This is a genomic window from Roseovarius nanhaiticus (genome assembly GCF_900156535.1).
Classification (GTDB): Bacteria; Pseudomonadota; Alphaproteobacteria; order Rhodobacterales; family Rhodobacteraceae; genus Roseovarius; species Roseovarius nanhaiticus.
On the sequence record NZ_FTNV01000001.1, the window covers coordinates 224,088 to 1,126,538 of the forward strand.

Genomic DNA, 902,451 nt, shown 5'->3' on the forward strand with positions numbered 1-902,451 from the left:
TCCGGTGCGCTGCAGGAACCGCCGCAACGGGCAGACGTTTAGGGTCAATATCAACCGCATCCGAAGGAGGAAAACATGTTCCGACCCATCATGATTGCCGCAGTCGCAGCTACCGCAACGCCCGCACTGGCACAGGATATGTCGCTCGACATTGCACAGCTGCGCAGTGTCGATGATGCCAATGTCGTCAATGCCGCCGGTGACAAGCTGGGCGAAATCGAAGACGTGCTGGTTGGGGCCGATGGCAAACCTGTGGCCTATGTCGTGGACACAGGCGGCTTTCTGGACATCGGGGACGAAGACGTGGTCGTCTCGATCGACGCACTGCAATGGCAGGGCGGCCAGTACGTCAGCGACATGACCGAAGAGCAACTCGAGGCACTACCAAAGTGGGATGATTAAGCTGTATCAAGCTGGTTGAGTGACCGGCGCGGGCTGCGACATAGCCCGCGCCTTTTTCAGACCTCGACGGTCAGCGACGCTTGATCACCCACATTGAAGACCCGTTTGTATCGCGCGATTTCATCCGCCGGGCCCATCGCCTTGTTGGGGTTGTCCGACAGCTTGACGGTGGGACGCCCATTGGCCGCCACCGCCTTGCAGACCATCGAAAACGGCGCCAGCGCGTCGTTTGGCACAAGACCCCTGAAATCGTTGGTCAGATACGTTCCCCAGCCGAATGACACGCGCACCCGGCCCGAAAATTGCGCATGCAGTTCCGCGATCTTGGCCTCGTCCAGACCATCAGAAAAAATGATCAGCTTTTGTGACGGGTCCTCGCCGCGGCGGCTCCACCAGTCTATGGCCAACTCGGCGGCGGTGGCCGGATCGCCCGAGTCCACGCGAATACCCGTCCAGCCGGCCAGCCAATCCGGGGCGTTTTCCAAGAATCCCTTGGTCCCATAGGTGTCGGGCAGAATGATGCGCAGATTGCCCTCATGCTCTTCGTGCCAGTCGCTCAGAACGTCATAGGGCGCGCGGGCCAATTCCTCGTCGTTTTCAGCAAGAGCGGCATAGATCATGGGCATTTCATGCGCATTGGTGCCAATCGCCTCCAGATCGCGGTTTTTGGCGATGAGACAGTTTGACGTGCCAACGAATTTCTCGCCCAGCCCTTCGTGCATCGCGCGCACGCACCAATCCTGCCACAGGAACGAGTGCCGCCGCCGCGTGCCGAAATCCGCAAGGCGCAGATTGGGCACCTCGCGCAGGGTTTCGACCTTTTCCCAAAGCTTGGTCATCGCGCGGGCATAAAGAACCTGCAGCTCGAACTTCTCCATACTGTGCAGCACGGTGCGGCTGCGCAGCTCCATCAACACGGCGAGAGCGGGAATTTCCCACAGCATGACCTCGGGCCAGGAGCCCTCGAATGTCAGCTCGTACTGATCGCCGACCCGCTCGAGATAATAGGGCGGCAGGCGCAGCTTCTCGAACCAGTCCATGAAGTCGGGATTGAACATCTGCCGCTTGCCGTAAAACATATTCCCGCGCATCCACGTGCTTTCGCCGCGTGACAGCGAAAGCGAGCGAATGTGATCCAGCTGCTCGCGCAACTCGCCCTCGTCCACCAGATTGGCCAGCGGAATATGCTTGGCCCGGTTGATCAGGCTGAACGTGACCTGTGTGTCGGGCCGGTTGCGAAAGACGGACTGACACATCAGCAACTTGTAGAAGTCGGTGTCGATCAGGGATCGGACAATCGGGTCGATCTTCCATTTGTGATTGTGCACGCGGCTGGCGATATCGACCATGTCAGGCTCCGGAATTGCTTCCGCAGGGTTAAAGCAGGGCGGGGGCAGGAATGGCAAGGCTTGCCGCGTGATCTCAGCTGCCGTTGGCGGGATCATCCATCATCGCGCGCAGCCCTTCACGGTAAGTGGGATAGCGCAGCGTGATGCCCAGATCCGTCTTGATCCGGTCATTCCTGACCCGCTTGGATTCTGAATAGAAGCTGCGCGCCATCTGGGACATCTCTGCCTCCTCGAAGGGCACCGCCTCGGGCAAGGGCAGGCCAAGTAATTCCGCCGCATAGGCTATCACGTCCTGCGGCGGCGCAGGATCGTTATCGCAAAGGTTATAGACCGCGCCCGGGTCAGGCGCGTGCATCGATGCGGCAACGATCTGGGCGATATCCTCGACATGGATGCGGCTGAAGACTTGGCCATCTTTGATGATGCGGCGCGCCCGCCCCGAGCGGACCTTGGCAAACGGTCCACGCCCCGGCCCGTAGATGCCGGCCAGCCGAAAGATGTGCAGCGGCAGGCCGGGGATCGCAGCCCAGGCCGCCTCGGCCTCCTGCCGCAACACGCCGCGCCGCGTGCCGGGGTCGAGCGGGGTTGTCTCATCCACCCATCCGCCATCCTGATCGCCATAAACGCCGGTAGTCGAGAGATACCCGGCCCATTCAAGACGTGGCGCGACGCGGGCGATGGCCGCGTGCAGTTCGGCCAGTACGGGATCGCCGTCCTCATTCGGCCCGGCGGAAATCAAGAGATGCGTGGCCTCATTCAACTGTGCCGAAATATCGGAGCCGGGCCAGATCACGGGCTCGACCCCCTCGGCCTCCAACATCTCGGCTTTTTGCGCATCGCGCGTGGTGCCGATGATTCGCCAGCCTCCCTCGCGCCGCAAAAGCGCGCCCAGCGCGCGGGCGGAATATCCGTATCCAAAGCAAAAGAGTGTTTTTGTCATTCTCCTGATATGCGCCTAGGTCACTGGCAAGGCAAGGGCGCCGCCCGCTTGCGCCTTGCTGGCGCAAAGTGCACCGTTATCTAACAGCTACCGCACACCCAGTCGAAAAGAGCACCTGATGACCCCGACCGACCCGTTGATCGACAGCCCCGAGCACATGCCGGCACAAGAGTTCACCGAGGCAACCGCCGCCGTCGACCATCTTTGCGCGCTCTATGATCAGGCCGTGGACTTTCTGCGCAAGGGTTTCATGACCGCGCTTGCCGGGCCGCGGCCAACCCACCGCATCCGGGCCTTCTATCCCGAAATTCGCCTGACGACGTCCAGCTTTGCAGGAATCGACACGCGCCTCTCTTTCGGTCATGTGGCGGCGCCCGGCACCCATGCGACGACCGTGACGCGACCGGATCTGTTCCGCGATTACCTGATCCAGCAAATCGGCCTCCTGATCGAAAATCACGAGGTTCCAGTCAGCATCGGCGTGTCGGACACGCCCATGCCCGTCCACTTTGCCGTTGCGCAAGATGCACGCATGACAGTGCCGCATGAGGGTGCCGCGGGGTTCACCCTGCGCGACGTGTTCGACGTTCCGGATCTTGTCACGATGGATGACGACATCATCAACGGCACCGCCGCGCCCGCCCCCGACGACACGGCGCCACTTGCCCCCTTCACGGCGCAGCGGGTGGATTACTCGCTGGCGCGGCTGGCGCATTACACGGCAACCTCGCCCGCACATTTTCAGAACCACGTCCTTTTCACCAATTACCAGTTCTACGTGTCCGAATTCGAAGCCTATGCCCGCCGTGCCCTCGCAGATCCGGACAGCGGCTATACCAGCTTCGTCGCCACCGAAGACGCCGAGATCACCGGCCCCGACCAGCCACTTCAGGCCCCCACCAAAATGCCGCAGATGCCGACCTATCACCTCAAGAAACCTGACGGCTCGGGTATCACGTTGGTCAATATCGGCGTCGGACCCTCCAACGCCAAGACGGCGACAGACCATATCGCCGTGCTGCGCCCCCATGCGTGGATCATGGTCGGCCATTGCGCGGGCCTGCGCAATTCGCAGCGGCTGGGCGACTATGTTCTGGCCCACGCCTATCTGCGCGAGGATGGCGTGCTGGACGCGGATCTGCCCACTTGGGTGCCCATCCCGGCCTTGGCCGAAATCCAGATCGCTCTCGAGGAGGCGGTCGAGGATGTGACACAGCTGGAAGGCTACGAGCTCAAGCGCATCATGCGCACCGGAACGGTGGCCAGCGTGGATAACCGCAACTGGGAACTGCGCGACAATTCCGGCCCGGTGCGCCGTCTCAGCCAGAGCCGCGCCATCGCCCTCGACATGGAAAGCGCGACCATCGCCGCAAACGGATTTCGCTTTCGCGTGCCATACGGCACGCTTCTGTGCGTCTCGGACAAGCCGCTGCATGGCGAGCTGAAACTACCCGGGATGGCCAGCGCCTTTTACACCGATCAGGTCGCGCGCCACTTGATGATTGGCATCCGCGCAATGGAGGCGCTATCGCAAATGCCGCTCGACCGGCTTCACAGCCGTAAATTGCGCGCTTTCGATGAAACGGCCTTTCTGTGACCAGAGCCGGCGTCGACAGGCGTTTTTCTGCGCAATTTTCGCGCGCAGCGCGCCAGTATGCGTTGTAATACCCAATGAAATAGCGTTACACCTTACCGCGAGGCCCAAATGACGGGCAGATATGAGGGAGACCATGCAATGGCAAAACCGATGACAAAGACCCAACTTGTGGCTGCACTGGCCGATGAAATGGGCAGCGACAAGAAAACAGCGGGCACTGCCCTCGACAGCATCATCAACGTGATCACGCGCGAAGTGTCCGGTGGCGGCGCGGTTACCCTGCCCGGCGTTGGCAAAATCTACTGCCGCGAGCGTCCCGAGCGTATGGTTCGCAACCCCGCCACGGGCGAGCAGATCAAGAAAGACGCAGACAAGGTCGTCAAGATGACCATCGCCAAGGCACTGAAAGACAGCGTCAACGGCTGATCTTGCATCTTGCACCAGAATTCTAAAGGGTCGCCCCGAACAGGCGGCCCTTTTTCATTCGGGCCCTCAGAGGCAAGGCAGAGCAATGGATTTGCGCAGTATCGTGATGGGCGTCGGCTTCGCCATAATGTGGTCCAGCGCCTTTACATCGGCCCGGATCATCGTCGAAGCGGCGCCGCCCCTCAGCGCACTAGCCTTGCGCTTTTTGATTTCCGGCGGGCTTGGTGTCGGGCTCGCTCTGATCCTCGGCCAATCCTGGCGCCTGACCGCGGCACAATGGCGCGCCTGCATCATCCTCGGGATCTGCCAGAACGCGCTCTACCTGGGCCTGAATTTCGTCGCCATGCAGACGATTGAGGCGTCCTTGGCGGTCATCATCGCATCAATGATGCCCCTGCTGGTCGCGCTCGCCTCGTGGCTTTTCCTGTCACAAAAGCTGACCAAGCTGACCGTTGCCGGCCTGCTCGCCGGTTTTGCCGGTGTGGCGCTGGTCATGGGCACGCGTTTCTCGGGCGGCGTCGATCCTTACGGGCTTACCCTCTGCATCATCGGGGCCGTTGCGCTGACAGTGGCCACGCTCAGCGTGCGGGGCGCCACGTCGGGCGGCAACTTCCTGATGGTCGTCGGGCTGCAGATGCTGATCGGTGGCGCAGTCCTTGCTGTCGTCGCGACGTTCACCGAGACCCTCGTCATCGACTGGAGCTGGAAATTGGGCGCCGCCTTTGCCTGGACCACACTGATACCTGGCCTTGCCGCCACGTTGGTGTGGTTCAAGTTGGTACAGCGCATTAACGCGACGCGTGCCGCCACCTTCCACTTTCTCAACCCGTTCCTTGGCGTTGCAATCGCCGCGATCGTCTTGGGCGAACAGCTTCACCCGACCGATCTGATTGGCGTCGCGATCATCATGGGCGGCATTCTGGCGGTGCAGCTCTCTCGCAGGCCCGCGAAGGACAAGCCCACCCCGGTTTCATCTTAGCGAAAATACTCAAAATCCACAGGCGCCCTCAGCCGACCTTGCAGGCCGCCAGCACTGCCATGTTGACGATATCGGTCGCCGTCGAAGTGGACGAGCAGATTTGCACCGACTTATCCAGCCCCGACAGGATCGGTCCGATCACCGTCGCGCCCGCCATTTCCTGCATCAACTTGACCGAGATCGAGGCCGAGTGCCGCGCCGGCACGACAAGAATATTGGCTGGGCCAGACAGGCGCTGGAAGGGGTAGGCTTCCTGCGCCGCAGTATTGAGTGCGACGTCCACAGTCATATCGCCTTCGAATTCAAAATCGACGCTGCGCCGCTCCAGTACCTTGGGCGCGCGGTGCATCTTTTCGGCCCGCTCGGATTGAGGGTAGCCGAAGGTCGAAAAACTGACAAAGGCCACGCGAGGCTCAAGGCCCAGATGGCGCGCCACATCCACGGCACGCTCGGCGATATCGGCAAGCTGGTTTTCATCCGGCCATTCCTGCACCAGCGTGTCGGCCACCAGCACGATCCGTCCCTTGTGCATCACAGCCGTCACACCGGCGACGCCATGCTCGGCATCGGCGTCAAACACATGGTTGATCAGCTCCAGCACATGCGCCGATTTGCGCGTGGCCCCGGTAATCAAGCCGTCCCCATGGCCATGTGCCAACATCAGCGAGGCAAAGACATGGCGGTCTCGGGTCGCGAGACGGTTGATGTCATGTCGATCATAGCCCTTGCGCTGCAAGCGGTGATACAAAAAGGCGCGATACTCCTCCAGATGCGGGGTGTTCGCCGCGTTCACGATCTCGAGCTCGGCCACGGCGTCGGCCATACCCGCCGCCTCCAGCTTGGCCGACACATCGGCCTCACGGCCAACGACGATGGCCTTGCCCATGCCCGCGCGCTGATACTGCACGGCGGCGCGCAGCACGCGGGGGTCGTCCCCTTCGGCAAAGATCATCCGCGCCTGCGCCGCCCGCGCGCGCGCATTGATCGAGCGCATGATGCTGGCGGTTGGATCCATCCTGCCTTTCAGTGAAATCTCATACGCCTCCATGTCCACGATAGGCCGCCGTGCCGCACCCGTCGCCATGCAGGCCTTGGCCACCGCGGGCGGAATCGTGTGGATCAGGCGCGGATCGAAAGGCGCCGGGATGATGTAGTCGCGCCCGAAGGCCAACTTGCGCCCATAAGCCATGCCCACCTCGTCCGGCACATCCTGCCGCGCGAGGCTGGCCAGCGCCTCGGCGCAGGCGATCTTCATCTCGTCGTTGATCGCCCGGGCATGCACATCCAGCGCACCTCGGAAGAGATAGGGAAAGCCCAGAACGTTGTTCACCTGGTTGGGATAGTCGCTGCGCCCTGTGGCGACGATGGCGTCGGGGCGCACCTCATGCGCCTCCTCGGGCGTGATCTCGGGGTCGGGGTTCGCCATGGCAAAAATCACCGGATCAGGCGCCATACTGGCGACCATATCCTGCGTCACCGCGCCCTTTGCCGACACCCCCAGAAAAACGTCGGCGCCCTCCATGGCCTCGGCCAGCGTGCGGCGATCCGTTTTGACTGCGTGGGCGGACTTCCACTGGTTCATGCCCTCGGTGCGGCCCTGATAGATCACGCCCTTGGTGTCGCACATCACGGTATTCTCGTGCCGCGCGCCCATGGTTTTCAGCAGCTCAAGGCAGGCGATGCCCGCCGCGCCCGCACCGTTCAGCACGATCCGCACATCCTCGATCTTCTTGCCGCTCAGGTGCAGCGCGTTGATCAGACCTGCGGCACAGATCACGGCAGTTCCGTGCTGGTCGTCGTGAAAGACGGGGATATCCATCTCTTCCTTCAGGCGCTGCTCGATGATGAAACATTCGGGCGCCTTGATATCCTCGAGGTTGATGCCCCCGAAAGTCGGCCCCATCAGCCGCACCGCATTGCAGAACGCATCAGCATCTTCGGTATCCAACTCGATGTCGATGCTGTTCACATCCGCGAACCGCTTGAAGAGCACCGCTTTGCCCTCCATCACCGGCTTCGACGCCAGCGCACCCAGATTGCCGAGGCCCAGAACCGCCGTCCCGTTCGAGATCACAGCAACGAGGTTGCCTTTGTTGGTGTAGTCATACGCTGTTTCGGGGTTCTCCTCGATGGCGAGGCACGGGATCGCGACACCCGGCGAATAGGCCAGGCTAAGGTCGCGCTGCGTCGTCATCGGCACCGTCGCGGTGATCTCGAACTTGCCGGGCGTCGGCTCGAGATGGAAGGCCAGCGCCTCTTCGGGGGTGAATTTGGGATTTGCCATGAGCGCTTGCGTCCTGAAAATGCGTTTCCACCTGCATAGCGGTCTCTGCCCGCGCCCTCAACTGTCGCGCGGAATGGGCTTTCGCCGGACGCCCATGGTTTGTAGGTTCGCCGCAGCGATGGGGGATGTTTCGTGACCACCGACACAGTCACGCCGATGATGGCGCAATATCTCGAAATCAAGGCAGAGCATGCGGATGCACTGCTGTTCTATCGCATGGGCGATTTCTACGAGCTGTTCTTCGACGATGCCGCAGCCGCCGCCGAAGCGCTGGATATTGCGCTGACCAAGCGCGGCAAGCATATGGGCGAGGATATCGCCATGTGCGGTGTCCCCGTACATTCAGCCGAAGGTTATCTGTTGACGCTGATCCGCAAGGGATTTCGCGTAGCAGTCTGCGAACAGCTGGAGAATCCGGCAGAGGCAAAAAAGCGCGGCTCGAAATCCGTGGTCAAGCGCGGGGTCGTGCGACTGGTCACCCCCGGAACGCTGACCGAAGAGTCGCTTTTGGAGGCGCGGCGGCATAATTACCTTGCCGCTATCGCCGAGGTACGAGGCGCGCATGCACTTGCTTGGGCCGATATCTCGACGGGCGCCCTGCATGTCTTGCCACTGCCCCCGTCGCGCATCGGGCCAGAACTGGCGCGGCTTGCCCCCAGCGAGGTTTTGGTGGCCGATGGCGCAGACACTGATATGCACGGTTTAGTGTCTGACATTGGCGCATCCCTCACACCCATTGGGCGCGCGGCCTTCGACAGCACCGGCGCGGCCAAACGGCTGTGCGCCCTTTTTGAGGTTCAAACGCTCGACGCGTTCGGAACGTTCGACCGGGCGGAAATTGCCGCAATGGGCGCTGTGGTCGAGTATTTGGAGATCACGCAGAAGGGCAATCTGCCCCTGCTGCAGCCACCCCAGCGCGAAAACCTGGCCGGCGTCATGCAGATTGACGCGGCGACGCGGCGCAATCTGGAACTCACGCAAGCTCTTTCCGGCGGTCGGGCGGGATCATTGCTCGCCGTTATGGACCGTACGGTCACAGCCGGCGGTGCGCGCCTGCTCGAGCGCCGACTTTCCAGCCCATCGCGCGATCTGGACGTGATCCGAAACCGCCAAAGCATGATCGCGTTTGTCGTGGAACAGTCTCGATTCAGAACTGATCTGCGTCATGATCTCCGCAAGGTGCCGGATCTTGATCGGGCGCTTTCGCGCCTTGCTTTGGACCGCGGCGGCCCTCGTGATCTGGCTGCGGTGCGCAACGGGCTGGAAGGGGCCGAGGACATCGCCGCCCGCATGGGGAACATGGAGCTGCCCGAAGCCTTGACGATCCTCACCCAGGATCTGACCGGCCATGATGCCTTGCTGGATCTTCTGGATCAGGCCCTGATTGCCGAGCCGCCGCTGCTCGTGCGCGATGGCGGATTCATCGCGGAGGGTTATGATGCCGATCTGGACGATGCCCGGCAGTTGCGCGACGAAGGGCGCGGCGTCATTGCTCGCATGCAGTCCGAGTATTCCCAGACCGCCGGAATTTCGTCGCTCAAAATAAAACACAACAATGTCTTGGGCTATTTCGTCGAAGTCACGGCGACCCATGCCGACAAGATGCTGTCGGCCCCCCTGAACGAGACGTTCAAGCACCGCCAGACGACGGCCAATCAGGTGCGGTTCACCACCGTCGCACTGTCTGAGATGGAGACGCGCATTCTCAATGCCGGCGGCCGTGCGCTCGACATCGAAAAGCGGCTCTACGACAGGCTGAAAAGCGCCATTCTGGAGCGCGCCGCGCAACTCACACAAACCGCACGCGCTTTGTCCCAGCTGGATCTGACCACAGCCCTTGCCGATCTCGCGGTCGAGGCGAACTGGTGCCAACCTCAGGTGGATGCAAGCCGCGCGATGAATATCATCGGCGGGCGCCATCCAGTGGTCGAACAGGCGCTGCGTGCGCAGGGTGCCGGGCCGTTTGTCGCGAATGATTGCAATCTCGGCGATGTCAGCGATATCTGGCTGCTGACAGGTCCGAACATGGCGGGTAAATCGACCTTTTTGCGACAGAACGCACTGATCGCTCTTTTGGCTCAAATGGGCAGTTTCGTGCCTGCGAGATCTGCTCATATCGGCGTGGTCAGCCAACTTTTCAGCCGGGTCGGCGCATCTGACGATCTGGCGCGAGGGCGGTCGACCTTCATGGTAGAAATGGTCGAGACGGCAGCGATCCTCAATCAGGCGGATGCGGGCGCCCTGGTCATACTGGATGAGATCGGGCGCGGCACGGCCACCTATGATGGCCTCTCGATCGCATGGGCCACGTTGGAGCATCTGCATGAGGTCAATGGCTGTCGCGCGCTCTTTGCCACGCATTATCACGAACTGACCAACCTCACGGACAAGTTGGCCCGCGTCGATAACGCCACCGTTGCAGTCAAGGAACATCAAGGCGACGTCATCTTTTTGCATGAAGTGCGCAAGGGCGCCGCGGACCGGTCCTATGGCGTTCAAGTGGCCAAGCTGGCGGGGCTGCCGACAAGCGTGATCGAACGGGCGCGGGTTGTGCTCGACGCTTTGGAGCGCGGCGAGCGTGAGGGCGGCAGCGCCCGCGATGCCTTGATCGACGACCTTCCGCTATTCTCCAGCCGGCCGGCCCCTGCGCCCCAAACGGCACGCGCGCCCTCGAATGTAGAGGAAGCGCTGAAGTCGGTTTTGCCGGATGAGCTGAGCCCGCGCGACGCACTGGCTTTGATCTATGAGCTGAAGGCGAAACTGCCCGCGTCAGAGACGCATTGACAGAGAAACGCCCCGAAGCAGTCTTCGGGGCGTTTCACGTAAAACAACTCGGGCCTTAGCCTTGCATCGACGAAACGCCGACTTTCGCAGGGCGAAGGATACGGTCATGCAGCATGAAGCCTTCGGCCGAGACCTGGATGATCTCGCCCGCTTTGGTGCCGGGCAGCGGCGCCTCGAACATCGCCTCGTGGTGCTGCGGATCGAATTTCTCGCCGATCTCGGGCGACACGATGCGAATGCCATGCTTGTTGAACACGTTGAGCAGTTCACGCATCGTCAGCTCGATGCCCTCGATGAAGGCGGCTGACGCCTCGCGCTGATCTTCGGGGATGGCCTCGATCGCGCGCTTCATGTTGTCGTAGACCGGCAGCAGATCGCGCGACAGCTTCGAGCCGCCATAATTTTCGGCTTCGCGGCGGTCACGATCCGCGCGCTTGCGTGCGTTTTCGGCATCGGCCAGCGCGCGCATGAATTTGTCGTGCAGTGCGTCCCGCTCGGCCCGAAGTGTGTCCAACTCGGCGTCCTCATCGGAAATTTCATTCATGTCCTCTTGATACGCCTCGGCCTCGGCCTGTTCGATATCATCGAGAAACTCGTCATTGTTGCGCTCTGCCATGGTCCGTGTCCTTCAACTTCTGTCGGCGATCAGCTTGCCGACGAGCTGTGCCGTATAATCCACTATCGGAACGATGCGTCCATAATTCAGCCGCGTGGGTCCGATGACCCCCACGGCGCCGACGATCTTCCGGTCAGCGTTCATATAAGGAGAGACCACCAAAGAGGAACCCGAAAGTGAGAAAAGTTTGTTCTCGGAGCCGATAAAGATGCGCACGCCCTCGCCCTCATCCGCCAGCTCGAGAAAATTGGCGATGTCCCGCTTGCGCTCCAGATCGTCAAAGAGCGTGCGGATGCGCTCCAGATCAACCTCATCCGCACCGGCATTCAGCAGATGCGACCGGCCTCGCACGATCAGGCGGTCTGGCCCCTCGCCTTCCTTGGCCCAAACGGCCAGACCGCTCTCGACCATCGCATGGGCCAGTGTGTCGATTTCCTGACGCCGCTCACTGATCTGCTGCGTAATCACGGTCGAGACGTCACTGAGCGTGCGGCCCTCGACAAGCGAGTTCAGGAAGTTTGCCGCTTCCCGCATCGAGCTGGGCGTTTGGCCCGGCGGGGGTGTGAATATCCGATTTTCCACGTGGCCGTCCGCAAAGACCAGGACGACCAGCGCGCGATCGGGGCCAAGATTGACGAATTCGATATGCTTGATTGGCGCTTCATGCTTGGGCGCCAACACCAACGACGCGCCTTGTGTCACACCTGAAAGCGTCTGCCCGATCCGATCCAGAACACCTGCGACATCGTCGGAATTCGACGACATCGTACTGTCCATCAGGGCGCGGTCCGCGGTTTGCAGATCTCCAACCTCAAGCAGACCATCGACGAACATCCGGAGGCCGGTCTGCGTGGGGACGCGCCCGGCGCTGACATGAGGGCTGTCCAGCAGACCCATATATTCCAGATCTTGCATCACGTTGCGCACGGTGGCGGCGCTGACCTTCTCGCTAAGCTCGCGGGTCAGGCTGCGCGATCCAACGGGCGCGCCGGTCAGCAGATATCCTTCGACCACGCGGCGAAAAACTTCGCGCGATCGGTCGTTCATCTCCTCGAGCAATTGTCTTGCGTCGCTCATGCTGGTTTCCTTGCCCTTTCGGGTTATCTAAGGCTGTGTCGGGCTCAAGATCAATGAGGTCTGCGGCAATCGGGGTTGCCATCCCCTTTCCGCGCCCTGTATCCCCGCGAAAAAGTTTGAAAGAGGATCATCCATGCGCCCGTCTGGTAGAGAGTTAAGCGAGATGCGCGCCGTTTCAATCGAAACGGGCGTTACGAAACATGCTGAAGGGTCGTGCATGATCCGGATCGGTGACACCCATGTGCTGTGCACCGCCACCATCGAAGACCGTGTGCCGCCTTTCATCAAGGGTTCCGGCCTCGGCTGGGTCACGGCAGAGTACGGCATGCTGCCCCGCTCCACCACCTCGCGTATGCGGCGCGAGGCGACGGCGGGCAAACAAGGCGGGCGCACCGTGGAAATCCAGCGCCTGATCGGGCGGTCCTTGCGCGCCGGCGTTGATCGTGTCGCATTGGGCGAGCGTCAGATCACCGTGGATTGCGACGTGATCCAGGCAGATGGCGGCACGCGCTGCGCCTCCATCACGGGCGGCTGGGTCGCGCTGAAACTGGCCGTGAACAAGCTTATCAAGACCGGGGCTGTCACTTCGGACCCGCTGGTTGATCCGGTCGCCGCCGTGTCCTGCGGCCTCTATGCAGGCCAGGCAGTGCTGGATCTGGATTATCCCGAAGACAGCGAAGCCGGCGTCGATGGGAACTTCATCATGACACAATCGGGCAAGTTGATTGAAGTTCAAATGTCCGCAGAAGGCGCGACCTTCAATCGCGATCAGATGAACCAGCTCATGGATCTCGCCGAAAAAGGCGTGTCAGAGTTGGCAGCTGCACAGCTGGCCGCGGTCAATGCGTAAGCTGGCCGGCGATACCCTTCTTGTGGCCACGCATAACGCAGGCAAATTGGCCGAGTTCGCTGAACTTCTCGCGCCGCACGGTATCAAGGTCGTCGGCGCTGCCGAGCGCAATCTGCCCGAGCCGGACGAGACCGAAACCACTTTTGTCGGCAACGCGCGCATCAAGGCGCACGCTGCCGCCAAAGCGACCGGCCTGCCCGCGCTATCGGACGATTCCGGGATAGAGATCGACGCCCTGGATGGCGCGCCGGGTGTCTATACCGCCGACTGGGCGGAAACGTCCCAGGGTCGCGATTTTGAGATGGCCATGACAAAGGCGCATGACCGGCTGATCGACAGCGGCGCCGCGCAGCCTTGGACCGCGCGTTTCTGCTGCACACTCGTCATTGCTTGGCCCGACGGCCACGACGAGGTGTTCCCGGGCACAGTCGAGGGGCAGTTCACATGGCCCATGCGCGGCGCGCAAGGCCACGGATATGACCCCATTTTTCAGCCCAATGGCTACGATATCAGCTTTGCCGAAATGGATCCAGCGGAAAAGAACCGCATCAGCCATCGCGCCGATGCCTTTTCCCAGCTGGTGAAAGGCTGCCTTGGCTGAGGATTGGCGCCATGGCGGCTTTGGCCTATACTTGCACTGGCCATTTTGCGCTGCCAAATGCCCCTATTGCGACTTCAATAGCAATGTGAGCTCGGCGGTTGATCAAGATGCATGGCGCGCCGCGTTCCTGCGCGAAATTGATCGCTATGCCGAAACTACCAGTGGCCGCGTTCTTAATTCCGTCTTCTTCGGGGGCGGAACACCCAGTCTGATGCCACCCGAAACCGTCCAAGCCATCTTGGACCGGGTACGCGGACATTGGATCTTTGCCAATGACATGGAAATTACGCTCGAGGCCAATCCCGGTTCGGTCGAGGCAGGCCGTTTTGCCGGCTACGCGGACGCGGGTGTAAATCGGGTCTCAATGGGTATTCAGGCTCTGAATGATGCGGATCTCAAGCGTCTTGGCCGCCTGCATTCCGTAGCAGAAGCGCGCGCTGCGTTTGATGTGGCCCGCGCCCAATTTGACCGCGTAAGCTTTGATTTGATCTACGCTCGGCAGGATCAGACGCTGGCCCAGTGGCGTGCTGAATTATCTGAAGCGCTTGGCATGGCCATTGACCATATGTCGCTTTATCAGCTGACGATCGAACCCGGCACAGCTTTTGGGTCGCGTTTCGACGCAGGCAAGCTGCGCGGTCTTCCCGCGGATGACCTCGCGACCGATATGTATGAGCTGACCCAAGAGCTTTGCGAGGCGGCAGGCATGCCCGCCTATGAGGTCTCCAACCACGCGGTGCCAGGCGCCGAGTCGCGGCACAATCTGATTTACTGGCAAGGCGGCGACTACATCGGAATCGGCCCCGGTGCGCATGGTAGGCTCACATTAGATGGCACTAGATGGGCAACCGAAGCCTACCCCCATCCCGATGCCTGGCTCCAGCGGAGTGATGCTGGCATCACGGAGAAACCGCGCCAAGTCATTTCGGCAGCGGATCAGGCCGGTGAGTATTTGATGATGGGTCTTCGCGTAAACCAAGGCGTGGATTTACGCCGCTACCAAGAGATATCTGGCGGCCCGCTCGATTCTCAAAAGATCGCGGATCTGGTAGATATCGAAATGGTCCGCGTACAAAACGACCGCCTCATGGCAACCGAAAAGGGCCGCCCGGTCCTTAACGCGGTTATCGCCGAACTGTTGCCAGACTGAGCCTATTTGCCGGTCGAAAGAATCCGGCACAGTTCATCCAGCTCGTCCAGCGTCGTATAGGAAATCGAGAGCGCGCCACTTTCGCTGCCGTCCTTATGGTCCACGGACACCTTCATTCCGAGATTGGCTGACAGATCATCCTCAAGGGCGCGGGTATCGGCGTCTTTGGCTGTTCCACCGCGCTTTTTGCCGACAGTGGCCGGCCGATCACCCTCCGGTTCATCCGCCGCCTTGCGCACAAGTTTTTCGGTATCGCGCACCGAAAGATCACCGGATATCACCTTTTTCGCGAGTGAAATCGGGTCTTTAGCGGTAATCAGTGTTCGGGCATGCCCAGCGGACAGTTTGCCTTCTGTCACAAAGTCCCTCACAACCTCGGGCAGCTGCATCAGCCGCATCGTATTCGCAATGTGACTACGGCTTTTGCCCAGGGCTTCGGCAAGCTTCTCCTGAGTATGACCGAATTTGTTCATCAGCTGGATATAGCCCGCCGCCTCTTCCACCGGGTTCAGGTCGGCCCGTTGGATATTCTCGATGATCGCAATCTCAAGGACCTCAGTGTCGTCGAAATCCCGGATGATGACTGGGATCTGATGCAAGCCCGCCTTCTGGGCCGCCCGCCAACGACGCTCACCCGCGACGATTTCGAATCCACCATATTTGCGGCGCACGATAAGCGGCTGAATGATGCCCTTTTCCTTGATAGACGCCGAGAGATCGTCGAGCAGATCCGGATCGAACCGGCGCCTGGGCTGATCAGGATTCGCGACCACCTGTTCGATGGGAACCATCATATCAGGCTGAGGTGCCTCGCCCTTCTCAGCCGCATCCCGATCATTTACATCCGCCATAAGGGCGGACAGACCGCGCCCAAGGCCACGTTGTCTCTGAGGTTTGTCAGCCATGGAGTATCCCTTCGTCACGCCGCAACAAGCGCTTGATTTTGCATCAGTTCTTTGGCGAGAGCACGATAGGCATCTGCGCCCCGCGATTGCGGATCGTAATCCAAAACCGACATCGAGTATGACGGCGCCTCGCTCAGGCGCACATTCCTCGGGATGAGTGTCTTGAAAACCAGATCGCCCAAGTTGTCGCGAGCGTCCTTTTCAACCTGACCCGACAGGTTATTACGGGCGTCAAACATTGTAAGGACAACTCCCTCAATCCGCAGCTTGGGATTTGCGGATTGCCGCACTTCACGAATTGTCAGCATCAATTGCGAAAGACCCTCAAGTGCGAAAAACTCGCTCTGCAATGGCACGAGGACAGAATGCGCCGCAACCATCGCATTGACAGTCAGCAGGTTCAGGGATGGCGGGCAGTCGATTAGAACATAGTCCAGGTCATAACGATCAATTGCCGTCTGGCGCAGGGCGTCATGAAGCAGGAAACTGCGCTTTTCGTTGGAAATCAGCTCGATGTCTGCGGAGCTGAGGTCAACCGTCGCAGGAATGATGGACAGGTTTTCCGCGCGCGTCGGCTGTATGATCTGCCCAAGGTCGATATCTTCGAGCAAAAACTCGTACGTCGTGAACTCCCGGTCCTCAATATCGATACCAAGCCCCGTGGATGCGTTTCCCTGTGGGTCCAGGTCGACGATCATCACCTTCTGCCCCTGCTCCGCAAGCGCAGCACCCAGATTGATTGTCGTCGTTGTTTTTCCAACACCGCCTTTTTGGTTGGCGATTGCGATAATTCGGGGCCCATGCGGACGGGTGGGATCAGACACGGGACACTCCTGAAATCTTGAGAATTGCGGCCTCTGGAACAAGCTTGCTTTTAACGGCTTCCAAATCGAAATTCCACTGCGATCTTGCTGCCTCGACCTCTTGCGGCCACATGGCACCTTTCGCGAAAACTGCTGTGCCGCCTTGTGTTAAGTGACGTTCCGCATATCCGAGGAGTGTGGTCAAATCCGCAAGCGCCCTCGCCGATACCACATCGGCATTTTGCGGCTCTACCTGCTCGATACGTTGGTTAAGGACCGTCGCGTCGACACCCGTTTCCCGCAGTGCGGCGCGCAGGAAGGCGCATTTTCGCCCGTCACTTTCGACCATTGTAACCTCAGTGTCGGATCCATGGGCGAGTATGGCGACGACGACCCCTGGAAAGCCCCCGCCTGATCCCAAATCCACCCAAGTATGCCGATCTGGCGACACGGCCTCGAAAAGCTGAACTGAATCGGCAATATGGCGACCCCAGATGTCATAAGCACTGTCGCGGGAGACAAGATTGATCTTGGGCGTCCATTTCTTCACAATTTGCTCAAACGCGCGCAAGCGGTCCATTGTTTCACGTGAAACATCCAAGTCAGCGGTCATCCTGTACGGACCTTACCGTTGCTACGAAGGCGCGTCAGGATTAACGTCAGAGCGGCTGGCGTCATCCCATCTATACGTGCCGCATGCGCCAAAGTTGCCGGCCTCACTTGAGAAAGCTTGCTCTTAAGCTCATTCGAAAGTCCCCCAAGGCAGAAATAATCAAAATCTAACGGGATCGCGTGCGCCTCGTCCCGCTGCACAAGTGCAATATCTCGCTCTTGTCGGGAAATGTAGTTCGCGTAAAGCGCATCCTTCGCCAGCTGGCCCGCAATCTCTGGCGCAATCTTGGCCAACGATTCGTCAAGCTGGATCAAGTGAGAAAAATCGACATCTGGAAAAGCGAGGATCTCGAACGCAGTGCGCCGAGCACCGTCCTGGTTAACGCGCAATCCGATGTCCGAGAGCTGTCGGGGCGTGAACGTACCATTATCCAGCTGCGCTCGGGCTATTTTCAAGGCGGATGACTTCGCATCAAATGCTGCACGTCGCGCGGACCCGACACAGCCAAGCTCGATGCCTCGACCAGTCAAACGCTGATCGGCATTGTCCGCACGCAAGGACAGCCTGAACTCCGCCCGTGACGTAAACATTCGATACGGCTCAGTCACGCCCCGAGTGATAAGGTCGTCAATCATGACCCCTATATACGAGCTGGATCTGCTGAACGTCTCAGGATCACGCCCCTGAGCGTAAAGAGCAGCATTCAGTCCAGCAACCAAACCCTGGGCCGCGGCCTCCTCATAGCCTGTCGTGCCATTGATCTGCCCGGCGAGATATAGTCCAGGAACGTCTCGCAACGCCAGGCCTGCGTCCAGTGCCCGGGGATCGACATAATCATACTCAATCGCGTAGCCCGGCTGGATGATTTCTGCACTCTCAAGTCCAACGATTGACCGAACATACCGCAACTGCACGTCCTGCGGTAAGGAGGTGGAGATCCCATTCGGATATATGAGATCAGTCGTCAGACTTTCCGGCTCAAGAAAGATCTGATGGGATGTCTTATCCGCAAACCGCACCACCTTATCCTCGATCGAAGGGCAGTATCGCGGCCCAACGCCGTCAATATGACCTCCGTACATAGCAGAGAGATCGAGGTTCTCCCGAATGATATCGTGTGTTTGCTCATTTGTATGCGTTATCCCACACGAGATTTGCCGCGCCTGCGGCCTTTTAGAGAGAAAAGAGAAAAGCACCGGATCATCGTCGCCCGGCTGTTGTTCCAAAATATCCCAGTTGATGGACTTCGCACTCAGCCGCGGCGGCGTACCGGTCTTGAGGCGGCCCATCTGTAGTCCGAAGCTGTCAATCCGCTCTGCAAGCTTGATGGACGGCTTATCTCCCATACGGCCACCGGGGCGCGAAATGTCACCGATATGAATGACCCCACGCAGGAACGTGCCAGTCGTCAAAACGACAGCACGGGATCGCAACTCAGATCCATCAGCGAGCCGGACCCCTTTGACCACGTCTGCGTCCATCAAGAAGTCTGCGGCCTCCCCTTCGACAATGGTCAGATTCTCTTGCTGTGCCAGCTCGGCTTGCATTGCATCGCGATACAGATTCCGATCGGCCTGTGCGCGTGGTCCTTGTACTGCCGGCCCCTTGCGACGATTGAGCAGGCGAAACTGAATCCCAGCCGCATCCGCAACGCGCCCCATGAGACCGTCGAGCGCGTCGATTTCGCGAACCAGATGACCCTTTCCCAGACCGCCGATTGCGGGGTTGCAGGACATCACACCAATATCGTTCTGCGACAGGGTAATCAGTGCCGTATTCGCTCCCAATCGGGCAGATGCATGCGCGGCATCCGCACCGGCATGACCGCCCCCGATGACCAACACGTCGAACTCGCAATGTTTCACGTGAAACACTCCTTACTTGCCAAGGCAAAAGCTGGCAAAGATTTCATCCAGCACGTTTTCGATATCCACCCGCCCTACCAGAGAATCGAGGGCGCGAACAGCCGTCCGCATTTCTTCGGCAGCGATATCCGCCGTCTCTTCTCCGCCGGCAAGTAGATCCCGGGCTCGATGAAGTGACTCGAGGCCCCGCTCCATTGCCGAGCGGTGCCGGGCCCTTGTGGCAATGCCTGCTCCGGTCGCGCGATCGGCTAATATCCGGGTAATGCTGGCCACAAGATCGTCCAGACCTTCGCCGGTCTGACCTGACACACCAGGGTGTTCTCCAGCCTGACGATCCCCTTTTGCGGTGCGAACAATATCTTCTGCTTGGTACAGGTCCGGTTTCTCGGCGTAGGGTTCGATTAAAAACACCCTTAAATCCGCGGTCACAGCCCTACGGCGTGCAAGATCAACTCCGAGCGCTTCGATCTTATCCTCGGTTTCGCGCAATCCAGCCGTGTCCAGTAATGTCACCGGCAGACCGGCAAGATCCATTCGGACCTCGATAACATCTCGCGTCGTTCCCGCGATATCTGAGGTAATTGCGGCATCGCGCCCTGCCAATGCATTCAAAAGCGTAGATTTCCCGACATTCGGCGCCCCAACGATGGCCACTTCGAAGCCGGACCTGATACGCTCGCTCACTCGGGTTCCGGCAATCTCACGTGCCAGATCACCTGTGACCCTCCCCAGTAATTCATTTACCTCGGGCGACACATCGACCGGCACGTCCTCATCCGCAAAATCAATTGTCGCTTCGATCAATGCCGCAGCGCGGATCAAATCGCGGCGCCAACTCTCTGCGCGAACGCCTAAATCGCCCGATAGCACCCGCAAGGCCTGTTTCCGCTGCGCTTCTGTCTCGGCGTCTATGAGATCGGCCAACCCCTCGATCTGGGCGACATCAAGGCAGCCATTGTCCAAAGCGCGGCGCGTGAATTCACCGGGCTCAGCAAGGCGTACACCCTCAATCCGCGACAATGCGTCCGACACAGCCGCCACGACCGCGCTGCTGCCGTGAACCTGAAACTCAACGCTGTCTTCGCCGGTAAAGCTGGAGCCAGCGTGAAAGATCAGAACAAGCGCCTGATCCAGCGCCTGTCCATCTGTATCACGCAATTTACGCAAGGTTGCCTGCCGGGCAGGCGGCACATCACCGCAGAGCAACTCACATGCCGCATGCGCCGTTGGACCTGATACCCGGATGACGGAAACGCCGGCCTTTCCTTGCGCCGACGCCAATGCATAGATCGTATCCATACCCGCCTCCCTTGGCAGTCGCCCGCCAGGGGCGATATCAGGTATTCATTGAGTCAAAGAATTCGGCGTTGTTCTTGGTCTGCTTCAGCTTTGAGATCAGGAACTCGATGGCGTCCGTGGTGCCCATCGGGTTCAGGATACGGCGCAATACGAAGGTTTTCTGCAGATCAAGCTTATCAACCAGAAGTTCCTCTTTCCGCGTGCCGGATTTGAGAATGTCGATGGCAGGGAAGACGCGCTTGTCCGAAATCTTGCGATCCAGAACCAGCTCGGAATTGCCTGTACCCTTGAACTCTTCAAAGATGACTTCGTCCATGCGGCTACCGGTTTCGATCAGAGCGGTCGAGATAATGGTGAGCGATCCGCCCTCCTCGATATTCCGCGCAGCGCCGAAGAACCGCTTGGGCCGCTGGAGTGCGTTTGCATCCACACCACCAGTCAGAACCTTACCCGAGGATGGGACGACTGTGTTGTACGCCCTACCAAGTCTTGTGATCGAGTCCAAAAGGATCACAACATCTCGCTTATGTTCGACCAGGCGCTTGGCCTTTTCGATCACCATTTCACTCACGGCAACGTGGCGCGTAGCGGGTTCGTCGAAGGTGGAGCTGACGACCTCACCCTTGACCGAGCGCTGCATGTCGGTGACTTCCTCGGGCCGTTCGTCGATCAACAGGACGATCAGGTAGCACTCAGGGTGGTTGCGCTCGATGCTGGCCGCGATGTTCTGCATGATCATCGTCTTACCGGTGCGCGGCGGCGCCACGATCAGCGACCGCTGGCCCTTACCTATAGGCGCCACCAGATCGATGATACGGGCCGAACGGTCTTTGACCGTCGGATCGTCAATCTCAAGCGTCAGGCGCTCGTCCGGATAAAGCGGCGTCAGGTTGTCAAAAGCGATCTTGTGACGCGCGCGCTCGGGATCCTCGAAGTTGATCTGAGTCACGCTGGTCAGGGCGAAATAGCGCTCATTCTCGTCTGGCTGCTTCATCTCGCCTTCAATCGTGTCCCCCGTGCGCAGCGAATAGCGCCGGATCATATCGGGCGAGACGTAGATGTCATCGGGGCCGGGCAGATAGTTCGCCTCGGGCGAGCGCAGGAAGCCAAAGCCGTCCTGAAGCACCTCCAGCACGCCATCGCCGAACACGCGCCAACCATCCTCGGCACGCTCCTTCAGGATCGAGAACATCATCTCGCCCTTGCGCATCGTCGAGGCGTTCTCGATTTCCAGTTCTTCGGCCATTGCCAGAAGGTCTTTGGCGGTATGCGCCTTGAGGTCGAACAGGTTCAGGCGGTCTTCGGACATGGAATTACCTCGGGCGCGCTATTGGCGCAGGTCAGATCAGACAGGAAAATGAAGCAGGCTTATCCCGGACGGGGGCCATGGATCGCCTGATACGCGGTCCCCCGATCCAAGTCAATCGGCGCTAGAATTTCAGGACGACAGAGAACACGATGACGATCAGCGCGATCGTCGGCACTTCGTTCATGATGCGGAATGTGCGGCCCGTGATATCGCTGGTTCCGGCCACGAATTCCTTACGCCGTAAGCTGAGCCAGTGATGAAACCATGTCATGCCTAGCACACCTGCGGCCTTGGCCCAGGGCCAGATCGACCCCCAGTCGACGATGCCCGGCGTCATCACCAGCAAAAGACCGAACAGCCACGTCGACACCATCGATGGAATCATGATGGCTCTAAGCAGCTTGCGCTCCATCACTTGAAATATTTCATCGCGGCTATCACCGGGCTTGGATGCCTCGGCGTGGTAAACAAAAAGACGCGGCAGATAGAACAGCCCCGCCATCCACGCAATCACCGACACGATGTGAAGCGACTTGGTCCAAGGGTACAGGCTGGCCAGCAGATCAGTCATTCGTGGGCGTCCTCGTTTTCTTGGCCTCCTTAAATAATAAATAAGAAATATAGAAAAGGATGATGATTTAGATGGGGGCTGGCCTCACTGTGGATTACTCAGTTCTTCACAGGATAAATCACAGATCGGGTCATGGCTTTAGCAGCCTGTGGAAAACGCTCATCGTCGCAACTTGAAGCATTGAAAAATTGGGTCATCGGGCTGCTCTTTGAATGGAAAACCCTGTGGATGACTGTGCGTCTTGGATGAGTCGCTCAGAGGGCAGATTTAATACAATCCACGACGGGATAGGACACCTGAAGATTGGGCGGAGATGCACGGTTTTCCACGGGGCAGTGGCAAAGATGGTAAATTGGGGATATCTACCCCGTGTTCCACAGCACTTGCTCCTCGGGTTTTCCACATGGCTGTCCGCATCATCCTGGCGTCGCAATCACCGATCCGGCGCGACCTGCTTACCCGCGCGGGCATCCCGCACGAGGTTCAGCCCGCGCGCGTGGACGAGGACGCGGTCAAGTCTGCCCTCCTCGCCGAGGAAGCTCCACCGCGTGACATCGCTGATGCCCTCGCAGAACTGAAGGCCCAGAAAATCAGTGAACGCATCCCGGATGCGCTGGTCATTGGCTGCGATCAGGTGCTGGCATTCGACGGCGATATTCTCTCCAAGCCTGCCAGCCCGGAAGAGGCGCGGACGCAGCTGGGCAGGATGCGGGGCAAGGCCCATCGCCTGATTTCGGCGGCTGTCATCTGCGAGGGCGGGCGCCCGATCTGGCGCCACGTCGGTGTTGTGCAGATGCAGATGCGTGATGTATCGAATGACTATCTGGACGACTATATCGCGCGCAACTGGGATAGCATTCGTCATTCGGTTGGCGCTTATAAACTTGAGGAAGAAGGCGTGAGGCTGTTTCAACGCATCACCGGTGATCATTTTCATGTACTTGGCCTACCTCTGCTTGAGCTGATCTCGTTCCTGGCCATTCGTGGGGAGATCAAAGCATGAGCAGCGAGCGCATCCCCCTCGCCGGTGTTATCGGATCACCCATCGCGCATTCTCGCTCGCCCAAGATTCATAACCACTGGCTCAGGACGCATGGTCTCAAAGGTCACTACATCCCCATGGATGTCGTCGCCGATGATCTTGAGCAAGTGCTGCGCAACTTGCCCAAGGCGGGTTTTGTCGGCGTCAACATCACGATTCCGCACAAGGAAAAGGTGCTGGAAATCGCGGATCTGGTCACGGATCGCGCCACGCTGATTGGGGCCGCGAATACGCTGATCTTTCGCAAGGATGGCAAGATCCACGCTGATAATACGGACGGCTACGGCTTCATCAAGAATTTGCAAAGCGCGGGCGTTGACTGGGACGCGCGTCGCGGGCCTGCCGCTGTCCTTGGTGCAGGTGGCGCGTCGCGTGCGGTCATAGCGTCGCTTTTGGATGCGGGCGTGCCTGAAATCCTGCTGTCCAATCGCACACGGGTCCGCGCCGATGCGTTGGCACAGGAATTTGGCAAGCGGGTGCGCGTGTTTGACTGGGTACAGGCGGGTAACATGATGGATTATGCAGCGACTGTGGTGAACACCACATCGCTTGGCATGATTGGCAACGCGCCGCTGCGAGTCCCGCTCGATGGGCTGCAAAAGGGCGCCGTGGTCACCGACATTGTCTATGCACCGCTTGAGACAAAGCTGCTGGAGACCGCGCGCGAAATGGGCTGCCACACCGTTGATGGCTTGGGTATGTTGCTGCATCAGGCCGTGCCGGGGTTCGAGCGATGGTTCGGTCTGCGCCCCGAGGTCGATAGCGCCACCCGCGCTGCTGCACTGCGATGACCTATATTCTCGGTTTGACCGGATCCATAGGGATGGGAAAATCGACAACGGCGCGCATGTTTCAGGATGAAGGATGTGCGCTCTGGGATGCGGATGCTGCGGTTCATCGCCTATATTCGGCAGGTGGCGCCGCTGTCGCCCCGATGGCTGCGGCATTTGCAGATGCCATAGAGGATGGCGCGGTGTCGCGCGAGGCGTTGAAGCACACCATTTCAGACGATCCCACGGCTTTGGGGCGCATCGAAGCCATCGTTCATCCGCTCGTCGCCGCAGACCGAGCAACGTTTTTGAACGAGACGACCGCCGAGATTGCCGTTCTCGACATCCCCCTGCTTTTTGAGGGCGGTTATGACATGCAGACCGACGGCACCGTCTGCGTTACCGCACCGCCCGAGGTTCAACGCGCGCGTGTTCTCGAACGCGGCACGATGACCGAAGCGCAATTGGACAAGATCCTGGCCAAGCAAATGCCCGATGCCGAAAAACGTGCCCGCGCGACCTGGGTCATTGAGACTGACACGCTTGAACATGCCCGGGCGCAGGTGCAGGCTGTGATTGCGGCCATCAGACAGGAGATAGCCCATGCGTGAGATCGTTCTGGACACGGAAACCACCGGATTCGAGCCTGAGCAGGGCGACCGCATCGTTGAAATCGGTGGCGTCGAGCTGCTCAATCATATGCCGACCGGGCGCACCTATCACGAATATATCGACCCCAAGCGCGCGATGCCCGAAGACGCTTTCAAGGTGCATGGACTGGGCGATGACTTTCTGCGCGGCAAACCTGTATTTGCCGATATCGCGGACGGATTCCTAGAATTTGTTGGCGATGCCAAATTGGTCATTCACAACGCCGCCTTCGATATGAAGTTTCTCAATGCCGAGCTGCGCTGGCTGAACAAACGGCAACTACCGTGGGAGCAGGCGATCGACACGCTTGCAATCGCGCGCAAGAAATTCCCGGGCTCGCCCGCGTCGCTCGACGCGCTGTGCCGTCGTTTCAACATCGATAACGGCGCGCGCACATTGCACGGCGCCCTGCTGGACTCTGAAATTCTGGCGGAAGTTTATCTGGAATTGATCGGCGGGCGTCAGCCTGGCCTGATCCTGGGCCAGACTCAGAGCCAAACCAGCGGAGCAGAGACGGAAAACACATGGCGACCCGCCCCGCGCCCTGCCCCCTTGCCCGCGCGGCTGACCGAAGCCGAGGCCGCCGCGCATGACGTTTTCATCGAAACCTTGGGTGATGCGCCGCTCTGGCGCAAAACCTCCTAGGCAGTGCCGCTGGGCTGCTGCTCTTGCGCGGCTTGGCGACGAGCAATCTCGTTTCGGTAGATCGACACGAAATCGATGTTTTCCATGTTCAGGGGCGGGAAACCACCATCGCGCGTCACATCCGACACGATGCGGCGGAAGAACGGGAACATGATGCGGGGACATTCGATCAACAGGAACGGATGAAGCTGATCGTCCGGGACATTCTCGACATGAAAGACGCCGGCATACTCCAGCTCGAGCAGGAACAGATCGTCCTCGGTGCCCTTATTCTTTGAGGTGATCTTGAGTTTGGCGATCACCTCATATTGATGATCGGCGCTGCGCTTTTTTGCGTCCAGATTGACGTTGACCGTCACATCGGGCTGCACTTCGCCGCCCGCCCCGCGCTGGGCAAGGATATTCTCGAAGGACAGATCGCGCACGAACTGCGTGAGAACGTGCATTTTGATTTGCGGTTGTTGCGGTTGTTCGGTGCCGGCTGCACCATTTTCCTGCTCGGCCATCGTCATCTCCTGATTACGTGGATATCGGTCTGGCGAATGGTTTAGCAGGTCGCCTGCAGCGCCTCAATCCCTGGTCCAGCCGGACGGACGCCGCCCGGAACGCGGCGGATCATCCTGTGGCGCATCATCCGGGTCAAGCTCGACATACTCTCCCTCGATGGTGTTCGCGCCATTCGTGGGACGTGGCCCACGGCGCCCATTGGGGGTCGCACTGGAAAAGGTCTGAACCTTCACCCGCTTGCGCAGATATACGAAGGCCGCCTTGCGAAAGGGCGGCGTCAGCAATGCAAAGCCAACGGCATCGGTGAAAAACCCCGGCGTCAGCAGTAGAACGCCGGCAACCAATATCATGGCCCCGTTTGCCAGCGCCTCTGTCGGATCGCTTTGCCCCGATAGCGAGCCGCGCAGCTCGCTCAGCGCCAGAGCGCCTTGGGCCCGGACAAGCCACGTTCCAAGGATCGCAGTCAGCAGAACGATGGCAAGGGTTGGCCAAAGGCCCAGCCATCCGCCGACCTGAATGAAGAGGCCGATCTCGACCATGGGAACGATGATGAACGCTAAGAGAAGCCACATGGCTGTTTGTCCTTCGGGTTTGCGACGCGCCAAGGTGGACTTGACCCGCCTTGCCCCCTACATAAGAGGCCAGTCAACCGGATTTCAACGTATTGCCCTGATGAGGTGCTCATGAACTCGCCCATTCTGCAGCTTTTGGTGCTCGCGGGCATCGCTGTTTTTCTGATCCTGAGGCTGAGAAGCGTCCTGGGAACCCGCGGCGGCCATGAGCCGGGCCCCGAGGCACGTGCCCCATCGTCGCAGGGCCCGCGCCCGCACAACCTTGAGGTGATCGAGGGCGGGCCTGACCGCGACATCATCGACCATGTACCGGAAGACAGCGAAAGCGCTGCCGCGCTGGCCGACATGAAGCGGGCCGAGCCGACCTTCGGCGTTTCGGATTTCCTCGGCGGCGCGCGCGGCGCGTATGAGATGATCCTGATGGCCTTCGAGCGCGGCGAGATGGAAGAGGTGCGCGAGTTTCTGTCCGAGGATGTCTATGACAGCTTTGCCGAGGTGGTCGCGATCCGCGAGGAAAAGGGCCTGACGATTGACGCCGAGTTTATCGGTATCCGCGATATGACCCTCTCGAATGCCACCTTCAATAACGGGGTCGCCGCGATCACCGTGAAATTTGTGGGCGAACTGATATCAGTCGTCAAGGACGACAAGGGCGAGATTATCGAGGGCGAACCGGGCAAGTCCAAGAAGCAAAAAGACGTCTGGACATTCGAGCGCATGATGGGCGCCGACGATCCCAACTGGCGGCTCGTCGCCACCGGCGAATGATCAAGGCGGCTATTGCCGCGCTAGCAGTCATGGCGGCCTCACTGCCCGGGGCCGCCATCTCCGAGGCGCGTTACGATATCCTCACATTCAACGACCTCGATGGCTGGGCCGAGGATGATCACGCCGCCGCTCTCAAGGTCTTTAACGACACTTGCCCGGACATGAAGGATGTCGACTGGCGCTCGCTCTGCGCATTGGCGCAGAACAGCCCCGGCCCGCGCGAATTCTTTGAACTTTTCTTCAGGCCGGTTCTGATCTCGGAAGGGCGCGACGCGCTCTTTACCGGTTATTTCGAGCCTGAGCTGAATGGCTCCCTCAGGCCAAACTCCCGCTACCGCTATCCTCTATACCGCGAGCCGCCCGAGTCGCGTGCCGTGTCCCCATGGCTGCGCCGGCAAGAGATAGAAAACAGCGACGTCATGAAAAACCGCGGCTTGGAAATTGCTTGGGTTGATGACCCGGTCGAGCTGTTTTTTCTTCAGATCCAAGGCTCTGGCCGAATTCGTCTGACCGACGGCACCATGATCCGCGTTGGCTATGGGGGATCAAACGGGCACGAATATCGCTCGATTGGGGCCGAGCTGGTCCGGCGCGGCATCTACAGCATTCATCAGGTCTCGGCCGAGGTGATCAAGAATTGGGTGCGCCGCAATCCCGAGGCGGGCGCCGAATTGCTGATGCACAATCCGTCCTATGTCTTTTTCCGCAAGATTGACGATCTGCGCCCGGATCGCGGCCCGCGCGGCGCCATGAACCGCTCGATCACCACGGGGCGGTCCGTGGCGGTGGACCCGAAATTTGTGCCCCTCGGGGCGCCCGTCTGGATCGAAAAGGATGGCGCTGACCCGGTGCGCCGTCTGATGATTGCGCAGGATACCGGCTCGGCCATCAAGGGCGCGCAGCGAGCGGATCTGTTCATGGGAACGGGCGATGCGGCGGGCCGAGCGGCAGGGCAGCTCAAGGATCCTGGCCGGATGCTGGTTCTGATGCCGATCCAGCGGGCCTATGCCCTGGCGCCGGATGCCATCTGATGTCACGCCGCCGCCTCAAACCCGAAGAGCTGGACCTTTGGCGCCAGGTCGCGCGCACGGCAGAGGCTATGCACCCGGCCCAGCCGCGCCCCAAGGCCGCGCCCAAGACAGCCCCCGCCAAGCCAGAGCCGGAGCGCGCGGCCCCTCCCCCGCTTCAGCATTTCAAGATGGGCCAGAAGGCCCCGCGCAGCGGCGCCGCACATGATGTGTTGCCGGGCCTGGCCGACCGGCTAAAATCGCAGCCCGTTGCGATGGACCAAAAGGCATATGGCAAGCTCAAGCGCGGCAAGCTCAGCCCCGAGGCGCGTATCGACTTGCACGGCATGACGGCGGATCGAGCGCATGGGGCGCTGCGCGGCTTCATCCTGCGAGCCCATGGCCAAGGCAAGCGACTGGTCCTCGTGATCACCGGCAAGGGGCGGCGCAGTGACGACGGCGGCCCTATTCCCGTGCGCCACGGCATACTGCGCCATAACGTGCCCCATTGGCTGAGCGTGCCGCCTCTGGCGGGTCTCGTTCTGCAAGTGACGAATGCGCATAACCGCCACGGTGGCGGTGGCGCCTATTACGTCTATCTACGTCGACCGAGATAACAGCGGCGTTGCCCGACCCACGCCGACGACCATCAAAGCGGTCGACAGCATGAAGAAGAATGCGATCCACCAGAACTGCGTTTCGATCCCGATGCCGAGGTCAATCGCCACACCGGAAACGCCCGGCCCGATGGCGGAGCCCAGTACCATGACCGCCGCCGACATCGCCTTGATAGATCCGATATGGCGAGTGCCGTAAAACTCGGCCCAGAAGGCCGAGGGCAGCGTGTTGTTGAACCCGGTGTTGAGACCCAGGAAGAAGAATCCTGCGACCATGCCCCAACTACCGCCTGCCACGGCAAAGAGCGCGAAGGCGATGACCATTGGCACCTGCATCCAAGGGATCAGACGCGGCGTTCCAATTCGGTCCAGCGCCCATCCACTGAGGATCATCGCGCCGATGCTGACGGCTGTATAAAAGGGAAACATCGCCACCAGCTCGACATGGCTCAGCGATTTGATCTCGGCGATATGCACCTGGTGAAAGAAAAAGGCGGTATTGAAGGCCGACGGACCCAATAGCGCTGGGATCATGAACCAGAACAGCCAATGTCGCAGGGTCTGGTTTCGCGTCCAGTGGCGCGCCTCCATCCCGAGGCTTTGGTCCGAATCGGCATGGCTCTGGGGCGTCCGCTCCTGCCGCAAGAGAAGCAACAGAACAGGTGCGCCCAAGAGGGCAATTCCGGCTGCGACCAGCCACAGAATACGCCAATCCATGATCAACATCAGCGCAACGAACAAGACCGGCAGGATCGCCTCGCCCAGTGAAAAGCCCAGTTTGGCCACCGAGAGCGCCCGCCCCCGCGCGGCAATGAACCAGCGCGCCATGCCGACCACGGCGATGTGGCCGCTCATCCCCTGCCCGGTAAAGCGAAGCGCAAAGATGACCAGTGGCAAGAGCCACCAGACCGGGTTGAGGGCCATTGCAAGGCAAGACAGGGCCAGAGCCACAGCGATCACGGCGCCGATGACGCGGACGCGAAAGATATCCGTCAGCCCGCCGGCCCAGACCATCAGGATGGCCGAGGCGGCAGTGCCCACCGAATAAATGCCGCCCCATTCGCCGTGGCTGAGGCCAAACCCCTCGCGGATCTCGCCCGCAAAGATCGAGATGAAGAAAGTTTGCCCAAAGCTGCTGAGAAAGGTCAGCAGAATGCCGGCGCTTAGCCAGCGAGCATTGTCACGAAGAAAGGCAAGGGTGCGCATCCGCCCTTGGTGGCGCGAAAGCGGGCCAAAGAAAAGCGGCAATCGCGCCAATCAGACGGGGGAATAGCCCCCGTCCGATCCCGTAAGGGCCATCTTTACTGCGGGAGATGCGCGACGATCCGCAGTGGTCCGCCCGAGCCGCCTTCGATCTTCATCGGCAATGCGATGATCATGCTGCCCGTAGGCGGGAGTTCAGACATATCGGCCACGTTCTCGAACGCCGAGATGTTGTTCGTCATCAGTTCGACATGGGTCGAGAAGTCCGCGGACTGCCCGTAATCGATGGAGGGCGTATCGAGGCCGACCGCACCGATTCCACGCTCGACCAGTAGTTTGGCGCCGTCCAGTCCAAGGCCCGGAAAATGCAGGTCGGCAACAGCTTCGGCGCCGCGCGCTGCGGTCCCCATATAGCTTTCGCGGTCGGGATAGAGGCTGGCGCGGCCCGTGTTCAGCAACACGATAGCACCTTCCGGGATCTCGCCATGCTCGGCCTCGAATGCCTCGATATCTTTGGCCGACACAAGATAATCAGGATCCTCGCCCGCCTGCGCCGATACGTCGATGACGAAGCCCGGGCCAACCAACTGACTGATGGGGATTTCCTCGGCTGACATCGCCCCTTCAGCAAAGTGGACGGGCGCATCCAGATGGGTGCCGCCATGCTCGGCCGCTGCGAAATTATACGCCGAATAGTAATAGCCGCCGTCGGTATGACCGGCAAAAACCTCTGTCTGGGTGAACATATCGGCTGTGGGCCAGTAGACCGAGTCGGCGTTGAACGAGTGCGTGAGGTCAATCCATTTGCCGGATGACAGGTCCTGAGCCATGGCCCCTGTGACGCAAGTCGAAAGGCAAAGTGCCGCGATTGCAGATTTGTACATATCCAATCCTTTCCATGATGTCGCTCAGCGTGCGACCGTGAGTCTTGGAACGGAAGGATACCCCGATTGGGCAATTCCTCAAAATAGCGGCAAACCTCAGGTTGCGGCCCGCCGCATCTTTGCTTTTGCGTGTTTAGAGGACGTACCGGCTGAGATCGGTCGATTTTGCGAGCTCGCCCAGATTTTTATCCACAAACTCCGCATCGACCGTGACGGTCTGGCCCGCGCGGTCCGGCGCGTCAAAGCTGAGCTCTTCAAATACGCGTTCCATCACCGTGTAGAGACGGCGCGCACCGATGTTTTCAAGCGATGAGTTCACTTCGGCCGCGATACGGGCGAGGGCGGCGATGCCGTCATCGGTGAAATCGACGGTCACCTCCTCGGTGCCCATGAGAGCGGTGTATTGCCGGGTGAGGGCATTATCCGTCTCGGTCAGGATGCGTACGAAATCCTGCTCGGTCAGGGCGCGCAACTCGACCCGGATGGGCAACCGGCCCTGCAATTCGGGCAGAAGGTCCGACGGTTTGGCGACGTGGAAGGCACCCGACGCGATGAAGAGGATATGGTCCGTTTTGACCGCGCCGTATTTGGTGCTGACGGTCGTACCTTCGATCAGGGGCAGCAAATCACGCTGCACGCCCTCGCGGCTGACCTCACCGCCGCGCGCGTCGCTGCGGGCGCAAACCTTGTCGATCTCGTCCAGAAAGACAATTCCGTTCTGCTCGACCGCCTCGAGTGCGGCACGATTGACCGTCTCGTCATCGAGGAGCTTATCGGCCTCTTCGCCGATCAGGATGTCGTAACTGTCGGCCACTGTCACCTTGCGCTTGACCTTTCGACCACCGAACGCCTTGCCGAAAATGTCTCCGATATTCATCATCTGACCGCCGCCCGGCTGACCGGGGATGTCCATCATGCCCATCGGGCTGGATGTGTCGGCGACCTCAAGTTCGATGATCGTATCGTCCAGCTCGCCTGTCTTCAGCTTCTTGCGGAACATTTCGCGTGTGCCCTCGCGCGCATCTTCGCCCGCGATGGCCGAGATGACGCGCTCTTCGGCGGCGGTGCGGGCGGCGCTGGTCACGTCCTCGCGCATTTGGTCGCGGACCATTGTGACGGCGCTGTCCATCAGATCGCGGATGATCTGTTCGACGTCGCGGCCAACATAGCCGACCTCGGTGAACTTGGTCGCCTCGACCTTGATGAAGGGGGCGCGCGCCAGTTTCGCAAGGCGGCGGCTGATCTCGGTTTTGCCGACGCCGGTTGGGCCGATCATCAGGATATTCTTGGGATAGACCTCATCACGCAGATCCGCCCCCAGCTGCTTGCGCCGCCAGCGGTTGCGCAGCGCGACCGAAACGGCCCGCTTGGCGTCTTTCTGGCCGATGATGAAGCGATCCAGCTCGCTCACGATTTCGCGGGGGGTGAGGTCGGTCATGCGATTTCCTTTTGCGGTCTGGCCCGGACGTAAGCACAGGCGCCTGAAAGACAAGCGGTGGGGTTAGCCGCCAATCTTTTCCACAGTCAAATTGCCATTGGTGTAGACGCAGATATCTGCGGCGATCGCCATGGCGGCGCGGGCGACGTCTTCGGCGCTGCGATCGGTGTCCATCATGCCGCGTGCAGCGGCGAGCGCGAAGTTGCCACCAGATCCGATGGCGGCCACGTCATGCTCGGGCTCCAGCACATCACCGGCGCCGGTGATGACATAGAGGTCGGCCCCATCCGTGACGATCAGCATCGCTTCCAGCTTTTGCAGGTATTTATCCGTGCGCCAGTCCTTGGCCAGTTCGACGCAGGCGCGTTGCAGCTGACCGGGCGTGGCCTCCAGCTTGGTCTCGAGTCGCTCGAGCAGGGTGAACGCATCCGCGGTAGATCCGGCAAAGCCCGCCACGACGTCAAAGCCACCGGGGCTGAGGCGGCGCACCTTGCGCGCGCTGCCTTTGATCACGGTTTGGCCGAGGCTGACCTGCCCGTCACCCGCGATGACGACCTCGCCGCCTTTGCGCACGCCGATGATGGTGGTGCCGTGCCATCCGGGAAATTGCTCGCTGGCCATCGTGATCCTCCTTGGGTCTTTGCGCCTATATGGAAGCCGTGCCGCCGGATCGCAAGTTTTGCATTCTGCAGCAAAAAGGGGCGCCGCAGCGGGCGCCCCTCTAAAACTTCGGCGGCAAAGGCCTCAGATGGCCTCTTCGATCCACTTTTGAAGCGCGGCCTTAGGCTTCGCGCCTGAGAGGTTCGAGACAACCTCGCCATCCTTGAAGATGAAGAGCGCGGGAATACCGCGCACGCCAAGGCTACCGGCCATTTGCTGGTTCTGATCGATGTCGACCTTGACCACTTTGACCTTGCCTTCCATCTCGCTCGACAGCTCTTCCAGTGCCGGGCCGATCTGTTTGCACGGGCCGCACCATTCAGCCCAGAAATCCACCACAACGGGGATGTCGGAATTCTTCACTTCGGCGTCGAACGTGTCGTCCGTGACGGCTACGGTTGCCATGGGTCTCTCCTGCGTTTGGGTTCTAGCGATACGTATGGAGCGTATGGCCCGAGGTCAAGTTGCCGCCGCGCGTGCTAGCGCAGATGTCACAAGATCGTGCGGCAGCCGCATGAGCGTGGCCGTGCGCGTCCAGAGGATGGCAGTTTCAATCCGTCGATCTGGATAGACGAGGGCCGCCATCGCTGCATAGGCGCCCATCTGCCGCAAAAGGCCTTCGGGGCAGGCTTCGGCAGTGGCCGGCACCAACGCGTTCGATTTGAAATCGACGATCAGCGCAGTGTCATCTGTCAAGATCAATCGGTCAATGACGCCCTGAAAACGTCCAAGTTCCGGCAGATCGGCGGTTATGCCGACTTCGGGCAGGGCCGTGGCCGTCCATAGCTGCGCCAGAGCAGGCGCCTCGATGTTACGGTTGGCCTCGGCGAGCAAATCAGTCAGATCCGGCGCATCGGGCAGGAGGCGCGCGGCGATGTCTGCGCGATCCCCGGATGGCAGAGCCGGTAGAAACTCCAGCAGGGAATGGATGTGGGTACCGCGCAGCTTGGCGGCTTCCTCATCCTGATCGGTGTCGATTTCGCCAAAAAGCGCCTTGGCCCCGCCGAGGTCCGAGGGCGTGCGTGCCGGCGCATCCTTATCCATTGCGGGGGCATGTGTGTGGAAGAATGCGGGCAGTGGGGGTAATGATGGCGCGTTGTCCGGGGCGGCGACGCGGTCCGGCCCGGTCCAATCGCCCCTCTCCAGCCGCAGGCCAGTGGCGCCGTGCACGGGATAGGGCAGGGCGTCCAGATCCGTCAGACCGGCCTCGATCTTCTCATACCAGGTCTCGCCCTTGTCACCCGGCTTGTTTGCACTGGCGACGATCAGCCATTTTTCGGCGCGTGTCATCGCCACGTAGAGCAGGCGGTCCCGCTCGGCGGACTGCGCGGCCTTCATCCGTTCGATCACCGCGCCCTGGGCGTCGGGCATGACGGCGCTCTTGGCCTTCCAGACGGGCGCGCCGCCCACGTCCAGGATCTGCGCCTTGACCTCGTTCTTGCGAGTTCCGGTATCGGGCAAAATCACGATGGGCGCCTCCAGGCCCTTGGCCCCATGCACGGTCATGACGCGGATCAGATCGCCGCCTGCATCCACCTGCCGCTTGATCTCGAGCGCGTCGGTCTCGAGCCAGATGAGAAAGCCGGTGAGGCTGTCCACCGCGCGTTGCTCATAAGCCAGCGCCTGAGACAGAAGCGCGTCGATACCGTCCTCGGCCTCGGGGCCAAGCCGGGCCAGCATGCGGCGGCGCCCGTCGTGACGCGTGAGAATTCGTTCGATCAGATCATAGGGGCGCAGGAAATCCGCCTGATCACGCAGATCGGCCAGCACAGCCATCGTTTCCGGAAATTCCTCGCCGCGGGCGCGCAGCGCCTGCCAGAGGTATTTCTCGTGGCGCTTGTGCGCCAGATCGTAAAGCGCGCCCTCGTCCCACCCCAAAAGCGGCGAGCGCAGGGCAACGGCTAGCGACAGATCATCCTCTGGCGTGGCGAGAAATGACAGTAGCGCGGCCAGATCCTTGACCGCCAGCTCGGCCCCTACCTTCAGCCGGTCGGCACCTGCGATGGGTAGGCCGCGGGATTTGCAGGCGCCAATGATCTCGTGAAAGATCGGGCCGCGCGATTGCACGAGGATGAGGACATCACCGGCCCGGACGGGGCGCATACCGCCCTTGTCGGGGATCGGTTGGCCGTCCTCGATCATGCGCGCGATATGATCCGCAATCTGCGCGGCCAGAACAACATTGGGATCGTCCTTCGCCCTGATGTCGACGGGATCGTGCCACAAGGGCGGGTCTTCCTTGTCCGGCTCGGGGTTGATCGGCCACAGATCTACCCGGCCGGGCATGTCCTTGTGGAACGCAATGTGTCTCTGATCGGGGGCAAAACCCGATTCCGAGAGGGGCCGAAACACCGCGTCCACCGCGTCCAGAACGGCGCTGGAAGAGCGGAAAGAATGCTCCAGTCGCTGGCTTTGCAGGGGGGTGCCCGCCGCCTCCAGCCGGTCGGCCCAATCGCTCTGCATGCGGTCGAATTCGCGCGGGTCCGCGCCCTGAAACGAGTAGATTGACTGCTTTTTGTCGCCCACGACAAAAAGGGTGCGCTGCACATTCTGCCGCGCGCCTTCGCCGGCGGTGAATTCCTGCGCAAGTCGATCGATCACCTGCCATTGCACCGGGCTGGTATCCTGCGCCTCGTCCACCAGAATGTGGTCGATCCCGCCGTCCAGACGAAACAGCACCCAAGCGGCCACGTCCGAGCGGGTCAGCAAGGCATTGGCCCGCAGGATCAGGTCATCGAAATCGAGCCAGCCCCGCAGCTGTTTGGCCTTGGCATAGGCGGGCAGAAAAACCTGGGAGAAATCTTGTAAAGCCGTCGCCAGCCGCACCGCTTCAAGCGCGACGCGCTTGGGCCGGGCCGCCTCGACCCGGTGGCGCCAGGCGTCGATCAGGTCCATCGTGTCGCCCAGCGCACCGCGGACATTTTTGGTGGGCGGATAGGATTTGACGGTAAATGGCGCTTTGCCACCTTTGGACAAAAATACGTCTTCAAGCGTCTGCAATGCGCTGTAATCCAGCACAGATAGCCTGCGTAGTTTATCGGCGGCTTTAAAGTCGGTATCTGTTCCGGCACTCAACTCAGTCACTAAAAGGCTTAATAGAGCCGTTTCACCGCCCAAAAATACCTCTTTCTCAATGCTGCGTGCGGTGACATCCGGGCGCAGGCCCAGTGCATTTGCCAGGCCAGCCTCGGTCCAGGGCGTGCTCAGCATCGGGGCGTGGCGCACGATGTCCTGTGTCAGCTCGTCCAGTGTCTCGCCGGTGTGAAATCGCGCCAGTGCATTCAGCTTGGCCGCGTGAGGGCCGGCGGCGATCTCTTCGATGATCTCGGCACGCAGAAGCTTGGCTGTCCGCTCTTCCATTTCCACGAATTGCGGGCTGACGCCGGCCTCAAGCGGAAAGCGCCGCAAGAGCGAGGCGCAAAAAGAGTGGATCGTCTGGATACGCAAGCCGCCCGGGGCCTCGATCGCGCGGGCAAAGAGGCGCCGCGCATCGCGCAGCGCGGCGTCGTCCATTGTGCCATCCACGCCCAATTCGCGCAGCGCATTGCCCAAACTGGGACTGTCCAGCATCGCCCACTCGCCCAGCCGGGCAAAAAGGCGGTTCTGCATCTCACTGGCCGCCGCCTTTGTGTAGGTAAGGCACAGGATGTGCTGTGGATCGACCCCGTTCAGCAGCAACCGCGCGACGCGGTCCGTCAGAACGCGCGTCTTGCCGGACCCGGCATTGGCGCCAAGCCATGTAGACCTGTCCGGCTGCGCCGCCGCGATCTGGCGCAGGGTGGCGTCATCACGCTCCATCATGACACCTCCTGCCGTGTCGGATCATCCGTGATGTCCCATTCGCCATAGCGCGCCAGCTGATCATAGTCGCCGGTATCGATGGTTTTCTGCATTGCGCGGCGCGATACATAGCCCTTTCGCAGGGTGCGATAGGCCGTGATCAGATCGCGCAGCCCTTGCCAGACCTCATCCGCGGGCTCGTCCTCCAGCGGGGCGGCCTCTTCCTTGGGATCGCTGCCGAGGCCGATATAGAGAGCACGCGCCACTTTGGCCGGCCTCAGCCCCTCAAAGCCCGAACGCTCGGCAATCGCGGCTTCCAGCAGTAATTGCTTGTCGAAATGCGCCTGCTCAGTCGGTCCGGGCGGCTTGCCGGTTTTGTAATCGTAGATATGCAGGCAACCGCGCGCATCGATATCGATGCGGTCCGCGTTTGCCACAAGGGTAAAGCCCAGATCGACCATCTGCGCCTGGCCCCTAGCCTCGTAGGCGGTGGGCGTGGCAAGGGCGCGGCGCGCCTCCTCGGTCTCGATGAACCAGTCTGCCACCCGCTCCAGCCGGGCCAGCCAGAGGGCGCGCGCCTCGGCCCAAGGCACTTCGACGCTCAGCACTTCCTGCGCCAGATCCATCAGCGCCTCGCGCGTCAGCTTCTCCGGTGCGTCGACGCTGCCCTGCACGAACCGCTCCAGCACCTCGTGCAGCACGATACCGCGCAAGAGCGCGTCAGGCGCCTTCATCAGCGGATCGAGCGGGCGCAAACGCAGCACGTGCTTGGCGTAGATCGCGTAGGGATCACGGATCAAGCGCTTGATCTCGGTCACCGACAGGCGGTTTGGCCGGGCCTCGACCGGGGGGCAGGGCGCGGGGCGCGGGGCGGCAGGGACGCGCTCGGTTGCCTCAAGCTGCGCGGCGCGGTCCAGCCAGATCTGCCCGCGATCCCGCATCGCCTTCAATGCATCCGCGCCGCCCTGGTCCGGCAGGCCCATCATCAGGTTCTGGATCCGGTTGAGCCAGCGCGACACGACCGTCTCGCTCTCGTCCGAGCGGATGCTGCGCGTCAGCCACACTTCCTTGGCCAGCACTGCCTGCTGGAAATCATGCGCGGCCAAGCCGATTCGCCTTTCGGGCAGCAAAAGTCCCGCCCGGTGGCGCAGCGCGCGGTTCAGCCAAGGGTCCGGCGTCTGTGCCTCAGGCCAGCTGCCCTCGTTGAGACTGGCAAGGATCAGCATATCCGCGCCCTGCACTCGCGCCTCGAGCGTGCCCCAAATGAGGATGCCGGAATGGGGCGCCTCGGCATTTCGCACCTGTTCCCCCTGCATCAGCGCAGCAAAAAGCGCGGCGTAATCGGTGGCAGTGATGTCGCCCCCATGCGGTGCCTCGGCGGCCAGCAGATCGCACACGGCGCGCGCCTTCATGCCTGCGTCCTTCTGCCAAAGCTCGCTGGGCGCTTCGGGCGCGGCGCCATCCGCGATTGCCTCGGCCGTTTTCAAGTGCGTTGCCACGCGGGCGGTGAGCGGCATCGCCTCGGGCGCCTCCTGCCCGGTCATGCAGTTGCCCACCCACGCGGCCCAGTCCGCCGCCATCGGCTCGGACCGCTCGGCGGCCCAAGCGGCGATGGTGGCGGCTGTGGGAAAAGGAGGGCCGTTGCGCCGCAGATGCAGCTCAAGCTCGCGCGTCAAGCGCAAGTGATCGCCGCGCCGCCCGCCCGAATGTGTGAGCGGATGCTTGAGTAGCGTCAAAAGCGCCTCTGCGGTGAGCGGGCGCAGGCTCAGCTCGGCGACGTGGCGCAGGAAACGTCCTGGCGGAGAGAGGTGCAGAGGCATGCCCGCGCTGTCATCGGGGATGATGCCCCAGCGGTCCAGCGCTGCGGCCACGCGGCGCGTCAAACCGCGATCGGGCGTGATCAGCGCGGCGGTCTGGCCCGTCTCGGCGGCCTCGCGCAGGCGCATCGCGATGCTCAGCGCTTCAATTCGGTGCGAGGGTGCCTCAATCAGGGTGACGTCCTCCATCGCCCGTCCGATCCCGGTGAGGGACGGCCCTTCGTCCAGCCACTGATCGGTAATCGGCGCTGGACGCAAGGCCAGCGAAACAAGGCGCGCACGCTCGGAGCTGGCAGGCTCTGCCGACGTCCATCGGGACACGTCGCCAAGACCGAGGACAGACCGCAGCGCGCGAAAACGGTATTGCGGGTGATCCTCGCTCAGCATGGCGTCGCCCATGGCGCTCCAGACCGCGTCCGGCGTGTCGAAATCATATCCCGGCAGGACAACCGCCCCTTGCGGCAGCGCGGCAACCGCCTGCATCAACATCTGAGTGGTGCCGCGTGATCCGGTCGATCCGGCCAGAATGATCGGGTAGTCGGGCGGGCAAAGCGTCCAGGTGTCGATCTTGCGCTGGACCACCCGGCGCTGACGCGCCTCGGACCCCGGTGCGCCGCGCCCTTGGGTGAAATGCCGAACGATGTTCAGAAAAGCGCGAATACGCTCCCAATGGCCGGATTGATCGCTGATATCGAGCGCGTCGATCACATCGGGCGACACGCCTTCGCCCTCCATTTCGTCCATCAGGGTGGCGAGACTGCTGGCCAGATCATAAAGCGCAGTGCGCGGCGCCAGATCGGGCTGCGCATCCAGAAGAGATGCGATCAGCTGGATCAGCTCCAGCCGGCGGCGAAGTGGGGGGGCGGGCGGCGCGATATCGGCCATGGTCCAGTCGCGCCCAAGTTCGGTCAGAAGCGACACGCGCGGCATCAGCCGGGCTGGACCCTGTGCCAAAAGCGTTTGGATGCGCCGCGCCATGCGGCGCGTGTTGACGATCAGGTGCACGCGGCCCAGCGCCTCGGGTGGCTGGCCCTCGAGGCGCGCCAGAACGCCGGCGATCAGCTCGGCCGGGAAATCGACGCCGGGGGGCAGGCCGAATACGCGTGCGCCGCCATCCGCGCTCTCAAACATCGCCGGCATCCAGCATGGCTTCGGCCAGAGCGATCCCGCCCGGATGTCCTACGTCGCACCACGTGCCGGGATAGACGGTGCCGAAAGCGCGCCCTTCGGCCATCATCCTGTTCCAAACCACATTCAGCGAAAAGGCTCTGTCCGGTATGTCCGCCAGACTTTCGGTGCGGATGATCTGCGCCCCCGAGTAAACAAGGCCGGGCCCGCGTGACACGCGGCCCTCTGCATCGAGCAGAAAATCGCCCTGCCCGGTGTGACCGATCGCCTGATCTGGAGGCAGGCAAAGCAGTAGCGCATCCATCCGGCTATCGTCCCACGCCCCGGCTAGCAGGCTTAGCGGGTTCGGCCCGCGCCATACAGCATCGGTATTCATCGTGTAGACCGGCCCATCGCCCAGCAATGGAAGCGCCGCCCGTAGCCCGCCACCGGTATCAAGGATCTCGTCCGGCTCATGTGCCAACGCAATATCGCGGCCAGCAAGATGCGCTTGGATCTGCTCGGCCTTGTAATGAGTGTTTACGGCGATGCGTCCGATCCCGGCCCCTGACGCGACGTCGAGCGCGTGATCCAGCAGGGCGCGGCCGCCCACCTCGATCAGCGGTTTGGGCCGGTCACGGGTCAGCGCGCCCATTCGCGTGCCAAACCCGGCGGCAAAGAGCATCAGGGCGTCGGGGGCGTTGCGCATCTGCGTTTCAGATCCTTGAGAAATTCGGATGTGGGCGCCGGCAGGACGCCGCTGATAAGCGGCGCGAGCGGTGCTAGCGCAGGATGGGCCAGATCCCGCTCCAGATAGGACCAGACGCGCGGGATCAGATCGACGTAATGCGCCTTGCCGTCGCGCAGGCAAAGCCGGGAAAAAACGCCGATGATCCGCAAATTGCGCTGGGCGCCCAGCACGTGGTAGGCGGCGTCAAACGCGGCGGCATCGGCGCCGCTGCGCGCGAGGTAGCGGGTGATCATCTCGCGCTCGATAGCGGGTGGCACGTCACGCCGCGCGTCCTGCAAGAGCGAGACGAGATCATAGGCCGGATGCCCGCGCATCGCGTCCTGAAAATCCAGCAGGCCGACGCGCGCGATGCCGGCCCGCTCTGGCAGCCACAGCAAGTTTTCGGCGTGGTAATCGCGCTGGATCAGCACAGAGGCGTCGCTCGCATACTCCGACAATGCAGCAAGCATTGCGGCATGGGCGGCGGCCCGGCGCAGGCTGTCGGTATCGCCCGCGTACCACTCGAATGCCAGCGCCGCCATGTCGGCCATAAGGGCGGGATCATACGGGGCAAGGTCATCGGGCAGGGGCTGATCGTGCAGATGCGCCAGCGCGTCGGTGGCGGCACCGTAAAGCTCGGCCTCGCGGTCCGGAGCGCGCGGGATGACCCGCGCAAAGAGATCATCGCCCAGATCCTCGAGCAGCAAAAAGCCATTGCGCGTATCCTCGGCCAGGATGCGCGGCGCGCTGAGGCCAAGGCTAGAAAGATGACGCGCGATGCGCACGAAGGGGCGCACATCTTCGCCGCGCTCGGTGGGGGCGTCCATCAGCACGGCGGTCTCATCGCCGCGATGAACCCGCATGTAGCGCCTGTTCGATGCATCCCCGGCGAGGGGTGCGACGCGCGCATCTGCCCAGTCGGTGCCTTGCAGAAATTGCCGGGCCAGCGCGGTTCGGTCAGACATGTTCGATCTCCGCCAGTTTTTGGGCCCAAGTCTCGCCCTGACCGCGAAACGTGAGGACGCGCGCATCGGCGATTGGTCCATTCGTGATCTCCAGCGACAGGGCATTTTCCGGCGCCAGATCGCCCAGCCGGTCCGGCCATTCAACAAGGCAGATTGCGCCTTCGAAGGCTTCGGTAAGGCCCAGTTCGGAGACGTCATTTGGATCGGTCAGGCGATAGAGATCCGCGTGCCAGATCGCACCCGGTCGCGCCTCATAGGTTTGGACCAGCGTGAAGGTGGGCGACGGGACATCCTCGGGCAGCAACAGCAAGGACTGGATGAGGCATCGCGCGAAATGCGTCTTGCCTGCACCGATATCGCCAGTCAGCAGGACAGTATCGCCGGGGCTCAGCATTGCTCCCAGACGTGCTGCGATGGCGCAGGTCCGGTCGGGGCCGTCGGAGAAGATGGTGGTGGTCGCGCGGTCTTGCATGCTGCGACACTACACGCGCCGCCGCAGCCTGCAACCGAGATCAGCCGGCGGCGAGGCGGGCAGGCGCCTTGGATGTCTGTTCCGCAAAACTCCGCAGGATCAGCATCCGCGCTCCACCGGGCAAAAGCTCTACCCGATAGGACAGGCTGTGGCCTGGGGCGATCTCGGCGGACTTGCGCAGCGGCACCTCCTGTTGCCGCAGTTTTATCTGCTTCTCGACCTCGGCCCAGACATCTGGCGCATGCAGCGCCTGCGAGCAGGCGCGCATCAGGTCGCCGATCGACATGTCGGCAAAAGAGGTATCCGGATCGACGCCCAGCAAGTCGATGGCTGCGTTGTTGCAAAAGGAGAGCACATTATTCGGGCCGACGACCATGACCGCTTCGGGCAGGCTGTCGAGCGCCGCCTGCCGCAAGTCCAACTGCGAGCGAAAGCGTCGGGCCAGCATCACCTCGGCCGAGATATCCTCAAAGAGAAAGGCGACCGCGCCATCGGGGTGGGGACGGCCCGTAACCCGGTAGGTCACGTCATTGGGCAGCGACCATGTTTCCTGATAAAGCCCGCCCTCCGCCGCTCCGATGACCTCGTCGATCTGGGTGCGCCAAGATGCATAGCTGCGCGGCTCGGGCATGACGCGGCGATCACGCAGCTTGTCAAAAAAGGCCATCAACTGCGGTTGAGCACTGAGGAATTCCGCGCCGAGAGAGGTCAGATCGACCAGCGCCGGATTGAACAGCGCCAGCTTGCGGTTCTTGTCGAAAACAGCGAGGCCGATGGTCAGATAAGCGAAGGTCTTGGTCAGGGTCTGGACGAAATCGCGCTGCATCCGCTCGGCTGTGACGATCTTGGTAATGTCGGTGGCATGATGCAATGCGCCCCAAGAATGATGGGCGCTTGTTACTTCGTACCAACGCGGGCGCAGCGCACCCTCAGGAGTGATGGGCAGACGCAGGGCGCCGCCGCCCTTGGGCGGCTCCGCTGCATCGCAGAGTGCGGGATCAAACGCGGCCAGCGACGCGCTATTGCGCCAAAGGACGTTGCCAGCAGCATCGGTTTTCCAGATCGGTTGAGGCGCGTCGTCGAAAGCGCGCGTGACCTCATTCATTCGGACGGTCGCGATCAGCATTTCGTGCCGCTCGGCGGGGTGACCATGATCCGGATCGCTGAGGCTGACGCGCGTGCCGTAGGCAGTCCGCAAAAGCGTGACCCGCCCGCCGTCGTCCCTCTGCTTTGGGCGCAGATCGGTCTTGCCGCGCTCGGGCAGGTCCATGAGACTGTCGGGCAGATCCCCGAAACGCGGCGCCAGCCAGTCGCGCAGCTGGGCCCAACTCATTTGCGCGCCGGCGCCGGGCGGCATCGCGCCAGCGTCATGATCTGTCAGAATGTCACCGTCAAAAAGGAACACTGCCTCGCGGGGGCCCGGCGCTGCACCGGCCGGGGAACTGCGTTGGGTCGGCGAAATGCGCCCGATGATCCAAAGCAAGGCCAGAGAGATGGCCCCAGCGACCGCGCATAATTGCACCCACAGCATTTCAATGACCCTTCCGATCCTGTTCCGGGATCGAGACTGCGCCGAAGTAGGTTAATACCGCGTTAAGCTCCTTTGAGGCTCATCGAATGAGTGGAAAAAACCTTTTATCAGGACGTTATGGGCTCGTTCGGGCCGATACCCTCGCTTGCTCCTCCAATCTCCAATGCCGACCTTGGCCAGATGACCTCGACCACTGCGCCGGTCCGCTCGTGCATCCCCGAATCGCCGCGAAAGCTGTCTGAGCCGTTGGCAAAGCTGAGATCCGCGCCCGACCGCTCCAGCAGGGTCTTGGCGATGAAAAGGCCAAGGCCCATCCCCTCATATCCCGGCCGCCGTCCGATTGATCCGATCCCGCGAGGGCGGCGCCGGATAAGCGGATCGCCGATGCGCCCGAGCAGATGAGCCGGAAACCCCGGTCCGTCATCCATGATGCGCAAGGTGATCCGTCCGGGCGCCCAGCGGGTCTCGATCCAGACATTCGCATCTGCAAAATCCACGGCATTCTGGATCAGGTTGCGCAGGCCGTGGATCACTTCTGGGCGCCGCAGGATGACCGGAGGCCCACCGTGATCGCCGCCCAGTGCGCCATGGTCGAAAATCACTGTCTTGCCGCGATCCGCGTGCGGCTCGCTTGCCTCTTCGACGACGGCGGTAAAAGGCGCCCGGCGCAGATGCATGTCGTCTTTGCCGGCCCGCCCCATCGAGCGGAGAATATCGCGGCACCGGTCGGCCTGCTGACTGATCAAAAGCGCATCCTCGCGCATCTCGCTGCCCTCGGGCAGATCGTCGGCCAGTTCGGCACTGGTCAGCTTGATCGTGGCCAAAGGCGTGCCCAGCTCGTGCGCTGCGGCGGCAACAACGCCGCCCAGATCTGTCAGCTTCTGCTCGCGCGCGAGGGCCATCTGCGTTGCCTGAAGCGCGCCGGACATGGCGTGCATTTCCGTCACAATCCAGCGCGAGTAGACGCCCAGGAAAACGATGCCGATCACGATCGCCACCCATGTGCCGAATAAAAAGATCGCGGGCATCTGCATGACGAAACCCGCCTCGCTGCGCAGATCGAGGTGAAACCGCGCGAGGGCAGTAACGATCACGATCGCCGTCAGCCCAAGAAACAGGGTCGAGCGCGAGGAGAGCGACGAGGCCGAGACGATCACCGGCCCGACGATCAGAACGGAAAAGGGGTTGTTCAGCCCACCGGTGAGATAGAGCAGTAGGCCCAGCTGCAGCAGATCAAAGAGGACAACCGCAAGGTTTTCGGCCTCACTGAGACGCTTGGTCGCAGGGAAGACCGTGGAGGCGACAAGATTGCTGACGATGCCGGCACCGATCACCAAATAGCAAAGGCCCGTTTCGACCTCGATATTCATGAAGTGTTCGACGACTATCAGTGCTGAAATCTGGCCAACGATGGCCCACCACCTCAACAAGATCAGCGTGCGCAGCCTGATCCAAGCGCCGCGGCCACTAGGAGCGACCGCGATGCTGGAGCCGATCTGCGATGAATCGCCCTCTTGTGTCCTGTATTTCATGGGGTAGATGTGGCACAAACACATGCACTTGCCCAGCAGTTGCCCCATGCCAAGGATTTTCAAATGACGCGCATCTTCGCCATTGCCGCCGGTCTCGCCCTGGTCGCCGTTCTGGGAGGCATATACCTGATTACTGCAGGACGCGGCGGGGATGATGCCTTTGCGCAGTGCCGCAGCACCGCGGTGGCCGATGGCGGCGCAGATATCGGCGGAGACTTCACGCTGGTCGACGAGACGGGCAAGACCGTGACCAGCGCCGAAGTGATCGACCAGCCGTCCTTGATCTATTTCGGCTACACGTTCTGCCCCGACGTTTGCCCGCTGGATGTGGCGCGCAATGCGGTCGCCACCGAAATCCTCGAAGAGCGCGGCATCATGGTGAAACCGATCTTCATATCGGTCGATCCGGCACGCGACACGCCGGAAGTGGTCGATGACTTCACCCACGCCATGCACCCCCGCATGCTGGGCCTTACAGGTTCGCCCGAGCAGATCCAGGCGGCCAGCCGCGCATACCGCACCTTCTACAAGGCGCATGAGCCGGCGGAGGGTGAGGAGGACTACTATCTCGTCGATCACTCAACCTTCACATATCTCACACTGCCCGATGAGGGATTCGTCGAATTCTTCCGCCGCGAGACGAGCGGAGAGGAAATGGCGGACAAGGTGCAGTGCTTTGTCGAGGCCAGTTCCTGAAGCCGGCGGATGCCCCGGACGTAATTGCCCGAACGTCATTTGACCCAGACATGCGCGCGACCTACCTCTCCCAGTAGAATTCACTGGATTGGAGCGCGCCTGATGGCCGAGACAGAGCTGAACCTGGGCGAGGATCCCTCGCTGCTGCTGGTTGACGACGACGAGGCGTTCGTACGCCGTCTGGCCAAGGCAATGGAAAAGCGCGGCTTTAACGTCGAGGTGGCGCTTTCGGTGGCTGAAGGCAAGGCAGCGGCCGAAGCGCGCCCCCCTGCTTATGCGGTCTGCGATCTGCGGCTGGAGGATGGCAACGGGCTGGACGTGGTCGAGGTCATTCGCGACAAGCGGCCGGAGAGCCGGGTTGTCGTTCTTACTGGATACGGCGCCATTGCGACCGCTGTCGCGGCGGTCAAGATCGGTGCGACGGACTATCTGTCGAAACCCGCCGACGCGAATGACATCACCAACGCGCTGATGGCGACCGGGGACGACATGCCGCCTCCCCCAGAAAATCCGATGAGCGCGGACCGTGTGCGCTGGGAGCATATCCAGCGCGTGTTTGAGCTATGTGATCGCAACGTGTCCGAAACGGCCCGGCGCCTGAATATGCACCGCCGGACGCTTCAGCGGATCTTGGCGAAACGCTCGCCCAGATAAGTGAACGCCGGCGATGCTTGCCGGCGTCCAAATGAGTATTTTTGCCAAGATGAAGGGGCGGGCTGGCCCCTTTTACACCTTTAGCTCTTGAGGCGGCGTTTGCGCGCGGCCAAGAGCTTGAGGCGGAGCGCGTTGAGCTGGATGAAGCCTGCAGCATCCTTTTGATCATAGGCGCCCGCGTCATCCTCGAACGTCACATGCGCCTCGGAATAGAGCGAATGATCCGACCAGCGGCCAACACAGGTGGCGGCGCCTTTGTAGAGCTTCAGCTTGACCGTGCCGGTGACGTGTTCCTGGCTCTTGTCGATAGCCGCTTGCAGCATCTCGCGCTCGGGCGAGAACCAGAATCCGTTATAGATCAGCTCGGCGTAGCGGGGCATCAGGCTGTCCTTGAGGTGGCCTGCCCCTGAATCGAGCGTGATCTGCTCGATCCCGCGATGTGCCTCCAAGAGGACGGTGCCGCCGGGCGTCTCGTAGATGCCGCGGGATTTCATGCCGACAAAGCGGTTTTCGACAAAATCGAGCCGACCAATACCGTGCTTGCCACCCAGCTCGTTGAGGCGGGTGAGGATCGTCGCGGGGCTGAGGGCCTCGCCGTTGATCGACACGGCATCGCCGCGCTCGAAGCCGACTTCGATGAATTCGGGCTCGTTCGGGGCATCCTCCGGCGCAACGGTGCGCTGATAGACGTAATCGGGCGCCATCTCGGCGGGATCCTCCAGTACCTTGCCTTCGGACGAGGTGTGCAGGAGGTTGGCGTCGACGCTGAACGGTGCCTCGCCGCGCTTGTCCTTGGCGATGGGGATCTGGTTCTTTTCAGCGAAATCGAGCAGACGGGTGCGGCTGGTCAGATCCCACTCGCGCCAAGGCGCAATCACCTTGATGTCGGGGTCGAGCGCATAGGCCGCCAACTCGAACCTAACCTGATCGTTGCCTTTGCCGGTGGCGCCATGCGCAACCGCATCGGCGCCGGTCTCATGCGCGATCTCGACAAGGCGTTTGGAGATCAGCGGGCGGGCAATCGACGTGCCCAGCAGGTAGAGCCCCTCGTAAAGCGCATTGGCGCGGAACATCGGAAAGACGAAATCGCGCACGAATTCCTCGCGCACATCCTCGATATAGATGTTCTTGGGGTCGATCCCCAGCATCACGGCTTTTTCGCGGGCGGGCTCCAACTCTTCGCCCTGGCCCAGATCGGCGGTGAAGGTCACCACCTCGCAGCCGTACTCGGTCTGCAGCCATTTCAGGATGATCGAGGTGTCGAGGCCGCCGGAATAGGCCAGCACGACTTTCTTGGGCGCGGACATGTGCAATTTTCCTTTGTCAGGGTCGCGCAGGGGCTTAGCGGGTTTCGCAAGGGCAGGCAAGGTTGGTGGGACCTTGCTGACGCGGCAAGGTTGTCGCTCAATGTTCAGACGCTGACTTGTTGGGATGCAGATTGGAATATTTGAATATCTATGCGCATGCATTGCCTGGCTGCGACGGCCGACCACCCTGCTGTTCGGTCTTGTCACCGCCAGTATCCTGACGGCCAGTTACGGCCTCTACATCGACGACTGCGCGCGGTATTCGCATGCTGACGGACACGCGTCGCCCCTTGTGCGGCGGCCGCTCTTGCGGCAGGCAGGTGGCATGAGTGATTTTCAGCAAAATGCCCGCGCCGCAGAGGCGCTGATGCGCGAAGTGTTCGATGCAACGCCTCTGCAACGAAACGAGCATTTGTCCGAGCGCTACGAGGCCAACATCCTGCTCAAGCGGGAGGATCTGACGCCGGTGCGATCCTACAAGCTGCGCGGAGCGTTCAACGCGATGCGCAAGGTATTGGCGCCGGGCGGCGATGCGCCTGTTTTCGTATGCGCCAGCGCGGGCAATCATGCGCAGGGCGTGGCCTTCATGTGCCGGCATTTCGGGGTCGAGGGTGTGATTTTCATGCCTGTCACGACGCCGCAGCAGAAGATTGGCAAAACACGCATCTTTGGCGGCGACAATGTGCGCATCGAGCTTACGGGCGATTACTTCGACGTTACACTCGCCGCTGCGCAGAACTATTGCGCGCAGAATGGGGGCCATTTCCTGTCCCCTTTCGATGATGAGGACGTGATCGAGGGTCAGGCCTCGGTCATGGTCGAAATCGAACGTGATTTGGGCGGCATGCCAGATCATATCGTGATGCCTGTGGGGGGCGGGGGCCTGTCCTCCGGCGTGACCAGCTATGTCGCGGACCGCGCCGAGATCACGCTGGTCGAGCCGATGGGCGGTGCTAGTCTGAGGGCTGCGCTGATGTCCGGTACGCCTGTGCGGCTCGATCATGTGAACAACTTCGCCGATGGCGCGGCAGTGGCCCAGATCGGTGCGCGCACCTTTGCGCGGCTGGCCCACCTGGATCCGGGCCAAGTCGTTACCGTGGACGAGGACAGGCTTTGCACCACGATGATCGAGATGCTGAACATCGAGGGCATCGTGCTGGAGCCTGCCGGGGCGTTGGCGGTAGACGCGCTGAAGGACATGCGCAACCGGATCCGAGGCAAGACGGTGGTCTGCGTAACCTCGGGCGGGAATTTCGATTTCGAGCGGTTGCCCGAGGTGAAGGAGCGCGCGCAACGTCATTCGGGCGTCAAGAAATACTTCATTTTGCGTCTGCCGCAGCGACCTGGCGCGCTCAAGGATTTTCTCAATCTTCTGGGGCCCGATGATGACATCGCGCGTTTCGAGTATCTCAAGAAGTCGGCGCGCAATTTTGGATCGGTCCTGATCGGGATCGAGACCAGTCGCGAAGAAAATTTTGCGCGGCTTTTGTCGGCGTTGAGCGAGGCAGGGTTTACCTATCGCGACATCACCGATGACCAGGTGTTGGCCGAGTTCCTGATCTGATCCTGCGCGGGGATGGCTCAGGGTGCGAGGCGGGGGAGGCCAGCTAGAAATGCGGCCTTGGACTTGGCAAAGCTGCCAATGATTGCGCGGACGTCCACGCCTTCGGCGCGGCCCGCGCCGGCGGCGGACTCTCCCGCCTGACAGAGCTTTGCGAACTCGTGAAATCCAAGGTTCAGCGCGCTGCCCTTCAGAAAATGCAGTTGTGCTTCAAGCGATTCGGTGGGCGCTTCGGGGCGTAGATCGCCGATCTCGCCTTCGACCTCTGTGAGGAACAGATCGACGACTTCGCTAAAATCCTCGGCGCCGATTTCATCCCGTAACTGCGAAACCTTGGCCCAGTCAATCATTGCGGCTCCTCTCATTCGGTCAATGTGGTCCAAAGCGATTAACCGGAGGTTACGAAGCGTGCAAATTGCCACCTGGACGTCATTCACCGGCTGTTAACGCGCCGTGCGTTAATGTGACGTCATTGGAGTACGGAAAAGCATTGTGTCGCATATTACGCCCCTCTCGGCTCAGCCAGAATTATCCGATGACAAACGGACCATTGGCCGCGTTCTTGTTGTTGATGACAGCCGGCTTCAGCGCCGCATCCTTTCTGCGTCTCTGAAAAAATGGGGTTTTACGGTGATGGAGGCCGAGTCAGGCCATCAAGCGTTGGAAATTTGCCGCGACATGCCGCCTGACCTGGTGCTCAGCGATTGGATGATGCCGGGAATGTCCGGGCTCGAATTCTGCGACGCGTTTCGGCAAATGACCCGTGAGAACTACGGGTATTTCATCCTGCTTACGTCCAAGTCTGACAAGGCCGAGATCGCCCATGGTCTGGATGCGGGCGCCGATGATTTTCTGACGAAACCAGTCGATCCGGGCGAGTTGCGCGCCCGCATCGCCGCTGGCGCCCGTATTCTGCAGATGGAGCGGGAGCTGACGGAGAAAAACCGACTGGTAAATTCCACGCTGAACCAGCTGCGCGCGCTTTATGCATCGCTTGATGCCGATCTGATGGAGGCCAAGAAGCTTCAGCAATCCTTGGTCAGTGACCGTCACCGCGACTTTGGAAGGGCCGAGGTGTCGATGCTTTTGCGCTCCTCGGGCCATGTGGGCGGCGACCTGGTGGGTATGTTCCAGATCAGCGAAACGCGCATTGGGCTCTACGGACTTGACGTGTCAGGCCATGGCGTCAGTTCGGCGCTCATGACGGCGCGGCTGGCTGGCTACCTCTCGGGCGCAGCGCCCGAGCAGAATGTCGCGCTCTACCGCTGTGATGATGGCAGCTATGCGATGCGCCCTCCTGCTGAAACGATTGCTGCGCTCAATGATCTTTTTCTAAGCGAACTTGACACCGAGCATTACTTCACGCTCCTGCTGGCCGACGTGGATCTCGCGTCGGGCCGTGTCGTCATGGCGCAGGCAGGGCATCCCTACCCGGCGGTCCAGCGCGCCAATGGCCGGGTCGAGATGCTGGGCGCGGGTGGATTGCCTGTCGGTCTTATTCCGGGTGCGGAATATCAAGAGTTCGAGGTGATGCTGCGGCCGGGTGACCGCCTGATGATCCACTCGGATGGGGTGACCGAATGCGCTGGCAAGGACGGCCGTCTTCTGGATGACGAGGGGCTTGCCGATCTGCTGTCCGAGTTGCGCGCCACGCCGGCGCTTGCCTGTCTCGAGGCGCTGGTCTGGAAGCTCGCGGAATTCGCCGGCACGGATACCTTCGCCGACGATGTCTCGGCCATCTTGCTGGAAATCAAGCCGAGCGTGCCCAGCGATTGACAAACATTCGGTCGCCTTCGTTGCCCAGATCGCGCACTGCGGTGGCGACGTCGATCACGACTGGCGTGTGGCCCGGCTCGGTCGGATCGCATATCTGGCGCACGGGCCGCGCGCTATAGACCGCACACAGCTTTTCCGCCCACATGTCGTATTCCGGCATAAAGACGAAACGCCGGAACGCCCCGATCCGCTGCGGCGCCGCGATGGACCAGCCGGTTTCCTCCATGACTTCGCGGAAAAGCGCGCGCAGCGGCGATTCGCCCGGGTCGATACCGCCACCCGGCAGCTGCAATTCCGGCTGCGGCGCGTGCTGAAGCGTGACGAGCAAGCCGCCCTCGATCGGCAGCAGCGCATAGACGCCGTGGCGCAATCTATAGGATTGACCACGCTGCGGCGGCTGCCCCACTCGTCTGATCATCTCGCTTGCTCCTATTGGACGTCGGGTTGCCCCTGCCTATATCTTCGCGATATGCCAACCTGCGGCACATAAGGAAACCCCCATGAGCATTGGTGACAAACTTGGCTGGGACGACACAGTTCTTCCCTTCCAACTGGACAATTCGGATATTCGGGGCCGTGTTGCGCGCCTAGATGGCGTGCTTGGCGGCATTCTCAAGCAGCATGAGTATCCCCCGGTGGTCGAGGCGCTTGTGGCAGAGATGGCGCTGCTGACCGCGTTGATCGGCCAGACCATCAAGCTGCGCTGGAAGCTGTCGCTGCAGGTGCAGTCGAACGGCCCCGTTCGCATGATCGCGACCGACTATTACGGCCCCACCGAGGATGGCGAACCTGCGCGCGTCCGCGCCTATGCCAGCTATGACGCCGACCGCTTGACGGATGAAGACCCGTTCTCTCAGGTTGGCGAGGGATATTTCGCCATCATGATCGATCAGGGCAAAGGCACGACTCCATACCAAGGGATCACGCCGCTTGCGGGCGGCAGTCTGCGCGCCTGCGCAGAGGCGTATTTTGCGCAGTCCGAGCAAATTCCTACGCGCTTCTCGCTCAGCTTTGGCCGCTCGACCGAGGCGGATGGCCCCGAGCATTGGCGCGCGGGCGGCGTCATGCTTCAGCATATGCCCAAAGCATCTCCTTTCGCCCCGGCGCCCGAGGGCGGGACGGGCGATGGCGGCTTGCTACAGCCAGAGGACGTCGCACCCGATGGCCCCGAGGGCGAGAATTGGGCCCGCGCGAACATCCTGCTCGATACGGTCGACGCGCTCGAACTGATCGGACCCAGCATCGCGCCCACGGATCTGTTGCTGCGGCTCTTTCACGAGGAGGCGCCTCGCGTCTATGATGCACAGGCCGTGCGGTTCGGCTGCACTTGCTCGGAAGAGCGCGTGCGCCAGAGCCTTTCGATCTATTCGTCCAAGGATATCGACACGATGACCACCGACGATGGCCGCGTGACCGCCGATTGCCAATTCTGCGGTGCCCACTACGATCTGGACCCTGCGACGCTGGGCTTTGAGGCGGGCCAAGATACGGGCGACCAAGGCGACGCATGAGCGCGCCTGATCTCATCGCGCAGATCGCTGGGGCGCTGGGCCGGACGGGCGCGGCGACGTCCGATTTTGACCTGAACCCCGAAACGGTTTTGCCAGAAGGGCGCATGTTGCGACCTGCGGGCGTCCTTGTGCCTCTTCTGACCACATCGAATGGGCCGCGCATCTTGCTGACGCAACGCTCCTCTGCGCTCAAGCAGCATCCCGGCCAGATCGCGTTTCCGGGCGGAAAGCAGGATGAGGGCGATGCGGATGTGACAGCCGCCGCCTTGCGCGAGGCGCAGGAGGAAATCGGCTTGGATCCCTCGAACGTCGAGGTGCTGGGTCATCTGCCCGTTCATGAGACGGTGACCGGCTATGTCGTGACGCCCGTCATTGCCCGCGTCCGCGCGCCCTTTACCCCTATCCCTGAGGCGGGCGAGGTTGCCGAGGTGTTCGATGTGCCGTTGCCTCATCTGCTGGACCCAAAAATGTTTCAGATCGAGGGGCGGTACTGGCGCGGCACCTTGCGGCGCTATTACGCCGTGCCTTACGGCCCCTACTATATCTGGGGCGCGACGGCGCGCATGTTGCGCGCTCTGGCGGATGTGGCGGGGCCCTGATGCGAATCGAAGAGGCATGGCTGACAGAGGCGCCACTCGTCACGATCTTCGATGCTTTCGAGGCGGCGGGCCACCGCGTCTATCTGGTCGGCGGCGCCGTGCGCAATGCGCTCCTGGGCGAGCCGGTGGGTGATCTGGACCTCGCGACGGATGCGGTGCCCGAGCAGATGATGCAGTTGGCTGAGGCTGCCGGCATAAAGGCTATCCCAACGGGTATCGGCCACGGGACCGTGACCCTGGTGCTGCAAGGAACGCCGTTCGAAATCACGACATTCCGCCAGGATGTCGAGACGGATGGGCGCCATGCAACCGTCGATTTTACGGATGATATCACACGGGATGCGCGCCGCCGAGATTTCACGATGAACGCGCTCTATGTCGGCGCCGATGGTACAGTGATTGACCCTCTTGGCGGGCTGCCCGATGTGATGGCGCGGCGGGTGAGGTTCATCGAGGATGCGGGAACGCGCATTCGCGAAGATTATCTGCGCATCCTGCGATTCTTTCGTTTTCACGCGCAATATGGCGGCGCGCGGGGCATGGATTCCGATGGGCTCGCCGCCGTGGCGGACAATCTTGATGGTCTTGATGGCCTTGCGCGCGAACGGGTTGGCTCGGAAGTATTGCGCCTTCTGGCGGCACCCGATCCGGCGCCTGCTGTTGCCGCGATGGACAGGGTCGGTGTTCTGACCCGTCTGTTGCCCGGGGCCGACAGCCGTGCGCTGGCGCCGCTGATCCATCTTGAGGCGGAGGCCGGCTCCATCGGGCCGGACTCTGTGCGCCGGCTTGCTGCGCTGGGCGGCGAGGATGCGCAAGGCCATCTGCGTCTCAGCAATGCGGACTCCGCGCGGCTGGACGTCCTCAAGGGCGGGCTTGGCGATATGACGTCGCCTGAAGTGCTGGGCTACCTGAACGGGGCGGAAGCCGCGCGCGATATCCTTCTGCTGCGTGCCGCGATATTCGAGCAGCCGCTTGACCCTGGCGCTTTGGCCGCCGCCAATCATGGCGCGCGTCAGCGTTTTCCCATCGTCGCCGCAGATCTGATGCCCGCCTACCAGGGTGCTGCACTGGGCGCGCGGCTGCGCGCACTTGAAGCACGTTGGATCGCATCTCGTTTCACGCTGGGCCGTGACGATCTACTGGAGGAAAGTGCATGAGCCATCTGATCGAAAGACTGGGCCATCAGGGCGACGGTATCGCCGCAGGGCCGGTCTTTGCCCCCATGACCTTGCCGGGTGAGCGGGTGACGGGCGTGCTCGATGGCCAGCGACTGACCGACATCCGGATCGAAACGCCCAGCGACCGCCGGGTCGCCCCGCCGTGCCGTCATTTCAAGGCCTGCGGTGGATGCCAGTTGCAGCATGCGGATGATGCCTTCGTTGCGCAATTCAAGGAAGACGTAGTGCGAACGGCCTTGGCCGCGCATGGCGTTGATACCGTATTTTTGCCCATAGCGACCTCGCCGGCACAAGCCCGGCGGCGCGCGACCCTGTCGGCGCGGCGCACCAAAAAGGCGGCAATGGCGGGCTTTCATGGCCGTGCATCGGATGTGATCATCGAAATACCCGATTGCCGTCTGCTTCATCCGGATCTGATGCGCGCCATTCCGGTAGCCGAGGCGCTGGCGCAGCATGCCGGCACGCGCAAGGGCACCCTCGATGTTGCAGTGTGCCTGTCGCAGGGCGGGCTGGACGTGAACGTGACGGGCGGTAAGGATCTGGATGGGCCGCTGCGCGCCTTGCTGGCCCAGATGGCCGAGACGCTGGACCTTGCGCGGCTGGCCTGGGAGGGCGAGGTGATCGCGATGCGCCAGGCTCCGCTCCAACGCTTTGGTGCGGCGCTGGTGACGCCCCCGCCCGGCGCCTTTTTGCAAGCCACATCCGAGGGCGAGACCGCATTGCTGGCCGATGTGCAGGACGCGCTGAAAGGTGCGACGCGGATCGTTGACCTGTTTGCCGGATGCGGAACATTCGCCCTGCCGCTTTGCGCCGCCGCGCGGGTGCACGCGGTCGAAGGTGATGCGGCAATGACCGAGGCGATGGATGCAGGCTGGCGGAAGGCCGAAGGGCTCAAGCAGCTGAGCGTAGAGGCGCGCGACCTTTTCCGCCGGCCGCTTTTGCCGGATGAGCTTTCAAAATTCGATGGCGCCGTGATTGACCCACCTCGCGCTGGTGCCGAGGCGCAGATGGCGCAGCTCATTGCGGCACGCGTGCCGCGGATTGCCTATGTGTCATGCAACGCCGTGACTTTCGCGCGGAACGCTGCGGCGGCGATCACTGCTGGCTACCGCCTTGAGGCCGTGCGGGTGGTCGACCAGTTTCGCTGGTCCAGCCATGTCGAACTGGTGGCCCGTCTGACACTGATTTGATGGTCTGCGGCGGTTTTTCCCCTATCTCGGCACCCCGGTTTTAGCGTATCTTGCCTAAAAAAATAAAACCGAGGTGAGCACGTGAAAATTATCAAGTTTCTGGCCGTTACGCTAATGGTCCTTGGCCTTGCGGCCTGCGGATCCAAATTCAAGACGTATAACGGCCCCGAGGTCACGCATGTCGTGGTCAAGAAAACCGAGCGCAAGATGTATCTGCTGCATCATGACCGGGTGCTGGAATCCTATGATTTCGACTTGGGCTTCGCACCCCGCGGCCATAAATACGAGGAAGGCGACGGGCGTACGCCCGAAGGCACTTATCTGATCGACCGACGCAACCCGAATAGCAAGTTTCACCTGTCGATCGGTATTTCCTATCCCAACGCTCTGGACCGGATGCAGGCGCGCGAGCGTGGCAAAAGTCCTGGAGGCGACATTTTCATTCACGGTCTTCCGAACGGGTTCAAAGGCCGCAAAGGTCCGGACTGGACGGCAGGTTGCATCGCCCTGACCAACAAGGAGATCGAATGGGTCTATGCGATGGTCAAGGACGGAACGCCGATCACGCTCTATCCGTGAGGGCAGGGCGTCAGATACGCCGTTTTTGAGTATTTGGAGAACAATGAAAGCGCCGGAGCGGGATGACCGCACCGGCGCTTATTTGTCTCTGGTCGGTGGCTAGGTGTGCCTAGCTGCCCATCACCAAGGTCCACCAGATCTTGCCATTGCTTTCCTGAAGCCAGGAAAAACCCATCTGCCTTGCCTTGGGTGACAGGACGACGTTGCGCGTGCCCGGCTCTTCCATCCACGCCGCCAAGGTCTCGAGTTCGGTCTCGTAGGTTTCCGAGATCGCTTCGCCTACAAGACCGCCAGTGTAGCCAACGCGCTCGATCCGGTCGATCGGAGAAGAGCCGTCAGAGCCGAAATGCCAGGGACGGTTCTGCACTGACATATCGCGCGCATGGGTTGCGGCGGCAGCGTTCAGTTGCGCGTTCAATTCAACGGGCTGGCGGCCGGCGGCGCTGCGCAGCGCATTGACCGAATCGAGCATGCGAAACTGTATCGCCGAGGAGTCGCCCGCGCGGATCCGATAGACCTTCGGCAGCGGCCGGCCATCTGCGCCGATCTGCGGCGCAGGAGGCGGCGGCGGCGCGCAGGCACTGAGGGCAAGCATGGCGGAGACGATGAGGATCAGGATGCGCGACATGGGATGAGACCGTCCATTATTATTGTTTCCTCAATCCCTACAGGGCCGAGCGTGGCGTTTCAAACCCACATGATCGGAACTTTGCCAACCTGCCTTGTTTGAATTGCGACTGCGACTTTCGCGCCATATGCTTTTCCGCATCGCGTTCAGACCGTCCGCCGGAGTGCAAAACATGACCAGAATACCCTTCAAGCCATTGAGCAGGCGTAACTTCATTGCCGGGGCCGCGGCCGCCATTGGCGCCCCCGCGCTGGCACAAAGCACCGGCACGATCGAGATGGAGAGCGACATCACGTCGTCGGTCCGTCGCAACATCTCGAGCTTTCGGTCGATGACATGGCAACCTTATTTCAAGTCGCTGCGCAATGGCGCGGTCCTTGTCGACATCGATTCGCGTGCCTTGCATTTCTGGAGCGAGGATGGCCGCACCTACAAACTATACCCGTCGTCCATCCCATTGTCGGAAGAGTTGACCCGGCGTGGTCGCACAAGCGTGACGCGTAAGGTCGATGGCCCCAGTTGGTCACCGACGCCCAATATGCTGAGACGGAATCCGGAATGGCCGGCCTTCGTGCCGCCTGGGCCGGACAATCCCTTGGGCACACATGCGCTGTATCTGGGGTGGAAGTATTACCGTATCCACGGCACGCACGACACGCGCAAGATCGGGCGTAAATCGTCGAATGGCTGCATCGGACTTTATAACGAGCACATCGCCGAGCTTTTCAGTTTGACCAAAGTGGGCACCCAAGTGTTGCTTATTTGACGATATTTTGGTGCATGCTCATGGGGTTCGATGAAGTTGCAATTGCAATCACGGAAATTTGCTGCTTAGAGAATTGACACGAGGTAAACGTCTTGGGTGCTTGCCGTCACGATGTGTGGCGCACGCTAATTTCTGGAGGATACTATGAAGAAACTCGTTCTCGCCGCTGCTCTGTCCGCTGCTGCTTCCACCGCATTCGCCGGCAACATGGAGCCCCCCGTCATGGAAGCTCCGGTTATCGTCGAAGAGACCAATGCAAGCTCGTCCGCAGCTGGCGTCTGGGTTCCGCTGGTCGTTCTGGCGATCATCGCAGCTGTCATCGCAGCCGACTAAGCAATTCGCGCTGGTCCGCGTTTCGCGGCCATTGCATTGCGACCTGTCTGGTAACAGACACCAAAGGCGCCGTACCTTTCAGGTCCGGCGCCTTTTCGTTTGTCAGGCCGTCTTTTCGTGAACCCAACCTTGCAGGTTTTCGCGGATCACGGAGGTCAGCGCCTCGATATGCGCTGGTCCATCGTTGAGGCAGGGAATGTAGGTGAACTCCTCACCGCCCGCCTCCTCGAAGCTTTCCCGGATCTCTTCGTTGATCTCTTCCAGCGTCTCGATGCAGTCGGCCGAAAAGGCCGGCGCGACGACAGCGATGCGTTTCTTGCCGTCTTCTTTGGCAAGCCGCGCGACCTCTTCGACGGTATAGGGCTTCAACCACTCCTCGGGGCCAAAGACCGACTGGAAGGTCGTGGTGATCTGCGAGTCATCCCAGCCCAGCCGCTCTTTCAGCAGGCGCGTCGTTTTCTGGCATTGGCAATGGTAGGGATCGCCCTGCATCAGGTAGCGCTTGGGCATCCCGTGGTATGACACCACCAGGATTTCGGGGTTGATGTCGTCGGCATATGCCTCGGTGATCGAGCGGGCGAGCGCGTCGATGTATTCGGGGTGATCGCAATAGGGCTCGACCGTGCGCGCGGCAGGCTGACGCGTCTCTTTCATCAGTGCGCGAAAGAACTGATCGTTCGCCGTGGCCGATGTGGCGCCCGCATATTGCGGATAAAGCGGGAAGAAAAGAATGCGGGTGCAACCCGCCTCGGTCATTTCGCGCACTTTCGACTCGGTTGAGGGATTGCCGTAGCGCATGCAGAAATCGACCATGACATCATCGCCATATTCCGCCGTCAGCGCAGCGCTCAGCGCCTCGGTCTGGTCGCGGGTGATCGTCATCAGGGGGCTTTCGCCCTTCTCCTCGTTCCAGATGGATTTGTAGGCAGCGCCGCTGGTGAACGGCCGCTTGGTCAGGATGATCAGCTGCAAGAGCGGCTGCCATTTCCATGGCGCGTAGTCGATCACGCGGCGGTCCGAAAGAAACTCGTTCAGATAGCGGCGCATCGACCAGTAGTCGTAATTGTCGGGCGTTCCCAGATTGGCCAGAAGGATGCCCGTTTTCTCGCGCGGGATATTGGGATGATCCTTGGGCGCGTGAACGGGGCAGGTGGCATCCTTGGCGGGCTCGTTCATGGGAGATCTGTCCTTTTGTGAAATGCGGCGCACGCTTTGACCCTGCACATAAGGGATTGCGCGCGAGGGTCAATCGCGCAGCGGCGTCTCGTCCGTGCCCAGCGCATCCGCGAGACGCGTCTTGGCGGATCCGGGCCGCAGTGGCTGAGGCTGAGAGGCATCGGGCGACCATCCGGTGAGAAAGATCAGATCGTATGTGGCGTTGATCCGTCCGTCATCCGTGCCGAAATTCGCGGCATAGATCTGGCTCGCCCGGTCAAAGAGGGCGCGGCGGGCAAAATGCCGCGGCCTTGCGTGCATTGCGTTGGTCTCGCCCATGGCACGTAGGTCGTGCATCACCGCGTGCATGTTCGCATAGCTGGCGGTCAACGGAACGCTATCGACAACCGGCAACGTCATGCCCGCCCGCTGCAAGAGGCCGCCCAGCTCGCGCACCTCACCGGTGGGGGTAACGCGAGGCGACAGGCCGCCCGACACCTCGGCCTCGGCCTGGGCCAGCGCTGCGCGCAGCTCGTTCAGCGTGGTGCCACCGGGCATGACCCCGAGGAACAGACCATCCGGGCGCAGGGCGCGGCGCGACTGGATCAGTTGGCCAACCGGATCATTCGACCAGTGCATCGACATGGCGTGGATGACCAGATCATGTGCGCCCTCCTCGAGATCGAGCGTATCATCGTCTGGCACGATCTTGGCGTCCTCGACGACGGCCTGCCAATGCTCTGGCCAGCCGGTCACGATGGCGGGCTCAGTAAATGATTTGTTAACCATTTCCAGACGATCCTGCACTTCGGCAATCGCAGCATCGTGCAGGAACCTTGCAGGTGCGCTGGCTCGCGCACGAGCGCGCTGCCGCATTAGCGCGGTGCGGTCTGTCAACGGTGTCGTCATTGGGGATTGGCCTTGCTCATGAGCGTGACATATAAATGAAGGTGTCCCGGTTTCAATCCGCGATCCGCCTGATCTATCCGGCGCGCTGCACCTTTTGCGGGGGTCTGGTGGATAGCGATTTTGGCCTCTGTGGCCCGTGCTGGCGCGATACGCCCTTTATCGCGGGACAGACTTGCCACGCCTGCGGTGTGCCGCTCTTGGCCGGTCCTGACGCGCCGGACGATACTCTGACCTGCGACGATTGCCTGCGCACGCCCCGCCCATGGAGACAGGGACGTGCCGCGCTTGTCTATGGCGGGAACGGCCGCCGTATGGTCCTCAAGCTCAAGCATGGAGATCGTCAGGACATGGCGGGCCCCGCCGCCGTCTGGATGTCACGGGCTGCCAAACCGCTGCTGCGCGCGGACACATTGATTGCCCCGATCCCTTTGCATTGGCTGCGCCTGCTGAAACGGCGCTATAATCAATCGGTCCTGCTGGCCCGCGCCCTTGCCGCCGAGGTAGAGCGGCCCATGTGCCCCGATCTGCTGATCCGGCCCCGTGCGACGCCGTCACTGGGCGGCATGGGCCGTGACGCGCGTCATGCCACGATGGAGGGTACGATCCGCATGCATCCGAAAAGGCATCAACGGGTGAAGGGGCGGCATGTCCTTTTGGTTGATGATGTGATGACGTCGGGCGCGACCCTTTCGGCGGCGACGCATGCCTGTCTTGCGGCAGGCGCGGCGGGTGTCGATATTCTGGTACTGGCGCGCGCGGCCAAGGATACCTAAATTCAGGGCCAAACCCTGAATAGAAGGAGCGCCCCCATGGCCGCCGTCGACATCTACACCTCGCCCCTATGCGGCTTTTGCACCGCCGCCAAGCGTCTCTTGTCGCAGAAAGGCGTCAACTTCTCCGAGATCGACATCGCCCGTCAGCCCGAGCGCCGCGCCGAGATGACGCAGCGTGCGAATGGCGGGCGCACGGTGCCACAGATCTTCGTCGGCGAGGTTCATGTCGGCGGCTGTGACGATCTCTTCGCGCTGGAGCGGGCGGGCAAGCTGGACGCACTTCTGGCGGCATGAAGGCCGCGCTGATCCAGCTGTGCAGTGGTGACGACCCCGCCGCGAACTTGGAGCAGACCTTGCCGCTGATCGAGGCGGCGGCGGATGCCGGCGCGATGTTCATTCTGACGCCGGAGGTCACCAACTGCGTGTCGTCCAGCCGCGCGCGCCAGCAGCAGGTCTTGCAGCGCGAGGGCGAGGACATGACCCTCGCCGCGCTGCGCGACCTTGCGACCCGGCGCAAGGTCTGGCTGCTGATCGGCTCCCTCGCGCTCAAGACCGGAGACGCTGATGGCCGCTTTGCCAACCGGTCCTTTCTGATTGCGCCGGATGGCCGCATCGCCGCGCGATACGACAAGATTCATATGTTCGATGTTCAGATCAGCGACAGCGAAAGCTATCGCGAGTCCGCGGGCTACCGTCCCGGGGATCGGGCTGTGTTGGCGCGGACGCCGCTGGGCGTGATTGGCATGACCATCTGCTACGATGTTCGGTTTCCGCATCTTTATCGAAACCTCGCTCAGAAAGGCGCGCAGATCCTCACGGTGCCCTCGGCTTTCTCACCGGTCACAGGCGCGGCACATTGGCACATGCTGCTGCGCGCCCGCGCGATCGAAACCGGCGCTTTTGTGCTAGCGCCAGCCCAGACCGGAACCCATGCTGCCTTTCAGGGCGCGCCGCGCCGCACCTACGGTCATAGTCTGGCGGTCGCGCCTTGGGGCGAGGTTCTTGCCGATGGCGGAGACGGCACCGGGGTATTTTACGTTGATTTGGACATGACCGAGGTGGCACAAGCGCGCCAGCGCATTCCCGCGCTTGTGCATGATGCAGAATTCGGCGGCCCCTGATGGAAGACACGCCCACCAACGCCCTCGCCGTCGCGCTTTTCAGCGAGATCCTGACGAACGATCAGTTGATCCGCAATCAGCTGAGCCGCGTTCTGCCCAAGGGCATGGAAGTGTCGCATTTCTCAGTCCTCAATCACCTGGCGCGGGCGGGAGTAGAGCGTAGCCCGGCGGAGCTGGCCAAGAACTTCCACGTCACACGCGGCGCCATGACCAACACCTTGCACAAGCTGGAATGGGCCGGATATGTCCACATCCGCCCCGATTGGGACGATGCCCGGCGCAAGCTGGTGTCGATCAGTCCCGTTGGCCGCACGGCGCGGGACGCTGCCGTCGCCTCGATCACCCCGCTGATTTCAGAGGTGGTGACAGAATTGGGCGAGGCGCCGGTGCGCGCGGCTTTGCCTGTCCTTCGCAGCCTGCGCGCCCGGCTTGAGCCGGAATAGGGTCAGCCTGGCTTGCGGCTCGCCGTCACGTAATTGCAGCTCAGATCCCGGTCCGAGATCGACCAGCTCCAGCTGATCGGATTAAAGACAAATCCCTTGCGGTCCACAGGCTCCAGCCCGGCCTGCGTCAGCAGATCATACAGCTCGTCCGGCGTGATGAACTTGTTCCAGTCATGCGTGCCCTTTGGCAGCCAACGCATCACATGCTCGGCTCCGATGATGGCCATGATGTAGCTTTTTGGATTGCGGTTCAGGGTCGAGCAGATCTGAAGCCCGCCCGGTTTCAACAGATCGCGGCAAGCGGTCAGGTAGGCCAGTGGATCGCTGACATGCTCGACCACTTCCATATTCAGCACGGCATCGAACTCTTCGCCCGCCTCGGCCATCGCCTCGGCGGTGGTGTGGCGGTAGTCGATTTCGAGGCCCGATTTCTCGGCGTGCAGCCGTGCAACGGGGATGTTCCGCTCGGCCGCGTCGGCGCCGACGACATCGGCGCCAAGGCGCGCTATCGGCTCGGCCAGAAGGCCGCCGCCGCAACCGATATCGAGGATGCGCAGGCCTTTGAAAGGCGCATCACCCTCAAGGTCGCGCTCGAACTCGGCGGCGATCTGCTGCGTGATGTAATCGAGGCGACACGGGTTCATCATGTGCAGCGGTTTGAATTTTCCGGTGGGGTCCCACCACTCCTCTGCCATGGCCTGAAACTTGGCCACTTCGGCGTCGTCTATCGTCGATGCTGACCTTTGCATTCTGCTCTCCGTGTGTTCATCTGGTTCACGCGATAACATAGGGCGGTCATGGATAAAATCTCGGGACCAAAAAGCGCAGTGCAGTATCTTTATCCCCCGGTCGAGCCCTTCGATCGCCGCATGCTGGACGTGGGCGACGGCCACGAGGTCTATGTCGAGCAGTCGGGCAAGCCCGATGGTGTGCCGGTCATCGTGTTTCACGGTGGTCCGGGTGGTGGGTGCAGCCCGGCGATGCGCCGTTATTTCGACCCCGAGACCTATCGCATCATCCTCTTTGATCAGCGCGGCTGTGGCCGGTCCAAGCCGCACGCCTCGGTCGAGGCCAACACGACTTGGCACCTGGTGGATGATATCGAGCTGATCCGCACGACGCTGGGCATCGACCGATGGATCGTCTTCGGCGGCAGCTGGGGCGCGACGCTGGCGCTGATCTACGGGATCACCCATCCCGGCCGCTGTCTGCATCTGGTACTGCGCGGCGTATTCACAATGACGCAGGCCGAGCTTGACTGGTTCTATGGCGGCGGCGCGGGCCGGTTCTGGCCCGAGACATGGGCACGGTTCGAGAATCTCATCCCCGAGGATGAGCGCGACGACATGATCGCCGCGTATCACCGGCGTCTTTTTTCGGGAGATCACCATACCGAGGTGCTGCACGCCAAGGCGTGGAGCGGATGGGAAAACGCGCTGGCCACCGTTCGCTCGACCGGGGTGGGGGGCGACAGCCCCGCCGACTACGCTCGCGCTTTTGCCCGGCTCGAGAATCACTATTTCATCAATGCCGGCTTTCTCGAACATGACGGCTGGATCATGGACAATATCGACCGCCTGCGCCTCGTGCCCGGCACAATTGTCCAGGGCCGCTATGACATGATCTGCCCACCTGCGACAGCCTACGCGCTGTCAAATGCCTGGCATGGCTGCCGCTTGCATATGATCCCCGTCGCTGGCCACGCCCTCAGCGAGCCGGGACTCAGTGGCGAGCTGGTGCGGGTGATGGACAGGCTCAGGCGCGGATGATCGCGCGGCGCGCGCCATCCCCCTTGCATCCCACCGCACCTCTCGCTATATGACTTTCAACAGCGGCGCGCCTCGGGTCCACACCAAGGCAACCCACCGGAAATCGTGACGGGCCGCGCGCCCGTTTTTTTGTGCTTGAACGAGACTGACCAGAGACCGATGAACAACGACCTTATCGCCAAAGCCGCCATCGACCGCCGCATGGCCGAGATCATCACCCCGGTGATCGAGGATCTTGGGCTGGAACTGGTGCGCGTGCGTCTGATGGGCGGCAAGTATCACACGCTGCAGATCATGGTCGACCGGCCCGATGGCGGTATCGAGGTGGATGAATGTGCCGCCGTATCGACGGCTGTCAGCGCCACGCTGGATGTCGAGGATCCGTTGACCGATGCCTATACGCTTGAAGTCAGCAGCCCGGGGATCGACCGCCCGTTGACGCGGCTCAAGGACTTTGAGGCATTCGAAGGCTATGAGGCCAAGATCGAGACGAATGATCTGATCGACGGGCGCAAGCGCTTTAAGGGCATGCTGGCCGGGATCGAGGGCACCGAGGTGCTGATCAATGTCGAAGAGGGCGGCGAGACAGTGACCATCGGGCTGGAATTCGACTGGCTGGCCGATGCCAAACTGGTCCTGACCGATGAGCTGATCCGCGAAATGCTGCGCCAGCGCAAGGCGGCAGGCACTGCCAATGACGGCACGATGAACGAAAACGAATTTGACGAAATCCAGACTGATACCGGTTCTGAGGAGGACTGAAATCCATGGCAATCACATCCGCAAACCAGCTTGAGCTGCTCCAGACAGCCGAGGCGGTCGCCCGCGAAAAGATGATCGACCCCGGTCTGGTGGTCGAGGCGATGGAAGAATCGCTCAGCCGTGCGGCCAAGTCGCGCTATGGCGCCGAGATGGACATTCGCGTCAGCATCGACCGCAAGACCGGCCGCGCGACATTCACTCGCGTGCGCACCGTGGTTGAGGATGACGCCGTCGAGAATTACCAGGCCGAGTTCACCGTCGAGCAGGCCAAGCAGTATCTGGACGATCCAAAGGTGGGCGACGAGTTCATCGAGGAAGTCCCTCCTGTCGAGATGGGCCGCATCGCCGCGCAATCGGCCAAGCAGGTGATCCTGCAGAAAGTTCGCGAAGCCGAGCGCGACCGCCAGTTCGAGGAATTCAAGGACCGCGCCGGGACCATCATCAACGGTCTCGTCAAGCGCGAAGAATACGGCAACGTCATCGTCGATGTGGGCCGTGGCGAGGCGATCCTGCGCCGCAACGAGAAGATCGGCCGCGAGGCGTATCGCCCCAATGATCGCATCCGCTGCTACATCAAGGATGTGCGCCGCGAGCAGCGCGGCCCGCAGATCTTCCTGTCGCGCACCGCGCCCGAGTTCATGGCCGAGCTCTTCAAGATGGAAGTGCCCGAGATCTATGACGGCATCATCGAGATCAAGGCTGTGGCCCGCGATCCCGGCAGCCGTGCCAAGATCGCCGTCATCTCCTACGACAACTCGATCGACCCCGTCGGCGCCTGCGTCGGCATGCGCGGCAGCCGCGTTCAGGCCGTCGTGAACGAGCTTCAGGGCGAAAAGATCGACATCATTCCGTGGAATGATGACCAGCCGACGTTCCTCGTGAACGCCCTGCAGCCCGCTGAGGTCTCGAAGGTGGTTCTCGACGAGGAGGCCGGCAAGATCGACGTGGTCGTGCCCGAGGATCAGCTGAGCCTCGCCATCGGCCGCCGCGGCCAGAACGTGCGTCTGGCCAGCCAGCTGACCGGCCTCGATATCGACATCATGACCGAGGCCGAGGATAGCGAGCGCCGCCAGAAAGAATTTGAAGAGCGTACCGGCCTCTTCATGGCCGCACTGGACCTGGATGAGTTCTTTGCCCAGCTTCTGGTCTCGGAAGGTTTCACCAACCTCGAAGAGGTCGCCTATGTCGAGCTGGACGAGCTTCTGGTGATCGACGGTGTCGACGAAGATACCGCTGGCGAGTTGCAGGCCCGCGCCCGCGATATCCTGGAGGCGAAGGCCAAGGAGGCGCTGGACAAGGCGCGCGAGTTGGGCGTCGAGGACAGCCTGGTTGAATTCGAGGGCCTCACACCCCAAATGGTGCTGGCGTTGGCCGAGGATGGCGTCAAGACGCTGGAAGATTTTGCAACCTGTGCCGACTGGGAACTGGCCGGTGGCTGGACCGTGCAGGATGGCGAACGCATCAAGGATGATGGCCTTCTGGAGCCCTTTGACGTGTCGCTTGAGGAAGCGCAGGACATGGTAATGACGGCCCGTGTTCTGCTGGGTTGGGTCGATCCCACAGAATTGGACGGCGCCGCCGATGAAGACCCGGCAGAAGAGGAGGCCGAGGCCTGATCGCAGGCCTCGGAATGCACCTGATGGGACGCGGCGGGCAACCCAAAGACCGGGAAGACGGTCCAGAGCGTAAGTGCATCGCCACGGGCGAGGTGCAACCAAAACACGGGTTGATCCGTTTTGTCATCGGCCCAGAGGGTCAAGTGGCGCCGGATTTGATGGAAAAACTGCCGGGCCGGGGCATTTGGGTGGCCGCTGATCGGGCTGCATTGGACAAGGCGGCTGCGAAGGGATTGTTCTCCCGCGCTGCCAAACAGCCGGTTCAGGTGCCAGAGGGTCTGACCGACTGGGTCGAAAATCTGCTCGCGCAGCGGGTCGTCAACCTGATCAGCCTGGCGCGCAAGGGTGGCCGCGCCGTATCCGGCTATGAGAAGGTCAAGGCGAGCCTCGACAAGGAAGAGGCCGAAGTATTGATACAGGCCAGCGACGGGTCCGAGCGGGGGAAGTCCAAGCTCAGCACGCCGCATTTCGGCACTTTCATCGGTTGGCTAACCGCCGATGAGCTGGGCCAGGCCTTTGGGCGTCAAACCACGATCCATGCGGCACTGGCCGCTGGCGGTTTGACGCAACGTGTTGTAGAGGAAGCGGCAAGGCTCAAGGGCCTGCGCGTTTCGGACGATGGCAGCGGCCATCGGAAAGGAAAGAAGACCAGATGAGCGACGAAGGCGGAAAGAAGACATTGGGTGTTCGTGGTGGTCCTCGCGGGGGCAGTGTGAAGCAGAGCTTCAGCCATGGCCGGACCAAGAATGTCGTGGTGGAAACCAAGCGCAAACGCGTTGTCGTGCCCAAGCCGGGTGCTGGCAATCTCGCGGGCGCTGGCAAACCTGCGCCGGTCAGCGATCCATCCAAGCGCCCGGCCGGCATTTCTGATGCCGAGATGGAGCGCCGGATGAAAGCGCTTCAGGCGGCCAAAGCCCGTGAGGGCGAGGATGCCGCGCGCCGTGAGGCTGAGGAGAAAGAACGCGAAGAAGAGCGCATGCGCCGCCGCGAAGAGGCCGAGGCCAAAGAGCGCGAAGAGCAGGAGCGCATTGAGGCTCTCAAAGCCAAGGAAGAAGAGGACGAGCGCCAGCGCCGTGCCGTCGCCGACGCGGCCAAGGAGGCTGCGGCCCCCACGTCCGAACCCGAAGGCGCCCGCACAGCGCCCCGCGGTGCTGCCCCTTCGAGCGCGCCGCGCAAGAGCCAAGACCGCGACAGCGAGCAAAAGCGGCCCGCCAAGGGCAAGGGCATGGGTGATGACAATCGCCGCTCGGGCAAGCTGACGCTGAACCAGGCCCTTTCAGGTGGCGAAGGTGGCCGCCAGAAATCCATGGCCGCGATGAAGCGCAAGCAGGAGCGCGCCCGCCAAAAGGCGATGGGCGGCACCCAAGAGCGTGAAAAGATCATTCGTGACGTGCAGCTGCCGGAAACCATCGTGGTCGCAGAGCTGGCGCAGCGGATGGCCGAGCGTGTCGGCGATGTCGTGAAGGCGCTGATGCAAAACGATATGATGGTCACGCAGAATCAAGCGATCGACGCGGATACTGCCGAACTTATCATTGAGGAATTCGGCCACCGTGTCGTGCGCGTCTCGGACGCAGATGTGGAGGACGTGATCGCAAAGGTCGATGACAAGGACGAAGACATGAAGCCGCGGCCCCCGGTCGTGACGATCATGGGCCATGTCGACCACGGCAAGACCTCGCTTCTGGACGCGATCCGCAACGCAAAGGTTCAGTCTGGCGAGGCGGGCGGCATCACGCAGCATATCGGCGCGTATCAGGTCAAGACGGCCAACGGGTCGGTTCTGTCCTTCCTGGACACGCCGGGTCACGCAGCCTTTACGTCGATGCGGGCGCGCGGTGCGCATGTGACAGACATTGTCGTACTGGTTGTAGCGGCCGACGACGCGGTCATGCCGCAGACCATCGAGGCGATCAATCACGCCAAGGCCGCCAATGTCCCGATGATCATCGCGATCAACAAGATCGACAAGCATGAGGCCAACCCGCAAAAGGTGCGCACGGATCTCTTGCAGCACGAGGTCGTCGTCGAGGCGATGTCGGGCGATGTGCAGGATGTCGAGGTAAGCGCCAAGAGCGGTAAGGGTCTTGATGAGCTTTTGGAGGCGATCGCGCTGCAGGCCGAGATCCTCGAACTGAAAGCGAACCCGAATCGGGCCGCCGAAGGTGCCGTGATCGAGGCACAGCTGGACGTTGGCCGCGGCCCGGTCGCAACCGTTCTAATCCAGAAAGGCACGCTGCGTCGGGGCGATATCTTTGTCGTCGGCGAGCAATACGGCAAGGTCCGTGCACTGATCAACGACCATGGCGACCGCGTGAACGAAGCGGGTCCGTCTGTTCCCGTCGAGGTTCTGGGCATCAACGGCACGCCTCAGGCGGGCGACGTTCTGAACGTTGTCAGCACCGAGGCGCAGGCCCGCGAGATCGCCGAGTACCGTGCCAACGCCGCCAAGGAGAAGCGTGCAGCAGCCGGCGCAGCTGTCACGCTTGACCAGATGATGGCGCAGGCCAAGCAGAACGAAAACGTTTCTGAGCTGCCCATTCTCGTCAAAGCGGACGTGCAGGGCAGTGCCGAAGCGATCACGCAGGCGATGGAAAAGATCGGTAACGACGAGGTCCGCGTGCGCGTGCTGCATTCAGGCGTTGGCGCCATCACCGAGAGCGATATCGGCCTTGCCGAAGCGTCGGGTGCCCCCGTGATCGGTTTCAACGTCCGGGCAAACGCGCCCGCACGCCAGAGCGCGAACCAGAAGGGTGTGGAGATCCGCTATTACTCGGTGATCTACGACCTGGTCGATGACATCAAAGCAGCCGCATCGGGCCTGTTGGGCGCCGAAATCCGCGAGAAATTCATCGGTTACGCCAAGATCAAGGAAGTCTTCAAGGTTACGGGCGTCGGCAAAGTTGCCGGGTGCCTTGTCACCGAAGGCTTGGCACGCCGTTCGGCCGGTGTGCGCCTTCTGCGCGACGATGTGGTCATCCACGAAGGCACGCTCAAGACGCTCAAACGCTTCAAGGACGAAGTGCCCGAGGTCCAGTCCGGTCAGGAGTGCGGCATGGCATTCGAGCGGTATGAGGACATTCGCGAAGGCGACGTCATCGAGATTTTCGAGCGTGAAGAGATCGTTCGGACGTTGGACTGAACCCTTCGGATCAAGACATCCGTGCTGAACACAGAAAAAGGGCGCTCCACCGGAGCGCCTTTTTTTTCACGTGTGATCGTAGTGGCGTAGCGGTGGATCAGGACACCGGCAGCCCGGTATAGACCTTGTCGCCATCCGCAATCTGAATGCGTCCATCGGGTAGGCTCCGCACGAAAATGCCTTGGATCAATACGCACGTACCTAGTTTGATTGTTCTGAACATATCATCCCCCCAGATGTTATCTAAAACCGCATGCAAGCCCAGTCAGACCATTCGGTAGAAACATGATAACGCAACTTTAACGATCTGGAAGACTGTATTGTCGCCAATATGGAGAAAATTTATCCGGCGTCGGGCCTTTTACAGCCAATCGCGCAGGATAGGGATCAGGGGAATATCGGCTGGCGGCATGGGATAGTCGCGCAATTGATTTGGTCGCACCCATTTGAGTGACTGCCCCTCAAGTCCCTGAACGATGCCGTTCCATTTCCGGCAGGCAAAGAGTGGCATGAGCAGATGGAAGTCATCATAGCTGTGGCTGGCAAACGTCAGCGGAGCCAGACAACTGGCCCAGGTGTCGATACCAAGCTCCTCGTGCAATTCGCGGATCAGTGCGGCCTCGGGTGTTTCGTCCGGCTCAACCTTGCCGCCCGGAAACTCCCATAAACCCGCCATAGATTTACCCTCGGGCCGCTGCGCCAGCAAAACGCGGCCATCCACGTCGATCAACGCGACAGCCGAGACGAGGACGACGTTCATGAGCGGTAATCGGCGTTGATGTCGATATAGCCATGCGTCAGATCGCAGGTCCAGACACGCGCGGTGCCGCCGCCGAGGCCGAGATCGACGTGGATGATCAGTTCCTGCCCTTTCATGTAGGCAGCGGCGAGATCCTCGTCATACGCGGGGCTGACCCAGCCATTTTCGGCAACCTTGATATCGCCGAACCAGATGGACAGCGTGTCGCGATCCGCACGCGCGCCGGACTTGCCGACGGCCATAACGACGCGGCCCCAATTGGGATCCTCGCCAGCGATGGCGGTCTTTACCAGCGGCGAATTGGCGATGGATTTGGCGTGGCGATGCGCGTCGGCGTCGCTTGCGGCCCCGGTGACCGATATTTCAACCAGTTTGGTCGCGCCTTCGCCATCGCGCACGACCTGTTGCGCAAGGTCCAGCATCACGCGGCGCAGACCCTCCATGAAACCGATGGAATGTTCGGTGATCTGGACACCCGAGGCGCCCGTTGCGCCGACCAGTAATGTGTCCGACGTCGATGTGTCGCTGTCGACGGTGATGCAGTTGAATGTCGTCCGGTTGAGGGCCGACACCAAAGATTGCAGCACCGGCTGCGGAACGGCGGCATCGGTGAAAATGTAGACCAGCATCGTGCCCATATCAGGCTCGATCATGCCCGAGCCTTTTGCGATACCCGCGATGCGCACGGTCTTGCCGTCTATCTCGATCTCGGTGGCCGACCCCTTTGGAAAGGTGTCCGTCGTCATGATCGCCCGGGCGGCATCGGCGATGCCATCCGCGCTGAGCGCCGATTTCAGATCGTCCAACACGGCGACGACACGCTCGTGCTTCATCGGCTCGCCGATAACCCCGGTCGAAGAGGAAAATACCCGGTGGACGGGCAGGGCCAGCGTGTCGGCCACTGCGCCCGTCACGGCGCGCACGGATTCCACCCCGCGCGCGCCGGTAAAGGCATTTGAATTGCCGGAGTTGACAATAATGGCCGCGCCCTCATCCCCGTCGCGCCCGATCTTGGACTGGCAGTCCAGCACCGGGGCCGACCGGGTGGCCGAGCGGGTGAACACCCCCGCAACCGTGCTGCCCGGCGCCAGATGCGCCAACATCACATCGGTGCGCCCCTGATAGCGCACACCGGCGGCGATACTGGCAAAGCGCACCCCCTCGATCACCGGAAGATCGGGGAAAGAGGCGGGCGCCAACGGCGAGACGGAGGTGATCTTGGCCACGTGCGTTTACTCTTCCAGAAGGTCGAGCTGATTCAGCACGGCAGGGTCCAGAGCATCGCCAGCTTCGCGGTCGATTTCACCGCTTTCCTGAAGCTCGGTCACGCGCTCTTCGATCGCCTGCTGGCGAAGCGCCTCGACGATTTCATCACGCACCTGCTCAAGCTCGGGCGCGTCTTGCGTGCGGGTCTCGATCAGCTTGATCACATGCCAGCCGAACTGGGTCTGGACCGGATCACTGATGGCGCCCGCTTCCATGCCTTCGACGGCCTCCTGAAACGGCTCGACCATCATGCCTTCGCTGAACCATCCCAGCGCACCACCCGAGGGGCCTGAAGGGCCAGTGGAGTGCTCTTCGGCCAGCGCGGCGAAATCGGTATCACCGCGCGCCTCTTCGGCCAAGGCCTGCGCTTCTTCTTCGGTTTCGACCAGAATATGCGCCGCATTGTATTCTGTCGCGGGCTCGGCATTGCCGTAATTCTCGTCGAAATAGGTCTGGATGGCCTCATCGCTGACGGCCGTTTCGGCAATCGCGGCCATTTCTTCGGACGCGATCAGCGCGCGGCGCTCGTTTTCCAGCGCAAGGGCCGAGCGGCGGGGCAGCTCGCCCTCATAGGCATCGGCCAGCAGCGTCTGCTGGATCAGTTGGTCGAGAATGCCGGGAAAAAGGACATCGGCGGGGACTTGCTGAAACTGCTGGGGCAAGCCCGCACGCAGGATCAGCATGTGACCCAGTGTGATCTCGGTGCCGTCAACGGTGGCGACAACGGTGTCGGCGGTCGGCGCGTCCTCGCTGGCTGTGTCCTGGGCATAGACCGGCGCTGTGCCGAGTGCCCCCATCAGCATCGCGCAGGTGGCAATCGGTTTGATACGGTCGAGCATTAGGTGTTCCTTCATAGTTATCGTCGGCAGAAGCCGCGCAGGGTGCGCAGCGTTGACACTAGAACAGCGGGCGCTTACATCGCCTTTGAATACAGGCATATCCCGCTGATACCCCGCCCGAGATAGGGGTGCAATGCAAACGGGACAAGGCATTGCCGAACACGAAGAAATCACTGAACGGGAACGGATTGCACATGCTGGGTTTAGGAACGGTCGCCCGTAAGGTTTTCGGCACGGCGAACGACCGCAAGGTCAAGGCCACGCGCCCCCTGATCGACAAGATCAATGCGCTGGAGCCCGAGATCGAGGCGCTGGACGACGCAGGCATTATTGCCAAGACCGATGATTTGCGTGCCCGCATCAAGGCGGGCGAGAATATTGACGCGCTCCTGCCCGAAGCCTTCGCCAACTGCCGCGAGGCTGCGCGCCGCGCGCTGGGCCTGCGGGCCTTCGATGTGCAGCTCATGGGCGGGATCTTTCTGCACCAGGGCAACATATCCGAGATGAAGACCGGCGAGGGCAAGACGCTGGTTGCGACCTTTCCCGCCTACCTCAATGCACTCAGCGGCGAGGGTGTCCATATCGTCACCGTCAACGATTACCTGGCCAAGCGTGACGCAGAATGGATGAGCGCCGTGTTCGGTGCGCTGGGTATGACCACAGGCGTCGTCTATCCCAACCAGCCCGAGGACGAGAAGCAGCGCGCCTATGCCTGTGACGTGACCTACGCGACGAACAATGAGCTGGGCTTCGACTATCTGCGCGACAACATGAAATCCGAGCTGACCCAAATGAGCCAGCGCGGCCATCACTATGCGATCGTGGACGAGGTCGACAGCATCCTGATCGACGAGGCGCGTACGCCCTTGATCATTTCTGGCCCGGCGCAGGATCGCAGCGATCTTTATATCGCCATCGACAAGCTGATCCCCGAGCTCAAGGAAGAGCATTACAAGATCGACGAAAAGACCCGCGGTGTCAGTTTTACCGACGAAGGCAATGAATTCCTGGAAACGCTGCTGGTCGAGCGCGAAGTCCTGCCCGAGGATCAATCGCTCTACGATCCCGAAAGCACGACGATCGTCCACCATGTCAACCAGGCGCTGCGCGCGCACAAGCTGTTTCAGAAGGACAAGGATTACATCGTCCGCGACAAGGAAATCGTCCTGATCGACGAATTCACCGGCCGCATGATGTCGGGCCGCCGCCTGTCGGACGGTCTGCACCAGGCAATCGAGGCCAAGGAAGGCGCGGATATTCAGCCCGAGAACGTGACGCTGGCACAGGTCACGTTCCAGAACTACTTCCGCCTCTATGACAAGCTGTCGGGCATGACCGGCACCGCCATGACCGAGGCGGATGAATTCGCCGAGATCTACGGCCTGGGCGTTGTAGCGGTGCCCACCAACCGGCCCATCGCGCGGATCGACAAGGATGATGCGGTATTCCGCACCACGGCCGAGAAATACAAGGCCGTCGTCGAGGAGATCAAGGAAGCGAATGCCAAGGGTCAGCCAACGCTGGTCGGCACCACTTCCATCGAGAAATCCGAGATGATCAGCCAGCTCCTGACGGACGCGGGCATCACGCATAACGTTCTGAACGCGCGCCAGCATGAAAAAGAGGCGCAGATCGTCGGCGACGCGGGCAAGCTGGGCGCCGTGACCATTGCGACCAACATGGCGGGGCGCGGCACGGACATCAAACTTGGCGGCAATGTCGACATGCAGATCATGCAGGCGATTGCCGCCGACCCGGAAGGTGATCCCGCCGAAATCCGCGCCCGGATCGAGGCGGAGCATGCCGCCGACGAGCAGGCGGTCAAGGACGCGGGCGGTCTTTTTGTCCTCGCGACCGAGCGGCACGAGAGCCGCCGCATCGACAACCAGCTGCGCGGCCGTTCGGGCCGTCAGGGCGATCCGGGCCAATCCTCGTTCTTCCTGTCGCTGGACGATGATCTGATGCGCATCTTCGGATCCGAGCGGCTGGAAAAGGTGCTGTCGGGTCTCGGCATGAAAGAGGACGAGGCGATCATCCACCCTTGGGTGAACAAGTCGCTGGAGCGCGCGCAGGCCAAGGTCGAGGGGCGCAACTTCGACATCCGCAAGCAGCTGCTCAAGTTCGACGACGTGATGAACGAGCAGCGCAAGGTGATCTTCAAGCAGCGGCTCGACATCATGCGCGCCGATGATCTCAGCGATATCGTCAAGGACATGCGTGGCGAGGTGATCGACGATCTGGTCGATCAATACATGCCGCCCAAGACCTACGCCGATCAGTGGGACATGGAGGGCATGCACGCCGCCATCCTCGAACAGCTCAACATGGATCTGCCCGTTCAGGCCTGGGCGGACGAAGAGGGCGTCGACGACGAGGATATCAGCGAGCGCATCGAGAAGCACGCGAACGAGATGATGGCGAAAAAGGCTGTGGCCTTTGGCGCGAACAACATGCGGATGATCGAAAAGCAGCTTCTGCTTCAGACCATCGATGCCAAGTGGCGCGAGCATCTGCTGACACTTGAACATCTGCGCAGTGTCGTCGGGTTCCGAGGCTACGCGCAACGCGATCCGCTGAACGAATACAAGAACGAGGCGTTTTCCCTTTTCGAGTCGATGCTGGACAGCTTGCGTCAGGACGTGACCCAAAAGCTGAGTCAGGTTCAGCCCGTGTCTGAGGCGGATCAGCAGGCGCTCTTGCAAAAGATGATGAAGGAGCGTGCCGCGCTGGAGGCGCAGACATCGGCAGGAACGCCCCAGGAGGATGGCCGCGACACCGCCACCCGTCCCGCCGAGGCCGCGCGCGAGGGCTTCGATGAAAATGATCCCGCCACTTGGGGCAATCCCAGCCGCAACACGGCCTGCCCCTGCGGATCCGGCGAAAAGTTCAAGCATTGCCATGGCCGCATCGCCTGATCGTTAACACTCGACGTTTGTGTCTTCGGGCCGCCACGCTGCGGCCCGAATGACTCCGCGCCCATGCCACACCGGCGCCCCTTTCGCTTGATACCGATTCTGCACGGCCCGAATTTTTTCAGCTGTGTGGAGATACGTGATGCAAAAGCTCAAGATGATCGCAATGGGATGTGGGACGCTGGCCTTGGCGCTGGGCGCTGGCCATTTCATGCAATCCCGTCAAGCCGCTGTACCCGTTGCGCAAGATGGCGGGACCTCACAGCTGGCTGGGCAATCTGGCGACATCATGGGAACCAGACAAAGCGGGGCTGTGCAGCTCTCGTCAATCACGCTGACGGCCGCGTCGCCCGAATTGCCGGCCACGGCGCCCACGCCCGATGTCTTGCCGCAACCCCCCGCGATCCGCGAAGCGGCGTTGAATGATGCGTCCGCTACGACGGTGGCGGACGCCCTTCCAACGGAAGAGCCTGCGCCCAGCCTCAGCTGCGACTACACACTGCGCGCCGATGTTGCGCCGGGGGCGATGGTGGCGCTGTCACTGGATGCACCCTGTGCGCCGGGCGAGCGGTTTACCATGCATCACAATGGCATGATGTTCACCCAAGTGACCGATGATGGCGGCCATGCCAGCATGTTGGTGCCCGCGCTGGCCCGGAATGCCTCCTTCATCGCGGCGTTCAGCAATGGTGACGGCGCCGTGGCGAATGCCGAGGTCGAGAGCCTCGATATCTATCAACGCGTTGCCGTTCAGTGGCAGGGCGAGACAGGCGTGCAGCTGCACGCGCTGGAATTTGGTGCCGATTATGGCGGCGAGGGCCATGTCTGGTCTGGCGCGGCGCGCGATGTCGCGGCGGCCGCGGGCGGCGACTTGGGCTTTCTGACACGGCTGGGCGACGCGGGTCAGCCCGATGCGTTGATGGCCGAGGTTTATACCTTCCCCAGTCAGCTTGCCGGACGCGACGGTGACATCGCCCTGCAGGTCGAGGCCGAGGTGACAGACGTGAACTGCAACACCGATATCGAGACCCAGGCCCTGCAAATGCAGGCCGGCGGCGCCCTCAAAGTTCAGGACGTCGTGCTGATGATGCCCGAATGTGATGCGGTCGGAGATTTTCTGGTGTTGAAAAATCTGTTGAATGACCTCACGATCGCCCGCAACTGATACGCAGGCCGATCCGAGGGCAGAGTAATGCAACATCTACGTGCGGCGAGTTTCGCCGCACTTTTTCCTTGTCTGTTGGCCCTGTTAGCCGGATCGCCAGTGGCCGCGCAGGACGTGACCCTCACATCACGCGACGGCGACGTCACAATTGCGGGCGACCTTCTGGGTTTTGACGGAGAATTCTATCGCGTCGATACGATCTACGGCGAATTGACCGTTGATGGCTCAGGTGTTCTCTGCGAGGGCCCGGGGTGCCCCAATCTGAATGCCTATGTGGCCGAAGCGACCCTGTCGGGCGCGCCCACAATGGGCCGCGTCCTGATGCCCGCCCTGATTGAGGCGTTCGCGCTGCGTCAGGGACTGGAATTATCGCGAGAAAATACCTCCGATATCGCGTTCACCTACACGCTGTCCGATCCTGAGGCCGATGAGGCACGCGGACGCTTTCATATTCGGCTGACCAACACCGACGAAGGCTTTGCCGATCTGCTGGCGGGCGAGGCTGACATGGTCATGTCCTTGCGCGAGGTCACCCGCGCCGAGGCGATCCGTGGCCGAGAGATCGGTCTTGGCGATTTGCGCGATGCACGCCGCAGCCGCGTTCTGGCCCTCGATGCGCTGGTGCCGCTGGTCTCGGCGGGCAATCCGGTGACGCAGATCACCACGCCCGAGCTGGCGCAGGTTTTGTCGGGTGAGATCACGGACTGGACCCCGCTTGGCGGCGCCGATGCGCCCATTGCCGTCCATCTTCACGACAGCACGACCGGCTTGGGGCAGGCGACCGAGCGGCAGATGCTACGCGGTGGTGCGACCGGCTTTGCCGGGGATGCGCGCCGCCATTTGAACGGAGAGTCGCTGTCCGGCGCCGTGGCGCAGGATCCCTTTGCCATTGGTGTCGGCAGCCGGTCGCAAAAGGGCCTGACCTTCGAGCTTGCTTTGACGGGTGATTGCGGTTTCGGCATGACGGCCACGCGCCGCGCTGTCAAAACCGAGGATTATCCACTGACCGCGCCCATGTTCCTTTACTTGCCCGCGCGCCGCCTGCCAAAGATGATGCGCGAATTTCTGGCCTTCACCCGCGAGCCTGCGGCGCAGTTGGTGGTCCGCCGCGCAGGATTTGTTGACCAGCTGCCAGAAGAAATCGCCATCGACGATCAGGGCGATCGGTTTGCCAATGCGGTCTTGCGCGCGGGCGAAGATGTGAGCCTCGAAGATCTGCAGCGCATGGTGCGCTTGCTCAGCCCGCTGAAGCGGCTGACGACGACCTTCCGGTTTGAGCCGGGCTCGACCAGGCTGGACGCGCAATCGCGCGCAAATGTCGAGAGCCTGGCGCGCGCGTTGGAAAGCGGGTTCTACGACGGGCGCCAACTGGTTTTCGTGGGGTTCTCGGATGGCGAGGGTCCGGCCAGTGCCAACCAGAAGATCGCGCTGCGGCGCGCCGATACGGTCAAGGAGGCAGTGATCCGCATGGCCGAAACGGCCCAACTGGATCGCATGAGCCTTGAGACCGAGGCATTTGGCGAGGCGATGCCGATGGCCTGCGATGACAGTGAATGGGGCCGCAGGGCCAATCGGCGGGTCGAGATCTGGATGCGCTGATCCGGTCGCGGCGCTCTTGGCGTGCTTTGGTCCCTGAGTATTTTTGCCAAGATGAAACGCGGGCTCATTCGTGTTTGTTTTGTCGATCCCGCTCCATCCGGTCCATGACTGCGGTCCATTCGCGATCCCGCAGGATGCGGCGAAAGGCACGGCGCAACTCTCCGACGCCGTCGCGCTGATACCAGCGGCCATGGGCGAGGATGATGCGCTGCGGCCCCCAGTCAATCATGCGCTCGACGCAATCCGCCAAGGGCGCTTTGCGGAACGTCAGACGCATATCGAGCGGCATCTTGCCGTCGCTGTCGTCGATGCCCGCGATCCAGACCAGAGGGCGCATCCAGACAGGCAGCTTGGCGGTTTCGAAGTTCTCGATCAGGTCGGCGAGGATCAGCGTCTCGGAGGCACGGTGGAAAAACACGGCCTCGCGGTGAACGCGCGATCCTGCGACGATCATCTGGTCAATCTCATCGCTCCATGCCGCAGGAGCGTCCTGCGTCAGATCGTGGTCGAAGTCGACCAAGGCGCCTTTTTTCGCTGCGCGCTGTGCGACGCCGGGCGCAGCGAAAGACTGCGCACCGGGATAGGCCGCCTGCCATTCGCTGATATGGCTGTAGTGGATCCAGTTCGGCGCAACCAAGTAGCGGACTGGCCCTAGCACTGCGATTTCGTCTCGCAAGTTGTCGGTTAGCAGCGTCGGGGAATGTACCCAAAGATCACCGGAGTTCAGCCTGATGACGGTGCAACGGGTCGAATAGGGCATGCCATAAAAGCGCAGGGCAGGCCCGTCGATCAGCCAGATGTCGGGTGCCACGGGCTTGAGCGTATTGAGAGGCTCGTAGCCCGTGGCGTGGTTCAGGGTGGACAAACCTAGTCAGTCACGCGGACGGCGGTGATGCGGTCAGGCTCACCTACAACGGCGCCGTTGCCGCCCGTGCCCCGCTTGATTGCGTTCACCACGTCCATGCCGTCCGTTACCTTGCCAAAGACGGTATATTGGCCGTTCAGGTGCGGGGCAGGTTCGAACATGATGAAGAACTGGCTGTTGGCGCTGTCAGGGCTTTGGCTGCGCGCCATGCCCAGAACACCGGGCTCGAAGGGTTGATCCGAAAACTCGGCCTCGAGATCAGGCATGTCGCTGCCTCCGGTGCCCGCGCGGCGCATGTCGCCGCCGTCGTATTTGCCGAACTGGACATCGCCGGTTTGCGCCATGAAGCCGTCGATCACCCGGTGAAAGACGATGCCGTCATAGGCGCCCTGCTCGGCCAAGGCCGTGACCCGCTCGACATGATTGGGCGCGACATCCTCGTAAAGGTCGATGGTGACGGTGCCGTTGGCCTCGCCTGCGATGTCGATTTCAAGGCCGGTCGCCAGCGCAGGTGCGCCTGCAGTGATCAAGAGTGCAGTCAGGAGATTACGCATCTGCGGCCACCTTGACGCTGATCATGCGGTCGGGATTTGCGGGCGGCTCGCCCTTGGTGATGTTGTCGACCAGATCCATGCCCTGAATGACGCGGCCATAGACGGTGTATTGGCCGTTGAGGAAATGGTTGTCCTTGAAGTTGATGAAGAATTGGCTGTTGGCGCTGTCGGGATTGGCACTGCGCGCCGCGCCCAAAGTGCCGCGATCATGCGGGATCTTGGAAAACTCGGCCTTGAGGTTGGGCAGATCGCTGCCGCCAGTGCCTGCGGCGCGGGGGTTGTAATCTTTCTCCATGTTGGCGTTCTGCACGTCGCCGGTCTGCGCCATGAAGCCGTCGATCACCCGGTGGAACGCGACGTTGTCATAGGCGCCGCTGCGCGCCAGCTCTTTCATGCGCTCGGAATGGCCGGGGGCCACGTCGGGCAGCAACTCGATCGCGACGGTGCCGTCCTTCAGCTCGATCAGGATCGTGTTCTCGGGGTCTTTGATCTCGGCCATGGATGGGCCTCCTTTTTCAAATGCGTCGCTGCAATATCTAGGGGTTCGGTCCGCGCTTGCCAAGCGCGCCCGGCTTGACGCCCGCGCGGCGCCGCGCCAAGAGAGGCGGCGACCGCGGGACCAAGGAGAGACAGATGAGCTGGAAGACCCTCGATGACATGGACCTGAATGCCAAGCGTGTTCTGGTGCGCGTCGATATCAACGTGCCGGTCGAAGGCGGGCGCGTGACCGATGCCACCCGGATCGAGCGGATTGCGCCCACGGTCGAGGATATTCTGTCCAAGGGTGGGCGCCCGATCCTCATTGCCCATTTCGGCCGGCCCAAAGGCAAGGTCGTGCTGGATCTGTCGCTGCGCATCGTGATCCCCGCGCTGGAAAAGGCGCTGGGCCATAGCGTGCGCCTGATCGAGACGCTGGACGGCGCCGAAAACCTGACCGCCGAGGCGGAGGCGGCCGAGGTCTTGCTGCTTGAGAACATTCGTTTTTATCCCGGCGAAGAGGCGAACGATCCCGACTTTGCCGCGCGCCTTGCTGCCTTGGGCGATATTTACTGCAACGATGCGTTTTCTGCCGCGCATCGCGCCCATGCCAGCACGACGGGTATCGCGCATCTCATGCCCTCCTGCGCCGGGCGCCTGATGCAGGCCGAGCTGGAGGCGCTGGAGGCCGCGCTCAGCCATCCCAAGCGGCCCGTCGCCGCCGTGGTAGGCGGTGCCAAGGTGTCGACCAAGCTCGATCTGCTGAGCAACCTTGTCGAAAAGGTCGATAGCCTCGTAATTGGCGGTGGCATGGCCAATACCTTCCTCGCGGCCCAAGGTTTGCATGTCGGCAAGTCCCTTTGCGAGCATGACATGGCCGCCACAGCGCGCGAGATCATGACCAAGGCCGCTGCTGAGGGATGCGAGATCATTCTGCCCGCCGATATCGTCGTCGCGCGCGAATTCGCGGAAAATGCCGCGAGCGAAACGCTCGCGGTGCATCTATGCCCCGACGACGCGATGATCCTCGACGCCGGTCCGCAAAGCGTACGGCGCGTGGCGCAGGTTCTGGATGGCGCCCGTACACTGATCTGGAACGGCCCGCTGGGCGCGTTCGAGATTTCTCCATTTGATACCGCCACCAACGAGGCGGCGCGTCATGCTGCCGAAAGAACCCGCGCGGGCCAGCTGATCTCGGTGGCGGGCGGGGGTGATACGGTCGCCGCGCTAAATCGTGCGGGCGCGGCAGAGGACTTCACCTATATTTCCACAGCGGGCGGAGCCTTCCTCGAATGGATGGAGGGCAAGGACCTGCCCGGGGTCGCGGCGCTCAAGGGCTGATCGTTAGCGCCACCACAATTGCAAGGACGCGCGCGCTGACCTAAAAGCGCGTCAAAGAGCAGACCAGAACAGCGGAGCCGATCCAATGCCGAACGCAGCCCAAGCAGATAGAATTCGTGCCGGAAACGGCTTTATCGCCGCGCTCGACCAGTCTGGCGGCTCGACGCCCAAGGCGCTGGCCCAATATGGCGTGCCCGAAAGCGCCTATGGCAGCGACGCCGAGATGTTCGACCTGATCCACGCAATGCGCGCGCGCATCGCCCAGGCCCCCGATTTCAACGGTGACAAGGTCGTGGGCGCGATCCTGTTCGAGATGACGATGGACCGCAAGATCGACGGCAAACCCTCCGCGCAATATCTGTGGGAAGAGCGCGCCGTCGTGCCCTTCCTCAAGGTGGACAAGGGCCTGGCCGACGAAGTCGATGGCGTGCGCCTGATGAAGCCGATGCCGGAGCTCGACGCGCTTTGCGAGCGCGCCGCCGCTGCGGGCGTCTTCGGCACCAAGATGCGCTCGGTCATCGACGCGGCCTCGGCCAGCGGGATCGACGCGGTCGTGGCGCAGCAATTCAAGGTGGGCCAGCAGATCCTCGGCCACGGCCTCATCCCAATCATCGAGCCCGAGGTCACGATCAGCATCAAGGACAAGGCCGAGGCCGAAGCGCTTTTGCTGGATACGCTCACCCGCCATCTGGATGCGCTTCCCAAAGGCATCGAGGTGATGCTGAAACTGACGCTGCCCGAGACCGCAAACCACTACCGCGCCCTGACGGAACATCCCGCCGTGATGCGCGTCGTCGCCCTTTCGGGTGGCTACAGCCGGGACGAGGCGAACCGCCGACTGTCCGAAAATACGGGCATCATCGCCAGCTTCAGCCGCGCGCTGACCGAGGGCCTCTCGGCCGATCAATCGGACAACGAGTTCAACAAGACGATCGGCGCGACGATTGACAGCATCCACGCGGCATCAGTCGCGGGCTAGACGCGCGCGCCCATTCTTCTTGCTGAAAATATCCCCGCCGGAGGCATGAAAACCCTTTTGGCGGCCGCTCAGCCCAGCCGCGCCAGAACCGCCCCGGTATCGATCCCCGAAATCGCGCCCGCGCTGCGTCCCCGCTCGCCCGTCAGCCGCGTGGCAATATAGGCGTCCGCAACAGCGGGTGGCGACTGCCGGATCAAGATCGAGGCGGTCAGCAGGGTCGCGAGACTGTCGGCATACCAGCGTGCCTGGCCTTCGTCGGGAAGGCGCGGAAAACGCCCCATATGCGCGCGCAGGGCGGCGTCGTAGCGGCGGTATTCACCTGTCACCGCGCCCAGCGCATCGCTCAGAGCTTCGCCGGCCAGCGGCACCTCGCGCAGGATGCGGATGATCTCTAGGCAGAGCGCGTTGGCAGGCCCTTCCCACAGGCCGTTCAGAGGCGCTTCGCGGTAGAGAAGGGGCAAAGGCGAGGCTGCGTCGTATCCCGCACCGCCGATGCATTCGAGCGCTTCGGCGATGGTGGGCGCGCAGAGGCGGTTGTTCAGATATTTGGCCAAAGCGGCGCCCAGCCGGGCAAAGGCGCGGGCATGCTCGCTACCCTCGTCGAAGGCGCGCGCGACGGTCAGGCTGAAGGCCAGCGCGCCCTCCCAGTCCAGCGCCAGATCGGCGAGGACGCTTCGCATCAGCGGCTGATCGATCAGCTGCGCCTCTCGCACCGTACGGTGGCTACACCAGTGATGCGCCGCACCCAGCGCCGCGCGCATGAGGCCAGCGGGGGCGATGCCCGCATCGAGGCGGGTATGCAGGACGGTGTCGCGCAGCCGGGCCAGTCCGTCACCCTCTTCGCCCAGCGGATAGGCCAGCGCATCGGCAAACTCTATCTCGGCCACCGCGGCCGCCCGGCCGCCCAGCATCTCCTTCAGCCGCTGGATATGCACGGCGTTGCGCGTCCCTTCCAGCCACCGCGGCACCAGAAACAGGGTCAGCCCACCGGGCGCTTGTGCCAGTGTAATGATGCCGTCGGCCATCGGTGCCGTGCAGGCCCATTTATGTCCGCGCAGACGATACGCATCGCCGTCTCTGACCGCGCACGTCGTGATCGCCGCCGCGTCCGTGCCGCCCTGCTTCTCGGTCACGGCCATCGCCATCGTCGCGCCGGCCTTTTGTCCCAGCGGGCGGATCGCCGGATCGTAAAGGCGCGCCGTCAGCTTGGGCACCCAATCGTCGAAGAGGCGCGGCGCCGCGCGCAGGGCAGGGGGCGCCGCGTAGGTCATCGTCATCGGCGCGCAAAGGCCCGGCGCGATCTGTGCCGTCATATAGACCATCGCGGCGTGGGTTGAATGCCCGCCCTCCGCGCCCTCCCACGGCAAGGCGGCGTATCCGGCGCCCAGCCCCGCTTGCATGATCTCGTGATAGGCGGGGTGGTAGACCACCTCGTCCACGCGCCGCCCCCCGGCGTCGAATAGCCGGGCATGGGGTGCGATGCGATCCGCTTCTTGCGCGGTGTCGCGCATCGCGCTGCGGCCCATCTTGCGTCCGAAAAGGGCCAGGTGATCGCCATCCCCGCCAAAGGCATGATCCTGCAGGGCAGGATCGCTTGCCCACATATCCAGATCGCCGCGCGCGGGCGGCTGATTTGTCACGGCATGCGTGTCCGTCTCCAAATGTGGGCCGGAGGGGTGTAGACGGGTATGCGGCATTCGGAGATCTCCCTTAACGTGTGCATTTACGCGGGGCCGCCACAAGATTGCAACGCCCGCCATGCCGATCCTGCGGAGCCCAGAATTATGATTCACAAGTCGTCGCTGCTGTGGCAATGTGCACCAAAGCCCGTCCAGAGGCCCGATAATGAGGCAAGAGCAGCCATGCACCGCAAAAAGCCCCCTTTGGGCGTCTTCGTCTATTTCTTGATCGCGTTCGCATTGGGAACGTACTTCACCTTTGCGGCCGTGCAGGGGGATTATGGCCTCTTTAGCCGCGCCACGATCGAGGCCGAGGCTAGCGAGTTGCAAGCGCAGCTAGATGCGCTGAATGGCGAGATCGCTGTGATGGAAAATCTGACGCGGCGTCTGTCGGACACGTATCTGGATCTCGACCTTCTGGACGAGCAGGCGCGCTCTGTGATCGGCCTGCTGCGCAGCGACGAAATCGTCATCCGCTGACTTGGATTTCAGCCTGTCACAACTCCGGCTTGCCAGCCTGCGCCGCGCGGGCGTAACGTGCCCCAAGGGTGCAACTGTTTGTGCCGGGGATAGTTTAAAGCTAAACTATTCCGATACACGTGCCAACCAAGGGGACACATGCCAATGGCTGCCCAGAAGAAAGCAAGCAAATCAAACGCTTCGGCCGACGAGCTGAAGGCGTATTATCACGACATGCTGCTGATCCGTCGATTCGAGGAAAAGGCGGGACAACTCTACGGGATGGGCCTGATTGGCGGTTTCTGCCATCTCTATATCGGGCAAGAGGCCGTCGTCGTTGGCCTCGAGGCCGCGGCCGAGGAAGGCGACAAGCGCATCACCACCTATCGCGATCACGGTCATATGCTGGCCTGCGGGATGGACCCCAACGGCGTCATGGCCGAGCTGACGGGCCGCGAGGGTGGCTATAGCCGCGGCAAGGGCGGCTCGATGCACATGTTTTCCAAGGAAAAGCATTTCTACGGCGGCCACGGCATCGTGGGCGCAAACGTGCCCTTGGGCGCGGGCCTCGCGTTTTCGGACAAATACCGCGAGAACGACCGCGTGACCTTTACCTATTTCGGTGACGGTGCGGCGAACCAGGGCCAGGTCTATGAGACGTTCAACATGGCCAAGCTGTGGGATCTGCCCTGCATTTTCGTGATCGAGAACAACCAGTATGCGATGGGCACGGCGCAAAAGCGCTCGACGTCCAGCCCCGAGCTTTACAAGCGCGGCGAGGCGTTCGGCATCCCCGGCGAGGCGGTCGATGGCATGGATGTGCTGGCCGTGAAGGAAGCGGGCGAGAAGGCGGTGGCGCACTGCCGTTCGGGCAAAGGCCCCTATATTCTGGAAATCAAGACATACCGCTATCGTGGTCACTCGATGTCGGACCCGGCCAAGTACCGGACCCGCGACGAGGTGAACAAGATGCGCGACGAAAAGGACTGCATCGAGCATGTCCGCGATTTGCTGCTGACCGGCAAGCACGCGACCGAGGAGGATCTGAAATCCATCGACAAGGAAATCAAGAAGATCGTCAACGCCTCGGCTGAGTTCGCCAAGGAAAGCCCAGAGCCGGATGAGGCTGAGCTGTGGACCGATGTCTACGCCGCCGAAATCCCGCAGAAAGCCTGAGGAGCCACGCATATGCCGACAGAAATTCTCATGCCCGCCCTCAGCCCCACGATGGAAGAGGGCACGCTTGCCAAATGGCTGGTCAAAGAGGGCGACACCGTGTCCTCCGGCGACATTCTGGCCGAGATCGAGACCGACAAGGCCACGATGGAGTTTGAGGCCGTCGATGAGGGCACCATTGGCAAGATCCTGATCGACGCCGGCACCGAGGGCGTCAAGGTTAACACCGCAATTGCCGTCCTGCTGGAGGAAGGCGAAAGCGCCGACGATATCGACACGGACGCCAAGGCCGAGGCCCCCAAGGAAGAGGCCAAGGATGAGGCCGCAGCGCCCAAATCCGACGCGCCCAAGGCCGTGCCCGCGCAAGCCAAGGCGCCTCAGCCGGACCGCACGCCCGATTGGCCCGAAGGCACCGAGACGAAAAAGCAGACCGTCCGCGAGGCGCTGAACGAGGCGATGGCCGAGGAGATGCGCCGCGACAAGGAGGTCTTTATCATGGGCGAGGAGGTGGCTGAATATCAGGGCGCCTACAAGATCACCCAGAACCTTCTGCAGGAATTCGGCGCCAAGCGCGTGATCGACACCCCCATCACCGAGCATGGCTTTGCCGGGATCGGCGTCGGCGCGGCCTTTGGGGGGTTGAAGCCCATTGTCGAATTCATGACCTGGAACTTTGCCATGCAGGCGATCGACCAGATCATCAACTCGGCGGCCAAGACGCTCTATATGTCCGGCGGGCAGATGGGCTGTCCCATCGTCTTCCGTGGCCCCAACGGCGCCGCCGCCCGCGTGGGCGCACAGCACAGTCAGGATTATGCGGCGTGGTACGCCCATATCCCCGGCCTCAAGGTGGTGCAGCCCTATTCGGCGTCCGACGCAAAGGGCCTCCTGAAAACCGCGATCCGCGATCCGAACCCGGTTGTCTTCTTGGAAAACGAGATCCTCTACGGCAAGTCCTTCGATGTGCCGGTCATGGAGGATTACACCGTTCCCTTCGGTAAGGCGCGCATCTGGCGCGAGGGCGATGATGTGACCATCGTCAGCTTTGGCATTGGCATGACCTATGCGATGGAGGCCGCCGAAAAGCTGGCAGAGGACGGTATTTCTGCCGAGGTGATCGACCTGCGCACCCTGCGCCCCATCGACTACGACACCGTCATTGCCTCGGTTCAGAAAACAAACCGCTGCGTGACCGTCGAAGAGGGCTTCCCGGTGGCGTCCATAGGCAACCACCTGTCGGCTGTGATCATGGAGCGTGCCTTCGACTACCTCGACGCGCCGATCATCAATTGCCTCGGCAAGGACGTGCCCATGCCCTATGCGGCCAACCTCGAAAAGCTGGCGCTGACCTCGACCAAAGAGGTCTTGGACGCGGTGCATAAAGTGACCTACCGGTAAGGAGACAGAGCGATGCCGACAGAAATTCTGATGCCCGCCCTCTCTCCGACAATGGAAGAAGGCACATTGGCGAAATGGCTGGTCAAGGAGGGCGATACGGTCAATTCCGGCGACCTTCTGGCCGAGATCGAGACGGACAAGGCCACGATGGAATTCGAGGCCGTGGATGAAGGCACAATCGGCAAGATCCTGATCGAGGCCGGAACCGAAGGCGTCAAGGTGAACACCGCCATCGCCGTTCTGCTGGAAGAAGGCGAAACCGCAGACGACATCAAGGAGGGCGGAAGCGCGCCCGCAAAAGAGGAGCCCAAAGAGGCGCCTAAGTCGGAAGACAAGGCACCCTCGGAGAACAGTGCTCCTGCCGAGGCCGCCGAGGCGCCCGCTGCACCCAAAAACGCCGATGGCGAGCGTATCTTTGCCTCGCCCCTCGCGCGGCGCATCGCCGCCGACAAGGGTCTCGACCTTAGCCAGATTGACGGCTCGGGCCCGCATGGGCGCATCGTCAAGGCGGACGTGGAAAACGCAACGGCCAAGCCCGCCAAGAAGGCCGATGCCGCCGAGGCGGATGCCGTTGGTGCCCCCGCCGCGACCAAACCTGCTCCGGCAGGCCAATCTGCCGATGCCATCGCCAAGATCTACGAGGGCCGCGAGTATACCGAGGTCAAGCTGGACGGTATGCGCAAGACGATCGCCGCACGCCTGACCGAGGCCAAGCAGACCGTTCCGCATTTCTACCTGCGCCGCGACATCCGCCTGGATGCGCTGCTCAAGTTTCGGGGCGAGCTTAACAAGCAACTCGAAGGGCGCGGCGTAAAGCTGTCGGTGAATGACTTCATCATCAAGGCCTGCGCGCTGGCGCTTCAATCCGTTCCGGCGGCCAATGCCGTCTGGGCCGGGGACCGCGTGCTGCAACTGAGGCCGTCGGACGTGGCGGTCGCCGTGGCCATCGAAGGCGGGCTCTTTACTCCCGTTCTCAAGGATGCGGATATGAAGTCGCTCTCGTCGCTGTCGACCGAGATGAAGGATCTGGCCAGCCGCGCACGCGACCGCAAGCTGGCCCCGCATGAATATCAGGGTGGTAGTTTCGCAATCTCAAACCTCGGCATGATGGGCATTGATAATTTCGACGCGGTCATTAACCCGCCGCATGGCGCGATCTTGGCTGTGGGCGCGGGTGTGAAAAAGCCCGTCGTCGGCAAGGATGACGAGCTGTCGATCGCAACGGTCATGTCCGTCACGCTCAGCGTCGATCACCGGGTGATCGACGGCGCGATGGGGGCTGAGCTGCTCAAGCATATCGTCGAGAACCTCGAAAACCCGATGGTCATGCTGGCCTGATTGCCACAGACAGTCTGCAAGAGAAAAACGCGCCCCTAAGGCGCGTTTTTTTGTCGAAGGGTGCGAGGATCACTGTGCTTTTGCAGGGTCACCGACTGCCTAGCATTCGAGAAAACCCTTGCGGGCCAGGCCCCTGCTGTGATTCAGTCACTGATAATCAATAAAAAACTACATGAGGTGAGCGGAATGACTCTTTCCAAGAGTAAATTGATGGCGTGTGCGCTTGTCGCACTGCCGGGCGCGGCGATGTCGCAGCAGATTTCGGGTGCGGCCACGCTGGGCTATGCGCATTCATCGGTCTCGAACGGAGGCGCCGATATGAACGCCTATACCCTGGACGGCGCGGGCGAGATCGACTTTCTCAATGGCCTCGCGCTGGGCATGACGGGTGGTTTTGCCCACGTCGATCCCGATGGCGGCGGCGGCGATATCAGCCTGAAAGATCTGGGCGCGGACCTGTCCTACCGGCTTTATAGCGGCGCCGTCTTTGGTGGGTATCTGGACTACACCGATCTGAGCGGGAACGGCCTTCTGACCGGTAGCGCCGATACGACTTCTTACGGCCTGATGGGTGGATATGACGGGCCTTTGCTCCAGCTTGGAACCAATATCGGTTGGACCGATGTGTCGGGCGCTGGTCTTGGCGGGGTCTCTGACTGGACGGATTATGGCCTGAACGTCTCTTACACTCCGACCGAGCGGACGCGAATTGCAGGGCATTGGCAGCTGAGTGACATCGACAGCGCTGTCGGCGGCAGCGATCTCAGCAGTATCGGCATCGGCGCCAGCCATGATTTCGGGGCTGGCGTCATCGGGTTCGGCGGCATCAGCCGGGTCGATTTCGACGCGGCCAATGTCGATGCGACATCTTTCGGAATCGGCGTCGGCTATGATCTCAGCCAGATTTCGAATGTGCCGGCGCAGATGTCCCTGGAATTGGCCCGGACCACGCTGGATGCGGGCGTGGGCGCCGACACAGATGTCGACACGGTCCGGCTCGGCGTGACAATCCCGCTGGGCGAGCGCCGCAGCGCGGCACCCCTTAACAGCCTTGCCGACAGCATCATGACACCGCGCCACAACGCGCTTTCGACCCTTTTTGACAACGTGTTTTAAGCATGCGGCTTAAGCAAAATGAGCACCGGTCCATATGGGCCGGTGCTCTTTACAGCTCATTACGCCTGGCTTTCAGCGAACACCCAGCAGCTGGTCCATGCGCACCGAAGGCTGATCACATCCCGCCTCGCCGACGATCTTGGCGGGCACGCCCGCCACGGTTTTGCAAGGTGGCACTTCCTCCAGCACGACAGAACCAGCGGCGATACGGCTGCAATGGCCGATCTTGATATTGCCCAGAACCTTGGCACCCGCACCGATCAGCACGCCATCGCCAATTTTCGGGTGGCGGTCCTCGTCATCCTTGCCGGTACCGCCCAGCGTCACGGAGTGAAGCATCGAGACGTTGTCACCAACCACCGCCGTCTCGCCGATGACGATGCTATGGGCGTGGTCGATCATAATCCCCTTACCGATCCTGGCCGCGGGATGAATATCGACGCCGAACACCTCGGATACCCGCATCTGGAAAAACCGCGCCATATCGCGCCGCCCCTCCTGCCATAGCTGATGGGCAATCCGGTGCGCCTGGATTGCCTGAAACCCCTTGAAGAAAAGCAGAGGCAGAATGTAGCGATCACAAGCAGGGTCACGGTCAAAAACAGCCACGATATCCGCCCGCGCCGCGATGCCGATGTCAGGATCCTGCCGATAGGCGCGATCGCATATTTCGCGCAGGATCTGTTCAGGCATTTCGTTCGAAGCCAGCTTCATGGACGTGCGATAAGCCAGCGCAGATTCCAGCGACTTGTGGTGTAAGATGCTGGAATGCACCATGCCCCCCATCAGCGGCTCGTTCTGGACCGCAGCCTCGGCCTCGTCCGCGATCTGGTGCCATACCGGATCGCAATTGTTCAGCTGTGCGTGCGATTTGCCCATAGCGTGGCTCCTTCTGTATGGGGCTGAATATAGCACGCGCGACATGATGGCAAAATGCAAAGTGGTGATGGCGCCCATGACCGGCGCGCATCACCTATTGCGCCCGCGATGTTGTCAGTCCGTCACAGCCATCTTTGCAAAGAGACCGGGACCGAACTTGGCCGAGACCTGAGCCACCTCGATATCGTACACCCCTGCAACACCGTCGGTGGCCTTTTGCGCCGCCTCGTAACACCATGAGGGCTCTGTCGTAGACTGCTCACGCAGGATTGCGCCTCCTTGGGAAACCCGGATGAGGTAGCTTTCACTTTCTTCGCCCAGCGGCACTTCCGGCGTATCCCAGCGATCCCCGTCAATCCGCGTGCGCCGGATCCAGCTGATGTCCGTGCTGCCCTCCGCAGTTGTGCGCGCGCGCAGATGAACCGGGCTGTAGGGTCGCAGCCCCAGTCCCTCGAAGGCAATAACCGCGTGCTGATAGGACGGATCATCGACCGCACGCCCGGCAGGACCTACCCTGTAATGCTGCGCCCTCCGGCGTAAGCCATCCGCCAGCTCTATCTGTCCGGGGATCCCGTTCATCATCACCAGATAGCTGCCCGCCGGCCATGGCGTCGCGGCCAGCGCTTCAGTGCCTAACTGTCCGCGCAGGCGATAGGTGAGAAAATAGGTATCCGGCCCGACTAGCACCGCATCTCGGAATTGCATTAACTCCCAGCCATCGACGCTGCCATCCCCGATGGCGCAAAGGTTGGCGCCCCCAAGTATTGCGTCGGTATCGACGCTTTCCAGCCGACCAGAGAGCATGCGCACGGTCACGCCGTCCCCTCGGTCGATCATACCGGGATATCCTGAGTTCAGCGCCGTTTCCAAAACCCCGATGCTCGAGCGCGCCTCGATTCGGCGGTTGAGTTGATAGTTTGAGTCGCTCCCGGAAGCGTAAAGTGCGGCTGGCCCTGGCCAAGGCTGCGCGGTGACGGCCAGATGCGGCGCTACCGGATCCTCCTGCCCGGTCATCAGCGGCAAATCGAGGAAGAGCGGCAGGACCGGTACCGGCGGCACGAAGGGTCGAACGGCAGGCGGTGTTTCCTCGATGTCGATGGGTCGATAGCTTTCGGGCTCAATGCGCACGCCGTCGATCCGCTGTGCATTTCCCATCTGCTCGACCCGGTCAATCCGGAAGAGACCCTTGCCACCGGCCTCGCTTAGTCCGATCACATCACCGGCCCCCAGCGACAGCATGGATGGCGGCAGCGTCAGCCGTACGGTATCAATGGACACGCGCGCCTCCGACAGCCACCGTTCCGTGACGGCCCGGCCCTCGGCTCGCGTCATGGCCAACGGTACCTCCGAGGTCGACACCGCATGCGTGACGTCGTCTGGCAGCACCGCTTCTTCGGCTACCACGTCGAAATCGCTGTCTGCCTCAACAAACCTCAATCGCACACGCCCCGCGATTTCAGCGGATCCGGCCCGCGTTTCCTCTAATGTCGTTGCGCTCTCGCCGTCCCGGACCAGATCGTCCATTCCGATCTGGGCATCTGCCAGGCCGTCGCGCATGCGAAACCGTAATACGCCGTCCCGCTCGATCGCGTCGAAGCCGTATCGCAGCATCAAGGGCTGCAACGCCGCCCGCGCTTCGCTGACTTGATCAATCGAATAGCCGCTCACATAGCCGTAAAGTTGCGACGTATCGACATGCCGCGCGCCAGCGCGCTTCGTTATTTCCTGCACGATGGACGCAAGCGATCGCGCGGCAGTCCGCCCCGTAATCCAATGCCCGCGCGCGTAGTTTCGGCCGTCCTCCCACAGGCTGCGATTATTGGGAAAATAAGGGAACGGGCGCGCATCCCAGGCCCAGACATAGGCTCTGTCGATGTCGATCATGGGCGCGTCATATTCCTCGGACACCGGATTATTTGCCGGATTGGTCCAATAACTGCGCAGTGCGCGCAGGTACTGGCGCTGGATCAGGTCGTCGCGCTGCCCGTTCGAGAATCGCGGCAAGGCAGACTCGGATGATTTCACATCGACGAACTTGTTCGGCTCGTTCGTCCCCTTGTCGATCGCGGCGCACCCGATCTCGGTAAAGCGGATTGGCTTTGACGTGGGTATCCAAGGGCTGGGCTGTTCCACCCGCAAGCCATCGACCCGGTCGTGATGCGCGTTCTGCCACCAGTTGCGAATGTCCTTGTAGCGCCAAACCCAAGGCTCGCCGTAGGCCTCGTCCGTAATCGGCGTACGGATTTGGGCGTCCCGTGCCTCGGGCGAGTGATAGAACCAGTCATACCCCTCGCCGCCTTCGACATTTGCCTTGAGGTAGTCCAATGCGTAGATCGAGCCCCAACTGGCATCCGCGTGATCCTGTCCATCGCGCCAATCCGACAGTGGCATGTAATTGTCGATACCGATAAAATCGATATTCGCGTCCGCCCAAAGAGGATCGAGATGAAAATACCGGTCCCCGCTGCCGTCTTGTGGTTGGTATCCAAAATATTCGGACCAATCCGCCGCATAGCTGATCTTGACGTCAGGCCCGAGAATCTGGCGCACCTCTGCCGCCAGATCGATCAAAGCTTCGACCGCTGCGAAACGGCCGTCAGCCCCACGCAGCTGTGTCAGGCCGCGCATTTCCGATCCGATACAGAAGCTCTCGACGCCGCCCGCCTTGGCACAAAGCGCTGCATAATGCAGGATAAACCGGCGATAGCCCCATTCATCAGGGCCGCTGTAATAGACCGCGTCCGTAGCGGTCGGGGGCAGCAGCGACAGAAGGTCAAAATTATCATTCTCTCTCGACTCACGCGGGCCTGTAGGCGCACTGGGCGCTGGCGGATTCAGACTAAAATCAGCGGCACTCGCCGTGCCGAAAAATGCTGCAATCTGCGCATCCGCTTCTGCTGTGCCATCGGGGGTTCCCGGCAAGTCGGGTGCCAATGACAGCGTGATACGGCCTCGCCACGGAAGAGATGGCTGGCCCTCCTCGCCGCTGTAGGGATCGGGCAGGTCATTCCCGGCGACTTGATCCATCAGAATAAACGGATAGAACATCACCTCCTGCCCTGCATTCTTCAGAGCTTCGATAGCCTCCAATACGGCGGCATCGGCGGGGGTGCCGCCATAAATGGGATTGCCGCCCCCAGTCTGCGGAACAACCTGCGCGGTCCCGCGCCTCAAACCAGCGACAGTCCACGGCATGTTGCGCGCGTCATATTCTTTCTGCTCCACCTTGGGTCGCAGGCTGCACATGCCGCAGCGCAGGTCGTCACCGAACCAGCTGACGACCAAAGATGCGCTGCTGCATACCGGCAACTCGCCCTTAAGCGCGTCCAGCGAGGTGCTGAAATCGGCCTTGCCCGATGGCGTATTGACGTTCGCCAATGCCGAGGCGCCTGCACCAAAATTCATCGTGACGGGCGACGTAGCCAAGGCGTACTCGCCGCTGCCTGGCAGCATGGCAACCGCGCGCACCGCGCGCGCGGGGTCCAGATCGGCACTTTCCTCATTCGATTGCGAAGGGCGCGTCACTTCAAAGGTAAACTGCGGAACGCGGTTGCCGAATTGTCCCAGCTCCAAATCCTCGATTACGACATATGCCGTGCCCCGATAGGCTGGCACTGTTCCTGCGCCTTCGACTGCCTCGATGCGCGGATCCGGAAGCTGATCTTGACTGCCGGTGTAAACCCGCATCGCCAGCGAATCTCGCGCGATCTCACCACCGTCGGCCCAGATCCGCCCGACATGGCTGATCTCACCCTCGCAAAGCGCAAGGGCGAGGCTGACGGAATAGCTGAACTGCCGTGTCTTGGGCGCGCTGGGCGCACCCTTGCCGCCCCCGCCCGTCACGTTAACTTCTTCGCGGAATTCGGTCGCCCAGATGACCTGCCCGGCGACCCGCATACGCCCATAAACCTGCGCGATCGCGTCCCCCTCGCCTGAGCCGGTCAAACGCAAGCGACTGGTCCGCCCCGTCTCCACCACGTCCGAACCTTGGCCCAGCAGCCGCTGGTCGATAGAGCGTCCTATGATGCCACCGGCAAAACGCCCGGCCGCAGCCATGGAGAGGCCCAGGACAGTCCCGCCCATCGAGCCGCCCAGTGCCGCACCCGCGGCAGATAATAGAATGGTCGCCATCAGGCATGCTCCTCGGGAAATGTGAATCGCGCCACGATGCGCCGCCGCCAAGGCAGGCTAAGCGGGCTTTCGACCACCGAATGGCCGGAATACGCGTGAATGAAGGACGCATCCGCGCCGATGCGTCCGGCGATGCCCAGATGCTTGGCAACCGCCCCATCGCGCATGCGAAAGAGAATCACGTCACCTGGGGCCTCGCAGTCTGGAAGCTTGGGTTGAAGGTGCCTCTGCGCGGCCTGCCACAGTACTTCGATCCGCGCAGGCTCGGACCAGTCCATTGAATAGGCGGGCGGGGCCTCGGGTTCACGCCCCAGCACCTCGCGCCACACGCCGCGCAGCAGACCCAGGCAATCTGTGCCAGCGCCTTTGCAGGACGCCTGATGCAGATAAGGCGTGCCGATCCAGCCGCGCGCGGCTGCGGTGATCTCGTGGCCCAATGTATTGCTCATCGTCTGCTCCCCCCGTTGAGGGCGCTTGATCGTGCTGGATCGCTGATCGACCAATCATCACCGGGAATGTCCGGAAAGCCTTGGAAATTGTAGAAATTCTGGAATTTCAGGCGGCAGGTCACGGCCCGCTTGTCGCACCCCGCATCGAGACGCAGCAGGTCGTCCGTGCCCACATCGGCGCGCAAGGGATGCCACAGCTCAATCACGCGTTCGGCGTTGGTAGAGACATCCTTCTTGATAAGGCCATGGAGCCCGGTGGCAGCCCCGCCCAGAACGCTCAAACGGCCATGCTGAAACCAACCAGAATCGAATCCGCCGAAAGCGTCGAAGCGAAAAATGCGGCGGTCCTCTATGATCCGTGCCAGACGTTCAGTCGAATACCCCGCGGCGTTCATGTCAAACCTGCAATCGCGATCCCCCAGTACGGCAGAGCATGGCTTTTGATAGACCCGTCCCAAGGGCCGGTTCAGCGCCTCTGTCAGTCCGCGCAGTTCCGCCTCGAAAGCCCCGCCGGAACGGCGCAATTCACCGATGGTGCCGCGAAATTGCAACTGCCGCTGCGCCACGTCCTGCCAATTTACCAGCCATGCGGAAATCTCGGCGCCGTCATAACGGCCGGCCTCAATATCCTCTTCGCGGATCGACGCATCGCTCAGCGCGCCCAGCGCCTCGGTATTGTCCACCGAAAGGCCCGTCGTCTGCTGTATCGCCAAGGCGCTTAGTCCGGTATCGGCGCGAAAGGTCACGCCGCCAAACTCCAGTGGCCCGTCATGGTCGGTAAAGCCCAGCACAACACCGTCCTTGCGCGTCAGCGCCCAGGCACGGCAGGTCGTCGTAATGCCGCTTTTCAGATGGGCCTCCAGGCCTGCGTTCATCCCGCTCATACCCGGATCTCCACCACTGGCACATTGGGCGCGTCTCCGGCCTGAAAGCTGGCGACGCTGACCATGATGCGATCGGTGTCAAAGCGTACAGGCACGTCGAACTCGAACCCGGCCGTCACGGCATCGCCTGCGTTAGGCGGATGCAGAAACGTGACGATGCCTGTTGTGTAATCCACAGTGTAATGCACCGCCTCCTGCTGCTCGTCCCCGCCCAGCCCGATGCGAACAGATCCGCGCACCGGCTTGGTCACGGGCCGCGCGTAGTCATGGACGCCAGAGCGGTAGGTCTTGGTCAGCTGGAAAGTGGGAGTAACGTCGTCTCCGATGGCAATCACCTGATCGTCGTAGCTGGGCTCGATCAACGCTGCACCCGACTTGTAGTCGGCCCAGTCCTTCCACCGAAATCCGTGGATCTGCCCACGCCGCGCTTCGAAAAACGCGATCAGCGTTTCGATATCGTCAAGGCCGCGCATCGCGATGCCAGCGTCATAGCGGCGACGCGAATGCTGCCAAGGCGTGTTACGCTCTTCGAACCCGTTGGCCAGCGTCACGACATCCGTCAGACGCTCCGGTCCGCCGATCGAGCCGAAACTCAGATTGGCGGGGAATCTTACTTCGTGAAAACCCATGACTCTGCTCCCTTACCGATTGCGCTGACCGCGCCCGATGGCGCGGCTCAGCTGCGCGGCGATCTGTCCCTGGCTACGGCGAAATCCCTCGGAATCGGGCGTCGAGATGTTCATCACCACATTCACCGCCCCGCCGCCCCCGCCGCCGCGCACGCCCAGCTTGCCGTCGGGCCCGCGCGCCAGCGGCATGATAGCCTCGGGCCCCGCCTCGCCCATCAGGCCCGTGCCGCCGCGCATGGGGAAGGTCACAGGCCCGCTTACGATGCCACCCGTGGCAAACGGCTGAACGCGGCCTTGGGCAAAACTGCCGCCCTTCTCGAACGGCATAAGCCCCGAGAAGATGCTACCCACCCCGCTCGACAGCAGGCCCCCCACATGGTCGCTCACCGGCTTCACCGCCGCGTTGAACGCGGTGTTGATCATTGAAGTGGCCAAAGTGCGAAGCGACGCCGAAAGGCTGTCACCATCCACCACCGCGCCCTTGATCGCCCGGCTCAGACCCCGGCTGATCCCGCGGTCCAGCATTGCCACATCCTGACCGGTCCGCTCGAACGTGCCGCGCACCCGTGCCAGCTCGGCGTTAAAGGCGGCGGCCATGTTTGTCGCGGCCCCCAGCGAGCCGTCCAGCGCCTCGATCTGCGCGTCCAGCGCGCCGAAATCTTCTCGTTCATCCATCATCATTCGCTCCTCGCAAATCGGGATAGGCTTGCATCAAAGCGTCCAACCTCCCGCGCGCCAGTGGCGCATTTCCCTGCGCCTCGCCCAGCATCACGCGCAGCTCGGCGGGGGTCAGCGCCCAGAATTCCGCAGGCTTCAGGCCAAGATCGCGCAGGCCCGCCTGCATCAGCGCGGGCCAGTCGAAACCGCTCATCGGTCCTCGGGCAGCGTAAATGCCCGCGCCAGCAATTCTGCCGCCGCGCGGGCCGCCGCCAGCGGCCCGCCGTCGATATCGGCCGCGATCAAGTCGCGCTCGGACCCGGTCCAGCCACCGCCGCGCAAGCCCGCAACAATCAGCGCCAGTACGTCACGGGTAGAAAACGCACCCGCCTCAAACCGCTCGACCAACTCCACCAGGGAACCTGCCGACAGCCCGGCCTCCAACTCGGCGAGCGCACCCAAGGTCAGCTTCAGCACCCGCCGCTCACCGTCGATGATCAGAGCCACCTCGCCTGCCCAAGGGTTCGCCATCTCAGATCGCCGTAAAGATCAGGCGGCCCGCCGAAGCCAGCGATAGCTCGTAGGTCGCCTCGCCATCATGCGTTCCCGAATACTCGATCGACGTCACCTGAAACGGCCCCTCGACGATGCCGAAATCGGGGATCACCACCTGAAAGCCGGGTGTCTCGCCGTCGAAAAAGATCTGCCGCGTTCGTTCGTCCGAATCCGCATCGCGAAAGATGCCCGAGCCGCTGATCGCCGCCGATTTGACGCCTGCACCGGAAAGTAGCTCACGCCAGCCGCCCGCACTCTCGAGGCTGGTCACGTCCACGCTCTCGGCGTTGAAGCTGATGCGCGTCGCGCGCAGCCCCGCCACCGATTCGAAATTGCCGTCTCCGGTCAGGTCGACCTTGATCAAAAGGTCTTTTCCGTTCTGAACTGCCATGTGTCTCGTCTCCGATTGTAGTGGTTAAGCCGCGTCCGAAATGCGGGCGCGAAAGGTCAGGTCGATGCGCCGCAGCGCGCCATCGCGCCGCGCTCGCGCCCGATAGAAATGAAGGCCCGCCAAATGACCGCGATCGAGGCTCAGCTCCGCATCGCTCAGCGCATCGCTGACCGCCGCCGCTGCGGCTTTGGCTGCTGCAAAGCCCGCCGCATCGCTCATCACCGACACGGTAAAGCGGTGCCAGGCGCCGCCCCCCGTGGCGTCCGAGCGGTCGCGCACATCCTCGGGGCCGAGCGTCACGTAAAGGGGCGGTAACGTGCCTGCCGGGGGCGCGTCGTAGATTGCTCCGCCCACCAGCGCCGACAGGTCGGGATCGCCCATCAGCTGGCCATAGACGGCCGATTGCAGCGCCGCAGATCCGCCATAGCTCATACTGCCACCTCCTCGGTCGCGTAGCAGGTCAGGTAGCGGCCCAGCGGGTCACGCTCCGTCACTGCCGTGATGTTGAAAACGCGGCTGCCACTGCGCAGCCGTTGCTCGGGCTTGGGGCGCGAAGGCGCACCATGAGGCGCCGCGCGCACCGTGATCCTGTAGCCCGCGCTCGACATCTGGGCCTCGCCATCCACCGTTTCGCGCCCGGTGCGCGCAGCGATATCGGCCCAGATTTCGCCGACTTGGCGCCACGTCTCGGCATATCCGCCCGCCCCGTCGGGAGCCCGCTCGGGCGCCTCCAGCACGAGGCATCGGTTCAGCTTGATCTCGGCCATCAGACAGCGCCTCCACCCAGCAGGCGCACCGTGCGATAGCGCTCGATCAGGCTGGTCACGCCGAAAGGCATGCAGCCGCCGCCCAGCGCCGTGTCGGCGCGGTATTCATAGTAATGTGCGGCCAGCAGCAGCACCGCCTGGCCCAGATCCGCAGGCAGATCGCCCCATAGGGCACCAAAGCCTGCGCGAAACCGCACGATCACCGCACCGCCCGAAGGCACCGGAGGCAGCACCGTGCCCAGCGGCACGAGGCGTGGACGATGGGTATCCCTCTCCAGCCGGTAATGCACCGGATCGGCCGCCTCCTCGCTGCCGGACATATGGCGCAGCACGACCTCTTCGATGGCTTTCACAGGCGCCACTGGCAGGGCCTGACCATAGCCGGTGCGCCAGGCCACCAGCTCCCAAGAGAAGACGCGCTCGATCAGCACCTTGCCCGTGCGCGCCTCGATCGAGGCGATGGCCGCCCGCAGGAAGCTCTGCAAAACCGCATCCTGGATATCATCATCGGCAAAGCCGGTGCCCAGCCGCAAATGCGCCTTGAACTGCTCTATTGGCAGGGCGGCCTCCGGCACGGCGGTTTCTTCAATCAACATCATGGAACAACTCCGATAGTGCCGGATTCCTCCGGTGGTTCAGGCGCGCGACACCCAGCGTTGCTCGGACGGAGGGGAGCAGCTGGACAACGCATCAAGTCTTGGGCGGCGCGCGCCCCGGGCGGGGGCAAACTCCCCCGCCCGATCCGCGCCTTTTTTACGAGGTCGCGAATTTCAGCAGCTTGATCGCGGCGTAGTCGCTTACATCGCCGCCGACGCGCTTGGTCGCGTAGAAAAGGACATGCGGCTTGGCGCTGAAGGGGTCACGCAACACGCGCAGGTCCGGACGCTCGGCCACGGTGTAACCCGCGCCGAAATCACCGAATGCGACGGACATGGAGCCCGAGGCGATGTCGGGCATGTCCTCGGCAATCAGCACACGGTAGCCCAGAAGGCGCGCAGGCTCGCCCGCGGCCAAGCCGTCCGACCACAGGAAGCGGCCATCCGCATCCTTCATCTTGCGCAGCGTGCCGGCGGTTTTGGAGTTCATGACGAAGCTCGCATTGGCGCGGTACTCGGCACCCAGCGCATAGACCAGATCGATCACCGCATCGGCGCCGTCAAAATCGCCATCCGCGCCAGTCGGCACATAACCAAGGTTGCCCCAGGTCCAGACGTCGTTGTCGACCGACGGCTTGGTCAGAAAGCCGGTGGGCTTGTCCACGCCATTGCCCATGACAAAGGCCGCCGCCTCGGCGCGGGCGAACTTGTCGGCGATGCGGCCCGCCAGCCAGCCCTCGATATCGAAGGCAGAATCGTCCAGCAGACGCTGCGATGCTTTGGGCAGCGCGCTCAGCTCGTGCAGCGGAATCGTGATGCGGTCGATACCGGGCGTCGCCGTCTCGGTCATGCCGGCCGTCTCGGTGGCCCAGCCGTGGCCAACGTCGCCATGATCGATCAGCACGTCAAAGCTGGTCGCTTCCACGGCGACGACATTGGCGATCGCGCGGATCGACGCGGTCGCGCTCAGCGTCGACTTAATCGTGCTGGCGGTCTGCGGATCCACAAGGTAGCCGCCATCACCGGCAATCGACGTGCCCAGCGCCTTGCCTTCCAGCTCGAGGCCGCGCAGTCCGTCATCGTCGCCCGAGCGCAGATAGGCATTGAACGCCTTCTGATGCGGGGCAGGGCCGTGATCGCCGCCCGCCAGAACCGGACGTGCGGGGACGAAGGATTTGCGTTCCATCATGGTCATCTTCTCTTCTTGTTGTTGCAGTCGATCTTCGATGTCGGACTGAAAGCCCTTCAACTCGCTGACAAAGCCCGCCATCGCGGACTTCACCTCGGTCACCGGCGTGTGCCCGTCGGACACACCTTTCCCGGCACCGGAAATTCCGGTTTCACTCATTCTTCGATCCTTTTGTTTCCGCTCGTCCCGGCGCTAGATGCGCGCCAACTCCCGGCGCGCGTCCTCCAGGACCGCCGCCAACTCGCTCAGATCATCGCCAAGAGCGTCGCCCTTGGCGCCGATCCGCGCACTGGGAAGCATGGGGAATGTCACCAGCGACACTTCCCACAGCTCCAGTTCCTGCAAGAGCCTTTGGCCCTTGTCGTTCTTCGATGCGCGCACCGTGCGATACCCAATGCTCAGCCCGTCGATGGCGCCCGCACCGATCAGCGCGGCTGCCTCGCGGCCTCGGCCCACGGCCTCCAGAAGTCGGCCTTTGACATAAAGACCGCGCGCATCCTCGCGCACCTCGTCCCAGATGCCGATGGGCTGCGCCGGGTCATGCTGCCACAGCATCTTGACCTGCCGCCGCTCGGCCCCTAGGCGTGCCAGCGACTTGGCATAGGCGCCCCGCATCACCACGTCGCCGCCCTGATCGGCATCGCCGAAATAGCTGGCATAGCCTTCGATACCGACGCCATCCTTGACGGTCAGATCGGTATCGAATTGCGCGAATTTGCGCTCCAGCCCCGTATCAATGTCCATAAACCTCATCCTTTCAAAACCTCAGGGCAGTCCCACCAGCAGGGGTTGCAGCGCCTGCGCAACAATCGCCCCCGCGATCCCGTAAACCGCCAGCCACAGCCGCCGCTCCAGCCGCTCCATCGCCTCTTCCAGCCGTTTTTGCTTTTCGGCGATGGCCTGGAATTTCAGCACCGCAATCCGCTCGTTCGCCTCCAGCCGCAGCGCGGGCGCACAGTCGAACGCCTCAAAGCCGTAGCGCTCGGGCCTGCGCTCATCATCCATCCGTGCCTCCCGGCTCTGGCAGGGCCGGCAGGCCCAACAGACTGCGCTTTTCCGCATCCGTCAGGAAATCTGCGCCGGCCACGCGCGCCCATTGCGCATCGCGCTCGGCGGCCAGCGCCGGCACCTGGTCCAGATCGGGCTTCAGCTCCATGATCGCGCCGTCAAACCCGCTCAGCCAGTCCGACAGGCTCGCCGCGACGCGGCTGGCCAGCGGCAGTACCGTCAGACGGAAAAATGCGCGGTTCGCCTCCTGATAGTTGGAATAGGTGGCATCGCCCGGCACCCCCAGCAGCATGGGCGGCACGCCGAAGGCCAAAGCGATCTCGCGCGCGGCGCTCTCCTTGGTTTTCTGGAATTCCATATCAGAGGGCGAAAACCCCATCGGCTTCCAGTCCAGCCCGCCTTCCAGCAACATGGGCCGCCCCGCATTGCGCGCGCCCTGATGATGGCTCTCCATCTCATCGACCAGGCGCTGATATTGATCATTGCTCAGCGCGCCTTGCCCTTCGGCGCCGCGATAAACAATCGCCCCCGAAGGACGCGCCGCGTTGTCGAGTAGAGCCTTGGACCAGCGCGAGGCGCTGTTATGCACATCCACCGCCTGCGCCGCCGCCTGCATCGGCGACAGACCATAGTGATCGTCCTGCGGATGAAAGCTCTTGATATGGCAGACCGCAGGATGGCCCTGGCTCACATCGAACCGATGCTTGCGGCCCGCCACCGCGTATTCATACGCCACCGGCCAGCCATCACTGCCCGGCACCACGCTCATCCGGTCCGAGCGCAGCACATGCAACTCAACCGGCGCGCCTTCCGCATCGCCCACGGCCTCGACATAGGCGTTGCCGGTCAGCAGCAGCTGACCATACAGCGCCTCCAGCAGCTCGGCGCGCCCCTGCGCCGGATTTGGGCTGCGCATCAGGTTCAGCATCGGATGCACGGCAAAACGCTGTTCGGCATCCTGCAAAACCAGGGGCAGGGACGCCGCCGCCTCGGCGATCATCTTGACGCAGCGAAATCCCACCGGATTGGATGCAAAGCCCTGACGGGTCAGCGTCCCGCTGTCTCGTGCGCTCCACGCCACGCGGTTCGCACCGTGCCAGGCCATAACACGGCCCGCCGCGCTTGCCTTGGCTTCGGGGGCGCTGGGCGACTGCTGCGCCGCACCTTGCCGAAAGAAGTCCATGATCATCTGCCGCTTCTCCTTGATCTGCCGTGAGGGGCCAAAGGCGCCGTGGCCTTTCATCCGCTGTTGAAGGCATCATTGTCTTAAAGGTTTAAGAAATCTGAACGTGACCGCGCGCCCCCGCTTCGTTCTCTCTAAAAGCCGCGCAGGCACTGGCGCGGCCTTTTGCGCGCCGCTACGTTGCCTCTAAAAGGGGGGGCCACATATGCGATCCGAATCTCTCCAGACCTTTCTTGGCGCGGCTCACACAGCCTTCGCCAATCAGGTGCGCGATCCACGCGGCCTGGCTTCCATCCAGCGCATTTTCGAAGCGCTCGACACGGCTGGTGACATCAGTGACGCTCCGGGCGCGCGCCGGCCCGCCTGTAAATATCTTGCGCAGGCGACAGATCCTGAAACCTTCGCCGATCCTTCCTTGCGAAAGCTGATCGAGGCTTTCCGGGCACTTGAGCCATCCTTGACATGGCGCCCGCGCAGCGGTGATTGCACCAATGCCAGTCCGAACTTCGCAGAAGAGCATGCGAACGCCATGATCGTTGGCCCCGGCGGCGCCGAACGGCGAACTGATGTCTGGATCGGCGTCTCGCTCGTCGCGCCGAATATCCGTTACCCCGATCACGATCATCCGCCCGAGGAGACATATCTCGTCCTCAGCGAGGGTGACTTCATGCAAGGTCAGGGTCATTGGATCACGCCGGGGATCGGAGGCACGCTCTACAATCCACCCGGCATCCTGCACGCCATGCAGTCCGGCGCGGCGCCACTATTCGCCTTCTGGGCTCTGTGGGCCGCGCCGCACGGCGCGTAGACGTCACACCACCCGCACACGCGGATGGCGCCATTTCGCGGCCGGCTCGATCATCAGCTCGTGCAGCGCCCAGACCAAGGCATCGACGCGGTCAGGGCTGCCCTTGCCCTCATAGCCCTGCACGGTCATCGCGCACATCTGATCCTCCAGCGCGCCCAGCCCGCGCAGGTGATGTACGCGCCCCTGCTCGTAAAGCGCCGCGATAGGCTCGGCCCGCGCCACCTTGCCGCGTGAGGCATGCACGGCCCGGATGGGCACCATAGGATCGATTTGCCGGATCACTTCGGACACCATCTCGCCCCCCTGATTGACCTCCGCAACCAGCCGCTCGGCGCCCCAGCTCTGCATGGCGCGCACGGCCGCCGCCGCCCAGGCCGCCGGGCTGGCGGCGGTCACGCTCTCATCCGCCAGAACAAAGGCACGCCAGTCCTGCACCGGCCCGCGCGTGACGGCGCCGACCACGACGATCCCGCACTCGTCCGCCTTGGGGCCACCTGTCACCGGCGGATCGACCGCAACGACGATCCGGTCCATCTCCGGCGCCAGATCGATTCGCAGCGCCTCCAGCGCCGATGTGGTCCAAAGCGCGCCCTCCGCATCCTCCATCAGGATCCCGTCCAGCTCCTGCCGCCCCAGCCGCGTCCCCGCATAGCGCGTGCGCACCTCATCGAGGAAGCTTTCCGCCAGAAACGCGCGGTTCGCCTCGGTCGGCGCGCTCGTCACCACGGTCGAGGGCGCCTTCAACAACTCCTTGAGAACGCCCACGTTGCGCGGGGTGGTCGTGACGCAGACACGGGGCCGCTCGCCAAGTCGCAGCGCGAACTGCAGCATGTCCCATGTCTCCTGCGCCTTCTTCCATTTGGCCATCTCATCCACCCAGGCGCCATCGAATTGCGGCCCGCGCAGCCCCTCGGGTTCATGTGCTGAAAACACCTGCGCGATGGCGCCGTTCGGCCAAACCAGCCGCGCCTTGCTCGCTTGCCACTCTGGTCGACGGTCGGGCGGGGAGCAGGCAAGAATGCCGCTCTCACCAAAGACCATAACGTCCCGAACTTGCGCAACAGTCTCGCCAACCAGCGCCAGGCGCCGGCACTCGCCGGCATCCAGCGGGGATGATCCCTCGACCATGCTGCGCACCCACTCGGCCCCGGCGCGGGTTTTCCCCGCACCGCGACCGCCCATGATCACCCAGGACCGCCAATTCCCCTCGGGTGGCAACTGATGGTCCATCGCCCAGAACTCGAAAAGATAGGGCAGCGCCAGCAGCTCCCCCTCGCTCAGCTCATCGAGGAAAGCGTCCCGGACATCCGGCCCTTCTGAGGCGATCCAGACGGCACCCGATCGAATCCCGTGCGGCGTCCATGTCGAGGGCGTATCCATTGACGATCCCTTGCTCTTTCTTCTTGCGTTGCTCAAGTTGTGTCTCCGCTTCGATTGCCATTTTCAGCCACTGGCGAATATCGCCCAGAATGCGGCTGCGATTCTTGATGTCCTCAAAGTCTTCTGCCCGGACTTTGTCTGACAGTGCTTCCAGATCCTCACACATGCCGCGCAACTGACGCTCCAACGTGGTGACGGTCGCGCTCAGGGCCGATTGGCCCTCTTCAGGTGTTTTCAAACTCATTCGTGATCACTGCCTCATGCGATTGCGTTGCTTGCCCCACCGCCCGCGCAAAATGAAAAAGCGACCTCCGGGGCGTTACCCCGGGGCCGCTTGCCCACCTCTTCCAGCATGTCACAACCTATAGGCGAGACCGTGCGCAGAGTCAAACGAAATCGGGCGGCAAGGTCGCCCTAACCGCCCGGTATCGTTACGCTTTGTTAAGGTGTCGCGCCCGCGTTATGCGTTCACATCCACCACGACGCGGCCCTTCACCTGACCCTTCAGGATGTCCCCGCCCAGCCCCGGCAGGTCACTCAGCGTGGCGGGTTCAACCATCGCCTCCAACTTCTCCATGGGCAGATCCGACGCGATGCGCCTCCACGCCTCCACACGGCGCGCGTAAGGCTGCATGACCGAGTCTATCCCCAAAAGATTGACGCCCCGCAGAATGAACGGCGTGATCAAAGCGCCATCAATCTGCGCGCCGCCCGCCAACCCGATGGCCGCCACGGACGTGCCGTATTTCATCTGTTTCAGAACCCGGCCCAGCATCGCACCCGCCACCGCGTCGATGCAGCCGGCCCATTGCTCGGCCTCCAGCGGCTTCTTGGTGACCTCGGTCAGCTCGTCGCGCGGCACGATCTGCGTGGCGCCCAAGTCCTTGAGATAGTCACCGGTCTCAGGCCGCCCGGTCACCGCAGCCACCTCGTAGCCCAGCTTCGCCAAGATCGCGACAGCCACACTTCCCACGCCGCCCGCGGCCCCGGTCACCAGAACCGGGCCCGTGCCGGGTTTCAGACCTGCATCCTCCAGCGCCATGACCGCCAGCATCGCAGTAAACCCTGCCGTGCCTACGGCCATTGCCTGCCGCGTATCCAGGCCATCCGGCAGCGGCACCAGCCAGTCTGCCTTGACGCGCGCCTTCTGTGCATAGCCGCCCCAATGCGCCTCGCCTACGCGCCAGCCCGTCAAAACCACCTTATCGCCAGCCTTGTAGCGATCATCCGAAGACGCCTCGACCGTTCCGGCGAAGTCGATCCCTGGCACATGCGGATATTTCCGGACCAGCCCGCCGCCCGACCCAATGCAGAGCCCGTCCTTGTAGTTGAGCGTCGAATATTCGACCGCGACTGTTACCTCCCCGTCCGGCAGATCGCTCTCCGAAATTTCGGTCACGGCAGCACTCGTCTTGCCGCTCTCCTCGTTCTTGGTCACAAGCAATGCATTGAAAGTCATCTTAAGTCTCCTTGTCAGTGATGTTTCTAAAAGCTGTTCTGTTTCACTTACCGGGTGGCGCCCATTCCATCTCCGGATCGAGCGGATAAACGGGCCGCACGACTTTTTGGAAATCGAACAGCCCAAGGTTCGAGCTCGTGATCCCCGCGCTTGCGCATTCAACAACCGCGCGGCTCAGCGGCTCAAAGACCGGGCGGCAATACATCCGCGACTTCAAAATCAGGTAGCGCGCTGCGACGGGGTCAACACCCGCGCAGGCGAACACGCCCAGATCCCAAGGCTCATGCGGCCGCTCGGTCACCAGCACCGTTGCGCCCTCCACTTCCAGTACTGCAGCCCGCCCCATATCGCAGGTCTGCCCGGTATAGATCGGCCCGCTGACCACATAGCGGCCCGGCCTGGCAAAGGATACCGTCCCGCTCAATGCTAGGGGCCGCGTCGGCGCAAAGCCTGGAAGCGGCACCTTGTTGCCCAGCTCCACAGTCACGGCGTTGCCCTCACCCGCGCGGGTCATTTGCGCGACGACTTCTGGATCGCAGATTGGCCCGGCAACGATTCCTGCCATGCCCGCAGCAAGCGCGCCCTGCAATACGCCGACCGTATCACAGGTGCCGCCCGACATGCAGTTATCCCCATGATCCAACATCAGGACAGGCCCGTTTCCGGGCGCCTCCGCCGCGCTGCGCGCGCGGGCCAGCGACGCCTTCAGCGGCTCCTCGTGATACACGAATCCTTCGCGCCCGCGCCATGCCGCTGCGGCCAGATCCCCGGCCACGGCCCGCGCCATTACAGCGCTCTGGGCGACCACGACCACCGAAACACCGGCATCCGCTATGTCCGACAGGGGAAAGCCGCCAAAGACCGTCACGGCCTCTACGCCGTCTTGCGCCTCGGCCTCACGCGCCATCGCGATCAGATCCGTCATGATGCCCGCCACTTCGGTATTCATTTTCAATGTCTGTGCCAGGATCGGTGCATGCACCATGGCCATATTCGGCTTCGGCGCCCCGCTCAGAATTTTATCCATCATCCGCAACACATGATCGCCGGTCGCGCGCATATCGATATGGGGATAGGTCTTGAACCCGGCGATACAGTCGCAATTTGCGATCATCCGCTCGGTTACGTTGCCATGCAGATCCAGCGCCACACCTATTGGCACGTCCGGTGCCGCCTCGCGCAACCGCGCCAGCAGCGCGCCCTCGCAATCGTCGATGCCCTCGGCCACCATGGCGCCGTGAAGGTCCAGAAGGATCGCGTCGCAGCCATCACGCACTGCCGCGATGATGGGCGCCGCCAACGCTTCGAACGCATCGCGCGGCGCCGGGCCGCTGGGATCGGCAGTGGCGCAAAGCGGCGTGATCAGGTCCGCATCCTGCGCCAACGCGTGATCCACGAACGCCCCGAATGCCGTGGCCGAGCCTGTGCCAAATGCCAGCGCCTCCTCTCCATAAAGGGGCGCAAAGCTTTCCAAGAGCGTTTTCACCGGTGAAAACGTGTTGGTCTCGTGATTGAAACGGGCGGCGATGATGCGCATCGGAATTGTCCTTCAGGCCGGATCGGGCGCGGCGGGGGCTGTTGGCCGCGCGATAAGGGTGATGGCGATCGACAGCACGATCAAGCCCAGCGCGACGATCTTTTGCCAACTCACCGGCTCACCCAACAGCAAGACGGCGGAAAGGACCCCCACCACCGGCGCCGTCAGGATCGAGATCGCAGCCACCGTCGCTGGCAGACGCCGCAAAAGGACGCTCCAAAGGAGGTAACAGGTCGCCATTGGCCCCGCGACATGAAACGCAAACACCGCCCACGTTGCGCCGCTTGGCATCTGTCGCAGGCCCTCCGGCTCCAGCCAGAGGGCAAGCGGCCATGCCAGACCCGTGGACACCACGAAAAACCAGAAGGTCAGCGCCAAAGGCGTCAGGGACCAGACGCGCGCCTGCACCAGAACATTTCCGATGGACCACGACAGCGCCGCTCCCAGCATCAAGAGCGCACCCGCAGGCGCCGCCATCAGCGCGCCCAGATCAACGGATGCCAGCACGGCCAATCCTGCCATCCCGATCATGACTGCCAGAATGCGCCGCCAGCCCAGGCGCTCCCTCAGGAAGATTGAGGCCAGAATCGCGGTGATCGCGGGCATCGTGTAGGCGATGATCGCCGCCCGCGACGCGTCGGTCAGCATCTGGCCCATCGCCGTCAAGAGGTTGAACCCGAACACGACGAAAACACCCGCGACGGCGATCGCCCCCGCCTCGCGCGGCGCAGGCCGCAGGCGGTGGCCCAGCACATGCAGCACGATGTAAAGCACCACAGTTCCGCCAGTGAACCCCGCGGCGCGCAGGGTCAGGGGCGGGACCTCGCGCAGCATGAATTTGACGGCGGGCCAGTTCAGGCCCCACAACAGCCCGACCAGCGCCACCATGGCAAAGACGAATGGCGTCAGCCGCTGCTGCATGTCAGCTCCCCTCGGAACGGTGCCGGCCAAAGCCTTCCATACTCGCGCGCTCCGTGCCATGGCAAAATGCTTAATTTCGACTGGTTGCCACGCGGCGCCCTTGGCTCGACAAAGCGGGTGATTTGCGGCACTTCTGCCAAGCATGAATACTGACGTTCCCCTTACGCGCGACCTGGTGCTGATCGGCGGTGGCCATGCCCATGCGCTTGTCTTGCGCAAATGGGGTATGAACCCTCTGCCGGGCGCGCGCCTTACCCTGATCGACCCGAATCCCAAGGCGCCCTATACGGGCATGCTGCCGGGCCATATTGCGGGCCATTACCCGCGCGGTGATCTGGATATTGACCTTGGCCGCCTCGCGCGCTTCGCCGGTGCGCGGCTTGTCGTCGGTCGTGCTTGCGGCATTGATCCTGCCACGCGCCGGGTGATGGTCGAGGGGCGCCCTGATATTGCCTATGATGTGCTCTCCATAGATATCGGCATAACCTCGGCGCCCAGGACGCTTGCGGGATTCGGCGATCACGGCATTGCGGCCAAGCCGCTGGGTCCGTTCGCCGATCGCTGGCAGCGTTTCACCGAAGACGCGAAATCTGGCTCTGTTGCACCGGATTGCGCCATTCTCGGCGCGGGCGTCGCGGGCGTTGAGCTGGCGCTGGCGATGCAACACCGGCTGTCGCCCCATGCCCGGCCCAGGGTGCATGTCATCGACACCGGACAGGCCCTTACGGGCGTCGCCCCTCGCACAGCGCGGATATTGCGGCAACAGATGCGCAAAGCGGGGATTGCTCTGATCGAGCACGCAAACATTGTCGAAGTCACCCGTAATAGTGTCGAAATCGAGGAGCGCACGTCCATCTCGTCGCAGCTGACAGTCGCCGCCGCCGGTGCGCGCCCCTGGCCTTGGCTGCAAGAAACGGGATTAAATCTCGAAAACGGCTTTATCACTGTCGATCCACATCTGCGCAGCACCTCGGATGCCAGCATTTTCGCGGCGGGCGATTGCGCGCATCTGTCCCACGCGCCGCGCCCCAAGGCCGGGGTATATGCCGTGCGCGCCGCGCCCATTCTCCACGACAATCTGCGCGATGCCCTGATGGGCCAGCCGCCCCGCGCCAGTTTCCAGCCGCAACAGCGGTATCTCAAGCTGGTGTCACTGGGCCGCAAGGCCGCCATTGCGGATCGCGGCGCGCTGGGTGTCTATCTGCCGGGGCTCTGGCGCTGGAAGGATCACATTGACCAGAAGTTCATGGGCAAGTTCCGACATCTGCCCGTTATGAGCCCGCCTGCGCACCCGGCTCAAATGGCCGAAGGTGCCGCGCAGGAGATGACGGATCATCCCATGATCTGCGGCGGCTGTGGGGCCAAAGTCGGTCCTAAAGCCCTTGAATCGGCTCTGATACATGCGCGCACCGGTGCGCGGGACGATGTGCTGATCCGTCCCGGTGACGATGCGGGCGGGCTCCGGATTGGGGGGCGTATCCAGGTTCTGACCACGGATCACCTGCGCGCCTTCACGGCCGATCCCTGGCTTATGGCGCGTATCGCTGTCATTCATGCGCTGGGCGATATTTGGGCCATGGGCGCCGCACCGCAAGCCGCGCTGGTCAATATCGTCCTTCCCCGGATGAGCGACCGTCTGCAGGCTCGGACGTTGGCCGAAATCATGACCGCGACGGGTCAGGTCATGGCCGCGACGGGCGCAGAGGTCATCGGCGGCCATACCACACAAGGGGCCGAGCTGATGTTGGGCTATACCGTGACGGGCCTCGTCCCCGAGGGGCGGCAGCCCATCGGCATCGGCGGCGCGCGGCCCGGCGATCACCTTGTGCTGACGGGCGCGCTGGGCAGCGGTGTAATCCTTGCCGCGGATATGGCCGGTAAGGCCGATGGTGACATTTTGCGCGCAACACTCGATCACATGGCAACCAGCCCCGAAAAGGCCGTTCAGACCCTATCAGGCGCTCACGCAATGACCGATGTGACGGGCTTTGGCCTTGCGGGCCACCTGTTGGCAATGTGCCGCGCCAGCGGTGTCGCCGCCGAAATCGAAATGGCGCAGATCCCCCGCTTTGATGGTGCCGACGCTCTTATCGCCGCAGGACACCGCTCGTCGCTCTTCCCCGCGAACAAAGCACATGCTGCGCCTCATCTCGTCGGTGATACTCCCAATGACATCCTCTTTGACCCGCAAACTGCCGGAGGCTTCCTCGCTGCACTTGCGCCGGAAGATGCCCAGACGGCGCTGGCGCAGCTCGCGCACATGGGACAGCCAGCCGCCAGGATCGGGATCGTGACCGAGGCCGCGCCGCGCATTACTCTGCGCTGACGGTTTCGATGGCCGACATCAACGCGGGCAACGCCGCGCGCAGCGCCCCGTCATCCAGCGCGGTCAACGGCACATCGCGCGCCGGCGGCATATCGTGGCGTTCTCGCGCGCGTTGATAGCTTGGGTCGTAATGATCACGGATCAGTTCCTCGGCCAGCGCGATGAAGTCGCCCGCCGCTACCATCTCTTGCCAGCGGTCCACCGTCCCGTGGCCGCGCAGATGCCGCAGCATGTCGAGCATGGAACAGAGACTGTCAGGCGCTCTTGTGACATCCCCGTAGGCGTCAGCCAGATAGCGCGCACGTTCGGCAACTGGCGCGGTAATCCGTAGTACGGGTGCGTACTTCATCGCCGTCCAGAGGCTGGGGGGGATCATCCGCGCGCCCACCTTGTGCGACTCGGCTTCGATCACAACGGGTTTCTTGGGATCCAGCGCGGCAATGCGCTGCGCCAGCTGGCCCTCAAAGAGTTTCTGCGAGGGCTGACCGCCGGACATTGCCCCCAAGGCCGAGCCGCGATGATTTGCCAACCCTTCGAGGTCGATTACCTGCACGCCCGCCTCGCCCAAAAGCGCCAAAAGCCGCGTTTTGGCCGTGCCGGTATTGCCGTCCAGCAGTACCGGTCGCAGCGGCAGCGCCTCTTCATAGAGCAGTTGCACCACCAGCCGCCGATAGGCGCGATATCCGCCTTCCAGAAGGCGGACACGCCAGCCGATCTGGTCGAGAATTGACGCGAACGAGCCAGATCGTTGCCCCCCGCGCCAGCAATAGACCAAAGGCTGCCAACCGCCGTCATACTGCGCCAGCGGCCCCTCCAGATGGGCCGCGACATTGCGCGCGACCATCGACGCACCGATGCGCCGCGCCTTGAACCGGTCCTCCTGCACATAGATCGTGCCGACCTCGGCGCGCTCGGCGTCGCTGAGGCTGGGCAGGTTGATCGCACCCGGCAGATGATCCTCGGCAAACTCGGCGGGCGAGCGTGCGTCGATCAGCGTATCGCACGGCAACTCCGCAAGCTGGCTGATATGGGTCAGGGTCAGTTTCATGTCCCTGATCTAGCGCAGCGACGCCCCGCCGGACAGCGTAATCTCGGCCCTACTTCAGCGCCTCCCAGCCCGCATCGGGGGCAAACCGTGCGCCATGCTTGTCCTCAAGCGCGCGAAGGCGTGCGACCACCTCATCAATGCCCCGCGCCCGCGCGTAATGCATCGGCCCGCCCCGGAAGGGCGCCCAACCGGTGGCAAAGATCATGGCGGCATCGATATCGTCCGGCGCCTCCACAATATCCTTGCGCAGCACCTCGGCGCAGGCATTCAGCATCGGCAAGATCAGCCGGTCGGTTAGATCCTCGGGCGCGCCCTCGTCGCTACTCGGATGCGGCGTGCCTTCGCTCCAATCGTAGAATCCCTTGCCCGCCTTCTTGCCGATCTCGCCCGCCGCGACCTTGTCGCGCAGCGTGTCCGAGACAGGCGCCAAAGGCACATCCAGGTTTTCGCTCAGGCTTAGAGCCACATGAAGGCCGATATCCAGCCCCACCTGATCGGCCAGCGTCACCGGCCCCATCGGCATGCCGAACCGCAGCGCGGCAGTGTCGATCGTCTCCTTCGGCACCCCTTCGTCCAGAAGGGTCATCGCCTCCATCATGTAAGGCACCAAGGCACGGTTCACGAGAAAGCCGGGGTAATCCGCCACATGCACGGGCCGCTTCTTGATCGCACCGCAAAAGGCGGCGAGGCGGGCGGCGGTGTCGTCCGACGTCTGCGCGCTCTTGATCACCTCGACCAGATCGATTTTCGAGACGGGGTTGAAAAAATGCAAACCGGCGAAACGGGCCGCATCGTGCGCATGGTGCGCCAGCTCATCAACCGAAAGACTCGAGGTATTGCTTGCCAGGATCGCGCCGTCTTTCATCCGCGATTTCAGACCATCATAGATCTTCGCCTTGATTTCGACTTTCTCCGGTCCGGCTTCGATGACGAGGTCGGCCGAGGTGATGCCATAGCCGTCGGGGTCGGGCATCAGACGGTCCAGCGCGTCGCGCTTTTCGGCACTAGAAAGGTGTTTAGATCCGCATATCTCGCCCGCCAGCTTGATTGCGCGCCCCAGCGCCTCGGCCGAGGTATCGCCTAGCGTTACGCGCTTGCCGCGGATGGCTGACATGGCCGCGATCTCGGCCCCCATGGCACCGGCGCCGATGACATGAACATGCGCGATGCCGTCCTCGCCCTTGGCATTGCCGCGCAGCCGCTGGCGCAGAAAGAACGCGCGCTGCAGGTTTTTCGACGTGTCCGTCTGCAAGAGCCGGCCAAAGGAGTCGATTTCGGCCTTCTGCATCGCCTCGGCGTCATTCCCATGCTCTTCCCAGAGGTCGATCAGCGCATGGGGGGCAGGATAATGCGACTTGGGCGCCTTTTTCTCGGTCTGGGCGCGCATCTGCTTGATCGCGTAATTGCGCGCGGGGCTGAACGCCATGGCGCGCGTCTTCAGGCCCGGCTCGGGGCGCTCGATCTGGCCATTCGCAGCCGTCTGCACGGCGCTGGCGACGTGGCGCTCTTCCACGATCGCATCCAGCAGACCCAGCTTTTTCGCCTTGTTCGTGTGGGCGGATTTGCCTGTCAGCATCAATGTCATCGCCTCGATCGGGTCGATCAGCGCGAGCGAGCGGAACGTGCCTCCCAGACCTGGATGCAGGCCCAGCTGGACCTCGGGAAAGGCGAAGGAGGCGCCGCGGATCCCGATCCGCATGTCACAGGCCAGCGCCAATTCGAACCCGCCTCCCAAGCAGGCGCCATGCACCACGCAGATCGTCGGGCATTTGAGGGCCGCCAGCCTGTCAAATACGGCATGACCCTCGCGCAAAAGCGTTTCGGGATCGGCGGCCACATCCTTGAACTCGGAGATGTCGGCGCCAGCGGCAAAGCCGCCATCCTTGGCCGAGCGGATGACCAGCGCCTTCGGCAGATCCTTTTCTGCATCGGCGATATGGCCGTTCAGCTCCTCCAGAACCTTGCGCGAGATGACATTCGTGCCGCCACCCTCGCAATCCATGACCAGCCACAGGATGCCATCCGCATCGCGGCCGACGCGCCAGTTGCCCTCACGTTTGCCCGCGCCGCCCATCTCGCGCAGCTCGGCGCCCAGAAATTGCATCACTGCCCCGGTCATTGCACAGCCTCCAGCATCATGGCGCCGCCAAGGCCGCCACCAATACATTCGGTGGCAATGCCGCGCTTGGCGCCGCGCTTATTCATTGCGTTGGCGAGGTGCAGCACGATCCTGTTGCCGCTGGTGCCCACCGGATGCCCAAGGCTGATCGCGCCGCCATCGACGTTGAGCCTTTCACGGTCGATCCGGCCGAATGCCGCGTCAAAGCCCAACACCTCGCGACAGAAATCGTGATGATCCCATGCGGCGACACATGCGAGCACTTGCGCCGCGAAGGCTTCGTTCAGCTCCCAGAGGTCCACATCCTCGATGCTCAGCCCGTGCCGCTGAACGATTGGGGTCGAGGACAGGACCGGCCCGAGGCCCATCACCGCCGGATCGAGGCCGGCCCATTCGCTGTCGGTGATTTCGGCAATCGGCTCTAACCCGTGCAGATTGATCGCCTTTTCCGACGCGACGATGAGCCAGCTTGCGCCGTCGGTGATCTGGCTGGAATTGCCCGCCGTGACCTTACCATAGGGTTTTTCGAACACCGGCTTGGGCTTTGCAAGGCCCGCCATATCGCTGTCCGGGCGCACGCCGTCGTCATGGTCGTAAACGGTGCCGTCAGGGCCGAAGGCAGGCACGACCTCACCCTTCAGCGCATCCCCCTTCTGCGCCGCGGCCAGTCTGTGATGGCTCTGCATCGCGTATTCATCAGCCATCTCGCGCGTGATGCCAAAGCGGTGCGCAAGGATCTCGGCGGTCTGGCCCATCCCCAACTCGGTGATGGGGTCGGTCAGACCCCGCTCCAGCCCGATGACGGGTTTGAAGAAGTCGGGCCGCACATCGCCCAGCAGCTTGAGCTTGTCCATCGGGCTGCGCGCCGCGCCTAGCCGGCCCAGCCATTCGGCGGCGGACTGGCGCAGGATCAGCGGCGTGTGGCTGAGCGCTTCGGCGCCGCCCGCGAGGATCATGTCGTGGCTACCGCTGCGGATATAGCGATACGCCGTGTCGATGCTTTGCATCCCCGACCCGCAGTTGATCTGCATGGTAAAGGCAACCATCCGCTCGCCCAGCCCCAGGCGCAGGGCGGCGACGCGGGCCGGGTTCATCTCGTCCGCCATCACGTTGACGCAGCCCAATATCACCAAGTCCAGCGCCTCGCGCGCAAAAGGTTGCCGCGCAAGAAGAGGCCGCCCGCATTGCACCGCGAGATCAACGGGTGTGAAGGGGCCCGGCGTGCCGCGCGCCTTCAGAAAAGGCGTTCGCGCACCATCCACCAGAAATACGCGTTGTGGCTCTGTCATTCTGCGACCTCCTGCGACGTGGTCTTGGACATGGTTCCGCGGTACGTATCGGATGCATAGCGGCCAAAATACTGCGCCATCTCATCCGGACCAAAGTCGTCCACCGCGATGACCCGCGCAACCAGATCCTGCATCGCCCCGATCTCGTGCAACTCCGCGTCGGTGATCAATCCTGCCGCGCGCCCCTCCTCGGGCGTTTTGCGGGCCTCGCGCAGGCGCTTCATGGCAGGGGCCATCTCATTCACCTTGGCATAACACTGGTTGAGAAGCGATATACCCGGGTGATTGCAGCCTTGGGCAATCTCTCCGGTGATGCGGCTCCGCGTGGGCGAGGGGGCATAGATCAGATCACTGCACGCCGCGACCAGCCGATCATCCGGCCCTTTTTCCCGCCGTCCGGGCCATGTGATTCCGCGCAGCAGCCATGCCGCCCAGCGGGCGGGCAGATTGACGATCACATCATCGAGCGCCGTCTGGATCCGCTGAAATCCTGCTTCGGCGGCGTAATTCAGCACCGGAAGATCCGCCTCCTGCCGTCCCTCATCCTCCCATCGCTTAAGTGCGGCGGAGAGGATATACATTTCGGACAGGATATCGCCCATCCGGGTCGACAGCATTTCCTTGCGTTTCAGAGCGCCGCCCAATGTCAAAAAACAGACATCGGCGGTCAGCGCATAAGCCGCCGACCAGCGCGCCAAGCGGCGATAGATATGCGTCGCGGGGCCCGCGTCGGGCGCCGGCGCAAAACGCCCTCCGGTCAGTGCGCGGCCCCATGCGCGAAAGAACGTCTTGGCCGTATGTCCGACATGCGCCCAGATGGACTTGTCGAAGGCTTCCAGGGATTTGGCGCGGTCCGGCTCTTGCAACGCCATCATGTTGTCCAGCATGTGGGGATGCGCCCGGATCGAGCCTTGGCCAAAGATGATCAGGCTGCGGGTTACGATATTGGCGCCCTCGACCGTGATTCCGATGGGCACAGCCCGATAGAGCGCCAAAAGATAGTTGGACGGCCCGTCAATCACCGCCTTGCCCGAATGCACGTCCATCGCGTCATTCAGCGCATCGCGCATGCGAAACGTCGCATGCGCCTTCATGATGGCCGAGATGACCGACAGCGCGCGTCCCTCGTCCAGCCCTGCACAGGTCAGGTGCCGCGCAGCATCCATCGCGTAGGCATCGGCGGCCAGTTTGCCCATGCGTCTCTGCACGCCACCGAATTTGCCGATCGGCATGCGGAATTGCTCGCGGATGCGGGCATAGGCGCCAGTGGTATGCGCACTCAGCGCGATGGCAGCGCACCCCATCGAAGGCAGTGAAATGCCGCGCCCGGCTGCCAGCGCGGCCATCAGCATCATCCAGCCTCGCCCGGCATACTCCGGGCCGCCGATGATATTCTCCAGCGGAATGAAGACATCCTTACCGGTCGTCGGTCCATTCATGAACATCGTAGAGGACGGAATGTGGCGGCGGCCGGTCTCGACGCCGTCGAGGCTCGTGGGTACCAATGCGCAGGTGATCCCGATCTCTTCGGTATCGCCGATCAACCCATCGGGATCGCGCAGCTTGAAGGCAAGGCCCAGGACCGTACAGACCGGGGAGAGGGTGATATACCGCTTGGCCCAGTTGAGGCGTATGCCCAGCACGTCCTCACCATTCCACGTGCCACGGCACACCACGCCGTCATCGATCATGGCGCTCGCGTCCGATCCGGCTTCGGCACTGGTCAGGCCAAAGGCGGGCAGTTCGCGGCCATCGGCCAGCCGGGGCAGCCAGTAATCCTGTTGCTCCTTGGTACCGAATTGATGCAGCAATTCCCCCGGCCCAAGCGAGTTTGGCACCATGACCGTCACCGCGGCCGCGACCGACCGGGTCGAGATAAAGCGCACGACTTCGCTATGTGCAAAGGCCGAAAACCCAAGGCCGCCATGGGATTCCGGGATGATCATCCCGAAAAAGCCATTTTCGCGTAGAAAGGCCCAAACCTCGGGCGGCAAATCAGCGGTTTCCTGATTGATGCTCCAGTCGTCCAGCATGTCGCAGAGCTGCCGGCAGGGGCCATCCAGAAATGCCTGCTCGGCGGCACTCAGCTTGGGCGCCTTCACCGCGTGCAGCTTGGACCAGTCGGGATTGCCCGAGAACAGCTCGGCCTCCCACCAAACCTCGCCCGCATTCAGCGCCTCGCGCTCGGTATCGGACAAGGCGGGCAGGGCCCGCTTGGCCCAGCTGTGAATGGGCCGGGTCAGGTATCTCGAACGAATGGATGCCATGGGATGCTCCTCCCTGAACATGATATGAACGCACGGCAAGGCGCGGGCGTTCCGTGCCCGTCATCTTGGGACAATAGCCGCCACTACGGCCCCAGTCCGTTTCTTTTTCATACCATGGAAATCATTTGATGGCAGCGTGGCGTCATGAGCGCCTTAGTCCAGCAGTCCAACCCTTCTGACCTCCGGGGCGCCCGCCGAGATCTGCGCGGCCTCGTGTCCGCTGCCGTGCTTTTTGGCCTGTTCGTCAACCTTCTGATGCTGACCGGACCGCTCTACATGTTGCAGATCTACGACCGCGTTCTTGGCAGTGGCTCGGTCGAGACGTTGGTAGCCCTGACTGGAATCGCGGCGTTCCTCTATCTCATGATGTGGGCGCTGGATGCGGTGCGCTCCCGCATCATGGCGCGCGTCGCCGCGCAGTTTTCCAGCTCGGTCGAGCCGCGCGTGTTCCAGGTCATGCTGGCTCGCGCAGAGGTGGGGCAGGGCGATCCGGCGTCAGATCTGCGCGCCATCCACGCAGCGATGGCCTCGCCTGGTGCGATGGCCCTTTTCGATATCCCTTTCGCGCCGCTCTTCATCGCGGGCATCTGGATCTTTCATCCGTCACTTGGCCTGCTGGCCCTTGGCGGCGGGGCGTTTTTGATTGCCATGGCAATCGCCAATCAGGTGATTGTCCGTCCCACCAGCGCGGCGGCTGCGGGGGCCAATCATCAAGCGGATGCTTTCGCCGCCCGGATCATCACCGCCGCCGACACCGTGCGCAGTGGCGGCATGGCTGAACACGCCCTCGCCCGCTGGCAGGACCAGCGCCGGACGGCGATGCAAAGCCATCTGGCGACCACCGATGCGGGCGGCGTCTTCGCCACCGGAACAAAGGCGTTTCGCCTCTTCTTGCAATCGGCCATGCTGGGCCTTGCCGCCTATCTGGTGCTGCGCGGGCAACTGACGCCGGGCGCCATGATTGCGGCGTCTATCCTTATGGGCCGTGCCCTTGCCCCGATCGAGCTTGCGGTGGCGCATTGGCCACTGATTCAGCGCGCTCGCGTCGGGTGGCGCACGCTCGACGCGGCCCTCCGGCACATTGCGCCCGAGCGCAAGCGCACGCCCCTCCCACGCCCCAAGGCGCAGCTCGAATTGCGCAGAATTGCAGTCATTCCGCCCGGAGAACGGTGCCCGGCACTTCAGGATATCTCCTTCACGCTTTCTCCGGGGCAGGCCCTCGGGATCATCGGCAGTTCCGGCGCCGGAAAATCGACACTCGCCCGCGCGCTGACCGGGCTATGGCCAGTGGCCGCCGGTGACATCCGGTTGGGCGGTGCGGCTGTCGGACAATACGGGCCCGCTGCACTCGCCCGGCATGTTGGCTATCTGCCCCAGCGCGTGCATCTCTTCGCCGGAACAATCGCCGAGAATATCGCGCGGCTTGATCCCGCCCCAGACGCCAAGGCGGTCATCTGCGCTGCGCGCCGCGCGGGCGCGCATGAGATGATCCTGGCCCTGCCGCAGGGCTACGATACCCCGCTCGGATGTGACGGCGCGCCTCTGTCCGGCGGCCAGATGCAGCGCATCGGCCTCGCGCGGGCGCTTTACGGTGATCCGGTACTGGTGATCCTCGACGAGCCAAGCTCTAACCTCGACAATGAAGGGAGCGATGCTGTCAATCTCGCGATCAGATCCATCAAGGAAACGGGAGGCGCGGTGATCATCGTGGCACATCGGCCCGCCGCTATCGCCGAATGCGATCTTCTGCTCATGCTCGAGGCTGGACGCCAGCGCAGTTTTGGCGCGAAGGGCGACGTTCTGAGCGAGGTCGTTCGGAACCATACTCAGATCGTTGCGGCTACCGGTGGGCGCGGCCAGACATGAGTGCGCCCTGGTCCGCCCGCCGCGATATCCTGATCGGCCTGGCCTGCCTCACGCTCCTTTTGGGCGGCTTCGGCGGGTGGGCGACGCTCGCGCGTATTACCGGCGCTGTCATTGCCGAGGGCCGTGTCGAGGTGGCCCAGAACCGTCAGATCGTCCAGCACCTTGAGGGGGGCGTCGTCTCGGCGCTTCGCGTCGCCGAGGGCGACACGGTCGAGGCGGGCCAACTGCTCATCCAACTGGATGACAGTGCAATGGCGTCAGAGCGGGACATCATCACCGCCCAGTTGAACGAGGTGATCGCGCGTCGTGCCCGCCTGGAGGCTGAGCGCGACGGGCGAACGACTATCGACATGCCTGTGAGAGACGCCGCACTGCAGGGTGGCGGCGCAGATATCGCGCCCATGCTTGCACTGCAAAGCCGACTGCTGGACGCGCGCCGCATCACGCGCGAGGGCGCACGCGCGCAGCTTGAAAAGCGCGGGGCGCAAATTGCGGATCAGATTGCAGGCCTCGCCGCCCAACGCCGTTCGCTGTCCACCCAGGCCGCCCTGATCGCGCGTGAAAAGGCCAGTCAGACGATCCTTCGTAACAAGGGGCTGACGCAGGAATCCCGCCTTCTGGCCATTCAGCGCGAGGAGGCGCGCCTTGCCGGCGCGCTGGGCGAGGTGGCCGCGCAGATCGCGCAGGCCGAGGGGCGCGGCACGGAGATCACGCTGGAAATGCTGCGCCTCGATGCTGCTTACCGCGAGGAGGCGATTACCGCACTGGACCCGCTGCAAGCGCGCGAACTGGAGTTGCGCGCGCGGCGCGAGGCTCTGGCCCGGCGTATGCACGCGCTCTCGATCGGCGCTCCGGTTCGGGGTGTCGTCCACGGTCTTCAGGTCTTTGCGCCGGGCGCCGTGCTGCGTCCTGCGCAGCCGCTGCTGCATATCGTCCCGCAGGATAGCCCCGTCATCATCTCGGCCCGCCTGCGCAACACCGATATCGACCTTGTCCATGCGGGCCAACCAGTGCGCATCCGCCTGCCGGCCCTCGACCAGCAGACCACGCCCGAGATGGACGGGCGCATCGCCCGAATTTCGCCGGACATATTCATCGATGAAGTCACAGGGCAAAGCCATTATACCTTGCGGATCATTCAGACCGGCGAACGCCCCCCCGGCGCTGAGCTATTGCCGGGGATGCCCGCGCAGATCCTGATTCGCACCGGGGACAGATCGCCCCTGTCGCTGCTGGTCAAACCGCTGACAGACTATTTCGCACGCGCATTGCGTGGCTGACCATGCGCGCTCAAGGGGTCAGGTCAATTTCCGGCTGCGCCTTGGTCAGATCGTCCAGCGCGCGCAGCTGGCCGATCAGCGCCCCCATCTTGTCGACGGGGATCATGTTGGGTCCGTCGCTGGGCGCGTTATCGGGATCTTCATGCGTTTCGATGAAAAGCGCCGAGACGCCCACCGCCACTGCCGCCCGCGCCAGTACCGGCGCGAATTCGCGCTGCCCGCCCGAGGTGGTGCCTTGCCCGCCGGGCTGCTGCACCGAATGGGTGGCATCGAACACCACCGGATAGCCGGTGCGCGCCATCGTGGGCAGGCCGCGAAAATCGCTGACCAGCGTGTTGTAGCCAAAGGATGTGCCCCGGTCGCAGAGCATGATGCGCGTATTGCCCGTGCTGGCGATCTTCTCGGCGACATTGCCCATATCCCACGGGGCCAAAAACTGGCCTTTCTTGACGTTGATAGCGCAGCCTGTTTCGCCCGCCGCTAGCAGAAGGTCCGTCTGGCGGCAGAGGAAAGCGGGGATCTGAATCACGTCCACCACTTCGCCCGCAGGCCCGCATTGATGCGCATCATGCACATCCGTCAGGACCGGGCAGCCGAACTCGTCGCGGATCTTGCTGAGGATCGTCAGGCCCTCCTCCATCCCCAGCCCGCGCTGCGTCGACAGGGACGACCGGTTCGCCTTATCGTAGCTGGCCTTGAAGATGAACCGCGTGCCCGTGGCTGCGCAGGCCTCGGAGATGCGTCCCGCCATCATGCGGGCGTGATCGAGGCTTTCCAGCTGGCATGGCCCGGTGATCAGCGCGAAGGGCGCGCGCGCACCGATCTCGATATCTCCGACGGTGATCTGTTTGGTCTCGATCATTGTGCCTCCAATGCCGCCTCGATGCGGGCGACGTCCTCGGGGTTGTTCAGCTCCCAGAAAACCCGCCCGCGCGCGTCCACCTCGACGCAACGCGCCGGCATTCCGGCGGCCAGAAAGCGCAGTTGTTCCAGCCCTTCCAGCGTCTCAAGCGTGCTGACGGGCGCGTCGATATAGGCCTGCAGCGCTGCGGGCCGGTAGGCGTAGACGCCGACATGGTGAAAAACGGGGATCGGCTCGGGCAGCTTGCCGGGCGCGATGTAGGGCAGCACCTCTTTCGAGAAATAGAGTGCATTCTGATATCGGTCAAAGACCGCCGTGGTGCCGCCGACGCGGCCGTTCTGGCGATCCTCGACGAAATTCTCGTAGGTCTGGCGGTCGCAGCGCAGCACGGGCGTCGCCATCGACACGGTGGGGTCGGCTCGCATCGCCGCAATCAACTTTTCCACGAACCATGGCGGCGTCAGTGGCGCGTCGCCCTGAAAATTGACGACCAGCTCAGGCGCCTCGTCCAGCTGCGCCAGCGCGTCGGCGCAGCGCGCCGTGCCGTTCTCGCACGCCTCCGAGGTCATCACCACCTCGGCGCCAAAACCGCGCCCATGCTCGGCGATGCGCACATCGTCTGTGGCCACATATACGGCATCGACGCCCTCGATGGCGCGCGCGGCCTCCCAGCTCATCTGGATCAGGCTCTTGGTGCTGCCGTCCTTCTGGCGCAGCTCGACCAGCGGCTTGCCGGGATAGCGGGTCGAGGCGTAGCGGGCCGGAATGAAGATGACGGTTCTCATGGGATGCCTTTCGGGTCGGTGCGTCCTTGCATACACCATAACCCCGCCGCCGGGGCAATCGTCACCCGCGATGGGGCGACAGCGCCCGCTCCTCGGCAGTGAAGCGCACATACAGCATCGCGGCGTTCAGCACGGTAAAGATGACGGCAACCCACACCAGGCCCAGCACCATGGGCGCGACGATGACCTCGGCCACGACCAGCATGTAATTGGGGTGACGCAGATAGCGGAACGGGCCACGTTTTACCAACGGCTGAGGCAGGATGATGATGCGCGTGGTCCAGCGGCGTCCGAGTGCCGCAAGGATCCAGATACGCAGCGCCTGAAGCACGATGAAGGCGGCCAGCCAGCCCCAGGCGATGGCGCTGTCATGACCAAAAACGACCAGGCACAGGATCCACGTGCTATGCATCAGCACCATCGCCGGGTAATGCCCCGCGCCCACCTCATACGCGCCCTGCGCCATCAGCCGCCGTGTGTTGATCCGCGCGATCATCAGCTCGCTGAGCCGCTGTAAGACAATGAATACCAGAAAAAGCGCTGCGCCGGTCTGCATCACCCGATGCCTCCTATATGGAGTGGCAGGAAGGACGCCGTGAAGCCCGGCCCCAGCGCACAGGCCATCATCTGCCCCGTAGCGCCCGAGGCCAGCACCGATTGCAGAACGAAAAGCACGGTGGGCGCCGACATATTACCGCAGCGGCGCAGCACGTCGCGCTCGGCGTCAAGCGTACCAGCCGTAAGGTTCAGGGCCTCCTCAATCGCGGTAACCACCTTGGCCCCACCGGGATGGCACACGTAGCGGTCGATATTGCCGGGCGTCAGCCCGGCCGCATTCAGCGCGCCTGCTGTGGCGCCGGCAAAATGCCCGGCCACGAAACCAGGGATCGAGCGGTCAAAGACGACGCCCAAACCGGCATCATCGACGTCCCATCCCATGATCTCCAGCGTGTCGGGCCAGATCTTCTGGTGCCCGGCCCCGAGCGTGATGCACGTGCGGCCCGGCCCAACCGGCGCCTCTGGCCCGAGACAAGCGGCGGCGGCCCCGTCGCCGAACAGCACCGCCGCGATGATATCGGCCTTCTGCATGCGGTCTGCTCGAAAGGCGAGCGAGCATGTTTCGACCACCACCGGCAGCACGCGCATCCCGCTGCGCGCCAGCGCCTCTGCGGTGCCCAGCCCGCTGACCCCGCCCGCGCAGCCGAGGCCAAATACGGGCACGCGCATGACATCGCCACGAAAGCCCATTTCACCAAAGACCTGTGCCTCAAGCGACGGCGTCGCAATGCCGGTGGTCGATACGGTGATGACGCAATCGACGTCTTTGGCGGACCACCCCGCATCGCTCAGCGCGGCGCTCGCAGCCTGCACAAACAACATGCGGGCGCCCTCCAGATACGCGGCGCTGCGATCGCCCCAGCCATGTGGCGCCTCGAACCACTCGATGGACACGACGGAATGGCGCTGCTCGATCCCCGAGGTTTTGAAGCTGCGCGCCAGCCGGTCGAATTGCGGATAGGCGCCGCCAAATATGTCCGCAGCACGCGCCGCGACCTCGCTCTGATCCAAAACATGGGGTGGCAAGGCGGTCCCGAGGCCGTGTAGATGGACAGGCATGAACGCTCCTTTGTCGGGCGCGCGCGGTGCGCCTGACGGGGAGGTAGCGCTATCCGGTATTGCCGCAACTTGGCGCGCGAAGCGCGGTAGGGACCTGTAGCCGATCAGTGCGTGTAGCAGCGTTGCGTCGGCTCAGGTCGCATATCGATGAAATTGCGGATCGCCGGGCGCCCGACCTCTTCTTCGATGGCTTCGATGAAATTCATCAGACGCACCTTTTAGGCATTGCCGATATTGACCACATGCCATGGCTCGGTGGCGCTCAGGCTGTCGCACTCGGCAATCTCCTGATGGCGCTGTCCAAGGGTGACGCGACAATAATCCGTCATCCAATCGAGGCCGCACAGAACGGGGCCTTTCGGCCAGCAACAGCATGGTCAGGCGATAGTCGATGAGCCCCGCCATCCCGGTGATGACGGCCCTTTGCGTCGTCGTCGCTTCTGTATCTGCTCAGTCCTCTGCGGTTTGATCCTTTTGCGCCGCCGCCTGTGCGCCCAGCAGATTTTTGACCGTCGGATAAAAATTTGCCCAAGCCCGCGCAAGAACAGTTGACGCCTCGGGCGCAGTCCTGCCTACTGCCGCCGACCGGACCCGGCCCTACCGGAGAAGACCGTGGACCGGCACGTGTCACGAAAATGTTGCAGATACATGCACATATGCGCGGCACGACCATCCGGAACACCACTTGGGAGATATTCATGAAAAAGATTATGCTGACACTCACCGCGGGCGTCGCGACGACGGCCCTCATGGCCTCGGCGGCCAGTGCGGATACCTTGCGCCTGTTGACCTGGGGCGGTTACGCCCCCGAGAACGTCATCGAGAAATTCGAGGCCGAGACGGGCCACACCGTCGAAGTCACCATGTCCAACAACGAGGAAATGATCGCCAAGCTGCGCGCCACTGGCGGCAGCGGCTTTGACCTTGCCCAGCCCAGCCAGGACCGCATCGCAGGCCCGCAGGCCGAATTCGGCATCTACAAGCCGATGGACCTGAGCCAGATCAACAGCGATCTGTTCATCCCCTCCATGCTGGAGGCGACCAAGCAGAACACCACTGTTGGCGGTGAGGTTTACGGCGTTCCGCATATCTGGGGAACATCGGGCCTCATCGTGAACAGCGCCGAGGCATCGGGCGTGGCTGATTACACCGACCTGTGCGATCCCGCGCTGGAGGGCAAGGTATCCTACCGCCTCAAGCGCCCGACGCTGATCGGTTTCGCCTATTCGATGGGCCTCGATCCCTTCGCCGCCTATGGCGACGAGGCGGCTTATACCGACATCATGAACCAGGTCGAGGCCAAGCTGGTCGAGTGCAAGCCGGTCGTCAAAACCTACTGGGACGGCGGTGATGAGCTGCTCAATCTGGTCCGCTCGGGCGAAGTCGTGGCTGCGATGGCATGGGATACCGGCGGCTGGAAGCTGAACAGCGACAATGCCGACATCAACTTCGTCGCGCCTGCCTCGGGCGCGCTGGGCTGGATCGACACCTTCGTTCTGCCTGCCAAGGGCCAGGCCGATCAAGCCGCATATGACTGGATCAACTTCGTCATGCAGCCCGAAGTGGCGGCGATGATCACCGAATCCGCCGGCAACTTCACCGCCTCGGCGGGCGCGGACGAATTCGCCTCGGATGCGCTGAAGGCCCAGTATCAGGCCAGCTTCCCGCCCGAAGCTGTAGACAACATCAAGTGGTATCCGCCCGTTCCCGCCGGCCTTGAGGCCATCGAAGGCGGCGTTCTGGACCGCGTCAAAGCCGCTCAGTAAGCCTTGCAATCACGGGCGGCCCTCGGCATGAGGGCCGCCCGTTTCTTTACGTTTGGAAATACCCCGCATGACCACGCCCCCCGACCTCGAATGCACCAACCTCACCCGCCGCTTCGGCGAGACTCTGGCGGTCGATGACGTCTCCTTCTCGGTGCCTGCGGGCTCGTTTTTCTCGATCCTCGGCCCCTCGGGCTGCGGCAAGACCACCATCATGCGGATGATCGCGGGCTTTCTCGAGCCAACGTCAGGCGACATCGCGATCAAGGGCAAATCCGTGCTCGACGTGCCGCCCAACAAACGCCCCGTGAACATGGTGTTCCAGCATCTGGCCCTTTTCCCGATGATGAATATCGAGGACAATATCGGCTATGGCCTGCGCCGCGCCGGGGATTCCAAGGCCGAGATCGCCCGCAAGGTGGACAAGGTGCTGGAGCGCATCGGCCTGCCCGGCATCGGCAAGCGCAAGACCGGCGAGCTTTCGGGCGGCCAGAAGCAGCGTGTGGCCATCGCCCGCTGCATGGTGCTGGAGCCGGACGTTCTGCTGCTGGACGAGCCTCTGGGCGCGCTCGACCTGAAACTGCGCGAGCGCATGAAGGTCGAGCTGAAATCGCTGCAGGCCGAGTTTGACACCACATTCGTCTACATCACCCACGACCAGTCCGAGGCGCTGGTCATGTCGGACCGCATCGCCGTGATGAATGCGGGCAAGTTCGAGCAGGTCGGCACCGGGCAGGATCTCTATTACCGGCCCGAAACCGCCTTCGTCGCCAGCTTCGTTGGGGACAGCAACCGGTGGCGCGGCACGGTCGAGCGCACAGAGGGCGACACCGTCGAGCTGCGCACCGAGACCGGGCTGACCATGCGCGCCGCCGCCAAGGGCGCGACCTCCAAGGGCGCGCATGTCGATATCTTCGTGCGCCCCGAGGCGATCCGCATCGGGCGCGCGGCCGCCGATCTGTCCCAATTCGACAACCAGCTTTCGGGCACCGTCGGCAGCCTTCTGTTCAACGGCGCCGCCAGCCGCATCATCGTGACGACCGAGGCGGGCAGCGAGGTGGAAGTGACGCTCCCCCAATCGGGCGAGTTCGCGGATCTTCAGCGCGGCGCGCCCATCCATATCGGCTTTGCCGCGGATCAGGCCAATTGCTTTGCCGCGGGCGGGACGTAGGCGATGGCCAGTAACGCGCGCCTCGGTTTCATCCTCCTGCTCACGCCGCTCTTGTTGTGGCTGTCTCTGCTGATCATCATCCCGCATGTCGACATGCTGATGCTCAGCCTGCGCGAGCGCGTGGGCGTCGGCGAATACGAACCCAGCATCGCGCAATACACCACCATCCTGACCGAGCCGCTTTATATGCGCACGTTTCTCAGGACCGCCGTCATGTCGATCCTCGCCACGCTTATCACCCTGCTGATCGCCTTCCCGGTCTCCTACTACATCGCCAAGATGGTGCGTGGCCGTGCGCGCTCGGTCCTCTTTCTGCTCTGCCTCGTGCCCTTCTGGGTTTCCGAACTGGTGCGCACCTTCGGCTGGATGATCCTTCTGCGCGAGACAGGCGTTATCTCGCAATTCCTGCAATGGTCCGGCATCGTGAGCGGCCCGGTGGAAATGCTCTATAACGATGCCGCCATCATGACCGGCCTCGTCTATACCTCGATGCTCTTCATGGTCGTGCCGCTGGTCACGACGCTCGACAGTCTCGACGATGCGATCATCGAGGCGGGATATGACCTTGGCGGCTCCAGCTGGTCGGTGATGCGCGAGATCGTGATCCCCCACGCGGTGCCAGGCATCGTGTCGGGCTGCATCGTGGTGTTCATGCTCTCCTTGGGCAACTACCTCACCCCCACCATGCTGGGCGGCAAGGACAGCCTGTGGTTCACCGAAATGATCTATTCGCAGTTCATCGTCCGCTTCAACTGGGAGCTGGGCGCAGCCTTCGGCTTCATGCTGCTTGCTGCCTCGTCCTTCATCATCTGGGCGATGCTGCGGCTGACCGGCCAGACGCTGGAAAGGACGATGGGCTGATGATCCCGACCATTCCCACACCCCGTGCGCTCAACGTGATCTGGACGGGCTATGTCGCGCTCTTCTTCGTCTATCTGACGGTGCCGCTGATCGTTGTCGCGGTCTTCGCCTTCAACGACAGCCAGTTCCCGTCGCTGCCGTGGGAAGGCTTCACGCTCGACTGGTTCTTCGGCTCCGAGCGTCCGCGCATCGGCGTCTTTCACGAACGCCAGATCCTCGGCGCCATCGGCACCTCGGCCCTTGTCGGCGCCTGCGTGTCCATCCTCTCGGTCGCCGTCGGCACGTCCAACGCGTTTCTCTTCAACCGCTACAAATTCCGCGGGCGTGGCCTGCTCTACGTGCTGATGCTGCTGCCGCTTGTGGTGCCCGGCATCGTGCTCGGCATCTCGATCCTCGTCTTTTCCTCGACGGCGGCCAATGGCCTCTGGGATATGGCGCAAATCGACGCACAATTCCTGCGCCCCGGCCTCACGCTCGTCATCCTCGGGCAGTTTTCCTTCATCACCACAATCGCGACGCTGGTCATCTCGGCTCGTCTGCAGAAATTCGACCCCTCGCTCGAGGAGGCGGCACTGAACCTTGGCGCAAATCGCCTCACGGCGGTGCGCACCATCACCATTCCTTTTCTCATGCCGGCCATCGTCGGCGCGGGCGTCGTCGCCTTCCTGATGAGTTTCGAGAATTTCAACACGACGCTCATGCTCGTCGGTTCGGACGCGCCGTTGACGATTGCCATGTTCGACCGGCTCAAGGAAGGCTCGACCCCGCTGCTGAACGCGGTGTCGCTCCTCTTGATGATCGGCTCGTCGCTTCTGGCGCTGGTGATGATCGCCTTCCAGCGTCGCGCCTGATCCCGCGCGAAAAAACTGGACTCATGCGCTGCGAGTCCCCAACACTGGCCCCGGACCGGCGCCCCGCGCGCTGCGTGCCCCACCAACAGGAGAGCGCAATGAAAAGCTATATCAAGACCGCAATCGGCGCGGCCGTGGCTGCCGTCATCGGCACCGGCGCACTGGCCGACAAGCTGCAGGACATCATGGATGCCGGCAAGATCGTCGTCGGCGTCAAGAACGACTACAAGCCCTGGGGCTACCTGACCTCGGATGGCGAGCTGGTCGGCCTCGAGATTGACCTGGCCAAGGACGTGGCCGAGCGCCTTGGCGTCGAGGCCGAGTTGATCCCCGTCGTCGCCTCGAACCGCATGGAATTCCTGCAGCAGGGCCAGATCGACCTCATCATCGCCACGATGGGCGACAATGAGAAGCGCCGCGAAGTCGTCGGCATGATCGAGCCCAACTATTACGCGGGCGGCACCAACGTGATCGCCCCCAAGGCCGCGAGCCTCGAGACATGGGAAGATCTGCGCGGCAAGGATGTCTGCGCCCTGCAGGGCGCCTATTACAACCGCCGCGTGACCGAGCTTTACGGCCCCAACCTGGTGGCCTTCGCGGGCATCCCCGAGGTGACATCGGCGCTGCAAAACGGCAGCTGCATCGCGTTCCTTTATGACAACACATGGATCGAGTCGCAGCTGTCCTCGGACGACCAGTGGGCCGAGTACGAAATGCCTTTCGAGACCGAGGACCCGCAGGCATGGGCCATCGCCGTGCCGCTTGAGGATCTGGATACCGCCTATGGGCAGAAGATGTCCGAGATTGTCACCGACTGGCACAAGTCGGGCTACCTGATCGAGCGGAATGAGGCCAACGGCATCGCGCCCAGCCCCTTCCTGCAAGAGCAGCACGACAAACTGCAGTAATTCCAGCGCCGGCCCGGCGGCACCCGCCGGGCCATTCGCACCCAAGGCAAAGGCCCGTCTCTCCGCATGGAATCTCTCGCGCCCCTGATCGACTGGCTTCGGCCCGACTGGCTGCTGGATCTGGTCGTTCTCAGCGACGATTATTACCGTGGCCGCTACATCGCTGGCCTCTGGACCACGATCAAGCTGGCGGTGCTGTCGATCATCTTTTCGCTGATCGTCGGCATCATCGGCGCCGCCGTGCAGGGCGCGCCCTCGCGCACGCTGCGGGTTCTGGTCGGTGCCTTCGTCGCGTTTTTCCGCAATACGCCGCCGCTTGTGCAGCTCTATTTCTTCTATTTCGCCATCGGCACCGTGCTGCGCATTACCGGCGAGAACGGGCTGCCGCAGCCTCTGGTCAGCAATTTCGGCTGGGCGGTGATCGCCCTCTCGCTCTTTGCCGGCGCGCTCAATACCGAGATCTTCCGCGCGGGCATCGAGGCCGTGCCGCGCTCCACCGTCGAGGCCGCCGAGGCGTTGGGATACACGCGCCTTCAGATCTACCGCGAGATCGTGCTGCCGCTGGCCATCCGCATTTCGCTCCCTGCGCTGGGAACGAACCTCGTCAACCTCGTCAAGACGACGACGCTGGCCTATGCCATCGCCGTGCCCGAGCTGCTCTATGTCTCGGCGCAGATCTGGTCCGAGGATCTGAACGTGCGCGAGATGATGAACGTGCTGCTGATCTCCTACGTCGGCCTCGTCGCCGTGCTGGTCTGGGTGCTGCACCGCTGGGAAAAGGTCCTGCGCATTCCGGGGTATGGCGAATGAGGACGGTTGCCCACTCACCGACGCCCGGAATCAAGCGCGCAGCGCGCCGGGCGAGCGCCGGCCCGTTCCGGCGGGCTGGCGCTTTGGCCACCGCGCGCGCCGCATGCGGGATGGACGGACTTGGCCGGTATAAAGCGCACAGAACTGCCGTTGCAGCGCCACCCCACGGGCCAACGCCCGCCCTCCGGTCCGCCCGGACGCGAGCCACACCATGATCCATCAGCCTGCCAAAATCCGCGGCGCCCTCCCGGTCCTGCACCCGATGCGCATCCGCCCCGAGCCGTTGCCGCTGGCCGAGCGCATCCTGAACCCCTGGACAGCCACCGCGCTCCTCCTTGCGCTGGCTTATATCCTCATCTCCCCCGCCTTTGCCCAAGACGGCGCCGAGGGACGCGAGAGCATCGTCTCGATCCTTCTCGAATGGACGCCCACCCTCGCGGGGGGCTTCGGCTTCAACGTGCTCATCTCGATCATGTCGATGGCGATCGGCACCGTGCTGGGCGTCATCCTCGGTGTGCTTCAGGTCTCACCCTTCCGGCCCATCCGCAGCATCGCCTGGCTCGTCACGCAGTTCTTCCGCAACTCGCCCTGGCTGGTGCTGCTGTTCTACTGCATCCTGCTGATCCCCTTCCAGATCGAGATCGGCGAGACGACCATTCCCTTTCCCGGCTGGATCAAGGCGACCATCGGCCTGTCGCTGCCGGTCATGGCCTATATGTCCGAATACATGCGCGGCGCGATCCTCTCTATCCCGACGGGCCAATGGGAATCGGCCGAATCCCTCGGCTTCACCCGCCGCCAGATCATGACGGACGTGATCCTGCCGCAGACGGTCAAGCGCGTGCTGCCCTCCTGGATGAACCTCTACGCCGTGCTGACCATGGCGACGCCGCTCGTGTCGATCATCGGCATCAGCGACGTGATGACCCTCACCCGCGCCGCCCTCAGCGCCGAGGGGCGGGTGGATCTGCTGATCCCGATGTATCTCTACATCCTCAGCTGGTTCTTCATCTACTGCTACCCGATCAGCGCCGCCACGCGGCGGCTCGAGCGCAAATTCTCGGTGAACACATGAGCGAGGCCCCCATGACCTGGACCCCCGACCAGCCCATCGTATCGCTGAAGGACGTGCACAAGTCCTTCGGCCCGACCGAGGTGCTGCGCGGCGTCAGCCTCGACGTAATGAAGGGCGAGGTGATCTGCATCATCGGCCCCTCGGGTTCGGGCAAATCGACCCTGATCCGCTGCATCAACGCGCTGAACGACATCCAGAAGGGCTCGATCACCGTCGAGGGGCTGGAGGTGAATGACCCCCAACTCGACAAGCTGGCGCTGCGCAAGAAGGTCGGGATGGTGTTCCAGCAATACAATCTCTTCCCGCACAAGACCGCGCTGCAGAACGTGATGATGGCCCCCATAAAGGTGCTGCGCCAGAACCGCGCGGACGTCGAGGCGCGCGCCCGCAAGCTGATTGCCAAGGTGCGGCTGGAGGGCAAGGAAGACGCCTATCCCGGCGAGCTTTCGGGCGGCCAGCAACAGCGCGTCGCCATCGCGCGCAGCCTCGCGATGAACCCCGACGTGATGCTGTTCGACGAGGTGACGGCGGCGCTCGACCCCGAGACGGTCAAGGAGGTGCTGACCACGATCAAGGATCTGGCCGCCGACGGCATGACCTGCATCCTCGTCACGCACGAGATGGGCTTCGCGCGCGAGATCGCCGATTGCATCTATTTCACCGATCGCGGCGTCATCGTGGAATCCGGCCCGCCCGCGACGTTCTTCGACAATGCGCAGGATCCCCGGACGCAGCAATTTCTCAGCCAGATCCTCTAGCGCCATGACCCACAGCAACGCCGCAGCCTCGCCGAACGAAGCCTAGGTCGCGGCGCGCACAGGCCGAGATCGCCGCCGATGACGGGGTACTGTGCCGGCGTGATCTTCGAAACGTGTTGATCCGTACGGCGGAGCCGCTCAGCTGTCCTCTGGACTGTTCCAAGGCAATGGAACAACCATGCGCCTTCGTGGTTGATGCGCAGTGACAAGGACCGCAGCATGACCGCCGAAGATACTCACCCCAGCCCGCCGCGGATCTGCGTTCTGATGAACGCCGGATCCGGCAAACGCGATGCAACCCGCGCGCGCACCCGGATCGAAGCGGCCTTTGCCGAAGCAGGCATAGCCGCCGAGATCCGCAAGCTGGGCAAGGGCAATCAGATCCAAAGGGCGGCACGAGAGGCCATCAAGGATGGCTTTGAGATCATCGTGGCGGCGGGCGGCGACGGCACCATCGCCGGGATCGCGGGCGTGCTGCAGGGCAGTGGCGTGACCATGGGGATCATCCCACTGGGCACGTTCAACTATTTCGCACGCTCCCTCGACATCCCCGAGGACGCGGCCGAGGCGGCCAAGCTGATCACCGGCGGCGCGCCGCGCGGCGTGCGCATCGGTTCGATCAACGGGCGCACGTTCCTCAACAATGCCAGCCTCGGGGCTTATCCCGCCATCCTGCGCACCCGCGAGGAGACGTATCGCAAATGGGGCCGCAGCCGGATCGCCGCCTATTGGTCGGTGCTGGTGACGCTGGCGACCCTGCGCAAGCCTTTGCGTCTGACGATTGAAACGGACGGCCATAGCAGCACCCACCGCACCCCGCTGGCCTTTGCGGTGAACAACGCCTTTCAGCTGCGCCAGATGGGGCTGGAGGGTGAAGAGCACATCGCTCAAGGGCATCTGGCCCTCTTTGTTGCGCCCGATACCGGACGCTGGGGCATGATCAAGAACGCCCTCGCGCTGGCCGTGGGCCGCGCGCAGCGTGACGTGCAGTTTCAGTTGATCGCGGGCCGCCGCATGACCATCGAAGCCAAGCGCAGCCCCCGCGATGTCGCCTGCGATGGCGAGCGGGCGCGGATGCGCGCGCCGTACACGCTGGAGGCCATCGAAGGCGAGCTGACCGTGATCGTGCCCGAAGCGCGGCAGGATGGCACGCGGTGATCGCCCGCCGCATCATCCATCTGTCCGACCTGCATTTTGGACGCGCCCGCCCCGAATTGCTGAGGCCGCTCATCGACGAGGTGAACACGCTGGCCCCGGATCTGGTCGCCATTTCCGGCGATCTCACACAGCGCGCCCGCTCGGCCCAGTTTCGCGAGGCGCGAGACTTCATTGAGGCGCTGAAGGCCCCCGTGCTGGTAGTGCCCGGCAATCATGACATCCCGCTGCATAATCCGGTCGGGCGTATCCTGCGCCCTTGGCGCAACTATCACCGCATCATCGGCACGGATCTGGAGCCGAAATACAGCGATGACGGGATGGTTGTTCTGGGCGTCAATACCGTCAACCGCTTTGCCCATCAAAGCGGAAGCTTCAGCCGCGCCGCCCTTGCGCGGGCAGAGCAGGCATTCAAAGAGGCAGGCGCGCGCACGCGCATCATCGTGGCGCATCACCCGCTGGAGCAGCGCCCGAGCGACACCAAAAGGCCCACGCGCGGCGCGAACCGTGCCGTTGATCGTCTGGCAGAGCTGGGCACGGACATCATCCTGACCGGGCATCTGCACAGCTGGCGCGCCGAGCTTTTTGCGTCTCGCAGTGGGCGGCGCGGCGTGCTTCAACTGCATGCGGGAACGGGCCTGTCGACCCGTCTGCGTGGGGAGGAAAACGATTTCAATCTGATCGACGCAGCACCGCAAGCCATAACCGTAACGCGCTATGCCGCGGGCGCGGGCGATGCAGGTTTTGCCCCCGTGACGCGCCGCCATTTCGCCTCGGATGATGCGGGCGGCTGGGCCGCGCTGCCCGCGCCGCTGCGCTGACTTGCACTCGGGCTCTCGCGCGCCCACCTAAGATGCAACACGCCGGCCAAGGAACCCTACCAATGCGCTACTCCGTTCTCGATCTCGCGCCCGTCCCAGACGGGCAGGACGCCCGCACCGCCATCGCCAATTCCGTGGCGCTGGCCAAGGCTGCCGAGGGCTGGGGGTATCACCGCTACTGGTTGGCTGAGCATCACAACATGCCCGGCATCGCCAGCGCCGCCACATCGGTGCTGATCGGCCATATCGCGGATGCCACCCGGACCATGCGCATCGGGGCAGGGGGCATTATGCTGCCCAACCACGCGCCTCTGGCGATTGCCGAGCAGTTCGGCACGCTGGCCACCATTCATCCGGGCCGTATTGATCTGGGTCTTGGCCGCGCGCCCGGTGGCGATATGGCCGTCGCCCGCGCCCTGCGCCGCGGGCTGGAGCAGGACCGTTTTCCGGAGGATGTGATGGAGCTGATCCATTACCTCGGAGACGCGCGCCCCGGCGCACCCGTGGCCGCGCATCCCGGGCAGGGCACCCATGTGCCTGTCTGGATCTTGGGCAGCAGCCTTTACGGCGCGCAATTGGCCGCGCATCTGGGCCTCCCTTATGCCTTCGCCTCGCATTTCGCGCCCGATGCGCTGGACCAGGCGGTCGAGATCTACCGGGACCGGTTCGAGCCGTCCGAGCATTTGGAGCGGCCCTATTTCATGCTGGCCGCCAACGTCTTTGCCGCCGAGACCGACGCCGAGGGTGCGCGCCTGCGCAGCTCGATGCAGCAGGCTTTCGCCAATCTGCGCACGGGCAAGCCCGGCAAGCTGCCCGCGCCGGTGGATGATATCGAGGCGGTGATCGGCCCGGACATGACGCGCATGGTGAACCACGCACTGCGCGTCACGGCGACGGGTAGCAAAACATCCGTGCGCGCCGCCCTTTCCGAGATGCAGGCGCGTTATGCACCGGATGAATTGATCCTGACGGGCCAGATCCATGATCCCGGCGCTCGGCAGCGGTCCTTCCAGATCGCCGCCGAGGTCCTGTCGGACATGGCCGAGGCCAAGGCAGCCTAGCTGCTGGGGCAGGCGGCCCCGGCGTCGATCCACGCTTGGGTCAATTCCCCAAAGCGTTCCTGACTGCCCGGCGCAGGCTCGCGCCCCTCGCCCGGCTCCCACCCCCAGCCGACGAGGCCATCATTGGCGTTGTGGTCATGCAACTCGGCCAAGCTGCGCCCGCCATTGCGCTCGGGGTCTTTGATCTGCGCGCAGATCTCGGGCAGGGTCAGCCCGATCCATCCCATCGAGATGGGCGCCAAATGCCAAGGCGCATGGCCGGGCACCGATCCTTGGGCGCCGACATATTCGACATTCTCGGCGCCATGGCAGGTGCTGCACCGCATGCCCGTGGCGCCGAACCCGCCCTGCCCGCGCACCACTGGCGGCTGATGCAGGGCCAGATCATCGCCTTGACGCGGTGTGCCATCGACCGGGTGACAGTTCAGACAGCGCGGATGCTGCAAAACCTTGCCCATCTCGGTAAAGATCGCGGCCGAGCGTTCGGCATCGTCCGTGATCGCGGCGAAGCTGTCCGGCGCAGCCAGATCTTCGGCAAAGGCGGGCAGGGCCACGAAGGGCAGGGCAATCAGGGTTTTCACAAAATACCGCATCACACAGCCCCCCGCGCAAAGGGCAACCTGTAAGGCATCTTGCCCGTCAGCGCGCGCCACGCATTGGCGACGGCGGGCGCGATGGGCGGTGTGCCCGGCTCGCCCACGCCCGTCGGGTCCGCATCGCTTTGCAGGATCGATACTTCGATTTCCGGCATCTCGTTTATCCTCAGCATTGGGTAGGTGTCGTAATTGGCCTGCTCGACGCGGCCTCCCTCACCCAGCGTGATCTCGTCATGCAGGATCGCGCCAAGGCCAAAGCCGATGCCACCTTCCATCTGGGCGCGCACGACGTCCGGTGTCACGGCGAGGCCGCAATCAATAGCGCACCAGACGCGGGTGACGTGGGGCATGCCGCCCCGGTCCTCGACCTGCGCGATCTGCGCGACGTAGCTGCCAAAACTGCGCACCACGGCGACGCCCATGCGGCTGTCGCCCATGCCGGGGCCGGACCATCCGGCCATTTCGGCCACACGTTGCAGCACGGCGGCATCGCGGGGCCGGTCCTCGCGCATCAGGGCAAGGCGGCCCTCGACCGGATCGCGCCCGGCCGCTTGCAGCACCTGATCGAGAAACGTCTCGACCGCGTAGGCCGTATGCGTATGCCCGACCGAGCGCCACCAGAGGGTCGGCACGCCGCCCTGCATCTGTGCCCAGCTGAGACGGCTGTTCGGCAGATCATAGGGCAGATCGTTTGACCCCTCATAGGCGGTCGGGTCCAGACCGTCTTTCATCATCATCGCAAAAGGCGTGTCCGCGATGATCGACTGGTTCGCGACGGTGTTCAGCCAGCCGGTGATATTGCCATCCGCGTCCAGCCCCGCCTTGAGGTGGTGCGCCGTCAGCGGGCGATAATAGCCCACCTGCATTTCATTCTCGCGGGTATAAACCAGCTTGTAGGCGCCGGGCCCGGCGGCCTTGGCGACATGCGCAAGCTCGGCAGCGAAATGGCTGTCGGGTGTGGCGCGGCGGCCAAAGCTGCCCCCCGCATACATCGTGTGCATTTCTATCGTGCTCGACTCAATGCCCAGAACGCCGCCCATCGTCTGGCGGCTGATGGTGGGGATCTGCTCGCCGGCCCAAACTTCGGCGCCGTCCTCGCGCAGTTCGATCACGCCGTCCAGCGGCTCGAGCGCGGCATGGGCGAGATAGGGAAAGAGGTAATCGGCCTCGATCACCTGCGCCGAGTTTTCCAGCGCGGTATCGATATCGCCTTCGGCCTCGACCACCTTGGCGGACTTCCGCGCCGCCTCGGCAAAGGTGCGGGCGATTTCGTCCGACGACCGGGTCTCGGCGCCGCTTTCGTCCCATTGCACAATCACGGCATCACGGCCTTTGAAGGCGGCGTAAGTATTGGCGCCAGAGACGGCGATACCGGACGGCACCTGACGGACGGCATTCACGCCGGCGATTTTCAACGCGGCACTATCGTCAAAGGAGGCCACCGTCGCCCCGAATTTGGGCGGATGGACCATGGCGACGACCTGCATGCCGTCCCGCATCACGTCGATCGAAAATTGCGCGCTGCCGTTCGATTTGGTTTCGGCATCAAGCCGCGTGACACCTTCGCCGCCGATCAACGTAAATTCGGCGGGATCCTTGAGCGCCGGATTTTCGGGCACCGGCATCCCTGCCGCCGCCTCGGCCAACGCGCCAAAGCCCGAGGATTGCCCGCTGCCCTCATGCGCCACGACGCCCTTTGACACGGTGATCTCGCCCGCAGGCACGCCCCACTGCTCCGCAGCAGCGGCCACCAGCATCGCGCGCGCCGCGGCGCCCGCTTGCCGCATCGTCATGTAGCTGTTCGACAGGCCCGTGGAGCCGCCCGTGCCCTGCACGCCGAAGGCGGTGTTGACGTAAAGGCTGGGATCGACGGGCGCCTGCTCGGCCCGCATCTGGGACCAGTCGGCGTCCATCTCCTCGGCCACGAGGATGGGCAGGCCGGTGTTGGCGCCTTGCCCGATCTCGATATGCTTGACCAGAACGGTCACTGTGTCGTCGGGCGCGATGCGCACGAAGGCATTGGGCGCAGAGCCATCCTCGGCCACGCTGGCGCGGGCCTTGGGGGCCAGATACATGCCCAGGATCAGACCGGCGGATCCGGTCAGAAAGCCGCGGCGCGTAGGGCGCGGGGTGGTGAGTGATTTGAGGCTCGGATGCATGGCTTAGCCCTCCAGACTGTCTGAGGCCTGGCGGATCGCCTGGCGGATACGGGCATAGGTCGCGCAGCGGCAGACATTGCCGCCCATCGCGTTGTCGATGTCCTCATCGGTGGGTTTCGGGATCTCGCGCAAAAGGGCGGTGGCCGAGACGACCTGCCCCGATTGGCAATAGCCGCATTGCGGCACGTTGATATCCACCCAAGCGGCCTTGACCGCCTCGGCCTCGGGGCCGTCCAGCGCCTCGATGGTCCGGACATCGGCGCCTTCGAGCGTGCCGATGGGGGTGACGCAAGAGCGCTGTGTCATGCCGTCCAGCATGACGGTGCAGGCGCCGCATTGCGCGATGCCGCAGCCAAACTTGGTGCCGGTCAGGCGCAGCTCATCGCGCAGCGCCCAAAGCAGGGGCATATCGGGATCGGCATCCAGCGTGACGGGTTTGCCGTTTACGGTAAGTGAAATGGCCATTGGGGTTTCTCCTCGGGCGTGTGCGACGAAACGTAGCACGGCCCGAGGGGATTGCGACCTGTCCAAGCGTCAAGATAGGAGGTCTTGCCCGTATCCCTCTGCGCTCAGCTGCCTTTTTTCTTGGGGCCCAGCCGCGCGATCAAGGCGAAAAAGAGCGGGACAAAAAGAACGCCCAGCACCGTCGCCGTGATCGTGCCCGACAGCACGCCCGACCCGATGGCCGTCCGCCCGCCCGAGCCTGCGCCGGTGCTGAGCACCAGTGGCAGAACGCCCAGCGAGAAGGCCATGGAGGTCATCAGGATGGGGCGGAAACGCTGACGCGCCGCGTCGACGGCGGCCTCGAAGATACCCTCGCCCGCCTCGCGTTTGTCCCGCGCGAATTCCACGATGAGGATCGCATTTTTCCCCGTAAGGCCGATGACGGTCAGGAGGCCGACCTGAAAGAAGACGCCATTTTCGAACCCGCCCAGATACGCGCCGCCCAATGCGCCGACGACGCCAATCGGCATCGCCAGCATGACCGCGAAGGGAATGGACCACGATTCGTATAGAGCGGCGAGCGCAAGGAAGATCGCGGCCAGCGACAGGCCGTAAAGAAGCGGCGCCTGGCTGCCCGATTCCTGCTCTTCCAACGACAGGCCCGTCAGCGAGATCTGAAAGCCGGGTGGCAATTGCTCGGCCAGCCGCTCGATCTCGGCAATCGCCTCGCCGGTCGAAACGCCCGGCACGGGCGAACCCTGAATTTGCATCGAGGGCACGCCGTTGTAGCGATTGACGCCTTGGGGGCCATAATCCCACCCGGCATCGACGAAGTTGGAAAACGGCACCAGCCCGCCATTGGCGTTGCGCACGCGCCATTTCTCGATATCGGACGGCACGGCGCGGGCATCGGGCTCGCCCTGCACATAGACACGCTTGATGCGCCCGTCATCGACGAAATCGTTGACGTATTGCCCGGCCCATGCGGTGCTGAGCAGCGCACCGACATCGGTCGCGCTGACGCCCATCGCACCCGCGCGGCGCCAGTCGATATCGAGGTTGAACTGCGCCGCATCCTCCAGCCCCGAGGGCCGCGCGCTGGCGATCAGGGGGCTTTCGGCGGCCATGCCCAGCATCTGGTTCCGCGCCTCCAAAAGCTGCTCGTGACTTTGGCCGCCGCGCGCCTGGATGTAGAAGTCAAAGCCCGATACGTTGCCCAGCTCGATCACCGAAGGCGGCACGATGGGGAAGACCTGCGCGCCCTGGATCTGGCTGAACGCGCCAAAGGCCCGGCCCGCCAGCGCCTGAACGCTTTGGCCCTCGGCCTCGCGTTCTTTCCAGTCCTTGAGACGCACAAACGCGAGGCCAAGGTTCTGGCCCTGACCCGCAAAGCTGAAGCCCGCGATGCCATAAACGCTCTGCACCATCTCGCTTTCCTGGGTGAGGTAGTAATCCTCGACCTGCTTGACCACATCCAGCGTCTGCTCGGCCGTGGTGCCGGTCGGCCCTTGAATGAGGGTAAAGAGGATGCCCTGATCCTCTTCGGGCAAGAAGCCCTGCGGTGTGCGCATGAAAAGGCCAACCATCACCGCGACGAGTGCCAGATAAACGATGCCCACGCGGAACGGGCGCCGCACAATCCAGCTGACGCTGCCCGCGTAGCCGCCGAGCAATTTGTCAAAGCCTGTGTTGAACCAGCCGAACGGGCCGCGGCGCGGCGCGTCGTCATGTTTGGCCTTCAGAAGGCTGGCGCAGAGGGCGGGGGTCAGTGTCAGCGCCACGACCACGGACAGCACCATGGCCGAGATGATCGTCACCGAGAACTGTTTGTAGATGACGCCGGTCGAGCCTGGAAAGAACGCCATCGGCACAAACACCGCCGACAGGACCACCGCGATGCCGATCAGCGCGCCTGTGATCTCGTCCATCGACTTGCGTGTAGCTTCCTTTGGTGGCAGGCCCTCCTGCTCCATGATGCGCTCGACGTTCTCGACCACGACGATGGCGTCATCAACCAGAAGGCCGATGGCCAGAACCATCGCCAGCATGGTCAGCGTGTTGATCGAAAACCCCATCAGCGACAGCACCCCGAACGTGCCCAGAAGGACCACAGGCACCGCCAGCGTCGGAATCAGCGTGGCGCGCAGGTTTTGCAAGAAGAGGTACATGACAAAGAAAACGAGGATGATCGCCTCGACCAGCGTCTTGATCACTTCTTCGATCGAGATTTCGACGAAGGGTGTCGTGTCGTAAGGGATCACGTATTCAATCCCGTCCGGGAAGAACTGCGCAAGTTCCTCGACGCGGCTTTCTACCGCCGAGGCGGTGTCCAGCGCGTTCGCGCCGGGTGCAAGGCTGATGGCAAGGCCCGAGGCCGCCTGCCGATTGAAGCGCGAGATGGTGCCGTAGTTTTCGGCGCCGATTTCGACACGCGCGACATCGTTGATCAGGACAAGTCCCCCGTCGGTTTCGGCACGGATCACGATCTGGCGGAAGTCCTCGGGCGTGGTCAGCAGCGATTGCGCGGTGATCGTGGCGTTCAGCACCTGCCCGTCCACCGCGGGCCGCGCACCGAATTCGCCCGCCGAGATCTGGGCGTTCTGCGCCTGTACGGCGCGTGTCACGTCGGCGGGGGTCAGCTCGAACGCGGCCAGCTTGGCGGGGTCCAGCCAGATCCGCATCGCATATTGCGCGCCAAAGACACGCACGTTGCCAACACCGTCGACACGGCTCAGCTCGTTGACCATGTTGGTCTCAAGATAGTCGCCCAAATCGGTTGCATCATAGGCGCCCGAGTCCGAGATCAGCGCGATCACCATCAAAAAGCCTGACGAGGATTTCTGCACCGTCACACCCTGCCGCTGCACCGGCTCGGGCAACAGGGCGGTGGCCTGCGCTAGTTTGTTCTGTACTTGCACCTGTGCGATGTCGGGGTCTGTGCCCGTCTCGAAGGTCAGAGTGATACTGGTGCCGCCCGCACTGGTCGAGCTGGATGAGATATAGCGCAGCCCATCTAGGCCGGTCATCTGCTGCTCGATCACCTGGGTGACGGTATTGGCGACCGTCTCGGCGCTGGCGCCGGGATACGCCGCGTTGACCGACACTGTCGGCGGCGCGATTTCGGGATATTGCGCGACCGGCAGCGTGACGATCGAGAGCACGCCGATCCCCATGATGAAGATCGAAATGACCCAGGCAAAGATCGGTCGGTCGATAAAGAAACGGGCCATGCGTGGGGCGCTCCGGTCAGGATCGGGTCAGGCGTGCTGCGGCGCGGGGCCGCATCACTCGGTTGGCTGTTCTGCGGTGTCTTCGGCGCTGGCCCCATCTTGGGGCTCGGCCTCGGGCGCTGCGCGCTCTTCGGGCGTTACGGTCGCGCCGGGGGTGGCCTTTTGAAGGCCGGTCACGACAACGCGGTCTCCATCGGTCAGCCCGTCCGAGACCACCCATTCCTGTCCGCGATCCTGCAAAACGGTCAGCACGCGCTGCTCGACCACATTGTCGGCGCCGACCACCAGCGCGGTCGGCTGGCCGCGCCGGTTGCGGCTGACGCCCTCCTGCGGGACCAGGATCGCGCCTTGCGCGACGCCGCTGGGCATCTCGGCCTGCACATACATGCCGGGCAGCAGCAGCTTTTCGGGGTTGGCGAATTCGATGCGCAGCACGACCACGCCGGTCAGAGGATCGACCACCGGCTCGGCGGCAGTCAACATGCCGGTTTGATCGAACACGCTGCCATCGGCGAGCGTCAGTTCAACCTCTTGCGGCCCGTCCGCGTCGATGCGCGCGCCGCCATTGCCGCGGCGAAAGGCCAGCAGCTCGGAGGCCGATTGCGTCACGTCCACATAAACGGGGTCGATGTTGCGCACCGTCGCCAGCGGCGATTGCTGACTGGCCGTCACCAGCGCACCGGGGCTGACCATCGAGCGCCCGATCTCGCCCGAAAGGCGGGCGCGGATCTCGGTGCGGTCAAGCTCGATCTCGGCCGATTGCAATTGCGCCTCGGCGACCTGGAGCGACGCGATGGCCCCGTCCCGTGCGGCGATGGCGCTGTCCAGCGCTTGCTCGCTGACCACGTTGCGCTCGGACAGCGTTTCCAGCCGCCCCGCCTCGCGTTCGGTCGCCTTGACCTGCGCCTGCGCCTGCGCGACGGCGGCGCGGGCTTGTGCGACGGCGGCGTCATAGCTGGCCGGGTCGATCCGGTAGAGCACATCGCCCGCCTCGACGCGGCCCCCCTCGTCAAAGAGCCGCTCGGTGATGATGCCGGCCACCTGGGGACGCACCTCGGCCTCGGCAGAGGCAACGACACGGCCCGGCAAGGTCGTGGTCAGGCCAACATCGCTGGCGCGCACGGTTACGACCGTGACCGCAGGGGGCGGACGCTCACCCTGCTGGGCAAGGGCGGGCGCGGCCACGACCAGCGCCAGGAAAGCCGCGGCAAGGCGGCACATAATTTTCGGGTTCTGCATCAGATCAGGGGTCCAATCGGCGTCGCGTGCGAGTTGGCCAGAGCATAGGCCAAACCGAACGGTTCACAAGGGGCGCCGGCACGGCGCGCCATGACCGGTTGGCGCGCGGGATCCGCGCCGCGCGCCGGGCATTGGACGTCAGCCGCGGTTCAGAGCCTGCGCCATGCAGTGAATGCCGCCGCCGGTCTTCGAGATTTCTGCCGTATCGATCGCCGCCACCTCGAAGCCACGCGCGCGCAGATTGTCCACCAGCACCGTCGACGCTTTGGGCGCGATCACCTTGCCATTGCCGAGGCTCATGACGTTGCAGCCGAGATTCATCGTGTCGCGGAAGGGAACGTCGATGATCTCGTGGCCCTTGCCCTTCAACCAGTCCACGATCCACGGATCGGTGCAATCAAGGCAGACCGCCGTCAGCTTCTCGGCGATGGGCACGACCATCAGGTCGATATGGACGTAATACTCGTCGATAAAGGCCAGCTTGACCTCCCAGCCCTCGTCCTCGAACCAGCCGGCGACCTGCCGCGCGCCCGCCTCGTTGGTGCGCGCGCCGCCGCAGCCGATCAGTACGACACCCTCTTCGATCACATTGAAATCGCCGCCCTCAAAGGTGCCGGCGGTCACCATGTCGTAGATCGGGATGCCAAGGCGTTCATAGGTGCGGATCGCCGCGTAATTCTCGCCCCGGCGCCACCACTGGGACATCGCCGTAATGATCGCGCCGTAGGGCGTCATGACGGACGAATCGCGCGCGTAGACCTGCATAGGCAATTCTGGCTCGGGCGCATGCATCTGCACCTTGACGCCGAAATGCTCGTAGGCGGCGACCATCTCGGCGTGCTGAGATTGCGCCACCTGGATGTTGCAGGGGTTCTCGCGCAGGTGCTTGGACGACAGGCTGCTGGTCGATAGGTGTTTCAGATGCGCGGGCGAGCCGAGCAGGACATGGCTAAGCGCGCCGGTCTCGTTCGGTAGGTGCCAGTGCTGCATCGGGGCCGTGCCGCCGCCGCGCTTGCGGCGCTGGAGCGTGAAGTCTGATTTGGTCTGGTCGAGCATGTGGTTTCTCCTTGTTCAGGCGTCGGGCATGGCGGACGGTATCCACCAATCGCGCCCGCGCGGGGTGTCGATATATTCGGGCCAGCGGAAGTGAATGGGCGGGTCGTAGTCACAAAGCGGGGCAAGCCATTTCGAGCCGCCAACGCCGCCGCCCGTGCGGTCCTTGAATTCGGCCATTGCGGCGTCGCGCGCGACTTGGTCCTCCAGCAGGCGCAACGCCGAGAGGGCGCAGACGCGCGCCGCCGTGCGCACCATCGGGTCGATCGTGGCGGGAATGCCGCCCATCGCGTTCATCACCCAATTGGGGTAGGGCGCGCCGCCCGATTTCAGCGCGGGCCGCGCGATATAGAACCGCGCGAGCGGGGCGTGCCAGCTCATGTCGGTGTAGTCGTCGCTCGTGCTGTTCAGCTGGCTGGGCGGCAGATCGCGGCGCAGGATCTCCTCTGCGTCTCGCGGGGCAATGAGGCGGCTCATCTCGCTGATAAACGGCTCTGACATGGGCTTTAGGCCCACATTCTTCTGGATCTCGCGCGCGATCTGCTTGGCCTCGTCACCCCATTCCGGTGCGCCCGCCTCTTGCAGCGCGTCCCAGACGACATTGGCCATCGCATGGTTCGCCAGACCGGGGCGGGATTTGCAGACCCAGTGGCGCTCCCACCGGCAGCCGGTCATCTGTGCGACGGCGCCTGCATTGCGGTCCAGCATGGCGGTCACTTGCTCGGCCATCTCGACGGTCGGCGTGCGCATCATGTATTGCAGCTCGGCCAGCCCGGCGGGCTGGTTGTCCGCTGTCGCCTGCCCGGCGGTCAGGATCGCCTCGCTGATCGACCAGCCGCCTTGGTGGGGCAGCATCGATTCGCGCAAAGCTTTGGACAGGGAATACATCTGCACCAGCGCCTCGGAGGCGCCGGGCGCTCGGATGGCGCTGTGCGATTGCGGGATCGGCGCGCCATCGCCCGCGCCCCAAGCCTCGGGCCCATCGCAGATGAAGCGGTAGATCATCGAGTATGCCGCGCCGCAATGCGTGTCCCAGCGCACGGTGTTGCACATGGGCAGCATGTAGAACGGGTGAAAGGACAGCATTCCCGCCAGCCCATCGTAATAGCCCGCAGCCGCGTGAATGGGCTTGGAGCCGCGCACCTTTTCCGCCGGCTCACCGGTAAAGCGCAGCCCGCCGGGGATACCCTTTGCCTCCATCGCCGCCTTGGTCGCCAGAAGGCCACCGAACGCGCCGATACCAAGTCCCGAATGCGGATCGGTATGCCCGCCCGCCTGATAGCCCAGCCCCTCGCGCGGGGCACGGTGGGTGGCGGCGGCCTGACAATTGCCGGGAATCGCGTCGTATTCGGCATACATGCCGATCACTGGGCCACCCCCGTTCGACCATTCGGCACAAAAGGCGGTAGGCATTCCGGCGCTGCCTTCCTCGACGGTGAAGCCCTCGGCGCGCAGCCGCGTCACATACCATTCGGCCGAGCGATATTCGCGCCACGCCGTCTCGCCATAGTGAAAGATCGTGCTGCACCATTCCGACAGCTCGGGCATCCGGGCATCGACCACGCCAAGGGCGTGGGTCTGGGCGTCTGTCAGGGTCATGCGCGTCCTCCTTGGAGCAGAGTTAGCCAGCGGCGGGGCGCGCATCATAGTGAAACCTTTTCCTTGCATCGGCAAAAATTGCTCACCTTACTTGTCGCAATGACCCTTCAAGGAGCCGCCGATGTCCCGCATCCCCTCGACCCAGGCCCTGCGCGCGCTGGAATGTTTTGCGCGGCACGGCACCGTCTGGGCCGCCGCGGACGAGCTGAACCTGACGCGCAGCGCGGTCAGCCACCAGCTGCGCCTTTTGGAGCGTGATCTGGGCTTCACGCTCTTCAACCGTGTCGGCACCCGGATCGAGCTGACGCCGCGCGGGCGTGCCTATGCGGGCGACGTGCGCGGCGCGCTCAGCGCCATCGCCGGATCGGCGGCGCGCAATGCGGGGCACGGGCTTTCTGGCACGCTGACCATCAGCTGTACGCCCGGCTTCGCCGCTTTCTGGCTGGCGCCGCGTATCGGCGCGTTTCGCAGTATTTGCCCCGATGTGGATATCAGGATCGTCACGCCCCGGCGCCTCGATGATGTCAGCAATCCGGCCGCGGATCTCTTCATCGCCTTTGGCAGCGGCAAGATGCAGGGGGTCGAGGTCGAGCTGCTGCAACAGGTCGAGTTCGCGCCGCTGATTTCGCCCAGCCTGGCCAACCGGCTGGGCGGTCTCGAATCCGCGCAGGACGTCTTGCGCGCGGATCTGCTGCATCTGGATGACAATACCGATTGGCGGCGCTGGCTTCAGGCGGCGGGATTGCCGACCGAAGCGGCAGAGAAAGGCCCCGTATTCAGCGACATGAACCTTGTTTATGCCGCCACGATCGCGGGGCAGGGCGTGTCCATGGGAGATGTCATCATCGGTAATGCCGCGATGGAAGCGGGGCAGCTGATCCGCGTGGGGGATGTGCGCATCGCCTCGCCCGATGCCTATTATATGTGCACGCCGCCGCAAAAGGCGGATCTGGCTCCGGCGCTTGCCTTTCGGCAATGGATCATGGCGGCCCTGCCGCGGCGCACCCGTTAGGCCTGCGCACCCTTTGGCAAATGATATTTGCCGTTAGCGCGAAAACAATTCGTTTGTGCCGGGCCGCGCGCCGCCTCTACGCTTTGGCGTCAAAGGGAGCGTGGAATGACGGTAGCGACGCGGGCGGCAGAAATCGGCGTAAAGGGGATCGGAAAGGATTTCGGCACCTTCACCGCGCTTGACGACATCTCGCTGACAGTCGGGCGTGGCGAGTTCCTGACCCTTCTCGGCCCCTCGGGATCCGGCAAGACCACTTTTCTCATGCTGCTGGCGGGGTTCGAGGACGCAACGCGCGGCAGCATGACCCTCGACGGGCAGGACATGACCCGCGTGCCCGCCGAAAAGCGCGGCTTCGGCATGGTGTTTCAGGGCTATGCGCTGTTTCCGCATATGACAGTCGAGCAGAACATCGCCTTTCCGCTCAAGGTGCAAAAGCGGCCCGCGCGCGAGATCAAGGCGCGCGTTTCGGACATTGTCGAGATGGTCGGCCTCGGCGGGCATGGCCACAAGCGGCCCGCGCAACTATCGGGCGGTCAGCAACAGCGCGTGGCGCTGGCCCGTGCGCTGGCCTGCGAGCCGCCCGTGATGCTGCTGGACGAGCCATTTTCGGCGCTGGACAAGAACCTGCGCGGCCAGATGCAGGACGAGGTGCGGCGCCTCCACCGCGAGACGGGCACGACATTCGTCTTCGTCACCCATGACCAATCCGAGGCCCTGGCCCTGTCGTCTCGCGTCGCCATTTTCGAGGCGGGCAAACTGCAACAGATCGCACCCCCGCGCGAGGTGTATGAGCGGCCGGAAAACCGCTTCGTTGCCGAGTTTCTGGGCGACATCAACCTGCTGCCTTTGAGGGACACGATGCGCGACGGGGACATGCTGCGCGGCACATTCGCCGGGCGCACATTGCGCGCGCCGGGGCATGAGAACGGGCAAACGCTGGCCGTGCGGCCCGAATACATGAGCCTTGGCCACAGCCAGCCGGGCAGCGGCAACGCGATTCCGGCGAAAGTCACGGACCTCACCTATCTGGGCGCCGAGACGCGCATCGACCTGCGCGGGCCCGAGGGCACCGACATCGTGCTGACCCATGCCTCGGGCGATCTGCCACCGGACCTCGCCCCCGGCAGCGACATCTGGGCCAGCTGGCCCGAGCAGAAGGGCTTCCTTCTGTGAGTGAATGACCAACAAGGGAGAATGATAATGAAACAGAATCAGACATTTACCGACGATCAGCTGGAACTTCTGGCCCAGAAGGCGCGGACCGGCAAGATCAGCCGCCGCAAATTCGCGCAGCTGGGCGCGGCCCTTCTGGGCACTGCCGCACTGGCCAGCCGCGGTGCGCCAGTGCTGGCGGATGACGGGCAGATCGTCTTTGTCAGCTGGGGCGGCGACGCCGTCGATGCCTATGACGACGCCTATGGCAAGCCGTTCGAGGAGGCGACGGGCATTCGCGTGCGCCAGGACGGCTCGGGCCCGACCGAGGGCGCGATCCAGGCCCAGTTCGAGAGCGGCAGCCCCAGCTGGGATATCGTCGATGCCGATGCCTTTTCCGCCGAGACGCTGGGCAAGAAGGGCATGATGGAGCCGATCGACTACAGCGTGGTCGACAAGTCCAAGACGCGCGAAGGCTTCGGCTGGGAATACGCGGCCTCGAGCTATTTCTTCAGCTATATCATCGCCTATGACGCCACCAAGTTCGGCGACAATCCCCCCACCTCGATGGCAGATTTCTTTGACACCGAGACATATCCCGGCAAGCGGTCCATGTACAAATGGGGCGCCGGCATGTGGGAGGCGCTCTTGATGGGTGACGGCGTCGCGCAGGCGGATCTCTACCCGTTGGATATCGAGCGCGCCCATGCCAAGCTGCAGGACTTCAAAGAGCATGTGATCAGCTTCTGGGGCAATGGCGCCGAGAGCCAGAGCCTGATGCTGGACGGCGAGGCGTCAATGGCGCTGATCTGGTCCACGCGCGCGCGCCTTCTCGATCAGGACACCGATGGCGAGGTCAGCTTCATCTGGCAGGACGGCATCCTGTCGCCCGGCACGATGGCGGTGATCAAGGGCAATCCCGGCGGCGCCGACGCGGCGATGAAGTTCATCGCCTCCGCGCAGGACCCGGAAAAGCAGCTGGTCATGTTCGACATGCTGAGCCAGGGCCCCGCCAACCCGGCGGCCGATGATCTGATCCCCGAGGATCAGCGCAAATACAATCCCGTCGCGCCCGACAACTTCGCCAAGCAGATCCCGCTGGATGTGGCCTGGTACGAGGAAAATTATGGCGCCGCGCTGGACGAGTATCTGGCCATCATCTCGGCCTGATCCGGCCTGACACTTTCGGCCCGTCCTGCACCTGCGCCGGGCGGGCCACCTGACCTCGGGGACGCCCATGATCCGCCCATCCCGCTCCTTGATCCTTCTGGCGCCGCTGCTGGCGTTTTTGGCGCTGGCCTATGTGCTGCCGTTTCTGGGCGTCATCGGGTGGAGCGTTACGCTGCCCCAGCCCGGCATTCAGAATTACACCACCGCCTTGAGCGATCCGCTGATCCTGTCGGTCTTCTGGCGGACCTTGCGCATCTGCGCGATCGTCACGGTGATCTCGGTCGTTATGGGCTACATCCTCGCGCTTCTGTGGGTGCGCGGCACGCCGCTGGTGCGGACCCTGACCGAGCTGTGCGTCCTGATCCCCTTCTGGATTTCGGTCCTTACCCGCGCCTTCGGCTGGCTGGCGCTTCTGTCCAGCCGCGGCTTGCTGAATGGCTGGCTGGAGGGAATGGGCATCATCGACGATCCCCTGCGCCTGGTGCGCAACGAATTTGGCGTGATCGTCGGCATGGTGCATTTTATGATCCCCTTCGCGGTCTTCCCGCTTGCCTCGGCCATGCGCAGCGTGGATGAGCGCGTCTTGATGGCAGCGAGAGGGATGGGCGCGGGGCGCACGCGCATCTTTGCCCAGGTCTTCGTGCCGATGACGGCGGCGGGCCTCATGGGCGCGGCCCTGCTGGTCTTCGTCTTTGCCATCGGCTTCTTCATTACGCCCGCAATCCTCGGGGGCGGGCGCAGCGTCATGGTGGCCGAGATGATCTATCTACGCATCTTTCAGTCGCCCGATTGGGGGCTGGCGGCGGCGGTCAGCGTGATCCTGATGGTCGCGATCTCGGCAGCGCTGGCGCTACTGCTGAAACAGCTCAGCCCCAAAGGTGCCCGATGAGCATCCTGCGCCCCGGCCCGCTGGCCATCATCCTTGCCGCGCTGACCGGCCTCTTCATGCTAATGCCGCTGCTGTCGGTGATCCCCGTATCCTTCACGCCCAAGCGGTTTCTGTCGGTCCCCACGGACGAGCTGTCGCTGCGCCATTACCGCACGTTGATCGAGGATCGTGAGTGGATCGAGGGGATCTGGCTGTCGCTGCGTGTGGGCGTCTTGTCGGCGGGGATCGCCACGGCGCTGGGCACGGTCTTCAGCCTCGGGATCTGGATGTTCCGCCCGCGCTTTGCGGGGCTGCTGATGGGCATCGCCCTTCTGCCCATGGTGGCGCCACCAGTGGTGTCGGCGCTGACTCTCTACTTCTTTTTGATCACGCTGACGCAGATGAACGACGTGATCGCCTATGACACGATGCTGGGCGTCGTTCTGGCGCATTCGGTGATGATCGTGCCCTTCGCCGTGGTGCTTGTCTCAGTTTCGCTGGCGCAGGTCGACCGGCGCATGGACCTTGCGGCGCGCGCGATGGGCGCGTCCCTTGGCACGCGGGTCTTCAAGGTGATCCTGCCCAACATCAAGTTCGGCGTGATCGCGTCGTTTTTTCTGACCTTCGTGCTGTCGTGGGAAGAGATTGCCGTGACGATCTTCATCACCTCGGTCGATGCGGTCACGCTGCCGCGCCTCATGTGGCAGGGCCTGCGCGACAATATCGACCCGGCGATCGCCGCGATTTCCGTTGTGCTGATCGTGATCGTCGCGGCGGTGGTGGTGGGCCGGGCGATCTGGACGGCGGCAAGGGCGCGCTGAGCGCGCGCCCTCAGGAGGCTCAGCGCAAACCGCTTGTCGCGATCTCGCCTGCCAGTTGGCGCATCACCGCGCCACGTGCGGCGGCGATGTCCTGCGCCGTGGCATCCCCGGCGATCGGCACCGACAGCGCAAAAAGGCGCGCCCGGTCGCGGCCATTCTCGGGCGCGACGAAGTATTGGCCCGACATGCGGAACGTGCCATCTGAATAGGCCAGCATCTCTTCGATGCGCAGCTCCAACTCTGCATCGGGCCGGTCAAGAAAGGGCCACGGCTCGCTTGCCACGCGCGCGCCGGTGATTTGCGACAGGTAGCGCGTCAATTCCAGTGTGAGGGCGCGCGCCGGGTCATCGGCCCAGAGCAGGCCATCACCCGCCACGATTCGTCCGTCGGGGCCCGAGACCCAGATCTCTTCCGAGGCGGCATAGGTTGGCAAGGACACGGCGCGCAGCGATACCGAGCCGTAGGAAATGCGCTGCGTCATGCCCGCATCGGCGCGGGGCACGGCCACACGCTCGTCCGGGGCGCCACATCCGGCAAGGGCGGCCAAGGCGGCCAGCGTGGTGAGGGGGGCAGTCTTCATCATGTCATTACCGTCCTGTCAGCAGCGAGTTGGGATTGCGCTCGATCGCGCGGGCCAGGGACGCGACCGCCTGTGCTGCGCGCTCGATCTCGCGCAGAGTGTTGCGGGCATCGCGCCCCAGACCGTTATTGGCCTGATAGCCTTCGATGGTAGTGCCCGCCTGCGATAGGACAACGCGGGCCTGTTCGATAAGTCGGGGCAGATCGCGGCTGGCCTCGGCAAAGGTATCGGCCGCGTTGCTGGCGGAATTGAGCGTATCCTTGGCCGTGTCCACCACGCCGGAGTTGCGCAATTCTTCCAGAACGCCGCTCAACTCGGTCAGCGCGCCGTTGAGGCTGGCGGGCAGCTCGCGGGTGCTTTGCTGGTTGAGGAAGCTGTCGACCGTGGTGACCAGCTCGGTCACTTGATCTGCCATCTGGTCGATGGCGACCTCCTCGATATTTGCGGCGACGCCCTCGATCCGGGCGACCAGATCCGGCACGCCTTCGACCGCGGAATTGACGCCTTGCGCAGCCTCGGCCGCATCATCCAGCGCCTTGCCCAGACGCTCGGACAGGGCCGCCTCGTTGAAGCCTTCGATCAAGGTCGCCAACTGGTCGACCGCCTCGTTGATCTGGCCCGGCACGGCGCGCAGATCCTCGTCGTTGATGGCGCCGCGCGCGTCCGCCAGAAGGCCGTTGAGGTTTTCGGGCGCGTTGCGCACCCCTTCGCTGGTGATCAGCGCGTTGATATTGCCCAGCAGGTTGATCGCCTGGTTCATCACCTCTTCGACGGGCAGATCGTTAATCCGCTGGAACACACCCTCGGCGGTGGCCGACACGTCCGAGATGTCGCTCTCGGTGGTCGGGATGCGCAGGCCGCTATCGCCCATATCCTCGATCGTCGCGGGCGCGGCATCCGGCACCTCCGCCAGCTCTACCTTCAGGCCACCCGTCAGGATCGACGTCGTCGCAAGGCGGGCGCGCAGGCCGTTTTCGACCCGCTCGCGCAGGAACGCCAGCGCCGTTTCCTCGTTCTGATCGCCCTCGAGGCCCAGCCGGCCGGGACGGATCGCCATGGTCGCTATCAAACGAACACGGTTGTCGCCGAACCGCTCGGAATCGACGAGCCCGTTGAGCGAGCTGACGCGGCCGATATTGAGCCCGGCCAACTCGACCGGCGCATCAACGGCGAGACCCGCGATGTTTTCCTCGAATACGGCAGAAATGGTCAGCGTCTCGCCCTCGTCACCCGAGAAGATGCTGGCCCGCGCCGATGCCTCGTCGGTGTAGACGGTAATCGTCGCGCCCGGCTCGACCGGCTCGCCGCCCGACACCATCGTGCCGAAGGTGACGCCGCCAGAAATCAGCGAGGCGATGGACGAAAAGTCCAGCGCTGCGCCGCCCGGCCCAAGCGTGAAGGAAAAGCCGGACGTGTCCCAAAAGCGGGTGGACGTGTCGATCAAGCGATCATGCGGGGCAAAGATGATCGCCTCCGCTTCGGCGGTGCTGCCATCCTGGCTGATCTGCGTCTTGCCGATGCGGCCGACGTTGAGGCCCTGATAGATGATCGGCGCGCCTTCGGTCAGCGAAACGCCCTTGCCCGCGCGCAGCGTGACCAGCACGCCCTCATCGTTCAGCCGTTGCAGTGGCGCGTCGGCGAGGCCGGTGAATTCGTAGGTTTCCCGGCCCGGCTCGCCGTCCCAGAGACCTTCCAGATAGACACCCGACAGCACCGTATCGAGGCCCGATACGCCCTGAGCCGTCACCTCGGGGCGCACGACCCAGAATTGTGCGTCCGCGTCCACGTAGCTCGCCACGTCCTTATGAACGCGCACCGACACGACGACGCTGTCCAAACCTTCGGAAAACCCGACATCCTCGACCATGCCCACGGTCACGTCCCGATAATGCAGCTCGGTCGTCCCGGCGGTGATGCCGGACGCGTTTTCGAACGCGATCTGGATCAGTGGACCCTGGTCCAGATACGTCTTTACCGCCACGCCGATCACGGCCACGAAGGCGATCAGAGGCACCAGCCAGATGACCGAAATGCGCCGAAAGGGGCTGCCCTTGGCGGCCTTGACCGGGGGAGGGGGCGGTGTGCCGTCTGTTTGTGTCACGCCGTGGATTCCTTTGCTGTGCCCGGAGCTGTTGTGACCGGTGCCGCGTTTGATGATGCGTCACGCGCCTCGTCCGTGCCGTCCTGGGCGGGCTTGCGGCCCGTATCCCAGATCAGGCGACTGTCGAAGCTCTGAGCGGATATCATGGTAAAGATGACGGACAAGGCGAAAAAGATGCTCGCCCGTCCGGGGGATATGTTGACCAGCGTTTGCAGCTGCACGAGCGATGACAGGACCGCGACGACGAAGACGTCGATCATCGACCAGCGCCCGATATACTCGACGACCTCATAGAGTTTCTGGCGCAAGTCATCCGAAATCTGCGGACCGCGCTTCACTCCGATCACCAGCCCGAGGATGATGATGAACTTGCCGATCGGAATCACCGCACTGGCCAGCAGGATGATGATGGCCACACCCCATGATCCGTATTGGGCGATCTCGACGGCGCCGCCGATGATGGTGCTGCTGGAGGACGACACCAGTGTCTTGGTCTCGAGCATCGTGTAGAGGTTGGCCGGGATATAGCAGGCCACGCCCAGAACCCACCAGGCCATGACCTTTTGCAGCGATCTGGGATCGCGCGAATTGATCTTGCCGCCGCAGCGCGGGCAAATTTCGGTGCCCGGCGGCGACACGCGGGTGCAGCGCCTGCATCCGATCAGGTTCATCTCTTTGGCAGTTTTCATGGTTGCAGGGACTTCCAGATCGAATAGCGGCACATCACCACATCCGTGGCGACGACGATGATCATCAGAATGGCGAACATCCATGCGGCGGGGCCGAGGCTGACCTCGGCCAGATCGCTCAGCTTGACCAGCGCGACGGCGCAGCCAATGGCAAAGATCTCGGCCATGGACCATGGTGTGAGGTCTTCGGCGAGGCGAAAGGCGTGGCGCGCGAAGGGGGCCGGCGGCTGATCGCGGATGACGGGGACCAGCACGTAGATCAGCAACATCAGCCGGACCATCGGGATGATGACGATGAAGGCCAGGATCGCCGGCGCCAGAAGAGCGAGCGACCCGGTGAAGGCCAGGCTGGTCTGCACGATCGAGGTGCCGTGCGTCAGCCCGCCCGCGCCGATCGTCAGAAACGGAAAGAACATGGCGCCTGTGATCAGGATCAGAATACTGGCGGCCATCGCGATGATCCACTTGCCGGCCTTGCGGCGCGGCGCGATCAGAACCGAATGGCACCGACCGCAATAGGCGCGCTCGTCCTGTTTTACCGGCGGCACGGAATAGACAAGGTCGCAATGCGGGCACGCGATCAACGCATCCAGCGGATCGTCCTGGCCCGAGGCCGCAATATGCTGCGTTTCTGTCATGGCGCTCCATTGTCGTCGCACTGGCCGTGATCCGCAAGCGGTCAGACCGTTCAGTGGGTTGGCCTACCGCGTTCAGCGGCAAGATCGCATCAATTAGCCCGCCACTGTGCTGAATCGACCGCAATCTGCCCCGGATGACGCATTCTTGATGCGCGCAGCCCGTGGGCTTGGCTGGGGTCGACATGGGCCTTCCGCCTCTGACATCGTCCAAAGGGGGCGTTTGCAGGGCCTGATTCTGCGCGCCTCATGATGGACCCTTGGGGGGTGGGGCTTTGCGGGGGAGCTACATCCTGAGACGTGATCCGCGCGCTCTGATCGAACGGGCAGAACGAGCCGCCCGATCAGACGCCGGGCACAGCGTAGGGCGCAAGACGCTCGCGCAGGAAATCCAGCATCTCGGCGCCGCCCTGCGCGGGGGGATGATCGCGCGAGGTGATCATCGCCGTCTCGTGCCGGATCTGCGGCGCGAAGGGGCGCCAGGCGGTCCCATCTGCCAGATCGGCCTGCGCATTGATCGGGTCGATGATGGCCAGCCCCCCGCCCGCCGCCACCAGATTGCGCGCGATGGCGTAGTAATAGCTGAACGCGCGGTATCGTAGCGGCATGCCGGCCTCCAGCATCATGCGCTTCAGCTGGCGATCCGTGACGTGATCGCCGTTGACGCCGATCATGCCGCGCCCGGCCAGATGTGCGGGCGTGATCACCTTTTCGGCGGCCAAAGGGTCGTCCGCCTGCATGATGCACAGGCACTCCATGGCAAAGATGTCTGCCTCCAGTCCGGCGACGGGCACGGGCGTATCGATCAAGCCGATATCGATCTGTCCGCTGGCCGTCCAATCCGCGATCTGGCGCGAGGAATGGACGCGCAGCTCGATATGGGTGCCGGGATGCAGGGCCTGAAATTCGGCGATGGCCCGGGGCAGGAAATGCATGGACAGCGCGCCGTTGGTTGCGATGCTCAGCCCCCCGGCCCAGCCCTGACGGATCTCGTCCGCGCGCTGCTCGACCCGCGCAAGGGCCATCAGGCCCTGGCTGATCTCGCCGCGCAGCTGCAGAGCCTCGCCGGTGGGGGCGAAGAAGCCGCGATTGCGGTGAAAGAGGCGAAAGCCCAGCTCCTCCTCCAGATTGCCGAGCGCGATACTGACTGCGGGCTGTGTCAGATTCAGGCGCTGCGCCGCGTTGCTGACCGATCCCGCCTCGAAGAGCGCGTTAAAGACTTCGAGGTGGCGGAGCTTGAGGCTCATCGCGATCCTGCCTTGCGATGTATAAGGAAAACGAAATTTATTATTGCACATATTAAATTGCTAAATTCAAGGCCGGTTCCTACCGTAGGGTCAACTGGACCGGAACGGAGCGTCTGCCAAGATGGATGGATCGGGCTACAAGGGTATGGAGGACGAGCGCGGTCTATGGGTCGAAGGCTGGTCGAACCGCTCTTATTGGTTGGACGGGCTCACCCCGCCCGAGATCCCCGGCGGCGATCTGCCGCGCGAGGTGGATGTGGTCATCGTCGGCTCGGGCTATACCGGCCTCAACGCCGCGATCGAGACGGCGCGGGGCGGGCGCAGCACGCTGGTTCTGGACGCCGAAGTGCCGGGCTGGGGCTGCAGCAGTCGCAATGGCGGGCAAATCAGCACCTCGATCAAGCCCTCTCTCGCGAAACTGGCCGCGCGCCATGGCCGGGACCGTGCCGAGGCAATTCGCGCCGAGGGGCGCGCCGCGCTCGACTGGATCGGCGAACGGATTGAGGCCGAGGGTATCGATTGCGATTTCCGCCGCTCGGGCCGGTTTCACGCCGCCCACACGCCCGCCGCCTATGAAGAGCTGGCCCGCGATGCCGACATCCTCCGCCGCACCGAGGGGATCGAGGTCGAAATGATCCCGCGGGCCGAGCAGCGCCGCGAGCTGGGCAGCGACGCCTATCACGGTGCGGCCCTGTTTCCCCGGCACGGATCGCTGCATCCGGCGCGCTACGTGCATGGCCTGATCCGAACCGCGCTGGACGCGGGCGCACGGATCATGGGCGAGACGCCCGTGACGGGCATCACCTCGGGCCCTACGGGACACGAGGTGCAGACCCCGCGCGGCACAGTACGGGCGCGCGACGTGATCGTGGCGACCAATGGCTATACGACCGGCGTGACGCCCTGGCAGCAGCGCCGCGTCATTCCCATCGGCAGCTACATCATCGCGACGGAGCCGCTGGATGGGGGCGTGATGGATCGCCTTTTCCCAACGGACCGCATCGCCAGCGATACCTGCAAAGTGGTCTATTATTACCGCCCGTCGCCGGACCGCACGCGCATCCTCTTCGGCGGGCGCGTGTCGGCGGGCGAGACGGACACGTCGATCAGCGGCCCGCGCCTGCATCACGACATGTGCCGCATCTTTCCCGAGCTGCGCCAGACTCGCATCAGCCATAGCTGGATGGGCACGGTGGCTTATACGTTCGACGAGCTGGCCCATTGCGGCACGCATGACGGGGTGCATTACGCGATGGGCTATTGCGGTTCGGGCGTGTCGATGGCCAGCTATCTGGGCATGCGCATGGGTCAGAAGGTGCTGGGATTGAAAGAGGGGCAGACTGCCTTCGACGATCTGCCCTTTCCGACGCGCCCCTTCTACACCGGGCGGCCCTGGTTCCTGCCGGCCGCCGTCGCCTGGTATCGCTGGAACGATGCCCGCCAGAGGGACCGTGCCATGGCGGGATAAGACGAACCCCCAAAGGCCACCGGAATACCGGGGCCATTCATCCAACAGAGGAGATAACGATGAGAAACAAGATCGCATTGACCGCGGCGGCGGGCCTGATGGCCTCGACCGCACTGGCCCCGATGGCAATGGCCCAAGGCAAGGAACTGACCGTCGCCAGCTGGGGTGGCTCGTACCAAGAGGCGCAGAGCAAGGCGCTCTTTGAGCCCTACGAGGCCAATACCGGCAACACCGTCAAGCAAGAGACCTATGGCGGCATGTCCGACGTGCGCCTGCAGGTGTCATCCGGGCAGGTGACGCTGGATGTGGTGGTCAGCGGATCGGGATCCGCCGCACGCGCCGGGGCCGAGGGCCTGCTGGAGCCGTTGGACTATGACGTGATCGACGTCAGCAACTTCCCCGAGGAGTTCTATAGCGAGTATTGCGTGGGCGGCGACGTCTTCTCGGTCGTGCCTGCGTTCAGCACCGCCAAATTCGGCGAGGATGGCCCGCGCGGCTGGGCTGATTTCTGGGACACCGAGAAATTCCCCGGCACCCGCGCCTATCGCGGCACCGTCTCGGGCGCTTTGGAGCCTGCGATGATGGCGCTGGGCGTCGCGCCCGAGGATGTCTACGCCGAATTGAGCAGCGAGGAGGGCATCGAGCGCGCGCTGGACAAGATCCGCGAGTTGAAGCCCAATATCGCTGTCTTCTGGACCTCGGGTGCGCAGCAGGCGCAGCTGATGAAGGATGGCGAGGTCGACATGTCGAGCGGTTGGAATGGCCGGTTCGACAACGCCGCCGCTGATGGCGCCGAAGTGTCCTATTTCTTTGATCAGGGCCTTCTGGATTACGACTGCTTCGCCATCCCGAAGGGCGCGCCCAACAAGGATCTCGCGATGGAGTTCCTCGCCGAGATCTCGAAGCCCGAATACCAGGACGATCTGCCCAAGTTCATCACTTACGGGCCGACCAATTCGGCCGCCTACGAGACCGGCGAGATCACTGACGAAGTGGCCGCAAGCTTGCCCTCGGCCCCCGAGAACATGGCCAAGCAGCTGCCCATCTCGCTGGAGTGGTATGCCGAATGGGAGCAGATTGCCGCCGAGATGTATCAGGAAATGCTGACCGAGTAAGCGATTGCCAAAGGACGCGGGCAGCGCGCGCCGCCCGCGTCCCAATGATAAATGAGGGAGCAAGATATTGACCACCAGAGCCGAAGCCCTGCCCATCACCGTGCGCGCCGTGACCAAGACCTATGGGCGCGTGCATGCGCTGGACGATGTCTCGCTGGATGTGAAGAGTGGCGAATTCCTGACGCTGCTGGGGCCTTCGGGATCGGGCAAGACGACGCTGCTGATGGTGCTGGCCGGCTTTACCCGCCCCGACAAGGGCAGCCTGCGCTTTGGCGAAGAGGAGATGATCCGCACCGCGCCGCATCTGCGCGGCGTCGGCATGGTGTTCCAGAATTACGCGCTTTTCCCGCATATGACCGTGGCCGGGAATGTGGGCTATCCGCTGCGCCTGCGCGGGGTGTCCAAATCCGAGCAGGCCGAGCGGATCGAGCGCGCGCTGGATCTGGTGCAGCTGGGCGGCTATGGCGATCGCGGGATTGAACAACTCTCCGGCGGGCAGAAACAGCGCGTCGCGTTGGCCCGCTCGATCGTGTTCGAGCCGCGCATTCTGCTGATGGACGAGCCGCTGAGCGCGCTGGACAAGAAGCTGCGCGACCGCATGCAGATCGAGCTGCGGCACCTGCACGAGCAGCTGGGTATGACCACGGTTTACGTGACCCACGACCAGCGCGAGGCGCTGACCATGTCCGACCGGATCGCCGTGGTGAACCATGGCCGCATCATGCAGCTTGCGACGCCGCAACAGCTCTATGACCGGCCCGAGAACAAGTTCGTGGCGGATTTCATCGGCGATTCGACATTCCTCGCCGTGACGCGGGACGGGCAGGGGGTGCGCTATGGCGGCACGGCCCTGCAGATGGACGGGGTGGTGCCCGCCGGGGACGACCTCGTGCTGATGATCCGCCCCGAGCGGGTGCGCCTGCTGGACGGCGAGGCGCCCGCGGGGACAAACGTTCTGGAGGCCACCGTGACCGAGCTCGTCTATCAGGGCGAAAGCTATCTTCTCTATGCGCGGCTGGAGGACGGGGTCGAGATCGCCGTGCGGGGCGCGATCCGCGAGGGGACTTTTGGCAAGCTGCCGCGCGCGGGCAGCGCGGTGAAACTGGGTCTGCACCGGGCCGATACGGTCGTCATCGCGGATGGGGGCAGCTAGATGGCCGTGACCGAGACCCCGCACGACATGCACGCCGCGGGCCTGCGCCGCGACGAGCGGATGGAGCGCTGGAAGCTCTTCGGCCTCGGCTCTCCCGCGCTTCTGCTGGTGATGGTGATCCTCGTCATTCCGGTCGGCTGGCTCTTCTACGTGTCTTTCGTGGGCGCGGATGGCAGCTTCTCGCTGGAGAATTACGAGCGGATGGTGTCGCGCAAATCCTACATGCGCATCTTCATCACCACCTTTCAGGTCAGCATCCTGACCACCGCGCTCTGCATCCTGATCGGCTATCCGCTGGCCTATTTCATGTCGCAGCTACCGGCGAAATGGGCGGGTCTGTGCCTCGTCACCGTGCTTCTGCCGTTCTGGACCTCGCTTCTGGTGCGCACCTATGCCTGGCTGGTGCTGCTGCAGAAGCAGGGCCTCGTGAACCAATGGGCGATCAATATCGGCCTCTGGGACGAGCCGCTGAAATTCGTGCATAACATGACGGGCACGCTGATCGGGATGGTGCATATCATGCTGCCCTTCCTGATCCTGCCGGTCTATGGCGCGATGCGGGCGATCGACGCCGACTACCTCAAGGCCGCGTCCAATCTCGGTGCCAGTCCCAAGCGTGCCTTCTGGACCGTGTTCTTTCCGCTCTCGACGCCGGGCCTTTTCGCGGGCTCGCTCATGGTTTTCGTGCTCTGCCTCGGGTTTTTCGTGACGCCCGCCGTGCTGGGCGGCGGCCGCGTCATCATGGTGTCGATGAAGATCGTCTCGAACATCGAGCTTTTCGTGAACTGGGGCGCGGCGAGCGCCTTGGGCGTGGTCCTTCTGGTCATGACCGGCATCATCCTCTGGATCGCGTCGCGCTTCCTTCGGCTCGAGCAGATGGCGGGGGGAGGTCACTGATGCTGGCATGGCTCAAATCCCCCGCGTCAGAGACGCAAGTGACGCATGGCCAGCGCCTCTGGCTCTATGTCTTCGCGGGCGTCGCGATGACGCTGCTGGTGCTGCCGACGCTGATCGTGATCCCGATGTCCTTCTCGGATTCGCAATATCTGGAATTCCCGCCCGAGGAATGGTCGCTGCGCTGGTATCGCAACTATTTCGGCTCGCCCGAATGGATGCTGGCCACGCGCACTTCGCTGACGGCCGCCGTTCTCACGATGCTGGTGGCGACCCCCATCGGCGTGCTGGCGGCCTATGCGCTCCACGCGTCCAAGCTGCCCTATATCCGCGCGGCCTTTGTCCTCTTTATCACGCCGATGATGGTGCCTGTCGTGCTGATCGCCATCGGCGCCTTCTATGCCTATGTGAAACTCCAGATCCTCTACACCATGACCGGGCTGGTTCTGGCGCATAGCCTTTTGGCCATTCCGCTCGTGGTGATCGTCACCGGCTCTGCGCTCAAGGGGTTCGACATGAATCATGAGATGGCGGCGCGGTCTCTGGGCGCGCCGCGCTGGAAGGCATTTCTGACGATCACCCTGCCGCAGATCCGATTCGCGGTGGTCACGTCGATGCTGCTGTCGTTCCTTGCCTCTTTCGACGAGGTGGTGATCGCCATGTTCATTTCGGGCGGCGACAACCCGACGCTGACGCGCAACATGTTCAATGCCTTGCGCGATCAGATCGACCCGACCATCGCCGCGATCTCGACCATCATGGTACTGATCACGACGCTGATGATGGTGCTTGCTGCAGTCTTTGGGCGTGATAAGTCCTGATCCCGATGGAACGCTATGAGTATATCGTGGTCGGCGCAGGCTCGGCCGGTGCGGCGCTGGCGGCAAAGCTGGCCCAGCTGGGAAAATCCGTGCTGCTGCTCGAGGCGGGCGGCACCGGGCGGCATCCTTGGGTCAATATCCCGCTGGGCTATGGCAAGGTCTTCCACGACGCGCGGTTCAACTGGAAATACACGACCGAGGCCGAGCCCGAACTGAACGGGCGCGGGATCTACTGGCCGCGCGGCAAGGTGCTGGGCGGCTCGTCGGCGATCAACGCGATGGTCTGGGTGCGCGGGCACCCGAACGATTATGCCGAATGGGGCGCCGCCGCGCCCGGCTGGGGCTGGGAGGATGTCGCGCCCGTGTTCCGCCGGCTCGAGAAATGGAGCGGCGGCGAGAGCCAGCATCGCGGCGGGCTCGGCCCGCTGAGCGTGACCGACATGGACGGCTGGATGCACCCGCTGACCCGCGCCTATGTGAAGGCCGCCGAGGAGGCGGGCATCCCGACCAATACCGACTATAACGGCGCCGCCATCGAGGGCGCGTGCTTCTACCAGATTTCCACCGCCGGGGGCCGCCGCGCCTCGACCGCGCAGGCGTATCTGCTGGCGGCGCGCAAGCTGAGGAACCTGCGGATCGAGACGGGGGCGATGGCGACGCGCGTGCTGATGGAGGGCAAGCGCGCCACCGGGATCGAATATGTGCAGCGCGGCAAGACGCGGACCGCCCATGCGGGCGAGGTGATCCTCAGCGGCGGCGCGATCAACACGCCGCAACTGATGATGCTGTCGGGCATCGGCTCCGCCGCGCATCTGAAGGAGCATGGCATCGAGGTGGTGCAGGACAGACCGCATGTCGGGCAGAACCTGATGGATCATCTGGGCAGCGATCATCTTTTCCGCACGCGCATCGCCAGCCTCAACCAAGTGCTGCGTCCGTGGTGGGGCAAGGCGCTTGCGGGGATGGATTACGTGCTGCGCCAGCGCGGGCCGCTGGCGATGAGCCTCAACCAGGGCGGCGGCTTCATCCGGCTGGCCGACGGTGATGGCCCGCCCGACACGCAGCTTTACTTCTCGCCGCTCAGCTATTCCAGCGCGCCTGTGGGCAAGCGCCCGCTGATGAGCCCCGACAGCTTTCCGGCGGTGCGCATCGGCTTCAACCCGGCCAAGCCGACCAGCACGGGCAGCATCACGCTGCGCTCTGCCGATCCGATGGCGGCGCCGGTGATGCGGGGCGGATACCTTGCCACCGAGCATGACCGCGCGCTGATGATCAAGGGCACGCGCGAAGTGCGGCGCATCGCGTCGATGCCGTCGCTCGCCCGCGTGATCGAGGCCGAGCTGGACCCCGGCCCCGATTGCGTCACCGACGACGAGATCCTCGATTTTGCGCGGCGTGACGCGTGGACCGTCTTTCACCAATGCGGCACCTGCCGGATGGGGCAGGATCCGGCGCAATCGGTCGTCGATCCCAAGCTGCGCGTGCATGGCATTGCCGGGCTGCGCGTCGCCGATGCGTCGATCTTTCCCACCATTCCCACGGGCAATACCAATGCCCCCGCCGTGATGGTGGGTGAGCGTGCGTTTGACCTAATCACCCAAGGATAGAGCCACATGAAGATCACCCGGATCGAGACCTTCACCACCGAATTCGTCGGCTTCGTGCGCCTCATGGTGGAGGATGGCAGCACCGGCTGGGGGCAGGTCTCGACCTATCATTCGGACATCACCTGCAAGGTGCTGCACCGGCAGGTCGCGCCGCATATCATGGGCCGCGATATCGCGGATCTCGATGACCTGATGGATCTGGTGGTCGAGCGTGAGCATAAATTCCCCGGCTCCTACCTGCGCCGCGCCATGTCGGGCGTCGATACCGCGATCTGGGATCTGCGCGGGCGCCGCGAGGGCAAGTCCGTGGCCGAGCTTCTTGGCGGCACGCCGGGGCGCATCCGCGCCTATGCCAGCTCGATGAAGCGGGACATCACGCCCGCCGATGAGGCCGAGCGGATGAAGCGGCTGCGCGATGCGCATGGCTTTGACGCCTTCAAGGTGCGCGCGGGGGCCGAGGTGGGGCGCGGGCGCGACGAATGGCCGGGCCGGACTGAGGAGATCATACCCACGATGCGCCGCGAATTGGGCGATAGCGCCGCGCTGCTGATCGACGCCAACAGCTGCTATGCGCCCGCGCAGGCGATCGAAGTGGGCCGGATGCTGGAGGATCACGGCTATGAGCATTTCGAGGAGCCGTGCCCCTATTGGGAGCTGGAGCAGACCCGCGAAGTGACCGAGGCATTAGATATTGCCGTGACCGGGGGCGAGCAGGATTGCGATCTGCCGACATGGAAACGGATGATCGACATGCGCGCGGTCGATATCGTGCAGCCCGATATTCTCTATCTGGGCGGCATCGCCCGCACCCTGCGCGTGGTGAAGATGGCCGAGCAGGCGGGTCTGCCGGTCACGCCCCATTGCGCGAACCTGTCGCTGGTCACGCTCTTTACCATGCACCTCTTGCGCGCCATTCCGAATGCCGGGAAATACCTGGAATTCAGCATCGAGGGCGCGGATTACTACCCGTGGCAGGAGGGGCTCTTCACCTCGGACCCCTACAGGATCGAGGATGGTCACGCCACGGTCACGGACGCGCCCGGCTGGGGCATCGAGATCAGCCCCGATTGGCTGGCGCGCGCGCATTACAGTGTCTCGGCCGCATAACAGAGACGATTTCAGGGAGAAGCGAAGATGGTAAGCCTCGACAGTTTCAAGGACCTTGCAGGGATCAAGATGGGCGCGTTCAAGCCCAAGCCGACCACCCTCACCGAGGGGCAGGAGGAATCGGCGCAGACCCTTTGGTCCTCGCCCGATGGGCTGACGAATATCGGCGTCTGGGAATGCACGCCGGGGCGCTTCACCGCTGACCGGACCTCGGCCGGGGAGTATTGCCACATCATCAAGGGCCGCGCGACGGTGCGCAACGAGGATGGCAGCACCCCGCGCGAGATCGGGCCGGGCGATCTGCTGGTCCTGCCGCAGGGCTGGAAAGGCGAGTGGGAGATCCACGAGCATATGCGCAAGCTCTACGTGATCAGCCCGTCCAGCTAAGTCTGCACCATGTTGAAAGTCGCGGCAGGCGCCATTGCAGCCCCCACCCAATACGAGGCATGACCCATGGTACCGAACGAGGCGCTGGTTGCGGCTATTCCGATCCCGGCGCTGTTGATCGGGGCCGATATGCGCGTGATTGCCGCCAATGCGGCGGCTGAGGCGGTGCTGGGCTCGGCTGGTATTGGCGGGCATCTGGCGCGGATCATCCGGACCCCTGCCGTGCTGGACGCCGTCGAGACTTGCCGCAACAGCGCCGCCGCCGCTGAGGCGCAATTCATGGCCGATGAAGCAGGTCAGGACACGCTTTATGACGTGACTTGCGCGCCGGCTGGTGAGGCCGTGCTAATCTGTCTGCGCGATGTCAGTACCGCGATGCAGACCGATATGATGCGCCGCGAGTTTGTGGCCAATGTCAGCCATGAATTGCGCACGCCGCTCACCGCGCTCTCGGGCTTTATCGAGACGCTGCGCGGCCCCGCCAAGGGTGATGTTGCCGCGACCGACCGCTTTCTCACTATCATGCAAGGTGAGGCCGCGCGGATGGAGAGGCTGGTCCATGATCTGCTGTCGCTGAGCCGGGTCGAGGCGCAGCAGCGCCATAGGCCCAAGGCTGAGGTCGATCTCAGAGATATCTGCACCGCCGCCCGCGATACCATGCGCGGTCTGGCAGAAGAGGCTGGGGCCGAAGTGATGCTCAGCCTGCCGGGCGCGCCCGTGATGGTGCTGGGCGATGCCGACCAGCTGCGGCAAGTCTGCGTGAACCTGATTGAGAACGCGCTGAAATATGGCGCCTCGGGCGGCAAGGTGGCTGTCAGTCTGACCATTGTGGCGCAAGATGCCCAGTTGCGCGAGCCTGCAGCGATCCTGTCGGTGCGCGATGATGGGCCGGGAATCGATCCGATCCATATCCCGCGCCTGACAGAGCGTTTCTACCGTATCGACAACCACCGTGCGCGCGCGATGGGTGGCACGGGACTGGGCCTTGCCATCGTCAAGCATATCGCCCAGCGGCATCGCGGGCGGCTGACGATCGAGAGCGCGCCGGGTGCGGGATGCGAAATCAGGGTCCTGCTGCCTTTGGCGGCGGACGCGCGGGGCGACTGACCCTGAGGCACCCGGCGCATTTTCCGACTTTTCCGCAAAGTGTCATCAAACCGTTACAAAACCTTTGCAAAAGCGTCGTCGCCGGACGTTAGCACCGTCGGTAGGGCGTGCGCTGCTCGTGCGTCCGTGCTTGGAAAATTCAGGAGGCCTTATGCCTTTCGCAAAACCCATCGTTTCCGCCGCCGCTATCACCGCGCTGTCCGCATCCGCAGTGTACGCGCGAGACAATGTGCAGGTTGCAGGCTCGTCCACCGTGCTGCCCTATGCCTCGATCGTTGCCGAAGCCTTTGGCGAGAATTTCGACTATCCAACGCCGGTCGTCGAATCGGGCGGCTCCTCCGCCGGGCTCAAGCGGTTCTGCGAGGGCGTGGGCGCGAACACCATCGACATCGCCAATGCCAGCCGCGCCATGCGCGAAAGAGAGGTGGCAGCTTGCGCCGAGAACGGCGTGACCGAGATCATCGAAGTCCGCATCGGCTATGACGGCATCGTCTTTGCCAGCCAGTTGGACGGGCCCGCCTTTACCGCCTTTACGCCCGGCGATTGGTACGGCGCGCTGGCCCCCAAGGTTATGGTGGATGGCGCATTGGCCGACAACACCCGCACCATGTGGTCCGAGGTGAACGCCGACCTGCCCGAGGTCGAGATCGCGGCCTTCATCCCCGGCACCAAGCACGGCACGCGCGAGGTGTTCGAAGAGAAGGTGCTGCTGCAGGGCTGCGAAGATACCGGCGCGATGCAGGCCATGATGGATGGCGGCATGGACGAGGATGCAGCGCATGACGCCTGCATATCCGTGCGCACCGATGGGCGCAGCGTGGATATCGACGGCGACTACACCGAGACGCTTGCGCGGATCGGCAGCAACCCCGAGGGCGTCGGCGTGTTTGGTCTCGCCTTTTACGAGAACAACACCGACACGCTGAAGGTCGCCACCATGAACGGTGTCGAGCCGACGACCGAGAGCATTTCGTCGGGCGAATACCCCGTGTCGCGCCCGCTGTTCTTCTACATCAAGAAGGCGCATATCGGCGTGATCCCCGGCCTCAAGGAGTTCGCGGAGTTTTTTGTGGCCGATGAGGTCGCAGGCCCCGATGGTCCGCTGGCCAATTACGGCCTCGTCTCGGATCCCGAACTGGCCGAGACCCAAGCCACCGTTGCCGAAGAAAAGACCATGCAGGGCGGTATGTAAGCCCCCTTCTGATTGGCGCCGGGGGCGGATTGTCCTGCCCCCGGCGCGCCTTTTTTCGAGACCATGAAAGTGCCCCGATGTCCCTGACCGTCCTTGCCCTGATCCTGATCGCGCTCGGCATGACGGCTTATGTCTCGGGGCGTGCGCGCGCCTTGGCGTCGGCGGGTGGGGACAGCCGCGCGCTGCATTCTCTGCCGCGCTACTACGGCGCCCACGCCGCGATGCTGGCGCTGGTTCCGGCTGTGGGGATCCTGGCGCTCTGGCTGGTCGCGCAGCCGCTGGTCCTGTCCGGCGCGGTGTCCGGCATGCTGCCCGAAAGCAATGACAGCGGCCTCATGCTGAGCGATGTGCGCCGTGTTGCGGACGGTCTGGACGCCGTCGTTTCAAAGCGCGTGGTCACCGCAGATGAGGCGCGGGCGCTGGAGGCCGACGGCACCTTGCGCGCGCTTCTGGCCGGGGTCGGTGCGCCGCTGGCCTCGGATGTCAGCGCGCCGGTTCTCGCGGCGGCGCAGGAATGGCGCAGGCTGGACGCACGCGGTGATCTGATCATGGCCGCCGTTGCGCTGATCGCGGCCTTGGCGGGGCTGGCTATCGCGTGGCGGCGTACCGACAAGAATATGCGCGCCCGAAACAGGGTCGAATCCGGGGTGCGGATGCTGCTGATCGCGGCGGCGAGCATTGCCGTGCTGACGACGATTGGCATCATCCTGTCGCTCGTCTTCACCACAATCGAGTTTTTCCGGATCTACCCGGCCTCCGAGTTCTTCTTCGGCACCACATGGTCCCCCAGCTTCGGCGGCGGCAGTGAGTTGGGCGTGCTGCCGCTCCTTTGGGGCACGCTCTACATCTCGGTTATCGCGCTGCTGGTGGCGGTGCCCATCGGCCTATTTTCGGCCATCTACCTGTCCGAATACGCCAGTCCGCGCGTGCGCGGCATCGTCAAGCCGCTGCTCGAGGTGCTGGCCGGTATCCCGACCATCGTTTACGGCCTCTTCGCGCTGTTGACGGTTGGCCCCCTGCTTCTGAGCGTCTTTGGCCGCGACGGGCTGGGCTGGATGCAGGCCGGCACGGCAGTGATGACGGCTGGCCTTGTGATGGGCATCATGCTGATCCCCTTCGTCAGTTCGCTGAGCGACGACATCATGGGCGGCGTGCCGCAGGCGCTGCGGGATGGCAGCTATGGGCTGGGCGCGACCAAGTCCGAGACGATCCGCCAGGTCGTGCTGCCCGCTGCCCTGCCCGGCATCGTCGGCGCGGTGCTGCTGGCCGCCAGCCGCGCCATCGGCGAGACGATGATCGTCGTGCTGGGCGCGGGCGCGGCGGCCAAGCTGGGTCTCAACCCGTTCGACGCCATGACCACCGTCACCGCCAAGATCGTCAGCCAGCTGACCGGGGATGCTGATTTCGCCTCGCCCGAGGCGCTTGTCGCCTTCGCGCTGGGCATGACCCTTTTCGTCATCACGCTGGGGCTGAACGTCATCGCGCTCTGGATCGTGCGCAGATATCGCGAGCAATACGAATGACCCGAAAGAGCCTGTTAGAGCCTGATGCGCGCACCCGCCGCCGGGGCGCCGCCGAGAAACGCTTTCGCGCCTATGGGGCCATCGCCATCGCGATCGGCCTCGGCTTTCTCGTGGTGCTGTTGACCACGATCATCGTGAACGGGCGTGGCGCGTTCCAGCAGACTTATCTGAGCGTGCCGGTCTACCTGGACCCCGCCAAGCTGGACAAGACCGGCAACCGCGACCCTCAGGAGATCGCCAAGGTCTCGACCTTCGGCTACACGCCGCTGATCAACGAGGCGCTTCTAAGCCAGGTTCAGAGCCTGAACATCGACACGCCGCTGGACAGCGCCAGTGATATGAAGGCGCTCGTCTCGCCCTCCGCCGCCGCGCTTTTGCGTGACCGCGTGATCGCCAACCCCCAGCTGATCGGCGACACGGTGACGTTCAACCTGCTCGCGGCCAGCCGCGTCGATGGGTATCTCAAGGGCCGCGTGGCCCGCGCCGATGTGACCCGCGACAAGAATATCGACGCCCCGCATCTGGATATCGTCGATGCGCTGCGCGAGGCGGGGTTGGCGCAAAAGGGCTTCAACAGTGCCTTCATCACTGGCGCCGATGCCAGTGAAAGCCGCCCCGAGCAGGCGGGCATGGGGGTGGCGATCCTCGGCTCGCTCGCCATGATGGCGGTGGTGCTGATCCTGTCGCTGCCCATCGGCGTCGCCGCTTCGATCTATCTCGAGGAGTTCGCGCCGAGGAACCGCTGGACCGACCTCATTGAGGTGAACATCTCGAACCTCGCGGCGGTCCCCTCGATCGTTTTCGGCATCCTCGGTCTTGCGGCCTTCATCCAATTCGCGCATCTGCCGCAATCCGCGCCCTTGGTGGGGGGCCTTGTGCTGACCCTGATGACGCTGCCGACGATCATCATCTCGACCCGCGCAAGCCTGAAATCCGTGCCACCCTCAATCCGCGATGCGGCGCTGGGTGTGGGCGCGTCGAAAATGCAGGCGGTGTTTCACCACGTGCTGCCGCTGGCCATGCCGGGCATCCTGACGGGTACCATCATCGGCATTGCGCAGGCATTGGGCGAGACGGCGCCGCTGCTGCTGATCGGGATGGTTGGCTATATCGCCACCAACTATCCCGATGGTATCCAGTCGGCCTTTCTCGACCCGAATTCGGCCATGCCTGCGCAAATATTCGAATGGGCCAAAAGGGCCGATCCGGCCTATTACGAGCGTGCCTGGGGCGGGATCATCATCCTTCTGCTGGTGCTCTTGGCCGTGAACCTGATCGCCATTCTGCTGCGCCGCCGGTTCGAGCGGCGCTGGTAACAAGAGAAAGATGGACCCCATGCAGGATATGAGAAACGACACCCACAAGATGTCCGCCAAGGGCGTCGACGTCTGGTACGGCGACACGCACGCGATCAAGGATGTGAGCGTGGAGCTGGAGGATCGCTGCGTCACCGCCTTCATCGGGCCGTCGGGCTGCGGCAAATCCACCTTTCTGCGCTGCCTCAACAGGATGAACGACACGATCGAGATCTGCCGCGTCGAGGGGGATATTCACCTCGACGGGCAGGATATCTACGACCGCCGGGTCGATCCCGTGCAGTTGCGCGCGCGGGTTGGCATGGTCTTTCAAAAGCCCAACCCGTTTCCCAAGTCGATCTACGACAATGTGGCCTATGGCCCGCGCATCCACGGCATGGCGCGGACACGCGCCGATCTGGACAGCCTTGTCGAGCAATCGCTGCGTCAGGCCGCGCTCTGGGATGAGGTCAAGGACCGGCTGGCCGCACCCGGCACGGGCCTTTCAGGCGGCCAGCAGCAGCGCCTCTGCATCGCGCGCGCCGTGGCCACGCAGCCCGAAGTACTTCTGATGGACGAGCCGTGCAGCGCGCTGGACCCGATCGCGACGGCGCAGGTCGAGGAACTGATCGCGAACCTGACCGAGGATTTCTGCGTCGCCATCGTCACCCACTCGATGCAGCAGGCCGCGCGGGTCAGCCAGAAGACGGCGTTCTTCCATCTGGGCAATTTGGTGGAATATGGCAGCACCGACCAGATCTTCACCAACCCCACCGACAAGCGCACCGAAAGCTACATCACCGGACGGATAGGATAAGTCATGAGCCAGCACATCACCTCCGCCTTCGACCGCGATCTGGAGACTGTCGAGGTGTTGATCACCCGCATGGGCGGTCTGGTCGAGCAGGCGATCCTCGATGCGGCCTCGGCTCTGGAGGCGCAGGACGAGGAGGCGGCGCAGGAGGTGCGCCGCGCCGACCGCGCCATCGACGCGCTAGAGGATCAGCTGAACGACGAGGCGGCGCGCATCATCGCCCTGCGCGCGCCCATGGGCGTCGATCTGCGCGCCATCCTCGGGGTCATCAAGATCTCGGGCAATCTGGAGAGGATCGGCGACTATGCCAAGAACATGGCCAAGCGCACGACCGTTCTGGCCGGGATGCCGCAGGTCGAGGGCGGCACCGCCGCGCTGCGCCGCATGGCGCGCGAGGTCCAGCGCCTTTTGAAGGATGCGCTCGATGCCTATGTGCGCCGCGACGCGGATCTGGCGCGCGAGGTTCTGGCGCGGGATGCCGAGATCGACCAGATGTACAATGCCGCTTTCCGCGAGCTTTTGACCTTCATGCTGGAGGACACGCGCAACATAACCCCCTGCATGCACCTGCATTTCATCGCCAAGAACACCGAGCGGATGGGCGACCATGTGACTGCCATCGCCGAGCAGGTGATCTACATGGTGACCGGCCAGCACCCGGACGACGACCGGCCCAAGGGCGATGCCACCTCTGTCGATGCAAAGATTTCGCAGACATGAGCGCGGCCATGGCATCGGGGCGGCCCACCGTCCTCCTGGTCGAGGACGAGCCGGCGCAGCGCGAAGTTCTGGCCTATAATCTGGAGGCGGCGGGCCTCAACGTGATCCGCGCGGGCGACGGCGAGGAGGCGCTGCTATTTGTGGCCGAGGGCGCGCCGGATCTGATCCTGCTGGACTGGATGCTGCCCAATGTTTCGGGGATCGAGGTGTGCCGCCAGATCAAGTCGCGGCCTGATACTCGGGCCGTGCCGATCATCATGCTCTCGGCCCGCACCGAGGAGGTGGACATGGTGCGCGGCCTCGATACCGGGGCCGACGATTACATGACCAAGCCTTATTCGCTGGCCGAGTTGATGGCGCGCGTGCAGGCGCAGCTGCGGCGCTCGCGCCCCGCCGCCGCCGGAGCGCAGCTGGAATTCGAGGATATCGTGCTGGACGGCGAGACGCACCGCGTCACGCGCGGCGGCGCCGAGGTCAAACTGGGACCGACCGAGTTTCGCCTGCTGGCCACGCTGATGGAGCGGCCGGGCCGCGTGCTGAGCCGTGAGCAACTGCTGGACCGCGTTTGGGGCCGCGACATCCATGTCGACAGCCGCACCGTCGATGTGCATGTGGGCCGCCTGCGCAAGGCGTTGGCGCAGGGCGATGCCATGCGCGCCGATGTGATCCGCACCGTGCGCGGCGCGGGCTATGCACTGGGCTAGAGCGGCGCGCCCATATCGGCCATCATCTGCCGCAGCCCGGCTTCGATCTCGCGCTTGCCCGCGCTGGCGGCGGTTTCCAATACCTTCGAGATACTGGGCGACGCCTCGGCGCCCGTGACGCGCTGGATCGGCTGATCCAGCCAGTCAAAGACGCGGCGCTGCAGCGCATCCGCCAGCCATCCGCCGTATGACGTGCCTTGCGCGCCTTGCTCGACGATCAGAACGTTGTTCGTCTTGCGGATCGAGGTCTCGATCGTCTCCCAATCCAAAGACGCACGGTCCAGGCTGCGCAGGTCGATGATCTCAGCGTCCAGCCCCAGCTCTTCGACCACTTGGCGCGTCTTTTCGACCATGGCGAGGTAGGTGAGAACGGTCAGCTTTGCACCCTCGCGCACGACCTTCGCGCGGCCCAGCGGGATAATGTAGTCGAAATCATCAACCGGCGCCGCGCCTTTCGAGGCGTAGAGCTCTACATGCTCCAGCACCAGAACCGGGTCGCGGCACAGAAGGGCCGCGTTCATCAGCCCCACGTAGTCGAAGGGCGTCGCGGGCGCGACGATGCGCCAGCCGGGAGCGGTGGCGAAGATGCCCGCGGGGTCCATCGAATGCTGCGAGCCGTATCCGGTGCCGATGGCCACTTTCGTCCGCAGGACCAACGGCATGTCGGCATCGCCGCCGAACATATGGCGGAACTTGCCGATCTGGTTGAAGACCTGATCGGCGGCGACCCACATGAAATCGGGATACATGAATTCGATGACGGGCCGCACGCGCCCATCCGCCGCCATGCCCGCTGCGATGCCGGTAAAGGCGTTCTCGCTAATCGGGGTGCCGAGGATGCGGTTCGGGAAGGCATCGGACAGACCGCGCGTCGCGCCATTGGTGCCACCCTTGAGGCGGTGAACATCCTCGCCCAGCACGACGATGCGCTCGTCCTCGGCCATCCGGCGGTGCATCACGTCGGCCACGGTATCGACGAATTTTGCCTCTTGCAGCGTGCCATCGAACTCCGCTTCCTCGGCGGTGCGGGCGCCCTTGAATTCCGACAGATCACCGCGCAGGCCCGCGTCGCGGAAGCTTTCCTCGGGCCAGAGGCTGGGGATGATGCGGGGGCGGCCCTCGTGCATTTCGGTCAGCTCGCCCGCGACATCCTCCATCAGGCCTACAGAGCGCTCCCGCAGCCGATTGATGTCATCCTCGCCGAGCACCTGCCGCTCCATCAGGTTCCGCGCCATCGCGTCCAGCGGATCGCGGGCGCGCCACTCGGCCTCTTCTTCCTTGCTGCGGTAGCCAAACGCGCTGCCGGGCAGGGGGCCGTTCTGGTGAAAGAAGCGATAGAGATCGGCCTCGATGATTGTTGGCCCGTCGCCGCCGCGCATGATTTTGTTCGCGGCCAGTGAGGCATGATAGACAGCCACCGGGTCCATTCCGTCGACCTTGAAGGCGGGGATGCCGAAGGCGAGGCCGCGCGACGACAGGCGTGGCTCGGCCGTGGATTCCTCGACCGTGGTGGACACCGCATAACGGTTATTCTCGATGAAAAAGCAGATGGGCAGTTTCCACGCCGCCGCGATATTCATCGTCTCGAGGACCGAGCCGATATTCGTCGCGCCATCACCGAAATAGCTGTAGACGACACGGTCCGTCCCGGCATTGCGATGCGCCCATGCGGCGCCCGCGGCCATGGGCACGCCGCCGCCCACGATGGCGTTGGTGCCGAGGTTCCCGGCCTCCTCCCAGCGCAGATGCATCGAGCCGCCGCGCCCCCGGCAGAAACCCTGCGCAAGGCCCATGATCTCGGCCATGGTGCGTTTCGACAGATCGCGGATCGCGGTGGGGAAGTCGTCGGTCGCGGAAATGCCGGCGGCGACGTGGCGCAGCGATTTGGCCAAAAACTGGTGGTGCGCGCGGTGCGAGCCGTTGACCTGATCGCCGTCACCCAGCGTCATGGCAGAGCCTACAGCGCCGCCCTCCTGCCCCACCGCGCTATGCGCCGGGCCGTGGACCAGCTGCTTGCCCGCGAGGTCCAATACCTTCTCCTCGAACGCGCGGATGAGGTGCAGCTGGGCGAGGATGGTGCAGCCGGTTTCGGGGTCGATGGCATTTCGGTCATCGTCGGTGACGGTGATCTGGCGCCAAGGGGCCAGAGGGGCGATATCGGTGAATTCGGGCATGGGAGATCCTCTCAGGCGACCATGTAGAGGCCGCCATTGACCTGTATCGTCTCGCCGCTGACAAAACTGGCGGCATCGCTGGCCAAGAAGGCGGCGACGCTGGCCACCTCCTCGGGCAGACCAAGCCGGGCGAGGGGGGTCTGGCGCAGCGTCTCGTCGCTGCGGGTTTTCTTGAAATCGCCGATCATGGGCGTGTCGATGATACCGGGCGCGATGGCGTTGCAGCGGATATCCGGCGCCAACTCGCGGGTGAGGCTGCGCATGAGCGCACCGACGGCGCCCTTGGCGGCAGCGTAATGCGCGTTGGTTTGCGCGCCCCTGTGCGGCGCCAGCGAGGTGAGAAAGACGATCGCCCCGCCCGGTTTCAGATGCGGCTGCGTGCGGCGGCAGATATAGAAAACGCCGTCGAGGTTGATCGCCATAAGGCGGCGCCAATCCTCGTCCGTCATCTGGGCAAAGCGCTGCGCCGGATAGATGCCTGCACCGGGGATCAGATAGTCGATCCCGCCAAAGCGGGAGATGGCCAGATCCACGAGTTTTTGTGCATCGTCGGGGTTGGCAGCGTCCCCAGCGAGGGTTGCGATACGGTCGCCGCCCAGCTCATCTGACAGCGCAGACAGCGACCCTTGGTCCCGGTCGCCCAGCACCAGATTGGCGCCCGAGCGGTGAAAGAGCTGCGCAATGCAGCGCCCGATCCCGCCCGCCGCACCAGTCAGCAAGAGCGTGCGGCCCGTGAAATCGAAACTCGCGTTCATATCAGAACCCCCTTGCGCGAAACCCGCCGTCCGACAGATGCGCGTGCCCGTTGATGAAAACCGCCGCATCGCTGGCGAGATAGACGGCCATTTCCGCCACTTCTTCGGGCGTGCCCATGCGGCCCTGCGGCGTGCGCGCCTCGATCGCGGCGAGGTCCAGCTTGCCCTCGGCGATCAACTCGTCCGTCAGGGCGGTGCGGATATATCCGGGGCAGATCGCATTGACGCGGATGCCGTGCTGCGCCCATTCATCCGCCAGCACCTCGGTCAGCGAGATCACCCCGGCCTTGGACGCGCAATAGGCCGCGCGATTGGCCGAGGCCATCAGCCCCCACATCGAGGCGGTGTTCAGGATCACGCCGCCGCCTTGGGCGATCATATGATGCGCGGCGGATTGCGCGCAGATGAAAGCGCCCGTGAGGTTGATGTCGATGGCGCGGCGCCAGTCGGCAAGCGTCAATTCGATGCTGGGCCGGTTCATCGAGATGCCGGCATTGGTCAGCAAGATATCGAGGCTGCCGAAGGCGTCCTTGCAGGCGGCACAGGCGGCGGCAACGTCATCCTCCTCGATGACCGAGCCGTGGTGCGTTTCGATGCGCGCGCCGGGAAAGTCGGCGCGTAGGGTTTCGGCAGCGTCATTCAGCGCGTCGCTGTCGCGGTCCATTAGCATCAGATGCGCACCGTGCCGGGCAAAAGCCTGGGCCATGGCAAAGCCAATGCCGCGCGCGCCGCCGGTATTCAGCACGGCGCGGCCCGCAAGGCCGGGATAGGTGGCGGGGGCGAACTGTCTCATCATGTCCTCCTGGCGGCGTCCCGAAGGATCAGGTCCGCGCCCTTTTCCGCGATCATGAAGACGGCGGCTTGCGTGTTGCCCGACACGATGGTCGGCATGATCGACGCATCCACGACGCGCAGCCCGTCCAGCCCGCGTATCCGCAGCGCCGGATCCACCACGGCCGCATCATCCGCGCCCATCCGGCAGGTGCCGCTGGCGTGATAGATCGTCTGGCCGTTGTCGCGCGCGAATTGTAGCCAGTCGGCATCGCTCTGGCAGCTCTCGCCGGGGCTGATCTCGGGGCCGCGAAAGGCATCCATGGGCGCCTGCGCCACGATATCCCGCGTCATCTTCATTCCGTCCACCATGGCGCGGCAATCCTCGGGCGTGGCGAGGAAATTGGGGCGGATCACCGGCGGCTGAGCCGGATCATTACTGCCGATATGCACGGTGCCGCGCGATTCGGGGCGCAGTTGCGTGACGCCGATGGTCATGCCGGGCAGCTTGTCCAGCTTCCGCTCGGCGGCGTTGGCATAGCTGGCGTGCAGGAAAAACAGCTGCACGTCCGGCCCCTCTATGTCGGGCCGGGTGCGCATGAAGCCGTGCACCAAGCCGGTGCCGTAGGTCAGGATGCCCTTGCGCGTGAGGGCATATTGCAGGACCGATTTGACGAGGCTGAGGCCGCGCGTCATCTCGTTCAGCGTGACAGGCTGCGTCACGCGCCAGTTCATGCGGGTGCAATAATGGTCGATGTAATTCGCGCCGATACCGGGGGCCTCATGCGCCACATCAATGCCGGCAGCGCGCAGGATCTCGGGATCGCCGATGCCCGACAGTTCCAGCAGTTGCGGCGTATGAAAGGCTCCCGCCGCCAGCACCACCTCGGCGCGCGCCCGCGCCGTGCGGACCTGCCCCTTTTGCACCACTTCGACGCCGGTCGCGCGGCGCCCGTCCAGCAGAATGCGCCGCGCCTGCGCGCCGGTCCAGATGGTCAGGTTCTGGCGATTGCGCACCGGGTCCAGATAGGCGGCTGCGGCGCTGACGCGGCGGCCATCCCTCTGGTTTACCTGATAATAGCCAAAACCGTCCTGCGACGCGCCGTTATAGTCGTCATTCTCGGGATGCCCCGCCGCGTTGGCAGCGCGGATGAAGGCGCGGCCAATCTCAGGCCGCTCTTTCACCGTGGTCAGTGGCAGGGGGCCGCCGCGCGCGCGCAGATCGCCATCCGCCTCGTCGTAATCCTCGATCCGCTTGAAATAGGGCAGCACATCGTCGAACCCCCAGCCGGTGCAGCCGCGCTGCGCCCAGCCGTCGAAATCCTGCGGCTGGCCGCGCACATAGATCATGCCGTTGATCAGGGTCGAGCCGCCCAGCCCCTTGCCCTTGGGGATGGCAATCACCCGGTTCATGGTTGCCTCTTCCGGCTCGCTGGCGAGGCGCCAGTTGTGGCGTGGATTGGTCAGCAGCTTGGAAAATCCGGCCGGAATATCGACCCAATGGCTTTGCCCGTCGTCCCCGGCCTCAATCAGCAAGACCGTGTGCTTGCCGCAGGCGCTCAGGCGGTTTGCCAGCACGCAGCCCGCGTTGCCGCCGCCGACGATGATATAGTCGAACTCGTTATCCACGTTTGGGCACCACCTTGCCGGGATTTATCAGGCCATCAGGGTCCAGCGCATCCTTGATCCGGCGCGTAAGATCATGCTCTGGCTGGCTCGCAAGTCGTGCCCATTCGGCGACACGATACTGCCCCAGCCCATGCTCGGCCGAGATCGAGCCGTGATGCGCGGCGACCACGTCATGCACGGCGGCATTGACCTTCGCGGCGTCCTCTCTGGTCACGTTCATCACGTTGTAATGCAGGTTCCCGTCGCCCAGATGGCCAAAGACGTTGAACTTTGCCTCCGGCGCCACCGCGCGCAGCATGTTGCCCGCTTCTTGCAGGAAGGCTGCGATGCCCGTGATCGGCACCGAGATGTCATGCTTGATCGCGCCGCCCGCCTTGCCTTCAGCCTCCGTCAGGCTCTCGCGCAGTTGCCAGAGCGCATCGGCCTGCGCTTCCGACTCGGCGAGCACGCCATCGGTGGCCCAGCCTTCCTCGAAGGCGGTCTCCAGCAGCTTCTCCGCTGCCTCCCGCAAGCTTGGCAGTGAGGAGCCGGCCTCGATCAGCAGCACCCAATCAGCAGTGACGGGCGCGGTCTGGCCCATATGCTCGGCCACCAGGTCAAGACCCGCGCCCGAGATCAGCTCGAACGCCGAGAGCGCCTCGCCCACCTCGTCCTGCGCGCGGGCATAGAGCGCGATGGCGGACGCGATGTCCGGCACGGCAATCAACGCGGTCGCGCGGTGGCGGGGCTGAGGGACAAGGCGCAGTACGGCGGCGGTGACAATCCCCAGCGTGCCTTCGGTCCCGATAAAAAGCTGTTTCAGGTCGTATCCCGCATTGTCCTTGCGCAGGTGGCGCAGGCGGCTGAGGATCTGCCCGTCCGGCAGTACCACTTCGAGACCCAGTACCAGACCGCGTGTCATGCCGTAACGCAGCACATCGACCCCGCCCGCGTTCGTGGCGATCAGTCCCCCGATCCGGGCAGAGCCCTCGGCGGCGAGACTGATGGGCAGCAGGCGATTTTCGTCTCCGGCAGCGTCTTTGACCGTTTGAAGGATCGCGCCCGCCTCGACTTCGATGGTCATGCCGACAGGGTCGATCCGGCGAATGGCGGTCATGCGGTCCAGCGCGACGATCACCTGGGTGCCGCTGTCATCGGGCGTCGCGCCGCCCGCCAAACCGGTATTCCCGCCTTGGGGGACGATGGCGGTCCCTGTTTCGGCGCAGGCGGCGACGCATTGCGCGACCTCCGCTGTTTCGGCTGGGCGCACGACGCAAAGGGGCTTGCCGTGGAACATATCGCGCCAGTCGGTCGCATACGCGGCCATATCGCCGCCGGTCAGGACAGCAGCGTCGCCGCAAATGCTGCGCAGTGTGTCCAGCAGGGGCGCCTCGTCGCTCATCAGATCGCGCCCATGAATTCGGCCATCAGGCGGGCCTGCGATTGGAGCATCGGCAGGCCCGGATGGGTGCGCGCGCCCGCCTTTTCGGCGGCGGCAAGAAGGGGGGTGACGGCGGGGTCCATGATCGCCTCGGCGACAATCTGGCCTGCGTGCAGTTGGGCAGTGTCGAGCGGCAGCGCATCGCCCTCGCGCATGCCGAGCGACGTGGCGTTGACCACCAGATCTGCCTCCGCAACGGCGCTGGCATCGGTGGAAACGTCCACATCTGGATAGGCGGCGCTGATCCGGTCGGCCAAGTCCCTGGCCCTCGCTTCGGTGCGGTTGGCGATGGTCAGCGCAGAAACGCCTGCCTCGGCCAGGGCGAAGGCGATGGCGCTGGCGGCGCCACCTGCCCCGGCGAGGATGACTTTGAGGCCTTTGGGATCATGGCCCGCACCGCGCAGCCCCTCGACAAAGCCCACGCCATCGAGAATCGCACCCGTCAGCTTGCCGTTTGCGTCCCGGCGAATGCAGTTGACCGCGCCGACCATGCGCGCCTGCTTGGTCAGATCGTCGCAAAGCGCGGGGATCACCGTCTTGTGCGGGACGGTCACGATGAGGCCAGAAAGGCTCTGGATTGCGCTGAGCCCGCGCACCGCGTCCGTCAGGCCATCCGCGCTCACATGAAAGGGGACCAGCACGCCGTCATGGCCCACCTCCGCAAAGAGGCGGTTCATCACCTGCGGGGTTTTGACGTGGTGGATGGGGTCGGCGAGGATACCGTATAGCTTCGTGTTACCGGTGATCTGGGTCATGTCTTTGCCTTCAGGTTCGAGCGTTGCCGCTCACGTCATATAAAGCCCGCCGGCCACGTCGATGGTCTGGCCGGTGACGAAGCTGGCCTCGCTGGAGGTGAGCCAAAGGGCGGTGTCGGCAACCTCGGCGGGCTGGCCGAGGCGCGCCATCGGCGTCAGTGCGATCTGCGCGTCATTGGCGACCTTGCCCGCGCCCGCGACCATGGGCGTCTCGATCCGGCCCGGCGCCAGCGCGTTGACGCGGATGCCGAACGGTCCCAGTTCCGCCGCGAGATGGATGGTAAAGCCGACGATGGCGGATTTCGTCGCGGCATAGTGGCTGGCCACGATGGGCGAGTGGGTTTTGCCCGCGACGGAACTCATGTTGACGATCCAGCCGCGCCCCGCCTCGCGCATGGCAGGTGTGAGCGCGCGGATGGTGTTGAAACTGCCGGTCAGGTTGACATCGACCACGCGGCGCCATTCGGTGGGGTCCATTTCCCAGACGCCATGCGGCTTGCCGCCGTGCTTGGGCGAGATGCCGGCATTGTTGATGACGGTATCGAAAGCGGCATGGTCGCTGGCGAAGCGGGCACACGTCTCTTCGACCGCGTCCCAATCGGCCACGTCCAGCATCAGGGGCACGGCAGCGCCAGGGCCCTGCTGGCCGATCAGAGACGCCGTCTCGGCAATCGCATCTTCGTTCATGTCCGCCACGCCCACAGTCGCGCCGCGCCGGGCAAAGCCGAGCGCAATCGCGCGGCCTATGCCATTGCCCGCGCCGGTGACCAGAACGTGCCGCCCCGCGTGGCTGGGGCGGGTGTCGAGCGCGTTGGGTGTGATTTCGGTTCGCTCCATTTCAGATTCCCAAATAGGCTTTGCGCACATGCGGGTTTTCCAGCAGGGCGTCCGCATCATCCGTCAGCACGATCTCGCCGTTTTCCAGTACATAGCCCCGGTCAGCGGCTTTCAGCGTGTGAAAGACGTTCTGCTCGACGATGAGGACCGTCGCGCCGGTTTTCACGATGCTGTCGATCACTTCGAACACCTGGCTCACGATGATCGGGGCAAGGCCCAGGGACGGCTCGTCGAACATCAAAAGGCGCGGTTTGGACATGAGGCCACGCGCGATGGCGACCATCTGCTGCTCGCCGCCCGAGAGGGAATTGGCCTTCTGCTCGAGCCGCTCGGCGACGCGCGGGAAGAGGGCCAGCACCTCGTCCATCAGTTGGGACTGGCTGGCGCGGGCACCCTTGCGATACGCGCCCATCATCAGATTTTCGCGCACGGTCATGTCCGGGAAAAGCTGGCGCCCCTCGGGAATGAGGGTGATCCCAAGCTCGACCACCTCATGCGAGGATAGCTTGGTGATGTCCTGCCCGTCGAAATGGATGCTGCCCTGCGACGGCTTGATCAGACCCGAGATGGTGCGCAGCGTCGTCGTCTTGCCCGCGCCGTTGGCGCCGACGATGGTGACGACCTCGCCCTCGTTCACGGTCAGCGACACGTCGTGCAGGATGGTGGTGCTGTCATATCCGGAATGGATGCCCTTCAGCTCAAGCATGGGTAAACTCCTTGCCCAGATAGGCCTCGATCACTTGAGGATCCTCGACCACGGCCTTCGGCTTGCCCTCGGCGATCACCTCGCCTGAACTGAGGACGATCACATGATCCGAGAGTGACATGACGGCCTGCATCACATGCTCGATCGCGATGATCGACACGCCCTCGTCGCGGATGGATAGCATCAGGTCGATCGCGCGGCGCACATCGGCCTGGTTGATGCCGGCCATCACCTCGTCCAGCAGCAGGACGCGCGGCTCCATCGCCATGACGCGGGCGACCTCGAGCCGTTTCAGCCCGCCAATGGTCAGCGAGGATGCCTCGGAATTCAGATAGGGCGCGAGGCCCATCTTTTCGGCGGTGCGCCGGGCCGCCGCACGTGCGTCTTCCACATGCGGATAGCGGTGGAAGGCGCCGACCATGATGTTTTCCTCGACGGTCATGGCGGCAAAGGGCTGAACAATCTGGAATGTGCGCCCGACGCCCAGCGTGGCGAAATCGGCGGGATTGGTCGGCTTGTGCCACTTGCCGTCCTTGCCCTTGATCTCGACCGTGCCGCTATCGGCATCCAGAAAGCCCGAGATCATGTTGAAGAGCGTGGTCTTGCCCGCCCCGTTCGGGCCGATCAAGCCCAGGATCTCGCCCTCGCGCAGTGTGAAGGACACGTCGTTGGTCACGTGCAGGCCGCCGAAATGCTTGTTGAGGTTTCGCACGCGGACAATCTCCTCGCCCGGCTCGGGCGGGGTGAAGGCGCGCACCTCATCCGGGGCGGCGACGGCCTCGGCCTGTTTGCCCTCGGTGTCTGCGGGTTTGAACCAGCGCCCGACAACGCCCATCAGGCCGTTGGGGATGAAGATGACCACGAGGACCAGAACCGCGCCGTAGACGAAGCCGTGTAGGCCGACGGCCTCGGCGCCCAGAGCGCCGCGTGCGAATTCGGTGATCGGGACGAGCAGCACCGCGCCCAGAAGCGGGCCGAAGACGGTGCCGAGGCCGCCGATCAGTGCGAACATGGCGATCTGGATCGAGAAGGCGAGCGAGAAGGCAGATTCAGGCTCGATGAAGGTCAGATACATGCCGTGGAACGTGCCCATCATTGCCGTGAGCGCCGCCGAGATGGCGACCGCGATCAGTCGCACTTTGACTGTGCCGATGCCTGCGGCGCGCGCCGCACTCTCACGCTCGCGCGTGGCGACCAGTTGGAAGCCGAGTCGGTGCGAGCGGATCCACCACGCCACAGCGAGGATAAAGCACATCATGCCGAATGCGATGATGAGGGCGGGCAGACGCTCGCGGAAGACCATCCATTCCCAGCCGATATTGAGCGGGATCATCATACCCGTCGCACCGCCGGTGAAATCGCGGAAATGCAGGGCGAGCTGGTGAAACACCTCAAGGAAGGCAATGGTCGCCAGGGCAAAGAACGGCCCATGTAGACGAAAGCACGGATAGCTGATGATGACAGCGACCACAGCCGCGATGCCCGCGCCCGCGAACATGCCGATCCAGGGCGAAATGCCGAGATTGGTCAGCATGATGCCTGCGTAGGCGCCAATCCCGTAAAAGATCGCGTGGCCCAGCGATAGCTGACCGGCGAACCCGCCCACGATGTTCCAAGCGGTCGAGAGGCCCGCAAAGATGCAGATCGTGATGAAGATGTGATAGATGAACTGGTCATTCAGAGCCACAGGCGTGATGAAGATCGCCGCCAGAAGCGCGACCAATGCGATGGCCGCTGTGGTGTTGCGCGCGGCCTTGGGCGCCGCGATGGGGGTGCTGGTCTGATCCGTCATGATACATGCGACAGGTTCAGTCGCCCTCCGAACAGGCCCTGCGGACGCAGGATCAGGATGAGAAGAAAGACGCTGAACACCGCGACTTCGCGCATGTCAGAGCCGATGTAGAAGCCCGCGAGGCTGTCGATCAGGCCGATGATCATCGCGCCGAGGAAGGCGCCCCCGATGGAGCCGAGGCCGCCCAACACCACGACCACGAAGGCGGTCAGAACGAAATACGTGCCGATGCCCGGCGATGTCGGATAGAGCGGCGCAACGAGGCAGGCGGCGACACCCACGCAGGCGGCGCCAAGGCCGAAAGTGATCATGTAGACGCGGCTGACATTGATCCCCATCAGCTGCGCCGCGGCGCGGTTTTGGGCGACGGCGCGGATGCCCCGGCCCGCCTGCGTGCGCTGCAGGAAGAGGTGGAGGCCGATGACCAGAAGGGTGGCGACCACGAACATCACGATCTGGCCGGTCAGCATGCGGATCGGGCCGATCTCGATGGACGAACGCAAGCCATAGGCGGGCGTGTTGTAGATGTCGGCGCCGAAGATCAGCAGCGCGAGGTTGATCAGCGCTGTCGAAAGGCCGACGGTGGCGAAAATCTGGATGTCGTGATTGCGCGCGCCCATCAGCGGCTCGATCAGAAACTTCTGGGTCAGCATGCCCAGCACAAAAAGCAGCGGCACCACGGCCGCGACGGCGACATAGGGGTGCATGCCCAGCCCGGCGGTGACCAGAAAGGTCGCATACATCCCGATCATCAGGAATTCGCCATGGGCGAAGTTCACTACCTTGACGATCCCGAAGATCAGCGTGAGGCCCACGCTGGTGATGGCGAAAAGGCCGCCCAGAAGCAGGCCGTTCACCACGACTTGAAGAAACACGTCCATCGACTATCCCACCTTGTCCGATAATTGGGCGGGCCATGATGCGGCCCGCCCGTGTTGACCCGCCTTGGGATCAGGGTGCCAAGATCAGTTCTTGGTGCGCATCTCGGCCGCGGCGGCATCGTCGGGATAGACTGTCACCAGCTTGCCGTCCTGCCATTGCAGACCCATCATGCGGGCGCGCTCGTTCTGGTTATTCTCGCCAAACTTGACGCCGTAACCTGCCGCAGTGGTGCCCTCGGGGATGTCGACGGCCTTGACCGTCTCGATGATCGTCGCCGGCTCGAAATCCGAGGCTTCGTTCAGCGCGGTCAGGATCGCCATTGCGCCGACATAGTTGGTCAGCGAGTGGCCCGAGAGCGGCTCGCCGCCGTATTTCGCCTCGTAGGCGGCGAGGAAGTCGTCGATGCCGGGTGTGAACTCCTTGTTCACGATATACTGCGTGAAGTCAGTGTTCAGAACACCGTCAATGATGTCATGGCCAACTGCATCTGCTGTTGCCTGAGTGGAGTAGCCACCGCCGCCACCGATCACGGCCAGAGGCGCGTAGCCCGCCTCATTCGACTGCTGCAGGAAGAGAACCGAGTCGTTCTGGTAGGACGTCTGCAGGACCACATCGACGTCGCGCTGTTTCAGATCCAGCACGATCGAGGACATGTCGACCGTCGAGGCCGGGTAAGCCAGCTTGGCCACCACGTTCAGGCCGGCTTCTTCGGCGAAACGCTCTTCGTGGCCGGAGACAGATGTGCCATAGCTGCTGTCCTCGTGGATGATCCCGATTTTCAGATCACCCGGCTCGACGCCGTTCATGGGCGCGACCTTGTCGACGATCATGTTGATGATCGTGTCGGCCATGTCCTCGGCGGTCGGATTGACGCGGAAGAGGTATTCAAGACCGCGGCCCGTGACCTCATCGGCGACGGCGCCCAGTTCGAAATAGGGGATGCCCGACAGCTCGGCCACCTGGCTGGCGGCGATGGAGCGGCTGGAGGAATAGGTGCCGAAGATCGCCTTGACGTTCTCGCGCGAAATCAGGCGGCGGGCTTCGCCGATGGCCTGGTTGTTGTCCACCGCATCGCCGCGCTCCAGCACGATCTGCTCGCCCTGCAGACCGCCATTGGCGTTGATCTCGTCCACGGCCAACTCAAGCCCTCGTGCGGATTCCTCGCCCAGAAGGGCCAGCTGGCCGCTGAACGGGTAAAGCGCGCCAAAGGTGACCTCGGCATAGGCAGCCTGCGCGCCCATGATGGCACCCGCGGCGACGGTTGTTTTCAGAATATTGCTCAGTTTCATTGGGTTCTCCTCCCCATTGGTGGTTTGCGTTTGGCCCTTTGACGCGCTCCTCGCCGCCGAAGGGACGTTTGGTCAATCGGTCATGGTCAGCACGATTTTGCCCACATGCGCTCCGCTATTCATGCGGGCATGGGCGCTGCGCACATCAGCCAGCGGATAGGTGCTATCGATGGCGGGTTTGGCGATGCCCTGCGCCAGCAACGGCAGAACATGCTCTTCGAGGGCGCGGGCAAGCTCCGCCTTCATCTCGACGGGCCGCGCACGCAGGGTTGAGCCGGTCCAGGTCAGCCGCTTGGTCAAGAGTTGCAGCATGTTCAACTCCGCCTTGGGCGGTTTTTGAAACGCGATCTGCGCGATGCGCCCGTCGATGGCCACAGCCTCGATATTGCGCTGCATGTAGTCGCCGCCGACCATGTCGAGGATGACATGCGGGCCATTGCCATCGGTTGCCTTTTTGGCCTCCTCAACAAAGTCCGATGTCTTGTAGTTGATCGCCACGTCGGCGCCGTTGCCCTTGGCGGCCTCGCATTTCTCGTCACTGCCGCAAGTGACCAGCACCCGGCACCCCAGCGCCTTGGCGAGAAGGATTGTCGTGGTGCCGATGCCGGACGTGCCGCCATGGATCAGGATCGTTTCGCCCTTGGTCAGGCCGGCGCGCTGAAAGACGTTGGACCAGACGGTGAAGTAGGTCTCGGGGATGCCGCCCGCCTCGATCATGGAAAGGCTGTCCGGCACGGGGAGCGCGTTGGTTTCGTGGACTGCGCACCATTCTGCGTAACCACCGCTGGGTACGAGAGCCATCACCCGGTCGCCCTTGGCAAAGCGGCTGGCGCCCTCGCCAAGCTCTTCGACGGTGCCTGCCATCTCGAGGCCCAGAATGTCCGACGCGCCGGGCGGCGGCGGATAGTTGCCCTCGCGCTGCATCACGTCGGGGCGATTGATGCCGGCAGCATGCACCCGGACCAGAACCTGGCCGGGGCCGGGCACGGGGCGCGGCACATCCACCACGTTCAGAACGTCAGGGCCGCCCGCACCATCGGCTGTAACAGCACGCATTGTGTCGGTCATCTTGGTCTCCTCCCATGTCGCGCGCGCCGGACCTGCGTGTCTGCTGCTTCCTTCGCGAAACAACAAACGGCCCGCCAGCCCTTGCCTTTGTTGTGCTTCGACCTCGCTTTAATGGAGTGTCTATGCATAAAGTCTGGCAATGCGCGCAAATGCGTTATTTGTTATAACAAAGATAAGCAGGGGAGATGCGCACTTGTCAACGCGGAGTTTGAAAAACGCCGGATCTGATGGAGATGCCCACGCATGGGCCAACCCGATTACCAAGGAAAATCTGGGGGATAGGGCCTATCTGGCGCTGCGTGAGGCCCTGATGGGCGGGCAGCTGAAACCGGGCGAGAAGCTGCGCCTTCGCCCGATGTCCAAGCGATTCGGCATCAGCGCGACACCGATGCGCGAGGCGTTCTTGCGGTTGGTGTCACTGGACGCGCTGGCGCTGGACGCGCGCGGCACAGCGATGGTTCCGGAACTCACCCGAGCCGAGTTGATCGAAATCCGCAATATTCGCCTGGATCTGGAGGGCCGCGCCGCCGCCGCCGCCGCTGTAAACGCGCCCGAGGCTCAGATCGACGCACTGGAGGCGATGCACGCACAGCTTTCTCGCGCTTTCGAAGCAGGAGATCATGCGCAGGCCATCGACCTCAATACGCAGTTTCACCTGCATTTGTGCCGTGCGGGTGGCATGCCGATCCTGCTGGAGATCGTGGAGAACCTCTGGGTGCGCTGCGGGCCTCTCCTGTCCCACCTTTATGACGGGGGCAATCCGTTTCGCGATGTGCATCCGCATGTCACGGTGATCGAAGGGCTGCGCGCGCGCGACCCCGATGTCACACAGCGGGCCATTTGCCACGACATCGAACATGGCGGTCAGGGCCTTTTGCGCCACGCCAAGGCTGAGGCCGAGGCAGGCGCACGAAGCGCGGCCCGGTGATACCACGTGCCAGAGAGCGGTGAGAGTGGCCGGATTGCGGCCGATACCTCGCTCACTATTGGCGCATCTCAGGCTCAGACCAGCAATTGCCCTAGGACATTGCCAATCCGACGTTGGTGTGGGAAATGGGACAACCGCCATGCCTGAGCTGACAGTACGAGACTCTCCTTATGAAAAAAGAACAAGCGATCGCGTCGAAGTCCATGGGTGAGTCCGATGAGATCGACCTGTTTGAGCTGCTGCGAACAATTTGGCGCGGCAAGCTTTGGGTGGGGCTCGCGGCGCTGATCGCTCTCGTCATCGGCGTTTGGTACGCTTTCATCGTTGCGACGCCGGTCTATACATCCAGCGCAATCGTCGCATTGGAAAGCCGTCAGGAGCAGGTCGTGGATCTGCAAAGCGTCATGACAGGGCTGTCGGGAGATCAGCCCAGCATCAATACCGAAGTCGAGGTGATCCGCTCGCGTGGTTTGATCGGCAAGGTCGTCGACGAACTGGATCTGGTGAACGATCCGGAATTCAATTCAAGGCTGCAGGAAAAATCCTTCATTTCTCTGGGCGCCATCCTGCGGTTGCTGGGCATCGGGGACAAAACGCCGCCATCGGACCAGACCATCAAGGATGGGACCATCGATGCGGTCCTTTCGTCCATCCAAGTATCGAACGTGCGCGACAGCTATGTCTTTCGGATAACGGCGGTCACAGAGAGCCCCGAGAAATCGGCCTTGCTCGCCAACACGCTGGCCGAGCTCTACATTTCCGAGCAGCTGGAGGTGAAGTTCGAGAAAAACGAGCAAGCTACCGAATGGCTGACCGAGCGCGTGACCGACTTGCAGGTGGAGCTGGAGAACGCCGAGGCCGAGCTGAAGGAATATAGCTCGAACACCGATCTGGTAAGCCCTGAGACGCTGATTGCGCTTAATCGCCAACTTAAGGATCTACGCGACCGCTTCACCGAGGCGCAGAACCGCGTTGCCGCGCGCGAAGAGCGTATCGCAAGCATGCGTGCCGCACAGGAGGCGGGCGATCTGGATACCATGACGGGACTGATGAGCGACCCCAACCTTGATCGTTTGGGATCGTCTCAGCCGGCGCAGGATGTGGATCGCGAAGCATTGGAGATCGCTTTCGACCGCGCCCTGTCGCAGGTCGTGCAAGAGCGCGCCCGCGCCGAAAGCCAAGCCGACGCCTTGCGCGAATCGATCGCACGGATCGAGCGCCAGATCGACTCGCAGTCGTCTGAACTGGTGCGCCTGCAACAGTTGCAGCGCGAGGCTGAGGCGAGCCGCCTGATCTATGAGTATTTCCTGAGCCGTCTCAAGGAAACCAGCGTCCAGCAGGGAATTCAGCAGGCGGATAGTCGCATTCTGTCGCGTGCGGTTGTGCCCCAGAAACCTTCGGCGCCGCGCAAGAGCATGATCCTCGCCTTGTCATTGGTGCTGGGAACAATGGCGGGTGTCGGCATCGTCTTGGGCCGCGAGCTGACGCAAACCACATTCCGCACGCCTGAGGAGTTGGAGGCCCGGACCGGTTTGGCGATTCTGGGTCAGATTCCGTCAATTCCGGCGCGTCAGCGTAGCAACGTGTTGAAGTACCTGACGGAGAAGCCGAACTCTGCCGCTGCCGAAGCCATACGAAACCTTCGCACGTCGATCCTGCTGTCGGACATGGACAATCCGCCGCAGATCATCATGTCCACGTCATCGATACCGGGTGAGGGCAAGACAACGCAATCCATCGCCCTGTCGCAAAATCTGGCGAGCATGGGCAACAAGGTGCTGCTGATCGAAGGCGACATCCGGCGGCGCGTCTTTACCGAGTATTTCGACATCAAGGGCAAGAAGGGCTTGCTGGCCGTGCTGTCGGGTGCCGAAAGGCTGGAAGATGTCGTTGTCCACGAGCCTACGCTGCAAGCAGATCTTCTGATTGGCGAGAAGTCGTCGGTCAATGCAGCTGACGTGTTTTCGTCCGAGCGTTTCCGGGGCTTTCTGAATGAGCTTAGAAAGCAATACGACTATATCATCATCGACACACCGCCGGTGCTTGCCGTTCCGGATGCGCGCGTGATCGGTCAGTCGGTCGATGCGATCCTCTATACCGTCAAATGGGATTCGACCACGCACCGCATGGTGCGCGAAGGCCTTAAATCCTTCGAAAGCGTAAACCTGCGGCCGGCTGGCCTGGTTCTGGGCCAGATCAGCGGGCAAGGCATGAAGCGCTACGGGTACGGGGATAGCTACGGCAGCTACGCATCCTATTACGATAATTGAACCCGTCGCTGCGAGCAGGAGTGACAACACACCGGACGGGCATCGTGCGGTGTGGTTAGGAATTTCTCAATATTTCGGCGAATGATCCGGCGGTCTGTCATACCTAGCCCGAGTGGATCGCCTTCATGCCTGATATCGCCGACTTCCCGAATTCCTCAACGCACCTGCAGCTCCCGTATATCCAACCCAATCAGGCGCAAAAGCATGTTACCCACAACGAGGGTATGCTGCGGCTTGATGCCATTGTGCAGTTGTCTGTGGTGTCGGCCGACATCGCTGCACCGCCGAGCACCCCTGCCGAGGGAGCGCGCCATATCGTGCCCGCAGGCGCCAGCGGTGTCTGGTCGGGGCAGGACGCCATGCTGGCAGTATTTCAGGGTGGCGGCTGGACCTATCTGAACCCTAAGTCGGGATGGACGGCCTGGGTTGTGGATCAGGGCAAGCATGTTGTTTTCGACGGGGCCGTATGGCGCGCTGTGCAGGAGGCGAACGATCATCAAAATCTGCAGCGCGTTGGGATTCGAACGAGCGCGGATGACACAAATCGGTTGGCCGTCGCGAGTGACGCCACGTTGCTGACCCACGAGGGCGGCGGACACCAAGTCAAAGTCAACAAGGCCGCCACCGGCGACACGGCCAGCCTGCTCTTTCAGACCGATTGGCAGGCCCGGGCCGAGATGGGAACAGCCGGCAGCGATGATTTTGAGATCAAGGTCAGCGCCGATGGTGCCACGTTCAACACCGCTCTGAGGGCCGATGCCGCAACCGGACGGGTTGAATTTCCGGCCGGTGTGGATGGTATCGCACCAAGCGCGTTTGGGACAGGCCCCCTGCTGACTGTCGATTACGTCACTTCCCGTGGTCTGGATCTGGTGACGAACGGAACGGGGATCCTCGGCAACGGCTACAACTTTCCCTCGGCTTTCATGCACGACCCCCTCACCACGCCGAACCTGCCCGCGAGTTTCAGCTATGCGGGCTATTACAGCAGCGAGGTGGCAACGTCCGAGTATCTTGCCGTGGACCCGAACCAGGTGTGGCGGCTTGGCTGCTATCTCATGCAGGAAAAGCTGTCGGGCGACTGGTCGGCTTATGGATCAAGGGAACGCCACACACAGTACATGGGCTTGCTCTGCTATGATCTGGATCGACAGCCCATAAATGCGTTTCATCATATGCGCTATCGCAAAAACGGGATCGACAGCCTGACGACTTTGGCGGCACCGCTGGCCCCGGGTGACACCATCCTGCGTCTCGTCGATAGCAGCGGTTGGAATTCTTCGGCGGCCCCGTTTTATCAACGCGGTCTGATCATTCTGGGATACAGAAACGACGCTGGCGGCCTCTATACGCATTACAGCCGCCATATACAGTTCGACATGTTTGGCGCGGGTGCGATAGACGGCGCAGCTCATACCGTGACCCTGTCATCTCCGTTTCCGGCCAGCATGGGCAATCCGGATGATCCTGACGGTATCTGGCCTGCAGGCACGCGTATCGCGAACAGCGACAGCGGCGGCAATTTCAAGTACGTCTGTTTGCATGGGACGCGGATGCCCAAGGCGGGACAGTGGTATCGCGCGACCGGATATATCGGCGGGATCGATCTTTCGGGGTCAAACGCCGAGTTCAATTTCCCCCCCGGCACAGCCTATGTCCGGCCCTTCTGGATCCCCAATCACTCCAACAGGCCCGGGGGAAGCGGAGGGAGTCCGGACACCGGTGCGGATCACCGCGTCTGGTTTGCAGGAACCTCGGTAACGCCCGAGCCATTGGCGCGGCTGTCTGCAGTCGCGACCGGTAGCGCATCCGGTAGCATGGCGATCAAGGTGCCGATGGCGGATTTCGCGACCGGGGCGATTTCACTTCAACCGCCGGTTCGATCCCTCGTGGAGTTGTAGGCCACGGTCCTGTGGCGGGTTGGCGGCACCTTCGGGGTGCCGCCATTTCCTTTAGATATCGCTGTGCGCCCATGCGCGGCTCATCACGTCCTTGATCGCCTCTGCCGCACGGGTCAAATGCTCGGGCTCGAGCGTGGGATGCACGAGAAACATCAGACTTGTCTCGCCCAACCGTTTGGCGACGGGCAAGGATTGGTCGGGGCGCAGGCCGCTGTCATCAAACGCTTTCTCACGATAAATCTCGGAGCAGGAGCCCTGCATGCAAGGTACTCCTGCGGCGGTGATTTCAGTGGCAATGCGGTCGCGGCTCCAATCACTGCGCAGGTTTTCGGGGCGCACATAGGTATAGAATTTGTACCATGCGTGCCGCGTGCCGTCTGACGTGTCCGGCAAAGGCAGACGCACCGGGTCGTCGTCGCCGGCAAAGGGCGTCAGGGCGCGGATCAGCGCGCTGGCATTCGCCTCACGGGCGGACTGCCAAGCCGGCATTTGCTCCAGTTGTATGCGGCCGATGGCGGATTGCATCTCGGTGATCCGCCAATTCGTGCCAAAGCTTTCGTGCAGCCAGCGAAAGCCCGGTGCATGGTCCCGCTCATAGACGGCCTCGTAGCTTTTGCCGTGATCCTTGAAGGCCCACATGCGGCGCCAGAGCGCGTCGTCATTGCAGGTCACAATTCCGCCCTCACCGCCCGTCGTCATGATCTTGTCCTGGCAAAACGACCAAGCGGCGACATCGCCGAGGCCGCCAACCGGGCGCCCCTTGTAGAGGGCGCCATGCGCCTGCGCGCAATCCTCGATCAGGGCAACCTCGGGGCCGACAAGGGCCCGCAGACCGTCCATATCGCACGGCCACCCGGCCAGATGAACGGCGACGACTGCTTTGGTGCGCGCGCCCAGCACGGGCGCGACGGTATCGGGTGAGAGGTTTCCGCTATGCTCGTCGACATCGGCAAAGATCGCCCGCGCACCTGCATTCACGACGGAAGAAACCGAGGCGATGAAACTACGCGGCGTGACGATTACCTCGTCCGTTGCGGAGCCGCCATTGGCGGACCCGATACCCAGACCGTGCAGCGCCAGATCCAGCGCAAGTGTGCCGTTGGCCAAGGCAATAGCGTGCCGGGTACCTGAAAATTCTGCGAATTCGGCTTCGAACCGACGGCCTTCCTGACCTGTCCAGTAGTTCACCTTGTTTGACAACAGGACGCGCGACACGGCGTCTGCCTCTTGCTGTGTGAAGGAGGGCCAAGGGGGGAAGGGTCCGTTCAGCATGTCAGGCTTTCTTGCTTAATTCTCGTGCGGGGACGCCGCCAACGCGACCGCCTTCCGCAACATCTTCGATTACAGCGGCACCGGCTCCGACAATCGCATTCTTGCCGATGGTCACTCCCTCGCGGACCACGGCCCCGATGCCGATCCAGCTTCCATCAGCGACGGTGACGTTCCCGGCGAGGCGCGCCCCGGGTGAGATGTGGACAAAGTCCCCAATTCGGCAATCGTGATCGACGCTGCATGCGGTGTTCAGAATTACGCCCTTGCCGATATAGGCATCCGCATTCACGATGCATCCTGCGACGACAAGGGTTCCGGCGCCAATCGTGGCAGACGAAGAGATAAGTGACGAAGGATGTACCAGAACACAAGCGCTACCCAGCGAGTATGTGTCGAACAGCTTTGCCCGCACTGAATTGGTGCCGATACCGCAGAACAGCGGAACATCGCCCCCCATGCCCAGTTTGCCCAGAATAGGCCAGGCGCCGATCGCCTGCTTCTCCGGGAAGGCGTCATCGAGAAAAGCGATGTCGCCATAGCCGCAGGCCATCGCCGTATCAGCGACAACCTTGCCATGGCCGCCAGCGCCGATGATACGCAAGGATTTCATTGGTTTTCCGAGCCTTTGAACCGCGGCATCGTCGCCTCGCCCGCCGCAGAAATGCCATCGCGCTTGAGAACCTTTTTGACGGTCATCCAAATTATGCGCAGGTCCAGCCACAGCGTGCGATTTTCGACATACCAGATGTCCAGCGCGAACTTCTCGTCCCACGACAGTGCGTTGCGCCCGTTGACCTGCGCCCAGCCAGTGACACCGGGGCGCACTTCGTGGCGCCGCGCCTGCCAAGCGCTGTAGAGCGGCAAATACTCCATCAGCAGAGGCCGGGGACCTACAAGGCTCATATCGCCCTTCAATACGTTCCAAAGTTCGGGCAGCTCGTCTGCCGAAGACGCACGCAGCTTGCGGCCCAGCGGCGTCAGACGCTCGGAATCGGGCAGCGGAGCGCCATCGGGTCCGACTGCGTCCTTCATCGAACGGAACTTGATCATCTGAAAAGGCTTTCCATCCTTGCCGGGGCGGGTCTGGCGAAACAGAACCGGCTTGCCCATGTCGCGGCTGATCTTCCACCACAGCAGCAGCATCAAGGGCGACAGGAGCAGCAGGCCGAGGCTGGCGCCCAGAATGTCAAACAAGCGTTTCATGCCGGCAATCCAATATCCTTGAACATTTGCTCATTGACGCGCTGCACATCATATTTTTCGCGCGCCATCTCCAGGCTTTTCTGTCCCATGCTCGCTATCAGATCGGGCGTCTTAAGGAAACGGCGTAGCGCGGCCTCCAGCGCGTCTGCATCTTGCGGCGGAACTAGAAAGCCGTTTGCGCCTTGGGTAACCGTCTCGCGGCAGCCCGGGGCATCAGTTGTGACAATCGCGCGGCCAGTCGCCATCGCCTCGAGTACTGAGCGGGGCGTGCCTTCCCGGTAGCTGGGCAAGACATAGACATGGCAGTCGGCCAGAAAGCTGCGCACATCCCCCTGCGCGCCGTGCCACACGATACCGAACTCTTGCTCCCATGCCTTCAGCGCCGGGCGGGGGATGGCATTGGGGTTCGAGTCTGTTCCGCCGACAAGATGAAACTCCGCGTTGGGGTGATCTTGCCTGATCCGGCCGGCAGCCTCTGCAAATTCCCGAATACCCTTATCCCCAAGCATCCGGGCGATCAGCAAGAATTTGGTGATGCCAGGAGTGGTCGGCAGGGGCGCTGGCGTGAAATGCGCCAGATCGACGCCAGAGCCGTTGACCACAGAGGTGCTTGCCTCGGGGGCGATCAGGCCGAGCGTGCGAAACTCTGCGGCATCATCGGGATTCTGAAAAAACACATGGCTCGCGCGCCCGAGCGCCAGTTTGTAGAGCCGTCGCAGGATACCTTGCAGCACCCGCCGCTTGCCCGTGGCCTGACCGGTGAATGCATAGCCCAATCCGGTAATCAGCGCGACGCGCTTCGGCACCCGCGCGGCTGCTGCGGCCAGTGTGCCCCAGATCACAGGCTTGGCAGTGTAGCCGAGAAAGATCTGCGCATTCTGGGCGCGCATCGTGCGTCGCAACTGCCAGAGCGCATGCAAGTCACTCAGAGGATTCAGGCCCGTCCGCTCGAACGCCACATCATGCAGCTGTATTCCATGACCCTTGAGTGTTTCGGCGGTTTGCCGATCCGATGTCAGGCCCGGAGCGCACGCGTGAACCTCGTAGCCAAGTGACTGAAACTTGCGCAGGAGGGGCAGCCGGAAATTGACCAATGAGCTGGCATGACCGGCGACGATGAAGACGGCTTCAGGTGTTTTGTCTGCCATATCAGTCGGCCTCGGCGGTCGAGGGGCGCGCCAGTTCCGGGTGATGCCGTTCAAGCCATGCCTGAAACATCAGAATATCCCAGAGCTGCGCGTGCCAGCGCCGTGCGCCGGATACATGTTCGGTCCACATTTTTCGAATGGGCGCCGGATCGAAATAACCTTCTTCGCGCAGACGCCGCTCGGACAAAAGGGCTTCGGCCCATTCGCGCAGCGGCCCTCTCAGCCAGTGCTCGATGGGCACGCCAAACCCCATCTTCGGGCGGTCCATGAGCGCGCGCGGAACATACCGATAAAGCACTTGGCGGAGCAGCCACTTCGCCTGACCGTCCCGGTGTTTGAACTCTTGGGGCACGCGCATCGCGAACTCCACCAGGCGGTGGTCAAGAAGCGGGATCCGGCTTTCGAGGCTGACGGCCATGCTGGCCCGGTCCACCTTGGTCAGAATGTCGCCTGGCAGATAGGTCACCGTATCGATCAGACCCATCGCACCGGCAAACCCAAATTCCTGAGCGAGCCGGTCCGCATCTGCGAAAGCTGTCCTTGGCTCGCCCTGACTGCCCAAAACCAGGCTGGTCGGATCGATCTGATGTGACACAAGGCTCTTGTAAAACGACATGGCGGACGGGCATGCCATGATCTGCGCCAGCTTGGGAAGCCGGTCGGCCAGATGCCGGTTGCGTAGGCGGCGGGGCAGCATGGATTCGGCTTTGTGCATGAGCCCTTCCGGGGTTGCCAAAATCCCCGCAGCGGCCCCTTTGCGAACCATGCTGGGCACAGAAGAGAGCCTCTTCCACTGCCGCGCCGCAAATTCGTAGCGACCATAGCCTTGGAACAGCTCATCTCCGCCATCTCCGGACAGGCTGACCGTGACTTCCGTCCGGGCGAGTTGGCTGACGAGAAACGTGGGTATCTGCGAGCTGTCGGAAAACGGCTCGCTCCAGATATCAGGCAGTTTCGGAATGACATCCTGGGCCGCCTTGGGCGAGACATAAAGTTCGGTATGCTCGGTTCCAAGATGGTCGGCAACGGCCTTGGCGTGATGCGCCTCGTTGTAGCCCTCGTCGGAAAAACCGATCGTGAATGTCTTGATAGGGCGCGCCGACTGGGATTGCATCACCGCCGTCGTCAACGTGGAATCGTACCCGCCCGACAGGAAGGCACCCAATGGCACATCCGCGATCATCCTGCGCTTGATCGACCGATTCAAAAGATCGTCCAAGCGGTCTTCGAGTTCGGCAGCGCTATTGGTCAATGGTGCAGAGGCACGCGCTGTCTCGACGATGTTCCAGTAGCATATAGTGGCGTTGTCCACCTGATCGGGCGCGGTCATCTTGATGTAATGGCCCGGCTCGAGTTTGTGTATTCCGGTATAGATGCTGTAAGGTGCGGGTATATAGTTGTGCCGCAGATACAGCGCCAACGCATCGCGGTCGATCTGGGGCGCGTATCCCGGAAACGGTTTGAAGGCGCCAAGTTCCGATCCGAAGATCAGCGCGTCACCCGACCTTCCGTAGTAGAGCGGCTTCTCGCCTAGACGGTCACGGGCCAAGACCAGGCTCTGGTCGGTTGTGTCCCACAGTGCGAATGCAAACATGCCGTCGAGACGTGCAAGCGACGCATCAAGGCCCCATGCATCCACGGCTGCCAGCAAGACCTCCGTGTCAGAGTGGCCGCTCCAGGCCGGAGCTTTGCCCGCCGCGTCCAATTCGGCGCGGATGTCCTGGAAGTTGTAGATCTCGCCGTTGTAACTGAGCACGTAGCGCCCTGAGGCCGAAACCATCGGCTGGTGACCCGAGTCCGACAAATCCACAATCGCGAGGCGACGATGGCCCAGTGCCAGCCCTGCGGCGCGGTCATGCCAGCTGCCGGCGCTGTCGGGACCACGATGAATGATCTGTTCCGCCATATGATCGATGAGCCGGTCTGACAGCTCGCGATTTGGGGCCCAATACCCTATCAGTCCACACATGAAATTAACCTTCGCAGATGTCAGCTGGATGAAAGAAGCGACTCGTAGAGCGTCGTATAAGCCTTGGACGTGCTGTCCAGGGGGTATGTCGACGTGATACGCGCCCGTGCCTGAACACCTTGATCGCGGCGCAAGGCAGGATTGTCGACGAACGCTTCGATCTGCCTGTTCAATGTCGCGCTGTCGCCGGGAGGCACAGTGGCGCCGGTGTCGCCAAGAACACGTGCACTATCGCCGACATCGGTCGCCACGCAAGCGAGACCCGTCGACATCGCTTCGCCCAGCCCGTTGGGAAAGCCTTCGGCCTTGGACGATTGCACGAAGACATCCATGGCGTTGAGCACGGCCGGCGCGTCGCTGCGATCGCCGAGCAGATGAACCCTTTGCCTCAGGCCCGAGGGTATCGCGTTCGTGAAGAATGGCGTGTCGTAGCTCACCTCTCGGCCAGCAAGAACGAGGTGCACGTCAGGTCGGCCCTCGAGCAGCGGCAGGGCGGCTTCGAAGAAATTCGCGTGGTCCTTGACTGGGTGAAAGCGGCCTAACTGGCCGATGACCACTGCGCTTTCGGGAATGCCCAAACTGGCCCGAACGGACGCGCGTAGGTCAGGATCCGGACAAAATTTTGTCGTGTCGAACCCGTTCGGAATGACTTGGGTGTTTTCTGCGGTGAAGCCGGCGGCAACATGCTGCTGCCGCGCGACCTCGGCATTGAAAAGGACGCGATCGGGCCGGCCGGACAGACGGGCATTTGCGCGTATGGTCCAGCGGGTGCCGGGTTTGTGGCCGGCGACGTCATCCATACTTGTGCGGATATTCCATACCAAAGCGCTGGATTTCGGGCTTGCCAGAGCGGCGGCAAGGTTCCCGTGATACATCCATCCTTGGACGATATCCGGCTTCGCTTTGCGCACAAGCTTTGGCAGAGCCATCACTGTCCAAGGCTTGTGCTTGATATCCAGCGCCGTAACGCCCACGCCAAGTTTGCGCAGCCTCGGCCCGAACGTGCCGATGCCAGTGAGCGAGATGACGGAATGAGTGAATCGCTGACCATTCGGCCCGTCGATGAGGTTGTATAACGACCGCTCGGCGCCGCCTGTTTCCAATCCTGTAATGATGTGCAATACGGCTGGTTTCATGGGGCGGTGCAACCTTTGGAAGACGTGGCTTTTTCTGATTCACGCACAAACATATGCGGCACCCAGCCCCTACCGTAGATGAACCGGAAGGTTGAGAGGTAAATGAAGAAATTTCTCCCTCTTGGCCGTGCTTTTTTGGGCCGGTTCCTGTCTGCGTCGGGTGTCATTGCCATAAGCGTCACTCTCTCACGCCAGTTGTCCTTGGCGGAGGCCGGCGCGTTTTTCGGCGCGTTCATCACATTGATGGGCATGGCCATCGCGCTGCAGTTCGGCAGTCCTCTCATCATTTTGCGCAGCGTTGCGCGCCTGAGTGGCGACACGGCCGGTGCGGATGCCATATTCGGGCGCGCGCTGTCCAATTTGACCGTCGTTTGCGCGGTTGTCGCCGCCGGGTGGATCGGCGCGGTGGCTTTGGGGGGCAGTTTTGACACGCCCATGGCCTGGGTCTGGGTCAATTTTCTGCCGGTGGCCGTAATGGGGCCGGTATCCGCCTATGTCAAAGCCAAGGGGCATCCCGGCTGGGGCGGATTTTGGGAGGTCGGGGTGCTGTCCCTGATCGGCGTTGCGCTGGTCCTGATCGCTCGGCCTGCGGATGCGATGGAGGCGTGGCTTGCATTCTCGGTGGCATGCTGGACGGGCATGATCCTTGGCTTTCTGCATGCCGGCGCGCGCCATCTGAAGAGCATTGCATGGCCCGCGCCCGATCTGAAGCTGATGCTGGAAGGGCGGCACCTTTGGGCTGTGGCGGTGCTGTCCTATGCGTCCTTATGGGGCGGCGTGCTGATCGCGGAATGGTTGCTGGACCCCGAGGCGACGGCGGTGCTGAACGCCCTGTTCCGTGCGCTCGCGCCGTTGCAGTTTCTGATCCTGACGATCGACTTCTACATGGCACCCAAGTTTGCCGCGGCGGACAAGGCCGCTCTTTACAGGCTTTACACACGCGCCCGCATCGCTTGCGCGCTGCTTGCGGTGCCTTACGCGGCGCTGACCCTTGCGGTACCGTCCGAGTTCCTTAACCTGCTGTACGGAGAGGGCTACGGCGCCTACGGCACCGAGCTGCGCGTCATCATAGGTGCCATTCTGGTGCAGATCGCCTTGGGTCCGGCGGGGATACTGCTGAATATGCGTGGGCAGGATAAGATAATGCTGTTGTTTCTTGCCGGAAAGTCATTGGTCTATTGCTCCACAGCAATCTTATTCGGTATTGGCGTTGGGTTAACAGGCATTATCGTTTCCTTTTCACTATCGGCAGTTTTGCAAGTTTTGGCCCAGTATATATTCGTGAAGAGGTCCTACCTAAAGGAGCACCTGATATGAAAGTATTTTATAATATTATTTCTGTCTTGGTCAGGGCGATGCGGTATTTCGAGCGAAAAGCGCTCATTAAAAGTGCTATTTCTTCCGGAATGAGTGTTGGGCGCGGCACCAAATTTGTTGGAACGCAAAGGTTCGGTAGTGAACCCTACTTGATTGAGATCGGCGAGGATTGCCTGATTACGAATGACGTTAGCTTCATCTGTCATGACGGTGCTTGGGCTGTTGCTTGTGGCCTTGACGGAGTGAAGCTGTCAGAAAGCTATCGAAAGCACGGCGTTTTCGGACGCATTTCAGTTGGTAACAATTGTTTTGTTGGGGTGAATGCCGTGCTTTTGCCGAATACGAAAATTGGTAAAAACTCTATAGTAGGTGCCGCTGCAGTTGTTAAAGGTGACTATCCAGAGGGTTCAATTATTGCCGGAAATCCAGCAAGAGTTGTTGGCAAAACATCCGATTACAGAGTAAAGAAGCTATCTGAAGCTTTGACGCTGAACCAGGATATTCGTGCAGAGGAACGAAAGCGCTTGATCAAAAATCACACGCGCTCGACAGAATGATCATTGCTTCGATCCGATCTTGGGGAGCTGGCCCGGTTTCAATCTAGGCTCTCGGGTTTTGCAAGATAAAGGCAAAATGGAATTTATTTTAGGTCAATTTCAGGTACATTAACTCTTTTATTTGAGTCGGCGATAACTCTCTTAGCCGTCCATGCGCTCACAGCTAAAATCAATGCTGATAGACCAGACAGGCGCAGCATTGTAAGATTCACTTCAAGCGAATTTCGTGGAAAATAGAAGCACAATACGCTCATTGCAAAGCATGCCCAGGCCAAAAACCATAAGTTTCTCGATTTTGACAGAACTTGATGCGTGGCAATCAGCATTGCTATAAGAATTATTGTCCACAAGAAAACGCCCCACTGCCCGCCGACTGCATAGCCTTCACCAAAGTAAGTATAGGCAAGCCCGTAGTCTGCGTCTGGCCTGTAGTTTTCTGCAAGATAGGTGGTGAAGCTGGAGGCGTCTGCACCAAACAGGTCAGGTATCACGAGGAACTGAAAAAGTGCATCCATACTATCAATCCAATCGTATGGTTTTTTCAGGTTAATGATTTCAGCGATATAGCTTGATATGGCGTATCCTTCGAGACCTTCCATTAAACTTGCAGGATTGGTCGAGCGTAGAGCCAACGAAAGGGCATTAAAATCACCGAGACGAATGCCTATAGCTAAGTACTTACCGTAGATTGCAAAAAACACAGCAAGTACGATTATTGCCGCTCTTCGTGGAGTAAGGAGAGAGAGCAGGTTGCGTGAGTAAACGAGATAGAAAAAAGCGCTTACCACAGGAAGCACGATCACAGCTCTGCTGACAACCAGAATTGAGAGGCCAAATAGTGCGGCAAAAGATATTATCAGAGCGGCTCTATCGCGGGCAACCACGGATGCCAAGAATATAATTATGAAGGGATACTGCAAAAGAAATATTGTCGAAGCGCCACTATCTATTAGGTCTCTTTTGCTTAACTGGAGGGTTCCTCCTGCCGTAATGAACGCCAAAATAACTATAACCAATGCGCAGGTACTGAACGCTTTCAACGGTATGGAATTGGTATTGGTCGCCGCTGCTGGTAAGCGCACAATGTCTTTTTTTGTGTAAAGCTGCAACGCGACTGCCGAAAGAGTTAGGCCGAGCAAAACAATAATTAAAGCAAAAGATATCTCTGGGTTTGAAAATTTCACCCAATCGGAGTAATTGGATGCCTCTGATAAAAACGGCACGAGAATAAGTGAATGGTGGTAAGTAGATACAGAAAAGATCGCCCCATAAATCGTATTGAAGCGTCCTAAAAAAAGCGCCGCAAGTGCAACTATAAAAAGCCCTAGGGCAAAAATTGACATAGTGTCTCGCTTTAAAGCAGCCAAACCTAGGACCGGCTTGCCAGAACCCCCTTGATATCCACCACCGGCGCATCCTCTGCGTGGCAGAATTCGTGCAAGGCCGTGGCTCCCATCTCGCGGAAAACGTCATGCGCCACGGCGAGCATGAGCGCGTCGTAGGCGGCCTTCTCGGGGGTGTCTACCATGTTCAGGCCGTATTCCGCCATCGCCTCGTCCCGATCGACCCACGGGTCATGCACGTCGACCTTGATCCCGTAGCCTTCCAGTTCGGCGATGATATCGACCACGCGGGTATTGCGCAGGTCCGGGCAGTTTTCCTTGAAGGTCAGGCCCATCACCAGGACCCGCGCGCCGCGCACCTTGACGTCCTTGGCGATCATCTCGCGCACCAGCTTGCCCGCGAAGTAAGCGCCCATGCCGTCATTGATCCGCCGGCCAGCCAGCACGACCTCGGGGTGATACCCGATCTCCTGCGCCTTGTGCGTAAGGTAGTAGGGATCCACGCCGATGCAGTGCCCGCCGACCAGGCCGGGACGGAACGGCAGGAAGTTCCATTTGGTCCCCGCAGCCTCCAGCACATCCAGCGTATTGATTCCCATCCGGTCAAAGATCAGGGCCAGCTCGTTCACCAGCGCGATATTGACGTCGCGCTGCGTGTTCTCAATCACCTTGGCCGCCTCGGCAACGCGGATGGACGGGGCCAGATGGGTGCCCGCCGTAATGATGCTGCGGTAGAGCGCATCGACGAACTGCGCCACCTCGGGGGTAGAGCCGGACGTGACCTTGCAGATGCTGGGCAGCCGGTGCTCCTTGTCGCCGGGATTGATCCGCTCGGGCGAGTAGCCGGCAAAGAAATCGACGTTGAACTTCAGGCCCGAGATGTCTTCGAGAATGGGAACGCAATCTTCCTCGGTCGCGCCGGGGTAGACGGTGCTTTCGTAGATGACGACATCCCCCTTGCGCAGGACCCGCCCCACGGTTTCCGAGGCGCGGCGCAGCGGGGTCAGATCGGGGCGCTTATGCGCATCGATCGGCGTCGGAACCGTCACGATGTAGGTGTTGCACCCGCGCAGTGCCTCGATGTCGCTGGCAAAGCTCAGATGCGTTGCCGCCTTCAGCTCGTCGGCTGTCGTCTCGAGCGTGCGGTCGCGGTGATCTTCCAGCTCCGCGATGCGAGCGGCATTGATGTCAAAGCCGACGGTTTCGATCTTGCGCCCGAACTCCACCGCAAGGGGAAGTCCGACATAGCCGAGGCCGATCACGGCGATTTTTGCGGTGTCAGGGGTCAACATGATGCAGAACCTCGGGTCAGATGTTGTAATAGTCTTTGTACCAGGCCACGAAGGCCTTGACGCCGTCGCGGACATTGGTTTGCGGGCGATAGCCTGTCAGCGATTTCAGCAGATCTGCATTTGCCCAGGTCGCGGGGACGTCGCCGGTCTGCATGCCCATGAAGTTGCGGATTGCGGGCTTGCCCAGCTCATCCTCGATCGCCTCGACGAAATCCATCAGCCGCACCTTGTCGGAGTTGCCGATATTCACCACGCGCCACGGCGCGACCGGGCTGAGGCTGTCGCCTTCGGGGACATCCTCCGGCGTATCGGGCCGCTGCGGGGGGGTGTCGATCAGCAGGCGGATGCCGCGCACGAGATCCTCGACATAGGTAAAGTCCCGATACATGTCGCCATGATTGTAAATGTCGATCGGCGTGCCTTCGATAATGCCTTTGGTGAACTTGAACAGCGCCATGTCAGGCCGGCCCCACGGCCCATAGACCGTGAAAAAGCGGAACATCGTCGTCGGTAGATCCCAGAGATGCGCGTAGGAATGCGACATCGACTCATTCGCCTTTTTCGTGGCGGCATAGAAGGTCAGCGGAGTGTCGACCTTCTGCTGCTCGTCAAACGGCATTTCGGTATTCGCGCCGTAGACCGAACTGGTCGAAGCCATCAAGAGGTGTCCGACCCCCAGAGTCCGCGCCGCCTCCATCACGTTGAAGGTACCTATCAGGTTGCTCTCCAGATAGGCGCGGGGGTTCTCGAGGCTATAGCGCACACCCGCCTGGGCGGCCAGGTGCACGATGGCCGTCGGCTGGAAAGCCGTAATCAGCCGCATGACGGCATCCGCATCCTCGAGACGTGCTTCGTGTGCTTCGAAATTCGGGTTCTGAAGGAGCATCTGATGACGGCGCTGCTTGAGCGTCACATCGTAATAGTCGGTCATGGCATCCAAACCGCACACCACATGGCCCTCCGCCAACAGCAGTTTGGCAAGATGGAAGCCAATGAAGCCCGCCGTGCCAGTGATGAACACGCGATGTCGTTTTGGAGGGGTGGGATGATCGGTCATTGCGAGTGCAGCCTTCTTGGTTCCGTAGCCGTGCATCGTGTCCTTAAGTGCCATGGCCGACTTGTGCAACGATAGTCGGCGGCAAGATGATCTGTGGGCGCATTCGCCTTTTTGACCCCGGTCGGCGCCGCCAATATCCGGCCCGGATCGGACTGGCGCCGCCAGCCAGGGGAAGGGTGTCGTTGCAAGATTCCGGGGGGTGCAGCGAATGCACCACTTCCCTCACAATTGGACATCAAGGGTTCTGTGCGGCAATGAGCTATGCTATCCGCAAGGACGGAGAACCAAGGCTAGGGACGGGCGACCAATGACCGCTAAATGCAAGACATCGGCCAAGATGGCTGCGGCTGCTGCATTGCTAGGCTGCGCACCCTTTACGGCGAGCGCGGATCCCCTGACGACCGAACAGACAAATATGTATGGCACGCCCGGCAGCCTGATTGACATGCCCACCTCCGAGATGGCGCCGGACGGTCAATTGTCGACGACCGTATCGGCCTATGGGATGGGATCCAACCTTTCGACGCGTACGACGCTGACGTTCCAGGTGCTGCCCAAACTCAGCGCCAGTTTCCGCTATTCCGCGATCGGTGGATTGGTTCCGATTCCGGGCCGTCCGGCGTTTGACACGCTCTATGATCGCAGTTTCGACATCAAGTATCGGCTGTTCAATGAGACGCGTTATCGTCCGGCCGTCAGCATCGGATTGCGCGATTTCATCGGAACGGGGATCTATAGTGGCGAATACATTGTCGCGACGAAATCTGTGCTGGATGACAAGTTGCGGTTTTCGGGCGGCTTGGGCTGGGGGCGTTTGGGAAGCTATGCCAGCTTTGGCAGTACCGGAACACGGCCGAATGAAACGCTCGGCAAAGGCGGCATTCCTACTTATGACCGGTGGTTTCGTGGTGATGTCGGTGCGTTTGCCGGTGTGTCCTGGAAGGCAACAGAACGGCTGACCTTCAGCGCCGAGTACTCTTCGGATGCCTATGACCGCGAAGTCAGCAGTAACGCTCTCACCCGCCGGACGCCATGGAACTTCGGCGTCAGCTATCGGGTCAGTGAGGCACTTGCGTTCAATGCTTATGCGCTTCACGGCGACGAGATCGGCGCGAGTTTCACGCTGTCGATCAATGCCAAGGAGCCCGCGGTCATCGGCGGAGCCGAAAGTGCGCCGTTGCCGGTATCGCCGCGCGCTGCCGGCAGCGCGTCAGACCTTGGATGGACTTCGGATGAGTCGCGCAAGACGAGCGCCAAGGCGACCTTGACGCAGCTTCTGGATCGCGAGGGGATCAAGACGCATGCACTGTCGCTGGAGGCCCGCGAGGCACATATTCAAATCCGCAACACGCGGTATGACGTGCGCGCGCAGGCAGTCGGCCGCACCGCGCGCGCCATGACCCGCAGCTTGCCGGCTTCGGTCGAGGTTTTCACCATAACTCAGGTGGTCGATGGCATTCCCACAAGCACCACGAGGCTGAGCCGCAGCGATTTAGAGCGGCTTGAAAATGCGCCTGCCGCCGAAATTCTGGAGGTCGCCCGCATCACGGACCCCGTCGAGGCGCCGCAGCCTTCCTTGATGCCTGATGCCTATCCCCGGTTTGAGTATGGCATCGGGCCATATCTGCGGTTTTCGGTATTCGATCCGGAAAACCCCGTGCGTTACAACGCCGGGATCAAGGCGCAGGCAAATTATCATTTCGCGCCCGGCTGGGTTGTGTCGGGTGCAGTATCGCAAAAGGTGATCGGAAACCTCGACGACGTGTCCTTGCCCGGGGCATCCGGCCTGCCGCGCGTGCGGTCGAATGTGGCGCTTTACAATCGGACTGATGAGCCGACGATAGATTATCTGACGGTCTCGAAATACGGGCGTCCGGGGCGCAATTTTTACAGCCGCGTCTCAGCAGGTTACCTTGAACGGATGTACGCGGGCCTCTCGGGCGAGATCCTCTGGAAGCCGCAGGACAGCCGCGTCGCCTTGGGCGCCGAGATCAATTACGTCCAGCCGCGTGATTATGATCAGCAATTCGGGCTGCGCAGTCGATCCACGCCGAATGGCACTATTCCCGAATGGAATGGCCACGTTTCCGCATATTACGATGTGGGATACGGCTTTCACACGCAGCTGGACGTGGGTCAGTATTTGGCAGGCGATTTTGGCGCCACACTATCGGTTGATCGCGTCTTCGCCAATGGCTGGAGCATCGGCGCCTATGCCACCAAAACGGATGTGTCTTCCGACACCTTCGGCGAAGGCTCGTTCGACAAGGGTATCCGCATCGATATCCCGCTATCTTGGGGAATCGGCACGCCGACGCTCCAGAAATCGCGGACTGTGCTGAAATCGCTGTCCCGTGATGGCGGTGCGCGGCTTGAGGTGGATGGCCGACTTTATGATCGGGTCAAGGACACGCATGCGACGGAAATGGCCAAGAGCTGGGGGAAATTCTGGAGATGATCCGACTTACGCGCATTGCGCTTCTGCTGGCTTTCGGATTTGGGCTGTCTGGCTGCGGTAACGCGCCGGGGCGCGATGTGACCGCAGTGTCGATCGTGCAGAACATCGTGTCGGCGATAACGGGCAGTGGCACGGCCGATACACCCGATGCGAATGCCGTCGCGCGGCAGGCTGCGGCGGCCCTGACGAATACCGACGGGCAGGTGGTTGTGCTGGCCATCCCGAACCGGGACGTTCTGACGGCCTTGCAAGAGATCGAGCGGAACGGCGACTACGTCACCTTCGGCAGCGCGGACCGGCGCAGCCTGACCCTGAAGCATGGGATGCTGACGGCAACGCGTGGGCTTGGTTATGATTTGATGTCGGCGGATGTAGAACAAGTCTATCGCCTGATACGCACGCGCACCGAAGGCGCGGCGCCCCGCGTGAACCGTTATCTTGACGGCGAAAACCAGACGCGGCCCCTCTCGGTCTGGTGCCAGATCAAGCAGGGCAACTCGTCCGCCTCCAGTGCCGCGGGCCTACCTGCCGGGACGGTTGGAATGCTGGAATCCTGCGTGTCGGACGGGGCGACTTTCCAGAACAGCTATCAGGTGACACCGGACGGACGCATTGTGCAGTCGCGCCAGTGGATCAGCCCGCTCAACGGATATGTGACCGTTCAGTCGCTGCGATAAAAGAGCGATTCGAATATTTGCCCCTATCGAGAACCCTTGGCTTTGACCCTTGGCCGAGGTGGCTGTCGAGTGTGACGGCTGTCAGTTTTTAGAAAAACTTAGCGTTTGATTAGCTTTTCGAGGCTTAACGTGGAGCCATGACAGCGCTGCCCGTATTGGTGTTTCTTGAATGCGGGCTTAATTCCGAACCTGCTGTTCATTGATTCAACTTGTCGCTGCCAATTGTTTGGCGGGCGCCCCAATGACGGAGTCTCACGCGTGGCCGCAATCTTTTGGGAGACACGGGTACTGCAATGGGCAATCGGACGCTTCTGATCGGCGCCTCCGGACGGGTCGGGCGCATGGTCCTCAAGGCGCTCCGCGCAAACGAAACGCGCGGATGCGCTGTTTCGGCACAATACAAGACAGCAGATTCCGCGATGCGGGACGGGGATTTGATCTGGAATCTCTCAGATGGCTTTGGCCCCTTGCGTGCCTGGATGTGCAAACACGGCACCCCATCCTGCATGACAGTCCTGGCGGGCAGAACGCCAATCACTGGCGACGCGCTGGAGGTGAATGTCTCGATCGCCGGCGCCTACCTTCGCGCTGCTCATGATTGTGGTATTCCGCGCGTCCTGCTGGCCTCGTCCTCTGCGGTCTACGGTGTGGGGCAGGGCACACCGATGCGTGAAGATCATCCGTGCCACCCGAACAGCTTCTACGGGGCCTACAAGCTGATGATGGAAGATGTCGCTGCGGAGTATCGCGCGGCAGGGCTCGAGGTGTGCTGTCTGCGTATCGGCAATGTGGTCGGGGCGGATGCGCTACCGCTTGGCGCTCATTCGGGGTCTGCTATGGGCCGTTTGGCTATCGACTGCTTTGACAACGGGCATGGTCCGCAGCGGTCCTATATGGGCCCGGCCAGCCTTGCCAGCACACTCAGCCAGCTGTCGACTTACCCCGGTCGCCTTCCCTTCGTACTGAACGTGGCGGCGCCCGAGCCGATCCATATGGATACGCTGGCAGAGGCGGCAGGGCTGCGTTGGACCGCGATGCCCGCCGCTGGTTATACGCCGCAGCGCATCGTGCTGGACTGCACCCGGCTGGCGGGCCTTGTCGCGGTGCCTTCGGATGCCGGATCGGCCGCCCGCTTGATTTCCGAATGGCGGGCCTACGGTTAGATGCCCCTCTCCAAACGCCTTTTCGATCTGGTCACATCGGGCGCGTTGCTGCTGCTGCTTTGGCCTCTTCTATTGCTGCTGGCCGCGCTGATTCTTGTGCGTGACGGCCGGCCGGTCTTCTTCGTGTCCGAGCGCATGAAAACACCGGAGGTGGCATTCGGGTTGATCAAGTTTCGCACGATGACCCACGTGAATGCCGATAGCGGCGTATCGGGGGGGGACAAGGCGGCGCGGCTGACCCGCTTTGGTGCCGGCCTGCGGCGGACCCGTCTGGACGAGCTGCCACAGCTCTGGAATGTTCTGCGCGGGGATATCAGCCTTATCGGCCCGCGCCCGCCGCTGCGTCAATATGTCGCCAAATTCCCCGATCTCTACGCCCAGGTGCTGAAATCGCGCCCAGGCATCACCGGCCTGGCATCCCTGGTCTATCACGCGCATGAGGAAAAACTGCTGCGCCCTACTGCAAGCGCTGCAGAAACCGACGCCGTCTATTCGCGCGCCTGCGTCCCGCGAAAGGCGCGCATCGACCTCATTTACCAACGCAGGCGCGGCCTTGGCCTCGATTTATGGATCCTGTCCGCCACGTTGTCCCGAGTATTGCGCTGAAACCCGCGTGTGCCAGCGAAGCCGGTACAACCCTGTGGTCTTTGAGGGTATTGTCTCTTAATCGTTCCGACTCTCGCTCAGGATGAAGTTTTGTTCCTGTTACACGCATTTGCATTCTTGCCGAATGCCGCTAAACGGCAGCGGTGCCACTTAAGGGTCAAGGCCAGTCATTCCCATGATATCGGAAAAGCTTCATAATCTGCCGCGTCTCGCCAAGCGGGCGATCTTTTTGGTGACGGATACACTGCTCGTTCCGATCAGCCTCTATGCCGCTTTCGCGTTGCGCTACGGCACGTTGACGCAAATGGACCGTGTTCAGGATTCCCTGTCCCTTTTTGTGTTGATGACCGTCCTGGGTGGCGTCCTGATCTCGATCTGCAGGCTGCCAAGGATCAAACTGAACGCGCTGGAAATGCGCGCCGTGACCCGAATCGGCACGACCGCGGCCTTGCTGGCGCTTCTGGCAATCACGCTGAGCTATATGCTTGACCTGTCCGGGCCGCGCTCGGTGCCGATCATTTTCTGCGCCGTCTTCTTTCTTGCTTCGCTTGCCACGCGCATCGCCGCCCTCACATTGCTGGGCTGGCTTGAGGACCGTCAGGGCACTCGGCAGCGCGTTGCAATCTATGGCGCGGGCGCGGGCGGCATCCAGATGGCCGCGGCATTGCGCCAATCGCCCGAGGCTCGGCCCGTTCTCTTCATCGACGACAATTCCAACCTTCAGGGTCTGATGACGGCGGGCCTGCCAGTCTATGCGTCGTCCGATCTGAAAAAGCTGGTCGAGCGTCACAGGATCCAGCGCGTCCTTCTGGCCATCCCCTCGATCTCCGAGGAGCGTCGCCGCGCCCTGATCGACAAGCTCGCGGCTCTGGGCCTCGAGGTGCAGGTGCTGCCGTCTTACATCGAGATGATGACCGGCAAGGGCGCGGGCGAGCCTTTGCGCCCCGTAAGCCCCGACGCCCTTCTGGGGCGCGACAAGGTGGATCTGGACACGCCTGAAATCGCCAAGGCCTATGCCGGGCGCACCGTCCTCGTGACAGGGGCGGGCGGCTCCATCGGGTCAGAGCTTTGCCGCCAGTTGATCAACCGCCGTCCCAAGCGCATCGTACTTTTCGAGCATAGCGAGATCGCGCTTTACGCGATCGACCAGGACATGCGCAAACGCGCCGCCGGTGCGGGGGTGGCGATCACTACGCGCCTCGGCTCTGTCACGGATGCAGCGCGGGTCGCCGCCGTCATGAGCGAGTGCGAGGTCGAGATCGTCCTGCATGCCGCCGCCTACAAGCACGTGCCAATCGTCGAGGAAAACGAGCTGGAGGGCGCACGCAACAACGTCATGGGCACCAAGGTGGTGGCCGATGCCGCGATGCGGGCCGGGGTCGAGCGGTTCATCCTCGTGTCGACCGACAAGGCCGTGCGCCCGACCAATATCATGGGCGCATCCAAACGATTGGCCGAACTGGTCGTACAGGATCTTCAGACCCGCACGACCCGCACACGCTTCGCCATCGTGCGCTTCGGCAATGTGCTTGGCTCCTCCGGCTCGGTGCTGCCTCTCTTCGAGCGGCAGATCAAGCAGGGCGGACCGGTGACCGTGACCCATCCCGAGGTGACACGCTTTTTCATGACGATCCCCGAGGCCGCGCGCCTTGTCCTGCTGGCGGGGGCCTATGCAAAGGGCAGCGACGTATTTGTGCTGGACATGGGCGAGCCGCAGAAGATCATCGATATCGCACGCCGCATGGTCGAGATGTCGGGCCGCACGGTCCGCGATTCCAAGACCGGCAAGGGCGATATCGAAATCGAGATCACCGGCTTGCGCCCGGGTGAGAAGCTCTACGAGGAGCTGTTGATCGACGATGACAGCCTCCGTGCGACGCCGCACCCCAAGATCTTGCGCGCCGAAGAGGCAAGTCTGAGCGAGATCGAGACATCGTCGATGCTGCGCGAGCTGGAAAAGACGCTGGAGGCCCGCGATACCGCGCGCCTCCGCCGCCTCATCGCTGCGCGCGTCGATGGCTATCATATCCAGAAGGAAGTGGGTTAGGCGTCACGAGCGGTGCCGGCTTTGCAAGTATCGGCCGAGCGTTACCCGTGATACCGCCAAGAGGGACGGCCTTGGACCCGAGCAGCGCCTTGTCGAAAATCTGGGAACTTAAGGGTGCTCGAACGCTCGGCAAATCAAAGCGCTGCCGTGTGGGACGAAAGCTGGCGCTTGGTTCAACGCGGCAGGGGCCCCCAGGATTCGAAGAGCGGCAAGAAGAATCCGTATTCGAAACCATGTTCTAGGACAAGTGGTGCCCAGGAGAGGACTCGAACCTCCACACCGTTGCCAGTACTAGCACCTGAAGCTAGCGCGTCTACCATTCCGCCACCTGGGCAGGTCACGTGAGGGGCCGTTTAGACGGGGGGCGGGGGCGTGTCAACGGGCTTTTTCGCGCGGGCCCGCCATGTCGCCTTGCCCGCGGGCGCCGGCACGGGTAGGACGGTAGGCGCACAAGAATAGAACTGGGCGCGCCGGAGGCTTTCCTTATGTCGAAACTGGTCACAATCTTTGGCGGATCGGGCTTTGTGGGCCGCTATGTCGCCTACCGCATGGCGCAGGCCGGATGGCGCGTGCGGGTCGCGTGCCGCCGCCCTGAAACGGCCGGGTTCGTGCGCACCTACGGCGTTGTCGGCCAGGTCGAGCCGATTTTGTGCAACATCCGCAACGACGACAGCGTGCGTGACCTCACGCGCGGCGCCGATGCAGTGGTCAATTGTGTTGGCACGTTCGAGCGCAAGGGCAAGAACAACTTCGACGCCGTGCAGGATGCGGGCGCGACTCGCATCGCCCGCATGGCCGCCGAGGAGGGCGTTCAGCATCTCGTCCACCTCTCGGCCATCGGTGCGGATGTGGACGGCGACAGCCTCTATGCCCAAAGCAAGGGCCGCGGCGAGCAGGGCATTCTCGAGCATTTCCCGAATGCCGTGATCCTGCGTCCCTCCATTGTCTTCGGCCCCGAGGACGCGTTCTTCAACCGCTTTGCCGGCATGACCAAGATGGGCCCGGCTTTGCCGGTCGTCGGGGCGGACACGCGCTTTCAGCCGGTCTATGTGGGCGACGTGGCCGATGCTGCCGCGATGGGCGCGCAGGGCAAGGCTGCGCCGGGTATCTACGAGCTGGGCGGACCGGATGTGCACACTTTCCGCGAGTTGATGGAGATGATGCTGCGCGTCATCCGCCGCCGCCGCATGATCATCAATATTCCATTCCTGCCGGCCAAAGGTCTGGGCGCGCTGATGGAACTGGGCCAGACACTGACGCTGGGTCTTTTGCCCGCGCAAATCACGCGCGATCAGGTGACGTCCCTGAAATCCGATAATGTCGTGTCCGACGGCGCCAAAGGTTTCGAAGACCTGGGCATCCAGCAGACTTCGCTCGAGGCGGTTCTGCCGGATTACCTGTGGCGCTTTCGCCCTTCCGGCCAATACGCCGCGATGAAGGAATCGGCCAAGGACGCATCGGGCAAATTGGGCACGCATTGACGCGCTCTGGCCCGCCACGCGCACGGCGCTGAGCGGAGCACACTCCAAGGAAAGACCGCCGTATGTCGGATACCACATTGGTCGCCGCCGCCCTCGGGCTGATCGAAGGCCTGACCGAGTTCATCCCGGTGTCCTCGACTGGTCACCTGCTCTTGACCGGGCATTTCATCGGCTTTCACTCGCCGGGTCGCAGTTTCGAGGTGGTGATTCAATTGGGCGCCGTTCTGGCGCTTCTCAGTGTCTATTTCACGCGGTTGACGCAGGTGCTTGTAGACGCGCCGCACAGCCCCGGCGCCCGGCGTTTTCTCGCCTCGGTCCTGATCGCCTTCCTGCCCGCGCTGGTTGTTGGCGTCATGGCGCACGGCTTTATCAAGGCGGTGCTTTTCGAGACGCCTGTTCTGGTTGCGGTCATGCTGATACTGGGCGGTATCATCCTGATCTTCGTCGACCGGTTCGCGCCAGAGCCTCGCCATCATGATGCGGCGCGCTTGCCGATCTGGACAACGTTCCGTATCGGGCTTTTTCAGTGCCTTGCGATGATTCCCGGCACCAGCCGCTCGGGGGCGACCATCGTGGGTGCGCTGCTGATGGGGGTCGACAAGCGCGCGGCGGCGGAATTCTCGTTCTTCCTGTCGATGCCGACCATGGCGGGCGCGGTGGCGTATGACCTATACAAGAACCGCGACGTGCTGGACCTGAGCGCGATGGGCGATATCGCCGTTGGTTTCGCAATGGCCTTCGTGAGTGGCCTTCTGGTGGTGAAGTGGCTGCTCGGATTCGTCTCGCGCAACGGCTACGCGCCCTTTGGCTATTGGCGAATCGCCATTGGAACGGTGGCTTTGGGCCTGCTCTGGGCCGGGTTTTGAATATATGGTAAGCATTGCTGACATAGTTTACGGTGGCGAGCGGCGAAATTCGGCGGTGTGATAATTAAAACTGTTATATAGGACAGCAATGCTGTCTTTTATACTTCTGGCGCCCGGTCTATTCATCAGCGGCTGAATAGATAGGTGCGCCGATGTCCGACAACCCCATGCTGAAATTCACCACCGTCATGCGCGACATGCCGGAGAAGCGCCCGCCCGATCTGCGCGCGCAGGATTTCCGCGAGATTTACGCTGAATACGCCGCCGACAAGGCACGCGAGCAGTCGAGTCGGTGCAGCCAATGCGGCGTGCCCTATTGCCAGAGCCATTGCCCACTGCACAACAACATCCCCGACTGGCTGCGCCTCACTGCCGAGGGTCGCCTGAAGGAGGCCTATGAGATCAGCCAGGCCACCAACACATTCCCCGAAATCTGTGGTCGTATCTGCCCGCAGGATCGGCTGTGCGAAGGCAATTGCGTGATCGAGCAGTCGGGCCATGGAACAGTCACCATCGGCCAAGTCGAGAAATACATCACCGATACGGCGTGGGACGAGGGCTGGGTTACGCCCGCCGCCCCGACGCAGGAGCGCTCTGAGAGCGTCGGTATCATCGGCGCCGGCCCCGGCGGGCTGGCGGCGGCTGACATGCTGCGCCGCGAGGGCGTGCAGGTGACGGTTTATGACCGCTACGACCGCGGCGGCGGCCTGATGACCTACGGCATTCCTGGCTTCAAGCTGGAGAAGGACGTGGTGATGCGCCGGATGGCGCAGCTTGAAGCGGGCGGCGTGAATTTCCGGCTCAACTGCAACGTGGGCGAGGACATCACTTTCGACGAGATGCGTGCCAAGCACGACGCGCTCATCATCGCCACCGGCGTCTACAAGTCCCGCGAATTGCAGGGGCCGGGATCCGGCGCCAAGGGCATCGTGCGCGCCATCGACTACCTGACGACCAGCAACCGCCAGTCCTTCGGTGATGCGGTCCCCGAATTCGACGATGGCACACTGAATGCCTCGGGCAAGCGCGTCGTCGTGATTGGCGGCGGCGACACGGCCATGGATTGCGTGCGCACGGCGATCCGGCAGGGCGCGACCTCGGTCAAATGCCTCTACCGCCGCGACCGCACGAACATGCCCGGCAGCCAGCGTGAGGTTGCCAATGCCGAGGAAGAGGGCGTCGAATTCGCGTGGCTGAGCCTGCCCAAGGGGTTCTCGGGCGATCCCGTCACGTCGGTGCGCGTGCAGCAGATGCGCCTTGGCGCGCCCGACATCACCGGCCGCCAGTCGCCGGAGGAAATCGAAGGCGCCGTGCATGACGAGCCCGCCGATCTGGTGATCAAGGCGCTGGGGTTCGAGGCCGAGGAACTGCCCGTTCTCTGGGGCCAGCCGGAGCTGCAAGTCACGCGCTGGGGCACCATCAAGGCCGAGTTCACCAGCGGCCGCACGTCACTGCCCGGCGTCTATGCCATCGGCGACATTGTGCGCGGCGCGTCGCTGGTCGTCTGGGCCATCCGCGACGGGCGCGATTGTGCTGATGCGATCATGGCCGATTTTGCCACCCCGCAGGCGGTCGCCGCCGAATGAACAGAGCTGACGAAATCCAGGGCCAATGCCTCTGCGGCGCCGTTCAAATCACGGTGTCCGGCGCGCATGACACCGAGGTCGGTGTGTGCCACTGTTATCGCTGTCAGCGGTGGTCTGGCGGGCTCTACGCCACGTTCGACGCGCCTGTAGACGTCGTCACCGTGCGCGGCCCCGTGACGCGCTACACCGCACCGCATCTCGCCGAGCGCGCCTTTTGCGGCACCTGCGGAAGCAACCTTTGGCTCCGTGACCAAGAAAGCGGCGAGGATTACGAATTGGTCGCCGGCATCTTTCGGGACGCCGCCGCCTATCCGATCAGATCCGAAATCTACATTGATCAGGCCCCGGCGTACGCGGAACTCCAGGGCGAACATCCCCGCAGGACCGCAGCCGATTACGAGGCCCAGCACCCACCCGTTGAAGGAGAGACCTCATGACAAAGTATGACGCCACATGGGCCTCCGAAGAGCAGGCCAAGCGCGATTATCTGGCCGAGAACGGCATGTATGCGCATGAAGAAGAGCATTCCTCCTGCGGGGTCGGCCTTGTCGTCGCCGTCAGCGGCAAGCGGTCGCGCCGCGTGGTGCAGGCGGGCATCAACGCGCTGAAGGCGATCTGGCACCGCGGCGCGGTGGATGCGGATGGCAAGACCGGCGATGGCGCGGGTATCCACCTGCAGATCCCGGTGCCGTTCTTCTACGATCAGATCCGCCGCACTGGGCACGAGCCGCGCGAGGATCAGCTGGTGGCCGTGGGGCAGGTGTTTCTGCCGCGCACGGATTTCGGCGCGCAAGAGGCCTGCCGGACCATCGTCGAGACCGAAGTGCTGCGCATGGGCCACACGATCTATGGCTGGCGCCACGTGCCGGTCAATGTCGATTGTCTTGGGGAAAAGGCGAATGCCACGCGCCCCGAAATTGAGCAGATCCTGATCTCGAACGCCAAGGGCATCGAGGAGGAGGATTTCGAGCGCGAGCTTTATGTCATTCGCCGCCGCATCGAAAAAGCGGTGATCGCCGCCGGGATCGCGAATTTCTACATCGCGTCGCTGTCGTGCCGGTCGATCATCTACAAGGGCATGATGCTGGCCGAGGAGGTCGCGGTCTTCTACCCCGACCTGATGGACGAGCGGTTCAAATCCGCCTTCGCGATTTACCACCAGCGGTATTCGACCAACACCTTCCCGCAATGGTGGCTGGCGCAGCCCTTCCGCATGCTGGCCCATAATGGCGAGGTCAACACGCTCAAGGGCAACCGCAACTGGATGAAGAGCCATGAGATCCGCATGGCCTCCTCCGCCTTTGGCGATCTGGCCGAGGATATCAAGCCGATCATTCCCGGCGGCGCATCGGACAGCGCCGCGCTGGATTCCGTCTTCGAAGTGCTGGTGCGCGCGGGCCGCTCGGCGCCGATGGCCAAGACGATGCTGGTGCCGGAATCCTGGTCCAACCTCGCGCAGGAACTGCCGCAGGCGTGGCGCGACATGTATTCCTACTGCAACAGCGTGATGGAGCCTTGGGACGGACCCGCCGCGCTGGCCATGACGGATGGCCGCTGGGTCTGCGCGGGGCTCGACCGGAACGGCCTGCGCCCCATGCGCTATGTCGTGACCGGCGACGGCCTTGTCATTGCGGGCAGCGAGGCCGGGATGGTGCCGATCGACGAGGGCACTGTGCGCGAGAAGGGTGCGCTGGGGCCGGGCCAGATGCTGGCCGTCGACATGAAGGAGGGCAAGCTTTTCCATGATGTCGAGATCAAGGACAAGCTGGCCGCCGCGCTGCCCTTCGGCGAGTGGGTGGGCAAGATCAACGAGCTGGACGAGGCGTTGGCCGTCGTCAGCGAGGCGCCGATGCATACCGGCGAGGATCTGCGCCGCCGCCAGATCGCCGCAGGCTATACCATCGAAGAACTGGAGCAGATCCTGGCCCCGATGGGCGAGGACGGCAAGGAGGCCATCGCCTCGATGGGCGACGATACCCCCAGCGCGGTGCTGAGCAACCAGTACCGCCCGCTCAGCCACTATTTCCGGCAAAACTTCAGTCAGGTCACGAACCCGCCCATCGACAGCTTGCGCGAATACCGCGTGATGAGCCTCAAGACCCGCTTTGGCAACCTGCGCAACGTGCTGGACGAGAGCGGCGCGCAGACGCAAATCATCGTGCTGGATAGCCCGTTCGTGGGCAACGCCCAGTGGACTGTGCTGATGGAGCAGTTCAGCTCGACCGTCGGGCATATCGACTGCAGCTTCGTCCCCGGTCCGGGCGCCTTGCAGGAGGCGCTGGAGCGTGTCCGCGCCGAGGCCGAGGATGCCGTCCGCAGCGGTGCAGGGCATTTGGTGCTCAGCGATCAGGACGCGGGCGAGGCACGCATCGGCATGCCAATGATCTTGGCCACCTCCGCCGTGCATAGCCACCTGACGCGCAAGGGTCTGCGCACCTTCTGCTCGCTCAATGTACGCAGCGCGGAATGCATCGACCCGCATTATTTCGCCGTGCTGATCGGCGCGGGCGCGACCGTGGTCAATGCCTATCTGGCCGAGGACAGCCTGGCCGACCGGATCGAGCGGAACCTGCTGGATGGCAGCCTGACCGAGGTGGTCGCGCGGTATCGCAAGGCCATCGACCAGGGCCTGCTGAAAATCATGTCCAAGATGGGAATTTCCGTCATCTCGTCCTATCGCGGTGGCCTGAACTTCGAGGCGATCGGGCTAAGCCGTGCCATGTGCGCCGAGTACTTCCCCGGCCTCGTCAGCCGTATCAGCGGCATTGGCGTGACCGGCATCCAGGCCAAGCTGGAGGAGATCCACGCAAAGGCTTACGGCAATGCCAGCAACGTCTTGCCCATCGGGGGATTTTACAAGGCGCGCAAATCGGGCGAGAGCCACGCCTGGGGCGCGCAGAACATGCATATGCTGCAAACCGCCTGCAACACGGCCAGCTTCGATCTGTGGAAGCGCTACTCGGCTGCCATGCAATCGGCCCCGCCGATTCATCTGCGCGATCTGATGGCGATCAAGCCGATGGGCAAGGCCATCCCGCTGGATGAGGTGGAGAGCGTCACCGCGATCCGCAAACGCTTTGTCACGCCTGGCATGAGCCTTGGCGCGCTCAGCCCCGAGGCACACAAGACGCTGAACGTCGCAATGAACCGCATCGGCGCGCGCAGCGACAGTGGCGAGGGCGGCGAGGATCCGGCGCATTTTCACCCCGAGCCGAATGGCGACAACCCCAGTGCCAAGATCAAGCAGGTCGCGTCGGGCCGGTTCGGCGTCACCGCCGAATACCTCAACCAGTGCGAAGAGCTGGAAATCAAGGTGGCCCAGGGTGCCAAGCCCGGGGAGGGCGGCCAGCTGCCCGGCATGAAAGTGACCGAACTGATCGCGCGGCTGCGTCACTCGACCAAGGGTGTCACGCTGATTTCGCCGCCGCCGCATCACGATATCTATTCCATCGAGGATCTGGCGCAGCTGATCTATGACCTCAAGCAGATCAACCCGCACGCCAAGGTCACGGTCAAGCTGGTGGCGCAATCGGGTGTCGGCACCATCGCGGCGGGCGTCGCCAAGGCCAAGGCCGATGTGATCCTGATCTCGGGCCATAATGGCGGCACCGGCGCCAGCCCCGCGACCTCGATCAAATACGCGGGCCTGCCGTGGGAGATGGGCTTGACCGAGGCGCATCAGGTTCTGTCGATGAACAACCTGCGGGGGCGCGTGACGCTGCGCACCGATGGCGGGCTGCGGACCGGGCGCGATATCGTCATGGCCGCCATGATGGGCGCCGAGGAATACGGCATCGGAACCGCGGCACTTATTGCCATGGGCTGCATCATGGTGCGCCAGTGCCAGAGCAACACCTGCCCCGTCGGCGTCTGCACGCAGGACGAAAACCTGCGAGCCAAATTCACCGGCAATGCCGAGAAGGTCGTGAACCTCATCACGTTCTACGCGCAGGAAGTGCGCGAGGTGCTGGCCAGCATCGGCGCGCGCAGCCTCGACGAGGTGATTGGGCGCGCGGATCTGCTGACACAGGTCAGCCGCGGCTCGGCCCATCTGGACGATCTGGACCTCAACCCGATGCTGATCACCGTGGCCAGTCCCGGCGCCCCCTATGACCGCCTGCGACCCCGGCAGGAGGTGCTGGACACGCTGGATGCCGAGATCGTGCGCGATGCCGCGCGCTTCCTCGACGATGGCGAGAAGATGCAGCTGCATTACGCCGTGCAGAACACACACCGCACCGTGGGCACCCGCGTCAGCAGCCATATCGTGCGCAAGTTCGGCATGCGCAATGCGCTTCAGCCCGATCACCTGACGGTCAAACTGTCGGGCAGCGCGGGCCAGTCCCTTGGCGCCTTCGCCGCCCCGGGGCTCAAGCTGGAAGTGTCGGGCGACGCCAACGATTATGTCGGCAAAGGCCTCTCGGGCGGGATCATCGTGGTGCGCCCGCCCATGTCCAGCCCGCTCGATGCAAGCGAGAACACCATCATCGGCAACACCGTCCTTTATGGCGCGACGGCGGGCTACCTCTTTGCCGCCGGCCGCGCGGGCGAGCGGTTTGCCGTGCGCAATTCGGGCGCGCATGTGGTGATCGAGGGCTGTGGCAGCAACGGGTGCGAATACATGACCGGCGGCGTTGCCGTGATCCTGGGCCGCATCGGTGCCAATTTCGGTGCGGGCATGACGGGCGGCATGGCCTATCTCTATGACCCCGAGGGCCGCGCCGCACCGATGATGAACCGCGAAACCATTGTCACGGGCCCGGTGCAGCATCCGCATTGGGAGGCGCAGCTGAAGGCGTTGATCCAGCGCCACGCGGACGAGACCGGCAGCCGCAAGGCACTCGATATCCTGCAGCACTGGGACACCGAGCGTGCGCATTTCGTACAGATCTGCCCGCGCGAGATGCTGGACAAGCTGCCCCATCCGCTGGGGGGTGAAGAGATCGCCGTGCCCGCCGAGTAAGCGCAGCCTGGCGCAATGAAAAAACCCCGGACGCCAATTGGTGCCCGGGGTTCTTTTTTGAGTATTTTAAGAACAATGAAAGCTTAGATGCTCGCCTCGAAGAGCGCGCGCAGGTTTTCCTTGGTCAGCTTGACGGGGTTGCCACCACAGCTGGGATCCTGCACCGCCTCGTCCACCAGATCGCTGATGCGGTCGGCGGTGACACCCATATCCGACAGCTTGCGCGGGATGGCGAGGCTGTCGTTGAACTCCTGCACGAAGGCGCAGAACCCGTCGAAGCCGCCCTCGATATCCAAGTAGGCCGCCGCCGAGCGGAAGCGGTCCCGGATCTCGGGTGCATTGAGCTCCAGCACCGCGGGCATGCAGACGGCGTTGGTCGTGCCGTGATGCGTGCCGAAAACGGCGCCGATCGGATGGCTCATCGCGTGGATCGCGCCGAGGCCCTTCTGAAACGCGGTCGCGCCCATCATGGCGGCGCTCATCATATGCGCGCGCGCCTCAAGATCGCTTCCGTCCTTGTAGGCGCGGGGCAGGTATTCCTTGACCAGGCGCATCCCCTCCAGCGCCATGCCTTGGCTCATCGGGTGGTAATGCGGGCTGCTGAACGCCTCGACGCAATGCGCGAAGGCATCGAGCCCGGTGCCCGCCGTGATGAATTTGGGCATGCCGGTGGTCAGCTCGGGGTCACAGATGACGATCGTGGGCAGCACCTTGGGGTGAAAGATGATCTTCTTCACATGGCTGACCGAGTTGGTGATCACGCTGGCGCGCCCCACTTCGGATCCGGTGCCGGCGGTCGTCGGCACCGCGATGATGGGCGCGATGGCATCGGCATCGGCACGCGTCCACCAGTCATCCACGTCCTCATAGTCCCAGACAGGGCGCGTCTGATGCGCCATGAAGGCCACCATTTTGCCCAGATCCAGCCCCGAACCGCCGCCGAAGGCGATCACGCCGTCATGCCCGCCTTCAAGATAGGCTGTGACACCGGCGGCGAGGTTGATTTCGTTCGGGTTGGGGTCGACATCCGAGAACATGCCGCGGCCAAAGCCCGCACTCTCCATGAGGTCCAGCACCTGCTGCGTGATCGGCAGATCGGCCAGCCCCTTGTCGGTGACCAGCAGGGGCCGCTTGATACCGGCCTGCGCGCAGGCGCCGGGCAGCTCTGATATGCGGCCCGCGCCGAATTTCACGGTGGTGGGGTAGGACCAGTTTCCAGTGAGGTTCATTTTGTCACCTTCTTGAGATGGTAGGATTTGGGGCGCGTCAAATTGTGATAGCCGATGATCGAAAGCCCGCCGCCGCGGCCCGTATCCTTGCAGCCGGTCCAGCACAATCCGGGGTCCAGATAATCGGCCCTGTTCATGAATACGGTGCCCGTCTCGATCCGGTCGCCGATCGCCTGCGCCCGCTCGACATCGGCGGTCCAGAGGCTGGCGGTCAGGCCGAAATTGCTGTCGTTCATCAGCTCCACTGCCTCGTCATCCGAGGCAACCTTCATGATGCCCACGACGGGGCCAAAGCTTTCGTCGTGCATGACGCGCATATCATGCGTAACACCCGTCAGGATCTGAGGCGTCAGGTAGGCGCCACCATCATCGGCGTCCATCTTGGCGATGTGCGCAGTGGCGCCAGCCGCCACAGCCTCGTCGATCTGGTCGCGCACCTCCTTGGCAAAGCGGACATGCGCCATCGGCCCGATGGTCGTCTCGGGGTCCATGGGATCACCCAGTTTGTAGCCCTCGACGATCTTCACCGCCTTCTCGACGAACGCATCGTAAAGGCTCTCATGCACATAGATCCGCTCGATGCCGCAGCAGCATTGGCCCGAATTGAACATTGCCCCGTCGATCAGCGTGTTGACGGCGGCATCGAGGTCCGCATCCTCCATGACATAGCCGGGATCCTTGCCGCCCAGTTCGGTCGCCACAGGAGTAAAGGTGCCCGCTGCAGCGCGCTCCATCTCGCGGCCCCCGCCGACCGAGCCGGTGAAGTTCACGAAATCGACGCCGCCCGCCGCGATCAGACCCGAAGTGGTCTCATGCCCCATAAAGACGTTCTGGAACACATCTTCAGGCACGCCTGCGTCATGAAATGCCTGCGCCATACGCTCGCCCACCAGCAGCGTCTGCGTGGCATGTTTCAGCAGAACCGTATTTCCGGCGATCAGCGCGGGCGCGACCGTGTTGATTGCGGTCATGTAAGGGTAGTTCCACGGCGCCACGACCAGAACCACACCATGCGGCAGCCGCTTGATATAGCGCAGGAAGGTCTCGTCCTCGCCCACCTCGATATCGGCCAGCGCGTCCTCGGCGATCTTCGCCATATGCGATGCACGCTCGTTGAAGCCGCCGAATTCGCCGCCATAGCGGACGGGCCGGCCCATCATGCGGGCCAGCTCGGGCACCACGGCGTCGTTCATCGCGCCCACGGCCTCGACGCCGGCCATGACCAGGCGGATCCGCTCGGCCAGGGGCAGCGCGGCCCAGTTCACTTGCGCGCGGCGCGCGCTGGCGGCGGCGGCCTTGGCCCCGTTCAGATCCAGCGTCTCGCGCGTCGCAAACACCGATCCGTCGATCGGCGAAACGCAGGTCAGTGTCTCACTCATTGCAACCCTATCCAATCCTTCGCAGGGGCCAGTCTTTCTTCTTGCCCCAAAATATCCCCGCCGGAGGCTCCGGCGCTCTCAATTAACTCCGGCCTCAGCCGCGCCTTAACAGCGCTCGAAGCCGCGTGCGATCTCGTAATCGGTGACGACGGCGTCGAAGTCCTCGATTTCGACCTCGGCGGCGCGGGCATAGTGATCGACCACATCATCACCCAGTGTCTTGCGCAGCATCTTGGACCCTTTCAGCGATGCGTAGGCATCCCGAAGATTGGTCGGGATCATCCCCTCGTCACCGGAATAGGCATCGCCCTTGAAGGGCGCGCCCAACTCCAGCTTTTCCTCGATGCCGGCAAGGCCGGCGGCCAGTTGCACTGCCATGGCGAGGTAGGGGTTGATGTCGGATCCGCCCACGCGGCATTCGACGCGCACGCCCTTTGTCGACTCGCCACAGAGGCGGAAACCGGCGGTGCGGTTGTCGACGGACCAGATGGTGCGCGTGGGGGCAAAGGTGCCCTTCTGGAACCGCTTGTAGCTGTTGATATAGGGCGCGAGGAAATACGTGTAGTCCGGTGCGTATTTCAGCATACCGGCCATGTAATGCTTCATCAGCTGCGACATTCCCAGATCGTCGGATTTGTCGAAAAACGCGTTCTGCCCGTCCTTCCACAGCGACTGATGCACGTGGGAGGAACTGCCGACACGGTCCTTGTTCCACTTGGGCAGGAACGAGACAGCATGGCCCTGCTGCCACGCGATTTCCTTGGTCGCGTGCTTGGCGATCGTATGGAAATCGGCCGTATCGAGGGCGGCGGCGTATTTGATGTTCAGCTCTTCCTGGCCCGCTTCGGCCTCGCCCTTGGTGCATTCGATGGGCAGGCCCGCGTTATAGAGATGATTGCGCAAGGGGCGCATCACATGCTCTTCTTTTGTGGTCTGGAAGAGGTTGTAATCCTCGTTATAGCCCGAGATCGGCGCGAGGTCGCGGTAGCCGTCCTTGCGGATCTCGTCAAAGCTTTTCTCGAAGAGGAAAAACTCCAGCTCGGTCGCCATCATGGCGGTCATTCCCATCTCTTCCAGCCGGGCCAGCTGTTTTTTCAGCATCGCGCGGGGGGAATGGGGCACGGGCTCGTGTGTGTGGTGGTCCAGTACGTCGCAGAGGACCAGAACGGTGCCGTCCAGCCACGGCATGGGGCGCAGCGTGTCCAGATCGGGCCGCATGACGTAATCGCCATAGCCCGACTCCCACGAGGTGCTGGCATAGCCTTCGGGCGTCGCCATCTCCAGATCGGTGGCCAACAGGTAGTTGCAGCAATGGGTTTCTTCCCAGGCGCCATTGATGAAGTGCTGCGCGTGAAAACGCTTGCCCATCAGGCGGCCCTGCATATCGACAAGGGCAACCAGAACGGTGTCGACCGTTCCGTCCTTCACCTGTTTCTTCAGATCGTCAAAGCTGAGCGCGGCGGTTTGGGCAGGCATGGGGAACCTCGAAAATAGGATGGCGATGTGGAAATGTGCCCGCCCCGGCGACGTGCCGGAGCGGGCGGACGTCAGGCGGGATCACTCGAAGTTGTAGGGAGGTCCGGCCTTGCTGATCACGTCATTGTAGTCGCGGAAGATCTGCACCACCTTCTGGTGAACCTCGCCCTCTTCGGCGATCTCGTCCCAGAAGGTCAGCGCGGCCTGTTCGACCTCCTTCCACTCGGATTGCGGGATCGAGCGCAGTTTCAGCTTGTCGCCTTGCGCGCGCAGACGCGCCTCGCCGCCCCAGTACCACTGGTTGCGATACGTGTGGCTGGCCTCGATGCCGGCCATGACGATCTGCTTGAGGTGCTCGGGCAGGTCCGCCCATTTCTGCGGGTTGACGAAGAACGATCCGATCCACGCACCCGAGATGTTGTTGGTCAGGAAGTAGTCGGTGACGTCCGCCCAGCCCACCGTGTAATCCTCGGTGATGCCAGACCATGCCATGCCGTCCAGCTCGCCCGTCTGCACCGCGACTTCGGCATCCTCGTAGGGGATGCTGACCGGCACGACGCCGAATTGCGACAGGAACCGGCCCGCCGTGGGGAAGGTATATAGGCGCAGGCCATCCAGATCGGCCAGCGACGTGATTTCCTTGGTGGTGTTGAAGTTGCACGGATCCTGGCCCGCGGCGGACAGCCACTTGACGCCGACCTTGTCGTATTCCTCGGTCCAGATATCGGCCAGACCGTACTGGTTGAAGAGAACAGGCACGTCGAGGATGTGCTTGGTCGCCATCGGGAAATAGCCGCCGAACCGCTGCAGCGGCGTGGGCGAGGCCATCGAGTCGTCATCCGAATGCACGCCGTCGATTGTGCCACGCTGCAGCGCCTGAAAGAGCTCGCCGGTGGGCACGATCTGATCTGCGTAGAACAGCTCGATCTCCATCTCGCCATTTGCGGCGCTGTTGATGTAGTCGATCGCCGGTTTTGTCACCTGCTCGCCCAGGGCAGCGCCGGCATAGGTCTGAAAACGCCATTTGATCGGCGCCTGCGCGCGCACGATCGAGGGTGCGCCCAGTGCGGTCGCCGCGGTGCCGATGCCGGCGGAGGCCAGAAACTTTCTGCGTGTCGTCATCTTTTTTCTCCTTGGTTGGATCATGTGTCGCCCCGGTTCGGCCGGGATCGGGATTGGGCCTAGTTATAGACCAGATTAGGCAGCCACAGCGCGATTTGCGGGAATGCCATGACGGCGATCAACGCACCGACCATGACCGCCACAAAGGGGATGATCGAGCGATAGATATCGCGGATCGAAATCTCGGGAGGGGCCATGGCGCGCATGAGGAAGAGGTTATAGCCGAAGGGTGGCGTCATATAAGCGATCTGGCAAGTGATGGTGTAAAGCACGCCATACCAAATCAGGTCAAAGCCCAGCTGACCGACCAGAGGCACGTATAGGGGCGCGACGATGACCAGCATCGCGGTATCGTCCAGAAACGTACCCATGATGATAAAGCTGAGCTGCATCAGGATCAGGATCACCCAAGGCGACAGGCCCCATTGCGTGGTGAAGAGGTCCGAGATCGCTTTGACCGCGCCCAGCCCGTCAAAGATCGCGCCAAAGCCGAGAGCGGCGAGGATGATCCACATGAACATGCACGAAATGCCCAGCGTCTGGCGTACCGAATTCTCGAACACCTCCCGCGTCATCCGGCCTTTGAGCACGGCGGCAAGGAACGCGGCCATCGCACCGATTGCACTGCTTTCCACAAGGCTCGTCCAACCCTTGACGAAAGGCACCATCATCACGGCAAAGATCAGCAGCGGCAAAAGGCCCGCGCTCAGCAGGCGCAGTTTCTCGCCCATGGGCACATCGCGGTCTTCGGGGGGCAGGGGCGGGCCCAGGTCCGGCTGCATCCGGCAGCGCACATAGATGTAGATGACGAACATCGTCGCCATCATCAGGCCGGGAATCACACCCGCCAGCCAGAGTTGCCCCACCGGCTGCCGCGCGATCATCGCATAAAGGACCAGCACGACCGAGGGCGGCACGAGGATGCCAAGCGAAGAGCCCGCCTGAATGACGCCCGTCACCATGATCTTGTCATAGCCGCGCTTCAACAGTTCCGGCAGCGCGATGGTGGCGCCGATGGCCATGCCCGCGACCGACAGACCATTCATGGCCGAGATCAGCACCATCAGCAGGATCGTGCCAATCGCCAAACCGCCGCGCACCGGCCCCATCCAGACGTGGAACATCTTGTAGAGATCGTCCGCGATGCGGCTCTCGCTCAGGACGTAGCCCATGAAGATGAACATCGGCAGCGTCAGCAGCGGATACCATTTCATCAGCTTCATCGCCGCCGAGAACGGCACATCCGCGCCGCCGGTCCCCCACAAAAGCATGCCGCCCGCCGCCGCAACAAAGCCGATGGCGCCGAACACCCGCTGACCCGTCAGCAGCATCAGCATCATCGAGCTGAACATGAGAATCGCGATCATTTCGTATGGCATCAGAGCTCCACCCCGCGGATACGGCCGATATCGCGGAAAAATTCAGCCAGCACCTGAAGGATCATCAGGGTGACGCCGAGGATCATGATTGCCTTGACCGGCCAGATAAAAGGCCGCCAGGCGGTCGGGCTGCGCTCCATGAAACCCATCTGCTCCTTGGCAGCGCTGGGCCCTTCGGTGACGAACGTGGTGAGAAGATTCCAGAAGAAGCTGAACGGCTCGCCTTGGAAATGTCCCAGCGAATAGGCAGTCGAGCCGATGGCGCCATAGAGCAGAACGCCGAGATAGAAGAGCAGGAAGAGCACGGTGAACGCGTCCATCCATGCCTTCTGCTTTGCGCTCCATTCGCCATAGAACAGATCCATGCGCACGTTCGAGCCCATCTGAATCGCATAGGGCCCGCCCAGAACGTAATAGGCGACCATGACGAATTGCGCCGTCTCGAGCGTCCAAAGCGTCGGATCAAAGAATGTCTTGGACACCGACGACCAGAGCAGAACGCCGATCAGCGCAAAGATCAGATACATCGCGACGCGCCCGACAAAGCGGTTCATCGCGTCGATCCCGCGCACATAACCCCGAATGATGCTAGGCATGCGCCGCCCCTTGGGTTTGCAGGCCCAGATGCACCAGCGCGGGCGTGATCATGGCGCAGAGCTCATCGCCCATGGCGGCGATTTGCGCGGGTGTCTGCAGCAGGTCGTTGCGCACCTCGATCATCACATTGGGCAGGTCATTGGCCATCCCGTGGATCTGCAGCGAGTGGGTCACGCCATCCTCGGGGCCATAGGGGCGATTGCGGTGCAGGCCGCGCCGCTCCAGCTTGGCGCCGGCTTTCAGCATCGCGTCCGCCAGTGCGCTGTCCGCATCATGCAGAATGCCCACTTCCGTCTCACGCATCTGGCCGTAATAGACCGGGGTAAAGCTGTGAACGGTGATGATCGCCGTCGGCTGCGTACGGGCAGCGCGAGCCTCGATCTGGGCGGTCACGGCCGCGCAGAAGGGGCGATAGACTGCCTCGGTCCGCCGATCGCGCTGGGCCTGTGTCAGCCTCGCATTGCCCGGTACCTCGATCAGCTCGGATTTCTCGGGCATGGCCGACGCGGCCTCGGGCGGGCGGTTGCAGTCATAGACCAGCCGCGAAACGGTGCTGGCCACAAGCGTGCCATCAAGGCGGCGCATCAGGTGCAGGGCCAGATCGCGCGCGCCGGGATCCCACGCCGCATGGCTGGTTGCGGCCTCATCGCTGAGGCCGAGGCCGTCATAGTCCGCCGGGATGCGGTGCGATGCATGCTCGCACAGGATCAGTGCAGCGCCGGTGGCGCCCTCCCCGATCACTTCGACCGCATCGCTGCCTTCCGGCTGCTCCGACATGACATCCCCTCCCTTGATGAAAAATTGTTTTCACGCGCGGGAATTTCTGTCAATATCTTTCCAGTCACAAATCGCGGCTCACCCTCTTTTGGCCGTCCCCCATGTAAGGCCCGGCACATGAGCGATCCGGCCCTCAGCGGCTCGACCCCCAATCACAAGACCGTCCGCGAGGCGATCCGCAGCCATTATGCCTCGCTGACCGCGTCCGAGCGCAAGTTCGCGCAGGCCCTTCTGGACAACTATCCCGCCGCCGGCCTCGCCTCGATCACCATCGCGGCGGCCAATGCCGAGGTGTCTACGCCCACGCTGGCAAGGCTGGTGCAAAAGCTGGGCTTCAAGGGGTATCCGCAGTTTCAGCAAGCGCTTCTGGCCGAGCTGGAGGCCAAGGCGTCTGGCCCCACGCAGCGGCGCGATCAATGGGCCAGCGACGTGCCCGCAACGCATTTGCTGAATCGCTTCGCCACCGCCATCGGCGACAATATCCAGCAGACGCTGGCCAATATCGACAGCGCGCAATTCGATTCCGCCGCGCAGCTGCTGGCCGATCCTGAACGTCGCCTCTACGTCGTCGGGGGCCGGATCAGCCGCGCGCTGGCCGATTACGCCTTTACCCATTTTCAGGCGGTGCGGCGGCGCATCACGCATATGACTTCCAGCTCGGCCACATGGCCGCATTACGTGCTGGATATGTCGGAGGGCGATGTGTTGCTGCTGTTCGATATGCGCCGCTATGAGACAAACCTTTTGCGCCTCGCGCAACTGGCCAGCGCACGCGGCGTGCGCGTCATCCTGATGACAGATCAGTGGACCAGCCCGGTGGCGAACCACGCCGAGCACACGTTTCACTCATGGACGCAGATCCCCTCGGCCTGGGATAGCAACACCTCTACGATGATGCTGCTAGAGGCGCTGATCGCTGCCGTTCAAGAGGCCAATTGGCCCGAAACGCGCGACCGATACGAACGGTTGGATGCCATATTCGACGCCGCGCGGTTGTTCGAGAAATAGCGCCTAGCGACGCGCGTTACCGCCCGGCAGGCCGGACAGCGCATCGTCGCGCGCGGCCTCCAATGCCGAAATGGGCACGCCGCTGCGCGACATGACACGCAGACCCGCATAGACCGCCAGCAGCATCTGCGCCCGGTCGGGCGCCGCATCGTCACCGACAATCTCGCTTAAGGTGCGCTGCAGCGCGGCGGCCAGCTTGGAATAGCAGCGCTGCACGATGGCGGCGGTTTCCGAATCCAACGCGGCCCGATCCGCCGAGGCGTTGCACAAAAAACAGCCCTTGGCATCGCCGTGATCGCGCACCGCAGCGATGGGTGCGTCAAGAAAGGCCGCGACCCGCTCGAGTGCTGGCGCTTCGTCATTGCGCAGCATCTCGGCGCCCGCATCCACCATGTTGGCCTCGAACGCCGCAAGGGCGCGCATGTACATCGAATGCTTATTGCCGAACGTGGCATAAAGGCTGGCTTTGCCCAGACCTGTCGCGCGAATAATGTCACTCAGGCCCGTCCCTTCATAACCATGCTCCCAGAACAACTGCATGATGGCGCCAAGCGCCTGCTCCTCCTTGAACAATCGCGGTCGGCCGGGCGCGGCGCGGGTTTTGGTGGTTGTCTGATGCTCCATCTGAATTGCCCTCCTCACAGTGACGTTAGGTAACAATTCCCTGTCACCACTTCAAGACCGCTCGGTCAATATGTGTGGTCGAGGGGTGGCCCGCAGCTTTCAAGACTGCCGGAGGCAACGAAGCGCCCGGGCCGCGCGTTAAGCTCCGACAGGATGTATCCGCAGATATTTGACCAAAAGGATTTCCCGCCATGAGCACTTACGACGTCGATGTCGCCATACTGGGCGCAGGCACCGCAGGCATGGCTGCCTATCGCGCCGCTGCCAAGCATACGGATAGCATTGCGCTGCTGGATGGCGGGCCGCTTGGCACCACGTGCGCGCGGGTCGGTTGCATGCCGTCCAAGCTGCTGATCGCGGCGGCAAACAAGGCCCATGCGGCGCAGGATACTGCGCGATTCGGCATCCATCTGGACCCGCCACATATCGACGGCGCAGCGGTGATGCAGCGCGTGCGCGACGAGCGGGACCGCTTTGTCGGCTTTGTGCTGGACGCGGTCGATGATTTTCCCGACCGGCACGTGATCCGCGAGCATGCGGTTTTTGAGGATGACCACACGTTGCGCCTCACATCTGGCCGCAAGCTGACCGCGCGTGCCATCGTTATCGCCACCGGCTCGCATCCCATGATTGCGGGCCCCATCAAGGGCGCGGGCGACCGCCTTTATACCAATGACGGAATTTTTGATTGGCAGGATTTGCCCGAGTCCGCCGCGGTCTTTGGCGCCGGCATAATTGGCCTTGAGCTGGGCCAGGCGCTGCACCGGCTGGGCGTGCGGACGCGTCTTTTCGGGCGCAACCACGCCGTCGGCCCGATCTCGGACCCCGAGGTGCGCGCCCGCGCGGGCGAGATCTTTGAGGCGGAGTTTTCCGCGCATTGGCACGCTGACAGCGAGGTGACGCAGGATGGGGACGGCGTCATCGTGCGGTGGTCCGACGCCTCGGACGAGGATGCGCCGTGGCACGAGGAGCGTTTCGATTGCGTCGTTGCCGCAACGGGCCGCGCGCCGAATGTCGCAAAGCTGGGCCTCGATCAAACCAGCCTGCCTCTGGACCAGAACGGCGTGCCGATCTTCGACAGACTGTCGATGCGGATTGGCGATAGCCATATCTTCATGGCCGGGGATTGCGGCGATGATTTGCCGCTTCTGCACGAAGCATCCGACGAGGGCACCATGGCCGGCGAGAACGCGGCCCTGTTGCCCGCATCCTACCGCAAGCAGCGGCGCACACCGCTCAGCATCGTCTTCAGCGATCCGCAGATCGCCCTTATCGGCGCCACCCACGCCGAGCTAACGGAGAGCGCGTGCAACTTTGCCGTCGGATCTGTGGAGTTCGAGGATCAGGGGCGCTCGCGCACGATGGGGCTTGGTGGCGGTCTGCTGCGCATCTATGCCGAGCTTGATACGGGCCGGGTTCTTGGGGCTGAAATGGCTGGTCCCGATGCCGAGCATATCGGCCACCTGCTGGCCTGGGCCATCGAAGAGAATGCGACGGTGGATCGGATGCTGTCCTACCCGTTCTATCACCCGACGCTGGAGGAAGGCTTGCGCACCGCGCTGCGCAACACCGCCGCCGCGCTCAGCATGGGGCCAAAGCCGCCTCTGCGCAGCATAGATTGCGGGCCCGGCGCGTGAACGCCGGGCCCGCCTGTACTGCGTGCGTCGCCTTGGATCAGCTGGCGTCTTGCGTCAGCTTGGCGGCGACGAAGGTATAGTTTCCGCCGCGATAGACCCGCAGCAGCAGGGGCGTTTCGGCCTCGGCGGCTTTTGCGACGGCACTGCGTAGCGCCTCGACGTCGGCGATGTCGTCACCCGAAGCCGCGGTGATCACGTCGCCCGGTTGCAGGCCCGCTTCGGCGGCGGCGCTGCCCGGTTCGATGCCGGTGACGGCCAGGCCGCTCAGCTCTTCGGGCAGGCTCAGCCGGGCGCGCAGCGCAGCATCAAGCGGTGCGATGGAAACGCCCAGTTGCGGGGTGTCATCCGCCGCAGGCTCGGCCGTGCTGGCGTCGGGCGAGCTTTGAGTCGGGTGCATGCCGATGGCCACGGTCAGCTCTTTGGTTTCGCCGTCGCGCAGGATGCTCAGCGTCGCGTCTGATCCGACCTCAAGATCGGCCACGGCCAGCGACAGTGCGCGCGGTCCGTCGATAGGCGTGCCGCCCAGCGACAGGATCACGTCACCGGGCACAAGGCCCGCTTCCTCGGCGGGGCTGCCGCGCGTGACGGACGAGACCAGCGTGCCCTCGGCACCCTCAAGGCCCAGCGCCTCTGCGATATCCTCGGTCACCGGCTGAATGCCGACGCCCAGCCAGCCACGCTCGACCATGCCGTCATCGCGCAGATCGGCGACGATCCGTTCTGCCACCGCCGAGGGCACGGCAAAGCCGATGCCGACGCTGCCGCCCGAGGGCGAGACAATGGCGGTGTTCACGCCGACCACGTCGCCATCGACGTTGAACAGCGGTCCGCCCGAGTTGCCCCGGTTGATCGCGGCGTCGGTTTGCAGAAAGTCGTCATAGGGGCCAGCATTGATATTGCGCGAACGCGCCGACAGGATGCCCGCCGTCACGGTGCCGCCGAGGCCAAAGGGATTGCCGATGGCCACGGTCCAGTCCCCGATTTCCAGATCGTCGGACGAGCCCCATTCGACATGCGGCAGATCCTCTTCGCTCTCGATCTTGAGAAGCGCGATATCGGTCGCGGGGTCGGTTCCGATCAGCTCCGCGTCAAAGCGGCGCTCGTCCTCCAATACGACTTCGATGCCGGTCGCGCCCTCGATCACGTGGTTATTGGTCACGACATAGCCGTCACCGGTGATGATGAAGCCCGAGCCTTGCGCCTGCGCCGGACCTTGCGGGGCGCGCGGGCCTTGGGGTGCACCAAAAAGATCACCGAGGCCAGGGGGCAGTTGCGGCTGCGCGCCGCGCTGCGCGGCGGGCGCCTCGACTGTGCTGACGATGCCGACGACGGCGGGCAGCTTCTCTTTGACGATGTCCGAGAAGGTGATTGGCGCGCCCGCGATGGGCGCGGCGGCGCTGTTTGCGCTGGTCGGTGCGTCCTGCTGTGCGATGCCGGCCATCGGGACCGTCAAGGCCAGGCCGATGGCGGTGGCTGCGCCGATCATCAGGCGCGGTTTTCCGTTGAGCCGGGAAAGTTGTGTCATGAATGGTTCCTCAATGAAGTGATGACAGCGAGTTGGATAATCCCGCGCGCGCGTTCAAGGCATCGCGGCGCCCTTGCCGGTCACATCTCGTTCCCATTCATGTGAAAGATATTTCGTCAGCCCCATCGGACTGGGCGGTGCAGAGGGCTGCGACGCGCTGCCGCGCGCGTCCATCGGAACAACGCCGCGCGCGCAGGGTTGGGTCTGCAATAAGGGCGCAGCACTGAGGCGCAACCAACCGTAATGTTGAGGAGAGAATGATGGCCAAGGCAAAGAATTCCGCCGCCCCGAAGCACACCGAAGCGGGCCCCGACATCGCGCCCCATGGCCGCGAAAAGACGTTGGAGGAGCATCGCGGCCGGCTGGAGGGCGAACCAGCAGCGGCCCCGCTCGAAACCGATGCGGAGAGTGGCGGCGCGTCAGCAGTGGCCGGATTGCCGGACGGTGAGGCCCCTCGCGATCCGGCAAAGCCGTACCTCCAAGACGAGGAGCGAGAAGGCCAGAAGAAGACCGCGGGTCAGGAGCGCAAGATTGCCGAGGCCGATGCCTCTGGAAACACCGGTTGGCTGAAGTGGGTGATTGGGGGGCTCCTGCTCTTGGCGATCGCTTATGCCGCCATGCAGATGTGACCCGAGATCGCGGTCAGTCCGCTGAACTCGCTCTCGTCAAATCGCCTCGCAGTAGGGTGGCGTTACGCAAGTTCGCCTTGTAGCCGATATCGAACAGGTCGCCTACCAGAGGGATTGCGCCAATCACAAGGTCAATCCCGCTGTTCATGGTCATTCGCACCAATGTCCGGCGACGCGCGCCATGCTGCCAGCCGCGCTGGATCATCCAGAGCGGCGGCAGCATGACAGCGACGTCACCAATGCCCGGCACAAGGCCGATCAATCCGTCCAGACCGATCCGCGTGCCGACCAGCGGTAAGCGGAATTGTGCATCCATCAGGCGTGCGACGGTGTCGATACGCTCAAGATCCCGCAGAACTGCAGTTTGGGGGCGGTTGGGATCCGCTGACTGCGGGCTTGTATCGCCCGCCAACTCGTCAGGACGACGCACGGCCCGGTCCCCTTGATCCGATGATATATACGGCATGGGCGATCCCCGGCACGTAGCCCAAGAGCGTCAGCAGGACATTGATCCAGAAGTGCTTTCCCAACCCCACTTGCAGGAAAACGCCCAAGGGTGGCAGCAGGATGGCCAACACGATGCGAATGAGGTCCATGTGTTTCTCCGATTCAATTTGGCGGCAATTATGCATGCAAACGCAATGCTGCGTGCCAGTGTTCCGGGCCTTTCGTTGGCGCGCTGCCTTGCATCTGGAAACAAGTGCAGAGTTGGCGTCTTGAACGCATTTGCAGCTGCATTTGTTCCAACAACTTTTTACCAAAATTCTTGAAACTTCAGGACGCCGTTGGGGCTTGAGTCACCATGAAGCAGGCACGCCCTGCACAAGACTTGAAGGAGCAATTCACATGAAACGCTTTATGATGACCACCGCCCTCGTTATGGCAACTGCAACACCCGCCGCCGTTCTGGCCGACAACCACGACGCCGCAGCGTCGATGTTCGAGGCTCAGTCGCCCGCCGGTGAAACCATGGACATGAAGGCGTCCAACCTGATCGGACACCGCCTCTACATGCCCGAAGAAGGCACCGACATGGGCGCCATGGGCGAGATCACCGATGCACCCGACAACTGGGTCATGGCCGGTGAGATCGACGACGTCGTGATCGGCAAGGACGGCAAGGTTCAGGATGTGCTGGTCGATGCTGGCGGCTTCCTGGGTATGGGCGAGACAGAGCGCCGCGTGGCACTCGACTCCATCCGCTTCCAGCCGGATGCCGACGATGAGGGCGAATACTTTGCCATCTACACCGGCGACCGCAAGATGCTGGAAGAGACCGAAAGCTATGATGAGGACGCCTCGAACGAGATGGGCGAAACTCTCGGCACGGCGAGCTGGGAAGGCTATGGCATGAACGACGGTGCAGAGATGCAAACCGTCAGCTTCGACAGCATGACCACCGAAGATCTGCTGGGTACGACCGTTTATGGCGGTAATGACGAGTGGGTCGGCGAAATCAGCGAACTGGCGCTGGGCGATGACGGCAATGTGTCGGCCGTGATCCTCGACGTCGGCGGCTTCCTCGGAATTGGCGAGCGTGCGGTGTCCATGCCGATGGACAAGGTTGAGTTGCGCCGCATGGGCGACGAGGGCGATATCAGCGCCTATGTCAGTGCCACCGAAGAAGAGCTGATGAACATGGAAGAGTGGACCGAGAGCGAGTCGTAAGACTGCCTCGACGCTGAACCAATAAGGGCGGGCCGATTGCGGCCCGCCCTTTTTTCGTACCAGCCAAGCGCTATTGCAAGGCAGGCTGGCGATCGAAAGATCAAAGTGCTGCAGCCTCGCGCGCCGCCGCCAGCTTGGCGCTTTGCGTGCCGACCGCGATCAAGATGATCCCCCACATCACCAGATCGATGCCCAAAAGGACACCCGGCACCCAGGCCGCGCTCAGCGGCAAACCGGCCAGCAACATTGCCGCCAGAACAAGCGCCAAAAGCCCGCCCGCGATCAGCCAGCCGCCACCGTCGCCTTGCCGCCACATACGCACGCCGTAATAGAGGCGCAGCGCACCACTGGCGGCGAAAAAGGCGATGATAAGCGCAGTGATCGTGATAAGGCCGATCATCGGCTGCGCCAGGATCAAAAGCCCGATCAACACCGAGAGCGCGCCACTCAGCGCGGCGGCCAGCATGTGCCAGCCGTGCCGCCGGCGCAGCGCCGCAACGATGCCGACCACGCCCGACGCGATCAAAATCCAAGCAGCAAAAAATACAGCCGTCACGGAGGCGATCAGCGGCATGGCGATGGCCAGCGTGCCGCCGATCAGCGTTACGATCCCAATGATGAGTAGGATCCATTTGTTGTGCGCAGCTTCCTTGCCCGCAACGAACGCGGTCTCTTTTTGGCCCGCAGCATCGTGATTGGTTTCGGTCATGTCGGTCTCCTTGACTTAGGTAAAGATTGGCGGGCGCGCCTCAGACCATCGCGTCAGGAATCCCCGGCAGGCGGCGGCCGAATTTGCGCGCAGGCTCTACATCATAGGGCACGAGAAAGCCGCGCCGCTTTTCGGGCGCAACCTCGGCGTTGCGCCGTGCACGCTCGGCCCACAGCTCGACTGCGCTGTCGGCGGCATAGAATTCGGGCCCCGCATCCGCGCCCAGCCAATGGCGAAAGATGCGGTCCCGCAGGCTTTCGACCTCGGACTGATCGTTCAGCAGGACGCCCGCCTCGGTATCCCACAGCATCGAGCGCCCGTTGAGATTGGCCGACGACACGATGGCGCGGTCGCAATCGAAGATCGACACCTTGGAATGGACATAGATGATGGGCGATCCCCAAAGCGTGTCGCGCTCCCCTGTATCCAGAGATTTGGGTCGTACGGGCGAGCAGATCGTCATGCGCGCGCCGAACGATTTGCGCAGGATGTCGACGCATGTCGCCTGCAGGTATTCGCCGAATTTCACGTCAGAGCCTGTCTGTCCGTCAAAGGCCACTTCCTCGGGTGCGCCTGGCACGACGATGATCAGCTTAAGCGACGGATTTTTCGCGGCCGCCTCGGCCAGTCGGTTGCAAAGGGGCCGATCCCGCAGGAACTGCGTTTCGAGATAGATCAAACCGCGGGCGCGCTGCACCAGCCGGTGATGATCGTCGGCGATTGTATGCACCAGCGGCTTTGGCCCGAGGAAGGGCCAATCTGTCTTGCGGCGCCGCGACAAGGTGCGCAGCAGTCGGCCTTCGGCAGTGGGCGCGCGGGTGCCTGCGACGACGTCCAGAAACTCCTCCAGATGGCTATGTACATCCTTGGCCACCGGTCCGGTGCAGCGCAGTTGTACGTCCTGCCACGTCTCCGATCGCTCGCGATCGTGGTTTTTGTCGTCATAGCGCCGCTCGTTCAGGTCGAGGCCGCCGACAAAAGCAGTCTGCCGGTCGATCACGCAGATTTTCTGATGGTGCGTGCCGGGAATGAGCGACGGGATGGGCCAACGCTTGGCTGTGTAGGTGCCATCTGGCGTCCGGCGCAGAAGCGGGCGAACGCCCGGACTGCATTCCAGCCGACGTGCCGCCTGATCGGATGTCATGTCGTTCAACTTGGCGGCGACCTTGTTCACCTCCTTGATGAGGCGCGGCCACAGGAAGATGCGCGGCAGGATGCCAACTTTGGCCGAGTGGGCCGCATTGGTCACGACCAGCTGTGCGCCCTTGCCCGCCACCTCGCGCGCGGCAACAAAAGCGCGGCGCGTCTTCCACGAATTGAAATGCAGTTTGGGTGCGAGGACGGCGTCAAAATCCGAAATGACGAATTTCATACGCACGCCCTTGCGCAGCACATGAACGATCAGGTCGAACCAATCCTCGCCAATGGCGAGGCCTTCATCACTTCGCAGTTTCGTTGCCAGATCAAAGACCCGGTAGCCTGCCGAGATCTCCTGCTCGGCGGACAAAAAGGCGCGCTCCATCGCTGGATAGACCTCTTGCGCTGTCAGGAGCACTTTCAGTGTATCGGTAGTGTCTGTAATATCGGCGGAACGGCTCACATCGACCTCGCGCGCAAGAAAAAAGCCGCTCGCGTTTATCGCAGCGACATTGTTCAACGCGCCCAATGCAGGGCAAGTTCCAAAACGTCTTGGGTGGGCAGGGCCAGCAGCCGCGGTGCCGCGTCACTCGGCAGGGATATTATCCTGCTCTTGTTCTTGCAGCTTCCGCAAGATGTCTGCCATTTCCTTTGGCAGGTCTTGCGATGGGGTGTCACGATAGGCACGCTTCAGGTTTTTCGCTACAGGGTTGGTCACGGCTTTTACTCGCTTTCTCGATTTCTCAATACCACTCCGTCGTTGCGGTCGTTTGTGCGCTCTTGAGGCGCGACAGGGCACTAACGGCGCGTCATCGCGCTGGGTTCCGATCCATCTTGTCACAGTTTTCGTGAATGTTGCATAAATGCACTGGCGAATTGAGCGCCGCGGGGCCGTCCCAAGCCTGCCGCCCGGAACCGCGCCACGCGCGCAGCGTTGGCCCATGAGTAGGAATTGGGCAGGTTCATAATGGCGGTAAGAGACAGCGCAGCGCGCAATGATGAACCAGAAGGCACGGCACAAAGCGACGCGCCTGGCTGGACCGACCGTTTGTCCAACAGCCGCATCGGTCTGGCGATCTTGTCGCTGGCCGAAAGCACGGCATTGCCTATCCCGCTCGAGGCTATCGTCGTGCCCCTGATGGTGGGCCACCCGAAGCGCGCCTTGCGCATCGCGCTTGTCATCTGGCTTGGGTGCTTGGTCGGGGCCAGCCTTTTTTACCTTGTCGGCTATCTTCTGGCCGATCCGGTGGTCATTCCGGTCCTGCAATATCTCGGGCTTGAGCAGAGCTATAACGACATGGCCGAAAGACTGTCCCGCGGCGGCCTGTTCTGGACCGTTTTTCTGGTGTCGCTCTTGCCCGCACCGCTGCAATTCGCCACGCTCGGGGCGGGCGCGATCGGCGGTAATTTTGCGGTATTCTTCGTGGCGATCACCATTTCGCGCGGGCTGCGGTATTTCGGCATGGCAATCCTGGCGCAATTCGTGGGCGAGCGGATCGCGCATTTGAATATCCCCAAACGCTACCTAGTGCTGGGTCTGGCCGCCGCGCTTCTGGTCGGTTGGGGTATCATGCAACTGATCGGCATCTAGCCGCGGCGCCGCGGACGCTATACATCCGCGCGCCAAGGGTATAGAGGCCGCACCTTACGGCGCGCATCATTGCGCCCCCCTGACAAAGCAGAAGCCCCTACCCGTGAAACAAGCCCTCTCCAATGCCATCAAAGCCCGTGGATACGCCACGCTCACCCCCGTTCAGGAGGCGGTGACCAATCCGGACCTGACCGGCGCCGACATGCTGGTGTCGGCCCAGACAGGCTCGGGCAAGACGCTGGGCTTTGGCCTCGCCATCGCGCCCACGCTGCTCGACGAGGCCGAGGCGTTCGATACCGCCGCCGCGCCTCTGGCGCTGGTCATCGCGCCCACGCGCGAGCTGGCATTGCAGGTCAAGCGCGAACTGACATGGCTCTATGCCGGGGCGAACGCGGTGCTGGCCTCCTGCGTCGGAGGCATGGACATGCGCGACGAAAAGCGCGCCTTGGCACGCGGCGCGCATATCGTCGTCGCGACGCCTGGCCGCCTGCGCGATCACATCATGCGCGGCTCGATCGACCTCGGCAGCCTGCGCGCCGTGGTGCTGGACGAAGCCGACGAGATGCTGGATCTCGGCTTTCGCGAGGATCTCGAATTCATCCTTGGCGAGGCGCCCGAGACGCGCCAGACGCTGCTTTTCTCGGCCACCGTTCCCGCCGCGATCGCCAAGCTGGCCGAGAATTATCAGCAGGACGCCGTGCGCGTGAGCACCGCCAGCACCGAAGCGGGCCAGCACGCCGATATCGAATACCGTGCCATGAACGTCTCGCCCCGCGACGGCGAGAACGCCATCATCAATGTGCTGCGCTATTACGAGGCGCCCAACGCCATCGTCTTCTGCAACACCCGTGCGATGGTTGCGCGTCTGACCACGCGTCTCTCCAATCGCGGGTTCGCCGTCGTCGCCCTCTCGGGCGAGCTGTCGCAATCCGAGCGGACCCATGCCTTGCAAGCGATGCGCGATGGCCGCGCCCGCGTCTGCGTGGCCACCGATGTGGCGGCCCGTGGCATCGACCTGCCCAATCTCGATCTGGTGGTGCATGCCGAACTGCCCGGCAGCCACGAGACGCTGCTCCACCGCTCGGGCCGCACCGGCCGCGCCGGGCGCAAGGGCGTGTCGGCCCTGATCGTGCCGCCCGCCGCCCGCAAGAAGGCCGAGCGCATCCTGAATTGGGCCAAGCTGCGTGCCGAATGGGGCCCCGCGCCCTCCGCCGACGAGGTGACCGCCAAGGATGAAGAGCGGATGCTGGGCGACGAGGCATGGTCCGAAGCCATCACCGAAAGCGAGGCGCCCGCCGTCGCTAAGCTGCTGGAGCAATTCAGCCCCGAGCAAATCGCCGCCGCCTATCTGCGCTTTTACCACGCGCGCCATTCCGCCCCTGAGGATCTTGGCGATCCGGGCGAGAAGCCCGCGCCCCGCGCCGCCTTCGGCCCCTCGGTCTGGTTCTCGATCTCCGGGGGCCGCGCCAAGGGCGCCGAGCCGCGCCGCCTTTTGCCGATGCTGTGCAAGGCCGGCGGCGTCACGCGCGAAGATATCGGCGCGATCCGCGTCGGTGATGACGAAAGCTATGTCGAGCTGCGCAAGCCCGCCGTCGCAGGCTTCAAGGCCGCGATTGGCGACGCGATGCGCGTCGAGGATGGCGCCGAGGTCAAGGAACTAAGCCAGCCGCCCGCCATCGCGCAGCGCAAAGGCGGCCCCGCCGGCAAGCCCCATTCCGGCCCCAAGCCCGAGTGGAAGAAGCCGAGCCCCAAATCACCGCCCCCGCCCAGCGCGATGGACGATCTGCCGCCCGTTCAGGCACCTGCCGATGCGCCCAAACCGCGCGCGCCCTCCAGCAAGCCGGTGCAGTACGACGACGCGCCCGCGCCACGGTATAAAAAGCCGAAGGGCGAGGCCCCGTCCAAGCCGCACCGCAAGGGGCCAAAGCCCGATTACACCCGCGATGGGGCGGTGACGGCGGCAGGGGACAAGCCGAAATACAAGGGCAAGACGGGCGGCTTTGCAAAGCCCACTGGCCCCGGCGGCGCTCCCGCCGTGGGCAAGCCCAGCAGCAAGAAGAACCGCGCCCGCGCCGCCGCCAAGGCCGCTGAGGGTTATAGCAGCAAACCGGGCGGTGCGCCCAAGGGTGGCGCCAAACCCGGCGGCAAGCCGTTTGGTAAGCCGGGCGGTAAACCCGCTAACAAGCCTGCTGGACAACCCGGTGCCAAGCCATCAGGCAAGCCGCGCAGCGTTGCACCCAAACTCGGTCCGAAGGGCGGCAAGGACTAGGCCGAGGCCGCCTTGACCGTCTCGCGCCAGCCGGGATGCATCCAGGGGCGCTGGTTCGAGGCGGGCAGGGGATCCTTGCCCAGGATATGATCGGCGGCCTTCTCGCCGGTCATGATGCTGGGGCCATTGAGATTGCCATTGGTGATGCGCGGAAAGATCGAACTGTCGGCGACGCGCAGTCCCTCGACCCCGATCACCCGGCATTCGGGATCGACCACCGCATCGGGATCGTCCACCGCGCCCATCTTGCAGGTGCCGCAGGGGTGATAGGCGCTCTCGGCATGCTCGGAGATGAAAGCGTCCAGATCAGCATCCGATTGCACTGCATCGCCCGGCTGGATCTCTTTCCCGCGATAGGGATCGAACGCTGCCTGCCCGAAAATCTCGCGCGTCAGGCGAATGCAGCGCCGGAAATCCTCCCAGTCGCTGTCTTCGGACATGTAGTTGAACGCAATCCTGGGCGCCGCCATCGGATCGGCCGAGGCCAGGCTGACCCGCCCCCGCGATTTCGACCGCATCGGGCCGACATGCGCCTGATAGCCGTGCCCCTCGGCGGCGGCCTGTCCGTCATACCTGACCGCCATGGGCAGGAAATGATACTGGATATCGGGATACGCGACCCCCGGTTTCGAACGTAGGAAAGCCGCGCTTTCGAACTGGTTGGACGCGCCGAGGCCGGTCTTCCCGAACAGCCACTGCGCCCCGATCATGCCCTTGGACCAGAGGTTCCAATGCTTGAAAAGCGTGATCGGCTGGATGCAGGCCTGCTGGATATAAAGCTCCAGATGATCCTGCAAATTGCCGCCCACGCCGGGCCGGTCGGCCACCACGTCTATCCCGTGCTCCGCCAGATGCGCGGCAGGGCCAACGCCGGACAGCATCAGGATCTTGGGGGAGTTGAAGGCCGAGGCCGCCAGCACGACCTCGCGATTCGCGCGCACGATTTCGATCCGCCCGCCCCGCTCGATCTCGACGCCCGTCGCGCGGCCCTCTTCGATGACGATGCGGCGGACATAGCAGCGCAGCATATCGCAGTTGGGGCGCTTCAGCGCGGGCCTCAGGTAGGCATTGGCGGCGGACCAGCGGCGGCCCTTGTAGACCGTCTGCTCCATCGGGCCAAAGCCCTCCTGCTTCTCGCCGTTATAATCCTCGGTGATCTCATAGCCCGCCTGCTGCCCGGCCTGCACAAAGGCGTCGAAAAGCGGATTGTGCCGGGGCCCGCGCGTCACGTGCAGAGGCCCGTCCATGCCGCGCCACGCCGGATCGCCGCCATGGCCGCCATCGGTCCAGTTCTCCATGCGCTTGTAATAAGGCAGGACGTTGCGGAACCCCCAGCCGGTCGCGCCGCTCTCTTCCCAGTGGTCAAAATCGCCGGCATGGCCGCGCACATACACCATCCCGTTGATCGAGGACGACCCGCCCACAACCTTGCCCCGCGGTGCGGCAAGGCGGCGCCCGCCCAAATGCGGCTCGGGCTCGGACGTATAGCCCCAATCGTAGCGCTTCATGTTCATCGGATAGCTGAGCGCGGCGGGCATCTGAATGAAGGGCCCCGCGTCGGTGCCGCCATATTCCAGCACCAGCACCGAATGCTTGCCATCCTCGGACAGCCGATAGGCCATGGCCGACCCTGCCGAGCCCGACCCGATGATCACGAAATCCGCCTGCATGAGATACCTTTCCAGCTGCGCCTTGGATCAAATACTTACCAACGGTCAGTTTTATAGTCAAAAGGTAAATATTGTGGACGTGCGTCCGGAACGCTAGGGTGACGCAGCAGCAGATCGGCAGGACCATGGCACGCAAGAGCATCGGGGACATCAGGCGCGCGGAGCTGTCGCAGGCGGCCTTTGACGCGCTGGTCCAGCACGGTATTCGCGGCACGACACTGGACCGCGTCGCCAAGATCGCGGGCGTGTCCAAAGGGGTCGTGCTGCACCACTTCAAGGATAAGGACGCGCTTTTCGAGGGGGTGCAGCGCAAGGCGAACACCGTCCTGCGCGACTGCGTGACCGAGCTTCTGCGCCATGCCGAGACGCCGCTCGAACGGCTCTATGCCATCATCGTCGGCAATTTCGCGGCGCCGGTCTTTCAGCAGGAAATCTGTCACGCCTGGATCTCGCTTTGCTCGGATGTCCCGCATAACCGCCAGAGCCAGCGCATCCAGACAGCGGTCCACGCCCGGATGCAAAGCAACCTGATGAGCGCGCTGCGCCCCCTTAGGGTGCCGGACGCGCCGCGCATCGCGTTTCAGCTGCGCACGGTCATGGACGGCATCTGGCTGCGCGCCAGTTTCCAGATCGCACCCATGGACGGCGCCGAGGGCGTGGCCGAGGTGGATTTCGCCGCGCGCCACCTGCTGTGCGATATCCCGAAGGCCGACATGGACGCCGCGCTGGCCAAGATGCAGAAGCTGGCCAGCCTCGTGTTGACCACCCGTGCCTTCCGCGATCAGGCGCTGACCGGCAGTTGAAAGAAGGGGCTTTGCCCCCGCCGCCCTGCGGGCGCCTCCCCCAGGATATTTGCAGGCAAGAAGAAAGGCGCGGTCCGGCTCTTTCTTTTTGCTTCAAATATCCCCGCCGGAGGCTTCGCTGCTTACAAGGCACGCAGGGGCGGCCATGATGGCACCCGGTGTCAATCGCGCGCGCAGCAGCGCCAGCGGATGGGTCTTGAGGCTGAGGCGCGTGGTCACGTAATCCTCCACCATCGCCTCGCTGCGGGTCATGGCGGGCAGATGCGCGGCAGGCTCGTGCAGCATCTCGTCGCCCAGATCACCGGCGAAAAGGGGCAGGGGGCGGCCTTCGGTCAGCGCCTTGGCCTGCCAGAGCGCATCGCGGCGGCTGAGGCCTTCACTGGCAAAGCAATCCGCCTCGGCCAGCCGCGTGATCACCGCGGGGGACAGGCCCGCGCGGCGCCACACGTCGCCGGGCGTGCCAAAGCCGTTACCGCGCGCGGCGCTCAGCCATGTGGCGCTTTCCTCGTCGATGCCCTTGATCTGGCGATAGCCGAGGCGGAGGGCCAGCCCGCCGTCGCCATCCGGCTCGACGGTATTGTCCCAAAAGCTGGCGTTGATGCAGACGGGCCGCACCACTACGCCATGTTCGCGGGCGTCACGCACGATCTGGGCGGGGGCGTAGAATCCCATCGGCTGCGCGTTCAGCAGCGAACAGGCGAAGATCGCCGGGTGATGGCATTTGATCCAGGCGGACGCATAGACCAGCAGCGCAAAGCTGGCTGCGTGGCTTTCGGGAAAGCCGTAGCTGCCGAAGCCCTCGATCTGGGCAAAGCAGCGCTGGGCGAAATCGTCCTCATATCCGTTCGCTTTCATGCCCTTCAGGAAGAGCGTGCGAAACTCGCTGATATTGCCCAGCTTCTTGAACGTGGCGAGGGCGCGGCGCAGCCGGTCGGCCTGATCGGGAGTAAATCCCGCGCCGACGATGGCGATCTGCATCGCCTGCTCCTGAAACAGCGGCACGCCTAGCGTCTTGCCCAGCACCGCACCCAATTCGTCCGAGGGAAAGCTGACCTTTTCCTCGCCGTTGCGGCGGCGGATATAGGGATGCACCATGTCGCCCTGGATGGGGCCGGGGCGGATGATGGCGACCTCGATCACCAGATCATAAAAACAGCGCGGGCGCATGCGCGGCAGGAAGTTCATCTGCGCGCGGCTTTCCACCTGAAAAACCCCGATGCTATCGGCGCGGCAGAGCATATCATAGACCTTCGGATCCTCGGGCGGCAGCGTCGCCAGATCGTATGTCTGCCCGTGATGCTGCGCGAGCAGACCGAACGCCTTGCGGATGCAGGTCAGCATGCCCAGCGCCAGCACATCGACCTTGAGGATGCCCAGCGCCTCGATATCGTCCTTGTCCCACGAGATCACGGTGCGCCCTTCCATCGAGGCATTCTCGACCGGCACCAATTCATCAAGGCGGCCCTCGGTGACGACGAAGCCGCCGACATGCTGGCTCAGGTGCCTTGGGAACCCTTCGATCTCATGCACCAGCGCCATGGTCTGTTTCAGGCGCGCATCATCGGGGTCGAGGCCGATCTCCAGCATCCTTTCGCGCTCCACCGCGCCGGTCGAGAAAAAGCCCCAAAGCTGTGAGCTGAGCGCGCCGATCGTGTCCTGGCTGAGCCCCATCGCGCGGCCCACCTCGCGGATCGCCCGCTTGCCGCGATAGTGGATCACGGTCGCGCAGAGGCCCGCACGGTGGCGGCCGTAGCGCTCGTAGATATGCTGGATCACCTCCTCGCGGCGCTCATGCTCGAAATCGACGTCGATATCGGGCGGCTCGTCGCGCGCCTCGCTCACGAACCGTTCGAACACCATCGTGCCGATCTCGGGGCTGACCGAGGTGACGCCCAGCGCGTAGCAGACCACGGAATTCGCCGCCGAGCCGCGACCCTGACACAGGATGCCGCGACTGCGCGCAAAGGCGACGATATCGCGGACGGTCAGAAAATAGGGCTCATATTTCAGCTTGGCGATCAGGGCCAACTCATGTTCCAGCAGATTGCGCACCCGGTCGCTGGCCCCCTGCGGATAGCGCCATGTCAGCCCCTCCTCGGCCAATCGGCGCAGGCGGGCGCCGGGCGTTTCGCCCTCGGCGATCTCGCTGGGATATTCATAGCGCAGGCTGCCAAGGCAGAAGGTGAGCGCGGCGGCCAGCGCGCCCGCGCGGCTGACAGCGCCCTCATGCCCCTTGAAAAGGCGCCGCATCTCGGCCTCGCTGCGCAGGCGGCATTCGCCATTGGCCAGCGCCGCGCGGCCCAGATCGTCGACGCGCGTGCCTGTGCGCACCGCCGTCAGCACATCGGCGAGGCGCCGCCGCCGCCCGTGATGCATGCGCGGCTGCGCGCTGGCGATCGTCTCGAGGCCCAGCGATTTGGCCAGCCGGGCATGGGCCTCGAAGCGGCGCGTATCGCGCCCGTCATATCGCGGCGCCATCAATAGAAACATGTCCGCACCAAGAGCTTCTACAACGCGGCGCGCTTCTTTGGTCCAGGCCGCGCGGCCCGTCTCGGGCGCATGCAGCAGCAGGGTCAGCCCCTCGGCGCCTTCCAGCAGATCGGCGACATGCAATTCGCAAGCGCCCTTGGGCGCGCGGCGGCGGCCAAGGGTCAGAAGACGGCAAAGGCTGGCCCAGCCGGTGCGGTCCTGCGGTAGCGCGGTCAGCGTCAACCCCTCTTGCAGCACCAGCCGGGCGGCGGGGATCAGGCGCGGCACATTGGCCCAATCGGGCGTGCGCGGCGTGGGCGCGGGCGGGCCGATGGGGCCGTCCCGCGCCTCGATCGCATGGCGCTCGGCCACGTGGCGGGTAATCTCGCGCGCCGCCGCATAGGCGCGCACGATGCCCGCGACGCTATTGTCATCCGCGATAGCCAAGGCGGGCAGGCCCAAGAGGGCGGCGCGCTGCATGTACTCCTCGGGGTGCGAGGCCCCGGTGAGAAAAGTGAAATTGCTGAGGGCCGAAAGCTCGGCGAAAGGGGGATGATCTCGCATAACGAGTCACCTTATATTCACTTTTTGTTCTTATGCCGAGTCCCCATGGATGGATTGTCATGATGGGATTACTTGGGCTCTTCCGGCGTGCAATCACCGCCGGTAAAGCAGCGATGCGCCTTGTCCAACATTTCGGGCGCCGGATCAAAGAAGGCGTCGCCGCCGCAGGGGTCGACGGTCAGGCTGACCCCGTCTGCATCCTGCCGCAGAAAGGCCAGCACGGGGCCATCCGCGGGTGGCTGCGCGCACCAGGGGCCGAAACACTTGACGATCAGGGTGACAGGGCCTTCGAGCGGGCGATTGAACCCGACCCGACCCAGCGCCTCGCCGGATACCCGCGCGGGGATCCGCGTCTCATCCGGGGTGCTTTGCTGATTGGCCATGTCCACCTCGGGCAGGAGGGACGCGTCGAAATCCAGCGTGCCATGCACCGCGAAATAGGTCTCGGAGGCGGCATCGACCCGCTCAAACGTCCGTGCCAGGTCATGCGGCAGGCACGATAGGGCGGTCGCGGGGCTGGCCAGGGCAAGGCCTATGAGCGAAAGGAGGGCGGCGCGCATCATAGCAAATCCTTGAATTCGTCCAGAACGGCGGCATAGACGGCCCGCTTGAACGGCACGATATGGGCGACCAACTCGGACGCGGGCAGCCAGCGCCAATGGGAAAACTCCGGGTGGTCGGTGGCGATGATCACCTGATCGTCGCGCCCATGAAAGCGCATCAGAAACCATTTCTGCTCCTGTCCGCGATAGCGGCCCTTCCACATGCGCCCCGCCAGATCAGGCGGCAGGTCGTAGCGGACCCACCCTTCGGTCTCGGCCTCGACGCGCACCAGGTCCGGCGTCACGCCCGTTTCCTCGACCAGCTCGCGCAGGGCAGCTTCCTTGGCGTCCTCACCCGGATCGATCCCGCCCTGGGGCATCTGCCAGGCGGGCGCTTCGGTGTCGATGCGTTGCCCGACAAAGACGTCGCCCGCTGCATTGGCCAGCATGACGCCGACGCAAGGGCGGTAGGGCAGAGCGGCGATCTGATCGGGGGTCATGACAACGGGCCTTGGATCCGGTCGGGGCAGGATGCGCCCGGCCCGCCGCAATGGGCAGGCCGGACCGCGCGCCTTACTTGGCGCCGTTCAACGTGGTGAGGCCCTTGAGGATATCGACCGCATAGGCCAGCTGGTAATCCTCTTCGCGCAGCTTGGCGCTTTGCTCGGCACGCTCGCGGGTTTCCTCGATATGCTGGATCTCGTCCTCGGTCAGGCTGTCATTGTCGAGGCTGCCGCGCAGATCGGCCTCGGACCGCAGCAGCGGCGGCACACCATCTTCGGTCTCGTCCTCGCTCTCGGGGGCACGGCGGGGCTGGGCGACCAGGATATCGGGCGAGACGCCCAGTGCCTGGATCGAGCGGCCCGACGGCGTGTAGTAGCGCGATGTCGTCAGGCGCATCGCGCCGTCGCCGCGCAGCGGCATGACGGTCTGGACCGAGCCCTTGCCGAAGCTCTTGGTGCCCACCACAACGGCGCGGTTGTGATCCTGCAATGCGCCCGCGACGATCTCGGACGCCGAGGCCGAGCCGCCGTTGATCAGCACCACGATGGGCTTGCCCTGGGCCAGATCGCCGGGCGTCGCGTTGAACCGCTCGCCATCCTGCGGCTCGCGGCCTCGGGTGCTGACGATCTCGCCTTTTTCCAGGAACGCGTCGGACACCTTGATCGCCTGGTTCAGCAACCCACCCGGATTGTTGCGCAGGTCGATGACGATGCCATTGATCTTGTCGATGCCGCCCGCCTTCTCGATCTCTTCGGCCAGGCCGTCCTCGAGATTCTGATAGGTCTGATCGCTGAAGGCAGACACGCGCAGCACCACGGCCTTTTGCTCGGTACGGGCGCGCACGGCGGTCACCTTGATCGTGTCGCGGATGATCGACAGATCGAATGGCTCGGCCTCGCCCTCGCGCACGACGGTGATGACGATCTCGCTGCCCACGGGGCCGCGCATCATGTCCACGGCCTCGTCGAGGTTCAGGCCCAGAACGCTCTCGCCATCGACATGGGTGATATAGTCGCCGGCCTCGACGCCCGCGTTATAGGCGGGGGTGCCGTCGATGGGCGAGACGACCTTGACGAAGCCCTCTTCCTGCGTGACCTCGATTCCGAGGCCCCCGAACTCGCCGCGCGTCTGCACCTGCATGTCCTCGGCATCCTCGGGCGGCAGGTAGCTGGAATGCGGATCGAGCGAGGTCAGCATGCCGTTGATGGCCGCCTCTATCAGATCGCCCTCGTTCACCTCTTCGACATATTGCGCGCGGATCCGCTCAAAAATATCGCCGAACAGATCCAACTGCTCGTAGACATTGCTGTTGCGCTGGGTCTCTTGCGCCATCAGGGGGGCGGCGATCTGGGTGGTCACGATCGCACCGGCGAGGGTGCCGGCGCCGGCGGCCATCAGGAATTTCTTCATAGATCATTCATCCTTGTCTGTCTTGAACCACAGCGCGGGATCCACGGCGGTGTCGTCTTGCCTGACCTCAATATAGAGGGTTTGCGTCCACTCTGTAGCTGCGTCAAGCAGCTCGGCGGGCACGATTTCGTCATCGGCGGCGCCGCCTGGGGCGCCAAGCCCGCCCATCAGGCCCACGGGGCTGCCCCCTGGCAGAACCTGGCCCGTCTCGCCATAGACCACGTCCATTCCGGCAAAGACCAGCAAAATTCCCGATTGCGGCTCCAGAATGGCGACATTTCCGTAGTCCAGCAAGGGGCCGCGATAGCGCAGCGTTGCGGCGGCGGGGGTGGTCACCAGGGCGCGGGGCGGGGCGGCCATGACGATGCCGGGGCGGGTGATGCCCGCCGCGTCCGCCTCGCCCGCGCGGCGCAGGATGCGGCCCTCGACGGGCAGCGGAAGTTCGCCCTTGCGGCTTTCGATCCCCGGCAGGCTGCCCGGCACCTCGCCCACCGCGATCTGGCTGAGCCCGCTGGCAAAGCCATCGAGCGATTCGGTCGATGCGATCAACAGCGCGGTCTGAAGCGGATCCTCGGTAAAACGGCGCGGCAGCTCCGTGCGGTCGGCAATCGCCTGGCTCAACCGGGTACGGGCCTCCTGAGCCGTGGCGAGCCCCTCTTGCAGCTTCTGAGCCGCATTGTTCTGCAAGCTGCGCAGTGCCGCCAGCTGCTCCAGATCGGCGCGCAGCACCGCGGCGCGGGCGTTCAGCGCGGGCGTCACATCGGCCAAAAGCATGCCCGACCGCGCCGTGCCGACCGGCCCCGACGGATGCAAGAGCGTCACCGGCGCCGGCGTCGCATTGATCGAGCCGAGCACACCCAAAAGTTGCGCAATCTCGCCCTCGCGCGAGGCCAGATCGCGCTCCAGCGTTTGCGCACGGATGGCGGCCTGGCGCATGCCGACACGCATCGCGCGCAGACCCGCCTCGAAGGCGCGGACCGTCTGGCTGAGCGCCTTGACGCGGCTGGCGGCGCCGTCGGCCTCGTCGAGGGCGCGGGTCGCCTCGGCCAGCATTTCGGACGCGGCCAGTGCCTCGGCGCCCGGATCGCCTTGGGCGCGGGCGTCCAGCGGCACCGCCAGCACAGCCACCAGCGCCGCGGCTGCGCAAAAGCGCTTCATGCCGCGCCTTCCCGCGCAGGCACGATCAGCGAACGGCCCGTCATTTCGGGCGGCGCCTCCAGCCCCATCAGCGTCAGCAGGCTGGGTGCCAGATCGCTGAGCCGGCCATCGGACAGCGCGCCGCCCTCCGGCCCGCCGATCAGGATGACGGGCACAGGGTTGGTGGTGTGGGCAGTATGAGGCGCACCGGTCTCGGGGTCGATCATCGTCTCGCAATTGCCGTGATCGGCAGTGATGATCATCGCGCCCCCCGCCTTTTTCAGCGCCGCCATAACGCGGCCCAACCCGGTATCGACCGCCTCGCAGGCCGCGATGGCGGCGTTCAGATCGCCGGTATGCCCGACCATGTCGGGATTGGCGTAATTGGCGATGATCAGATCGTAGCCTTCCTCGATGGCGGCAACCAGGTGGTCCGTCACTTCGGGCGCCGACATCTCGGGCTGCAGATCGTAGGTGGCGACGCGCGGCGAGGCGGCCATGTAACGATCCTCGCCCGTCTCGGGCGCCTCGCGGCCGCCGTTGAGGAAGAAGGTGACATGGGGGTATTTCTCGGTTTCGGCGATGTGGAATTGCCGCAGGCCCTGCTTGGCGACCCAGATGCTCAGCGTGTTGTCCGGCTGCTCGTCGGGAAAAATGCAGTCCATGTAGGTCTTGTGGCGCGCCGAATAGTCCGTAAAGCCGCTGACGATGGCAAACTCGGGCCGTTTGCCCGTCTCGAAACTGTCGAACTCGGGATCGGCGAAGGCGGCGAGGATCTCGCGCGCGCGGTCGGCGCGGAAGTTGAGGCACATCAGCCCGTCGCCATCGCGCATCCCGGGATATTGGCCCAGAACGCGCGGCTTGATGAATTCGTCCGTGCGGCCCTTGTCATAGGCATTGTCGATCGCCTCACTGGCGGTCTCGGCGTGATAGCCTTCGGCGGCGGCGATGGCGGCATAGGCCAGCGACACGCGCTCCCACCGGTTGTCGCGGTCCATGGCATAATAGCGCCCCGAGACGGTGGCGATGCGCGCACCGAGTGGCAGCGCCTGCTGCAGCTCTTCGAGGTAGGACAAGGCCGAGACCTGCGCCACGTCGCGCCCGTCGGTAAAGGCGTGGATGGCGACGGGAATGCCCTCATCCGTCAGCGCCCGCGCGGCGGCGATCATGTGGCTGATATGCGAATGCACCCCGCCATCCGACAGAACGCCCAAAAGATGCGCGGTGCCGCCGGACGCTTTCATCGCGTCCACGAAGCGCCGGATGCCGGGCAGCGCCGGAAAGGTGCCGGTCTCGACCGCGCGGTCAATGCGGCGCAGATCCATCTCGATGATGCGGCCGGCCCCGATATTGAGATGTCCCACCTCGGAATTGCCCATCTGCCCGGCGGGCAGACCCACATCCAGCCCGTGAGTGACCAGCTGCGCATGCGGCCATGCGGCCATTGCGGCGTCGAAATTGGGCGTGCGGGCGAGGGCCGGGGCATTTCCGTCTGTGGTGTGCGATATCCCCCAGCCATCGAGGATGCATAGAACCACGGGTTTGGGGGTGCTCATCTGTCGCTCCGCTAAAGGCCTGCCTGCCGCGTTCTACCCAAGATGGCAGCGCTTTGAAACAGGGCGCGGCAGGGTGGTTGCGCTAAACCTCGGCAGAGACGCAAGTGGACAGGGTAGGGTTTGAGTATTTTTGCCAAGATGAACCTTGGGACGGCCCGCAAGGGCGCCAGATCACGCGCGGTGATAGGGGCCACCAGCGAGAATCGTAGCGGCGCGGTAAATCTGTTCGGACAGCATGACGCGGGCCAGCATGTGGGGCCAGACCATCGCGCCAAAGGAGAGGCTGAAATCCGCGGTCGCGCGCAAGCCCGGGTCGATCCCGTCCGCGCCGCCGATGATAAAGGCCAAATCGCCACGAGCCGCATCGCGCCATTCGGCGAGCTTGCGGGCGAATTTGGGAGACGAGATCAGTTTTCCGCGCTCATCCAGCATGACGCGGATGGCACTTTGCGGTAGGGCGCGCTCAAGCAGGGCGGCTTCTGCAGCAGGGCCGCCGCCCTTCTTGTCCTCGACTTCGTGAACGGTGGTGGGCCCAAGTCCCAGTGCGCGCCCGGTGCGATCGGCCCGCAAAAGATAGTCGTCCAGCAGGTCGCGCTCGGGGCCGGCGCGCATCCGGCCCACCGCGCAGATATGCAGACGCATCAGCCGGGGGCGGCGGGCGCAACGGCCTCGGCGGCGGGGCCGCCTGCGGGCACCCACATTTTCTCGAGCTGGTAGAATTCGCGCACTTCGGGGCGAAAGACATGGACGATCACGTCACCCGTGTCGATCAGAACCCAATCGCCTGTCTCGCGCCCTTCGATACGGCTGGCGCGTCCGAGATCATGCTTGAGCTTGTCCACCAACTTCTCGGCGATGGCGCTGACCTGACGGGACGAGCGCCCCGAGCAGATGACCATGTGATCGCCGATGGCGGATTTGCCGCGCAGATCGACCTGCACGATATCCTCGGCCTTGTCCGCATCGAGCGAGGCAAGGATCAGGTCGAGCTGTTCTTGGCTGGTTGCGCTGTCGGTTGTCGCCGGCCCGCTCGAAGGAGCGGCGGCTTGGGTCTCGGCGGCGGTGGCCGCTGGTGCGGAAATGGACAGAACGTCGTCCTCCTGGCTGCGCACCTGATCCTGCCCCGGTGCCGGGCTTGCCCTTAAAATAGCGATCCGGGCGCGAAGTTTCAACAAAGCATGACAGCCCGCACACGCATCTGTGCGATTTGTCGCTTTGAGCCGGGCCCCAGGCCCGGTCAGTCGAGCGCGGTCCCGGCTTTTGCGCCATCCGCGCCATCCGCGCCCTTGTCGCCCAGCATTCGGACCTCGCGCTGCGGGAAGGGGATGGAAATGTCGTTTTCGCGAAACGCGTCCCAGAGCGCCAGGTAGACATTGCCGCGAATGTTGGTCAGTCCCTGGGTGGGGTCGCGGATCCAGAAGCGCAGGATATAGTCCACACTGCTGTCGCCGAAGCCGACGATATGGCAGACCGGCGCCTTCATGCTGAGCACGCGGGGCACGCTGGCCGCCGCATTGATTGCGATCTTGCGCACCTTGTGGGGATCGTCGCCGTAAGCGGTGCCGAAGTAGATATCCAGCCGCACGAATTCGTTGGAATGCGACCAGTTGACCACCTGACTGGTGATCAGATCCTCGTTCGGGATCAGGTATTCCTTGCCGTCGCGCGTGACCACGCTGACATAGCGCGCGCCGAGGCTGTTGATCCAGCCAAACGTCTCGCCCAGACTGATGACATCGCCAGGCTTGATCGACTTGTCGAGCAGGATGATGATGCCCGATACGAGGTTCGACACGACCTTTTGCAAGCCAAAGCCGAGGCCGACACCGATGGCGCCCGAAAGGACCGCGAGGCCCGTAAGATCGACGCCCACCGTACGCAGCCCGATGAAGAAAGCCGCTCCATAGAGCAGCACCTGCAGGAACTTGACTGCCAAAACCTGCATCGAAGGCGAGATTTCGTCATTGCGCGCGATTCGCGCCGATGTGGTGCTCGAAACCAGTCTCGCCACGAAAAAAAGCGCGCCTAGGATGACGATGGCCTGCAGGATCAGCCAGACGGAAATGCGCGTCTCGCCCAGCGTGACGGCAAGGCTGTCCATCAGGCGCTGGGCCTCGTCGGTCAGCCCAAGGATGATGAGCGTGGCCCAGGCCCAGCCGGCATAGCGCACCATGCCGCGCAGAAAGCCGTTGGCGATGAGGCGCGTCACGAAGGCAATCACCAGCCACGCGGTGCCCAATTCGGCGGCGATGCCGATCAGGTAGGACCGGCTGGGCCAGGTCAGTTGCTGCATCAGCCCGAACGTGACCCATGCCAGCAACACGAAGAAAATCAGCCGTAGCCGGCGGTGAACCATCACCAGAATGCGCATGCGCCATTTCGGCCATCCCTCGCGTGTGCGCATCCAGGCGTGCAGACGCGGGGCCAAAAGGGCGCGCAGCACGTGCGCAATCAGCAAGAGGACCAGGATGATACCGACTTGATAGGCGTTCCAGGGCCGCATCAGCCCTATGCCGAACGCATGTATCTGCGCCCAAAGGGTCAGCGCGATGTCCTGCGCCTGCTCGATCGGCGGAAGGTTGGGATCCAGTTCCATCAGGATAAATATGCACGCGCCGGGCGCCGCGGCAAGCGGGCACTGGACAGGCGTGCGGCTTTGCGTTTGCTTGGCCGGGCAAGTGTGACCGGGAAAGGACCGCAGATGACAAGCCGAAGGCGCGCCGCTGGAACCGCCCTGATCACGCACGATGACTGCTTTGCGCATAAAATGCCGGAGGGTCACCCCGAATGTGCCGCACGCCTCGATGCCGTTCTGAACGCGCTGGAGGGCAAGGAGCTGATCCGCTGCGACGCGCCTTTGGTCAAGGATGGCGACCTGGCGCCGCTGCACCCGCAGGCGCACCTGGACCGGCTGGAGGCGATGGTGCCCGAGCGGGGCGGCATTTCCATAGATGGCGACACGTGGATGTCGCCGGGGACGATGCGCGCGGCGCGGCGCGGCGCGGGCGGCGCGATTCTGGGGGTCCAGATGGTGATGGCGGGACAGGCGCAAAATGCCTTCGTCGCGACGCGCCCGCCGGGCCACCATGCCGAGGCGTCGCAGGCCATGGGCTTTTGCTTTCTCTGCGGCGCTGCGGTGGCGGCGCGGCATGCGCTGGATCATCACGGTCTGGCCCGCGTCGCCATCATCGATTTCGACGTGCATCACGGCAACGGCACGCAGGCGCTGACCGAGGATGATCCGCGCATCATGTACTTGTCGGCGCATCAGATGCCGCTTTTCCCCGGCACGGGAGATCCCAGCGAGACGGGAGCGGACGGCACCGTGGTTAATGTCGCCCTGCGGGATGGCAGCGGCAGCGCGGCGTTTCGCGCTGCGATGTCGGACGTCATCCTGCCTGCGGCTGCCGCCTTTCGCCCCGAGCTGCTGATCGTCTCGGCTGGCTTTGACGCGCATCGCGCCGACCCGCTGGCCGGGCTGATGCTGGACACCGCCGATTTCACCTGGATCTCCGAGGCGCTTTGCGATCTGGCCGGGGAGCATTGCGAGGGGCGGCTTGTTTCGGTGCTGGAGGGCGGGTATGACCTGAACGCGCTGGCCACCTGTGCTGCGGCCCATGTCGATGTCCTGATCGCGCGCAGCCGCGCCTGACGCGCGCACTCACTTTTCTGAGCATACCCGTTCTGCCCGTAAGCGCACCGCAGCCTCTTGCCCATGCCGCGGCGTCGTGCCACCACAGCCCGGTCATTCGCCGCGGAGGATCCCCCATGCGCGCCGGTCTTTCGCTCTTGTGCCTTACCTATGTGCTCAGCCAGTTCTACCGCGCGTTCCTGGCGGTCCTTGGCCCTGTCTTGTTGCGCGATATCGGCGCCGGTCCGGACGATCTGGCGACGGCGTCAGGCCTTTGGTTTTTGGCGTTCGGCCTGGCGCAGCTGCCTATCGGCTGGGCGCTGGACAGGTTCGGGCCCCGTCGGACAGCATCCGCCTTCTTGGCTATCGGCGGGGCGGGTGGTGCGCTGATGTTCGCGGTGGCGGCAACGCCGATGCAGATCAATATCGCGATGATGCTGATCGGCGCGGGCTGCGCGCCGATCCTTGTCTCGGCATTCTACTTGCTGGCCCGGCAGGGCACCCCGGCCCAATTTGCCACCACGGCGTCGCTGGTCCTGGGTATCGGCTCCGTCGGCAATCTGGGCGCGTCCTGGCCCATGGCCTTCGCGGTCGAGACGGTGGGCTGGCGCGCCGCGCTGACCCTCTTGGCCGCGCTGACGGCGGCGGCGGCGGCGGCGCTCTTCATCCTTTTGCGCGACCCGGAGGCGCCCGAGGGCGGCCAGCGCGGCTCGGTGCTCGATCTGCTGAAAATGCGTGCGCTCTGGCCGATCATCCCGATGATGTTCGTCTGCTACGCGCCCGCCGCGGCGGTGCGTGGCCTCTGGATCGGGCCGTACCTCAGCGATGTTTTCGGCCTCACAACCTCGCAGCTGGGGCAGGCCTCTCTGGTCATGGGCGTCGCGATGATCTGCGGCACGCTGGCCTACGGCCCGCTCGACCGGGTGTTCGGCACGCATAAATGGGTGATCCTCATCGGCAACGTGATGTGCGCGGCCTCGGCCCTCGCCCTCGCGGCCTTTGCGGGGCAAAATGCAGTCCTTGGAATTGCGCTCTGTGCGGCTATCGGCTTTTTCGGGGCCACCTTCCCGATCCTGATCGCCCACACGCGCGGGTTCTTCCCGGCGCATCTGGCGGGCCGGGGCGTGACGCTGATGAACCTCTTCGGCATCGGCGGCGTGGGCGCGGCGCAGCTGGCTTCGGGTGCGATCCATTCCAATGTCGCGGCGGGCGCGGGGGATCTGGCATCCTACAGCGCGCTCTTCGCCTTTTTCGGCGCGGCGCTCCTCATTGGGGTGGTCATCTACCTCTTCAGCCGCGACGCGCCCGCCTGACCCCTTTCCTATGGCAGCGATGCGCGATAAGAGGCGCCCGAGCCATACCGGATTTTGATCAGGAGTATTTGAAAGATGGGCTACAGGGTCGCCGTCGTCGGCGCCACGGGCAACGTGGGCCGCGAAATGCTGAACATCCTGGCCGAGCGCCAGTTCCCCGCCGACGAGGTCGTCGCGCTTGCCAGCCGAAAATCGCTGGGCAGCGAGGTCAGCTATGGTGACAAGACCCTCAAGACCAAGGATCTCGATGCGTTCGATTTCACTGGCTGGGATATCGCCCTCTTCGCCATCGGTTCGGACGCCACCAAGATCTACGCGCCCAAGGCCGCCAAGGCGGGCTGCATCGTGATCGACAACTCGTCGCTCTACCGCTATGACGCCGACGTGCCGCTGGTCGTCCCCGAGGTCAATCCCGAGGCCGTCGAGCAGGTGCACAAGCGCAATATCATCGCCAATCCCAACTGCTCGACCGCGCAGATGGTCGTGGCGCTCAAGCCTTTGCATGACCGCGCGCGCATCAAGCGCGTCGTCGTCAGCACCTACCAGTCGGTCAGCGGCGCGGGCAAGGAGGGCATCGACGAGCTGTGGGATCAGACCAAGTCGATCTACAACCCCACAGACGACAAGCCGGCCAAGAAATTCACCAAGCAAATCGCCTTCAACGTGATCCCGCATATCGACGTCTTCATGGACTCGGGCGAGACCAAGGAAGAGTGGAAGATGGTCGCCGAAACCAAGAAGATCGTCGACCCGAACATCAAGGTGACCGCGACTTGCGTGCGCGTCCCGGTGTTCGTCGGCCATTCCGAAGCGATCAACATCGAGTTCGAGGAGTTTCTCGACGAGGACGAGGCGCGCGATATCCTGCGCGAGGCGCCTGGCATCATGGTGATCGACAAACGTCAGGACGGCGGCTACGTCACGCCGGTTGAATGCGTGGGCGATTTTGCGACCTTTATCAGCCGCATCCGCCAGGACAGCACCATCGAGAACGGTCTGAACCTTTGGTGCGTGTCGGACAACCTCCGCAAGGGCGCGGCCCTGAACGCGGTCCAGATTGCCGAGACCCTGGGCCAGCGCGTGCTGAAAAAGGGCTGAACGCCTTCTTCCCCGTCCGGCGCAGATCAGCGCGCCGGACGGGAAGAGATCGCTGCGTCCCGCCGCGCCATGCGCCGGGCAATGACGCACTCATCCACATCGACATGAGAAAAAACCAGATCATGGCCTCATAAGGCCATGGCCCAGTAAAGATAGCGTAAATCCGCGCAATCCGGCCCCGGCCCGCTTGCAATCGCATGCGCGCCGCCCAAGACTGGCCCCGTCCAGCTGGAGAAACCCATCATGCGCGCGATCCGACCGCTTCTTTACCTCGCACTTGCCGTTCCCTCAGCCGCGTTTGCCGATGACATCCCGCTCACCAGCCGGGTGGCCGCGGTCACGCTCTACCCCGAAGGCGCCACGATCCGGAGGGCCGTGCCCTTTGACGTGCCCGCAGGCCAGCATGACCTCATCCTCATCGATCTGCCCCAGGACACCGATCTGGCCAGCGTCCGGGCCAGCGTGACAGGTGCCGAGATGGGCGGTGTCACCACCCGCCGCACCGCTCAGCCACCCCGCAGCGAAACGCAAAGCGCCGCCATCGAGGCCGCCCGCGACGAGGTGGAACGCCGCGAGCGGGCGCTGGAGGCCGCGCGCGCCGACATCGCGCGCCTGCGCCTCGCCGTGGACGCGGCCAACGCACAGACTGCCTTTCTGGCGCAACTGGGACAGGGCGACGGCATCGCGGCGCAAGATGTCAGCGCGCTGCGCGACATGGCGCAGATGATCGGCGAGCAGACCCTCGCCGCACGCCAGGCGGCACATGATGCGGCCCGCGCCGCCACCGAGGCGGAGCGCGCGCTGGAGGACCAGATCGAGGCGCTGGAAGAGGCGCGCCAGACCCTCGCCGCGCTGGTCCCGGAGGACGAGGATCGCGCGATGCTGGCCGTGTCGATCACCGCGCTCGACCAGACCAGCGGCACGCTGAGTGTGACCTACAACACCTGGAATGCAGGCTGGTCGCCCGTCTATGACATGACGCTGACGCGCGAGACCGGCGCGCTGACCATCGAGCGGGGCGCCTATCTGCGCCAGTCCACGGGCGAAAATTGGCGTGACGTCGCGCTGACCCTCTCGACCGTGCGCCCCAGCGGCCAGACCCGTCCCAGCGAAATCGGCCCGCTCTTGCGCCGCATCGGCCCGCCGCCCGAGCTGATGCGCAAGGAGGCGCTGGGCGCGCAGATGGAGAGCATGGCCATGTCCGACGTGGCCGCTCCGGCGCCGCGCGTGGTCACGGCGAACGCTCAATTCGATGGCCTCTCGGTCACCTACGACTACGCGCCGCCCGTTTCGGTCGCCACCGGCGCAGACGCCTTGCGCATCGCGCTCGGCACGCTTGAGACGCAGGCAAAGATCGAGGCGCGCGCCGTGCCGCTATATGACAGCAGCGCGTTTCTGATGGCCGCATTCACCAATGACACGGGCGAATTGATCCTGCCGGGCCAGACGCATCACTATCTGGATGGAACGTATGTCGGCCAGAGCCAGACCCCCCTTCTTGCGGCAGGACAGGAAAGCGAGGCGTCCTTTGGCCCCATCGAGGGGCTGCGCCTCACCCGCACCACGCTGGACCGCGAGGAAGGCGGCAGCGGGATCATCCGCAAATCGAACGATCTGAGCGAAATTGCCCGGATCGAGGTCGAGAACCTGACGGAAGAAACCTGGCCGCTGCGGATTCTCGACCGCGTGCCCTATTCCCAGCAGGAGGCACTGACAATCGACTGGCAGGCCGAGCCGCGCCCGACCGAGACGGATGTCGACGGGCAGACCGGGGTTCTGGCTTGGGAGTTCGATATCGCCCCGGGCGAGACCCGCGACCTGACGCTGGAATACGGCATGCAATGGCCCGAGGATCAGGTTTTGCAATAAGCGCACCCGTCCAGGTTCATCTTGGTAAAAATACTCAAATCCCGGACGGCAAAGGCCGCGCCCCTAGATATCCTTGCGCGCGCTGAGCGCCGCACTGATTGTGCCGTCATCGAGGTAATCGAGCTCGCCCCCGATGGGCACCCCCTGGGCGAGGGATGTGAGGCGCACGCGCCCCTCGATCTGGTCGGCGATGTAATGGGCCGTGGTTTGCCCGTCGATCGTGGCGGCGAGGGCGAGGATGACCTCCTCGATCCCCTCCTCCTCGATCCGGCGGATCATGGCCGGGATGCGCAGCTGCTCGGGGCCAATCTGGTCAAGCGCGCTGAGCGTGCCGCCCAGAACGTGATAGCGCCCCTTGTAACTGCTGCTCCGCTCCATCGCCCATAGGTCCGACACGCTCTCGACCACGCAGAGCATGCCGTTGGCACGTTTGGGCGCGGTGCAGATGTCGCAGATCTCAAGGGTGCCGATATTGCCGCAGCGGGCGCATTCGCGCGCCGTGGCGGCGACGGTCTGCATCATGTCCGCCAGCGGCATCAGCTTCATCTCGCGCTTGGCGATCAGGTGCAGCACTGCACGCCGGGCCGAGCGCGGTCCAAGGCCCGGCAGCCGGGCCATCATGTCGATCAGGCTGTCGATATCGCGTGTCGAACTCAATGGACCGGTCCCGGCATTGTCTGTGGACGCCTTCGGCGAGAGTATTTTTGCCAAGATGAATGCGGACGCATACGCCTTAGAAGGGCAGCTTCATGCCTTCGGGCAGGCCCAGGCCTTCGGTGAGTTTGCTCATCTCTTCCTGCGCGCGGTCGCTGGCCTTGCCTTGAGCGTCCTTGATCGCGGCCAGAATAAGATCCTCGACCACTTCCTTGTCGTCGCCCGAAAAGATGCTGGGGTCGATGTCGAGGCTTTTCAACTCGCCCTTGCAGGTGGCGACCGCCTTGACCAGGCCCGCGCCGCTTTCGCCCGTGACGGTCATGTTATGCATCTCTTCCTGCATTTCAGCCATCTTGGTCTGCATTTCCTGCGCGGCCTTCATCATCTTGGCCATGTCGCCCATCTGGCCCAGTCCCTTGAACATGTCGGTCTCCGATTGCTGAGGATGTCAGCTGTTAGATACGGGCCGCATCCCCGCCGCACAAGGGGGCGGGCGATGCGGGTTATTCGGCTGGTCTGGGTTTGCGGCTGGTATGCAGGATCATCGCGCCGCAAATCGCCGCGACCGCGACGATGAAAAGCGCGGGCGAGGCCCGGCAACCTTCGGCGAATGCCTCGGCGCGCAGGCCCGTAGGGTCGGCGGCGGCGATGAGCATGGTCAGGCCGGACCAGAGGACACATAAGGCAAGCGCGCCCCAAGAGCTGCGAAGGGCGACGGCGATGGCCGAGGCGGCAAGAAGGATCAGCGCGGCGGGGGACGAGAAAAGGATCACCGCCTCGCCCAGCATGCTGACGGGGGTGCCATCCCACAGGGGCCGCTCGTCCTTGCAGACGCCCGTCACGGTCGCCGCCTCCTGCGCGAGCGTTGCCGTAGCCTGCGTCAGCAAGGCCGCGAGCATTGCAGCCAGCGGGGCCGCGGCGGTCAGTCCTCTTCGAACGGGTCCCATTCATCCTCGACTTCGGGCAGGGCATCGGCCAGCGCCGCATTCTCGATCTGGCGGGCCGTGCGAATTTCGATGATCTCGGCGCCGGGGAAGGCATCCTTGACCGCCTGGACCAGGGGATGGCTTTCAGCCTCGTTATGCAGAGCCAGCTTATCGGCGTCGCGCCGCGCCGCGATCGTTTCCCCGCCGCCCTCGTTGACCAGGGTGACGGCCCAGCGATTGCCCGTCCAACGCTGAAGCGCCGCGCCGAGGCGCTGGGCCAGATCGTGGGGCGCGCCCTCGGTGGGCACGAATTCAATCCGGCCGGGCTGGTAGGCGGCCAGTTGCACGCAGGTCTCGACCTCGACCAGCAGCTTGACGTCGCGATTGGCGCGGATGACCTCGACCACATGGTGAAAGGTGGGGTAATGCGCCAGAGCCTCGTTCGCGGCGACAGCCAGCGAGGCGCTGACGCCATTTCCGCCAGAGGCGCGCGGTTGATGCGTTTGCTGCGGCTGGCTGGCGGGTGCGCTGTAGGGCGCGCTGGCCTGCGCCGACGGACCGCCGCCAGTGCCGGATGCCGCAGTGCCGCCGCCGGGCGGGGAGGCGGGCACGGGCGTGTCCTTCAGCTTGCGCAGAAGCTCTTCGGGGCTGGGCAGGTCGGCCACATGGGTCAGGCGGATCACGGCCATCTCGGCGGCCATCATCGCGTTGGGCGCGCCCGCGACCTCCTCGAGCGCCTTGAGCAGCATCTGCCACATGCGCGTCAGCACGCGCATCGGCAGCGCCTCGGCCATTTGCAGGCCACGCGCGCGCTCGTCGGGGCCGATGGTGGGATCGTCCGCCGCCTCGGGCGTGATTTTGACCACAGAGGTCCAATGCGTGATCTCGGCCAGATCGCGTAGGACGGCCAGCGGATCGGCCCCGTCCGAATATTGCGCGCCGAGTTCGGTCAGCGCTCCGGCCGCGTCGCCCTTGAGGATCATGTCAAACAGGTCCAGCACGCGGCCCCGGTCGGCAAGGCCCAGCATCGCGCGCACCTGATCGGCGCCGGTTTCCCCTGCGCCGTGGCTGATGGCCTGATCGAGAAGGGAGGTCGCATCGCGGGCCGAGCCTTCGGCGGCGCGGGTGATGAGCGCCAGCGCATCGTCGGTGATCTCGGCGCCTTCGCTGCCCGCGATCTTGCGCATGAGTTTCAGCATCACCTCCGGCTCGATCCGGCGCAGATCGAAGCGCTGGCAGCGCGAGAGAACCGTCACCGGCACCTTGCGGATCTCGGTCGTGGCGAAGATGAACTTCACATGCGCCGGCGGCTCTTCCAGCGTTTTCAGAAGTGCGTTGAAGGCCGAGGTGCTGAGCATATGCACCTCGTCGATGATGAAAATCTTGTAGCGGGCCGATGCGGCGCGGTAGCTGACCGTCTCGATGATGGCGTCTCGGATATTCTGCACGCCCGTATGGCTGGCCGCGTCCATCTCCATCACGTCGACATGGCGGCCTTCCATGATGGCGACGCAATGCTCGCAGGTGCCGCAGGGATCGGTCGTCGGCCCGCCATTGCCGTCCGGGCCGATACAGTTCATGCCCTTGGCGATGATCCGCGCGGTGGTGGTTTTGCCGGTGCCGCGAATGCCCGTCATGATGAACGCTTGCGCGATGCGGTCCGCCTCGAACGCGTTTTTCAGGGTGCGCACCATCGCATCCTGCCCGACGAGGTCAGCAAAGGTCTCGGGCCGGTATTTGCGGGCCAGAACGCGGTAGCCGGAGGGGGCGGAGTCGGTCATAGGGGGCGCCTGCTGGAATCGTCTGCTGTCAGGCGGTCAAGGTAGAGGGGCCGCGCGCCCGCGTCCACCGCCCTTGCCGGGCAAAGCGCGCTCACAGCGTCCAAAGCACCGCGCCAGTGCCCAGCGTGGCCAGCGTCAAGAGCGCGGCAAGGCGGCGGAAGTTCTTGGCCTCCGTCACCTCGGCCTCGCGGCAGGTGAGGCGCTCATGCGTCTTGTGCGCCTGATTGGCGGCGGTCCAGTAGATGACAATCGCCGCGAACAAAAACAGACTGGCCACGCCCTTGGCCGCCCATGTCGGCTCGAAATCGCCGAAGACGGCCTTGAGCGCGATGGCCACACCGACCGCACCCAAACCAAGGCCCATCCACGAATTGAACGTGCGCTCATTGGCCATGATGGTCCGGTCCTCGGCCCAATCGGTGCGCTGCGCGGCCTTGTCATTCTTGTCGCTCATGCGCCCAAAGCTAAGCCACGCGTCCGCCTTTGGCGAGACGGGTTTTTCCGGTAGTGCGCGCGGCGCGACCGGCGGTATAGTCGAGATGACAGAATTTGCGCCGGGGGGCTGCCGACATGAAGCTGAAAGGGCTGCGCCGCAGCCGCAATATCGAGGACCGTCGTCGAAGCGGTGGGCGCGGCGCCGGGATCGGCGGCGTCGGCCTGATCGTGGTGCTGGCCATCGGCTATTTCGCCGGCATCGACGTGACGCCCCTTCTGCAGGGGATGCAGGGCGGGGGCGTGCAATCCTCGCAGCCTCGCACGCTCAGCGCCGAGGAAGAGCGCGCGGCGGATTTCACTGCCCGCGTTCTGGGCAGCACCGAAGAGGTCTGGTCCCAGCTGATGCCCCAGCAGGCGGGGCAGGCCTACCGCCCGCCTGTCATGGTGCTTTATTCCGGCGTCACGCAGAGCCCGTGCGGAGGCGCCTCGGGCGCGACGGGGCCGTTCTATTGCCCGGCGGATCGCAAGGCGTATCTGGACACCGAATTTTTTGCCACGCTGGCCGGGCGGCTGGGCGCGCGGGGGGATTTTGCGGCGGCTTATGTGGTGGCGCATGAGGTGGCGCATCACGTTCAGAACGAACTGGGCATCCTGGGGCAAGTGAGTGAGGCGCGCCAATCCGCCAGCACGGCGCAGGCAAATGCGCTGACCGTCCGGCTGGAATTGCAGGCCGACTGCCTCAGCGGCGTCTGGGCGCAGGCGGTCGAGGGCGCACTCGAGCCGGGCGATCTGGACGAGGCGCTGAATGCCGCGCGGCGCATCGGCGACGATCATCTGCAACGGCAGGCGGGCCGTGTGCCGCAGCCTCACACCTTTACCCACGGCACGTCCGAGCAGCGCGCGCGCTGGTTCGCGCGCGGGTACGAGCGGGGGCAGATGAGCGCCTGCGACACCTTCGGCGCCGAGCGGCTGTAAGGGGGGGCGGCATGACGGGCTTTGTCATCCATGCCTTGCCGGTGCTGAACGGAATTCTCGCCATCGCGCCCCTGCCCGGTGCGGGCGGGGACTACGAGGCCGATATGGAGCATCTGCGCGACTGGCGCCCCGCGATGGTCATGAGCCTGACGACCAGTGCCGAGATGCGCGCTGCGGCAGCGGGCGATCTGGGCCGCGCGGTGATGGAGATGGGCGCGCGCTGGGTGCATATGGAAGTGCCGGATTTCGGCACGCCCGATGCCGCCGGGATGGCCGCGTGGCGCAAATCCGCGCCGCTGGCGCTGTCGGCCCTGCGCGGCGGGGGCCGCGTGCTGATCCATTGCCGGGGCGGCTGTGGGCGTTCGGGCATGGCGGCCCTGCGCCTGATGATCGAAGCGGGCGAGCCACCTGACGACGCGCTCGCGCGTCTGCGCCGCACACGCGATTGCGCGGTCGAGACGGCGGCCCAGATGCGCTGGTCCCGTCAGGGCATGCCACCGCCGGCGACGTGAAGTATTGAGGGGTAAGGTGAGAGGCTGGACAACGACCCAAGCGGGGCTCGTTACGGCTGCTTCCTTCCGGATCTGACCGGGTTGGCGAGGCGCCTGCCCGCGCCAACCTCTCAAGCGGTTAGATAAAGGGGATGATCCAGCGATGCAAGGGGGGTGCCGGATTGCAACTGTCCCGCGCGCCAAGAGGATTTCGAAAACCATTCGGGCCGTAAAGCTTGCGCAGTGCATTGGGATCGGTGCACATCATGCCCCGTATCCTGCGCCCGATGATCGAGCTAAACCCCGTCAATGCGCCGCCTGACATCCCTGACGCGCAATTTCATGTGCGAAGTTCTGCCGGTGCTGGTGGCCTTGGCGCTGTGCCTGCGCATCATGGCTGCGCCGATGATGGTGCCTGTTCTGGTCGATGGCCGCATCGCGCTGTGTCTGGGCGGACAGATCGTCACGGTCGCGCTCGATCCGGCCGATCCGTCTACGCCGGAATTGCACACAGATACCTGCCCGCTCCTCGGTATCACTGCGGCGCTGGAGGTCACCGGTCCGGCATTTGCGGCGCGTGCTGTCCAAGGGACAGAGAATCGTTTTGCGCCGATGCGAATGGTGCTGTCCGAATCGGCACTTGTCCTCAGCTACCGGGCGCGGGCTCCGCCGACCGTCATCTGATCCACCATAGAGTTCAATCAGACTGACACCGGACAGGCGGCGCCAAGGCGCTGTGCCGGACAATGAGAGACATATTCAATGACACGTATCACGACCGCGGCGCTCCTATGCGCTGCCTTGATGGCCGTGCAGGCCACCAAGCCTGCGCTGGCCCAGACCCACATGATGACGATAAAGGAGAGCTCCGGTCACGGTATGGCCACCGCCGACAAGCCGCACTCGGGGCCGCATGGCGGTATGATGAAACCGGGCCACGGAGCCATGCATGGCCCGGCGCGGATGATGGGCAATCACCTGATGCCGGCGGGCAAGGTGATGTTGGGTTACAGCTTTGGCGCCATGTCGATGAGCGGGAACCGCATCGGCACAACCGAGGTGAGCGACGCCTTCGTCGCCACGCAAGTGCCCAACGTTTTCTTTGGCGCGCCGGGACAGCCGCCCACCTTGCGGATCGTCCCCCAAGAGATGACCATGCAGATGCACATGTTCGGTCTGATGTACGCGCCGACGGATCGCCTGACACTGATGGCGATGCTGCCCTGGGTCGAAAAAAGCATGACCTCGACCACCTATGCCGGCGCCGCCGGGACGACGGTTCTGGGCCGCTCCAAGATGCGCAGCGAGGGCTTGGGCGATATTCGCGTTGGCGGCACGTTCGGGCTGATGCGAGACCACCGCAGCCAGCTCCTTTTCGGCATGACGATGAGCCTGCCGACCGGGTCGATCACCGAGACGGGCACGATGCTGTCACCGATGGGGATGCAGATGACGCGGCGCATGGCCTACCCGATGCAGCTGGGCTCGGGCACGTATGACCTGATGCCGACGCTCAGCTATCGCAGTGGCAAGGGGCGGTTCAACTACGGTGCGCAACTGCGCGGAACGGTCCGGCTGGGCAGCAATGATGAGGGATATTCGCTGGGCGATGAGGTGGCTGTGGCCGCTTGGGCCAGCTATAAACCGGCGCCGCTCTATAGCGTCTGGGGCAAAATCGAGGCGGCGCGCCTGGGCCGGATCGACGGGCGCGATGCGCTGATCGCGGGGCCCATGCAGGGGGCGAACCCGGCCTTTCAGGGCGGCGACACTGTCACACTGACGGCGGGCATCGATTTCACGTTGCAGGATGGGCCGCTGAAGGGGCACCGCATCGGCCTCGATATTGGCGCGCCGATCTACCAGGATCTGAACGGACCGCGTCTTGGTACCGATTGGGTGTTGGGAGCAAGCTGGCGCAAGATGTTCTGAGGATCGGCGCGCGGCGCATGGTGCCGCAGGGCAGCTGCGGCCCTTCGGTCCGTGCGGCACCTTCCGAACGCGCTAGTCCAGCGTCGAGGGGATTGTCGCGCCGGTCAATTCCTCGCTGAAGGGCACCGGGTGCGGATCGCGGCCCAGCCGCGCGCGGTAGATCGGCAGGCTTTCGGCGACGCGCTGCACATAGTTGCGCGTCTCGTCGAAGGGGATGAACTCGATCCAGTCGATGACATCGAGCCCATTCATGCCGGTCCCGTCCCGCGGATCGCCCCGCTCGGACATCCAGCGGGGCGGGCGTGCGGGGCCGGCGTTATAGGCCGCCGAGATCATCACCACATTGCCCCCGAACCGCTGCGACATCTGCGCGAGATAGCTGGAGCCAAGCCGCGCGTTGTATCGCCAATCGTTCAGCACGCGGGACCGGTCATAGGGCAGGCCGATATCGCGGGCGACATCGCTGGCGGTGCCGGGCAGCACCTGCATCAGCCCCAGCGCACCTGCGCCGCTGGCGACGCGATGGTCGAACTCGCTTTCGCGCCGGGCGATGGCCAGCGCCATTTCCATTGGCACGGGCAGATCCATATTGCGCATCGGATGCAGCGCGTAATAGGCCGCAGGCAAAACGATGCCGCGCGAGGCCGCCGCCTTGCCCAGCATCACCTCCAGATGCGGCTGGCCGATATCGCGCAGCGCGTCGCCAAGGCTGCCCATCTCGCCCCGGTTCAGCGTGTCCGCCAGCGCGGTCACGAACCATTCCGAATAGGTCAGCTGATCCGCCGCCGACAGCAGCGTGATCGCCCGGAACGCATCGCTCTGCGCAAAGGCCGCTTCGCGCCAAGGCGCAAAGGTCTCGCCGCCCGCCAGCACCGCCTCGAAGGGCAGGCCCGCCTTTTCCGCGGCCAGCAGCCCGTAGAAACTGGTCTGCTCGGCCGCGCCTTGGGCATAGGCGAATTGCGCCGCTTCGGGATCGCCCAGATCCTCCTGCGCGCGCCCGATCCAGTAATGCGCCCGGCCCAACGAGATAGGCGTCGAGACGGCGGCACGCAGCCGCTGGAAATGATCCAGCGCCAGCGCCGGATCCTCCATGAAGCGCAGGGCAAGGTAGCCCGACAGCCATTCGAGGTCGGCATAGGCGCCGCCCTCCTCCAGCTGGTGATGCGCGGCCAGATCGTAGGCGCGCGCGTATTGGCCGTCGCGCATCATCCGCCGGGCAAAGCTGCGCCGCCAGCCGGACCAGCGCACGGCCTCGCCCAGACCGCCTTCGATCCGGCTTTGGGCGATCATGTGGTCCATAGCCTTTTCAGGCTGATCGGTGGCGATATAACGCTCGAAAAGGACATGCGCGATGCCGGGATCGCGCTGCATCTCTTCGGGCAGGGCGAGGATCTTGGCCTCGATGCCGCGCGCGCCGTTGTCGGCGCTCATGCGGATCTCGGCCCGCGCGCGCAGATCGTCATCGACCAGCGGCAGCATGAGGGCCGCGTCCTTGAGGCCGCGCCACAGCGCCATGTCCATGCGCGCCGCGTGATGCGGCGTCAGGATGGTGCCGTAGGCGTTGATGAAATCGGTATGCTCCTCGGTGCTCAGATCGAAACTGCGCCAGGCGTCAATGACCACCTCCTCGGCGCGCTCGGTCCGGCCCAGCCCCTTGAGCGCGGCGGCAAAGCGCAGCACGCCCTCGCCGGTCTGGGGCGCCGCGCCTTCGTAGAAGAGGACGATCTCGCCGTCGCTGGCGCCCTCCAACGTTTCCAGAGATTGTGCGCGCAGCCGCTCCAGCCCCGGCCAGCCGGGATGCGCGTTGAGAAACGTCAGAACCTCGTCCAGCGTGCCGTTTCCGGCCCGCAGCCGCGCCCATTCCACCAGCCGTTCGGCGACGCGCCCCTCGCGCGCGGCAAGCTCTGCCGCACGGTCCCAGCGGCCCGCCGATCCGGCCTCCAGCGCACTGGCCAGCGCATGGGGCGGGCGCACCGCGCCAAGCCCGCCCGCGCCTTGCGAAAAGGCCGGCAAAGCGCTGCTCAGCAGCATCAGGGCAGCGAAAAGAGAGCGCGACATGGCTTGCATTTCCCATCAAGGCGAAGGATAGACGCACCCAGCCTATGCGGGCATCGGCGCGCCGTCCACCGGCCCATATAGGGCGCGCGGCGGGGCGCTGCCATGTCCGCGCCCACCTTTCGGGCCGATACGCCCGAACTCACGACAAGGAGTCCGCACATGATCAAAGGATCGCTTCCAGCTCTGGTCACGCCGCTCAAAGACGGCGCTGTGGACTTCGACACTCTGGCCAAACTCGTCGAGTGGCATATCGAGGAGGGCAGCAATGGCCTCGTCCCAGTGGGCACCACAGGCGAAAGCCCGACCCTGACCCATGACGAGCATATGAAAGTCGTCGAAGAGGTCGTGCGCGCCGCCGCGGGCCGCATTCCCGTTGTCGCGGGTGCAGGCAGCAACAACACCGCCGAGACGGTTCAGTTCATGCGCCACGCCCACAAGGTGGGTGCCGATGCCGCGCTGGTCGTCACGCCCTATTACAACAAGCCGACGCAGGCGGGCCTCATCGCGCATTTCACTGCCGCGCATGACAGCTGCGATCTGCCGATCATCATCTACAACATTCCCGGCCGCTCGTCGGTCGACATGACGCCCGCCACGATGGGCGAGCTGGCACGCCTGCCGCGCATCATCGGCGTCAAGGACGCGACCGGCGATCTGGCGCGCGTCTGCGCGCAGCGTATCACCTGCGGCACGGATTTCGTCCAGATCTCGGGCGAGGACGCGACGGCCCACGGCTTCAACGCGCAGGGCGGCGTCGGCTGCATTTCAGTCACGGCCAACGCCGCGCCCAAGCTCTGCGCGCAGCTTCAGGCGGCCTGCCTTGCCGGGGATTACGCCGAAGCGCTCAAGATCCAGGACCGGCTGATGCCGCTCCACCACGCGATCTTCACCGAGCCGGGCCTTGTCGGCGCGAAATACGCGATGTCCCTTCTGGGCAAATGCAGCCCCGAGACCCGCTCGCCCCTCGTGCCCCTGACGGATGGCACCAAGGCGCTGGTGGAAAAGGCGATGCGCCACGCGGGCCTGCTGAACTAGGCATCGCGGTAGCGCGACGGTGGATGTCCAAACTGCGCCGCATAGGCACGGCTGAAATGCGATGAATTGGCAAAGCCCGTGGCCAGCGCGATCTGCGTGAGCGGCATGGCCGAATTGCGCAGAAGGCTCTGCGCGCGGTCCAACCGCAGAGCGCGGTAGTAACGCATGACGGGCGTGCCCAGCTGGTCGGTGAAAAGGCGGTTGAGCTGCCGGGGCGACACGCCTGCGATGCTCGCGATCTGGCTCAGGTCCAGCGGATCGGCCAGATGGCTTTCCATCACCTCGACCGCATCGAGAATGGCGGGCGTATGGCTGCCCACCCGCTCCGCGAGGCCCGCGCGCTGCGGCCCGATGGCGGGGCGCACCTCGGTATGCATGAACCAGTCGCTGACGCGGCGCGCAAAAGCTGCACCATGTTGCCGCGCGATGAGGGCGTGCATCATGTCCAGCGGCGCGGTGCCGCCCGCGCAGGTCATGCGGTCCCGGTCGATGACATAAAGGCTGCGCTCCAGCGCCAGATCGGGCGAAGCCTCGGCCAGCGCCTCGGCATATTCCCAGTGCAGCGTCATGCGCCGCCCGGCCATCAGCCCGGCGCGCGCCAGGATAACCGGCCCCCCCGACACGCCGCCCAGATGCACCCCCTCGCGAGCCATCCGTGCCAGCCAGCGCGCCATTGCCGGATCGTCATGCGCGCCCACATCGCCGCCCGCGATCACGAAAAGCATGTCGAGCCTCAGCGCCGCGCCCACCTGCGCATCCGGCGGCACCACTGCCGCGCCCGAGCTGGCGACCGGCCCGTTCCCCACATGCACCATCTCGTACAGCATGCGCCCCGCCAGCAGATTGGCCGCGCGCAAGGGCTCGACTGTGGCGGCATAGGACATCACGGCAAAATCGGCGATCGGCAGGATGCCGATTCGCACGGGCCGGGCGGCGGGATCGAGAGGCATGTCCATTCCAGACATCTATCCGACCTTTTCAGGAAAGTGCAAATGCCGCGAAACCTGCGACAAAGGCGCGAGCCTAGATCACCGGAAGATCCCCCATGCGCTACTCCGCACTTCGTATCCTCAAAGAAGGCCTGACCGGCAACAAGGGCTGGAAGCCCGCTTGGCGCGATCCCGAGCCGAAGTCAGAATACGATGTCATCATCATTGGCGGCGGCGGCCACGGCCTTGCCACGGCGCATTATCTGGCCAAAGAGCACGGCATCACCAATGTCGCGGTGCTGGAAAAGGGCTGGATCGGCGGCGGCAATGTGGGCCGCAACACCACCATCATCCGCTCGAACTACCTGCTGCCGGGCAACGAGCCGTTCTACGAGCTGTCGCTGAAGCTGTGGGAAGGGTTGGAGCAGGACGTCAATTACAACGCGATGGTCTCCCAGCGCTCGATCCTGAACCTGCTGCATTCCGACGCGCAGCGCGATGCGTTCATCCGGCGCGGCAACGCGATGTTCCTCGCGGGCGCCGACGCCGAATACGCGACGGCCGATCAGCTTCGCGCGGAACTCCCCTTCCTCGATTTCGACAATGCGCGCTTCCCCATCAAGGGCGGGCTTTTCCAGCGCCGCGGCGGCACGGTGCGCCATGACGCGGTCGCCTGGGGTTATGCGCGCGGCGCCGACAGCCGCGGCGTCGACATCATCCAGAATTGCGAGGTCACCGGCTTCGACATCGAGAACGGCGTCTGCCGGGGCGTCCAAACCACGCGCGGCCCGATCAAGGCCAAAAAGGTCGCGATGTGCGTCGCCGGCTCCTCGGGCCGGGTCGCGGCGCAGGCGGGCATGCGCCTGCCGATCGAGAGCCACGTCCTGCAAGCCTTCGTATCCGAAGGTCTGAAACCCGTCATCCCTGGCGTCATCACCTTCGGCGCGGGCCATTTCTATGTCAGCCAATCCGACAAGGGCGGGCTGGTCTTTGGCGGCGATATCGACGGGTACAACTCCTACGCCCAGCGCGGCAACCTTCCCGTGGTCGAGGACGTGGCCGAGGGCGGCATGGCGATCATGCCCATTATCGGCCGCGCGCGTCTCTTGCGCAGCTGGGGCGGCGTCATGGACATGTCGATGGACGGCTCGCCCTTCATCGACCGCACCCATATCGACGGGCTCTATTTCAACGGCGGCTGGTGCTATGGCGGCTTCAAGGCGACGCCCGGCTCGGGCTGGTGCTATGCGCATCTGATCGCCACCGGCAACAGCCATCCCGTGGCTCAGGAAATGCGTCTCGACCGCTTCAAGCGCGGCCACATGATCGACGAGAAGGGCCAGGGAAACCAGCCCAACCTGCATTGAGCCAGCCCATGCTTCATCTTGGCAAAAATACTCAAATTCCGACATCAGCACCGAGGTGCCCCGCATGATCATCGACCACCCCCTTCTCGGCCCGCGCGATGCCGCCGAATTCATCTATCTTGGCGACGCCGCCCTGATCGACCGCCCCGATTGGCAGGCCGAGGACGCCGCCGATGCGTTCTACGAATACGGCTATCTGCGCGACAACATCGCCGGGCAGATGCAGGAGCTTTGGTATCACGAGCAGGGCGACCGCAGCTGGCTGGTGGTGACGCGCGACACGCTCACGCATGAAATATCCAAGGTGGAACTGGCCCGCGATGTGGCCCGCGCACGGGGGCGCAGCAAATGAGCCAGGTAAACCGCATCAAGGGCGGCCTCATCGACCGCTCGAAGCCGCTGAATTTCACCTTCAACGGCAAATCCATGCAGGGCCATGCGGGCGACACGCTGGCCTCGGCGCTTCTGGCCAACGGTCAGGTGCTGGTCGGGCGTTCGTTCAAGTATCACCGTCCGCGCGGCATCCTGACCGCCGGCAGCGAGGAGCCGAATGCGCTCGTGCATCTGCGCAGCGGCGCGGCGCAAGAGCCCAACACCCGCGCCACGGTGGCCGAGCTTTTCGACGGGCTGACCGCGACCAGCCAGAACCATCGCGGCCCGCTGGAATTCGATCTGATGGCGGTGACGGATCTCATGTCGCCCTTCCTCAGCGCGGGCTTTTACTACAAGACTTTCATGTGGCCCGCCGCCCTCTGGGAAAAGCTCTACGAGCCCGCCATCCGCCATTCCGCCGGCCTTGGCCGCCTGTCGATGGAGGAGGATCCCGACACCTACGACAAGGGCTTCCTGCATTGCGATCTGCTCGTCATCGGCGCCGGTCCCTCGGGCCTTGCTGCCGCCTTGGCAGGGGCGCGTGCGGGCGCGCGGGTGATCCTCGCGGACGAGGATTTCGCGCCGGGCGGACGTCTCAATGCCGAGACGCTGGAAGTGGACGACATGGCGGGTGCCGACTGGGCCGCGCAGACAGTGGCGGAACTCGAGTCCATGGATAACGTGCGCCTGATGACCCGCACCACGGTCTACGGCGCCTACGATCACGGCGTCTACGGCGCGCTCGAGCGCTGCACGGACCATCTGGCCTCCGCAAACGGCAAGCCGCGCCAGGTGCTCTGGCGCATCTATTCCAAGCGCGCCGTGCTGGCCGCAGGCGCGACCGAACGGCCCATCGCCTTCGGCAACAATGACCGTCCGGGCATCATGCTAGCCGGGGCCGTGCGCACCTATGTGAACCGCTATGGCGTGACGCCGGGCCAAAAGGTCGCTGTACTGACCAACAATGACGACGGCTGGCGCACCGCCGCCGATCTGGCCGCCAAGGGCGTCGAGGTGCGCGCGGTGATCGACACGCGCGATGCGCCCGCCTTCATGGACATCCCCGGCGCGCACCATGTGCGCGGCGCGGGTGTGGTGGACACGGCTGGCCGCAAGGCGCTCAAGCGGATCACTCTGACCGATGGCCAGATGATCGACGTGGATTGCCTGGCCGTCTCGGGCGGCTGGAACCCGAACGTGCACCTGACCTGCCACCAGCGCGGCCGGCCCACCTGGAATGAGGCGATCAACGCCTTCGTGCCGGGCCGTGATCTGCCGCAGGGCATGGTCGTCGCGGGCGCCGCAAACGGCCAGCTCACCCTCGCCGCCGCGCTGGACGAGGGCCGCAAGGCCGCGAATGCGCAGGTGAAGGATCTGGGCTTTACCCCCTCGCGCAAGGCCGCGCCCAAGGCCGAGGATGAGGCGCATGAAGGTGCAGCGAAATGGCACATCCCCTCGGGCAAGACCCGCGCATGGGTGGATTTCCAGAACGACGTGACCGTCAAGGACATCCAGCAGTCGCACCGCGAAGGCTTTGTCTCGGTCGAGCATCTCAAGCGCTACACGACCACCGGCATGGCCACCGATCAAGGCAAGACGTCGAACATCTCGGCGCTGGCGATCATGGCGGAATGCACGGGCAAATCCATTCAGGACACCGGCACGACCATCTTTCGCCCGCCCTACACGCCCATCCCCATCGGCGCGCTGGCGGGCCGGGCGCGGGGGCAGGATTTCCGCCCCTACCGCCTGACGCCCAGCCACGAATGGGCCAAGGCCAATGGCGCCAGCTTTGTCGAGGTCGGCAACTGGCTGCGCGCGCAATGGTTCGTGAAAGGCTCGGAAAAGGGTTGGCGCGACAGCGTCGACCGCGAGGCGTTGAACACGCGCCAGAATGTGGGCATCTGCGACGTGACCACGCTGGGCAAGATCGACGTGCAGGGCCGCGACGCCGCCGAATTTCTTAACCGCGTCTATGCCAATGGCTTTGCCAAGCTGGCGCTGGGCCGTGTGCGTTATGGCATCATGCTGCGCGAGGATGGCATCTGCTACGATGACGGCACCACCGCGCGCATGGGCGAGAACCATTACGTGATGACCACGACCACCGCCAACGCGGTCCTGGTCTTCCGCCGCCTCGAATTCGCGCGCCAATGCCTGTTTCCCGATCTCGACGTGCATCTGATCTCGACCACCGACGCCTGGGCGCAATTCGCCGTCGCCGGACCGAAGGCGCGCGACCTCCTGCGCAAGATCGTGGACAAGGATCACGACATCTCGAATGAGGGTTTCCCCTTCATGGCCTGCGGCGAGATCAGCGTCTGCGGCGGCACGCCCGCGCGGCTCTTCCGCATCTCCTTTTCGGGCGAGCTTGCCTATGAGGTTGCCGTGCCCGCGCGCTATGGCAATGCGATGATGGACGCGCTGATGAAGGCAGGTGAGGAGTTCGGCGCCTGCCCCTATGGCACCGAAGCCTTGGGCGTCATGCGGATCGAGAAGGGCCACGCGGCGGGCAACGAGCTGGACGGGCGCACGACCGCGCACAACCTCGGCATGGCGCGCATGGTCAGCGACAAGAAGGACAGCATCGGTGCCGTCCTGTCGCGCCGCCCCGAAATGATGCGGGACGACGCGGTGAAACTGGTGGGCTTCCGTCCCGTGGATCGCTCGGTCAAGCTGATCGCCGGTTCGCATTTCATCGCCAAGGGCGACGAGGCCAATATGGCCAACGATCAGGGCTGGATGACGTCGGTCGCTTTCTCGCCCAGCCTGGGCCATTCCATCGGGCTTGGCTTCATCAAATCCGGCGACAGCCGCATGGGCGAGATCGTCCGCGCCGTCAGCCCCGTCCACGACACCGAGATGGAGGTCGAGATCGTCTCGGCCCATTTCATCGACCCCGAAGGAGAGCGTCTGCGTGCCTGATTTCACCCTCACCGCCGCCCCGCCCCTGGCCGGGTATGAGCGCAGCTTTGGCGATATCCGGCTAAGCGCGCCCAAGGATCTGGCCATCGTCTCCATCGCGCTGCCACTGGGCGGCGAGGACGCGGCGAAAAAGGCGATCAAGACCGCCTTCGGCATCCCTTTGCCCGAGGTCGGCCTGTCGGACGTGGCCAAGGACAAGTCTACGGCGATCATGCGCCTCGGCGCAGATCAGGCCTTTGTTCTGTTCCCGCACGCCACGCCCGACGCCGAGCCGCATATCGCGTCGAAGCTGAAGGGCGCGGCCTACACCACCGACCAGACCGATGCGTGGTGCGCGCTCGAGATCAGCGGCCCCGGCGCGCGCCGCGCGCTCGAGCGGATTTGCCCGATCGACCTGCATCCGGACGCGTTCAAGGTAAATGCCATCGCCCGCACGATCATGGAGCATATGGGCGCCATCGTCGCGCGCACGGGCGACGAGACCTACCTGCTCCTCTCGGCCAGCTCCTCGGCCAAGTCCTTTGCACATGCGGTCGAAGTTTCGGCCAAGAACGTGAGTTAAGCCGGGCGCGCGGGTCTTGCTCTTGATTTCGCCCGCATTCGCGCGCAGCGTCGAGCAAAAGATTGAGGCCCGCCATGACCCTCTGGACCGATGACGCGAACCCCGGCCGCCCCTATTGGTGGGACGGCCTTGCATGGGTTGCGCCCGAGGGCGATCTGCCCGACGCCTGCGATCTGCTCATCATCGGCGGCGGCTATACCGGCCTTTCGGCGGCCCTTGCCGCGCATGACTGCGGCGCGCGCGTTGCGGTCGTCGATGCGCTTGACCCCGGAAAGGGCGCCTCGACGCGCAATGGCGGCATGTTCGGCGCGCATCCCCGCCTCGGATGGTCCACGCTGGACAAGCAGTTTGGCGCCGAGGTGGCGGATGCGCTTTTTGACGAAGCCTCGACGGCGCTTGACTGGGCCAGGGATCTGATCGAGCGCCAAGGGATCAATTGCGATTTGCAGCAGACGGGCCGCATCCAACTGGCATGGACCGCCAGGCACTTTGAGGGCCAGAAGGCGCTGGCGCAAACGCTGGCCGAGAAATCCCGCGTCCGCGCGCACATCGTCCCGCGCGAGCGCCTGAGCGATGAAATCGCGACCGAGCGCTATTTCGGCGGCATCGTTTTTGGCGAGCATTGCGGTATCCAGCCCGCCAAGTTCCACCAGGGGCTGATGCGCGCCGTGCAGGCGCGCGGCATTCCGGTGATCGCCCATTGCCCGGTCACGGCGCTGGAGCGGACGGGCGCCACCTTTGCCGCCACCACGCCGCAGGGGCGTATCAGGGCGCAAAAGGTGCTTTTGGCCACGGGCGGCTACACCGCCGCGCCCTTCAACTGGCACGTCTCGCGCGTGTTCCCGCTGCCCAGCTACATCATCGCGACCGAGCCGCTGGCCGCGAACCTGATCGGACATCTTGCACCGGGCCGGCGCATGATGGTCGAGACCCGCGCGCGGCATAGCTATTTTCGGATCTCGCCCGATGGCACGCGCATTCTCTTCGGCGGGCGCGCCTCTATGGTAAATGTCGCGCCTGACACCGCCGCGCGCCGTCTGCGGGATACGATGTGTGAGGTCTGGCCCGAGCTGAAAGGCACGCGCATCAGCCATTCCTGGCGCGGCAATACCGGCTACAGCTTCACCCATATGCCCCATGTGGGCGAGGATCGCGGGCTGCATCACGCGATGGGGTATTCCGGCTCGGGCACCGTCATGGCGCCGTGGCTGGGGGCCAAGGCCGCATACCGCGCCATGGGCGATTCGCGGGGCGAGACGGGCTACGCCGCGACGCGGCTCACCCGGCACTGGATGCACCCCGGCAGCCGCCCGCATTTCCTGCACGCGGCGAATGCGTGGTATCGCACGGCCGTCGACTGGTCTGAAAACCGGCAGTCACGCTAGGGGCAAGGCTGGAGCGGGCGACGGGAATCGAACCCGTATCATCAGCTTGGAAGGCTGAGGTCTTACCATTACACAACGCCCGCTCAGCGGCGCCTGATTACCGCGCCACGCGCCGCGAAGCAAGATGGCGCCGCGTCCGCCCCGCGAAAAAATGCGCGCGCTCAATACCGACGGCGCAGCGCCTCGGGATCGGCCCCGCCGAGGTAGCGCAGCAATAGCGACAGATTGCGCGCGCCCCGTCGCAGCCAGCCATCGCGCAGGTATCGTCCTGCACCCGTGCGGATCGTGAATGGCATCTGCCGCAGCCTCCGCCCCAGCGCGCGCGCCATCGCCACATCCTCCATCAAGGGAATGTCGGGGTAGCCGCCCACGGCGTCATAGTCGCTGCGCGCGATCAGCAGGCCTTGGTCGCCGTAAGGCAGCGCAAAGAGACGCGCGCGCAGATTTGCCCAGCCCGCGACGATCCGCGCCGATAGCCCGCCCGCGTCGAAGGCAAGCCGCGCATAGCCGGGCCGCCCATCCGCCATCTGCGCCAAGACCGCCTCGCTCCAACCGCGCGGCAGCTGGCTGTCCGCATGCAGAAACATCAGCCAATCGCCTCCGGCAGATGCAGCCCCCCGGGCCAGCTGTCCCCCGCGCGTGGGCGGGCCAGTCACCCAAAGCGCACCGACCTCCTCGGCGATCTCGGCGGTGGCATCGCTTGATCCGCCATCGGACAGGATCAGCTCACGGATGAGTCCCGCCTCGACCCCCTCCATCAGCCCCGGCAAGAGGCGCGGCAGCTCGGCCTCCGAATTCAGAACCGGCACGATGATCGACACTCTCGCCCGCATGAAGCCCCCTGTAATGCGCCTGCGTCTTTCCTATATGGAGGTCAGGCAAGCGGCACGAGAGGTAGCAGCGATGAGATCCATTCACCAGATCACCGGCACGGATGCCACGCAGTTCCTGCAGGGCCTCATCACCAATGATGTGCTGAAGGCGGCCCAAGGTCCGGTCTATGCAGCCATCCTGACGCCGCAGGGCAAGTATCTGGCGGATTTCTTCGTGCTGGAACATGAGGGCGCGCTTCATCTGGATGTCGATGCGGACATCGCGCCGTCCCTTATTCAGCGCCTGTCGATGTATCGCCTTCGCTCGGACGTTCAGATCACCGAAACCGTGTTGCAGGTCGCGCGCGGCACCGGCCCCGCCCCCGAGGGCGCGCTGCCCGATCCGCGCCATCCGGCGCTGGGCTGGCGCCTCTACGGCGCCGAGGACGGCGATGACGGCACCGATTGGGATGCGGTCCGCGTGGCGCATTGCATCCCCCAGACGGGGATCGAACTGACCGGCGATACCTTCATCCTCGAAGCCGGGTTCGAGCGGCTGAACGGCGTCGATTTTCGCAAGGGGTGCTACGTAGGCCAGGAGGTAACCGCGCGGATGAAGCACAAAACCGAGCTGCGCAAGGGCCTCGCCACGGTGGGTGTTTCTGGTGGCGCCCCGGTCGGCACGCCCATCACGTCTGGCGACAAGACCGTTGGCACGCTTTTCACCCAAGCGAACGGCAAGGCGATTGCGCATCTGCGCTTTGATCGCGCGACCGGCCCGCTTGAGGCCGCGGGCGCGCACGTGACTTACCCGGCCTAACCCGTAGGATCAGTCGGGCAGAGGACGGCTTGCGCCGATTTTCGATGGGATCGCAATCCGCCACTTTTCGCATCAGACGCTATCCGCAGCCTTCGTGCGTTGTGACCAAGGCGGCGTTTGTTCGGGTTGCGAACCTGGGTGAACCGTCACCATTGAAAAGCGTGCCTCGAATGAGGTGTCGCGATGGAAACGGCATTGGCTGCCGGCTCACCGCGCCTGCCCAAGACCTTCACAAGGCAATGGGCAGACTTCGACAACGCGCCGACAGCTCTACATTCTGACGCCTTACGTGCTTTCGGGGCAGGCTGCAGGCCGGTTGCGGGCCTCGAGCTGGAAATGTGAGTAGCAGCCAGCTCCATCAAACCTATCGGCGAGGTACATTTTCGAGAAACGCACGCGCCGTTGCAGGTTCGCCGTAGAGGCCCGAGGCCGCAGGAAGGTCTTCATGAAGATACGGGCCACCTGGCTTACGTCATCCGTCGCGCGGATCCGGCTCATCATCTCGCCATACTCGGTCTTCAGCTCGTAATGCAGGTAGCCGTAATTCGCCTGGAAGCTCTCTTGGCCGCCGACGCGCGCGGCGTAGCTGCGAAAGCGACTCTTGCGGGGGCCGCACCACTGGGAATAGCCGTAGCAGCCGCCATCAATTTCGGCGAGCATGCGAAAATTTCCGGACTCATGTGCAAGGTTGCCGGTAATTCCTGCCGCCTGGCTGCGCGTCAGTCCAAAATCCCGTTGCAGATTCGCGATCAGCTGTTCGGGAATGGTAATTGGCTCGGCTTGCGTCTCGGGCGCCTCTTTGGAGGCGACAGGTTTCGGATCCGAATTGGGAAGCTTTGATCCGCGATCTGCGAATGCGGGTGGGGCAAGGGCGATAAGAAGGGCGGTGGTTGCCGCGACGAAATTTTTCATAGGAACTCACATCTGCTGCAGGTTTGCGCGCACAGTCGATGAGGGCGCTGAAGGCAGCCCAATTTCACGCTGCGACGCAGAAAGATACCTTTTGCGCCCTGGCAAGCCTAAAACGGCGGTTTTCTGCCCACCTTCCGCTCGGGATCAAAACCCCGATACAGGCGCGCCATTCGCGTCGGCAGCCGCCGCGTTGCGACATCAGTAAGCAGCGGGAGCGAGAAGAGGCAAGTATTTTTCTTACGACAGATCAAAGAGATAGCCCGGCCGATCGAACTGGCTGCTATGTCGGTAATCCTCGATCAGAAAACTTGCCGCCCTTGCCGATCAGATAGCGCGGAAGGGGCGAAGATGAAGGCCCGGGCGCCGCCGTGGAGGAGGGGCCAAGATCGTCGCACAAAGGTCGGGTCTGCGAATCGCTACCTGACACTTTTGCAGGCCACTGCCGCCCGCGACCGAATTTCTGTGGATCGAAACCGAGGTATGAAGTGCGGTCACACGATCCTTGTCGCACCCGATGAGCAAGTATTCCGGCAGGGCGAAAAACCGTGGCAGCGGGCCGCTCTCGTCCGCTCGCCAAGAGATTCGACCTTGGTCAAAGCCCTTGAATGGTTCACCATGATCGGCAGGCAATACCATACTCCGCTACAGGATCGTCCCATGACCTCCACTCAGCTCGGCCGGGCCGCCAGTTTTTGCGAGACCTATGATTTGCAGGTTCCTATCCTGATGGCGCCGATGGCGGGTGCCTGTCCGTCGTCCTTGGCGATCGCCGTGGCAAATGGCGGCGGGATGGGGGCCTGTGGGTGCCTGTTGATGCAACCGGATGGCATAGCGGACTGGGCGCGGCAAATGCGGACCGGATCGAATGGCGCCTTCATGCTCAACATCTGGATCCCGGACCCCGATCCTCTGCGCGATCCCGCCCATGAGGAAAAGCTGCGCGCGTTTCTCGGCCAATGGGGGCCGGAGGTTGCGCCCGAGGATGCCGAAGGGGCCATGCCGGACTTCGATGCGCAATGCGACGCGATGCTGGCTGCGGGGCCGCACGTCATTTCGTCCATCATGGGGGTCTTTCCGCCGTCCTTCGTCGCGCGGATGAAGGAGCGCGGGATCAAGTGGTTCGCCACTGCCACGACCGTCACCGAGGCCCTGGCAGCCGAGGCGGCGGGCGCGGATGTGATCGTTGCGCAGGGCATGGAGGCCGGCGGGCATCGCGGAGCGTTCCAGGCGGATGACGCGGCGCGGTCTCTGGTGGGTCTCTTCGCGCTGGTTCCCGCGGTTGTCGATGCCGTGCGGGTGCCCGTGGTGGCAACGGGCGGAATCGCGGACGCGCGCGGGGTCGCGGCGGCCTTGGTGCTGGGCGCGTCGGCGGTGCAGATCGGAACGGGCCTCCTGCGCGCGCCCGAGGCCGACATTTCGCCGATATGGGCCGACGCCATCGGACAGGCCCTGCCCGAAGGGACGGTGGCGACACGCGCATTTACAGGACGGTTGGGGCGGAGCATCCGCACGCTCTATACCGACGCCGCAGAAGACGGACCGACACCCGCGCCTTATCCCATCCAGCGCAACATCACCAAGCCGATGCGGACAAATGCGACGGAGATCGCCACGACGCAGGCATGGGCGGGACAGTCCGCAGGGCTGGCACGCGCCGAGCCTGCCGCACGCCTGATCAAGGAGCTATGGAGCGACGCACAAGGCCTGTTACCGGCCTGAGGGACACCCTCGAACCTCTGCCAAAGGGCCATTGCGCGGCCTGCGGCGCCGTGACCCTCCCTAGCTGAACGCGATCTTGCCTGCCGAACTGGTGTTGAGGTCAGACAGAGTTGGTCTGGATCCTTCGCCGCAACGAAGCGGCCCGACGTCGCGCTTGGGCGTCGAGAACATCCTTGGAAATTCAGCCGGATCTGGCGTGCAGCCCACACCAATCCGCGATGAAGAGCGCCATCACCTTGGTCACTTTCCTAAGAGACTCCAAATCCACGCGTTCGTCAAAGCCGTGGACATGCTCTGCATTAGGGCCATAGACGAGCGCGGGCATGTCGCCGTAAAGACCAAAAAAGCGGGCATCGGTGGTCGCAGTCGAGGCAACCTCGTTCAGATCTTCACCCGAGACCGTGCGATGCGCCCGGGCCAGAGCTGTCACCGGGACGTCCGCATCTGCCAACACATAGCCCTCGGCCTCGAACCCGTTGAAGATCACCTCCGGAGGGTTGTCCGCGAGAAAAGGAATGTCGCGTGCGGCCTGTGCGACGATGCAGGCGATCTCTGACTTGGCCTTGTTCAAATCCTGACCCGGCAATATGGAGATGCGCGCGTCGAATGCGCACCATGCGGGAACGGACGACGCCCAGTCACCGCCCTCGATCTTGCCGATGTTCAGGTTAATGGGATGCGCCACGCCATTGTAATGCGGGTCCTGCGACTTGGCATCGTTCCAGTTTGCCTCCAAAGTGCCCAGCGCTTCTATCACCTTGTAGGCGGCCATGATCGCATTCGCCCCTTCACCGGCCTGAGCGACATGAACAGGCAGACCCTGAAGTTCGATCCTGAACCAGATGACACCGATTTGTGCCCGGATGAGGCATTCGTGCAGCGGCTCGGGGATCAGCACGGCGTCGGCGCGGTATCCCTTGGCAAAGCAGGCCAGCGCGCCGTTGCCGGTGCATTCTTCCTCGATCACGCTTTGCACGATGACATCGGCAGCGGGCCTGAACCCGGCCCGATCTATCGCGTCGAGCGCGGCCAGACAGGCAATCAGCCCAGCCTTCATGTCGCCGGCACCGCGCCCGTATAGCCATCCATCCGCAAGATGCGGCTGAAAGGCCGGACGTGTCCACATGGCGGCAGGTCCGGGCGGCACGACGTCGATATGACCGTTCAGGATCAGCGATCGGCCCTCGGGGCGCCGCGCGCGATGGGTGCCGACGACATTCCAGGCGTTGTCGTAACTGACGTGGACCGGCGAAAACCCTGGCAAATGCCGAATTGCCTCCAGGTCAATCCGAAAACGGTCGACGTCCCATCCCCGGGCGCGCATCTGTGAAGCCATGAAATCCTGCGCGGTCGCCTCGTGACCTCGGGTCGAGGGAAAGCGCACCAGATCCGCCGTCAGATTGACCTGTGCGTCAAAGCCTGCGTCGACCGCGCTTGAAAGCGTTTGATGGAGTTTATTCTCCATGGGCATCCCCAGCTGGCAGATGGACGTCAATGAAGTCTAGAATTAGATCTTGGACTTCCTTGTCCGCGCTCAACCAATGCTTGTCTCCAAGGTGGTCCGGCTCTGAATAAACGCGGGACACTTGTGTTTCGCCCTCCATGAACGCGCCGCAGTCGCCGCTGAGCACCGGAAGGCGAAACCACGGGTCCTCCTCTCCCACCAGGGCCAAAGCGGGCTGGCCCTTGGGCGCGTTCAGGCCACGATATTCCGGCCATCCGGCATGGCAGGTCCAGCCCTCGATAACGCGCATCGCTGCATCCGGGGCCGCCATTGTCGCAACGGTGATGCCGCCCTCTGAATGGCCCATGAGAACGATCGGAACGTCCCTCAACTCATCTTTTTCGCGCAGCTGGGCCAATGCGTACTGCATTTCTTGCTGTCGCCACCGCAGTACCCCGCGGTGCAACCCGCCCCGTTGCTGCGCCGCATTGCAACTGACGGGTTTGTCCTGACGCGCAAAGCTGTCGGGGGCGACGACAAGATGGCCTGCGTCCGCCAGGAACCGCGCTGTGACAGTGGTGATACGGCTCAACCCATCGCAGCCATGGGCATAAAGGACGACCGCGCGCGGGGGCTCGCCCTCGTCCAGCGCCTCGATGGACGTCGCATTCACTGTGCCCGGCAGCCAGACCTGCGCCGCCTCCCATGTGCGCGCAACCTCAGTGTCGTTGGCGTGCACGACACCCGCGCCGAGACAGAAAAGTGCGGCACATAAGACCGCCTTCACGCCACCGCCTCCATCAATGCACGGCTGTAGGGATGCGACGGCGTGCCGTAGAAATCCTCGGCGGGGGCGGCCTCGACGATCTCCCCCTTGAGCATCACGGCAATCCTGTCCGACACATAGCGCGTCGCGGCCAGATCGTGGCTGATGAAGAGCGCGGCAAAGCCGTGATCGGCCTGCAGATCGCGGATGAGGTTGAGCACCTGGGTCTGCACCGACACGTCGAGCGCGCTCACCGCCTCGTCAAAGAGGATGAAGCGCGGCTCGGTGATGAGGGCGCGGGCGATAGCCACGCGCTGCCGCTGACCTCCCGACAGCTGGCCGGGGTAACGCTCGGCAAAATCGGCGCTCAGCCCGACCTGGTCGAGCATACGCGCCACCGCCGTCTGACGATCGCCAGCAGGCGCGCCCAGAACGCGCAAGGGCTCGCCCACCGAGGCGCCGCAGCGCAGGCGCGGGTTCAGCGCCCATTCGGGATGTTGCAGCACGACCGAGAGCTGACCGCGCCGCTGGCGCAGCCTGCCGAACGCCTCGCCCTGCATCCGCATCTCGCCGGTGGTGGGTTGCAACAGGCCGAGGCAGACGCGCCCCAGAGTCGTCTTGCCCGAACCGGACTCGCCCACGAGGCCCAGTGTCTCGCCCTCTGCGATCTCCACCGATACATCGCGCACTGCCTCGACGACGTCGCCGCCTATCAAGCGGCGGCGAAACGTGACACCGACCTTGTCGAGCGTGATAACGGCACTCATCGCGGGGCCTCCGTGCTGATGGGCGCATCCGCCAGAACATCCTCGGCAAAATGGCAGGTGACCTGACGGCCGGCGACCTCGCGCGGCTCGGGGCGCTGCGCACGGCATCTATCTTGGGCATAGGCACAGCGCGGGGCGAAGGCGCAGGCCTCGCACCGCCCGGCAAGGGTGGGCGGCGTGCCGGGAATCGGCTCCAGCCGCTCGCCCGGACGCTCGCTTCCCGATGCCGCAGCGAGAAGGGCGCGGGTATAGGGATGCGCCGGACGCTGCAGTACCTCGGCGCTTGCACCGATCTCGACGACGCGGCCGCCATACATCACCGCGACACGGCCCGCATGGCGGGCCATCAGGCGCAGATCGTGGCTGAGCACCAGAAGGCTTGCGCCGGTCTCGTCGCGCAGGCGTGCCAATGTCGCCATTACCTTTTCGCGGATCGAGGCGTCCAGCGACGCCGTCGGCTCGTCCGCGATCAACAGCTGTGGACCGCGCGCGATCGCAATCGCGATCACCACACGCTGCGCCATTCCGCCGGACAACTCGTGAGGATAGGCGCGCATCACGCGGGCGGGATCCGACAACTCGGCACGCTTCAGTAGCGCGGTGATCTCGGCGTCGCTGGCACGGCCCGGCATGGCGCGCGCCACTTGCCGGCCAACCCGCATCGTTGGATCGAGCGCCGTCATGGGGTTCTGAAAGACAAAGCCCAGCTTGTCACGGCGCAAGCCGCGCAATGTCTCGGCATCGATGGCAAAGACATCGGTGCCGTCCACTTCGATCCTGCCCGCTTCATGCTTGGCCTCGCCCGGCAGGACACGGCCAAAGGACATGCCCAGCGTCGACTTGCCCGATCCGCTTTCACCGACCACGGCCAGCGTCTCGCCCGCGCGCACGGCAAGGTCCGCGCCATCAAGCGCCCGCAAGCTGCCCTTGGTCGTGCGGTAGGAGACGACAACATCCTCGGCCTTGGCGATATTGCTCATGTCAGCGCCCTGCCTTTCAGCGGCTCCAGCATGTCGCGCACCGCGTCACCGACGAGGTTGACCGACATGATCGCCAGCGACAGCACCGCGCCCGAAGACAGCACCATCCAGGGCGCGATGGTCAGATAGGCGCTGCCCTGCCGCAAAAGCGAGCCGAGCGAGGCCTCGGGCGGCTGCACGCCGAGGCCCAGAAAGCTGAGCGCGCTTTCGATGATCATCCCGATCGAGAGGGCGTAAGTCAGCTGCACCATGACCGCGCCCATGACGTTGGGCAGTATGTGCACCGCGAGGATCCGAACCCAGGACGCGCCCGCCACCCGCGCCGCGATGACAAATCCGCGTCCCGCCACGCTGAGCGTGACGGAGCGTACGACGCGTATAAGCAGCGGCAAGGTGGCGATCGAGATGACCGATATGGCTGAAAATTGCCCCGGTCCGAGAACAGCGGCGACCAGCAGACCGACCAACAGCGCGGGAAAGGCGAAAAGGATGTCAGCGCCCCGTGCCACCGCAATATCGATGCCGCGGCCGAAATACCCCGCCGCCATGCCCAGCGCCGTGCCGATCACCGCAGAGATCAGGACCGCGATGGCGGACAGCAGAAAGGTCGCGCGAATACCCTGCACGACGCGCGGAAGGAAAGACCGGCCGAGCTCGTCCGTGCCGAAGGGAAAAGCCAGCGATGGCGGCCCCAGGCGCGGCCCGGCCGCGATGCGGGTGGGATCGCCCAGAGGCAGCCATTGCCCGAAGATACCGAGGAAGATCAGCAGACCCAACACCGCCAGCCCGAAGGCCGACAGGACATCGGCGCGCCAGATGCGCCCCAGCCAGCCCAGTGCCGCCCGCATCAATCCGCCCCCACGCGCGGGTCGATCACCGCATAGAGGAAATCCGCCAGCATGTTGATTGCGACAAAGGCCGTGGCCGCCAACAGCACGCCCGCTTGTACAATCGCATAATCGCGGTTCAGGAGACCGTTGAAGATGTAGAGCCCGAAGCCCGGTACCGAAAAGAGCACCTCGACCACCACGGCCCCGCCCAGAAGGAAGCCGAAATAGGTGGTCACGACAGTCACCACCGGAATGGCCGCGTTGCGCAGAATGTGCAGCCGCACGATATCGCGCGGTCGCTCGCCCCGCGCGACCGCGGCGGTGATATAGCCTTCGGTCATCACCCGCAGAACCGCGTCACGCGTCGTGCGCAAGACCAGCGCTATCCCGAAAAGCGACAGAGTCAGAGCGGGCAAGAGCATTGTTTGCATGTTGCCCACCGGGTCCTCGCCAAACGGCACGTAGCCGCCGACGCGGAACCACAAAGACCAGACCGAAAAGACGAAAATCAGGACGCTGCCCAGCACGAAGTCGGGCACGCTCGCGCCAAGTGCGCCGACCAGTCGCGCAAAGTCGACGCCGCGCCGCCCGCCCTGCCGGATGCCCGACCAGACGCCCAAGGGCAGGCCGATCGACAGCGCCAGCCCCAGCGCGATCATCGCCAGCTCGAGCGTGACGGGTGCGCGGCGGATAAACTCATCAAGGACCGGCTGGCGCGTGACCATCGACACGCCGAAATCGCCCTGCAGAAGGGCAGCGAGCCAGCGCAGGTATTGTACCACCAAGGGCTGATCCAGCCCGTATTGCTGGCTGATCGCCTCGCGCGCGGCGGGCGTGACGAATGGGCCCAGCAGGATGTCGGCATAGCCGCCGGGGATCATCCTCAGCGACAAAAACACCAGGACCGAAACCCCCAAAAGCGTCACGATCATCGCCGCGAGGCGCGGCAAGAGGTAGAGAAAAAGGCGCATTGGCGCTCCGGACGATCAGCGGCGGCGGCCTATAAGGACCGCCGTCGCGGATACGTTACTTGGGATCGAATTCGGCGATGAACTGGTACGTGTTGGCCGATCCCGACCGCTCGGCCAGGGTCACGTCCACCTGATCCTCGCGGTAGGCGAGGTAATCGGACTTGCCGACGAGGGCGAGGATGTTGGCGCCGTCGTCTATCATCGCGCAGATCTCGGTCAGCTTGGCGTCACGCTCGGCCCCGTCCTGCATCGCGCCCACATCGTCCAGCGCTTGCGACAGCTCGGGGACATTTTCGTGAAACACGGCATTCCAGACGGCGAATTCAGGGTTCCACCACTTGATGACCATGCCGGGGTCCGTATAGCCCGCCAGCCACGACGCGGAGAAATCGAAATCACCATCGGTGAAGACCTTTTGCAGGTATTCCGCCGTCGGCACCTGATTGAGCGAGACGTCGAAGCCCGCCTCGCCGAGGCTTTGCTGCACGACCTGTCCGATGCGCCCCAGAACAGGGTTGGCCGAGCTGAGCGTCAGCGCGATCTCGGGCGAAGTGTTGCCCGCTTCCTCCAAGAGGCCGCGCGCTTTTTCCAGGCGTTCATCACGCGGCATCGCGTAGGTGTCCAGATTGCGGCACGCGTCCTTGCCGAAGGCGGCGGGCACGGGATAATCGGGCGACGATGTGCCGGCGAAGACGAAGTCATTGATCGCATCGCGGTCCAGCGCGAGGTTCATTGCCTGGCGGACCCGTTTGTCATGGAAGGGTGAAGCCTCGTCCAGCGCGTTGACGTCGAGGCGGTAGTAGTTCGTCGTCTGCTGCACGTCGATGGCAACATTTCCCGCACTGCTCAGCATCTGCTGCGCGTCGGGATTTTCGAAGGTGGTAAAATCGATGCGCCCGTCGCGCAGCGCCGCGATACGCGCGCTCTCGTCCGGGATGATCGGGACCTCCAGCGTATCGGCCAGCGGATAGCCCTCGCGCCAGTAATGCGGATTGCGGGCCAGGGTCCAACTTTCGTCCTGCTTGTGCTCTTCAACCATGAACGGGCCCGAGCCCAGCATTTGCGAGGTCGGATCGAAGCTGCCATCCTCCAGCTCTTTCATCGGCAGGATCGCCGCCGTGATATGCGCCAGCGCGGGCAGGAAACTGGCCTGTGGGCTGGCCAATTCGATTTCGATCACGCGATCGTCCGTGGCCTCCATGCGGGCGATGTCGCCCAGCTGCGGCGACCAGTAGCTGGCCGTTTCGGGGTTCTTGATCCGCTCGAGGCTACCGATGACATCATCGCTCGTGACCGCCCGTCCGTTGGAAAAGGCCGCGCCGTCGCGAAGGGTCAGCGTGTAGGTTGTGGGCGACGTCTGCTCCCACTTTTCGGCAAGACCCGCGGCAAGACCCAGATCCGCATTGGTGGTCAGGAGAGTCTCGTACACCATCTGGTACATTTCCCAGGACGCCACGGTGCCCGCCACATGCACGTCAAAGCCGGTGATCTCGGCGGGCTTACCCCAGGTCATCACCGCATCCTGCGCAACGGCGCTGATCGGTGCGAAGGCCAGCAGCGCTGTTGCGCCCATAAGGCTAAGTGGTTTCATGTCGAACTCTCCCGTGTTGGTGCAGTCACTGCACTATTGCTCACCCGACGATTTGGTGATGATGTTATAGAGATCACATTATGTCAATTACGGTTATATCGCCGAACATTCGATAAGAGCTTGGTTCTATGAAGAATTACGTGCAGCATGACGCAACCGCCTTGGCCGCCTTGGTAAGCGACGGCGAGCTAGACCCCGCCGAACTTTTGGAAGCGGCTATCGAGCGCGCCGAGGCAACCAATCCTGCGATCAACGCTTTGTCGCAAAAACTCTACGATCACGGGCGTGCGGCGATCGCCGCCGGCCTGCCCGAGGGGCCATTTCGCGGCGTGCCCTTTTTGCTGAAAGATGCCTCGGGCGAGTTGGCAGGTCATGTCACGGCCAACGGCGCGCGCCTGTTGTCCAAGGGCGCACCCGCGGCCATCGATTCCCATCTGGTCGAACGTTACAAGGCGGCGGGCGTCGTCATCTTCGGCAAGACCACGACGCCGGAATTTTCGCTCGCCGCATCGACCGAGACGTCACTGACGGGGGCCACTTGCAATCCCTGGGACCGGGCGCGCAGCGCGGGCGGCTCTTCGGGCGGGGCCGCTGCCGCCGTGGCCGCGGGGATCGTGCCCGCAGCGCATGGCAGCGATGGCGGTGGCTCGATCCGCATTCCGGCCTCTTGTTGCGGCCTCTTCGGCCTCAAACCATCGCGCGCGCGCAATCCTTCCGGCCCGCTCGTCGGCGAGGGCTGGGGCAGCCTTTCGGTCTCGCACGTGCTGACGCGATCGGTGCGCGACAGCGCCGCGATGCTGGATGCGACCCAAGGCATGGCGCCGGGCGATCCCTATTGCGCGCCGCCGCGCGTGCGTCCCTACACCGAGGAGGCGCGCCGCGATCCGGGGCGGCTGAGGATCGGCTGGCACGTCGCCCCCATGAGTGGGGCGCCGGTGGACCTGCCTTGCCGAAAGGCGGCCGAGGATGCCGCGGACCTTCTTGCCTCGCTCGGCCATGACCTGGACGTGATCAGCCTGCCCGGTGAGGTAGAGCCGCTGCAAAAGGCGCTCTGGGTTCTGGTGGCCAGCAATGTTGCGCGCAGCCTGCACGCCGTCGGAGCGAAGCTGGACCGCAAGATAAAGCGCGCGGATGTCGACTCCGTAACCTGGAGCGCCATCAGCGATGCAAAGAACATGAGCGCCGAAGACTATGCGGAAGCGCTCTTTCAGATCCATGCTCAAACGCGCTCCATGGCCGATCTGCACAGCCGCTACGACGCAATCCTCAGCCCAACATTGGCCACGCTTCCGCCCCCGCTTGGCGTGCAGCGCACCGACACAGACGATATGGACGCTTACCGTGCCGCGCTGACCGGCTTTACGCCTTTCACGCAACTCTACAACATGACGGGCGCGCCCAGCATGTCCGTGCCGCTGGGCTGGCACCACCCCGAAAAATCACAGAGCGTGCTTCCCGTGGGTGTCATGATCTCGGCCGATTTCGGCCGCGAGGATATCCTCTTTCGGCTCGCCGGCCAGATCGAGGCGGAGCGACCTTGGTTCGATCGGCTGCCCGACCTCGCTGCCCGGAAAGAGTGCGCATGAGCCAGCCGTCACTTCAGGAGCGCCTCCGCGAGATGTATCCGACCCTGACCCGCGCGGAAAAGTCGGTGGCAAACTACATGCTCACGTATTTCGATCGTCTGGGGTTCGAGACCGCCGCCTCCATCGCCGAAAACGTCGGCGTCAGTCAAATGACGGTGGGCCGTTTCCTGCGGACTATAGGCTACAATGGATTGCCCGAGCTGAAATCGGATCTGCTCAGTCAGATGGAGGCGCCTCCGCTTATGGTGTCAGACAGGCTGAACCGCATTCGCGCTGAAGGCACTGACGATATCTGGCACAACTTCGACAAGGATGTAGCCGCTCTGCAAAGCGCCTATTCGTTGCGTGGCACCCCGGCCTGGAAGTCCGCAATTCGCGCCATCAGCACTGCGCAAAAGCTCCACGTGGCGGGCTTCCAGACGATTGCAGGTATCGCATCGGGCTTTGCGACGCGCCTTTCCTATCTCCGAGCCGATGTGCGGATCGAAGACGGCCGCGATGGCATTTTCGGGGATATCCTGGGAGATCAGGCCAGTACGCATTGCGTCGTACTTTTTGAGATGCGGCGCTACACGCAGGCCAGTCTCCACCTTGCCGCCGCCGCCGAAGAGGCCAAAATTCCCCTGATCATCGTCTGCGACACGCATTGCCTGTGGGCCCGCGACCATACGGACATGGTTTTTCCCCTGAACACGGAGTCGCACCTTTTTTGGGATTCGCATGTGCCTTACTCCTGCCTGAGCACTCTGCTGCTGAACGATCTCACTGCGCATCTGGGCGACAGTGTCTCGACAAGGCTGGATCGGCTGCGTGTTCTTCAAGATCGCTTTGGTGCGTTCCGTGATTGATCCGCAAAAATAGGCTTTTCCCGGCAAGCATCTTTGATCCGGCATGGCAGATATTAAAGTTTGGCGCAGGGAACAATCGGCCCGCCCCCTTTACATCGACCAGCATTTGCAGCCCGCAGGCGACTGTCATGACAGGCACCGCAGCCCGCCAACCCGACTGCTCTGACAGGCAAAAAGATCTGCTATGCCGTACTGTGCTTGGTTGGCGGGAGCCAAGCTGGATGGGCATCCTGCAATCGGTCGATGCCTGAACCGAGAATGCGGAAGCGTTGGGTTTTTGGGGGGTTTGACACTGAAGCCGCTTCATTGGCGGACCCTCGCTGACACTTTGAGACGCGCTGTCATCCGGCGATGGTCAAACACCGGCCGTATCTCAATCGCTGAGCACGACATCCGCTTTCACGTCGAGCCCATCCTCCACCGCATCGACCAGATATCGCGCGACATTGCGCCGCGAGACCAATCCGTTCCGCCAGCTTGCCGGATCGCGCAAGACCTTGAGATTGTCAGATCTCGGACCCTTGGTCAGGATGACCGGCCGTGCAATTGTCCAGTCGATGTCGCTTGCCATGATCATCGCCTCTTGCCGGTCCTTGTCGGCATAAGGTTTGCCAAAGATGGCCTTGTGACCGAGCGTCTCTGGCGAACTCATGGCACTTTTCGAACGTCCTGCGCCGAAACCCGTCACCGCGACCAATCGCGTTACGTCGCTGGCATTCATCGCGTCCAGAAGCACGCGGGTGGTATCGGAAAACAAAGTCTCTTCCTCCCAGAGCATCGCAAGCCGCTCCTTGATGCCCAAGGCGTAGATCACGGCACGGGTCCCTGCCACCGCGGCTGATACATCCTGAGCCGATCGCGCGTCCCCGGCGAAAGGCTCGATCAGATCGGTTTTCTCAATATCGCCTGCGCTGCGCGCGAACGCACGCACAGGCAATCCGCGATCAACAGCGTCATTCATGGCGAGTGCGCCAATTCCCGAGGTCGCACCCAATATGAGGATCGGTCTCAATTCAGCATATCCTCGTAAAGGCTGTGATACGCGCGATGGGTTGCTCGGTCGCCCTGCCGGATATTGATCCGGCGAAAGACTTCTTTCAAAGAATCCCAAGGACGGTCCACGTTTGGCGTGGCCGGACGCGGTCCGTCCATCACATGCGTTTGCATTGTCTTTCCCTGTTTATCGGAGCGGCTCATATCGATGTTCCTTCTCGAATGGTTGCGGGTCGGTGTCGGCGCTCACGGCGTCCGGGATGCGCCTGTAGGCCAATTGAGATAGCCCGCGGCTGCGAAAAGGCAGGTGTTTTTCAGCTTTCCGCATTAAGCCCAAGCAAGGCGCGGCGTGCCTCCTCCTTGATTGCATTGGGCAAAAAAGCGGGTGCAATGCCGATCATGACCGCCTCCTGAGGCGGGCGAAGCAGGCTGACTTCCACGGCAACCCGGAGCGGAGAACCGGCGCCAAGACGGGCGCAGTTTGATCCCACCGGTTGGCGATGCCCGCAAAACCCAAAGCTCGGCAGCGCATGCTTCGCTCAGCTGAAAAAAGCGGCTCCCCCCGGTCGATCCGATGTCAGCCATGCCTAGTCAGCGCCTAAGACTGCGCCACTGGGTCGAACCTCAGCAGCATTAGGTCTTCTGTCGTGCCGGGAATGGTCTCAACCGCTGGCGAAAACGGCGCCGCGCGCGTTCCGTGATCCAGATAGCCCAGCGCAGCCACAATGTGACCTGCGCGCTCGATCGACAGCGGTATTGCCTGCATCATCTACCGCGAACCGGAAAACCGGCGAGACACGGCCACCAATCTGCCGGTCAACGCGCTGTGGCCTCAAGGGGGTGACGGGCATTTGCCCGAGCATGACCTCGTATTCATCACCGAGCACCGTACATTTTCGAGTTTGTGGAGAGACAAGGCAGCCGCCCCAAGCGTGATGACCCTGCTTAGGAAAGTCACTCGCGACACTGTCGAGGAATGGTCACTGCCCTATCTCTGACCAGAAGTAATGCCCTTGTGATCACCAAGCAGCTTTGGTCAGCCGGATTGGGATCGCTGTGCAACGAAGGCGACGACGGTGTGGCGCGCCCGACGCCTCGGGCAGGGGCATGCAGCGCACAGGCAGGAGACAAACAGTGAAACGCATGCGGTTAGCCAAATCCGACTGGGGCAAAACACTTGTTTCCGGCATCATGGTCCGGTCATGACGAAGGCGGGAAAATTCCTTCTCGTCAGCGCTTTGCTGCATGTCATCGGCAGCGTTTTGACAGGGGCCACGCCGCTCGGACTGTTCCTGCTGTTCCCGGCGACGCTTTACACCGCATTTTATTTCGGTCTGCGCAGGGGGCTTGTGTGGGTGGCCTGGCTGGCGCTTCTTTGCATGTTGGGCGGGATGGCCGGAACGTTGCTGGAGCTGCTCAATCAATCGCCAATCGAAACTTGGCTATTATGGGCGATCATGGCCGCGGATCTTGGTGCGGCCGTTTTCCTGGTGCATTCGCTATGGACCGGCAAGAAATCATAGCTCCTCCTGCGGGCTGAAACGGCGAAATCAGCGATCTGGCCGCAATGCGGCGCTCAAGACCGTACCGATCCTTGCAATCTACCCAGCAATCCTTGCTGCAGGGTACGACAAGCTAAAAGACGATATCCCGCCGAAAACGGTCGATGCCGCAAGACGCGCTCAGATCACGCGGATCACGTCCTTGTCGATGGCCAGAACATAGCCCTGCCGCGCGATATTCTTGACCAGAAGCTCGCTGATCATCTGGTTGCCCAATGTGTCGCGCAATCGCTTGATCCGGGTCGCGCCGGCGGCCTCTTCACAGTCGCTGGCGTTGCGACCCGACACGATTGCCTCGATCTCGGCCCCGGTCAGGACATCGCCATCCATGCGTGCCTCGGCCAGCACCGACAGCGTCTCTAGCGCCGCATCGGTCAGCTTGAAACCCATGTTGTTCAGATAGACCGCCTTTTCCGCGCGGCTGATCAATAGCGAGCTCACTTGAATACCCGATCGCTCGATCTGCGCCATGCGTCGGTTGAGCAAGGTCAGCATCACCAGAAACGTGAGCGCAGCAATCAACAGCGCAGTGCTGAAGACCAAGAGGACGAAGATCACCATCCGGTAGCTCACCAGAGTCTCGCTGAACGCCGTGCCGGAAAGGGCGAGGATTTCCAGCAGCTTGATCTCGGCATCGCTGGTCAGCGCGTCGTTTTCGACGAATATCCGCTCGACCCGCGCGTTGAAGGCACCCGCGTCTGGCAGCGACAGAAACAGCAGCACGGCGGCCAGTGCCAGGATGCCCACGATTGCCGTCACGCCGAAGAGTACGACGCGGCTGCCGGACCGGCGCGCGTCGGCGGCCAGGATGATATCGCGGCTCATTGCTGGCGCACCGACAGCACCTTGAGCAAGGTCAGGCCCTGCGATGCCAGCTGTCCGCGCAGCTGCGCACGCGCCTGCGCCAGGTTGCACGGCCCGCCGATCTGCGCCGTGCCGTAGAACAGCTCGAGCGGGTTGTCGCGCTTGGCCTTGTATTCGGCGATGCAGGCGGCGCTGGCAGGGGCCGCGATCAGGGCCGCAAGGGCCAGGGGGAGGAGTGTTTTCATCATGACTTTGAGAATGGCGAAGCGTGCGCCGCTATACAATATCCCGCGATGCAGCCCGGTGATGTTATCCGATAACAGACCCGCGTTATTGCGAGGCGCGACGCGGGGGCGCGACGATCAGGGGCACCAACCCATCTGATCGAAAGGATCACGCCCATGGCACGCAAATTCATATCCCTCATAATCGCGGCCTCCATCGCCGTCACCGGCCTCACCGCCGCTCCGGCTCAGGCCAGCGAACGCGATCTGGCCCGCGCCCTGGCCGCCATCGCGGGTGTCGCCATCATCGGCGCCGCCATTCACGAGAACAAAAAGAGCAAACGGCGCGCCGCTCAGCGCCAGTATTATCAGTCGCAATATTACCAGCCCAAGCGCAAGCATTACGCCCAGCCCGGGCAACGCGCGCTCGATCGGGCCTATCGGCAAGGGGTTTCCGATCATCGCAACCTCGTGCGCGAGCGTCGCCACGAACGTCGGTCCGAGCGCCGCGCCCATCGCCGTGGTTATGACCAGGATCAATACAGCGCACGCCCCTACCGCCGCGGCTACTGATCCGCGCCACCATGCGCTTGGCAGGGCCCCCGCCGCGGGGCCCTTTCGCGTGGCGCACTGGTGTTTCGGCCTGCGACATGGTTTGACGCGCGCCATGAGCGGACCGGATTACTCCATCGAACTGGCGGCAGCGACCAGGGGCGCGCGGATCATCGCGGGCGTCGACGAGGTGGGGCGCGGACCGCTCGCCGGGCCGGTAACGGCGGCTGCCGTCGTGCTGGATCCCGAATGCATCCCCGAGGGCCTCAACGACTCCAAAAAGCTCAGCGAGAAGCGGCGCCTCGCCCTTTACGACCTTATCGTGGCCCATGCGGAGGTCAGCATCGCCCATGCCAGCGTCGAGGAGATCGACGCGCTGAACATTCTGCGCGCCTCGCATCTGGCAATGGAGCGCGCCATCGCCGGCCTGCCGCGCCGCCCCGACATGGCGCTCATCGACGGCAACATGATCCCACGCGGCCTCACCGTTCCGGCGCAGGCTGTGGTCAAGGGAGATGGCCTGTCGGTGTCCATCGCGGCGGCCTCAATCATGGCCAAAATACGGCGGGATTATGTCATGCGGGATTTAGCGCAACACTACCCCGGATATGGCTGGGAGACGAACGCCGGATATCCGTCCAAGAGCCACATCGAGGCGCTCCAAAATCTGGGTGTGACCCCACACCATAGACGTAGCTTCAAACCAGTGCACAATATCTTGTATCAAGATAAATAACTAACCTGCTGATTCAAAAAAGAAATTGACCGTGAATCGCCTTTGACTCATCCTTGTCCACAAGCAGACAGAGCGCAAAAACGCGCCGGGACAGAGGCAAGACATGACAAAGATGACCAAGATAGAGGGCGCGCCTGCGCTGCCTCTCAACACCATAATGCCGGGCGACTGCATCGAGATGATGAATGCGCTGCCGGAAAATTCGGTCGACCTGATCTTTGCCGACCCGCCGTATAATCTGCAGCTGCGCGGCGATCTGCATCGCCCCGATAACAGCCAGGTCGACGCGGTAGATGATGCCTGGGACCAGTTCGACAGCTTTGCCGTTTATGACAAGTTCACCCGCGAATGGCTGGCCGCCGCGCGCCGCCTGCTGAAGCCGAATGGCGCGATCTGGGTCATCGGCAGCTATCACAACATCTTCCGCGTCGGTGCGGCGCTGCAGGATGCGGGCTACTGGATCCTCAACGATGTGGTTTGGCGCAAGTCCAACCCGATGCCGAATTTCCGTGGCAAGCGGCTGACAAACGCCCATGAGACGATGATCTGGGCCTCGAAATCCGAGGGCGCGAAATACACCTTCAATTACGAGGCGCTGAAATCGCTCAATGACGGCGTGCAGATGCGCAGCGACTGGGTGCTGCCGATCTGCACGGGGCACGAGCGGCTGAAAGACGAGGCAGGCGATAAGGCCCACCCGACGCAAAAGCCGCAGAGCCTGCTGCACCGCGTCCTCGTGGGCAGTACCAATCCGGGCGATGTCGTGCTGGACCCGTTTTTCGGCACCGGCACCACCGGCGCCGTCGCCAAGATGCTGGGCCGCGACTATATCGGCATCGAGCGCGACGAAGGCTACCGCAAGGTCGCCGAAAAGCGCCTCAAGGGCATCCGCAAATTTGACCGTGAGGCGCTGCAGGTCAGCACCTCCAAACGCGCCGAGCCGCGCGTGCCCTTCGGCCAGTTGGTCGAGCGTGGCATGCTGCGCCCTGGCGAGGAGCTCTATTCGCTCAACCAGCGCCACAAGGCCAAGGTGCGCGCCGATGGCACGCTGATCGGCGACGATATCAAGGGCTCGATTCACCAGGTCGGCGCCCATCTGGAGGGCGCGCCCAGCTGCAATGGCTGGACCTACTGGCACTTCAAGAAGGACGGCAAGCGCGTGCCCATCGACCTTCTGCGCCAGCAGATCCGCGCCGAGATGGCCGAGCGCCCGAACTAAGAGTTTCCCGAGACAAGCAAGAACACCGCCGGTGCCTGTGGTCTGACGCTAGGCACCACCTCAACTGCGCCCTGCCGCTTGTCGGTGGGGCGTTTTTTCGTGCGCAGGCTGCGCGGCTTGAGGGGTAGGAATTTGAGTATTTTTACCAAGATGAAGACCCGAAGGCCCAACTTCATCTTGGCAAAAATACTCAGGCCACCTCGATCATCTTCAGAGTGCCCAAGCCGCCTTCAGCCCGTCCAGCACCGCTTCTTCGGCCGTGCGTGGGGCCATGCAGTCACCAATACCTATAAGTTTGCCGTCGTAGCCGTCGAGGGGGCCGAGAAGGGCATCGTTGCTGGCCGTGCCTTGCGCCAGAACCAGCGTGTCGGTCTCCTCGACCAGCATCGCCTCGCCGTTGGCGGCGTTGATGAAATAGGCCGTATCTTCGTCCGCGCCGTAAAGCTGTGCGTAAGAGATGATCTCGACCCCCAACTTCTGAACACGGCCGACCATGCTGTCACGCACATAGCTTTGCAGCATCTCACCCGCATGGGTGCCGTTGACGCAAAGGCGTACGCGGCGTCCGGCGGTCGCCAAAAGCTCGGCGACCCCGAGACCCACCCAATCGGCGCGCCAGTCGGCGATGGTCACGCTGCCGCCCACATTCGCATGGCTGCGCAGCACATCCCAAGCGGTGACGATATGGGCACCTTCGCTGAATTCCATGCCCTGCGGTCGGCGTGCGGTGCCGCCGGTGGCGATGATCACGGCACCCGGTCCGGCGGTGCGCACGGCATCGGCGGTGATCTCGCTGTTCAGATGCACCGTCACGCCCGCGCGCTCCATCTCGCCGGTCAGGTTGGTGACGATCCCGCCGAATTCGGCCCGGCCGGGCAGCATCTGCGCCAGCAGGGTCTGACCGCCCAGTTGCGCGGCTGCCTCGTGCAGCTCCACCTCATGGCCCAGCGCCGCCGCCGTCGCGGCCGCCTTCATGCCGGCGGGGCCGCCACCGACCACCATCACCTTGAGGGACGCTTCCGTGTGGCGCGGCGCGCCATATCGCAGCTCGCGCCCCGTTTCGGGATACTGGATGCAGGAGATCGGCACGCCCTTGTGGAAATGTCCGATGCAGGCCTGATTGCAGCCGATGCAGGCGCGGATCTCATCGGCGCGGCCCGCCTCGGCCTTGGCGGGCATCATTGGATCGCAGATGAGCGCGCGGGTCATCCCGCACATATCGGCCTGCCCGGAGGCGATGATGCCTTCCGCCTCCTGCGGCTGGTTGATGCGGCCCGCGACCATGACAGGGATGGGTGTGACCTGCTTTGCTGCATGGGCGAAGGGCGCGAGATAGCCGGTATCCTGGAACATCGGGGGCACAATGTGGATCGCGCCTCCGAGGCTGGCCGAGGTGCCGGCGATGACGCTCACATAGTCGAGCGAGGGCGCCAGCGCGCGGATCACCTCCAGGCTGTCGGCGTCCCGCATCCCGCCTTCCACATGCTCGTCGCCCGAAATGCGCAGGCCGATGACGAAATCCTCACCCGTGGCGGCGCGCACCGCGTCGATTGCCTCGCGCAGAAAGCGCATGCGATTCTCGAGATCGCCGCCATAGGCGTCCTCGCGCCGGTTTACCTGCGGGCTGAGGAATTGCGCGGGCAGATAGCCGTGGCTGGCCACGATCTCGACCCCGTCCATGCCGGCGCGCTGCATCCTGCGCGCGGCGGCGCCGTAGCCGTCCACCACCTCGCGGATCATCGCGGTGGGCATGGCGCGCGGGATCACGTGAAACCGGTCCGAGGGCGTGGCCGAGGCCGAGTAGGCGACTGGCGCGGTGCCGTCCGCCACCTCCATGATTTCGCGCCCCGGATGGAAAAGCTGGGCAAAAATGCGCGTGCCGTGGGCGTGGACCGTCTCGGCCAGACGGGTAAAGCCCGGCAGGCAACTGTCATCGGTGCCCATCAACACATGCGACGTGTAGCGCGCCGTTTCATGCACGCCGACAACCTGGCTGACGATCAGCCCCGCACCGCCGCGCGCGCGCGCCTCGTGATAGGCGATCATGGCATCGGTCACGTGGCCGTCATGGGCCATCGACGTGTCATGCCCGGTCGACAGGATCCTGTTTTTGATCCGGGCGCCGCCGATGGTCAGCGGCGCGAACAGATGCGCAAAGGGCTTGGCGGTGTCGGGCATGGCGGCTCTCCTGCAACATGCGCGTCACGCTAGCCCCGCGTATCGGCAGCTTCAAGCGGGGGGCGGATTTTGCGCCTTGTTATAGGGTTTCCAATCGCCGATGCCCGGATAGTACGTCTTGCGCCAAGCGCGCACGCGCGGGTTCATGACGCGCCGCCAGAGGGGCGGCACCATCGCGGCCATCGTCATGATGGGATAGCCATAGGGCAGCTGCGGCGCCTCGTCCTCGGCATAGTTCTGCAAGAGGGGGAAGCGGCGGTCGGGCTTGTAATGGTGGTCCGAATGGCGCTGCAGGTTGATCAGGAGCCAGTTGGTCGCCTTGTGCGCCGCGTTCCAGCTGTGGCGCGGTTTGACATGCTCGTAGCGGCCATCGCCCAGATGCTCGCGCGTGAGGCCGTAATGCTCGACGTAGTTCACCAGCTCCAGCTGCCAGATCGCAACCAGCGCCTGCCAGAGAAAGAGGGCAAGGCCCACCCAGCCGCCCAGAATGAGCGCCAGCGCCAGCATCCCGGCCTGCAGCGCCCAGTAGCGCCAGAAGGGGTTGCGCCGGTGCAGCGCGCCATGCCCCTTGCGCGCCAGCATCGCCGCCTCGGCGCGGAAGGCAGAGGTATAGGCGCCGGGCAAAACGCGGGCGAAGAAGCGGTGAAACCCCTCATTGTAGCGCGCGGTCACCGTGTCGCGCGGCGTGGCGACATGGCGATGGTGGACCAGCATATGCTCGGACCGGAAATGCGAGTAAAGCACCATGGCCAGGAGAATATCGGCCATCATGCGCTCGGATTTCGGGCGCTGGTGCATCAGCTCATGCGCGTAGTTGATGCCCACCGTGCCGGTGATGACCCCGACGCCGAAAAAGAGCACGATCTTCTCCAGCGCGCCCAGGTGCGCGGCCTGCGGCACGTACCAGATCATCCAGAAGAGCAGCGTGAATTGCACCGGCGCCCAGATCAGCGTGATCGCGCGATACCACGTCATGTCGTCGCCGCCATCGGGGTCCAGATTGTCCAGGTTGAGGCCAAGAAACGCGTCGAGAAGCGAGAAGAAATACCAGGTGAAGAGCGGCAGAAGGATCACCGTCCAGCCCCCTTGCACCGCGCCCAGGATCGCAATGGGAACCAGCAGAAGCGACATCCAGAAGGGGAGGGCGCGGCGGATCTGGGCGAGGGTGGACATCGAGAATCGCTCCGATGCTGTTGAGATCGTCTGGCCCATCGTCTGGCATCCAATCAAGGCGAAACGCGCACGACAAAGCGGCGTTTTGCGCGCAATCTACCCCATTTCGCGCAGAACGCCACGCGACAGATCGTACACTTTCCGCATCACTGTGGGCAGCTGTGCGGGCTGGAATTCGGGCAGCGCCATGAACGCCCCGCGTTCGGGGTTCGCGCCTGTGGACACTTGCGCCACATGCACAGCAAGGCGCAGGTGGAAATGCGTGAATGTGTGGCGCGCCTCCTCGCTCAGCACGTGCCAATCCGCGTCCAGCGGGGGCGCGGGGGCGGGCGCCTCTTCGGCCCAGTCGCTGCCGGGCCAGCCCAGCATGCCGCCCAGAAGGCCGCGATCCTCGCGCCGCTCCAGAAGGATCGCGCCATCGGCGCGCTGCACCACATAGGCGATGCCGAGGCGCACCGGCTTGGCCTTTTTCGGGATCTTCCTGGGCAGATCGGCGGCGGTGCCGTTCGCCCGTGCAAGGCAGGGCGCGCGCCACGGGCAGATGCCGCAAGCGGGGCTGCGGGGCGTGCAGATCGTGGCGCCCAGATCCATCACCGCCTGAGCGTAATCGCCGGGGCGCGCCTTGGGGGTCAGCGCGGCGGCGGCGGCGGTCAGTTCCGGCTTGGCAGCGGGCAGGGGGGTGTGGATGTCGTGCAGGCGCGCCATCACACGCTCGACATTGCCGTCCACCACCACCTCGGGCAGATCGAAGGCAATGGCCGAGATGGCGCCTGCCGTGTAGGGGCCGATGCCGGGCAGCTTCAGCAAGGCGGCATGATCGGCGGGAAAAATACCGCCATGGTCGGCCACAACAGCCCGCGCACATTTCAGCAGGTTGCGGGCGCGGGCGTAATAGCCAAGACCGGCCCATTCGCCCATCACGTCGCCATCGTCGGCAGCGGCCAGATCGGCCACGGTGGGCCAGCGCGCGGTAAACCTTTCGAAATACTGCGTGACGGCAGCGACGGTCGTCTGTTGCAGCATCACCTCGGACAGCCAGATGCGATAGGGATCGGGCGCCTCGCCCTGCGCCCGCGCGGCAGGCGGCACCCGCCAGGGCATGGTGCGTGCATGGCGGTCATACCACTCCAAGAGCTCGGTGGCGCGCGCGGGCGCGGTCTCACGCATAGTTTATGTCGCCCTTTATGGTTTCTGCGGCTTATCTGCTGGCATGGCCGGCACCATGCCCTAGAATGGCGCGGATCGACAGGAGGTCAACGCATGCCGCCCCGCCGTCCAACCACCAAAGGTTTCGCCCGCTCCAGCACATTGCTGCAAGAGCGGATCCGCAAGGCATCGGAAAGCCGGGGCTTTGCCGAATCGCGCCTGCTGACCCAATGGACCGAAATCGTGGGCGAGGACATCGCCGCCATCGCGCGGCCCGTCAAGGTGGGCCACGGGCGCGGCGGCATGGGCGCCACGCTGACCTTGCTGACCACCGGCGCGCAGGCGCCGATGCTGGAGATGCAGAAGGAGGGCCTGCGCGCCCGCGTCAATGCCGTCTACGGCTATAACGCGATCAGCCGCATCACCATCACCCAGACCGCGCCCACCGGCTTTGCCGATGGGCAGGTCAGCTTTCAGCATCGCGCGCCCAAGGCGGCCCCGCGCGCGCATGATCCCGAGGCCATCGAGGAGGCGCGCCGCCTCGCCGCACCCGTGGCCGATGCGGGCCTGCGCGCTGCCCTTGAAGCCCTTGCGCAAAACGTATTATCCAAATCCAAACGCTGATCCTAAAAGGAATATCGCAATGAACCGCAAAATACTCATCGGGGCGGCCATCCTGGCCATTGTCGGCGGTGCGCTCTGGTGGCAGCTGGGCGGCCGCGAAGAGGTGGCCGTGACCGAGACGGCGGACAGCACGGCTGCGGTCGATGTCGATACGTCCTCGATCACCGAGATGACGATGGGTCCCGAGGATGCAAAGGTGACGATCACCGAATACGCGTCCTTCACCTGCCCGCATTGCGCGACGTTCCACCAGACGACATTCCAGAACCTCAAGCGCGACTATATCGACACCGGCAAGGTGCATTTCATCTACCGCGACGTCTATTTCGACCGTGTCGGCCTCTGGGCGTCGATGCTGGCGCGCTGCGGCGGGTCCGAGCGGTTCTTTGGCATTTCCGGCATGCTCTATGAGCAGCAGAAGGATTGGCTGAATTCGGACGATCCCGTCGAGATTTCCGGCAACCTGCGCCGGATCGGCAAGGTCGCGGGCCTCGAAGAAGAGCAGATCAACGCGTGCCTCGAGGACGCGGGCAAGGCCGAGACGCTGCTGGCATGGTTTGAACAGAACGCCGAGGCGGATGATATCAGCTCGACGCCGACGCTGATGATCAATGGCCAGCAATACGGCAACATGGCCTATGCCGACCTGCAGGAGATCATCGAAGAGAAGCTGGCGGAATGAGCGCGGCGCCTCTGGCCGGCCTCAAGGTCGTTGAACTGGCGCGTATCCTGGCCGGCCCCTGGGCCGGTCAGACGCTGGCTGATCTGGGCGCCGAGGTGATCAAGGTCGAGAGCCCCGAGGGCGACGACACGCGCCGCTGGGGCCCTCCTTTCATCGAGCGTGAGGACGACCGCAGCGCCGCCTATTTCCACGGCACGAACCGGGGCAAGAGCAGCGTCGCCATCGACTTCCGTACGCCCGAAGGGCAAGCACAGGTGCGCGCGCTGGTCGCGGAGGCCGACATTCTTATCGAGAATTTCAAGGTCGGTGGCCTTGCGAAATATGGCCTGGACTACGCCAGCCTCGCGCAGCTGAACCCGCGCCTCATCTATTGCTCGGTCACCGGCTTCGGGCAGGATGGGCCTTACGCGCATCGCGCGGGCTATGATTACATCATTCAGGGCATGTCGGGCCTCATGTCGATCACCGGCGCGCCCGATGGGCAACCGCAACGTGTGGGCGTGGCGATCACCGATCTTTTCACCGGAGTCTATGCGGCGACGGCGATCCTTGCGGCGCTGCATCAAAGGGCTGCGACCGGCAAGGGCCAGCAGATCGACATGGCGCTGCTGGACGTGGCCGTGGCGGTTACGGCCAACCAGTCGATGAACTATCTGACCACGGGCGAGGCGCCGGGACGTATCGGGAATTTCCACCCCAACCTCGCGCCCTATCAGGTGTTCGATTGCGCTGACGGTTATATCATCATCGCCGTTGGCAATGACGCCCAATACCAGCGCCTCTGCGCCGCGCTGGGCGCGCCGGATCTGGCCACTGCGCCCGAATACGCAACCAATGCAGACCGCGTCGCCCTGCGCGATCAGCTAAGCGCGCTTTTGACGGCGCGGACGATGACCTTCACCAAGGATGGACTGCTCTCCGCCTGCGAGGCCGCGGGCGTGCCCGCCGGGCCGATCAACACGCTGGAAGAGGTTTATGCCGATCCGCAGATCATCGCGCGCGGCATGCGGATTGACCCCGAAGGCGTGCCGGGCGTACGCACGCCGATCCGGTTCTCGGACGCCGATATGGCGCTCGAGAAGGCGTCGCCGAAACTGCCCAAGGGCTGAACACAACTAGCGCGGCTCAAAGACCCAGTGCCGCCAGCCGCGCATCGACGTCGGACCAATCGTCGATCTCCAGCCGCACGGGCAGGGTCAGCACCTTGGGCCGAAATTCCGGCGGCAGGCGTACGGCGTCTTTCTCGGTCGTGACCATTTGCGCGCCGAGCCGGGACGCCTCGGCCTCCAGCCGTGTCAGCAGGGCGGGGGTGAAGGGCTGATGATCGTCCAGCGCCTCGGTTCCGGCCAGCTCGGCGCCCATGTTGCGCAAGGTTGCAAAGAATTTCTCGGGATGCCCGATCCCGGCGAAGGCAAGGCAGCGCGTGCCCTCCCAGTCCATCCCGGTCTGCAATGGGGCCAGCGCGCCGCGCAGATGCGGCAGGGACAGGGCCTCGCCCCAAGAGTCCTGAAACGCCCTCTGTGCCGCAGCGCCCCCGATGGACAGCAGCAGATCGGCGCGGGCCAGTCCCACTTCCACCGGCTCGCGCAGCGGACCGGCGGGCAGGCAGCGCCCATTTCCAAAGCCCGCGACAGCATCGACCACGATCAGTGACAGATCCTTGTATAGGGACGGATTCTGAAATCCGTCATCCATCACGATCACCTCTGCCCCCGCCGCCGCGGCGGCCAGCGCCCCCAAGGCGCGATCGCGCGCGACCCAAGTCGGCGCGAAAGCCGAGATCAGCAGCGGCTCGTCGCCGACATCGGCCGCGTCGTGCGCGGCAGGGTCCACCTGCACCGGTCCCTCCAGCCGCCCGCCATGCCCTCGGCTGACCACATGCACGGCGCGGCCCCGCGCGATCAGATGTTGAACCAAGGCGATCACCGTGGGTGTCTTGCCCGTGCCGCCCGCATTGAGGTTGCCGACGCAGATGACCGGGACCGGCGCGCGGACCGGATCACCCGCCGCCAGTCGCCCGGCGGTGACGCGGGCATAAAGCGCGCCCAGCGGCGCCAGAAGGCGCGCGCGCAGGCCCGGTGCGTGGCGCGGGCGCAGCCAGAAGGCAGGCGCGCGCATCAGGCGACCTCCAAATCGTCAAGCATGTCCTGCAGCATGTCGAGGATATGGTCCGTCACCTCGGCGCCCACGGTGGCCACCTCCCAGGCCGCATGGGCCATGGTCGCGCTGCGGTCGGCGGCGATGAGATGCGTCACGGCTGCTGCCAGAGTGCCCGCATCGCGCACGATGCGCGCGCCGCCCGCGCCCGCGTAGCGTTTGTAGCTGGGCAGGTAGCGCGCCACGTTCGGCCCATAGACAATAGCGGCGCCATGCGCCGCAGGCTCGTTCGGGTCGCTGCCGCCCATGCCGGGCAGCAGCGAATTGCCCATGAAGGCGATGGTGGCGAGGCGATACCAGAGGCCCATTTCGCCGCGCGTATCGGCCAGCAGAACCTGCGTCGCCTCACCCGGCATTCCGCCTTGCGACCAGATGGCATGGCGCCAGTTGCCTTGGCGCAGCGTGGCGCGGAACGCCTCCGTCTCGTCCAGCGTTTCGGGCACGAGGATCAGGAACAAGCGGTGCGCCAGGCGACTGGCCTGGCGATGCGCGTCGAGGATCATGTGTAGCTCGGAATGGCGCACCATCGCGGCCAGCCAGGTGGGCCGCCCCCGCAGGCTGGCGGCCATTTCGTCGCGCAGTGCCTCGTCATAGGGCAGGGGGATGGCGCCTTCCTGAAAAAGGCCCGTCACGCTCAGCTTTTCTTCGGGTACGCCCAAGCGGCGCAAATACCGCGCGGCCCCGTCCGAGCGGGCAAGGATACGCCGGAACCGCGCCAGAAGGCTGGGCGTCATGTCCGGCAGCCACCGCCAGCCGGGCCGCTCCAGCATCGCGGTATCGGCATCGACCAGAACCAGCGGCACGCCCGCCTCATCCGCCGATGTCAGCAGCGCGGGCATCAGATCCCCCCCGGTCCAGAGGCAGATATCGGGGCGCCAATGATCCAGAAATGCCGCCGCCTCGGCGGGGTTGTCGGCGCTCAGCGGCTGGTGGAATGTCAGCGCGCGCGCGTGGCTGGGCAGCACCAGCCCCTGCGCGGTGGTCAAAAGCAGATGCAGACCGCCCGCGCCGGGCGTGCCCCAATTCTCCTCGCCACGCTGGACCGACAGCCGCTCGACCAGCTGCACCAGCGCATTGGCGTGCTCGAGACTGGTGGCATGGCCCCAGATCACAGCGCCGGCTGGCCGCTCGCCGCTGGGGGCAAAGCCGCCATCCGCCGCCTGCGTCCCGCGCCGGGCCAGCGCCATATAGGCCGCAAGGCTGAGCGAGCGGGCCATCCAGGCGTGCCTCAGCCCAGCTCTTCGGTGGGCGAGGCAGGCGTTTCTTCGTCGCGCAGGCGGTGCAAGTGGGCGATGAAATAGCGCATATGCGCGTTGTCCACCGTGCGCTGCGCCTCTCCCTTCCAGGCGTTATGCGCGCTTTGATAGTCGGGATAGATGCCGACGATGTGCAGGTCGTCGACATTCTTGAACACGTTCTTGGCCGGGTCGATCAATTCGCCGCCAAAGACGAGGTGCAGGCGTTGGGTCATGTCATCTCTCCTGAAATTCGGATGCTTGCCGATGAAACTATGGGCAGGGCAGAGCCGGGGCAAGGGCCGGGGCGCGGGCGCGCCGGGCGGTTCGCGATGTCAGGGCTTTTTGTCGTATCCCTGTTTTTGCGCGCTATAAAGTTGCGCATAGAGGCGGTTCTGCTTCAGCAGCTGATCGTGCCGGCCCTCTTCCACCAGTTGCCCGGCCTCCAGCACATAGATGCGGTCCGCATCCGCGATGGACGAGAGGCGATGCGCCACGACGATGCAGGTCTTGCCCTTGGTCAGCCTGTCCAGCGCGCTCTTGATGCGTGCCTCGGTCGCCTGATCCAGTGCGCTTGTCGCCTCGTCCAGCAGGATGATCGGCGCGTCGCTGAGAAAGGCGCGCGCGATGGCGATACGCTGCTTCTGCCCGCCCGAGAGCTGCGCGCCCTTCGGCCCCACGGGGGCGCCGCCACGGGCGCGGATCACGTCCGCGATCTCGGCCTTTTCGGCGGCCTGCCAGACCTCTTCTTCGCTGGCCTCGGGTTTGACGTATCGGATGTTTTCCCAGATCGAATTGTTGAAGATCACGATATCCTGCGCCACCACCGAATAGGCTCCGCGCAGCGCCTGGACCTTGAGCTGGTCGATGGGCTGACCCCCGATGGTGATGCGCCCGGCCTTGGTGTCGTAGAGCCGCGTGAGCAGGGAGAGGATCGTCGTCTTGCCCGACCCGGTCGAGCCGACGATGGCCGAGACCTGCCCTCCCTTGAAGGTCATGTCCAGCCCGTGGAACAGCGGCTGATCCTCGGAATAGGAGAAATGCACATCCTCCAGCACGATGTCGCCGCGCGTGTCGAACTCGGAGGTTGCGCCGGGCTTGTCCGTGATGCTGGGCACTTCGTCATGCAGCCGGCGGATCCGGTCCAAGAGGACGAGGTTCGAGGGCAGCGCGCCAAAGAACATCGCCAGAAGGCGGGCGGGATCAAAGACCATGACCATGCCCAGAAGGAAGGTGATGATGCCCGCACCGTCCATATCGAACTGGGGGCTGAGCACCATGTAGCCGCCCCCGCCGATCACCAGCACGTAGACAAAGGCGCTGCTGAGGTCGATCGAGGGCATGGTCAGCGCTTGTGTGATCTGCACCCGGTTCATCAGATCGCGGATCGACCGAGTTCCCTTCATCAGCCTGTCGGTCTCGACGCCCTCCTGCCCCGCGATCTTGACCGTGCGCATGCCGGCCGTCGTCTCCTCGATGCCGTTCATGTACTCGCCGAGGGCCGTCTCGGCCTCGCCTTGGGTGATCTTCACCCGGTCTGAGACGTAGTTCATCACCCAGATGATGAAGGGCAGGACAACGACGGCGGTGGCGAAAAGGATCGGGTTCTTCCAGATCAGATAGCCCGAGACGATGATGACAGTCACCGCGTCGCGCACCGCATTGGCCGTCGCCTGGCCCACGAAGACGCCCAGCGATTGCGTCTGAGTCACCAGCCGCTGGATGATCTCGCCGGATTTGGTGCGCTCGAAATAGGCCAGATCGAGGCGCATCATGTGATCGATCAGATCCCGGCGCATCTGGAATATGGCGTCATTGCTGATCCAGATCGTCACGCGCGGTACAAGGTAGGACATAAGGCCGCGCACCGCGAAGAGGACGAACACCACGATGCAGACCTGCACCAGATCCGCCACGCTGCCGCTTTCGAAAATGACGCGCAGGCCGCTTTCGGTCATTGACAGGAATTGCTGATAGACCACGCCCTGCACCAGGATCATGCCCAGCACGACAAAAAGCCACGGTGCCTTCTGACGCAGATAGCGCGTCCAGAGCCAGCGCAGATTATCCTTGTCGCGCTCGGAGTAAAGCGGCGCGCGTTTGAGTTTCGGAGGTTTGCTCATCTGGGCCGGGCCTTCGGATTTGAACGGTTGGCTTGGCTCCTACAGCGTTTCGGCGGCAAGGTCACCTGCCGCCGCATGCCTTTTGGCAGCTCGCCTATTCCCAGCAGCTGACCAGCACGGTCATGCCAGCGGCGCGGTCCGCCATCTGCGCGGGCGCCAAGGGTGCGCCGGGGGTGGCGGCGGCAGGCGACGTGCCCGCAGCCTTCAGCACATCCATCAGCGCGGCCGCGTCGGCGGCGAAGGCCACATCCTCGGGCAGCATGCGCCCGCCCTGCTGGCGCGGCAGCAGCATGCCCAGTACGGCGCCGCCCGCATCCATCACCGGGCCGCCCACATCGCCCTCAAGCGCGCCGAGCGCGAGGCGGGCGACATTCTCGTTGCCGTCAAGGCCGCGCACATCCGATACGGTGCCAAAGGTCAGCGAGGGCGCGCCCAGAACGCCGCCATAGGAATAGCCGGCCACCGTCACCTCGGATTGCAGGCGCGGCGCGTCCTGCGCCAAGGCCGCGACGCCGATGGGCGCGATCGCATCGGTCGGGCGCAGCACCGCGATGCCCAGATCGGCGTCCGAGCTGGTGATCTCTGCGTCCTGCCCATCCTCGATGGTGATATGGCCGCAGGCGCCCACAATTTCGGAGGTGGTCACGACGGTCCCGCGGCCATCCACGAAAAAGCCCGAGCGCGAGAAGAGTGGCTTGCGGATCTCCAGCCCCGAAATCAGGTCGATGCTTTGTGCGTCATTCGATCCGGCAGCAGGGTCCAGCACGCCATCGAGCCGGGTAAAGCTGTCCTGCATCAGGCCGAGAACGCGCGCGCGGCGATCCTCGTCGCCCGCAGGCCAGATCAGGGTAAAGCCCTTGATCCTTCCGTCATCCAGCCGCGCCTCTGTATGCGAGATCATGCGCGCATTCTCACCCACGAGGGTGAAGCTGTCGCCGCGCCGCTCGCGCGGGCCGCTTTCGGGCACGATCTCCAGCGTTTGCATGATGTCATAGAGGCCATAAAGCGTGTCCTGCGTGCCCTCTTGGCTGATCATCAGCACGCGTGCGGGCAAATCGCCGGAGGGGTTGAATTGCACGAAAGGTGGCTCGTAGCGGGCGAATTCCACCGCGCCCAGCGGCAACTGCATCTCGATCCCGGCCTCGGTGTCGGTGACGCGCTGCATGCCCATGCCTTCCAGCACGGCGTTGTACTGGCGCAGCAGTTCGGCCCGTTGGCGCGTGGTCAGAATACCCGTCACCTCGAAATCATTGGCATCCTGCCAGTTCGACATCGACCGCCGCGTGCCTGCGCCGAAGGCGGCGTCGATCCGCCCGTCGTAGAAACCGGCCCATTGCAGGGCCACCTGCAGCTCGGCGCGTTCTTCACGGCTCAGCTCTGCCTCGCTGGCGCGTGCCTCGCGCGGGGTTTCGTCCGCCACTTCGGGGGCGGCGGGCTTCTGAACCACCGGCTGCTGCGTCTCTGACATCTGATCTTGCAAGATGGCGATCGCATCCTCGCTGACACCCAGCTCGGGCGTTGCCGGATCTTGCCGCACCGCGGCGGCGCTCTCGTTCAGAAGGTTCGCGCCCACGGGCCAGATCTGGCGCGCGTAATCGCTGCTTTGCGCGATATAGCTGTCGCGCGGGATGCGCCCGTCGCGGCGCAGGCGGCGCAGGACGTCCTCGGCATTCTCGGCCTCGTAGGGGCCAAGCGCCACGACGTACCAGCCCGATCCATCCAGATCAAAGCCGTTCACGTCCTGCAAATTGGCGCTGCGGCGGCGGAGCGCCTCGTTGATGGCGGCAAGATTGGGCTGCGCTTCGATCTGCACCCAGACCATGGGGGCGCCATCTGCGTCGCCTGATTGCTGAGCCGCGGCCCCACTCGCACTCAGCATGACCACGGCGAGAGCCGCCACGAAACTGCGTATCATTCTATGTCTTACCCTTGAGCCACTGACGGATTTCACCGCATTTTCAACGGTTCTACCAAAAAACCCTTGGGTTGCACCTAAAATATGAACCCCTGCGTCTAGGTTTTGCGCGGGTGCGCCCGCGTCAAATTACCCCCTGCGGTGTGATTGACCCCCCGCACCGCGCGCCGTAGGTAGAAGGCGCTATTTTCAGGGGCGCGCGCCCCGCCGATTTCCCGAAGGGGCCGCCATGACCGACACGCCAGCCAAGCCGCGCAGTTTTCAGGAAATCATCCTGCGTCTCCAGTCCTACTGGGCGCGCCACGGCTGCGCCGTGATGCAGCCCTACGACATGGAGGTTGGCGCCGGTACGTTCCACCCCGCGACCACGCTGCGCAGCCTGGGCAGCCGCCCCTGGGCCGCCGCCTATGTGCAGCCCTCGCGCCGCCCGACCGATGGCCGGTATGGCGAGAACCCGAACCGCCTGCAGCATTATTACCAGTACCAGGTGTTGATCAAACCCAGCCCGCCCGACTTGCAGGCGCTCTACCTGGGCAGCCTCGAGGCGATCGGGATCGACATGGCGCTGCACGACATCCGCTTTGTCGAGGACGACTGGGAGAGCCCGACGCTGGGCGCCTGGGGCCTTGGCTGGGAGGTGTGGTGCGACGGCATGGAAGTCAGTCAGTTCACCTATTTCCAGCAGGTCGGCGGACATGATTGCGCCCCCGTCTCGGGCGAGTTGACCTATGGGCTGGAGCGTCTGGCGATGTATGTGCTGGGCGTCGATCACGTGATGGACATGCCCTATAACGATCCGTCGGCGCCCATCCCGCTCAGTTATGGTGACGTTTTTCGCCAGACCGAAGAGGAATACTCGCGCTGGAATTTCGACGTGGCCAACACGGGCACCCTTCTGCGCCATTTCGAGGAGGCCGAGGCCGAATGCCGCGCGATCCTGAGCGCCGAAGACGTCGACCCCAAGACCGGCAAGCGCATCGTCATGGCCCACCCGGCTTATGATCAGTGCATCAAGGCCAGCCACATCTTCAACCTGCTGGACGCGCGCGGCGTTATTTCCGTGACCGAGCGACAGGCCTATATCGGCCGTGTGCGCGCTCTGGCCAAGCAATGCGCGGATGCCTTCGTACAGACCACCGCCGGCGGCTGGGCGGCGTAGGGAAATGACAATGGGAAAGTTTTTGGCATTGCTCCTTCTTGCATGCGCGGCGGGCGGCGGCGCCCTGATGTATTACCAACAGGTCTACGCCTATTACGATGAGGTCGAGCCGAATGGCGAAACCGACGTTCAGATCACGTCAATGATCACCGACGCACCCGAGCTGGTGCTCTACGACGATTTTCGCGCCATCGACGCGACCAGCTCGCCCATCCGTTATCGCGCGTGCTTCAACACCTCGATGAGCCACGCGATGCTGACCGAAACTTATGTGCTGGACGACGGCGCCGTGCCACTGACGGCGCCCGGCTGGTTCGATTGCTTCGACGCAAGGGAAATCGGCGCGGCGATCGAGGTAGGCGAGGCGCTGGCCTTTACCGGGACCGAGAACATCGAATACGGCATCGACCGCGTCGTCGCCATTCACGAGGACGGGCGCGGTTGGGTCTGGGATCAGCTCAACCGCTGCGGCGAAATCGTGTTTGACGGCAATCGCGCTCCGGACGACTGCCCCGAGCCGCCAGAAGGCTACTGACCGCCCGCGCGGAACGAAACGCGGCGCCATCGCTTGTTCTTCTGAAGCAATAGGGAGACTGCACGATGGCCAACAAAGCCCCCGCATGGGTCGTGCCCGTCATGCGCGCCGGATATGGCGCGCGCGGGCTGGTGTACCTGACCGTCGGCGCACTGGCGCTCTGGGCTGTCTTTTGGGGCGGCGCGGCGCAGGGCACGCAGAACGCGCTGGCAGACCTCAAACAGGTGACATTCGGTTACGTCGCGCTTTGGCTGATCGGGTTGGGCCTAATCGCTTACATGGTGTGGCGGTTGATCGACGCGGCCATGGACCTTGAGGATGAGGGCAGCGACGCCAAGGGGATTTTTGCCCGGCTCGCGCAGGCAGTGACGGGCCTCATCCACGGCATTCTGGGTCTGTCGATCATCCGCCTTGGCATGGGGCAGGGCGGCAGTGGAGCTGAGAACTGGACCGCCAAGCTGATGTCGCTGCCTTACGGGCCTTCACTCGTTGCCATAGTCGGCGCCGTAGTGATTGGGGCCGGGATCTATTACGTGCAAAAGGGTCTGCGCGGGAAATACCGCGAGGATATCCGCATCACGCCCGTCACCCGCAAACTTGACCCGCTGATGAAGGCGGGCTTTGTCGCCGAGGGTGTGATCGTCGGCACAATCGGGGGCTTCCTGCTCTATGCAGGTCTCACGTCCGATCCCGGCGAGGCGGGCGGCGTGGGGCAGGCGCTGGGCTATATCCGCGCGCTCGATTACGGCGCGTTCCTCTTTGCGGCGCTGGCGCTGGGCCTCTTGTGCTTTGCGCTGGAGAATATGGTCGAGGCGGTCTACCGCATCCTGCCGCGCTATGCTGGCCCCGATGTCAGCACACTGGCGTCGCGTGCCAAGGTGAAGGCCAAGGCGCACACTTGAACCAGCCCCCGTCCTTCTATTCGCTGGACCTCGCCCCAGCGCGCTAGTATCCCCCTCACCGAATTGCCGCCGGTCCCGGCGGCGCGCGTCCATGACGAGGGTGAGACCATGCCGGATCTTCTGATCGAACTCTTTTCCGAAGAGATTCCAGCGCGGATGCAGACCCGCGCCGCCGAGGACCTCAAGGCGCGCGTTACCGATGGCCTCGTCGAGGCGGGCCTGACCTATGCGGGCGCGGCCGCCTTTTCGACCCCCCGCCGTCTTGCCCTGACAGTCAGTGGCCTGACCGCCGCGTCGCCCACCTTGCGCGAAGAGCGTAAGGGCCCGCGCACCGACGCGCCCGAAAAGGCGATCGAGGGCTTCCTGCGCGGCGCGGGCGTCAGCCGCGACGATCTGGAAGTGCGGGACGAGAAAAAGGGCCAGGTCTATTACGCCACTATCACCCGTCCGGGCCGCGATGCCGATGTGATCGTGGCCGAGGTGCTGGAGCATGTCATCCGCAATTTCCCTTGGCCCAAATCCATGCGCTGGGGCAGCGGCTCGCTGCGCTGGGTGCGCCCGCTCCATTCGATCCTCTGCATCCTCACCGATGACGCGGGCGAGGCGCAGGTGGTCGAGATGGACGTGGACGGAATCAAGGCCGGGAATACGACCGAGGGCCACCGCTTCATGGCGCCGGGGCGCTTCGCCGTAAGCAGTTTTGACGATTACGCGGCCAAGCTGAAGAAACGCCACGTGGTTCTCGACGCCGCCGAGCGCGCGGATGCCATCTGGCAGGACGCAACCAATCAGGCCTTCGCCGCCGGGCTGGAAGTGGTCGAGGATCGCGGCTTGCTGGCCGAGGTCGCGGGTCTGGTCGAATGGCCCGTCGTGCTGATGGGCCGGATCGACGACACGTTTCTTGGCCTGCCGCCCGAGGTGCTGCAAACCTCGATGAAGGAGCATCAGAAGTTCTTTTCCGTGCGCAACCCCAAGACGGGCCGGATCGAGCGGTTTATCACCGTGGCCAACCGCGAGACGGCGGATGGCGGCGAGACGATCCTTGCCGGAAACCAGAAGGTGCTGTTTGCGCGCCTCTCGGATGCCAAATTCTTCTGGGAGAATGATCTGCGGCTGGTCAAGGAGCGCGGGCTGGAAGGCATGGCCGCGGGCCTGAGCGATGTGACCTTCCATAACAAGCTGGGAAGCCAGGCAGACCGTATCAAACGGATAGAGGCTCTGGCGCGGGAGATTGCGCCGATAGTCGGCGCGAAACCCGATCTGGCCGCCGAGGCCGCACGCATCGCCAAGGCCGACCTGCAATCCGAGATGGTGGGCGAGTTCCCCGAGTTGCAGGGCCTGATGGGCCGGTATTATGCTGAGGCGGCGGGCCACGACGATGGCGTGCCCGAGGCCTGCGAAGAGCATTACAAGCCGCTGGGGCCGGGCGATATGGTGCCCTCCGCGCCGGTCTCGGTCGCCGTGGCGCTGGCCGACAAGATCGACACGCTGACGGGATTCTGGGCGATTGACGAGAAGCCGACGGGGTCGAAGGATCCCTATGCGCTGCGGCGCGCGGCGCTGGGCGTTATTCGGTTGGTGGTTGAGAATGGTGTGAAGTTAAAGCTGACCTCAGTTCTGCAGCAGGGTTTTGGTCCTCAGCCGGCAGATTGGATCGTCGATTCCGCGAAATCCTCTAAAGCAAACGCAAAAATAGAGGCTGTACTGTACGTAGAAGACGAAAGCGTGACCTATGATGAAAAAGAAACGGTCCTCCTCGATCTCCTCGCCTTCTTCCACGACCGCCTCAAGGTCTACCTCCGCGACCAAGGCATCCGCCATGACGTGATCGACGCCTGCATCGCGATGGATGGCAATGACGATCTCGCGCTTTTGGTCAAGCGCGCGACGGCGCTCAGCGATTTCTTGAAAACCGAGGACGGGGAGAACCTGCTGCAAGGCTTCAAGCGGGCGAACAATATCCTCAGCCAGGCCGAGGAAAAGGACGGCGTCGAATACTCCTTTGGCGCGGATGTGAAATTCGCCGAGACGGACGAGGAGCGCGCGCTTTTCGACGCGCTCAAGGATGCCGCGCCGCAGGTGGATGCGGCCCTCAAAGCCGAGGATTTCGCTGCCGTCATGTCGGCGCTGGCCAATCTGCGCGCGCCGATTGATGCGTTCTTCGAGGCGGTTCAAGTAAATGCCGAGAATGACATCGTGCGCCGCAACCGGCTGAACATGCTGGGTCAGATCCGCAAGATCGGGCTTTCGGCGGCGGATCTGACAAAGATCGAGGGGTAAGCGCGTCGTTCCCGCGCGGAACCAAGCCGAAGGCGCCCGACCGTCCGTCGCACCAAAGGTGCGCCGCTTTTGGTTGGCACGCCTCCGGCGCGACGGTCCGGCGCTTTAGCAACGGAGCGCGACGCAGAACGGGCGCGCGGATTGGGTAACATAAATCGCTAAACTCGCGTTTTGGCGCCAGCGTCCGGTCCGCCGCCGGCCCGGCTCAGCACGCGCCCTGCGCCGCTTGGACGCGCCCCTGACTTTCCCTTGCCTTGTGCACGATCCTGCCTATGCTGCACCGACACGAGTAGGACGCCGCAGTGCAGCAAGACACCGACATCACGCTGATCACACCCGATGCGCCCATCGGGGCGGATACCCATGGCGGCCGGGCGAAATGCCTGCAACGGCTGGCGCGGCTGAACCTGCCGATACCGCCGACGATTGCTCTGTCCTTCAAGGCGATTCAGCGGATCGCGGCGGGCGACATGCCCGACATGCGCGCGCTGCTGTCACAGCTGGACGAGCACGCGCTGCTCTGCGTGCGCCCCTCATCCGAAGATAGCGATTGGGGCGGGCCGCGTGCGGTGCTGAATATCGGCATGTCCGGCGCGATGTGCGAGACGCTGGGCGCGCGGATCGGCCCCGAGGCCGCAAAACGTCTCTATCTGCGCTTTGTTGAAAGCTACGCGATCCATGTTGCGCGGCTGGACCCCGACATGCTGGACGATATGCCGGGCGATCCCGAGGACGCGCTGGCCTTTGCGCTGCGCGTCTACGAGGACGAAGTCGAAGAGGCCTTCCCACAGGATCCCGCCGTCCAACTGGCCGAGGTGCTGCGCTCGATGGCGCGCGCCTGGGACGGCACCACCGCGCGGCTGCTGCGGCAGGCCAAGGGCGCTCCGGCGGATGCGGGGCTGGGTCTTGTCGTGCAGGAAATGGCCATCGGGCTGGGACGCGGCGAGTGCGGCAGCGGCGTGATGCAGCTGGTCAACAGCAAGTCGGGCGCGCGTCAGATCACCGGCCGCTACCTCAGCCAAAGCCAGGGGCGCGACGCGCTGTCGGGCGGCAAGGAGGCGCTCTATCTCGAGCGTGATCCGCGCGGTCCATCGCTGGAGGAGCTGGCGCCAGAGGCGTTCGCTCAGCTGAAATCGCACCTGTCGGAGATGCGCGAGAAACTGCGCGAGGAAATGCAGGCCGAGTTCACGATCGAAAACGGCAAACTGCACCTTCTGGACGGCGTGCGCGTGGCGCGCAATGCCCGTGCGGCCGTCAGCATCGCCGTCGCGCTGGCCGAGGATGGCATCATCCCGCGCGAAGAGGCGCTGATGCGGATCGAGCCGCGCGCCCTTAACGAGCTTCTGCACCGGCAGGTCGATCCCGAGGCCAAGCGCGACGTTCTGGCGCGCGGTGTCGCCGCCAGCCCCGGTGCGGCCACCGGCAAGATCGTCTTTACCGCCGAAGCCAGCCAAGCCGCTGCCGCGCGCGGCGAGGCCACGGTTCTGGTCCGGCGCGAGACGACCTCCGAGGATATTCGCGGCATGCACGATGCCGTCGCCATCCTGACCGAGCGGGGCGGCATGACCAGCCATGCCGCGGTGATCGGGCGCGGCATCGGACTGCCCTGCGTGGTGGGCGCCTCCTCGATCCGCTTCCAGACAGCTGCGCGCAAGCTGACCGCGCCCGATGGCCGCATCCTGAAAGAGGGCGACGAGGTCACCATCGACGGCACCAATGGTGAAGTGCTCTTTGGCCGCGCGCCGCTGCTGGATGCGGGGCATGACGACAGCTTTCAGGTGCTGATGGGCTGGGCGGATGATGTGCGAGATATCGCCGTGCGTGCAAATGCCGACACGCCGATGGATGCGCAGATGGCGCATAATTTCCAGGCTGAGGGCATCGGCCTGTGCCGGACCGAGCATATGTTCTTCGAGGAGGCACGCCTGCGTGTCATGCGCGAGATGATCTTTGCCAGCACCAGCGCCGACCGGGCCGCCGCGCTCGAACGCCTGCTGCCGATGCAGCGCGCCGACTTTGCCGATCTCTTCCGCATCATGAAGGGTCAGTCCGTCTGCATCCGCCTTTTCGATCCGCCCCTGCACGAATTCCTGCCCAGCGACCGCGCCGGGCACCGCGAACTGGCCGAGGCGCTGGACCTGCCTTTGAGCAAAGTGACCCGCCGGGTCGAGGCATTGGCCGAATATAACCCCATGCTGGGCATGCGCGGTGTCCGGCTTGGTATCACCGTCCCCGAGATCTATGAAATGCAGGTGCGCGCCATCTTCGAGGCGACCTTGCAGGTTGCGGGCGAGGGGGTCGAGATCGTCCCGGAGATCATGATCCCGCTGGTCAGCGCCAGCCGCGAGGTCGAGCTGGTCAAGGGCCGGGTCGATAGTGTCGCCGCCGCCGTGCGCAGCGAGACGGGCCGCGACTTTGCGTTTCGCCTCGGCGTAATGGTCGAGACGCCGCGCGCTGCCCTGCGCGCCGGTGACATCGCCCCGCAGGTGGCCTTCCTCAGCTTCGGCACGAACGATCTGACGCAGATGACCTACGGCCTCAGCCGCGACGACGCCGGGCGGTTCATGTCGGAATACGTGCAACTTGGCGTCTACCCCGAGGATCCGTTTCACACGCTCGACCTCGATGGCGTGGCCGAGCTGCTCAGCATCGGCGCCGAGCGCGCGCGCGCCGCCAATCCGAATCTAACCCTGTCGATCTGCGGCGAGCATGGCGGTAACCCCGAATCGATTGCCTTCTGCCGGGCGGCCGGATTCGACTATGTCTCGTGCTCGCCCTTCCGCGTTCCGGTGGCGCGACTAGCCGCCGCACAGCTGGCCGTTCGGGACAAGATCGGCGCCGCCTGACGCCAAATCCTACCACATGCTGCGGTTTTTCGGTTCGGATCGCGCCATGCGCCAGAGTCTGAAAACGGCGCAAATTGGTCTAAAATCGTCACGGGCTGGACGAATGGGCGTGGAAACTATATCTCACCGCGATCCTGGGGGGCTGCGCCCCTCGCTGTCTGCAGGTGTTTTATGTCGCTTCGTTTTAGTTTTGCCATCGCCGCCGCCGCAATTTCCGTGGCCGCTGCCGTCCCCGCTGGCGCCGATACCGCCATCAACAAGCTACTGGGCCAAGAGCGCCGCGGCCTCTCCGCGATGAGCCAGTCCCGTGTTGCAAGCTACCTCAAGGCGCCCGTCGCCACCGCCGGTTACACCCGCGAGTGGCTGGACGCGCAAAAGCCCGCCAAAGGCGACGCGCAATGGCGCTGCCTGTCTGAGGCGCTCTATTTCGAGGCGCGCGGCGAGACCGTCAAAGGGCAGTTTGCCGTGGCCGAGGTGATCCTGAACCGCGTCGACAGCCCGCGCTATCCCGATACGATCTGCGGCGTCATCAATCAGGGCACCGGCCAGAAATACGCCTGCCAATTCACCTACACCTGCGATGGCCGCGCCGAGGTCATCGCCGAGCCGCGCGCCTTCGAGCGTGTCGGCAAGATTGCCAAGATCATGGCTGGCGGCGCCAAGCGGCCCCTGACCAAGGGCGCAACGCATTACCATACCCACGCCGTCAATCCGCGCTGGGCGCGCGTGTTTCCGCGCGTCGCCGAGATCGGCTATCATTACTTTTACAAGCAGCCGACGCGCCTGTCGCAGAACTGAGGCGCGCGCGGGGCAAATGCCGCACGGTGTATGCCCGGTGCCGCTTTGCGGATTTGTGCGCGCGGCTGGGCCGTGCTAAGGCGCGGCAGCGGGGCATAATCCCGTGAATTTGCGTTCAGGGAAGATGGCGATGAGCAACGACACGACCTTGGCTTTTGCCCATCCCGATGCCCGCGCCGAGGCGACGGCGCCCATGGGCCCGCTGGACCGTATTTCCCTGCGCGATCACATCGTCGAGGTCGAAATCGGGGCTTTCCAGCTCGAGCGCGGCATCACCCAGCGCATCTGTTTCAACGTCGTGGTCGAAGTCCGCCCGGTGGGCGACGACCTGGGCGACGATGTGGACCGCATCCTCAGCTACGATCGCGTGACGCAAGCCATCGCCGCCGAACTGGCGGAAGAGCGTCTGAACCTGCTTGAGACACTGGCCGAGAACGTGGCCGAGCGGATCCTGGCCGAGCCGCAGGCGGTGCGCACCTTCGTGCGGATCGAGAAGCTGGATCGCGGCCCCGGCGCGCTGGGTGTCGAGATCGTCCGCTCGGTCGATGATCTGGCCACACGGCCTACCGCCGCCGTTACGGCGCCCAATCCGCATGTGGTCTACCTGACGAATGCCGCCATCACCTCTCCGAACCTGATCCGTTGGCTTGACCAGTTGGAACAACGGGCCGAGCCGGTGATCCTGTGCGTCGGGCGCGCGGGCGCGATGCCGCCCCAGACCGGCCACAAGATGACCCAGCGCCGTGTCGATCTTCTCGCAATCGAGCAGAACGCATGGGTGCTGGCGGGGCGGGATGATCGCTGCGTTGTCGTCGATACGCGGACCGAGCTGGATTGGGCCATGCGAAACGGGCGGATCAGCGTCTGGGCGCCGTCCAAGATCGTGCTCGACGCGGTCGATGGTCCCACCGTTGGCCCCGACAAGCCCGTCGCGCTGGCCGCGTGGTTTGCGGGGCACATGGACGCGTCGGATCTCCTGCTGATCGGCGAGGCACCGCCCGAAGGCGGCGCGCAGGTGCCGATCCTGGTGCAGGATATCGCCGAATCCGGGCTGTGACGGCACCGCAAGGACTGGCCGCCACGGCCGCCGAGCAGGACTCACGCGGGACCAATGACATGACACGCAGCTACTACCGCCCCATCGCTCAGACAGACCCGTGCCGCCCCGAGGGCGCGCGCACGCTCGCCGGTGGCTGGGCCTGGTTCGACCGAGCCGAACATCTCACGCGTGAAGGCAGCTCACTGGTCGCGGCAGACGACATCCCCGCCGATATTCTGGAGCGCCTAACCGCGCCCCGCGCGGCCATGGCGGGGCTTGAGTTCAGCGCGCCCTGCCTCATGGGCATCCTGAATGTCACGCCCGACAGTTTTTCGGATGGCGGCAAGTTCATCGCTCCCGATGCGGCGCTTGCGCAAGCGCAGGCCATGGCGGATGCGGGCGCGCATATGATCGACGTCGGCGGCGAATCCACCCGGCCCGGTGCCTTGCCCGTGGCAGAGGCGGATGAAATCGCGCGCACCGCGCCCGTGATCGCCGCCATTCGCGGACATTCGGACCTGCCGATCTCGATCGACACGCGCAAGACGGCGGTGGCGCAGGCTGCGATCGGGGCGGGGGCAAACCTGATCAACGACGTCTCTGGATTCACCTTCGATCCGGCGCTGGCGCCCTATTGCGCCGAGGCGGGTCTGCCCGTCTGCGTCATGCATGCGCAGGGGGATCCGCAGACGATGCAGCACGCGCCGCGTTACGATGATGTCACGCTTGACGTATACGACTTCCTCGAGGCGCGCATCGACGCGCTGGTGGCCGAAGGCGTTGCGCGCGCTCAAATCATCGTCGACCCGGGGATCGGATTTGGCAAGACGCAGGCGCATAACCTGACCTTGCTCAGCCGCTTGTCCATATTTCACGGTCTCGGCTGCCCGATCCTGCTCGGTGCATCGCGCAAGAAATTCATCGGCACGATTGGGGGCACGCCCGATGCGGCCGACCGTATGCCCGGCTCGGTCGCGGTGGCACTGGCGGGCATTGCGCAAGGGGTTCAGATCATCCGGGCGCATGACGTCGATGCCACGCGCGCGGCCATCGCCCTCTGGCGCGCAGCGACCTCAGGGCTGGCGTGATGTCCGACTGCTGAAGAGCCGTCGCAGCGCCGCCGCCTGACTGAGCGCAAGGCCCGACAGGATCAGTAGCAGGGCAAGGTAGATATTGGGCGGCAATTGCTCGCCCAGGAACACGATGCCCAGCATCATGGACCACAGCGGCACCTGATAGTTCAGTAGGGACATGAATATTGGCCCCGCGCTTCGGATCACTTGCACCAATAGCAACTGCGCCAGCCCGGTGGGAAATGTCCCCAGATAGAGCAGTGCCGCAACGCTGATAAGCGGGACGTTCTGCGGTATCCCTTCGGCCCAGAGCGCGTAGGGGACAAAGAGCGTTGCCCCGATCGTCAGAGCGGCGGCCGAGAGCGAGATCAGATCCACCGCTGGGCAAAGCCGGGTCAATATCGCGCCTATTGCATAGCATAGCGCCGCCGCAACACAGCCAAACCGCGCCGTCACCTCGAATTCGGCGCCCGTCGCGGCAAAGGCCGACGGGCCGATCAGGACGATCACGCCCGTCGTGCCGATCAAAAAGCCGATGACGCGCCGCAGGTTCATCTGATCCCCAGGCACCAGAAAATGCGCCAGCGGAAGGATCATGAGCGGCACGATGGCCATGCAGACCCCCGCAAAGCCCGATGCCACGAATTGCTGGCTCCAGCTGAGCAAAAAGAACGGCAATGCGTTGGTGAAGACGCCAATGCCGAGCGCAAAGAGCCAGACCCTGCCCGCACCCTCGCCCCGGACAGGCGGCAGACCTGTGCCGCGTGCGAAGGCGATTGTCAGCAGCAGGATCGCCCCGAGGCCCAGCCGACACGCAACAAGAAGGCGTGGCCCCACACCCTCAAGCGCCAGTTCGGTGAACATGAACGCAGCGCCGAACATCGCGCCAAGGATCCCGATGCGCAGCCAACTGCCAGCCGTAATGGTGTACATCGTGCGACCTCGCAAATGTCAGACGTGATGAATAATGGCATCTGTCCGGGTGCAGTGCCGCCGTATCGTTTCGCATATCGGCCCGGCCCTGTCCCCGCCGGGCCCGGCAGGCGGACAGGCGGCGGTCATCATGTCGCAGGCAGGGAACGGGCGGCCAAATTACCGCGTTGGGCTGCCAATAAAGGAAAGGAATTTGAAATGGACCTTCCCCTGATACTGATCCTCGCGGGCGCCACCTTTGCGCTCGTCATCGTCTTTGTTCTCTGGAGCAAACGCGCCACCGAAAAGCGCATGGAAGAGCACCCGGAGCCGAAATCGACATTGGCCAAGGACAAGGACAGCAAAGGCAATCCCGCCGACGTGAAATGACGTATCGCCCGGCCACATGGTATGCGGCCGGGCGACTGCAGTTTAGTTCTTGTCTTGGTCGACCAGCTTGCCGGCTGAAATCCACGGCATCATGCCGCGCAGCTTCTTGCCGACTTCTTCGATCTGGTGCTCGTCATTCATGCGGCGAGTACCTTTGAAGAACGGCTGACCCACCGAATTCTCCTGCATGAAGTCACGCACGAACTTGCCCGACTGGATGTCGTGCAGGATCGCCTTCATTTCCTTCTTCGTCTGCTCGTAGGGCAAAACGCGCGGGCCGCTGACATATTCGCCGTACTCGGCCGTGTTCGAGATCGAGTAGTTCATGTTGGCGATGCCGCCTTCATAGATCAGATCGACGATCAGCTTCACTTCGTGCAGGCACTCGAAATAGGCCATCTCGGGCGCATAGCCCGCCTCGACCAGCGTCTCGAAGCCCATGCGGATCAGCTCGACAAGGCCACCGCAGAGCACGGCCTGCTCGCCGAAGAGGTCTGTCTCGCATTCTTCGCGGAAGTTCGTCTCGATGATGCCCGAGCGGCCGCCGCCGATGGCGGAGCAATAGCTGAGGCCCAGCTCGAGCGCCTTGCCGGATGCGTCGGTGTCGACAGCCACGAGGCAGGGCACACCCCCGCCCTTGACGTATTCGCCGCGCACGGTGTGACCGGGGCCCTTGGGTGCCATCATGATGACGTCGATGCCTTCCTTGGGCTCGATCAGGCCGAAATGCACGTTGAGACCGTGGGCGAATGCGATGGCCGCGCCCTCGCGGATATTGTCATGCACGTATTTCTTGTAGGTCTCGGCCTGAAGCTCGTCGGGCATGGTGAACATGATCAGGTCGGCCCAGGCTGCCGCCTCGGCGATTCCCATGACCTTCAGGCCCTCGCCCTCGGCTTTCTTGGCGGATTTCGAGCCTTCGCGCAGGGCGACGACAAGGTTCTTGGCGCCTGAATCGCGCAGGTTCAGCGCGTGGGCGTGGCCTTGGCTGCCGTAGCCTAGGATGGCCACTTTCTTGTCCTTGATCAGGTTGATGTCGCAGTCGCGGTCATAATAAACGCGCATGATTATATCCCTTTCGGTTGTGTGATTGAGGCTGAAATTACAGGGATGCGCCCGAGAGGAAATGCAAAAGCGCGTTGATGGTCCGGTTATTTTGAGTATTTATAACCAAGATGAAGGATGGGCGGTAAAATCATGCTCGATGATACGGACAGGCGCATTCTGCGACATTACCAGCACGCGCCTGCGGCTGCGCTGTCGGATCTGGCGGAGCTTGCGGGGGTCACCGCCAATACCTGCGCCCGGCGGCTGGAGCGGATGGAGGCGCAGGGCGTGATCCTTGGCAACCGCGCGGTGATCGATTGGCGCGCCCTGGGTTACGAGGTGGAGGTGAGCCTCCGCGCTCAGCTGGACAAGACGCAGCCGCGCGCCTTTGACGAGTTCACGGCGGCGGCGCGCGAAGTCCCGGAGGTGATCGAGATCCAGACCTTTCTGGGTCGCGTCGATCTGCGCCTTTACGTGATCGCGCGCGATATGGTGCATTACCAGCACATCTATCGCAGCGCGATCCTGCCGCTGCCGCATATCACCGATATCGAGGCGCTGATGCACATGGCGCGGATCAAGGCAGACGAGGCGCTGCCGCTATGATCGAGCTTGACGAGACGGATCGGCGCATCCTGCGCGCGCTGGTGGAGGATGCCACGCAAAGCGCCTCGGCGCTGGGCCGCAAGCTGGGCCTGTCGCAGCCCGCCGTCTGGCGGCGGATCAAGCGGCTGCATGAGACGGGTGTCATCAAGGGCCAACGCCTCGATCTGGATCGCGAGAAACTTGGCTTCGGCGTCAGCGTCTTTCTGGGGGTCAAGCTGGCGACCAAGGGGCGCGTCAGTCTCGATGATTTCGAGCGCGCTGTGTCAGCTATCCCCGAGGTGCAGAGCGTCGAGCATATCCTGGGCGTCTATGACTACCGCCTGCGCGTTGTCGCGCGGGACATCAGCGATTTCGAGCGCGTTTTGCGGCGGCGCATCATGACGCTGCCTGGCGTGGGCGATGTCGAGGCGAACGTCCTTCTGAGCGAAGAGCGCCGGCCGGGCCCAATCTAATCGCGGGTCCCGCCGAGCCCCAGACGCATCAATCCTCGCCGCACAGGCGCCAGCGCGTGCAGCGCGTTCAGCCCCATCGCGCGCGCATCGCGCAGCGGCTGCGCATCCATCATCGAGGCGCGGTTGAGCAGGTCGATCCCCTGCATTCGGACCGCGACTTCGGTATGGCGGGCGCGGTGATAGGCGTCCAGCATCGCGGTATCGCCCAATGTATCGGGCGATTTCTCGGCCAGATCCAAGAGCGCGCGCAAATCTGCCAGCGAGGTATTCAGCCCCTGCGCGCCGATGGGTGGCATGACATGCGCAGCCTCGGCAATCAGCGCGGTGCGCTGTGCGGCATAACGATCTGCGATCTGGCTGATGATGGGCCAGACGCCGATCTGCGACGCCAATGTCAGCGGCCCCAGCACATGACAGCTGCGCGCATTGAGCGCCTCATTGAACGCGTCTTTATTAAGCGCGGCAAGGCGCTGCGCTTCGGGTCCGCGCTCCATCCAGACGACGGCAGAGGACGGCATGCCGTCGTGATCGGGCAGGGGAACCAGTGTGAACGGGCCGCCGCTGCGGTGGATCTCGGTCGAGACATTGCCATGCGGGACCGGGTGCGTCACGGCAAAGGCCAGCGCCTTTTGCCCGTACCGTGTGGTGCGCACGCCAATGCCCGCCGCCTCGCGAATGGGCGAATTGCGCCCGTCCGCGGCAATGACAAGGCGCGCGGCGACGTGGCCGCCATCGGAGAGGCGCACGCGCGCCTCGATGTCTCGGGTCAGCAACCCGGCGGTGCCGATACCCGGGCGGAACGTGACGTTATCCGCCGCCTCGACATGGGCCAGCATCTCGCGGCGCAAGAGCCAGTTGGGCAGGTTCCAGCCGAAAGGCTGGTCCGAGATCTCGTCCGCGTCGAAATCGCGGGTAAGGCGGGGCGCAGCCTCTCCGCCGCCGGCGTCGATGATGCGCATGGTCTGAAGCGGCATCGCGTTGGGGGCGAGGCGCTCCCACAGACCGCATTTCTCCAGCAGGTCGCGCGCCGGTTGCAAAAAGGCGGTACTGCGCAGATCGGCACCCTTGGTGTCGCGCTCGGTCACGGGCGGGGCAGGGTCGACGCAGATCACGCTGAAGCCGGCAGCGCCGAAGGCGGCAGCGGCTGTCAGGCCGGCGATGCCGCCGCCTGAAATGAGGATGTCGACCTTGTCCATATGCGTGGCCCTTTCGCGCTTTGATACCTCAGGATATAGGCCTGCGCCACGGCGAGGGCCACCCGGCACAAGGCCGCAGGCCGTGCTTAGATCAGGCGGGACAGGAACCCGCTCAGATCATCCGTATGATGGTGGATATGGGGCGCATCATGCGGCTCGGGCGCGACGAGGACGGTGGCAAGGCCCATCTCATGGGGCTGGGCCAAGTTGCGCGGATCGTCCTCGAACATGGCCGCCGCGCCGGGCACCAGACCGTCGGCGGCAAAGACCGCCTCGAACGCGTCGCGGCCCGGCTTGGGGATATAGCCTGCATGCTCGACGCCGTAGACCGCATCGAAAACGCCCGCCAAGCCGCGCGCCTCGGCCACCCGCTCGGCATAGGGGGCGCTGCCATTGGTAAAGATGATCTTGCGGCCCGGCAGCGCGGTGATGCGTGCGCGCAGCTCGGGATCGGGCGACAGGACGCTCATGTCTATATCGTGCACGTCGATCATGTATTGCTCGGGGTCTAGGCCGTGCACGTTCATCAGGCCCGCCAGCGTCGTGCCGTGCTCGCGCCAGTATGTCACCCGCAGGCGGTCCGCCTCGGCATGGTCGACGCCCAACTCATCCATGACGAATTGCGTCATCCGCACCTCGATCTGGTCGAAAAGACGCAGATGCGGCGAATAGAGGGTGTTGTCGAGGTCGAACACCCAAGCGTCCACGTGGCTGAAATCCTGTTTTGGCATGCAGCCAAACTAGGCGCGGGCGCGCCCCTGTCAACCGAGCAAAAGCTTGATCACGGGCGCCCGCGCCCCTACCGTCGCGCGGATGACAGTCACAGCCGGACATGCCCCGATGAAACCGCCGCAAAAACCGCCCCAGACGGATGCCTACTCGCTGATCCTGGAGGCGATCGACATGGGCGAATTCCGGCCCGGTGACCGCCTGGTCGAGAGCGATCTGGCCGAGCGCTTTGGCGTGTCGCGCACGCCCATCCGCGAGGCGCTGCAACGGCTCGAGACGCAGTCATTGCTCACGCGCGACGGGCGCAGCCTCATCGTCGCCTCACTGGATCACAACCAGCGCGCCGAGCTTTACGTCGTGCGCGCCGAACTGGAAGGGCTGGCTGCCAGCCTGGCCGCGCGCCACGCCACGCCCGAAGAAGTGGCCGTCCTGCGCGGCATGGTCGAGCAGGACCGCGCCCTCATCGGCGATCCGGCGCGCATGGCGCGCGCCAATCGACGCTTTCACAAGCAGATCCACCTTGCCTCGCACAACCGGTTTCTTGTGCAGCAGCTAGGGCTCGTCCATCGCTCGATGGCACTGATGGCGACGACCTCACTTGCCGCCGAAGGGCGGGGCGAGGATGCAATCGCCGAACATGATGCCATCGTCTCGGCCATCGAGGCGGGCGAGGCGCGCGCGGCACATGATGCGCTAAAGGCCCATATATCAAAGGCGTTCGTCACGCGGCTGAGGCTGGAATCGGGCGAGGTGAAATCGACGATTTGAACGTGCCTATCCCTCGGCGCTTTCCAGCGAGTGACCGTGTGCCGTCTTGTCCCAGTAGAAGGGCGCGACAATCATCTCGTAAATCGCCTTGAGTGCGGCAATGGTCCCCAGCGGGGTGTAGAGATGCATCAACGGGGCCCAGGGCAATAGGTGCCGATGCCGCTTTCCGGATACGCCCAGCATGTAGAAGCCGATATTCAGAAGCTCGACCGCAAGGAAAAGTTTGCTGAAGAGCAGCAGCCCCTCACGCGGGAGCACGGGGTCCAGGGGATGGGGCAGGCCGAACAGGACCAGCCAAAAGGACCACAGGAAAGGCGCCAGCAGGAATTGTGACAAAGCGGTCAGAAAATGGGCCTGAAACCCCCAGAACCGCCACGCGCCCAGCTGTTGATGCAGCAAGCGGGGCCGCCGCATATGCACCAGATACGTCGTCATATAGCCCTTGAGCCATCGCGAGCGTTGCTTGATCCAAGGCCAGGCACTGCAATTCGCCTCCTCGCCCGTGACGGTGCCGATCACTTCGGTGCGGTAGCCGTGCCGCGCCAGGCGAAACCCCAGATCAGCATCCTCGGTGACGTTATGCGCATCCCAGCCACCAAGCTCTTCCAGCACATCGCGCCTAAAATACAGCGTCGTGCCGCCCAGCGGGATCGCCAAGCCCAGTTTCGCCATCCCAGGCAGCATCACGCGAAACCATGTCGCGTACTCGATGGTAAAGCATCGCGCGAGCCAGTTCTGACGCGGATTGTAATAATCGAGGATGCCTTGCAGGCAGACGACATCCGGCGGCGCGGCGGCAAAGCGGCGCGCGATTTGGGTGATCTGGTCGGGGGCGGGCGCATCCTCGGCGTCAAAGATGCCCACGATGCTTCCCTCGCAGAAATCCAAGGCATAATTCATCGCGCGCGGCTTGGTCCGCGGTTGTCCGTCGGGCACGATCACCGCGCGCATCCAAGGCGGCAACGTGATGCCCGCAACGGTGCTGCGCGTTGTCTCGTCCGTCTCCTCCAGAACCAGGATCACGTCGAGCAGACATTTGGGATAGGTCAGCAGGCTCAACCGCTTGATCAGGGCCTGCGCGATCCGCGTTTCGCGGTAAAGCGGCACGAGGATCGACACTTTGGGAAGCTTTGCATTCGCTGGTAGGGGCGGCTGGAACTCGGCGGGCGCGCCCGCGACGGCGCGTGCGCAGACGGCCGCCATTTTGAACGCCGCCGAAAGGAACAAGGTCACCGTCGCCCATGCCACGAAGAGGCCAAAGATCTGTGCCGGCCACAATGCGCTGGCCAGAATGCACAGTCCGATTATCGACAGCGCGATGGCGCCGCGCCGCATCGGCGAGGCGCGCCAGGTCCGACAGCTTTCACTGGCGGGCGGACGCGCCTCGGCGGCGGCGGTCAGGGCGGTGCGGGCGGCGTCTGCCATAGCATCTTGCAACGCGTGGCGCGGCGCGATCAGCGGCGCGCGCCTGCGCAGGGCATCGGGCAAATCGCCCAGTGCCTCCGCCGCCTCGGGCCGGTCCACCGCGATGCGCAAAACGCCGTCTTCGCCGCGAAGCGCCGCGGCGCCGCTGCGGATCATGCGGCGCGGGTCGATCCCGGGGACGGGTTCTGCGCAATGCGCCAGCTCGTGCGCGCTCGCTTGACGCAGACCCGCGCGGCTGGCCTGCGCGCGCAGGACGGTGCTTTCGTCCAAAAGCCCTTCGGCGCGAAGAATGTCGTCGATAGGTGCGGCGCAATGGCGTCCGACGATCTGGGCCAGTTTGGCGTCCGAGCTCGAAATCGTGCCAGTCCGCACAAGATGGAGGCCCAGCGTGCAAAGCGGTGCGACATCATCGGCGCCCTCGCGCAGACTGGCAGAGGTCCAGGACTGCGTGTCCAGCTGTCGCAGATCCGAGATCGACATATTATACCCTTCGCCAAACGGTCCGGCGACGAGTTTCGTTCATGTCAGTTAACGAAGCGTAAAGATTTACGGGAGAAACCGTTAAGAAACGGGGGCTTTCGCCGCCATCGAGGCTGCGAACCGCTCAAAAAGGTAAAAGCTGTCCTGCGGGCCGGGACTGGCCTCGGGGTGGTGCTGCACCGAAAAGACGGGCCGATTCTTGATTGCGATCCCGCAGTTCGAGCCGTCGAAGAGCGACACATGCGTTTCCTCGACCCCCTCGGGCAACGATTGGCCATCGACGGCAAAGCCGTGGTTCATCGACGTGATCTCGACCTTGCCGGTGGTGTAGTCCTTGACCGGATGGTTCGCGCCGTGATGTCCGTGGCTCATCTTGACCGTCTTGGCGCCCAGCGCCAGCGCCAGCATCTGGTGGCCCAGGCAGATCCCGAAAAGCGGCAGATCCGCCTTCAGCAGCTCTTGAATGACCGGCACGGCATAGGTGCCCGTCGCTGCCGGATCACCCGGCCCGTTCGACAGGAACACGCCATCGGGGTTATGCGCCAGCACCTCTTCGGCGGTGGCGGTGGCCGGCAGGACGGTGACATCGCAGCCCGCCGAGGCAAGGCAGCGCAGGATGTTGCGCTTGGCGCCGTAATCGATCGCCACCACCTTGTGCGGCGCGTTTTCCTGCACCGGATAGCCATCGGGCCAGGCCCAGCGCATCTCGTTCCAGCGGTAGGATTGCGCGCAAGTCACGTCCTTGGCCAGGTCCACGCCTTCCAGCCCGGCAAAGCCGCGCGCCATTTCCACCAGCGCGGCAACGTCGAAATTGCCGTCCGGATCATGGGCCAGCGCGACATGTGGCGCGCCTTGCTGGCGGATTGCGCGTGTCAGGCGGCGGGTGTCGACACCGCCCATCGCGATGCGCCCCCGCTGAGCCAGCCAATGCTGCAAAGTCTGCGTACTGCGCCAGTTCGACGGCGCGGTCGGATCCCATTTGACGACCATGCCCGCGGCCACGGGATCGGCTGTCTCGTCATCCTCGGGGTTGGTGCCCGTGTTGCCGATATGCGGAAAGGTGAAGGTCACGACCTGGCCCGCATAGCTGGGGTCGGTCATAATCTCCTGATAGCCGGTCATCGCGGTGTTGAAGCACAGCTCGGCGACAGTTACGCCGGTCGCGCCAAATCCGCGCCCGTAGAACACCGTGCCATCGGCCAGCGCAAGGCAGGCGGTGGGGCGAGGCTGGGGCGCATCAAGCATGGCGGCTCTCCGGGGATGTGGCTGAAGATATATGAAAGGGGCGCAAAATCTGCGCGAACCTAAGGCTGCGGCACTATAGGGTCAAGAGGTGGCACGCGGACGGCGCCTTGCCTGACGCTGGGGCAGGCCGCTCTGCGGTTGCCTTGGCCCGCCCGATTGGGTAGACCCCGGCGCCTAGCTACTACGCGCCGGCCAGGCCCGCGCGCGTCCCCGCCAAAGGACCGAGCCATGGAAAACACATTGCGCGACCGCGTCAACACCGCCCTGAAACAGGCGATGCGCGACAAGGATGCCCAGCGTCTGGCGACGCTGCGCCTGATCAACGCTGCCATCAAGGATCAGGAAATCGCGGCCCGCGCAACGGGCGGCGAAGTGCAGCTGAGCGACGACGACGTGCTGACCATCCTTGGCAAGATGACAAAGCAACGTCTCGAGTCCGTGCGTGCCTACGAGGAAGGCGGGCGCATAGATCTTGCAGAACGCGAGCAGCAGGAAGTGGCCGTCATCGCCGAGTTTCTGCCCAAGCAGCTCTCGGACGAGGAGGTCGATGCCGCCATCGAGGCCGCCATCGAGGAAACGAACGCCAGTTCGATCCGCGACATGGGCAAGATCATGGGCGTGCTCAAAGCCAAATATACCGGCCAGATGGATTTCGGCGCCGTCGGTCCGCGGATCAAGGACCGCATGACCTCCTGAGGGGCCGCGGCGATCGGACCAATACTGGTCCGATCTGTTTTGGCGCCGCGTCCAGTTTCATCTTGGCAAAAATACTCAGATCCGGCGGCCTGTCAGAGGTCGGTGCGTTACGTATTCGCGCGCGCCAGTTTCAACGCTCCGACCAGCTCGGAAAACAGCGCCTTGCGCTCGTCTTCGGACAGGAACGCGCCCACCTCCACCTCGCGGCCGGCGCCGCGCAGGGTGATGTAATTCTTGACCGGCCCGCCCGAGGGATAGATCTGCGCCTGCGCCCAATAGGCGTTGCAATCCCATTTCTGCACATCGCCCTTCGGATTAGTGCGGGTCAGCAGCACCTCCTGCGCGTCAATCACCAGCGCCTCGTGCATGCGCCCGCTGGCATAGCTGCGCTCCAGCGCCCACCACATCAACACCACCGCCCCCGCCAGAAACGGAAGCAGCCCCCAAAGAACGACCGTCCCGACCAGCGCGAAGAGCGGGAGCGAGAACATCACGCAGGTGATGACCATGAAAAGCGCGAAACCGCGCCGCGGCAGAGACCGATGCGGCCACATATCGAGGCGCCGTGTATCCGTGCCGATAGCGGGAGGAGACCATTCGTAAGGCATAGCCGTAGTTTTAACTCAACACCGCTGCATGAAAAGTGCGCTTGCCGCGATTTTTTGCCGCCCCGGTCGGATCTGGCCGAAGACGCCCGTTCGATACCCCCGGCCTAACGGGCGTATTTGATGAAGGGCGTCAGCACCGCGATCCGGTCATAGAGCCGCCGGGCGGTGGCGTTGAAATCCTGCGTCATCCAATAGACCGACGGGCGCCCGTCGCGATCGGCGGCGGCATAGACCGCCTCGATCAGCTTGCGCCCCACACCCGTGCCGCGGGCCGATGGATCGGCGTAGAGATCCTGCAGATAGCAGACTTCCTCGATCTTCCAGTTATGCGGGTGATAGATGTAATGGACGAGGCCCACGGGTGTCTCGCCCTTCAGGGCCATCAGACCATTCTGGTTCGGATGCTCGTCCGACAGCAGCCGCTGGAAGGTCGTGGCATAGACCTCCTCGGGCACCGAGGTCTCGTAATATTGCAGGTATCCCGTCCAGAGGCGCCGCCACGCGTCCTCGTCCGCGGCCTCGATAGGGCGGGTGGTGATCTGATCGGACATGGGCGGCCTCGCTGATTCTGCTCCGCAGTCAGCCTAGCCGATGGGCGGATCGCTGCCAGTGCCTATCGCGCCCGATATTCTGCGGTTACTCTGCGGCCACCGCGCCGGGATCAACCAGCGCCACGATGTCGCGCATGATGGTATTCAGTTCGAAATCCTTTGGCGTGTAGACGCGCGCGACGCCCATGGCGCGCAGGCGCGCGGCGTCCTCTTCGGGGATGATGCCGCCGACGATGACGGGCACATGGCCCAGCCCGGCGGCGTTCATGCGCATCATCATATCCTCGACCAGCGGGATGTGACTGCCCGACAGGATCGACAGGCCCACCACATGCGCCCCATCCTCCAAGGCTGTCCTGACCAGCTCTTCGGGTGTCAGGCGGATGCCGCGATAGTCGATATCCATGCCGCAGTCCCGCGCGCGGAATGCGATCTGCTCGGCCCCGTTGGAATGTCCATCGAGGCCGGGCTTGCCGACGAGAAACTTGAGCCGTTTGCCCAGCTTGGTCGAGGCGGCGGCGACCGCCTCGCGGATGTCATCGAGGCCTTCGGTCATGTTCGACGGGCTGGCGCTGACGCCGGTGGGGCCGCGGTATTCGCCATGGACGCGGCGCATCTCCTCGGCCCATTCCCCGGTTGTCACCCCCGCGCGGGCGGCGGCGATCGAGGCGGGCATGATGTTGCGCCCTTCGCTGGCCGCGCTGCGCAACTCGGCCAGCGCGGCCGCGACCGCATCTGCATCGCGGGCGGCGCGCCATTCATCGAGGCGTCCAATCTGTTCGGCCTCGACGGCGGGATCGACCGTCATGATGCCGCCATCCTCGGTCTGCAGCGGCGAGGGCTCGCCCGTCGTGAATTTGTTGACGCCGACAACGGTGGTCTCGCCCGCTTCGATCCGGCCCAGCCGCGCGGCATTGCTGCCGACCAGCTGCGATTTCATGTAGTCGATGGCCCCGATGGCGCCGCCCATGCTGTCGAGGCTGGCCAGCTCGCGCCGCGCGCCGTCTTTCAGCGCCTCGACCTTCTTGTCCACCGCGGGGTTGCCGTCGAAGAGGTCGTCGAATTCCAAGAGGTCCGTCTCATAGGCCAGGATCTGCTGCATACGCATCGACCATTGCTGATCCCAGGGGCGCGGCAGGCCCAGTGCCTCGTTCCAGGCGGGCAGCTGCACCGCGCGCGCGCGGGCCTTCTTGGATAGCGTCACGGCCAGCATCTCGATCAGGATGCGATAGACGTTGTTTTCGGGCTGCTGCTCGGTCAAGCCGAGGGAATTGACCTGCACACCATAGCGAAAACGGCGGAACTTGGGATCTTCGACGCCATAACGCTCGGCCAAGATTTCGTCCCAAAGATCGACAAATGCCCGCATCTTGCACATCTCAGTGACAAAGCGGATGCCCGCATTGACGAAGAAGCTGATGCGCCCCGCCAGCACCGGGAAATCCGCCTCGGGCACGCGGGGGCGCAGCTCGTCCAGCACGGCGATGGCGGTGGCGAGGGCGAAGGACAGCTCCTGCTCGGGCGTCGCGCCGGCTTCTTGCAGGTGATAGGAACACACGTTCATCGGGTTCCACTTGGGGATATGCTTGTAGCAATATTCGGCAACGTCCCCGATCATCTTGAGCGAGGGTTTCGGCGGGCAGATATAGGTGCCGCGGCTGAGATATTCCTTGATCAGATCGTTCTGCACGGTGCCTTGCAGGGTGCTTGGGTCCACCCCCTGCTCCTCGGCCACGGCGATATAAAGTGCCAGCAGCCAGGGCGCCGTCGCGTTGATCGTCATCGAGGTGTTCATCTGCTCCAGCGGAATATCCGCGAAAAGCTGGCGCATGTCGCCCAGATGGCAGACGGGAACGCCCACCTTGCCGACCTCACCCCGCGACAGGACGTGATCGCTGTCATAGCCCGTTTGCGTTGGCAGATCGAAGGCGACCGAAAGGCCCGTCTGCCCTTTGGCCAGGTTCGCCCGGTAGAGCGCGTTGGAGGCCGAGGCGGTCGAATGACCCGCATATGTGCGGATCAGCCACGGGCGGTCTGCGGTCGGGTTGGACATGATCGGGCCTCGCGTAGGGGTAACAATGTTGCGCTATGGGGACGTTATGCGAAACTTTGCGCCAATGTCAATTCGCTGCATTGCGGCAATCGCAGATGCAGCATTCTCAGCTGGTGAAGGCAGCAAGCGGCCCCGCGCCGATGCGATGCATCCTTGCCGCGATCACGCATCTTTGCGTCCTCGGCCCCTGTTGTCGCTGGCCCGGCAAGGCATCATGCCCTAAGGAGCGGCGCACACCATTTAACTCCACGGTGCCGGTGGCGCCAGCGCCACAAAGGGCCAACATGACGGGACCACGCGAAGTGCTCTATGATATCCCATCCATCCTGATCGCGCTGGGCCTTCTGGCGCTCATGCTGGTCGCCATGTCACTGTCTTGGTTTCTGGGCCGGCGCAGCAAGCTGAATAAATCCGAAGAGGGCCGTAGCCAGACGACTGCGGTCCAAGGCTCGATGCTGGGCCTGCTGGCCTTGTTGCTGGGCTTTACCTTTTCATTGGGCCTGTCGCGGCACGACACGCGCTCGACCGCCGTGGTGGATGAGGCGAATGCCATCGGCACCGCGTGGTTGCGCACCGATTTCCTGCCGGCGGATATACGGGCAAGCGCCAAGGACGATCTGCGCCGCTACACACGCCTGCGGCTGGAGGCAGCGGAGGTGTCCGCCGATCAGGCCCAGCGCCGCAAGCGCCTTGTCGCCAATGCCGAGGCCGCCTTTGCCGATCTGTGGGAGCAGGCGTCAACGCATGCCGCGACGGCGGGTGGGCCTGCGGCCGTCAGCTATGCCGCCTCGCTCAACGACATGATCGACGCTTTGGGTGCGCGTGATGCTGCGATCGAACGGCACGTACCGGAGGTCGTCCTATTCATGCTGTTCGGCACCTTCGTGCTCTCGGGGGCGATGCTGGGCTTTTCCTCGGGGCTGGCAGGGGCAGCGCCTGCGACGCCGGTTTACCTGATGATGGCGCTTATCGTGCTCCTTGTCTTCATGATCATCGACCTTGACCGCCCCCGCCGCGGCCTGATCGAGGTTGACCAGCGACCCTTGGCCGCAGTTCTGGCCGGAATGCAGCAGAAATAGATGCGCCGCGCCCCATCGATGCTAGGGTGGGGCGCGCAGGAATCCCGGGGGGTTAAGTGACATCGACTGTTGATATGCCGCTCTGGGCGCTTTTGCTGCTCATCGCCTTTGCGGCTGTCACCTTTGCGTCGCACTTTCTGTTTCCATCCGTGCGCTGGTTTTTCCGCCGCCGGCTGGAACGGGCGGTGTCGAAGCTCAACACCCGGCTGAAACGCCCGATCGAGCCCTTCAAGCTCGCCCGGCGTCACGACATGATCCTGCGGTTGATCTATGACCCTGACGTGACACAGGCCATCGTGGACTATGCGGCCAAGCATAAGGTCCGCGAAGACGTCGCCTTCGAGAAGGCGCGCAGCTACGCGCGCGAGATCGTGCCCAGCTTTAGCGCCTTTGCCTATTTCAGCCTGGGCACGCGTCTGGCCAACTGGCTGGCGCGGCTTCTCTATGATGTGCGCACCGGGCCGAAAAACGGCGAGATCATCGACGGGATCGAGCATGACGCGACGCTGATTTTCATCATGAACCACCGCAGCAACATGGATTATGTGCTGGTCACGACGCTGGCGGCGCAATCCTCGGCGCTCAGCTATGCGGTGGGTGAGTGGGCGCGCGTCTGGCCGCTGAGCCGTCTGATCAAGGCGATGGGCGCCTATTTCATCCGGCGCCGGTCGCGCGGGGGGCTCTACCGCACGGTGCTGGCGCGCTACGTTCAGATGGCCACGACGGGCGGCGTGACGCAGGCGATCTTTCCCGAAGGCGGCCTGACCCTGACAGGCGCGGTGCGACCCGCCAAGCTGGGCTTGCTCTCCTACGTGGTCGAAGGCTGGAAGCCCGGCGGGCGCGACGTGGTCTTTGTGCCGGTTGCCATCAACTACGACCGTGTGCTGGAGGACCGCGTCCTGATCGGGGCGGCGATGCGCGGGGACCGCCGCTTTGGCGCCAGCAAGCGATCGGTCACCCGCGCCGCGCTGCGGATCGTCTGGCAGCGGCTGATCGGACGCTTTCAGCGATTTGGCACCGCTGCGGTGGTCTTTGCCGAGCCGGTGCGCCTCAGCGCTTATGGAGAGGCGCCGCGGCTCGAGGATCTGGGCCGAGACCTGATGGGCCGGATCGAGGCGGCGATGCCGATGTTGACCGTGCCGCTGATCTCGCGGGCGCTGCTGCGCGCGCAGGCGCCGATGGATGAGGCGGCTCTGACCGATGCCCTGCAGGCGATGCGGGCGGAGGGCGGTGCGAACCCCGGCCTGATCACAATCGGTGCGGATGACGTGGCGTTGGCCTGCAAGGCGCTGGCCCGGCGCGGTGCGATCCGGCAGGGCGATGCGGGATGGACCGTGACCGAGGAGGGCAAGCCGCTATTGGCCTATTACGCGGCCTCCGTGGCGCATCTGCTGCCCGAGGAAGATGCTGCGCCTGCATCGCATTTTTCTGCACCCGCTGGGTCATAAAGTTACAAAAATATGCCCCGCGGCATTGCATTGTTGCGTCGTGGGCGGTATCCCAAGGTGAGACCGGCGCGATTCTGCGCCGCGGCATGATTTTGACACGGGAGATTCCGATGGCCCTCGATACCGACCCCCGCACCGATTCCGGCGTGGCGCATTATGACGCCCCCGAGAAGGATCTCTACGAGGTCGGCGAAATGCCCCCGATGGGATATGTCCCCAAGCAGATGTATGCCTGGACCATCCGCCGCGAACGGCACGGTGAGCCCGACAAGTCCTTCAAACAGGAAGTCGTGGACGTGCCGACATTGGACAGCAACGAGGTGCTGGTTCTGGTGATGGCCGCAGGCGTGAATTACAACGGCGTCTGGGCGGGCCTTGGCCAGCCGATCAGCCCCTTCGACGTGCACAAGGCGGAGTATCATATCGCGGGCAGCGACGCGGCGGGCATCGTCTGGGCCGTGGGTGACAAGGTGCGCCGCTGGAAAGTCGGCGATGAGGTGGTCATCCACTGCAACCAGGACGATGGCGACGACGAGGAATGCAATGGCGGCGATCCCATGTTCTCGCCCAGCCAGCGCATCTGGGGCTACGAGACGCCGGACGGCTCCTTTGCCCAGTTCACCAACGTGCAGGCGCAACAGCTGATGCCGCGGCCCAAGCATCTGACGTGGGAAGAAAGCGCCTGCTATACCCTGACGCTGGCCACCGCCTATCGCATGCTTTTCGGGCACGAGCCGCATGACCTGAAGCCGGGCCAGAACGTGCTGGTCTGGGGGGCGTCGGGTGGCCTTGGCTCTTACGCGATCCAGCTGATCAATACGGCGGGCGCGAATGCCATCGCGGTCATATCCGAAGAGGACAAACGCCAGTTCGTGATGGACCTTGGCGCCAAGGGCGCGATCAACCGCAAGGATTTCAACTGCTGGGGTCAATTGCCCACAGTCAACACGCCCGAGTATAACGAGTGGCTGAAAGAGGCACGCAAGTTTGGCAAGGCGATCTGGGACATCACCGGCAAGGGCGTCAATGTCGACATGGTATTCGAGCATCCCGGCGAGGCGACATTTCCGGTGTCATCCCTCGTCTGCAAGAAGGGCGGCATGGTCGTGATCTGCGCGGGCACGACCGGCTTCAACTGCACCTTCGACGTGCGCTATATGTGGATGCATCAGAAACGCCTCCAGGGCAGCCATTTTGCCCATCTCAAGCAGGCCAGCGCCGCGAACAACCTTATGGTCGAGCGGCGCCTGGATCCTTGCATGTCCGAGGTCTTCCCCTGGGCTGACATCCCGGCGGCCCATACCAAGATGCTGCGCAACGAGCATAAGCCAGGCAATATGGCCGTGTTGGTGCAATCGCCGCGCACCGGCCTGCGGACGGTTGAGGACGCGCTGGACGCGCGGGGGTAGGACCGCGCCCATTCGTCCGGCCAAGGAGGCCCGCCTGTGCGTCATGACGCAGGCGGGCTTTTCGCATTTTTACGCGGCAGCGCAGCATCTTGGCGGGCCGAACACGCCGCAGTGAACGCATTGCAAAGCCCAGACGGCTGTAGTTAGATCGCGGCTCATGTCTCATAGAGTTCAAGGAGGAACCCTCATGAAATTCGGTTTCACACGCCTCATGCGCGCGGCCACCGTCGGCGTTGCGATGATGGCGGTCGGCACTGTCGCAACTGCGCAAGAGCCCCAGTTTTTCCGCATCGGCACAGGCGGCACGTCCGGCACCTACTATCCCATCGGCGGCCTGATCGCGAACGCGATCTCGAACCCGCCGGGCTCGCGCCCCTGCGACGAAGGCGGCAGCTGCGGCTATCCCGGCCTGATCGCTTCGGCACTGTCGGCCAACGGCTCGGTCGCCAACATCAACGCGATCGCGGGCGGCACACTGGAGTCCGGCTTCTCGCAGTCGGATGTGGCCACATGGGCGCAGACCGGCACGGGCATCTGGGAAGGCCGTGACGCGGTCCACAACCTGCGCGCCATCGCCAACCTCTACCCCGAGACGATCCACCTGGTCGCATCGGCGGATTCGGGCATCTCGTCGGTTTCCGATCTTGCGGGCAAGACTGTCTCGCTGGACGAGCCAGGCTCGGGCACGCTGGTCGATGCGCGCATCATTCTGGGCGCTTATGGCCTCAGCGAGGACGACATCGACGCCGCGTTCCTCAAGCCCGATCAGGCCGCGGACCGCATGCGTGACGGCGCAATGGACGCGTTCTTCTTCGTCGGCGGCTTCCCCGCCGGTGCCATCGCCGAACTGGCCAGCCAGGAAGACATCGTGCTGGTCCCGATCTCGGGCGCCGAGGCCGAGGCCGTGACGGGTGAATACACCTTCTTCGCCGAGAACGTCGTGCCCGGCGGCACCTACGAGGGCGTGGCCGATGACGTCACCACCCTGTCGGTCGGTGCCCAGTGGGTGACCAGCGCCGATCAGCCCGAAGATCTGATCTACGGCATCACCGCCGCCCTTTGGAATGAGAATACCCGCAAGCTGCTGGATTCCGGTCACCAGAAGGGCAAGGAAATCACCGCCGAGACAGCGCTCGACGGTGTGGGCATCCCGCTGCACCCCGGTGCCGAGAAGTTCTACCGTGAAAAAGGCCTGATCGAGTAATCGACGGCTCTTCTCCGGCCCGCACGCCTTTCATAGGGGTGCGGGTCGGCTCTTTTTATACCCCCTACATCGCAGCGAGGCGGCCATGGCCGAGATATCCGAATCAGACCGCGTCAAGGAAATGACCGACGCGGAAATGAAGGCTCTGGAAGAGAAGTACGATCCAGAGGTCCGGTTCAGACCCCTTCTGCCCAGCATGACATGGATCGTCGGCGGCGTCCTCTTTGTGCTGTCCTGCTATCATTTCTACACCTCCGGCTATGGCATCCCGCAGGCCAGCGTGCATCGTGGCACGCATCTGGCCTTTACCCTCGGCCTCATCTTCTTCTCCTTCACCGTTTTCGGCGCGCGCCCCGAGCCGCGCAACACGCTGATGACGCCCATGGGCGTCTCGCTGGCTGATTGGGTGCTGGCCATAGCGGGCATCGTATCGGCGCTTTACGTGCCGTGGGTCTTCAACGATCTGGCGTTCCGCGTGGGCAATCCGCTGTTCATTGACGTCGTCATGGGCACCATCCTGATCGTCGTGCTGATGGAGGCGACGCGCCGCGCGATGGGCTGGCCCCTGCCGGTGATCGCCATCCTCTTCATGGCCTATGCCTATTTCGGCCAGTCCATGCCCGGCGTGCTGACCCATCCCGGCGCCAGTTGGACCAACATCGTCAACCATCTCTACCTGACCAGCCAGGGCATCTACGGCACCGCGCTGGGCGTGATTGCAACCTACGTGTTCCACTTCGTCCTTTTTGGCGTGATGGCCACGCGCATCGGCCTCGGGCAATTGTTCATCGATCTTGCCTCATCCCTCGCGGGCCGGTTCGCGGGGGGCCCGGCCAAGGTGTCGGTCGTCTCCTCGGCCATGCTCGGCTCGATCTCGGGCTCGTCGATCGCCAACACCGTCACCACAGGCTCGCTGACCATCCCGGCGATGATCCGCATCGGCTATCCCCGCCACTTCGCGGCGGCGGTCGAGGCGGCGTCGTCCACCGGCGGTCAGATCACGCCGCCCGTGATGGGCGCGGTCGCCTTCCTGATGATCGAGTATCTGGGCGTCCCGCTGACCACGATCCTCACGGCGGCGCTCGTCCCCGCCTTCATGCACTTTTTCGGCGTGCTGGTGCAGGTCCATCTCGAGGCGCGCCGCCGCGGCCTGCGCGGCCTTTCCAAAGATGAGCTGCCCGTCGCCTGGGCCGTCTTCAAGGCGGGCTGGCTGACCACCCTGCCGCTCTTCGTGCTGGTTGCCACGCTGCTTTCGGGCAAGACGCCCTACCTCGCGGCCTTTTACGGCATCCTGTCCTGCATCCTCGTTCTGATCATTCAGAACCTGGTGCGCCACGGCAGCGACATTATGGGCGCGGCCAAGGCGTCGGCCTCCGAGCTTTGGGACAGTTTCGTGACCGGCGCCAAGTTCTCGCTGTCGGTGACCGCGGCGGCGGCGCTGGTAGGCGTCATCATCGGAGTCGTCACCCTGACCGGCGTCGGCTTCAAGATTGCCTACATGGTCACTTCCGTCGCGGCGGGCTGGGCCGAGAGCGTCTCGGGCGCGCTCAGCGTGCTGCCCTTCGAGGTGATGTCCGTCTCCGCGCTGACGCTGATGTTCACGCTGATCATGACGGCCATCGTCTGCATCCTGATGGGCTGCGGTATCCCCACGACGGCCAACTACCTGATCATGATCGCGGTGGCGGCTCCCATCCTCAGTATGCTGGGGGTGCAGCCGCTGGTCGCGCATTTCTTCGTCTTCTACTACGGGGTCATGGCCGATATCACGCCGCCTGTGGCGCTGGCCGCCTATGCGGCGGCGGGCATCGCGGATTCGAACGCGTTCAAGACGGGCAACACTGCTTTCCGCCTTGGCATGGGCAAGGCGCTGGTGCCGTTTGTCTTCGTCTTCTCGCCATCCTTGCTGATCGTGGTGGACGGGTTCACTTGGTCGCAATTCATCATCGGCGTGACCGGGGCGATGGCTGGCATCTGGATGCTGTCGGCGGCCTTCGCCGATTGGCTGATCGGCCCGATGCGCGCGTACGAGCGCGCGCTTTGCGCCGTGGCCGCCATCCTTCTGGTCGCGCCCAATCTCTATGCGACGCTCGTGGGCCTTGCCCTCATCGCGCCGGTGGTGCTGCGCCAGCTGCCCATGTTGCGCATGAGCCCGGCCGAGCGCGCGGCGCTCTGAAAACGAAAAACGCCGGGCGGATGATCCGCCCGGCGTTTCCTTGGCAAAATACAGGTCAGATCAAAGCGGGCTGCTGGCTGCCCAGTCCCAATACAGCTCGCGCGCCCGGCGCGTCACCGGCCCGATCTGGTAGGACGTGTCGTCAAAAGCTGTCACCGGCGTGACCTTGGCCATGTTGCCGGTCAGGAACACCTCGTCCGCACCGTGGAAGTCGTCAAAGCTCAGCACGGTTTCATGCACTGTGATGCCATCCGCGCGCAGGTTCGCGATATGGCGCGCCCGCGTGATCCCGGCCAGGAAAGTGCCATTGGGCGCAGGCGTGAACACCTCGCCGTCCTTGACCATGAAGGCATTGGCCGTCGCACTCTCGGCGACATTCCCTATGGCATCGGCGCACAGAACATTGCCAAATCCCTTGGCCCGCGCCTCGGCCAGCATGCGCGCGTTGTTGGGATAAAGGCAGGCGGCCTTGGCGTTGACCACCGCATCCTCCATCACCGGGCGGCGGAACCGCGTGCGCGTCAGCGTGGTCGACGCGCCCTCGGGCGGCATCGGCACCTCTTCGAGGCAGATGGCGAACCCGACCGAAGCGCTGTCCGGCACGATCGCCATATAGCCCGTGTCCTGCCCCCAATACATTGGCCGGATATAGACGGCGCTGCCCGGCGCATAGGCCCGCAGGCCTTCACGGATGATCTCCACCATGTCGCTGGCATCAACGGTCGGCTCCAGCATCAGCGCCCGCGCCGAGGCGTTCACCCGCGCGCAATGCAGATCGAGATCGGGCACCACCCCATGCGCCAGCCGCGCTCCGTCAAAGACGGCACTGCCGAGCCACATGCCATGGTCCCCGGCGCGCATGACGGGTGCATCGCCCTCGTGCCATGCGCCCTCGAACCATGTCCGGATATTCGTGCCCGTGCCCATGCCGCGCGCCTCCCTCTTTCATTGTTCGAAAAATACTCCCGCCGGAGGGGTATCCTGCAGCCATGCGGATTCGACCAGTTGGTGTCAGGACGTCTCAGGCTTTTAAACCTGCTTTAATTCCAGTGTGTTACGATTCCCAGCAGGCACCATCTGGGGCCGTAAATGGTTGTTACCTAGTGTTGACGGGAGGGTAGATATTATGCGCGTTGGGAACAAGTTGAAAGCTTTGGCAGTGAAGAGTGCTCCGCCGGGGAAGCACGGTGACGGGAATGGGCTTTGGCTGCTGAAGCGCGAAGACGGCGGGGGCCAGTGGAGCTTTCGCTACAGTCTTTGGGGGCGTCGGAAGGAAATGGGCCTGGGGTCGCTCAAGGAGGTCACGCTTCGTGACGCGCGTGACGCAGCCGAAGACGCGCGCCGCGACCTGCGGGAGGGGCTCGATCCCAAGAAACAACGAAGAATTCGCCTCGGACAAATCCGCCGGGTCAGTGATACGCTCGAAGCTGTCGCGGAAGACGCCTATGAGTCGCACAGGAAGACGTTGAAGCGCGATGACGGCCGCTGGTTCAGTCCGCTCCGAGTGCATGTGCTGCCTAAACTCGGAGAGAGGCCGATCGATCAGATCGATCAGCACGACATCCGCGATGCGCTCGCGCCACTTTGGCATTCGAAGAACGAAACTGCCCGCAAGGCGCTGTCTCGCCTCAAAACCGTCTTCGTTCATGCGCTGGCACTTGGCCTCGACGTCAAACTTCAAACTCTTGAGAACGCGAAAGTGCTCCTTGGCCGTGCCGAGGTCAGCTGTAGCCATATCGAAGCGATGCCTTGGGCGGACGTGCCAGAGTTTTATGGCACGCTCGGCGAGAGCCAAGCCGAATTGGCATTGCGTCTTCTGATCCTGACTGGCGTCCGAAGCGGGTCTGTCCTAAATTTCGACTTCGATCAAATCGAGAGCGGTGACTGGGTGATCCCCTCAGATCACCTTAAAGGCCGAAAGTCACAGAAGAAGACGTTCACTGTCCCCCTGTCACCCGAAGCTCTTAACGTCCTCGACCTTGTCCGCAAGCATCAGTCCAGCGCCCATGCTTTTTCGAACAGCCGCGGTGGCCGCATCGACAAAATGGCGATGAGGAAACTACTGGTCGAGCGTGGTCTCGCGGCGCGGCCGCACGGGTTCCGGTCATCGCTTCGGACATGGCTCGCGGAGGCGACGGACTGTCCAAATGACGTCGCCGAAGCCATGCTTGCACATGAGACCGGATCTGATGTCGAGCGCGCCTACAAGAGAACCGATTTTCTTGAGAAACGTCGTTCCTGGACCGATCTTTGGTCTAACTTCGTTACGGGGATCGAGGCCAATATCGCCAAGGCGGCCTGACGAGGACTGATCAGGAAGAGTGCAGAGCGGTCCTCCAGCATTAGGGCTCTCCAAACAAGGAGAGCCCTAATGCATTCCAGGTTCTTGAAATTTCCTTTGGCCCACCGCAGCACATGGATTTTCGAAAAATGAAACCTGACCTGCTGGCGACCACCTTTTCAGATTTTCGGGTCACGTTTCCTGAAATTCTCCAGAAAATAATCTCAGCCGAGCCGACTCCCCCCAGATTCTCATGAAATCATCCATCTTTCAGGAAAATTTCCAAGAAATCGGCCTGTGACGACCAACGCCTCCTAATGTGAGGGGCTTCAGCCGCCTTTTTCGTCCATACGCTGCTCCACAAGGCGTCTGATCATCTCCGGTCTCGTCGGCAGATCGTCTTCCGCGCGCCGCAGCGCATCTATCCGCTCGATCATTTTGACGGGCATACGCACAAGAACAGCTTGGGTATCTGTTTTCTCGTCATTTTTCTTAGATATCATGATATTCATCCTTGACGTAGATATATAGATATCGTAATATATAAGCAAGCCAAGGTCGGGCGGCAACCCAACCTTGGCTCTAAATCACAAACCGATCTGAGAAGGAGATCAATTCATGACCTACCAAGCCAATAACACAACCGCCGGGACCACAGAAGAGCCGCAAGACTTCGTCCACAGCCCGGTCTCCCGCGACTTTTCTCGGCTCCTGATCGCGCTTCGCGCGGCTGTCGAGGCCGAGATTGATACCCTCAAATGCGACGTGTTCGATGAGGAGTTCAAAGATCGGGCCTCGCGCGCCGAAAACGCGTGGATGGATGTCATCAATATTGCGCAGAAAATCCTGAGGAATGATGCGATGCGGGCCGAAGATGATGAGCTTCGTCATGTTGCCGCCCACATCAGCATCTCGACATATCTTGAGCATTCCGAAGATTGCCAGGCGTATCAAACACTTGTTCGCGACTATTCTCCGATCTTTCCCTGCAGTGCTGACACCGCGGTCGGAAGGCGCAGCGAACAGATGATCGCGATTGCGCGGGAATGGTTCAAAACACTCGATTGGGCGGTTCTGGGCAGGGATCCGCGGGCTGAGATGCAGGCCGCCGCAATGTGACGGCCACTCGCGCGGTCTAAGGGTCGCTCCTGGCCGCGCGCCGTCATCCTCTGTCTTCATCCATTCAATGGGAGGCCATCATGCCGTTCCAGCCCGAATTTCCCGGATTCTGTTCGATTGCGCGCTCAGCACCCACGCTTTCGAATGCTCTCGAGGCTTATCCCCATGTGTCGTCAAGAACGATCAGTCGATATGCCAAGCGCATCGGCCGCGCCGGTGAGCACCTCGTTGATAGTATACTCACTCGATATGGCGATCACATTCTCGCCGCGCCAGAGGATGAACCCTTCGACCGGCTCGTCAGGCGCGGTGATCGGCATGTCACGATCTAGGTCAAGACCTCGGCGCGCGCTGTCGACGGGTTCTATAAATTCTCGATGAAGCGCGGCTATAGCGGATCGCCCAAGGGCATCCGATCATATGGAGCAGGCGACTACGACATTGCCGCGCTCGTCGCTTTGCCGGAGAACGTCGTCTTCTTTTCAGCGGACCGGCGGGAGTCGTATCGCATAAGTCTCGACCAGATTGCAGGTCTGCGCGCGCATCCACGGGCGAGCTACCTTTGCGCGCTTGAAGAGATCGGGCTTCTCGAGCCCGGCATGTCTGAAGGCGCGCCCCCCTGAGCCGGGATTATCAGCCTTCTGAGCAGGTCGACCGGCGCCTCGCCTCTCGGGGCGGCGCCGCATCAGCTGCCTTCACTCGAAATCCCATCGGATCCGGTTTCCGGACCCGCCGTCCCCCTATTCCTGAAAGACACCTAATGACCCAATCAAACACCGAACCTAAGTGGCAACCGCTTGCCCAGCAGGCTCTGGAGCGCCTGCGCAGCCTGCCGGGCGGACCACGGCAGACCGAGGAGGATGATCCGTTCACCGAGCACGCTCTCCTGCTCGATGAAGAGCCGTTGCCGGAGGCGAAAGCCAAGCGGCGGGTCATCGCGAAGACCAGTCAAACGGATCAGGCTGGCAAATCCAAAAAGCGCATTCCGAAGCCGCGGCCGCACCCGCGAACGCAGCCGCGTGATCTCACCCTACTTTTCCGCCTCTGTGCGACGTTTGGAACGCAATCCGACGTCGACAAGCTGCTGAACGCCGGCGCGCTGACATTGATCGAGGTCGGCGATGCGTCGATGAGTGCAATTCTCGAGCTCTTCGAGACTGCGCTTTTCGACCGAGAGGTGACGTTCGGGTCAGATACATACCTGCCGAAAGGCGCTCCAGGATCGACCCTCGTCGCACTCACATTGACGGAGCCGGAATATCGCAGAGACACCCGCGACCAGAGAAGCAAGATCATTGCTGCGCTGGAGTCACCACATCCAGTTCTTTTGCTCGCACCAAGCTTTGACCAGGTGCCGAGAGACATTCTGAACTGCCTGCCGCCCCCGCAGCGCCTTGCACCTGCCTCGCGGGATATTCTCTTGGCACTCACAAGACAGGTCTATTCACCATCCGCCTCCGAGGCGCGAAAGGTTCAACAGATGCTGCCCGATCCGGCGTCTGATCTCTCATGGCCGCGCCTGGCAGCCGCCTTGCGCGAACGGACTGCCGCATCATTCGCGGCGAAGCTGGTCTCTTTGACCACCCAAGATTCAAGAGACGGCCCGACTCTCGCAGACATCGAGGGCTTTGGGGCCGCGGAAGACGCGGCACAGCAAATGGTGTCCGACCTCCAGGACTGGCGTGCTGGTGATCTTGCGTGGTCCGAGGTTCAAAGATCCGTTCTGTTCCACGGCGCTCCAGGCACCGGCAAATCTTTCTTGGCTTCGGCTATGGGAAACAGCGCAGGCGTTTCGATGGTCCGCGGGAGCTTCGCCGCGTGGCAGGCCGCTGGCCATCTCGGAGACATGCTGAAGGCGATGCGCGAGACTTTCCAGAATGCGGTGCAAGCGCGACCCTCGATCCTAGTCATCGACGAAGTCGACGCGCTCGGCGATCGCGCAAGCCCGGAAAAGCATAATGCGAACTACACCCATCAAGTCATCAATGGCTTTCTTGAACTCATGGATGGTTTGAAAAATCTTGAGGGGCTCATGGTCGTCGGCACCTGTAACTTCCCTGATCGGATCGACGCTGCGGCGATGAGGCCCGGCCGGTTCGACCTCAAGGTCGAAGTGCCCTTGCCCGGTGCAGCGGCCATCCGCAGGATGCTCCGGGACGGGCTGCCCGAAGCCATTGTCGCGCCGGATCTCGAGCATCTGGTCTCTGCTGCCGCAGGCCGAAGCGCCGCCGAGATCGACGGTGCGCTCCGCGCCGCGCGCACCCGCGCGAGGTCGCAAGACCGAGCCCTTCAGGTAAGCGATCTGCTCACCCAGTTCGGCGCAGAAGCCCGCAATTCGGCGCTGGAATACCGGATCGCGATCCACGAATGTGGGCACGCCATCGTGCATCAGTTTCTGGGTATGGGGCGCGCCAACCGCGTCGCGCTGACGACGACTGGTGGCGGGACATGGGTCAGTTCCCCTCGCACCGAAGGCCTCATCGCAGATTGTGAGAACCAGCTGATCCACTTGCTTGCAGGCCGCGCGGCTGAGCGTGTTGTGCTCGGCGCTCCCACCGCCGGTGCAGGTGGCAGCGAAACATCGGATCTTGCCCAAGCGACCCGGAAGGCCGCGGAGATCGATACGAAGCTCGGGCTTGGCGCCGAAGGCCTTGCGTGGACCGATCTTGATCACAGCCTTTATCTGCATGATCCCGAGAATGCTGCAAGAGTTCGAGACCGCCTCGAGTCGGCCGAAGCGCGGGCGATCTCGATCCTGTCGGCGCATGAGGCCCTATTGAAAAATATGGGGAATGCATTGTTCAAGGCCAGGATGCTGGAAGGCGAAGCGCTTGAATACTGGATGCGAAAAATCGAAGCCGCCAACGACGGCAAGGGAGCTGGCCAAAAGCGACGAATGAGCGGGCCCGCGTTCATGCCGGATAATCCGACCTCAGGTTACCCATCCGGCTCCGGGCCGTGAGGATCATCAAACCGCGCCCCGGCGACCTGAAATGCGGTTGCCGGGACGCGAATTTGTGGATGGTAGCACCGGAAATCCGGGCCGTTACCAACGCGGCCTTCAGTATGCCCCACGTTCGGAGAGCCAAGCGCGTAGGGCGAGTTCGGACCAGCCGACACGCCGGGAGGACAGCTTCACGGTTTGTGGAAAATCACCCGCATACATGAGCCGATAGAGGCTCGATTTGCTGAGACCTGTGATCGCTTCGACTTCGCGGCGGTTATAGATTCTGTTCTCAATCGTCATATGAAATCCTTCCTTGAAATGACTAATGAGAACTTAACCGATGAAGGTTTCGGCAAGGTTTAACGATAAGTCACGCATCCGCGGGCGATTCACCGGAGGCTTGCCTCGAGGTCGATTCCGACGAAGTTCTGTTTTCACCCGCAATGGATGCAACGACTGACTGCAGTGTCTCGGCTCGCGTTCGCTGCTCCTCCGCATTGCGCTTCAGGCCCGTTATCGACACCTTTGCTGCCCGCAGACGTTCCTCAAGCTGCGCGATGCGCTCGGCTTGGGTTTCGGCATCCGTTTCCATTTGTTTGATCACGTCCAGCCGCTCGCACGAGAGCGCCTCGGCTTCGTCGCGATTCCGTTCAAGTAGCGTTCTGTCAGCCTCGAAACTGCGCGTCGCTTCAGACATCGCCACCGTCCACACGTAGTCGTGGAGGTGTGAAAGTTCGTCGGTAACTTCGTCCGGTGCGCGGAGAAGCGCCTCGTTTTCTGCACGCATTTCGGACATCAGACGTGTCGCGGTGGTGTAAGAGCCAACCCCCGCGCGGTCACAGATCGTCTTCGCGCTGATTTTGGCCCCCTCTTTTTCGAGGAGCGACTTCGTTTCTGCAAAAAGTTTTTTGGTAAGTAACTGCTGCGCCATTCTTTTTCTCCCAGCATTGTTCCGTGACATGAGATACTGAAGCGCGATTAAAGCCGGGTTTAAAATACGGTTACCGTAATGATTGCGGTATCTGTTACGGTAATCATTACGGTGGCGCCCTGTCCGGACGTGCTCCGATGCTCGCCTGGCGTCAGAGGTGCGAAGGATGGCGGGTGGCTGAACCGAGCGCGTCAGCCGGACACAGCTGGACGGTCGAGACGGGCTACTTTGATCATACGGCGCACCCGGATCTCGCTTTGCGTCATCTACGGTTTCAGACGACCGCGCAAATCGAACGCATCGGGCATAAAGGACTTGGGCGAATGCAAAATGAACTGGAATATGTGGCCTTGATCAAACTGATCGAACACACTTATCACAATGATGCCGAAGCCATCAGCCGTTTTCTTGAGCGACCTCACGTGCTTCTGAACGGGCGCTCTCCAAGGGATGTCATGGACAGCGGCAGCACAGGCGCTAATGAAGTGCGGATCTTGTTGGAGCGCGCCAATGCAGGCATTGCAATCTAACCAATTTTGCACCTCACCATCGGTTTGGCCCTATCAAGAAAAGTTGCAGATTGACGTTACGGCTTCTTCGCATGATGGTGGGAACGAACGCAGAACAGCCAGGGCGATGAAATGCCAAAGAATATCCTGATTTTTTCGGATGGAACTGGCCAAGAAGGCGGCCTGCGGCCAGACCAGCGTCTATCGAACATCTACAAAATGTATCGAGCGATGCGTCCCGGACCGTCGTCACCAATCGATCCATGCGATCAGGTCTGTTTCTATGACGCCGGTCTAGGAGCAGGCGAGGTCGGTGGGCTAACGCTTCGACGCATCAGAAACAACCTCTCGGCCGCGGTTGGCACGGGCATTGATGAGAATGTCATCGATTGCTACGAGAAGATCATCTCATATTACGAACCCGGCGACCGGATCCTGCTGTTCGGGTTTTCTCGTGGGGCATACACTGTCAGGGCGGTCGCGAATGTAATGAACCTTTGCGGCATTCCAGCACGAATGCCCGATGGATCACTCGTGCCCCGCCATGGGCCACGCCTTAGAAAAATAGCGAGCGATGCGGTCAACTACGTTTACAACCACGGCAATGGGTATTCGCGTGGCCGGGAGCCGTATTACAGTCGACGTGAGGAACTCGGCCGTCGGTTTAGGCGCAAGTATTCCAGCTTTGTGCCTGACGCTGACGAGGACGTGCAAGGCAACGTGCAACCGACATTCATCGGCGTTTTCGATACGGTCGCGGCATTGGGCAACGGTCAAGTCACTCTCGCTGCCGGGATTGCTGTCACCATACTCTTGGCACTGTTCGTCGCTGCTTTGTGGTTTGGCTGGTCTTGGTATCTGTGGGGTCCGCTCCTCGCTCTCTTGGGGCTTATCGGGTTCTGGTATGGCAGGTTGAAGTGGTCTCAGTGGAAATACTTCTCTCCCAATGAGAAAAAGCCTTTGAGGCTGAGTAGGATATCGGACTGGCCGTCCATCTGGAAATACGGCCATTACGCGAAATGGAACCTGAAAAATTACGATAAATGGCTCGACTCCGACGTAGGTTTCGCTCGTCACGCGCTTGCGATCGATGAGCACCGGAAGAATTTTCCACGTGTGAAATGGGCTATGCCAGCCGAGGCCAAAAAAACCGTAGGGCGAAAACCGGAATGGTTGAAACAGGTCTGGTTTGCGGGATGTCACAGCGATGTTGGTGGAAGCTACCCCGAGCCGGAATCGAGGCTCAGCGACATCGCGTTGCAATGGATACTGGAAGAGCTGAAGGAATGCGTGCCGGAGGTAAAAATCAACTCGGAGAAGCTTTTCGTCATGCCTGATCCTACCGGCATGCAGCATGAAGAAACGCTCATGTTTTCATTCGGCCCTTTAAAAAGGCGCTGGCCATCGGAACCGAGGGATGTAGGCACGCTTTTTCCGCTACATCCAACTGTGATCGAACGCCTGAAGGCCGGGCCGGTTTCGCATTTGGGAGAGATGCAGCCATATCGGCCCGAGCAGCTTCGGAACCATCCCGATACCAAAGGTTACTATTGACGATATCCGCTAGGGCGTTTCGTTGTTGGCTCAACTGAAAGAGCTTCAAAAAGCCGGCCACATCTTCGCCGTGCTATTCTTTCAAAAAGTGATTCCACTGGGCTGCATTAACCCTTGAACCTCTAGTTACTAGAGGAACTAGATCGCGTGATGTGGGTTGAACACTCCAAGCGCAATGCGATCCATATCGAGGACATCATGCTGACAAGACGACATTTCATTCAGACGAGCGCGGCGCTTTTCTCGGCGCCCATATCTTCTCCACTTTTGGCCGACACTTGGCCGACCGAAGCGCAGAAAGCTGCGTGGGATGCCGAGGTTACACCCCCCGGCTACGACGCGGCCACGTCAAATCCATGGGGCTTGCATCCAAGATTTCTTCCGCAGCGAGTTGAAGCCAACGATGGGCTCGTTCCTGGCGATATACATGTCGATGCGGTGGCGAGATATATTTACCATATCGAACAAGGGGGGACGGCGATGCGTTATGGCGTCGCAATCGCGCGTGGCAAGCTATACGAGCCCGGCACCTACACGATCAAACGGAAGGTCGAGTGGCCTCATTGGCAGCCGACCCAGAATATGATCGATCGTGACCCGGAGCTATATGCTGACGTCGCCGATGGCATGGAACCTGGGCCGAAAAATGCCTTGGGATCGCGCGCTCTTTATCTCTATGTCGGGGACCGGGATACGTATCTGCGCATCCACGGCACGCCTCACGCAAGAAGCATTGGCGGCCGCGCAAGTTCCGGCTGCGTGCGTATGGTCATGGCGCATATCAACGATCTTTATCCTAATGTCGAAATCGGCTCGACGGCGCACCTCTATTCAGCTGACGACAGTGTCAGAACGAAAACGTAACCGGACTGGTGAGTTGAACCCACGTAAAGTGTTTGTTCAATTCCGAGTGATAGACCTCAGGTGCCCGTCGTCGCGCAGATCGGATTGCCTTGGGGGCTGCGAAGCGGCACCAAGGTCGTCTCGACCGGCCCGCGATGCTCATACCAGAAGCAGTTGTCTTCCGGCTTGAGGCGCGCAGTTGCGATATTCTGATCCGGGTCCGCCATGGCAATGACGTTTTCGGGGATGTCTCCAATCCGATCGTCCTCTTCGCTGATTTCGTTGGGTTGCACGGCGCAGCCGGCCACGAAGAAAAAGGTGGCCGCGACCAACATGTTTCGGGGTTCGATCATCGTCAGCATAAAAGGTTCCTTCCACTTTTATCGACGGCCGTTCCACCATGTCCAATCGTAGAAGCATGAAGGTTCTGACCAATGTTTTACTATTCGAAATTGATTGGAGTTACCAACCAACTTTGCTCTTGAAGCTCTAGCTACTGTAGGCTCTATCAGTGCCTGAACCACCCGAATCCCGAGGTCTGTTCATGCCATCCGATATCCATCGCCCCGATCACGCAAGCGACGCGACGCAGCCCCCGAGCGATTGTTGCGGAGGCTGTGGAGCCGACGGCAATGTCGCGATTTCCGCTCCCGCATCCTCCGGGGGCCGTAGCTTTCAGGTGTCCGGCCTTGATTGTGCCGAAGAGGTCGCGATCCTCAACAAGGTCATCGGTCCTGAAATCGGCGGGGCGGAACATCTGGCCTTCGATGTCATCAACGGGCGGATGACCATTCTGGATAGTGCCAGAAATGTTTCCGACGATAAGATCGCCGAGCTGGTTGCCAGCACTGGAATGACAGCCAAGCCTTGGGATTCCGAAAATGCATCTCAGGACCAGGCTGCGCATCTTGCCCGGCAAAAGCTTTTCACCGCGCTCAGCGGTAGTTTCTGGGCCGCCGGTTTTGTCTGGCACTTGGTGGAAACCGGCCTCGGCGGTGCCTTGGGTATCTTTTCCGGTCACGGAATGACCTCCATGCCAGTGCCCGAGGCAGGGCTCTTTGCGCTAGCAATCCTCTTCGGGGTATGGCTGGTCGCGCCCAAGGCATGGTCGTCGGCGCGGCGGCTGTCGCCAGACATGAACCTTCTGATGGTGGTCGCCGTCGCTGGCGCCCTTGGCCTTGGCGAGTTCTTCGAAGCCGCGACGGTCGCATTCTTCTTTTCGCTCTCGCTCTTTCTGGAAAGCTGGAGCGTCGGGCGCGCGCGCAATGCAGTGTCTGCGTTGTTGGATCTCGCGCCGCCGACTGCGCGGGTGATCTACAACGACGGCACAGAGGCAGACGTGCCGGCGGCCCAAGTGGCCGTGGGCGACCATTTCGTGGTGCGCGGCGGCGACCGCATTCCGCTTGACGGGGAGGTCACTGACGGCGCGGGCGCGGTCGATCAGGCACCGATCACGGGTGAAAGCGCACTGGTGCCCAAGGAGGCCGGAGACGAGGTTTACGCGGGCACGATCAACGGCGAGGGCACGCTATCCGTTCGGGCGACCAAGGCAGCCTCGGACACAGTGTTGGCCAAGATCATCCGAATGGTCGGTGACGCCCACGCGCGCCGCGCTCCGGTGGAGCAATGGGTGGCGAAATTCGCGCGCATCTACACACCTATCGTAATGCTTTTGGCCATCGCGATCGCAGTCCTTCCACCTCTCGTTCTGGGCGGCGCTTGGGATTACTGGTTCTACAATGCACTCGTGCTTCTCGTTATCGCCTGCCCCTGTGCGCTTGTGATCTCGACCCCGGTGTCCATCGTGGCGTCGCTGACCTCCTCGGCACGCTCCGGTGTTCTCATCAAAGGCGGTGCCTATGTCGAGGCTCCGAGCCGCACCACCGCGCTTGCGATGGACAAGACCGGCACAATCACCATGGGCGAGCCCGAAGTTGCCGCGGTGCATCCATTAGGTGGGGCGTCGGCCAAGGATCTCGTAGCCAGGGCCTCGGGCCTCGAGGCACGCTCGTCTCATCCGCTGGCGCGCGCCATTCTCGCACGAGCCGAGGTCGATGGCATCACGGTATCGGCCGCCGAGGATACCCGCACGGTTCCGGGCCGAGGCTTGGAAGGACGGGCAAACGGTCGGTCCATCTGGCTCGGCTCGGACCGTTTTGCCGAAGAGAAAGGATTTGGAGACTCAATTCCGAAAGATCTGCGTGAGCGGATCGAAGGCGCCGGCAACACGCTCGTTGCCGTGGGTGACGAGGGCGGTGTCACCGGCATCCTGGAGCTGCGCGATCGCGTCCGCCCCGAAGCTAAGAACGTCGTAGCGCAGCTTCATGCGCAGGGCGTGCGGACGATCGTCATGTTGACTGGAGACAACGAGCGCACGGCGCGCGCGGTCGCCGCCGAGGTCGGCATCGACGAGGTGCGCGCCGAGCTTCTCCCCGAAGACAAGGTGAAAGCCATCGAGGAGCTGGTCGAAACCCATGATATGGTCGCGATGATCGGCGACGGCGTGAACGATGCTCCAGCCATGGCGCGGGCGCATTACGCTATCGCGATGGGCGCAGTCGGCTCGGATGCTGCCATCGAGACGGCGGATATCGCTCTCATGACCGACGATATCGGCAAGGTGCCATGGCTCATCGGGCACTCTCGCAGGACCATGTCAGTCATCCGTCAAAATATTGCGATCTCCCTTGCTACGAAAGCTGCGTTCGTGGTCGCGACCGCCTTCGGTATGGCGTCGATGTGGGGCGCCATCGCAGCTGATGTCGGCGTATCGCTGCTGGTCGTCGCGAATGCCCTACGGCTTCTGAATGCGGGCGAGCGCAATTCGCCTCCGGCCGGTGGGGCGCCTGTGGGCGAGCAGTTAACCAAGGGTGCATTGGCGCATGGGCATTGAGCCCATCCGTCAAGCCAGCTAGAGTGAACCCTGATATAGACCTCGTCATAAAGGGGCATCGAGCAGTGAAGACCTACAAATGTGCACGCCGAACCGTTCTCTTGGGCGGTTTGGCGGCATTTCTCTCTGGCTGTGCGGGCGGCAGCAAGTTCCGCAGCTACAATGGGCCTGCGGTGACGCGTGTCCGGCTCTACAAGGGACAGAGGCTCCTCGTTCTCGACGGCGCCAGTTCGGTTCTGCGGACCTATCCGGTCGGCCTTGGGTTCGCGCCCGAGGGCCACAAGCAGTTCGAGGGTGATGGGCGCACGCCTGAAGGCTCATATCTGGTCGACCGGCGCAATCCGGAAAGCAGTTTTCACCTTTCGATCGGCATTTCTTACCCAAACGAGGCCGACATCGCCTTCGCAGAGGTTCAAGAAAAGTCTCCCGGAGGCGACATCTTCATCCATGGCGGACCTCGGCGCGGTATTGATCCTACGAACGTGCAAGACTGGACGGCGGGATGCATCGCGCTCACCGACCGTCAGATCGAAGATGTCTATGCAATGGTCAGAGACGGAACTCCTATCGACATCTACGCATGACAGCGTGACCCGGGCCCCCTCCTGACGGCTTTTTCGCCGATCAGCGCGAGAGCCCAGCTTGACGCGATGAGAGCGAGCAGCGCCCAGTCCCCGAGGCGACCGTAGGGTGTGGGCGGGCGGGCCGCTGGCAGGCCCGCGTCGAGAATACCCGTCTCTCCGGTGTCGAGGCGGGCCAGCACCTCTCCGCTGGCGTCAATAATCGCGGAAATGCCTGTATTCGCTGCGCGAACGATGGGCAGGCCCTCTTCGACAGCACGCATCCGCGCAGATGCCAAGTGCTGTTCGGGTCCGATGCTGGTGCCGAACCAGGCATCGTTTGTCGCGTTGAAGATCCAGTCGGGCCGAAAGAGGTCATCGACAACATGCCCCGGAAAGATAATTTCGTAGCAGATCGCCACACCAACCAATGGCGCGACCGGCAATGCCAGCGTGCGCGGTCCTGGTCCGGGCGTAAAATCCCCCATCCCCTGCGTCAGCCGCTCGATCGGCAGCCAACCGCGAAGCGGCACATATTCACCGAAAGGCACCAGATGGTGTTTCGCGTATCCGTCCAGGATTTTGGCGGTATCATCAAGCGCCTGGACAGTATTGAAATAAAATGTGCCGTCCTCGGTCGACACCCTGTCCGGAACGCCGGTCAACAATGCTGTGCCTTCGGGCAGCGCGTCCGCGATCCGCGCGCGCGCCTCGGCATCCTCGTCGAGAAATCCGGGAAAGGCGGTCTCCGGCCAGAGCAGCACATCGACATTGCCGGGCCGGGACGACATCTCGAGATAGCGCGCGAGGGTCGCTTCCCGGTTTTCGGGCGCCCATTTCTCCTTTTGCGGAACGTTGCCCTGCACTAAGCGCAGGTCGATGCCGGGCGGGGGCGGCACTTCCGTCTGAAAGCGCAGCGCGCCTGCGCCCCAAATAACCGCTAGACAGGCAAGGGCCCCGAGGAAGATAGCCCCTCTCTGCTTGCCCACTGCTATAAAGGCCGCGCCCGGCAGCGCGCTGACGAAGATGATCAGGAAGCTTAGCCCATAGCTGCCAACCCATGCGGCGGGCTGGCGTAGAGCAGCGTAATCTACAACCGCATATCCGGCGAGATTCCACGGAAGGCCAGTAAGAATATGGCCGCGCAGCCATTCGGCCAGCGTCCAGGAGGTCGCGAGCAGAAGGCAGGCAATGACACCGGTCAAGACCTTGCGCCGCGAGACCGCGGCAAAGAGAGACGCTGCGATGGCCGGGAAGATTGCCAAACCCGCCGACAGGCCCGCGACGGCAGGGATGGCAAGCGCGCCAAAACGATCAGCTTCCACATAGAAACTCTCGGAAATCCATGAAATCCCGAAGCCAAACTGTCCAAGCCCAAACGCCCAGCCGATAAGTAAGGCATGCCCGACGGAAACCTTGGCCAAAATTACAAAGAGCGCGGAATAAGCGACGGGAACCAGAGCCAGTATCGAGAAGGGCGGAAAGGTCAGCACAGTCAGCGCCCCGGCAACAAAGCCAAGTGCCATGCGCGCCAAAAGATGACGGCCTTGCGCAATGCGGTCGCGCCGTTCGGTCACGGCTTGATGGAGCGCCGCGCGCTGATCCAAGGCGCTAGGAGCATCAAGCCTACGCCGCAGACGATGAACACATCAGCCAAATTGAAAGCGGGCCAGTGCGCAGTTCCAACGTAAAAATCCAGAAAATCGGTCACCGCTCGATAGCGGACGCGATCAACGATATTGCCCAAAGCGCCCCCGAGGATTGAACCGAAAGCGACCGCCTCAATGCGGGTGGAGGTTCGCGTCAGCATGATTGCAAGCCAGACGCAGAATGCGAAGGCCAACAGAACGAGGCTCCACCAAGGCACACCGGCGAGAAGCCCGAAAGTCACACCGTCATTGCGCCCGAAGACGAGGTTGAAGCCGGGAAACACCGGCAGTCCGGCACTCAGCAGGGTGGCATTCTCGACAACGATCGCCTTGGTCAACTGATCCGCCGCAAGTGAGGTTAGCGCGACGATCACGCCAAGAAGCAAGGTCTTATTTCCATATTCCATGACCTTACCCCAGCCAGACATCGAGGAAGAGCATGAGAACCAGACCGATCGCGAGGCCGAGCGTTGCCTTGTTCTGATGGCCGCTGCGGTGCGTTTCGGGAATGATCTCGTGACTGATGACATATAGCATCGCACCAGCCGCGAAGGCCAAACCCCACGGCAAGAGAGGCTCCGAGAGCGTGATGATCCCGGCACCCAGGAGCCCGCCGATCGGCTCGACCATACCGGTCAGGGCGGCAATGCCCCAGGCGCGCACCTTTGGATAACCCTCGCCCAGCAGGGAGACCGCCACGGCCAGACCCTCGGGCGCGTTCTGAAGCCCAATTCCGATGGCAAGCGGCAGGCCGCCTTCCATGCCGCCCGAGCCGAAGCCGACGCCGACAGCCAGTCCTTCGGGGAAATTGTGGATCGTGATCGCGATGATGAACAGCCAGACCCGCCGCAGGGCGGCCGAGTCCGGTCCTTCGCGCCCTGTCTTGAAATGCTCGTGCGGCAGTTTTTCGTTCATCAGAGCGACGGCGCCCATGCCAAGCAGGATCGAGATGCACACGATCAAGGCGGGCATTGCGCCGCTCTCGAACATCGGCTCGGCTGCGTCCAGTGCCGGGATGATGAGCGAAAAGAACGAGGCGGCGAGCATGACACCAGCTGCAAAACCCAGCGACATGTCGCGCGTGGCCCGCGAGGGAATGCGTCCGAAGAGGACAGGAATCGCCCCCACCGCAGTAAGTGATCCGGCGGCGAGGCTTCCCAGGAAGCCAAGCATTATGGGTGAAAGCGTTTCCATTCGAGGGCCAGATTATCCTTCGGCGTAGGTGGAAAAGACTTCGGTCGATCCATCTTCTCGGATGAGAAAGACCTCATATGCTTCGCGGTCGTCTTCCGGTCCCATGCCGGGCGAGCCATAGGGCATCCCCGGCACCGCGAGCCCGACCGCATCGGGGCGCTCTTCGAGCAATCGGCGGATGTCGGCGGCCGGAACATGTCCTTCGATGACGTAGCCTTCCACAAATGCGGTATGGCAGGAGATCATGCGCTGCGGCACACCGTTATCCAGCTTCAAGCGCACTAAGGTGCCGGCAAACATGTCCTCACCAGTTGCCGTGAATCCATTCTCCTCCAGATGCTTCATCCACGATAGGCAGCAGCCGCATCCATTGGTTTTTTGAACATTGATTGCGGTGCCCTCGGCAAGCGCCTGCGCTGCCGGAGAAAGAGCGAGGAGCAAAGTAAGGACCTTGGTCAAGGGTTTCATGTGTCAGAGCCTTTCGGTTGCTGTCAGAACAGTATCAGGGTCAAGTTTCCTTGCCAGAAGAGCGCGTGCGGCCAAGAGGCGAGCCAAGGTGACTGTGTCTTCCAGTTCACTCTCGGACGCCTCGGCAAGCCGTTCGTCAGCAAGAGGATCGGTCGGGCGGCCATCTACCAAGACCTCGTAGTGCAAGTTGGGCCCAGTCGCGGTGCCTGTGGCTCCCACGCGGCCGATAAGATCGCCAGCGGCCACGCGCTGTCCCCGCGAGAGACCGTCCGGCACTGCGCTGAGATGGGCGTAGCGGGTCATCGTGTCGGAGCCGTGAGATATCTCAACGACGCGGCCATAACCTCCACGCCGCCCGATGAAACTGATCCGTCCGGGTGCCGTTGCCTTTACCGGCGTGCCTTGCGCCGCCGCGAAATCGACGCCGGTATGCATTCGAACATTTCCATAGACCGGATGGGTTCGGCGGCCAAAAACCGAGCTCAGGCGCGCGCCATCCACCGGCTGCGCGAAAATACGAAGCAACTCGCCGCCGACATAGATCGTGGCTTGGCCGCTTCCATCTTCTGGCCAGACCACCTCATAGAGTGAGCCGCCCATATCAAGCGCAGCAAAGGCCAAGTCCGGCTCTGCAATCCGTTCACCGCCGACGCGCGCCTCGCGCCACATCAGACGGAGTATTTCTCCACCTGACATCTCGCGACGAAAATCAACCGTCCCGCCCAACATCTGCGCCAGATCAACGGCGAAACGGGCTGGAATACCTGCTTCTGCCAGCGCATTGAACAGAGAGCTTTTAATGACGGCTTCGCCGGCGAGCGTCACGATGTCCGGATCAGGAGTGACGACCTGCGTGGCCAATTCTTCACCAAAGGTCACCTCGATCCGCACGCCGTCCTCGACTTCGAGAGACACTTTACGCGGACGACCATTTGCCTCGGAGATGACAGTGATTGAGTGCCCGGGTCGAAGGCGCCGCAGATCATATTCCGTCCCAAGCGCAAGAGCGATCTCCGCGCGGTCGGGCGACGCGAGACCGGCCTCGGACAGAACCACATCCAGAGTTTCCCCGGGTGCGATGGCGCGCGACCAGTTTACGGCGGAAGGCTCGAACTCAGGCAGGCCCGCCTCTGGCGCGCTGACCGTCAGCAGCGGAAGAGATCTGGATTCCGGCGCCCGTTCTTTGCGCGTGGCCGTGGGGCGTATGAACTTGGCGTCCATGCTTCGGGGAGCTTTGGGAGACTCGGGTATCCAGGCGCTGGCGGCAGCCAACGCATCCGGTGCTGGCTCCTTCGGCGAAGCCGAATAAAAGAAGAGTGCCGCACCGGAAAGTGTGCTCGCAGTCGCCAAGCCTACAGCTACGTTTCTGATCCTCATGTCGAGCCCTCCGTCTCAAAGTCCAGTGCGCGCCGAATCTTTGGGAGCGCGAATTTCCGTGGCTCGTGATAGTCGATGTTGGTGACGAACTGCCCCTCCGCATCGAACAGAAAAACGCTGGCCGTGTGGTTCATCGTGTAATCGCCACCCTCGGCCGGCACTTTTTCATAGCTTGCGCGGAAGCCGCCGACAGCGCGCGCGAGCTCTCTTTCGGGTCCAGTCCAGCCCCTGATCGCCGGATGGAAATTGCTCACGTAGTCCGCCAGGGCCTCGACTGTGTCGCGCTCGGGATCAACCGTGATGAACACCACGTTCAGGCGATCGGCTTCTTCTCCCAACTCGTCCAGCCAGCCGGAAATGTCTGAAAGCGTCGTCGGGCAGACATCCGGACAATAGGTGAAGCCGAAGAAAACCATGCTCGGACGACCAATGAGTGCATCGGGGTCCACATTGTTGCTTTCATGATCGATGAGGTCGAACTCCATGGACGATAATGCCAAGGGCCGCTTCCCCGCCTGTTCGGGCGCGCCCGGCCCGTCTACCCGCCACCAACCAGTGAAGAGTGTCATGGCGATCGCTCCGGCGCCGATTGCACCATATCCCAAGATTTTTCTTCGTTTCATCAGCCTTCGGGTCCGCGCGATGCTACGCTCAGGATCGGGACATCGGCAGTTATCTCGCTGCCATCGCCGAAAAGCAGTTTTAGCGTAAATGTCTGCCCCTCCGTCATCGGCTCATTCAGACGCATCAGCATCGCGTGGAGGCCACCCGGTTCAAGCGACACGCTCTCGCCCGGGGCGATCGTGATTTCGCCTGCCGGGCTCATGGAACTGACGCCCTCGGCATTGGTCTTGGTTTCATGGATCTCGGGCTTCATGGCGAGCGGTGTTTCGAGGCCGGTCAGTGTGACGGGCTCGTCGCCGGTATTACGGATCGTCATGTAAGCCGCTCCGGGACGGTTCGTTCCGATGGATGCACGAGACCATGCGTTCTCAATGACGATATCCTCGGGTCCGGCCAGTGCGGGCGCCGAAAGCCCTCCAAGGGTCAGAAACGTCGACAGCGCTCCGGTCAAAATTATCTTTTTCATCGCTCTGGTCCTTATTTCATTCAGCTTTGAGTGGCGGCGACTTCCACAGCCACGAGACTGCGGAGTTCTGCCTCTCCAAACGGATCAAGGGGCTTGCCATTGACGAAGAATGTCGGCGTCTGGCGAATTCCCACCGTTTCGACGTCGGCGCGATCCTGATTGAGGATTGCCACGACATCGGGCGCCCGCATCTGGTCGCGCGCAGCGCTGGCGTCGAGACCTGCCGAAGCGGCTATCTGGAGAACAAGGCCAGGCTCTGGCGCGCCGTGTGACGCCCATTTCGGTTGCTCTCGCATGAGAGCTTCCAGCACCGGCTCGAATACGCTCTGCATACGCGCTGCCTCCAACACGCGGATCGCTTCTTCGGAGGCTTCGCCATGGAACGGCGTGTAACGGATCACGGTGCGAACGCTCCCGTCGTGCTCGGCCATGATTTCCTTGACCACTGGATAGAAGGCCCGGCAGGCCTCGCAGGCGGGATCGAAAAACTCGACGATGGTAACGGGCGCGTCTGGTGGCCCAAGAATGGGAGAATAGGCCCGGATCAGTGCATCGGCTTTTTCTGGTGCCAAAGCCTCTCCCTCGGCCACTGGGCCCGGGCGGGTCGCATACCATGTCGCACCGCCAAAGCCGGCAACGCCGAGGGCGAAAATGGACAAGATCAGTCCGCGTCGTTTCATGCTCGTGTCTCCTTGAGTGAGATGGCCGATAGCGCGCCGATCGTGGCGAACGCGACGAAGGCCATAAGCGGGATTGGAATGCCAAAGATCAGCTGGTTGTCATCCGTGCAGGAGGGTCCGGCTGCGGTGCATGGCTGGATGCGCTCCGGGATCACGCCTGCGTAAAGGCCCATGTGCCAAAGCGCGACAGCGCCGCCGCCAAGCGCTAGGGCGATACCGTATCGGCCCACGCGGGCATCCCCCCACCACAGGCCAAGCCCGAGGATGATCACCAGCGGAAACATGAAGGCACGCTGAAACCAGCATAGAACACACGGTGCCTGCCCCAGCACCTCACCGATGAATAGCACGGCAAGCGAGGCGGCAAGCGCGATGATCCACGCAAGCCCCAAGGCTATTTCTGCAGAGGGTCGGGCCATGACAGTCAGATCCTCTCTCGCAGATCCGCCAAGATCTCCTCAGCGCGGGTGCCATAGGGCCACGACTCGGCAAAACCGGCTTCGGGATCGAAGAAGAACAGGTGCGACGTGTGACCCATAGTGTAGCCTCCGGGGGCTGCGGCTTCTTCGATCCGTTCGTAAAAGATCGGAAACGTCTCGGATGTCTTGGCGATCTGACGGGGCGTTCCGGTAAGCCCGATGATGTTCGAGTTGAATAGCGGCACGAATTGGGACAGCGTCATGGGCGTATCGCGTTCGGGATCGATGGTAATGAAGATCGGTTGCACCTTCGCCGCTTCGTCCCCCAAGCCGTCCATCACTGCCGCGACCTCCGACAGTGTCGTCGGACAGACATCGGGGCAGTTGGTGAACCCAAAAAAGACCAGCATCCATTGCCCGGCAAAGTCGTCCTGCGTGCGGAGCATGCCTTGATGATCGGTCAACTCGAACTCGGCCGAAAAAGGCGGATCGGACTCAATGCCCGCAAGGTCGCCACGCTTATCCGCCCCGACCATCAGCCACGCGACAACAAAGGCCGCAATTCCGGTAAAAACCCAGAGAATTCTTCTAACCGTTTTGAGAGACAACCTAGTTCGCCTGCTTTTGATTCTTGTCTGTCATGGGCTCTACATCCTCTAGCTACTGGAGGTTCAAGCGCAAAGCGCTTGCTCCGGTCAATGTCACGTCCATGTGAATGCGGCCCTTGCCGGGACCGGCGACCAAACCTACATCAACTGTATCTTTTTAGGAGGTGAACATGCTGACGATCGGCAGCTTGGCGAAGAGAACCGGGACGAAGGTTCAGACCATCCGCTATTACGAGCAGATTGGCCTAATGCCGGAGCCGGGCCGGACCGAAGGTGGACAGAGGCGCTATGGCGAGGCTGAACTGGATCGGCTGTCATTTGTCCGGCATGCGCGGCAACTCGGCTTTTCGCTGGACGCGATCCGCGAGCTGCTCGATCTCAGCGACCATCCCAACCGCTCTTGCGAGGAGGCCGACGCGATCGCGCGCCGCCAACTCAAGCAGGTAGAGCAACGCATGGCCCGCTTGAAGGCCCTTCGCACGGAACTCAAGCGAATGGTTCAGGAGTGTAGTGGCGGGCAAACCGCGGACTGCCGGGTGCTTGAGGTGCTGCGCGATCATTCCGAATGCTTGACCGCACATGACGAGATCGGCGCCTGAAATGCCCGCCACCTTGGCCTATCCGCTGGCCGCCCTTGCGGAAATTGCCGGATGCTTCGCCATCTGGAGCTGGTGGCGTCTTGGTGCATCTTCGGCATGGCTCATCCCGGGGATTGTCGCGCTCGTGGCATTTGGATGGCTTTTGGCGCAGGTCGAAACGGTGGCAGCGGGTCGCGCTTTCGCCGCCTATGGCGGGGTCTATATCGCAGCGTCAGTTCTCTGGATGTGGCTTGCAGAGGGCCATAGACCTGACAAATGGGATGTTCTCGGGACTGCTATCTGTTTGCTGGGCGCAGCGTTGATCCTCGCGGCTCCTCGGAACACCTGAGTGTTCCGGCCATGACGGGCCGACATACTTGTCAGGAACCCGGATACATCCGGGGTGTTTCAGTCACGTAGCATTTGAGCATGGAAGCCAACATGAGCATCGGAAAAGACGTGGTTGAGAGGCGAACGCTCTGGATAGTTCTGGGTCTGAATATCTTTCTTGCCGCGAGCTTTTTCGTAACCGGCGCTGTGGGCGACTCTAGCGCCCTTGTCGCCAATGGGCTCGACAATCTTTCCGACAGTTTTGTCTATGTGATAAGTCTTTTCGCCCTGTCCCGGTCGGCAAGATGGAAACGCGGTGCCGCGAACATTTCAGGCGCATTGTTGATCTTGTTCGCGCTGGGCATTCTCTACGATGCGTGGCGCCGGTATGTTGGAGGCTCGGACCCACTGGGCATCATGATGGTTATAATGGCCCTGATCGCGGCTGCAGTAAACGCGGTTTGCGTCTGGTTGCTTGCCCGGCTCAAGGATCCGGACGTCAACATACGCGCAGCGAACACATTTAGCTGGAATGACTTTGCAGCCAATCTCGGGATCATTGTCGCGGGGGGACTCGTCGCTTGGCTTGGGGTAAATTGGCCTGATCTTGTCGTGGGAGTGATCGTCGCCATGATCGCGGCATGGGGCGGGGTCGGAATCTTGCGCGACGCACATGAGGAACATCACGAAGCCTCTCATGGTAACGAACAGGGTCGAGATTGAACGAACGGGGCAGCGTTGCTGGATCTCACGAAGACGACGAAGAAGTCCCTGCTGCAAACCCGCGACAGTGCAACCTGCCTGTGATATCTTGCTTTTTGTGATCAACAATGGCGAGGGATTTAGAGATGAAACCATATGGATTGCGAACCTTGGCAATTGGAGCCCTCATCGGCTTTGCGGCCGTCGCAGCTTCGGCTCAACAACAACGAGGGGACTGGTGGGGGCATGGCTCAATGGGGCCAGGGCACATGCGTTCCGGCCAGAGCGGCGGCTGGGGCATGGGCAGCATGGGTCCGGGGCAACAGCAGCGGATGCAGAGACATTGGACCTACATGAATGAAGGCGTGCCGACGGCTTACCGAGGCGCGAGGAGCAGCGTCCGCGCGACGCCTGAAGTTGTCTCCGAAGGGCGAAAGCTATACATGGATAACTGTGCGAGTTGCCATGGGTCCGATGGGCTCGGCGATGGTGATGCGGGCCGCTCACTTGAACCATCGCCGGCCATTCTTCGGTCGTTCGTTCAGATGCCTATGTCAGGAGACGAGTATCTGCTCTGGGCGATTTCCGAGGGTGGAGAGCGCTTCGAAACCGCGATGCCCGCCTTCAAAGAGAGTCTCAGCGAAGACGACATCTGGAAAATCATCGCATACATGCGGGCGGGATTTCCGTAACCTTGTTTAAGGCGAGCAGTCGACCGTCAATTGCGCCATCCCCCTTGAATCTACAGTAACTGTAGACACTACGTTGCTTCTCGAACGATTCGAGGAGACATGAAATGGGTGAAGTTGACCCGCTGCTTTTCGCCACGCGCCTACTGGACTACACTTCGCCCGATGTCACACGCCTCATCTTGCGTCGTGGCTGGCAGGGCCTTTCCCGGAACGAGAGAATTGGAGCGGCATATGAATTTGTCCGCAATGAGATCGCGTTTGGTTACAATCATGCGGATGATATTCCTTCCTCAAGAGTGCTGGCCGACGGCTATGGCCAATGCAACACGAAGGGCACTCTTCTCATGGCCCTCTTGCGTGGCCTTGGCATCGGTTGTCGGCTGCACGGCTTCACCATTCACAAAGAGCTTCAGCGCGGTATCGTGCCCGAGTCGGTTTTCCGGTTGGCACCGCGCGAGATCTTGCATTCATGGATTGAGGTGGAAACGCAAGGCGGTTGGATCAGCCTTGAAGGCTTCATTCTCAACGCACCCTTCCTGGCGGCACTTCAGCGCGCGTTCAGCGCTTCGGACGAATTATGCGGCTTCGGTGTTGGAACGACCAGCCTGAGTGCGCCGCCGGTCGCATGGACGGGCAAGGACACCTACATCCAAAGGACCGGCATAATCCGCGACCTCGGGACATATCATAGGCCCGATGAATTCTACGCGAACCATCGCCAGGAGCTTGGTGTTCTGCGCACTTGGCTTTACCGCCATGTCATCCGCCACCGGATGAACCAGCGTGTGCGCGCGATCCGGCGTGGCAAGATGCCAGGTATTATCGGCGCCGCCCTACCGAACCACCGACATGAGGAACCGCACCATGCCGCATGACCACGGTCACGCTCATATCGATCCCACATCCGGCGACCGGCGCGTATCCGTTGCCATCTGGGCCAACGCTATTCTGACCGTTGCGCAGATTGTCGGCGGCATCCTCTCGGGGAGCCTCGCGCTCATTGCGGATGCGCTGCATAACTTTTCCGACATGGCGTCGCTTGTCATCGCCTTCGTGGCGAGAAAGATTGCGCGACGACCGGCGGACTCGCGCATGACCTTCGGCTATGGCCGCATCGAGATCGTCGCTGCGCTGATTAACTATACCACGCTGATATTGATCGGGTTCTACCTGATCTACGAAGGCGGCATGCGCATGATTGATCCGCCCGAAGTGCAAGGCTGGACAGTCGTGATCCTGGGCGGTGTTGCGCTCGTTGTAGATACCCTCACTGCAGTGCTGACCTATTCGATGCAGAAAGGCAGCGTGAATATCCGCGCCCTCTTTTTGCATAACCTGTCAGATGCGCTTGCATCGGTAGCAGTCATCGTCGGCGGCTCGCTGATCATCCTATACGATATGCGATGGGTGGACCCTGCGATCACCATCGGCATCGCGCTCTACATTCTCTATCTTGCCCTTACCGAAATCGGTGGCCCAGTCCGCACCCTGATGCTGGGCAGCCCCCCGGATATCGATAGCCACGCCGTCATCAAGGCGATCCGCGGTGTCGAAGGCGTCGCGGACGTTCATCACGTGCATCTTTGGCAGATGCAGGAACATGAGGCGGCGCTAGACTGCCACGTCGTCGTCAGGTCCGACGCGTGGTCCCATATCGAAGCACTCAAGAGCCGCATCAAAACAGTGCTCGAGGAGCAATATGATATTGGCCATTCAAGCCTGGAATTTGAGCATGAAGACCGTGCCCATAAGAACGCCGATCTCTACGGCCACGAACAGTCCGATTAGGTAGAAGGACCAGCGCCGATTAAAACACGACCGTGCACAGCACACACTCCCTCCCGGCTTGAAAAGTTCACGAGAAGACTAGGGCTCTCTGGAGCGCAGGCCTCGGTCGTTTCTTGGGATGCGTCGCTGCGTCACGATTTGCAGCTGTAAAAGCCGCGATATCCAGCGGACAACCCAGCATCCAACTCGAGTAGGAGCGTCGCGTCGACCGGCGTTTCAGCGACATTCTCAAGGCTGCTTGAGCCATCTGCAGCGTTCAACTGCATCGTTGCACCGTCAGTCATAAAGGTTTGACCTTCCGCGTCGGCATCCAGACGCACCAGATCACCACTCAACTTGACCAGCGCTACACGGGCGCCATCCACGTTGCCAATGGCCAGCGAGGCCGGGCTTTTCGTCGTGTAATTGAAGGTGCAGGCCGCGCCGTCAGGGAACAACTGCTTGATTTCTTCATCCTTGAGAAACTCCGCATCGACCCTAGCCACCTTTGCGGTGGAAAGTGCTTCTTCCAGGCTGACAATCTGCGTCGGCGAATCGCCGCTCTCGTCGGTGGTCACGCCTGAGGCCTCGATATCGTTGATGAGGTAGCGCATCTCGGCGATTTCCTTGTCTTGCGCGAAGATGATCCCGTCGGCGAGCTTGCGCACGCGAGTATCCTCGATGTTAGCCCGACCCGAGGTCATGATGGCGATGGAATGGTGCGGGATCATCGCGCGCATGTAGCTGGTGTCACCCACGGTCGTCTGGCTGCGCACCAACCACAAGGAACCTGCGACAGCGACTGTCGCACCGATAAAGATGGCGGCGTTGATCGCCTTGCTGGAATACATCGCGAGCATGAAGGACAGCATGATGATCGCCATTACGCCCCCCATCAGGATCGCCATGTAGGCGCGCGTCTCGGACCAGAAGATATGCGTCCACAGAAACGTGTTGAGATACATCAGGATGAACATCACGACTGTTGATGTCGCGATCATGGCGGCAAATCTCCAGTAGGGCATGGCTTTTCCCCTTTTGCATAAGGATGCTCGAAACCTCGGTTTCGGCCTTTTGAATGAGGATAATTCGGCCTTTTGAATGAGGATAAAACCATGCTCCAGCGCTGGAGGGTTCCGAAAAAAAAGAATTTCCTCGCATTCTCAGGGTCGCCGCTTGTCGTGCGTCGTGACCAGGAAGATCGTTGACGCCGAGCAGCTGATCAGGAGAAAACCATTCAGCGCCTCGACACCCGCGAGAAAGCGCAGGTGCCCGGTAGGGTAGATGTCCCCGAGCCCGAGTGAGGTGTAATTGACCACCGAGAAATAGAAGACATCCATAAAGGAAGTGACGTTGCCGGCTTTGAAGCCGCCTACTCCCATTTGTTCGCCAAGGGCAAACCCAAGTGCATAGAGGCCAGCTTCGGCGACATGGGCCATGGCGAGCACGTAGAGAGCCACTAGAAGCCCTCGCATGCCTGTGACGTTCCTGCGCTCGGTCAGTCGCATGACAAAGGACATCGCGTGCGCATGCACCACCCCGCAAAGGCCGAAGAGCAAAACGGCCAATCCCGCCGCTATCACCATTTCCATCTGCTCCTCGGGCTGCACGCAAACCAAACAAGGCCACCAACATCTGAGTTGCAGGCCTTTACTCTGTAAAACCTCGAGCGACGGATAACCGCACGGCAATGCACGATACCATTTGCGCCACGCGGTCGAGGCGAAGAGCTGTTGTTCGTCATCCTAGATCTTTCCTGCACTAGGCGATGCGGGGCGCAGAGCCGAGCACCTTTCAAGTGGCGAGGTCGATGATTGAACTTTGAGGAGCGGCGGAAAGTTTCGCCCCATCTCTTGACCTTCCAGCGCAGGAGCACCCCATCTCGCAGGGAAAGAAAAGTAGATGCACAAAGGAGATGACCATGAAACAATTTAAGGTTCCCGGCATGAGCTGCGGCCATTGCACCTCGACCATCGAGAAAGCGATCAAGGCAGCCGACCCTGCTGCACGAATGAGTTGCGACACGGGATCGCGGATGATCGAAGTCGAAAGCGTTCTGGACGCTCCAGCGCTCCTCGGGGTGATCCAAGGCGCGGGATATGATGTTCAAGTGATGGCGGGTGCCTGACCAACATTTTCGAATTACCACAGAACGCCTTGGCAAGTGGCTAGAGCTTCGCGGTGTCTCCGTTTTTGGTGAGGTTGCGCAACCTCACAAACCGCTCGCCTCAGTATCTTTGGCACTTCTCCGGGCTTGCGCGTTTTGCTTCTCCTGCGGCCATGTTGATTTGATGAACGCCAAGATGTTTCTGATCTGATCATCTGTCAGGTCATCGCCAAACCCCGGCATCCCGCTGGCAAAGTCGACGCCCTGTCGGGCAAGTGTTTCCGCGCCACCCCATTTCGTATAGTCGAAAAGGGTTGCGTCAGAGTGATGCCAAGTATGACCCGTTTCATCGTGGGGCGGCGCCGGGAAAACATCGTCTGTTCCAGGTGACTGCCAGTCGGGCTGGCCTTCTAGCTCAGCACCGTGACAATCCGCGCAATAACCCTGGTAGAGATCCGAACCTTCAGTCAAATCGAATTTTGCCGGAGGTGGCATCCTCGCCTGTTCGCCAAGCGTCAGAAACCAGATAAGCAAAATGGCTGAGATGAGACCGATAGGGCAGCCTAGCATCCATCTTTTTCTAGCGACTTTGTCCATGTTTTCGCCAAAAGCTCCTAGCATAAGAAGCACATCCCAAGCGGCCCGCCCGAAAGGCTGAGTTCACGCTTTGGATCAAAAAACCCCATTTTCTCGCTGTAATTCGCGCACATAACGGGTGATTAGTTTGACTTCGGCGTCGGTCACACCGCCAACCGGGGCCATATTTCCGAATTGCCAGTGATGCGCGCGCACACCGTTCTTGGCCGCCATGACAAACGCCATATCCGAATGGTGGCTGGGCTCATAAATCTTGTGAACGAGAGGGGGCGCGATGCCGTTCTGCCCGGCGGCGTTGGTCACGTGGCACTCGGCACATTTTGCCTCATAGGCCCGCTTGCCGATCTGCGCATCCGCCGTCAATTTAGCTGGCACAGTCACATCGGCGATTAGCGCGCCCTGTCCGATGTCGTTGCTGTCCGAGGGCGCCATGGAGCGCCCCGCTGTCTGCGGCGCTTGCGGCATCACCCCCCAGTAGGTGGCCGCCGCGCCGATAGCCAAAAGCGCCAAAAGTGATAATCGTTTGGTGTTCATGGATCCTCAAGATTCCTTGTCTTGCGGCTAGATCGCGCTTGTCGATCTACCGTGCAGGGGGCCTCTTCAGGCAAGACCGACTCGCCCGAGGGGGCGTCCCCTCGGGCCTGTCCCGCTAGTGACCCGAAAACTCGATGTCGCCGACCATTCCGCCTTCAAGGTGCCCGGGCACGTTGCAGGCAAAGCCCATCTCAGTAGCTTCTGTGAAAGTCCACACGAGTTCGGCGCTCTGCCCTGGATCAAGGAGTGCGGCATTCGGATCATTGTGCATCATGCCGCCTTGCATCATCTTGGCATGATCGAGCTTGTTCATCGTCATCATCCCCGATGTCATCATCTTCTGCATCTCGGACTTATGCCCTCCCCAGGTCTCCTTGGTGCCCAGATTGAACTCATGGACGAGCTTGCCATCGTTGCGCACCACGAACTTTATCGTCTCACCTTCAGAGACGCTGATGGTTGCGGGCTCGTATTTCATCTCGGACATGCTGACCTCGATAATGCGATCGACCTTTGCCGGATCGCCCGCCTCGCCGATGGAGGAGCCATGCCCCGGACTCGCCACAGCGGAGCCTGCAAAAAGAATAAGACCCGTAACGGCCCCTATGGATCTGAAAAATGTCATCGCGCTTCCTTGGTTGGATACTGAATACGAAGTGGGCAACCACCGCCTTTGAAAGCCGTGTCCGCCTCAGTTTGACAAAGAAAAGGATTCCTGCGCGGGAGGGTCAAGCGCACATCGCGGGCTTTATTGTAACGAAGTGTAAGCTTGCAGTTTCAGCGGATATGACAGATTTTTTTGGAGGATCTTTAGAAGCGGACAAGTCTGGATAAGATGGCACAGCTGCGCAGATTTTTGGGGGGATGGCTTCTTGCCTTGGCCGTGATGGTTTCGGCGATCACTCCCCATATGGCGGCTGCGAACGAGACCCCTCGCTCCTCGCAAGCGACTAAGATGGCCGATGATGGACGGGCTCATGCCGTTTGTCTCCCGGACAGTATGGATCACCACCAGTCGGACGGCTGTGCAGCCATGATGGCGCATTGTGCAACAGTGCTGCCGCAACCCTCCGCAATACCTCGGCTGATGGCGCTTCAGCTCCCGACTTATTACGCCTTCGGCACTGCAGGGTGGGACGTTCTCGCATTCTTTGGTGACACGCCTCCTCCACGAGGGTGAGGTCACCCAATATTTCTGCCTGAATAGGGCGAGACGATCCGCAGCAGCACTTCGCGTGTCTCTCCTGTTCGTGGCAATGCGCGCGCATTTCAGCGCTATTCCCAAAACAATTCCGAAAGGACCGGAGATGAAACCCATCCCCCTTTTCAAAACGGCCATTCTAGCCGCGGCCCTCGCCCTGTCCGGCGGCATGACGATGGCAGGCACCTACAATGTCAGCGTCGACAAGATCCGCATCGACACCGGAACGTTCAAGAAGACCGGCATTGGCTATAACCGCAGCCAGACCCCGACCGTCCTGCGCTTCAAGGAAGGCGAGCAGGTCACGATCAACGTCAAGAACAACCTGCGCGAAAGCACCTCGATCCACTGGCACGGCCTGATCCTACCCTTCCACCAGGACGGTGTTCCGGGCATCAGCTATAACGGGATCAAACCGGGCGAGACGTTCACCTACCAGTTCCCGATCGAACAGGCTGGCACCTACTGGTTCCACAGTCACTCCGGTTTTCAGGAGCCCGACGGAGCATATGGCGCCATCGTAATCGAGCCGAAGGGCGGCGAGACGGTCCGCGCCGACCGCGACTACGTGGTGCAGCTGACGGATAAACATCCCCATAGCGGCGATCGCATTTTCCGCAATCTCAAGATGTCTGCCGATTACTACAACCGCTCTCAGCGCACGCTCGAGGACTTGGTGCGCGATTCCCGCGAGGATGGCTTCAAGCAGGCTCTTCAAAATCGGGCGATGTGGGGCAAGATGCGCATGATGCCCACGGATATCGAAGATGTCCAAGGCTTCGAGCCGCTCATCAACGGTATGAGCACGGAACAGAACTGGACCGGCCTGTTCAAGCCCGGCGAGAAGGTGCGCCTGCGCCTCATCAACTCCTCCGCCATGACCTATTTCGATGTCCGCATTCCGGGACTGAAGATGACGGTCGTTCAGGCTGACGGCAACGACGTCAAGCCGGTGACGGTGGACGAGCTGCGTATCTCGGTGGCAGAAACCTATGACGTGATCGTCCAGCCCCGCGAGGCCAAGGCTTACGGCATCATCGCTGAGTCGATGGGCCGGACCGCCATGGTGCGCGGGTCGCTCTCGCCCAAGCAAGGCTATGCCGGGCTCATCCCGCGCATGCGTCCGCAACCACTGCTGACCATGGCCGATATGGGCGGCATGATGGACGGCATGTCGATGGACATGGGTGGCATGGATCATAGCGGCATGACGATGTCCTCGCAGGGCACGACGATGCCGGAGGGTATCGACCATAGTCAGATGGATATGTCGGGCAGCATGGAGGGCATGGATCACAGCAAGATGGACATGTCCGACGACATGGAGGGCATGGACCATAGCAATATGGATATGTCCGGTGGCACGCAGGCCATGGACCACAGCAAGATGGATATGTCCGGTAGCACGCAGACCATGGACCATAGCCAGATGGCGATGCCGGGCATGAACCACAGTGCCCGTGACAGCAGGGTCGGCGAGTTCTACGCGCCGGGCAGCGGCCTGATCCCCAGTGCGGCGAATGGTGGCAAGTTCCTGTCCTACAACGACCTGAAGGCGGCCAGACCGCTCTACCGGGATCGCCCGGCGACCCGCACGATCGAGCTGCGCCTGACCGGCAACATGGAGCGCTACATCTGGTCGATCAACGGCAAGAAGTTGGAGGACGCCGACCCGATCCGCCTGAAATACGGCGAACGCGTGCGCTTCAAGTTCGTCAACGAGACGATGATGAGCCACCCGATGCACCTGCACGGTATGTGGACGATCCTCGATACCGGCAAGGGCAAATGGGATCCGATCAAGCACACGGTCAGCATCGCACCAGGCACCACCGTCTACACCGAGACCGAGGTCGACGCGACCGGCCAATGGGCGTTCCACTGCCACCTGTCCTATCACGCCGAGGCGGGCATGTTCCGCAAGGTGATCGTTGAAGGCGGTCCGTCATGAGCGGCCCTATCAGGAAAGGAATCAATCCTATGAAACCTATCTATCTGACCTCATTTGCCGCAGCGCTCACCGCCCTTCTCGGCGCACCGGCAGCGGCCGAGAAGCCCATCTGGGGGTTTCAGGCCGAGCAACTCGAATATCGCTTCAACGATGGCGAGGATGCCGTGGTGTGGGATTTCGACGCACTTGCCGGCACCGATGAGTTGCGCTTCGTCTGGCGCAGCGAGGGCGAGCTGGGAGAGTCCTCGGGCGAGTTCGAGGGGCTGGAGAATCAGCTCCGCCTGCAGATGCCTATTTCGGACTTCTTCGACTCGGTCGTCGGCATCCAGGCAAGCACACCCGACGGCGGTCCGGATCGCTACAACGCCGTATTCGGCGTCAAGGGTCTTGCCCCGCAATGGTTCGAGGTCGATGCCGATCTCTATGTCTCGGATCACCCGTTTTTTCGGGCTGAGGCCGAGTATGAGGCGCTTCTGACAAACCGGCTGATCCTGGTGCCCAGCGTCGAGATGACCTTGCCCTTCAAGGACGACACGGCGGCCAATCAGGGCGCCTGGGGCCCGACAGTCGAGATCGGGGCACGCATCAGCTATGATCTGATCGATCGCGCGGTATCGCCCTATGTCGGCATCAATTACGAGCGGGCCTTTGGCGACACATCGGACATGCTGCGCGCAGCGGGCGAGGACAAGGATGCCTTCTCGGTCGTCGTGGGCACGCGGATCATGTTTTAGGCAAGATTGAGCACGCCCCTCGCAAGACACTTGCGGGGGGCCATTCCTATTCGAAACAGCAAGTCAGACGCTGTTCTCCCGCGGCAGGATCAGCGTCGCCCTCAGGCCGCCTGCGGACCGATTTTCCAGGATGACGTCACCGCCATGCGCCCGCGCGATCGTCCGGGCAATCGACAGACCCAGACCGGTGCCGCCAGTATTGCGTGACCGTGACTGCTCCAGCCGGAAATAGGGCTCGAACACGCGCTCAAGCTCTGCCTCGGGAACGCCGGGGCCCTCGTCCAATACCTCGATGGCAAGGCTGCCATCATTCGCCCGCACTGTCACGAAAGCGCCACCGCCGTAGCGTTCCGCGTTCTCGACAAGGTTCCGCAGGGCGCGGCGGATTGCGTTGGGTCGCATTCGGATCTGGAGAGCCGGCACATCACGCATCTCGAAACCGCCCGCCATGTCCTGCCGCAGCTTCTCGAGAAACGTGCCTACATCCAGCGTCTGCACCTCTTCCGACATGGCCATGCCGCGCGCGAAAGCTAGGGTTTGCTCGACCATCTCCTGCATCTCTTCGATCGAGGAAACCATGCTGTCGCGAATGTCGTCCTCATCCACCAGTTCCGCATGCACACGCAGCGCCGTCAGAGGCGAGCGCAGGTCGTGCCCTAAGGCCGCAAGCACCCTAGTGCGATCCGCGATATGGCGTGTCAGCCGATCCTGCATCTCGTTAAAGGCCACTGTCAGGTCGCGCACTTCGCGCGGGCCTGTTGCGGGCAAGGCACCGGGCGCTTCACCTTTGCCAAAGCGCTCAGCTGCCGAGGCCACGCGCCGCAAAGGCCCCGTGAGACGGCTCAGAAGGAACCAGATCGCGGCAATCAACAGAAACGCGGCGGTGATCCCGAAGCTCAGTGTCGAGATGACGGGCCATTGTAACGGAGGGCGATTGAACCGGGTATCGACATTCAGCCAGCGGCCATCTTCGAGCCCGACCGACACGGTCATCTCCAGTGTCGACAATGCGCCTTGCATCATCTGCAGATGCATCGTGCTGGCGTCCGCATTGATATGCGACATGGGTGTCAGACTGCCCTCGGCCTCGTGCAGTTCCACTCGGATGGGGCGATCGTCGTCCGGGCCGAGAAGCGCGCGCATCCGCGCCTCGACGCTGCCGCCATCCTCATGATCGAGATGATCGACCTCGGGCTGCTCCGTTATGCTGAACCGCACAAGAGGCGAGTCTGCGGCGCGCAAGATGGACGCTTGCAAATCCGTCGGCGCCTCCTCGATCAGGCGCGCGACATTCGCCGCCCGGCCGGCGGCTTCGGATCCGAGCGCGGCGCGCACAGCGAGGCCACGCTCATCGACGAAAAGCCATAGGCTGATGGCTTGGGCCAGCAAAAGCGCGCCGATGATCAGCAGCACAAGCTGCCCCCGCAAGCTGCCAAGGAACCGGCGCGTCATGTTGCGTCCTCGACATCTGCCGACAGGCAGTATCCCCCGCCCCGAACCGTCGTGATCAGCTTCGGGCGCATCGGATCCTTTTCGACCCTGCGGCGCAGCCGGCTGACCTGATTGTCGATTGTCCGGTCAAAGAGACCCGCCGTGCGGCCTGCAGTGAGATCCAGCAGTTCGTCCCGCGTCAGCACAAGGCGCGGCCGTTCCAGAAGAACGGTCAGCAGCTTGAATTCCGACACTGAGAGCTGCGCCTCCGCACCGTCCTCATCGACCAGAACCCGCGTATCCGTGTTCAATGTCTGGTGTCCGAAACTGATTCGTCGGCCCGCAAGGGAGCCGGCGAACATCTCGGGTCGGCCCGCGCGTCGGAGAATCGCCTTGATCCGCGCCAATAGCTCGCGCGGATTGAACGGCTTGGCCAAGTAATCATCCGCGCCCACTTCAAGGCCAACGATGCGGTCCATCTCCTCGCCAAGTGCGGTAAGCATGAGGATCGGGATCGTGCCGCTTGACGAGAGGCGACGACAGATCGAAAGCCCGTCCTCGCCCGGCATCATCACGTCCAGCACGATCAGGTCGAACCGGCTCTTGGCGAGCGCGGCATCCATCTCGGATGCATTCTCGGCCTTGGTCACGCGCATCCCGTTCTTGATGAGATAGCGCGACACCGCGTTCCGGATCTCGAGGCTGTCGTCGACGACAAGGATATGATGCGCATCTGCCATGGGAGGACGTTACCGAATTTTGTATCGGAATGTATCCGCCAAACGCCTGAAAAATGTAACGAAAGGTATCGTGGTTCGGCGTCGTGACATGGTGATACAAACCCGCCTCTCAGCCCCGTTGAAGCCACCCTCGCAATGCTCAAGTAGAAGTCATCGACAACGAGAGCAGAAGGAAGCCTCAACATGAAACGTAGCACCATCCAGATTTTCGCCCTGATCGGCGCCATCTCCGCAGGCGGCGCGGCTTATGCCAACCAAGGCCATATGAGCGGCCATCACCAGCTGCCTGAAAACACATCCGTCCAGAACAACGGCTCGTTCAGCACCGGCGACGTCCAGCACCTTGACCGCTACAGCGATGGCACTCTGATGGCGAAGCCGGGAGAAGACACTCACGCTGATACCGTTCACGCCCGCAATACAAAGACCAACGCTGATGGTATCGACGGCCCGCTGCCGCCCGAAGCCGGCGCTGACCGCTGAAACCCGTCGACTGACCACCGATCTGCAAGGCACCTGCGTGGCGCCCGCGGATCGGAACAGACCGCGCCCTGAAATGTTGCCCTCAAGCGCAGTGATGAATGCAGGGACGGCATCGCGTCCTCATCATCGCGCTTTCGCTATATGTTTTCGAAACCTCAAGAACGGAGATCACCATGTCTACTCACCCTCTTTTCATCCTCGCTTTAGCCGCATCGACAGCCGTAGGATCGGCGGCGCTGGCCCAAACGGACCACGGCCATGGCACCAAGTCGTCGACCGATGCAGCCACGAGCCAAAAAAGCCCTGCTGGCATGATGGGGAACATGCATTCTGGCAAAGGCATGATGGGCGGCATGATGGCCGACATGATGAAGATGGCCGACAAGGACGGTGACGGCGCCGTCAGCGCTGATGAGATGCGCGACATGATGCAGACCAGGCTGTCCGAAAACGACGCGGACGGCGATGGAAGCCTGTCCCCAGCCGAATTCGAAGCGATGCACATCAAGATGATGCAGCAACACCTGACCGAGCGGTTCGCGCAACTAGACACCGATGGCAACGGCGCCCTCAGCAGCGATGAGATGGCCGCACATGCCGAGATGATGTCCAAGATGCACTCTGGCGCAGGTGGTATGGGCCACGGATCACACAAGAAACAGGACTGAAGCGGTTAGACCCGAGGTCTGGATGATCGGCGAGGGCCCCACGCATGCTCGGAGAATTATCGTCGCGGCAACGCACCACGGTCGTGGTTGTCCTTCTCGGCTTCGGCGCCGCCGTGGCGATCCTTTTTGGTCCTTGGGAGCTGCCGATCGATGAGTTGAACGGGGCGCGAATAGAAACCTGGCTCAGGGCTGCCGGTTTCTGGGGCCCGCTTCTGATCGTGCTTCTCATGACTGCCGCGATCGTCGCCTCGCCGATCCCCAGCGCGCCCATCGCCTTGGCGGCGGGCGCGGCATATGGCCATACGGCGGGCACCGTCTACGTCGTCATCGGCGCCGAGCTCGGGGCGCTCATCGCTTTCGCGCTCGCGCGGTTTCTGGGTCGCGACATCATGGTGAAGTGGTTCGGCGAGAAGGTGGATCTTGGCTGGCTCGGCTCGCAGAACGCATTGACCGGGGCAGTGCTGGCCAGTCGCCTCATGCCTTTCGTCTCGTTCGATCTGGTCAGTTACGCGGCCGGGCTTAGCGGATTGCATTTCTGGCGTTTCGCGCTGTCTACCTTGGCCGGGATCATCCCGGCCAGTTTTTTTCTGGCGCATTTCGGCATGGAGGCCGTGAGTGGCAAGCCAGGCTCTGCCACGTGGATCGCGATCGGCCTTGGTATCGTGACGCTCATCCCATTGGTTGCCATCGCCGTGCGAGAGCGGGGCAAATGACAAGAACAAATGAAATTTAAGGAAATTGATGTGACCTCGGAGTATCAGAAAAACAGCATATCCCTCGCAGGCGCTATCGCGATGGGCACAGGCGTCATGATCGGCGCCGGGATCTTCGCACTGACCGGTCAGATCGCCGAGCTTGCCGGACCTCTCTTTCCGTTGTCGTTCATCGTTGGCGCCATTGTCACAGCGTTCAGCGCTTACAGCTATATCAAGGTGTCGAACGCTTACCCCTCGGCGGGCGGCATCGCGATGATCCTGCAAAAAGCCTACGGGCCGACGACCATAGCCGCAGGCGCGGCCCTGCTGATGGCCTTGTCCATGGTCATCAACGAGAGCCTCGTAGCGCGAACCTTTGCAACCTATTTACTACGTGGCCTCGGTATGGATCAGTCCTCGTGGCTGGTGCCCGCGCTTGGCGTTAGCCTCATAGTCTTTGCCTACCTGATCAACGCTGCTGGCAACAAATCCGTCGGGCTGTTTTCCATCGTGATGGCCGTCATCAAGGTGGGTGGCATCGCGCTCTTCGGGGCGGCAGCACTCTGGGCGGGCGGCATTTCATTCGAGGCCGCCTCTGATCAGCAATCGACACAGGCGACTGGCTTCGTCGCTTCCGTCGCGCTGTCCATCCTGGCGTTCAAGGGCTTTACCACCATCACCAATAGCGGGGCCGAGGTCACCAGCCCTCATCGCAATGTCGGACGGGCGATCATCGCATCCATTGGCATCTGCGTGATCGTCTATTTACTGGTCGCCTTCGCCGTCGGATCCAGCCTGAGCCTGGAGGAGATCGTGGCCGCCAAGGACTATGCGCTGGCCGAAGCTGCCGGGCCAACGCTAGGGCAGACAGGCTTCTACCTGACTGTCCTTCTGGCCATTGTCGCCACCTCGTCGGGCCTGATCGCCAGCATCTTCGCGGTCTCGCGCATGCTGGCCATGCTGACCGACATGAAGCTGATCCCTCATAGCCATTTCGGCATGACGGGCAAAATCCGAGATCACACGCTGGTCTACACGGTCGTCATCGCGGGCGTGCTGACGGTCTTTTTCGATCTCAGCCGGATCGCATCTCTCGGCGTGTTCTTCTACCTCGTAATGGACATGATCATCCATTGGGGTGTGTTTCGTCATCTGAAGGAAGACATCGGGGCCAAGGGGTGGGTCATGCTTTGCGCCATCGCCCTTGATGTCGTCGTTCTCGCGGCATTTACCGGGATGAAATGGCAAAGTGATCCGCTCATCGTTTTCATATCGCTGGGGCTCATGGCGGCTGTCTTTGTCTTCGAGTGGCTATTCCTGCGCAAAAGGAGCCAAAACGACGCTGAGCCTCACTCAGACATGCAGAAATAAGCGATGCGCACGCGTTCTGGATCATGACTTGACCCTCCCCCCGCTGGAACGCCCATCTTCTGAACTGCAAAGCAATCGGAGCACGTCATGACAAAAAATCATCCACACCACCATGACGGCAGCGTCGGACACAACGTGCCGGAGGGTGCAAAGTCCGCACAGGATCCTGTTTGTGGCATGACGGTTGCCGTCACTGAAGAGACCCGCCACGAGGATTTCGGCTCGGAGCGATTTCACTTCTGCTCCGAAGGCTGCCAAGCGACATTCCAGAGCGACCCATGGTATTACGCTTCTGGCCGCAGCAGGGAAGCCGCTGTCGCGGCGACCCCCGGAACGCAATACACATGCCCGATGCATCCCGAAGTCATCCGCGATGAGCCTGGCGCGTGCCCGATCTGTGGCATGGCGCTTGAGCCGCTTCTGCCCACGGATGAACCCAGCGAGGAACTGGTCGATTTCACGCGGCGCATGTGGATCAGCGCGGTGGCGGCGGTGCCGCTGGTGATCCTGACTATGGGCGAGCTTGTCGGCCTGCCGGTCAGGGACTGGCTGGGTCACCAACTGGCCATCTATATCGAGTTCGTTCTGGCGACGCCTATCGTGCTCTGGGCCGCGGCGCCATTTTTCCGCAGAGGCTGGGAGTCGATCCGCAATGTTTCGCCCAACATGTGGACGTTGATCGCGCTCGGTGTCGGCGCGGCATATCTCTACTCACTTTTCGCGACCTTTCTGCCGGGCGTTTTTCCCGCCGAATACAGGATGGGTGAAAGCGTCGGCACGTATTACGAGGCCGCGGTTGTCATCATCACGCTGATTTTCGTAGGTCAGGTGCTGGAGTTGCGAGCGCGCGAGAAAACAGGTGACGCAATCAAGGCGCTGCTCGATCTGGCGCCGAAGACAGCCCGGCGCATCCTTCCAAATGGCGATGAATATGAGGCCCCCCTCGAAAACATCCGTGAAGACGATCTTCTGCGCGTTCGGCCTGGTGACAGCGTCCCGGTGGATGCGGAGGTCGTCGAGGGACATTCAAGCATCGATGAAAGCATGATCACCGGCGAACCGCTGCCCGTAGAGAAACGGGAGGGTGATCGCGTGACCGGGGGCACGATTAACAAGAACGGCACATTGGCGATCCGGGCCACCCAGGTCGGCGCAGACACGATGTTGGCCCAGATCGTCGAGATGGTCGCCGGTGCGCGCCGCTCCCGGGCGCCGATCCAGGGCATGGCCGACAGGGTTTCGTCGATCTTCGTCCCGACCGTCGTGGCCATTGCGCTGACCTCTTTCGCTGTCTGGCTCTGGATCGGTCCAGATCCAGCATTGGCTTTCGCCATTGCCTCTGCGGTTTCCGTGCTAATCATCGCTTGCCCCTGTGCCTTGGGCCTTGCCACGCCGATCTCGATCACGACTGCCGCCGGGCGCGGGGCGCAAGCCGGCGTTTTGATCAAGGATGCCGAAGCGTTGGAGCGCATGGCGCGGGTCGACACGCTGATCGTGGATAAGACAGGAACGCTAACCGAAGGACGCCCCAAGCTTACCGATGTCGTGGCCATGGCTGATATCATTGACGAGACCCTTCTTGGGCTGGCCGCCGCGCTGGAGCGTGGATCGGAGCATCCCTTGGCCGAAGCAATCGTTGAGGGCGCCCGGACCCGCGATATCGTCATTGAGAAGGCGTCGGATTTCGAGTCTGTGACCGGGAAGGGTGTGCAAGGACTGGTCGGAGGTAGACAAGTTGCCCTTGGCAACCCGGCGATGATGACCGAGTTGGGCATCGATACGCAAGAAGCCGACAAGGCCGCCGATGAGTTACGCGCTCAAGGCAAGACCGCGATGTATGTTGCGCTGGACGGCGCACTCGCCGGGCTGGTGGCTGTTGCCGATCCTATCAAGGAAACCACCGCCAGCGCGATCCGCGAGCTTCACGCGGTCGGCCTTCGGGTCATCATGGCGACAGGCGACAATCAGCGCACCGCAGAAGCCGTCGCCGGGCAACTGGGCATCGACGAAGTTCGCGCTGGCGTTCTGCCCGAGGACAAGAAAGCGCTGGTGGAAGAGTTGCGCGCAAAAGGCGCCTCCATTGCCATGGCAGGCGACGGGGTCAACGACGCTCCGGCCCTCGCAGCCGCCGATGTGGGCATCGCAATGGGCACAGGTGCGGATGTTGCTGTAGAAAGCGCCGGCATCACGCTCCTGAGCGGCGACCTTGTCGGTATTGTCAGGGCACGCAAGCTGGCCAAGGCTACGCTTCGGAACATCAAGCAGAACCTTTTCTTTGCATTCATCTACAACGGGGCTGGAGTGCCGATTGCCGCCGGCATCCTCTATCCCTTCACAGGCATTTTGCTTTCACCCATGATCGCAGCCGCCGCCATGAGCCTGTCGTCGGTTTCAGTCATTACGAATGCACTTAGATTGAGGCGGCAGAAGCTCTGATGACATGGCTGAGCACAGATCATCACGGTTTGCCCTTCGCTTGCGTTCACGCGCTTCTTACTTGACCTGCGTATGATTAATCGTAACTCAAGGGTATGGTAGCTTCATTCCGCAATTGCAGGCCGAGACTGGTCGTCCGACTGGCACATACCGTGCTCATGGGCGTCATGCTCTTGGCGATTGCGATGCTGCCCGCCGCAGCGAATGACATGATCTGCCTGCCCGGCAATCAGATGGAAGCCCAGCACGAGGTCGCTATGTCGGCCGATCATCATCCCGTTGATTGCATGACGAGTGCCAAGCAAATGGACGACAGCGATCAGTTCGATCACATGTCAATGGACGCGACAGAGCCTGGTGGCGCGCCAGATGCGTCCATGCATTGCATGCCAGCGATCGGAACTGCGCTCACCTCGGTAGAGATGGCTGCGCCCGTCCTCGTAGGCACCTTGGTGGAAAGTGGCGGCTGGCCGATCGAAGCCTCCACGCTGCCCTCACGCGCATCTTCTACTCAAGACCGCCCTCCTCAAGCCCTCTGATCACTCTTTAGCTGTGCAAGCTCAGGAGGGCTTGCGCGCGATTTTGATCGAATTAGGCGGCACCCCAACGGGTGATCGCATCAGAGGCAAACATGCGTGGACGTTATTCGGCTTTGGCCGCACTTGCCCTCGTCGCGGGCGCGGCGGGCGGTATCTATCTTGAAAGACTGCACCTGAATCCGTCTGATGAGGCGGGCGCGGGTGGAGAAGAGGCTCTTTATTGGGTCGCACCCATGGATCCGAACTTCCGTCAACCCGGCCCCGGCAAATCGCCTATGGGGATGGATCTGATCCCGGTCTATGCCGGTCAGGAAGCCGCGGGCGATCCCGCCGAGGTGATGCTCTCGGGCGCCGAAATCAATGCGATCGGCGTGCGCACCGCCTTTGCCCGGCGCGAGAACGTGGCACGCAAGGTCGAGACCGTCGGATTTGTCGAGTATGACGAGCATCTGACCAGTCACGTCCATACCCGTGTCGAGGGTTGGATTGAGGTCATGAACGTGCGCGCCATCGGGGATCCGGTGACCAAAGGCGACGTTCTCTTCGAAATGTTCTCGCCCGTCATCGGCTCGTCCAGCAGCGATCTGATCCGCGCGCTCGAGGCCGGAAACTCGCGCATCATCGATGCAGCGCGCAACGCGCTTCGCAGTCAGGGCATGTCTGACCGGCAGATCACCCAGATCGAGGAAAGCCGCACCCTGGCCCGTAATATCGAGGTCCTTGCGCCACAGGACGGTGTCGTGATCTCGCTCGAGGCCGCCGAGGGGATGTATCTGCAGCCTGGCACGCGCGCGGTATCGCTAAGCGATCCCAGCGCCGTCTGGCTAATCGTAGATGTGTTCGAGCGCGATATCGCGCGACTGAACGAGGATATGCGCGCCGCCGCCCGATTCGAGCATCTGCCCACACGCGCCTTTGAAGGCCAGATCGACTACATCTATCCCGAACTCGACCCCGAAACCCGCACCCTGCCTGTTCGACTGAAATTCGACAATTCCGACGGCGCGCTGCGCCCCGGCATGTTCAGCAAGATCAGCCTGATGCCCAGCGACGACCGGATGGCCCTGACAGTGCCGTCCGAGGCGATTATCCGCACCGGCTCGGCCGAGCGCGTGGTCTTGAAAACGGGTGACGGCACCTTCAAGCCGCGCCTCGTGACAACCGGTCTGCGCGACGCCTTCGGCGAGGGCGGGCGCACCGAGGTTATGCAAGGTCTTGCACCCGGCGAAGAAGTCGTCGCCTCGGCGCAGTTCCTGATCGACAGCGAAAGCGCGCTGAACGCAGGCATGATGCGCATGGCCCCGACCGAGGCGGCGCCCGCCCCCGGCACGGGCACGCTCGTCGCGCTCGATGCCGAGGCACGCGTGGCCACGATCCGCCACGGCGCGCTCGAGGCGCTGGACTGGCCCACGATGACCACCGACTTCACCCTGCGCGCTGATGTCCCGTTGGACGGGCTGGAAGTGGGGCAGGAGGTCGCGTTTCGCGCGGTGCGCGGCGCGGATGGCCTCTTGGGGCTGACCATGCTTGGCACCGATGACGGTGTTGCGGCGACCGGCACGGGCCGGGTCACGGCAGTAACACCGGATGGCAAGTTGGCGCTGTCGCACGACCCCATTCCGGCCCTCGGTTGGCCGGCGATGGAGATGGACATGCCGGTCGCGGGTTTCGATCCGGGTTCGGTGCCCATCGACGCGCCTGTGGAGTTCGATCTGTCGAAGGGCGCGGACGGTCTCTTCACCATCGTCGCGGTGCGCGCCGAGGGGATGGACGAGGAAATGGATATGTCCCACTCCGAAATAAAGGGCGCCATGGAGGTGCCGCCCATCACCGTCACCGGCACCATCGACGCCGTCGATGCGGGCGCGCGTAAGGCGACCATCAGCCATGGCCCCATTAGCGAGATCGGCATGCCCGGAATGACGATGGACTTTGGCTTGGCCAAGACGCTGGACACGAGCAGCCTGGTCACCGGTCAGGACATGATCCTAACCTTCGCGCGGCCGGACGGCATGACGATGGTGCTGGATAAGGCCGAACCCGTCATTCCACCAATGGAGGTGAGCGGCACGATCAATTCAGTCGACGCCGTGACGGGCCAGGCCAACATCACGCACGGACCGATGACCGAGATCGGAATGCCGGGGATGACCATGGATTTCGCGATTGATCCTTCGGTCAATGCCGCAACGCTCCCCACGGGCGAGGATGTTACCCTGGAGCTGCGCCGCAACCCTGACTTCTCAATGACCCTCGTGGGCATCACAGAGGGGGCAGGCGAATGATCCGCGCCATCATTAAGGCGTCCATCGCCAACCGCGTCATCATCCTCGCGCTGGCGATCATGATGGGCGTCGTAGGCGTGTGGGCCATCCGCTCGACTCCGGTGGACGCCATTCCCGATCTGTCGGACGTGCAGGTGATCGTGCGCACGCCCTATGCGGGCCAGGCGCCGCAGGTGGTCGAGGACCAGATCACCTATCCCATCGCCACTGCCATGCTGGCCGTTCCGGGCGCCCGCGACGTGCGCGGCTTTTCCTTTTTCGGCGACAGCTACGTCTATGTCGTCTTCGAGGATGGCACAGACCTTTACTGGGCGCGCAGCCGCGTTTTGGAGTATCTCGCGCAGATCACGTCGAACCTGCCTGAGGGGGCCTCGCCCGAGCTGGGCCCCGATGCCACCGGCGTCGGCTGGATCTATCAGTATGCGCTGATTGACCGAACCGGGGGGCATGACCTCTCGGAGCTGCGCAGCCTGCAGGACTGGTTCCTGAAATACGAACTGCAGACCGTCGAGGGCGTCTCCGAGGTCGCCACGATCGGCGGCATGGTCAAGCAATACCAAGTCGTCGTCGATCCGGACAAGCTGCGTGCCTATGACGTGACGCTGGGCCAGATCAGGTCCGCCATAGAGAACGCCAACCGCGAAACCGGTGGCAGCGTGATCGAAATGGGCGAGGCCGAGTTCATGGTCCGCTCGACGGGCTATGTCGACGAGCTGGCCGATATCGCCAAGGCCCCGCTGATGGTCAATGATCGGGGCGCGGCCCTGACGATTGGCGACATCGCCGATATTCGCCTTGGACCTGAGATGCGCCGCGGCGTAGGCGAGCTGAATGGCGAGGGCGACGCCGTGGGCGGTGTGGTGATCCTGCGCTGGGGCGGCAACGCGCTCAGCACGATCAAGGCGGTCGAGGCGCGGATGGAGGAACTGCGCAGCAGCCTGCCCGAGGGCGTCGAGATCGTCACGACCTACAACCGCGCAGGCGTGATTGAGCGGGCAATCGAAAACCTACAAAAGAAGCTGACCGAGGAATTCATCGTCGTCATCCTCGTCTGCGCAGCGTTCCTGCTGCACATCCGCTCGTCCCTGGTGATCCTCGTCTCGCTGCCCCTTGGTATCGCGGCGGCCTTCATCGTGATGAAGTTTCAAGGGGTGAATGCCAACATCATGTCGCTGGGCGGCATCGCCATCGCCATTGGCGCCATGGTGGACGCCGCCATCGTGATGATTGAGGCGATGCACCGACGGCTTGAGAAGGAGAAGATCACACCCGAGAACAGGTGGCGTATCGTCAGCGAGTGCGCCTCAGAAGTGGGGCCAGCTCTCTTTTATTCGCTGGCCATCATCACGGTCAGTTTTCTGCCGGTCTTCGTGCTCGAGAGCCAGGAAGGGCGCCTCTTCAAGCCGCTCGCATTTACCAAGACCTATGCGATGGCCGCCGCCGCGATCCTGTCGATCACGCTGGTGCCCGTATTGATGGGCTATTTCGTGCGCGGGCGCATCATCCCCGAGCGCAAGAACCCGCTGAACCGGCTGATCATCTGGATTTACCGACCCTTCCTTGACGCGGCCGTCGCGTGGCCTTGGGCCACGACCCTTCTGGCGGGCCTTTTGGTCGCGTCCATGTGGTGGCCGCTGCAAAGGATCGGGACCGAGTTCATGCCCGAGCTGAACGAGGGCGATTTCCTCTACATGCCGACGCTCTATCCGGGCGTCTCCATCGGCAAGGCTCGTGAGGTGCTCCAACAGAGCGACCGGATGATCGCCACCATTCCCGAAGTCGAGACTGTCCACGGCAAGCTGGGCCGCGCTGACACGGCCACCGATCCTGCGCCGCTGACGATGATCGAGACGACGATCCAGCTGAAGCCCGAAGCCGAATGGCGCGAGGGCATGACGATGGACCGCATTCGCGATGCACTGGACCGCGCGGTGCAAATTCCCGGCGTCACAAACGTCTGGATCCAACCCATCAAGAACCGCATCGACATGCTGGCGACCGGCATCAAGACACCCGTCGGCGTCAAGATATCCGGTGCGGACCTGAAAGTAATCGAGCAGATCGGGATCGAGGTCGAGCGCGTGGTCGGCGGCATCAAAGGCACCGCCTCGGCCTATGCCGAGCGTCCCATCGGCGGGCGCTTCATCGAGATCAACCCCGACCGAGACGCGGCCGCGCGCTACGGGATGAGTGTGCGGGATGTGCAGGACATCGTGCAGACCGCTATCGGCGGCATGCAGGTGTCGGAATCCGTCGAGGGCCTTGAGCGCTATCCCATCAACCTACGCTACCCACAGGACTGGCGCAGCAGCCCCGAGGCGCTGCGCGATCTGCCCGTCGTCACGCCGCAGGGCGCGCATATCCCGCTGGGCACCCTGACCGAGATCAGCATCGAAGACGGCCCCGGCATGATCCGCTCGGAAAACGCGCGGCGCACCGGCTTTGTTTTTGTCGATATAGCGGGGCGCGATCTGGGAGGTTACGTTCAGGAGGCACGCGCGTTGGTGGCCGAAGAGGTCACCCTGCCGCCGGGCTATTCGATCACATGGTCAGGCCAGTATGAATATATCGAGCGGATGCAGGAGCGGCTGAAACTTGTTGGCCCGGCCACCCTGCTGATCATCACGCTGATGCTGTTCATGGCCTTCAACCGGGTGATCGAGGTGGGCATCATCCTCGCCGCGCTGCCCGTCGCTTTGGCGGGCGGCGTCTGGTTCCTTTGGTATCTCAGCTTCGACATCTCTGTGGCCGTATTGGTCGGCTTCATCGCGCTGGCCGGCGTAGCTGTCGAGACGGCGATCGTGATGCTGCTCTACCTCAACCTCGCTTGGGAGAAGCGGAGAGGCGAGGCTTCGCAGGAGCGGCGCGAGATGACACCGCTGGACGTCGAGGAGGTTGTCTTCGAGGGGGCGTTATTGCGCGTGCGGCCCAAGGTGATGACCGTTGCGACCATCTTCGCTGGACTGATCCCGATTATGTATGGCACTGGCACAGGCTCGGAGATCATGCAGCGCATCGCCGCCCCGATGGTGGGCGGCATGGCTACCGCAACCCTCCTCACCCTCTTCGTCATTCCGTCGATCTTCGTGATCTGGAAACGGCTGGCCCTGAAACGGGTCAACCGCGAATTGCTGACACCGGCCACGCCGGATGCAGCGCAAACCCCGGCCGAATGAAGGCCGGACCCTTCCCTGACCTGAAAGGATATCCCATGAAACCTCTTCTCCTCACGATCGCCCTTGGCATGTTAACTGGCCCTGCTATCGCCCAGACCAGCAGCGAAATGGACCACACTAAAATGGATCATTCGGAGATGAACATGAGCGCAGAACAAATGAGGGGCGCTGTCCACACCACGGCTACGCTGAACTCCCTGAGCGATGGCATGGCCAATGTCAGCCATGAGCCGATCCCCGAAATCGGCTGGCCCGCTATGACTATGGATCTGCCTGTGACAGAGGACGCTCAAATGATGGGCGACATCGCTGAGGGCGATACAGTGACCCTCATGCTGATCAAGGGCGCCGATGGCATGTATGCAATCGGCGGCATGATGCCTGAGTAGTCCAGCGGGTAACCCGCAGATAGGGCGGGAAGAGGCTTCTTCCCGCTCAGATTGCCAATTCGGAAACCGATTGGGGGAACGAACCCCGCATCTGATCCGGGCTCTTCGATGAGGGGGATGACGCGTGCGAAATACCCCAACGTCCGAACCTCCACAGGGCGCGATGGAGCGCGCCTGCGGGCCATGTGGATTGCATGCTTACCCGTTCTGGTCTTAAGAAAATTTCGCTCCCGTCAGAGGCAGCGCTCCGTCGGATCCTCACCGCCAACGATTGGCGGTCCTTCGGCGGAGCACAGGAATTCTACGCTTCTCGCTTCGCCGAAGAATTTCCCGGTCATCTACATTTGTGATGCGTGCAAAAATCTTGGCTTCTGCGCCTAATGGCTGCCGGTGCTCGCTAGCAAAGCACCGGCAGCCCAGCCTTCAGCTGGCGTCCTTGAACTCGGCGTATTCGCCGCGCACCTGAACAGTGACGGTGGCCTCCGAGCTGTCGCGGTTGCGCCAGAACCAACCGTGTTCGCCGTCGAACTCGGCGACAAGTTCGCCTTCGTCTCCGGTGGAGCCGCGGCCCTTGTCATAGGTCACCGACTGCCCACCACCATGGCCATGCATGTCGAAGTTCACGCGACCGCCTTCGACGAGCATTCGGTATTCCACCTTCTGGCCTTCTTCCATAACGAGTTTCCACTCTGCTGAGTCGCCGGGGGCAAGCGTAAAGCTTGTTTCATCGCGCCAGCCTTCGACCTCTTGCGCATATGCGCTGCCGACAAAAATCCCGAAGATGTCACCCATCAAGCTGGACTGATCCTCTGTGCCGAGCTCCAACAGCCTGTCGGCTTCGGCCTCTTCTGCCAGCTGGACCTTGATCTCGCCCATCTCCGCCAACCCGAGCACACCACCGATCCCGGTCGGATCGATGTTGTATTCGGCTGGAAGCACCACTGTGATCAAGATTGCGGCCGCGCTGGCGGCGGCGATCGCGGTAGACCGGAGCAGTTGCGTGGAGCTCGGCAGCTCTTCAAGACTTGGTTTTTCTGCGTTGAACATTTGGGTCTCCTATTTCTCAGGTGGCTACGAAATAGCCGGTGATCTGAAGGCCCATGAGGATGAACCCCATGGACATCATGACGACGTTGGCGGTGTAGGCCTGGCGGAAGAAATTCGGGGATTTCCGCCAGTAGCCCATGACGATGAGGATGACGCCAAGTGCCATTAGTTGGCCCAGCTCGACTCCCACATTGAACGCCAGAAGATTGGCCAGCAGCCCTTCCGACGCGATATCGTAGTCGAGGATCTTGGTAGCCAGGCCCGTTCCGTGGAAAAAACCGAAGATCAGTGTCGCGGCCTTAGTGTTGGGCTGGACCCCGAACCAGCGTTGGTATGCACCCAGATTGTCGAGGGCCTTGTAGACGACCGAGAGGCCGATGATCGCATCGACGATGTAGGCGTTGATGCCCCAGCCAAACCAGACACCCGCCAACATTGTCGTTGAATGGCCGACAGCGAAGATGCTGACGTAGATGCCGACATCTTTCATCTTGTAGAGAAAGAAGACGACACCCAGCAGGAACAGGATGTGATCGTAGCCGGTAACCATATGTTTGGCCCCGAGATACATGAAGGGAATGATGTTCACCCCCCAGATCTCCTGGATATAGCCCGCATCCCCGGGCGTGACGTTATGGGCAAGCGCATGGCCCGTGCTTAGAAAGAGCAATGAGAGTGTGATGGCGGACAGGACCACGATCCGGCGCATACCTGGATCGGTCCAGCCCAGATGGACTGTTTTCATGGATTGAACTCCGCGAATGGTTGGAATGATCGATGGCGCCCGAGAGGCGCGGGCGATCACACGCGCGGTGGTCGTTCGATCAGGTCCATTCTCAGAGGATGAGCGAAGGCCGAACTCAGCCGCCATGCTGCCTTGTAGATATCCAGCGGTTGACCGGCAGGATCGTGGGCAAGCACCAGTGCCTGACTGTGATCATGATCGACGCTGTCATGGCTGTGTCCGTGCATGGCCCAAGCAAGGTCTTCCTCGAGTCCGTGCGAATGCCCATGCTCTGCAATCGTTTCCGAGTGCTCCTGGAGCACATCCAGCACCGTGGGGACATGGGACGTCGTGGGCATGATTGACCAGACAAGAACGGCCACGCAGAGAAGCGTCGCGAAGGCGGCTTTTCCGAGTCTACGTGAAGCTGTCATCAAGCCTGCCTGTCCGCTCTATTTGTTTGCAGCGCCGTCACTGCGCTATCTTGTTCTATCCCCCCTGGGAGGATACGACACTAGTATGTCAGACACACACACTCATGCAAGTCATCCTGCGCTCATTGCCCGGCTGAAACGTGCCGACGGTCACCTTCGCTCGGTTATCGCGATGTTGGAGGATGGCAAACCCTGCCTCGACGTCGCCCAGCAGCTTCAGGCTGTCGAGAAGGCCGTGACGAATGCCAAGCGCGTGCTGATACATGAGCATATTGACCACTGCCTCAATATCGACGGATCAGAGACCGATCGTGCTGAACTCAAGGCGATCACCCGCTATCTGTGAGCGCACCATGCTGGCCATTCTCGCTGATCGAACCTACCGGCATCTTTTCCTGGCGCAGGTCGTGGCGCTCCTTGGCACCGGCCTTGCGACGATGGCGCTTGGCCTCTTGGCCTTTGATCTTGCGGGAGACCGGGCCGCGCTCGTGCTCGGCACCGTCTTCACGATCAAGATGGTGGCTTATGTCGGCATCGCACCGATCGCAGGCGCATTTGCCGACCGCCTTCCGCGCCGCGCCATGCTGGTCACCCTGGATCTGATCCGGGCGGCGGTGGCACTGGCGCTGCCCTTCGTCACCGAAATCTGGCAGGTCTATGTTCTGATCTTCCTGCTGCAGTCGGCCTCTGCCGCCTTCACGCCCACATTTCAGGCAACGATCCCCGATGTCCTGCCGGACGAGGCGCGCTATACCCGTGCGCTCTCACTGTCGCGCCTGGCCTATGATCTGGAGAATATCGTCTCGCCCGCCCTGGCCGCGATGCTGCTAGCGGTGATGAGTTACAACACGCTGTTTCTCGGCACTGTCGCGGGCTTTGTTGCTTCTGCACTGCTGGTGCTGTCGGTCATCCTGCCCAGTCCCAAGGCGACGAAGCCGCGCGGGATCTATGACCGGACCACCCGGGGCATCCGCATCTACCTCGCCACTCCGCGGCTGCGCGGACTGCTGGGCCTGAATCTGGCTGTCGCTTCCGCAGGCGCGATGGTTCTCGTCAACTCCGTGGTTCTCGTGCGAGGGCAACTGGGGCTCGATGATACCGCCCTGGCCTGGACCATGTTCGCCTTCGGGGCAGGAAGCATGATTTCGGCGCTTGCCCTGCCGCGCTTGCTCGACAGGTTGCCTGACAGACCGATGATGGTGGCCGGCGCATGGCTCATGGTCGCCGCGCTGCTGGGGATCGCAGGCGTCATCCTGGTCTTCGGGTTGAGCTGGCCGCTTCTGCTGTTTGTCTGGCTGCTGATCGGCTTGGGCAACTCGGCCGTGCTGACGCCCTCAGGCCGCCTCCTACGCCGCTCTGCACACCCGGAGGACCGCCCCGCGATCTTCGCCGCGCAATTTGCGCTGTCCCATGCTTGCTGGCTGCTGACCTATCCGCTGTCCGGCTGGTTGATGACCGCGTTCGGAACGTTGCCCGCGCTCTTGGTGCTGGCCGGTCTGGCGGCGATCGGCATCGGGGCGGCACTTCGGTTCTGGCCCGCCAAAGCGCTGGATAGTCTGCCTCATGAGCACCCGGACCTGCCGCCTGATCATCCGCATCTTGAGGGGCAAGTCGGCAAGGTTCACCGGCACGAAATCATCATCGACGATCTGCATCGCCATTGGCCCATGCGCGGCTGACATGCTGTCACTCTTTGGCCTGTTTTCAGCGGCCTTCCTCGCTGCCACTCTGATCCCCGCCCAGTCCGAGGCTGTGCTGGCAGGTCTACTTTGGACTGGCAGCCATCCCGTCTGGCTGGTGATTTTGGTGGCCACAGCCGGGAATGTTCTCGGCTCTGTAGTCAATTGGATTTTCGGGCGATACCTCGCTCACTTTGCTGATCGGCGCTGGCTCCCGGTGTCTCCAAAGCAGATTGAGCGCGCCTCCGGTTGGTATCGAAAATGGGGGTTCTGGAGTCTGCTGGGCAGCTGGTTGCCCATCGTCGGAGACCCGTTGACCCTGGCCGCGGGCCTGCTGAAAGAGCCATTCTGGCGCTTCGTGCTCATCGTGACTTTCGCGAAAGGCGGGCGCTACATCGTGCTGGCGATGGTCACTCTCAACTACGTGTAAAACGCGGACCGGACAGCCTCGCACCCGCTTTTGAAAAAACGCTTTCGTGACATCGCGGAAAACGTTGGGAGAGGTGTTTTCGACCCTCTGCTGACCTTGGTGACAAATTAAATTGTTGGAACGCAGCATCCCGAACCCGCCGTTGCTCCCAATTGGGGGCGGGCTGCATGCGCCTTCATATTTTACTACAAAGATAACAGTGGTGTCGTTATATTTTGTAAGAGTTGAGGCGCAGGCCAAAGTTATCGTAAAGAAAAGAGATACTTAATTATGGATAAAGTCGACCTGAGTGGCGCCAATGACAAGCTGAACCAACTTAGAGAAAGTGGCGTTGAGTCTGCCACCAATCTACCGTTCGAACTACTTAATAGACGCACCAACAAGACCACAAAGCTGGCTGCAAACTCTGGTGCGAAAGAGCCAATGGACGGCGCCAACCGCTGGTTCGACTATGAGTTTTCAGAACCCGTTTTCTTGTGTGAAATTGTCATTGTTATGGAGAACTATACCTCCTACGACACTTTCGAAGTAAAATGGGAAATGGCACAAGGTGGTGAAATAAGACAGGAAATCTCAAGGGATTCTGACACTACATACCGCTGCAACGTTAATCAGTTGATTAGGTCAGTTTCATTCCGGCCGCCGAAGAAATGGTGGACAGCAGCTAAATTGAATTCCGTCTCTCTAATAGGCTTCCAGTCTGGTGAATTAGAAGAGTTTGTTCGTCTTGTTACACGTCTAGACCGGTTCAAATCAGACATTGTTAAGGATAGTGAACGCGCTATCAAAAGTGCGGAAGAAGCAAACGCCAAACTCGATACCTTGCGCCAAGAACGCGATGAGCTGAACGGTAAAATAACCGAAGCTAAAGGGACTGTTACAGACCTGAACAATCAGATTGGCCGCCTGACAGAGGAACGAAATGGACTGGTTGCAGACGTCAAAAAACGCGAAGAAACCGCTGTCACTCTGGAAGAACAAGCGGAGGCGATCAAAGAGCATATCGCGGAACGAAATGCTGAGCGTTCAGGGCTTGCCACTGAGATTGCCGAGCAGAAACAGGAACTACGATTACTTCAAGATGACATCAACATGTTCCCAACAGAGATAAGCGGGTTCGTCTCGCAAGCTTCTCAAAATACTAAGACGTATTGGCAGCTGTCTTGGATTCCAATAATTCTTCTGGTCATCATGGCCGGGCTGCTAGTCTTCAATGCAGCAAACCTCACTACCGTAATCGACGAATATGAGAACGCGAGGATATTCTCGATCCTTGTAACGCGTATCCCCTACATCGTGATAGCCACTGCAATTATCGGTGCGGCTTATAAACTAGCAGCGTTGTTAGTTGGAGAGATAATGAGAATCAACCAGCAGCGCCTCAACCTGTCCAAGGTCAGCATTATTGCAACGGACGTCTCTAAGGCATCCGAGGAAGGGCTAGAAGACCTACCCGACGAGGAAATCTATGCGCTCCGCACACGCCTCAAGATGGATATGCTGCGCGACCATATGAAGGAATACCTTTCCAAAGATTTCGTTGCATCGTTACCACGAGAGCGCCGCGACGTTAAGCCCAAGGCAGACGAAGGGACCATCGAAGTAGAGGGAGAGAATGAAGCCGATCACTCAAAACCGTAGTGCGAGAAAGCTGTCACCGTCATTGCGTTGAGATGGCAGAGCCGCTTGGCGCCCCCTCCAATTTATGCATAAGGAGTCGAATGGTCGAAGGTCAGCTCTTCAAGGTGAAAAGCAGGAATAGCGCAGCCGCAGAGGAAGTCCGCTCTCCGCCCTTTTACCCGATGAGCTCGGTTGGGTGATAGCTGCCCAACATGGGTGATTACCCTGCGTCAGATCCAAACCGCTCTTCCAATCTTCCACAGTCCCGAACAGGGCTCACCGCAGAGACACGGGTTATGGCTTCTATCCGATCCAGAGATAGATTGCGGCCACTGCTCTTGAGACCATATGACCGTTGCGTTCGAGTAGTTTGGTGGCCGAGGGCGCTGGCGATCATCTCGGAATCGAACCGGTCTGAGTTCTTCATGTCGGCGGCCACCGCATGCCGGAACACGTAAGGTGTCAGGTTATGCCGAAGGCTGGGGAACGCCAGTTTGCCCAATCGGGTCACAAGTTTCCCAAGGCTGACCGAAACCCGGCGATGCCTTTCCGACGCCGGCAGCGGAATTCCATTGGCGTCCTTGCCCGGGCTCGACACGGTCAGGTGCAGATTGCCTTTATCTCGAAGCGTTTCTCGAAGCCATCTTGCCTCAGGCGCCTCGCATGCGATCTCAATCTCACGGACCGATTGCCCCTTGGCTGGCAAAGCCTCATGAAGCTGTGTCATGCACTTTGCACCTTTTATCAGGAAGATCAGCCGGTCCGCACCTTCCACTTCAATAAGACGAATATCGACGCCGTAATCCTCCGAAAACTCTGCCGGCCGCGCACCAGTGAGCATCATGGTCGCCAAGATCGCCTGCCGCGTGATGTCCAGATGTCGGTCCCTTGCGATTGAAGAGGTCCACAAGTGGCTGCGCCAATCATAATTGGGAAAAGCGTCACGCTTCCGGCGTTCGTGATGGCCGAGCGCCGATAAAGTTGACTGAGCCGACCGATCCCGCCGGCGCCTGGTGTCTGGCGCGGTCTTGTCCTCTCGTTTTCGGGTGCGGGCTTGGTCATGGAACGGATCTGGAGGCACTTCGATCAAAAAGTGAACCGCGGACGCCAACTGAGCTCTCTCCACCCCAGAGAGCGGCCGGACTGCGTCCTTCATCTGCTGTTTGACCGAGGGGAACAGATGAGGACGCAGACTGCCTAGACACTCTTTCTGCTCTTCTGCGCTCTCGATCCGGTTCAAGGTCTCCCGCCAATAAATTGGCATCAGTTCCAGAACGTCGCGGGCGGCAAGGCGAACCAGCGCAGAGCGATCGGCTTGCCTGGCGTTGGAGGTGGCCCAATCGTCAACTTCAAGGCGCGAGAGGAAGACCTTGAAGGGATCCCCTCTGGGATGGGCGCGCGCGAGAGCAGCAGCCCGGCGCTCGTATTTTTGCCAGGTTCCGCTTTCAATCAGATCTTCGATGCTGAACGCGGCATTCGAATGGGACGCAAGTTTGAAGGCATGGATGCTCATTTGAATGGAGATGGGGGCATCCTCATGACCGGATGGACTACCTTTGCAGTTCATTGGAATGAGGTCGTCCGCATGGGACGGGTGGCGGTCAGAAAGCGTCATGGAAATGGTCTCATTTTTGAAAAATTGCGTTGAAAACTTCAGTATCCCGTTCGAGTGATGGCAGAACCAGCTTCTGGCGGTTGCGAACCTCGATTGTCGACCGGGGGGTGTAGTGATCACCCCGAGTTTGAGGGTGAGTATTGCTACGTCTAATGACCGAGAGATGTGCGCTGAACCTCCAAGAGGCATAATATTCGCCTCTCTCCATCCGCCCCCACGCAGGGCAGAACGCTGACGCACAGGACGGCAACACGAAGGTCCAGCCGGCCAATCAATCGAAGAGCGGAGCCGGTTCCCGGTTGGGCCGTCAGGTCGAAGGCACGGCGCTGGAATAAGGGGTGCAATCCGGTCAACCGACCTCGGTAGCGCCACACTGCGTCGCCGGCAGGTGTTGGGTCCGCCTTGCGATTGATGGTGATGTTTAACCGACGATTGTAACCATCCAAGATGAGATCGCAGGTCCAGCAAGTCTGCCTCTGCGACGGCACCGCCTCGAAGACACCTGCGTATGTCGATCTTTGCAATCCCGCGAGCGAGAGACGTGCGATTTGGTCCTTTGTGTTATCCCGATCTTTCTGCCCAAGATTGGTGTAGTCTGTGTTTCGCATCGCTTCACTCTCCTTCAGGTTCAGGGAAGGTGAGCGGCAAGAATTTAAGCAGCGTAAACGCGTTTTTTTCCGGGGCCGGCTTCAAACAATGCTGCGTCCGAACAGTAAAAGGCTAACAGATCTATCGACCACTCACGCCTCCTGTGACTGTTGGCGGCTGTTGCAATGTTATCTGGCCAGCCGCTTCGGGTCCGGTGGCGTTCAAGTTCCAGCCGCAATCTCTCGTTGCCTGAAGATGCGTTGGCGGCACTCCCCCGGTGCACCGAGGCCGAACAACACGTCGACCTTAGGCTAGGACCTCTGGACCTTTGCAAAGTCAGAAGATAGTCTTTGAGATGCTACCACAGTCGGCGTCCACAAGCTCTCACACGAAACCTGAGCTGTGTCGTGCCCTGAAAAAATTGGCCATTTTGTTGGTGGATCGGTTGGTAGATGCAAGTAACGCATTTTCCCGTAACCATCTGCTCCAGCCAAAGAAAATCTCGTTGACAATATCCCCGCCGGAGGCGGAAGAAAATTCATGAATTTTCTTGGCCTAGCGTCCGACCATCCCAACGATCTCATAGGTGCGCGCCAGGATCGGGGCGGCAATGTCGCGCGCGCGTTCGGAGCCGCGCGCGAGGATCGCGTCGATCTCGCCCACATCCTGCATCAGTCGGCCCATCTCTTCGGAAATGGGGGCCATCCGCGCGACTGCGAGGTCTGCCAGAATGGGCTTGAACTCCGAGAAGGGCTTGCCGCCCATCTCGCGCATCACCTCTTCGGCACTCATGCCCGCAAGGCCCGCGTAGATGTTGACAAGGTTCCGCGCCTCGGGGCGCCCCTCAAGACCGTCCAGCCCCATCGGCAGCGGCTCGGGATCGGTCTTGGCCTTGCGGATCTTCTTCGAGATCGTGTCGGCATCGTCGGTCATGTTGATCCGGCTCATGTCCGAGGGATCGGATTTCGACATTTTCTTGGACCCGTCGCGCAGGCTCATCACCCGCGTCGCGGCGCCCTCGATGACGGGCTCGGCCATTGGAAAGAACTCCACGCCGTAATCATGGTTGAACTTGGCCGCGATGTCGCGCGTCAGCTCGATATGCTGCTTTTGGTCCTCGCCCACGGGCACATGCGTCGCGTGATAAATCAGGATATCGGCCGCCATCAGCGCCGGGTAGCCGAAGAGGCCCAGCGAGGCGTTCTCGGCATTCTTGCCCGCCTTGTCCTTGAACTGGGTCATGCGCTTCATCCAGCCCATGCGCGCCACGCAGTTGAAGATCCACGCCAGCTGCGTGTGCTCGGGCACCTGGGACTGGTTGAAGAGGATCGACTTTTCCGGATCGAGTCCCGAGGCGATAAAGCCCGCTGTCAACTCGCGCGTGGCGTGGCGCAGCTTTTCCGGCTCCTGCCAGACGGTGATCGCATGCAGATCCACCATGCAATAGAGCGATTGCACGCCCTTGTCCTGCGCCTCGGCAAAGCGTTTGAGCGCGCCGAGGTAATTGCCAAGGTGCAGATCGCCGGAGGGCTGGATGCCCGAGAACACCCGCGGGGTGAAGGCTGCATCGCTCATCGTAAGCGTCTCCGTCTGGATTTCCGTGCCGTCCTCAACTACCCATGCGCCCATGCCCCGTCAAGCAAAGGCCCCGCATACATCATGAGCCATCCCGACGATTCCAGCCCGTTCAATCCGCTACCCCCTGTTGTGGTTCTGCTGTTCCTTGCCGTGATCATTCCCGAGATCGCGTTTTTCCTTGGTTCCAAAGGCCTTATCGGCGGGCCGAGCGCCATCGGCTGGCGGCAGGCGATGATCCAGGATTACGGGTTCAGCGGGGATATTCTGCGCTGGATGGTCCAGAACGGGATCTATCCGCCGGACCAGCTTTTGCGCTTTGTCACCTACCCGTTCCTGCATGGCGGATTCACCGAAATGCTGTTCGGTGCGGCGCTGCTCTTGGCGATGGGCAAGTTCGTGGGCGAAGTGTTCCGCCCCATGGCCACGCTGGCGGCGTTCATTATCCCGTCGATCTGCGGCGCGCTGGTCTATGGCCTGATCGCGCGGGACAATCCGTGGCTCTATGGCGCGTTTCCGGGTATTTACGGGCTGATCGGCGCCTTCACCTATCTGCTTTGGCTGAAGCTGGGCCAGCAGGGGGGCAGCCAGGCGCGCGCCTTTGTGCTGATCGGGTTTCTGATGGGCGCGCAGCTGCTCTTCAGTCTGCTCTTTGGTGGCACATTGCGCTGGATCGCGGATCTGACCGGCTTTCTCACCGGGTTTGCAGCGTCATTTGTTCTGCGCCCCGGCGGCTGGGCCAAGCTGCGCGAGAGGCTTGCTCAGCGTTGACGCCGTAGCGCGCCTTTCAGTTCGCTTTTGGTGAAAGCGCCCGTTACCCGGCCGGCGATATAGTAGACGGCACTGCCTGCCGCGATCAGGGCGAGGAGGGCCAACCAGCGCCAGCCCGGCACGCCGAAGACAGGCGAGAGCGAGATCATCACAGCCCAGAGCGCGGCGCCCATCACCGCCGAGGCGACGCAGATGCGCCATATGCGGCTGCGGAACCGGTCGTCAAAGCGCGCCACGTCGCCAAAGGGCCGCACGCCGCGCGCCAGCAGCCACACCATGGCCCAACCTGCGATCGTGGTGCCGATGGCCGCCGCGATCCAGCCGATATAGGGCGCGAGGCCGATGGCCAGCGCGGCGTTCACCACCATAGAGGCAACGGCGTAGTAGAACGGCCGCTTGGTATCTTCGCGCGCGAAATAGATCGGCTGCAGCACCTTTTGCAGCACGAAGGCGGGCAGGCCGAGGCCATAGATCGCCACGGCCAGCGCCGTCGCCGCCGTATCATCGGCGGTAAAATTTCCGCGCTCGAAAAGGACCGTGATCAGTGGGATCGGGATAACCACCAGCGCCACGGCGCAAGGCACGGTCAGCGCCAGAGACACCTCGCCCGCGCGGCTGAGCGCCATGCGCGCGCCGTCCCCGTCATCCGCCCGCAGACGGCGCGAGAGGTCCGGCAGAAGGACGATGCCCACCGCGATGCCCACCACGCCCAAGGGCAGCTGATAGAGCCGGTCGGCGGCATAAAGCCAGCTGACCGCGCTCTCGAAATTCGACGCCACCTGCTGGCCCACCAGCAGGTTGATCTGCATGACCCCGCCCGCCAGCGCAGCGGGCACGGCAATGCGGACCAGCTGGCGCATTTCGGGGGTCCAGCGGGGGCGCACGGGGCGGATGCTCTGGCCCGCGCGGGTTGCGGCGATCCAGACGAGGGCCAGTTGCGCGACACCGGCGAAGGGGATGGTCCAGACGAGGGCGGTAGGCACGCTGCCACCCGTCCAAACGGCAAAGCCCATCGCGGCGCAGAGCATGACATTGAGCAGCACCGGCGCCGCGGCGGCAGCAACGAAGCGGCCAGTGGAATTGAGCACACCAGAGAGGAGCGCCGCCAGCGAGATGAAGAAGATATAGGGAAAGACGACGCGCCCGAATTCGACCGTAAGATCAAAGCGTTCGTCTCCGGCAAAGCCTTCGGCGGTCAGCCACACCAGACCGGGCATGAAGATCATCGCCAGCGCGACCAGCAGCAGCAGCACCAGCGCCAGCCCACTGAAGGCGCGCCGGGCAAAGCCCTGGGCATCGTCACCGCCCTCGAGCCGCTTCGAAAACATCGGCACGAAGGCCGCATTGAACGCGCCCTCGGCAAAGAAGCGGCGGAACATGTTGGGCAGGCGAAAGGCCGCGACGAAGGCGTCCATGACCGGTCCCGGCCCGATCAGACCTGCAATCATCACATCACGGACAAAGCCGAGAACGCGGCTCATCATGGTCCAGCCGCCGACGGTAAAGATGCTGGTGATCATGCGCACGGGGCGGATGGGCGCCCCGGAATTGGCGGGAGTGGTCACTCGATGGCCCTTTGCGTGCCTTCGGAAATGGCCGTGCGCAGCTTGGCTTCCAGCGCCTTCTGCTTGGCCTCCGAGTAGAATTTCAAACCGAACATATCCTTGACGTAGAAGGTGTCGACGACCTGCTCGCCAAATGTCGCGATGACGGCGCTGGCGATATAAACGTTTCCGGCTGCAAGCGTGCGGGTCAGATCGTAAAGCAGCCCGGGCCGGTCGCGTGTATCGACCTCGATGATCGTATAGATCTCGGAGCCCTCATTGTCGAAGGTGATATGCGTTGGCACGCGGAAAGCGCGTTCGCGCTTCTTGATCTTGTCGCGCGATTTCATCGCGTCGCGCGCGACGACCTCGCCGCGCAGCGTCTTGAGGATGGTCTGGCGCAGGCGGGGCAGGCGCCCGTCGGCGAAGGGGTGGCCGTCGGCGTCCTGGATCCAGAACACCGCCGTCGCATAGCCATCTTTGGACGTGTAAGTGCGCGCATCCACGACGCCCGCACCCACCAGCGCCAGTGCGCCGGCAAGGCGCGAGAAGATGCCAGGGTGATCGGCCATCACGAAACAGGCGCGCGTCGCGTCGCGGTCTTCGTCGGGGTGCAGGTCGATCCCGATTTCGCCGTCCTCGCCGGTGAAATCCCGCAGGAGGTTGGCAAAAACCACATGCGCGGTCACGTGCAGACCCTGCCAATAGGGCGGATAGTGGCGCGCGGTCTCAAGCTTGAGTGCCTTGGCGCTCCAGCCGGTGAGGGCGCGGCGCAGGTTCTGCTTGGCGTCCGAGCCGCGCTGCTCGCGGTTCAGATCCTCCAGCCCGTTTTCCATGGCATGCAGCGTCTGGCGGTAGAGCGCACGCAAAAGCGACGCTTTCCAGTTGTTCCAGGTGCCCGGCCCCACGCCGCGAATGTCGCAGACGGTCAGCACGCACAGAAGGTCCAGCCGCTGTTTCGTCTGCACTGCCTTGGCAAAGTCGCGCACCGTGCGCGGATCCGCGATGTCCCGCTTTTGCGCCATGTCCGACATCAGCAGGTGATAGCGCACCAGCCATTCGACGGTGTCGACCTCCTTGGGCTTCAGCCCCAGCCGTGGTGCGACCTTGCGGGCGATCTTGGCGCCGAGGATAGAATGGTCTTCGGGGCGGCCCTTGCCGATGTCATGCAGCAGCAGCGCGATATAAAGAATGCGCCGATTCACGCCGTGCTTGAGGATCGAGGAGGCCACGGGCAGCTCTTCGATCAGCTCGCCCCGCTCGATCCCTGCCAGATGGCTGATGCATTGAATCGTGTGCTCGTCGACTGTGTAATGGTGATACATGTTGAACTGCATCATCGCCACGATCGGCTCGAACTCGGGGATGAAGGCGGGCAGCACGCCCAGCTCGCTCATCCGGCGCAGGGCGCGCTCGGGATTGCCGTGGCGCAGCATCAAACCCAGAAACAGCTTTTGCGCGGCGGGATCGGCGCGCACCTCATCGGTGATCAGGTCCAGATTGGCAGTGACCAGCCGCATCGCATCGGGGTGGATCAGAAGGCCGGTGCGCAGCGCCTCGTCAAAGACGCGTAGGATATTGATCGGATCGCGCAGGAAGGCCGTGTCATCCTCGATGGCGAGGCGTCCGTTCACCTCGGCAAAGCCGTCCTTCAGCTTGCGCTTGCGGCGGAAAAGGCGCTGCAGCAGGGGCTCGGATTTGACATGCGCGGCCTCTAGCTGTGTCAGAAAGATGCGTGTCAGATCGCCCACCGATGTCGCGTGGCGGAAATAGTCCTGCATGAAGATCTCGACCCCGCGCCGCCCGGCTGTATCGCCATATCCCATGCGCTCGGCCACCTCGACCTGCAGATCGAAAGTCAGCTTGTCATTGGGGCGCTTCGTGATCAGATGCAGCTGGCAGCGCACGGCCCAGAGAAAATTCTCGGCCTTGGCGAAGGTCTCGAATTCTTCGGCGGTGAACATGCCCTGACCGATCAGATCGGCCTTGTCGGTGACGCGGTAGGTGTATTTTGCGATCCAGAACAGGGATTGCAGATCGCGCAGACCGCCCTTGCCCTCCTTGACGTTGGGCTCGACCATATAGCGCTGACCGCCCTGCTTTTCGTGGCGCTGCTCGCGCTCCTCCAGCTTGGCCTCGGTAAAGTCGCGCTCGGTCCCGGAAAAGAGATCGTTCCACAGGCGATGGCGCAGATCGCTGGCAAGGCGCGTGTCACCAATGAGGAAGCGATGCTCCAGAAGGGCGGTGCGGATCGTGTAATCCTCGGCCCCGAGGCGCAGGCAGTCGCCGATCGTGCGGCTGGAATGGCCGACCTTCAGCCGCAGATCCCACAGGATATAGAGCATGCTCTCGATCACGCTCTCGGCCCAGCCGGTGATCTTGTAGGGTGTCAGGAACAGCAGATCCACATCCGATTCCGGCGCCATTTCGCCCCGGCCATAGCCGCCGACGGCCAGCACGCTGAGCCGCTGGGACTCGGTCGGGGTGGGCAGCGGATGCATAACCTCGACCGCCAGGCGATGCGCCGTCAGGACGAGGCAGTCCGTCAGCCAGCTATAGGCCCGCGTGGCGGCGCGGGCGCGCAGCGGGGTTTGGGCAAGTGCTTCTGCTATGGCGGCGCGGCCGCGGCGCATCTCGGCGCCCAGAACCTCGACGGCGAGGCGGCGCAGATCGTCCGTTTCCGCACCCTCATGCGCCGCAAGACGGGCGTCGACGGCGGTTTGGTCAAAGATGGCATCCGGCGCGCAGATCATGTTGCCCGGCGCTGTGATAGACGCCGGGCTGTACTGAGTCATTGGGGTCATGCTGTACCTTGCATGCGGGCCGCGATCAGAATCCGGCGCCGCCAAATCCTCGCGGTGCGGGGTCGAGAATGACGACCTTGCTGTCCCGGATGGTTGCAACTGCGAGGCCGCGCTGGTTGGTGCCGTCGCTGCGCAGGCGGAACACGCCGTCGACCCCTTGGAAGCCCGCGGATTGCGTCAGACCTGAACGCGACAGCGCATCGCGCTTACCGGCTTTGATCAGCGCGCCGATGGCCGCAATGCCGTCATAGGCCAGCCCTGCGATGGGGTGCGGTTGATTGCCCGTGGTTTGTGCAAAGCGCGATTGGAACGCACGCGCCTTGGCCTGGTCCGGCAGCGCGAACCAGCCGCCTTGGAGGCCGGGCAGCTCCAGTGTTTGCGCGGGCGTATCCCACCGTGCAAGGCCGATATACTGCGTCGCCGCCGGGCTCAGGCCGTTTTCGGGCAGCATCTGTGCCAGAAGGGGCAGCGCGCCGGCCGAATTGGACGTCAGGAATACCGCCTGCGCCGAGGTGCTGTTGACCGTCTGGGTGATTTGCGGCACCGCAGACACGACGCCGTCCTGCGAGAAATCATACCCGACATTGCCGACGATCTGCGCGCCTGCATTCGCCGCCGCCTTGGCGATGGCCTGCTGGCCCAGTTGGCCCGCCAGATTGTTGGACGACACGGTCACGATGCGGGTCTTGCCCTGCCGCACGGCAAAGCGTGTCAGCCGGTCAGCGGTGTTGTCAAAGGTCTGGCCCAGCACAAAGAGGTTGCCACCCGCGATTGTGGCATTGTTGGAAAAGGCCAACACATTGACGTTCTTGGGCGCCACGGCGAGGGCGACGGCATTGGCAGATTCCGCGTGCAATGGCCCGATGATGATCTTGGCACCGTCGGCGACCGCGTTGAGTGCTGCCTGCTGTGCCTGAGCGGCCCGGCCCGCCGTGCCGTAGACGCGCAAGTCGATCCGCACGCCTGCCAGATCCGCAACCGCCAGCCGTGCAGCCGCCTCCAGATCACGGGCCAGGGCGGCCTCGCCAGGGGCGGTGGAGCCATGCGGCACCAGAAGCGCAACGGCGACCGGCGCGTTCGGGTCGATGCTCTGACCGCCGCCGCCGCCGACACCGGCCAGACCGACCGGCTCGCAGGCTGCGACCCAAAGAAGCGATACAAGCGCGATAAGGCGGGTCAGCACCTTGCGGGCGAAGGGCAAAACAGCAAACATGGGGGATACCTCGTTTCGGACGTTTTTATGTGGATGGCGCGATGCGGGCGATAATAGACGTCATGTGAGGCGGGTCCAGCGATGAATCATGTCAGGCAAACTCTCGCCCCGGGGCTCTACCTGGTGGCGACCCCACTGGGCGCGGCACGCGACATTACACTGCGCACGCTCGATATCCTCGCCTCGGCAGATGTGATCGCAGCCGAGGACACGCGCAGCTTGCGCAAATTGATGGATATTCACGGCATCGCGCTGGAGGGGCGGCCCCTTCTGGCCTATCACGACCACAATGGCGGACGTGTGCGGCCCCGGCTGATGGAGGCGTTGGAGGCCGGGAAATCAGTGGTTTACGCCTCCGAAGCCGGCACGCCGATGGTGGCCGATCCCGGCTTTGATCTGGCCCGCGCGGTGATCGCGGAGGGGCATGACCTGATTTCGGCGCCGGGCCCGTCGGCAGTGGTTGCAGCGCTCACCCTGTCGGGCCTGCCGACCGACCGTTTCCTCTTTGCCGGATTCCTGCCGAACACCGCGACTGCGCGCAAAACCGCCCTCCGCAGCCTCGGATCCGTGCCCGCGACATTGGCCTTCTACGAATCGCCCAAGCGCGTGGCCGCCATGCTGCGCGATGCGGCCAGCGTTCTGGGCGGCGAGAGGCAAGCCGCGCTGTGCCGCGAACTGACCAAAAAATTTGAGGAGACGCTGCGCGGCACATTGGACGAATTGGCCGAGGAGCTGGCCGCATCGCCGCGCAAGGGCGAGATGGTGGTGCTGATCGATCGTGCGGGGGAACGGAGTGTTAACCTTTCTGACATAGAACAGGCCCTGACGGCGGTGATGAGTGATATGTCCGTAAGGGATGCGGCGGATGCCGTGTCGCATGACTTGGGCCTCAAGCGCCGCGAGGTCTATCAGATTGCGCTTCGGATGGGCGCAGAAGGTCAGGAGGGTTCGGAATGACGCAGATGCTCGATTTTCGGAATGTGCCGCACGCATCTGCCGCCACGCCGGCGCCCGCGCGGCGTGACCGTGGCAAGCGAGCCTATAATTCCGGACTTGCCGCCGAAGAGCGCGCCGTCGCGCTTTATACCGCTGCCGGCCTGCGCCTTCTCGAGACGCGTTGGCGCGGCAAAAGCGGTGAGATCGACCTGATCCTCGCCGATGGCGAGGAGGTCGTCTTTGCCGAGGTCAAGCAGGCCCGCGATCATGATGCCGCGATCGCCAGTCTGCGCCCGGCGCAGATGCGCCGGATCCATGTGGCGGGCGCGGAATACTTGGCCCATTGTCCGAAAGGCCAGCTCACCGACGTCCGGTTCGATCTGGCCGTGGTCGATGGGGCAGGGCGATGCGATATCCTCGAAGGCTTCTTCTCGCATTTCTGAATTGCACCCTTTTGGTCCTTGCCGCATGAAGGCGGGGTAGCCAGACAGGGGGAGCACCCATGAAGATCGCGTTTCAGATGGATCCGATCGGCCCGATCAATATCGACGCCGACAGCACATTTCGCCTTGCCGAAGAGGCGCAGGCGCGCGGTCATGAACTATTCTATTATACGCCGGAGAACCTCGCCTACGATGAGGGGCGCGTGACGGCGCGCGGGCAATCCCTGAAAGTACAGCGCGTGAAGGGCGATCACGCCACCTTGGGCGAAATGGAGATGGTCGATCTGGCCGATTTCGACGTGGTGTGGCTGCGCCAAGATCCGCCTTTCGACATGTTTTACATCACGACAACCCATCTGCTGGACCGACTCGCGCCCGGCACGCTGGTGGTTAACGATCCGTTTTGGGTCCGCAATTTCCCCGAGAAGCTGTTGATCCTCGATTTCCCGGATCTCATGCCCCCCACCGCCATCGCGCGTGATCTGGACACGATTCGCGCGTTCCGCGACCGTCATGGCGACATCATCCTCAAGCCGCTTTATGGCAACGGGGGCGCCGGTGTTTTCCTGTTGAAGGGTGGCGACAGCAACCTCAGCTCGCTGCACGAAATGTTCACCGGCTTCAGTCGCGAGCCCCTGATCGTGCAAAAGTTCCTGCCTGACGTATCCAAGGGCGACAAGCGCGTCATTCTGGTTGATGGCGAACCGGTGGGTGCGATCAACCGGGTTCCGGCGAAGGGCGAGACGCGCTCGAACATGCATGTGGGCGGACGCCCCGAGAAGGTCGAGCTGACCGACCGCGACCGCGAGATTTGTGCCGCCATCGGACCGCGCCTGCGTGAAAAGGGTCAAGTTTTCGTCGGAATCGACGTAATTGGGCGCTACCTGACCGAGATCAACGTGACCTCGCCCACAGGCATTCAAGAACTCGAACGCTTCGACCAGGTCAATATCGCCGGCAAGATCTGGGATGCAATCGAGGCGAAGCGGTCGGCGCCGCGCGGGTGACGCGCCGCGCCAGACTTTTGAATTTGTGGCTGCGCTACACTGCCAAGCCGATATTTGCGCGCCTTCAAGATCCGGAGCGTGCGCGCCGCCTCATCGAACGCTGCGCGAGGCTGGCATCCCGCCCGCCCGCGGGCTTACAGTTCGACACGATAGGTCTGGAGCGTCCTGGCGCCGATGCACTTGAAGCTCTTCAAATCACACCAGAGGCGGCCCAAGGCGCGGGGCCGATCCTGCTTTATTTGCACGGCGGCGGCTATGTCTTTGGATCGCCCCGTTCGTACAAAGGGCTTGTCGGTCATATCGCGCGCCGCACTGGACTGACCGCGATCCTACCGCGCTATCGCCTGGCGCCCGAGCACCCTTTTCCCGCCGCGCCGGACGATGCGCTGACGGCTTACCGCGCCATCATGGATCATCCCGGCGGCATCATTCTGGGCGGCGATAGCGCGGGGGGCGGCCTGGCGCTGGGTCTCCTTGGTCAGATCTGCGCGCTGGGCCTGCGCCAGCCGGTTGGGACATTCTGTTTCTCGCCTTTTACCGACATGACGTTTTCGGGCGAGAGTTTCGCGGCGAACAATAGGGCAGACCCGATCCTGCCCGCCCGTCGCGCGCCCGACATTGCGCAGATGTACATGCAGGGAGCCAATCCCGAAGATCCTCGTGCGTCGCCGCTTTTTGCCTCATTTTTTGGTGCCGGACCGGTCTGGATCACAGTGGGCAGTACGGAGATCCTTCTCGATGACGCGCGCCGGATGTCCGAGCACCTGATGCAGCAGGGGGTCGATGTAACCTGCGTGATCGCGCCGGATCTGCCGCATGTCTGGCCGCTTTTTCATGGCTTGATTCCAGAGGCCGAGCAAAGCCTGGCAGAGCTGAGCGGCTGGATCACGTCTCTTTCGCGTTTGTGATGCGGTAGCTGGCGGCCTCGGCCACATGGGGGCGGCGGACTTCGTCTGATCCATCCAGATCGGCTATGGTGCGCGCCACGCGCAAGACCCGGTGATAGCCCCGCGCCGAGAGGCCAAAGCGCTCGGACATGCGGGTCAGCAGCGCCCGCCCCTCGGCATCCGGCGTCGCAACCTGGGCCAGAACCGCGCCCTCGGCATCGGAATTCAGGTGTGTTCCGGGCGCCTCCGCATAGCGCGCGGCCTGCACCGCCTGCGCCTCCGCGACGCGCCCGGCGACCTCGGCAGAGCTGTCTCCGGAAGAGGGCAGGTCGAGATCCGAGAAGGCGACCGGCGGCACCTCGATCCGCAGATCGAACCGGTCCATGAGCGGGCCGCTTATGCGCCCCAGATAGTCGTCACCGCAGGCGGGCGCACGGGCGCAGGCTCGGGCCGGGTCGCTGAGATAGCCGCATTTGCAGGGGTTCGCGGCAGCGATCAGCATGAAGCGGCAGGGATAGGTCACATGCGCATTGGCGCGCGCGATCATCACCTCGCCCGTCTCGATGGGCTGGCGCAGTGTCTCTAGCACGGTGCGCGAGAATTCGGGAAATTCGTCCATGAAGAGCACGCCATTGTGCGCCAGACTGATCTCGCCCGGAGAGGCGCGGCGCCCGCCACCGACGATGGCGGCCATCGACGCGGTGTGATGCGGCTCGCGAAAGGGGCGGGTGCGGCTGATCCCGCCCTCATCCAGAAGGCCCGCGAGCGAGTGGATCATCGACGTCTCAAGCGCCTCGCGCGCGCTGAGCTGTGGCAGGATGCCCGGCAGGCGGGCGGCCAGCATCGATTTTCCCGAACCGGGTGTGCCCAGCATCATCAGATGGTGCCGCCCGGCGGCCGCGATTTCCAGCGCGCGCTTGGCCCGTTCCTGACCTTTGACGTCGCGCAGATCGCGGCCCAGTGGGGGCGTCGTCACCTCGCCCGGCTCGGCCGGGGCCAGGGGGGATTGGCCGGTATAGTGGCGCACCACGTCGGCCAGAGTCGCCGCGCCGATTACATGCGCCGCGCCCACCCAGGCGGCCTCGGCGCCCGAAGCCTTCGGGCACAGCAGCGTGCGGTCCTCTTCGGCGGCGGCCATGGCAGCGGGCAGCGCGCCGATGACGGGCATCAGCGTGCCGTCGAGGGAAAGCTCGCCCAGCGATGTCGTGCCCTCAATGGCGTCCTTGGGGATGATATCCAGCGCGGCCAGAAGCGCCAGCGCGATGGGCAGGTCGAAATGGCTGCCTTCCTTGGGCAGGTCGGCCGGGCTGAGATTGACGGTGATGCGCTTGCTGGGCAGCGCGATGGCCATCGAGGTCAGCGCTGTGCGCACCCGGTCGCGCGCCTCGCTGACGGCCTTGTCCGGCAAGCCGACCAAGCTGAACGCAGGCACGCCGGGCGTGACCGCACATTGCACCTCGACATGGCGGGCCTCGACCCCTTCGAAAGCGACCGTATAGGCGCGCGCGATCATTCTCTGCCCCTTCGGCGGTAACTTTGGTTAACGCTAGCGTCGCAGAGATTTAGGAATGGTTAACGCAGCAGGGAAAAGTCAGACCAGCGCCATGAATTGCGGCCATGCCTCGGGGTCGGCCACCGTCTTGTCGCGGCAGCGGGCGTTGCACATGCCAAAAATACGCCCGTCCATTTCCATCAGATGCGTCACCGCGTTTCCGGAGTAGGGGCAGGCGTCATTCTCGGGCGTGCCTTGCGCGACGGCCCGCGCCGCGCGCGGCTTGGGTCCGGGCCACGCGCCCTCAGCGTGATCGCGCCGGTAGCGGGCCAGATCGGGGCCATGCACCAGCCCCAAGGCGCGCCAGCGCCGAAACGCGGGATCCGCCAAATGGGCGTCCACATAGGCCCGCGCGAGGGGCGACACCTTCAGCCCATAGCCTGCGATGCGCGCGGCGACGGGCGCGTAGAACGCATCGACAATGCCGTAATCGCCGCAGAGCCATGGGCCCTCGGGCGCGCAGGTCTGGCGCGCGTGATCCCAGACGGTCTCAAGCCGCCGCAGATCCCGCTCGACCGCCTCCGAAGGCGCGAAATCCGTATAGGCTTTGCGCATGTTCATCGGGCAATCGCCGCGCAGGGCGGTAAAGCCGGAATGCATCTCGGCGGCGGCCCAGCGGGCCGTGGCGCGCGCAAGAGGCGCCTCGGGCCAGAGGCCCATATCCGGGTGACGGCTGGCCAGTTCTTCGGCAATGGCAAGCGAGTCGCCGACCAGGGCGCCCTCGGGGGTGCGTATGGTGGGCACGGTCTTGGCCGGCGCCCAATCCGGCATCTGATCAGGCACGTCGCCATCATCGAAACAAATCTCGGTCTGCCGCCGTGCGATGCCGAAACGGTCGAAGAGGAGCCATGCACGCATGGACCAGCTTGAATAGGCGTAGTCGCCGATGATGAGGTCATATGTCATGGCACGAGGATACGCGCGGCCCTGGCCTGCGCAAAGTCAGCAAATGTGCGGACCCCCATCAGGGCAGGTGATTGATCGTCTCCGCGCGCCATCGCGCGCCGTCGTGTTGCAGTGACGTCACCGAGAGGTTGTCGATGCGGTGCCCGAACGCCTCGTAACCGGTAATGTCGAGGGCCGCCTGCACTTGGGTCAGGATGGCGCCCATATGCGCGACGACGATGATATCGCGGCCCGGATGGGCGCGCATCAGGGCAGCAGCCGCCGCGCTGACGCGCGTAGAGATCATATTCCACGACTCGCCTTCGGGCGCGGTCAGATCGCCGGGGGTTTCCCAAAAGGCGCGCAAGCGCTCTGCTTGGGGCGCGGTGTCGAAATTGGCCATTTCCCAAGCGCCAAAATTGATCTCGCGCAGCTGTGGATTGTCCGGCAGGCGGGTGCGCCCGGCGGCGATGGCGTTTGCCGTCCCGTGCGCGCGGGTGAGGTCCGACGACACGATCAGCGCGTCCTGCGGCAGATAATCCGACAGGCGCGCCAGTTGTGCGGTATCGCTCAGATCGGCGGGCAGGTCCGTCCAGCCTACCATTGCCTTGGCGTGGGTCGGGCCGTGGCGGACCCAATGAAAGCGGCTCATGGGAGCGCGCCCTTCAGCACCAATGGCAGCCCCGCGATCATCTGTACCACCAGCCCGGCCTCTGCGGCGAGGCGCTTGTTCAGATCGCCCTGCGCGCGCTGAAACCGGCGGGCCAGCGCGTTGTCCGGCACGACCGACAGCCCCACCTCGTTGCTGACGACGACAACCGGGGCAGCGCAGCCGCTTAGCGCGGAAATCAGCCCCTCTTCCTCGGCAGCAAGGTCATGATCAGCCAGCATATGATTGCTCAGCCACAGTGTTGCACAATCCAGCAGAACGATCTGATCTGGCGCCGCATCCGCTAGGGCCGGTGTCACATTCAAAGGCGCCTCGACGGTGGTCCAGCCATCGGCGCCGCGCGCCTTTTGGTGGGATGCGATCTTGGCGCGCATCTCGTCGTCATAGGCTTCGGCGGTGGCGATATAGAGGCGGCGTGCGTCCGTTTTGCGGATCTGCGCCTCGGCCCAGCGGGACTTGCCCGAGGCGGCGCCGCCTAGCACCAGTGAGAGCGGTGGCAACATAAAATGTGAACTCTTTTGTGATCCGAAGCGTTACCCCACCCGTAGCACTTGGCGAATAAGTGAGAAAGAGCGTTGCCTAAAACGCTCGTTAGCCATCCGGGGGAAGTCTCATGGTAATTGACGTTCAACAAAACAACTCACTGTCGCGCAAGGCTATGAAAGCCGAGTTGCTCGATGCGGAAACCGAATTGCAATTGGCCTACGCCTGGCGCGATCATCGCGACGAGGAGGCGCTGCACCGCCTGATCACCGCGTATATGCGCCTTGCGATTTCGATGGCGTCCAAATTCCGCCGCTACGGCGCCCCCATGAATGACCTGATCCAGGAGGCCGGCCTTGGCCTGATGAAGGCAGCCGAGAAGTTCGACCCCGATCGCGGTGTCCGGTTCTCGACCTACGCGGTCTGGTGGATCAAGGCGAGCGTGCAGGATTATGTGATGCGCAACTGGTCGATGGTGCGCACCGGGTCCACGTCCTCGCAAAAGTCCCTTTTCTTCAACATGCGCCGCGTTCAGGCCCGGCTTGAGCGTGAGGCAATGGCTCAGGGACACGAGCTTGACGGATATCAGCTGCGCGAGATGATCGCGCAGGAGGTGGGTGTGCCTCTCCGCGATGTCGAAATGATGCAGGGCCGTCTTTCGGGCTCCGATTTCTCGCTTAATGCCACGCAAAGCTCCGAAGACGAGGGTCGCGAGTGGATTGATGCACTTGAGGATGACGCGCCGCGCGGCGATGAATTGGTCGAGGTGGATCATGACTTGGGCGCGCTGCGTGTTTGGCTGACCGATGCGATGGGCAAGCTGAACGAGCGCGAGCGGTTTATCGTCAGGGAGCGCAAGTTGCGCGACGAGCCACGCACACTTGAGAGTTTGGGCGAAGAACTGAGCCTCAGCAAAGAGCGTGTTCGCCAGTTGGAAGCGGCCGCATTCCAGAAGATGCGCAAGTCTCTTGAGGCAAACGGCACCGAGGTGCAGAGCCTGTTGGCGTGATGCGCTTGGCGGCGGTGCTGTTATTTGCTGCCGCGCCGGCATTCGGACAGGATATTTTTGTGATGGGCGAGGTGCATGACAACCCCGCCCATCATTCCGTTCAAGCCAAGCGCGTCGCCGATCTTCGGCCTGCCGCGCTCGTGTTTGAAATGCTGACACCCGAGCAGGCGAAGCGCATATCTCCGGGGCAGCTTGAGGATCGCGATGCTTTGGCAAATCTGCTGGAGTGGGACGAGTCAGGTTGGCCAGATTTTGGGTTTTACCATTCTATAATGACTGCAGCACCCCAGGCGCGCATCTACGGCGCTGGCGTCCCGCGCGAGGCGGCCCGCTCTGTTGGGGACAACGGGCTAGCGGCCGTGTTCGGCGCGGGCGCCGAGGATTATGGCCTGACGCAACCCTTGGACGAGGCCGAGCAGGCCGCCCGTGAAGCATTGCAGGCGAAGGCGCATTGCGATGCGCTTCCGGCTGCGATTTTGCCAATGATGGTCGACGTGCAGCGTTTGCGCGATGCCGCATTGGCGCGAAAGGCTCGGACCGCGATGATAGAAACCGGCGGACCGGTCGCCGTGATCACAGGCAACGGCCATGCGCGTAGAGATTGGGGCATGCCCGCCCTTTTGGCGATGGCCGCGCCCGATCTCGATATCCATGTGCTGGGGCAGGGCGAAGATGACAGGCCGCCCGAAGGCAGCTTTGACGAGATCGTCTATAGCCCCGCGCCGGTCCGCCCCGATCCGTGCGACGCGTTCCGCTAGGGGCGCTGTGCCGGGCGCACCCTTGTCTTGGCACCGTGCCGGTCCTAGTGTCGCGGTGCTTGGGGGTGGCTTATGACGCTGGCTGGTAAACGAATTCTGCTCATCATCGGCGGCGGTATCGCGGCCTTCAAGACGTTGGACCTCATCCGGCGCCTGCGCGAGCGCGGGGCGAGCGTTACGCCCGTGTTGACACAGGCGGGCGCGGAATTCGTGACGCCCCTGTCGGTCTCGGCGCTGGCGGGGCAAAAGGTTTACACCGATCTTTTCGACCTGACCGACGAGGCCGAGATGGGTCATATCCAGCTGAGCCGGGTTGCCGATCTGGTCGTCGTTGCGCCCGCTACGGCGGATCTGATGGCCAAGATGGCGCAAGGCCATGCCAATGACCTGGCGACAACGCTGCTTTTGGCTACCGATACGCCCGTGATGATCGCGCCCGCGATGAATGTGCGCATGTGGGATCATCCCGCAACCCAGCGCAACCTCTCAACCCTGCGCGCCGATGGCATCACCGTGGTCGGCCCGAATGATGGCGACATGGCGTGCGGCGAGCGTGGTCCGGGCCGCATGTCCGAACCTATGGAGATCGTGCAGGCCATCGCGGCGACCTTGCGTGACGGCCCGTTGAAAGGGCGCCGCATCCTCATCACTTCCGGTCCAACGCACGAGCCGATCGACCCGGTGCGCTATATTGCGAACCGCTCGTCCGGTGCGCAGGGTACGGCCATTGCCCGCGCTCTGATTGCCCTTGGGGCTGAAGTTATCTTCGTCACCGGCCCGGCCGATGCGCCGCCGCCAGACGGCGCCGAGTTGCACCGCGTCGAGACGGCGCATCAAATGCTGGACGCTTGTCACAAGGTGCTGCCGGTCGATGCCGCGATTTGCGCAGCCGCCGTTGCGGATTGGAGGGTGGCTAGCGCCAGCAGTTCCAAGATGAAAAAGGACAAGGGCGGTTTGCCGAAACTGGAACTGGCCGAGAACCCCGATATCCTTGCCACGCTTTCACAGCTTGCGGATCAGCGCCCCGCACTCGTTGTCGGCTTTGCCGCCGAAACGGATGACGTAGCGCAAAACGCCACGGCCAAGCGTCTGCGCAAGGGATGCGACTGGATCGTCGCCAACGATGTCAGCCCACATACCGGTATCATGGGCGGCACCGAGAACGAGGTGACGTTGATCACCGCCGCAGGCGCGGAGCCGTGGCCGCGCATGTCGAAAGGGCAGGTCGCCGCCCGTCTTGCCACCAGAATCGCCGAGGCGCTGGTGCCGGATGCCGCACCGCAATAAATCTTGCGCGTCACGCGGCGTTGCGCCAAGAAAGGGAACCCGGCTCTAAAAACGGCGCAAATAATGCAGCATTCCAGCGAAACCTCCCCAAAATCCTACGGCGTGGCCATCATGCTGTGCGGTATTTTCGGGGTTATGGGCATCCATCACTTCTACCTTGAGGACTGGCTGCATGGTCTCGCCGATGTCGGCCTTTTGATCCTTGCCATCGGCTTTGCCGCGCAGGGAATGGTGGGGCTTGCCCTTCTGGTGATCGTGCTGGACGGGCTGCATACCCTGATCATCTTTTACTATCTCATCATCGAAAAATGGCGCGACGGAAAAGGTCGCCCCATCCTGATGCAGAGCAATCCATAAGGCGCAAAGCGCCATCATTCACGAGGGATACTTCCAATGAGCGACACCACAACCGGCCCTGTCAGCGACAAGAAATTCGTGCCAGCCGTCCTGCTATGCTTCTTCTTGGGCAGCTTGGGCATTCACCGTTTTTACCTGGGCAAGGTCGGCACTGGCATCTTGATGCTGATCACGCTGGGCGGCCTTGGTATCTGGACGATCATTGACTTCGTGCGCCTGATCATCGGGTCCATGAAGGACAAGAACGGCCTACCGCTGCGCCATTGATGCGTGGTGCGCCGCGGGTTTGATTCCCACGGACAAGAGTATGATCGGCGGCGCACTGCGCCGCTGTTATCATTTGTGATCACGTGGTATTGGGCTGTGATCACAAAGCCCTGCCTCACATGGGCAGATGCGTGTTTTAGTGGAATTTTGCTGGGCAAGCGCGCCAAGACCGCTAAAACAAGCTGCAAGTCATCGCGCTGGGCCGTGAGTCCAGAGCGACAGCCAAATAAAGGATTATAGGATATGGCCGACGTGAACCGGGGCGACCGCCCGCTTTCACCGCATATTTCAATCTACCGCCCGCAATTGACCTCGATGACGTCCATCCTGACGCGCATCACCGGTAATGCGCTGCTGATCACGACATTGCTGATCGTCTGGTGGTTTCTCGCTGCCGCATCTTCGCCCGAAGCATTCGAGACCGCGAACGGGGTGCTGACCAGCTGGTTCGGTGATCTGGTCATGGTGCTGTCGCTGCTGGGGATCTGGTATCACACGCTGGCAGGCGTGCGGCACCTGATCTGGGACACCGGCTCGATGCTGGAAATCGGCCGCGCCGAGATGCTGGGCTGGATTTGCCTTGGCGGGTCGGTGGTGTTGACCGTCCTTACAATTCTGATCGTCTGAGGGGCCATAAAATGCGTTTTCTGACTGACCGCAAGCGGGCCGAGGGCCTTGGATCGGCAAACTCGGGCGTCGAACATCATTGGTCGATGATCCTCAGCTCGGTCGCGCTGCTGATCCTGATCCCGCTTTTCATCTTTACCTTCGGCCCCGTTCTGGGTGGCACCTATGAGGAGGTCGTGGCCTATTACGGTCGTCCCTTTCCCGCCATCGTGGCCGCGCTGACGCTGATCGTCGGCCTGCGGCACTTTGCCGGGGGCTGCCAGGTGATGATCGAAGACTATGTTCACGGATTGGCACGGAAGGTGTCGATCCTTCTGATGTATTGCCTTTCCTACGCGGCGATGGCTGTGGGCGTTTTCGCCATTGCCCGTCTCGCGCTGTAATAAGACCGGAGTAGAACCGAATGGCCGAATACGAATACGAGACGCATGATTATGACGTCGTGGTCGTCGGGGCAGGCGGCGCGGGCCTGCGCGCAACCCTCGGCATGGCCGAGCAGGGCCTGCGCACCGCATGCGTGACCAAGGTGTTCCCGACCCGCTCGCACACCGTCGCCGCACAGGGCGGCATCGCCGCCTCGCTCAGCAACATGGGGCCGGATCACTGGCAGTGGCATATGTATGACACGGTCAAGGGTTCGGACTGGCTGGGCGATACGGATGCGATGGAATACCTCGCACGTGAGGCGCCCAAGGCGGTCTACGAGCTCGAGCATTACGGCGTGCCGTTCAGCCGTACCGAAGAGGGCAAGATCTATCAGCGGCCCTTTGGCGGGCACACCACCGAATTCGGCGAAGGCCCCGCCGTGCAGCGCACCTGCGCCGCCGCCGACCGGACCGGCCACGCAATCCTGCACACTCTTTACGGCCAGAGCCTCAAGCAGAAGGCCGAGTTCTATATCGAATATTTCGCCATCGATCTGCTGATGAGCGATGATGGCGCTTGCACCGGCGTCGTCTGCTGGAAGCTGGACGACGGCACGATGCATGTCTTCAACGCCAAGACGGTCGTTCTGGCGACGGGCGGTTATGGCCGCGCCTATTTCAGCGCCACCTCGGCGCATACTTGCACCGGCGATGGCGGCGGCATGGTGGCGCGGGCTGGCCTGCCCCTGCAGGACATGGAATTCGTGCAATTCCACCCCACCGGCATTTACGGCGCGGGCTGCCTTATCACAGAAGGTGCGCGCGGCGAGGGCGGGTATCTGACCAACTCCGAAGGCGAGCGGTTCATGGAGCGCTATGCGCCGCAGTACAAGGATCTGGCCCCGCGCGACTATGTCAGCCGCTCGATGACGATGGAGATCCGCGAGGGACGCGGCGTCGGCAAGGATGGCGACCACATCCACCTGAACCTGTCGCACCTGCCGCCCGAGGCGCTGAACCTGCGTCTGCCGGGTATTTCCGAGTCGGCCAAGATCTTCGCGGGTGTCGATGTCACCAAGGAGCCGATCCCGGTACTGCCGACCGTGCACTACAACATGGGCGGCATCCCCACCAACTACTGGGGCGAAGTGCTGAACCCGACCGAGGACGAACCGAACCGCGTTGTTCCCGGCCTGATGGCCGTGGGCGAGGCGGGCTGCGCGTCGGTTCACGGGGCGAACCGCCTCGGCTCGAACAGCCTCATCGACCTCGTTGTCTTTGGCCGCGCCGCCGCGATCCGCGCCGGCAAGGTCGTGGACAAGGATGGCGCTGTGCCCGCCACGAACAAGGCCGGCGTGGAAAAGGCGTTTGACCGTTTCGACAGCATCCGCAATGCCAAAGGCGGCACGCCCACGGCCGAGCTGCGCAACGATATGCAGAAAACCATGCAGGCCGATGCCGCTGTCTTCCGTACATCGAAAACCATGGCCGAGGGTCTGGAAAAGATGAAGGCGATCGCGGCCAAGCTGGACGATCTGCACGTCACGGATCGCAGCCTTGTCTGGAACACCGATCTCATGGAGACGCTTGAGCTGACGAACCTCATGCCCAATGCGATGGCCACCATCGCGGGCGCCGAGGCCCGCCACGAAAGCCGTGGCGCCCACGCGCACGAGGATTACGACAAACGTGACGACGAGAAGTGGCGCGTCCACACCATCACCCGCGTCGACGGGCCCAAGGTGGACATCACTTATCGCCCGATCGTCGAGGCGCCCCTGACCAACGAGGATGAGGGCGGCATCAGTCTGAAGAAGATCGCGCCCAAGGAACGCACATTCTGATGAGGGCGCTCGCCATCCTGGCTCTTGCCGCGTTGACGGCCTGCACGGCGGCGAATGACGCCGCCGATGCGGTCGCGCGCAGTCAGGCCAAAAACGTGGTGAACACCTATGTCGCGGATCGCTATCCCGGCCTGAACGCGGCGCCGATCACGGATTGCATCATCGACGCGGCGGATGCGCGCGAGATTCTGCAGATTTCCAGTGCTGCGATCACCGGCCTCGATGCCGGCACCGCCGAGCAAATTGGACAGATCGCCCGCCGCCCCGAGGCCCTGCAATGCATTGCCCAGAACAGCCTGACTTTGATCGGCTGAAAGGAGTACGACAATGGTTCAACTGACCCTGCCCAAGAACAGCCGCATGGTGACGGGCAAGACCTGGCCCAAGCCCGAAGGCGCGACCAACCTGCGCAAGTTCAGCATTTATCGCTGGACGCCTGACGATGGCGAGAATCCCCGTGTCGACACCTATTTCGTCGATATGGATGATTGCGGCCCGATGGTTCTGGACGCGCTGATCAAGATCAAGACCGACATCGATCCAAGCCTTGCCTTCCGCCGGTCCTGCCGCGAGGGGATTTGTGGCAGCTGCTCGATGAATATCGGCGGCATCAACACGCTGGCCTGCATCTACGGCATGGACGAGGTGAAGGGCGACGTGAAGATATTCCCGCTGCCGCACCAGCCGGTTGTCCGCGATCTGATCACCGACCTCACGCATTTCTATGCACAGCACGCCAGCATCCAGCCTTGGCTGGAGACCGAGACGGTCGCGCCAAGCAAAGAGTGGAAACAGTCGATCGAGGACCGCGAGAAGCTGGATGGCCTTTACGAGTGTGTTATGTGCGCCTGCTGCTCCACCGCCTGCCCCAGCTACTGGTGGAACGGTGACAAATACCTAGGACCGGCAGCCTTGCTGCACGCCTATCGCTGGATCGTTGATTCGCGTGATGAAAATACCGGCGAGCGGCTGGATGATCTGGAAGATCCGTTCAAGCTCTACCGCTGCCACACGATCATGAACTGCACCAAGACCTGCCCCAAGGGTCTGAACCCCGCCAAGGCCATCGCAAATATCAAGAAGATGATGGTCGAGCGCGCAGTTTGATCCCAAAGTGACGCAAGCAGTATAGCAGGCCCCCTCGGGGCCTGCTTTTTTGTGCGCGATACCGCTGTGACACCCGAACTTTCGACATGCATCTGTTGACTGATGGGAAAATAAATTAAACAGTGGGAAATTAACGCGAGGAGTCGTCATGGGTGCGGATCAAGGTAGCGGTGTATGGAAATCCGGGCGCGGCAAGGGCCGCGTCACGCCAAAAGGGCGCCAGCTGGATGACGTGGCCTGGGCAGACGTCAAGGATTTGCTGGCTGGTCGCACCATTCGCCGCGACCATCTGATCGAGTATTTGCACCTCATTCAGGACAAGTTCGGCCATCTGTCGGCCGCGCATCTTCGCGCTCTGGCCGAGGAAATGCGCCTCGGCATGGCCGAAATATACGAGGTCGCCACCTTTTACGCGCATTTCGACGTGGTGAAAGAGGGCGAGACGCCGCCCCCCGCGCTGACCATCCGTGTCTGCGATTCGCTCAGCTGCGAGTTGGCGGGCGCGCAGGAGTTGAAATCCGCGCTGGAAAAGGGCCTCGATCCGTCCGAGGTGCGCGTGCTGCGGGCGCCTTGCATGGGCCGCTGCGATACCGCCCCCGTGCTGGAGCTGGGCCACGCCCATATTGACCACGCCACGCCCGAAAAGGTGCACGAGGCCATCGCGGCCAAGCATATCCACCCGACCATTCCCGATTACCAGACCTTTGACGCCTACCGCGCAGAAGGCGGGTATGACGTGCTGGCCGATCTGCGCAAGACCGGGAACTTCGAGACGGTCCAGCAGACCCTCCTCGACAGTGGCCTGCGCGGCCTTGGCGGCGCCGGTTTCCCCTCGGGCAAGAAATGGGGTTTCGTGCGCGATGCCGCCGGGCCCCGTTATCTGGCCGTCAATGGCGACGAGGGCGAGCCGGGCACGTTCAAGGACCGCTACTATCTGGAGCGGGTGCCGCACCTTTTCCTGGAGGGGATGCTGATCGCGGCCTGGGCCGTCGAGGCGGATACCTGTTTCATCTACATGCGCGACGAATATCCCGCCGTGCTGCACATCCTTGCGACCGAGATCGCGGCACTGGAAGCGGCGGGTATCGTCGCCCCCGGCTATATCGAGCTGCGCCGCGGCGCGGGCGCCTATATCTGCGGCGAAGAAAGCGCGATGATCGAGTCGATCGAGGGCAAGCGCGGTATTCCGCGCCATCGCCCGCCCTTTGTGGCGCAGGTTGGTGTTTTTGGCCGCCCGACGCTGGTCAACAATATCGAAACGCTGCACTGGGTCGCGCGCGTCCTGCGCGAAGGCCCCGAGGTCCTGTCGGATCACGAGCATAACGACCGCAAGGGCCTGCGCAGCTACTCGGTCTCGGGCCGTGTGAAAAACCCCGGCGTTTACCTGCTCTATGCCGGCTCGACGATCACCGATATCATCGCGGCTGCGGGTGGCATGATGGATGGCCATACGTTCAAGGGCTACCAGCCGGGCGGTCCGTCCTCGGGGCTGCTGCCTGCATCGATGCATGACATCCCGCTCGACTTCGACACGCTGCAGCCGCATGGCACCTTCATCGGCTCCGCCGCGGTCGTCGTGCTGAGCGACAAGGATAGCGCGCGCGCTGCGGCGCTGAATATGCTACGTTTCTTCGAGGACGAAAGCTGCGGCCAATGCACGCCCTGCCGTGTGGGCTGTGAAAAGGCGGTCAAGCTGATGCAGGCCGATACCTGGGATCAGGATCTGCTGGGCGATCTGTGCACCGCGATGGCCGATGCCTCGATCTGCGGCCTCGGGCAGGCCGCGCCCAACCCGATCCGCTCGACGATGAAGCATTTCCCGGAGGAAATCTGATGCTGGATAGCAATGTGGCCACCGTCACCTTCACGCTGGATGGCGAGGAAGTCACCGCGCCCAAGGGCCAGACGATCTGGGAAATCAGCCATGGCCGTGGCCTGATCATTCCCAATCTGTGTCACAAGCCGCAGCCGGGCTATCGCCCCGATGGCAATTGCCGCGCTTGCATGGTCGAGGTCGAGGGCGAGCGGAACCTGATCGCGTCGTGCATCCGCGAGCCGAGCGACGGCATGGTCGTCAAGACGAACACCGCCCGCGCGGAAACCGCCCGCAAGATGGTGATCGAGATGCTGCTGGCCGACCAGCCCGAGCAGGAGGTGGCGCATGACAAGTCCAGCCACCTTTGGGACATGGCCGCGATGCAGGGCGTATCCGAGAGCCGCTTTCCCAAGCTGGAAGAGGGACACATCCCCCTTTTGGACGACAGCCATGTCGCGATGAGCGTCAATCTGGATGCCTGCATCCAATGCGGCCTTTGCGTGCGCGCCTGCCGCGAGGTGCAGGTGAATGACGTGATCGGCATGGCCGGGCGCGGGCACAACGCCTACCCTGTCTTCGATTTTGACGATCCCATGGGCGAGAGCACCTGCGTTGCCTGCGGTGAATGCGTTCAGGCCTGCCCCACCGGCGCGCTGATGCCCGCGACCGTTGTCGACGAACATCAGGTCGGCGACAGTGCGGATTATGACAGCGAGACCAAGAGCATCTGCCCCTTCTGCGGGGTCGGCTGCCAGATCAACCTCAAAGTCAAGGATGGCAAGATCAAATATGTCGAGGGCATCAACGGACCCGCGAATGAGGGCCGGCTCTGCGTCAAGGGGCGTTTCGGCTTTGACTACATCCACCATCCTCACCGCCTGACCAAGCCGCTTATTCGCCGCGATGACGCGCCCGCCAAGGGTCTGAACGTTGATCCCGGCAACTGGCAGACGCATTTCCGCGAGGCGGAGTGGGACGAGGCGCTGGATCTGGCGGCGTCCCGACTCAAGGGCCGCGGCCGCGAGGTTGCCGGTTTTGGCAGCGCAAAATGCACCAACGAGGAAGCGTATCTCTTTCAGAAGCTGATCCGGCAGGCGTTCCGCCACAATAACGTCGATCACTGCACGCGGCTGTGCCACGCCTCGTCCGTTTCGGCCCTGATCGAGAATGTCGGCTCGGGCGCGGTTACGGCCACGTTCAACGAAATCGAGAATGCGGATGTCGCCATCATCATCGGCGCCAACCCCGTCGAGAACCACCCCGTCGCCGCCACCTATTTCAAGCAGTTCACCAAGCGCGGTGGCAAGCTGATCGTGATGGATCCGCGCGGGCAGGGCATGAAGCGATTTGCCACCCACATGCTGCAATTCCGCCCCGGCGCTGATGTGAGCATGCTGAACGCGATCATGCACACGATCGTCGAGGAAAAGCTCTACGATCAGCAATATATTGACGCCTATACCGAGAACTGGGAGGCCGAGAAGGCGCATCTGGCCGATTTCAGCCCCGAGAAGATGGAAGGCATCTGCGGCATTCCCGCTGAGACGCTGCGCGAGGTCGCGCGCACTTTCGCGGGCGCGAAATCCGCGATGATCTTCTGGGGCATGGGCGTCAGCCAGCATATCCACGGCACCGATAATTCGCGCTGCCTGATCTCCCTTGCGCTGATGTGCGGGCAGGTGGGCCGCCCCGGTGCGGGCCTGCACCCGCTGCGCGGCCAGAACAACGTGCAGGGCGCCAGCGACGCGGGCCTCATCCCGATGTTCCTGCCAGACTACCAGAGCGTCACCGATGACGGCGTGCGCCGTGCCTTCACCGAAGTGTGGGAGTCCGAGGATTTCAGCGCCGAGAAGGGCCTGACCGTGACCGAGATCATGGATGCGGTCCATGACGGCGATATCAAGGCGATGTATATCCTGGGCGAGAACCCGGCCATGTCCGACCCGGATGTGGATCACGCGCGCGATGCGCTGGCCAAGCTCGATACGCTGGTCGTGCAGGACATCTTCCTGACCGAGACGGCGAACTATGCGGACATCATCCTGCCCGCCTCGGCCTTCGCTGAAAAGTCCGGCACCGTCACCAACACCAACCGGCAGGTGCAGTTGGCCCGCCCCGCCGTGCCGCCCGTGGGCGACGCGCGCGAGGACTGGATCATCACCACGCTACTGGCCAATCGCCTTGGCCTGAATTGGAAATACGACAGCCCCGCCGATATCTTTGCCGAGATGAAGCTGAACATGGGCAGCCTCAACAACATCACGTGGGAGCGGCTGGAGAATGAGGGCGCGGTGACCTATCCGTCGCTCAGCCCGACCGATCCGGGGCAGGCCATCGTCTTTGGCGACGGCTTCCCACGGCCCGAGGGGCGCGCGCGCTTTACCCCCGCCAGCGTCATCGCACCCGATGATGTGCCGGACGAAGAATACCCGATGATCCTGACCACCGGCCGCCAGCTGGAACATTGGCACACAGGCTCGATGACGCGCCGCAGCCGCGTTCTGGACAGTGTCGAGCCCGAGGCGAACTGCTCGCTGCATCCCTCGACGCTGCGCAAGCTGGGCGTGGAGCCGGGCGGCCATGTGCGCCTGACCACCAAGCGCGGCAGCATCTCCATCATGGCGCGGGCCGACCGCGCCGTGGCGCCGGACATGGTGTTCCTCCCCTTCGCCTATGTCGAAGCGGCGGCGAACATCCTGACAAACCCCGCGATCGACCCTTATGGCAAGATCCCGGAATTCAAGTTTTCTGCCGTCAAGGTAGAAGCAGACACCCAATCCGTCGCCGCAGAGTGACGCAACCAACGAGGGACTGACTGAAAAATGGCCTATAAAAGCGATATCGAAATTGCGCGCGCCGCACAGAAAAAGCCGATCCAGGAGATTGGCGACAAACTCGGTATCCCGACCGAGCATCTGCTGCCCTACGGCCATGACAAGGCCAAGGTTTCCCAAAGCTATATCGACAGCGTGCAGGGCAACAAAAGCGGCAAGCTGATCCTCGTTACCGCGATCAACCCGACCCCGGCGGGCGAGGGCAAGACGACGACCACGGTTGGTCTGGGCGATGGCCTGAACCGTATCGGCAAGAAGGCGATGGTCTGTATCCGCGAAGCCTCGCTCGGTCCGAACTTCGGCATGAAGGGTGGCGCCGCAGGTGGCGGTTACGCTCAGGTCGTTCCGATGGAAGAGATGAACCTCCACTTCACCGGTGACTTCCACGCCATCACCTCGGCCCACTCGCTGCTGTCGGCGATGATCGACAACCACATCTACTGGGGCAACGAGCTGGATATCGACATCCGCCGCGTCGTGTGGCGCCGCGTCGTCGACATGAACGACCGCGCGCTGCGCCAGATCACCGCGTCGCTGGGCGGCGTCTCGAACGGCTTCCCGCGCGAGACCGGCTTCGACATCACCGTGGCCTCCGAGGTCATGGCGATCCTGTGCCTTGCCAAGAACCTCAAGGATCTCGAGGACCGTCTGGGCGCGATGATCGTCGCCTATCGGCGCGACAAGAGCCCCGTCTATTGCCGCGATATCGAGGCGCAAGGCGCGATGACCGTCCTGCTCAAGGACGCGATGCAGCCGAACCTCGTGCAGACGCTCGAGAACAACCCGGCCTTCGTGCATGGCGGCCCCTTCGCCAATATCGCGCATGGCTGCAACTCGGTCACCGCCACCACGACCGCGCTCAAGATCGCCGATTTCGTCGTGACCGAGGCAGGCTTCGGTGCGGACCTGGGCGCCGAGAAGTTCATGAACATCAAGTGCCGCAAGGCGGGCCTCGCGCCGGATTGCGTCGTGTTGGTGGCGACGGTGCGCGCGATGAAGATGAACGGCGGCGTTGCCAAGGCCGATCTGGGCGCCGAGAACGTCGACGCGGTTAAGGAAGGCTGTGCCAATCTCGGCCGTCACATCGCCAACCTCAAGAGTTTTGGCGTGCCGGTCGTCGTGGCAATCAACCATTTCGTCAACGACACCGATGCCGAGGTCGAGGCCGTCAAGGCCTATGTCAAGGAGCAGGGCTCTGAGGCCATCCTGTCGCGCCACTGGGAACTGGGCAGCGAAGGCAGCGCGGATCTCGCGACCCGCGTGGCCGAGATCGCCGAGAGCGGCGCGTCCGACTTCAAGCCGATCTATCCCGATGAGATGCCACTGATGCAGAAGATCGAGACGATCGCCAAGAACATCTACCACGCCGATGGCGTGGTGGCCGACAGCAAGATCCGCGATCAGTTGAAACAGTGGGAAGAGGCCGGTTACGGCAACCTGCCGATCTGCATGGCAAAGACGCAGTACAGCTTTACCACCGATCCCAGCCGCCGCGGCGCGCCCACGGGCCATTCCGTGCCGATCCGCGAAGTGCGTCTGAGCGCCGGAGCGGGCTTTGTCGTTGTCGTCTGCGGCGAGATCATGACGATGCCCGGCCTGCCGCGCGTGCCCGCAGCCACCTCGATCCGTCTCAATGATGGCGGCGAGATCGAAGGTCTGTTCTAAGGAACGCGGATTGCGCGGGGCATCGAGCCCCGCGCAATCCGGTCGCCGCCTTTGCGGCTCCTGCCTCCGGCGGGGATATTTTTAGCAAGAAGAAAGCAGGGGCGCGGCCGCCTGTGGCAAGGAGAGCGCGATGACGGCTCAGGTGATTGATGGCAAGGCCTTTGCGGCCGAAGTGCGCGGCAAGGTCGCCGAGCATGTGAAGCGTTTGAAGGACAAGCACGATCTGGTGCCGGGCCTTGCCGTGGTGCTGGTCGGCGAGGATCCGGCGAGCCAGGTCTACGTCCGTTCGAAGGGCAAGCAGACCACCGAAGTCGGCATGAAGAGCGTTGAGCACAAGTTGGATGTGGACACATCCGAAGCGGATCTGCTTGCGCTGATCGACAAGCTCAACAAGGACGAGAGCATCCATGGCATCCTCGTGCAACTGCCCCTGCCCAAGCATCTGGACGAGGATCTGGTCATCAATTCGATCGATCCGGCCAAGGATGTGGACGGGTTTCATATCTCGAATGTCGGTTTGTTGGGGACTGGGCAGAAGAGCATGGTGCCTTGCACGCCGCTGGGCTGCCTGATGATGCTGCGCGAGCATCACGGATCGCTCTCGGGTATGGACGCGGTGGTGATCGGGCGCAGCAATATCGTCGGCAAGCCGATGGCGCAGCTGTTGCTTGGGGATAGTTGCACCGTGACGATCGCGCATTCGCGAACCAAGGATCTTGCCGATGTGGTACGCCGCGCGGATATCGTCGTGGCCGCCGTTGGCCGCCCTGAGATGGTGCCCGGGGATTGGATCAAAGAGGGTGCCACCGTGATTGATGTGGGTATCAACCGGATCGAGAAGGACGACGGCAAGACCAAGCTTGTTGGGGATGTCGACTATGCCAGCTGTGAGGAACGTGCGGGTGCGATCACGCCCGTGCCGGGCGGTGTTGGGCCGATGACCATTGCCTGCCTTCTGGCCAATACGTTGACCGCGGCCTGCCGCGCGAATGGTATCGAGGAGCCTGAAGGCCTGACGGCCTGATGGCCCTCCCAGCATCTGAAGAGGGTCGCGCCTGGCGCGGCCCTTTTGCGTTTTAGCGGGGCATGGGAATGACGCGTGTAGCCGTTCCGGTCAGTACGGCCACAGCCTCGGGCCTCATGAGATCGGTAAGCGGAGTGTCGTCGCTGCGCAGGCCTCCGGTATAGGTGCCGTAGGCGGGCAGGATCACGCGATCCGTGTCGATCAGGAATGCGGGGCGGCTGACGCTGCGCCCACGCGCGTGGACCGAAGCCTTGGGGTGATAGTGGCCCGAGAGTTCACCGCTGGCGCCGGGCCGCGCGATGTGCCGAAACGTCAGCGGTGGGACCGGCAGCTCGGCGAGGTGCGTGCCGCCCAGATCGACGGGACCGGGATCGTGATTGCCCTCGATCCAGACCCAGCGGCGCCCGGATTGCAGAGTTGCAATCCAGAGCTTTTCATCCTCGCCAAGCGCGTCCGCCGCCGCGCTGTCATCGAAGCTATCGCCGAGGCAGATGACGGTTTTGGCGCCCGTGGTCCTTAGGTCGGCATCGAGACGGGCGAGAGTGTCTTGCGTCTCGTACGGGGGCAGGGATGTTGTTCCTAGCCGCGCCCGCCGCTCGGATTTGCCGAGATGCAGGTCAGAGACGCAAAGAAGGTTGTGATCCGGCCAATAGAGCGCGCCGGTGGGCAGGGCAATCAGTCGCGCGCCTGCGAGGGTGAAGGCGTGGGTGGTCATGGGGGCGGTTATGCCCTCAAACATCCAGCTCTTCCACGAACCGCGCGTTTTCCTGAATGTACTGAAAGCGCAGCTCGGGCTTCTTGCCCATCAGGCGTTCCACCAGATCGCCAGTCTGGCCCGGCTCGTCCTCGTCAATTGTCACGCGAATGAGGGTGCGGGATTTCGCATCCATCGTCGTCTCCTTGAGGTCCTTGGCATCCATTTCGCCCAGACCCTTGAAGCGGCTGACATCAATCTTGCCCTTGCCGCCAAGGCCCTTTTCCATCCAAAGGTCGCGCTCGGCCTGATCGATGCAGTAAACGCGTTTGGCACCCTGGCTGAGGCGGTAAAGGGGCGGGCAGGCAAGGTAGAGGTGGCCCGCGTCGATCATGGGGCGCATTTGCGTGAAGAAGAACGTCATCAAGAGCGCGGCGATATGCGCGCCGTCGACATCCGCGTCGGTCATGATGATGATCTTGTCATAGCGCAGATCGTCGAGATTGAACTTGGAGCCGAGGCCGACACCCAGCGCCTGTGTCAGATCGCTGATTTCCTGGTTGCTCCCCAGTTTCGAGCTGGCAGCGCCCAGCACGTTCAGGATCTTGCCGCGCAGGGGCAGCAGGGCCTGGGTCTTGCGGTCGCGCGCCATCTTGGCCGAGCCGCCGGCGCTGTCGCCTTCGACGATGAACAGCTCGGTCCCGTCGCGTGTGTTCGATGAACAATCGACCAGCTTGCCGGGAAGGCGCAGCTTCTTTGTCGCGGTCTTGCGCTGGGTTTCTTTTTCCTGGCGGCGGCGCAGGCGCTCTTCCGCGCGCAGGACCAGAAAATCGAGGATCGCGCCCGCGGATTTCGTGTCGGCGGCCAGCCAGTTGTCGAAATGATCCCGCACGGAGTTTTCGACCATGCGCTGCGCGTCAACCGTGGCGAGGCGGTCCTTGGTCTGGCCAACGAACTCGGGATCGCGGATAAAGCAGCTGACCAGCGCGCCCGCGCCGGTGATCAGATCCTCGCGCGTGATACTCGCGGCCTTCTTGTTGTTCACCAGCTCGCCATAAGCCTTGATGCCCTTGAGGATCGCGGCCCAGAACCCGGCCTCGTGCGTGCCGCCCTCGGGGGTGGGAACGGTGTTGCAATAGGACTGGATGAAGCCGTCGCGTGCGGGCGTCCAGTTGATCGCCCATTCGACCTTGCCGGGCACCTTGAACTTCTCGAAACTGACCGAACCGGCGAAGGGCGTGTCGGCATAGGTCGTCGCGCCGCCCATTGCCTCGGTCAGATAGTCCGAAAGTCCGCCGGGGAAGTGGAACTTGGCCTCGCGCGGTGTCTCGCCATCGTCGATGCCGGTTTTCCAGCGGATTTCGACGCCGGAAAAGAGATAGGCCTTGGAGCGTGCCATCTTGAAAAGGCGCGCGGGCTTGAGCTTGAGCGAGCCGAAGATCTCGGCATCGGGGTGGAACGTCACGGCGGTGCCGCGCCGGTTGGGCGCAGCGCCGATCTTCTCGAGCGGGCCCTGCGGCAGGCCGCGCGAGAACTCCATCGCGTAGAGTTCCTTGTTGCGGGCCACCTCGACGCGCAGGTGATCCGAGAGCGCGTTGACCACCGACGAGCCGACGCCGTGCAAACCGCCCGAGGTCTGATAGCTGTCGCCCGAGAACTTGCCGCCCGCGTTGAGCGTGCAAAAGATGATCTCGAGCGCGGATTTCGTCGGGTCTTTGGGGTGCGGCCCCGTGGGGATGCCGCGCCCATTGTCACGCACGGAGACATGGCCGTTCTCGTGTAGCTCGATCTCGATCCAGGTGGCGTGGCCGGCGACAGCCTCGTCCATCGAGTTGTCGACGATCTCGGCCACCATGTGGTGCAGGGCACGGTCGTCCTTGCCGCCGATATACATGCCAGGGCGCAGGCGGACATGCTCCATATCCTCAAGGACCTGGATGGAGGATGCGTCATAGTCGCCCGAAGAGGTGGCGGTGGTCAAAAGATCGGACATGGGGTGCGCTGCTCGCTCGTTTCTGAGTTTGCGCGATTATGACAGAGCGGCGCGCCGGTTGAAAGAACGCAGCGGCCCTGCGCGGCCTCAAGGGGGCCAAAGGATCAGGCCGAGCGCATTGAGAGTCAGTAGTATCGCGGTCAACCCTCCGAGGCGCGCGAAGCCGGGACGGTCGGGCTTGGGGTGCGCCACCACTGTGCGTACACCGCAAAGCATAAAAACCCAGATCGCAAAGACGCTTGCTGACGCACCGATCCAGATCACCTGGGCCAGCGGCATCATCGCGGTGCTGTGCGCTGATATGTGATCCGCATGCGTCCGCTCCTTCGTCTCGCCGGGTCTGCGCTTTACTTTGGGGCGATTCCCATCAACAAATCGCTAATGAGCGAGCATCTTAAAGGTCTGATCATTACCGCACTGGGCGTGCTGATGATCGTGCCCGACTCTCTTTTCGTGCGCCTGATCATGGCCGACCCGGCCACCATCACCTTTTGGCGGGCAGCCGTCGCCGGCACGCTGATCCTGGCCGGATGCTTTGTGGTCCAAGGGCTCTCGGGATTTCGTGCGGTCGCGCGAACGGGCCGGCCCGGCCTGCTTTACACGCTGCTGATGGCCACCACCGCGCCGGGTTTCGTCATGGCGATTTCGCTGACCAGCGTGGCGAATGTTGTTTTCATCTTCGCCTCGATCCCGATTTTTGCCGCGATCTTCAGCCGGATTTTCCTGGGCGAGCCGTTCAGCCGCCGCACCGTCCTGACCATGGCCGCGGTGCTGCCGGGACTCGCCATAATCGCCTATGGCAGCCATGAGAGCGAAATTGCCAGCTGGCAGGGCGATCTTATCGCGCTCGCGGTCTCGGCCAGTTTCGCCGCCGCGCTGACCACGGCGCGCAAAATGCGCGCGACGTCGATGATCCCGGCGATCCCGGTTTCCTATCTGCTGTCGGCGTTGATCATGTTGATCTGGGCGACGCCCGGTCAGGCGATGCCGTCGCAATGGCCTTTGGTGTTGGGCCACGGGACGTTCATCGCGCTCTCAACCTGTCTGCTGACATTAGGGCCGCGCTATCTTTCCTCGGCCGAGGTATCGCTTCTGATCCTGCTCGAGTCAGTGCTGGCGCCGCTGCTGGTCTGGGCGGTGATCGGCGAGGATCCGGGCGTATGGGCGCTCTTTGGCGGCGCACTGGTGATCGGCGCGCTGGTGGTGTCCAACATGGTCGCGCTGCGACGCAGGCGCGTTAGAACGTCGCCTCGACCCCCGGAAGTTTCAGCGCCGCGATAAGATCGCGCAGCTCCTGCCGGGCGGCGATATTCGAGATGTTGAGCTGCTTGACGCCCACATCCTTGAGGTCAAGAAGGGTCAGGCCACGCGGGAAAAGCTCGCGGAAAATCACCCGCTCGTTAAAGCCGGGGGCGGTGCGGAACCCGATGCGCTTGGCCAGATTGTCCAGCGCAGCGCCCATTTTCTCTTTGTTCACCATGGCTTGGGCGCCCACACGGTTGCGCACCACGATCCAGTCGATAGGCTTCAGCCCGGCCTGCGCGCGCAGCTGCCGCGCATTCCAGACCATCTCGGAATAGACCGACGGTCGCAAAATCTTTTGCCCGTCCGCGTCGACATGGGCCAGCAAGTCAAAGTCCACGAAGCTGTCGTTGAGCGGCGTGATCAACGTATCGGCAAGGCTATGTGCGACCTGGCTTAGCCGCGTATGCGAGCCGGGGCAGTCGATCACGATGAAATCGCTGTCTGGCTCCAGTGACGCGACCGCCTCGGACAGGCGGCGGTCATACATGTTCTCGCCGGGGCTGAGCGCGGTCTGATCGACCTCGGGCAGGTCGTGGTAGAAGGGGCTGGGCAGGCTCAGACCCGCCTTGGCCAGATACGCCTTGCGGTTCTCGGAGTAGCGTCCAAAAGTCTTTTGCCGCAGGTCCAGATCCAGCGCGCTGACGGTGAAGCCCAGCCGCGCCAAAGCGGTGGCGACATGCATCGACACCGTAGATTTCCCCGCGCCGCCCTTTTCGTTTCCGACGACGATGATATGCGCCATGTCCCAAGATCCCTTGCCCACGCCCTCGGATCGGGGCGTTTGGCGCATGGTATAACGCGCACAGGCAAGAGGAAAGGGCGCGAGAGCGGAAGTTGGCGCCAAGAACCGGCTCTTTTTACGTTGAAAGACAGGGCGTCCGGCCCGTCACCTAGCACGAGAAAAGGCCCCGCCATTTCCGGCGAGGCCCGATACGCGAAACGGCACGTCGCCTTAGCCCTTCATGCTATCCCAGAAGGATTTGACCGACTTGAAGAAGCTCTTGCTCTCGGGATTGTTGTCCTCGGACAGCGCCTCGAATTCGCGCAGCAGCTCTTTTTGCCGGGAGGTCAGGTTGACCGGCGTCTCGACGGCAAGCTCGATGAACATATCACCCGAGCCACCACCGCGCAGGGCGGGCATGCCCTTGCCGCGCAGGCGCATCTGACGGCCTGATTGGCTGCCCTCGGGGATCTTCACCTTGCTGCGGCCACCGTCGATGGTGGGCACCTCGATGTCGCCGCCGATTGCGGCGGTGATCATCGAGACAGGCACGTTGCAATAAAGGTTCGTCTCCTCGCGCTCGAAGAGCGGATGCTTGGTGACCTCGATGAAGATGTAAAGATCGCCCGGAGGACCGCCACGCATGCCCGCCTCGCCCTCGCCGGAAAGGCGAATGCGCGTGCCGGTCTCGACGCCCGCGGGGATGTTGACGCTGAGCGCGCGATCCTTTTCGACGCGGCCTTGGCCACCGCAGGATTTGCAGGGGTTCTGCACGATCTGGCCCATGCCGGAACATGTGGGGCAGGTTCGCTCGACGGTAAAGAAGCCCTGCTGAGCGCGCACCTTGCCCATGCCAGAACAGGTGGGGCAGGTGGTCGGCTCGGCGCCGCCTTCGGCGCCCGATCCGTCACAGGAATTGCATTGAACGGATGTCGGCACGTTGATCGTCTTTTGCAGGCCCTTATAGGCCTCCTCGAGCGTGACGCGCATGTTATAGCGCAGGTCCGAGCCGCGCGCGGCGCGCTGGCGCCCGCCGCCGCCCCGGGCGCCCATGAAGTCGCCGAAGAGATCGTCGAACACGTCGGAAAAGGCGCTGGCGAAATCGCCTTGGCCCTGCGGTCCGCCGGGGCGCCCGCCACCGCCGCCCATTCCGCCCTCGAAGGCGGCATGGCCGAAACGGTCATAGGCCGCTTTCTTCTCGGCGTCTTTCAGTACGTCATACGCCTCGCCCACTTCCTTGAACTGGGCTTCGGCGTTGGGATTGTCCTTGTTGCTGTCGGGATGCAGCGCGCGCGCCTTTTGGCGGTATGCCTTCTTGATCTCGTCAGCCGAGGCCCCGCGCGCGACGCCCAGAACCTCGTAATAATCACGTTTGGCCATTGCGGGACCTCCTAAACCTGAAACGAAACGGGCCGGCCTAGCAGACCGGCCCGAAGGTTTCTCAGCGGCGCATTACGCGCGCTTGTTGTCGTCAAGGTCCTCGAAATCGGCATCGACGATATCATCATCGCCATTACCGCCCTCATCCGCGGCAGAGGGGCCACCGTCATCCTCTTCCGACTGGCTGGCCTTGTAGATGGCCTCGCCCAGCTTCATCGCGGCCTCCGAGACGTTCTGGATGCCCGACTTGATTTTACCCGCGTCGTCTTTCTCCAGATCCTCTTTCAGCGACGAGATGGCCAGTTCGATGGCTTCGATCGTGGTGGGATCCACCTTGTCCGAATGCTCTTCCATCGACTTCTCGGTCGAGTCGATCAGGCTTTCCGCCTGGTTGCGTGCTTCGACCAGCTCGCGGCGCGACTTGTCTGCCTCGGCGTTCTCCTCGGCATCCTTGACCATCTTCTCGATGTCTTCCTCCGAGAGGCCACCCGACGCCTGGATCGTGATCTTGTGCTCCTTGTTCGTGCCCTTGTCCTTGGCCGAAACGGAGACGATCCCGTTAGTGTCGATGTCGAAGGTCACCTCGATCTGGGGCATGCCGCGCGGTGCGGGCGGAATGTTCTCGAGGTTGAACTGGCCTAGCATCTTGTTGTCCGCGGCCATCTCACGCTCGCCCTGGAATACCCGGATCGTCACGGCGCTCTGGTTGTCCTCGGCGGTCGAGAAGACCTGGCTCTTATTCGTCGGAATGGTCGTGTTGCGGTCGATGAGGCGGGTGAAGACACCGCCCAGCGTCTCGATGCCGAGCGACAGGGGCGTCACGTCCAGAAGGACAACGTCCTTGATATCGCCCTGCAGGACGGCAGCCTGAATGGCGGCGCCCATCGCGACGACCTCGTCGGGGTTCACGCCCTTGTTCGGCTCCTTGCCAAAGAGCTTGGTCACTTCCTCGATCACCTTGGGCATGCGGGTCATGCCGCCGACCAGAACGACCTCGTCGATATCGCTGGCCGTCAGGCCCGCATCTTTGAGCGCGGCCTGGCAGGGCTTGAGCGACGCCTTGATCAGATCACCGACGAGCGATTCCAGCTTGGCACGGGTCAGCTTCATGACCATGTGCAGCGGCTGGCCGTTCGAGGACATCGAGATGAACGGCTGGTTGATCTCGGTCTGGCTCGAGCTCGACAGCTCGATCTTGGCCTTTTCCGCCGCTTCTTTCAGGCGCTGAAGCGCCATCTTGTCCTGCGTCAGGTCGACGTTATGCTCTTTTTTGAACTCGCCCGCCAAGTAATTGACGATGCGCATGTCGAAGTCTTCACCGCCAAGGAACGTGTCGCCATTGGTGGCTTTCACTTCGAAGAAACCTTCGGCCATCTCGAGGATGGTCACGTCGAACGTGCCGCCGCCGAGGTCATAGACCGCGATCGTCTGCTCGTCTTTCTTGTCGAGGCCGTAGGCCAGCGCAGCGGCTGTCGGCTCGTTGACGATGCGCAGGACTTCAAGGCCGGCGATCTTGCCCGCGTCCTTGGTGGCCTGGCGCTGCTGGTCGTTGAAATAGGCCGGGACGGTGATGACGGCTTGCGTCACTTCCTCGCCAAGATAGCTCTCGGCGGTCTCTTTCATCTTGCCCAGGATGAACGCCGAGATCTGGCTGGGCGAGTATTTCTCACCGCGCGCCTCGACCCATGCGTCGCCATTGCCGCCATCGACAACGGTGAAGGGCATGTTCTTTTTGTCCTTGGCCAAGTCAGCATCGTCAGCGCGACGGCCGATCAGGCGCTTGACGCCAAAGACGGTGTTTTCGGGGTTCGTGACGGCCTGCCGCTTGGCGGGCTGGCCGACCAGTCGCTCATTCTCGGTGAAGGCGACGATCGAGGGGGTCGTGCGTGCCCCTTCGGAGTTTTCGATCACGCGTGCCGTCTTGCCATCCATGATGGCGATGCAGCTGTTGGTGGTGCCGAGGTCGATACCAATAACTTTGGACATGGATTTCATCCCTTTCTCTTCAGGCGATATAGGCGAGGTTGGACCCGTTTCGGCATCCAACCCCGGTTTGCTCGGACGCGGCCCGCAATTGCGACCCAACGCTTCGGGGGGTATATAGGGAGGGCAAGACAGCCCTGCAAGCGCCGCGGCGCAGCGCATTTCGCCATTTTTCACACAAATCGGCCCATAGGGGGCGGGCAACATGACCGAGCTTGACCTGCGCGGGTTTCGCATCCTTCCCGGATACCTGGATAAGGGGGTCCAAGAGGCGCTGGTATCGGATCTGCGCGATGTGGTCGGGGCGGCGCCGCTCTTTTCGCCCATGACACCGATGGGCCGCAAGATGAGCGTGCGCATGACATCGGCGGGGCGCTATGGCTGGATATCGGATACCAAGGGATACAGGTATTCTGAAACGCATCCGAACGGGCAGGCATGGCCCGCGATACCCCCAACGGTGCTGAATGTCTGGCGCGCCTTGGTCAGCGACGCGCGCGCGCCCGATTGCTGCCTGATCAACTACTATGGCGAGGGCGCGCGGATGGGGCTGCATCAGGACCGGGACGAGGCGGATTTCACTTGGCCAGTGCTCTCTATCTCACTTGGGGATGAGGGGCTTTTGCGTATCGGCAATCTGGCGCGCGGTGGCAGCACGGTGTCGCACTGGCTGCGCTCGGGCGATGTCGTGGTGATGGGCGGGGATGCGCGGCTGGTCCATCACGGGGTGGACAAGATCCGATTTGGCTCGTCCAGCCTGCTGAACGGGGGTGGACGGATCAATCTGACCTGCCGCGTGGTGGACTGATCCCGCCGCGCGGTGTTTGACCGGCGGCGGGATTTGAGTATTTTTGCCAAGATGAAGCGGCGGACGCTTACGCGCTTTTCGGCTCGACATTCACCTGATGCGGGAAGGGGATCGAAATGCCCTTGGCGTCGAAATCTTCTTTGATCGCCTTGGTCAGCTCGAATTTGACGTTCCAGAAATCGGCGGTCGAGGTCCAGAGCCGCGCGGTGATATCGACCGAGCTGTCGCCCAGGTTGGTGACGCGCGCCCATGGCTCGGGGTCCTGCATCACACGTTCGTCCGCGCGGGCATTGTCCAGAATGATCTGCATCGCGGTATCGGCGCTGTCACTGTAATCAATGCCGAAGGTCAGATCGAGCCGGCGGGTGTCATGTGCCGAGTAGTTGGTGATGACCGAGCCCCAGGCCTGACCGTTGGGCATGATGATCTGCACATTCTGCGGTGTTGTCAGCTCGGTAAAGAAGAGCGCGATTTCCGTGACCGTGCCGCTGGTGCCGCCTATGTCAACGTATTGGCCCAGCCGGTAAGGCCGGAACATGACCAGCATGATGCCGGCCGCCAGATCGGCCAGCGTGCCCTGCAGGGCAAGGCCGATGGCGAGGGTGGCTGCGCCGAGAACCGCGACGACGCTGGTCGCTTCGATCCCGAAGAGGTTCAGGACCGCCAGCAGAACCATGATCCGAATGGCCCAAGTGGCGACGGTGGCGGCGAAATTGCCCAGCGTCTGATCGATCCGCTGATGCTTGCGCACCTGGCGCCGCACGAAGCGGCCCACGAGTCCCGCCGCGATCCAGCCGACGATAAGGACGACCAGTGCCTTGACCGCGTTAATCACCAGCGGCGCATAGCCGCCCAATTGATCCAAGAAACCTTCCATGGGACGAGTGACCCCCTTCAATCAGTAAATTTATTGTCGAGCGCTGCTATAGAGCCTTTGCGCCAACGACGAAAGGCCCCGGAGGTTCCAGGGCCTTTATCTGGTCGCCGCTCAAGCTCAGCGTGTTTTCAGTGCGTCGCGGATTTCGATCAGGATGTCCTTTTCGGAGGGGCCGGTATGTACCTCGGGCGCGACTTCGTCCGGCTTTTCGGCCAATGATTTCACCTTGTTCACATATTTGACCAGCATGAAGACAACGAAGGCGATGATCAGGAAATTGATCACGGCCATGAGGAAGGCGCCGAAGGCAAAGACCGATGCGCCTGTCTCGCGTGCGGCCTCCAGCGAGGCGCCCGCCGGGACGTCGCCGGCAAGGACGACGTAATTATTGGTGAAATCGACTCCGCCGGTGAAAAGACCGATGATCGGATTTATCAGATCGCCCACCAGCGATGTGACGATCGCGGTAAAAGCCGCGCCGATGATGATACCCACGGCCATGTCCATGACATTGCCCTTGGCAATGAAATCCTTGAATTCGTTCAGCATTGTGTCCCCGGTTTTTTGTGTTGGCGACGCGTTTGCGCGTCTGCGCGAAAAGGTTAACACATTCGCGCACAATGCAATGCCGGTTTTGCGATCTAGGTAGAACAGGCCAAGCCACTACCTTTGAATGGAGATCGCACATGAACCGCACAAACCCCATCAACGGCCGCTGGCCCGCCAGCCGCCCGGACTTGCTTCAGCTTTATTCCTTTCCCACGCCCAACGGCGTCAAGATCTCGATCATGCTGGAGGAGACGGGCCTCGATTACGAGGCGCATCTGGTGACGCTGGCCGACAAGGACGTCAAAAGTGATGCCTTCACCGCGCTCAATCCCAATGGCAAAATCCCGGCGATCATCGACCCGAACGGCCATGGCGGGCCGGTCGAGCTGTTCGAGAGCGGTGCGATCCTGATCTATCTGGCGGAGAAAACCGGTCAATTCCTGCCCGCCTCCGGTGCCGCACGGGCCGAGGTGCTGGCGTGGCTGATGTTTCAGATGGGCGGGCTGGGGCCGATGCTGGGCCAGCTGGGCTATTTCCACAAATTCGCCGGCTCCGAGATCGAAGACCCGCGCCCCCGTGAGCGTTATGTCAATGAAGCGAACCGTCTGCTGGGCGTGGTCGAGGCGCAGCTGGACGGTCGTGACTGGATCGCGGGCGACTATTCCATCGCCGACATGGCGATTGCGCCATGGCTGAACGCGCTGGAGTTCTACGGCGTCAGGGAGGCTACGGGTTGGGGCCAGCACCCGAATTGCATCCGCTATCTCGAACGCTTCATGGACCGGCCCGCCGTTCAGCGCGGAATGAACATCCCGGACCGCAACGGGTGAACGGTCTGGCCCGGCACATGCCGGGCCGGGCCTTACTTGGGCAACTTGCCCTCCAGAACATAGCGCAGGATGTGCACAACCTGCTCGGGTGTGCGCGCGACGGCAAGCGCGGCGGCGTCCACTTCTTTCAGCGCGTGGTCATGCTCTTCGGGCTGCAGGATGATGAGCGACGTGCCCAACGCGGCGGCATAGCCCGCATCGAAGGCCGCATTCCATTGCTTGTACTTGTCGCCGAAGCGCACGACGACGATGTCGGCCTCCTCGATGGCCTGCCGCGTGCGGATCGCGTTCAACTTGGCGCCCTTGTGGTCGTGCCAGAATTTGCTGTCCTCGCCGCCCAGAATGGCAACGCCGCAATCGTCACTGGCGCCGTGATCTGTGACGGGGGCGGTGAAATGCACATCCAAATCGGCGGCGCCATTCTCGATCTGGTCCCGCCAATCGGTGTGGATCTCGCCGCTCAGATAAACGTTCAGCATATCGGTTCTCCTCTGATTCAGCCGCGCAGGGTGCCGCCGGTGGCCTTGGCCACCTTGTCGACGATCTTGGCCGAGACGGCCTCGATATCGGTATCCTTCAGCGTCGCCTCGGTGGGCTGCAGCCGCACGGTAATGGCCAGCGACTTGCGCCCTTCGCCGAGGCTGCCGCCAATGAATTCGTCGAAAACGCGCACATCCTCGATCAGCGCCTTGTCGGCTCCGGCGGCGGCATTCACAAGCGTCAGCGCCTCCACATCCGCATCGACGACGAAGGCAAAATCCCGCTCGACCGCTTGCAACGCGTTCATCTGCGCCGCGCCCCGGTTGGTCGTGGCATTGCGGGGCAGCGGGATCTCGGCGGGCCAGAGCGTGAAGGCCATGGCGGTGCCCTTGATGCCCATCGCGCGCAGCACCTTGGGGTGCAACTCGCCAAAGACGCCCAGCACCTTCTTGGGACCGAGGCAGATCATGCCATGACGGCCCGGATGCCACCATTCGCGCGCGCCGCGCAGGATCTGCACCTTGGCGGGCGCGCCGATGGCCGACAGGATCGCCTCGGCATCGGCCTTGACGTCATAGAGATCGACGGCGCGGCTGCTGCCATGCACGTCCTTGGGTCCGGTGCGGCCCATCAGGATACCCGCCACCTGCAAATGCTGCTCGCCCGGCTCGCCGCCGTGGAAGGCATGGCCGACCTCGAAGAGCCCCATGTCGGAAATGCCGCGCGCCTGGTTGCGCGCCGCAGCCTGCAGAAGGCCCGGCAGCAGCGCGGGGCGCATATGGCTCATCTCGCTGCTGATCGGGTTGGCCAGCATGGTGGCGTCGTCGCCGCCGCCAAAGAGCGTGGCGCTGGCGTGGTCGATGAAGCTGTAGGTCACGCATTCGTTGTAGCCAAGGCTCGCCGCCGTGCGGCGTGCGATCTGCTCGCGCTTCTGCGCGGGCGACAGGATCGGCGCTGGCACGCCCGCTTGTGTGCGGGGCAGGGGCCGGCCCTCCAGCTTGGTCATGGACGCGACGCGCGCCACCTCCTCGACCAGATCCGCCTCGCCCAGCACATCGGGGCGCCAGCTGGGCACGGATGCCAGATCGCCGTCGAGGCGAAAGCCGAGCGCCGTGAGCGTCTGGCGCTGCTCGGATTCAGGAATGTCCATGCCCACCAGCGACTGCACCTTGGCGGGGATCAGCTTGTAGGCGCGGCGTACATCCGGAACCTTGCCCGCCTTGATGAGGTTCGAGGGCGTGCCGCCGCAAAGATCCATGATCATCTGCGCGGCCAGATCCACCGCCTCCATGTTGAAGGCCGGGTCGATCCCGCGCTCGTTGCGATAGCGGGCGTCGGAATTGATTTTCAGTGCGCGACCCGTGCTGGCGATCTGGACATTGTCCCAGACGGCAGCCTCCAGAAACACATCGGTCGTCTCACTGGTGCAGCCCGTGGCCAGCCCGCCCATGATGCCGCCGATGCTCTCGATGCCGTTATCGTCGGAAATCACGACCTGACCGGCGCTGAACGTATATTCCTTTTCGTCCAGACCGATCAGCGTCTCGCCGCCCTTGGCGCGGTGGACGCGCAGATCGCCCGAGACCTTGGCGGCGTCGAAGACATGCAGCGGACGGTTGCGGTCGAAGGTGAAGAAATTGGTGATATCCACCAGCGCCGAGCGCGGGCGCAGCCCGATGGCGCGCAGGCGGTCCTGCAGCCACTGGGGGCTGGGTCCGTTCGTGACGCCGCGAATGAGGCGGCCCGCGAACACCTCGCAGCCGTTCGTGGCCGTGTCCTCGTCGATGGTCACGTTGATCGGGCAAGGGAATTGCCCCTCGACATGCGCGGTCGGCGCGTCCTTGAGCTTGCCCAGACCACGCGCGGCCAGATCGCGGGCGATGCCGCGCACGCCCAGCGCGTCGGGGCGGTTGGGCGTGATGGCGATCTCGATCACCGGATCGACCTTGGCCGGGTCATTCACCGCCAGCCAGTCGATATAGCGCTCGCCGACCTCACCCGAGGGCAGTTCGATGATCCCGTCATGCTCGTCGCTGAGCTCCATCTCGCGCTCGGAGCACATCATGCCGTAGCTCTCGATGCCGCGGATCTTGCCGACGCCAATGGTGGTGTCGATGCCGGGCACATAGACCCCGGGCTTGGCCACGACCACGGTGATCCCCTCGCGCGCGTTGGGCGCGCCGCAGATGATCTGCAACTCGCCCTCGCCGGTGGCCACCTTGCAGACGCGCAGGCGGTCCGCATCGGGATGCGGCTCGGCATGGGTGACATGGCCCAGCGTGAAATCCGCCAGCCGCGCGGCGGGGTTCGTGATGCCCTCCACTTCGAGGCCCAGATCGGTCAGCGCATAGGCGATCTCATCGACCGTGGCCGATGTGTCGAGATGGTCCTTGAGCCAGGAGATCGTGAATTTCATGTGCTGTCATCCGTGAGGTCGTTTTCGCGTTGGCTTCGCATAGCGCAGAAGGCGCGGCGGGGAAAGGCCGCTTACTTCTCGAGCCGCTCCGCGAGGTCTTCGGTATCGCCCATTTCCAGCAGCTTGATCTCGCGGACGAGGCGGATGGTGGGCTTGAGGCAGAAACAGACCGAGCCGATGACGAATAGCCAGATTGCCTGGGTTTCGTACTCGGCCCAGAAGAAGAGGATCGAGCCGATGAGGAACGCCGTGGCGGCGGCAAAATCTACAATGGTGTAGGCCAGTTCGTAGAGGGCATAGATGCGCCGGCTTTCGGCCGTGTTCTGGCGGTTGCGGTGCTGGAATAGGCGCATGGGCGGACTCCTTTTTGGGTTTGAGCCTAAAGGAAGTGCCCCTTCGTCCGGAATCAAGTCGAAGGCGCCGGACGAGCGCCTGCCCGTCCCTTCGCATCAAAGGTGCGAAACTATAGTCGGCACGCCTCCGGCGTGACGCGCTGGCGCTTTTGATGCCGTGGTGCTGCCGTTCGGATGTTGGAAGGACGTGGCGGGCATAAAGCGCGTCGGTCAGCCGTTGCAGCGCCACCCTACGGGCAGGCGCGCGTCCGGCTTGTTAGGTCGTCACTTTGCGAGCACGGCCGCTTCTCACTTTTTTATTCTGTCAAACCCAAGAGTTTCAGAAGTCCAGCTGAAATAAGAGCGATTACTACGGAAACAAAAATTGTCGGCACGTTTGATGCAATATTAAGCCCAATCCGCCGAAACCATGAACGGCTCTCAAGCCATCTATGCCCGTCGCCGGTAATTCTTATGTGATTAGCGGCATACGGATCAGCAAACCCATCGCCTAACCAAGGCCCATCTTTATCGTCTTCAATTTGCAATAGCCCATCTTCAATGAGAATCCGAATATTAAAAGCTTCGTTATCAGTCCAATCGGGCGTTTCTTCTATGGTGAATCCGTGGCTTCCTCGCCAAAAAGTTTGGAACGATATCCATTCATATTTGTGATCTTCAATACGTTGTAAAATCTTCTCTTGAAGCTTCACGTCCCGCTTCACCTACTCAACCCACCTCTCAGCGTTGGCACATCCAGCGCAGCAAACCCATAATGCCGCAGCCAGCGCAAATCTGAATCAAAAAACGCCCGCAGATCCGGTATCCCGTATTTCAGCATCGCGATCCGGTCGATCCCCATGCCAAACGCAAAACCCTGCCATTCGTTCGGATCGATATTCCCGGCCTCGAGCACCTTGGGGTGCACCATGCCACTGCCCAAAATCTCCAGCCAGTCGTCGCCCTCGCCCACTTTCAACGTCCCGCCTTCCCAAGAGCAGCGGATGTCGACCTCGGCGGACGGCTCGGTGAAGGGGAAATGCGAGGCGCGGAAGCGCAGCTCGACATCGTCGACCTCGAAGAAGGCCTTCACGAACTCTTCCAGCACCCATTTCAGGTTCGCCATCGAGATGTCGCGGTCGATCGCAAGCCCCTCGATCTGGTGGAACATGGGCGTGTGCGTCATGTCGTAATCGGCGCGGTAGACGCGGCCGGGAGCGATGACGCGGATGGGCGCGCCCTGATCCTGCATCGCGCGGATCTGCACCGGCGAGGTGTGGGTGCGCAGCACATGCGGCGGGCGCTCGTCCCCCTCGCCGCGATGGGTATAGAACGTGTCCATCTCGGCCCGTGCGGGGTGGTGGCCGGGGATGTTCAGCGCGTCGAAATTGTACCAGTCGCTCTCGATCTGCGGACCTTCGGCCACGGCAAAGCCCATGTCGGCAAAGATCGCGGTCACTTCCTCGGTCACCTGGCTGATCGGGTGGATGGTGCCCTGCCGCCGCCCGCGCGCCGGTAGCGTGACGTCCAACCATTCGCCGCGCAGACGCTCGTCCAGCGCGGCGTCGCCCAGAGCCTCTTTCTTGGCCGCCAGCGCGCTGTTGATCTCGTCCTTCAGCGCGTTCAGCCTGGGACCGGCAGCCTGCCGTTCTTCGGCGCTCATCTTGCCAAGCTCGCGCATGGCGAGGCTGATCTCGCCCTTCTTGCCGACGGCCTGCACACGCAGATCCTCCAGCGCGGCCTCGTCGCCGGCATTTGCAATCAGGCTGATATACTTGTCGCGCAGATCGTCCATCGGGGCACCTATCGTCTGTGATGCCCGCGAGTTACCGCGCATCCCCCTTGCGCGCAAGCCTCAGCGCAGATCGCGCGCGTAGTCCGCGGTGAAGGCGGCATAGCCGGCCTGCGTCACCCCATGATGGCCCTGCATATGCGCATGTAGTGCGGGCAGCTGGTGAAAGGGCACGTTGGGAAGGGTGTGATGCTCGATGTGATAGGGCATGTTCCACGCCAGAAATCGCACGATCCGGTTGGTATAGGTGGTGCGCGTGTTCTCCAGCATATTGGACACGAAGGCACAGCGCCCGTGCTCGGCCAAGAGGTAGAGGCGTAGGAACGGCTGGCCCACCAACACAGGCAGGAGCCAGATCCAGAAAAGGAGCGGGGTGAAGGCGAGGCTGGCCAGCACCCCGGCATAAATCGCCAGCATGACGCGCGCCTCGCGGATGATGCGGGGCCGGGCGCGCCCCGGAATGTAGGACGCATCCATCCGCCCGCGCGCATTGTCCCACGTCACCCGTGCCATGCCCAGCCAGTAGGGAAGGCCCGAGACATGGCGGATATAGTCGCCCCACGTTTCCGGCTTCATGCCGGACAGCAACTCGGGGTCCTTGTCCGGATCGTTGGTGTGGCGGTGGTGGGCCAGGTGGAAATACCGAAACCACTCGAAAGGCAGGAGGAGCAGCACGCCGCAAATCCGCCCCACCCATTCGTTCAGGGGCGCATTGCGGAACGGGGTCTTGTGCGTCGTCTCATGCTCCAGCGTGAAGAGAAAGCAGATGGCGATGCCCTGCAGCAGCACGGCCACCTGCCACAGTGGCCAGCCAAGCGCGATCCAGAGCGCGAGCGCCCCGATCAGCGCCGTATGGCCTGCAAGATGGCGCAGTCCGGCGGCGTTCTCGACCGCGCTCAGTGCGGCAAGCGTGTCGGGCGAGAGCTGCGATATGAAGGCCTTGTGATCCATCACCGGCATATAGGCGCGGTGCACCGGATGATCCAGAGCCGCCACGCGGCAACGAAAAACGCCGCCCCCGAAGGAGCGGCGTCTCGCAAATTCTGAAGAAGGATAAGACTTAGAAGCCAAGACCTTCGTACTTCTTCTTGAACTTCGACACGCGGCCGCCGCTGTCCATCAAACGGCCCGAGCTGCCGGTCCAGGCCGGGTGCACGGTGGGGTCGATATCCAGCGACAGCTGGTCGCCTTCCTTGCCGTAGGTCGAGCGCATTTTTAGGATCGTGCCGTCGGTCATCTTGACGTCGATCTCGTGGTAATCGGGGTGGATGTCTTTTTTCATCGTACCGGTCCTTACGCTTTCTTGGGCTTGTAGGTGGTGTCCTCTGCGATACGCGCGGACTTGCCGCGGCGCGAGCGCAGGTAATACAGCTTGGCGCGGCGGACGCGGCCACGGCGAACCACCTCGATGCTGTCGATGTTGGTCGAATAGAGCGGGAACATACGCTCCACGCCTTCGCCGAACGAAATCTTGCGCACGGTGAACGAGCCGGCGATGCCTTCGCCGTTCTTGCGGCTGATGCAGACGCCCTCGAAGGCCTGAACGCGGGTGCGCGTGCCTTCGGTCACCTTGAAGCCGACGCGAATGGTGTCGCCGGCCTTGAAATCGGGAATGATCTTGCCAAGCTCGGCAATCTGTTCCGCTTCGATCTGAGCGATAATATCCATCGCTGAACTCCTGGTTTGCTTGCGGTTTTTGTCCGCAAAGTGTTTCGCGCCCCGAGAGCTGGTGGCCCTTGACCGGATCCCCCTGAGCCGATGCCCAGAAGTCCGCCCCAGATCGGATCGTCATTATCTGTGCTGCCTGCGGCGCGGCTGGCCCGGATGCTAGGATCATCCGGCAAGGCGCACGCCATAGGGCACCCGACTCGGCCAAGCCAAGACGGGGTGCGCGGGCAATACGGCAGATACGCGGGCAATGCAAGGGTGCGGCGGGGCAGACGGGCGAAACGGCCAAATCTCTTCGCTTACTCGCCGGGCCGTTTCCTGGCCGCCTCATACCGCTGCCACATATCGGGCCGCCGCTCTTGCGTGATGCGCTCGGCCTCGGCCTGGCGCCATTTGGCGATGGCGCCGTGATTGCCCGAGGTCAGCACATCGGGGATCACGCGGCCCTGCCATTCGGCGGGGCGGGTGTATTGCGGATGCTCCAGAAGGCCGCTGGAGTGGCTTTCCTCCACGGCGCTCGCCTCGTTACCAAGGATACCGGGGCGCAGGCGCAGCGCGGCGTCGATCATCGCCTGCGCGGCGATATCGCCGCCGGTCAGCACGAAATCCCCCAAGGAGACCTCGATCGCGCCGTAATGCGCGATCACGCGCTCGTCCAGACCCTCGAACCGCCCGCAAATCAGCGTCATCCCCGGCCCCGCCGCCAGATCGCGCGCCATCTGCTGGTCAAAGCGGCGACCTCGCGGGCTGAGATAGATCAACGGGCTGCCTGGCGCGGCGCTGGCCTGCGCGGCCTCGATGGCGGCGCCCATGACATCTGCGCGCAGCACCATGCCCGCGCCGCCCCCTGCGGGCGTGTCGTCGACATTGCGGTGCTTGCCGATGCCGTGTTCGCGCAGATCATGCGTCTCCAGCTCCCACAGACCGTCCTGCAAGGCGCGGCCCGTCAGGCTCTCGCCCAGGATGCCGGGGAAGGCCTGCGGCATCAGCGTGATCACCTGCACGCGCCACGCGCGGGCCAGCCTTTGCGGGCCGGACATCAGATCGCGCGGCGCTGCGCTTAGCGTCACGGATTTGCGGCCATGGGACCGATCGGGTGGCGTGGTCTGGTTCGACATGCGCAGGCCATAGCCCGGCGCCCGCAAGTTTGGCAAGCGGCGACGACCGAGCGTGGCACCAACCGCGTCAGGCCGCCCCGCGGCAAAGAGTGGCGCGGGGCGCTGCTACCGTCGGTATAGTGGGTTGAGGGGCCACCTTCCTTGGCGCGTCAGGCCAAGGCAATGACGCCGAAAAGCACCAGAAGGAACAATACGAGGGCGACGATGATCAATAGTTTCGCACCCGATAGCGCGAGGCCCGAAAGGCGGTTGAACCCCAGAAGGGCGGCGATGGCGGCGATAGCCAGTAGAATGAGGATCCATTCCAGCATGAGACAATCCTTTCGATAGGCGGGCGGGCCATGCGGCCCATGGCTCACAAACCCGCCTGCGCCTGCGATGGTTCCCGTGCCAAACGCGCTCTCATGCGTCCGGAAAAAGCCCCTCGGGTGGATCGGCCACGATACGGCCCCCGGCCAGATCGACCGTCGGCACAGAGACTTGGGTGAAGGGCAGCAGCACCGTTTCAGGCGCGCCGGGCCGCGCGATCTCCAAAAGGTCCGACGCGCCGTGGTTCAGCACCGTCCTGACCTCGCCCAAAAGCGCGCCGCCGGTGTCATACACCGAAAGGCCAACCAGATCTGCGTGATAGTATTCGTCATCGGGCAGGCTGGGCAGGGCGGCCCGCGCGATCATCAGGCGCTTGCCGCGCAGGGCATCCGCTTGCTCCTTGGTGCGGATGTCTGACAGGCGCGCGGTAAAGCCACCCTTGGTCTGGCCGGTCAGCGTGACGGTATGGGCCGCGCCATCCTCCAGCGTCAGAGGCCCGTACGCGGCGATATCTTCGGGCACGGCGGCAAAGCTCTTAAGCCGCACCTCGCCGCGCACCCCGAAAGAGCCGGCAATCGCGCCGATGCAGATCATGTCGCCATCGGCGCCCTTAATGTCGTCGCTCATCGCGTTTCTCCTTCGCAAAGGCCGCGCCGCACTTCGCCGCCCGCGGCGGCGCAATCCAGCGCGTGTTGATATTTGGCATAGCCCCAGCCCGCGGCAAAGAGGAGCGCCCAGAAAATCGGTTTGCGCAGCACCGCGTCAGCGCCGCAGCGGAGCGGGCGCGCCTGTGCGCTCTTCCCACCCGGCGGTCTCAAGTTCGGGGGTCAGGCTGTCGGCCTCGGGCCAGCCGATGCAGAGATAGGCGACCAGATCCCAGCCGTCGGGCACATCCAGATCGCGCGCCAGACGGGCGGGGTCGAGGATGGACACCCACCCGACGCCGAGACCTTGCGCCCGCGCGGCCAGCCAGTAGTGACAGATCGCACCGACGACCGAATAGCGCCGCATCTCGGGCATGGTGCCGGCGCCGAGGCCCGCGCCCTTGTCCGTCTCCTCGTCGCAATAGATGGCGAGCTGCACCGGCGCGTCGCGCATCCCCGACAGCTTGAGCGTGCCGTAGATCTGTGCGCGCTCGCCCTCGTACCCGGCCAACGCGCGGGCATTCGCGGCCTCGAAATTGGCGCAGGCGGCGGAGCGGGCCGTATCGCTGACGACCTCGACGATGCGCCAAGGCTCGCTCAGGCCCACGGATGGGGCCATTGAAAACGCGTCGAGGCAGCGCGTTAGCACTGCCTCGTCCACGGGATCCGTGCGAAAGCGGCGCACATCGCGCCGCCAGCGCATCAGATCGGCCAGCCGTGCCTGAAAGTCCGGTGTGAACGTAGACATTCCAGCGCGCTCCCGACTGGTTTTGAGCCGAGTTTACTCTTCGGCGGCGGCCTCTTCGGTCGCCTCTGCGGCGGGCGCTTCCTCGGCGGGGGCGTTCTTGGCCTCCTCGAGGGCGGCGGCCTTGGCGGCGCGCTCTTCGGCGCGGTCCTGTGCTTTCTTGCCGGGGACGGCTTTCTTCATGTTGGCGCGTTCGGTCTTGGGGCGTGCGCCGGCGGCTTCGAGCATGCGCGCGACACGGTCGGTCGGCTGCGCGCCCTTCTCGATCCACGCCTGAATGCGCTCGATGTCCATCTTCACACGGTCTTCGCTGTCTTTCGGCAGAAGCGGGTTATAGGTGCCCAGCTTCTCGATGAAGCGGCCGTCGCGCGGCATGCGGCTGTCGGCGGCGACGATGGAATAGTGGGGGCGCTTCTTGCTGCCACCGCGGGCGAGGCGAATTTTCATGGCCATGGGGTAGTCTCCTTGGGGTTTTGAGAGTGGATTGGGTTACGATTGGTGTTGTTTGTGGTGCTGAATGACTTCAGCGATGATGAAGTTCAGGAACTTCTTGGCGAATTCCGGGTCCAGATCGGCCTGATGCGCCAAATCCTCCAGACGTGCGATCTGCGCGGCTTCGCGCGCGGGATCGGACGGGGGAAGGTCATGCTCGGCCTTGAGGCGGCCGACGGATTGGGTGTGCTTGAACCGCTCGCCCAATGTGTAGACAAGGATCGCGTCCAGCCTGTCGATGCTGTCGCGGTGATCCTTGAGAAGCTGTGCGGCTTTTGCGGCATCGGCACTCATGCGCGCGCCTCCTTGTGGCCGGCGCCCAGGCCAAGATCGGCGGGCGCGGGGTGGCGGTATATCAGCGTGCCACCCCAATCGGGCAAATCGGGCAGAGGCGCGCCGCTGTCCAAAGTGCATCCCAGACGCTCGGCCAAGGCGATGGAGGGCGCGTTCGCCGGGTCAATATAGCTGACCACGGTGTACCAGCCCATATCCGCATAAAGGTGCTCCCGCACGGCGATCGCAGCCTCCTTGGCGTAGCCGCGCCCCTCATGAGCGGGATCCCAAAGACCCCAACCCAGTTCCGGCTCGGGATAACCCTCGGCGTTAAAAACGCCGACCTCGCCGATGGCCTGATCCGAGCCCTTGAGGCAAATGGCGAAAAGCCCGGTGCCGCGCACGACCCATTCGCCGATAAAGCGGCAGGTCTGAACCCAGGCATCATGCGCGCTGTAGGGGCCGCCCATGTACTTGGCGCGGTCCGAGGCCATGAATGCCGTGCAAGCCTCCACGTCCTGCGGGCCGATGGCGCGCAGGGTCAGACGCTTGGTCGTCAGCACCGGGGTATCTGCCAGATGCGGGGTCATCCGCGCCCCTCCTTTGCGCCCGCGGCGGCGAGGCCCAGCTCGGCGGGGGAGGGGTGGCGGTAAATCATGTCCTCGCCCATGTAGGGGTTGGTGTAGGTCCGCTCGTAGCGCGCGCCCATCCGCTCGGCCAGCGCGATCGAGCGGGCATTGCCGGGCACGATATGCGAGCCGAGGCTGTCCAGCCCCAGATCGGTGTATGCCCATTCGCGCGCGCGAATGGCTGCTTCGTAGGCGATGCCGCGCCCTTCGAAGCCGTCGAAGACGACATAGCCCAGCTCAGGCTCCGGCCAGCCCTCGGGGGCCCAGATGCCGACAAGGCCGCAAGGCAGGCTGGATGCCTTGTCCTCGATGATGAAATAGCCGTAGCCGCGCAGCGCCCAATGGCCCAGATTCATCGCGAACCAGCGCCAGGCGCGGCTGCGATTGGGCTCGGTGCCGAAACCTTCGGATCGGGTGGGATCCATCAGGAACGCGATTGTGGGCTCGATGTCCTGCTCGGCAGGGCCGCGCAGGATCAGGCGCTCGGTCTCAAGGCGGGGGATAGCGTTCAGCATGGGTCCACTCGCAGCGTATTGGGGGCGTGAGAGTCAGAGGCCAGATGCCTCCGGAGGGAGTATTTTTGGAACAATGAAAGCATGATCACTTCTTTTTGCCGAAACCCGACAGACCCGAGGGAAGACCGCCACCGCCGCCCATGCCGCCGAAGCCGCCGGGCATACCGCCGCCCATCTTCTTGGCCGCCGCCTCGAGCGCCTTGGGGTCCATGCCCTGCAATTCTTCGGGGCTGGGGCCGCCGCCCTTGCCGAACATGCCCTTCATGGCCTGTTTCAGCATGCCGCCCTTGCCCATCTTCTTCATCATGTCCGCCATCTGGCGGTGCATTTTCAGCAGCTGGTTGAGCTGGCTGACCTCAAGGCCCGCGCCCTTGGCGATGCGTTTCTTGCGGCTGGCCTGCAGGATCTGCGGATTGGCGCGCTCTTTCTTGGTCATCGACTGGATGAGGGCGATCTGGCGCGCGATGATCTTGTCATCGAAGCCCGCCTCTTGCACCTGTTTGGCCATCTTGCCCATGCCGGGCATCATGCCCATGACCGACTCCATGCCGCCCATCTTTTGCATCTGCTCCAGCTGCATGCGCAGGTCGTTCATGTTGAACTGACCCTTCTGGAAGCGCTTCATCATGCGCTCGGCCTGCTCGGCCTCCATCGTGGCCTGCGCCTTCTCGACGAGGCTGACGATATCGCCCATGCCAAGGATGCGGCCCGCGATCCGCTCGGCCTCGAAGGTCTCGATCGCGTCCATCTTCTCGCCCAGGCCGACGAAGCGGATGGGCTTGCCCGTGACCGCGCGCATCGAGAGCGCGGCGCCGCCACGCCCGTCGCCGTCCATGCGGGTCAGGACCACGCCGGTCACGCCGATCTTGTCGTCGAACTCGGTCGCGACGTTGACCGCGTCCTGACCCGTCAGGCCATCGACCACCAGCAGCGTCTCGCGCGGGTTTGCCACGTCGCGCACAGCGGCGGCCTGCGCGATCAACTCGGCGTCGATATGAAGGCGCCCTGCGGTGTCGAGCATGTAGACGTCATAGCCGCCGAGGCTGGCCTGCGTCTTGGCCCGCTTGGCGATCTGCACGGGGTCTTCGCCCGGCACGATAGCGAGCGTATCGACGCCGATCTGCTTGCCCAGAATGGCCAGCTGTTCCATCGCGGCGGGGCGATTGACGTCAAGCGAGGCCATCAGCACGCGCTTGCCCTCGCGCTCGGTCAGGCGCTTGGCCAGCTTGGCGGTGGTCGTCGTCTTGCCTGAACCCTGCAGGCCGACCATCAGGATGGGCGCGGGCGCGTTGTCGATCTTGAGCGCGCCGGGATCGCCCTCGCCGCGCAGCGTGTCGATCAGCGCGTCGTGCACGATCTTGATGACCTGCTGGCCCGGCGTGATGGATTTCAGCACCGACTGGCCGGTCGCCTGGTCCTGCACCTTTTTCACAAAGTCGCGCGCCACGGGCAGCGACACGTCCGCCTCCAGCAGGGCGACGCGCACTTCGCGCAGGGCGGTTTTCACGTCCTCTTCGCTGAGCGCGCCTTGCTTGGTCAGGCGGTCGAAGACACCTGAGAGGCGTTCGGATAGATTTTCAAACATCTCTTATCGCTCCTGCCGCAAGCACGTGCCAAACCAGTTTTGCCCCCGTGGGCGCAGACGCGCTGACGGAGGGCGATCCCGGCATGGGCCAAGGGACCGGAAGACAGGGACGCTTCCGGAGAATTGACGGGCTTTTAGAGGCGGCGCGCGGCCGAGTCAAGCCGGGCAGGGCCGAGGCGCACGCCATCCCGATTGCTCTTGAAGTGAGGGGCGCCATTGCGGTTGATGGTAGAGTGACCCGGCAAAGAGGCTGCCATGGACAACTGGGACGAGATCAGGACGGCCTACCACGTGGCCCGTGCGGGCACCGTCAGCGGCGCGGCGGAGGCGTTGGGCGTGCATCATGCCACCGTCATCCGCCATATCGACGCGCTCGAGGCGCGGCTGGGCGTAAGGCTCTTTCAAAGGCATGCGCGCGGCTACACCCCGACCGAGGCGGGCGCTGATCTGCTGAGCGTTGCGCAGGAGGCCGACCACCGCTTTGCCCAGTTGGCGGGCCGGATCAAGGGGCATGGCGGTGATGTCAGCGGGGATCTGGTGGTTACGTCTTTGGCGGCTTTCAACCATTTCCTACTGCCCGCGCTGGCCGACTTTCAGGCAGAGCATCCCGAGGTGGCGTTGCGATATCTGACCGGGGACCGGCTGTTTCGACTCGAATACGGCGAAGCGCATGTGGCCGTCCGTGCGGGCGCCGCGCCCGACCAGCCGGACAATGTGGTTCAGCCGTTCTTCGACCAGCAGGTGGGGCTCTATGCGGCGCGCGCCTACATCGCGCGTTACGGGCAGCCGGACGGGACCGAGGCGCTGGCCGGGCACCGCATGGTCGGCGCCGCCGATCTGGACAGCCGCGCGCCCCACGCGCGTTGGATGACCGCGGAGATCCCTGTGGCCAGCGTAGTCCTGCGCAGCGATGACGTGCACGCCCAATGGGCCGCGATCGAGGCGGGCATCGGTATCGGCTTCATGCCCTGCCTGCGTGCGGATTCCCTGCCCGATCTCGTGTGCATCGCCCCGCCGCGCAGGGAATGGGCTGCACCGCTCTGGCTCTTGAGCCACATGGACTTGCACCGCACGGCCAAGGTTCAGGCGCTGACTGCGTTCCTCAAGGCGCGCGTGCCGGGCTGGACCGGCGCGTGAGCGATGCGTGGCGCGGCCATCTGGCGATGTTGGCCTTTTCCGGGCTGATCGCGGGCTCGTTCGCGATGGGCTCATTGGCGGCGCCGCATATCGCTCCGGCGGCGATGAACGCGATGCGTTTTTCCATGGCGGCGGTGGTGCTGGGCATCTGGACCTGTCTGCGCATCGGCGTCACCCGCCGCGATGTTGAGGCGCCGTGGCGCTATCTTTTGCTGGGCGGTCTGCTGAGTTGCTATTTCGTACTGATGTTCGAGGCGCTCAAGACGGCGCCTGCAGTGTCCCTGTCGGCGGTGTTCACCCTGTCGCCCATCCTTTCGGGCATCGCCGGTTACCTGCTGCTGCGCCAAGTCATGACGCCGCGCATGGGCGCCGCGCTGGCCGTCGGCGCGGCAGGCGCCCTTTGGGTGATCTTTCGCGCTGATCTGCACACGCTTCTGCAATTTCGCATGGGCGCTGGCGAGGCGTTGTTTTTCTGGGGTTGCACGGCGCACGCAATCTACACGCCGCTGGTGCGGCGGCTGAACCGGGGGCAATCGGCAACGGTCATGTCCTTCGGTACGATCGCGGCGGCGGCGCTGATCATGACGGGGCTGGGCGCACAGGATCTTGCGGCGATGGCCTGGGGTGAGGTGCCGCTGATCGTCTGGATCACACTGGCCTATATCACGGTCTTTGCAACCGCGCTGACCATCGTGCTTTTGCAATACGCGTCCCTGAAGCTGCCCAGCGCCAAGGTAATGGCCTATACCTACCTTTTGCCAACTTGGGTGATCGGCTGGCAGGCGGCGTTAAGCCAGCCGTTGCCGCCCGCGCTGGTCCTTGTGGGGGTGGCGTTGACCATCACGGCCCTTGTGATGCTGCTCAAGAATGAGGAGGCGCCGGCGCGCTGACTGCCCGCCGACAGGGTCGGGTCGGAACCATTTTGTCCCGCTTGGCGTTTGAACCCCAACGTAAATGCAAAGAGGGACATAAAATGCGTAATATTATCTATCTCGTCGGCCTCGTCGTCATCGTTCTGGCCATCGTCAGCTTCGTATTGTGATATAAAATTTTCGTGGGGTTGATCGCATTACCGGTCAGCCCCGCGTTTCTACCCACGCCGCACGCTAGTCCTGATTCTGGGTGTCCACATCCGGCTCGGCTCCAAGCTCCGTCGCCAAAAAGATCTCGAACGCGTCCAAGTCGACAGGTTCGAATTGACCGAACCCCTGCATCCAGATTGACGCATCCCGCAGCCCACCCGGCTCCAGCTTGCACCATTTGACGCGGCCGCGCCGCTCTTGACTGATCAAGCCGGCACGTCCCAAAATACCCAGATGCTTGGAAATTGCCGCAAGGCTCATATCGAATGGCTCGGCGACGTCCGTCACGGCCATATCGTCTTCCAGCAACATGGACAGTATTGCGCGCCGGGTCGGATCGGCCAGTGCCGCGAAGGTCAGATCCAGTGATGCGGTCATGCAATCCCCATGTGAGTTGCGCCAGATCAAATGCGGTACTGACGCAGGCAGGCACTATCGCGGCAGTTGCACTTCAATACGAAAGGAATTCGCATGTTCAAGACCATCATGGTCCCCGTCGATCTGGTTCACAAGGACAAGCAGCAAAAGGCGCTGGCCGTCGCCGGTGAAATGGCCAAGGCCCATGGCGCGACGGTTCATGTCGTCAGCGTGGGCGGCGAATTGCCGAGCACGCTTGGCCACAACCCAGGCGAATTCGGCAAGACGCTTGCGGATTTCACCGCGTCCCTGCGCGAGCAATACGGCGCCGAGGTCGAGGCGCATCCCGTGCAATCCACCGATCCTGCGGTCGATACCACGCGCAAGCTGATGCAAGCGATCGACGATATCGGAGCAGACCTCGTCATCATGGCCTCGCATCAGCCCGGCGTGATGGAGCATATCTTCAGTTCCCACGGCGGCTATATCGCGCAGCACGCCAAATGTTCGGTCTTCGTGATCCGCTAGGTGTCGGCGCGCGGCGCCCAAGCTGTCGCGCGCCTTTCTCAACCGAAAGGTTGAATGAGCTTTGCACACCCAAATTGTCGGCCTTTGCACCGAGCTTGCCTCAGCATTGCTTTCATTGTTCCAAAAATACTCAATCTGAACAGTACCTTGATGGGATCTGACTGTCGCTTGACTCGGCGCCCCCTGCCGCATAGCAATGCGCCAAACGTCCGCATGCAGGGGCTTGCCCAGTGACTGACCCCGACCGTCGCGCCCGACTTCGCGATCTCGAGGCCCGGATCGACGCGCTCAAGGCGCCGAGAGAGGTCAAGCCGCACACGGATGAGCACTATTCGCAGGCACAACATGCCTGGCGGATGGTCATAGAACTCGTTTCCGGTCTCTTGATCGGTTTCGGCATCGGATATGGGCTGGACAGCCTGTTGGGCACGCTGCCCATCTTTCTGGTGATCTTTACGCTCTTGGGCCTCGCGGCCGGGATCAAGGTGATGATCCGCAGCGCGCAAGAGATCCAGAGCAAACAGCAGGCCGATCAGGCCAAGACACAAATGGCCGAGACAGGCCAAGACGAGAGGGCGAAAGATGGCGACTGAAGCAGCATCCGGCGAAGCAACCGGTCTGGTCTTCCACCCGATGGACCAGTTCATCATCGCGCCGCTTTTCGGTGATGGACCCGTCGGTTTGTTTACCGTCACCAATCTCACGCTGTGGATGGCGATCACGATCCTCGCCACCATGGGGCTTTTGGTTCTCGGCTCGTCCAGCCGCCAGTCGATTCCGACGCGCATGCAATCGGTGGCCGAACTGGCTTACGGCTTCATCCGCAAGATGGTCGAAGATGTCGCGGGCCGCGACGCTCTGCCGTATTTCCCCTACATCATGACGATCTTCATGTTCGTCGTCATGGCCAACTTCGTCGGCCTCATTCCTGGCTCGTTCACCTCGACCAGCCACATCGGCGTGACCGCCGTTCTGGCGCTTCTGGTCTTCGTGTCAGTGACCGTGATCGGCTTCGTCAAGCATGGCGCAGGCTTCCTCGGGCTCTTCTGGATCAGCGCCGCGCCGCTGCCGCTGCGCCCGATCCTGGCGCTGATCGAAGTCATTTCCTACTTCGTGCGTCCCGTCAGCCACTCCATTCGTCTGGCGGGCAACATGATGGCCGGCCACGCCGTCATCAAAGTGTTCGCGGCCTTTGCCCCGATGATCATCATCTCGACGGGCATTGGCCTTGCCGTGACGCCGCTCTCGATCCTCGCGATCTCGGCGATCTACGCGCTCGAAGTGCTGGTCTGCTTCATTCAGGCCTACGTCTTTACCATTCTGACCTGCGTGTACCTCAAGGATGCGCTGCACCCGGCGCACTGATCCGCAGGCTGAAATACCGGCAGGGTGATCCTGCCGGACCGAACGACCGAAATACCGCAAATTCCACAGTAAGGAGACATCTCATGGAAGGCGATATCGCAACAATGGGCGCATACATCGGCGCAGGTCTGGCATCCGTCGGCATGGGCGGCGCAGCCGTCGGTGTGGGCAATGTTGTCGGCAACTTCCTGTCGGGCGCCCTGCGCAACCCCTCGGCCGCCGCTGGCCAGACGGCCACCATGTTCATCGGCATCGCATTCGCCGAAGCACTGGGGATCTTCTCGTTCCTCGTCGCGCTTCTGCTGATGTTCGCCGTCTAAGAACACCCGGTAGACTGATCCTTACGGGATGGGTGAAGGGCATCGTGCCCTTCACCCTCTCTTACAGACAGGCTCCTGAGAAAGGACACTACGAATGGCTACCGAGACCGCCGCTGCAACAGCCAGCCAGTGCGTCAACTCCTATGGCGGAGCAATCGGCCTGCCGCAGTTGTGCCCTGACTGGATCGGCAATCAGATCTTCTGGTTGCTCGTTACCCTCGTCATCATTTTCTTTGTGCTGTCGCGCGTCGCATTGCCGCGCATCGCAGCCGTTCTGGCCGAGCGCCAGGGCACCATCACCAATGACATTGCCGCCGCCGAAGACCTGAAGGTCAAGGCGAGCGAAGCAGAGGCCGCCTATGAGAAGGCGCTGGCCGACGCGCGCAGCAATGCAAACGACATTATTGCCGAAACCAAGGCAGGCATCAAAGCCGACCTCGACCAGGCGATGGCAAAGGCTGATGCCGAAATCGCGGCCAAGACCGCCGAGGGCGAAAAGGCCATCGACGAGATCCGCGCCAATGCGCTGGAATCCGTAAAGCTTGTTGCCAAGGATACCGCCAAGGAAATCGTCGCGGCGATGGGCGGTAAGGCCGATGCCAAGACCGTCGACGCCGCCGTCGCCTCGCAGATGAAAGGTTGATCCCATGCGCATGATTGCATCGCTGATCGCGCTCTTTGCCGCCAGCCCCGCCCTGGCCGCATCAGGCCCGTTCTTCTCGCTGTCGAACAGCAACTTCGTCGTGATGATTGCGTTCATCCTCTTTCTTGCGGTGCTTGCCTATCTGAAGGTGCCCGGCAAGATTGGCGAGATGCTTGACAAGCGCGCGGATGGCATCAAATCCGAGCTGGACGAGGCCCGCGCCCTGCGCGAAGAGGCGCAAGCGCTGCTGGCTACATATGAGCGCCAGCAAAAGGACGTGCAGGCCCAGGCCGACCGGATCGTGGCTCAGGCCAAAACGGAAGCGACCGAAGCGTCGGAGCAGGCCCGCGAAGACCTCAAGAAATCCATCGCCCGCCGCATGCAGGCCGCCGAAGACCGCATCGCTTCTGCCGAGGCGGATGCAGTACGCGAAGTGCGCGACCAGGCGGCCACCATCGCGATCGCCGCCGCGCGCGAGGTTATCGCAAAACAGATGAGCGCCGCCGAAGCGAACAAGCTGATCGACGATGGCATTGAGACGGTAAGTGCCAAGCTGCACTAGCCAGGCTATGGAAGAATTAATGAAAACCCGGTGCCTTACAGGCGCCGGGTTTTTGCGTTTCGGGCCAAAACTCTTTCCTGAGTTTTGCCAAGAAAATTTGAATTTTCTTGGCACCTGGCCACAACATAGACCGTAAAAATGAAAGGGGGCCGTTGGTTCGGCCCCTCGATCATTCTGCTCGCGTCGCTTCCGTCTGCCTGTGGTCTTAACTCTTTGGTGGGGTGATCCGCTGCCCCACCAACAGCGCCGCGCTTCGCGTCAGCGCTTGGCTGTCCACGCGGCCCGTCGCCGTGATCAGATTGTTTGGCACTGTCATGCCCTCCGCAGCCGGCTCTTCCGCGGCTTGGCTGCCCAGATTGGAAGTCGGTTGAACCGCGATCAGAGCGCCCGTGATGCCCAGAAACCCGAGCGACAAGAACGCCGCACGGATCATATGACCCACCTTCCAGCGCATGTCGCGGTCTTGGCAGCGGCGTGGCATCGGGACGGGCTCTCCGGCGCAAGGGTCAAACTGTGATAAAACATCCAGATTTGGATGGTGGCGCAAGATATAGGCGCAAAGCCGCGAATCGGTCAACATGCTATGCGCCGGTTTTGCGGTCTCGAAAGCGCGCAGAAAGCCGTGCAGCGCAAAAAGAGACTCGTTTTCGGGTATTTAGCCCAAGAAAAAAATTTACGCTGCGTCAGCCATTTTCGCGCATGACATGCCCGGCCAGATAGAGCGAGCCGCAGATCAGGATCCGAGCCTCGGGATCTTCCGCCGTGATCCTCGCCAGGGCTGCGCGCAGATCCGGCGCGACATGCGCGGTCAGGCCTGCCGCCTCCGCGGCGGCGGCGGTGACTTCGGCGGGCAAAGTGTTCGCCTCTCCGGGAATCGACAGCGCGGTGAGGCTGCTCGCCTCGGTTGCCAGCGGGCGCAGGTAGCCGCCGATATCCTTGGTATTGAGCATGCCGCAGATCAGGTGCGTCGGGCGGGGCGGCAGGCTGGCCAAGTGGCGCCCCAGCGCCTGCCCGGCGGACGCATTATGGCCGCCATCCAGCCACAGCTCGGCGCGTGGGGCGGCCTCGGCCAGTGCGCCGCGGTCGAGGCGCTGCATGCGGGCGGGCCATTCGGCGCGCGTGACGGCAGCTTCGGTGGCAAGATCGCCTTTGGCGAGATGCCGCAGGGCGGCGATGGCGGCGCCCGCGTTTTCTATCTGATGCGCGCCGGGCAGGTTGGGCAGGGGCAGGTCCAAGAGGCCGCTCTCGTCCTGGTAGATCATGCGGCCTCGCTCGGCGCTGACATGCCAGTGCTGGCCGTGGGCGATGACGGGCGCGCCGTGACGCGCCGCGACCTCCTCGATCACGTCCAGCGCCTCATCCGCTTGCGGGCCGACGATGCAGGGCACGCCGCGTTTGATGATACCCGCTTTTTCGAACGCGATCTTGGCCAGCGTATTCCCCAGATATTGCTCGTGGTCGATGCTGACCGGGGTGATAATGGTGAGCGCGGGCCGCGCCACCACATTCGTCGCGTCCAGCCGCCCGCCAAGGCCCACTTCGAGCAGGGTGTAATCGGCGGGTGTGCGCGCCATCGCAAGAAGCGCGGCACAGGTCGTGATCTCGAAATAGGTGATCGGATCGCTGCCATTGGCGGTATAGCACTCGTCCAGAACTGTGCTCAGCGCGTCCTCGGTGATGAGGCTCCCGGCAAGTCGGATCCGCTCGTGAAACCGGGCGAGATGGGGCGAGGTATAGGCATGGACGCGGCTGCTCTCCGCCTCCAGCCCCGCGCGGATCATGGCCTGCGTGCTGCCCTTCCCATTGGTCCCGGCGATGTGGATCACCGGGGGCAGGTCATTCTGCGGATTGCCCAAAGCCTCCAGCAACCGCCAGACGCGGTCGAGCGTGAGATCGATGATCTTGGGGTGAAGCGCCATCATCCTCTCGAGAATGATGTCCGATCCTGCGCCGCTCATTTCTTGGTCGTCGCCTCGGGCGCGGGGGCGGCCTTGGCGTCGGCAGCGCGTTTGGCTGTCGCCTCGGCACCCTGCGGCTCGGCCTCCTCCAAAGTCGGGGCGGGCAGATCGCCAGCGATAACCGGCGGCAGACCCAGGAGCATGCGGGTGATGGTGATCAGCTCTTCGCGCATTTGCGGGCGGGGCGTGACGCGGTCCAGCATGCCGTGATCCAGCAAATATTCGGCGCGCTGGAAGCCCTCGGGAAGCTTCTCGCGGATCGTCTGCTCGATCACGCGGGGCCCGGCAAAGCAGATGAGCGCGTTCGGCTCGGCGATCTGAACGTCACCCAGCATTGCGTAGGAGGCAGTGACGCCGCCGGTCGTGGGATGCGTGAGCACCACGATATAGGGCAGGCCCGCTTCCTTGAGCATCTGGATCGCGACCGTCGTGCGCGGCATCTGCATGAGGGACAAGATCCCCTCCTGCATGCGGGCGCCGCCCGCGGCGGAGAAGAGGATCAGCGGGCGCTTCAGCTTCACCGCCTGCTCGGCTGCGGCGATGATCGCGTTGCCGACATACATGCCCATGGACCCGGCCATGAACGAGAAGTCCTGCGCGGCGGCGACGATTGGCGTGCGCCCGATTTCGCCGGTGGCGACCAGCATCGCCTCTTTTTCGCCCGTGGATTTCTGCGCGGCCTTCAGCCGGTCGGGATACCGCTTCTGATCGCGGAAATGTAGCGGGTCGGGTTTGGGTGCAGGCACCGCGACCTCGGTGAAGGTGCCGCCATCGAACAATGCCTCGAACCGTGCGCGCGGCGCGATATTCATGTGGTGGCCGCAATTGGTGCAGACATTCAGGTTCTGGCTCATCTCGCGGTGGAACAGCATCGAGCCGCACTCATCGCATTTGGTCCACAGATTCTCGGGCATCTCGCGGCGCGAGAAGATCGAGTTGATGCGCGGGCGCATGTAATTCGTGATCCAGTTCATGTGGCCTGCCTGTTTGTCGCGGTTCGCCCTGATTTAAGCCCGGGCGCGCGGAATTGCAATCAGACGCGCAGGGCCAGCCGCGCTGCCAGATACGAGCAGAGCAGGATGCCCAGATCCATCGGCATCCATTGCAGCATAAGTGCCGTGTCGTCGGGTCCGAACGGGTAGGTGGCCAGTGCCAGCCCGTCGAAATACCCCGTCGGAGCGCTGATGGCGATGGCGGCAAAGTTGTTGCCGAAGTGTAGCGCGATGGCCGGCCCCAATGTGCCGCAACGCGCGGTCAGGTCTGCTGCGGCGATACCAAAAAGCGCCGCCCAGACGACGATGACCCATGCCGCATTTCCCATGATGCCGGGCTGGAAATGCAGCATTCCAAAGAGAAGCGCGGGCAGCACCAGCCAAACGGCCGGGTGACGCACCCGTGCGGCCAGCTGGCTTTGCAGATAGCCGCGAAAGACCACCTCTTCGGCGCCGGTCTGGATCAAGAGGCCCAACAGCGTCAACGGCAACAGGGCCAGCCAACGCGACGGATCCAGCCCCGGCGTCAGCGGGATGGGGTCGATCAGTTGCACCAGCGACGCGGCCACATAGACGCCCAGCATGTAGAGCAGGACGCGCCCACCTTGGCGCAGTGCCAGGGCAGGGCGGCCGATTACGCTGCGCAGCCCGCGCTTGTGGATGAGTGGCAGCACGAGGGCCAGCGCCATGATCAACAGTCCGAAGGCGTAGAGATTCACGAGCGCGCCCAGGGGCGTTGTGGCTTGCTCGATTCCGAGCCCGTCTTCGCCCCAAGCCTCGATCGGTATGAACTGCGTGATCAAAAAGCCGTAGATCAGCGACAGCGCCAGAAAGACGGCCGTAATCAGCACAATACCGACCATGAGCCGCCAGAGGGCGGCACTGCGGCGCGCGGGTTCGACAAGGGGAGCGTAACCGGGATATCGCATGGCGCGACGCTATCCCCGCCGGTGGCCGTGCGCAATCGCCATCCCGCCGCACCCGCGCGCTTGCGCCAAAGGGGCCGCTCGCCTATTCCTCGGGCAGCATTTTTTACAGCACCGGTTTCGCGAGGCCCCCATGACCAAGTTCGACAAGTCCAAACTGCCCAGCCGCTATGTCACCGAAGGCCCGTCCAAGGCGCCGCACCGGTCCTACATGTATGCGATGGGCCTGAGCGAGGAAGAGATTCACCAGCCTCTCGTCGGCGTTGCTACCTGCTGGAACGAGGCCGCGCCGTGCAACATCGCGCTCAGCCGTCAGGCGCAAGCGGTGAAGATGGGCGTGAAAGCCGGAAGCGGCACGCCGCGCGAATTCACCACGATCACCGTCACCGACGGCATCGCGATGGGCCATGAGGGCATGCGCTCGTCGCTGGCCTCGCGCGAGGCGATTGCCGACACGGTCGAGCTGACAATGCGCGGCCACGCCTATGACGCCATCGTGGGCCTTGCAGGCTGTGACAAGTCGCTGCCGGGCATGATGATGGCGATGGTGCGTCTCAACACGCCCTCGGTCTTCATCTATGGCGGCTCGATTCTGCCGGGGCGCGCGCCGCAAGTGGACGAGATCCCCGAGGATTTCCGCACCCGCGACCTGACCGTCCAGGACATGTTCGAGGCCGTTGGTCGCCACCAGAACGGCACCATGTCCGATGCGGCGCTCGACATGCTCGAGCGCGTAGCCTGCCCCAGTGCAGGCGCTTGCGGTGGCCAGTTCACTGCCAATACGATGGCCTGCGTTTCCGAGGCGATCGGCCTTGCACTGATGAACAGCTCGGGCATGCCTGCGCCTTACGAGAGCCGCGATCAATATGGCGAGGCGTCGGGCCGCGCCGTGATGAACCTGATCGAGAAGAACATCCGCGCGCGAGATGTCGTGACGCTGCAATCGTTGCAGAATGCGGCGCGCGTCGTGGCCTGCACGGGTGGCTCGACGAATGCGGGCCTGCACCTGCCGGCGATTGCGCATGAGGCGGGCATCGATTTCTTCCTCGAGGATGTCTGCGACATCTTCCGCGACACGCCCTATTTCGTCGATCTCAAGCCGGGCGGCGCACATGTGGCCAAGGATCTCTATGATGTGGGTGGCATTCCCGTGGTGATGAAGGAGCTTCGCAAGGCTGGCCTTATCCACGAGGATTGCATCACCGCGTCGGGCCGCAGCATCGGTGAAGAGCTCGACCTGATCAGCCGCGAGGCGGATGGCAAGGTGATTTATCCCATCGAGACCCCCATCACCAAGACCGGCGGCGTCGTCGGCCTCAAGGGCAATCTGGCGCCCGAGGGTGCCATCGTGAAGGTCGCGGGCATACCTGCCGAGGGGCAGGTCTTCACCGGACCCGCCCGAGTGTTCGAGTCCGAAGAGGAAGCGTTCGAGGCCGTGCAGAAGCGCGGGTATGAGGAAGGCGAAGTAATCGTCATCCGCAACGAAGGCCCCGCTGGCGGGCCGGGCATGCGTGAGATGCTGGCGACCACGGCGGCCCTCTCCGGTCAGGGCATGGGCAAGAAGGTCGCGCTGATCACCGATGGCCGTTTTTCCGGCGCGACGCGTGGCTTCTGCGTCGGCCATGTCGGCCCCGAGAGCGCCTATGGCGGCCCCATCGCCCTGCTGAAAAACGGCGACATGATCACCATCGACGCCGTGGAGGGCGCGCTGACGGTTGATCTGAGCGACGAGGAACTGGCCAAGCGCAAGGAAGGCTGGGCCGGCCCGCGCGAGACGATGTATGCCTCTGGGGCGATCTGGAAATTCGCGCAGCTTGTCGGACCGACCTACAAGGGCGCGGTCACCCATCCCGGCGCCGAGGCCGAGCGTCACATCTACATGGATATCTAAGGGCCTTGCGCCGGTTATCGGGCGCCCTTCGGATCGTTGAGGCCTCTGCAATGATCCTTCCCCTTGCCGCCTGTCTGGGCGGCGAGGGCATGGCGCGCATGATCCCCGAGAGCGAAACGCGCGATGCCCCGCCGCGGCGCATAGCGCTTTTCGGTGGCGATGTGGTGGCGGCCAGCCCGGCGGGCTATTGCCTCGATCCGGGCAGCGTCCAGACGGGGCGCGGCAGTGCCTTTGTCCTGATGGCCGATTGCGCCCATCTGGGCCAGCCGCAGATGACCGCCGTGGCCCCCGCTATTGTGACCGTATCGGTCCTCGCGCGGGACGGGCGCGCCCAGCAGCCCAGCGCGCGCCGCCTGGCCGCCGCGTGGGACGAGGCGGGTGTGACCCGGCAGATCGACGGCGACGGCATATCGCTGATCCAGCTGGCGCGCGGCGGCGAGGATCTGATGCCCGGCGTCGATCCGGGCCATTGGCGGGCGGCGATGCTGGTCAACGGTCATGTCGTGGCGCTGGCCGCCTATGGCGAGCCAAGCAGTGGTGTCTCGGGCAAGGTCGGGCATGATCTTCTTGTCGCGGCAAGCGAGGCAATGCGCGAGGCCAGCCCGCAGCGCATGGCCCTACCGCCGCCATCGCCGCGCCCGGTCAGTGCCGTCACCCCCGCGCCCGGAAATCCCGGGCAGGCTGTGGCCACGGACCGCGCCGCGCCCGTGAAGGTCGCCCGTCCCGAAAAAAGCCCAGGGCGCGGCCTGAAATCCATGCTGTCGGGATTGTTTCGCAATCCGGCTTAATCTTATAGAAGGTATGGGTGAGGCAGGATAACGAACCTCACGGGCAGGCAGGGGCGGTGACAAATGCGGATGCGTAGTGCTTTGGTCGATTGGATCGTGCATCGTCGCGGCCTGCGCCGCTGGGCTCGTGCCGCACGGCGCGCACCCGAAATGCCCTTGGATGAGTTGAGGCGCGAACGGAGCAAGGCACGCAAGCTCTTGTTCTCACTTCATGAAATGACTGCCGTTGCAGAAAACCGGCTGGCCCTGCCAATGATTGGCTCCAACGCGTTCCCCAAACCTCACGGGACGGACTGGGCCTGGCGCCCCGCGCTTTGGAACCTGCCGCTGGCGTATCCCGGCATGTCCGCTGCGCCCACCAAGTCCAAGCTGGGCGACGAGCTGACATTGTTTCACGATTGCGCACGGTCCGAATTGACTTTGCGGCAGGTGCGCAACACGCGCGAGGCCGATCTGGCGCCTTATGGCCTGCGCATGGATGTCTTTGCCTTCGACGGCTCTTTTCTGTCGGTCGTGCTGGATCTGCCGCATGGTGCGGTGGACGGGCTGAAAAAGCGCCACCTTTTGCGTATGACGACGATCGTCGAGCTGGAAAAACCGCTCGAGATCTTTGCGCGGCTCAACATCAAGCATGGCCCCAACACTGAACAGATCGTGCGCGAATTGCCGCTGCACGAGGATGAGATCATCGTCGAATTCGACCTGGCCTATTCGGCGCTGAACGAGAAGCGGATCGAGCGGGCCTGGGTCGATCTGATCTTCGAGAACCCCGAGATGAGCCAGGTGATCTTGCGCGACCTCACCTTCAGCCGCCGCCCGCGGGCGGAATTCTGATCGGCCAAGCCGGAAAGGAAGCGATATGAGCGATCTGAAATTGATCAAGACCCGGCTTTTCGAGGGTGTCTGGGAGGGCCAGCTGACGCATGAGGGCGACGGCAATACCCAGCCCGACATCGAGGTGACGCATCTTGAGCGTCCGCTTGCCGGGGTTGAGGTGATCGAGAATGAGGAGGCGGGATATTGGGTGGTGCGCGTGCCCATCCCCGCCGAAGTGATCACCGACGGGATTCAGACCTTCCTTATCCGTGACAAGCGCGCGGATGTTGTGCTGAACAGCTTTGCGCTGATGTCGGGCGAGGCGCTGGGCTATGATATCCGGACCGAGATGACGCTCTTGCGCGAAGAGTTGGACATGCTGAAACGCGCGTTCCGCCGTCACTGCCTGGAGACCAGCTAGGATTTATTCATCGTCGGTGAACTCATGTGCGGTCAGACGGCGCGGCTCCTGCTCGACGCTGGCGGGGCGCTCGATCTTGTCCGACGTGGCGGCGACGACGCCCAGCTCCTCGAATTTGCGGGCCGAGGGCAGAACGCGCCCCTCCAGCGATCCCAGCGCCTTGTTGTAGTGATCGACCGACTGTCCGAGTGATCGGCCCACGCGTGCCAGATGATCGGCGAAGACGCGCAGGCGATCGTAGATTTCCTTGGCGGATTTCTGCACCTCCTCGGCATTCTCGGCCATCTTGTCCTGCTGCCAGCCATAGGCAATGGATTTGACCAGCGCCATCAGCGTGGCCGGCGTCGCGATCAGCACCTTGCGCTCGAACGCGTATTCGATCAGCTGCGGATCCGCCTCGGCGGCGGCGGACACGAAGGTCTCGCCCGGGATGAACATCACCACGAAATCCGGCGTGGCGCCCAGCGTGTCGTAATAGGCCTTGGACGACAGGTCATTTACGTGCTTGCGTACCTGCACCGCGTGCTGCTTGATGAAGACGCTTTGCTGCTCGGGTGTTTCGGCCTCCAGCGCATCCAGATAGGCCGAAAGCGGCGTTTTGGCGTCGATCACGATGCTCTTGCCGCCGGGGATATGTACGATGGCATCGGGGCGGCGGCGCCCCTCATCGGTGTCAAAGCTCTTCTCCAGATGGAAATCGACGCGTTCGGTCATGCCGGCCATCTCGAACACCTGCCGCAGCTGCATTTCACCCCAGCGCCCGCGCGTCTTGGGCGCGCGCAGAGCCTGCACCAGGCGGCGCGTCTCGGTGCCCAGATCGCGCTGCCCTTCGGCGAGGTTCAGCACTTGCTGCTTGATCGTCCCGTAGGCCTCATTGCGGGCCTTTTCGATCTCGGTCATGCGCGCGTCGAACTTGCCGAGCCGCTCGTCCAGCGGCTTGACCAGATCGCGGATCGCGGCATGGCGCTGGGTCAGATCGTGGTCGGCGGTTTCTTTGTGCTTCTGGAAGCGCTCGGTGACCATCGACAGGAACCGTTCGGAATTCTGCGTCAGCGCTCCCGAGGCCAGCGATTGAAAGCGGTCCTCGATCTCTTTGCGCATGGCCTGCATGTCGGCGATGCGCGCGTCATGTGTTTCTTGCTGGCTGGCGAGCTTCGTGCGCAGCTCGGCGGCCTTGACCTGCTCCTGATAGACTTCGGTCAAAAGACCCTCGGCGCGTTCTTCCAGCTCATGTGCGCGGGCGGCGACAGGCTCCAGCCGGGCAATCTCGGCCTGCAGCCGATGCGCATCTGTCTCGATGGCCTTGGCGCGCCGCGCTGCCGCTTGCGCGACCAACCCCAGAATGACGACCAGAGCGGCGGCGACTGCGGCGATACCCTGCCAGACGGCAATATCCCACGCCGCGATGATCTGCTGCACCTCTTCCATGCTCTTACCTTTGTGTTCGGCATTTGTTCCAGAATGGCAGAAACGTCCAGGACGCCGCAAGCTGCGATTGCATCAACTGCGCCCGAAAAGCCGCTCGATATCGCTCAGCTTCAGCGCGACGTAAGTGGGGCGCCCGTGATTGCACTGCCCGGACATGGGCGTGGCCTCCATCTCGCGCAGGAGGGCGTTCATCTCATCCGCCTGCATCCTGCGCCCCGAGCGGATGGAGCCATGGCAGGACATGCGGCTGAGGATCGCGTCGATGCGGGCGCGCAGCGTCTCGCTGCTGCCTTGGTCCGTCAACTCGTCCAGCACATCGCGGATGAGCGCCGCAGCGTCGACATGGCCCAAAAGGGCAGGCGTCTCTCGCACCGCAATCGCGCCGCCGCCGAAAGGCTCGATGCAGAGGCCGAGACTTGCCAGATCCTCGGCCGCGTCCATCAGGACCGCGCAATCGCCTTCGTTCAGTTCGACGATTTCGGGGATCAACAGAGCCTGTGCGGCGATTCCGTGCCCCTCCTGCTGGCGTTTCAGCCGCTCATAGACAAGGCGTTCATGCGCGGCGTGCTGATCGACGATGACGATGCCATCCTTGGTCTGGGCGATGATGTAATTCTCATGCACCTGCGCGCGCGCGGCGCCCAGCGGCGTGTCCACCGGCGCGCTTTGCTCTGGTGCCGGCTCGGCGCGGGCGCTGTAATCGCCCTGCATCTCGGCAAAGCCGGGCGCTTGCGCGGCATAACTGGCCGTGCGGGCCTGCGCAGAGGGGCGGTCCATCTGGTAAACGCGCGCGCCGGGTTGCTGGCCGCGCTCCTCGGGGCGAAACGCGCCCAGCGTGCCGGTGGCCACGGTGGAGGACGCGCGATGCCCCGCCTCGGCCAGCGCATGACGCAGGCCCGAGACGATCAGGCCGCGCACGGTGCCCGGATCCCGAAAGCGCACTTCGGATTTCGCGGGATGCACGTTCACATCCACCAGCGCCCCTTCACACTCGACAAAAAGCGCGGCGACGGGATGCCGATCCCGGCTGAGCACGTCCATATAGCCCGCGCGCAATGCGCCCAGCAGCATCCGGTCGCGCACCGGGCGGCCATTGACGAAGAGATACTGGGCAACGGCCGCGCCACGCGAGTAGGTGGGCAGGCCCGCGCAGCCGGTCAGGCGAAACCCTTCGCGCTCGGCGTCGATGCGCATGGAATTGTCCGCAAATTCGCTGCCGATGATTCGGGCAAGGCGGGCATGCAGCGCATCAAAGAGATCGCCGGTCTCGGCATCGGCGCGAAAGGTCAGCCGCCCATCGCCGCCGCCCGACACGTCGCGCAAGGTGAAGCTGATGGATGGCTCGGCCATCGCCAGCCGCTTGATCACATCGCCGATTGCCTGCGCTTCGGCCCGGTCGGTCCGCATGAATTTCAGCCGTGCGGGCGTGGCAAAGAAAAGATCGCGCAGCGTGATGACCGTGCCGCCATTCAGCGCGGCGGGGCGCACGGCGCCCATTTTGCCGCCCGTGACGCTGATCTCGGCGCCATCCTGCCCTGCCGCGCGCGAGGTGACGGTCAGGCGCCCGACAGCGCCGAGCGAGGCCAGCGCCTCGCCGCGAAAGCCGAAGCTGTGGATGTTCAGCAGATCGCTGCCGTCAATCTTGGACGTCGCGTGCCGTGCCAGTGCCAGCGGCAGATCATCCGGCGCCATGCCGCAGCCGTCATCCGTGACGCGGATCAGCGTCTTGCCCCCATCGGCGATCTCGACCGCGATGCGCGTCGCGCCCGCGTCGATGGCGTTCTCAACCAGCTCCTTGACCGCGGATGCGGGCCGTTCCACCACTTCGCCAGCGGCGATACGGTTGATCGCGGCCTCGTCCAGCTGGCGGATGATCGGGCCGGTTTGCGCAGGGCCAAGGCCGATATGGGGTGCGTGATGCGTCATGCCACAAGACCTAGCATGGCGTTCCTTGATTCGACCAGCGGCGCCGCGCGGGTGAAAAGCGGTAAAAATCAGCCGCCGCGGCGCATGATAGCTCTACATCCCGGGCGAACTGGTCTAGTCTGGCGCCAAGCAAAGGGGTAAAAGCTCCGCAATTCTGGCCGAGCAGGGCACGCATGAGCACATCAGGACCGCGCAAGCCACCCTTGGTGGCCGACAGGCGCAAACCCAAGACCAAGCCGAAACCGGCGGCCAAGCCGCGCAAAACGCGTGCGCGCAAGGCCCCGCGCCCGCCGCGCGGTGGCAACGTGGTGACGCGTGCCATCTTTGGCCTCTTGAGCTTGGTCTGGCGCGTGGTTTGGGGCATTGGCTGGCGTTTGGGTGCGATCGCGCTGATCATTGTTGGTATCGCCGTGGGCTATGTCTATACCACGCTGCCCGAGGCGTCGGCGCTGCTGGATGGCCGCGCACGCGGGTCGGTCACGCTGCTGGACCGCGACAGCGATGTATTCGCCTGGCGCGGCGATCAGTTTGGCGGTGCTGTCAACGCGGGCGCTGTCTCGTCCCATTTGCGCAACGCAGTCATCGCAACCGAGGATCGCCGGTTCTACTTGCATCCGGGCATCGACCCCATCGGCATCGCCAGCGCCATCCGCATCAACCTCAGCGAGGGGCGCGGGCCGCTCTCGGGCCATGGCGGCTCGACCCTGACGCAGCAGACGGCCAAGCTTTTGTGCCTCGGCAATGAATATGTCGAGGCCGAATGGGAAAGCCAGGCTGCCTACGAGGCCGATTGCCGCCGTGGATCGCTGGCCCGCAAGGGCAAGGAAGCGATCTATGCGTTGGCGATGGAGGCGAAATATACCAAGGAAGAGATCCTCTCGATCTATCTCAACCGCGCTTACATGGGCGGCGGCGCCTACGGGGCCGAGGCTGCGTCGCAGCGCTATTTCGGCAAGAGCGCGGCCCAGCTGAACCCCGCAGAGGGTGCGATGCTGGCCGGTCTTCTGACCGCCCCCTCGACGCTGGCGCCGACCAGTAATATTGCCCGCAGCCAGAACCGCGCCGCCACGGTCGTGCGCCTCATGCGCGAGCAGGACTATCTGACCGACAGCGAGGCCGCGCTGGCCCTCGCCACCCCGGCCGAGCTCTCGGAGGCGGCCGAGCGGCAGGCGGGCGGCTATTTCGCCGATTGGGTCATGTCGTCGGGCCCCGAATTCTTTACCCGCGACACGACCGAGGATGTGATCATCCGCACGACGCTGGATCAACGGATTCAGCGCGCCGCCGAGCAGGGGCTGCACGCCGTTCTGGATGAAAAGCTGCGCGACGGGTCCAAGGCGCAGGCCGCCGTGGTGGTGATGAGCGCCGACGGCGCCGTGCGCGCCATGGTGGGCGGGCGCCAGACCAAAGTCTCGGGCGCGTTCAACCGCGCGACGCAGGCCAACCGTCAGACCGGCAGCAGCTTCAAACCCTTCGTCTATGCCACAGCGCTCGAGCTGGGGTATTCCAGCCTCGATACCGTCGTAGACGAGCGCTATTGCCTCAATATCGCCGGTTCTGGTGAGTGGTGCCCCAGCAACTACACCAATCGCTTCCACGGGCGTGTGACGCTCGCCAAGGCGCTGGAGCAATCCTACAACATTCCCGCCGTGAAAGTTGCCGAGAGTGTCGGCCTCGATCTGGTGCGCAAGGTGGCCAGCGATTTCGGTATCGAGAGCGATCTGGCCGCTGGCCCCGCCCTCGCGCTGGGCGCGTCCGAAAGTACCCTGCTGGAGATGACGGGCGCCTTCGCAGGCATCCTGAATGGCGGCTCGTCCGTCACGCCTTACGGCCTCGTCGAGCTCAAGCTGCTGGGCCAGGATGAGGCGGTCATGGGCGCGGGCGGCGGCATCGGCGAGCGGGTGATCCGCGAAGAGGCCGCGCGCGAACTGACATGGATGATGAGCCGCGTGGTCGAATCGGGAACGGGTGCGCGCGCCAAGCTGCCGGGCCGCGAGGCCGCGGGCAAGACCGGCACGACGCAGGCGGCGCGCGATGCGTGGTTCCTGGGCTTTACCGCCGATTACGTCGCCGGTGTCTGGATGGGCTATGACGACAACACGCCGCTGACCGGCGTCACCGGCGGCGGCCTGCCCGCCGAGATCTGGCACGAGGTGATGACGCGCGTCCACGAAGGCATGCCGGCGACGCCGCTGCCGATGACGCAGCCGACACCGCCCGCGCCGCAGGTGTCGCAGGGTCAGACCTACGGTGGCCAGTCCTATCAGGGGCAAGGGGGCCAAGGGTATCAGGGCGATCAGGGCACCCAGACGGATCGTGGATGGCAAGGCAATCCCGTCCCGGCGCCGCGGGATAACCGCGAAGGGCCAATCACCAATATCCTGCGCCGTCTGCTGGGCGGTTGAACGGGGCATGAAAAAACGCGCGGCCCGATTGAGGACCGCGCGTTGAGAGCAGTTGAGTGCTTGCGCTTAGCCCGCCTGACGCAGATCCGCGATCAAGGCGTCAATATTGCCCTGGCGCCGGTCCAGCATCGAGCCGATCTCGGTCCGCTCGCTGATGCGCAGGCTGATGCCTTCGATCACCATGTCGAAAAACAGATCCCGCCCCGAGCGGCCTGAAACGAGGAAGCGCACATCAAAAGGGGCCTCGCCGCGCAGATCCACGCGGGCCTGCACCTCGTGCCACGATTTAACCGCTTTGACGCCGACCACTTCGATCCGGCCGCCGACAAACTCGTTGAAGCGTTTGCCGTATTTGCGCGCGATGTAGCCACGGAATGCCTCGGTATAGGCGGCCAGCTGAGCGGGGCTGGCGCGGTTGGCGTCGGCGCCCAAGGTGCTGCGCGCGATCAAGTCGACATCCGCATATTGGCGAAAAATGCTCTCGAAATCGCGGATCATGCCGCTGACGGGCTGACCCGAGGCGATGACGCGGTTGATCTCGGCCACTGCCTTGTCGACGAGGGCGCGCGCGCCCGCATCGGTGAGGGCCAGTGCGCCCTGCGGCAGGGCGGCGAAAGCCGCGGCGCCAAATCCGGTGGCGATCAGGCCGCGGCGGGTGAATTTATTGGTCATAGGGATCCTCGAAATCTGCGCTGACGGCGGTCCCGGCGGGGGCGCCGCCCGTGGTATCATACGGATCCAGCATGTCGCCGGTTCCACCGCCGCTGAGTTTAAAGCGACGATTTTGCAGGTAGAGTGACCGGGTCGCCGCGTAGCTGTCGGCACTCTCGTAAAGAACGGAATCGATGGCCCCGCTGTAGCGCGTGCGCGCGGTCATGCCTTTCGACACGCGAGTGCCAACGGCATAATAGCTCTCGGGATCCTGGATCCAGTAGCCCAGCGGATTGGTGAAGATATCGACAACCCGCCCGCCAACAGCGCGGCTGGTCGATGGCCCAATCAGCGGCAACTGCACATAAGGCCCCTCATGAACGCCCCAAGTATAGAGCGTCTGGCCGAAATCAGCATCGGTGCGCGCCGGCATGTTCAGCTCGGTCGCGACGTCGATCAGGCCGCCAAGACCGACGGTGGTATTGACTAGAAATCGGTAGAAATCCGATGTCAGTCCCACGCCGTTGCCCTGCAGGGCCGAATTGACCATCGCGCCGGGCAGCGAAAGGTTTGTCGCAAAATTGCTGATCCCGGTCTCGGCAACGTCCGGCATAACGGCGCTATAGCCGGTCGACACGGGCCGGAGCACGGCGCGGTCCAGCTTCTTGTTGCGCTCGTGATTGATGCGATTCGACTGCTCATACGGATCATACGGCGCGCCGCGCGTCACCGCCGGATCGGGCTGGTGCCCACAAGCGGCGACAAGGGCCAAAAGAGCGGTCGCAATGGCGCAGCGGGAGGCTATCGAATAAGAAATGCGGGTCACCGGGTCACTTTCAAGGCTCGTTGCGGGCAAAAAGAATAAACGGCATTTAGGGTAAGATGGTGTCTTGGGCATGGGGCAGGTAGCCGATTGACGCAGATGCGTTGCACAAATACGACGCAAGTTCGCGTAGTGCGGCAACATCCCCAAGACCGCGAGTTACAATTTTAACGCCGTTCTTGCAAGCGGCGCGGTCCTCAGGCTCCGGGGTGAGCGGGCGGGCGCGCCAGGCGTTTTTGCCGTTTTAATCCCATGCGCACGGCGTTAGCTTGCGCCAAATCATCAGCGCGAAGGACGAGGCACATGAGCAAATTTGAAACCAAGCTGGCAGAGATGGGTGTTACCCTGCCTGACGCACCGGCCCCTGCGGCAAATTACGTGCCTTACGTGCAGGTCGGCGACATTCTTTATGTGTCGGGCCAGATCTCGCGCGATGAAAGCGGCCTGCTGACAGGCAAGCTGGGTGATGATCTGGATGTCGCCGCCGGTGCGCATGCGGCGCGGAGCTGTGCCATCGCGCTTCTGGCGCAGGTAAAGGCGGCCTGTGGCGGCGATCTGGACCGGCTGGTGCGCGTGGTCAAACTGGGCGGTTTCGTCAACTCGACCCCCGATTTCACCGAGCAGCCGCAGGTAATCAACGGCGCCTCGGACTTCATCGGCGAGGCGCTTGGCGATGCGGGCAAGCACGCGCGCGCCGCGGTCTCGGCGGCCTCTCTGCCGCTGGGTGTGGCCGTGGAAATCGAAGGCGTTTTCCAGATCAAATGATCCGGCTCGACCCGGCCTTTCTGGCCGTTCCTCTGGCGCATCGCGCGCTGCATCGCCCCGGCTCGGAGCGGCTTGAAAACTCGCGCGCGGCGATTCGCGCCACGATGGAGCATGGCTACGGCATCGAGATCGACGTGCAGATGTCGTCCGACGGTGTCGCCATGGTGTTCCACGATGACAACCTGGATCGCCTCACGAACGGCGCCGGACCGGTCCGCGCGCATAGCGCGGCGGGCCTCGCCGGTATCACGCTGAACGGCACCGATGAGGGCATTCCGACCTTGGCCGAGGTGCTGGCGCTCGTCGCCGGGCGCGTGCCGCTGCTGATTGAGGTCAAGGATCAGCACGGCCAGATGGGTGAGACGAACGGCATGCTGGAAGAGGCTGTGGTGCGCGACCTGGCGGGCTATGAAGGCGCGGTCGCGCTCATGTCCTTCAATCCTCATAGCGTGATCTGGCTGGCGAAACTTGCGCCGACGATCCCGCGCGGTATCGTCACTTGCGATTACGCGCCCGATCATTGCCCCGAGCTGACGCCCCAGATCCGCGACCGCCTGCGCGCAATCCCCGATATGGAGGCCGCGCGCGCCAGTTTCATCAGTCACCAATGGGACGATCTGGATCGCCCCCGCGTGGCCGAGTTGAAAGCGGCGGGCGCCGATATCCTTTGCTGGACCATTCGCAGCCAGGAGGCGGCAAAGACCGCCGGGCGCATCGCGCAGAATATCACCTTCGAGGGGTATCTGCCCGCCTTGCCCGCTTGAATTTCGGCGCGCCGGGCACAGGTTAGGGCGTGGGCAGCAGGGCGGATCCGGCATGACGGCACAGGGCGAAATCACCATCCGCGCGCATGGCGATCTGGGCGGGATCGACGCCGCCGCTTGGGATGCATGCGCCTGCCCCGAGGCGGGGGATGGCGCGCGTCCGAATGATCCCTTTACCACCTATCGTTTCCTCAAGGCTTTGGAGGATAGCGGCTCGGTCGGGCCAGGCACCGGCTGGCAGGCGCAATACCTGACCGCCGAGCAGGATGGCCAGATCATCGCTTGCGCGCCGCTCTATGCCAAGTCGCACAGCCAGGGCGAATATGTTTTCGACCACGGCTGGGCCGAGGCCTATCACCGCGCGGGCGGGCGCTATTACCCGAAATTGCAGATCGCGGCGCCCTTTACCCCGGCCACGGGCCGCCGGTTTTTGACCCGTCCCGGCTTTGAGGATGTGGGGCGGGCGGCGCTGATTCAGGGCGCGGTGCAGATCGGCGAGCAGAACAACCTGTCGTCTTTGCACGTCACCTTCTGCACCGAGGCCGAAGCGCAGGCGGGCGCCGAGATGGGCCTGATGCGGCGCACGGGGCAGCAGTTTCACTGGCACGACGAAGGCTTCGGCGATTTCGCCGGGTTTCTCGCCGCGCTGAGTGCGCGCAAGCGCAAGAATATCCGCAAGGAGAGACGCACGGCACAGGATTTTGGCGGCGAGATCGTGCAGCTGACGGGAGGCCAGATCGAGCCACATCACTGGGACGCGATCTGGGAATTCTACCAAGATACCGGCGCGCGCAAATGGGGCACGCCCTACCTGACGCGCGCATTTTTCGAGATCGCGCATGAGACGCTGCGGGACGACATATTGCTCATCCTGGCAATGGACGGCGACACGCCCGTCGCGGGTGCCGTGAACTTCATCGGCGCGTCGGCGTTATATGGCCGCTACTGGGGCTGCACCGAGGACCACCCGTGTCTGCATTTCGAGTTGTGCTATTATCAGGCCATCGACTTTGCGCTGGCCCATGGCCTCAGCCGCGTCGAGGCAGGTGCGCAGGGCGAGCACAAGCTGGCGCGCGGGTATCTGCCGGTGGCGACCCATTCGTTGCATTGGATCCGGGATCCCGGCTTTGCCGAGGCGGTGGCTCAGTACCTGCGGGCCGAGGGCGCGGCAGTGGAAGAAGACATTGAGGTTCTGACGTCCTACGGGCCGTTCAGAAAGGAACAGAAGGAAGACCAGGAATGACCGAGAAACTCAGCGACACAGCCCGCACCACGATGATCGAGCCGCTGCTGAAGGACGGCTGGAGCATGGTCGACGGACGCGATGCCATCACCAAGGACTTCAAGTTCTCGGATTTCGCCGATGCGCTGGGCTGGATGGTCCGCGCGGGCGTCTGGGCCGAGAAATGGAATCACCACCCCGAGTGGAGCAATGTCTACAACACCGTCACCGTGACGCTGACGACGCATGACGTGGACGGGCTGAGCACGCTGGATGCCAAGCTGGCGCGCAAGATGGATATACTGGCCAGCTGAGGCCGCAGCCTCCGTGATATCGAATTGATCTGTGTCAAATATAAATGACACCAAATGTGTAAGCCTAGATTTACACATTTGGAGGTCAGCATGCGCATTCTCTTCGTTCATCCGAATTATCGGTCCGGCGGCGCTGAGATCGCCGGCACTTGGCCACCCGCCTGGGTCGCCTACCTGACCGGTCATCTGCGGCAGGCGGGTTTCGACGAAGTGCATTTCATCGATGCGATGACCGATGGTTTGACGGATGCCGATCTGGCCAGACAGATCGAGGCCTTCGCGCCCGATGTCGTGGGCGTCACCGCCATTACCCCGTCGATCTATCGCGCCGAAGACGTGTTGAAGATTGCCCGCGATGTCGCGCCGAACGCCGTCCGGGTCATGGGCGGCGTGCATGCCACCTTCATGTACAAGCAGGTTCTGAGCGAGGCGCCCTGGATCGACGTGATCGTGCGCGGCGAGGGCGAAGAGGTCTGCACGGAGCTCATGCTTGCGATCGAGGATGGCCGCTTTCCCGCGGACCGGCACAAGATCAAGGGCCTCGCCTTTCTCGATGACGGCAAGATCGTCGCGACGCAGGCGGCCTCGACGGTCAAAGACCTCAGCAAGATCAAGCCGGACTGGACCGTTCTGGAATGGTCGAAATACATCTACATCCCGCTTGGCACGCGCGTTGCGATCCCCAACCTCGCGCGCGGCTGCCCCTTCACCTGCTCATTTTGCAGTCAGTGGAAATTCTGGCGCGATTACCGCGTGCGCGAGCCGAAGGACGTCGTCGACGAGATCGAGGATCTAGTCGACAATCACGGTGTCGGGTTCTTCATCCTCGCTGACGAAGAGCCGACCATCAACAAGAAGAAATTTGTCGCCTTCTGCCAGGAATTGATCGACCGCGGCCTTCCGAAACGCGTGAAATGGGGCATCAACACGCGGGTGACGGATATCTACCGCGACCGTGATCTGCTGAAATTCTACCGCGAGGCGGGTCTTGTGCATGTCAGTCTCGGCACCGAGGCGGCGGCGCAGATGAAGCTGGATGTCTTCAACAAGGAAACCAAGGTCGAAGAGAACAAGACCGCCATTCGCCTACTGCGCGAGGCCGATATCCTGGTCGAGGCGCAATTCATCGTCGGGCTGGACAATGAGACACCCGAGACGCTGGAAGAGACCTTTCGCATGGCGTGGGACTGGCAGCCGGATCTGGCCAACTGGGCGATGTATACGCCTTGGCCCTTCACGCCGCTCTTTCAGGAGCTGAAGGATCAGGTCGAGATCTTCGACTTCTCGAAATACAACTTCGTCACGCCCATCATGAAGCCCGCCGCGATGGAGCGTGGCGAGCTCTTGGACGGCGTGATGAACAACTACCGCCGCTTCTACAGTCGCAAGGCGCTGTTCCATTACCCATGGCGCGGCACCGGGTTTCGCCGGCGCTACCTGCTGGGCTGCCTCTACGCCTTTCTAAAGGCCGGCTATCAGCGCACCTTCTACGATCTGGGCAAGGCCGGGTATTGGGGGCCGCAAAGCAGGAAGTCCGTCGATTTCCACTTTGATGAGACCCGCCAGCTTGCCGAGGCGCAGATGGAGGATTGGGACGCGTCCGCCGACAAGGCCGCCCGCGCGGCCGAGCGCCGCGAAGCTTTGCGCGCCCAAGGCAAGGCACGTGCGATAACGCGCTCCGAGGGCTTCAAGATGCCCAACGGCGCCGAGGTCAAGATCTGTGGCGGCGGCGACCGGCAGATGGACGATGCTTGAGGGGACGGAGCGCGCGCCGGGGCTGATCGGGCCAAATGCGGTTCTGCAGCTTCTGCCCGTGCTCGACCGTCTGGGTGGTCCGGAGCGGCGGGCCAGTACACTCGCCGCCGCCGGGATCTTTGAGGTGCCGGATGGCAGCCGCATGATCCCCGAAAGAGATGCGGCGCGCCTGCATCACCAGCTGCGCCGAGAGGAGCCGGAGCTTGCCCCAGCCCTGACCGCACATGCGGGTGTCGAAACGGCGCAATACATTCTGCGCCACCGTATCCCGCCCGCTGCGCAAACCCTGCTCAAGGCCCTGCCGAAAAGGCTTGCCGCGCGCCTTCTGTCGCGCGCCATTGCCGGACATGCGTGGACCTTCGTCGGCTCGGGGCAGTTGCAGGTCGTCGATGCGTGGACCTTCGAGATCGTGGACAATCCCCTGATCCGGGGCGAGGTCAGCGACGCGTGCCTTTGCAACTGGCATGCCAGCGTGTTTGCGCAGCTCTACCGCACGTTGGTCGCGCCGGACGCGACCTGCACCGAGACGCGCTGCGGCGCGCAGCCGGGCGGCGACTGCTGCCGTTTCGAGCTGAGCGCCTGAGCGCGCAGCCATAACGCAAAACGCCCGGCCGCATGTCGCGCGCCGGGCGTTTCCAAAATCAAGCCAGCCGCCGGATCACATCGCGTCCAGCAGACCCTCGCCCGCGGACACGTCGCACAGGCCGGGGTTCTCTTCCTCGTTCAGGACCGTGATGGTGCCGTCCTCGACCACCATCGCGTAACGCTTGGAACGCGCGATCAAGCCTGCATCCTCATTGGTGAAATCCATGCCCATGGCTTGGGTGAATTTCGACATCGGATCGCCCAGCATGGTGATGCCCGCCGCCGTGGCGCCGGTGACCTCGCCCCATGCGCCCGTGACGAACGGGTCGTTGACGGTGACGCAGATGATTTCATCCACACCCTTTGCGTCGAATTGATCCTTGGTGCGCACGAAGCTGGGCACATGCGCGTTGTGGCACACGCCGGTAAAGGCGCCCGGCACCGCAAAGATGACGACCTTGCGCCCTGCGGTCAGAGCGGCCAGATCAACTGCCTCGGGGCCGTTTTCGCCCATGCGCGTCAGGGTTGCCGAAGGGATCTTGTCGCCGGTGGAAATGCTCATAATGGGGTCCTTGCCTAAAGTTTGCGCTGTGATACCCAAGCGATATAGGCTGCGCGGCGGTGAAGCCATGGGAAAAAGATCGGAAGAGCGTTGATGTCGGATATCGTCGTGGTTGGGGCCGGGCAGGCCGGTGCATCCTTGGTCGCGCGCCTGCGCAAAGGCGGCTTTGAAGGCCGCATTACCCTGATCGGCGAAGAAACCGCGCCGCCTTACCAGCGCCCGCCGCTGTCCAAGGCATATCTCATGGGCGATCTGGAGCTGGAGCGCCTGTATCTGCGGCCCCTGCAATTCTACGAAGAAACGGGCGTAGATCTGCGCCTCGGCGCGCATGTTGAGGCGATAGACCGCGAGGCGCGCAGGGTGCGCGTGGGCGGCCAGGATGTGCCCTACGACACGCTCGTGCTGACCACAGGCTCCGCGCCAAGGCGCCTGCCCGCCGCCATCGGAGGCAATCTGGACGGGGTGCATGTGGTGCGCGGCCTCGCCGATGCCGATGCCATGGCGCCGCGTTTTGCCGAAGGCGCGCGCGTGCTGATCGTGGGCGGCGGTTATATCGGGCTCGAGGCGGCGGCTGTCGCGGCCAAGCGGGGGCTGAAGGTCACGCTGGTCGAGATGTCAGAGCGCATCCTGCAACGCGTCGCCGCGCCCGAGACATCTGATTTCTTCCGCGATCTGCATAGCGCCCATGGCGTCGATATCCGTGAGGGAGTCGGCCTCGAGCGCCTGTTGGGCGAGGGCCGTGTGACCGGCGCGCGGCTGAGCGACGGAAGCGAGCTGGACGTCGACTTCGTCATCGTCGGAGTGGGTATCGCGCCCGGCACCGCGCTGGCCGAGGAGGCTGGCCTGACCATCGACAACGGGATCGCGGTGGATGCCGAGGGCCGCACCAGCGATCCGGCGATCTGGGCTGCAGGCGATTGCGCGTCCTTCCCCTATCGCGGCGCGCGTCTGCGTCTGGAAAGCGTGCCGAACGCCATCGACATGGCAGAATGCGTGGCTGACAACATTCTGGGTGCGGGGCACGCCTATGTCCCCCAGCCTTGGTTCTGGTCCGATCAGTATGACGTCAAACTCCAGATTGCGGGCCTCAGCGCCGGATATGACCGGATCGTCACCCGCCCTGCGACCGGCGCGCATGCTGCGTCCTTCTGGTATTTCCAAGGAAGCAAGTTGCTGGCCGTCGATGCCATGAACGAGCCGCGCGCCTACATGGTCGGCAAGCGTCTGATCGACGCCGGCCGCTCGCCCGCGCCTGAGGCGGTGGCCGACCCGAAGGTCGAGCTGAAGTCGCTGCTGGCGTGAGGATCATCGCGGGCAGCGCGCGAGGGCGCAAATTGGCGGATCTGGGGCAGGGGGATGCGGCGGCGCAGCTGCGCCCCACTTCGGACCGGGTACGCGAGAGTCTCTTCAACATGCTGGCCAGCCTTGGCGCGATCGAGGGCGCCGATGTGCTGGACCTCTTTGCCGGAACCGGTGCGCTGGGTCTCGAGGCATTGTCGCGCGGCGCGGCCTCGGCCCGTTTTGTCGAGAATGGACGCGCCGCGCTGGGTCTCTTGCAAGAGAATATCGGCCTGACCAAGGCCGCACCCCGCGCCAGGGTGCTGCGCCGCGACGCCTGCGCGCTGGGCGCGGTCGAAGGCGCCCCGGCGGATCTCGTCTTTCTGGATCCGCCCTATGCGCGTCGGCTGGGGGAGGCGGCACTCGCTTCGGCGCTGGCGGGCGGCTGGATCGCGCCCGGCGCGTTGATTGTCTGGGAGGAGAGCGCGCCAGTCATCCCGCCCAAGGGCATGGGGCAAAAGGACCGGCGCAAATACGGCGACACGCAGATCACATTGCTGGAGTGGCGCGGCTAGGCAGAGCGGCCTATTCGGCCAACTCGCGCCCCTCGACCAGCTCGAATGGATAGGTCTGGCCGTCCACCTCCCAAGCCAAACCGCGGTCGGTACGCAAAACCGAATAGGCGGTCCAGCCGACGGCGGCCCAGAAACTTTCGAATTGGCCGGTCTCTGGATTGACGCGCCATTTGCCGACCAGCGCATCGCCGTCTGCCGGGTCGTAGATCGTCGTGCCGTTGGGGCCAAAATAGGACTTGTAGGGAACGCCGTCCCAAACCCCTGCGGCGGTGTTTCCGGTCAGCAGGTTTTCGACCTCCTCCGCGCTCATCACGGCCTCTTGCGCGGGCAGGGCCGCACCCATCGGCACAAGTGCAAGCGCCAGCGCGGCAGTTATGATTTGGCGACGAAACATGGCAGCGAATCCTCATCTGGCAATGCGGCGGGTGGCAATGCCGCAATCGAGTTGAGGTAAAAGTAGCACAATTTCCGAGCTATTCAACGCACGCAAGGATTGAACGCGCGATGCATCACGCGCCGGGCCGGATCAGGATCGCCCTGAAATCGTTGACATTCGTCAGCGTGGGCCCGGTAATCACCTGCCCACCAACAGCGGCGAAGAAGCGGTGCGCATCGTTCTGCGCCAGCGCCTTCTCGGGGCAGACGCCGGCTTGCTGCGCGGCCTGCAACGTGCCGGGACCGATGATTGCGCCCGCCACTTCGGCGGCACCGTCGACCCCGTCGGTATCGCAGGCGATGGCGTAGATGCCCGGCGCGCCCTTAAGCGCGATGGCAAGCGCCAGCGCATATTCCGCGTTCGGCCCGCCGACGCCGTCTCCGCGCCGCGTGACGGTCAATTCGCCTCCGGACAGTATCAGGATGGGCCTGTCGCCGGAGGCGAGCGCGCATTGTGCCTCAATCGCTAATCTGGCGTGGTTCAGAGCGACCTCACGCGCCTCGCCCTCGATATCGTCACCGAGGATCTGCACGTCCAGACCTTCTGCCTCGGCCATTGCTGCGGCGGCAGCAAGCGAGTGCGACGGCGCGGCGAAGACGATGTTTTCGGTCCGGGCGAGGCGTGGATCATCAGGCTCCAAGGCATAACGCGGCCCTGCCAGCACCGCCTGTGCGGACGCGGGCATTTTTATGCCATGCTCTTCAAGGATGGCGCGCGCGGCGTCCGGTGCGCTCGGCTCGCCCACCGTCGGCCCTGATCCGATCACCGCCGGATCATCCCCCGGCACGTCCGATATCATCAGCGCCAGCATGCGCGCGGGATAGGCCGCCGCCGCCAGACCGCCGCCCTTCACCCGGCTCAGATGCTTGCGCACCGCATTCATCCTGCCGATGGGCGCGCCCGAGGCCAGAAGCGCCTCATTGATGGCCTGCTTTTCCGCCAGTGTGATATTGCCTGCAGGCGCGATGAGCAGCGATGAGGCCCCGCCGGAAATGAGGGCCAGTACAAAATCCTCCGGGCCCAACCCCTCCAGCAGATCCAGCATGCGCGCGGTCGCCTCTACCCCGGCCTCGTCGGGCACGGGATGCGCGGCCAGCGCGATCTCGATCCCCGCACACGGGCGGCCATAGCCGTAGCGCGTGATCACCAGACCCTCGCAGGGCCCCCATTGCGCCTCGACCGCCTCGGCCATCCGGGCCGAGGCCTTGCCCGCGCCGACCACCACCACCCGGCCTGCCGGGCGGGGCGGCAGATGGGCGGGAAGGCTCTGCATCGGATCGGCCACGGCCACGGCGCGGTCGAACAGGCGGCGCAGCAGCGCCTCGGGGGTTTCGGTCATCAAGGGGCCTTTCGCCGCATCATCCGCCGTGATGTTACCGGGCCAGCCCCGCGAAACAAGCCGTTTCGCACGCGCCCCCCGGTGCCGCGACCTTGACAACAACCCGGCGCCGCGCGACAGAGCGCGCATGTCCATGACCTTCCTCTCGGTCGCCTTGGGTGGCGCCATCGGAGCCATCTTGCGCTACGGTGCGGGACTGCTGGCGCTACGCATGGCCACGCCTGGCTTTCCGGTGGCGGTGCTGGGGGTCAACGTCATCGGCTCGTTCCTGATGGGCGCCTTCGCGATATGGTCGCTCGAACGGGGGCATGCGGCGCTGAACCCGTTCGTGATGACCGGCATACTGGGCGGCTTCACAACCTTCTCGGCCTTCTCGCTGGAGGCGTGGACGCTGATCGAGCGGGGGGAGGTGGCGGCGATGCTCGCCTATGTGGGATTGTCGGTGGGGCTGTCGATCGGGGCGCTGGCCCTCGGAATCTGGTTGATGAAAGGAATGCTCGCATGAGCGGCGTTCAGACGATTTATGTGTCCAAGGACGATGCGGATCAGCGGCTGGACCGTTGGCTGCGCCGCCAGTTTCCGCATCTGCAGCAAGGCCGCATCGAGAAGATGTGCCGCAAGGGCGATTTGCGCGTCGATGGCGGGCGGGTCAAGGCCGCGACCCGGCTGGAGCCGGGGCAGGCTGTGCGCATCCCGCCTCTGCCCGATGCTGCCGAGGCGACGGCGCGCGCCCGCGCCCATGTGACCGACGCCGACGCAGCGATGATCCGCGCCTGCGTGATCTATCGCGACGATCATGTGATCGCCCTGAACAAGCCGCCGGGCCTGCCGGTGCAGGGAGGATCGAAAACGACACGCCATGTCGATGGCCTCGCCGAGGCGCTGCGCTTTGGCCTCGAGGAAAAACCGCGTCTCGTGCACCGGCTCGACAAGGACACGTCCGGTGTCCTGCTGCTGGCGCGCACGCGCGAGGCGGCCAAGGGGCTGACCGCGGCCTTCCGGCACCGCAATACCCGCAAGCTTTACTGGGCCGCCGTCGCGGGCGTGCCGACCCCGCGCATGGGGACGATCAAATTCGGGTTGGTCAAGGCGCCCGGTCACGGCGCCAAGGGCGAGGGCGAGAAGATGCACGCCCTGCACCCGCGCGACGTGGACGACACCCCCGGCGCCAAGCACGCGACCACGGATTACGCTGTACTCGAAGCGGTAGGGGCCCGCGCCTGCTGGTGTGCTCTGGTCCCGGTGACGGGCCGCACCCACCAGCTGCGTGCGCATATGGCCGAGCTGGGGCATCCCGTTGTTGGCGATGGCAAATACGGTGGATCAAGCCAGGAAAACATGGGTGATGGCTGGGGCGCGCAACTGGGCGGCGACATCTCGAAAAAGCTGCACCTGCATGCCCGCTCGCTCAAGATCGAGCATCCGGTGACACGCGCCATCCTGCATATTACCGCGCCGCTGCCGCAGCATATGCAGCACACGTGGGATACGTTCCAATGGTCGCCCGCCGATGTGCCCGCCGACCCGTTCGAGGAGCTGGAATGACCCTGCGCCTCGTCATATTCGACGTGGACGGCACATTGGTGGACAGTCAGGGCGATATCATCGCCTCGATGCGCCACGCTTTTGCCGAGATCGGCGCGCCCGCGCCGAAGGATCCGGCGGTCCGCGGCATCATCGGCCTGTCGCTGGATGTGGCGATGGCGCGGCTGGCGCCTGATTTGGACGCGTCGACGCATGACGCGCTCGTCGAGGCCTACAAGCGCAGCTACATGAGCTTGCGCGCGCAGGCGGGCGCCGCGCAATCCTCGCCTCTTTTTCCGGGCACGCGGGCGATGCTGGACAGCCTTGCTGCCCGCGACGATCTGCTGCTGGGCGTCGCCACGGGCAAGTCGCGCCGCGGCCTCGACAAGCTGATCGAGGGGCATGGGCTGCATGGCCTCTTCGTGACGCATCAAGTGGCGGACCATCACCCCTCCAAGCCGCATCCGGCAATGCTGCACGCTGCGCTGAGCGAGACCGGAATCGACGCCCGCGACGCGGTGATGATCGGCGATACGACCTATGACATGGACATGGCGCGCGCGGCCGGGATCAGCACGATCGGCGTGAGTTGGGGATACCACCCGGCTGCCGATCTGGCGCCCGATCACCTGCTGAGCAGTTGGGATGACCTGCCTGCCTGCCTGTCCCGCAAATGGCCCAATCTGCAATCGGAGGTGCCTGCATGAGTGAATGGGCGGCGAAACGATTCTGGACCGACGCGCGCGTGACCGAAGAAGATGCGGGCTACGGTGTTGCGCTGGATTCGCGTGCGGTCAAGACGCCCGCCAAGGCGCCGCTGGTGGTGCCGACCCCGGCGCTTGCCGCTGCCATCGCCGCAGAATGGGACGCAATCGAGGAAAAGATCGACCCGCGCAAGATGCCCATGACGCGATCGGCAAATGCCGCCATCGACAAGGTGGCACATCAGCATGCCGAAGTGGCCGACATGATCGCCGCCTATGGCGAGACGGATCTGCTGTGCTATCGCGCCACATCGCCACAAGAGCTGGTGCTGCGCCAGGCCGAAGAATGGGACCCGCTGCTGGATTGGGCCGATTCGGCCCTGAACGCGCGTCTGCGGATCGCGGAGGGCATCATGCCCCATGTGCAGGACCCTGACGTCGTTCAAAGATTGCGGAGCGCCGTGCGCGGTCAGGGCGTATTCCAGTTGACTGCCCTGCATGATCTGGTGTCGCTCTCAGGCTCATTGATCATAGGCCTTGCGGTGCAGCATGGCGCGCGCCCGGCAGCCGAGCTGTGGGAGATCTCGCGCCTCGATGAGGCATGGCAGGCAGAGTTATGGGGCGCCGACGAGGAGGCCGAAGATGCTGCGGCGATCAAGCGCAGCGCGTTTTTGCACGCTCAGGAATTCTATTGTCTTGCCAGTGAAAAATAGGCGCTAAAACAGCCGCCTGACGCAGAGTAAGCGCAGATGCGGAAACATCATTTTTCGTCATGCGGCCCTTGACCTTTTGGAATGAATCCCGCCAAACTCTGGTCCACTCGGGGGGTGCAACCCTCTGCGTTATGCTATGATCCATCATGGATCTATTGAACCACCCTGACTGAACGGGTGGAAAATCAGGAAGAGGTAAAAATGAAAAAATCCGTAATCTTTGGTGCGCTGACAGTCGCCGGCCTTTCTGCCGGTGCCGCTGCTGCTGCGACCCTCGATGACGTCAAGGCACGCGGCAAGCTGAACTGCGGCGTGACCACCGGTCTCGTCGGGTTCGCCGCTCCGGACGCCAATGGCGAATGGCAAGGCTTTGACGTCGCGCTGTGCCGCGCTGTCGCCGCCGCCGTTCTGGACGATCCGACCGCTATCGAATTCGTGCCCACAACCGGCAAGACCCGCTTCACGGCTCTGGCCTCGGGCGAGATCGACATGCTGGCGCGCAACACCACCTGGACGCTGAGCCGCGACGTTGATCTCAAGTTCGAATTCACCGGCGTCAACTACTACGACGGTCAGGGCTTCATGGTCCCCAAGGCGCTGGGCGTCAGCTCGGCCAAGGATCTGGACGGCGCGACCGTCTGCGTGCAGACCGGCACCACAACCGAGCTGAACCTTGCTGACTATTTCCGCAAGAACAACATCAGCTACGAGCCGGTTCCGATCGAAACCAACGCAGAAGGCAACCAGCAGTATCTGGCCGGTGCCTGCGACGCGTACACCACCGACATGTCGGGTCTGGCATCGACGCGCGCGACGTTTGAGACGCCGGGCGATCACGTCCTGCTGCCCGAAATCATCTCGAAAGAGCCGCTCGCACCGCTGGTGCGCCACGGTGACAGCGAGTGGGCCGATGTCGTCCGCTGGACTCTGAACGCTCTGATCGCCGCCGAAGAAGCCGGGATCACCAGCGCCAATATCGGCGAGCTGTCGGCACAGGCCGGCGATGCACCCGAAGTCAACCGGATCCTCGGCACCGAGGGCAACCTGGGCGAGATGCTGGGTCTGGACAATGAGTGGGCCAAGCGCGCCATCATGGCAGGCGGCAACTACGGCGAGATCTTCGAGAAGAACATCGGCGAAGGTAGCCCGATCGGCCTGGCGCGTGGTCTGAACGCACAGTGGACGGACGGCGGCCTGCTGTATTCGCCCCCCTTCCGCTAAGAACGACCTGAGGGGCGCGGCATGGTCCGCGCCCCTCGACCTTTCCAAGGCACATCAGAGATAAAAACCGCGCGATGCGAGGGACGGAAAAACCATCCCCGACACCGATCGTCCGGAAAACCAGGGAAGTCACATGAGCACCATTACCGACCCCGACACGGGCGGATTCCGCGTATCTCAACTGTTGAGCGACACGCGCTATCGGGCCTTTACCTTTCAGGCGATCGCCCTGCTCCTTCTGATCGCAGCATTCTCGTATCTGGGCTATAACCTCGTTTCGAACCTGCGCGCTGCGGGCCTGAACATCTCTTTCGGCTTTCTCGATGAGGCGGCGGGATATGACGTGGGCCAGGCGCTGATCCCGTATGACAGCCAGTCATCGAACTGGCAGGCGGCCAAGGTCGGTATCCTCAATACCCTTCTGGTCGCGGTTCTGGGCTGCATCATGGCAACGATCTTTGGCGTGATTGCCGGGGTTCTGCGCCTCAGCAAGAACTGGATCGTCTCGCGCCTCATGGCCGCCTATGTCGAAGCGTTCCGCAACGTGCCGGTCCTGATCTGGATCCTGATCATCTACGCGATCATGACCGTGTCGCTGCCCGCACCCAGTGCCTTTCGTGGCGAGACGCCCGACAGCACGATGCTGATGGGCCTCATCGCCTTCACCAATCGTGGAATCTATATTCCTGCGCCCGTCTGGAACCCCGGCTCCATGGTCGTGGTCGTCACCTTCATCCTCTCCATCATCGCGGCCTTCGCCTATCGCGCCTACGCCAAGAAGCTGCTCTTTGACACGGGCAAGCTGCTGCCCATGGGCTGGCCCACGGTTGCGATCATTTTCGTGCCCGCGATCCTCATGTTTTTCATCCTTGGGCGTCCCATCGGCCTCGATATTCCTGTGCTCTCGGGTTTCAACTTCGGAGGCGGCATCAAGATCGGTGCGCCGCTGATTGCGCTGTGGTTCGCCTTGTCGATCTATACCGGCGCCTTCATCGCGGAGAACGTGCGCGCCGGTATCCAGGCGGTCAGCCACGGCCAGACCGAGGCCGCCGCCGCGCTCGGCCTGCGCCCGCGCCGGATCATGAATCTCGTGGTGCTGCCTCAGGCGCTGCGCGTCATCATTCCACCGCTGATCTCGCAATATCTGAACCTGACCAAGAACTCATCGCTGGCCATCGCCGTCGGCTATGCCGACGTCACCGCGACGCTGGGCGGGATCACCCTGAACCAGACGGGCCGTGCCATCGAGTGCGTGCTTTTGCTGATGCTGTTCTACCTCGCCATCTCGTTGTCGATCTCGGCGATCATGAACGTCTACAACAACTCCGTTAAGCTGAAGGAGCGGTAATATGTCTGACACGCACGCAGAATCCGTCGCCTTCGTCCGCAACACCGCAATCCCCCCATCGCCCCCGCCGGCGGCGGAGGCCGGAGCTGTGCGCTGGATGCGCGCAAACCTCTTCAGCTCGTGGGCCAACGGCGCGCTGACCATCGCCGCGCTCTACTTCATCTATCTGATCGTCGCGTCGGTCTGGCCGTGGCTCAGCAACGGGGTCTGGACCACGCCCAGCCTCTCGGCCTGCCGCGAAGTGCTGCAGGGCGAGGTCGGTGCCTGCTTCTCGGTCCTGACCGAGCGTTGGAACCAGCTTCTCTTCGGGTTCAAATACCCCAGCGATCAATACTGGCGTCCGGGCATCTCGTTCATTTTACTCTTCGTGGCGCTGGCGCCGGTCATGTTCTTCAAGCTGCCGCGCAAGCTGCTGATCTTTACCGGGCTCTACCCGTTCCTGGCTTATTGGCTGATCTGGGGCGGCACGGTTTTGATCCCCATCGTTGCGCTCTTGGGCTTTGTCGCCGGCTACATCGCCTATGCACGGCTGGTCAAAGGCAACTTTGCCGCCGGTTTCTTTGGCGCGATCGGTGCCGCGGCCGTTGTCTGGTGGCTTGGCGGCATTATCGTCGGGCTGATCGCGCCCGAGACACCTTGGCTCGAGGTCGTGCCGTCCCGCGATATGGGCGGTTTCATGTTGAACCTGATTCTCGGCGTGACCTGCGTGTCGCTGTCGATCCCGCTGGGCATCGTTCTGGCGCTGGGGCGGCAGTCCAACCTACCGCTGATCAAGGGCATCTGCGTCGTCTTCATCGAGTTCATCCGGGGCGTTCCGCTGATCACGTTGCTTTTCGTCGCCAACGTGGTTCTGGCCTACTTCCTGCCGCCGGGCACAACCTTTGACTTGATCCTGCGCGTGATCATCATGATCACCATGTTTGCCTCGGCATATATCGCCGAGGTGATCCGGGGTGGCCTCGCCGCGCTGCCGAAGGGCCAGTATGAGGCGGGCGACAGCCTTGGCCTCGATTACCCGCAGGCGATGCGGCTGATCATCCTGCCGCAGGCGCTCAAGATCTCGATCCCCGGCATCGTCAACATCGCGGTGGGCCTTTTCAAGGATACCACGCTGGTCTCGGTCATCTCGATGTTCGATCTGGTCGGCATGATCCGCGGTCCGATCCTGGCTTCGACCGAATGGAACGGCGTTTACTGGGAGCTGTTCAGCTTTGCCGCGCTCCTCTTCTTCGTCGTTTGCTACGGCATTTCGCAATACTCACAATGGTTGGAGCGTCAGCTTCAGACCGGTCATCGTTAAGGGAGATCTCTCATGGCCGAAGCTCAAATGAAGGTCTCGGACGAGGTCGCCATCTCGATCCAGAACATGAACAAATGGTATGGCAGCTTTCACGTGCTGCGCGATATCGATCTGACGGTGAACCGGGGCGAGCGGATCGTGATTTGCGGGCCTTCGGGCTCGGGCAAATCCACGCTGATCCGCTGCATCAACGCGCTGGAAGAGCACCAGAAAGGCACGATCGAGGTCGATGGCACGCGCTTGTCGAACGACATCAAGAACATCGACAAGATCCGGCGCGAGGTCGGCATGTGCTTTCAGCACTTCAACCTCTTTCCGCACCTGACCATTCTCGAGAATTGCACGCTGGCCCCCATCTGGGTCCGCAAGACGCCCAAAGCCGAGGCCGAGGCGACCGCGATGCATTTCCTCGAGAAAGTCAAAATTCCCGATCAGGCCAACAAGTATCCCGGCCAGCTTTCGGGTGGTCAGCAGCAGCGTGTGGCCATCGCGCGCTCGCTTTGCATGAAGCCTCGGATCATGCTCTTTGACGAGCCGACATCGGCGCTCGACCCCGAGATGATCAAGGAAGTGCTCGACACCATGATCGAGCTGGCCGAGGAAGGCATGACAATGCTCTGCGTCACGCATGAGATGGGCTTTGCCCGGCAGGTCGCCAACCGCGTGATCTTTATGGATCAGGGCCAGATCGTCGAACAGAACGAGCCCGAGGAATTCTTTAACAACCCCAAATCCGAGCGGACCAAACTGTTCCTGAGCCAGATCCTGGGTCACTGAACACTTTGGTAAGAAATGCGAAGGGCGGTCCATCGGGCCGCCCTTTTTTGCATGCGGCTCAGCGGTGAAAGCGGCTCATGTGATAGGCCGATTGTTCGGCGTCGCGCCCGAATGCCTGGCTGACCGGACAGGCGCGACGGGCCTTGCAGCCATTGGTCAGGCAATCGGCGCCCGCCGGGGTGTCCAGAAATCCGTGACAGGCCGCCACGTCATAGCCCCGCGCGGCGCTCAGCGCATCGACGGGGCAAGCGCTGAGGCAGGGCTGATCGGCGCAGGTCTCGCACGGGCTTGGCGAGGGCGCGGGCAGGGCGATCTTGGCCGCGAAACGCAGTGCGCCGCGATACGACACCCAAAGGCCCTGAACGTCATGCACCAGCATCCCCGCCGGGCTTTGCCACGCCCGGCCCGTGTCGGTGGCCCACCGCAGGAAGGGCAGGTATGGCGGCCCGCCGAAGGGAAAGAGCGGCTCCGCGCTCAGGCGCGCCGCCAGCGCGCCGATGACGCGCAGCGACCAGCGATCGACCGGGTCGGGCGTGCCGTCCTGCCACTCGGGGCTGGCCTTGAGCGCGGTCCAGAAGCCGCGCGCCGGACCCAAGAGGATCACCGTGCCGTCCCCCTCATGCAGCCCGCCCATCACGTCCAGATGCGCAGCCTTTGCCGCATCCGTGATGGCCGCAAGATCCGTCATGCGCGGATCATCGACCCTGCGCCATGTTCGGTGAACAGCTCCAGCAGCGGCGCGTTGGGCACGCGCCCGTCAAGGATGACGACCGCCCGCACACCGCCCGCAATCGCATCGAGCGCGGTTTCCGTCTTGGGGATCATGCCGCCCGAAATCGTGCCATCGGCGGTCATCGCGCGCACCTGGTCGGCCTTGAGATCGGTGATGACATGGCCGGAGGCGTCGCGCACCCCGTCCACATCTGTCAGAAGCAAAAGGCGATCCGCCTTGAGCGCGGCGGCAATGGCGCCGGCCATGGTGTCGCCGTTGATGTTATAGGTCTCGCCGCTCCGACCCGCGCCCAGGGGGGCGATCACCGGGATCGCGTCGTCCTTGAACAGCGTGTGCAGAATGCCCGGATCCACCTGCGACGGCGCGCCGACAAGGCCGAGGGCCGGATCCGCCGGATCGCAGATCACCAGATTGGCATCCTTGCCCGACAGGCCCACGGCGCGGCCGCCCTGCGCGTTGATCGCCTGCACGATCCGCTTGTTCACGCGGCCCGACAGGACCATCTCGACGACCTCCATGGTCGCCTCGTCGGTCACCCGCTTGCCGTTCACGAAGTCGGACTTGATCGCCAGTTTTTCCAGCATTTCGTTGATCATGGGGCCGCCGCCATGCACGATCACCGGGTTTACGCCGACCTGGCGCATCAGCACGACGTCGCGCGCGAAGGTCTCCATCGCCTCGTCATCGCCCATGGCATGGCCGCCGAACTTGATGACGACGATCGCATCGTCGTAGCGTTGTAGGTAGGGCAGCGCCTCGCTGAGGGTGCGGGCGGTCGAAATCCAGTCGCGGTTCATATCACGTTGCTTCATCTGTTGGTCCTCGGGCCTTTGACTATCGGGCGGCGCGGCGAGGCTTGCAAGCGATCAGGCCGATCTCACACAAGGCCCGCGATCGTCGCGCGCAATGTGGCGATGCCGTCGCCCTTCTCGCTGGAGGTCAGGATCAACTCGGGAAAGGCGGCGGGATGGCGCTTCAGCTCGCCGCGCACCTGATTGAGGATCGTCTCCAGCTCGGTGCCGCGCAGCTTATCCGCCTTGGTCATCACCACCTGGAACGTCACGGCCGAGCTGTCCAGCAGACTCATGATCTCGTGGTCCACCGCCTTGATGCCGTGGCGCGTGTCGACCAGCACAAAGGCGCGGCGCAGGTTTTGGCGCCCCGAGAGGTAGCGCTTGAGCAGGGCCTGCCATTTTTCCACCACTGGCAGCGGCGCGTTGGCATAGCCATAGCCCGGCAGATCGACGAGGTAATGACTGTCCGCGAGGGTGAAAAAGTTCACCTCCTGCGTGCGGCCCGGCGTGTTCGATGCCCGCGCTAGCGCTTTGCGTCCCGTCAACGCGTTGATCAGCGTCGATTTGCCCACATTCGAGCGCCCGGCGAAGCACACCTCGATCCGGTCAGGATCGGGCAGGCCGGACATGGCGACGACGCCTTTGAGAAACTCGGTCTCTCCGGCAAAGAGGATGCGGCCCCGCTCGGACGTGATCTGGTCCGGCTCCTCGGCAATGGGGAAGGGCAGACTGTCCATCAGATCACCTCCGCCGCATCGCCCACGGCGATCTGGCCACCGCGCGTGACGACGCCGTATAGGCCGAACTCCTGATGCCCCAGCGCCTTGAGTGCGCCGAGCGTGTCTGCATCGCGCGCGCCGGTTTCGGGATTGGCGGTGGTGGCGCGGCAGCGTGTGATTTCCTCGCGCAGCTCCAGCTCGGCGCCGCCGATGCGCAAGATCCGGCCGACCCAGCCGCGCTCGGCCCACGGCTCCAGCCCGTCGAGATGGATATTGGCGCGCCAGCGCAGCGGCGACAGATCCTGGCCCAGCTGCGCGCCCAGATCAGCGCCCGAGGCGAGGTTGATGATGCTGATCGACGCAAAATCGCTGTCGGTCATGCCCTGATCCGGCGCGCGTACCACAGCGGCTGATTGCGCGCGGCCCTCAGGCATCAATGGGCGCACCCATTCGAGAAATGCGCCCGCATCGGCATCGGGATCAAATGTCAGCTCGCCGCGCTCAGGGTGGCGCAGCGTCACCTTGCCCGCCTCCAGATCACTCGTTGCCGAGATCGCCATCAGCTGTGGCGCCTTGGCCCCGCGCGAGAAGTTGGCGCAGGGTGCCCAGCCACGGCCATCCGCCTCGGGCGCCGCCGCCTCATGCGCCACGGCCCAGCGGCGGTCCCAAGGCAGGGTCGTGCCTTCGGCCAGATGCACGCGCTCCAGCGCCTCAAAGCCATGGGCCTTGATCGGGTGGCGCCAGATTGCGGCAACGCGTGTCACGATTTGTCGCCCTTGGCCTTCGCCTTCTTGTCTGCGGGGGCATCATCCTTGGGCTTGCGCTTGAAGCCCTCGATGATGTTGCCGAAAACGTCAGGCTTGTAACCTTGGGTGCGCATGATCGCGTATTGCTGCGCGAAGGTGATCGTGTTGTTCGCGATCCAGTAGATCACGAGGCCGCTGGCAAACTGGCCCAGCATGAACATGAAGACCCAAGGCATCCAGGCAAAGATCATCTTTTGCGTCGGATCGGTTGGTGTCGGGTTCAGCTTCTGCTGCAGCCACATCGAGATGCCCAAAAGGATCGGCAGGATGCCCAGCGACAGAATCGCCAGAACCGACTCAGGGTTTGGCGGCGCAAATGGCAGTAGGCCGAAGAGGTTCAGGATCGACGAGGGATCGGGCGCGCTCAGGTCTTCGATCCAGCCAAACCAAGGCGCATGGCGCAGCTCGAGCGTGACGAAGATCACCTTGTAGAGCGAGAAGAAGATCGGGATCTGCAGCAGGATCGGCAAGCAGCCCGAGGCGGGGTTCACCTTCTCGCGCTTGTAGAGCTCCATGATCGACTTTTGCATCTTCTGCTTGTCGTCGCCGGCCTCTTCCTTGAGCTTCTCCATCTGCGGGCCCAGCTCTTTCATCTTGGCCATCGAGACGTAGGATTTGTAGGCCAAAGGCAGCAGAAGCGCCTTGATCAGCAGCGTGAGGCCGATGATGGCCCAGCCCATGTTGCCGATCAGCTGGTTGAGGTAGTGCAGCACCGCAAAGATCGGCTTGGTCAGGAAAAAGAACCAGCCCCAGTCGATCGAGTCGAGAAAGCGGTCAACGCCATCCTCGTTCTGGTAGTGACGGATCGTCTCCCATTCCTTGGCGCCGGCAAAAACCTCGAGTCGGGTGGTGGCGCTGTTGCCGGGGGCGACCTGCTGGGTCGGCATGCGCGCGGTGGTCTGATAGATGTCCCGGCGGGTGTCCTGCAACGTGGTGACGTTGAAGCCGCCGGTGTCGCGCGGGATCAGCGTGGTCATCCAGTATTGATCGGTCAGGCCGGTCCAGCCGTCCTGCTCGACCGCGATGGTGCTGACATTGCTGATCGGGTCGAAATCGTCGTAATCCGTCTCGGTCAGCTCGCCGTCCGCCATGCGGATGCCACCCTCGTGGAGGATAAAGAAGTTGCGCAGATCGGCGGGCAGGCCGTGGCGGGCCAGGATGCCGTAAGGCGCAAGTGAAACGGCATTGCCACTGTCGTTCTGCACCGATTGCTCGATGTCGAACATGAACTTGTCATCGACCGAGATCACTCGGGTAAATGTCAGGCCAGCGCCATTATCCCACGTCAGGGTGATGGGGCTGCCGGGGGTCAGCGTCTCGCCTTCGGCGACCTGCCAGATCGTGTTGGCGCCCGGCACGCCATCGGGCGTCAGGCCAGCGCCGGGCGCCCACCCGAAGAGGGCGTAATAGGGCGCATCACTGCCGACCGGCGACAGAAGGCTGACGATGGGAGAGTCCTCCTCGATCGTCTCGCGATAATTCTTGAGCGACAACTGGTCAATGCGCCCGCCCTGCAGCGAAATGCTCCCTTTCAGGCTGGGCGTGTCGATGGCGACGCGCGGCGCGTCGGCAGCTTGGGGCGCCTCGGCGTCGCCTGTTGTGCCGCTGCCTTCGATCGCGCCGGGAGTGGCTGCGATGTCCGCGTCGCCGGCCGCAGTCTGCTCGGCTACATCCGTGGGGGGCGTCAGAGGCTCCTCCGGGGCGGGGAACAGGACGAACCACAGCATGATCACGAGGAAACTCAGCACGGTGGCGAGAATTAGGTTCTTGTTCTGATCGTCCATTCCGGGCTGCCACTCATCTGTTAGGGGGCCGCGCACCCGCGCGGCCCAAGGGGCGCCGGGCGCACGGGCGCGCGCAACTTTACCGCGTTTCGGGCCGTGTCGTGCGCATCGGACTGGCCGATTTCACGCGCGCCACCGGCTTGGCGGGTCACCCGGAGGGTTCAACAGAGTGCGGCCCCAAAGGTCAAGGGGATTCCCGGTCGCAGTCACCTCGCCTCGCCGGTTTTGGCGTGTTTTCAGCCGATTTGCCGGCCGATGGTCGGCGGCGCCTCGAGCCGCGCCATATGGCGCGTGACCCAAGCCACCGTTTCGTCCAGCGGAATGGGCCTGCCGATGCCGTAGCCCTGGACATGGCCGCAGCCCAGCTGCGCCAGCATCGCGTGCTCGCCCGCTGTCTCCACGCCCTCGGCCAGAGTGCCGAGACCCAGTTGCTCGGCCATTGTGAGGATGGCCGAGACCATGCGCTGCTGTTCGGGATCGCGGTCGACCTTCATCACGAAAGACCGGTCGATTTTCAGGCGCTGCACATCAAACCGGCGGATGGATGAGATCGAAGCATGTCCGGTGCCGAAGTCATCCAGGTCGATGGGACAACCCAGATCCGCCAGCCCCGCGATATTGCGCACCACCGTGTCGTCTGGCGACAGTGCCACGACGGTTTCCAGGATCTCCACGTTGAGGCGGCGCGCGGGCAGATCGAAGCGGTCCAGTTCCCACTCGATTTTCTTGACGAGGCGCGGATTGCGCAGCTCTTCTGGCGAGAAGTTGACGCCGACCTGCGGCACATCCAGGCCCGCCTCGTCCCAGATCTTGAGCGCCGACAGGCTATTATAAAGAATGACCTCGCCCAAACGCTCCATCGCGCCCGCCTGCTCGAGAAGCGGCAGGAAATCTGCGGGCGAGATGAGGCCACGCTCGGGGTGAATCCAGCGGGCCAACGCTTCAAACCCGCTGACGCGCCCGGTGTCGGTGCAGATCTGGGGCTGGAACCACGGTTGTATCTGCCCATTCTCCAGCGCCTCCGTCGCCGCCTTGAGCAAGTCGGGCGCCGCGGTGACGGCGAGGGATGTCATGTCGCGGCTGAATGCGCGCATTGATCCGGGGCCGTGATGGCGCGCCTCGGCAAGGGCGGTGGTCGCGCCGGCGACCAAGCCCGGACCCGAGGCTTCTGCCACGCTTGAATCCAGCGCAAGGCCAACCGAGGCGGTGACATAGGCGGTCACGCCATCAATCACGACAGGCGCTTCGATCTGGGTCTGCAGGCGCGCGGCCATCTGGAGCATCACGCCCAGATCCAATTGGCGCACCGGTGCGAGGCAGACGGCCAGCAGGTCATCCTCGATCTGGCGGACGGTGTCGCGCGCGCGCAGGGCCCCGGCGACACGGCCCATCATCTGATCCATCAACGCATCACTGGTGGCGATGCCGTAACGCTCGCGCATGTCAGAGAATTCATCGAGTTCCAGCAGGATGCATCCGGTACGTCGCGAGGTTTGCACGGCGCGCCGCATCGCGGCGTCCATCACATGCTCGAACGCGGTTTCATCGTCATCGCCGGGCAGGGGCGCCCCCTCTGCCGGGCCGTAAAATCCCGAAAACAGCAGGCAGACCGGATAGCCAAGCGCGAGCATGATCAGCATCTGCTCACCGCCCAGCCAGAAGCCGGCCAGCACGACCGCCGGGAAAAGCGCGATCGCGACACGTCCCGAAAGGGCCGTCCGCACAGTTGTGGTGATCCCGTCAAGCCAGGTTGATTTTTCGGACGGCATTCGGCTAACCCTCAAAGTCCCGCTGCCAACCGTTCTACGCACGGGACCTCAACAGGCGCTTAACGCAGTTTTGGAACGTCATCCGAATTTGCGTCCGATTTTACCGACCCAATGGAAAGCCCCGCAAAGTCAAACAGCTGAGGGTCAAGAAGATGCGACGGTCGCGCGTTCATCAAGGCGCGGAACATCACCTGGCGGCGTCCGGGGCTGTTCTTCTCCCATCCGTCGAGGATTTGCTTGACCTGTTGGCGCTGCAGACCGTCCTGACTGCCGCACAGATCGCATGGGATAATTGGATAGCCCATCGCGCTCGCGAATCGCTCGCAATCGGCCTCGGCCACATGGGCCAGCGGGCGATAGACGAAAAGATCGCCATCCTCGTTCACCAGTTTCGGCGGCATCGTGGCGAGGCGCCCGCCGTGAAAGAGGTTCATCATGAACGTCTCGAGGATATCGTCGCGGTGATGGCCCAGCACCACGGCCGAGCAGCCTTCTTCGCGCGCGATACGGTAAAGATTGCCGCGCCGCAGCCGCGAGCATAGGGCGCACATGGTGCGGCCCGCCGGCACCTTGTCGACAACGATGGAATAGGTGTCCTGATACTCGATCCGGTGGGGCACCTGCATGGTTTTCAGAAACTCGGGCAGGACCGTCGCCGGGAAATTCGGCTGTCCCTGATCCAGGTTGCAGGCCAGTAGATCTACGGGCAGCAGGCCGCGCCATTGCAACTCGTGCAGAACGGCCAGCAAGGTATAGCTGTCCTTGCCGCCCGACAGGCATACCAGCCATTTGGCGCGCGGCGCGGCGCGGTCGACCATGCCATATTGGTCCACCGCCTCGCGCGTGTGACGCACGATGCGTTTGCGCAGTTTGCGGAACTCCGTGCTGCGGGGCGCGCCCTGAAAGAGCGGGTGAATATCGTCGGCATCATCCAGCATGGACAGGCTTTAATTCAGATTAGATCACCCGGCAAGGGCCGGAACGTGTGACGGGGCGGCGGCGTTGGCCACGAAATGATCCAGACAAAGAGGAGATGACCCATGACCCGCCTTTCCCTGATGACCGCCGCCGCGCTGGGATTTGCTTCCCCCGTCATCGCTGCCGACTCCGCGGCGATGGCAATGATGAAAACCGCCCAAGGCGCGGATGCCGGTGTGGTTCAGATCCGCCAAGCCGGGGACGGCACGCTTTTTCAGGCCGAGCTGTCGGGCCTTGCGCCCGGTTGGCACAGCTTTCACGTCCACGAGGCCGGTCGCTGCGATGACGGGTTTCAGGCCGCTGGCGGGCATTATGCCCCTGCCGGGAATGATCACGGCCTGATGGCCGAAGGCGGCGCCCATGCGGGCGACTTGCCGAACATTTATGTGCATAGCAACGGTGAGGCGAAGGCTGAGTTCTACAGCGCGCGCCTCAGCATCATTGGGGGCGACGCGCCGATGATGGACGAGGAAGGGTCGGCCATCGTGATCCATGCGCAGCCAGACACCTATGAGACCGAGGCCGAGGCTGGCGACCGCGTGGCCTGTGGTGTGATCTCGCAAACCAAATAGGCGGATGTCACTCGGGGACGTTGTCTATGCCGGACCCACCCCATGGATGACACCGCGCGATGCGCCGCGCGGTCAGCCATGCGCCCTTGATGCCGCCGTGACGCTGTAGCGCCTCCAGCGCATAGGCGCTGCAGGTAGGGTGAAATCGGCAGCCATGGCCGACCCAGGGGCTGAAGATCAAACGATAGCCCCGCACCGGCAGCGCAAAAAGCCAGGCGAGGGGGGTCATTCGCGCGGGCCATGAAGTTTGCGCAAAGCATAGACGAGATCGCCCTTAAGAAGGTCAAAGGGACGTTTGTCCGTCGCCTCGGCCCGGCCGATCAGCACGTAATCCCAACCGGGCCTGCCGTGGTCCGGCAGGACGGCGCGGGCGGCCTCGCGTAGGCGCCGCTTGGCTCGATTGCGCGCCACGGCGTTGCCGACCCTCTTGGAGCAGGTAAAGCCGACGCGGATACCGCTGGCGGCCTCCTCCGGGCGGCGCTCGCGCGCCTGCACCATCATCGAGGCAGTCCCCTGCCGCCCGGCACGCGCGGCCATCAGGAATGTCTTGCGGGTTTTGAGGACGCTCATCTCAGCCGAGCCATCCGCTGAACATGACGAAACCGCCGGGGGCGTCGTCCCGGTCTGATGATCGGGGGCCTCCGGCGGTGTCATGTCGTCGTCCTTACGCTGGCGCTTAGGCGCTCAGCGACTTGCGGCCACGGGCGCGGCGCGCATTCAGGATCTTGCGGCCGGCCTTTGTGGCCATGCGCGCGCGAAAACCATGGCGCCGCTTGCGCACGAGGTTCGAGGGTTGAAAGGTGCGTTTCATCGCTCCGTCTCCAAATTTGTGCGGACAAAGGCACGCCCTGACGGGAATCGCGCAAACATCCGGGTATGTCCGAAGCCCGGTCTATAGTAGGCCAATTTGACCAAGTCAAACCCCGCACGGCCATTTCTTGCAACAAATCGGCGCGTGATCCACAGCCGATGTTACAAGGGTGCCCAGAGCCTGCAACATGCAGGTGGCAAACGGTCACGCGCAATCAAGGCCGCGTGATACGGCTATCTTACGTGGCTCGGACGCGTCATCTATGCCGCACACCGCCCAACCCCTGAAAGGCTACCCAGATGGAAAAGACGGCTCACCAAGAGGCCCGCAAGGACGCGGCCCCGGCGCGCAAGCATCCGGTGCTGCGCCACGCCCCGCTGGCCGTCATTCTGGCGGTCGCGGCCATAGGCGCCTTCACCTTGCGCGATTATCTCAGCTTCGAGACGTTGCGCGACAATCGTGAGGCGCTGCTGACGTATCGCGATGCGCATTTCGCCCTCATGGTCGCAGGCTTTATCGGCATCTACTTCCTCATCGTCGCCTTTTCGCTGCCCGGTGCGGCCGTTGCGTCGGTGACGGGCGGGTTTCTCTTTGGTCTCGGTTTTGGAACTGCATTCAACGTAATCGCAGCCACATTGGGTGCCATCGCCATCTTTCAGGCGGCGCGCATGGGGCTGGGCCGCGCGCTGGCGGCGCGGATGGAGGCGGGCGAGGGCACGCTGAAGCGTATCAAGGAGGGCTTGCACGAGAATGAGGTGAGCGTTCTGTTTCTGTTGCGACTGGTGCCTGCAGTACCGTTTTTCGTGGCCAACCTGCTGCCTGCGCTGGTGGGCGTAAAATTTCGGAACTTTGTGTGGACGACGGCGCTGGGTATCATCCCCGGCGCGCTGGTCTTTACCTGGATCGGCGTCGGCCTGGGCGAAGTCTTCGACCGCGGCGAGAGCCCGGATCTCAGCCTTCTGTGGGAGCCGCAGATCATCGGCCCCCTTCTGGGCCTCAGCGCGCTGGCCGCCTTGCCCATCATCATCAAGGCCGTGCGCGGCAAAAAGGGTATTTGAACCAATGAAAAGCATTCAGACGGACATCCTCGTGATCGGGGCCGGCTCGGGCGGATTGTCGGTGGCGGCGGGTGCGGTGCAGATGGGCGCGCGCGTCGTGCTGCTGGAAGGGCACAAGATGGGCGGAGATTGCCTGAACTATGGCTGCGTCCCGTCAAAGGCACTGATCGCAAGCGGCAAGGCCGCGTATGGTCAGGCGCATTCCGCCCAATACGGCGTCGCCGATGCAGTGCCAGATGTGGATTATGCCGCGGCCAAGGATCACGTCGCGGATGTCATTGCCACCATCGCGCCCGTCGACAGCGTCGAGCGGTTCGAAGGGCTGGGTGTCGAGGTGATCCGCGAATATGGCGCGTTCATCTCGCCGACCGAGGTGCAGGCGGGCGATACCGTCATTACCGCGCGGCGCATCGTGATCGCCACGGGGTCGAGCCCGCTGGTGCCGCCCATTTCGGGGCTGGACAGCGTGCCTTACCTGACCAACGAGACGCTTTTCGATCTGCGCGAGAGGCCCGATCACCTGCTGATCGTCGGCGGCGGCCCCATCGGAATGGAGATGGCGCAGGCGCATCGCCGCCTCGGCAGTCGTGTGACGGTGATCGAGGGCGAAAAGGCGCTGGCCAATGACGACCCCGAAACGGCGGCCATCGTGCTGGACGCGCTGCGAGGAGAGGGCGTTGAAATCGAAGAAGGCGCCAAGGCGACCGAGATTCGCGGCAAGGCCGGTGCGATCGAGGTCGAGGCCGAGGATGGCCGCGTCTTCAAGGGCACTCATCTGCTCATGGCCGTGGGCCGCAAGAGCAACGTGGATCGGCTGGACCTCGGCAAGGCGGGCATCGAGACCACCAAGCGGGGCATCAAGGTAGATGACCGGCTGAAGACCACCAATTCCCGCGCCTATGCCATCGGTGACGTCGCAGGCGGACTGCAATTCACGCATCTGGCGAATTACCATGCGGGCATCATCATCCGCTCGGCCGTGCTGGGCATCCCCGCCAAGGCCAAGACCAGCCATATCCCTTGGGCGACCTATACCGCACCTGAACTGGCGCAGGTGGGCCTGACCGAAGCGCAGGCGCGCGACGCGCACGGAGGCAAGCTGGAGGTCGTGCGCCACGAATATTCCCACAATGACCGCGCCATCGCCGAGCGCACCACGCGCGGCCTGATCAAGGTCATGGTGGTCAAGGGCCGCCCGGTCGGCGCGTCCATAGCGGGCGCGCATGCGGGCGAGTTGATCGGCCTTTGGGCATTGGCGCTGGCAAATAACATGAAGATGAGCCAGATTGCAGGGATGGTAGCCCCGTATCCGACCATCGGCGAAGTCAACAAACGGGCCGCTGGCGCCTATTTCAGCCCGCGCCTTTTCGACAGCCTCTGGGTCAAGCGGGCTGTGCGCTTTGTGCAGCGCTGGCTGCCATAGGCGGTCAGATGGGCGTTAGGACGACATGAATTCACTCTCGGGCAGGTTCCTGATCCTGACGGCAATCTTCGTGATGCTGGCCGAGGTTCTGATTTTCGTGCCGTCCATCGCGCGGTTCCGCGAGGACTACCTGCTGTCCCGGCTGGAGCGCGCGCAGATCGCCTCGCTCGCTCGGCTTGCGGGCGACGAAATCAGCCCCGACCTGGAGGATGAATTGCTGGCCAATGCAGGGGTCTATAACGTCGTGCTGCGCCGCAACGATGCGCGCCAGCTGGTTCTGTCCTCGCCCTTGCCCACGCCCATCACCCGCACCTTCGATCTGCGCGACGCGGGCGCGTTCGAGCTGATGCGCGACGCACTCAGCCGTCTTTGGCGCCCCGAGGCCGAGGTGGTGCGCATCATCGGCATGCCCGTGCGCAGCGCCGGTATGCTGATCGAAGTCACGATGGAGACGAATTCGCTGCGCATGGCGATGATAGACTACGGCCTTCGCATTCTGGTGCTGTCGGCGGTCATCTCGATCATCACCGCGGTTCTTCTGTTCCTCGCCGTGCGGGTGTTTCTGGTCAAACCGATCAGCCGAGTCGTCGGCTCGATGCGGGCCTATGCCAATGCGCCCGAGGACGCGCGCGGCGTCATCGCGCCCTCCTCCTCGATCACCGAGCTGCGCGCCGCAGAAGAAACGCTGGCCCTGATGCAGACGCAGCTGACCAGCGCGCTGCGCCAGAAGGAGCGGCTTGCGGGTCTTGGCGGCGCGGTCGCCAAGGTCAGCCATGATCTGCGCAATATTCTGACCTCGGCGCAGCTCTTTACCGACCGACTGGAGACGTCCGAGGATCCGATGGTCAAGCGCATGGCGCCCAAGCTGGTCAACTCGATCACCCGCGCCGTGAACCTCTGCGAATCGACGCTGGCCTATGGCAAAGCCGAAGAGCCACCGCCGCGCCTGTCACGCTTTGCGCTGCTGGATATCGTCACGGATGTGATCGACAGCGAGCGTTTGTCGGCAGGCGACGCCGAGATCAGCTTTTCCGAGGATGTGCGCGCGGGGTTTCAGCTGAGGGCCGATCCCGAACAGCTTTACCGCGTGATCGCCAATCTTGTGCGCAACGCGCGCCAGGCCATCGTGACCAGTGGCCGCCCGGGCGAAATCAACGTGCAGGCCGATGAGACCGACGAGGCTGTCACGATCCGCATCAGCGATACTGGCCCCGGGCTGCCACCCAAGGCGCGCGAGCATCTCTTTACGCCGTTTCAAGGCGGCGCCACCAAAGGCGGCTCGGGCCTTGGCCTGACGATTTCCTTCGAGCTGGTGCGCGGCCACGGCGGAAGCCTGGCGCTGGAATATACCGGCCCGGACGGCACCGCCTTTGTCATTACATTGCCCAAAGGTGACCTGAGATCAGCGTGATTTTCTGCCATTCGGCGCTTGCAAACCCGGAACGCAGCCTTTAATGCCTCCCCTCGTGGACCGATAGCTCAGCTGGATAGAGTACTTGACTACGAATCAAGGGGTCGGGGGTTCGAATCCTCCTCGGTCCGCCACCACCACATTTTGTATGGTTTGAATGGGTCGCCTTGGGCGGCCTTTTTCTTTTGATCGTTAGGCCTTAGGTCGACGCGTCGTTCGCCTTGAGTTTCTTTCGATGGCGCATATACTCGTTCATTGAGTGGTATGGATTGTGGTATTTCAGAATGGCTCTGTCAGGTAAGCTGACCAGGAAGTTAGTGGAGAACCTTGGCGCTGGGCGGCATGGTGACGGGAACGGCCTTTACCTGGTGGTCGATCCCTCCGGTGCGAGGCGTTGGATCGTACGGGTGGTGGTCAAGGGTCAGAGGAACAAGAAGGGTGCGCCGCTGCGCACTGATTTTGGTTTGGGTGGTGCTGACATCGTGACGCTCAATCAGGCACGCGAGCGCGCGCTGGAATATCGCCGTATGGCCAAACAGGGACTGAACCCGCGTTTCAATGTGCGCCAAGAGGTGCCTACCTTTGAGGAGTTCGCCAAGCAGGTCCACATTGACCGGATGCCCACATGGAAAAACGCGAAGCATGGGCAGCAGTGGATCAACACGCTACGGGACTATGCATTTCCCAAGATAGGCCGGATGCCGATTGATAGCATCGACCAGCCCGAAGTGATGATGTGCCTCGCGCCTATCTGGACGGAAAAGCACGAGACCGCAAAGCGATTGGCCCAACGGATCAAGACGGTGCTGGACGTGGCGCGCTCTAGAGGATTTCGGTCTGATGAGAATCCCGTAACCGCGATCAAGGACGCGAACGCGCTGCCCAAGGTGAAAGCCAAGCCTAAGCACCACAACGCAATGCGTTGGCAAGACGTGCCTGCCTTCTACGCTGACCTGAAGACACGCAATGCGATGGCCGCAAAGGCGCTGATGTTCACCTGTCTGACCGGATCAAGGACTGGCGAGGCGCTGGGACTTCGCTGGGAAGAAATCGACTTTGAAGCACGACTTTGGACCTGTCCGGCGATCCGCATGAAGACGGGTGTGGATCACCGAGTTCCGCTGACGGATGAGATGCTGGCTATTATTGAGCCTTTGAGAGCGATGCGATCCGAGTACGTGTTTGAGGGCCAGAAACGGCATAAGCCGCTGTCGAACATGTCGATGCTGATGCTGCTACGCAGGATGCAAACTGAGGGCGTCACCGTGCATGGCTTCCGATCTACCTTCCGCGACTGGGCGTCTGAGGTGGCGAATGTGCCGCGCGAGGTGGCAGAAATGAGTCTGGCGCATACGGTCGGGTCGAATGTTGAACGGGCTTATGCGCGGTCTGACCTGTTGGACAAGCGGCGAGTTTTGATGGTGCGATGGTCTGATTTCGTTACTGGAACTGGCGGGCAAGTGGTCAGCTTCGCCGGCGCCACGAAAATTTGAAATACAGAAAGGTGTCGCCAACGCCACCTTTTGACCATTGACCCATTTGGTAGAGATGCTGTTGAGCAAGATTGAAATGCTGAAAGGGGGCGCTTACCGTCCCCTTTATGCACCAGGATTCGAAACAAGAACGGGTTGAAGCAGTCGTTGATCGGTTGATCGGGCCAAGGCCGCGCAATGCGCTTGCATTTGATGCTACGTGGGAACGCCCACGTTTAGATACGTCTAGGCCGAACATACATGACAGCAAAAAAGACTTTGTAAACGAGAGAGATGCGGTTGCGTCCATTGTCGAGCACTTGGAGGCGGCATTCAACGAACTGCGCGGCTCAAAGGATGATGCCCAGCACCAAGAAATGATTGACCGCTTGAAGTCCGCCGTCGATGCGGGCGCAAGAAAGCCGCAGGAGTTCGACGAATTTGAAACTGCGCGTGATCTGACGTTGCAAAACATGGTTCAGACAGGGTTTTACTTCAATTCTCTATTCGTCATATTTCGGATGATTATTGTTTATGAAGAACGGCTTAAAGAGCTGATAGATCAAGAAAAACAATTTTGGAGCCTGCCCTATCGCGCCCCAAACTACTACGCCAGAACCATAGCCCTGAGGTTGGCGCGCCTCTACGCCTTTCATAAGCGACAGAAGCCACCTTTCGGCACGGCTAGGGATGGAAACCACCCCTCAACGGATTTTGGTCGGGCGCTTGAAGAAATCTTTGCTGTACTTGGAATTAAAGCAGCGGTGCGGAAAGCCGCAGAATGGGCGATTGAGCAACTCACGGAAGCCGATATTAATCCGCCGGTTAATACAATGGGTGGGCTACTCGGCATGGACCCGCGCCCTAGCATCGAAGGGCGACAAGAAACGAAAAGCCGGATCGCCGATTTGCTGACGAAAAGCCCCCGAAACTAAGACCTTTTGGCCTTGGTGATAAGGGGTTTCATGATTTGTTCTCAACACAAGGGAAACGTGCTTAGACGTATCTAGTCCACCAGAAAGGGATTGGAAGCATGGCAACCTTATTCGAGCAAAACCGCAACTACGTTCTTGGCGACCCCGAACTCAACATCATTGGTGATCGCGACAAGCTGGCGCAGTGGCGTCACAAGGCGATGGGCCCGGCGTTCTACCGCTTAGGCCGCAAGATCATTTATCGCGGTGCTGATCTGAACGAATGGGCTGAGGCAAACCGCTTTGAGCCCGCTAAGGTGAGACGCGACTAATGGCCAAGCGCGTATCTGCGCGTCGGGTCAAGGTTCATCGCCAGTACACATATGAGAGCGCCGCCGATGCGTTGGGTGTCACTGCCCACACAGTGCGCGCATGGCGTGAGGTAGGGCTTGCGGTGCTCGATAGTCAAAAACCACATCTGATCCTCGGGCGTGAACTCAAGCGTTTTATTGAAAGTCGGATGTCAACAAAATCCCGGAAACTCGCGCTGGACGAGTTTTATTGCATGTCGTGCCGCGCCCCACGCGCGCCCTACGGAGCGATGGCGGACTATGTGCCGTTTAACACTACACGGGGAAGACTGGTGGTGCTGTGTGGAGTCTGTGAGACGCCTTGCAACAAGTTTGTATCGTTCAAGATGTTCAGTGAGTTGATCGAGATCCTGACCATCGCAACACGCGATAGATGCTGACCCTAAGAGAACCCCGCAAAGCTAACGTGAAACACCACTTCCGGCGGGTCGCTTAATCCGGCGGAAATGACGGGCAAAACAAGGGTTACCGAGAGGATCGAGCCATGGCAAAATATATCGAGGCGAACGAGCGGATCAAACACGACTACTCGGGCTATCTGCACAATGCGAAAGGCCAAGATGGCAAGTCCATCGACAAGGCAATGGCCGCGATCCGGCAGTTCGAGGAAAGCACCAAGGTCAAACCGTTCAAGAAATTTCATCGCCAGCAGGCAGCTAATTTCAAGGCCTACATTGCGAAGCAGAAAAACGAGCGGACGGGCAGGCCGTTGGCACACTCGACGGTCGATGCCACCTTGCGGCTGGTGAAGGCATTCTTTCACTGGCTGGTCAGTCAGCCCGGATACAAGCGCGTCCTGACTTATGCCGATGTCGAATATTTCAACAACACGATCAAGGCGGGGCGCATCGCTCATACGGCGCGCGCCATCCCCTATCCATCAATGCAGCAAGCCACGCACGCGTTTCAGGCTATGCCCGTTGAGACCGATTTCGACAGGCGCGACAAGGCACTCTTTGCCTTCCTGATGCTGGTAGGTGCACGGGACGGCGCCGCTGCTTCCATGAAGCTAAAACACGTCAATGTGGATCTGGGCCACGTCTACCATGACGCGCGGGAGGTGAAAACGAAAGCCGCCAAGACCTTCCAATGCCAGTTTCTCCCCGTTGATGCGTGCTATCGGGAGTGCTTCATCGCTTGGGTGCGATACCTGATAGATGTGAAGCTGTTCGGCCCGGAAGATCCGCTCTTCCCCAAAGCGAAAATAGGCGTCGTGGCGGGGCAGGGATTCGCGAATATGGGTCTCGCGCGCGAAGGCTATGCCGGATCAGCGAAGATCAACGCCATCATCCGCAGCGCCTTTGCAGCGGTGCAGATGCCGCAATACACGCCGCACTCTCTGCGAAAAACTTTGGTGAAGTTCGGAAACGAGAAGTGTAAGACGATGGAAGAGTGGAAAGCGTGGTCAATGAACTTGGGCCATGAAAACATGGCGACGACGTTCAACTCATATCTTCCAGTGTCACCCGAGCGGCAGATGGAGCTAATCGCCAGAATGGCTGGTGATTGACGTCATGGGTTGGTATCTTCACCGAGACGAAGCTATGTCTGGGCGGAAGCCAGCCGTTCGCCGCTGTTTGCGGCAATGTCAGCTAAGCAGATTAAGCGCTACCCACCAATTTGTGTTGAGCAAGTTCGTCGGTCGGTGACTGCGAAGCAGTAAGTCTACGAGTACGCTCGCCTAAGCCAAACCTGAGGTCATCCGACCTTTTGAGCATCAAGAATGCACCTAAAATGGGCAGTTAAGCAGGGGGAATCAAAATGCATCCAAAGAGCCGCAACTTTAGTCATTGGCAAACCATGGTAGCGGAAATTACGCATGTCTGGCGCAGCCATTCTGCTTGCCACGATTGGCGCGGCTTTAGTAGGACTGATGTTGCAAATGGAGTGCATTATGAGTAACCAAAATTTTCTGCCTCACAACAATACATCGCAGTCGCAGCAGGAAGCTCGCCAGCAACTGCACAAGTTGTTTGACATGCGGCCCTTTGATGACGCCACGCTTCTAACGAATTTTGGGCTGTTCGCCCGGTCATCGGCACTCGCTAAGATCTTCTTCCTTCATGAAATTTACAACGAAATCCTGACGGTTCCAGGTGATATCTACGTTTTGGGCACATGGCTGGGTCAAGATCTCGTCGTGTTCGAATCAATGCGCGCAATGCTAGAGCCCTACAACGCGTCACGAGCCTTCGTCGGGTTCGACACGTTTGATGGTTATGAGGGTATCACAGACCTTGATAAGCGTTCTGAAACCGTGAAGGGCGATGGCTACGCAGTTCCTGATAACTATAAAGATTACCTCGCCCAGCTGCTGGCATATCATCGGTCCGAGAACGCTATGGGGCACGCTGTGGAGCATAATCTTGTCCAAGGTGACGCATGTAATACCGTTGCGACATACATGGATGAGCATCCTGAGGCGTTCGTCGCGCTCGCCTATTTCGACATGGCCCTATACGAACCAACGAAGGCAGCACTGGAAGCAATGGAAGAGCGGCTACTGTCGGGCAGCCTTTTGGTGTTCGACGAGTTGAATGATGCGCGCTATCCGGGCGAGTCGAAAGCCGTACGGGAGTGGCTGAAGGGCAAGAGATATACGATTAGGCGGTCGCGGTTTCTGCCAGACCGTTCTCTGGTAACTTTGAGTTAAGTTACGAGGGTGCGAGAAAACGACTCTGCAAGGCATTAACAGCATCTACAACTTATCAGGAGACGTGACATGAAGTGGGAAAAGTTGGGCTTGGTATATGGTCCTGACGGCAGCTCATCTTGGGCAAAGCATTCAGCTCTGCAGCCTACGCCTGTAGCTCTTTCTGACAGAATTCGCGTTTTTTGTGGCTTTCGGGACGACGACGGGGTTAGCAGAGCAGGGTATGTCGACGTTGCAAAAGATGATCCAACGACAGTTCTTGGCGTTTCCGAAGACCCTGTGCTCGACGTTGGAGATTTCGGCACTTTTGATCAACACGGCGTGGTGCCATGTGCTGTTGTTGATACCGAAGATGAACTGCGCATGTACTATGCGGGATACCTTCGTGGGGCAAAAGTGCGTTTCCAAGCATTTTGTGGACTTGCTATCAGCAGAGACTGTGGCGCCTCTTTCTCCCGGTATTCTCAGGTTCCGATCCTTGATCGAACACCGGCTGAAGCCTTATTCCGCGCCATTCATTCCGTTTTACGCGAAAACGGAGTATGGCGAATTTGGTACGGGGGTGGCAGCGAGTTCGTGTCTGGTAAAAGCAAGACGCTGCCAGTCTACAATATTCGCTATATGGAATCGGAAGACGGTATACACTTCCCAGATTTTGGCGATGTGGCTGTCGACATATCCCCAGGGGAACACCGCGTTGGCCGTCCATATGTAATCAATCAGGCGGGGAAGTATCGCATGTTCTTCGGTAAGGGTAGCGAAGCCAGAGCCTATCAACTGGCATATGCGGAATCCGACGATGGCTACTCATGGATACGTAAAGATGATGAATTGGGCTTGAGTTTCTCAGAGACTGAGTGGGATTCTGAAATGATGGCGTACCCTGCTGTAATTTCGTCTTCAGGACACACTTACATGTTCTACAATGGCAATAACTACGGTCGTGAAGGCTTTGGTTGTGCGAAGCTAATCTCTTGGGAAGGCTAACCAAAAATTAGGCGATATCTGAGTTCTTTCACTATACTGTGGCTGAGTCCAAGTTTTCCAATACTCCGCAACATCCGGATTTTCATCCCGATCGAAAGTTTGCGCCAGGATCTTTTGGGGCAATAAAGGTTGCCATTTTCACGCCAGTGTTCCGCGTTGTAATCCGGACTTCTATTGCCCATTGCGACAAGAAAATCTGGCAAAGGTGCGTACGTTCCAGATGCAGCTTCAAAAAGTCGGTCAGCAACGGCCTTGTTAGAGAATTCCTCCCGGATCTGGTTCTGTACAATGTCCAGACCTGCGGGGCGCTCACCGGTATTCAAATAATGTGAAATGTTGACTACAAGTTGATCCACGCCATCGCAGCGAAGCGCATCCGCTGGGCTGATTCCTAGCGCGGCCTTGCGGTTAAGGCCAAATGCAGGGAGCCCGTTCATGATAGCCTCTGAAAACACTGTTCCGCCATCCATCGGAAAGCTGTCGATATAGCAGGATGCCCGCTTGAATTCAGAATTAACAGTTTCGGGGGGCTGAATGCCCATCAAATGAACACGACCGGAATACTTGCGAGAAAGGTCAGCCCACCAGTCTTCCTTCTTGCTGGGTCCGATCAGGACGACGTCATTGGGTACTAAGCTCAGAATACGCTCAAGGAACGAAGCAAAATTAAGGTTGGCTGTAGGTTTGTACTTGCCAGGTCCTCCAATCGATAAAATTGGCCCGGACGTGTTGCACCTGATTGGCACGGTTTCCGAGTCCGCTTCCACAAGTGGAATTCCCATAAAGCTCTGTGAATTAGGCAAGCGCCGTTCAGCGGTTGTATTCCATCCAGTCGCGCAAATTTCTAGGACCGTATCTGCAGCGCCTGGACCAAACGAAAACACATGATCAGCATGATTAACAAAGAGAACGCATTTATTCATTTTGCGAAGAGCTCTAGCAGCCAATGCAGCGCCAATATCGTCCGGATTGTTCAACAGAAGAATAACATCAGCATTCAACAACGTAGTGTAAAGTGAACGCAATCTGTTTTCCAAGGGGCCTTTCAGCACCACCCCGTTTTGCAGTCGATCGGGGAAGGAATTCAAAACACCGAAGGTCGCTCTATGAGTCACAACAAAAGACTGTTCAATATCATACCGCGCTAAGCCGCTGGATAGCTGCTTCATCAACCGCGAATGACCTCCTGCAGCAGAAGCCCGTGACAAGACAAAAACCCACTTTCTTGGCTTTGAACCTGATGTAGTTCGTGATGACAGAACTGGGAGCTCAGATTTCCATCTATCGAAGAGCCTGGTTTCCAATTCGTCATCACCAAAAAGGCCAGAAATGTTGTCCCAATGGAGGCGTCCAAGTAACGACGCACAAACTAGCGCGTCGTTGAATTTGCCTGCCGTCAGGGCCTCGCGCCTAAGAAGGGATGCCAGGATCTCCAAATCACGCAAATGAGAAAAACGACCATCAACCATGAAGGCATGACTATCGACAATTTAACCAGCGCACCAGACGCTATTCGAAGCGCGATCTCCCTTTATAAGAGCGAGTGATTTAACAAAAAGCCATCGAATCGGTCACTCGCTGGCATCGGACGGGAGGTCAACTCTGAGCCGCTAGCTTCACACCGGACGCCGTGACGGATAGGCGGCGTAGACCTAAGCAGACATTCACCACAAGTGGTATAAAGTGTGGTATTAATAAATTTATGTAACATATAGTACTTTGATAGTAATGGGATAACTGAAATATGAGGATGATCCTCGGTCCGCCACAATCCCCCTGTAAGACGTCAGATGAAATTGGCCTTTGCGTCATGAACTGACCTGATGACCGCGAACCGGATGTTCGTGGCCAGACCGCGAGTGTCCGGCTCGACTCCTCTCCACTTGATGCTTTGCAAGATCTTTAGGACGGCTACTCATAGAATGCGCCGCATCTAATGCCGGCGCTGGTTGTGGGTGCAAACGGTCCAGAGCGGTGATTGGCGGGGATATCATTGTTCTGCGACGCGGCCCTACACTCTTGCCATTCATGCACGGCGCCGATCTTCTCGTCTGAACAGTCGGTCAGTGGACCAAGCTGCCCTTTGGAGGATCGCAGATTATGCCGTGAGAAATCTCGCCCCGGCTGACCCGTTTGCGCACCCGTTTCAGGAGGCCTGACAGGACGGGGTTGGGGCCTCGGCTCGGGCGATCACATCATCGATGCGCTGACCCTCTCAATGATGAACCCGTCCTTGATCGGCGGCTTGGGCAAGAAGCTAGAATGGCAACTCCATTGCCGCGGTGCCCTCAACAACGGCGTCATCAAAAAAGACGTCCGCGCGATTGTCCATGTGATCGATATATTGCGGTGTGCCACGAGAACGTTGCAGCTTCCGAGCTGCGCGAAGAAATTTTGCCGAAGACAGTCCAAGCTGAAGCGTTTCAGCCCACATCCAAGAGCGCGGCAGTCGCCGGGTTCATGCAGGAACATGTTCGGGCAAACGCATCAATACCGCCGCAAAATTTAACTGTTTCGCCGAGTTTCATGAAAGCTGTTGCTCAGTTTTCGTGCTAGGAGTTAACGCCAAAACGGCGCGGGCCACGTAATCTCAGCCAGCGATATCCGTCCATCAAAGGGCGCGACGTTCGATCCGGATCAGGTGATGCAAAACGACAATTTCCCCAACAACCTGAAGCTTCTCTGCAGCTATGCCTCATCCATCACGCGGGTTTGCGAGCAGTTGGCCATCAATCGGCAGCAGTTCCATCGCTATTTGAATGGCACAAGCCGTCCGTCCCTGAGCAACATGCAGGCAATATGCGATTATTTCGGTGTGGAAGAGCATGAAATCCTGATGGACCCAAGCGGGTTTCGTCAACTTGTCGCGCTTCGCAAACCGCAAGGCCCCGAGATCGACCCCTTCGGCGAATACGTCTCCAAGCTGCATCGCATCAACCCGTCCGCCTCGCGCGATATGGCCGAATATATCGGGTATTACCGGTGCTATTACCGTCCGATCGAATTTCCCGGCAAGATCCAGTGCTCCTTGATGCGGCTCTTTTCCGAACGTGGGTTTACCTATCTGAAGAATATCGAGAATTACGCATCGGCCAAACGCCGTGCGCGACGGATGCTGAAATACACAGGTATTGCTTTCCACACCGGCGAGCGGATTTTCGTGCATGAGCGCGAACAGAAAGCCGGGCAGATGATGTGGACCACCATCCTGTATCCCGCGCGCATGGATCAGGTCGCCATCCTAACCGGACTCAGCCTTGGCATCAGCAGTGCGACAAGCCGCGATATCGCTTGCTATCGCGTGGTGTGGGAGGCGCTGGGGCTCGACATCGATCTTCGCGCGACCTTGTCCGCGTGCGGTCTGTTTGATCACGATGATGCCGTGATCCCCGATGACATTCGCGCCGCCACCTCGAATGACGGTCCTCCCGGGGAAAGCGGGTTCACTGGGCATCCTTGGCAAGGATTCTAAGCGGTCACGGCTGAGATTGTCGCTATTTGTATACTTTCAAGGTGCAAAAAGCGACTTCTTCGCGGCCGCATCCTTCTGCATCATAGCAAAAGCATCACAACGCGTTGCCCTGCGAATGCTGAGCAAGACAGCGGCGGTCCGTCAATGGAAGCTGTCTGGACAGCTCGCGAAGCAGGTCCGGCACACAGCCCAACAAAAACAGGGAGAGACCAAATGAAACTGCATGTATCCACAAACCTAGGGGTCTTGGCTATGGCGCTATCGGGGCTGGCTGTGCCAGCCGTGGCGACAGAGCGGACCGCCCCGATTGTCGTGCCCCTGGTCAGCGACCCGCCTTCTGATGTGATTGCCAAGGTTCTTGGCAGCACGCTGGCCGAAGCGGGCTACCGCGTTGAGTATGTTCAGGCCGATTACACCGCCAGTTTTTCCGGTATTCAGACAGGCGATCTGCACTACACGATTTGCTGGCAATCTACCTGGGAGCTTTGCGAAGGCGCCACAGAAGGCGGCAAGGCCGAGAATGCCGGCACGACCGGCATCAGTTCGGCCGAAGGATGGTGGTATCCCCTCGGCCTAAAGGAGCAATGCCCCGGCCTGCCCGACTGGAAGGCGCTGAAAGAGCCGGAGTGCATCGCAGCACTCGCCACGGCCGAAACCGCACCCAACGCCCGCTTTGTCGAAGGCCCGGCAGACTGGGTGATGCCCGTGGCCGAAATGGCCGAAGCCTTCGGCATCGACGTTGAACCTATCCCATCGGGCAGTTCCGCCGCGATGGTTGCGACGATTTCTGCGGCGGCACGGCGCGGCGAGCCAGTGATCGGTTGGGGATACACGCCGCAATGGTATTTCATGAGCGACGAGGGCGAATTCGTTCAGTTCCCAGAGTTCGAAGAGACCTGCTATACCGATCCGTCCTGGGGGACGAACCCTGACGCAACTCATGACTGCGGCGTCAAGGCCGGCTCGCTTTGGGTCTATGCAAACTCAGAGCTGCTAAGCGACGAGCCTGAAGTCAAGGCGATCATGGACGCATTCGAATTGCAGGACAGCCAGATGGCCGAAGTCTTTCGCAGCATCGACGTGGACGGCGTTCCTCTGGACGACGCAGTGGCCTCGTGGATGACTGACAACCAGGATGTGTGGTCAAGCTGGATCAACTGACGACACAAATCGGTCTTGATACCGATCAGAGGTCTGGCCCGGTTTGTCGCATGCAACCGGGCCGGATTTTTGCAAGCCCGCGATACGCAAAGCGCCAAGCCGCGAGACGAGGTTTCACGCCATGACTGAAGATAAGGAAATGCCATCGGGCGAGGCGCTGATTAGTTGCCGGTCAGTCTGGAAACTCTACGGCGCCAAGGCAGGCGAGATTGTCAAGAAATATGGTCAAAACATTAATGATGACATCATTAACAAGAACGGCCTGATACCGGCCGCGCGAGACGTCAGCTTTGACGTTCGCAAGGGCGAGATATTCGTGATCATGGGCCTCTCGGGGTCGGGCAAATCCACCATCCTACGCTGCATGACAGGTCTGATCGAGCCGACGATGGGGCAGTTGACCGTGTCCGGCAAAGACCTCGGGACCGCGTCGCGGCAGGACCTGATAGGGATGCGCCGCAAGGTGATGGGCATGGTGTTTCAGGACTTTGCCCTGCTGCCGCATCTGACCGTCCTGGACAACGTGGCATTTCCACTGAAGGTTCAGGGGAAATCCCGCGCCGAGCGCCATGCCAAGGCGCGCGAGATGGTCGAATTGGTCGGGCTGGAAGGGCGCGAGGCTTACCTTCCGCATGAACTGTCCGGCGGTCAGCAACAGCGCGTCGGCATCGCTCGCAGCCTGACGACCGAGCCCGAAATCTGGTTCCTGGACGAGCCTTTCTCGGCGCTCGATCCGCTGATCCGGGCCGAGATGCAGGACGAATTTCTCCGCCTTCAGAACCTGCTGCAAAAATCCATCGTTTTCGTCACCCATGATTTCGACGAGGCGATCGGCCTCGCGGATCGTATCGCGATTATGGCGGGCGGGCGGGTTGTCCAGATCGGCACGCCGGAGGAATTGATTACCAATCCGGCGGATGATTACGTGGCCAAATTCACCGAGAAGGTTCCACGCAGCAAGGTCGTGAGTGTGCGGACGGTGATGGGCCCGGTGCGTGCTGGCCTGACCGGCGGGCCAGTCGCGGCGGGCGCTCTTGTCGGGGATGTGGCGCAGCAGGTGATGGCGGGCGCGGATGCACTGCCGGTGGCGGATCCGGATGGGCGCATCATCGGTGCGATTGATCGCGCGTCGGTGACGGCGGTGCTGCTCAATCAGAGCGCCCCCGCATGACTACGCTCACGCACAACCGCCCCCTCGGAAAAATCGGGATCGGCCCGAAATCCGGGCTGATCTGGGCCGCACTCCTGTTCAATGTCGCCCTGCTGATGACCGGTGACGCATTCGCATGGATGCGCGATTACCCCGAAACTTGGGTTCTCGGCATCGCCGGGGCGACGACGACTGCGGTTAAATACCTCGTGAACGATATGGCCATCGGCAGTGTTACCATCGCGGAAATGACACGCGGTTTTGCAAACCTGATAAAAGCCCCGATGGAGCTGTTGCAAGGCGTGCTGTCGGAGGGCTTCGAGTTTTACGGCGACGACGGCAGCGTCGCCGTCTATCGCGGCTTGCCGTGGCCCGCCGTAATCATTGGCCTGACTGCATTTTCATGGTGGACGGCGGGCCGCAACGTCGCAATTTTCTCGTTCTTCTCTCTGGTGTACTTCTTGGTGTTCGGCCTCTGGGGGTCGTCGATGCTGACACTGTCGTCGGTGGTCGTGGCCGTGTTTGTGAGCTTCGTCCTGGGTATCCTGCTGGGCGTACTGGGGCATCGAAACGCCACGGCGAACGCGATTTTGATGCCGGTCTACGACGTGATGCAGACCATCCCGACATTCTCCTACCTCGTTCCGGTCCTGCTGCTTTTCGGGTTCAACCCGGTGGCCGCGATGATCGCCACGGTCATCTACGCCATGCCGCCGATGGCGCGGGTGACGACGCTGGCGCTGCAGCGCGTGCCGCCCAATATCTCCGATTTTGGCGACATGGCAGGGTGCACGAGGCGGCAGCAGATGTGGCAGGTGCTGCTGCCCGCCGCACGCCAGAACCTGCTCATTGGTCTCAACCAGGTGATCATGCTGACCTTCGCGATGGTCATAATTGCGTCGGTCATAGGCGCAGGCGGGCTCGGCGGCGAGGTATTTCAGGGTCTCAAAGCGCTGAAGATCGGGAACGCGGTCGAGGCCGGGATTGCCATTACCTTGATGGCGATCATGCTGGATCGGATCTCGCGCGCGATTGCCCTCAGCCGCCCCGATCATGTGGAGGCCGTGCAGAAACCCTTATGGCAAAGGCATCCGCTCATCTTGGGGTGGATCGGCTTCACGCTCTTGTTCATTTTGCTGGGGCAGGTCTTTCCGGCACTCTACGCCTATCCCAAATCCGCCACGATTTCGACCGGGTCATTCTGGAATGATGCGATCACTTGGATCGGTGACACCTATTACAGTCAGATCAAGACGTTGCGTGACACCACGATCACCTACGTCATGCGCCCGACCAAATCCTTCCTTTTGGACGTGCCGTGGCTGGGGTTCATCGCGGTCATCGCCGCAGTTTCCTACGCGATTGGCGGGATGCGGCTGTCCATCATGAGCGCGTGCCTGTTGGGCTTCATCGCCGTGACCGGTTATTGGGACGGCGCGATGGTGTCGCTGTACCTTGTGCTTTTGGCGGTGATCGTGACGCTCATTGTTGCTCTGCCGGTTGGCATCTGGGCTGGACTAAGCCCGCGTGCCGATCAGGTGATCACACCGGTCATCGACACGCTTCAGACCCTGCCCAGCTTCGTTTACCTGATCCCGGTCGTGATGTTGTTCAGCGTCGGCGAATTTGCCGGTCTGGTCGCCATCGTCGCCTATTCCCTGCCGCCGGGCGTGCGCTATACCAAGCAAGGCATCCAGAATGTTGCCAGCTCCTCCCTCGAGGCTGGTGAAATGGCAGGCTGCACGCGCTGGCAGAAGCTTACGAACGTGCAACTTCCGATGGCAATTCCGGATATCATGCTTGGGATCAACCAGACCATAATGTTTGCGTTCGGGATGCTGGTCATCACCTCGCTGGTCGGTACGCGCGGGCTGGAGCATGACACGCTGGTCGCAATTTCCAAGGTGCAGCCGGGCGAAGGTATCGTCGCCGGACTTGGCATCGCTTTTCTGGCGATCATCGCCGACCGTCTGATCAGCCAAGGCAGCCGCAATTTTCAGCGCCGGTCGGGGTTGGGCCCGCAATGATGTTGCACACGATGGATCAGGGTGAGGGTGCAGACCTTTGCTATCTCAGCGCCACGACAGCGCTTGAGATGTTCTGCAATCGAACGCTGTCGCCAGTCGAACTTCTGAATGCGCAGATTGCCCGGGCCGAGCAGATCGAGCCGCAGATCAATGCCTTTACTGAAACGTTCTTTGATACGGCGATGGCCGAGGCCCGATTGGCCGAAGCGCGGTACATGTCCCGAACGGCCAATCTGCGCCCGCTGGAGGGGCTGACCGTCACGATCAAGGATGTGCTGGATCAGAAAGGTATCTGTAATTCGCGCGGCAGCCTAATCTATAAGGACCATCGCGCTAACGCCGATCACCCGGTCGTCGAACGTGTAAAACAGGCCGGTGGGATCATCCATGCCCGCACAACAACATCTGAATTCGCCTTCGGCTGGATCACCGCCACGCGGCTTTGGGGGGTGACGCGCAATCCGTGGAACCTTGATCGCACGCCCGGCGGATCCTCGGGTGGGGCCGCGGCCAGTCTGGCTGCGGGCACCAGCACACTGGCCGTCGGTGCCGATAGCGCAGGCTCGATCCGCGTGCCTGCCTCGCTTTGCGGCATCGTCGGGTACAAGCCGCCACATGGCAGGGTGCCGGACGCGGCAGAGGGTTTTGATACCTATAGCGTCATCGGCCCGATGGCGCGTAGCGTGGCCGATTGCGCCCTGCTTCAGAATGTCATCAGCGGCGCGCACCCCGCTGACATCGCATCGCTGCGCGAGACTGTCGTGCTGCCGCGCGACAATCCTGTGGTAAGCGGTTTGCGACTTGCCGTTGCCTTCGATCTTGGCAAGGCCGCACCCGAGCCTGCAATCGTTGCGGCGATCCGCAGCGTCATCGCAAAACTGGAAAGACATGGTGCCGTGGTTGAAGAACCCGACATCAACTGGCCCCGGAACATTGGCGATGCCGCCCTGATGCACTCTGCCTGCCTGTCGGCACCATGGTTCGCTGATATGATGCGGGCGCATGGCGACCTGCTGTGTGACTATACGCGCTGGACGGCCGAGTTCATGACAACCTGCTCCTTACGCGATCTTGTGAACAGCTATGATGTCGCCAAGCGTCTCTATCGCGCGGTGCAACCGGTATTGGACACGTGCGATGCCCTGATCTGCCCGGTGGTTTTGACGAACGATGTCCGCGCCGAGCAAATGCCCTGGACAAAGATGCGGGTGAACGGTGTTCATCTGAATTCCGATTACGATTGGGTGACAACCGCTCATTTCAATATGCTTGGGGAATTGCCGGCTCTTTCGGTGCCGATAGGTTTTGATACGGATGGCATGCCGGTCGGAATTCAAATCATCGCACGCTCTTTCGATGACCCAAGAGCGTTCCGGGTCGCTGCAGCAATCGAGAGTATCGCCGAAATCGACGGTCGCCCTCCGTCGCGTTTAATGTCCAGCTGACGCTGCGATGATATCCTTGCCCTGCTTACGTTGGCTGTAATTCGCGTTCAATGGCGTCGGCGACAACATGATTGTGGCGCACGTCCATTTACGGGATACCGCAACCCGCTGGAATGAACTCGACAACATTTCCATTTGCTGAACGCGCTCTCGTCACACTTCGCCCTTTCGCTCGCGCGAATAGCCGCAGTCATCGCTTGGTCCGACTGGCCCAAGACATCATCCGACAGACCAAAGATTACCTAGCATACGCTTTCGACTAAATGTCTGCTCCTTGCATCTCCACCAGAATGCCTTTCGTTGGTGGCGAAACTCGGCCCTGGCCTTGCTTGACGGCCGCTGCTCTCGGTCCAAACCTGCCGTTCATCGCCAGACATTACGTGGCACCGCAGCTCCACCGGATCGACCACTCATCGATCCTGCAGCATTTTCGGAGCATGCAGGCCAGCGGCGCAGATGAAAGTGGCAATTCATTCATGGCGAAAGCGATCTTGAGCTGGCAGCAAGAACTTGCTGTCTTTTCGGGTATGTCCGTCGCGGCGTTAGAGCCAATTGGCGCTCTTCACTGTCTCGAAAGCGGGGCCTTCTCCGAGCAATCTTTGTTGATGCGACATCCGTATTTCCTCTAAGCTTGCGCAAAGCGGCACCGGATTTTCAAACGATCTGCCAGAGAAACCTTTCCAGACCGAGCCGACGACGACGATCCAAGCGCATCACTGAAACCAAAGGAGATTGGAATGAGAGTGTTTATGCCAATGTTGCTTGCCTTGCTGCTGGCCGCACCTCTCCAAGCAGCGGAACTCAATGAACGCTATGACCAGATGGGCACGCTCAGCATCACGCTTGACGGGGAAACCCGGAACCTCGTGATCCCGTATGATACCGAACGCGATCGGGGAAATGCCGAACAAAAGATGATAATGGGCAGCTTCCTGACCATCAACGTGCTTGGCCGAACCGTTGGCGACGACGGCATGCCCGGTTCGCCGATGGTTCAGGTGACCCTTCAGCGTCGCTCCGGTGACATGCAGCTGCTGTCCGTCGAGATGTTCGATGAAGAGGGCTACGCCGCCCCTCTGTCCATGGGCCCTGATGGCGGCAAGGGAACGCTGACGTCCTTTGAAATGACAGAAGACAACCAAGTCAGCGCCACGGTCGAGGGAGAGCTGCTGCGGCTTGCGGATTATACGAGTGAGCCCAAAGTTGCCGAAGGTGCCACACCCCAGCCCACCACGATTTCCTTTTCTGTGACCCTGGCACCCTTGGAAGAATAGGTTCTGCGTCGGACACGAAGCGGACCCGCCGCGTTGCGGCAGAAGCTCCGCCCTGCAACCTCGACCCGCGTCGATTCCGGGTTAGAGCTGCCATACGCGGTGTCCGGCCACTCCGCAGCGCAGATTCACCGAACCGACCATTTGCTGCGCCAGCGAGATAATCGCGTGGCTCAGGGTCGTTAGAGCGGGACGAAGTGAGCTTTCGCGGCGGCTGCGCCAATGGCTTCTTTCAAGCTCGTTCAGCGCATCTCCCGTTCGCCCTCTTCACCGGAACGCAGGCCCGTGCGCCCAGACGGTCAGTGATTGGCGCATGCCGCTGCGCACCGGTGTCACTTGATGCAGCGTAAAGCTGGGGAATATGGTCACACAGCCCTGCGCCCGACTGGCCTCGAGCACCTGCGCACCGGGCATCACCTGAAGCGTTCCACCTTCATAATCGCCCTGCGGCGACAGTTGCAGCACCAGCGTCAGCTTGCGCTTGGCCGAAACTGGCCCGCCGCCAATGTCCGAATGCCACACAAAATGCCCGGCAGCGCTTGCGCGGTAGATCGCCACCTGGGGGCTTTCCTCGAATGCGGTCAGATCAAAACAAAAGTGATCGCGGTTCGCCACCCGCACCAGATCAATCAGCCGGTCCATCACCCAACCCAGCCCGTCAATTTCGTCGGTCCACACCAGATCGGCACTGCGCATGTTATCGTCACGGTTGCGTCCGACCAGCAGAGCCGGGTCGGTGGGGGCTTGGGAAATGGCGGCCATGATCGCATCGCATTCCCCGACGCTGAAGGCCTGTGGAATCGCATAGATAGACAGCATTATTGGGCCTTTCGGACAAGGACACTCCGGAACCGAGCCGCCCGTAGAGGGTGCAAATGACCGGTCACGTGACATACCACCGCGCCGCACCCTTGTCTGAAAATTCAATCGCCCGATGCCGTGCGGCAGGCGAAATCCTGCGTGTTTGAGGGCTTTGCCCTGTGGGGGACGTCACACGGTTCGGGCGCGGCGCAGCGCAGGTTTCAGATTCTATTAGCGGGCCGCGCCCCGCTATATTTGGCCAAGCGTCAAGCATTTCTGACCAAAGCCGGACCTTGAGCGCGGCATGGGGCCAAGTCAGGTGAGCGGGACTAAACAGGCGTTCAGACTCCACCAATCGGCCTAAGGTCGCGCGATGAACAGCGTAGACAGGATTTGATTTAGCGGAAAGACTAGTCGGATTGATATGGGGGGCGATCGCATGTCACTTGAAGTAATTGGCTCGGGGTTCGGACGGACCGGAACAAAATCACTGAAAGCCGCTTTGGAACGGCTGGGCTACGGACAGTGTCATCATATGCACGAGATCGTAGAGAACCCGGGACAAGTGGTCCCTTGGCAGAGGCTTGCGGCTGGCGGAAGTGTCAATTGGGAAACGGTTTTTGCTGGATACAGATCTCAAGTGGATTGGCCGGGCGCTCATGTCTGGCGCGAACTCGCCGAGTCTTTTCCAGACGCAAAGGTCGTCCATACAGTACGCCCCGAAGAGAAATGGTGGGCCAGCTTCGACAAAACGATTGGGAAGCTGATGGCCCGGTACGAGGAACTGCCGCTGCCGCCACATATTCGCGACATTCTCGTGGCGTGGAACGATCTGGTAGGAAAGGGCACTTTCGGCGGTGTCCTTGACGACAAGGAACGCGGGTTGGCCGCGTATCGCAAAAGAACAGACGAAGTGTGCGAGGCGTTGCCTGCGGACCGGCTACTTGTCTTCGATGTGGCGGAAGGATGGGAGCCGCTCTGTGGTTTCCTTGGGGCCGAGGTTCCCGATGAACCATTTCCTCACCACAACCTGCGTGATGATTTTTGGGAAGTTCTTGGCGGAGAACCAGCGTAAAAAACGAAATCACACGTGCCAAGACCTTTGACCGGTAGATCCTATCTCGCGTCGAGGGGGAGGATCTGCTCAGGGCTCTAAGCCGACCTGCGGCGGCGCAGCATGCATCCTGAGGACCCTGCCAGTCTGATCGCCATGGACGGCTCAGGCCTGCCATTGCTTTGGACTGCCGACGCCGCAGGGCAGCTTTCGTATTCCTGCCGCTTCGTTCATCTTGCCATATCTTGGACGAGGCTAAGACCGTCGCGTGGGGCCGCCCGGCAAGACGTTGCGGCTTAGCGCTCGAGATCAACGTCAGTAGGTTTCTCGCGCTGGCCTTTCTTAGGTTGGTATCTGGGATATTTGTCGGGCACTGGCGCGACAGCCTGACCCGTCCATCGCTTTTCGGCTTCAGGCTTTGCACGAATGCATGTTTTTTGACCGACGCTCGCGTGCGTAGCTGGTTGTCAGAGTTTGCAGGTATTCCGATTGCGGTCTCGTTCGACTTGGCCGAAGCTCAGCACACGATCACTTTGATACTATCGATTTGACCTGTTGAAACCACAGCTGAGCCTGATTTTTCCCGGCGCGCTGGTGCATGTTATACCGTCCGGCTCATCTGGAACTGTGCTCATCGTTTCGGCGACCAAGAGAAACTGGAGATACCATGACTGACTTTCCCGTCTTCGACGGCCACAATGATCTGGTCCTTCGCCTGCTGCGCGGGGACGTAACCGCTGACGCCGTAGCTTCGGGACTTTCGGACGGACATATCGACAAGCCGCGCGCACAGAAAGGCGGATTCGGCGGAGGCTTTTTCGCCATTTTCGTGCCCAGTCCCGGCGATAAGGCCGCGCGGCATGATGAGATGCGCGACCCGCCCTATAAAATTGCTTTGCCAGACCAGATATCTGAAGCCGTAGCGACCGACTGGACCGAGCGCGGGTTCGACGCGATGGCTGACCTCGCCGCGGCCGGAGCCGTCCGCATTTGTCGGACCGCAACCGAGGTCGAGGCGGCGCTGCCCGCCGAAGAAATGGCCGCAGTTATCCATATCGAAGGCGCCGAGGCGATCGACCGCGATTTCGAAAAGTTGGAGGCGTGGCACGCGCGCGGATTGCGGTCATTGGGTCCGGTCTGGAGCCGCGACACTGTCTGGGGCCATGGCGTGCCCTTCCGTTACCCCTCCGACCCCGACGTGGGGCCGGGTCTGACCGATGCGGGCAAGGCGCTGATCCGCGAATGCAACCGCCTGAAGATCATGGTGGACCTGTCACACCTCAATGCCAAGGGAGTTGAGGACGTGGCCCGGATCAGTGACGCGCCGCTGGTTGCGACACACTCCAACGCCTGGGCGGTTTGCCCGCATTCGCGCAACCTCACGGACCGGCAATTGGCGATGATCCGCGACAGCGATGGAATGGTGGGCATCAACTTTGCCAGCGCCTTTTTGCGACCCGACGGTCGGATGGACTCGGAGTTTGACCTTGACATCGTGCTCCGACACTTTGACCATCTGGTTCATTGCCTTGGTGAGGATCGCGTGGGCCTTGGGTCCGATTTTGACGGGGCACTTGTCCCGGACAAGATCGGGGATTGCGCGGGCTTGCCCAGCCTGCTCACCGCACTGCGATCACATGGTGTGGACGATGGCCTCATGACCAAGATCACACATGGGAACTGGCTACGGATCCTGCGGCAAACGTGGGGCGAATAACAATATAAACAGGGAGTTATAAAATGAAACCATCATTTGTTGCAGCTGCGGTTGCGTCGATCCTGGCCGTTGGCATTGCCGCGCCCAGCTTTGCCCAGACACCGCCGAACATGCTGGTCATCGCCAACCGGATCGACGACATCAAGACCTTCGATCCGGCCGAAAGCTTTGAATTCGCGGGCGCCGATGTCAGCCGGAATGTCTACCAGAAGCTGGTCAACTTCGATCCGCTCGACCTTGATGCCGGCTTTCAACCGCAACTGGCCGAAAGCTGGGAGATTTCCGACGACGGCCTGACCATAACCTTCGCCATGGCCGAGGGCCACACCTTCGCCTCTGGCAACCCTGTCACGGCCAAGGACGCGGAATTCTCGCTGCGCCGCGCGGTGATCTTGAACAAGACGCCGACCTTCATCCTGACGCAGTTCGGCTTCACGCCGGAAAATGTCGAACAGACAATCAAGGCTACGGATGACAGTACATTGGTGCTGACGCTGGATAAACCCTATGCGCTGTCTTTCGTGCTGAACTGCCTGACCGCCACGATCGGCGGGATCGTCGACATGGAAACCGTCATGGCGAACGAAGAAGACGGCGACATGGGCAACGCATGGCTGCGCACCAACACCGCCGGATCCGGCCCCTACAAGGTCGTCGACTGGAAGCCGAGCGAAAGCGTGCTGCTTGACCTCAACCCCAATTACAGCGGCGAGACCCCGGCGATGGAACGGGTGATCGTTCAGCACATCCAGGAAAGCGCGACCCAGCGCCTGCAGCTTGAGCGCGGCGATATCGACGTAGCGCGCAACCTGTCGCCCGAAGACGTGGCGGGCCTGTCGGATGTCGACAGCGTCAAGATCGTCGACGAGCTGCGCGGCCGATTGATGTATTTCGCGGCCAACCAGAAGAAAGACATGCTCTCGGATCCCAAGGTGCTGGAGGCGCTGAAGCTGGCGGCCGATTACGAGGGCATGTCGAACTCGTTCCTCAAGGGGCAGTACACAGTTCATCAGGCTTTCCTGCCGCGCACCTTCCTGGGCGCGCTTGAGGAAACGCCGTTCTCCTATGACATGGAGGCTGCACAGGCAGCACTGGCAGAGTCGGCCTTTCCTGACTGTGGCCCGATCAAGATCTCGGTGCGCGATGCGCAAGAACGCATGGACATCGCGCAGTCGCTTCAGAACACCTGGGGGCAGCTTGGCTGTGACGTGGAGCTGATCGTCGGCACCGGCGCACAAACGTTGGACCGCTATCGCGCCCGCGAGCATGACATCTATCTTGGCGCTTGGGGCCCGGATTACCCCGACCCCAACACCAATGCCGGCACCTTCGCGGTCAACCCGGACAATTCGGACGAGGCAGGAGCAACCGGCCTCCTTGCTTGGCGGAACGCATGGGACATTCCGGAGATGACCGAAAAGACTCTTGCAGCAGTGGTCGAGAATGACACCGAAACCCGCGCCGAGATGTACCGTGAACTTCAGCGCGAACATCAGCAGACCAGCCCGTTTGGCGTGATGTTCCAGCAAATCGAACAGAACGGCATGCAATCGAGTGTCGAGAACTTCGTGGCCGGTGGCGCGACGACGGCGGTCTCCTATTGGGTCATCACCAAGTAAATGGCGGATCAGAACGTCAACCAGACAGGCGGGCGGCTTGGGCCGCCCGTCCCGATCTGGGCCAAGAAAACCCTGGCCACGGTCGCAACCGTGGCCGCGACGATCCTTGGCCTGCTGTTCGTGACATTCATGATCGGTCGCGTGATGCCGATCGACCCCGTTCTTGCGGTGATCGGAGAACGGGCGACACAGGCACAATACGACCAGACATTCATTGATCTTGGCCTGGACCAGCCCCTGCTGGTGCAGTTCTGGATCTATGTGACCGACGTGCTGCGAGGCGATTTCGGCACATCCATACGCACCGGCCAAGAGGTCACGACCGACATCGCACGCGTGTTCCCCGCCACGCTGGAGCTTGCGACCCTCGGTACGCTGATCGGCGTTCTGCTGGGTGTGCCGCTGGGCGTCATTGCCGCCGTGCGACAAGGCAGCTGGATCGACCAGCTTGCGCGTTTCGTCGGCCTGATCGGCTATTCCATGCCGATCTTCTGGCTGGGCCTCGTGGGCTTGCTGATCTTCTACGGCATTCTTGGCTGGGTCGCTGGCCCGGGCCGTTTGGGCATCTTCTATCAGGGCATCGTCGAACCGATCACCGGCATGATCCTGATCGACAGCGCGCTGCGCGGTGAATGGGCCGTATTCCGCAGCGCCTTCTCGCACATCATCCTGCCCGCATCCCTGCTGGGTTATTACAGCCTTGCCTACATCAGCCGCATGACGCGGTCCTTCATGCTCGAACAGCTTGGGTCGGAATATGTAACGACCGCGCGGGTCAAGGGGCTCAGCGAATGGCAGGTGGTCTGGGGTCACGCGTTCCGCAACATCCGCATCCAGCTGGTGACCGTGATCGCGCTGGCCTATGCCAACCTTCTGGAAGGGTCCGTCCTCACCGAGATCATCTTTGCATGGCCGGGCCTCGGGCAATACATCACCACGTCGCTTCTGGCGAATGACATGAATTCGGTACTGGGCGGAACGATCGTGATCGGCACGATCTTCGTTGCAATCAATATCTTCTCCGACTTGCTATACCGCTTCTTCGATCCGAGGTCCAAATGAGCACTTCGCAAGGTTTGCGCGACTGGCTTCTCAGCGATGAGCCGACCTCGCGCCGACAGGCGCGGCTCGCGTCCTGGTACAAGGGCTGGCTGACGCTGCGGTCGAACACGCTGGCCATGATGGGCCTGTTCGTGCTGACGTTTCTGATCCTGTGCGCGATCTTTGCGCCATTCCTCGCGACGCATGACCCATTTGCGCAGAATCTCGGGCAACGCCTGCTGCCGCCGGGCGAAGGCGGGCACCTCTTCGGCACCGACAGCCTGGGGCGGGACATCTATTCCCGGCTGCTCTATGGCGCACGGATTTCAATCTACATCGTCCTGCTCGTGGTTATGGTGGCACCCCTTGTGGGGCTGATCGTCGGCACAGTTTCCGGCTATGCGGGCGGCTGGATCGACGTGGTGCTGATGCGGATCACCGACATCTTCCTGGCCTTCCCCCGGCTGATTCTGGCGTTGGCCTTCGTTGCGGCACTCGGAGCGGGGATCGAAAACGCAGTGCTTGCGATCTCGCTCACCGCTTGGCCGCCCTATGCACGGATCGCGCGGGCCGAAACGCTGACGATCCGGAATTCGGACTATATCCACGCAATCAAGCTTCAGGGCGCGGGGCCGTTCCGCATCGTGACAAAACATATCTGGCCGCTCTGCATCTCGTCGCTGGTGATCCGCGTGACGCTGGACATGGCGGGCATCATCCTGACGGCCGCGGGGCTCGGCTTTCTGGGACTTGGCGCACAGCCGCCCAGCCCGGAATGGGGCGCGATGATCTCGGACGGGCGGCAGTATATTCTGGACTACTGGTGGGTCGCCACGATCCCCGGCATCGCGATCTTTGCCATCAGCCTGGCCTTCAACCTGCTGGGCGATGGCATGCGCGATGTGCTTGACCCGAAAGGGGGCAATTCATGACCGACGCGCCGCTTCTGGACGTGGAAAACCTCTGGGTGAAGTTCCGCACACGCAACGGTGTCTTCGACGCGGTGCGCGGAATTTCGTTCACGTTGGGCAAGGAAAGGCTTGGCATCGTGGGTGAAAGTGGCTCGGGCAAATCCATGACCGGCCGCGCCGTGTTGCGCCTGATCCGGCCCCCGGGCTTTATCGAGGCCGACAGGCTGGACGTACATGGCGAGGACATTCTGGCGCTGCCGGAAAAGCGCATGCGCAAGTTGCGTGGCGGGCGCGTGTCGATGATCATGCAGGACCCGAAATTTTCGCTCAACCCGGTGATGACGGTTGGGCAGCAACTGGTCGAGGCGCTGCGCGCGCATGAAAATGTATCACGCAGCCAAGCGTATGAGCGCGCTTTGGAGGTGCTCGACGAAGTGGCGATCCGAGAGCCCCGGCGGGTCATCGACCTTTATCCGCACGAGGTGTCGGGCGGCATGGGCCAGCGCATCATGATCGCCATGATGCTTCTGCCCAATCCCGAAATCCTGATCGCCGATGAGCCTACCTCGGCGCTGGATGTTTCGGTACAGCTTCAGGTGCTCGACATCATCGACAAGCTGGTGCGCGACCGGGGCATGGGCCTAATGTTCATCAGCCATGACCTCAACCTCGTGGCCAAATTCTGTGACCGCATCATCATCATGTATGCCGGCCGCATCGTCGAGACCTGCAAGGCCAGTGAACTGCGTAACGCGCAACACCCCTACACGTTGGGCCTGCTCAATTCGGTGCCCGACCTCGAACGTCCGCGCGACCATCTGGAGGTTCTCAAGCGCGACCCGGCCTGGCGCGAGGCCCCGTCCGTGAGTGCCCGCCAATGAGTGCGGTCACGGTCAAGGACCTGAATGTCTGGTTCGGCGTCGGTGCGGACCGCTCCTTTGCTGTGCGCGATGTCAATTTCGATGTCGCCAATGGCGAAAGCTTTGGACTGGTGGGAGAAAGCGGGTCCGGCAAATCGACGATTCTGCGCGCCATTGCCGGCCTGGTGCCCACATGGTCGGGCGAAATGACGGTTGCGGGTGAAACCCTTGGACCGAAGCGCACCAAATCCTTCTACAGCAAGGTGCAGATGGTCTTTCAGGACCCCTATGCGTCGCTGCACCCGCGCCAGACGGTGGATCGCGTGCTGTCCGAGGCGATGGGCCTGCACGGCGTTCAGAACGTCAACACCCGCATCGGCAAATTGCTGAATGACGTAGGTCTCGGCTCTGGTTTCCGGTTTCGCTATCCGCACCAGCTTTCGGGCGGTCAGCGCCAGCGTGTCGCCATTGCCCGGTCGCTGGCCTGTGATCCGTCGATCCTGCTTCTGGATGAACCGACCTCGGCGCTGGACGTGTCGGTGCAGGCGGAAATACTCAATCTGCTGGTCGATCTGCGCCGCGAACACAAGCTGACCTATATCATGGTCTCGCATGATCTGGGCGTTGTGGGGCACCTGTGCGAACGTATCGGCGTGATGAAGGAGGGCCGGTTCGAAGAGGTCCTGACCGTCGAGGACATGCGCCGTTCCAAGGCAAAATCGCCCTATACTCAGCATCTCCTGGAAAGCTCGATCAACTCGATCCGGTAGATAAGCATGGGGCGAAGGCTGGGCAGGGCGCTGAGTCGATGCCTGTCTCAGTATATTCAATCTGCGTCTAGGTCAGTCGTGAAGTTGGAGAGCTTTTATTGAGGCTTTGGGAAGTCCTGATCGTTTTGAAGGCGGCGCTTCCGCCTAAGAACGAGCACGCCAAAGGTCAAACCAAGTATATAGCAAGACGCGACATGAGTGTCAGGCCGCGCCCTAAGACAGGCTCGAAAAGCGCTTGAATGTCAGCTTTGTCCAATCGAAAAATGCGATTTTGCACTGGCAGCGAACAACCGCTTCCCCGCCCGCTTCGTCTGGATTGCGCGATAAGACCGGCCCGGAATGCACTACAAACAAGGCGCAGCGGATGGACGGCTATTGGTGCGGCGGCCATTCGTCGGGCGTGCTGCATTCAATAGCCGATTGATGCAAGTCACTGCAGCGTCCGCAGAAACGGATAGGAAGTAGATCTTACCGCCCGCGGTGCGCCACATTTATTTCGGTGCTTAGACAGGAGGGCAAGCGAGGTTCGATGCCGACACGCGCCATCCCGCTGTTTTTGGCCATGATCTTCCTGATCACCTGGGGGGTCATCGGCTTCTACGTGCTCGGCCCTGAACTGGCGTCACGCTGGTTCGGACCAATCAGCGGTTCGCACCCGCTCTTCTTCCTCGCCACCTGGGCGCCCGCCATCGCGGCGATCTTGCTGGTCCTGTCTCATGCCGGCACCGCAGGGCTAGGGCGCTTCCTGTCGCGGCTCCTGCTCTGGCGAGCGCCGTCGGGCTGGGCGGTTTTTGTTGTGATCGGCGTGCCACTGGTCTTCATGGCCGGATCGGTAATCAAGGGCGGCCCGGCGCTGGCGCCGTTGCCGCCCGAGGGCGCTGGTCCGATGGTCGCGGTCATGTTGATGATGCTGTTTCTCGGGCCCATCGAAGAGTTGGGCTGGCGCGGGGTGCTGCAACCTCTCCTTCAGCGCCACATGGCACCCGTCTGGGCGGGTGCGCTGATCGGGGCAATCTGGGGGCTCTGGCATCTGCCAGCCTTCTATCTTGCCGGCACTGTCTTCGGCGCCTGGAACTTCCTGCCCTTCTTCATTGGCAACGTGGTGCTGGCCGTGCTGGTCACGCCACTTCTTAACCGCGCCGGGGGCAGCCTGCTCTGGCCGATGTTTTTTCATTGGCAACTCATCAACCCGTTCTGGCCTGACGCGCAGCCTTGGGACACTTGGATTCTTGCCGGTGTTGCCATTGTCGTCATCTGGTGGAACCACGACAGGATGTTCACCCGCGAGGGTGCCGTGACGGAGGTCATCCCGTTACGGCCGCACGCTGCCCTGCAGAAGACAAGGTGAGCGCCATGCGGACCGCCCCTGCACTGGCCGTGCCGGTCCTTTCGCTCGTCGTCACTGGCCCGGCTTTGGCGGAGGGCGAAATGGGCCTCTCGGGCAGGGTGCACGACGCGCTCGAAGCGTTCCAAGAGCGTTACGGTTTTCCGGGCGCGACGGCTGCCATCGTTCTGCCGGACGGGACGGTTGCGACCGTAGCGACGGGCCTCGCCAATGTCGAAGCGGGACGGTTCCTTGCCCCGATTGACCTGAGCGCCACGATCCCGTCGAACCGGCCGGACCTTCCCGGCCTCGCGGTGCGCTATACAACCGCTGCGGCCTGCCGGTACGCATGTCGGATGCTGACGGCGTGCTGGTCTGGGATCCGGGCGTCGAATGGACCGGCGGTGACTTTGCCTCCACCTTCGGCAACCTCGCGCGTTGGGGCCATGCGCTCTTCGGCGGTGAGGCGATGGAAAAGCCGTATATCGACCAGCCCCTCGACGGGTCTCTGTGGCGCCCGGCGCGTCCGGCCGTCTCTACGGCGCAGTGGTCGCGATATACGCGTATGCGCCGCTCGGACCCGTCTACGGCCGCGGCGGCTGGAGTCTAGGCTATGTCTCCAGCCTGCGCCACTCCGCGGATCACGGCATCACGTCGCCTTCCAGATCACCAGCGACGCTGGGGTTGTCGACGACAGCTCCGATCACGTGGCGAAGATGGAGGCCGCGCTGGCCCGGCTTGCCATGGAGGCGCTGGAATGACATCCCGCCGCGGCCTCCTTGCCGAGCGGGGCGGCCTCATCCCGGCACGCGGCGCCTATGAGACCGGCGCCTATCGGCGGTGAACGCTGCACGCTGCTTTACCTCCCAACGAGTCGGTCACCACGGACGAGAAAGCGACCCTCGATCTGCAATGCCAGCGGCTCGCCCGAGATCGGCGGCGCCCCTTCGACGGCGGGACGCTGCGCGTGGATATGCAGATGCGGTTCTGTGCTCGCTCCGGAATTGCCGACCTCGCCCAACCGATCTCCCTCGACGACGCTATCCCCGGATGCGACGCTCACGCTTCCATGGCGCATATGGGCAAAGACGATCTCGGCCTCGCCGCAACGCAGGACGACATGGTTGCCAAGGCGATTGACCGGGTCCTGTTCCGGAACTTCGAAGTCCGGCATGTTGCCCTCAGCGGCGACAATTGTCCCCGCACAGGGCGCGCGCAGCTCCGCGCCGAAGATCGCATAGGCGGCAGGTTCGGCCGGCCGCCATCCTTCGGCGCGCAGCCCCCACGGCCCCAGCCCGAAGAAATCGAGCGCATAGGATTGCCCTCGCCAAGGGCGGAACCGCGCGACGCTGGCATCCAGGGTCGTCAGGTGGGCGTTCACAACTGCGTTGGATCCACCGTTTCCGACGAGATAGCGGCCAGGGCCAAGGGGATTGGCGATATCCACGACCTCTACCGCTGGCACGCTGCGCCCCATAAGCGCCCGTACGCTGTACCAGCCCCCGACGGCGCATAAGAGAACCGCCAGCGCGAAACCCGTCCATCCCCAAGTCCCGTCAGGCAGTACTGGCCGCTTATCGAGACGCGTTCCCGCAGCCCGGAAGATTACCAGGCCCAGCCACAGCGAGCCATAGACCCACGGCAGCCACCATACGGGCAACGCCCACTGCGCGACGCGCGCCAGCGCAAACAGCATTGCGCCCGTTCCAGCCGACTGAGCCGCGAACCCCATGAGGCTTCGCGCCGGCAGAAACAACAGCCATGCGAGCAGTGCCAGCGGGAGGAAAACTTGAATGCCGAGGACCATGGCTGTCATGGCTGTCCGCCCGGGAATCGGAGTGCAGTGATGTTGGCGATGAAGAACGGGAAGTAGTCGTCCGTCCCGAACATGTTGCCCGCCTCAACGTGGAACGGCAGGCGATACCCGCCGACCTCGCGGAAGTCTGAGACCACCGCGCCGAAGGGCTGCAAGCGGTATGCCTTGTCGGGGTTCGCGTTGGTCCATCGTTCGAAAAACACGCTTTCCGGCCGGCCTTGTGCGTCGACAGTCACGTCCACCACCTGGCTCAGGTCTTCGCGGCGGACTGTGACCCGGGCGGTGTCATGGTCCACCTCGGCCCAAGACACACCCGGACCCGGCAACATGGCCGCCGGCGACCAGATCACCGCCTCCGCCACATAGCGTCCAAAGGCAGAGCGGGCGTGATCCGGATCGCCGCCGGAGCGGGCGACCGGGATCAAGCCGAAGATCCGGAACCGCGTCCAGAGACCCGAGTCCGACCCTGCGACGGGCATGCCGCCGGTCGTCCTCATAGCCCAGACGAATCCTTCTGGAGCCGCGAGTACCTGGCGCGCTTCCATCGGCTGGTAGCGCGGGTTGTCATTGGTGCCGAGGCTGAATTGCCCCGTCATCTCGATCTCGACCACCGGTAGGAGAGGTGTGTCCGGCTGGATGACATAGGTGAAATAGCGGCGTGCTGGATCGGGAAGGTCCGCCACCAGCTCTTCGTCGAAGGTTCGCGGGTCGTCCGGCTGGAGCCTCGCGAGCCGGTCCCACTCCGAGCGATCCGCACGCCGGTCCAAGAAAACAATGACGGCCAGCCCTAGAAGGACGATCGCAAGGACGATCAGAATTGCGGCGAGAATTTTCATATTGGCCACTCAGTCAGGTGTCTTGCCCTTCGCTAGCGCGCGGGCGTCTATGGGACGATGACGCAGATCAATTGTTAAAATTAAGACAGCATAGCTGTCATAGTGAAACGCGGTCGCGTGCCATTTGCATCTTCCTTGGCACCAGGCTCTGCCTGACTTTGATGCCAACGGCCCATTCATCGAAGGAAATTGAACCAGATGCTCGGGCTTGCGGGCGACTGTTCGGAACCCGTCCTTCGTACCCGCAACAGCGCACGCCCAGACCCGAAGTTGGCCACCGAATTTTTGCTGCGGCGCAGTTCACTGTAAGCTCACACTGGCAACCATCGTCTCATCCGCGCCCTGTCGGAAGGGGCGGATGTATTCGGCAGCCGCGCATAATACGGGCACCCTAAGCCTTTTCGATGTCAGTCTTACGGAAATTACCAACCTGCTGGGCAACATTGGCGATTGGATCCCCTTCGTTTTGAAGGAAAGTCAGACGGTAAAGGGCAGTGGGATCCTCCCGCTAGGATCCAGACGGCTCGGCACGCTTCCTGACCGCGCCGTCTTTGATCTTCGGTTCCGCCCGCGTGCGCCAGCCACTCAGGCTGTCCAGCAGCGCCACGGCATATGCGGCGGTGAAGGCTCCGGCGAGGGTCAGCAGCACACGGCTCAGAACTGCCTGCCCCAGATCCTGCGTGCTGAGGCCCCCGGCAATCAGCGCCAGTGCGGCCGGAAGGGCATTCTGATAGGCCATGTGCGGGCGCGGGTCATAAAGCACCCGGGTGCCCACCCAAAGCCCGGCGAGAAAGACGAGGCCCAGCAGGATCGGCAGCTTGGGCGAGAGCGGATAGATCGCCACCACCACAATGGCCAGCGCGCTGCCGTAGAGCGTGGCGCGCAGGCGCTGCCCCGCCTCGAAGAAGACGGCATCGCGCGTGGGAAAGACCAACACCATCGCCGCCATGATCGCCAGCATGATGTCCGAGGGCGGCATCACCGCATAGAGCCAGAAACTGAGCGCCAGAAGCACGCTGGCGCGGATCGCCGCGCCCATGGCCGCATCCCCGCCCGGTGGCACCGGCGCCGCGACATGCACCTGCCTCGTGCGCGCCGGCACCAGCATATAGGCCAGCGGGATCACCACCAGCGCGACCAGGGCCGCCGAGAAGAACTCGCTCCGCATCATCGCGACCGCCGCACTGCCGCTCATCCCGATGACCGAGAAGAGGACAGCCATCACGACCAGCAGCATGCCGGGCGCCGCACCGCTGCGCAGGATCATCCCGAAGCCGAGGAAATAGACCAGCCACATCGCCCCGGCATAAACCACCGGCAAGGGCTGCAGCACGTTCACGAACCAGGCCATGAGCGTGGCGAGGACGCAAACGACGACGATGGCGACGATGATCGCGACCGGATTGAAGGCCTTGCGCTGCCCCGCGATCAGACCCACGGGCAAGGCCGCCATGATCGTGGGCATGTTCGGATCCATCAGCGGGATCGCCGCAAAAGAGAGCGCGCCCGTCAGGCCCAGCCTGATGGCGTAATGCGGATCATCCTGCGGGCTGGGGCGGGGCGGGACATACATGGCTCAGTGCAGGAAGCTGGTCCAGGAGCGCAGTCGTTGCAGCCCCCGCGCGATCAGGGCCAGCGGGCCATGCTCGCTGGTGGCGAAGATCACCGCATGCGCCTTGCCGCCGACGCGCGCGGCATAGGGCCAGTCCTCCATCCCGCCCTCCAGCTCGATCCGCACGGGGATGCTGCGCGCGGGCTCGAACCATGTCTTTGCGGTCTGGTTTACGACCAGCCCGCCCTGCACGTTGCGCCCCGGCGCGATGCCCCAGGCAACGCTCTGCACACGGCCATTGAATATCCGGCCCGGCAGCGCATCGAAAAGGACATGCGCGGGATCGCCGGCCTCGACCTTCTGTAGCTGGTTCTCGCGCAGATCGACGGTGATCCAGCCGGCCTCGGCATCGACGAAGGTCAGCGCAGGGCTGCCTGCCCCGATGAACTGCCCCTCCGACAGCGTGAGGTTGGTCACGGCGCCCAGATGCTGTGCGCGCACCGTGGTCGAGGCCAGGTCGTACTGCGCCTGCTCCAGCTGCGCGGCGGCGGCCTGGAAGGCGGGATTGTCCTCGCCCTCGGGGCCCAGCTGCGCCTGCGCGCTGCGCAGGTTGGCCTCGGCCCCGTCCAGCGCCGCCTCGGCTTCGGCCACGGCAGTGCGGGCCTGATCGCCCCGCGCGGCGGCGACGATGCCGCGTTCCTCGAGTTTGAAGGTGCGCTCGGCCTCGGTGCGGGTGTTGTCCAGCGCCGTACGGGCCTGGGTCACGGCCACCTGTGCCGCCACGATCAACGCGCTCGACGCATCGACATTCTGCAGCGCGCTGGCAAGGTTCGCCTCGGCCTGCGCCACAGCCAGCTTCAAGGGGCGCGGGTCGAGCGAGAAAAGCGGATCGCCCGCCTCGACGATGACGTCGTCCGAGACATTCACCTCCGTCACGGTGCCCGACACACGCGGCGCGATCTGCACCACATGGGCCGACACGATCCCGCGTGCGCTGCTGGGCACGCTGCGGTCCATCAGGGCGTAGACGCCGGCGATCAGGATCAAAGCCAGGATGACGGCAATCGCAACGATCCGTGTGCGGCTCGGCCCTTGGGCCGGGGAGGTTGTATCGCTCAAGTCTGGTCCTTTCGGGGCTGCGCGCTGAGGCCTGCACAGGCTATCCAACCGGGGGCCAAGCGCAAACGCAATCCTGCCCGTTGCAAAGGCGATAACCGCACATCAGCGCGCATGCCGGCGATCCTTGATGATGCTTTCGGAGATGATGCTTTCGGAAATCGCGCTGGCCGCCGTTACGAAGATGCCCAGCCAGCACAGGACGTTGAGTCCAACCATATAGCAAAAGCAGTATGTTATGATGTTTCCAGCGTGGCTGAAGAATCCTCCTCGGTCCGCCACAATTCCCCTTAAAAGAAACTGTTATCGCTGGTTAGGTAAAAGTTGCGTATCCCTATATGCCGCCTTCCTTGCATCTGAAATCGTCGGAACACGGGAGAATTTTTGGGTAGGTCGGGGTATCTAGCCCTGCACCCTAAACCAGATGCTCTGAAGTACCGAGTTTCTGTCACCGAGCTGACCAAACGAGCGCATCGTCACGGGCCAATGATCATGGCCGAAGGCCCGAGGCGTTTCAACTGCGGCCCGGATCCGACATTTGCTACCTCACGTGTCGTGAGGCCGAAGGATGGAGGCCTGGCGTTTACGCCATGCAGGTCTGTCGATCGCCTTGTGCGGATCGGAATCCGCGGGCGCTTTGTGTCACCGCACGCCAATGAGTTTGAAGAGTATATTCCCGCTCAGGCCCCTGCGGCGTCGATGCGTGGCGTGCCACGAGGCTTGGGATAAACACCTCATGCCCAAAAACGACGTTCTGCTGGGAGTGGGTATAGTAGAATATTGTTCTGCCTCGACAGTTCGCATGCCCGCTATTGGACCTTTCGCCAGGCGCTTCATTGCACGCGCAGGGCGAGGTGTTAGGTCCGCTGCGAATGATTGGAGACCGATATGAACAAACTACTCGCAACAGCGGCACTTGCGCTGACCGTCACCGCCCCTCTGGGCACCGCTCAGGCCGAAACATGGGATGTCGGCATGTCCGGCGGATACTTCCCATTCACCTTCGTGAATCTGGACGAACTTCAGGGTTTCGAGGTCGATTTCATCAATGCGCTGGCAGCTGAAACAGGAAACGAGGTGAACTTCGTCACCATGTCGTTTTCCGGTCTGATCGGCGCGCTGGAGTCAGAGCGCATCGACACCATCGCAAACCAGATCACCATCACGCCCGAACGTGAGGCAAAGTTTGCCTTTTCGCAGCCCTATGTTTTTGACGGCGCGCAGGTCGTCGTCAAGGCAGGCAATGAGGCCACGATCCAAGGCCCCGAAGATCTGAGCGGCAAGACCGTCGCCGTCAATCTTGGCTCGAATTTCGAGCAACTTTTGAACGATCTGCCCAACGCGGGCGAGATCGACATCAAGACCTACGAGAGCAATATCGCTCAGGACACGGCGTTGGGGCGTGTCGATGCATTTGTCATGGACCGCGTGTCTTCGGCGCAGCTTATTCAGGAGAGCCCGCTGCCCCTGGCCCTGGCTGGCAACTCGTTTAGCCAGATCCGCAATGCGCTGCCGTTCCGCGACACGGAAGAGGGGCGGGCGCTGCGCGACGAGATTGATGCGGCAATCACCACGCTGAAAGAGAACGGCACGCTGGCCGAGATTTCCCAAAAGTGGTTTGGCACCGACATAACCTCGGCGGAGTAACATCATGCGCGCGCTCGACGTCGACTACATGCTGGGGCTTTTGCCTGTTCTTCTGGGCTATGTGCCGCTGACACTCTTCATGGCGATGGTGGGGATGGCGTTCGCGCTCGTCCTCGCCGCTCTCATGGCAGTCGAGAGGGTGGCCAAGGTCCCTGTGCTTGACGTTTTCGTGCGCCTCTTCATCAGCTTTTTCCGTGGCACGCCGCTCTTGGTGCAGCTTTTCCTGTTCTATTTCGGCCTGCCGCAGATGCTGTCCTTTCTGACTGCGATCAATGGCGTGACGGCGACGATCATGGGCCTCACGTTGCATTTCTCGGCCTACATGGCCGAGAGCATCCGCGCCGCGATCCTCGGCGTCGATCGTGCGCAGTGGGAGGCCAGCATGGCCACCGGCATGACGCAGGCGCAGATGATGCGGCGCATCATCCTGCCGCAGGCGGCGCGCGTGGCGGCGCCCACGCTGATCAACTACTTCATAGACATGGTCAAAGGCACGTCGCTCGCATTCACTCTTGGCGTGACCGAATTGATGGGCGCGGCTCAAAAGGAGGCGGCAGGCAGCTTTCTGTATTTCGAGGCGTTTTTGGTCGTGGCCGCGATCTACTGGATTTTGGTCGAGGCATTGTCCTGGGGTCAAAGGTGGTTGGAGACCTATCTGAACAAGGCTCATGCGCGATGATTTCTATCCAGAACCTCAACAAGAGCTTCGGCAAAACCCCCGTCCTTCAGGACATATCGCTGGACATAGCGCCGGGCGAGCGCGTGGTGGTGATCGGTCCGTCCGGCACCGGTAAATCCACGCTTCTTCGGTGTCTGAATTTTCTGGACGCGCCGGATAACGGGCAGATCACCATCGGCGATCTGTCGGTTGATGCCGCGCGTGCGTCCAAGGCAGATATCCTTGGCCTCCGGCGGCGCACGGGCTTTGTCTTTCAAAACTACGCCCTTTTCGCAAACAAGACCGCGCGTCAGAACATCACCGAAGCGCTGGTGACGGTGAAAGGCATGAGCCGCGCAGACGCGGATGCGCGCGCCGACACCATTCTGCGCGAGACCGGATTGGAGGCGCGCGCGGATGCCTATCCCGCCTCGCTTTCGGGCGGTCAGCAACAGCGGGTCGGTATCGGGCGCGCCATGGCGCTGGATGCCGAACTGATGCTCTTTGACGAGCCGACCAGCGCGCTCGATCCCGAATGGGTGGGCGAGGTTCTGGACCTCATGCGCAAGCTGGCCGAGACGCGCCAAACCATGCTGATCGTCACCCACGAAATGCAGTTTGCGCGCGAGATCGCCGATCGCATTCTTTTTATGGATGGCGGACGCATCGTCGAGGAAGGCCCACCTGCGCAACTGCTGGACACGCCGCGCGACCCACGCACCAAAACATTCCTGCGCCGCGTCGGCTGAGCCGTCTTGGTGCCGGACGTGGTGATGATGCGGCCCAGCACCAAGTGGCGCCTCTAGCGTTTGCCTCGCCGGCGCGCCGCCGACGATTACAGCGACTTGAGCTCTGCCGCGCGCGGGCGACCTGTGCGGCGGGGGCAGGGGCCGTCAAACCGCATCTAGCCGTGCGCTCTTTGGCCGGTTTGCCCCTGCACCGAGAGCCTCGGACTAAGGTTCATGCAGGTATCTTTGATTGCCCCCAATGACCAAACACCGCGCCAAGCCGTTACATGCCGGGGCAAGATTACGCGCGCACGGCAGGCGGCGGGCATCGTGGCATGACGCGCTCCGCAGATGCCTGCGCAAGGTGAGGTCTGTCACGCCCGCGCAATGGCTCAGAGCTGGCCCAAATTCTCCAAGGATCTACAAAAGGCATGTTCCGTGCGCTTTGCCGACAGCATTGGTGCGAGGCAATTGCCCTCGTCTAAATTTCTGATAATTTCACTAGGTTATTGATTTGCGGGCACCGTTGTGGTGACTACAGCGCCATGACATGCCCTCGAATCCTGCCAAGTGGATTGTGTTCAAGGGGGCACCGCACGAAATCTGTCGAGAGGCATGGCTATGAAATCACGATATTCTTTCCTGTTTTTTGCAGGTGCTTTGACCTTGCTCAGCAGCCTGCCCGCTTGGGCCGAAGAGGAGGTCCGGGCACATCTGCTTATCGAGCTGAACGCCGCCGAGTCGCAGCAAGATGGGTGCAAGCTGTCTTTCCTTGCCCTCAACGGCCACCCTGTGGGTATCGCGCAGGCGGTGTTCGAGACGGTGATCTTCGATGCCGCCGGGCAGGTCGACCGACTGACTTTACTCGACTTCAGTGATCTGCCCGCTGCGCGGCCCCGCGTGCGGCAGTTCATGATCGCGGATATGCAGTGCGGCGATATAGGCCGGATCCTGTTCAACGGTGTCAGCACCTGCCAGTCGCCTCGCCTTGGCGACGATGCTTGCGAGGCGGGTCTGGTGCTGGAGAGCAAGACCGATATCGAGGTGACGGGATGAGCAGCATCGTCGCGACATTCAACGAGATTGCTGCCTTGGGCGGGCCGGTTGTGGTCGTCCTCCTCGCCGTGTCGATGGTGACCTTGGCCGTGATGCTCTACAAGCTATGGCAGTTTACCCGCTCGGGCGTCGGGCGGCACCGGGCGCTGGCAGAGGCGGTCTCGGCATGGGATGCCGGCGACAAGGCCCGGGCGCGCGCCGCCTTGAGACGTTCTACCAGCTATCTTGCGCCTGTCGTGTCCATGGCCTTCGATGCAGGTCCGGATGCGGTCAAGCGGCTAGAGGCAGAGGCGGAAACGCGTTTCGCCCGGCTCGAGCGTGGCTTCAGGCTGCTTGATTCCGTGGCGCAGCTGGCGCCGCTCCTTGGTCTTTTCGGAACGGTTCTGGGAATGATCGCCGCGTTCCAGGCGTTGCAGGATGCGGGCAGTCAGGTTGATCCGTCGATCCTTGCGGGTGGCATCTGGGTGGCGCTGCTGACGACGGCCGTCGGCTTGGTTGTCGCGATGCCGACGGCACTGGTCCTCAGCTGGTTCGAGGGCCGCATGGACGCCGAGCGGGTCACGGCAGAGCGCGCCATTCATATCATTTTGGCACCGCGCGGCCTGGACGCCGCCACTGTGGAGGCCGCCGAACCAAGGGCCGCTGTCCATGGCTAGGCGATCCCGCAGACGCGGACGCCTCTCGATGACGTCGCTGATCGACGTGATCTTTCTCCTGCTGCTCTTTTTCATGCTGTCTTCGACCTTCTCCAAGTTCTCCGAAATCGAGCTGACCGCAGGCGGGAGCGCACCCGGCGGCGCGGCCGAGACGCCGCCGCTTTTCCTGCGGCTTGGGCAGGACGACCTGAGCCTGAATGGTCAAACCACCTCACTGGGCGCGTTGCAGACCGCGCTTGGCCAATCCGGGCCCGCGTCAGTCGCCGATGACAGGCCCCGGACAGTGCTGGTGTCTTTGGGACAGGACGTGACGGCCCAGCGTCTTACCGACTTGCTGGGGGCGCTGCGCGGTACCGAAGGCATCAGCCCGCTGATACTGGGAGGCAGCTCGGAATGAAGCGCGTCCTTCGCAAGACCAAAAGTGAGCCGACGATCGCGCTGATCAACATCGTTTTCCTGATGCTGATCTTCTTCATGGTCTCGGGCACGTTGGCGCGCCCGCTGGATGCTTCGCTCAGCCTCGTCCGGACGGCGGATCTGGAGGGGCGGGCGCCGCCCGATGCCCTGATGGTGCATGCGGATGGGCGCCTCACCCACCAAGGCCAGGACATTTCAGCGCCCGCAAATTACCTGGCGACGCTGCCCGAGGCCGAACGCCAAGGCCCGGTCAGGCTGATACCCGACCGCGAACTGCCTGCGGCCGATCTTGTACGCATCGCCGCGGAATTGCGCGCGGCTGGCGCCGGGCAGGTGATGATCGTGACGGAAAGAGGGCTGGAATGATCGCATCGTCCAATCGCGTCAAACTGCTGGCGGTCTCCGGTGCGGTGCTGGCGCATGCGGCCATCGGGCTGGCGTTTCCCCCCGATACGGCGCCCGAGATCGCGGGCGGCGCGGGTGCCCCCGAGGCGCGGCTGGGCACCAGCTTTGCCGATATGGCCGCGGGCATGCTGACTGCGGAACAGGCGCAAGATACCGCTGCGCCCGTGTCGGCCCCGGCCCCCGAAGTGGCGCATGCACCGCGCGCAGCCACCGCTTCCCCCACGCGGCCCGAAGCCGTTCAGCCGCTCAGAGCAGAGCCAGCGCCTGCTGCCGAGCCGCTCGCGGCCCTGCCTGCCGCGCCATCTCCCGAGGCACCAGAGGCCCAAAAAACTCTGGCCGTTGCGCCCCAAGCGGTCAGTCGCTCACTGCGCCCGGTCAGGCGCAGCGCGGATTTCGAAGAGGAAAACAAACCGCAAGCGGCCAAGCCGACGCAGGCGGCGGCCCCGCCGCCAAAGCCCCGCGCGCAGCCCGCGCCGCGCGGCAATTCCGATACCAACGCCGCCGCGGGAACGCCCCAAGGCAGCAGGGCGGCCACGGCGCAGGCCCAAGGCCGGGCCAGTGGACAGAGCACGGCCGCCGGAACAGCCGCGGCAAGCAATTATCCCGGCCTCGTGATGCGCAAAATTTCGGGCGTTCGCAAACCCCGGATGAGCCAGTCAGGCAGCGCGCGGGTCAGCTTCTCGGTCGCGTCCTCCGGCGCTTTGGCGGGGGTGTCGATCGCGCGCAGTTCGGGCCGGGCGGCGCTGGACCGCGAGGCGCTGCGCCTCATCCAGCGGGCGGCGCCGTTTCCGCCCCCGCCCGCATCGGCGCAGCGCAACTTCGCGATCGACATCGAATTTCGCTGATCGTTGCGGCGGCGCCAATGGCCGGCGCTACAGGGCGCCGGCCGATCCGCGCTGTGTCAGAACGTCCGCGACACCGACAGTTTGAAAGTGCGGCCCGGTGCCTGCCGCGTGGGCGAGGACAGATGCCCGACATAGGACTTGTCAGCCAGGTTCTCGACCCCGAAGCGCACCGCCGTCCCCTTGAGCCAGCCTTGGTCGGGCTGCCACGTTGCGCGCAGATTGTGCCGGGTCACATCGTCCAGATCCGCGCCCAGCGCATCGCGGCGATCGACCGCGTGCACGATCTCCCAGCTGAGGTCCAGATCGTCATCCCACCGCTTGCCCAGCGTCAGCTGCACCCGGTCCGCCGGGCTGATACGCCACGCACTGCTGGTGCCGTCGGGATTGTATTCGCGGCCATTGCCGACATGCCCGGCAAGATCGACATAGACCCCGTTCTGCATTCCGTAGGAGGCCTCAAGCTCGAACCCTTCGGATTTGACATGGTCCAGATCGGTCGTGGTCGAGCCGGAGACGGTATAGCTGGTGATGTCCCACAGCTTTGTCTGGTAGAAATTGCCGCGCACCGTCAGGCTGTCGCCCGCCGCCAGCACATCGAGGCCGGTATATTCCGCGCCAATTTCCAGCGTCTGGGATTTCTCGGTCATGCCGATGCGGCGCTGCGCCGTGGCCGAGGTGCCCAGATCGTCGATGATCGGCAGGCCCTCGGTATAGGCCGCGCTGCCGAAGACCGACAGGCCGTTGCCGAAATCATAGGCCAGCGCCAGCCCGCCCATCAGCGCGTCCTTGTCATAATCGTCCGTCACGCCCGCCAGTGGCACGGCGCTTTCGATGCGCGAATGCTCATAGCGCAGCGCGGGGGTGAGGGTGAACTGGCCGATGCTCATCTCGTCCACGACAAACAGCGCAAAACGGCGGTCCTCGCCACCCGGCGAGCTGGCCGCATCGAGGCGTTCCTTGCGGATCACCTCGGCGCCCGCCAGCATGTCATGCGCGACCGCGCCGGTCGTGAACAGCGCCCGGTTGGATACGGTCAGCTTGGTCGTCTGATAGCGGTTGTCGGCACAGATCACGCCGGTAAAGGGGCTGGCGCAGAAAGCCGCAACGCTCTGGCCGCCCTGAAAGGGCGAGCTGCCGTCGATGTAATCCACGTCGATCGTCTGGTCGGCGTAGCTGAGGTTGGCGCGCAGGTCGATCAGATCGCTGGCCGGGTCGTAGCGGTATTCCACCACCGCCTGACTGGTATCGGTGCGCCGGTCGACGCGGCCGAAATTGTTCGCCGTCGTCTCGAACTGGTCATAGGGCACGTCCTTGTCGTCAGCGACCGTCTCGGAATAGCTGAGCGTCAGGGACTGCGCGCCGTCTTCTCCAAAGGTGAACTTGCCCTTGGTCAGCCATGAGGGCGTGCGGAAGGACGAATTACCGATGGTGGTGCCATCGCCAGCCGCCAGATTGCCCTGATCGCGTAGGGTGTAATTCAGCAGGAATTCGACGCCCTCGGCAGGCATCCAGGCCAGGTTGGTCGATGTGGCCCAGCCGTCCCCGTTGCTGCTGTATTCCAGCGTTTGCGAGCCGCCAAAGCCGACCTCGCCGCCGGTGAAGTCCGACGCATCTTTCGTCTGCAGCTTGACCACGCCGCCGCCGATACCCGATCCATAGGCAAAGCTGCCGATGGTGCCGCGCAGCACCTCGACCTGCTTGTACAGCAGCGGATCGGTGAAAAGCTGCGTGCCGATGCGATACAGCTCTTCCGAGCCAACGCTGGCGCCGTCGATCTGCACCGCGATCTTCTGATCGCTGCCGAAGGTCGTGTTGGCGCCGAAACCGCGGATATTGATGCCCGAGCCTTGCGGCGTCGTGCCGTTGACCAGTGTTACGCCCGGCACCGAATCGATGAGCTGCGCGACAGTGCTGGCCTGCCGGTCCTGGATTTCCTCCTCGCCCACGACGGTCCGCGACAGCGCGGTGCCGTAGCTGAGGTCGCGCTTGCCGCCCGTTAGAATCAATGTGCCCAGATATCCGGGGGTGCCTTGATCCTGGGCAGCGGCAGGGGCTGCCAGTGACAGGCAGGCAAGCGCGGCCGAGCCGCGCATCAGGGGTCTATGCATTTGCGCCATCCTTCATGCGTCTTTGGGCCGAAGCTCGCGAAGGGCTGGCGCGGCGGTATTTGGTGAATTGGCGATAATCGTTACCGCAACGGGTTGCAGCCTTAACCGTATCCAACTAAAACAGTCAAGTAATTTGAGAGAGCCACGCACCGGACCCGTCGGGCGCAGCCATCGGACCCAACCATTCCGAGGATGCCCCGATGACCCAGCAAGTCCCCCCCAGCCCCGAAAATATCCGCACGTTCATCGCCGAAAACCCCAAGCTGCGCGCGCGCGATGCGGCCGACAAGCTGGGCATCGCCGAGGCGCAGCTGGTCGCCGCCCATGTGGGCCAGGGCGCCACGCGAATCGCCGCGCATCCCGACCGGATCATCCCCGCCGCCGAAAAGCTGGGCGAGGTCATGGCCCTCACCCGCGTCGAGGCCTGCGTGCATGAAAAGGTCGGCACCTACGGCAATTACCACCCCGGCGCGCATGCCGCGATGACCCTGACCGAAGAGATCGACCTGCGCATCTTCCCCTCGCACTGGGTGCATGCCTTCGCCGTCGAAGCGGCCACCGATGATGGCCCGCGCCGGTCGCTGCAGATCTTCGATGCGGCGGGCGATGCGGTGCACAAGATCCATTTGCGGGACACATCCGACCACGCGGCATGGCCCGGCATTGTCGCCAGTCTGGCGCTGGACGATCAATCACAGGGGCAGGATGTCAAACCTCGCACGCCCGTGGAAGCAGCGAAATCACGGCCCGACAAGCTGGACGTGCTGCGAGAGGAATGGTCGAAACTGACCGACACGCACCAGTTTTTGCGCCTGTGCGCCAAGCTCAAGATGAACCGCCTCGGCGCCTACCGCATCGCCGGTGCGCCCTTCGTGCGCCCGCTGGATCCGAAGGCCGCCGACGAGATGCTGAACGCCGTGCAGCGCGCGGGGATCGAGGTGATGATCTTTGTCGGCAATCGCGGCTGCATCCAGATCCATACCGGCCCCTTGCGCGAATTGCGGCCCATGGGGCCATGGCAAAACGTGATGGACCCCGGTTTCAACCTGCATTTGCGATTGGACAAGGTGGCCGAGCTTTGGGCCGTGGAAAAGCCGACGCAGCGCGGCCCCGCAATCTCGGTCGAGGCGTTCGATACAGAGGGCGGCATCATCTTTCAGGTGTTCGGCGTCGGCAAGGAAGGGCGCGACTCGCGCGCCGACTGGGGCCGGATCGTCGCCGGGCTGCCCACGCGCGAGGAGGTGCCCGCATGATCCGCCTGCGCAGCACACGGGCCATCGCGGCCCTCATGGCGGGGCTGGTCGCCACCGCGCCCGCGCTGGCCGAGACGAAGGCCGATATTCTGTCGATCGGTGGCGCCGTGACGGAGATCATCGTGGCGCTCGGTCAGCAGGACAGGCTCAAGGCGCGCGATACGACATCCAGCTATCCGCCCGAGATCGCCGAGCTGCCCGATGTGGGCTACATGCGCGCCCTGTCGCCCGAGGGGGTGCTGTCGGTCGATCCTGCCCTGATCATCACGGGCGAGGGGGCTGGCCCGCCCGAGGCGCTGGACGTGATCCGCGCCGCTGATGTCGAACTGGTCGAAGTTCCTGACGCGCGGGATGCAGATGGCATCTTGCGCAAGATCGAGATCATCGGCGCCGCGCTGGGCGTGCCCGACCGTGCCGAGGCGCTTGGGGGCGAAGTCGGCGCGGCGCTTGCCGATGCAACCCGGAGCGCGAAGCGGCCCGAGGCGGGCAAGAAGCGCGTGCTGTTCATTCTCTCCACCCAAGGGGGCCGGGTCACGGCATCGGGCGCCGGGACCGAGGCCGACGCGATCATCCGCATGGCAGGCGGTTTGAACGCCGTCACGGATTTCGAGGGCTACCGCCAGATGACGGACGAGGCCGTGGGCGGGGCCGCACCCGATGTGATCCTGATGATGGATCGCGGCGGCGATCACGGCATCTCCGATGAGGATCTTTTGGCCATGCCGGCAATCTCGCTGACGCCCGCGGCACGGACAAGGTCCGTCATTCGCATGGACGGGCTGCTTCTGCTTGGCTTTGGCCCGCGCACTGCCGAGGCTGTCACGCAGCTCAGCCGCGCGGTCTATGACAGCGGCAGTTAAGCCTGTGTCCGCGGTTCTCGACACCGAAATGCATGTTGCTGCAGGACGCCTGACGCGGGCACGCAGGCTGCATTGGCTGCTGGCGGCTGCGTTGGTGGCTGCCTGCCTGCTCAGTCTGCAAATCGGTGCCACCGACGTGCGGATCACGCATCTTGTGGCGGCCCTCGCGCGGGGCGAAGCATTGAGCCAGATGGAGCGTGTGGTCCTCTTGGACATCCGGCTGCCGCGCCTTGCCATGGGCGTTCTGGTGGGCGCCGCCTTGGCGGTCTCGGGCGCGGTGATGCAGGGGCTCTTTCGCAATCCTCTGGCTGATCCCGGCATCGTGGGCGTCGGTGCCGGCGCGGGGCTGGGCGCGATCCTCGCCATTGTACTGGGCGGACTGCTGCCCGCCTGGGTGGCGGCATCCGCAGGCAATCAGCTGGTTCCTGTCGCAGCCTTTGTTGGTGGTTGGGGCTCGACCATTTTGCTCTACCGCGTCTCGACCAGTGGGGGGCATACGTCGGTCGCAACGATGCTGCTGGCGGGCATCGCGCTGGGGGCGCTGGCGGGCGCGCTGTCTGGCATCCTTGTCTATATCGCCGATGACCAGCAGTTGCGCGATCTGACCTTCTGGGGCCTCGGATCGCTGGCCGGGGCCAGCTGGACCAAGGTGCTGGCGGCGGGGCCGATGATCCTTGCCGCGATTGCCGCGGCCCTGATGCTCGGGCGCGGCCTCAACGGGCTGGCCTTGGGCGAGGCGACGGCGGCGCATATCGGCATCGACGTGCAGCGCATGAAGTCCATCGCCATCCTTGCCGTTGCCGCGGCAACGGGCGCCGCCGTCGCGGTCTCGGGCGGGATCGGCTTTGTCGGGATCGTAGTGCCGCATCTTCTGCGGCTGGCCTCGGGGCCGGATCACCGCACGCTTTTGCTCAATTCCGCGCTTCTGGGCGCCACTCTGCTCATCCTTGCGGATGTCATTGCACGCACGGTCATCGCGCCCGCCGAGCTTCCCATCGGGATCGTGACCGCCGTTCTGGGTGCGCCGGTCTTTTTGTGGATCCTGATCAAACGCCGTGGGGTGGCGCTGTCATGACGTTTTGTGCCGAAAATATCCGCGTCTCATACGGCCAGCGCGAGGTGCTGGGAGGTGTCAGCCTCACCGCGCAGCCCGGTGAGGTGACGGCGATCGTCGGTCCGAACGGGTCCGGTAAATCGACGCTATTGGGCGCCATGAGTGCCAGCCTGCCTTATGAGGGTACTGTCGCGCTGAACGGGCGGGATATCAGGGCGATGAAGCCTTGGCATCTTGCCGCGCAAAGGGCCGTCCTGCCGCAGACCTCGCAGCTTGCCTTTCCCTTCACCGTGATCGAGGTGGTCCGCCTTGGCCAGCAGGCGGGGACAGCGGGCGCTCGCCTAGACGTCCCACTCCGCGCGCTGGCGCGCGTGGGCCTTATGCATTACGCGAACCGCCGCTTTTCAGAGCTGTCGGGCGGCGAGGCGCAGCGCGTCATGCTGGCACGCGTGCTGGCGCAGGTCTGGGCGCCCATCGCGAATGACATACCACGCTGGCTGCTGCTGGATGAGCCTGTGTCGAGCCTTGATATCGCGCATCAGTTGCAGGTCATGCAGATCGCCCGCGAATTCGCCGGGGCGGGGGGCGGGGTGATCGCCGTCATGCATGATTTGAACCTGACCGCGTTATACGCCGACAAGGTCGCGGTACTGGCAGGGGGCGAACGCCTCGCCTTTGGCGCGCCGGGCGACGTGCTGACCGACACGGTTCTGTCGCGTGCCTACGGTTGCGCCCTGCGCGTCTGCGCGCCGCCACCTGAGGGCATTCCCTATATCCTGCCGCACGCGGCCTCTGCCTGAAAGGATCTTCCATGCGCCTTGCCCTCCTTCTCGCGTACCTCGCCGCTCCCGCCATAGCCGCCGCAAGCGCCGATATCGTCATCCTTGGCGAAGTTCACGACAATCCCGATGCGCATCTGGGCCAGGCTGACGCGGTACGTAATTTGGCGCCCACTGCGGTTGTCTTCGAAATGCTGACCGCCGCCGAGGCCAAGCGGGCCGATGCCGATCGCGGCCTCATAGCGGAGGCGTGGGCAAAGAGCGGCTGGCAGGACTTCGCGATCTACAGCCCGATCTTCGATGCGTTCGGCGCGGCGCGTATCGTCGGCGCCGCCGCACCGCGCGATACTGTGCGCGCCGTCTTTACAATCGGGCCTGCAGATCTGTTTGGCCCCGAGGCGCCGCGCTACGGGCTCGATGCCGCGCTGCCCGAGGATCAGCAGCGCCAGCGCGAGGATCAACAGTTCGACGCGCATTGCGCGGCCATGCCGCGCGACGCCATGGCCGGCATGGTCGCGGTTCAGCGCTACCGCGATGCAGCCTTCGCCCGCAGCGCGCTTGAGGCGCTGAACCGCTACGGCCCACCCGTCGCGGTGATCGTGGGCAACGGCCATGCCCGCACCGATTGGGGTGTTCCCGCGATGATCGCGCGCGCAGCGCCCGCTGTGACCACCCATGCCATCGGTTTTGTCGAGCAAGTCACCGACATGCCTTTTGATGAGATACGCGTCGTCCCTCCGGCGGACCGCGACGATCCGTGCAAATCCCTTTCGTCAGATTAAAGAGGCATCCGAATTCAGGCTCGGGTCATCATCAAGGCGTTTCGAGCTGCGCAGGCCCGCGTCGGTCCAAACCGCAAGCTGCAAAAGGGCGCGTCCCGCTTCCACGATTTCTGGTCGATCCGGTTGATCGGCGCGGCCTTGCCCATTCGATTTCTTGTGCCTGATCCCGCAATTCATATCTTGACTGAAAAAGTCGGGATAGGCTAAGCATAGGTAATTCCCGACTCTATTGGTCGAGATAAAGTCGTCAAAATGGGTTCACGGCGGGGCTGTCGTTTTTAACAAAGCTGCCAGAGATGAGGAGACCCGCCATGCAACGATCTGCGCCGCCGCAAAGGCCCGAGACACCCAGCCCCGCCCCTGGGGTCTGGCGCGAGTTTGCTCAGTGCAGCGTCGATTGTACCTGCCTTGAAGGATTTGCCCTCGAAGGTCTCTTCGACATGGAACGCAGCCGCGTGTCCGCCGGTGAAAGGGCGCGTTGGCCATGATACAGCACACCCCGGCACCCCGCCCCGTCGAACATCAAGACGATACTGCGACTTATGACGCGCGCGACCTGGTCCGGGACGGCGTGAAGGCAAATGTCGTTTTGGATGATCAAACCTACACGCTGCGCATCACCCGCGCCGGCAAGCTGATCCTGACCAAGTGAGGCACGAACCCTGCGCATTGCCGCCCGTGGCTCGCTTAACGCAGGCACTTGAGCGACAGTCCCTGCCAACTCAGGCCAGCCGCCCGGCCCGCATCTAGAGGACATCATGGCAAAAATTCCCAGCCCCTGCATCGACGTCTGCAAGTTCAAGCGTGACGGCCACTGCATCGGATGCTCGATGACCAAGGCGCAGAAATCCGCCTTCAAGGCATTGGAGAAAAACGCGCATCGCGAGGCTTTCGTCGAGCTGGTGGTCGCGCAGCAGGCGGTCATGGGCCGCTACGCGCATTGGGAGCCGGCCTATGAAAAGAAGTGCCGCAAGAAGAACGTGTCACTGAGAATGCTCAACAAGGATGCGGCAGCGTAAGCTCCCTCAAGGCTTGTGAATTGGGCATCCCAGCCGATGACGATACGAGAAGAAAGGGAGTGAATATGGGCGCAGCACTTCGCAAACCGGACGTCGAATACGGATTTGACCTCGGGCAAGGGCTGCAAGGCACGACCTTGCTGTCGCATGTGCGCCACGTCGCCCGGCGCAGCCGGTGCAAGAAATACGTCGACCTCTTTGGCGCCTGTGCGGTTCTGTCGGGCAATCGCCACGTGGCCGCGCAAGCCGCGTCCGAAGTGCTGATGCGCGGCCTTTCGCAGGCGTTGGGTCGGCGACCGGTCATCTACCGCGTCGACGAGTCCGATATGTCCTTTGACGAGGCATGGCTGCTGGCCTTGGCCCGCAGCCTGAAAACGGATGACACGGACAGTGCCACGTTTTTGCTGAATTCACGGGTCAAGAAACATCTGCACCGCAATCTGGTCTTTCTGCTCCGGGCGGTCATCGACAAATTTCCTCAAGTTTAGAAAGATTCTAAATTGGTCTTGCTGAACGGCCATCTGCGCTCTAATGTTTGGCTGCGAGCCAGCCAAATGCCAGCCAGCGCCCTATTTCAACGCAGGAGGCCGTGATGACCCAGACCGCCCAAGCCCTTTCGACGGATGCCACAGCGCAGATCGCCGAAGCTCTCAACCAATGCGTCGCCGAGACCGCAGTGACCACGATGCTCGCGCAGAATTTCCACTGGAACGTGACCGGGATGGCGTTTGGCCCCCTGCACGATCTGTTCCAGAAGATCTACGAAGACCACTTTATCGGGCAGGATGATCTGGCCGAGCGTGTGAAAGCGTTGGGCGCTCATGCCGAAGGCACGCTGGGCGGCATGCTGCAGCGGTCCAAAGTCTCCGAGGTCGAAGGCGTACCCGCGGCCGAGGACATGATCCGCCTTTTGAAAGAGGCGCAGGAAACCTTGGCTGAGACAATTGCCGGTGCCGGTGAACTCGCGGCCCAGCACGGCGACACTCTGACCGAGGATCTGTGCATCGCACGGGGCCAGACCCACGAGAAATTCGCCTGGATGCTGCGCGCGCATCTGGCGTAACCGCAGCAGCCGGACCCGGCCACTGGCATTGATCTTGCACCGGGCGCGGCTGGCACTTCGCTGGCCAGCGCCCGCTTTGCCATGAGATGCGGGCCTGCGGCGCCACGTGCCGCGATTGCCAAAACACTGACTGACCTTTCTCCATTCGACAAGGGCGGCAAGCTGGTGGCGCCCCCGCCTGCGATCTCGAAGAGGAAGTTGAGGCCGCGCATCGCGAACCTCAGACGTGACATCAGCCAAATCGGTGATGGCCATGCGCAGCCGTGCCAGAGCGGGGCCACCCGTTATGGCCCGCAATGCCCGGCACATCGCAGCTGAAGTGGTCAGGCCAGAGTAGCCGCCGGATGACGCCAGAGTTATGCGCGCGTCACGTGCCAAGATATCGCCATAGTCAGAACAAAGACCTGCCCGGCTTTCTTTGGATATTTGCGGTGTTTCATGAGGCAGGGCTGGCATGACGATACAGGCAAAATTCGAACTCGACACATCCGCTGTTGCGGGTGGCGGCCTTTCGCGCTTGATCGTTCAATCCCTCAGGGACAACGGTATCCTGCTTGTTCTGGTGCTGGCCTACTATGTGGCTGCCCTGCTGATCGGCGTCTATACGGCAACGCCCGTCAGCACCGTCAGCCCGACCATTCTTGCGCTCATGCTGGCAAGCCTCGTGCCGATTTTTCTGGCGACGATGATCATCTGGCGCTTTGCCTACATGGCAGTAGCCGTCCGCCCGGCCAAACCCATTGCCTGGATGATGCAAGATCTGAAGAGCACCTTCCTCTATGATCACAGGCGATTGGTCAGTGGGGGCATCGCGATCCTTGCGATCATCTTTTTCGCGGCGGTCTTTGCCTATGTCAAAGAGACCATTCCCCAGCTCAACCCGTTCTCGTGGGACGGCACTTTCGCACGGCTCGATCGGCAAATGCACGGCGGTCACGACCCTTACGCCCTGTTCAGTCCCATTTTTGCGAACGCGACCGCATTGCGCGGTCTCGACCTGGCGTATTCGGCCTGGTTCCTCCTGATCTATTTCTTCTCGTTCATCGCCTGCATGGATCGCGAGAACCCCATGCGCAGCAACAGCTACCTGATCTCTTTCACCCTGACCTGGATCGTCGGCGGCTCTGTCTTTGCCGTCTTCTTTTCGTCGGTCGGCCCGATCTACTTTGCGGACTTCGGCTTCGGCGATCAGTTTGCACCGCTGAAGGACATGCTGCTGGGGATCAATGCGCAATATGCGCTGATGGCTGTCGACCTGCAGGCGATGCTACTGGAAAACGCTCAAAACAATTCCGGCGTCAGCGGTATTTCCGCAATGCCCAGCATGCACCTTGCCACCTCATGGATCATGGCCTTTCATGCGTTCCGCTTTGGCAAGACGTTGGGCTGGATCATGGTGGGCTTTGCCGTGGTGATCCAATTGGGATCGGTCATGCTGGGCTGGCATTATGCGATTGATGGATATGCAGGGTTCTTGGTGGCAGCGGTTTGCTGGTTTGCGGGGGCCAAGCTGGCGCGCGTCCAAAGCCGAATTGATCGGTCGTCCGCGCGCGCTTGAAGTGCGGCATGGCGCGCGCAATCCCCGCGCAGATCCGGCGGATTAGGCAGGCAATCATGGCTTTGCCATCAAGGGCCGCCGCGCAGTCTTCTGGCAGAGCCTCGGCGGCCTCATCGACGTCATCTCCCAAGCCTTTTTCGCACTGCGTCCGCAATTTGCGCGGGCCTAGTCGTATCGTAGCTCCGTCGCCTTGCCGCGGAAGATGTAATAGGACAGCACGGTATAGCCGAGGATCGCGGGCAGCACGAAAAGCGTGCCGATCAGGATGATCATCAGGCTTTCGGGGGCCGAGGCCGCCTCGTAGATCGTGATCTGCTCGGGCACGACATAAGGGTAGAACGAATAGGCCATCCCGCCGAAGGCCAGCATGAAAAGCGCGGTGGCGGCCACGAAGGGTGACCAGGACCAAGCGTCATTCGTGCGCGGCATGCGCCGCAGCTTCCACCACAGGAACCCGACCAGCGCCGCCGACAGGATCGGCAGGGGCATGAGATAGAGCATCTGCGGCATACCAAACCATTTATCGAAAATGCGCGCTGACACGAAGGGCGTCGCCAGCGAGATCGCCCCGATCCCCAGGATCAGCCCCCAGATGCCGCCCTTGGCCCAGCGGATTGCATGCGCCTGCAGCGCGCCGCCCGTCTTCAGGATCAGCCATGTTGCCCCGATGAAGCTGTAACCGACCGTCAAGAACACCGCCGTCAGCACCGCGAACGCAACATTGGGCAGTGTCCAAGCCAGCCCCATCACATACATCCCCAGCATGAAGCCCTGGGCCAGCGCAGCCATCAGCGATCCGCCAAAGAAGGCGGCGTTCCATAGGGCCTTCTGGCTGGGCGGCGCCTTGGCGCGCAGTTCGAACGAGACGCCCCGCAGGATGAGGCCGATCAGCATCACGAATACGGGCAGGTAGAGCGACGTCAGTATGACACCGTGCGCGGGCGGGAAAGCCACCAGCAGGATCCCGATCGCCAGCACCAGCCATGTCTCGTTCGCGTCCCAGAAGGGGCCAATAGACGCGACAAGCATGTCCTTTTCCGTGTCATCCGCCAGCGGCATCAAGAGGCCCACACCCAGGTCGAACCCGTCGAGCACGACATAGATCAGGATCGACAGGCCCATGAGGGCCGCGAAGGTCCAGGGCAGCCAGATGGCCGGATCGCCGAACATGTCCATCGTCATTCTCCCGGCTGCAGCATGGCGGGCTCGGCGGCGCCGGCGGCGGGCTGCTCGCGATTGGGCAGCGGATCACCCTTGGCGGCCTTGCGGGCGAGGTAGGTGATGGCGGCGATATAGGCCAGGATCAGCGCGGCGTAGATGACGAGGTATCCGACCAGCGTGGTCCAGACCATGCCCGAGGGCACGTCGCTGACCGCATCCTTGGTCGCCAGCACGCCCTGCACCAGCCAGGGCTGGCGCCCGATTTCGGTCGTGTACCACCCGGCCAGCGTGGCGATCCACCCGCTGAAGCTCATCGCGCAGAAGGCGTAGAGCGGCAGCGTGGGCATATTGCCCGCGCCGTAACGGCGCAGAAGCACGAGGCCACCCCAGGACAGGGCCAGCATCGCCATGCCCGTGCCCACCATCACGCGGAAGCTGTAGAAGACGGGCGCGACGCGCGGATGCAGAACCTCGCCATCTTCGCTGACGAAGTCGTTGAGGCCGGGCACCACGCCATCCGCCGAATGCTTGAGGATCAGGGAGGCACCATTGGGAATGGCGATCTCGAAATCGTTGCTGCGTGTTTCCTCGTTGGGGATGGCAAAGAGGACCAGCGGCACGTTCGGCCCCGTCTCCCAATTGCCTTCCATCGCGGCAACCTTGGCGGGCTGATACTCCAGCGTGTTCAGGCCGTGGAAATCGCCCGCGAGGATTTGCAGCGGAATGAGGCCCGCGCCCGTGATGATGCCGACACGCAGCGCCGATTTCACCGCCTCGCCGCGGTCGCCCCACAGCATGCGCAGCGCCGAGATCCCAGCGATGAGAAAGGCCACGGTCAGACCAGAGGCCAGCATCATGTGGACAAAGCGGTACGGCATCGACGGGTTGAAGATAATCTGCATCCAGTCCGTCGCATGCACGACGCCCTCGCGCAGCTCATACCCTTGCGGCGTATGCATCCACGAGTTCAGCACGATGATCCAGAAGGTCGACATGGTGGTGCCGAAAGCCACGAGGAACGTGGCGGTCGTATGCACCCACGGCTTTACCCGCGAGGCACCGAAGAGCATGATCCCGAGGAACACCGCCTCGAGGAAGAAGGCTGTCATGATCTCGTACGCCAGAAGCGGGCCGGCGACATTGCCCACCGTCTCCATGAAACCGGGCCAGTTGGTGCCGAACTGGAAGGACATGGTGATGCCCGACACGACGCCCATGGCAAAGCTGAGCGCAAAGACCTTCACCCAGAACATGTAGGCGTCCATCCACTTCCGCTCGCCCGTGGCGGAAAAGCGCAGCTTGAAGAACAGCAGCACCCAGCCGAGTGCGATCGTGATGGTCGGAAAGAGGATATGAAACGAGATGTTTGCGCCGAACTGAATACGCGAAAGAAGAAGAGTGTCCACCGAAGGCTCCGGGTTAAATCCAAGGGTCTGGTTTACTGATGGACATATAGGGCCATACCCCCGTTGCCGCACCGTCATGCGACAATGTGCGCGCGCCTCAAGTGCCTGATTTTCCCGAGTTTAGACGCTAACAGCCCCCGGCCCGCCCAGCGTCGCGATCGGGATCGCCGATGTCCATTTCCACGGCGCCATCGCCACAGCGCATTTGCGGGCGCGGCGGCGATGTTGTAGCCATGGCTGACGAATTTGCGAAAGACCAACATGCCTCTCAGTGACTGCCGGATCATAGACCTGCCCAAGATCGCCGACGCGCGCGGCAACCTGACCTTTGTCGAGGGGGGCAGCCATATCCCGTTCGATATCAAGCGCGTCTATTACCTCTATGACGTGCCCGGCGGCGCCGACCGGGGCGAGCATGCGCACAAAGCGCTGCATCAATTCGTGATCTGCATGTCCGGCAGTTTCGATCTGGTGCTGGATGACGGCTTTGCCTCCAAGCGGTTTCACCTCAACCGGTCCTATTTCGGGGTCTATGTCTGCCCGATGATGTGGCGCTATCTGGACAACTTCTCGTCCGGGTCGGTCTGCATGGTCATGGCGTCCGAACGCTTTGACGAGAGCGATTATATCCGCGACAAGGCCGAATTTCTCGCCGCCGTGGGCGCAACGTGAAGGTTCCGTTTCTCGATCTGACCGCCGCCAGCGCGCCCATCCAGCCCGCCATCGAGGCGGCGCTGCTGCGTGCCGCGCGCTCGGGCTATTTCATCGGCGGCCCCGAGCTTGAGGCGTTCGAGGCGGCCTATGCGGCCTATCTGGGCGCGCCCCATGCGCTGGGCGTCGCCAACGGGCTCGATGCGCTCTACCTCGGTTTGCGCGCGATGGGTATCGGGCCGGGGGATGAGGTGATCGTGCCGTCGAACACCTATATCGCCACCTGGCTCGCCGCGTCGCAATGCGGCGCCGTGCCGGTGCCGGTGGAGCCCCGCGAGGATACCTACAATCTCGATCCGGCGGCGGTGGAGGCGGCGATCACGCCGCGCACCCGTGCGATCCTGCCCGTGCATCTCTATGGGCAGCCCGCTGATATGGACGCGCTGAACGCGATCGCGGCGCGCCATGGCCTGCATATTCTGCAGGACGCGGCGCAGGCGCATGGCGCCAGCTACAAGGGCCGCAAGGTGGGGGCTGAGGGACATTGCACCTGGAGCTTTTATCCCTCCAAGAACCTTGGCGCGTTGGGCGATGGCGGCGCGCTGACCACCGATGATGAACGGATTGCCAAGGAGGTGAACCTTCTGCGCAACTACGGCTCGGCGGTGAAGTACGAGAACGACGTCAAGGGCGTGAACAGCCGGCTCGATCCCATTCAGGCCGCCGTACTGGCAGTCAAGCTGGAGGCGCTGGATGCCGCCACCGCCCGGCGGCGGCAGATCGCGGCGATGTATGGCGCGGCCTTCGCCAAGGTGGGGCTGGATCATCCGCATGTACCCGATTGGGCCGATCCGGTCTGGCATCTCTACGTGGTGCGCCACCCGCAGCGCGATGCGTTTCAGCGGCGGCTGGCGGAGGCTGGCATCGGCACGGTGATCCACTATCCCATCCCGCCGCACCTCCAGCGTGCCTATGCGGATGCCGGCCACCAGCCCGGCAGCCTGCCCATTGCCGAGCGTTTGGCAGGAGAGGTGCTGAGCCTGCCGATGTGCCCGGCGCAGACGGATGCGCAAACCGAATATGTGATCGACCGTGTGATAGAGCTCAGCTAAGACAACCGGTCAGATCATCAGCCTGAACGCGTAGGCCACGGCGCCGAGCACGGTGATAGAGGCGAGCCAAAGCCCGGCAAACCACGCGAGGCGCTGCCACAGGGGGCGCTCATCCCCGGCCATCAGTGATAGCCCTTCTCGGGGTCGATCTTGCCGCGGAAGACCCAGTAGGCATAGGCGGTATAGGCCAGGATGATCGGCAGCAGGATCGACGCACCGACCAGCATGAACATCTGGCTGCGCGCTGGCGCCGCCGCCTCGTAGATCGTTACCTCGGTCGGCACGATATAGGGGAACATCGACACGCCGAGGCCCACGAAGCACAGTGCGAAAAGCGCCAGCGCCAAGATGAAGGGCCGGTAGTCATGCTTGTGAATGGTGAGAGAGCGGAACATGAGCGCCGCGATCAGCAACACCGCGCCGCCCACGCCTATGGCGAGGGCGATGTTCCAGCCCCCAAACCACCGGCTGTAATAGCCGTCCTGCAAGAAGGGCGTCCAGAGGCTGACCAGCCCGATGAAAATGAGAGTGATCACGCCCAGCGGCCAAGCGCGCTTGCGCATCCGCTCTTGCAATGGTCCTTCGGTCTTGGCCACCAGCCATGTCGCGCCCAATAGGGTGTAGCCGACCATCACGGCAATCCCGACAGTCAGCGAAAACGGCGTCAGCCAGTCCCACCAGCCGCCCGAATAGGCGCGCGCGGCCTCGTCGATCTGGATGCCCTGCAAGATGGCCCCGAGGGCGATCCCTTGCGACAGGGACGCGACCGAAGAGCCGCCGATAAAGGCCGCATCCCAGGCCCAGCGCCCCCTCTCGGTCCGCCAGCGGAATTCGAACGCGACCCCGCGAAAGATAAGCGCCAGCAGCATTGCCATGATGGGCACGTAAAGCGCGGGCAGGATCAGCGCATAGGCCAGCGGAAAGGCCGCAAAGAGGCCCCCGCCGCCAAGGACAAGCCATGTCTCGTTCCCGTCCCAGACGGGCGCGACCGAGTTCATGATGACGTCCCGATCGCCCTTCTTGCGCTCGACCGCGAAGAGCATCCCGAGGCCCAGATCGAACCCGTCGAGCACAACGTAGACCAGAACCGCAAAGGCGATCAGGAACGCCCAGATCGTCGTCAGGTCGATCGCGAATCCTTCGGTGATCGGCATGTCTCAGACCTCCTTCATGGCGCGGGGACGGCGGCTGGCTTCTTCGGGGGCGGGGGTGATGCCCGCCGCACGTGTTGGCCCGTCGACGACATCCTTGAACCGCTCCTCGTCCGAATGGGGCGGGCGCGACATCAGCCGCATGATGTAGAAGGTGCCAGCACCGAAGACCGCGAAATAGATCACGACGAATGCCACCAGCGAAGCGCCCACGGCGGGCGCGTCCAAAGGCGCGGCGCTGTCGACGGTGCGCAATAGGCCGTAGACCGTGTAGGGCTGGCGTCCCACCTCGGTCGTGACCCATCCCGCCAGAACCGCGATCAGGCCCGATGGCCCCATGACTACAGCCGCGCGGTGCAGCCATGGCGCGTCGTAAAGCCTGCCGCGATACCGCGCGAACAACGACCAGACGCCAATGCCCAGCATCGCAAATCCCAGCGCCACCATGATCCGAAAGGACCAGAACACAACGGCCACAGGCGGCTGTTCGTCATCGGGGATCGTGTCGAGCCCCGCCAAGGGTGCGTTGAGGTCATGCTTGAGGATAAGCGACGATAGTTTGGGGATGCCAATGGCATAATCCAGCGTCTGCGTTTCGTCATTGGGCAGGCCGAAAAGATAGAGGGGCGCGCCGTCGGGGTGACTCTCGTAATGGCCTTCCATCGCCATCACCTTGGCGGGCTGATGTTCCAGCGTGTTGATACCGTGCAGGTCGCCCAGAAAGATTTGAACCGGGGCCACGATCGCCGCCATCCACATCGCCATCGAAAACATCGTGCGCGTTGCGGGCGAAGCCTTCGCGCCACGGCGCCGTTGTCGCAAAAGGTGAAAGGCGCCGACGCCGCCGACGATAAACGCTGTCGTCAAATAGGCCGCCGTGACGGTGTGCATGAGCCGATAGGGGAAGGACGGATTGAAGACGATCTGCCAGAAATCTTCGGGCATGAACTGGCCCGTGGCCGCGTCGATACTGAACCCGGCGGGCGTGTGCATCCAGCTGTTGACCGACAAAATCCAGAAGGCTGAAAAGAACGTGCCGAACGCGACAGCAGCGCAGGCGGCCATATGCAGCCGCTCGCCCACCTTTTCGCGCCCGAAAAGCATGATGCCCAGAAACCCCGCCTCGAGGAAGAAGGCCGACAGCACTTCGTAGGCCATGGGCCCACCGATGACCGGCCCTGCCTTGTCGGAAAAGACGCTCCAGTTGGTGCCGAACTGATATGACATCACGATCCCCGACACGACGCCCATGGCAAAGGCGAGGGCGAAAATCTTGACCCAATAGCGAAAGAGGTCGAGGTATTTTTGCTGCCGCGTCGTCAGCCAAAGCCCATTCAGGACCGCCAGATAGCTGGCGAGGCCGATGGTGAAGGCCGGAAAGAGAAAGTGAAATGAAACGGTAAAGGCGAACTGAATGCGCGCCAAAAACACAGCATCGAAGGATCCCAGCATGATAAACCTCGCTACGGCCTAAACCATAGGTAGCGCCCGCCACAGCCAGAGCCAACCCATGCTGCATTGCGGCGCATCGCCACGCGGGGGCAGGACATCAGGGCCGAAGGCGATCACATTTTGTTTATATTTGGCGCGGCCCTTGTTCACCGGATGCTTACAACCCCATGAAATGACACACAGAGCTGTGCATATTTCGGTAAATACCTGTATTTATGCGCCACCACACAAGATGCCGTGCGGGAACCTGCTGGCCGATGAACGGTTCTTAGCCTAGAATCTACGGCAAAAGCGCCAGAACGCTGCCGCTACCAGGGACAAGGACATACCAGTGGGTTTCAGAAAAGCAGCGCGCCCGTTGCCGTCTATCGCGGTCGCCGCCACTCTTGCCATTGGCGGATCGATTTCTGCCGGGACCGCGCAGGCGCTTGAGAATCTCAGGTTTGAAATTCCAGCCGTGGACGAGGATTTGCGCGACGCGTTGGTGGATGCGTCGCTTATCCTGTCGGCCAAGCAGGATGGGCGCACGAGTCCCCAGGATATCATCGCCGCTGCCAATGCAGATTACGCCAATCTGCTCGGCGTGCTTTACAAGTTCGGCTATTACAGTGGCGTCATTCGCATTTCCATTGACGGGCGCGAGGCGGGCACATTGTCGCCTTTCGCCAAGCCCGACGGCGTCGATACGGTCGTTGTCACTGTCCTTCCCGACTTTATTTTCGGCTTTTCGAAAACCGAGATCACCCCGCTGGCCCCCGGCACTGAATTGCCCGAAGAATTCACCCCCGGCGAGCCGGCCCGCGCGGCCGTCATCGGCGCTGCGGCGGATGCCGGCATTGGCGGCTGGCGCGACCAGGGCCGTGCCAAGGCAGAGATCGTGGGCGAGAACATCGTCGCCGACCACAGAACCAACACGCTTTCAGCGCAAGTCATGCTGAAGCCCGGTCCGGTCGTGACCTTCGGCAATCTGGTCCAGACATCTGAAAGTGACGTACGTTCCGAGCGGCTGCGCCAGATCGCGGGTCTGCCGACCGGGACGCGCTTTGACCCTGAGGAGCTGAAGAAATCCGCGCAGCGCCTCCGCCGCACCGGCGCCTTCAAATCCGTCGCCCTCACCGAATCCGAGACGCTGCGCGATGGCGATGTCATGGATATTCAGATGAACATCGCCGACGAAAAGCCGCGCCGTTTCGGCGCCGGCATCGAGGTGTCGAGCAACGAAGGTCTTACGGTGTCCAGCTTTTGGTTGCACCGCAACCTTCTGGGCGGGGCCGAGCGTCTGCGATTTGACGTCGAGGTCGGCGGCATCGGCAGTCAGACGGGCGGCTTCGAGGGCGGTATCGATTACAAGGTCGGCGCCCGGTTCGAGCGCCCCGCGACGTTCGGTGCGGACACGACGCTCTTTGTGCTGGGCAATATCGCCCGAGAAGACGAGCCGAATTATCTGTCGGACAGTGCCGAGCTTGGCTTCGGCTTCAGCCGCATCATCAATGACGAGTTGACGGTCGAGGCGGGTCTGGGGCTGCGTTACTCGGAAGAGCGTGACGTGACGGGCCGCAGCGAGTTCTTTCATCTGCTGATCCCGCTCAAGGCGACCTATGACAACCGCGACGATCCGCTGGACCCGTCCAAGGGCTTTTATGCGCAGGCCGAGGTCACGCCCTTCATCGCTCTCGATGGCAAGGATAGCGGCGGGCGCATCCTGTTGGATGGCCGCGCCTACCGCGAAGTGACGGATAGCGGTTTTCTGACATTGGCGACGCGGCTGCAATTCGGCAGCGTCTTGGGCGCCAGCCTGGCGGACACACCGCAAGAATTTCTGTTCTACTCGGGCGGCGGCAACACGGTGCGCGGGCATCCCTACCAGTCGCTGGGCGTCGGGCCACCCTTTGCCATCACGGGCGGGCGCAGCTTTGTCGGAGCCTCCGCCGAGGCGCGCTTCGATATTGCAGGCAATTTTGACCCCGTCGCGTTTTTCGACGTCGGCTATATCGGATCCGAGAGCCTTTATGACGACAGTGGCCGCTGGCACAGCGGCGCGGGCATCGGCATCCGCTATGCCACCGGAATCGGCCCCATCCGGTTCGACGTGGCAGCGCCCGTATCGGGCAGCACCGGGGACGGCGTTCAGATCTATATCGGCATCGGACAAGCGTTTTGAGACATATGACACGAGCATTCACTGCGCGCATCCTCTGCGCCCTGACGCTGGCCGCATCGCTGATGACGCCGCAGATGGCGGCGGCGCAGGAGGACGAGGATCGCGGCCTGCTTCAGGGCTTTATCGAGGATAACCTGTCTGGTGCGGGCCGGTCCGTGCGCATCGAGGGGTTCGAGGGCGCGCTGAGCAGTGAGGCGACGCTGGATCTTTTGACAGTGGCCGACGATCGGGGTGTCTGGCTGACCCTTCGCGATGTCACGCTGAACTGGAGCCGTCTGGCGCTGCTGCGCGGGCGTCTCGAAGTGACGAACCTGTCGGCCGCAGAAATCCTGCTGCCGCGCCTGCCGGACGCCGAAGAGACCGTCGAGATCCCCGATGCGGAAGCGACGGGATTTTCTCTGCCTGAATTGCCCGTCTCGATCAATGTCGAGGAGGTCTCAGTCGAACGTCTGGTGCTGGGCGCGCCCCTTGTGGGCGAAGAGGTGATCCTGTCGCTTCTGGGGTCCGTGCAGCTGGCCGATGGCGCTGGCAACGCGCAGCTGGACATCGGCCGGATCGATCGTGATGAGGACGCGATCAAGATCGCGGTGTCCTACGCCAACGAGACCCGAAATCTGGGAATCGATATCGATTGGAACGAGGAAGAGGGCGGCATCGCCTCCAAATTGATGGGGATTCCGGGCGCGCCGTCGCTTTCGTTGACGGTCAAGGGCGACGCGCCGCTATCGGATTTCACCGCCGAGATCGCTCTCGATACGGCGGGCGAAAGACGCTTGGGCGGCACGGTCAGCATCGAGGCGCCCGCGCCCGCGGAAGGAGAGGCGGATGCACCGCTCAGCTTCGCCGCCGATGTGCGCGGTGATATCGCGCCGGTCTTTGCGCCCGAGTACCGCGAATTCTTCGGCACGGAGATGGCGCTGGTCGTGGAGGGATCGCAGCCCGCAAATGGGGGCCTTGGCATCCAGACCCTGTCGCTGACCGCCGCTGCGCTGACGCTGGACGGCAGCTTGCAACTCGCCGCCGACGGCTGGCCCGAACGGTTTGATCTGACGGGCCGTATCGCCTCCAACGATGGCAAGCCTGTGCTTTTGCCGCTGGCCGGCGAGCGGACGACGCTGGATAATCTTGATCTGGTCCTCGATTACGATCTGAACGAGGGCGAGAATTGGAACCTGTCGCTCAAGGCCCGCGGTCTGGAGCGGATTGACGTGAACCTCGAGCAGGCCGTGCTGGAAGGCGGCGGCAAGATTTCACGCGGCGGCGAGGGAGAGCCCAGCACTGTGGACGGCGCGCTGGATTTGGCCATCGATGGTCTGGCATTGGTCGATCCGGGCCTGTCGACCGCGCTTGGCAATGCGCTGCGCGGGGACATCGTCTTTGACTGGACCGAGGGCGATCCGTTTCGCCTGAGCGAGCTGTCGCTGACCGGCAGCGATTACGATATCACCGGCAAGGCGGCCATTCTGGGACTGACCGAGGGCGAAACGCCCCGGATTACCGCCAACGTCGCCGTCGAGGCCGCCGATATCGAGCGCTTTGCCGACCTAGCCGGAACGGCGCTGGACGGCGCAGTGAACGTGCAGGTCGATGGCGGTTACACGCCCTCGAACGGCAATATCGAAGCGACCGTGACCGGCAGCGCGCAGGATCTGGCCGTTGGCCAGCCGCGCCTCGATCCGCTGTTGCGAGGCACGACCCAATTGGACGTCGCCGCCCGCCGGAATGGTGACGGCACGTTCCTGGACCGCCTCAACGTCACCTCGCCCACGACGGATCTGACCGCCTCTGCTGCGTATAAGTCGGATGGCAGCGAGGCCCGTATTGAGCTGGCTCTGGACGATGCCTCACTTATCGAGCCGGCCTTGCAAGGCCCTGCGCGGCTGACCGCGCGGGCCGATCAGGATGGCAATATCTGGACGCTCAAGGCCGGTGCCTCGGGCCCCGGCGAGGCCACCGTCACGGCAGATGGCACGATCGAGCTGGTGGATCTCAAGCCCGGCATCTTCGACATGCGCGCCAGCGCCGTTGCCAGCGATTTCGCACCTTATTCGGCCCTTGCGGGCCGCGATCTGGGCGGCGCGGCGAGTGTCGTGGTGGATGCGCAGGGCAATGCCGGCACGCTGAGCGGACAGGCCGACATCGTGGTGAACGGGCAAGATCTGTCCGTGGATATCCCGCAGCTCGATCCCATCCTCCGCGGCACCTCCAGCGCCGAAATCTCGGCCCAGCGCAGCGCCGATGGCGCTCTGACGCTCAGCAAGGGCCTGCTGACGACGCCCAAGATAGATGCCGATGTCACAGGCTACATGGGCGCCGATGGCACTGCACAAGGCACGGCGGATATCACCGGCAACGATCTGGCCATCGGCATCCCGCAGGTGGACCGCATCCTCGCAGGCCGCTCGCGCGCGCAGATCGAGGCGCTGCGCAGCGCCGAGGGCACCATCACGCTCAAGCGCGGCGAGGTGGAAACGCCGATGCTGGACGCAACCGCCACCGGGTTTTACGCGCCGGACGGCGCCGCCGAGGCGCAGGTGGATGTGACGGGCAACAACCTGGCCATCGGTATCCCGCAGGTTGATCAGCTGCTGCGCGGTACCTCCAGCCTCAAGGCCGATGTGGCGCGCCGGGCAGATGGTACGATTGTCATCGAAGGTGCCGATCTGGACACATCGCAACTGACGGCGGATGCCTCGGGCACCCTTGGCACGGACGGCAACGCGTCCGCGACCATCGACGCGCGGCTGGCCAATGTCGCGCTCTTTGCGCCCGGCATCCCCGGGCCCGCCACGGTCAGTGGCACGGTGCGCGGCGATGGCGGTGGTTACATCGTGGATCTGGACGGGACAGGCCCCGCTGGCATCACGGCGGATGTATCGGGGCGCATTGCGAATGACGGCAATCTGGACCTCAGCGTCAATGGCCGCGCGCCGCTGGCCTTGGCCAACTCCTTTATCGAGCCGCGCAGCCTGTCGGGCATCGCACAGTTCGATCTGCGGGTGAATGGCCCGCCCGCACCCTCATCTGTGACGGGAACGATCACCACCAGCGGCGCGGGCCTTGCCCTGCCCAAGGTGCAGCTGGCCCTCGAAGGGATCAGCGCCGATATCCGCCTGACGGGCGGCGCCGCCCAGATCGCCATGGGCGCGGGCATCAGCAGCGGGGGCCGCATTGCGGTCAACGGCCGTGTCGGCCTCGCCGCGCCCTATCAGGCGGATGTGGCCGTTGATCTGCTGAGTGTCGGCCTGACCGATCCGGGCCTTTACACCACGACCGCAAATGGGGGCATCACCTTCAATGGCCCGGCCTTGGGCGGTGCGACCATCGCGGGGATTGTGAACCTTGCGGAGGTAAACGTGCAGGTGCCCAGCGGCGCGATCTCGTCCGGCGCCAGCCTTCCGGGCCTCAAGCATGTGAACGAGCCTGCCGCCGTGCGCCGCACGCGCGCTTTCGCCGATCTGCTCGAAACGGGCGGCAGCGCGAATGGCGGAAACGGCGGCGGTGGTGGCCCGGTCTACAACCTCGATGTCAACGTCAACGCCTTCTCGCAGATCTTCATTCGGGGCCGCGGGCTTGATGCCGAGCTGGGGGGCAGCCTGCGGTTGCGCGGCACCACGGCCAATGTGATCCCCGAAGGTCAGTTCAGCCTGATCCGGGGGCGCCTTGACCTGCTGGGCAAGCGCCTCGATCTGACCGAGGGCAGTTTGCGCCTGCAGGGCAGTTTCGTGCCCTTCCTGCGGCTGGTCGCCCAGACGGAGAGCGGTGATATCAACATCTCGATCATCATCGAGGGACCGGCGGACGAGCCCGAGATCACCTTCCAGTCACAGCCCGAATTGCCGCAGGATCAGGTCGTCTCGCAGCTGATCTTTGGGCGCGATCTCAGCCAGATCTCGGCCTTTCAGGCGGTGCAGCTGGCTTCGGCGGTGGCGACACTGACGGGCAGGGGCAATGGCGGCGTCGTCGGCTCGCTGCGCGAGGGGATCGGCCTTGATAACCTTGATGTGACCACAGGCGCCAATGACCAGACCGAGGTGCGCGCGGGCAAATACCTGTCCGAGAACGTCTATTCCGAGGTCGAGGTCGACAGCGACGGCCAGACGCAGATCAACCTCAACTTGCGCATCAACAAGCGGCTCAAGGCCAAGGGCAGCTTCAGCGCGGACGGCAACAGCGGCCTTGGCGTCTTCTTTGAGAAAGACTACTGACGCCGCTTGGCGCAGTGCGGAACAGATTAGGGCGGCCCCATCGCGGGCCGCCTTTTTCGTGTGAGGGCAGGGGAGGCGGCAATTGCCTGCACCTGCGTCATGCCCGCTTGGCGGACCGCGTGGCTTGGGCTACGCTTGGCCAAAATCGCCAGAGGGGAGTGTTCAAATGCAGATGAGCGACAAACGTGAGATCGAGGCGGACAAGGCCACGGTCTGGGCGGCACTGCTCAGCCCCGAAGTGCTGAAGGAATGCGTGCCGGGCGCCAGTGAGGTGACCGGCAGTCCCGAAGAGGGCTTTGAGGCCGTCGTCACGCAAAAAGTGGGGCCGGTCAAGGCGACATTCCGCGGCGCGGTCACCGTCACGAACATGATCGAGCATGAAAGCCTGACCCTGACCGGCGAAGGCAAGGGCGGCGCCGCCGGCTTTGCCAAGGGTAGCGCCGATGTGCGGCTTGATGAGGCGGATGGTGTCACCACGCTCAGCTACGACGTAGAGGCCAAGGTGGGCGGCAAGCTGGCGCAGCTGGGCAGCCGCATTGTCGATGGCTTTGCCAAGAAGATGGCCGATCAGTTCTTTGCCCGTCTCGAAGAGGTGATCGAGGGGCCGAAAGAAGAAGACGAGGCGCCCGAGGCCGAGAAGAAGGGCTGGCTGAAGAAGCTGATCAGCTGATTTTCAGCGCCATACGCGCGGCCGTGCTGCGCCCACTGTCATAGGCGCCATGCGCCGTCGCCTGCCAGTGCGGCGAGAATGCTTCGCCCGCAAAAGCCACCCGGCCCGTGTCGCGTGCAATCATCTCGCGCCGAAAATCGGCCGAGCCGGGGCGCGCGTGCGAATAGGAACCCAGCACCAGCGGGTCGTTCGTCCAGTTCGTGGTTGCCGTGCCGGTAATGCGTTTCTCGATACCTGCGCCAAAGACCTGCACCAGCGCGGCGCGCGCGTAATCGGTCATCGCCTCGGGGCCGGCCATGACCAGCGCATGGGCCTTGGCGCCGGCCATATGGCACAGCATCATGGGTGCATCCCCGCGCATCACCTGAAAATTCGTCGCCATATCGTTGCCCGGCTGCTGCACCGTCAGAAACCGAGTGTCGGCAAGCTCTTCGGGGATGGCCTCCATCGCGAAGGCGACCTTCTCGTAGACGCCGCAAGGAACGCGGTCGAGCGCATGGGCCAGATCGGCGGCGGCGCCTTCGCTGAAATGGATGCTCCCGCGCGCCAGCACGTTGGTCGAGGCGGTTACGATCACGCCTTCTGCTTCCAGATCACTCTCATCGGTGACCACCGTGGCGCCGTCAGTGCGCTGGTGGATGGCGCGCACCGGGCACGCGGTACGGATGTTTAGCCCGCCCGCCATCGCGGAGATGAGCGCGCCATAGCCCGACAGCACGGGCCAATTGTTATCGGTGTCCTGATAGTCGGCATAGCCCGAGGCCGAGACGTCGTCGGCATCGTCCCCCGCCATCAGCGCGAGGATCAGCTTGATTGTGGGAGACCAGCGCCCTGCATCCGGCAGAACCTCGGGGATAGGTACGTCGCGGCCAGATGCCTCGATAGCCTCGAAGGCGCCTTTCACCGCCTGATCGCAGGCGCGCACGCCCTCGGGGGTCAGCAGCGCGCCGCCATCCCAAACGCTGAACGCATCGCTCAGTGTGCGCTGTTTCGCATAATGCGCACTCAGCCTGTCCGCCCATGCCACCAGCGGATTTACGTCCGCACAATGCAGCCAATGACAGCCGTGATCCCATGCACGCGGCAGCCCTGCCGCTGCCGTGTAGGCACGCCCGCCAACACGGTCCGCCGCCTCAAGCACGGTATAGGGGATGCCCTGCGCCGCGCATTCCAGCGCCGCGCCGATACCCGCAGCACCCGCGCCGACGATGATGATCTGTCCCTTGTCCATGGCAAAGCCCTCGTTTCAGGGCGCACCATACAGCGCGCGCCGCCCCCGGCAAGGCTGTGCAGCAGCGCAGACCCGTCCCCCGCTTGATGCGCGATTGCCTCGGCGCGCGAATGCGTTAGGTTCGCAGCGGTCAGCAAAAGGGGGGGCAGCATGACGGCCATCGTCGACGTGCAGAACATGGGCAAGGTCTATGACGGGGGCTTCACCGCGCTGGGCGGTGTTTCGCTTCAGATCGAGGAGGGCGAGATCATCGCGCTGCTGGGTCCCAACGGCGCGGGCAAGACGACGCTCATTTCGGCGCTTTGCGGGATCGTGACGCCGACCAGCGGGCGCGCGACGGTGGGCGGGCATGACGTGGTGACAGGCTATCGCAAGGCGCGCGCGATGATCGGGCTGGTCCCGCAGGAGATCGCGCTGGAGCCCTTCGAGAAGGTGATCAACACTGTGCGTTTTTCCCGCGGCCTGTTCGGCAAGCGGCGGGACGACAAGCTGCTGGAAAAGATCCTGCGCCAGCTGAGCCTGTGGGACAAGCGCAACGCGCGCATCCGCGAGCTGTCTGGCGGGATGAAGCGCCGCGTGCTGATCGCCAAGGCGCTCTGCCACGAGCCGCGTGTCCTCTTCCTGGACGAGCCCACGGCGGGCGTCGATGTCGAGCTGCGCCGCGACATGTGGCAGGTCGTCGAGGATCTGCGCAAATCCGGCGTTACGATCATCCTGACCACCCATTACATCGAAGAGGCCGAGGCGATCGCCGACCGCATCGCCGTCATCAACAAGGGCCAGATCCTGCTGGTCGAGCCGACCGCCGACCTGATGGCGCGCATGGGTCAGAAGACCCTGCGGATCGACCTGATGGAGCGGTTGGAGACGATCCCCAAGGCGCTGGCCGACTACGATCTGGCGCTGGCGGTGGATGGCATGTCGCTCAGCTATACCTATGAGGCCGGGGGCGAGCGCACCGGCATCACGCGCCTTCTGCAGGCCATCGCCGCCGAGGGCATGGCGCTGCGCGATATTCAGACCAACCAGAGCAGCCTTGAGGAGATCTTCGTGGGACTGATCCAGGACGAGACAACGGAGGATGCCGCATGAACCTGCCGGCAATCTGGGCGATCTACCTCTACGAGATGAAGCGGTTTTTCCGCACCCTGATGGAAAGCCTTCTGTCGCCCGTCATCTCGACCTCGCTTTACTTCGTGGTCTTCGGCGCCGCCATTGGCAGCCGCATCGACCAGGTCGAGGGCGTCAGCTATGGCGCCTTTATCGTACCGGGCCTCATCATGCTGAGCGTGATGACCCAGTCGATCAGCAACGCGTCCTTCGGCATCTATTTCCCGAAATTCATCGGCACGATTTTCGAGCTTCTCTCGGCTCCGGTCAACTTCCTCGAAATCGTGCTGGGCTATGTCGGCGCGGCGGCCACGAAATCTCTGTTGATCGGTGTGGTGATCCTCATCACTGCCGGGTTCTTCGTGGAAATTCAGATCATGCACCCCTGGGCGATGATGGCCTTCCTGCTGCTGACCTGCATCAGCTTTAGCCTCTTTGGTTTCATCATCGGGATCTGGGCGAATAATTTCCAACAGCTTCAGCTGATTCCCCTGCTGGTGATCACGCCGCTCGTCTTCCTCGGGGGCGCCTTCTACTCGATCTCGATGCTGCCCGAGAATTGGCAGTCGGTCGCCTTGTTCAACCCGGTCGTCTATCTCGTCTCGGGCTTTCGCTGGTCGTTCTTCGGCGTGGCGGATGTGGGCGTGGGCTGGTCGCTGCTGGCGATCGGGGTCTTTACCGCGATGTGCATGGCCGTCGTCTGGTGGATCTTCAAGACGGGCTACCGGATCAAATCTTGAGGTCGGTGGCGCAGCTTTTTGGCCGCAGGGGGATGCGATCTGACGCCGCCGCCTTGTCGTGCAGGGCGCGGGGTAATACATGCCGAGGATGACAAATTGGATCGCGCTCAAATCCCGCCTGCCTTTCACCAAATCCCGCTCGCGCGTCGCCGTGGTGCGCCTCTCGGGGAGCATCGGCACAGGCCGCGCATCGTTGAACGACGAGGCATTGGCGCCCATCCTGGAAAAGGCGTTCAAGAAGGGCAAGCCGAGCGCGGTGGCCCTGCTGATCAACTCGCCAGGCGGCTCGCCAGTGCAATCCTCGCTGATCGCGGCACGCATCCGCCGGCTGGCCGAGGAAAAGAACGTGCCCGTCCACGCCTTTGTCGAGGATGTGGCCGCCTCGGGCGGTTATTGGCTGGCCGCAGCCGCCGATGACATCTGGGTCGATTTCGGCTCGATCGTCGGCTCGATCGGCGTTATCTCCGCCGGTTTTGGCGCACCCGTTTTCCTCGCCCGGCAGGGGATCGAGCGCCGCGTGCACACCTCGGGCAAGTCCAAATCCACGCTGGATCCGTTCCTGCCGCAAAAGGACGAGGATGTCGCGCGGCTCAAGGATATCCTAGAGGATCTGCACAGCGGTTTTATCGCCTATGTCAAGGAACGGCGCGGTGACAAACTGTCCGACAATCCCGATATTTTCACCGGCGAATTCTGGTTGGGCCGCCGCGCGGCCAAGCTGGGGCTGGTCGACGGCGAGGCGCATATGATGCCCAAGCTGCAAGAGCTCTACGGCAAGAAGGTGCGCCTGATGCGCTATGGCCCCAAGAAGGGACTGCTATCCCGCTTCGGCGCGACCATGGCCGAGGATGCCATCGCCGCCGTCGAGGAGCGCGCGCAATACGCGCGTTTCGGGCTGTAGGCCGGCATGATCGTCAAGATCGTCTCGCTCTTTCTCGTCGGCATGGTGGTGCTGGCCATGTTCGGAAAACTGCGTTTTCCGGGCCAAAAAACGTTGGCGGCGGCGAAATGCAGCAAATGCGGTAAATACAAGATCGGCAAGGGCCCGTGCCCTTGCACGCGGGGTATCGGCAAATGACGGTTTGGGCACTTGCAGGGCTGGGCCTCGTCATATTGCTTCTGGCCGGGGATGCGCTGGTCAAGGGCGCCGTGAACCTGAGCCTCCGGGTGGGTGTCCCTGCCCTGATCGTCAGCCTGACCATTGTTGCCTTTGGCACATCGGCGCCCGAGTTGCTGATCTCGATTGATGCGGTGATGCGGGGGATGCCGGGCCTTGCGCTGGGCAATGTCGTCGGTTCGAACACGGCGAATGTGCTATTGGTGCTGGGCCTGCCCGCGATCCTGTCGGTCCTGCACACCAGCGGCTGCGAGACGCGCAAGACCTACATTTTTATGATCGTCGCCAGCGTCCTTTTCATCGCGCTCGCCTTCTTCGGAACCTTCACCTTCTGGTCGGGCCTGATCCTGCTGGCGGCCTTGGCCTATATGCTTTTCGATGCGGCGCGCGACGCGACCCGCCACCGCCGCGCGGAAAAGGCGCTGGCCGTCGAGGACGAGGTCGAAGGTGCAGACCCGGACATGCCGTGGTGGCGCATCATCCTCTTTTTGGTGCTGGGCCTTGTCGGTCTGCCACTGGGCGCAAGCCTTTTGGTGGACAACGCGTCGATCATCGCGCGGGAATACGGCGTGACGGACGCTGTAATCGGCCTGACGCTGGTGGCGCTGGGCACATCGCTGCCTGAATTGGCGACGACGGTAATGGCCGCGCTGCGTCGCCAGGCGGACGTGGCACTGGGCAATGTCATCGGCTCGAACATGTTCAACCTGCTTGCGATCATCGGCATCACGACACTGATCGGCCCGATCCCGGTCGAGCGTGAGTTCCTGACCTTCGATCTCTGGGTCATGTTGGGGGCGTCGCTGATCCTGATACCCTTCGTCTTTTTCAAGGTGGATATCGGCCGGGTCTGGGGCGTTCTCTTGACCGCGGCATATCTGGCCTATGTCACCATCGTATTGATCTGACAGGGGAGAGCCGCGATGGCGCGTGCATTGGTAACCGGGGCCGGCAAGAGACTGGGTCGTGCGATGGCGATCGAACTGGCGCGGCAGGGCTTTGATATCGCGGTGCATTACCACAGCTCGCAAAGCGAAGCCGAGGATGTCGCAGACGAGATCCGCGCGCTGGGCCGGACTGCCGTCACGCTTCAGGCCGATTTGCTGGTCGAGGACCTGGTGACGCCGCTGATTTCGGATGCCGCGAACGCGCTGGGCGGCCCCATGACCGTGCTGGTCAACTCCGCCTCGATCTTCGAACATGATACCGTCGCCAGCGCCACGCGCGGCAGTTGGGACCGCCATTTCGAGAGTAATTTGCGTGCGCCGTTCGTGCTGACCCAGGCGCTGGCCGCGCAAGTGCCCGACCCTATGAATGACGAGAACGGCGAGCCGCTGGCCCAGGGATTGGTGGTCAACATGATCGACCAGCGGGTGCGCAAGCTGACGCCGGAATTCATGAGCTACACATTGGCCAAGATGGGGCTCTGGGCCTTCACCCAGACTGCCGCGCAGGCATTGGCGCCGCGCGTTCGGGTCAATGGTATCGGCCCGGGGCCCACCCTGCGGGCCGCCCGGCAGAGCGAAGAGCATTTCGCCGCGCAGCGCGCCGCGACGGTGCTGGAGCGCGGTTCGAATACGTCGGATATCACCGGTGCATTGAGCTATTTTCTGAATGCGCCATCCGTGACAGGGCAGCTTTTGTGCATCGATGGAGGCCAGCATCTGTGCTGGCAAACACCCGATGTCATAGGGGTGGAATAGGCGCCGATCGGGCAGGGGCGGCGAAAGTTTTGCACTGCGTTAGGACCTGTTAAAAATTGTAACGGAAATGTGTAACGTTTTCAGTATTTTGCACTGCAGCATAAAATATATGTAGTGATTTCAATGCTTTGCAAAAGCGCCTAAAAAATGGGCATTCTTGAGAAGCCCGTTGAGAACAACGAAAAAATCGAGGTGACGCAAAGTTACCCGCAGAGTTATCCACATAAACCGTGGAAAGGATTCCCCTTGTGCGCCGCGCTCCAAGATTGCAGCCGCTGCGCAGAATCATATCTATAGGCGCATGACCGACGAATCCCTCACATCCTCCGATGCCACCAAGGACAGCAGCGCGCCGGACGCCGCCGCGCAAAGCCCCGTGCCGACCGGCCACAAGGTGATCCAGGCCTACCTGCGGACGCTGGATGCGTCGCCGGGCGTCTACCGGATGCTGGATGCACAGGCGCGCGTTCTTTACGTGGGCAAGGCGCGCAATCTCAAGGCGCGGGTCAGTAGCTATGCGCGGCCCACAGGACACACGGGCCGCATCATGCGGATGATCGATGCGACCGCGTCGATGATGTTCCTGACCACCGCGACCGAGACCGAGGCGCTGCTGCTGGAGCAGAATCTCATCAAGCAGCTCAAGCCGAAATACAACGTACTGCTGCGCGACGACAAATCATTCCCGAATATCCTTGTCACCAAGTCGCACGACTATCCGATGATCAAGAAACATCGCGGAGCCAAGCGCGAGAAGGGCGCCTATTACGGCCCCTTCGCCAGCGCGGGCGCGGTCAACCGGACGCTGGCGCAGTTGCAGCGCGTGTTTCAGTTGCGCAACTGCACCGACAGCATGTTCGAAACCCGCACGCGACCTTGCCTGCAATATCAGATCAAACGCTGCACTGCGCCTTGCGTCGGCTATATCTCGAAGGCCGAGTATGCGGCGCAGGTCGGCGATGCCGAGCGTTACCTCAGCGGCAAGTCGACCGAGATCCAGGAAAAACTGGCGGCGCAAATGGCCGAGGCCAGCGAGGCGATGGAATTCGAGCGTGCCGCCGCGCTGCGCGACCGGATCAAGGCGATGACGCAGGTGCAGACGTCGCAGGGCATCAATCCGCGCAGTGTGGACGAGGCCGACATCATCGCGCTGCATCTGGAAAACGGGCAAGCCTGCGTGCAGGTGTTTTTCATCCGCGCCGGGCAGAACTGGGGCAATCGTGATTTCTATCCACGCGTCGGCGCGGATGTCGAGGCGCCCGAGGTGCTCGAGGCCTTCATTGGCCAATTCTACGACGGCAAGGAGCCGCCCCGCCAGCTGATCCTGTCGCACGAGATCGACAACCCGGATCTGATGGCGGCCGCGCTAAGCGCAACGCTGGGCCGCAAAGTGACGCTGATGGTCCCGCAGCGCGGCGAGAAGGCCGAGCTGGTCGAGGCCGCGATGCGAAACGCCCGCGAGAGCCTTGCCCGCAAGATGGCCGAAAGCGCGACACAGGCGAAACTCTTGCGCGGCGTTGCAGATGCCTTTGGCCTTGATGCCCCGCCCGAGCGGATCGAGGTCTATGACAACAGCCACATTCAGGGTGCCCACGCCGTCGGCGCGATGATCGTCGCGGGCCCCGAGGGGATGATGAAAAATCAGTACCGCAAGTTCAACATCCGCGGTGACAACCTGACCCCCGGCGACGATTTCGGCATGATGAAGGAGGTGCTGAAGCGGCGGTTCAAACGCTTGCTGAAGGAGGATCCGGATCGCTCCAAGGGCACGTGGCCCGGCCTTTTGCTGATCGACGGCGGCGCGGGGCAGGTCAGTGCCGTGCGCGCAATCATGGACGAAATGGGCGTCAGCGATATCCCCATGGTGGGCGTGGCCAAGGGCATCGACCGCGATCTGGGCAAGGAGGAGTTTCACCGCACCGGCCAGCGGCCCATCGCGCTTCAGCGCAACGATCCCGTCCTCTATTTCATTCAGCGTCTGCGCGACGAGGCGCACCGCTTTGCCATCGGCACGCACCGCGCCAAGCGATCCAAGGCCGTGAGCGCAACGCCCTTGGATGATGTGCCGGGCGTCGGCGCCGCGCGCAAACGCGCGCTTTTGGCGCATTTCGGCAGCGCCAAGGCGGTCGGCCGCGCAAACCTCGCCGATCTCAAGGCGGTCGAGGGCGTCAGCGCGGCGCTGGCGCAAAAGGTCTATGACTACTTTCACGATAAGGGCTAAGCGGGATGCGGGGGCCGAAACCGCACGGTTTCGGCACTCTTTTCCGCGCGGAAAAGAGCCGGTCCGCCCGTATGCCGGGGCTTTCGCCCGGCGAAGCGGCACGGTAGACATGCTTTATGACCATGACCTTGCCAAATATACTTACGCTCTTGCGCCTTTTGGCCGCCCCCGGCGTGGCGGTCATGTTCCTTTATTTTACCCGGCCCTATGCCGATTGGTTCGCGCTGATCCTTTTCGTATCGGCGGCGATCACCGACTGGTTCGACGGCTATCTCGCCCGCTCGTGGAAGCAGGAGACGCGGCTGGGCGCCATGCTCGATCCCATTGCCGACAAGGCGATGGTGGTGATCGCGCTGATGGTGATCGTGGGCTATTCGCCCATGTCGCCATGGCTGGTCCTGCCCGCAACCGTGATCCTTTTTCGCGAGGTTTTCGTCTCGGGCCTGCGCGAATTTCTGGGCGACACGGCGGGCCTGCTCAAGGTGACCAAGCTGGCCAAGTGGAAGACGACGGCGCAGATGGTCGCCATCGCAACGCTTTTCGCCCAAGGCGTCTTCGAGCATTATTTCGGCATGTCCACGATGGGCATGGATGCGGCCATGGTCGACGCGATCCTGACGGGCGCCGAAGAAGATGTGATGGGCCTTGGCTGGAAACTGACCGGGATGCATTACACGTGGTACGCGGGCCTTGGTCTTTTGTGGCTGGCAGCGGTGCTGACACTGATCTCGGGCGCGGATTACCTGCTGAAATCGCTTCCTTACTTGAGGGATGATCGCTGATGGATATCCTTTATTTTGCATGGGTCCGCGAACGGATCGGCCTGCCGCGCGAGACGGTTCAGACGGACGCCGCGACCGTTGCCGATCTGGTGGCCGAACTGCGCGCCCGCGAGGCGCGCTATGACATGGCGTTCAGCGATCTTGCGGCGCTTCGCGTGGCCGTCGACCAGGAGCTGGCTGCCTGGGATACGCCCCTTGCCGATGTGCGCGAGGTCGCGTTTTTTCCGCCCATGACTGGGGGCTAGGCCGATGGAGGTCCGCGTTCAGGAGGCCGCCTTTGACTTCGGGGCCGAGGCCAATGCCTTCGCCGCGCGCCAGACGGGTATGGGCGCGGTCGTGACCTTTACGGGGATCGTTCGCGACCTGGCCGGCGGCCTCGATCACATGACGATCGAACATTACCCGGGCATGACCGAACGGGCGCTGCGCGGCATTGCCGAGGAGGCGCATGAGCGCTGGGATCTGGGCGGCAGCCTGATCATCCACCGCTACGGGCGGCTGGATCCGGATGAGATGATCATGATGGTCGCCGCCGCCTCGCGCCACCGCAAGGATGCGTTCGAGGCCGCGATGTTCCTGATGGACTATCTTAAATCCCGCGCGCCTTTCTGGAAAAAAGAAGTGACGGGTGATCGTGCCGCCTGGGTCGAGGCGCGCGAGGCGGATGAGGAAGCGTTGAAGCTCTGGGAGTGATGGCGATGCCCCTGGCATCGCTTGAGCGGCGCGCCAGGCTGGCATAGCCTTGGGCCAAGAATTCCGTCCGGAGACTCGTCCACGGTGCCGCCGGTGCTTGGCCCGTCTGCAAGGTGTATCGAACGGATCCGCGCGGTGGTTCCACGCCCGCCCTACGCCCTGACGTTGCCGGTGGGCAATGGACAAGCGCCCCATCCTATGACGGTAGAGGCAACGCTGATACCGGCCAGCGGCCAAGTGTCGCGCTGAAGCGCCGTGTTGGAGAATTTTCCGGCAGGGCTGCTGGAGACCCGTGATGCGCAGCGGAGCGAAGGCGTAGCCTGTTGCGAAACCCTGTTTGAAGCGTAGGCGCCGCCAAATGTCTAGCGCATAAGATCGGGCAGATCGCCGGTCAGGCCAGCGGCCTCGCGCATCAGGCCGCGCCTCAGCGGCGCAGTGGCCTGAACCGCGCCCATACCAATATCGCGCAGTTTGCGCAGAAGCGGATTGTCGTTCGAGAACAGCCGGTTGGTAAGGTCGGTCGTAGCCGCCAGCGCCGCAATGTCGAAGCGCCGCCAGCGCTGATACCGCTCCAGCACATCGGGCGCGGCGAAATCCTCGCCCCGCGCGCGCGCCTCGCCCAGAACCTGCGCCAGAGCGGCGATATCGCGCAGCCCGGCGTTCAGCCCTTGGCCCGCGATGGGATGCATCCCGTGCGCCGCATCGCCCACCAGCGCCAGCCGCGGCGCCACAAGGTGATTGGCAAGGCTCAGACCCAACGGGTAGGTATAGCGCCGCCCGCGCAGCGCGATATCGCCCAGAAAATCGCCGAAGCGCGGCCGCAGCACCGCCAGAAAACCCTCGTCGTCCAGCGCGTCAAAGGCCGCGGCAGTGGCAGCATTCTCGCTCCAGACGATGGACGAGACATTGCCCGGCAACGGCAGAATGGCAAGCGGCCCCGGCGGCATGAAGAACTGATGCGCGATGCCGTGATGTGGCAGCTCATGCTCGACCGCGCAGACAAGGGCCGTCTGCCCATAGCCCCAGCCGGTGCGCCGGATCCCAGCGCGCTGTGCCGTGCCCGAGGCCCGCCCGTCCGATCCGACCATCATCCGCGCGCGCACCCGGCGCCCCGAGGCCAGCGTAAGGGTAACGCCGGTATCATCCACCTCTTGCGTCGTGACGGCATCTTCGGAAATGGTGGTGATGCGACTATCGGCGTCCATCGCATCCAGAAGGGCGGGGCGCAAAACACGGTCCTCGCACATATGGCCCATCGGGCCTTCCTCCAGCTCGGCATGGTCGAAATGCAGCGAAAACGGTGTCAGTGGACCGGCGCCCGCGCGCCCGTCGCTGACCTTGATCTCGAGCATGGGCTGGGTGCGGTCCTCGATCCCGGCCCAGATGCCGAGAGCACGCAACATCCGAACCGAGGCCATCGCCAGCGCATAAGAGCGCCCGTCGAAATCCCCATCCGCACGTGCCGGGCGCGGCAAAGCGTCGATCACGCAGACCGTGATGCCCTGCTGTGCCAAAGCCAAAGCCAGGGCCGAGCCATTCAGCCCGCCGCCCACGATCGCGATATCCGTATCCATTTTCATGCCACGTAATATGGCCGCCGATGCGGGATTGTCCATGCGCTTCCCTGACGCGCAGAGCATATCGCGCGCCGGGCCTGTTTTTGCCAAAAAGGGCAATTCAGCTTTGCTGCGAAACCCTCTAGTCTGACGGGGAAAACAGCGCGCAATTGCGAGGGGCGAGCGATGCAGGATTGGCTATACATGAGCGCGGCGGATCTGGGCCGGGGCATCGACGTGGGCCGGATTGACGCGGCCGAGCTGACCGAAGCGTATCTTGCGGCGATCGCGGCCCACCCGGCCGCGCGGCGCATCTATTCGGCCACCACCGAGGACCGTGCTCGCGCCGAGGCGCAGGCCGCCGCACGGCGCGCACGAGAGGGACAAAGGCGTGGACCGCTGGACGGCGTGCCGATCAGTTGGAAGGACCTCTTCGACAGCGCAGGCACGGCGACACAGGCGGGCAGTCGCCTTCTGGAGGGCCGCGTGCCCGCGCGCGATGCCGAAGTTCTTGCCAATGCCACCGCCGCCGGCCTCGTCTGCCTTGGCAAGACGCATATGAGCGAGCTGGCCTTCTCGGGCCTGGGCCTCAATCCGATGACCGCGACGCCGCCTTGTGTGAATGACGCGGAGGCGGTGGCCGGCGGTTCTTCCTCGGGCGCGGCGGCGAGCGTGGCGCATGGCCTGGCCGCTGCCGGAATCGGCAGTGATACGGGCGGCTCGGTTCGGGTGCCTGCGGCGTGGAACGATCTCGTGGGGCTCAAGACAACGGCCGGGCGCGTTTCTTGCAAAGGCGCGGTTCCGCTGGCCGCGCGGTTCGACACCGTCGGGCCGCTGACGCGCACAGTCGAGGATGCCGCCCTGCTGCTGGCCGTGCTGGAGGATCGCACGCCCGTCGATCTGCGGGGTGCGTCGCTGACAGGGATGCGGCTGGCCATGCTGCAAAGCACGGTTATGGATGATCTGCGCGACGCGCCCGCGGCGGCCTATGATGCCGCTTGCGCGCGGCTGGAGGCGGCGGGCGCCGCGCTGATCCCCGTCACCGCGCCCGAGGTGGACGAGGCGATGGGCCTCTCGGCGACGCTTTTCTCCGCCGAAGCCTATGGCACGTGGGGCGATGTGATCGAGGCGGATCCGGGCAAGATGTTCGGCCCCATCCGCGACCGGTTTCGCGGCGGCAAAGACGTGAGCGCGCCGGACTTCGTGGCGGCCTGGCAACTGCTGGACCGCCTGCGCGGTGTCTGGGCTACGCGCATGGCCGGGTATGACGCCGCGCTGATGCCAAGTGCGCCGAACCTGCCGCCCGATGCGAACCGGCTGATGGAGGATGGCGCCTATTACGTCACCGAAAACCTTCTGACGCTGCGCAATACGCGCGTCGGCAACCTCATGGGGCTGGCGGCGATCACCCTGCCGACGGGCGTGCCCAGTTGCGGCATCATGCTCTGCGGCGCGGCCATGGGCGAAGCGCGCCTCTTGCGCGTCGCGCAGGCCGCCGAGACCGCTTTGCGCTGAAGCGGTGCCCGCATGCCGCCATGCGCCCGCCGCGTCATGCGGGCTGCGATACGCTGCATAAGCCGTTGGAATCGGGTATTTTCACCAAGAAAAAGCCCAGACTGCCAAAAATGCCACAATGGGCCCCGCACCCGGATGGTTTTGCTGGACGGACGCGGGCGGAGCGCGTAGTTTTGCGGGATACGGGGCGACAATGATCCCGAACCTGAGGCAGTTTCGATGTTTTCCGAGCGGTTTTCGAACCTTGCGGTCCCTCATGCGCTGCGCCTGTGCCATTTGCCAGGTGCCCTGCGCGGGACGCTGTTCGCGCCGGGCCATCCGACTTGGGTCACCGATGAAAACACCCCGGCCAAGTGCGCAGCCGCGCTCGGGCAGGGTATGGGGCAGGCACCGCGCCGCCCCTTCAGGGCGTAAGGACAAGAGGCGACATGGCATATCAGACACGCGGGCGCGATCCTTTGCTGGACAGCAACATGGCCTTGGCCATCGAGAAACGTGGCAAGGAATTGCTGGGACTCGGCCTTCTGGGCCTGGCCGCCGTGGCGATGATGATGTTCGCCTCCTACAGCCCTGACGATCCCAGCTGGCTCTCGGCGGTCGACACGCCGGTGCAGAACTGGATTGGCCAAACGGGCGCGACCATCGCGGCGACGCTTTTCATGGTGGTCGGTCTTGGTGGCTGGGGCATCGCCATTGTCTTGGCTGTATGGGGCGTGCGCTTTGTCCTGCACCGCGGGCAGGAACGCGCGATGGCGCGTGCCATCTTTGCGCCGATCTGGGTCGCGGTGCTGTCGCTTTATGCGGCGTCCCTGACGCCGGGTGCGGAATGGTATGCCAGCCACAGCTTCGGCCTGGGCGGCATCTTTGGTGATACGGTCATGGGCGCTGCCCTGGGCATTCTGCCCATCGGCGCGGCGGCAGGCCTCAAGATCCTGTCGCTGGTGCTGGGCATTGTGATGCTGGGTCTTGGCGCCTTTGTTTGCGGGTTCGAGCGGAGCGAGATCGCACGCGGCCTGCGCTGGCTCACACTGGGCGTGATCATGGCCTATTCGGTGCTGATCGGCCTTCTGACGCGCGGCGCTGCGGGCGCTGCCGGGGCCGCTCGGACGGCGCGCTTTGCCGCGCAAGGCGCCGCACAGGCCCGCCGGGCCGAGCCCGCGCTGGCGCAGTCGCGCAGCGATGCGGTGACCGAGACGCACGGTGCCCCGCCGATCCGGCGCAGCGTGCATGCCAAGGTGCAGCACGATCTTCACGATCCCGAGGATGGTCACGCGCAATATCACGCGCCGCTTCAGGCGCCGCAGCGCGCCGCGCCCCGCGCGCCCGAAAAACAGGGTGGCCTTCTGGGCCGGATCAACCCCTTGGCACGCAAGCCGGGGCCCATGCCCGCGCAGGAATGGGTCGAGCCCGAGGCCGTTGCGGGTGACCGCGAGATGCCCGGCGAGGACCGCATCAAGGAGAAGATCGCCGACATCATCAAGAGCCGTGTGCGCGCCGCGCCGCAAGCGCCGGTGCAACATGCCGCCGCTGCGGCCATCGCACGCACTGGGCGCAGGGGGCCGACGCCGCTCCTTCTCGATACCGCGCGCCAAGGCGGCTTGCCGCCCGAGCCGCCGCTGACCTCCGCCGCTGCGCAGACCCTGCCGCCCGAGCCGCGCCTGAGCGCGCCGGTGCCGCAAGCTCCGGACCCTGCGCCGACCGCCTATCAGGCGCAGCCCGCGCCCGTCGAGGATGTGGCCCAAGATGATCTGGACGAGGCCGTGATCCTCGATGACACCATGCGCGCAGCACCGCAGCCCGCGCCGCGCGCCCAGGCGCCCGAGCCCAAGAAGGTGGTTCAACACTTGCAGCGCAAGGCGCCCGCGCCGTCGGCCCGCGCAGCGGCCGAAGCCCAGCCGGCTCTGCAATTCGAAGAGGCCGCCGCGCAATACGAATTGCCGCCGCTCAGCCTGCTGTCCAGCCCCGATAACATCACGCGCTATCACCTCAGCGATGAGGCGTTGGAGGAAAACGCGCGTATGCTGGAGGTCGTGCTGGATGACTATGGCGTCAAGGGCGAGATCGTCTCGGTCCGCCCCGGTCCTGTCGTCACCATGTATGAGCTGGAGCCGGCCCCCGGCCTCAAGGCGAGCCGTGTCATTGGCCTTTCGGATGATATCGCGCGCTCGATGTCGGCCCTCTCGGCGCGGGTCAGCACCGTGCCGGGCCGCACCGTGATCGGGATCGAGCTGCCCAATGACAATCGCGAAATGGTGTCCTTGCGCGAGATCCTGTCGAACCGCGATTTCGGTGATGGCAATCACAAGCTGCCTCTGGCGCTGGGCAAGGATATCGGCGGCGATGCGATGATCGCGAACCTTGCCAAGATGCCCCACCTTCTGATCGCCGGTACGACCGGCTCGGGCAAGTCGGTGGCGATCAACACGATGATCCTAAGCCTGCTTTACAAGCTGACGCCGGACGATTGCCGGATGATCATGATCGACCCCAAGATGCTGGAACTCAGCGTTTATGACGGCATCCCGCACCTTCTCAGCCCCGTTGTGACCGACCCCAAAAAGGCGGTCGTCGCGCTGAAATGGACCGTCGCCGAGATGGAAGAGCGCTATCGCAAGATGTCCAAGATGGGCGTGCGCAACATCGACGGCTATAATGGCCGCGTCGCCGACGCACAGGCCAAAAACGAGATGTTCAGCCGTACGGTGCAGACCGGCTTTGACGACGAGACCGGCGAGCCGGTCTTCGAAACCGAGAAATTCGCGCCCGAAAAGATGCCTTATATCGTCGTCATCGTCGACGAGATGGCCGACCTGATGATGGTCGCCGGTAAAGAGATCGAGGCCTGCATCCAGCGCCTTGCGCAGATGGCGCGGGCATCGGGTATCCATATCATCATGGCGACGCAGCGCCCCTCGGTCGATGTGATCACCGGCACGATCAAGGCGAACTTCCCCACCCGCATCAGCTTCCAGGTGACGTCCAAGATCGACAGCCGCACCATCCTGGGCGAGATGGGGGCCGAGCAGCTGCTGGGCATGGGCGACATGCTCTATATGGCCGGCGGCGCCAAGATCACGCGGTGCCACGGCCCGTTCGTGAGCGACGAAGAGGTCGAGGATGTCGTCAACCACCTGAAGTCGCAAGGCCCGCCCGTCTACGTCGGCAGCGTGCTGGAAGGCCCGGACGAGGACAAGGCGAGCAATATCGACGCCGTGCTGGGCCTTTCGACCGGCGGCAATACCGACGGCGAGGACGCGCTTTACGATCAGGCGGTGCAGATCGCGATCACGGATCGCAAATGCTCGACCTCGTATATTCAGCGCAAGCTGGCGATCGGCTATAACAAGGCCGCGCGCCTGGTCGAGCAGATGGAGGATCAGGGCGTCGTCTCGGCGGCGAACCACGTGGGCAAGCGCGAGATCCTCGTGCCCGAGCAGTAACCGCGACTGTGCGTGCGCGCGTGCAGGCGTCATTACGCCGAGCGTGCGCACCGCGCCCTTGGAACCTTGCTTGCGCTGGCGCCGTTGACGGGCGAGCGCTCGGAGGACGGCATGCAAGGCCCAGAAAAGACCACCGCGGTCGAGGATATGTTGGATCAGATCCAGGGCCTCGCCGACCGAAATGGGCATGAAGCTGTCTCGGTGGGCGAGGTGGCCTCGGCCATCGGCGGGCGCGGTTTTGGCCCGTTGCTGTTCATTCCGCCCCTCTTCGAGATTACCCCCATCGGCGCCGTCCCCGGCGTGCCAACCTTCATCGCGTTAATCTGCGCTATTTTTGCGTTTCAACTGGTCATCGGGCGCAAGGATGTCTGGCTGCCCGGCTTTGTCGATCGCATGTCGGTCAAGGCGGCTCATGTGAGCAAGGCAGTCACGTCGCTGCGCGGTATCGGCGCCTGGCTGGACCGTCACTTTGGCAGGCGGCTGGACTGGTTCGCAGGGCCCAAAGCGTCGCGTATTGCGGGAATCGTTATCCTCGGCCTATGCCTGACGGTGCCGCCGCTCGAGCTTGTCCCGTGGCTCAGTTCGGCGCCGATGCTGGCTATCGCGTTTCTGGGGCTGGCCATGACGGTGCGGGACGGGCTTTTGATTCTGACGGGGTTTGTCGTGGCGGGACTGGCCGCGATTACCGTCTACATCTTCTTTGCGGGGGGCGCAGGCGCCGCCTGACACAACTGTTATCGCATATCACCGCGAAACCTGCGACAAGGCAGGCCGAGCATCACGAACAAGGGACCATTCCCATGCCTCACATACGTACATTTCTTGCCGCGCTGATCCTGGTCTGCGCCGGCGCTTTGCCCGCCGCCGCGCAAAAGCTGCCGCTGAGCGAATTGTCGCGGTATCTCAACAGTTTCCAAACCGCGAGCGGTGCATTCACACAAATCAACGACGACGGCACAATCAGCGAGGGCCGCATCCTGATCAAGCGTCCCGGACGTGTCCGGTTCGAATACAAGCCGCCCGAAGAAATGCTGGTGGTTGCCAATGGCGATACGGTGGGCATCATCGACGGCAAGTCGAATGAGGGCCCGCAGGGTTATCCGCTGAACCGCACGCCGCTGTCGATCATCCTGGCGCGCAATGTCGATTTCACCCGGGCCCGCATGGTCACGGGCCACAGTAGCGACGGGACGACGACCACCGTGCGCGCGCAGGATCCCGACAACCCCGATTATGGCAGCATCGATCTGGTCTTTACCTCAAACCCGACCGAGCTGCGCCAATGGGTGATCAACGACAGCGGCGGCAGCCGCACAACGGTCATTCTGGGCGATCTGACTACGGGAGTCAGCATCGACAACAGTAACTTTGTCATCCCCGGCATCGGCACCGGAGGCGGGCGCGTCGAGCGCTAAACCGCAAGCCAGAAAACGAGAAAGGGCGCCCGGCGGGGCGCCCTTTTTCGTGGACCTGGGACTATATCAGTTGCAGCGCCTCAGCTGTGACTGATACCGCGCCGCGCGATCCTCGACCGTGCCGGCAACGCGGACCAGCCATGCCTTGCCGTTGTAGCTGCCACGCGAATACCCGGTGCGGCCCTCATGATAGGCGAGGTAATGATTGCGTGCGTCATACATCGGAATGTTCAGCGCATCGCGCGACTTCGCCATGTACCAGCCCATGAAATCGGTCGCGTCGTAAATGTTGTCGCGCCGCGCGCGGCGTGCGCCCTGCTCTTCGACATATTCATCCCATGTGCCATCCAGCGCCTGGCTGTATCCGAAGGCCGAGCTTTGCCGCCCCATCGGAATCACGCCCAGCGTATAGCGATAGGGCGTGCGCGCGTCCGAGACGAACTTGCTCTCCTGGTAGATGGTGGCCATCTGGACATGGGTTGGCACACCCCAGCGCCGCTCGGCGGCCCGGAATGCGCGTCTGTATTCGGGACGTTCCCGCAAAATGGCGCAGGCATCCTCCATCTGGTTCGGGGATTCCCCGTAACTGCCGCCGCGCCCGCAGGCCGCGACAAGCACCAATAGAAGGAGCGCGCGAAGCTGTCTGCTCATAGCTGCCTCTGCTCTCGATTTTCGCGGCAGTCTACGCTGCCTTGGTTTATCGGGACAGTCTACGCATTTTCGCGCGAATGGGAAATCACGATTTTCGCGCGCCCTCGCGCTGTTGCCGATGCGCAGATGCCCGCATAGGCGCCACGCCACCTGTCCTGGCGTCAATCTGGCTGACAGTCTGTTTCCGCCACTACGCCGCATGAAGGTTGGACAAAGGCCACTTGAAACCATTAGTCTCAACCTTTATGGGCTGCGAGCTATGCTGAAAACACGCGCGAAATATCATCTTGGACAGATCGTCCGCCACAAGAAGCACCCCTTTCGGGGTGTGGTCTTTGACGTCGATCCTGAATTCGCCAATACCGAGGAATGGTACTCCTCGATCCCCGAGGAAAGCCGCCCGGTCAAGGATCAGCCATTCTACCACCTTCTGGCGGAAAACGATCAAAGCTATTACGTCGCCTATGTCAGTGAGCAGAACCTGATTGCCGACTATTCGGGTGAGCCGGTCGAGCATCCCGATATCGACGATCTTTTCGGCCCGTTTGAAGATGGCCATTATCCGCTGCATTTTCAGCTGAACTAGGGCGTGTGCGGGCAGGCATTTCCGCCTGCATCTTCATCGTTTCAGTATCCCAGCGCGCAACCATCCTTGCGCGGATCGGACGCGCCTTCCAGCACGCCATCGCCGCGAATCTCGATGGCTTGCGCTCCACCGATCGCCTCAGCGGGAATCACGACATGATGCCCCCGGTCGACCAGATCGGCGCGAACGGCATCGGAATATCCCCGCTCGACCCGCATCTCGCCCTTGTCGGCAAAAGAGCGCGGGGCGTCGATAGCGGTTTGCGGGTCCATGCCGAAATCCGCGATGTTTGACAGGAAACGCGCGTGGCCAGCCGGCTGATACGCGCCGCCCATCACGCCGAAAGGCATGGTCACGCGCCCGCCCTGACGGAGCATTCCGGGAATGATGGTATGAAAAGGCCGCTTGCCGCCGGCAAGCTCGTTAGGATGTCCCTCGGAGAGGGTAAATCCCGCGCCGCGGTTCTGCATGAGGATCCCGAACTTCTCGGAAGCGATGCCCGAGCCGAAGCCGTGAAAGATCGAATAGATCAGGGATACGGCCATGCGGTCCTTGTCGACAACGGTGATATAAACGGTGTCACGGTGCATTGCCTCGGTCAGCGGCGCCGCCGACGCCAGCGCCCGCTTGGGGTCGATCATCGCGGCCAAGGTGCGGGCCGTCTCCATGCTGAGTATGAATTCGGTACGCGCGGTATGGTCCGGATCGGCGATGATGCGGCTGCGCGTGTCATAGGCCAGCTTGGTTGCTTCGGCTTCGAGATGGGCGCGATCGGCACCTAGCGGGTCCATTGCGGCGATGTCGAATTGCGCCAGCATGTTCAGCATCAGGATCGCCGTTGCGCCCTGACCGTTGGGCGGATGCTCGACCAGCTCGCGGCCCTTGTAATCGCCGCTGATCGGCTGGGCGGGCTCGCCCCTATGGGCGGCGAAATCGGCAGCCGTGTGGACACCGCCGGCGGCGTTCAGCGCGGCCAGCATGTCGTCGGCGATTTCACCCTCGTAAAAGGCGCTGGCGCCCTTGGCCGCGACGCGGCGCAGCACCTCGGCCTGTCCCGGCGCGCGGAAGATCGCGCCCGCCTTTGGCGGCGTGCCACTCGGCAGGTAATGCGCCAGCGCATGATCCTTGAGCACCGATGCCGATTCCGCCCAGTCCCACGCGGCGCGCGGCGCGACCGGCACCCCAGCCTCCGCATAGCGTATGGCTGGGGCCAAAACCGCGTCCAGTCCTAGACGCCCATGGTCGGCGCTGAGGGCGCAAAAGGCGTGGATCGCGCCCGGAATGGTCACTGCTTCGGCGGTATAAAGCGGCACCGCGTCCAGACCGCGCGCGCGCAGATCCGCCGCGTTGGCCGCACCGGGCGCGCGGCCCGATCCATTATAGGCATGTACGGTCTCGTCCCCCGGCGTCGTGAAAAGCGCAAAGAGATCGCCCCCGATCCCGGTCATCTGCGGCTCGCAGATGCCCAAAAGGACAGCGCCCGCGATAGCCGCGTCCATTGCGTTGCCGCCCCGCTCGAGGATGTCGACGGCGGTTTTCGCGGCCAGCGGATGAGAGGTGGCGCACATGCCATTTGCCGCCAGAACCGGCGAGCGGCCGGGCAGATGAAAATCGCGCATGAGGGCTCCTGCAGCTTGAAACGCGGCCAGCCTAGGATGCGTGCCTGCGATTGCCAATATGCGGAAACGAGGTAGTTGGACGATCGGTCACTTTGTGACGATCTGTGCAAAGGGTCCTCGACGCTGCGCACTGGGTGGGGGCTGTTAAAAACGCAGCGCCGAGGGAAGCTTTTGCAGCTACAATGCCGGTATGGCGGGGCAGTTGGCCCGGAATGAGAAAAGATCGGGGCAAGTTTTGGGCAGGAATTGATGCGCTTCTGCGGATGCACGCCGACCGTGCGGCACAAGGAATGCCGGAGCGCGACCTGATTGCCTTCAGGGCGTCAGCCTCACCTCTATGTGCAGATGATTTCGCCCCTTTTCGCGGCGGTAAGTCAGCGCACTGGTCAGACGGTGGATCAGGAACCAGCCAAAGCCGCCCTCGGGCAGATCGATGCCCTTATCGAGGCAAGGCGGAGTGCCACGCGGCAGATCGAGGCCGGGCAGGGGCGCGCCCGCATCGGTAATGTCGGCCTGCAGATGGCCGCAGCTCAACATAACCTCGAGCCTGACATCGCCCTCGCCGCTCATGGCATAGGCATGTTCGGCCACATTGTTCAGCGCCTCGGCCAGCACGATTTCGACCGTGCCGCTGGCATCGTCGCCAAGCTGTGAGGCGCGCAAGTAAGCGCGCAGATCTCGCAATGCATCCCGGACCCCTTCGGGCGAGGCGGTAAAGATCAGCCGCATCCGCTTTGGTTGGTCGGCCCGATCCAGGCCTGCCTGAGTGCCAGCCGCAGTCACCATCTTGTTCCTCCGGCGGTTAACCGGCCCTGCGGGGGGCGGCGTCCTCCAGCCCCTCGTGAATTGTGAAGATCGTGTTCATTCGCGTCAGGCGAAACACCTTCTCCACATCCGGCGTCAGCCGTGCCAGATCCAGCCGGCGGGTCGGTCCAACCAATTTCAGCGCGGCGACGATGGCCCCGAGGCCACTGGAATCGATGAATTGCACTTCTCCCAGATCAAGCAGCACGTCCTGAAGGCCCTCGGCGGTCTCGGCGCGCAGCGCCTCCTTGAATGCGATGGCCGCCGCCGCGTCGATGCGCGCGGCGTTTACCGTGACGACGTGGTAGTCGCCCTGTTTGCTACTGGACAGGTCCATCAATCGCTCCGCTCGTTGCTGTGTTCCAGATCACGCTAGGGTCAATTCGTTACCATCTGGTTCTCGGTCTCCGAAAAAGTTACACGCGCGCCATCAGCAGCGGCAAAAGGGGCGCAGACATGCGGATCGACTATGAGGACATTGGCAAAATCCTGGCCAGTCTGACCGAGGGCGAGGACGATATCGTTGCGCTCATGGCGACGATGGCCTGCGAATTGCACCATGCGGATGACCGGTTCGACTGGACCGGATTCTACCGCGTCACAGCGCCCGACCTGCTCAAGATCGGGCCGTATCAGGGTGGTCACGGCTGCCTGGTGATTCCGTTTTCGCGCGGGGTTTGCGGCGCCGCGGCGCGCACGGGCGAGGTTCAGCTGGTCGATGACGTTGAGGCGTTTGAGGGGCATATCGCTTGCTCCAGCAGCACCAGAAGCGAGATCGTGCTGCCTGTCCGGGATGCGGATGGCGCTCTATTGGGCGTGCTCGATATCGACAGCGATCGGATTGCGGCCTTCGACCGCACCGATGCAGACGGTCTCACCAAGCTTTTGCGGCAGACATTTGGCGGCTAACGCCTCGGTGAAATAAAGCTTGATTTTTTCACCGTGCGCGGCAACATGAAATTACTTGCCGTAATTTCACGGGCGCCGCCATGCTCCAAACGTCAATCGCCGATACCCCCAGCCTGGGCGCCGATCTGCGCGCCCTGCGCAAGACGCGGTCCGTGACGCTGGCTGAACTTGCGGCGCGGCTGGGCCGCTCGGTCGGTTGGCTGAGCCAGGTGGAGCGGGGCCTGTCGCAGCCCAGCGAGAGCGATCTGCTCGAAATGGCCGAGGCGCTGGGCGTGTCCTTGTCGTTGCTGAAGGGCGAGGCACAGCCAACCGAGCGCGAGGCCGGCCATATCGTGCGCCGTGCCGCGCGTCGCCCCATTGGCAAGGGAATTGCGGGCCTTGCAGAAGATTTGCTCTCGCCGGATCTAACCGACGATTTTGAAATGGTGCACTCCACTTTCGCGCCCGGCTCGGCGGCGCCCGCCCCAATCACGCGGCCCACGCAGGAGGTGGCGTATATGGTATCCGGCCACCTGGATCTGACCATCGGCGGCCGCGAATTCACAGTGGGCGCGGGCGACAGTTTCCGCATCCGCGGCGAGGCGCAGGCCTGGCGCAACCCCTACGATCAACCGGCGGTCGCGATTTGGGTCATCGCACCCCCGGTCTATTGAGGGCGCCGGAATGAGCTGGGAGGGATGGACCGTCTTTGCAATCTTCTGGGTGGTTTTCGTCACGACTCCGGGGCCGAACGCAGTCAACTGCATCACCAATGGCGTTACGTTGGGGTTTCGGCGCGCCGTGCCAGGGATCGCCGCGATCCTGACGCAGGCGGCGCTGTTTCTGACCCTGTCGGCACTGGGTATCTCGGCGCTGCTGCTGGCGTCACCGGTGGCGTTTCAGGTGGCCAAGATCATCGGCGCGGGCTTCTTGATCTACTTGGGGATCAGAACGTGGCGGCAGGCGGGCCGCGCGCTGAAAGAGACCGAGCAGGGCGGTGGATCGGTTTATGCCCGTGCCTTCCTGATCGCGACGATCAATCCCAAGAGCGTTGCAGGCTATCTGGCCGCCTTTACCCAATTCGTGCAGCCAAACGTGCCGATCGCCCAGCAGATGTGGGTGATCGTGCCCACCGCACTGACGCTGACCGCGCTGAGTTACACTGGCTACACCGCGCTGGGCGCGATGCTGGGCCGCTCGGCCCTGGGCGCTGTCGCGTCAAAGCCATTGCGCCAAGGCCTCGCGCTTTGTTTCGTCGTCTATGGCGCGCTTCTGGGCGCGACAGCCCTGCCGTGGAGGGCGTAGGCGTGCTGCGCGGGTCATGCCTCTGCGGCGCTGTCGCCTACACGGCAGGGGTGCCCACGGGCATGGCGATTGCCTGTCACTGCGATGAATGCCGCCGGCAGTCGGGCCATCATTTCGCCGCCGTGCCGGTGGCCAAGCGATCGCTGCGCTTTCAGCGGCAAGAGACGTTGCGATGGTATCGCGCCTCGGACATCGGCAAGCGCGGGTTTTGCTGCGCTTGCGGCTCGACGCTCTTCTGGCGCGGGGATGAGGGCGCGCATGTGCATCTGCTGATGGGTGCGCTGGACGGCGCCACGGGTCTGCACCTGGGCGCGCATGTCTGGGTGCGTGAGCGCGGCGATTACTACCAGATCGGCGGCGACCTGCCGCAATTTCAGGAGGGCGAATGATGCTGAGCGGCAGATGCCTTTGCGGTGACGTCGCGTTCGAGGTGCATGGCACCCCGCGCGGCGTCTCGGCCTGCCATTGCGGCCAGTGCCGCAAGCAATCGGGCCATGTCTGGGCGTCGGCCTACGTGCCCGAGGCGGATCTGACCATCACCGGCACGCCGAGTTGGTATGAGGCCAGCGGCACGGCCAAGCGCGGCTTTTGCCCCCGCTGCGGCAGCTTCCTCTTCTGGAAGGCGCGTGACGAGGACACCATCAGCTTCGCGCTCGGCGCGCTGGATCTGCCCACGAGCCTGACGCTCCAGAAGCACATCTTCTGCGAAGACAAGGGCGACTATTACGACATCGAGGATGACCTGCCGCAATTGGCGCGGTCCTGAGAAGGGAGACGAAACCATGAGCAACTTCCCCAGCACGGCCCGCGTGGTCATCATCGGCGGCGGCGCGGTGGGCGCCTCCAGCCTCTATCATCTGGCACGCGCGGGCTGGTCCGACTGCGTCCTTTTGGAGAAGAACGAGTTGACGGCGGGCAGCACATGGCACGCGGCGGGCAACTGCCCGACCTTCTCGACCTCATGGGCGATCATGAACATGCAGCGCTACGGCGCCGAGCTTTATCGTGGCCTCGCCGAAACTGTCGATTATCCGATGAACTACCATGTCACCGGCTCGCTGCGTCTGGGCCATAGTGCGGAGCGGGTGCAGGAATTCCAGCGCGCCTGCGGCATGGGCCGCTCGCAGGGCATGGACATGCGCATGATGTCGCCGGACGAGGCCAAGGCGATGTATCCCTTCCTCGAGACGCATGACCTCAAAGGCGTGCTTTATGACCCCAATGATGGCGATATCGACCCCTCGCAGCTGACGCAGGCGCTGGCCAAGGGTGCGCGCGATCTGGGCGCCCGGATCGAGCGGTTCTGCCCTGCCACCGGCGTCACACGCGACGGCAGCGAATGGATCGTCCACACTCACAAGGGCGATATCCGCTGCGAATACGTGGTGAATGCCGCAGGCTACTACGCACAAACAGTCGGCGAATGGTTCAAGCCCTATGGCGGGCGCACCGTGCCGATGATGGTGATGAGCCATCAATACCTACTGACCGACGAGATCCCCGAGATCGCCGAGCATACCGCCAAGCATGGCAAGCTGCCTTTGCTCCGAGATGTCGATAGCTCCTACTATCTCAGGCAGGAAAAGACCGGCCTCAACCTCGGCCCCTACGAGCGGAACTGCAAGGCGCATTGGATCACCCCTGACGATCCCTTCCCCGAGGATTTCAGCTTTCAGCTTTATCCCGACGATCTGGAGCGGCTGGAATGGTATATCGAGGATGCGATGGCGCGCGTGCCTCTCTTGGGCCAAGCGGGCATCAACAAGGTCATCAACGGCCCCATCCCCTACGCGCCCGATGGCCTGCCGCTGCTCGGCCCGATGCCGGGCGTGCCCAACGCCTTCGAGGCCTGCGTCTTTACCTTCGGGATCGCGCAGGCGGGCGGCGCGGGAAAGGTGCTGGCCGAGTGGATCACCGAGGGCGGCACCGAATGGGACATGTGGTCCGTCGATCCGCGCCGCTATACCGATTACACCGACAATGACTACTGCATCGCCAAGGGGATGGAGGTCTATGGCCACGAATACGCCATGCATTTCCCCTGGCACGAATGGCCCGCAGGCCGGAACAAGAAGCTGGGGCCGAATGATGCCATCGTGCGCGAGATGGGCGGCGTCATGGGCGCCTATAACGGCTGGGAGCGGGCCAACTGGTTCGCCAAGCCCGGCGATGATCTGAGCGAGGAGGCCACCCAGACCTGGAACCGCGCCGGCCCGTGGGAGCAGCGCATCCGAGAGGAATGCGAGGCCGTGCGCGACCATTGCGGCGTGCTGGACCTGCCCGGATTTTCCCGCTTCTGGGTGCGGGGGCAGGGCGCGGATGAATGGCTGCGCGGCTGGGTCACCGGCAGCTTGCCGAAGGTGGGGCGCATGAACCTTGTCTATGTCGCCGACCATCGCGGGCGCATCCTGACCGAGCTGTCCTGTATCCGGCTGGCCGAGGACAGCTTCGTTCTCATCACCGCCGCCACCGCGCAATGGCATGATGGCGAGCTAATCCGCGCCGCCGTGCCCGAGGGCGTCACCGTCGAGGAGACGACGACCGAGCGGAGCGCGCTGATCGTCACCGGCCCCGAGAGCCGCACCATCCTGGCGCCGCTGACCGATGGCGATCTGAGCCTGCCGTGGCTCAGCCACCAGCATTGCACCGTCGCGGGGCGCAAAGCGTTCCTGATCCGCGTCAGTTTCGCAGGGGAATTGGGCTGGGAAGTGCATGCCGCCAACGAGGACATGCCCGATATCTACCGCGCCATTCTCGACGCGGGCGCCAAGCCCTTCGGGATGTATGCGCTGAATTCCTTGCGCATCGAGAAGGGATACCGCGCGTGGAAGGGCGATCTGAGCACCGATTATTCGTTGCTGGAAGGCGGGCTCGAGCGCTTCGTCAAATTCGACAAGCCGCAGGACTTTCCCGGCAAGGCGGCCCTTCTGAGCGAGAAGCAGCGGGGGAGCAAGAAACGTTTCGTTACGCTGACCGTGCAGGCGGGCGAGGCCGACGCGCCCTACATGTCGACCCTCTGGCATGGCGGCGAGATCGTGGGCGAGACGACGTCAGGCGCTTGGGGGTATCGCGTAAATTCTTCGGTCGCGCTGGGCATGCTCCGCGCCGATCTGGCCAAGCCGGGCACGGCGCTGGAGGTCGAGATCTATGGCGAGCGTTACCCCGCCACGGTCGAGCCCGACGCGCCGCTTTGGGACACCCATAACGAGCGGATCCGCGCCTGATGCTGGACGCGCGCGCAAAACGGCTCATCGGGAATTTCCCACTGGGCTTTGTCGCCACGGTGACACCTGAGGGGCGGCCAGCGGTCAACTTCAAGGGCACGTTTCTGGTGCTGGACGACGCGTGCATCGGCTTTGGCAACATTCGCTCGCCCGGCACTCTGCGCAATCTGACGCACAGCCCCTTTGCCGAGGTGAATTTCATAGACCCTTTCGCGCGCAAGGGCCTGCGCGCGGCAGGTCCCGTGCGCGTTGCGCAAAAAGACAGCGCCGAATTCGGCGCGCTGATCGGACTGTGGCAGGCCAAATGGGCCGACTTGGCAGCGCGGATATCGGACCTTGTCCTGATCGATATCGAGGCCACGCATCACATAACGACCCCGCCCTATGACGATGGAATGACCGAGGCCGAAATGGTCGCGGCCTACAAACTCAAATTCGCGGAGATCTACCCATGAGCGATATCATCCTTCTGGACGGCTCAATCGGGCAGGAACTGGTCAAGCGCGCCGGGGACAAGCCAACGCCGCTTTGGTCGACCAGCGTGATGCAGGACCGTCCGGGGCTCACTGCCGAGGTGCATGGCGCCTATTTTGATGCAGGCGCCACCATTGCCAGCACCAACAGCTACGCGGTCCATCGCGATCGCCTGAGGCGCGATGGGCTGGAGAGCGATTTCGCCGCGTTGATAGACTGCGCCCTGACCGAGGCCGAAACAGCGCGCAAGGCTCATGACAGCGGCCGCATCGCCGGCACGCTCGGCCCCTTGGGCGCGTCCTACCGCCCGGATCTGTGCCCGCCGCCCGCCGAGGCCGCGCCGCTTTATGCCGAGATCGCGGGCATGATGCGTGGCCGCGTCGATATCCTGCTGATCGAAAGCGCAGCATCCGTCGCGCAGGCGACTGGCGCGTTGATGGGGTGCAGGGAGGCGGGCCTGCCCGTGTGGCTGGCGGTGACGGTGATGGATGACAACGGCAACCGCCTCCGCTCGGGCGAGCGGGTGGACGAGCTGGCCGATGTCATCGCCACCTACAAGCCCGAGGCCGTTCTGATCAACTGCACCCGCCCCGAGGCAGTGGGCGCGGGGCTGATCCGTCTGCGCGAGTTTGGCCTGCCCTTTGGGGCCTACGCAAATGGGTTCGACCACATCACGGCCGGTTTTTTGGAGGATTCGCCCACCGTGGATGCCCTCAGCGCCCGGCGCGACCTCACGCCTGAGCTTTATGCAGATTTCGCCATGGGTTGGATCGCCCAAGGTGCCACCATCGTCGGCGGCTGCTGCGAAGTCGGCCCGGATCACATCGCCGAGCTGGCCGCGCGTTTGCGCTCCGCCGGCCACACCATCGTCTGACGCAAGGAGCGACATCATGGATCTGCCAACCAAGGCCCGCGTGGTCATCATCGGCGGCGGCGTCGTCGGCTGCTCGGTCGCCTATCACCTGGCCAAGCTGGGCTGGACCGATATCGTCCTGCTCGAGCGCAAGGCGCTGACCAGCGGCACGACATGGCACGCGGCGGGCCTGATCGGGCAGCTGCGCACCTCGAACACGATGACCAAGCTCGCGCGCTATACCGCCGGTCTCTACACCACGCTCGAGGAGGAAACCGGAGTCGCCACCGGCTTCCGGCAGGTCGGCTCGGTCTCGGCGGCACTGACCTCCGAGCGGCTGGAGGAGCTTTACCGCGCCGCCGCCATGGCGCGCGCCTTCGACGTGCCCGCCGAAGAGCTGTCGGCCAGCGAGGTCAAGGAGCATTACCCGCATCTCAATCTGGATGGCGTCACGGGCGGCATCTGGCTGCCCACCGACGGGCAGGCCGATCCGGCAAATATCGCGCTGGCGCTGGCCAAGGGCGCGCGGCAGGGCGGCGCGCGCGTTCAGGAGCGCGTGCGCGTCACCGGCATCGCCAAAACGGGCCGCCGCGTCACCGGCGTCGATTGGGCCAGTGATGATGGCACCGCCGAGGGCCATATCGAATGCGACATGATCGTCAACTGCGCCGGGATGTGGGGCCATGAGGTGGGCCGCATGGCGGGCATCAACGTGCCGCTGCACGCCTGCGAGCATTTCTACATCGTGACCGAACCGATCGAGGGTCTGAGCCAGCTGCCGGTCCTGCGGGTGCCGGACGAGTGCACCTATTACAAGGAGGACGCGGGCAAGATGCTGGTCGGCGCGTTCGAGCCTCTGGCAAAGCCCTGGGGCATGAACGGCATCCCCGAAAGTTTCGAATTCGACCAGCTGCCCGAGGATTTCGACCATTTCGAACCGATCCTCGAGGCCGCGTGCAATCGCCTGCCCATGCTGGCAGAGGCAGGCATCCACACCTTCTTCAACGGGCCGGAATCCTTTACGCCCGACGACGCCTATCACCTCGGCCTCGCGCCGCAGATGGACAATGTCTGGGTCGCGGCGGGCTTCAACTCGATCGGCATCCAGTCGGCGGGCGGTGCGGGCCATGCGCTGAGCCAGTGGATGGATAGCGGCGAAAAGCCCTTCGATCTGGGCGGCGTCGATATCGGGCGGATGCAGCCCTTCCAAGGCAACAAGACCTATCTGTTCGAGCGCAGCAAGGAAACGCTGGGCCTGCTCTATGCCGATCATTTTCCGCATCGCCAGAAAGCCACTGCGCGCGGTATTCGCCGCACGCCATTCCATCACCAGCTGCTGAATGAGGGCGCCGTGATGGGCGAGGCGGCAGGATGGGAGCGCGCCAACTGGTTCGCGCGCGCGGGGCAGGAGCGCGAGTATCGCTATAGCTGGAAGCGGCAGAACTGGTTCGACAATTCCGCCGCCGAGCACCGCGCCATCCGCGAGAATGTGGGCATGTATGACATGTCCAGCTTCGGCAAGCTGCGCGTCGAAGGGCCGGATGCCGAGGCGTTCCTCAACCATGTCGGCGGCGGTGATTTCAGCGTCCCGGTGGGGCGCATCGTCTATACGCAATTCCTGAATTCCAAGGGCGGGATCGAGGCGGATGTGACTGTCACGCGCCTGTCCGAGACGGCCTATCTGGTCGTCACGCCGGGCGCGACACGGTTGGCGGATCAGACATGGATGGAGCGGCACAAGGGCGCGCATAACGTCGTCATCACCGATGTGACGGCGGGCGAGGGCGTGCTGGCGGTGATGGGTCCGAATGCGCGCAAGGTCTTGCAGGCGGTGTCGCCCAATGATTTCTCGAACGCCGCAAACCCCTTCGGCACCGCGCAGGAGATCGAGCTTGGCATGGGCCTCGCCCGCGCGCACCGCGTGTCCTACGTGGGCGAGCTGGGCTGGGAGGTCTATGTCAGCGCCGATATGGCCGGGCATGCCTTCGAGGTGCTGCGCGAGGCGGGGCAGGCCCATGGCCTGACGCTCTGCGGGATGCACGCCATGGACAGTTGCCGGATCGAAAAGGGCTTTCGCCATTTCGGCCATGACATCACCAGCGAGGATCACGTGCTGGAGGCCGGGCTGGGTTTTGCGGTCAAGACGGCCAAACCTGATTTCATCGGGCGCGATGCGGTGCTGCGCAAGAAGGACGAGGGGCTGGCATGCCGCATGCTGCAATTCCGCCTGACCGACCCCGAGCCGCTGCTTTACCACAACGAGCCGATCCTGCGGGATGGCGAGATCGTCGGCTATGTCAGCTCCGGCAATTACGGCCACCACTTGGGCGGCGCCATCGGCATGGGCTATGTGCCCTGCAAGGGCGAGAGCGCAGAGGAGGTGCTGGCCTCCAGCTACGAGATCGACGTGGCGGGTAGCCGCGTCAAGGCCGAAGCCAGCCTGCGGCCCATGTATGACCCCAAGAGCACGCGGGTGCGTGCGGAAGGCGTCGCCTCGGACGGCCTCAGGGAATCAGCCGCTTGATCGCAGCAACATGTGCGGGGCTTGCCCCCAGCGCATGATCCGCCAAATCCATTGCGGCGCCGGTCAAATCCTCTGGCGCCGCAATACGATCATAGAGACCCCAGTCGAGCGCGCTCTGCGCGTCCACCCGCTCGCCCGCCAGAAGGACACGGCGCGCGCGTGCCGGGCCGACAAGCGCGGCGAGGCGCGCGGGATCCGAGGGTTGCGGCAGGAACCCGCGCTGCATCACCGGGTAGAAGATCTGCGCCGTGGGAACGGCCACGCGAAAATCGCAGGCCAGCACCATGCCGATCGCGCCGCCCGCAACCGTGCCGTTCAGCGCCGCGATGCTGAGGCAGGGCAGGGCTGTGATGGCGCTGCTCAGTCGCTCCCAAACGGGCGACGTGGCCAGCCCGCCCTGCATCGCGCCCAGATCGGCGCCAGCCGAGAAAACCTTGCCGACGCCGGTCAATATCAAAAGCCGAGCGCCGTCGCCGCCGCCTGCCGCTTCGGCGATCTCGGCCAGCCGCGTCAGCATTTCTTCGGTCAGTGCGCCCGCCTTGTCCGCACGGTCGATGGTGGCGGTCCAGATGCCCTCATCGCGCTCCAGTGCTATCATGCGCTCTGCCCCAGACCGATGGTCGCGCGGATGGCGGTATCGCGCAGCGAGATTTCCTGTCCCAGATATGCGTCAGCCCCGGCACCGCACATCCACAGAAGCGCGCGGGCGGGCCAGTCCGCCGGAATATGCGTCTCCCAGTCCAGCTGGCTGACCGGATTGACGCCGCTTGCCTTGATGTCGCGCTGCATCTGCGTGGCGACCGTGCCGGGCGACAGGCCCATGACCCGCAGCCCGCGCGCCGCGCTTTCGTGATGGGCCGCGGCGGTCAGCATCGCCGCGCCCGCCTTGGAGGCGCAATAGCCGCTCCAGCCCTCCATCGGGTTGTGCGCGGCGCCCGAGGACACGGTCAGGATCGTGCCGCCGCCCGCGCGCTTCATGCCGGGCATGGCGGCGCGCATCCCGTGAAAAACGCCCTTGAGGTTGATGTCGATGGCGCGGCCCCATGCCTCGGGGTCGGCGGCGTCCATCATCGCGATGGGCTCGATCACGCCCGCATTGCCGATCAGCACGTCAAGCTTGCCGAAGCGCTCTTCGGCCAGCGCGACGGCGGCGGCGACATCCGCGTATTGCGCAACGTCACCGGTGATCGTCTCGGCGCCCAGAGGTGCGGCCACGTCACGCAGTGCATCCGCGGAGCGGGCCATCAGCACCAGATGCGCGCCTGCCTCGGCAAAGACGCGTGCGGCCTCGGCGCCGATGCCACGGCTGGCGCCGGTGATGAGGACCGATTTTCCGGTCATGTCGGGCGTGGCGCTGGAATGTGTCATCGGGGTCTCCTTCGGGTGTCGCGGCGCCGATTGCGCCCTTTGCATCATTGCCTAGCGCCCCGCCTGCGCCGGGTCCAGAGGCAGGTGGCCGCCCGCGCCGACGGCGCATCTTGACGCTGGCCTCCGTTCCCCCGAAGCTATGGGCTGATTTTCCGGAATATGAGGTCCGACATGAATTCCACTGGCATGCACAAGGGCGCGCGCGGCGCTGGCGCCGTGATGACGGCGCTGATCCTGGGCGCCGGCAGTGCCGCAGCCGATATCGCCCCTGCGGATGTCTGGGCCGATTGGCAGGACTACCTGCGCGGTTTTGGCTTTGAGGTCAGCGCGACCGAGACCGAGACTGCCGATGCGCTGGAGTTGACCGACCTCACCCTGACCCAGACCCTGCCCGATGGCGCCGGAACCACGGTGTTTACGATCCCGCAGATTACGATGCAGGACAATGGCGACGGCACAGTGGGCATTGCCTATCCCGAGGATCTGCCCATCCGGATCGAACAATCCGGCCCCGAAACGGTGACTGTCGACATGCGCTACCTGACAGACAACATGGTCAGCAACGTGTCGGGCGACGCCGCGCGCATGGTCTATGATTACACGGCCGACGGCATCGGCATTCGCATCGACAGCGTCGCCGCCGATGGCGAAACGATGGATCTGGGCGATATCGCATTCGACATCGAGGCCGTCGAGGGCCGCACCGTGATGGAGCTGGACGGCGGACGGATTGCCAATCAGGTGGTCAAATCCGGTCCCGCCACCTACCGCCTCACCATGTCGGATCCCGAAGGCGGCGATCTGGACATGAATGGCCGGTTCGACACGCTCGAGATGTCTGCAATGCTGAACATGCCCGAGGGCGTGGATGGCGCTGACATGACCGCGGCACTCGCGCAGGGCTTCTCGGTGGAGGGGACCTACGCTTTCGGGCCCGGCGCCAGCGCATTCGAAATCAAAGAGGAGGGCACCACGACCAGCGGCAGCACCAGCAGCCGGGGCGGCAAGCTGAGCGTCGCGATGGACGCGGATGGCCTCGCCTACGGCGCCATGTCGGAGGGCCTCGTGGCCCAGATCACCACGCCGCAACTGCCCGTCCCGCTGTCGATGGAGATGGAGGAGGCCGTGTTCGATCTGGCCTTTCCGGTGGCCAAGGCAGAGGCACCCCAGGATTTCGGCCTGAACCTGCTGCTGGGCGGTGTCAGCCTGGGTGACACAGCCTGGGCGCTGCTCGATGCCAATGGCGTGTTGCCGCGGGATCCGGCGACGATCGCACTGGACCTGGAGGGCGCGGCGACGATCCTGGCCGATATCATGGATCCCAGCGAAATGATGCGTGTCGAGATGGGGGATGAGGCCCCGGCCGAGTTGAACGCGATGACGCTGAACCGCCTGTTGGTCAGCCTTGCGGGCGCCGAGCTGACCGGCATGGGCGATCTGACGTTCGATGAGGGGGTCGAAAACGGCTTTGGCGGCGCGGTCGGCACCGCGTCTTTCAAGCTGACAGGCGCCAATACGTTGCTCGATCGTCTGATCTCGCTGGGTCTGATCGACCAGTCGCAGGCCATGATGGCGCGGATGACCCTGGGCTCGGCCGCTGTGCCGGGCGAGGGCGAGGATACGCTTGTCTCGGAAATCGAGCTGACGCCAGAGGGCGGTATCATCGCCAACGGGCAGCGCCTGCGCTAGGCGGCGGGTAGCGCGAGGCAAGGCCGGGCCGGGGGGCAGCCTCCGGCCCGGTTTCGTTTTCGGATGCACCCTTGTGCAAAGGCGGCCGCCGGACTACCTCCAAGGCGATTTGGAAAGGCTATCAACATGACGCCCACGCTTGACGATCTGGCCGATGCTCTCTTGGCGGCGGCGCGCCGCGCGGGCGCCGATGCCGCCGACGCAATAGTGTCCACGGGGGCGAGCCAGGTGATCGACGTGCGCGGCGGCGCGCTGGAGCAAGCGGAGAGGTCCGAGGCAACCGATCTGGGCCTGCGCGTGTTGGTCGGGCGGCGCCAGGCCAATGTGTCCTTCTCGGACATCCGGCGCGAGACGCTGGACATCTTGGCCGAGCGCGCCGTGGCCATGGCCCGCGAGGCGCCCGAGGATCCCCATGCGGGGCTGGCGGATGCAGATCAGCTGGCCAGGAATTGGGACATGGACGCGCTTGAGCTGGCCGATCCTTCGCCCGAGCCGGAGCCCGCCGAGTTGCAACGCCGCGCCGCCGAGGCCGAGGCGGCGGCGCTGGAGGTGGACGGCGTAAGCCAGGTGCAGGCCTCGACCGCCGGGTATGAGCGGCGGCGCGTTTGGCTGGCTGCCAGCAACGGCTTTGCCGCCGGGCACACGCGCACTGATTGGTATGTCTCCTGCGCCGCCATCGCCGGGACCGGCGCCGGGATGGAGCGCGACTCGGATGGAGATGCGCGCCTGTGGGACGCCGACTTGCGGGCCGCTGCCGATATCGGCACCCGCGCGGGCCAGCGCGCCGCCGAGCGTCTGGGCGCGCGCCGCCCCAAGACGGGCGCCTATCCGGTGCTCTTTGACGAGCGTATTTCGGCCTCGCTGATCGGGCATCTTCTGGGCGCGGCCAACGGCGCGGCGGTCGCGCGCGGGGCTACATGGCTGCGCCACAAGTTGGGCCAGCAGGTGCTGCCCGAGGCGCTGAGCATCATCGAGGATCCGCACCGCGTCCGCGTGGCCGGATCGCGCCCCTATGATGGCGAGGGCCTGCCGACGCAGCGCCGCGCCATCGTGGAAAACGGCGTGCTCACGGGCTGGGTTCTGGACCTTGCCAGCGCACGCCAACTGGGCATGCAATCGACCGCCAATGCCAAGCGCGGCATGTCCGGCCCGCCGCGCCCCGGCACCTGGAATATCGAGCTGACGCAGGGCAGCGCCAGCCGCGAGGATCTGATCAGGGATATGGGCACCGGCCTGCTCGTCACGTCCATGATCGGCTCGACCATCAACTCCAACACCGGGGACTATTCGCGCGGGGCCTCGGGCTTCTGGATCGAGAATGGCGAGATCGCCTATCCCGTGAACGAGCTGACCATCGCCGGGAACCTGCACGACATGCTGATGCGCCTGACACCCGCCAACGACGCGCGCACGCATCTGAGCAGCGTCGTGCCATCGCTTCTGGTCGAGGGGATGACCCTTGCCGGCACATGACCTGCCCTTGCTGATCGACGCCGCCCGCGCCGCGGGCGAGGTGGCGACCGGCTATGTCGGCGGCAGCGTCAAACGCTGGGACAAGCCCGAGGACGCCGGCCCCGTGACCGAGGCGGATCTGGCCGTGAACGACACGCTCGAGTCCAAGCTGCGCGGCGCGCGCCCCGCCTATGGCTGGCTGAGCGAGGAGAGCGCGCATGACCCGCTGCGCGCCGCCGCGCCGCGCACATTCATTATCGACCCCATCGACGGCACGCGCAGCTTTATCGACGGCAGCCGCGCTTGGGCGCATGCGCTGGCCGTGGTGGACGAGGGACAGGTGACCGCAGCCGTCGTCTACCTGCCCATGCTCGACCTGATGTATGCGGCCAGCCTTGGCGGCGGCGCAACGCTGAACGGCGCACCCATCCGCGCCAGCGTGAAGGATCGGGCTGCGGGCGCGACCCTTCTGGCCGCGCGCCCCATGCTGGAGGCGCGGCACTGGCGCGGCGATGTCCCGGCCTTCAAACGCGAGCATCGCCCGTCGCTGGCCTATCGCCTCAGCCTTGTGGCCGAGGGCCGCTTTGACGCGATGCTGACCCTGCGCAAGACATGGGAATGGGATGTTGCCGCAGGCGATCTGATCCTGCGCGAGGCGGGGGCCATCTCGACCGACCGGCGCGGTAAGGCGCTGCGATTCAATAACCCCGTTCCGCAGGTTGACGGGATGGTGGCCGCCGGGCCGCTGCTGCATGGCGAGATCGTCGGCGCGCTGGCCTAGCCGGGCTGAAAAGTGCCGAGGGCCGCATTTGGAATGAGCCCGCCCGTCCCGTTGGCCTGATGTCCCGCTGCCTCAGTCTGGCACCAGATCCCGAACAAAACGCACCACTTTTTCCTCGGGCATCTCGCACGGCTTCAGCCGCGCACCGGCGGCCAGCCGATAGACGTTTGCGCTGATGTAATCGGTCCCGCCCAATTCTTCGGCGACCAGCTTCTGAGCCGCGCCCCCCGCAAAAACGCTGCGGGTCACGACATAGCGCCGCCCCGCTGCCTCCCCGTGAAACGTGCCCAGCGGAAGCGCGTCCCACGCCTCCAGAAACATTTTCACTTGGCACCGATCTTTGGCTCGGTCCCGGCGCGTATGCGGGCGATGTTGGCGCTGTGGCGCCAGAGGATCAGCGCAGCCAGCAAGATGCCGAGGACCAGCAGGGACCAGTGGCCGAGGACCAGCATCCAGACCGGCACGCTGACCGCCGCGACCAACGCCGAGAGCGACGAGATCCGCATCAATGCTGCCGTGGCCAGCCATGTCGCGCAGGCCAGCAGCCCGACGGGCCACGCCAGCGCCAGCATGAGCCCGAGGAAGGTGGCCACTCCCTTGCCGCCGCGAAATCCCAGCCAGACCGGGAAGCAATGGCCCAGAAACGCGGCAAGGCCCGCCAACTGCGCCGCATCCTCGCCCGCCAGCGCGCGCGCCAGCAATACGGGCACGGCGCCCTTGAGGCCGTCCAACAGCAGGGTCAGCGCCGCGGCCTTCTTGGATCCGGTGCGCAGCACATTGGTGGCGCCGATATTGCCCGATCCAATCTCGCGCAGGTTGCCCAGCCCCATGACGCGCGCCAGGATCATGCCCGACGGGACGGATCCCGACAGATAGCCGATGATGGCCCAAAGGATCAGCATCGCGGCGGAGGTCTCGATCATCGGCATCTATTCGGCCTCGTAAACTGCGGCGCCGCCGACATAGGTGGCCAGCACGCGGCCCTGCATGCGGGCGCCGTCGAAGGGCGTGTTCTTGGATTTCGAGCGCAGCGCGAAGCGGTCGAGGATGAAGGGCTTGTTGGCATCGAAGAGGATCAGATCGGCGGGGGCGCCCACTGCCATCCGCCCGCATTGCAGACCAAGGCGTTTGGCCGGGTTCAGCGCCAGCGCGCGGAAGAGCACCGGCAGATCCAGCTCGCCCGAGTGGAAAAGGCGCAAGGCCGCGGGCAGCAGCGTTTCCAGCGCCACCGCGCCCGATGCCGCCTCCTCGAACGGCAGGCGTTTGGATTCCTCGTCTTGGGGCGTGTGCATCGAGCTGATCGTGTCGATCAGGCCGGTCCGCACTGCCTCGATGATCGCCTGGCGATCCTCCTCGCTGCGCAGCGGCGGCTTGACCTTGAAAAAGGTGCGGTAGCCCGACACGTCGAGCTCGTTGAGAGTCAGGTGATGGATCGACGTGCCCGCCGTGATGTCGAGGCCGTTGCGCTTGGCACGGCTTAACGCGGGCAGGGCGCGGGCGGTGGTGATCTGGTCGGCGTGGTAGCGCGCGCCGGTCATCTCCAGAAGCGCGATGTCGCGGTCGAGGCCCATGCGCTCGGCCATCGGCGAGACGGCGGGCAGACCGTAGAGCGAGGCAAACTTTCCGCTCGTGGCGGCGGCCCCGGCGCTCAGCCCCGGCTCTTGCGGGTGGGCGATGACCAGCGCGCCGAGGCCGCGCGCATAGGTCAGCGCGCGGGCAAAGACCTTGGTGTCGCGCACCACATGGTCGCAATCGGTGAAGGCCACCGCCCCCGCATCCATGAGAAAACCGATCTCGGTCATCTCGCGGCCCTCGCGCCCCTTGGTCAGGGCGGCCATGGGAAGGACATTGACCGGCGCCGCCTCATTCGCGCGGCGGCGGGTGAATTCCAGTACTTCGGGGCTGTCGATGGCGGGCAGCGTGTCGGGGCGCGTGGCCATGGTAGTCACGCCGCCGGCCGCCGCGGCAAGGCCCGCCGAGCGGAAGGATTCCTTGTGCCGCTCGCCCGGCTCGCAAACCTTGACGCCGATATCGACGATGCCCGGCGCCAGATGTTTGCCGTCTGCATCCACCACGCGCGCGGCGCGGGGCGCGCGCTCCTCGGCGGCGTCGCTCTCCTCTGGCGTGATGCGCGAAATGCGACCTTCCTCTATCAGGACGCTGCCGCGCGTGACGGTCCCGGCCTCGGGGTCGATCAGCTGCGCGTTGATGATGAGGGTCGCGGTCATGCAGGGGATACTCCGGCGGCTGCGGCGATGCGCGCCTCGGCGCGGCGGCGGTCGGCCATGTACTTCACGAGGTATTTGTCACCCGCGCGCGTGACCACCTGCACCGCCGAGCCAAGCCCGCGCACGACCGAGATTTCGGCCAGGGGGATGACGGCGGAGCCGGGGCCAAGAAGGCGACTGTCGGTCAGGCGCCATTCGTCCTGCAGCGCCTCACTGGAGAGGTAGAACGCGCGGATCGCGATGGCGGCAAGACCGCCGACGGCGCCGGTCCAGATATGCGGATTGCCCAAGGCGGCCAGCACGGCCATGCCGGCTGCCATCGCCGCCGCCGCCATCAGCGCATGATCGCGCCAATAGGTGGCGCGGTCTGCGCGAAAGACATCGCGCACGCGCTCGCCGTCATCGAGCTGGGCGGGCGCGGTATCCGGCCTCAGGATCGGATCGCTCATGCGGCGATCCAGATCATTACGCCGACCAACAGGGCAAGGACCAAGAGCACCACGGTCGCGACGCGGCCCGACATGGCGGCGTCAGACGGCGCTTTCTTTTGCGGCTCCGCGTCCTGAGGCGGCTCTGCGGGCGTGCGGGCCGAGGCATCCGGCAAGGCGGCGAAGGTGACGGGGTCGACCGGCTCTTGCAGCGTGGCGATCAAACTGAGGGGCGCGCGGGGTGTCAGCGTCTGCGCGGTGCCCTGAAAGGCGCGCGAGGTGACGACCATCAGCACACCCTTTTGCGACATGAGCTGACCGCGCAGGGGCGCCAGCTGCTCTTCGGGGATTGCGTAGCCATCGGCAAGATAGCCGGGCAGGCCCAGCCCCGCCAAATCGTCCGCGTCGAAAATCTCGACATGCGCGGGGTCAAGCGCCTCGGCGCCCAAAGCCTCGCCCAGGGGCCAGCTTCCGTTGCGTGCGGTGAAGGCCGCGATGCGATCCGCGGGGATATCGACCGCAAAGATACGCACCACGCCGGTTTCCGTCGCCTTGATCTCGATCTTGTCGCTCATGCCATCACCGATTGTGGAGCGCGCCGCGCGCGCAGGTTGCGGGCCAGCAGGTCCATCGCGGCCATGCGCACGGCCACGCCCATTTCGACCTGCTGCTGAATGACGCTGCGCCGGATATCGTCGGCCAGCTCTCCGTCGATCTCGACGCCGCGGTTCATCGGGCCGGGATGCATCACGATGGCATCCGGCGCCGCATGGGCCAGTTTTTCCGCGTCGAGGCCATAGCGGTGGTAATACTCGCGCTCGGACGGGATGAAGCCGCCATCCATGCGCTCGCGCTGGAGCCGCAGCATCATAACGACGTCGACACCCTCGAGGCCCTTTTGCATGTCGTCATAGACCTCGACGCCGAACTCGCCGATGCCAGCCGGCATCAGGGTGGGCGGGCCTATGAGGCGGATGCGGTTCTCCATCTTGCCCAAGAGGATGATATTGCTGCGCGCCACCCGGCTGTGGGCGATATCGCCGCAGATGGCGATATTGAGACGGTGCAGCCGCCCCTTGGCGCGCCGGATCGTCAGCGCATCGAGAAGTGCCTGGGTCGGATGTTCGTGCCGCCCGTCGCCCGCGTTGAGGACAGCGCAGTTCACTTTCTGCGCCAGAAGGTCGACCGCCCCCGAATGCGGATGACGCACGACCAGCAGATCAGGATGCATCGCGTTCAGCGTCATCGCGGTGTCGATCAGCGTCTCGCCCTTCTTAATGCTGCTGGCCTGCATCGCCATCGACATCACATCGGCGCCGAGGCGCTTGCCGGCCAGCTCGAAACTGGCCTGGGTGCGGGTGGAGTTTTCAAAGAACATGTTGATCTGCGTGAGACCGGCCAGCGCATCGCCATGTTTGGCGCCACTGCGCCCGCGCTCGGCATAGGTGTCGGCCAGATCCAGCACCGCGCGGATATCGTGGGGGGCCAGAGGCTCGATCCCCAGAAGGTGGCTGTGGGCGAAGGTCACCGGCATCTCCTGCTAAGCTGGTCGTCTTATCGCATGGAGGGCGTCGGCGTTCAATCGTCAAGCCGGTGCGCGCGTGGTGGGCCGGGCATGAGTATTTTTGCCAAGATGAACTTGCGGGACATATCATAGCTTTCAACGGTGGGGCGCCTCGGGGTAGTTTGGCGCCATGGATTCGGCACTGGATTTTCACGAACTGCGCGCGCTCCTGCAATGGCAGGTGGAGCTGGGCGTGACCGAGGCGATTTGCGATGCGCCGGTGGATCGCTACGAGGCGCCTGCCGCGGCCCCCGCGGCGGCTGTTCCGATTGCGTCCACGCCCATCGCCCCGGCCCAGGCGAATGAGGGCGGCGGCGCGGTGGAGGCCGCGCGCGCGGCTGCGGGTGCGGCGCAAGACCTCGAGGCTTTGCGTGCCGCGCTCGCCGCTTACGAGCATTGCGAATTGAAACGCGGCGCGCGCAACCTTGTCTTCTCGGACGGGGTGCCGGGCGCGCGTGTGATGATCATTGGTGAGGCGCCGGGCCGGGAGGAGGATCGTGAGGGACGGCCCTTCGTGGGCCGCGCGGGCCAGATGCTGGACCGGATGCTGGCCGCGATCGGGCTGAGCCGCGAAGAGAGCGTCTACATCACCAACGTCATGCCATGGCGGCCGCCACAGAACGCTGACCCGAAGCCGAACGAGATCGACATGATGCGGCCCTTCGTGCAGCGCCACGTGGAATTGGCCGCGCCGGATATCGTGATCCTGATGGGGAATATCAGCTGTCAGACTGTGCTGGAGGCGCGGGGGATCACCAAGCTGCGCGGCCAGTGGCACGAGGCATGGGGCAAGCCGGTGATGCCGATGTTCCATCCGGCCTATCTGCTGCGCATGCCTGCGGCCAAGCGGGCAGCTTGGGCCGATCTGCTGGCCGTGCAGGCGCGGCTGCGGGAGGGTGCGCGGTGATCGATCCGTGGCTTTTGCTGGCCTTTTTGCCCGCCGCGCTGGCGCTGAACATGACGCCGGGTGCGGATATGATGTTCTGCCTTGGCCAGGGCCTGCGCGCGGGGCCGGTGCCCGCGATCGCGGCGAGCGCAGGTATCGCGCTGGGGTCACTGGTGCATGCGGCGGCGGCGGCGCTGGGCGTCAGTGCGCTGGTGGCGGCGGCGCCCTGGCTTTTCGATGTGATCCGCTGGATCGGAGTGGCCTATCTGATGTGGCTGGCGCTGGGTGCGCTGCGCATGGGCCCGATGCGCGCCAAAGGGCGCCCCATGGGCCCGGCGCGCGCGTTCCGCGAGGGGCTGGTGGTGAACCTGACAAACCCCAAGGTGATCCTCTTCGTACTGGCGTTTCTGCCGCAATTCGCCGATCCGGCGCGCGCGCTCTTGCCGCAGTTCATGGTCATGGGCGTCATACTGGGCTTTGGCGGGTTTTTCATCAATGGCGCTGTCGGCGTCTTTGCCGGGGGGCTTGGGCGGCGCATGGCCGCATCGCCGCGTTTCGCGCGGGGGCTGGGCCTGATCTGTGCCGGTCTCTTCACGGCCCTAGCCGTGCGCCTCGCTATTCTGGAAAGGAGCTGAGACATGAGCCGCATCGACGAGAGCCGTGATTTCATTCCCGTCCGCATCGCCGTGCTGACGGTCAGCGACACGCGGGAGGAGGCGGACGACCGCTCGGGCGATACGCTGGTGCAGCGGCTGGAGGCGGCGGGCCATATCCTGGCCGCTCGCGCCATTGTGAAGGACGAGCGGGAGGCCATCGCGGCGCAATTGCGGGACTGGTGCGAAGATACGGGTGTGGATGCGATTATCTCGACTGGCGGCACCGGCCTGACGGGGCGCGACGTCACCGTCGAGGCGCACCGCGATGTCTATGAGAAGGAGATCGACGCCTTCGGCACGGTTTTCACCCATGTCAGCATGGCCAAAATCGGCACGAGCGCGGTTCAAAGCCGTGCGACGGCGGGTGTGGCGCGTGGCACGTATCTCTTTGCACTGCCCGGCAGCCCTGGGGCATGCAAGGACGCCTGGGATGAGATTTTGGCGCTGCAGCTGGATCACCGGCACCGTCCCTGCAACTTCGTCGAGATCATGCCGCGCCTCGATGAGCATAGGCGGCGCAAGTAGCGCGCTTGGTATTCGGGCGCATGGCCTTATATAATGGCCGTTGAATGTTTCGCCCGTAAGGACCGCCCCGTCATGCATTTCCTGCGCCGCAGTCTGACCGGCCTGATCCTGCTGTCCCTGACATTGGGCCTACTGGCCTATGCCGGATATGTGGTCAGCGCCTCGGTGCAGGCCCGGATGGAGCGCACGCCGGGCGGGGGCGCGCGGGACGAGCGGGAATTCGCGGTGAAGGTCATTCTGGCCACGCCGCAGACCATTGCGCCCACCCTCACCGCCTATGGCGAAGTGCAAAGCCGCCGCACGCTGGAGCTGCGCGCGAAGGCGGCGGGCACTGTAACCCTTTTGGCCGAGGATTTCGAGGAAGGCGGGCAGGTCGAGGCGGGGCAGCTTCTGGTGCGGATCGATCCTGCGGATGCCCGCTCGGCCCGCGACCGCGCGCAGTCCGATCTGATGGACGCCCGTGCCGAGGCGCGCGAGGCGGCGCGCGCGCTGGAGCTGGCCGAAGATGAGTTGAGCGCGGCGCGTGATCAGGCAGCTCTGCAGGAGCGTGCGCTGCAGCGCCAGCGCGATCTGGAAGAGCGCGGCGTCGGCACCGCCGCCGCCGTCGAGACGGCCGAGCTGGCCGCCGCCGCCGCGCGCGGCACGGTCTTGACCCGCAGGCAGGCTGCGCTGGGCGCCGAAGCGCGCGTCGATCAGGCCGCGACCGCCACCTCGCGCGCCGAGATTGCGCTGGCCGAGGCCGAGCGCCGGCTGGCCGAGACCGAGATCCGTGCCGAATTCGCGGGCGCGTTGTCGGAGGTGGCCGTGGACGAGGGCGCGCTGGTCTCGAATGGCGAGCAGCTGGGCACGCTGATTGACCGCAATGCGCTGGAGGTCGCTTTCCGTGTGTCCACCGCGCAATTCGCGCGGCTTTTGGATGAGGGCGGCCAGTTGCGCCGGGCGCCTGTCACGGCGGTGCTTGAGGCCTCGGGTGCGCGCCTGACCGCGCCCGGCACGATCACCCGCGCCAGCGCCGCCGTGGGCGAGGGGCAGACGGGCCGTCAAGTCTTTGCCCGGCTGGACGCGGCGCGGGGCCTCAAGCCTGGTGATTTCGTCACCGTCGAGGTGGCCGAGCCGCCGCTGACCCAGGTGGTGCGTTTGCCCGCCAGCGCATTGGGCAGCGATGGCGCCGTTCTGGCGCTGGGCGAGGATGGTCGGCTGGAGCCTCTTGCAGTCACATTGATCCGCCGGCAGGGCGACGATGTGCTGGTGCGCGCAGGCGACGCCTCGCCAGAGCTGGCCGGGCGCCGTGTGGTGATGCAGCGCACGCCGCTCCTTGGGGCGGGCGTCAAGGTGCGCGCGCTGGGCGATGCGGCCGCGGCAAGCGGCGAGGCCACCGATGAAACCTCCGAGATGATGGACCTGAGCGAAGAGCGCCGTGCACGCCTCATCGCCTATGTCGAGGGCAGCCGCGACATGCCCGATGCCGTGCGCACCCGTCTGCTGGACCAGTTGGCGCAGTCCCGCGTGCCTGCCAGCGTGGTCGCGCGGCTGGAAACCCGGATGGGCGGCTGACGCATGGCGGGCCACGTCACCAAGGGGCCGGGCGGTATCCTGTCATGGTTCACGCGCCACCCGACGGCGGCGAACCTCTTGCTGGTCGTCATGGTCGTGCTGGGCCTTGCCGCCGTGCCCAACATGCGCGCGCAATTCTTCCCCGATGTCGTTATTCAGAGCGTCACCGTGTCGGTCGAGTGGGACGGCGCGGGGGCCGAGGATATCGACGCCGCCATCGTGCAGGTGCTGGAGCCTGACCTTCTGGCCATCGAGGGTGTCGAAAGCACCAATGGCGCCAGCCGCGAGAATTTCGGCACCATCGCCATCGAGTTTCAGCCCGGCTGGGATATGTCCCGTGCGGCGACCGATGTGCAGGCTGCCGTCGATGCGGTGACAACTTTGCCCGACGCCGCCGAAGAGCCGGAGGTGCGGCGCGGCAGCTGGTCCGACAGGGTGACGGATGTCGTCATCACCGGGCCTGTCGGCACCGATCAACTGGCGCTTTATGCGGACGAGTTGGTCACGCGCCTTTTTGCCGAGGGCGTGACACGCACCACGCTGCGGGGTGTCGCGGCGCCGCAGATCCTGGTCGAGGTGCCCGCCGTCCAGCTGATCGAGCATGACATCACTCTTACGGAAATTGCCGCTGTCATCGCCGCCGAGGTCGACGCCAATCCGGCAGGCGACGTCGAGGGCGCGGATACCCGTGTGCGCACCGGCAGCGAAAAGCGCGGCGCCGAGGAAATCGCGGGCATCACCTTGCGCGGCGCGCAGGGCGAAACCCGTTTGACCGTGGGCGATATCGCCGACATCCGTACCTTGGGTGCGGCGCGCGAGCGGGCCTATTTCGTCGGCGAAAACCCGGCGATTTCACTGCGGGTCGATCGCTCGGAGGGGGGCGATGCCATCGGTATTCAGGAGACGGTGGAAAAGGTCGCCGCCGAAATGGCAACCACTTTGCCCGAAGGGGTGCGCGTCGATCTGATCCGCACCCGGTCCGAGCAGATCTCGAGCCGGCTCAGCACGCTTCTGGACAATGCGGCGACGGGCCTCGCGCTGGTCGTGGCGCTGCTGTTTCTGTTCCTCAACGCGCGCACCGCTTTCTGGGTGGCGGCGGGGATTCCCGTCGCGCTTCTCGCCGCTGTGGCGCTGATGTTCGCGGCGGGGATCACGATCAACATGATCTCGCTCTTCGCGCTGATCATCACGCTGGGCATCGTCGTGGACGACGCCATCGTGGTGGGCGAGCATGCGGATGCGCGCGTGCGAAATCTGGGTGAGGCGCCGGTGGTTGCCGCCGAGAATGCGGCGCGGCGCATGGCGATGCCGGTCTTTTCGGCGACCGCGACGACCATCATCGCCTTTGGCGGGTTGATCACCATCGCGGGCAGTTTCGGCGATCTGATCGCCGACATCCCCTTTACCGTCATCGTCGTGCTGATGGCTTCACTGGCCGAATGCTTCCTGATCCTGCCGCACCACATGAGCCATGCGTTGTGCGCGTCAAACAAGCAGCACTGGTATGACGCGCCGTCGCGCGTGGTCAATCGCGGCTTTGAATGGGCGCGCGAGCGGGTGTTTCGCCCGGCCATGGCGGGCGTCATTTGGGCGCGCTATCCGGTGCTGGCCGGCGTCATCCTGATCCTGGCCAGCCAAGCCGCGCTTTTCGTGCGGGGCGATGTGACGTGGCGGTTTTTCAACGCGCCCGAGCAGGGCAGCGTCACGGGCAATTTCGCCATGGCCCCCGGCGCGACGCGCGCGGATTCGCTGGAGATGCTGCGCGAGATGCAGCGCGCCACGCAGGAATTGGCCGATGAATACGAGGCGGAATATGGCATCAGCCCGCTGGACTACGTCATCGCCGAAATCGGCGGCAATGCCGGGCGCGGCCTGTCGGGCACCGACAGCAAAGAGCCGGACCAACTGGGCGGCATTTCCATCGAGCTGATCGAGTCGGACCTGCGCCCCTATAGCAGTTTCGAGTTCGCCGCCGATTTGCAGGAGCGCATCCAGCGCCATCCCCTGGCCGAGACCATCAGCTTTCGCGGCTGGCGCAGCGGGCCGGGGGGCGATGCGCTGGACGTGCAATTCTCGGGCGCCGATGCCGCCACCCTCAAGGCCGCGTCGCAGCGTCTGAAAGAGGTGCTTTCGGCCTATCCCGAGGTCAGCGGCGTCGAGGATGATCTGGCCTATGACAAAGAGGAGTTGGTGCTGGATCTGACCCCGCAGGGCGCCGCGCTGGGTTTCGGCATCGACGATCTGGGCCGCGAGTTACGCGCGCGTCTCAACGGGATCGAGGCCGCGACCTTCCCCGTTGGCCCGCGCAGCGCCGAGATCCGCGTGGAGCTGCCCGAAGGCAGCCTGACCGCCGATTTTCTGGAGCAGACCCAACTGCGCACCCCCGGCGGCGCTTACGTTCCGCTGGCCGAGATCGTCTCGACCGAGACGCGCGACGGGTTTTCCACCGTGCGGCGCGAGAACGGCGTGCGCCTGATCAGTGTCACGGGCGAGATTTCCGAGGACGATCCTGCTCGCGCGAGCGAGATACAGGAGCTGCTGCGCAGCGACATCGTGCCCGGCATAGCCGAGGAGCTGCAGGTTGACTGGGCCATGTCCGGCCTTGCCGAGCAGGAAAGCGATTTTCTGAACGACGCGCTTTTGGGCCTCATGCTGACGCTGATCGGTATCTATCTGGTGCTGTCGCTGGTCTTTGGCAGTTGGACGCGGCCCATGGTGGTGATGGCGATCATCCCCTTCGGCCTTGTCGGCACCATATACGGCCATCATGCGTGGGACGTGCCGCTGAGCATGTTCACGGTGGTCGGGCTATTGGGCATGACCGGCATCATCATCAACGACTCGATCGTGCTGGTCACCACGATCGACGAGCATGCCCGCACGCGCGGCCTGATCCCGTCGATCATCGACGGCGCGGCGGACCGCCTGCGCCCCGTGATGCTGACCACGCTGACCACGGTTCTGGGCCTCACGCCGCTTCTGTTCGAGCGCAGCCAGCAGGCGCAATTCCTGAAACCCACCGTGATCACGTTGGTCTATGGCCTCGGCTTCGGGATGCTGCTCGTGCTCCTGGTCGTGCCGGCGCTGATCGCGGTGCAGCATGACGTGGCGCGGCAGATGGCGGCGCTGCGCCGGGGCATGCGCTTTCGCGCGGGCGGTGTGCGAGCGATGATGCTGGGCGGCGCTGCGGCGCTGCTGATATGGTTCGGCGCGACGCTGGGCTGGGCGATCTGGGCCGGTGCAATGCCCACGGGCCTCGCGGCCCTCATGCCGGCGGCGATGGGCGGCGTGCCCGGTGCGCTGGCGGTTTTCGCCCTTGGGGCGATGGTTCTGGTGCTGGCGCTCTACGCGGCGCTGGCGATCGGTATCGCCTTGCGCCGCCGCCGGGCCTAAGGCCCGTTCAGCCCGCGGGGCAGCCCTTGATGTCCGCCCCGCGGCCCGCGCCCAATATTGTCAGGCGCAGACCCGAGCGGTCGAGCGCGAAGGCGCGCCCCTCGACATGGGCCATGCGCGTCTCGGCGATCAGGGTGTTGCCCCGGCGGCTGACGCGCGGCCGCGCGATCCAGATATTGGGATCCGACGCCTCAATCACCATCGTCTCGGGGCCGCGCGAGGGCGGCAGAACCACCTCGGCGCGCAGCGCGAAACCGCCCTTGGATGCGGGCCGGATGCTGCACGAGACGCGCCGGACCCCGGCGGCCTTGGCATCCATCGGGCGATTGGCCAGCGCCGCGATGATGCGCCCGTCGCGGGGCTGTGCCGCCGCAGGCAATGCGCCCGCGACATCCAGTGTCATCGGGATGCACACGTCACGGCAAACCCCAAGGTCGATAGTCCCGTCCAGCGTGATATCTCCGTCCGTGCGGGGCAGCACATGCAGCGGCAGGATGACCGTGCCGTGGTAGCCGATGGCCATCATGCCGCCCTGATCGATCCGCTCGGGCGTGGGCCATTCCACCTCGACGCCCGCCATGTTGCGCGAGCCGCGCCAGTCGAAGCGGGGCGGGATGCCGATATCGCCGGGTGCGCGCCAATAGGTCTTCCATCCGGGCGCCAGGCGCAGCTCCAGCGCGGCCATATGTGTGCCGTCCTCCATCCGCCAGCCGGGCAGGATGCGCGCCGATTCGACAGCGTTCAGATCCTGCGCGGGCGCCGAGACGGGCAAAAGGCAAAGCGCGGCGGCGATGAGGCGTGAGGCAATGTGTTTCATCTCTCCCCTTTGCGCCAGATCGCGCACAAAGCCAATTCACAATCGGGTCAGAGTCGGGTGCCACCGGGCGGTCGCCACCCCTTGTAAAGGACGGTGCAAGCCGCCATTCTCGGGGTTATGAGCTCTGCCAATGATCCTCCCGAGTCCGCGCCGTCTGGCACATCTGCGTCCGACACCGCGTCTCTGGCCGGGATGGATATCACCGGGCGCATGCTGATCGCGATGCCGGGCATGGCCGATCCGCGGTTTGAACAATCCTTGATCTTTGTCTGCGCGCATTCGGACGAGGGCGCCATGGGCCTTGTCGTCAACAAGATGGCGGATGATCTGAAGCTGGCCGATCTGCTTGAACAACTTGAAATCGAGGCATCCCCCGGTGCACGCCGCATGCCGATCCATTTCGGCGGTCCGGTCGAATCGGCGCGCGGGTTCGTGCTCCATGATGCGGGCTACGCGTCGTCGATCTCCAGCCTTGATGTGGACGGCACGTTCGCGATGACTGCAACGGTCGATATTCTTGAGGATATGGCGGCCGGCGCGGGGCCCGATGCTGCGCTGATCGCGCTTGGCTATGCAGGATGGGGGCCCGGTCAGTTGGAGGACGAGATCGCCGATAATGGCTGGCTGATCTGCGATGCCAGCGCCAAGCTGGTTTTCGGCACGCGGCCCGAGGACAAGTGGACGGCTGCGCTGGCCACGCTGGGCATCAGCCCGCTTGCGCTGTCCGCGGCAGCGGGCACGGCCTGAGCCGCGCGTGTTGCAGCTTGCGGGTTGTAGGGGCGGCATGGCAAGAGGAAGGGCGCCGATAAAGGGCGTTTGCAAATACCCTTACTGAAGGCCCCGCGCATGACCCCCGATGACATCAAGACGTGGCTGGATGCCCGCCCCGAAATCGAATCAATCTTTGCCTGCGTGTGCGACCTGAACGGTGCCATGCGGGGCAAGCGTGTGCCGGTCGATCACGTCGCCAAGGTTGTCGATGGCGGGCTGCGCATGCCCCTGTCGATCGTCGGAATGGATATCTGGGGCGAGGATATCGAGCGCAGTGAGCTGGTTTTCGAGACCGGTGATGCCGATGGCCTTTGCGAATTCATCGGACGTCCCTTGATCCCCATCACCTGGACCAGCCGGCCCACCGCCCTTGCGATGCTTATGATGCGGCAGGAGGACGGCACGCCGTTCATGGGTGATCCGCGCCAGGCGCTGGCGCGCGTGGCCGAACGGTTCAAGGTTCACGGCCTGACGCCCGTTGTGGCGACCGAGTTGGAATTCTACATCTGCGATCCCAGCGAGGACCGCCCGCAGGCGCCCCGCTCGCCCGTGACAGGCAAGCGGCTCGACTCGGACGGGGCCATGTCGCTGGACGAGTTGCAGCATTTCGATGAATTCCTGAACGACGTCTACGACGTTTGCCAATTACAGGGCATCCCCGCCGATGCCGCGATCTCCGAGAACGGCGCAGGCCAGTTCGAGATCAACATGATGCATGTGGCCGACCCGTTGCGCGCCGCCGACGATGCCGTGCTCTTCAAACGGCTGGTGCGGGGCGTCGCGCGCAAGCACGGTTTTGCGGCGACATTCATGGCCAAGCCCTACGGCAACCGCTCGGGCAGCGGGTTTCACGTGCATTTCTCGCTGGTCGATGAAAACGGCGTCAATGTCTTCGACAATGGGGGCGAGGCGGGCACCGACCTGATGCGCTTTGCCGTCGGCGGGCTGATGGAGACGATGCAGGAGAATACCCTCACCTTCGCGCCGCACGAAAACTCATACCGCCGGATCATGCCCGGCTCGCATGCGCCCACCTCGGTCGCCTGGGGATACGAAAATCGCACGGCGGCGATCCGCATTCCCGGCGGCAGCCCAAAGGCCCGCCGGATCGAGCACCGCGTCGCAGGCGCGGATGCCAACCCCTACCTGGTGCTGGCCAGCATTCTGGGCGGTGCCCTATTAGGGATTGAGCAGAAGCTGGAGCCGGCCGCACCGATCACCGGCGACGCTTATTCGATGAAGCTGGAAACGCTGCCGCTGGACTGGGCGACGGCGATCGATGCGTTCCGCAAGGGGCGGCACGTGCCAGAGATCTTCTCCAAACGGCTGCAGACGATGATGGTCGAATGCAAGAGCCAGGAGCTTCGGACCTTTGCGCGGGCGGTGACGGATCTGGAGTATCACAGCTATCTCGAGATCGTCTGATCGCGCTCCTTGCCGGTGGCGGGATGCCTGCGGCGCGAGTATTTTTGGAACAATGAAAGAGGTGGGCCTGCTGGACGGGCGCGCCTCTGCGGGATAGAGCGGGCGGATGCAAACGCCCTATGATCCGCCTATGACGCCGCTGGAGGTTGTCCACGAGGACAGCGATATTTTGGCGGTGGTCAAGCCTGACGGCCTTTTGTCCGTGCCGGGCAAGGGCGAGCATCTGGCCGATTGCCTGCTGAGCCGCGTTCAGGCGGCCTTTCCCACCGCGCTTTTGGTGCACCGGCTGGACCGGGACACGTCGGGCGTCATGGTCTTTGGCCTGACGCCGCATGCGCAGCGATTTCTGAGCGCGCAGTTTCAGGACCGGCGCGCGCGCAAGACCTATGTGGCGCGCGTGGCGGGCCGGGTGGCGGGCAAGACGGGCGAGGTGGATCTGCCTTTGATCGTGGATTGGCCGAACCGGCCGCGCCAGATGGTGTGTCATGAAACGGGTAAGCCGTCGCTGACCGCGTACCGCGTGCTGAAGGCCAGCGATGCAGAAAGCCGTCTGCGCCTTTGGCCCAAGACCGGGCGCACGCATCAGCTGCGCGTCCATATGCTGGCAATCGGACATCCCATTCTGGGCGATCCGTTCTACGCGCCGGAAACCGGGCAGGACCGGATGATGCTGCATGCTGAGGAATTGCGGATCAATCACCCTGAGAGCGGGCGCGGCATGGCGTTTCGCGCCAAGGCGCCGTTCTAGGGCTTTAGCACGCGGTCTGTAAGGTTGAGCCGGTTGGCGATGATGGGGGCGAGCGCTTTGGCCAGTTCCGGCGCGCGCTCTTGTAGCTGGGCCAGCTCATCAAGGCGGTTCGCGGCGATGAGGGCCAGCGCATCTTCGCGGACGCTGCCATCTGCATGGCGGGGCAGGGTGGCGACGGGCTGGATCGCCTCGGGCCTCGGCTCGGGCGCGAGGGTGGTCAGGGCATCGGCGCTGAGGGTGGTTTCCACAAAGGCATAAAGTCCGACGCCTTTTGCAGGCAGCGCGTAGGTGGCGAGGGCCACGCCCGCTACCTCGGGATGCGCCATCAGCGCCGCCGTCAATGCAGGTCCGTCGCGCTGGATGCGGTCCTCGGTGCCCTCGCCATCCGACCAGTTCATCAGGCGGCGCGTGATGAAGTTATAGGCGCGCTTGCCAGTCGCCATCCAGATGCGCGAAGGCAGCGCCTTTTGCGCCAGCATGCGGTGCTCGGACGGGGTCAGCAGATCGGGCGCATAGGCGCGCTTTTGCTTCAGCAGGTGGCGCAGATCCTCGCGCGCCATGACGCGAAAGAGGCGCCCGCGCCGGCGGTGAACCGAGGCGAGTTGAAAGTCGATGACGGCGGCGCGGCCATCGGGTGTCATCAGCCAGTTCTGAGGCTTGGCGATGTCGTTATGCGTGACGCCCTTACTACGCATCTGCCGCAAAAGGCGCTTAGCGTCGCGGTACCATGCGGCATCCGAAGGCTGGGCCAGTTGCAGCGGCGTGCCGCGCGTCCAGCTGCGCAGAAGGCCGGTTTTGTCCACGCGTACGAGAGCCGGACAACCTTCGATCCCTTGCACCGCACGCAGGCCGCGGATTTCCTTGCGCGCCAGCGCCCAGGCAATGGGGCGGGCGTACCACGGCACGGTATCGAGCTTGCGCAGGACCACGGGGTAGTCCGGAATACCTTCCAGATCGCCCGAGATCGTCTCGGAGAAGATGTCGCGCTTATGCACCGTCTTCGGGACGAAGGCGGCGCGGGCGATGGCATCGGCGGAAGGCGGAGGCAGGGTCATGGCGCCCTTCTAATGTGTTTCGGCAGAGGCGCCCAGCCCCTTCAGAAACGCAAAAGGGCCGGATCGCTCCGGCCCTTCGCAACTGATGGTGGCGGATCAGGCCGCCTTGGGATCGTAGCCCGAGACCGACTTCACCTCGATGAAATCCTCGATGCCCCAAGGGCCGCCTTCGCGCCCGTTGCCGGACTGCTTCATACCGCCAAAGGGCGCGCCCTCGCCACGGCTCCTGCCGTTGACCTCGACCATGCCGGCGCGCAGGGCGCGGGCGACGCGGGCGGCGCGGCCCTTGTCCTGCGTTTGCAAGTAGTCGGTCAGGCCGTAGGGCGTGTCATTGGCGATGGCGATGCCTTCTTCCTCGGTGTCAAAGGGGATGATCGACAGGACCGGGCCAAAGATCTCTTCGCGGGCGACGACCATGTTGTTGTTCACATCCGCAAAGACCGTCGGCTTGACGTAAAAGCCGCGGTTGAGGCCATCGGGCCGGCCCACGCCGCCCGCGACCAAGCGCGCGCCCTCGTCGATGCCCTGCTGAATCAGGTCCTGGATCTTGTCGAATTGGACCTTGTTGACGACCGGGCCGATGTGATCGCCCTCCTGATCGGCGGGGCCGACCTTGATCGAATTGGCAATCTCGGCGGCCTTCTCAACAGCAGCGTCATAGACCTCGCGCTGCACGATCATGCGGGTCGGCGCGTTGCACGACTGGCCCGAGTTGTTCATGCAGTGGCGCACGCCGCGCTCGACGGCCGCATCGTCGGCGTCCGCAAAGACCAGATTGGCGCCCTTGCCGCCCAACTCCAGCGACACGCGCTTGAGCGTCTCGGCGGCGCCCTTTGAGATCAGCTTGCCCGCGCGGGACGAGCCGGTGAAGCTGATCATGTCGACATCGGGATGCTCGGTCAGCTGGGTGCCGACGCCCGTGCCATCACCGTTGACGAGGTTGAAGACGCCCGGCGGGAAGCCCGCCTCGTGCATCATTTCGGCGAAAACCATCGACGACAGAGGCGATTCCTCGCTGGGCTTTAGCACCATTGTGCAGCCCGCGACGGCGGCAGCGATCACCTTGAGCGTGACCTGGTTCATCGGCCAGTTCCACGGCGTGATCAGCGCGGCGACGCCGATCGGCTCGTTGCGGATGTAGCTGCCGGGGGTGTTCGGATCGTGCTGATGCTCGAATTCATATTCCTTGGCGGCCTTCAGGAACGCGGCGATATGGCCCGAACCGGCGGCGGCCTGCTGCTGGCGTGCCAGCTCGATGGGCGCGCCCATCTCGAGGCTGATGGCCTGTGCCATATCCTCGGCGCGGGCATCGTAGACCTTTTGCAGTTTTTCGACCAGCGCGATGCGCTCGGCGGGCGAGGTATTCATCCATGCCGGGAACGCGGATTTCGCGGCAGCGACCGCGGCATCGGTGTCAGCTTGATTGCCCAAGGTGACGACGGCGCACGGCTCCTCATTCGAGGGATTGATGACCTGGCATTCGGTGCTGCTGGCCGGATCGACCCAGTTTCCGTTGATGTAGAATTGACGTTTCTCGATCATGACGTGTCTCCCTTGGCTGTTGCGTGTGGCGGCATTTCTGCGCCCTCTGCCCATGACATAGCCCTGCGCCGTTGCACCTGCAAGGCGGGCCGGGCGGGGCCAAAGTAGTGGGTCTGCGACAGGGGGGGTGCAAACGCGTGGCGGGCAGATTATTTAAGCGTTGGAATAGAATTCACCATTTGGAAAGGACACATTGCCATGGCATTGCGCATCAACGACACCGTCCCCGATTTCACCGCCGAGACGGACCACGGCACCATCAAGTTTCACGATTTCATCGGTGACAGCTGGGCTATCCTGTTCTCGCACCCCAAGGATTTCACACCCGTCTGCACCACCGAATTCGGCGCCGTCGCGCGCCTGTCCGATGAGTGGGAAAAGCGCGGCACCAAGGTGATTGGCGTCTCGGTCGACAGCGCCGAAGAGCACAAGAAATGGAAGGGCGACATTGAGAAAGTCGCCGGGACAACCGCAGGCTTTCCCATCATCGCCGATGAGGGGCTGGAAGTGTCCAAAGCCTTCGACATGCTGCCTGCCGAGGCGTATATGCCCGACGGCCGCACCCCGAACGACAGCGCGACGGTGCGCGCGGTCTTCATCATCGGGCCCGACAAGAAGCTGAAACTGTCGATGACATATCCGATGAACGTGGGCCGCAACTTTGCCGAGGTTCTGCGCGCGCTGGATGGTTTGCAAACAGCCGCCAAGGCTGGCGTCGCCACCCCTGCCGATTGGCAGGTGGGGCAGGACGTTGTCATTCCGACAGCGCTGAACGACGCCGATGCCAAGGAAAAGTTCGGAGATTTCGAGACCGTTTTGCCCTATCTGCGCATGACCAAGCTCAAGGGCTGAGGGTCGCTTGCAAGATACCAGCGGGAAGGAGGCCCCGGCAGACATGCCGGGGCCTTTTTGCGTGGTTGGACCGGGCGATTGCGCGGGGCTGACGGAGGGGCAGATTTGCGCGATCCTCCGCCGATTGGGCGTGGCCGCGGGCGATTTCCTGCGCAGCAAGGCAAGCTGCGCTTGCCTCGGGCGCCTGCTTTGCGGCTTAACCACGCGAGAGATTCCCTTGGAGATGCCCCGGATCATGCTCTTGCGCGCTGCAATCGTTCTCTCGCTAGGCTTTTTGGCCGCCTGCGCAGGGACCCCGCCCAAGGAGACGCCCACTGTTTCCACCAGCTCGTCCACGGCGCTCTATCCCGGTGAAACGCCGGAGATCCGGCAATTGGTCAACAAATACGCAGATCATTACCAGGTGCCCCGCAAGCTGGTGCACAAGGTCATCCAACGCGAGAGCGATTATCGCCCCCACGCGCGCAACGGCCCCTATTACGGAATGATGCAGATTCTGCCTGCCACAGCCCGCGGCATGGGATTTGCGGGCCGGGATACGGACCTGCTCGATGCCGAGACCAATCTTCATTTCGCGGTCAAATATCTGCGTGGGGCGTGGATGGTGTCGGACGGTGATATCGACGAGGCGGTAATGTGGTACGCGCGCGGGTATTACTACGAGGCGCGCAATCGTTGCCTTCTGGTCGAGACCGAGCTGAAAACACGCGAGATCGCCAAGCATTGCAGCTAAGCCACACGGGGCGTTCGTCGCTCTGATCTGATTTGATGGATATTGGTCCGGCGGGTTTTGAGATAAATTCTCGGCACTTGGGTTTTGCGCTGTGCTGCGCAAACGGCTAGTGTCTTCTTGTCGGGCCAGGATGGCCGGAACCTAATTCCAGAATACACGTGTGGTGCTTGGGAGCACGTGGGGTGGCGGAGGGTTTCGGCAAATGGGCCGGAACCCTCCGTTTTTTTATATATCGCATCGACTACATGCCATTACGAGCGGCGCGCCGGTTTTTGCGCCCTCTCGTCTGGCCATCACGGCGCATGAAAAAGGCCCCGCGCGGCGGGGCCTTTGGTAGTCTGAGGTTGCGAGGTTCAGCTGCCGATTTCGGCGGTGCACTTGCGCACTTCGTAAAGTGCTGTCGATGCGCCGGACATATCGACGATGTAGGAATTCGGCGTCTCGGGGAACACGACCAGCTCTTCGCCGGTCTCGATATCGGTCACGAATTCGGCGTTGTTCACCAGAACATAGCCGCCCTCGTACCCGTCTTCCAGGCTTGCGCCCACGCCGGTCGCCATGCCGCCATAGAGATTGCCATTCGCGATGAAGGCGACTTCCTGCTCGCTTGGGATGGCGGCGCTGTTCTGACCGAAGAGGCCGAGATAGCCAGCGGTTTCATCGTCGGTGAAACCGAATTGCACGATCGCGCCCGACTCGGACCGGTAGGAGGCAAAGCACGACCCTTTGGTATCGTTCTTACGCACGACCCAGCCGGCGGCGTCACGGTACTTCGAAATCTCGTCGCCTTTGGTCGGGAGGACGTTTTGAACGTCTGCAGCGAGGGGGGCGGTGAGGGCGAGGGTGATTGCACCAAATGCGGTGAGTAGCTTGGTCATTTTACATCTCCAGAATTTTCTCGATGCCTTGCAGCACCGTCAGGCCAGCGTGCGAGCAAAGCTGCGCGCTGTCTTCGGGTAAACGCCGAATGTCATGGAGGGTTCCGCAGCCCGGCGCAGATTATGACGAAGGGTCAACGCCCGCCATGTCGCAGATGATGCGCCACGCCTCGGCGCTGACCGGCTGGACCGACAGGCGCGGCTGGCGCACCAGCGGCATATCGGCCAGGCGCGGGTCTGCCTTGATCGCATCCAGCGTGACGGGCGCCTCCACCGGCATCACCGCGCGGATATCGACGCAGTCCCAGCGCGGATCATCGGTGGTTGTGTCGGGATGCGCTTCGGCGCAAATCTCGACGATGCCGACAATCGCACGCTCGGCCTGACTGTGATAGAAAAAGCCACGATCGCCCAACGCCATCTGCCGCATGACATTGCGCGCCTGGTAGTTGCGCACGCCGTCCCACTGCTCGCCCGCGTCGCCGCGTGCCACCTGCTCCTGCCAGCTCCAGGCCGAGGGTTCGGATTTGAAGAGCCAGTATTGCATCGGGCCTAGATAACCTTCTTCCACGGGATCAACTCGACACTTTCGAAAAGGTCCGCGTGGGCGTAGGGATCGGCGCCGGCCCAGGCACGGGCGGCGTCCATATCCTCGACATCCAGCACCACCAGCGATCCGCACATCTCGCCTGCCTCGTTCAAGAGCGGTCCGGCCTGCGATACTGCATCCGACGCCTTCAGATAAGCGACATGCGCGTCGCGCGTGTCGAGGCGGATTTGCAATGCGCCGGGTTTGTCGCGGGCGATCAGGGCGATCAGCATTGGGGGCTCCTTCTTGGGCTGTTCGCATGCACGTTAGCGCGGCAAACGGGGCGGCGCAATTTACGCCTTGGCGCCTTTCTTGCCCGAGCCCAGCATCGAGGGCGCGGCGGCGTCCAGCGGCCATCGGGGCCGCGCCGAAAGGGTCATGTCATCACGCTGGCCCGCGCGGTAAAGTTCGGCCCCCGCATAGGCGATCATCGCGGCATTGTCGGTACAAAGCGCGAGGGGCGGCGCGACAAAGCGGACGCCCGCCGCCTCGGCCACGCCCATCAGCGCGCCGCGAATGGCCTCGTTTGCCGCGACGCCGCCCGCCACGGCGATCACGCCCAGATCGGGGCAGGCGGCCAGCGCGCGGCGCGTCTTTTCGGCCAGCACATCCTGCATCGCGGCCTGGAACCCGGCGCAGAGGTCGCGCCGGTCCTGCCGCGTCAGCCCGCCCTTGTCCGCCACGATGGCGTCGCGGGCGCGCAGGATGGCTGTCTTGAGCCCGGAAAAGGACATATCGCATCCGGGCCGGTCCAGCATCGGGCGCGGAAAGGCGTGGCGCGCGGGATCCCCCAGCGCTGCCTCTGCCTCGACCGACGGGCCGCCGGGCTGCGGCAAGCCCAGAAGGCGCGCGGTCTTGTCGAACGCTTCGCCGGGGGCGTCATCTATCGTGCCGCCCAGCCGGGTGAAGTCCTGGGGGCCGCCGACCCGAAGGAACTGGCAATGCCCGCCCGAGACCAGCAGCATGAGGTAGGGATAGGCAACGCCATCGGTCAAACGCGGCGTCAGCGCATGGCCCGCCAGATGATTGACCCCGATCAGCGGCAGACCCGCGCCGGTGGCCAGACCCTTGGCGCACATCACGCCCGACATGACTCCGCCGATCAGGCCGGGCCCGGCGGTCACCGCGATGGCGTCCATGCCCTGCAGCCCAAGGACCGCATCCCGCAGCACTTCGGCCACGCAGATGTCCAGCTTCTCGGCATGGGCGCGCGCCGCGATCTCGGGGACGACACCGCCGAAGTCGGCGTGGAGTTGCCCCTGTCCCTGCACCGTCTGGGCGAGGATCTGTGGCGCGCCGTCGTCCGGCACGCGCAGGATTGCCGCCGCCGTATCGTCGCAGCTGCTCTCGATGCCGAGGATGGTGAGGGTATTGCTCATACGTTCCGCCCGTTGCACGCTTGCCTGTGCCCGCGTATCACTTGGCCATCTGCGTCACAACTGCGGAGCCCCGCCTTGCCCCCTACCGTTCTGATCACGCGCCCCGAGCCTTACGGGGCCGAATTTGCCGCGGCGCTGCAGGATCTGCCGGGCGAGGCTCTGCCGGTGATCCTGTCGCCCGCTCTGGTGATCGAGGGGCGCGGCGCCTTGCCCGACCTGGCGCCCTACCGCTGGCTGATCTTTACGTCGCGCAACGGCGTGCGCCGCTACGCCGAGCTGAGCGCGCGGCGTGATATTCCGGCCTACGCGGTTGGCGATGCCACCGCCGAAGAGGCGCGGCGCATTGGTTTGCGGGCGGTTTCGGCGCAAGGCGACGCACGCGATTTGATCGCGCGGATCAAGGCGGATGGCAAGCCGGGGCCGATGCTGCACCTGCGCGGGGAACATGCGGCGGCGGATCTGGCACGCGCGCTGTTGGCCGTTGGCATCACTGCCGATCAGGCGATCATCTACGCGCAGACGCCCGCCCCGCTCAGCGACGCCGCGCGCGCGGCGCTTGCCTCGGACGCCCCGGTCATTGCGCCGCTCTTCTCGCCGCGCAGTGCGGCCGCACTATTTGATGGCGCTACGCCTGCGGCGCCTGTCGTGGCCCTGGCGATCAGTGCCGCTGCGGCGGCGCGTGTGCCCGACGGCGCGGTGCGCGAGATGCTGGTCGCGGAGCGGCCCGATGCGGGCGCCATGCTGCGCGCATGGCCCGAGGCGGTATCGGCGGCCTATCGCCTTGAGGGAACAAAGCGCGCGCAGTAAGGTTGACAGGCTGAACAATTCGGCCGGATTCGAAAGGGGCAGACGACGTGGCAGACAAAAAAGGGTCCGGGGACGGCCCAAGCGCCGGAACGGGCAACGAGACATCGCCAAAAGGCAACGGTGCCAAGCCCTCTGATGCAACCGCAAAGCAGCCTGTCGCTGACAAGGGCGCTGCCAAGCCCAAGGCGGGCGCGGCTGGCAAATCAGATAAATCCGCCACGAAATCAGGCGCCGCCAAGGCGAGCAAGCCGCGCGCATCAGCAGCAAAGACCACCCCGGCGAAATCCGGTACCGTGACCTCGGCCGATCAATCTTCTACCTCGGAGAGAGGTACTTCGCCGACGCCCGCTGGCGCCGCGTCCAAGGACGAGATTTCTGCAACGGACACCGGGAAAGCCAAGGAGGCGGGCAAAGCCGTGGAAACCGGCAAAGCGGTGGATGCGCCCAAGGACGCTGACTCCAACGCGCCCTCAGCGTCCAAGTCAGAAACGTCCACGGCAGGCGCAACAACCAGCGCGACGTCGGTTCCCAAGACCGCCACCAAATCCGAGACCGGAAGCAGCCCCGCATCCGCCCCAGCCAAGCCGCAGAGCGCGTCCGGCCAATCCGCCGCCCGAAGCTCTGAGACCCCGCGCCAGACAGCATTGCAAGCGCCAAAGCGTGGCGGATTTTTCCCGCTCTTTTTGGGCGGGATCTGCGCTGGCGCCATCGGTTTTGGTGCGGCTTATTACATTTTGCCCGAAATGGGCATCATGACCCGAACGGGCGATGCCGAGGTTGACGTTGCCGCGCGCCTCGACGAGCAATCCCAGAGGCTTGACGCGCTGGCTGGCCAGATCGCGGATCTGCCGGGCACGCCCGATGCGCCTGACCTGTCGGGCATCGAGGGCAGCCAACAGGCGCTGGACATGAAGATGAGCGAGCTGTCGCAGCAGGTCGCGCAGCTGTTCCAGCGGATCGACAAAATCGAGAGTGAGCCAAGTGGCGGCGGTGCGGGCGTATCCCCCGCTCAGCTTTCGGCGCTGCGCGATACATTGGCCCGTCAGGGCGAGCAACTGGACCAGTTGAACCGCGCCGCCGAAGAGCGTGACAACGAGGCCCGCACCGCCGCGCAGCAGGCGCTGCGCCGCGCGGCCCTGTCGCGTATTGCAACCGCGCTGGATACCGGATCGGAGTTCACAGCTGCGCTGGGCGATCTTGAGCGCGCGGGTATGTCCGCGCCCGACGCGTTGCAGGAGGTGGCCGATACGGGCGTTCCGACACGCGCCGGGCTGCAAGAAGGATACGCCCCCGCCGCCCGCGCCGCGCTGACGGCAGCCCGCCAGAGCGGCGTCGATGGCGAGGATCCTGACCTCTGGTCTTTCATGTCGGATCAGCTGGGCGCACGCTCGCTCGAGCGCAAGGAAGGCCCGACAACCGACGCCATCCTGTCGCGCGTCGAGGATGAGTTGCGCCAAGGCAACCTTGAGGCGGCTCTGACCGAATTCGAAAGCCTGCCAGAGCCTGCAAAGGCCGAGCTGGCCGACTGGGCCGCGCAAGTGCGCGCCCGGATGCAGGCGGTTTCCGCCCATGACGCGCTTGCCGCGAAACTGAACTGAAAGGGCCTGCCTCCATGTTGTGGTCAATCATCAAGATCGTCGTTTTCCTGGCCCTCGTCGTTCTGGTCACGTTCGGCGTGTCCCACCTGCTCGAGTTGGATGGTGGTGTGCGTATCGTCATGGCCGGGGTCGAGCTGAACCTGACGCCGCTCAAGGCCGTTATCGCGCTGTCGCTGCTGATTCTGGGCCTGTGGCTGTTGCTCAAGCTGGCGTCGCTGCTGATCGCGGTGCTGAAATTCATCAACGGCGATGAGACGGCATTGTCGCGTCACTTTGATCGCAACCGGCAGGAAAAGGGCTACCGCGCCCTGTCCGAAGGGATGATGGCGCTGGCCTCGGGCGAGGGGGACATTGCCATGGCCCGCGCCGCCAAGGCCGAGCGGTACTTGCGCAAGCCCGCGCTGACCAACCTCGTGACCGCTCAGGCGGCCGAGATGCAGGGCAACCGTGCCAAGGCCGAGGAGGTGTATAAGCGCCTCCTCAAGGATGATCGCACCCGGTTTGTGGGTGTGCGCGGCATCTTGCGGCAAAAGCTGGCGGATGGGGATACCGACACGGCACTGAAACTGGCGCAGACGGCGTTTGGCCTCAAGCCCGCGCATCCGGAAATTCAGGACACGCTCTTGCGCTTGCAGACCAGTCAGGAGGATTGGACCGGTGCGCGCCAGACGCTGGGCGCCAAGCTCAAGCATGGCAATATCCCGCGCGACGTCCACAAGCGGCGCGACGCGGTGTTGGCCCTGTCGGCAGCGCGCGACATCGCCGTCGAGGGCAAGACTGTCGAGGCGCGCGAGGCGGCGATCGAGGCGAACAAGCTGTCGCCCCACCTCATTCCCGCCGCTGTCATGGCCGCGCGCAGCTATATCGCCCAAGGCGCGCCGCGCTACGCCGCGCGCGTCATCCGCAAGGCATGGGATCAGCAGCCGCATCCCGATCTGGCCGCCGCCTTTGCCGCCATTGCGCCAGACGAGACGCCGCAGGCCCGCCTCAAGCGGTTCAAGAAGCTGACCGACGCGCGGCCAGATCACCGCGAATCGAAGCTGGTCGAGGCCGAGTTGAACCTTGCCGCCGAGGATTTCCCCGGCGCGCGCCGCGCGCTCGGTGATCTGGTCGAAAAAGACCCTGACGCGCGCGTTCTGACAATCATGGCCGCAATCGAGAAGGGTGAGGGCGCCGCCGACCGTGTGGTCAAGGGCTGGCTTGCCCGCGCCATGGCCGCGCCGCGCGGTCCGCAATGGATCTGCGGCAAATGCCAGCATATCCACGGCGAATGGGCGCCCGCCTGCGATCATTGCGAAGCGTTCGACACGCTGGAGTGGAAAACGCCGCCACAAAACGACGTGACCTCGCCCACGGGTATCGAAATGCTGCCCCTCATCATGGGCGATCTGGACGAGACGAGCGCCACCGATGTGGCAAATGTCGTCGACGCCGAAATCGTGCAGGACGCGCCCGAAACGAGTGCGGAGAGCGAAACGGCAGAGGCCAAAAAATAGGCTTGGCCCAACTAGGCGGCGGTGCTATAGCGCCGTCACCCAAAGCGCCTTGCGGGCGGATACTTTCCCGCGCAAGGCCACGCCAAGGGCCGCTGTAGCTCAGCTGGTAGAGCACGTCATTCGTAATGATGGGGTCGTAGGTTCGAGTCCTATCAGCGGCACCAATTCCTGAAGAATTTTGCGCGGCGCCCGGCCGCAAACTAGGCCGTCCGTCGCGGTGGCGCGGATGGGCATGCCCAGTGGTCTTCATCCCTCACCAAACGCCGAATCCCGCCTGCCGCGTCCTGATGGCGGCAGCTGTGCGAAATTTGGAACCTTGGCTCGCCGCTCTGCGTTGAACCCGGATAACGTTGTAAAATCAAGCCTCAAGCACTGTAGCGGCTATCTGGTTGACGCCCATACGGCGGTTGCACATGCTAAGCGCCGTCAAGATAGAACAACCATTCGGCTTAGACGAAGAGGGAGACGAACATGACATTCAAATTCAAGAAATTGGCACTGGCCAGCGCAATCGGTCTTGGTATGGCCTCGGGCGCGATGGCTCAGGATACGGTTCGCGTCGCGACCGACCCCAGCTTTGTGCCCTTCGAGATGATGGATCAGGAAACCGGTGAGATGACCGGCTTTGACATGGACATCATCCGCGAGATCGGGAAGCGGGCGGGCTTTACCCCGGACATCAACACGATGGATTTCAACGGTATCATTCCCGCGCTTCAAACGGGCAACGTGGATATCGCGATCGCCGGCATCACCATCACCGATGAGCGCAAGGAAATCGTCGACTTTTCGGATCCCTATTACGACAGCGGCCTTCAGGTTCTGGTCGGCAGCGACCAGGAAGGTGTCGCTGAGATCGACGATCTGGAAGGCATGAAGATCGGCACCAAGATCGGCTCGACCAGCTATGACTTCCTGACCGAGAAATTCGGTGATAGCGCCGATATCACGCCCTATCCGGGCTCGGCCGACATGTATATGGCACTGGTCGGCGGGAGTGTTGACGCCGTGTTCTATGACGCCCCCAATGTCGGCTACTTCTCGCAGACGCGCGGCGAAGGCCGGGTCAAGGTCGTCGGTCCGCTCTATGAAGGCCAGCAATATGGCATCGCTTTCCCCCAGGGCAGCGAACGTGTCGAGGCCGTGAACGAGGCGCTGGCCGCCATGCGCGAAGATGGCACCTATGACGAGATCCACGCAAAATGGTTTGGCAAGAGCGAGCAGTAAACCGCACTTGCGACATCATGAGAACCTGATGCTTTAGCCGCGGTCTATGCGGCCCTGCCTCCCCGAAGACCCGTTTTCGGGGAGGTTTTGGCGTCAAAGGATAATCCCCTAGCCGGAGCCTGATCCTGTGGATGTGACATTTGAATTCGACTGGGGGGCGGCCTTTGCCTCTATCCCCTACCTGCTGCAAGGCGTGCCCTATACGTTGCTGATTTCCTTCGGGGGACTGGCGATCGGGTTTGTCATTGGCATCATTTTCGGGCTTCTGCGCATCAGCCCCACCGTTTGGCTGCGCGCCCCGGCCATCGCCTATATTGAGATTTTCCGCGGCACGCCCGTTCTGGTGCAGGTGCTGTTCATCTTCTACGGTCTTCCGCAGCTTTTGGGCGGGCCGATTGAGGCGCTGACGGCGGGTATCGCCGCCATCGCGGTCAACTCGGGCGCCTATATCTCCGAGGTGGTGCGCGGCGGCGTGCAATCCATCGAGCGTGGTCAGCGAGAGGCAGGCGTGTCGCTGGGCCTTTCGCGGTTTCAGACCTTCCGCTACATCATCTGGCCGCAGGGCTTTCGCCGGATGATCCCGGCGCTGGGCAACCAGGCCATTATCAGCATCAAGGACACGTCCCTCTTTGCCGTGATCGGCGTGGGCGAATTGGTGCGCCAGGGACAGATTTATATCGCGACCACGTTCAACGCGCTTGAGGTCTATCTGATGGTTGCCCTTCTTTATCTGGCGATCACGCTTACGCTGTCGCTGTGCCTGCGGATGCTTGAAAGAAAGGGGCTCGTCGGACAATGAGCAACGACAACACAAAAAGTCAGTCGACCGACCCCATCGTCAAGATGGACAAGTTGAACAAGCATTTCGGCACGCTCCATGTGTTGAAGGATGTCGATCTGGATGTCACGCCCGGCGAGGTCGTCGTGATCATCGGCGCCAGCGGCTCGGGCAAGTCGACCCTCATCCGCTGCATCAACGGGTTGGAAGAGTTCCAATCCGGCAGCCTCGAGGTCGATGGCAAGGAATTGCTGCCGCACGGCAAGGCAACCAAGGCGCTGCAGACCATCCGTACCGAGGTTGGGATGGTGTTTCAGCAGTTCAACCTTTTTCCCCACATGACCGTGCTGGATAACGTGACGCTCGCGCCCATGAAGGTGCGCGGCGCCAGCAGGGATGAGGCCGAGAAAACGGCAGAGCGGCTGCTGGAGCGTGTCGGCATTGCGGACCAGGCGCGCAAGCATCCGACCCAGCTGTCGGGCGGGCAGCAGCAGCGCGTGGCACTGGCCCGCGCGCTGGCCATGGAGCCGCGCCTGATGCTCTTCGACGAGCCGACTTCGGCACTGGACCCCGAAATGATCGGCGAGGTTCTGGACGCAATGCGCGAGCTTGCTCGCGAGGGAATGACCATGGTCATCGTAACCCACGAGATGACCTTTGCCCGCGAGGTGGCGGACAGGGTTATCTACATTCATAGCGGTGAAATCGTCGAACAGGGCAGCCCCGATGACGTCTTTGATAATCCGCAGAATGAGCGGACGCAAAGCTTCCTTGCGCGGGTTCTGACGCACTAGGCGCCTAGGCGTGGTGGCGGCGTCAGTCCATGGCGCCCAAGATCCGCGCAAGATTGCTGAACCGTGCGATCAGCGAAAAAACGGTGATGTTGACGATCAGGAACAGCACCGCAATCGAGGCGATCACAGGAGTATAGCCATAGCGCAGCGCGTTGAAGATTTTGACGGGCAGGGTTTCCACAGTGAAGCCCACCGTCATCAACGCGATGATATATTCATTGAGGCTGAGCACGAAGCAGAAGGCAAAACCCGCCAACGCAAAAGGTGCCGCGATGGGCGCGATCACGGTGCGGAACACCGTCCAGCCTGACGCGCCCATGGTCTGCGCCACCTCGATTAGCGCCCTGTCTATGCTCTCGAGACCCAGCGAGATTGTGACCAGCGGCAGGGCCAGCAGGAAGATCGCATGGGCGATGATGACATTGATCATCAGCCCGTTGACGCCGACGCTGGAGAAGAAGATCAGGAACGCAAGCGCCATGATCACGGGCGGCAGGATGAAGGGCGCGATGCCAAGCGCGAAAAGCGCGCGGGCATAACGCAGGCCATAACGCCACGCCATGTAGGCCACCGGCAGCGCGATGGCCGTCGCCAGCAGCGCCGAGAGCGCGGCGATGGTGAGCGAGTTGATCAGCGCGCCGAACCAGTCCGCCTCGCCGAAGATCGCCCCATACCAGCGCAGCGAAAAGCCGCGCGGCGGGAAGGCGATGAACTTCTGCGCGTTGAACGACACCGCCGTTATGACGATGATCGGACCTATCAGGAACAACGCGAAGGCCGCCATGTAAACGCGGCGCAGGATGGTTCCGATCATGGCTCGCTCCTCCGGCCCAGCCACGAGACGGCGGCGATCACGCTGGCGCTGAGCACCAAGAGGACGACCGCCAGCGCCGAGGCAAAGGGCATGTTGAAGTTGAAGATCGCCTGATCGGTGATGAGCACCGAAAGCGTCCAGTGCTGCGGCGCGCCCAGCACTTGCGGCACGATGATCGCGCCCAGCGTCAGCACGAAGACGGTGACGCTGCCCGAGATGATCGCTTGGCGCGTGACCGGGATGACAACCGTGAAGAAGGTGCGCAGCGGCGAGGCGCCCAGTGTGCGCGCGGCCTCCAGCAGGCTGCGGTCCATGCGGCTGAGCGCCGGGAAGAGCAGGAGCACCGAGAAGGGGATGGTGAGATAGACCAGCGCCGCCACGACCGCGCCAGCAGAGGGCGTCATCGAAAAACTTTTCTCGACGACGCCCAGCCAGGCGAGGATATTGCCGATGCCCGATGTGCGCGACAGCAGGATCTGCCAGCTGAAGGCGATCAGCACTTCGGACAGGGACAGCTGCGCGAGGATGTAGATCAGCCACAGATCCTGAGCCTTGCGTTTGAAGGTGGTCAGGAAATAGGTGAACGGGAACGCCACGGCCATGCTGATCGCAGCGATCAGCGCGCAGAGCCCGGCCGAAAACAGCGCGCGTTCGATGTAGAACCATGTCGCGAAGCGGTCGAAATGCTGCAGGTCAAAGCCGAGGCGGAAATCGGCATCGTCGGCGGGGCTGGCCACGCTGACCGCAAGGATCAGCGCGAAGGGAATGGCGAAGAAAATCCCGATCATCACCGAGGACGGAAGAAGCGCGACGTAGCGCCCGATGCCGGGCTTGCCGGCGCTCATGGCGCGAGGACGCTGCACGCGTCCTTGGGCATTTCGATATGCACCTCTTGGCCGATCTCGACCTCGGGCCAATCCTTGGGCGTGAGGACCGAGATCACCTCGTGCCCGTCGCAATCGCAGAGGATCTCGATGGTGGCGCCGATATCGCGGACGAATGTGACGCGGCCCGTGACGGCATTTGCGGGACGCTCGGCGCTGGCGGGACGCACGAAGACCTCCTCGGGGCGGGTCATCAGGACCACCTCGTCGCCCTTGGCGAAGCCGTGGGCGTTGGTGCCGATATTCAGGGATGTGCCGCTGACCTCCGCGGTGCCTTCGCCGCTCATGCGGGCGGGCAACAGGTTGGACGTGCCGATGAAATCGGCGACAAAGCGGTCAACGGGTTTTTTGTAGATCTCCATCGGGCTACCCGATTGCAGCACCTTCGCCTTGCCCATGACGACGATCGTGTCGGCCATGGTCATCGCCTCGGTCTGGTCGTGGGTCACGACGACGGTGGTAATGCCCAGCTCCTGCTGGAGCTTGCGCAGCTCGATCTGCATTGCCTCGCGCAGGTTGGCATCAAGCGCCGACATCGGCTCGTCCAGCAAAAACACCTGCGGATTAAGCGCAAGGGCGCGGGCGATGGCGACGCGCTGGCGCTGGCCGCCGGAAAGCTGGCTGATGCGGCGATCCGCCATGCCCGGCAGGTGCATCATGTCCAGAAGCTCGCGCGCGCGGTCCTCGCGCTCGCTGCGTGAATGGCCCCGGATGCGCATGGAGTAGGTGATATTCTCGCCGACCGTCAGATGCGGAAAGAGGGCGAAGGACTGAAACACCATGCCGATCTCGCGCTGGTGCACGGGCACATGGGTCATGTCGCGCCCGCCCATCGTGATGCTGCCGCTTGTCGGCTCTTCCAGCCCCGCAATCATGCGCAGAAGGGTGGTCTTGCCGCAGCCCGAGGGGCCGAGAAAGCAGACCATCTCGCCATCCTTGAAGGTCAGGTTCACGTCCTCGACGGCGGTGATGTTGCCGAATTTCTTGGTGACACCCGAGATGGCGAGTCCGGTCATGCGCATATCCTTGTCAGATTTGGCCCGCCCCGATGTCCGGGGCGGTTACGGGGGCGGGCCTGAAGCTTTTAGCCTGCGATCAACTGGTTCCAGCGATCCGAGATGAAATCGCCATGCTCGCCATACATCTCATAGCGCGGGATGATGGGCGTGATGTCGCTCGACACGGCGGCCAGCTCTTCGGGCGAAAGGTCGGTCAGCTCGGGCTTGACGACGGGGGATGTGCCGACCTTGCGCGCCAGAGTGGCCTGCGTTTCGGGCTTGGACATGTAGTTGATGAAGGCCGCGATTTCGTCATCGGCTTCGGCAAATTCCGGCACGACCCAATAGCCGCTGTCCAGAATGCCGCCCTCTTCCGGGAAGGTCGACACCACGGGGAAACCCTCGGCGGCGGCAAGGCCCGCGACGTCGTGGTAATATTGGCCCATCGGGATCTCGCCCTGCTGCAGGGCCTGCTGGAAGCTGCCCTCGTCCTTGTACCAAAGACGCACGTTGGGCACGACACCCTCAAGCTTGGCAAACACCTCTTCGATACCTTCCTTGGTCGACAGGATTTCGGTGCCATTGAAGAAGGTGGTCGCCGTGACTTCCAGAAGGAAGGAGTTGGTGGCGAGGCCCAGAAGGCCGATCTGGTCCTGATACTGCTCATCCCACAGCGCCTTCCAGCTGGTGGGTGCCTCGGGGATCACGTCCGAGTTGGTGCAAAGCGTGATAAACCACGACACGCCGCCCACGCCGTAAAGGCCACCATCGTCGTAGCGGTCCTTGAAGCTGTCGGTGAGGTTCGCAAGGTTCGGGATCTGGCTTTCGTCGATGGTCTTGAAGACCTTTTGCTTGGCGCCCTCGCGGCGCGGCGTGCCGGCCATCAGCGAGACATCGGCAGGCGCGGTCTTGGACCGGGCAGCGTTCTTGATCTGGACCAGCCACGTCTCGCCCGTGGGCACGGCGATGGATTCGACCTCGATGCCCGTCTCCTCGGTGAAGCCGGGGAAGATATGCGCCTTGAAGCTGTCCTCGAAAAAGCCGCCATAGGTGCCGACGCGCAGAGGCGCGCCCTGGGCCCGCAGGATCGAAGGTGCGGCAAGGGTTGCGGCCCCGGTGGCGGCCGCAGTGCCCAGAAAGCGGCGACGTGTGAATGCGTTTGTCATGTTATAGTCTCCCTTGTTGAAGTCGGCTTACGCCCATGTTTTCGGCAGGACGCAGAGCATTTCATATAGCAGGTTCGCGCCCAGCATCGCCGTCGCGCCAGTCGTATCATATTGCGGCGAGACCTCGACCAGATCGCCGCCGACAAGGTTCAGCCCCTTGCAGCCACGCACGATTTCAAGCGCCTGAATGGTCGTGAGGCCGCCGATTTCCATCGTGCCGGTCCCGGGCGCGACCGATGGATCGAGGCTGTCGATATCGTAGGTCAGATAGCAGGGCGTGTCACCGATCTTGGCGCTAATGTCCTGCATCAGCGGCGTCAAAGACTTGTGCCAGCATTCCTCGGCGGGGATCACGGTAAAGCCCTGCTCGCGGCCCCAGTCGAAATCGCCCGGCTCGTAACCGGTGCCGCGCAGGCCGATCTGGAACACCTTGTCGTTCTGCAGCAGGCCATCCTCAAACGCGCGGCGGAAAGGGGTGCCATGGGCGATCTTTTCGCCGAACATCAGATCGTTGGTGTCGGCATGGGCATCGACATGGATCAGCGCGACGGGCCCGTGCTTCTTGGCGATCGAGCGCAGCACCGGATAGCTGAGCGTGTGATCGCCCCCGAGGGTCAGCGGCACGACATCATGCTTGAGGATCTCGTCATAGGCTTCGGTGATCAGGTCCACGGTCTTCTTCAGATCGAAGGTATTGATCGCCACGTCGCCGATATCGGCCACCTGCATCTTGGCAAAAGGGCCGGCGCCGGTGGCCATGTTATAGGGGCGCATCATGCCGCTTTCGGCGCGGATGGCGCGCGGGCCGTGGCGCGTGCCGGTGCGGTTGGACGTGCCGATATCCATGGGGATGCCGACAAAGCAGGCATCCAGCCCCTCGGCCGTGTCCTGACTGGGAAGGCGCATCATCGTGGGCACGCCGCCAAAGCGCGGCATGTCGTTGCCGCCAAGCGGCTGATTGAATTGCGGTGTGCTGCTGTCGCTCATCGGTGATTCCCCTTTGGCCGTCATGGCCCGAACTGGCGCAAAGCCTAGGTGCGAAATTGACGCGCGACAAATATGATTGCGCAAAGGATGACATTGAGCCGTGCAAATGTATCGCGTTCAGCCATAGCACTCGGCCAGGATCTGCGTGAAGAGCGCGTTGACTTGCGGCATCTGCCCCGCGCGGGTCAGCATCTGCATCGGGCAGGTGTAATCTTCGCCGCTATAGGCCAAGCGGCGCAGGCGCCCGGCGGCCACATGCCCTTCGGCCATATGGAGCGGCAAGAGGCCGATATAGGCGCCGCTCAGGATGAGGATCAGCTGGGCCTCGATCTCGTCCGCGAAACGGTCCAGATCGGTGGGGTTCACAGCCTTGCGTCGCTGGCGGCTCCAATACCCGCGATGCACCCAAGGGGCGGCGGTTATCTCGGCCTCGCTCAGCGCGGTCTCGCTGCGCCCAAAGAACGGATGCGCGGCGCCGCAATATAGCGCGTGATCCTCATGGTAGAGGTCGGTCACCCGCAAGCCGCTGAGAACATTGTCAAAGCTTCCGATGCCGACATGCACTGTGCCATCCAGAACGGCGCCTACAATGTCCTGCGGGCGCGCGATGCCCAGCTCGATCCGGACGGCGGGCGCGGCTTCGGAAAACCGGGCGATGGCCTGGGGCAGGCGAAAATTCGGATCCGTCGCGACGCAATCCAGCACCGCGATTTTGAGCCGCCCCACCAGATTGCCCTTGAGCGCGGCCAGATGGCCCGAATGGGTGCCCAGCGTCTCGATCAGGGTCTTGGCGATCTCGTGGACCATCAGGCCCTTTTCCGTCACCAGAAATCCGCGCCGCCCCCGTTGGCAGAGCGTGACGCCAAGGCGCTGCTCGAGCGCGGTGATATGGTTGGAAATGGTCGGCTGGCTCAGGCCCAGCTCGACCTGCGCGGCGGAAAAACCGCCATTGCGCACAACCGCGTCGAAAACGGTAAGAAGGTGGATGTCCGAGCCGGTAATTTGCATGACGCATTGAGATGCGGAAATGTATGGCTTTGCAACAGCGTATTTTCGTTTCGCCGGCCAGCGCCTAGGCTGATCGGCAACCGCGCCATGAGGAGAGCACCATCATGTCCCAAGACCTGCCGTTGACCATGAAGGCCGCCATCTGCCCCGCGCCCGGCGCGCCGCTGGAAATGCGCGAGGTGGCCCTGCCCACGCCCGGTGCGGGCGAGGTTCTGGTGCGGCTCGAGACATGCGGTGTCTGCCATTCGGATCTGCATCTGCGCGACGGGGACGAAGACCTGCCGGAGAGCTACTATCCCCTGATCCTCGGGCATGAGGGCATCGGGCGCGTCGTCGCGCACGGTGCGAATGCAGGGCGCGCGCCTGCCATAGGCACGCGCATCGGGCTGCCCTGGATCTATGACACCTGCCTTGCCTGCAAGCCCTGCCGCACCGGGAACGAAACGTTCTGCCCCGAGAACACCGCGCGCGGCGTGCAAAAGCATGGCGCCTTTGCGGAATACGCCATTTGCCCCGCAGATTTCGCGATTGAGATTCCCGAGGCGATCGACCCGCTCACGGGCGCGCCGCTGCTTTGCGCGGGGCTCACCGCATGGTCGGCCCTCCGCAAGGCGCGCATCGAGGCCGGGACCAACGTGCTGACCCTGGGCGCGGGCGGTTTGGGCCAATACGCGATCTTTATTGCCAAGGCGCGGGGCGCCCGCGTCATGGTGATTGACCGGGACGAGCCGAAGCTCGAGACGGCACGCAGTTTGGGGGCCGAGGTCACAGTGGTCGCCGGCGCGGATGCGGGCGCCCGGATCAAGGCGGCGGGCGGCGCCGATGTGGTGCTGAACTTCGCGCCCAGCCCGGCGATCTGGGACACGGTCGAGGCGGCGGTGAACCCGATGGCCGATATCGTCGCCATCGCAATGGTGCATGACCCTATGCCGCTGTCGATGATGTGGTTGATCGACGGGGGGCACCGCGTCTTTGGCTCGTCCGTCGGATCGCGGCAGGAGTTGGCGGATTTCCTGGCGTTTGCCGCCGTGCATCCGTTGAATGTCGATGTCGAGGCGATCCGCTTTGACGACGTGAATGCGGCGCTGGACCGGCTGAAGGCCGGTTCGGTGGCGGGCCGGCTCTGCATCGATTTTGCGCTGTAACGGAGAGACATCATGACACGTATCGCCGTTTTCCAGATGTCCGCGGCCATCGACGCCGCCGACCGACCCGCGCGCATCGTCTTTGCGATGAAGGAGGCCGCGGGCGCGGGCGCGCGCCTGATGATCGCGCCCGAGTTAGCCCTGTCGAGCTACGGGCGCGGCGCGATTCTGGCCGAGGAGGCGCAGGCGCCGAATGGCGCCTGGGCGCGGATGCTGGGCGAGGCCGCCGCGGCGCACGGGATCAGCGTCATCGCTGGCTTTCCCGAAGCCGCGGGCGACGCGCGCCATATCAGCGCATTGATGATCGACCGAACGCGTCCTGATGCGCCGCAAATCTATCGCAAAGGATGCCTTTATGGCGATTACGAGCGCGGCATCTTTGCTCCTGCCGGACCCACGACAGTTTTGATGCGCATGGAAGGTTTGAGTGTGGGCTGCCTCATCTGCTACGATGTGGAATTTCCCGAAAACGTGCGCCGCCTTGCCGTGGCGGGCGCAGATCTGGTCGCGGTGCCGACCGCGCTGCCCAAGGGGGCGCCAGGGGAGTTCATCGCGCGCCACACGATCCGCGCGCGCGCCTTCGAAAGCCAGGTTTTCGTGGCCTATGCCGATAATGCCGACCGCGATGAAGGATTCGAGTACCAGGGCCTGTCGTCCATCGCCGCGCCCGACGGTAGCGTTCTGGCCGAGGCAGGCGTGACGGGCGATGCGCTGATCTATGCCGATATCGAGCCCGCGGCTTTTGCCGCATCGCGTGAAGCGAACCCGTATCTTGAGGACGCGGCACGCCAAGGTCTGATATAAAAGCGGCGAAACGCAACCGTAGGAGAGTGCAGATGGACCCGATCAAATCCGCCGATCGGCGCGTGGCCAATATTTATACCGCAGCGTTCCGACCCATCGAGACCGACGGCAAGCCCGATGGCGAGGTGCTGCAACTGAACGATGCCAAGCCTTTGGGCGCCGGATTCTATGTCTATCGCATGGCGCCGGGCCAAACGACCGTTGCGCATCGCCACAAGGGCGACGAGGAATTCCTGATCATTGAGGGCGATCTGACCGACAATGACGGCACAGAATACGGGCCCGGCGATCTGGTCTGGCTGCGCGATGGTACGGAACATCATTCCACCACCAAGGGCGGCTGCCTGATCGCGGTCTTTGCCGAGATGCCCGATGATTTTCCCTAACTGTCCGCGACCTGCCCGGCGCTCACGTTTTCGCGCCTTGCAATAAGGGCCGCACGGCCATAGGTTCCGCGAAATTCCGCGGGGGCGGCCCCGCTTTCATTTAGGAGACTCCCCATGGAAGGCGGTTCCGCGTTCGCGCAGTTCATTCCCCTGATTCTGATCTTTGCGATCATGTATTTCCTGCTCATCCGTCCGCAGCAGAAAAAGCTGAAAAATCACCGCGCGATGGTTGAGGCCCTGCGCCGCGGCGATGAGGTGGTCACCCAAGGCGGACTGATCGGCAAGGTCTCCAAGGTCAAGGATAACGACGAGGTCGAGGTCGAGCTGAGCCAAGGCGTGAAGGTACGCGTGGTCAAGTCGACCATCGCGCAGGTCGTCTCCAAGACCGAGCCCGCCGAAGGCGCTGCCAAGGGCTGATTTCAGTCCGGCACGTTTCAGCGCACCCCTACGACCAGCCCCAGCAAAGGCGCCCAAATGCTTCAGATCGACCTGTGGAAACGTATTTGTATCTGGGGTGTCGTCGCCCTCGGCATCCTTTTGGCGATGCCGAATGCCTTTTATGACCGGGTCGAAACGCATAACGACGCGGTTCAGGCGGTCGAGCGGGGGGTGGATCCGGCGCAGGTGGACGAGGCGCTGAACGCCTGGCCCGATTTTTTGCCCAGCGGGCTGGTCAATCTGGGCCTCGATCTGCGCGGTGGCGCGCATCTGCTGGCCGAAGTTCAGGTCGAGGATGTTTATCAGTCGCGCATCGAGGGTATGTGGCCCGCGGTGCGCGATCTCTTGCGCGAACGGCGCGACGAGGTGGGCACCATCCGGCTGGAGCCGACTGAGGGGCCCGAACTGGTCGTTCGTCTCAATGAGCGTCCGGAACAGGCCGACCGGGCCGCGGCCCTTGTCCGCACGCTGGCCAGCCCCGTCACCAGCCTGACGGCGGCGGGCGCCGATGACATTGAGGTGACGATCCGCGATGGCGCCATTGTCGTGCGTCTGTCGGAGGCCGAGCAGCGCGCCACGGACGAGCGTACCGTCCGCCAGGCACTGGAAATCATCCGCCGCCGCATCGACGAGGTCGGCACACGCGAGCCGACGATCCAGCGTCAGGGCAGCGACCGTATCCTGATCCAGGTGCCCGGAATCGGCAGCGCGACGGAATTGAAGGACATCATCGGCACCACCGCACAGCTGACCTTCCAGCCGGTTGTAGGCCGCGCGTCCTCGGCCAACGAGCGCGCGGGCGCGGGCAACGAAGTGCTGCCGTCGCTTAACGAAGAGGGCGTGTTCTATGTGCTGGAGCGCGCGCCGGTCGTCACCGGCGACGAGTTGACCGATGCGCAGCCAGATTTCGACCAGAACGGGCGGCCCGCCGTGTCATTCCGCTTCAACCCCACGGGCGCGCGCAGCTTTGGCGATTATACCGCCGCCAATATCGGCAGCCCCTTCGCCATCGTCCTCGACGACGAGGTCATCAGCGCCCCCGTGATCCAGAGCCACATCCCCGGCGGCTCGGGCATCATCACGGGCAATTTCTCGGTCGAAGAGAGCACGAACCTCGCCGTTCTGCTGCGCGCGGGCGCCCTGCCGGCTGGCCTCGAATTCCTCGAAGAACGGACCATCGGACCGGAACTTGGCGCCGACAGCATCGAAGCGGGCAAGATCGCCTGCATTGTCGGATTTGGTCTTGTTCTGGTCTTTATGTTTGCCAGCTACGGCCTCTTCGGTCTTTTTGCCAATATTGCGCTGATCATCAACATCGGCCTCATGTTTGGTCTGCTCAGCCTGATCGGCGCTACGCTGACGCTGCCGGGGATCGCGGGCATCGTGCTGACCATCGGTATGGCCGTCGACGCCAATGTTCTGATCTTCGAGCGTATCCGCGAAGAAATGAAGACGGCCAAGGGCGCCGCCCGCGCGATCGAACTGGGCTATGAAAAGGCGCTCAGCGCCATTGTAGACGCCAACATCACGACGCTGATCACGGCCGTGATCCTATTTGCCATGGGGTCGGGGCCGGTGCGCGGCTTTGCCATCACGCTGGGCCTTGGCATCATCACCTCGGTCTTTACAGCGATCTTCATCACGCGCCTCATCGTCGTCATGTGGTTCGAGCGCAAGCGCCCCAAAACAGTGCTTCAGGGCCGCTCGCTCAAGCTGGTCAAAGCCGAGACCAACGTGAATTTCCTGGGCCGATGGAAGCTGTCCCTCGGGCTGTCGGGTCTCTTCATCCTGGTCGCGCTTGGCTCTTTCATGCTGCAGGGGCTGAACTTCGGAATCGACTTCCGCGGCGGCACGACCATCCGAACGCAAAGCGAGCAGCCCGTCGATATCGGGCAATACCGCGCAGCCATGCAGACGCTGGATCTGGGCGATATAAGCATTACCGAAGTGTTCGACCCCACCTTCGGCCCCGAGCAGAACGTGGCTATGGTGCGCATTCAGGCGCAGGACGATGTCGAGGCGGTAACCCCAGAAACCATCGCCGCTGTCGAGGCCGCGCTGCAAGAGGCGGTGCCCGATATCACCTTCACCTCGGTCGAGAGTGTCGGGCCCAAAGTCTCGGGCGAGCTCATCCAGACGGCGGCGATTGCCGTGATGCTCGCGATCGGGGCCGTGCTGGTCTATATCTGGCTGCGCTTTGAATGGCAGTTTGCGCTGGGCGCTGTCGCGGCACTGGTGCATGACGTGATTCTGACCATCGGCGTCTTTTCGGAATTGCAGCTGCAATTCGATCTGGCGACCATTGCGGCGCTGCTGACCATCGTCGGCTATTCTCTGAACGATACGGTGATCGTCTTTGACCGGGTCCGAGAAAACCTGCGCAAATACAAGGCCAAGCCGCTGCTCGAAGTGCTGAACCTCTCGATCAACGAGACGCTCAGCCGCACGATCATGACGTCGTTCACCACCATGCTGGCATTGTTGGCGCTCTACTTCCTTGGCGGGGACGTGATCAGAGGGTTCGTCTTTGCCATGATGTGGGGCATCGTTGTCGGGACTTACAGCTCGATCTTCGTCGCGGCGGTCTTCCTGATGTGGCTGGGGGTCAAGCGCGACTGGTCCAAGTCTGACGCGAATTCCGGCAACCAGTTTGCCAATGTCGATGCCTGAGACTCTCGCCCCGGCCGTGGCCGGGGCGCTTGCGCATCCCGGCTTTTGGTGGCTGGCGGTGACGCTGGCCGCAGCGGGGATCGTGCGCGGCTTCACCGGGTTTGGCTCGGCACTGATTTTCGTGCCCATCGCAGGGATATTCCTGCCGCCCGTCCATGTCATCGCCATCATCGCACTGGTCGAGATCGCCAGCATCGGCGCGCTGGTGCCGCGTGCCTGGGCGCATGCGGATCGCGGTCAGGTGGGGCTTTTGGTCCTTGCCGCGTTGCCGACAGTGCCGCAGGGCCTTTGGATCATGGATGCGCTGGACGCGACCATCGTGCGATGGATCGTCGCGGCCTTCGCGGGCGGCACGTTGATCGCGCTGATTTCGGGCTGGCATTACGCGGGCCGCATCACGTTGCCGGTCGTGGTCGCCATCGGCGCGGTCGCGGGGCTCTTGGGCGGCATGACGGGCCTCACTGGGCCGGTCGTCGTGCTATTCTACCTTGCGGGTGGGCGCGTGGCGAAAACGGTGCGCGCGAATACGATCCTCTTTCTGGGGGCGATGGACCTTGTCATCGTGGGCAACCTGCTGCTGCGCGGATTTGCGGATATGTCGATCATCTGGCTGGCCGCGGTCCTGTCGGTGCCCTACTTTACGGGCATGATAACCGGTCAAGCGTTGTTTCAACCCTCGTACGAGGCGCTTTATCGCCGCGCAGCGCTGACGGTGATCGCGCTGGCCGTCTTGGCGGGCCTGCCGATCTGGCAATAAGGAGAGACGCGATGCAATTGAACGAAGTCACCTTTGCCGAGGCCACCCCGATCGACGGCTACGGCCCCGGCTTTTTCCGGGTCGGCGGTCAGGTCATGCGGGGCGCCGCCATCGTCACCGAGACTGGCGCGAGGCACTGGGCAGGTTTCGAGGATGCGCAGCCGCTGCTGGACCTGCTGGGCGATATCGACGTCATCTTTGTCGGCACCGGCCCCGAAATCGCGCATATCCCCGAAGGTCTGCGCGGGCAGCTCGAAGAGGCCGGGATCGGCGTCGAGACGATGAGCACGCCCGCCGCCTGCCGCACCTATAATGTCCTGCTATCCGAAGGTCGCCGCGTGGCCGCTGCGGTATTGCCGGTCTGAACGCGCGACCCTTGGCGCATCCGCTTCCTTCGGTCCGCGCGATGCGCTAAGCCTGCGCGCATGTTGCTGAAAGCCGAAAATCTGAGCGTTACGCGCGGTGGGATTGCCGTGCTGGAGGGCGTGTCCCTGGCGCTTGCGTCCGGCCGCGCTCTGGTTCTGCGTGGACCGAATGGCGCGGGCAAGACAACGCTTCTGCGCACCCTTGCCGGGCTTCAACCCGCGCTGAAAGGTAGGATCGAGGGCGAGGAGGGGACGCTGGTTTATGCGGGCCATGCCGACGGCATCAAGGGCGCGCTGACCGTGCGCGAAAATCTGTCTTTCTGGGCGTCGATTTTTGCGGGGGGTGATGTGGATGCGGCCATCGACGCCTACGCGCTTGCGCCGCTGGCAGACCGGCCCGCCGCCGCCCTCTCGGCCGGGCAAAAACGCCGCCTCGGCCTTGCGCGGCTGATCGTGGCGCGCCGCGCCGTCTGGCTGCTGGACGAGCCGACCGTATCGCTGGACCGCGAGGCGACGGCGATGTTCGCCGCCGTCCTACGTGCGCATCTGGCAGGGGGCGGCGCGGCCATCGTCGCCACCCATATCGAGCTGGGCCTCGACGAGGCGGAGACGCTGGATGTCGCGCCCTTCAAGGCGCGCGCCGCTGCGCTTGATGATTTCGATGAGGCATTCCTGTGATCGCGCTATTGATGCGGGACATGCGCCTTGCGGTGCGGGCAGGGGGCGGGTTTGGCCTTGGCCTCGCATTCTTCCTGATCGTCGTCACGCTGGTGCCTTTTGCCGTTGGCCCGCGCGGCGATCTGCATAGCCTTATCGCGCCGGGTATCCTGTGGCTTGGCGCGCTTCTGGCATGCCTGCTATCGCTCGACCGGATCTTTGCGCTCGATCATGAGGACGGCTCGCTTGACCTGCTGGCCACCGCGCCGCTGCCCTTGGAGGCGCTGACGGCAATCAAGGCGCTGGCGCATTGGCTGACCACGGGCCTGCCGCTGGTCATCGTGGCGCCTGCGCTGGCGGTTCTTCTGAACATGCCGGGCGCCGGGTATTTGCCGCTGACCCTGTCGCTGGCATTGGGGACACCGGCCCTCAGCGTGATCGGCACCTTCGGCGCGGCGCTGACGGTGGGCATCCGGCGAGGCGGATTGCTCCTGTCGCTCTTGGTGTTGCCGCTTTACGTCCCTACATTGATCTTCGGCGCCGAGGCGGCGCGCCGCGGTGCCGAAGGGCTGGATTATACCATGCCGCTCCTGATGCTGGCCGGCATCACCTGCGGCACCATCGCGCTCTTGCCCTTCGCCTCGGCTGCGGTAGTAAGGGTCAACCTGCGATAGCTCTTACCAAGAAGGACGTTTATGGCCTCGCTTTGGGAATACGCCAATCCGCGAAAGTTTATCGCCGCATCCGACCGCGTCCTGCCCTGGATCGGCGGTATCGCCCTCGTGTCTCTGGTGGTCGGCCTCGTCTGGGGCTTTTTCTTCACGCCCGAGGATTATCGCCAAGGCGCCAGCGTCAAGATCATCTATCTGCATGTGCCTTCGGCCCTGATGGCGATCAACGCGTGGCTGATGATGCTGGTCGCATCGCTGATCTGGATCGTGCGGCGGCATCATGTCAGCGCGCTGGCCGCCCGCGCCGCGGCCCCGGTGGGGGCGGTGATGACTGTCATTGCGTTGGTGACTGGCGCGCTCTGGGGACAGCCGATCTGGGGCACGTGGTGGGTATGGGATCCGCGCCTGACCTCGTTCCTGATCCTGTTCCTGTTCTATCTGGGCTACATTGCGCTCTGGTCCGCGATCGAGAATGACGACACGGCGGCGGACCTCACTTCGGTCCTCTGCCTCGTCGGGTCGGTCTTTGCGCTTCTCAGCCGCTACGCGGTGCTCTTCTGGAACCAGGGGCTGCATCAGGGCGCGTCGCTCAGTCTCGACAAGGAAGAGAACGTGGCCGACGTGTTCTACCTGCCGCTGCTGGTCTGCATCGCGGGGTTTGTCCTGCTGACGATTGCGCTGGTCCTCATGCGCACTCAAACCGAAATTCGCGCGCGCCGCATGCGCGCGCTGATTGCACGCGAAAGGATGGGATAACGATGCCCGAACTTGGCAAATATGCCTTTGCCGTGCTGACCTCTTACGGCGCGACACTGGCCTTACTGGGCGTGCTTGGTGCGCTGAGTGCCCTGCGCGCCCGCCGGGTGCGCCAGCAGCTCGATACTCTGGAGCGGAGGTTGCGCGGCAATGGCTAAGATCTCCCCTTTGATGATTGCGCCGCCCGTCCTTTTTGCCTGTCTCGCGGGATTGTTCTTTGTCGGCATGCAGCGTGACAACCCCGATGACCTACGCTCGGTCTTTCTCGGGCAGCCCGCGCCGCCGGTTCCCGAGAAGGGACTGGAGGGGCGCCCGCTGCTGACCGATGCGGATCTGCGCACGGGCGAGGTGACGATCGTCAATTTCTGGGCCAGCTGGTGCCCGCCCTGCCGCGCCGAACATCCCAAGCTGAAAGAGCTCGATGCCTCTGGGCTGAGGGTTGCCGGCATCAATTTCAAGGATGGCGAGGCGCAGGCGCAGAAATATCTGACGGATGATGGCGATCCCTTTTTCGCCACCGGGTTCGACCCCAAGGGTGCGACTGCCATCGATTGGGGTGTAACGGCCCCGCCCGAGACGTTCATCGTCGCAGGCGATGGCACGGTCCTCTTCCGCTATGCCGGCCCCCTCATCGGGAGCGATTACGAGCAACGGTTTCGCCCGGCGCTGGAAGAGGCTTTGGCCGCGGAGTAGCGGGCGTCGCGGCGCCCCGGCAGGGCGCCGCGCATCCTTATCAGCTTACAAGAACGTCAGGCCAAGGGCGATGATGATCCCCGACAGGAACAGGTGGATCATGCAAAAGCCCATGATGTCCTTGGCGCGCAGCCCGGCGATCCCGAGGATCGGCAGCGCCCAGAAGGGCTGCACCATGTTGGTCCAGGCATCACCCCAGGCCACGGCCATCGACACGCGGGCCAGGTCCGTTCCCAGCGCCTCGGCGGCGGGCAGGATGACCGGCGCCTGCACCGCCCACTGACCTCCGCCCGACGGCACGAAGAAGTTGACGATGCCCGCCGAGATGAAGGCCCAGAACGGCAACGTCACGTCGCTGGCAAAGCCGACCAGACCTTCCGAGATGCTGGCCGCGAGGCCCGATTGCACCATGATCGCCATGATGCCCGCGTAGAACGGGAACTGGATCACGATGCCGGCGCCGCCCTTGACGCCTTCGGTCAGCGCGTTCAGCAGATTGCGCGGCGTGCCGTGCAAGAGGATGGCCAGCGTGAGGAAGAGGAAGTTGATCACGTTCAGCGAAAGGCCACCCCCGGTGGCGAAATACTGGATCAGCCAGGCCGCGCCCGCCGCACCGATCAGCATCGACAGGGCGGGGCTCCGCTCCAGCCACTCGGCCGGGGTGGAAGCCGCTTCGACCGTCTCGTCTCCTTCATCCAGCAGCTTGGGGTCCACATAGACGCTGTCCGCGTCGCTGGGCATCATGGCCCGGTTGATCAGCGGCACCGCGATGAAAAGCGCGACAACGATGGCGATGTTGAACGTGGCAAAGATGGTGTCCGAGGTGGGGATGATGCCGGTGATATCGGCAAAGGGATGGCCCTCGGTCGCGATCGAGAGCGGAACCGAGCCCGCGAGGCCGCCGTGCCAGACGATGAAGCCGGAATAGGCCGACGCGACCAGCAGGCGGTAATCCACCTTGATCGTGCGGGCCAGTTCCTTGGCGAAAAGGGCGCCCACGACCAGGCCGAAACCCCAGTTGATCCAGGAGGCCATCAGCGACACGATGCTGACCAGAAGGATCGCGCCGCCCGCACTGCCTGCAAGCGAGGCAAGCGCCGAAAGTCCGCGCCGCACAAGGGGTGTGGAGGCCATCATGTAGCCGGTGACCAGCACTAGCAGCATCTGCATCGAGAAGGACAGAAGCGACCAGAACCCGTCGCCCCACATGGAAACAACTTCGAGCGGGCCGGTGCCCTGGCCAAGTATCGCGGCCAGTCCGGCAATCAGCGTCAGGACGACGACAAAGACGAATGGATCAGGCAGATAGCGGTCGACGAGACGCACCATAGGCCGGGAAATCGCGGTCAACATGAGGATATCCCTTTCAGGTTGATTATAAGCAAAGTGACTATCGCGTTATCATGACGCAGGGGTAAGTCAAAGACGCTTGCCAGCTTTTATTTCTCATACCGATCAGGATACGCCGAGGCAGCGCGCCCCAAACGCCGCCAAATTTGAGCGGATAAAGCAGCGCAATCTCAAGCCGTTGATCACAAACAAAAACGGCCCTCGGGGGGAGGGCCGTTTCACTGTTTTTTATTGAGGCGTTGTCAGGCCGACTTGGCCAGATCCCGCAGCACGTAATTCAGAACGCCGCCATTCTCGACATATTCGATTTCGATGGCGGTATCGATCCGGCATTTCAGGGTGATCTCTTTGACGGTGCCATCCTCCATCGTGATCTTGCAGGGCACTTCGGCCTGCGGCTTGATATCGTCGAGACCATCGATCGAGACGCTTTCCGTGCCGGTCAGGCCCAGCGACTTGCGCGTGTCGCCATTCGTAAATTCGAAGGGAATGACGCCCATGCCGACCAGGTTCGAGCGGTGAATACGCTCGAAATCCTCGGCGATCACGGCCTTGACGCCCAGAAGAGCCGTGCCCTTGGCGGCCCAGTCACGGCTGGAGCCGGCGCCATACTGCTCGCCCGCGAAGATCACGAGAGGCGTGCCGTTCTTTTCATGCGCCATGGCGGCGTCGAAGATGGACATCTGTTCGCCATCCGGGCCAAGGGTGTAGCCACCCTCGACATTGTCCAGCATCTCGTTGCGGATGCGGATATTGGCAAAGGTGCCGCGCATCATCACCTCATGGTTGCCGCGGCGCGAGCCATAGGAGTTGAATTCGCGCACCGGCACCTGACGCTCGCGCAGATACTGACCCGCAGGTGTCGATTCCTTGAAGCTGCCGGCGGGGCTGATGTGGTCCGTTGTGACCATATCGCCCAAAAGGGCCAGAACGCGCGCATCCTTGATGTTCGAGATGCTGCCCGGATCCTTGGACATGCCTTGGAAATAGGGCGGATTCTGCACATAGGTCGATTGTGGCGGCCAATCATAGGTCTCGCCCTCGGAGGTTTCGACCGCCTGCCACTTCTCGTCGCCCTTGAAGACATCAGCGTATTTCGACTGGAACGCCTCGCGCGTCACGGTTGCTTCTACCAGTTCGGCGATCTCGGCCTGTGTGGGCCAGATGTCCTTGAGGTAGACGTCGTTGCCATCGTGGTCCTTGCCCAGCGAGGCCGTGGTGATGTCCACATTCATGTCGCCGACCAGCGCATATGCCACCACGAGAGGCGGCGAGGCGAGGTAGTTCGCGCGCACATCCGGCGAAATCCGGCCTTCGAAGTTACGGTTGCCCGAGAGGACCGACACACCGATCAGATCATTGTCGTTGATGCATTTGCTGATCTTCGGATCCAGCGGCCCCGAGTTGCCGATGCATGTGGTGCAGCCGTAGCCGACAAGGTTGAAGCCGATCTTGTCCAGATCTTCCTGCAGACCTGCCGCCTCGAGGTAATGCGAGACAACTTGGCTGCCGGGTGCGAGCGAGGTTTTCACCCAAGGCTTGCGGTTTAGGCCGCGCGCGGCAGCCTTGCGCGCAACAAGGCCCGCGCCGATCATCACGTAGGGGTTCGACGTGTTGGTGCAGGAAGTAATCGACGCGATCACGATCGAGCCGTCATGCATCTGGTAGGCTTCGTCGCCGGTCACATACCCGCGCTTGTGGTTGCCTTCATCGCCTGGAATCTCCTGCGGCTCGGGCTGGCCGCCTTCCGCTTCCCAGCGGCCTTCCGCATTCTGGCTGCCATCCTTGGCGCTGCGCTGACCTTCGATGTACTTGTGGAACTCGGTCGCCGCCCGATCCAGCGCGATGTAATCCTGCGGACGCTTGGGGCCCGAGATCGCGGGTACGATCTCGCCCATATCCAGATGCAGTGTATCGGTGTAGATCGGCGCGTAATCCGCATCGCGCCACATGCCGTTTTCCTTGGCATAAGCCTCGACCAAAGCGATGCGATCCTTGTCGCGGCCCGTCTGGGTGAGGTAGCGCAGAGTTTCGTCGTCGATGGGGAAGAAGCCGCACGTCGCGCCGTATTCAGGCGCCATGTTGGCGATGGTCGCGCGGTCGGCCAGTGGCAGATTGTCGAGACCCTTGCCGTAGAATTCGACGAATTTGTTGACCACGCCGCGCTCGCGCAGCATCTCGACGACCTTCAGCACGAGGTCCGTGCCGGTCGTGCCCTCCATCATCTTGCCGGTCAGCTCAAACCCGACGACTTCGGGGATCAGCATCGAAATCGGCTGGCCCAGCATCGCGGCCTCGGCCTCGATTCCGCCGACGCCCCAGCCAAGGACGGCCGCGCCGTTGACCATGGTCGTGTGGCTGTCAGTGCCGACCAATGTATCGGGATAGGCCACTTCGTCGCCATTCTGGTCCGTATCGGTCCAGACGGTCTGGGCCAGATATTCAAGGTTCACCTGATGGCAGATGCCGGTGCCGGGGGGCACGACGCGGAAGTTGTTGAAGGCGCCCTGACCCCATTTCAGGAACTGGTAACGCTCCATGTTCCGCTCGTATTCGCGGTCCACGTTCATCTGGAAGGCGCGCGGATTGCCGAATTCATCGATCATGACCGAATGGTCGATGACCAGATCGACAGGGTTCAGCGGATTGATCTGCTGCGCCTTGCCGCCGAGCGCGACGATGCCGTCGCGCATCGCGGCAAGGTCCACGACAGCGGGAACGCCGGTGAAATCCTGCATAAGCACGCGGGCCGGGCGATACGCAATCTCGCGGGGGTTTTTGCCGCCCTTGTCAGCCCATTCCGAGAACGCCTTGATATCGTCCTGCGTCACGGTCTTGCCATCCTCGAAACGCAGCATGTTCTCCAGCACAACCTTGAGGGCCGCGGGCAGCTTGCTGAAATCGCCAAGGCCGGCCTCTTCGGCGGCCTTGATCGAGTAATAGGCGACCGTCTGGTCGCCCGAGGTCAGGCTTTTGCGTGTCTTGGCGGAGTCGTGTCCCACATTGATTGGCATCTGGCTATCCTTTCAGGTCGTCGGGTTCGGATCTCGTGGACCAAATCGTCCGGGCGGTATCGCAAAGTTATAGCGGGTCCGGGTCGGGTGGTCCTGTGGCTGGGTTCGGGGCGCCGGAAACTGCGCGGCGCACGAATTCGTAACGTATAGCCTCCGTGTTGCGCGGCGGCTGTAGACTAACAATAAACGCGCCGAGTGGGCATATCGTTGCAACACCGGGTTTTGGCAGCACGGTTTCGGCGAGCCGGGCATAGCCATTACGCGTGGTTTTGGCGCATTCTACCCAATCGATCAAGTAGGTGCTGCCATTTTTGTATACTATTGCACACCGAAGCCGGGGTCCAGTCCCGATGCGGTTGCCGCACTACCGCACGGCTGACGAAACCTTGATTGGTGTTTCAGGCAGCCCCGGCATAGCGTGCGGAGCCATGAAGCCGGACATTGCGGAGCCAAGATGCGTAGTTTGATCACAAAAATCGCCGCCGCCGCGATTCTGTGTTGGCCAGGTGGTGCGGCCACTGCTGCAGACGGGCCCGTTCTGGTAGAACTCTACACGTCGCAAGGATGTTCGTCCTGCCCCAAGGCGGATGCGTTTTTCAAAGAACTGTCCAAGCGGGATGATGTGGTCGCGCTAGCGCTTCACGTAGATTATTGGGATTATATTTTCGACGATGTCTTCGGTAAGGCCGCGCATACGCGCCGCCAATACGGCTATGCCGCCGCCGGTGGGCGCGACATGGTTTACACCCCGCAGATGGTGATCGGTGGGCAGGATCACGCCGTGGGCAACCGGCCCAAGGACGTGAGCGCGCTGATCAACAAGCATCTTGGAGCGCCGCAGCCGGTCATGCTGTCATTGTCCCGCAATGGGCAAAGCCTTTCGATCAAGGCCAGTGCCGAGGCCGGTTTCGACGCCCCCCTCGTTGTGCAGATGGCGCGTTTCATTCCCGAGCAGACCGTCTCGATCGACCACGGCGAGAACGCGGGCAATACCTTTTCCTACACCAATATCGTGACCAGCCTGGATGAGGTGGGTCGCTGGAGTCCCGGCGCGCCCTTGTCGATGACGGTGGAGATCGAAGGCGACGCACCGGTCGCCATCATCCTGCAGCGGCAGGACCACGGCAAAGTAGAGGCGGCTGCGCTACTGCGGTAAGTCGCCGCCGCCCTGCATTTCCGCCATCCGGACGGCGCCACGGTCGGCCATATCGCCAGTGCCATCCTTCCAACGGCGGTGAATCCAGAACCATTGATCCATGTGGGCGCGCACGATCCGCTCGAGCCGGGCATTGAACTCGCGCGTCATCTCGACGGGATCGCCCGGTGCGATGGGCTCTTCGACATGGATGTCGAAATCGAGGCCGTTTTCACGGCGAATGCCCCAGACCGGCACCAGCGGCGCGTCGAATTTCAGCGCCAACTCAGCCGTGACCAGCGAGGTCAGCGCGGGCTGGCCGAAGAAATCCAAAGGTACGCCGCCATGCGCGTTGAGATCGTTGAGGATGGCCAGAACGCCCCCTCCGCGCAGATGCTTGGTCATCTGCACCATGCCGCGCCGACCCTGCTCAAACATCGGCTGGCTGAGGGATCCCATGGCCTTCGTGTAATGGACGTTGAAATAGCGGTTCTTCATGGGGCGATAGAAGACCCCCATCTCGAAACCCTGCTCGACCATGGCGACGCGCGCGGCATTGAAACTGCCCAGATGGCCGGTGACGAAGATCACGGGGCGCCCCTCGGCGCGGGCCGCCTGAATGGCCGGCAGGCCGGGGCCGGTGACCGGCGAGTGGCGCGCACGCTCGGAAAACTCACGGGCGGAATACATCTCCATCATGTTGCGCCCTGCATTATCGGGCACGCGCCGCATCAGGCGGCGCACCTCGTCCTCGGGCAGATCGGGCATGGCGAGGGCCAAGTTTTCGCGCACACGTGCCGTGTAACCGGCGAGTGGACCGACGATGCGCGAGACCATCCAGCCAAGCGCGGGGATGCGCCAGCGATAGGGCATGAGGCCTGCCAGAGCGATCAGCGAGCGTAGCGCTATGTTCACGGCATATTCGCCCGCACGCTGTGTCAGCGGATCCTTTGGGGTGTCGTTGTCAGTGCTCATGGATCGCCTCGCCGCTGGATCGGGTGCGGCACACATAAAGCGGGCCCCCCGCGATCACAAGCCGCGCGCGCGGCTGCGGCGTGCCAACCAACGCGCTATTCGTCTTCCGGGTCTGGCTGGATCAGCGTGATGTCTCCCGCTGCGGCAAGGCGGCGGATGCCGTTGACGACCTCCGTCATCGCTTCCTCGCCCTCCTTTACCTTTACGCGGCCCAACTCTTCCATTTCTTCTCGGATCGCCTCTCCAAGGCGTTTCGACATGTTGCCAAGGATATATTCCGTGACTTCGGCCAGGTCGCCGGCCGAGGCAGCGGTGAGGGCCTTGACCAGAATCGCCTGATCCACTTCGCGCGCAACTTTGGGCACATCCGCGGCGGTGACCCGCGCGGGGATGTTGGCAAAGGTAAAGATCGCGCGCCGCACTTGCTCGGCGAAGGCCTGATCCTCGGCGTCGAGGCCGGTCAGCACGTCGTCCCGCAAGCTCGAGGAGGTTGAATTGAGGATCGCGCCGATGCGGCCCGCGGCCCCCTCGTCAAATGCGGTTTCGGGGATGTCGTTCAGCTGCGCGGCCAAGGCAAGGCCGATGCGGTCGACCGCGCCGGGTGTCACTGCATCGGTCTGCGACACTGCAAAGGTGACGCGCCGGGCCGTGTCGCCGGGCAGGCGGCTGAGCAGATCGGCGGCACGCGCGACGTCCAGCTTGGACAGCATGACGGCGGCGACCTCGGTGCTTTCGGCCAGAACGATGGGCACCAGGTCCTCGACGCTGGCGGCACGCACCTGCTCCCACGGATCACCGAACTGGCGCACGCCTGCCTCCTTGCGCAGGCGCGCGGCTGTCTGAGGACTGATCCGACCATCGAGCGCGGTCAGGGCGCCCGCCATGCCGTGCGGAAAGGTCAATCCCATCGCTTCAAGCTCGGTGGCGAATTCATTCACGACCGAGATGAGTGTCGAGCGATCGACATAGCGCATCGAGCCCATTTGCGCGGTCAGCGTGCCTTGCAGCGCATCGGGCAGGTCCGACAGGCGCACATCCGCCCCCTCATTGAGTAGAAATCGCACGATGATCGCCGCCTTTTGCCGCCGTGTCAGGCGCGCGGCGGTTCCCGCATGGGGCTGCGGGGCCGGTGCAATGCGGGCAAGCGGGGTCGATTGGCTCATGTCGGTCCTCATGCGGCCCCGGACGGGGGGATTTGCATGACCCTAGACCGGCAAGGGTGAAGAAATGCCTAAGGCCAGCCGCAGAATGGCGCCGCCAAAAGCAGACGCGCCGCATGAGACGGGTCATGCGGCGCGATCATGTCTGGCCGATGGGCCGAGATCAGCTGCTGACGGGCAGGCAGCTTTTCGAGTCGGCGTCATAGGTGCTGCCGGCGGCGCAAGACATGGCCTGCTTGTCCTTGCCGTAGTTGCAGCCCATCGCCAGCGACAATGTCGGCGCCAGTGTCAGGACCAGTGCGATTCCGAGGGTCTTCATGAAGGTGCCTCCTGTGATTGGGTGACGCAAGGTTAAGCGGAAAGCGCGCGCGCCGCCTAATCACATTTTCGCAGGTGCGTCGCTTGGTCCCAGTCAGGCGTTTCAGTCCTTGAAGACGCGGGCAAAGATCGTGTCGACATGCTTGGTGTGATAGCCAAGGTCGAACTTCTCCTCGATCCCGTCCTTGCCAAGCGCCGCGACGACCTCGTCATCGGCCAGCAATTCCTCTTTGAAGTCGGTGCGCTCTTCCCAAACCTTCAGCGCGTTACGCTGCACCATCGCATAGGCGTCCTCGCGGCTGACGCCCGCCTGTGTCAGCGCCAGAAGCACGCGCTGGCTCATCACGAGGCCGGGGAATTTGTTCATGTTGGCCAGCATGTTGTCGGGATAGATGATCATCTTGTCGACAACACTTGCGAGCCGCGCCAGCGCAAAATCCAGCGTGATCGTGGCATCGGGGCCGATCATCCGCTCGACCGAGGAATGCGAGATGTCCCGCTCGTGCCAGAGGGCCACGTTCTCCATCGCCGGCACCACCGCCGAGCGGACCATGCGCGCGAGGCCGGTGAGGTTTTCGGTCAGCACCGGGTTCTTCTTGTGCGGCATGGCTGAGGAGCCTTTCTGGCCCATCGAGAAGAATTCGGCGCCTTCCAGCACCTCGGTGCGCTGCATGTGGCGGATCTCGATCGCGACATTCTCGATGCTGCTGGCGATCACGCCCAGGGTGGCGAAGAAGGCGGCATGGCGGTCGCGGGGAATGACCTGCGTGCTGATCGGCTCGGGCTGAAGGCCCAGTTTTTCGCAGACATGCTCTTCCACGCGCGGATCGATATTGGCGAAAGTGCCGACGGCGCCGGATATGGCGCCAGTGGCGACCTCTTCGCGGGCGGTGCGTAGGCGCGCAAGGTTGCGGTCCATCTCGGCGTAGAAGCGCGCGAAGGTCAGGCCCATCGTCGTCGGTTCGGCATGGATGCCGTGGCTGCGGCCAACGCGGACGGTATCCTTATGCTCATGCGCGCGCCGCTTGAGCGCGGCCAGAAGCGCCTTCATGTCCTCGATCAGGATGTCGCTCGCGCGGACCAGCTGCACGTTGAGGCAGGTGTCCAGCACGTCCGAGCTGGTCATGCCCTGATGCACGAAGCGCGCCTCGTCGCTGCCCACATGCTCGGCCAGGTGGGTGAGAAAGGCGATCACGTCATGCTTGGTCACGGCCTCGATCTCGTCGATGCGGGCCACGTCGAAGTTCACGTCCTTCGCCTTCCACACGGCCTCGGCATTCTCGCGCGGGATGACGCCCAGATCGGCCATCGCGTCGCAGGCATGGGCCTCGATCTCGTACCAGATGCGGAATTTCGTCTCGGGCGACCAGATGGCAACCATTTCGGGGCGGGAATAACGGGGAATCATGGGCGTGGCCTCGGCTGTGAGTGCGGTTGCGCGGAATTTAGCCCGCGCGGGCCGTGATGCCAAGGTGGGGCGCGGTCAGCCCGTCCGCGTCACGATCTCGGACGTCGCCTCGAGCGTGCGGTGCACGGGACATTTATCCGCGATCTCCAGGAGGCGCGCGCGCTGCTCTTCGCTGAGTTCGCCCTCCAGAAACACGGTGCGGATAAAACGGTCGACTTTAGCGGGCGATACACCGCTGGCGTCCTGTGCGTGGACTTTATCATGACTGACATCGACCCGCACATGCGACAGCGGCCATTCCTTGCGCCGCGCATACATGCGGATCGTCATAGAGGTGCAGGCGCCCAGCCCCGCAGAGAGAAAGCCATAGGGGGACATGCCCCGATCCGTACCGCCATAGGCCAATGGCTCGTCCGCGATGGCGTGGTGCCGTGGGCCGGAGTTGATGTCCTGCAAGAAGCCGTCAGGGTCCGCCTCGCTGACGCGCACGATACCTTCAGGCGCGCCGGGGGGCGGGGCAGGCGGGCGCAGTTGCAGATACTTGGTGCTCCAGGCCGCGATGACTTCGGCGGCGTATTCCGCATCCTCAAGCCGGGTGACGAGGTGATCGGCGTCGCACAGCGTGACAAAACTCTTTGGGTGCCGTGCCGCGCGAAAGATCTCGGACGCGTTGTCGATGCCCACCACGTCGTCCTTCGGCGCGTGCAGGATCAAAAGCGCCTTCTTCATCTTGGCGATATCGGGGGCGAGGGCAGCGGCGCTGACATCCTCGACAAACTCGCGCCCGATGCGGATGGGCCGTCCGCCCAGATTCACCTCGGCGCTGCCATCGGCAGCAATGCGGTCCAACGCACCGGCGAAATTATGCGTCACATGGCCGGGATCGAACGGCGCGCCGATTGTCACGACCGCTTTGGCCGAAGGGATACGTCCGGCGACGCGCAGCACGGCCGCCCCGCCCAGCGAGTGCCCGATCAGCAGGCTGGGCGCCAAGCCGCGCGCCTCCAATGCCTTTGCGGCCAGTTCCAGGTCTTGGACATTGGACGAAAACGTCGTGTTCTCGAACTCGCCCTCCGAATGACCGAGCCCGGTGAAATCAAACCGCAGCACCGCGATGCCAGCCCCCGCCAGACGCGCGGCGATGCGGCGCGCCGCGGGAATATCCTTGGAGCAGGTGAAGCAATGCGCAAAAAGCGCAGTGGCCAGATGCGGACCTTCGGGCAAGTCCAGCCGCGCGGCCAGTTCGGCGCCGTCATGGCCGGTGAATGTCAGGCGTTCGGTCGGCATTGCGCAAGTCCTTCATGATCCCCCGCCTAGGACATTAGACACGCGCAGCGCCGCTTGCACCCCTTGCGCAGTTTAATTCACGTCAAGGTGAGATCAGGCACGCCCGCCAGTGAGCGCTGGATCAAACGGATAACGCGTCAAATTCTCGTATCCGTCCTCGGTGATGAGAACCTGATCCTCCAGCTTGATCGAGAAATCGCCCCCCTCGGGACTGATCAGCGCCTCGACGCAGATCGTCATGCCCGGCTCGAGCGCGTAATCGAACGAGCCGGGGACCGCCTGATCGGGATAGGCCACCAGCGGCCACTCATCGCACAGGCCGACGCCATGCATGAGGCAGCCGTATTTGCCGCGCTGATATTCGGGCGCGAGGCGATGCGCGCGCTCGGTGATCTCGGGAATGGTGATGCCGGGGCGCAGCAGGTCCATATTGTGCCGGATATGCTCGATCCCGTGCAGCATTGCCTCAATCATGTCGGGGCGGGCGGGCGCGTCGCCGATCCACCATGTGCGGCTGATGTCGACGCAGAGTCCGTAGCTGCCGACGAGGTCGGTATCGAAGGCCACGATCTCGTTATTCTGGACGATCCGCCCGCCGCATTCCTGAAACCAAGGATTGGTGCGGGGGCCCGAGGTCAGCAGCCGCGTCTCGATCCATTCTCCGCCGCGGCGGATATTCTCGGCATGGAGCACGGCCCAAATGTCATCCTCGGACATGTCGCCGCGCGGCACGCCTGTGCGGGCGGCCTCCTCCATCGCTTTCACCGCGACCTCGCAGGCGTGGGAGGCGCAGCGCATCGCGCGGATCTCATCGGGGCCTTTCACGGCGCGGCACTTCTCGGTCAGCTCCTCGCCGGGGATCACCTGGATCCCCTGCGCCTCAAGCGCGCGCAGTCCGTGGATCATGATCTTGTCGACGGCAAGGCGGCTGTTGCCCGGCGCATGCTCGGCCAGCAGCAGCCGCACCTCGTTGGAAAAGACATCGGCGGCCACGTCAATCTTGTCGCCCCGGTCGAAATAGAAGAGGTCCGCCCCGCTCCGCCGCTCGGCTACCCGCGGGTTGAATTCGCTCAGAAAAGGCGAGTTCTTGTAATCCCAGATGACCATGTAGCCATCGGCGCAAAGCAGTACGGCGCGGAATGGGTTATGGGTGTTCCACAGCTGCATGTTGGTGCTGTCGGTCGCGTAGCGGATGTTGAGCGGATCGAACATGAGGACGCCCGCATAGCCGCGCTGGACCACGTGCCGCGTCAGCCTATCCCAGCGGTAGCGGCGCATTTCCTGCAGGTCCGGCAGAAGCAGGCCGGCGGCGGCCCATTCGGCATAGGCCAGCTGCGTCGGCCCGATCTCGACGCGGTCCTGATCGTTCGGGGTGTTGTCACCCAACCGCGCGCCGCGCGTCGGGTCGATCTTGCGCGTGTCGCGATAATGCTGGTTCATGGGGCCTCGCTGGGGCTGGAATGCAGCCTCAGCGTGACGTAGGGGCAGGGCGTATGTCGCTATCGTTTGCGACCACCCGGCGCCGTTAACGAGCGATTAGCGGCGCACGCGCTCCGCCGCATAAGCAATGGCGCGCTGGTAGTTGCCGCTGTCGTTCCACGCCGACAGAACGTTGAAATTCGCCGTGCCCTGGCCAAAGGGCTGCCCGGCGCGCCAGCCATTGGCGCGCAGCATGTTGGCGGCGGTCGCCAGCGCATCGGCAGCGGAATAGGGATCGGCACGGCCATTGCCATCGGCATCCACGGCATATTGCACCCAGTTGCCGGCCAGGAATTGCATATGCCCCAGCTCGCCAGACGGGCCGCCTTGCGTGCCGGCGGTTATCACGCCGCGATCCACCAATTGCAGCGCCGCAACGGCATGTGGAACGAAACGCGGATAGCGGCGGCAATAGGAGGACAGCGTCACGGCGCCGCTGACGATGGGGGTGCGGCCCATATAGCCGCCCCAGCTGGTCTCAAGCCCCCAGATGGTGGCCAGAATGCTGGCCGGCACGCCAAAGCGCTGCTCGATCGCGGTAAACGTGTTCGGATTGCGTGCGATCCGGTTTTCGACCTGCGCAATGAAATTCGCCGCCGAACTGCCCGAGCGTTTGGCCAGGAACTGTGCCGGATCGCCCTGCAGCGTACCCGTCTGGCTGGAGGGCTGCGACTCGAACCGCCAGGTGATGCTGGACAGTCCCGCCTGCGATAGGGCCTGTTGCCCCCTTTGACCGACGCCCTGAGATGCGGCTGTCTGGGCCAGCGCCTGTTTGTATTGACCGAAGGCGTTCTGCGACGTGATGCAATCCGCGGCCACGGGGGCGGCGGCGAGAGAGGCGAAAAGCGTGAAGGCGATGAGGCGCATGATGATCCCGAGGCTTAAGTTATCTTTCATGTAGCCTAGCGGTTGCGCGGGCGGCTGCCTAGCCCGGCCCGGTAACACCGAGCCATCGGGCTATCACCCACGGAAAAGTGTCCCGCGTTAAGGCGCCCTGTGCGGTAAACGATGCTTATGCAGCGAATGGCTGTTCGGAGCCCACTTTGACCGATGCTGCGAAACGCATGAATGTCCGGTTCTGACGCGAGCGGAGTGAGTTGCTTTCCTCAAGAGCGTTGCGAACGGTGATCTTAGGCTTTCTTTACCATTTGTGAATAGAACCTGTTCCACACGTATTCGGAGGTTCCATGCAACACAGTTTCAGCGACTTCCTCAGACATGGCGGGAACGGCAATTATGTTCTCGCACGGCGCGATGGTCTCATCGTTGGTCGCCGCGCCGGGCTATCGCTCAAATCGACTTTCCCAAACTATTCCGCTTTACGGGCTGATTTCAGCGAAAGCCTCGACCGAGAGATTGCCGAAAACACCCGAATGCTGCTGAACTCGCTGACGCCGCCTGACACAGTGCCAACTGTTTCGGGATCCGATTTGCGCGATGTGTCCGATGCAAGGGCGGAAGCGCTCAACGCATGGGACGCGCGGCTTGAGAGCATATTTAGCGAATATCAAAATCACCTGCAACGGCTTCGACCGCTTCGAACGGCCATGGAAGAACGCCTTTTGCGGGCCTTCGCCGGTCTGATCAACCAGCTTCGGCAGGAAGACCTCGGGATTGAGCAATATATTTGGCGCTCACAAGACGACGCCAAGGTGCGAGATAGCCATGCAGGATTTGACGACCAAGTGTTCCGTTGGGATGATCCCCCAGTGGGCGGGCATCCAGGTGAAGCACATAACTGTCGGTGCTATGCGGAACCCATTGCAACAGCCCCTCAAAGCAACGTAGTTCTAGCCGACTTCGACGGCAGCGTTCCTCCACAAGACCTTTCAGTCCACGAAGCAGGCGGGGGCCACACCATTGCACTGCATGTGGGGAAAAGCGAAACCTTCCTAATCGGTTCAGTCAGCACGCCGCGTGGGAGAATGCTTTTCGTAAGCCAGTATCGCTGGCGACACGGGACGTTCCCCTCACTTGAGGCGGCTCAGAAGCTGACGAACTCCAATCTTGCGAGAAACGTAGACGTTGTGAACGAAGTCGCCAGCGGGAGATTGCGTAGAGCATTCATAACAAGTGATTTTGAATCAATAACAGGCTTTGAGGCATACCGAACCACTCGGCGCGCGTCATCTCCGATACAACTCCGGCAGACATTTGGTGTGGGTACTGTTATTGAGCACGCCCCGGACATGCCGGATGGATTTATCATTATCACATCCTATCCAAGGATTGACTGACATGACGCCGCCGAAATCATTCTACGACTTCACCTTGCAATTTCATCAAGACCTAGATGTCGTTCATCCTGGTTGGGCCGATACCCCAGACGGGCGCAACCAAATCTATGAAGACTTTCGACAAAGCTATGGCGATCAAGCCGTGCGGGAATTAGTCACGTACTGCGAAAAACTCTTAGCGGATAGCGAGACTGATCTAGGCTCACTATGGTTCAAAGAGTCGAAGGCCGACTGGGTTGTTCCAGATAAGGGCGTTCGTTTCCTCTTTAAGGACTTTTTGATCTGGGCAGCTTCGCTATCTTAGGCCGATTCCGAACGAAGGAACGCTCATAGCAGCCATTGGCGCATTCGCAGCGAAATGGCGCTCCGTCCCGCATTGCCGACAAGTTGCGAATTCGCTTGGTAAGAGTTTCGCAAACATCACCCTCACTGCCCCTGTGACTCAACATTAGCCACGATGCCCAGATCGAAAAAGGGCGCCCCGTGACAGGGCGCCCTTCGCATGATGCTAATGCGGTTGGATCAGCAGCTATAGTACATTCCAAATTCCACCGGGTGCGGTGTCGTTTCGTATTTCAGGACTTCTTCCATCTTCAGGTCGATGTAGCCCTGCACCTGATCGCGGGTGAACACGTCACCGGCGAGCAGGTAATCCATGTCGCTCTGCAGCTCGGTCATCGCCTCGCGCAGGCTTCCGCAGACGGTGGGGATGCCTTCCAGCTCTTCGGCGGGCAGATCGTAAAGGTTCTTGTCCATCGCTTCGCCGGGATCGATCTTGTTCTTGATGCCGTCGAGGCCAGCCATCAGCAACGCCGCGAACGCCAGGTAGGGGTTCGCCGCCGGATCGGGGAAGCGGGCCTCGACGCGCTTGGCCTTGGGGCTTTCGGTCCAGGGGATCCGGACACAGCCCGAGCGGTTGCGCGCGGAATAGGCGCGCAGAACGGGCGCCTCGAAGCCGGGGACCAGACGCTTGTAGCTGTTGGTCGTCGGGTTGGTGAAAGCGTTCAGCGACTTGGCATGCTTGAGGATGCCGCCGATGAACCACAGCGCCTCCTGGCTGAGATCGGCATACTTGTCGCCCGCGAAGAGCGGCTTGCCGTCCTTCCAGATCGACATGTTCACATGCATGCCGCTGCCGTTGTCGCCGTAGATCGGCTTGGGCATGAAGGTGGCCGACTTGCCATAGGCCTGCGCGACGTTGTGGATGACGTATTTGTACTTCTGGATCTCGTCCGCCTGCTTGGTCAGCGTGCCGAACAGGAGGCCCAGCTCGTGCTGGCAGGACGCCACCTCGTGGTGGTGCTTGTCCACCTTCATGCCAAGGCGCTTCATCGTCGACAGCATTTCGGCGCGGATGTCATGTGCGTCATCGGTCGGGTTGGTGGGGAAGTAGCCACCCTTCAGGCCGGGCCGGTGGCCCATATTGCCCATTTCGTACTCGGTGTCGGTGTTCCAGCTGCCGTCCTGCGCGTCGACCTCGTAGGACACCTTGTTGATGGTGTTCGAGTAACGCACGTTGTCAAAGAGGAAGAACTCGGCCTCGGGGCCCATGTAGGCCGTGTCGCCGATGCCGGACGCCTTGAGATAGGCCTCGGCCTTCTCGGCGGTGCCGCGCGGGTCGCGCTCGTAGGATTCGCCGGTGTCCGGCTCGACGATCGAGCAATGCACGCAGATGGTTTTCTCGGCGTAGAACGGATCGACATAGGCGCTGTCGGTGTCCATCATCAGCTTCATATCCGATGCCTCGATCGACTTCCAGCCCGCGATCGACGAGCCGTCGAACATGAAGCCTTCCTCGATGAAGTCCTCGTCCACGAGGTCGGAAACGATGGTCACATGCTGCAAACGGCCGCGCGTGTCGGTAAAGCGGATGTCGACATACTCGATGTCGTCGTCCTTGATTTTCTTGAGCAGATCAGCTGCGCTCATGGGATTGATCCTCCACTTGGATATTGCTTGAAACGTATTGGAAATCGGTGGCTTACAGCGCGTCCGAGCCGGTCTCGCCGGTGCGGATGCGGATGGCCTGTTCGACCGGGCTGACAAAGATCTTGCCGTCACCGATCTTGTCGGTCTTGGCGGCCTCGACGATGGCCTCGATGGCGCCGTCGACCTGATCGTCATCCAGCACCACCTCGATTTTTACCTTCGGCAGGAAATCGACGACATATTCGGCGCCGCGATAAAGCTCGGTGTGGCCTTTCTGGCGGCCAAAGCCCTTGACCTCGATGACGCTGAGGCCCTGGATGCCCGCGTCTTGCAGAGCTTCCTTCACCTCGTCGAGTTTGAACGGCTTGATGATCGCCTCGATCTTTTTCATGCCACGGCTCCCTTGATTGTCCCGCATTCCCGCCCGACAAATCATGCGCGCGCGGGGGGCTCAATGGGTGGCGGTCGTGACGCGGGGATGGTCTGCATTTCTTTTGGGGCCTGCCTATTTTTTGGGCAGCGCGCCCAATTTTCGAGCGATTGTGAGTCCGACGGGCGCCGACCGCGGCGGCCGAGAAATGGTTGATCATTCGCCCCTCGCGCCGCAGTTTAAGGCCATGACCCTCAATCGGAGCGCTCCCGAAATGGACCGACAACCACGCCTTGTCACGATGGGGCCCGCGCGGATCGCAAGCCTTCGCAAGCCCGGTGGAGCGCATAAATACGATCATGGCCACGCGGTAATCCTTAGCGGTGGGGCCGGCGCGACGGGCGCCGCTCGGCTGGCCGCGCGGGCGGCATTGCGCATCGGGGCGGGTCTGGTGACGCTGGGCGTGCCGCCCGCGGCGCAGCTGGAGGTGGCGGCGCATGAGACCGCGGTGATGCTGATGCGTATCCAGGATGCGCAGACGCTAAACGCGCGTCTGGAGGATGCACGGATATCGGCGCTTTGCCTCGGGCCCGGTCTGGGCGTTGACCGGGCGGGTCCGCTTCTGGCCCGCGCGCTGGTCGATGCGCGCTGCCCGCTTGTGATAGACGCCGACGCGCTCACGGCGATCGGCAAGGATGGCGCGTTGATGGCGGCGCTCCATTCCGGTTGCCTCCTGACGCCGCATATGGGCGAGTTTGCGCGGATGTTCCCTGACATCGAGGTGCCGGACGCTGTGACGCCGCGTGCCGCGGCGCTGCGCCGCGCGGCTGAACGGGCGGGCTGCACGATCCTGCTGAAGGGCGCCGAGACGCTGATCGCCGGACCGGACGGCACCTGCTATCGGCACAGCGCGACCGGGGACCGCGCTGCGCCGTGGCTGGCGACGGCGGGGGCGGGGGATGTTCTGGCGGGGATCATCACGGGGCTGATCGCGCGCGGCCATGCGCCGATAGACGCGGCAGCCACGGGCGCTTGGCTGCATGCCGAGGCGGCACGTCTCTTCGGGCCGGGCCTTGTCGCCGAGGATCTGCCCGAAGTGCTTCCGCGCGTGTTGTCGCGGCTGGGCGTCTAGGTCAGGCGGCGCCGCGCTGTGCCGTGCGGACGTCGGGTGCAACCAGTTCCAGCCCGTCAGCATAGATCACATGCGGCGTGTCAAAGCGCAGCTCGTGCAGGACCATGGTCATCAGACCTTCGGAGATAATGAATTCGCCGTCGATTAACGACTGCGCCGGGGCCGCCACCTGCCGCAAGCCAAAAAGCGCTTTGGCCCGCCAGTCGCGCACCAGCACCTGCTGATTTTCGGGCAGCACCACATCGCGGTCCGGCCGCGTATCGCCCAGCGATCCGGCCAGGATACGCACTGCCCGCACGCGTAGAACGTGCCGATAAACCGATGTGAGGGTTGCCGTGCCGCTATCGCGCGTCACGATCCGATCCCCCGGCAAAAGATGCTCGACCGGCATTTCACCGTCCAGAGTCAAAATGATACTGCCGGATAGCACTCCGGCAGGCTCCACTTGGGCCTCAAGGGTCATTTGCCCGTGATCGCGCCCGGCCGTTTTCGGCGTCATGGCGTATGTTCCGTGTTTTTATCTGCTCGTTATTATGAACGAGGTTATCCCAACGGCAGGTAAATGTCGCCTATTTTTATCGCTTGGCCGGAACGCGTGTCGATTTTCCCCCTCGCATCGTTTGCGTGCCTGCGCTAGACGGTCTTGGCGCTGCGCCGATTGGGGCTGGCGCGTTGCGGGTGTGGCGGAATGGTAGACGCACCAGATTTAGGTTCTGGCGCCTTTGGCGTGGAGGTTCGAGTCCTCTCACCCGCACCATTTTGATTTTATCGAACTTTGTATGAAGGCCGGGGCGCCGAAAGCTTAGCCTGAGCGAAAGTTTCGCACTCGGTTTCGCACATTCATGTCCTGGTCTTGTTCTGTTCTCAAAGGTCTCGACGCTGCTGCGCCCGCTTCGACGCCGTCCTTTGATTGGCTTGCGCGCGGTACTTTTGGACCATGGCGAGCGTCTTATGGCCGGTGACGGCCTGAATTTCAGAGTCGGTGCAGCCAGCTTCCGCCACAAGTCATGCCGCCGAGTAGCGCCAGCCATGTGGAATCAGACGGCTTTCGCCATGCATGAGACCTAGAGCGGATCGAACGTCCTCCACCGCCTTTTGAGCCGCCCGTTTCCCGATTGGCTGGGTCAGATTGCGCGGCCGGATATGCCGTCCGGCATGAGGACGCGCCCGAACGTAGGCCTGGAGGCGCACAGGCCAGTAGACCCAAATCTTGACGTCAGTTTTTTCTTGGCAGACCGCCATATACTCGCCGTCGAAATCGTCCCAAGTCATCTTGATGCAGTCTCCGAGCCGTTGTCCGGTTCCGACTCCTAGCCCGTAAACCGTCCTCGCCATGGTCAGCCTATGCGCATCACAATGGCGCTCATACGCATCAAGCTTGTCATCGGGCCAAGCTTGGTATTCTCCGCCCGTCAGTTTCGGAATGTCTGTAACCGGGTTCCTCTCGATCCACTCAAGATCGACCGCTTTCCGGCATAGTATCGACAAAACCGCCAGCCGCTCATTCGCTTTCGACCACGTATCGGCCAATGTGTCGCGGGCGGCTATTGCCTGCTTGCGGCGAAAATTCCGCATGTCCTTGTCGCCGTTCTTCTCACGGAGTTCCTCGCAGTGGCGACGGTAGTTCTGGCGCGTACCTGCGGCTTTGCTCCTGAATTCGGGGCTTCTGTAAAAATCGATAATTAGCGCATTCCAAGTCGTCTTGACGACATGCGGCTTCCGACCAGAACGGATGGTCCAGTATTCCCTGAAAAACTCTTCGCTGTCAGGATTATCGGGCAGGCGCGATCTCATCTTGCCGCGCCGAAATTAAGCGTATTCGCGGCCCTTAACCGTTTTGAACTTCAGGTAAGGCAGATCGGGCTTCTTCATGTCACGAAATCCTAGTCCAAGATACTTTCGGTTGCCACCGCCTCAAGCTCTGAAACGCGCCACCGAAGAAATCCGCACAGATCAATAGGCTGAGGCAACGCCCAGGGCGCCACGCGTTTTCTGAACTCGGTCGCTGCATGCATAAGAGCTTAGCGGCGGTCTTCTTATCGGCGAGTATTAAGGCAGTTCTATTGCTCATGTCTGTCAGCAGTTAGAGCGGCTTCTTAGACTAAAATATCCGCTACCGAAGAAAGTCCCAAACTTCTCTTATAGTTATCCACATAAACCGTTCGCGGTGGTGTCGGAAATGATGTGCCAAGAAATTTTCGCTATGAGGAATCAGAGTCCGAGCCAACGGGGGGCAATCAAACGAATGAGATACAGCGAAGAGCAGATCATCGTTATTCTGACGGAGCATGAGACCGGCGCGAAGTGTGCTGACCTTTATCGCAAGCATGGCATGGCGGAAACACTTTCTCCGCCGTTGACAATCTAAGCGTATGAGTTATGGAGGTCCGCCAATATCACCGAAACTGGGCTGGTAGTACTGATCCAAAATATCATTTTCAATGATGGTTGGAGCTGGCGTGTTGTAACCCAGATTTGGCGAGCGGCGGGGATTGTCTGGGCCGAAAAAGCCGCCCTGTAGCATCTGTGATCGCGAGCAATGTCCGGGGCGTATTATGTTGAAGAACTCATGCTTGATTGAACCGTGTTCCGCTGACTCAATTCCCACATTGGGCAGGGGGATTGACGATGTTGGGACCGAGGCAGGAGGCGCAACCGGCGCTATTCTACGAGTTCTCCCTTGAGGAGCACGTGCCACAAGATCACCTGCTGCGATCCATCGATCGTTTCGTCGACCTGAGCAGCATCCGTGCCCATCTTGCAGATTTCTACAGCCACACCGGCCGTCCCTCTGTCGATCCCGAGCTGCTGATCCGCATGCTGCTGGTCGGTTATTGCTTCGGCATCCGGTCCGAGCGTCGGCTCTGCGAAGTGGTGCATCTGAACTTGGCGTATCGATGGTTCTGCCGCCTCGATCTGAGCGACCGGATCCCGGATCACTCCACCTTCTCCAAGAACCGGCATGGCCGGTTCCGCGACAGCGAGTTGCTGCGGCACCTGTTCGAGACGACTGTTGCGCACTGCATCGCGGACGGTCTGGTCAGCGGCCAGCGCATAGCGATTGATGCCAGCGGGATCGAAGCGGACGCTAATAAGCAGAACTCGACGCCGAAGGAGGAATGGGACGCGGCGCGGATCGACCCGGCTGATGCGCCCCGTGCGGTTCGCGAGTATCTCGACACGTTGGACGAGGCTGCCTTCGGGGCCGCGAGCGAGGTCCAGCCCAAGTTCACGTCCTATTCCGATCCGGCAAGCCAGTGGACAACAGCCCGCAAGGGGCCTGCTTTCTTCAGCTATTCCGACAATTACCTGATCGACACCGATTACGGAGTGATCGTCGATGTCGAAGCCACGCGGTCAATCCGGCAGGCAGAGGTTGGATCGACCAAGACGATGTTGAAGAGGATGAAGGACCGTTTCGAGCTGCATCCAGAACGCCTGATTGCGGATACGGCCTAAGGCACTGGGCCGATGTTGGGCTGGCTGGTCGACCGCAAGATCGCCCCGCACAATCTGGTCTTGGACAAGTCCGAGCACACCGACGGCACCTGGAGCCGGGCAGACTTCGAATAGGACGCCGAGAATGATCAATACATCCGCCCCGAGGGCCAGTCACTGAAGCAATTCCGCCGGAACTATTCCGACCCGACGCGGGGACCAACCGGCAAGGGGCGCGCCAAATACCGCGCCTTGCGACTAACCTGTCAGGCATGCCCATCGAAACAGACATGCTGCCCGAATGCAGATGCCCGATCGATCACCCGCGAAGAGCACGAAGACGCTCGCCAGGTCGCCCGCGACATCGCCAAGACCGAGCAATATGAGGCCTCGATGAAGCTCCGGAAGAAGGTCGAGATGCTCTTCGCGCATCTCAAGCGCATCCTCGGCCTCGGAAGGCTCCGATTACGCGGCCCATGCGGCGCAAATGACGAATTCCTCCTCGCCGCCACCGCCCAGAACCTCCGGAAATTGGCCAAGGTCTTTCCCGCACCGCAGCAAACGCGAAAAGCCTGATTGGAAAGGCGCTCGCACCGCATTTGGAACAGCCATTTCTGCGCTCGCAAACGTTAGTTTTTCCACAGAATCGGCGGAGAGCAGTCTTTCGCCGCAACTGCGAGAGGCTCGCGCAAGCGAGGGCCAAGCGGCCATTCACAGCCCGTTGGCGGAGCTCGTCTGCGCAGATCATAAGGGCGTGCCGCCAAGACCTCTTGATCTCCATCCTGACCACCGTCTCGATGTCCTGCATCAGCAGGGCAAACGCATTCTCATCACGCTTTCGCCCCCGCGCCTAAAATCCGGCCGGATAAAGCCCGCGCAAGAATCGGTGAATCATGCCTTCGGCTGCGGCGGCGTCATATCCGTCAGGGGCCAGCATGAAATCAGTCCAAGTGCCCTCGAGCAGGGCGATGGTACCGCGTGCGGCGGCGCCGGCACGAGGCGCGTCGCCGGGATCCAGCGCGAGGAAATCGGCACTCAGCCAGGTTTCTAGTGGTCCGCCGCGCGTGCCTGCGTGCAGCGCGATTTCAGGGCGCGTGCGGGCGGCCCCGCGCAATTCGTACCAGATTCCCACGCTACGCGGATTCATGATCTGAGGCGACAGATCGCCCGCGATGATGGCCCGGATGCGCGCGGCGGGGGCGGGGCCGGCGGCGGCGACGGCCGCCTCCAGATGCGCGTGGTAGGCGTCGGAGGCGATACGCGCCGCTTCGGCAATCAGCGCATCCTTTCCCTTGAAATGCAGGTGGATCATCCCGCGCGAGAGCCCCGCGCGCCTGGTGATTTCACTGACCGAGGTGGCGGCATAGCCCACATCGGCGATCGCGGCGAGTGCGGCCTCGATCAGGCGCTGGCGGTTGTCTTTCACGGGGGGCTCCGATGCGGCTCATTGCGCGACACAGTTGACAACCGGGGGCTGGAGGAGTCAAATATGAACGATCGTCCATTTTTGATGCCGAGGGTGCCGCCATGTCTGCCAGCCCCTATGCCGCTCTCTTCGAGCCGGTCAAGATCGGCCCCGTGACGGCACCGAGCCGCTTCTACCAGGTGCCCCATTGCAGCGGCATGGGTCATCTGCGCCCGCAGGCCGACGCGGCCATGCGTGGCATGAAGGCCGCAGGCGGCTGGGGTGTGGTGTGCAACCAAGAGACGGAAATTCACCCCACTTCCGATCTCAGCCCCTATCCTGAGGGGCGGCTGTGGGACCGCGATGATATCCCGGCGCTGCGCCTAATGACCGACGCGATCCACGCGCATGGCGCGCTGGCTGGGATCGAGCTGGCCCATAATGGCGCGCACGCCGCCAACCTGATGACCCGCGCGCCGGTTCTGGCCCCGTCCGAGGCCAGCATCGAGACGCTCTATCCCAAACAGGCGCGCATGATGGACCGCACCGATATCTGCAATCTCCGGGCGTGGCACAGGCAGGCGGCGATCAATGCGCGCGAGGCGGGCTTCGACATCATCTACGTCTATGCCGGGCACGAGATGGTTCTGCCGCAGCACTTCATGCTGCCGCGCCTGAACCAGCGCAGTGATGAATACGGCGGTAGCCTGGAGAACCGCGTGCGCTTGGCGCGTGAGCTGCTGGAGGAGACGAAAGAGGCGGTGGGCGATACCTGCGCCGTCGCCTTCCGCTTTGCGGTGGATGAGATGGCGGGCGCGGGTGGCATGGAGGCGGGCGGCGAGGGCCTTGAAGTCATTAAGATGCTGGCCGATCTGCCCGACCTTTGGGACGTGAACGTCTCTGGCTGGCAGAACGACAGCGTGACCACGCGGTTTCAGCCCGAGGACGGCTATCAGAACAGCTATATCGCGGCGGTGAAGGACATCACGCAGCGTCCGGTGGTGGGCGTAGGGCGTCTGACCTCGCCGGATTTGATGCTGTCGATGGTGCAGAAGGGCATCGTCGATTTCATCGGCGCCGCACGGCCCTCCATCGCCGATCCGTTCCTGCCCGCCAAGATCCGCGATGGCCGGGTGGAGGAGATCCGCGAGTGCATCGGCTGCAACATATGCGTTTCGTCCGACACCCACGCGATCCCGATCCGCTGCACGCAGAATCCGACGATGGGCGAGGAATGGCGCCGCGGCTGGCACCCCGAGGAGATTGAACCGGTCGAGGCCAGCGGCGGCGCTCTGGTGATCGGCGCCGGGCCTGCGGGGCTGGAATGCGCGATGCAGCTGGCGCGGCGTGGCATGGATGTGACGCTGGCCGACGCTGGCGAGGGCATGGGCGGGCGCGTGACGCGCGAGGGCACGCTCAGCGGCCTTGGCGCGTGGACGCGCGTAATGGAGCATCGCCTGTACGATCTGCGCCAGCGCGGAAATGTGCAGATGTTCACGCAAAGCCGCCTCGATGCGGATCAAGTGGCCGAGCTAGGCCTGCCCCACGTCTTTGTCGCCACTGGCGCGCGCTGGCGGCGCGATGGAGTCGGCCGCAGACATCTTGAGGCGTTTCCAGTGGATGCGGCCATGCCGATCCTCACGCCGGATGACATCATGGACGGCGCCGCGCCCCCGAATGGCCCCGTGGTGATCTACGATGACGAGCAGATCTATATGGGCGGCGTTCTGGCGCTGCACTTGGCCGAGGCGGGACGCGATGTGACACTGATCACACCCGCTGCCATCGTCAGCCCCTGGACCCAAATGACGCTGGAGCAGGATCGCGTGCAGCGCGGTCTGATCGCCGCTGGCGTGAGCACCTGCACGGGGCGCACGATGGCCCAGATCGGGGCAGGGGCCTGCACCACCCACGGTATCTACGGCGAGGCCGAGCGAACCCATGATTGCGCCAGCGTAGTCATGGTGACGGGCCGCGCGCGCGACACCGCGCTTTACGACGCGCTGATGGCGATGCGCGAAGAGGGCAAGATTGCACTTGAGACACTCCAGCTGATCGGCGATGCCGCGCAGCCTGGCCTGATCGCAGACGCGGTCTATTCCGGTCATGCGGCGGCGCGCGCCCTGGGCCAGGACGCGGGCGCGGTCGAGGCCGCGTTTTTTCGCCGCGAGATGACGGCGCTGAGCTAAGAAGGGGCAGGGCTATGAGGGATTTCGACATGGGCTCGCTGACGGCGCAAGTGCGCGAGGGCCACGCCTTGCCGCGCGGCTTTTATACCGAGCACGACGTCTATAACGCCGATATCCGCGACTATTGGAATGCCTCTTGGATCTGGGTTGGCCACATCTCTCAACTGCCAGAGCCGGGCGATTTCATCACCTTCGACTACGGCCCCGAATCCGTGATCATCGCGCGCGATCGCGACGGCAATCTGAGCGCGTTCCAGAACGTCTGCCGCCATCGGGGCAGCCGCGTCTGCATCGAGTCGGCTGGCAATGCTCGCGTCTTTTCCTGTCCCTACCACGCCTGGACTTACGAGCTGACCGGCAAGCTGCGCCGCGCGAGAGAGATGCCCGAGGGCTTCGATCCCGCTGCACATGGTCTTTTGCCGGTGCATCTGCGCGAATTTCACGGCATGATCTTCGTCTGCGCGGCCAACACCCCGCCTGATCTGGACGCTGGCCTGGCAAAGCTGGATCCGCTGGTAGCGCCCTTCGGGTTGGCCGATTTGACCATTGCGCACACCGCCAGATACCCCGTCCCCGCCAACTGGAAGTTGGCGCTGGAAAACTACATGGAGTGCTATCATTGTGCGCCCGCCCACCTCGACTTCGCGCGCTCGCACAGCATCAAGGATCCGCATGACCTGAACGCTGATCTGATCGCGGATCTGGCCGCACGCTCGCGCGCCATCGGCCTGCCGGTCGAAGAGGTGGTGCAATACTGTGCGGGCTCGGCCAGCCTTTTTTTCAAGCGCTATCCGTTATTTGAAGGCTACCAGACCGGCAGCCGCACGGGCGCGCCCTTGGCACCGCCTTTGGGAACGCTGACAGGCCATGACGGCGGCGCGACGGACATGCAGATCGGACTTTTGAACAATTTCCTGATCTACGCCGATCACGTTGTGGGCTACCGTTTTGTTCCCACCGGGGTGCAGGAAACCCGCATCGAGGTGGTCTGGATGGTGCGCGCTGGCGCCGAGGCGGGGCGCGATTATGACATGGGCGATCTGACCTGGCTTTGGCACGTTACATCGATGGATGACGAGCGGATCATTCGCCACAACCAAGAGGGGGTGAATTCGCATCACTTCCACCCCGGCCCGCTGTCGGAGATGGAGTGGGGCATTCGCGCGTTTTACGATGATTATCTGGGCCGCGTCTCGCCCTGATGGCGCGCCTTATCGCGGCATTAAACGCGTCGCGATCTGCGGGATCAGACGCGCAGCCAGCGCCAGCGTCTCGTCGAGGCAATCCCCGGCGCTATAGCTGTTCGGCAAGACGTGCAGGCGCTGCCAGCAACCATCGGAAAACGTGTCGATCCAATCGCCGGTGCGGTTGATCTCGTCCTCTGGCGCGCCCTCCATCAGGGCCGCGCAGGCCTCGCGGATCGCATCGTTGCGGGCAGCGTCGAACTGAGCCGAGATGGCCGCGTAATCGGGTGTGAACTTTTGCTCGCCCCAAAATGCGAACCAGATCGAGAGCGCCTCGGGATTGCAGATATCTGGGTCGAAATCGGCGCGGATGAGCGCGATCAGACGCTCGCGTGGATCGTCGCCCGCCTCCTCCAGGGCGCGCTCCCAGGTCGCCTGATAGCGCGCGTAGTGATCGCGCAGCGCCTCGGTCAGAAGGCCGATTTTCGACTTGAAGTAGAAAACGGCCACCCCCTGCGAGAGCTCCGCCTGCGCGGCGACCGTCGCCAGAGTCGTGCGCCCCAGCCCGTTCTGGGCGATCGAGCGCCAGGTCGCGTCCAGCAATTGCTGCCGCCGCCTGTCGGCATTCTCCTTGCGCTCCTTGCGGGGCCTCGGACTGGGTTGTTCGGCCATGGTCAAGTCACTCGGTTGGGCTCGTGTCGGTCTAGCAATAGGGCTCACCCACGGCTATAGCGAAATTATTTGTTTGAGCAGTCAAAAAAACTTTTCAGCCGGGCAAGCTGTGCTAGGCTCAGGCCAGATAGTAACTTCAGGAGTGATCCGATGACGTCCGTTGCCTCCCTCGACAGCAATCTTCCTGCAGCGGAGGATCTGCACGACTGGGACCGTACCCATCAGCTGCACCCATGGGCCGCCATGGATGACTGGCGCGGCTATGATCACATGATGGTCGACAGTGCCAAGGGCATCTACCTGTGGGACAGTGCGGGCAAGCGCTTCATTGACGGGCCAGGAGGGATGTGGTGCGTCCAGATCGGCTATGGCCGCCGCGAGATGGCCGATGCCATCGCATCGCAGGTCATGACGCTGCCCTACACCTCGCCCTGGACGACAGTGACGGAGCCTTCGGCGGTCCTCGCCAAGAAGCTGGCTGATATGGCGCCGGGCGATCTCAATAACGTCTTCTTCACGACGGGCGGCTCGACTGCGGTGGATACCGCGATCCGCACCGTTCATTTCATGAACAACCGCCTCGGCCGGCCGGACAAGAAGATCGTGATCGCGCGCGAGAAGGGCTATCACGGCTCGACCTATCTGGCCTCGTCGGTCACCGGCAAGGAGCGCGACAAATCCCGTTTCGACGTCGAAAAGCGCCTCGTGCGCTTTCTGCCTGACGTCAATCCCTATCGCCGCCCCGAAGGCATGAGCGTCGAGGACTGGTGCGATGAGAAGGTCGCCGATCTGGAGAACATGATTGCCGAGGTGGGCGCCGAGAATGTGGGCGCCTTCATCGCCGAGCCGATCCTGTGCTCGGGAGGGGTGATCGTGCCGCCCGAGGGCTATCACAAACGCACGCGCGAGATCTGCCGCAAGCACGACATCCTTTACATCTCGGACGAGGTGGTGACCGGCTTCGGGCGGCTCGGCCACTGGTTTGCCTCGCAGGAGGTCTTCGGGATCACGCCCGATATCATCACCTGCGCCAAGGGTCTCACCTCGGGCTATCTGCCGCTCGGGGCCTGCATCATCTCGGATAGCGTGATGGAGCGGATGACCGACCCGGACGACTCGGTGCTCTTCGCCAATGGCTACACCTATTCGGCGCACCCCGTCTGCTGCGCTGCCGCGCTCAAGAATATCGAGATTCTCGAGGATGAGAAGATCCTCGAGCATGTGCGTGAGCTCGCCCCGCATTTCCAAGAGCGTTTGCGGGCGCTGCGCCGCTTCGACGTGGTGGGCGACGTGCGCGGCATGGGCCTTCTGGGCTGCATCGAGGGCGGCGCGAAAACACTTGCCGGAGAACGTCGTCTTGGCGCTATGCTGGACGAGGTCTGCGAGGAAATGGGGCTTCTGGTGCGTCCGCTCATCAACATGGCGGTGTTTTCGCCGCCTCTTGTGATCACACGCGCCGAAGTCGACGAGATGTTCGATATCCTCGAGCGTGCGTTGGAAGAGGTGACGCGGCGGCTTTCCGACGCGTGACTTGAAGTAGATATGACAACATACTGACAAAGATAAGGAACGCGCGACCATTAGTTAATGATCCAAGGCTCGGGATAGCAATGCTGTCGCCCTTCGCGTTCCTGCCCGCCTCGCATGAGGCGGGTGGCGACAGACCCGCCAAGAAGCCGCCCAACAAGGAGAAACACATGTCTGCCTATCGAAATCTTGCACTTGCCGTATCGTCCGCCGCGCTGATGAGTGCGGCGGGGGCCGGTCTCGCCGCCGGGGGCGATCTGGTTGTCTTCGACTGGGCAGGCTACGAGGATCCCGGCTTTTTCCAGTCCTATATCGACGAGCATGGAGAGGCGCCTACCTACGCCTTCTTCGGTGACGAGGAGGAGGCCTTCCAAAAGTTGCGCGCGGGTTTCGAGGCCGATGTCGCGCATCCCTGCTCGCAATCGGTTCCGAAGTGGATGGATGCAGGTCTGCTTGCCCCGCTCGACACCTCGCGGATCGATCGTTGGGACGAGCTGGAGCCGGGTTTTCGTGATATCGAAGCCTACATGAAGGACGGCGATCATTACCTCGTGCCGGTCGATTGGGGAAACACCGCGCTGATCTACAACACCGAAGAGCTGAGCGAGGAGGATGTCCAGTCGCTGAACGTCTTTATCGACCCCAAGCACCAGGGCCGCATCTCGATCGGCGACAACGTCGATGATGCCTATGCGCTCGCCTTCCTTGCGACCGGCGTGCAGGACTGGACCAAGGCGACGGACGAGGATTTTCAGGAGGCATCGGACTGGCTGCGCAAGCTGCACCAGAACGTGCGCACGTACTGGAGCGACGGCGCGTCGCTGCGCCAGCTGATGCAGAGTGGCGAGGTCTATCTTACCTGGTCGTGGAACGAGACTTTTGCCACGATGAGCGGCGAAGGCTTTCCCATCGCGATGAAGCGCGACACGGATGAGGGGGCTTCTTCATGGGTCTGCGGGTATTCGCGCCTCGCCAGCGGCTCGGAAGAGAACGAGGACCTCTTTTACGACTTCATCAACGCATGGCTCGAGCCCGGATCGGCGGAATATATCGTCACGCAATGGGGTTACGGGCATTCCAATGTCGAGGCGATGGCCGATATTCCCGAGGAAACGCTGACCTCGGTGGGCCTCAACGTCAACGACGAGTTGCGGGCCAACACGCTCTGGCAGGCGCCTGTCGGCCCCGAGCTGCGCGAAAAGATGATTGCCGAGTTCGAGATGATCAAGGCAGGATTCTGAGCCTGCGTCACGGCCGATGAGAAGGGCGGGCGCTGCGGCCCGCCTTTTTCGTATCAGGCGGGTTTGCGGCCGCGAATGTGATGCGGGCAATGCTCGCCGGTCTCGAGAACCCCGATCATCGCGCGCCATGTCTTGATGGAATGGTCGATGAATTCGGCCCCGTGCGCCTCTGCCAGCGTATCTCGGCGCGTCTCGAGCGTGTTCAGTTCCTCGCGCGCGACGTTCAGATACCACGGGTTCCGGTTGGTGAGGGCGATGTCGGTGAAGCCGGCCGCCTCAAGCGCCGCGCGGTAGCGCATGGGCGAGGCCATCTCGAAGCCCAGATCCTCGAGCTCGAGATACGCCCCCATTTCCGCCGTGGGTCTGTCGCCTGCGATCAGCCAGTCGGACACGGCCATCCAGCCGCCCGGAACCAGCACGCGGAACGCCTCGCGGGCGAGGAATTCCTTGTCCGGGATGTGGATGATCGAATCCTTGGAGAAGACCAGGTCGAAGGCGCCATCCTCATGCGGAAAGGGGCCGGGGACCACCTTTTCTATCGTCACCCGGTCCTCGGCGCCTGCCTTGGCGATGCGGGTTTGTGCCGCCTCGACAACGTCATCCTCCACATCGATCCCCGTCACATGTGCCGCGCCATGCGCCTCGGTCAGCGAGAGCGTGATCGCGCCCGAGCCGCAGCCGATATCGAGGACGCGCTTGCCGCGCAGGTCCAGCCCCTCCACCACGCGCGCCACCTCCGCCGGGCCGCCGGGCGAGAGGTATCCCTCGCCCCAGAGCATTTCGAGAAAGGAGATATGGCCCTTGTCGTAGAGAAGGTCGGTCATCGCCATCACTCCAGCAGAACGATCGAATCCGCGCCCCAGCCCACGGTCACTGTGCTGCCCTCGCGGGCGACGGCGCGGCCGGCCGTGTTGCGCATCGAGATGGTCACGGGCGCCTCGGCGCCGGGAACGGCGACGCTGTAATAGGTCATGTCGCCATAGTAATCGGTGCCGGTCACGGTGCCCTGGACCTCGCGCTCGAAATGGCCGGTATCCTCGCCGGTGATGGTGAACATTTCGGGACGCACGCCGACCACGTTGATCTTCGCGGCCGCCAGACCCTCGGGCGCCTGCGACGCCGGCACCTCGATCCGTCCGAGCGCGGGAATGTCGAGCTGGTAGGACGCACCGTCGCCGCCGCTCGCACTGGCTTCGAGAAAGTTCATGACCCCGATGAACGAGGCGACGCGGCGCGTTCTGGGACGGCGATAGAGCTCCTCGGGGGTGGCGAGTTGCGCGATCGTACCGTCGAAGATGACGGCGATCCTGTCGGACATGATCAGCGCCTCCTCCTGGTCGTGGGTGACCAGGATGAAAGTGATGCCGAGGCTTTTCTGAAGCTGCCGCAGCTCGTGCTGCATCTGGTCGCGCAGCTTCTTGTCAAGCGCCGAGAGAGGCTCGTCCAGCAGGATCACCTTGGGCCGCATGACCAGCGCGCGGGCCAGTGCCACACGCTGGCGTTGGCCGCCCGAAAGCTCGTGCGCCTTGCGCTTGCCATAGCCGGCAAGGTCCACCATTTCGAGGGCCTGCTCGACCTCGCGGGCCATCTCGGCCTTGCCCAGTTTTTTCCTGACGAGGCCGTAGCCCACGTTCTCGGCCACGTCGAGATGCGGGAAGATCGCGTAGCTCTGGAAGACCATATTGGTCGGGCGGCGGTTGGCGGGGATGTCCTTCATCGACTTGCCGCCGATCATGATCGAGCCGCCCGAGACCTGCTCGAACCCGGCAATGAGGCGCAGAAGCGTGGTCTTGCCGCAGCCCGAGGGGCCGAGCAGCGAGAAGAACTCGCCCTCGTGGATCACCGCATCGACGCCTTTCAGCGCGGTCACGGCACCGAAATTCTTGGTCACGTCCTTGATCTCGATGATCGGCGCGGAGGCGGCTCGGTTCATTGTCAGATCAGTCCTTCTGTTGAGCTGCTGTCCATGCCGCGGCGACGGACCGCGCGGCGGCGGAAGAATTCGGCCACGACGAGCAGCCCGATCGAGACCGCCAGCAGGATGGTGCCCAGCGCCATGATCGAGGGCAGCTTGGACGGAAAGCGCAGCTGGCTCCAGATATAGACGGGCAGGGTGACATCGGTGCCGGTCAGGAAGAAGGCGATGATGAATTCGTCGAGGCTGATGGTGAAGGTAATCAGCAGGCTCGAGACGATCCCCGGCATGATCAGCGGCAGCGTCACGCGCCGAAACGTGCCCCAGCGCGTCTCGCCAAGATCGAACGATGCTTCCTCCAGGCTTTCCTCCATCCCGGCGAAGGCCGAGCTGAGGATCGCAATGGAAAAGGGCGTGCAGATCAGCACATGCCCCGCGATCACCGTCCAGAGCGACAGCGACATGCCGAGCTGCATCAGCATGACTAGCAGGGCCACGGCGACGATGATCTCGGGCAGGACCAGCGGCAGCATGATGAAGCCCATGATGCCCTTCTGCGCCGGGAAGGTGTATTTCGCGGCCGAGCGTGCGGCGCAGGCTCCGAGAAGCGTGCTGATGAGCGCCGTGCTGAGCGCGACGATGGCGCTGTTGCGCACGGCGCTGTGCAGCGCATCGGTCTCCCAGAGAAGATCGAACCACCTGGTCGTGTAGCCCGCCAGCGGGAAGGCGATGATCGTGGCATCGTTGAAGGCGAAAAGCGGAAGCAGAATTACCGGCGCATAGAGGAAGATCATGTAGCAGGTTGCATAGACCGCAAGCCACCGGGCCGATGCATATCTGGAAAGTCCGCGCATCACCGCATCTTCCCCCCGAGCTTGCGGCCCAGCAGATAGATGCCCACGCTGATCGCGCCGACCACCACCATCGACGTCACGGCCAGGGCCGCGCCGAGGGGCGCGTTATTGGCCTTGCCGAATTGCACTTGGATCATGTTGGCGACCATCAGACCGTCCGTGCCGCCGACCAACTTGGGCGTGATATAGTCACCCACCGTCGGGATGAGCACGATCAGCGTCGCCGCGACAACGCCCGGCATCGCCAGCGGCAGGGTGACGCGGAAGAACCGGCGCACCGCCCCGTCGCCCAGATCCTCGGCCGCCTCCAGAAGCGAGCGATCGATCTTCTCAAGCGCCACGAAGATGGGCAGGATCGCGAAGGGCGCCCAGGCATGGGCCAGCGTCAAAACGACCGCGTTCTCGTTGTAGAGGATGAAGGTCAGCGGCTCGTCGATGATCCCGAGATTCATGAGCGCCGAGTTGAAGACGCCGTTATAGCCAAGGATCACCTTCCACAGGAATACGCGCAGCAGGTAGCTGGTCCAGAACGGCACAGTGATAAGAAAGAGCCACAAAGCCTTGCGCGACTTGACATGGAACGACAGGTAATAGGCGATCGGGAAGGCCAGGATCACCGTCGCCGCCGTCACGATCAGCGAAATCCGCAGGCTCCGCCACATCAGCACCTGAAAGATGGGCTGCGTCCAGGCCTCGCGATAATTGGCGAAGGTCAGCGTCTTGTCGAGATCGAGGTAGTTCTGCGTCCAGAAGCTGAACATCACCACCATGGCCAGCGGTGCGGCCAGCATGACCAGCGCATAAATCAGGGTGGGGCTGATGAGGGTCAGACCCTGGCGGCTCTGGAGGCTCAGGCTGGGCACGATATCGGCATCTCCCGCGACACGGCTTCAGCGATACACGGCGCCGCCCATAAGGCAAGCGCGCAGGTAGGGCCGGGGGGCATCACCGTGCGGCTTCGCTCAGAAGCTTCTCGTTCTCGCGCAACAGCATGCCCTCGGGCGGCTCGTCGCCATCGAGCACCGGAAAGATCTCGCGCAGCTTGTCGTGATAGCTCTTCACGCCGTATTCGAGGTCCGACAGGACGACCCCGTCGAAGCCGCTGGAGAACGCGGCCTCCCAGGTCCACTCGATCAGTTGCTCGTCTTCCTTCGAGGTGATGCGGTCGATACGCATCGACAGGTACCGCGCAAGGCGCATGCGCCGGTCCTCATCGCAGTGCCGATAGGTGGTGCCGCGCTGGATGGTTTTGCCGTTCTCGACCGGGAATTCATGGTAGAAGATCACACTATCCGGGTAGAAGCCGAAGACCAGATTGGGGAACATCCCCACATAGAGCCACGCGGCCTTGTGATCCTCGTCAAGGCGGGCAGGCGCCTCCAGGACTCTGTGATACGCCTCGACGCTCCAAAGGCGGTGCTTGCCCTCGCGAAATTGCCCCAGTGAGCGGGACGTGCCGTCCGTGAATGGCTCGTCATGGTAGTTGGCGCCGAAAAGATCGTGCAGGCCGGGATGGGCCATCGCCACATGATAGCCTTCGTTGTCCACGTCTCGCACGCATTTCCAATTGGCCTTTATCTCCTCGGCCCAGAAGCTGCCGGGCGCGGGCACCAGGTTTTCCAGGTCATACTGTGCAAGCTCGTCGTCGAAGCGCGCCATGATCTCTGCCACCGAGGGTTGCGGGCCTTCCTTGAAACGCACGAAGACAAAGCCCTGCCAGATTTCCATCTCGATGGGCTTTAGCCCCATCTCGACCGGATCGAGATCAGGCAGCGATTGAGGTTGCGCCGCGCCGCGCAGCGTGCCGTCGAGATTATAGGCCCAGCCGTGGAAGGGGCAGATGATCGCCGATTTGCAATTGCCCGACTGCTCGGCGACCACGCGGCTGCCGCGATGGCGGCAAAGGTTGTGGAAGGCGCGCACCTTCATGTCCTTGCCGCGGATCACCAGCGCACGCTCGCCCACGAGGTCCGCGGCCATGAAATCGCCCGGCTCAGGCACATCGTTCACATGGCATACGACCTGCCAGTGCCGGCGAAAGAGCTGCTCCTTCTCGGCCTCCAGCATTTCTTCGCTGAAAAAGCTCCAGGCCGGCAGGCCGTGGCGATCCCATTGGGCAGGAACTTGGATGTTTTGGGCGTCCATTTCGGGCTGCTCCTTATGATTGTTACTAAAATTATAGGTCAATTTAAATGAGCGCTCAAACAAAAAACTTTGCCGGTCGCTCAGCCGCCGATAGCGCGCCTCAGAAACTGGTAGAAGCGCGTTGTTGGAAATATCGATAGGGATTCCCTTTGGGAACGTAGCGATGTAGGTGAGGCACACGCCGAAATCCACGCTTCCCCGCTATCGCACGACGAACTCGTCAGCCTTCAACGCCTCGCTGCGCAAGCGAGGCTCGCTGTCGGTCTGGTTTGATCTCGACATGGTCTGGCAAGTGGAGAAATCCGGCAACCGCGGGCGGCCCAATACCTTCTCGGATGCTGCAATCCAGACCTGCTTGATGCTGAAAGTTCTCTTCGGTTTCCTGCTTCGCCGGACGGCCGGGCTGGTCGACAGCCTGATCCGGATGGCCGGGCTCGACTGGTCGGTGCCGGATTGTTCGACGCTCTGGAGGCGCCAGGCGCGGATCGCGGTGCAGATCCTGGATCGTGTATCCGGACAGCCGCTGAAGCTTCTGATCGATAACACCGGCATCAAATCCCGCGGCAACGGCGAGTGGCAGATTCGCAAGCATAGTGCGTCGCGCCGCAGGTAGCGGCGCAAGGTCTATCGCGCCGTGGACGCAGGCACGGGCGATGTTCGCGCCGTCGAATTCACTTCGAGGCGCCAGGGAGACAGCCCCCTGCTGCCGGAGCTGCTGAAGCAGATCCCGCCAGACGAACTGATTGATACCGTCACCGCGGATGGTGCCCATGACACGCGCCGGTGCCATAGCGCGATAATCGAAGGAGGTGCCAACGGGATAATAGCCATCCGCCGCAACGGGCGCGCCTGCACAGCAGACAGCCCTGCAGCCATCGCGCGAAACGACATCCTACGCGCCACGCGATACCTGGGCCGGGCGCTTTGGAGGAAGTGGGCGGAATGCCATGTCCGAAGTCGGGTCGGCGCTAGAATGAACTGCCTGAAGCTCTTTAGCGAAAGGATCATGTCACAAGACCCGGATCATGCATTAACATTAAGATCGGACCACTCGGTGGGGGCAGACCACTTCCTCCCAAGCTCGGGCCGATCCGATGATTCCGGGGTCTGAGGTATCCACCATCGGTTGGATGATATTTGACGTTAGTTTAGCTACTCTTTGCACCTGCTGATCGAGCTGGGCTGCTCTGTCTCTCAGTGAGTAGACCATGGCTGGCGGCCTGCCCGCCAAAGCCTGAGTGTGCGCGCCAACGCTGTCGCGTCAGGCTGGGTTGAAACGCGTATTTCGGAGGGCGTGCGCTCGGACCTGAGCTACGTGCATAGTGCCATTTTGCCGGTATACGGCGGCTACCTGTCGGCCTAACTGCCTCACTCAGGTTTAGCCCAATCTGATTTGAGCATCCCTAACCAACGCAGCCATCCGGTAAAATCCATGTGCCATCTTGGAGTATGGCGTGCTGAGAAAGAGTATCAGGACCGAGCCGAGATGGATTGCGAGCAGCTCGGAAACCCAGGAAGTTCCGGTCGCCGCGTAGAGCAAAAGTCCGGTGACGCCGGTCAAGGCCAATAGCAGAACGAACGCGGTTTCGGCGCCCCATGCTCCGTTCGCCCCAAGCGCGGGGTCTGCCTTCAGCTTGAGATGGATCAGCATGGCAGAGCCCAATGAGAGTAGAATGCCGCCGGGCACGCCCAGCAGCTTGGGCAGAGAAATGAGCTGATAGGGCGCCTCGATACCGAAGCCATAGTGCAGGACGGTGCCGCTGGAGGTCGAGGCAAAGCAGAGCAGGAAGCCCCACATCACTGCCTGATGCGCGTGACGCCGCGCGTTCGAGAATCGATCTTCATCCTCGAAATTGCATCCCTGACCCTGACCGCCCGAGAGGTTGCGCATGGTCGCGGCACTGCGCACCGCCACCATCAGATGCGCCCACCTTATCCGCGTGCCGCCGACCTCCCGCCAATATTTTCTGAGGCCAATCGTGATCGCGGCAAGCGGCAACACGAAAGCCGGCAGGAAGATGGCGACCATCGTGCTGTGAGACAGCACGGCGTAGAAACCCTCACCGTTGGCCGGAGTGAGGGTTGTCGCGATCCAGAACAGGCACGCGATGCCCAGAACCAGCGCCAATGCCATCGCCACGCCCGAGCGTTGGAAGAGCCGTGCAGGGGCGGCGGGCCAGGCGAAACGCTCCCATGATTCCTGCCGCGCGTCGGCCAGTGCGGCGGGCAGGTTAAGCGCGAATTCATGCGGCTCGATATATTGGCAGGCGTAATAGCAGCCTCGGCAGTTATGGCAAAGATTGGCAAGCTGGGTGAGATCGCCCGAGGCAAAGCTGCGTTCCTTGAACATCGCGGGAAAGACCGCGCAATAGCCTTCGCAATAGCGGCAGGCGTTGCAGATCTCGACCTGTCGTGCGGCTTCGGCCAGCTTGGGGGTGTCATAAAGCATGGGATGCCGCCTCTTGTCCTGCGATGCGTCCGAAAACGGTTCCTATGGTCATGCCGAAGCCGGCGAGATAGCCTTGGCCAAGGATCGACCCGGCCATGATTTCGCCAGCGGCCCAGAGGTTGGCATAAGGCCCGTCGGGGCCATGTACGCGGGCGGTTTCGTCAACCTTGAGCCCGAGATAGGTAAAGGTGACCCCGGGCCGGAGGCTGTAGCCGTAGAATGGCGGCTCGGTGATGGGGCGGGCCCAGTTCGTCTTGGCGGGGCTGAGCCCGTCGGTCGCGAGCCCGTCGAGCTCGGTGGGATGGAAGGCGCCTGAGCTGTCGGCAGGGCAGGCGGCGTTAAAGGCGTTGATCGTGCCCGTCAGGTTGTCCGCCGGAAGGCCTAGCCGCTCGGCCAATTCCTCAATCGTGTCCGCCTTGATCGGCGGAAAAACGGAAGGCATGAAGAGGTTCAGCGATTTGGAGTCGATGATCGAATATCCGACCTGATCTGGCTGGGCAGCCACAAGGCGCCCCCAGATGGCGTAGCGTTTCGGCCATACGTCCTCGCCTTCGTCATAGAATCTCTCGCCATTCTTGTTGACCACGACCGAGAAGGGCACGCAGTCCAGCCGGGTGACGATGCCGCCATCGAATTTCGGCGCGCGCCCGTCAATGGCGACGGCGTGGCACTGGGTCGGATCGCCGACACTCTCGGCGCCCTGGTCCAGCATGTCCTTAAGGACGACACCACGATTGTATGGCGTGCCCCGGATAAGGAAGTTGCGCGCGGATGGCCCCCATGCGCGGGCAAGCCAGTCGATATCTCCCTGAAAGCCGCCGGAGGCCAGTACGACAGCGCGGCCTTGCAAGGTGGTTGTTTGGTCGCCTTGCCGCATGTCGACACCCGTCACGTTCGCACCGTCTATATGCAGGTGAGTGACCTCGGCGTCATAGAGAATCGTGACCCCTAGCGCCTCGGCGGTTCGGTAATAGGCATTGACCAAGGCTTTGCCGCCGCCGAGGAAAAAGGCATTGGTGCGGCTGAGGGACAAGGTTCCCGAGAGGGATGGCTGAAAGCGCACTCCATGCGCCTCCATCCACGGCAGGCACTCCTCGGAATTGCGGATGCACATACGGGCGAGATGTTCGTCGGTCTTGCCTTTGACCACGCGCATCAGATCGTCGAAATATTCGTCCTCGCCATAGCGGTCCGTCAGGACCGAAAGAGGCCCCTCATGCATGCAGCGAAAGTTGCGGGTGTGGCGCGAGTTGCCGCCGCGGTAGACCTTGGGAGCGCTTTCCAGAAGGATCACACGACATCCCTTTTCGGCCGCCTCGATGGCGGCGCAAAGGGCAGCATTGCCGCCGCCGACAACGATCAGGTCATAGGGATCAGAGTTCATGGTTGTCGCTGTCCAATGGTCTGGCATCGCGCAGCTGGCGCAGCCTTGCAGCATGTGCGCCCTGGATATGCAGGCGCATTGCGCGTTCGGCCTCGTCTTCGTCGCGAGATCTAAGCGCGGTGACGATCGCCGCATGTTCCCGCACGGCGTCTTCGGCCCGTTTGGGCTCTTCCATCGTCGAGCGGCCGAGGATCAGCAGCGTCTTCTGGACCGACTGCACGGCACGCAGAAGAAAGCGATTTCGCGCGGCGTCGAGGATGGCAGCGTGAAAATTCTGGTTCTGGCGGTATCGCTCCTCAGAGCTTCGCGCCGCGCTCATTGCAGCCTGGATCGTCTCGATTTCGCTCAGCTCCACCCCCGAGCCGGCACGCGCAGCGAACCGGGCAGCCGTACTCTCAAGCACGGCGCGCATGTCGTAGAGCTCGGAGATTTCCGAGTGATCGAGCGTTCGGATCGTGGCGCCAAGGCGCGGCGTGTGCATCACGAGGCCGTCCGCTTCGAGCTGCCTGATGGCCTCGCGGACCGGCGTGCGGGACATGCCGAAACGCGCGGCAAGATCAACCTCGGTCAGGCGATCACCGGGCAGCAGATTTCCCGCGCGGATGTCACTGACGATCTGCTGATAGGCATCCTGTCCGGGCGGCAGGTCCGTGCGCAGTGCGCTGCTCTTGGTCGTCGACGTTTCATCAGAGATGGGTTTTGCACTTGCCACGATCTCAGGCTCCTCTTGCATGCCTTGTGAATACGGATGTATGCAACTGGATGCAATACTGGAGTGATTGGATGATTGGCGTATTCACATCAGCAGTCAGCCTCGAGCGACTTCGGACACTTGGGGTCGCCGCTGCCGGAACGCTGGTCGCGTGGGTTCTGGGTTTGCCGCTTCCCTTTCTCTTCGGCCCTCTCGGGGCGTGCCTTGTAACGGCGATGGCGGGCATGCGGCTCAGGGCGTTCGGCCAGGTGTCTATTGCGGCCCGCACAATCCTCGGAGTGGCGGTTGGGGCATCAATTACTCCGTCCCTCATCGGAATGTTACCGCAGATGGCCGCATCAGTAGCGCTCATCCCGCTCTATATCGCCGTCATCGCCCTTGTCGGGGTGCCCTTCTTTCATCGTGTTTGCGGCTTCGACAAGGCGACGGCCTGGTATGCTGCGATGCCGGGCGGCCTGCAGGACATGGTAATCTTCGGAACCGAAGCGGGAGGCGATCCGCGGGCCTTGTCGCTTATCCATGCGACCCGGGTTCTGGTCGTGGTGTCCATAGCGCCCCTTATCCTGACATTCGGAATGGGTGCGAGCCTCTCGAGCCCAATGGGGCCGCCCGCCCGCGATCTGCCGGTCATTGAAATCGCGCTGATGGCTCTGGCCGCACTGGTCGGCTGGAAAGGGGGCGAGCGCGTCGGTCTTTTCGGCGCGTCCATCCTCGGGCCCATGATCATGACCGCCGCCCTGTCGCTGAGCGGCCTGATCCACACGCGCCCACCGGCCGAAGCGATCCTCTTTGCTCAGTTCATGATCGGCATTTCCATCGGGGTCGGCTATGTCGGGATCACCTTCGCGGAGTTTCGCAAAGACGTGCTGGCCGGTATCGCTTTCGTGCTGGTTCTCGCCGCGCTGGCGACCTTTTTCACCGAGATCGTCGTCATTTTCGGACTCGCCCCGCCGATGGAGGGGTTTCTGGCCTTCGCTCCGGGTGGACAGGCCGAGATGACGGTTCTGGCCATCGTGGCCGGTGCCGATCTGGGCTACGTGATTGTCCACCACCTACTGCGCATGTTTCTTGTCATCACATGCGCGCCGCTTGCCGCGAAGCTTTTGTATTCGCTTGCTAAAAAGTAGCGCGCGTGACGTGGTCTAAACCAGCGCCGGAGCCGTCCGGCACGCGCATCGGCAGGTTGGCGACCCAGGTTCCAAGCCGAAAAGAGTGTTGACTCGCAAAAAATCATAATCCTATGATACTAAAGTCATAACGGCATAATGAACCCTTTTCCGGTCTGGAATGAAGGCGTTTCACTGAATTCTGGACGGGTTGAACTGATGGCGACGGCACTGAACACCAAATCCCCCGCGGCTGCGCCGGAAGGCCTGTCGGAGCTGCTCTCGGCGGCGGCGACGAGGCTCAAGCCTTCGGCGACGAACACGACCTCGCAGAAGGCGCGCGACCTCAAGGCGCAGGGCCGCGATATCGTTGCGCTCAGTGCGGGTGAGCCTGATTTCCCCACGCCGGAGAACGTTATCGCCGCCGCCATTGAGGCGATGAAAGCGGGACATACGAAATATGCACCCGTGGCCGGCATCCCGGAGCTGAAACAAGCGGTGCGGGACAAATTCAGCAATGACAACGGGCTGGACTACGCGGATGACGAGGTGATGGTTTCAACCGGCGGCAAGCAGGTGATCGCGAACGCCATGATGGCCACCATCGACGAGGGCGACGAGGTCATCATCCCGGCGCCCTATTGGGTCTCCTATCCCGAGCTTGTCGCGTTCTGCGGCGGCACGCCGGTGGTGGTGCAAGCCGAGGCAACAACGGGATTTCTGCTGACGGCGGAGGATCTGGAAGCTGCGATCACCCCGCGAACGAAATGGGTAATCCTCAACTCGCCCTGCAACCCGTCGGGCGCCGTTTACTCGCGAGATGTGCTTGAGCGGATCGCCGGGGTTCTCGAGCGCCACCCGCGCATCCACGTGCTGAGCGACGATATCTATGAGCACCTGATCTACTCCGACACCGCGTTTTCGACGCTGGCCGAAGTTGCGCCGCAACTGAAGAGCCGCGTTCTGACGATGAACGGCGTCTCCAAGGCCTATGCGATGACGGGCTGGCGCATCGGCTATTGCGGCGGTCCTGCGCATCTCATCAAGGCCATGTCCAAGATCCAGGGGCAGACCACCTCGGGCGCGAATTCGATCGCGCAATGGGCGGCGGTTGCCGCTTTGACAGGGCCACAGGATTTCTTGGCCGAACGCCGAGCGTCGTTCCGCGAGCGGCGCGATCTGGTGGTCGGAATGCTGCGCGAGGCCGACGGGCTAGAATGCCTCGTGCCCGACGGCGCGTTTTACGTCTATCCGGGCTGCACCGGCACCTTTGGCAAGACAACGAAGGGCGGGCGCAAGATCGAGAGCGATCAGGATTTCTCGGAGGCACTACTGGAAGAACAGGGCGTTGCCGTCGTTTACGGCGCGGCGTTCGGTTTGCCGGGGCATTTCCGGGTCTCCTATGCCTCCTCCGAGGCGCAGCTTCGGGATGCCTGCATGCGCATTACGACATTCTGCAACGGTTTGAGCTGAGGAGCGCCGCAAGATGATTGGGTTTCACGTTCACGCACATCCCGGCCGCGTCTCGCCCGAGCTGGTCGAGGCTTTCAGAGCACTCCCGGTCGCCAATGTCTCGGACGTGATGAGCCGGCTGTCCGGCGGTGGGCCGCTCCTTCAAGCGCGACATGGCGGCGGCGTGCTTGCCGGGCCGGCTGTGACGGTCAAGACGCGGGCCGGTGACAATCTCATGATCCACAAGGCCATAGACATCGCCGAGCCAGGTGATGTCATCGTGGTTGATGCCGATGGCGACGTAACCAATGCCGTCGTTGGCGAGTTGATGGTCGCCCATGCGCGCTATCGCGGCATCGCGGGCATGGTGATTCATGGTGCGATCCGTGACGCCGGAGCCATTCGGGCAGGCGATTTTCCGGTCTTCTCGACCGGCATCAGTCACCGCGGCCCCTACAAAGACGGGCCGGGCACCGTGAACGCGCAAATCGGGCTCAGCGGTATGATCGTGGCTGCGGGCGATCTGATCCTCGGGGATGAAGATGGCGTAGTTGCCATTCCCCGCGCCGAGGCGGATGCCATCCATGAGGCGGCGGTCAAGAAGGCCGCGGCTGAAGACAAGCAGATGCAGCAGACCCTGGTCGGCGGGATGGACCGATCCTGGGTCGACAGGACACTGAAGGAGAAAGGCTGCATCGTCGAGATCGACTCCTAAGAACCACAACAACAGGAAGGTAAAAACAATGAAAAAATCAATAATCCTTGCCGCCGCTCTTGCGCTGGCACCGGGTGTCGCGCTGGCCGAATGGCCGGGCGACAAGCCAATCACCCTCGTCGTCGGATACTCGGCTGGCGGCGGCACCGATATTCTCGCGCGCACCATGGCCCCTTTCCTCGAGAAATACATCGACGGTGCCAGCTTCGTTGTGGTCAACAAGCCGGGGCCCGGCGGAGAGTACGGCTTTACCGAAACGGCCAATGCCGATCCTGATGGCTACACTATCGGCTTTATGAACGCGCCTGCGTTCATCACGCTGCCCTACGAGCGCGAGACGCGCTACAGCTTCGACAGCTTCGCGCCAATCGCCAACCTGGTGACCGATCCCGCGACGCTGAGCGTGCCGGGCGACAGCACGATTAGCTCGCTCGATGATTTCGTGGCCGAGGCGAAGGCAGCGCCCAGTGCGCTGACCATCGGCCACCAGGGCTATGGTGGCTCGATGCATTTGAGCCTCGAGGGCTTTCTCGACATGACCGAGACCGAAGTCACGCAGGTTCCCTTCCCGGGCATCCCGCCGGCGGCAACCGCGCTTTTGGGCGGTCACATCGCGGGTCTCGTCGTCGGTGCTGGCGAGGCGTCGGGCATTGGCTCGGAAGACAAGCCAATCAAGATCCTCGGGGTCATGTCGCGCGAGCGGCTTGAACTCTTCCCCGACATTCCGACCTTCGCGGAGCAAGGCTATGAGATCTATAGCGGCTCGGATCGCGGCTTCGCAGCACCCAAGGGTACTCCGGATGAGATCGTGTCGAAGATCGGCGAGGCCATCGAGAAGACCCTCGAGGATCCTGAGTTCCTGAAGGCGGCGGAAGAGCAGAGCCTGCCGCTCAACTACATGAACAAGGCTGAATACACCGAGTATCTCTCTGAGGTGAACACCCGGATCGGCAAACTCTGGGAAACCAACCCGTGGCGGTAATCCGGTCATGACCGACCGCCAGACCAACAGCCCCTCGGAGATCGTCTCCGGGGGGCGCGAAGGCCTAAGAGATCAGGTCTCGGCCGCTATTCTCATGTGTATTGTCGCCGTGTTCTGGTGGGATGCGAACACGATCAGCGCCTTCGAGGCGCAGATGTATCCGCGTCTCGTGCTGATCGTACTCGCCGCGCTGGCCGTGCTTCTGTTCCTGCGGGGCTTCAGGCTTGGTGGCAAGGTTGCGGATCAACCCGTTGTCTCGTCCTGGACCGCGTTCCTCGCGTTTCTGGTGCCGACCATCCTCTACGCGGTGGCCGTCGGAAAGATCGGCTTTTTCACCTCCAGCATCGTCTACATACCACTCGTCGCGTATCTGATCGGGCTGCGTAGCCATTGGCTGAATGCGCTCGTGTCATTCGTGTTCCTGCTGGCCACGTGGCTGGTCTTCGTCGCGCTTTTCGCGCGCCCCCTTCCGCAAGAAATTTTCTGGGGCTAGCCCATGTCCATCATCGAAATCCTCTTTGCCGCCATTCGCGAAGTCCTGATGTGGCAGAACCTGGCCGCAATGGGCGTCGGCGTAGTGGGCGGGATCCTGATCGGCGCGCTGCCGGGACTCACGGCGACGATGGGCATCGCCATTCTCATCCCGCTGACCTTCACAATGGAGCCGATGGTGGCGCTGGGCATGGTCGCGGGCATCTATAATGGCGGCATCTATGGCGGTGCGATCCCGGCCATCCTTCTGGGCATTCCCGGCACCTCCTCGTCCATTCCGACGACCTTCGACGGCGTTCCGCTGGCCAAGCGGGGCGAGGCGGGTAACGCGCTGCGTATCTCGGCCTGGTCCTCGGCGGTAGGCGGCGTGGCAAGCGGCTTCTCCCTCCTGCTGCTGGCGCCGCCGCTGGCAACGGTCACGCTTCTCTTTGGGCCGGCCGAGTATTTCTGGGTCGCCCTCTTCGGCATGTGCAGCATCGCGATCCTTCTGGGCGCGGACCCGCTCAAGGGTCTGATTTCCAGCGGTCTCGGCCTTCTGATCGGCACGATCGGCATCGACAGCGTCTCGGGGCACGAGCGCTTTACGCTCGACATCTACTACCTCACGGGCGGTTTCAACTTAATCGTCCTGCTCGCCGGTCTCTACGGGCTGCCGCCCGCCATCGACCTTGCGCAGACAGCGATCTCGCAGCAGATCGACGCCGCCCGCACCGCGATCAAGGAATCCGAGCACCGTTTCACCGACTGGCCCAGCCTCTTTCCGACTTGGGCGCGGTCCTCGATGATCGGCATTGTCATTGGCATCCTGCCCGGCGTGGGCGGCACGATGGCCGCCTTCCTTAGCTACAACGAGACCAAGCGCGCCGACAAGGATCCGGACAGCTTCGGCAAGGGGAACTACAAGGGCGTCGCGGCCTCGGAATGCGGCAACAACGCCGATAACGCCTCGGCCCTTATCCCAACGCTGACGCTCGGCGTGCCCGGAAATGCCGTCGCGGCGGTCATCATGGGCGCGTTCCTCGTCCACGGACTGCAGCCCGGGCCGGGGCTCTTTCGGTCCGAGCCAGTGCTGGTCTATGCCTTCATCCTGCAGATGATCCTCACGGCGGCCATCCTTCCGGTTCTCGGCGGCTCGATCGCAGTGCGTGTTTTTGCGCCGGTGCTGCGGCTGCCGCAGGCACTGATCGCGCCCATCGTGGTTAGCCTGTCGGTGATCGGTGTCTATTCCATCCAGAACAGCGTCTTCGACATCTATGCGCTCATCGGCTTCGGCCTGCTGGGATACATCCTGCAACGCACTGGCTTTCCGCTCGCGCCTATCGTTCTGGGCGTCATCCTCGGGCCGATGGCCGAGCAACAGTTGCGGCTCGCGCTGATCATCGCGCGCGGCGATGTTCTGTCGATCGCCAGCAGCCCGGTCGCGATGATCCTGATCGCGCTGATTGTTCTCGTGCTGGCTTTGCCGGTGGTGCGGATGCTGCTGGGCCGGCGCGCGCGGATCGACCCGAAACTCAACTGATACCGCCCGAGAGGGACCCGAGGAGGACACCATGCTGGTTCACGAAAAGCTTGCACAGATCGTCGCGCAGGAGGGGGTCTCCTGCCATTTCACGCTTCTGGGCGATGCCAACATGTATTTCGCCGACAGTCTCGACGCGCTTGGCGTCGAGTCGATACACGTCCGTCACGAACATTGCGCCTGCTCGATGGCGATGTCCTACGCGCGTGCCACCGGCGATCTGGGCTTTTGCTCGGTGACCTGTGGGCCGGGTGTGACGCAGCTTGCGACGGCCCTTCCGGCGGCGGTGCGGGCCTCAATCCCGATGGTGATCTTCGCAGGGGAAAGCCCGCTCGGCAAGGCGTGGTACAATCAGCAGCTCGATCAGGCGCCGGTCGTTCGTGCCCTCGGGGCGGATTACATTGCCATCCACACTCAGGGGCAGATAGCGGGCAAGTTGCGTGAGGCGTTCCTGTCGGCGCGCCTGCATCAAAAGCCGGTCGTCGTCGGCATCCCAATGGACCTTCAGCATCACGAATGGACCGGATCCGAAGACTACGTTCCCTCGCAGAAGATCATGCCGAAACCCGCGCCCCTGCATCCCGCGCCCGAGGCCGTCATCGAGGCGGCCGAGCTTGTTGCCTCTGCCCGGAAAATCGTGCTGATCGCCGGAAAAGGCGCGATGCGCGCGGGCGCATCCGAGGCTTGCGCGGCGCTGGCCGACCAGTGCGGGGCGCTTCTGGCGACGACGCTGCCCGTGCGGGGCCTTTTCGTGGATCATCCCTTCGATCTGGGTGTTGCCGGCGGTTTCTCGTCGCCCTTGGCGCGCGAGCTTTTCGCCGAGGCGGATCTGGTCATCGCGGTGGGTGCAAGCCTGACGCAGCACATGCGCGACGCGGGCAAGCTCTTTGGCGCGGCCAAGGTGCTACAGATTGATCTTGCGCCGAAGGGAATCAATCAGGGCGCGGTCGTTGCCGATCACGTCCTGCAAGGCGATGCCAAGGTGGCTGTGCAGAAACTCTGCGAGGCGCTGGAGGAGCGCGGCGCGCGCCCGTCCGACTGGCGCGGCGACACCCTGCGCGAGCGGATCGCGAACGCGCCGGGCGACGATGCGAAATTTCCGGAGGATGGATATCTTGATCCGCGCGATGTCATCAGCAGCCTCCAAGAGATCCTGCCCAAGCAGTGGGAAATGGTGAATTCCTCTGGGCATTGCTCGTATTTCTCGGCCCAGATGCGGGGCTGGCAGGCGCGGAATTTTCATGTGATCCGCGAGTTTGGCGCAATCGGCAACGGTCTTTCCTACGCCATCGGCGTCGCGGCCGCGCGCCGCGACAATACGGTTGTCCTCATCGACGGCGATGGCAGTCTGCTTATGCACGCGCAGGAACTTGAGACCATCCGCCGCCACGGGTTCAAGCTGCTGATTTGCATTTTAAACGATGGCGCCTATGGCTCCGAAATTCACAAGCTTCGCAGCGAAGGGCTGCGTGATGGCGGCGCGGTGCATGGCCGGGGAGATCTGGGCGCGGTCGCGCGCGGCTTCGGCCTCGGGGGGAAGGTCTTTACGGATCTTTCGACGCTCGCCAGTGATCTAGACGCGTTCGACGAGGGCGAGGACAGCGCGCTGTGGGATTTCCATGTCAGCGACTTGGTCTCGTCTCCGATCATGCGCCAGAACCATCCCGCCAAACGGCATGGCTAACAGACGGCGCCCTATAAACTCAGGCGCCGTCCGAAAAGCCGAGCATGGACGACAGGCGCTGCACCATCGTTGCGATATGAGCGAGGTTCTCGGGGCTTTCCGCATCGAAGCGGCCGATCGGACCCGACACGGCAATCGCGCCTACCAGAGTGCCGTTCCGGTCGAAAACCGGTGCGGAAATCGACGAGGTCAAAGGGTCATAGGCACCCACCGAATATCTCGCGAGATCCGCCGCCTGCGCCACGCCTCGGGGCGCGCCGTCGGCGAAGTCGCGCAGAACCTGGCTGATCGAGGTCGTGTCCATCGGTATATGAACGCCGACCTTGCGGCTGACCCGCAGAGACTGAGGCGAATCCACCCCCATAAGGCACATGCGGTTGTCGCCCTCGCGGACGTAGAGAAAAACGCTCTCGCCGGTCGAATCCCGCAACTGCGTCATCGTCGCCTCGATCAATTCGCGCTGGTCGAGCGAGTTCTCGAAGGCGCGGCCCAGTTGAAAGGCCTTGACCGAAAGCTGATACCGGCCATCCGCCAGCTTGCGCACGTAGGAGAGCTTCTCGAACGAAATCATGTAGCGCAGGATCACGCTCTTGAACAATCCGGTCGCATCGGCGAGATCGCTCAGGGTCAGCGGGCGATGCTCGGCCGCGAAGGCATCGAGAATGCGCAAGGATCGCTCGGCGGCGGCGACGGGCCTTTCGACCCCTTCAGTATCCGGGCTTTTGGCCATGATGACGGTCACTCCAACTGCGTCATGTTGCTCGGTCAAGCTCGTATAATAGTGTTATAGTATTGTCACCCACATTGGGCGCGCTTCCCGACGCGGATAACATGCGCACCCCTCAGACCTGAAAGGCATGGACGTGGATCACCCGAGAACGATGGCGGAAAAACTGCTCGGCCGGGCCGCAGGCAAGGATGTGCGAGCAGGCGATATCGCCGTCTGCACTCCGAGTTATGCGATGGGAACGGATGGCTCGATTCCCATGGCGATCGATTATCTGGCCAAGATGGGCCGCGACTCTGTGGCCGATGCCGCACAGCTTCTTTTCGCAATGGATCACTACGGCATCAGCTCGGGCCCGAACGCCCTGGCGCTTCAGGCGAAGGCACGAAAATTCGCGCATGACAACGGCATTCGCCTCTTCGACGTCGGCGACGGGATCGGTCATCAGCTTTTGATCGAGGAAGGAATCGCCGCGCCCGGGCGCCTCGTGGTCGGAGCGGATTCGCATGCGACCTCCTATGGCGCGCTGAATTGCTTTGGCACCGGGATCGGTTCGTCCGATCTGGCGGGAGTGATGTTTTGCGGGCAGATGTGGCTGGAGGTTCCGAAGACAATTCAAGTGCATCTGATCGGCCGTCTGCCGCAGGGCGTTTCGGCCAAGGACGTGGCTCTGGTTCTGGCCCGGCGCATGGGCGCGGATGGGGCCAATTACATGGCGCTGGAATTCAGCGGGCCGGGCGTGGCGACGATGGACATGGATGACCGGATCGTTCTGTCCAACATGGCGGTCGAAATCGGCGCGAAGGCAGGGATCTTTCCCTTCGATGGCGTGCTCGAGGATTGGATGCAGCGCATCGGCGTCATGGATTACACGCCGATCATCGCCGATGAGGGGGCGGAGGTGGCGCGGATAGTCGAGGTGGATCTTTCGGCCCTGACACCCCAGATCGCGCTGCCACACCGCGTTGACAACGTGACCGATCTTGACGCCCAGCCCTTCACGCCGGTCGACGTCGTCTATCTCGGCACCTGTACCGGGGGAAGGATGCGCGACTACGAGGAGGCGCTGGAGGTGATCACGAAGGCTGGGCATCTCAGCGACCGGGTTCAGGTGGTTGTGACGCCAGCCTCGGGCCAGATCTACAGCGAGATGAAGCGTATCGGAATGCTGGACCGGTTCCGGGCCTTCGGAGCCCGGATCGAGCTTCCAGGATGTGGCGCCTGCTGCGGGACATGCGGAACAATCCCCTCGAACGGCCAGAAGATCATCTCGAGTGCCAATCGCAATTTCAGGGGCCGGATGGGCAATGCCGCGGCAGAGATCTATCTCGCCTCGTCCATATCCTGCGCGCATGCGGCCGTGCGCGGCGGCTTTGGCAAACGAGGCTAAAGGAGAGCTGATATGACCGATACACTCGCCTCGGGCAGCGCTCGCATTCTCGGAGATGACATCAACACTGATTACATCGTTCCTTCGCATCGCAAGAAAGAGACGATAGACCCCGATGTACTTCGGGCCTTCATCTTCGAGGATATCGTCCCCGGTTTCTACGACGCAATGGAAGTCGAGACGGTTCTGGTTGCCGGCACCAATTTCGGCTGCGGGTCTGCGATGGAGGTTGCTGTCACTGTCCTTCAGGCGGCTGGCGTTAAAGCCGTTATTGCAAAGAGTTTCTCCCGTACCTTCAGACGAAATGCGCTAAACAATGGCTTACTGCTCTGTGAAGCCGACGCATCATTTCTGGAGGATGGGGATGACGTCGCAGTCGAGCTGAACGATGGCGTTTTGTGCATTCAATCTAGCCGGCGCGCGCCGGTAAATGCAGGCGCTATGCCCGATTTCATGTTGGACATGCTGTCTTACGGTGGATTAACCAATTACTTGGTGGCGAACGGGGGCTTTGAGTAGCGTTTCAATCGCTCTTCACAGTTCGCTCAACCTCGGTTGGCGTTTTGTCCTGCCGCGAGGTTTTTCCTCCACATGAAATGAGATTTCGACTGACCTTGGCCCCACCCCCACTCTTCTAACGCCCCTGGCGAGAGTTTTTCGGCTTCGATCAGGGTAGAAGGCTGATGTTCGCCATTCCGTCAGCTTGATCGGGACCTTGTTGCCGATGGCCCCATTTGGCCGTTCCGCGTTGCAGTATCGACGGCAAGTCTCCAGCTGTTCGGCTGCATCTGCAAGCGTCAGGAACGGGTGCGCATTCAGCTTCCCGGCGGGGGGTATGCGAGTAAGAAGCTGTTTCGCACTTTCATGATTGGTTTCCGTTATGTCTTGCGAAATTCTGAGGTTAAGTAACTGTTAAAATTATCCTTTCGTCCGATTTGGGTTCTGGCGTCTTTGGCGTGGAGGTTCGAGTCCTCTCACCCGCACCAATCCAAGAAGTATATCGGCGAAGACCGAAATTATCGGGACCTATCTGGGTCCATCCGCCTCTCTGACCACCTCAGGTGATAATTTGCATAGCCGCCGGTCGATGCCTTGGCATTTCTCAATGCAGCTTAGGTTCGAAAAGAAAGCGGTTTTGGGATAGTCCGGCGGTGCCTCGGCCCTGCCTTTCACAGAATCCGCGCCGATCACTTTGCTCTATGCGGGCTCTCGTCCTTTTCTGTCCGATAGGGATAGCCCAACGCGGTGAATCCGACGAGACGCGCGTTTGGGCGCTAATGGTGATTCTCTTTGTGCCATGGCTCGGTCCGATGCCAGGCATGGCGCGCAGCTACGCAAATCATGTGCCTCAGGTCTTCGTCTCGCAAGACGATTGCCCCCGGCGCAGTCAGGCCTATCTGTCGCGCTATGGACACTTAGGCCGGAAAGGGACGCTACGGCCTCATCCTTGCTGCGACAGCATAAGGAACGCGCTGCTTTTGACCCCGCTTCACCGGCCTTTGTTTCTCGGCTCCGAAATCTATCGCGGTTCTACCTATGGCGCGTGGCACCCGCTGCGTATCCCGCGCGTATCGACCGTAATCGACCTGGTGCGGGCGATGGGCTGGCTTGGCCCGGAGCAATACCGCGCCAGCCCTCGCGCCAAGCCCGGCGCGCTTACGGGCTATCATACCCGTGCCTATGTCGACGCATTGCTGGACGCCGAACGCCTGCAGTTCGCGAGCCCGCAAACCCGCGCGCGGCACAATATCGGCACACCGTCTAACCCTATTTTCCCCGAGATGTATCGCCGTCCCGCCACCGGTGCGGGCGCATCGCTTCTGGCGGGCGAATTGCTGGCCGGGGGCGGCGTCATTCATTCGCCGGGGGGCGGCACACATCACGGTATGCCGGACCGCGCGAACGGGTTTTGCTATCTCAATGACGTCGTTCTGGCCATTCAGTCGCTGCGCCGGCATGGGGCGCGGCGTGTTGCCTATATCGACATCGACGCGCACCATGCTGATGGGGTCGAACATGCCTTTGCCGCCGAGCCGGAGGTGTTGCTGATCTCGACCCACGAAGAGGGCCGCTGGCCGCGCACCGGTGCGCTCGATGATCGCGGGGCGGGCCAGGTCTACAATTTGCCGCTGCCGCGCGGCCTGAGCGACAGTGAGATGGCGCTCGTTCGCGATCAGCTGATCCTGCCCGTGGTAGCGCGGCACCGTCCCGATGCGATCGTGCTGCAATGCGGGGCCGACGCGGTGGAGGAGGATCCGCAATCGCGCCTTGGCCTGTCGAACGGGGCGCATTGGGCGATCTTGCGCAGCTTGCAGAATATGGCGCCGCGCCTTCTGGTGCTGGGCGGGGGCGGCTACAATCCTTGGACGGTCGGACGGCTCTGGGCGGGGAACTGGGCGGTGTTGAACGGGTATGAGATCCCCGACGTGCTGCCAAAGGCGGCGCAGGCCGTGCTGGGCGCGCTACGCTGGCAGCGCCCCGGCTCGCCCCGACAGATCGCGCCCGAGGCGCATTGGATCACGTCGATGGCCGATGCGCCACGAACCGGGCCGATCCGCGCCGAGATCCGTGCGCGGATCGAAACATTGCTGGCCGGGCGCGATGGCTGAACGCAAAAGCCCGCCGCGTCAGTCGCCGTAGCCGGTCATCTCCAGATACCCGATGCCCTCATGGCTGCCCGCAATCGTCACCGGCCCCTCCCAATAGGGCACGGATGTGTCCATCCAGGCATCGGGGTTTATGGCCGTTACCGTGGCATCAAGGCCGCGCTCTGGCACTGTGACGCGCCAGCGCACTGGTACGCTGCGGCCCGCGACCTCATGCCAATCCAGGGGCTCGGCCTTCAGCGCGTCATCCGGCAGCGCGCTTGCCTTGCCATCTGCGCCGATCCAGGTGCCCGAGGTGAAATCGCTGGCGCCGCGCAGCACGAACCCCATCATTTTCTCGCCGGTCTGGAACGAGAGCGAGAACCAATCCCAACCACTTTGGTCCTCCGCCAAGGGCTGCGACGACCATTTCCGGTCGAGCCACGCCGTCCCTGTCACCTCCACATCGCCGCCCGGCAGGCTCAGCGTGCCCGCAAGATCATAAAATGGCTGTGAATAGTAATAACTCGCCTGCCCTGCAGCGGATTTGACCGAAAACCCCTCATCGCCGTGCCGGACAATCGGGCCTTTGGCGGTCAGCTCGACGTCGTAGGCGAAATCTGGGCCGGAGGCGGTCAGGCGAAGCTGCCCGAAATCCGGGCCGGCCATCTGCCAGTCGTCGATCCATGCTTCAAATGGGTCGGCTGTGACGCCCGCCTGGCCGATCCCGCCCCGCGCCAGCCGCTCGGCCACGTGATGCGTGTGCGGCGACGTGACCGCCGCGTGGCCCATCCAAAGCTGTGGCGCGCTCCACCCGTCGCCGTCCCGAGGCGCCAGCGCCGAGCGAAAGAGCGTCCATTGCAGCCCGTAGGGCGTGCCATCCGGGCCGGTCATGTTCGCGGTCAGATACCACCACTCGATCCGGTAGGCGGGGTGCGCGCCGTGATCGGCGGGAAATTCAAGCTGGGTTCCACGCTCCGGCACGGCAAATCCTTCGGCCTCGGTGCCGAGCCCGGCAAAGCCTTGGGCCGGTATCTGTTGCGGCAACAAGAGCAGGATCAGAAGGGCACACCATCGCTTAACGCTCATTTCGGAACACTCCCAATAGCTGCGCAGGCGGCGTGCGCCACAGGCGCCAGGCGGGCCAGAGCGCCGCCAGCGCGGCGGCGAACAGTGCCAGAAAGGTCAGGCGCAGGTAATCCAGCGGAAAGACATACATCGGCAGGCGCCAGCCGAACGCCTCGACATTGACCACCGCAAGAAGCGCCCAAGCAAGCAAAAGGCCGAGCGGCAGCGCCAGGAGGGCTGTAAGCGCCGCCAGAACGACGGCACGCACCAGATCCAGAAGTGCTAGGTTGCGCCGTGTCAGCCCCAGTGCCCAGACGGGGGCCAACTGCGGCACGCGGATCGCGGCAAGGGTCAGAAGGCTCATCAGGATCGCGAAGCCTGCGACGGCAAGGGTCAGCACGTTAAGTGCCGTCGTCACGGTAAAGGTCCGCTCGAAAATGGCGAGCGACATTGCCTTGATCGACGCCTGGTCGATCATCGCGGCCTCGCTTATGCCCGCCTCCTCGGTGAGAGCGGCGCGCAGGGCGGGCACGTTCTCGGCCTCCGTGCGCAGACCAAAATTACGCGCCTCGACATCGGGATAAAGCGCGCGAAAGAGATCCTCGGTGACGATGACCTGCCCGATGGGATTGCCGTAGTCCCCATAGATGCCCAGCACCGTCACCTCTCGGGCGGACGCGATACTGATGCTGTCCCCGAGCGCCAGCTGCGCGCGGCGGAACATCTGCTCGTTTATCAGCGCGCCGTCCCCCTCGGCCAGCCGGTCCCATGCCTGCGGAAGCGCACTGAGGAATTGCCAATTCTCGCGGTATGTCGCGTGGTCCCGCGCGCCGTAGATCTCGGCGGGCATGCCTGCGACCTCGCGCTCGACCGTCAGGATCGGAAGGAGCGCATCGGCGCGGCTGGCGGCGACGCGCGCGATCGCGTCCGCCTGCGCCCCATCCTCAGCCCGCACATAAAGTTCGGAGGCAAGCCGCTGATCGAGAAACCCGGTGAAGGTCAGCCGGAAGGACGATACCATGGTCGATACGCCGACATTCGCCGCCATTGCCAAGAGGAGGGCCATGAGCGCCAGCGAAAGGCCCGGCACCTGCTGGCGCGTGTCGGCCCAGAACCACTCGGCGACGGGGCGCCGCGCCGGCACCTCGGCCAGCTTCAGCAGAAGACCGAGGAGGGGCGGAAGTGCGAAGGCGCCGCCGATCAACAGCGCCGCCAGCAGGGCAAAGCCCGCCAGCAGGCCCTGACCCCAGGCCGCCAGCGCCGCCGCTGTCGCCAGTAGGGCCACCGACGCCAAGGCCATCCAACCGCCCCGCCGCGCCATTGCCATCGCGCGCGGCTGCGCCCCGGCCAGAAGCGGCATCCGCGCCAGCGACCAGAACGCGCCACTGGCGGCGACCGCCGTGCCCCCCAGCGCGATGGCCAGCCCCGACAGCCACCATGCGGGACGGAGGCTGAGCTGGCCGGAGATGTCCGCGCCGTATAGTCCGCGCAGGGTTGCCGCCACATCAGGTAACAGAAAGGCTGCGATGACGTAGCCGAGCACGACGCCGATCAGTCCGGCGACCAGCGCCAGCAGCGCCAGCTCCGCCGCCATCAACGCAATCAGGCGCCGCAGAGGAACCCCGAGCGCGCGCATGCTGCGCATCATCGGGCGCCGCTGCTCGAACGCGAGGCCGATGGCGCCATGCACGATGAAGAGGCCCACGGCAAAGGACAGCAGGCCGAAGGCCGTCAGGTTCAGATGAAAACTATCCGTAAGGCGGGCCACGTCGCCGCCGCCCCGCGGCGCTACCTGCATCAGGTCCGGCGCGACCTCTGCCAGCGACGGGCGGGTCATGGGCTGGTTCGGCAGCACGATCAGACGGTCAATCTCGCCCGGACGGTTCAGCAGGGCTTGCGCCACGCCGATATCGGCCAGCAGCGTGTTGGGCGCAACATCCGGGGCCAGAACCCCCTCTGGCGCGATACCCGGCAGTGCAGCCAGCGTCTCGGCCCGCCCGAAGACCTGCCCCGCGCCCGACAGAAACGCGCCCAGATCGGCGCCCTCGGCGGGGGCGACCGGGCCTATCCCGCCGGGTGCCGTCAATGGTTCCAGCCCGACGACGCGCACGCCGCCCACGCGGCCCTCGATGACCGGCGAGACGAGCCAGCCCGCGCGCCTCAGCGCAACATAGCTTTGCTGCGCGATGGGCGCCCCGTTGGCTGATGTGATCTGCGCATAACGCCCTTCGCCCAAGATCGAAGCCGCCGCATCGTAGCTGATGCGGGCCTCGGCATTGATTGCTTGCACCCCTGACCAGAGCGCCGTGGCCAGCGCAAGGCCCGCCAAAAGCGTGATGAGTTGCAAGGGATTGCGGCGCCAATACCCCGATAGCGCCGAGAGGACGGCCGCGTTCACGTCAGCTGCCCCGCCCGCAAGTGAAGGCGCCGGGGCAGTCTCTGTGCCAGCCGTTCGGAATGGGTAACAACGATCAGCCCGGCGCCCGTTTCCTCGACCAGGTCCTGCAACAGGCCCAGCACCGCATCCGCGCTTGCCTCGTCGAGATTTCCCGTTGGCTCATCGGCCAGAACCAGGCTGGGCCGAGGTGCAAGGGTCCGGGCAATCGCCACCCTCTGTTGCTGGCCGCCTGATAGTTGCTCGGGGTATTTGTGCATATGGTCGGCAAGCCCCAGACGCTCGGCCATTGCGTCGGTACGTGCGGCATCGTGCCGTCCGGCCAGCCGGGCCTGAAACGCGATATTGGCGGCCACATCGAGCGACGGGATAAGGTTGAACTGCTGAAAGATGACGCCGACGGTGCCGCGCCGGAGCCCGGCCCGCCCGGCATCGCCCAGCGCGGTCAGATCGGTGCCTTCGATCTCGATTTTACCACTGTCGGCGGTATCGAGCCCCCCGATCAGATGCAGAAGTGTGCTCTTGCCCGATCCCGACTCGCCCGTCAGGGCCATCATTCCGCCGCGCGGCAATTCCAGCGACACACCGCGCAGAACCGGCGCCTCGGTGCCGGGATAACTCTTGGTGACCTGATCCAATTTCAGCAGCATGGTGCCTCCTGTCGGGCCAAAGGTAAGGCGGAGCGCAGCGATGGGAAGGCGCAGCCCACGGGCATTGACGCAATGTGCAAAAACATTTGCCGAATTAAATCACAGAACTGTCTGGATGGATGCCAAGGGCGCGCCGGCGGTTTGATGATCGAACTTTGCCATACGCGAAAAAATCATCTTGCGCATGATCGGCGGTCACGCGCGCCAATTTCTCTGACGCGTCTTGGTGACGACGCCGCCTTCCGCATCTGAGAGACGGCATGCGCCCCGGCCCCCGGCTAAGGGGGAAATGCGAAAAGCGAAGGGGTGATTAAGGTGGATATACCGGACTGGACCACCCCGAGGCTTGGTCGGCCCTCGACCCGCAAAGTTTCACGGTCGCGGGCCAATAAGGTGAGCGGGTAATGGGGCGAGACTGCCGCCTTATAATTCGGACGGGAGAGGCGCTCCGGGTGCCTCTTTCGGGGGCGATCAGCGGCTGTGGACGACAGGCCGCCTTGGTATGCCCCCCAGCTTTATGTGCGCGGTTGAACGCACTTTGGGGTGTTTGCATCACTGGTGCGCAGTCGATCTCAAACTGAGAGAGACCGGCTTGCACCTCCGGCGCGAAGGCCGGCGCCGGAATTGTTCACCGCTTTCAGGCGCTGAGGCTCAGGCGGTGCCGCTCGAGTATTTCCATGATCTGATCGCCCAGGGAAAGCGGATCGAACGGCTTGCTGATGACGGCAGAGGCACCGCAGGCATGGAGACATTCGATTTCGGAATTCTGAGCGCGCGCAGTCATGAAAATCGCGGGAATATCCTTGAACAACGCCTTCTCTCGTATCTTGTCCAATGCCTCGCAGCCGGTCATGCCAGGCATCATCATGTCCAGCAATAGCACGTCTGGACGGAAGGTTTCGACCTGTCTCACGGCGTCTTCGCCGGACGCGGCTTGGACCAATTCGAATTCTCCCGACAGTGACAGGGCCATCGCTGCTATCTCACGGATGTCGGCATCGTCCTCTGCATGCAAAATCTTGATCATACGTGCCTCTCTACTGGTTTGCTCTGAAGCTGGCTGATTTGGCTGATATCCGCCTCGGGCTGGTTCCGAGGAAGCGTGAAGAAGAACTCGGTGCCGACGCCTTCGCGAGATTGAAAGCCGATGGTCCCGCCGAGACTCTCGACGATGGCCTTGCAGATGCTGAGGCCCAGTCCGGTTCCGCCTTTTGCGGCCCTGTCGGAATTCGTCATGTCCGCGAAACGCTGAAAGATCATGTGCTGCTCATTGACCGGAATGCCGGGGCCTTCATCCTCGACGGATATCCGAACGTGATCGCCTTCGTTCTTGAGCGAAAGGCGCACGCGGCCAGACTCGCCCGCAAATTTGCATGCGTTGGAAAGAAGGTTGGTCAGAACTTGGATCAGCCGGTTCGGGTCCGTCTGGATCGGCAGCGGTTTTGCCGTGCCCGAGACTTCGATATTCACGTTGGACAGTTTCTCGATCATCGCCGTCGCATGTCGCGCCTCGCAGATGATCTCGGACAGGTCAATATCCTGAAGCTGCATCTGCATCTCGCCACTCGAAATCTTCTCGAGATCGAGAATGTCGTTGATAATCAGGATCAACCGGTCCGAGTTGCGGTGCGCGATTGCCATCAGGTCGCGCGCCTTGTCCGAAATCTGTGTGTCCTTGGCGGAGAGCAGAAGGCTCAATGCACCTTTGATAGAGGTCAGCGGCGAGCGCAGCTCGTGGCTCACGGTTGCCACGAACTCGGACTTCTTGCGATCTTGTGCCACCCGGTCGGAGATATCGCTCATCACAATAAGAAAGAAACCGCTGCCTTTCGCGTCATTCACGAACTTGACGCTCACGTGGAGCGGCACGCCGTCATGAACAATCTCGAACCGCGAGGCTGACTCTGCGCTGCCGTTCAAGGCACGGCAGGCCAGGCCGATAGGCTCAAAATCTGTCTGCTCGATCAGATGTTCCAGGTTTTTGCCTTCAGCAGGCGGGCCAAGATAGCCCAGCCGCTGGCGGGCGGCATTGTTCATGTAGTTGAGCTGCCAGTCGGACGAATTGACGATCCAGATATCATCCCGCAACTCGTCCAGCACTTCCATGGTTTTCTGTTCAGAGCGAAGCTGCTTCATGCTGGTGATATCGGTTCGTACCGATATAGAGCCGTTCCACCCGCCTTTGGTGTCCGACAGGGGAATGATCGTCGTTTGGGTGTAGAAAGTGCTGCCATCTGCGTGGCGCAGCGGTGTCTCGCCGTGCCACGTCTGCCCCGCCTTCAGACGCGCACGAATACGCTGGGGCAAGTCGACTTCGGACTCTGGGTAAAGAGTGCTGACGGGACTGCCGATAAGCGCATCTCGCGAGCGGCCGCTGAGGGCGGTCATCTTGTCATTGACACTGACGATGCGGCCTTTGCCATCGACCGTGCTTACAACAGAGTGTGCATCAAGCGCTTGCAGTTTTTGCTCCAGCGGATCGACGATGTGTCGCAGCTGCCGGCGAAACCAGACGCTCATCAGAATGACAGGCGCGCCTGCCGCAATGATCACAGCGCCGATCGTGCCGATCATTTGGGCTGAGGGAGTTTGGAGAACCGTCGTGAAACCGCTGTACCACAGGCCCGCCAAGAGAATGGCGGCAAGAACAGTCAGCGCAGCTCTCACTAGGTACACAGACGATAACACGATGGAGGCTCCGTTCCGACTACTCGATCACTCAAAAAAGGTGACTTCGAAATATTCCAATATTCAAATCCACTAGCAAAAGATGCTGTTTCATATTGGCACAAATGTGTTCGGAACGGTGCAAATTCGTGGGAGCGGGCCGGTATCAGGACGCTCGAGTCAGACATTGTGTGACTGATGACACAATGGAGCCCAGCTCCGAGCGGCCTTTGACGAGGTTAACCTGAATGCGTGGATCCTTTGTCAGCGTCTCGTCGGCCGAGAGGCCTATGACGCGCGCGCCGGGCTGCCGCAGCGCCAGCCTGTCAAGGAAGGCGCGCAATTCGCCACTCGGAAGCGTGCAATCCAGAATGACTGCATCCAAATGTGTGGCCGCTGAAATTCGCGCTGCTTCGGCGAGCGATGTCGCGTGGACGAACTTGGCGACCGGCGCCAGTGCAGACGCTATGACCTCGGCGAAGTCATCATCCTTTTCAACGTGCAGAACCGATATCCGGCCCGTTTTTGCACTGTCCAGCCGAACGATGCTGGCATCGTTCGGCCCGCTGACCGAACCGGTGTGCTTACTGCAGAGCGGGCAGGTGAACCAGAAGACGGTGATGCCGTTTCGTTTGCTCTCGAACCCCATGTCGCCATCATGTCGGGTTACGATCCGCTTTGAGATGTTGAGGCCAAGACCGGTCCCGCCATTCGCGCGCGTATCGGAGCTGTCGGCCTGCGAAAATGCCTCGAACACTTTGGGCTTGAAGCTTTCCGAAACACCCGCTCCCCAGTTCTGCACGTAAACGATTGCGGAATCGCCAATTCGCTCGGCCTTGATCAGCACCTCGGTATCTTCTGACGAATACTTGCACGCGTTCGAGATAAGGTTGGCAAGCACCTGCTTCATCCGGCTGACATCAGCCCGCAGGATGAGCGGGTCCGCCGGCAAGTCCAAGGTCAGCCGATTGGCGTGCGTCAGCGCGAAGGGCGCGAGCTCCTCGGCGGCGTCCTGTACCATCGTCGCCAGATCCGCTGCTTCGAAATTGAACGAAACCTCGCCAGAGGAAATCTTCTCCAGATCCAGGATATCGTTCACGATCCGCGACAGTCGGCTGGTGTTCGAGCGTGCAATTTCGATCAGGCGCTGACTGGTTTTGGGCAGGGTTCCGTTCGTCGATCCTGTCAGCAAGTCCAATGCGCCCTTGATCGAGGTAAGCGGCGTGCGCAATTCGTGGCTGACTGTCGCGACAAATTCGTTCTTGGCCTGGCTCAGGCGCTTTTGATCGGTGATGTCGTTGATTTGCGCGATGAAGAAATCCTGCTCGGTATTGCGATCATAAGTCCATGAGATGTTGAACAGGCCCCAGCGGATTTCGCCGCTGGAATGGACGATCCGATGTTCGGCTGAATAGGTCCTGTCTGCCGGACCGTTCATCATGTCCGTCGCGCCCTTGTAGACTTTCTTGATATCCTCTCGAGGCACGATGTCCGAAAATCTTGTCTCTGCGATAATGCGCTCTTCGGGAATGCCGCACAGCTTGCAGAAGGCTTCGTTGACGGTAATGAAGTTGCCCTTGATATCCGTCAGTGCCATGCCCACAGGTGCGGCTGCCAGAACTTGGCGGAACCGTTGTTCGCTGACTTCCAACGCGTTGCGCGAGTGCAGCAACTCGGTCACATCCCACTGGATCCCGATCATTCTCTTGGCCGTACCATCGGCATTGCGTTCGACGATCAGTGCGTCGGAGCTGATCCACCGCCATTCGTCTTCGCTGTATCTCAGGCGGTAGTCGATGACGGCCTGATCCCTCAGACCATCCATGCATTCCTGCTCGATTTTGCGCATGACGACGAGGTCGTCCGGATGGACCCGCGCGTAGAGCATCTCTTCGACATCAACGTCGACGATGTCGGGGCTGAGCCCCATATTGCTAAGCCACGTGCCCGCGACCTTCATCTCGTTGGTTGTCAGATCCAGATCGAAAACCCCGATCCGAGCCGACTCCAGGCACATGTCGTAAAGAGCCTTGGTCCGCTTCAGCTCGGATTGCATTTCGATCTGCGGGGTGACGTCGCGAACGATCGCGGTGACACGGCTCTCTCCGTCCGCGGTGGTCCACTCGTTTCTTTGAAGGTCAAGGAAACACAGCTGACCGGCCTGAGAATAGCCATGCGCGTTGAAGCTCTGGTCCGCGGCGGCGGCGTCGAGTTCCCTTATCACGCTGGAAAACTTGAGGCCCGACAGGCCGATCTCGTCATATCCCAGCATGGTCTGGGCCGCCCGGTTCGAAATGAGGATATTCTCGTTCGAATCCAACACGAAAACCGCGGTGACATCATTGCCGACAATTGCATTGTTCTCGCGGTTGCGTGCCTCGATCTGTCGCGTCCGCAGGTCCGCAACGGCGCGCAACGCCTCGCCGCGCCGACTGATCGCACGAATGAGAAACAACAGCAGTCCGGTGACCAGAATACCCGAAAGACCAATAATCAAGGGCTGCTGGCTGTCGAAGGCGCTGTCAAATCGGGGCGTGCTGGTAAAGACCATCGTCCAAAGGCGGCCGAACTGCCGGATGGTGTATTCTTCGGTGTAGTTCCCCGCGGCGTCTTCCCCGCGATGATCTTCGAATATCAACTTCTCGGGATCTGTTCCCAGACCATCGAAAAGTTGCAACGAATAGCTGCTTTGCAAGCTGGGCGTCAGGTCGGCCATCAGGTTGGAAGCGATGAACGGCGCATAAACCCAGCCCCTGAATTCGCCCCGCCCCATCGGAAGTGTCGCGGAAGGGCCCACGGCCTTTTCGAAATGAGGAAAGAGCAGGAGGAAACCGGACTGATCCTTGGCGTGCTGAACCAGTTCAATTGGAGGCGTCATGCTGGCCTCTCCGGTGTCGCGGGCCAGCCTCAAAACACCGGCGCGCACAGGCTCAAACGCGGCGTCAAGGCCCAAGGCCTCGCGGTTGGCGCCCAAGGGATAGATATACCGCACTATGAAATGCGTTTGCGTATCTGCTACCCTGCTCAGCGTGAAGCCGGGCTGTCCGTCTTCTCGGACCTTGGCCAGAAACCCATCAAGCTCGTCATGGGGAACGGATTCGATAAAACCGATGGCGCTTACGCCAGGCAGAAACTCGTCGATCTGTAAGTGCCGCGCATAGTTATCGAAATCCGCCCGCGTCACCTCGTCCGACGCGCGCATGAATGCAGAGGTGCCCCGAAGCGATTGAAGGTATGTATCCATTCGGGATTGCAAAGCCCGGATGCCGTCTTCGCTAAGCCGTTGAAACTCACCCTTGGCCAACTGATTTTTGGCATTGATACTGGTGAAAACCATGACCGCCGTGACCAGTAAGCACGCACAAGCGAAAATCACCTCGGCTCGACTAGGCACTTTCATAACGCCAAATCTCTTCCATATCGCGCGTCACTGACAGCGACAGCCAAATTTAACTTTAGGTTGCATTTCCGGAAAGATCTACCCGTATAGCGATGACAGCTGCGCAAGTGTTGCGCGTTTGTCCAAGGCTCAAGAGTTTGGCGCCCCAATCGAAGAAAGTCCCTAATCGGCAACGCCCGCAACTGCAAGGCGCGGTGTCTGACGTGTCAAATTTTGGTAGAGAATTTTGGTCCGCATGGCCAGCCGGTTGGACGCTATGCGGCGTGCTGATGGCCTTCTGCAAAGGCTCGGTAGCCTGCTGATGCAAGCGCATCCGCGTGCGTTCGGCTTCAGGCGGTAGTGGCCTGAATGCGTTCGATTTCTGTAATCAGATCGTCGATGTCGCATCGCAATTCCGCAGACGGGGACGGAAGATTGGTCGACCTTTGGTCGATAGCGCCATCTATGGCCAATGCGTATTTCCCTAGGACGGGAAATCCGAGGGTCGCGGCAGTGCCCGCGATCTTGTGGCAGATCTGACCGATTTCTCGTGACGCCGCGTGGCTCTGTTCATGGCTTTGCAAATGAGATCGCAGCTGGGTCAGGCGCAGACGCTTTTCCTCCAGCTCATTTATAAAGCGTGCGCGCACGCGCAGGAGGCCTTCGGAAAATGTGCTGAGATCGTTCTGATACATGAAAATGCCTGGATCCTTGCGTCAAAAGCCGAAGAGTTTATTCAGAGGTGAGCCGGTTGTCGTGGACTCGGAGCGCGGCGTCCGCGCCGCAGCTTCGGCCAGAGATAGCGCGCGCACCAGTGTGCTTACAACGTTGCGACGGGACTTCATCTGCAAGGCGAGGGGTTCGCCCACGACCGGACTGACCATCAGCGGGCGGCCATCGCAGAAATGCAGGTCCATCTCGTGGAGGCGGTCATGCAAATCCGCCTCAAGCGCATGAGGATCTATCGAACTGCCCTCGATCAGGACGCAGATGAATTGCCCGGCGCCCGCGTGCGAAATGAAAAACCTGCGCGGCTTCAAGCTGTCTGACACTCCCTCGGCAATATCGGTAATTGCTGCGTGATATTCATAAAGGCTACTGGACCGAAACATCCTCTCGGCATCGGGAATGACAACGCCAAAAGCCTGCATGCCGAAAAGGGACAGCTGTGAGATCTGAAGCAGGTAATTTTCGAGTGCGATGTAGTCGATGAAGCCATCGATATCTGACAATGTCAGGCGCGCCTGGAAATCCTCGGGCGATACGATCGACGTCGCCTTGCGCACCGACTCGACGGGGTTGAGATCCGTTTTCTGGTGGCGCTCCGTGACCAGGTCTTGGATCAGGTTCAGCCGCGCGCTGACTTCGCCAACCTCGAACGGCTTGGTGATATAGTCGGTCGCTCCCGCCGCGAAGGCGCTATCAATATAAGACCGTTCGGTCATCGCCGTGATCATCAGGATCGGCGTGATCTTGTAAGCCGGCAGTTTGCGCACGGCGGATACCAGTTGAATGCCATCCATCTTCGGCATCTGGATATCGAACAGCAGGCAATCAAAGGGCGTGTTCGCGTGATCGATTGCGGCCAAGGCATCATGGGCGGACTCGCAAACCGTGAGGTTCGTGAAACCCGCGACTTTCAGGACTTCCGTCAAAAGCTCCAGAATGATCGGATCGTCGTCAACAGCCAGGATTTTCATCCTATCCTCCATCTTGATAGCCGGTGGGGTTCGACACAGTCAGCTCCCGCTATGCGTGCGCCAATCTTCTGCAAGCAAATGGGCCAAAATGCGGCAGGATGGGAAAAATCAGGAATTAAAACAAGATGTGAAACGGCCCCGCCTATGCTGCATCTGAGCGATCCCTCCTGGTCCTTGGTAAGCCTATCACATCTACGTGCCATACTTTAGCCGCATTTGGACTGACTCCTTTCCGCCGCTCAGGGCCTTTTTGCGAGGACTGCCACGGCACAGTCCATACTCGGGCGGGTAGGCGCGCAAGTTATTGCAGGGTCAAAGACCTGCGTCCGCGTCACAGAGCAACCAATCAGTCTCAGCAAAAATGTTTTCCTCAATATCATGCACCGGCGGAAGGCTTTCCAGTGAGAGCGATGCTCTCTCGAATTCGCTGCGAACGAGCGCCACCGCTGCGGTGCGGCTGATGATCCGGTGATCGTTCAGCTGGTGCACCGCGACCTCGAATGCGTCACTGTAATCGAGGCTGCGAGCGTCAAGCATCGAGCACACCTTGTCCTGAATGCAGGTTCGGAAGGTCTCCGAGGTGCCAGTCATACGTCCCAGAACGCAGCAGAGGAACCGGCCCCGTCCAATATAGGACATAAAGGGCGTGTCTGCCGGAGCGGCCGTTAAAATCCCTTGGCTGACATCCCGCAGAAGTTGGAGCGTTTCAGAGCGGCCACGGGAACAGCTTGCCTTCTGAAACGCCGGAACGACGATGCGGAAAACGCTGATATGATAAAGCCCGTCCTGAAGTCGCAGAAGGCTTTTTTCCAGCTCGTGGTAATCCAGAATGCCGGAAACGCCGGAAAGGCAGATGCGCTCGGATATATCGAACCCACTGACCGGATCGTGCGACGTGAGGACCGATTGCAGGGCGGCGCGCCCCGCCTTTTCACGCTTGAGCGCGTCGACCAACAGCATCGCAGATTTAATCCGCCCGGCCAGTTCGACCTCGTCCAAGGGCTTTCTCAGAAAATCCGTGGCACCGGCGTGAAAGGCCTGCTCCATCAGCGGAGTTTCCTGACTGGCCGTGATCATGATGATGGGCGTCGTCTGGTAACTGCTGTGTTGCCGAAGACGGTGGCACAGCTCAATTCCGTCAATATCGCCCATCATGATGTCTAGAAGGAAGCAGTCGAAAGGCTGTGAGGCTGCATCGACCAACTGCAACGCATGCTCTGCCGATACTGCAAGCGTCAGCGAAACATGGTCGCGTCGCTCTAGCCTGGCCGCAATTACATCGCTGAACGTCGGATCGTCGTCTACCAAAAGGATATGCATCCAAAAAGCCTCCATGACAGGTATGAGTGCGCGAATGTCTCAACACTTGGTAAAACCTAAATACGGCAATTTCTCGGACTCTCTGAAGACTGTTCTATCACCGGCTAAAGGTGCAGATTTCTTATGTGAGATACGCGTTTCAGGCTGTAAAAGCAGATCTACGGCGCTCTTCCGCGCCACGATTTCGTCAAACTATTCGGCGCCTGTCGACTGATGCAGCAGCTTTCCGGTGCAGCAGCGTCAATAGTTGCAACTGCAAAAATTTCATCATCTTTAGGATGTATTCATAATTTGGCCCAAATTGCCCTTTTAAGTCTCCTCCAGAGGGTGCCCGGATGCGCAACCCGCCTTTAAAGATCCACGATAACCGCGTGGACACGCTAAAAATGAGGAGTTCGAGCCGTGAAAATAATTGCTGTAGATGATGACGGGGTTGCGCTGGATCTGCTCAACGAGTGCCTTCAGGCAGGTGATTTCCACCACGTGACCCTCATGTCGTCGCCAACCGATATGATGAAAAGGCTCAACGACAGCGCGATCGCCTATGACTGCATCCTTCTGGACATCGAGATGCCCGGCAAGGATGGGATCCAACTTTGCGCAGAAATCCGTCAGCAGCCCCGATACAAGAACACTCCGATCATCATGATCACTCAAAATCGCGAACATGCCGCCGTCGAGAGGGCTTTCTCGAACGGCGCAACCGATTACATCACCAAACCTTTCAGTTTTTTCGAGGTGCTGACCCGCATCAAACTTGCCGAAAGGCTGGTTCAAGAGCGTCGGGCGGCCATGGACAGTTACCTTTCGATGCGAACGAACGATGAGACGGGTCCGCATCTTTCGCTTGTCCTGAGCGATCCCGCGGAGGATACGGCCCGTGATCTGGCCAAGGCCAAGACCGGCAAGAGCAAGGTTCTGTCGCTCGGCGTTTTCCAGAACTACCTTGATCAGGTTACCAGCGGCGACACGTGCGACACGCAGCTTTTTGCCATCAAGCTGCATCGCATCGATGAGATATTCGCAAACAGCTCGGCTCAGGAGTTTCTCGCACTGCTCGATTCTGCCGCCCGTGCCGTTCACGCCGAATTCGCGCCTCACACGATTTTTCTTGCCCATGCGGGCAATGGTATCCTGCTTTGCGCGTGCAAGCGTGCCGCTGTCCAAAGGGCCAAGGTGATAGCCCAGTCTCTGGAAAGCAATTTGCGGGCAGGGACCTTGCCAGACGTGTGCCGTAGGTCGATCCCTTTGCAGGTATCTGCGGGGCTCCCTTTCCGTCTGAAACCCACGCTGAAGCTGAATTTCAATCGGGCTTCCAAGGCCGCGATCAGCCGTGTGGAATTACGCGATCCGGCACCAGCCGGAAACAGGTCGCAATTGCGAGTGGGGTGAATGCAGCGTAGTGATGCTTGAGGGTCCGCTATGGCTCATTCGCTACTATTACCCGCCAATCTTGGAGGGTGACCCGACGTCATTACGTGCAATTTGCGGACATGATCTGAACCATGTCCAAAACCGCGACGAAATCAGCACATGAGCGAGCAAGGCGAACAAATGACGCTGAGACCAGACATTCTGACCGAAGCCAAGGCGGCGCGACGTCCATGACGCCGCTCAAGAGCTATATTGTCTCCAAGGGGTATCTGATCCTTGCGCTGGTCGCGGTGATGAGCGTGATGGTCATCGGTTTTGCTGTGATCAAATCGGATCGTGAGCGCTATACAGCTTCGGTCCGTCATAATGTCGAGATGGCCCTCGATCGCGCCACGGATCAGATCAGGTATCAGTTTTTCGAGTCCGTTTTGATATCCAACAAGATCGAAAGCCTTCTGGAGAACAGCCGGGAAATTCCCGAAGCTCAGATCGCGCGGGTTGTCGACGAGTTGATCCAGCACAATCCGAGTGTTGTGACTGTCGCGCTTGCCCCGAACCTCGAGGTCACGCACAGCTTTCCGCAAAATGCCAACCAGGGGACGGTAGGGCTGAAATATTTTGAAGTCCCAGCTCAGATGAGCAGCGTGGCGCGGGCCTATCGCTGGAGAAGCCCCGTAGTCGTTGGCCCGGTCCAGCTGGTGCAGGGTGGGGAGGGGTTCATCCTTCGCTATCCGGTTCAGATCCGAAGAGACGACGCAGACACTCCGCGTTTTTGGGGCATTATTTCGATAGTTGTGAAATCTGACCAGTTGTTTGGCGCATACGGCTCGGACAACATGGATTATGAGTTCGGCCTTCGTGAACTCCATTCTTCCAGCCGGCCATATCGCAGCATGTTCGGCGATCCCGATCTATTTGAAGGCGATCCGGTAATCCGCGAAATCACGATGCTGGGAAGCACGTGGCAAGCGACGGCAAAACCCAAGGAGGGGTGGCCCGCCTATTCGCCACAAAGCCCGGTCATCATGCTTTTGACGTTGATTTCGGCGGTGTTGCTGCTTGCCATTCTCATGGTTCTTCGCCGCCTGTCCACCCGTATCGAAAAAGCCAACGCCCTACTGGCTGAGACAATCGAATGCATCGATGAAGGCTTTATCGCGTTTGATGAAAAAGACAGGCTCGTTACCGTGAATGAAAGATACCTGTCGTATTATCCTAAAATTGCCGATGCCGCGGTCCCGGGCGTGACGTTCGAGGAGCTGATCCGCATAGATGCCGCGCGCAATAATTATCCGGAAGCCATCGGTCGCGAGGAGGAGTGGATACAGGACCGCCTCGCGGCGCATTATAATCCGGGCGCGCCGTTCTTTCAGAAAAGCGATCAGGACCGGTGGTTCAAGGTTGTGGAGGCCAAGTCACCGCGCGGTTACACTGTCGGCATTCGGACCGATGTCACGGCGGTGAAACGGGCGCAGGAGTTGGCCGAGCGCGCCGACCGCGAAAAGACCGAGTTCCTCAACAATGTCTCGCACGAGCTGCGCACGCCGCTGACGGTCATTTCAGGACGGGTTGCCTTCCTGCAGAACCCGAACCTTCTAGCGCAAGCGAAGACGCTGCAAGCCGCTCTGAGCGCAGATGAACTGTCACGAGAAGATGTGATATCGGCCGTTGCCGAATATCAAGATCAGGTCTCCAAACAGGGCGCGAGTGCGCTGAGCGCCGCGCAGCATATGCTCCGGCTTGTCGAGGATTTGCTGGACTGGACCAAGGTAGAAAGCGGCAGGCTCGAGCTTGATCTTGCCCCGGTCGAGGTCGGGACAATCGCGTCGTCCATCGTGAGCGATCTTCGTCCGGCCGCCGAGGCCAAGGGTCTGCGTTTGAGCTACTTCAGCGATTGCGACGCGACGATCATGGCCGACCAGACGCGGCTCAAGCAGATCCTGTACAATCTGACATCCAACGCGATCAAGTTCACCCAGACCGGGGGCATTTCGCTTGTTGTCACGCATGATGACGATGAAATCGTCTTTACGGTCAAGGATACCGGATGTGGTATCCGGCAAGAGGATTTTTCCCGCATATTCAAGCGGTTTCAGCAGGTCGATGGATCTATGACGCGCCAGATGAACGGGCTGGGCCTTGGGCTTGCCATCGCTGACCAACTGGCAAAATTGCACGGCGGCGCCCTGTCTTTGACCAGCACTGTCGGAGAGGGTAGCGCATTCCGTCTGGTGTTGCCCAAGCCCGCCGTCAGCGCACACTGGCCCTCTTATCCGCGCTTGAAGGCTGTTTGAAGAAGCTGGCAGCCTGCATCCGGCAGACGAGGGTTCAGATGTTAAATGCGCGCGCGCGATTGATCACCGCCCCGATGATCCAGCTTTGGATCGGAGCGTAGTTTTCCTTCTCAGACGCGGTTTTCGTCGCCTTTCCCCGCGCGTTTGAACGCAAGGTAAGAGATCGGCAGCGAACAGAGATAGAGCGCGTTGACCACGATCAGCGTCGGCCAGGGATAGACCACCAGGCACACGACCAGCACGACCGCAGCGACCAGGAAGAGCGGCAGATGCGCGCGCCGGATCGAGGCATGCTTGATCGAGAAGGTCGGAATCGTGCTGATCGCGAGGAGGCCGACACCGATGATGTAGGCGGCGCGCAGGATCGGGAAATCATCCTCGCGCCATCCGGCCAGGTGGAAGAGGATCGGCATCAGTGCAAGGCAGGCCAGTGCGGGCGCGGGCACACCCACAAAAAATCCGTCCTGTTTCAGAGTGACATCCGGGCGGTCCATCGACAGGTTGAACCGCGCCAGCCGCAGCGCGCAGCAGACGGCCAGAACCAGCACTGCCAGCCACCCGAGACTGGCATATTTGGTACCCGTATAGAGCGTGTTATACAGCAAAAATCCCGGCGCTATGCCGAAATTGAAGAAATCCGCGAGACTGTCCAACTCGGCGCCAAAGGGGCTGGCCGTGTCGAGAAAGCGCGCCAGCTTGCCATCCGCCGCGTCCAGAAAGACGGCCAGGAGTATGAAGTAGAGGCTGGCGTGCAAATGCCCCTCAAGGCTCATCCGGACCGATGTGAGGCCAGCGCAGATGGCAAAGACCGTGACGAGGCTTGGCACGATGTGCCGCAGCTTGATCCTTTGCGGTGCGCTCATACGGATACGCCCCGACGTGCGGTCTGCTCTGTTCCCAACTGGGCGAGGATCGTCTCACCTGCCACGGCGGTCTGGCCGACGCAGACCAGCGGCGCGACGCCTTCGGGCAGGTAGATGTCCAGACGGCTGCCGAAGCGGATCAGGCCAAAGCGGTGGCCGGCCTCCAGCGCGCTGCCCTCGCGGACAAAGCAGACGATGCGCCGCGCAACGAGGCCGGCGATCTGAACCACACCAATCTGCGCGCCCTGCGCCGTCTCGATCCTCAGCGAATTGCGCTCGTTCAATTCGCTTGCCTTGTCGAAGGAGGCATTGAGGAATTGGCCCTTGTGATAGGCAATGCTGCGCACTTTGCCCGCAACCGGCGCACGATTCACATGGCAGTTAAAGACGTTCATGAAGACCGACACACGCGTCACCTCGGCCTCGCCCAGCCCCAATTCTTTGGGCGGCACCAGCGTCTGAATTAGAGAAACGACCCCGTCAGCCGGTGATAGCACCAGGTCATCACCCTGCGGAATGACGCGGACCGGGTCGCGGAAAAAATAATAGCACCACACCGTCGCACCCACGCCCAGCCAAAAGAGCGGCTCCCATATGAGGGCGAGGATCAGCGTGATCGCGGCAAAGATCGCAACGAATTTGCGGCCCTCGGGGTGCATCGGAACGGCGACGATCTTGAGCATGTTCATGGGCAGACTTTCAAATCAATTCAAACTGTACGAGCACGGTGCCAACCAGGAATATCCCGGTCGCCAGCAGCATGCACATCGTGGCGAGCGAGCCGAGATCCTTGGCGTCGCGGGCGAATTCCTGCCAGTCGGGGGCAAGATGATCGATGATGCATTCGATCGCGGTGTTTAGCGCCTCCGTGGCGACCAGCGCCAGAAAGAGGATGGCGAAGATACCCATCTGCACCCAACTGGCCCCGATAGCGGCCAAAAGCAAGAGGCAGAGCGCACCGACCAACCCCATATGCCGCAGCGCCGTCTCGCGCCAAAGGCGCCGCAATCCCTGCAGGGAATAGCCCGCGGCGGCCAATACATGCGCAGCCCCGGTCACGCGTGGCGGGCGGGGGCGCGACACGGGGCGGTGTGCGGCTGCCACCTGATCAGGTTTTGGCCCCGTCTGGGGTGTCTTGGTACTCATCAGATAGGGCCCTCTTGCGGGATGGACACGGCACGAGCCGTGCAGCTCTTATTGCGCCGGGCGCGCGGCTTGTCCAATGCCGAGGCGCCGATGATGCGGCGCGCTTCAGTAATTCTGCACACCGCTTGCGACCCCGAAGGCCGAACCGACAAGGCCCAGCACGGTGCGCACGGAGGTCACGGGCGATTCCGTCGCCATTACCGTGTCCCCGGGGGCAATCCGGAATTTGCGCGCAGCGAAAAGGCCGTCGGCGCTTGTCATGTCGAAGGCGAAAACGACTTGGCGCCGTGACGGGCCGGTCCCGTCGCTGCGCAGGGTCTCGGGGCCATAATCGCGCAGCACCAGAACGCCCTTGGGGTTGGCGCGGCCCTCGGACAGCCCGCCGATCAGCGACAGCGCCTCCATGGCGGTGATTTCTTCTTGTTCAAAGCGGATCAACTGCTCGGTTCCCGTGGCGCCGAATGCGGTGAAGGAACGCTCGTCCTCCAGCAGGGCGATGACATCACCACCCCGCAACGGGATGTTGAGCGGCGCATGGTCCAAAAGGCGCTCGGCGCGGATGGTATAGCTGCGCCCGCCGCGCTGCAGGCGCACCAGTGGATGGCGCAGACCGGGCGCAATGCCGCCGCCCTGCGCGATCGCGCTGAGAATGCGCAAGGGGCCGTCCTGCAGCGGATAGCTGCCGGGGCTGGCCACACCCGAGACCAGATCCACGGAATTGCGCGCGCCCGCCACCCGCTCCAGTTGAACTTGGGCTGAGGGCGCGATGCTGCCCAGGCGGTCTTGCAGCAGGCGCCGCGCCTCGGCGGGTGGTTTTCCGCTGACGTTGATCTCGTCCAGGTAGGGCACGAATATCGTGCCCTCGGGCGAGACTTTTATGCGTGGAATTTCGACTGATCTGGCGCCTGGCTCGGTCAGTAGGGAATTGTCCTGGCTGTCCCAGATCGCTAGGCTAAGGACGTCGCCCGCGCGAATGGCGGTGCCGCGCGCGCCCGCGCTGGCCGGGGGCCAGGCGTAATGCGTCTGCGTGGCGGTGCGCGGCCATGTGGCGATGGCCGCCGCATTGGCGCGGCTGACGCGGACCACCTGATAGGCGCCAATTTCGGCGCGTTCGGCGTCCAGTATTTCTGAGGTGATTGCCGCGCCGCGCGGAAGGCTGCAGGCGGGCACGGTCAAAACCGCCAGGCAGAGCGCCGCCCATCTGAGCGCGGCAATCAAACCGCGAGCCTGTTCCTTGGCCTCCACAATCATGCGTCCCTGTTCCCTGCGCCAGCGCCCGTGCGCCTCATTTCATCTATATGCGCAGCCCCGCGCCGGACAACCTTAAATGGTGCGTTCGGTTGGGTATGGCACGGGTGCAACAGGCGATGACGGGCCTCTGGCGCGATTTGCCCATGGCCCGCGGGCGCAGCGCAAGATAGGCTCGCGCGGGAACAAACCCGTAAGGTTGCGAGGCGGTATGAAGAATATGACAGTCGTCATCGGCGGCGGCGCCTGGGGGACGGCGCTGGCCTGCGTTTCGGCGCGGGCGGGACGGCGCACCGCGCTTTTGTGCCGCGATCCGGAGGTGGCGCGCAGCTTGACGGAGGAGGGGATGAACCACCGCTACCTGCCCGGCCTTCATCTGGCCGACCGGATTGAGGCGGGCACGGATCCGGCGATCGCGGCGCAGGCGGACATGATCATCCTCGCAATCCCGGCGCAACGCCTGCGCGGCGCGCTGCCGTCCCTTGCACCGCATTTTCCGCCCCACGCGGTCTTGGTAAACACCGCCAAGGGGATTGAGGTCGAGACGGGCCAACCGCTCAGCCGTACCATCGCCGAGATTTGCCCGGACCATCCGCAAGCAGTCCTCTCGGGCCCCAGCTTTGCCAGCGATGTCGCGGCGGGCAAGCCAACCGCCGTCACGCTGGCCGCCGGGGACGAAGCCGCGGCGCTGGACCTGTGCCACGCGCTCAGCTCGGACACGTTTCGCGCTTATGCCAGCGCCGACATCACCGGCGTCGAGACGGGGGGCGCGCTCAAAAATGTCTATGCGATCGCCGCCGGGATCGTGATCGGCATGGGCTATGGCGAAAGTGCCAAGGCTGCGCTGATCACCCGCGCCTTCGTGGAATTGCGCCGCCTCGGCGCCGCGATGGGCGGCGCACCCGAGACATTCATGGGCCTGTCGGGCTTCGGGGATCTGATGCTCAGCTGCGGCGCGGCACAGTCGCGCAATTTCAGTTACGGCATGGCGCTGGGGCAGGGGGAGGATCTGGAAAACCGGCCCTTGGCCGAGGGCGTGGCAACGGTGCAGATCGCGGGACGCATCGCCGATGAGCACGGCATAGACGCGCCCATCCTGCACATGACGCGCCGCCTGCTGGGCGGCGAGGTAACGCCGCACTTCGCGATGCAATCGCTGCTGACGCGCCCTCTCAAGGAAGAGGTCTGATCGCGCGCGCCACGCGCCGCCACGGACGCGCGGCCCCTCTTTCATTGTTCACCAAATACTCAAAATGAAAACACCCGCGCCAAGGCGCGGGTGCTCTCGTCTTCAGGGGTGCAGATCGCCAGGGATCAGTGCACGTATTTCTTGATCTCGCCGGACTTAAGCCGCCCCGCATAGCCATTGAGCTCGCGGCGCACCAGCTTCATCAGGAAGTAGAGTGCAAAGATGTTGACCACGGCCATGGCAAAGATCGCCGCATCCGAGAAGTCGATGACCGGGCCAAGGCTCGCTGCCGCGCCGATCACGATGAAGACGCAGAAGATGATCTTGAACGTCAGCTCCGATGCCTTGCCCTCGCCAAAGAGGTAGGTCCATGCCTTGAGGCCATAGTAGCTCCAGGAGATCATGGTCGAGAAGGCAAAGAGCACCACCGCGATGGCCAGCACATAGGGGAACCAGCTGATGGCCGATCCGAACGCCGCCGAGGTCAGCGCGACGCCCGATGTGTCGCCGACGGTCGAGATCGCTGTGCCCGCCTCGTTCAGCACGAAGAGGCCGGTTTCGGGATCCGAGATGAGCTGACCAGAGATGATGATGACCAGCGCGGTCATCGTGCAGATGACCACCGTGTCGATCAGCGGCTCGAGCAGCGACACGAAGCCTTCGGTGATCGGCTCTTTGGTGCGGACCGCCGCGTGGGCAATCGCTGCCGAGCCGACGCCCGCCTCGTTGGAAAATGCCGCCCGCTTGAAGCCCTGGATCAGCGCGCCGACAAGGCCACCCGCCACGCCGAGGCCGGTAAATGCGCCCTCGAAGATCTGGCCGAACGCGGTGCCGATCTGATCGTAGTTGATCAGAATGATCACCAGCGCCGCACCCACATAGAGAACGCCCATGAACGGCACGACCTTTTCGGTGACGCGTGCGATGGATTTGATGCCACCCACGATCACGGCAAAGACGACCGCCGCAAAGATGATGCCGGTGATCCAGCCCGGATACTCTCCGGTGATCCCGACGATCTGTGCATGTGCCTGATTGGCCTGGAACATGTTGCCGCCACCCAGAGCGCCAAGAATGCAGAAAATCGAGAACATGATCGCCAGGAATCCGCCACCGGGCAGGCCCAGCTCGGCAAAGCCTTTTTTCATGTAATACATCGGACCGCCCGACACGGTGCCGTCGGGATATTCATTCCGGTATTTCACCGCCAGCGTGCATTCGGTGAATTTGGACGCCATGCCAAGAAGACCCGCGAGGACCATCCAGAACGTAGCGCCGGGTCCGCCGATGCCGATAGCGACAGCGACGCCCGCGATATTGCCGAGGCCCACGGTGCCCGACAGGGCCGTTGTCAGCGCCTGGAAGTGGCTGACCTCGCCCGCGTCATTGGGATCTGAATAATCGCCTTTCACCAGCTTGATCGCGTGCCCGAAAAAGCGGAACTGCACGAAGCCGAAATAGAGGGTAAAGACCGAGGCGCCGATGACCAGCCACATCACGATCCATGGAAATGTCGTCCCCGGAAAGTTCGAAAAGATCAGGTTGACGAATGGGCCTGTGAAGGCGGCGAAAGCCTCGTTCACCTTGGCGTCCAGGCTCATGGCCTCTTGCGCGATGGCGCTGGCGGGCGCGGCACATGCCACGGCGGCGATCATTGCCTTGCTGAGATGTCTCATTTGCACGTCTCCTTAGCTGACGACGGTGACGGGCACGGAAGAGCTCATCACGAGGTTCGATGTGGAACTGCCGAAGAACCGTTTGGCGAAGCCGCCCTCGGAGGTCCGTGCGACGATGATCTGCGCGGCGCCCTGATCGTTCGAGATGGCGATCAGCGTGTCCGACACGTCGCCGTGCCGCACCAGGCCGGTCGCCTTGATCCCCGCATCGGTCATCTGCTTGACCGCCGGGTTGACGATACGCTGCATCGCGGTGTCGATCTCCTGCTCGCGGCGCTTGTGACGCTCCGCATTCTCCTCGGCGGTCTGGAACGAAAAGGGCGACCATTCCACAACGTAGGAAATGATCAGCTCGCAATCCCCGATCAGCTCGGCCAGGTGGCGCGCATGTTCCAGCGCCCTCTCGCCGGAGGCGTGACCATCGAGGCCCACTACCAGTTTTGTCGTCATTATCCTGTCTCCTCGTTTTTATCTGATGCGCCGCTATGGGCGAGCGACCTCACGCGGGATTGTCCGTTCGCGCAGCATCGGGCGGCAAAAACGGCGCATGTGTCAATTCGTAGCAGGTTTTTGATGGATGCAATCATGAATCGTGATGCGCGCCTTGCGTGAGGCGCCAAAATGGCCAAGTGGACAGCCGCGTCCAAATTGCCTACCGCTGTGCCAAACAGCGAAGAGGGGCAGCGCCATGCCAAAGATCCAGCCGTTCGCAATTGGGGGGCACAGCATCGCGCCCGGAACGCGGACCACTGTGGATATCCCGGTCAGCACTCTGTCGGATCACACGCCGGTCAACCTCTCGGCGCATGTCGTGCACGGGCGCAAACCGGGGCCGGTCATGTTCGTCTCGGCGGCCATACACGGCGACGAGGTGATCGGGGTCGAAATCGTGCGCCGCCTGCTGCGTGCCGCGCCGCTGCGCTCGCTCTCGGGCACACTTCTGGCGGTGCCGATCGTCAACACATACGGATTTCTGAACAACGCGCGCTATCTGCCCGACCGGCGCGATCTGAACCGCTGCTTCCCGGGCGGCTCCGAAGGCTCGATGGCCTCGCGGCTGGCGGATATCTTCATGCGCGAGATCGTGCAGCGCGCTCAGATCGGGATCGATCTGCATTCCGCCGCGATCCATCGCACCAACCTGCCGCAAATCCGCCTGACACCGGGCAACGAGCGCCTTGCCGCGCTGGGCCGGGCCTTTGGCGCGCCAGTGATGCTGAACTCCAAGCTGCGGGACGGATCGTTGCGGATGGCCGCCGAAGAGTTGGGCGTTGACGTGCTGCTCTACGAGGGCGGCGAGGGATTGCGCTTTGACGAATTGGCGGCGCGCTCGGGGTTGGCGGGGATCCTGCGGGTGATGCAGTCGCTGGGCATGATCGCGCAAAAGGGCGTGCCGCGCCCGCGCAATGCCACGGTGATGTGCAGCAACTCACGCTGGTTTCGTGCGCCCGCGGGCGGTCTCTTTCGCGGCTATCGGGCCATTGGCGACGCGGTCGAGGCGGGCACCGTGCTGGGCGCGATCGCCGATCCCTTTGGCGAGGCCGAGGCCGAAGTGATCTGCGACGAGGCCGGTATCGTCATCGGGCGCAGCAACATGCCGGTGGTCTACGAGGGCGAGGCGCTGTTTCACGTCGCCAGCACACCTCGCGGCGATTTCGCGGCAGACGGGGTGACGGCCCAGATGGACGCGGCGCCGCTCTTTGACGAGGACGAAATCCTCTAGCGCGTCGCGTCGCGGTTTTGCGGCAGTAAGAAAATGGACACGATCAGCAGGCTGAAAATCAGCTCGTAGACCTCCCATTTACGGTCGGCATCCAGCACGGCGATGATGATGCTGGCGATCAGCGCAATCGCCGCATGCTTGAGCCACGGAACCGGCACGGCCATACGGTCAGCCAGCCGCGCGATACGCCCGCCCTTAGGGTAGATCAGCGGCAGACCCACAAGATAAAGCAGGATGCAGATCGTCAGCACGGGACCAAAAAGCGATTTTGTAAGGTGCACGTCGCCGACCATCAGATTGTGAAGGTTCGTCTCGTCCTGCTTGTTATTCTCGAGAAAGAACTCGCCCGATTCCCAACCGATGATACGCTGACCCCACGAGATTTCCTCGCCTGCGGCCATGAAGAACATGAGGCCGTAGACCGCCGTCAAAACCGCCGCACCGCGCCGGCCCTGACCCCAGAGCGACGCGGCGTGCCGTGCCATGACGATGCTGGCGATCAACAGAAAAAGGGCTGTGCCGTATTCGACCAGCCCATCTTCCTTGGCGAAGACCAACGTGAAATAGTCGGGCGATGTCAGCGCCAGAATGACGGTTGCGATCAGCGTGGCGATGATCACCGCCATCAATCCTGCGTCAAATTTGCGAAGCATACTCATGGCGCGCGCCTTTCGGGTCAGCCGGGAATGGGCGGACGCCTGATGGCGCCGTGTTGCACTGGAAATAGGCGAGCCGGGCAAACGCATCAAGGCGAAAGGAAGGAGCGCCGCGCGATGCGCGCCATCTGGGCCAAATCGCGCCACACGGCCAAAGCGCGCCACACGGCCAAAGCGCGCCGCGTGCCGTCACGTCACCTGCCCGGGGAAGGCCGAAGTATGCAACTGCATACACTTGCAATCGCGCCGCGCATGAATAAGGGTAGCGAAATTGCAGTTTGCGCGAGGGCAAAGACAGCCAAGCGTTCCGGCTCCAAGATGGCCGGGTCGGGCGTCAGGCCGGAAAAGTGCGCGCATCGCCCGCAAACTGCAACCGAGGGGGGAATAAACATGGACATGACATGCATAGTATAATCCGCGTCATCGACGGGCTGAACGAGGTGGTCGGGCGCATCGTCGCGGTTGTTGCCATCCTGTTCGCCAGCATCATCATCTACGACGTCATCATGCGCTATGCCTTCAGCGAGCCGACGCGCTGGGCTTTTGACGTGTCCAAGCAGCTTTTCGGCTTCTACTTCGTGTTGCTGGGTGGCTATGCGTTGCGCCACAAGGCGCATGTCCGCGTTGACATCGTAACCGAAAATTTTAGCCGGGGCTGGCAACGCATCATTGATGTGCTGGGCTACCTGATCTTCTTCTTTCCCTTCACCTATATGTTCACCGTGCTGTCGTGGAATTTCGCCATGACCTCGCTCGGCCAGCGCGAAGTCACCTACGGCGCGATCCAGATGCCGGTTTATCCGCTCAAGATCTCGATGGCTGTCGCGGCGGGCCTGCTGTTGCTGCAAGGCATCTGCGAGGTGCTCAAGATCATCCTCGATGTCGACACCACGTCCGAGGAGGCCATCTGATGGATCCGCAACTGATCGCACTTCTCATGTTTGGCCTGCTTCTGACGGGCCTGTTCATGGGGCATCCGCTGGCTTTCGTGCTGGGCGGGACGGCCGTTCTGACCGCCGTCATCACAGGCAAGACCATGGTGCTGGGCATCGTGATCAACCGCGTTTTCGGGGACGTGCTGGACAATTACACGCTGATTGCCATCCCCCTCTTTGTCCTCATGGCCAGATTCCTGTCGGATTCAGGGGTTACCGACCGCATGTTCGAGGCGCTGCGCCTCTTGCTCAGCAATGTGCGAGGCGGCCTCGCACTGGCCGTGGTCTTCATCTCGATCCTTCTGGCGGCAACGACCGGCATTATCGGCGCGTCGATCACCGTAATGGGTGTCATGGCCCTGCGTCCTATGCTGCAATATGGCTACGCGCCCACGCTGACCACCGGCGTCATCGCGGCCTCTGGCTGCCTCGGGATCCTCATTCCTCCGTCGATCATGCTGATCCTGATGGCCAGCTACTCGCCCCTGACGGTGGGTGATCTCTTTGCCGGCTCGATGATCCCTGGCGTCCTTCTGGGCCTCAGCTATGCGGTCTATGTCTACATCATCTCGGTCGTGCGACCGGATCTGGCACCCTCGGTGCAGCAGGATGAAAAGATCAGCCGCGGCGCACTGGCCCGTATGCTGGTGGTCGAGGCGATGCCGCCTCTCGTGCTGATCTTCGGCATCCTCGGCTCGCTTCTGGCGGGGATCGCCACGGCAACCGAGGCGTCAGCCATCGGCGCAGGCCTGGCCCTTTTGATCGTCATCATCCGCAAGAAATTCGCGTGGCGCACGTTCTACTCGGCCATGCTCGAGACAGGCCGCACCTCGGCGATGATCCTCTTTATCGTCGTCGGCGCCACGGCCTTTACGGGGGTTTTCAACATCACCGGCGGACTGCGCGCCACGCAGGAAATCATCCGCAGCCTCGATATGGAGCCCTGGATGCTGATCACGATGATGATGTTCATCGTCTTCATCCTGGGCGCGTTCTTGGACTGGACCGGCATCGTGCTGCTGTCCTTCCCGATCTTCCTGCCCATCGTACAGGAGATGGAAGGCGTCAGCCTGCTGTGGTTCGTCGTCCTGATGGCCGTCGTCCTGCAGACGTCGTTCCTGACGCCGCCCTTCGGATACGCCCTCTTCTACTTACGCGCCATCGCACCCAAAGAGGTGCGCACCGGCCACATCATTCGCGGCGTCCTGCCCTTTATCGGGCTGATCGTTGCGATGTGCATCCTCGTCGCCGTCTTCCCGCCTCTGGTGGAATGGCTGCCGAGCGCACTCTACGGCAAATAATGCTTAACTATAGGGAGAAGCTAACATGAAGAAACTCACCATTCTGGCCGCAGCGGCCAGCGCGACCCTCGCCGGGCAGGCGATGGCGCAGGAAACGTGGCAGATGACCACCACCTGGCCGTCCTCGCTCGAGCTGATCGAGACGGACAAGAAATTCGTCGAGCTGGCGAACAAGCTGACCGCCGGCGAGCTGAACATCGAGTTCTTCGAAGGCGGATCGCTGGTCCCCGCGGGCGAAGTCTTTGGCGCCGTCGAATCGGGCGTCGTGCAGGCGGGCGGCGATTGGCCGGGCTACTGGGCCGGCCGTGACGCGGCCTTCTCGGCGCTGGCGACCACGCCGTCGCTCTTCAACGCGGTCGACTACGCCAACTGGATCCACGAGTGGGGCGGCGCGCAGATCTACAACGACGTCTATGGCCAGTTCGGCATGGTCTATCTGCCCTACGGCCTGACCAACAACGAATCGGGCTTCCGCACGAACGAGCCGATCACATCGCTCGAAGACCTGCAGGGCAAGCGCCTGCGCCTTTCCGGCCTCGAGCAGGGCATGCTGCTGGAACAGCTGGGCGGCAACCAGGTGTCGATGTCTGGCGGCGAGATCTATCAGTCGCTCGAGCGCGGCGTGATCGACGGCGCCGAATTCTCGACCCCGAACGTGGACTGGTCCGCGGGCTTCCAGCAGGTCACCGAATATTGGGCGACCCCCGGCTGGCACCAGTCGGCATCCGTCTTTGGCGTGATGATCAACAAGGCAGCCTGGGACGCGCTGAGCGAAGAGACCCGCGAGAAACTGCAGATCGCGGCAGACGCCACGATGATGTGGTCGCTGGCCTTCACCGAAAAGCGCGCGACCGAGGCCTACGCCAAGTTCGACGAGGCGGTCACGATCAACCGCTACGACGACGAGACGCTGGAGAAGGTGCAGCTGATGGCCAATGACGTGATCGTCAAGGTTGCCTGCGAGAACCCCAACTCGGCCAAGGTCTATGTGTCGATGCTGGAATACCTGAACGACTACGCCCAGTGGCGTGACGCGTCGGCCCCCTTCAACCTGGGCCGGACACCGAACGGCCCGGACGTGCAGGCGATCAAGGATTGCATGTAAGTTCTAGGCGATTAGTTTGAGAGATTGGGAGCCCCTGCCGAAAGGCGGGGGCTTTTTTGATGTAAGCTCATTGCCAAACGTGTTCAAGGAGCACGTATGCCCCTGAATGCAATATGGTCATGAACGGGATATTTGCCCCGCAGATTTCTGCGAAGGCCGCTTCATCATCCTGAATGTCAGCTGTGCGGACGAAACAGACCTTCGCTGCGGGCCTGTCGATGTCCGGTTTGGTGACCCGATCAACAAGATATGGTTTTTGGAACGCCTTTGTAACACGGGCGTTTGCGGGGGAATCTGCTGGTGCATAAACAAGTGAAAAAAGTAATCTCTTTGCTTCATAGCCCTTTTATCGCCAATTTCTGCTCCTAATAGACATCGAGTTATATGGAGCTTTCTGATGTCCAACCGCCCCTCAGCTTCAACGGTTTCGTTGTTCACGCGTCGCTTCATGTATGGGATCGCGATAATTTGTGGCATCAACTATCTTATACGCTTATTTTCGATATCGGTCCTTGGTATTTCCCAATGGTATCCAGACAGTTGGAGACAGATGACGGTCGATGAAGCTGCGTTCTTGGAAGCGCTGGCATGGTTCGAATTCGGTGTGGTGACTGTGTTGATCTTGATTATTTCCTCGTCATGTCTGGTTTTTATATACCTCCGAGAGTCCGTAAAATTCCTTGTTGGAGGACGGCCCAATATGACCATGAATGCCACCAGCTTTTGGACGATGCTGGGATTGCTGGCAATTGTTGGCGGGTTTTCTACGACGATATCGTCGGGACCCGACGCCTTGGTTGGAACGCGTGCCGCCGGGCTAGGATATCCTGTCATAATGTTTCTTGGAACATTTTTGACGGCTGCTACTGCGGCAGTGATTTTTGCTTACGTTGTGGAGCCTCAAAAAATGCAGGCTGGTTTCGACCAACGTGACAAAGGCCAACGACCGAGCTAGTCCGCGGCCCGACCAATCAACAATAACCACCTTCAAAACCCAAATAGTAACGTTTTTGGATGCCTACTGTAAGCCGACATTGATGCAACCCGCAGCATTTGTCATTCTGGGCTCAAAGCGGTAGTTCACCCTTAAATTATGGCGACCTACACGGTCGCGGTTATAACCCTATTTGTTAGCTTGCTTGCTCGTGAACCACCCTTATGTCGTTGATCGACCTGCGGCACCCCCCCCCCAACAAAAAACCCCCCGCAGCATCCGCTCCGGGGGGTTCTTCAATTCACTCGTGTTGGTCGAAACCGGCGCTGGTATGACTTACATCATCCCTTCGCGCTGGGCTTTCTTCCGTGCCAGTTTACGGGCACGGCGGATAGCCTCGGCCTTTTCGCGCGCTTTTTTCTCGGAGGGCTTCTCGAAATGTTGCTTGAGCTTCATTTCCCGAAACACGCCTTCGCGCTGCAGTTTCTTCTTCAGGGCGCGGAGCGCCTGATCGACATTGTTGTCGCGAACACTAACCTGCATGTGGTGTCACCACCTTCCTAAGTTGAGTTGCAAGATTGCAGGAAGCGCGTCTATAGCAACTCGCGCCCTATATGTCTAGTGTGGACCCCAAGCAGGAGAGACCCATGCAGAACAGCGAAATCATTGCCCGGATGCTGGACGCCGCCGCCGCCCACGTGCCCTTCGACGGGTGGAGCCATGCGGCCTTCGTCGCCAGTGCCAAGGACGCCGGGATCGCGCCTGCGATGGCCCGCGCTGCCTTGCCGCGCGGTGCCGTGGATCTGGCATTGGCCTATCACGAGGCGGGCGATCGGGCCATGCTGGACCGGATCGAGGCCGAGGATATGGGCGAGATGCGCTTTACCGATCGCGTCAAATCCGCCGTGCGTTGGCGCATCGAGGCGGGCGACCGCGAGATGGTACGCCGGGGCAGCACGCTATTTGCGTTGCCGCAGCACGCCGCCGATGGCACGCGCGCGATCTGGGGCACCGCGGACCGGATCTGGACCGCTTTGGGTGACACGTCGGACGATTACAACTGGTACACCAAGCGCGCGACCCTCTCGGGTGTCTATGGCTCGACTGTTCTCTATTGGCTGGGCGATGACAGCCTGGAAAACGCCGCGACATGGGAATTCCTCGATCGCCGTATCGACGATGTCATGCAGATCGAGAAGTTGAAGGCCAAGGCCAATGACAGCAAGATCGCCAGTGCGCTCATGGCCGGCCCGATGAAGATCCTCAGCTATGTGCGCGCGCCCGCCGGGCAGGCGGAAATGCCGGGCCGCTGGACCAAAGAATGAAGGACGCACCCATGACCGAGCAGATGCAGGCGATCGAGATCAAAACCCCCGGCGGTCCCGAGGCGCTGACCATGGCACAGCGCCCGGTGCCGCAGGTGCGCCCCGGCGAGGTGCTGATCCGTGTCGCCTATGCGGGCGTCAACCGCCCTGACGTCATGCAGCGGCAGGGCAATTACGCGCCGCCCCCGGACGCCAGCGATCTGCCGGGGCTGGAGGCCTCGGGCGAAATCGTGGCCTTGGGTGACGGCGTCACTCAATGGGCCATTGGCGACAAGGTTTGCGCCTTGCTGCCAGGCGGCGGCTATGCCGAGTATGTGCGCACCCCGGCCGCCCATTGCCTGCCCATCCCCGAGGGTCTGAGCATGCCCGAAGCGGCCTGCCTGCCCGAGAATTACTTCACTGTCTGGACCAACGTCTTCATGCGCGGCGCGCTGGAGGCGGGCGAGCGTTTCCTGGTCCATGGCGGCTCGTCCGGCATCGGCACGACGGCAATCCAGCTGGCCCACGTCATGGGCGCGCGCGTTTTCGCGACCGCCGGCAGCGCCGGGAAATGCGCCAAATGCGAAGAGTTGGGGGCGGAGCGTGCCATCAACTATCGCGACGAGGATTTCGTTGAGATCCTCAAGGCCGAAGGCGGCGCGAACCTGATCCTCGACATGGTCGGCGGTGATTACATCCCCCGCAACGTGCGCGCGCTGGCCGATGACGGGCGGTTGGTGCAGATCGCCTTTCTGGGCGGTCCCAAGGCCGAGTTGAACTTTGCCCAAGTCATGGTGCGCCGCCTCACGATCACCGGCAGCACCTTGCGCCCGCAAAGCGATCTGGCCAAAGCCGGCATCGCCGAGGCGCTGCGCGCCAAGGTCTGGCCCCTGTTGGATGCGGGCCGCGTGGGGGTTGTCATGGATAGCGAATTCGCGCTGGCCGACGCATCCAAGGCGCATGCGCGCATGGAAAGTAGCGAACATATCGGCAAGATCGTTCTGAAGGTCGCCTGAGATGGCGCTTGGCGCGGTGCAGATCGCCGTTCTCGCGCTTGGCGCGCTCAGCATCGGCCTTAGCGCCTGGTCGATCCGCCGCGATGTGCCTCTTGCGTGGGATTGGGCTGTGCCGGCCCCCGTGAGGCGGGCCGGGCCGCCGGTGTTCGAGACCGTGCTGGATCATGTGCCCGAGACCGGCATCGCACATTCCCCGGCGATCATCCTGAACGAAGGAGGCATGAGCGTTCTGTGGTTTGCGGGCTCGCAGGAGGCGCAGGCGGACGTGGATGTTGTCGGCGTGGATATCGGGACGGACGGTACCGTCTCGCCCGTCACGCCGCGTTTGACCAGCGCCGCTCTGGCCGATGTGTTCGAGCCGCGCCAACTGGTCGTGACGCTGGGCAATACCATCCAGCGGGACGGGGCGGAGGACAAGCTCTATACCACGGCTGTCTCGGTCGGCGGATGGGCCATGGCCTCGGTTGCCGAGGTCGCGATGGGGCCGGATGGCCCGCGCCACGCGCGCAAGCTCAACCTCTCGCCGCTGCTCAATCGCTCGTTTCTGGTGAAGTCGCCGATGGTGGGCTATGCGGATGGCAGATACGCCCTGCCGGCCTATTTCGAGATGGGCAGCACGTATGGCGCGCTCGTGCGGCTGGACGGGCAGGGGCGCGTGCGCGACATGCGCCGGATGGCCGGGCCGATGAAGGCGATCCAGCCGATGATCGTCCCGCTGGACAGCTCCCGCGCCGTGGCCTTCTTACGCAATTTCGACAGTGGCTCGCGGCACTTGCTGATCAGTCGCACCGATGATGGCGGTCGCACCTGGGACACGGTGCGTGAGACGGACATGCCGAACCCGAGCGCGCCGGTGGCCGCGCTGGGGATCGGAGAGGGTGCGATCCTGATGGCGGTAAATGACGATGCCGGCGATGGCGGCATCCTGAACCTCGTCCTTAGCGAGGATGGTGGCGAGACATGGCGCCATCTGCGCACGCTTGAAGAGGGCGGCGGCGACGCGCGCTATCCCATGATGCGCGCGCTGCCGGATGGGCGCATCGCGCTGGTCTACAGTGTGAGGGGCAAGAAGGGCATCCGCGCGTATGTGTTCAACCTCGCTTGGGCGCTGGGCGCATGACCGGAGTGCTGACGATCCTCTGGCTAGCCTCGCTTCTGGGCTGGCTGATCTGGCTGGTCCTCGGGATCGGGATGCCAGCGCATCTGGCCGTGCCCTTGGGCCTTGGTCTGGGCGTGCTGATCACGGTCGTCTTGCGCGACACGCTCCCGCTGCGCGGCATGGTCGCGCTGCTGGGGCCGGTAGGTGCGGTTCTGCCGCTGCTGATCCTGCGCCAGATGGCATCGGATCTGGGAGCGCCTGTGCAGCCCTTCGGCACCTTGCCGCTGGTGATCTTTCTTGCGGTCTATATCGCCTTTCTGGCCGCGGCGATGGGGGCGCTGCCGGTCGATCTTTATCGGTTCGGGTATGCGCCGCTCCCCGTTGCGGTGATCGCGCTGGCGCTTTGCGCATATGGGCTGGGGCAGGGGATGATCTTTGTGCCGCTCCTGGCCGTCACAGGGCAGGCCATGTGGGCACTCGGCTGGGGCAGCAGCAATTATTTCGACCATATCCTGCACCCGGCCATGGTGCCGGCGGTGGGCATCGTCCTGGTGTTGCGTCTGCTCTGAGCGCGGCCGGGGGGCCTTGCCCCCGACCTTCAATTCCGATGGGAATTGAAGGTCTCCCCCAGGATATTTTCGGCAAGAAGAAACACGGCGTCTAGGCGTCCCTCAGCTCTGCCTCAAGTGCCTCGCCGGCGGCGGCGCGAGCGCTGGAGGCGGCGGCAATAAGCGCGTAGGCTGCGGGCGTCAGGAAAAGGGTAAAGGCAGCGGCAAGGCCAAGGCCGCCGAAGATGACCCAGCCGATGGCGGCGCGCGCCTCGGCACCCGGACCGGAGCCTAGGATCAGCGGCAGGCCCGCCATCACCGTGCAGATGAGCGTCATCGAGATGGGGCGCAGACGCACGCGGGCAGCCTCAAGCGCGGCCTCGCTGGCCGATGCGCCCTTGTCGCGCAGCTGATCCGCGAATTCGACCAGAAGGATCCCGTTCTTGGCCATGACGCCGACCAGCATCAGCACGCCGATCTGGCTGTAGATATTGATGGTCGTGCCGGTGAGCAGAAGGGCATAGATCGCGGCGCAGATGCCGAAGGGCACGGTCGTCATCACCACCAGCGCGCTGGTCAGACTCTCGAACTGGGCGAGCAGCACGAGGAAAACGACGATTAATGCGATGACGTAAGTGGCGGTCAAGGCGCTGGAGGTTTCATCCAGCGACGCGGCCTCGCCGAGGAAGATGAGGCCGATCTCGCCCGGAAGCTCTTCGGCGGCGAGGGCCCGCACATCGTCGATGATGCCGCGCAGGGGTGTGTCGGGCGAGACCGAGGCATCCAGCTCGATCGCGCGGCGCTGGGCGTGGCGGTCCAGCTCGGCGGCGACGCCGTTCTCTTCCAGCGATACAAGCTGGCTGAGCGGGACGAGATCGCCCGCATCGCTGCGAACGTAGAGGTTCATCAGGTCCGCGGGATCGCGCACGGCGCCTGCGCTGGATTGCAGGATGATCGGCACGGCCTCGTCCTGGATGGTCAGCTCGGCGATCTCGTCCTCGTCGATCAGCGCGCGCAGCGTGGTCGAGAGCGTCTCCATTTCGACGCCCAGATCCGAGGCGCGCGCGCGGTCGACCAGCACGTTGAGTTGCGGTTGCGTCGCCTGATACTGGACGCGGATATCCGACAGGCCCGCCACATCCCGCAGCGCCTGCGAAAAACTGTCCGCCGCCTCCGCGATCTCAGGATAGCTGGGCCCGGTCAGCGCGATGCTGAGCCCCCCCGCCGAGCCGCGCAGCCCAAGGCTGTTGCTGCTGAAGGCGCGGCCCTGCGCACCGGCAAGACCGCTGAGCTGGGGGGTGATCTCGGCCTCGATCTCGGCCTGGCTGATGGTCCTCTCGCTCCATGGCGCGAGGCGCAGGCCGATGGAGCCGCGATTGAGGTCATAGCGCCCGGTGATGGAATAGAGGCTGCTGGCGGCGCCGGACTCGACAAAGGGCTGCATCATCGCCTCGACCCGCTCGACCTGTGCGTCGGTATAATCAAGTCCGGTGCCGTCCGGGCCCTGAATCCAGACGTTGATCTCGCCGCGATCCTCGTCCGGCAGAAGCTCCTCGCCAAGCTGGCCATAGACCAGCGCAGCCGAGCCCGCAATCAATGAGGCCGCGACCAGCGTCACAAGCGGCGCGCGCACCATCGGCCCGATCAGTGCCATGTAACCGCGCGAGAGCCAGCCGCCCAAGCGCGCCAGCGGGCCGGTGCCGCCGCCCATATCGGCCGTAAGCGAGGCCAGCATGGGGCACATGGTAAGCGCCACGAAGGAAGAAATCGCCACCGTGATCGCCAGAACGAAACCGAATTCGGTGAAAAGACGGCCCGCGTCGCTGGGCAGGAACGAGATGGGCACGAAGACCGCGATCAGCGTCGCGGTCGTGGCGATCACGGCAAAGAACACCTCGCGCGCGCCGATGGCGGCGGCAGCGCGGCGGCCCAGCCCCTCTTGCCGTTTGCGCTGGATATTCTCGGTCACGACAATGGCGTCATCGACGACGAGGCCGGTCGCCAGCACCAGCGACAAAAGCGTGATCAGGTTGACCGAAAAGCCCAGCAGCCAGATCGCGGCCAGCGAGCCGGTGAGGGCGATGGGGATGGTCACGGCCGGGATCAGAACGGTGCGCAGCTTGCCGAAGAAGAGCCAGATGACGCCGATCACGATCAAGAGGGCAAAGGCCAGCGATTTTGCGACCTCGGCGATGGAGCCCTTGATGAAAACCGCGCTGTCGGAGGTGATCTCGAACCCCAGCTCGGGGTAGCGCAGGCGCAGCGCCTCGATGGCGCGGCGCACGTCGTCCGAGATCTGGACAGTGTTCGACTGTGCCTGCCGCACGATGCCGAGGTTCAGCACCATGCGCCCGTCCAGCCGCGCAACACTCTCGGCTGTTGCGAGGCCGAAATAGACATCCGAGACGTCACCGAGACGGATATTCTGCCGGATCTTCAGCTCTTCGATGCGGGCGGGGTCCGTGACGGTTGCGTCGGCGCGCACCAATACCTCGAGCTGGCCCGAGCCGAAGCTGCCCACGGGCACATCGAATTGCGCGGCGCGCAGGGTATCCGCCACCTCGGCGATACTGAGGCCAAAGGCCGCGAGCCGCTCGGGCGCGACCTCGACCCTGAGCACGCGCTGGCGGTCGCCAAAAACGACGACCTCGGCCACGCCCGGAACGGCGGTGAATTCGGGGATGATGCTATCGTCCACGAGGCGGGTCAGCTGATCGATGGGGCGCGCCTCGCTCCAGATGGCGATGTCGAGGATGGGGTCCGCGTCCTGCTCGGACTTGACGACAAAGAGATCTTCGACCCCGTCCGGCAGGCGCGTCTCGATCCGCGCCACGGCCTCGCGCACATCGCTGGCGGCGGTATCCAGATCGCGGCTGGGGCTGAACTCGGCCCGCATGCGGAAATTGCCTTCCTCGGACGACGTTTCGACCGAGGTGACGCCAGCGACGCGCGCCACGGCCCCCTCGACCAGCGACGCCACCTCGGCATCAAGCGTGGTGGGCGAGGCACCGGGATAATTGGCGCGCACGGACACGATGGGGCGGTCTATATCGGGCAGCTCGCGGATCTCGACGCCCCAAAGCGCGCCGATACCGGCGATCACGATCAAGAGGTTCATCACGGCGGCCAGCCACGGGCGCCGCACGCTCAGCGCGCTGATGCCGCCGGTATCCGGCCGCTCACCGCTCATGTCGCGCCGCCCTTGGGGGTGTTGAGAACATCGACGGCGCGGCCGGGACGCATGCGTTGCAGCCCTTCGACCACGACGCTGTCGCCCTCGGCCAGCGGCCCGTCGACGATAACGGACCCGCCCCGGCGGCGCACCAGCCGCACCTCGACGGGCTGGGCCAGCCCGCCTGCATCAATGCGCCAAACCTGAAGCGCGCCGCCCGAGAATTGCAGCGCAAGCTCGGGCAGCATCGGATAGCGGTCGCCCGGAAGGTCCAGCGTCACCGTAAAGGACGCGCCGGGCCGCAGGCGGTCGCCCTCATTGGGAAAGGCGGCGCGCAGGCGCGCGGTGCGCGTTGTGGCGGTGACGCGGCTGTCGATGGCCGTGATCTCTCCGGTCAAGGCTCCGCCGGCGCTGCTGGGGGAGGTGGCGCGCACCTTCATGCCGATCTCGGCGCGGGGCAGCAGCGCCTCGGGCAGGTCGAATTCGACCAGCAGGCGGCTCCGGTCGTCAAAGCTGGCGATCGCCTCGTTCGGTTCGATCCGGTCGCCCTCCTCGATCTCGGCCAGACCGGCGATGCCCTCGAAGGGGGCGCGCAGGACACGGTCGGCCAGATCGGCGCGGGCCTGCTCCAGCTCGATCTCGGCGATGCGAAAGGCCGTCATCGCGTCCTCAAAGCGTTGGGCCGTGGTCACGCCCGTGTCGCGCAGTCCGGTATAGCGCTCCTGCTCGGACTGGGCGCGCTCTTGCCGCGCTTCGGCCAGCGACAGGGCCAGGCGCTGATCCTCGTCCTCTAACCGCATCAAAACATCGCCTTTTGTAAAGCGTTTGCCGGGCGCGATATTAAGCTCGGTCACCTCGCCGCCCGAGGGCGCGCGCAAGGTGACAGACCGCTGAGCGAGGCCGGTGCCCACGGCGGCAAACGAGAGGCTGTCCTCGGCCAAGGCGACCTCGGCCACCAGCACCGGGACGCCGGGCCCGGCGGTGTCGCGGCCGGCCTGCTTCGTGGCGGGCTGCCAAAGGGCGATGATCTGCGTTCGATAGTGCCACGCCCCGGCGGCCACCCCGATCAGGACGGCACTCAGAACGATTTGCTTCCAGATGGGTGTCTTGGACATGAAAATTCCGGTTTGGAAGGGGCTGAGAACGTTGTGTTTCGCTGTTCAAGGATAGCCCACCCGCAGAGCAATTCACCTATTCATTGCACGCCAGACACCATGCACACACGAAAAACGCCGCCAGAAAAGGTCCGGCGGCGTCAAAATCTTGTGAGGGACTGAGGCTTAGGCCGCCAGAGCGCCCTTTGCCTGCTCGACGATCGCGGCGAAGGCTGCGGGCTCGTGCACGGCCAGATCGGCCAGAACCTTGCGGTCCACCTCGACACCGGCCAGCGCCAGACCGTTGATAAAGCGGCTGTATGTCAGCGCCTCGTCATGGCTGCGCACGGCGGCGTTGATCCGCTGGATCCACAGGGCGCGGAAATTGCGCTTGCGGTTCTTGCGGTCGCGTGTCGCGTACTGGTTGGCCTTGTCGACGGCCTGCGCGGCCACCTTGAAGGTGTTCTTGCGGCGGCCATAGTAACCTTTGGCGGCCTTGACGACTTTCTTGTGACGGGCGTGGGTGACGACGCCGCTCTTAACTCTCGACATGCTTGGATCTCCTTAGCGCGCGTAGGGCATCATCGGCTTGATGATCTGCTCATCAGCCTTGGACAGGGTGGTGGTGCCACGGGCATTGCGCAGGAACTTGTTGCTGCGCTTGATCATGCCGTGCTGCTTGCCAGCCTGACCTGCGATCACGCGGCCAGAGGCCGAGATCTTGAACCGCTTCTTGCAGCTCGATTTTGTCTTCATCTTGGGCATTTCCGGCTCCTCATTGGTGGTCGGTCGGACGCGCGACTCGGCATGCCACTCAGGGCCGGACGCGCGGGTGAAGCCCGCCTTTTAGGGGGGATGACGCATCTGTGCAAGGGCAAAGGCGCCCTAGTTCATGAGGCCGCCCACAACGCGGACAAACGCCTTGGGCACATCGGTGATGCTATAGCCCGTCGGCTTGATCGAGACGGCCCATATCACCAGGCATCCCGCCGCGATCAGCACCAACGCGGCGACGCGCGGCGTGCGCCTGTCCGATATGGCCGAGACGATGGCGGGAATCGCGAACACCCCCAGCACGACACCAAGCACAAGGATCTGGTCACTGTTCATCCAAACTCCGCCCGTTTTGATTGCCCTAGCGTAACCTTAGCTTGGATCGGCGGCGTATATCAAACTTTCTTGGCAGGGGGCGACACGCAGGATGTTGGTTGTACCCGGCACGTTGAAGGGCACGCCGGCGGTGACCACGATCTGGTCGTCGGTCGTGGCATAGCCCTGCGCACGCGCCGCGCGCGCGGCGTTGATCACGGCCATCTTGAAGCGGTCGAGCTCGGAGGTCATCACGCAGTTGACGCCCCAGGTCAGCGCCAGGCGCCGCGCGGTGCCGCGCAGCGACGTCATGGCGATAATCGGCACGCGGGGCCGCTCGCGCGCGGTCAAAAGGGCTGTGGTGCCACTTTGCGTGAAACAGCAGATCGCTTTGATGTCCGTCGTCTCTGCGATTTCGCGCGCGGCGGCCACGATGCCGTCGGCCACTGTGGTGCGCGCGGCGACGCGGGAGGATTCGATGATCTGCGTGTAGGTGGGATCGTTCTCGACCTCGCGGGCGACATTGTCCATCGTCGTCACCGCCTCGACCGGATAGCTGCCCGCCGCCGATTCCGCCGAGAGCATGATGGCATCGGCGCCCTCGTAGATCGCGGTTGCAACATCGCTTACTTCGGCGCGGGTGGGCACCGGGCTTTCGATCATCGATTCCAGCATCTGGGTGGCGACGATCACTGGCTTGGCGGCCGCGCGGCAGGCCCGCACGAGGCGCTTTTGGATGGGTGGCACGTTCTGCACCGGCAACTCGACGCCCAGATCGCCGCGCGCTACCATGATGCCGTCGGACGCAGCGAGGATGGCATCGAAACGTTTGACCGCCGACGGTTTTTCTATCTTCGACAGAATCGCCGCGCGGCCCTGCGCCAGATCGCGCGCCTCGGCCACGTCCTCGGGGCGCTGAACAAAGCTGAGCGCCAGCCAGTCAACGCCCAGTTGGCACACGAATTCCAGATCCTTGCGGTCCTTCTCGGAAAGCGCGGCCAAGGGCAGCTCGACATCGGGCACGTTCACACCCTTGCGATTGCTGATCGTGCCGCCGACGATCACCTCGCAGGTCGCGTGGCTGTGGCTGCACTCGGTCACTTTCAGGCGGATCTTGCCGTCATTGACCAAAAGGGAGGCGCCCGGCTCGAGCGCCTGGAAAATCTCGGGATGAGGCAGACAGACGCGGGCGCCATCGCCCTCCGCCTCGTCCAGATCGAGGCGGAAGGACGCGCCTTCCTTCAGCTCTTCCTCGCCATTGGCAAAGACGCCGACGCGCAATTTTGGCCCCTGAAGATCGGCCAGGATGCAGATCGGGCTGTCGAGATCCTTCTCGACCTGCCGGATGATGCGGTGCTTCTCGCGGATCTCGTCATGCTGGCCGTGGCTCATGTTGAGGCGGAACACATCCGCGCCCGCCTCGTGCAGGGCGCGGATCATGTCGTAGGTTTCCGATGCGGGGCCGAGCGTGGCGACGATCTTGACGTTGCGATGGCGTCTCATATGTGAAACTTCCTGTTATCTGCTGCGCCAGACGCGCTAAAAGAGGCCGGGGAGGGTGCCGGCGCTTGCCTGCACCATTGCCATTCTTTTGCGCCGACGCAAAGGGCAGACAGGTTCAAATGGGGAATTTGGGGTGACATATCATCCAGTCGTCATAGACGGGGCGGATCGCGGTGGACGCTGGGCGGTGCTGTGCGATCACGCGTCAAACGAGGTGCCGGATTTCGTGAATGGCGGCTGCCTTGGCGTCGCGCCGGACGATATGGCACGCCACATCGCCTATGATCCGGGCGCCGAGGGCGTCAGCCGCGCGCTGGGCGCGATGCTGGATGGGCCGGCCATCCTGTCGCGCTTTTCGCGGCTTGTGATCGACCCCAATCGGGGCGAGGAGGATCCGACCCTGATCATGCAGCTTTATGACGGCACGATCATTCCCGGCAATCGCGGCATTTCCGATATCGACGCGGGCGAGCGTCTGCGCCGCTGTCATCGCCCCTATCACGATGCGGTCGCGCAAATGGCCGCGGCGCGGCGTGCGCCGGTTCTGGTGTCCGTCCACAGCTTCACGCCGCAGCTGCGCGGCCGCCCGCCGCGCCCGTGGCAGATTGGGGTGCTCTACTCCACCGATACGCGGCTGGCCCGTCCACTGCTGGCGCGCCTTCGCGCCGAGCCGGATCTGAGCGTGGGCGACAATCAGCCCTATACGGGCCACCTGCCCGGAGATACCATCGCCCGGCACGGGATCGAGCATGCACGTCCCAACGTCCTGATCGAGCTGCGCAACGACCTGATCGCGACCGAGGCGCAGCAAAAGGCCTGGGCCGCGCGGCTGGCGCCGATCCTGATCGAAACGCTGGCAGACGCCAACTTGTAGAAAGACTGTCCCATGCCGCATGTCATTGTCGAACATTCCCCCGATGCTGCCTCCGGCGCAAAGCTGCACGCGCTGTGCGAGGCGCTGTTCTCGGCTCTTGCCGCGCATGCCTCGATCACCAAACCCGAGACATTGAAACTGCGCACGCAGGCAGCGGGGGCCCACCTGCTCGGCACACGCGGTCAGAGCTTTGCACACGCGACGCTCCGCCTCTTGCCGGGCCGCGATGCAGACACCAAATCGGATTTGGCGCGCGTGATCCTGAGCGTGATGGAGGCGCAGATGCCCCAGGTGCACAGTCTGTCGGTGGACATCGCCGATTTGGACGCGGCCTACGCCAAACGCGTTCTGCCCGATTAAAAATAGGAGAGACCATGGACGATCAGACCCGTATCGAGCTGGAGGCCGCCGCCTTCCGCGCCCTGCGTCACCATCTGATGACCCAGCGCACGGATGTGCAGAATATCGACATGATGAACCTGACCGGCTTTTGCCGCAACTGCCTGAGCCGGTGGTATCAGGAGGCCGCGAACGAACGCGGCATCGAGATGTCCAAGGACGAGGCGCGCGAGATTTTCTACGGTATGACCATGGAGGAATGGAAATCCCAGCACCAGACCGACGCGAGCGCGGAAAAGCAGGAAGCGTTCAAAACGGCCTTTGCCGAAAATGTAGAGAAAAAGCGCTGAAGTTTAAGCGGACCGTCCCTTGGGAGGCGGTCCGCTATGAGTATTTTTGCCAAGATGAAACTGCAAGGGTCGAGTCAGACGGCGACTTTGAGGCTTTCATCTATATAGATCTCGCGCAGACGCGCGGCCACGGGGCCCGGCGCGCCGCTACCAATGCTGGCGCCGTCCACCTCGACCACGGGCGTCACGAAGGCGCTGGCGGAGGTGATGAACGCCTCGTCGGCGGCCAGTGCCTCGTCGAGGGTAAAGCTACGCTCTTCGACCTCCATCTGTGCTTCGCGCGCGAAACGCAGGACGGCGGCGCGGGTGATGCCGTGCAGGATGTCGTTGCTGAGCGCGCGTGTGATAATGCGGCCGTCCTTGATGATGTAGGCGTTGTTTGACGTGCCTTCCGTGACAAAGCCGTCCTCGATCATCCACGCGTCATCGACGCCTGCGGCCTGCGCCATCATCTTGGCCATGGACGGGTAGAGCAATTGCACCGTCTTGATGTCGCGGCGGCCCCAGCGCATGTCGGGCACCGTGACGATGCGCGCGCCACGTTTGGCCATTGGGCTGTCGATCATGCCGGGCTTGGATTGTGTGAAGAGGACCAGCGTCGGCTCGGTTCCTTCGGGCGGATAGTGGAAATCGCGGTCGCCGGGATTGCCCCGTGTGACCTGCATGTAAATCAGACCATCGCCGATGTCGTTGAGGCGCACCAATTCGCGATGGATCTCCAGAAGGTCGCCGCGCGCGTCAGGGGTCGCCATGCCCAACTCGGCGAGTGATCGGTCGAGGCGCACCATATGGCCGTCGAAATCGACCAACTTGCCGCCCAGCACGCTGACCACCTCGTAGACGCCGTCGGCCATCAGGAAACCACGGTCAAAGATCGAAACCTTGGCCTCATTTTCGGGCAGGTAGTCGCCATTCACATAAACAGTGCGCATCGTCATCATCCCCATAGTTCCGGCGCGGGGGGATGCACCCCGGCGCTGTCGAATGTCAGCGGTGTGCCGCGGTCCTCGGCCAATAAAAGCGGGCCGTCAAGATCTGTCACCAGCGCACCTTGGGCCACCAGCACGGCGGGCGCCATGGCAAGGCTCGAGCCGATCATGCAGCCGACCATCACGTCGTAACCTTCGGCCAGCGCCGCGCGGCGCAGCTCCAGCGCCTCGGTCAGCCCGCCGGTCTTGTCGAGCTTGATGTTCACCACGTCATACTTGCCCTTGAGCGCGGCAAGGCTCGCGCGGTCATGGCAGCTCTCGTCGGCGCAAACGGGCAGGGGCCGCGCCACGCCCAGCAGCGTATCGTCCTCGCCCGCTGGCAGCGGCTGCTCAACGAGCGCGACGCCAAGCCGCAACAGATGCGGGGCCAGATCGGCGTAGATCTCGGCGCTCCAGCCCTCATTGGCATCAACGATGATGCGCGCATCGGGCGCGCCCGCGCGAACCGCCTCGAGGCGGGCCATGTCGTCCGGCGTGCCCAGTTTGATCTTGAGCAGCGGGCGATGCGCATTCTTTGCGGCCTGCGCCTGCATCGCGTCGGGCTCGTCCAGCGACAGCGTATAGGCCGTAATTTCGGGTGTCGGCGCGGCCAACCCGGCCAACTCCCACACACGCTTGCCGGCCCGCTTGGCCTCCAGATCCCACAAGGCACAGTCGAGCGCGTTGCGCGCGGCGCCGGCGGGCAGTTGGGCCTGAAGCGCCGCGCGGTCCGTCACTGCCGTATCCTCGATCTGCGCCGTCACGCTCTCGAGCGTTTCGCCGTAGCGCGCATAAGGCACGCATTCGCCGCGGCCTTGATGCGTGCCGTCCGAGACGGTCACGGTCAGAACCTGCGCTTCGGTCCGCGACCCGCGGCTAATGGTGAAGACCTGAGCCAGGCGAAACACATCGCGCGTCACCGATACCTGCATGCTGCAACCCCGTCTTTCATTGTTCCTGAAATACTCAAATCCCGGCGCAAGCCTGCCCGCGCCGGACAGGACGCTAGAGCGCCGCCAACGCATCGACCAGCACGTCCGCGCCGAAACGGTAAGGGTCTGTCGCGGGCAGATCCATGCGCTGCGAGACCTCATCCAGATAGTCGCGCGCGGCCTCCTCGCTCATATGCTGGGTGTTGACCGAAATCCCGACGACGCGGCAGTCCGGATTGCCCACCTGCGCCAGAGGCAATGCGGTATCGCGCAGCTGTTCCAGCGTCGGCAGACTGTAGCCGGGCAGGCCGCGCATGTGGCTGCGCGTCGGCTCGTGGCAGAGGATCAGCGCATCGGGCTGGCCGCCATGGACGAGGGCCATGGTGACGCCGGAATAAGAGACGTGAAAGAGGCTGCCTTGGCCCTCGATCATATCCCAGTGATCGGCGTCGTTGTCCGGCGTCAGATACTCGATCGATCCGGCCATGAAATCGGCGATCACGGCGTCCAAGGGCACGCCATCGCCGGTGATCAGAATGCCCGTCTGGCCGGTCGCGCGGAAGGTTGTCTTCATGCCGCGGGCGGTCATGTCGCGCTCCATCGCCATGGCAGTGTACATCTTGCCGACCGAACAGTCGGTGCCGACGGCCAGGCAGCGCTTGCCGGTGCGCTTTTCGCCATTCGCGATGGGGTATTTCACCGACGGCACGCGCACGTCATGCAGTTTGCGCCCGGTTGCTTCGGCGACGGCCACCAGATCGGGCTCGTCGCGCAGAAGGTTGTGCAGGCCCGAAGCCAGATCGAACCCCTCCTCGAGCGCCATGACCAGCACCTTTTTCCACGCCTGGCTGATGATGCCGCCGCGGTTGGCAACGCCGATGACCAGCGTCTTGGCGCCTGCCGCCTTGGCCTCGGCCAAACTCATCTCGGTGAGGCCCAGATCGGCGCCGCAGCCCGGCAGGCTGATCTGGCCCACCGCGTTCTCGGGGCGCCAATCGCGGATGCCTATGGCCACCTTGGCGGCCAGCATGTCGGGCGCATCGCCCAGGAATAGAAGGTATGGCGTCTCGATCATGGTCTGTCCCCAAGGCTGGCACGGAATCGGCTCTTGGCCTTGCTTAGCGCATATGGCGCGGGGTGTTCATCCCAAAAGCACGCGCTGATTGCTGCAACTGCATAATCGCCTTGCGGCAGCGCGCGTAATTTCATAGCGATTGGACATCTTTTTGCGCAATATCCTTATCCGAAAGGCCCCGATCATGAGCTTTCGCCTGCAACCGCCCGCACCCGCCCGCCCGAACCGCTGCCAGCTTTTCGGGCCCGGATCCAACGCGAAGCTGTTCGAGAAGATGGCCGCAAGCGCGGCGGATGTGATCAATATCGACCTGGAGGACTCGGTCAGTCCCACTGACAAGGATCTGGCGCGCAGCCAGACGATCGAGGCGATCAACGACGTCGATTGGGGAAGCAAATATCTGAGCGTGCGGATCAACGGGCTGGATACCCCTTGGTGGTATCGCGATGTGGTGGACCTTCTGGAGCAGGCCGGCGACCGGCTGGACCAGATCATGATCCCGAAAGTGGGCTGCGCAGCCGATATCTATGCGGTCGATGCGCTGGTCACGGCGGTCGAGCGCGCCAAGGGGCGCACCAAGCCGATCAGTTTCGAGGTCATCATCGAAAGCGCGGCGGGTATCGCCCATGTGGAAGAGATCGCCGCCGCCAGCCCGCGCCTGCAGGCGATGAGCCTTGGCGCTGCGGATTTCGCCGCCTCCATGGGGATGGCGACCACTGGCATCGGCGGCACGCAGGAAAACTATTACATGATCCACGAGGGGCAGAAGCACTGGTCCGATCCTTGGCACTGGGCGCAGGCGGCGATCGTCGCGGCCTGCCGGACCCATGGCCTATTGCCGGTCGATGGGCCGTTCGGCGATTTCTCGGATGATGAGGGCTTCCGCGCGCAGGCGCTGCGTTCGGCGACGCTGGGCATGGTCGGCAAATGGGCAATTCACCCCAAGCAGATCGCGCTGGCCAATGAGGTGTTCACGCCGACCGAGGCCGCCGTGGCCGAAGCGCGCGAAATCCTTGCCGCAATGGAAAAGGCCAAGGCCAATGGCGAGGGCGCGACCGTCTACAAGGGCCGCCTCGTCGATATCGCCAGCATCAAGCAGGCCGAGGTGATCGTGCGGCAGTCCGAGATGATCGCCAAGGGCTAGGCGGCAATCCGCAGAACGGAGCGTCTGCGGCGCGCATTTTCACCATTTGCGCTGCGCGCAGCGACAGGGGAAATCTTGCAGATTTCCCCTGAGTGGATATTTGGGGCAAAAAGAAGCGGGGGGCGGCGCACGGGCGGCCGCCCGTTTTCTATGTAGGATACGGGCAAAGGGGGCCATATGGGCACGCGCGAGAGGCTGGATGCGTTTTTGTCGCGCGATTGGGTGCGGCAGCTGATCATCGGCGTCATTATCTTCAACGCGATCATCCTGGGCCTCGAGACATCGCAAAGTCTTATGGCAGAGTTTGGCCCGCTGATCGTTGCGCTAGACAGCGCCTGTCTCGCCTTCTTTGTCGTCGAGATCGCGCTGAAGCTTTATGCGCGCGGTGGCCGGTTTTTCCGCGACGGCTGGAGCGTTTTCGATCTGGTGATCGTTGCCGTTGCATTGGTGCCGGCGGGGCAGGCGCTATCGGCGCTGCGGGCGCTGCGCATTCTGCGGGTGCTGCGGGTCATATCGGTTGCCCCGCGCCTGCGCCGGGTGGTCGAGGGGTTCGTGACGGCGCTGCCGGGCATGGGCTCGGTCTTTTTGCTGATGGCGATCATCTTCTATATCGGGGCGGTGATCGCGACCAAGCTCTTTGCCGCGGATTTCCCCGACTGGTTCGGCACGCTCGGCCGCTCGGGCTATACGCTGTTTCAGATCATGACGCTGGAATCGTGGTCGATGGGCATCGTGCGCCCGGTCATGGACGTGCATCCCTGGGCTTGGGCGTTCTTTTTGCCCTTCATCCTCATCACGACTTTCGCGGTGGTGAACCTGCTGGTCGGTCTCATTGTCAACTCGATGCAAGACGCGCATCATGCCGAGAATGAGGAGAGCACCAACACCTATCGCGACGACGTGCTGGCGCGCCTTGCCGCGATGGAGGCCAAGCTGGACAAGCTGGGTGACGACACCAAGCGCTAGCATGGGGGTTTGACGGCGGAGGCGGAATGCAGAATGGTGCACCATCCGCCACCTTGGGACATGCCATGGACAAGCCCGCCTCAATCTTCACCCCCGTCCTGATCGCGGGCTGCGTCATCATGGTGATCTCCTTCGCCATCCGCGCGTCCTTTGGTGTGTTCCAGATCCCCATTGCGGACGAGTTCGGCTGGCTGCGCAGTGAGTTCTCGCTCGCCATTGCGATCCAGAACCTTGCCTGGGGGATCGGGCAGCCCTTGTTCGGGGCGCTGGCCGAAAAGATCGGGGATCGGCGTGCCATTGTTCTGGGCGCGCTGACTTATGCGGCGGGGCTTGTCGCCTCGTCCTTCGCGGTGACGCCGGGCTCGCATCAGTTCTTCGAGATATTCGTGGGGTTCGGCATTGCCGGGACCGGCTTTGGCGTGATCCTCGCCGTGGTGGGCCGCGCCAGCAGTGACGAGCACCGCTCGATGAGCCTTGCCATCGCGACCGCCGCCGGATCGGCGGGCCAAGTCTTTGGCGCGCCGGTGGCAGAGGCGCTGCTGGGCGTCATGAGCTGGCAGATGGTGTTCCTCCTCTTCGCGGGTATCATCCTGGCCAGCCTGATGGTGCTGCCGATGATGCGCGTGCCGGTCGTCGCCACGCGCGGCGAGTTGGAAGAGAGCATGGGGCAGATCCTGAACCGTGCGATGCGCGACCCGAGCTATGCGCTGATCTTCCTTGGATTCTTCAGTTGCGGCTATCAGCTGGCCTTCATCACCGCGCATTTTCCGGCCTTCGTGACCGAGATGTGCGGCCCGATCATGCCGGGCGGTATGCTCTATGGCATGGGCATCACCAGCACCTCGGCGCTGGGGGCGGTCGCCATATCGCTGATCGGCCTCGCCAATATCGCGGGCACGCTGGCGGCGGGCTGGGCGGGCAAGAGGTATTCGCGCAAGTATCTGCTGGCGGGCATCTACACAGGCCGCACGATCATCGCCGCCGCCTTCATCCTGACGCCGATCACGCCCGCGACCGTGCTGCTTTTCTCGGTCTCGATGGGCGCGCTCTGGCTGGCGACCGTGCCGCTGACGTCCGGCCTCGTCGCGCATCTTTATGGGCTGCGCTACATGGGTACGCTCTATGGCATCGTCTTTTTCAGTCACCAGCTCGGCAGCTTTCTTGGCGTGTGGCTGGGCGGGCGGATGTACGACATCTATGGCGACTATACCGCCGTCTGGTGGATCGGCGTGGGCGTCGGCGCGTTCAGCGCGATCGTGCATTTGCCGATCAAGGAAAAGCGGCTGGTGCCGGCCTAATCCGCAAGCTGGCGGCGCAAAATGGCGCCCACCTCTGCCGCGTGGCTGTAGGGCAGGGCGTGGCCGGCGCCCGGCACGGCGCTTTGGCGGGCGGCGGGGTTCCATTCGTTGAGCGTCTCGCGGCCCGCGATGGGGATGACCTCGTCCTCCTCGGCCCAAATGGCGAGAAGAGGCGTTTCGGCCTCGGCCAGCGCGCGGTGATCTGCCTCGCAATCGGTATCGAGCGTGTGGCGCAGCGACGACAGCACCGCGGGCAGGAAGCCGCGATGGCGCGTCTGTGCGATCTGGATGTCGACGATGTCGGGCACGGCGCTGGGCTGCCCGCGCTCGGCCTCGAGCGCACGGCGCAGCGAGCGGGCATAGACCAGAAGCATCGCCCATGTTCCGAGGATGCCCGTATTCGCCATGAGGCGCGCGGCGGGGCCGAGGTCATGCCCGACCCCGGCCGGGGCCAGCAGGGCCATCTGGCGAACGCGCGCCGGGTGTTGCGCGGCAAAGCGAGGCGCGATCACGGCGCCCATCGAATAGCCGAGCAGCGTGATCGCACTCTCAATCCCTTGGTCCTCTAGTAGATCCGAGAGTTGCCGGGCGAAGAAATCCGCATCTTGCGGCCCGCGCGCGCGGTCCGAATAGCCCCGCCCGTAAAGATCATAGACCAATACGCGGTAGCCCATGTCGCCCAGCGTATCGGCGATGGCGTCCCAGACCGGCGACGGAGTGGTCAGGCCGTGGACGCAGACCGCGATGGGGCCATCCGCAGCACCCAGCCAGCGGTAATGCGTAAGACCCTGCGGCAGGGCGGCGAAGGCGCCGGGGGCGCTTCGCCGTGCTTGGGCGTTCATGCGCGGGCGGAGCGCTTCGCGCAGGAAGGGCGCGATCCCTATCGCTCCCAGTACCGCGAGGAGCCAGCTCACGTGGCCTCCTGCGGTGTCAAAAGGCCTTTGGTCACCAGCGCGCGGGCCAGCCCTTCGGGCTGCTCGAAGAGATGCACCTGCCAGCCGCGCGCGGCGGCGGCCTCGATGTTCTCGGCCCTGTCATCGGTGAAGAAAAGCGCCTCGGGCAGCAGGCCGCAATCGGCCTCGACGGCGGCATAGATCGCCGGGTCCGGCTTGATCAGGCCCATCCGGCCCGAGATGTAGGCCCGGTCGAACTGGCGCAGGAACGGAAATTGCGCGGCGCTGAGCGGGAAATTCCCGGCGCCGAAATTCGACAGCGCATAAACCGGAACGCCCCGCGCGCGCAGGGCTGTCATCAGGCGCACGGAATGCGGAATGGCAGGCTGCGCGATGTCGCACCAATGATCGCGAAAATGCATAAGCTCGGATGCGAAATCGGGGTGGACGGCGGCCATGCGCGCGGCCTCCGCGCCGAAATCTGCGCCCGCATCGATGCGGTTCATCATCGCATGGATATCGACGGAGCCGAACATCGCGCGGCGCCGGGATGCGCCGCAGAGCCGGTCGAAATATCGCTCGGGCTGCCATGCGATCAGCACGTTGCCGATGTCGAATATGACCGCCTGCGGCGTCATCTGCGGGTGGGTGAGGGCGGGTGCGGCACGCCCTTGCGATGCTCGCGCCACAGCATGTAGAGTCCCGAGCCCAGGATCAGCACGATGCCGGCCCACGCGTTGAGCGTAGGCCATGTATCGAAAAAGACCACGCCCCAGAAGATGGCGATGGGCATGGCAACATATTCGAACGGCGCGGCAAAGGCGGCCTCGCTCAGCCGGTAGGCTTGCGTGATCAGCCAGCTGCCCCCGACACCGGCGAAGCCGAGCATCACGATCACCCACAGATCCGCCGACGCGAGCGGGGGCCAGGCGCGCAACAGGAACGACAGCGCCGGATGCGCGCCTGCCTCATAGCGCCCGTCGCTGATGAAAAAGCCGATGACCGCGCTTGAGACAAGGAAGGTGAGGATGACGTAGATCGTCATCGTGCCCGCGCTTTCGGTATCGCGGATGCGGCGCGTGACCATATGCATCGCGCCGTAAAGAATGGCGGCGATGGCAGGCAAAAGCGACGCGACCTGAAACGCCTCGGTGCCGGGCTGCACGATCAGCAATACGCCGACGAGGCCCACGGCGATGGCCGCCCAGCGGCGCGGGCCGACCGTCTCGCCTAGAAAGACGACCGACATGACGGCGATCGCGAGTGGCGAGACGAAAAAGATGGCAACCGCATCCGCGATGGGCATGGCGGCAAGACCGAGGAAAAGGCAGATATTGGCGCAGACGATGAAGCTGCCGCGCAAGAGATGCGCGCCGGGCCGGCGGGTGCGAAACACCTTGAGACCCCCGCTGAAGGGCAGGATGAAAGCGCCGAAGACCACGAGGCTGACCAGTGAGCGCAAAAGCACGACCTGGTGCAGCGCATATGTCTCGCTCAGCAGCTTGATCCCAAGATCGACGAAGGAAAAGCACAGGATCGCCGCCATCGCGCAGAACGCGCCCATGGTGTTGCTGGAGGGGGCGGCGACGCTGGTCATGCGCGCGGGGCTTTCACTTGGGCCTTGGCCTGCCGGACCATCCGCTCGAGCGCATCCAAGAAGCGCGAGCGGTCGGCTTTGGTAAAGCCCTTGCCGCCGCCCTGGCGAAAGGGGTCGGCGGCGCGCAGATCGGTCATCAGATCGCGCGTGGCCAGTACATTGCCGATATTGGCCGCCGTCAGCGCCTCGCCATTATGCTTGAGCACCAGCGCGCCCGCCTCGACGCATTTCGCCGCAAGGGGGATGTCGCCGGTCACCACCACGTCGCCCGCGCCCGCGCGCTCGGCGATCCACATATCGGCGATGTCCGGCCCGTCGGGCACGATCACCGTCTCGACCAGCGGGTGGGGCGAAGGGCGCAAGCCGCCATTCGAGACGATATGCACCTTGAGGCCATGCCGCGTGCCGACGCGGATCGCCTCGTCCTTGACCGGGCAGGCATCGGCATCGACGTAGATCATCGCACGTCGCCAGTTGTGGAAAACAGGCGTTTTTCACAACGCTTTCCGCGCGGAAAGCGGGCGCCTCTCAAGTCGCATCCGCCTTGGATTTTGCGCGGCCCACCTTGTATTCCTCGGGGATCGGCATCCGGTTGAACGCGTCCAGCCCGGCGATCTTGTAGGCCTCGGCCAGCGTCGGGTAGTTGAACGTGTTCTGCACGAAGTAATCCACCGTGCCCTTCAGGTTCAGCACCGCCTGCGCGATGTGGATCAGCTCGGTCGCGCCTTCGCCGACGATCTGCACGCCCAATACACGGCGCGTCTTGAGCGAAAACAGCATCTTCAGCATGCCATGCTCCAGCCCCATGATATGGCCGCGCGACGTCTCGCGAAAGCGCGCGACGCCGACCTCGTAGGGGATGCCGCGCTCGGCCATTTCCTCTTCGGACATGCCGCAGGTACTGATCTCGGGAACTGAGTAAATGCCATAGGGAAACCACGGGCTTTCGGGCAGCGTGGGCGTCTCGAGCGCGTGACAGGCGGCAATGCGCCCCTGCTGGAGCGAGGTCGAGGCAAGGCTGGGATGTCCGATCACGTCGCCTGCCGCATAGATATGGGGCACCGATGTCTGGTAGGTCTTGCGGTCCACCTCAAGCCGGCCGCGATGGTCGGTCTTGAGCCCCGCCTTGTCGAGGCCCAAGCTCGCCGTCGCGCCCATGCGCCCAGCGGCAAACAGCAGCATGTCGCTGCGCACGTGCCGGCCGTTTTCCAGCGCGACCTCGATGTGACGGCCCGCATCCGTAATGCTCTCGATCGGCGAGCCGAGGCGCAGATCGACGCCGTTTTCGCGGATCTGGTGGGTGAAATCGTCGACAATGGCGTGGTCGATAAAATCCAGAAAAGTGTCTCGTGGCTCGATCAGCGTCACGCGCACGTCGAGCGCCGAAAACATGGTGGCATATTCCACCCCGATCACGCCCGCGCCGATCACGGTCAGACTGCGCGGGATCTCGTCGATCTTGAGAAACTCGTCGCTGTCCAGCACGGTCGTCCCGTTGAACGGGCAGGTGTCGGGGCGGTATGTTTTGGTGCCAGTCGCGATCAGGAACTTGTCGGCGGTCAGCCGCGTCGTCTGGCCCGCATCCACTTGCACCTCAATCTCGTTGGGGCCGGTGAATCTGGCCACCCCATAAAGCGTCTCGACATGGTTTCGGTTGAACTGATGCTCCAGCACGTCGACCTCGTAATCGACGGTCTTGTTGAGGCGGGCCTGCAGATCCTCGGCGCCGATATCATCCTTCACGCGGTACGAGCGCCCGTAAAAGCTGCGCTCGCGCCAGCCCGAGAGGTTCAGCACCGTCTCGCGCAGCGTTTTGGACGGGATCGTGCCGGTGTGGGCCGACACGCCGCCCAGCCGGTCCTTGCGGTCGATCACCAGAACGCGGCGATTGAGCTTGCCCGCCTGGATGGCTGCCGAACGGCCCGCGGGCCCCGAGCCGATGACGATCAGGTCGTAGCGATCCATTTGCTCATCCCGCATAGAGGGCCTCGGCGTGGAAGGTGACGTGATCCTCCATGAAGGAGGACACGAAGAAATAACTGTGATCGTAGCCGGGCTGCAGGCGCAGGATACTCTGCTGGCGGCGCTTTGCGGCGGCTTCGGCCAGTGTTTCGGGCATCAAGAGGTCGAGGAACTGATCGTTCGTGCCGGTATCGAGCAGCATCGGCCCGTCGAAGCCACGCTCGGCCATCAGGCGGCTGGCGTCATGCGCGGCATGGACGGCATCGTCATCGCCCAAGTACGCGCTCAGTTGCTTGCGGCCCCAATCGCTGGCCGAGGGATTGCAGATAGGCGAGAAGGCCGAGACCGAGCGGAAGCGCCCCGGCAGCGACATGGCCAGCGTCAGCGCGCCATGCCCGCCCATGGAATGGCCCGTGATCGCCTGCCGCTCCATGTCGAGCGCGAACTCTGCGCCAATCAGCGCGGGAAGCTCTTCGGTCACATAGCTGCGCATCTGGAAGTGCTTGGCCCACGGATCCTGCGTCGCATCGACGTAGAACCCCGCGCCTTGCCCCATGTCGAACGCCTCGTCGTCGGCCACATCCTCGCCGCGCGGCGAGGTGTCGGGAAAGACCAGCGCGATGCCTTGCTCGGCGGCCCAGCCCTGCGCGCCGGCCTTGGTCATGGCGTTCTCATGCGTGCAGGTCAGGCCCGACAGGTACCACAATACCGGCACGGGGCCATCCCGCGCCTCGGCGGGCAGGAAAAGGCCAAAGGTCATGTCGGTGCCTGTCGCCTTTGAAGCATGGGTATAGACGCCCTGAACGCCTCCGAAACAGGCGTTTTCCGATTTGGTTTCCATGGCGTCGCTCCTTTTCTATGTCTTGCGTTGCGTCAGACTTAGCAGCCGGCCGCGCAGGGCGAAACGTCTAATACAGCGGCTGCACCCAGCCGATCACCAGCGAAACGGTCACCGCAGCCAGCACCGTCGAGATCAGGATGGCCGTCGAGACGCGCTGGGCCGCGACTCCGTAATGCTGCGCCAGCATGTAGACATTGCCCGCCACGGGCAGCGCCGCGGCGGCAATCATCACGGCGGCGGCATAGGGTGCCACGTCAAAGACCAGCAGCGCGGCTACGGCGACGGCGGCGGGATGCAGCACCAGTTTGCAAAAGCTGAGCCAGCCCGCAACATGCGGCCGCTCGGCGGATTTACCGGCCAGCGATGCGCCGATGGCAAAGAGGGCGCCGGGCGTGGCCGCGCCGCCGAGGATGATCAGAAATTCGTTGATCGGACCGGGGATGGGCCATTGCAGCGCCGACCATGTCAGGCCCACGACTATGGACACGATCATCGGGTTCTTCAGTAGGCCAAGGCCAACCGTGCCCAGAACGGCAGGCCGCATGCGCCCGTCGCGGGTGCCGGTGATCACAACCACGATCAGCGCCCCGAAGACGATCAGATCGACCGCCAGCACCAGCATGACGGATGCGATCGCGGCCTCACCCATGAGAATCGCCAGCATCGGAATCCCCAGAAAACCGACATTGCCGATGACGGCGCATTGCGCCTCGACGGCGGCCTCCTCGGCGCGGATGCCGCGCAGCCAGGCGATGCCGGTGGCCAGCAGATAGACCACCACCGAGCCGCAGACATAGGCCAGCACGAAGGGCAAATCGAACACCTCGCGCAGGCCCAGATTTGCCGAAAAGCGGATCAGCATCGCCGACAGCGCGAAGTAGAAAACGAATTTCGTGAGATAGGCCGTCGCCTGGGGCGTGAAAAATCCAGTGCGCCCCGCACCGTAACCCAGCGCGATGATCATGAAGAAGGGCAGGGTCTGGATGAAAATCGCGGCCATGGCTCTTGGTAGCAGGCGCGCATCTTACTGTCGCGCAAAAAGGGGCAGGCACATGAGCGCAGTCAGCGGCGCGATCCGCAAGGGCCGCAAATTCGATCAGGTGCTCGAGGGCGCGCGAGAGGTTTTCATGCTAAGCGGCTTTGATGGCGCGAATGTCGATGACATTGCGCGCGCCGCAGGCGTCTCCAAGGCGACGCTCTACAGCTACTTCCCCGACAAGCGCGTGCTGTTTTCCGAAGTGGCCCGCATCGAATGTGACCGGCAGGCCAGCGCCGCCATGGCCGAGATCGACCCGACCGCCCCTGTCGAGACGTCCCTGCGCGAGCTGGCGGACCGCATCACCCGATTTTTCCTGTCGGATTTCGGACAGCAGATTTACCGCATCTGCGTTGCCGAGAGCCACCGCTTTCCTGACCTTGGGCAGCGCTTCTATGCGTCGGGCCCGCAAATGCTGCGCACGCGGCTGGGCACGATCCTGTCCGCATATGTCGCACGCGGTGCGCTTAAGATCGACGATATCGACATGGCGGCCAACCAGATGGTCGAACTGTGCAAAAGCGATCTGTTCTCGCGCCGTCTTTGCGGGATAAACGATGGCATCTCGGAGGCCGATATTGCCCGCGTCACAGGCGCCGCCGTCGAGATGTTTCTAGCGCGCTACGGCGTGTCGGCGGACGCGGGGCAGACCTGAGCCGGGGCTTCGCTGACAGGGCGCGCGCGACCTCCGCACTCGACATTGCCCCCAATCGGGCGATATCAGACACACGCGCCCGCCCCGCCGTGCGCCCTCCGCACCGCTGCCGAAAAGGATCGCGCCATGATCAAGGCCATTGCCCCCGCCCTCTTTGCCCTCGGCCTCGCGCTGATCCAGCCCGCGCATGCCCAGGATGCGGAGGCGCCGGTTGAGTCCGAGCCGCTGCGCCCGGTCAAGCTGATGACGCTTGAGGCGGGCGCAGGCGACATCCGGCGCGAGTTCTATGGCCGCGTGCGCGCCCGCGAAACGGTGCATCTGGCCTTTCAGGTGGGCGGCCAGATCACGCAATTCCCGGTGGACGAGGGAGCTCCTCTGGAGGAGGGCGCGCTGATCGCACAGCTGAATCTTACGCCGTTCCGGCGCGAGGTGGCGCGCGCGCAGGTCGATCTGGAAAAAGCCGAGCGTGACGTGACGCGCCTGTCCAAACTCGCCGGCAATGCCGTTGCCGAAGTCGAAGTGCGCAATGCCGAGACCACCGCCGATCTGGCCCGCATCCGCGCCGAAGAGGCGCAAGAGGCGCTGGAGGATGCCACGCTCAAGACGCAGTTCGACGCGCTGGTCGCCCGCCGCGAGGTTGCGAATTTTACCACCGTCTCTCCGGGCGAACCGGTGGTCCTTTTGCACGATATGTCCGAACTCAGGGTCGATGTTTCGGTCCCCGAGGTGCTCTTCCGCCGCGAGCGGTCGCAAGGCGTGACCTTCGAGGCAAGCTTTCCGGGCGGCTCGGAAACATACCCGCTGGCCTTGCGGGAATTCGAGGCCGAGACGGCAGATGTGGCCCAGACATACGAGATCACGCTGGGTTTTCCCGGGGATGTGCCAGGCTGGGTGTTGCCCGGCGCGTCCGTTACGGTCGTGGCGCGTGCGGCGCGGCAGGAGGGTGCGCAGATCCTGATTCCGGAAACGGCGCTGTCCTTCAATGCGGATCGCCAGCCCGGCCTGATGGTGTTTGCACCGGACGGAGACGGCGACACCCAGGCGGATCAGGGCACCGTCACGTGGACGCCCGTCACCATCGAGATGCGCGACGACACGCGCGTCCATCTGGTCGACGGCCCCGCTGAGGGGACCGAAATCGTCGCCGCAGGCGCGGCTCAGCTGCGCGATGGCCAGAAGGTCCGCCGGTTCAAGGGGCTCGCACAATGAGCCTTGCCATCGCGCGCGGCGCCATCGCCCGGCCACTGATCACCTGGCTTTTGATGCTGGGATGCCTCTTTGGCGGAATTTGGGGGTTCGCCACGATCGGGCGGCTGGAGGATCCGGCCTTTACGATCAAGAACGCCATCATCATCACGCAGTATCCCGGCGCCAGCGCCGAAGGGGTCGCGCGCGAGGTATCCGAGCCGCTCGAGTCGGCCATCCAGAAGATGGCCGAGGTCGATACCATAACCTCCTCCAACAAGCCGGGGCTCAGCCGCATCGACGTCGAAATCGCCAACACCTATGACGGCAGCGAGCTGCCGCAGGTCTGGGACCGCCTGCGCGCCCGTGTGACCGATGCGCGCGGCGCCCTGCCGCCCGGCGCCGGCACACCATTGGTCAACGACACGTTCGGCGACGTCTTTGGCATCTTCCATGCAGTCACCGCCCCCGGATTCTCCGACGCCGAGATACACGATATCGCCGATTTCCTGCGGCGCGATCTTCTGTCAGTTGACGGCGTCGCGGATGTGGTTCTATCGGGCCTGCCCGAAGAGGCGATCTTCGTCGAGCCTGACAGCGCCATCGTCGCCAATCTGGGCGTCCCGCCCGAGGCCATTCGCGGCGCCATTCAGGAGGTGACGGAAATCGTCGCCGCCGGTGCCGCCGAGCAAGTGGGCCAGAATATCCGCATCGACGCGCCTTCGGGTTCGACCAGCGTGGATGCCATTCGTGACCTGACCATCGGCGTTGGCGGCGAGTTGATCGGGCTCAGCGATTTCGCCTCCGTCACGCGCGGCAGAGTCGAAGATCCGTCGATGATCATCCGGCACGATGGCGAAGAGGCGTTCACCATCGGCATTTCGGGCAAGCAGGGGCTGAACATCGTCGATGTGGGCGCCCGCGTGGATGCGCGGCTGGACCGTCTGATGTCCGACATTCCCGTCGGTGTCGAGCTGCACCCGGTCTATCAGCAGCATGTGGTCGTCGATGAGGCGTCGTCGGATTTTCTTCTGAATCTCGCCATGTCCGTCACGATTGTCATCGTCGTTCTGGCGCTCTTCATGGGCTGGCGCGCCGCTGTCGTGGTTGGGGCAACTCTCTTTCTGACGGTCGTCGGCACGGTGTTTTTCATGGCCATCTTCGGGATCGAGATGCAGCGCATCTCGCTGGGCGCGCTGATTATCGCGATGGGGATGCTGGTGGATAACGCCATCGTCGTTGCCGAAGGCATGCAAGGCGATATGGAGGCCGGCAAAAACGCCGCCGACGCCGCCGAGAATACCGCGAACAAAACGCAGATCCCCCTCTTGGGCGCCACCGTCATCGGCATCATGGCCTTCGCCGGGATCGGCCTCAGCCCAGATGCGACGGGCGAATTCCTCTTCTCGCTTTTCGCGGTGATCGGCATTTCGCTGCTTCTGTCCTGGGTTCTGGCCATCACGGCCACGCCCCTTCTGGCGCATTACCTTTTCAAAGTGGGCGAGGGCGGTGGCGCGGGCGCATATGACGGCCCCGTCTTTCGCGCCTATGCTTCTCTCCTGCGCGGTGCGATCCGCGCGCGCTGGCTGGTGCTCGCGGCGCTCGTGGTGCTGACGGCGGCCTGTTACTGGGGCTTCGGCCAGGTCAAGCAGCAGTTCTTCCCGGACAGCAACACGCCGCTTTTCTACGTGCATTACAAGTTGCCCCAAGGGGGCTCGATCCAGTCCACGGCCCGCGACATGGCCATCGCCGAAGAGTGGCTGGCAGAGCGCGACGATGTGGTTTCGGTCTCGACCTTCGTTGGCGGCGGTGCGTCACGCTTCATGCTGACCTACGCCCCCGAAGAGGCGCTGCCGACCTACGGGCATCTCATTATCCGCACCGAGCGGCTGGAGCAGATCCCACCCCTCCGCGCGGATCTGGAGGCGTTCGGCCGCGCGAACCTGCCCGAGGGCGAATTCCGCACCGAGCGGCTGGCCTTCGGCCCTGGCGGCGGCGCGCCCATCGCGGCGCGCATTTCGGGCGCCGACGCGGACGTCCTGCGCCGCCTCGCTGCCGAAGTAGAGGCGCGCATGCTGGGCGCTTCGGATCGCCTGCAAGACCTGCGTACCGACTGGCGCGAGCGCGAAATGGTCATCCAGCCCCTCTATGACGATGGCCGCGCCAAGACTGCGGGCGTCACGCGCAGCGACGTGGCGCGCGCGCTGCAATACGCGACCGATGGCGCCCGGGCGGGCACGTATCGCGAGAATTCGCGCCTCATCCCCATCGTGCTGCGCAGCCCGGACGCCGAAGGCGCGACCGGAGAAAACCTCGTTGGCCAACCGGTCTATTCCAGTGCGGCGAACAGCTTCATCCCGCTTGAGCAGCTCATCGACGGCTTCGACTACGCCGCCGAAGACACCCTGCTCCAGCGGCGCGGGCGTCTGCCCACGATCACCGTCATGGCAGGCGTGCCTGCCGGCGTGAACTCGGCCGAGATCTTTGGCAAGATCCGCGGGCCGGTCGAAGAAATGGAGCTGCCCGAGGGCTACACCCTCGAATGGGGCGGCGAGTTTGAAAACTCGACCGAGGCGCAAAGCTCGCTTGGCAGTCGCCTGCCGGTGTCACTGCTGATCATGGTGCTGATCTCGGTGCTTCTCTTCGGCAAGCTGCGCCAGCCGCTCATCGTGTGGCTGCTGGTGCCGATGTCGGTCAACGGCGTCACCATCGGCCTCCTGGCCACGGGCCTGCCCTTTTCCTTTACCGCGCTTCTGGGCCTTCTCAGCCTCTCGGGCATGCTCTTGAAAAACGGTATCGTGCTGGTCGAAGAGATCGACCTGACTCGCGCCGACGGCGTCCCGTTCAGCCGCGCCGTGGTCGAGGCATCCACCTCGCGCCTGCGTCCCGTCATGCTGGCCGCAGTGACCACGATCCTCGGGATGATTCCGCTGCTTTGGGACGCTTTCTTCGCCTCCATGGCGGTCACCATCATGGGCGGCCTCGGCTTTGCCAGCATCCTCACGCTGATCGCCGCGCCCGTCCTTTACTACATGATGTTCCCCGCCGCCCGCCGCGAGGAGGCCGAGGCCAGCTAAGGCAAAACGGGCGCCCCCAGCCGGAGGCGCCCGTCCATTCTTCTTGCAAAAAATATCCCCGCCGGAGGCTCCCCCGGCGGCAAGACGCGGCTCAGCCCAACTCTTGCAGCCGCGCCAGCGCCGCGCGCAAGGTCTCGGCCTCTTCCTTGCGCAGGGCGAGGTTCTCGCGCGCCTCCTCGACCACCTCATCGGGCGCCGAGGCTACGAATTTGGGGTTGTTCACCCGGCCCTTCAGCCCGCCGATCTCCTTGTCGAGCTTGCCAAGCGTCTTCTCCAGCCGCGCCACTTCGGCCTCGACGTCGATGATATCCGCCAGCGGCAGGCCAAGGATGCCGCCCTCGACGGCGACGGTCGCACAGCCCTTGGGAAAGGCCTCCACATGCTCCAGCCCGGTCACCCGCGCCAGCCGCAGAATCATTGCCTCGTTGCGCGCCCAAGCGGTGCGGCCCGCCTCGTCGAGCGAGGTGGCGAGCAGAGGAATCTTGGCGCCCGCAGGCACATGCATCTGCGCGCGCGCGCTGCGCACGGCCTCGATCAGCGAGATCACCCAATTCATCTCGCGGTCCGCCGCCGCATCGACGGCACCCTCGCCATAGGTCGGCCAATCGGCGTGGATCAGCATCTTGTCGCGACTGCCAAGGCTGCCCCAAAGTTCTTCGGTGACGAAGGGCATGATTGGGTGCAGCAGGATCAGGCACTGGTCGATCACCCAGGCCATCGTCTCTTGTGTCTCGCGCTTGACCGCATCGGTGCCGTCCATCAGCAGAGGCTTGGAGAATTCGACATACCAGTCGCAGACCTTGCCCCAGACGAAGGCATAAAGCGCGCTGGCCGCGTCGTTGAAGCGATACGCCTCCAGCGCCGCATCCACTTCCATCCGGACCTTGGCCGTCTCGCCGATGATCCAGCGGTTCACCGTCTCTTCGGGGCGGGGAAGAGTATTGATGGAATACTCTTCGCCCAAGCCAGCCGGGGTCGCACCGTTCATCTCGGCAAACCGCGCGGCATTCCAGAGCTTGGTGCCGAAATTGCGATAGCCCGCGATGCGCTGGGTCGAAAGCTTCAGATCGCGGCCCATCGCCGCCATGGCGGTCAGGGTGAAGCGCACGGCATCGGTGCCGTATTCCTCGATCAGCTCCAGCGGGTCCAGCACGTTGCCCAGGGATTTGGACATCTTCTTGCCCTTCTCGTCGCGGACGAGGGCGTGGACATAGACATGGGCAAACGGCTTTTGCCCGACCACGGCGTATTGCATCATCATCATCCGGGCGACCCAGAAGAAGATGATGTCGAACCCGGTGATGAGTGTCGATGTGGGGAAATAGCGCTCCAGTTCCGGCGTCTCGTCGGGCCAGCCCAGCGTGCCGATGGGCCAGAGGCCGGAGGAGAACCAGGTGTCGAGCACATCCGCATCGCGCCACACCGGATAGACCAGCGTGGTGGGATCCTGGCTCGACACATAGTCCGCAAGGCTCTCGGCCAGTCGGTGCATCGCGTCCTCGCGGCTTGCCACCTCGACAAGGCGCGCGTGATTCAGCGGCGTCGGCAGGCCCGCCAGCACATCGGCGAACTTGTCTCCCAATGCGCCAAAATCGGGCGCGGCGTGATAGCGGTCGCTGCCGGGCGCCAGCGATTGATCCCAAAGCAGGCGCTGCATCTCGACCAGATCGAGCGCGCCGTCGCCCTCATCGTCGCGGAACGCGCCGCGCTCCAGATCGAGCCCGTACCAGACCGGGATCTGGTGCCCCCACCACAGCTGCCGCGAAATGCACCACGGCTCGATATTCTCGAGCCAGTGGAAATACACCTTGCGATCGCTTTCGGGCAGGATCGTCACCTCGCCCGAGCGCACGGCATCGAGCGCCGGCCCGACGATCTGCTGAGTATCCACGAACCACTGGTCGGTCAGCATCGGCTCGATCACCACCTTGGACCGATCCCCGAAGGGCTGCATGATCTGCTTGGCCTCGACCAGCGGCACGAGCGTATCCTCGCGCGCCTCGCCGCCCTCTTCGGGCGCCAGCGGCTTGGCAGCAGCGGCGCCCAGACGCGGGTCATGCGCCTGCGTCATCACGGCGAGACCTTCTTCGGTGATCTCCTCGACCACGCGCTTGCGCGCCTCAAAGCGGTCCAGCCCGCGCAGGTGATCGGGCACGAGGTTGATCGTGTCCACTTCGGCCTCGCCCAGCTCGCGCTCGCCCTTGGCCGCCTCCATCGCCAGCGCCGCCGCCTCGGCATAGGGCGCGCCGTCATCGCGCATCCGCGCGCGCGTATCCATCAGGCGGTAGCAGGGGATGCCGCCGCGCTTGGCCACGGCGTAGTCGTTGAAATCATGCGCGCCGGTGATTTTGACCGCGCCCGAGCCGAAATCGGGATCGGGATATTCGTCGGTAATGATCGGGATCAGGCGGCGATGTTCTTTTGGCCCGACCGGGATTTCGCACATCTGGCCCACGATGGGCGCATAGCGCGTGTCCGACGGATGCACCGCCACCGCGCCATCGCCCAGCATCGTCTCGGGGCGGGTGGTGGCGATCGAGATGTAGTCGCGCGTCTCCCGGAAGGTGACGTTACCGTCCTCGTCTTTCTCCAGATACTCGTAGGTCGCACCACCGGCCAAGGGATATTTGAAGTGCCACATATGCCCGGCGGTATCGACATTCTCGACCTCGAGATCCGAGATCGCCGTCTCGAAATGCGGATCCCAGTTCACCAGCCGCTTGCCGCGATAGATCAGCCCCTTGTCGTACATGTCGACAAAGACCTTGATCACGGCGTCGTGGAAATTGGGGCCATTGCCCTTGTCGGGATCGCCCGCCGCGCCGCCCATGGTAAAGGCCTCACGCGACCAGTCGGCGGAGGCGCCAAGGCGCTTGAGCTGGCCGATAATGGTGCCGCGCGATTTGACCTTCTGCTGCCAGACGCGATCCACAAAGGCCTCGCGGCCCATTTCCACGCGCGTCGGCTCGCCATTTGCGGCCATGTCGCGCTCGGTCACCATCTGGGTGGCGATGCCGGCGTGATCGGTTCCCGGCTGCCAGAGCGTGTCGAACCCGCGCATGCGGTGCCAGCGGATTAGGATATCCTGCAGCGTGTTGTTGAACGCGTGGCCCATATGCAGGCTGCCCGTGACGTTTGGCGGCGGGATCATGATGCTGAAGGGCTCGGCGCCGTCGCGCGCATTTGCACCCGCCTTGAACGCACCGGACGTCTCCCACGTCTCATAGAGCCGCTGTTCGGCCTCGGCCGCATCAAATGTCTTTTCCATCGCCATGGGAGTGCTCCTTTTCGCCTTGCGCTTGGCTTAGCCAATTCGGTGCGCAAGGGGAAGCCCGCGGCGTGCGGCGGCGTTGGCATGCGGCTTCGAGTATTTCCGCCAAGGTGAAGCAGAGGGGCGCTTGAGGCCTCGGACGCGCTGCTGCATGATCGAGGGATGATCGGCAGGCTTCGCCGCGCCGGACGGAGGCAAGACTGATGCTGCGCAAATGGGTCAGGCGGCTATACGAATGGGCGCTTCCGGGTGGAGAGGAACATCTGCGCGCCGGGCGCGAGGGCGGCCATGCGCGGCGCGGACCGGTCAAGCATGTCGTGATCCTCGATGGCACGATGTCATCGCTCTTGCCCGGCGAAGAAAGCAATGCGGGGCGTATCTTTCGCCTGCTGGCTCGTGAACGTGGCACGCATCTGAACCTGTATTACGAGGCGGGTCTGCAATGGCAGGACTGGCGCAGCACGCTTGGCGTGATGATGGGGCGTGGTCTCAATCGACAGATACGGCGCGCCTATGGGCATCTTTCCAGCCGCTACAGGCCCGGTGACACCATCTATCTGATCGGCTTTTCGCGCGGGGCCTATGCCGTGCGCTCGTTGGCTGGCGCGATCGAAAGGGTGGGCCTTTTGCGGGCCGAGGACGCGATCGAACGCAACGTGCGTCAGGCCTGGCGCTATTACCGCAATCCGCCCGCTCAGGGTGTTCTTGAGGCGCATCGCCGCGCGCATTGCCACGCCGAGGTGCCGATCGAGATGGTCGGGGTCTTTGATTCGGTGAAGGCGCTGGGTTTGCGCCTGCCGTTGCTGTGGCGCTGGGACGCGGCGACCTATGCCTTCCACTCGGACGCGCTGGGCGCCTCGGTGCGGCACGGCTATCACGCGCTGGCGCTGCACGAGACGCGCGTGGCCTACAGCCCCGTGCTCTGGCGCTCTGTTCCCGGCTCTTGCAAGGACGTGCAGCAGATGTGGTTTCGAGGTGCGCATGGCGATATCGGCGGCCACCTCGAAGGGTTCGAGCCTGCGCGCCCTCTGGCCAACATCCCGCTGGTCTGGATGCTGGAGCGCGGTGAGGCGGCGGGCCTGCCCCTGCCGGATGGCTGGCACAGGGAAATTCATTGCGACCCGGGCGCGCCATCGGTCGGCACCTGGCGCGGCTGGGGTTGGCTATTCTTGTTGCGTGCGCGGCGCGAGGTGGGTGTGGATCCCTCCGAGAGCGTGCACGAGACCGCAGGCGAGGCGGCGCAGGACATGATGCCAGACGCAAGAACGCCGCCCGTCTGACGGGGCGGCGCTTTTGATTTACGGGTCTGCCGATCAGGCGACGTCGCGCAGCTCGACCTTGGGGGTCACGCCCAAGGCGTGGCAAATGTCGCGTGTCAGCTCGGGCTTGTTCAGGGTGTAGAAATGCAGATCCTTCACACCATGATCCATCAGTTTCGAGCACATCTCGGTCGCGTGGGCCGTGGCCAGCAGGTCGCTGCGCCCGTCGCGCTCGGCGGTGGCGAACGCATTGTCCAGCCATTCGGGCACCGACGTGCCGCAGGAGAGGGCAAAGCGGCGCGCGCCCGACCAGTTCTCGATGGGGAAAATACCGGGGATGACGGGCTTGTCGATGCCCGCCGCCGCACAGCGGTCGCGGAAACGCAGGAAGGTGTCGGCGTCAAAGAAGAACTGCGTGATCGCCTCATCCGCGCCCGCGTCGAACTTGCGCTTGAGATAATCGATATCGGCATTCTCGTCCGCGGCCTCGGGATGCACCTCGGGATAGGCGCCGACGCGGATGGTGAATTGATCACGCTCTTTGAGGGCCGCAATCAGTTCGCAGCTGTTGGCGAAACCTTCGGGATGGGGAGTGAAGCCGCCCGAACCCTTGGGCGCGTCCCCGCGCAGCGCCACGATCTCGCGCACGCCGGCAGCCTGGAATTCGTCGGCGATGGCCATCGTCTCGGCGCGGGACGCGTTGACGCAGGTCAGATGCGCCGCGACGTTCAGCCCGGTGGCGCCGTGCAGTGTGCCGACCGCCTCGCGCGTCAGCTCGCGCGTCGTGCCGCCCGCGCCGTAAGTGACCGACACAAAGCGCGGCTGCAGCGGCGCCAGCGTGTGGACCGTATCCCAAAGGCGGAACGAGGCCTCGAGCGATTTGGGCGGGAAAAATTCGAAAGAGACATTCGGTGCGGGCATGACGGAAATCCTGTTCAAGGCTGTTGAGCCTTTGTCGCCAATGCGCTTAAGTTACGCAAATTCATAATATTCACGATCTACATGAGGCGCGCTAATATATGCATATCGAGTTCCGGCATCTGCGCACGATCCGCGCGATCCATGCCTGTGGCGGGCTGGCCAAGGCCGCCGATCAGCTGAACATCACGCAATCCGCGCTCAGCCATCAGATCAAGGGTCTGGAGGATCAGGCGGGGGTCGAGCTTTTCGTGCGCCGCTCGAAGCCGATGACGCTGTCGGCGGCGGGCCTGCGCCTTTTGCGCGTTGCCAACAAGGTGCTGCCCGAGATCGAGGCGCTGGAGGCCGAATTTTCGGGCGTGCGCGATGGCAGCAGCGGGCGGCTGCATATTGCCATCGAATGCCACGCCTGTTTCGAGTGGCTTTTCCCGGTGCTGGAAGCATTCCGCAAGAACTGGCCCGAGGTCGATGTCGACATCCGCCCCGGCCTGGCCTTCGACGCGCTGCCGGCGCTGCAAAAAGAAGAGGTGGATCTGGTTGTCAGCTCCGATCCCGAGGCGCTGCGCGGCATCGGCTTCAAGCCGCTTTTCGATTACGAGCCGGTGTTCCTGGCCTCCGCGCTGCACCCGCTGGCGCAGAAGGACTTTGTCGAGGCCGAGGATTTTCGCGGCCAGACGCTCATCACCTATCCGGTGGATCGCTCGCGTCTGGATGTCTTTACCGAGCTTCTGACGCCCGCCAAGGTCGAGCCTGCAAGCATTCGCCAAGTGGAGCTGACGGCCGTTATTCTGCTGCTGGTGGCGTCGAATCGCGGCGTCGCCGTGCTGCCGGACTGGGTGGTGCGCGAATTGCGCACGAGTGACGATTACGTGGTGCGGCCCATCACCGAGGGCGGGCTGACCAAACGCCTATACGCTGCGATCCGCGATGACGACGCGGCCAAGCCCTTCATGGCGCATCTGCTGAAACTGGCGCGGGAGATCCCGGTGAAATTGCAGCGGCGAGAGAAGGTCTAGTGGCGCGCGCGACGCAGGTACACCGGCGTGCATTTCAGCAAGGTCTTTGATCCCTGTCAAATCGCGCAATGCGCAGCCGTGCGACCCTTGGCGTCAGAAAAGGAGGGTTCACATGGAAGAGCTGGTCAGAGTAGGACGCGACTTCGTAGAAGCGATGCGAAACGGTCGCGGCATTGAACATGTAGACGAAATTTATGCGGAATACGCGGAATCTGTCGAGGCGGTCGTCCCGCCGGATCGGGATGTGCGCATCGCCAAGGGCCGCGACGCGATCAGGGCCAAACGCGAGGATTGGACGGCGTCCCACGAGATCCACAAGCTCGAAGCCGACGGGCCGTATGTCCATCCCCCCCACCGTTTCGGTGTGCGTTTCGCGGTCGAGGTGACACAGAAAGCCACGGGCAAGAAGATGACTTTGCGCGAGATCGCGGTCTATACCGTCGAGGCAGGCAAGATCGTGCGCGAAGAATTCTTCATGGCGCCGAAGTAGGCCAAGCTATTACTTTGTTGGCTGCCGCGCGGCCCCACGGCGGTGTCGTGTCGATCGCGCCCAAAGTTCGCCTCGGACATATCGGCCCAAATTGGCGCGAGTCTGATTGGCGGCGCATGGCTTTTCCCCTCGATGCTCTGGTATGAGCCACGGGCGAAACGCTTGGGGCTTCTCCCTCGCTTCGAAGGACCAAGATATGAAGTTTACCAGAACCGGCATCATTCTGAATACGGAAAACTATTCCGAATGCCGCGACTTTTATGGCTCGATTCTGGAACTTCCATTTCTGGAAACCATCAGCCACGATGATGGGGAGATTTCGGTTTTTGGTCTCGGCAACTCTTATCTTATGGTCGAGCAAGGAGGGGCGGCATGGTCGGGCACAAAACCGCTGGATCGCTGTCCGACGAAGTTTCGCTTCAACGTCGATGACATCGAGGCCGCGTGCGACTGGCTGGGGGCGAAGGGCGTCGCGGTGGAGATCTGTCGACACGATTGGGGCACGACCGCCGAATTTGCGGATCCCGACGGTAACAGATGCGCGCTGAGGTCGGAACGGGATTTCAATGGCTAATGGCGCGTATGCGCTGCCAAGTCGAAGGGGGTGGCCCCCCTTGCCCCGACCCCCGTCCCGGCCTATACGCGCGACTTGACCCGAGTATAGGACGCATCCCATGGCACTCAGCGCAAATCTCAACGTGATGATGAAGGCGGCCCGCAAGGCGGGGCGCGCGCTGGCCAAGGACTTTCGCGAGGTCGAGAACCTTCAGGTGTCGATGAAGGGCGCAGGCGATTTCGTCAGCCGCGCCGATATCCAGGCCGAGCAGATCATCAAGTCCGAGCTGATGAACGCGCGTCCCACCTATGGCTGGCTGGCCGAGGAGGGCGGCGAGGAGCCGGGCACCGACCCCACGCGCCGCTGGATCGTTGATCCGCTGGACGGCACCACCAACTACCTGCACGGCCTCGCGCATTGGGCGGTGTCCATCGCGCTGGAGCATAAGGGGCAGGTCGTCGCGGGCGTGGTCTATGACGCGTCGAAAGACGAGCTTTTCTTTGCCGAGAAGGGCGAGGGCGCGTGGATGAACGAATCGCGCCTGCGCGTGTCGGGCCGTGACAAGCTGATCGAGAGCATTTTCGCCACCGGCCTGCCCTTTGGCGGGCGCAGCGATCTGCCGCATACGCTTCAGGATCTGGCGCGGCTCTTGCCTGCCACCGCAGGCGTGCGCCGGTTTGGCGCCGCGTCGCTGGATTTGGCCTATGTGGCCGCTGGCCGCTATGACGGGTTCTGGGAGCGCCGTTTGCAGCCTTGGGACATGGCGGCGGGCCTTCTGATCGCCAAGGAAGCGGGCGCACTGGTCGAGCCGATGACCGAAGGCCGCGAGATACTGGACGAAGGCGCGGTGATCTGTGCCAACAACGCCATTTTCGGCAAGTTCGCCAAGATCATCCGCAATCAGTAGGCCCTACCGATCCGACGGGTGATTGATCCCGTCGACCCAGCCGATATCGCCCATATCGCGCGGGTGCGCGCCCTCCAGAATGCCCAGGTTCACCCCATATTCATTGGGGTTTGAGCGGCGTCGGTGATGCGTGTAGATCCCGCAGATCGAACAGAAATGATGCTGCGCCGTATGCGTTCCGAAAGTGTAGAGCGTCAGCTTGTCCGCGCCGCGCACCACCTCCACCCCGTCCAGCGGCGCCGTGACCGCCGCCGCCCCGCGCCGGGCGCAAAAGCTGCAATCGCAGCGGCGGGCGGTGTTCAGACCGTCCGACAGGGTCACGCGCAGCTCGACCGCGCCGCAATGGCAGGTGCCTTTCATTTTCGCCTCACTTTCGGGATGCGCGTGCGCGCCAGATCATAGGTGGCCTCGGGGTGGGGCGGATGCCCGTCGGTGCGGTCCCAGAATGCCGTGCCGCCGCGCCGTATCAGCAGGGGCAGCGTCAGGATCGCCCCGATGACAAAGCCGCCCGCATGGGCCCAATAAGCAACGCCGCCGCCCTCGGTGGGCATCGACAGCCCGCCAAAGAGCTGAAAAGCAAACCACAGGCCCAGCATGATCCAGGCCGGCAGGGGCAGGATGCGGACGAAAAAGACGATGATGATCAGAATATCGACCTTGGCCCTGGGATAAAGTAGCAGATAGCCCCCCATCACCCCCGCAATGGCCCCCGATGCGCCGACGGTCGGGATCACCGACAAAGGCTCGGACAGCATCTGGACAAGGCCGGCGCCGACACCGCTGGCGATGTAGAAGCCAAGATAGGGCAGGTGGCCCATCTCATCCTCAAGGTTGTCGCCGAAGATCCAGAGAAACAGCATGTTTCCAGCCAGATGCAGCCAGCCGCCATGCAAAAACATCGATGAAATCAACGTCTCGTAATTGCCCGCATAAAGGATGCGCGCCGGTATCATCGCCCAATTGACGTAGAAAACATTTAACGCCTCGGGATCGCCAAAAAGAGGCCAATAGCTGAGAAATATGCCGATATTGGCGGCCATCAGCGCATAGGTAACATAGGGCATGCGCCCCGAGGGGTTATGATCGCGGATGGGAAACATGGGGCCACGTTGGCCCCATGCCGTGATGTGGTCAAGTCAGCTCGTGCCGCCCAAGAGCGCGGCATTACCGCCCGCCGCCGTGGTGTCGACGCAGACGTGACGCTCGTTCAGGATATAGCCCGCATCGGGCAACCCGGTGATCAGCGGCAGGATCGGGCCCGTCCGCTCGCTCAGTGCCTTTGCATAGGGGCGCGCCATTTCGGCGTCGCCCCAGTAGAGCGCGCCGGAAAAGCCGGTGAGTGAGGTGAGCGCCTCGGGCGGGACGGTGCCCGTCGCCTCGACGGCCAGACCGCCCAGACCCGAGACAGCGCGCGCCTGCGCTTGGGCCGCCTCGCGGCCCGGACCCATGCAAAGCAGCGGCTTGCGCGCGTGGCTGGTCAGGCGGTTCGATTCGCCCGTCGGCCCCGGCATCAGCATGTCCTCGCGCGGGGGCAGTACGACGCCCTTGGATTTATCCAGGATCGCCTGGATTTCCTTGGGCTTCATCACGCCTTCCCAATCGTCGCCCGCCTTGGGCGCCGGATGCGCGGTGAAGCGCGCCAGGTAGTGTGGGCCGCCCGCCTTGGGGCCGGTACCCGACAGGCCTTCGCCGCCGAAGGGCTGACTGCCCACGATGGCGCCGATTTGGTTGCGGTTGACGTAGATATTGCCCGCCTGCACTCGCTCGGTCACATATTGCACGCGGTCGTCGATCCGGGTCATCAGGCCGAAGGTCAGCCCGTAGCCGGTGCTGTTGATCTCGTCGATCACCGTGTCGATCTCGGTCGCGCCGAAGGTCGCCATATGCAGGACCGGGCCAAAAATCTCGCGCTCAAGATCACCAACGCTACGCACCTTGATCAGCGTAGGCGCGATATAAGTGCCGGAATTGGGCGTTTTTAGCTCGTGGATCAGCCGCCCCTCGGCGCGGGCCTGCTGAATATGCTCGGAGATACCCGCGCGGGCTGTTTCGTCGATGACGGGGCCGCAATCGGTGCTCAGATCCCACGGCATGCCGATGTTCAGCGCCTCCATGGCGCCGATCAGCATGCGGCTGAAATCCTCGACAATATCCTCCTGCACGTAAAGGCAGCGCAGCGCCGAGCAGCGCTGACCCGCGGATTGGAACGCGGATTCGACAATGGCGGCCACGGCCTGTTCGGGCAGGGCGGTGCTATCGACGATCATGCAATTCATGCCGCCGGTTTCCGCGATCAGCGGCGCGCCGGGGGCCAGGTTTTTCGCCATGGCGCTGCGGATCTTCATCGCCGTCGCGGTCGAGCCGGTAAAGGCCACGCCGTCGACACGGCTGTTGCTTGTCAGGGCTGCGCCCACTTCGCCGCCGCCGGGCAGCAGCTGCAAAACCGTGTTCGGCACGCCCGCCTTGTGCATGAGGCTCACGGCGAGATGCGCGATGATCGGCGTCTGCTCGGCCGGTTTGGACAGCACTGCGTTACCGGCGGCCAATGCTGCCGCGATCTGGCCGGTGAAAATCGCCAGCGGAAAGTTCCACGGGCTGATGCAGGTGAATGTGCCCACAGCCTCTCCCTGAGGCGCGTTGGCGCCATAATAGCGCAGGAAATCGACGGCCTCGCGTAGCTCGGCCACCGCATCGGGCTGTGATTTGCCGGCCTCGCGGTGCAGGATGGCAAAGATCTCGCCAAAGTTTTCCTCGTAGAGGTCGGCGATCTTGCCCAGAACCTCGGCGCGTTCCTGATAGGGCGCCTCCCACTTTTCGGCCTTGGAAAGGGCGGTTTCCACATCCGCCTTGCTGGCATTTGCCACCATGCCGGGAGTGTCTGCCGGATCCGCCGGGTTCTCGACGCGTACGGGCTTTTCGGGTTTGGCCTCACCGGCCAGAACGGGGCCGACCTCCCACTTGTGGGTGGCAAAAGGCGCGCGCGCATTCTCGATGGTATCGAGCGTCGGCTGATGCTTGAGGTCGAAGCCCTTGGAGTTGATGCGCTCGGGCAGGAACAGCTCGGGGCCGGTGGGCAGGTGGACGCGCTCCTGCTCGACCATGATGAACGGGTCGGCGGCGACGATTTCGGGCGCCACCTCTTCGTCGACGATCTGATTCACGAAGCTGGAGTTGGCGCCGTTTTCCAAGAGGCGGCGCACCAGATAGGCCAGAAGATCGCGATGCGCGCCGACGGGGGCGTAGATACGGCAGTTCGTGCCGTTGCGCTCCATGACGATCTTGTGCAGCGCCTCGCCCATGCCGTGCAGGCGCTGGAATTCGAACTTGTCCTTGTCGGTCGCCATGTCCAGCACTGCGGCAACGGTATGCGCGTTATGCGTGGCGAATTGCGGATAGATGCGATCGGTCATCGACAAGAGCTTGCGCGCGTTGGCGATATAGCTGACATCCGTGCCCGCCTTGGAGGTAAAGACCGGAAAGCCGTCTACGCCCTCGACCTGCGCCTGCTTGATCTCGGTATCCCAATAGGCGCCCTTGACGAGGCGCACCATGATGCGGCGGTCCAGCCGCTCGGCCAGCTCGTAAAGGAAATCCAGAACATAGCCCGCGCGCTGGCCATAGGCCTGCACGACCACGCCGAAACCGTCCCAGCCCGCCAGTGCCGGCTCGCTCATCACCGTCTCGATCACGTCGAGCGAGATGGCGAGGCGGTCGGCCTCCTCGGCGTCAATGTTCAGGCCCATGCCAGCGGACTTCGCCAGCAAGGCAAGGCTGCGCAGACGCGGCACGAGGATGTCCATCACCTGCTCGCGCTGGGCCAACTCATAGCGTGGGTGCAGCGCCGACAGCTTGACCGAAATGCCGGGGTTTTTGCGAATGTCGTCATGCACACAGGCCTGCGCAATGGCGCTGATCGCGCGGCTGTAGCTGAGATGATAGCGTGTCGCGTCGCGGTCGGTGCGCGCCGCCTCGCCCAGCATGTCGTAGGAGTAGGTAAAGCCCTTTTTCTCCATCTTGGCGGCGCGGTCCATCGCGCTCTGGATGTTCTCGCCCAAGACGAAGTTGCGGCCCATTTCCTTCATCGCGCGGGCCACGGCGGTGCGGATCACCGGCTCGCCCATGCGTTTGATCGCGCTGCGCAGATGGCCAACGGGACCCTTTTTGTCTTCTTTCAGAACCTTGCCCGTCAGCATAAGCGCCCATGTCGACGCGTTCACCAGCGGCGAGGTGGAATGCCCCATATGCTTGCCCCAGTCGCTGGGGGCGATCTTGTCCTCGATCAGGGCGTCGATCGTCTCGGCATCGGGCACGCGCAAAAGCGCCTCGGCCAGGCACATCAGCGCGATGCCCTCATCGGTCGAAAGACCGTATTCCGCCAGGAAAACTTCCATCAGGCCGGGATCGGACTGCGCGCGGATCTCGCGCACCAGATCGGCGCCGCGGGCGCAGATGCGGGCGCGATCCTCGGGGCTGAGACCGGCTTCGGCCTTGAGACGCTCTATCGTCTCGGGCCCGCTTGCGTAGGTCTGCAGGTCGACTGCGCGGCGCGATTCAGTATCATATGGCATTGCGGCATCCTTCGGTGGCAAGAGCCCAAGGGCAGTGATTAATTGATCTAGCTTAGCATGTAAGCCTAAGATGATTTTCCCGTTCAGCAAGTTTTTGCAGGACGATTGAATGTTATTTGAGGTCTGAGGCATGCAAACCGAATTGGATAAGTTCGACAAGGCAATCCTGCGCGTTCTCGCAACCGAGGGTCGCATCAGTATCACGGATCTCGCGCAGCGAATCGGTTTGTCCAAATCGCCAACACAGGCGCGATTGCGCCGTCTGGAAACGGGTGGTGTGATTTCGGGGTATCGCGCCATGATCGACCCTATTCGGCTTGGCCTGGATCATGTCAGCTTCGTCGAGGTGCGCCTGACCGACACGCGCGAGGCCGCACTTGACGAGTTCAATGCAGCAGTCCGCCTGATCCCCGAAATCGAGCAGGTTCATTTGATTGCCGGGAATTTCGACTACCTTATGAAGGTGCGGACGCGCAGCATGAACGATTATCGCCAGATGCTGGCGCACCGCATCTCCACCCTGCCGCATGTGGCCGGGACCAGTACCTATGTCGCCATGCAGGCGGTCAAGGAAAACGCGCCGGAGGATGTCTTGTGAAATCGCTCGTCTTTGCCTTGACGCTCCTCGGCACAGCCGCCACGGCCCAAACCTGCCCGCCTGCACCTGATCATTCCGCCGCCCTCACCGCGCTGATCGAGGAGGCGCGCGCCGCACCTGATCGCCAGGCGGGCATGATCGTGTCGGACAAGATGTGGGCGCTCTGGACAGAGGCGCCCGACGCCCGCGCGCAGGAGCTGCTGGACGAGGGGATGGAACGGCGCCAATCCTACGACTACGACGGTGCCATGACCGCATTTGAGGCGCTGGTGGATTATTGTCCGGATTACGCCGAAGGCTATAACCAGCGCGCCTTCATCCGCTACCTGCGCGAGGAGTTCGAGGCGGCCCTGCCAGATCTCGACGCTGCGCTCGCGCGTACGCCGCGCCATGTGGCCGCCCTCACGGGCAAGGCGCTGACGCTGGTTGCCCTTGGACGCAATGGCGAGGCGGCGCTGGCGCTGCGCGCCGCGCTGGACATGAATCCGTGGCTGTCCGAACGCGCGCTGCTTCCGGTGCTGGAGCAGGGCGAAGATGCCCTTTGACGTGCAACCCGGCGCTTTACACCGCCCATGATGCGTCTATGGTCCGCCGCGATGCGGGCGTGATGGAATGGTAGACATACCAGACTTAAAATCTGTTGGGGCTTGTCCCCGTGCGGGTTCGAGTCCCGCCGCCCGCACCATCTCGGTGGTCCTGCCGCCCAGAGGCCTCTTCAAGACTGAAAAGCGGCCCTTGCCCGCGTCACATCTTGGCGTCCCGCATCCGCAGCGCGGCCCACATCCCCGTAAGGCGCGCGCCGTATTTGCGCCGCCGCACCCCCGATAGCAACGTCGCGGGCGAGGCCGCACGCAACAGCGCCTTGGCGATGGGCCGGGCGCATGCGCCCGGTCCGCGATGCTTGCGCACCGCATAGACCTGCGACCAGCCCCAATGCCAGTTCTTGATCCGCTCGCCCACGCGGCTGGGAGAGGAGGATGTGCCGCCGAAATGCCGCACGATCGCACTATGCGCCAGCATCAGCGGACCATGTTTGGCCAGCCGAACGCTCAGATCGTCATCCTCGAAGAAGAGGAAAATCGCCGGATCGAAGCCGCCGATGCGTTCGAAGATGTCGCGGCGCACCATCAATGCCGCGCCCGACAGCACCGGCAGCGCGACATCGCCGCCGGGATCGCCCTTGGCCAGCGTGCCCGCGCGCGGATCGAGATCGCTGCGCCGTTTCAGATGCGCACGCCACGCATCATCCACGATGAGAGGATTGAAAGCGGGCGCATCCGGATGGGCGTCCGCCGCCGTGGTGAGCGCGTCCAGCGTATCGTCAAGGCAGGTCGTATCGGGATTGAGGAACATCACGAATTCCGTGTGCGCGGCCGCCGCGCCGATATTGCAGGCGCGCCCGAACCCTTCGTTTTCCGCGTTCTCGATCAGCGTCACATTCGCGTATCGCGCCGCCAATGCGCGCAGCGCCTCGCGGTCGCGCGAGGCGTTGTCCACGATGATGACCGGCGCGCCGCTTGGCACCGACTCCAGCATGGATGGAAGCACATCGGCGCTGTTATAGGCGACCGTGACGATGGTGATGCGCGGCTCAGCCATTGGGGTGCTTTCGCGCCATGGCCGCGATGCGTCGGCGATAGATCGGGCGCAGCACCTCGCGCCGCAGCTTTTGCAGCGCGCCCTCCTTGCGCTGGATCAGGCTGCCGCCAAGGCGTGCCGACACCTCCTCGATTCCGGTGGGCCAGGCGGTGAGAATACGCACGCCATGCACCCATGTCATCTGCAGGAACGTATCGACCGGGCGGTCGAACCGCTCGGTTGCATCCAGCAGTCTTTGCGCGGCTTTGAGGGTGACAAGCTGTGCCACCATGCCGAGCGCCACGGCGTCATGGCAGCCCAGCCGCACCGCGCCGCGATGTGCGATCTGGGTGCCCGCATCCTCGCGCGGCTTGATCGGAAAACGCACGAAATCTCCGCCGCGCATATGGGTGCAGGCCAGATCCAACGCGGGCAGGAACACGTCCGTATCGATCTCCAGATCGTCCTCGATGATCAGCGCGGCGGGCAGGGCCCCGTCGACGATGCGTTGCCACGCGGCGCGGTGGCTGTGGAACGTCGCCACCTCGGACGCGCGCAGATCAAAGGGGTAGGGCGGCGCCAGCAGGCCAGGCTGGTAGGCGCGCGCCTCGGCGGCGCTCATGCTCTGGCCATCTACCGCGGGCAGCACATGACAGCGGAGCGGCAACGCGGCTTGGGTCGCAGCGACTTGGGCCGCGCGCTCGGTCGCACGGGCCAGATGAATGATGAAGCAATCGAGATCCAAGGGGCGCAGCCTCCTCGTTGCGCAGTCCACGACTTGGCTGGTGCCAGAACCGGCGCCGCGAATCCAGCCCTATCGCATAGCGCCTATCGCCCGAGTCCCAGTGACAGTGCGTCCCGCTCGACCATCTGGAGGATGACGATGTCGGGGTCGAGCCGGCTCAGGTAGCTGTCCAGCGCGGCATCATCGATGAATTTCCAATGCACGCGGTAGAGCTCGGCAAAGCTCGCGTTGAAAAGCGCGGAGGACGCGGTGCAGAAACTGTCGCAAAGCATCAGCACCGTCTCGGGGTTTGGCGCGGCCGCATTGCGGCTGACGCGCATCACCTTCTGCATCGCCGATATCTCGGCGGTCCCGTGGGGCTCGCAGGGCCCTTCCTCGCCGGATACAAGCCCGATCTTCGCGGCGCATATCTCGGGCGAGGCCGCGAAGTCGATCCGATAGTCCGTGTCCGAATCCGCCGGATAAAGCGCCTGCATCTTCAAAAGGCGCGTCAGGTCGCCCGCCGGGATGCTGATGCGCTCCAGATCGTATTCCACCGTCTCGGCGCCCAGTCGGGCCATGATCGCGTCATAGCTGGCGGCGGCGCCGGCGCGGGTCCAGTGGGTGTCGGTGAACATATAGGCCTGTACGTCATCCTTGGCGCTGCGCAGCGCCCCTCGCAGGTCCAGCAGCGGCACGTCCCGCGCAACAGTCGCCTCGGCCAGATCGTCGGTGACGGTGCGCGGCGCGGGGGCCGCATCCTCGGGCAGCATCTCGGGGTAGATCGAATGCTTGTTCGGCGCGATCACCGCCAGAAAGCGTGCGCCCGAACCCTCCACCCGTGCCTGCACCCGCGTCAGCTGTTCCGCCTGCGCCGCCACCAGCCCTTCGGGCACCGGCCAGGTGCCAGTTGCCTTGGCCATCACCGCGCCATCGTCATCGCCCAGAAAGAGATACCCGTCGCGCCCCGCGCGCACCCGCCCCGGAAAGAGCGACCGGTCGAGCCGGGTCATCGCCAGATAGCCCAGATTGCCTTCGATCCGGTCCAGCGACCACAGATCGCGCAACTCGTCCGGCATGAGGCCCGCGCCGATCACGGCGCGCGAGGCGACATTCGCGGCGGGCAGCGCGACGAGGATGACCCCGGCGATGGCGGCGAAGAGGCTCAGTCTGGCGCTATACATTGGACCGCTCTCCTCTCAGAAGTTGAAATAGAGAAAGACATCGCTGCGCGACACCAGCATCAGGATACAGCCTGCGCCAAAGAGGACTGCGCCCACCAGCGTCTTGTAAAGCGGGCGGACGTCGCGCGTGAACTGGTAGGTATTGGGCAGGATCAGCACGCCGATCAGCGCAAGCAAGAGATACCGACCCGCGGTTCTGGCGCCTTCGATCACCACATGGCGCGGGCCTGCCATCGCGGCGGGATCGAGGCCGAACATGATGCTCAGGATATCCAGCGCCTGCGCCAGGTCCGTCGCACGGAAGAACACCCATGACAGATGGACCACCGCAAAGGTCAGCAGCCAGCCGATGACGCGCGGCAGGCGCAGCCCCGCGCGGGCCCAGATGCGGTGTATGACCAGCGCCGCGCCATGGATCCCGCCCCACAGGATGAAGGTCCAGCCGGCCCCGTGCCAAAGCCCGCCCAGCAGGAAGGTGATCATCAGGTTCGCCATCACGCGCCCCTCGCGCCGGCGACTGCCGCCGAGCGGAATATAGAGATAATCGCGCAGGAAGCGCGACAGCGTGATATGCCAGCGCCGCCAGAAATCCTGGATCGAGACGGCCTTGTAGGGCGACAGGAAGTTCAGCGGCAGGCGGATGCCGAACATGCGCGCGGCGCCGATGGCCATATCGGTATAGCCGGAAAAATCGAAATAGAGCTGGAACGTATAGGAAAACGTGGTGATCCACGCATCCAGAACGGTCAGCTGCGTGTGATCTGCATAGCCCGCATCGGCCCAGACGGCGAAGCTATCGGCGATCCCGATCTTCTTGAAAAGCCCGAGGCCGAAGATGATCAGGCCCGCCAGCAGGTTCTTCGAGCGCAGGCGCAAGATGGCGGCGCGCGCGAATTGCGGCATCATTTCCTTGTGGTGCACGATCGGCCCGGCGATCAGCTGGGGAAAGAATGTCACGAAGACGGCGTAATGCAGCAGGCTGCCGCGCACGGCCTCGCGCTTGTAGCTGTCCACCAGATAGGTGATCTGCTGAAACGTGAAGAATGAGATTGCCAGCGGCAGGACGAGCTGTGGCACGGTGATGCCGGTTCCGAGGGCGGCGTTCGCCGTTTCGGCGAAAAAGCCGGCATACTTGAAGTATCCCAGCAGCGCGAGATTGGCCGCGATGCCAGCGATCAGGATCGCAAATCCCCCGCGCCGCGTGCCCTGCTGCGCCTGAATCGCGGCGGCGATGGCATAGTTGCCCAGGATCGAGCCGATCAAAAGCGGCAGATACTCAAGCCGCCAATAGCCGTAGAAAAAGAGTGAGCAGAGCACCAGCCAGCCAAGGCTTGCCCTTCCGCCGAGTAGCCGCGCGATGGCAAAATAGCCCAGCAGGCTGGGGGGTAGGAACGCAAAGATGAATTCTGGAGAGCTGAAAAGCACGGCGGGTGGCCATCTGGAATTGACTGATCCCAAGCCTTATTGCCAAAGCCACGGATATGCCAGCGATGCGCTAGACGGGCGGGCGCACCTGCCATTGCAGATCCGCGACGCCGATCATCCGCGCCAGACGGGCCAGTTCGGCCTCAAACCGGGCTGTGCGCGGCCCGCCCCAGCGTGTGCCCGGCTCGGGCCATAGGCCGATGACGCGCAGCCAGCCTGCCGCCCGGTCGGCCTTCAACTCGGCCCGCCCGACAAAGCGGTCGCCCTCAAGGAGCGGATAGACGTAATAGCCCCAACGCCGCTTGGCGGCAGGTACGAACATTTCGTTGACGTACTCAAAGCCGAAAAGGCGGGCCAGCCGCGCCCGGTCGCGCACTGCGGGATCAAACGGATTGAGGATGCGCAGACGCCCGGTGGGCGGTGCAAGCTCCGCTAGCCGCGCATCCAGATCAGGCGCCGCATAAGCCGTGCGCGCCGTGCCGTCCGCACCCATGACCTGCACCTCTTCGGGCTGCCTGCGATCGGCCCAGCCGCGCGCCTCCTCAGCGCTCATGGCGGCCCAGAAGCGTTGCACCTCGCCGCAGGTCGCGATGCCCAGCCGGTCCAGCGCCATGTCGCAGAGCGCATCTACGGCCTCGGAATCCTCCGGCCCGCCCATCAGTTGCGACGGGAAAACGCGGTGCCCCAGATCGTAGAATTTCACAAAATTCTCGCGCTTGGCGGTGGCCAGATCGCCTGCATACCACATCTGGTCGAGCGCCTTCTTGTGCGGTGGGCGCGCCCACATCTCGCGGCTCGTCGCCTTGGTGTCGAATGCATGCGTGGATAGCGGCCCCTCCGCCTCGATCCGGGCGCGAATGGTGTCGATCTCGGCGCGGGCGAGACCCGATTGAAACCACTCGGCCTGCGCAGCCTTGGCGCCCAGCCGCGCGAACTGCCGCTGCCACAGCGGCAGCACCTCCATTGGAATCAGCGAGGCATCGTGGGTGAAATGCTCGAACAGATCACGCCCCAGCAGCGGCCACAGCATCCCCTCGCGGTAATTGGGATTGCGCGACCAGAGGATGTGATTATGCGCACGCGTCACGTTGCGGATGGTGTCGATCTGCAGAAATCCGATCTGCCGGATCAGCGCCATGACATCGGGTCGCCCGGTGCCAGCTTGGCTGAGGCCATGCGCGGCCAGCCACAGATGCCGCGCCGTCCGGTTGTCCAGCCGCCGCGCCGCGCCCATCGCTCAGGGCGTGCTCAGCTGGATCAGCGCATCCTGCAGCTCGCGCCCCTCGAGCGTCAGAACTGCGTCGATAAAGACCTTCCCCGCGATACAGGCATCGCGGTCGCTGGCCCGGTCCAGATTGGCGAAACTGCCCATGACCCGCGCCGCATCCTCGCGCGCGGCGATGGTGCGTGTCACCACGCCGAAAATCGCGGCCTCGGCCCGCGCGGCGCGCTGGGGCGGCAATTGCGCCGCGCCGCGCTGGGCGCCCAGTTGCGCCGCGCGCAGCTGAATGCGGTAGTAATTGCGCAGGCCCTCGAAATTCAGCCGCGCGGCGGCGCGTGCCGTCTCTTCGGCCATGCGGTCCGGCGCCAGATCGCCGCGCACCGCGCGCCCGCAGATGCGCTGCGGCATGGCGCCCAGAACGACCTGCTCCACTTGGTAATAATAGCGAAGATCGCGCAGCGGCAGATGGCCCAGACCTTCGTCGATCACAGTCCACAGCAGGCCCTGCGCGCGTGCCACGGGCACCACGCTACCGTCGCGCACGGCCAGAACGCGGTCGGCGATATAGCCGGCAATGACCGGGTCCGACAGCATGTCCTTTGCGTGCTGCACGGCCAGATCCAGTTTGGCCCCGGAAAAGCCGAGCGCAGAGAGATCGGCGCGAACAGCGTTATCCTCGTGCAGGCGCCCCAGCAGGCGGATCAGATCGGCGCGACTGACGGATTGGGCGGACGTGTCGCCACTGCTTTGTGCCGCCAGAGCGGCAGGCGTCAGTGCCGGGACGGCCAGAAGGCCGCACAGCATCAGCGCGCGCGCACCTCCAAGGAGTGTTCTGCCTGTCATGATCCGCAAGATGGCCTCCTTTTCGCGCCCGTCTTAGCAATATAGGGGCGCAGGCGCTTCGCACCACCTCTAGCGGGCTTTCAATTGGGTGCAAGCGCACCGGCGGATCGCCGCCACCCGGTAACAAGAGCGCGGCGCATAAGAGCGGTGGAATTTCCCCGCCATCCTTGCTAGGCATTGCCGCAATGCAGCAACTTCGAGGCACGCCATGAGCGCCACCGCCCGCAAGACCGCCCCGCTTCCCTCCGATATCCGCGCCATGAAGGGCAGCGCGCCCATCGTCAGCCTTACGGCCTATACCACGCCGATGGCGCGCATGATGGATGCGCACTGCGATTTCGTCCTTGTCGGCGACAGCGTGGGCATGGTGTTGCACGGCCTCACCTCGACGACGGGCGTGACGATGGAGATGATGATCCTGCATGGCCAGGCCGTGGCTCGCGGGCTGGACAAGGCGATGATGGTCATCGACATGCCCTTCGGCACCTACGAAGAGGATCCCGCCCACGCAATGCGCAATGCCGTGCGGCTGATGCGCGAGACGGGCGCGGCGGCGGTCAAGCTGGAGGGTGGTGCGCATATGGCCGAGACGATCGCCTTTCTCACCGCTCGCGGCGTGCCCGTGATGGCCCATATCGGCCTGACGCCCCAGTCGGTCGGCACGCTGGGCGGCTACAAGGTGCAAGGGCGCGGCCACAGCGCGCGCCTGCTCAGCGAGGATGCCCGCGCGGTGACCGAGGCGGGCGCCTTTGCCGTCGTGATCGAAAAGGTGCCGGCAGGCCTCGCCGACCGGATCACAGCCGATATCGCGATCCCCACCATTGGCATCGGCGCCTCGGCGGGCTGCGATGGTCAGGTGCTGGTGGTCGATGACATGCTGGGCCTCTTCACTGCGTTCAAACCGAAATTCGTCAAACGCTATGCCACGCTCGGCGAGGATGGCGAGGCCGCGATCAAAGCCTATGCCGCCGAGGTGCGCGCCCGCACATTTCCCGCGGCCGAGCATCTTTTTGCCGATGAGACGCCCAAAGCATGAGCGCGCCGATTTTGCGAAGCCTGGCCCAGCTGCGCGCGGCCACGCGGCCTTGGCAACTGGCGGGCGAGACGATCGGCGTCGTGCCGACCATGGGCGCGCTCCATGACGGGCACCTGTCGCTGGTCGCCGCCGCCAAGGCCGCCTGCAGCCGCGTCATCGTTACCATCTTCGTCAATCCGCGCCAGTTCAGCTCGCCCGAGGATCTGGCAAGCTACCCGCGCACCGAAACGGCGGACGCGGCCAAGCTGGCCCGGTTCGGCGTCGACGCGCTCTACGTGCCGGACGGCGCCCAGATGTATCCCGAAGGCTTCGCCACCACCGTCACCGTCTCGGGCCTGACGGAGGTGCTGGACGGCATCCACCGCCCGGGTCATTTCGAAGGCGTCGCCACGGTCGTCGCCAAGCTCTTTACGCAGACCTCGGCCACGGACGCTTTCTTCGGCGAGAAGGATTTTCAGCAGCTGCAGGTCGTGCGCCGCATGGCCCGCGATCTGGACATCCCCATCACGGTCCACGGCTGCCCGACAATTCGCGAAATCGACGGCCTCGCCATGTCCTCGCGCAATCTTCTCCTCTCGGACCGCGCCCGCACCATGGCGCCAATGCTGCCCGAACAGATGCAGGCGATGGCGCAGGTCGCGGCCACCGGCGGCGATATCAAAGCCGCGCAAGCCCGCGCCATCACGCGCCTCGAACAGGCGGGCTTCACCTCCGTCGATTACCTCGAGATGCGCGCCAATGACGATCTGACGCTTCTGGACGCCCCCACGCGCCCCGCGCGCCTTTTTGGCGCCGCTTGGCTCGCGGGCGTGCGCCTGATCGACAACATCGCCGTCGAGGCCTGAACGCCCCCATTTCTTCTTGCTGAAAATATCCCCGCCGGAGGCCCCGGCCAGCCACCCCGGGCGGCGCCGGTACCTTAGCCCTCGTCCTCGGCCTCCAGCGTCAAAGGCACCGGTTTGCTGCGCAGATCGTCGACGCGCAGCGGCTCTTCCGGTTTCGACAGGCGGTTGCGCACAACCCAGTGCAGCCGTTCTTCGGCGCGGGTGATCGCCACATAAGCCAGCCGTTTCCACAGAGGCTGGCCCGCCTCACTGCGGCCCATGCGGGCGGCTGTATAGAGGTCGGGCGCAAAAACCTGGACGTCTTTCCATTGCGAGCCTTGCGCCTTGTGGATCGTGACAGCCGCGCCATGCAGGAACGTCGCGCCCATATTGGCCGCAAAAGGAATGAAAGGCTCTTCTTCGCCCGGTTTCTCGATTTTTACGATCGACGCGGCGCTCAGCTGCGGATCCTCGGCCCCCATGACGTGCAGGCGTGAAAATCCGGGCCGGCGGCCCGGCCCCAGATAAATCACCTGCGCGCCTTTGATCAGCCCGCGCGCCTCCAGATCGAGGCGCTTCTTGCGGTGCTTCAGCGGCAGCTCGATCCCGTCGCAGATCAGTGGCTCGCCCTCCAGCAGCGCATCCAGCGGTGCGTCATGCACCGACCGGAACGCGTTGATCAGCTTGATCCGCGTCACATTGCGCCAGACCAGAACCGGGCTGCGCGCCATCAGATCGACCTCGACACGCTGCGCCCATCGCACCCGGTCATCGCGCTTCGATGCGTCCTCGATCATCCGCTCGAAATCGTGAAATTCCAGCGCCGGATCGGCGAGCGCGTGGGCAAGGTCCAGGATGGGATTGTCCGCGTCCTGACGGTGGATGCGGTGCAGCTCCAGCTTGGCGGGCGCAGGCAGCGCCTCGAATACCATGCCGCCCGTGCTGTTGACCGGCGCCAGCTGCGCCGGATCGCCAAAGAGCAGGAGGGTCGGAAAAATCTCCTTCAGGTCGTCCATCTGGCGCGTGTCCAGCATCGACGCCTCGTCGATGAAGCCGATGTCCAAAGGCTCCTCGCGCCGCTTCCATCCGGTGATGAAATCGCTGCCCTTGAGGCCCGCCGCAGCCAGCGCGCCGGGAATGGATTTGTTGGTCTGGTAGAAAGCAAAGGCGCGGTCCAGCGCGGTCTCGGACAGCTCTTCCATTTCGGGGCGCTCGCCATTGCCGGCCAGCCATTCGGCGATGCGCTCGTATTCGGGGTCGTAGACGGGCGTGTAAAGGATGCGGTGGATCGTCGTCGCGGGCACGCCGCGCATGCGCAGCACGCTTGCTGCCTTGTTCGTCGGCGCGAGGATGGCCAGCGTGCGCCGGTCCTTGCGCTTCTTGCCCTCGTAATCGCCCGAGACGATATCGACGCCCGCCTCCTCCAGCGCGCGGTAAAGCGCGGCCAAGAGCAGCGTCTTGCCCGATCCGGCCTTGCCGATCACGGCCATCACGCTTTGCTTTCCCTCGCGCGGCGGCGTGGTGGTGCCGTTCTCGAGGTCCACACCGGCGACGCGCAACGCCTCGCTGATGCGGTCATGCGCCTCGGCCTGATCGGGCGAATAGGTGACGCTGTTCGTTGCGGTGGTTTGCGGCAATTCTGTCATGCGCGCGACCCTATAGTGGCGCGCATGCAGGGGCCAGAGGCAGACGCATCTCAGATCGTCTGGTCATACTCCCCGACCGATGGCTCGGTGCGGATGACGGCGTCGATATCTGCAAAGATGGCGCGCATCTCAGCCTCGCTCTCGCTGCTTTCGCAGACGACCACCAGATTGGGCGTGTTCGACGATGCCCGCACCAATCCCCAGCTGCCATTATCCAGAATGACGCGCGCGCCGTTCACGGTCACGACCTGCGCGATCTTGCGCCCGGCCAGCGGCATCCCGGCCTCATGCTGCGCGACGAGTTTGGCCACAAGACGGTCCAGCACCTCGTATTTTTCCAGATCCGCGCAATAGGGCGACATTGTGGGCGTGGCCCATGTCATCGGCAGGGCGCGGCGTAAATCGGCCATGGATTTGGTGGGGTTGCGGTCCATCAGCTTGCAGATCTCGACCGCGACGCGCAGGCCGCAATCATAGCCGCGCCCCACAGGCTCGGCCAGGAAGTAGTGACCGGACTTCTCGAACCCCGCCAGCGCGCCGATTTCCTTGACGCGGCGCTTCATATGGCTGTGGCCGGTTTTCCAATAATCCGCTTTGGCGCCATGCGCCTGCAATTCAGGGTCGGACGCGAATAGCCCGGTGGATTTCACATCCGCAACGAAGGTGCTGCCCGGATAGAGCCACGCAAAATCGCGGGCCATGATGACGCCCATCTTGTCGGCGAAAATCTCCTCACCCTCATTGTCCACCACCCCGCAGCGGTCGCCATCGCCGTCGAAGCCAAGTGCGAAATCGGCGCCGGACGCGCGCACGGCATCGGCCATGTCGTGCAGCATCTCCATTGCCTCGGGGTTGGGGTTGTAATGCGGGAAGGTGTAGTCGAGCTCGTTATGCGAAGGCACGACCTCGACGCCCATCCGCGCGAAAAGCTCGGGCGCGAAGGCCGACGCGGTGCCGTTGCCGGTGGCACAGACCACTTTCAGCGGCCGTGTCATCTTGAAGTCACCGACGAGATCGTCGAGATACGCCTCGCGGACGCCCTCCACGAACTCATAGCCGCCACCGGGGCGGGGCCGGCCGCGGCCCTCCAGAACGATGGATTTCAACTCGGACATCTCGTCGGGCCCGTGGGTCAGCGGGCGCTCGAACCCCATCTTGACGCCGGTCCAACCGTTCGGGTTATGCGACGCCGTCACCATGGCGACCGCAGGCGCATCCAGGTGAAACTGTGCGAAATAGGCCATCGGGCTAAGGGCAGGGCCGATATCCAGCACCTTGATCCCGGCCTGCATCAGGCCCAGCATCAGCGCGTTCTTGATGGTGAGCGAGTAATCGCGATAGTCGTTGCCGACGGCGATCACAGGATCGATCCCGCGCGATATCATCTGCGTGCCAAGGCCGAGGCCGAGGGCCGTCATGCCTGGCAGGTTGATCTCCTCGGGGTATTTCCAGCGCGCATCGTACTCACGAAAGCCGGTGGGCGTGATCATGGCGTCGCGCAGGAATTCCCACGTGTTGGGTGTGACGGTCTGGGCTGGTGCTTTCACGCTGGGGTCTCACTTTGCGAAAGGGTGCGCGCGCGGACAGGGCCGCGCGCAAGGTTGGGCGTATTTTTATTGTGGCGCCGGATCAGGACGACACCTGCTCGCGCAGGATCGACGCGGTGAGCGAGATCATCAAGTAGATGCCCGCAAAGACGAGGAACGCCAGGATCGTATTCTCGAACGAGCGGGGATATGACGCGTCCTGCGAGGCGACGGGCCGGACGCTGACGGTCAGATAGCGCACCTGTTTGTTTGCCTCGCTCGAACTCATCCGCTGCGCTTCGAGCGCGCCTTGCAGCACCATGTCGGCGGTCAGAAGATCCGCCTGCGCCATTTGAATATCGGCCGTCTGCGAGGCAAGCGAGGCGTTATCCTCGGTCGCATCCGTCAGGCGTGCGCGCTGCTTGTCGAGCTCGCGCTGGAGCACTTCGATCTCGCTGGTCATCGCCTCGACCCGCGCCTGATTGGGCCGCGCGTTGTTCAACTGCGTGTTCAGGGCCAGCTGCTTTTCCTGCAGCTGCAATTCGACATTGCCGATCAACTGGCGAATGTTGGCGATCTCGCCCTCGGGGTCGAGAACGGTGCCTTCCTGCATGGCGACCAGTTGGCGCTGCGCCTCGCGGCGATCCTCCTTGGCTTTCTCGAGGCTCTCGGTCGAGGAGGCGAGCGCGTCTTCGCGCTTGCGTTTGGACAGATCATCCACGCGCTCCTCGGCGTAATCGATCAGTTTGCGCGAAAATTCGGCGCTGACCTCGGGATCGGCGGTGGAGATCTCCATCCGCAGCACGCCCTCGGTCGGGTCATAGCCGATCTTCATGTATTTCTTGTAAAGCTTGTAGGCTTCTTCGTTGCTGGCATCAGGATCGAGCCGCTGAATAGGGTCAATCCACTCTTGGCTGAAATGTTCGCGAAAGCCCACATCGCGGTCGAGGCGCAGCATCGCGTCCTTGGACAAAAGGTAGGATTGCGTGGCTATCGCGTCCTGCCCCGTGGCGAACTGGCTGGGCAGTTTGAAGCCGCCCATACCGCCGCCGCCGCCGCCGCCATCATTGGACAGGATCAGGAATTCGGACTTGGTCGAATACATCGGCGTCGCGACGGCGTAGTAGTAATACCCTGCCAGCAAGGTGGGCAGGAACACGAAGGCCGCCAGCCGCGTCAGCAGCAGCAGCAGCTTGCGGCGCCGCCGCTTGCCGATATCCTTCTGGATGCGCATGATCTCTTCGCCGCGCCGCTCGGCAGGACTGAGATGGGTCGAGGGCAGGGTGGTTTGCGCCGGCATCGTCTGCGGCAGCTGGACGCGCTGCTGTGCCTCGAGCGCGCGGCCCTTGGCGGGCACCAGATCGCCGATATCACCGTCGTTCTGGTCATTGGCCACCAGTTCGAGGATGCTGGAGCGCTGGAACGGGTCGATCCCACGCTGGCGTAAGAGGCGCACCGCGTCGAAATCCGATGTCGGCGCCAGCGCGTGTTTCTGCGCGACGCGCCGCGCCATGCGCAGCTGGCGGCCCGTCAGGCCCTCGCGGCGGATCTCGTCGATGGTCTGCGCGCTGCCCTCTTCGCGTGGGCTGGACACCTGTCCCTCTCGCGGGGCTGTGTCGGGCGATGTGGCGCGCGGCTCTGTCGCCTCCGAGGTGCTGGCCTCCGAAGGATACGGCCCGCCCTCCTCGCTCAGTGGCGTGCGGCGGATGCGAAATTTTCTAGCCTTGGGTTTCGTAGTCATAAAGCTGCTTGGCCTCTTCCAAGGTGTCGAACATATGTAGCTGGCCGCCCATCAAAACGGCTGCGGACGCCGCGAATTTCTCCAGCACGGCGGGCTGGTGCGACACGATGACGACAGTGGTGGTCGCCAGCCTCTCGCGCAGAATTTCGCCCGCCTTCTTGTTGAACTCGACATCCGTGGACGATGGCATGCCCTCGTCGATCAAATAGATGTCGAAATCCAGAGCCAGCATCAATGCAAAGGTAAAGCGGGATTTCATCCCCGCACTATAGGTGCCCAGCGGCTGGTCGAAATATTCGCCCAGATTGCACATCCAGCGGCAGAATGCTTCGACATAATCGGGATCGAGGCCGTAAAGCCGTGCGATATAGCGGCTGTTCTCCATCGCCGAGATCTTGGAGATGACGCCGCCCATGAAGCCGAGCGGAAAACTGATGCGGCATCCACGCCGGATTTCGCCTTCGTCCGGCTTCTCGAGGCCGGCCATCATGTTGATCAGCGTCGTCTTGCCCGTGCCGTTGGGCGCCAGCACACCCATCGAGCGCCCAAGCTCTACCCGAAAGCTGACCTTTTCCAGGATCACCTTGCGCTGGGTGCCGGTCCAGAAGGACTTGCTGACATTGTCGAACTCGAGCATCTGTGCCCCAAGATATAACTGCTTTGATCGCCCTCTTGAACCGGGGCTTTGACCTTCGCGGCGCGCATATCGCCCACGGCCCTGTTGCGGGCTACCTGATCTTATATACAGGCGTTCAAGGCAGAATTATGCCCTTACCTTAAAAATGTCGTCCCAAAAATACGTTTTTATATGCGTATTTGGAAACAATGCCTGCAGGCTTTGGTGCGTCCGGCTATCCGGATCGGCCATACGCCGCCACTCACCCGGCTGGAAAAGCGGCGCCCGGCGGCCTAGATGCGGCCCATGACCTGCGCTGCCGCCTCCCTTGCCAGCAATATTTCCGCCTGCCGTCTCTGCGCTGCGCGCTTTGCCGCGACGGCGACAGGGCATGCGCCGCGCCCGGTGCCCTGGTTCGCGCCGGGTGCGCGCATGCTGGTCGCCGGGCAGGCGCCTGGCGCGCGTGTCCACGCCTCGGGCGTGCCGTTTGACGATGCCTCTGGCGACCGCTTGCGCGATTGGCTGGGTCTGGACCGCGACGCATTCTACAACCGCGACCGCGTGGCCATCGTGCCGATGGCCTTCTGCTTTCCGGGCTACGATGCGCGGGGCGCGGACCTGCCGCCTCCGCCCGTCTGCCGCGCCACCTGGCACGATGCCGTCATGGGGGCGCTGCCGGAAATTCGTCTGCGCGTGGTGGTCGGCGCCCATGCGCAGCTCTACCATCTGGGCGCGCGCGGCCCGCTGACACAGACGGTCGCCGACTGGCGGGAGCATGCGCCCGAGGTTTTCCCGTTGCCGCACCCGTCCTGGCGCAATACGGGATGGTTGAAGAAAAATCCGTGGTTCGAGGCCGAGGTTCTGCCGGCCCTGCGCGCCCGAGTGAACGAGGTGATGAGCGATGACTGAGACAGCGTTGGACCGCGCCCATGCGGACATGGAAGCCGCCGAGGACGATGGCGGCCCGCGCTTGGCCTTCTACCATTGCCTTGCAGACACATCGCTCTTCGTCCTGCTGACGCAAGAAGCCGACAGCAAAGGCGATCACGTTACGCCGAGGACCTTCGATCTCGAGGGCACGGAATACGCGCTGGCCTTCGACACCGAAGAGCGGCTCGCAGGGTTCGCCGGCGGCGCCGCGCCCTATGCGATGCTTCCGGGGCGCACGCTGGCCGGGATGCTGGCCGGTGCAGGGGCCGGGCTGGGACTTAACCTTGATGCGGCGCCGTCGTCCATCCTCCTGCCGCCCGAGGCGCTGGGATGGCTGGCCGAGACGTTGGGGCAGGGCGGCGGGGCCGAGGCGCATGCCCGCCCCGAGGCCGTCAGCGCGCCTGAGGGCGTGCCGCAGGCTCTGCTGAGTGCGCTGGACGCCAAGCTAGCCCGCGCTGAAGGGCTGGCGAGCCATGCCTGCCTTGCGGGCGCGCGCTATGCAGGCGGCGCGTCGGGCCATGTCCTGATGTTCATCGGCGCGGCGCCGGGGGCCGAAGGCGCGCTGACGCGCGCGGTGTCCGAGGCGCTGACCTTCTCGGGGATCGAGGCGGGCGCACTGGATGTGGGCTTTGCCGAGGCGGGCGGCGCGCTGGCCCAGCGACTGGAGAAGGTCGGCCTGCGCTTTGATCTACCGCGTCCCTCGTCCCCGCTTCAGCGGGCGGCGCCAGGCTCGGACCCGTCGAGGCCGCCGCGATTGAAGTGAGGATGTTTTTGTTTGAATAGCGCCAGACGAGGGCCGGCCGATCCCGGCGGGCTGCGCGTTGCGATTGCGCATTGCCTCAAAGGCGTGGGAAGGCCTCGCTGGCATAAAACGCGCAAGACAGAAGTCGTGGCGCCATCCCTCAGGTAGGCGCACGTCCGGCTCATCAAAGTGTCACAGCAAAACTGCGGAATCTGTCCGCCTAGTACCCCAGCTTGGGGTCCACCAGATGCAGGAAAGGCTCGCCTGCCTCGCCGCGACGTATATTCTCGGCGATGACGCGGCTGGCGGTTTCGTCCCGCGTTTCGGACGCGATATGCGGCGTGACGGTGACCGAGGGATGCGCCCAATAAGGGTGCTCGGGCGGTAGTGGCTCGGTGCGAAAAACATCCAGCGTCGCATGTGCGATGCGGCCCTCGTCCAGCGCCGCCAAAAGCGCGTCATCGTCGATCAACGGACCGCGGCCCGGATTGATGATCACCGCGCCGCGCGGCATTTGGGCGATGCGCTCGGCGTTCAGCACGTTTTCGGTATCGGCCGTCTTGGGCAAGAGCAATACAAGGATTTCAGCCGTTCCGAGAGCCTCCGCCAGCCCTTCCTCGCCAGCAAGGCAGCGGATGCCGGGCAGATCCTTTTGCGATCGGCTCCAGCCCGTCACGTCGAAGCCGAGATAACGCAGCGCGTCCGCGCATTCAGCGCCCAGCTCGCCCAGACCGAGGATGCTCACCCGGCGCTCTTCGGCAAGGGGCGGGATGTCCTTGCGCCATTTCCCGTCTTGTCCGTGGATATGCGCGTCCATCCCCAAGTGATGGCGCAGCACATGGCCCGTCACCCACTCGACCATGCCGCGCGTCAGCCCGTGATCGACCATGCGCGCTAGTGGCATGTGAAGGGTCGGATTGCCTATGATGTTCTCGACTCCGGCCCAAAGGTTCAGCGCAGCCTTGCAGTTTCTGTAGGGCGCGAAATCCTGCACCGGGCCATTCGGCGCGACCACCATGTAATCGACGGCCTCGGGCGCGATGTCGCGCGACAGAACGTAATCGGTGATCCCGGCCCCCTCCAGCGCGCGGCGCAAAGGCGCCTCATACTGCGCCCACCGCTCTTCCTTGGCGGCGAAAAGAATCTGAACTGTCATGGGGTCTTACCTCGGCTTGTGGACATGTGCGCTCTGGACCATGCCGAAACCGATCATGAGGATCAACATCGCCGAGCCGCCGTAGCTGACCAAGGGCAGGGGCACACCCACGACGGGCGCAAGGCCCATGACCATCGACATGTTGACCGCAAAGAAGAGGAAAAATGTCGCCGCGATGCCCAAAGTCAGGAGCGACGAGAACCGATCGCGGTTTGTCATGGCGGTGCTGACGCAAAAGACGATGATCAGCGCGTATAGCCCCAAGAGCGAGATCGCGCCGATAAAGCCAAATTCCTCGGCCAGCGTCGTAAAGATGAAATCCGTGTGCTTTTCGGGCAGGAAGTTCAGCCGCGATTGCGTGCCCTGCATGAAGCCGCGCCCTGTCCAGCCGCCGGACCCCAATGCGATCTTGGACTGCGTGATGTGATAGCCCGCCCCCAAGGGATCGCTGGACGGGTCCAGGAACGTGTCGATCCGGCGGAACTGATAATCGGCCAGGAGTTGCCAATCGGTGCCCCGGCTTTTGAACACAGCCGTGACAAGGCCGATGCCGGCGGCAATCACGGCCGTAAAATAGGCCCAATGGACACCGGCCAGAAACATCATCCCGCCGCCCGCCGTGATCAGCAGGATCGACGTGCCAAGGTCAGGCTGTTTCAGCACCAGATAGACCGGGATCAAGATCAGCGCGACAGGGATCAGCACCCAGATCGGGCGCGAGGTCTTGTGCAGGGGCAACCAGTCGTAATAGGCCGCAAGCAGCATCACCAGCGTGATTTTCATCAGCTCTGATGGTTGCAGGCGGATAAAGCCCAGATCGATCCAGCGCTGCGCACCCATGCCGACGCTTCCGAAAAACTCGACCGCCACCAGCAGGGCCAGTGACACCGCATAGGCCAGGCCCGCGATATTGCGCCAGAACCAGATCGGCACCATCGCCGCGATCAGCATGGCGGCAAAGCCGACGCCAAAGCGTTTCATCTGCGGGTCCATCCACGGCGTACGCGATCCGCCTGCGACGGAATAGAGCATCAGGAACCCGACGCAGGCCACCGCTGCCAAAAGCACGGCAAGCGGCCAGTTAAGATAGAGCACCTTGCGCAGTCCCGTGGGTACGCTTTTGACCGAATACTCCAGATAGCTCATGCGCGATCGCTCGGCTTGGGGCCGTGATGCGGGCGCGCATCGCGCAGCTGTTCCTGCTGGGTTTTGATCCGGCCCCGGTCAGCGGTGGGATACGCCTCAAGCGGGGGATCGCCCTGGTAGAGTGCCTGCAGCGTGATGTCGCGTGCGATGGGGGCTGCAACAGAAGATCCGCCACCGCCATGTTCGACGACTACGGCCACGGCCACGCGGGGATTGTCGAAAGGTGCATAATCGACGAAGAGCGCATGATCGCGCCGCTCCCAAGGCAGATCCTCGTTGCGGCGCACGCCCTGCGCGCGCTCGGCTGCGGTGATGTTGCGCACCTGGCTGGTGCCGGTTTTGCCGGCCATGCGCATGCCCTCGGCCACGATGCGGCTGCGATAGGCGGTGCCGCGCTTGTTGTTCGACACGTCATACATCGCGCGGCGCACGTTGCGCAGGTTGTTCTCGTTGATGCCCATGTCGTCGCCGTGCCCTGTCGGCGTTTCCACGCCGCCCACGGATTTGATGAGGCGCGGCGTCACGGCGCGGCCAGTGGCCAGCCGGGCGGTCATCACGGCCAGTTGCAGCGGCGAGGTCAGCACGAAACCCTGACCGATGGAGGCGTTGACGCTGTCGCCGATCACCCATTCGGCGCCGCGTGCGCTGCGCTTCCAATCCTTGTCGGGGATCAGGCCCTCGGCCACGCTGGTCATGGGCAAATCATGCATCACTCCAAGCCCGAGGCGGCGCGCCATCGCGCTGATCTTCTCGATGCCGGTGCGCAGGGCCATTTCGTAGAAATAGACGTCGCAACTCTCGCGCAGGGCGCCCGAGAGGTCCATATTGCCATGGCCGGCCCGCTTCCAGCAGTGAAAGCGCCGCCCGCTGACCTCGAGGTGGCCGGGGCAATAAACCGTATCCTCGGCAGTGGCATTGCCATCCTCCAGCGCGGCGAGGGCGGTCACCATCTTGAAGGTCGAGCCGGGTGGATAGATGCCCTGGATCGCCTTGTTTGGCAGGGGGCGATATTTGTTCTCAAGCAGTGCGTTGTAGTCGCTGACGGAAATGCCGCGCACAAAGAGATTGCTGTCAAAGCCGGGGGTCGACACGCTGGCAAGGACATCGCCGCTGGCGCAATCCATGACCACGGCAGCAGCACTCTCGCCCGCGAGGCGGGCGTGGATGTAGGACTGAAGATTGCTATCGGTGGTGATCTGAACATCGCGGCCCGGCTCGCCCTCGCGGCGGTCCAATTCGCGCATGACGCGGCCCGCAGCGTTCTGCTCGATCCGCTTGGTGCCGGCCTTGCCGCGCAGAAGGTCCTCCTGCATCGCCTCCAGCCCGACCTTGCCGATCTGGAACCGCGGGATCAAAAGCAGCTGATCCGGTGCCTCGATCTTTTCGAGATCGTAATCACTGACCGGGCCGACATAGCCCAGAACATGCGCGTATTCCTGATCCATCGGATAGCGCCGTGACAGGCCCACCTCGGGGCGCACGCCGGGCAGGGCGGGTGCGTTCACCGCAACGCGGCTCAGCTCTTCCCAGCTGACGCGGTCTGCGATGGTGACGGGGTGCACGCGGCTGCGGCGCATTTCCTCGCGGGCACGCGCCAGCTCTTCGGGGTCGAGATGAATCAGGCGGCCCAGCCGCGCGATCGTATCCTCGACATCGCCCGCATCCTCGCGGTCCAGCATGATGCGGTAGCTGGGCACGTTCTCGGCCACGACCAGGCCGTTACGATCAAAGATCTGGCCGCGCGCAGGCGGAATCAGCCGGATCTTGATTCGGTTTTCTTCGGCCAGCAGACGGAACTGGTCGGCCTGATCCACCTGCAGATGGCGCATGCGCCAGGCCAGCAACCCCATGAAGCCGACCTGACCCGCGCCCAGAATCAGGCCGCGCCGCGTGATGCGCCGCTGACTGACTGCCGTATCGCGTGTCTGACGTTTCATATGCGTCCTCTTCCACCTTCGCTGGGCCGGGCCTTGCGCACGCCAAGGAGCAGCGACGAGGCCAGTACCACCAAGGGATAACATAGCACCGTCATCGCCATTTGCATCAAGCTGAGCCCCAATGGCGCCTGCGGCACCAGCAAAACGGCAAGGCTCAGCCGATAAAGCAGCGTGACGCCCAGTGTCACGACCCCGACAACCAGCCATTCTGGGCCGAAGCCCATATCGCGCAAGCCCGGCGCGCGGGCCTTCAGCGTCTCACAGCCCAGAACAACCAGCGCCGCCCAAAGACCGGGGGGACGTTGAAACATGATATCGGCCACCAGCACCACGATCGCAACCAGCAGCGCGGGCGCGTATGCGGGGCGCCGCAATACCCAGGCAAAGGCCAGAGCAGTGATAAGATCCGGCCCCGCCCAGCCCGGAGGCAACGTATCAAGAGGAAGAAGCCGCCAAAAGATCACCAGCGCACAGAGCGCGGCGAAAAGGCCACGCATGGCCCATAAATGACCGCGCGACGCCTCAGTCACCGGACGCCTCGCCGGTCGGCAGGCTGGTCTCGTCGCTCAGGGCGCTGGCCTCGTTTTCGGCCTCGGGCGGCTGGGGCAGCGCGTCGGGGGCAATCAGGTCGCCGGTATCGTCGATGCGCGTGCCGCCGTGATCGCGCAGGACGCGCAGAAACTCCAGCCGCTCGTAATCGGCGGCGAGGCGCAGGCGCAGGCGCCCGCCGGGATCCTGCGCGACCTGCCCCACCAGAAGGCCCGCCGGAAACACCCCGCCATCGCCCGACGTGATGACCCTGTCGCCGGGGCGCACGCGGCCGGCATCCTCCAAAAAGTCGATGGGCGGCGCGGCGGTATTGTCCCCGAGGATCAGCGCGCGCTGGCCCGAGGGCTGCACGGTCACGGGAATACGGCTGGACGTGTCGGTCAGCAGGATCACGCGCGAGGAATTGTCGCCCACGCCCGAGATGCGCCCGACAAGACCCAACCCGTCCATCGCCGCCCAGCCATCGACGATGCCGTCCCGCGCGCCGACATTCAGGAGCACCGACTGGCGAAAGGGCGAGCCGCTATCGGCGGTAACGACGCCAGTGACATAGGTCAGCCGCGGATCGAGCCGCACGTTGTTCAGATCCAGCAACCGCGCGTTCTCCTGCTCCAGCTGAAGTGCGGCCTCTTTCCATGCCTGCATCTGCTGCAACTCGCGGCGCAGCTCCTGGTTTTGGCTGTAGATGCGCTGATAGCTCTGAAAATCGCGCAGCAGGTTCACGGTGCCCGTGACGGGCGCCATCGCCCAATCCAGATTGGGCACGACCGCGTCTATGACAGCGGCGCGAAACCGCTCGACTCGCGGGCTGTCGATCCGCCAGAGCAGGAAGAGGCCCAGAAGGCAGACGACGAGCACGCCCAGCAGCAGCCGCTTGAGCGGGCCGGCATAGTCATCCGATTGTTTGCGATCCTTGGCCAAACGGGGATCCCTGCGATCTGTGGCACCGCGCCCCGGCAGGCGGCGGCACGGCGCGGGCGCGGTTAGCTGTCGTAATCTATGGCGTGACGGAGCTGTTTTTCAAACTCAAGCGCCTTGCCGGTGCCAAGCGCCACGCAATTCAGGCTCTCGTCGGCGATGCTGACGGCAAGGCCGGTCTGCTCGCGCAGCGCGAGGTCCAGATCGCCCAGAAGCGCGCCGCCCCCGGTCAGCATGACGCCCCGGTCCACGATATCGGCAGCCAGATCCGGCGGTGTCGCCTCGAGTGCGGTCATCACAGCCTCGCAGATCTGCTGCACCGGCTCCGAGAGCGCCTCGGCCACCTGGGCCTGGCTGATCTCGGTTTCCTTCGGCACGCCGTTCAGCAGATCGCGGCCCCGGATCTTCATCGTCTCGCCGCGCCCGTCATCGGGCATGCGCGCGGTGCCGATCGAGGTCTTGATGCGCTCGGCGGTGGCGTCGCCGATCAGGAGGTTCTGCTGGCGGCGCAGGTAGTTGATGATTGCCTCGTCCATGCGGTCGCCGCCGACGCGGACCGAGCGGGCATAGACGATGTCACCCAGCGACAGGACGGCCACCTCGGTCGTGCCGCCGCCGATATCGACCACCATGTTGCCGGTGGGGTCGGTGATGGGCATGCCCGCGCCGATGGCGGCCGCGATGGGCTCGGCTATCAGGCCCGCGCGGCGGGCGCCGGCGCTCAGCACCGACTGGCGGATCGCGCGTTTCTCGACCGGCGTGGCGCCATGCGGTACGCAGACGATGATCTTGGGCTTGGAGAAAGTCGTGCGCTTGTGAACCTTGCGGATGAAATGCTTGATCATCGCCTCGGCAGTGTCGAAATCCGCGATGACGCCCTCGCGCATCGGGCGGATCGCCTCGATGCTGCCCGGTGTGCGGCCCAGCATCAGCTTGGCATCCTCGCCCACGGCCAGCACTTTGCGCACGCCATCCTTGACGTGGTAGGCGACGACCGAAGGCTCCGACAGGATGATCCCGCGTCCCTTGACGTAGACCAGCGTGTTGGCCGTGCCGAGGTCGATGGCCATGTCCGAGGTGAACATCCCCGGAATTCTGCTGAGTATGGACATGGAAGGCGGTGTCCTGCTTGCTGATGTAAACACTAAAAAGCGACTCTCGGCCGCTGGTATCCAGCCCTTATAGAGAGGGGCAGGGCGCGGTTAAAGGCCCAGTTTTGCACGTGTCAGCGTCAATTCGCCGGAATCCGGCCAACATGCCGGGCTTGAGCGCCGGACCGCCCCGCGCTACGCCTTGGGCAGGGAAACGCCGGGGGAATTCGAGCGATGTTTGTGATAATCGGGTTGGTGCTTGCCTTCGTGCTGATCCTTATCTTCTCGAATACGCGCACCCGGCAATGTCGCTGGCGCGAGGATCGCACCCGCGACACGGATGGCGAGCGGTATTACCATTGTATGAATTGCGGCCACGAGGCCTGGACCGACACCGGCAAGCCCCCGGGGATCTGCCTTGCGACCGCGCGGGGCAAATGACGCGCGCCATGAAAGGATGCCCATGACACAGCCTGCCCCGTTACAGCCATCGGATGCGGACACGCGCCGAAACGTGCCGCCCGTCATCTGCTATCCGAACCAGACGCTGCCCATTCCCGATCTGAACCTGTACGCTAGGGCGCGGGACGGTGCGGAAAAGGTGGCCGAACTGCGCGTCGCGCCGCGGGATGCGGGCTGTTTTCGCGCCCCGGCGGGGCATTTCTTCCGCATCACGTCGGTCGAGGGGCCGCAGGTGGGCGATCTCAATCTGTGGCACGCGGATGATCTGGCCGAGCGATTCTACTCCGGCAAGACGCGCGCGCTGCACGGCACGCATATCACGCGCGGTCAGCGGATGTGGTCGGGCTTTCCCTATCTGCGCCCTATGGCGACGATCACGCATGACAGCTTGGAATGGTACGGCATCGACCAATATGGCGGGTCGGTCCATGATGTGATCGGCACGCGCTGTGACCCCTATACGCACAATCTGCTGGCGGGCGGGCAGTATCACCATTGCTGCCATTCCAACCTCACCCGCGCCTTGGCGGATGAGACGGGCCTGCCATTGCACGAGGCCGAGCGCCATGTCCATGACGTGCTCAACGTCTTCATGTGCACCGGATTTACCCGCGACACGGGGCAGTACTTCATGAAGGCCAGCCCCGTTCGCCCCGGTGACTGCCTTGAATTTTTTGCCGAAATTGACCTTTTGGGCGCGCTCAGCGCCTGTCCCGGCGGCGATTGCTCGGCCCAGCATTCCAGCGATGCCGCCGCGTGCCATCCGCTGCTGGTCGAGGTTTTTGCCCCTGCGCCCGGCGCTTTGGATGGCTGGTCCAGCCCTGCGCCGAGCGGCTATGACCGTAGCCACGGGCGCGGCGCATGATCGGCTATGCGCCCGGCCAGGATGTCGGCCCGCTTGAGGAATGGCCGCTGGACAATCCCGCCAGCGATTACGTGATCCAGCGCGGCGCGCCGCGCACCTATGGTCGGATCGATGCGGGCGGGCCGGGGCATGAGACGCGGTTTGGCATCTGGCATTGCACGGCCGGGGCGTTTGACTGCACCGAGCAGGGCGACGAGCTGATGACGATCCTGGAAGGGGCTTGCCGCCTGACGGAGCACGCAACCGGCGAAACGCGCGATCTGGCCGCGGGCGACAGCCTGTTCGTGCGCGACGGCAGCCGAGTCACCTGGGACGTGGCCAACAGCGTGACAAAAGTGTTCCTTGGCCACAAACCGGATGGGTACTGACGGCGCAGCGGCGCGCGTCTAGCCGGCCAATGCCTGTAATGCCGCATCCATTGGTGCGAGGGCCAGTGCCTTACCGTTCTTCTGATGACGCGTCAGCATTCGCCGCAGGCGCGCACCGCGCGCGGGGCAAGGGCGCGCCATGGTCTCGGAAAGGCTTTGCGCGCCCAGTCGCGCCTTGATAACCGCGATTTCGCTCAGCGCCTGCGCACCCAACGCGTCCCGCGCATGGGGACCCAAAAGCAGGCTTTCGCAGCGCAGTCCGTTGGCAAAAATCACTTCATGTCGATCGAAAAGCAGGTGGTGAAAGATCACGCGCCGCCCGGCAGGATACGGCGCGATCCCCTTGCAGGGCGCCAGCTTCTTGGCGGGTACGAAAATCTCTTCCTCGCCGAACATCCGCTGCGTGATGGGCGAGCCGATGCAGATGCGATGCTGGGGCGAGACGATCAGATCGCGCGTGGGCAGGCCATGGCCCATCGCGCCCGCCACGATGCAGATGGGCGTGACGCGCGACTGCTCCGGCCACGCCCCCGCCAGCACCTGCACCCCGTGCCAGCGCAGCGGCTGCAAGCCATGATCGGCGGTCAAGACCATGTGTCCGGGCCGCAACCGCTCGACCGGAAGGGGGCCGCCCGCGGTCTCGATCAAGGTGCCTGAGACAAAGCAGACGACATTGGTCGTCTCAACATTACCGGTTTTCGCGGGGGCGCTGGCCGTATTCAGCGTGTCGTTGCCCAAGCCGCCATCCAACTCCTTGATAGTGGCATCATTGGCGATGAAGATCCGGTCATTCCCATCGCCCGTCTTGACCTTGTTCGCAGTGGCGTCGTCGTCCATGCGGAGAGTATCATTGCCCGCGCCGGTATCGATATCGGTGAAAGTCGCCTTGTCGCCGACGATCAGGATATCGTCCGCCTCGCCCAAGGTGAACAAGTCCGTGGTGGTGAAGTGATCGCCCAGCGTGATCGTATTGGGCCCCTTGGCCGAGCCGTCCAGCTTCTCGATGGTGATGCCGTCGCCGCCGTCGATCATGAGGCCATCGGCGGATTTGGCGTCGATCTTGATATTGGACAGATCGACATTGTCCGCGATGGTCATCGTCGGGGTCACGTTCTCGGCGAACTTTATGTCGAAATCATTGGGGTTGCTGCTGTCGATGCGCAGCTCGAAATCCACCTTGCCGCCCGCACTCTGGAATTCGATCTTGTCGGCGGCGGTAGGGGACAGGATGAATACATCCCCGTCCTGCACCTTGATCGCGCCTCCGGCCGGGATCTCGTTCGGGCCAAGGTTCGGTTTGTCATAACCCACGATCGTGTAGGTGGGCATCAGTGCGCGTCCCCGCGCATTGCGCCCTGCGGGGCGGTGTCAGACTGTTCGTGGTCCTTCATCCCATGTCTCCAAATGGCACCCCGCACGGGCGCCGACTGCGAAAGTTATCGGTTCGGCCTGCCGCTGGTCACCCATCCCGGCACGATCGATCCCGCCGTCTCAGACACAGGTCTCGCACGCAAAGCTGAACCGGCGCTTAAATCGCGCTGGCTCGGCCCTGACTTTCGGCACAGGATTTGCGGAAGACTTTAAGAAAAGATGCTGTAATCGCGGCGCGTGCCACGGGCTGCGCGCGCCGTCAGCAATTTACGCTTCGGGAGCCTCAAGCGCAAATTTCAGGCTGACCTGCAGCCCGTCCGAAGAGGAGGCGACCTCCAGTTCGGCCCCCAGCTCGGCGCTGATGACCTGCGTGATCAGCGTGCCCAATCCCCCTTTGGACGTATCCACGTCCTTCGGCAGGCCCGGCCCGGTATCGGAGCAGGTCACGCGCAGCGTGTCGGGCAAATCCCCATGGGCGATGCTTATGGTAACGCGCCCCGTTCGGCCGTCCGAGAATGCATGTTTATACGAATTGGCCACGAATTCGTTGACCAGCGTACCGACGGCCACCACCTGCCCAGCAGGCGCATCGCAATCCTCGGCCTTTAGCGACAGATGCACACCCGGCGGCGCCACATGCGCCATATTCCGGCACATCTCTTTCAAGTAGGCGCTCAGATCCACCAGCATCCGGTCGCTGGTCCGGTAAAGTTGGCTGTGCAGCCGCGCCACCGCCTCGATCCGTGATTGCACGGTTTGCAACGCGCGCTGCGCCTCTTTGTGCTGCGCACGGCGCAACTGGATGCTGACGAGCGAGGACAGCGATTGCAGGGAGTTCTTGACCCGGTGATCGACCTCTTGCCGTAGCAGCGTGTTGGCCGACAGGGCGCGGCGCATGTCCAACTGAGCCATCACCTGCCGCGCCAGCACGCGCAGCGCATCGCGCTGCATCTGGTTGAGTGTGCGGGGGGCGTAATCCAGAACGCACAGCGTGCCGAGCGGCAGGCCGTCTTCGGATTTCAGGATCGCGCCCGCATAGAAGCGCAGTCCGGGATGCCCGTTGCACAGCGGATTATCGGCCATGCGCGGGTCTTTGAGCGTATCGGGGATCTCGACGAAATCTTCCTCAAGGATGACATGGCTGCAGATCGAGGTTTGCAGCGGTGTCTCGCGCACGCCAAGGCCGACTTCGGCCTTGAACCACTGGCGGTCTGCATCGATCAGATTGACCACCGAGATCGCCGTGCCGCAGATCTTCGATGCCAGTTGCGCGATATCGTCGAAATCCGTCTCACGCTCGCTATCGAGTATGTCGTAGCTGTGCAGCCGCTCCAGCCGGTCTTTCTGTCTGGGGTGGGGCTTTGCTTCCACGGCACTGTCCTGGTGATGCGCGGCGCCCTTGCGGGGCCCCTGGGTGATGGGCTTTGGCGTGGGCGAGAAGTGCCAGCGTATAATGGGCTGGATTTTGCCGCGAGGCGCGTAAATGGGCAAGGGCGGAATGGATAGGGCCCCGGACTGGTCGTCCGGGGCCCTTGATCTTTTGCCTTGTGGTCGCGGACCGCCTAGTGGGCGTGGCCCTTGTCCCAGTCTTCCCGCTTGGGAAGCTGCTCGAACGTATGCTCGGGCGGCGGGCTGGGCAGGGTCCATTCCAGTGTGTCCGCATACTCGTTCCACGGGTTCGCCTCGGTCGAGCGGCGGCCGTAGAACAGCGCATAGAGGATCACGCCGAAGAAGAACACGAAGCTGGCAAAGCTGAGGAACGCACCGATCGAGGACCAGTAGTTCCAGGTTGCGAAGGCTTCGGGGTAGTCGATGTAGCGGCGGGGCATGCCCTGACGGCCCAGGAAGTGCTGGGGGAAGAATGTCAGGTTGGCGCCGATGAACATCGTCCAGAAGTGCAGCTTGCCCGCCCATTCAGGATACATGCGGCCCGTCATCTTGGGGAAGTAGAAGTAGACCCCTGCGAAGATGGCGAAGACGGCACCGAGGCTCATCACATAGTGGAAGTGTGCCACGACATAGTAGGTGTCATGATAGGCACGGTCGATACCGGCCTGCGACAGCACGATACCCGTCACGCCGCCCACGGTGAAGAGGAAGAGGAAGCCGAACGCCCAGAGCATGGGTGTCTTGAACTCGATCGAGCCACCCCACATCGTCGCGATCCAGCTGAACACCTTCACGCCCGTCGGCACCGCGATCACCATCGTTGCCAGCATGAAGTAGGACTGCTGCGTCAGCGACATGCCCACAGTGTACATGTGGTGCGCCCAGACGACAAAGCCCAGCGCGCCAATGGCGATCAGCGCCCAGACCATCGGCAGGTAGCCAAAGATCGGCTTGCGCGAGAAGGTGGCGATGACGTGGCTGATGATGCCGAAGCCCGGAAGGATGATGATGTAGACCTCGGGGTGACCGAAGAACCACAGAATATGCTGGTACAGCACCGGATCACCACCACCTGCGGGATCAAAGAAGGTCGTCCCGAAGTTGCGGTCCGTCAGCAGCATCGTGATCGCACCCGCCAGAACCGGAAGGCTCAGCAGGATCAGCCAGCCGGTGACGAAGATCGACCACGAAAAGAGCGGCACCTTGAACAGGCTCATGCCCGGCGCGCGCATATTGAGGAACGTCGTGATGATGTTGATCGCGCCGAGGATCGAGCTGGCGCCCGAGACGTGTACGGCAAAGATCGCGAGGTCCATCGAGATGCCCGGCGAACTGGTCGACAGCGGCGGATAGAGAACCCAGCCCACCCCGGCACCCAGCGCGCCATTGCTGCCACCCGGCGTCAGCATCGAGGCCACGCCCAGCGACGTGCCGGCAACGTAGAGCCAGTAGCTGAGGTTGTTCAGCCGCGGGAACGCCATATCGGGCGCGCCGATCTGCAGCGGCATGAAGTAGTTGCCGAAACCGCCGAAGAGGGCGGGAATCACCACGAAGAACATCATCAGCACGCCGTGATACGTGATCATCACGTTCCACAGGTGGCCGTCAGGCGTACAGGTCGCGGCGGCATCCGCGATGAAACGCGCGCCTTCCTGGCACATGTACTGAACGCCCGGCTCCATGAGCTCGAGACGCATGTAGATGGTGAAAAGAACCGATAGCAGGCCGACAAGCGCCGACGTGATCAGGTAAAGGATACCGATATCCTTGTGGTTCGTGGACATGAACCACCGTGTGAAGAACCCGCGTTCATCCTGGTGGTCGTGGCCATGAATGGCTGCATCTGCCATATGTGCCTCCTGCTGGAATGGGTCCGGCCGCGCACCGCAATAGGCGCATTGCAGCCGGGAATGCTGACGCCCGTTTTAATGCGCGATGCTGGGGGCGGCAACGCCCTAGGTGGTGATCTTGCAAATTAAATTGTCGCACCCCCATTCGATTGGCGGGCTGCAAAATGCACTTTCTGCAGGCGTCGTTCGCCTTCTTCAGCGCACGTTCGCGCATGGGCCGCAGCCCTCGTGCCGGATGTCGCAGACAGCGTCACAGCAGCGCCGTTCTGCGTGGCGCGGCTTGCTTCGCTAGGGCGGGTGACAAAAACCTGCGCCGTTTCTTTCGTGTGTTTGGCTATCCCAACTGCCAGTAAATACAGGGTATCGGACGGCGCCCGGTCCAATCCGGGCCGGGGTTACTCCAAAAAACTCACCAAAAAAATGCGGCGCGCGGGAACTGATCTCGATCAGTGTGTGTTGTGACCCCAAGCGACGCAGCGCCTTGCACCACCGCAGGGAACGCGTTGTCTGAAAAGTAATTAGGAGTTTGAAATGACCAACTTTCGCAAGCTGACCACCGCCGCCGCCGCCCTGACCGTGGGTACCCTGATGTCGACCGGCGCGATGGCGATGACATGTGGCGAGTACAACGCAATGGCCGCCGAGGACCAGCTGTCGGCACGCGCCGAGATGGGCCGCGAAGGCGCCCGCGACATGGCGACCGGCGAAGACTCGACCGAAGCAGGCGTCGCGACCGAGCAAGCCAACGACGATGGCACCAAGAATGACGACGCCGGCAAAGAAGGCCGCGACGACATGGCGCGCGGTGATGACGAAGCTTATGCAGCCTCGATCGTTGAGCACTGCAAAGGCGGCGACGACCTGATGGTCAAGGATGCGATGCACCCGACCGCAGGCTAAACTGTCAGCAGGCTAATCGAGGCCCGCGATCCCACCCGGATCGCGGGCTTTTTGCTGCGCGGCTCGACCACACGCGCGCGGTCAGTCGCCGAATATCTCTGCGAATCTCTTGCGCAGGGCGACATCGACATCGGCCATTGTGACTGGCAGGCCCAAGTCAACGAGGCTGGTCACGCCGTGCTGCGCGATGCCGCAAGGCACGATCCCGCTGAAATGCTCCAGATCCGGCTCGACGTTGATCGAAATGCCGTGAAAGCTGATCCATTTGCGCAGGCGCACACCGATCGCGGCGATTTTGTCCTCGGGTGGGATGCCGTCGGGGCCAAGCGGCTTGTCCTCCCGCGTTACCCAGACACCGACGCGACCATCCCGCAACTCGCCTTTCACGTTGAACTCGTCCAGCACCGCGATCACCCACGCTTCCAGTTGCGCGACGAAGGCACGTACGTCGCGTCCTCGCATGCCGACGTTCAGCATAACGTAAATCACACGCTGGCCGGGGCCGTGATAGGTGTATTGGCCGCCGCGCCGTGCATCATGCACAGGGAATCGGTTCGGCGTCAGCAGATCCTCGGGCCGCGCCGAGGTGCCCGAAGTATAGAGTGGCGGATGCTCCAGCAGCCAGATCAGCTCGGGCGCGGTGCCGGCCGCGATCTCGGCCACGCGAGCCTCCATCTCGGCAACGGCGTCTTCATAGCCTGTAAGGCCCGGCGATATTTTCCACTCTATCATGGGCGGCGTGATACCCCAGCGCAGCACGATGGAAAAGCGCCGGATGCGACGCGAGCGCGCTCTTTGCCGAAGCGGGGAATTTGCTCTTCACAAACCTGTCCAGAGGCGCTAAACGCCGGGACACACCATGACAGTGCGGTCGTGGCGGAATGGTAGACGCGCAGCGTTGAGGTCGCTGTGGGGTAAAACCCGTGGAAGTTCGAGTCTTCTCGACCGCACCAATGGTGAATTTGGCTTTGCAAAATTCACCTCCTCAAACCGACCCCAAGCATGCACGACCAGCGGCAGGCGCTTTGCGCAGTGAAATGCCGTGAGCGGATTCTCACCAGCACCTCTCTCTATTTCCTCCCTTGTGGCGCACCTGTCTCCATCGCTAAGCATGCGGGCCTGTCATGGCCGCGAGGAAAGCTGCCGCATATGCGCATCTCCGTCATCATCTCGGCCCTCGTCGCCGTCCTCGTGGGTTTCGGCGGCTCGGTCGCCATTATTCTGTCCGCGGCGGATGCGCTGGGCGCTAGCGAGGGGCAGAAGGCGACCTGGGTCACGGTCCTTTGCCTGTCGATGATGGCGACCACGGCGATTCTCAGCATTCGCCATCGCCTGCCAATCGTCACCGCCTGGTCCACGCCCGGCGCTGCCGTGCTGGCCGGAGTTACGGCGACCTCAATGGAGGTGGCGGCGGGCGCCTTCGTCATCGCGGCGCTCATGCTGATCGCGACCGGCCTCATCCCCGCGCTTGAGCGCGCGGTGGCGCGCATACCGGGCGAGGTGGCCTCGGCCATGCTGGCCGGAGTCCTTTTCAGCTTCGTCGCGCAGGCCGCGCGGGTCATCCCGGGGGCGGAGGCGCTGGTGCTGCCGCTTCTCGCACTTTTCTTTGTGGTGCGCGCCTTCTCTCCGATCTGGGCCGTGCTGGCGGTGCTGGCGGTCGGCGTGCCGTTGGCGATCGGCCTCGGTATGGCGCAACCGGTCTGGCAGGGTGGGCTGCCGCCCATGGCGCTGATCAGGCCCGAATGGAACGCAGGCGCGGTGCTTGGCGTCGCGATCCCGCTCTATCTGGTGACGATGGCGTCGCAGAACCTGCCGGGCTTTGCGGTCTTGCGCGCGGCAGGCTATCCGGTGCCGGGGCGCTCGATCCTGACGGTGACGGGCCTCGCCTCGCTCGTCTCGGCGGCGTGGGGCGCGCACAGTATTAACCTGGCCGCTATTACCGCATCCATCTGCACCGGGCCGGACGCGCATCCCGATCCCGCGAAGCGCTGGCTGACCGGCCCGGTCTATGCGGCGGGCTATACGGCCATTGCGGTGGTGGCGATGCCGCTCGTGCTCCTCTTCGCCAGCTTTCCGCCCGCCCTCATTGCCGTGGTCGCGGGCGCCGCGCTGCTTGGTCCCTTCATCGGATCACTCAGCGGGGCGCTGGCCAGTGGCCGACATGCCGCGCCCGCCGCCGTCACATTCGTCGTGACGGCCTCCGGCCTCAGCCTGATGGGCGTCGGGGCTGCCTTCTGGGGGTTGGTCGCAGGGCTTGGTCTGGTCGCGGTCGAGGCCGCGCGGGACCGTCTTCGCCGGGGCTGAATGCTGCCAAGACTCCGCTTGCGCCGGGGCGCCCGCACCCCTAGAAAGCCTTTGATTTTGACCGCCGCGGACGCCTCCGCGGCCCGAATGCAATGGATAAGGACGAACAATGCAGGTCACCGAGACCCAGAACGAAGGCCTCAAGCGCGCCTACACGATGCTCCTCACCGCTCAGGAGCTGGACGCCAAGGTCATGGACAAGCTGAAAGAAGCGCAGCCCGACGTCGAGATGAAGGGCTTTCGCAAGGGCAAGGTGCCGCTGGCCCTGCTCAAGAAGAACTTCGGCCAGCGCGTGCTGGGCGAGGCCATGCAAGAGGCCGTCGATGACGCCATGAAGGCGCATTTCGCCGAAGCAGGCGTGCGCCCCGCCGCCGAGCCGGCGATGAAGATGACCAACGAGGATTGGAAAGAGGGCGACGACGTCGAGGTCGAGATGTCCTACGAGGCGCTGCCCGAGATCCCCGAACTGGACCTTGGCAAGATCAAGCTGGAGCGTCTGAAGGTCGTTCCCGATGATGCCGCTGTCGATGAGGCGCTCAAGAACCTCGCGTCGAACGCGCAGGATTTCGAGGACCGCAAGAAAGGCTCCAAGGCCAAGGACGGCGATCAGATCACGATGGATTTCGTCGGCAAGGTCGATGGCGAAGCCTTTGACGGCGGCTCGGCCGAGGATTACCCGCTGGTTCTGGGCTCGAACAGCTTCATCCCCGGCTTCGAAGAGCAGTTGGTGGGCGTGAAGGCCGATGAGGAAAAGGACGTCACCGTCAACTTCCCCGAGGACTACCAGGCCGAGCACCTGGCCGGCAAAGAGGCTGTCTTCAGCTGCACCATCAAGGCCGTGAAGGCGCCCAAGGATGCCGAGATCGACGACGAGCTGGCCAAGAAATTCGGCGCCGAGGATCTCGATGCGCTGAAGGGTCAGATCCGCGAGCGGCTCGAGGCCGAGTATGGCAGCGCCGCCCGCGCCGTCATGAAGCGCGCCATGCTGGACGAGCTGGACAAGATGGTCAGCTTCGAGCTGCCGCCCTCGATGGTCGAGCAGGAAGCCAAGCAGATCGCGCATCAGCTGTGGCATGACGACAATCCCGACGTTCAGGGCCACGATCACCCCGAGATCGAGACCACGGACGAGCACAACAAGCTGGCCGAGCGCCGCGTGCGTCTGGGCCTTCTGCTGGCCGAACTGGGCCAGCGCGCCGAGATCCAGGTGACCGATCAGGAAATGACGCAAGCCATCATGGAGCAGGCCCGCCAGTATCCGGGCCAAGAGCGTCAGTTCTTCGAGTTCATCCAGCAGAACCAGCAGATGCAGCAGCAGATGCGCGCGCCGATCTTCGAGGACAAGGTCATCGACTACGTCGCCGAGCAGGCGAAGGTGACCGAGAAAGAGGTCACCAAGGCCGAGCTGGAGAGAGAGATCGAGAAGCTGGACGACGAGGCGTAAGCGCCTCTCGAGTCAGCGGGAATTCGAAAGGGCGGGTCGCTGGATCCGCCCTTATTTCGTTAAGGGATGAAGCCTGCGGCGAATATCGGCTTCGAGCCCGTACTTTACGATGCCGCAAATTGCGTAAACGGTGGCTTTCAACTCTAAGCGGGTGTCGAATCTGTGAGCGTATTACCTTAACAAATCGCGCGCATTCTTACATGGTATTGATGATCCGCTTGCATTTGTAGGAAACGAAAACCGCTTGCTTGCTAATTATACATCATGGAAATTGATCAGTCCTTGGGCTGACCGTTTTCTTTTCGCTCTTCCTCGTCCTCGTCTATGAGAAGCCATTCAATGAAATCCATCGCGTAAGCTGTAATCGCTAGCGCCATCAATCCAAAAAGCAGCAGATCTATCAAAAGCGATGTGCGGCGGTTCTGCTCATAGAGGGTTTCTACACGATCTTTTTGAAATTGACCGGCGTTCTGATCAAGCGGTAGGTCTTTGAGTATCGAAGCGTTAAGGCCAAGATTTAGCCGTTCCCCCAACAGCATCAGTGCCATAAGGCCAATCATGATCACGAAGCCGATAGGCAGCACATCTTTCTGCAGCTTGGTAAAGGCTTTGGGTTGGCTTGCACGTATGCCATACAGGCCAGTGAAAATAGTCACCGCCGCACCGCCGAACCACAAAAAGTAGGTCGGTATGAACTGCATAAATGTATAGTTCTCTAACTCCATAAGACACCTAGCCTTCTTCACCTGTTGCGATCAAATTGCGCGCCGACTTCTTCATCGGTCGGATCGCAGTCGAGATCGCAGAGCATCAACACAGGCTGTTTATTTGATGTCTGCAGAAATTTGAATGTGCTTTCTACGGGCATATGTGGATGCGAATTCTAAAGGGTATTGGGAAAGCCAAAGCAGACATTGGCGCAGCTGCAGCGAAAGCCCGCTTAGTCCGCAAAGCTGACATGGGACGATAGGGATCACACTACGACGTGCAATTATGTCCCAAAGCTCTTCAATCGCTCGCCTATGTCCAGCCGTCATGGCCGTATCGCTTGGCGCGTCCACTACTCCCGCACGCCGGAAAACCGCGCTTGCCAGCCTTCGCGCTGCTCATCGGTGATCTTGGCAAAGGCCACGTCCGGCACGGTGAATGCGTGGCCCGGCTGCAGGACCTCTAGCGCCGCGCGCACGTCATCGGGCCAGCTGTCATCCTCGGTCTGCATCGCCTTCAGCATGTCCGCCGCCGCATCCGGCACGAAGGGCGCGCTCAGCACGCCGTAGAGGCGCACGAGGTTCAGCGCCAGGCGGATCTGCGCGGCCGCCTTGTCGGGGTCGGTCTTGAAGATGGTCCACGGCGCGACCGATTGCAGATACTCATTGCCGGCCACCCAGATGCCGCGCAGCTCGGCGGCGGATTTGCGCACCTCCATCGCCTCCATGCAGCGCTCATAGGCGCGCACGCGGGCGGTGATGTTCTCGATCAGTGCCTCTTCCTCGGGGCCAAAGTCGCCGGCTTCCGGCACCGCCTCGCCGAATTTCGAGCGGCAGAACTTGGTCACGCGGCTGACGAAATTGCCCAGCACGTCGGCCAGATCCTTGTTCACCGAGCTTTGGAAATTCTCCCATGTGAACTCGGCATCCGAACTTTCGGGCGCGTGGCTCAGCAGCCACCAGCGCCAGTAATCCGGCGGCAGGATATCCAGCGCCTGATCCATGAAGACGCCGCGGCCCTGGGACGTGCTGAACTGCCCGCCATCGTAATTGAGGTAGTTGAACGACTTGATGTAATCGACCAACTTCCACGGCTCACCTGACCCGAGGATGGTCGCCGGAAAGCTGAGCGTGTGGAAGGGCACGTTATCCTTGCCCATGAACTGCGTATAGCGCACGTCATCCGCGCCCTTGTCGGTGCGCCACCAGCGCTCCCATGCCTCGTCGTCAAGGCCATGCGCCTCGGCCCACTCGCCAGCGCAGGCGATGTATTCAATCGGCGCGTCGAACCAGACGTAGAAGACCTTGCCCTCCATGCCCGGCCAATCCTCAGTGCCGCGCTTGACCGGAATACCCCAATGCAGATCGCGGGTGATGCCGCGATCCTGCAGGCCGTCGCCATCATTCAGCCATTTGCGCGCGATGGACGTGGTGAGGATGGGCCAATCCGCCTTCTCGTCGATCCAGGCGTTTAGCTGACTCCGCATGCCCGACTGCATCAGATAAAGGTGTTTCGTCTCGCGCACTTCCAGATCGGTCGAGCCGGAAATGGCGCTGCGCGGATCGATCAGGTCCGTGGGGTCGAGCTGCTTGGTGCAATTCTCGCATTGATCGCCGCGGGCTTTGTCGTATCCGCAGTTGGGGCAGGTGCCCTCGATGTAGCGGTCGGGCAGAAAACGCTCGTCGGCGATGGAATAGACCTGCTTTTCGCTGACTTCGCGGATCAGCCCCTGATCGGCGAGGCGGCCCGCGAAATGTTGGGTCAGCGCATGGTTCTGCTTGCTCGACGAGCGTCCGAAATGATCGAAGCTGAGGCGAAAGCCGCGCGCGATCTCGGCCTGAACGCCGTGCATTTCGGCACAGTACTGATCGACGGGCTTGCCGGCCTTCTTGGCGGCCAGCTCGGCCGGCGTGCCATGCTCATCGGTGGCGCAAAGGAACATCACTTCGTGCCCGCGCCCCCGCAGATAGCGCGCATAGAGGTCCGCTGGCAGCTGGCTGCCCACGAGATTGCCCAGATGCTTGATCCCGTTGATATAGGGAATTGCCGATGTGATCAGATGCCGTGCCATGCCGCGCCTCGCTTGATGCCTTGGCGCCCGCTTTAGCGCAGCGGCGCAGTCATGGCCAGAGGATCGCGGCGCGCCCTCTCAGCCCTTGTCGCGAAAGCGTTGCGTCAGGCGGCCCACGATGAACGAGGTGCGCGGGCTCCAGACATAGCGCGTGCGCGCGGTCTTGGTAGGGCGCACCCGCATGCGTGTCAGACCGAAGATCACCAGCACGATATGCGCCGCCGCGATCATGATGAACATGGCCGAGGGGCCGTAGCCCTGGATCAGCTTGGATGCCACGAGAGGCGCGGCAATGGCGCCCAGCGCGTAAAAGAACATCAGCGCCGCGGACAGCTCGACGCGCTGCTCGGATGTCGCGAAGTCATTGGCATGGGCTGCCGAGACTGAGTAAATCGGAAACGAGGTCAGGCCAAAGAAGAACGCGGTCAGCATCACCCCATTGGCCGACAGCGCGCCGAGATAGGCGGTCACGATGCAGCTGATAACCGCGGCGATGGACAATCCGATCAGAACGTGGCGCCGGTCGTACTTGTCCGCCAGCCAGCCCACCGGAAACTGCGCGAGCGCACCGCCCAACACGAAGGCGGCCAGAAACCATGCGATCTGCTCGATCGCCAATCCCACTTGCTGGCCATAAAGCGGTCCGACCATGCGGAAGGTCGCACTGCTCAGCGCGGCCGTGACCACGCCCGCCGCCGCAAGGGGCGAGCAGGCGATGGCCAGCATGGGGCGCAGGCGCGGCGCGCTTGGCGTCTCGGGCTGCTCGGCCCGCGTCAGCGTGATGGGCAAAAGGGCCGCACAGCAGATAAGCGCTAGGATGTTGTACGAGACATAAGAGGCCGGCTCGAGCACCGAGATCAACATCTGCGCAAAAAGCGACGCGCCCATATCGGCCACGCGGTAGACCCCCATGGCGCGCCCGCGCGTGGCGTTCGTGACCTTGGCCTGCAGCCAGGCCTCCAGCACGGTATAGCATCCGGCCACACACAGCCCCATCGCCACGCGCATCAACGCCCAGGCATAGGCGTCGATCACCATCATATGCCCGATCAGCGACATCGCCCCGGCGGCGGTAAAGGCGGCAAAGGCGCGGCTGTGCCCGACACTGCCCATCAGCCGCGGCGCCCACCAGCAGCCGATGAAAAAGCCCAGAAAATGCGCCGAGCCCAGAAGGCCGATCTCGGAGGTCGTAAAATTCAGTGCGAGCCCGCTCAGCGCATCGAGCGGCCCCAGCCCGCCCGACGCCAGTTGCATCAGGATGACCGACAGGAAAAGCGCGGCAAAGGAAATGACGATGCGCATGGCCATGCTCCCTCTTGCCCGGCTGCCCCCGCCTAGCTGCTCATAGCTGGCCGGCCTTGCCAAGCCCTTGGCATCTTCTTGCCCTAAATATCCCCGCCGGAGGCCGGAAAACGAAGTTTTCCGATCCCGCCTGCGCGCAGGCGGTCAGCGCCCGGTCAGGTCGCCAGCGCCTCCATGCGCAGCGGACCGGGCTGACCCGATGCAGGCGCGCTCAGCCGCCAGCAGGCGGGTGGCGCTGTGCGTGCGCGCAATCGTGTCAAGGTCCAGCAATGCGCGCCGGGCGTATGCGCGGGGGCGATATGCCAACGCGTCTCGATACCGGGCGCGCCCCCGGCGCCGGGAGTCAGGATCAGGCCCAGCGGCGCGCCCATCTTCATCGCTGCGCCCGCCTCGGCGGCCAGATGCAGGCGGCGCACCGGCGTCAGGCCGGGCGGGCCGGGCAGATCGGCGATCACCAGCGGGGCCGCGCCGCTGCGCAGCGCCTCCTCCAGCGTCCAGAGCGTATCGGCGGGCCGCTCAGGCGCGATCCAGATGAACCGCTCGGGCCCGGCAAAGGCCGCCATGCCATCGGGGTTGAGGGCGCCCGCCTGCCAAGGCGGCGCGATCCACATGACTGGCCCCCGTGTTGCGGCGGCGATCAGCATCGCCATCATGTGCCGCGCCGGTCCGCAGATCTCATGCAGCCGCGCCAGTGGCAGGGCGATATCGCCCAGAACGGGCAAGGACGCATGGCCCCTCTTGGGGTCGAGATTCGGCAGGACTGACATGGAGCCAAGATAAAATGTTCTCCCTATGTTCTCAATCCGTATTTTGCACGTGACCTCGCGCCCAAGCACGTTACCTTGCCAGCCAAAAGCGCAAAGGAAATCCGCCTGATGAAGATGAACCCGCTTGGCCGCACCGGCCTGATGGTCACAGAGATCTGCCTTGGCACGATGACTTGGGGCAGCCAGAACACCGAGGCCGAGGGCCACGCCCAGATCGATCGCGCGCTGGAGCGCGGTGTGAACTTTGTCGACACCGCCGAGATGTATCCGACCCAGCCCAAGATCGCCGAAACCCAAGGCCGCACCGAAGAGATCATCGGCACGTGGCTTGCAAAAACGGGCCGCCGCAAGGACATGATCCTCGCCAGCAAGGTGTCGGGCAAGGGCCTGATGCATGTGCGCGGCGGCGCGCCCATTACGGCGGCCAGCATCCGCGAGGCGGTCGAAGGCTCGCTCAAGCGGCTTCAGACCGATCACATTGACCTCTACCAGTTCCACTGGCCCAATCGCGGCAGCTACATGTTCCGCCAGAACTGGCGCTATGATCCCTCCGGCCAGGACACTGCCGAGGTTCTGGACAACATGAACGAGACGCTCGAGGCGATCCACGCCGAGGTGCAGCGCGGCACGATCGGCCATTTCGGCCTTTCGAACGAGAGTGCCTGGGGCACGATGAAATTCCTGCAGATGGCCGAGGCGAACGGCTGGCCGCGCGTCGCCAGCGTGCAGAACGAATATTCGCTTCTGTGCCGCCTCTATGACACCGACATGGCCGAGGTGACGGCGCATGAGGATGTGGGCCTTCTGGCTTTCACCCCTCTGGCGGCGGGCCTTCTGAGCGGCAAATACCAAAGCGGCGCCGCGCTGCCCGAAGGATCGCGCAAGTCGATCACCTCGGATCTGGGCGGGCGCATCGCGCCGCGCGTCTGGTCGGCGACGCAGGCCTATCTCGATATCGCTGAGCGCCACGGGCTGGACCCGTCGACCATGGCGCTGGCCTGGACGCTCACCCGGCCTTTCATGACCGCCTGCATCATCGGTGCGACCAATCTGGAGCAGTTGGATCTGGCGCTGGATGCGGCTGACCTGACGTTGTCCGATGCGGTACTGGAAGAGATCGAGCAGGCGCATCACGCGCACCCCATGCCCTTCTAGGGCGCTACATCTCGGCCGCGAGACCCCGCAGATACTCGGGCATCTCGCGGTCGGCCACCGATGCCTCGCGCAGAAGGTGGTCGAAATGCCCGGTCAGGGCCTGCACCCGCTCGGTATCGCGAAAGGCCATGTAATTGCGCCCGATATAAACCACGGCCAGCAGCGGCCCGAAGATGGTCACAGGGGCCGAGTAGATGCGCCGCGCGTCGAAGAGCGACAGGCGCAGGCGCGGATAGAGCGCCTCGGTCACCTCGATCAATTTTTCCACCTGCGCGCGCCGTACGGGCAGGGGCAGACCCCGGTAATACCCCTCGCCGCGCGCGAAACTGTGCATCTCATATAAAGGTAGCGCGATCTCGTAATCCGACTGCGCGCCCCGCATCCATTCCAGCCTGTCCTCGGACGCGCCGATCACCTGATCGGTGCTACGGCCCAGATGGGGCTCGTATTCCCATTCCAGCATTGCCCGCGTTTTCAGCATATCGGGCAGCGCGGCGGGGACGTGGCGGATCTTGTAGCCTGCCGCCTCCTTGTGCCACTCGAAGATCTGCGCATCGACCAGCGCGCGGGGCGCCTCGGTCAGTGACAGTGAGTTGGCGAGGATATCCGCCGCCGTCTCGGGCCGGTCGGTGAGACCGAGGAGCCAATCGGCGGAAATCCCGAGGCTGCGCGCGCATTCGCCCACCACCTGCGCATTTGGCAGGCGTGCGCCGGTCCCGGCCAGCAATTGCGACACGGTCGAGCGATCGACGCCGATCGCGCGGGCCAGCGCGCTTTGACTGATGCGGCGCGTGCCCATCGCCTCGGCAAGGCGCGAGCGAAAGAGAGCGGCGCGGGCGCGCTTGTCTGTTTTTGCCATCATTGCTGATAATTATCACCAATGCGGCAGAATGTTAACTACATACTGAATGGGCAGTCCATGCGGCGCGGGTTACCTCTGGCCCCATCAACACCCTGAAATTTAACGGAGGATTTATGGAACGGCCCCGCCGCACCTTGGTCAAGGCAGTCATCTGGAACGTCAACGGCCTCTTGGTCATGAGCCTTGTCGGATACATCATGACCGGTTCGGTCAGCGCGGGCGGCGTGATGGCAGTGATCAACACGGCAATCGGCCTCAGCCTCTACTTCCTTTACGAACGGATCTGGTCGCGCATCTCTTGGGGGCGCGTCGATGCGCAGGCCTGAATGGCCCACCGTGGCGCTGATGATCGCCACCTACGCGCTTTGGGCGCTGGCCACGACATGGGCCGCGGCGCTGTGGCTGCCCCTTAGCGTAGTCCTTGCCGCGCTGGCCATCGCGCAGCACAGCTCGCTCAGCCATGAGGCGCTGCATGGCCATCCTTTTGCCGATGCGCGCGCAAATGCTGCGGCCATCTGGCCTGCGCTGGGCCTTTGGGTGCCTTACTACAGGTTCCGCGACACACATCTGGCGCATCACCGCGACGCGCTCTTGACCGATCCCTATGACGATCCCGAGAGCAATTATCTCGACCCGGTCGTCTGGGCGCGTTTGCCCCCTGTGCTGAAAGCCGCCTTGCGCTTCAACAACACGCTGCTGGGGCGTCTGATCATCGGGCCGGTCATCGGCATGGCCGTGTTCCTGCGCGCCGATTGGCGGGCCATCCGCGCGGGCGATGCGGGCATCCGGCGCGCCTGGGCACTGCACGGCCTTGCGGTGCTGCCGGTGCTGGCCTGGATCTGGGCCGCACCCATGCCGATCTGGGCGTATCTGATGGCCACCTACGGCGCCATGTCCCTGCTCAAGATCCGCACCTTTCTGGAGCACCGCGCACATGAGCGCGCGCGGGGCCGCAGCGTGGTGATCGAGGATCGCGGGCCGCTGGCTCTGCTCTTTCTCAACAACAATTACCACGCGGTGCATCACGCGCATCCGCAGGTGCCGTGGTATGAATTGCCGCGGGTCTATGCCCGGAACCGCGCGCATTACCTGCGGCGCAATGACGGCTATGTCTATTCCGGCTACGGCGCGATCTTCCGCGACTATTTCCTGCGCGCCAAGGACAGCGTGGCGCATCCGCTCTGGCCGCGCCCCTGAAATAGCGGCATGAGGGGGCATGCAAGCCTGGATCCTCCTCTCCATCGCCGCCGCCGCGTTTCAGACGTTGCGCTTCGTGCTGCAAAAACATCTGAGCATGGGCACGCTCTCGGTAGGCGGCGCCACCTTCGCGCGCTTCGCCTATTCGATGCCCTTCGTGCTGGTACTGGCGGCGCTCTATCTTTGGCACAGGGGCGGCGGCATGCCCGCGCTCGGCCCGATGTTCTGGCCTTACGCGCTGTCGGGCGGGCTGGCGCAGATCCTTGCCACATGGTGCATGGTCGCGCTTTTCGCCGCGCGCAACTTCGCGGTGGGCATCACCTTCAAGAAGACCGAGACGGTGCAGACCGCCCTGATCGGCCTGATCGTGCTGGGCGACCGGGTGAGCGCGGCGGGCATGGCGGCCATCGTCCTCGGCCTTGTCGGTGTGGTGATCCTGTCGGGTGGCGCCGGGGCGGATCGCTGGCGCATCTTCAACCGCGCGGCGGCGCTGGGCCTGATCGCGGGTGCGCTCTTTGCCGTGTCGGCGGTGGGCTATCGCGGGGCGACGTTGCAGGTCAGCTCGGATGATGCGCTGATGCGCGCGCTGGTCACCTTGGCCGCTGTCACTACGTCACAGGCGCTGGCGATGGCTGCATGGCTGCGCTGGCGCGAGGGTGGCGAGATCGGGCGCGTCATTGCCGCGCGCCGCACCGCCGTATGGATGGGGCTGACCGGCCTCGGCGGGAGCCTGTGCTGGTTCACCGCCTTCACGCTTCAGAACGCGGCCTATGTCTTTGCGGTGGGGCAGGTCGAGGTGATCTTTTCGCTGATCGCGGCGCGGCTCTTCTTCGGAGAGCGTATCACGCGGCGCGAGGGCGCAGGCGTCGCACTGGTCACGGCATCCGTGATTGCAGTGGGCCTCTTCCGCTGAGGCGCAGAAAGAGGCTTTCTTCGTCGTCGTTGCGAAAGAACGGGACCGAAGCGGGCGGCGCCGGATCATGCGCGCGCGCCGCGACCTCGGCCAGAACCACCTCGGTGATGAACGGCAGATCGAAGCGGCGCGCCTCGGGCAGGGGCACCCATTGCAGGTGGCTCAGCTCGTCCGTGGCGGCGCTGAAGTCGTCGGGATCTCCGACAATATGGTCCGCATCGATCAGGAAAAAGCGCGCATCGAACCGGCGGGGCCGCCCCGGCGGCGTGATGGCGCGAAAGACGAATTGCAGCGCGCCCGCATCCGGCAGATGACCGCGCGCGGCAAAGCTGGCCCAATCGGGCGGGACCGCGCCCGTCCAGGTGCCGGAGCGCCCGATGATGAGGCCAGCCTCCTCCCACAGCTCGCGGATGGCAGCGGCGGCGAGGGCATGGCCCAGATCCGGCGCGCAATCCTCGCAGAGGCGCTGGGCGCAGATATCGGGCAGGGCACCGGCCAGAGGAACGGTGGCGTCATCCGGATCGATCGCGCCGCCGGGAAAGACGAATTTCGACGGCATGAAGGCCGCCGATGCGCCGCGCTGACCCATCAAGACGCTGGGCGCCGGTCCGTCCTTGCGCAGGACGATCACGGTGGCGGCATTGCGAATGGGGGCGTCGGGCGGGGTCATCGCGGCTTAGGGCTGGGCGCCGAAGCCGTGCATGTGGCGCGCCCATTGAAAGGCGACAATCGCGCCCTTCAGCCGTGGCAGAAGGTAGAGAGACAGCCCCGCGCATCCGACGGCGAAGATGGTAAAGAGAAGCATCGGCTCGGGGCGGAACTGCACGAAGGCGATATGCAGCGCAGGCGCCATGATATGGCCGACGATCAGGATTGTCAGATAGGCCGGGCCGTCATCGGCGCGCTGATGCGACAGATCCTCGCGGCAGACGGGGCAAGCCTCGCGCACCTTGAGATAGCTTTTCATCAGCGGACCGGACCCGCAATTGGGGCATTTGCGGCGAAACCCTTTGCGCAGCGCGGGCCAAAGCAGCCGCTCGTCCGTGGAGGCTGCATCTGCGGTGCCGGGTGCCGCGCCACTCTCCGCCATTTCATTCGCCATATCGTCACCTTGATACTCATCGCGCGCACCAGGACAGGAGCGCCATCGGGGCAACTTGATATAAGAGGAGGCAAATTGGAAGGGCTGCGGCGCAGGCGCGGGCGATGTCGCGCGCATTTGCCGCGTCTGGCCGCGCGGGGGCTGCATTGCGTCAGGCCGCGGGACGCGCCCCGACGGTGACAGTGTTGCGCCCGCGCGCCTTGGCACGGTAGAGCGCGCGATCGGCCTCCTCCAGCAGGGCGTCCACATGCGCGGCGGCGCGCCGCTCGGTCGGCTGGGGCTGGCCCATGGCGACACCGATGCTGACCGTGACATGGGCCGGCTCGGGTTGTCCGCGCAGGGCGATGCCGGCCTCGCCGATCCGGCGGCACAGCCTGTCGGCGGCGCGCCGGGCCTCGGTGCCGTCGGCGCCGGGCATGACGATCAGAAATTCCTCGCCGCCGATGCGCGCGACCAGATCGCATTCGCGCAGGCTGCTGCCCAACAGGTCGGCGACATGGCACAGCACCCGGTCGCCGGCGGCGTGGCCCAACCGGTCGTTGATCTGCTTGAAATGATCGAGATCGGCCAGCATCACCGCAAAGCCCGGCCCCGCACCCTCTTCGGCCAAGGCCAGCCCTTTGAGAAACGGCATGGCAAAGCGGCGGTTGTAAAGCCCGGTCAGCGGATCGATCATCGCGGCGCGCAGCCCGTCATGCAGGCGCGCACGCAGGTGGTCGACGGATTGCTTGCGCTGGATCTGGCGGTCGAGGCGCAGCATCAGCTCGGCCAGGTCTGCGGAGCCAGCAATAACGTCGCTGGCCCCCATATCCAGAAGGCTGGCGGCAAGGCTCCGCCCCTCGTCGGGCAGAAGACAGACGATGCGGCCATGGCGCGCCTCGGGCGATGTGCGCAACTCGGCCATGACCTCAAGCGCGCGATCCTCGGACATGGCGGGGAACATCAGGACGAACACATCCGCCGCTGGCGCGCCCGGTGCGCCGGTGATTGGCCCGCCAGTGGGCAGCGCGGTAATCTGGTGGCGGCAGGCGCTGCGCAGACGGGTGCGCAGGGCCATCGCCTCGGTCATCTGAACACCAAGTATGGTGATGCGACCGGGACGCAAGGCCATGGCCTGCGCCTCGCCAAAGCCGACGGCGCGGTCGGGGCCTGCGTTGAGGCGCATGTCCTGCAGGGCCAGGTGCTGACGCAGCAGCCCGCGCAGACGGGCGAGCATGATCCGTTCGTCTATGGGCTGGGTGATGACGTCATCCGCCCCCGCCCGCAGCGCCGCGATGCGCGCCGCGCCGGTATCTTCGGGCAAAAGCGCCACGATGGGAGCCGCCGCCAGGTCGGGCCGCGCGCGTAGGGCGGCGATCAACTCGGCCGGGCTCATGTCGCTGAGCGCCGCGCCCAGGATGATCAGGTCGGGCTGCACGTCGCGCAGAGCCGCCATCGCGGCCCGTCCACTGGACGCCTGATGCACCTCGAAATGCGCTGCCGAAAGTTTCACCTTCAGCACGATCCGGTTGGTCGCCACCGCGTCCACGATCAAAATTTTGCCTGACATGGGCGAACGCCTTTCTGACTTGCCCTATTCTCAAGCTCGACTATCCATGCCAGAAGTTAAGAAAACCTTTCCGAGAATTTTACCTCTATGAATTATACGCGGGAATCCGCCGAAACAGTCGCTCTGAAATGCCTTGGGTGGCTGATCTCAAATGACGAGTTGATGCCTGTTTTCATGGGCGCAACCGGCGCGGGCGAGGATGATCTGCGCCGCGGCGCCGCCGACCCGGAGTTCTTGGGCGCGGTTCTGGATTTTCTGACGATGAATGATGAATGGGTCGTTGATTTCTGCCGCGATGCCGGATTGCCCAACGACGCGCCGCTGCAAGCGCGCGCGATGCTGCCCGGCGGGCAGGTGGAGCATTGGACATGAGCGCTACTATCACGGGCATCATCTTCGACAAGGACGGCACGCTTTTCGACTTTCACACAACTTGGTCCGTCTGGACGCACGATTTGTTGCAGGATCTGGCGCGCACACATGACGGTAACGCCGAGGCGCTGGCCCGCGCCATCGAATTTGATCTGGCCGCCTGCCGCTTTCTGCCCACAAGTCCGATTATAGCCGCAACCAACCGTGAAGGCGCCGAAGCGCTGGCGGCGGCGCTGCCGGGCGCAAATGCGGACGACATCGAGGAGCATATGCGCCAAAGCTCGGGCGCGGCGCCGTTGCGTCCGCCCGTTCCGCTGGATCCGTTTCTGACAGGGCTCGCGGGACGGGGTCTGAAGCTGGGCGTTGTGACCAACGACACGGATCACGGAGCGCGCGCGCATCTGACCAGCGCGGGCGTGCTGGACCATTTCGATTTCGTCGCCGGCTATGATAGCGGCCACGGCGCCAAACCTGCGCCCGATCCCTTGCTCGCCTTCGCGCGTCAGCACGCGCTCGACCCCGTGCAGTGCGTCATGGTGGGCGACAGCACACATGATTTGCGCGCGGGACGCGCGGCGGGCATGTGGACGCTGGGCGTCTTGACCGGTATGGCCGGGGCGGATGAGTTGGCGTCCCTGTCAGATGCCGTCCTGCCCGATATCGGACATATCCCCGCCTGGCTGGACAGGTGACGCGCCATCCAGCCTTCGGCCTCGCGCTGGCAAGTTTCGGGGCGCTGGTGCTGACGCCGGATGCGATGTTCCTGCGTCTGTCCGAGATGTCCGGCCCGCAAATGCTGGGCTGGCGTGGCATATTCATGGGACTGTCACTGACACTGATATGGGTTCTGACCAGCCGCACACGCCGCGCGGATCTGGCTCTTCTGACCAGCGGCGCAGGCCTTGCCATCGTGGCGTGCCAATTCTTCAACTCGTCCTTTTTCGCCCTCGGGATCGGCGCGGCGCCGGTGGCCATCGTACTCTTTGGTGTCGCCACTACGCCGATCTGGGCGGCGCTGCTGGCCTGGGCCTTTCTGGGTGAGAGGACGGCACGGGCGACCTGGATCACCATCGGCGTGGTCGCCATGGGCATCGGCATCGCTGTCCTCGGCGGCGAAGACATGAAGGGCACGCCGGGCGCCGTGCTGTTCGGAGCCTTTGCGGGCCTTGCCGTCGCGCTGATGCTGGCGGCGAATTTCGTCGTGCTGCGCGCGCGCCCCGCGCTGCCTATCCCGCTGCTGATAGGGCTTGGCGCGCTCTGTGCGGGGGTTGCCGGGGTGACAGCGACGGGGCCGGCACAGATGACGGATGGGAATGTCTGGGCCATTGCGATCACCGGCTGCATCATTTTGCCCGTCTCGTTCCTGTCGCTGTCCATCGCCTCGCGCTATACTGCGGCCGCGAATGTCAGCCTGCTCCTGCTGCTCGAGACTGTGCTGGGCCCGGCCTGGGTCTGGCTAGCGCTGGGCGAGGCGCTGACGCCTAGAATGTTGCTGGGCGGGGGCATTGTGGTGGTGGCCATCGCCACCTACCTGCTGCACGCGCGGCGCCAAGCGCGCCGGTATCGAGCAAAAACGACCTAAGCTGCCGCTAAGTGAACACTGCCGCGCCCCGCGCCATGCATCATGGAGGGCAACACGCGCGAAAGGACGCCCCATGGCAGAAGCACTCAAGCGCAAAGGGCGCAGCGGCGGGCGCGCGGGCAATACCGGGCGCCGCGGCACGGCGGTGATCGAACAGATGCCCTGGGCGCCGCCCCTCAACATCGACCGTCCGACCGAGCCGCTGGACGACGTTGGCGTCGCCGCGATCCACAACGGCGCGATGCGCATCCTCGAGGAGATCGGGATCGAGATCCTGAATGCTGAGGCGCTCGAGGTTTTCCGCGCCTCGACCGGCTGCACCATCGCGGGCACCAACCTGCGCATGGGGCGCGACTTCGTGATGGAGATGATCGCCCTCGCGCCAGAAAGCTGGACGATCACGCCGCGCAACCCGGACCGGCAAATCACCATGGGCGGGCGCCATCTCAATTTTGGCAACGTGTCATCGCCGCCCAGCTATTGGGACATGAAGCTGGGCCGCAAGGTGACCGGCACGCGCGAGATGTGCGCGAACCTTCTGAAGCTCAGCCAGTATTTCAACTGCATCCATTTCGTCGGCGGCTACCCGGTCGAGCCGCAGGATATCCACGCCTCGGTGCGCCATCTCGATGTGCTCTACGACAAGCTGACTCTGACCGACAAGGTGGCGCATGCCTACTCACTGGGCCGCGAGCGCGTCGAGGACGTGATGGAGATGGTGCGCATCGCGGGCGGGCTAAGCCATGCCGAGTTCGACGCAACCCCCCGCATGTATACCAACATCAACTCCACCTCGCCGCTCAAGCATGACGAGCCCATGCTGGACGGCTGGATGCGCCTCGCGCGGCGCGGGCAGGGGCTGGTGGTAACGCCCTTTACCCTGGCAGGCGCCATGGCGCCGGTGACGATGGCGGGCGCGGTGGCGCAATCGCTGGCCGAGGCGCTGGTGGCGGTGGTGCTGGCCCAACTGGTGCGCCCCGGCGCGCCCTGCGCCATCGGCACCTTCACCTCGAATGTCGACATGAAATCCGGCGCGCCCGCTTTCGGCACGCCCGAATACATGCGCGCGACGCAGATGACCGGCCAGCTTTGCCGTCTCTACAAGCTGCCCATGCGCGCCAGCGGCGTCTGCGCCGCCAACGTGCCCGACGCGCAGGCGACATGGGAGACGTCCAACAGCCTTTGGTCCGCCGTCCAGTCGGGCGCGCATATGGTCTATCACGCGGCGGGCTGGCTGGAGGGCGGACTGATCGCCAGCCCCGAGAAATTCGTGATGGATTGTGAGATCCTGCAGCATATCCAGCGTTACATGGACCCGAGCCTCACGGCCACCGGCCCCGACGAGATCGCCGTCGAGGCCATCGCCGAGGTCGGCAATCAGGGCCATTTCTTTGGCATCCAGCATACGCAGGACCGCTACGCCACCGCCTTCTACCAGCCATTCCTCAGCGATTGGCGCAATTTCGAGGCATGGGAGGCGGCGGGCGGCGTCTGGACCGCGCAGCGCGCGCATCAAGTGGTGCAGGATATTCTCGCCAGCTTTGAGGCCCCTCCGATGGAGGATGCCATTCGCGAAGAACTGGCCGATTTCGTCGCTCGGCGCAAATCAGAAGGCGGTGCGCCCACCGACTTCTGAGCACAGCCAAAAGGAGCGCGCTCCGCGCGCGCTGGCTTGGTGGGCGCGCTTGGCTTGCGCGATGCCTCGTGGCGAGCAGGGCGATGCTTGCAGATGTCGATTGAGTATTTTCGCCAAGATGAAGACTGGCTGCCGCGCTTCTTCATCTTGGTAGAAATACTCAAATCCGTCGCAGGCACTTGAGTGCCGTCAGGCATTCTTGTCGAGCGTGGCGCGGCAGGCGCGGTCGACGGCGGCGTGGAGGAGCACCGTGAAGACGGCCAGGACGATGAGGGCCGCGAACATCAGATCCGTTTTCGCGCGGCCATTGGCCAGCAGCATCAGGTAGCCAAGGCCCTTGGACGCGCCGACCCATTCGCCAATGATGGCCCCAATCGGGGCGTAGACTGCGGCTAGGCGCAGGCCCGAGGCGAAACCGGGCAGTGCGGCTGGAATGCGGATGTGGCGCATGATGCGCGCCGGGCTGGCCCCCATGAGGCGGGCCATGTCGATCCAGGATTGGGGCGTGCGCATGAGAGCGTCGAAAAAGGCCGAAGTGACCGGGAAATAGATGACAAGGAGGGTCATCACCACCTTCGATCCGATGCCGTAGCCGAACCAGAGCGTCAGGATAGGCGCCAGGGCAAAGACGGGCACCGCTTGTGAAAAGATCAGCATCGGCCGCACGAGGCTGCGCGCGATAGGAGAGGCGGCGAGGCCGATCGCCGTGAGCCCGCCGAAGAGTGCGCCTAGCGCCAGGCCCGCCAGAACTTCGGTCCCGGTGATCATGGTGTGATAAGCGATGAGCGCGCGGCTGTCCCACAGGGTTTCGGCAACCAGCGCGGGTCCGGGCAGGATGAAACGCGGCACGCCCGTCAGGATGACCAGCGCCTGCCAAGCTGCCAGCGCAACGAGGGCCGAGGCGGTGATGCTGGCTGCGCGGTTCATGAGGCGTCCCTTCCCGGGCCGCGCAGGGCGGCGAGAAGCGCGCCTTGCGCTTGTAGCGTATCGGCGTCGTCGACGGGCCGGGGCGGTGCGCCCGGCGGCACCCGCCAAGGCGTAAGCCCGGTCTCGCTCAGAATTTCGATGGCGGTGCCGAGGCGGGCCGCTTCGGCAGGATCATGCGTGACCATCAGCACCGTATGGCCGGTCAGCAATTCGGCGGTCAGGTCCTGCATTTGGGCCCGGGTGCGCGCATCCAGCGCCGAGAATGGCTCGTCCAGCAGGATGAGAGGCCGGTCCTCCATCAAGGTGCGAGCGAGGGCCGCGCGCTGGCGCTGACCGCCGGAGAGCTGACCGGGTTTCTTTTCCAAGTGTTCGCTGAGGCCTACCCGCTCGATCATCGCTATCGCGCGCTGCGGCTGCGCTGGATCGCCGCGCAGGCGGGCGCCGAGCATGACATTCTCGGTGACGCTCAGCCATGGCAGCAGCAGGTCGCTTTGCGACATTAGCGCGACGCGGCCCCTGAGAGGCGCGCCGTCGCTTATGGTAAGCGTTCCCGTCAACTCTGCCTCATCCGCGATCCCTGCAATCACACGCAGAAGGGTCGATTTTCCGATCCCGGACGGGCCAAGCAGGCATGTCCAGCTGCCGGGCGCGACCGTCAGCGCGATATGCGGCACCACAGGCGTGCCCGCGACCGAAACGCTGCCCGTCAGGGTGAGACCGGGCGCGCTCATTCTGGCAGAGCCATATCCCAGAAGCCGATCTCGAGCCGCGTGGCCGTGACGAACCGATGCGAGAGCTGCGGCCAGCGGGGGCTCTCCATGGGGCGGTCCCCCAATTGCCGGGTGACGGCGGCATCCAGAAGCGCGCCAACCTCGTGGCAGACCTGTTGATTACCTTCGCCTGCGTAGGTGTCGATCCAGTCGGCATAGGGTGTCTTGCCCTTTGCCGCCGACAGGCGCAGGCCGATCTCGCCATAGCCCAGAACGCAGGGTGCCAGCGCGGCCAGAAGATCCAGAAAATCGCCCGAATGGCCCGCATCGAGTACGTAGCGCGTATAAGCGATGTTCTGAGGCAGCTCCTCGGCGGTGAAGAGCGTGGCCTCGTCCAGCCCCTCGGCGGCACAGGTGGCGACATGCAGCGCGATTTCCTCGTTCAGCAGGGCATCAAGCGTGCACGCGGCAAAGCGCATCTCGTCTACTGTGCCCGCCTTGGTCACCGCCAATGCCCAGGCGCGCGAGAAATGAATGAGGAATAGGTAGTCCTGCACCAGATAGCGCAGATAGGCGGCGCGCGGCAGGCTGCCGTCGCCCAGCCCCTCGACGAAGGGGTGGTGCGTATAGGCGTGCCAAGGCTCTGCCGCCTCGGCGCGCCATGCGGCGAAGGTCGCCCCGTACATCACTGCGCGCCTTGCGCGGCGCCGGGATCGATCGCCAGTTGCGACAGCGGACGCGTGCCTTCGATCAGCCCTGCCTCGCTGAGGAAACGCTCGAATTGGGTATAGCGCGCAGTATCGACCGCGGCGGGGCGCAGGGCAAAGCGGGGCAGCGTGTCGGCCCAGGCGCGCGCGTTCAGCTCGTCATCAAGCTCGGTGCTGGTGGATTTGAAGATCTCCCAGCTCTCATCGGGGTGGTTGACGATGTATTGCGTCGCCAGCTCGGTCGCGCGCATGAAGCGCGAGATCATGTCCGCGTCCATCGTCTCGGGATTGGCGACATAGATCAGCTCGTCATAGGGTGGCACACCCTCTTCTTCGATGAAGAAACATTTGCCGGGGGCGCCCTCGATCTCCATCTGGTTCAGCTCGAAATTGCGGTAGGCGCCGATCACGGCGTCGACCTGGCCCGACATGACCGACGGGCCGAGCGACCAGTTGACATTGATCATCTCGACTTCGTCGAGGGTGATGTCGTTGGCGCCCAGGATGGCGTCCATCAGCGCCTCTTCAACACCGGCGACGGAATAGCCGATCTTGGCGCCCTTGAGGTCCGCGATCTGCTTGATCGGGCCATCCTCCAGCACCAGAAGGCAATTCAGCGGGCTGGCGACCAGCGTGCCGACGCGGATCAGGGGCAGGCCTTCGGCCACCTGCAGGTGCAGCTGCGGCTGGTAGGAAATGCCAAGGTCGGCCTGACCCGCCGCCACCATCTTGGGCGGGGACGAGGCATCGGCGGGCGCGACCACCTCCACTTCAAGGCCCGCATCGGCGAAATATCCGCGCTCTTGCGCGACGATGATGGGGCCGTGATTGGGATTGATGAACCAGTCCAGCACGAGGGTCATTTTGTCCTGTGCCAGCGCGGGCGTGCTGGCGAGGAAGGTGGCGGTGGAAATCAGGGCGGCGGCGAGGGGCTTCATCTTTGGCTCCGGTCAGAATGCGGCCCGGCGGGGGCTGATGCGTTCCGGAGCATTCCCCGGTCTGCAACAGCATCCGCATGAGGCAGCGGTGCAAATATCGGCCAGAGCAGGGGGAAAGATCATGGGATAAATTGCGCGCGACACGGCGTGCAGCCCATACTCCGTTCCCTCCGCCGGTACTGACCGGATCAGGTTCGATGGGTCGGCATCATCGCCTCTCAGCCCCGGCATCGCGGAGCACCCCAACGGATATTTGCTAAGGTAGCCTCTCCCCCTCGCTGTTGCAAGGAGAGCTGCCTGCCCGTTTTGCCGCAAACCGGATTGTTCCGACCGAGTGCCGCACGATCTGTGCCGTTAGGGGGGGATTCACCTCGGCCGTCTAGGATGCACCCCAGTGCGACCATGCGAGGAAGAGTTTGAGTATGCCGATTTTCCTTTTCATAGGAAACTTTGCCCAGATCGACACGAACGAGACCGATTGGGATGCCGAGTCGCCAAATGCGCTCTTGGGCACGTATGGAAAGGATGTTTTGCAAAATGTCACCGTGTCGGCCAACGATCTGGATGGTAGCGGCGGCATCAACGACGATGATCGCGGCGCGCGGGTCGAGCCGGTGACATATGATCGGGGGGGCGGACAGATCAGCACCGTGACCGACCATTCCGGATTGTACTCGGCCAAGGTGACATTGGGCGACGGCTCGACCAGGATTACCGAGGTTCTGGTCATTCAGATGACCAACGGCGACACGTTCGTGACAGATCTCATGAACAGCGGCGACCTCGACGGCCTGAATATTCAAAGCATCGCGTTGGAGTCAGCAGGAAGCAGCAATTGGGGCGGGTGGTTTGTCAATCAAAGTGTGGATGGCACTGCCGTGGTCTGCTTTGCAAAGGGGACGGCCATCGACACGCCGGACGGACCGCGCCGGATCGAGACGCTGGCGCAGGGCGATCCCGTCTGCACCGAGGCGGGCGGCACGCTGCCCGTCCTGTGGATCAGCCACAGGATGGCGCCCTGCGGCGCACGCACGGCCCCGGTCGAAATTTCCGCCGGAGCCCTTGGAGGCGGCCTGCCGCGCCGAACTCTGCGAGTGTCGCCGCAGCACCGCATTCTCATCGGCTCCAAAATCACCCGAAGGATGTGCGGCGCCGCGCGTGTATTCGTGCCCGCCGTACATTTGGTGGGCTATCCGGGGATCAAGCGATGCCTGCGGGACAAGGTGATAGATTACTACCACATCCTGCTTGACGGCCATCATGTGGTCCTCGCGGAAGGCGCGCCTGCCGAAAGCTTGTTTCCCGGCGTGCAGGCGCTGAGGGCATTTTCGACCTTCAGGCAGCTGGAGCTCGCGCGTCTGAACCTTGCCGTCTCGCAGCCTATGGAGGCATGGCAGATCGCATATCCTGTTCTACCGTCCGGCATGCGCCGGACCTATTTGCAGCGCCACCGCAAGAATGCCAAACCGCTGATTGATGCGCGTTCTGCGCAGCGCGCTGATGTAGATGGTCAGGCCCAGGTCATGCGCGCGTCTCAGGCTGCAAATGGGGCCGCAATTTCTGCCAAAGCCTGAGCACTTCGCGCCCGAAGCTGTAATCGCGCCTCCGGACGGCGCGATAGGGCAGTGCGAGCCCCCCGCGCGCGCCTGAAATCGCCCGTTCAGATTGGCTATCAAACCAGATACGCTGGGCCAAACAGCCGGAGCCGATGCCATGATCCCCACCAGCCAGACTGCGACAACCCGCCTGCTCTATACCGTGATCGGTGGCGGCGCAGGCCTTTGCACCTATGTGCTGGCCATGATCGTCCCCGAGGCTGTTGCCCATGCGCGGGCCGTCCTTTTCCTGCTATCCTTCGGATTGGGCTTCCTGGCGATCCTGTTGGCGCTGATGGGGCCGGTGCGCGTCACGCTCGCCGCTGCCGCCGCGCTGGGCATTGCGCTGCCGGCTGCGCTTTTGCTGCTCTGGGCCAGTTATCGTCACGAGACCCCCAGCGCCTTTCTGGACGGGGGCTATGGCTTGGCCGCGTTCCTTTATCTGCTCTTCATTTCGACCCCTTTCGCGGTCGCGCGGCTGCAGCATCATGGCGGATGGCGGCATTACGGACTGCTCTTCGATGCGGCTTGGGATCTGGTGGTGCGCATCGCCTCGGCTGGGCTGTTCGTGGGCGTGGTCTGGGCGGTCCTCTTGCTGTCGGATCAGCTTCTGGGCCTTGTCGGGATCAGCGCCGTGCAGGATCTCATTGACCTCGAACCTGTGCCGTTTCTGATTACCGGCATGGCACTTGGCCTCAGCCTCGCCATCGTGCACGAGTTGCGCGATTACGTCTCGCCGTTCCTCATCATCCAGCTTCTGCGCGTGTTTTTGCCCGCGCTGCTCGTGGTGCTGGCGGTCTTTATCCTGGCGCTACCGTTTCGCGGTCTGGGCAATCTTTTTGGCCAATACTCGGCGGCGGCGATCCTATTGGGGGTGACAGGCGGGGGGATCACCCTGATTACAACGGCTATTCACCGCGACGATTCGCTGTCGGTCGAGGGGTGGGGAATGCGCAGCGCCGCGCAGGCGCTTAGTGTGATGCTGGTCGTGCCGGCGTTGCTGGCGCTATGGGCGATCTGGCTGCGGGTCGATCAATACGGGCTTACGCCGAACCGCATCGCCGCTCTCGTCGCTGCCGGAATAGTGGCGATTTATGCACTGTTCTACGCAGGCGCGGTGCTGCGGCGCCGCGCGTGGCGGGCGGATCAGCGCGATATCAACCGGGGCATGGCGGTCCTGACGCTCGCCTTCGCAGCCGCGTGGCTGACACCGATCCTGAATGCCGAGCGGATGGCCGCCCGGAGCCAGCTGGCGCGCGCTGAGGCGGGCACACCGCCCAAGGATCTGCCCCTGTGGGAGCTGGCCAATGACTGGGGCAAGGCTGGCAAGCTGGCGCTGAGCCGGATCGAGGACATGGCGGCGGATGACCCCGATCTGCAATCGCGCATCGCCGCCGCCCGGCGCAGCGACAGCCGCTGGTCCTATGAGGCGCAAGGCGGGCTCACGCGGATCGACGGTCTCGTGCCGCTCCGCCCCGAAGGGCGCAGCCTGCCGCCGGGCGCGCTTGATACGCTGCATGAGGGTGACCGGCGCCTCATTGCCGACGGTTGCGCGCGCCGTGCACCGGGCGGGCATCCTGGCTGTGTCCTGGTCATCGCCCCGTTCGAGCCCGGCGCCGGAGCCGAGCAAGCCATTGGATTCTTCATGACATCGCCGACCACCGTGGTCTTGAGGTCCTTCACTCTTGGTGAAGATACCATCGAGACAGCGGGCTATCCCAGCGATCTGGCGGGGGGCGGCTATGTCGCGTCGGGGCCCGAGGTGATCACCGAGATCCTCGAGGGCCGTTTCGACATCGTACCTGCGGCGCGCCAGGTGCTGGAGGTGGATGGCATGCGACTCTTTCCCTGACCGTGGCGGATCGTAGCAATGCATCCTGATGCGCATTGGCGAATTGTTAACACAGCGGCGGCATAGTCATTTCCAACTGCAGCGGAGATGAAGATGCACGGGCTGATCAATCGGGCCATCGAGCGATTTGTACGCGACACCTACGGACGTGAGGTCTGGGGCGCGGTGACGCGCGACGCCGATCTGGACTTCACGCGGTTCGAGGCGATGCTCGACTACGACGCAGCGATCACTGACCGGGTGCTGGCCGCGCTCGCACGCAGGTTGGATCGGCCTTTGCCGGATGTTCTGGAGGATGTGGGCACCTATCTGGTGTCGCACCCCAAGCTGGAATCCCTGCGCCGCCTTCTGCGCTTTGGTGGGCCGACCTTCACGGAATTCCTGCACTCGCTCGATGATCTGCCCGCGCGCGCGGCGCTGGCTGTCTCGGATCTCAAATTGCCGGAACTCGAGCTGCGCGAGCACGCAGAGAATTTTTATGCTATCGACTGTCATAGCGGCGCACCCGGATTCGGCTACGTGATCGTCGGTCTATTGCGCGCGCTGGCCGATGATTACGGCGCGTTGGTCCTGCTCGAGCATAAGGGCATGCGCAATGGATGCGAAATTGTCGAAGTGCGTCTGATGGCGGCAGAGCATGCCAGGGGCCGCAAGTTCGATCTGGGCGCGAGGACGGCATGAAGATCAACGCAGACGATGGTGAGGCGCGCGCGCCCGCGCAACCCAGCGATACCAAGGCACCGGAGCTGAGCCGCGGTGATGCCACGGCTCTTGAAGGGGCAGGGCCCGATACCAGCGCCCATGCCGCGATGATGGACGTTATCTGCCCGATGCACGCTGTTCTGGACGGCGCCGGACGCGTGGTCCATGCCGGCCCGACACTCTTCAAGCTGTTCGCGTCGCAGCCCCTGATCGGGGTGCGTTTTGCCGAGCTTTTCGAGATAAAGCGCCCGCGTGGCGACGGCTCCATGCGCGCGCTTATGCAGGCGGCAGGAAGCAAGATGCATCTGCGCATGCGTGGCGGCCCGCGCACCGATCTGAAGGGCGTTCTGGTGCCGCTGGCGGACGGCACCGGGCCGCGCGACGGCGCGCTGGTGAATCTCTCCTTCGGGATCTCGGTCGTGTCCGCCGTGCGCGACTATGGCCTGACGGGCAGTGATTTTGCGGCGACGGACCTGGCCGTCGAGATGCTGTATCTGGTAGAGGCCAAGAATGCCGCGATGGAGGCGTCGCGCACATTGAACCTGCGTTTGCAGGGCGCGATGATCGCCGCCGAGGAGCAGGCTTATACCGATACGCTGACCGGCCTGCGCAACCGCCGCGCGCTGGATTACGTTCTGGACCGCATGAGCGAGGTGGAACAGGATTTCGCGCTGATCCATGTGGATCTTGATTTCTTCAAGGCTGTCAACGACACGGGCGGGCACGCGGCGGGGGACCACGTCTTGCGCGAGGTTGCGCGCATCATGGTCGAGGAAACCCGCAGCGACGATACCGTCGCGCGCATTGGTGGCGACGAATTCGTCCTGGTACTCAAGAGGCTGACGGATCCAGCAAGGGTGCGTGACATCGCGGCCCGCGTGATCGAGCGCCTGCAGCAGCCCATTGAGTACGGTGGCGAGGTCTATCAGATCTCTGCCAGTGCCGGTTCGGTTCTGTCCTGTCACTACCCCCGGCCCAGTATTGCGCTGATGATGGAGCAGGCCGATGCTGCGCTTTATGCGGCCAAGAACCGCGGCCGCGGCTGCCACGTTGCCTTCGCCACCGACATGGAGCCCTCCTGACAGGCCAAGGCGGGCAAGGCCCAATCGGCAGACCCGTCTGGCGACAGCCCCGGATATTGCCAGGCCCAAAGCTGGAGGCACCGCAGCACCGCGGCGCGCTCTCACCAAATAGATCTGCTCTGACAGTCCGCGCTCAGACCTTCTGCTCGGATGTCCCTGCGGTCTCGGAGAGTTCGCGGTCGGCCTCGGGCACATCCAGCGTCGACCAGATCTCATCCTTGGTCGGGGGCGGAGGCATGTCGCAATCCCGACGATGGATATTCACCTTCGCCATGAAATTCGCCGAGATCGGTGCGGTAACGAACAGAAATGCCATGATCAACGCCTCATGCAGCACGCCCTCGCCGATGGTATAGGAGTGGATCATCGCCGCGAGGAGCAGCGCGCCGATGCCCACGGTGCCCACCTTGGTCGGCGCGTGCAGGCGCGTCATCGAATCGTTGAATTTCAAGAGGCCGATCGACCCGATCAGGGAAAAGGCCGCGCCGACAATCAGGCAGGCCGCGACAGCATATGTGGCGATGATATCCCAGTTCATTCGATGATGTCCCCCCTCAGGACAAAGCGCGCGTAAGCAACTGTGCTGACGAAGCCGAGCATGGCGATGATCAGGGTCACTTCGAAATAAATCGCCGTTCCCTGTGCGATGCCCAGAAGCACGACGAGGCCGATGGCGTTGACCACCATCGTATCGAGCGCAAGGATCCGGTCGCCGGTGCCCGGCCCGATCATCAGCCGGATCATCGCCATGATCTGCGCCGCTGCGATCGCGCCGAAGGCAATCCACAGCGCGAGGTTCATGATGTCCGTTGGGCTCATGTGAAAATCTCCTTCAGGCGGCGCTCGTAGCGGTGCTTGATATCGTCGCGCACCGCGTCCGGATCATCGGTGTGCAGTGCATGAACCAGAAGGCTGTGCCCTTCGTTCGAGAGATCCGCCGAGACGGTGCCCGGTGTCAGCGTCACAGTGCCGGCGAGAATGGTGATGGCCTCAGGCTGGCGCAAATCCAGCGGCACCACGACCCAGGCAGGACGCAACTTGGAATTGGGTTTGGTCAGGACGATCCAGGCGACCTGAATATTGGCTACCATGATGTCCCACAGCACGATGACGATATAGATCAGCATGCGCAGTGGGCGAAATCCGCGCGGTGTTTCGGGCCACCAGGCCGCCGTGATCCACGGGATCAGAACGCCCAGGATCAGGCCGAAAACGGCCATGCCCGGCGACGTGGTGCCCTGCAGCAAAAGCCACACGACCGTCAGCAGGACGGTCAGCAGCGGGTGGGGCAGGAGCCAGTAGAATGCACGCTTCATATCAGTACTCCTTGCTCCCCTCGCTCAGTTTGCCGGGGGTTTCCATCACCGTACCAATATAGGCGCTTCGCTCAAAAAGCTGTGCGGCGATGGCGCGGGTGTAGTTATGAGCGGGCCCGGCGAAGACGGTCAGCGCGATCAGCAGCGACAGAAGCACCCCGACCGCCGAATAGGACAATGCGCTGGGCGCGGGGGGCTGTTCTGTATCTTCGGGCAGGGGCGTCGCCTTGCCTTTCCAGAATACAACGCTGCCGGCCCGCGAAAACCCGACAAGGCCGATCAGGCTGGTCCCGAGCACCACGGCCCAGATCCAGACGACCAGAGGCGAGGCGGTGGAGGCGCTCAGCACCATCAGCTTGCCGACGAAGCCCGAGAGCGGCGGCAGGCCGACCATGGCGATGGCCGCGGTGAAGAACATGGCCGAGATGAGCGGCGCACCCGGCACCGGCGGGGCCGCGTTCAGCGCCAGATCGGCGCGCCCGCCGCGCACCATGTCGGCGATGAGGAATAGCGCGGCGGCGGCCAGTGTCGAGTGCACGATGTAGTAAAGTGCGGCGGCGATCCCCTCGGGCGTGAAGAGCGCGATGGAAACCATCACCATCCCCATCGAGCCGATCACGGCATAGGCCACCAGCCGGTCCAGATGGCGCGCGGCGAGGATGCCGATCATCCCGATCGCAACCGACAGAAGCGCCGCGGGCATAAGCCACAGCCCCTGCAGGCCCGCCGTCACCTCGAGGTCGGGCGGGAAGATCAGCGTATAAACCCGGATGATCGCATAGGCGCCCACCTTGGTCATGATGGCAAAGAGCGCGGCCACCGGCCCGGGCGCCTCGGAATAGCTGGAAGGCAGCCAGAAATGCAGCGGAACGACCGCTGCCTTGACCGCGAACACGAGGATCAGCAGGACTGCGGCAACGCGGATGCCCACATTGTCACCCGCATCGACCAGCTGCACGCGCCCGGCGAGATCGGCCATATTGAGCGTGCCGGTCTCGGCGTAGATGGCGCCGAGGGCAAAGAGGAAGAGAGTCGAGCCCAGCAGGTTGTAGAGCACGTATTGCACGCCTGCGCGCAGGCGAACGGCCCCGCCCGAATGTATCATCAGGCCGTAAGAGGCGATCAGCAGCACTTCGAAGAAAACGAAGAGGTTGAAGAGGTCACCCGTCAGGAAAGCGCCGATGATGCCCATCATCTGGAATTGGAAGAGCGCGTGGAAATGGCGCCCCCGCTCGTCCCACTTCGAGCCGATAGCATAGAGCAGGACGGCCAGACCCAAAAGCGTGGTCAGCAGCACCATGAAGGTCGAAAGTCGGTCCGCCACCAGCACGATGCCAAAGGGCGCGGCCCAATCGCCAAGCTGGTAAAGCGTGACAGTGCCGTCCGATGCGGTCCAGGCTTGCCCGGCGGCCAGCGCGATCAGTGCAATGGCGCCAGCGATCGAAAGGGTGCGCTGGATGGTGATGTGATAACGCGCGGCCAGCACGATGAACGGCGCCAGAAGGGCGGGTAGAATGATGGGAAGGACGATCCAATGGGTCATGCCGCGCCCTCCTTGCCGTCCTGCGCCACACTGTCACCATCGGACGCGTCGCCCGGGTCGGGATCGTTAACCCGGTCGTCGTCGGACCCGAGATATGACCCAAGCGCCATGACCACCACAACGGCCGTCATCCCGAAAGAGATCACGATGGCTGTCAGCACCAGGGCCTGCGGCAACGGATCGGTATAACGCGTCGCATCATCCGTCAGGATGGGCGGCGCGCCAATGGTCAGGCGCCCCGAGGCAAAAAGGAACACATTGACCGCGTAGGTCAGTAGCGACACGCCCATGATCACCGGAAAGGTGCGCAGGCGCATGACCAAGTAGAGACCGGCGGCGGTCAGAACGCCGATGGCGGAGGCGACGAGGAATTCCATCTCAGACCTCCTTCGCCGAGGCTTCGGGCTCGCGGGACGGGTCTATATCCATCGCGTGTTCACTATCCTCGCTATGGGCACGGCGGGCGAGCCGCGAAAAACTTTCGAGTGACAGCATCACCGCGCCAACGACGGCCAGAAAGACGCCCAGATCAAAGAGGGCGGCGGTGGCCAGCTCGAACTTCTCGAAGGGCGGGATGCGCACATAGGTGAAATCGGAGGTCAGGAACGGCTTGCCGAAGAACCAGCTGCCGACGCCTGTCAGACCGGCGATCAGGACGCCCGTGCCGATGATGCCGTGATAGGGATAGCGCAGCCGCGCTGAGGTCCAGCCAAAACCGCTGGCCATATACTGCATCACCACGGCGATCGAGACGATCAGACCGGCGATGAAACCGCCGCCCGGCTCGTTATGGCCGCGCAGGAAGATGTAGAAACCGATCATCAACACAACGGGCATGGCAACGCGCGTCAGAACGACCATCATCAGCGGGTGGATGTCGCCCGCCCTTGGCTGATCGGGCTTGCGGTTCAGCAGCTTGGCCCGTGCCGGCCCCCAAAGCAGTGCTTCGGTCAGCGCGTAGATAAGCAGTGCAGCAATGCCCAGCACGATGATCTCGCCGAACGTGTCGAAGCCCCGGAAATCGACGAGGATCACGTTGACAACGTTCGTGCCGCCACCGCCCTTGTAGGAATTGGCAAGATGAAACTCCGAGATCGGCGCCGCCACCGGATCGCGCAGCAGGTAGTGCCAGGACAGCGCCATGGTGGCGAGGCCGCCCGCAATGGCAATGGCTCCGTCCCGCACACGGCGCAGGACCGACGATTCGGAGGGCGTGCGGTTGGGCAAGAAATTGAGCGCCAAGAGCAGCAGGATGATTGTCACCACCTCGACGGTGAACTGCGTCAACGCCAAATCGGGCGCGCTGAAATGCACGAAGGCGATGGACACCATGAGGCCCACGATGCCGATCAGGATCAGCGCCAGAAGGCGGTTGTGGTGCAGAAAAACAAGGCCCAGCGTGGCCGCGACCAGCATCAGCCACCCGGCGACGGCGATCGTGTTCAAGGGCGCCATGCCGTAGTCGGCTGGGCCGATCGTTCCGGTCGTCCAGGCATGCAGGCCTGCGGCAATGATTGTCGCCGCCATGATCGCCGCATAGCGCGAGAAAGATCCGTCATGCAGGGGCGCGATGAGGCCGCGCGCCACTGCTACGGTCCCGGTTATGAGCCGGTCAAAGATCGCCTTGGCCTCGGGGCGCGGCGCCGCGTCCCAGCCACGCAGCAGCGGATTGAAGAGCGCCAGAACAATCAGACCGCCGACGACCGCCGCAATGGACATGTAAAGTGCAGGGACCAGCCCATGCCAGATCTTGAAATAGGCCTTCGGCACCTCTGCGGCGTCACCCAGCACAGCGGATGTCACCAGCTTGACGAATGGCTCTGCGACAAAGGGCGCGATCCCGATCACCACCACCGGGATCATCAAGAGCGCCGGAGGCAGCCACATGCCGGCGCCGGGATCATGCGGCTTGGCCGGATAATCGTCTCTTTTGGGGCCAAGAAACGTGTGCCCGATCAGGCGGAAGCAGTAGGCGGCCGAAAAGAGCGAGCCCAAGACAGCGAGCGCAGGCACCAGCCACGGCGTGCCGAACAGCGTGGTATGATACGCTTCTTCCAGCATCATCTCCTTGCTGAGAAAGCCGTTGAGCAGCGGAATGCCCGCCATTGACAGCGACGCCAGCGTGGCGATCACGAAAGTGATCGGCATCAGGTGCCGCAGCCCGCCCAGACGGCGGATATCGCGCGTGTGCGTCTCATGGTCGATGATACCGGCGGACATGAAGAGCGCAGCCTTGAAGCTGGCATGGTTGAGAATGTGAAACACCGCCGCCATGGCGCCGAAGGCTGTGCCCGTGCCCAGAAGCATGGTGATCAGGCCCAGGTGACTGACGGTCGAGAAGGCCAAGAGCGCCTTTAGATCATGCTTGAACAGGGCGATGACGGCGCCCAGGACCATGGTGATCAGGCCGGCCGTTGTCACGATCACGAACCATTCGGGCGTGCCCGACAGAACCGGCCACATGCGCGCCATCAGGAAGATGCCCGCCTTCACCATGGTGGCCGAGTGCAGATAGGCGCTGACCGGCGTTGGCGCGGCCATTGCGTGCGGCAGCCAGAAGTGGAACGGGAATTGCGCCGATTTGGTAAAGCAGCCCAGGAGGATCAGGATCAGCGCGGGCACATAGAGTGGCGACGATTGGATCAGCTCGCGGTTCTGCAGGATGACGCTCAGATCATAGCTGCCCGCGATCTGGCCCAGGATCAGCATGCCCGCGATCATCGCGAGGCCGCCCATGCCCGTCACCGTCAGCGCCATGCGCGCGCCTTGACGGCCTTCGGGCAGGTGCTTCCAATAGCCGATCAGCAGGAACGAGCTGAGCGACGTAAGTTCCCAGAAAATGAGCAGCAGCAAGATGTTATCGCTCAGGACGATGCCCACCATCGCGCCCTGAAAGAGCAGGAGATAGGTGAAAAACTCGCCCATATTGTCGTCGCGCGACAGATAGAACCGCGCATAGGCGATAATCAGCAGGCCGATGCCAAGGATCAGACAGGCAAAGAAAAATCCCAGCGGATCCAGCATCAGGGTCATGTTCAGCCCGATCGCGGGCAGCCAATTGAAGCCCGCCATCACGACCTCGCCGTTCAGAACTGCGGGCGCATTGGTCAGAAGTCCGATGAACGCTGCCAGCGAGACTGTGAATGTGACGCCTGCGCAGGCCTGGCGCCCAGCGGAATTCATCAATCCGGGCAAGAGCGCCCCCAGAAACGGCAAAGCGACGACGAGAAAGAGGGACACTGGCACTCCTGACTTGCAAAACCCTTTGCGGACTTGACCCTGTGTGGCCAAAAAAGCCTCTATCCTCAAGCAAAACCGTCATATCAGCGGCGGCTATCGGTTGTGCTTCCGCTGGTCCCTATAAATAAGAGAGGCTGCCGCAAGCCGCGGCGAGATGCCGCAGCACGCCTTAAAAGAAGGCGGCCCCGGCAAAGCAGGCCGCGCCCCCTGCCACCGTCAGAAGTGCTCGGCGCCACAGGCTCGCGCGTCCGATCAATGCGTAGGACAAGAACGACAGACCCGTCCCGATCATGGCAAAGGCCAACACCGCGCCACCCGTGTCGGACCCCAGGCGCAGCAGCGCGGGATTGGCGATCATCGACAGCGGAATGATGTAAAGCCCCAGCCCCAGCGCCATCGCCGTCAGCGCGACCTTCAGCCAGTTCTCGCCGATCATTCCTGCCGCGATGAACACGGCGCCGCAGACTGGCGGCGTGATGGTCGACAGCAGAGCAAACCAGAAGACGAAAAGATGCGCCTGCAGCGGCTCGAGCCCCAGTTGGGTCAACGCGGGGCCCGCGACCGACACGCAGATCACGTAGGCGGCCGTCGTCGGCACCTCCATGCCCAGCAGAAGGCACGCAAGCGCCGTCAGCAAGAGGGCGGGCCACAGCGCGCCGCCCGATCCCGACAAGATGACGGAGGTGATCTTGATCCCGAGGCCCGTGATGCCCAGCACACCGATGATGATCGACGCGCATATGATGATCGCGGCGATCATCGCGACCTGCTGGCCGATGGCGATCATTGCGGTGCCTGACCGGGCGATGCCTTGCCCGACATTCATGCGGAGCGTTGCGTCAAAGAAAAGCGCCGCACCGCCCGTGATAATCGCCAGCACGGCCGCATATTGCGGCGTAAACCCTAGGGCAAACATTGCCACCAGAAGGACTGTGAAAGGAACGAGAAAAAAGGCGGATGTGATCAGCACCATGCGCCGGTTTGGCCGCTCGTTTTCGGGGACGGATTGGAGGTCGAACCGCTGTGCATAGGCGTTGATGCCCATCCAGACAGTCAGAAAATACAGGATCGCGGGTGGCAAGGCGGCCAGCATGATCTGCGTGTAGGGTACGCCCGTCAGCTCGACCATGACAAAGGCGCCAGCGCCCATCAGCGGCGGCATGATCTGCCCGCCTGACGAGGCGACAGCCTCGACCGCCGCCGCCAGCCGCTTGGGGTAGCCCAGCTTGGTCATCGCGGGAAGGGTGATCGCGCCGGTCGAGGCCACATTGGCCGAGGCCGAGCCCGAGATTGATCCGAACAGCGCCGATGACAGCACCGATACCTTGGCCGCGCCGCCGGTCAGGCGCCCGGCAGCGGCGGAGGCCACGTTCATGAAGCCCTGTCCCGCTTCGCCCGCGTTCAGCACCGCACCGAAGATCACGAAAATCGCGACGACGCCCACCGACACGCCCGTAAGGCTGCCCCACAGCCCGCCCTCGGCGATGACAAGCGTGCCGAGAAAGCTGGCCAGGGGCGTGCCCGCATGCCCGAATTCGCCCGGGATATGCTGTCCGTAAAGCCCGTAGAGCAGCGCGCAAAGCGCCACGAGGGGCAGGGGCCAGCCGATCATGCGCCGCGCGCCCTCCATCGCGATGCCCAAAAGGGCAAGCGCGAGCGCCACCTGAAACCCGTTTTCCAGAAACCCGTATTGATCGCGCAGCATCGTGTGGTTGAACGCGATCCAGAGGCAGCCGAGGACGCCGACTCCCGTCAGGCCCAGTCCCGACCACCAGCTCACCCGCGACTTGGCCGCGTATAGAAAGACCCAAGGCAGGATCAGGGCCATATGCAGCGGCCGCGCCACAAGGTTCGGCACCAATCCGTAAAAGATCAGGCCGATATGGAACACCATCGAGAGCGCGCCAAGCGCGATCCAGAGGCCGGAAAATATGGGGTTAGGGGCCATCGTCGAAGATGTCTCGCCGCGGCTTGGATACCGTGGCGAGACCGGTTTCTTACATGTGTTCGTCCGCCAGCGGCGCGCCGATCTCCTCGTAATAGCGGATCGCGCCCGGGTGGATCCTGGTGGTGATGTTGCTCAACATGTCCGCCGAAACGCCCGCCCACCAGGCCGCGTCCTGCGCCATCTTCTCGCGCGTCTCCCAGTAGATCTTGGTCAGCGTATACGCCGTCTCGTCATCCATTTTGGTGGTGGAATAGGCGACCACGGGCAGCGACGTTGTCGTGATATCCTCGTCCTGTCCCGTATAGGTGCCCGCCGGGATCGTCAGGCGCGTGCGCTTTGACATTCCAATCTGCTCGTCCGTCAGGGACAGCACGTTGACCGGTGTCGAGGCCGCCGCCTCGATCACGTTGGGCGCCGGAAAGCTGCCCGCCGTGACAAAGCCGTCGATCTGGCCGTTCTTGAGTGCGTTGACCGCGTTCGACAGCTCGGAATCGGCGATGTTCACCTTGCCCTCTAGGCCGAAGAGGCCCAGATATTTCTCGCCCTCGGTGGCCCCGAAAGAGCCGCTGCCCAGAAGGATCGTCTTGCCCTCCATATCAGCAAAACTGGTCGCACCGCTTGCCTCGGACATGACGAAATGCATCGTCAGGGAAGGGATGGGAAAGAGCGCCCGAATGTCGTCGAAAGCCGGATCGCCCTTGCCCTCGAACATCGCCTTTCCGCCTTGCGCCAGCCCAACCAATGCAGGTGGTGTGGTAAAGACGTAATCGGCGCCGCGGGCGCGCACTTCCATCACGTTCTGGACCGAGCCTTGGCTTTCCTCGACCGTCACTGCGATATCGCCATCCGTGCCGGCCTTCATGGCCTCGGCGATCTGAACCGCCATCTGGAAATAGGATGATCCGGCCTTGGCCGATTTATACGTAATGCGCGTCTCGGCCGAGGCGGCCGCGGTCATCAACAGGGCGGCTGCCGCCGCAGTCCCTACGGTTTTCATGAATGTCATCGTTTTCTCGCTCCCTTATGTCGCGGGCGAGACTTGACCTTTGTCATACGAAAAGCAAGCGGCGCAAATTGGTTTTTCCCGGGGTATACCCGGATTTGACGCAGGACCGTAACGGCTTGACTGCTGCTTAACAGGGCAAGTCCAAGGCACGGGAATATGACGGAAGAAAAGTGGCAGCCCGTAGGGGAAAAATTATACACAACATATAGATGCCAACCCCTAAAACATTGAGTTTTTTCTGGATTGTGACTCCACGAATCAACATCTAGGTGTATAAAAAAGCGTATAAAAGTTTAAAAGGGTATCGAACCCCGGCGATTCCGGGTGTATCGGACCAGTCGTTACACGCTTTGGAGTCACCATGAAGCAGCACGTCTTGCGCCAGACCGATATTGAATCCGCGATCAAGAATTTCACCAAAAAGTGCAGCATGTCTGATGGGGCGGGCCTGATACTCCTAATCAACAGCGCAACGTCGCAATCGTGGGTTTACCGCTACAAGGTCGGCGGTCTGGAAAAACGCCTTGGGCTGGGTTCCTATCCTCATGTCAACCTGTCTCAGGCCCGCAAGCTGGCCCAGCGCGAGCGTGGTAAGAGGGCGGAGGGGCTGGACCCTGCGCGCGAGAAAGTCATGCGCAAGCGCCGTGGCGTTACATTTGAGGAAGCGGCGCGCGAGTATTGGCAGACCCATTGTCAGAGTATGGCCAAGCCGTCGAATTGGATTGCTGGCATGGAAAAGCATATGTTTCCGCGCGTCGGGACGCGGGTTGTTGCGGACGTGTTGCCGGAGCACCTGATAACCGCGTTCAAGCCGATATGGGGGCGGGAAATGTCCCGCAAGCTGGCCCAGTGGGTGAACGCCGTAATCGTTTTCGTTTCGGTCGATGATCCTCGCGTTGACACGCAATTGATGGACAAGGTTAAGAACCGCCTCGGGCCGCAGAAGATCGAATATGAACACCATGCGGCGGTTCCTTGGCAGAAGGTGCCGGACCTTTGGCAAGCGTTGCCGGATACGCTGGTGGGTAACAGTATGAAGTTGCTTTTGCTGTCTGCGGTGCGGGTCAATTGTGTTTCACAGGCGCGTTGGGATGAATTCGACTTCAAGGAAAAGGTCTGGACGATACCGGCGGGCCGGGTGAAGGGGTGGAAGGTGCCGTTTAGGGTGCCGCTGACGCGGCCCATGATCGAAGTATTGCGCCGCTCGCGCAGGTTTGCCGTGCAGACGGATTTTGTGTTCGAGTCGCCGGACTCCAAGTCTTTGCACCTATCGAACAACGCGCATCGGCTCTGGCTGCACAAGCATAAATGGACGGATGCGGACGGCAACCTTGCGACGGCGCACGGGCTGCGGTCCAGCTTCAAGGATTGGTCTGACGATGCGGGGCAGGTCGATATGATGCTATCGGAGCATTGCTTGCAGCACGTGAAGGCCAAGGGCGATCAGACCGCGCGGGCGTATTTCAGGACGGACCAGCTAGAGCGGCGGCGCGAGGTCATGGAAGCATGGTCGGAATATGCTGTGAGTGGCGAGGTCCAGTCTCGCAAGAATGAAGAGGAAAGAAAAAGGTTGGACGAAACTGTCGACGTCGACGGGCGGACATTGCGCGAGGTTCTGAAATGGTCGCACGATCCTGACGAGCCGTTGCATGATGACTCTAACATGACCGCCGAAGAGGCGGCGGAGTGGGCGCGATACGACTAAACAGGTTCTGCGTCTGACGCTGGCCTGCGTCTCGCCGAGACACCAATTTCACAAACTCTAGCCTCGCCGAACTGGCGGGGCTTTTTCTTTCCTGCGCCCCGGTTTCAGGATAGGTCAGCCTTGCTGACCTTGACCCGCTCGACCCGGATTCGAGACAGCGCGGCTTGTCACTGCTATAAATGCGAAATCAGGACGACAAGCGCCGAGTGATGCAAAAGTATCACACTCCAACCGACAGAAAAAACCGTTTTGTCGAGCGATTCGCCAGACCCCTGAATTTGTGATATAAGTTTTGTCAAGAGGCAAAATGCCCTCGCGACAAGAAAATATCGAATATTGGGGAAGATCAATTGTTTATCAGTCAACGGAACTACGCAGACGCGGCCCCGTGCTGCATCGAAACAGCGGGGCGGCGTCTAAAGGGCGTCCCATATCATGACGGCCCGAACGGGGCGCGACTCTACCACCTTTCGGCGGCGCTGCCGACCCTCAGGCCCCGCGAGATCGCGGCGGGGGCGGTTGTGCGTATGGCAGAGTCCGCGACCGTTCCCGATGACGTCCTTTACGTTGGTGACGCGCTGGAAACGGCACGGCGCTACGTCGAATGGCTGGACCCCGAGGCGCGGCGTCGCCTCGCCATGATCCAAAATCGTTTTGTCGTCTCGCTGGCGAATAGCCCCGTTTGTGCGCCGCCCGTGGTGGAAAATCTCGAGTCTTTGCGAACGCTCATCGCCGTTCAGCCCGGTGTGATGGCGCACGTTCTGACGGGCGCGTCAGCGCCTGAGGTGGGCCAATTGGCCCCGGCGTTCGCAATCGTAAACAACACATTCAATATGAGGAGTGCCGCATAATGGCCGAAGACCACAAGAGCTTTATGAATATCATCAACAACAGCCCTTCCTGCGCCGAACGCTGGGCGGGCCTCACTGAAAAGGCAATCGCCGACGCACGGGCACATGGCGTGACGCTTGAGCCGGACGATTGCCTGAACATCCGTGAAATTAGGCTTGCGGCCATGGGGGCCGAACTAGATTCAGAGGCATACCAGAACGAACTGTTGAACCTCCCGCAGCTTTCGATGGCCGCACGCAAGAAGGCGATTCAGGAGGGAGATTCAGACATCCGAGCCGCCGCCCTTTCCGATCTGAATCGGTGGCGGGAAAATGAGCATTTCAGTCACCGGACGGCTCACGCCGCCCGCCGCCTTAGTGAGGCCCGTGAGCTTGGAATCGCTACTCCCGCCCCGGCGCAGGATGAACTGTCCCGAAATGACCGGCTTGAGATGCTGAAGGAAGTAAAGGACCCCGCCGAAAGGTTGGCCCTCGCCAGAAAGTGGAATCTGATCAAATGAGCAAGGTAAACCGCATCGCCGCCACCATCCGCCAATGGCCCTATGCCATCGAAAAAGGCACCTATCATCTTTTGTTTGAGCGCCGTGTCGATCTTCACGAAACGGCGGATGGCCCGCCGATCTACACCGGCGAAGGGTACGTTTTCGGCCCCACGGGCGACGTGTTGACCGCTGAACAGTATCAGGACGTTTGCGACCTTTTGAACGCGCCAGTGATCGACGGGCCGGGGGTAGAAGAGCGCGCCGCGCAGCGACGCCAGAAGGCTATCTATGGTCGCGTCCTGACGCCGGAGGATCGTCGCCGCAACGCTGTCCGCGCTAGAGCTACGGAGGGCAGTAAGTATGTATGAACATGACCATGAATCCCTGTTCGATGGCTCAAATTCGGTCAGCTTTTTCGACAGGGCGCATGAGAACCCGTCGAAGGAAGAAAAGAAGCGCCGCCGAGACAGACGCGCCCGCGTCCAGCGGGCACTAGATCGCCGCGAAGGGTGGACGCCCGCGATGCACGAGGAAGAGCAGGCCCGACTCCGGGCCGAGGTAGAACAGCTATTGGAGGCCCGCAAAGATGCAGCATGAATCCTCATTCGATCCTCGCAAGTATCTTGTCGCGAGAGAGCGCCTGCTTAGGCGAGCGGCCCTCTGGCACGCAGCCAGACTCGCCTGCGAGTCTGAATCTCAGTGGCGAGCAGCGTGGCCCGCCATCGGTCGCGCGGTCGCGGCCCAGCTTGAGCTTGAGGGGCTGGGCTAACGAAATTGGGGGCACCGCTAAGGCGGGGTTATCGTGGAAAGTAACCGGCCCCCAATCCCCCGGCGGCGCGAATGTCGCCGGGGACCAATCAAGAAACAATCTGACCAATGGAGAATGAGATGGCAGAAATTATCGAAATGCACCCCGAGTCTGCGCTGGTGGAAGAGCTGGCGGCGGTCCTTCGAAATGTGGTGACAAGGTTGCCCCGCTTTCGGATCACGGGGGTATCCATCCCCTTCGCATGGGCGGCGGCGCATATGGACGACGACACACACCTCGCTCGCCGCGTCTTGCTTTCGGCAGGTTTCACACCGGACGATGCGGACAACTGGCGCTGGCGGCGCGGGGGGAGATCAATTTTTGAGATCATCGATTCGGACGCCTTGGGCGACACGCTTGTGGACATCATCGACGTGCATCGCCCAATTCAGCTTGAAGCTTAGAAGCCCAGCGACATGCCCAAAAATGCACCCCCTAAATTCAGCTTGAAGCGCGGAAAAGTGTGTCAAAACAGTAATTTAGAGTCTGGACTCGTGGCGAGTTTTGATTATTTTGGACCCTGCCAAGATGGCGCACACAATTAACGAGGAGACAGAAAGATGGACACGAAGAACGAGGGCAAAGTTATCCAGATGGCACATGCCCTCGCCGATAAGTCGCTGGAACCGGCGAGCGCGGTGCAGCGTATCGAGATGTTGGAAATCATCGAGAAGCTGGCGGCGCATCTGGTGACGGAGTCGCGGCTGGTGAACGCGGCGATTTAAAGAAATGGTGCGGCCCCGTCAGGGGCTACGCCACCTCACATAGCCCCCACTTATTGTCCGTTTCAGTGGAAGGCGTCGATGCCCTCGCAGCAAGCTGCGCAGCGGTGCATCTAGTAAACGGTCCAGAAAGCAAAAATGAAAAATGCAACTTTTTAACTAATGGCGAGTCCGTAGGCGGGCGTCGCCGCGTACGGAGATATAAAAATGGCAGTGGCAATCAGAAAGGAAGTGGACAACACACTTCCTTGGAACAACGAACAGGCAGACGCAGACGGCACTTTTATCGTCTGGAACAGCGCTGACGTCCGAGGGCCGCAGCGCGCAGAATTTGACGCCCTTATGGAACGCCCGGTTTCGGTCACGCTGGGCAATCAATATGTGAAGCCCTTCCCTAACGGCAAGCGATCTACCGCACCCGGCGCATGGGTCGCGATTGAAGGAAAGTGGCGCGATCTTGCGGAAGGTGCCGCCCCCCTCAAGAAAAACAACCGCGAAGGCTGGGGCCTCACGAAACATTGGCGGGCAGACCGCAAGGACGGCATGGGCTACGTGCTGGGCGTGTCCGCCAACGGATCCCGCGAAAAGCTTGCCATGCGCGGAATGGCAGCGATTGGGCTGGACCTTGACGAAGGGGCGGACATTGACGCTGTCGCGGACGCCGTAGAGGCCACGGGCTGGGCCTGTTTTCTTTACACCTCTTACAATCACCTGAAGACGACGATTGACGTAGGATACAGCGCCATTCACAGCGTGGCGAAGGGCGAGACATTCACCGACGAAATGGTGCGCGACCACCTGCGACAGAAGCGCCCCGCACTGGGCGAGGCGTTTATCAGCAAGGTCACGATCCGAGACGAAAAGTTGGACATTGGCGGCGGGTTTGTCGTGCGGTGCGATTGCCCGCCCATCCACAAGATGCGCTTGATTTTCCCGCTTTCCGAGGCCGTGAACATCGCGGAACTGGATGACGATCCCGCCAAGGGGCCGGACGTCTGGAAGGGAAAGGTGAAGGGGCTGGCTGCGAAGCTGGGCGTGCATCACGACAGCGCCTGCGAAGACCCCTCGCGCCTCTTTTACACCGCCCGTCACCGACCCGAGGATGAAGACTTTGAATGCATCGTATTCCGGGGCGCGCCGCTGGCATGGGAAGACGTTCCGACCGGCGCAGGTGACCCGTGGTCACAGGCCGGAGGGTCAGAGCGAAACACTGTCCCCGAAGGCGTCATGTTCGGCGACGTGTCCGTTACCGATCTTTACCGCCGTTATGGGATGCGCTGGAACATCGCGGATATTCTGGAACAGACCGACGCCCACATTGACTGGGCAGGCAGCGGCAAGAGCCACGTCGATTGCCCGTTTCGCGAACTGAATCATACCGACAAGGGCAAGGACAGCGCGACTATCGCCGTCAACGCAGGCGACTCGACGCAGGGATATGCGGTGATCAGTTGTCAGCATGAAAGCTGCAAGACGTCGAATCCGCATATCGTCCACTATCTCGCTCAGCTTTTGGAAGACGGCGCGTTGACGCTGGGAATGCTGGAAGACCCGCGCGATATGGAACCTGTCCCCGATGAAGGTGAAGGCCCCTTCAAGCGGCTGACGCCGCTGGAGGCAACCGGAACTGCCGAGGCCTTGGCCTATTTCCGAGAGCGTGGAATCGACGCGGACGCAGAGACGGTCATTCGCCAGATTGTCGACATGGGCGGGGAAGACCCGTTCGCCCGTGAGCGTGTTGAAGAGGCCCGCGAGACGGTCAAGCGTCAGCTTGAAGGCTGGAACGCGGACAAAAGCGCGGACCCGGTCGCAGAAGCTCGCCGGGATGTATCCGGGAAGCCGACCTCAGAAGATTATAGATCGCCCGATCTTCTGGCGGAATTGCATGATCCAGACTGGATCACGGAAAGCGGATTCATGGTCTCGCCGGACAAGTGTCCAAAGGTTTTCGAGCGATACGACATCCCGCTGGACGCCAAGCTTGTCGAAGAGATGGGCCGTAAGGAAGTGAAGCGCCAGATTGCCGAGTCCATGATGGACCGCTTTGCGTGGGTCGTGGTGGACGGACAGGCCAGGGTGGCAATGTCTCAGGGTCCCGGAAGGCCGGTGAAGCTTTGGAAGGACACGACGCTTGATAAGCTCTATCGCAACCGATGGGTAGGCTACGCGGGTCAGAAGGGTGCGGTGCACCATATCAAGCCGCATGAAGTTTTCGCAGGGGCGCGTGAGCGTCCGACCTATCTTGACACATGCTTTGAGCCGAACCCGGCGAAGGTTCCGCCCCATGCCTACAACCTTTGGACAGGCTTCGCGGTAGAGCCGCGCGCGGGCGATTGGTCAAAGATGCGCTGGCACATCGAGCACGTTCTTTGTTCCGGGGATGAAGAGCATTTTAATTACGTGATGACCTTCCTTGCGTCGATTTTTGCCCGCCCCGGAGTGAAGATTCCGGCATCGCTGGCTCTTACCGGCGAACAGGGCACCGGCAAGAGCAAGGTCTTTGATTGGGTCCGGCAGGCGATTGGGTCAGCCGCTCTTAAGGTGAGCGCCGGACGCCACCTTACCGGCAACTTCAACGCGCATCTAGACGGCAAGATTTTCCTGACCTGCGAAGAGGCATTCTGGGCCGGAGACAAGGCCGCTGAGGGTCCGCTTAAGGATATCATCTCTTCAGACACGCTCCAAATTGAAGGCAAGTTTGAAAACCTGCTGGAGCGCCCGAACTACGTGAACACGGTATTCATTTCTAACAATGATTGGATGGTGCCGACCGATGGCGAAGACGCCCGCCGCTTCCTTGTCCTGCGCGTCTCAAATGAGAAGAAACAGGACGGCAAGTATTTCGGCGCGATTGATGACGAGATGGAAAACGGGGGGCTTGCAGCGATGGTCTATGACCTTATGCACTGGGACCCGTCTGTAATCGGCGGCTGGGATGGGCTGCGGAATCCGCCAAGGACGGACGTCCTGCGTGAGCAGGCTGGGCTGAGCCTTGAAGGTCCGGCAGCGATCTTGATGGACATTATCAGCGATGGGGCGGTTACGGGCCGGATGAAGGATGGCACCACGTTCCACTATCCGTTGCGCGATGATCAGGAAACGATTGTCGCTGATCCTCATTTGAAGGTCCTTCTGAATCCGCAGGGCGGGCGCGGCAATATCGCGAAGGCGGCGAACAAAGCCATTTCCGACCTTCTGGGCGCTGACGCGCCTAGTGGCGACTTGAAGGACAACGTGACGTATCAGACCAGCTCGACGGATAACACGCCAGTAGCCACAAATGACCGGGTCCGCTATGTCACCTTCCCGCCGCTGAATAAGTTGGCGGATGTGCTGAGGCGATATGGGCGGTGAATTGGAAAGTTGGAAGTTGGAAGGGACCGCGTTAGCGGTCCTTTTCTTTTGACCCGACGTTGACATGATCCTGACCCGACACTGACCCGACACGCCCGACATAGTCGGGTCAGGCTAAGTTACTGAAATTACGTCATTATTCGGGATTTGACCCGACTGACCCGACTGACCCGACTACTCGGGCAAATCCCCGCTCAGATTGGATAGCGGGGGCGTGCACTGTCCCGGTATCCTGTATCTTTCTCATTTCTTCTAAATATAAGAAAGTGTCGGGTCAGTCGGGTCAAGATGCCTAATCGTCAATAAAATAAGGGGTAAAACCTGACCCGACATAGTCGGGTCAGTGTCGGGTCAAGTCGGGTCAGAACTACCCGCGCTTACTGGCGGGCGGTCCTGCCCGAAAAATCCGGAATTACTTGTAAAAAAGTAGGGGAAACTGGCCTTGCAGGTACGCCGCCAGCAATGCGGCGGCTAGGGCCGAAGTTAAAGCAATTATCCATGACAGGGCGTTGGCTGCCAGTCTGCCTTTCGCCTTCGGCACAAGATAGATTTCGACATGAGGTAGAAACCGTCGATGGAGCCAGTTGACCCCATAAACAATAAGAATAACGCCAATCATCAACGCAGCACGGTCGCTCAAGGTATTCAAACTTGGGAGGAAAACAATCGCCCCAAACACTAATAACTGATTGATGCCAAATCCGATCTTTTTGAAATTAGTTGCATAGGTTCTTTCAAGGGATTGAATATGCCGTTTCAGCTTTTCCAGTATTCCAAGCGCCAAAGCCTCGTCTACACTTTGAACCATCACCACGTTAACTTGTGGACCGAACTCGACTTCAGCTACCCGATTAATCCCATTGGATTCGGGCTGTTGAACATATAACTTAATCTTGCTCGCACGATCAGAACCAAAATTCGCAGTCTTGAAATCACCCAGCAGGCGCGTTTGCTCGGTTCCGGTTGCCACTGTAACAATGACCTCGGATTTGGTGAAGTCGGCCTGCATTTCATCGGCCAGCGCTAGAAGCTTATCCCGATCCATTGACACAGCGCCAAACTCGTGTCGCGCTGTGTGTATCTGTTCCGGATACCTTGCCGCACCTGTCTCGACGGGGGCAGGTACATCATGAGGAAACAAGGCCAACGTCCCTCTCGCACCAATATCAGTTTCCCACTCTCCTTCTAATTCCCCTTTTGGATTTAGTCGGGCAATTGCAGATAAATTCCCAAGTCTTGGGTCGCCGGTTTCGGACTGGCCTGCAATCTTAAGCTTGGTGCCGTCATATGCCCCACTTACGTTGTAAACCGCAAAGCCAAAATTTGGATCATTTAAATGGAGCTTTCCAGTCAGCGCATCGTCGCTACCAGAGAGCTTTACAAACAAATTGCCAGTATTTGTTCCATATGCCCGTCCTGCCCAAAGGTGCCCTAGTGCCATATCACCTCCAATTACTTATTTACTAACTTCTAATGCTGCAGAGGGACGTGGCGGCTCAAGCTGCATCGCAATTTTTGCAAGGCGGCGGCAGTCCTTCGCCGCCTGCGTATCCCAGCACTTTACCCAATCACCCTCAGCCGCGATGACCAGAACCTTTGGCCCGTCGCGACCTACAGTCACTTCTTGCCCCTTATAAAAAACTGCGCCGGTTTTAATCATCGTCCGTATCCTCTTCTGCATCGCGCAGACCGTCAGCGATATCCCGCATGATCGCCGCCAACTCCGCATCCGCTTTCGCTTCCCGCGCCGCTTCTGCGTCCTCACGTTCGGCGCGTTCTTCTTCGACCTTTTGCATCTCTGCCAATTGTTCGCCGACCGTCTCAATCGCTTTGCGCATCTGGACTATCTCAGCGCGGTCTTCGGCACGTTCTGCCGCGTCGGTCCCCCGCCACCGCTCTTCAATTTCAAGAGCGATCATGAAGAGCAGGGAAAGAACGGAAATCAAGGCGGCGACGTACGCCATACGCCGTGAAAACCGCGCTTCTGCCTTCGCCACCTCAGCCGCTTCGCGCTGTTCCTCGTAGAAGGCGCGTTGTTCTACTAATAGTGCCTCTTGCACATCTATGCTGCGCGCCAGTAGATCACCGATGTTGACACTTAAATCTAAGTCGATCCCCTTAAAGGCAGACGCATTCGCCGCCGTTAAACGCTCAGCGGCGGCTTGGAATTCTTTACCAAATGTTAGGTCAGCCCCCAGCCCGTCTAAGTCGATCCCCTTAAAGACAGACGTGTTCGCCGCCGTTAAACGCTCAGCGGCAGCTTGGAATTCTTTACTAAATGTCAGGTCAGTCTTCAGCCTGTCGAAGTCGAAATTGTGGAATGGATATCCGTCCACCGCCCTGCGCAACGACTCCGCTATCTCGCGGTGTTTTTCAAAAATTCTGCCGGCTGCATTCTGATAGGGACTTAGAGCATCCGCCACCGACTTGCCTACAAGCGCCTGCCTATCGGCAACGGCCTTGAACGCTTCCATCTCGGGAAAGGCCACACGCATAGCGGTTTCGGCACCGTCTAGCCCATATGCCGCGCGCATAGCTTGCGTTTCGTTCAGGCGAGATAGAGCGGTTGCAATCTGAGATGCAGCGCCGCCCGTTTGTCTGTTCTTTTTCGTCATGCGTCTACCGTAAATTGTATCACTGTGGAGTCTTAGCACAATTTGTTGAGGCTTGGCATAGGGAACAGGAAATAGGCGTTTTAGGGGCCGCCGATCTGCCGCACCGCAACGCCTCACGAAGTGTTACCGAATGTTACAATAATGTGAATCTCTGTGACATACTAAAAGACTCAGGAATTATTCCGGCGCACCACCTCGCCCCGGATCGCCGCTGACGCGGCCCGCGAGACCACCACCCCCAGCGAACTACTGTCCTATTTAAGTATACTCAAAAGAGACGCCGGAAATGCCCCGGAATCCGTCCGATTAGACTTGCGGAATCACTTATCGGACACTACCTATTTATGAGACACTCAAATAGGACAGGAGGGCGACATGGGCGAACTTATTGGATATGCGCGGGTATCATCGAAGGGCCAGAACATTGGCCCCCAGATCGACGCCCTGACGGGCGCAGGCGTCGCGCCAGAACATCTCTACCAAGACAAGGCCAGCGGCACGAAACGCACCGGACGCCCAGCCCTAGAGGATATGCTGAGCCGTGGAATCCGCAAGGGTGATACCCTTGTCGTGACCCGCTTGGACAGGCTGGCTAGGTCCACCCGAGACCTACACAACATCGCTCATAGCCTTGAAAAGAAGGGCGTTGCGCTGCGCGTATTGGAACAGGACATAGACACGACCACGTCAGCGGGTCGCCTGTTCTTCACTATGCTGAGCGCTATAAGCACCTTTGAAACGGAAATGCGCGCTGAGCGTCAGCGGGAAGGCATCGACGCAGCACTAGCCAAGGGTGACGACAGCCCGTTCAAGGGACGTCCTGCGACGATAGACGCTGACGCGATCAAGGCCGCACGGGACGCGGGCGAGACGCCAAGCGCTATCGCCAAGCGCATGGGCATCGCCCGGTCATCGGTCTATCGCCACCTAGCCTCAGAGACGTCCTGAGACGTCCACCACAGCCCCGGTACGGACAGACCCGCTGACGCGGACCACAACCGCCTCAGAGACGCCCCGAGACGCCCATATGAGCGACATGGAAAGCCCGCGTTAGCGGGCATGTATGATCCTAACAGCCTTCCGGAATAGCCCTGTCAGCACCTACCAAATCCCCGATTTTCCGGATCACCATGGGCTGGCAGGGATAACGTCACATTGGCTGAGATGCTGAGTTGATGGGTTTGGAGGTGTCCCCGCGTTAGCGGGCAATAAAAACCCTTTGTTTACAATGTCTTGCAGGGGACCCAAGACGGGGATACTGTGACATAAATGCAACGGCGCAGGTGCTGTCAGCACCTATGCAACCAACTTAAACACTTTCGATGCATTCTGACCCGTTCCCGCCGGTTTTGTTGCAAAAATAGGGGGCCCGCCCAGAAATGGGTGACCCCATCGCGGAATCGCAAACCGCCAATTTTAGATTCAATTTTCGACTGGAATTAAGTTGCACACCGCCGCCCGCACCCGTGACCCGTTTTGGCGGATTCGTAGGTCGTGACCGCCACCTATGCTAGAATAGGGGCATCTCCAGAGCAGCGGGTTCCTTCATTCCCCGCGCACTGGCGGGGGTTTCGACGGCGCGTCTGCCATCGGCCCGAGAAGCCCCCGCCGCCCTTTTTCCTAGCAGACAGGACACGACCACATGACAGACACACACGAACTACGTTTGAAGATCGACGCCGCCCCGGCGAAGCGCGGCGCATCCGAATTCACTGCCGCCATTGAATCCGTGAAGCGGGCCGTCCGCGACTTGGAGCGCGACAGTACAGGGGCATTTACCACCCTTCGGAAGGGGCTACAGGCCACGCAAGCGCCCGCTGGCAAGCCCGCGCAGGCCGTCGCCATGACGTCGATCAGCACCGCCGCACGGCAGGCCGAAACGCAGGTCAACACCCTTCAACGGCAGTTGAACAAGACCGGGAACACCGCTGGGCTATCTCGGGTCGACTCCGCCTATGCATCGTTCCGCAAGGAAATGCAGGCGGGCATCTCGACCGCAGAACAGTTGCGGGTTGCCAAGGACCGTCTCGCCCAGTCGATGCACGAGGTCCGCGAAGAGGCGAAAGGCGCGAACGAGGTTCAGCGTCTGCGCACACAGTATCAGCGCACACAAGCCGCCCTCGATCCGCTGACCACAGGGACACATGCCTATCGCCGTGCCGTCCTCGCCGCCGAACAGGCGCACCGGGCCGGGGCCATTTCAACAACGCAGATGAATAGAACCTTGGCGCAGGCCAAGGAAGCCTATTTGGGCGCAGGTGCCGCCGCCGATAACTACGCGGCCCAGCAAGCCCGCCAGTTTGGCACACGCGCAGGCTGGGGCATGGGTATGCAGAAAGGCGGCGTTCGCCAGCTAGGGCTACAGCTTAACCAGATCGGACAGGTAGCGGGTATGGCTACCAGCATGGAACAGGCACTGAAATCCGCATCGTATCAGGCGGCGGACATCGGCCTTGTTTTCGGCGGTATGGGTATCGCTATCGGCGCGGTCGCGGGCGTAGTCCTGCCTCTTTTGATCGACCGACTTTATGACGTCATCCCGCCCACAAAGACTTTGAAAGACGCTCTTTCGGACCTCGACTCCGCCATCGACAAGGCCCGGTCATCGGCGGCGAAAACGTCCGACTTCGACGCCCTGAAAGACGCGTACGGGCGCGTCACTACTGAGGTGGAACGTCTGGTAGACGTCCAGAACCGTCTCGCCCAGATCGACGCCGCCAAGGCGCTGCGCGAGGCCCGAGACGCCCTCTTTGATGAAAGCGGCGGCGTCGGGTGGCTGGACAGCTTGGCAGGCTACGCAGACAACGCCGGGGGGCGCGCCCGTCGCCTGCGCGACGAACTGAATTTGACCATGCAAGAGGCAACCGCCCTCGAGTCTATGTTCACCGAGTCCAAGGGCCTCACAAATGCCGACGCCCTTGCGGACTCCTATGCAGCCATGCGCCGCCACATCATCGACGCCGCCGGGGGCATGCAGAACCTTACAAAGGATCAAATTGCCGTTGTTCAATCACTGACGCAAAGCGAAGACGCCGCCCGCCGTTTTGCCGCGACAACGCAACAGGGCGGGGATGCGACGCAGCGCAGCGCCGACTCCGCGTCGTCATTGTCCTTCACAATCGGCACGGCAGCGGATGAGGCGGGGCGTCTCCTCGCAAATTTGAACAGCGTCCCCGGCGCATTGTCGATTATGGGCAAGAGCGTAGGGGAACAGATTTCAAGTTTGCAGGCCCAGAACAAGAGCCTTGGGCTACAGATCGAAGGCGGGCTATCCAGCGCAGCCGCTAGCCGTCGCGTTCAGCTCGACGACATGATCGCCAAGGGAATCGAGCGCGGGCAACCGCTGGGCGTGGAACAGATCGCGCCGCGCCTTGCCGAGATCGACGCGCTAGACGCCGCCGCTAAAAAACAAGAGGCCCTGCGCAAGCGTCTACAGAAAGCCAATGCCCCCGCAAAAAAGGCGGGCGGCGGTTCCCGCTCAGCGTCCATTTCCGAAGAGGCCAAGGCGCGGGACCGTCTAAACGACTCCATTCAAAATCAGCTTTCTTCCCTCCAGCAAGAAGCGACAGCGCAGGCCCTACTGACGTCTAACCGCTACCAGTCAACAGAAGCCGCTCGCCTAGCCGCTGAGGCCATGGCCCAGAACGCCGGGCAGATCGACGCCACCACCGAGTCCATCCTGCGCCAGATCGACGCCCAAGCGCAGGCAAATGAGCAAATTCGCAATGCACCCGCGCCGCTGACGCAGGTGGCGGCGAATTCCCTTCAACAGGGGCTTAAGCAGGGGCTTAGTGCTGCGCTGCAAGGGGATACCCAAAATTTCGCGGCGCAACTGAGCCAGACGGTCCGGGCGTCTATCGCCGATGCGCTGGCGACTAAGATCGTGGATAGTCTCGGCATAGATCAACTTTTCAATCTCGGGGCCGCGTCAGCGGCAACGCAGATGCAGACCGCCATCGCCACCGGGGGCAGCATCGCGGCGAGCCAGATCAGCGCAGCAATGACAGGCGCAGCGGCGACAAGCGCCGCGTCCGGGGCCGCGTCTAGCGGCGGGGGCGGGCTTTTCGGCTGGGTAGGTTCCTTGTTCGGCGGCGCTAGCGTCCCTACGGCTGCGGAAGGAATGGGGCCGGGTGCGCCTGCCGTATCGCGCGCCATGGTCAGCCCGTCTATCTTCCAAGGCGCGCCCCAATATGCAGAAGGGACGGCTAACACCTCAGGAATCCCCGCCATCCTCCACGATAACGAGGCGGTAGTGCCGCTGTCCCGAGGCCGCAAAATTCCGGTCGATTTGAGCGGCGCAGAAGGTGGCGGCGATAGCCGGTCCGTTATCTTGAACGGCGGAGTCAACGTGACCGTCGCCGAGCGCGAGAAAGGCGAGGGCGACGCCCAATTTGCCCAGCGCATCGGCGAGGCGATGCAGGATCAGCTAGAAGCACTAATCGACAGTAAAATTTTCAGCGCTGCACGATACGGCGGCGCGCTGAACCCACGGGGAGGCCGCTGATATGAGCCGACTAGGCATCTATGCAGAGATGATCGAAGAGAAACGCAAGGCGGCGGGGCTAACGCCCGCCGGGTTCCGAGAGGATGGGACGGATTCAGCGGCGTCCGAGAAAGAGGAAATGCTGAGGAAGCTTTACGAAAGGACGGATGCGCACCTGCCGTCTGGCATTGGGGGGCAATCCGCCCGCTGACGCAAGCGATGATTAGTCCGCGCTAGCACACCGCCCCAAGCGCGCAAGGGAATCTGAACGCCCCCAAAATATCCAAGGCGGATAATAAAGGGTATAACAAATTCGGGCTGGGGCGAATTTGTATTTATTTTCAATGGCTTAAAGGGATAAGTGGCAGCCCGTAGGGGAATCGAACCCCTCTTTCCAGGTTGAAAACCTGGCGTCCTAACCGATAGACGAACGGGCCACGCGCTGTGTGAGGCGGTTCCTAAGGCAAAAGAGCGGGGGTGCGCAAGGGGGATTTGCATCAAATCGCCCTCCCGCGCGGAATTATTTTCGCAGCGCACGGACAGACCCGCACCGTCACGCGCGGGCGGCATCCTCTAGACGCAGCTGCGCGGATTGGCGCCCCTGCCAGACGTTCAGCTCCAGCCGTCCGGCCAGATGAAACCGCGCGCCGCCATGCTGCTCAATCGCGGCGCCCAGAGGCCCGTCGAACGCGCCGAACGCGATCGCATCCAGCTGCGGCCCGGTTCCGTCGCCGAAGCGGATCTTGAGGTGCCGCTCGCCCACGCGCTTGGCAAAGGTGATCTGCATTTGCGCAAAGACATGGCGCGGCGCGGCGGATCCGGCGCCGAACGGGCCTGCCGCTTCGATCTGCGTGATCAGCTCGGGCGTCGCGGCGCCCGGCATCAGCATCCCGTCCAGCACCAGATCCGCGGCGCCGCCGGTGCCAGCGCCTTGCTTGGCCAAGAGCTCGGACAGGCGCTCCATCGCGGGCTCCAACTGGTCGCGCATCACGGTGAGGCCCGCGGCCATCTTGTGCCCGCCGCCCTTGACGAGCAGGCCCTCGCTCGCCAGCCGCTGGATCGCGGCGCCCAGATCGACGCCCGCAACCGAGCGGCCTGACCCTTTGCCGATCTCGCCGTCGAAGCCGATCACGATCGAGGGGCGGCCCGCTGCCTCTTTGAGCCGGCTCGCCACGATGCCGACGACGCCGGGATGCCATCCCTCGCTCGCCGCCCAGACCAGCGGCGCATCGAGGCCGCGCGCCTCGGCCTGTGCCATCGCGGCGGCCTGCACGCCGGCTTCGATCTCGCGCCGTTCGGAGTTCAGCTGGTCGAGCCGCTCGGCCATGGCCTGCGCCTCGTGCGGTACGTTGCAGGCCAAGAGGCGCGCGCCCAAGTCGGCGCGCCCGACACGCCCCCCCGCATTGACGCGCGGCCCCAGAAGAAAGCCGAGGTGGTAGGCGCTGGGCGCGGCGTCCATCCGCGCGACATCGGCCAGCGCCACAATGCCGGGCCGCTCGCGCCGGGCCATTACGCGCAAGCCCTGCCGCACGAAGGCGCGGTTGACCTCGATCAGCGGCGCGACATCGGCCACCGTGGCCAGCGCGACAAGGTCCAGCATCGCCATCAGGTCAGGGCCCTTTTGCCCCGCCTCGCGCAATTGCCGCCCCGCCTCGACCAGCATCAGAAAGACGACGGCTGCAGCGCAAAGATGCGCCAGATCGCCGCTCTCGTCCTGGCGGTTGGGGTTCACGACCGCCAGCGCCTCGGGCAATGTCTCGCCGCCCAGGTGATGGTCCAGGATGATGACATCGGCGCCCTTGGCGGCAGCGACTGGCCCATGGCTCAGCGTGCCGCAATCCACGCAGACGATCAGGTCATGCGCGGCAGCCAGCCCAGCCATGGCCTCGTCATTCGGACCATAGCCTTCGTCGATTCGATCCGGGACATAGAGCGTCGCGTCGCGCCCCATCTGCCGCAGCCAGTCGACCAGAAGCGCCGCACTGGTGCCGCCGTCCACATCGTAATCGGCAAAGATCGCGATGCGCTCCCGTCGCTCCACGGCGGCCAGAAACCGGCGCGCCGCCACCTCCATATCCTTGAGGCTGCGCGGATCGGGCAATAACTCGCGCAAAGACGGCGCCAGATAGGTCTCGGCCTCGTCAGGCGCCACGCCGCGCCGCGCCAGCGCCATGGCCACCGCGCGGGGAAGGCCGGCGCCTTGCATGATGGCCTCGGCGGCGCGGTCCTGCAGCGCAGTGGGGCCGATCCACCGCCGCCCGCTCAGCGACGCCTCGACATCCAGAAAGGCGGTCATGCTGCGCCCCCTTTCATTGTTCCAAAATACTCATACCCGGCAGGCAAGGCACGCAGGTGGTGGGGCAGGGCGAGTCAGTTGACCGGGTTGCGATAGATCATGCGCCGGACGGACCCGGTTTTGGAGCGCATCAGCACCGTTTCCGTCTCGACATAGCCGGGGCGGCGCTTGACGCCCTTTACCAGCGAGCCGTCGGTGACGCCCGTGGCCGCAAAGATCACATCGCCTGTCACCATGTCGTCGCGCGCATAGATGCGATTGAGATCGGTGATGCCGGCCTTGGCCGCGCGGCCCCGCTCGTCATCGTTGCGGAACAGCAGCCGGCCCCAGATCTGGCCGCCCATGCATTTGAGAGCCGAGGCCGCCAGAACGCCCTCGGGTGCGCCGCCCGAGCCCATATACATGTCGACGCCCGTCGCCTCGGCATCCGCGCAATGGATGACGCCCGCGACGTCCCCATCGGTGATGAGGAAGACGGCGGCGCCGGTGCTGCGCACTTCGTCGATCATTTCCTGGTGGCGCGGACGCTCGAGAATGCAGACGGTGATTTCAGACGCCTTGCAACCGCGCGCCTTGGCCAGCGCCTCGACCCGCTCGCGCGGGGTCATGTCCAGCGAGACGACGTCCTTTGCATAGCCCGGCCCGATGGCCAGCTTGTCCATATAGACGTCGGGCGCGTGCAAGAGCGTGCCGCGCGGCGCCATCGAGATCACGGTCAGCGCGTTCGGCATCGCCTTGGCGGTCAGTGTCGTGCCTTCCAGCGGATCGAGCGCGATATCCACGCCGGGGCCATCGCCGCTGCCCACTTCCTCGCCGATGAAAAGCATCGGCGCCTCGTCGCGCTCGCCCTCGCCGATCACGACGACGCCCTTGATAGCCAGCTTGTTGAGCTGCTCGCGCATGGCATTGACGGCCTGCTGGTCGGCAGCCTTTTCATCGCCGCGCCCGATCATGCCCGCACAGGCGAGTGCCGCGGCCTCGGACACGCGGGCAAGCCCGAGCGACAGCATGCGGTCGTTGAAATCGGCGGTGTCGGTCATGGCAATATCCTTTGCGGCTTATGGCAATCGATTGGATGGCGGCGGCGGGGCGCGCCTAGATGTTTTCGATCCGGAGGGCGATGGGATCGCCGGTGACGACGCCAAGGCCCGGTATTGCGTCCAGAGCGCGGGCCAGTTCGGCGCGGCCCGTCTTGTGCGTGACGATCAGCACCGGCGCATCAGGGCCGGCGTGGTCGTATTGGCGCATCCGGTCGATGGAAATCCCGGCCTCGCCAAGGGCGGTCGCCACCTTTGCCAATGCGCCGGGTTTGTCGACCAGCGACATGCGCAGGTAATAGGGCGCGGGCGTGCCTGCGGCAGCGGGCTGCGCGCGCTCCAGCGTCGTGGCGGGCTGGCCGAAAGTCGGTAGGCGAAAGCCGCGCGCGATATCCATCACGTCGCTCATGACCGCGCTGGCGGTGGGGCCCATGCCCGCGCCGGGTCCGCGCAGCACGACCTGCTCCACGTTGTCGCCTTCGAGCACGACCATGTTCGTGCCGCCCTCCAGCGTGCCCAGCGGGCTGCCCGAGGGCACGAGGCACGGCGTCATGCGCTGCTCGAGGCCGCGGCCTGTCATCTGGGCGACGCCCAAGAGTTTGATCCGGTAGCCCATATCGGCGGCGTGATGGATATCCTCAATGGTGATCGCGCCGATCCCCTCCATCTCGACCGCGCCGAAATCGACTTGGGTGCCAAAGGCGATCGAGGCCAGCAGCGCCAGCTTGTGCGCGGCGTCGATGCCGCCGACGTCCAGTTGCGGGTCGGCCTCGAGATAGCCGAGGTCCGACGCCTCCTGAAAAACCTCGTCATAAGCAAGGCCCGCCGATTGCATGCGCGTCAGGATGTAATTGCAGGTGCCGTTCATCACGCCCATGACGCGGGTCATGTCATTGCCGGCGAGGCCTTCGGTGAGCGCCTTGACCACCGGGATCCCTCCGGCAACGGCAGCTTCGAAGCGGATGACGCGGCCGGCCTCTTCGGCGGCAAGCGCCAGCGCGTGGCCATGATGCGCCAGCAGCGCCTTGTTGGCGGTGACCACGTCCTTGCCCGCCGCGATGGCGGCTTCGACGGCGTCCTTGGCGGGGCCTTCATCGCCGCCGACCAACTCGACGAAAACATCCACGTCATCGCGCTGTGCCAGAGCGACGGGATCGTCCTCCCACGCGTAATCGCCCAGGCTGACACCGCGATCCTTGCCCTTTGAGCGGGCCGATACGGCGCTGATCGTGACGGGGCGGCCCGCGCGCGCCTCGAGAAGTTTGGCCTTCTGGCGGATGATGCGCACCACGCCGGTGCCGACAGTGCCCAATCCGGCGATACCGAGGCGCAGAGGGTCTGTCATGGCGATGTCTCCGAAAATAGTGGCGTGCTGAATGGGGATGTCCCTGTCGCGCGATCTACAGGCAAAGGGGCAGGCGTGCAACGCGGGTTTTGCCTGCACATGCGTGCAGGGCGCATGCCGGGCTCATTGCGCATCCTCGTCGTCTGGGCTGGGCTGTGTTTGGCTGCGGTCCACCCCTGCGCGCATGCGGCTGCGCGTTGCGCCATCGACGACGGCACCGCGTCTCAAGCTGTCCGCGCGATCCTTGAGGCGGGCCACACGCGCCTCGATCGCAGGCGCGGTTTCGGGCGCGATCCGGCTTGTGCCCAGCCCCATGTCCAGATCCTGCAAGGGCACCAGATCGGGATAGGGCCGTGCCAGCGCCGCGTCCGAGGCGCTGTCGCCCACATCTGGGAAGGCCGTGCAGCCGGCCTGCGCCAGCAGCCCCAGCGCAGCGGCCAGGGTGATCCGGGCCAAGGGCCGGGCGCGAAGGGGTAGGGGGTGCATGAGGGTCATTTCAGCATCCAACGAGTTGATGCCCTTCATGCCACTCTTTGTCGCCATTCGGCAAGCGCCGGACGCCGCGCGGCCTGTTCGCGGCGGCGCCTGCGCCATGTGCGTCGCAAATGGAAGGTGACGCGGTGCCACATCATGGGGCAGGCTATGCGGGGCAGGGCAGTCGCCCGGCCAGCGATATCGGCACATATAGGAAGCACGTATGAAGATCGGATTTATCGGCCTCGGCAATGTCGGGGGCAAACTGGCGGGCAGCCTCTTGCGCAACGGCGCGGATCTGGTGGTGCACGATCTGGATCCGGCGGCGGTGCGCGGGTTCGAGGGCCGGGGTGCCGCCGCCGCCGACGGTCCGGCGCAGATGATGCAGGCGTGTGATGCCGTCATCACCTGCCTGCCCAGCCCGGCGGCCTGTGATGCGGTGGTCCAGCAGATGCTGCCCCATGCCGGACCGGGCAAGATCTGGATGGAGATGTCGACCACCGACGCAGGCGAAGTTCAGCGCCTGGGCGCGGCCATGATCGCCACCGGCGCAGCGGCGGTCGATTGCCCGGTATCCGGCGGCTGCCATCGGGCCGATACTGGCAATATCAGCATCTATGCGGGCTGCGACCGCGCGACGTTCGAGCGGATCCTGCCGCTTTTGACCATCATGGGTCGACGCGTCTTGCATACCGGCGATCTGGGCTCGGCTTCTGTCCTCAAGGTAATGACCAACTACCTTGCGACCGCCAATCTGATGACGCTGTGCGAGGCGCTCACCGTGATGAAGGCGGCGGGGATGGACCTGGCCACGACCTACGAGGCGATTGCCATCTCGTCCGGGACATCCTTCGTGCACGAGACCGAGAGTCAGCTGATTCTGTCGGGTTCGCGGGATGTGAATTTCACGCTCGATCTGGTGCAGAAGGATGTGGGCCTCTTTCAGAAATTGGCGGACCAACACGCCATTCCGCTCGAAATCTCGCCCATGATGATCGACATTCTGAGCGATGCGCAGGCGCGTTACGGCGTGCGTGCGCAATCCGACCGACTGATCGAGCGGTTCGAGGAGGCGACGGGCCTCAGCATCACCGCCCCTGGCTTTCCGACCGAGTTGATCGATGACGAGCCCGAAGAGCGCGGCGCCGAGGTGTGCGCGCGCCGGTAGACGCGAAACGGGCGCCCCGTATCCAATAGGGGCGCCCGCTTTGAAACTCAGGCCAATTGGGTTGGCTGCGCTTAGCTATCCGACCAATTGATCTGCGGCGCAAACCGCGGAATTGCCATCACACTGGTCGACACGTTCATCCCCGTGCCCAGTCCGATATCGAACATCGGCTCGTATTTGGACAGGCTGTCGACAACCACAAGCTCTTCGCCGTCGCGCATCTGTGGCAGCCTGTCATGCGCCGTCTTGACATCGCTGTCCGTGAGAGCGCGCAGGTAGGTCGCCCCGCGTACGTGGCTCCACTTGACCGAATACACGTTCTCGTCTGAGTCGTATTTGACCAAGGTGACGCGCATCGAATTGGGCACGCCGTCATTGGCAATCGTATCGAAGACGGTCTTGGCGTTGTTTAGATAGGTCGGTGTGACGGCCGACATCTCGCGCGACACCATGTCGGCAATGGTGTAGCTCGCCTTGTCGCGGGCGCTTTGATAGCGGTGGACCTCGAAGAATTCATAGGTCGCACCCAATGCCCAGATCAGCAGCGGCAAAGTAATAACCGCTTCAACCATGACCGATCCGCGCTCTTCGCTGCGAAATCTGGTCAACCATGTTCTCATGTCTAAACGGCGCATCACAGTGGCTCCTGAACAAAGGCGGACATCGAGACGATGGCGACCTGACCGCTGTTGTCCTTCTTGAGCGAGCGGGCAAGCTGCCAGGTCGGAAAGAGCGGGTCGAATTTGGCGCAGGCGCGTAGAAACATCAGCTGGTTCTGCTGGCCGGGTGTAAAGCTGAGTACAGGTGTGCCAGTTTCTTCCTTGTCTGTGCACATGGCCTCACCTCCGAGGGTGGTGAGGTTGCGCATGTCCGACGGCACCATCTCGAGTTTGATCGAATTGAAGCAATCGTCGATCACATAGACCTCTTCACAGATGCGCCGCTTGATCGCGTCGTGGGTCGGGTTCGTCCCGGTACCCAGTCGGATATCGCGCACCGCGATGTCCAGTCCGCGCTCCAGCATTGTCTGGCGCAGGGTAATCATGCTCAGTTCGACCGACATGGTCAGCAGCGTCAGATAGAGCGGCACGATCACGATGAACTCGACCGAGGCGTTGCCATCCTCGCGGCGCAGAAGGCGCTTGCAGGACCGCGCCGCGCATTTGATGAAACGTATCATTGTGTCAACCTCAGGTTCACCACGTTGGACGCGATCGAGCTGAAGGCATCGGTGATGTTGATGCCCTTGGCCGGGTAGTAATGCGCTTCGGACGAGGCACATTTTTTGAGCTGTTTTTCAGCCGTGCCGTTCTTGGATACCTCGAAGCCGATCGTGTAGACCACGACACCCTTATTCTTAATCGCCGTGCAGATGTTCTGCATCTGGACGTTCTTTTCCGTGCCGGTCACGCGGTTCGTTTCGCTTTCGAACTCATCTTCAGGATCAGCATAGTAGATGGTGTCGTTCACATAGTCCGGGCTCATCAGGCCCCAGGCCTTTTCCCAGCTCAGCTGCTCTACGCTTTTGAAGTCCTCGTGGCTTTGAAGATTGGCGAATTCCCAGTTCTCAATGCGCTTATCCTGCTCGAGGTCGCGGTAGTAATCATCCTCGGGATCGTAGAGGTAATAATCCGACCAGGTCACGGATTCGTAGACGCATATGATACTGTCATAGTAGTTGCACTGCCACTCGGAGTAGCCTCTGTAGGCAGAGTTGTGCTTCCAGTAGGCATCCTTGAACACCTCCTTTTGCCACGTGATCTTGTGCAGGATTGAGTTTGGACCGCGAAAGCTGCTGTCCTCCGGAAACTGGTTAGAATAGGTATTCTGGCCGTCTGTCATCAGAACGATGACTTTCAGGGTTTCTGCCTCATTGAAGGGTGCGGGAACGACGCCCACCAGATCGTCGACAACCGGCACGTCGACCCCGCCAACCTTCACCTTGATTTTGTTCAAATCTTTTTTGACATCCTCGAATTCCGGATCGAGCAGGGCCGCGCCCCATTTCATTCCGATATTGGCAGAGGTGTTTCCGGCCGCGGTAAGCGCTTTCAGCTTGTTGTGCAGGTCCGTTTCGCTGATCGAATAGGGCAGGATCTCGGAACTCGGTTCGTTGAAACAGGTGCGATATTCATCGTCGAGCTTGCCAAAGCCATCGTGCTCTTCGGAAGTGTAGATCAGCTGCAGTTGCTGCACATCGGGGTTGATGGCGGTCTGCGAGAAATCACTATCCGAGAACTGGAGGCAACTGGAATGATCCTGCCGAATATCAACATCGAGTGACTCAATGATGTTCTCGCCCGGCGACACGTCCCAGCTGAACGGAACCAGCGAGATCACGGCGTCGCCCCTGTTCGAGCTGTTGAGAATGGTGGTGACGAATTTCTTGCCGGCGGCCTCCAGATTGGTCAGGCGAGTGCCCTTCATCGAACCGGAGACGTCCAATACCATCGACACTTCCAGCTTGGGCACGCGGCGCTCGGCCTGCGATGCGGCGACTGCTGACAATTCCTTGACGCCCGCCAATTTCATCAGGTGGGTGTCCAGCTTCATCGAGGCGCTCGCCTTGACCTTGCTGGTGTTCAGGGTCTGCACGACGTCGTCGTCCCCGCCCTCGCCATCGTCGTCGATTTCATCGAGGTACTTCGACATCTCGGCCTTGGCGAAGTAATCTTCCACGATAGCTTTGGGTTTGGTCCCGAAGGGCGCGCCCGCCGCGGCCAGCACGGCCGTGTCCAGCGTGTTTTGCAGTTTCGTGCGTTCCATCTCGTGGCGCATGACGTCCACGGCGACCCCGCCGGCAATCAACATCATTACAAGCAAAAACAGCGTGAAGGCCACGACTGCGCCATCCTCGTCCGCAGCCATGCGGCGGATATTATGGCGCTGCACAATGCGGGCCATGGTCCGGATCGTTCTGATCTTGGAGCTTATACGTGTCACTTTGGTTACCTCGCGAAGCCATGAAATGGCGGTGCCGACTCGGAATGCGTCGCAAGTTTTATGATCCGGCACTGTGGCGGAATTGGGGCCGAAAACAGAGTAAATAAGTTAAAATTGCTATATTTTGGCGACAATCGGCGCGATCTTGCGCCAGTGTTTCCAGGTGCGCGCCAGCGCGCCACAATGTCGACATCCGGTCGGAGCGTGCTGGATGTGTGCCGCCGGGTTCGGGTGGACAAAAATTCTGCAGCCATTAACGATGTGTTTGCGAAATGCAATTTACATGGACGGTACCCGGCGCAAGAGGGCGCAGGCCCGCCCTGGGAGGATAGCGATGACAGCCGCAAAAGAGCCGAGTTTCCGTGAGTCAGTAGACCTGATGTTCAACCGCGCCGTTGCGCTGATGGATCTGCCGCCCGGACTCGAGGAGAAGATCCGCGTCTGCAACGCGACCTATACCGTGCGCTTCGGTGTTCGCCTGCGCGGCCAGATCCATACATTTACCGGCTATCGCAGCGTCCACTCCGAGCATATGGAGCCGGTCAAGGGCGGCATCCGCTTTGCCATGGGCGTTAACCAGGATGAGGTAGAGGCGCTGGCGGCGCTGATGACCTACAAATGCGCCTTGGTGGAGGCGCCTTTTGGTGGCTCCAAAGGCGGTCTGCGGATCGACCCGCGCGAGTGGGATGAGCAGGAGTTGGAGCGGATCACGCGCCGCTTCGCCTTCGAATTGATAAAGCGTGACCTGATCAATCCCAGCCAGAACGTCCCGGCCCCCGATATGGGCACGAGCGAGCGGGAAATGGCGTGGATCGCGGACCAGTATCATCGCATGAACACCACCGACATCAACGCGCGCGCCTGCGTTACGGGCAAGCCGATCAATGCAGGCGGCATCCAGGGCCGAACCGAGGCGACGGGCCGCGGCGTGCAGTATGCCCTGCAGGAGTTCTTTCGCCACCCCGAGGATATCAAGGCGGCGAACCTCTCGGGCAAGCTGGATGGCAAGCGCGTCGTGGTGCAAGGCCTCGGCAATGTTGGCTATCACGCGGCCAAGTTCCTGTCCGAAGAGGATGGCTGTGCGATCACCGCCATCATCGAGCGGGACGGTGCGCTGATCAGCGACAAGGGCCTCAACGTAGAGGAAGTGCGTGGCTGGATTGGCAAACACGGCGGGGTCAAGGGGTTCCCAGATGCGGAATACGTGGCCGACGGCGCCACAGTGCTCGCAAAGGAGTGCGACATCCTGATTCCCGCCGCGATGGAAGGCGTTATCAATATTTCGAACGCCGCTGACATCTCGGCCAACCTTATCATCGAGGCAGCGAATGGCCCGGTGACGGCGGGCGCGGACCAGATCCTGCGCGAAAAGGGCTGCGTCATCATACCGGACATGTATGCCAACGCGGGTGGTGTGACGGTGTCCTATTTCGAATGGGTCAAGAATCTCAGCCACATTCGCTTTGGCCGGATGGGCCGCCGGCAGGAAGAGTCGCGCCACCAGCTGGTGGTTGACGAGTTGGAGCGCCTCAGCAACGACAAGCAGCTCGGCTGGACGCTCAGTCCCGATTTCAAGCAGCGTTACCTGCGCGGCGCCGGGGAACTCGAATTGGTGCGCTCGGGCCTCGATGACACGATGCGCGCGGCCTATCAGTCGATGCGCGAGGTCTGGCACGAGCGCAAGGATGTGACGGACTTGCGCACTGCGGCCTATCTGGTCTCGATCGGCAAGGTCGCGGCCAGCTATCGCGCGCTCGGCCTTTGAGCGGCATGTAACAGGCAACGCGCGCGGAATTTCACGGAAACTTTTTCCGCATATAAATTGGCCTCCGCCGCCTCCCGTGCGGCGGATGAAACCGGGTGGCGCGGCATCGCGTTACATCAAGTGTGGGTCGGCAGCGCCGGCCAGGAACGAGTATCAGGGCGGTCCGCCGCACATGCGCGCAGACCGCCGAAAAGGAGTTTTATAGATGCAGACCAGCCTACGCAGATTCAGCCTCTTCGCCATTCCTTTTCTTGTCGCCGCGCCCGCGCTGGCGCAGAACGCAGGTAGCGAAGGGTGCGCCGCGACGGCCCGCATCGTGGCCGGAGCGGTCGAGATGCGTGTGGATGGCGCGGACAAATCCACCGCGGCGCGGGCGCTGGCCGCCGGTGACGTAGGGGCGAAATACGCCGATGCCGTGGTTCCGCTTGTCGAGTGGGTATATACTTTGCCCACGCATCAATTGACCGACGAGGCCGCCAGCGCATTCAACGACGCCTGCCTTGCTCAGATGGGCTAACGGCCGTCACAGGCCGCGCCGCATCTTGGCGCGGCCTGCGACTCGGTCCATATTGGGGACATGGCCCTGCCCCCCGGATTCCTCGACGAGTTGAGAACGCGCACCTCCCTGACGCAAGTCGTGGGGCGCAAAGTCATGTGGGACAATCGCAAGTCCAATCCGGGCAAGGGCGACATGTGGGCGCCGTGCCCTTTCCACCAAGAAAAGTCCGCCAGCTTTCATGTCGATGATCGCAAGGGATTTTACTACTGCTTTGGTTGCCATGCAAAAGGCGACGCGATCAGCTTTGTGCGCGATACCGAAAACGTGGAGTTCATGGAAGCGATCCGCATCCTTGCGAGCGAGGCGGGTATGCAAATCCCCGAGCGCGATCCGCAAGCGCAGGCAAAGGCGGATCGGCGCACGCAGCTGGCCGAGGTGATGCACAGCGCGCAGCAGCATTTTCGCCTCATGCTCAAGACTGGCGCGGGCAGCGACGCACGCGCTTATCTGGAGCGCCGGGGCCTTGATGAAGCCACGCAGGAAAAATTCGGTATCGGGTTTGCGCCTCAGGCGTGGCAGGGGCTCTGGGATCATCTGACTGGCAAAGGGGTCAAGGCGGATCTCATCTTTGGCTGCGGCCTTGCACGGCCCTCGCAAAAGGGCGGTACGCCCTATGATGTCTTTCGCGGGCGGATCATGTTTCCCATCCACGATGTGCGCGGGCGCGTGATCGCCTTTGGCGGGAGGGCGATGGACCCGAACGACAACGCCAAATATCTCAACTCGCCCGAGACCGAGCTCTTTGACAAATCGCTGACCCTTTACAATTACGGTCCCGCGCGTGAGGCGGCGGGCAAGGGCCAGCCCCTTATCGTTGCCGAAGGCTACATGGACGTTATCGCGCTGTCGCAGGCGGGTTTCGGCGCGGCGGTGGCGCCTTTGGGCACGGCCGTCACCGAGGCGCAGCTGGGTCTGATGTGGCGCGCCGCGGATGAGCCGATCATGGCGCTGGACGGGGATCGCGCAGGACTTGCCGCCGCGCGCCGCGTGATCGATCTGGCGTTGCCGCTGTTGGAGGCGGGCAAAAGTCTGCGCTTTGCCCTGATGCCGGAGGGGCAGGATCCGGACGATATCCTGCGTGCTCAAGGCGCTGGTGCCGTGCAAGCGATATTGGACGCCGCGCAGCCCATGGTGCGCCTTTTGTGGCAGCGCGAGACTGAAGGCCGGGATTTTGACAGCCCCGAGCGCCGCGCCGCCCTCGACAAGGCGCTCTTTTCTGCGACCAATCTTATTCGGGACCCCTCCATCAAGGGCCATTACGAGAGCGCCATCAAGGAGCTGAAATGGGAGATGTTCTCGGCGCGCAAGCGGGCGGATGGCGGCACCCGCCAAACGCGCCGCGCAGATGGTGGCCGATGGGCCAAGCCCGATATGTCGGCGCGCGCCAGCACCAAATCCTCGCCGCTTGCCCGGTCGGACCCGCGCCAGCACGATCACATGCGAGAAGCGGTCATCCTGGCCTCCATCATCGCGACCCCGGCGATCGCGGAAGAGTTCGAGACGGCCCTGGACCGGCTCGATTGCTTTGACGCGCAGCACGCGCAGTTGCGCGATCTGATCGTGCAGCACGCCGGCGAGGGTCCGGAGGCATTGCACGGGGCCATAACCGAGGCGCTGGGTGCGGCCGCTCTTGAAAAGCTGGCGTCACTGCCCCATGTCGCGTTGGCGCCCCCCGTGCGGAACCCCGGCAACCAGTCGCTGGCGCAGATGACCGTGGCAGAGGAGCTGGCCAAGATCGCCGCCACCCGCGGCCTGCAGGCCGAGATCGTCGACGCCGCCGAGGACATGATGGGTGTGGCCGACGAGGCTGTAACATGGCGGTTGGGACAGGCCGCGGAGGCGCGTAACCGCGCGGTGCGCAGTGAACATGAGGACCGCGCCGAATACGATGTAGCCGAAAACGGCGCCCGCCTGAACCGTGGCGAGCGCGAGGAATTTGACGCCCTTCTGGACAGGATTACTTTTTCGAAACCACGCCGATGAATGGATTTTGGTGAGGTTCGCGTAAGAAAAACCAAGTAAACAGGTTGCGAATCACTTCTGCGCAGGGATGATTCGCGCAACACAATACGTGCCGTGCGAATCACGTGCCCGCCACCGAGGAGACCTACATGGCCGCCAAAGACACCGACGATCAAAAGCCAGACGATCAGGATGCCGAGATGTCTTTGGACATGAGTCAGGCAGCCATCAAGAAGATGATCTCGGAGGCGCGTGAAAAGGGTTTCATTACCTACGATCAGCTGAACAAGGTGCTGCCGCCCGATCAGGTCAGCAGCGAGCAGATCGAAGACGTCATGTCGATGCTGTCCGAAATGGGCATCAACATCATCGAGAATGACGAGGCTGAGGATGACGACCAGCGCACCACCGCCGTCGCCGAGGTGGGCCGCAAGGGCGAGCTCACGCTTGGCTCCGGTACGGGCGAGAAGCTGGACCGCACGGACGATCCGGTGCGCATGTATCTGCGCGAGATGGGCAGTGTCGAGCTGTTGAGCCGCGAGGGCGAGATTGCCATCGCCAAGCGCATCGAGGCCGGGCGCAACACGATGATCGCCGGCCTTTGCGAAAGCCCGCTGACCTTCCAGGCGATCACGATCTGGCGCGACGAGCTTGTCAGCGAAGACATCCTTTTGCGTGACGTGATCGACCTCGAGACGACCTTCGGCAATCAGCTGGAAGGCGAGGGCGACGCTGTGGTCGAGGCGGCAAACGTGGCCAGCGCTCCCAGCACATCCAAGGATGACAGTGCCGAATTGGACGCAGACGGCAATCCCATCGCGGCCGCGGATGACGATGAGGATGACGAAGACGAGCAGGCCAACATGAGCCTTGCGGCCATGGAAGCCGCCCTGAAGCCCTCCGTCCTCGAGACGTTGGACCGCATTGCCGACGATTATCTGAAATTGGCGGAAATGCAGGACAGCCGCATTTCTGCCACGCTGAACGAGGACGGAACGTTTTCGTCGGACCAGGAAGACACCTATCAGGTCCTGCGCAGCGAAATCGTCGTTTTGGTCAACTCGCTCCACCTGCACAACAATCGGATCGAGGCGTTGATCGACCAGCTTTATGGTATCAACCAGCGTATCATGATGATCGATGGCGCCATGGTGAAGCTGGCCGACCAGGCGCGCATCAACCGCCGCGAATTTATCGACGAGTATCGCGGTCGCGAGCTCGACCCGACATGGCTGGACGACATGGCGCAGAAGTCCGGTCGCGGCTGGCAAATGCTGATCGAACGCTCGAACGACAAGGTGTCCGAGTTGCGCGCCGACATGGCGCAGGTGGGTCAGTATGTCGGCCTCGATATTAGCGAGTTCCGCCGCATCGTGGGTCAGGTCCAGAAGGGCGAGCAGGAAGCTCGGCTGGCCAAGAAGGAAATGGTCGAGGCGAACCTGCGTCTCGTAATTTCCATCGCCAAGAAATACACGAACCGCGGCCTGCAATTCCTGGACCTGATCCAGGAGGGCAATATCGGCCTGATGAAGGCCGTCGACAAGTTTGAGTATCGCCGCGGCTACAAGTTCAGCACCTATGCGACCTGGTGGATCCGTCAGGCCATAACGCGCAGTATCGCGGACCAGGCGCGCACGATCCGCATTCCGGTCCACATGATCGAGACGATCAACAAGCTGGTGCGTACGGGGCGCCAGATGCTGCACGAAATCGGCCGCGAGCCGACGCCCGAAGAGTTGGCCGAGAAGCTGCAGATGCCGCTGGAGAAGGTCCGCAAGGTGATGAAGATCGCCAAGGAGCCGATCAGCCTAGAGACGCCTATCGGCGACGAGGAAGACAGCCAACTTGGCGATTTCATCGAGGACAAGAACGCCGTTCTGCCCCTCGATTCCGCGATCCAGGACAACCTCAAGGAAACGACCACGCGCGTTCTGTCGTCGCTCACCCCGCGCGAGGAGCGGGTGCTGCGGATGCGCTTCGGGATTGGCATGAACACCGATCACACGCTGGAAGAAGTCGGTCAGCAGTTCAGCGTCACACGCGAACGTATTCGTCAGATCGAGGCCAAGGCGCTGCGCAAGCTCAAGCATCCCAGCCGCTCGCGCAAGCTGCGCTCATTCCTCGACCAGTGATGCATGATCCGCGCGCCGAGCCAGGCGCGCGGGACATGATCTGCAAAATATCTCAGATTTCTGCAGTTTAACTTCAATTCGGAGTGAACCAATTCGCTGCTAAGGCGTTGTTTTTCCAGATGGAAGGAGAACGTCATGAAACGCTTTATCTTGATCGCAGCACTTTGCCTGCCTGTAGCGGGCCTTGCCACCACTTTTGACGGCACAGATGAAGAGGTGCTTGATATCGTCGAGATCCGTGTTGCGGAAAAAGATATGGCGAAATGCGAGCAGACACTGAGAACGCTACGTCAGAAGCCTGTTGTGACGGATTCCGGTTTCCAATTGCCCAACTTCATGCGCAACGACGATTTGCCGACATCGGTTTGCGTCGTGGACGCTTGATAACCGCCACGGTCCAGACGAACGGCGCGCTAAATCTAGCGCGCCGTTCTTGATTTCTCAGGTATCAACCAAAATCATATGATCCATCGGGATATCGTATTTGTGCGGATAGATCGTTTCCATCCGTTGCTCCGCATAGCCGACGCCGATTGCCTTGGCCGCTTTTGATTGGCGCAAGTGCTCTAAAGTACGGTCAAAAAAGCCCCCGCCATATCCCAGTCGATAGTTGTCTGCGTCGGCGCCCACGACCGGCGCGATGACGATATCAGGCATGACTTTCGGCGCATCTGCGGGTGGGATCGGGATATTCCATACCCCGCGATCCAGCGACATACCGTCAGCCCATTCGCGGAAGGCAAGCGGGGCTGCCTTTTCGACGACGACAGGCAGGGCGATGACGGCGCCCTGCTGTCGGCACGCCTTTGCGAATGTGCGTAAATCCGGCTCTCCGCGAAAGGGCCAGTAGATCGAAACGACCTTGCCTGCCACATCGCCAATGTACTCGCCAAGCATATGCGCAAGCTTAGCGTCGGCCTTGTTGCGCTGCGCGACAGGAATCTCCTGCCGCCGCGCAATAAGGTCGGCGCGCATGTCGCGCCGCCATTGGGAACTGCCAATTTCTGTCATGACCCTGCTCCTTGCCGTGATCGCATCAGCCCGTCGGCATGATGACCATCTCTTGGATATTCGCGCGCTCGGGCTGGTCAATCGCATAAACCACAGCATTCGCAATGTCTTCCGGCTTCAGCTTGTCAGGCTTTGCCTCATCGAAGAAAGGCGTGTCGACCATGCCCGGTGCGATCACGGTGCAGCGCCCGCCCCATTCGCGCATGTCGGTGCTCATGTTCCCGGCAAGGCCGTGGACAAACCATTTCGACGCGCCATAGACCGATCCCGAGATATGCACCCGCCCGGCGACCGAGCCGGTCAGCACCAAATGACCCTTGGACTTCTTGAGCGCGGCGTAGCTGGCCTTGAGGGTCAGCAGAACGCCCTTGATGTTGATGTCGACCAGCTTGGACCACTCCTCGGGGTCGCCCTTTTCGATGCCGGGCGTATCAAGGCCCGTGCCCGCGTTGGCAAAGACCGCGCCGAACCCGCCAAAGGTTTCGACCGTTTTTGAAACGGCATCCTGCAGCGAGCCAAGCTCGGTCACGTCGCCTGGCAGGGCGATGGCATTCTCGCCGATCTCGGCTGCCAGATCGTTCAGCTTGTCCTCGCTGCGTGCGAAGAGGGCGACCTTCCAGCCCGCCTCGGCCGCTTGGCGGGCGGTTTGCGCGCCGATGCCCGAAGATGCGCCAGTGATGAATAGAACCTTGTCGGTCATGGTGTGAACTCCTTTTTCAATGCGTTGCTGCGCCAACGCGTGGGCCGCCGCAAAAGGTCCATCCGCTGCATCTGGGGCCGTTATTTCGCCTCTACCCAAAACCTTGCGGCTCGCCTATAGTGCCTGTGGATAATTGGGCGTCAGACCCAATCCCGAGAGGCAGAGAAAAGAAGGGGACAGGCCAATGCGCTGCCCGTTTTGCGGAAATATTGAAACACAGGTCAAGGATTCACGCCCGGCGGAAGAGCATGTCTCGATCCGGCGGCGCCGCTTCTGTCCGGCCTGCGGCGGGCGCTTTACCACCTATGAGCGGGTGCAGTTGCGCGATCTGGTCGTCGTCAAAACGAATGGCCGCCGCGAGGATTTTGACCGTGACAAGCTGGAGCGCTCCATTCGCATCGCCTTGCAGAAGCGCCCGGTCGAGCCGGACCGGATCGAGCAGATGATTTCGGGGATCGTGCGCCGCCTGGAGAGCATGGGCGACACGGACATTCCGTCGAAAACGGTGGGCGAAATCGTGATGGAAAGCCTCGCGCGGATCGATACGGTCGCTTACGTGCGTTTCGCCAGCGTCTACAAGAATTTCCAGGCGGCTGACGATTTCGACAAGTTCGTGAGCGAATTGCGCCCGGACGCTGCCACCGGGACAACCACCGGGGCTGAAAAGCCCGGCGCGTGAGCGCCCTGGTGGCCCCAGATAAGTGTTCCCAGGCCGATATCCGGCATATGCGAACCGCGCTGTCCTTGGGCCGGCGCGGTCAGGGTCAGACTTGGCCGAACCCGGCGGTCGGCTGCGTCATCGTGGCTCGGGGCCACGTCGTTGGCCGAGGCTGGACCCAGCCGGGCGGGCGCCCCCATGCCGAGCCTCAGGCGCTGGCACGCGCGGGCGATGCCGCGCGGGGGGCGACGGCTTATGTCACGCTTGAGCCTTGTGCGCATCACGGGCTGACCCCGCCTTGCACGGATGCCCTTGTTGCCTCGGGCGTGGCGCGCGTCGTCATCGCCTGCGGTGATCCAGATCCGCGCGTCGCGGGCCGGGGCATCGCGGCCCTCCGGCACGCCGGGATCACCGTCGATATTGGCACGTTGCGCGACGAGGCCGAGCGCGATCTGGCTGGGTTTCTGGGCCGCATCCATCGCGGTCGGCCCGAAGTTCTACTTAAACTCGCCATGTCGGTCGATGGGCGCATCGCCACCTCCTCGGGGCAGTCGCGCTGGATTACCGGGCCGGGCGCGCGCCGTATGGTGCACGCCATGCGCGCCCGGCATGATGCAGTTATGGTGGGCGGCGGCACGGTGCGCGCCGATGATCCGATGCTGACGGTGCGCGGCCTCGGCGCGCGGCAACAGCCCGTGCGTGTCGTCGTTTCGCGGCATCTCAATCTGCCGCTGGATGGCGCCCTCGCACGAAGCGCGGGCGATGTGCCGCTTTGGCTGATCCATGCCGCGGACGCCCCGGATGCCGCGATTGCAGCCTGGAAAGGCAGAGGTGCGCATTTGATCGCCTGTCCGGCCGACCGCGCTGGCCTTGATATGGGCGCTGCGCTGCAGGCACTCGGCGCCGCCGGATTGACGCGCGTCTTTTGCGAAGGGGGCGGCGCGCTGGCCGCATCGCTCCTCAAGGCGCAGCTTGCGGACCGGCTTGCCATCTTTGGCGCAGGGCTTGCCCTTGGCGCGGATGCGCGCGCGGGCATCGCCGAGATGGGCATCGATGATCTGACCGCTGCCCCGCGCTATCAGCTTGAAGAGATGCGCGCAGTCGGCGGCGACGCGCTGATGCTATGGCGGCGCCGCTGATCCGGCCGCCCGCCATGAGTATTTTTGGAACAATGAAAGACTGAACAGTCTTCAGATCGGGGCAAAAGCCTGGGTTGCGGGGCTGAATTGCTCGACCCGGCCTTCGCCGATATCCAGCCAGAGCCCGTGCAGTGTCAGCGTGCCGCGCTCCATCGCTGCCGTGACGAAAGGAAAGCTGATCAGGTTCTCCAGTGAGACGAGGACGGCCTCCTTTTCAAGGGCGCGCAGGCGCTGGCCCTCGTCCTCGATGCCGTCCACGCGCGCGTAGCCGGGGCGCAGGATATCCATCCAACGACCAACGAAACTGGTACGCTCCTCAAGCTCGGGGGCGCGGCCCGAGCACATGTCGTCGCAGCCCTTGATGCCCCCACAGCTGGAATGGCCCATGACAATCACATGCGCGACCTTGAGCGCGCAGACCGCGTATTCCAGCGCGGCGGAGGTGCCATGCTGCTGCCCGTCCGCCGTATAGGGAGGCACGAGATTGGCGATATTGCGGTGGATGAAGAACTCGCCCTGATCCGCGCCAAAGATCGATGTGACATGCACGCGGCTGTCGCAGCACGAGATCAGCATGGCGCGCGGGTGCTGCCCCTCTTGGGCCAGGGTGCGATACCAGCTTTCATTCTCGGTGTAGGAGGTGGCCCTCCAGCCGTGGTAGCGCTGGATCAGATAGGGCGGCAGGGGGCGGGCTTGATGCATCTTCGGGCCTTTGGTCAGGGGTCGCCTTGATGGGATAGACCGTATTCGCGGCTAATTCGACAGACAAAATGCGGCGAGCGAAACCTTTTGGGAACGAAAGAGGCGCATCTTTGCCCCACTCGACGCGGCTGTGGGGCCGCTGCGCGCAAAGGCATGAATTGGGGTGAGACCGTGAAAGACGTAACAATGCTAGTGCAAAAGGAAGTGGTGCGCCTGAATGCGAGCCGCCTGGAAGAACTCTATGCCCAGCTGGGTGAGGCGGGGGCCGAGGATGTCGTCTGCCGCGCGCTTGAGGAGTTGGCGCTGCGCCTTTCGCATACCGAGCGGTGCTATCGTGAGGGCCGAACAGGCGATATGCGCAAATCCGCACGCAGCCTTGTCGCCATTGCCGATCAAATCGGCATGCAGGCCCTGTCGCGGGTGGCCGCGGATGTTACCATCGCCGCCGACCGGTGCGATCACGTGGCCATCGCTGCCACCCTTTCGCGGCTTCTGCGGATCGGCGATTGCAGCCTCAGCGAGGTATGGGAGATGCAGGATCTGTCGATTTGACCGCTTGCAGGCGCCGGTGGCGCGGTTAGGCTGCGCGCGCAACGCACCTGATCGAAAGGCAACAGCCCCATGTCACCCGACGCCAGCCCCAAGGCAGACGCCCAGACCTACCTGACATTCGCGCGCGATGTGACCGACCCCCTGCCGCTGCATGTGATTGAGGCGGGCGCGTTGGAGACGTGGCTGCAGGCGCAGCCCGACGCCGTGCGCACCTGGGTGACGGCCTCGGGCTTCGAGGCGGCCTTGGGTGCCAGTCTTCTGGTGCCGGGGGAGGCGGGTGCGCCGGTGATGGCGCTGGCTGGATATGGCACCACGGATGCGCGGGCGCGCGGCCGCTTTCACCTTGCCGCAGTGGCCGCTGCCTTGCCCGAAGGCACTTACCGTCTTGAGGGGATGGATGCGGACCGGGCCGAGGAGGAGGCGCTGGGCTGGCTGCTGGCGGGCTATTCTTTTGGCCGCTACCGCACCCAATCGGGCGCCAAGGCGCGCCTCGTCTCGCCCGAAGGCGTCGATGCCGCCCGGATCGAGGCTGTTGCCGCTGGCGAGATCCTGACGCGAGATTTGATCAATACGCCCGCCAACGACATGGGGCCCGATGCGCTGGAGGGCGCGTGTGCCGATCTTGCCGAGCGCTTTGACGCCAAGATGGAAGTGACGCGCGGCGAAGACCTCCGGGCGCAAAACCTCCCTCTGATACACGCGGTCGGGCGCGCTGCCGCGCAGGCGCCGCGCCTGATCGATATGCACTGGGGCAATACGGGGCCAACCCTGACGCTGGTGGGCAAGGGCGTATGTTTCGATACCGGGGGCCTCAACCTCAAACACGGTTCCAGCATGGGCCTGATGAAAAAGGACATGGGCGGCGCCGCGACCGTTCTGGGCCTTGCGCAGATGATCATGGCGCTGGAGCTGCCGCTGCGCCTCCGCGTGCTGATCCCCGCCGTTGAAAACTCGGTCAGCGCCGATGCGATGCGGCCGGGGGATATCCTGACCGCCCGCAACGGCAAAACGGTTGAGATCAACAACACCGACGCCGAGGGGCGTCTGGTTTTGGCCGATGCACTGACGCTGGGGGCCGAGGGCGAGCCGGGTCTGATGGTCTCGATGGCGACGCTGACCGGCGCCGCGCGGGTCGCGGTCGGCCCGGATCTGGCGCCTTATTATGCCGATGACGCCGCCCTCGCCGCGGCGATCGAGAGCGGCGCGGCGCGCGCAGCCGACCCGGTGTGGCGCATGCCGTTTCATGCGCCCTACGAGGCGATGATCGAGCCCGGCATCGCGGATCTCGACAATGCGCCCTCTGGCGGTTTCGCGGGCTCGATCACCGCGGCGCTCTTCCTGCGGCGGTTTGCGGGCGGCACGCGATACGCGCATTTCGACATCTACGGCTGGAACCCCAGCGCTGCGCCCGCCCGGCCCAAAGGGGGCGTCGGCATGGGGGCGCGGGCGTTGCTTGCAGCCTTGCCGGAGGCGCTGGATCTGTGAGCGACCCGCGCGCCATACCAGCCAATGAGCGCGTCGCGGCCGCGTCCTTGCGCGGCCGGGTCAAGGCGCCGCGTTTTGCCGAGGGCAGCGCGCGCCGGGTCGCTATCCCGGTCGCCGATCTCTCGCTTAAGCCAGGCGGCAAACGGACGCGCCAATGGCTGATGGGCGCGCCCGTCACCTGTTACGAGCTGCACGAGGGGCACACTTTCGTGCAGGGCGAGGATGGCTATGTGGGCTATCTGCCCGAGGCCGCGCTGCACGATGGTCCCGCGCCGACCCACTGGATCAGCGCCCGCGCCAGCCATAGCTATAACGCGCCCGACCTCAAATCGCCCGAGCGGATGGCGCTGAGCCATCTCAGCCGCGTCGCGGTGACGAAGACACAAGACAACTGGGCCGAGACCGCTCTGGGTCATATCCCGCTCCAGCATCTCAGCCCGCTGCCCATGGCCGCGACCGATCCCGTCGCGGTGGCCGAAATCTATTTAGGCGCGCCCTACTTTTGGGGAGGCAATTCTGCATTTGGCATCGACTGCTCCGGCCTTGTCCAGGCCGGTTGCCGTGCCTGCGGCATCGCGTGTCCCGGCGACAGCGATCAGCAGGAAGAGGTTTTGGGCTCTGACCTTGCGGAAGATGCGCTCCTGCGGCGTGGCGATTTGCTGTTCTGGAAAGGCCATGTTGCCTGGGTGCTCGACGAGGCCCGTATCCTTCATGCGAACGCCCATTCGATGAGCGTCTCCACCGAGCCGCTGGAGGCCGCCGTCACCCGCATCGCGGAGCAGGGCGGCGGACCGGTCACGGCACGCAAGCGCCTCTGACAGGCCGGCCCCGCTTTTTCAGTGTTCTAAAAATACTCAAATACCCGCTCAGACCGGGGGCAGAACCTTGCCCGGATTCATGATTCCGTTCGGATCGAGCGCCGCCTTGATCGCGCGCATCGCGGCCAGGGCGGTGGGGCTCTTGTAACGGATCATGCTTGGCTGCTTGCTCAGCCCTATCCCGTGCTCGGCCGAGAAGCTGCCGCCGAGAGCCAGCGCCGCGTCCTCCACCGCATTGCCGATCTCGGTGCAAAGCGCCGCGTCGGGGCGCGTGGGAAAGACGCCCAGATGCATGTTGCCATCACCCAGATGCGCGACCGACACGTCGCGCGCGCCGGGATCGAGCCGCGCGATAATGGCGGCGACCGCATCGACGAATTCCTGCATGCGGTCCACCGGCACGGCAATGTCGCGGTCCGCGTAGGGCTCGTGCAGGGTGATGACCTCGGCTGCCGCCTCGCGACGCGCCCACATCTCGCTGCGCTGCGCCTCGTTCTGCGCGACCACCGCAGCGAGAATGGCCTCCTCCTCGAAAAGCGCGCCCAGCACCTCCTCCAGATGCGCCGCGATGGGGATCTGGCCGCTGGCATCCGGGGTTGCATCGCGCGGCGCAATGGCGCCGACCTCGACGAGGATGTTCACATCATGCCGCCCCTCGAACGGCTCGCGATGCGCGGGCGACAGCTCCAGATAGGTCTCCATATAGGCGCGCGGCATGTATTCGAACGCCTGCACGGCGCCGCCCGTCTCCTGTTGCAGCCGGTTCAAGAGGTCCAGCGCATCGGCGACGCGCGGCACGGCGACCATCGCCGTCGCCGTGGCAAGGGGTGCCGGGTGCAGCTTGAGCACGGCGGCGGTGATGATGCCCAGCGTGCCCTCGGCGCCGATCAGCAGGTGGCGCAGATCGTAGCCGGAGTTATCCTTATGCAGTTGGCGCATCAGATCGACAATATCGCCATTGGGCATCACCGCCTCGATCCCCAGACACAGATCGCGCGTATTGCCGTAACGCAGCACGTTCGAGCCACCCGCGTTGGTCGAGAGCGCCCCGCCGATCATGGCCGAGCCGCGCGCGCCGAAATAAAGCGGAAAGATGAGGCCATGCTCGGCCACTGCATCGTGGATCGAGCTGAGGATCGCGCCCGCCTCGACAATGGCGATCCGGCTTGAGGCGCGGACCTCGCGGATGCGGTTCATGCGGCCCACTGACAGGAGGATCGCGCCGCCTGCCTCGGTCGCGTCGGTCAGCCCGGTATTGCCAGCCTGCGGCACGATGGGCGTGCCCGTCTCGTTGGCCAGCTTGACGATGGCCGCGACCTCCTGGGTCGTTCCCGGCCGCACCACGGCCAGCGGCGTGCCACGCTTGTGACCCGACCAGTCGGCGTCATAGCCCGCCATATCGGCCCCGGTCAGCACATGGGCGGTGCCGACGATTTCGCGCAGTCGCTCGAGCATCGCTCAGAACGCCTTGAAGGTCAGGGTCGTCTCAGTCCGCTCGATATTGGGGATTTGCAGCAGGTTCTCGTTAATGAATTTGCCCACGTCATCCTTGTCCGAAATGTAGAGTTTCAGCAGCAGATCAAAGGGTCCAGAGGTCGAGTAAAGCTCGGAATGAAATTCGCGCAGGGCGATATCCTCGGCCACCTTGTAGGAGGTGCCGGGCTTGCAGCGGATGTTCACGAAAACGCAGCGCATGTGGGAAGTCCTTTGTTTTGGCCCCTAAAGGCTCATGTGCCGGGCGCGCGCGCCGCGCTCGATCGCGGCGGCGTGCAGCCGGTCGAGGTTCAGCTCGTAGCGGATCTCTTCCAGCAGGCGGAGCTCGCTATCGCCCAGCACGCCATCGGCGGCGGCCACGTCGCAGGCCAGCGCATATGCCGTCTCGAACAGACGCTCGGGAAGGCTCACGCGGATAAGGCCGAAGAGGGCATCAAGCCCATCCTCGTCCGAGAAAAGATCAAACACCGTCTGCGCGACAATATTGATGCGGTCCGCATCGTAGCGGCCAAAGACCGGCAAATTGTTGACGGCGCTTTCGATCTTGACCAGTTCCGCAGTTTGAATTCGCTCATCCGAGGCCGAAACCGCGATCATCACGGCCACCAGGCAGTCCTGCGCGCTCAGTGGATGCGTTTCGGTATCGGTCATCGGAAAATCCTTTGTCATTACGGGCGCCTCCGCGCAGATTATTGACCTTGGCACGGCTCGGCAATAGGAAGCGGCGGACCTTTGCGCGCACCCGCGCAACGGCATGACTTCTGGAGAGCCCCCATGTCCGATCTGCGTGACGCTGCGATGACCTCGAAAGCCTGGCCTTTTGAAGAAGCGCGCCGTTTGCTCAAACGGTACGAGAAGGGCGCCCCGGAAAAGGGCCATGTCCTTTTCGAGACGGGCTATGGTCCCTCGGGCCTGCCGCATATCGGCACATTCGGCGAGGTGCTGCGCACCACGATGATCCGCCGCGCCTTTGAGGTGATCAGCGATATACCGACGCGGATGATCTGTTTTTCCGACGATCTGGACGGGATGCGCAAGGTGCCGGGCAACGTGCCCAACCGCGAGGCACTGGCCGAGCATCTGCAAAAGCCGCTGACATCGGTGCCCGATCCGTTCGGCACGCATGACAGCTTTGGCGCGCATAACAACGCGATGCTGCGCCGTTTTCTGGATACGTTCGGCTTTGAATACGAGTTTATCTCGGCCACGGAATTCTATCGCTCGGGCCAGTTCGATGACGTGCTGCTGCGCGCCGCCGAGCGTTATGACGCGATCATGAAAGTCATGCTGAAGTCCCTGCGCGAAGAACGCCAGCAGACCTATTCGATTTTCCTGCCCATCCACCCCGAGACGGGCCGTGTGATGTATGTGCCGATGAAGCATGTCGATGCCGCGAACGGCACGATCACCTTCGACACCGAAGAGGGCGAGGAAATGACCCTGCCCGTGACGGGCGGCAATGTGAAACTGCAGTGGAAGCCCGATTTCGGCGCGCGCTGGGCGGCCCTCGGTGTCGATTTCGAGATGTATGGCAAGGATCACAGCACCAATACGCCGATCTATGACAGCATCTGCGAGATCCTGGGCGGCAAAAAGCCCGAGCATTTCACCTACGAGCTGTTCCTCGACGAGAATGGCCAGAAGATCAGCAAATCGTCGGGCAACGGCATCTCGATCGACGAATGGCTGACCTATGCCGCCACGGAGTCGCTCAGCTATTTCATGTATGCCAAGCCTAAGACGGCCAAGCGCATGCATTTCGACGTGATCCCCAAGGCGGTGGACGAATACCACCAACAGCTGCGCGCCTATCCCACGCAGGACGCGGCGCAGCAGGCGAACAATCCGGTGTTCCACATCCACCCCGATGGCGTGCCCGAGAGCAAAATGGTCGTGCCGTTCTCGATGCTCTTGAACCTCGCCTCCGTCGCCGGCGCCGAGGAGAAAAGCCAGCTTTGGGGCTTTATCCAGCGTTATGCGCCCGAGGCCAGCGCCGAGACGAACCCCGATATGGACGCCGCCGTGGGCTATGCGCTGCGCTATTACGAGGATTTCGTGAAGCCGGCCAAAGTGTTCCGCGCACCCACGGATCTGGAGCGCGAGGCGCTGGAGGATCTGCGCGATCAGCTGGCGGCCTATGATGGCCCGCTCGACGATGAGGCGCTGCAATCCATCGTCTACGGCGTGGGCCGGGACCGTTTCGATCCGCTCCGCGATTGGTTCAAGGCACTTTACGAGGTACTGCTGGGCGCCTCCCAAGGCCCGCGCTTCGGCGGATTCATCGCGCTTTACGGCGTGGATGAGACACGCCAGTTGATCGACGACGCGCTGGCTGGCAAATTCGTCTGAACCCCGCTTGCGCTGGATCAAGGCGCTTGAGACGGGGCAGGGCAGACTCGAGCAAAAGGAGAGCGGCATGAAACAGGCATGGATCTGGGGCGGATTGACGGGCGTGGGGGCACTCGCCGCCTGCGTCGAGATGGCCTCGATGCCCGAGGCGGGCGAGGGCCGCGCGCTTTATGTGGAGAATTGCGCGCAATGCCACGGGCCTGTCGGGCGCGGCGATGGTCCTTGGGCCGAGGGAATGAATCCGGCGCCGTCGAACCTGACACAGCTGGCCGAGAACGGCAGTTTCCCGCGCGCGCGCGTGCTGTCGACGATCGACGGCTATCACCGCGCGCAGGTGCCGGGGCAGCAGATGCCGGAATTCGGCGCGCTCCTGACGGGCGAGACCGTGCCGGTGGATGTGGGTGACGGTGTGATGACGCCGACGCCGCGCCCTCTGGCCGCGCTGCTCAGCTATCTTGAGAGCATTCAGGAAACCTGAGCCAGCCCCGCTTCGCGCATCAGCCTGTCGGCCTCTTCGGTCAACAGACGCTCTTCGCCCGCGCCGCTGACAGGCGTGCGCCCCGCCTCGAGAAAGAGAGGCGCGGCCAAGGGCGTGACACGCGGCAGGCGCATCAGGTCGATCCGGCCGTCGATCCGCGCGATCATTTCCTCGATCCGGCCAAAATCGACAAGGCCGCGCATCGCCTCGGTCCGGGTGATGCGCAGCAGCAGGTGGTCGGGGTCATATTTGACCAGCGTGTCGTAGAGGATATCCGACGAAAACGTCGCCTGCCGCCCCGACTTGCGCGCCTGCGGCAGGTTGCGCTGGATCAGCCCGGCGATGGTGGCTGACGCGCGAAATGTGCGTTTCATCACTGCATTGCCCGTCAGCCATTGGTCCAGTCCCTCGCGCAGTGCGGTGCCATCGAAAAGGGGCGCGGCATCGGTCAGCGGCTCCAGCCCCCAGATGAGCGTCGCGTAATCGGTCGACACAAAGCCCAGCGGGTCCAGTCCCAGCTCCTCCATCCGTTTGCTGATGAGAAGGCCCAGCGTCTGCTGCGCGTTGCGGCCCGCAAATCCGTAAATGCAGGCATGCTCGCGCCCGTCATGCGGGAAACTCTCGATCAGAAGGCGGCCCGCTGTCGGCATCTTCGACATGCGCCGCTGGAGGTGCAGCCACTCGGCGGTATGGCCGGGCAGGGCGGGCCAATCGGGCTGGGCCAGCATCGCAATGATGCGCTGGCTGAGCTGTGTCGAGGTGGCGAATTTCGTGCCCGCGAAGGTCGCGATCTTGGGCTTTTTCCCGTCCGAGCGGCTGACTTCGACGGTCATCTCGCGCAGGCTTTCATACCGCACGACCTGCCCTCCCATCAGGAAGGTATCGCCGGGGGTGAGCGTGGCCGCGAACGCCTCCTCGATCTCGCCCAAGGGCTTGCCGCCGCGGTTTCGCTGCATGCGCACCTTCAGCAGGTCACTGTCCTGAATGGTGCCGATATTCATGCGAATGATCTGGGCGCTGCGCGGATCGCGCAACTGCCATTTGCCTTCCCGTTCCACCAGCCGCTGCCATTTGTCATAGGCGCGGAGCGCGTAGCCGCCGGTGGCGCAGAAATCGAGGCAATCGTCGAATTCAGGCCGCGTCAGGGCGGCGTAGGGGCCGGCGGTGCGCACCTCGTCATAAAGCGCGCCCGCATCGAACGGCCCCGAACAGGCGGCGATCAAAATGTGTTGGCAGAGTACATCGAGTGGGCCGGGCCCGCGCGGATCCCCATCCAGATCGCGCGCGCGCACCGCCTCAAGTGCGGCGACGCATTCGACCACCTCGAAGCGATTTGCGGGGACCAGAAGCGCCTTGGACGGCGCGTTGTAGCGATGGTTCGCGCGCCCGATGCGCTGCACCAGCCGCTTGACGTTCTTGGGCGCGCCGACCTGAATGACCAGATCCACATCGCCCCAGTCGATGCCCAGATCGAGCGAGCCGGTGCAGACGATGGCCCTGAGCTCGCCGCGCTGCATCGCGCCTTCGACGCGCTGGCGCTGGCCCCGGTCGAGGCTGCCGTGATGAATGCCGATGGCCAGATTGCCCTCGTTCGCCAGCCACAGGTTGCGAAAAAAGATCTCGGCCTGCGCGCGGGTGTTGTGGAAAATCAGCGTGGTGTTATGCGCCTTCACCTGCTCCAGCACGGCCGGGATCGCATAGGCCGCACCGCCCCCGGCCCATGGCGGCGCCTCGGCGACTTCCAGCATCTGGATATCTGGCTCGGGGCCGGGATCGGCCTCGATGATTTCGCACGGGTCGGGATGGCGCGCGAGAAAGCGCGCGATGGCGTCCGGATCCTCGACCGTGGCCGAGAGGCCCACGCGCCGCAGGCCGGGGCAAAGCGCCTGCAACCGGCTGAGCGCCAGCATCAGCTGATCGCCGCGCTTCGATTCGGCCACTGCGTGAACCTCGTCGATCACGACGCGCTGAAGGCCCGCAAAGATGCGCGGAGCATCCTCGTAGGAGGTCAGCAGCGCAAGGCTTTCGGGCGTGGTCAGCAGGATATCGGGCGGATCGGCGCGCTGGCGGCGCTTTTGCGTGTAGGAGGTATCGCCGGTGCGGTCCTCGATCCGAATGGGCAGGCCCATTTCCTCGACCGGGGTCGTCAGGTTGCGCCGGATGTCACTTGCCAGCGCCTTCAGCGGCGAGATGTAGAGCGTATGCAGCCCCTCATGCCCGCCCTCGCTCAGCTCAGCCAGCGTGGGCAGGAAGCCCGCCAGTGTCTTGCCGCCGCCCGTGGGCGCGATGAGCAATAGCGAGGGATCATATGAGCGCTCCAGCATCTCTTGCTGGTGAGGATGCACCGACCAGCCGCGCGCGGCGAACCAGTCGGTGAGTTTGGCGGGCAATTCGGTCATGCTGCCTATGTAGGGCAGCGCCCCGATTTTCGCAGAGCCGCGCGAAAATTATCAGCGGACGATATCGCTATCCTCGACGAACATGTTGGCCCAGGCGCGGTCGATCAGCTCGGGGGTCATCTGGTAGGGGATGCCTTCGAATTCGCAGATCGAGATCATCTGGTCGATCAGGAAGACCGGCTGATAGTTGGCATAGACGTTGTCGATCTCGGGATACTTCTTCTTAAGCAGGTGAACCAGCGCAGGCTCGTTCAGGGGGATCTGCTTTTTCCGCGCGACCATGGCAAAGATCTTGAGGAAGTCGGCCTGATTGGGGCCGTCGATCTTGATCTTGTAGAAGATCCGGCGCAGCGCGGCTTGGTCGAAGATCTTGTTCGGGTGGAAGTTGGTCGAAAAGATCGCGAGCGTATCAAAGGGCACCTCGAACTTCTCGCCCGATTGCAGCGCGAGGATATCCTTCGATTCCTCCAGCGGAACGATCCAGCGGTTGACCAGGTTCTGCGGCGGCTCGGCCTGACGGCCAAGGTCGTCGACGATGAAGATCCCACCGGTCGATTTCAGCTGAAGCGACGCCTGATAGGTGCGCGCGGTCGGGTTATAGACCAGATCCAGCATGTCCAGCGTCAGCTCGCCCCCGGTGATCACCGTGGGCCGCTCGCAGCGGATATAGCGCGCATCGAAGGTGCGGCGGCGGCGCAGCGAATTGGGATCGTCCGTTTCGGCCTCGGCCTTGGAATGCACGATGGGATCATAGACGGTAATGACCTGGCCCGCATATTCGATGGCGAGCGGCACGTAGATCTTGTCGCCCATCGCGTCGCGGATGCCGTTGGAAATACTGGATTTACCGTTGCCCGGCGGGCCGTACATCAGGATCGAGCGGCCCGCGCTGACAGCGGGGCCAAGCTGATCCAGAAGGGTGGGCGGCAGGACCAGGTGGCCCATGGCGCCGGTCAGCTGTTGCCGCGTGATCTGGATATTGCGGATCGACTGGCGCTTGACCTGTTCGGCGTAGACGGCCAGCGGAACAGGCATGGGGCCAAAATACTCGGATTGCGCCAGCGCATCCAGCGCGCGCGCCTTGCCCGCATCGGTCAGCTGATAGCCCATCTCGCTGCCGGCGGTCGCGCTCATCGTGCCCGTCGCCTCGATCAGGCGCTGCTCGCGCGCGAGATCGACAAGTTCCTGCGTGACGGTGCGGGGCAGGCAGATGGCAGTGGCGATTTCGGTGACCTGATCCACGTTCTTGCGAAAGATCGTTTTCAGCAGGATGTCCCGCATCATCACCACGCTCAGGCGCATGTCCTCCAGCGTGACAGGCGGCGGTGGGGGCTGCACGCCCGTCTGCGGTGTGGTTTGCATGTTCATCTGCGGCGGCCCTCACATATCGCGATCCTGATGGTCGGAATGTGACCGCCAATCTTGGGCAAAATATGGCCGCCTCTGGGCGCCTTGGCGTCAGGCGCCGTTCAGCGCACCTTGCAGCAGGTAGATCCCCAGCGCGCCGCCCAGAGACAGGCCCATCGGGTATTTGCCTTCGCGGGTCCAGCTGGTCCATTCGGGCGCAAGACGGCGCAGCGGGCTATGCTTGGCCGCGCGGTGGATGACGAAGCCGAAGAAGGCGGTGGCGGCAAGGATCAGCAGGATCAGCTTGAGATCGCCAATGGCGATGAAAGGCGCGGCTGCGGCGGCAAATTTGGCATCCCCCGCTCCCAGCGCGCCGATGGCATTCAGCGCGATGCCCGCGATCAGCACCACGACCAGATGGATCCAGCGCCAGGCATAGATATCGAGCGGCAGGACGATCAGGCCGACCACAGCATAAACCGCTACGAGGGTCATCACCGCGTTGTTGGTGATCTTCATATCGCGCAGGTCTGTGTAGGCGACCCAGAAACAGATCGGCAGCACGAAGGGCAGGAACCACGTCGCGGCATAAGATGTGATGAACATGGGTCCAGCTCCTCGCGCAATCTGGCCGGCTGGGCCTTAGTTGCTCACATTGGCTTCCATCGCGCCGAGGCTGCGCGCGGCGGCCTCAAAATGCTGTGGATGCGTTTCGATCGCGTCGCGGAGCAGGCCTTTGCCCGTCTCGACATCGCCCTGCTTGATGGCGGAAAGGCCCAAGGTATAGAGCAGCTGCGCGCGCTCGGTCTGACTGACCGGCATGACAGGCAGCGCGTAATTGCGCTGCGCACCACGTGCCAGAACAAGATTGTTCTTGGCAGTAAAGAGCGAGGCATCCTGCCGGATCGCATCCGAGAAGAGGCGCTCGGCGTCGGCATAGTCGCCGCGGCTCAGCTTGGAATAGCCCCAGTTGTTCATCACGCTCGCGGGCTGCGTTGTTAGGCCCACGGCAATCTCGTAAAAGCTGTCGGCCTTCTTCCAGTCCTTGTTGCTGTCGGCCACCATCGCCTCGAGCCGGTAGCGCTTGTAGGTCTCGTAAGTGGGCGGAATAGCGTTCAGCACGGCCTCGGCGCGGTCCCATTCGTTGTTGCGGATCAGCGCGTCGGCGAAGTCAACGCTGTCCTCCTGCGTGGCGTCCTTGTGATCGACCACCTTCTTCCAGGCGGCGACGCCTTCGGTGCCACGGCTGGCGCGCACCAGACTTTTGGCGAGGCCACGCTGGAGATCCAGCCGCTCTGGCTTTTCGCCCACGCTACGTTGGAAATAGGCAACCGCCTCGGCGGGATCGGAGGAGTTCAGCATCACATCGTTGAGATTGCTCTCGTCGATCACATTGACGCCCTGAAAGGCGCGATCGACATCCTCGGTTTTGGATTGCCCGCAGCCGGACAGGGCAACTGCCCCTGCCGCGCAGAGCGTCATCAGGATAGGGTGGCGCATTTTTGCGTCCTTTTACTGCCGTGCCTCGACTTGGTGTCTTCGCGCCTTGCAGCCGTGCCTGTCAGGGAATGGATCTGATCAGGTAGTCGCTGCTGCCGCGCCGCACCAATTTATAGTCTTGCTCTTCCGCTTCAGCATAGACAGAATTTTCCTGTTTTGCGAGTGCCAAGCGCAAATTGTCACGAATTGAGTCACTTTCGCCATTATCCAGCGCGTAGGCCCGGCGAAACATCTGCTCGGCCTCGGCAATTTCGCCTTGCTCCATCAAGGTCACGCCCAGATTGTTCCACGCCTCGGGCGAGCTTTCGTCCTTGGCGACGGCGTCGCGCAAGAGCTGTTCGGCCTGTCCCACGCGGCCAAGGCCCAGATAGGCGCTACCGAGGCCCAGAAGGATCTCGGAAGTCAGCCCATCCTCCAGCGCGGCGCGGCTGAACGCCTTGATCGCCAATTCATGCTCGCCCGCGCTGATCAGGCGATGGCCCACCAGCGCGGCATCGACGGAGGCGCCCGTTTGGGCGACGCCGGGGGCGAAGGGGCTGTCACTCTCGGGCTTCGAGCAGGCGGCAAGCGCGCCGAAAACCACGATCAAGGCCAATGTGGCACGCGTCAAAGTCATGAAGTGAGGCCCAGCCCCCGAAGTTTACTGCGCGGCGGCCGTCAGTTCCATGATACCCACGATGGACGGCCCCACCAGAATGATGAGCAATGGGGGCACTGTAAGCATCATGGTGGCCAATGTCATCTTCGTCGGCAGCTTGTTTGCCTTTTCTTCGGCGCGCATCACACGCTTGTCGCGCATCTCGCCCGCATAGACGCGCAGGGCGTCCGCGATCGAGGTGCCGAAGGTCTGGGACTGGACCAGAACTGTCACGAAGCTCGAGATATCCTGGACGCCGCAGCGCTCGGCCATCTCGTTGAGAACGCCCGCCTTGTCGCGGCCCGCCTTGATCTGCTGACTGACGATCAGATATTCCTCGGCGATCGCCGGAAAGGAAGCCTCGATCTCGTTTGCGACGCGAATGATGGACTGGTCCAGAGACTGGCCCGCCTCGACGCAGACCAGCATCATGTCCAGACTGTCGGGAAAGCCGTCGGTGATTTCTTCCTGGCGCTGCTGCTGGCGCTTGGTCACCCAGTATTTGGGCGCCATATAGCCCAATGCGCCGGGGCCAAGCGTGTACATGATAATCTGCGTCGTGGTGGTTTCCGCGCCTGACTTGAACAGGACGTAGTAAATCACGCCCAGGATCAGGCCGCCGACCCCGAGGGCGAACTGCGCAAAGTGGAAATAGCGCACCGCGTCGCGGTCGCGGTAGCCCGCCTGCATCAGCTTCTTGCGCATTTCGCTCAGCTGTTTTTCGTCCTGCGGCTCGAGGAAACCGGCGTATTTGTCCAGCTTCTCGTTTTTGGAGCCGCGCAGGCGCTGTGCCTGGCTGTTGCCGGCGGCGAGGTTCTTCTGGTCGCGCTTGAGCTTGTCCAGCGGATCCTCGGGCCGGTTCATGAAGAGGATCAGCGTCAGCGCGATCAAGACGACGCCCAGCGTGCCGACGGCGATGATCGGGCCGAAAGGGCCGAGCGCGCCGGTCAGGATATCGTTGAGAAAGTCCATGGAGTGATCCTTTTCAGACTTTGATATTCACGAGGGCGCGCATGACGAAAAGGTTGACCGTCAGGAATACGCCCACGACGAGGCACGCTGGAATAAAGGCAGGGTGATCAAGCACCCCATCGTAGTAATTGGGATCGAGCAGCTGGATGCCGACGAGGGCCAGAAGCGGGAAGCCCGACAGAAACTTGCCCGACCATTGCGCCTCGGCGGTGATCGCCTTGACCCGGCGAAAGAGGCGGAACCGCGCGCGGATCACCTTGGCCAGGCCCGCGAGGATCTCGGCCAGGTTACCGCCCGATTGCTGCTGGATCGACACGGCCACGGCGAGGAAGCGCAGATCCTGCATGTCGAGCCGCGCTGACATATCTTTCAGCGCCTCGCCGATATCGCGGCCATAGGCGGCCTCATCCGCAATCATCCCGAATTCCGTGGCAAGCGGATCGCCCACCTCGCTAGCGACGATGGAAATGGCCGAGGTAAAGGGATGCCCCACCTTGAGCGAGCGCACCATCAGCTCGATCGCGTCGGGCAACTGCTCTTCCAGCAGATCCATCCGCTTTTTGGCCTTCATGGAAATCCACATGAAGATGCCGCCGACACCCATGGCCACAGCCACGGCGATGCGCACGGGCAGCGATGTGGCGGTGCCGATGGTCAGGCCCAGAAACGCCAGGAACGACACCAGCACCATCAGCATCATCAGCTGCTTGGGCGAGAACGCGATCGCCGCTTTTTGCGCTTTGGTCGCGAGGATCGAGTAAAGCGGGAAGCCGCGCCCGCGCAGATGCTGCTGCATCTCCTTGCGCAGCTTCTCCATCACCTCGTCGCGGCGTCCGCCCTTGTCCAGCATTTCGAGGCGGCGGTTGACGCGATTGTTAAGGCTGATCGATTTGCCGAAAACGGTCAGATAGATGCCTTCGACCAGCACGAGAACGCCGAGAAAGATCAGACCGTAGATAATTGGCTCTGCACTGATGGACATGATGCTTACTCCGGCTTCACGGGTTCATAGATCGAGGCGGGCAGATCATAGCCCCAGAGGCGGAACCGCTCGGAGAAGTTCGAGCGCACGCCGGTCGCGGTGAAGTGGCCGATGATCTTGTTCTCGGGCGTCAGGCCGACGCGCTGGAAGCGGAACACCTCCTGCATCGAAATCACTTCGCCCTCCATGCCCGTCACCTCGGTGATCGAGGTCATGCGGCGGCTGCCGTCCTGCAGTCGGCTGGCCTGCACGATCAGATGCACGGCGGAGGCGATCTGGCTGCGCACGGCCTTCAGCGGCATTTCGATGCCGGCCATCGCCACCATGTTTTCCAGACGCGATATACCGTCGCGGGGGTTGTTGGCGTGGATCGTCGTCATCGAGCCGTCATGGCCGGTGTTCATGGCCTGCAGCATGTCGATGACTTCCTCGCCGCGCGTCTCGCCAACGATGATACGGTCGGGGCGCATCCGCAGCGCGTTTTTCAGGCAGTCGCGGGGGGAGACCTCGCCCTTGCCTTCGACGTTGGGTGGGCGCGATTCCATGCGGCCGACATGGATCTGTTGCAGCTGAAGTTCCGCCGTATCCTCGATCGTCAGGATCCGCTCGGCATTGTCGATGAACGAGCTGAGGGCGTTCAGCGTCGTCGTCTTGCCCGAGCCGGTACCGCCCGAGACGATCACGTTGAGACGGCATGCGACGGCAGCTTGCAGATAGGCGGCCATTTCTTCGGAGAAGGCGCCGAAATTCACCAGGTCGTCGATGCCCAGCTTGTCCTTCTTGAACTTACGAATCGAGACGAGGCTGCCGTCCACTGCAACCGGCGGCACCATCGCGTTGAAACGCGAGCCATCGGCAAGACGGGCGTCGACATAAGGGTTCGACTCGTCGACGCGCCGGCCCACGGCGCTGACGATCTTGTCGATGATACGCAGCAGATGCTTTTCGTCCTTGAAGGTGACGTCGCTCAGTTCCAGCTTGCCCGCGCGTTCGATAAAGATCTGCTGCGGGCCGTTCACCAGGATGTCGTTGACCGTGTCGTCCTTGAGCAGCGTTTCCAGCGGGCCGAGGCCGCGCACCTCGTCATAAAGCTCCTGCGTCAGCGTCATGCGGTCTTCGCGGTTCAGGACGATGCTGCGTTCTTCCAGCACTTCGGCGGTAATGGCGCCAATCTCTTCGCGCAGGTCCTGCTCGGTCGCGCTTTCGAGTGCGCCAAGGTTCAGATTGTCCAGAAGGGCGCGGTGCATGTCCAGCTTGATCTCGCTCAGACGCTCCTTGCGCTTGCGCTCGCGGTCCTGGGGCGCCAGATCGGCCTTTGCCGGCGCAGAGGGGCGGCGCAGGCTGGCGGCATTCGGTGCGGTCGCGCGTTTGCTGTGATCAGGCTCCGCATTGGCCGCGGCGGCGGGGGCCGGGGCGGCTGCGGGCTTGACCGGGGTGGCCTGTCCTGGCGCTGGCTTTTTATAACGTGAAAACATCGGATCGTTACCTTTCTGGAGGGCGCTCAGGCGGCCTCTACGTCACTTTTGCCCAGCGCGTGGATGGACCCCGCCAGCTTGGCGATCTCCTTGCGCAGCGGATTTTTGGGGGCCGAATTGGCCAATGGCAGGCCGTGGTCCGCGCCCTGGCTGACGGCCTTGCCGCCATCTGGCAGGTGCAGCTCGATCGAGATTTCGAGGCTTTCGGCCATCCGCTTGACCCGGCTCTTGCCGCTCATGTCGGTGAATTTCGGCGCGCGGTTCATGCAGTAGCGCAAACGCTCCAGCGGCAGGTCTTCGGCCTTGAGCGCGCGTTTCAGGCGCAGCGTATTCTGCGCCGAGCGCATGTCCATCTCGAGCGTCACGAAATAGAGCTGCGCGGTGCAGAGCACCGTTTCCGTCCACTGAACCAGCGTGCCGGGCATGTCGACGATGACATAGTCGAAATGTTTGCGTGCCTGATCCAGAACGCGGGTCACGTCCTCGGGGCTGATGATATCCAGCGGCAGCATTTCGGGCGGGGCGGTCAGCACCCACAGGCGGTCCTGATAGCTGACCAGCGCCTGCTTGAAGATATCCTCGTCCATGTTCTCGGTATCCGACCACATCTCGAAGACCGGCTCGCGGCGCGGCAGATCGAGGAAGGTCGAGACTGACCCGAATTGCAGGCCCAGATCCAGAACGCACACGCGCGGCGGCTTGTCCTTGGAGGCGGTCGCCAGCTCCCACGCCAGATTGACCGCCAGCGTCGTGGCGCCTGTGCCGCCGGCCAGGCCGTGCACGCCAATCACGACACCGTCACCGCCATTGGTGCGCGGCGCCGGACCTTCGGGCGCGGGCGTCTCGGCGGGCTTGCGCAGCCGCTCTATCGCGGCCGCAAGCTCGCCCTCGGGGAGGGGGTATGGCACGAATTCGTCCGCGCCCTGCCGCAACAGGCTGTGCAGCGCGGCGGGGCTGACGTCGTCGGCGATCAAAATCACCTTGATTTTCAGCTGCCCGGCCAGCGTGATGATATCGCCGATGGTGGCCAGGTCGGCCTCGTCATCCTCGTCAATGGCGATGGCGATGAATTCCAGCGTTTGCGCGTCGAGCTGGCCCATGAAGGCGAGCGCCTCGGGGAATCCCAGATCGCCCCATGCCTCGCCGACGGCCGATTCCATATCTTCGATCAACAGATCGAAATTGGTCACGTCACGGCTGATGGTGCACGCGACAAGCGGGCTGGGCTCAGGTTGATTGGTCGCACTGCTCATGGCGTCATCGTCCTATCTTGCGTGTCTTGCGGGCAGGCCGCCTCTTGGGGCGGGCGTCCTTGCCTGGCGCGGCACGATTATCCGAATCCCGGCTGCGCAGAACGCACCTTGCCGGTTTTTCCTCATGGCAAACTCGCTGAAAATCTGGGCAACAATAGGGCCGCATTATCGTAATTGTGCGTCGAGCGTGGCCGTAATTGTGGATCCGCGACGCGTGATAATGGCCAAAAAAAACCCGCCGGCGGTGCGGCGGGTTTGAGATGTCCCGGCAAGCCGGGCAGGGAGAAACCTATCGCCCGAAGGCTATTCTGATCCGACCGTGCTGCCCGTGGGTGCCATCACGATGGTCGAGGCAGGCGCCGCGCTGGTAATCGTTTCGCGATAGACGACTTCGGCATATTTGCCATCCATGATGATGGGGTGCGACTTCACGAAACCCGACACTTCGGTCACGGTGCGCCGGTTGCGACGCTCGCGGCCTTGGGTCACGATCAGCGGCTGCGCCTCGCCGAAGGATACGACCGCTTCCAGACGCGCGCGGCTGATGCCATGGCTGGTCAGATAATCGACGACGGCGCGGGCACGGCGCAGGCCCAAATTCTTGTTGTAAGCGCTTGATCCGACGAGGTCGGCGTGACCGTAGACCTTGAACCGCACTTCGGGAAACTGGCGGATCCATGCGGCCTGCTCGCTCAGGGTGTCGCGGGCGCCGGCGTCCAGCACATCCGAGTTGAAGGCGAAATTGACTGTCGTCAGGACTTCGTTCGCAAACCGGTTGGACAGATCATAGACGTAGCTGCGTTCACCGGTCATCACTTGGGTGTTTTGCATTACGGCGTTGCCGAAATTGCCCCCATCGACCAGCGCGCCCGCCTCGCCGAAATAGGACCGGTGCATCACCGGATCGCTGTTGGCGCAGCCCGTCAAGGCCAGGACCGGAAGGAGTGTAAGCGCTTTTCTCATGTTCCTGCTGCTCCCATCAATCCATTACATAGCCATAAGAGCCGCTGAAATCCTGATTGGCCACTTCACCGGCGCCGCCGGTGGTGGGGCGTGCATCGCGGGCAACGCGCCCGTTCAGGAACAGATCCGCCTCGGAGGGCAGTCTGACACGGTCCGTCGGAAGGGCCAGCGCCTCGCCGCGCGTGGGCGTCACCAAGTGCGCGGTGACGATGATCACCAGCTCGGTCTGCGACCGCTCGTAATCCGCGCTGCGGAAAAGCGCGCCGAGCACGGGCACGTCGCCCAGCCAAGGCACCTGGCCACTATTGTCCCGGAAATCGTCCTGCAAAAGGCCCGCAATCGCAAAGCTTTCGCCGTCGCGCAATGCGACAGTGGTCGATGTATCGCGGCGGCGGAAGCCGCTGATCGTCAGGGTTCCGTTGGTAAAGCCGTTGGTCGGGTCCAACGAGGAAACGGCCGCTGCCATTTCCAGATTGATGATGTTGTCATCCAGAACGCGGGGCACGAAATTGAGCTCTACGCCGAAAGGCTTGAACTCGACGGTGATCGCGCCGTCCTCTTGGCTGACCGGAATGGGGTATTCGCCGCCGGCAAGGAATTTCGCCTCCTGGCCCGAAAGGGCGGTCAGGTTCGGCTCGGCCAGGGTTCGTACGACGCCCTTGGTTTCCAAAGCCTGTAGCAAGATGCCAATCTGCGCCGATCCGGCGTTGATGCCGAAGAAGGCGGCACCGTTATTGGTGCCGAGATTGGTCGACGTGCCTGGTGCGACGCCGCTGGGCGCCACGTTGGAAGCGATGCCGTTCGTCGCGACACCCGCGCCCAAGCCGCCGGTCGAGAGGCCGTCAATGGCCAGCGATGTCGACAGGCTCTTGGCGACGCTGCGCTGCATTTCGGCAAACCGGACTTTCAGCATGACTTGCTGCTTGCCGGACACGCTCATCAGGTTCGACACGCGCTCGGGGGCATAACGCTCGGCCAGGTCCAGAGCGCGCTGCATGCGCGGCGTGCTGCTGACCGTGCCTGACATGACCAAACCGTCATTGGCGGTGCGCACCTCGATCTGCTCATTTGGCAGGATCTGCCGCAGGCGTTCCTTGAATTCCGAAATGTCGGCGCTGACCTGTACCTCGACATTGGCGATCAGGCGCCCGTTTTCGTCCAGAAGGGTCAGCGTCGTGCGGCCAGGCGATTTGCCCAGCACATAGATCGTGCGGTCAGACAGCGTCGAGAAATCGGCGATCGCCGGGTTCGCGATACTCAGCTCGGCAAAAGGAACGTCGCTTTCGACGACAACCGCGCTGTTCATCGGTACACTCAAATTGCGCCCGGTGCCCTTGCGCACGACCTGCAGGTTTTCTGCATGAACGGGCACTGGCGCACTGGCCACTGAGGCGGTCAACCCGATCAGGGCCGCCGCAACTAAATTCGTCATTTTCATGTGACCTGCCTTCCGATCACGCCTCTGTTTTATGGGTCTTGGTGCCCACGATTGTCGTCACTGTGCGTCAGTTTTTTCTTTTTATCAAGAATCAATGACACTTAGCCGGAAGTTGTAGGCTTTACGGCCACAGCCCGGATCAAACAAATCGGGGCGCCCCGGCAAGGGCGCCCCAAATCATGCGTGTCTTTTTAGGCACTTGGCCTTCAATTGGTGCAGGGGATCGGAGTCTCGATCACCTCGGCGCCGCGGCGGGTGCGTACTGTGCAAATCTCGGCGCGGGGGGCCTCGGCCTCGACGGGGGCGGCCGAAAGACCCAAGAGTTGGCGCTGATCGACCTCGATCCGCTCGGCCACGATATCATCCTGTGTGCCAACCAGGCTGAGCGTAAGGCGCCCGGTTGCCTGAGCCTGCGCCAGAGCGGCGACCTGCTCGGGGCGGACAACGACTGTGACGGTGCGGGCGATGCTGGCTTCGGCCATGTCCGAGTTGGCGGATTGGTCGACGGCGATCAGCTGAACTCCCGTTTCGATCAACTTGGTCACGTCGCCTTCGCTGTCGCCTTCGGTGCGCATGTTGCCCCGGCCGATATTGCCGGTCCAATAGACATCGACGCGATCACCTGGCCGCAGGAAGCCCGACACACCGGATGTGCTGTCGACCTTGATGGCAAATGCGCGCATGCCGCGGCCCAGCTTGGACGAGATACCGGCATCCTGGCCCGGCGCGGTCACCTTGACGGCAAGGATCGCCTCACCCTTTTCCATGGCGCGCAAGGCCGTGCGGGGCTCTTCATCGCCCTTCGGAAACAGGTCTTCCTCGGCGCTAAAGGTGCCCTCCGGCAGGGATGCTTGGGGGAAAGCGACGGATTTCACGTCCTTCATCAAGATCCGCTCACCGTATTCCAGGGTGCGGGTCGCGACGTAGATATCGACGGTCTTGATCGGATCGGGGCGCGATTTGCGCTCCTGTTCGAGGGCCGTCTGGTAATTTTGAATATAGCTCTTGGCCATGTAGACGGCAAAACCCGCGAGCGCCACTCCGAGAATCAACACTAGTCCAAAAATGAGGCGCATGGCATTTCCTTTCGATCATTTCGCAGGTGCTGCGCCCGCGTCAACGCGGGGGAGCCTGCCGTTTGGACCATTATGGTCCGCCGGCATGTCATGAACGAGGCCACCTTGCGGCAAGACTGCGGCGCAGGGCTGGGCCCGGTTTATTCGGCTTCTACGCCGGCAACTTTTGTGGCGGTGACGCCAGTGTCGATATCGGCTGTCAGGCTGTCCACGCCATCGCGCGCCGCGGCGACGGCGATGACGCCAAGGCCGACGATGGCTGCGGTCAGAACAACCCAGTCAACGGTGATTGCGCCGCTCTCGTCGTCGAGCCAGGATTGGATGAAATTCAACATAATATGCTCGCTCTCTGTGTTCTTAAATCATTGAGAGATGCATCGGGTGCGCGAGCGATGGTCTGCGGGCGACGCCACGACTAAACCCCGAAGGGTGGAAGAGCCGCAAATCGATGACCTGCGGCTCTTCGATATCAGGTGGTCAGCTCAAGGCAAATCCGGCGGGATTAATTAGCCACACCCTCGACGGAAGTCGCTTCCACGCCCTGTTCAATTTTGCTGGCCAATGTCGAGACCGAGCCCTTGACAGTTGCCACACCGGCGACGCCCAGGCCCACGACAGCTGCGGTCAGAACGACCCAGTCAACGGTCACGGCGCCATCTTCGTCTGCACGGAAAGTCTTGATGAAATTGATCATGTGTTGTCCCTCCAAAGGATCATAAGTTCAGTCAGGTTTCTAACCGGTTTGCTGTCTGGGGCCGCCTCTCTCTGTTGGCCCCTAGCGCCTCGGATGAGTAGTTTTTGCCGGTCAATGAAGGCGCAAATTGGGCGCGATTGGTTCGATTTTGGCGCGCGGTGTTTTTAAAGATGCGGTTAATGTTAAGACTTTGTTTTTATTTGTGAAAATAATCTAAAAAATCTGGTGCGATTGCTCGATCGCCTGCCCGCACGGGACGAAAACAAGCCATTTGTGCAAGTTATCTGGCGCCGGAGGCGATTATTTGCGATGATTTGTGCAAAAGACCGACGCAGATCGACAGCACAAACAGGCAGATCATACACGTGCACCATATCCTTGCCCCTCTCGCGGCGGCGCTGCTGCTATGGCCTGCCGCGCCCGCCGTGGCGGATCCGGCCCCGTTTCCCGAGTTTACCTTCAAGATGGGTAAGCCGCCGGCCAAGGGGGCGTCCAAGCGCATCGACGTTCAGATCAAGCCGGGCGATCAACCCGCCCCGGCCCGCAGCACTCCGCGAGTGGATGACGGCGAGACAGCCGCCGCCGCACCCAAGACGCCAGCGCGCACGGCCAGTTACGGCTGGTTCTGGGAAAAGGTCCCGCCAGGATATGCCGATGCCGGCACGATCCGTTTTGACGAGGCCCTGCGCGTGCTGGCCAAACCGCCCGAGGGGCTGCCCAGCCCGCGCTACCGTTTGCAGGATCTGCAGGAGATTGCCATTGCGCAGGGGCAGAACATCCTGATGGCGACGATTGGCACGGAGGTGTCGCCGGCATTGGTCCTTGCCGTGATCGCGGTGGAATCGGGCGGCCGCCGCACGGCGGTCAGTGAAAAGGGCGCGCAGGGCCTGATGCAGCTTATTCCCGATACCGCCGCGCGCTTTGGCGTCACTGACAGCCTGTCCGAAGCCGAGAATATCCGCGGTGGTGTCGCGTATCTGGACTGGCTGCTGCGCGAGTTCGAGGGCGATCCCATTCTGGCGCTGGCCGGCTACAACGCGGGCGAGAATGCCGTGAAGGCGAATGAGGGCGTGCCGCCCTATGCCGAGACGCGTGATTACGTCCCCAAGGTGCTGGCCGCCTATGATCTCGCACGTGGGCTTTGCAAGACCCGGCCGGAGTTCATTTCGGACGGATGTGCGCTGAACATGGCGATGGCGAATTGACGGCGGCCAACTGAAAAGGGCGGCGCCGGATGGCACCGCCCTCTATGTTCAGCGCCAAGAAAATTCGAATTTTCTTGGCAAGACCCCGCAAGGAGACTTGGGGTTAAACGATGGTCGCCTCGGTCGCGGCGCGGATCTCGTCCTCGGTGACGCCGTCAGCGCATTCGACGATCTTCAGACCGCCTTCAACCACGTCGAGCACGCCCAGATTGGTGATGATCCGGTCGACAACGCCGGTTCCGGTAAGCGGCAGGCTGCATTCCTTGAGCAGCTTGCTGTCGCCATGCTTGCTGGTGTGGTCCATCACGACGATGACCTTGCCCACGCCCGCGACCAGATCCATCGCGCCACCCATGCCCTTGACCAGCTTGCCGGGAATCATCCAGTTCGCCAAATCGCCATTCTCGGCCACTTCCATCGCACCGAGGATTGCCGCGGCGATCTTGCCGCCCCGGATCATGCCAAAGCTGGTCGCGCTATCGAAATAGGCGGTGCGGTTCAGCTCGGTGATGGTCTGCTTGCCGGCGTTGATCAGGTCCGGGTCTTCCTCGCCCTCATAGGGGAAGGCGCCCATGCCCAGCATGCCGTTCTCGGATTGCAGGGTGATTTCCTTGTCGCCGACATAGTTCGCCACCAGCGTCGGGATACCGATGCCGAGGTTCACATACATGCCGTCTTCCAGCTCCTGCGCGGCGCGCTCGGCCATTTGGTTGCGGTCCCAGGGCATCAGGCTTCCTCCCTCTTGCGTGTCGTGCGCTGCTCGATGCGTTTCTCGTGCTCACCTTGGATCAGGCGGTGCACGTAGATGCCGGGCAGGTGAATGTGATCGGGGTCAAGGCTGCCGCGCGGGACGATCTCTTCGACCTCGGCGACGCAGACCTTGCCGCACATCGCGGCGGGCGGGTTGAAGTTGCGCGCAGTCTTGCGGAAAATCAGGTTGCCCGTATCGTCGGCCTTCCACGCCTTGACGATCGAAAGATCCGCCACGATCCCGCGCTCGAGAATATAGGTCTCGCCGTCGAAATCCTTGTGCTCCTTGCCCTCGGCGACCTGCGTGCCGACGCCGGTCTTGGTGTAGAAGCCCGGAATGCCCGCACCGCCGGCGCGCATGCGCTCGGCCAAAGTGCCTTGGGGGTTGAACTCGATCTCAAGCTCGCCCGCCAGATACTGGCGCATGAATTCGGCATTCTCGCCCACATAAGAGCTCATCATCTTCTTGACCTGTTTGGTCTGCAGAAGGATGCCAATGCCGAAGTCATCCACACCCGCATTGTTGCTGGCAAAGGTCAGATCCTTGGCGCCATGCTCTTTGATGGCCTGCAGCAGCAGTTCGGGAATACCGCAAAGGCCGAAACCGCCGGCTGCGATGGTGATGCCATCTCGCAGCAAACCCTCCAGCGCCTCGGTTGCATTTCCATACACTTTTTTCATGAAGATCCCCTCTCAAGCACGGTTCCTGCGGTTGTGCGCAGCCTAGGTGCCAGAGTCAATGCCAGCCCCGCGTGATGGTTCCGGATATGGGGGTATCAGCCGATACTACGGCCGCCCGAAACGTACGGGCGACCGTGAAAGCGCGAGGCTCAGATAACGCGAACTTGCATGCCAATAGGCGTGATCGCAAACAGCTCTTCGATCTTTTGGTTGTAAAGACCGATGCAGCCCGAGGACGAACGGCGCCCGATCTTGCGCGTGTCATGCGTGCCGTGGATCAGGTAGGCGGGCCATGTCAGATACATCGCATGCGTGCCCAGCGGGTTGTCGGGGCCCGGCGGCATGTAATCGGGCAGGGACGGGTCGCGCGCCTTCATGTTGGCGGTCGGGGTCCAGTCGGGGCCGACCTTCTTGCGCACGATCTTGGTATAGCCGGTACGCGTCAACTCATCCGTCATCGGAACGGAGGAGGGGTAGACGCGATAATCGGTGGCGTCCGAATTCCAGTAATGCAGCGCGCGCGAGCCTGTATCGCAGACGATTGCGCCGCTGCCCAGCGTGTCGAAATGATCCTGCCAGTTCTGCGTGACAAAGCTGGACGCATTTCGCCGCGTGCCCTCGAGATTTTGCGCTTTCACTATGCTGGGCGCGGCCAGACCGCCAAGAGCGGCAGCGCCCCCGATCAATGCCGCGCGGCGGCTGAGACCTGACTGTTTCATGGCACGGTGTCCTTTCGAATAGTATTGGGCGGCATTCCGCCCCCAAGCCTCGTATATGGGCATTCTTTGGCGCGTGGCCAATAACAAAGCCGTGCGCAGCGGCAAAAATGCGCCGCCGCTGTTCTATACGACCTGCATTCGGTGCCCCGGCGGCCGGGTCAGTCGGTCCCGGTTTTTTTCGCGGCAGTCTTCTTGGCGGGCGCCTTTTTGGCAGCGGTTTTTTTGGTGGCGGCCTTTTTGGGCGCGGCGGCCTTCTTGGCCGGCGCCTTCTTGCCCTTGCCCGATTTTGCCGCCTTGGCCGCGATCAGATCAACAGCCATTGCGACGGTCACGTCCTCGGGCTCTGTGCCCTTGGGGATGGTCGCGTTGACCTTCTCCCATTTAACGTAAGGGCCATAGCGCCCTTCCATGACGGACATCGCGCCGCCGCTTTCGGGATGCTCGCCCAGCTCCTTCAGCGGTTTGGCTGCCGTGCGCCCGCGTCCGCCGGGATTGGCGCGCTTTTCGGCCAAAAGCTCGACGGCGCGGTTCATGCCCAGCTCGAACACATCCGCCGGATCCTTGAGGTTGGCGTAGATCCCCTTGGCATCCTCGGGGCCCTTGTGGAAGACATAGGGGCCGAAGCGACCGAAATTGGTGCTGATCATACCGCCCTCGGGATGCTCGCCGATCTCGCGGGGCAGGCTGAGCAGGGTCAGCGCCTTTTCCAGATCCATCGCATCCGGCGTCCAGCCCTTGGGCAGGGACGCGCGCGGCGGTTTCTTGTTCTCTTCGGTCGCCTCGCCGCGCTGGACATACGGTCCGAAGCGGCCCGAGCGCAGGGAAATCTCGTCGCCGTTATCCTCGCCCAGCACCCGGTCACCCGCTTCGGCGGCATCACCGCCGATAGGGCGGGTGTAGCGGCACTCGGGATAGCGCCCGCAGCCGACGAAGCCGCCGGACTTTGACGTCTTGAGGTGCAGCTTGCCTTCGCCGCAAAGCGGGCAGGTGCGCGGATCGGTGCCATCCTCGCGCGGCGGGTAGAGCGTGGGCGCCAGCGCGTCGTCCAGCACGTCCAGCACCTCCGAGATCCGCAGCTCGGAGGTCTCGGATATCGCAGCCGAGAAATCGCGCCAGAAGCGGGTCAGAATGTCCTTCCAATCTGCTTCCCCGGCGCTGACATGGTCCAGCTCCTCCTCCAGATCGGCGGTAAATTCGTAGCCGACATATTGGCGAAAGAAGTTCAGCAGAAAGATCGTGACGATGCGGCCCTTATCCTCGGGGATCAGGCGGTTGCCATCCTTGCGCACATATTCGCGGTCCTGGATCGTCGTGACGATGCTGGCATAGGTCGAAGGGCGGCCAATCCCAAGCTCTTCCATCCGCTTGACCAGCGTCGCCTCGGTATAGCGGGGCGGCGGCTGGGTATGCGATTGCAGGCCCAGAACAGCGGCATTCTCGGCGAGGATCGCGGCATCATGGCGGGCCATGCCTTTGGCGCTATCCTCGACAAGGCTATCGGATTTGTCGGCCTTGGCGAATTGATCGCGCAGACCCGACTTGCCGAAGGAGGCCTTGTCGCCCTCCGCAATCTGCGGGAGGCGCGCGCCGTCCTCATCCCCCTCGACATCGTCGCGGCCTTCCTCGTAGACGCGCAGGAAGCCGTCGAAGAGGACGACCTGGCCCGTCGCGCGCAAGCCGACCTGCCCGTCATCCGAGCCGATCTCGACCGTCGTGCGCTCCAGCCGGGCGCCCGCCATCTGGCAGGCCAGCGTGCGTTTCCAGATCAGATCGTAAAGGCGCGCCTGATCGCGGTCGCTGATCTTCAGCGCGGCGGCGTCCTTGGACATTTCGGTAGGGCGGATGCATTCATGCGCCTCTTGCGCGTTCTTGGCCTTGTTCTTGTAGATGCGCGGCTCTTTCGGCACGTAATCCTTGCCATAGCGGTCCGCGATGGCATCACGCGCAGCGGTCACGGCCTCGGGCGCCATGTCGATCCCGTCGGTCCGCATATAGGTGATGTACCCCGCCTCATAGAGGCGCTGCGCCGCGCTCATCGTCTGGCGCGCGCCCATGCCGAACTTTCGGCTGGCCTCCTGCTGGAGTGTCGAGGTCATGAAGGGCGCGCTGGGGTTGCGGCTGGCCGGTTTTGCTTCGACCGATGTCACTTTCAACGCACGAGACGACACCGCCTGCACCGCCATTTCGGCCTGTGTCGCATTTTCCAGATCGAACTTGTCCAGTTTCGATCCCGCAAGCGTGGTCAGCCGCGCCTCATATTCCTGTCCGCGCGGCGTGGCGAGCAGCGCTTTGACCGACCAGTATTCGCGAGGGTTGAACGCCTCGATCTCCATCTCGCGCTCGACAATGAGGCGCAGACATACCGATTGCACACGGCCCGCCGATTTGGCGCCCGGCAACTTGCGCCACAAAACGGGGCTGAGGTTGAAGCCGACGAGGTAATCCAGTGCGCGGCGCGCCAGATATGCCTCGACCAGTGGCGCATCGACCTGCCGGGGGTTGGCCATCGCCTCGGTGACGGCAGTCTTTGTGATCGCGTTGAAGACGACGCGGCTGACGGGTGTGTCCTTCTTGATGGCCTTTCGCTTGCGCAGCGCCTCCTCCAGATGCCAACTGATCGCCTCGCCCTCGCGATCAGGGTCGGTTGCGAGGATCAGCGCGTTGTCGTCTGCCAGCGCATCGGCGATCGCCTTGACGTGCTTGCGGCTGTCGGCGCCCACTTCCCATTTCATGTCGAATCCGTTGTCGGGATCGACCGAGCCGTCCTTTGGAGGCAAGTCGCGCACATGGCCGTAGGACGCCAGAACGGTGTATCCTGGGCCAAGATACTTGTTGATGGTCTTGGCCTTGGCGGGGGATTCGACGACGACGACGGGCATGGACTTCCTCTTCAGTCTTTCGTCTCGCCCCCAGCCTTGAATGGGCGGGCATGGGCGACACGTGGCGTATCTTGCAGGCGCGGGCCGAGCCGGTAATCTGGTTGCGAATCCCGTGACCTCCGGCATGGACCGGTCGAGTGGCGCTTATGGCGGGGCACCATGTGGTGGCGCAAGAGGGATTGTCAATGCGCGGCGCGGACAGGCCGCAGGGCCGTGTCGCTTAGTCTGCCAGCGACAAAAGGCCGCCCGCCTGCCGGCGGATCCGCCCGTCGAGCTCCAGATCGATGAGGGCGGGTGCGACGCTGCGCACCGGCGCCTGCAAGTCCCGGATCAGCTGATCTTCGGCTAAGGGCGAGGGGCCGAGCCGGTCCAGGATGCGGCTGTGCAGATCGGCCACTTCGCGCAATCCGCGCTCCTTGGTGGGCTGTGGGGTGGGCAGGTCCAACTGCGGATCGGGTGCATAATCTTCGCGTTCGGCGGGAAGCGCCTCGATCACATCGGCAGCGCTGCGCACCAGGCGGGCGCCATCGCGGATCAGCATGTTGCATCCTGCCGCGCGTGCATCGAAAGGATGGCCTGGCACTGCCAGCACCTCGCGCCCCTGATCCAGGGCGTTGCGCGCGGTGATGAGCGAGCCGGACTTGGCCGCCGCCTCGACGACGACAACGGCGCTGGCAAGGCCACTGATAATGCGGTTGCGGCGCGGAAAATGGCGCGCCTGGGGCACCGTGCCCATCGGCATCTCGGAGAGGCGCAGGCCGCAGCGCAGGATCTCGCCCGCCAACTTGGCGTTCTCGGCGGGGTAAAGCACGTCGACACCCCCGGCCATGATGGCGATGGTGCCACCTTCGACGCTTGCATGATGCGCCGCCGTATCAACGCCGCGTGCGAGGCCCGACACGATGACATAGCCGGCCTTCGACAGATCGGCGGCCAGTGCGCGCGCCATGCGCGTGCCCAGTGACGAAGCGTTGCGCGCGCCGACCATGGCCAGCTTGGGCCGCGCCAAAGCGCCCAGATCACCCATCGCCCAGAGGATGGGGGGCGGGTCCGGGATATCGCGCAATGCGTCCGGATAAAGCGGATCGGTTACGAATAGCAGCTGCGCCCCGGCCATCCGCGCGGCGCGCATCTCGGCAATCACGACGCCCTCGGGGCAAATGGTATAATCGTCGATCCCGGCGGCGCGAGCCACCTCGGGCAGCGCCTTCAGCGCGGCCTGCGCGGTGCCATGCTCGGCCAGGAGGCGATAAAAAGTTGCCACTCCGACGCGCCGCGAGCGCAAGAGACGAAGCCACGATACCCGATCATCTTCCGTGGTGGGTGGGAGTGGGGGGTGAGTGGAAGGATGTGTTTCCTCGGACATCATGGCTCCGCCTGCTTGCAGAATCATGTGTAGCGCACGGGTGGTTAACATAGCGTAAACCACATATCTTCCGCACCCGGCTTCCGCCTAGCAAAGGGACGGATCGGCAATGCAGGACACCGCCGGCGCCCCGCTGAGGGTGCGCCCGTCGCTGGTGACCACGACCCAGTCATTCTTGCGATCCACCCCCGACAGGAATCGCGCGATCTGATCCGTGATGATCATTCGCCAGCCATCCTCGCCGCGCACGAAGAGTGCCTCGATCTCACCGCGCTGGTTGCCCGAGGCGGCAACATTCGCGATCTGCGCAAATTTTGTCTGCCGCGATCCGGTTGCGCGATTATAGGCGAAAAGGCTGGTTTCCACGATCAGCTTGCACTGGCGCACGGCTTCGTTTTCGGTCGGCTCGCAAACTGGCTCGCCTATCGTGGTGATCAGATAGGACGCGTCAGTGCCGGCAAGGCCGAAATTGGCACCGACATCTTCGATCACCACACCGTTTGTCATGGGCCTGGTATACCCGTAGAGGTCCAGCGCCTCGCCCAAGCCTTCGGGATACTGCCGCTGCACTTCGCGCACAAGCGCGCGCTGCGCCAGAGCGCGCGGGATGCCGTCCGTGGCGCCTCCGACAAAGGCGGCAACCTCGGGCATGTCCTTCCCCAGCAGCAGGGCAACCGCGCCGCTATCCTCGATATGATCGTTCCGATCGGTTCGGGCGATTTTGAAACGCGTATAAAGACCGTTGGACAGGTTGGTCACGTAACCTGGGTAGTAGTCGAGCCAGCAATAGCCTTCGTCGCGATTGCAGCCGCCGACCTGAGGGCTCTCGCTGCCCGGATGATAGCCGGCGACATGATATAGCATGAAATCTGCGAGGCCGTCGGCGGACTGGATGCGCAAAAAAGTGAAATGGCGCGGCTGGACCGCCATTTCGTAATCGCTCCAGACGTCTTTTTTGACGCGCGCGACATGCGAGACGTAATAGCCATGCGACTCCATATCGCAGGCAAGGTTCGCAAAGCGCTGCGCGGCTCGGTCGTAGATGTAGAGAAGGCGTATCTCGAAGGCGTCACTGCGTCCCGGCGATTGATAGGCGACTTCGCCGCAGGACGAGACCTCACGCCATATCGGGGCAAGTTGAGCGCCGATATTATCGAGCGGCAGAAGCTCGTCGCCCGTGCGTTGCCATTCCGCCGGCTCCCAATAGGCCAAGGGCGCAGCCTCCGGGCGCGGCAGAGCAATCGCGCCATCGGCTTTCGTTTCCTCCTTGCAGGCACATAGCGCAAGCAAGGCTATCAGGAAAAATCGGCGCATTGCAGAGCCTCCTTTGCCAGCGGAATTTGGACCGCTGGCAGGATAACCCGAAATGCCAAGACGACCTAAAAGAAATACATCAGCCGCCCGATCCGCCCACGGTCAGCCCGCCGATCATCAAGGTCGGCTGGCCCACGCCCACCGGCACCCACTGGCCCGCCTTGCCGCAATTACCCATACCGGGGTCCAGCGCCATGTCATTGCCGATGGCCCGGATCTGTTGAAGCGCGGTCGCGCCGTCGCCGATCAGGGTCGCACCCTTGACGGGTGCGCCGACGACGCCGTCCTTGACGCGGTAAGCCTCGGTGCAGCTGAAGACGAACTTGCCGTTGGTGATGTCGACCTGCCCGCCGCCGAAGCCGACGGCATAGATCCCGTCTTTGAGGTCCGCCACGATATCGTCCGGCGCTGCATCGCCGCCCAGCATGTAGGTGTTCGTCATGCGCGGCATCGGCACGTGGGCATAGCTTTCGCGGCGCCCGTTGCCCGTGGGCTCGACGCCCATCAGGCGCGCGTTCTGGCGGTCCTGCATGTAGCCCACCAATATACCATCCTCTATCAGGACGTTGCGGTGCGAGGGCGTGCCTTCGTCGTCAATCGAGATGCTACCGCGCCGGTCTGGTATGGTGCCGTCATCCAGCACGGTCACGCCCGGCGCCGCGATCCGCTGGCCCATCAGGCCCGCGAAGGCCGAGGCGCCCTTGCGGTTGAAATCCCCTTCAAGGCCATGCCCGATCGCCTCATGCAGCAGGATGCCGGGCCAGCCGGGCCCGAGCACAACATCCATCACGCCGGCGGGCGCAGACTCGGCGCGCAGGTTGACCAGCGCGATGCGCAGCGCCTCGCGCGCCTTGCCCTGCCAGCCTTCGGGCGCGATCAGACCGTCGAGGCCCACGCGGCCGCCGCCTCCAGCCGTGCCTTGCTCGCGGCGGCCATCTTCTTCGACGATGACGGACACGTTGACACGGGTCATCGGGCGCACGTCGCGCAGGTGGGTGCCATCGGGGCGCAGTATCTCGACTTCCTGGCAGGAGGCCGAGATGACCGCGGTGACCTGCACCACCCGCGGGTCCAGATCGCGGGCGAAGGCGTCGATCTCGCGCAGGGTCTCGATCTTGACCGGAAAGGCCGCGCCGGCGATGGGATCGACATCCGTGTAAAGGTGCCGGTTCGTGGCCTGCGGGGCAGGGGCCATGATGCCGCCGCCATCGCCGACGGCCAGCCGCGCGGTATCCACCGCACGGCCAAGCGCCGCGTCACTTATGTCCGAGCTATGGGCATATCCAACCGCCTCGCCGCGCACGGCGCGCAGGCCGAATCCCTCGCCTGCATCATAGCTGGCCGTCTTGACCCGCCCGTCATCGAAAACCAGAGCCTCGCTGCGCGCACGCTCGAAGAACAGCTCGCCGTCGTCGGCGCCCGCGGTGGCGCGCCTCAGGTGGGACAACGCCGCATCCTTGTCCAGATTGTCCTCGAAGGGGCGAAAGGGGCTGCCGGTCATGGGGTTTTTCCTACTACTAAAGGCATGGGCCGGAAAAACCGGCGCCGCGCACTATGTCTGACGTATTGGCCGCGCCAACGTGGCCGATTTGGAAAAGGTCCGACCGCGGCGACGCTGCGCCCGCTTTTTTGATCTAAATCAAGCAAAGCGTCTGTTTGCCGCAACCGTCAATCTTGTCTCACCCGAAGATATATGTTTTTAACAGCGCCAGATACAACGGGGCCGGTCCCCGGCAGGACGGCGCGGCGCCCGCGCAACGATATATCCGCTTCAACCGATCAAGGTGCCTTATGCGATACATTTCTTCTTTGCTTGCCACGATGGCAGCCTTTACTGCCC

General features: G+C 63.0%; 849 protein-coding genes, 8 tRNA genes, 1 other RNA gene, 3 pseudogenes and 1 riboswitch (1 of these 862 cut by a window edge). Of the genes and pseudogenes, 433 read left to right on the forward strand and 428 right to left on the reverse strand.

The annotated features are described in order from the left end of the window. Positions 1-75: 75 nt before the first annotated feature. On the forward strand, positions 76-402 hold the full coding sequence (locus BW975_RS01110; protein ID WP_076530236.1) for a PRC-barrel domain-containing protein: 327 nt from the start codon (positions 76-78) through the stop codon (positions 400-402). Between the two features lie 56 nt (positions 403-458). Here BW975_RS01110 and pncB read toward each other — a convergent pair whose 3' ends face one another. Both pncB and BW975_RS01120 read right to left on the reverse strand, forming a co-directional pair. Then, positions 459-1,751 carry a nicotinate phosphoribosyltransferase gene (gene pncB / locus BW975_RS01115; protein WP_076530238.1) on the reverse strand — a complete coding sequence of 431 codons (1,293 nt, stop codon included), beginning with the start codon at positions 1,749-1,751 and terminating at the stop codon, positions 459-461. Positions 1,752-1,824: 73 nt separating this feature from the next. Further along, positions 1,825-2,691, reverse strand: coding sequence for an SDR family oxidoreductase (locus BW975_RS01120; protein WP_076530240.1), 867 nt, complete (start codon positions 2,689-2,691; stop codon positions 1,825-1,827). Between the two features lie 118 nt (positions 2,692-2,809). Here BW975_RS01120 and BW975_RS01125 point away from each other — a divergent pair, with 118 nt between their 5' ends. The 3 genes from BW975_RS01125 (at position 2,810) to BW975_RS01135 (ending at position 5,693) form a co-directional block, all read left to right on the forward strand. After that, positions 2,810-4,288: an AMP nucleosidase gene (locus BW975_RS01125; RefSeq protein WP_076530241.1), complete on the forward strand. Its 1,479-nt coding sequence runs from the start codon at positions 2,810-2,812 to the stop codon at positions 4,286-4,288. Positions 4,289-4,426: 138 nt separating this feature from the next. Continuing rightward, positions 4,427-4,714: an HU family DNA-binding protein gene (locus BW975_RS01130; protein ID WP_076533258.1), complete on the forward strand. Its 288-nt coding sequence runs from the start codon at positions 4,427-4,429 to the stop codon at positions 4,712-4,714. Between the two features lie 85 nt (positions 4,715-4,799). Beyond that, on the forward strand, positions 4,800-5,693 hold the full coding sequence (locus BW975_RS01135; RefSeq protein ID WP_076530243.1) for a DMT family transporter: 894 nt from the start codon (positions 4,800-4,802) through the stop codon (positions 5,691-5,693). Between the two features lie 28 nt (positions 5,694-5,721). Here BW975_RS01135 and BW975_RS01140 read toward each other — a convergent pair whose 3' ends face one another. Further along, positions 5,722-7,977, reverse strand: coding sequence for an NADP-dependent malic enzyme (locus BW975_RS01140; RefSeq protein WP_076530244.1), 2,256 nt, complete (start codon positions 7,975-7,977; stop codon positions 5,722-5,724). Positions 7,978-8,133: 156 nt separating this feature from the next. Between BW975_RS01140 and mutS the strand changes: the two genes are divergently transcribed. After that, a complete protein-coding gene (gene mutS, locus BW975_RS01145; protein WP_076533259.1) occupies positions 8,134-10,761 on the forward strand; it encodes a DNA mismatch repair protein MutS in 2,628 nt (875 codons plus the stop codon). Between the two features lie 55 nt (positions 10,762-10,816). Here the strand turns inward: mutS and BW975_RS01150 are convergent, their stop codons facing one another. Together BW975_RS01150 and hrcA are read right to left on the reverse strand one after the other, a co-directional pair. Continuing rightward, positions 10,817-11,377 carry a nucleotide exchange factor GrpE gene (locus tag BW975_RS01150; protein WP_076530246.1) on the reverse strand — a complete coding sequence of 187 codons (561 nt, stop codon included), beginning with the start codon at positions 11,375-11,377 and terminating at the stop codon, positions 10,817-10,819. A 12-nt stretch (positions 11,378-11,389) separates the two neighbouring features. Further along, positions 11,390-12,454 carry a heat-inducible transcriptional repressor HrcA gene (hrcA, locus tag BW975_RS01155; RefSeq protein ID WP_076530248.1) on the reverse strand — a complete coding sequence of 355 codons (1,065 nt, stop codon included), beginning with the start codon at positions 12,452-12,454 and terminating at the stop codon, positions 11,390-11,392. A gap of 133 nt (positions 12,455-12,587) precedes the next feature. Between hrcA and rph the strand changes: the two genes are divergently transcribed. Genes rph through hemW form a run of 3 tightly spaced genes read left to right on the forward strand, consistent with a single transcriptional unit; the run spans position 12,588 to position 15,055 of the window. After that, entirely contained in the window at positions 12,588-13,304 is a 717-nt protein-coding gene (gene rph, locus BW975_RS01160) for a ribonuclease PH (protein WP_076530250.1), read from the forward strand. Further along, positions 13,297-13,905: an RdgB/HAM1 family non-canonical purine NTP pyrophosphatase gene (gene rdgB, locus BW975_RS01165; RefSeq protein ID WP_076530252.1), complete on the forward strand. Its 609-nt coding sequence runs from the start codon at positions 13,297-13,299 to the stop codon at positions 13,903-13,905. Before rph ends, rdgB begins: the two co-directional genes overlap by 8 nt. Next, the gene (gene hemW / locus BW975_RS01170) at positions 13,898-15,055 is read left to right on the forward strand and encodes a radical SAM family heme chaperone HemW (RefSeq protein ID WP_076530254.1); all 1,158 of its coding nucleotides are present in this window, start codon (positions 13,898-13,900) and stop codon (positions 15,053-15,055) included. Before rdgB ends, hemW begins: the two co-directional genes overlap by 8 nt. 2 nt (positions 15,056-15,057) lie before the next feature. Here the strand turns inward: hemW and BW975_RS01175 are convergent, their stop codons facing one another. The 7 genes from BW975_RS01175 to BW975_RS01205 form a co-directional block, all read right to left on the reverse strand. Continuing rightward, positions 15,058-15,960, reverse strand: a complete 903-nt coding sequence (locus tag BW975_RS01175) for a ParB/RepB/Spo0J family partition protein (RefSeq protein ID WP_076530256.1) — start codon at positions 15,958-15,960, stop codon at positions 15,058-15,060. A 14-nt stretch (positions 15,961-15,974) separates the two neighbouring features. Next, complete coding sequence (locus tag BW975_RS01180; RefSeq protein WP_076530258.1) at positions 15,975-16,784, reverse strand: ParA family protein; 810 nt, start codon at positions 16,782-16,784, stop codon at positions 15,975-15,977. Next, positions 16,777-17,376 carry a 16S rRNA (guanine(527)-N(7))-methyltransferase RsmG gene (rsmG, locus tag BW975_RS01185; RefSeq protein WP_076530260.1) on the reverse strand — a complete coding sequence of 200 codons (600 nt, stop codon included), beginning with the start codon at positions 17,374-17,376 and terminating at the stop codon, positions 16,777-16,779. The genes BW975_RS01180 and rsmG overlap by 8 nt, the downstream gene beginning before the upstream one ends. Beyond that, on the reverse strand, positions 17,373-19,250 hold the full coding sequence (gene mnmG, locus BW975_RS01190; protein WP_170846568.1) for a tRNA uridine-5-carboxymethylaminomethyl(34) synthesis enzyme MnmG: 1,878 nt from the start codon (positions 19,248-19,250) through the stop codon (positions 17,373-17,375). Before mnmG ends, rsmG begins: the two co-directional genes overlap by 4 nt. A 3-nt stretch (positions 19,251-19,253) precedes the next feature. Continuing rightward, positions 19,254-20,540, reverse strand: a complete 1,287-nt coding sequence (mnmE, locus tag BW975_RS01195; RefSeq protein ID WP_076530264.1) for a tRNA uridine-5-carboxymethylaminomethyl(34) synthesis GTPase MnmE — start codon at positions 20,538-20,540, stop codon at positions 19,254-19,256. Positions 20,541-20,577: 37 nt separating this feature from the next. Then, positions 20,578-21,849 (reverse strand): transcription termination factor Rho, encoded by a 1,272-nt coding sequence (gene rho, locus BW975_RS01200; protein ID WP_170846567.1) that lies wholly within the window; start codon positions 21,847-21,849, stop codon positions 20,578-20,580. 121 nt (positions 21,850-21,970) lie between these two features. Further along, a complete protein-coding gene (locus BW975_RS01205; RefSeq protein ID WP_076530266.1) occupies positions 21,971-22,420 on the reverse strand; it encodes a CopD family protein in 450 nt (149 codons plus the stop codon). Between the two features lie 403 nt (positions 22,421-22,823). On the opposite strand from BW975_RS01205, the gene BW975_RS01210 reads away from it, so the two are divergent. Genes BW975_RS01210 through dnaQ form a run of 4 tightly spaced genes read left to right on the forward strand, consistent with a single transcriptional unit; the run spans position 22,824 to position 25,528 of the window. Then, positions 22,824-23,423, forward strand: coding sequence for a Maf family protein (locus tag BW975_RS01210; protein ID WP_076530267.1), 600 nt, complete (start codon positions 22,824-22,826; stop codon positions 23,421-23,423). Further along, positions 23,420-24,253, forward strand: coding sequence for a shikimate dehydrogenase (locus BW975_RS01215; protein WP_076530268.1), 834 nt, complete (start codon positions 23,420-23,422; stop codon positions 24,251-24,253). The genes BW975_RS01210 and BW975_RS01215 overlap by 4 nt, the downstream gene beginning before the upstream one ends. After that, positions 24,250-24,843, forward strand: a complete 594-nt coding sequence (coaE, locus tag BW975_RS01220) for a dephospho-CoA kinase (protein ID WP_076530269.1) — start codon at positions 24,250-24,252, stop codon at positions 24,841-24,843. The genes BW975_RS01215 and coaE overlap by 4 nt, the downstream gene beginning before the upstream one ends. After that, complete coding sequence (gene dnaQ, locus BW975_RS01225; RefSeq protein WP_076530270.1) at positions 24,836-25,528, forward strand: DNA polymerase III subunit epsilon; 693 nt, start codon at positions 24,836-24,838, stop codon at positions 25,526-25,528. The genes coaE and dnaQ overlap by 8 nt, the downstream gene beginning before the upstream one ends. Here dnaQ and secB read toward each other — a convergent pair. Continuing rightward, a complete protein-coding gene (secB, locus tag BW975_RS01230) occupies positions 25,525-26,034 on the reverse strand; it encodes a protein-export chaperone SecB (protein WP_076530271.1) in 510 nt (169 codons plus the stop codon). The genes dnaQ and secB overlap by 4 nt on opposite strands. A gap of 63 nt (positions 26,035-26,097) precedes the next feature. Continuing rightward, positions 26,098-26,607, reverse strand: a complete 510-nt coding sequence (locus BW975_RS01235) for an FxsA family protein (RefSeq protein WP_076530272.1) — start codon at positions 26,605-26,607, stop codon at positions 26,098-26,100. Positions 26,608-26,718: 111 nt separating this feature from the next. Between BW975_RS01235 and BW975_RS01240 the strand changes: the two genes are divergently transcribed. The 3 genes from BW975_RS01240 to BW975_RS01250 are packed head-to-tail and all read left to right on the forward strand — an operon-like array spanning position 26,719 to position 28,999. Beyond that, entirely contained in the window at positions 26,719-27,375 is a 657-nt protein-coding gene (locus tag BW975_RS01240) for a Tim44/TimA family putative adaptor protein (RefSeq protein ID WP_076530273.1), read from the forward strand. Positions 27,376-27,404: 29 nt separating this feature from the next. Beyond that, entirely contained in the window at positions 27,405-28,406 is a 1,002-nt protein-coding gene (gene mltA, locus BW975_RS01245) for a murein transglycosylase A (protein WP_244512546.1), read from the forward strand. Further along, complete coding sequence (locus BW975_RS01250; RefSeq protein ID WP_076530275.1) at positions 28,406-28,999, forward strand: Smr/MutS family protein; 594 nt, start codon at positions 28,406-28,408, stop codon at positions 28,997-28,999. Before mltA ends, BW975_RS01250 begins: the two co-directional genes overlap by 1 nt. On the opposite strand, the gene BW975_RS01255 is transcribed toward BW975_RS01250, so the two are convergent. The 12 genes from BW975_RS01255 to regB all read right to left on the reverse strand — a co-directional run bounded on the left by BW975_RS01255 (position 28,982) and on the right by regB (position 45,118). After that, complete coding sequence (locus BW975_RS01255; RefSeq protein ID WP_076530277.1) at positions 28,982-30,205, reverse strand: MFS transporter; 1,224 nt, start codon at positions 30,203-30,205, stop codon at positions 28,982-28,984. The two genes, BW975_RS01250 and BW975_RS01255, sit on opposite strands and share 18 nt — an antisense overlap. A gap of 95 nt (positions 30,206-30,300) precedes the next feature. Then, positions 30,301-31,086 (reverse strand): cyclase family protein, encoded by a 786-nt coding sequence (locus BW975_RS01260; protein WP_076530278.1) that lies wholly within the window; start codon positions 31,084-31,086, stop codon positions 30,301-30,303. Between the two features lie 133 nt (positions 31,087-31,219). Next, on the reverse strand, positions 31,220-32,524 hold the full coding sequence (gene hslU / locus BW975_RS01265; protein ID WP_076530280.1) for an ATP-dependent protease ATPase subunit HslU: 1,305 nt from the start codon (positions 32,522-32,524) through the stop codon (positions 31,220-31,222). Positions 32,525-32,587: 63 nt separating this feature from the next. After that, positions 32,588-33,145: an ATP-dependent protease subunit HslV gene (gene hslV, locus BW975_RS01270; protein ID WP_076530281.1), complete on the reverse strand. Its 558-nt coding sequence runs from the start codon at positions 33,143-33,145 to the stop codon at positions 32,588-32,590. Between the two features lie 123 nt (positions 33,146-33,268). Further along, positions 33,269-33,589, reverse strand: a complete 321-nt coding sequence (gene trxA, locus BW975_RS01275) for a thioredoxin (RefSeq protein ID WP_076530283.1) — start codon at positions 33,587-33,589, stop codon at positions 33,269-33,271. 54 nt (positions 33,590-33,643) lie between these two features. Beyond that, complete coding sequence (gene addA / locus BW975_RS01280; protein WP_076530284.1) at positions 33,644-36,985, reverse strand: double-strand break repair helicase AddA; 3,342 nt, start codon at positions 36,983-36,985, stop codon at positions 33,644-33,646. Then, positions 36,982-39,912, reverse strand: coding sequence for a double-strand break repair protein AddB (addB, locus tag BW975_RS01285; RefSeq protein ID WP_076530286.1), 2,931 nt, complete (start codon positions 39,910-39,912; stop codon positions 36,982-36,984). The genes addA and addB overlap by 4 nt, the downstream gene beginning before the upstream one ends. Next, a complete protein-coding gene (locus BW975_RS01290) occupies positions 39,905-40,597 on the reverse strand; it encodes a nucleotidyltransferase family protein (protein WP_076530288.1) in 693 nt (230 codons plus the stop codon). The genes addB and BW975_RS01290 overlap by 8 nt, the downstream gene beginning before the upstream one ends. Further along, entirely contained in the window at positions 40,573-41,583 is a 1,011-nt protein-coding gene (locus BW975_RS01295; RefSeq protein WP_076530289.1) for an aminoglycoside phosphotransferase family protein, read from the reverse strand. Before BW975_RS01295 ends, BW975_RS01290 begins: the two co-directional genes overlap by 25 nt. Beyond that, positions 41,576-42,055 carry a tRNA (adenosine(37)-N6)-threonylcarbamoyltransferase complex ATPase subunit type 1 TsaE gene (gene tsaE / locus BW975_RS01300; RefSeq protein WP_076530291.1) on the reverse strand — a complete coding sequence of 160 codons (480 nt, stop codon included), beginning with the start codon at positions 42,053-42,055 and terminating at the stop codon, positions 41,576-41,578. Before tsaE ends, BW975_RS01295 begins: the two co-directional genes overlap by 8 nt. Before the next feature lie 40 nt (positions 42,056-42,095). Then, positions 42,096-43,388, reverse strand: a complete 1,293-nt coding sequence (locus tag BW975_RS01305; protein ID WP_170846566.1) for a PAS-domain containing protein — start codon at positions 43,386-43,388, stop codon at positions 42,096-42,098. A gap of 305 nt (positions 43,389-43,693) precedes the next feature. After that, positions 43,694-45,118 (reverse strand): sensor histidine kinase RegB, encoded by a 1,425-nt coding sequence (gene regB / locus BW975_RS01310; protein ID WP_083687043.1) that lies wholly within the window; start codon positions 45,116-45,118, stop codon positions 43,694-43,696. 63 nt (positions 45,119-45,181) lie between these two features. Here regB and BW975_RS01315 point away from each other — a divergent pair, with 63 nt between their 5' ends. Further along, positions 45,182-45,814: an SCO family protein gene (locus BW975_RS01315; RefSeq protein ID WP_076530294.1), complete on the forward strand. Its 633-nt coding sequence runs from the start codon at positions 45,182-45,184 to the stop codon at positions 45,812-45,814. A gap of 102 nt (positions 45,815-45,916) precedes the next feature. Continuing rightward, a complete protein-coding gene (locus BW975_RS01320) occupies positions 45,917-46,468 on the forward strand; it encodes an ActR/PrrA/RegA family redox response regulator transcription factor (RefSeq protein ID WP_076530295.1) in 552 nt (183 codons plus the stop codon). A gap of 80 nt (positions 46,469-46,548) precedes the next feature. On the opposite strand, the gene BW975_RS01325 is transcribed toward BW975_RS01320, so the two are convergent. Next, positions 46,549-47,775, reverse strand: a complete 1,227-nt coding sequence (locus BW975_RS01325; RefSeq protein ID WP_076530297.1) for an argininosuccinate synthase — start codon at positions 47,773-47,775, stop codon at positions 46,549-46,551. 325 nt (positions 47,776-48,100) lie between these two features. On the opposite strand from BW975_RS01325, the gene ilvA reads away from it, so the two are divergent. Beyond that, positions 48,101-49,339 carry a threonine ammonia-lyase IlvA gene (gene ilvA, locus BW975_RS01330; protein ID WP_076533265.1) on the forward strand — a complete coding sequence of 413 codons (1,239 nt, stop codon included), beginning with the start codon at positions 48,101-48,103 and terminating at the stop codon, positions 49,337-49,339. A 17-nt stretch (positions 49,340-49,356) separates the two neighbouring features. Here ilvA and BW975_RS01335 read toward each other — a convergent pair whose 3' ends face one another. Continuing rightward, positions 49,357-49,686 (reverse strand): Hpt domain-containing protein, encoded by a 330-nt coding sequence (locus tag BW975_RS01335; RefSeq protein ID WP_076530298.1) that lies wholly within the window; start codon positions 49,684-49,686, stop codon positions 49,357-49,359. Between the two features lie 199 nt (positions 49,687-49,885). Between BW975_RS01335 and BW975_RS01340 the strand changes: the two genes are divergently transcribed. Further along, complete coding sequence (locus BW975_RS01340) at positions 49,886-51,112, forward strand: PP2C family protein-serine/threonine phosphatase (RefSeq protein ID WP_092746236.1); 1,227 nt, start codon at positions 49,886-49,888, stop codon at positions 51,110-51,112. Here the strand turns inward: BW975_RS01340 and BW975_RS01345 are convergent. Further along, positions 51,087-51,530, reverse strand: coding sequence for an NUDIX domain-containing protein (locus tag BW975_RS01345; RefSeq protein WP_076530300.1), 444 nt, complete (start codon positions 51,528-51,530; stop codon positions 51,087-51,089). The genes BW975_RS01340 and BW975_RS01345 overlap by 26 nt on opposite strands. Positions 51,531-51,612: 82 nt before the next feature. Here BW975_RS01345 and hslO point away from each other — a divergent pair, with 82 nt between their 5' ends. The 5 genes from hslO (at position 51,613) to BW975_RS01370 (ending at position 56,169) form a co-directional block, all read left to right on the forward strand. Continuing rightward, the gene (hslO, locus tag BW975_RS01350; RefSeq protein ID WP_076530301.1) at positions 51,613-52,623 is read left to right on the forward strand and encodes an Hsp33 family molecular chaperone HslO; all 1,011 of its coding nucleotides are present in this window, start codon (positions 51,613-51,615) and stop codon (positions 52,621-52,623) included. Beyond that, on the forward strand, positions 52,620-53,222 hold the full coding sequence (locus BW975_RS01355) for a CoA pyrophosphatase (RefSeq protein WP_076530303.1): 603 nt from the start codon (positions 52,620-52,622) through the stop codon (positions 53,220-53,222). The genes hslO and BW975_RS01355 overlap by 4 nt, the downstream gene beginning before the upstream one ends. Continuing rightward, complete coding sequence (locus BW975_RS01360; protein ID WP_076530305.1) at positions 53,222-54,379, forward strand: CCA tRNA nucleotidyltransferase; 1,158 nt, start codon at positions 53,222-53,224, stop codon at positions 54,377-54,379. Before BW975_RS01355 ends, BW975_RS01360 begins: the two co-directional genes overlap by 1 nt. Then, positions 54,376-55,590, forward strand: coding sequence for a class I SAM-dependent RNA methyltransferase (locus tag BW975_RS01365; protein ID WP_076530307.1), 1,215 nt, complete (start codon positions 54,376-54,378; stop codon positions 55,588-55,590). The genes BW975_RS01360 and BW975_RS01365 overlap by 4 nt, the downstream gene beginning before the upstream one ends. Before the next feature lie 114 nt (positions 55,591-55,704). Next, the gene (locus BW975_RS01370; RefSeq protein WP_076530308.1) at positions 55,705-56,169 is read left to right on the forward strand and encodes a L,D-transpeptidase family protein; all 465 of its coding nucleotides are present in this window, start codon (positions 55,705-55,707) and stop codon (positions 56,167-56,169) included. Between the two features lie 109 nt (positions 56,170-56,278). On the opposite strand, the gene dalA is transcribed toward BW975_RS01370, so the two are convergent. Then, on the reverse strand, positions 56,279-56,797 hold the full coding sequence (gene dalA / locus BW975_RS01375; protein ID WP_076530310.1) for a divisome-associated lipoprotein DalA: 519 nt from the start codon (positions 56,795-56,797) through the stop codon (positions 56,279-56,281). A gap of 172 nt (positions 56,798-56,969) precedes the next feature. Here dalA and BW975_RS01380 point away from each other — a divergent pair, with 172 nt between their 5' ends. Beyond that, the gene (locus BW975_RS01380; RefSeq protein WP_076530312.1) at positions 56,970-57,563 is read left to right on the forward strand and encodes a L,D-transpeptidase; all 594 of its coding nucleotides are present in this window, start codon (positions 56,970-56,972) and stop codon (positions 57,561-57,563) included. 144 nt (positions 57,564-57,707) lie between these two features. Then, positions 57,708-57,896, forward strand: coding sequence for a hypothetical protein (locus BW975_RS01385; protein ID WP_076530314.1), 189 nt, complete (start codon positions 57,708-57,710; stop codon positions 57,894-57,896). Positions 57,897-57,998: 102 nt separating this feature from the next. Here the strand turns inward: BW975_RS01385 and hemH are convergent, their stop codons facing one another. Both hemH and BW975_RS01395 read right to left on the reverse strand, forming a co-directional pair. After that, positions 57,999-59,072 (reverse strand): ferrochelatase, encoded by a 1,074-nt coding sequence (hemH, locus tag BW975_RS01390; protein WP_076530316.1) that lies wholly within the window; start codon positions 59,070-59,072, stop codon positions 57,999-58,001. 69 nt (positions 59,073-59,141) lie between these two features. Next, a complete protein-coding gene (locus BW975_RS01395) occupies positions 59,142-59,960 on the reverse strand; it encodes a class I SAM-dependent methyltransferase (RefSeq protein WP_076530318.1) in 819 nt (272 codons plus the stop codon). A 35-nt stretch (positions 59,961-59,995) separates the two neighbouring features. Here BW975_RS01395 and BW975_RS01400 point away from each other — a divergent pair, with 35 nt between their 5' ends. From BW975_RS01400 to BW975_RS01415, 4 genes are read left to right on the forward strand one after another with little or no spacing between them, the layout of a single operon-like run. After that, entirely contained in the window at positions 59,996-60,733 is a 738-nt protein-coding gene (locus tag BW975_RS01400; protein WP_076530320.1) for a ComF family protein, read from the forward strand. 36 nt (positions 60,734-60,769) lie between these two features. Next, positions 60,770-61,027 carry a glutaredoxin 3 gene (gene grxC, locus BW975_RS01405; RefSeq protein WP_076530321.1) on the forward strand — a complete coding sequence of 86 codons (258 nt, stop codon included), beginning with the start codon at positions 60,770-60,772 and terminating at the stop codon, positions 61,025-61,027. Continuing rightward, positions 61,024-61,854, forward strand: a complete 831-nt coding sequence (locus tag BW975_RS01410) for a carbon-nitrogen hydrolase family protein (protein WP_076530323.1) — start codon at positions 61,024-61,026, stop codon at positions 61,852-61,854. The genes grxC and BW975_RS01410 overlap by 4 nt, the downstream gene beginning before the upstream one ends. Continuing rightward, on the forward strand, positions 61,854-62,297 hold the full coding sequence (locus tag BW975_RS01415) for a MarR family winged helix-turn-helix transcriptional regulator (protein ID WP_076530325.1): 444 nt from the start codon (positions 61,854-61,856) through the stop codon (positions 62,295-62,297). The genes BW975_RS01410 and BW975_RS01415 overlap by 1 nt, the downstream gene beginning before the upstream one ends. 2 nt (positions 62,298-62,299) lie before the next feature. On the opposite strand, the gene ubiG is transcribed toward BW975_RS01415, so the two are convergent. Beyond that, on the reverse strand, positions 62,300-63,046 hold the full coding sequence (ubiG, locus tag BW975_RS01420; RefSeq protein ID WP_076530327.1) for a bifunctional 2-polyprenyl-6-hydroxyphenol methylase/3-demethylubiquinol 3-O-methyltransferase UbiG: 747 nt from the start codon (positions 63,044-63,046) through the stop codon (positions 62,300-62,302). Between the two features lie 48 nt (positions 63,047-63,094). On the opposite strand from ubiG, the gene pip reads away from it, so the two are divergent. The 5 genes from pip (at position 63,095) to infB (ending at position 69,586) form a co-directional block, all read left to right on the forward strand. Beyond that, positions 63,095-64,066, forward strand: a complete 972-nt coding sequence (gene pip / locus BW975_RS01425; RefSeq protein ID WP_076530329.1) for a prolyl aminopeptidase — start codon at positions 63,095-63,097, stop codon at positions 64,064-64,066. A 159-nt stretch (positions 64,067-64,225) separates the two neighbouring features. Then, positions 64,226-64,828 (forward strand): ribosome maturation factor RimP, encoded by a 603-nt coding sequence (gene rimP / locus BW975_RS01430; protein ID WP_076530331.1) that lies wholly within the window; start codon positions 64,226-64,228, stop codon positions 64,826-64,828. A gap of 5 nt (positions 64,829-64,833) precedes the next feature. Next, positions 64,834-66,444: a transcription termination factor NusA gene (gene nusA / locus BW975_RS01435; protein WP_076530334.1), complete on the forward strand. Its 1,611-nt coding sequence runs from the start codon at positions 64,834-64,836 to the stop codon at positions 66,442-66,444. A gap of 23 nt (positions 66,445-66,467) precedes the next feature. Next, positions 66,468-67,100: an RNA-binding protein gene (locus tag BW975_RS01440; protein ID WP_076533269.1), complete on the forward strand. Its 633-nt coding sequence runs from the start codon at positions 66,468-66,470 to the stop codon at positions 67,098-67,100. After that, positions 67,097-69,586, forward strand: a complete 2,490-nt coding sequence (infB, locus tag BW975_RS01445; RefSeq protein ID WP_076530337.1) for a translation initiation factor IF-2 — start codon at positions 67,097-67,099, stop codon at positions 69,584-69,586. Before BW975_RS01440 ends, infB begins: the two co-directional genes overlap by 4 nt. A 361-nt stretch (positions 69,587-69,947) precedes the next feature. Here the strand turns inward: infB and BW975_RS01450 are convergent, their stop codons facing one another. Genes BW975_RS01450 through BW975_RS01460 form a run of 3 tightly spaced genes read right to left on the reverse strand, consistent with a single transcriptional unit; the run spans position 69,948 to position 72,451 of the window. Beyond that, on the reverse strand, positions 69,948-70,346 hold the full coding sequence (locus BW975_RS01450; protein WP_076530339.1) for a (deoxy)nucleoside triphosphate pyrophosphohydrolase: 399 nt from the start codon (positions 70,344-70,346) through the stop codon (positions 69,948-69,950). Beyond that, a complete protein-coding gene (gene argJ, locus BW975_RS01455; protein ID WP_076530341.1) occupies positions 70,343-71,572 on the reverse strand; it encodes a bifunctional glutamate N-acetyltransferase/amino-acid acetyltransferase ArgJ in 1,230 nt (409 codons plus the stop codon). The genes BW975_RS01450 and argJ overlap by 4 nt, the downstream gene beginning before the upstream one ends. Before the next feature lie 6 nt (positions 71,573-71,578). Beyond that, a complete protein-coding gene (locus BW975_RS01460) occupies positions 71,579-72,451 on the reverse strand; it encodes a peptidylprolyl isomerase (protein ID WP_076530343.1) in 873 nt (290 codons plus the stop codon). 194 nt (positions 72,452-72,645) lie between these two features. Here BW975_RS01460 and secA point away from each other — a divergent pair, with 194 nt between their 5' ends. The 3 genes from secA to BW975_RS01475 all read left to right on the forward strand — a co-directional run bounded on the left by secA (position 72,646) and on the right by BW975_RS01475 (position 78,127). Continuing rightward, complete coding sequence (gene secA / locus BW975_RS01465; protein ID WP_076530345.1) at positions 72,646-75,366, forward strand: preprotein translocase subunit SecA; 2,721 nt, start codon at positions 72,646-72,648, stop codon at positions 75,364-75,366. Between the two features lie 139 nt (positions 75,367-75,505). Beyond that, a complete protein-coding gene (locus tag BW975_RS01470) occupies positions 75,506-76,528 on the forward strand; it encodes a hypothetical protein (RefSeq protein ID WP_076530347.1) in 1,023 nt (340 codons plus the stop codon). A 27-nt stretch (positions 76,529-76,555) separates the two neighbouring features. Then, a complete protein-coding gene (locus tag BW975_RS01475; protein ID WP_076530349.1) occupies positions 76,556-78,127 on the forward strand; it encodes a substrate-binding domain-containing protein in 1,572 nt (523 codons plus the stop codon). A 64-nt stretch (positions 78,128-78,191) separates the two neighbouring features. On the opposite strand, the gene BW975_RS01480 is transcribed toward BW975_RS01475, so the two are convergent. Genes BW975_RS01480 through BW975_RS01490 form a run of 3 tightly spaced genes read right to left on the reverse strand, consistent with a single transcriptional unit; the run spans position 78,192 to position 80,045 of the window. Beyond that, positions 78,192-78,992: a DUF4336 domain-containing protein gene (locus BW975_RS01480; protein ID WP_076530351.1), complete on the reverse strand. Its 801-nt coding sequence runs from the start codon at positions 78,990-78,992 to the stop codon at positions 78,192-78,194. 2 nt (positions 78,993-78,994) lie between these two features. Further along, positions 78,995-79,546 carry a peptidylprolyl isomerase gene (locus BW975_RS01485; RefSeq protein ID WP_076530353.1) on the reverse strand — a complete coding sequence of 184 codons (552 nt, stop codon included), beginning with the start codon at positions 79,544-79,546 and terminating at the stop codon, positions 78,995-78,997. Beyond that, positions 79,539-80,045, reverse strand: coding sequence for a peptidylprolyl isomerase (locus tag BW975_RS01490; protein WP_076530355.1), 507 nt, complete (start codon positions 80,043-80,045; stop codon positions 79,539-79,541). The genes BW975_RS01485 and BW975_RS01490 overlap by 8 nt, the downstream gene beginning before the upstream one ends. 134 nt (positions 80,046-80,179) lie before the next feature. Between BW975_RS01490 and BW975_RS01495 the strand changes: the two genes are divergently transcribed. Together BW975_RS01495 and BW975_RS01500 are read left to right on the forward strand one after the other, a co-directional pair. Further along, positions 80,180-81,364, forward strand: a complete 1,185-nt coding sequence (locus tag BW975_RS01495; protein ID WP_076530357.1) for a phosphoglycerate kinase — start codon at positions 80,180-80,182, stop codon at positions 81,362-81,364. Between the two features lie 85 nt (positions 81,365-81,449). After that, a complete protein-coding gene (locus BW975_RS01500) occupies positions 81,450-82,343 on the forward strand; it encodes a fructose bisphosphate aldolase (RefSeq protein ID WP_076530359.1) in 894 nt (297 codons plus the stop codon). 68 nt (positions 82,344-82,411) lie between these two features. Here BW975_RS01500 and BW975_RS01505 read toward each other — a convergent pair whose 3' ends face one another. After that, positions 82,412-83,983, reverse strand: a complete 1,572-nt coding sequence (locus BW975_RS01505; protein WP_335743484.1) for an acyl-CoA dehydrogenase family protein — start codon at positions 83,981-83,983, stop codon at positions 82,412-82,414. A gap of 222 nt (positions 83,984-84,205) precedes the next feature. Between BW975_RS01505 and BW975_RS01510 the strand changes: the two genes are divergently transcribed. The 5 genes from BW975_RS01510 to BW975_RS01530 all read left to right on the forward strand — a co-directional run bounded on the left by BW975_RS01510 (position 84,206) and on the right by BW975_RS01530 (position 89,509). Continuing rightward, a complete protein-coding gene (locus BW975_RS01510) occupies positions 84,206-84,502 on the forward strand; it encodes an FtsB family cell division protein (RefSeq protein ID WP_076530363.1) in 297 nt (98 codons plus the stop codon). 144 nt (positions 84,503-84,646) lie between these two features. Next, complete coding sequence (gene pdhA, locus BW975_RS01515) at positions 84,647-85,657, forward strand: pyruvate dehydrogenase (acetyl-transferring) E1 component subunit alpha (RefSeq protein ID WP_076530365.1); 1,011 nt, start codon at positions 84,647-84,649, stop codon at positions 85,655-85,657. A 12-nt stretch (positions 85,658-85,669) separates the two neighbouring features. Further along, complete coding sequence (locus BW975_RS01520; RefSeq protein ID WP_076530367.1) at positions 85,670-87,055, forward strand: pyruvate dehydrogenase complex E1 component subunit beta; 1,386 nt, start codon at positions 85,670-85,672, stop codon at positions 87,053-87,055. 12 nt (positions 87,056-87,067) lie between these two features. After that, positions 87,068-88,393, forward strand: a complete 1,326-nt coding sequence (locus BW975_RS01525; RefSeq protein WP_076530369.1) for a pyruvate dehydrogenase complex dihydrolipoamide acetyltransferase — start codon at positions 87,068-87,070, stop codon at positions 88,391-88,393. A gap of 210 nt (positions 88,394-88,603) precedes the next feature. Then, positions 88,604-89,509: a porin family protein gene (locus BW975_RS01530; protein WP_076530371.1), complete on the forward strand. Its 906-nt coding sequence runs from the start codon at positions 88,604-88,606 to the stop codon at positions 89,507-89,509. A gap of 72 nt (positions 89,510-89,581) precedes the next feature. Here the strand turns inward: BW975_RS01530 and cysE are convergent, their stop codons facing one another. The 16 genes from cysE to BW975_RS01610 all read right to left on the reverse strand — a co-directional run bounded on the left by cysE (position 89,582) and on the right by BW975_RS01610 (position 102,833). Next, positions 89,582-90,388 (reverse strand): serine O-acetyltransferase, encoded by an 807-nt coding sequence (cysE, locus tag BW975_RS01535; protein ID WP_076530374.1) that lies wholly within the window; start codon positions 90,386-90,388, stop codon positions 89,582-89,584. A 114-nt stretch (positions 90,389-90,502) separates the two neighbouring features. After that, positions 90,503-94,519 (reverse strand): baseplate multidomain protein megatron, encoded by a 4,017-nt coding sequence (locus tag BW975_RS01540; RefSeq protein ID WP_076530376.1) that lies wholly within the window; start codon positions 94,517-94,519, stop codon positions 90,503-90,505. Then, entirely contained in the window at positions 94,519-94,968 is a 450-nt protein-coding gene (locus tag BW975_RS01545; RefSeq protein WP_076530378.1) for a C40 family peptidase, read from the reverse strand. Before BW975_RS01545 ends, BW975_RS01540 begins: the two co-directional genes overlap by 1 nt. Then, positions 94,965-95,852, reverse strand: a complete 888-nt coding sequence (locus BW975_RS01550) for a DUF2163 domain-containing protein (RefSeq protein ID WP_076530380.1) — start codon at positions 95,850-95,852, stop codon at positions 94,965-94,967. Before BW975_RS01550 ends, BW975_RS01545 begins: the two co-directional genes overlap by 4 nt. Beyond that, on the reverse strand, positions 95,849-96,481 hold the full coding sequence (locus BW975_RS01555; protein WP_076530382.1) for a DUF2460 domain-containing protein: 633 nt from the start codon (positions 96,479-96,481) through the stop codon (positions 95,849-95,851). The genes BW975_RS01550 and BW975_RS01555 overlap by 4 nt, the downstream gene beginning before the upstream one ends. A gap of 12 nt (positions 96,482-96,493) precedes the next feature. Beyond that, the gene (locus BW975_RS01560; protein WP_076533272.1) at positions 96,494-97,156 is read right to left on the reverse strand and encodes a phage tail tape measure protein; all 663 of its coding nucleotides are present in this window, start codon (positions 97,154-97,156) and stop codon (positions 96,494-96,496) included. Continuing rightward, a complete protein-coding gene (locus tag BW975_RS01565) occupies positions 97,149-97,352 on the reverse strand; it encodes a rcc01693 family protein (protein WP_076530385.1) in 204 nt (67 codons plus the stop codon). Before BW975_RS01565 ends, BW975_RS01560 begins: the two co-directional genes overlap by 8 nt. Next, on the reverse strand, positions 97,349-97,669 hold the full coding sequence (locus BW975_RS01570) for a gene transfer agent family protein (RefSeq protein WP_076530387.1): 321 nt from the start codon (positions 97,667-97,669) through the stop codon (positions 97,349-97,351). The genes BW975_RS01565 and BW975_RS01570 overlap by 4 nt, the downstream gene beginning before the upstream one ends. 1 nt (position 97,670) lies before the next feature. Continuing rightward, positions 97,671-98,084, reverse strand: a complete 414-nt coding sequence (locus tag BW975_RS01575; protein ID WP_076530389.1) for a phage major tail protein, TP901-1 family — start codon at positions 98,082-98,084, stop codon at positions 97,671-97,673. 24 nt (positions 98,085-98,108) lie between these two features. Further along, positions 98,109-98,516 (reverse strand): DUF3168 domain-containing protein, encoded by a 408-nt coding sequence (locus tag BW975_RS01580; RefSeq protein ID WP_076530391.1) that lies wholly within the window; start codon positions 98,514-98,516, stop codon positions 98,109-98,111. After that, positions 98,513-98,851, reverse strand: coding sequence for a head-tail adaptor protein (locus BW975_RS01585; protein WP_076530393.1), 339 nt, complete (start codon positions 98,849-98,851; stop codon positions 98,513-98,515). The genes BW975_RS01580 and BW975_RS01585 overlap by 4 nt, the downstream gene beginning before the upstream one ends. Then, positions 98,851-99,450 (reverse strand): head-tail connector protein, encoded by a 600-nt coding sequence (locus tag BW975_RS01590; protein ID WP_076530395.1) that lies wholly within the window; start codon positions 99,448-99,450, stop codon positions 98,851-98,853. Before BW975_RS01590 ends, BW975_RS01585 begins: the two co-directional genes overlap by 1 nt. A 154-nt stretch (positions 99,451-99,604) precedes the next feature. Next, complete coding sequence (locus BW975_RS01595) at positions 99,605-100,795, reverse strand: phage major capsid protein (RefSeq protein WP_083686942.1); 1,191 nt, start codon at positions 100,793-100,795, stop codon at positions 99,605-99,607. A gap of 33 nt (positions 100,796-100,828) precedes the next feature. Next, positions 100,829-101,380: an HK97 family phage prohead protease gene (locus BW975_RS01600; RefSeq protein WP_076530397.1), complete on the reverse strand. Its 552-nt coding sequence runs from the start codon at positions 101,378-101,380 to the stop codon at positions 100,829-100,831. A 21-nt stretch (positions 101,381-101,401) separates the two neighbouring features. Next, positions 101,402-101,641: a GTA head formation protein, RCAP_rcc01685 family gene (locus BW975_RS01605; protein WP_076530399.1), complete on the reverse strand. Its 240-nt coding sequence runs from the start codon at positions 101,639-101,641 to the stop codon at positions 101,402-101,404. Continuing rightward, complete coding sequence (locus BW975_RS01610; RefSeq protein ID WP_076533276.1) at positions 101,634-102,833, reverse strand: phage portal protein; 1,200 nt, start codon at positions 102,831-102,833, stop codon at positions 101,634-101,636. Before BW975_RS01610 ends, BW975_RS01605 begins: the two co-directional genes overlap by 8 nt. A 199-nt stretch (positions 102,834-103,032) precedes the next feature. Between BW975_RS01610 and BW975_RS01615 the strand changes: the two genes are divergently transcribed. Next, a complete protein-coding gene (locus tag BW975_RS01615; protein ID WP_076530400.1) occupies positions 103,033-103,635 on the forward strand; it encodes a dimethylsulfonioproprionate lyase family protein in 603 nt (200 codons plus the stop codon). A gap of 3 nt (positions 103,636-103,638) precedes the next feature. On the opposite strand, the gene BW975_RS01620 is transcribed toward BW975_RS01615, so the two are convergent. From BW975_RS01620 to BW975_RS01640, 5 genes are all read right to left on the reverse strand, one after another. Next, positions 103,639-105,015: a DNA-packaging protein gene (locus BW975_RS01620; protein ID WP_170846565.1), complete on the reverse strand. Its 1,377-nt coding sequence runs from the start codon at positions 105,013-105,015 to the stop codon at positions 103,639-103,641. Next, positions 104,918-105,259, reverse strand: a complete 342-nt coding sequence (locus BW975_RS01625; RefSeq protein WP_076530402.1) for a hypothetical protein — start codon at positions 105,257-105,259, stop codon at positions 104,918-104,920. Before BW975_RS01625 ends, BW975_RS01620 begins: the two co-directional genes overlap by 98 nt. A gap of 216 nt (positions 105,260-105,475) precedes the next feature. Continuing rightward, positions 105,476-106,474, reverse strand: coding sequence for an acryloyl-CoA reductase (acuI, locus tag BW975_RS01630; RefSeq protein ID WP_076530404.1), 999 nt, complete (start codon positions 106,472-106,474; stop codon positions 105,476-105,478). A gap of 43 nt (positions 106,475-106,517) precedes the next feature. Beyond that, the gene (locus BW975_RS01635) at positions 106,518-108,011 is read right to left on the reverse strand and encodes a M81 family metallopeptidase (protein ID WP_170846564.1); all 1,494 of its coding nucleotides are present in this window, start codon (positions 108,009-108,011) and stop codon (positions 106,518-106,520) included. A 12-nt stretch (positions 108,012-108,023) separates the two neighbouring features. Continuing rightward, positions 108,024-108,932: a DMT family transporter gene (locus tag BW975_RS01640; RefSeq protein ID WP_170846563.1), complete on the reverse strand. Its 909-nt coding sequence runs from the start codon at positions 108,930-108,932 to the stop codon at positions 108,024-108,026. Positions 108,933-109,074: 142 nt separating this feature from the next. Between BW975_RS01640 and selD the strand changes: the two genes are divergently transcribed. After that, positions 109,075-111,258: a selenide, water dikinase SelD gene (selD, locus tag BW975_RS01645; protein ID WP_076530410.1), complete on the forward strand. Its 2,184-nt coding sequence runs from the start codon at positions 109,075-109,077 to the stop codon at positions 111,256-111,258. Here the strand turns inward: selD and mnmH are convergent. Genes mnmH through BW975_RS01665 form a run of 4 tightly spaced genes read right to left on the reverse strand, consistent with a single transcriptional unit; the run spans position 111,245 to position 117,981 of the window. Further along, on the reverse strand, positions 111,245-112,306 hold the full coding sequence (mnmH, locus tag BW975_RS01650; RefSeq protein ID WP_076530412.1) for a tRNA 2-selenouridine(34) synthase MnmH: 1,062 nt from the start codon (positions 112,304-112,306) through the stop codon (positions 111,245-111,247). The genes selD and mnmH overlap by 14 nt on opposite strands. Positions 112,307-112,355: 49 nt before the next feature. Beyond that, on the reverse strand, positions 112,356-114,425 hold the full coding sequence (locus tag BW975_RS01655; RefSeq protein WP_076530414.1) for a 3-hydroxyacyl-CoA dehydrogenase NAD-binding domain-containing protein: 2,070 nt from the start codon (positions 114,423-114,425) through the stop codon (positions 112,356-112,358). Beyond that, positions 114,422-115,714 (reverse strand): acetyl-CoA C-acetyltransferase, encoded by a 1,293-nt coding sequence (locus BW975_RS01660; RefSeq protein WP_076530416.1) that lies wholly within the window; start codon positions 115,712-115,714, stop codon positions 114,422-114,424. The genes BW975_RS01655 and BW975_RS01660 overlap by 4 nt, the downstream gene beginning before the upstream one ends. Beyond that, complete coding sequence (locus BW975_RS01665) at positions 115,711-117,981, reverse strand: acyl-CoA dehydrogenase (protein WP_083686944.1); 2,271 nt, start codon at positions 117,979-117,981, stop codon at positions 115,711-115,713. Before BW975_RS01665 ends, BW975_RS01660 begins: the two co-directional genes overlap by 4 nt. A 144-nt stretch (positions 117,982-118,125) precedes the next feature. Here BW975_RS01665 and BW975_RS01670 point away from each other — a divergent pair, with 144 nt between their 5' ends. Next, positions 118,126-119,847 (forward strand): type I secretion system permease/ATPase, encoded by a 1,722-nt coding sequence (locus BW975_RS01670; RefSeq protein ID WP_076530418.1) that lies wholly within the window; start codon positions 118,126-118,128, stop codon positions 119,845-119,847. Then, a complete protein-coding gene (locus BW975_RS01675; protein ID WP_076530420.1) occupies positions 119,844-121,127 on the forward strand; it encodes an HlyD family type I secretion periplasmic adaptor subunit in 1,284 nt (427 codons plus the stop codon). The genes BW975_RS01670 and BW975_RS01675 overlap by 4 nt, the downstream gene beginning before the upstream one ends. A 10-nt stretch (positions 121,128-121,137) precedes the next feature. Here the strand turns inward: BW975_RS01675 and kdsA are convergent, their stop codons facing one another. From kdsA to BW975_RS01695, 4 genes are all read right to left on the reverse strand, one after another. Continuing rightward, positions 121,138-121,989, reverse strand: coding sequence for a 3-deoxy-8-phosphooctulonate synthase (kdsA, locus tag BW975_RS01680; RefSeq protein ID WP_076530422.1), 852 nt, complete (start codon positions 121,987-121,989; stop codon positions 121,138-121,140). Next, a complete protein-coding gene (locus tag BW975_RS01685; RefSeq protein WP_076530424.1) occupies positions 121,986-122,774 on the reverse strand; it encodes a 3-deoxy-manno-octulosonate cytidylyltransferase in 789 nt (262 codons plus the stop codon). Before BW975_RS01685 ends, kdsA begins: the two co-directional genes overlap by 4 nt. A gap of 61 nt (positions 122,775-122,835) precedes the next feature. Next, entirely contained in the window at positions 122,836-123,330 is a 495-nt protein-coding gene (locus BW975_RS01690; protein WP_076530426.1) for an isoprenylcysteine carboxyl methyltransferase family protein, read from the reverse strand. Continuing rightward, positions 123,330-124,391, reverse strand: a complete 1,062-nt coding sequence (locus BW975_RS01695; RefSeq protein ID WP_076530428.1) for a type III polyketide synthase — start codon at positions 124,389-124,391, stop codon at positions 123,330-123,332. Before BW975_RS01695 ends, BW975_RS01690 begins: the two co-directional genes overlap by 1 nt. A gap of 710 nt (positions 124,392-125,101) precedes the next feature. Here BW975_RS01695 and BW975_RS01700 point away from each other — a divergent pair. The 11 genes from BW975_RS01700 (at position 125,102) to BW975_RS01750 (ending at position 135,625) form a co-directional block, all read left to right on the forward strand. After that, entirely contained in the window at positions 125,102-126,157 is a 1,056-nt protein-coding gene (locus tag BW975_RS01700; protein WP_418314322.1) for an extracellular solute-binding protein, read from the forward strand. A gap of 67 nt (positions 126,158-126,224) precedes the next feature. Further along, positions 126,225-127,325, forward strand: coding sequence for an ABC transporter ATP-binding protein (locus tag BW975_RS01705; protein WP_076530430.1), 1,101 nt, complete (start codon positions 126,225-126,227; stop codon positions 127,323-127,325). 3 nt (positions 127,326-127,328) lie between these two features. Beyond that, positions 127,329-128,186, forward strand: a complete 858-nt coding sequence (locus BW975_RS01710; protein ID WP_076530432.1) for an ABC transporter permease — start codon at positions 127,329-127,331, stop codon at positions 128,184-128,186. Beyond that, positions 128,186-129,037 (forward strand): ABC transporter permease, encoded by an 852-nt coding sequence (locus BW975_RS01715; RefSeq protein WP_076530434.1) that lies wholly within the window; start codon positions 128,186-128,188, stop codon positions 129,035-129,037. The genes BW975_RS01710 and BW975_RS01715 overlap by 1 nt, the downstream gene beginning before the upstream one ends. 98 nt (positions 129,038-129,135) lie before the next feature. Continuing rightward, positions 129,136-129,945 carry a transporter substrate-binding domain-containing protein gene (locus BW975_RS01720; RefSeq protein WP_076530436.1) on the forward strand — a complete coding sequence of 270 codons (810 nt, stop codon included), beginning with the start codon at positions 129,136-129,138 and terminating at the stop codon, positions 129,943-129,945. Between the two features lie 66 nt (positions 129,946-130,011). Continuing rightward, positions 130,012-130,755, forward strand: a complete 744-nt coding sequence (locus BW975_RS01725) for an amino acid ABC transporter permease (protein WP_076530438.1) — start codon at positions 130,012-130,014, stop codon at positions 130,753-130,755. A gap of 211 nt (positions 130,756-130,966) precedes the next feature. Further along, positions 130,967-131,830, forward strand: a complete 864-nt coding sequence (locus tag BW975_RS01730; RefSeq protein WP_076530440.1) for an amino acid ABC transporter permease — start codon at positions 130,967-130,969, stop codon at positions 131,828-131,830. An 11-nt stretch (positions 131,831-131,841) separates the two neighbouring features. Continuing rightward, positions 131,842-132,588, forward strand: coding sequence for an amino acid ABC transporter ATP-binding protein (locus tag BW975_RS01735; protein ID WP_076530442.1), 747 nt, complete (start codon positions 131,842-131,844; stop codon positions 132,586-132,588). A 219-nt stretch (positions 132,589-132,807) separates the two neighbouring features. After that, positions 132,808-133,746 (forward strand): diacylglycerol/lipid kinase family protein, encoded by a 939-nt coding sequence (locus BW975_RS01740; RefSeq protein ID WP_076533281.1) that lies wholly within the window; start codon positions 132,808-132,810, stop codon positions 133,744-133,746. Then, entirely contained in the window at positions 133,743-134,564 is an 822-nt protein-coding gene (locus BW975_RS01745; protein ID WP_244512545.1) for a metallophosphoesterase family protein, read from the forward strand. The genes BW975_RS01740 and BW975_RS01745 overlap by 4 nt, the downstream gene beginning before the upstream one ends. Positions 134,565-134,626: 62 nt before the next feature. Then, positions 134,627-135,625 carry an LLM class flavin-dependent oxidoreductase gene (locus BW975_RS01750; RefSeq protein WP_076530443.1) on the forward strand — a complete coding sequence of 333 codons (999 nt, stop codon included), beginning with the start codon at positions 134,627-134,629 and terminating at the stop codon, positions 135,623-135,625. Here the strand turns inward: BW975_RS01750 and BW975_RS01755 are convergent. From BW975_RS01755 to BW975_RS01785, 7 genes are all read right to left on the reverse strand, one after another. Continuing rightward, entirely contained in the window at positions 135,622-136,218 is a 597-nt protein-coding gene (locus BW975_RS01755) for an Isoquinoline 1-oxidoreductase subunit (protein ID WP_076533285.1), read from the reverse strand. The genes BW975_RS01750 and BW975_RS01755 overlap by 4 nt on opposite strands. Continuing rightward, a complete protein-coding gene (locus BW975_RS01760) occupies positions 136,218-138,380 on the reverse strand; it encodes a xanthine dehydrogenase family protein molybdopterin-binding subunit (RefSeq protein ID WP_076530445.1) in 2,163 nt (720 codons plus the stop codon). The genes BW975_RS01755 and BW975_RS01760 overlap by 1 nt, the downstream gene beginning before the upstream one ends. Positions 138,381-138,383: 3 nt before the next feature. Continuing rightward, entirely contained in the window at positions 138,384-138,845 is a 462-nt protein-coding gene (locus tag BW975_RS01765; RefSeq protein ID WP_076530448.1) for a (2Fe-2S)-binding protein, read from the reverse strand. Positions 138,846-138,949: 104 nt separating this feature from the next. Continuing rightward, positions 138,950-142,054, reverse strand: coding sequence for an efflux RND transporter permease subunit (locus BW975_RS01770; protein WP_076530450.1), 3,105 nt, complete (start codon positions 142,052-142,054; stop codon positions 138,950-138,952). 54 nt (positions 142,055-142,108) lie between these two features. Then, positions 142,109-143,293 carry an efflux RND transporter periplasmic adaptor subunit gene (locus BW975_RS01775; protein WP_076530452.1) on the reverse strand — a complete coding sequence of 395 codons (1,185 nt, stop codon included), beginning with the start codon at positions 143,291-143,293 and terminating at the stop codon, positions 142,109-142,111. A gap of 138 nt (positions 143,294-143,431) precedes the next feature. Next, positions 143,432-144,349, reverse strand: coding sequence for a dimethylarginine dimethylaminohydrolase family protein (locus BW975_RS01780; RefSeq protein ID WP_076530453.1), 918 nt, complete (start codon positions 144,347-144,349; stop codon positions 143,432-143,434). 15 nt (positions 144,350-144,364) lie between these two features. Continuing rightward, positions 144,365-145,945: a zinc-binding metallopeptidase family protein gene (locus tag BW975_RS01785; RefSeq protein ID WP_076530455.1), complete on the reverse strand. Its 1,581-nt coding sequence runs from the start codon at positions 145,943-145,945 to the stop codon at positions 144,365-144,367. Between the two features lie 121 nt (positions 145,946-146,066). On the opposite strand from BW975_RS01785, the gene BW975_RS01790 reads away from it, so the two are divergent. The 5 genes from BW975_RS01790 to BW975_RS01810 all read left to right on the forward strand — a co-directional run bounded on the left by BW975_RS01790 (position 146,067) and on the right by BW975_RS01810 (position 150,968). After that, positions 146,067-146,957 carry a LysR substrate-binding domain-containing protein gene (locus BW975_RS01790; protein WP_076530457.1) on the forward strand — a complete coding sequence of 297 codons (891 nt, stop codon included), beginning with the start codon at positions 146,067-146,069 and terminating at the stop codon, positions 146,955-146,957. A gap of 105 nt (positions 146,958-147,062) precedes the next feature. Further along, positions 147,063-148,130: an ABC transporter ATP-binding protein gene (locus BW975_RS01795; protein ID WP_076530459.1), complete on the forward strand. Its 1,068-nt coding sequence runs from the start codon at positions 147,063-147,065 to the stop codon at positions 148,128-148,130. A 27-nt stretch (positions 148,131-148,157) separates the two neighbouring features. Then, positions 148,158-149,279: an ABC transporter substrate-binding protein gene (locus BW975_RS01800; RefSeq protein WP_076530461.1), complete on the forward strand. Its 1,122-nt coding sequence runs from the start codon at positions 148,158-148,160 to the stop codon at positions 149,277-149,279. A gap of 67 nt (positions 149,280-149,346) precedes the next feature. Further along, entirely contained in the window at positions 149,347-150,168 is an 822-nt protein-coding gene (locus BW975_RS01805; protein WP_076530463.1) for an ABC transporter permease, read from the forward strand. After that, entirely contained in the window at positions 150,165-150,968 is an 804-nt protein-coding gene (locus tag BW975_RS01810) for an ABC transporter permease (RefSeq protein WP_076530465.1), read from the forward strand. The genes BW975_RS01805 and BW975_RS01810 overlap by 4 nt, the downstream gene beginning before the upstream one ends. Positions 150,969-150,987: 19 nt before the next feature. Here the strand turns inward: BW975_RS01810 and BW975_RS01815 are convergent, their stop codons facing one another. From BW975_RS01815 to BW975_RS01835, 5 genes are all read right to left on the reverse strand, one after another. Beyond that, positions 150,988-151,551: a PqiC family protein gene (locus BW975_RS01815; RefSeq protein ID WP_076530468.1), complete on the reverse strand. Its 564-nt coding sequence runs from the start codon at positions 151,549-151,551 to the stop codon at positions 150,988-150,990. Positions 151,552-151,555: 4 nt separating this feature from the next. Then, positions 151,556-153,649: an MlaD family protein gene (locus tag BW975_RS01820; RefSeq protein ID WP_076530470.1), complete on the reverse strand. Its 2,094-nt coding sequence runs from the start codon at positions 153,647-153,649 to the stop codon at positions 151,556-151,558. Further along, positions 153,646-154,338, reverse strand: coding sequence for a paraquat-inducible protein A (locus tag BW975_RS01825; protein WP_244512544.1), 693 nt, complete (start codon positions 154,336-154,338; stop codon positions 153,646-153,648). The genes BW975_RS01820 and BW975_RS01825 overlap by 4 nt, the downstream gene beginning before the upstream one ends. Continuing rightward, a complete protein-coding gene (locus BW975_RS01830; protein WP_076530472.1) occupies positions 154,335-154,976 on the reverse strand; it encodes a paraquat-inducible protein A in 642 nt (213 codons plus the stop codon). The genes BW975_RS01825 and BW975_RS01830 overlap by 4 nt, the downstream gene beginning before the upstream one ends. Positions 154,977-155,317: 341 nt before the next feature. Next, positions 155,318-156,220: a LysR family transcriptional regulator gene (locus BW975_RS01835; protein ID WP_076530474.1), complete on the reverse strand. Its 903-nt coding sequence runs from the start codon at positions 156,218-156,220 to the stop codon at positions 155,318-155,320. Between the two features lie 121 nt (positions 156,221-156,341). Between BW975_RS01835 and BW975_RS01840 the strand changes: the two genes are divergently transcribed. The 15 genes from BW975_RS01840 to phoB all read left to right on the forward strand — a co-directional run bounded on the left by BW975_RS01840 (position 156,342) and on the right by phoB (position 172,127). Continuing rightward, entirely contained in the window at positions 156,342-157,688 is a 1,347-nt protein-coding gene (locus BW975_RS01840; RefSeq protein WP_244512543.1) for an NAD(P)/FAD-dependent oxidoreductase, read from the forward strand. Between the two features lie 59 nt (positions 157,689-157,747). Then, on the forward strand, positions 157,748-158,803 hold the full coding sequence (locus BW975_RS01845) for a polyamine ABC transporter substrate-binding protein (protein ID WP_076530476.1): 1,056 nt from the start codon (positions 157,748-157,750) through the stop codon (positions 158,801-158,803). A 67-nt stretch (positions 158,804-158,870) separates the two neighbouring features. After that, the gene (locus tag BW975_RS01850; RefSeq protein ID WP_092746214.1) at positions 158,871-159,956 is read left to right on the forward strand and encodes an ABC transporter ATP-binding protein; all 1,086 of its coding nucleotides are present in this window, start codon (positions 158,871-158,873) and stop codon (positions 159,954-159,956) included. Beyond that, positions 159,957-160,853 (forward strand): ABC transporter permease, encoded by an 897-nt coding sequence (locus tag BW975_RS01855; protein ID WP_076530479.1) that lies wholly within the window; start codon positions 159,957-159,959, stop codon positions 160,851-160,853. Then, complete coding sequence (locus tag BW975_RS01860) at positions 160,853-161,671, forward strand: ABC transporter permease (protein ID WP_076530481.1); 819 nt, start codon at positions 160,853-160,855, stop codon at positions 161,669-161,671. Before BW975_RS01855 ends, BW975_RS01860 begins: the two co-directional genes overlap by 1 nt. A gap of 5 nt (positions 161,672-161,676) precedes the next feature. Beyond that, on the forward strand, positions 161,677-163,278 hold the full coding sequence (locus BW975_RS01865) for a GMC family oxidoreductase (protein ID WP_076530483.1): 1,602 nt from the start codon (positions 161,677-161,679) through the stop codon (positions 163,276-163,278). 6 nt (positions 163,279-163,284) lie between these two features. After that, a complete protein-coding gene (locus BW975_RS01870; RefSeq protein ID WP_076530485.1) occupies positions 163,285-164,385 on the forward strand; it encodes a mandelate racemase/muconate lactonizing enzyme family protein in 1,101 nt (366 codons plus the stop codon). Between the two features lie 27 nt (positions 164,386-164,412). Further along, positions 164,413-164,772, forward strand: a complete 360-nt coding sequence (locus BW975_RS01875; protein WP_076530487.1) for a cupin domain-containing protein — start codon at positions 164,413-164,415, stop codon at positions 164,770-164,772. A gap of 66 nt (positions 164,773-164,838) precedes the next feature. After that, positions 164,839-165,879: a sensor histidine kinase gene (locus BW975_RS01880; protein WP_076530489.1), complete on the forward strand. Its 1,041-nt coding sequence runs from the start codon at positions 164,839-164,841 to the stop codon at positions 165,877-165,879. Positions 165,880-166,030: 151 nt separating this feature from the next. Beyond that, a complete protein-coding gene (locus BW975_RS01885; protein ID WP_076530491.1) occupies positions 166,031-167,071 on the forward strand; it encodes a substrate-binding domain-containing protein in 1,041 nt (346 codons plus the stop codon). Positions 167,072-167,148: 77 nt separating this feature from the next. Next, positions 167,149-168,594 carry a phosphate ABC transporter permease subunit PstC gene (pstC, locus tag BW975_RS01890; RefSeq protein WP_076530493.1) on the forward strand — a complete coding sequence of 482 codons (1,446 nt, stop codon included), beginning with the start codon at positions 167,149-167,151 and terminating at the stop codon, positions 168,592-168,594. After that, on the forward strand, positions 168,591-169,910 hold the full coding sequence (pstA, locus tag BW975_RS01895) for a phosphate ABC transporter permease PstA (RefSeq protein WP_076530495.1): 1,320 nt from the start codon (positions 168,591-168,593) through the stop codon (positions 169,908-169,910). Before pstC ends, pstA begins: the two co-directional genes overlap by 4 nt. A 19-nt stretch (positions 169,911-169,929) precedes the next feature. Next, positions 169,930-170,706 (forward strand): phosphate ABC transporter ATP-binding protein PstB, encoded by a 777-nt coding sequence (pstB, locus tag BW975_RS01900; RefSeq protein ID WP_418314298.1) that lies wholly within the window; start codon positions 169,930-169,932, stop codon positions 170,704-170,706. 3 nt (positions 170,707-170,709) lie between these two features. Then, complete coding sequence (gene phoU, locus BW975_RS01905; RefSeq protein WP_076530499.1) at positions 170,710-171,423, forward strand: phosphate signaling complex protein PhoU; 714 nt, start codon at positions 170,710-170,712, stop codon at positions 171,421-171,423. A gap of 8 nt (positions 171,424-171,431) precedes the next feature. Further along, on the forward strand, positions 171,432-172,127 hold the full coding sequence (gene phoB / locus BW975_RS01910) for a phosphate regulon transcriptional regulator PhoB (RefSeq protein WP_076533289.1): 696 nt from the start codon (positions 171,432-171,434) through the stop codon (positions 172,125-172,127). Here the strand turns inward: phoB and BW975_RS01915 are convergent. The 12 genes from BW975_RS01915 to BW975_RS01970 form a co-directional block, all read right to left on the reverse strand. Then, positions 172,124-174,301: an alpha-ketoacid dehydrogenase subunit alpha/beta gene (locus BW975_RS01915; protein ID WP_076530501.1), complete on the reverse strand. Its 2,178-nt coding sequence runs from the start codon at positions 174,299-174,301 to the stop codon at positions 172,124-172,126. The two genes, phoB and BW975_RS01915, sit on opposite strands and share 4 nt — an antisense overlap. A gap of 11 nt (positions 174,302-174,312) precedes the next feature. After that, the gene (locus BW975_RS01920; protein ID WP_076530503.1) at positions 174,313-175,056 is read right to left on the reverse strand and encodes an SDR family NAD(P)-dependent oxidoreductase; all 744 of its coding nucleotides are present in this window, start codon (positions 175,054-175,056) and stop codon (positions 174,313-174,315) included. 1 nt (position 175,057) lies between these two features. After that, positions 175,058-175,849, reverse strand: coding sequence for an SDR family NAD(P)-dependent oxidoreductase (locus tag BW975_RS01925; protein ID WP_076530505.1), 792 nt, complete (start codon positions 175,847-175,849; stop codon positions 175,058-175,060). Continuing rightward, positions 175,849-177,456 carry a GMC family oxidoreductase gene (locus tag BW975_RS01930; RefSeq protein WP_076530507.1) on the reverse strand — a complete coding sequence of 536 codons (1,608 nt, stop codon included), beginning with the start codon at positions 177,454-177,456 and terminating at the stop codon, positions 175,849-175,851. Before BW975_RS01930 ends, BW975_RS01925 begins: the two co-directional genes overlap by 1 nt. Further along, positions 177,449-178,837, reverse strand: coding sequence for an FAD-binding oxidoreductase (locus BW975_RS01935; protein WP_076530509.1), 1,389 nt, complete (start codon positions 178,835-178,837; stop codon positions 177,449-177,451). Before BW975_RS01935 ends, BW975_RS01930 begins: the two co-directional genes overlap by 8 nt. Continuing rightward, positions 178,837-179,631: a shikimate dehydrogenase family protein gene (locus BW975_RS01940; protein ID WP_076530511.1), complete on the reverse strand. Its 795-nt coding sequence runs from the start codon at positions 179,629-179,631 to the stop codon at positions 178,837-178,839. Before BW975_RS01940 ends, BW975_RS01935 begins: the two co-directional genes overlap by 1 nt. 30 nt (positions 179,632-179,661) lie before the next feature. Then, complete coding sequence (gene fabG, locus BW975_RS01945; protein WP_076530513.1) at positions 179,662-180,468, reverse strand: 3-oxoacyl-ACP reductase FabG; 807 nt, start codon at positions 180,466-180,468, stop codon at positions 179,662-179,664. 1 nt (position 180,469) lies between these two features. Continuing rightward, on the reverse strand, positions 180,470-181,174 hold the full coding sequence (locus tag BW975_RS01950) for an ABC transporter ATP-binding protein (protein ID WP_076530515.1): 705 nt from the start codon (positions 181,172-181,174) through the stop codon (positions 180,470-180,472). Continuing rightward, positions 181,167-182,966, reverse strand: a complete 1,800-nt coding sequence (locus BW975_RS01955; protein WP_076530517.1) for a branched-chain amino acid ABC transporter ATP-binding protein/permease — start codon at positions 182,964-182,966, stop codon at positions 181,167-181,169. The genes BW975_RS01950 and BW975_RS01955 overlap by 8 nt, the downstream gene beginning before the upstream one ends. Next, on the reverse strand, positions 182,963-183,847 hold the full coding sequence (locus BW975_RS01960) for a branched-chain amino acid ABC transporter permease (protein ID WP_076530519.1): 885 nt from the start codon (positions 183,845-183,847) through the stop codon (positions 182,963-182,965). Before BW975_RS01960 ends, BW975_RS01955 begins: the two co-directional genes overlap by 4 nt. 84 nt (positions 183,848-183,931) lie before the next feature. Continuing rightward, entirely contained in the window at positions 183,932-185,137 is a 1,206-nt protein-coding gene (locus BW975_RS01965; protein ID WP_076530521.1) for an ABC transporter substrate-binding protein, read from the reverse strand. A 72-nt stretch (positions 185,138-185,209) separates the two neighbouring features. Continuing rightward, positions 185,210-186,205: an NAD(P)H-quinone oxidoreductase gene (locus BW975_RS01970; protein ID WP_076530523.1), complete on the reverse strand. Its 996-nt coding sequence runs from the start codon at positions 186,203-186,205 to the stop codon at positions 185,210-185,212. Between the two features lie 193 nt (positions 186,206-186,398). Between BW975_RS01970 and BW975_RS01975 the strand changes: the two genes are divergently transcribed. From BW975_RS01975 to BW975_RS01985, 3 genes are all read left to right on the forward strand, one after another. Then, a complete protein-coding gene (locus BW975_RS01975; protein ID WP_244512542.1) occupies positions 186,399-187,133 on the forward strand; it encodes a GntR family transcriptional regulator in 735 nt (244 codons plus the stop codon). Between the two features lie 170 nt (positions 187,134-187,303). Next, positions 187,304-189,403: a GumC family protein gene (locus BW975_RS01980; protein ID WP_076530527.1), complete on the forward strand. Its 2,100-nt coding sequence runs from the start codon at positions 187,304-187,306 to the stop codon at positions 189,401-189,403. A gap of 125 nt (positions 189,404-189,528) precedes the next feature. Then, a complete protein-coding gene (locus BW975_RS01985) occupies positions 189,529-191,304 on the forward strand; it encodes a DUF2793 domain-containing protein (protein ID WP_076530530.1) in 1,776 nt (591 codons plus the stop codon). A 51-nt stretch (positions 191,305-191,355) separates the two neighbouring features. Here BW975_RS01985 and BW975_RS01990 read toward each other — a convergent pair whose 3' ends face one another. Genes BW975_RS01990 through BW975_RS02015 form a run of 6 tightly spaced genes read right to left on the reverse strand, consistent with a single transcriptional unit; the run spans position 191,356 to position 198,032 of the window. Then, the gene (locus BW975_RS01990) at positions 191,356-192,576 is read right to left on the reverse strand and encodes a DegT/DnrJ/EryC1/StrS family aminotransferase (RefSeq protein WP_076530532.1); all 1,221 of its coding nucleotides are present in this window, start codon (positions 192,574-192,576) and stop codon (positions 191,356-191,358) included. Between the two features lies 1 nt (position 192,577). Continuing rightward, positions 192,578-193,186 carry an acetyltransferase gene (locus tag BW975_RS01995; RefSeq protein WP_076530534.1) on the reverse strand — a complete coding sequence of 203 codons (609 nt, stop codon included), beginning with the start codon at positions 193,184-193,186 and terminating at the stop codon, positions 192,578-192,580. Then, positions 193,183-193,779: a sugar transferase gene (locus BW975_RS02000; protein WP_076530536.1), complete on the reverse strand. Its 597-nt coding sequence runs from the start codon at positions 193,777-193,779 to the stop codon at positions 193,183-193,185. Before BW975_RS02000 ends, BW975_RS01995 begins: the two co-directional genes overlap by 4 nt. Then, a complete protein-coding gene (locus tag BW975_RS02005; protein ID WP_076530538.1) occupies positions 193,776-194,927 on the reverse strand; it encodes a glycosyltransferase family 4 protein in 1,152 nt (383 codons plus the stop codon). Before BW975_RS02005 ends, BW975_RS02000 begins: the two co-directional genes overlap by 4 nt. Before the next feature lies 1 nt (position 194,928). Then, positions 194,929-196,896 carry an asparagine synthase (glutamine-hydrolyzing) gene (gene asnB, locus BW975_RS02010; RefSeq protein WP_076530541.1) on the reverse strand — a complete coding sequence of 656 codons (1,968 nt, stop codon included), beginning with the start codon at positions 196,894-196,896 and terminating at the stop codon, positions 194,929-194,931. 20 nt (positions 196,897-196,916) lie between these two features. Then, positions 196,917-198,032, reverse strand: a complete 1,116-nt coding sequence (locus BW975_RS02015) for a glycosyltransferase family 4 protein (RefSeq protein WP_076530542.1) — start codon at positions 198,030-198,032, stop codon at positions 196,917-196,919. A gap of 135 nt (positions 198,033-198,167) precedes the next feature. On the opposite strand from BW975_RS02015, the gene BW975_RS02020 reads away from it, so the two are divergent. Then, positions 198,168-199,349, forward strand: a complete 1,182-nt coding sequence (locus tag BW975_RS02020; RefSeq protein ID WP_139194234.1) for a lipopolysaccharide biosynthesis protein — start codon at positions 198,168-198,170, stop codon at positions 199,347-199,349. Beyond that, positions 199,346-199,906: an acyltransferase gene (locus BW975_RS02025; protein ID WP_076530546.1), complete on the forward strand. Its 561-nt coding sequence runs from the start codon at positions 199,346-199,348 to the stop codon at positions 199,904-199,906. Before BW975_RS02020 ends, BW975_RS02025 begins: the two co-directional genes overlap by 4 nt. Before the next feature lie 83 nt (positions 199,907-199,989). Here BW975_RS02025 and BW975_RS02030 read toward each other — a convergent pair whose 3' ends face one another. Genes BW975_RS02030 through BW975_RS02040 form a run of 3 tightly spaced genes read right to left on the reverse strand, consistent with a single transcriptional unit; the run spans position 199,990 to position 203,598 of the window. After that, positions 199,990-201,249, reverse strand: a complete 1,260-nt coding sequence (locus tag BW975_RS02030) for a hypothetical protein (RefSeq protein WP_076530548.1) — start codon at positions 201,247-201,249, stop codon at positions 199,990-199,992. 26 nt (positions 201,250-201,275) lie between these two features. Beyond that, a complete protein-coding gene (gene tviB, locus BW975_RS02035; RefSeq protein ID WP_076530550.1) occupies positions 201,276-202,541 on the reverse strand; it encodes a Vi polysaccharide biosynthesis UDP-N-acetylglucosamine C-6 dehydrogenase TviB in 1,266 nt (421 codons plus the stop codon). Positions 202,542-202,557: 16 nt separating this feature from the next. Beyond that, positions 202,558-203,598 (reverse strand): NAD-dependent epimerase/dehydratase family protein, encoded by a 1,041-nt coding sequence (locus BW975_RS02040; RefSeq protein ID WP_076533291.1) that lies wholly within the window; start codon positions 203,596-203,598, stop codon positions 202,558-202,560. A gap of 307 nt (positions 203,599-203,905) precedes the next feature. On the opposite strand from BW975_RS02040, the gene BW975_RS02045 reads away from it, so the two are divergent. From BW975_RS02045 to BW975_RS02065, 5 genes are all read left to right on the forward strand, one after another. Beyond that, on the forward strand, positions 203,906-206,056 hold the full coding sequence (locus BW975_RS02045; protein ID WP_076530552.1) for a YjbH domain-containing protein: 2,151 nt from the start codon (positions 203,906-203,908) through the stop codon (positions 206,054-206,056). Further along, positions 206,053-206,733 (forward strand): YjbF family lipoprotein, encoded by a 681-nt coding sequence (locus tag BW975_RS02050; RefSeq protein WP_076530554.1) that lies wholly within the window; start codon positions 206,053-206,055, stop codon positions 206,731-206,733. Before BW975_RS02045 ends, BW975_RS02050 begins: the two co-directional genes overlap by 4 nt. A gap of 293 nt (positions 206,734-207,026) precedes the next feature. Further along, positions 207,027-207,896 (forward strand): NAD-dependent epimerase/dehydratase family protein, encoded by an 870-nt coding sequence (locus tag BW975_RS02055; protein WP_076530556.1) that lies wholly within the window; start codon positions 207,027-207,029, stop codon positions 207,894-207,896. Then, on the forward strand, positions 207,897-208,502 hold the full coding sequence (locus BW975_RS02060) for a sugar transferase (protein WP_076530558.1): 606 nt from the start codon (positions 207,897-207,899) through the stop codon (positions 208,500-208,502). A gap of 175 nt (positions 208,503-208,677) precedes the next feature. Beyond that, positions 208,678-210,549: a polysaccharide biosynthesis protein gene (locus BW975_RS02065; RefSeq protein ID WP_076530560.1), complete on the forward strand. Its 1,872-nt coding sequence runs from the start codon at positions 208,678-208,680 to the stop codon at positions 210,547-210,549. 248 nt (positions 210,550-210,797) lie between these two features. On the opposite strand, the gene BW975_RS02070 is transcribed toward BW975_RS02065, so the two are convergent. Next, positions 210,798-210,883, reverse strand: a tRNA-Leu gene (locus BW975_RS02070). A gap of 151 nt (positions 210,884-211,034) precedes the next feature. Here BW975_RS02070 and BW975_RS02075 point away from each other — a divergent pair. The 5 genes from BW975_RS02075 to gltB all read left to right on the forward strand — a co-directional run bounded on the left by BW975_RS02075 (position 211,035) and on the right by gltB (position 219,445). Continuing rightward, positions 211,035-212,030, forward strand: a complete 996-nt coding sequence (locus BW975_RS02075) for a complex I NDUFA9 subunit family protein (RefSeq protein ID WP_076530563.1) — start codon at positions 211,035-211,037, stop codon at positions 212,028-212,030. 62 nt (positions 212,031-212,092) lie between these two features. Next, positions 212,093-212,896, forward strand: coding sequence for an undecaprenyl-diphosphate phosphatase (locus BW975_RS02080; RefSeq protein WP_076530565.1), 804 nt, complete (start codon positions 212,093-212,095; stop codon positions 212,894-212,896). Positions 212,897-213,048: 152 nt separating this feature from the next. Beyond that, positions 213,049-214,482 carry an NAD(P)-dependent oxidoreductase gene (locus BW975_RS02085; protein WP_076530566.1) on the forward strand — a complete coding sequence of 478 codons (1,434 nt, stop codon included), beginning with the start codon at positions 213,049-213,051 and terminating at the stop codon, positions 214,480-214,482. Further along, complete coding sequence (locus BW975_RS02090) at positions 214,479-214,919, forward strand: GFA family protein (RefSeq protein WP_076530568.1); 441 nt, start codon at positions 214,479-214,481, stop codon at positions 214,917-214,919. The genes BW975_RS02085 and BW975_RS02090 overlap by 4 nt, the downstream gene beginning before the upstream one ends. Beyond that, the gene (gene gltB / locus BW975_RS02095; RefSeq protein WP_076530570.1) at positions 214,916-219,445 is read left to right on the forward strand and encodes a glutamate synthase large subunit; all 4,530 of its coding nucleotides are present in this window, start codon (positions 214,916-214,918) and stop codon (positions 219,443-219,445) included. Before BW975_RS02090 ends, gltB begins: the two co-directional genes overlap by 4 nt. 83 nt (positions 219,446-219,528) lie before the next feature. On the opposite strand, the gene BW975_RS02100 is transcribed toward gltB, so the two are convergent. From BW975_RS02100 to BW975_RS02130, 7 genes are all read right to left on the reverse strand, one after another. Next, positions 219,529-220,674 carry an iron-containing alcohol dehydrogenase gene (locus BW975_RS02100; protein WP_076530572.1) on the reverse strand — a complete coding sequence of 382 codons (1,146 nt, stop codon included), beginning with the start codon at positions 220,672-220,674 and terminating at the stop codon, positions 219,529-219,531. Beyond that, on the reverse strand, positions 220,671-222,053 hold the full coding sequence (locus BW975_RS02105) for an aldehyde dehydrogenase family protein (RefSeq protein ID WP_076530574.1): 1,383 nt from the start codon (positions 222,051-222,053) through the stop codon (positions 220,671-220,673). The genes BW975_RS02100 and BW975_RS02105 overlap by 4 nt, the downstream gene beginning before the upstream one ends. A gap of 105 nt (positions 222,054-222,158) precedes the next feature. Continuing rightward, the gene (locus BW975_RS02110; RefSeq protein WP_076530576.1) at positions 222,159-223,529 is read right to left on the reverse strand and encodes a glutamine synthetase family protein; all 1,371 of its coding nucleotides are present in this window, start codon (positions 223,527-223,529) and stop codon (positions 222,159-222,161) included. Between the two features lie 81 nt (positions 223,530-223,610). Continuing rightward, positions 223,611-224,651, reverse strand: a complete 1,041-nt coding sequence (locus BW975_RS02115; RefSeq protein WP_076530578.1) for a TRAP transporter substrate-binding protein — start codon at positions 224,649-224,651, stop codon at positions 223,611-223,613. 59 nt (positions 224,652-224,710) lie between these two features. Next, positions 224,711-226,030, reverse strand: a complete 1,320-nt coding sequence (locus BW975_RS02120; RefSeq protein WP_076530580.1) for a TRAP transporter large permease — start codon at positions 226,028-226,030, stop codon at positions 224,711-224,713. Next, positions 226,030-226,626: a TRAP transporter small permease subunit gene (locus BW975_RS02125; protein WP_076530582.1), complete on the reverse strand. Its 597-nt coding sequence runs from the start codon at positions 226,624-226,626 to the stop codon at positions 226,030-226,032. Before BW975_RS02125 ends, BW975_RS02120 begins: the two co-directional genes overlap by 1 nt. Next, positions 226,619-227,404 (reverse strand): N-formylglutamate amidohydrolase, encoded by a 786-nt coding sequence (locus tag BW975_RS02130; protein ID WP_076530584.1) that lies wholly within the window; start codon positions 227,402-227,404, stop codon positions 226,619-226,621. The genes BW975_RS02125 and BW975_RS02130 overlap by 8 nt, the downstream gene beginning before the upstream one ends. Positions 227,405-227,521: 117 nt before the next feature. On the opposite strand from BW975_RS02130, the gene BW975_RS02135 reads away from it, so the two are divergent. Continuing rightward, positions 227,522-228,412, forward strand: coding sequence for a MurR/RpiR family transcriptional regulator (locus tag BW975_RS02135; RefSeq protein WP_076530586.1), 891 nt, complete (start codon positions 227,522-227,524; stop codon positions 228,410-228,412). A gap of 3 nt (positions 228,413-228,415) precedes the next feature. Here the strand turns inward: BW975_RS02135 and BW975_RS02140 are convergent, their stop codons facing one another. Then, on the reverse strand, positions 228,416-229,036 hold the full coding sequence (locus tag BW975_RS02140) for a TetR/AcrR family transcriptional regulator (RefSeq protein ID WP_076530588.1): 621 nt from the start codon (positions 229,034-229,036) through the stop codon (positions 228,416-228,418). Positions 229,037-229,227: 191 nt separating this feature from the next. Here BW975_RS02140 and BW975_RS02145 point away from each other — a divergent pair, with 191 nt between their 5' ends. After that, entirely contained in the window at positions 229,228-230,673 is a 1,446-nt protein-coding gene (locus tag BW975_RS02145) for a dihydrolipoyl dehydrogenase (protein WP_076530590.1), read from the forward strand. Between the two features lie 37 nt (positions 230,674-230,710). Here the strand turns inward: BW975_RS02145 and BW975_RS02150 are convergent, their stop codons facing one another. Beyond that, positions 230,711-232,198: a DegQ family serine endoprotease gene (locus BW975_RS02150; protein WP_076530592.1), complete on the reverse strand. Its 1,488-nt coding sequence runs from the start codon at positions 232,196-232,198 to the stop codon at positions 230,711-230,713. A 260-nt stretch (positions 232,199-232,458) separates the two neighbouring features. Here BW975_RS02150 and BW975_RS02155 point away from each other — a divergent pair, with 260 nt between their 5' ends. Further along, entirely contained in the window at positions 232,459-232,827 is a 369-nt protein-coding gene (locus BW975_RS02155) for a hypothetical protein (RefSeq protein WP_076530594.1), read from the forward strand. A 13-nt stretch (positions 232,828-232,840) separates the two neighbouring features. Here the strand turns inward: BW975_RS02155 and BW975_RS02160 are convergent, their stop codons facing one another. Beyond that, positions 232,841-233,257 carry a DUF4112 domain-containing protein gene (locus tag BW975_RS02160; RefSeq protein WP_244512541.1) on the reverse strand — a complete coding sequence of 139 codons (417 nt, stop codon included), beginning with the start codon at positions 233,255-233,257 and terminating at the stop codon, positions 232,841-232,843. Next, entirely contained in the window at positions 233,244-233,423 is a 180-nt protein-coding gene (locus BW975_RS02165) for a YqaE/Pmp3 family membrane protein (protein WP_076533294.1), read from the reverse strand. The genes BW975_RS02160 and BW975_RS02165 overlap by 14 nt, the downstream gene beginning before the upstream one ends. Positions 233,424-233,673: 250 nt before the next feature. Here BW975_RS02165 and BW975_RS02170 point away from each other — a divergent pair, with 250 nt between their 5' ends. After that, entirely contained in the window at positions 233,674-234,495 is an 822-nt protein-coding gene (locus BW975_RS02170; protein ID WP_076530596.1) for a PRC-barrel domain-containing protein, read from the forward strand. Positions 234,496-234,595: 100 nt separating this feature from the next. On the opposite strand, the gene BW975_RS02175 is transcribed toward BW975_RS02170, so the two are convergent. Then, entirely contained in the window at positions 234,596-235,204 is a 609-nt protein-coding gene (locus tag BW975_RS02175; RefSeq protein ID WP_076530598.1) for an HdeD family acid-resistance protein, read from the reverse strand. A gap of 40 nt (positions 235,205-235,244) precedes the next feature. Then, entirely contained in the window at positions 235,245-236,804 is a 1,560-nt protein-coding gene (locus tag BW975_RS02180; protein ID WP_076533295.1) for a phospholipase D-like domain-containing protein, read from the reverse strand. A 504-nt stretch (positions 236,805-237,308) separates the two neighbouring features. Between BW975_RS02180 and BW975_RS02185 the strand changes: the two genes are divergently transcribed. Then, positions 237,309-237,932: a YqaA family protein gene (locus BW975_RS02185; RefSeq protein WP_083686950.1), complete on the forward strand. Its 624-nt coding sequence runs from the start codon at positions 237,309-237,311 to the stop codon at positions 237,930-237,932. 103 nt (positions 237,933-238,035) lie between these two features. Beyond that, complete coding sequence (locus tag BW975_RS02190; protein WP_076530600.1) at positions 238,036-240,201, forward strand: DEAD/DEAH box helicase; 2,166 nt, start codon at positions 238,036-238,038, stop codon at positions 240,199-240,201. Here BW975_RS02190 and betA read toward each other — a convergent pair. Then, the gene (betA, locus tag BW975_RS02195) at positions 240,198-241,871 is read right to left on the reverse strand and encodes a choline dehydrogenase (RefSeq protein ID WP_076530602.1); all 1,674 of its coding nucleotides are present in this window, start codon (positions 241,869-241,871) and stop codon (positions 240,198-240,200) included. The two genes, BW975_RS02190 and betA, sit on opposite strands and share 4 nt — an antisense overlap. Before the next feature lie 125 nt (positions 241,872-241,996). Between betA and betI the strand changes: the two genes are divergently transcribed. Next, positions 241,997-242,674, forward strand: coding sequence for a transcriptional regulator BetI (betI, locus tag BW975_RS02200; protein WP_076533297.1), 678 nt, complete (start codon positions 241,997-241,999; stop codon positions 242,672-242,674). 93 nt (positions 242,675-242,767) lie between these two features. Here the strand turns inward: betI and BW975_RS02205 are convergent, their stop codons facing one another. From BW975_RS02205 to BW975_RS02245, 9 genes are all read right to left on the reverse strand, one after another. Then, positions 242,768-245,707, reverse strand: a complete 2,940-nt coding sequence (locus tag BW975_RS02205; RefSeq protein WP_076530604.1) for an error-prone DNA polymerase — start codon at positions 245,705-245,707, stop codon at positions 242,768-242,770. Between the two features lie 68 nt (positions 245,708-245,775). Next, positions 245,776-246,267, reverse strand: coding sequence for a hypothetical protein (locus tag BW975_RS02210; RefSeq protein ID WP_076533299.1), 492 nt, complete (start codon positions 246,265-246,267; stop codon positions 245,776-245,778). Then, entirely contained in the window at positions 246,267-246,749 is a 483-nt protein-coding gene (locus BW975_RS02215) for an RNA pyrophosphohydrolase (protein ID WP_076530606.1), read from the reverse strand. Before BW975_RS02215 ends, BW975_RS02210 begins: the two co-directional genes overlap by 1 nt. Before the next feature lie 73 nt (positions 246,750-246,822). After that, complete coding sequence (locus tag BW975_RS02220; RefSeq protein WP_076530608.1) at positions 246,823-248,163, reverse strand: S41 family peptidase; 1,341 nt, start codon at positions 248,161-248,163, stop codon at positions 246,823-246,825. A gap of 3 nt (positions 248,164-248,166) precedes the next feature. Beyond that, complete coding sequence (locus BW975_RS02225) at positions 248,167-249,321, reverse strand: murein hydrolase activator EnvC family protein (protein ID WP_076530610.1); 1,155 nt, start codon at positions 249,319-249,321, stop codon at positions 248,167-248,169. Further along, positions 249,318-250,856, reverse strand: a complete 1,539-nt coding sequence (gene gpmI, locus BW975_RS02230; RefSeq protein WP_076530612.1) for a 2,3-bisphosphoglycerate-independent phosphoglycerate mutase — start codon at positions 250,854-250,856, stop codon at positions 249,318-249,320. Before gpmI ends, BW975_RS02225 begins: the two co-directional genes overlap by 4 nt. Positions 250,857-251,027: 171 nt before the next feature. After that, positions 251,028-251,498, reverse strand: a complete 471-nt coding sequence (gene rlmH, locus BW975_RS02235; RefSeq protein ID WP_076530614.1) for a 23S rRNA (pseudouridine(1915)-N(3))-methyltransferase RlmH — start codon at positions 251,496-251,498, stop codon at positions 251,028-251,030. Further along, positions 251,498-251,968, reverse strand: coding sequence for a ribosome silencing factor (rsfS, locus tag BW975_RS02240; RefSeq protein ID WP_244512540.1), 471 nt, complete (start codon positions 251,966-251,968; stop codon positions 251,498-251,500). Before rsfS ends, rlmH begins: the two co-directional genes overlap by 1 nt. A gap of 125 nt (positions 251,969-252,093) precedes the next feature. After that, positions 252,094-253,452 carry a mechanosensitive ion channel family protein gene (locus BW975_RS02245; RefSeq protein ID WP_076530616.1) on the reverse strand — a complete coding sequence of 453 codons (1,359 nt, stop codon included), beginning with the start codon at positions 253,450-253,452 and terminating at the stop codon, positions 252,094-252,096. Positions 253,453-253,557: 105 nt separating this feature from the next. Between BW975_RS02245 and BW975_RS02250 the strand changes: the two genes are divergently transcribed. The 4 genes from BW975_RS02250 to BW975_RS02265 all read left to right on the forward strand — a co-directional run bounded on the left by BW975_RS02250 (position 253,558) and on the right by BW975_RS02265 (position 258,767). Then, complete coding sequence (locus tag BW975_RS02250; protein ID WP_076530618.1) at positions 253,558-254,508, forward strand: histone deacetylase family protein; 951 nt, start codon at positions 253,558-253,560, stop codon at positions 254,506-254,508. 116 nt (positions 254,509-254,624) lie between these two features. Further along, on the forward strand, positions 254,625-255,800 hold the full coding sequence (locus BW975_RS02255; RefSeq protein WP_076530620.1) for an MFS transporter: 1,176 nt from the start codon (positions 254,625-254,627) through the stop codon (positions 255,798-255,800). A gap of 75 nt (positions 255,801-255,875) precedes the next feature. Next, a complete protein-coding gene (locus BW975_RS02260; protein WP_076530622.1) occupies positions 255,876-256,898 on the forward strand; it encodes an aspartate-semialdehyde dehydrogenase in 1,023 nt (340 codons plus the stop codon). A gap of 243 nt (positions 256,899-257,141) precedes the next feature. After that, positions 257,142-258,767, forward strand: a complete 1,626-nt coding sequence (locus tag BW975_RS02265) for a DUF4139 domain-containing protein (RefSeq protein ID WP_076530624.1) — start codon at positions 257,142-257,144, stop codon at positions 258,765-258,767. A 63-nt stretch (positions 258,768-258,830) separates the two neighbouring features. On the opposite strand, the gene recR is transcribed toward BW975_RS02265, so the two are convergent. From recR to BW975_RS02290, 5 genes are all read right to left on the reverse strand, one after another. Next, entirely contained in the window at positions 258,831-259,424 is a 594-nt protein-coding gene (gene recR / locus BW975_RS02270) for a recombination mediator RecR (RefSeq protein WP_076530626.1), read from the reverse strand. A 76-nt stretch (positions 259,425-259,500) separates the two neighbouring features. Beyond that, the gene (locus BW975_RS02275) at positions 259,501-259,845 is read right to left on the reverse strand and encodes a YbaB/EbfC family nucleoid-associated protein (RefSeq protein WP_076530628.1); all 345 of its coding nucleotides are present in this window, start codon (positions 259,843-259,845) and stop codon (positions 259,501-259,503) included. A gap of 79 nt (positions 259,846-259,924) precedes the next feature. Then, entirely contained in the window at positions 259,925-260,368 is a 444-nt protein-coding gene (locus BW975_RS02280; RefSeq protein WP_139194233.1) for a hypothetical protein, read from the reverse strand. Beyond that, a complete protein-coding gene (locus tag BW975_RS02285; RefSeq protein ID WP_076530632.1) occupies positions 260,344-262,128 on the reverse strand; it encodes a DNA polymerase III subunit gamma/tau in 1,785 nt (594 codons plus the stop codon). The genes BW975_RS02280 and BW975_RS02285 overlap by 25 nt, the downstream gene beginning before the upstream one ends. Before the next feature lie 91 nt (positions 262,129-262,219). After that, on the reverse strand, positions 262,220-262,582 hold the full coding sequence (locus BW975_RS02290; protein WP_076530634.1) for a DUF202 domain-containing protein: 363 nt from the start codon (positions 262,580-262,582) through the stop codon (positions 262,220-262,222). Between the two features lie 116 nt (positions 262,583-262,698). Here BW975_RS02290 and ypfJ point away from each other — a divergent pair, with 116 nt between their 5' ends. Together ypfJ and BW975_RS02300 are read left to right on the forward strand one after the other, a co-directional pair. Further along, on the forward strand, positions 262,699-263,538 hold the full coding sequence (ypfJ, locus tag BW975_RS02295) for a KPN_02809 family neutral zinc metallopeptidase (protein WP_076530636.1): 840 nt from the start codon (positions 262,699-262,701) through the stop codon (positions 263,536-263,538). A gap of 11 nt (positions 263,539-263,549) precedes the next feature. Continuing rightward, positions 263,550-264,050 carry a phosphatase domain-containing protein gene (locus BW975_RS02300; protein ID WP_076530638.1) on the forward strand — a complete coding sequence of 167 codons (501 nt, stop codon included), beginning with the start codon at positions 263,550-263,552 and terminating at the stop codon, positions 264,048-264,050. Between the two features lie 14 nt (positions 264,051-264,064). On the opposite strand, the gene ffs is transcribed toward BW975_RS02300, so the two are convergent. Continuing rightward, positions 264,065-264,163: signal recognition particle sRNA small type (gene ffs / locus BW975_RS02305), an RNA gene on the reverse strand. A gap of 175 nt (positions 264,164-264,338) precedes the next feature. Here ffs and BW975_RS02310 point away from each other — a divergent pair. Both BW975_RS02310 and BW975_RS02315 read left to right on the forward strand, forming a co-directional pair. Next, complete coding sequence (locus tag BW975_RS02310) at positions 264,339-264,713, forward strand: hypothetical protein (protein WP_076530640.1); 375 nt, start codon at positions 264,339-264,341, stop codon at positions 264,711-264,713. A gap of 78 nt (positions 264,714-264,791) precedes the next feature. Beyond that, a complete protein-coding gene (locus BW975_RS02315) occupies positions 264,792-265,958 on the forward strand; it encodes a hypothetical protein (protein ID WP_076530642.1) in 1,167 nt (388 codons plus the stop codon). Positions 265,959-266,030: 72 nt separating this feature from the next. Here BW975_RS02315 and BW975_RS02320 read toward each other — a convergent pair whose 3' ends face one another. Further along, positions 266,031-268,016, reverse strand: coding sequence for a lytic transglycosylase domain-containing protein (locus BW975_RS02320; RefSeq protein ID WP_335743485.1), 1,986 nt, complete (start codon positions 268,014-268,016; stop codon positions 266,031-266,033). 159 nt (positions 268,017-268,175) lie between these two features. Between BW975_RS02320 and dapA the strand changes: the two genes are divergently transcribed. Beyond that, positions 268,176-269,051, forward strand: coding sequence for a 4-hydroxy-tetrahydrodipicolinate synthase (gene dapA / locus BW975_RS02325; protein ID WP_076530646.1), 876 nt, complete (start codon positions 268,176-268,178; stop codon positions 269,049-269,051). Here dapA and BW975_RS02330 read toward each other — a convergent pair. Further along, positions 269,048-270,007 carry a GlxA family transcriptional regulator gene (locus BW975_RS02330; protein WP_244512539.1) on the reverse strand — a complete coding sequence of 320 codons (960 nt, stop codon included), beginning with the start codon at positions 270,005-270,007 and terminating at the stop codon, positions 269,048-269,050. The two genes, dapA and BW975_RS02330, sit on opposite strands and share 4 nt — an antisense overlap. A gap of 89 nt (positions 270,008-270,096) precedes the next feature. On the opposite strand from BW975_RS02330, the gene BW975_RS02335 reads away from it, so the two are divergent. From BW975_RS02335 to BW975_RS02355, 5 genes are all read left to right on the forward strand, one after another. Further along, on the forward strand, positions 270,097-271,347 hold the full coding sequence (locus BW975_RS02335) for a sarcosine oxidase subunit beta family protein (RefSeq protein WP_076530648.1): 1,251 nt from the start codon (positions 270,097-270,099) through the stop codon (positions 271,345-271,347). Between the two features lie 64 nt (positions 271,348-271,411). Then, entirely contained in the window at positions 271,412-271,699 is a 288-nt protein-coding gene (locus tag BW975_RS02340) for a sarcosine oxidase subunit delta (RefSeq protein WP_076530650.1), read from the forward strand. Next, complete coding sequence (locus BW975_RS02345) at positions 271,696-274,644, forward strand: sarcosine oxidase subunit alpha family protein (protein ID WP_076530652.1); 2,949 nt, start codon at positions 271,696-271,698, stop codon at positions 274,642-274,644. The genes BW975_RS02340 and BW975_RS02345 overlap by 4 nt, the downstream gene beginning before the upstream one ends. Continuing rightward, a complete protein-coding gene (locus tag BW975_RS02350; protein ID WP_076530654.1) occupies positions 274,637-275,206 on the forward strand; it encodes a sarcosine oxidase subunit gamma in 570 nt (189 codons plus the stop codon). Before BW975_RS02345 ends, BW975_RS02350 begins: the two co-directional genes overlap by 8 nt. Before the next feature lie 74 nt (positions 275,207-275,280). Further along, positions 275,281-276,591: an NAD(P)/FAD-dependent oxidoreductase gene (locus tag BW975_RS02355; RefSeq protein WP_076530656.1), complete on the forward strand. Its 1,311-nt coding sequence runs from the start codon at positions 275,281-275,283 to the stop codon at positions 276,589-276,591. A gap of 9 nt (positions 276,592-276,600) precedes the next feature. Here BW975_RS02355 and BW975_RS02360 read toward each other — a convergent pair. Both BW975_RS02360 and BW975_RS02365 read right to left on the reverse strand, forming a co-directional pair. Beyond that, positions 276,601-276,674, reverse strand: a tRNA-Gly gene (locus BW975_RS02360). A gap of 78 nt (positions 276,675-276,752) precedes the next feature. Continuing rightward, positions 276,753-277,424 (reverse strand): TIGR04283 family arsenosugar biosynthesis glycosyltransferase, encoded by a 672-nt coding sequence (locus tag BW975_RS02365; protein WP_076530658.1) that lies wholly within the window; start codon positions 277,422-277,424, stop codon positions 276,753-276,755. Positions 277,425-277,494: 70 nt separating this feature from the next. Between BW975_RS02365 and ygfZ the strand changes: the two genes are divergently transcribed. Beyond that, complete coding sequence (ygfZ, locus tag BW975_RS02370; protein WP_083686953.1) at positions 277,495-278,223, forward strand: CAF17-like 4Fe-4S cluster assembly/insertion protein YgfZ; 729 nt, start codon at positions 277,495-277,497, stop codon at positions 278,221-278,223. 285 nt (positions 278,224-278,508) lie between these two features. On the opposite strand, the gene BW975_RS02375 is transcribed toward ygfZ, so the two are convergent. After that, positions 278,509-279,135 carry a phage tail tip lysozyme gene (locus tag BW975_RS02375; RefSeq protein WP_076530659.1) on the reverse strand — a complete coding sequence of 209 codons (627 nt, stop codon included), beginning with the start codon at positions 279,133-279,135 and terminating at the stop codon, positions 278,509-278,511. A 657-nt stretch (positions 279,136-279,792) separates the two neighbouring features. Here BW975_RS02375 and BW975_RS02380 point away from each other — a divergent pair. Continuing rightward, on the forward strand, positions 279,793-280,854 hold the full coding sequence (locus BW975_RS02380; RefSeq protein ID WP_076530660.1) for an NAD(P)H-dependent flavin oxidoreductase: 1,062 nt from the start codon (positions 279,793-279,795) through the stop codon (positions 280,852-280,854). Between the two features lie 181 nt (positions 280,855-281,035). Here BW975_RS02380 and BW975_RS02385 read toward each other — a convergent pair whose 3' ends face one another. Genes BW975_RS02385 through BW975_RS02415 form a run of 7 tightly spaced genes read right to left on the reverse strand, consistent with a single transcriptional unit; the run spans position 281,036 to position 288,203 of the window. Then, positions 281,036-282,319 carry an ArgE/DapE family deacylase gene (locus BW975_RS02385; protein WP_335743486.1) on the reverse strand — a complete coding sequence of 428 codons (1,284 nt, stop codon included), beginning with the start codon at positions 282,317-282,319 and terminating at the stop codon, positions 281,036-281,038. After that, the gene (locus BW975_RS02390; RefSeq protein WP_076530661.1) at positions 282,309-283,085 is read right to left on the reverse strand and encodes a dienelactone hydrolase family protein; all 777 of its coding nucleotides are present in this window, start codon (positions 283,083-283,085) and stop codon (positions 282,309-282,311) included. The genes BW975_RS02385 and BW975_RS02390 overlap by 11 nt, the downstream gene beginning before the upstream one ends. After that, positions 283,082-283,831, reverse strand: a complete 750-nt coding sequence (locus BW975_RS02395) for an ATP-binding cassette domain-containing protein (protein WP_076530662.1) — start codon at positions 283,829-283,831, stop codon at positions 283,082-283,084. The genes BW975_RS02390 and BW975_RS02395 overlap by 4 nt, the downstream gene beginning before the upstream one ends. Further along, positions 283,828-284,811, reverse strand: a complete 984-nt coding sequence (locus BW975_RS02400) for an ABC transporter ATP-binding protein (RefSeq protein WP_076530664.1) — start codon at positions 284,809-284,811, stop codon at positions 283,828-283,830. Before BW975_RS02400 ends, BW975_RS02395 begins: the two co-directional genes overlap by 4 nt. Further along, a complete protein-coding gene (locus tag BW975_RS02405) occupies positions 284,808-285,659 on the reverse strand; it encodes an ABC transporter permease (protein WP_076530666.1) in 852 nt (283 codons plus the stop codon). The genes BW975_RS02400 and BW975_RS02405 overlap by 4 nt, the downstream gene beginning before the upstream one ends. After that, on the reverse strand, positions 285,659-286,612 hold the full coding sequence (locus BW975_RS02410) for an ABC transporter permease (RefSeq protein WP_076530668.1): 954 nt from the start codon (positions 286,610-286,612) through the stop codon (positions 285,659-285,661). Before BW975_RS02410 ends, BW975_RS02405 begins: the two co-directional genes overlap by 1 nt. A gap of 55 nt (positions 286,613-286,667) precedes the next feature. Next, the gene (locus tag BW975_RS02415) at positions 286,668-288,203 is read right to left on the reverse strand and encodes an ABC transporter substrate-binding protein (protein WP_083686954.1); all 1,536 of its coding nucleotides are present in this window, start codon (positions 288,201-288,203) and stop codon (positions 286,668-286,670) included. A gap of 128 nt (positions 288,204-288,331) precedes the next feature. On the opposite strand from BW975_RS02415, the gene BW975_RS02420 reads away from it, so the two are divergent. Both BW975_RS02420 and BW975_RS02425 read left to right on the forward strand, forming a co-directional pair. After that, positions 288,332-289,789 (forward strand): amidase, encoded by a 1,458-nt coding sequence (locus tag BW975_RS02420; protein WP_076530672.1) that lies wholly within the window; start codon positions 288,332-288,334, stop codon positions 289,787-289,789. Then, positions 289,786-290,637: a MurR/RpiR family transcriptional regulator gene (locus BW975_RS02425; protein WP_076530674.1), complete on the forward strand. Its 852-nt coding sequence runs from the start codon at positions 289,786-289,788 to the stop codon at positions 290,635-290,637. The genes BW975_RS02420 and BW975_RS02425 overlap by 4 nt, the downstream gene beginning before the upstream one ends. Before the next feature lie 373 nt (positions 290,638-291,010). On the opposite strand, the gene BW975_RS02430 is transcribed toward BW975_RS02425, so the two are convergent. The 3 genes from BW975_RS02430 to BW975_RS18000 form a co-directional block, all read right to left on the reverse strand. Then, positions 291,011-291,649 (reverse strand): NAD(P)-dependent oxidoreductase, encoded by a 639-nt coding sequence (locus BW975_RS02430; protein WP_076530676.1) that lies wholly within the window; start codon positions 291,647-291,649, stop codon positions 291,011-291,013. Beyond that, positions 291,646-291,834, reverse strand: a complete 189-nt coding sequence (locus tag BW975_RS02435) for a hypothetical protein (protein ID WP_076530678.1) — start codon at positions 291,832-291,834, stop codon at positions 291,646-291,648. Before BW975_RS02435 ends, BW975_RS02430 begins: the two co-directional genes overlap by 4 nt. Positions 291,835-292,228: 394 nt before the next feature. Continuing rightward, positions 292,229-292,399 carry a hypothetical protein gene (locus BW975_RS18000; protein ID WP_175610725.1) on the reverse strand — a complete coding sequence of 57 codons (171 nt, stop codon included), beginning with the start codon at positions 292,397-292,399 and terminating at the stop codon, positions 292,229-292,231. A 433-nt stretch (positions 292,400-292,832) separates the two neighbouring features. Here BW975_RS18000 and BW975_RS02440 point away from each other — a divergent pair, with 433 nt between their 5' ends. Then, complete coding sequence (locus tag BW975_RS02440) at positions 292,833-293,153, forward strand: hypothetical protein (RefSeq protein ID WP_076530680.1); 321 nt, start codon at positions 292,833-292,835, stop codon at positions 293,151-293,153. Positions 293,154-293,312: 159 nt separating this feature from the next. Here BW975_RS02440 and BW975_RS02445 read toward each other — a convergent pair whose 3' ends face one another. Together BW975_RS02445 and BW975_RS02450 are read right to left on the reverse strand one after the other, a co-directional pair. Further along, a complete protein-coding gene (locus BW975_RS02445; protein ID WP_076530682.1) occupies positions 293,313-294,017 on the reverse strand; it encodes a winged helix-turn-helix domain-containing protein in 705 nt (234 codons plus the stop codon). Beyond that, positions 294,014-294,241: a hypothetical protein gene (locus BW975_RS02450; protein WP_083687050.1), complete on the reverse strand. Its 228-nt coding sequence runs from the start codon at positions 294,239-294,241 to the stop codon at positions 294,014-294,016. The genes BW975_RS02445 and BW975_RS02450 overlap by 4 nt, the downstream gene beginning before the upstream one ends. A 156-nt stretch (positions 294,242-294,397) precedes the next feature. Between BW975_RS02450 and BW975_RS02455 the strand changes: the two genes are divergently transcribed. The 3 genes from BW975_RS02455 (at position 294,398) to BW975_RS02465 (ending at position 296,727) form a co-directional block, all read left to right on the forward strand. Beyond that, entirely contained in the window at positions 294,398-294,793 is a 396-nt protein-coding gene (locus BW975_RS02455) for a hypothetical protein (RefSeq protein WP_076530684.1), read from the forward strand. A gap of 94 nt (positions 294,794-294,887) precedes the next feature. Next, positions 294,888-295,508, forward strand: coding sequence for a ribonuclease HII (locus BW975_RS02460; RefSeq protein WP_076530686.1), 621 nt, complete (start codon positions 294,888-294,890; stop codon positions 295,506-295,508). Positions 295,509-295,611: 103 nt separating this feature from the next. Further along, positions 295,612-296,727, forward strand: a complete 1,116-nt coding sequence (locus BW975_RS02465; RefSeq protein ID WP_076530688.1) for a site-specific DNA-methyltransferase — start codon at positions 295,612-295,614, stop codon at positions 296,725-296,727. Positions 296,728-296,937: 210 nt separating this feature from the next. Here the strand turns inward: BW975_RS02465 and BW975_RS02475 are convergent, their stop codons facing one another. From BW975_RS02475 to mutY, 3 genes are all read right to left on the reverse strand, one after another. Then, complete coding sequence (locus BW975_RS02475; RefSeq protein WP_076530692.1) at positions 296,938-298,905, reverse strand: oxidoreductase; 1,968 nt, start codon at positions 298,903-298,905, stop codon at positions 296,938-296,940. A gap of 51 nt (positions 298,906-298,956) precedes the next feature. Beyond that, entirely contained in the window at positions 298,957-300,078 is a 1,122-nt protein-coding gene (locus BW975_RS02480; protein ID WP_092746234.1) for an alkane 1-monooxygenase, read from the reverse strand. A gap of 96 nt (positions 300,079-300,174) precedes the next feature. Then, positions 300,175-301,245 carry an A/G-specific adenine glycosylase gene (gene mutY / locus BW975_RS02485; RefSeq protein ID WP_076530695.1) on the reverse strand — a complete coding sequence of 357 codons (1,071 nt, stop codon included), beginning with the start codon at positions 301,243-301,245 and terminating at the stop codon, positions 300,175-300,177. A 93-nt stretch (positions 301,246-301,338) separates the two neighbouring features. Here mutY and BW975_RS02490 point away from each other — a divergent pair, with 93 nt between their 5' ends. The 3 genes from BW975_RS02490 to BW975_RS02500 are packed head-to-tail and all read left to right on the forward strand — an operon-like array spanning position 301,339 to position 303,639. Next, positions 301,339-301,848, forward strand: coding sequence for a DUF721 domain-containing protein (locus tag BW975_RS02490; protein WP_076530697.1), 510 nt, complete (start codon positions 301,339-301,341; stop codon positions 301,846-301,848). A 19-nt stretch (positions 301,849-301,867) separates the two neighbouring features. After that, positions 301,868-302,530: a DsbA family protein gene (locus BW975_RS02495; RefSeq protein WP_076530699.1), complete on the forward strand. Its 663-nt coding sequence runs from the start codon at positions 301,868-301,870 to the stop codon at positions 302,528-302,530. Further along, positions 302,527-303,639, forward strand: coding sequence for a CaiB/BaiF CoA transferase family protein (locus BW975_RS02500; protein ID WP_076530701.1), 1,113 nt, complete (start codon positions 302,527-302,529; stop codon positions 303,637-303,639). Before BW975_RS02495 ends, BW975_RS02500 begins: the two co-directional genes overlap by 4 nt. Before the next feature lie 16 nt (positions 303,640-303,655). Here BW975_RS02500 and lpxK read toward each other — a convergent pair whose 3' ends face one another. The 5 genes from lpxK to BW975_RS02525 all read right to left on the reverse strand — a co-directional run bounded on the left by lpxK (position 303,656) and on the right by BW975_RS02525 (position 309,960). Then, positions 303,656-304,648: a tetraacyldisaccharide 4'-kinase gene (lpxK, locus tag BW975_RS02505; protein ID WP_076530703.1), complete on the reverse strand. Its 993-nt coding sequence runs from the start codon at positions 304,646-304,648 to the stop codon at positions 303,656-303,658. Beyond that, on the reverse strand, positions 304,648-305,904 hold the full coding sequence (locus BW975_RS02510; RefSeq protein WP_076530705.1) for a 3-deoxy-D-manno-octulosonic acid transferase: 1,257 nt from the start codon (positions 305,902-305,904) through the stop codon (positions 304,648-304,650). Before BW975_RS02510 ends, lpxK begins: the two co-directional genes overlap by 1 nt. Positions 305,905-305,915: 11 nt before the next feature. After that, positions 305,916-306,158: a DUF4170 domain-containing protein gene (locus tag BW975_RS02515; RefSeq protein WP_076530707.1), complete on the reverse strand. Its 243-nt coding sequence runs from the start codon at positions 306,156-306,158 to the stop codon at positions 305,916-305,918. Positions 306,159-306,257: 99 nt separating this feature from the next. Further along, the gene (locus tag BW975_RS02520) at positions 306,258-308,045 is read right to left on the reverse strand and encodes an ABC transporter ATP-binding protein (protein WP_076530709.1); all 1,788 of its coding nucleotides are present in this window, start codon (positions 308,043-308,045) and stop codon (positions 306,258-306,260) included. 94 nt (positions 308,046-308,139) lie between these two features. Then, on the reverse strand, positions 308,140-309,960 hold the full coding sequence (locus BW975_RS02525; RefSeq protein WP_076530711.1) for a trypsin-like peptidase domain-containing protein: 1,821 nt from the start codon (positions 309,958-309,960) through the stop codon (positions 308,140-308,142). A gap of 229 nt (positions 309,961-310,189) precedes the next feature. On the opposite strand from BW975_RS02525, the gene BW975_RS02530 reads away from it, so the two are divergent. The 8 genes from BW975_RS02530 to folP all read left to right on the forward strand — a co-directional run bounded on the left by BW975_RS02530 (position 310,190) and on the right by folP (position 320,607). Further along, complete coding sequence (locus BW975_RS02530) at positions 310,190-311,119, forward strand: glycine--tRNA ligase subunit alpha (protein ID WP_076530713.1); 930 nt, start codon at positions 310,190-310,192, stop codon at positions 311,117-311,119. Between the two features lie 10 nt (positions 311,120-311,129). Beyond that, positions 311,130-311,654 (forward strand): DUF6446 family protein, encoded by a 525-nt coding sequence (locus BW975_RS02535; protein WP_076530715.1) that lies wholly within the window; start codon positions 311,130-311,132, stop codon positions 311,652-311,654. A 65-nt stretch (positions 311,655-311,719) separates the two neighbouring features. Then, positions 311,720-312,556: a DUF1206 domain-containing protein gene (locus BW975_RS02540; RefSeq protein ID WP_076530717.1), complete on the forward strand. Its 837-nt coding sequence runs from the start codon at positions 311,720-311,722 to the stop codon at positions 312,554-312,556. 108 nt (positions 312,557-312,664) lie between these two features. Then, the gene (glyS, locus tag BW975_RS02545; protein ID WP_076530718.1) at positions 312,665-314,836 is read left to right on the forward strand and encodes a glycine--tRNA ligase subunit beta; all 2,172 of its coding nucleotides are present in this window, start codon (positions 312,665-312,667) and stop codon (positions 314,834-314,836) included. Between the two features lie 302 nt (positions 314,837-315,138). After that, complete coding sequence (locus BW975_RS02550; protein ID WP_076530720.1) at positions 315,139-317,682, forward strand: putative PEP-binding protein; 2,544 nt, start codon at positions 315,139-315,141, stop codon at positions 317,680-317,682. 171 nt (positions 317,683-317,853) lie between these two features. Beyond that, the gene (locus BW975_RS02555) at positions 317,854-318,480 is read left to right on the forward strand and encodes a cell wall hydrolase (protein ID WP_076530722.1); all 627 of its coding nucleotides are present in this window, start codon (positions 317,854-317,856) and stop codon (positions 318,478-318,480) included. 130 nt (positions 318,481-318,610) lie between these two features. Next, complete coding sequence (locus tag BW975_RS02560) at positions 318,611-319,537, forward strand: dihydroneopterin aldolase (protein WP_076530724.1); 927 nt, start codon at positions 318,611-318,613, stop codon at positions 319,535-319,537. Positions 319,538-319,596: 59 nt separating this feature from the next. Next, positions 319,597-320,607 carry a dihydropteroate synthase gene (gene folP, locus BW975_RS02565; RefSeq protein ID WP_076533306.1) on the forward strand — a complete coding sequence of 337 codons (1,011 nt, stop codon included), beginning with the start codon at positions 319,597-319,599 and terminating at the stop codon, positions 320,605-320,607. Here the strand turns inward: folP and BW975_RS02570 are convergent. Then, the gene (locus BW975_RS02570) at positions 320,593-321,525 is read right to left on the reverse strand and encodes a DMT family transporter (RefSeq protein WP_076530725.1); all 933 of its coding nucleotides are present in this window, start codon (positions 321,523-321,525) and stop codon (positions 320,593-320,595) included. The genes folP and BW975_RS02570 overlap by 15 nt on opposite strands. Positions 321,526-321,723: 198 nt before the next feature. Between BW975_RS02570 and BW975_RS18005 the strand changes: the two genes are divergently transcribed. After that, complete coding sequence (locus tag BW975_RS18005) at positions 321,724-321,894, forward strand: hypothetical protein (protein WP_170846560.1); 171 nt, start codon at positions 321,724-321,726, stop codon at positions 321,892-321,894. Between the two features lie 42 nt (positions 321,895-321,936). Here the strand turns inward: BW975_RS18005 and ilvC are convergent, their stop codons facing one another. Then, a complete protein-coding gene (gene ilvC / locus BW975_RS02575; RefSeq protein WP_076530727.1) occupies positions 321,937-322,959 on the reverse strand; it encodes a ketol-acid reductoisomerase in 1,023 nt (340 codons plus the stop codon). Positions 322,960-323,091: 132 nt separating this feature from the next. On the opposite strand from ilvC, the gene BW975_RS02580 reads away from it, so the two are divergent. Both BW975_RS02580 and BW975_RS02585 read left to right on the forward strand, forming a co-directional pair. After that, the gene (locus tag BW975_RS02580) at positions 323,092-323,547 is read left to right on the forward strand and encodes an Lrp/AsnC family transcriptional regulator (RefSeq protein ID WP_076533308.1); all 456 of its coding nucleotides are present in this window, start codon (positions 323,092-323,094) and stop codon (positions 323,545-323,547) included. Beyond that, on the forward strand, positions 323,544-323,999 hold the full coding sequence (locus BW975_RS02585) for an Lrp/AsnC family transcriptional regulator (RefSeq protein WP_076530729.1): 456 nt from the start codon (positions 323,544-323,546) through the stop codon (positions 323,997-323,999). The genes BW975_RS02580 and BW975_RS02585 overlap by 4 nt, the downstream gene beginning before the upstream one ends. On the opposite strand, the gene BW975_RS02590 is transcribed toward BW975_RS02585, so the two are convergent. Further along, on the reverse strand, positions 323,996-325,195 hold the full coding sequence (locus tag BW975_RS02590; protein WP_076530730.1) for a UbiH/UbiF family hydroxylase: 1,200 nt from the start codon (positions 325,193-325,195) through the stop codon (positions 323,996-323,998). The genes BW975_RS02585 and BW975_RS02590 overlap by 4 nt on opposite strands. Before the next feature lie 86 nt (positions 325,196-325,281). Continuing rightward, positions 325,282-325,926, reverse strand: coding sequence for a pyrimidine 5'-nucleotidase (locus BW975_RS02595; RefSeq protein WP_076530732.1), 645 nt, complete (start codon positions 325,924-325,926; stop codon positions 325,282-325,284). Between the two features lie 109 nt (positions 325,927-326,035). On the opposite strand from BW975_RS02595, the gene BW975_RS02600 reads away from it, so the two are divergent. Further along, entirely contained in the window at positions 326,036-326,692 is a 657-nt protein-coding gene (locus BW975_RS02600; protein ID WP_076530733.1) for a GntR family transcriptional regulator, read from the forward strand. A gap of 6 nt (positions 326,693-326,698) precedes the next feature. On the opposite strand, the gene BW975_RS02605 is transcribed toward BW975_RS02600, so the two are convergent. Together BW975_RS02605 and carA are read right to left on the reverse strand one after the other, a co-directional pair. Next, on the reverse strand, positions 326,699-328,597 hold the full coding sequence (locus tag BW975_RS02605) for a glycosyltransferase (protein ID WP_092746212.1): 1,899 nt from the start codon (positions 328,595-328,597) through the stop codon (positions 326,699-326,701). A gap of 81 nt (positions 328,598-328,678) precedes the next feature. Beyond that, the gene (carA, locus tag BW975_RS02610) at positions 328,679-329,842 is read right to left on the reverse strand and encodes a glutamine-hydrolyzing carbamoyl-phosphate synthase small subunit (RefSeq protein WP_076530735.1); all 1,164 of its coding nucleotides are present in this window, start codon (positions 329,840-329,842) and stop codon (positions 328,679-328,681) included. A 228-nt stretch (positions 329,843-330,070) separates the two neighbouring features. Between carA and BW975_RS02615 the strand changes: the two genes are divergently transcribed. Then, on the forward strand, positions 330,071-330,538 hold the full coding sequence (locus BW975_RS02615; RefSeq protein ID WP_076530736.1) for a GatB/YqeY domain-containing protein: 468 nt from the start codon (positions 330,071-330,073) through the stop codon (positions 330,536-330,538). 107 nt (positions 330,539-330,645) lie between these two features. Here BW975_RS02615 and BW975_RS02620 read toward each other — a convergent pair whose 3' ends face one another. The 3 genes from BW975_RS02620 to BW975_RS02630 form a co-directional block, all read right to left on the reverse strand. Beyond that, positions 330,646-331,092 (reverse strand): DUF2244 domain-containing protein, encoded by a 447-nt coding sequence (locus BW975_RS02620; protein WP_244512537.1) that lies wholly within the window; start codon positions 331,090-331,092, stop codon positions 330,646-330,648. A 158-nt stretch (positions 331,093-331,250) separates the two neighbouring features. Beyond that, positions 331,251-331,697, reverse strand: coding sequence for a GNAT family N-acetyltransferase (locus BW975_RS02625; protein ID WP_076530739.1), 447 nt, complete (start codon positions 331,695-331,697; stop codon positions 331,251-331,253). An 85-nt stretch (positions 331,698-331,782) separates the two neighbouring features. Continuing rightward, a complete protein-coding gene (locus BW975_RS02630) occupies positions 331,783-333,750 on the reverse strand; it encodes a protein meaA (RefSeq protein ID WP_076530741.1) in 1,968 nt (655 codons plus the stop codon). A gap of 284 nt (positions 333,751-334,034) precedes the next feature. Here BW975_RS02630 and BW975_RS02635 point away from each other — a divergent pair, with 284 nt between their 5' ends. The 5 genes from BW975_RS02635 (at position 334,035) to BW975_RS02655 (ending at position 341,066) form a co-directional block, all read left to right on the forward strand. Then, positions 334,035-334,829 (forward strand): bestrophin-like domain, encoded by a 795-nt coding sequence (locus BW975_RS02635; protein WP_076530742.1) that lies wholly within the window; start codon positions 334,035-334,037, stop codon positions 334,827-334,829. Between the two features lie 56 nt (positions 334,830-334,885). Beyond that, on the forward strand, positions 334,886-336,277 hold the full coding sequence (locus tag BW975_RS02640) for a 1-acyl-sn-glycerol-3-phosphate acyltransferase (protein ID WP_076530744.1): 1,392 nt from the start codon (positions 334,886-334,888) through the stop codon (positions 336,275-336,277). 110 nt (positions 336,278-336,387) lie between these two features. After that, a complete protein-coding gene (gene ccrA, locus BW975_RS02645) occupies positions 336,388-337,686 on the forward strand; it encodes a crotonyl-CoA carboxylase/reductase (RefSeq protein ID WP_076533310.1) in 1,299 nt (432 codons plus the stop codon). Between the two features lie 211 nt (positions 337,687-337,897). Then, positions 337,898-338,890, forward strand: a complete 993-nt coding sequence (locus tag BW975_RS02650) for a TAXI family TRAP transporter solute-binding subunit (protein WP_076533312.1) — start codon at positions 337,898-337,900, stop codon at positions 338,888-338,890. Between the two features lie 85 nt (positions 338,891-338,975). Continuing rightward, the gene (locus tag BW975_RS02655; RefSeq protein WP_076530746.1) at positions 338,976-341,066 is read left to right on the forward strand and encodes a TRAP transporter permease; all 2,091 of its coding nucleotides are present in this window, start codon (positions 338,976-338,978) and stop codon (positions 341,064-341,066) included. Positions 341,067-341,126: 60 nt separating this feature from the next. On the opposite strand, the gene BW975_RS02660 is transcribed toward BW975_RS02655, so the two are convergent. Further along, complete coding sequence (locus BW975_RS02660; RefSeq protein ID WP_076530748.1) at positions 341,127-341,993, reverse strand: branched-chain amino acid aminotransferase; 867 nt, start codon at positions 341,991-341,993, stop codon at positions 341,127-341,129. Between the two features lie 199 nt (positions 341,994-342,192). On the opposite strand from BW975_RS02660, the gene BW975_RS02665 reads away from it, so the two are divergent. Then, on the forward strand, positions 342,193-343,368 hold the full coding sequence (locus BW975_RS02665; RefSeq protein ID WP_076530750.1) for a tyrosine-type recombinase/integrase: 1,176 nt from the start codon (positions 342,193-342,195) through the stop codon (positions 343,366-343,368). Between the two features lie 308 nt (positions 343,369-343,676). On the opposite strand, the gene BW975_RS02670 is transcribed toward BW975_RS02665, so the two are convergent. Further along, positions 343,677-343,850 (reverse strand): ribbon-helix-helix protein, CopG family, encoded by a 174-nt coding sequence (locus BW975_RS02670; protein WP_076530752.1) that lies wholly within the window; start codon positions 343,848-343,850, stop codon positions 343,677-343,679. Positions 343,851-343,965: 115 nt separating this feature from the next. On the opposite strand from BW975_RS02670, the gene BW975_RS02675 reads away from it, so the two are divergent. Further along, on the forward strand, positions 343,966-344,466 hold the full coding sequence (locus BW975_RS02675) for a hypothetical protein (RefSeq protein ID WP_076530754.1): 501 nt from the start codon (positions 343,966-343,968) through the stop codon (positions 344,464-344,466). Positions 344,467-344,639: 173 nt separating this feature from the next. On the opposite strand, the gene BW975_RS18010 is transcribed toward BW975_RS02675, so the two are convergent. Beyond that, a complete protein-coding gene (locus BW975_RS18010; protein ID WP_170846559.1) occupies positions 344,640-344,786 on the reverse strand; it encodes a hypothetical protein in 147 nt (48 codons plus the stop codon). 57 nt (positions 344,787-344,843) lie between these two features. Between BW975_RS18010 and BW975_RS02680 the strand changes: the two genes are divergently transcribed. Together BW975_RS02680 and BW975_RS02685 are read left to right on the forward strand one after the other, a co-directional pair. Then, the gene (locus BW975_RS02680; protein ID WP_076530756.1) at positions 344,844-345,089 is read left to right on the forward strand and encodes a hypothetical protein; all 246 of its coding nucleotides are present in this window, start codon (positions 344,844-344,846) and stop codon (positions 345,087-345,089) included. Between the two features lie 137 nt (positions 345,090-345,226). Next, positions 345,227-347,428, forward strand: coding sequence for an AAA family ATPase (locus BW975_RS02685; RefSeq protein WP_076530758.1), 2,202 nt, complete (start codon positions 345,227-345,229; stop codon positions 347,426-347,428). 99 nt (positions 347,429-347,527) lie between these two features. Here the strand turns inward: BW975_RS02685 and BW975_RS02690 are convergent, their stop codons facing one another. Together BW975_RS02690 and BW975_RS02695 are read right to left on the reverse strand one after the other, a co-directional pair. After that, entirely contained in the window at positions 347,528-347,713 is a 186-nt protein-coding gene (locus BW975_RS02690; protein ID WP_076530760.1) for a helix-turn-helix transcriptional regulator, read from the reverse strand. Positions 347,714-347,783: 70 nt separating this feature from the next. Next, positions 347,784-348,344: a DNA-binding protein gene (locus BW975_RS02695; protein WP_076530762.1), complete on the reverse strand. Its 561-nt coding sequence runs from the start codon at positions 348,342-348,344 to the stop codon at positions 347,784-347,786. Positions 348,345-348,517: 173 nt separating this feature from the next. Between BW975_RS02695 and BW975_RS17785 the strand changes: the two genes are divergently transcribed. The 3 genes from BW975_RS17785 (at position 348,518) to BW975_RS02710 (ending at position 351,271) form a co-directional block, all read left to right on the forward strand. Next, a complete protein-coding gene (locus BW975_RS17785; protein WP_170846558.1) occupies positions 348,518-348,874 on the forward strand; it encodes an MbcA/ParS/Xre antitoxin family protein in 357 nt (118 codons plus the stop codon). Between the two features lie 111 nt (positions 348,875-348,985). Continuing rightward, a complete protein-coding gene (locus tag BW975_RS02705) occupies positions 348,986-350,407 on the forward strand; it encodes a phospholipase effector Tle1 domain-containing protein (RefSeq protein WP_076530766.1) in 1,422 nt (473 codons plus the stop codon). Between the two features lie 198 nt (positions 350,408-350,605). Next, positions 350,606-351,271, forward strand: coding sequence for a L,D-transpeptidase (locus BW975_RS02710; protein ID WP_076533314.1), 666 nt, complete (start codon positions 350,606-350,608; stop codon positions 351,269-351,271). A gap of 56 nt (positions 351,272-351,327) precedes the next feature. Here the strand turns inward: BW975_RS02710 and BW975_RS02715 are convergent, their stop codons facing one another. After that, a complete protein-coding gene (locus BW975_RS02715) occupies positions 351,328-351,612 on the reverse strand; it encodes a hypothetical protein (protein WP_244512536.1) in 285 nt (94 codons plus the stop codon). A 182-nt stretch (positions 351,613-351,794) separates the two neighbouring features. Between BW975_RS02715 and BW975_RS02720 the strand changes: the two genes are divergently transcribed. Beyond that, on the forward strand, positions 351,795-354,143 hold the full coding sequence (locus tag BW975_RS02720) for a heavy metal translocating P-type ATPase (RefSeq protein ID WP_076530768.1): 2,349 nt from the start codon (positions 351,795-351,797) through the stop codon (positions 354,141-354,143). A gap of 101 nt (positions 354,144-354,244) precedes the next feature. After that, positions 354,245-354,727, forward strand: a complete 483-nt coding sequence (locus tag BW975_RS02725) for a L,D-transpeptidase family protein (RefSeq protein WP_393934177.1) — start codon at positions 354,245-354,247, stop codon at positions 354,725-354,727. On the opposite strand, the gene lnt is transcribed toward BW975_RS02725, so the two are convergent. From lnt to BW975_RS02775, 10 genes are read right to left on the reverse strand one after another with little or no spacing between them, the layout of a single operon-like run. After that, positions 354,718-356,310 (reverse strand): apolipoprotein N-acyltransferase, encoded by a 1,593-nt coding sequence (gene lnt / locus BW975_RS02730; RefSeq protein ID WP_076530772.1) that lies wholly within the window; start codon positions 356,308-356,310, stop codon positions 354,718-354,720. The two genes, BW975_RS02725 and lnt, sit on opposite strands and share 10 nt — an antisense overlap. After that, a complete protein-coding gene (gene lspA / locus BW975_RS02735) occupies positions 356,277-356,780 on the reverse strand; it encodes a signal peptidase II (RefSeq protein ID WP_076530774.1) in 504 nt (167 codons plus the stop codon). The genes lnt and lspA overlap by 34 nt, the downstream gene beginning before the upstream one ends. After that, a complete protein-coding gene (locus tag BW975_RS02740) occupies positions 356,764-357,546 on the reverse strand; it encodes a ZIP family metal transporter (protein WP_076530776.1) in 783 nt (260 codons plus the stop codon). Before BW975_RS02740 ends, lspA begins: the two co-directional genes overlap by 17 nt. 12 nt (positions 357,547-357,558) lie before the next feature. After that, a complete protein-coding gene (locus BW975_RS02745; protein WP_076530778.1) occupies positions 357,559-358,014 on the reverse strand; it encodes a DUF411 domain-containing protein in 456 nt (151 codons plus the stop codon). A gap of 3 nt (positions 358,015-358,017) precedes the next feature. Beyond that, positions 358,018-359,391 carry a M23 family metallopeptidase gene (locus BW975_RS02750; protein ID WP_076530780.1) on the reverse strand — a complete coding sequence of 458 codons (1,374 nt, stop codon included), beginning with the start codon at positions 359,389-359,391 and terminating at the stop codon, positions 358,018-358,020. Next, entirely contained in the window at positions 359,388-360,014 is a 627-nt protein-coding gene (locus tag BW975_RS02755; RefSeq protein WP_076530782.1) for an SCO family protein, read from the reverse strand. The genes BW975_RS02750 and BW975_RS02755 overlap by 4 nt, the downstream gene beginning before the upstream one ends. Beyond that, positions 360,014-360,481 carry a copper chaperone PCu(A)C gene (locus BW975_RS02760; protein WP_076530783.1) on the reverse strand — a complete coding sequence of 156 codons (468 nt, stop codon included), beginning with the start codon at positions 360,479-360,481 and terminating at the stop codon, positions 360,014-360,016. The genes BW975_RS02755 and BW975_RS02760 overlap by 1 nt, the downstream gene beginning before the upstream one ends. Positions 360,482-360,501: 20 nt before the next feature. Next, positions 360,502-361,161 carry a DsbA family protein gene (locus BW975_RS02765; protein WP_076530785.1) on the reverse strand — a complete coding sequence of 220 codons (660 nt, stop codon included), beginning with the start codon at positions 361,159-361,161 and terminating at the stop codon, positions 360,502-360,504. Beyond that, positions 361,158-361,580: a disulfide bond formation protein B gene (locus BW975_RS02770; protein WP_076530787.1), complete on the reverse strand. Its 423-nt coding sequence runs from the start codon at positions 361,578-361,580 to the stop codon at positions 361,158-361,160. The genes BW975_RS02765 and BW975_RS02770 overlap by 4 nt, the downstream gene beginning before the upstream one ends. 5 nt (positions 361,581-361,585) lie before the next feature. Beyond that, complete coding sequence (locus BW975_RS02775; protein ID WP_244512535.1) at positions 361,586-362,188, reverse strand: SCO family protein; 603 nt, start codon at positions 362,186-362,188, stop codon at positions 361,586-361,588. A gap of 170 nt (positions 362,189-362,358) precedes the next feature. Between BW975_RS02775 and BW975_RS02780 the strand changes: the two genes are divergently transcribed. The 6 genes from BW975_RS02780 (at position 362,359) to BW975_RS02805 (ending at position 366,278) form a co-directional block, all read left to right on the forward strand. Next, positions 362,359-362,787 (forward strand): MerR family transcriptional regulator, encoded by a 429-nt coding sequence (locus tag BW975_RS02780; RefSeq protein WP_076530791.1) that lies wholly within the window; start codon positions 362,359-362,361, stop codon positions 362,785-362,787. A gap of 1 nt (position 362,788) precedes the next feature. Beyond that, on the forward strand, positions 362,789-363,115 hold the full coding sequence (locus BW975_RS02785) for a YnfA family protein (protein WP_076530792.1): 327 nt from the start codon (positions 362,789-362,791) through the stop codon (positions 363,113-363,115). Positions 363,116-363,207: 92 nt separating this feature from the next. Beyond that, entirely contained in the window at positions 363,208-363,819 is a 612-nt protein-coding gene (locus tag BW975_RS02790) for a cation efflux transmembrane domain-containing protein (protein ID WP_076530794.1), read from the forward strand. Positions 363,820-363,944: 125 nt separating this feature from the next. Continuing rightward, positions 363,945-364,490 (forward strand): c-type cytochrome, encoded by a 546-nt coding sequence (locus tag BW975_RS02795; RefSeq protein WP_170846557.1) that lies wholly within the window; start codon positions 363,945-363,947, stop codon positions 364,488-364,490. A 104-nt stretch (positions 364,491-364,594) separates the two neighbouring features. Further along, positions 364,595-365,365, forward strand: coding sequence for a transglutaminase-like domain-containing protein (locus BW975_RS02800; protein ID WP_076530797.1), 771 nt, complete (start codon positions 364,595-364,597; stop codon positions 365,363-365,365). Further along, complete coding sequence (locus BW975_RS02805) at positions 365,355-366,278, forward strand: cation diffusion facilitator family transporter (protein WP_076530799.1); 924 nt, start codon at positions 365,355-365,357, stop codon at positions 366,276-366,278. The genes BW975_RS02800 and BW975_RS02805 overlap by 11 nt, the downstream gene beginning before the upstream one ends. A gap of 131 nt (positions 366,279-366,409) precedes the next feature. Here the strand turns inward: BW975_RS02805 and BW975_RS02810 are convergent, their stop codons facing one another. Then, the gene (locus BW975_RS02810) at positions 366,410-367,282 is read right to left on the reverse strand and encodes a DUF305 domain-containing protein (RefSeq protein ID WP_076530801.1); all 873 of its coding nucleotides are present in this window, start codon (positions 367,280-367,282) and stop codon (positions 366,410-366,412) included. Positions 367,283-367,420: 138 nt separating this feature from the next. Further along, a complete protein-coding gene (locus BW975_RS02815) occupies positions 367,421-367,849 on the reverse strand; it encodes a potassium channel family protein (protein ID WP_244512534.1) in 429 nt (142 codons plus the stop codon). Positions 367,850-368,178: 329 nt separating this feature from the next. Between BW975_RS02815 and BW975_RS02820 the strand changes: the two genes are divergently transcribed. Further along, a complete protein-coding gene (locus tag BW975_RS02820; RefSeq protein WP_076530803.1) occupies positions 368,179-368,385 on the forward strand; it encodes a heavy-metal-associated domain-containing protein in 207 nt (68 codons plus the stop codon). 84 nt (positions 368,386-368,469) lie between these two features. Here BW975_RS02820 and BW975_RS02825 read toward each other — a convergent pair whose 3' ends face one another. From BW975_RS02825 to BW975_RS02835, 3 genes are all read right to left on the reverse strand, one after another. Further along, positions 368,470-368,961, reverse strand: coding sequence for a c-type cytochrome (locus BW975_RS02825; protein ID WP_393963988.1), 492 nt, complete (start codon positions 368,959-368,961; stop codon positions 368,470-368,472). A 75-nt stretch (positions 368,962-369,036) separates the two neighbouring features. After that, positions 369,037-369,495 (reverse strand): c-type cytochrome, encoded by a 459-nt coding sequence (locus tag BW975_RS02830; protein ID WP_076530807.1) that lies wholly within the window; start codon positions 369,493-369,495, stop codon positions 369,037-369,039. A 115-nt stretch (positions 369,496-369,610) separates the two neighbouring features. Next, positions 369,611-370,120: a cupredoxin domain-containing protein gene (locus BW975_RS02835; protein ID WP_076530809.1), complete on the reverse strand. Its 510-nt coding sequence runs from the start codon at positions 370,118-370,120 to the stop codon at positions 369,611-369,613. A gap of 682 nt (positions 370,121-370,802) precedes the next feature. Between BW975_RS02835 and BW975_RS02840 the strand changes: the two genes are divergently transcribed. Together BW975_RS02840 and BW975_RS02845 are read left to right on the forward strand one after the other, a co-directional pair. After that, a complete protein-coding gene (locus BW975_RS02840; RefSeq protein ID WP_076530810.1) occupies positions 370,803-372,647 on the forward strand; it encodes a copper resistance system multicopper oxidase in 1,845 nt (614 codons plus the stop codon). A gap of 29 nt (positions 372,648-372,676) precedes the next feature. Next, positions 372,677-373,381, forward strand: a complete 705-nt coding sequence (locus BW975_RS02845) for a copper resistance protein B (RefSeq protein WP_076530812.1) — start codon at positions 372,677-372,679, stop codon at positions 373,379-373,381. Positions 373,382-373,444: 63 nt separating this feature from the next. Here the strand turns inward: BW975_RS02845 and BW975_RS02850 are convergent, their stop codons facing one another. Both BW975_RS02850 and BW975_RS02855 read right to left on the reverse strand, forming a co-directional pair. Further along, positions 373,445-374,833 carry an ATP-binding protein gene (locus BW975_RS02850; RefSeq protein WP_076530813.1) on the reverse strand — a complete coding sequence of 463 codons (1,389 nt, stop codon included), beginning with the start codon at positions 374,831-374,833 and terminating at the stop codon, positions 373,445-373,447. Beyond that, complete coding sequence (locus tag BW975_RS02855) at positions 374,830-375,552, reverse strand: response regulator (protein ID WP_076530815.1); 723 nt, start codon at positions 375,550-375,552, stop codon at positions 374,830-374,832. Before BW975_RS02855 ends, BW975_RS02850 begins: the two co-directional genes overlap by 4 nt. Before the next feature lie 183 nt (positions 375,553-375,735). Between BW975_RS02855 and BW975_RS02860 the strand changes: the two genes are divergently transcribed. The 9 genes from BW975_RS02860 to BW975_RS02900 all read left to right on the forward strand — a co-directional run bounded on the left by BW975_RS02860 (position 375,736) and on the right by BW975_RS02900 (position 387,594). Next, the gene (locus BW975_RS02860) at positions 375,736-376,035 is read left to right on the forward strand and encodes a hypothetical protein (protein WP_076530817.1); all 300 of its coding nucleotides are present in this window, start codon (positions 375,736-375,738) and stop codon (positions 376,033-376,035) included. A gap of 173 nt (positions 376,036-376,208) precedes the next feature. Next, positions 376,209-376,703: an EF-hand domain-containing protein gene (locus tag BW975_RS02865; protein ID WP_076533320.1), complete on the forward strand. Its 495-nt coding sequence runs from the start codon at positions 376,209-376,211 to the stop codon at positions 376,701-376,703. A 44-nt stretch (positions 376,704-376,747) separates the two neighbouring features. After that, positions 376,748-377,416: a TVP38/TMEM64 family protein gene (locus tag BW975_RS02870; RefSeq protein ID WP_076530818.1), complete on the forward strand. Its 669-nt coding sequence runs from the start codon at positions 376,748-376,750 to the stop codon at positions 377,414-377,416. Between the two features lie 9 nt (positions 377,417-377,425). Further along, the gene (locus BW975_RS02875; RefSeq protein WP_083686958.1) at positions 377,426-378,769 is read left to right on the forward strand and encodes an APC family permease; all 1,344 of its coding nucleotides are present in this window, start codon (positions 377,426-377,428) and stop codon (positions 378,767-378,769) included. Between the two features lie 87 nt (positions 378,770-378,856). Next, positions 378,857-381,205, forward strand: coding sequence for a heavy metal translocating P-type ATPase (locus BW975_RS02880; RefSeq protein ID WP_076530820.1), 2,349 nt, complete (start codon positions 378,857-378,859; stop codon positions 381,203-381,205). 95 nt (positions 381,206-381,300) lie between these two features. After that, complete coding sequence (locus tag BW975_RS02885; protein WP_139194231.1) at positions 381,301-381,744, forward strand: hypothetical protein; 444 nt, start codon at positions 381,301-381,303, stop codon at positions 381,742-381,744. A 92-nt stretch (positions 381,745-381,836) separates the two neighbouring features. After that, positions 381,837-384,029, forward strand: coding sequence for an efflux RND transporter periplasmic adaptor subunit (locus BW975_RS02890; RefSeq protein ID WP_076530822.1), 2,193 nt, complete (start codon positions 381,837-381,839; stop codon positions 384,027-384,029). Then, entirely contained in the window at positions 384,026-387,205 is a 3,180-nt protein-coding gene (locus BW975_RS02895) for an efflux RND transporter permease subunit (protein WP_076530824.1), read from the forward strand. The genes BW975_RS02890 and BW975_RS02895 overlap by 4 nt, the downstream gene beginning before the upstream one ends. Positions 387,206-387,240: 35 nt before the next feature. Further along, entirely contained in the window at positions 387,241-387,594 is a 354-nt protein-coding gene (locus tag BW975_RS02900; RefSeq protein WP_076530825.1) for a copper-binding protein, read from the forward strand. A gap of 423 nt (positions 387,595-388,017) precedes the next feature. Here BW975_RS02900 and BW975_RS02905 read toward each other — a convergent pair whose 3' ends face one another. Genes BW975_RS02905 through BW975_RS17790 form a run of 3 tightly spaced genes read right to left on the reverse strand, consistent with a single transcriptional unit; the run spans position 388,018 to position 389,799 of the window. After that, the gene (locus BW975_RS02905) at positions 388,018-388,641 is read right to left on the reverse strand and encodes a transmembrane anchor protein (RefSeq protein WP_076530827.1); all 624 of its coding nucleotides are present in this window, start codon (positions 388,639-388,641) and stop codon (positions 388,018-388,020) included. 16 nt (positions 388,642-388,657) lie between these two features. Next, positions 388,658-389,386, reverse strand: coding sequence for a HupE/UreJ family protein (locus BW975_RS02910; RefSeq protein ID WP_076530828.1), 729 nt, complete (start codon positions 389,384-389,386; stop codon positions 388,658-388,660). A gap of 56 nt (positions 389,387-389,442) precedes the next feature. Beyond that, positions 389,443-389,799, reverse strand: coding sequence for a hypothetical protein (locus BW975_RS17790; protein WP_083686959.1), 357 nt, complete (start codon positions 389,797-389,799; stop codon positions 389,443-389,445). An 85-nt stretch (positions 389,800-389,884) separates the two neighbouring features. Here BW975_RS17790 and BW975_RS02920 point away from each other — a divergent pair, with 85 nt between their 5' ends. The 4 genes from BW975_RS02920 to BW975_RS02935 all read left to right on the forward strand — a co-directional run bounded on the left by BW975_RS02920 (position 389,885) and on the right by BW975_RS02935 (position 393,549). Then, positions 389,885-390,145 carry a metal-sensing transcriptional repressor gene (locus BW975_RS02920; protein ID WP_076530830.1) on the forward strand — a complete coding sequence of 87 codons (261 nt, stop codon included), beginning with the start codon at positions 389,885-389,887 and terminating at the stop codon, positions 390,143-390,145. Positions 390,146-390,152: 7 nt separating this feature from the next. Beyond that, positions 390,153-391,478 carry an MFS transporter gene (locus tag BW975_RS02925; protein WP_076530831.1) on the forward strand — a complete coding sequence of 442 codons (1,326 nt, stop codon included), beginning with the start codon at positions 390,153-390,155 and terminating at the stop codon, positions 391,476-391,478. Position 391,479: 1 nt separating this feature from the next. Further along, the gene (locus BW975_RS02930) at positions 391,480-391,908 is read left to right on the forward strand and encodes a YqaA family protein (RefSeq protein WP_076530833.1); all 429 of its coding nucleotides are present in this window, start codon (positions 391,480-391,482) and stop codon (positions 391,906-391,908) included. A 270-nt stretch (positions 391,909-392,178) separates the two neighbouring features. Further along, complete coding sequence (locus BW975_RS02935; protein WP_076530834.1) at positions 392,179-393,549, forward strand: hypothetical protein; 1,371 nt, start codon at positions 392,179-392,181, stop codon at positions 393,547-393,549. Between the two features lie 199 nt (positions 393,550-393,748). On the opposite strand, the gene BW975_RS02940 is transcribed toward BW975_RS02935, so the two are convergent. After that, on the reverse strand, positions 393,749-395,143 hold the full coding sequence (locus BW975_RS02940) for a site-specific integrase (RefSeq protein WP_076530836.1): 1,395 nt from the start codon (positions 395,141-395,143) through the stop codon (positions 393,749-393,751). Between the two features lie 1,143 nt (positions 395,144-396,286). Continuing rightward, complete coding sequence (gene trpS, locus BW975_RS02950; RefSeq protein ID WP_076533328.1) at positions 396,287-397,306, reverse strand: tryptophan--tRNA ligase; 1,020 nt, start codon at positions 397,304-397,306, stop codon at positions 396,287-396,289. A gap of 84 nt (positions 397,307-397,390) precedes the next feature. On the opposite strand from trpS, the gene BW975_RS02955 reads away from it, so the two are divergent. Then, positions 397,391-398,077 (forward strand): rhomboid family intramembrane serine protease, encoded by a 687-nt coding sequence (locus BW975_RS02955; protein ID WP_076530839.1) that lies wholly within the window; start codon positions 397,391-397,393, stop codon positions 398,075-398,077. Here the strand turns inward: BW975_RS02955 and murJ are convergent. From murJ to BW975_RS02970, 3 genes are read right to left on the reverse strand one after another with little or no spacing between them, the layout of a single operon-like run. Next, positions 398,068-399,612: a murein biosynthesis integral membrane protein MurJ gene (murJ, locus tag BW975_RS02960; protein WP_076533326.1), complete on the reverse strand. Its 1,545-nt coding sequence runs from the start codon at positions 399,610-399,612 to the stop codon at positions 398,068-398,070. The genes BW975_RS02955 and murJ overlap by 10 nt on opposite strands. Positions 399,613-399,638: 26 nt before the next feature. Continuing rightward, positions 399,639-402,416: a [protein-PII] uridylyltransferase gene (locus BW975_RS02965; RefSeq protein WP_083686960.1), complete on the reverse strand. Its 2,778-nt coding sequence runs from the start codon at positions 402,414-402,416 to the stop codon at positions 399,639-399,641. A 34-nt stretch (positions 402,417-402,450) separates the two neighbouring features. Continuing rightward, positions 402,451-403,638: a penicillin-binding protein activator gene (locus BW975_RS02970; RefSeq protein ID WP_076530842.1), complete on the reverse strand. Its 1,188-nt coding sequence runs from the start codon at positions 403,636-403,638 to the stop codon at positions 402,451-402,453. An 81-nt stretch (positions 403,639-403,719) separates the two neighbouring features. Here BW975_RS02970 and rsmI point away from each other — a divergent pair, with 81 nt between their 5' ends. Genes rsmI through BW975_RS02990 form a run of 4 tightly spaced genes read left to right on the forward strand, consistent with a single transcriptional unit; the run spans position 403,720 to position 406,932 of the window. Next, on the forward strand, positions 403,720-404,595 hold the full coding sequence (rsmI, locus tag BW975_RS02975) for a 16S rRNA (cytidine(1402)-2'-O)-methyltransferase (protein WP_076530843.1): 876 nt from the start codon (positions 403,720-403,722) through the stop codon (positions 404,593-404,595). Beyond that, a complete protein-coding gene (locus BW975_RS02980) occupies positions 404,592-405,017 on the forward strand; it encodes a YraN family protein (protein WP_076530845.1) in 426 nt (141 codons plus the stop codon). The genes rsmI and BW975_RS02980 overlap by 4 nt, the downstream gene beginning before the upstream one ends. Before the next feature lie 59 nt (positions 405,018-405,076). Then, positions 405,077-406,024 (forward strand): glutathione synthase, encoded by a 948-nt coding sequence (gene gshB, locus BW975_RS02985; RefSeq protein ID WP_076530846.1) that lies wholly within the window; start codon positions 405,077-405,079, stop codon positions 406,022-406,024. Further along, a complete protein-coding gene (locus tag BW975_RS02990; RefSeq protein ID WP_076530848.1) occupies positions 406,021-406,932 on the forward strand; it encodes an alpha/beta hydrolase in 912 nt (303 codons plus the stop codon). The genes gshB and BW975_RS02990 overlap by 4 nt, the downstream gene beginning before the upstream one ends. Here BW975_RS02990 and BW975_RS02995 read toward each other — a convergent pair. The 4 genes from BW975_RS02995 to cobU form a co-directional block, all read right to left on the reverse strand. Continuing rightward, positions 406,910-408,424 (reverse strand): YifB family Mg chelatase-like AAA ATPase, encoded by a 1,515-nt coding sequence (locus BW975_RS02995; protein WP_076530850.1) that lies wholly within the window; start codon positions 408,422-408,424, stop codon positions 406,910-406,912. The genes BW975_RS02990 and BW975_RS02995 overlap by 23 nt on opposite strands. Positions 408,425-408,502: 78 nt before the next feature. Beyond that, on the reverse strand, positions 408,503-409,369 hold the full coding sequence (locus BW975_RS03000; RefSeq protein WP_076530851.1) for a glutathione S-transferase: 867 nt from the start codon (positions 409,367-409,369) through the stop codon (positions 408,503-408,505). Positions 409,370-409,427: 58 nt separating this feature from the next. Next, positions 409,428-410,000: a histidine phosphatase family protein gene (locus tag BW975_RS03005; protein ID WP_076530853.1), complete on the reverse strand. Its 573-nt coding sequence runs from the start codon at positions 409,998-410,000 to the stop codon at positions 409,428-409,430. Continuing rightward, positions 409,997-410,521, reverse strand: a complete 525-nt coding sequence (cobU, locus tag BW975_RS03010; protein WP_076530854.1) for a bifunctional adenosylcobinamide kinase/adenosylcobinamide-phosphate guanylyltransferase — start codon at positions 410,519-410,521, stop codon at positions 409,997-409,999. Before cobU ends, BW975_RS03005 begins: the two co-directional genes overlap by 4 nt. A 155-nt stretch (positions 410,522-410,676) precedes the next feature. On the opposite strand from cobU, the gene BW975_RS03015 reads away from it, so the two are divergent. The 14 genes from BW975_RS03015 (at position 410,677) to folD (ending at position 425,461) form a co-directional block, all read left to right on the forward strand. Next, the gene (locus BW975_RS03015; RefSeq protein ID WP_418314324.1) at positions 410,677-411,510 is read left to right on the forward strand and encodes an RNA polymerase factor sigma-32; all 834 of its coding nucleotides are present in this window, start codon (positions 410,677-410,679) and stop codon (positions 411,508-411,510) included. Further along, positions 411,510-412,268 (forward strand): ChaN family lipoprotein, encoded by a 759-nt coding sequence (locus BW975_RS03020; RefSeq protein WP_076530857.1) that lies wholly within the window; start codon positions 411,510-411,512, stop codon positions 412,266-412,268. Before BW975_RS03015 ends, BW975_RS03020 begins: the two co-directional genes overlap by 1 nt. A gap of 72 nt (positions 412,269-412,340) precedes the next feature. Further along, the gene (coaBC, locus tag BW975_RS03025; RefSeq protein WP_076530859.1) at positions 412,341-413,555 is read left to right on the forward strand and encodes a bifunctional phosphopantothenoylcysteine decarboxylase/phosphopantothenate--cysteine ligase CoaBC; all 1,215 of its coding nucleotides are present in this window, start codon (positions 412,341-412,343) and stop codon (positions 413,553-413,555) included. A 63-nt stretch (positions 413,556-413,618) separates the two neighbouring features. Further along, positions 413,619-413,912, forward strand: coding sequence for a hypothetical protein (locus tag BW975_RS03030; RefSeq protein WP_076530860.1), 294 nt, complete (start codon positions 413,619-413,621; stop codon positions 413,910-413,912). Positions 413,913-413,948: 36 nt separating this feature from the next. After that, the gene (locus BW975_RS03035) at positions 413,949-414,179 is read left to right on the forward strand and encodes a TM2 domain-containing protein (RefSeq protein WP_076530862.1); all 231 of its coding nucleotides are present in this window, start codon (positions 413,949-413,951) and stop codon (positions 414,177-414,179) included. A gap of 243 nt (positions 414,180-414,422) precedes the next feature. Then, entirely contained in the window at positions 414,423-414,806 is a 384-nt protein-coding gene (sdhC, locus tag BW975_RS03040) for a succinate dehydrogenase, cytochrome b556 subunit (RefSeq protein WP_076530863.1), read from the forward strand. An 11-nt stretch (positions 414,807-414,817) separates the two neighbouring features. Next, entirely contained in the window at positions 414,818-415,189 is a 372-nt protein-coding gene (sdhD, locus tag BW975_RS03045) for a succinate dehydrogenase, hydrophobic membrane anchor protein (protein WP_076530865.1), read from the forward strand. 20 nt (positions 415,190-415,209) lie between these two features. After that, positions 415,210-417,015: a succinate dehydrogenase flavoprotein subunit gene (gene sdhA / locus BW975_RS03050; RefSeq protein WP_076530866.1), complete on the forward strand. Its 1,806-nt coding sequence runs from the start codon at positions 415,210-415,212 to the stop codon at positions 417,013-417,015. Then, a complete protein-coding gene (locus BW975_RS03055) occupies positions 417,015-417,329 on the forward strand; it encodes a succinate dehydrogenase (protein ID WP_076530868.1) in 315 nt (104 codons plus the stop codon). Before sdhA ends, BW975_RS03055 begins: the two co-directional genes overlap by 1 nt. A 13-nt stretch (positions 417,330-417,342) precedes the next feature. After that, positions 417,343-418,122 (forward strand): succinate dehydrogenase iron-sulfur subunit, encoded by a 780-nt coding sequence (locus tag BW975_RS03060; protein ID WP_076530869.1) that lies wholly within the window; start codon positions 417,343-417,345, stop codon positions 418,120-418,122. 148 nt (positions 418,123-418,270) lie between these two features. Beyond that, complete coding sequence (locus tag BW975_RS03065) at positions 418,271-419,956, forward strand: NAD(P)H-dependent oxidoreductase subunit E (protein WP_076530871.1); 1,686 nt, start codon at positions 418,271-418,273, stop codon at positions 419,954-419,956. After that, a complete protein-coding gene (gene fdhF / locus BW975_RS03070) occupies positions 419,956-422,733 on the forward strand; it encodes a formate dehydrogenase subunit alpha (RefSeq protein WP_076530873.1) in 2,778 nt (925 codons plus the stop codon). The genes BW975_RS03065 and fdhF overlap by 1 nt, the downstream gene beginning before the upstream one ends. Positions 422,734-422,760: 27 nt before the next feature. Beyond that, a complete protein-coding gene (locus BW975_RS03075) occupies positions 422,761-424,437 on the forward strand; it encodes a formate--tetrahydrofolate ligase (protein WP_076530874.1) in 1,677 nt (558 codons plus the stop codon). A 130-nt stretch (positions 424,438-424,567) separates the two neighbouring features. Next, the gene (gene folD, locus BW975_RS03080; RefSeq protein WP_076530876.1) at positions 424,568-425,461 is read left to right on the forward strand and encodes a bifunctional methylenetetrahydrofolate dehydrogenase/methenyltetrahydrofolate cyclohydrolase FolD; all 894 of its coding nucleotides are present in this window, start codon (positions 424,568-424,570) and stop codon (positions 425,459-425,461) included. A gap of 52 nt (positions 425,462-425,513) precedes the next feature. Here folD and pdeM read toward each other — a convergent pair whose 3' ends face one another. Then, entirely contained in the window at positions 425,514-426,176 is a 663-nt protein-coding gene (gene pdeM, locus BW975_RS03085; RefSeq protein ID WP_076533330.1) for a ligase-associated DNA damage response endonuclease PdeM, read from the reverse strand. Positions 426,177-426,192: 16 nt separating this feature from the next. Continuing rightward, a complete protein-coding gene (locus tag BW975_RS03090) occupies positions 426,193-428,148 on the reverse strand; it encodes a DNA gyrase/topoisomerase IV subunit B (protein WP_076530877.1) in 1,956 nt (651 codons plus the stop codon). Positions 428,149-428,529: 381 nt separating this feature from the next. Between BW975_RS03090 and BW975_RS03100 the strand changes: the two genes are divergently transcribed. Further along, complete coding sequence (locus tag BW975_RS03100) at positions 428,530-429,429, forward strand: DMT family transporter (protein ID WP_076533333.1); 900 nt, start codon at positions 428,530-428,532, stop codon at positions 429,427-429,429. Here BW975_RS03100 and BW975_RS03105 read toward each other — a convergent pair. From BW975_RS03105 to dnaK, 3 genes are all read right to left on the reverse strand, one after another. After that, the gene (locus BW975_RS03105; protein ID WP_076530880.1) at positions 429,386-430,195 is read right to left on the reverse strand and encodes a division plane positioning ATPase MipZ; all 810 of its coding nucleotides are present in this window, start codon (positions 430,193-430,195) and stop codon (positions 429,386-429,388) included. The two genes, BW975_RS03100 and BW975_RS03105, sit on opposite strands and share 44 nt — an antisense overlap. 210 nt (positions 430,196-430,405) lie before the next feature. Further along, a complete protein-coding gene (gene dnaJ, locus BW975_RS03110) occupies positions 430,406-431,554 on the reverse strand; it encodes a molecular chaperone DnaJ (protein WP_076530882.1) in 1,149 nt (382 codons plus the stop codon). 72 nt (positions 431,555-431,626) lie between these two features. Further along, positions 431,627-433,540 (reverse strand): molecular chaperone DnaK, encoded by a 1,914-nt coding sequence (dnaK, locus tag BW975_RS03115; protein WP_076533336.1) that lies wholly within the window; start codon positions 433,538-433,540, stop codon positions 431,627-431,629. A gap of 202 nt (positions 433,541-433,742) precedes the next feature. On the opposite strand from dnaK, the gene BW975_RS03120 reads away from it, so the two are divergent. Further along, positions 433,743-434,345, forward strand: coding sequence for an alpha-ketoglutarate-dependent dioxygenase AlkB family protein (locus BW975_RS03120; protein ID WP_076530884.1), 603 nt, complete (start codon positions 433,743-433,745; stop codon positions 434,343-434,345). Positions 434,346-434,412: 67 nt separating this feature from the next. Here BW975_RS03120 and BW975_RS03125 read toward each other — a convergent pair whose 3' ends face one another. After that, the gene (locus tag BW975_RS03125; RefSeq protein WP_076530885.1) at positions 434,413-435,222 is read right to left on the reverse strand and encodes a mechanosensitive ion channel family protein; all 810 of its coding nucleotides are present in this window, start codon (positions 435,220-435,222) and stop codon (positions 434,413-434,415) included. Positions 435,223-435,339: 117 nt separating this feature from the next. Further along, positions 435,340-435,771 (reverse strand): large conductance mechanosensitive channel protein MscL, encoded by a 432-nt coding sequence (gene mscL, locus BW975_RS03130; RefSeq protein ID WP_076530887.1) that lies wholly within the window; start codon positions 435,769-435,771, stop codon positions 435,340-435,342. A 137-nt stretch (positions 435,772-435,908) separates the two neighbouring features. Here mscL and BW975_RS03135 point away from each other — a divergent pair, with 137 nt between their 5' ends. Then, entirely contained in the window at positions 435,909-436,601 is a 693-nt protein-coding gene (locus tag BW975_RS03135) for a glutathione S-transferase family protein (protein ID WP_076530888.1), read from the forward strand. A gap of 32 nt (positions 436,602-436,633) precedes the next feature. Here the strand turns inward: BW975_RS03135 and BW975_RS03140 are convergent, their stop codons facing one another. The 17 genes from BW975_RS03140 to ffh form a co-directional block, all read right to left on the reverse strand. After that, on the reverse strand, positions 436,634-437,080 hold the full coding sequence (locus BW975_RS03140; RefSeq protein WP_076530890.1) for a YtoQ family protein: 447 nt from the start codon (positions 437,078-437,080) through the stop codon (positions 436,634-436,636). A gap of 17 nt (positions 437,081-437,097) precedes the next feature. Further along, complete coding sequence (gene pheT / locus BW975_RS03145; protein ID WP_076530891.1) at positions 437,098-439,497, reverse strand: phenylalanine--tRNA ligase subunit beta; 2,400 nt, start codon at positions 439,495-439,497, stop codon at positions 437,098-437,100. A 71-nt stretch (positions 439,498-439,568) separates the two neighbouring features. After that, positions 439,569-439,850 (reverse strand): YrhK family protein, encoded by a 282-nt coding sequence (locus tag BW975_RS03150; RefSeq protein ID WP_076530893.1) that lies wholly within the window; start codon positions 439,848-439,850, stop codon positions 439,569-439,571. A gap of 296 nt (positions 439,851-440,146) precedes the next feature. Then, positions 440,147-440,542 carry a hypothetical protein gene (locus tag BW975_RS17860; protein ID WP_139194230.1) on the reverse strand — a complete coding sequence of 132 codons (396 nt, stop codon included), beginning with the start codon at positions 440,540-440,542 and terminating at the stop codon, positions 440,147-440,149. Positions 440,543-440,550: 8 nt separating this feature from the next. After that, entirely contained in the window at positions 440,551-441,624 is a 1,074-nt protein-coding gene (gene pheS, locus BW975_RS03155) for a phenylalanine--tRNA ligase subunit alpha (protein ID WP_076530894.1), read from the reverse strand. 60 nt (positions 441,625-441,684) lie between these two features. Continuing rightward, complete coding sequence (locus tag BW975_RS03160; protein WP_244512532.1) at positions 441,685-442,596, reverse strand: fatty acid desaturase; 912 nt, start codon at positions 442,594-442,596, stop codon at positions 441,685-441,687. A gap of 85 nt (positions 442,597-442,681) precedes the next feature. Next, on the reverse strand, positions 442,682-442,903 hold the full coding sequence (rpmE, locus tag BW975_RS03165) for a 50S ribosomal protein L31 (protein WP_076530896.1): 222 nt from the start codon (positions 442,901-442,903) through the stop codon (positions 442,682-442,684). A gap of 11 nt (positions 442,904-442,914) precedes the next feature. Beyond that, positions 442,915-443,289, reverse strand: coding sequence for a 50S ribosomal protein L19 (gene rplS, locus BW975_RS03170; protein ID WP_076530897.1), 375 nt, complete (start codon positions 443,287-443,289; stop codon positions 442,915-442,917). Positions 443,290-443,588: 299 nt separating this feature from the next. After that, positions 443,589-444,407 (reverse strand): tRNA (guanosine(37)-N1)-methyltransferase TrmD, encoded by an 819-nt coding sequence (gene trmD / locus BW975_RS03175; protein ID WP_076530899.1) that lies wholly within the window; start codon positions 444,405-444,407, stop codon positions 443,589-443,591. A gap of 149 nt (positions 444,408-444,556) precedes the next feature. Continuing rightward, positions 444,557-444,718 (reverse strand): DUF1328 family protein, encoded by a 162-nt coding sequence (locus BW975_RS03180; protein WP_076530900.1) that lies wholly within the window; start codon positions 444,716-444,718, stop codon positions 444,557-444,559. Between the two features lie 91 nt (positions 444,719-444,809). Beyond that, on the reverse strand, positions 444,810-445,343 hold the full coding sequence (gene rimM, locus BW975_RS03185) for a ribosome maturation factor RimM (protein WP_076530902.1): 534 nt from the start codon (positions 445,341-445,343) through the stop codon (positions 444,810-444,812). A 135-nt stretch (positions 445,344-445,478) separates the two neighbouring features. Then, the gene (bluB, locus tag BW975_RS03190) at positions 445,479-446,108 is read right to left on the reverse strand and encodes a 5,6-dimethylbenzimidazole synthase (protein ID WP_076530904.1); all 630 of its coding nucleotides are present in this window, start codon (positions 446,106-446,108) and stop codon (positions 445,479-445,481) included. Between the two features lie 33 nt (positions 446,109-446,141). Beyond that, entirely contained in the window at positions 446,142-446,558 is a 417-nt protein-coding gene (rpsP, locus tag BW975_RS03195) for a 30S ribosomal protein S16 (protein WP_076530906.1), read from the reverse strand. 36 nt (positions 446,559-446,594) lie between these two features. After that, positions 446,595-446,891 (reverse strand): chorismate mutase, encoded by a 297-nt coding sequence (locus BW975_RS03200; RefSeq protein WP_076530908.1) that lies wholly within the window; start codon positions 446,889-446,891, stop codon positions 446,595-446,597. Beyond that, complete coding sequence (locus BW975_RS03205; RefSeq protein ID WP_076530910.1) at positions 446,888-447,460, reverse strand: GNAT family N-acetyltransferase; 573 nt, start codon at positions 447,458-447,460, stop codon at positions 446,888-446,890. Before BW975_RS03205 ends, BW975_RS03200 begins: the two co-directional genes overlap by 4 nt. Further along, complete coding sequence (locus BW975_RS03210) at positions 447,457-448,014, reverse strand: GNAT family N-acetyltransferase (RefSeq protein WP_076530911.1); 558 nt, start codon at positions 448,012-448,014, stop codon at positions 447,457-447,459. Before BW975_RS03210 ends, BW975_RS03205 begins: the two co-directional genes overlap by 4 nt. Positions 448,015-448,099: 85 nt before the next feature. Beyond that, the gene (gene ffh, locus BW975_RS03215; RefSeq protein WP_076530913.1) at positions 448,100-449,599 is read right to left on the reverse strand and encodes a signal recognition particle protein; all 1,500 of its coding nucleotides are present in this window, start codon (positions 449,597-449,599) and stop codon (positions 448,100-448,102) included. Between the two features lie 255 nt (positions 449,600-449,854). On the opposite strand from ffh, the gene BW975_RS03220 reads away from it, so the two are divergent. Both BW975_RS03220 and BW975_RS03225 read left to right on the forward strand, forming a co-directional pair. Next, a complete protein-coding gene (locus tag BW975_RS03220) occupies positions 449,855-450,736 on the forward strand; it encodes a LysR family transcriptional regulator (RefSeq protein WP_076530915.1) in 882 nt (293 codons plus the stop codon). Continuing rightward, on the forward strand, positions 450,733-451,626 hold the full coding sequence (locus BW975_RS03225; RefSeq protein WP_076530917.1) for a DMT family transporter: 894 nt from the start codon (positions 450,733-450,735) through the stop codon (positions 451,624-451,626). The genes BW975_RS03220 and BW975_RS03225 overlap by 4 nt, the downstream gene beginning before the upstream one ends. 216 nt (positions 451,627-451,842) lie before the next feature. Here BW975_RS03225 and BW975_RS03230 read toward each other — a convergent pair whose 3' ends face one another. Then, positions 451,843-452,196, reverse strand: coding sequence for an ArsR/SmtB family transcription factor (locus BW975_RS03230; protein ID WP_076530919.1), 354 nt, complete (start codon positions 452,194-452,196; stop codon positions 451,843-451,845). Between the two features lie 93 nt (positions 452,197-452,289). Between BW975_RS03230 and BW975_RS03235 the strand changes: the two genes are divergently transcribed. The 6 genes from BW975_RS03235 (at position 452,290) to BW975_RS03260 (ending at position 455,593) form a co-directional block, all read left to right on the forward strand. Then, on the forward strand, positions 452,290-452,703 hold the full coding sequence (locus BW975_RS03235; protein ID WP_076530921.1) for a universal stress protein: 414 nt from the start codon (positions 452,290-452,292) through the stop codon (positions 452,701-452,703). A gap of 230 nt (positions 452,704-452,933) precedes the next feature. Continuing rightward, the gene (locus BW975_RS03240) at positions 452,934-453,296 is read left to right on the forward strand and encodes an AtpZ/AtpI family protein (RefSeq protein WP_076530922.1); all 363 of its coding nucleotides are present in this window, start codon (positions 452,934-452,936) and stop codon (positions 453,294-453,296) included. Then, positions 453,286-454,068 (forward strand): F0F1 ATP synthase subunit A, encoded by a 783-nt coding sequence (locus BW975_RS03245; protein WP_076530924.1) that lies wholly within the window; start codon positions 453,286-453,288, stop codon positions 454,066-454,068. The genes BW975_RS03240 and BW975_RS03245 overlap by 11 nt, the downstream gene beginning before the upstream one ends. Before the next feature lie 83 nt (positions 454,069-454,151). Further along, positions 454,152-454,388, forward strand: a complete 237-nt coding sequence (locus BW975_RS03250) for a F0F1 ATP synthase subunit C (protein WP_076530926.1) — start codon at positions 454,152-454,154, stop codon at positions 454,386-454,388. A 94-nt stretch (positions 454,389-454,482) separates the two neighbouring features. Beyond that, complete coding sequence (locus BW975_RS03255; protein WP_076530928.1) at positions 454,483-455,031, forward strand: F0F1 ATP synthase subunit B'; 549 nt, start codon at positions 454,483-454,485, stop codon at positions 455,029-455,031. A 4-nt stretch (positions 455,032-455,035) separates the two neighbouring features. Next, complete coding sequence (locus BW975_RS03260) at positions 455,036-455,593, forward strand: F0F1 ATP synthase subunit B (RefSeq protein ID WP_076530930.1); 558 nt, start codon at positions 455,036-455,038, stop codon at positions 455,591-455,593. A gap of 205 nt (positions 455,594-455,798) precedes the next feature. Here BW975_RS03260 and BW975_RS03265 read toward each other — a convergent pair whose 3' ends face one another. From BW975_RS03265 to BW975_RS03280, 4 genes are all read right to left on the reverse strand, one after another. Continuing rightward, the gene (locus tag BW975_RS03265) at positions 455,799-456,074 is read right to left on the reverse strand and encodes a hypothetical protein (protein WP_139329164.1); all 276 of its coding nucleotides are present in this window, start codon (positions 456,072-456,074) and stop codon (positions 455,799-455,801) included. 202 nt (positions 456,075-456,276) lie between these two features. Further along, positions 456,277-457,551, reverse strand: a complete 1,275-nt coding sequence (locus tag BW975_RS03270) for a bifunctional folylpolyglutamate synthase/dihydrofolate synthase (RefSeq protein WP_076530933.1) — start codon at positions 457,549-457,551, stop codon at positions 456,277-456,279. Next, entirely contained in the window at positions 457,548-458,525 is a 978-nt protein-coding gene (accD, locus tag BW975_RS03275) for an acetyl-CoA carboxylase, carboxyltransferase subunit beta (protein WP_076530935.1), read from the reverse strand. The genes BW975_RS03270 and accD overlap by 4 nt, the downstream gene beginning before the upstream one ends. A 59-nt stretch (positions 458,526-458,584) precedes the next feature. After that, a complete protein-coding gene (locus tag BW975_RS03280) occupies positions 458,585-459,472 on the reverse strand; it encodes a CPBP family intramembrane glutamic endopeptidase (protein WP_076530937.1) in 888 nt (295 codons plus the stop codon). 130 nt (positions 459,473-459,602) lie between these two features. Between BW975_RS03280 and ilvD the strand changes: the two genes are divergently transcribed. The 4 genes from ilvD (at position 459,603) to BW975_RS03300 (ending at position 463,385) form a co-directional block, all read left to right on the forward strand. Continuing rightward, positions 459,603-461,360 (forward strand): dihydroxy-acid dehydratase, encoded by a 1,758-nt coding sequence (gene ilvD / locus BW975_RS03285; protein ID WP_076530939.1) that lies wholly within the window; start codon positions 459,603-459,605, stop codon positions 461,358-461,360. Positions 461,361-461,410: 50 nt separating this feature from the next. Next, positions 461,411-462,148 carry a hypothetical protein gene (locus BW975_RS03290; RefSeq protein WP_076530941.1) on the forward strand — a complete coding sequence of 246 codons (738 nt, stop codon included), beginning with the start codon at positions 461,411-461,413 and terminating at the stop codon, positions 462,146-462,148. A gap of 63 nt (positions 462,149-462,211) precedes the next feature. After that, entirely contained in the window at positions 462,212-462,982 is a 771-nt protein-coding gene (locus tag BW975_RS03295) for a DUF6478 family protein (RefSeq protein WP_076530943.1), read from the forward strand. Between the two features lie 25 nt (positions 462,983-463,007). After that, positions 463,008-463,385 (forward strand): hypothetical protein, encoded by a 378-nt coding sequence (locus tag BW975_RS03300; RefSeq protein WP_076530945.1) that lies wholly within the window; start codon positions 463,008-463,010, stop codon positions 463,383-463,385. Positions 463,386-463,388: 3 nt separating this feature from the next. On the opposite strand, the gene BW975_RS03305 is transcribed toward BW975_RS03300, so the two are convergent. Together BW975_RS03305 and mutL are read right to left on the reverse strand one after the other, a co-directional pair. Next, on the reverse strand, positions 463,389-464,813 hold the full coding sequence (locus BW975_RS03305) for a DNA recombination protein RmuC (RefSeq protein WP_076530947.1): 1,425 nt from the start codon (positions 464,811-464,813) through the stop codon (positions 463,389-463,391). Between the two features lie 72 nt (positions 464,814-464,885). After that, positions 464,886-466,739, reverse strand: a complete 1,854-nt coding sequence (gene mutL / locus BW975_RS03310) for a DNA mismatch repair endonuclease MutL (protein WP_076530948.1) — start codon at positions 466,737-466,739, stop codon at positions 464,886-464,888. Between the two features lie 173 nt (positions 466,740-466,912). Between mutL and BW975_RS03315 the strand changes: the two genes are divergently transcribed. Next, positions 466,913-469,144 carry a transglycosylase domain-containing protein gene (locus BW975_RS03315; RefSeq protein WP_092746207.1) on the forward strand — a complete coding sequence of 744 codons (2,232 nt, stop codon included), beginning with the start codon at positions 466,913-466,915 and terminating at the stop codon, positions 469,142-469,144. Between the two features lie 66 nt (positions 469,145-469,210). Here the strand turns inward: BW975_RS03315 and BW975_RS03320 are convergent, their stop codons facing one another. Both BW975_RS03320 and BW975_RS03325 read right to left on the reverse strand, forming a co-directional pair. After that, positions 469,211-469,816, reverse strand: a complete 606-nt coding sequence (locus BW975_RS03320) for an MlaC/ttg2D family ABC transporter substrate-binding protein (RefSeq protein ID WP_170846556.1) — start codon at positions 469,814-469,816, stop codon at positions 469,211-469,213. Then, the gene (locus BW975_RS03325) at positions 469,806-470,621 is read right to left on the reverse strand and encodes an MlaA family lipoprotein (protein WP_244512531.1); all 816 of its coding nucleotides are present in this window, start codon (positions 470,619-470,621) and stop codon (positions 469,806-469,808) included. Before BW975_RS03325 ends, BW975_RS03320 begins: the two co-directional genes overlap by 11 nt. Before the next feature lie 300 nt (positions 470,622-470,921). Between BW975_RS03325 and BW975_RS03330 the strand changes: the two genes are divergently transcribed. The 6 genes from BW975_RS03330 (at position 470,922) to bchJ (ending at position 476,021) form a co-directional block, all read left to right on the forward strand. Continuing rightward, positions 470,922-471,383, forward strand: coding sequence for a RidA family protein (locus BW975_RS03330; RefSeq protein ID WP_076530950.1), 462 nt, complete (start codon positions 470,922-470,924; stop codon positions 471,381-471,383). Continuing rightward, entirely contained in the window at positions 471,380-472,147 is a 768-nt protein-coding gene (locus tag BW975_RS03335; protein ID WP_076530951.1) for a glycerophosphodiester phosphodiesterase family protein, read from the forward strand. Before BW975_RS03330 ends, BW975_RS03335 begins: the two co-directional genes overlap by 4 nt. 52 nt (positions 472,148-472,199) lie before the next feature. Further along, positions 472,200-473,390: a GNAT family N-acetyltransferase gene (locus BW975_RS03340; protein WP_076530953.1), complete on the forward strand. Its 1,191-nt coding sequence runs from the start codon at positions 472,200-472,202 to the stop codon at positions 473,388-473,390. Next, a complete protein-coding gene (locus BW975_RS03345; protein WP_076530955.1) occupies positions 473,387-473,683 on the forward strand; it encodes a 4a-hydroxytetrahydrobiopterin dehydratase in 297 nt (98 codons plus the stop codon). The genes BW975_RS03340 and BW975_RS03345 overlap by 4 nt, the downstream gene beginning before the upstream one ends. A 90-nt stretch (positions 473,684-473,773) precedes the next feature. Further along, positions 473,774-475,438: a magnesium-protoporphyrin IX monomethyl ester anaerobic oxidative cyclase gene (gene bchE, locus BW975_RS03350; RefSeq protein ID WP_076533347.1), complete on the forward strand. Its 1,665-nt coding sequence runs from the start codon at positions 473,774-473,776 to the stop codon at positions 475,436-475,438. Beyond that, the gene (gene bchJ / locus BW975_RS03355) at positions 475,431-476,021 is read left to right on the forward strand and encodes a bacteriochlorophyll 4-vinyl reductase (protein ID WP_076530957.1); all 591 of its coding nucleotides are present in this window, start codon (positions 475,431-475,433) and stop codon (positions 476,019-476,021) included. The genes bchE and bchJ overlap by 8 nt, the downstream gene beginning before the upstream one ends. 75 nt (positions 476,022-476,096) lie before the next feature. On the opposite strand, the gene BW975_RS03360 is transcribed toward bchJ, so the two are convergent. Next, positions 476,097-476,585 carry a peroxiredoxin gene (locus BW975_RS03360; RefSeq protein WP_076530959.1) on the reverse strand — a complete coding sequence of 163 codons (489 nt, stop codon included), beginning with the start codon at positions 476,583-476,585 and terminating at the stop codon, positions 476,097-476,099. 93 nt (positions 476,586-476,678) lie between these two features. On the opposite strand from BW975_RS03360, the gene BW975_RS03365 reads away from it, so the two are divergent. Together BW975_RS03365 and rsmD are read left to right on the forward strand one after the other, a co-directional pair. Continuing rightward, positions 476,679-477,887, forward strand: a complete 1,209-nt coding sequence (locus BW975_RS03365) for an NAD(P)/FAD-dependent oxidoreductase (protein ID WP_076530961.1) — start codon at positions 476,679-476,681, stop codon at positions 477,885-477,887. Continuing rightward, on the forward strand, positions 477,884-478,438 hold the full coding sequence (gene rsmD / locus BW975_RS03370) for a 16S rRNA (guanine(966)-N(2))-methyltransferase RsmD (protein WP_076530962.1): 555 nt from the start codon (positions 477,884-477,886) through the stop codon (positions 478,436-478,438). The genes BW975_RS03365 and rsmD overlap by 4 nt, the downstream gene beginning before the upstream one ends. A gap of 10 nt (positions 478,439-478,448) precedes the next feature. Here the strand turns inward: rsmD and BW975_RS03375 are convergent, their stop codons facing one another. Together BW975_RS03375 and BW975_RS03380 are read right to left on the reverse strand one after the other, a co-directional pair. Beyond that, positions 478,449-478,832 carry a hypothetical protein gene (locus BW975_RS03375; protein ID WP_076530964.1) on the reverse strand — a complete coding sequence of 128 codons (384 nt, stop codon included), beginning with the start codon at positions 478,830-478,832 and terminating at the stop codon, positions 478,449-478,451. Positions 478,833-478,947: 115 nt separating this feature from the next. Next, positions 478,948-480,213, reverse strand: coding sequence for a glycerate kinase type-2 family protein (locus BW975_RS03380; RefSeq protein ID WP_076533349.1), 1,266 nt, complete (start codon positions 480,211-480,213; stop codon positions 478,948-478,950). Between the two features lie 127 nt (positions 480,214-480,340). On the opposite strand from BW975_RS03380, the gene BW975_RS03385 reads away from it, so the two are divergent. From BW975_RS03385 to BW975_RS03420, 8 genes are all read left to right on the forward strand, one after another. Then, positions 480,341-480,718, forward strand: a complete 378-nt coding sequence (locus BW975_RS03385) for a fluoride efflux transporter FluC (protein ID WP_076530965.1) — start codon at positions 480,341-480,343, stop codon at positions 480,716-480,718. After that, positions 480,715-481,758: an RluA family pseudouridine synthase gene (locus tag BW975_RS03390; protein ID WP_076530967.1), complete on the forward strand. Its 1,044-nt coding sequence runs from the start codon at positions 480,715-480,717 to the stop codon at positions 481,756-481,758. The genes BW975_RS03385 and BW975_RS03390 overlap by 4 nt, the downstream gene beginning before the upstream one ends. Then, the gene (locus tag BW975_RS03395; RefSeq protein WP_076530968.1) at positions 481,755-482,444 is read left to right on the forward strand and encodes an HAD-IA family hydrolase; all 690 of its coding nucleotides are present in this window, start codon (positions 481,755-481,757) and stop codon (positions 482,442-482,444) included. The genes BW975_RS03390 and BW975_RS03395 overlap by 4 nt, the downstream gene beginning before the upstream one ends. Continuing rightward, complete coding sequence (locus BW975_RS03400) at positions 482,441-483,154, forward strand: ATP12 family chaperone protein (protein WP_076530970.1); 714 nt, start codon at positions 482,441-482,443, stop codon at positions 483,152-483,154. Before BW975_RS03395 ends, BW975_RS03400 begins: the two co-directional genes overlap by 4 nt. A 201-nt stretch (positions 483,155-483,355) precedes the next feature. Next, the gene (locus tag BW975_RS03405) at positions 483,356-484,375 is read left to right on the forward strand and encodes an amino acid ABC transporter substrate-binding protein (RefSeq protein ID WP_076530971.1); all 1,020 of its coding nucleotides are present in this window, start codon (positions 483,356-483,358) and stop codon (positions 484,373-484,375) included. A gap of 133 nt (positions 484,376-484,508) precedes the next feature. Continuing rightward, positions 484,509-485,723 (forward strand): amino acid ABC transporter permease, encoded by a 1,215-nt coding sequence (locus BW975_RS03410; protein WP_076530973.1) that lies wholly within the window; start codon positions 484,509-484,511, stop codon positions 485,721-485,723. Between the two features lies 1 nt (position 485,724). Further along, a complete protein-coding gene (locus tag BW975_RS03415; protein WP_076530975.1) occupies positions 485,725-487,023 on the forward strand; it encodes an amino acid ABC transporter permease in 1,299 nt (432 codons plus the stop codon). Between the two features lie 12 nt (positions 487,024-487,035). Next, positions 487,036-487,800: an amino acid ABC transporter ATP-binding protein gene (locus BW975_RS03420; RefSeq protein ID WP_076530977.1), complete on the forward strand. Its 765-nt coding sequence runs from the start codon at positions 487,036-487,038 to the stop codon at positions 487,798-487,800. A 58-nt stretch (positions 487,801-487,858) separates the two neighbouring features. Here the strand turns inward: BW975_RS03420 and BW975_RS03425 are convergent, their stop codons facing one another. The 7 genes from BW975_RS03425 to ttcA form a co-directional block, all read right to left on the reverse strand. Then, positions 487,859-488,488, reverse strand: a complete 630-nt coding sequence (locus BW975_RS03425; protein WP_076530978.1) for a 4Fe-4S dicluster domain-containing protein — start codon at positions 488,486-488,488, stop codon at positions 487,859-487,861. Next, complete coding sequence (gene argB, locus BW975_RS03430) at positions 488,485-489,345, reverse strand: acetylglutamate kinase (RefSeq protein ID WP_076530980.1); 861 nt, start codon at positions 489,343-489,345, stop codon at positions 488,485-488,487. The genes BW975_RS03425 and argB overlap by 4 nt, the downstream gene beginning before the upstream one ends. A gap of 65 nt (positions 489,346-489,410) precedes the next feature. Further along, on the reverse strand, positions 489,411-490,064 hold the full coding sequence (yihA, locus tag BW975_RS03435) for a ribosome biogenesis GTP-binding protein YihA/YsxC (RefSeq protein WP_076530981.1): 654 nt from the start codon (positions 490,062-490,064) through the stop codon (positions 489,411-489,413). Beyond that, positions 490,064-490,813 (reverse strand): MOSC domain-containing protein, encoded by a 750-nt coding sequence (locus tag BW975_RS03440; protein ID WP_170846579.1) that lies wholly within the window; start codon positions 490,811-490,813, stop codon positions 490,064-490,066. The genes yihA and BW975_RS03440 overlap by 1 nt, the downstream gene beginning before the upstream one ends. Further along, positions 490,807-492,636 (reverse strand): membrane protein insertase YidC, encoded by a 1,830-nt coding sequence (yidC, locus tag BW975_RS03445; protein WP_076530984.1) that lies wholly within the window; start codon positions 492,634-492,636, stop codon positions 490,807-490,809. The genes BW975_RS03440 and yidC overlap by 7 nt, the downstream gene beginning before the upstream one ends. A 236-nt stretch (positions 492,637-492,872) precedes the next feature. Continuing rightward, positions 492,873-494,405 (reverse strand): putative bifunctional diguanylate cyclase/phosphodiesterase, encoded by a 1,533-nt coding sequence (locus BW975_RS03450; protein ID WP_076530986.1) that lies wholly within the window; start codon positions 494,403-494,405, stop codon positions 492,873-492,875. Positions 494,406-494,464: 59 nt separating this feature from the next. Beyond that, the gene (gene ttcA / locus BW975_RS03455) at positions 494,465-495,343 is read right to left on the reverse strand and encodes a tRNA 2-thiocytidine(32) synthetase TtcA (protein ID WP_076530987.1); all 879 of its coding nucleotides are present in this window, start codon (positions 495,341-495,343) and stop codon (positions 494,465-494,467) included. Between the two features lie 102 nt (positions 495,344-495,445). On the opposite strand from ttcA, the gene BW975_RS03460 reads away from it, so the two are divergent. After that, positions 495,446-495,955 (forward strand): superoxide dismutase family protein, encoded by a 510-nt coding sequence (locus BW975_RS03460; protein ID WP_076530989.1) that lies wholly within the window; start codon positions 495,446-495,448, stop codon positions 495,953-495,955. Positions 495,956-495,962: 7 nt separating this feature from the next. Here BW975_RS03460 and yidD read toward each other — a convergent pair whose 3' ends face one another. Genes yidD through rpmH form a run of 3 tightly spaced genes read right to left on the reverse strand, consistent with a single transcriptional unit; the run spans position 495,963 to position 496,766 of the window. Beyond that, entirely contained in the window at positions 495,963-496,184 is a 222-nt protein-coding gene (gene yidD, locus BW975_RS03465; RefSeq protein WP_076530990.1) for a membrane protein insertion efficiency factor YidD, read from the reverse strand. Further along, the gene (rnpA, locus tag BW975_RS03470; protein ID WP_076530992.1) at positions 496,181-496,609 is read right to left on the reverse strand and encodes a ribonuclease P protein component; all 429 of its coding nucleotides are present in this window, start codon (positions 496,607-496,609) and stop codon (positions 496,181-496,183) included. Before rnpA ends, yidD begins: the two co-directional genes overlap by 4 nt. Positions 496,610-496,631: 22 nt before the next feature. Continuing rightward, positions 496,632-496,766 (reverse strand): 50S ribosomal protein L34, encoded by a 135-nt coding sequence (gene rpmH, locus BW975_RS03475; protein WP_012177012.1) that lies wholly within the window; start codon positions 496,764-496,766, stop codon positions 496,632-496,634. Between the two features lie 299 nt (positions 496,767-497,065). Here rpmH and BW975_RS03480 point away from each other — a divergent pair, with 299 nt between their 5' ends. From BW975_RS03480 to BW975_RS03530, 11 genes are all read left to right on the forward strand, one after another. After that, complete coding sequence (locus tag BW975_RS03480) at positions 497,066-497,824, forward strand: TVP38/TMEM64 family protein (RefSeq protein WP_076530994.1); 759 nt, start codon at positions 497,066-497,068, stop codon at positions 497,822-497,824. Positions 497,825-497,828: 4 nt separating this feature from the next. Next, positions 497,829-499,247, forward strand: a complete 1,419-nt coding sequence (locus BW975_RS03485) for a dihydrolipoyl dehydrogenase family protein (protein ID WP_076530996.1) — start codon at positions 497,829-497,831, stop codon at positions 499,245-499,247. 25 nt (positions 499,248-499,272) lie between these two features. Next, the gene (locus BW975_RS03490; protein WP_076530998.1) at positions 499,273-500,658 is read left to right on the forward strand and encodes a sensor histidine kinase; all 1,386 of its coding nucleotides are present in this window, start codon (positions 499,273-499,275) and stop codon (positions 500,656-500,658) included. Between the two features lie 57 nt (positions 500,659-500,715). After that, positions 500,716-500,792, forward strand: a tRNA-Arg gene (locus tag BW975_RS03495). Between the two features lie 150 nt (positions 500,793-500,942). Beyond that, positions 500,943-502,151 (forward strand): tyrosine-type recombinase/integrase, encoded by a 1,209-nt coding sequence (locus BW975_RS03500; protein WP_076530999.1) that lies wholly within the window; start codon positions 500,943-500,945, stop codon positions 502,149-502,151. 107 nt (positions 502,152-502,258) lie between these two features. After that, positions 502,259-503,065: a hypothetical protein gene (locus BW975_RS03505; protein WP_076531001.1), complete on the forward strand. Its 807-nt coding sequence runs from the start codon at positions 502,259-502,261 to the stop codon at positions 503,063-503,065. Between the two features lie 98 nt (positions 503,066-503,163). After that, positions 503,164-503,376: a MerR family transcriptional regulator gene (locus tag BW975_RS03510; protein WP_076531002.1), complete on the forward strand. Its 213-nt coding sequence runs from the start codon at positions 503,164-503,166 to the stop codon at positions 503,374-503,376. Further along, positions 503,376-503,795, forward strand: coding sequence for a hypothetical protein (locus BW975_RS03515; RefSeq protein ID WP_076531004.1), 420 nt, complete (start codon positions 503,376-503,378; stop codon positions 503,793-503,795). Before BW975_RS03510 ends, BW975_RS03515 begins: the two co-directional genes overlap by 1 nt. A gap of 104 nt (positions 503,796-503,899) precedes the next feature. After that, positions 503,900-504,925: a site-specific integrase gene (locus BW975_RS03520; protein ID WP_076531006.1), complete on the forward strand. Its 1,026-nt coding sequence runs from the start codon at positions 503,900-503,902 to the stop codon at positions 504,923-504,925. 309 nt (positions 504,926-505,234) lie between these two features. After that, a complete protein-coding gene (locus tag BW975_RS03525; RefSeq protein ID WP_083686964.1) occupies positions 505,235-506,068 on the forward strand; it encodes a class I SAM-dependent methyltransferase in 834 nt (277 codons plus the stop codon). A 69-nt stretch (positions 506,069-506,137) separates the two neighbouring features. Continuing rightward, a complete protein-coding gene (locus BW975_RS03530) occupies positions 506,138-507,055 on the forward strand; it encodes a glycoside hydrolase family protein (RefSeq protein ID WP_076531007.1) in 918 nt (305 codons plus the stop codon). Here BW975_RS03530 and BW975_RS17865 read toward each other — a convergent pair. Next, complete coding sequence (locus tag BW975_RS17865) at positions 507,052-508,524, reverse strand: hypothetical protein (protein WP_139194228.1); 1,473 nt, start codon at positions 508,522-508,524, stop codon at positions 507,052-507,054. The two genes, BW975_RS03530 and BW975_RS17865, sit on opposite strands and share 4 nt — an antisense overlap. Positions 508,525-509,699: 1,175 nt before the next feature. Between BW975_RS17865 and BW975_RS03540 the strand changes: the two genes are divergently transcribed. The 7 genes from BW975_RS03540 to BW975_RS03570 all read left to right on the forward strand — a co-directional run bounded on the left by BW975_RS03540 (position 509,700) and on the right by BW975_RS03570 (position 517,584). Continuing rightward, positions 509,700-510,527 (forward strand): helix-turn-helix domain-containing protein, encoded by an 828-nt coding sequence (locus BW975_RS03540; RefSeq protein ID WP_076531010.1) that lies wholly within the window; start codon positions 509,700-509,702, stop codon positions 510,525-510,527. 213 nt (positions 510,528-510,740) lie between these two features. Further along, on the forward strand, positions 510,741-511,688 hold the full coding sequence (locus BW975_RS03545) for a glycine betaine ABC transporter substrate-binding protein (RefSeq protein ID WP_076531012.1): 948 nt from the start codon (positions 510,741-510,743) through the stop codon (positions 511,686-511,688). Between the two features lie 121 nt (positions 511,689-511,809). After that, positions 511,810-512,859 (forward strand): quaternary amine ABC transporter ATP-binding protein, encoded by a 1,050-nt coding sequence (locus tag BW975_RS03550; RefSeq protein WP_244512530.1) that lies wholly within the window; start codon positions 511,810-511,812, stop codon positions 512,857-512,859. Then, complete coding sequence (locus BW975_RS03555; protein WP_076531015.1) at positions 512,856-514,865, forward strand: ABC transporter permease; 2,010 nt, start codon at positions 512,856-512,858, stop codon at positions 514,863-514,865. Before BW975_RS03550 ends, BW975_RS03555 begins: the two co-directional genes overlap by 4 nt. Then, positions 514,862-516,310, forward strand: coding sequence for an amidase (locus tag BW975_RS03560; protein ID WP_083686966.1), 1,449 nt, complete (start codon positions 514,862-514,864; stop codon positions 516,308-516,310). The genes BW975_RS03555 and BW975_RS03560 overlap by 4 nt, the downstream gene beginning before the upstream one ends. Before the next feature lie 380 nt (positions 516,311-516,690). After that, on the forward strand, positions 516,691-516,939 hold the full coding sequence (locus tag BW975_RS03565; protein ID WP_139194227.1) for a hypothetical protein: 249 nt from the start codon (positions 516,691-516,693) through the stop codon (positions 516,937-516,939). Between the two features lie 108 nt (positions 516,940-517,047). Next, positions 517,048-517,584: a hypothetical protein gene (locus BW975_RS03570; protein ID WP_139194226.1), complete on the forward strand. Its 537-nt coding sequence runs from the start codon at positions 517,048-517,050 to the stop codon at positions 517,582-517,584. 264 nt (positions 517,585-517,848) lie between these two features. On the opposite strand, the gene BW975_RS03575 is transcribed toward BW975_RS03570, so the two are convergent. Then, a complete protein-coding gene (locus BW975_RS03575) occupies positions 517,849-518,400 on the reverse strand; it encodes a 2OG-Fe(II) oxygenase (RefSeq protein ID WP_076531022.1) in 552 nt (183 codons plus the stop codon). A 421-nt stretch (positions 518,401-518,821) separates the two neighbouring features. Between BW975_RS03575 and BW975_RS03580 the strand changes: the two genes are divergently transcribed. The 9 genes from BW975_RS03580 (at position 518,822) to BW975_RS03620 (ending at position 528,288) form a co-directional block, all read left to right on the forward strand. Continuing rightward, on the forward strand, positions 518,822-519,457 hold the full coding sequence (locus BW975_RS03580) for a sulfotransferase family protein (RefSeq protein ID WP_076533352.1): 636 nt from the start codon (positions 518,822-518,824) through the stop codon (positions 519,455-519,457). A 646-nt stretch (positions 519,458-520,103) separates the two neighbouring features. After that, positions 520,104-521,153, forward strand: coding sequence for a dipeptidase (locus BW975_RS03585; RefSeq protein WP_076531024.1), 1,050 nt, complete (start codon positions 520,104-520,106; stop codon positions 521,151-521,153). 23 nt (positions 521,154-521,176) lie between these two features. Continuing rightward, the gene (locus BW975_RS03590; protein ID WP_076531026.1) at positions 521,177-522,772 is read left to right on the forward strand and encodes an ABC transporter substrate-binding protein; all 1,596 of its coding nucleotides are present in this window, start codon (positions 521,177-521,179) and stop codon (positions 522,770-522,772) included. Continuing rightward, positions 522,773-523,834: an ABC transporter permease gene (locus BW975_RS03595; protein WP_076531027.1), complete on the forward strand. Its 1,062-nt coding sequence runs from the start codon at positions 522,773-522,775 to the stop codon at positions 523,832-523,834. It abuts the gene before it with no gap. Next, positions 523,831-524,745: an ABC transporter permease gene (locus BW975_RS03600; RefSeq protein ID WP_076531029.1), complete on the forward strand. Its 915-nt coding sequence runs from the start codon at positions 523,831-523,833 to the stop codon at positions 524,743-524,745. Before BW975_RS03595 ends, BW975_RS03600 begins: the two co-directional genes overlap by 4 nt. Continuing rightward, complete coding sequence (locus BW975_RS03605; protein WP_076531030.1) at positions 524,742-525,605, forward strand: ABC transporter ATP-binding protein; 864 nt, start codon at positions 524,742-524,744, stop codon at positions 525,603-525,605. The genes BW975_RS03600 and BW975_RS03605 overlap by 4 nt, the downstream gene beginning before the upstream one ends. After that, positions 525,602-526,354 (forward strand): ABC transporter ATP-binding protein, encoded by a 753-nt coding sequence (locus BW975_RS03610; protein ID WP_076531032.1) that lies wholly within the window; start codon positions 525,602-525,604, stop codon positions 526,352-526,354. The genes BW975_RS03605 and BW975_RS03610 overlap by 4 nt, the downstream gene beginning before the upstream one ends. A 529-nt stretch (positions 526,355-526,883) precedes the next feature. Continuing rightward, entirely contained in the window at positions 526,884-527,702 is an 819-nt protein-coding gene (locus BW975_RS03615; protein ID WP_076531034.1) for a CPBP family intramembrane glutamic endopeptidase, read from the forward strand. A 325-nt stretch (positions 527,703-528,027) separates the two neighbouring features. Beyond that, positions 528,028-528,288 (forward strand): hypothetical protein, encoded by a 261-nt coding sequence (locus BW975_RS03620; RefSeq protein WP_076531036.1) that lies wholly within the window; start codon positions 528,028-528,030, stop codon positions 528,286-528,288. A 31-nt stretch (positions 528,289-528,319) separates the two neighbouring features. On the opposite strand, the gene BW975_RS18330 is transcribed toward BW975_RS03620, so the two are convergent. The 5 genes from BW975_RS18330 to BW975_RS03640 all read right to left on the reverse strand — a co-directional run bounded on the left by BW975_RS18330 (position 528,320) and on the right by BW975_RS03640 (position 533,001). Beyond that, positions 528,320-528,442 (reverse strand): hypothetical protein, encoded by a 123-nt coding sequence (locus tag BW975_RS18330; protein ID WP_272482015.1) that lies wholly within the window; start codon positions 528,440-528,442, stop codon positions 528,320-528,322. 95 nt (positions 528,443-528,537) lie between these two features. Next, positions 528,538-529,494 carry a M23 family metallopeptidase gene (locus BW975_RS03625; protein ID WP_076531038.1) on the reverse strand — a complete coding sequence of 319 codons (957 nt, stop codon included), beginning with the start codon at positions 529,492-529,494 and terminating at the stop codon, positions 528,538-528,540. Next, positions 529,491-530,330: a DUF6544 family protein gene (locus tag BW975_RS03630; protein ID WP_076531040.1), complete on the reverse strand. Its 840-nt coding sequence runs from the start codon at positions 530,328-530,330 to the stop codon at positions 529,491-529,493. Before BW975_RS03630 ends, BW975_RS03625 begins: the two co-directional genes overlap by 4 nt. Before the next feature lie 508 nt (positions 530,331-530,838). Next, on the reverse strand, positions 530,839-531,903 hold the full coding sequence (locus BW975_RS03635; RefSeq protein ID WP_083686967.1) for an FUSC family protein: 1,065 nt from the start codon (positions 531,901-531,903) through the stop codon (positions 530,839-530,841). 3 nt (positions 531,904-531,906) lie between these two features. Next, entirely contained in the window at positions 531,907-533,001 is a 1,095-nt protein-coding gene (locus BW975_RS03640; protein ID WP_076531042.1) for an HlyD family secretion protein, read from the reverse strand. Between the two features lie 885 nt (positions 533,002-533,886). On the opposite strand from BW975_RS03640, the gene BW975_RS03645 reads away from it, so the two are divergent. From BW975_RS03645 to BW975_RS03680, 8 genes are all read left to right on the forward strand, one after another. Next, entirely contained in the window at positions 533,887-534,645 is a 759-nt protein-coding gene (locus BW975_RS03645) for an amino acid ABC transporter substrate-binding protein (RefSeq protein WP_076531044.1), read from the forward strand. Between the two features lie 4 nt (positions 534,646-534,649). Continuing rightward, complete coding sequence (locus BW975_RS03650) at positions 534,650-535,324, forward strand: amino acid ABC transporter permease (RefSeq protein ID WP_076531046.1); 675 nt, start codon at positions 534,650-534,652, stop codon at positions 535,322-535,324. After that, entirely contained in the window at positions 535,321-536,052 is a 732-nt protein-coding gene (locus tag BW975_RS03655; protein WP_076531048.1) for an amino acid ABC transporter ATP-binding protein, read from the forward strand. Before BW975_RS03650 ends, BW975_RS03655 begins: the two co-directional genes overlap by 4 nt. A gap of 645 nt (positions 536,053-536,697) precedes the next feature. Further along, on the forward strand, positions 536,698-537,087 hold the full coding sequence (locus BW975_RS03660; protein ID WP_244512529.1) for a hypothetical protein: 390 nt from the start codon (positions 536,698-536,700) through the stop codon (positions 537,085-537,087). Continuing rightward, positions 537,084-537,743, forward strand: a complete 660-nt coding sequence (locus tag BW975_RS03665) for a MotA/TolQ/ExbB proton channel family protein (protein ID WP_076531051.1) — start codon at positions 537,084-537,086, stop codon at positions 537,741-537,743. Before BW975_RS03660 ends, BW975_RS03665 begins: the two co-directional genes overlap by 4 nt. After that, complete coding sequence (locus BW975_RS03670; RefSeq protein ID WP_076531053.1) at positions 537,736-538,140, forward strand: biopolymer transporter ExbD; 405 nt, start codon at positions 537,736-537,738, stop codon at positions 538,138-538,140. Before BW975_RS03665 ends, BW975_RS03670 begins: the two co-directional genes overlap by 8 nt. Continuing rightward, entirely contained in the window at positions 538,137-538,526 is a 390-nt protein-coding gene (locus BW975_RS03675; protein WP_076531055.1) for an ExbD/TolR family protein, read from the forward strand. Before BW975_RS03670 ends, BW975_RS03675 begins: the two co-directional genes overlap by 4 nt. After that, the gene (locus BW975_RS03680; protein WP_076531056.1) at positions 538,523-539,410 is read left to right on the forward strand and encodes an energy transducer TonB family protein; all 888 of its coding nucleotides are present in this window, start codon (positions 538,523-538,525) and stop codon (positions 539,408-539,410) included. The genes BW975_RS03675 and BW975_RS03680 overlap by 4 nt, the downstream gene beginning before the upstream one ends. Positions 539,411-539,466: 56 nt before the next feature. On the opposite strand, the gene BW975_RS03685 is transcribed toward BW975_RS03680, so the two are convergent. Further along, on the reverse strand, positions 539,467-541,518 hold the full coding sequence (locus tag BW975_RS03685) for a TonB-dependent receptor domain-containing protein (protein ID WP_076533353.1): 2,052 nt from the start codon (positions 541,516-541,518) through the stop codon (positions 539,467-539,469). Between the two features lie 200 nt (positions 541,519-541,718). Between BW975_RS03685 and BW975_RS03690 the strand changes: the two genes are divergently transcribed. The 10 genes from BW975_RS03690 (at position 541,719) to BW975_RS03735 (ending at position 549,886) form a co-directional block, all read left to right on the forward strand. Then, complete coding sequence (locus tag BW975_RS03690; RefSeq protein ID WP_076531058.1) at positions 541,719-542,771, forward strand: hemin-degrading factor; 1,053 nt, start codon at positions 541,719-541,721, stop codon at positions 542,769-542,771. Further along, positions 542,768-543,631 (forward strand): heme/hemin ABC transporter substrate-binding protein, encoded by an 864-nt coding sequence (locus tag BW975_RS03695; protein WP_076531060.1) that lies wholly within the window; start codon positions 542,768-542,770, stop codon positions 543,629-543,631. The genes BW975_RS03690 and BW975_RS03695 overlap by 4 nt, the downstream gene beginning before the upstream one ends. 28 nt (positions 543,632-543,659) lie before the next feature. Then, positions 543,660-544,706, forward strand: a complete 1,047-nt coding sequence (locus BW975_RS03700; RefSeq protein ID WP_244512564.1) for a FecCD family ABC transporter permease — start codon at positions 543,660-543,662, stop codon at positions 544,704-544,706. Then, complete coding sequence (locus BW975_RS03705) at positions 544,703-545,485, forward strand: heme ABC transporter ATP-binding protein (RefSeq protein WP_076531063.1); 783 nt, start codon at positions 544,703-544,705, stop codon at positions 545,483-545,485. The genes BW975_RS03700 and BW975_RS03705 overlap by 4 nt, the downstream gene beginning before the upstream one ends. 11 nt (positions 545,486-545,496) lie before the next feature. Continuing rightward, positions 545,497-546,246, forward strand: a complete 750-nt coding sequence (locus BW975_RS03710; protein WP_076531064.1) for a ChaN family lipoprotein — start codon at positions 545,497-545,499, stop codon at positions 546,244-546,246. A gap of 484 nt (positions 546,247-546,730) precedes the next feature. Then, positions 546,731-546,898 (forward strand): hemin uptake protein HemP, encoded by a 168-nt coding sequence (locus BW975_RS03715; protein ID WP_076531065.1) that lies wholly within the window; start codon positions 546,731-546,733, stop codon positions 546,896-546,898. A gap of 106 nt (positions 546,899-547,004) precedes the next feature. Then, a complete protein-coding gene (locus BW975_RS03720; RefSeq protein ID WP_076531067.1) occupies positions 547,005-547,265 on the forward strand; it encodes a DUF1289 domain-containing protein in 261 nt (86 codons plus the stop codon). 65 nt (positions 547,266-547,330) lie between these two features. After that, positions 547,331-547,753 carry a hypothetical protein gene (locus BW975_RS03725; RefSeq protein WP_076531068.1) on the forward strand — a complete coding sequence of 141 codons (423 nt, stop codon included), beginning with the start codon at positions 547,331-547,333 and terminating at the stop codon, positions 547,751-547,753. Between the two features lie 104 nt (positions 547,754-547,857). Further along, positions 547,858-548,328: a Dps family protein gene (locus tag BW975_RS03730; protein WP_076531070.1), complete on the forward strand. Its 471-nt coding sequence runs from the start codon at positions 547,858-547,860 to the stop codon at positions 548,326-548,328. Between the two features lie 454 nt (positions 548,329-548,782). After that, the gene (locus BW975_RS03735; protein ID WP_076531071.1) at positions 548,783-549,886 is read left to right on the forward strand and encodes a phosphatase PAP2 family protein; all 1,104 of its coding nucleotides are present in this window, start codon (positions 548,783-548,785) and stop codon (positions 549,884-549,886) included. Between the two features lie 165 nt (positions 549,887-550,051). Here BW975_RS03735 and BW975_RS03740 read toward each other — a convergent pair whose 3' ends face one another. Both BW975_RS03740 and BW975_RS03745 read right to left on the reverse strand, forming a co-directional pair. Next, a complete protein-coding gene (locus tag BW975_RS03740) occupies positions 550,052-551,062 on the reverse strand; it encodes a cytochrome d ubiquinol oxidase subunit II (RefSeq protein ID WP_076531073.1) in 1,011 nt (336 codons plus the stop codon). A gap of 2 nt (positions 551,063-551,064) precedes the next feature. Then, positions 551,065-552,453 (reverse strand): cytochrome ubiquinol oxidase subunit I, encoded by a 1,389-nt coding sequence (locus tag BW975_RS03745; RefSeq protein ID WP_076531075.1) that lies wholly within the window; start codon positions 552,451-552,453, stop codon positions 551,065-551,067. A gap of 261 nt (positions 552,454-552,714) precedes the next feature. Between BW975_RS03745 and BW975_RS03750 the strand changes: the two genes are divergently transcribed. Together BW975_RS03750 and BW975_RS03755 are read left to right on the forward strand one after the other, a co-directional pair. Beyond that, positions 552,715-553,125, forward strand: coding sequence for a sugar 3,4-ketoisomerase (locus BW975_RS03750; protein WP_170846553.1), 411 nt, complete (start codon positions 552,715-552,717; stop codon positions 553,123-553,125). Next, the gene (locus BW975_RS03755) at positions 553,122-554,216 is read left to right on the forward strand and encodes a DegT/DnrJ/EryC1/StrS family aminotransferase (protein WP_076531078.1); all 1,095 of its coding nucleotides are present in this window, start codon (positions 553,122-553,124) and stop codon (positions 554,214-554,216) included. Before BW975_RS03750 ends, BW975_RS03755 begins: the two co-directional genes overlap by 4 nt. Positions 554,217-554,225: 9 nt before the next feature. Here BW975_RS03755 and BW975_RS03760 read toward each other — a convergent pair whose 3' ends face one another. The 3 genes from BW975_RS03760 to BW975_RS03770 are packed head-to-tail and all read right to left on the reverse strand — an operon-like array spanning position 554,226 to position 556,819. Beyond that, positions 554,226-554,339 (reverse strand): DUF2474 family protein, encoded by a 114-nt coding sequence (locus tag BW975_RS03760; RefSeq protein WP_076531079.1) that lies wholly within the window; start codon positions 554,337-554,339, stop codon positions 554,226-554,228. After that, positions 554,339-555,370 carry a cytochrome d ubiquinol oxidase subunit II gene (gene cydB, locus BW975_RS03765; RefSeq protein WP_076531081.1) on the reverse strand — a complete coding sequence of 344 codons (1,032 nt, stop codon included), beginning with the start codon at positions 555,368-555,370 and terminating at the stop codon, positions 554,339-554,341. The genes BW975_RS03760 and cydB overlap by 1 nt, the downstream gene beginning before the upstream one ends. Positions 555,371-555,373: 3 nt before the next feature. Then, the gene (locus tag BW975_RS03770) at positions 555,374-556,819 is read right to left on the reverse strand and encodes a cytochrome ubiquinol oxidase subunit I (protein ID WP_076531083.1); all 1,446 of its coding nucleotides are present in this window, start codon (positions 556,817-556,819) and stop codon (positions 555,374-555,376) included. Positions 556,820-557,150: 331 nt separating this feature from the next. Between BW975_RS03770 and BW975_RS03775 the strand changes: the two genes are divergently transcribed. From BW975_RS03775 to BW975_RS03785, 3 genes are all read left to right on the forward strand, one after another. Continuing rightward, a complete protein-coding gene (locus BW975_RS03775) occupies positions 557,151-558,980 on the forward strand; it encodes an autotransporter assembly complex protein TamA (protein WP_076531084.1) in 1,830 nt (609 codons plus the stop codon). A gap of 5 nt (positions 558,981-558,985) precedes the next feature. Next, entirely contained in the window at positions 558,986-563,188 is a 4,203-nt protein-coding gene (locus BW975_RS03780; RefSeq protein WP_083686969.1) for a translocation/assembly module TamB domain-containing protein, read from the forward strand. Between the two features lie 166 nt (positions 563,189-563,354). Next, complete coding sequence (locus tag BW975_RS03785) at positions 563,355-563,858, forward strand: CoxG family protein (protein WP_076531086.1); 504 nt, start codon at positions 563,355-563,357, stop codon at positions 563,856-563,858. Here the strand turns inward: BW975_RS03785 and BW975_RS03790 are convergent. Further along, positions 563,851-565,089: a flavin monoamine oxidase family protein gene (locus BW975_RS03790; protein WP_076531087.1), complete on the reverse strand. Its 1,239-nt coding sequence runs from the start codon at positions 565,087-565,089 to the stop codon at positions 563,851-563,853. The two genes, BW975_RS03785 and BW975_RS03790, sit on opposite strands and share 8 nt — an antisense overlap. 150 nt (positions 565,090-565,239) lie before the next feature. Here BW975_RS03790 and BW975_RS03795 point away from each other — a divergent pair, with 150 nt between their 5' ends. The 10 genes from BW975_RS03795 to BW975_RS03835 all read left to right on the forward strand — a co-directional run bounded on the left by BW975_RS03795 (position 565,240) and on the right by BW975_RS03835 (position 573,455). Beyond that, the gene (locus tag BW975_RS03795) at positions 565,240-566,181 is read left to right on the forward strand and encodes an ABC transporter ATP-binding protein (RefSeq protein ID WP_076531089.1); all 942 of its coding nucleotides are present in this window, start codon (positions 565,240-565,242) and stop codon (positions 566,179-566,181) included. Then, complete coding sequence (locus BW975_RS03800) at positions 566,178-566,939, forward strand: ABC transporter permease (protein ID WP_076531090.1); 762 nt, start codon at positions 566,178-566,180, stop codon at positions 566,937-566,939. Before BW975_RS03795 ends, BW975_RS03800 begins: the two co-directional genes overlap by 4 nt. A 79-nt stretch (positions 566,940-567,018) precedes the next feature. After that, the gene (locus BW975_RS03805; protein ID WP_083686970.1) at positions 567,019-567,840 is read left to right on the forward strand and encodes a S49 family peptidase; all 822 of its coding nucleotides are present in this window, start codon (positions 567,019-567,021) and stop codon (positions 567,838-567,840) included. 6 nt (positions 567,841-567,846) lie between these two features. After that, positions 567,847-568,017: a hypothetical protein gene (locus BW975_RS18015; RefSeq protein WP_170846552.1), complete on the forward strand. Its 171-nt coding sequence runs from the start codon at positions 567,847-567,849 to the stop codon at positions 568,015-568,017. Next, a complete protein-coding gene (locus BW975_RS03810; RefSeq protein ID WP_076531094.1) occupies positions 568,014-568,964 on the forward strand; it encodes a calcium/sodium antiporter in 951 nt (316 codons plus the stop codon). The genes BW975_RS18015 and BW975_RS03810 overlap by 4 nt, the downstream gene beginning before the upstream one ends. 15 nt (positions 568,965-568,979) lie before the next feature. Next, positions 568,980-569,759 carry an SDR family oxidoreductase gene (locus tag BW975_RS03815; RefSeq protein ID WP_076531096.1) on the forward strand — a complete coding sequence of 260 codons (780 nt, stop codon included), beginning with the start codon at positions 568,980-568,982 and terminating at the stop codon, positions 569,757-569,759. Positions 569,760-570,060: 301 nt separating this feature from the next. Continuing rightward, positions 570,061-571,980 (forward strand): excinuclease ABC subunit UvrC, encoded by a 1,920-nt coding sequence (uvrC, locus tag BW975_RS03820; RefSeq protein WP_083686971.1) that lies wholly within the window; start codon positions 570,061-570,063, stop codon positions 571,978-571,980. 116 nt (positions 571,981-572,096) lie between these two features. Continuing rightward, complete coding sequence (gene pgsA, locus BW975_RS03825) at positions 572,097-572,762, forward strand: CDP-diacylglycerol--glycerol-3-phosphate 3-phosphatidyltransferase (RefSeq protein WP_076531097.1); 666 nt, start codon at positions 572,097-572,099, stop codon at positions 572,760-572,762. Beyond that, the gene (gene moaD, locus BW975_RS03830; protein ID WP_076531099.1) at positions 572,762-573,007 is read left to right on the forward strand and encodes a molybdopterin converting factor subunit 1; all 246 of its coding nucleotides are present in this window, start codon (positions 572,762-572,764) and stop codon (positions 573,005-573,007) included. The genes pgsA and moaD overlap by 1 nt, the downstream gene beginning before the upstream one ends. A 4-nt stretch (positions 573,008-573,011) precedes the next feature. Beyond that, positions 573,012-573,455, forward strand: coding sequence for a molybdenum cofactor biosynthesis protein MoaE (locus BW975_RS03835; RefSeq protein ID WP_076531100.1), 444 nt, complete (start codon positions 573,012-573,014; stop codon positions 573,453-573,455). A gap of 362 nt (positions 573,456-573,817) precedes the next feature. Here BW975_RS03835 and BW975_RS03840 read toward each other — a convergent pair whose 3' ends face one another. Beyond that, positions 573,818-575,071 (reverse strand): UbiH/UbiF/VisC/COQ6 family ubiquinone biosynthesis hydroxylase, encoded by a 1,254-nt coding sequence (locus BW975_RS03840; protein WP_170846551.1) that lies wholly within the window; start codon positions 575,069-575,071, stop codon positions 573,818-573,820. A gap of 126 nt (positions 575,072-575,197) precedes the next feature. On the opposite strand from BW975_RS03840, the gene BW975_RS03845 reads away from it, so the two are divergent. The 4 genes from BW975_RS03845 (at position 575,198) to BW975_RS03865 (ending at position 581,381) form a co-directional block, all read left to right on the forward strand. After that, entirely contained in the window at positions 575,198-576,526 is a 1,329-nt protein-coding gene (locus tag BW975_RS03845) for an amidase (protein ID WP_076531102.1), read from the forward strand. Between the two features lie 428 nt (positions 576,527-576,954). Further along, positions 576,955-579,966: a DNA translocase FtsK gene (locus tag BW975_RS03855; RefSeq protein WP_076531105.1), complete on the forward strand. Its 3,012-nt coding sequence runs from the start codon at positions 576,955-576,957 to the stop codon at positions 579,964-579,966. A 111-nt stretch (positions 579,967-580,077) separates the two neighbouring features. After that, a complete protein-coding gene (locus tag BW975_RS03860) occupies positions 580,078-580,692 on the forward strand; it encodes an exopolysaccharide biosynthesis protein (RefSeq protein WP_076533358.1) in 615 nt (204 codons plus the stop codon). A gap of 74 nt (positions 580,693-580,766) precedes the next feature. Then, entirely contained in the window at positions 580,767-581,381 is a 615-nt protein-coding gene (locus BW975_RS03865; RefSeq protein WP_076531106.1) for a LolA family protein, read from the forward strand. 66 nt (positions 581,382-581,447) lie between these two features. On the opposite strand, the gene BW975_RS03870 is transcribed toward BW975_RS03865, so the two are convergent. Next, the gene (locus BW975_RS03870; protein WP_076531108.1) at positions 581,448-582,032 is read right to left on the reverse strand and encodes a transglycosylase SLT domain-containing protein; all 585 of its coding nucleotides are present in this window, start codon (positions 582,030-582,032) and stop codon (positions 581,448-581,450) included. A gap of 259 nt (positions 582,033-582,291) precedes the next feature. Here BW975_RS03870 and hspQ point away from each other — a divergent pair, with 259 nt between their 5' ends. After that, on the forward strand, positions 582,292-582,618 hold the full coding sequence (gene hspQ / locus BW975_RS03875) for a heat shock protein HspQ (protein ID WP_076531110.1): 327 nt from the start codon (positions 582,292-582,294) through the stop codon (positions 582,616-582,618). Between the two features lie 41 nt (positions 582,619-582,659). Here the strand turns inward: hspQ and BW975_RS03880 are convergent, their stop codons facing one another. From BW975_RS03880 to BW975_RS03890, 3 genes are all read right to left on the reverse strand, one after another. After that, on the reverse strand, positions 582,660-584,237 hold the full coding sequence (locus tag BW975_RS03880) for a gamma-glutamyltransferase family protein (protein ID WP_076531111.1): 1,578 nt from the start codon (positions 584,235-584,237) through the stop codon (positions 582,660-582,662). Between the two features lie 315 nt (positions 584,238-584,552). Further along, complete coding sequence (locus BW975_RS03885) at positions 584,553-585,023, reverse strand: ATP-binding protein (protein ID WP_083686972.1); 471 nt, start codon at positions 585,021-585,023, stop codon at positions 584,553-584,555. Between the two features lie 16 nt (positions 585,024-585,039). Beyond that, on the reverse strand, positions 585,040-585,378 hold the full coding sequence (locus tag BW975_RS03890) for an STAS domain-containing protein (RefSeq protein WP_076531113.1): 339 nt from the start codon (positions 585,376-585,378) through the stop codon (positions 585,040-585,042). Positions 585,379-585,497: 119 nt separating this feature from the next. Between BW975_RS03890 and BW975_RS03895 the strand changes: the two genes are divergently transcribed. The 9 genes from BW975_RS03895 to BW975_RS03935 all read left to right on the forward strand — a co-directional run bounded on the left by BW975_RS03895 (position 585,498) and on the right by BW975_RS03935 (position 594,309). Beyond that, complete coding sequence (locus BW975_RS03895) at positions 585,498-585,950, forward strand: GAF domain-containing protein (RefSeq protein ID WP_076531115.1); 453 nt, start codon at positions 585,498-585,500, stop codon at positions 585,948-585,950. 80 nt (positions 585,951-586,030) lie between these two features. Beyond that, positions 586,031-586,603, forward strand: coding sequence for a helix-turn-helix domain-containing protein (locus tag BW975_RS03900; protein WP_076531116.1), 573 nt, complete (start codon positions 586,031-586,033; stop codon positions 586,601-586,603). Positions 586,604-586,613: 10 nt separating this feature from the next. Further along, a complete protein-coding gene (locus tag BW975_RS03905; RefSeq protein ID WP_076531118.1) occupies positions 586,614-587,234 on the forward strand; it encodes a LysE family translocator in 621 nt (206 codons plus the stop codon). Between the two features lie 2 nt (positions 587,235-587,236). Further along, the gene (locus tag BW975_RS03910; protein WP_076533360.1) at positions 587,237-587,623 is read left to right on the forward strand and encodes a GFA family protein; all 387 of its coding nucleotides are present in this window, start codon (positions 587,237-587,239) and stop codon (positions 587,621-587,623) included. Next, positions 587,623-588,000: a GFA family protein gene (locus tag BW975_RS03915; protein WP_170846550.1), complete on the forward strand. Its 378-nt coding sequence runs from the start codon at positions 587,623-587,625 to the stop codon at positions 587,998-588,000. Before BW975_RS03910 ends, BW975_RS03915 begins: the two co-directional genes overlap by 1 nt. Before the next feature lie 16 nt (positions 588,001-588,016). Next, positions 588,017-590,458, forward strand: coding sequence for a GcvT family protein (locus BW975_RS03920; RefSeq protein WP_076531122.1), 2,442 nt, complete (start codon positions 588,017-588,019; stop codon positions 590,456-590,458). Beyond that, a complete protein-coding gene (locus BW975_RS03925; RefSeq protein ID WP_076531124.1) occupies positions 590,458-590,913 on the forward strand; it encodes a pyridoxamine 5'-phosphate oxidase family protein in 456 nt (151 codons plus the stop codon). Before BW975_RS03920 ends, BW975_RS03925 begins: the two co-directional genes overlap by 1 nt. After that, positions 590,910-591,806 (forward strand): homocysteine S-methyltransferase family protein, encoded by an 897-nt coding sequence (locus BW975_RS03930; RefSeq protein WP_076531126.1) that lies wholly within the window; start codon positions 590,910-590,912, stop codon positions 591,804-591,806. The genes BW975_RS03925 and BW975_RS03930 overlap by 4 nt, the downstream gene beginning before the upstream one ends. A gap of 13 nt (positions 591,807-591,819) precedes the next feature. Next, on the forward strand, positions 591,820-594,309 hold the full coding sequence (locus BW975_RS03935) for a GcvT family protein (RefSeq protein WP_076533361.1): 2,490 nt from the start codon (positions 591,820-591,822) through the stop codon (positions 594,307-594,309). On the opposite strand, the gene BW975_RS03940 is transcribed toward BW975_RS03935, so the two are convergent. After that, the gene (locus BW975_RS03940; protein ID WP_076531128.1) at positions 594,290-594,907 is read right to left on the reverse strand and encodes an enoyl-CoA hydratase/isomerase family protein; all 618 of its coding nucleotides are present in this window, start codon (positions 594,905-594,907) and stop codon (positions 594,290-594,292) included. The two genes, BW975_RS03935 and BW975_RS03940, sit on opposite strands and share 20 nt — an antisense overlap. After that, positions 594,904-595,677, reverse strand: coding sequence for an SDR family oxidoreductase (locus tag BW975_RS03945; protein ID WP_244512526.1), 774 nt, complete (start codon positions 595,675-595,677; stop codon positions 594,904-594,906). The genes BW975_RS03940 and BW975_RS03945 overlap by 4 nt, the downstream gene beginning before the upstream one ends. 171 nt (positions 595,678-595,848) lie before the next feature. Between BW975_RS03945 and BW975_RS03950 the strand changes: the two genes are divergently transcribed. The 3 genes from BW975_RS03950 to BW975_RS03960 all read left to right on the forward strand — a co-directional run bounded on the left by BW975_RS03950 (position 595,849) and on the right by BW975_RS03960 (position 599,599). Beyond that, a complete protein-coding gene (locus tag BW975_RS03950) occupies positions 595,849-597,366 on the forward strand; it encodes a hypothetical protein (RefSeq protein WP_076531130.1) in 1,518 nt (505 codons plus the stop codon). A gap of 126 nt (positions 597,367-597,492) precedes the next feature. Continuing rightward, positions 597,493-598,839: a TldD/PmbA family protein gene (locus BW975_RS03955; protein ID WP_076531132.1), complete on the forward strand. Its 1,347-nt coding sequence runs from the start codon at positions 597,493-597,495 to the stop codon at positions 598,837-598,839. Beyond that, positions 598,826-599,599, forward strand: a complete 774-nt coding sequence (locus BW975_RS03960; RefSeq protein WP_076531134.1) for a 3'(2'),5'-bisphosphate nucleotidase CysQ — start codon at positions 598,826-598,828, stop codon at positions 599,597-599,599. The genes BW975_RS03955 and BW975_RS03960 overlap by 14 nt, the downstream gene beginning before the upstream one ends. A 72-nt stretch (positions 599,600-599,671) precedes the next feature. On the opposite strand, the gene BW975_RS03965 is transcribed toward BW975_RS03960, so the two are convergent. Genes BW975_RS03965 through BW975_RS03990 form a run of 6 tightly spaced genes read right to left on the reverse strand, consistent with a single transcriptional unit; the run spans position 599,672 to position 603,783 of the window. Then, positions 599,672-599,920 carry a hypothetical protein gene (locus BW975_RS03965; RefSeq protein WP_076531135.1) on the reverse strand — a complete coding sequence of 83 codons (249 nt, stop codon included), beginning with the start codon at positions 599,918-599,920 and terminating at the stop codon, positions 599,672-599,674. Between the two features lie 2 nt (positions 599,921-599,922). After that, positions 599,923-600,528 carry a glycerol-3-phosphate 1-O-acyltransferase PlsY gene (plsY, locus tag BW975_RS03970; protein ID WP_076531136.1) on the reverse strand — a complete coding sequence of 202 codons (606 nt, stop codon included), beginning with the start codon at positions 600,526-600,528 and terminating at the stop codon, positions 599,923-599,925. Then, on the reverse strand, positions 600,529-601,827 hold the full coding sequence (gene pyrC / locus BW975_RS03975; protein WP_076531137.1) for a dihydroorotase: 1,299 nt from the start codon (positions 601,825-601,827) through the stop codon (positions 600,529-600,531). It abuts the gene before it with no gap. After that, positions 601,824-602,276 carry a hypothetical protein gene (locus BW975_RS03980; RefSeq protein WP_076531139.1) on the reverse strand — a complete coding sequence of 151 codons (453 nt, stop codon included), beginning with the start codon at positions 602,274-602,276 and terminating at the stop codon, positions 601,824-601,826. The genes pyrC and BW975_RS03980 overlap by 4 nt, the downstream gene beginning before the upstream one ends. After that, positions 602,273-602,830 carry a hypothetical protein gene (locus BW975_RS03985; RefSeq protein WP_076531141.1) on the reverse strand — a complete coding sequence of 186 codons (558 nt, stop codon included), beginning with the start codon at positions 602,828-602,830 and terminating at the stop codon, positions 602,273-602,275. The genes BW975_RS03980 and BW975_RS03985 overlap by 4 nt, the downstream gene beginning before the upstream one ends. Beyond that, on the reverse strand, positions 602,827-603,783 hold the full coding sequence (locus BW975_RS03990; protein WP_170846549.1) for an aspartate carbamoyltransferase catalytic subunit: 957 nt from the start codon (positions 603,781-603,783) through the stop codon (positions 602,827-602,829). Before BW975_RS03990 ends, BW975_RS03985 begins: the two co-directional genes overlap by 4 nt. A 166-nt stretch (positions 603,784-603,949) precedes the next feature. Between BW975_RS03990 and BW975_RS03995 the strand changes: the two genes are divergently transcribed. From BW975_RS03995 to BW975_RS04015, 5 genes are all read left to right on the forward strand, one after another. Next, on the forward strand, positions 603,950-604,726 hold the full coding sequence (locus BW975_RS03995; RefSeq protein WP_076531145.1) for a uracil-DNA glycosylase: 777 nt from the start codon (positions 603,950-603,952) through the stop codon (positions 604,724-604,726). Beyond that, a complete protein-coding gene (locus tag BW975_RS04000; protein ID WP_076531147.1) occupies positions 604,723-605,340 on the forward strand; it encodes a LysE family translocator in 618 nt (205 codons plus the stop codon). Before BW975_RS03995 ends, BW975_RS04000 begins: the two co-directional genes overlap by 4 nt. 3 nt (positions 605,341-605,343) lie before the next feature. Then, positions 605,344-605,886: a molybdenum cofactor biosynthesis protein B gene (gene moaB / locus BW975_RS04005; RefSeq protein ID WP_076531149.1), complete on the forward strand. Its 543-nt coding sequence runs from the start codon at positions 605,344-605,346 to the stop codon at positions 605,884-605,886. Between the two features lie 72 nt (positions 605,887-605,958). After that, positions 605,959-607,440 (forward strand): efflux RND transporter periplasmic adaptor subunit, encoded by a 1,482-nt coding sequence (locus BW975_RS04010; protein ID WP_076531151.1) that lies wholly within the window; start codon positions 605,959-605,961, stop codon positions 607,438-607,440. Between the two features lie 3 nt (positions 607,441-607,443). Beyond that, entirely contained in the window at positions 607,444-610,833 is a 3,390-nt protein-coding gene (locus BW975_RS04015; protein ID WP_076531153.1) for an efflux RND transporter permease subunit, read from the forward strand. 7 nt (positions 610,834-610,840) lie between these two features. Here the strand turns inward: BW975_RS04015 and BW975_RS04020 are convergent, their stop codons facing one another. Beyond that, complete coding sequence (locus tag BW975_RS04020; RefSeq protein WP_076531155.1) at positions 610,841-611,650, reverse strand: protein-disulfide reductase DsbD domain-containing protein; 810 nt, start codon at positions 611,648-611,650, stop codon at positions 610,841-610,843. 192 nt (positions 611,651-611,842) lie between these two features. Between BW975_RS04020 and BW975_RS04025 the strand changes: the two genes are divergently transcribed. The 3 genes from BW975_RS04025 to BW975_RS04035 all read left to right on the forward strand — a co-directional run bounded on the left by BW975_RS04025 (position 611,843) and on the right by BW975_RS04035 (position 614,594). Further along, the gene (locus BW975_RS04025; RefSeq protein ID WP_076533363.1) at positions 611,843-612,397 is read left to right on the forward strand and encodes a YqgE/AlgH family protein; all 555 of its coding nucleotides are present in this window, start codon (positions 611,843-611,845) and stop codon (positions 612,395-612,397) included. A gap of 99 nt (positions 612,398-612,496) precedes the next feature. Then, positions 612,497-613,846, forward strand: coding sequence for a glutamine synthetase family protein (locus BW975_RS04030; protein WP_076531157.1), 1,350 nt, complete (start codon positions 612,497-612,499; stop codon positions 613,844-613,846). Positions 613,847-613,952: 106 nt separating this feature from the next. After that, a complete protein-coding gene (locus BW975_RS04035; protein ID WP_076531159.1) occupies positions 613,953-614,594 on the forward strand; it encodes a pseudouridine synthase in 642 nt (213 codons plus the stop codon). On the opposite strand, the gene BW975_RS04040 is transcribed toward BW975_RS04035, so the two are convergent. Together BW975_RS04040 and BW975_RS04045 are read right to left on the reverse strand one after the other, a co-directional pair. Further along, positions 614,591-615,649: a serine/threonine protein kinase gene (locus tag BW975_RS04040; protein WP_076531161.1), complete on the reverse strand. Its 1,059-nt coding sequence runs from the start codon at positions 615,647-615,649 to the stop codon at positions 614,591-614,593. The two genes, BW975_RS04035 and BW975_RS04040, sit on opposite strands and share 4 nt — an antisense overlap. A gap of 96 nt (positions 615,650-615,745) precedes the next feature. Continuing rightward, positions 615,746-617,191: an aldehyde dehydrogenase family protein gene (locus tag BW975_RS04045; protein WP_076531163.1), complete on the reverse strand. Its 1,446-nt coding sequence runs from the start codon at positions 617,189-617,191 to the stop codon at positions 615,746-615,748. Between the two features lie 198 nt (positions 617,192-617,389). On the opposite strand from BW975_RS04045, the gene BW975_RS04050 reads away from it, so the two are divergent. Both BW975_RS04050 and BW975_RS04055 read left to right on the forward strand, forming a co-directional pair. Next, positions 617,390-618,043 (forward strand): peroxiredoxin, encoded by a 654-nt coding sequence (locus BW975_RS04050; protein ID WP_076531165.1) that lies wholly within the window; start codon positions 617,390-617,392, stop codon positions 618,041-618,043. Between the two features lie 235 nt (positions 618,044-618,278). Further along, positions 618,279-618,776 carry a lytic transglycosylase domain-containing protein gene (locus BW975_RS04055; protein WP_418314325.1) on the forward strand — a complete coding sequence of 166 codons (498 nt, stop codon included), beginning with the start codon at positions 618,279-618,281 and terminating at the stop codon, positions 618,774-618,776. A gap of 353 nt (positions 618,777-619,129) precedes the next feature. Here BW975_RS04055 and BW975_RS04060 read toward each other — a convergent pair whose 3' ends face one another. The 4 genes from BW975_RS04060 to tsaD all read right to left on the reverse strand — a co-directional run bounded on the left by BW975_RS04060 (position 619,130) and on the right by tsaD (position 621,622). After that, a complete protein-coding gene (locus BW975_RS04060) occupies positions 619,130-619,654 on the reverse strand; it encodes a hypothetical protein (protein WP_076531167.1) in 525 nt (174 codons plus the stop codon). Between the two features lie 121 nt (positions 619,655-619,775). After that, positions 619,776-620,201: an EVE domain-containing protein gene (locus BW975_RS04065; protein WP_076531169.1), complete on the reverse strand. Its 426-nt coding sequence runs from the start codon at positions 620,199-620,201 to the stop codon at positions 619,776-619,778. A gap of 5 nt (positions 620,202-620,206) precedes the next feature. Further along, complete coding sequence (locus BW975_RS04070; RefSeq protein ID WP_076531171.1) at positions 620,207-620,476, reverse strand: YciI family protein; 270 nt, start codon at positions 620,474-620,476, stop codon at positions 620,207-620,209. A 60-nt stretch (positions 620,477-620,536) separates the two neighbouring features. Then, the gene (tsaD, locus tag BW975_RS04075; RefSeq protein ID WP_076531173.1) at positions 620,537-621,622 is read right to left on the reverse strand and encodes a tRNA (adenosine(37)-N6)-threonylcarbamoyltransferase complex transferase subunit TsaD; all 1,086 of its coding nucleotides are present in this window, start codon (positions 621,620-621,622) and stop codon (positions 620,537-620,539) included. 75 nt (positions 621,623-621,697) lie between these two features. Here tsaD and BW975_RS04080 point away from each other — a divergent pair, with 75 nt between their 5' ends. The 7 genes from BW975_RS04080 (at position 621,698) to BW975_RS04110 (ending at position 628,322) form a co-directional block, all read left to right on the forward strand. After that, positions 621,698-622,429 (forward strand): uroporphyrinogen-III synthase, encoded by a 732-nt coding sequence (locus BW975_RS04080; RefSeq protein WP_083686973.1) that lies wholly within the window; start codon positions 621,698-621,700, stop codon positions 622,427-622,429. Between the two features lie 47 nt (positions 622,430-622,476). Further along, positions 622,477-624,027 (forward strand): hypothetical protein, encoded by a 1,551-nt coding sequence (locus BW975_RS04085; protein ID WP_076531175.1) that lies wholly within the window; start codon positions 622,477-622,479, stop codon positions 624,025-624,027. A 14-nt stretch (positions 624,028-624,041) separates the two neighbouring features. Continuing rightward, positions 624,042-625,523, forward strand: a complete 1,482-nt coding sequence (locus tag BW975_RS04090) for a heme biosynthesis protein HemY (RefSeq protein ID WP_076531177.1) — start codon at positions 624,042-624,044, stop codon at positions 625,521-625,523. Between the two features lie 88 nt (positions 625,524-625,611). Next, positions 625,612-625,687: transfer RNA gene (locus tag BW975_RS04095), tRNA-Thr, on the forward strand. 307 nt (positions 625,688-625,994) lie between these two features. Then, a complete protein-coding gene (locus tag BW975_RS04100) occupies positions 625,995-626,750 on the forward strand; it encodes a transporter substrate-binding domain-containing protein (protein WP_076531179.1) in 756 nt (251 codons plus the stop codon). A 127-nt stretch (positions 626,751-626,877) separates the two neighbouring features. After that, a complete protein-coding gene (locus BW975_RS04105) occupies positions 626,878-627,549 on the forward strand; it encodes an amino acid ABC transporter permease (RefSeq protein ID WP_076531181.1) in 672 nt (223 codons plus the stop codon). After that, positions 627,546-628,322, forward strand: a complete 777-nt coding sequence (locus tag BW975_RS04110; RefSeq protein WP_076531183.1) for an amino acid ABC transporter ATP-binding protein — start codon at positions 627,546-627,548, stop codon at positions 628,320-628,322. The genes BW975_RS04105 and BW975_RS04110 overlap by 4 nt, the downstream gene beginning before the upstream one ends. Positions 628,323-628,344: 22 nt before the next feature. Here the strand turns inward: BW975_RS04110 and BW975_RS04115 are convergent, their stop codons facing one another. From BW975_RS04115 to BW975_RS04140, 6 genes are all read right to left on the reverse strand, one after another. After that, positions 628,345-629,136, reverse strand: a complete 792-nt coding sequence (locus tag BW975_RS04115) for an ABC transporter permease (protein ID WP_092746203.1) — start codon at positions 629,134-629,136, stop codon at positions 628,345-628,347. Continuing rightward, entirely contained in the window at positions 629,133-629,999 is an 867-nt protein-coding gene (locus tag BW975_RS04120) for an ABC transporter permease (protein ID WP_217696926.1), read from the reverse strand. Before BW975_RS04120 ends, BW975_RS04115 begins: the two co-directional genes overlap by 4 nt. Then, a complete protein-coding gene (locus tag BW975_RS04125) occupies positions 629,978-631,036 on the reverse strand; it encodes an ABC transporter ATP-binding protein (protein ID WP_076531187.1) in 1,059 nt (352 codons plus the stop codon). Before BW975_RS04125 ends, BW975_RS04120 begins: the two co-directional genes overlap by 22 nt. A gap of 68 nt (positions 631,037-631,104) precedes the next feature. Beyond that, a complete protein-coding gene (locus BW975_RS04130) occupies positions 631,105-632,184 on the reverse strand; it encodes an ABC transporter substrate-binding protein (protein WP_076531189.1) in 1,080 nt (359 codons plus the stop codon). Between the two features lie 27 nt (positions 632,185-632,211). Beyond that, a complete protein-coding gene (gene speB, locus BW975_RS04135) occupies positions 632,212-633,171 on the reverse strand; it encodes an agmatinase (protein WP_076531190.1) in 960 nt (319 codons plus the stop codon). Positions 633,172-633,288: 117 nt separating this feature from the next. Beyond that, complete coding sequence (locus BW975_RS04140; RefSeq protein WP_076531192.1) at positions 633,289-634,179, reverse strand: LysR family transcriptional regulator; 891 nt, start codon at positions 634,177-634,179, stop codon at positions 633,289-633,291. A gap of 104 nt (positions 634,180-634,283) precedes the next feature. Here BW975_RS04140 and BW975_RS04145 point away from each other — a divergent pair, with 104 nt between their 5' ends. The 12 genes from BW975_RS04145 to BW975_RS04200 all read left to right on the forward strand — a co-directional run bounded on the left by BW975_RS04145 (position 634,284) and on the right by BW975_RS04200 (position 643,521). Continuing rightward, positions 634,284-635,324 (forward strand): alcohol dehydrogenase catalytic domain-containing protein, encoded by a 1,041-nt coding sequence (locus BW975_RS04145; protein WP_083686974.1) that lies wholly within the window; start codon positions 634,284-634,286, stop codon positions 635,322-635,324. Between the two features lie 12 nt (positions 635,325-635,336). Beyond that, on the forward strand, positions 635,337-636,128 hold the full coding sequence (locus tag BW975_RS04150) for a nitrilase-related carbon-nitrogen hydrolase (RefSeq protein WP_076531193.1): 792 nt from the start codon (positions 635,337-635,339) through the stop codon (positions 636,126-636,128). Between the two features lie 32 nt (positions 636,129-636,160). Further along, entirely contained in the window at positions 636,161-636,514 is a 354-nt protein-coding gene (locus tag BW975_RS04155; protein WP_076531196.1) for a cupin domain-containing protein, read from the forward strand. Between the two features lie 114 nt (positions 636,515-636,628). Next, positions 636,629-636,931: a preprotein translocase subunit YajC gene (yajC, locus tag BW975_RS04160; RefSeq protein WP_076531197.1), complete on the forward strand. Its 303-nt coding sequence runs from the start codon at positions 636,629-636,631 to the stop codon at positions 636,929-636,931. A gap of 57 nt (positions 636,932-636,988) precedes the next feature. Then, complete coding sequence (gene secD, locus BW975_RS04165) at positions 636,989-639,622, forward strand: protein translocase subunit SecD (RefSeq protein WP_076531199.1); 2,634 nt, start codon at positions 636,989-636,991, stop codon at positions 639,620-639,622. Then, positions 639,609-640,379, forward strand: a complete 771-nt coding sequence (locus BW975_RS04170) for a sulfite exporter TauE/SafE family protein (RefSeq protein WP_244512524.1) — start codon at positions 639,609-639,611, stop codon at positions 640,377-640,379. The genes secD and BW975_RS04170 overlap by 14 nt, the downstream gene beginning before the upstream one ends. Positions 640,380-640,390: 11 nt before the next feature. After that, a complete protein-coding gene (locus tag BW975_RS04175) occupies positions 640,391-640,744 on the forward strand; it encodes an Mth938-like domain-containing protein (protein ID WP_076531200.1) in 354 nt (117 codons plus the stop codon). A gap of 60 nt (positions 640,745-640,804) precedes the next feature. Continuing rightward, on the forward strand, positions 640,805-641,422 hold the full coding sequence (gene ccmA, locus BW975_RS04180; RefSeq protein WP_076531202.1) for a heme ABC exporter ATP-binding protein CcmA: 618 nt from the start codon (positions 640,805-640,807) through the stop codon (positions 641,420-641,422). Further along, complete coding sequence (ccmB, locus tag BW975_RS04185) at positions 641,419-642,075, forward strand: heme exporter protein CcmB (RefSeq protein ID WP_076531204.1); 657 nt, start codon at positions 641,419-641,421, stop codon at positions 642,073-642,075. The genes ccmA and ccmB overlap by 4 nt, the downstream gene beginning before the upstream one ends. 21 nt (positions 642,076-642,096) lie before the next feature. Beyond that, on the forward strand, positions 642,097-642,828 hold the full coding sequence (locus tag BW975_RS04190) for a heme ABC transporter permease (protein WP_076531206.1): 732 nt from the start codon (positions 642,097-642,099) through the stop codon (positions 642,826-642,828). A gap of 2 nt (positions 642,829-642,830) precedes the next feature. Beyond that, a complete protein-coding gene (ccmD, locus tag BW975_RS04195; protein WP_076531207.1) occupies positions 642,831-642,986 on the forward strand; it encodes a heme exporter protein CcmD in 156 nt (51 codons plus the stop codon). Next, entirely contained in the window at positions 642,979-643,521 is a 543-nt protein-coding gene (locus BW975_RS04200) for a DsbE family thiol:disulfide interchange protein (RefSeq protein ID WP_076531209.1), read from the forward strand. Before ccmD ends, BW975_RS04200 begins: the two co-directional genes overlap by 8 nt. Before the next feature lie 45 nt (positions 643,522-643,566). Here the strand turns inward: BW975_RS04200 and BW975_RS04205 are convergent, their stop codons facing one another. Together BW975_RS04205 and acnA are read right to left on the reverse strand one after the other, a co-directional pair. Beyond that, positions 643,567-644,874, reverse strand: coding sequence for a short-chain fatty acid transporter (locus BW975_RS04205; RefSeq protein WP_076531211.1), 1,308 nt, complete (start codon positions 644,872-644,874; stop codon positions 643,567-643,569). Between the two features lie 239 nt (positions 644,875-645,113). Then, on the reverse strand, positions 645,114-647,885 hold the full coding sequence (acnA, locus tag BW975_RS04210; protein WP_076531213.1) for an aconitate hydratase AcnA: 2,772 nt from the start codon (positions 647,883-647,885) through the stop codon (positions 645,114-645,116). 454 nt (positions 647,886-648,339) lie between these two features. Here acnA and BW975_RS04215 point away from each other — a divergent pair, with 454 nt between their 5' ends. Next, a complete protein-coding gene (locus tag BW975_RS04215) occupies positions 648,340-649,041 on the forward strand; it encodes a DUF1223 domain-containing protein (protein WP_076531215.1) in 702 nt (233 codons plus the stop codon). Here the strand turns inward: BW975_RS04215 and BW975_RS04220 are convergent. From BW975_RS04220 to BW975_RS04245, 7 genes are all read right to left on the reverse strand, one after another. Further along, positions 649,030-649,995, reverse strand: a complete 966-nt coding sequence (locus BW975_RS04220) for a lysophospholipid acyltransferase family protein (protein WP_076531217.1) — start codon at positions 649,993-649,995, stop codon at positions 649,030-649,032. The genes BW975_RS04215 and BW975_RS04220 overlap by 12 nt on opposite strands. Positions 649,996-650,090: 95 nt before the next feature. After that, on the reverse strand, positions 650,091-651,158 hold the full coding sequence (locus tag BW975_RS04225) for a flagellar motor switch protein FliG (protein ID WP_076531219.1): 1,068 nt from the start codon (positions 651,156-651,158) through the stop codon (positions 650,091-650,093). Between the two features lie 160 nt (positions 651,159-651,318). After that, entirely contained in the window at positions 651,319-651,474 is a 156-nt protein-coding gene (locus BW975_RS18020; protein ID WP_170846548.1) for a hypothetical protein, read from the reverse strand. A gap of 102 nt (positions 651,475-651,576) precedes the next feature. Beyond that, on the reverse strand, positions 651,577-652,881 hold the full coding sequence (gene purB / locus BW975_RS04230; RefSeq protein WP_076531222.1) for an adenylosuccinate lyase: 1,305 nt from the start codon (positions 652,879-652,881) through the stop codon (positions 651,577-651,579). Positions 652,882-652,956: 75 nt separating this feature from the next. Next, positions 652,957-654,168 (reverse strand): bifunctional alpha/beta hydrolase/OsmC family protein, encoded by a 1,212-nt coding sequence (locus BW975_RS04235; protein WP_076531225.1) that lies wholly within the window; start codon positions 654,166-654,168, stop codon positions 652,957-652,959. A gap of 93 nt (positions 654,169-654,261) precedes the next feature. Further along, positions 654,262-655,608 (reverse strand): dimethylsulfonioproprionate lyase DddP, encoded by a 1,347-nt coding sequence (dddP, locus tag BW975_RS04240; RefSeq protein WP_076531227.1) that lies wholly within the window; start codon positions 655,606-655,608, stop codon positions 654,262-654,264. Between the two features lie 96 nt (positions 655,609-655,704). Next, positions 655,705-656,544, reverse strand: a complete 840-nt coding sequence (locus BW975_RS04245) for a lytic murein transglycosylase (RefSeq protein ID WP_244512522.1) — start codon at positions 656,542-656,544, stop codon at positions 655,705-655,707. 290 nt (positions 656,545-656,834) lie between these two features. On the opposite strand from BW975_RS04245, the gene BW975_RS04250 reads away from it, so the two are divergent. Then, positions 656,835-657,884: a phage minor head protein gene (locus tag BW975_RS04250; protein WP_076531230.1), complete on the forward strand. Its 1,050-nt coding sequence runs from the start codon at positions 656,835-656,837 to the stop codon at positions 657,882-657,884. Position 657,885: 1 nt separating this feature from the next. Next, entirely contained in the window at positions 657,886-658,188 is a 303-nt protein-coding gene (locus BW975_RS04255; protein ID WP_076531232.1) for a hypothetical protein, read from the forward strand. Positions 658,189-658,406: 218 nt separating this feature from the next. On the opposite strand, the gene glnA is transcribed toward BW975_RS04255, so the two are convergent. Next, on the reverse strand, positions 658,407-659,813 hold the full coding sequence (gene glnA / locus BW975_RS04260; protein ID WP_076531234.1) for a type I glutamate--ammonia ligase: 1,407 nt from the start codon (positions 659,811-659,813) through the stop codon (positions 658,407-658,409). A gap of 52 nt (positions 659,814-659,865) precedes the next feature. Beyond that, complete coding sequence (locus BW975_RS04265) at positions 659,866-660,204, reverse strand: P-II family nitrogen regulator (protein WP_076531236.1); 339 nt, start codon at positions 660,202-660,204, stop codon at positions 659,866-659,868. A 253-nt stretch (positions 660,205-660,457) separates the two neighbouring features. On the opposite strand from BW975_RS04265, the gene BW975_RS04270 reads away from it, so the two are divergent. Then, positions 660,458-661,315 carry an NAD(P)H-hydrate dehydratase gene (locus BW975_RS04270; RefSeq protein WP_335743487.1) on the forward strand — a complete coding sequence of 286 codons (858 nt, stop codon included), beginning with the start codon at positions 660,458-660,460 and terminating at the stop codon, positions 661,313-661,315. Position 661,316: 1 nt separating this feature from the next. Here the strand turns inward: BW975_RS04270 and BW975_RS04275 are convergent, their stop codons facing one another. Further along, positions 661,317-661,814, reverse strand: a complete 498-nt coding sequence (locus tag BW975_RS04275; RefSeq protein WP_076531239.1) for a Hint domain-containing protein — start codon at positions 661,812-661,814, stop codon at positions 661,317-661,319. A 175-nt stretch (positions 661,815-661,989) separates the two neighbouring features. Between BW975_RS04275 and BW975_RS04280 the strand changes: the two genes are divergently transcribed. Further along, a tRNA-Leu gene (locus tag BW975_RS04280) sits at positions 661,990-662,072 on the forward strand. A 248-nt stretch (positions 662,073-662,320) separates the two neighbouring features. Here the strand turns inward: BW975_RS04280 and BW975_RS04285 are convergent. Further along, positions 662,321-663,109 (reverse strand): site-specific integrase, encoded by a 789-nt coding sequence (locus tag BW975_RS04285; protein ID WP_244512520.1) that lies wholly within the window; start codon positions 663,107-663,109, stop codon positions 662,321-662,323. Between the two features lie 834 nt (positions 663,110-663,943). Here BW975_RS04285 and BW975_RS04290 point away from each other — a divergent pair. After that, positions 663,944-665,329: pseudogene (locus BW975_RS04290) on the forward strand (IS1182 family transposase). A 274-nt stretch (positions 665,330-665,603) separates the two neighbouring features. Here BW975_RS04290 and BW975_RS04295 read toward each other — a convergent pair. After that, the gene (locus tag BW975_RS04295) at positions 665,604-666,179 is read right to left on the reverse strand and encodes a TetR family transcriptional regulator (RefSeq protein WP_076531242.1); all 576 of its coding nucleotides are present in this window, start codon (positions 666,177-666,179) and stop codon (positions 665,604-665,606) included. A gap of 101 nt (positions 666,180-666,280) precedes the next feature. Between BW975_RS04295 and BW975_RS04300 the strand changes: the two genes are divergently transcribed. Both BW975_RS04300 and BW975_RS04305 read left to right on the forward strand, forming a co-directional pair. Then, positions 666,281-668,347 (forward strand): oxidoreductase, encoded by a 2,067-nt coding sequence (locus tag BW975_RS04300; protein WP_076531245.1) that lies wholly within the window; start codon positions 666,281-666,283, stop codon positions 668,345-668,347. A gap of 14 nt (positions 668,348-668,361) precedes the next feature. Continuing rightward, positions 668,362-669,549 carry an aromatic ring-hydroxylating oxygenase subunit alpha gene (locus tag BW975_RS04305; RefSeq protein WP_076531248.1) on the forward strand — a complete coding sequence of 396 codons (1,188 nt, stop codon included), beginning with the start codon at positions 668,362-668,364 and terminating at the stop codon, positions 669,547-669,549. Between the two features lie 9 nt (positions 669,550-669,558). Here the strand turns inward: BW975_RS04305 and BW975_RS04310 are convergent, their stop codons facing one another. Further along, the gene (locus BW975_RS04310; protein ID WP_076531250.1) at positions 669,559-670,203 is read right to left on the reverse strand and encodes a TetR family transcriptional regulator C-terminal domain-containing protein; all 645 of its coding nucleotides are present in this window, start codon (positions 670,201-670,203) and stop codon (positions 669,559-669,561) included. Between the two features lie 150 nt (positions 670,204-670,353). Between BW975_RS04310 and BW975_RS04315 the strand changes: the two genes are divergently transcribed. Both BW975_RS04315 and BW975_RS04320 read left to right on the forward strand, forming a co-directional pair. Further along, entirely contained in the window at positions 670,354-671,733 is a 1,380-nt protein-coding gene (locus BW975_RS04315) for an aminotransferase (protein ID WP_076531253.1), read from the forward strand. Between the two features lie 80 nt (positions 671,734-671,813). Then, entirely contained in the window at positions 671,814-672,971 is a 1,158-nt protein-coding gene (locus BW975_RS04320) for an extracellular solute-binding protein (RefSeq protein ID WP_244512518.1), read from the forward strand. Positions 672,972-673,024: 53 nt separating this feature from the next. Here the strand turns inward: BW975_RS04320 and BW975_RS04325 are convergent, their stop codons facing one another. From BW975_RS04325 to BW975_RS04345, 5 genes are all read right to left on the reverse strand, one after another. Beyond that, the gene (locus BW975_RS04325) at positions 673,025-673,795 is read right to left on the reverse strand and encodes a methyltransferase domain-containing protein (RefSeq protein WP_092746233.1); all 771 of its coding nucleotides are present in this window, start codon (positions 673,793-673,795) and stop codon (positions 673,025-673,027) included. A 5-nt stretch (positions 673,796-673,800) separates the two neighbouring features. Beyond that, positions 673,801-674,904, reverse strand: coding sequence for an ABC transporter ATP-binding protein (locus BW975_RS04330; protein WP_076531259.1), 1,104 nt, complete (start codon positions 674,902-674,904; stop codon positions 673,801-673,803). A gap of 2 nt (positions 674,905-674,906) precedes the next feature. Further along, positions 674,907-675,740 (reverse strand): ABC transporter permease, encoded by an 834-nt coding sequence (locus BW975_RS04335; RefSeq protein WP_076531262.1) that lies wholly within the window; start codon positions 675,738-675,740, stop codon positions 674,907-674,909. After that, positions 675,740-676,594: an ABC transporter permease gene (locus BW975_RS04340; RefSeq protein ID WP_244512563.1), complete on the reverse strand. Its 855-nt coding sequence runs from the start codon at positions 676,592-676,594 to the stop codon at positions 675,740-675,742. The genes BW975_RS04335 and BW975_RS04340 overlap by 1 nt, the downstream gene beginning before the upstream one ends. A 91-nt stretch (positions 676,595-676,685) precedes the next feature. Then, on the reverse strand, positions 676,686-677,885 hold the full coding sequence (locus BW975_RS04345; protein WP_076531267.1) for an aromatic ring-hydroxylating oxygenase subunit alpha: 1,200 nt from the start codon (positions 677,883-677,885) through the stop codon (positions 676,686-676,688). Between the two features lie 169 nt (positions 677,886-678,054). Here BW975_RS04345 and BW975_RS04350 point away from each other — a divergent pair. Next, a pseudogene (locus BW975_RS04350) lies at positions 678,055-678,909 on the forward strand (IS5 family transposase); the annotation flags it as partial. Between the two features lie 354 nt (positions 678,910-679,263). Here the strand turns inward: BW975_RS04350 and tcuB are convergent. The 3 genes from tcuB to BW975_RS04365 are packed head-to-tail and all read right to left on the reverse strand — an operon-like array spanning position 679,264 to position 682,430. Beyond that, positions 679,264-680,334 carry a tricarballylate utilization 4Fe-4S protein TcuB gene (gene tcuB / locus BW975_RS04355; RefSeq protein WP_076531270.1) on the reverse strand — a complete coding sequence of 357 codons (1,071 nt, stop codon included), beginning with the start codon at positions 680,332-680,334 and terminating at the stop codon, positions 679,264-679,266. Beyond that, the gene (gene tcuA / locus BW975_RS04360) at positions 680,324-681,718 is read right to left on the reverse strand and encodes an FAD-dependent tricarballylate dehydrogenase TcuA (RefSeq protein WP_076531273.1); all 1,395 of its coding nucleotides are present in this window, start codon (positions 681,716-681,718) and stop codon (positions 680,324-680,326) included. Before tcuA ends, tcuB begins: the two co-directional genes overlap by 11 nt. After that, positions 681,708-682,430, reverse strand: a complete 723-nt coding sequence (locus tag BW975_RS04365) for a GntR family transcriptional regulator (RefSeq protein WP_244512517.1) — start codon at positions 682,428-682,430, stop codon at positions 681,708-681,710. The genes tcuA and BW975_RS04365 overlap by 11 nt, the downstream gene beginning before the upstream one ends. 71 nt (positions 682,431-682,501) lie before the next feature. Between BW975_RS04365 and BW975_RS04370 the strand changes: the two genes are divergently transcribed. The 7 genes from BW975_RS04370 (at position 682,502) to BW975_RS04400 (ending at position 690,380) form a co-directional block, all read left to right on the forward strand. After that, complete coding sequence (locus BW975_RS04370; RefSeq protein ID WP_076531275.1) at positions 682,502-683,557, forward strand: AbrB family transcriptional regulator; 1,056 nt, start codon at positions 682,502-682,504, stop codon at positions 683,555-683,557. 198 nt (positions 683,558-683,755) lie between these two features. Continuing rightward, positions 683,756-685,009, forward strand: a complete 1,254-nt coding sequence (locus BW975_RS04375; protein ID WP_076531278.1) for a pyridoxal phosphate-dependent aminotransferase — start codon at positions 683,756-683,758, stop codon at positions 685,007-685,009. A gap of 13 nt (positions 685,010-685,022) precedes the next feature. Further along, positions 685,023-685,703 (forward strand): RraA family protein, encoded by a 681-nt coding sequence (locus BW975_RS04380; RefSeq protein ID WP_076531281.1) that lies wholly within the window; start codon positions 685,023-685,025, stop codon positions 685,701-685,703. Between the two features lie 28 nt (positions 685,704-685,731). Next, complete coding sequence (locus BW975_RS04385; RefSeq protein WP_076531284.1) at positions 685,732-686,685, forward strand: tripartite tricarboxylate transporter substrate binding protein; 954 nt, start codon at positions 685,732-685,734, stop codon at positions 686,683-686,685. A gap of 7 nt (positions 686,686-686,692) precedes the next feature. After that, positions 686,693-687,178 (forward strand): tripartite tricarboxylate transporter TctB family protein, encoded by a 486-nt coding sequence (locus BW975_RS04390; protein WP_076531286.1) that lies wholly within the window; start codon positions 686,693-686,695, stop codon positions 687,176-687,178. A 3-nt stretch (positions 687,179-687,181) separates the two neighbouring features. Next, on the forward strand, positions 687,182-688,696 hold the full coding sequence (locus BW975_RS04395) for a tripartite tricarboxylate transporter permease (RefSeq protein ID WP_083686977.1): 1,515 nt from the start codon (positions 687,182-687,184) through the stop codon (positions 688,694-688,696). Positions 688,697-688,727: 31 nt separating this feature from the next. After that, positions 688,728-690,380 (forward strand): thiamine pyrophosphate-binding protein, encoded by a 1,653-nt coding sequence (locus BW975_RS04400; RefSeq protein WP_076531289.1) that lies wholly within the window; start codon positions 688,728-688,730, stop codon positions 690,378-690,380. Positions 690,381-690,399: 19 nt separating this feature from the next. Here BW975_RS04400 and BW975_RS04405 read toward each other — a convergent pair whose 3' ends face one another. Further along, positions 690,400-691,110: an IclR family transcriptional regulator gene (locus BW975_RS04405; RefSeq protein ID WP_076533382.1), complete on the reverse strand. Its 711-nt coding sequence runs from the start codon at positions 691,108-691,110 to the stop codon at positions 690,400-690,402. A 133-nt stretch (positions 691,111-691,243) separates the two neighbouring features. Between BW975_RS04405 and BW975_RS04410 the strand changes: the two genes are divergently transcribed. Next, on the forward strand, positions 691,244-692,497 hold the full coding sequence (locus tag BW975_RS04410; protein WP_212634884.1) for a 3-isopropylmalate dehydratase large subunit: 1,254 nt from the start codon (positions 691,244-691,246) through the stop codon (positions 692,495-692,497). 12 nt (positions 692,498-692,509) lie between these two features. After that, on the forward strand, positions 692,510-693,016 hold the full coding sequence (locus BW975_RS04415) for a LeuD/DmdB family oxidoreductase small subunit (protein ID WP_076531295.1): 507 nt from the start codon (positions 692,510-692,512) through the stop codon (positions 693,014-693,016). A gap of 180 nt (positions 693,017-693,196) precedes the next feature. Here the strand turns inward: BW975_RS04415 and BW975_RS17870 are convergent. Further along, positions 693,197-693,316 (reverse strand): annotated as a pseudogene (locus tag BW975_RS17870) (integrase core domain-containing protein); the annotation flags it as partial. 659 nt (positions 693,317-693,975) lie between these two features. Between BW975_RS17870 and BW975_RS04425 the strand changes: the two are divergent. Beyond that, positions 693,976-695,106 carry an acetoin utilization protein AcuC gene (locus BW975_RS04425; RefSeq protein WP_244512515.1) on the forward strand — a complete coding sequence of 377 codons (1,131 nt, stop codon included), beginning with the start codon at positions 693,976-693,978 and terminating at the stop codon, positions 695,104-695,106. Between the two features lie 18 nt (positions 695,107-695,124). On the opposite strand, the gene BW975_RS04430 is transcribed toward BW975_RS04425, so the two are convergent. From BW975_RS04430 to BW975_RS04470, 9 genes are all read right to left on the reverse strand, one after another. Then, the gene (locus BW975_RS04430; RefSeq protein ID WP_076531297.1) at positions 695,125-696,171 is read right to left on the reverse strand and encodes a lipocalin-like domain-containing protein; all 1,047 of its coding nucleotides are present in this window, start codon (positions 696,169-696,171) and stop codon (positions 695,125-695,127) included. Continuing rightward, positions 696,161-698,548 carry an FtsX-like permease family protein gene (locus BW975_RS04435; protein WP_076531300.1) on the reverse strand — a complete coding sequence of 796 codons (2,388 nt, stop codon included), beginning with the start codon at positions 698,546-698,548 and terminating at the stop codon, positions 696,161-696,163. Before BW975_RS04435 ends, BW975_RS04430 begins: the two co-directional genes overlap by 11 nt. Continuing rightward, on the reverse strand, positions 698,545-699,195 hold the full coding sequence (locus BW975_RS04440) for an ABC transporter ATP-binding protein (protein WP_076531302.1): 651 nt from the start codon (positions 699,193-699,195) through the stop codon (positions 698,545-698,547). Before BW975_RS04440 ends, BW975_RS04435 begins: the two co-directional genes overlap by 4 nt. Positions 699,196-699,832: 637 nt before the next feature. Further along, complete coding sequence (locus BW975_RS04445; RefSeq protein WP_076531304.1) at positions 699,833-700,222, reverse strand: response regulator; 390 nt, start codon at positions 700,220-700,222, stop codon at positions 699,833-699,835. Continuing rightward, on the reverse strand, positions 700,219-701,769 hold the full coding sequence (locus BW975_RS04450) for a PAS domain-containing sensor histidine kinase (protein ID WP_083686979.1): 1,551 nt from the start codon (positions 701,767-701,769) through the stop codon (positions 700,219-700,221). Before BW975_RS04450 ends, BW975_RS04445 begins: the two co-directional genes overlap by 4 nt. A 259-nt stretch (positions 701,770-702,028) precedes the next feature. Then, complete coding sequence (locus BW975_RS04455; RefSeq protein ID WP_170846547.1) at positions 702,029-705,106, reverse strand: CHASE domain-containing protein; 3,078 nt, start codon at positions 705,104-705,106, stop codon at positions 702,029-702,031. Positions 705,107-705,591: 485 nt separating this feature from the next. Next, a complete protein-coding gene (locus tag BW975_RS04460; protein ID WP_076531313.1) occupies positions 705,592-705,936 on the reverse strand; it encodes an Hpt domain-containing protein in 345 nt (114 codons plus the stop codon). Positions 705,937-705,957: 21 nt separating this feature from the next. Then, on the reverse strand, positions 705,958-706,941 hold the full coding sequence (locus BW975_RS04465) for a response regulator (RefSeq protein WP_076531315.1): 984 nt from the start codon (positions 706,939-706,941) through the stop codon (positions 705,958-705,960). Positions 706,942-707,253: 312 nt separating this feature from the next. Further along, a complete protein-coding gene (locus tag BW975_RS04470; protein WP_076531317.1) occupies positions 707,254-708,261 on the reverse strand; it encodes a response regulator in 1,008 nt (335 codons plus the stop codon). A 402-nt stretch (positions 708,262-708,663) separates the two neighbouring features. Here BW975_RS04470 and BW975_RS04475 point away from each other — a divergent pair, with 402 nt between their 5' ends. Next, positions 708,664-709,653 carry a response regulator gene (locus tag BW975_RS04475; protein WP_076531319.1) on the forward strand — a complete coding sequence of 330 codons (990 nt, stop codon included), beginning with the start codon at positions 708,664-708,666 and terminating at the stop codon, positions 709,651-709,653. Positions 709,654-709,865: 212 nt separating this feature from the next. Next, the gene (locus BW975_RS04480) at positions 709,866-711,929 is read left to right on the forward strand and encodes an ATP-binding protein (protein ID WP_076531321.1); all 2,064 of its coding nucleotides are present in this window, start codon (positions 709,866-709,868) and stop codon (positions 711,927-711,929) included. Between the two features lie 110 nt (positions 711,930-712,039). Here the strand turns inward: BW975_RS04480 and BW975_RS04485 are convergent, their stop codons facing one another. From BW975_RS04485 to BW975_RS04500, 4 genes are all read right to left on the reverse strand, one after another. Further along, entirely contained in the window at positions 712,040-712,792 is a 753-nt protein-coding gene (locus BW975_RS04485) for a CDP-alcohol phosphatidyltransferase family protein (protein WP_076531323.1), read from the reverse strand. Beyond that, positions 712,789-713,487 carry a phosphatidylserine decarboxylase gene (locus BW975_RS04490; RefSeq protein WP_418314328.1) on the reverse strand — a complete coding sequence of 233 codons (699 nt, stop codon included), beginning with the start codon at positions 713,485-713,487 and terminating at the stop codon, positions 712,789-712,791. The genes BW975_RS04485 and BW975_RS04490 overlap by 4 nt, the downstream gene beginning before the upstream one ends. 4 nt (positions 713,488-713,491) lie before the next feature. Beyond that, positions 713,492-713,938 (reverse strand): diacylglycerol kinase, encoded by a 447-nt coding sequence (locus BW975_RS04495; RefSeq protein WP_083686981.1) that lies wholly within the window; start codon positions 713,936-713,938, stop codon positions 713,492-713,494. A gap of 105 nt (positions 713,939-714,043) precedes the next feature. After that, positions 714,044-715,189 carry a polysaccharide biosynthesis/export family protein gene (locus BW975_RS04500; RefSeq protein ID WP_076531327.1) on the reverse strand — a complete coding sequence of 382 codons (1,146 nt, stop codon included), beginning with the start codon at positions 715,187-715,189 and terminating at the stop codon, positions 714,044-714,046. Positions 715,190-715,397: 208 nt separating this feature from the next. Between BW975_RS04500 and BW975_RS04505 the strand changes: the two genes are divergently transcribed. Then, positions 715,398-716,375, forward strand: coding sequence for an NAD(P)H-dependent glycerol-3-phosphate dehydrogenase (locus BW975_RS04505; RefSeq protein ID WP_076531329.1), 978 nt, complete (start codon positions 715,398-715,400; stop codon positions 716,373-716,375). 125 nt (positions 716,376-716,500) lie between these two features. Here the strand turns inward: BW975_RS04505 and BW975_RS04510 are convergent, their stop codons facing one another. Both BW975_RS04510 and BW975_RS04515 read right to left on the reverse strand, forming a co-directional pair. Then, positions 716,501-718,051: an alanine/glycine:cation symporter family protein gene (locus tag BW975_RS04510; protein ID WP_076531331.1), complete on the reverse strand. Its 1,551-nt coding sequence runs from the start codon at positions 718,049-718,051 to the stop codon at positions 716,501-716,503. Positions 718,052-718,063: 12 nt separating this feature from the next. Then, positions 718,064-718,501 carry a universal stress protein gene (locus tag BW975_RS04515; RefSeq protein ID WP_076531332.1) on the reverse strand — a complete coding sequence of 146 codons (438 nt, stop codon included), beginning with the start codon at positions 718,499-718,501 and terminating at the stop codon, positions 718,064-718,066. A 238-nt stretch (positions 718,502-718,739) separates the two neighbouring features. Here BW975_RS04515 and BW975_RS04520 point away from each other — a divergent pair, with 238 nt between their 5' ends. Further along, positions 718,740-719,774 carry a succinylglutamate desuccinylase/aspartoacylase family protein gene (locus BW975_RS04520; protein ID WP_076531334.1) on the forward strand — a complete coding sequence of 345 codons (1,035 nt, stop codon included), beginning with the start codon at positions 718,740-718,742 and terminating at the stop codon, positions 719,772-719,774. On the opposite strand, the gene BW975_RS04525 is transcribed toward BW975_RS04520, so the two are convergent. Beyond that, the gene (locus tag BW975_RS04525; protein WP_076531336.1) at positions 719,771-720,433 is read right to left on the reverse strand and encodes a hypothetical protein; all 663 of its coding nucleotides are present in this window, start codon (positions 720,431-720,433) and stop codon (positions 719,771-719,773) included. The two genes, BW975_RS04520 and BW975_RS04525, sit on opposite strands and share 4 nt — an antisense overlap. Before the next feature lie 398 nt (positions 720,434-720,831). On the opposite strand from BW975_RS04525, the gene BW975_RS04530 reads away from it, so the two are divergent. The 4 genes from BW975_RS04530 (at position 720,832) to BW975_RS04550 (ending at position 724,726) form a co-directional block, all read left to right on the forward strand. Then, complete coding sequence (locus BW975_RS04530; protein ID WP_076531338.1) at positions 720,832-721,341, forward strand: TRAP transporter small permease subunit; 510 nt, start codon at positions 720,832-720,834, stop codon at positions 721,339-721,341. Continuing rightward, on the forward strand, positions 721,341-722,666 hold the full coding sequence (locus tag BW975_RS04535) for a TRAP transporter large permease (protein ID WP_170846546.1): 1,326 nt from the start codon (positions 721,341-721,343) through the stop codon (positions 722,664-722,666). The genes BW975_RS04530 and BW975_RS04535 overlap by 1 nt, the downstream gene beginning before the upstream one ends. A gap of 25 nt (positions 722,667-722,691) precedes the next feature. Further along, positions 722,692-723,771, forward strand: a complete 1,080-nt coding sequence (gene dctP, locus BW975_RS04540) for a TRAP transporter substrate-binding protein DctP (RefSeq protein ID WP_076531340.1) — start codon at positions 722,692-722,694, stop codon at positions 723,769-723,771. Between the two features lie 397 nt (positions 723,772-724,168). After that, a complete protein-coding gene (locus tag BW975_RS04550) occupies positions 724,169-724,726 on the forward strand; it encodes a hypothetical protein (protein WP_076531344.1) in 558 nt (185 codons plus the stop codon). A 315-nt stretch (positions 724,727-725,041) separates the two neighbouring features. Here BW975_RS04550 and rpsU read toward each other — a convergent pair whose 3' ends face one another. Next, positions 725,042-725,248 carry a 30S ribosomal protein S21 gene (gene rpsU / locus BW975_RS04555; protein ID WP_007118112.1) on the reverse strand — a complete coding sequence of 69 codons (207 nt, stop codon included), beginning with the start codon at positions 725,246-725,248 and terminating at the stop codon, positions 725,042-725,044. Positions 725,249-725,352: 104 nt separating this feature from the next. Here rpsU and BW975_RS04560 point away from each other — a divergent pair, with 104 nt between their 5' ends. Genes BW975_RS04560 through BW975_RS04575 form a run of 4 tightly spaced genes read left to right on the forward strand, consistent with a single transcriptional unit; the run spans position 725,353 to position 728,693 of the window. Beyond that, on the forward strand, positions 725,353-726,030 hold the full coding sequence (locus BW975_RS04560) for a COQ9 family protein (protein WP_076531346.1): 678 nt from the start codon (positions 725,353-725,355) through the stop codon (positions 726,028-726,030). Between the two features lie 11 nt (positions 726,031-726,041). Next, complete coding sequence (locus BW975_RS04565; RefSeq protein WP_076531348.1) at positions 726,042-727,025, forward strand: NAD(P)H-quinone oxidoreductase; 984 nt, start codon at positions 726,042-726,044, stop codon at positions 727,023-727,025. A 1-nt stretch (position 727,026) separates the two neighbouring features. Further along, positions 727,027-728,145 (forward strand): exo-alpha-sialidase, encoded by a 1,119-nt coding sequence (locus BW975_RS04570; protein WP_076531350.1) that lies wholly within the window; start codon positions 727,027-727,029, stop codon positions 728,143-728,145. Next, positions 728,142-728,693 carry a hypothetical protein gene (locus BW975_RS04575; protein ID WP_139194224.1) on the forward strand — a complete coding sequence of 184 codons (552 nt, stop codon included), beginning with the start codon at positions 728,142-728,144 and terminating at the stop codon, positions 728,691-728,693. Before BW975_RS04570 ends, BW975_RS04575 begins: the two co-directional genes overlap by 4 nt. A 91-nt stretch (positions 728,694-728,784) precedes the next feature. Here the strand turns inward: BW975_RS04575 and BW975_RS04580 are convergent, their stop codons facing one another. From BW975_RS04580 to pyk, 6 genes are all read right to left on the reverse strand, one after another. Further along, positions 728,785-731,862, reverse strand: a complete 3,078-nt coding sequence (locus tag BW975_RS04580; RefSeq protein WP_076531354.1) for an efflux RND transporter permease subunit — start codon at positions 731,860-731,862, stop codon at positions 728,785-728,787. After that, positions 731,859-732,959: an efflux RND transporter periplasmic adaptor subunit gene (locus tag BW975_RS04585; protein ID WP_076531356.1), complete on the reverse strand. Its 1,101-nt coding sequence runs from the start codon at positions 732,957-732,959 to the stop codon at positions 731,859-731,861. The genes BW975_RS04580 and BW975_RS04585 overlap by 4 nt, the downstream gene beginning before the upstream one ends. Before the next feature lie 165 nt (positions 732,960-733,124). Further along, positions 733,125-733,490, reverse strand: a complete 366-nt coding sequence (rplT, locus tag BW975_RS04590; protein ID WP_076531359.1) for a 50S ribosomal protein L20 — start codon at positions 733,488-733,490, stop codon at positions 733,125-733,127. Positions 733,491-733,502: 12 nt separating this feature from the next. After that, positions 733,503-733,703 carry a 50S ribosomal protein L35 gene (gene rpmI / locus BW975_RS04595; RefSeq protein ID WP_076531361.1) on the reverse strand — a complete coding sequence of 67 codons (201 nt, stop codon included), beginning with the start codon at positions 733,701-733,703 and terminating at the stop codon, positions 733,503-733,505. A 120-nt stretch (positions 733,704-733,823) separates the two neighbouring features. Continuing rightward, positions 733,824-734,048, reverse strand: a complete 225-nt coding sequence (locus BW975_RS04600; protein WP_076531364.1) for a hypothetical protein — start codon at positions 734,046-734,048, stop codon at positions 733,824-733,826. 36 nt (positions 734,049-734,084) lie between these two features. Continuing rightward, the gene (gene pyk / locus BW975_RS04605) at positions 734,085-735,530 is read right to left on the reverse strand and encodes a pyruvate kinase (protein ID WP_076531367.1); all 1,446 of its coding nucleotides are present in this window, start codon (positions 735,528-735,530) and stop codon (positions 734,085-734,087) included. Between the two features lie 133 nt (positions 735,531-735,663). On the opposite strand from pyk, the gene BW975_RS04610 reads away from it, so the two are divergent. Genes BW975_RS04610 through BW975_RS04620 form a run of 3 tightly spaced genes read left to right on the forward strand, consistent with a single transcriptional unit; the run spans position 735,664 to position 737,093 of the window. Then, complete coding sequence (locus tag BW975_RS04610) at positions 735,664-736,404, forward strand: N-formylglutamate amidohydrolase (protein ID WP_076533390.1); 741 nt, start codon at positions 735,664-735,666, stop codon at positions 736,402-736,404. Positions 736,405-736,416: 12 nt separating this feature from the next. After that, entirely contained in the window at positions 736,417-736,764 is a 348-nt protein-coding gene (locus BW975_RS04615; protein ID WP_076531370.1) for a 5-carboxymethyl-2-hydroxymuconate Delta-isomerase, read from the forward strand. A 14-nt stretch (positions 736,765-736,778) separates the two neighbouring features. Next, a complete protein-coding gene (locus tag BW975_RS04620; RefSeq protein ID WP_076531372.1) occupies positions 736,779-737,093 on the forward strand; it encodes a DUF1244 domain-containing protein in 315 nt (104 codons plus the stop codon). A gap of 74 nt (positions 737,094-737,167) precedes the next feature. On the opposite strand, the gene BW975_RS04625 is transcribed toward BW975_RS04620, so the two are convergent. The 3 genes from BW975_RS04625 to dgcN all read right to left on the reverse strand — a co-directional run bounded on the left by BW975_RS04625 (position 737,168) and on the right by dgcN (position 740,068). Next, a complete protein-coding gene (locus tag BW975_RS04625) occupies positions 737,168-738,034 on the reverse strand; it encodes a D-amino-acid transaminase (RefSeq protein WP_170846545.1) in 867 nt (288 codons plus the stop codon). Next, positions 738,031-738,993, reverse strand: coding sequence for an N-acetyl-D-Glu racemase DgcA (dgcA, locus tag BW975_RS04630; RefSeq protein WP_076531375.1), 963 nt, complete (start codon positions 738,991-738,993; stop codon positions 738,031-738,033). Before dgcA ends, BW975_RS04625 begins: the two co-directional genes overlap by 4 nt. 73 nt (positions 738,994-739,066) lie before the next feature. After that, on the reverse strand, positions 739,067-740,068 hold the full coding sequence (gene dgcN, locus BW975_RS04635) for an N-acetyltransferase DgcN (RefSeq protein ID WP_076531378.1): 1,002 nt from the start codon (positions 740,066-740,068) through the stop codon (positions 739,067-739,069). A gap of 184 nt (positions 740,069-740,252) precedes the next feature. Between dgcN and BW975_RS04640 the strand changes: the two genes are divergently transcribed. The 3 genes from BW975_RS04640 to BW975_RS04650 all read left to right on the forward strand — a co-directional run bounded on the left by BW975_RS04640 (position 740,253) and on the right by BW975_RS04650 (position 743,476). Next, positions 740,253-741,212, forward strand: a complete 960-nt coding sequence (locus BW975_RS04640; RefSeq protein ID WP_076533394.1) for an L-malyl-CoA/beta-methylmalyl-CoA lyase — start codon at positions 740,253-740,255, stop codon at positions 741,210-741,212. Positions 741,213-741,389: 177 nt separating this feature from the next. Further along, a complete protein-coding gene (locus BW975_RS04645; protein ID WP_076531379.1) occupies positions 741,390-742,178 on the forward strand; it encodes an ion transporter in 789 nt (262 codons plus the stop codon). Between the two features lie 65 nt (positions 742,179-742,243). Continuing rightward, on the forward strand, positions 742,244-743,476 hold the full coding sequence (locus BW975_RS04650; RefSeq protein ID WP_076531382.1) for an MFS transporter: 1,233 nt from the start codon (positions 742,244-742,246) through the stop codon (positions 743,474-743,476). On the opposite strand, the gene BW975_RS04655 is transcribed toward BW975_RS04650, so the two are convergent. The 7 genes from BW975_RS04655 to BW975_RS04685 all read right to left on the reverse strand — a co-directional run bounded on the left by BW975_RS04655 (position 743,473) and on the right by BW975_RS04685 (position 749,769). After that, positions 743,473-744,390, reverse strand: coding sequence for an alpha/beta fold hydrolase (locus tag BW975_RS04655; protein WP_076531385.1), 918 nt, complete (start codon positions 744,388-744,390; stop codon positions 743,473-743,475). The two genes, BW975_RS04650 and BW975_RS04655, sit on opposite strands and share 4 nt — an antisense overlap. Next, positions 744,387-745,007, reverse strand: a complete 621-nt coding sequence (locus BW975_RS04660) for an HAD family hydrolase (RefSeq protein WP_076531388.1) — start codon at positions 745,005-745,007, stop codon at positions 744,387-744,389. The genes BW975_RS04655 and BW975_RS04660 overlap by 4 nt, the downstream gene beginning before the upstream one ends. Then, the gene (locus BW975_RS04665) at positions 745,004-745,966 is read right to left on the reverse strand and encodes a DMT family transporter (RefSeq protein ID WP_076531390.1); all 963 of its coding nucleotides are present in this window, start codon (positions 745,964-745,966) and stop codon (positions 745,004-745,006) included. The genes BW975_RS04660 and BW975_RS04665 overlap by 4 nt, the downstream gene beginning before the upstream one ends. After that, positions 745,963-746,427: a YaiI/YqxD family protein gene (locus tag BW975_RS04670; RefSeq protein ID WP_076531392.1), complete on the reverse strand. Its 465-nt coding sequence runs from the start codon at positions 746,425-746,427 to the stop codon at positions 745,963-745,965. Before BW975_RS04670 ends, BW975_RS04665 begins: the two co-directional genes overlap by 4 nt. A 67-nt stretch (positions 746,428-746,494) precedes the next feature. Then, on the reverse strand, positions 746,495-747,931 hold the full coding sequence (gene sthA / locus BW975_RS04675; protein ID WP_092746231.1) for a Si-specific NAD(P)(+) transhydrogenase: 1,437 nt from the start codon (positions 747,929-747,931) through the stop codon (positions 746,495-746,497). 4 nt (positions 747,932-747,935) lie between these two features. Beyond that, positions 747,936-748,769 (reverse strand): S-formylglutathione hydrolase, encoded by an 834-nt coding sequence (gene fghA, locus BW975_RS04680; RefSeq protein WP_076531396.1) that lies wholly within the window; start codon positions 748,767-748,769, stop codon positions 747,936-747,938. A 67-nt stretch (positions 748,770-748,836) separates the two neighbouring features. Then, positions 748,837-749,769, reverse strand: a complete 933-nt coding sequence (locus BW975_RS04685) for an AEC family transporter (protein ID WP_076531398.1) — start codon at positions 749,767-749,769, stop codon at positions 748,837-748,839. Between the two features lie 52 nt (positions 749,770-749,821). On the opposite strand from BW975_RS04685, the gene BW975_RS04690 reads away from it, so the two are divergent. The 3 genes from BW975_RS04690 to BW975_RS04700 all read left to right on the forward strand — a co-directional run bounded on the left by BW975_RS04690 (position 749,822) and on the right by BW975_RS04700 (position 754,722). Further along, on the forward strand, positions 749,822-750,460 hold the full coding sequence (locus tag BW975_RS04690) for a TetR/AcrR family transcriptional regulator (protein ID WP_076531400.1): 639 nt from the start codon (positions 749,822-749,824) through the stop codon (positions 750,458-750,460). A gap of 126 nt (positions 750,461-750,586) precedes the next feature. After that, positions 750,587-751,669 (forward strand): efflux RND transporter periplasmic adaptor subunit, encoded by a 1,083-nt coding sequence (locus BW975_RS04695; protein WP_076531402.1) that lies wholly within the window; start codon positions 750,587-750,589, stop codon positions 751,667-751,669. Continuing rightward, positions 751,666-754,722, forward strand: a complete 3,057-nt coding sequence (locus tag BW975_RS04700; RefSeq protein ID WP_076531404.1) for an efflux RND transporter permease subunit — start codon at positions 751,666-751,668, stop codon at positions 754,720-754,722. The genes BW975_RS04695 and BW975_RS04700 overlap by 4 nt, the downstream gene beginning before the upstream one ends. A 91-nt stretch (positions 754,723-754,813) precedes the next feature. Here BW975_RS04700 and BW975_RS04705 read toward each other — a convergent pair whose 3' ends face one another. After that, a complete protein-coding gene (locus tag BW975_RS04705; protein ID WP_076531406.1) occupies positions 754,814-757,996 on the reverse strand; it encodes a valine--tRNA ligase in 3,183 nt (1,060 codons plus the stop codon). Positions 757,997-758,196: 200 nt separating this feature from the next. Between BW975_RS04705 and BW975_RS04710 the strand changes: the two genes are divergently transcribed. After that, positions 758,197-759,273, forward strand: coding sequence for a DUF2235 domain-containing protein (locus BW975_RS04710; RefSeq protein WP_076531408.1), 1,077 nt, complete (start codon positions 758,197-758,199; stop codon positions 759,271-759,273). A 33-nt stretch (positions 759,274-759,306) separates the two neighbouring features. Here BW975_RS04710 and metF read toward each other — a convergent pair whose 3' ends face one another. Further along, the gene (gene metF / locus BW975_RS04715; RefSeq protein ID WP_076531410.1) at positions 759,307-760,173 is read right to left on the reverse strand and encodes a methylenetetrahydrofolate reductase [NAD(P)H]; all 867 of its coding nucleotides are present in this window, start codon (positions 760,171-760,173) and stop codon (positions 759,307-759,309) included. A gap of 98 nt (positions 760,174-760,271) precedes the next feature. Between metF and BW975_RS04720 the strand changes: the two genes are divergently transcribed. The 4 genes from BW975_RS04720 (at position 760,272) to BW975_RS04735 (ending at position 763,139) form a co-directional block, all read left to right on the forward strand. Beyond that, positions 760,272-761,186, forward strand: a complete 915-nt coding sequence (locus BW975_RS04720; RefSeq protein ID WP_076531412.1) for a LysR family transcriptional regulator — start codon at positions 760,272-760,274, stop codon at positions 761,184-761,186. 112 nt (positions 761,187-761,298) lie between these two features. Then, positions 761,299-761,676, forward strand: coding sequence for a nuclear transport factor 2 family protein (locus BW975_RS04725; protein ID WP_076531414.1), 378 nt, complete (start codon positions 761,299-761,301; stop codon positions 761,674-761,676). A gap of 196 nt (positions 761,677-761,872) precedes the next feature. Beyond that, complete coding sequence (locus BW975_RS04730) at positions 761,873-762,250, forward strand: VOC family protein (protein WP_076531416.1); 378 nt, start codon at positions 761,873-761,875, stop codon at positions 762,248-762,250. A gap of 100 nt (positions 762,251-762,350) precedes the next feature. After that, entirely contained in the window at positions 762,351-763,139 is a 789-nt protein-coding gene (locus BW975_RS04735; RefSeq protein WP_076531418.1) for an inositol monophosphatase family protein, read from the forward strand. A gap of 3 nt (positions 763,140-763,142) precedes the next feature. On the opposite strand, the gene BW975_RS04740 is transcribed toward BW975_RS04735, so the two are convergent. From BW975_RS04740 to putA, 3 genes are read right to left on the reverse strand one after another with little or no spacing between them, the layout of a single operon-like run. Further along, the gene (locus tag BW975_RS04740; protein ID WP_076531420.1) at positions 763,143-763,499 is read right to left on the reverse strand and encodes a GFA family protein; all 357 of its coding nucleotides are present in this window, start codon (positions 763,497-763,499) and stop codon (positions 763,143-763,145) included. Continuing rightward, the gene (locus BW975_RS04745) at positions 763,496-764,239 is read right to left on the reverse strand and encodes a rhomboid family intramembrane serine protease (protein ID WP_076531422.1); all 744 of its coding nucleotides are present in this window, start codon (positions 764,237-764,239) and stop codon (positions 763,496-763,498) included. The genes BW975_RS04740 and BW975_RS04745 overlap by 4 nt, the downstream gene beginning before the upstream one ends. A 36-nt stretch (positions 764,240-764,275) precedes the next feature. Next, on the reverse strand, positions 764,276-767,707 hold the full coding sequence (gene putA / locus BW975_RS04750) for a bifunctional proline dehydrogenase/L-glutamate gamma-semialdehyde dehydrogenase PutA (protein WP_076531424.1): 3,432 nt from the start codon (positions 767,705-767,707) through the stop codon (positions 764,276-764,278). 130 nt (positions 767,708-767,837) lie between these two features. Here putA and BW975_RS04755 point away from each other — a divergent pair, with 130 nt between their 5' ends. From BW975_RS04755 to BW975_RS04765, 3 genes are all read left to right on the forward strand, one after another. Next, the gene (locus BW975_RS04755) at positions 767,838-768,305 is read left to right on the forward strand and encodes an Lrp/AsnC family transcriptional regulator (RefSeq protein ID WP_076531426.1); all 468 of its coding nucleotides are present in this window, start codon (positions 767,838-767,840) and stop codon (positions 768,303-768,305) included. After that, positions 768,302-768,850: a tetratricopeptide repeat protein gene (locus tag BW975_RS04760; protein WP_076531428.1), complete on the forward strand. Its 549-nt coding sequence runs from the start codon at positions 768,302-768,304 to the stop codon at positions 768,848-768,850. The genes BW975_RS04755 and BW975_RS04760 overlap by 4 nt, the downstream gene beginning before the upstream one ends. 53 nt (positions 768,851-768,903) lie before the next feature. Beyond that, positions 768,904-768,990 (forward strand) — tRNA-Leu (locus BW975_RS04765). A 59-nt stretch (positions 768,991-769,049) separates the two neighbouring features. Here the strand turns inward: BW975_RS04765 and BW975_RS04770 are convergent. The 6 genes from BW975_RS04770 to BW975_RS04795 form a co-directional block, all read right to left on the reverse strand. Further along, positions 769,050-769,904 (reverse strand): glycosyltransferase family 2 protein, encoded by an 855-nt coding sequence (locus BW975_RS04770; RefSeq protein ID WP_076531430.1) that lies wholly within the window; start codon positions 769,902-769,904, stop codon positions 769,050-769,052. After that, entirely contained in the window at positions 769,897-770,628 is a 732-nt protein-coding gene (locus BW975_RS04775; RefSeq protein WP_076531432.1) for a glycosyltransferase family 25 protein, read from the reverse strand. The genes BW975_RS04770 and BW975_RS04775 overlap by 8 nt, the downstream gene beginning before the upstream one ends. Positions 770,629-770,711: 83 nt before the next feature. Further along, complete coding sequence (locus BW975_RS04780) at positions 770,712-771,791, reverse strand: alginate O-acetyltransferase AlgX-related protein (protein WP_076531434.1); 1,080 nt, start codon at positions 771,789-771,791, stop codon at positions 770,712-770,714. 15 nt (positions 771,792-771,806) lie between these two features. Further along, positions 771,807-773,216: an MBOAT family O-acyltransferase gene (locus tag BW975_RS04785; protein WP_076531436.1), complete on the reverse strand. Its 1,410-nt coding sequence runs from the start codon at positions 773,214-773,216 to the stop codon at positions 771,807-771,809. 70 nt (positions 773,217-773,286) lie between these two features. Then, a complete protein-coding gene (locus tag BW975_RS04790; RefSeq protein WP_076531438.1) occupies positions 773,287-774,450 on the reverse strand; it encodes a winged helix-turn-helix domain-containing protein in 1,164 nt (387 codons plus the stop codon). Between the two features lie 3 nt (positions 774,451-774,453). Continuing rightward, positions 774,454-775,290: a hypothetical protein gene (locus BW975_RS04795; protein WP_076531440.1), complete on the reverse strand. Its 837-nt coding sequence runs from the start codon at positions 775,288-775,290 to the stop codon at positions 774,454-774,456. Positions 775,291-775,489: 199 nt separating this feature from the next. Between BW975_RS04795 and panB the strand changes: the two genes are divergently transcribed. Together panB and panC are read left to right on the forward strand one after the other, a co-directional pair. Continuing rightward, on the forward strand, positions 775,490-776,317 hold the full coding sequence (gene panB / locus BW975_RS04800; protein ID WP_076531442.1) for a 3-methyl-2-oxobutanoate hydroxymethyltransferase: 828 nt from the start codon (positions 775,490-775,492) through the stop codon (positions 776,315-776,317). After that, positions 776,314-777,162: a pantoate--beta-alanine ligase gene (panC, locus tag BW975_RS04805; protein WP_076531444.1), complete on the forward strand. Its 849-nt coding sequence runs from the start codon at positions 776,314-776,316 to the stop codon at positions 777,160-777,162. Before panB ends, panC begins: the two co-directional genes overlap by 4 nt. A 74-nt stretch (positions 777,163-777,236) precedes the next feature. On the opposite strand, the gene BW975_RS04810 is transcribed toward panC, so the two are convergent. The 4 genes from BW975_RS04810 to BW975_RS04825 all read right to left on the reverse strand — a co-directional run bounded on the left by BW975_RS04810 (position 777,237) and on the right by BW975_RS04825 (position 782,691). Further along, on the reverse strand, positions 777,237-778,787 hold the full coding sequence (locus BW975_RS04810; RefSeq protein ID WP_076531446.1) for an ATP-dependent DNA helicase: 1,551 nt from the start codon (positions 778,785-778,787) through the stop codon (positions 777,237-777,239). 50 nt (positions 778,788-778,837) lie between these two features. Next, complete coding sequence (locus BW975_RS04815) at positions 778,838-780,277, reverse strand: phosphomannomutase/phosphoglucomutase (protein ID WP_076533396.1); 1,440 nt, start codon at positions 780,275-780,277, stop codon at positions 778,838-778,840. Positions 780,278-780,416: 139 nt separating this feature from the next. Continuing rightward, positions 780,417-782,054 (reverse strand): KpsE/RkpR family capsule polysaccharide export protein, encoded by a 1,638-nt coding sequence (locus BW975_RS04820; protein WP_076531448.1) that lies wholly within the window; start codon positions 782,052-782,054, stop codon positions 780,417-780,419. Next, positions 782,032-782,691, reverse strand: a complete 660-nt coding sequence (locus BW975_RS04825; protein ID WP_076531450.1) for an ABC transporter ATP-binding protein — start codon at positions 782,689-782,691, stop codon at positions 782,032-782,034. Before BW975_RS04825 ends, BW975_RS04820 begins: the two co-directional genes overlap by 23 nt. A 285-nt stretch (positions 782,692-782,976) precedes the next feature. Between BW975_RS04825 and BW975_RS04830 the strand changes: the two genes are divergently transcribed. Next, the gene (locus BW975_RS04830) at positions 782,977-783,579 is read left to right on the forward strand and encodes a uracil-DNA glycosylase family protein (RefSeq protein WP_076531452.1); all 603 of its coding nucleotides are present in this window, start codon (positions 782,977-782,979) and stop codon (positions 783,577-783,579) included. Then, the gene (locus BW975_RS04835; RefSeq protein WP_076531454.1) at positions 783,572-784,363 is read left to right on the forward strand and encodes an SseB family protein; all 792 of its coding nucleotides are present in this window, start codon (positions 783,572-783,574) and stop codon (positions 784,361-784,363) included. Before BW975_RS04830 ends, BW975_RS04835 begins: the two co-directional genes overlap by 8 nt. Positions 784,364-784,562: 199 nt before the next feature. On the opposite strand, the gene BW975_RS04840 is transcribed toward BW975_RS04835, so the two are convergent. From BW975_RS04840 to BW975_RS04865, 6 genes are all read right to left on the reverse strand, one after another. Next, the gene (locus tag BW975_RS04840; RefSeq protein ID WP_076531456.1) at positions 784,563-785,498 is read right to left on the reverse strand and encodes a 2-hydroxyacid dehydrogenase; all 936 of its coding nucleotides are present in this window, start codon (positions 785,496-785,498) and stop codon (positions 784,563-784,565) included. Between the two features lie 6 nt (positions 785,499-785,504). Beyond that, positions 785,505-786,644, reverse strand: coding sequence for a rod shape-determining protein RodA (gene rodA / locus BW975_RS04845; protein ID WP_076531458.1), 1,140 nt, complete (start codon positions 786,642-786,644; stop codon positions 785,505-785,507). After that, complete coding sequence (gene mrdA, locus BW975_RS04850; RefSeq protein WP_076531460.1) at positions 786,641-788,581, reverse strand: penicillin-binding protein 2; 1,941 nt, start codon at positions 788,579-788,581, stop codon at positions 786,641-786,643. Before mrdA ends, rodA begins: the two co-directional genes overlap by 4 nt. After that, complete coding sequence (locus BW975_RS04855; RefSeq protein ID WP_076531462.1) at positions 788,578-789,078, reverse strand: rod shape-determining protein MreD; 501 nt, start codon at positions 789,076-789,078, stop codon at positions 788,578-788,580. Before BW975_RS04855 ends, mrdA begins: the two co-directional genes overlap by 4 nt. 25 nt (positions 789,079-789,103) lie before the next feature. Continuing rightward, positions 789,104-790,051 carry a rod shape-determining protein MreC gene (gene mreC, locus BW975_RS04860; protein ID WP_076531465.1) on the reverse strand — a complete coding sequence of 316 codons (948 nt, stop codon included), beginning with the start codon at positions 790,049-790,051 and terminating at the stop codon, positions 789,104-789,106. 62 nt (positions 790,052-790,113) lie between these two features. Continuing rightward, positions 790,114-791,160, reverse strand: a complete 1,047-nt coding sequence (locus tag BW975_RS04865; RefSeq protein ID WP_076531468.1) for a rod shape-determining protein — start codon at positions 791,158-791,160, stop codon at positions 790,114-790,116. Positions 791,161-791,373: 213 nt separating this feature from the next. On the opposite strand from BW975_RS04865, the gene BW975_RS04870 reads away from it, so the two are divergent. The 3 genes from BW975_RS04870 to BW975_RS04880 are packed head-to-tail and all read left to right on the forward strand — an operon-like array spanning position 791,374 to position 792,834. After that, positions 791,374-791,580: a hypothetical protein gene (locus BW975_RS04870; RefSeq protein ID WP_076531470.1), complete on the forward strand. Its 207-nt coding sequence runs from the start codon at positions 791,374-791,376 to the stop codon at positions 791,578-791,580. 22 nt (positions 791,581-791,602) lie between these two features. Then, complete coding sequence (locus BW975_RS04875) at positions 791,603-792,466, forward strand: urea carboxylase-associated family protein (RefSeq protein ID WP_418314299.1); 864 nt, start codon at positions 791,603-791,605, stop codon at positions 792,464-792,466. Next, positions 792,463-792,834, forward strand: coding sequence for a cupin domain-containing protein (locus BW975_RS04880; protein WP_076531476.1), 372 nt, complete (start codon positions 792,463-792,465; stop codon positions 792,832-792,834). The genes BW975_RS04875 and BW975_RS04880 overlap by 4 nt, the downstream gene beginning before the upstream one ends. An 18-nt stretch (positions 792,835-792,852) precedes the next feature. Here BW975_RS04880 and BW975_RS04885 read toward each other — a convergent pair whose 3' ends face one another. The 3 genes from BW975_RS04885 to ctaD form a co-directional block, all read right to left on the reverse strand. Beyond that, a complete protein-coding gene (locus tag BW975_RS04885) occupies positions 792,853-794,163 on the reverse strand; it encodes a Hint domain-containing protein (RefSeq protein ID WP_076531478.1) in 1,311 nt (436 codons plus the stop codon). A gap of 309 nt (positions 794,164-794,472) precedes the next feature. Continuing rightward, the gene (locus BW975_RS04890; RefSeq protein ID WP_076531480.1) at positions 794,473-795,576 is read right to left on the reverse strand and encodes a histidine kinase dimerization/phosphoacceptor domain -containing protein; all 1,104 of its coding nucleotides are present in this window, start codon (positions 795,574-795,576) and stop codon (positions 794,473-794,475) included. Between the two features lie 191 nt (positions 795,577-795,767). After that, the gene (gene ctaD / locus BW975_RS04895; RefSeq protein WP_076531482.1) at positions 795,768-797,444 is read right to left on the reverse strand and encodes a cytochrome c oxidase subunit I; all 1,677 of its coding nucleotides are present in this window, start codon (positions 797,442-797,444) and stop codon (positions 795,768-795,770) included. Between the two features lie 531 nt (positions 797,445-797,975). Between ctaD and BW975_RS04900 the strand changes: the two genes are divergently transcribed. Next, positions 797,976-798,344: a hypothetical protein gene (locus BW975_RS04900; protein WP_076531484.1), complete on the forward strand. Its 369-nt coding sequence runs from the start codon at positions 797,976-797,978 to the stop codon at positions 798,342-798,344. Between the two features lie 81 nt (positions 798,345-798,425). Here the strand turns inward: BW975_RS04900 and lipB are convergent, their stop codons facing one another. Further along, the gene (gene lipB, locus BW975_RS04905; RefSeq protein WP_076533398.1) at positions 798,426-799,076 is read right to left on the reverse strand and encodes a lipoyl(octanoyl) transferase LipB; all 651 of its coding nucleotides are present in this window, start codon (positions 799,074-799,076) and stop codon (positions 798,426-798,428) included. Positions 799,077-799,211: 135 nt separating this feature from the next. On the opposite strand from lipB, the gene BW975_RS04910 reads away from it, so the two are divergent. The 3 genes from BW975_RS04910 to tig all read left to right on the forward strand — a co-directional run bounded on the left by BW975_RS04910 (position 799,212) and on the right by tig (position 802,092). Then, positions 799,212-799,297 (forward strand) — tRNA-Leu (locus BW975_RS04910). A 196-nt stretch (positions 799,298-799,493) separates the two neighbouring features. Continuing rightward, on the forward strand, positions 799,494-800,648 hold the full coding sequence (locus BW975_RS04915; protein ID WP_076531486.1) for a benzoate/H(+) symporter BenE family transporter: 1,155 nt from the start codon (positions 799,494-799,496) through the stop codon (positions 800,646-800,648). Between the two features lie 109 nt (positions 800,649-800,757). Then, a complete protein-coding gene (gene tig, locus BW975_RS04920) occupies positions 800,758-802,092 on the forward strand; it encodes a trigger factor (RefSeq protein ID WP_076531488.1) in 1,335 nt (444 codons plus the stop codon). 275 nt (positions 802,093-802,367) lie between these two features. Here tig and BW975_RS04925 read toward each other — a convergent pair whose 3' ends face one another. The 4 genes from BW975_RS04925 to BW975_RS04940 all read right to left on the reverse strand — a co-directional run bounded on the left by BW975_RS04925 (position 802,368) and on the right by BW975_RS04940 (position 806,940). Further along, positions 802,368-802,817, reverse strand: a complete 450-nt coding sequence (locus BW975_RS04925; protein ID WP_076531490.1) for a hypothetical protein — start codon at positions 802,815-802,817, stop codon at positions 802,368-802,370. Positions 802,818-803,152: 335 nt separating this feature from the next. Continuing rightward, entirely contained in the window at positions 803,153-804,871 is a 1,719-nt protein-coding gene (gene metG / locus BW975_RS04930) for a methionine--tRNA ligase (protein ID WP_076531492.1), read from the reverse strand. A gap of 78 nt (positions 804,872-804,949) precedes the next feature. Further along, on the reverse strand, positions 804,950-806,173 hold the full coding sequence (locus BW975_RS04935; RefSeq protein WP_076533400.1) for an MFS transporter: 1,224 nt from the start codon (positions 806,171-806,173) through the stop codon (positions 804,950-804,952). Positions 806,174-806,328: 155 nt separating this feature from the next. Further along, positions 806,329-806,940 carry an ImuA family protein gene (locus BW975_RS04940; protein WP_076531494.1) on the reverse strand — a complete coding sequence of 204 codons (612 nt, stop codon included), beginning with the start codon at positions 806,938-806,940 and terminating at the stop codon, positions 806,329-806,331. Positions 806,941-807,048: 108 nt separating this feature from the next. Here BW975_RS04940 and BW975_RS04945 point away from each other — a divergent pair, with 108 nt between their 5' ends. After that, the gene (locus BW975_RS04945; protein WP_076531496.1) at positions 807,049-808,095 is read left to right on the forward strand and encodes an aldo/keto reductase; all 1,047 of its coding nucleotides are present in this window, start codon (positions 807,049-807,051) and stop codon (positions 808,093-808,095) included. Between the two features lie 4 nt (positions 808,096-808,099). Here BW975_RS04945 and BW975_RS04950 read toward each other — a convergent pair whose 3' ends face one another. Then, a complete protein-coding gene (locus BW975_RS04950; RefSeq protein WP_076531498.1) occupies positions 808,100-808,957 on the reverse strand; it encodes a helix-turn-helix domain-containing protein in 858 nt (285 codons plus the stop codon). A gap of 113 nt (positions 808,958-809,070) precedes the next feature. Between BW975_RS04950 and BW975_RS04955 the strand changes: the two genes are divergently transcribed. From BW975_RS04955 to BW975_RS04965, 3 genes are read left to right on the forward strand one after another with little or no spacing between them, the layout of a single operon-like run. Then, a complete protein-coding gene (locus tag BW975_RS04955; RefSeq protein WP_076531500.1) occupies positions 809,071-809,283 on the forward strand; it encodes a DUF2061 domain-containing protein in 213 nt (70 codons plus the stop codon). Then, positions 809,270-810,154, forward strand: coding sequence for a fatty acid desaturase (locus BW975_RS04960; RefSeq protein ID WP_076531502.1), 885 nt, complete (start codon positions 809,270-809,272; stop codon positions 810,152-810,154). The genes BW975_RS04955 and BW975_RS04960 overlap by 14 nt, the downstream gene beginning before the upstream one ends. 19 nt (positions 810,155-810,173) lie before the next feature. Then, positions 810,174-811,067, forward strand: a complete 894-nt coding sequence (locus BW975_RS04965; protein ID WP_076531504.1) for a DMT family transporter — start codon at positions 810,174-810,176, stop codon at positions 811,065-811,067. Here the strand turns inward: BW975_RS04965 and BW975_RS04970 are convergent. The 3 genes from BW975_RS04970 to BW975_RS04980 all read right to left on the reverse strand — a co-directional run bounded on the left by BW975_RS04970 (position 811,030) and on the right by BW975_RS04980 (position 813,718). Beyond that, the gene (locus BW975_RS04970) at positions 811,030-811,737 is read right to left on the reverse strand and encodes an NUDIX hydrolase (protein ID WP_076531506.1); all 708 of its coding nucleotides are present in this window, start codon (positions 811,735-811,737) and stop codon (positions 811,030-811,032) included. The genes BW975_RS04965 and BW975_RS04970 overlap by 38 nt on opposite strands. Before the next feature lie 6 nt (positions 811,738-811,743). Next, positions 811,744-812,157 carry a DUF983 domain-containing protein gene (locus tag BW975_RS04975; protein ID WP_076533402.1) on the reverse strand — a complete coding sequence of 138 codons (414 nt, stop codon included), beginning with the start codon at positions 812,155-812,157 and terminating at the stop codon, positions 811,744-811,746. Between the two features lie 163 nt (positions 812,158-812,320). Beyond that, positions 812,321-813,718, reverse strand: coding sequence for a diguanylate cyclase (locus BW975_RS04980; protein WP_076531508.1), 1,398 nt, complete (start codon positions 813,716-813,718; stop codon positions 812,321-812,323). A gap of 87 nt (positions 813,719-813,805) precedes the next feature. Here BW975_RS04980 and BW975_RS04985 point away from each other — a divergent pair, with 87 nt between their 5' ends. The 4 genes from BW975_RS04985 to BW975_RS05000 all read left to right on the forward strand — a co-directional run bounded on the left by BW975_RS04985 (position 813,806) and on the right by BW975_RS05000 (position 817,308). Continuing rightward, on the forward strand, positions 813,806-814,090 hold the full coding sequence (locus BW975_RS04985) for a DUF3572 domain-containing protein (protein ID WP_076531510.1): 285 nt from the start codon (positions 813,806-813,808) through the stop codon (positions 814,088-814,090). Then, complete coding sequence (locus BW975_RS04990; protein WP_076531512.1) at positions 814,087-814,782, forward strand: HAD family hydrolase; 696 nt, start codon at positions 814,087-814,089, stop codon at positions 814,780-814,782. The genes BW975_RS04985 and BW975_RS04990 overlap by 4 nt, the downstream gene beginning before the upstream one ends. Continuing rightward, positions 814,779-815,672 carry a DMT family transporter gene (locus tag BW975_RS04995; RefSeq protein WP_076531514.1) on the forward strand — a complete coding sequence of 298 codons (894 nt, stop codon included), beginning with the start codon at positions 814,779-814,781 and terminating at the stop codon, positions 815,670-815,672. The genes BW975_RS04990 and BW975_RS04995 overlap by 4 nt, the downstream gene beginning before the upstream one ends. Positions 815,673-815,745: 73 nt before the next feature. Then, positions 815,746-817,308 carry a trimethylamine methyltransferase family protein gene (locus BW975_RS05000; RefSeq protein WP_076531516.1) on the forward strand — a complete coding sequence of 521 codons (1,563 nt, stop codon included), beginning with the start codon at positions 815,746-815,748 and terminating at the stop codon, positions 817,306-817,308. Between the two features lie 189 nt (positions 817,309-817,497). On the opposite strand, the gene BW975_RS05005 is transcribed toward BW975_RS05000, so the two are convergent. Genes BW975_RS05005 through BW975_RS05020 form a run of 4 tightly spaced genes read right to left on the reverse strand, consistent with a single transcriptional unit; the run spans position 817,498 to position 820,590 of the window. After that, complete coding sequence (locus BW975_RS05005) at positions 817,498-818,235, reverse strand: ABC transporter permease (RefSeq protein WP_076531518.1); 738 nt, start codon at positions 818,233-818,235, stop codon at positions 817,498-817,500. After that, positions 818,232-818,966: an ABC transporter ATP-binding protein gene (locus BW975_RS05010; protein WP_076531520.1), complete on the reverse strand. Its 735-nt coding sequence runs from the start codon at positions 818,964-818,966 to the stop codon at positions 818,232-818,234. The genes BW975_RS05005 and BW975_RS05010 overlap by 4 nt, the downstream gene beginning before the upstream one ends. After that, positions 818,963-819,634: a TenA family protein gene (locus BW975_RS05015; protein WP_076531522.1), complete on the reverse strand. Its 672-nt coding sequence runs from the start codon at positions 819,632-819,634 to the stop codon at positions 818,963-818,965. Before BW975_RS05015 ends, BW975_RS05010 begins: the two co-directional genes overlap by 4 nt. Beyond that, the gene (locus BW975_RS05020; RefSeq protein ID WP_076531524.1) at positions 819,631-820,590 is read right to left on the reverse strand and encodes an ABC transporter substrate-binding protein; all 960 of its coding nucleotides are present in this window, start codon (positions 820,588-820,590) and stop codon (positions 819,631-819,633) included. Before BW975_RS05020 ends, BW975_RS05015 begins: the two co-directional genes overlap by 4 nt. 148 nt (positions 820,591-820,738) lie before the next feature. After that, a riboswitch (TPP riboswitch) is annotated at positions 820,739-820,845 on the reverse strand. Between the two features lie 167 nt (positions 820,846-821,012). Between BW975_RS05020 and BW975_RS05025 the strand changes: the two genes are divergently transcribed. From BW975_RS05025 to BW975_RS05040, 4 genes are all read left to right on the forward strand, one after another. Then, entirely contained in the window at positions 821,013-822,164 is a 1,152-nt protein-coding gene (locus BW975_RS05025) for a Hint domain-containing protein (RefSeq protein ID WP_076531526.1), read from the forward strand. A gap of 139 nt (positions 822,165-822,303) precedes the next feature. After that, positions 822,304-824,037 carry a DUF4153 domain-containing protein gene (locus BW975_RS05030; RefSeq protein ID WP_076531528.1) on the forward strand — a complete coding sequence of 578 codons (1,734 nt, stop codon included), beginning with the start codon at positions 822,304-822,306 and terminating at the stop codon, positions 824,035-824,037. Positions 824,038-824,130: 93 nt separating this feature from the next. Beyond that, entirely contained in the window at positions 824,131-824,718 is a 588-nt protein-coding gene (locus tag BW975_RS05035) for a heme NO-binding domain-containing protein (protein ID WP_076533404.1), read from the forward strand. Beyond that, positions 824,715-825,821: a GGDEF domain-containing protein gene (locus BW975_RS05040; protein WP_335743488.1), complete on the forward strand. Its 1,107-nt coding sequence runs from the start codon at positions 824,715-824,717 to the stop codon at positions 825,819-825,821. Before BW975_RS05035 ends, BW975_RS05040 begins: the two co-directional genes overlap by 4 nt. 133 nt (positions 825,822-825,954) lie before the next feature. Here the strand turns inward: BW975_RS05040 and mnhG are convergent, their stop codons facing one another. The 8 genes from mnhG to BW975_RS05080 all read right to left on the reverse strand — a co-directional run bounded on the left by mnhG (position 825,955) and on the right by BW975_RS05080 (position 834,874). Beyond that, complete coding sequence (mnhG, locus tag BW975_RS05045; protein WP_076531530.1) at positions 825,955-826,359, reverse strand: monovalent cation/H(+) antiporter subunit G; 405 nt, start codon at positions 826,357-826,359, stop codon at positions 825,955-825,957. Next, positions 826,356-826,640 carry a K+/H+ antiporter subunit F gene (locus tag BW975_RS05050; protein ID WP_076531532.1) on the reverse strand — a complete coding sequence of 95 codons (285 nt, stop codon included), beginning with the start codon at positions 826,638-826,640 and terminating at the stop codon, positions 826,356-826,358. The genes mnhG and BW975_RS05050 overlap by 4 nt, the downstream gene beginning before the upstream one ends. After that, positions 826,637-827,137: a Na+/H+ antiporter subunit E gene (locus BW975_RS05055; protein ID WP_076531534.1), complete on the reverse strand. Its 501-nt coding sequence runs from the start codon at positions 827,135-827,137 to the stop codon at positions 826,637-826,639. Before BW975_RS05055 ends, BW975_RS05050 begins: the two co-directional genes overlap by 4 nt. Position 827,138: 1 nt before the next feature. Next, the gene (locus tag BW975_RS05060; RefSeq protein ID WP_076531536.1) at positions 827,139-828,680 is read right to left on the reverse strand and encodes a monovalent cation/H+ antiporter subunit D; all 1,542 of its coding nucleotides are present in this window, start codon (positions 828,678-828,680) and stop codon (positions 827,139-827,141) included. Then, positions 828,677-829,057, reverse strand: coding sequence for a Na+/H+ antiporter subunit C (locus BW975_RS05065; RefSeq protein ID WP_076531538.1), 381 nt, complete (start codon positions 829,055-829,057; stop codon positions 828,677-828,679). Before BW975_RS05065 ends, BW975_RS05060 begins: the two co-directional genes overlap by 4 nt. A gap of 1 nt (position 829,058) precedes the next feature. Beyond that, the gene (locus BW975_RS05070; RefSeq protein ID WP_076531540.1) at positions 829,059-831,920 is read right to left on the reverse strand and encodes a monovalent cation/H+ antiporter subunit A; all 2,862 of its coding nucleotides are present in this window, start codon (positions 831,918-831,920) and stop codon (positions 829,059-829,061) included. 169 nt (positions 831,921-832,089) lie between these two features. Further along, entirely contained in the window at positions 832,090-833,868 is a 1,779-nt protein-coding gene (locus BW975_RS05075) for a TRAP transporter permease (RefSeq protein WP_076531542.1), read from the reverse strand. Positions 833,869-833,917: 49 nt separating this feature from the next. Beyond that, on the reverse strand, positions 833,918-834,874 hold the full coding sequence (locus BW975_RS05080; protein WP_076531544.1) for a TAXI family TRAP transporter solute-binding subunit: 957 nt from the start codon (positions 834,872-834,874) through the stop codon (positions 833,918-833,920). A gap of 361 nt (positions 834,875-835,235) precedes the next feature. On the opposite strand from BW975_RS05080, the gene BW975_RS05085 reads away from it, so the two are divergent. The 8 genes from BW975_RS05085 (at position 835,236) to BW975_RS05115 (ending at position 842,796) form a co-directional block, all read left to right on the forward strand. After that, positions 835,236-836,579: a tyrosine-type recombinase/integrase gene (locus BW975_RS05085; RefSeq protein WP_076531546.1), complete on the forward strand. Its 1,344-nt coding sequence runs from the start codon at positions 835,236-835,238 to the stop codon at positions 836,577-836,579. 527 nt (positions 836,580-837,106) lie between these two features. Then, entirely contained in the window at positions 837,107-837,430 is a 324-nt protein-coding gene (locus BW975_RS05090) for a hypothetical protein (RefSeq protein ID WP_076531548.1), read from the forward strand. Next, on the forward strand, positions 837,430-837,930 hold the full coding sequence (locus tag BW975_RS05095) for a hypothetical protein (protein WP_076531550.1): 501 nt from the start codon (positions 837,430-837,432) through the stop codon (positions 837,928-837,930). Before BW975_RS05090 ends, BW975_RS05095 begins: the two co-directional genes overlap by 1 nt. Next, on the forward strand, positions 837,927-838,280 hold the full coding sequence (locus BW975_RS05100; RefSeq protein ID WP_076531552.1) for a hypothetical protein: 354 nt from the start codon (positions 837,927-837,929) through the stop codon (positions 838,278-838,280). The genes BW975_RS05095 and BW975_RS05100 overlap by 4 nt, the downstream gene beginning before the upstream one ends. Then, entirely contained in the window at positions 838,273-838,509 is a 237-nt protein-coding gene (locus BW975_RS05105; RefSeq protein WP_076531554.1) for a hypothetical protein, read from the forward strand. The genes BW975_RS05100 and BW975_RS05105 overlap by 8 nt, the downstream gene beginning before the upstream one ends. Positions 838,510-838,800: 291 nt before the next feature. Further along, on the forward strand, positions 838,801-839,124 hold the full coding sequence (locus BW975_RS05110) for a hypothetical protein (RefSeq protein WP_139194223.1): 324 nt from the start codon (positions 838,801-838,803) through the stop codon (positions 839,122-839,124). Positions 839,125-839,280: 156 nt separating this feature from the next. Beyond that, positions 839,281-839,445: a hypothetical protein gene (locus BW975_RS18025; protein ID WP_170846544.1), complete on the forward strand. Its 165-nt coding sequence runs from the start codon at positions 839,281-839,283 to the stop codon at positions 839,443-839,445. Between the two features lie 204 nt (positions 839,446-839,649). Beyond that, the gene (locus BW975_RS05115) at positions 839,650-842,796 is read left to right on the forward strand and encodes a primase-helicase family protein (protein ID WP_076531558.1); all 3,147 of its coding nucleotides are present in this window, start codon (positions 839,650-839,652) and stop codon (positions 842,794-842,796) included. Positions 842,797-843,208: 412 nt separating this feature from the next. On the opposite strand, the gene BW975_RS17875 is transcribed toward BW975_RS05115, so the two are convergent. Genes BW975_RS17875 through BW975_RS05125 form a run of 3 tightly spaced genes read right to left on the reverse strand, consistent with a single transcriptional unit; the run spans position 843,209 to position 845,411 of the window. After that, positions 843,209-844,237, reverse strand: coding sequence for a hypothetical protein (locus BW975_RS17875; RefSeq protein WP_139194222.1), 1,029 nt, complete (start codon positions 844,235-844,237; stop codon positions 843,209-843,211). Positions 844,238-844,252: 15 nt separating this feature from the next. After that, positions 844,253-844,456 (reverse strand): hypothetical protein, encoded by a 204-nt coding sequence (locus tag BW975_RS17880; protein ID WP_139194221.1) that lies wholly within the window; start codon positions 844,454-844,456, stop codon positions 844,253-844,255. After that, positions 844,449-845,411, reverse strand: a complete 963-nt coding sequence (locus BW975_RS05125; RefSeq protein ID WP_139194220.1) for a hypothetical protein — start codon at positions 845,409-845,411, stop codon at positions 844,449-844,451. Before BW975_RS05125 ends, BW975_RS17880 begins: the two co-directional genes overlap by 8 nt. Positions 845,412-845,786: 375 nt before the next feature. On the opposite strand from BW975_RS05125, the gene BW975_RS05130 reads away from it, so the two are divergent. From BW975_RS05130 to BW975_RS05140, 3 genes are all read left to right on the forward strand, one after another. Beyond that, the gene (locus tag BW975_RS05130; RefSeq protein ID WP_076531564.1) at positions 845,787-846,359 is read left to right on the forward strand and encodes a recombinase family protein; all 573 of its coding nucleotides are present in this window, start codon (positions 845,787-845,789) and stop codon (positions 846,357-846,359) included. 694 nt (positions 846,360-847,053) lie between these two features. Beyond that, the gene (locus BW975_RS05135; protein ID WP_076531566.1) at positions 847,054-849,915 is read left to right on the forward strand and encodes a hypothetical protein; all 2,862 of its coding nucleotides are present in this window, start codon (positions 847,054-847,056) and stop codon (positions 849,913-849,915) included. 1 nt (position 849,916) lies between these two features. Further along, entirely contained in the window at positions 849,917-850,105 is a 189-nt protein-coding gene (locus BW975_RS05140; RefSeq protein WP_076531568.1) for a hypothetical protein, read from the forward strand. Positions 850,106-850,256: 151 nt separating this feature from the next. On the opposite strand, the gene BW975_RS05145 is transcribed toward BW975_RS05140, so the two are convergent. The 5 genes from BW975_RS05145 to BW975_RS05165 all read right to left on the reverse strand — a co-directional run bounded on the left by BW975_RS05145 (position 850,257) and on the right by BW975_RS05165 (position 855,097). Beyond that, positions 850,257-850,331 (reverse strand) — tRNA-Glu (locus BW975_RS05145). A gap of 116 nt (positions 850,332-850,447) precedes the next feature. After that, positions 850,448-852,190, reverse strand: coding sequence for a single-stranded-DNA-specific exonuclease RecJ (gene recJ, locus BW975_RS05150; protein WP_076531570.1), 1,743 nt, complete (start codon positions 852,188-852,190; stop codon positions 850,448-850,450). Positions 852,191-852,264: 74 nt separating this feature from the next. Continuing rightward, entirely contained in the window at positions 852,265-853,230 is a 966-nt protein-coding gene (gene glpX, locus BW975_RS05155) for a class II fructose-bisphosphatase (protein ID WP_076531572.1), read from the reverse strand. 55 nt (positions 853,231-853,285) lie between these two features. Then, positions 853,286-854,572 (reverse strand): homoserine dehydrogenase, encoded by a 1,287-nt coding sequence (locus BW975_RS05160; protein ID WP_076531574.1) that lies wholly within the window; start codon positions 854,570-854,572, stop codon positions 853,286-853,288. 123 nt (positions 854,573-854,695) lie between these two features. After that, positions 854,696-855,097 carry a hypothetical protein gene (locus BW975_RS05165; protein WP_083686983.1) on the reverse strand — a complete coding sequence of 134 codons (402 nt, stop codon included), beginning with the start codon at positions 855,095-855,097 and terminating at the stop codon, positions 854,696-854,698. A 172-nt stretch (positions 855,098-855,269) separates the two neighbouring features. Between BW975_RS05165 and BW975_RS05170 the strand changes: the two genes are divergently transcribed. Next, positions 855,270-856,214 carry an NAD(P)-dependent oxidoreductase gene (locus BW975_RS05170; protein ID WP_076531576.1) on the forward strand — a complete coding sequence of 315 codons (945 nt, stop codon included), beginning with the start codon at positions 855,270-855,272 and terminating at the stop codon, positions 856,212-856,214. Positions 856,215-856,285: 71 nt separating this feature from the next. On the opposite strand, the gene BW975_RS05175 is transcribed toward BW975_RS05170, so the two are convergent. Genes BW975_RS05175 through BW975_RS05185 form a run of 3 tightly spaced genes read right to left on the reverse strand, consistent with a single transcriptional unit; the run spans position 856,286 to position 859,118 of the window. Further along, on the reverse strand, positions 856,286-856,822 hold the full coding sequence (locus BW975_RS05175; protein WP_083686984.1) for a TadE/TadG family type IV pilus assembly protein: 537 nt from the start codon (positions 856,820-856,822) through the stop codon (positions 856,286-856,288). A 26-nt stretch (positions 856,823-856,848) separates the two neighbouring features. Then, positions 856,849-857,394, reverse strand: coding sequence for a TadE/TadG family type IV pilus assembly protein (locus BW975_RS05180; RefSeq protein ID WP_076531580.1), 546 nt, complete (start codon positions 857,392-857,394; stop codon positions 856,849-856,851). Then, a complete protein-coding gene (locus BW975_RS05185) occupies positions 857,391-859,118 on the reverse strand; it encodes a Tad domain-containing protein (RefSeq protein ID WP_083686985.1) in 1,728 nt (575 codons plus the stop codon). The genes BW975_RS05180 and BW975_RS05185 overlap by 4 nt, the downstream gene beginning before the upstream one ends. A 373-nt stretch (positions 859,119-859,491) precedes the next feature. Here BW975_RS05185 and BW975_RS05190 point away from each other — a divergent pair, with 373 nt between their 5' ends. From BW975_RS05190 to BW975_RS05210, 5 genes are all read left to right on the forward strand, one after another. After that, positions 859,492-860,922, forward strand: a complete 1,431-nt coding sequence (locus BW975_RS05190; protein ID WP_076531582.1) for a Glu/Leu/Phe/Val family dehydrogenase — start codon at positions 859,492-859,494, stop codon at positions 860,920-860,922. Between the two features lie 205 nt (positions 860,923-861,127). Further along, entirely contained in the window at positions 861,128-861,439 is a 312-nt protein-coding gene (locus BW975_RS05195; RefSeq protein WP_076531584.1) for a hypothetical protein, read from the forward strand. Between the two features lie 60 nt (positions 861,440-861,499). Continuing rightward, positions 861,500-863,464, forward strand: coding sequence for a DNA primase (gene dnaG, locus BW975_RS05200; protein ID WP_076531586.1), 1,965 nt, complete (start codon positions 861,500-861,502; stop codon positions 863,462-863,464). Between the two features lie 128 nt (positions 863,465-863,592). Beyond that, complete coding sequence (gene rpoD / locus BW975_RS05205; protein WP_076531587.1) at positions 863,593-865,575, forward strand: RNA polymerase sigma factor RpoD; 1,983 nt, start codon at positions 863,593-863,595, stop codon at positions 865,573-865,575. Positions 865,576-865,710: 135 nt separating this feature from the next. Then, positions 865,711-865,959, forward strand: a complete 249-nt coding sequence (locus BW975_RS05210; protein WP_076531589.1) for a hypothetical protein — start codon at positions 865,711-865,713, stop codon at positions 865,957-865,959. Positions 865,960-866,016: 57 nt separating this feature from the next. On the opposite strand, the gene BW975_RS05215 is transcribed toward BW975_RS05210, so the two are convergent. Together BW975_RS05215 and BW975_RS05220 are read right to left on the reverse strand one after the other, a co-directional pair. Further along, positions 866,017-866,586, reverse strand: a complete 570-nt coding sequence (locus BW975_RS05215) for a 5-formyltetrahydrofolate cyclo-ligase (protein WP_076531591.1) — start codon at positions 866,584-866,586, stop codon at positions 866,017-866,019. A gap of 25 nt (positions 866,587-866,611) precedes the next feature. Continuing rightward, positions 866,612-867,286: an SDR family oxidoreductase gene (locus BW975_RS05220; RefSeq protein WP_076531593.1), complete on the reverse strand. Its 675-nt coding sequence runs from the start codon at positions 867,284-867,286 to the stop codon at positions 866,612-866,614. 184 nt (positions 867,287-867,470) lie between these two features. Here BW975_RS05220 and nrdR point away from each other — a divergent pair, with 184 nt between their 5' ends. Next, complete coding sequence (gene nrdR / locus BW975_RS05225; protein ID WP_076531595.1) at positions 867,471-867,965, forward strand: transcriptional regulator NrdR; 495 nt, start codon at positions 867,471-867,473, stop codon at positions 867,963-867,965. Between the two features lie 8 nt (positions 867,966-867,973). Then, complete coding sequence (gene ribD / locus BW975_RS05230) at positions 867,974-869,083, forward strand: bifunctional diaminohydroxyphosphoribosylaminopyrimidine deaminase/5-amino-6-(5-phosphoribosylamino)uracil reductase RibD (protein WP_335743489.1); 1,110 nt, start codon at positions 867,974-867,976, stop codon at positions 869,081-869,083. 51 nt (positions 869,084-869,134) lie between these two features. Here the strand turns inward: ribD and BW975_RS05235 are convergent, their stop codons facing one another. Beyond that, the gene (locus tag BW975_RS05235) at positions 869,135-869,785 is read right to left on the reverse strand and encodes a carbonic anhydrase (RefSeq protein ID WP_076531599.1); all 651 of its coding nucleotides are present in this window, start codon (positions 869,783-869,785) and stop codon (positions 869,135-869,137) included. A gap of 186 nt (positions 869,786-869,971) precedes the next feature. Between BW975_RS05235 and BW975_RS05240 the strand changes: the two genes are divergently transcribed. The 3 genes from BW975_RS05240 (at position 869,972) to BW975_RS05250 (ending at position 872,640) form a co-directional block, all read left to right on the forward strand. Continuing rightward, the gene (locus tag BW975_RS05240) at positions 869,972-870,337 is read left to right on the forward strand and encodes a hypothetical protein (RefSeq protein WP_244512513.1); all 366 of its coding nucleotides are present in this window, start codon (positions 869,972-869,974) and stop codon (positions 870,335-870,337) included. 69 nt (positions 870,338-870,406) lie between these two features. Beyond that, entirely contained in the window at positions 870,407-871,822 is a 1,416-nt protein-coding gene (locus BW975_RS05245; protein ID WP_076531603.1) for a leucyl aminopeptidase family protein, read from the forward strand. Next, complete coding sequence (locus BW975_RS05250; protein WP_076531605.1) at positions 871,819-872,640, forward strand: C40 family peptidase; 822 nt, start codon at positions 871,819-871,821, stop codon at positions 872,638-872,640. Before BW975_RS05245 ends, BW975_RS05250 begins: the two co-directional genes overlap by 4 nt. A 48-nt stretch (positions 872,641-872,688) precedes the next feature. Here the strand turns inward: BW975_RS05250 and BW975_RS05255 are convergent, their stop codons facing one another. The 3 genes from BW975_RS05255 to BW975_RS05265 are packed head-to-tail and all read right to left on the reverse strand — an operon-like array spanning position 872,689 to position 874,785. Next, complete coding sequence (locus tag BW975_RS05255) at positions 872,689-874,095, reverse strand: FAD-binding oxidoreductase (protein ID WP_076531607.1); 1,407 nt, start codon at positions 874,093-874,095, stop codon at positions 872,689-872,691. 3 nt (positions 874,096-874,098) lie between these two features. Next, positions 874,099-874,335 (reverse strand): Lrp/AsnC family transcriptional regulator, encoded by a 237-nt coding sequence (locus tag BW975_RS05260; protein WP_076531609.1) that lies wholly within the window; start codon positions 874,333-874,335, stop codon positions 874,099-874,101. Between the two features lie 24 nt (positions 874,336-874,359). Next, positions 874,360-874,785 carry a tellurite resistance TerB family protein gene (locus BW975_RS05265; RefSeq protein WP_076531611.1) on the reverse strand — a complete coding sequence of 142 codons (426 nt, stop codon included), beginning with the start codon at positions 874,783-874,785 and terminating at the stop codon, positions 874,360-874,362. Between the two features lie 123 nt (positions 874,786-874,908). Between BW975_RS05265 and BW975_RS05270 the strand changes: the two genes are divergently transcribed. Both BW975_RS05270 and BW975_RS05275 read left to right on the forward strand, forming a co-directional pair. Continuing rightward, the gene (locus BW975_RS05270; RefSeq protein ID WP_076531613.1) at positions 874,909-876,483 is read left to right on the forward strand and encodes a lysine--tRNA ligase; all 1,575 of its coding nucleotides are present in this window, start codon (positions 874,909-874,911) and stop codon (positions 876,481-876,483) included. 67 nt (positions 876,484-876,550) lie between these two features. After that, positions 876,551-876,961 (forward strand): c-type cytochrome, encoded by a 411-nt coding sequence (locus tag BW975_RS05275; protein ID WP_076531615.1) that lies wholly within the window; start codon positions 876,551-876,553, stop codon positions 876,959-876,961. On the opposite strand, the gene BW975_RS05280 is transcribed toward BW975_RS05275, so the two are convergent. From BW975_RS05280 to BW975_RS05345, 14 genes are all read right to left on the reverse strand, one after another. Next, positions 876,949-879,360, reverse strand: coding sequence for a ligase-associated DNA damage response DEXH box helicase (locus BW975_RS05280; RefSeq protein ID WP_076531617.1), 2,412 nt, complete (start codon positions 879,358-879,360; stop codon positions 876,949-876,951). The genes BW975_RS05275 and BW975_RS05280 overlap by 13 nt on opposite strands. A gap of 51 nt (positions 879,361-879,411) precedes the next feature. After that, positions 879,412-880,728: an ATPase gene (locus BW975_RS05285; RefSeq protein ID WP_076531619.1), complete on the reverse strand. Its 1,317-nt coding sequence runs from the start codon at positions 880,726-880,728 to the stop codon at positions 879,412-879,414. 90 nt (positions 880,729-880,818) lie between these two features. Then, positions 880,819-881,313: a prepilin peptidase gene (locus BW975_RS05290; protein WP_076531621.1), complete on the reverse strand. Its 495-nt coding sequence runs from the start codon at positions 881,311-881,313 to the stop codon at positions 880,819-880,821. A gap of 36 nt (positions 881,314-881,349) precedes the next feature. Then, on the reverse strand, positions 881,350-882,207 hold the full coding sequence (locus BW975_RS05295) for a tetratricopeptide repeat protein (RefSeq protein ID WP_076531623.1): 858 nt from the start codon (positions 882,205-882,207) through the stop codon (positions 881,350-881,352). A gap of 61 nt (positions 882,208-882,268) precedes the next feature. Further along, positions 882,269-882,823 (reverse strand): tetratricopeptide repeat protein, encoded by a 555-nt coding sequence (locus BW975_RS05300; protein ID WP_076531625.1) that lies wholly within the window; start codon positions 882,821-882,823, stop codon positions 882,269-882,271. Between the two features lie 24 nt (positions 882,824-882,847). Continuing rightward, the gene (locus BW975_RS05305; RefSeq protein WP_076531627.1) at positions 882,848-883,816 is read right to left on the reverse strand and encodes a type II secretion system F family protein; all 969 of its coding nucleotides are present in this window, start codon (positions 883,814-883,816) and stop codon (positions 882,848-882,850) included. Positions 883,817-883,829: 13 nt separating this feature from the next. After that, entirely contained in the window at positions 883,830-884,798 is a 969-nt protein-coding gene (locus tag BW975_RS05310; RefSeq protein ID WP_076531629.1) for a type II secretion system F family protein, read from the reverse strand. Positions 884,799-884,803: 5 nt separating this feature from the next. After that, positions 884,804-886,273, reverse strand: a complete 1,470-nt coding sequence (locus tag BW975_RS05315; protein WP_076531631.1) for a CpaF family protein — start codon at positions 886,271-886,273, stop codon at positions 884,804-884,806. 26 nt (positions 886,274-886,299) lie between these two features. Beyond that, positions 886,300-887,526, reverse strand: coding sequence for a CpaE/TadZ family protein (locus BW975_RS05320; RefSeq protein ID WP_076531633.1), 1,227 nt, complete (start codon positions 887,524-887,526; stop codon positions 886,300-886,302). A 303-nt stretch (positions 887,527-887,829) separates the two neighbouring features. Next, positions 887,830-888,489 carry an OmpA family protein gene (locus BW975_RS05325; protein WP_076531635.1) on the reverse strand — a complete coding sequence of 220 codons (660 nt, stop codon included), beginning with the start codon at positions 888,487-888,489 and terminating at the stop codon, positions 887,830-887,832. Between the two features lie 16 nt (positions 888,490-888,505). Further along, the gene (locus BW975_RS05330; protein ID WP_076531637.1) at positions 888,506-889,927 is read right to left on the reverse strand and encodes a type II and III secretion system protein family protein; all 1,422 of its coding nucleotides are present in this window, start codon (positions 889,925-889,927) and stop codon (positions 888,506-888,508) included. A gap of 206 nt (positions 889,928-890,133) precedes the next feature. After that, positions 890,134-891,003, reverse strand: a complete 870-nt coding sequence (cpaB, locus tag BW975_RS05335; RefSeq protein WP_076531639.1) for a Flp pilus assembly protein CpaB — start codon at positions 891,001-891,003, stop codon at positions 890,134-890,136. Positions 891,004-891,143: 140 nt separating this feature from the next. Beyond that, positions 891,144-891,338, reverse strand: a complete 195-nt coding sequence (locus BW975_RS05340; protein ID WP_076531641.1) for a hypothetical protein — start codon at positions 891,336-891,338, stop codon at positions 891,144-891,146. A gap of 167 nt (positions 891,339-891,505) precedes the next feature. Then, on the reverse strand, positions 891,506-891,697 hold the full coding sequence (locus BW975_RS05345) for a Flp family type IVb pilin (RefSeq protein ID WP_076531643.1): 192 nt from the start codon (positions 891,695-891,697) through the stop codon (positions 891,506-891,508). Positions 891,698-892,071: 374 nt separating this feature from the next. On the opposite strand from BW975_RS05345, the gene BW975_RS05350 reads away from it, so the two are divergent. Continuing rightward, positions 892,072-892,902: a lytic transglycosylase domain-containing protein gene (locus tag BW975_RS05350; RefSeq protein ID WP_076533412.1), complete on the forward strand. Its 831-nt coding sequence runs from the start codon at positions 892,072-892,074 to the stop codon at positions 892,900-892,902. Between the two features lie 103 nt (positions 892,903-893,005). On the opposite strand, the gene BW975_RS05355 is transcribed toward BW975_RS05350, so the two are convergent. From BW975_RS05355 to tldD, 7 genes are all read right to left on the reverse strand, one after another. Continuing rightward, on the reverse strand, positions 893,006-893,629 hold the full coding sequence (locus BW975_RS05355) for a 3-oxoacid CoA-transferase subunit B (protein ID WP_076531645.1): 624 nt from the start codon (positions 893,627-893,629) through the stop codon (positions 893,006-893,008). Next, complete coding sequence (locus BW975_RS05360) at positions 893,629-894,333, reverse strand: CoA transferase subunit A (RefSeq protein ID WP_076531648.1); 705 nt, start codon at positions 894,331-894,333, stop codon at positions 893,629-893,631. The genes BW975_RS05355 and BW975_RS05360 overlap by 1 nt, the downstream gene beginning before the upstream one ends. A gap of 149 nt (positions 894,334-894,482) precedes the next feature. Continuing rightward, on the reverse strand, positions 894,483-895,052 hold the full coding sequence (locus BW975_RS05365) for a L,D-transpeptidase (RefSeq protein WP_076531649.1): 570 nt from the start codon (positions 895,050-895,052) through the stop codon (positions 894,483-894,485). Between the two features lie 158 nt (positions 895,053-895,210). Beyond that, positions 895,211-897,931: a type I DNA topoisomerase gene (gene topA / locus BW975_RS05370; RefSeq protein ID WP_076531651.1), complete on the reverse strand. Its 2,721-nt coding sequence runs from the start codon at positions 897,929-897,931 to the stop codon at positions 895,211-895,213. Between the two features lie 220 nt (positions 897,932-898,151). After that, complete coding sequence (gene dprA / locus BW975_RS05375; protein WP_076533414.1) at positions 898,152-899,297, reverse strand: DNA-processing protein DprA; 1,146 nt, start codon at positions 899,295-899,297, stop codon at positions 898,152-898,154. 87 nt (positions 899,298-899,384) lie between these two features. Further along, entirely contained in the window at positions 899,385-900,611 is a 1,227-nt protein-coding gene (locus BW975_RS05380) for a hypothetical protein (protein WP_076531653.1), read from the reverse strand. Positions 900,612-900,690: 79 nt separating this feature from the next. Further along, positions 900,691-902,112, reverse strand: a complete 1,422-nt coding sequence (tldD, locus tag BW975_RS05385; RefSeq protein ID WP_076531654.1) for a metalloprotease TldD — start codon at positions 902,110-902,112, stop codon at positions 900,691-900,693. 290 nt (positions 902,113-902,402) lie between these two features. Here tldD and coxB point away from each other — a divergent pair, with 290 nt between their 5' ends. Beyond that, positions 902,403-902,451, forward strand: the start of a protein-coding gene (coxB, locus tag BW975_RS05390) for a cytochrome c oxidase subunit II (protein ID WP_076531657.1). 827 nt of this gene lie beyond the right edge of the window; the window shows 49 of its 876 coding nt (coding positions 1-49); its start codon is at positions 902,403-902,405; its stop codon lies off the right edge, out of view.

Excerpts from the sequence above, each read along its gene's own strand:
- BW975_RS01110 (WP_076530236.1), top strand. The coding sequence starts at position 76 with ATGTTCCGACCCATCATGATTGCCGCAGTCGCAGCTACCGCAACGCCC.
- pncB (WP_076530238.1), bottom strand. The coding sequence starts at position 1,751 with ATGGTCGATATCGCCAGCCGCGTGCACAATCACAAATGGAAGATCGAC.
- BW975_RS01120 (WP_076530240.1), bottom strand. The coding sequence starts at position 2,691 with ATGACAAAAACACTCTTTTGCTTTGGATACGGATATTCCGCCCGCGCG.
- BW975_RS01125 (WP_076530241.1), top strand. The coding sequence starts at position 2,810 with ATGACCCCGACCGACCCGTTGATCGACAGCCCCGAGCACATGCCGGCA.
- BW975_RS01130 (WP_076533258.1), top strand. The coding sequence starts at position 4,427 with ATGGCAAAACCGATGACAAAGACCCAACTTGTGGCTGCACTGGCCGAT.
- BW975_RS01135 (WP_076530243.1), top strand. The coding sequence starts at position 4,800 with ATGGATTTGCGCAGTATCGTGATGGGCGTCGGCTTCGCCATAATGTGG.
- BW975_RS01140 (WP_076530244.1), bottom strand. The coding sequence starts at position 7,977 with ATGGCAAATCCCAAATTCACCCCCGAAGAGGCGCTGGCCTTCCATCTC.
- mutS (WP_076533259.1), top strand. The coding sequence starts at position 8,134 with ATGATGGCGCAATATCTCGAAATCAAGGCAGAGCATGCGGATGCACTG.
- BW975_RS01150 (WP_076530246.1), bottom strand. The coding sequence starts at position 11,377 with ATGGCAGAGCGCAACAATGACGAGTTTCTCGATGATATCGAACAGGCC.
- hrcA (WP_076530248.1), bottom strand. The coding sequence starts at position 12,454 with ATGAGCGACGCAAGACAATTGCTCGAGGAGATGAACGACCGATCGCGC.
- rph (WP_076530250.1), top strand. The coding sequence starts at position 12,588 with ATGCGCCCGTCTGGTAGAGAGTTAAGCGAGATGCGCGCCGTTTCAATC.
- rdgB (WP_076530252.1), top strand. The coding sequence starts at position 13,297 with ATGCGTAAGCTGGCCGGCGATACCCTTCTTGTGGCCACGCATAACGCA.
- BW975_RS01175 (WP_076530256.1), bottom strand. The coding sequence starts at position 15,960 with ATGGCTGACAAACCTCAGAGACAACGTGGCCTTGGGCGCGGTCTGTCC.
- rsmG (WP_076530260.1), bottom strand. The coding sequence starts at position 17,376 with ATGACCGCTGACTTGGATGTTTCACGTGAAACAATGGACCGCTTGCGC.
- mnmE (WP_076530264.1), bottom strand. The coding sequence starts at position 20,540 with ATGGATACGATCTATGCATTGGCGTCGGCGCAAGGAAAGGCCGGCGTT.
- rho (WP_170846567.1), bottom strand. The coding sequence starts at position 21,849 with ATGTCCGAAGACCGCCTGAACCTGTTCGACCTCAAGGCGCATACCGCC.
- BW975_RS01205 (WP_076530266.1), bottom strand. The coding sequence starts at position 22,420 with ATGACTGATCTGCTGGCCAGCCTGTACCCTTGGACCAAGTCGCTTCAC.
- BW975_RS01210 (WP_076530267.1), top strand. The coding sequence starts at position 22,824 with ATGGCTGTCCGCATCATCCTGGCGTCGCAATCACCGATCCGGCGCGAC.
- BW975_RS01215 (WP_076530268.1), top strand. The coding sequence starts at position 23,420 with ATGAGCAGCGAGCGCATCCCCCTCGCCGGTGTTATCGGATCACCCATC.
- coaE (WP_076530269.1), top strand. The coding sequence starts at position 24,250 with ATGACCTATATTCTCGGTTTGACCGGATCCATAGGGATGGGAAAATCG.
- dnaQ (WP_076530270.1), top strand. The coding sequence starts at position 24,836 with ATGCGTGAGATCGTTCTGGACACGGAAACCACCGGATTCGAGCCTGAG.
- secB (WP_076530271.1), bottom strand. The coding sequence starts at position 26,034 with ATGGCCGAGCAGGAAAATGGTGCAGCCGGCACCGAACAACCGCAACAA.
- BW975_RS01235 (WP_076530272.1), bottom strand. The coding sequence starts at position 26,607 with ATGTGGCTTCTCTTAGCGTTCATCATCGTTCCCATGGTCGAGATCGGC.
- BW975_RS01240 (WP_076530273.1), top strand. The coding sequence starts at position 26,719 with ATGAACTCGCCCATTCTGCAGCTTTTGGTGCTCGCGGGCATCGCTGTT.
- mltA (WP_244512546.1), top strand. The coding sequence starts at position 27,405 with ATGGCGGCCTCACTGCCCGGGGCCGCCATCTCCGAGGCGCGTTACGAT.
- BW975_RS01250 (WP_076530275.1), top strand. The coding sequence starts at position 28,406 with ATGTCACGCCGCCGCCTCAAACCCGAAGAGCTGGACCTTTGGCGCCAG.
- BW975_RS01255 (WP_076530277.1), bottom strand. The coding sequence starts at position 30,205 with ATGCGCACCCTTGCCTTTCTTCGTGACAATGCTCGCTGGCTAAGCGCC.
- BW975_RS01260 (WP_076530278.1), bottom strand. The coding sequence starts at position 31,086 with ATGTACAAATCTGCAATCGCGGCACTTTGCCTTTCGACTTGCGTCACA.
- hslU (WP_076530280.1), bottom strand. The coding sequence starts at position 32,524 with ATGACCGACCTCACCCCCCGCGAAATCGTGAGCGAGCTGGATCGCTTC.
- hslV (WP_076530281.1), bottom strand. The coding sequence starts at position 33,145 with ATGGCCAGCGAGCAATTTCCCGGATGGCACGGCACCACCATCATCGGC.
- trxA (WP_076530283.1), bottom strand. The coding sequence starts at position 33,589 with ATGGCAACCGTAGCCGTCACGGACGACACGTTCGACGCCGAAGTGAAG.
- addA (WP_076530284.1), bottom strand. The coding sequence starts at position 36,985 with ATGATGGAGCGTGATGACGCCACCCTGCGCCAGATCGCGGCGGCGCAG.
- addB (WP_076530286.1), bottom strand. The coding sequence starts at position 39,912 with ATGTTTGAGAGCGCGGATGGCGGCGCACGCGTATTCGGCCTGCCCCCC.
- BW975_RS01290 (WP_076530288.1), bottom strand. The coding sequence starts at position 40,597 with ATGCGCAACGCCCCCGACGCCCTGATGCTCTTTGCCGCCGGGTTTGGC.
- BW975_RS01295 (WP_076530289.1), bottom strand. The coding sequence starts at position 41,583 with ATGTCTGACCGAACCGCGCTGGCCCGGCAATTTCTGCAAGGCACCGAC.
- tsaE (WP_076530291.1), bottom strand. The coding sequence starts at position 42,055 with ATGCAAGACCGCGCGACCACCACCATCTTCTCCGACGGCCCCGACCGG.
- BW975_RS01305 (WP_170846566.1), bottom strand. The coding sequence starts at position 43,388 with ATGAGTTGGGCCCAGCTGCGCGACTGGCTGGCGCCGCGTTTCGGGGAT.
- regB (WP_083687043.1), bottom strand. The coding sequence starts at position 45,118 with ATGAAATACAGGACACAAGAGGGCGATTCATCGCAGATCGGCTCCAGC.
- BW975_RS01315 (WP_076530294.1), top strand. The coding sequence starts at position 45,182 with ATGACGCGCATCTTCGCCATTGCCGCCGGTCTCGCCCTGGTCGCCGTT.
- BW975_RS01320 (WP_076530295.1), top strand. The coding sequence starts at position 45,917 with ATGGCCGAGACAGAGCTGAACCTGGGCGAGGATCCCTCGCTGCTGCTG.
- BW975_RS01325 (WP_076530297.1), bottom strand. The coding sequence starts at position 47,775 with ATGTCCGCGCCCAAGAAAGTCGTGCTGGCCTATTCCGGCGGCCTCGAC.
- ilvA (WP_076533265.1), top strand. The coding sequence starts at position 48,101 with ATGAGTGATTTTCAGCAAAATGCCCGCGCCGCAGAGGCGCTGATGCGC.
- BW975_RS01335 (WP_076530298.1), bottom strand. The coding sequence starts at position 49,686 with ATGATTGACTGGGCCAAGGTTTCGCAGTTACGGGATGAAATCGGCGCC.
- BW975_RS01345 (WP_076530300.1), bottom strand. The coding sequence starts at position 51,530 with ATGATCAGACGAGTGGGGCAGCCGCCGCAGCGTGGTCAATCCTATAGA.
- hslO (WP_076530301.1), top strand. The coding sequence starts at position 51,613 with ATGAGCATTGGTGACAAACTTGGCTGGGACGACACAGTTCTTCCCTTC.
- BW975_RS01355 (WP_076530303.1), top strand. The coding sequence starts at position 52,620 with ATGAGCGCGCCTGATCTCATCGCGCAGATCGCTGGGGCGCTGGGCCGG.
- BW975_RS01360 (WP_076530305.1), top strand. The coding sequence starts at position 53,222 with ATGCGAATCGAAGAGGCATGGCTGACAGAGGCGCCACTCGTCACGATC.
- BW975_RS01365 (WP_076530307.1), top strand. The coding sequence starts at position 54,376 with ATGAGCCATCTGATCGAAAGACTGGGCCATCAGGGCGACGGTATCGCC.
- BW975_RS01370 (WP_076530308.1), top strand. The coding sequence starts at position 55,705 with ATGGTCCTTGGCCTTGCGGCCTGCGGATCCAAATTCAAGACGTATAAC.
- dalA (WP_076530310.1), bottom strand. The coding sequence starts at position 56,797 with ATGTCGCGCATCCTGATCCTCATCGTCTCCGCCATGCTTGCCCTCAGT.
- BW975_RS01380 (WP_076530312.1), top strand. The coding sequence starts at position 56,970 with ATGACCAGAATACCCTTCAAGCCATTGAGCAGGCGTAACTTCATTGCC.
- BW975_RS01385 (WP_076530314.1), top strand. The coding sequence starts at position 57,708 with ATGAAGAAACTCGTTCTCGCCGCTGCTCTGTCCGCTGCTGCTTCCACC.
- hemH (WP_076530316.1), bottom strand. The coding sequence starts at position 59,072 with ATGAACGAGCCCGCCAAGGATGCCACCTGCCCCGTTCACGCGCCCAAG.
- BW975_RS01395 (WP_076530318.1), bottom strand. The coding sequence starts at position 59,960 with ATGACGACACCGTTGACAGACCGCACCGCGCTAATGCGGCAGCGCGCT.
- BW975_RS01400 (WP_076530320.1), top strand. The coding sequence starts at position 59,996 with ATGAAGGTGTCCCGGTTTCAATCCGCGATCCGCCTGATCTATCCGGCG.
- grxC (WP_076530321.1), top strand. The coding sequence starts at position 60,770 with ATGGCCGCCGTCGACATCTACACCTCGCCCCTATGCGGCTTTTGCACC.
- BW975_RS01410 (WP_076530323.1), top strand. The coding sequence starts at position 61,024 with ATGAAGGCCGCGCTGATCCAGCTGTGCAGTGGTGACGACCCCGCCGCG.
- BW975_RS01415 (WP_076530325.1), top strand. The coding sequence starts at position 61,854 with ATGGAAGACACGCCCACCAACGCCCTCGCCGTCGCGCTTTTCAGCGAG.
- ubiG (WP_076530327.1), bottom strand. The coding sequence starts at position 63,046 with ATGCAAAGGTCAGCATCGACGATAGACGACGCCGAAGTGGCCAAGTTT.
- pip (WP_076530329.1), top strand. The coding sequence starts at position 63,095 with ATGGATAAAATCTCGGGACCAAAAAGCGCAGTGCAGTATCTTTATCCC.
- rimP (WP_076530331.1), top strand. The coding sequence starts at position 64,226 with ATGAACAACGACCTTATCGCCAAAGCCGCCATCGACCGCCGCATGGCC.
- nusA (WP_076530334.1), top strand. The coding sequence starts at position 64,834 with ATGGCAATCACATCCGCAAACCAGCTTGAGCTGCTCCAGACAGCCGAG.
- BW975_RS01440 (WP_076533269.1), top strand. The coding sequence starts at position 66,468 with ATGGGACGCGGCGGGCAACCCAAAGACCGGGAAGACGGTCCAGAGCGT.
- infB (WP_076530337.1), top strand. The coding sequence starts at position 67,097 with ATGAGCGACGAAGGCGGAAAGAAGACATTGGGTGTTCGTGGTGGTCCT.
- BW975_RS01450 (WP_076530339.1), bottom strand. The coding sequence starts at position 70,346 with ATGAACGTCGTCCTCGTCTCGGCTGTCGCGTTGATCGACGTGGATGGC.
- BW975_RS01460 (WP_076530343.1), bottom strand. The coding sequence starts at position 72,451 with ATGCTCGACCGTATCAAACCGATTGCCACCTGCGCGATGCTGATGGGG.
- secA (WP_076530345.1), top strand. The coding sequence starts at position 72,646 with ATGCTGGGTTTAGGAACGGTCGCCCGTAAGGTTTTCGGCACGGCGAAC.
- BW975_RS01470 (WP_076530347.1), top strand. The coding sequence starts at position 75,506 with ATGCAAAAGCTCAAGATGATCGCAATGGGATGTGGGACGCTGGCCTTG.
- BW975_RS01475 (WP_076530349.1), top strand. The coding sequence starts at position 76,556 with ATGCAACATCTACGTGCGGCGAGTTTCGCCGCACTTTTTCCTTGTCTG.
- BW975_RS01485 (WP_076530353.1), bottom strand. The coding sequence starts at position 79,546 with ATGCGTAATCTCCTGACTGCACTCTTGATCACTGCAGGCGCACCTGCG.
- BW975_RS01490 (WP_076530355.1), bottom strand. The coding sequence starts at position 80,045 with ATGGCCGAGATCAAAGACCCCGAGAACACGATCCTGATCGAGCTGAAG.
- BW975_RS01495 (WP_076530357.1), top strand. The coding sequence starts at position 80,180 with ATGAGCTGGAAGACCCTCGATGACATGGACCTGAATGCCAAGCGTGTT.
- BW975_RS01500 (WP_076530359.1), top strand. The coding sequence starts at position 81,450 with ATGCCGAACGCAGCCCAAGCAGATAGAATTCGTGCCGGAAACGGCTTT.
- BW975_RS01510 (WP_076530363.1), top strand. The coding sequence starts at position 84,206 with ATGCACCGCAAAAAGCCCCCTTTGGGCGTCTTCGTCTATTTCTTGATC.
- pdhA (WP_076530365.1), top strand. The coding sequence starts at position 84,647 with ATGGCTGCCCAGAAGAAAGCAAGCAAATCAAACGCTTCGGCCGACGAG.
- BW975_RS01520 (WP_076530367.1), top strand. The coding sequence starts at position 85,670 with ATGCCGACAGAAATTCTCATGCCCGCCCTCAGCCCCACGATGGAAGAG.
- BW975_RS01525 (WP_076530369.1), top strand. The coding sequence starts at position 87,068 with ATGCCGACAGAAATTCTGATGCCCGCCCTCTCTCCGACAATGGAAGAA.
- BW975_RS01530 (WP_076530371.1), top strand. The coding sequence starts at position 88,604 with ATGGCGTGTGCGCTTGTCGCACTGCCGGGCGCGGCGATGTCGCAGCAG.
- cysE (WP_076530374.1), bottom strand. The coding sequence starts at position 90,388 with ATGGGCAAATCGCACGCACAGCTGAACAATTGCGATCCGGTATGGCAC.
- BW975_RS01540 (WP_076530376.1), bottom strand. The coding sequence starts at position 94,519 with ATGGCGACCATTCTATTATCTGCCGCGGGTGCGGCACTGGGCGGCTCG.
- BW975_RS01545 (WP_076530378.1), bottom strand. The coding sequence starts at position 94,968 with ATGAGCAATACATTGGGCCACGAGATCACCGCAGCCGCGCGCGGCTGG.
- BW975_RS01550 (WP_076530380.1), bottom strand. The coding sequence starts at position 95,852 with ATGAGCGGGATGAACGCAGGCCTGGAGGCCCATCTGAAAAGCGGCATT.
- BW975_RS01555 (WP_076530382.1), bottom strand. The coding sequence starts at position 96,481 with ATGGGTTTTCACGAAGTAAGATTCCCCGCCAATCTGAGTTTCGGCTCG.
- BW975_RS01560 (WP_076533272.1), bottom strand. The coding sequence starts at position 97,156 with ATGGATGAACGAGAAGATTTCGGCGCGCTGGACGCGCAGATCGAGGCG.
- BW975_RS01565 (WP_076530385.1), bottom strand. The coding sequence starts at position 97,352 with ATGAGCGGTTTCGACTGGCCCGCGCTGATGCAGGCGGGCCTGCGCGAT.
- BW975_RS01570 (WP_076530387.1), bottom strand. The coding sequence starts at position 97,669 with ATGGCGAACCCTTGGGCAGGCGAGGTGGCTCTGATCATCGACGGTGAG.
- BW975_RS01575 (WP_076530389.1), bottom strand. The coding sequence starts at position 98,084 with ATGGCAGTTCAGAACGGAAAAGACCTTTTGATCAAGGTCGACCTGACC.
- BW975_RS01580 (WP_076530391.1), bottom strand. The coding sequence starts at position 98,516 with ATGAGCTATGGCGGATCTGCGGCGCTGCAATCGGCCGTCTATGGCCAG.
- BW975_RS01585 (WP_076530393.1), bottom strand. The coding sequence starts at position 98,851 with ATGGCCGAGATCAAGCTGAACCGATGCCTCGTGCTGGAGGCGCCCGAG.
- BW975_RS01590 (WP_076530395.1), bottom strand. The coding sequence starts at position 99,450 with ATGATGTTGATTGAAGAAACCGCCGTGCCGGAGGCCGCCCTGCCAATA.
- BW975_RS01595 (WP_083686942.1), bottom strand. The coding sequence starts at position 100,795 with ATGAGTGAAACCGGAATTTCCGGTGCCGGGAAAGGTGTGTCCGACGGG.
- BW975_RS01600 (WP_076530397.1), bottom strand. The coding sequence starts at position 101,380 with ATGGACATTGATACGGGGCTGGAGCGCAAATTCGCGCAATTCGATACC.
- BW975_RS01605 (WP_076530399.1), bottom strand. The coding sequence starts at position 101,641 with ATGGATGATGAGCGCAGGCCCGAGCGCTACGGCTTTGAGGCGTTCGAC.
- BW975_RS01610 (WP_076533276.1), bottom strand. The coding sequence starts at position 102,833 with ATGATCATGGACTTCTTTCGGCAAGGTGCGGCGCAGCAGTCGCCCAGC.
- BW975_RS01615 (WP_076530400.1), top strand. The coding sequence starts at position 103,033 with ATGCGATCCGAATCTCTCCAGACCTTTCTTGGCGCGGCTCACACAGCC.
- BW975_RS01620 (WP_170846565.1), bottom strand. The coding sequence starts at position 105,015 with ATGGATACGCCCTCGACATGGACGCCGCACGGGATTCGATCGGGTGCC.
- BW975_RS01625 (WP_076530402.1), bottom strand. The coding sequence starts at position 105,259 with ATGAGTTTGAAAACACCTGAAGAGGGCCAATCGGCCCTGAGCGCGACC.
- acuI (WP_076530404.1), bottom strand. The coding sequence starts at position 106,474 with ATGACTTTCAATGCATTGCTTGTGACCAAGAACGAGGAGAGCGGCAAG.
- BW975_RS01635 (WP_170846564.1), bottom strand. The coding sequence starts at position 108,011 with ATGCGCATCATCGCCGCCCGTTTCAATCACGAGACCAACACGTTTTCA.
- BW975_RS01640 (WP_170846563.1), bottom strand. The coding sequence starts at position 108,932 with ATGCAGCAGCGGCTGACGCCATTCGTCTTTGCCATGGTGGCGCTGGTC.
- selD (WP_076530410.1), top strand. The coding sequence starts at position 109,075 with ATGAATACTGACGTTCCCCTTACGCGCGACCTGGTGCTGATCGGCGGT.
- mnmH (WP_076530412.1), bottom strand. The coding sequence starts at position 112,306 with ATGAAACTGACCCTGACCCATATCAGCCAGCTTGCGGAGTTGCCGTGC.
- BW975_RS01655 (WP_076530414.1), bottom strand. The coding sequence starts at position 114,425 with ATGACCGGGGCAGTGATGCAATTTCTGGGCGCCGAGCTGCGCGAGATG.
- BW975_RS01660 (WP_076530416.1), bottom strand. The coding sequence starts at position 115,714 with ATGACAGAGCCACAACGCGTATTTCTGGTGGATGGTGCGCGAACGCCT.
- BW975_RS01665 (WP_083686944.1), bottom strand. The coding sequence starts at position 117,981 with ATGGCATCCATTCGTTCGAGATACCTGACCCGGCCCATTCACAGCTGG.
- BW975_RS01670 (WP_076530418.1), top strand. The coding sequence starts at position 118,126 with ATGAGCGCCTTAGTCCAGCAGTCCAACCCTTCTGACCTCCGGGGCGCC.
- BW975_RS01675 (WP_076530420.1), top strand. The coding sequence starts at position 119,844 with ATGAGTGCGCCCTGGTCCGCCCGCCGCGATATCCTGATCGGCCTGGCC.
- kdsA (WP_076530422.1), bottom strand. The coding sequence starts at position 121,989 with ATGATCGAGACCAAACAGATCACCGTCGGAGATATCGAGATCGGTGCG.
- BW975_RS01685 (WP_076530424.1), bottom strand. The coding sequence starts at position 122,774 with ATGAGAACCGTCATCTTCATTCCGGCCCGCTACGCCTCGACCCGCTAT.
- BW975_RS01690 (WP_076530426.1), bottom strand. The coding sequence starts at position 123,330 with ATGCAGACCGGCGCAGCGCTTTTTCTGGTATTCATTGTCTTACAGCGG.
- BW975_RS01695 (WP_076530428.1), bottom strand. The coding sequence starts at position 124,391 with ATGCCTGTCCATCTACACGGCCTCGGGACCGCCTTGCCACCCCATGTT.
- BW975_RS01700 (WP_418314322.1), top strand. The coding sequence starts at position 125,102 with ATGCTGACACTCACCGCGGGCGTCGCGACGACGGCCCTCATGGCCTCG.
- BW975_RS01705 (WP_076530430.1), top strand. The coding sequence starts at position 126,225 with ATGACCACGCCCCCCGACCTCGAATGCACCAACCTCACCCGCCGCTTC.
- BW975_RS01710 (WP_076530432.1), top strand. The coding sequence starts at position 127,329 with ATGGCCAGTAACGCGCGCCTCGGTTTCATCCTCCTGCTCACGCCGCTC.
- BW975_RS01715 (WP_076530434.1), top strand. The coding sequence starts at position 128,186 with ATGATCCCGACCATTCCCACACCCCGTGCGCTCAACGTGATCTGGACG.
- BW975_RS01720 (WP_076530436.1), top strand. The coding sequence starts at position 129,136 with ATGAAAAGCTATATCAAGACCGCAATCGGCGCGGCCGTGGCTGCCGTC.
- BW975_RS01725 (WP_076530438.1), top strand. The coding sequence starts at position 130,012 with ATGGAATCTCTCGCGCCCCTGATCGACTGGCTTCGGCCCGACTGGCTG.
- BW975_RS01730 (WP_076530440.1), top strand. The coding sequence starts at position 130,967 with ATGATCCATCAGCCTGCCAAAATCCGCGGCGCCCTCCCGGTCCTGCAC.
- BW975_RS01735 (WP_076530442.1), top strand. The coding sequence starts at position 131,842 with ATGACCTGGACCCCCGACCAGCCCATCGTATCGCTGAAGGACGTGCAC.
- BW975_RS01740 (WP_076533281.1), top strand. The coding sequence starts at position 132,808 with ATGACCGCCGAAGATACTCACCCCAGCCCGCCGCGGATCTGCGTTCTG.
- BW975_RS01750 (WP_076530443.1), top strand. The coding sequence starts at position 134,627 with ATGCGCTACTCCGTTCTCGATCTCGCGCCCGTCCCAGACGGGCAGGAC.
- BW975_RS01755 (WP_076533285.1), bottom strand. The coding sequence starts at position 136,218 with ATGCGGTATTTTGTGAAAACCCTGATTGCCCTGCCCTTCGTGGCCCTG.
- BW975_RS01760 (WP_076530445.1), bottom strand. The coding sequence starts at position 138,380 with ATGCATCCGAGCCTCAAATCACTCACCACCCCGCGCCCTACGCGCCGC.
- BW975_RS01765 (WP_076530448.1), bottom strand. The coding sequence starts at position 138,845 with ATGGCCATTTCACTTACCGTAAACGGCAAACCCGTCACGCTGGATGCC.
- BW975_RS01770 (WP_076530450.1), bottom strand. The coding sequence starts at position 142,054 with ATGGCCCGTTTCTTTATCGACCGACCGATCTTTGCCTGGGTCATTTCG.
- BW975_RS01775 (WP_076530452.1), bottom strand. The coding sequence starts at position 143,293 with ATGCAGAACCCGAAAATTATGTGCCGCCTTGCCGCGGCTTTCCTGGCG.
- BW975_RS01780 (WP_076530453.1), bottom strand. The coding sequence starts at position 144,349 with ATGCTCGACCAGACCAAATCAGACTTCACGCTCCAGCGCCGCAAGCGC.
- BW975_RS01785 (WP_076530455.1), bottom strand. The coding sequence starts at position 145,945 with ATGACCCTGACAGACGCCCAGACCCACGCCCTTGGCGTGGTCGATGCC.
- BW975_RS01790 (WP_076530457.1), top strand. The coding sequence starts at position 146,067 with ATGTCCCGCATCCCCTCGACCCAGGCCCTGCGCGCGCTGGAATGTTTT.
- BW975_RS01795 (WP_076530459.1), top strand. The coding sequence starts at position 147,063 with ATGACGGTAGCGACGCGGGCGGCAGAAATCGGCGTAAAGGGGATCGGA.
- BW975_RS01800 (WP_076530461.1), top strand. The coding sequence starts at position 148,158 with ATGAAACAGAATCAGACATTTACCGACGATCAGCTGGAACTTCTGGCC.
- BW975_RS01805 (WP_076530463.1), top strand. The coding sequence starts at position 149,347 with ATGATCCGCCCATCCCGCTCCTTGATCCTTCTGGCGCCGCTGCTGGCG.
- BW975_RS01810 (WP_076530465.1), top strand. The coding sequence starts at position 150,165 with ATGAGCATCCTGCGCCCCGGCCCGCTGGCCATCATCCTTGCCGCGCTG.
- BW975_RS01815 (WP_076530468.1), bottom strand. The coding sequence starts at position 151,551 with ATGATGAAGACTGCCCCCCTCACCACGCTGGCCGCCTTGGCCGCCCTT.
- BW975_RS01825 (WP_244512544.1), bottom strand. The coding sequence starts at position 154,338 with ATGAAAACTGCCAAAGAGATGAACCTGATCGGATGCAGGCGCTGCACC.
- BW975_RS01830 (WP_076530472.1), bottom strand. The coding sequence starts at position 154,976 with ATGACAGAAACGCAGCATATTGCGGCCTCGGGCCAGGACGATCCGCTG.
- BW975_RS01835 (WP_076530474.1), bottom strand. The coding sequence starts at position 156,220 with ATGAGCCTCAAGCTCCGCCACCTCGAAGTCTTTAACGCGCTCTTCGAG.
- BW975_RS01840 (WP_244512543.1), top strand. The coding sequence starts at position 156,342 with ATGGATGGATCGGGCTACAAGGGTATGGAGGACGAGCGCGGTCTATGG.
- BW975_RS01845 (WP_076530476.1), top strand. The coding sequence starts at position 157,748 with ATGAGAAACAAGATCGCATTGACCGCGGCGGCGGGCCTGATGGCCTCG.
- BW975_RS01855 (WP_076530479.1), top strand. The coding sequence starts at position 159,957 with ATGGCCGTGACCGAGACCCCGCACGACATGCACGCCGCGGGCCTGCGC.
- BW975_RS01860 (WP_076530481.1), top strand. The coding sequence starts at position 160,853 with ATGCTGGCATGGCTCAAATCCCCCGCGTCAGAGACGCAAGTGACGCAT.
- BW975_RS01865 (WP_076530483.1), top strand. The coding sequence starts at position 161,677 with ATGGAACGCTATGAGTATATCGTGGTCGGCGCAGGCTCGGCCGGTGCG.
- BW975_RS01870 (WP_076530485.1), top strand. The coding sequence starts at position 163,285 with ATGAAGATCACCCGGATCGAGACCTTCACCACCGAATTCGTCGGCTTC.
- BW975_RS01875 (WP_076530487.1), top strand. The coding sequence starts at position 164,413 with ATGGTAAGCCTCGACAGTTTCAAGGACCTTGCAGGGATCAAGATGGGC.
- BW975_RS01880 (WP_076530489.1), top strand. The coding sequence starts at position 164,839 with ATGGTACCGAACGAGGCGCTGGTTGCGGCTATTCCGATCCCGGCGCTG.
- BW975_RS01885 (WP_076530491.1), top strand. The coding sequence starts at position 166,031 with ATGCCTTTCGCAAAACCCATCGTTTCCGCCGCCGCTATCACCGCGCTG.
- pstC (WP_076530493.1), top strand. The coding sequence starts at position 167,149 with ATGTCCCTGACCGTCCTTGCCCTGATCCTGATCGCGCTCGGCATGACG.
- pstA (WP_076530495.1), top strand. The coding sequence starts at position 168,591 with ATGACCCGAAAGAGCCTGTTAGAGCCTGATGCGCGCACCCGCCGCCGG.
- pstB (WP_418314298.1), top strand. The coding sequence starts at position 169,930 with ATGCAGGATATGAGAAACGACACCCACAAGATGTCCGCCAAGGGCGTC.
- phoU (WP_076530499.1), top strand. The coding sequence starts at position 170,710 with ATGAGCCAGCACATCACCTCCGCCTTCGACCGCGATCTGGAGACTGTC.
- phoB (WP_076533289.1), top strand. The coding sequence starts at position 171,432 with ATGGCATCGGGGCGGCCCACCGTCCTCCTGGTCGAGGACGAGCCGGCG.
- BW975_RS01915 (WP_076530501.1), bottom strand. The coding sequence starts at position 174,301 with ATGCCCGAATTCACCGATATCGCCCCTCTGGCCCCTTGGCGCCAGATC.
- BW975_RS01920 (WP_076530503.1), bottom strand. The coding sequence starts at position 175,056 with ATGAACGCGAGTTTCGATTTCACGGGCCGCACGCTCTTGCTGACTGGT.
- BW975_RS01925 (WP_076530505.1), bottom strand. The coding sequence starts at position 175,849 with ATGAGACAGTTCGCCCCCGCCACCTATCCCGGCCTTGCGGGCCGCGCC.
- BW975_RS01935 (WP_076530509.1), bottom strand. The coding sequence starts at position 178,837 with ATGAGCGACGAGGCGCCCCTGCTGGACACACTGCGCAGCATTTGCGGC.
- BW975_RS01940 (WP_076530511.1), bottom strand. The coding sequence starts at position 179,631 with ATGACCCAGATCACCGGTAACACGAAGCTATACGGTATCCTCGCCGAC.
- fabG (WP_076530513.1), bottom strand. The coding sequence starts at position 180,468 with ATGGAGCGAACCGAAATCACACCCAACGCGCTCGACACCCGCCCCAGC.
- BW975_RS01950 (WP_076530515.1), bottom strand. The coding sequence starts at position 181,174 with ATGCTTGAGCTGAAGGGCATCCATTCCGGATATGACAGCACCACCATC.
- BW975_RS01955 (WP_076530517.1), bottom strand. The coding sequence starts at position 182,966 with ATGACGGATCAGACCAGCACCCCCATCGCGGCGCCCAAGGCCGCGCGC.
- BW975_RS01960 (WP_076530519.1), bottom strand. The coding sequence starts at position 183,847 with ATGGACGTGTTTCTTCAAGTCGTGGTGAACGGCCTGCTTCTGGGCGGC.
- BW975_RS01965 (WP_076530521.1), bottom strand. The coding sequence starts at position 185,137 with ATGAAACTGAGCAATATTCTGAAAACAACCGTCGCCGCGGGTGCCATC.
- BW975_RS01970 (WP_076530523.1), bottom strand. The coding sequence starts at position 186,205 with ATGACCGACACAATGCGTGCTGTTACAGCCGATGGTGCGGGCGGCCCT.
- BW975_RS01980 (WP_076530527.1), top strand. The coding sequence starts at position 187,304 with ATGAAAAAAGAACAAGCGATCGCGTCGAAGTCCATGGGTGAGTCCGAT.
- BW975_RS01985 (WP_076530530.1), top strand. The coding sequence starts at position 189,529 with ATGCCTGATATCGCCGACTTCCCGAATTCCTCAACGCACCTGCAGCTC.
- BW975_RS01990 (WP_076530532.1), bottom strand. The coding sequence starts at position 192,576 with ATGCTGAACGGACCCTTCCCCCCTTGGCCCTCCTTCACACAGCAAGAG.
- BW975_RS01995 (WP_076530534.1), bottom strand. The coding sequence starts at position 193,186 with ATGAAATCCTTGCGTATCATCGGCGCTGGCGGCCATGGCAAGGTTGTC.
- BW975_RS02000 (WP_076530536.1), bottom strand. The coding sequence starts at position 193,779 with ATGAAACGCTTGTTTGACATTCTGGGCGCCAGCCTCGGCCTGCTGCTC.
- BW975_RS02005 (WP_076530538.1), bottom strand. The coding sequence starts at position 194,927 with ATGGCAGACAAAACACCTGAAGCCGTCTTCATCGTCGCCGGTCATGCC.
- asnB (WP_076530541.1), bottom strand. The coding sequence starts at position 196,896 with ATGTGTGGACTGATAGGGTATTGGGCCCCAAATCGCGAGCTGTCAGAC.
- BW975_RS02015 (WP_076530542.1), bottom strand. The coding sequence starts at position 198,032 with ATGAAACCAGCCGTATTGCACATCATTACAGGATTGGAAACAGGCGGC.
- BW975_RS02025 (WP_076530546.1), top strand. The coding sequence starts at position 199,346 with ATGAAAGTATTTTATAATATTATTTCTGTCTTGGTCAGGGCGATGCGG.
- BW975_RS02030 (WP_076530548.1), bottom strand. The coding sequence starts at position 201,249 with ATGTCAATTTTTGCCCTAGGGCTTTTTATAGTTGCACTTGCGGCGCTT.
- tviB (WP_076530550.1), bottom strand. The coding sequence starts at position 202,541 with ATGTTGACCCCTGACACCGCAAAAATCGCCGTGATCGGCCTCGGCTAT.
- BW975_RS02040 (WP_076533291.1), bottom strand. The coding sequence starts at position 203,598 with ATGACCGATCATCCCACCCCTCCAAAACGACATCGCGTGTTCATCACT.
- BW975_RS02045 (WP_076530552.1), top strand. The coding sequence starts at position 203,906 with ATGACCGCTAAATGCAAGACATCGGCCAAGATGGCTGCGGCTGCTGCA.
- BW975_RS02050 (WP_076530554.1), top strand. The coding sequence starts at position 206,053 with ATGATCCGACTTACGCGCATTGCGCTTCTGCTGGCTTTCGGATTTGGG.
- BW975_RS02055 (WP_076530556.1), top strand. The coding sequence starts at position 207,027 with ATGGGCAATCGGACGCTTCTGATCGGCGCCTCCGGACGGGTCGGGCGC.
- BW975_RS02060 (WP_076530558.1), top strand. The coding sequence starts at position 207,897 with ATGCCCCTCTCCAAACGCCTTTTCGATCTGGTCACATCGGGCGCGTTG.
- BW975_RS02065 (WP_076530560.1), top strand. The coding sequence starts at position 208,678 with ATGATATCGGAAAAGCTTCATAATCTGCCGCGTCTCGCCAAGCGGGCG.
- BW975_RS02075 (WP_076530563.1), top strand. The coding sequence starts at position 211,035 with ATGTCGAAACTGGTCACAATCTTTGGCGGATCGGGCTTTGTGGGCCGC.
- BW975_RS02080 (WP_076530565.1), top strand. The coding sequence starts at position 212,093 with ATGTCGGATACCACATTGGTCGCCGCCGCCCTCGGGCTGATCGAAGGC.
- BW975_RS02085 (WP_076530566.1), top strand. The coding sequence starts at position 213,049 with ATGTCCGACAACCCCATGCTGAAATTCACCACCGTCATGCGCGACATG.
- BW975_RS02090 (WP_076530568.1), top strand. The coding sequence starts at position 214,479 with ATGAACAGAGCTGACGAAATCCAGGGCCAATGCCTCTGCGGCGCCGTT.
- gltB (WP_076530570.1), top strand. The coding sequence starts at position 214,916 with ATGACAAAGTATGACGCCACATGGGCCTCCGAAGAGCAGGCCAAGCGC.
- BW975_RS02100 (WP_076530572.1), bottom strand. The coding sequence starts at position 220,674 with ATGAACCTCACTGGAAACTGGTCCTACCCCACCACCGTGAAATTCGGC.
- BW975_RS02105 (WP_076530574.1), bottom strand. The coding sequence starts at position 222,053 with ATGAGTGAGACACTGACCTGCGTTTCGCCGATCGACGGATCGGTGTTT.
- BW975_RS02110 (WP_076530576.1), bottom strand. The coding sequence starts at position 223,529 with ATGCCTGCCCAAACCGCCGCGCTCAGCTTTGACGATCTGAAGAAACAG.
- BW975_RS02115 (WP_076530578.1), bottom strand. The coding sequence starts at position 224,651 with ATGACGACACGCAGAAAGTTTCTGGCCTCCGCCGGCATCGGCACCGCG.
- BW975_RS02120 (WP_076530580.1), bottom strand. The coding sequence starts at position 226,030 with ATGCCATACGAAATGATCGCGATTCTCATGTTCAGCTCGATGATGCTG.
- BW975_RS02125 (WP_076530582.1), bottom strand. The coding sequence starts at position 226,626 with ATGCCTAGCATCATTCGGGGTTATGTGCGCGGGATCGACGCGATGAAC.
- BW975_RS02130 (WP_076530584.1), bottom strand. The coding sequence starts at position 227,404 with ATGTCGGAGCAGCCGGAAGGCAGCGATGCGGTCGAAGTGATCGGGGAG.
- BW975_RS02135 (WP_076530586.1), top strand. The coding sequence starts at position 227,522 with ATGAGCGATCCGGCCCTCAGCGGCTCGACCCCCAATCACAAGACCGTC.
- BW975_RS02140 (WP_076530588.1), bottom strand. The coding sequence starts at position 229,036 with ATGGAGCATCAGACAACCACCAAAACCCGCGCCGCGCCCGGCCGACCG.
- BW975_RS02145 (WP_076530590.1), top strand. The coding sequence starts at position 229,228 with ATGAGCACTTACGACGTCGATGTCGCCATACTGGGCGCAGGCACCGCA.
- BW975_RS02150 (WP_076530592.1), bottom strand. The coding sequence starts at position 232,198 with ATGACACAACTTTCCCGGCTCAACGGAAAACCGCGCCTGATGATCGGC.
- BW975_RS02155 (WP_076530594.1), top strand. The coding sequence starts at position 232,459 with ATGGCCAAGGCAAAGAATTCCGCCGCCCCGAAGCACACCGAAGCGGGC.
- BW975_RS02165 (WP_076533294.1), bottom strand. The coding sequence starts at position 233,423 with ATGGACCTCATTCGCATCGTGTTGGCCATCCTGCTGCCACCCTTGGGC.
- BW975_RS02170 (WP_076530596.1), top strand. The coding sequence starts at position 233,674 with ATGAAACGCTTTATGATGACCACCGCCCTCGTTATGGCAACTGCAACA.
- BW975_RS02175 (WP_076530598.1), bottom strand. The coding sequence starts at position 235,204 with ATGACCGAAACCAATCACGATGCTGCGGGCCAAAAAGAGACCGCGTTC.
- BW975_RS02185 (WP_083686950.1), top strand. The coding sequence starts at position 237,309 with ATGGCGGTAAGAGACAGCGCAGCGCGCAATGATGAACCAGAAGGCACG.
- betA (WP_076530602.1), bottom strand. The coding sequence starts at position 241,871 with ATGCAGGCGGATTTCGTGATCATCGGGTCGGGCTCGGCAGGGTCGGCC.
- betI (WP_076533297.1), top strand. The coding sequence starts at position 241,997 with ATGGCACGCAAGAGCATCGGGGACATCAGGCGCGCGGAGCTGTCGCAG.
- BW975_RS02205 (WP_076530604.1), bottom strand. The coding sequence starts at position 245,707 with ATGCGAGATCATCCCCCTTTCGCCGAGCTTTCGGCCCTCAGCAATTTC.
- BW975_RS02210 (WP_076533299.1), bottom strand. The coding sequence starts at position 246,267 with ATGCGCGCCGCCCTCCTTTCGCTCATAGGCCTTGCCCTGGCCAGCCCC.
- BW975_RS02215 (WP_076530606.1), bottom strand. The coding sequence starts at position 246,749 with ATGACCCCCGATCAGATCGCCGCTCTGCCCTACCGCCCTTGCGTCGGC.
- BW975_RS02220 (WP_076530608.1), bottom strand. The coding sequence starts at position 248,163 with ATGAAGAAATTCCTGATGGCCGCCGGCGCCGGCACCCTCGCCGGTGCG.
- BW975_RS02225 (WP_076530610.1), bottom strand. The coding sequence starts at position 249,321 with ATGAAGCGCTTTTGCGCAGCCGCGGCGCTGGTGGCTGTGCTGGCGGTG.
- gpmI (WP_076530612.1), bottom strand. The coding sequence starts at position 250,856 with ATGAGCACCCCCAAACCCGTGGTTCTATGCATCCTCGATGGCTGGGGG.
- rlmH (WP_076530614.1), bottom strand. The coding sequence starts at position 251,498 with ATGCGTCTGCATATCTGCGCGGTGGGCCGGATGCGCGCCGGCCCCGAG.
- BW975_RS02245 (WP_076530616.1), bottom strand. The coding sequence starts at position 253,452 with ATGGAACTGGATCCCAACCTTCCGCCGATCGAGCAGGCGCAGGACATC.
- BW975_RS02250 (WP_076530618.1), top strand. The coding sequence starts at position 253,558 with ATGACAAGCCGAAGGCGCGCCGCTGGAACCGCCCTGATCACGCACGAT.
- BW975_RS02255 (WP_076530620.1), top strand. The coding sequence starts at position 254,625 with ATGCGCGCCGGTCTTTCGCTCTTGTGCCTTACCTATGTGCTCAGCCAG.
- BW975_RS02260 (WP_076530622.1), top strand. The coding sequence starts at position 255,876 with ATGGGCTACAGGGTCGCCGTCGTCGGCGCCACGGGCAACGTGGGCCGC.
- BW975_RS02265 (WP_076530624.1), top strand. The coding sequence starts at position 257,142 with ATGCGCGCGATCCGACCGCTTCTTTACCTCGCACTTGCCGTTCCCTCA.
- BW975_RS02275 (WP_076530628.1), bottom strand. The coding sequence starts at position 259,845 with ATGTTCAAGGGACTGGGCCAGATGGGCGACATGGCCAAGATGATGAAG.
- BW975_RS02280 (WP_139194233.1), bottom strand. The coding sequence starts at position 260,368 with ATGGGACCCGTTCGAAGAGGACTGACCGCCGCGGCCCCGCTGGCTGCA.
- BW975_RS02285 (WP_076530632.1), bottom strand. The coding sequence starts at position 262,128 with ATGACCGACTCCGCCCCCTCCGGCTACCGCGTTCTGGCCCGCAAATAC.
- BW975_RS02290 (WP_076530634.1), bottom strand. The coding sequence starts at position 262,582 with ATGAGCGACAAGAATGACAAGGCCGCGCAGCGCACCGATTGGGCCGAG.
- ypfJ (WP_076530636.1), top strand. The coding sequence starts at position 262,699 with ATGAAGCTGAAAGGGCTGCGCCGCAGCCGCAATATCGAGGACCGTCGT.
- BW975_RS02300 (WP_076530638.1), top strand. The coding sequence starts at position 263,550 with ATGACGGGCTTTGTCATCCATGCCTTGCCGGTGCTGAACGGAATTCTC.
- BW975_RS02310 (WP_076530640.1), top strand. The coding sequence starts at position 264,339 with ATGCGCCGCCTGACATCCCTGACGCGCAATTTCATGTGCGAAGTTCTG.
- BW975_RS02315 (WP_076530642.1), top strand. The coding sequence starts at position 264,792 with ATGACACGTATCACGACCGCGGCGCTCCTATGCGCTGCCTTGATGGCC.
- BW975_RS02320 (WP_335743485.1), bottom strand. The coding sequence starts at position 268,016 with ATGTCGCGCTCTCTTTTCGCTGCCCTGATGCTGCTGAGCAGCGCTTTG.
- dapA (WP_076530646.1), top strand. The coding sequence starts at position 268,176 with ATGATCAAAGGATCGCTTCCAGCTCTGGTCACGCCGCTCAAAGACGGC.
- BW975_RS02330 (WP_244512539.1), bottom strand. The coding sequence starts at position 270,007 with ATGGACATGCCTCTCGATCCCGCCGCCCGGCCCGTGCGAATCGGCATC.
- BW975_RS02335 (WP_076530648.1), top strand. The coding sequence starts at position 270,097 with ATGCGCTACTCCGCACTTCGTATCCTCAAAGAAGGCCTGACCGGCAAC.
- BW975_RS02340 (WP_076530650.1), top strand. The coding sequence starts at position 271,412 with ATGATCATCGACCACCCCCTTCTCGGCCCGCGCGATGCCGCCGAATTC.
- BW975_RS02345 (WP_076530652.1), top strand. The coding sequence starts at position 271,696 with ATGAGCCAGGTAAACCGCATCAAGGGCGGCCTCATCGACCGCTCGAAG.
- BW975_RS02355 (WP_076530656.1), top strand. The coding sequence starts at position 275,281 with ATGACCCTCTGGACCGATGACGCGAACCCCGGCCGCCCCTATTGGTGG.
- BW975_RS02365 (WP_076530658.1), bottom strand. The coding sequence starts at position 277,424 with ATGCGGGCGAGAGTGTCGATCATCGTGCCGGTTCTGAATTCGGAGGCC.
- ygfZ (WP_083686953.1), top strand. The coding sequence starts at position 277,495 with ATGAGATCCATTCACCAGATCACCGGCACGGATGCCACGCAGTTCCTG.
- BW975_RS02375 (WP_076530659.1), bottom strand. The coding sequence starts at position 279,135 with ATGAAAAATTTCGTCGCGGCAACCACCGCCCTTCTTATCGCCCTTGCC.
- BW975_RS02380 (WP_076530660.1), top strand. The coding sequence starts at position 279,793 with ATGACCTCCACTCAGCTCGGCCGGGCCGCCAGTTTTTGCGAGACCTAT.
- BW975_RS02385 (WP_335743486.1), bottom strand. The coding sequence starts at position 282,319 with ATGGAGAATAAACTCCATCAAACGCTTTCAAGCGCGGTCGACGCAGGC.
- BW975_RS02395 (WP_076530662.1), bottom strand. The coding sequence starts at position 283,831 with ATGAGTGCCGTTATCACGCTCGACAAGGTCGGTGTCACGTTTCGCCGC.
- BW975_RS02400 (WP_076530664.1), bottom strand. The coding sequence starts at position 284,811 with ATGAGCAATATCGCCAAGGCCGAGGATGTTGTCGTCTCCTACCGCACG.
- BW975_RS02405 (WP_076530666.1), bottom strand. The coding sequence starts at position 285,659 with ATGCGGGCGGCACTGGGCTGGCTGGGGCGCATCTGGCGCGCCGATGTC.
- BW975_RS02410 (WP_076530668.1), bottom strand. The coding sequence starts at position 286,612 with ATGCGCCTTTTTCTCTACCTCTTGCCGCGCCTCGCGGCGATGATCGTG.
- BW975_RS02415 (WP_083686954.1), bottom strand. The coding sequence starts at position 288,203 with ATGAAACCACTTAGCCTTATGGGCGCAACAGCGCTGCTGGCCTTCGCA.
- BW975_RS02420 (WP_076530672.1), top strand. The coding sequence starts at position 288,332 with ATGAAGAATTACGTGCAGCATGACGCAACCGCCTTGGCCGCCTTGGTA.
- BW975_RS02425 (WP_076530674.1), top strand. The coding sequence starts at position 289,786 with ATGAGCCAGCCGTCACTTCAGGAGCGCCTCCGCGAGATGTATCCGACC.
- BW975_RS02435 (WP_076530678.1), bottom strand. The coding sequence starts at position 291,834 with ATGAGCCGCTCCGATAAACAGGGAAAGACAATGCAAACGCATGTGATG.
- BW975_RS18000 (WP_175610725.1), bottom strand. The coding sequence starts at position 292,399 with ATGATGCAGGCAATACCGCTGTCGATCGAGCGCGCAGGTCACATTGTG.
- BW975_RS02440 (WP_076530680.1), top strand. The coding sequence starts at position 292,833 with ATGACGAAGGCGGGAAAATTCCTTCTCGTCAGCGCTTTGCTGCATGTC.
- BW975_RS02445 (WP_076530682.1), bottom strand. The coding sequence starts at position 294,017 with ATGAGCCGCGATATCATCCTGGCCGCCGACGCGCGCCGGTCCGGCAGC.
- BW975_RS02450 (WP_083687050.1), bottom strand. The coding sequence starts at position 294,241 with ATGAAAACACTCCTCCCCCTGGCCCTTGCGGCCCTGATCGCGGCCCCT.
- BW975_RS02455 (WP_076530684.1), top strand. The coding sequence starts at position 294,398 with ATGGCACGCAAATTCATATCCCTCATAATCGCGGCCTCCATCGCCGTC.
- BW975_RS02460 (WP_076530686.1), top strand. The coding sequence starts at position 294,888 with ATGAGCGGACCGGATTACTCCATCGAACTGGCGGCAGCGACCAGGGGC.
- BW975_RS02465 (WP_076530688.1), top strand. The coding sequence starts at position 295,612 with ATGACAAAGATGACCAAGATAGAGGGCGCGCCTGCGCTGCCTCTCAAC.
- BW975_RS02475 (WP_076530692.1), bottom strand. The coding sequence starts at position 298,905 with ATGCCCGACACCGCCAAGCCCTTTGCGCATCTGTTCGCGCCGCTGACC.
- BW975_RS02480 (WP_092746234.1), bottom strand. The coding sequence starts at position 300,078 with ATGTCCACCCTCGCCCAGATCCGCCGCGCCCTCCCCTTCTGGATGTCG.
- mutY (WP_076530695.1), bottom strand. The coding sequence starts at position 301,245 with ATGCGTGAGACCGCGCCCGCGCGCGCCACCGAGCTCTTGGAGTGGTAT.
- BW975_RS02490 (WP_076530697.1), top strand. The coding sequence starts at position 301,339 with ATGCCGCCCCGCCGTCCAACCACCAAAGGTTTCGCCCGCTCCAGCACA.
- BW975_RS02495 (WP_076530699.1), top strand. The coding sequence starts at position 301,868 with ATGAACCGCAAAATACTCATCGGGGCGGCCATCCTGGCCATTGTCGGC.
- BW975_RS02500 (WP_076530701.1), top strand. The coding sequence starts at position 302,527 with ATGAGCGCGGCGCCTCTGGCCGGCCTCAAGGTCGTTGAACTGGCGCGT.
- lpxK (WP_076530703.1), bottom strand. The coding sequence starts at position 304,648 with ATGCGCGCGCCTGCCTTCTGGCTGCGCCCGCGCCACGCACCGGGCCTG.
- BW975_RS02510 (WP_076530705.1), bottom strand. The coding sequence starts at position 305,904 with ATGGCCCGCTCGCTCAGCCTTGCGGCCTATATGGCGCTGGCCCGGCGC.
- BW975_RS02515 (WP_076530707.1), bottom strand. The coding sequence starts at position 306,158 with ATGACCCAACGCCTGCACCTCGTCTTTGGCGGCGAATTGATCGACCCG.
- BW975_RS02520 (WP_076530709.1), bottom strand. The coding sequence starts at position 308,045 with ATGAGCAAACCTCCGAAACTCAAACGCGCGCCGCTTTACTCCGAGCGC.
- BW975_RS02525 (WP_076530711.1), bottom strand. The coding sequence starts at position 309,960 with ATGATACGCAGTTTCGTGGCGGCTCTCGCCGTGGTCATGCTGAGTGCG.
- BW975_RS02530 (WP_076530713.1), top strand. The coding sequence starts at position 310,190 with ATGACCGACACGCCAGCCAAGCCGCGCAGTTTTCAGGAAATCATCCTG.
- BW975_RS02535 (WP_076530715.1), top strand. The coding sequence starts at position 311,130 with ATGGGAAAGTTTTTGGCATTGCTCCTTCTTGCATGCGCGGCGGGCGGC.
- BW975_RS02540 (WP_076530717.1), top strand. The coding sequence starts at position 311,720 with ATGGCCAACAAAGCCCCCGCATGGGTCGTGCCCGTCATGCGCGCCGGA.
- glyS (WP_076530718.1), top strand. The coding sequence starts at position 312,665 with ATGCCGGATCTTCTGATCGAACTCTTTTCCGAAGAGATTCCAGCGCGG.
- BW975_RS02555 (WP_076530722.1), top strand. The coding sequence starts at position 317,854 with ATGTCGCTTCGTTTTAGTTTTGCCATCGCCGCCGCCGCAATTTCCGTG.
- BW975_RS02560 (WP_076530724.1), top strand. The coding sequence starts at position 318,611 with ATGAGCAACGACACGACCTTGGCTTTTGCCCATCCCGATGCCCGCGCC.
- folP (WP_076533306.1), top strand. The coding sequence starts at position 319,597 with ATGACACGCAGCTACTACCGCCCCATCGCTCAGACAGACCCGTGCCGC.
- BW975_RS02570 (WP_076530725.1), bottom strand. The coding sequence starts at position 321,525 with ATGTACACCATTACGGCTGGCAGTTGGCTGCGCATCGGGATCCTTGGC.
- BW975_RS18005 (WP_170846560.1), top strand. The coding sequence starts at position 321,724 with ATGGACCTTCCCCTGATACTGATCCTCGCGGGCGCCACCTTTGCGCTC.
- ilvC (WP_076530727.1), bottom strand. The coding sequence starts at position 322,959 with ATGCGCGTTTATTATGACCGCGACTGCGACATCAACCTGATCAAGGAC.
- BW975_RS02580 (WP_076533308.1), top strand. The coding sequence starts at position 323,092 with ATGCTCGATGATACGGACAGGCGCATTCTGCGACATTACCAGCACGCG.
- BW975_RS02585 (WP_076530729.1), top strand. The coding sequence starts at position 323,544 with ATGATCGAGCTTGACGAGACGGATCGGCGCATCCTGCGCGCGCTGGTG.
- BW975_RS02590 (WP_076530730.1), bottom strand. The coding sequence starts at position 325,195 with ATGGACAAGGTCGACATCCTCATTTCAGGCGGCGGCATCGCCGGCCTG.
- BW975_RS02595 (WP_076530732.1), bottom strand. The coding sequence starts at position 325,926 with ATGCCAAAACAGGATTTCAGCCACGTGGACGCTTGGGTGTTCGACCTC.
- BW975_RS02600 (WP_076530733.1), top strand. The coding sequence starts at position 326,036 with ATGAAACCGCCGCAAAAACCGCCCCAGACGGATGCCTACTCGCTGATC.
- BW975_RS02605 (WP_092746212.1), bottom strand. The coding sequence starts at position 328,597 with ATGTCGATCTCGGATCTGCGACAGCTGGACACGCAGTCCTGGACCTCT.
- carA (WP_076530735.1), bottom strand. The coding sequence starts at position 329,842 with ATGCTTGATGCGCCCCAGCCTCGCCCCACCGCCTGCCTTGCGCTGGCC.
- BW975_RS02615 (WP_076530736.1), top strand. The coding sequence starts at position 330,071 with ATGGAAAACACATTGCGCGACCGCGTCAACACCGCCCTGAAACAGGCG.
- BW975_RS02620 (WP_244512537.1), bottom strand. The coding sequence starts at position 331,092 with ATGTGGCCGCATCGGTCTCTGCCGCGGCGCGGTTTCGCGCTTTTCATG.
- BW975_RS02625 (WP_076530739.1), bottom strand. The coding sequence starts at position 331,697 with ATGTCCGATCAGATCACCACCCGCCCTATCGAGGCCGCGGACGAGGAC.
- BW975_RS02630 (WP_076530741.1), bottom strand. The coding sequence starts at position 333,750 with ATGTCCAACCCGACCGCAGACCGCCCGTGGCTGATCCGCACATATGCG.
- BW975_RS02635 (WP_076530742.1), top strand. The coding sequence starts at position 334,035 with ATGACGGGACCACGCGAAGTGCTCTATGATATCCCATCCATCCTGATC.
- ccrA (WP_076533310.1), top strand. The coding sequence starts at position 336,388 with ATGGCCCTCGATACCGACCCCCGCACCGATTCCGGCGTGGCGCATTAT.
- BW975_RS02650 (WP_076533312.1), top strand. The coding sequence starts at position 337,898 with ATGCGCGCGGCCACCGTCGGCGTTGCGATGATGGCGGTCGGCACTGTC.
- BW975_RS02655 (WP_076530746.1), top strand. The coding sequence starts at position 338,976 with ATGGCCGAGATATCCGAATCAGACCGCGTCAAGGAAATGACCGACGCG.
- BW975_RS02660 (WP_076530748.1), bottom strand. The coding sequence starts at position 341,993 with ATGGGCACGGGCACGAATATCCGGACATGGTTCGAGGGCGCATGGCAC.
- BW975_RS02665 (WP_076530750.1), top strand. The coding sequence starts at position 342,193 with ATGCGCGTTGGGAACAAGTTGAAAGCTTTGGCAGTGAAGAGTGCTCCG.
- BW975_RS02670 (WP_076530752.1), bottom strand. The coding sequence starts at position 343,850 with ATGATATCTAAGAAAAATGACGAGAAAACAGATACCCAAGCTGTTCTT.
- BW975_RS02675 (WP_076530754.1), top strand. The coding sequence starts at position 343,966 with ATGACCTACCAAGCCAATAACACAACCGCCGGGACCACAGAAGAGCCG.
- BW975_RS18010 (WP_170846559.1), bottom strand. The coding sequence starts at position 344,786 with ATGCCGATCACCGCGCCTGACGAGCCGGTCGAAGGGTTCATCCTCTGG.
- BW975_RS02680 (WP_076530756.1), top strand. The coding sequence starts at position 344,844 with ATGAAGCGCGGCTATAGCGGATCGCCCAAGGGCATCCGATCATATGGA.
- BW975_RS02685 (WP_076530758.1), top strand. The coding sequence starts at position 345,227 with ATGACCCAATCAAACACCGAACCTAAGTGGCAACCGCTTGCCCAGCAG.
- BW975_RS02690 (WP_076530760.1), bottom strand. The coding sequence starts at position 347,713 with ATGACGATTGAGAACAGAATCTATAACCGCCGCGAAGTCGAAGCGATC.
- BW975_RS02695 (WP_076530762.1), bottom strand. The coding sequence starts at position 348,344 with ATGGCGCAGCAGTTACTTACCAAAAAACTTTTTGCAGAAACGAAGTCG.
- BW975_RS02705 (WP_076530766.1), top strand. The coding sequence starts at position 348,986 with ATGCCAAAGAATATCCTGATTTTTTCGGATGGAACTGGCCAAGAAGGC.
- BW975_RS02710 (WP_076533314.1), top strand. The coding sequence starts at position 350,606 with ATGCTGACAAGACGACATTTCATTCAGACGAGCGCGGCGCTTTTCTCG.
- BW975_RS02715 (WP_244512536.1), bottom strand. The coding sequence starts at position 351,612 with ATGCTGACGATGATCGAACCCCGAAACATGTTGGTCGCGGCCACCTTT.
- BW975_RS02720 (WP_076530768.1), top strand. The coding sequence starts at position 351,795 with ATGCCATCCGATATCCATCGCCCCGATCACGCAAGCGACGCGACGCAG.
- lspA (WP_076530774.1), bottom strand. The coding sequence starts at position 356,780 with ATGTCTGGCTGGGGTAAGGTCATGGAATATGGAAATAAGACCTTGCTT.
- BW975_RS02740 (WP_076530776.1), bottom strand. The coding sequence starts at position 357,546 with ATGGAAACGCTTTCACCCATAATGCTTGGCTTCCTGGGAAGCCTCGCC.
- BW975_RS02745 (WP_076530778.1), bottom strand. The coding sequence starts at position 358,014 with ATGAAACCCTTGACCAAGGTCCTTACTTTGCTCCTCGCTCTTTCTCCG.
- BW975_RS02750 (WP_076530780.1), bottom strand. The coding sequence starts at position 359,391 with ATGAGGATCAGAAACGTAGCTGTAGGCTTGGCGACTGCGAGCACACTT.
- BW975_RS02755 (WP_076530782.1), bottom strand. The coding sequence starts at position 360,014 with ATGAAACGAAGAAAAATCTTGGGATATGGTGCAATCGGCGCCGGAGCG.
- BW975_RS02760 (WP_076530783.1), bottom strand. The coding sequence starts at position 360,481 with ATGAAAAAGATAATTTTGACCGGAGCGCTGTCGACGTTTCTGACCCTT.
- BW975_RS02765 (WP_076530785.1), bottom strand. The coding sequence starts at position 361,161 with ATGAAACGACGCGGACTGATCTTGTCCATTTTCGCCCTCGGCGTTGCC.
- BW975_RS02770 (WP_076530787.1), bottom strand. The coding sequence starts at position 361,580 with ATGGCCCGACCCTCTGCAGAAATAGCCTTGGGGCTTGCGTGGATCATC.
- BW975_RS02780 (WP_076530791.1), top strand. The coding sequence starts at position 362,359 with ATGCTGACGATCGGCAGCTTGGCGAAGAGAACCGGGACGAAGGTTCAG.
- BW975_RS02785 (WP_076530792.1), top strand. The coding sequence starts at position 362,789 with ATGCCCGCCACCTTGGCCTATCCGCTGGCCGCCCTTGCGGAAATTGCC.
- BW975_RS02790 (WP_076530794.1), top strand. The coding sequence starts at position 363,208 with ATGAGCATCGGAAAAGACGTGGTTGAGAGGCGAACGCTCTGGATAGTT.
- BW975_RS02795 (WP_170846557.1), top strand. The coding sequence starts at position 363,945 with ATGAAACCATATGGATTGCGAACCTTGGCAATTGGAGCCCTCATCGGC.
- BW975_RS02800 (WP_076530797.1), top strand. The coding sequence starts at position 364,595 with ATGGGTGAAGTTGACCCGCTGCTTTTCGCCACGCGCCTACTGGACTAC.
- BW975_RS02805 (WP_076530799.1), top strand. The coding sequence starts at position 365,355 with ATGCCGCATGACCACGGTCACGCTCATATCGATCCCACATCCGGCGAC.
- BW975_RS02810 (WP_076530801.1), bottom strand. The coding sequence starts at position 367,282 with ATGCCCTACTGGAGATTTGCCGCCATGATCGCGACATCAACAGTCGTG.
- BW975_RS02815 (WP_244512534.1), bottom strand. The coding sequence starts at position 367,849 with ATGGAAATGGTGATAGCGGCGGGATTGGCCGTTTTGCTCTTCGGCCTT.
- BW975_RS02820 (WP_076530803.1), top strand. The coding sequence starts at position 368,179 with ATGAAACAATTTAAGGTTCCCGGCATGAGCTGCGGCCATTGCACCTCG.
- BW975_RS02825 (WP_393963988.1), bottom strand. The coding sequence starts at position 368,961 with ATGGACAAAGTCGCTAGAAAAAGATGGATGCTAGGCTGCCCTATCGGT.
- BW975_RS02830 (WP_076530807.1), bottom strand. The coding sequence starts at position 369,495 with ATGAACACCAAACGATTATCACTTTTGGCGCTTTTGGCTATCGGCGCG.
- BW975_RS02835 (WP_076530809.1), bottom strand. The coding sequence starts at position 370,120 with ATGACATTTTTCAGATCCATAGGGGCCGTTACGGGTCTTATTCTTTTT.
- BW975_RS02840 (WP_076530810.1), top strand. The coding sequence starts at position 370,803 with ATGAAACCCATCCCCCTTTTCAAAACGGCCATTCTAGCCGCGGCCCTC.
- BW975_RS02845 (WP_076530812.1), top strand. The coding sequence starts at position 372,677 with ATGAAACCTATCTATCTGACCTCATTTGCCGCAGCGCTCACCGCCCTT.
- BW975_RS02850 (WP_076530813.1), bottom strand. The coding sequence starts at position 374,833 with ATGACGCGCCGGTTCCTTGGCAGCTTGCGGGGGCAGCTTGTGCTGCTG.
- BW975_RS02855 (WP_076530815.1), bottom strand. The coding sequence starts at position 375,552 with ATGGCAGATGCGCATCATATCCTTGTCGTCGACGACAGCCTCGAGATC.
- BW975_RS02860 (WP_076530817.1), top strand. The coding sequence starts at position 375,736 with ATGAAACGTAGCACCATCCAGATTTTCGCCCTGATCGGCGCCATCTCC.
- BW975_RS02865 (WP_076533320.1), top strand. The coding sequence starts at position 376,209 with ATGTCTACTCACCCTCTTTTCATCCTCGCTTTAGCCGCATCGACAGCC.
- BW975_RS02870 (WP_076530818.1), top strand. The coding sequence starts at position 376,748 with ATGCTCGGAGAATTATCGTCGCGGCAACGCACCACGGTCGTGGTTGTC.
- BW975_RS02875 (WP_083686958.1), top strand. The coding sequence starts at position 377,426 with ATGAAATTTAAGGAAATTGATGTGACCTCGGAGTATCAGAAAAACAGC.
- BW975_RS02880 (WP_076530820.1), top strand. The coding sequence starts at position 378,857 with ATGACAAAAAATCATCCACACCACCATGACGGCAGCGTCGGACACAAC.
- BW975_RS02885 (WP_139194231.1), top strand. The coding sequence starts at position 381,301 with ATGGTAGCTTCATTCCGCAATTGCAGGCCGAGACTGGTCGTCCGACTG.
- BW975_RS02890 (WP_076530822.1), top strand. The coding sequence starts at position 381,837 with ATGCGTGGACGTTATTCGGCTTTGGCCGCACTTGCCCTCGTCGCGGGC.
- BW975_RS02895 (WP_076530824.1), top strand. The coding sequence starts at position 384,026 with ATGATCCGCGCCATCATTAAGGCGTCCATCGCCAACCGCGTCATCATC.
- BW975_RS02900 (WP_076530825.1), top strand. The coding sequence starts at position 387,241 with ATGAAACCTCTTCTCCTCACGATCGCCCTTGGCATGTTAACTGGCCCT.
- BW975_RS02905 (WP_076530827.1), bottom strand. The coding sequence starts at position 388,641 with ATGTTCAACGCAGAAAAACCAAGTCTTGAAGAGCTGCCGAGCTCCACG.
- BW975_RS02910 (WP_076530828.1), bottom strand. The coding sequence starts at position 389,386 with ATGAAAACAGTCCATCTGGGCTGGACCGATCCAGGTATGCGCCGGATC.
- BW975_RS17790 (WP_083686959.1), bottom strand. The coding sequence starts at position 389,799 with ATGACAGCTTCACGTAGACTCGGAAAAGCCGCCTTCGCGACGCTTCTC.
- BW975_RS02920 (WP_076530830.1), top strand. The coding sequence starts at position 389,885 with ATGTCAGACACACACACTCATGCAAGTCATCCTGCGCTCATTGCCCGG.
- BW975_RS02925 (WP_076530831.1), top strand. The coding sequence starts at position 390,153 with ATGCTGGCCATTCTCGCTGATCGAACCTACCGGCATCTTTTCCTGGCG.
- BW975_RS02930 (WP_076530833.1), top strand. The coding sequence starts at position 391,480 with ATGCTGTCACTCTTTGGCCTGTTTTCAGCGGCCTTCCTCGCTGCCACT.
- BW975_RS02935 (WP_076530834.1), top strand. The coding sequence starts at position 392,179 with ATGGATAAAGTCGACCTGAGTGGCGCCAATGACAAGCTGAACCAACTT.
- BW975_RS02940 (WP_076530836.1), bottom strand. The coding sequence starts at position 395,143 with ATGACGCTTTCTGACCGCCACCCGTCCCATGCGGACGACCTCATTCCA.
- trpS (WP_076533328.1), bottom strand. The coding sequence starts at position 397,306 with ATGAGCGATGCAGCCTTCACCCCGCGGGTGTTCTCGGGCATCCAGCCC.
- BW975_RS02955 (WP_076530839.1), top strand. The coding sequence starts at position 397,391 with ATGAGCCATCCCGACGATTCCAGCCCGTTCAATCCGCTACCCCCTGTT.
- BW975_RS02965 (WP_083686960.1), bottom strand. The coding sequence starts at position 402,416 with ATGACTCAGTACAGCCCGGCGTCTATCACAGCGCCGGGCAACATGATC.
- BW975_RS02970 (WP_076530842.1), bottom strand. The coding sequence starts at position 403,638 with ATGTTTGCTGTTTTGCCCTTCGCCCGCAAGGTGCTGACCCGCCTTATC.
- rsmI (WP_076530843.1), top strand. The coding sequence starts at position 403,720 with ATGAATCATGTCAGGCAAACTCTCGCCCCGGGGCTCTACCTGGTGGCG.
- BW975_RS02980 (WP_076530845.1), top strand. The coding sequence starts at position 404,592 with ATGACGCAGATGCTCGATTTTCGGAATGTGCCGCACGCATCTGCCGCC.
- gshB (WP_076530846.1), top strand. The coding sequence starts at position 405,077 with ATGAAGATCGCGTTTCAGATGGATCCGATCGGCCCGATCAATATCGAC.
- BW975_RS02995 (WP_076530850.1), bottom strand. The coding sequence starts at position 408,424 with ATGATCGCGCGCGCCTATACGGTCGCTTTCGAAGGGGTCGAGGCCCGC.
- BW975_RS03000 (WP_076530851.1), bottom strand. The coding sequence starts at position 409,369 with ATGACATATGACCTCATCATCGGCGACTACGCCTATTCAAGCTGGTCC.
- BW975_RS03005 (WP_076530853.1), bottom strand. The coding sequence starts at position 410,000 with ATGAGCCGCTTTCATTGGGTCCGCCACGGCCCGACCCACGCCAAGGCA.
- cobU (WP_076530854.1), bottom strand. The coding sequence starts at position 410,521 with ATGTTGCCACCGCTCTCACTGGTGCTAGGCGGCGCCGCCTCGGGCAAG.
- BW975_RS03015 (WP_418314324.1), top strand. The coding sequence starts at position 410,677 with ATGAAAGCCGAGTTGCTCGATGCGGAAACCGAATTGCAATTGGCCTAC.
- BW975_RS03020 (WP_076530857.1), top strand. The coding sequence starts at position 411,510 with ATGCGCTTGGCGGCGGTGCTGTTATTTGCTGCCGCGCCGGCATTCGGA.
- coaBC (WP_076530859.1), top strand. The coding sequence starts at position 412,341 with ATGACGCTGGCTGGTAAACGAATTCTGCTCATCATCGGCGGCGGTATC.
- BW975_RS03030 (WP_076530860.1), top strand. The coding sequence starts at position 413,619 with ATGCAGCATTCCAGCGAAACCTCCCCAAAATCCTACGGCGTGGCCATC.
- BW975_RS03035 (WP_076530862.1), top strand. The coding sequence starts at position 413,949 with ATGAGCGACACCACAACCGGCCCTGTCAGCGACAAGAAATTCGTGCCA.
- sdhC (WP_076530863.1), top strand. The coding sequence starts at position 414,423 with ATGGCCGACGTGAACCGGGGCGACCGCCCGCTTTCACCGCATATTTCA.
- sdhD (WP_076530865.1), top strand. The coding sequence starts at position 414,818 with ATGCGTTTTCTGACTGACCGCAAGCGGGCCGAGGGCCTTGGATCGGCA.
- sdhA (WP_076530866.1), top strand. The coding sequence starts at position 415,210 with ATGGCCGAATACGAATACGAGACGCATGATTATGACGTCGTGGTCGTC.
- BW975_RS03055 (WP_076530868.1), top strand. The coding sequence starts at position 417,015 with ATGAGGGCGCTCGCCATCCTGGCTCTTGCCGCGTTGACGGCCTGCACG.
- BW975_RS03060 (WP_076530869.1), top strand. The coding sequence starts at position 417,343 with ATGGTTCAACTGACCCTGCCCAAGAACAGCCGCATGGTGACGGGCAAG.
- BW975_RS03065 (WP_076530871.1), top strand. The coding sequence starts at position 418,271 with ATGGGTGCGGATCAAGGTAGCGGTGTATGGAAATCCGGGCGCGGCAAG.
- fdhF (WP_076530873.1), top strand. The coding sequence starts at position 419,956 with ATGCTGGATAGCAATGTGGCCACCGTCACCTTCACGCTGGATGGCGAG.
- BW975_RS03075 (WP_076530874.1), top strand. The coding sequence starts at position 422,761 with ATGGCCTATAAAAGCGATATCGAAATTGCGCGCGCCGCACAGAAAAAG.
- folD (WP_076530876.1), top strand. The coding sequence starts at position 424,568 with ATGACGGCTCAGGTGATTGATGGCAAGGCCTTTGCGGCCGAAGTGCGC.
- pdeM (WP_076533330.1), bottom strand. The coding sequence starts at position 426,176 with ATGACCACCCACGCCTTCACCCTCGCAGGCGCGCGACTGATTGCCCTG.
- BW975_RS03090 (WP_076530877.1), bottom strand. The coding sequence starts at position 428,148 with ATGTCCGATCTTTTGACCACCGCCACCTCTTCGGGCGACTATGACGCA.
- BW975_RS03100 (WP_076533333.1), top strand. The coding sequence starts at position 428,530 with ATGAGCGAGCATCTTAAAGGTCTGATCATTACCGCACTGGGCGTGCTG.
- BW975_RS03105 (WP_076530880.1), bottom strand. The coding sequence starts at position 430,195 with ATGGCGCATATCATCGTCGTCGGAAACGAAAAGGGCGGCGCGGGGAAA.
- dnaJ (WP_076530882.1), bottom strand. The coding sequence starts at position 431,554 with ATGGCCAAACGTGATTATTACGAGGTTCTGGGCGTCGCGCGCGGGGCC.
- dnaK (WP_076533336.1), bottom strand. The coding sequence starts at position 433,540 with ATGTCCAAAGTTATTGGTATCGACCTCGGCACCACCAACAGCTGCATC.
- BW975_RS03120 (WP_076530884.1), top strand. The coding sequence starts at position 433,743 with ATGACCGAGCTTGACCTGCGCGGGTTTCGCATCCTTCCCGGATACCTG.
- BW975_RS03125 (WP_076530885.1), bottom strand. The coding sequence starts at position 435,222 with ATGGAAGGTTTCTTGGATCAATTGGGCGGCTATGCGCCGCTGGTGATT.
- mscL (WP_076530887.1), bottom strand. The coding sequence starts at position 435,771 with ATGCTGAACGAATTCAAGGATTTCATTGCCAAGGGCAATGTCATGGAC.
- BW975_RS03135 (WP_076530888.1), top strand. The coding sequence starts at position 435,909 with ATGAACCGCACAAACCCCATCAACGGCCGCTGGCCCGCCAGCCGCCCG.
- BW975_RS03140 (WP_076530890.1), bottom strand. The coding sequence starts at position 437,080 with ATGCTGAACGTTTATCTGAGCGGCGAGATCCACACCGATTGGCGGGAC.
- pheT (WP_076530891.1), bottom strand. The coding sequence starts at position 439,497 with ATGAAATTCACGATCTCCTGGCTCAAGGACCATCTCGACACATCGGCC.
- BW975_RS03150 (WP_076530893.1), bottom strand. The coding sequence starts at position 439,850 with ATGCGCCTATTCCAGCACCGCAACCGCCAGAACACGGCCGAAAGCCGG.
- pheS (WP_076530894.1), bottom strand. The coding sequence starts at position 441,624 with ATGGACGATCTGCGCGACAAGTATATCAGCCTGATTGCAAATGCCGGC.
- rpmE (WP_076530896.1), bottom strand. The coding sequence starts at position 442,903 with ATGAAAAAAGACATCCACCCCGATTACCACGAGATCGACGTCAAGATG.
- rplS (WP_076530897.1), bottom strand. The coding sequence starts at position 443,289 with ATGGATATTATCGCTCAGATCGAAGCGGAACAGATTGCCGAGCTTGGC.
- trmD (WP_076530899.1), bottom strand. The coding sequence starts at position 444,407 with ATGTCGAACCAGACCACGCCACCCGATCGGTCCCATGGCCGCAAATCC.
- BW975_RS03180 (WP_076530900.1), bottom strand. The coding sequence starts at position 444,718 with ATGCTGGAATGGATCCTCATTCTACTGGCTATCGCCGCCATCGCCGCC.
- rimM (WP_076530902.1), bottom strand. The coding sequence starts at position 445,343 with ATGAGCGACGACATTAAGGGCGCCGATGGCGACATGATCTGCATCGGC.
- bluB (WP_076530904.1), bottom strand. The coding sequence starts at position 446,108 with ATGTCTACGTTCACACCGGACTTTCAGGCACGGCTGGCCGATCTGATG.
- rpsP (WP_076530906.1), bottom strand. The coding sequence starts at position 446,558 with ATGGCCATGAAAATTCGCCTCGCCCGCGGTGGCAGCAAGAAGCGCCCC.
- BW975_RS03200 (WP_076530908.1), bottom strand. The coding sequence starts at position 446,891 with ATGAGTGCCGATGCCGCAAAAGCCGCACAGCTTCTCAAGGATCACCGC.
- BW975_RS03205 (WP_076530910.1), bottom strand. The coding sequence starts at position 447,460 with ATGACCCCGCATCTGGCAGATACCCCGGTGCTGACGACCAAGCGTCTG.
- BW975_RS03210 (WP_076530911.1), bottom strand. The coding sequence starts at position 448,014 with ATGCTGAACGCTATCCCCCGCCTTGAGACCGAGCGCCTGATCCTGCGC.
- ffh (WP_076530913.1), bottom strand. The coding sequence starts at position 449,599 with ATGTTTGAAAATCTATCCGAACGCCTCTCAGGTGTCTTCGACCGCCTG.
- BW975_RS03220 (WP_076530915.1), top strand. The coding sequence starts at position 449,855 with ATGGACAACTGGGACGAGATCAGGACGGCCTACCACGTGGCCCGTGCG.
- BW975_RS03230 (WP_076530919.1), bottom strand. The coding sequence starts at position 452,196 with ATGACCGCATCACTGGATCTGACCTTCGCGGCACTGGCCGATCCGACC.
- BW975_RS03235 (WP_076530921.1), top strand. The coding sequence starts at position 452,290 with ATGTTCAAGACCATCATGGTCCCCGTCGATCTGGTTCACAAGGACAAG.
- BW975_RS03245 (WP_076530924.1), top strand. The coding sequence starts at position 453,286 with ATGGCGACTGAAGCAGCATCCGGCGAAGCAACCGGTCTGGTCTTCCAC.
- BW975_RS03250 (WP_076530926.1), top strand. The coding sequence starts at position 454,152 with ATGGAAGGCGATATCGCAACAATGGGCGCATACATCGGCGCAGGTCTG.
- BW975_RS03255 (WP_076530928.1), top strand. The coding sequence starts at position 454,483 with ATGGCTACCGAGACCGCCGCTGCAACAGCCAGCCAGTGCGTCAACTCC.
- BW975_RS03260 (WP_076530930.1), top strand. The coding sequence starts at position 455,036 with ATGCGCATGATTGCATCGCTGATCGCGCTCTTTGCCGCCAGCCCCGCC.
- BW975_RS03265 (WP_139329164.1), bottom strand. The coding sequence starts at position 456,074 with ATGCCACGCCGCTGCCAAGACCGCGACATGCGCTGGAAGGTGGGTCAT.
- BW975_RS03270 (WP_076530933.1), bottom strand. The coding sequence starts at position 457,551 with ATGAGCGGCGCAGGATCGGACATCATTCTCGAGAGGATGATGGCGCTT.
- accD (WP_076530935.1), bottom strand. The coding sequence starts at position 458,525 with ATGAACTGGATCACGAATTACATGCGCCCGCGCATCAACTCGATCTTC.
- BW975_RS03280 (WP_076530937.1), bottom strand. The coding sequence starts at position 459,472 with ATGCGATATCCCGGTTACGCTCCCCTTGTCGAACCCGCGCGCCGCAGT.
- ilvD (WP_076530939.1), top strand. The coding sequence starts at position 459,603 with ATGACCAAGTTCGACAAGTCCAAACTGCCCAGCCGCTATGTCACCGAA.
- BW975_RS03290 (WP_076530941.1), top strand. The coding sequence starts at position 461,411 with ATGATCCTTCCCCTTGCCGCCTGTCTGGGCGGCGAGGGCATGGCGCGC.
- BW975_RS03295 (WP_076530943.1), top strand. The coding sequence starts at position 462,212 with ATGCGGATGCGTAGTGCTTTGGTCGATTGGATCGTGCATCGTCGCGGC.
- BW975_RS03300 (WP_076530945.1), top strand. The coding sequence starts at position 463,008 with ATGAGCGATCTGAAATTGATCAAGACCCGGCTTTTCGAGGGTGTCTGG.
- BW975_RS03305 (WP_076530947.1), bottom strand. The coding sequence starts at position 464,813 with ATGGAAGAGGTGCAGCAGATCATCGCGGCGTGGGATATTGCCGTCTGG.
- mutL (WP_076530948.1), bottom strand. The coding sequence starts at position 466,739 with ATGACGCATCACGCACCCCATATCGGCCTTGGCCCTGCGCAAACCGGC.
- BW975_RS03315 (WP_092746207.1), top strand. The coding sequence starts at position 466,913 with ATGAGCACATCAGGACCGCGCAAGCCACCCTTGGTGGCCGACAGGCGC.
- BW975_RS03320 (WP_170846556.1), bottom strand. The coding sequence starts at position 469,816 with ATGACCAATAAATTCACCCGCCGCGGCCTGATCGCCACCGGATTTGGC.
- BW975_RS03330 (WP_076530950.1), top strand. The coding sequence starts at position 470,922 with ATGAGCAAATTTGAAACCAAGCTGGCAGAGATGGGTGTTACCCTGCCT.
- BW975_RS03335 (WP_076530951.1), top strand. The coding sequence starts at position 471,380 with ATGATCCGGCTCGACCCGGCCTTTCTGGCCGTTCCTCTGGCGCATCGC.
- BW975_RS03340 (WP_076530953.1), top strand. The coding sequence starts at position 472,200 with ATGACGGCACAGGGCGAAATCACCATCCGCGCGCATGGCGATCTGGGC.
- BW975_RS03345 (WP_076530955.1), top strand. The coding sequence starts at position 473,387 with ATGACCGAGAAACTCAGCGACACAGCCCGCACCACGATGATCGAGCCG.
- bchE (WP_076533347.1), top strand. The coding sequence starts at position 473,774 with ATGCGCATTCTCTTCGTTCATCCGAATTATCGGTCCGGCGGCGCTGAG.
- bchJ (WP_076530957.1), top strand. The coding sequence starts at position 475,431 with ATGCTTGAGGGGACGGAGCGCGCGCCGGGGCTGATCGGGCCAAATGCG.
- BW975_RS03360 (WP_076530959.1), bottom strand. The coding sequence starts at position 476,585 with ATGAGCATTTCCACCGGCGACAAGATCCCTTCGGCAACCCTGACGCGC.
- BW975_RS03365 (WP_076530961.1), top strand. The coding sequence starts at position 476,679 with ATGTCGGATATCGTCGTGGTTGGGGCCGGGCAGGCCGGTGCATCCTTG.
- BW975_RS03375 (WP_076530964.1), bottom strand. The coding sequence starts at position 478,832 with ATGTTTCGTCGCCAAATCATAACTGCCGCGCTGGCGCTTGCACTTGTG.
- BW975_RS03380 (WP_076533349.1), bottom strand. The coding sequence starts at position 480,213 with ATGACCGAAACCCCCGAGGCGCTGCTGCGCCGCCTGTTCGACCGCGCC.
- BW975_RS03385 (WP_076530965.1), top strand. The coding sequence starts at position 480,341 with ATGTCCATGACCTTCCTCTCGGTCGCCTTGGGTGGCGCCATCGGAGCC.
- BW975_RS03390 (WP_076530967.1), top strand. The coding sequence starts at position 480,715 with ATGAGCGGCGTTCAGACGATTTATGTGTCCAAGGACGATGCGGATCAG.
- BW975_RS03395 (WP_076530968.1), top strand. The coding sequence starts at position 481,755 with ATGACCCTGCGCCTCGTCATATTCGACGTGGACGGCACATTGGTGGAC.
- BW975_RS03400 (WP_076530970.1), top strand. The coding sequence starts at position 482,441 with ATGAGTGAATGGGCGGCGAAACGATTCTGGACCGACGCGCGCGTGACC.
- BW975_RS03405 (WP_076530971.1), top strand. The coding sequence starts at position 483,356 with ATGAAAAAATCCGTAATCTTTGGTGCGCTGACAGTCGCCGGCCTTTCT.
- BW975_RS03410 (WP_076530973.1), top strand. The coding sequence starts at position 484,509 with ATGAGCACCATTACCGACCCCGACACGGGCGGATTCCGCGTATCTCAA.
- BW975_RS03415 (WP_076530975.1), top strand. The coding sequence starts at position 485,725 with ATGTCTGACACGCACGCAGAATCCGTCGCCTTCGTCCGCAACACCGCA.
- BW975_RS03420 (WP_076530977.1), top strand. The coding sequence starts at position 487,036 with ATGGCCGAAGCTCAAATGAAGGTCTCGGACGAGGTCGCCATCTCGATC.
- BW975_RS03425 (WP_076530978.1), bottom strand. The coding sequence starts at position 488,488 with ATGACGGATCTTGCGGCCATCACGGATGCGGCAAAGGCTGCGCATCTG.
- argB (WP_076530980.1), bottom strand. The coding sequence starts at position 489,345 with ATGAAGCAACGTGATATGAACCGCGACTGGATTTCGACCGCCCGCACC.
- yihA (WP_076530981.1), bottom strand. The coding sequence starts at position 490,064 with ATGGACAGTCTGCCCTTCCCCATTGCCGAGGAGCCGGACCAGATCACG.
- yidC (WP_076530984.1), bottom strand. The coding sequence starts at position 492,636 with ATGGACGATCAGAACAAGAACCTAATTCTCGCCACCGTGCTGAGTTTC.
- BW975_RS03450 (WP_076530986.1), bottom strand. The coding sequence starts at position 494,405 with ATGCCGTCCGAAAAATCAACCTGGCTTGACGGGATCACCACAACTGTG.
- ttcA (WP_076530987.1), bottom strand. The coding sequence starts at position 495,343 with ATGCTGGATGATGCCGACGATATTCACCCGCTCTTTCAGGGCGCGCCC.
- BW975_RS03460 (WP_076530989.1), top strand. The coding sequence starts at position 495,446 with ATGACCCGCCTTTCCCTGATGACCGCCGCCGCGCTGGGATTTGCTTCC.
- yidD (WP_076530990.1), bottom strand. The coding sequence starts at position 496,184 with ATGACCCCCCTCGCCTGGCTTTTTGCGCTGCCGGTGCGGGGCTATCGT.
- rnpA (WP_076530992.1), bottom strand. The coding sequence starts at position 496,609 with ATGACACCGCCGGAGGCCCCCGATCATCAGACCGGGACGACGCCCCCG.
- rpmH (WP_012177012.1), bottom strand. The coding sequence starts at position 496,766 with ATGAAACGCACCTTTCAACCCTCGAACCTCGTGCGCAAGCGGCGCCAT.
- BW975_RS03480 (WP_076530994.1), top strand. The coding sequence starts at position 497,066 with ATGGAAAAGACGGCTCACCAAGAGGCCCGCAAGGACGCGGCCCCGGCG.
- BW975_RS03485 (WP_076530996.1), top strand. The coding sequence starts at position 497,829 with ATGAAAAGCATTCAGACGGACATCCTCGTGATCGGGGCCGGCTCGGGC.
- BW975_RS03490 (WP_076530998.1), top strand. The coding sequence starts at position 499,273 with ATGAATTCACTCTCGGGCAGGTTCCTGATCCTGACGGCAATCTTCGTG.
- BW975_RS03500 (WP_076530999.1), top strand. The coding sequence starts at position 500,943 with ATGGCTCTGTCAGGTAAGCTGACCAGGAAGTTAGTGGAGAACCTTGGC.
- BW975_RS03505 (WP_076531001.1), top strand. The coding sequence starts at position 502,259 with ATGCACCAGGATTCGAAACAAGAACGGGTTGAAGCAGTCGTTGATCGG.
- BW975_RS03510 (WP_076531002.1), top strand. The coding sequence starts at position 503,164 with ATGGCAACCTTATTCGAGCAAAACCGCAACTACGTTCTTGGCGACCCC.
- BW975_RS03515 (WP_076531004.1), top strand. The coding sequence starts at position 503,376 with ATGGCCAAGCGCGTATCTGCGCGTCGGGTCAAGGTTCATCGCCAGTAC.
- BW975_RS03520 (WP_076531006.1), top strand. The coding sequence starts at position 503,900 with ATGGCAAAATATATCGAGGCGAACGAGCGGATCAAACACGACTACTCG.
- BW975_RS03525 (WP_083686964.1), top strand. The coding sequence starts at position 505,235 with ATGTCTGGCGCAGCCATTCTGCTTGCCACGATTGGCGCGGCTTTAGTA.
- BW975_RS03530 (WP_076531007.1), top strand. The coding sequence starts at position 506,138 with ATGAAGTGGGAAAAGTTGGGCTTGGTATATGGTCCTGACGGCAGCTCA.
- BW975_RS17865 (WP_139194228.1), bottom strand. The coding sequence starts at position 508,524 with ATGGTTGATGGTCGTTTTTCTCATTTGCGTGATTTGGAGATCCTGGCA.
- BW975_RS03540 (WP_076531010.1), top strand. The coding sequence starts at position 509,700 with ATGCAAAACGACAATTTCCCCAACAACCTGAAGCTTCTCTGCAGCTAT.
- BW975_RS03545 (WP_076531012.1), top strand. The coding sequence starts at position 510,741 with ATGAAACTGCATGTATCCACAAACCTAGGGGTCTTGGCTATGGCGCTA.
- BW975_RS03550 (WP_244512530.1), top strand. The coding sequence starts at position 511,810 with ATGACTGAAGATAAGGAAATGCCATCGGGCGAGGCGCTGATTAGTTGC.
- BW975_RS03555 (WP_076531015.1), top strand. The coding sequence starts at position 512,856 with ATGACTACGCTCACGCACAACCGCCCCCTCGGAAAAATCGGGATCGGC.
- BW975_RS03560 (WP_083686966.1), top strand. The coding sequence starts at position 514,862 with ATGATGTTGCACACGATGGATCAGGGTGAGGGTGCAGACCTTTGCTAT.
- BW975_RS03570 (WP_139194226.1), top strand. The coding sequence starts at position 517,048 with ATGAGAGTGTTTATGCCAATGTTGCTTGCCTTGCTGCTGGCCGCACCT.
- BW975_RS03575 (WP_076531022.1), bottom strand. The coding sequence starts at position 518,400 with ATGCTGTCTATCTATGCGATTCCACAGGCCTTCAGCGTCGGGGAATGC.
- BW975_RS03580 (WP_076533352.1), top strand. The coding sequence starts at position 518,822 with ATGTCACTTGAAGTAATTGGCTCGGGGTTCGGACGGACCGGAACAAAA.
- BW975_RS03585 (WP_076531024.1), top strand. The coding sequence starts at position 520,104 with ATGACTGACTTTCCCGTCTTCGACGGCCACAATGATCTGGTCCTTCGC.
- BW975_RS03590 (WP_076531026.1), top strand. The coding sequence starts at position 521,177 with ATGAAACCATCATTTGTTGCAGCTGCGGTTGCGTCGATCCTGGCCGTT.
- BW975_RS03595 (WP_076531027.1), top strand. The coding sequence starts at position 522,773 with ATGGCGGATCAGAACGTCAACCAGACAGGCGGGCGGCTTGGGCCGCCC.
- BW975_RS03600 (WP_076531029.1), top strand. The coding sequence starts at position 523,831 with ATGAGCACTTCGCAAGGTTTGCGCGACTGGCTTCTCAGCGATGAGCCG.
- BW975_RS03605 (WP_076531030.1), top strand. The coding sequence starts at position 524,742 with ATGACCGACGCGCCGCTTCTGGACGTGGAAAACCTCTGGGTGAAGTTC.
- BW975_RS03610 (WP_076531032.1), top strand. The coding sequence starts at position 525,602 with ATGAGTGCGGTCACGGTCAAGGACCTGAATGTCTGGTTCGGCGTCGGT.
- BW975_RS03615 (WP_076531034.1), top strand. The coding sequence starts at position 526,884 with ATGCCGACACGCGCCATCCCGCTGTTTTTGGCCATGATCTTCCTGATC.
- BW975_RS03620 (WP_076531036.1), top strand. The coding sequence starts at position 528,028 with ATGTCGGATGCTGACGGCGTGCTGGTCTGGGATCCGGGCGTCGAATGG.
- BW975_RS18330 (WP_272482015.1), bottom strand. The coding sequence starts at position 528,442 with ATGTCATTCCAGCGCCTCCATGGCAAGCCGGGCCAGCGCGGCCTCCAT.
- BW975_RS03625 (WP_076531038.1), bottom strand. The coding sequence starts at position 529,494 with ATGACAGCCATGGTCCTCGGCATTCAAGTTTTCCTCCCGCTGGCACTG.
- BW975_RS03630 (WP_076531040.1), bottom strand. The coding sequence starts at position 530,330 with ATGAAAATTCTCGCCGCAATTCTGATCGTCCTTGCGATCGTCCTTCTA.
- BW975_RS03635 (WP_083686967.1), bottom strand. The coding sequence starts at position 531,903 with ATGTATGTCCCGCCCCGCCCCAGCCCGCAGGATGATCCGCATTACGCC.
- BW975_RS03645 (WP_076531044.1), top strand. The coding sequence starts at position 533,887 with ATGAACAAACTACTCGCAACAGCGGCACTTGCGCTGACCGTCACCGCC.
- BW975_RS03650 (WP_076531046.1), top strand. The coding sequence starts at position 534,650 with ATGCGCGCGCTCGACGTCGACTACATGCTGGGGCTTTTGCCTGTTCTT.
- BW975_RS03655 (WP_076531048.1), top strand. The coding sequence starts at position 535,321 with ATGATTTCTATCCAGAACCTCAACAAGAGCTTCGGCAAAACCCCCGTC.
- BW975_RS03665 (WP_076531051.1), top strand. The coding sequence starts at position 537,084 with ATGAGCAGCATCGTCGCGACATTCAACGAGATTGCTGCCTTGGGCGGG.
- BW975_RS03670 (WP_076531053.1), top strand. The coding sequence starts at position 537,736 with ATGGCTAGGCGATCCCGCAGACGCGGACGCCTCTCGATGACGTCGCTG.
- BW975_RS03675 (WP_076531055.1), top strand. The coding sequence starts at position 538,137 with ATGAAGCGCGTCCTTCGCAAGACCAAAAGTGAGCCGACGATCGCGCTG.
- BW975_RS03680 (WP_076531056.1), top strand. The coding sequence starts at position 538,523 with ATGATCGCATCGTCCAATCGCGTCAAACTGCTGGCGGTCTCCGGTGCG.
- BW975_RS03685 (WP_076533353.1), bottom strand. The coding sequence starts at position 541,518 with ATGCATAGACCCCTGATGCGCGGCTCGGCCGCGCTTGCCTGCCTGTCA.
- BW975_RS03690 (WP_076531058.1), top strand. The coding sequence starts at position 541,719 with ATGACCCAGCAAGTCCCCCCCAGCCCCGAAAATATCCGCACGTTCATC.
- BW975_RS03695 (WP_076531060.1), top strand. The coding sequence starts at position 542,768 with ATGATCCGCCTGCGCAGCACACGGGCCATCGCGGCCCTCATGGCGGGG.
- BW975_RS03700 (WP_244512564.1), top strand. The coding sequence starts at position 543,660 with ATGCATGTTGCTGCAGGACGCCTGACGCGGGCACGCAGGCTGCATTGG.
- BW975_RS03705 (WP_076531063.1), top strand. The coding sequence starts at position 544,703 with ATGACGTTTTGTGCCGAAAATATCCGCGTCTCATACGGCCAGCGCGAG.
- BW975_RS03710 (WP_076531064.1), top strand. The coding sequence starts at position 545,497 with ATGCGCCTTGCCCTCCTTCTCGCGTACCTCGCCGCTCCCGCCATAGCC.
- BW975_RS03715 (WP_076531065.1), top strand. The coding sequence starts at position 546,731 with ATGATACAGCACACCCCGGCACCCCGCCCCGTCGAACATCAAGACGAT.
- BW975_RS03720 (WP_076531067.1), top strand. The coding sequence starts at position 547,005 with ATGGCAAAAATTCCCAGCCCCTGCATCGACGTCTGCAAGTTCAAGCGT.
- BW975_RS03725 (WP_076531068.1), top strand. The coding sequence starts at position 547,331 with ATGGGCGCAGCACTTCGCAAACCGGACGTCGAATACGGATTTGACCTC.
- BW975_RS03730 (WP_076531070.1), top strand. The coding sequence starts at position 547,858 with ATGACCCAGACCGCCCAAGCCCTTTCGACGGATGCCACAGCGCAGATC.
- BW975_RS03735 (WP_076531071.1), top strand. The coding sequence starts at position 548,783 with ATGACGATACAGGCAAAATTCGAACTCGACACATCCGCTGTTGCGGGT.
- BW975_RS03740 (WP_076531073.1), bottom strand. The coding sequence starts at position 551,062 with ATGGACATGTTCGGCGATCCGGCCATCTGGCTGCCCTGGACCTTCGCG.
- BW975_RS03750 (WP_170846553.1), top strand. The coding sequence starts at position 552,715 with ATGCCTCTCAGTGACTGCCGGATCATAGACCTGCCCAAGATCGCCGAC.
- BW975_RS03760 (WP_076531079.1), bottom strand. The coding sequence starts at position 554,339 with ATGGCCGGGGATGAGCGCCCCCTGTGGCAGCGCCTCGCGTGGTTTGCC.
- cydB (WP_076531081.1), bottom strand. The coding sequence starts at position 555,370 with ATGCCGATCACCGAAGGATTCGCGATCGACCTGACGACGATCTGGGCG.
- BW975_RS03770 (WP_076531083.1), bottom strand. The coding sequence starts at position 556,819 with ATGCTGGGATCCTTCGATGCTGTGTTTTTGGCGCGCATTCAGTTCGCC.
- BW975_RS03780 (WP_083686969.1), top strand. The coding sequence starts at position 558,986 with ATGACACGAGCATTCACTGCGCGCATCCTCTGCGCCCTGACGCTGGCC.
- BW975_RS03785 (WP_076531086.1), top strand. The coding sequence starts at position 563,355 with ATGCAGATGAGCGACAAACGTGAGATCGAGGCGGACAAGGCCACGGTC.
- BW975_RS03790 (WP_076531087.1), bottom strand. The coding sequence starts at position 565,089 with ATGGACAAGGGACAGATCATCATCGTCGGCGCGGGTGCTGCGGGTATC.
- BW975_RS03795 (WP_076531089.1), top strand. The coding sequence starts at position 565,240 with ATGACGGCCATCGTCGACGTGCAGAACATGGGCAAGGTCTATGACGGG.
- BW975_RS03800 (WP_076531090.1), top strand. The coding sequence starts at position 566,178 with ATGAACCTGCCGGCAATCTGGGCGATCTACCTCTACGAGATGAAGCGG.
- BW975_RS03805 (WP_083686970.1), top strand. The coding sequence starts at position 567,019 with ATGCCGAGGATGACAAATTGGATCGCGCTCAAATCCCGCCTGCCTTTC.
- BW975_RS18015 (WP_170846552.1), top strand. The coding sequence starts at position 567,847 with ATGATCGTCAAGATCGTCTCGCTCTTTCTCGTCGGCATGGTGGTGCTG.
- BW975_RS03810 (WP_076531094.1), top strand. The coding sequence starts at position 568,014 with ATGACGGTTTGGGCACTTGCAGGGCTGGGCCTCGTCATATTGCTTCTG.
- BW975_RS03815 (WP_076531096.1), top strand. The coding sequence starts at position 568,980 with ATGGCGCGTGCATTGGTAACCGGGGCCGGCAAGAGACTGGGTCGTGCG.
- uvrC (WP_083686971.1), top strand. The coding sequence starts at position 570,061 with ATGACCGACGAATCCCTCACATCCTCCGATGCCACCAAGGACAGCAGC.
- pgsA (WP_076531097.1), top strand. The coding sequence starts at position 572,097 with ATGACCATGACCTTGCCAAATATACTTACGCTCTTGCGCCTTTTGGCC.
- moaD (WP_076531099.1), top strand. The coding sequence starts at position 572,762 with ATGGATATCCTTTATTTTGCATGGGTCCGCGAACGGATCGGCCTGCCG.
- BW975_RS03835 (WP_076531100.1), top strand. The coding sequence starts at position 573,012 with ATGGAGGTCCGCGTTCAGGAGGCCGCCTTTGACTTCGGGGCCGAGGCC.
- BW975_RS03840 (WP_170846551.1), bottom strand. The coding sequence starts at position 575,071 with ATGGACAATCCCGCATCGGCGGCCATATTACGTGGCATGAAAATGGAT.
- BW975_RS03845 (WP_076531102.1), top strand. The coding sequence starts at position 575,198 with ATGCAGGATTGGCTATACATGAGCGCGGCGGATCTGGGCCGGGGCATC.
- BW975_RS03855 (WP_076531105.1), top strand. The coding sequence starts at position 576,955 with ATGGCATATCAGACACGCGGGCGCGATCCTTTGCTGGACAGCAACATG.
- BW975_RS03860 (WP_076533358.1), top strand. The coding sequence starts at position 580,078 with ATGCAAGGCCCAGAAAAGACCACCGCGGTCGAGGATATGTTGGATCAG.
- BW975_RS03865 (WP_076531106.1), top strand. The coding sequence starts at position 580,767 with ATGCCTCACATACGTACATTTCTTGCCGCGCTGATCCTGGTCTGCGCC.
- BW975_RS03870 (WP_076531108.1), bottom strand. The coding sequence starts at position 582,032 with ATGAGCAGACAGCTTCGCGCGCTCCTTCTATTGGTGCTTGTCGCGGCC.
- hspQ (WP_076531110.1), top strand. The coding sequence starts at position 582,292 with ATGCTGAAAACACGCGCGAAATATCATCTTGGACAGATCGTCCGCCAC.
- BW975_RS03880 (WP_076531111.1), bottom strand. The coding sequence starts at position 584,237 with ATGCGCGATTTTCATCTGCCCGGCCGCTCGCCGGTTCTGGCGGCAAAT.
- BW975_RS03885 (WP_083686972.1), bottom strand. The coding sequence starts at position 585,023 with ATGGTGACTGCGGCTGGCACTCAGGCAGGCCTGGATCGGGCCGACCAA.
- BW975_RS03890 (WP_076531113.1), bottom strand. The coding sequence starts at position 585,378 with ATGGACCTGTCCAGTAGCAAACAGGGCGACTACCACGTCGTCACGGTA.
- BW975_RS03895 (WP_076531115.1), top strand. The coding sequence starts at position 585,498 with ATGCGGATCGACTATGAGGACATTGGCAAAATCCTGGCCAGTCTGACC.
- BW975_RS03900 (WP_076531116.1), top strand. The coding sequence starts at position 586,031 with ATGCTCCAAACGTCAATCGCCGATACCCCCAGCCTGGGCGCCGATCTG.
- BW975_RS03905 (WP_076531118.1), top strand. The coding sequence starts at position 586,614 with ATGAGCTGGGAGGGATGGACCGTCTTTGCAATCTTCTGGGTGGTTTTC.
- BW975_RS03915 (WP_170846550.1), top strand. The coding sequence starts at position 587,623 with ATGCTGAGCGGCAGATGCCTTTGCGGTGACGTCGCGTTCGAGGTGCAT.
- BW975_RS03920 (WP_076531122.1), top strand. The coding sequence starts at position 588,017 with ATGAGCAACTTCCCCAGCACGGCCCGCGTGGTCATCATCGGCGGCGGC.
- BW975_RS03925 (WP_076531124.1), top strand. The coding sequence starts at position 590,458 with ATGCTGGACGCGCGCGCAAAACGGCTCATCGGGAATTTCCCACTGGGC.
- BW975_RS03930 (WP_076531126.1), top strand. The coding sequence starts at position 590,910 with ATGAGCGATATCATCCTTCTGGACGGCTCAATCGGGCAGGAACTGGTC.
- BW975_RS03940 (WP_076531128.1), bottom strand. The coding sequence starts at position 594,907 with ATGATAGCACTGGAGCGCGATGAGGGCATCTGGACCGCCACCATCGAC.
- BW975_RS03945 (WP_244512526.1), bottom strand. The coding sequence starts at position 595,677 with ATGACACATTCCAGCGCCACGCCCGACATGACCGGAAAATCGGTCCTC.
- BW975_RS03950 (WP_076531130.1), top strand. The coding sequence starts at position 595,849 with ATGAATTCCACTGGCATGCACAAGGGCGCGCGCGGCGCTGGCGCCGTG.
- BW975_RS03955 (WP_076531132.1), top strand. The coding sequence starts at position 597,493 with ATGACGCCCACGCTTGACGATCTGGCCGATGCTCTCTTGGCGGCGGCG.
- BW975_RS03965 (WP_076531135.1), bottom strand. The coding sequence starts at position 599,920 with ATGTTTCTGGAGGCGTGGGACGCGCTTCCGCTGGGCACGTTTCACGGG.
- plsY (WP_076531136.1), bottom strand. The coding sequence starts at position 600,528 with ATGCCGATGATCGAGACCTCCGCCGCGATGCTGATCCTTTGGGCCATC.
- pyrC (WP_076531137.1), bottom strand. The coding sequence starts at position 601,827 with ATGACCGCGACCCTCATCATCAACGCGCAGCTGATCGACCCCGAGGCC.
- BW975_RS03980 (WP_076531139.1), bottom strand. The coding sequence starts at position 602,276 with ATGAGCGATCCGATCCTGAGGCCGGATACCGCGCCCGCCCAGCTCGAT.
- BW975_RS03985 (WP_076531141.1), bottom strand. The coding sequence starts at position 602,830 with ATGAGCGACAAGATCGAGATCAAGGCGACGGAAACCGGCGTGGTGCGT.
- BW975_RS03995 (WP_076531145.1), top strand. The coding sequence starts at position 603,950 with ATGGATTCGGCACTGGATTTTCACGAACTGCGCGCGCTCCTGCAATGG.
- moaB (WP_076531149.1), top strand. The coding sequence starts at position 605,344 with ATGAGCCGCATCGACGAGAGCCGTGATTTCATTCCCGTCCGCATCGCC.
- BW975_RS04010 (WP_076531151.1), top strand. The coding sequence starts at position 605,959 with ATGCATTTCCTGCGCCGCAGTCTGACCGGCCTGATCCTGCTGTCCCTG.
- BW975_RS04015 (WP_076531153.1), top strand. The coding sequence starts at position 607,444 with ATGGCGGGCCACGTCACCAAGGGGCCGGGCGGTATCCTGTCATGGTTC.
- BW975_RS04020 (WP_076531155.1), bottom strand. The coding sequence starts at position 611,650 with ATGAAACACATTGCCTCACGCCTCATCGCCGCCGCGCTTTGCCTTTTG.
- BW975_RS04025 (WP_076533363.1), top strand. The coding sequence starts at position 611,843 with ATGGATATCACCGGGCGCATGCTGATCGCGATGCCGGGCATGGCCGAT.
- BW975_RS04030 (WP_076531157.1), top strand. The coding sequence starts at position 612,497 with ATGACCCCCGATGACATCAAGACGTGGCTGGATGCCCGCCCCGAAATC.
- BW975_RS04035 (WP_076531159.1), top strand. The coding sequence starts at position 613,953 with ATGCAAACGCCCTATGATCCGCCTATGACGCCGCTGGAGGTTGTCCAC.
- BW975_RS04040 (WP_076531161.1), bottom strand. The coding sequence starts at position 615,649 with ATGACCCTGCCTCCGCCTTCCGCCGATGCCATCGCCCGCGCCGCCTTC.
- BW975_RS04045 (WP_076531163.1), bottom strand. The coding sequence starts at position 617,191 with ATGATCGAGAAACGTCAATTCTACATCAACGGAAACTGGGTCGATCCG.
- BW975_RS04050 (WP_076531165.1), top strand. The coding sequence starts at position 617,390 with ATGGCATTGCGCATCAACGACACCGTCCCCGATTTCACCGCCGAGACG.
- BW975_RS04055 (WP_418314325.1), top strand. The coding sequence starts at position 618,279 with ATGCTCTTGCGCGCTGCAATCGTTCTCTCGCTAGGCTTTTTGGCCGCC.
- BW975_RS04060 (WP_076531167.1), bottom strand. The coding sequence starts at position 619,654 with ATGACCAAGCTACTCACCGCATTTGGTGCAATCACCCTCGCCCTCACC.
- BW975_RS04065 (WP_076531169.1), bottom strand. The coding sequence starts at position 620,201 with ATGCAATACTGGCTCTTCAAATCCGAACCCTCGGCCTGGAGCTGGCAG.
- BW975_RS04070 (WP_076531171.1), bottom strand. The coding sequence starts at position 620,476 with ATGCTGATCGCCCTGATCGCCCGCGACAAACCCGGCGCATTGCAAATC.
- tsaD (WP_076531173.1), bottom strand. The coding sequence starts at position 621,622 with ATGAGCAATACCCTCACCATCCTCGGCATCGAGAGCAGCTGCGACGAT.
- BW975_RS04090 (WP_076531177.1), top strand. The coding sequence starts at position 624,042 with ATGTTGTGGTCAATCATCAAGATCGTCGTTTTCCTGGCCCTCGTCGTT.
- BW975_RS04100 (WP_076531179.1), top strand. The coding sequence starts at position 625,995 with ATGACATTCAAATTCAAGAAATTGGCACTGGCCAGCGCAATCGGTCTT.
- BW975_RS04110 (WP_076531183.1), top strand. The coding sequence starts at position 627,546 with ATGAGCAACGACAACACAAAAAGTCAGTCGACCGACCCCATCGTCAAG.
- BW975_RS04115 (WP_092746203.1), bottom strand. The coding sequence starts at position 629,136 with ATGATCGGAACCATCCTGCGCCGCGTTTACATGGCGGCCTTCGCGTTG.
- BW975_RS04125 (WP_076531187.1), bottom strand. The coding sequence starts at position 631,036 with ATGACCGGACTCGCCATCTCGGGTGTCACCAAGAAATTCGGCAACATC.
- BW975_RS04130 (WP_076531189.1), bottom strand. The coding sequence starts at position 632,184 with ATGACAAACGCATTCACACGTCGCCGCTTTCTGGGCACTGCGGCCGCC.
- speB (WP_076531190.1), bottom strand. The coding sequence starts at position 633,171 with ATGAGCGACAGCAGCACACCGCAATTCAATCAGCCGCTTGGCGGCAAC.
- BW975_RS04140 (WP_076531192.1), bottom strand. The coding sequence starts at position 634,179 with ATGCAAATTACCGGCTCGGACATCCACCTTCTTACCGTTTTCGACGCG.
- BW975_RS04145 (WP_083686974.1), top strand. The coding sequence starts at position 634,284 with ATGTCCCAAGACCTGCCGTTGACCATGAAGGCCGCCATCTGCCCCGCG.
- BW975_RS04150 (WP_076531193.1), top strand. The coding sequence starts at position 635,337 with ATGACACGTATCGCCGTTTTCCAGATGTCCGCGGCCATCGACGCCGCC.
- BW975_RS04155 (WP_076531196.1), top strand. The coding sequence starts at position 636,161 with ATGGACCCGATCAAATCCGCCGATCGGCGCGTGGCCAATATTTATACC.
- yajC (WP_076531197.1), top strand. The coding sequence starts at position 636,629 with ATGGAAGGCGGTTCCGCGTTCGCGCAGTTCATTCCCCTGATTCTGATC.
- secD (WP_076531199.1), top strand. The coding sequence starts at position 636,989 with ATGCTTCAGATCGACCTGTGGAAACGTATTTGTATCTGGGGTGTCGTC.
- BW975_RS04170 (WP_244512524.1), top strand. The coding sequence starts at position 639,609 with ATGTCGATGCCTGAGACTCTCGCCCCGGCCGTGGCCGGGGCGCTTGCG.
- BW975_RS04175 (WP_076531200.1), top strand. The coding sequence starts at position 640,391 with ATGCAATTGAACGAAGTCACCTTTGCCGAGGCCACCCCGATCGACGGC.
- ccmA (WP_076531202.1), top strand. The coding sequence starts at position 640,805 with ATGTTGCTGAAAGCCGAAAATCTGAGCGTTACGCGCGGTGGGATTGCC.
- BW975_RS04190 (WP_076531206.1), top strand. The coding sequence starts at position 642,097 with ATGGCCTCGCTTTGGGAATACGCCAATCCGCGAAAGTTTATCGCCGCA.
- ccmD (WP_076531207.1), top strand. The coding sequence starts at position 642,831 with ATGCCCGAACTTGGCAAATATGCCTTTGCCGTGCTGACCTCTTACGGC.
- BW975_RS04200 (WP_076531209.1), top strand. The coding sequence starts at position 642,979 with ATGGCTAAGATCTCCCCTTTGATGATTGCGCCGCCCGTCCTTTTTGCC.
- BW975_RS04205 (WP_076531211.1), bottom strand. The coding sequence starts at position 644,874 with ATGTTGACCGCGATTTCCCGGCCTATGGTGCGTCTCGTCGACCGCTAT.
- acnA (WP_076531213.1), bottom strand. The coding sequence starts at position 647,885 with ATGCCAATCAATGTGGGACACGACTCCGCCAAGACACGCAAAAGCCTG.
- BW975_RS04215 (WP_076531215.1), top strand. The coding sequence starts at position 648,340 with ATGCGTAGTTTGATCACAAAAATCGCCGCCGCCGCGATTCTGTGTTGG.
- BW975_RS04220 (WP_076531217.1), bottom strand. The coding sequence starts at position 649,995 with ATGAGCACTGACAACGACACCCCAAAGGATCCGCTGACACAGCGTGCG.
- BW975_RS04225 (WP_076531219.1), bottom strand. The coding sequence starts at position 651,158 with ATGAGCCAATCGACCCCGCTTGCCCGCATTGCACCGGCCCCGCAGCCC.
- BW975_RS18020 (WP_170846548.1), bottom strand. The coding sequence starts at position 651,474 with ATGAAGACCCTCGGAATCGCACTGGTCCTGACACTGGCGCCGACATTG.
- purB (WP_076531222.1), bottom strand. The coding sequence starts at position 652,881 with ATGATTCCCCGTTATTCCCGCCCCGAAATGGTTGCCATCTGGTCGCCC.
- BW975_RS04235 (WP_076531225.1), bottom strand. The coding sequence starts at position 654,168 with ATGCCGACCGAACGCCTGACATTCACCGGCCATGACGGCGCCGAACTG.
- dddP (WP_076531227.1), bottom strand. The coding sequence starts at position 655,608 with ATGAACCAGCATTATCGCGACACGCGCAAGATCGACCCGACGCGCGGC.
- BW975_RS04245 (WP_244512522.1), bottom strand. The coding sequence starts at position 656,544 with ATGAAAGATAACTTAAGCCTCGGGATCATCATGCGCCTCATCGCCTTC.
- BW975_RS04250 (WP_076531230.1), top strand. The coding sequence starts at position 656,835 with ATGCAACACAGTTTCAGCGACTTCCTCAGACATGGCGGGAACGGCAAT.
- BW975_RS04255 (WP_076531232.1), top strand. The coding sequence starts at position 657,886 with ATGACGCCGCCGAAATCATTCTACGACTTCACCTTGCAATTTCATCAA.
- glnA (WP_076531234.1), bottom strand. The coding sequence starts at position 659,813 with ATGAGCGCAGCTGATCTGCTCAAGAAAATCAAGGACGACGACATCGAG.
- BW975_RS04265 (WP_076531236.1), bottom strand. The coding sequence starts at position 660,204 with ATGAAAAAGATCGAGGCGATCATCAAGCCGTTCAAACTCGACGAGGTG.
- BW975_RS04270 (WP_335743487.1), top strand. The coding sequence starts at position 660,458 with ATGGACCGACAACCACGCCTTGTCACGATGGGGCCCGCGCGGATCGCA.
- BW975_RS04275 (WP_076531239.1), bottom strand. The coding sequence starts at position 661,814 with ATGACGCCGAAAACGGCCGGGCGCGATCACGGGCAAATGACCCTTGAG.
- BW975_RS04285 (WP_244512520.1), bottom strand. The coding sequence starts at position 663,109 with ATGAGATCGCGCCTGCCCGATAATCCTGACAGCGAAGAGTTTTTCAGG.
- BW975_RS04300 (WP_076531245.1), top strand. The coding sequence starts at position 666,281 with ATGTCTGCCAGCCCCTATGCCGCTCTCTTCGAGCCGGTCAAGATCGGC.
- BW975_RS04305 (WP_076531248.1), top strand. The coding sequence starts at position 668,362 with ATGAGGGATTTCGACATGGGCTCGCTGACGGCGCAAGTGCGCGAGGGC.
- BW975_RS04310 (WP_076531250.1), bottom strand. The coding sequence starts at position 670,203 with ATGGCCGAACAACCCAGTCCGAGGCCCCGCAAGGAGCGCAAGGAGAAT.
- BW975_RS04315 (WP_076531253.1), top strand. The coding sequence starts at position 670,354 with ATGACGTCCGTTGCCTCCCTCGACAGCAATCTTCCTGCAGCGGAGGAT.
- BW975_RS04320 (WP_244512518.1), top strand. The coding sequence starts at position 671,814 with ATGCTGTCGCCCTTCGCGTTCCTGCCCGCCTCGCATGAGGCGGGTGGC.
- BW975_RS04325 (WP_092746233.1), bottom strand. The coding sequence starts at position 673,795 with ATGACCGACCTTCTCTACGACAAGGGCCATATCTCCTTTCTCGAAATG.
- BW975_RS04330 (WP_076531259.1), bottom strand. The coding sequence starts at position 674,904 with ATGAACCGAGCCGCCTCCGCGCCGATCATCGAGATCAAGGACGTGACC.
- BW975_RS04335 (WP_076531262.1), bottom strand. The coding sequence starts at position 675,740 with ATGCGCGGACTTTCCAGATATGCATCGGCCCGGTGGCTTGCGGTCTAT.
- BW975_RS04345 (WP_076531267.1), bottom strand. The coding sequence starts at position 677,885 with ATGGACGCCCAAAACATCCAAGTTCCTGCCCAATGGGATCGCCACGGC.
- tcuB (WP_076531270.1), bottom strand. The coding sequence starts at position 680,334 with ATGCTTTATGACACCCCCAAGCTGGCCGAAGCCGCACGACAGGTCGAG.
- tcuA (WP_076531273.1), bottom strand. The coding sequence starts at position 681,718 with ATGAACTCTGATCCCTATGACCTGATCGTTGTCGGCGGCGGCAATGCT.
- BW975_RS04370 (WP_076531275.1), top strand. The coding sequence starts at position 682,502 with ATGATTGGCGTATTCACATCAGCAGTCAGCCTCGAGCGACTTCGGACA.
- BW975_RS04375 (WP_076531278.1), top strand. The coding sequence starts at position 683,756 with ATGGCGACGGCACTGAACACCAAATCCCCCGCGGCTGCGCCGGAAGGC.
- BW975_RS04380 (WP_076531281.1), top strand. The coding sequence starts at position 685,023 with ATGATTGGGTTTCACGTTCACGCACATCCCGGCCGCGTCTCGCCCGAG.
- BW975_RS04385 (WP_076531284.1), top strand. The coding sequence starts at position 685,732 with ATGAAAAAATCAATAATCCTTGCCGCCGCTCTTGCGCTGGCACCGGGT.
- BW975_RS04390 (WP_076531286.1), top strand. The coding sequence starts at position 686,693 with ATGACCGACCGCCAGACCAACAGCCCCTCGGAGATCGTCTCCGGGGGG.
- BW975_RS04395 (WP_083686977.1), top strand. The coding sequence starts at position 687,182 with ATGTCCATCATCGAAATCCTCTTTGCCGCCATTCGCGAAGTCCTGATG.
- BW975_RS04400 (WP_076531289.1), top strand. The coding sequence starts at position 688,728 with ATGCTGGTTCACGAAAAGCTTGCACAGATCGTCGCGCAGGAGGGGGTC.
- BW975_RS04405 (WP_076533382.1), bottom strand. The coding sequence starts at position 691,110 with ATGGCCAAAAGCCCGGATACTGAAGGGGTCGAAAGGCCCGTCGCCGCC.
- BW975_RS04415 (WP_076531295.1), top strand. The coding sequence starts at position 692,510 with ATGACCGATACACTCGCCTCGGGCAGCGCTCGCATTCTCGGAGATGAC.
- BW975_RS04430 (WP_076531297.1), bottom strand. The coding sequence starts at position 696,171 with ATGAGCGTTAAGCGATGGTGTGCCCTTCTGATCCTGCTCTTGTTGCCG.
- BW975_RS04440 (WP_076531302.1), bottom strand. The coding sequence starts at position 699,195 with ATGCTGCTGAAATTGGATCAGGTCACCAAGAGTTATCCCGGCACCGAG.
- BW975_RS04445 (WP_076531304.1), bottom strand. The coding sequence starts at position 700,222 with ATGATCAAGATTTTGCATGCAGAGGACGATGCCGACATCCGTGAGATA.
- BW975_RS04450 (WP_083686979.1), bottom strand. The coding sequence starts at position 701,769 with ATGATCGGCACGATCGGCGCTGTGATCATTGCGGCAGGCGCGCCTGTC.
- BW975_RS04455 (WP_170846547.1), bottom strand. The coding sequence starts at position 705,106 with ATGGATACATACCTTCAATCGCTTCGGGGCACCTCTGCATTCATGCGC.
- BW975_RS04460 (WP_076531313.1), bottom strand. The coding sequence starts at position 705,936 with ATGTATCAGAACGATCTCAGCACATTTTCCGAAGGCCTCCTGCGCGTG.
- BW975_RS04465 (WP_076531315.1), bottom strand. The coding sequence starts at position 706,941 with ATGAAAATCCTGGCTGTTGACGACGATCCGATCATTCTGGAGCTTTTG.
- BW975_RS04470 (WP_076531317.1), bottom strand. The coding sequence starts at position 708,261 with ATGCATATCCTTTTGGTAGACGACGATCCGACGTTCAGCGATGTAATT.
- BW975_RS04480 (WP_076531321.1), top strand. The coding sequence starts at position 709,866 with ATGACGCCGCTCAAGAGCTATATTGTCTCCAAGGGGTATCTGATCCTT.
- BW975_RS04485 (WP_076531323.1), bottom strand. The coding sequence starts at position 712,792 with ATGAGCGCACCGCAAAGGATCAAGCTGCGGCACATCGTGCCAAGCCTC.
- BW975_RS04495 (WP_083686981.1), bottom strand. The coding sequence starts at position 713,938 with ATGAGTACCAAGACACCCCAGACGGGGCCAAAACCTGATCAGGTGGCA.
- BW975_RS04500 (WP_076531327.1), bottom strand. The coding sequence starts at position 715,189 with ATGATTGTGGAGGCCAAGGAACAGGCTCGCGGTTTGATTGCCGCGCTC.
- BW975_RS04505 (WP_076531329.1), top strand. The coding sequence starts at position 715,398 with ATGAAGAATATGACAGTCGTCATCGGCGGCGGCGCCTGGGGGACGGCG.
- BW975_RS04510 (WP_076531331.1), bottom strand. The coding sequence starts at position 718,051 with ATGAGACATCTCAGCAAGGCAATGATCGCCGCCGTGGCATGTGCCGCG.
- BW975_RS04515 (WP_076531332.1), bottom strand. The coding sequence starts at position 718,501 with ATGACGACAAAACTGGTAGTGGGCCTCGATGGTCACGCCTCCGGCGAG.
- BW975_RS04520 (WP_076531334.1), top strand. The coding sequence starts at position 718,740 with ATGCCAAAGATCCAGCCGTTCGCAATTGGGGGGCACAGCATCGCGCCC.
- BW975_RS04525 (WP_076531336.1), bottom strand. The coding sequence starts at position 720,433 with ATGAGTATGCTTCGCAAATTTGACGCAGGATTGATGGCGGTGATCATC.
- BW975_RS04530 (WP_076531338.1), top strand. The coding sequence starts at position 720,832 with ATGCATAGTATAATCCGCGTCATCGACGGGCTGAACGAGGTGGTCGGG.
- BW975_RS04535 (WP_170846546.1), top strand. The coding sequence starts at position 721,341 with ATGGATCCGCAACTGATCGCACTTCTCATGTTTGGCCTGCTTCTGACG.
- dctP (WP_076531340.1), top strand. The coding sequence starts at position 722,692 with ATGAAGAAACTCACCATTCTGGCCGCAGCGGCCAGCGCGACCCTCGCC.
- BW975_RS04550 (WP_076531344.1), top strand. The coding sequence starts at position 724,169 with ATGTCCAACCGCCCCTCAGCTTCAACGGTTTCGTTGTTCACGCGTCGC.
- rpsU (WP_007118112.1), bottom strand. The coding sequence starts at position 725,248 with ATGCAGGTTAGTGTTCGCGACAACAATGTCGATCAGGCGCTCCGCGCC.
- BW975_RS04560 (WP_076531346.1), top strand. The coding sequence starts at position 725,353 with ATGCAGAACAGCGAAATCATTGCCCGGATGCTGGACGCCGCCGCCGCC.
- BW975_RS04565 (WP_076531348.1), top strand. The coding sequence starts at position 726,042 with ATGACCGAGCAGATGCAGGCGATCGAGATCAAAACCCCCGGCGGTCCC.
- BW975_RS04570 (WP_076531350.1), top strand. The coding sequence starts at position 727,027 with ATGGCGCTTGGCGCGGTGCAGATCGCCGTTCTCGCGCTTGGCGCGCTC.
- BW975_RS04575 (WP_139194224.1), top strand. The coding sequence starts at position 728,142 with ATGACCGGAGTGCTGACGATCCTCTGGCTAGCCTCGCTTCTGGGCTGG.
- BW975_RS04580 (WP_076531354.1), bottom strand. The coding sequence starts at position 731,862 with ATGAGCGGTGAGCGGCCGGATACCGGCGGCATCAGCGCGCTGAGCGTG.
- BW975_RS04585 (WP_076531356.1), bottom strand. The coding sequence starts at position 732,959 with ATGTCCAAGACACCCATCTGGAAGCAAATCGTTCTGAGTGCCGTCCTG.
- rplT (WP_076531359.1), bottom strand. The coding sequence starts at position 733,490 with ATGTCGAGAGTTAAGAGCGGCGTCGTCACCCACGCCCGTCACAAGAAA.
- rpmI (WP_076531361.1), bottom strand. The coding sequence starts at position 733,703 with ATGCCCAAGATGAAGACAAAATCGAGCTGCAAGAAGCGGTTCAAGATC.
- BW975_RS04600 (WP_076531364.1), bottom strand. The coding sequence starts at position 734,048 with ATGAACAGTGACCAGATCCTTGTGCTTGGTGTCGTGCTGGGGGTGTTC.
- pyk (WP_076531367.1), bottom strand. The coding sequence starts at position 735,530 with ATGAGACGCCATCGCAACGTCAAGATCGTCGCCACGCTCGGCCCCGCA.
- BW975_RS04615 (WP_076531370.1), top strand. The coding sequence starts at position 736,417 with ATGCCGCATGTCATTGTCGAACATTCCCCCGATGCTGCCTCCGGCGCA.
- BW975_RS04620 (WP_076531372.1), top strand. The coding sequence starts at position 736,779 with ATGGACGATCAGACCCGTATCGAGCTGGAGGCCGCCGCCTTCCGCGCC.
- BW975_RS04625 (WP_170846545.1), bottom strand. The coding sequence starts at position 738,034 with ATGATGACGATGCGCACTGTTTATGTGAATGGCGACTACCTGCCCGAA.
- dgcA (WP_076531375.1), bottom strand. The coding sequence starts at position 738,993 with ATGCAGGTATCGGTGACGCGCGATGTGTTTCGCCTGGCTCAGGTCTTC.
- dgcN (WP_076531378.1), bottom strand. The coding sequence starts at position 740,068 with ATGATCGAGACGCCATACCTTCTATTCCTGGGCGATGCGCCCGACATG.
- BW975_RS04640 (WP_076533394.1), top strand. The coding sequence starts at position 740,253 with ATGAGCTTTCGCCTGCAACCGCCCGCACCCGCCCGCCCGAACCGCTGC.
- BW975_RS04645 (WP_076531379.1), top strand. The coding sequence starts at position 741,390 with ATGGGCACGCGCGAGAGGCTGGATGCGTTTTTGTCGCGCGATTGGGTG.
- BW975_RS04650 (WP_076531382.1), top strand. The coding sequence starts at position 742,244 with ATGGACAAGCCCGCCTCAATCTTCACCCCCGTCCTGATCGCGGGCTGC.
- BW975_RS04660 (WP_076531388.1), bottom strand. The coding sequence starts at position 745,007 with ATGACGCCGCAGGCGGTCATATTCGACATCGGCAACGTGCTGATCGCA.
- BW975_RS04665 (WP_076531390.1), bottom strand. The coding sequence starts at position 745,966 with ATGACCAGCGTCGCCGCCCCCTCCAGCAACACCATGGGCGCGTTCTGC.
- BW975_RS04670 (WP_076531392.1), bottom strand. The coding sequence starts at position 746,427 with ATGATCTACGTCGATGCCGATGCCTGCCCGGTCAAGGACGAGGCGATC.
- sthA (WP_092746231.1), bottom strand. The coding sequence starts at position 747,931 with ATGGATCGCTACGACCTGATCGTCATCGGCTCGGGGCCCGCGGGCCGT.
- fghA (WP_076531396.1), bottom strand. The coding sequence starts at position 748,769 with ATGGAAACCAAATCGGAAAACGCCTGTTTCGGAGGCGTTCAGGGCGTC.
- BW975_RS04685 (WP_076531398.1), bottom strand. The coding sequence starts at position 749,769 with ATGGCCGCGATTTTCATCCAGACCCTGCCCTTCTTCATGATCATCGCG.
- BW975_RS04690 (WP_076531400.1), top strand. The coding sequence starts at position 749,822 with ATGAGCGCAGTCAGCGGCGCGATCCGCAAGGGCCGCAAATTCGATCAG.
- BW975_RS04695 (WP_076531402.1), top strand. The coding sequence starts at position 750,587 with ATGATCAAGGCCATTGCCCCCGCCCTCTTTGCCCTCGGCCTCGCGCTG.
- BW975_RS04700 (WP_076531404.1), top strand. The coding sequence starts at position 751,666 with ATGAGCCTTGCCATCGCGCGCGGCGCCATCGCCCGGCCACTGATCACC.
- BW975_RS04705 (WP_076531406.1), bottom strand. The coding sequence starts at position 757,996 with ATGGCGATGGAAAAGACATTTGATGCGGCCGAGGCCGAACAGCGGCTC.
- BW975_RS04710 (WP_076531408.1), top strand. The coding sequence starts at position 758,197 with ATGCTGCGCAAATGGGTCAGGCGGCTATACGAATGGGCGCTTCCGGGT.
- metF (WP_076531410.1), bottom strand. The coding sequence starts at position 760,173 with ATGCCCGCACCGAATGTCTCTTTCGAATTTTTCCCGCCCAAATCGCTC.
- BW975_RS04720 (WP_076531412.1), top strand. The coding sequence starts at position 760,272 with ATGCATATCGAGTTCCGGCATCTGCGCACGATCCGCGCGATCCATGCC.
- BW975_RS04725 (WP_076531414.1), top strand. The coding sequence starts at position 761,299 with ATGGAAGAGCTGGTCAGAGTAGGACGCGACTTCGTAGAAGCGATGCGA.
- BW975_RS04730 (WP_076531416.1), top strand. The coding sequence starts at position 761,873 with ATGAAGTTTACCAGAACCGGCATCATTCTGAATACGGAAAACTATTCC.
- BW975_RS04735 (WP_076531418.1), top strand. The coding sequence starts at position 762,351 with ATGGCACTCAGCGCAAATCTCAACGTGATGATGAAGGCGGCCCGCAAG.
- BW975_RS04740 (WP_076531420.1), bottom strand. The coding sequence starts at position 763,499 with ATGAAAGGCACCTGCCATTGCGGCGCGGTCGAGCTGCGCGTGACCCTG.
- BW975_RS04745 (WP_076531422.1), bottom strand. The coding sequence starts at position 764,239 with ATGTTTCCCATCCGCGATCATAACCCCTCGGGGCGCATGCCCTATGTT.
- putA (WP_076531424.1), bottom strand. The coding sequence starts at position 767,707 with ATGCCATATGATACTGAATCGCGCCGCGCAGTCGACCTGCAGACCTAC.
- BW975_RS04755 (WP_076531426.1), top strand. The coding sequence starts at position 767,838 with ATGCAAACCGAATTGGATAAGTTCGACAAGGCAATCCTGCGCGTTCTC.
- BW975_RS04770 (WP_076531430.1), bottom strand. The coding sequence starts at position 769,904 with ATGGCTGAGCCGCGCATCACCATCGTCACGGTCGCCTATAACAGCGCC.
- BW975_RS04780 (WP_076531434.1), bottom strand. The coding sequence starts at position 771,791 with ATGTATAGCGCCAGACTGAGCCTCTTCGCCGCCATCGCCGGGGTCATC.
- BW975_RS04790 (WP_076531438.1), bottom strand. The coding sequence starts at position 774,450 with ATGGGCGCGGCGCGGCGGCTGGACAACCGGACGGCGCGGCATCTGTGG.
- panB (WP_076531442.1), top strand. The coding sequence starts at position 775,490 with ATGAGCGCCACCGCCCGCAAGACCGCCCCGCTTCCCTCCGATATCCGC.
- panC (WP_076531444.1), top strand. The coding sequence starts at position 776,314 with ATGAGCGCGCCGATTTTGCGAAGCCTGGCCCAGCTGCGCGCGGCCACG.
- BW975_RS04810 (WP_076531446.1), bottom strand. The coding sequence starts at position 778,787 with ATGACAGAATTGCCGCAAACCACCGCAACGAACAGCGTCACCTATTCG.
- BW975_RS04815 (WP_076533396.1), bottom strand. The coding sequence starts at position 780,277 with ATGATCACGCCCACCGGCTTTCGTGAGTACGATGCGCGCTGGAAATAC.
- BW975_RS04820 (WP_076531448.1), bottom strand. The coding sequence starts at position 782,054 with ATGACTACGAAACCCAAGGCTAGAAAATTTCGCATCCGCCGCACGCCA.
- BW975_RS04825 (WP_076531450.1), bottom strand. The coding sequence starts at position 782,691 with ATGCTCGAGTTCGACAATGTCAGCAAGTCCTTCTGGACCGGCACCCAG.
- BW975_RS04830 (WP_076531452.1), top strand. The coding sequence starts at position 782,977 with ATGACCTGCGCTGCCGCCTCCCTTGCCAGCAATATTTCCGCCTGCCGT.
- BW975_RS04835 (WP_076531454.1), top strand. The coding sequence starts at position 783,572 with ATGACTGAGACAGCGTTGGACCGCGCCCATGCGGACATGGAAGCCGCC.
- BW975_RS04840 (WP_076531456.1), bottom strand. The coding sequence starts at position 785,498 with ATGACAGTTCAGATTCTTTTCGCCGCCAAGGAAGAGCGGTGGGCGCAG.
- rodA (WP_076531458.1), bottom strand. The coding sequence starts at position 786,644 with ATGAGCTATCTGGAGTATTCGGTCAAAAGCGTACCCACGGGACTGCGC.
- mrdA (WP_076531460.1), bottom strand. The coding sequence starts at position 788,581 with ATGAAACGTCAGACACGCGATACGGCAGTCAGTCAGCGGCGCATCACG.
- BW975_RS04855 (WP_076531462.1), bottom strand. The coding sequence starts at position 789,078 with ATGCGTGGCCTTTTCGCCGCGCTCTGTGCGCTGGTGATCTTTTGGCGG.
- BW975_RS04865 (WP_076531468.1), bottom strand. The coding sequence starts at position 791,160 with ATGTCCATACTCAGCAGAATTCCGGGGATGTTCACCTCGGACATGGCC.
- BW975_RS04870 (WP_076531470.1), top strand. The coding sequence starts at position 791,374 with ATGTTTGTGATAATCGGGTTGGTGCTTGCCTTCGTGCTGATCCTTATC.
- BW975_RS04875 (WP_418314299.1), top strand. The coding sequence starts at position 791,603 with ATGACACAGCCTGCCCCGTTACAGCCATCGGATGCGGACACGCGCCGA.
- BW975_RS04880 (WP_076531476.1), top strand. The coding sequence starts at position 792,463 with ATGATCGGCTATGCGCCCGGCCAGGATGTCGGCCCGCTTGAGGAATGG.
- BW975_RS04885 (WP_076531478.1), bottom strand. The coding sequence starts at position 794,163 with ATGCCCACCTACACGATCGTGGGTTATGACAAACCGAACCTTGGCCCG.
- ctaD (WP_076531482.1), bottom strand. The coding sequence starts at position 797,444 with ATGGCAGATGCAGCCATTCATGGCCACGACCACCAGGATGAACGCGGG.
- BW975_RS04900 (WP_076531484.1), top strand. The coding sequence starts at position 797,976 with ATGACCAACTTTCGCAAGCTGACCACCGCCGCCGCCGCCCTGACCGTG.
- lipB (WP_076533398.1), bottom strand. The coding sequence starts at position 799,076 with ATGATAGAGTGGAAAATATCGCCGGGCCTTACAGGCTATGAAGACGCC.
- BW975_RS04915 (WP_076531486.1), top strand. The coding sequence starts at position 799,494 with ATGCGCATCTCCGTCATCATCTCGGCCCTCGTCGCCGTCCTCGTGGGT.
- tig (WP_076531488.1), top strand. The coding sequence starts at position 800,758 with ATGCAGGTCACCGAGACCCAGAACGAAGGCCTCAAGCGCGCCTACACG.
- BW975_RS04925 (WP_076531490.1), bottom strand. The coding sequence starts at position 802,817 with ATGGAGTTAGAGAACTATACATTTATGCAGTTCATACCGACCTACTTT.
- metG (WP_076531492.1), bottom strand. The coding sequence starts at position 804,871 with ATGGCACGGCATCTGATCACATCGGCAATTCCCTATATCAACGGGATC.
- BW975_RS04935 (WP_076533400.1), bottom strand. The coding sequence starts at position 806,173 with ATGCGCATCGTCATTTCCTTTGCCGCGCTTTTCCTGTCGGTCATCCTG.
- BW975_RS04940 (WP_076531494.1), bottom strand. The coding sequence starts at position 806,940 with ATGTCAGTCCTGCCGAATCTCGACCCCAAGAGGGGCCATGCGTCCTTG.
- BW975_RS04945 (WP_076531496.1), top strand. The coding sequence starts at position 807,049 with ATGAAGATGAACCCGCTTGGCCGCACCGGCCTGATGGTCACAGAGATC.
- BW975_RS04950 (WP_076531498.1), bottom strand. The coding sequence starts at position 808,957 with ATGATGGCAAAAACAGACAAGCGCGCCCGCGCCGCTCTCTTTCGCTCG.
- BW975_RS04955 (WP_076531500.1), top strand. The coding sequence starts at position 809,071 with ATGGAACGGCCCCGCCGCACCTTGGTCAAGGCAGTCATCTGGAACGTC.
- BW975_RS04960 (WP_076531502.1), top strand. The coding sequence starts at position 809,270 with ATGCGCAGGCCTGAATGGCCCACCGTGGCGCTGATGATCGCCACCTAC.
- BW975_RS04965 (WP_076531504.1), top strand. The coding sequence starts at position 810,174 with ATGCAAGCCTGGATCCTCCTCTCCATCGCCGCCGCCGCGTTTCAGACG.
- BW975_RS04970 (WP_076531506.1), bottom strand. The coding sequence starts at position 811,737 with ATGACCCCGCCCGACGCCCCCATTCGCAATGCCGCCACCGTGATCGTC.
- BW975_RS04975 (WP_076533402.1), bottom strand. The coding sequence starts at position 812,157 with ATGGCGGAGAGTGGCGCGGCACCCGGCACCGCAGATGCAGCCTCCACG.
- BW975_RS04980 (WP_076531508.1), bottom strand. The coding sequence starts at position 813,718 with ATGTCAGGCAAAATTTTGATCGTGGACGCGGTGGCGACCAACCGGATC.
- BW975_RS04985 (WP_076531510.1), top strand. The coding sequence starts at position 813,806 with ATGAATTATACGCGGGAATCCGCCGAAACAGTCGCTCTGAAATGCCTT.
- BW975_RS04990 (WP_076531512.1), top strand. The coding sequence starts at position 814,087 with ATGAGCGCTACTATCACGGGCATCATCTTCGACAAGGACGGCACGCTT.
- BW975_RS05000 (WP_076531516.1), top strand. The coding sequence starts at position 815,746 with ATGGCAGAAGCACTCAAGCGCAAAGGGCGCAGCGGCGGGCGCGCGGGC.
- BW975_RS05005 (WP_076531518.1), bottom strand. The coding sequence starts at position 818,235 with ATGAACCGCGCAGCCAGCATCACCGCCTCGGCCCTCGTTGCGCTGGCA.
- BW975_RS05010 (WP_076531520.1), bottom strand. The coding sequence starts at position 818,966 with ATGAGCGCGCCCGGTCTCACCCTGACGGGCAGCGTTTCGGTCGCGGGC.
- BW975_RS05020 (WP_076531524.1), bottom strand. The coding sequence starts at position 820,590 with ATGAAGCCCCTCGCCGCCGCCCTGATTTCCACCGCCACCTTCCTCGCC.
- BW975_RS05025 (WP_076531526.1), top strand. The coding sequence starts at position 821,013 with ATGCCGATTTTCCTTTTCATAGGAAACTTTGCCCAGATCGACACGAAC.
- BW975_RS05030 (WP_076531528.1), top strand. The coding sequence starts at position 822,304 with ATGATCCCCACCAGCCAGACTGCGACAACCCGCCTGCTCTATACCGTG.
- BW975_RS05035 (WP_076533404.1), top strand. The coding sequence starts at position 824,131 with ATGCACGGGCTGATCAATCGGGCCATCGAGCGATTTGTACGCGACACC.
- BW975_RS05040 (WP_335743488.1), top strand. The coding sequence starts at position 824,715 with ATGAAGATCAACGCAGACGATGGTGAGGCGCGCGCGCCCGCGCAACCC.
- mnhG (WP_076531530.1), bottom strand. The coding sequence starts at position 826,359 with ATGAACTGGGATATCATCGCCACATATGCTGTCGCGGCCTGCCTGATT.
- BW975_RS05050 (WP_076531532.1), bottom strand. The coding sequence starts at position 826,640 with ATGAGCCCAACGGACATCATGAACCTCGCGCTGTGGATTGCCTTCGGC.
- BW975_RS05055 (WP_076531534.1), bottom strand. The coding sequence starts at position 827,137 with ATGAAGCGTGCATTCTACTGGCTCCTGCCCCACCCGCTGCTGACCGTC.
- BW975_RS05060 (WP_076531536.1), bottom strand. The coding sequence starts at position 828,680 with ATGACCCATTGGATCGTCCTTCCCATCATTCTACCCGCCCTTCTGGCG.
- BW975_RS05065 (WP_076531538.1), bottom strand. The coding sequence starts at position 829,057 with ATGGAATTCCTCGTCGCCTCCGCCATCGGCGTTCTGACCGCCGCCGGT.
- BW975_RS05075 (WP_076531542.1), bottom strand. The coding sequence starts at position 833,868 with ATGGCCCCTAACCCCATATTTTCCGGCCTCTGGATCGCGCTTGGCGCG.
- BW975_RS05080 (WP_076531544.1), bottom strand. The coding sequence starts at position 834,874 with ATGACATTCATGAAAACCGTAGGGACTGCGGCGGCAGCCGCCCTGTTG.
- BW975_RS05085 (WP_076531546.1), top strand. The coding sequence starts at position 835,236 with ATGAAGCAGCACGTCTTGCGCCAGACCGATATTGAATCCGCGATCAAG.
- BW975_RS05090 (WP_076531548.1), top strand. The coding sequence starts at position 837,107 with ATGGCAGAGTCCGCGACCGTTCCCGATGACGTCCTTTACGTTGGTGAC.
- BW975_RS05095 (WP_076531550.1), top strand. The coding sequence starts at position 837,430 with ATGGCCGAAGACCACAAGAGCTTTATGAATATCATCAACAACAGCCCT.
- BW975_RS05100 (WP_076531552.1), top strand. The coding sequence starts at position 837,927 with ATGAGCAAGGTAAACCGCATCGCCGCCACCATCCGCCAATGGCCCTAT.
- BW975_RS05105 (WP_076531554.1), top strand. The coding sequence starts at position 838,273 with ATGTATGAACATGACCATGAATCCCTGTTCGATGGCTCAAATTCGGTC.
- BW975_RS05110 (WP_139194223.1), top strand. The coding sequence starts at position 838,801 with ATGGCAGAAATTATCGAAATGCACCCCGAGTCTGCGCTGGTGGAAGAG.
- BW975_RS18025 (WP_170846544.1), top strand. The coding sequence starts at position 839,281 with ATGGACACGAAGAACGAGGGCAAAGTTATCCAGATGGCACATGCCCTC.
- BW975_RS05115 (WP_076531558.1), top strand. The coding sequence starts at position 839,650 with ATGGCAGTGGCAATCAGAAAGGAAGTGGACAACACACTTCCTTGGAAC.
- BW975_RS17875 (WP_139194222.1), bottom strand. The coding sequence starts at position 844,237 with ATGGCACTAGGGCACCTTTGGGCAGGACGGGCATATGGAACAAATACT.
- BW975_RS17880 (WP_139194221.1), bottom strand. The coding sequence starts at position 844,456 with ATGATTAAAACCGGCGCAGTTTTTTATAAGGGGCAAGAAGTGACTGTA.
- BW975_RS05125 (WP_139194220.1), bottom strand. The coding sequence starts at position 845,411 with ATGACGAAAAAGAACAGACAAACGGGCGGCGCTGCATCTCAGATTGCA.
- BW975_RS05130 (WP_076531564.1), top strand. The coding sequence starts at position 845,787 with ATGGGCGAACTTATTGGATATGCGCGGGTATCATCGAAGGGCCAGAAC.
- BW975_RS05135 (WP_076531566.1), top strand. The coding sequence starts at position 847,054 with ATGACAGACACACACGAACTACGTTTGAAGATCGACGCCGCCCCGGCG.
- BW975_RS05140 (WP_076531568.1), top strand. The coding sequence starts at position 849,917 with ATGAGCCGACTAGGCATCTATGCAGAGATGATCGAAGAGAAACGCAAG.
- recJ (WP_076531570.1), bottom strand. The coding sequence starts at position 852,190 with ATGACCGCCTTTCTGGATGTCGAGGCGTCGCTGAGCGGGCGGCGGTGG.
- glpX (WP_076531572.1), bottom strand. The coding sequence starts at position 853,230 with ATGACCGACACCGCCGATTTCAACGACCGCATGCTGTCGCTCGGGCTT.
- BW975_RS05160 (WP_076531574.1), bottom strand. The coding sequence starts at position 854,572 with ATGACAGACCCTCTGCGCCTCGGTATCGCCGGATTGGGCACTGTCGGC.
- BW975_RS05165 (WP_083686983.1), bottom strand. The coding sequence starts at position 855,097 with ATGAAGGGCATCAACTCGTTGGATGCTGAAATGACCCTCATGCACCCC.
- BW975_RS05170 (WP_076531576.1), top strand. The coding sequence starts at position 855,270 with ATGAAGATCGGATTTATCGGCCTCGGCAATGTCGGGGGCAAACTGGCG.
- BW975_RS05180 (WP_076531580.1), bottom strand. The coding sequence starts at position 857,394 with ATGATACGTTTCATCAAATGCGCGGCGCGGTCCTGCAAGCGCCTTCTG.
- BW975_RS05185 (WP_083686985.1), bottom strand. The coding sequence starts at position 859,118 with ATGGCCCGCATTGTGCAGCGCCATAATATCCGCCGCATGGCTGCGGAC.
- BW975_RS05190 (WP_076531582.1), top strand. The coding sequence starts at position 859,492 with ATGACAGCCGCAAAAGAGCCGAGTTTCCGTGAGTCAGTAGACCTGATG.
- BW975_RS05195 (WP_076531584.1), top strand. The coding sequence starts at position 861,128 with ATGCAGACCAGCCTACGCAGATTCAGCCTCTTCGCCATTCCTTTTCTT.
- dnaG (WP_076531586.1), top strand. The coding sequence starts at position 861,500 with ATGGCCCTGCCCCCCGGATTCCTCGACGAGTTGAGAACGCGCACCTCC.
- rpoD (WP_076531587.1), top strand. The coding sequence starts at position 863,593 with ATGGCCGCCAAAGACACCGACGATCAAAAGCCAGACGATCAGGATGCC.
- BW975_RS05210 (WP_076531589.1), top strand. The coding sequence starts at position 865,711 with ATGAAACGCTTTATCTTGATCGCAGCACTTTGCCTGCCTGTAGCGGGC.
- BW975_RS05215 (WP_076531591.1), bottom strand. The coding sequence starts at position 866,586 with ATGACAGAAATTGGCAGTTCCCAATGGCGGCGCGACATGCGCGCCGAC.
- BW975_RS05220 (WP_076531593.1), bottom strand. The coding sequence starts at position 867,286 with ATGACCGACAAGGTTCTATTCATCACTGGCGCATCTTCGGGCATCGGC.
- nrdR (WP_076531595.1), top strand. The coding sequence starts at position 867,471 with ATGCGCTGCCCGTTTTGCGGAAATATTGAAACACAGGTCAAGGATTCA.
- BW975_RS05235 (WP_076531599.1), bottom strand. The coding sequence starts at position 869,785 with ATGCATCAAGCCCGCCCCCTGCCGCCCTATCTGATCCAGCGCTACCAC.
- BW975_RS05240 (WP_244512513.1), top strand. The coding sequence starts at position 869,972 with ATGCTAGTGCAAAAGGAAGTGGTGCGCCTGAATGCGAGCCGCCTGGAA.
- BW975_RS05245 (WP_076531603.1), top strand. The coding sequence starts at position 870,407 with ATGTCACCCGACGCCAGCCCCAAGGCAGACGCCCAGACCTACCTGACA.
- BW975_RS05255 (WP_076531607.1), bottom strand. The coding sequence starts at position 874,095 with ATGCTCGAGCGACTGCGCGAAATCGTCGGCACCGCCCATGTGCTGACC.
- BW975_RS05260 (WP_076531609.1), bottom strand. The coding sequence starts at position 874,335 with ATGCGCTGCGTTTTCGTGAACATCCGCTGCAAGCCCGGCACCTCCTAC.
- BW975_RS05265 (WP_076531611.1), bottom strand. The coding sequence starts at position 874,785 with ATGACCGATACCGAAACGCATCCACTGAGCGCGCAGGACTGCCTGGTG.
- BW975_RS05270 (WP_076531613.1), top strand. The coding sequence starts at position 874,909 with ATGTCCGATCTGCGTGACGCTGCGATGACCTCGAAAGCCTGGCCTTTT.
- BW975_RS05275 (WP_076531615.1), top strand. The coding sequence starts at position 876,551 with ATGAAACAGGCATGGATCTGGGGCGGATTGACGGGCGTGGGGGCACTC.
- BW975_RS05280 (WP_076531617.1), bottom strand. The coding sequence starts at position 879,360 with ATGACCGAATTGCCCGCCAAACTCACCGACTGGTTCGCCGCGCGCGGC.
- BW975_RS05285 (WP_076531619.1), bottom strand. The coding sequence starts at position 880,728 with ATGAACATGCAAACCACACCGCAGACGGGCGTGCAGCCCCCACCGCCG.
- BW975_RS05290 (WP_076531621.1), bottom strand. The coding sequence starts at position 881,313 with ATGTTCATCACATCTTATGCCGCGACGTGGTTCCTGCCCTTCGTGCTG.
- BW975_RS05295 (WP_076531623.1), bottom strand. The coding sequence starts at position 882,207 with ATGCGCCACCCTATCCTGATGACGCTCTGCGCGGCAGGGGCAGTTGCC.
- BW975_RS05300 (WP_076531625.1), bottom strand. The coding sequence starts at position 882,823 with ATGACTTTGACGCGTGCCACATTGGCCTTGATCGTGGTTTTCGGCGCG.
- BW975_RS05305 (WP_076531627.1), bottom strand. The coding sequence starts at position 883,816 with ATGGACTTTCTCAACGATATCCTGACCGGCGCGCTCGGCCCTTTCGGC.
- BW975_RS05310 (WP_076531629.1), bottom strand. The coding sequence starts at position 884,798 with ATGTCCATCAGTGCAGAGCCAATTATCTACGGTCTGATCTTTCTCGGC.
- BW975_RS05315 (WP_076531631.1), bottom strand. The coding sequence starts at position 886,273 with ATGTTTTCACGTTATAAAAAGCCAGCGCCAGGACAGGCCACCCCGGTC.
- BW975_RS05320 (WP_076531633.1), bottom strand. The coding sequence starts at position 887,526 with ATGAGCAGTGCGACCAATCAACCTGAGCCCAGCCCGCTTGTCGCGTGC.
- BW975_RS05325 (WP_076531635.1), bottom strand. The coding sequence starts at position 888,489 with ATGAGAAAAGCGCTTACACTCCTTCCGGTCCTGGCCTTGACGGGCTGC.
- BW975_RS05330 (WP_076531637.1), bottom strand. The coding sequence starts at position 889,927 with ATGAAAATGACGAATTTAGTTGCGGCGGCCCTGATCGGGTTGACCGCC.
- cpaB (WP_076531639.1), bottom strand. The coding sequence starts at position 891,003 with ATGCGCCTCATTTTTGGACTAGTGTTGATTCTCGGAGTGGCGCTCGCG.
- BW975_RS05340 (WP_076531641.1), bottom strand. The coding sequence starts at position 891,338 with ATGTTGAATTTCATCCAATCCTGGCTCGACGACGAGAGCGGCGCAATC.
- BW975_RS05345 (WP_076531643.1), bottom strand. The coding sequence starts at position 891,697 with ATGATCAATTTCATCAAGACTTTCCGTGCAGACGAAGATGGCGCCGTG.
- BW975_RS05355 (WP_076531645.1), bottom strand. The coding sequence starts at position 893,629 with ATGCCCTGGGACCGCAACCAAATGGCCGAGCGCGCCGCGCAGGAGCTG.
- BW975_RS05360 (WP_076531648.1), bottom strand. The coding sequence starts at position 894,333 with ATGAAAAAAGTGTATGGAAATGCAACCGAGGCGCTGGAGGGTTTGCTG.
- BW975_RS05365 (WP_076531649.1), bottom strand. The coding sequence starts at position 895,052 with ATGAAACAGTCAGGTCTCAGCCGCCGCGCGGCATTGATCGGGGGCGCT.
- topA (WP_076531651.1), bottom strand. The coding sequence starts at position 897,931 with ATGCCCGTCGTCGTCGTCGAATCCCCCGCCAAGGCCAAGACCATCAAC.
- dprA (WP_076533414.1), bottom strand. The coding sequence starts at position 899,297 with ATGTCCGAGGAAACACATCCTTCCACTCACCCCCCACTCCCACCCACC.
- BW975_RS05380 (WP_076531653.1), bottom strand. The coding sequence starts at position 900,611 with ATGCGCCGATTTTTCCTGATAGCCTTGCTTGCGCTATGTGCCTGCAAG.
- tldD (WP_076531654.1), bottom strand. The coding sequence starts at position 902,112 with ATGACCGGCAGCCCCTTTCGCCCCTTCGAGGACAATCTGGACAAGGAT.